Source organism: Chitinophagaceae bacterium (assembly GCA_016713085.1).
GTDB lineage: Bacteria > Bacteroidota > Bacteroidia > Chitinophagales > Chitinophagaceae > Lacibacter.
Map to the genome: position 1 here is coordinate 288357 of JADJPV010000001.1, position 922746 is coordinate 1211102.

The window sequence follows — 922746 nt, forward strand, 5'->3', positions numbered from 1 at the left end:
GGCAACTGGACAACCAGTGCTCAATGGGCGGTACCCGGAACTGCTGTTTCAGGCATTTATATTCTCCGTTTACAACGTACAGATATTGTAACTACTAATTGCAGTCATATAGTTTTTATAGTTAGAGATGATGCCAGTACTTCTGATTTATACTATCAAACTTCAGATGCAACCTGGCAGGCATATAATGGATATGGAGGTTATAGCCTGTATACAGGATCAACTGCTTATCCTGGAGGCCGTGCAGTTAAGGTAAGTTACAACCGTCCTATTACAACACGTGGCGGTGGTGGAGGAAGTTCACAGGAAAACTTTGTTTTTAACGCTGAATACCCTATGGTTCGCTGGTTGGAAAGAAATGGGTATGATGTAAGTTATACAACCAATATTGATGCAGACAGAAATGGTTCTTTAATTACAAATCACAAAGTATTCTTATCGGTAGGTCATGATGAATACTGGAGTGCTGCCCAACGCACCAATGTTGAAAATGCAAGAAATGCAGGTATCCATCTTGCTTTTTTCAGCGGCAATGAAGTTTACTGGAAAACCAGGTATGAAAACAGCGTTGATGGAAATAACACACCTTATAAAACCCTTGTTTGTTATAAAGAAGGTGTTGGTACAATGGGTGCAAATGTTTGTACCGGCAAATGCGATCCTTTGCCAACTATCTGGACAGGTTTATGGCGTGATGGTGGAACTTTTTCACCTGTTAATGATGGAAACAAACCGGAGAATACTCTTACAGGTCAAATCAGTGAAGTTGCAGCAACAGCCAATATGATTGTACCTGATACATATAAAAATTTACGCTTCTGGAGAAACACCTCCGTTGCTTCTTTAGCATCGGGCCAAAAACAATCCTGCCTTTTGGTACACTGGGATATGAATTTGATTATGAGAACTATGGAGACAATTATCCAAGCGGACGAATCACTATGTCCAGTACTATATTTCAGGGCAGAACACACAAACTCTCATTGTATAAACATATTAACGGTGCAAACTCAGCATGGGTGTTTGGTGCAGGTACAATACAATGGAGTTGGGGTTTAGATGATCAACATGACCAGGGCGATCAGCCTGAAAGTGCAGATATGCAGCAGGCAACTGTAAACCTTTTTGCAGATATGTCTGTTCAACCCGGTACGCTTCAATTGGGATTAGTTCCCGCTACAGCATCAACTGATGTAACAGCACCCAGTTCAGCCATTGTATCACCTGTAACCGGCGCAAATGCAATTGTTGGGTCTACTGTTACAATCACCGGAACAGCCACTGATGCAAATGCAGTTGCAGGAGTTGAGATATCAATTGATGGAGGAACAACATGGCATGTTGCTGAAGGAACAACCAGTTGGGCATACACATTCATGGCTCCCGCAACTGCAGGTGCCATTACAATCAAGTGCAGAGGGTACGATGATAGTGGAAATATGCAGGCAACTGCTGTATCAGGCCCAAGTGTAATAACATTAAATGTCATTGCAAGACCATCTCCGGATAATGGCTTTGGAGGTCCGATTCTTGTTGTTTCAAAAACAACCAATCCTTTCAGTAAATATGCAGCAGAAATTTTAAGAGCTGAAGGCTTGAACGAATTTGATGTATCAGATATTTCTCTTGTAACACCAGCACTGTTGAATAATTATGATGTAGTTGTTTTGGGTGAAATGACAATCAGCGCAGGTGATGTAACCAACTTAACAAACTGGGTAAATGCCGGCGGAACATTGATTGCATTTAAGCCGGATGCACAATTAGCTACGCTTATGGGTATTACACCGGTAGTTGGTTCTCTCAGCGATCGATATATTTTGATCAGCAATACCGGAGCCGGAGTTGGTATCGTTAACCAGACTATTCAATATCACGGATCATCTGATTTTTATTCTTTAAATGGAGCTACTTCTTTAGCAACCTTATATTCAGCGGCAGCAACTGCTACAATTTATTCTGCCATCACAACCAAATCAGTAGGAAGTAATGGTGGGCAGGCAATTGCATTCTCGTTTGATCTTGCTAAATCAATTATATATACCCGACAGGGAAACCCCGCCTGGGAAGGTCAAAACCGTGATGGTTTGGGAGGCCCCGGAGGACAAATCAGGCCAAATGATCTTTTCTTTGGCAATTTCGCCAGTGATCCACAGCCTGATTGGATAGACTTTAATAAAGTTGCCATACCACAGGCTGACGAACAGCAGCGATTACTTGCCAATATTATCATTCAAAATAACCTTCACCGGAAACCATTGCCACGCTTCTGGTATTTACCAAGCGGGCATAAAGCAGCTGTTGTATTAACATCAGACGGGCATGCAAATGGCGGTGCATTTAAACGTTACAGTACATACATTACAAACTCGGGCACAAAAAACAATCTGACAGATATTGCTGACTGGAAGGCAATCAGAGGTACTGTTTATCTGTATCCAAATGCTCCATTCACCAATCCACAGGCTAAGACTTTGCAAGACTTAGGTTTTGAACTTTCATTAGGGTTTAATAATGGCTGTAATAATTTCACTCCCGTTTCGTTGGAAACTGACTTAACAACACAACTGGGATTAATGACCGCAGCCTATCCATCTTTGTTCCCAAGCCCAACATTAAGAACCGAATGCGCCATTTGGTCTGATTGGGCAACAATGGCGAAAAAAGAAGCTGCAAAAGGAGTTCATCTCGATTTGAATTATAATTACATGCCAGATACATGGATTCAGGACAGGCCCGGTATGTTAACAGGATCAGGTTTGCCCATGCGATTTGCTGATACTGATGGCACAATGATTGATACCTATCAGATGCCAATCCAGATTTCTGAAGACGCTGGTCAAACAGTTTCAACCAATATTGAAGCATTACTTAATAAGGCAATTGGAGCAGAAGGCTTTTATGGAACATTTGCTGTAAATATGCTGGCAGATTTTGAAGCCTCAGCTGGCGCTGATATAATTATTGCTGCAGCTCAGGCAAGAAATATTCCCGTTATTTCTGCCAGCCAAATGCTTACATGGTTAGATGGAAGGAATAACTCTTCCTTCACTAATCTGGTATGGAACAGTAATACCTTAACATTTGTTATCAATACAAATGCATCTGCAAGAAATATTAAAGCAATGCTGCCTGCACTCGCTGCAGTAGGGCTAAGGCTGAAATCTGTTTCAAAAAATGGAACACCGTTAGCTTATCGCTTTGAAACAATCAAAGGAATTGAATATGCATTTTTGATGCTTCAAACGGAAACTTTACTGCAGTATATGAAGCATTTACCTGCTCAACACCAACAGCAACAATAACAGCCTCCACACCGACAGTTTGTAATGGCAACGGTGCAGTTTCGTTACAGCTTTCATCTGCTATAGGCACAGGGCCTTACAGTGTTGTTGTTAACGGCGTAACCTATAACGATGTATTACCCGGTGTACCTTTCAAAACTGTAAGACCAAACGAAGTAAGTATATGGGATAACAGTGTTGTTGGTGCCGGATCTGAAAATATATATACCCCTTCGATTGAGTTGGGAGTAAAATTCCGTTCTTCTGCAGCAGGATATATTGCCGGCATCCGTTTTTATAAATTACTTTCCAATGAAGGTCCGCATACCGGCAGCCTCTGGAATTCTTCAGGTACATTGTTGGGAACCGTAACATTTACCGGTGAAACAGAAAGCGGATGGCAGTATGCCAAATTCACCAACCCTATTTTCATTGCAGCAAACACTACCTATATAGCATCTTATTTTGCACCTCACGGACAGTATAGCGCAACACCGGCAGCATTTCAGTCTGCAGGTATAACCAATGGTCCGCTAACACTTTTGCAGGATGGAGTGGATGGACCGAACGGGGTATTTAAATATGGTGCAGGTGCTGTGTTCCCTGATGATTCTTATAATAGTGCCAACTACTGGGTTGATGTTGTTTATGTACCAAATATCGCTACAGCACAAACAATTGATTATACATTAAGCAGTATTAATGATCTTAATAACTGTTCTAATGCGGGCCCATCAATCAGCACTGCGTCTGTTACTGTTAACCCGATACCTTGCAGTGTTTTACCTGTTGAACTGCTTGATTTTTCTGCATCTGTCATTAACAGAAAAACAATCCTGAACTGGACGACTGTAACAGAAATAAATAATGCCGGTTTTGAAGTTGAGCGAAGCACAAATGGCATTTCATGGAAAACACTTGGTTTCGTAAAAGGTGCAGGAACGACTTATATGAAACAACAATACCAGTTTACGGATGGCTCCGTATTGAACGGCAAGTATCTGTACAGGTTAAAGCAGATTGATCTTGATAATAAGATTAAATATTCAAAAGTATTGTCAGTAACCCTAAGCGGAAACCTGACCTTTGAACTTGGACAGAATTATCCAAACCCAAGTCATGGAGAAGCAATCATATCTTACAGCATACCTGAAAGAACCAATGTATTCATTGCTTTATACGATCTGTATGGAAGAACAGTACAGGTATTAACAAACAAGGTGAACAGCGCAGGCACTTATACAATTAATGTCAATACAGAAAACCTTCCAAAAGGTGAATACTTCTACCGTATGCAGGCGGGCACATTCAGTTCAGTTAAAAAACTGGTTGTTCAATAAAATAATCTTTCTTCAAAAAAAGGCTGCCGGTAGTACCGGCAGCCCTTTTTTGTATCATTTAATCAGCAAATAATTACTGTATTACGGTAATGAATTCCGCTGCAACACTGTTTGATACTTATTGAAAAATCATTTCAGCAAAGGAAGTACAACCAACCGTACAAGAATTACGATCAACGCAAATAAAAACAGCAGAATTGAAATGCGGTTAATTCCATGCATATATTTCATCCACTGTGTTTTTTCCTGGTTTGGGTCAGGCTTTTTGATATATAAATATTCAGCTATCTGGCGCAGAATTCCCATAGTAGTTTATTGATATAACGTGCAAGATTAAGAAATGTTCGGCTATTATGATTTCGATCATAATTTTCTGACGGCACCATTTTTACTTTCGGTGTCGATAAAAACCATTCTTCAACAATAAACTGAAACTATATGAAGTATTTCACTCTAATCGTTGCTGCTTTTTTTGCTTTATCTGCCTGCAATAATGCAGCTGATCAATCGGGAGGCACAAGTGCTGCCGCTGAGCAATCAACAGGTGCAGGACAATCTGCTGTTCAGGACGATGAATCAGAAAAGATGTTGTCAAAATTGCCGTGGGCAGTAAAGACCACAGCACACTGGTAGCGGCCTTACAAGCAGCCTCTTACGTTGATGCACTCAGTAATGCCGGCCCCTTTACTGTTTTTGCACCAACCAATGCTGCGTTCGATAAATTGCCAAAAGGCACAGTGGAAGACCTGCTCAAGCCAGAGAATAAGGATAAACTCCGTGCAATTCTTGAATACCATGTTTATGTTGGCGTATTAAAAGATGCATTGCTTGGCGATGGCATGACTTACGGTATGGCAAGTGGTGAAAATGTAACCATTGGAAATAAAGACGGGAAGATAACTGTGAATGGTGCAAATGTGATTGCCTCAATCCCGGCTACAAACGGCATCATTCATGTTGTTGATGCAGTATTGTTAGCTCCTGCGAAATAACTTTAACCCATATAAATAAAAAAGGCATCTGTACAGATGCCTTTTTTATTTATTGCTGCATTCATCAGTAAATAGATTCATCTGCCGGCAACTGAGCAATATTAATCTGCATAACCGTAGCAATAGATAAGGCTCTTTGCTTAGCCTGCTCAGCATGTTCGCCTTCAAACAATTCATCAACCGTTTCATTGAATAATTGTATCCACCTGTTAAAATGCTCCTTTTTCATGGGAGATTTTTGATGAAGGCTGATGTGATGTTTCATTGGGTTGCCTGAATAGCTGCCCACATGAAAGATAATATTCTCCCAGAAATTATACATTACCGGCAAATGTTTTTCCCAATCAACATGCACTGTTTTGCTGAAGAAGTAGCCAATTGTTTCATCCGGTTTTACTTTATCATAAAACGTATTCACCAGGTTGATGATATCATCCCTGTTTTCAATATCTTTTTTCATACTATTTTATTTAACAATCAACATACTGAAATCAGTCACTGCTTTTAATGAGTGCTCCTGTTTTGCTTTAAACGAAAACAGATCCCCTTTTTTTAAGTGCGAAAGCACTCCTTCTAAAATAAACTCTGCTTCTCCTTTCTGAACAATACAGAATGCGTCTGTTTTAGACGCATGTGGTTTCAGCTCATCTCCTTCAGGCAGGTTGAGCAACATAACATGAAAACGCTCATCCTTGTAAAGAGCAGCTTTTCCAATCTTATCAAAATGAAACTGATCATTGATATTACCTGTTAGCATAAAATAATGGGTTTTATAAATCTTTACGCTGAAATTTTTTCATCGAGAGCCATAAAGGTATGACTGCCCACATGAATAACAGCAATGCTGATAATAAAACTCCTGTACTGCTTCCAAAAAAATCTTTGAACACTGCTCCTGTATATCCCATTAAAGCCGATATATCAAGTTTTAATAAAATCAATATTCTTGAAAGATCCACAGGGTTCAGCATACTTAATGCAATCATGGGTTTTTCCATTGGATAGTCACTGAACTGGAAGAGCAGTAACAATACAATCGCATCATAGATTAATGTAAAAAAGAACCACAATAAAATAGAAACACCAATGCCTTTTGCTTTATCTCTTGTGTTTACTGAAGCAAGTAATGCAATACCTGTAAAGATGATGGTTTGAAATAATCCCGAAAGAATTAATATCCATCCCGTTGAAGTACCATCATACAACAAAACAGGAATCCCCACTCCCACCAGGAATGCCAATGATAAGGACAGAGAAAGACCTGTATAGATACTCAGCCAGAGTGTTTTCCGTTTTAATGGCTGTGCTACCAGTAACTCTATAAACTCAGAGGAGTTGTAAACATAAATCGTTGAAAAAATAATGCTCACCAATGGTATAAAAATCAAAACCAGGTTCATTAAACTCATAATCCCCTTTGTTGCATTTTCATCCATACTGAAAATGCCCAGCGACATCGCCAAAGAAGAAAGTATAAACAAGGACGATCTTGTTCTTAACCAGATCCAGCACTACATATTTAATAATGGTACGCATAATTATCATTTCATGTGTTTCATTTCTGTTTCCTTTATTTGCTTCATTTCATGATTTGAGCAATTGCTTTTGCCAGTTTTGTTTCACCTGTATCTTCCTGTAATTGCAAAAGTGTTTTATGAAACTGCAGTTTGCCTTCCTGCATATAAATAATTTCCCTCACCACATCATCCAGCTCACTCAGTACATGCGAGGTGATAAGAATCAGTTTCCCTTTTTCTTTTTCCTGTACAATTTTCTGTTTCAGAATTTCTGAAGCAACAGGATCAAGCCCTGCTGTGGGTTCATCAAGTATCAATACATCAGGATTAAACAAAAAGGCAAGTGAGGCACTTACTTTCTGGCGTGTACCGCCACTGAGGGTACGCATCTTCTTACTCATGATTTCATTCAAACCAAATGCAGCAATCAGTTCTTCATCAATTACAGTAGTTGATGATTTGCGGATATCCTTCATCATTGCAAACACCTGCGCAATACTCATATTTTCTGGATACCTCCCTATCTGGGGCATATAACCAATCCGCTTACGGTAATTCCAGTCGTGCAGAATATTATGCTGATCAAATGTGATAAAACCGCTATCCGGAACCACCATTCCGAGTATAGACTTAATAAGCGTTGTTTTTCCGCTGCCATTTGGACCAATCAGTGCAATGGTTTGACCCTTTGCACAATTCACACTTACATTATCCAGTGCTTTTAACCTGCCGAATGTTTTTGTAACGTTACTGGCAATGATCATTCTTCAGAGTTTAAGAGGTTTCATTAAGGGCTGATCATCTTTCAAGATCAACAGGTGTAATAACAGGCAGCATCTTCTCTGCCTTATCAAGCAATCCAACAATAAAACTGCGAAACAGCATCATACTGGATGAATTGCGTTCACTGATCATGGAAAACATACTTACAGGATGATAAGGCACATCACCAATGCCATTCCTGTTGAGATCGTAGCCTTCATATTTGTCCCAGTAATTTTTTTCAAACTTATTCAGCACCAAATCGCCATTGGTGGCCATATCAAATGAATTGGCTTTGAAATTATTTTGTGTGATGGTATTATCCATACAGCTTGCCTGGATTTTCATGGCCCATCCATTACTTTCAAAAATATTCTTCATCACTATAATCCGGTTACTGCCTTCCATCATAACACCCACCGTATTCCGGACAAAAAGATTTCCTTCCACATGGCTGTCAGTAATATCTTTCATTAAAATGCCATAAGCAGCAGAACCCCAGTTATCAGAAAACGTATTCTTAAACATCCTGATTCCCTTCGAATACATCACTGCCACTCCGGCACCATTATCACGAAAAGTATTTGACAGATAACTGTTATAATTGGAGAACATAAAATGTAATCCATACCGTACATTCTGATGACTGATATTGTTTTTTATAACAGAGTTGGTTACAAACTCAAAATAAATTCCATCCCGATGGCCTGTTATATCATTACCCGTGATTTGCATACTGTCGCTCTTCCAGCAATGAATACCGTTGCCCGATGATATTTCATCTTTAGCATCCGAATTCAAAACATTCCCGGTAATTATACAGGCCGTTGCATGTTGAGAGTAGACACCAAAATAGCTGAAGTCAACTTTGTTGTTCCGTATGGTAACAGACCGGCTGTCTGCAATACGTAATGCCGCAATGTCGTTGTAGCTGCTGTGACCAGAATTGCGGAAATGAAGCCCTTCCACAACAGTACCATCACTGCGGATAGTTAATATCTCCACTTTTTTTTCTCCATCCAGTATCGGGAAATTAATCCCCTTTAAAAAAATTTTTTTTGTAAGAATAATCTGCCCTTCTTTATATACACCCGGATAAATGAGTATGGTATCGCCTTCAGATGCTTTGTTGATTGCTTCTTTAATGCTGTGGTTTTGCTGCGAAGAACCAACACGCCATGTTTTTGCTTCAGCATTGAAAAGAAATAACAGAAATAGTATGATGATTGACCCTTTCATTATTGGATCGCCTCATTCCATTTTATGACAGCTCCGTTCAGTTCCGTATTAAATTTCGTCATGCTGTCTTCTGCGGCAAAAGCAGCAATATTACCACCCATGGGGCTTCTCAACTCTTCGCTCTTCAGTAAAAAACTTTCTTCAGCTTTTATCAGTTTGCCTTTTTGAGAATAATCAACCAGATAAATGGATGCAACCTGTTCTTTGGCAAGAACATTGGATTTTAGAAACGACACTGTACAATGTGTATCATCAAACTTATAAATCTTGTGCTTATCTGTTATCAGTTCTGCACCAAATCGTTGATCACTGATTACCATTTTGCAAAAATAACAGGCATCTTTCCCGTATGCTATTGGCTGCGGACCCGATGAACAACTCGGTAACAGAAAAATCATGGATAAACCTATTGCAGCAGAAACAGTATGCCTGAGCTTTCTGGCTTTCTTCCATTCCAAAAAAGTAATCACAACAAGTATTAATCCCACGCCAATAAAAATATAACCGCCAACATCAGGAAATGAGTATGCCCCAAAGTTGAGCAACTGTTTAAAACCAATCAATGGTGGCTGGTAAGCCATGCCCGGAACAATGATGGCAGCTGTTGGATCAAGATTATGCCCATATTCATATTCCCACCTGTAAAAATCATACATGGCTACAATACCAAACAATACATACAGAGCTGTCCACACATAAAAAACCATCTCCGGTTAATGAAGGCAGCGAGCAATCCTATGACAGCAAATGCTCCAATGATATAAGGCAGTATTGTAAATTCTATAAAATCATTGGCATGCAGTGTACGCATTCCAATATAGTGATTCAATCCATTAATGATATCAACATCGCCTCCCAGTTTATTAGCATGAATTTTTAAAACTAATCCTTCAGGATATTGTGGTGCGGTTAAATCAATTCTCCACATAGGCACAAAAATCACAATTGCCAATCCCACGGCACAAATCAAGGATGCTATTCTTGCCATGGGTGATAAATGATTTTTCATTCTTCAATTATTTTAGATCGTCAAATGTTTCAAAACTAAAAACAGGCCCGGCTCACATGCAGTGAAGCACAGGCCTGTTTTATGATAATTATCTGAACTCGTCTTATTTAGCTGCCGGTTTTGTTGTATCGGCTGCTGCTGCTCCCTGCTTACCTAAACTGAACGTAAGCGGAATATTACTTCCTGCAGGTGATACACGCACATATCCCTGCATTTCCTGGTGTAAGGCACTGCAAAAATCTGTACAGTAAAATGGATACATACCCGGTTTTTCAGGTACCCATTTCAATGTTTGTGTTTCGCCGGGCATAATTAACAGCTCAGCAGTAAGTGCACCTTTTACGGCAAACCCATGAGGCACATCCCAATCCTGCTCCAGGTTGGTAATATGGAAATACACTTCATCTCCCACTTTTACTCCTTCAATATTATCCGGTGCAAAGTGTGAACGCATAGCAGTTCCGTATACATGTACTTTATTTCCTTCACGTACCACTTTTGCTTCCTTTTCGCCTTTTTGCAACATATTTGTTTGCGTTTTCTTCAATCTTATAAATCTTTAAACTTTTCTTTTTGATGAGATCTGCCGGCATTGCACCTGCATAGTGTGGCTCACCAATAGTTGGAAAGTCAAGAATCAATTGCATCTTATCTCCACTGATGTCATATAACTGAGCACTTTGTGCAAGTTCAGGGCCTGTTGGCAGATACCGGTCTTTCGTAATTTTATTATATGCAATGAGGTATTTACCAAATGGCTTTCTTGTGTCACCACCGGGAATACATAAGTGACCAACAGAATAATAAGTTGGAACCCTGTCAACCACTTTTAAATCTTTAATGTTCCATTTCACCACTTCACTGCTTACAAAGAAAGAAGTATACGCAAATCCTTTACCATCAAATTCAGTATGCAAAGGTCCGAGACCCGGCTTCTTCACTTCACCATGTAAAGCAGCTTCATATTTAATAACAGGAATGCCGCCAAATTCACCATCAAATGTTTTATCCGCAATTGCTTTCTGCATTTTCGTAAAAGAAAACACAGGAATCAATGCTGCCAGTTTACCACTGCCAACAATATATTCACCTGTAGGATCTACATCGCAACCATGTGGTGATTTTGGACAGGGAATAAAATAGCAGATATCTTTTAAAATGGCTGGATCAAGAACGGTTACTTCAGTTCTGATTTCGGAAGTAGCTGTATGTGTTTTTTCATTGTATACATTATGCGCATAACGCACCTTTTGTTTAACGCCTTTGCCTGCTCTCAGGTATTCTTCTGCTTTTTCCAGTTTACAGCCATTACAAAATCTTTATCACGCTGAGAAGCATTTACTTCCAGCAATGTATTTGCCTGCTCACTGTTATAGCAGCTGAAGAAGAACCATCCATGACTTGGTCCTTTACCTGCATGACTGAGATCAAAATTTACACCTGGCAGCAAAAGCTGAAAGGCAATATCCATCTGGCCTTCTTTACCAATACTGATAAAGCTGATGGTTCCTTTGAAGTTTTGTTTGTAAGATGCAATCGGCACATCAGTATTATCGCCAACAGGAACACTGAAACGTGTACCTGCAACCAGATATTCAGAATTTTCTGTAATAAATGGAGAAGAGTGATTACCTGCACTGTTGGGAAGCTCAATGATTTCAGCTGTGCGGAAAGTTGTGTTGTCAATCCTTGCTACACGTGGGGTGTTGTTACCGTTACCAAAAGTCCAGCGTCCATCAATTTCACCATTTGTTTGTGAAAATGAAACGTGATGCAAATCATCCCAGGGAACAAAACCATGCGATGTCATCAACATTGGCTTTGATTCTTCGCTGTAACCATAACCTTTTTCAGGGTCAACAGAAAAAACAGGAATTACCCTCAGCAAACGTCCGCTGGGTAATCCATACACACTCATTTGCCCGCTGAAGCCACCGGAAACAAAATTGTAAAATTCATCATACTTACCGGGTGCTACATACGCTTTTTCAGCCGAGCCGGCACTTACTGTGCCACCAGCACCTTTTGGTTTACAGGACATCATTTGCAATACCGATCCTGATAAGAGGATAAACAGTATAAGTTTTGAATATTTCATATTCGATAGTTATGGGTTTAAAAAATATTAGCTACTTCTACAACAAGAACACTTCTTACTTCTTACTTCTTACTTCCCTCCTGCCTCTTACTTCACACCATCATTTTTACGCATAAACTCATATACATGGCGGGCATCATCATCTGTTAATCCCTGGTTTGGCATACGTACCAGGCAAATTTCAAGCTGTGCCATTGCCTTGGGATCTTTATTCAGCATTTCATCTGGGTTAGTGGCAAAATTCATAATCCACTCTGCCCTGAACCTTGATGTAACTCCTTTCCAGCCCGGGCCAACCAACTTCTCATCAGTAGTTTTATGGCAGCTGGCACATTTCACATCATACACTTTTAATCCTGCTTCTGCCATTGCAGCATCAAGCTCAGGTTTTACGTCAACATTTGTAAATTTTCCTGCTCCCCGTTCGGGGTCGTAGGTGGATGCGTCGGTTTTATCAGTTGCCGGCTGCTCTGCCTGCTGCTGATTACCTGATGAATTACTGCCACAGGCATAGATGAATGCAATGAGGCTCAATACGATAAGAGTTTTTTTCATGCGCTTTTATTTTTTAGTCTTGAAATAACAGCACAAGATTACTGTGAGATAAAAACTAACTTTATGATTGAAGTCATAAAGTGAGAAAAGACTTTTGAAAGCACCTGCCAAAAAAGAAGATCAGAAAAGGGAATAATCATTCCCCCAAAAAATCGATCTTTATTTAAGACGAAGCCATTAAAGACCACCTGCAAAAATTAAAAACCTTACTTACTTAGTTAGATCATGCAAAAATCTGATCAGTGTATTATTGATATTGACATTCTTCTGGCATGGGGTGCAACTTTTCATAAACTCCAGAAAGGACACGTTCTTTTTTGTGAAGATGATTATGCAAATTTTTATTACCAGGTTGTGGAAGGGAAAATAAAAATGTGCAATACCAATGAGGACGGAAAGGAGTTTATACAGGGTATTTTTGAAGCAGGTGCAAGTTTTGGCGAACCCCCGCTGTTTGATGCAGGCACGTACCCCGCAAGTGCTTTAGCTGATGAAGATTCAACCATTATCCGTTTAAGAAAAGAAAATTTTCTTCAATTGCTGAAAGAAAATTTTGATATCCATTTTTGTTTTACTCAAACACTCGCAAGAAGGCTCCGGTTCAAATCCCTCATATCAAAAGAAATCTCTTCATACGGGCCACTGCACCGGGTCAGTACGCTGTTGAAAGAATACAAAAAAAATCATGGTATTCAAAGTAGTGAACTTTTTAAAATAGACCTTACCCGCCAGCAGATAGCCGACATGACCGGGCTGCGGGTAGAAACAGTTATCCGTTCCATTCGCCAGATGCAGGAAAAGGGAGAATTGAAAATTGAAAAAGGAAAAGTGTACTGTTGATGTGATTTGAATCATAAACGACTTACCATCTTCTTGTTTTCTTTGAATAAACTCCCTCAAACGAATGACATTTACTCAAAAATGGGCAAGGCTGGCAATTCTGAATTTCCTGGTACTGGCAGCTGTTGGTGTTATACTCCGTTACAAAATTTTATTTCCTTTACCATGGGTTGATCATAAACACCTCCTTCACGGTCATTCACATTTTGCGTTTGCCGGTTGGGTTTCGCTTGCATTATATGTTGCCATCATTCATATCCTGCAGCCGGGTGAAAAAGAACTAAAACAATTTTCCCGGTTATTGTGGATGCATCAAATCAGCAGCTATGGAATGCTGTTTACATTTCCTTTTGTGGGATATGCTGCAGCCTCCATTGCCTTTTCCACTTTTTCCATCCTTGTTTCATTTTGGTTTGTCTGGCTTGTTTGGGGAATGATTAAAACAAATACCCAACTCAGCTTTGAAAAAAAATGGTTGTATGCAGGATTGATCTGCAATTTGGTTTCATCATTGGGAACTTTTGCTCTTGCTTATTTAATGGTGAATAAGATTCTGCACCAGAGCTGGTATTTTGGTTCGGTTTATTTTTATCTGCACTTTCAATACAATGGCTGGTTCCTGTTTATTCTGCTTAGTCTCCTGTTTATATACGCAGCCAAATGGATGAATATTGAACAGGTTCAAACCAGTGACCGTTTCTTTTATTTATTAATCGCTGCATTAATTCCCGCCTGGTTTCTTTCAATGTTATGGATGCGTTTACCCAACTGGGTGCATTATGCCGGTATTGCTGCAGCACTTCTTCAGTTAATTGCCATATATCTTTTCTGCAGGTTGTTGCTTGCTATGAAACATATTCTGCAAACTGCTATCCATCCCGTAACAAAATGGATGTGGCTCATTTCTATTTCTGCGTTTATTCTCAAAATCATCCTGCAGGCTTTCTCTGCTGTTCCGGTATTAAATCAATATGCATTCGGCATCAGGCCCATTGTAATTGGATTTCTTCATCTTGTATTACTGGCTTTTGTTTCCGTTTTTATTATTGGGTTCCTGGTGCAAAATCAACTCATTACTGTCGAAAGGAAATGGGCAAGGCGGGGGATATGGCTCTTCGTTACCGGTGTATTGCTGAATGAAATCATCCTGATGCTGCAGGGAATTGCGGCGATCAGTTACTCTGATATTCCTTTTTCAAATTACATGCTGCTGACAACTGCGCTGATCATGTTTTCAGGTTTACTTTTTCTTGTTACAGCGCAAAGAAGAACTCAGTTATTTTCAGGGTTACCAACGCAATTGATCAGCAGGTAAATCTCCCCTTTTGAAGTTGTGAGAATGTATAAGTGCGACAGTAAAAGATCGTTCATAACAGCAACTTTCATATACTAACGAATATTCATTACAACCGGATTTAACCCGGCACTTACTGATTCTTTCCTTTCCTGCCCAAAACCAGCAGGAACAAGGACTTTTTGCTGAAACAAATTTTTTCAGCCCTTCATTTCTTTTTATCTTTCAGCTCAGGCTTGCCAGCTCTTAAACCAACCAGGAATACTATGTCATTTTCAAACACAGCGGGGCTGCAACAGTTCAAGAATTTAGTCGGAATTAAATTTCAGCTTTACAACAGTCTGTTCACTTCTCTTCCCTTTCACCGCATTGAGCGTACAGGAATTTTATTGTCGTTACTCTTAGCCAATTGTGAAGACGGAGTTAAAAAGAAACAAAGCCCGGCAGAAATTATTGAAGACTTTTTCAAACGTCATACTTCTTATACAACGGAGAAACAGCAGATCGATCTGCTCTTCCGTTTTGTACAATATGCCGAACGGCAGATTGTATTGTTCGATGCGCTGGAAGATGCGGCCTTTAAAGAAGTGCATGATCTGCACGGAACAGGAAGTATGAAGCAACTGCTCAACGAAGTACAGCTGCATAAAAAAGAAGATGAGCTTACAAAAAAACTGGCCGACTATTCTGTTCGTTTTGTATTAACTGCACACCCAACGCAGTTTTATCCCGGTGCTGTGTTGGGTATCATTCATGATCTGTCGAAAGCATTATCAGAAAACAATGCCAGCCAGATTAATGTGTACCTGCAGCAGTTGGGCAAAACACCTTTCCTCAAAAAACAAGAAACCAACTCCTTACGATGAAGCCGTGAGGTTGATCTGGTACCTGGAAAATGTATTCTATTCAGCTGTTGGAAAAATTTATACTTCACTTAAAACGCAATTGCAGTTAGGAGCCGATTTTAAAAAGCCATTTATCCGCATGGGTTTCTGGCCCGGTGGCGACAGGGATGGTAATCCTTTTGTAACAACAGATATTACACTGAAAGTTGCCGAGCAGCTTCGTGGTTCTATCATCAAATGTTATTATCTCGATGTGCGACGTTTAAAACGCCGCTTAACATTTGATGGCGTGGATGTATTATTAACAACATTAGAAAAGAAACTCTACGATAATATTTTCATTCCCGGTCATACAACCAATTTGACTAAAGATGAAGTGCTCACCACTTTATCTGAAATAAGACAGATCCTCATTCATCAGCACAATGGATTGTTTCAGCAATCAGTAGAGCAACTCATCAACCGTGTACAGTTATTCGGTTTGCATTTTGCTTCGCTTGATATTCGCCAGGATAATTCAGTGCATGGAAAAGTATTGTCAGCCATTGCTGCAAGGCAGGGCAATAATGATTTTGAATTTCTTCCCAACTATAAACCCGATGCAGAGAACAGGGCAACTGATGAAATGGTGAATGAAACACTCGGTAATATGAAGAACATTCAAAACATTCAGCAATCGAATGGTAAAGATGGATGCCACCGTTATATCATCAGCCAGTGTACAAGTGCACTCAATGTAATGGAAGTATATCAGCTCCTCATCCTCAGCGGATGGAAAAGTGAAGAACTCGATTTGGATATTGTTCCGTTGTTTGAAACAGTAGATGATTTGCAGGAAGCGGCGAAAGTAATGAATGAATTATACGATCATCCTGTTTACAAATATCATTTACAGCGCAGGGGCAACCAGCAAACAATCATGCTTGGTTTCAGTGATGGTACCAAAGATGGCGGTTACCTCATGGCCAACTGGAGTATTTATAAAGCAAAAGAAGAATTAACAGCTATCTCAAGGCAGTTTGGAATTGATGTGGTGTTCTTTGATGGCCGTGGCGGACCTCCTGCACGTGGTGGTGGTAAAACACACCGCTTCTATGCATCCATGGGAAAAAATATTGCCAACAAAGAAATTCAGTTAACCGTGCAGGGACAAACCGTAAGTTCCAACTTTGGTACACAGGATGCTGCACAGTTTAATATTGAACAGCTGCTCAATGCCGGACTCAGCAATGACATTTTTGATTCGGCTGAAATTACTTTGCAGAAAGAAGAAGAAAACCTCATTGTTGAAATTGCACAAAAGAGTTACGATGCATATGTTGAGCTGAAGAATCATCCTTACTTTATGCAGTACCTCGTTGATGTAAGTCCGTTGAAATTTTACAGCGATACCAATATTGCCAGCCGCCCCACCAAGCGTGGAGCTTCTTCCCGTCTTGAACTCAAGGACCTCCGTGCCATTCCTTATGTAGGTGCATGGAGTCAGCTCAAACAAAATGTAACCGGTTATTATGGTGTTGGCTCTGCTTTGAAAGCACTCGATGACCAGGGACGTTTTGCTGAAATTAAAAAGCTCTACAAAAATTCACTCTTCATTAAAACATTGTTTGATAACTGTGAAATGGCGATGAAGAAATGTTATTTCCCGCTCACTGAATATTTATCACAGCATCCTTTGTATGGAGTTATCTGGCAGAAGATTTATGATGAATATGTACTTACCCGGAAATATGTACTGATGCTGAGTGGCAATACCGAGCTCATGGAAGATTACCCCGTTGAACAGCAATCGATCCAGATGCGTGAACGCATAGTGATGCCGCTCATTACCATACAGCAGTATGCCATTACCAAGATCAGGGAAATGAATGAACCCGGTGTACCATCCGTTTCAAAAGAAGCATTTGAAAAACTCATCATCCGCAGTTCCTGTGGAATTATTAATGCGGCGAGGAATTCGGCGTAGGTATAAATAAATTAATATTGAATAAGCCGTGTATAAAGATTGTACACGGCTTATTTTCTTATGTTGCTAAAATAAATCAGATGCATAAAACTTGAAATTGAGAGGAGTTATGTATATTTAAATGCTACCCAAAGTATTAGAACAGGCATCACTAAATTTATAACTGTACTGTAAATATTAAATGAAAAGAAAAATATCAATACTACACATCTCAGATCTACATAGAAGCAAAGGTTGTGAAATTTCGAATGTTGCGTTGCTTTCCTCACTAATAAATGACAAGGATAAATATTCTGTTTCCGAAACGCCAAAAATACAAGCGCCAGATATAATAATAGTTAGCGGGGACATTATTCGTGGTTCTAACAAACCAGATGGCTCTGAAGAAGAAGTTCAAATCCAGTATAATGAAGCAATTTCATTTTTAAATGACCTGACTAACTCCTTCTTGGGAGGTAATAAGAAAAGAATAGTTATAATTCCTGGCAATCATGATGTCGACTGGAAATTCTCAAAAGAAAGTATGGACAAAATCGATAGTTCAAAAATTTTCGACGAGAAAAACAATTTTAAATGGGAATACTTAAATGATTCTATAAATCAAAATTCAAAAACAAGATGGTCTTGGAAAGACCTATCCTTTTACAAAATAACAGATACTGATAAATATAACCGCAGGTTGGAGGCATTCGCAAATTTCTATAATGTTTTTTATGAAGGGAAGAGAAATTATAGCATTTCCCCAAAAGAGCAATATGACATTTTTGATTACCCCGAATTTAGCTTAACTATTACAGCATTCAATAGTTGTTACAATAACGATCATCTAAGATTTGTTGGTGATATTAATTCTGAATGTATTGCTAATGTCAATTTAAAACTCCGTGATTTACAAAAGAAAGGCAGACTTATTTTGTCAACATGGCATCACAACACTAAAGGGCTTCCATACGACTCAAACTATATGGACAATAGTCGGCTTAAAAATTTTATTGATTCTGGCATTGCACTTGGTTTTCATGGTCACCAACATAAGACTGAGCTTATCCATGAATTTAGTGATGTAATTGAACAAAAGAAAATAATTGTATTTAGTGCTGGTACTTTGTGCGGAGGGCCAACTGAATTGCCAGTAGGTAATAATAGGCAATACAATATTATTGAAATAGAAAATATAAATGAAAACCCCTGCCTACAAGTAACATTACATGTAAGAGAAAAGACTGACTCTTCACCTCTAGACAATCCGATTTGGACAGCCGGAAGAATTGACTCAAAAAATATAAGTCATTATACTTTGGAAATCGAAAAGCCCAACTTATCAGATAATAATAGCATTTTACTTGAAATTGAAAAATTAATGAATGAAAACAAATATTCTGATGCAAAAAAGGCATTATTAACTCTTGATATAAATAGTGATTATGTAAAAAAGTTTTTAGTTGAGTGTATTTTGCAAACAGAAGATTTTGACTTAGCGTTAAAAGTCTTAACGGATCCGCAATCAGATGAAGAAATCATAACGGTTTTGAATGCCGCCATTCAGTCAGCAAATAAACCTCAAATGAAAGAAGTGGCTGAAAAGATAAATAAACTTGCTCCAACAAGTAAAGCAGTTACAGATTTAATTAAAACAATTGAAGCCTTAACAAGATGAGCACTACAAGCAAATTATCATTTCAAATCGAAGTTAGGAGAGTACTTGAAATACTTTCTAATGATATTTACGACTCACCCTACGCTTTATTACGTGAAAATATACAAAATGGATATGATGCGATTTTGATGCGAATGCAACTTAATAGCGCAACACCGTTTGAACCCAAAATTATTGTTAACATCGACCCGAAATATATTACAATTGAAGACAATGGTATTGGCATGAATAGGGATGTTGTAAGTAACAATTTCTGGAAAGCAGGGTCAAGCGGTAAAAACAATGAAATTGCACAAAAAGCCGGAGTCGTCGGGACTTTTGGTATTGGCGCAATGGCTAATTTTGGTGTGTGCAAATCAATAAAAGTCATTACGCATTTCGCAGAGGAAATGAAACAATTGAAACCTTTGCTAAAAGAGAATCTCTTTCTATTACTGAAGACTGTATAGATATTAAAATCTTCGATGAAGAAAGAGAGCCGGGTACACAAATTATTGCTGAGCTAGATGACGCTTTAAATCTTACAGTTCAGGGAGCAATCAGCTACCTTAACCCATATATAAAGTATTTAAATATCCCGGTAATAATAAATGGCAAATCAGTTAGTCAGAATAAATATATTGACATATTTGAAGTTAGACAAGAGAATCAATACAAAACTGAAACTTATAATATCGGCAATCAAAACAACTCGACTTTCACACTTACTATTAACTACACTAATCAAAACATCATAAAAGTTTTTTGTTCAAATATTTATATAAATTCTCAACCAATTATTGGCAATATCGCACTTTCACAGGGCGGCGGTGGAATTTACGGACTTAGGAATTACTTTGGTTTAGCGCCAATCCCAATTTCAGGTTTTTTCAATTTAGGTGGTGTTGTAAATTTATCAATTTTACACCCAACTGCCGGCAGGGAAGCATTGAGTAGAGAAAGTATTGAACTTGTTTCTCAAATTGTAAATACAGTCGAAACAAAAATTGCTGAATCGATTTCCAACTTAGAAATAGCTGATTTAAATCCGGGATTTTTAAACTATGTTTCATCAAAGAACAGGTTCGAGTTAGCAAAAAACCTAAAAATTGTTGCTCAGCCTAATGATGAAAGATGGAGTTTGAGTAAAATAACCCCTACTGTTGGAGGCAAGAAAGTTTATTATTACTCTGGGCGTGACCCATCTACCATTCTGCAATTCGGAAATGAAAATTCCTATCTGTTGTTATTAAGTCAAGATAATCCAAGAAGAAGAATACAATTAGAATACATTAAAAGATTAGGGGTAGAGGAAGTTCCGGATAAAGCAAGTGTTTTAAAAATATTTGAAACAAAAGATTTATCATTTTCGGAAGTAACCTTAATTCTTCGAATTACTAATATTCTAAATGAAGATTATTTAATTGCAGATTCTAAAGTCTATATTGCCGATATTAGCCATCAAGTGCCTAGTTTAATTGATTATAAAGACAATGTTGTGATTGTTTACTTGTCTAGGCAATCGAGTGCTGTTAGGCAAGTGCTTCAAATTTACACAACTGATTGGTCATTATTCGGGAGCTTTGTAAAGGATTTTGTAAGAAATCATCTTTATCAAAAATTCTCCGCTTACGTTCCTTCCTCAACCAAACAAGGTGCAGATGCGTTGCATAAAATCCTTATGCGCAATCGAGAATTATATAAATACGAGTATTCCGATCTTGGAGCTCTAGAATCTTTACTTTCAGAATATGTATCGGGTGACATTGATTTTCCAGAAGTTCTAAAAAAGTCAACAACAATAATTAGAACTCATTCTCAATTTGTAAGACAGAATCAAGTTGGCACTGTTGAACAAGAAATACCAAGTATTATCGAAGACAATACAGCAGACAAAACTACTTTTGATGAATACAGTGCTGTACCGCCAATAATCAGACAAGAAACTAAAACAGATAAGAAGATTTTAAAAACAGATAAAGAATATAAACACCTAAATAATTTCTCATTATTCCTAAGTCTTTCAGAAAAGATTTTTAAAAGTCAATTGGAATTTTTCTTAGAGCCACATACGACCAAGGTAATTTGGAGCATGCATAAAGTGGTTTATATTTTTACTCATGCTTCAAACAATCTTTCACTTTATTATGACATAGAACTAAAAGAAAGGCTTGCAGATGAATCAACAGGAGGCAAAGCTATACCTACAACAACAATCATAACTGAAAACAGGATATTTATTCCAATAATAACTGAACTCAACTCATATTTTGATATTCATGAAGGAACTAAAGAGTTTTATGTTAGGTATGACATTATTACTGATTTTAACAACTCCTAACACACTGCCCAAGCTGTCCGCAATGTTCACTAAATAATAAAAACTGAATCGCTGTCCTGAGTTTGCAACTCAGGACATTTTTGCCCTTGTTGGTATCTACAAAAAAAGCACGCCGTCGTCTGCTGTTATCACCAACGACCCTAGCATAGGTCACTAAACTCATCAATTCAATCTTCGCAATACAAAGACAAATTTCAGGCTAAAACCCTCGTTTTCATCCACTTAAACCGCATCTTACATCGTCCAAATCGATGCTCGCAGTCTCCAAATCGATCGTTACACTGCCTTTATTGCATCTTACACTGCCCAAATTGCGGCGTGCAGTCACTAAATTGATGCGTGCAGTCTCTTGGTCGATCCGTGCAGTAACAAAATCGATCCTTACACTGTCTTAATTGCATCTTACACTGCCTTAATTGCAGCGTGCAGCTTCTAAATCAGCAACTGCAGTCGCTTGAACGGTATCTGCAGAGGCTTGAAGATAACAGTAATCACTTTTCTGTAAACTTCCGGCCTGTTACTAATCATTACCTCATTCCATAATTCAGTAACTTTCTGCCGGAGTTGTATAGTAAACAAATTCATCAATTTCAATCCTCATTAAAATAACCAATCAATGAATTTTCAGTATCAAAATCAATTGAAATTCTTGAACGCACTCCAACCGTTCTCACAGCCATGTTACAAAACTTATACCGGCTTCACTTCAAACAACAAGGTGCAGACACATGGAGTGCTTATGATATTATCGGCCATCTCATTCATGGCGAAAAAACAGACTGGATTCCAAGAATGGAAATCATTCTTTCCGGCAACAGGATAAAACATTTGAACCCTTTGACCGCTTTGCACAATTTGAAAACAGCAGGGAAAATCACTGGAGCAGCTTTTAGATGAATTTAAAACTTTACGACAAAGAATATGGAGTTGCTGCATGCAAAAAACTCACAGAGAATGATCTGCAGCAACAGGTATTCATCCTGCGTTTGGAGAAGTCACGTTGGCTCAGCTTCTTTCAGCATGGACCTTCAACCTGAATCATATTGCTCAAATTTCCCACTGGCGCAGGCCTCCGGCCTGATGCCAATGCGTTACTAAATTATATAATTCAGTAACTTTCTGCTGTGAGTTCAAAGTATAAGTTTACAGATAAACAGGCAACCTATTTTATTACAGCAGCTACGGTTGACTGGATAGATGTTTTTACACGACCTGTTTACCGTGATATCCTGCTCGACAGTTTTCGCTACTGTCAGAAAAACCAGGGCTTACAAATACATGCATGGGTCTTAATGCCTAATCATTTTCACATGATCTGTTCATTTGTGAATGACAATGATCCGGGCATGGTTATAAAAAACATTAAAAGCTTTACTGCTTTAAAAATCATTGATTCTGTTATCAATCATCCGCAGGAAAGCAGAAGAGAGTGGATGCTGGATGTGTTTGAAAAAAACGGCACAGCAAATAAAAGCAATCAGCGCTTCCAGTTCTGGCAACATGAAAACCATCCTGTATTGTTAGATACAAATGAAATGCTGGAGCAGCGGTTTACCTACCTTCATGAAAACCCGGTACGTGCAGGTTTTGTATCAGTACCGGAACATTGGTTATACAGCAGTGCAATTGATTATTATACAGACAATCAAAAAGGCCTGCTTGATCTTGTATTTTTGAAGTGACATATTTTTTCAGAAAAGTAACGAACAGGCATCAGGCCAGAGGCCTGCGCCAGTAAAGATCACCAACGACATGAGCATAGGTAACTAACCTCAGCAATTCAATCCCGCTAAATTACTTCACCTTCACAACCACTTTTCCTTTTGCACGACCTGCTTCTACATAAGACATTGCTTCATTTGTTTCTGCAAACGGAAACACTTTATCTATAACAGGGCGAATAATTCCAGCTTCAATTAAAGCTGTAATTTCACCTAACTGCTTTCCGTTGGGTTTCATAAACAGGAATGAGTAATGTACCTGCAGCTTTTTTGCTGATTGTTTAATTTTAAAACTCAATAATCGCATTACATTTTTTAACAACCAGTTCAATCCGCTTTCGTCAGCATAATCAACATCAGGCGGGCCCGAAATTGAAATTGCTTTTCCGGCAGGCTTTAATACTTTCAACGACTTCTCCAGTGTTTTAGAATCCTGGCTGTTTAATACCAGATCATAATCTTTCAAAATTGTTTCAAAATCCTGTGTTTTGTAATCAATAATCAAATCGGCACCGAGGCTTTTTACCAAATCTTTATTTGCAGCACTTGCAGTTGTTGCTGTATAAGCACCCAAATGTTTTGCCAGCTGAATAGCAATTGTACCAACACCACCTGAACCTGCCTGAATAAAAACTTTTTGCCCTTTTTTCAGATTTCCTTTTTCAACTAAAACCTGCCAGGCTGTTAAACCAACCAACGGAATGGATGCAGCTTCTTCCATTGAAATATTTTTGGGTTTCAACGCCAGTTCATTTTCTTTGATGGCAATAAATTCTGCAAATGTTCCTTTACAACTGGCAAATACTTCGTCGCCAATTTTGAACTGACTGACTTTTGCACCCACTTGTGTTACAACGCCTGCTACATCATGCCCAATTGTAAAAGGTGGTTTAAAAGGCATTATCATTCTAAATTCACCACTTTTTATTTTAGCATCTATCTGGTTAACACTTGCAGCATAAATTTCTACCAAAACTTCGTTGTCGTTTATAACTGGTTTTGCTACTTCTGACAAATGCAATTTTTCATTTTTGCCGTAGCGGTTTACCTGATATGCTTTCATTTTTAATTAAATTTTATATGTTTTCCGTCTTTTACAAAAGTGATAGTTTCGGCTATTTCATAAGCATGCACTGCAGAACAGAAAACAGCAATTCTTTCAGATAGTTTTTTAATTTCTTCGCTATTAAAGAAATTTTCCATTTCGCTTTTGTTTGCAAAGCCAAGTATTAATGAAGCCTGAAATTGGTCCGCCTTACCATTATCATGCAATACATTTGGTGTCAACCATTGTTTCTGTTTCCATGGGTTATACACTTTGTTTCTCAATTCCTTTAGCATATTTGTATTAGCAAGGGTTGGTGTAAGTTCGTTATTAATAAATTTTTCAAACTCGTTATCACTAACGCCTTCTTTTTGTCTAAAAAACACCATTGACCTTGCTTCTATTTTAGTATCATCTCCTGCTGCATTATACCATTGAGATTTTTTGGGATAAGCCACATAAAGAATACTTCGTTTTAAAAAATTAATTTCATCGGCAAAAGCAAGTTTGTGTTGTTTTTTTCCTTGCAATGCCGAAAAGAAACTCTTTAGCGTTACATCTGCCACTCCATCTACTTTACGATTTTGTGGAATAGTTGTTTCAACACCCTTAATTGGTTGCCAAAGCCCGGGATTATTTTCTGCAAAATGAATTTGGCGATATTGCCAAAGCCCGGGATTTGACGCTATGATTTGTGCATGAGAACCTTTCCAATGGCCCATACTTGATTGACGAGGCTTATCTGTCAGCATCCATAATAATACCGAAGATGACAAATGCTTTTCTGATTTTACATTTGTTGCAACTTTTACAGCATTTGTGTTTTGTGCAGAAGCCCCTTTAAGAATAGATACTATAGATAGAAATGCTAAACTTATTTTATTCATTCTTTTGAAATTTATTTAGTTAAGAATGGGATTGCTTTTTTAAGAAATTCTTCGTGGTATTGAAATATGCCACCATGCCCGGAGTTAGGATAAATGATTACAGGTTCGGCATTAGGGAAACGTTTTGCTAAATCATAAGAAAGCGGTGTAGGCACCATTCTATCATTATCACCATTGGCTACCAACACAGGATGTTTGAATACACTCAAATCGGCAGGAGCATCATGTCCCCATGTTTCAATAGCTTTCAGTTGCTTTTTCAAAACACTTAGCTTTACTTTTTTATCACGGTTTTCTGTTCTTTCTTTTAATCGTTTCAGAAAATCACGGGCAGCATCTTTGCCAACTTTATTTTGAGTAAAGAATAAATAAAATTTGGGGTCCCTAAATGTGAACAGCCCTTTAAAAATATCTTTATACGTTAAGCCAACCACAGCACTAACACCTTCTCCGCCTCTTGGACCTGTTCCTGCCAATATCATTTTACGAACCAAAGCTGGCTCTACTAAAAGTAATTCCTGCGTAATAAAACCACCCATGGAAAAAGCTACAATATCTACTTGTTTGTAACCCAGGGCATGAATAAAGGCAATAGCATCTTTTGCCATATCAGCAATACTTGTTCCCTGTTCGCCTGTAGTTGCACCTACGCCTCTGTAATCAAAAAGAAATTATTTTACGGTGTTCTGCAATGGTATCCATAATTCCTGGATCGCAATTATCAAGGTTTGCGGTAAGGTGATTAAAATAGATAACTGGTATATCACCTTCTTTACCATAAGAACGGTAGGCGAATTTTGTTCCTTTAGCTTCCACAAATTTTGTGGGAACTGTAGCGTAAGTATAGTTTACGCTTTGTGCATTTGATGTTGCCATTGTTGTATTATTTTGTGAAAATATTTTGCTAACAAAACCGATTGTTAGCATTAATGCTATCGAATACTGTTTCATTTAACAATTGTATTGTTTATGAAACCATTGATGTAAGTAGTCGTCAATTCTGGATATTGATGTTGAGGAGCATGACCTGTATTTGGCATAATAATATGCTGCAAGGTTGGAGCATTTCTTAATAATGGAAACCAGTTTTCTACTGCAAATGAAATATCATTATCACCTGAGATTACTAATACAGGTGTTTTCAAAGTTTTGTATGCTTCTCTAAAATTGTCTTTATCTTCAGCTACCTGCTGTGTTGGTGCAAAAAAGCGTTGGAATAACTCTTGCGTAGCTGGTATTTTTGACAGGTCAAATCTTTGAGAAATTCTTATCGCTGAGGCTTGTGCAGCAGCTCTGCTTACTTCAGATTTTGGTTCATAATTAAGAATAACCATATCTTCAAAATCATGAACAGGTTTTAATACTCTTTCCAAAAACAAAGGCGAAAGTTGTATTTCATTTTTACCCACAGGGTTACTGCCGATTATTAAAGTACCTAATACTCTGGAAGGATACAAAAATGTAGCATATTGAGCTACCAATCCTCCATAAGACCAGCCACCCACAAAGTATTTATCAAAGTTGAGGTAATCGGCAACTTTTGTAACTTCTGCTGCTACCTGGTGCAAATCAAGTGGCAATTCACCATCTGAATAGCCAACACCTGAATAGTCAAAAGTAACTACAGTATTTTTTTCGGCTAATAAATCTAAGAATAGAGGATCCCATGTATCAAGAGTACCTCTAAAACGATTGGCTAAAATTAACGGTGTGCCGCTGCCAATTTTGCGATAAGCAATTTGTTTGTTGTCAATAACTGTGTATTGAGTTTCTGTTGTTACTGCGTTGTTTATCATTTTTAATTTTTTTAGTTTTTAATTACTTATTGAATTGCATTTGTTGATTTAGAATAATAGATGCTTGAAATGATAAGCAATACCAGGAAAATGAGAGGCATTGTGATATTTTTTGCCGGGTCGTTTGCCAAATAATGTGCAAGTGCTGCTGAAATAAAAGTTATTCCAAAGCCTGCATAAGCCCATGCTTTTATTTTACCTGAGAAAACAGGAACAAGCAAAACGATAACTCCCGTTATTTTAGCTACTGCAAGTTCTACTCTGAAAAAGCCGGGAAAGCCTAAGTGTTTAAATGCTTCAGCCATTTTAGGGTCAGTAAAATATAAATACGCATTCATTAGCATTGCGGCACCCATTAAACCAGTTATTGACCAATAAATTATTTTATTACTTTTCATTTTTTGAAATTTAGTTTTTATATTTGCTTGCAATTTGCAAGTGCAAACATACGACATCACTTGCAAATTGCAAGTGTTTTTTAAAAATAATTTTATGCCTAAGAATAATAGAAGGTCAGATTGCCCTGTAAGTTGCTCCCTTGACGTGTGGGGAGACAAGTGGTCGCTGTTGATTATCAGAGATTTAATGAATGCAAAACAATGCACCTATGGCGACTTTTTAAAGTCAGCCGAAGGAATTGCAACCAACATTTTAGCTTCCCGGTTGCTGACATTGGAAGAAAATGGAGTGATTGAAAAATTGAGTCACCCGGACAGCAAGGCAAAAGTTTTGTATAAACTCACCTTAAAAGGAATTGATTTGCTACCCTTAATGATTGAAATTGGAATATGGTCGGAAAAATATTACGACATCAACAAGGACAGAAAAGCGGAACTCAAAGAAGTAAAGAAGAACAAGGAGGAATACATTAAAGCAAAAATCAAAGAATTAAGAAGTTGATAAATTTTTTTGCCGTTGTTGGTATCTGCAAAAAGAAGCACTGCGCCGCCTGCTATCGGGATCACCAACGGCATGAGCACAGGTAATTAAATTCAACCCTCACTAAAATCAACATCATCAATGAATTTTTCAGTATCAAAATCAATTGCACGCATATAAACAATTATTCCACGGCTCCTTTCCTTACGAACCAAACAAACCAATCAACCTCTTTTCTAAAGTCTTTATCTTAGCCTGGTGTCAACTACAATCCGCAGACAATTAACTTTATTTGTTGAAGCAGCAGGTGCTGAAACCATTGAGCAGGTGCGTACAAAATTCAACCCTGTACAAAGCGGCCTCATCAGCTGTCATGTTACTTTATGCAGGGAAGATGAACTGGAAGACCTGCAGCTGATTATCAGCAATATCAATAATAAAAAGCCTTCTGCTATAACCATTCATTTTGCAAAGCCCATCCGCTTTGCAGAAGGCAAAGGAGTTTTGCTCCCCGGCATTAGTGATAACATTGCTTTTCACAACCTGCGTAAACTTGTATTACAGGGAGTACATATTCATCTCCGTAAGCACGAACCGCATATCACTTTACTGCATCCACGAAATTCAACCTGCACAGATGAAGTGTTCAATGAAACAGAACAACTGATTTTTCCTTCAGCGATAACATTCAAAAAAATATCTCTTATTGAACAGGCAGATGTAAACAGTAAATGGGAACTTGTGCAGGAATTTTCTTTGCAGCGGTTGGGGGGGGCGGGGAAAAAAGGAGGGGTTTATTTAATTTTTCTCCGCCGCCTCCTGGGGGGCGTCTCAAAAAATTTTGGGAAAAAAACGGCGCGACCTTAGGCTGTCCTTCCCTTCAGAAAAAAAACTACAAAAAAAATTAAGAAAAAAAAACTGCCGCCCTACCGCCTCTTCGACCTCCTTCTTCTAAAAGAGCACCAAAACTGGCCACCGCCCCCCCGGTGCCCCCGTGCCCGGGGGTTGGCGCTGGCCGGCCCCCTCCACCACGCGAACCCCGGGACCCACATCGGCCGCCCCCGGCGCCGGGGCACGGAAAAAAAGCAGGGAACCGGCCCCCGCGGGGGAAGGGGCACTTGTTTTAGGGAGGGGGCTGGGCTGGGGGGGAGGGTGTTGCGGGCGCAAGGAAAAGAAGGTGGGAGGGGGGAGGGGGGGGGTTTGGGTTGCCGGGGGGGGCGGGGCGGGGGGGGTTTTGTGCTGTCGAAACGCGGGAACCCTCTACCCAGCCTTACAGGGACTCTCTGCCACAACCCCAAAGCGCCATTAAACGATGCGGCAGCCCCAGCAGGCCACCAGGGCCGTGGCCGGAGGGGTGGTTGGCGGTGATTTTGGTTCCAAAACCGCCCCCCGGGCCTGGTCCTCGGCCTGGGGCGGGGGGGACCCCGGGGGGGGGCGGGGGGAAATTCATGTATGAAAAAAGATGCTCAATCTCTGTTTACTCCTAACCTTCCAGTTTGGCTATTTAGAATGGGGCAAGGGCTATCACACATTTATTTTCCAGGCGGAGGCGGAGATCATTTCAAAAGCAATGAGCAATGCAGCATCAGCAGTGCATCCGCTGATTGTTATTCCTCTTGCAGGATTGCTTATTCTGCTGTACACCATTTTTCAAAAAACACCTTCACGGTTTTTAAGCCTCAGTGGTTTGGCCTGTTTAAGTGTGCTGATGCTGCTGTTATTATTTATCGGTGTTACTGCAGGTAAGTGGAAAATACTTGCATCCACCATTCCTTTTTTTGTGGCAGCTTTTTTTGTGTTGCGTACCAACTGGAAACGGACAGCTGGGGTTTGACAGAAAAGCAGCTGTACTTCTCACTTTCTTCCATTGTTTAAAAACTGAAAGGAGTAAGCTCCCAACCCGTCTATTTCTGTATTTTTGCCCCTCAATTTTAACTATGAGTACTGTAAAGGTTGGAATGGTGCAGATGAGCTGCACCGCAAATAAAGAAGAGAACCTGCAAAAGGCTATTGCAAAGACAAGAGAAGCTGCAGCCAAGGGTGCACAGATCGTTTGTTTGCAAGAGCTGTTTACCTCCCTCTATTTTTGCGATGAAGAAAACTATGATCATTTCCTGCTGGCAGAAGCCATCCCCGGCCCTTCAACTGAAGTGTTGAGTGCAGTTGCTAAAGAATTAGGTGTGGTGATCATTGCTTCCCTGTTTGAAAAACGTACACAGGGTTTGTATCATAACACAACAGCAGTACTCGATGCTGACGGAACTTATTTAGGTAAGTATCGGAAAATGCATATCCCAGACGATCCTGCTTACTACGAAAAATTTTATTTCACGCCCGGCGACCTGGGCTATAAAATATTCAAGACAAAATTCGCCAGCATTGGTGTACTCATTTGCTGGGATCAGTGGTATCCGGAAGCAGCACGTATCACTGCATTAATGGGTGCAGAAATTTTATTCTATCCAACAGCTATTGGCTGGGCCACTTCACAGGATGAAGCAACCAATACCGAACAATACAATGCATGGCAAACCATTCAACGCAGTCATTCCGTTGCTAACGGTGTGCATGTGGTAAGTGTGAACCGTGTTGGACTCGAGCAGAATGGAGCCATGAAATTCTGGGGCGGTTCGTTTATCAGCAATCCGTTTGGTTCACTGTTATACAAAGCATCGCATGATGCAGAAGAAGTGCATGTGCAGGAACTCGATCTGAAAAAAACAGATCAGTACAGAACACACTGGCCGTTTTTAAGAGACCGGAGAATAGATTCGTATCAGCCGATTACAAAGAGGTTTATTGATGAAGAATAAGTCTGAACCGGGATTTATAAGATTTTGCGGATTAACAGGATAGAAAACCCGGATAATTTTATTCCACTGATTATTTCAAACAGATTTTTTTTAGAATTCACAACCTGTGCCATCGGCACATTTCATTGGTAACAGAAACAGAAAAGATGAGTTGCGTTCTGTAGGAACGCCTGATAATAACGATAAAAACTGATTCATGATCGATACAACTGCAACACCAAAGTCATTAGGCTATACATTCCCTGCAGAATTTGCATTGCACGAAGCAACATGGTTGAGCTGGCCTCACAAAGAAGCAAGCTGGCCGGGAAAGATCAACACAATATTTCCTTACTACGCACAATTCATTAAAGAATTAACAAAAGGCGAATCTGTTCGTATTAACATAGCAGATGATACGATGAAAGCATTTGCAGTTGGTCATTTACAAACAGCTGGTGTTGATTTGAGTAAGGTTGAGTTTTTCTTTCACCCAACTAACGATGCATGGTGCAGGGATCATGGACCTGCATTTTTGATTAACCCCAATGCAGCACAAAAGAAAGTAATTGTCGACTGGGGTTATAATGCATGGGGAGGAAAATATCCTCCGTTTGATTTAGATGATGTGATTCCAACATTGATTGGCAAACATTATAACATTCCCGTTTTCAATCCGGGCATCGTAATGGAAGGTGGTTCAGTTGAATTCAATGGCAAGGGAGCATTGATGACATCCACTGCATGTTTGTTAAATCCAAACCGTAATCCGCATCTCAATCAGCAGCAGATTGAAGAATACCTCAGCAATTATTATGGTGTTGATCAGGTACTCTGGATTGATGAAGGAATTGTTGGTGATGATACTGACGGACATATTGATGATACGGTTCGTTTTGTAAATGAGGATACAGTGATAACTGTTATTGAAGAAAATAAGAATGATGAGAATTATGATTTGCTTCAGCATAATTTAAAACAGCTGCAGCAAATGCGTTTGCTCAACGGCAAGCAGCTGAACATTATTGAACTACCTATGCCCGATGAACTGGTATATGAAGAGCAGCGCCTCCCCTGCTCGTATGCCAATTTTTATATCGCTAACAAATCAGTGATTGTTCCAACATTCCGCAGTGCAAAAGATGAAATGGCATTGCAGATCATTCAGCAATGTTTCCCAACAAGGGAAGTAGTTGGCATTGATTCAACAGAAATCATCTGGGGACTGGGAAGTTTTCATTGTCTCAGTCAGCAGGAACCTTTGGTGAGAAGAAAAACCTCCTGTAAAAACAGGAGGTTAATCGATAGCCTGCCCTAAGCAGGCTTGCCACTTATAAAAAAGGGAACTTTAAATTCAACGTTTAAGAAGCATTTCATTCATCTCCATCCAAACTGTTGGCAGTTTTACGTCTGCTTTCCATGTCTGAATTTCGATTCCTTTTTTGCATCAGGAACTGTGACAACTATAATTTCACATGCTTATCTACTATTGTAATTCAGTTGTCAGTTTGTCCACAGATGCCTGCTGCTTCATTTTTCAACAAAACAGATTATAAATACTAACAGTATTACCTGTTACATTTAGAAGCTGAAAATTGCCGCTACACTGAAAGAACCTGCACTTTTTGAAGTTGGATTTACAGTATCCTCATTCTTAAAGAACATTGGATCTTTCGCAGCATCCACTCTGAATTCAGGTACAATCATGATTCCTTTTACAGGTTTGATGTTCAACGAGAGTGTAGCATCAAACAGTGATGTTCCGAAACCGGCTACTCCATCATCATCAGAAAAATATTCACCTCTTACACAAAAACCAAATTTTTCAGCCGGGCTTACGTTAATGTATAAAGCTGAACCGTACCATGATGCAGAAGAACCTGCAGATGGTTTAACAGCTTTCACAGTTCCATCATAACCAAGGCTGAATTTATCACTGGCAGTGTAGAGAGCGGTTAATCCAAACTGGTTAATGGAGTTATCACCCATGTCTTTACCGCCTACATAGTTTAAGTAGCCGCTGAATTTATCACCTACTTTACTGATCTGTGCAATTACACTCTTTTTTCCAAATGGAGCAGAGATATAATCTGTAGGATTTGAAATTCCCACCATACCTGCAAAACCACCACCAAAAGTGAAATCAGCTTTTAAACCAGTGTGAGAGAAAGGTCCGTAAGAGAACATATAACTCATACTGTAGTTTTTGTTCAGTTGCGGATCAAGTAATTCGTACCCAACATGTGTGGCCCATTTACCTGCTGTAAACTTCACTTTATCAGAAGGTGCATATGTTACATAAGCCTGTTTAACAGCTGCTAAAATTCCTGATTCATTATAAGAGAATTCAGCAGCCCTTGTTCCAAAACCAAGATCAGCTACAGCTCCAACTTTTCCTTTGCTGTAATCAAATTTCAGTGAAGCCATACCCAGTTCAAATGAATTCTGTGAATTGGTAAAACTGGTTTTATTATTGATCCGTCCTGAGTCTTTGGCGTTCTGGAAATTGAAACGGTAGTACACGTCAACCGAACCTGTAATATTTAATGTGCCTGCTGAGGCAGAATCCTGCGCTTTGAGAGTTATTGTTGAAAAAACAGCGAGGATGGAGATAGCAGATACGAGAACTTTTCTTAGCATTGTATTATAATTTTAAGTGTTAACAAGGGTACAGCAGATGAGTTGCGTCAACAACCCATCATTATGCTGTACCTTTTTTAATTAGTTAATAATTCAGGAAATTAATCAGGGTAAAATCAGATACCCGCTTCTTCTTCTTCCATCTTTCCGTTCTTGGCAACAAGCAATGTACCCTGCATGTATTTTTCATCATGCTGAGAAGCATCCAGGCCAAGTTCTTCTTCTTCTTCAGTAACACGCATTGGAAGAATGAAGTTGATGAACTTGAAAATGAGGAAAGAAGCGGTAAAGCTGAACGCTACAACAATAGCGAGTGCTTTCACCTGTGTAAAAAAGAAATCGAAATTGCCGTAGAATAAACCATCATTACCGGCAGTGTTGATTGCTTTGGTAGCAAAAACACCGGTCATGAGCATACCTACCATACCACCAATACCATGACAGGGGAATACATCGAGTGTATCATCGAGTCTTGATTTTTGTTTGTAGTAAACAGCAATATTAGAAATGATAGCAGCTACTGCACCAATGAATATACTTTGAGGAATGGCTACAAAACCTGCGGCAGGTGTAATAGCAACTAAACCTACAACCGCACCGATACAGAAACCGAGTACAGAAGGTTTTTTTCCACGTAATACATCAAAGAACATCCAGCTTAAACCAGCAGCAGCAGCAGCTGTATTTGTAGTAGCAAACGCAGAAACAGCCAGTGCATTTGATCCAAGAGCAGAACCTGCGTTGAAACCAAACCATCCAAACCAGAGTAAACCGGTACCGATCAGAACGTATGGAACGTTTGCTGGTGGAATTTCTCTGTTTTCAATATGAACTTTACGGCGTTTTAAAACCAGTGCACCAGCTAAGGCAGCACAACCTGCAGAAATATGTACAACTGTACCACCTGCAAAATCCAATGCTCCCATTTTAAACAGGAATCCATCAGGATGCCAGCTCCAATGCGCCAAAGGTGCATACACCAGTAAGCTGAACAACACAGTAAATAAAATGTAAGAAGTAAAACGGATCCTTTCCGCAACGGCTCCTACAACCAGGCCGGGAGTAATTACGGCAAACATCATTTGAAACAACGCAAACAATGCCAGCGGGATTGATGGAGCTAAACTCCAGGGAGCACCGGAAGTAACATTCTTAAAAAACAGGAATGTTGTAGGATTACCGATTACGCCGCCAATTGAATCACCAAAGGCCAGGCTGAATCCTACTACAACCCACAGCACACCAACAACGCCTGCTGCAACGACGCTTTTAATCATGGTGGAGATCACATTCTTGCGATGTACCATCCCGCCATAAAAGAAGGCCAGTCCCGGAGTCATTAAAAATACCAATGCAGTTGCGACAATGATCCATGCAATGTCGGCTGCATTATAAGCTCCGGCTTTATCCTCAAAATTGGGAAGTGCCGGAATAAACAAAGCTGCGATAGCAACGGCCGCCAAAAAAAGGAATGGGGCAATTTGTCTTGGGGTTACTTTTTTAATCATGGTTTGATCGATTTTTAAGAGTTACATTAATTATTTATATAATTAATTAAGATTTAACTAAAATAAAACAAATATCAATTCAACACTTTCTATTAATTAACATGTTATATTTATTAATATGATTGAAAATAATGCAAAAAAAAGACCTAAAGTATTGAAATCATATACTTTAGGTCTAACAAACCCATTTGGGCATAATAAAACTGATAATAATCAGTCGTAAAAATCTACACGATTAGTAGGGCAGCTTGCTGATCTTTTGTTTCGAGTAATGAAGAACCCACTAAAAACTCATCCACTTTACGGGCACATTCCCGTCATTCACTGATAGCCCATACAACCAATGATTGCCCACGGCGCATATCACCGGCAGTAAATACTTTGTTAATGCTTGTATGAAATTCTTTCTCTGTTGCTTTTACGTTCCTGCGCTCATCCAGTTCAACACCCAGTTGCTCCAGCATACCTGTGTATTGAGGATTAACAAAACCCATTGCCAGCAAAGCAAGTTCGCATGGAATAACCCGCTCACTTCCTTCACGTTCAACAAATGATGAAGGACGGCCATCCTCGCTGCTCTTCCATTCCAGATCAACAATCTTAATCGCTTTCAGGTTACCATTTTCATCCCCAATAAATTCCTTTGTTGCAATGGCCCACTGCCGAACAGCACCTTCTTCATGTGAAGAGGATGTTTTTAATGTCATGGGATAAGTTGGCCAGGGCATAAAAGCAGTTCTGTCTGTTGGAGGCATGGGCATTAACTCAAACTGAGTTACCGTTTTTGCTTTATGACGGTTGCTTGTTCCCACACAATCACTGCCCGTATCACCACCACCAATTACAACTACATTTTTACCTGTTGCAAAAATATCTTCTGTGTAAATATTGCTTTCTATGGCTGCATTTGCCAATGGATCGAGTTTAGCATTACGCTTATTCTGCTGCTTCAGAAATTGCATTGCAAAATGAACACCTTTCAACTCTCTGCCGGGAACAGGTAAATCTCTCGGAACAGTTGAACCGCCTGCCAAAACAATTGCATGGTATTCTCTCAGCAGATCGTTGACACTTATATTCACACCAACATTGGCATTACATTTAAACGTAATGCCTTCTTCTTCCATCAGTTTTACCCTGCGGTCGATCACCCATTTCTCTAATTTGAAATCAGGAATACCATAACGCAATAATCCACCAACCTGGTCATCTCTTTCAAAAACAGTTACTGTATGACCTGCATAGTTCAATTGTGCAGCTGCTGCTAATCCTGCCGGACCACTTCCAACAACTGCTACTTTTTTTCCTGTACGTTTATTGATCTTTCTTGCCTGCACAAATCCTTTATCAAACGCAATTTCAATAATATGCTTTTCAATTTCTTCAATTGCAATTGCCGGTTGATTGATGCCTAATACACAGGCCTGTTCACATGGAGCAGGGCAAATCCGCCCGGTAAATTCAGGAAAGTTATTTGTTGAACTGAGAATGTTATACGATTCTTTCCATTCCTTACGATATACTGCATCATTAAATTCAGGAATTACATTTCCTAAAGGACATCCGCTATGACAAAACGGCACTCCGCAATTCATGCAGCGTCCGCTCTGTTCATTGAGCTTTTCGTCGGGATAGCGATTTATAAACTCGTTGTAATCATTCACCCGCTCTTCTGCTTTTCGTTTAGCAGGGAGCTCTCTTGTAAATTCTAAAAAACCGGTTGGCTTACCCATGAGAAACTGTTTATCGTTTCGTAGTTAATTAATTTATTTTCCTGCAGCAATTGTCTGCGATCTTTTCAACAATGCTTTCTTGTAATCAGTTGGGAACACTTTTACAAAATGATGGAGTTGGTTTTCAAAATCACCCAGTACAAATTTTGCAACGGAGCTTCCCGTGTAATCAAAATGATTCTGAATCATCTGCTTCAACTCTTTTGCATCTTCTTCATTCAAAGGATCCAGGTCAACCATTTCCTTATTGCAATTTTTGCTGAACTTCCGTTTCACATCATACACAAAAGCAACACCACCACTCATACCGGCAGCAAAGTTTCTTCCAGTATCGCCGAGTATCACAACTCTTCCTCCTGTCATGTATTCGCAACCATGATCACCCACACTTTCAACAACCACATTTGCACCTGAGTTACGAACTGCAAAACGTTCACCAGCTTTACCACGGATAAATGCTTCACCGCTTGTAGCACCATAAAAGGCAACATTACCGATGATGATATTTTCTTCAGCTGTATAGGTTGATGTTCTGTCAGGATAGATGATTAGTCTTGCCCCGCTTAATCCTTTACCGAAATAATCATTGGCATCACCTTCCAGTTCATGTGTAATACCATATGTATTAAATGCACCAAAACTTTGACCGGCGGTTCCTTTGAATTTGAAATGAATCGTGTCTTCGGGCAAACCTTCAGCACGGTATTTTTTTGTAATCTCATTCGAAAGAATCGTTCCTGCTGTACTATCAGTATTCTTAATATCAAACGATGCAACAACTTTCTCCTTATTATCAATGGCAGGCTTTGCGGCTGCTAACAATTTCCAGTCAAGCACATCAGCTAAACCATGATCCTGTTCTTCTGTACAATACAACGAAGTGTGTGCTGCAGCTGGTTCTTTATATAAAATAGGCGACAGATCAAGCTTGCTGAATTTCCAGTGATGAATATTTTCTCTCATCTGCAAACTGTCAACCTGGCCAACCATTTCATTTACGGTTTTGAAACCAAGCTCTGCCATGATCTCTCTCAATTCCTGAACAAGAAAACGGAAGAAATTCACCACATGATCTGCATTACCTGAAAAACGTTTACGTAATTCCGGATCCTGTGTTGCCACACCAACAGGGCAGGTATTCAAATGACATTTACGCATCATGATACAACCTTCCACAACTAATGCACCTGTTGCAACGCCCCATTCTTCTGCACCTAACAGTGCAGCGATTGCAATGTCACGACCTGTTTTCATTTGTCCATCGGCCTGTACAACAACACGGCTGCGTAATTTATTTTTTACTAAGGTCTGATGCGTTTCTGCCAACCATAATTCCCATGGTAAACCTGCATGTTTAATAGATGAAACCGGTGATGCACCTGTACCACCATCAAATCCACTGATAAGAACAACATCTGCTTTTGCTTTTGTAACACCTGCAGCAATTGTACCTACACCTGCTTTACTTACCAGCTTTACATTGATACGTGCAGCACGGTTTGCATTCTTTAAATCAAAGATCAATTGTGCAAGATCTTCAATAGAATAAATATCATGATGCGGTGGTGGTGAAATTAAACCAACACCCGGAGTTGAGTGACGGGTTTTACCAATCCATTCATCTACTTTATGACCGGGTAACTGTCCACCTTCACCGGGTTTAGCACCCTGCGCCATTTTAATCTGCAATTCATCTGCCTCTGTGAGATACAAACTTGTTACACCAAAACGTGCAGATGCAACCTGCTTAATAGCAGAACGCATGCTGTCTCCATTCGGCAAACGGTCATATCTTCTTTCATCTTCACCACCTTCACCTGTATTGCTTTTTCCACCTAAGCGATTCATAGCAATAGCAAGTGTTGTATGTGCTTCCCATGAAATAGAACCAAAGCTCATCGCCCCTGTTGCAAACCGTCTGAAAATATTTTCAGCAGGTTCCACTTCATCAATACTGATGGAAGGACGGTTACGTTTAAAGTCAAATAAACTTCTGAGTGTTGCGGCTTTCTCACTCTGATCGTTTACATGCTTTGAATATTTTTTGAATGTTGCATAATCATTCATCTTAGTTGAGTACTGCAACAAATGAATACTTGTTGGATTGAAGAGATGGAACTCCCCTTTACGCTTCCACTGATATACACCACCAACAGGTAAACGGTCAACTGGAATATCTTTTTTGCTGAAAGCAAAATAATGTTTCGCTAATGCTTCTCTTGCAATTTCTTCCAGTCCAATTCCCTGGATGCGGCTGGTAGCACCGGTGAAATATTTATCAACCACTTCCTGGTTGATACCAAGGATTTCAAAGATCTGTGCGCCCTGGTATGATTGCAGCGTAGAGATACCCATCTTTGAAAATACTTTCAGCAAACCATCGCACAATGATTTGATATAATTATAGCGTAATGCATCCCAATCCAAATCAGTCTGCAATTGACCATTCACTTTCATGTTGCGGATGGTAGCCAATGCTAAGTATGGATTGATGGCAGTTGCACCAAATGCAATTAAACAGGCGAAGTGATGTACTTCCCAAACATCTCCGGCTTCAACAACAATACCCACCTGTCCACGCAATCCTTTACGGATCAAATGATGATGAACAGCTGCAGTAGCTAATAAAGAAGGAATAGAAACGTGGTCGCTGTCAACAGCACGGTCGCAGAGAATCAATACTTCAAAACCATCGTGTACTGCATCTTCTGCATAACGGCAGATACGGTCTATTCCATCTTTTAACGAACCCGGTTTGCCATCAGCACGAAAATAGATCTGGATTGTTTTTGCCTGGAAAATTCCTGTATCAATACTTCTGATTTTTTCCAGTTCAGTACTTGTAAGAATCGGTTGCTTCAATGCCACGGTATGACAATGCATCGGAGATTCTTCCAACAGGTTACCGTTATTACCAACAAATGCAGCCAAACTCATCACCATCCTTTCACGGATTGGATCAATCGGCGGGTTAGTAACCTGCGCAAATAATTGTTTGAAGTAAGAAGATAAATGCTGCGGCTGATCGCTTAACACAGCTAAGGGAGTATCGGTTCCCATTGAACCAATCGGTTCTTTACCATCCAGTGCCATTGGCTTAATGATGGTGTCAATATCTTCTGTTGAATATCCAAATGCTTTCTGATATTTTAAAATACTTTCATCACTGAGATGAGTAAACGCTACTCTTGGTTCAGGCAATTCTTCCAAACGAATCTTGTTCTGATTCAGCCAATCACCGTAAGGTTTTTGTGAGCAGATGGTTTCTTTCAGTTCTTCATCGCTGATGATGCGTCCCTGTTCCATATCCACCACAAACATTTTACCCGGATGTAATCTTCCTTTCTTGATGATTGTTTTCGGATCAACCCAAACAACTCCTGTTTCACTTGCCATGATTACACGGTCATCGGTTGTAATGCAGTAACGTGAAGGGCGGAGACCATTTCTATCTAAGGTTGCACCAATAATTTTTCCATCGGTGAATGAAATGGAAGCCGGACCATCCCAGGGTTCCATAATAGATGCATGGTATTCATAAAATGCTTTCTTCACCGGATCCATCTGATCATTACCATCCCATGCTTCAGGAATCAGCATCATCATTACATGCGGCAAACTGCGGCCTGTCATTGCCAGCAATTCAATCATGTTATCAAGACATGCAGAATCAGACTGACCACCAGTGATGATGGGCAGCAGCATTTCCATTTCTACCTGTGAAAAGTTGGGAGAAGTAAATCCATGCTCACTTGATTTCAACCAGTTGAGGTTTCCCTGCAACGTATTGATTTCACCATTGTGTGCAATAAAGCGGAATGGCTGTGCCAGTTTCCATGAAGGGAATGTGTTGGTTGCAAAACGGCTGTGTACCAAACCAAAAGCACTCACTACTCTTTTATTGCTGAGATCTGGAAAATAACCACGTACCTGTCCACTGGTTAACTGTCCTTTGTAAACAATTGTTTTATACGATAATGATGTGATATAAAAACCAATCGAATCTTTCTTAACTGTACTGTTGATGAGATGTGTTGCATGATTGCGCAGCACAAACAACTTGCGTTCAAATTCATCAGGATTTGTGATATGATCTGGACATGCAACAAATACATGTTCCATTTCAGGTTCAACACTTAATGCAGTCGGGCCAATACCATCGGGATTAACAGGAACTTTTCTGTAAGTAAGAATTTCCAATCCCAGTTTTTCAGCAGTACGGTTGAAAATATCACGGCACTCTTCCCTTAATTTTATTTCCCTTGGAAAGAAGATTACACCTACACCATATTTTCCAAACGAAGGAAGATGAACGCCAAGCTTCAAGCATTCTTCAAAGAAAAATTCATGCGGGGTCTGAATCATAATACCTGCACCATCGCCTGTATTATTTTCACAGCCACATGCACCACGATGTTCCATGTTTTCCAACACAGTCAACGCATCACTGATATGTTGATGGGATTTATGACCTTTTATACTGGCCACGAAACCGATACCACATGCATCATGTTCAAATGCCGGGTCGTATAAACCTTTGTTGCCTGCCATTCTGCTTTGCAAGTTTTTATATGAATAAAATAGTTAAACAGCGTTTCTAACGGTAGCAAGCAATCGTCTAAAATTACCAAATTTATTAACTAACAAACGTTCTGGCACCTTTCGTATTTCTAACACTCAACTAACAGCAGGGTGCCAGACATATTCCTTTTCTCTCAATCTCTGTTGCTTTATGCCTCAGTATTAATCACTTTCATATCCGTCATCGCCTGTCTTAACACAGTACCCACTTTTTCTACGGGATGTGAGCGGAGAATATGATTTACTGCAATTAATGCTTTATTATCAACTCCGGCATCCTTGCCTGTGTTGTAATTAGTACCAATTACATCTTTATCAATGGTTGTCATAAATTCTTTCAGCAATGGTTTTGCTGCATGATCAAACAGGTAGCAACCGTATTCAGCTGTATCAGAAATAACACGGTTCATTTCATACAGTTTCTTACGGGCAATTGTATTGGCGATCAATGGTGTTTCATGTAATGATTCATAATAAGCAGATTCAGCTTTAATTCCTGCTTCCACCATTGTTTCAAATGCCAGTTCCACACATGCACGTACAAAAGCAACCATGAGCAAACCATTATCAAAGAATTCCTGTTCAGAAATTTTTGCTGTAGTTGGGGCTGTTTTTTCAAAAGCTGTTTCGCCGGTTGCAGCACGCCATGTAAGCAGGTTCTTATCATCATTGGCCCAATCAGCCATCATGGTTGAAGAGAATTCACCGCTCATGATATCATCCTGGTGTTTCTGGAACAACGGACGTAAAATATTTTTTAATTCGGTTGATAATTCAAATGCTTTCAATTTTGCAGGATTTGATAAACGATCGAGCATTGCAGTAACGCCACCATGCTTTAATGCTTCTGTAATTACTTCCCAGCCATACTGAATCAGTTTTGCAGCATAGCCCGGTTCAATTCCTTTTTGCACCATTTTATCAAAACATAAAATAGAACCTGTTTGTAACACACCGCACAAAATAGTTTGCTCACCCATCAGATCTGATTTTACTTCAGCTACAAATGATGAACGTAATACACCAGCACGGTGACCACCTGTTGCAGCAGCATATGCTTTTGCCTGTGCCAATCCCTTTCCTTCAGGATCATTTTCAGGATGCACTGCAATTAATGTAGGCACACCAAAACCTCTTTTATATTCTTCTCTAACTTCTGTACCCGGGCACTTTGGTGCTACCATGATCACAGTAATATCTTTTCTTATCTGAGTTCCTTCTTCAACAATATTAAAACCATGTGAGTAAGAAAGTGTGGATCCCTTTTTCATCAATGGCATAATTGCTTTAACAACTGCAGTATGCTGTTTATCAGGAGTAAGATTCAATACCAGGTCAGCTGATGGAATCAGTTCTTCGTATGTACCAACTGTAAACCCATTTTCTGTTGCATTTTTCCATGATGCACGTTTGGCTTCAATTGCTTCTTTACGTAAAGTGTAAGCAATATCCAGACCTGAATCCCTCATGTTCAAACCCTGGTTCAAACCCTGGGCACCACAGCCAACAATAACGATCTTCTTTCCTTTTAATACATTCACACCATCCGCAAACTCACTATAGTTCATAAACTCACAAACACCTAACTGATTTAATTTTTCCCTGAGCGGCAGTGTGTTAAAATAATTTGCCATTTTGAATTTTCTGTTTTGTTTTTATTGTTATTAACTTATTTAATGATAACCCTATTTTAGTTTCGCTTAGTTACATTGTGAATACTTCATCATGTTTATCAAGGAATTCGTTTTCAATTACCTCTTCACTTGGTTCTTTGTATTCAAATTCCTTCAGCTTGTTATGGAAACCATCACTATCTTTAATGATAGCGATTCTTGCACTCCGTACAAACTCAATCAAACCAAATGGTTCCAGCACTTTAATGAAATTATCAGTCTCTTCACGATGACCTGCCACTTCAAACACGGTATAATCTTTCCTGATCACAACTGCTTTTGCACCATACTGACTTAACAGCCTTTCTACCTTCACCTGTTCAGCAATTACCTCCGTAGGTACTTTATACATAGCCAGTTCCTGCCACACAATTTCATCGTTGGTGTTATAATATGCTTTTAATACTTCCACCTGCTTTTCAATCTGACGGCAGATCTTACTTACTACATCTTCTGTTTCATTAATTACAATTGTGAAACGGTGAACACTGTCCACTTCACTGGGTGAAGTGTTCAGACTTTCCATATTGATCTTTCTTCTTGAGAAGATGATCGCAATACGGTTCAGCAAACCAATTTGATTTTCCGTATAAACTGTTATTGTGTATTCCTGCTTTTCCATAAAATAATTTAAAAAATTCGTTTATAATGTTCCACTACCGGAAACGGATCATAAAAATGATGTAACAATTTTTTCCATTCTTTATACCCTTCGCTTTGCCTGAAACCTATTGTATGATCTTCGACTGTTCTCCAGCGAACGACCAGTAAATATTTATCATTCTCTTCCATACACTGCTGCAACTCATGTTGTATATATCCATTCATCGATTCTATTATTGGCTGTGCAGCAATAAAAGATTCTTCAAATTCAGCAGAATGCCCGGGTCGTATTTTTAAAACAGCTACTTCAGTTATCATTTACTATTTTCTTTAACCGCCGTCAGGGTTTGCAACCGCTGCCGGGGTTTATTAAATTTCATCCTTTGAAAGAACAACTTCTGCAACCCCTTTACCCTGCGGCACCATTGGGAATACATTATTTTCTTTTCCCACCATCACTTCCAGCAGATAACTGCCTTCATGATCGATCATAGTTTGCAAAGCCGCTTTTAATCCGGGACGTTCTGAAATACTTTGTCCGGGAATACCATATCCCTTTGCCACCTGAACAAAATCGGGGCTCTGGATATCAACAAATGAGTAACGCTTTTCATGGAATAACTGCTGCCACTGGCGCACCATTCCGAGAAACTGATTATTGAGAATTAATAATTTTACGTTTGGTTTGAATTGCATTATGGTTCCTAACTCCTGTATCGTCATCTGGAAACCACCATCACCGATTACTGCAATTACTGTACGATCAGGATCGCCATATGCAGCACCGATTGCTGCAGGCAATGCATAACCCATTGTTCCCAATCCGCCACTGGTGATATTACTTTTTGTGCGGTTCATTTTTGCATAACGGCAGGCTACCATCTGGTGCTGACCAACATCTGTTACAATAATCGCTTCACCTTTTGTGATTTCATTTACCAGTGAAATCACTTCGCCCATGGTTAAGATATCAGTAGTTGGATGAAGCTCTTCATTAATGCAAACAGATTTTTCTTTATCCATGCAATCATGAAATTTCTGTAACCACTGCGGATATACTTTCGATTTAACCAATGCAGTGAGCATCGGTAATGTTTCTTTACAATCGCCCCAAACAGGAACAGTTGTTTTTACATTCTTATCAATTTCCGATGGGTCGATATCGAGATGAATCACTTTCGCCTGTTTGGCATATTTATCTAATCTTCCTGTAACACGATCATCGAAACGCATACCAACAGCAATCAGCACATCACATTCATTCGTTAATAGGTTAGGGCCGTAGTTACCATGCATTCCCAGCATACCAACTGCCAATGGATGATCTGTTGGAATTGCACTCATTCCCATGATTGTCCATGCAGAAGGAATCCCTGCTTTTTCAATAAACTGTTTGAATTCTTTTCTGCTTTACCAAGAATTACTCCCTGGCCAAAAATCACAAAAGGACGCTGAGCTTCATTGATGAGCTTTGCAGCTTCTTCAACATATTTCTTACGCACAATTGGTTTGGGGCGATAACTTCTGATATGATTACACTTTGTATAACCTTCATAATCGAACAACTGCAATTGAGCATTCTTTGTAATATCAATCAGCACTGGTCCTGGTCTTCCGCTGCCGGCAATATAAAATGCTTTTGCTAATGCCGCAGGAATTTCAGAAGCATCTGTTACCTGGTGATTCCATTTAGTAACAGGTGTAGTAATGTTGATCACATCTGTTTCCTGGAATGCATCTGTACCAAGCAAATGAGCAAATACCTGTCCTGTAATACACACAACCGGAGTTGAATCGATCATCGCATCAGCTAAACCTGTTACAAGATTTGTTGCACCGGGACCACTTGTTGCAAACACAACACCTGTTCTGTTGCCTGCTCTTGCAAAACCCTGAGCTGCATGAATAGCTCCCTGTTCATGGCGAACAAGGATATGCTGTAAACGGTCATGATAATCGTACAATGCATCATAGATCGGCATGATGGCTCCGCCGGGATATCCAAATACAGTTGTAACACCCTCGTTTACGAGTGCATCCATTACTGCCTGGCCACCGGTTACTGATTGTATTTTCTTTTCAGTCAATTTCTGTTCTTTTACTTCAAGCGTTTCCATAACAATGATTTTAAAATTCGTTAAGCTTCGTCTGTTACACAACCTTCACTTGCATCTTTTACAACCCGTGCATATTTAAAGAGTACACCTTTTGTTGCTTTCAGAGCTGGTTGTTTCCATTTCTTTCTTCTTTCGGCAATCACTTCATCAGCAACTTTGAGGTTTATTTTATTGGAAGTTGCATCCAGTTCAATAATGTCATCATCCTGTACCAGTGCAATCAAACCTCCTTCAAATGCTTCCGGAGTGATGTGACCGACGACAAAACCATGTGAGCCACCGCTGAATCTCCCATCAGTAATCAATGCCACATCTTTACCTAAACCTGCTCCTGTTATAGCCGAAGTTGGTTTCAGCATTTCAGGCATGCCAGGTGCACCTTTCGGACCTTCATATCTTATGACCACCACATCTCCTTTTTTCACTCTACCATTTGCAATACCTTCCACCAAATGTTTTTCTCCATCAAATACTCTTGCCGGACCTTCGAAACGTTCGCCTTCCTTTCCACTGATTTTTGCAACGCTTCCTTTTTCAGCCAGGTTGCCATATAGAATCTGTAAATGACCCGTTGCTTTCAATGGCGTTTCTAACGGATAAATTATTTTTTGTGTGTCGAAGTTTATGGGTTCAGTATCTTTTAAATTTTCTGCCACTGTTTTTCCTGTTACTGTTAAACAATCGCCATGCAGCAACCCTTTATCCAGTAAATATTTCATTACGGCAGGTACTCCGCCATGTGCATGTAACTCCTGCATTAAATATTTTCCACTCGGTTTAAAATCAGCCAGTACAGGTGTTTTATCACTGATGCATTGAAAATCATCCTGAGTAAGATCAACATCAACGCTTTTAGCCATTGCAATTAAATGCAATACAGCATTCGTGCTTCCGCCAAATATCATCACAGTAACAATTGCATTTTCAAATGCTTTTTTTGTCATGATGTCTCTCGGCTTAATATCTTTTTCAAGCAATAACTTTATTGCTTTACCTGCATCGAGGCATTCTGTTTGTTTATCATCGCTGATGGCTGGGTTAGAAGAAGAATAAGGTAAACTCATTCCCAATGCTTCAATTGCAGCAGCCATTGTATTAGCAGTATACATTCCTCCGCATGCACCAGCGCCGGGGCAACTGTGTTTCACTACTTCTTTAAAATCTTCAGGAGTGATGGTGCCGGATAATTTTTTTCCCAATGCCTCAAAAGCAGAAATAATATTCAGTTCTTCTCCTTTATGATGACCAGGAGCAATGGTTCCGCCATACACCATAATAGAAGGACGGTTTAAACGACCCATCGCCATAATAGCGCCCGGCATATTTTTATCACAGCCCGGCAATGCAATTAATCCATCATAATAAAATCCACCACAAACACTTTCAATACTGTCTGCAATTAAATCACGGCTCACCAGCGAATAACGCATACCGTCCGTACCATTGCTGATACCATCGCTGATACCAATCGTATTAAAAATCAATCCCACTAAATCATTTGCCCACACTCCTTCTTTCACCACTTTAGCAAGATCATTCAAGTGCATATTGCAGGTGTTACCATCGTAACCCATGCTTGCAATACCAACCTGTGCTTTTTTTAAATCTTCGTCTGTTAATCCAATGCCGTACAACATGGCCTGTGCAGCCGGTTGTGTTTCATCCTGCGTTAAAATCTTCGAGTATTTGTTTAATTCGCTCATATCAATTCCGGTACTTTTATATATTCCTTTTCAATTACTTTACATGCATATGCTTCCTGAATTTTCTTACTCACTGTTTCATTCCAGGGTTTTGGAAATTTCACATCATCGAGGCTTTCAAACCCAATTACTTCAGCAGCGGTGCCACAATAAAATGCAGCATCCGCCTGTTTCAACTCTTCAACAGTAAAAAACTTTTCTTCGGTTTCAATATTCAATTCGGCACAGATTTCAAAAACAGTTGCTCTTGTGATACCGGGTAAAATATTTCCTAATGCGGGAGTAAACAGTTTGCCATCTTTTTCATAAAACAGGTTTGCACCCGGTCCTTCTGCTACATTTCCATTCATATCTGTAAGCAATGCTTCATCAAATCCATTTGCTTTTGCTTCATGACTTGCCAGTAAAGAGTTTACATAATGACCGGCTGCTTTTGCATGAATCTTAAACCCTTTTGGATTGGGACGTTCAAATGAACTCGTCATGATACGCAATAACCTGTCGCCCAGAAATGGCTGCATTGGCCAAACTTCTATAACAATGAATGACTGCTCATTTTTTGCAAAGCTCATATTTGCCGGAGCATAAACAACCGGACGGATATATGCATCCTGCAGATCATTTCTTTTCAGCACTTCATAAGTGGCATCAATCAATTCCTCTGTTGTCCAGTGATAAGGCAGATTTAAAGCATCAGCAGAATTTTTCAAACGCACATAATGTTCCACTTCTTTAAAAATCTTTGTTTCGCCATTCACTGTTTTATACGAACGGATTCCCTCAAACACGCTGTAACCATAGTGTAAGCTCTGGCTGTAGAAATCCATCTTTGCTTCGGAAGCTTTTACAAACTCTCCGTTCAGATACAAAACCGTTTCGTTATTATAATATGATGCCATAATGTTCCAATAAAAAACCCGCCTCTCATGAGGCGGGTTGATGTTATTTTTTAGTTTTTTGTTTCGTTACATACAACTTGTGCCTCCGTTGGTAATAGTTAAAATAATGACAGCCACAATTAGAATTGTGACAGATGAAATGACATTATATAAACTGCTTTTCAACATTGACGTTTATTGTATTACGAATATACCGCCTTAATTTTTATATACAAAGAACTATTTGGTTTTTCACCACGTAAATCATCCTCTTATCAGATAATGGTTGATTTACGCAGCTCAATGTTTTCCTTATGAATTGCCCCCGGAATTTTCCCGCTTACATAATCACTGATCAAATCACCAATGGTACTGGTAAAATAAAAATTCACCGGATCAATATCTTTTGTTACAAAATTGTTCTGCAAAGTCCAGTCAACGGCTTCACGAATTACTTTTGCTTCTTTTGTCAATCCAAAATGATCAAGCAGTAAAGCTGCTGATAAAATAGAACCTGTTGGATTCGCAATATCTTTTCCTGCTGCCTGCGGATATGAACCATGAATCGGTTCAAACAAAGCAGGGCCATTTCCAACAGAAGCAGATGGCAGCATACCTAATGATCCGCTGAGTACACTTGCTTCATCACTGATGATATCGCCAAACAGGTTTTCTGTTAAGATCACATCAAACTGCTTGGGGTTTAAGATCAGCTGCATGGCAGCATTGTCAACAAACATATAATCAACCGTTACATTGCTGTACTGCGTTGCTATTTCCTGTACCACTTTGCGCCAGAGCCTGGATGTTTCCAGTACATTGGCTTTATCAATCAGTGTTAATTTTTTTCTGCGCTTTTGTGCATATTGAAAAGCAAGATGGGCAATGCGTTCAATTTCTTCACGACTGTAACCGCATTCATCACTTGCATAATTTCCATCTTCACTAGTATGCTTCTTTCACAAATAAATACCACCTGTCAGTTCACGGAAAATAACACAATCAACTACTGCGAGTTGTTTTGGTTTAAATGGTGATAGGTGCTGTAACGATGGTTAAGCAGTAATGGGGCGAATATTTGCAAACAGCTGCAATGCTTTCCGTATGCCGAGTATTCCCTGCTCCGGGCGAACCTTTGCAGTTGGATCATTATCATATTTCGGGTGACCAACAGCGCCAAACAGTACTGCGTCACTGTCTAAACAGATATCAATTGTTTCCGTTGGTAAAGCCGAGCCTGTTTTATCAATTGCATCCGCACCAATCAAAGCTTCTTTGTATTCAAAATGATGTCCAAATTCAAGAGCAATGGCGTTTAATACTTTAATGGATTGTGCCGTTACTTCAGGTCCAATTCCATCACCATTTAATACTGCTATTTTCTTTTGCATAGGTATAGGTTTAAGGTTGTGTTTTTCAAACTACTGTTGCAGACTGGTATTGCTTTGCCAGAGCCTGCAGATCTTCATCATTTACTTCTTTCTTCGTGTCGGCCACTTCTAAGAATTTTTCATACAATGCATCCACATCATCACGGTTAAAATCAAAACCAAGTTTATGAAAACGGAAAGCAAGAGCACTTCTGCCGCTGCGTGCAGTCAACACAATTTTACTTGCATCGGCTCCCACCTCAACGGGGTTAATGATTTCATAGTTCTGTGCATTTTTCAAAAATCCATCCTGGTGAATACCGCTGCTGTGTGCAAAAGCATTACTGCCAACAATTGCTTTGTTGGGCTGCACCGGCATACGCATGATATCACTTACCAAACGGCTCATTGGGTTAAGTTCTTTGGTTTTAACATTGGTATAGAAACCAAGATCGCTGTGCTGTTTCAGCACCATCACCACTTCTTCCAGGGAAGTATTGCCGGCCCGCTCACCTAATCCGTTTATGGTACATTCTATTTGTCGTGCACCGGCAATTACCCCAGCTATCGAATTAGCAGTGGCTAACCCGAGGTCATTATGGCAATGACAACTTATAACGGCCTTATCGATATTGGGTACATTATTGATTAAAAAAGCTATTTTTTCTCCGTATTGATAAGGCAAACAATAACCGGTTGTATCAGGAATATTTACCACTGTTGCACCGGCAGCAATCACTGCTTCAATTACACGGGCAAGATATTCGTTCTCTGTACGCCCGGCATCTTCTGCATAAAACTCCACATCATCCACAAAATTCTTTGCCCACTTTACACATTGCACAGCCCTTACGAGAATTTCTTCCCGTGTAGAGTTGAATTTTGTTTTGATATGAAAATCACTTGTTCCTATTCCTGTATGTATGCGTGGATGCTTCGCATGTTTCAACGCAGCAGCAGCTGTTTCAATATCTTTTAAAACGGCCCTGCTTAATCCGCAAACCTACGCATGTTTAATTACTTTGGAAATTTCAGAAACACTTTCAAAGTCACCCGGACTTGAAATGGGGAACCCAGCTTCTATAATATCAACTCCTAAATCTTCCAGCTTTAATGCCAATTCTATTTTCTCTGTGCTGTTCAGTTTACAACCTGGTACCTGTTCTCCGTCTCTGAGAGTGGTATCAAAAATGTACACTTGTTTTTCGGCCATAACATTCTTTAATGGTGTAAAAAAACAGGCTGCCCACTTCGATTTTTCGTCTAAGGGTCGAAGTAACCAACCTGCCCCATAAAATTATTTTACTTTGAGGGGAGTTACAAACTATTATTTCATGTATTTTACAACAGATAAGGGTTGTACATTGCACCCAACTCGCTGTTTTTAAAGGATTTAGATAAGAACTAATTACGATGCCCAACCGCTCTACAGATACGGTCTTTCAGTTGGTAAAATCGCTTGAAAAGAGCGAAAAGCGCAATTTCAAGCTATATGTGAAGCGAAACTCTGCCGATTCCAACTTAAAAGTGATTCAGCTTTTTGACGCCATGGACCGGATGGAGGCCTATGATGAAGCCATTTTGCTCAAAAAAACCAGCGGATTACCAAACAGCAACTGTCGAATTTAAAGGCCCATTTATATAAATCCATTCTTTCCAGCCTCCGTTTAATAAAGCAGGAAGATAATATAACCATTCAGCTGCACGAGCAGATGGACTTTGCCCGCATACTCTATAATAAGGGTCTGTACCTGCAAACCCTGAAAGTGCTGGAAAAGATGAAAGAGCTGGCAAAACAGTTTGAACAGATCACCTACCTGCAGCAGATATTGTTTTTTGAAAAGAAGATTGAAGCACTGTATATCACAAGAAGTATGCAGGACAGGGCCGATCAGCTGACAGATGAATCAAACACAGTTGATAAAAAGCTATCTGATATTTCACACCTGTCAAATTTATCACTACAGTTATATAGCTGGTATATTAAACATGGTGTGGCAAGAAATGAAAAAGAAGGTAATGAGGTAAAGCATTATTTCGAAACACATTTACCAAAGCATGCAGAAACACTGAAGGGCTTTTATGAGCAGTTGTATGTGTACCAGTCTTATTCTTGGGTGGCATTTATTAACCAGGACTTTTTATTGTATTATCGCTATACACAGAAATGGGTTGACCTTTTTGAAAAACAACCTGCCATGATTGAAGCAGAAACTGCACACTATATTAAAGGTCTTCACAATTTAATGAGTGCCCATTTTGATGTGCAGAATGAAAAGAAGCTGAATGAAACCATTGAGTTGTTTGAAAAATTTACGCAGCGAAAAGTGGTGCAGCAAAATGATAACTACCGCATTCTTTGTTTTGTGTACCTGTATATTTCCAAGATCAATAAACATTTTGTTGAAGGCACATTTACAGAAGGATTAAGACTAGTTCCGCATATAGAAGAAAAGCTGGATGAATATGAACTGTATCTCGACCGGCATCGTGTGCTCACTTTCTATTATAAGATTGCCTGTTTATACTTCGGAAGCGGTAACAATGAAAAAGCTATTGAATACCTGAACAAGATCATTAACTGGAAAGTTGATTTGCGTACCGATCTGCAATGCTATGCACGACTGCTGCACCTGATTGCACATTACGAGCTGGGTAATTTTGATTTGCTTGAATATCTCATTAAATCAGTTTACCGCTTCATGGGTAAAATGGAAAACCTGAGTGGAGTTGAAGAAGAAATGTTCAGATTCCTGCGTCAATCGTTTAAGCTATCGCCCGATAAATTCAAACCGGCTTTTGAAAAATTACTGGAACGCATCAGAAAATATGAAGGCAACCGTTTTGAAACAAGAGCATTTGTTTATCTTGATATAATCAGCTGGCTCGAAAGCAAGATTGAAAACATTCCGGTTCAGAAGATCATCCACGAAAAATATAAACGGAAGAAATAAAAACTTTTAATCAACCTTATCTGTTAGAACACTTATGAAATTCTATTCACTTGCATGTTTTCTGTTTTGCCTTACCCTTTCTGTTTCTGCACAACAGAAAATCGATCCCTCAAAAATTGAAATAGTACGTGACAGCTTTGGCGTGCCACACATATTTGCCAAAACTGATGCAGAAGTAGCTTATGGTTTGGCATGGGCCAATGCCGAAGACGATTTTAAAAGTATACAGGAAGTGATCTTGCCCGTTAAAGGTTTAATGGGAACTGTGCAAGGCAAAGAGGGTGTTGCCGGTGATTATGCATTTGCGTTATTTCGCTGCAAAGAAATTACACTGGAGAAATGGAACACCCTCACTCCTGCTTTTTTGAAATTAATTGATGGTTATGTACAGGGGATCAACGCTTATGCAAAAACTCATCCAAATGAATTACTGCATAAAAAAATCTTCCCCATTACCATGCAGGAATATATTTCTTCTACAGTTCTTGCACTGACGGTTTTCAATGGCGCTGATAAAGCATTGATGGCTATTTTCAACAATAGTGAAGATGTTGTTGAGGAGCTGAATAAAAAAGGAAGCAATGCCATTGCCGTACATCCATCCAAAACAAATACAGGTGAAGCATTTCTGCTGGTGAATGCACATCAGCCCAATACAGGATCGCAGGCTTTTTATGAAGCACATATTAACAGTGAAGAAGGATTGAATGTAACGGGTGGATTACTTGCCGGCGCCCCCTGCATCTTACATGGCACAAATGAAAATCTTGGTTGGGCACATACGGTTAATTACTGCGACCGTATGGATGTGTTTCAGTTAGAAATGAATCCAGCCAATTCCAATCAATACAAATTTGATGGTGAATGGGTTGATCTTGAACAGAAAAAAATTAAACTGCATATCAAAGGCATTCCAATTGGAATCAGCAGAACAGTTTACTGGAGTAAGTATGGTGCAACCATGAAAAACAAACAGGGATATTTTTCTATCCGACTTGGCGCTGATATGGATATCCGTTCACTGGAGCAATGGTATTACATGGACAAAGCAAAAAACTTCACGGAATTTTACAATGCCATTAAAGATCAGCGGCTCTCAATGTTTAATATAACTTATGCTGATAAATACGACACCATCTTTTATGTAAACAATGGATTGATCCCGGCAAGAAACCCTTCACCGGAATATAACTGGAAGAAAACTGTTCCTGGCAATACATCGAAAACATTATGGACATCGTTCAGAAATTTCAATGAACTGCCGCAATACATCAATCCGAAAAGCGGTTACCTCTTCAACACAAATCACTCTTCTTTTTTAGCAACAGGAAAGAGTGATAATCTCAATCCAAACAAATTCCCTGTTACTGATGGCTGGGAAATGCATGATAATAACAGAAGCGTTCGTGTGGCCGAACAAATGCCTGAAGGAAAGCTTGATTTTGAAACATTGAAAAAAATAAAATTCGACAGGCAATTACCTGCAAAACTCCGTTACCCTCATGATATTGACAGTATGTTTTTGTTATCTGTTACCGAGTTTCCGCAATATGCTTCATTGATAAATACATTCACGGCATGGGATAAGAAAGGAACTGCCGACAGCAAAGGTGCTGCTATCTTTTTACTGACATACCTGCACTTATCAAAAGTGCTCACTGGCCGTACTCCCGGAAAAATTTCAAAGGCTGAAGCAGTTGAGACTTATAAATATGTATATGATTATATGATGAGCAATTTCGGCAAGACTGATCTTGCATTGGGCGATATTCAAAAACTTGTACGTGGTGATAAAGAATGGCCACTATGGGGTTTTCCTGATCTGCTCTCTCCTCAATGGACAGCTCCGTATAAAGATGGAAAGTTGAAATCAATTGGTGGTGATGGGTTAATCATGTTCATCCGTTTTAAAAAAGAAGGATTGCCCGCAATTGAAACAGTAAACATGTATGGCGCTTCTGCTAAACCCGGCAACAAACATTTTGATGACCAGGTGGAAATGTATTTACAGCAGAAGACGAAAAAGATGACCTTGAATAAAGAGGAAGTGTATCAACATGCCGAACGGATTTACCACCCGGTAAAATAAACCTGCATTAAAAGAATGGATAAAATCAATACACCGATTTCAGCGAGCCATTAGTCCAGGTTGCAAACGAATTGTTTGTTTCATACAACTTCAGTTGCGTAAGTTTCATTTCAGCAGGTAATTTTCCCCTGATGATGCGTTGCATATAAAGCAATAAGTTTTCAGCTGTTGGTTCAGCTTCCCATACAACTAAATTTTCCTGTGTTTGAACATGCGGATGTTTTGCCAGGTAACCTGTTGATAAAAGTAATTTGTGATCTAATATATCAATCACAGAAGTGTTCACAATACTTTTCAGTTCTTTAAAATCAAGTATAAAGCCTGGAGCAGGAATAAATTCATCCCCCTGATCATCTGATCCGACAGTTACATGCAATTCATAGGAATGACCGTGGATATTTTTGCAAACTCCATCATACCCATCAATGGCATGGGCCATTTCAAAATGAAAAATTTTAGTAAGTAATAACATTGCTGATAACAGATCTGAATGAAGTACAAAATTATCTTTAATTCGGCTGAGAGTTTAGCTGCAGCAGAAGACATTCATTAGTTTTTCAGCTAATTATGGTCAGGAAAAATAAAGGGCAGATAACCATCTGCCCTTTATTTCATCGTAAACTGAGTGCTTTTTTATTTCATCCATTTTACTGTTCCCATTTTCACATCTCTTGAATTGCCGCCAATCATCACCTGGAAATCTCCGGCCTCCCAATCGTATTTGAGGTCGTAATTATAAAATTTCAGGTCATTTGGAGTAATTCTGAAACTGACTGTTCTTGTTTCGCCAGCTTTCAAATCAATCTTCTGGAACCCTTTCAGTTCTTTCACCGGTCTCGTTACAGAACCAATCAAATCACGGATGTATAACTGAACAACTTCTTTACCATCAACTTTACCTGTATTGGTTACAGTAACAGTTGCGGTTAATGTTTGATTTCCTTTTAATGAAGTGCTGCTCAACTTCACATCACCATAGCTGAAATTGGTGTAGCTCAATCCAAACCCAAACGGATAAACCGGCTCATTACTTACATCTAAATAATTACTGCGGAATTTTTCAAACCATTTTCCTTCAGCCAATGGGCGACCTGTATTTTTATGGTTGTAGAAAATCGGCACCTGTCCAACATTCTGTGGAAATGTTGTACTGAGTTTTCCTGAAGGATTTACATCACCAAATAAAACATCAGCAATCGCATAACCTGCTTCACTTCCTCCAAACCAAACATTTAAAATTGCAGATACATTCTCATTTTCCCATTTCAATGCTAACGGGCGACCGGTAAATAAAACAAGTACAACAGGCTTTCCTGTTTTCAATAATGCTTTCAATAATTCTTTCTGTGCCTTTGGAATTTCAATATTACTTCTGCTCGATGATTCACCGCTCATCTCTGAACTCTCGCCCAACACAGCAACAATTACATCACTTTGATTGGCGATATCAACAGCTTCCTTCATAATCACATCAGCAGGGCGGCTGTCTCTGTGCAAAGATTTACCAAACATGCCTGCTCTTACTTCAAACAAACTATCACTGTCAAGATTAGAGCCTCTTGCAGTTAAAATTTTTACTTTATCACCAATCACTTCTTTCAATCCTGTTAAAACAGAAGTTGCTTTTGAAAAATTAGCAGCCACACTCCATGTACCCGGCATGTTCTCCTTGTTATCTGCCATTGGTCCGATCAGTGCAATTGTTCCAGATTTTTTTAACGGCAATACATTGTTTTGATTCTTGAGTAATACAAAACTTTGTGCAGCAGTTTCTCTTGCAGCTTTGCGGTGTGCTGAAGTGAAAATATCTGTCTTCGCTCTTTCAGGGTTGCAGTAACGGTAAGGATCATCAAACAATCCAAGTTTATATTTTGCTTCCAGTATTCTTCTGCAGGCTGCATCAATCATCTGCATCGTAACTTTTCCTTCTTTCAATGATTGTTTCAAGGTAAGTAAGAATCCTTCACCTACCATATCCATATCAATGCCGGCATTTAATGCTTTTCCTGAAACAGTTTTTAAATCACCAATACCATGTTCAATCATTTCGTTAATGCCTGTATAATCGGTTACAACAAATCCTTTAAAGCCCCATTGATTGCGAAGCACTGTTGTCATTAGCCATTTATTTGCTGTTGCAGGAATTCCATCCACATCGTTGAACGATGCCATCACACTTCCTGCACCTGCATCAACTGCAGCTTTATAAGGTGGGAAATATTCATTATACATTCTGTATCGGCTCATGTCGGTTGTATTGTAATCTCTTCCTGCTTCTGCAGCACCATACAACGCATAATGTTTTACACAGGCCATGATGGTGTTATTCAGTGAAAGATCTTTTCCCTGGTATCCCTGCACCATTGCTTTGGCAATCTGTGAACCGAGATAAGCATCTTCACCACTTCCTTCTGCAACCCTTCCCCAGCGAGGATCACGGGCAATGTCAACCATCGGGCTGAAGGTCCAGTTAATACCATCTGCACTTGCTTCAACTGCCGCTATTCTTGCACTGCGTTCAATTAAATTCATATCCCAGCTGCAGCTTAATCCAAGCGGAATAGGAAACACCGTTTCATATCCATGAATTACATCCATACCAAACAGCAAAGGAATTTTTAAACGGCTTTCTTCTACTGCCACTTTTTGTACGGCACGGATCTTTTCAACAGATTTGATATTGAACAATCCTCCAACTTTTCCTTCCCTGATTTTTTTGCCGATATCTGAATTGCCTGCCTGTCCTGTAACAATATCGCCTGAACCGGGCAAATTCAATTGACCAATTTTTTCATCGAGTGTCATTTTCTGCATCAATGCATCAATGAACAGTTTCATTTTTGAATCATCCGGTTTTTGTGCGGCAATAAATACCAACGCAAATACAACGGAGAATAATGTAAGCTTCTGTAAGAGTTTCATGAGTCTGTTTTTTTATTTCATTAAATATGGTGCGATAACTTTTTTCCAGATAGCATAGCCTTTTGCATTCATATGCAGGTTATCTTCTTTGAAAATATCCGTCATTGATGATCCATCCGGCATAAGCATGGAATGATATACATCAATGAATGCTGCCTTTGTTTGTTTTGATAAATACACTTTTATCTGCCGGTTGGCTTCTTCGTATTTCGGCATCAAATGAGCACGGCTTGGGCTGGGCTTCATTGACACATAGGCAAAAGGAACTGTTTTATATTTTGCCCGGATCAGTTTAAACAGTGCTTCAAACCGATCCACAACCATTGCAACAGTAACGGTATCGCTGGAAGCAAAATCATTTTCTCCGCAATACATTACAATCTGTTTTGGCTGATACGGATAAATTACATCATAGCGGTAACGGATCAGATCAACCAGTTTAGAGCCACCAAAGGCACGGTTCAGAATTGGTTTTGATGGAAAATATTCCTGCACATCTTTCCACAATGTAAAAGAAGAACTGCCGATAAGTAATATCTGGTTGGTGGCAGGAAATTTAGCACTGTCAATTGCTTTCAATGCCTGTACTTCTTTCCAGTAAGGAAGTTTTTCCTGTGCCTGAACAGAAACAGCCAGCAACAGAAATACTAAGATTACTTTACTAATTTTCTTTATCATACTAATCCGCTTTAATAACTTTTGTTCTTTCGCTTGTACCGTTTTCATTAATGGATTCAATGGAGTAATAATAAGCCTTTTGCGAATCCATTGCCTTCATCCAGTATTCATTGTTTGAATGCACCATGATACTGGTATATAATTTATCTGGATGAGTGCCGTAATAAATATTGTAAGCAAATGCATTATCCACCGGTTTCCATTTAATAAAAGCACTCCGTTTGTCTTTCTCTGTTCGCAATACAATAAATCCCTGCACTGCATCGGGTTTAGAACCATTGCCATTCCCGAAAACCCTGAAACCACTGATGGCAAATTTGCCGGTTGGCATATGAATATTCTCCAGCTTTATAAATCTTGCCTGTACAGGTTTCTCCAGTTCTACATGCTCGTGTGGTATATCTGTTTTGTTATTACTTTTATCAACCAGTACATTCCATTTTTTTCCGTCAACAGAATAATAAAGTTTGTACTGATGATACTGATCATTCCATTTACCAAGGTGATTACTTTCCACATCCTGATCAGCATAGTTAATCTGCACAGCATTCACAGTTGAAATATTTCCCAAATCAGTTTGAATATACTCTCCTTTGTTAACTGTTGCTGCACTCCAATACGTTTTTATCAACTCATCAACAGCATTGTTCGGAAGGTAGCCACCTAAGGTGGAAGAAACCTGCACAGCTTTGTTATAGTTTAATAACATCCATCCTGTGAAGTATCCTGATTTGCCATTGGCTCCATATGTTGAACCTGAAAAACCAGGTGCAGGAATAAAATGCGGATAATCGCCAAAGGTTGTGTTGCAATACATGTTTCCATCTTTATCAAAGCCGGTTGGCCAGATACCCAATCTTCTTTCAAACGTATTTTTTACAGAAAGTACTGTTGTAGAAACATGCCAGTAGTTTTGATAATTGTCCTGGAACGTAGCACCATGCCCGGCTCCACGAACAAAGCCTCCCAGCTTAATACTTAACGGATCACTTTGTGCTTCAAAAAAACCAAGCGGTTCATTACCCACCAGTAATCCATCTGCATAGCCGCTGAATTCTGTTCCGGGTGCACCATACTGCAAATAATATTTTCCATTGTGTTTTGTCATATGTGACCCTTCAATAAAAGGATCAAGAAATGTGTTATCCATATGCTCACCAAAACGCTGCCAGCCAAAACGCCATGGTTCGAGTAAATACATTTCTTTTCTTGTGCCGATGGGTTGCAATGTTTTTCTGTTGAGTTCAATTCCGTACATCGGAAATTTATTGCTGCTGCCGTTGTACAGGTACAACCTGCCATCATCATCTGTAAAGAAAGAAGGATCCCATCCGCCAATCTCGAATGAATCGACCAAAGGTTTCCACTCATTGGCTTTTGGATTTGTGCTCATCCAGATGGTGAACTTACTTGTATAGGTAGAGCCGAATACAATCATTGTATCGCCGATGATTCCAACAGCAGGCGCACAGAGTTCATCATATCCTTCATTCCATGGACGAAGAAATTTTCTCGAATTGAACTTCCAGTTAAGCATATCACTGCTGTACCAATAACCCCACTGGTTGGTGCTGAATAAATAATAATCGCCTTTATAGTTTACTATCACCGGATCTGCAGTAGCTCTGTGGTTCCCCCATTGACTGAAGTTGGGAATAGGTGTGTACCCATAATCTATGTTGATTGGGTTGCAATAAGTTTTCTGTTGTGCGTTGGAAAAAATGCAATCAACATTATGATAACTGGAAGGATCAGTTTTTTTCTGTTCATAAATTCCCTTTTTTAAGTTCCTCCACAGCATGAGCAACTGCCCTTGCTGTAAAAGCCATATATAAAATTGACGGACTTTGACTGCCTGTACTTGTCATACAGGCTCCATCAGTAATAAAAACATTTTTGCAATGATGCAGTTGATTAAACTCATTGAGCAAAGATGTTTTAGGATTGCTGCCCATTCGCACCCCACCCATTTCATGTATATCCAAACCTGGTGGTTGCCTGTTATCATTGGTATTAATATTCTTTACTCCAGCTGCTTCAAGCATGGCCCTGCCCTGTTCCAAAAAATCCTTCACCATCTTGTCATCATTCTCATCATACCCAACAGATGTAACCAGTAAAGGAATTCCCCACTGATCTTTTTCTTCCTTGCTCAAACGCACATGATTGCTTTCTTTCGCAATTGTTTCACCCTGCATGTACATATAAACACCCCACGTGCCCGGCTCACTCATGGCTTCTTTAAATTCAGCACCAAGCAAGTGTTTGATATTTTTATCGCTCAGCTTTTCCCTGTATGCACCTGAATAGATAACATATCCACCTTCAAAATCAGTGTCTTTCTTTTCTACATTTCTGAAATTGGCAACAATACATTCTGCAGGTTTGGATACTTTGTAATATTTATCTGTGTATCCATCGATATCACCATTCATACTTCCACGGTAATTATGGAAACAAATGTATTTCCCCATCAATCCACTGTCATTTCCCAAACCATTTGGGAAACGGTTTGATGTTGAATTGAGTAAGATGAGGTTTGTATTTAACGCAGAAGCATTTACAAAAATGATCTTTGCAAAAAACTCTGTTGCGTCTTTTGTATTGGTATCAATCACCCGTACACCAATTGCTTTTTGTTTCTGTTCATCATAAATAATGGAATGAACAACTGAATGCGGCCGAATGGTAAGATTACCTGTCTTCATTGCCCATGGCAGTGTAGATGAATTGGAACTGAAGTAACCTCCAAGCGGACAACCACGCATACATAAATTCCTGTTCATACATTGCACACGACCCTGATCATAATGTATTTGCTTGGGATCCGTAATATGTGCCCATCTTCCGGAAACATAATGACGGTTGAATTTTTCTTTCAATACTTTCTGCATGTGCTTTTCCACTACATTCAATTCATAAGCAGTTAAGAATTCACCATCTGGCATGGAAGGAATGCCATCATAGCTTCCGCAAACGCCAATAAATTTTTCTACATGGCTGTACCAGTCTTTAATATCATTGTATCCAATAGGAAATGATTCGCCGTATCCATAACGTTTGGGTGCAGTAAAATCAAATTCACTCCATCTTGCACATGCTCTTCCCCACGTTAATGATTTGCCACCAACCTGGTAACCACGAATCCATTCAAATGGTTTTTCCTGTACATAAGGATGATCTGCATCCTTTATAAAAAAATGCTGTGTGTCTTCACTGTAACCGGCAGCCTTACTGATGTATGGATTGTTCTTTTTTGTTTCGTTAGTGATCCACCCACGGTGCGGCAATTCCCACCCTGACAGATTAGCTGTTGGATAATCTTTGATATGATCCACATTTCTTCCACGCTCCAAAACCAAGGTCTTCATTCCTTTTTCACACAATTCTTTTGCAGCCCAGCCGCCACTGATACCGCTGCCAATCACAATTGCATCAAATGTGTTGACCTCCTTTCCCTTTGTGTTAATATGTAACTGTGAAGTATCGGGCATTATCTGTACAATGATTTTTTCTTAAATACATAATGATCTGCACTCCATCTTCCTCCGCCGGCTAATAGAAATATAATGCCCAGCAAAACAAACAGAAACGGATGCTGATCTTCATACCCTATCTTTCCATGCCCTATAAAAAACGCAATGTAACTCATTGAACCAATTAAAACCAATGACGCTAATCTTGTAAATAAACCAAAGAAAAGAAGTACACCTGCAATAAGTTCTGCGAGCTTACCTGTATAAACCATGAACTTTCCATTAGATGATAATTTAAACTGATCCCATTGCAGGTATTCATTCATTTTTGTATCGCTGAAAATTTCCCAGCCATGATAGATCATAAAAAAACCAGCAATCAACCTTACCAAAGTAAGCCCGGCATTTAGCTCTAATGGAGATGATGAAAGAAATTTATTCATTACTTAAACCATTGGCCATTTAAAGGTTGACTGTAACTTAATTTTCATTCCCGTTGCTGAAGATTTTGTTGCTGCTTCAATTATTTCCAGCACATGCAATGCATGTTCAACATTGATTCGTGGCTCAATTCCTTTTATAATGCTTTCACCGGTTACTCTTGCTCCTTCCTGCCATTCGTAGCCTTCGCTTTCTGTTGCATGCAACTTTGGTGGTTCAGTCCATGATGTATCGAGCATTACACCACTTGTTTCCCAATCGTAGCCAATCAAACGCATATTTCCATAATCTCCATAAATCTGAATAGAATGTAAGGATTGTCCTTTTGCTTCATGCCCATGCGGATCAAAATAATTAAAGCCACACATTACATGGCTGATTATTCCCTTCTCATGTTCCAGTAAAATATGTGCATTGTCTTCTGCTTCCACTTTTATTTTTCCTTTATCGTCAACAGTTCGCTCAGGGTTTACAATACTCGTCATCGCCATCACAGATTTTGCAGGACCAAGTAAACCGGTAAGCGTTGCCATATTATATACACCGAGATCAGGCATACTTCCACCACCCTTTTCATAAAAGAACGCACTCCATGTTGGGCCTGTATGTCCATACTGTCCGTGAGCACTTGCAACTCTGCCCAATTTTCCTTCCTGAATTGTTTTACTCATAAAAGCAAACTGCGGACTGTTTACAACAGCAGGAGCTCCCCATAATCGCAGGTTTTTACTTTTAGCCAGATCGAGCAATGCTTTACCTTCTGCATATGTGTTGGCCATTGGCTTTTCGCTCCATACATGTTTACCTGCCAGCAATGCTTTTCTATTCAACTCACCATGCACCTGCATATCTGTTGTTGTAACCATCATATCGAATGGAACACCTTTCAGCATTGCATCAATGTTTGGGTAAGTCTGTGCGTTTACTTTATATTCTTTATTCTGTGCCGTTGCCCGTTCATATTTAATATCACAAAGACTGACCACTTCAATAAGATTTGATGATAATAATTGCGGCAGGTAACGGTTGCTGACACTGCCACAACCAATCAAGGCCACTCTCAATTTTTTATCTGCATTTTCTAACGCAAAGCTTTCAAGCGATGACAACAGTATTGCAGCTCCGGCAGATACTGTGTATTGTAAAAATTGCTGACGTGAAAGATTGCTGCTCATTATTTTTTTATTGCAGGTGATGTAAATCCTAACCGTTTCAACACATTCTGTATATCAGGAATATTCATGAATAAATTCCACAGTAAACCGCTGCGGTAATTTTCAATCATAACAACAATTGGCCCCTGGTCAATTGCTAAATGACTTTTTGCATAACAGTTGTAATGAATACTGAACCCCTCTACAAAACCATACTCACCCCCTATCTTATTGCCCTGTTCCTAATAGAAATAGCGTAAAGCTTCCATACTTTCCTTTGGCGTATAGGGCATTGATGAAATAGCCGCTGTTGGCTGAATGACACCACGGTCATTTTCCGGGCTGTGTGCCACATAACCTTTATAACTGTCACCTGCTGTTAAACCCCAGCACTTATCACTGTATCCTCTAAACTTATTTGGATTCTCTATACAGTATGCCCTGTTGATGAGTGTATGATTTTTTCCCTGCAAAAAATAATCATTGCCTAAAGAATCTTTTAAGCCGTTTGGATTAATCCCTTGAAAAGTATACTGTTCAAAAAATAACGGACCGCCTTTGTCTTTATCAAAATTCCCCAATGGCAGTTTATAGCCATAATATTCTTTACCATTTTTAAATCCGAAACTTCCCACCCATGTTCCGTTGTAAACATCTTTTGAAATAGCATGATACTTTGATGAGGCTGCCATGATGTAAGTGATCAAGCATTCATTATAACCCCACACCGGGAAATTCATATCGAATCCATTGTTGGGACTCCAGTGCCAGTATAATTTATTTTCATTGTTGGTATGCCAGTTCCAGTTAGCAGCACCCCACATTTGATTGATGCGTTTGCGCAAATACACTTCTCTTGGATTGTCTTTATTAAAATATTCTCTTGCACATAAAAAGCCCATGAGTAAATAGGACGTTTCAACAATATCTGCGCCGTCATCCAGTCGATCAAACTTAATGGTCTTTCCTGTTCTGCCATTCATAAAATGCGGATAGATGCCATGATAACAATCTGCATTAATTAAAAAATCTGCAATCTTTAGTAAACGCCTCACAGCAGTATCTCTTCCAATCCATCCCCGCTCCACTGCAACAACAGTGCTCATGATGCCAAAACCTGTACCGCCTATTGCTCCTGCATCGGGGCCAAATGTTGTTTTACTGAAATTGGGTTCATCCCATGCTTCGTTGATATAATCCCAGTAATGCTCTGCTAAAACTGTATTGCTTCTTTCCAATGCCAGGCCACTTACCGGGTGTGCCCCATGCCAGAAGAAACGAAAGGTTTGACGTTGTACAATTTCAAGCAAAGTACTGTCTGGAATATTTTTTATAATACCAATTGGGTTGACATTATTGGGATAACCATCTTTAAAATTTACTTTTTGCGCTGTTACAGTACCATAACAAAACAGTGTGATTAAAAACCCAGTGATGATATTTTTTCCCGTATTAAACTGCATTCTAATTTTTTTGAATTTTCCCGTTTTTAATTTGCTGCTGGTAGATGCTGATGAAATGCGTTCGGATCAGTGATGCTCTCGGCACTTCTTCTCCTTCCAGGTTCACTGCAATAGCTTTTGATGGCTGTGCAGGCATATGACAGTCGATACAATTTTTTTGAATGGCCAACACCTGGCTGTGTGCAGGAGTTTTAAATTTCGCTTCAGCTGTATTATGGCAACCCACACACTTCTGTGAAAACAATTCAGTCTTCCCACGTTGGTTTCCATGTGTATTATGGCATGTACTGCAGGTCATGGTTAAACTTTTCTGAAAACATTTACTTGCTTTAAGGAAACCATACTGGTTACCGTGTACATCCATATTTCCACTGTTGGCTACATCAATAACAGAAGTATCAATTTTGAAATAGCCGCTGAGATGTTTACCTGCTGTAAACTGAAAGGATGGTTTTGTTTTTTCGATATTACCTCCGTGACAGTAACTGCAAACATCCAGTTGCAGCTGTCTGGATAGCGATGCAGGGTTCACAATAAACTTTGCTTTCTTTTCTTTGGGGTTTTCTGTTTGATAGCTTACATGCTTTGCTGCGGGTCCATGACATTTTTCACAGGTTACACCAAGCATCATTTTTTTACGATCGAATTCTGTTGGTTCCATTGCTGGGCCTGCAATTCCTTCTGCAAATGAAGCATGGCATTCAAGGCAACGGGAAGTAATCGGTCGGTCGATCATCACTTTCCCCGAAGGAAATCCCGGGCTATTCGACCATCGGTCTGCTGCTGTAAAATAAGTGATGGGCAACTGAAACAATTTGTTTTCCCTCCATGTTAAAAAAGATTGACCCATTACACCCGATCCAATGACCATATCAAAACGCATTGCTTTTTTTTCTTCTTTTTTAAAATAAGCAACCTGGAATAAACCACTGTCCCTTTTTTCCATCTTTAAAACAATATCGGGTGTATATGCATACTCATTTCTTCCCTTTTTAAAACTGCCATGAATATATTTTTCTTCAGCAGTTTGTGCCGTTGCAAAATGGGCTGTTTGTATATGAGTTTCATAAACAGCTTGATGACAGCCTGCACATTTCTGTTCTCCTGCAAAATCTTCAAACTTAACTCCGGCTATATCTTCCTGTTTAACATCTTCCTTAACTTCTTCTTTTACTTCCTCCGTATTATTACACCTCGCAAACACAACTACACAAACGACTATAGCCAATACCACCAGGACAGACTGTCTGGATTTTAATTTCTTTGCTATAGATAAAAACTTATGCATTGGCAGGCATTTATAAAACGTTCATTCATTTCTATGTCAATCCGTAATGAAATGACACGGTATATTCATTACTTAACCGCAGAGCTCACAAATCCAAGTTTCTTCAATCCTACTTTTATTTCCGGACAGCTCATAAATAATTTCCACAACAAACCAGATCGGTAATTTTCAATCATCACAATAATGGGTCCCTGATCAATTGCAAGGTGCGAGGTGGCATACCAGTTTTTTGATTCATTAAATGCATCCACAAAACCATATTCACTCCATATCTTATCGCCTAAATCATAGTAAAAATGTTTGAGGGCTTTCATAGAATAATCAGGCGTGTAAGGAAATGCACTCAATGCAGCAGTTGGAGTAATTGTTCCAAAATCATTGGTGGGTGAAAACGCATTATACCCATCATAAGTATCACTGGCTGTTAAGCCCCAGCAATTTTCACCATAGCCTTTAAATTTTTTTGGATTATCAACGCAGTAAGAATAGTTGATGAGTGTATGATTTTTATTCTGCTCCCAGTAATCTGCATAGCGATCTTTCAAACCTCTTGGATCTAATCCAACAAAAGAATATTGTGAAAAGAAAAGAGGGCCACCATAGTCAAAACCCAGCGGCAGTTTAATTCCGTAAAACTCTTTCCCGTTTCTGAAAAAATCGCTTTGTGCCCATCCACGATGATATACTGCTGAACTCACCTGGTATTTTTCATTGGGGGAAGAAGCTGCAAGAATATATATGATCAAACACTCATTAAAACCACGTACAGGAAAATTCATCGCCCAGCCATTATTCGGACTCCAGTGCCAGTACAATACTTCCTGCCCCTGTGTAAACCAGTTCCATTCAATATCGGGCCACATCCACTGAATACGGTTTCTTAATTCCTTTTCAATTTTATTATCTGCATTAAAATATTGTCTTGCACAAAGCAGTCCCTGAAATAAGTAAGATGATTCAACAAGGTCTGCTCCATCATCCTTGCGGCTGAATGCAATTGTTTTTCCTGTTGCTCCATTCATCCAATGCGGAAATGCTCCGTGATAAGAATCTGCCTTTAGTAAGAATTGAACCATGTTCAGCAGAAACTTCGCTGCTGTGTCTCTGCTGATCCATTTTCTTTCTGTTGCCACAATCACACTCATAATACCAAAGCCGGTACCACCCGTAGTTACTGTTTCATTTCCATAGCCAAAATTTTCATTGCTTCTTTCTCTTGCCATACCACTAACAGGATGTGCAAAATCCCAGAAGTACCGGAAGGTTTGTTTCTGTACAAGATCAAGCAAGGCAGAGTCGGATAAATTTTTCGGTCGCCTTAGAGGATCGAATGAAATTGTTTTCGTTTGAGCACCAGCACTGCCGATGAAAAAAATAACTGTAACAACTAAAAAAATCCGTTTCATGAATGATTGGTTTTATAAATAAGGTGCTGTAAAGCCAAGCCTCTTCATTCCGTTTTTAATTTCAGGTGCACTGGTAAATAAATTCCAGAGCAATCCACTGCGGTAATTTTCGATCATGACAATGATTGGGCCCTGATCAATTGCAAGTGTTGATGTTGCAAACCATGGGTCAGCTAATTTATATGCATCATAAAATCCATAAGTGCCCCATAACTTATCGCCCAGCTTATAATAGAAAAACTTCAATGCATCCATTGACTCTGTTGAAGTATATGGAAAAGAGGAAAGCGCTGCAGTTGGAGTAATCACTCCTTTATCATTCGAAGGACTGTGCGCCTGGTAATAAGATGGTGCCGGGCCATCACTGGCAGTTAAACCCCAACTCAGATTACTATATCCATACCAACCTAATGGATTGGCCTTGCAATACTCATAATTAATTTTTGTATGATTCACTGCCTGTGTTTGATAATTGGCATAGGCATCAGTTAATCCATTTGGGTTGATGCCAAGAAATGAATAGTGCTCAAAAAATAACGGCCCGCCATTAGCTGTACCCATCGGTAACTGGTAACCGAAATAAGTGTTATTCGTTTTAATGGCGCCATTACTTGCCCATCCATTATCATAAACAACTTTTGGAATAGAATCTGTTCTTGATGATGAAGCCAGTACATACACCACCAGTGCTTCATTCCATCCTTTGATCTGGTGATTCATAACCCATCCTTTATCTGTACTCCAGTGCCAGTATAAAACATTCTGATTTCCTGCCGGAACCAATTCCATTCAACAGCATCCCAAATTGAGTTGATCTTCGTCCGCAATTCAGTTTCGGTAACATCAGCTGCATCAAAATACTGGCGTGCAGTAATCAATCCTTCCAGTAAAAAGAAGTCTCTACCAAATCAGCACCATTATCATTTGCACTGAAAGGCTGTGTAACACCTGTTGATCCATTCAGCCAATGTGAAAAAGCACCATGATAGCGTGTACAGTTATTGATAAGGAAGTTGGTAATTTTCAGTATCCTGTCTCTTCCTTCAGTTCTTGTAATAAATCCTCTGTGAACAGCAGTAACAATTGACATGATGCCAAAACCTGTTCCGCCTGTTGTTACAGTTTCACCACTGGTATTTCTTTCTCTTGCCATTCCGCTGACTGGATGACCAAAGTCCCAGAAATATTTAAAAGTTTGCTGCTGCACTTTATCAAGCAAAGCTGCGTCAGTGATTAAAGGAAATTTATCCGTAGAATCCAACCTTGTTAACAGATTAAATTCTGCATTGCTGAATAAGATGCCTCCCTGCTTTGACTTTAAATCATTATCAGCAGTTACATTATATTTTGTAAGATAATTGAGTGCTGCTGAAGGCTGCAGAACAAGAACACTGTCTCCGCTTTGATAAGTAACATTGTAACTGCCCCCGTTAAAATTAATACCTGCTGCTACAGTAGCTCTGTCAATTGCCACAGGAAAATTCAATTTGATTGATGGGTTCACACTCACTCCTTTGTAATCTGTTAAACTCATCACTCCGTTTACATCCCAGTTCGTAATAGTGAAATTAACCGGAGCAGGAGGAGGCACAGGTGCAGGTGTATCCTTTTTTTTGCAGGAACCAGCAACAAGCATACATACAATGATGAATGAATGATTGACAAACTTCCTGCTGAATAAATTCTTTTTGATATACATCTTCAATAGTCTCCTCTTTACAATTAAAATACCAGTGTTGAAATTGAATGCGGCAGTGCGGTTACTTCTGCAGCTTTTCCATTAATCCACAGGAAATACTGTGTTTTGATATTACTCTTATTCATTACAACCACTGCAACTGAGCCATCAGGATTTTTAAATGCTGTTGTAAGCAGCATACTGCGGCTTGCACTGCTGGCGATTCTTTTTGCTCCGGGTTGTATGAACTTTGAAAAGTGACCGATATAATAAAATTCATTGGTGAAAATAAGTTCACCGGTTTTTGTATTTCCATGTACAGGAGCAAAGCAAAAATTCCCAACATGGTTTGGCCCACCGGTTTCATCAAGTAAAATATTCCAGTCGGTAAAGCCGGTCATTCCATTATTAAAATCATTGATCATGTTGGCGCCGTATTTTTCGCCAAGGCTCCAGTCATATACTTTAGCCATATCAAATTTTTCTTTACAGCCTTCTGTAAACATGAGGTTGGTTTCTGGAAATGTTTCATGCACCAGTTTTACATTATCATACATCGGCTCACCACCACTCCATGTTTCATACCAGTGAAACCCGATACCCTATAAATATTTAGCCGCATCAGGATCATTCAATAAAGTGCTTGCCCGCTGAAACAGTAAATCCCTGTTATGATCCCATCCAATGATTTTCTTTTCCTTCAAACCTTCTTTTTCCATTACAGGTCCGAGGTAATTTTTTTAAGAAATTCTTTTCTTCCTGATCTGTATAAATACAGGACTCCCATTTCTGAGTTGCCATCGGTTCATTTTGAATACTGATTCCCCAAACAGGAATTCCTTCTTTCTCGTATTCCTTAATAAACTTTGTATAATACAAAGCCCAGCTTCCGAAAAATTCAGGCTTCAGTTTGCCGCCATGCAATACATCATTATTATCCTTCATAAATGCTGGCGGGCTCCATGGGCTTGCATAGAGATTCAGTTTACCACCTGCCGCTTTCATGGCAGCTTTGATAAAAGGAATTTTAAATTTCCGGTCGTGTTCAATATTGAACGACTTCAATTCCTTATCACCTTCCTGTATATATGTGTAAGAATCACTGCTGAAATCGCAACTGTTGATATTAGTACGTGCAACTGTATATCCAATTCCCTCTTTCTTATCGAAATAAGCTTTTAAAAATTCATCCTGCTTTTCCTTGGGCAGTTTATAAAATGTTTCCGCACTTGCATCTGTTAATGCCGCTCCAATACCAAAATATGATTGATACGTTTTTGCCGGATCAACAAAAACAATTACTTCGTTTTCAAAAGGCTGTCCTTTTTCTTTAAATTCAACCGTATCAGAAGCCGTCAACCGTAAGGCAGAACTGTCTGCTGTTGTAAAAGCCACTACTTTTTTCCCATCGGTAGAATAAGGCATTGTTGCAGATTCTGTAGTCTTCATTTCTTTACATGCAAACAGTTGCACTAAAAACAATCCGTAAATAATTTTTTTCATCTTGTTTTATTTTTGAATGTATTACCAAACATATGTTGCAACAGTACCGGCAGGCAGGTTTGCTGCAGCTATCTTTCCATTTTGTTTAATATTGAAATCAACGGCTATTCCTCCATCGTTCAGCACAATCAGTACTTTCTTTCCATCGGGAGTTTGAAATGCCACATTCTGCAAATTGGCTGTAAGATTACTTGTAATACGCACAGAACCTGCAGGAACAAACTTGGATGCATGTGCAATAATATAATATCCCACATTTCTGTTGATGGCACCATCCAGTGTTAATGCACCTTTACATTCGGTACATCCACCGGGTGTGTGCGGATTGTACCCGCCATCGCTTGCCAGGTTCCATTCCAATGCAACCTTACTCCAGTTACGCATAGAACCGATCACAACATTTTTTGTATGCCATTTCAAATCACCATCAAATGTTCCGTTGGCTCCTGTCCATTGTTCTGTGAAATAAAGGTTCTTTTCAGGGTACAGGCTATGAACAGAAGACAGTGCAGCAATATCACCTTCATACAAATGAAAAGCTGATCCGTCAACATATTTTTTTGCATCGGGGTCATTTAATACTGCAATCGGATACTCGGGTTTATTACAATTGTGATCGTAAATGATAATCTTTGTTGTGATACCTGCTGATTGAAATACAGGACCAAGATTATTCTTGATAAACGTTGCCTGGTCTGCAGCAAGCATTAACATACTCGGGTTATTGCCGGGATGTAATGGTTCATTCTGGATGGTAATTGCATCAACTGTAATTCCTTTTGCCTTCATTGCCTGTATGTACTTAACAAAATAGCGGGCATACGCATCATAATACTGTGGTAACAAACTGCCCCCTTTGCTGAGGCCGTTATCTTTCATCCAAACAGGTGGACTCCATAGAGAACCCATTATTTTAATGTTAGGATTGATGGCAAGAATTTCTTTCAGCACAGGAATAAGATCAACTGTATCATGTGCTAAACTGAAATTTGTAAGATTGATATCTGTTTGCCCCGCAGGTAAATCATTATAACTGAACACTGATGCATCCAGATCGGAAGCGCCAATGCTGATACGCAGATAACTGATGCCGATAGAATTATCGGCACTGCCAAACAATTCCTGCAGCAATGCTGCTCTTTCAGATGCACTGAGTTTATTGATATGATAAGCACTTCCACCGGTTAAGGAAAATCCAAACCCGTCAATTGTTTGAAACTTTATTGTACTGTCAACTTCAATTGTTTGATTACTGTTTGCTGCTGCCCCAAAAGAAAGCGCAGTTGTTTGTTTTTTTAATAATACTGATTGATCTGCTTTGGTGATCCAGTAATTCACTGCCGGCCCGCCGGGTACAGCACCACCTCCGCCACCATTATCCGGTTGCTTGTTACAGTTGCCCAATATTGAAAGCAGGGCTGCCAGCAGAAAAAAAGAGTTTGTCATTTTTTTATATTTAATTGTTTTCATTCAGGTTTTATTTATCGTTGTTTTTCTGTCGAAATTTTAGTTGAATAAGAGCTTGTTTTGTTATCGCATGAATATAAGTTCACGGTTATTTCTTGCAATAACCATTACCTTGTATCCACTTCTGCCTTTCAGCCATTTGATATCTCTCACCTCTCCATCAACATCAGGAACAATGGAAGATGATTTGAACTTGTTTTCAGATTTATTAAACGAAAATAGTGTTGGCTGTAAAGCATCATATCGTCCCTCATAAGGAACTACGCCAAAGAAATTTCCGCCTGCTATCCATGATGCTGTATTCTGATTATTGACCTGTGCAAATGACATGACCGGTGCCATTTGTAATTCTTCGGACAAATCAATTCTTTTAAAACCACCCTTCCCATCATTTACAAAACAGGAAGAGCTGAGTGTTTCAGCTTTAAACTCACGGTAATCTTTAAACAGATCGTAAAACATATAATCAACCGTTTTTCCTGCCACTTCACTGTAGGTGAGGTAAGCTTTTTTCAATACGGGCAATTGCCGCTCCAGTTCATCCTTTGCAAAGAATGTGTATTCCTTTCCATCAATGTTATAGGTCATGATTTGTTCAACAGCTCCGTTGTTGTCAAAATCTTTTACATACATTTTCAGCGGACCTTTTTTCCCATCCCAAAGTTTTGAATTATGTCCCCAGTTGCCTGCCAGTATATCATCATATCCATCAGCATTAATATCCGTAACAAGAACCGTTTGCCATAAACCGGTGGAGTTAGGTATTTCTGTTTTAGTAAATTGTCCATTCTTATTGACAAAGATTGTAAGCGGCATCCATTCGCCTGTTACAACTAAATCCTGCCATCCATCTTTGTTCACATCTGCAAAAGAAGCAGCTGTAACCATTCCCAATTCATTCAGGTCAATTGTTTTGTCATACTTTGTTGTGAAAGTTCCGTTTCCATTATTCAGATAGAAATAAGAATTCCTGAGAACACCATAGCTTGTTGCACCTGAAGAATTTCCGATGAACATGTCCATATCTCCATCATGATCAACATCTGCAACAGCAACACAGGTTTTATTTTCATACTGGTTGTTAAATGCTCCCACAGCTTTTTGAAAATTTCCTTTACCATCATTCAGATAAAGCCTGTCTTCAAGTGAACGGCCTTTTTGCGGCATTTCATTTCCACCGCTTATAACCAGCAGATCAATATTTTTATCCCCGTTTGCATCAAAAAAAACAGCATCCACATCTTCACAAACTGCATCCTTTGCAAACAACGCAGTATCAGATGCAATAAATGATCCATTCTTTTGCTGTATCATTAATACTCCGGGCTGGCCTATTGCCCCACAGGCATAAAAGTCATCAAGACCATCAGCATTTACATCCGCTACTGCAATCTTCGGCCCCCGTGTAGATTCTGCATGTGGAATTAGATACTGCACATTGAAATCAATAAAATCATTTTCCTTATGCTTCCATTTACTGTTAACACTGTTTGTAATATCAGTAAAGGTGGCCGCTGACGGTTTAAAAAATGAGGAATAGTTAAATACACCTGCTGCATCTTTCTGTGAGAAGACGAGTGGTTTATTGGCCGCAATATTTTTTACGATCTGATATTTCTGATCGGGCCATACAACGAGTATACTGTCAACAGAGGTTAATGAGTCTAACCCAAAATGCAAACGTGTTTCTGTTGAAGATTGAAAACCTCTTGTAAGCATCAATTGCTGGTACTGCATCATTCCTTTCTGAAACATATAAGCCTTTGCACCAACACCAAAACGGTTAAAGCCTTCGCCATTAAATGAAAGAGCAATTGAGTTTTTCCCTTTTGTATTATTCTTGAGAATAACTGCAGGCGAATTAATGCAGTTGATCACCAGGTCAAGATTGCCATCATTGTCAAGATCGGCATAAGCAGATCCATTGAAATAACCTTTCATTTTTCCGGTTCCCCATTCATTACTCTTATCGGTAAAGCTGAAATGACCATCGCCCTTATATAAGAATGGATGTGAAGCTCCATCGGGCATTTTTTCGATGGCTGCTTTGTCAAATTGATTGGTTTTGTCAATATTCGTCTTGGTATTTAAATCAGTAAGAAACCGGATGAAATCGAGGTCAACAGGCCGCTTCACAATACCACTTGAAATAAATAAATCTTTGTTTCCATCATTATCAAAATCTGCAAACAGGGGGGCCCAACTCCAGTCTGTTGCTGATACACCGCTCTGCAAACTTGTTTCACTAAAACTGATTCCGCTGCCATTGTTCCGCTGCAAACAGTTTTTTGAAAACTGGTTCTGAAAGCCATGACCCATTAATTTAAATTGATAGGTATCAAGATTTTCATCACTGCCATATGTTTTCAAAGTCTTCTCATCGGGAGGGAGCATGTCAACAGTGATGATGTCCAGCTGCCCGTCATTATTATAATCGGCAACATCATTGCCCATACTGAAGCGGCTGTAATGCCGAAAGTGCTTAGCCCCGCTTTCGGTAAATGTTGCATTGCCGTTGTTGATGTAATAATAATCGTTTTCGTGAAAATCATTGCCGATGTAAATATCATTCCATCCATCGTTGTTGATATCGGCAACTGCCAGTCCTAATCCATAACCAAGATTGCTCTGGTAAATACCTGCCTGCTTTGAAACGTCTGTAAACTTTCCCGTTTACAGCAATATCGTTACGGTATAACCTGTCGCCTGCTAAACTGTCAACTTTTCTCCGGTTACTGGTATCTACAATATTGGCATTGGGTTTTTGTGAGTGATTGAGAATATAACAATCAAGATCACCATCATGGTCGTAATCGAAAAAAGCAGATTGTGTGGTAAAGCCTGAAAAGTTTAAACCATACTTCTGTGAATTTTCTGTAAACGTTACGTTACCGTTGTTGATAAAAAGTTCATTGTGCCCTTTCAGTCCATGATGCTGACTTACTGTCGATACATAAATATCCAGTTTACCATCTCCATTAATATCCGCCATGGTAACTCCTGAACTCCAGTCGGCTGTTCCTGCAACACCTGCTTTTGCAGTAATATCTTCGAATTGAAAATTGCCCTTGTTTAAATACAATTTATTCCCGCCTTTACTGTTTGCTGTGAAATAAATATCAGTCAACCCGTCATTATTAATATCCCCTGTTGCAACGCCGCCCCCCTTATAGAAATACAGACAATATAAAATATTAAAGAGCTCCTTCTCTTCCACCTTATTTACAAAATCAATATTGGTTTCGGATGAAGACAAGCTTGTAAATAAACTGTCTGATTGCCTGCAGGAAGAAATAATCAGTGCAACAAATATGATTAAAACAAACTCTTTAAGTTTCACGACAGGCATAAAGAAAGTAGATTAAGAATCGTCAAATAAATCTCTTCGTACAAATTCACACGAGCTATAAGGAGAGTAAAAAAGGGCTGCAAAGAAATGCAACCCTTTATTATTGATTATGACCTAAAAAGAACTGCCCTTTTATTTTTTACCGGTAACAAGTACCATAACCTCAGCCCCTGTTAATGCGGTATTATACATTCTGAACTGATCTAAACTTCCTTTCCAGGAAGAAGATAACCAATCATCCGTATCATAGCCGGTTCCCGGTCCGCAACCTATTCTCATTTCACTGATCTTCGAATCATCAATGTTAATATCGCCATGTGTACCCCATTTCGGCACAATTGCATTTGCAATTCCGTCTACATAAAGGGTCATTCCGCTGGTAGCTGCACTATAAACTAATGCAATATGATGCCAGTTATTATCCAGCAAGCCGGCAATGGTATTCCCACCTTCCCATGTAAACCAGTTATCAGCTCCTGTTTTATCTACAACCTCCACCTTTATGGCGCAGGCTGCATTATTTCCTTCCATAATAATAAAGAGATTGGCACCAGACCAATGTCCGTTACTTGATTTAAAACTGAGTGGGTACTCAGGTCCGTTTGTGCCGGTATTATTTGTTGTCTGTCCATTTTTTTTATACCAGTAGGCAATTGTAAAGCTCTTGGCTGTTACGGCCCAGTCATTGGGTTTTGCGTACTTGATGAATTTTTTATTTACACCCTGTACAGCTTTTCCACTGATACCCGCAACAGAAGTAAATGGATTATCGGAAGCAAAGGTTGCCCGGATACTGTCAACTGCATTCATCAGCGCATCAGTTGTTGCACCATCAAACGCAGTATAAAACTTCAACGGACCGCCGGGAACATTTGCATCAACTGGATAATCGCCCAATCCAGGCTTTTTCATTTTCTGGCAACTTGCGATTAAGGTTAATACGCTTATTACCAGTAATAGTTTTTGAAAATTCTTTGTCATATAATTTTTCTTTTTAAGAAAATGATCAAATTAAATTACCATTCAGGGTTCTGAACAATTACTCCACCGCATTTATCAATTGCCGGTTGGGGAATTGGATAAAAACGACACTTGTTTGTATAACCCATACCGCCTAAAACAGTTACTGCATCACCCCATCTTACAAGGTCAAAGAAGCGCTCGCCTTCTACACCAAATTCAACTCTTCTTTCCTGTTTTACAGCTGTTCTTAATGCAGCCTGTGTGGTATATGTAAGTGCAGTTAACCCTGCTCTTGTTCTAACCTGGTTAAGCCAGCCAATTCCTGTTGCCCCCTGTGTTAATTCATTACTTGCTTCTGCAGCCATAAGCAACACATCAGAATAACGGAAAATCCTTTTATTAATCCATTCAGGATTATCGCTTAAACCTGTAGATGCACGGTAAGCAGGATCAGCATAGATTTTCTTGTTCCAGTATTTACGTGGAAGAATACCTCCATTCAACACATAGGCTGGCAATGTTCTGCCATAACCACCACTGAAAGGATCATCAGACTGACCAGAAAATAAAATTGTTGAACCTATCCTTGTAACAATTGCCTAAAACGCATTCACGAGGTTATCTGTTGGTGTATTCCATCCCCAACCAAGGTTCCATCCTGTTGCCGTTGCAGCACGCACACCCTGTGTAGTGGCATAAACACAACCATAACGCTGAGAACCGTTTTCATTTACATAGGCCTGAATTTCAAAAATTGATTCACTGCCGTTTTCACCTGCATCCTTAAAGTTTTGAAAGTAAGACTGCATTAATGTATACTGGCCTGAATTAATTACCTGCTGACACAATGATAAAGCTGCTGCCCAGTTTTGCCTGTAGAGATATGTTTTGGCATGAAGGGTTTTTGCAGCACCGCTGGTTAAACGGCCGGGATATTTATTACTGCTGCCTGAAATCCAGTTTACCGGCAAATACTGTTTTGCATAGTTTAAATCTTCATCAATAAATGCATACACTGCAGCAACATTTGATTTTGCGATACAGAGTTCAGAAGATTTATTGATTTTATTTTTATAAATAGGAACATCGCCATATGTTCTTACCAGGTCAAAATAGATAAAGGCTCTGATAAGGCGTGCCTCTGCAACATTTGCAAGTGAAGTAGGATCTGTTCCACCCAGTGAATCGGCTTTTGCCAATGCTGAGTTTACCTGTTGAATCATCGATAAATGATCATCCCAATAGGTATTAGAAGCCCAGATGTCTTTTACATATTGATAATTATCAAAAGGGGCCACCCATTCTGCACCATCAGATGGGTCAGATCCTTTTTCAGAATCATCCGATCTGAAATCATGCAGTGCAATCCATGGTATACTGGTATAACCGGCATAGCTGCGCAAATTACTGTACAGGCCAAACACTTCGGCCTCAATACCACCTTGGTTTAAATCATCCAGTGTTGCTGTCAGGGGTTTTCGGTCTAAAAATTTCTTACAACCACCCAGCATCGTTACCATTGGTATGGCGAGAAGCAGTGCGAAAAAAATATTGAATCCTTTTTTCATATATATGCTGTTTGAAGTATTAAAAATTAACGTTTAATCCAAACGTACTTACAACAGGTATTGCATTACCGGCATAATCCACTGAGAATTGAGTGGCAGAACCACCAAATTCAGGAGAGTAACCCATATTGCGTTTCCATGTTTTCGCATTTTGAACGTTTGCAAATATTCTCAGTGATTTCAGTTTTATTTTAGAAATCAGTTTTTGATCAAAATTGTAACCCAGCTGAATATTTCTTAACCTGAAATAACTTCCATCTTCAATACCATAACTTGAATACTCATAGTTGATACGGTGTCCCTGTCCAAGAATCGGATCCCAGTTGGAAGTACCTGCACCATGCCATCTGTCTGTTTTAAATTTCGGATAGTTTACACGCTGGAATGGAGATTCAGTACCTCCCCACATACGGTAAATTTCATTTCCGTAAACACCACCAAAATCAATTCCGAAATCAAGTCCTTTATACTTCAGTGAAACAGATCCACCATACGTAAAGTCTGGAGTTGGGTTTCCGATAATGGTTTTATCTTTTGTATTGATGATGCCATCACCATTTACATCTTTAAATTTGAAATCGCCCGGACCATAAATAAACTCAGTATTAACCGGCGACCCAAGTTTGTCTGCATAAGACTGATAGATGCCTTCAACAACATAACCATAGAATGCTCCGATTGGCGACCCTACCTGGGTAATAGATGGACCATCATAAAGTGGTACACCACTACCGGCAAGAGAAATTACCTTATTATTAAATGTGGTAAAGTTTCCACCAATCGTAAGTATAAGGTCTCTTGTAATTTCCTGATTCCATGATCCAGCTAATTCAATACCGGTATTCTGCAATGAGCCCTGATTTAATAAACCATTACCCCCCTGTCCCTGGTATACATAAGATAACAGATCAACTGTTTTCTTATTGTAGTAAGCAGCTTCAAGACGTAACCGGCGGTTAAATGCTTCCAGTTCAACTCCTACTTCAGTTGCATGATTTGATTCCCAACGGATATTCTTATCTGCCAGGTATTGCTGTGTAGCTGCAGTATAGATGCTGTTTCCAAAAATAGCTGCTGAACCTCCTGCTAACAACGGAAAGGCAGGGTAATCAAAACCGGCAGTATTCTGAACACCTAAAACACCCGTTGATGCTTTTATTTTCAGGAAATCAACAATCCGTTGATTCTGCATAAAGTTTTCTTTTGTTACTTCCCATGCAGCACCTACAGCCCAGAATGACTGCCATTGATTGTTAGGGAATACAGATGTTCCATCTCTTCTGAATGATGCATTGAAGTAGTATTTACCCTGGTAATTATACAACGCTCTTCCAAGGAATGAAGCAGTTGTTCTTTCACGCTGACCGGATGATGAGTTTGATGTTGACGCATCGCCAAATCCGTTTGTCAAATACCAGAAACGTTTATCGTTTGGAATTGCATTACCGGTAGTGCTTGCCTGTATAGAGCCATAGCGGCCATAAAACCTGTCATCGTAAGTGGTGAAACCAGTCATGAGAGTCAGGTTATGATCCTTACCAATCTGCGTTTTGTAGTTTAAGATATTATCCGTCTGGAATTTTTTATAAGTAAGGTCTGATTCATTTACACCTGTTCTTCTGCTGTAAAGAAATGCAATGTTAGAAGCTGCATCCCATGCATTATAAACAGGGGTATAAATTCTTGAATTTACATTACTCATATCAGCATAGAAAGAAGATTTGAAGGTGAAGTTGCGGAGAAAGCTGATTTCAGCAAATGCACTTCCTACTGTTCTGTATTCCTGGCTGATGGTTTTGTCCCATTCGTTTTCTAAAACAATCAGCGGGTTAATTACCCCTGAGTTTTGAATAATCGGAAGTTCATAATACAAATCATAATACCCGCTGTCAATTCCATAAGGGTTCTTAGCATAAACATTTTTTGTACCTGAACTTACTCCCGGTATTACTTTTCTTGCAGCATCTAATATCCATGAAGCTCCGTAAGGATTATCCTGCTTGCTTGCATTCAGGTTAAATCCAAGTTTCAGGTATTTGGTAACTTTTACTTCATCGCTTACAGAAAGCTGGAATCTTTTCAGCACTTCATGCTTAATCAAACCTTCGTCTTTTGTAAAACCAATACCCATGTAGAATTTATTCTTTTCAGTGCTGGTTGAAAGACTTAAGTTATTTGAATTAAAATTACCAACACGGGTTACAGCATCAACCCAATCTGTATTTGCATTCCACAGTCCATAGTTAAATGGTGATGTTGCAATTGTACCGTCATTGGTTTTTTCTTCATCATACAGCATTTTAAATTCATCGGCACTTGCCCACTGAATTTTATCTACGAGTTTTTTATACCCGTAAGAAGTATTAAAATTAATCAGTGTTTGTCCTGATTTTCCTCTCTTGGTAGTAATCGCAATTACACCGTTGGCACCACGAACACCGAAGATGGCCAGTGAAGAAGGATCTTTCAGAATTTCCATTGACTCAATGTCGGCGGGATTTAAATAATCGATGTTATCATTAAAGATTCCATCAACTACATACAACGGTTTCAGGTTTCCACCCAAACTGTTTGTACCACGGATACGGATATCAGGAGACTGACCCGGCGTACCGCTGTTGATAACAGTTAAACCGGCAACTTTTCCCTGTAAGGAAGCTACCGGGTTTGTGTTTGGTTTATCAGCAATTTCTTTTCCTGACACTTTTACAATAGATCCGGTTAAATCTCTTCTGCTGGCTGTGCCATATCCAATTACAACAACCTCATCCATTTTTTTGGTTGATTGCTGCAATTTTACTGTTAACTGCTGTTTGCCGGCAACTGCTACTTCCACTGAGCCAAAGCCTACAGCTGAAATAACAAGTGTTGCATTTTCAGGAACAGTGATGGCAAAGTTTCCGTTTCCGTCGGTAACAGTTCCATTAGCTGTACCTTTTACCATTACAGAAGCGGCTGAAACAGGTTCGCCTGCTTCATCTGTTACTTTTCCGGTAACCCTGATGTCTTTTTCTTCCGGATTTGTTGAGCGGATGGCAACCAGGTTATTGTCCAGTTGCAGGTAAGTAAGGCTGGTACCTGCAAACAGCTGCTTCATAACTTCGTTAATTTCAACACCTTCAAAGCTTACAGACACTTTTTGCTTTAAATCTTTTAAACGGCTGTTGAATAAAAACCGGAAATCGCCCTGTTTTTGAATGGCCGTTAAAACCTGAGAAATTTCAGTGTCACTTGCTTTTAAAGTGATTTTTTGTGCGTTGAGCCCTGCAGAAGCATGAAACGTGCAGAAAACAACAAGCAAAATCATTAGTTTCATAATCAATAGAGACTTTTTAAAGGCCGTTACAGCCTTAGCAATCGAAGAACTTTTTTTTCATACTTTTAGTGTTTGGTAGTATAAATAGTAAAACCGCTTTCTTTCAATGAATCGGTTTGCTGGTAAAGAGAATGTACTACTTGCGGGAAATGCTCCAACATTTCCCGTTTTTTATACATTCAGGAAGAGTTTAGTTGAATGGTCATAAGCATGTCGTTGTTTAGGTTTTAAAAAATCAATACTCGTTTGTCCTCTATCTTATAGTTGAATCGGTAGTTATTTGTAAATCTCAATGCTTCAAGTGCTTCCACAAGTGTTTCACCATCAAAAGAACCGGTTAAACGTTCTTCTTCCAATTGGCTGTTTTTGAACTCAAACTCCACATCATACCATCTGCCCATTCTTTTCCCCAGGTCAACAAATGATTCATCAACAAATTCCAGTTTGTTGCGTACCCAGGATGTTTCAATAGCAGCGGTATCTCCTTTTAAATAACTTAACTGTCTTATTTTAATAACAGGCATGTTTACCGGTAAAGCACGTTGATCTTTTTCCGTTTTCTCTGTAAAAGCATCATTAAACAAAATCAGTTTCTGGTTAGGTTTCAACAGGTATTTTTCTTCCGGTCTGTTTTTCACTGTTACTTCTACACTTCCCCTTATCAAACTCGTTTCAACTGTTTTGTCATCCGGATACGCCTTTACATTAAATGATGTACCCAGAACTTTTATATCGATTGAAGAAGTATGAATAATAAAAGGCCTTTTGGGATTCTTCACCACATCAAAAAAAGCTTCCCCTGTTAAATACACTTCTCTTAATCCCGTTTCATTTATCTTTTCATAATTGAGCTTGCTTCCTGCATTGAGCCAAACAGTTGATCCATCGGGTAAAATGAGTTGGGTGTTAGAACCATTCTTCGTTGTGATCTCGCTTTTTTTAACGGCTGCTTTTGTAATCGGTTCTGATTCCGCTTCTTTCGATTTAAAAAAAACAGACACAGCCATTATGATTACTCCTGCCAAAACTGCCGCAGCAAATATTTTATTCCTGCTTTTTGCAAAAATGTATATGGCCGTTTGGAGGTTTCTTCTTCAACCAACTCAGTATTCCCGGGTTCAACTCCCAGTTTTTTCATTTTTTCTAAATGCAGCAGGTAGGTAGCTTCCAGGTAATCGGTATCAGGCTGCGACTCCTGTTCCCATAAATGAATGAGCGATTGCAGCTCATAGTATAAAGAAGAGTCTTCTTTTACAAGAAGGTCGAGCTCCTGCAACTCTTCTTTAGAGGCTTCGCCGCTTATTTTTCGTGCAAATAAATGCCAGATTTTATCTCTGCTCATAGTTTGGTATAAGTAAGGAGACCGAAACAGGCACAATCCCCTAAAGGACTGTTAACTATTTTTCAACCTTTTTTTCTGATAGCAGATCCGATGGCAGCAGCCAGTTTTTTAAGCGCAATTGATAACTGATGATCAACTGTTTTGACAGAGATATCAAGCAAAGCGGCAATATCCTTGTACCGCATCCTGTCTTCTTTTGCCAATTTAAAAATAAGCCGGGCCCTGTGAGGTAATTGGCTAATGGCAGTTTCTATATGCCGAAGCGATTCATCCGAAAGAACTTTGTCCTCGGGGTTTTGGTAAAACGAATCCAATTCAACATTCATGTCATCCAGTGAAATGGTTGCATTCCTGTTTTGCTGTTTTAATTTCCGGAGAGAATTATTCTTAACTGCGATGAATAGATATAATTGGAGGTCTTCAATTTCATTGAGTTGGCTGCGGTTATTCCAGATGCTGATAAATACATCTGAAACAATTTCTTCGGCAGTTTCCTTTGAATGAACGATACCTGTTGCGAAGCGGGTGAGTGAATTAAATAGTTGTATAAACAGCTCTTTATATGCTGTTTCATCTTCATAAACAGCAATGCGCCGTTGAAGATCTTTTACGTTTTTATATAGTTTCCCCTGTTCCAAAAGCAATCGTTCGAAGCGTAAATTACTTTTATTTTTTGCTAACTGCCAAGATGATTTTAGTCAGCGGTTGAAAAAAGGGATAAGGATTATTAATTTTTTGCATAAAAAAGCCCGTCAACAGTGAGTTTGTCGGGCAATTAAAATTTGTGGAGCTGAGGGTAATCGAACCTTTTATCTGCCGTAGCTTTAGCAAAGGCAGAACTGTTAAACCAGATGCTTCTTTAAAAACGCTCTTCCTGAACCGCTTTTCAAATATTTTTCAAATTCATATGCTTTGTACTTATCAGTAAATGTTATGTATGTAATCAACTCAACCGGGAGCAAATTTTTTGTGGCATCAACCCATCCTTTTTGATGCCGGTTAAATCGATCTTCAATATTATTAGTGCAGCCTTTATAATAATCACCATTGCTGCATAACAAGATGTATACATGCCACATGAGGACAAATTTTACAGAAAGATAAAAAAGGGAAAGAGGAAAGACAAGATATAAAATTAAAGGCCACCTTCGCCAAGGCTACTATGATTATTAATGAGAAGAGGAAGAGATAAAGGCCGCCTTCGCCTAGGCTACTATCTTTATTAATTCGAAGAAGAGGTAAAGGCCGCCTTCGCCAAGGCTACGGCGGCCGATGGTGGAGCTGAGGGGAATCGAACCCCTGTCCAAACATATTCTCCAAAAGCTTTCTACATGCTTATTTCATGATTGATTGTCGGCGTACTGCAGGACATGAACATACCAACAGTACACTTAGCTGAATAGTCTTTTGCAACAGTCACAGCCTTCGGTTACAGCAACCTGTTTTGTTTTTGAGTCGGCGGCGGAACTTGGTAACAGATCAACCTGTTCGGCGGCCCTAATGACTACTTAATCACTGATTAAGCGGCCATGGCATACTGTGTATTGCCATTTGAGTTTTTGAGTATTCAGATTAAAGTGCTAATTATTCAACGCACTGCATGCTTACACATTCAAAGATCTACGCTGTCAAAGCCAGGCAGCCCCATTTATTCTGCCAGTGTCCTATAAAAGACCGACTGCGAAAATACAGCTATTTCAATTTGCAAAAGCAAAAGAAAAGTTGTTATTAAGCCTCTCACAAAAAACTGAACAGCCAGCACTCATCTTTCTTAGTTTTACAGCATGGCAGAAAAAATCAGTCCGGATACATTTTATAAACAACAGATAGATGGCTTAACGCTTATATTAAATCAATTAATGAAAAACAGACAGTTACTTGGCTGGCTGCGGCTTTTAATTTTAGCAGCTACTGTTTTAATAATATGGTTTCTGAGGTCATACGGTCTGCCGGTTTCTGCTGTGCTTTTTTTTATTGGGCTTGGTTTCTTTCTATTTACCGTTAAAAAAGATCTGGCTAACAAAGCCGCCATCAATCATCACAAACGGTTGATATCAATCAATGAACAGGAACTGCTTTACCTGCAACACAAGTTTATTCATCAAAAAGATGGCAGCGAATTTTACAAAGATGAACATCCGTATGCAGGTGATCTTGATATTTTCGGAAGGGCTTCTGTTTATCAATATATCAACAGAACAAATTCACAGCAGGGTAATCAACGGCTTGCAGACTGGCTCTCAGAACCTGCAATCGCTGAAACAATTCTTGCCAGGCAAAAAGCTGTACAGGAATTATGCACTAAAAGCAACTGGCGGCATGAGTTACAGGCACATGGAATGTCATCAGCAATAACCATTACTACCGAAAAGAAAATGGAAGACTGGCTAAAAGAAGACAATCAATTCATTCATAAAGAAATATGGCATGTCATCCGTTACACTGTTCCGGTTGCTGCACTTACAACACTTACCTGCTTTCTGTTTGATGTAATCAGTTATCAGCTTTTCCTGCAGGCAGCCCTGGTATTTACAATCATTGCGTTTGCTATTACACGGATCATTATTCCGTTATACCGCAAGCTCAATAAGATTACAGAAGAAATGGAAACTCTTTCTAACAGTATTGCCTGTATTGAGCAGGCTGATTTCAAAGATCCTTTGCTGCTTGAATTAAAACAACAGTTTCATACCGGTAAACAAAAAGCTTCACTTCAAATATTTCAACTGAAACAAATTTTCAATCGTTTCGATTACCGCCTCAACCCGGTTGTATTTATTCCACTGAATATATTTCTGCTGTGGGATTTACAACAGATGCTGCAACTGGAAAACTGGAAACAAAAAAACAATCAGCAGATTGGCAAATGGTTTTACGCATTGGCTGAGCTTGAGGCATTGAGCAGCCTTGGCACATTGGCTTTCAATCATCCGCATTGGTGTTTTCCGGAATTAAAAAATGATGAGCCTGTATTTACTGCAACAGGTTTTGGTCATCCGTTGATTGAAGAACAGAAATCTGTAGTAAATGATTTTTCTACAATCGGTAAAGAGCAGATCAATCTTATCACTGGTTCTAATATGGCAGGAAAAAGCACTTTCCTCAGAAGCATCGGTGTAAATATGGTATTGGCCGCAATGGGTGCACCCGTTTGTGCAAATACTTTAACCTTTTCTCCATTGAAGATTATGAGCAGCATGCGTATAAAGGATAACCTGGAAGAAAGCACTTCTACTTTTTATGCAGAACTGAAGAAACTGAAACAGATCATTGATGCAGTGAATAAGAATGAACCTGTATTTATTTTACTGGATGAAATTTTGCGTGGCACAAATTCACACGACAGGCACACCGGTTCCAGGGCATTAATTAAACAACTACTGCATCACAAAGCCACCGGTATTCTTGCTACACATGATCTGGAACTGGCCAATCTTGAAAAAGAATTTCCAACAGGCATACATAATTATCATTTTGATGTACAGGTGAATGCCGATGAATTATACTTCGATTATAAATTAAAAAGAGGCATCTGCCAAAGCATGAATGCCTCTATCTTAATGAAGAAGATTGGTATAGAATTATAAGTTATTTATTCCAGCCAAAAAGATCATTCCCGTTTGCATAAATCAACAGGCTGAATAAAATGATCATCCCTGCAATCTGCGCATACTCCAGGAACTTTTCATTTGGCTTACGTCCTGTGATCATTTCAATGATTGTAAATAATACATGCCCGCCATCTAATGCAGGAATTGGTAACAGGTTCATGAAAGCAAGAATAATACTGAATAATGCAGTGATGTTCCAGAAGCTTTCCCAATCCCAGACAGACGGAAAGATAGAGCCCATTGATTTAAAGCCACCAATACCTTTATATGCACCTGTTTCAGGATTCAAAATCAAACGGAATTGATCAATATAAAACCCTAATTTTTCAAAAGTCTTTTTTACACCTGCAGGAAATGATTCAAAGAATCCATATTTTTTATGCTCAATTTTTATAACTCCTAAAGCGGCGTACTGCTCCTGCATTAAATATGGAATTCCCACTCTGCCATCTTTATCAACCTTTGTAGTTAATTTCAATGTATCCGTATTCCGCACTACTGTAAGTTCTGAAGTTGCATCTTTCTTCTTTTGCAATAAAGCAGACATTTCATCATAAAAAGAAACCGGAGATCCGTCAATCGCTACAATTCTGTCATTCTCTTTTAATCCGGCTTGTTTACCGTATAAGGTATCTTTCTTATCATATGCTCCAACAATGGAAGGTATCCTGTAAGAAAGCAGGCCACGTCTTCTTTTGCTTTCAATCAGTTGCTCAACCAGGTTCACCGGAATATTGATTTCTTTTTTTTCACCTTTACGTTCTACAACGATTGTTTTTCCTGTGATGATTTTTGCATTCAGATCAGCGAAATATGGAACATCTTTCCCGTTAACCTGTAATATTTTATCTCCATTCTCCAAACCAATTTCGTTCATCAGTTTATCCTGTGCCCAAATACCATCTTTTACACTGTTCATCGGAACTTTTTCTTCACCCCACACAAACAGGATCATTGCATATATAATAAAGGCGAGTAAAACATTCACTGTAACACCGGCAATCATAATAATTAAACGTTGCCAGGCAGGTTTGCTGCGAAATTCCCAAGGTTGTGGCGGAAGTTTCATGGCTTCTTTATCCATGCTTTCATCAATCATACCGGAAATTTTTACATAGCCGCCAAGAGGCAGCCAGCCGATACCATATTCTGTATCACCTACTTTCTTTTTAAAAATGGAAAACCAGGGATCAAAAAATAAATAGAATTTTTCCACACGGCATTTAAACCACTTGGCAGTAATATAATGCCCAAACTCATGAAAAATTATTAAGATGGAAAGCGACAATAATAATTGTGCTGCTTTAACTCCAAAATCGGCCCAGTTAATTGCTAATAACATAGATGAATAGTTAATCGTTGTTTTTCATTTTTTGATACGGAATCTGCAAATATCGCAGAAAAAGTGAAGTTGGTACCCAAATTTTTATTAAAGTTGAATGAGGGAAGCTGTGTAATTTCTTGCTTCTGCATCACTTTCATAATATTCTTCGAGTGTTGGCTTTTCAATAAAAGCAACCTGATGCATTGTTTTTTCAATAATATCGGTCATATCTAAAAATCCAACCCTGTTTCGTAAAAAAAGCCCATACCGCAATTTCATTGGCTGCATTCATAATACAGGGCATGTTACCACCTTTATTTAATGCTTCAATGGCGAGCGCCAGGTTTCGGAATGTTTTAAGGTCGGGCTCTTCAAAGTTGAGAGTGCTTATTTTTTTAAAATTGCAACGGGGAAATTGATTGGGAATACGTTGCGGAAATGCCATTGCATACTGAATGGGCAGTTTCATATCGGGTAAACCCATTTGTGCTTTAATGCTTCCATCTTCAAACTGCACCATACTGTGAATAATGCTTTGCGGATGAATAACTACCTGTACCTGGTCGGGTGAAAGATTAAACAACCACTTTGCTTCAATCATTTCCAAACCCTTGTTCATGAGTGTTGCTGAGTCAATGGTGATTTTAGCACCCATGCTCCAGTTGGGATGCTGCAATGCATGATCCCTTTTTACATTCACTAAAAAATTGGGTTTTCTTCCTCGGAAAGGACCGCCACTTGCAGTAAGAATTATTTTTTCAATTTTATTTCTTGCTTCACCAACAAGACATTGAAAAATGGCAGAATGTTCACTGTCAACAGGAATAACCGGTACACGGTTTTCAACCGCTTTCTGCATGACTATATCGCCTGCAACAACCAGTGTTTCTTTATTGGCAAGAGCTACTGCTTTTTTATTTTCAATGGCTTTCAAGGTTGGTTTTAATCCCGCAAAACCAACGATCGCTGCCAGCATCATGTCATACGTATCAAACATCGCAACTTCTTCGAGAGATTGCTCACCTGTAAATACTTTTACATCAGTTGACGATAATGCCTGTTTAACCTTTTCGTATTTCTTTTCATCAACAATAACAACTGCATTGGGTTTAAATTGAAGTGCCTGTTTAATCAGTAACTCATCATTTGTATGAGCAGTGAGAATTTCCACTTCAAAAAGTTCCGGATTGGCATCAATCACTTCCAGCGCCTGTGTGCCGATAGAGCCAGTTGATCCAAAAATTGCAATGCGTTTCTTCATATGATCCCTGCTGTTGGAAAAATTATTGATGTTCGGCCCAGTTTATTAAGTCATCTGCAATTTTTCGGTCGTTGCTGAGACGAGGCACTTTATTTTGTCCGCCCAATTTACCAATACTTTTCATGTAATCGATAAATCCATTCTTTTTCACGGGTGTTATTTTCAAAGGGGTTAGAATATTGCCTGTTATTAAATCATCATAATAGATGTTTCTTTCACGCAGGTTATTATTCAGTTTCTGTGCAAACTCTTCAATATTGCCGGGTTTATGCTCAAACTCAATAAACCATTCATGATAGCTTTTCCCATTTCCCTGGTGAATCATTGGTGCAACTGTAAACTCAGTAATCTGCACTTTATCTTCTTTTGCAGCTTCCAGTAAACTGGTTTCTACTTCCTCCCCAATAACATGCTCACCAAAAGCTGAAATAAAATGTTTTGTTCTGCCTGTAACAACTATTCTGTATGGATCGGTTGAAACAAACTTAATGGTATCACCTAAATTATATCCCCAAAGACCAGCATTGCTGTTGATGATTAAAGCATAATTCTCTCCAACTTTTACATCTTTCAGCGAAAGTCTTGACGGATTTTCATTAAAAATTTCACCTGCAGGAACAAACTCAAAAAAGATCCCATCGTTCGTATTGAGCAACAATCCTTCAGCATCCTGCGAATCCTGGAAAGCGAAGAAACCTTCACTTGCAGGATAAAGTTCAATGCAATCTATTTTTCGTCCAATACTTTCAAACAGTTTGGATTTGTATGGTTCAAAATTTACGCCTCCCTGCACCATGACGCTGAAATTGGGGAAAATATCAGCAATTTTTTTGCCGGTACGGTTGGTTAACTCATCAAAATACATCTGCATCCATGGCGGTATGCCACTGATGAGGGTCATGTCCTGATTGATCGTTTCATCAACTATTTTCTCCAGTTTGGTTTCCCAGTCTTCGATACAATTGGTTTCATAAGAAGGCAGTTGGTTGGTGCGGAGATATTTTGGAATAAGATGATTTGAAATACCGCTTAAACGGCCTGTCGGAATATCACCCACCCTTTCCAGTTCGGGCGAGCCTGACAAAAAGATCAGTTTACCGTCAAAAAACGGGTATTCCCGGTTTCTGAAGCATAACAAAGGGCCGCATTACGAGCTGTACCGAAATGGTTGCCAACTGATTCCTTCGTAATTGGGATGTACTTTACCCCGCTTGTTGTACCTGAAGTCTTTGCGAAATAAAGGGGCCTGCCTTTCCATAAAACATTGTGCTTCCCCTCAATTATTTTGTCGATCCAGGGCCGCATTTGCTCATAGTCCCTGATTGGAACACAGTCTCTGAATTCATCATAGGTGCTTACCTTTTCTAAACCCAATGCCTTCCCGTAATCTGTATTTTTGCCTATTTTAAGCAATTGCTTCAGGATTTGATCCTGGTCACTTAGGGCCGTTGTTATATTTTTCTGAATCGACTTATAGATATATCCTGCAAATGGTTTTGCCAGGATTGACTTGATTTTCATACCAAACACCGCTTTTGAGCCCACAAATGTAGCTTTACAGCGTGAAACCATTCAGTTAAAATAGAGGCAATTTTTTGATTGAAACTTGTTTTAAAAACAATTTTATCCCTACCTTTGCAGCCCTAATATTGGAAAGTTATGTTTGCAGTAGTTAAAATAGCCGGTCAACAATTTAAAGTTTCAGAAGGTCAGAGCCTGTATGTTCCTCACATTGAAGGAAATGCCGGAGACAAAGTTGAGTTTTCTGATGTATTGTTTGTTGACACAGATGGTAAGATCAGCGTTGGAGCTGATACCAAAGTAATTGTGAAAGCCGAAATTCTTGCAGAAAAGAAAGGCAAAACAGTCATTGCGTTTAAAATGAAACGCCGTAAAGGTTTCCGTAAGAAAAAAGGACACCGTACTCTGTATACACAAATTAAAGTAACAGGAATTGCGTAAGAATTGGAAGAATTGATTCGTTCAATTTTCAAATTCTGATTATTCAAAAATTCAAATTCGAATAAAATGGCACATAAAAAAGGTGAAGGCAGTGTAAAGAATGGTCGTGATTCACAAAGCAAACGTCTTGGTGTGAAGATCTATGGTGGACAACCTGCAGCTTCCGGTAACATTATTATCCGCCAACGTGGAACCGTTTATCATCCCGGTAAAAATGTTGGTGTAGGCAGAGACTTTACAATCTTTGCATTAACTGACGGATTAGTTGAATTTAAGAAAGGAAAAGACAATAAAACATTCGTTTCGGTAGCTCCGGTTGAAGCAGGCGCATAGAATTTTTTTTTTATAAGAAAAAAATTTCTACATTTACGTTGTTATGTTTTTTTACTAATCATTAAATTCTAAAAAAATGGCAACAAAAAAAGAAAGCTGCTAAAAAAGCCGCTCCTAAAAAAGCCGCTAAAAAAGCTGCTCCAAAAAAAGCCGCTAAAAAAGCTGCTCCAAAAAAGAAAGCTGCTAAAAAAGCTGCTAAGAAGAAATAAGGTTCGAAAGAATCAAAAAGAACCCTCCAGTTTACTGGAGGGTTTTATTTTTCTTAAAGGTTTCTATTCTTACGTGTAACTCAATTATCCTTCCTCAGACTGAATAAGCTGTCAGCAAATTCATGTTTGTCAAATACCAGGAGGTCTTCCACTTTCTCTCCCACACCAATGAACTTTACTGGAATTTTAAACTGATGTGCTATTGCAAGAACTACTCCGCCCTTTGCTGTTCCATCTAATTTTGTAATCACTAAGCCAGTTACATCTGTTACCGCTGTAAATTGTTTTGCCTGCTCAATTGCGTTTTGTCCGGTTGATCCATCAAGCACCAGCAACACATCGTGTGGTGCCTCAGGAATTACTTTCTGTATTACTCTTTTGATCTTGCCCAACTCTTCCATTAAATGTGTTTTGGTATGAAGACGTCCGGCTGTATCAATAATCAGCACATCAATATCTTTTGCAACAGCACTACTTACTGCATCAAATGCAACAGAGGCAGGGTCGCTTCCCATTTCTCTTTTTACAATCGGCACACCGGCACGTTCACTCCAGATCGTTAACTGATCAACAGCTGCTGCACGGAATGTATCAGCTGCACCCAGCATTACCTTTTTACCTGCCTGTGTAAAATGATGTGCAAGCTTTCCGATAGTTGTTGTTTTTCCAACACCGTTTACACCAACAATCATAATTACAAAAGGTCGTTTTCCTGCGGGCAAATCAAAGTTTGAATAAGTTGTGTCGGCAGGTGCATCAATCAGGATGTTTTCAATTTCCTGCTGCAGTATTGAATTGAGTTCGCTGGTATTAATAAATTTATCCCTTGCAACCCTTGCTTCAATCCGTTCAATGATTTCAACAGTTGTTTCAATACCCACATCTGCACTCACCAACGCCTCTTCCAGGTTATCCAGCACATCTGCGTCAACCGTACTCTTTCCTGCAACAGCCCTTGCTATTTTACCTAAAAAGCCTTCCTTAGTTTTTTCCAAACCCTGGTCAAGACTTTCTTTTTCCTTTTTACCAAACAGCTTTCCAAAAAATCCCATTGCTTCGTTTTTTTCTTTACAATATTACAATGATACCGGTAATGTATAAAAACAACAAAGCCGTTCCACATTTTCGTTTGGAACAGCTTTGAATATACTGATCAGGTATAAGTTATTTTTGAGCGAGGAAATCTTTCACTTTCTCTTTATGCACAATTGCTTCTTTGAAAGTGTAAGCACCTGATTTAGGACTGCGTACAGCCTTAATTACTTTACTCCAGTTCTTTGCTTCTGCTGCGGCTTTCTGATCTTTTGTCTTAATCGCCGTTTTTGCTGCTTTTGCCATTTTACAAAATCATTTAAACATTACGTGAATGCGACACAGGGATTACTTAATCTCTTTGTGTACAGTTACTTTCTTGAGGATTGGGTTGAACTTTTTCAACTCCATACGCTCAGGTGTGTTCTTTTTATTCTTTGTGGTAATATAACGGCTTGTACCAGCTTTACCCGAAGTCTTATGCTCTGTACACTCCAAAATTACCTGAACACGGTTACCTTTCTTTGCCATTGTAGCTCGATTTAGATATTCTTATTAAATATGTTCTCCTCTTGCTCTTAATTCCTTCACCACATTGTACAATCCTCTTTTGTTGATTGTACGGATTGCTTCAGTAGATACTTTGAGCGTAACCCATTTATCTTCTTCAGCCAGGAAAAAACGCTTGGTTTGCAGGTTAGGCAAAAAGCGGCGTTTGGTTTTAATATTTGAATGAGATACCTTATTTCCACCTATCGGCACCTTTCCTGTAAGCTGACATACTCTTGCCATGATACAAATTTTTTGGACGGCAAAGGTAGGAGAATTCGGCTTAAATTCTGAAATATAATCGCATTTTATTTCAACTTTTCTGAGTCTCTTCTTTCCACTGTGCAAAAATCTGACTTAATTCCATAGGTTTGCCCATAAAATCAAGAATTTCATGGCAGATCACTCTGTAACTACCCGTTTTATTGGCGGAATGACTTTTCACAGTCAACTCGATAATCACACAATTATTATTGATACCCCCGAAAATGACGGAGGAAACGACCTCGGACCCCGCCCCAAAAAGCTGATGTTGTCCTCACTGGCAGGTTGTACCGGGATTGATGTGGTATCCATGCTTAACAAAATGAGGGTTGTTTTCAGTGATTTCAGTATGGACGTTGACGCTAATCTGACTAAAGAAACCCCGAAAACATATAATTGGGTAAAGATTACCTACCGTATCAAAGTAAAAGAAGAAGACCAGGATAAGGTTAGAAGGGCAGTAAAGATGTCAGAAGAACAGTATTGTGGCGTAAGTGCCATGTTTGAAAAATTCGCTGAGCTGGAATATGAGATTGTTTTCCTTTAATTCTCAAGTCTGAACAATTTATCTGTTGTTGAACAAAGGGCTTCCTTATTTTTGTCGCCATGGCAAAAGCAGGATCAGATACCCCTTTAATGCAGCAGCACAAGGCTATAAAAGCAAAGTACCCTGATGCGATCTTATTATTCAGGGTGGGTGATTTTTATGAAACATTCGGTGAAGATGCAATCCTCACTTCACAAATTCTTGGCATTACTCTTACCAAACGAAATAACGGTTCTGTCAACAGCAATGAATTGGCAGGTTTTCCGCACCATGCTTTAGATACATACTTACATAAATTGGTAAAAGCCGGTCATCGAGTTGCTATTTGCGATCAATTAGAAGATCCCAAACTGGCAAAAGGAATTGTAAAACGTGGTGTAACAGAATTGCTTTCTCCCGGCACTGCCACCAATGATAAACTGCTTGAACATAATTCAAATAATTTCCTGGCAGCTGTGCATGAACAGAACGATCAATACGGACTTGCATTCACCGATATCAGCACAGGTGAGTTTTTTGTGGCAGAAGGGAATAAAGAATATGCTGATAAATTATTGCAAAGTTTAAAACCTGCTGAAGTTGTATTTCAACGCAACAAACAAAAACAGTTCAAAGAAAATTTCGGAACAAAGTTTTATACTTATCATTTAGAAGAATGGATCTTCACAGAAGCTTATGCAACGGAATTATTGCTGAGGCATTTTCAAACACATTCACTCAAAGGATTCGGAGTTGAATCGTTAACATTAGGCACTATTGCAGCAGGTGCAATCCTTCACTATTTAAGAGATACAGAACACCCCAACCTCAATCATCTTACTTCTATTCAGCGATTGGATGAAGCAGATTATTTATGGATGGATCGTTTTACCATCCGCAACCTTGAATTACTTGGAAGCAATGCAGATGGAGGTAATTCCTTACTAAAAGTTCTTGACAATACTGTTTCACCAATGGGTGCAAGGTTGATGAGAAGATGGATGGTGTTGCCCTTAAAAGATATTGAACGAATCAATGAACGGTTAGATGCAGTGCAATCAATCATCCTTGAACCGGAGTTGAGAAAGCAACTGCAATCATTGATCAAACAATGCGGTGATGTGGAACGGTTGGTCGCCAAACTTCCATTAAAGAAAATCAATCCAAGAGAAATTTTACATCTGGCAAAGGGTCTGGGTTTTGCTGAAAAAATAAAAGAACAGTGCAACACTTCATCCAATAATTATCTGAAACGCTTAAGCGACACCATCAACCCAAGTCATTATATTGCTGATAAGATCATCAATGAAATTGTAGACAATCCACCTGTAATGGTGAGCAAAGGTGATGTGATAAAAGATGGCATCAATAAGGAGTTGGATGATCTGCGCCGCATTGCACATCACAGCAAAGAATTTTTACTTGAAATTCAGCAAAGGGAAAGTGAAGCAACAGGAATCCCATCGCTTAAAATTTCTTTCAACAATGTGTTTGGTTATTATTTAGAAGTAACCAATACACATAAGCATAAAGTACCTGTTGAATGGACCAGGAAGCAAACGCTTGCGAATGCGGAGCGTTATATTACTCCGGAATTAAAGGAGTATGAAGAGAAAATTATTGGTGCTGAAGAAAAGATATTAAAAATAGAAACAGAGCTGTTTGAAAAAATATTAATTGAACTGCAGGAATATATCGGACCAATTCAAACAAACGGACAGGTGATGGCAATACTTGATTGCATCTGCTGCTTTGCAGAAAATGCATTGCAGTTCAAATATGTTCGTCCGCAGATGCATGATGCACCTGAACTTGAATTAAAAGACAGCCGTCATCCTGTGATTGAACGTCATCTCCTGCCGGTGAACCATATATTGCCAATGATCTTTTGTTAGATAAAGAAGAACAGCAGATCATTATTCTCACAGGTCCAAACATGAGTGGTAAGAGTGCATTGCTTCGTCAAACCGGGTTGATTGTACTGATGGCACATATGGGAAGTTTTGTCCCTGCATCGGCCGCAAAAATTCCATTAACTGATAAAATATTTACAAGAGTTGGAGCAAGTGATAATTTAAGCGGCGGCGAAAGTACATTCATGGTGGAAATGAATGAAACAGCAAGCATAATCAATAATCTTTCTAATCGAAGTTTGATTTTGCTGGATGAAATTGGCAGGGGCACTTCAACCTACGATGGTATTTCCATTGCCTGGAGTATTGCTGAGTTTTTACACCAGTCAGCACATCAGCCAAAAACATTGTTTGCAACACACTATCATGAGTTAAATGAGCTGGAAGAAAAATTTCCACGCATTAAAAACTATCATATCACCAATAAAGAAGTAGGGAATAAAATTATTTTCTTACGCAAACTTGCACCGGGAGGAAGTGTACACAGCTTTGGAATTCATGTGGCAAAAATGGCAGGTATGCCGGTTTCATTAATTCAGCGAGCCAATGAAATTTTAAAACAGCTGGAAGATCAGCGCAGCAGTGGTGATATTAAAGATCATCTCCGGAGCATGCCTACCCAAAAAGTACAACTCAATATTTTTGATGTGCATTCACAAACATTTGATGAAATCAGAACCATTCTTGAAGGATTAGATATCAACCGCCTCACTCCTGTTGAAGCATTACTGAAGCTGCAGGAAATAAAACAACGGTTACATTAATAGAAAAAGTCCCGCTTTTAAGCGGGACTTTTCATCCAGGGAGGCTGAAGGGTTTCGAACCCTCGACCCTCAGAACCACAATCTGATGCTCTAACCAACTGAGCTACAGCCTCCGTATCCGGCGGCAAAAATAATGGAATTCAGTTTTACAAGCAAATCAACATCAGTACAATTCAAAAAATAAACGTTCTTTGCGCCTCATCTGTGAAATAAATATGAATTATTGGTTATTGCTTATCCCTGTTATTTCTGCTTTTATTGGATGGTTCACCAACTGGGTAGCAGTTAAAATGCTGTTTCATCCAAAAAATCCGGTGAAAATATTAGGGTATACTGTTCAGGGTATTTTTCCAAAAAGACAGGAACAGTTTGCACAAAAATTAGGTAAACTGGTAAGTGAAGAACTGTTATCGTTTTCTGATATCGAACAAAAAATCACTAATCCTGAGAATCTGAAAAAGGTACTTCCTCAATTAGAAACGCATATTGATCATTTTCTCAGGGTAAAACTAGCTGACAGTATGCCTGTTATCAGCATGTTTATCGGCGATAAAACAATTGATAAGCTCAAAACTGTTTTCCTGGAAGAACTGGAAACCCTTTTTCCCAGGCTGATGACAGATTATGCAGCCACATTAAAAAGCCAGCTGGATCTTGAACAGATTGTAACCGAAAAAGTGAAAGCCTTCTCCAGCGATAAATTGGAAGACATTTTGTACCAGGTAATGGCCAAAGAGTTCCATTTTGTTGAAATTATAGGCGGAGTGCTTGGTTTTCTTATCGGGCTTCTTCAGATTGTCATCACCCTTCTTACGCAATAGTTTCCACTCATCACAAAGCAAAACCTGCCGGTTCAACTTTTACCGTCTTAAACGGTTAAAGATACCATTCATACTTAATGAATATGAAACATCTGAAAATTAACGCAAATTTGCGCCTCGCAAAAAAATCATTCAACATGAAATTTGTTCTCAGTACGATTATTTGTTTTCTCAGTTTACAGTTATCAGCACAAATGCCGGGTGGAGCAGGTGGTGGAAGAAACGGTGGTGCTCAAATGAACATGGGCCGCCTCTATGGAAAAATTCTTGATTCAAAAACAGGCAAACCAATTGATGCCGCATCTGTTCAGCTGATTCAAAATAAATTTGACAGCACTACAAAAGCAAGAAAAGATGTAATTGTAAATGGTCAGTTGACTGTTGCCAATGGCGACTTCAGCCTGGAGAACCTGAATATTATGGTTCAGTATAAACTGAAAATAACTGCTATTGGTTATAAAACAATTGAACAAAAAGTAGCATTCAGCTTAAAAACGGGCGGCGGTGGCGATATGAGCCAGATGCTTAACCAGATTGATAAAGATCTCGGCAATATTAAATTAGAGACAGACATTAAAGAATTAGGTGAAGTGGTTGTAACAGGTGACAAACCAATGTTACAGCTTGGAATTGACCGTAAAATATTTAATGTAGAAAAAAATATTGTGTCACAGGGTGGTACAGGTGTTGACATTATGCGTAATGTACCAACTGTAACAGTTGATATTGATGGAAACATCACTCTCCGTAACAGCGCTCCGCAAATTTTTGTTGATGGAAGACCAACTACATTAACACTCGACCAGATTCCTGCTGATGCAATATCCAGTGTTGAACTCATCACCAATCCCTCAGCAAAGTTTGATGCAAGCGGCGGACAATCTGCCATCATCAATATTGTATTAAAAAAGAACCGCAGGGTTGGATACAGTGGCGGTGTTCGTCTTGGTGTGGATATGCGTGGAAAAGTTAGTGGTGGTGGAGATATTAATATCCGCCAGGGAAAAATAAACTTCTTTGCAAACATTGGGGTGAACCAGCGTAAATCCATTTCATTTGGTGAAACAAACCGTACGAATCTTCTGGATACTTATGACAATACATTGTACACACGAAACAGGAATACAAGTAATGGTTTGTTTGGATTTGGAAGAGCAGGATTCGACTTTCTCATCGACAACAGAAATGCAATTACAGTTTCTGGTTCACTTATGAGAGGTAATTTTAAGGGCCTTGATGAAAATACCATTCATTACGACACACTTGAACCAGTTTTCAAACGTATCAATGAAGACCGTTATACAAACAGCAAGTTTGAAATGCGCAACACCGGTGGCCAGATCAGTTACAAACATAATTTTCCAAAAGCCGGTAAAGAATGGACTGCAGATATTAACTATAACCGCAGCCATAATGTAAATGACCAGAATATCTTTTACACCCGTTTTGATGAAGGAGGTACACAGATTACATCAACGAATAACCAGGGTGTTGATGGTGGTGGTAACAGTACCATGCTTGTTTCACAAACCGATTACAGCGATCCGATCAGTGAAAACATAAAACTCGAAGGAGGTTTACGTTCACAGGTACGCTGGTTCCAGAGTTTTCAAAAAACTATTCGAACGGAGTTTATAATCCTGATATCAGTAATGAATACAAGTATATTGATTATGTAACTGCAGCCTATGCTACTTACTCACAGAAAATAACCAAGGCAAATTTCAATTACCAGGTTGGATTAAGAGTTGAAAGTTCAAAGTACGATGGCGAGAAGGTTGGTACAACAACCAGTTACAACAACCAGTTTCCGTTAGCGTTTTTTCCAAGTGCGTTTCTTTCAAAATCATTTAAAGGAAAACAGGATATGCAGCTGAACTACAGCCGCCGTATTAACCGTCCGAACTTTTTCCAGTTATTACCCAACACAGATTTCAGTGATATCTTCAATTTCCAGACAGGTAACCCCAATCTGAAACCTGAGTTTACCAACTCACTGGAATTAACCTATCAAAAAACATACGGCGAAAAAAACAATACATTCCTCGCTACAATTTTTGGGAAACAGACCAATGACTTGATTTCACGTTATTTGGTCAGGTCATTAGGACCGTATGGAGATTCTGTATGGATGAGTAGTTATATCAATGCTACACGCAGCTATGCTGTTGGAGTTGAACTGGTGTTTCGTAACACCATTGCCAAATGGTGGGAAATTAACTACAATGCCAATCTATATTACTCAAAAATCGAAGGAAGTGCAATAGTACCTGATCTTGCCAATGAACGCACCAGTTATTTCATCAAACTCAATAACTCGTTTAAATTCGGCAAGGGCTGGAGCATGCAGTTAAGCGGTGATTATAATTCAAAATCAATCCTGCCTCTTTCCAGTGGCAGGGGTGGTGGCCGTGGCGGATTTGGCGGCGGCGGCATGGGAGGTGGCAATATATCAACCACGCAAGGTTATATTGCTGACAACTACTATGTTGATTTCGGTGTGCGCAAAGAATTTAAAATTAAAAATAATACAGCAACTGTTTCTGCCAACTGGAGTGATGTATTCAGTACAAGACAGAATAAGGTTATATCAGAATCCAGTTTCTTTTACCAGGACAGCTGGAGAAGAAGAGATCCTGCTTTTGTTCGGGTGAACTTCAGTTACCGTTTTGGCAAGTTTGATGCTTCTCTGTTCAAACGTAAAAATAACAGAACAGAAAGTGGTGATGATATGCAGATGCAGTAAAAAATACTCAACACAAATAACAAAAACCCTGAGCAGTGTTGCTCAGGGTTTTTGTTTATAAGAAACTGTACAATGATTCAGCAAAACAATTAATTTCGAAACTGCTATGCAACAACAAACAACAATCAAAGCAATTCTTACCGGTGCAACCGGAATGGTTGGCGAAGGTGTATTACATGAATGTTTACAGCACCCTGCTGTGGAAGAGGTTTTAGTAATCAGCAGAAAACCATGCAGCATTACTCACCCCAAGCTGAAAGAAATTATTCATGCCGACTTTCACAATCTTTCAGCCATTAAAAATGAACTCAGCGGATACAATGCCTGTTTCTTTTGCCTCGGCGTATCTTCTGTTGGCATGAAAGAACCGGAGTACACCCATTTAACCTACAACCTTACCATGCATGTAGCTGAAACGCTTGTAAAGCTTAACAGCAATATGACCTTCTGTTATATCTCTGGCACCAGTACCGACAGCAGTGAAAAAGGCAAAATGATGTGGGCAAGAGTGAAAGGAAAAACAGAAAATGATTTACTGAAATTACCTTTCCAAAAAGTTTACAATTTTCGCCCGGGTATTATAGAACCAACAAAAGGATTAAAGAACACACTACCCTATTATAAATATTTCATGTGGTTACTTCACATCATCAGAGCAGTTGCCCCGAACTATATATCCAGTTTAAAAAGTATCGGGCTTGCCATGGTCAACGCCGTTATAAATGGTTATGAGAAACAAATTCTTGAAGTAAAAGATATCAATACATTAGCAAAGAGTTAAATACAAAACGATGAAAAAGAAACTTACTCTGTTACTTGCCTCTTTCCTGTTCATTCAAACAACATTTCTTGCAGCACAGGACGCATTAACTGTAATGACCTTTAATATCCGTCTGCATACTTCATCCGACAGTTTAAATGCATGGCCCTACCGGAAAGATAAAGTGTCTTCTCAAATTTTATTTCATAAAGTTGAACTGCTTGGTGTACAGGAAGCATTACATGATCAGATGATGGACCTGCAGCAACGTTTACCCAACTTCAAATATACCGGAGGTGGAAGAGATGACGGTAAAACAAAAGGAGAATACTCAGCCATCTTTTACGACACAACAAGATTGCAATTACTTGCAGCCAATATGTTCTGGCTATCACAAACACCCGCCGTTCCCGGCAGTAAAGGATGGGATGCAGCCATTACCCGTATTGTAACATGGGCAAAATTTAAAGACAGGAAAACAAAAAAAATCTTCTTTGCTTTTAACACGCATTACGATCATATGGGAAAAATTGCCCGCAGGGAAAGTTCAACACTGCTGCTGCAGAAAGTAAAAGAAATAGCAGGAACAATTCCTTCCGTTATCACCGGCGACTTTAATGCAGTACCAACCGATGAACCCATACAGGTGCTGATGGATGAAACAAATCCACTTGTGCTAACTGATTCAAAAGCAATTTCGCAAACGCCTCATTACGGACCAACAGGAACATTCAATGCATTCAAATCAAAAGAAGAACGTGATGAACCTATTGACTATATTTTCCTGAAAGGGAAATGGAGAGTGCTTTCCCATGCCAGCATTTCACAAACATGGGGAGGAAGGTTTGCAAGTGATCATTTTGCAGTAATGGCCAGGATATTTTTTTAATCACTCAAACTAATTGTATTTCATTACCATGCAGTATTTCTTAATTTAGGATTCAGCCCAATACCATTCTTATTTTGAGGAAGCACACTGATTTGTAAAAAATACACATTAGCTCAGAATAACTAAATTTGTTTTCTATATTCATTAAGCCTTGTTACGAAGCGTAATACAAAATATACTATAAATCAATACCGGTATATTTCTTAATCTTATTCAGTAACTTAATATGAATTGACTGATTATTACATTCAATTCACATTATTAAACCATTTTCGTAATAATGATTACAGTCATCATCCCAGCCTTAAATGAAGAAGCAACTGTTGCAAAAGTTGTTCAACTGGCAATAAAATCACCGCATGTTTCGGAAGTAATTGTTGTTGATGATAAATCAATGGACAATACGGTTGAGGAAGCCAGAAAAGCAGGAGCCATAATTATTACCAGTACCAAACTGGGTAAAGGTGCATCCATGAAAGATGGTGTGCTTGTTGCAAAGAATGAATTCCTGGTTTTTCTTGATGCCGACATTACAACCTATCCAAAAAATATTATTGAGTTACTGACTGCTTCATTAATCAGCAATGAAGCAGACTTTGTGAAATCATATTTCACACGACAGGCAGGAAGAGTTACCGAACTGGTAGCAAAGCCATTACTTTCTATTCTTAATCCTGACTTTCCCAATTTTCAGCAACCATTGAGCGGAATGATTGCAGGAAGAAAAAGTTTGCTGGAGAAATGTGAATTTGAAGAAGGGTATGGTGTTGATATTGGCATTTTAATGGATATGCATAACCTTGGTGCAAAAATTCAGGAAGTAAGCATCGGTAATATTGAGAACAGGATGCAGGCGCTGGAGCAGTTAGGAAAAATGAGCCGTGAGGTTGCAAGAACCATCATGAAAAAATCAAAAGAAATGGATTCTCAAAACCTGGAAACCTATGAAAATATCCAGGTCATCAGAGAGCAAATGGAATTTGCGATACGTGAAGGCCTGATGTCGTTGAAAAAAATAGCTATGTTCGATATGGATAATACCATTTTGAAAACCAGTTTTATTCATACGGCGGCAGAAGAATTTGAGTTTAAAAAAGAACTGGTTGACATTGTTACGAACAACAACAATCCATTTATCCGCACCAAACTGATTGCCCGTTTACTGAAAGGAAAGAATATTGGAGATTTACTTTCCTTAACTGATAAAATAGAAGTTACTCCTCATTTACCTGAGTTAATAAAGCAGTTAAAACAACAAGGTTATATTACAGGCATTATCAGCGACAGTTACGATTGTATTACCAATCACCTAAAAAACAAATTTGGTTTTGACTTCACCATCTCGAATGAACTGGAATTTTCAAAAAGCATAGCAACAGGTGAAGTAAAATTCCTTCCCTTTTTTACTGGATGACAAAAGCCAGTGCAAACATGAATATTGTAAACTGAATGCCCTGATTAATATTTGTGATAAGTATGATGTGGATCTGAAAAACACATTGGTTGTTGGCGATGGTGAAAATGATATTTGCTGTATCCGTAAAGCAGGGATAGGTGTTTCCTTTTGTTCTACCAATCAGTTTGTAGATTCTGTTGCAGACTATGTCATCAAAGTGCCTGACTTTAATTTATTACTACCAATCTTAAACTGATATGATTACTGCACTACTGATTTTTGTTTTTGTAGCCGGCTATGCCGCCATTGCTTTTGAGCATCCGCTGAAACTGAACAAAGCAGCATCGGCTTTAATTACTGGTGTACTTTGCTGGACCATTTATATGCTGCAAAGTGAAACAACTCATCTTGTGGGCGAAGAGCTTTTGCATCACCTCGGTGAAATTGCATCGATCCTTTTCTTTCTGTTAGGTGCCATGACGATTGTGGAGCTGATCGACTCACACGATGGATTTGATATCATTACACAAAAAATAAAAACAACCAGCAAATCAAAACTGCTGCTGCTCATTACAGCCATTACTTTTTTTCTTTCTGCTTTACTTGATAATTTAACCACGGCCATCGTTATGACTTCACTCTGTTCAAAAATACTCAGTGAAAAAGAAGACAGGCTCTGGTTTGCAGGTATGATTGTGATTGCAGCCAACGCCGGTGGTGCATGGTCGCCTTTGGGAGATGTTACAACAACCATGCTCTGGATCGGCGGACAAATTACAGCACTGAATATTATGAAGCAGCTAATACTGCCAAGCCTTGCAGCAAGTATTCTTCCTGCATTGATTGTTGCCTACCGCTTCAAGGGGAAAAAGGTTGCTGCCATACCGGAAGCAGTGACTACCGCAAAAGAAAAAAGAGACGGGCAGATCATTTTATTTTCAGGTATTGGATTTCTGATTTTTGTTCCGGTATTTAAAACGATTACACATTTACCACCGTTCATGGGTATGTTACTGGCATTGGGATTGATGTGGGTTATAACAACTGTTATTCATAAAAGCAAAAAATCAGAAATTGCAGAACGGTATACAGTTGCAAGAGCATTACAAAAAGTTGATACACCCAGTATTTTATTCTTCTTAGGGATATTACTTGCTGTGTCAGCATTACAATCAATTGGCCTGCTGAAAGAGCTTGCAACATTTCTTACAACTACTTTTAAAAACGATTATTTAATCGGCATTGCATTGGGATTACTTTCTGCTATTGTTGACAATGTACCATTAGTTGCAGCATCGCAGGGTATGTTTGATTTGGCAACTTATCCAACCGATCATCCCTTCTGGGAATTTCTTGCTTTAACAACAGGAACAGGAGGAAGTGCAGTGATCATTGGTACAGCAGCAGGTGTTGCTGTAATGGGAATTGAACAGATTGATTTTATGTGGTACCTGAAAAAATTGGCTGGCTGGCTCTCGTTGGCTTTGCAGCAGGTATCCTGATCTTTTTGTTACAACTGCAAATGGCAGGGTAAGTTAATATGGAAAGAACAGTTATGGGAATTAAATCACTATATCAGCTTATCATTCATTTTCTGCGGACAAAGCTAAGCAGAATGCAGTTTGTTATGGTCATTGCCACTTTCACCGGTTTAGCATCAGGTTTGGTTGCTGTGTTACTGAAAACAGTTGTACATTTTGTACAGCATTTGATTTACGGTATTCCCATTTCCTTTTTTGGTTACCTTCTATTCCCTGCCATAGGTTTAGTACTTACTGTTTTCATCATCCGTCATTTTTTTGGCGGACAGATTGAAAAAGGAATTGCCATGGTTCTTCGTGCAATTGCAAGAAAGTCATCCTTCATTCCTTTGAGTCATACTTATCTGCATGTTGTTACAAGTTCGGTTACGGTTGGTCTTGGAGGCTCAGTCGGTTTGGAAGCGCCTATTGTAGCAACAGGTTCGGCAGTTGGCTCCAACCTGTCACGTATCAGCGATCTAAATTACCAGGAACGAACCCTGTTAATTGCCTGTGGTGCTGCTGCAGGTATTTCAGCTGTATTTAATGCCCCTATCGCCGGAGTAATATTTGCTATAGAAGTATTGCTGGCTGAAACGGTAGTAAGCTATTTTATACCGTTGATGATTTCATCTGTTGTTGGTGCATTGTGTTCCAAAATTATTCTGAAAGAAGAATCCCTGTTCAACTTTGTATTAAAGCAATCATTCGATTATAAGAATGTTCCTTTCTATATACTGCTGGGTATTCTTGCTGGATTTATTTCACTTTATTATGCAAGAACATATAAACGAACTGAACAACGAATTCATGGATGGAAAATGAATGGATATTTAAAAGCAGCTATTGGAGGCTTACTACTGTTGCTGATTTATTTTGTATTTCCGCCGTTATTCGGCGAAGGTTATAACAGTGTAAAAGCAGTTGCCAATGGCACACTTACTTCCTTTACTGATAATACAACTTTGTTTTCCATACTTAATGATAACTGGGGTATCATTGCATTTACCGGATTGATTGTTTTATTTAAACCAATTGCAGCAGGTATTACAATTGGTGCCGGAGGCAATGGTGGCAACTTTGCTCCTTCCCTTTTTACAGGCGCTTATCTAGGATTCTTTTTTTCGAAACTAATGAACACAACTCCATGGATTAAAATACCGGAGGGCAATTTCAGTCTCGTAGGAATGTCCGGAGTGTTAAGCGGTGTAATGTATGCGCCTTTAACTGCTATTTTTCTTATTGCAGAAATCACAAATGGCTATGAACTGTTTATACCCCTGATGATCGTTTCATCCATTTCCTTCTTTATTGTGAAATCGTATGAACCATTTTCAATGGAGATAAAAAAATTAGCCAAAGAAGGGCAAATCTTCACACATAAAAAAGAAAAAAATATACTTACGACAATTCAGCTTGCCGATATGCTGCAGGACACTTATGACAGTATCAGCGTAGATAAAAAACTGAAAGACCTGGTTGAGATTATTAAGCAAAGTGAAAAGAACATATTTGCAGTAGTGGATGGAAAGGAACGGTTTATCGGCATCATTGAACTAAACGATATCAAACAACGGATCTTTCAACCTGATCAATTTGAAAGAACAAGCATCCGGTCACTCATGAAAAAACCTTCGGCCATTTTACAGCTCGATAATGACATGCATACAGTGATGGAAAAATTTGATATAACACAAAGCTGGTACTTACCTGTGCTCACAAAAGAGAAAAAATTTATTGGCTTTATCTCAAAAACAAAACTGTTTAACAAATACAGGGAAATACTTGCTTCACAGGGTGACTTGTATGAACAGGCATAAATGTTCCCTCAATTCCCCATCCTCATCCAGTTCAGTGAAACATCCATAAACAGACTCCGGTTAATGGTAAGAATAAGGCGGTTTGAATTCTTTTCTTACCTGCTGGTGATCCGCTAACTGATAAGAAATTTTTATATATTCAATTATGCATTTGCACAAGTCTGGAGAATCAATAATTCCGATAATTACCGGATTCCTGCTTCGTAAATTCCCGGTTATAAAAAACCTTCAACAAATTAAAAAATGCCAAAGCTCCTTATCATCACCCTGCTGAGTTTAGTTTTACTGAATGCCTGTAAGGAAGCAGGGCAAAAGAAATCAGTTAATAAAACTTCACAGTCATCGTATACACTTCCAACACCCAAAGGCTGGACAACCGAGTTGTTCATGATTCCCATCAGTTTTGCTCCTGAAATTTCCTACAAAGGTGTTGAAGACATTCGTTTTGCAGCAGGTTGGGGCAATGCACAAAGCAATGAATACTGGACCTATGCTTTTCTCTGGAGCTTAGAAAACGCACAGGAAATAAATGCTGAAATAATTCAGCGCAACCTGTCGGCTTATTATGCAGGATTAATCGCAAGCAATATTGAAAGCCGCAAAATACCTGCAGATAAAATTTTCCCGCCAAAAGTAGCCATCGAAAAAATAAAAACAGATGCAGAAGATATTGAAACCTTCAGCGGAAGTATTTACATGCTTGATTATATGCAACAGAAACCGATTACGCTTTACTGTATTGTTCACATAAAATCCTGTGCAGACAAAAACAGAACCTTTCTGTTTCATGAAATATCTTCAAAGCCTTTAACGGATAGTGTCTGGCAAAGCCTGAATCAGATAAATAAGGAGTTCATATGTAACCAGAATTGATGACAAAGAAAGTATTTCATTACTTCCCATTCTGCTTTCCGCCCAGCATTGGCACAAACGAGAATGCATCAAACTCTTCCTCGCTGTAAGAACCATCGGCCAGTTTGGTTAAACGTTTCATACGTTGTGCATCACCTTCATCAACCGGGATCACCATCTTTCCGCCCACTTTCATCTGTTCAATCAATTTCGGCGGAACAAAAGGAGCAGCTGCAGTAATAATCACTTTATCGAATGGCGCATAGGTTGGCAATCCTTCAAATCCATCACCAAAAAAGAATTTGATGTTGTGATATTTTTTTAAAAAAGGAAACGCAACTTTATTAAAGTCGTATAATTTTTTCTGTCGTTCAATGCTGTACACCTGTGCATTCATTTCTGCAAGCACACAGGCCTGGTAAGCACTGCCGGTACCAATCTCCAGTACTTTATCGTATGGCTTAATGTCCAGAAGCTGTGTTTGATATGCAACCGTGTAGGGTTGAGAAATGGTTTGCCCCTCATCAATGGGAAAAGCACGGTCTTCGTATGCAATTTCATCAAAAGCAGTATCTAAAAAATAATGACGGGGAAGTGTATTGATGGCTTCCAGCACCCGTTCATCAGTAATGCCTTTGCTGCGCAGTAAATCAACTAACTTTTTACGCAGTCCTTTGGGGCGGTAACTATCTTCAAATCGTCTCATAAGCCCTAAATCCCTGAAGGGACTTTTTGCGTGCAAAATAAGAAACCCCGACTGATAAACAGCAGTAAGTTGAAATTAAGTTTATGATGAGTATGTATAGCAATGCCGTATCTCATCAAATATTCTGCAATAAAAAACTGCACCGGAAAGATGCAGTTTTTTATTTTTATGTCAACCTCATGATGCTTTTGTTATGCAGGGTATGCGTACATCTTACATCGTACTTCTAACATCATTTCAACTTCATATCCTTTATAATTCCATCAATCCGGTCATTCAACTGCTGATGCACTGCATCAAAGTTTTCTGCTTTATCCAGTTTATCATGCACACTGAAATAGAATTTGATCTTTGGCTCTGTACCGCTTGGCCTTGCTGAAATTTTACTTCCATCAGCTAATATAAACTGCAGCACATTTGATTTAGGTAAGTTGATGGTCCACTCCTCACCTGTCTGTACATTCTTTCCTTTCTGCAATTGATAATCGAGCAACTGAACCACTGCTGAACCATTAATAGAAGTTGGCGTATTGGTACGGTAACCTTCCATCATGGCTGCAATTTCTGCCTGGCCATTCATTCCTTTTTTAGTAATGGAAATAAGATTCTCCTTATAAAAACCATACTGCACATACAGATCAATCATTTTCTGGTACAGACTTCTTCCCTTGTTCTTTTCATATGCTGCCATTTCGCATAACAGGGCAACTGCACTGATGGCATCTTTATCACGGATCTTGCTGCCGATCATTAACCCATAACTTTCTTCACCGCCAACAATATAATTTTCTTTGCCTTCTTTTTCTTTAATGAGTTCAGCAATCCATTTAAAACCGGTAAGTACATTGTAGCAGTTAATACCAATCACTTTTGCAATGGTATCAATCATTTCTGTGGTTACAATTGTTTTCACCACCATATCATTGGGCTGATTAATGCCTTTTGCTTTTCTTGCTTCAATCATATAGTTAAAAGCAAGTACAGCAGTCTGGTTACCATTCATGAGCACCCAGTTTCCATTCAAATCTTTTATACCAATGCCTACACGATCGCTGTCAGGATCTGTACCCAGCAAAATATCTGCATCCAGTTCTTTAGCTTTCTTCAAACCAATACTCATTGCTTCTGCTTCTTCAGGATTAGGATAAACAACAGTAGGGAAGTTTCCATCAGGAATTTTCTGTTCATCAACAATGGTTACATTGGTAAAACCAAAACGCTTCAGAATTTCAGGAACTAATGTAATACCTGTACCATGAATAGAAGTATAAACAATTTTTAAATCATGCTGTGCTTTACATACTTCAGGATAAACACTTAATCCTTCAACCATTGTGAGGTAAGCATCATCCATTTCCTTACCGATCAGTGTAATATTACTTTCACCACCGCTCCATTTTACATCATCAACAGAAAGAATTTTATCCACTTCAATAATTACATTCTTATCATCGGGCGGAACCAGTTGCCCTCCATCATTCCAGTAAGCTTTGTATCCATTGTACTCTTTTGGATTATGTGAAGCGGTGCAAACCACACCACCCTGGCATCCGAGATGACGGATAGCAAAACTCAGTTCAGGTGTTGGACGCAATTCTTCAAACAAGTACACTTTAATTCCGTTTGCTCCCATTACATTGGCAACAATTTCAGCAAAGAGCCGGCTGTTATTACGGCAATCATGACCCACTACGCATTTTACATTTCCTTTTCCGAAACTGTTATTGAGATAATTGGCATAACCCTGTGTGGCCATTCCAACAGTATATTTGTTCATGCGGTTGGTACCAATGCCCATAATTCCACGTAACCCTCCCGTACCAAATTCGAGGTTTCGGTAAAATGAATCGGCCAGTTCATCCGGATGATCCTGCTGTAGTTTCTTAATTTCTTCTTTAATAGATGGTTCAAAATTTCCGTCGAGCCATTTCTGTACATTGGCCTGAATCGTTGCCTGCATAGTAAAGTTTTTTAGGTAGTCAAATGTAGGATTCATTTGCATTTGTTTCAAGTACATTGTTCAGAAACTGATTTTATTTACCGAGTTCCGTATTTTGCACGTGTCAATGAAGGTTCGCCACTATATTAAACAGGTTGTTTTACTGGTCTTTGTTTTTGCCATTGTTTCACAGCAGGCAGAAGCCCAGCAGTATTTTCTACCCCCCTCTGATCAGTACCGGCCCGACCGCTTACGCAAAGTGGTGTGGAGTGAATCGGTTGTATTTGTACTTACATCTGTTGGCTTGTATTATTTATGGTATAAAAAATTCCCAAAGAGCCGTTTTCATTTCCTGAACGATAACAGGGAATGGCTCATGGTTGATAAAATTGGTCATGCCACTACTGCTTATAACGTTTCAGTAATGGAGCATGATCTGCTTCGCTGGAGCGGTGTAAATCCCAACAAAGCAATTGTTGGTGGTGCACTAACTTCTCTTGCTTTTTTAAGTATAGTTGAAGTAATGGATGGTTTTTCGAATGGCTGGGGATTTTCAACCGGTGATATGCTGGCCAATATTTCAGGTGCTGCCATGTTTGCTGCTCAGCAAAAAGGTTGGGGTGAACAGCGAATCGGGTTAAAATTTTCAGCCAGTTTTTCGCCCTATGCACAATACAACTCCAGTCTGCTTGGAAAGAAATGGGCTTCACGGATTATGAAAGATTATAACGGACAAACCTACTGGCTCTCATTAAATCTGCGTTCGTTTATGAAAACAAACAGTACTTTTCCTGTATGGGCAAATATTGCAGTTGGATATGGAGCTGACGGAATGATTGGTGCAAATGAAAATCCTTCCTCTATTAAAGGAAAAGATATCCCTGCTTTTAAACGAAGCAGGCAATTTTACCTGGCACCCGATGCAGATCTCTTCCGTATAAAATCATCGTCGGCTGTAAATGCACCCCTATATTTGTTACGATTTGTAAAAATACCTGCGCCTGCAATTGAGTTCAATACAGGCGGCAAAGTAAAATTCAAAGCCATTCAATTTTAATACTATGACGCAAGGATTGTTTTATGCCATTGTTTTTCCTTTTCTTCTGCTGTATGTTATGCGTGGATTACTGATGGTTGGATACGACAACCTGAAGTATAAGAATAATTTAAAAAAAAGCGGAACGATTGCAAAAGGTTTGGTCCTGAAACTGCTTACGCTTAAACCTCTTTTGCAGAATAAACTAATGCCAAAAGGAGTTGATTACAAAGTGTATGAACGCTTTCAGAAAAAATCAACCATATATTATGCAGGTTTATGGGTTTGTCTTTTTTTGATGCTGTTTCTTGGCTCAAGCATTTACATGAATGCATTTTAATACTACCAGCTGAATGTGAACTGTGTATCAGGATAAGTTAAGCGGTGACTTTTGCGGTTGCCATTATTGATAAAGTGTATGATATTGATCTGATCCTGCCGCTGAGAATATAACAAGTCATTAAACACAGTTGCTGTTTTCAGCCGGTTTACATTTTTAATAACGAGATAAGTCCAGATAGCTTCCTCTTCCCTTTCGAACCCAATCAGCTCAAAACTTGCCAGCTTTCCATCAATTGAAATTTTTAAATGCTTCTGAAAAAAGGTATTCAGTAACGCTTCATTCTTTTTCTTATCGGCTGCATTTAGTATCGCCACCTTTGCTGTAAACTCTTTCTGCAGGGCAGATTCAAGATCATCAATAAAAAGCTTGCCGGCAATCTGCACTTCTTTTTCGGCAGGCTTGTATTCAATTTCTGTAACACTCACATAGTAAGGATGCATCATAAAAGATCCAAGCGCCAAAATACATGGAACAAGAAGGATTAAAACCAACCTATATAAGCCTATTTTAAAATTACGATCCCGCCGCTTATATAATATTACCGCCATTTTCATTTTTCTTTTGAAGATTACAAACTTCTGGTTTATTTTCCATGCTTTAACTGTCTTCAACGCAAATATGGGGGATTTTGGCTTTTATTTAAAAGAAGGGGTTTATCATATAACCGACTGGAAAGGTTATGATCATATCATGTTTGTGATGGCTCTTTGTCTTCCTTATTTGCTGAAAGACTGGCGGCGGGTACTCATCCTCATCACAGCTTTTACTATCGGGCACAGTATTACACTTGCATTGAGTGTGTTTAATAAAATTCTTGTACCAAGTGCATGGATTGAATTCCTGATTCCTGTAACCATTTTTATTACCGCACTGGAAAATTTACTGGGCAACAATACCGATAAGAAGCATACCAGCTGGCGCTATGCATCTGCATTGCTGTTTGGTTTAATTCATGGTATGGGTTTCAGCAATTATTTAAAAAGTATGCTGGGCAAAAGTGAAAACATCTTCAGCCAGTTACTTGGATTTAATCTTGGTCTTGAAGCAGGACAGTTGTTGATTGTTGCCGTTGTACTTTTTATTTCATTTGTTTTTGTGCAGCTGTTAAAAACAGAGCGGAGAGAATGGACTGTGTTTATGAGCGGAGGTATTTTTGGTTTATCACTCATCATGGCAATTGAACGGATTCCTTTTTAAAATTTTGAATTATGCATATTCGTTTTTTAATTTCTTTCTTACTGATCTCGGTGATTGGCATGGCACAACCACCACAGAGTAATCCCGGAAGTAATCATGGCAACCGCTTTGAGCAGCTGGGTTATTTATTACAGAGTCCCAATGAATATCGTACCGCCAGCGGTGCACCTGGTCCTAAGTACTGGCAGCAGCGTGCTGATTACGATATGAGTGTTGAACTGGATGAAACCAATCTCCGTTTAACAGGATCTGAAACCATTACCTATTTCAACAATTCACCAGATCAGCTTACATATATATGGATGCAGTTGGATGGTAACATTCATGATCCTAACAGTGATAACTTACGCAACAGCCGTAACCGTATGGAAACGCAGATGAGTAACAATCAGCTTACACGTTTAGAACAATGGCGTATGGCAGAAGAACAGGGTTTGGGAGTGAAGATCACCAAACTGACTGATGCTGCAGGTACTGCATTAAAATATACCATCAACAAAACCATGATGCGTATTGATTTACCGGTTGCTTTAAAACCCGGACAAAAACTGGTGTTCAAGCTCGACTGGAATTATAAAATCCCTGATCGTGGTATTTGGGGAAGCCGTGGTGGTTATGAATTGTTTCCTGAAGATGGAAATGCAGTGTTTACCATGAGCCAGTTCTACCCACGCCTGGCAGTGTACAGTGATTTCCAGGGATGGCAGAACACACAGTTCAGCGGCGGCGCTGAGTTTGCATTAACGTTTGGCAACTTTAAAGTAAAGATGACAGTGCCCGGTGATTTTGTAATTGCTGCAACAGGTGAATGCCAGAATTACAAACAGCTTTTAACAGCTGCACAGTTTCAACGCTGGACAACTGCACTGGCTGCAAAAGATGTAACAGAAGTTGTAACACTTGATGAAGCTGTTGCCAATGAAAAAGAGAAAGCAACCGATAAAAAACATGGATCTATGAATCAGAGAATGTAAGAGACTTTGCATGGGGAGCCAGCCGCAAGTTTGTATGGGATGCCATGCCAACCTATGTAGAAGGAAAGAAGATCATGAGCATGAGTTATTATCCGAAAGAAGCATATGGTTTGTGGCGCAAGTACTCAACAAAAGTTACTGCACATACATTGAAAGTATATTCAAAACATACCATTCCTTATCCTTACCCGGTTGCTATTTCAGTAGAAGCATCACAGGGTATGGAATATCCAATGATCGCCTTCAATTTCGGTCGCACAGAAAAAGATGGTACCTACAGTGAAGCAACCAAGTACGGAATGATTGGTGTGGTGATTCATGAAGTAGGTCACAACTTCTTCCCGATGATTGTAAACAGTGATGAAAGACAATACTGGTGGATGGATGAAGGATTAAACACTTTCACACAATTTTTAACAGAAGGAGAATTTGATAACAACTATCCTTCACGTCGTGGTCCTGCTCATCTAATTACTGATTACATGAAGCTGCCCAAAGATCAACTGGAACCGATCATGACGATGGGTGATAACGTAGCACAGGTGGGAAGCAATGCATATGCAAAAGCAGCAACCGGTTTAAACATTCTGCGTGAAACAGTAATGGGCAGAGAGTTATTTGATTTCTCTTTCCGTGAATATGCAAGGCGCTGGGCTTTCAAACATCCAACTCCTGCTGATCTGTTCCGCACCATGGAAGATGCAAGTGCTGTTGATCTCGACTGGTTCTGGAGAGGATGGTATTATGGAACAGACCCTGTTGATATTTCGCTTGATACTGTAAAATGGTTCAAGATGAATGATCCGGCAAATGCAGCAGCATTGCAGCAGAAAGAATTTGATGCTGTTCATAAAATCAAAAATAAAAACGATAAGAGTATTACTTATGCAACAGATGCTGATACCAGCCTTCGTGATTTCTATTATGTAAATCCGGGTGCTGATACAAAATACATGCAGCAGCAGCGTGAAGCAAATGCCCAGGTTGATACAGAAAATAAAAACAAATGGGTGAGTAAGAATTTTTATGAACTCAGCTTTACCAACAAAGGCGGCATGGTAATGCCCATCATTATTGAGTGGACCTACAAAGACGGGACTAAAGAAGTGGATCGTATTCCCGTAAGCATCTGGAAACTCAATGAAGAAAAAGTAACCAAGACTTTTGTAAAGGATAAAGAAGTGGCTGCCATCCGTATCGATCCAATGCGTGAAACAGCTGATATTGATGAGAGCAATAACCTGTGGCCGTTGAAAGAAATGCCATCAAGGTTTAACCTGTTCAAGCAGTCACAAGGCCCGGGAAGAGGACAAAGCACAGGATCAAATTCTATGCAGCGTTCACAAAAAGCACCTGATAAAAACCCGAAAGTAAAACAGTAAGCATTACAGTTACACTAAGATTACACAAAGGGTACAGAGAAAAATCTCTGTACCCTTTGTGTTTTTAACTGTGTGTTCTTTGTGCTGCCGAATTTGCCTGCACTTTCTTACATTAGTAATATAAAAATCAACCAAAGAGATGTATTTTCAGCAGCAGATTGTATTTGCGAAAATGATTTGATGAATCATAACAAAAAAGAAACCTTCACCTAAAACATACAGATGAGAAATTCCCTGCTATTCATCCTTGCCATTTTTATTTTCAGCACAACAACATCTGCTCAACAGTTAAAGCCCGGTTTTGATAAAGCCGAGTATATTGACCTGATGAAGCTCTCTTCCAGGTTTGGCGATTCTCCTTACTACAGCAATATTCCGCTTCCACCGAATTACCAGTTTTTGTACCGTTCACCGGTTATGGGTTTACTCAATTGCTGGGATCTGTGGAAAAGTACCGGCAATGTTGCAGTGATCAGTGTAAGAGGAACCACTGTAGACCCCGTAAGCTGGTTGCAGAACTTTTATGCAGCCATGGTTCCTGCAAAAGGTGAATTGAAATTGAGTACAACAGAAACATTCAGCTATGAGCTGGCAACGAATCCCAAAGCTGCTGTTCATGTGGGCTGGTTAGTGGGCATGGCATTTTTATCAAAAGATATGCTGCCAAAAATTGATTCATTGTATAAAACAGGAGCAAAAGAAATTATTTTACTGGGCCATAGCCAGGAGGAGCCATCACCTTTTTATTAACAGCGTATTTCTATAATTTACAAAAACAGGGTAAGCTTCCTGCTGATATCCGTTTCAAAACTTATTGCAGTGCCGGACCTAAACCGGGCAATCTTTATTTTGCTTATGAATATGAAGCAGCCACACAGGGAGGCTGGGCATACAATGTTGTGAATGCTGCTGACTGGGTTCCTGAAGTTCCCTTCTCCATACAAACCGTCAATGATTTTAATAACACCAATCCTTTTGTGAATGCGGGTGCAATGATTAAGAAACAAAAGTTTCCGAAGAATATTGCATTGAAACATATGTACAACCAGTTAAGCAAGCCAACAAAAAAAGCGCAAAGGAATTATCAAAAATTCCTGGGTAAGTACACATCCAAAATGGTGAAGAATGAAATTCCGGGATTTGAACCACCTGTTTATTTTGAGAGTAATCATTATGTAAGAACAGGCAATACCATTGTATTAACTCCTGACGATGAGTATTACAAAACCTATCCCGACAGTAAAGAAAATCCATTTATGCACCATCTGCATCCGCCTTATTTAATGCTGGCAGAAAAAATAAATTTTATGCAAACTCTTGCTGCTTCCGCTTTAACCGGCGAATGGGAATTGAATTATATTTCCGGTGCAAAGATTGCGTTTGATGGATTGTATCCCAATAAAAAACCAATGATCCGTTTTGATGCGGGCAATAAAATAAGCGGCAACACTGGCTGTAATCAATTTAGCGGAACAGCAGCAGTTAACGGCAACAGCATCAACTTTCCTGAATCAATGGCCATGACAAAAATGTTTTGCCCGGGTGAAGGTGAACAGGTGTTTCTGCAAACACTGAAAAAAATAAACCGTTACAGTGTAAGTGGCAACACACTTACTTTATTGATTGATGACATTGCAGTGATGAGGCTGATGAAAAAATAAAACAATCACTTTTCTATATGACAGCAAAACCTATTTCACTAAAGAAAATACTCAGCTTCATTTCTTTGTTTATTATTATTGTTTTTGTTCTGCTTGCTTTGATGCCATTATCAAAAGCAAGCTTAGAAAACTGTGCAACGCATACAGGAATTGTTGCTGATGTAACGAAAGGTGGAGGTAAGGGTGATATTATCATTCATTTAAAAAACGATAAAAACTATTATTACATCAACAGGGGAACTGAATCAGGGCTTTCCATTTCAATACTGAAAGAACAACTGGTTAATAAGGATGCTGAGCTGCTTACGATTAAGCACTGGACACCTGTTGACCCAACTTCCAGGACAAAACATATTGCAAAAGTAACAGTTGACAGTATTGTTCTTTACTCTGAAATCCAATAAATAGAAATTCTGCACTCATACTATGACGAATTATTTTATTATCCCCGGACTCGGAAATTCAGGAGAAGAGCACTGGCAAACATTTTTGAACAATCAGGCAGTAATTTTCAGCGCATTGTTCAGCAGGAATGGGATGCACCCGACTGCAATGATTGGATCAACACAATTGACAAAGCAATTGCCGGGTATGACCCTCAACTGTTGTACTTATCGGCCACAGTTTAGGATGTGCAACCATTGCACATTGGGCCAAACGTTCAAACAAAAGATCAAAGGCGCAATGATGGTTGCACCAAGCGATATTGAAGCTCCGGTATATAGTTTTCCTGCAACAGGCTTTGCTCCTATACCGATTGATAAAATCAATTTCAAAACAATTGTTGTTGCAAGTGAAAATGATGAATGGGTAAGTTTAGAGCGGGCAAAGTTTTTGCAGCGACTTGGGGAAGTGAATTCATCAGCATCGGAAATGCAGGCCATATCAATACTGCATCAGGTTACGGACAATGGAAACAGGGCTTGGAGATATTAAAAATGCTGAGATAAGTTCGTATTATTATTTTACATCTGTAATCAGCTGTAAAGAAAGGACCGTTACAAATTCTATTTCAACAATCCACTTGCCCAATTCAATTTCGCAAAAGATTGATAGAATTTTGTTTTCAGCTCAAGCAGCTTTTGTTGTGTTTCAAGCAGTTTGGTTTCACGGGTATTTAAAAGGAACAATGTTGTTTCGCCCAATGAAAACTTCAATTATCAACTGATTTCAATTTAATCCTTGCTGCTTTGTACTGTCCAAACCCGCCCCTGTTAGGAATCGGAATGGCCACATTCAATCCAAACTTATAATTATTTTCAAAGAACACTACATTACTCCCCGAAGGAAATTGATACCCGCTTTGCAGAAAGTTGTATTTCAAATCAGCTTTTGGCAACAGGTTTTGAAACTTTAACCTTCGTTCTACTTCCAGTGCCTGCAGTTTATAATCAATCATCTGCAACTTCGGATGGTTGCTGATCGTTTGTGTTAACCATTGAGATAATTCATCCACATTCAGTTTTGTAAAATTTCCTGACACCCACCCTGTATCGGGTATAACATTATTGCTGAGGTAAGCCGGTTGTTCGTTCTGCAACCACAGAAAATTTGCTACATCCAATGTTGATTTTCTGAATTTCAACCAGACTTCCTCTCTCAATTGCTGAAAGTTTTGCAATTGGGCCAATGCCTCAGTTGTGTCAACGGCAGCACGGTCGCCCTGCTGAAAAGAAATTTTTATCAATCCATATCGAAATTCATTGATGCGGATCGTATTCTCCAGTAAAAGGAACATCTGGTAGTCTCTTGCCCAGTTCCAATAACTAATATAAGCGTCCAGTAAAAGATCATTGATAATATTCCGTCGTTCCCATTCAGTTTGCTGTGTAAATAATTTTCCCTGCTGCAAGGCTGCCCTTCGTTTATCCAATACAAGATCCTTTAACAGGGGAACACTTATACCTGCATAGCTGCTTTTATTTTTTGTTACTTCTGAATTTAAATAATCACCTGTATTTTGTTCAAGACCGGCATATGCTTCAATACCAAACCAGGTGGGGATCATGATTTCAGCATTGTTATAGTTAAAATAATTTTTACCGTCGAATGTTTTCTGATCATTGCTGTAAGAAAATACAGGATCAAAATTGCCCCGAATACTTTGCAGTTCAGCTCTGGCCAAATCAACCAGTAAGCCGCCCTGCTTTGCAACGGGATGGTTTAAGCGCACAATGGATAAAAATTCATCTTCCTTCAATACACGAACTGTATCCTGCGCATGAATCATTTGCACAGAAATAAAATGCAGACATATAACTATCCATTTTGCTGAACCTGTTTTCATATTGCTGACCCGATGCTTATCATTACTGTTTCTCTGCTTATTTTTTGTCACTGCTTTTACCTGTTTGCTGATCCTTATAAAAATCGGGAGGAAACCCATTTACCTGCCGCCATAACTCATACCATACCGGAACATCTTTGAGTAAAGCAAATCCAACAGAACCAGTTCCCATTTTTAAATTCTTTGGCCAGGGCCGGTCGTTTTCATCTTCCGCAACCAGTACCCGAAACTTTCCATTATTACTGAGATTAGTTTCAATGGCTGAAATTTTTCCTGCAAATGTTCCATACGAGGCCTTGGGCCAGCCACTGAATACAATGGCAGGGAATCCATCAAACATAAAACGGACTGGTTGCCCAACTGCAAGTAATTGCAGATCCATTGGCTTTACCCAAATTTCAGCTGCCAGTTCATATTCATTGGGTACAATCTCAACAATCATATCACCTTCTTTTACCATTTCATTAATACCTGCTTTCTTTGCCTTAATCACCTGTCCGTCCTGGGGTGCCAATACAAAATACTGTCCGCTTCGGATGCGGTAATTATCAAATTGATTTTGCAGTTTAGCTACCTTACCCTGCCCGCTTGCTATTTGTGATTGTGATTGAAACTGATCGCCCTGTACCTTGGCAATTTTTTTCTGCATATTCCTGTACAGCAGCACTACGATCAAGTTGAATGATGAGCAGATCCTGCTTTGAATTACTGAAATCATTTTGCGCTGTAACTAATTTTGCATTTACATTTTGATGCAGAACTTTTCTGCGTTCAAATTCTGTTAAGGGAATTACTCCCTGCTCATACATTTTGGTGGCACCTTCCAATTGCCTGTCTGCAATACTCATTTCATTTAAAGCGGCACTTACTTTCATGCTGTCGCTCTGTACTTTTCGTTTGGTTTGAATGAGTTTGTTTTCAATGGAACTTAATTTCAACTCCCGTTCATTCTGCATGGCAACAATCTGTTGCTGTGCAGTGCCGGCTTTACTTTCGTAATAATCAATCGTCAATTGTTCAGCACCCAATTGCTGTTCGGTTCGCTGCAATAATTTCGGATCGAGGTAATCATCTTTAATTTCTGCCAGCTGAATAATGGTATCTCCTTTTTTTACAACATCGCCTTCCTTTACCCACCATTTTACAATACGCCCCGGAATGATATTATTCATTTGTTGCGGACGCTGTTCCTGACGAAGTGTTGTTACAGAACCTTCACTGCGGATGTTCTGTGTCCAGGGAATAAATAGAATAATGAGCAGAAAAAAAATGATCGTCCAGAATACCCGGCGTATACGGCTCTTTTTATTTTGGCGGTAAACCTGCTCAAACGAGTTAAGCTTTCTGCCGAGCTTATTCTGGATGTCTGCTGTTAACAATTCAAAGGACATGTGCTGTTTGTTTAAACTATCTGTTGGTTTTCTTATTTTATAATTGTTCCATCCTGCATTTGTAAAACAAGATTGCACTGTTTGGCAAACTGTTCATCGTTCGAAATAACAAGAATCGTTGTTGCAGGAAGATCGCTAAGTAAATACTGTTTTACTTTTTGCGAACAGGTTTCATCCAACCCCTGCCAGGGTTCTTCAAGCAGGAGCAACTTAGGTTCACCCACCAATGCACGCAGTAATAAAATTTTCTTTATTACAGCACCTGATAACCGCTTGCCGGTTGCGTCAATTTCGCTGTCGAAACCTTTTTTCATGGATGAAATAATATCGAGTATGCCAATTTTCGATGCAAGTTCAGTGATCTGTGCTGTTGTGATACTGCTGTTACCCAAGGTGATATTCTCATACAATGTTCCCTGAAAAATATCCTGCTGATGAAATAGAATTCCTATTTCACCACGTAGTGAATCCGGATCGTAGTTATCTATCGGCACGTCGTTGATGGTAATGCTTCCCCTGAAATCGGCATAAGCACCGGTTAATAATTTCAACAACGTTGTTTTACCCGAACCGTCCTTCCCGGCAATGCAAACTTTATCACCGCCCCTTGCTGCAAATGAAACATTATGGAGTATGTCTTTTTGATTATTATAACTAAAACTGAGATCATTCATGGCAACAGCCAGCCCATGCCTGTTTTCAGTAAACTTCAACGTTCCTGCTGCTTCAAGCGGTTTATCAATTACCTTCCCCAATTTTTCAACACTGGTTAATATATCATACATTTTATCCAGGCTGCGAATGAGTTTTTCAACGGAAGTAAGTACTGTTAAGATTACAATTTCTGCAGCAGCAAACTGGCCCACATTAATTTCATTACTCACCAGCAAAAATGCACCAACAATGAGCATACCCGCAGTGATGAGAATTTTAAACCCGATCAACGACCAGTATTGTGTAAGCAGAATACGGAAATGGTTGGTGCGTGCATGGAGATACCCGACAACTAATTCATCTGTTTTATCAACAGGTAAAGATGAACTGCGGGAAAAATGAAACGACTTTAGTACCCGTGCAATTTCTTCCAACCAGGCGGCCACTGCATACTTTGAATCGCTTTCCTGTAAGCTCGTTGCTAATCCTCTTGCATAAGTTATACGGATGATGGTAAATAAAATAAGCAGAACCAGTAAACTGAAAATGATAAATACATTGGCATACAATGAAAGCAAAACCAGTCCAAACAAAACCTGTATAGTGGCGGCAGGAATATCCAGCAGTAATCTGCTTAAGCTTTTTTCAAGAACGATCGTATCAAAAAAACGATTCACAAACTCAGGTAAATAATACCTGTCAATCTGTTTTAAATCAAGTTTGGGAATGCGCCATGCAAATTCAAAGGAGTAGCGGGTAAAAATTCGTTGCTGCACTTTTTCAATAATCTTCATCTGGCCAACCTGTAAAAGCCCTGTAAAAAAAACACTGGCAACAACAAGAATAATTAGGACAATAATAGAAGCAGATACACGACCGGCCAATACAAAGTTGATGATGGCCTGTATCCCAAGCGGGACTGTTAACTGAAGCAGCCCGGCAAGTATAGCATAAAAATAAATCGAACTGATTTCTTTCCGTTCCAGTTTCAGTACCTGTACAAGTCGCCTGAGAGGATTCTTTAAATCCCGGTCTGCTGCAATTGTTGCCATTTCTGTTGATCGCTTTGTTAAAGAGTGTTATGGCCCAAGCCTTCATTTGTTTAAACAAAATGAAGTTTTGTTGAACCTGAATGCAAATAACAGGAATGCAACTTAAATGTTCAAAGAAAAAAAATCAGTTAGAAAATTTTTAACAAATAGGCTATTATAATCTCTCTTGTCTTAGTTGATTGCTGACCAGCAACATCATTTGTGCAAATTCGTGTAATTCCCGTCTGAATGAATTCATCCGGGCAGGCGTGGCAGCCTCTTAACACTCACTCAACGAAATCGGAATATTAATCGCCAATCCGCCTTCAGCCGTTTCTTTATACTTCGTGTTCATGTCTTTTGCTGTATCCCACATCGTTTTCACCACAGCATCTAAAGAAACTTTTGCAAAATCAGGTGTACTCTGCATGGCCAGTTGTGAAGCAGTGATGGCTTTAATAGCACCCATCGTATTACGTTCAATACAGGGCACCTGTACCAATCCTGCAATGGGATCGCAGGTTAAACCCAAATGATGTTCCATCGCAATTTCAGCAGCCATCAACACCTGCTTTTGAGTACCTCCCATACATTCCGTTAAAGCAGCAGCAGCCATGGCGCTCGATACACCAATCTCTGCCTGGCATCCGCCCATGGCAGCAGAAATAGTAGAACCCTTTTTAAAAATACTACCTACTTCTGAAGCCGTTAATAAAAAACGGATGATCTTATCATCATCACGGTAACTACTGGCATCATTACAAAAACAAACATAATACATCAGCACAGCAGGAATCACCCCCGCAGCACCGTTAGTAGGCGCCGTCACCACTCTTCCAAACGATGCATTCTCTTCATTCACCGCCAGTGCAAAACAACTCACCCAATCAAGTGTGTAGGTAAAATTATTTCCACCTGAACGGATAGCTTCAATCCATGTATTAAAATCAATATAAATTTTATCGTGCAGTAATTTTTTATTCAATCCTGCTGCACGGCGTTTTACATTCAATCCTCCCGGCAAATAACCTTCAGCATGACAGCCATTATACATACACTCGTGCATTACTCTCCAAATATTGAGCACTACATTTCTTGTTTCTGTTTCACTTCGCCATGCATGTTCATTTTCCATCACCACTTCACTTACACTCATTCCTGTTTTCATACACCAGTGTAAGAGATCATGTGCTGAATCAATTGGAAAAGGTAACTGCACCTGTTGTTTCCCTTTCAGCGACTCACCCTCCTTCACCACAAAACCACCACCAATGGAATAATAAGTTTCAGCAATAGAATCGCCGTTAGAATATTCTGCAAGAAATGTAACAGCATTTGGATGAAAAGGCAAACTCTCATGCTGTAAGAAATCAATATCTTCTCTTGGGTCAAATGCCAGTTCATGTTTTCCCCCCAGCAAAATTTCTTTCATGGCAGCAATATCATTAATCTTGGCGTCAATCGAATGCACATCAAACGTAACAGGATCATCACCACTCAATCCAAGCTGTATCGCCACATCTGTTCCATGTCCCTTTCCTGTTTTGGCCAGTGAACCGTACAGCAATACACGAACAGACAATACTTTATCCAGCAGATCTTTTTCAACAATCGATTGTACAAAACGCTGAGCGGCACGCCAGGGACCCAGCGTATGACTGCTGGATGGGCCCACTCCTATTTTAAACATATCAAAAACGGAAATTGGTTCGTATTGCAAGCGGTTGAGTTTTTACAAAAGTAGGGCAAATAAAAAACCCCTGCTGTTAATTGCAGGGGTTGGTAGTATGAAAGTGTTTTATTAATTGGTAACAGCAATCAGCTTTACTTCAAAAATAAGCATGGAATTAGGAGGAATTGTATAAACACCTATGTTGGAATTATAAATTCCATTGGCCCCATAACCCATGCTTGCAGGTATAAACAACCTCATCTTTGTACCAGCACCAACAGCCTGCAAACCCCTTGTCCATCCTTCAATTACGCCGCCTAATTCAAATGAGGCAGTACTTGTGCCTGTTGTTTGATCAAACACAGTCCCGCTTGGAAGATATCCTTTATAGGTTACGTTTACAACGCCGCAAAGGTTGGTAGGTTTTGTACCCGTTCCAACTGAATCAGTCACATAATACAATCCGGCACCATCTATTTCAACGGCAGTAGTAATATTGTTGGCAGCCAGGTAATTCGTTACAACCAGTTCTTCACTTGCCGGGGCAACAGTTGTTCCTGCCTTATAAGTACATTCGTTACTTGTTTTCTTTTTGCACGATCCAATTGTAAGGGCTAATAAGGACAAAATAATAAGGGTATACTTCATGCTCAATGTTTTTTCTGCTTGTTTAAATAATGCGGCAAATATATTTGTTTGATGTCTTACTCTGTTGTTTTAAATCTTCATCTGCCAATAAACAGTGTAGATTAACAGGAGCTTTACAAACTGTTTCTGATTTTATTCAGCCTACAGTCACCCCTTTATGATTGCTCACCGGGCTTAACCGCTGCATCACGCTCATATTTTTCTTTCAGTTCTTTGTACTGCTGTTCACGCATATCCCATTTAAAATACATACGGAAGATGGCATAAAACACAATGATGAGCAAGATAGCAATCAATATCATCGTTAACTGTGTACCGGAGATATAGGGCATACGGTTATACCATCCACGGAACATCACACTCAGCAAAATCGGCAAACCAAAGGCAAAACCAACCGGCAGTCCAATCAGCATCTGCTTCAGCACTTTCTTCTCCTTTAACCGGTTTTCTTCCCACCAGTTCATAAAATCCTTCTCTTCGTCAGTCATCTGCGGGTAATTTGAGGCAAAATTAGTCAACCGGAGGCAGTTAACCCTTTATTTACTATGCTGGCACAATGTTTTTAAGTAAGTTTGAAAAAAAACATCCGTGAAAATCCAGGACTTATTGCCTCAGTACCTTTACCAGCAGAAAAAATTAACCCTTCCGGGGCTTGGTACCTTCGAACTCAATTCAGCCATTAATGTATACGAACTCAAAGAAGAAGGCTGGCCCGAAAATACCATCACCTTCTCACAGGATCGCAGTGCTGTGCTCAGCGATGAACTGCTGGCCTATGTTGTACAGCACACAGGTAAAATGAAACCTTTGGCTATCAGTGATCTTGAATCACACCTCAGCAATGGTGTGCAGATGCTCAACATTGGCAAACCCCTTCCATTAAAAGGCATTGGTTCATTAAGCAAACTGAATAATGGTGATTTGGTTTTTCACCAGGGTACACCTGCACTGGAAAAAATTGATTCCATTAATACAGATCATGTAAAAGACAGAACTGCCGAGCAAGACGAGATCAATGAAATTGATTTTACTTCTGCACCTGAAAAGAGTTCAAAGAAAGTAATCATTATTCTTGCTTCAGTATTGGCTGTGGCACTCATTGCATGGGCCGTGTATTTGGCAATACCCAAAAAACAAACCGCAGCAGTAACAGAACAGGATGAAACAACGCAGCAGGATACAATTGCTGCTACCCCACCTGCAATAACCGATACAACAGCAGCAAAACCCGATACAGCCATCAGCAGAAAACCTGATTCAATTGTTGTGGCACCTGCTCCCGTAACCGTTGCGCCAAGTGGTACATTCCAGTTGGTGATTCAGCAATACAAATCAAAAGCACTTGCACAGCAAAAAATTTGATGTACTGAAACTGCGTGGACATAATGTGGAACTGAAGATGAAAGACAGTACCCGTTACCAGATTATTTTAAATGTGAACCGGCCGTTGAGCGATACAACTTATGTGCGTGATTCGTTGAAGAGATGGTATCTCTGGAAATCATATCTCGTAAAATAAGTCTTGCACATGAAGCAGCGTACAGGATTGCTTTTCATTTTATTCGGCATCATCACCATTGCTGATCTGTTATTAACCTGGTTCAGTCAAAACGAACTCCGCTGGTTTACCAAACCATTGCTGATTCCCATCTTAGCCATTGCATTTTATATTGGCTCAGCAAAAAAAAGCGGACAGCTGTTTTATTTTATCCTTCTTGCTTTATTTCTTTCATGGGGTGGCGATGTATTGCTGCAAATGAAAGGCATGTTTATTCCCGGTCTTATTTCATTTTTACTGGCCCATGTGTTTTATATTCTCTACTTCATTAAAACCAACCCCGCCAAAAAAGGATTGCTGCAGTTTCAGCCATTGATTGGTTTGCCTGTACTGGTGTACATCATTATTTTTCTTTACTTACTCTACCCTTTTCTCGATGCATTAAAAATACCCGTTACTGTTTACGGTATTACTATTGGAACAATGCTGCTCATGGCGATTAATACCAAACGGAAATTAACTGATGATGCTTCCACACTTTTCTTTAATGGTGCCTTGCAGTTTGTAATTTCTGATTCTATTCTTGCTGTGAATTTGTTTGCATACCCCAACCAGGTGCTGAGTTTATGTGTGATGGCTACCTATGCCTCTGCACAGTATTTGATTGTGAAGGGAGCGTTGGTGAATGAGGGGTGATAGTTGTCTTACTTATCTAATGTCAATTTCAAAAAAAAATATACTTACCAATATGATTGATCTTTCACTTGAAAAAATATCCCTAGTTAAAGGTGAAGAAGGCAAAATCATTATTAGCTATGATGACATCAAATTATACACAAACATAGATGTCATGATCTTTGATACGAAGGTACCTAATCCATCTTTAAAAATTTGGGCAGGAGGTGCTCCGCAAAAAAATGAAGTTGGTCTATATGAAATAACATTCTTAACAAACCAATTGTCCATAGGAATTTATGAATTGAAGCTGGTGAGGCTCTCTACAATAAGTGACATACTGAATTTTGTAGCAGGCAAAAATTTTATACGAACATTTTTTGAAATCATAACCACAGAAAAAGAAGCAACATCGATACAAGAAATAAAAAAATCAATCAATAATTTTGAAGAGAGCTACAATTCTATTTTTTATTCTGGGATTGATATTTCAGTAAATGATAATAAAAATGCATACTGCTTGTTTGTATTAATTAAAGGAGTATTGCTAGGAAACCCCTGTAAATTTGATAAATTCGAGATTATTTCGCTTAACCAAAGCCTCGAATCTAAGGATGAAATTAACTTTATAAATCTCTTTTTAAAAGAGCACACTAAGGCAAACTTACAATTTGAATATGATCAAGATGCAGCCTTAAAATCTCACATCTTAAACCCTGTATCTGTAGTCCATTTTCCGAAAATCATTTCAGAAAGTATAGAAACCGCAGTAAATTTTGCAGCTAATAAAGTAAGAATATTGTTACAATCATTTACCCTAACAAGAAATGCTTCAGGAGAAGTTTTTAGTATTATTTCCATAGATATGAAAAATGGCAAAGGCTCTAGACATGAGCCTCGTAAGACTTATATAGGTAACCTTGCCACAGGGGATATTGCTGGTGAAAGGGCAGAAACTTTGGTCGAATATTTCAACTCCCTTGATAAAGACCCTTTTAAAAGTTTTTTAGTTTCACTACATAAAGAGGCCCTTAATGAAAAAAATATTCATTTTAAATTTTTTAGATACTGGAACATTCTGGAAACATTAGCAGAAAGTAAGAACTATAATAGTAATGACAAGCTACTGGATTATGAAGGAAAGATTATGTATCAAAAAGAAAATGGCGAAATTAAACTAGACAAGAAAAAAATTCCCATTCCTGAAAAAATCAATAAATCAAGAAATATTGTATTCAATTTAATAAAGGAGCATGGAATAGGAAACACCGAAGAAACTTTAGACAAGGTTAATATGTGGTTTAGCTTAAGAAATGCTGTAGCTCACTTTGGCTCAATTCAAAACTGGTATAAATTAGACAGGGGAAAAGAGCATGCAAAAAAAGCTATAGAAATCATGGAACAAACAAATAGTTATGACTCAATTCTATCTCCACTGAAGAATGATGTGGTTAGGATTTTAGAAAGAGAGCTTTTATTTTCATAAACTCATCCCATCTGGCGCAGGCCTCTGGCCTGATGCCAATGCGTCACTTGGTTTTATAATTCAGCAACACTCTTCTTATTCTGTTCTTCTTCAAAAAAAATTATTAAAAATTAAAAGATGTCTGACGTCCTAGCGACGTCCTGACATCACCTCCGAATTTCGGAGTGCAGGTGTCAGGACTTTGCAAAAGTCAGACAGCTGAACAAAGGAGAATCCATCATTCTTTTATCAATTGGGATCCCCACCAACCGAAATAAAATTCAATTCAGAACGGCATCTTTAAACTGACTTTACCGGGAATTATTTCTGACGTCCCGGTTCGTAGCACAAGAAACGAAATGAATGCAATCGTTGCCGTAAATTCTTACCCGCCATTCACCTGCTTGCTCTACATTTATGAGGCGCATTTCATTCTTACCAAAATTTCTTATCGGTTGGTGTCCCACCAAACGAAACAAAATTCAATTCAGAACAGCTGGATGGTGGACACCAACCAGTAAAAAATTAAAAGAGCCATTCTCATCCTGTTTTTAAGAAACATGTAAATTCACAGAATTAAGTTTTAAATTTAAGTCCCCGATAAAATATAAAAGCATGTCAAATTCATCAAACACACCAGCTCCGAAAGTGGAAATTAAGAAAAGTACCAGGGCGGGAAAATGTGAAACCGAAATCTTAGCAAAATCGGGTTGGCCAAAAACACCAAAAGAAACCATTAAAATGGTCATCAATTTCTTATTGAATTTCTTTCCCTTCTAACCTTCATTTTTCTTTATCGGTTGCTGTCCCCGCCAACCGAAATAATATTCAATTCAGAACAGCATCTGTAACCTGACTTTACCGGGAATTATTTCTGACGCACCGGTTCGTGGCACACGAAACGAAATGCATGCAATCGTTGCCGTAAATTCTTACCCGCCATTCACCTGCTTGCTCTACATTTATGAGGCGCATTTCATTCTTACCAAAATTGCTCAGTCATTTATGAAAAATTATATTACGTTTCTTTTACTTGCCTGTTCCTTTAACAGCTTTGCCCAGCAACCCAACCGTCCTGTGCTGGTGGCTGGCTACCCTGTTAATTATGCAGAAGATTCTGTTGGCACTTATACTTTACCTGATCTGCTTACCTGTGCCGATGGACAAAAAGTAACCAATGCAAAAACATGGCAGGAAAAACGCAGACCTGAACTGTTGAAACTGGTAGAATCAATACAATATGGAAAAATGCCTGCAAAGCCTGCAGCATTACAATTTGCTGTTGCAGAACAGGGCGTTCCCGCATTCAACGGTAAAGCCATCCGCAAACAGGTAACTGTTTATTTTACAAAAGATACATCGCAGTATAAAATGCTGTTGCTGATTTACATTCCGGCCAAAGCAACAAAGCCATCTCCCCTCTTATTAAATATTTCTTTCTCTGCCAATTGCCAGGTTGCAAATGATCCCGGTGTACGTGTTGGTGATATTTGGGTGGCAGGAAAAAAAATAAAAGCTGATCAGCCCTCCCGTTTTCCGGCAATGAATATTGAACAGTTTATGGATGCAGGGATTGGTTTTGCAACTGTTTACTATGGCGATATTGAACCCGATTTTAAACAGGGCATCCGTTATGGAATAAGAGGTGCGTATTTAAAACCCAATCAAACAGAACCTGCGAATGATGAATGGGGTGCTATCTCGGCATGGGCATGGGGACTCAGCCGTGCCATGGATTATTTTGAAACAGATAAACAGATCGACAGTAAACGTATTGCAGTGCAGGGTGCATCACGTTTGGGAAAAACGGTGTTGTGGACAGGCATTAATGATACAAGATTTAAAATGGTGATCGCAAGTATTTCGGGTGAAGGTGGTGCTGCACTGGCACGTCGTAATTATGGTGAAACAATACAGCATATTACCGATACCTCACGTTACCATTACCAGTTTGCAGCCAACTATCATACGTATGCAGCTAAACCACAAACATTACCGTTTGATGCGCACACATTGGTTGCATTGATGGCACCAAGAGCGTTACTGTTGCAAACAGGAAGTACAGATTACTGGTCTGACCCGAAAGGTGAATTTCTTTCTGCCATTGCAGCATCACCTGTGTATGCATTGTTTGGCGAAAAAGGACCGGGTAATGTTCCCATGCCTTCAGCAGCTGACACTTCATTCCTGATGAACCATCTTGGATATTATATGCATGAAGGTGGTCATACGGTGTTGCCTGAAGACTGGACACATTTTATTACTTACATGAAAAAATATCTTTGAGTAATGAACCGAATATCATCACTCCTCTTTTTTCTTTTCGTGATTGGGGGCTGTATTCCTGTTTTAGTACAGGCAGCAAATACTGCAGATGCTGTAACGATAAAAGAAACTGCAACGAATTATATTTTATCAAATGGAATTGTAGAAGCAACCATTTCAAAACAATCAGGCGGACTTGTTTCCATTGGTTACAAAGGAAAACAAATGCTTGCTGGTCGCAGTGACCGACCGTCAGCCATCTGGTCGCATGACGCAAAGTCAACAAATATGATCGTAAAGATCACGATCGATCCATCATCAAATAATGGTGAACGGGCTGAGGTTTCTATTAAAGGAATATCAGGTGGCTTGCCCATGGGTAACGGACCCGGCGGAAGTTTTATTGCCGACATTGAAATACGTTATGCATTAGAAAAAAATGCGCAGGGCATTTATACCTATTGTGTATTTGATCACTTAGCTGATTATCCTGCTTCTTCCATGGGTGAAGCACGGTTTGTGGCTTTTCTGCAAAAAGATTTCGACTGGATATCTGTTGATGAAAAACGAAACAGGCTATATCGACTTCCGGAAGGTTCAATGGATCTCAACAAGTATAATTTTACTACCGTACAACATGAGAACCCAACATTCGGGTGGATGAACACACAATCGAACATTGGTTTTTGGCTGATCAATGCATCCATGGAATATATGAGTGGCGGGCCAACAAAAGTTGATTTCTTATGTCACCGTGATACAAGGATCAATGGAGCGCCCTGTGTATTGAATTACTGGCGAAGCAGTCATTATGGTGGAAGCACCGTGCAGGTTGCACAACATGAACATTGGCAAAAAATGATCCGGCCCACTTTTCTTTATTGCAATACAGGCAACAATGTTGAAGCAATCAGAAAAGATGCATTGGCAAAAGGCATCAGCGAAAAAAACAAATGGCCCTATCAATGGGTGAACCATTCAGCTTATCCCATCAAAGAACAACGTGCAACAGTGAATGGAAAAATGGTATTGAAAGATCCCATCACTTCTGCAACCTTTACACGATTAAGAGTTGGACTCACTGCTCCTGATTATACCATCAAACAAACAGGAACAACTGCTTTGCGTATTGTCGACTGGCAATTTGATGCTAAGCATTACCAGTTCTGGACAACAGGAAATGAACAGGGCGAATTCAGTATTACGAATGTGCGGCCGGGCAAGTACACATTACATGCTATTGCCGATGGCGTGCTGGGTGAATATGCAAAAGCAGATATTATAGTGGAAGAAGGAAAAAGATCTACCTCGGTACGCTTGAATGGAAGCCTGTGCGTCGTGGTAAACAACTCTGGGATATTGGTATTGCCAACCGCAATAGTGCAGAGTTTTTAGGTGGGGATCGTTTTTTTGAAATTGATATTGTAAAAAATACCCAGCCTTTTTTCCGCAGGATGTGCAGTATACCGTTGGAAAAAGTGATTATCGTAAAGACTGGTTCTTTGAACAGTTGCCGCATGTCGAAGATCCTGAAAGCCCTGAGAACAACAAGATGCCTGAACGTTCGCAGGAAGCTCTTGCAAAATCGTTGGGTATTGCCGGGATGCCTGCAGAACAAAAAATCACCATACAAAAAACAATTGCAAATCTTGGCAACAGCGGAAAGTATGCAGTTGGCAGAAGCACTGCGTGGACGATAAATTTTTCATTGCCTGATACATTGAAGGGAAATGCAATTCTCCGTCTTGCCATTTGCGGCACCGGCACACAAACACTCAACATAACGGTAAACCATAGGCCAGCCGGAAACATTAAAGATCTGCGGATCGATGGAACACCCAACCGAAGCGGAAGTTCGGGTATTTGGTATGAACGTGAACTTGTGTTAGATCATGCATTGTTTACAAAAGGAAACAATACCATTAAATTAACCATTCCGGCAGGGCAGGTTGTAAATGGCATTATGTATGATTATGTGAGGCTGGAGCTTGAATAAACCATCAGGCATGGGGCCAATGCGTTACTTGATTTCAGAATTCAGCAGCTCTTTTCTTATCCTGATCTTCTTCAAAAAAGATCATTAAAAATAAAAGATGTCTGACGTCTTAGCGACGTCCTGACATCGTCTCCGAATTTAGGAGTGCTGCTGTCAGGACTTTGCAAAAGTCAGGTAGCTGATCAAATCTAACTCCATCTTCCCCTGCTGATATCTCTAACTAACCGCATTAATTTATCTTAAATTTACCTTCTGCACAAACAATAACAGTAATAGAAACGCAGGAATTACCAAATTAAAAATCAGTAGGGAAATAGGAATAGACAGTTTTGCCGCCATGATGAGTGGCAACAGCAGTAAATTAATTAATGATGCAGATGCAATAGCGCAATTGCTTGAACGTATTGAGCATGCCGACCGTTCAGGTCTTGATATATTCGGCATTGGTGAACATCACCGCAAAGGTTTTCTTGATTCTGCACCAACATTAATACTCGCAGCAGCTGCTGCCCGTACAAAACACATCCGTCTTACAAGTGCAGTTACTGTACTCAGTGCTGCTGATCCGGTTCGGATTTTTCAAAACTTTGCAACACTCGATTTAATATCTGGCGGCAGGGCTGAAATGGTAGTGGGCCGTGGTTCCTTTATTGAAGCATTTCCATTGTTTGGTTATAAGCTGGAAGATTATGATGAATTGTTTGCTGAAAAACTGGAACTCTTACTTCAAATAAGGAATAACGAATCTGTTACATGGTCAGGAAAGTTCCGTCCTGCATTGAAGAACCAGTCTGTTTATCCAAGACCCTTGCAGGATCCGTTTCCTGTATGGATCGGCGTGGGTGGTACACCTGAATCATTTGTTCGGGCAGGTATGCTCGGGCTTCCATTGATGGTGGCCATCATTGGCGGTGAAACACATCATTTTGCTCGGTTGGTAAATCTGTACCGGGAAGCGGGAAAAAAAGCCGGCTTCAAACCTGAACAGTTGAAAGTTGGCATTCATTCATTGGGTTATGTTGGCAACACAACACAGGAAGCAATCGATGATTTTTATCCGGGCTATGCAGAGTCAATGACAAGAATTGGTAAAGAGCGTGGCTGGCCGCCAATGACAAAGGGCCGCTTCGAAAGCCAGGCTGGTCCAACAGGTGCATTACTTGTTGGAGGACCTGAAGATGTAGCAGAAAAAATTCTCCGTCATTCCAAAGCATTGGGTGGAATTTCAAGGCTCACCTTTCAAATGGATACTGCCGAAGTTCCACATGAAAAACTGATGCAGGCAATTGAATTAATTGGGAAAAAGATAAAGCCATTGGTGAATCAGTAATGCTTATTTGTTAATGATATCAGCAAATGCTTCAAATAAATAATCAATGAAAAGATACTTCTATTTTCTACTTACAATCATGTCCATTTACAGCTGCAATTATATACCCTGCAGTTCTTCTTCAGATTTATCAACAGTTAAAGAAGAACCTGAAACTGCAAGTGCAGCAGGTGGCTATGAACCGGATTCATTTACAAAACAGGATTATAAAGAATATGCTGATTCAACAGAAGCGTTTCTGATTCTTTCAGAAGATCATACAATTTTTCTGAACAATTTTCCGGCAAAGACATTTAACCATTCATCTGATTCCGGTTCAGCAAAAATCAGTGGATCCGGAACATGGGCTTTTGAAAAAGGCAAAGAAACCATCAACATTAAAACCAGTCTGTCATTTAAGGAACGGGGTATTCCCCAACCTCTTCCTTTTCAACTCTATAAAAAAGGCGGTAAATATTATATTCTTATTCAGTTCGGCGATCCGGATAACTGTAATGCAGTGCGGTTGGTGCAGCAATAATATTTTTATTACCGTTTCAAATTACTGTGAAATAAGTTTAACAATATTCTTTATCCAACAAACCGATTACCTGAAAGAGGGCATGTAAATTGCAACAACAGCAGTTAAATGTAAAGAACAAAGTACCTGAACATGAAGCAATCAATATTCTATCTTTTCATCACTCTCTTTCTTGTATCGTTTAAAACCGACAGCAGGGTTTATCTTGATAAATCTGAAGCAAAGGAGGCTTTTGAATTCTTAAATGATATCAGAACAAATCCAGGCCGCTATGCAAAGGAACTGCGGTTAAATAAAAATGCAAAGACCAGCACTACAAAACTTGTATGGAATAAAGATTTAGCAAAAGCAGCCGAAGCAAAAGCTTACGACATGGCCAGCAGAAATTATTTCAACCATATTGACCCCAATGGATATGGTATGAATTATTATATTCAGAAAAATGGCTATTCACTTGAGCCCGCATGGACCAACAGCAAACGGAATAATTTTTTTGAATCTATTGCAGCAGGTGTTAACAGTGGTGAAGAAGCCATTCGTTTATTAATTATTGATAAAGGTGTGCCATCCCTCGGGCACAGAAAACATTTACTGGGAATAGGCAGCTTTAATGCTTCGCTTACTGATATTGGAATTGGTTTTGCCAGGAGAAACTCCGGCAGCAATTACACAACCTATATCAGCATCATTATTGCAAAACACAATTAATCCTGCACTGTTATGATTTCTGAAGAATAGTTTTTAACTTTCTGAGTATGAGAAAATTCATACTGTATCTCCTCTTTGCATGCAGCGCTTTTGCAGCATCTGCACAATCAACCAAAACTGAATTATACGATCTCATTAAAAAATTAATCAGCGACAGCACCGGTTATGAAGATGTAGGCGACTGGGCTGTAAGTCAGCCAAAAAAGTATCCTGTTAAGTGGAACGAAGACAGGATTATTATGAGTGAGGATACCAGTATTAATTTTTACAGAATGGGCACTGCTGATATTACAATGAAAGGACGCAGTTTTATGAAAGCGGGTCAGGCTGTAAAATGGAATGTTATGCTCAAAGGACCAAGAATGGGATATACGTCCTTCAGCATTATCACTTCACCCAGTGAAGAAATACAGCCGAAATATCTTATAGACAGCGTATTTGGTAAAAACCCTTTTACTGCAAAACTGCTCAAAAGCTGCGATACAAAAGCTCTTGCAGGTTATTATTACTATGAAGTAAACCTTCCAAAAAAAGACATTGCTTTTATCAAACTAAGCTGGTTATCAGTGAATGGCAACACAGCTATACGTATTGATTGCTACGATAACTGGAGTAAATATGCAGTAAAGCTGGATTGCCCGAAATAAAAAAACTGTTTCAAAAAAGAGGTTTATTACTGCTTCATTGAGGATATCAGGTTCTTTCCCGTTTTACTTCACTATCTTCAACTGCATAAAGGCGGGCATCTGTCTTATCTTTTTCTCCGGTCATTTCCATTAATCCTACTTCCCTTGCGTAAAAAGAAACAGGAAAAATTAAAAGAAGAACAGTTCTGGTCAACGTTCTGTTATTTCAACCTTCCAAAAAACAGGGTAACAATTCCCGCTGATTTAGAACGGGTAAATTTCAGGATCTGGGATTATGTAAATGATGAACATTTATTACTGATGATGAGCAGAATAAAATCCATTAATTATCTCGACCTGGATGAAACAGATATTACGAATGAAGGCGTAAAACATTTGACTCAACTTCTTCATATTAAAGAACTGCGCCTGAAGGGCATCACAGCCATTGATGATGGCTGTATGGAATCACTCAGCAAATTGAAAGGGCTTGAATTACTGCATCTTGGTGGCACTTCTGTTACACTTAACGGACTGACACAACTTGGTTCTTTACAAAACTTAAGAGTGCTGTTACTTTCTTTAACTGCCAGTGAAGAGATCAGGGGAAAAATGCTGGAACTGAAAAAGCTTATTCCTGGTTGTGAATTTATCTTTAATTATAAATCTTATTTGTTTGATCCGGAAGCGGATTAACTGAATCGATCTTCACATTTATTCAATGGAAGGTATTACTTACTTTAGCAGAACAAAACGTGCAGGAACTTTTTAACTATATCAAAACAGTTCATCGGGTCTCAGCAGAAACAAGAGAGGCGCTTGCTTCAATCTGCACAGAAGTTTCCTTCAAAAAGAATAACGATATTCAGCCCATTGGTCATACCTGCCGCACTATTTATTTTATAAAAAAAGGTGCATTGCGTATTTATTATTTCAAGGATGGAATTGATGTAACCGAAAGTTGTGAGTTTGAAAATGCTATTGTTGCAAGAGCCGAAAGTTTGTTTGCAGGAAGGCCCTCAAGAAAAGCTATTCAGGCAATCGAAGACACTTCGTTAATTGCAATTAATTCTCCTGCTTTATTCCTCATGTATGATGAATACCCGGAACTTGAACGTTTGTTCCGTAAAATCTTCGAAGATGCTTATGTAAAAACGGTGAACCGTTTGGAAAGCCTGCAGTTTCATACTGCAGAAGAACGTTATTCAAACCTGTTGAAAGATCATCCTGATATACTGAAAAGAGTGCCGTTGAAATTTATTGCTTCTTATCTTGGCATTACCCAGGTCAGCCTCAGCCGCATCAGGGCAAAGAAGTAATTATTTATCATATGTAAAATGATTTGCAGTTACTGTTCCTGAATTTCGCTTTTCATAAAAGCAAATGAAAAAAGTTCAACTGGGTTTAAAAGAAAACTGGAAACAGTTTACACTTCTTGGTCATCATCAACGCTTTTGTTGGTGGCATGGTGGGGATAGAACGATCCATTCTTCCCCAGATTGCCGAAAAGGAATTTGCGATTGCTGCTAAAACAGCCATTCTTTCTTTCATTATTGTGTTTGGTATTGTAAAAGCAATCAGCAATTATTACACAGGGCTGCTGGCAAATAAATTCGGCAGAAAAAGAATACTGGTAGCGGGGTGGGTCGTTGGCTTACCCATTCCCTTTATTCTGATGTTTGCAACAAACTGGAACTGGATTATTGCAGCGAATATTTTGTTGGGCATTAACCAGGGGCTTACCTGGTCGAGCACAGTTGTAATGAAGATTGATCTTGTTGGTGAAAAGCAAAGAGGTTTTGCCATGGGGCTGAATGAATTTGCTGGTTATCTTTCTGTTGCGCTTGTTGCTTTCCTTACCGGCTGGATTGCCGGTGAATATGGTCTGAGACCCTACCCCTTCTATATTGGCATTGCGCTGTCTGTTGCAGGCTTGATCGGAAGTATATTTTTCATCAGGGATACAAAACATCATGTGGCTAATGAAACGGCAACAAGTTTCATCCCCCGGCTGAAAAATATTTTTTGGGATACCACCTGGAAAAATAAAAATCTTGGTTCTGTAACACAGGCTGGTCTTATCAACAACCTGAACGATGGTATGGCATGGGGCATCTTTCCCATTATGCTGGCATCTAACCATTTCAACTTGCAACAGATTGGAATTGTAACTGCAGTGTATCCCGCCGTGTGGGGTATTGGCCAACTTTTTACAGGAAAAATGGCCGACAAATTCTGTAAAAAAGATATGCTGTACACTGGCATGCTATTGCAGGCTCTTGCATTATTTTCATTGGTATGGGCCGAGACAATGTTTCATTTCATTGCATTGTCAGCAGTGCTTGGCTGGGGAACAGCAATGGTGTATCCCACTTTTTTAGCAACTGTTGCAGATAACACACATCCTCAGGACAGAGCCCAAAGCATTGGTATTTTTCGTTTGTGGCGTGATATGGGTTATGCAATCGGTGCCATATTAACGGGCATTATTGCCGATCTGTTCAGTATCAATGCAGCTATCATTTTTATTGCAGTACTTACATTTATTTCTGCACTCATCATTCATTACCGCATGCGCTGCGGTGAAAGTAAAACGAAGAAATTATGGAATTGGTTTCTGCAAAAAAGTAAAAATTCACATGGAAATATCAACGAAATGCATTGCTCCTGAAGTGCTGAAAGAAAAACTGAAATCAGAAAACAATATCATCATTATTGATGTAAGAAGCTTTTACGAATACACCGAAAAACATATTCCCGCTGCTGTCAATATTCCATTACCCCTGTTAGAAAAAGAAATAATGTGTTTCAGTAAAGAAAAATTTTATGTAACAGCCTGCGGAAAAGGTGGCGGCCGTTCGGCAGAAGCTGCAGAATTTATTGTGAAGTCAGGCTATGTTTCAACATGGCTCTGTAACGGCACATTTGGATGGTTTGAATAAACCCTTCCAGCCTTTGACAGACAATCCTGTTCCATTCATGGAACGGGGTTTTTCTTTTACATACAGCCTGCACTTATTATGTTTATTTTTTCATAAAAAAATCCCGTTCCAAATGGAACGGGATTCGTATTTCCCAACTACACTAAAGTGTCGTTGGGCAAGCGTACTTTTTCTGTCGTGATTAATAACCACCCATACCGCCCATATCAGGAGCGCCATGTGCGTGTGCTTCTTCTTTCTTTGGTTTGTCAGCAATTACACATTCCGTTGTTAACAACATGCCTGCAATTGAGGCTGCATTTTCCAAAGCTACACGGCTAACTTTAGTAGGATCAATTACACCTGCTTTAAACAGGTTCTCATACACTTCTGTACGGGCATTGAAACCAAAATCGCCTTTGCCTTCTTTGATCTTCTGTACAACGATAGAACCATCGATACCTGCGTTTGCAGTTAATGTACGCATTGGTTCTTCCAGTGCACGGCGAACGATCTGCATACCGGTTTGTTCGTCTTCAATCTGTCCACGAACTTTTGCTTCCAGTGCATCAATTGCACGGATATAAGCAACACCACCACCAGGAACGATGCCTTCTTCAACCGCTGCTCTTGTTGCATGTAATGCATCGTCAACTCTATCTTTCTTTTCTTTCATTTCCATTTCTGTTGCGGCGCCGATATACAATACAGCAACACCACCGGCTAACTTAGCAAGGCGCTCCTGTAATTTTTCCTTGTCGTAATCAGAAGTGGTATTTTCAACCTGTGCTTTGATTTGATTTACACGTGCAGTGATTTCAACTTTCTTTCCTTTACCACCAACAACAGTTGTGTTGTCTTTATCAATGGTAACAGAAGATGCCTGACCTAAGTAAGTTAAATCAGCATTCTCTAATTTGAAACCCTGTTCTTCGCTGATAACAGTACCTGCAGTGAGGATAGCGATATCAGTAAGCATTTCTTTTCTGCGGTCACCGAAGCCTGGAGCTTTTACAGCAGCCACTTTCAATGTACCACGGAGTTTGTTTACTACCAATGTTGCCAGTGCTTCACCTTCAAGATCTTCAGCAATGATCAATAAAGGACGACCGCTTTGAGCAACTTTCTCCAGAATATGAAGAATATCTTTCATTGCAGCAATCTTCTTATCATAAATTAAGATGTAAGGGTTCTGCAATTCAACTTCCATTTTTTCGCTGTTTGTAACGAAATACGGAGAAATGTATCCACGATCGAACTGCATACCTTCTACAACATCAACTGTTGTATCAGTACCTTTTGCTTCTTCAACAGTGATTACACCTTCTTTACCAACTTTTGCAAATGCTTCTGCAATCAGCTTACCGATTGTTTCGTCATTGTTGGCAGATATTGAAGCAACCTGCTGAATTTTTTTACTGTCGTTACCAACAGTCTGTGATTGAGATTTCAGGTTGGCAACAACTAAGCTTACAGCTTTGTCGATACCACGTTTCAGATCCATTGGGTTTGCACCGGCTGCAACCATTTTCAGGCCTTCGCTAATGATAGATTGAGCTAATACAGTAGCGGTAGTTGTACCATCACCTGCAATATCAGCAGTTTTGCTGGCTACTTCTTTCACCATTTGGGCACCCATGTTCTCAATGGGATCGTCGAGTTCAATTTCTTTTGCAACCGTTACACCATCTTTTGTCACCTGTGGTGCTCCGAATTTCTTTTCAATAACCACATTACGTCCTTTTGGACCGAGGGTTACTTTAACAGCGTTGGCCAGAATGTCAACGCCTTTTTTCATTTTATTTCTTGCTTCAATGTCGAAGAAGATTTGCTTTGCCATAATAGATCAATTTGATAGTTAATGAATTTGAATATTTGAGAATTGTAGCCTGAAGTTCAGAGTTGCCACATCCTGCTCCCTGTCATTCTACACAGGCAGGAAATAAGCGCTGCTCCGCTTTGCGGTTTATACAATCGCTAAAATGTCACTCTCTCTCATAATGAGGAGGTCATCTCCTTCAATGGAAATTTCAGTTCCTGCATATTTACCATAAAGCACTGTATCACCAACTTTCACTGTTACAGGTTCGTCTTTTTTACCTGGGCCTGCAGCCACTACGGTACCACGCTGTGGTTTTTCTTTTGCTGTATCCGGGATGATGATTCCACCTGCTGTTTTTTCTTCAGCCGGTGCAGGCTTTACAATTACCCTGTCATGAAGAGGGGTAACACTTACCTTCTTAGCCATAATTATACGTTTTTTGGTTTGAAATGATTATTAAATAGGTACCCTTTACGGGCATGCGAAGGTAAGCGAATACAGTGCCACCCAATCAGAATGCGAAAAAATTACAGAAATAGGCAGAAACTGGTTTGCAGAAAATAAATTTGGCAGAAAAAACGGGACAAATTTTCATGTTATTGAAGATTCTTTCAAATAACAGAAAAAAATACTGTTTGTCAAATCAGACAGATGGGTAGGAATCTACTTCAATCAGCCTCCCGGTTACTTTCAGAAAAGTTTTCCCTTTGTATTGTGCTTTAAGTAAAATCTGGTTCACCTCTATTGACCTGGGTGGCGGCAGATTTGTACCGATTGGCTGCAGATATAATTGGTATAAAAATGATTTGTGTCAGTGGTGATAAATATTTTCTCTTTGCCTCCTTTTTCAAAACCCACTTCAAATGGAACCGGATCAATCAACTGAGGAATTATTCTATACATACGGTTGTCTTTCCATGCTGTATCCCATGCAATCAGTTTTGTGGTTGTTTCAACATATACTACAATCACTGTATCAATCTTTACAGGAAGCGGATTCCCATTTTCGTCAGCACGAACAGTTCCGGGCGTTTTTTCTGAATAATATGCATGCATGTTTTTCACCAGCCCTTTTGTTTGAGCACAGGAATAAAAGAACATGGAACTGAACAAAAGAAAAGTCAGCAGGGCAAAAAATGATTTCTGTTGATACATAAAATTATTTAACGGAAAGAGGTGAAGAGAAAACATAACTCCCGGCTTTCAACAGCCGGGAGTTATGTTCATTAATTATTGTTTGATCAACTTAAAACTCTGTGTTTTATTCCCCGCATCAATGCGAAGCAGGTAAGTACCAGTCGTAAGTAATGAACCTGAGAAAGGTAATATCACATTACCATCTGTTCTTCCAAGATCCCACTTCTTAAGCAACTGCCCTGTGTTGGTAAACAGAGTTGCCAGAAACATTCGCTCTGCTTTCATTATTTACAAATAAAGGTATACTGAAGCCTACAGGGTTTTGGAGCAGGCGGACAAAATTATCGGGCCTGGTAGCAGGATTAAACAATCCGGTAGCATTATCCTCAATCAGGAAATAGTTTCGGCTACGAGTAACTGAAGCAGTATATAAATAACCTGTACCAAATGGAGTAAATGAAGTAGCCGCAATTGTTGTATTAGATGAATTTGCGCCAGCCATTGTTGCAGCCGTTGTGCCGGCGATCTTAATTGCACCCGGCGTTTTTCCTCCCAACTCTGCGGCGGTGTAATACAACCCAATTGTGTATGTCGCTGCGTTATTAGTTGTCAGAGCCACATCAAATACTTTTTGTGATCGCTGTCCGGCATAGATATTTTGCCAGGTGTTTCCTGCTTCCGAAATCGTGGAACTTACACAACCAAGATTTGCAGATGAACCTGTAATACTGTTAATGATTTTATTATTTGGTGCTGTAAGGAAATAATATACTCCGGCCCCTGCAACACTTAATGTTTTGTTTGTATTTAAGCCTGTTTCTATTGAATTTCCCATTAAACCGGTAAGAATAAAATCCGGGCGTACATAAGTTGCAGGAGTACCTACTCCATCAAATAAACCGCTGGAAATTGTACAACCAGCAACTCCACTGTTTACCCTTCCCCAAACTCCTTTTTGAGTTGTTGTACTGTTAGACGTTACAAAATCATCTGCTGTACCGGTGTTATCAGAATTATCATAACAAATTTCAACCAACAGATTACTTACTCCATCCCATGAAAAAGGGGTTGCGAAAGTAAACGTATTTATCCCTGAAACTGTTGAGTATGTATTGCTATAGCATGAAGTTGTACCTGATTCAAAACCGGTGACTGCACTGATTGTTGAAGACGTGGTGTTTTTTAGAGAAATTGTCAACCCTGTATAAGGTATTGTACTTCCTTTGGTTGTTACATTAAATCCTAATGCAGAGATGTCTCCTGCAATAAAGCCTCTTGCTAAAAGTTCATCTGCAGTATATATGTACTGGCTCCTTGCTTTTGCATTAGTTCCTCTGAAAGGCTGAACATAAGATCCATAATTACCCGTTCCTAATGTTGCCGTTGCTACTCCTTCCGGCACTGGCGGAAGATCATTGTCGCTAATAGTAAACGTATAAGATTGGCTGGATGGAGCTGCTATTGCGTTTGTGCCGCCACCCACTGAATAATTAAATGTAAATGACTCCGCAGTTTCAATCTCGGCATCATCATAAACACGTATTGTTATTGGCTGTTCTGCTGTGGATCCACTTAAGAAGGTTATTACGTTTGAAGGAGTTGTAAAATTTCCGTTTGTTGTAAAATCAAAATCAGCTCCCTGTACTGCTGTGCCCCCACCTGCAATACTTACGGTTACTGCAGCATTTCCTGCAGGAGCAGCATCGATTTGCATATTAACGGTATAATCTTTATAACTTCTGCATCCATTTAAAACTGCTGTATTTTCTGTGTTTGTAATAGAATAAGTGTTGATTGCAGCAAATCTTATATAGGGTGCGGCAGGTACAATAGTGGTTGTCCATAAACCCCGTCCATGAGTAGCGGCAAGAAGGGTATTTTCTTTTTGACGGTATTGCAACATATTCGTTCTTACAGTAGGAAATGTTGAATTCTGAACCCAAACTGTAGAAGCACCGTTTATATCATCGGTTTCATAAATACCCATATCAGTTGCAATGATTGCTTTGTCATTGTTCTCCGGATAAAACATCGCCCATCGAACTGGAATGTCGGGCAGATTACCCGATATATTCGTCCACCCACCAGTACCTCCTCCTGTACTGCTCATCCAAACATGTGCTGCCCCATAATTAGAATACGATGCAATTAATAAGTTATCACCGGTACCTAAATTAATACTTGATACAGTACTCCCCGGCATACCTGTGCCGGTAATATTTGTTACTGTTGGTGAAGCTGTGTGTGCATTATCAACTTTTACGATTCTGCCGTTGGAAGCTCCAAAGTAAACAAGGTTACTTGTATAAGGTGAAACCTTTATACTCATAACACTACCCGAAGTTCCGGCAGCTATAGACACAGATGAAAAATTCGAACCTGTTTGAGGATTTTCCCAACGAACATAGGTACCTGCAGATGCACTTGTGTACATCCGGTTGTTAATATCGTCGTAATCTGTGGGATTTATGAATTGTCCAATGGAAGAAGAATAATTGACCGAAGACCAGGATGATCCTCCATTTTGTACTTCGTCGGTACTGGCCCCTTGTTGTTGAACCAAACTGGTATAGAGGTTCGTCCTGATCAATATGAACAAACCCTCCATCACCACCAAGTACTTCTATGCTGCTGCCAAGACCGGGATTTGTAAATTGATGTGTACCATTATCCTGAGCACCTGCTAAAAAATAATTGCTGGTTGTTGGGTGTACAGCACAGGAATAAAACTGTTTCAGACGAAGACCGGTATTGCGATCGGAAAAACTTGCGCCGTTATCTGAAGAATAAAAAATTCCGCCATCTGTTCCTGTTAAAACCTGCGTGCCATTCCATACTACTGTATGATGATCTGCATGCACATAGTTAAAAGTTGTACCAACCCACCTTGTTAATTGTGACCAGGAAAGCCCCCATCTATTGAACGGTAATAATTCAAACCTCCTGCTATCACAATATTCGGATTGGCTGGATCTACACCTATTGCTAAATCATACCATCCCTGACCTGCATTAATCGTTGGCTCCGATGCTCCGCCTGGTGGTGAGGTTACAGTTGCAGCCCAGTTCGCTCCCCATCTGTAGATTTATATATTTGCGGTGTACGGTCATTTCCATCTGAAGGTAAAACATACAAGGTATTACCGGCAACGGCAAGTTCACAGTTATATTGAACATTCAAAAAAGGTGTATTGGGAGCTGTCCAGGAGGCGTCAGTAACCGTAGACGGATTATCTGTATAAAAATACCCGGATGGTGCAGCAGTAGTTCCTCCGGCACCAAGCATGGTTACATGCATACGGCCAGTACTGCTGATGCGTAATTCAGTTATCCGATTACCGGAAGCGGGAGTTGCTGGTGTAATATTCGTCCAGGTTGCACCGCCATCAACAGAACGCTGAAGACCGTTATTATTTCCACTTGTTCCTACATACACATTACCTGCGGCATCACAAACAATCTTTGAAGCATTCCAAAACCCCGTTGTATTGGCCAGCAGATTCCAGGTAACACCATGGTCGGTACTTTTCCAAACACCTCCTCCCCTTACTGCATCCACATTCCCATTTCTTTCTCCAGTGGCGAAATACATGATGTTAGTATTGGCGGGATTTTGACAAATACTTGCAATGGCTAAGTTCCCCAGAAAATCATTCACAATCTGCCAGGAGGGTGAGGCAGCCGTTATATCAGTTGTTTTCCATAAACCACCGCTTACACTTCCTACCCACACTGTTTTATTTGTTGCATCAGCCAAATCAACCAAGATTGCTCTCATTCGGCCACTGGTTACAGCATTATTTCCTGGCCCTCTTGTGTTTCCATTACCAGGACCAACCACATCCGAATTAGATCCACGCTCGGTCCAACTTAATGCAGATACCCTTTCAACCCTTCCTGCTCTGCGATCCTGCAGCAGTTTATTATAAGCCATTACCAATCTGTCTGCAGGTATGTAACCCAGTTTTATATCCCTGGTCATTTCAAACTCCATCTCCATCGACTCCCTGATACCATCTTCTTTTTCATCATTTTCCGATAAATCACTTTCAGCAATTGCCACTTCATCAGCAGTTTTATCTTTGCTGTCACTGTCTGATGAACATTGTGAAAATAAAAAAGAGTAGAATAAAATACCTGCAAATAGGATCAGCTGTTTCATGAAAGTTATTGTTATGGTCTTCAAACTTAACAAATTATGCTTTCAGAGGTTACTAATATGTCATGTTATTTTCACAGACACGAATAAAATATAAATCTTACGATTTGAAGGCACTGGAATTCTTATCTTTGCCGCTCGCAAAAAAGTTCTTTCAGAAAATGATCAGCAGAAGAAATATACGGGTAAAGGTGATGCAGACATTGTACACCTGTTCAACAAGAGAAGGTGATATTACAATACAGGAGGCCGTTCGCACACTGGACAAGCATGTGGATCAGAGCCGGCAGATGTTTGTTTTCCTGATTCATATTATTACAGAAGTGGCCCGCTATGCTGAAAGAGATTCCCTCCACAGGTCATCGAAGCATTTACCCACACAGCAGGATCTGGAAGTAAATACAAAACTCGCAGGCAACCAGTTATTGTGGCAGATACTGGAACATGTTTCGTATAAAGCCGTACTGAAAGAATTAAAAACAGAGTTACTGGACCAGGAAGAATGGGTAAAGAAATTATACCAGGAACTGGCCGCAACTGATTTCTACAAAGAATATATTGCCAAACCCCTTCGTGAAAAGAAAGAAGAAAAAGAAATCCTGGAATTTATTTTCACCGACCTGATGCTGCCCAATGATGATTTTGTTTCATTACTTGAAGAACATTTCCTGCATTGGGATGATGATGGTGAAATGATGAACCTGTTAATGCTGAACTTCCTGCAAAAACCTCAGAGTAACGATTTTCAGCATTTCGTTAGTGCCGATAAACTGAAGTTTGCTAAAGACCTGCTGGTAAGTGTAATTGAAAAAGCAGATATCTGCAATGAATATATTAAAAGCAAACTGCAAAACTGGGATCCTGAACGCACCGCTGTACTGGATATGATTCTGATGCGGATGGGCATTTGTGAATTCCTGTTTTTTGAAACTATTCCGCCCAAAGTAACCATCAATGAATACATTGACCTGGCCAAAGATTACAGTACACCGCAGAGCGGTCATTTTGTGAACGGAATCCTTGACAGCATTCATAAAGACCTTGTTGCAGAGAATAAACTGCATAAGGTATCTTTTAAAAAATAGGCACATCAAAACTGCTGTGAAAGCTTTCCTTTACATTTGCAGGCAATAAATAGTCCTAATATGAAACAATTATTTATTTTATCCTTAGTCTTGTTAACACTGGCTGCCTGTCAGAATGTTGACAAAAATCCAAAAGCCCCGGCGGTTTCACCAGAACAGGCGGCAGCAGCTGACCAGGCAATTGTAAATGATTCAACGAACTGGACAACCGTTCAGTGGCTTGATTCTGTTCAGGATTTTGGAAAAATAACCGATGGTGAAAAGTAATGATCACTTTCCATTTTAAAAATACCGGCACTAAACCATTGGTAATTGCTAATGTGCAGGCAAGTTGCGGCTGTACTGTTCCTTCTAAACCCGATGAGCCGATTGCTCCCGGACAGGAAGGGAAAATCACTGCAGAATTTAACAGTGCCGGACGAGTTGGCAAAGCATCCAAATATTTAAACGTTACCTGCAATACAAAAGAGAATGTAACCAATCTTTTGTTTGAAGGTGAAGTACTTCCTAAAAAATAAAAAAACAAATATGCAAGTCTTTATTCTGTTAGCAGGCGGTTCTCAGTCAGGTGGTGGAAGCATCCAGTTATTATTTCTTGGATTAATGATCCTCGTATTCTGGTTGTTCATGATTCGCCCCCAGGCAAAAAAAGCAAAAACGCAAAAATTATTTATTGAAAACCTGCAGAAAGGTGATAAAGTGGTAACCATTGCCGGCATACATGGTGTGGTTAATAAAGTAAATGATGATGGCACACTATCATTAGAAATCAACCCCGGCAGTTATATCAAAATTGAACGCAGCTCTATCAGCATGGACTGGACAACACAGTTGAACAAGCCTGCTGGCGAAGTAAAGAAATAATCAAGCAGTCGTTAGCCGGTAGAAGTTAGCCGATAGTCATTAGAAAGTGTATACTAACTACTAAAGACTATCGGCTATCGGCTTAAAAAACGTCTATGTTAAAAATCGGAATAACCGGCGGAATCGGCAGCGGTAAAACAACTGTTGCAAAAGTATTTGAGGTGCTGGGAATTCCTGTTTATTATGCCGACGAAGCTGCAAAAGAAATCATGCATAAAAATGAGCCGTTAAAACAACAGCTCATTTTTCATTTTGGAAAAGACACGTATGTTGATGGAAAACTAAACCGGAAGCATCTCTCTTCTATTGTATTTGCTGATAAAGAAAAACTGGAATTGCTGAACAGTCTTGTGCATCCTGTAACTATTGCAGATGCTGAACAATGGTTTCATCAGCAGCAATCACCCTATGTATTAAAAGAAGCAGCACTGTTATTTGAAAGCGGTGCAGCAGAAGGTTTGGATTATGTGATTGGAGTTACAGCACCCGCTGCCATCCGTATTAAACGTGTTATGGACCGTGATGGAGTAACAGCTGATGAAGTAAAAAAAAGAATGCTGAACCAGATTGATGAAACAATCAAGATCTGTTTGTGCGATTTTATCATTCATAACGATGAACAGCAGATGATTCTGCCGCAGGTACTGCAACTTCATGAAGAATTATTAAAGCGTACTGCGTAGCTTTAGCAAAGTTGCACCGAGCACCCTGGAATACTATTTCGTATGAGTTTATTATTCATGATCATCATTGCGGCGGGACTTCCTTTTTTAACTGCTCTCAGTTATAAGAACATTAAAAAGATGGAAGCAGAACTGGAAGGCGCTCAGCTGGCCAAAATTCCTGTGTACCTGCAATCCATGGGCATGCAGATTGTTCTTTGTGTGCTTGCTTTCTTTGCCGGACGTAGTGAAAAACTGACAATTTCCTTAACAAGTAAGTTTACTGCAACATCAATTGGCGCATCTGTTGGTTTAGTTGTTCTTGCATTGGGGCTTGCCTGGCTCTCACAGAAATTCTCAACAGAAAAAGATGAAAGCACGTTGCATCATATTCTTCCTGATACAGGAGTTGAACGGTTGATCTGGATACTTGCCTGTGTGGTTGCTGCATTTTGTGAAGAATATATTTACCGTGGTGTACTGTTCAATATGATCTCAACCATGGTTATTCCTTATACAGCTTATGTTTGGGCACCGGCAGCTATCTTAAGTGCCATTGTATTTGCATTTGGTCATGGAACACAGGGTGAAAAAGCAATTATACAAATCATCCCCTTTGCAATTGGGTTTCAGTTTCTGTACTGGATCAGCGGAGGATTGTTATTACCGATGATTGCTCATTTTATTTATAATATTCTTGTTGAGTTGTTATTTGGTGAGAAGATTAAAAGGGATGCGGAAGGTTGAGTTTATAGTTTGTAGTTAGGCCTTCCGGGAAAGAAGAATCATCCATCTATTGCGTTGCCTTTGATTTGAAGCTCCCTTTCTTTTTTCATTTGTTCTTCATAGTCAAACTTATCCTCTTTAATAAGCTTACCATTCTTATAATATCTTGCCCCCACTTTAATGCCATTTGTAAAATCAAACTCTTTTAACAATTCTCTTCGACTGTTATCAGAATAAACCTTACGTACTCCGTTTTCAATACCCTTGATGTTATAGCTGGTTACAATTATATTCCGCTTCTTTGAATACAAATTATAAACACCTGTAGCAAGGCCATTTGTATATTCTTGTTCTTCGGTAAGTTCACCACTTGCATTATAGTAACGCTTAAACCCATTTGATTGCCCATTAACAAAACTTTCTTCATATTGCATCACACCATAAGGTCTATAAAACTTAGAAAGCCCATTCAATGTGTCGTTTTTATAACTTATTTCACTCTGCTTTTTTTCCATTTGGATAAAAGTAAATACATACCCCATCTTTTTTATCATCTTTATAAATCTCTACAGCATAGAAATAAGTTTTGCCTTTAATGTCAGTCATTAATATTTTCCAATATCCCTTACGTAATCCATTTATATCTTTCTGATTAAAAACTGTATCGGATTGTGCATTACAAAAATTTAATACTGCGATAAACTTCAAGAATAATATCATCTGTCTCATACACATAGGGTTATTAATATGATAAATTCGATTTCACTACCTGATAAGGGTTGACCGTAAATACATGATTGCCTACTGTTATACTTAGTTTCCGTTGGACTGGCTTGTTTGTCGTTTTTTCTTAGCAGGTCTCCGCCTCGGGACGTTGCGCTGTACGAAACTAAGATGTGTAAGCCTGACTTTGAAGTTAATTATCACGTTAAGTACACTTCTTACATCCCAACTACGCTAAAGCTTCGTCGGGCAGGCGTACTTCGTACATCTAACATCTAACATCCAACATATCATCACCACCCTATCTTCTCTCCCCAATCACCCAAGCCAAAGTATTTATTAAGCGGAATGTTTAGGCCAAGCTGGTTGTAAGCAATATTATTCTGCAAATGAGTTCTTGCGTAACGTAACTGAAGTTTGGGAAGAATCATTCCAATTCCCAATGAAAAACCAGTTAATCCATTGGCTGAATTGTAGATCTTCAATTCTTTTCCACGCAGAATATTATAAGCTGCAGTTACTTCCACCCGCTGACCAATCAGGATCTGTGTGGAGAAAACAAAATGCTGAAACAGTTTATTAAACGTAAACTTTTTATTGTTTGCATTACTTATCCCATTATCATTATTGAACAATGTATCGTTGTAAAAAATATTGAAGCGATGCAAATGATGTGCTGTTGCTGAAAACTGAATGGGTGCTTTCGCCAATCGTTTGGAGATCCCTACCTGCAGATCAAAGGGCAGCTCTTCCGGTTCAGCAGGATTATAACGTTTCAGCTGTCCCCCCATATTCACTGCTACCACACTTGCCTGTAGCAGGTTTGCAGAATCCCTGTACAATATACCCACATCAGCAGCAATGGCACTTGAACGGTAGATGCCATAGTTACTGGCCAGATACTTTATCGTTAATCCATACTTCCACCTGTTCATGTATTCACGGCTTGCAGAAAGCTGAACAACAAAATCACTTGGTTTATAACTGCCCAGAATATTTCCGGCAGCATCTGTTTGCTGCGTAGTGCCATAATCAAAAAACAAAATGGCTGCGGCAAAATTGGTTTGCAGTTTGGGGTGACGGTAAGCAAGCATCCAGTGTACATTCTTCACTCCTGCATATAATGAATTGAAATTAGCCACCATTTGCGTATGCATAGTTGAATCGAGCTGGGCAGGGTTTTGAAAAGCTAATGAGAGGTCATTCGATTGATTACTGAGATTGATACCTCCCAATGCCGACAATTGTGGTGATGCAGGGAAACGTAAAAAATTATAAGCAGTTTTCCCGCCCAGTGTTTGTGAAAACAGGCTTGCTGAAAATAAGATAGTGCTCAGTAAAAAAACAATCGAACCATACAGGGTGAATGACTGGCTGTAATTTAAATAAAAACAGGCAGCAGCCTTTCTTTAAATGGTTCTAAAAAAAATTCCCCATGAAAATGGGGGAAACTCTTTAACCCTTAAAACAACCAACATGAAATAAAATTTCCTGTTTGTTGCAATATTAACAGGGAAATGTTTTCGTAGTTCACTCACAAACACAAACTTGTTACGAACGGTCGTAATCCTTTATAAGTTGTTACCGTTCATACAAGAGCCAGGTCGAACACCTGCTGCATGGTTTTTATGTAATGAAACTTCATGCCTTTGATATAGCTTGAATTGATTTCCTGCACATCTTTTTCATTCTGCCAGCACATGATCACTTCTTTAATACCTGCTCGCTTAGCGGCCAGAATTTTTTCTTTGATTCCACCAACAGGTAATACCTGTCCACGCAGTGTAATCTCCCCCGTCATAGCTAAGAATGGCTTTACTCTTCTGCCTGTAAATGCACTGGCAATGGAAGCCATCATGGTAATGCCTGCACTTGGGCCATCCTTTGGCACAGCACCTTCCGGTACATGCAGGTGAATATTTTTCTTTTGAAAATCTTCAGGATTAATATCAAATTTTTTTGCATTCGCCTGCAAATAGCTTAATGCAGTTGTTGCACTTTCCTTCATCACATTGCCGAGGTTGCCCGTTAAACGCAATTCGCCTTTGCCTTCGGTTAAGCTTGTTTCAATAAACAAAATATCGCCACCAACGGAAGTCCATGCCAGCCCAACTGATACGCCCGGCATGTTTGCCGTTTTGTAGAGTTCATTGCTGTAGCGTGATTTTCCTAAAATCCGTTCAATATCATTTGCGGTTAATGTTGGCTTCAGCTTTCCTTTCATTGCAAATTCCTTTGCCTGCGAACGCATCAATGACGCCAGTTGCCGGTCGAGTTCTCTTACACCGCTCTCTCTTGTGTATTCTTCAATTACTTTACGTAATACAGTATCGCTGATCTTAAACGGCATCTTCAATAAACCGTGTGCTTCCTTTTGCTTTGGGACAAGATAGTTTTTAGCGATCTCAATTTTTTCTTCCACAGCATAGCCGCTGAGGTCAATAATTTCCAGACGATCTCTTAAGGCAGGCTGAATCGTTGCCATACTGTTTGCCGTTGCAATGAATAACACTTTACTGAGATCATATTCCATCTCTAAATAGTTATCATAGAAAGTATGATTCTGTTCAGGATCCAGCAATTCTAATAATGCACTGGAAGGATCGCCACGAAAATCATTTCCCAGTTTATCTATTTCATCAAGGATCATTACAGGATTGGATGTTTTCACTTTCCTGATCGATTGTAAAATTCTTCCGGGCATTGCACCGATATATGTTTTACGATGACCTCTTATTTCGCTTTCATCATGCAATCCACCCAAACTGAGACGAACATATTTTCTGCCCAATGCAGATGCAATACTTTTTCCCAATGATGTTTTCCCAATACCGGGAGGGCCGAGCAAACAAAGAATCAGGACTCTTCATGTCGCCTTTCAGTTTCAATACAGCTAAGTATTCAAGAATACGCTCTTTTACTTTCTGAATACCATAATGATCATGATCCAATACTTTTTTGCTTTCTTTAAATCGTATTGATCAACAGTATATTCATTCCATGGTAAGTCAAGCATTAAATCAAGATGATTATATACCACAGAATAATCAGGAGTTGAAGGATGCATACGATCCAGCTTTTCAATTCCTTTCTTGAACATTTCTTTTGCAGTATCTGGCCATTTCTTTGTATCCCCTTTCTTTTTCATTTCCTGTATCTCAAGATCATTGCTGTCGCCACCCAATTCCTCTTTGATACTTTTCATTTGCTGCTGAAGAAAATATTCCTTCTGCTGCTTATCTAATTCCGTTCTTGTTTTGTTGGTTACTTTATTCTTCAGTTCAGTGTACTGCAACTCTTTTTGCAAAAGTGTTAGTAGCAGTTCTGCTCTTTGCTTGATATTTTGTGTCTCCAGCAACAATTGCTTTTCTGCAATTTCACCATTGAGATTATTGCTTACAAAGTGAATCAGGAAAGCAGGGTTCTCAATATTTTTTAAGATGATCGATGCTTCACTGGGAATATTCGGCGACAGCTGAATGATCTGTGCCGCCATATCTTTAATGGAACCAGCCAATGCTTTAAAGTGTTCATCTTCGGGTGTTGGCTCTTCTTTCAGCACTTCTATTGCTGCTTTAAAAAAAGGGTCTTCAGATGTGATGGATGTGATCTTAAAGCGTTTCTTTCCCTGGATGATAACAGTTGTTCCGCCATCGGGCATTTTAATCAGCTTTACCACTTTTGCAATAGTGCCGATATCTTCCAGGTCGTTCACAGACGGATCTTCTACGTTACTGTCCTTCTGTGCAACTACACCAACCAATTTATTTGATTTGTATGCTTCATTGACAGCCTGAATGCTTTTATCTCTTCCTACAGTAATTGGCAACACTACTCCCGGAAAAAGAACCGTATTGCGCAAAGGAAGGATGGGCAATTCAGCCGGGATTTCCATTTCCTCGTCATTATCACTCTCTGCTTCATTCAATGGGATGATGGGCAAAAAATCAACGTCCTCTTCAGTTGGTCTCAGGAATAAATTCTTTTCGTTCATAATTTTCTCTTTAGTCAAAATGACAGATAAGCCCCTTGTTAAGGGGCTTTCTGCAATGCTTTATAGAACTGCCAAGATTAGTGCCAGTTGGGAACCGACTGCTAAATCTTCAGACAGTTGAATACTTATTGAACAACAGCAAGGATCGGTTTGCCGATACTGCCACTTGGCATCTGTATATGCAGTAATGCAGCAAGGGTTGCGGCAATATCGGTCATATACACTTCCTGGTTGCTCTTGCCCTGTTTAATTCCCCAGCCATACCAAACTAATGGAATATGGCTGTCATATGGATTCCAAAGCCCGTGAGTTGTACCAGTTTTACCGCCATCAATCCAGCCCGGTGCAAAAACGATCTGTATATCACCACTGCGCTTAGGGTGCCATCCGTTGGCCAGCCTGTTTTTTACATCTGCATTCATGGGTTGATCCATTAACTTATTGATTTCAAAAACCCTGTCAACACCTTTAATATTTTTTACAAAAGCAATGATATCTTCAACAATTGCACTGCGGTCAAGTTTTGCTGTATCAATCATTGTATGATTTAAGCTGATCTGGTAGTTGAAAGCACCTAACACGATACTGCCTTTGCCATATTTTTCTTTCAGCTGTTTATTCAGGTCTTCCACCATTTTATTATCATCTACTGCACCACCGGGCAATTTGTTTTCTGTCATAAAACCGGGCACATGTGCCACACCATGATCTGCAGTTAAGAAAGTCAGGTACTGACCTTTTCCAACCATCTTATCTAAGTAATCAAACAACTCACCAAGGTCTTTATCCAGTCGCAGGTAAGTGTCTTCTGCTTCAATAGAATTCGGACCAAATGAATGACCAACATAATCAGGGCTTGAAAAACTTACAGTCAGGAAATCGGTAATAGAATCCTTCCCCATGTTTTCGTTACTGATGGCATCCTTCGCCATCATCATCGTCATGGTATTGCCAAAAGGAGTTGACGAAATACTTCCGTAATTCTTTCCTGCAAAGCGTTTCAGATCATAAGGAAATCCTTTTTGATCGGCTCCAAATGGTTTTGCTTCATATTCATTTTCATCCTTGGTACTTTGTACATAGGTTGCAATTGGGTACATGGTATTCCATCCATTCTGATAAAATTCATCAACCACTTTTTTATCATTAAAATTTTTCACCCACTGTGGCAGTTCATTCATATAGTACGTTGAGGTAATCCAGTTACCCTTGCTTCCATCATACCAATAAGCAGCATTTGCACTATGTCCTGCAGGTAAAATTCCTCCACGATCCTTTATTGCAATACCAATGACTTTGCTGCGAAAGTTCGTTGCCAGTTTCAATTCATCGCAGATGGTTGTAGCCTGGTTATTTCTCGGACTCATTTCGCCCGCAGTTGAAGTACTGCCAACTGTTTTTACCGTTTTATCTTCACTGCAATAAACGTTTCTGTTTTTTTCATAATCCCACCATCCATTCCCGGTTATTCCATGAATGGCCGGCACTGATCCGGTATATACACTTGTATGACCGCATGCAGTTATTGTTGGAGTGTATGGGATGAATGTATTTTCACAGCTAAAACCCTGGTTCAGCATCCGTTTAAAACCGCCGGCAGGAGAATAACGATTGTAATATCTGTATAAAAAGTCCCAGCGCATTTGGTCGACCATAATACCTACAACAAGCTTTGGTCTTGGTACTGAAGCACCTGATTGTTTAACAGCAGTTTTCTGAGCGTACGGTTGAAATCCAAGCAGGAAAAGAATCACTGAAAAAAAAAGTCGCATACAATTGGTTTAGAGGGCAAAGATATAGGTTGAACTGTGTGCAGAATGGTCTTTTTTATGTGCGGAACTTAACAGTTTCTATCATTTAATGGTACCGCCCAAAACCTTACCTTTGCCGCAATTTTTAACCCATAACAATATCATAATATGGCAGACATTTTTGAGAAGCTGATGAAAAATTCAGGCCCCATTGGCCAGCACAGAGAAAGAGCGCATGGATATTTTGCTTTCCCTAAACTGGAAGGTGAAATTGGCAGCCGCATGATGTTTCGTGGTAAGGAAAAGATTGTGTGGAGTTTGAACAACTATCTCGGTCTTGCCAACCACCCCGAAGTTCGTAAGATTGACGCTGAAGCAGCTAAAGAATGGGGACTTGCCTACCCGATGGGAGCACGCATGATGAGTGGCAACTCCAACTATCATGAACAATTAGAAAAAGAACTGGCTGAATTTGAACATAAAGAAGATGCTATCCTGATGAATTTCGGTTATCAGGGTATCATGAGTGCCATTGATGCTATTTGTGGCCGCCATGATGTAATTGTGTATGATGCAGAAAGTCATGCATGTATCATTGATGGTTTACGCTTACATCCCGGCCACCGTTATGTGTACAAACACAATGATGTCGCTGACTGTGAGAAACAATTGCAGAGAGCAACTGCGTTACTTGAAAAACAGGGATCAGGTGGAATTTTAGTGATTACTGAAGGTGTGTTTGGAATGGCAGGCGATCAGGGAAAGCTGAAAGAAATCGGTGCTTTGAAAAAACAATATGATTTTCGTTTAATGGTTGATGATGCACATGGTTTTGGAACATTGGGTAAAACAGGTGCAGGTGCAGGCGAAGAGCAGGGTTGCCAGGATACTATTGATCTTTACTTCAGCACATTTGCCAAATCAATGGCTTCTATCGGTGCTTTCATGGCCGGGCCAAAAGTGATCATTGATTATATCCGTTATAATATCCGCTCACAGATATTTGCCAAGAGCTTACCCATGCCAATTGTACTGGGCAACTTACGACGTTTGGAAATGCTGAAAACAATGCCTGAGCTGAAAGAGAAATTATGGAGCAATGCAATTAAACTGCAAACAGGATTAAAAGAAAGAGGATTTGATATTGGTAATACAGACAGTCCGGTAACTCCTGTTTATATGACCGGCGGTGTTGAAGAAGCAACTGCAATGGTGATGGATTTGAGAGAGAACTATCACATCTTCGCTTCCATTGTTGTGTATCCTGTTATTCCAAAAGGACATATCATTTACCGCTTGATTCCTTCAGCTGCACATACAGATGCAGACATTGAAGAAACCCTGCAAGCATTCACAGAAACAAAAGCAAAGCTTGATGCAGGTGCGTATAAATCAGAAGTAATTCCTGATATGGCAAAAGCATAATACTTTAACAGTAAGCAATAAAAAAGAGAGGCGGTTTCAATGAAACCGCCTCTCTTTGATATAAATTATTTATTGTGTTATCTTAAATCAACCACCTCAACACCGGGATATTTTTTCTTATCAAAAATAAATTGTGCATCAGCTACGGTTGCGTTACCGTTGAATGTAGAAACGGTATACGTGTATTTATTTCCGCTTTTCTCCAGCACTTTTGTACTGAAAATAGCCTGCGTTTTTTTATCAACCCAAACAAGTACTTTAAAGAATGACTTTGATTTATCGTAAGGTGTTAATTCAATTTCCTGCAATGTTTTACCGGCTTCTTTCTTATCACCGTTTAACTTATACAGGTAGTCCTTGTCGTAAAAATTAGAAAATAATTTCTGCGGAGTAATGCTGCTTTGTGAAGGATCGTATTTTGAAATAGTTACTTCGTTTGCAGTTTTATCGTAGGTCCAGATGGTTGTACCATCACAATAAATATCCTGTCCTCCAGTAATGGAAACACGGTACTTGTTGCCTTTCATAAACAAAGAGCCTTTTTTAATTCCCAGCACTTTTCCCTTTCCATCTTCATTTTTAAATGAGAACAAAGCCTGTACTGCTTTAAAGGTTTTAAATTTTGCACTTACGGCATCAAGAATTTTTTTTGCCTCAGGATCGCTCTGTCCCATGTTTTTTGGCTGAGCGAAACTCATTACAGCAAGGATCATTACTACGGCAAGTGAAACAAATTTCTTCATTCTGTCGGTTTTCAATGTGTATTAAAATTGAGGCCGCAAAGATAAGCAGAAGCCCCCTGTTTTAAATGATTCAATGTTTTTTGCAGCAGCAACTTTAACAGCTTACCCTAACATCTCAAGGTGCTGGTTAAGTTCGGCCTCGGTTTTAATCAGCACATCCCTTGCCTTACTACCCTGGCTTCCCCCAACAATTCCTGCAGCTTCCAGCTGATCCATTAACCTGCCTGCACGGTTATAGCCCAGCTTCATTCTTCTTTGCAGAAGTGATGTTGACCCAACCTGGTTCTGTACAATCAATCTTGCAGCATCTTCAAACAACTGATCCCTGTCGCTTAAATCAAAATCCTTTCCTTCCAGTTCCTTTTCATCAACATACTCCGGCAGTAAAAATGCCTGCGGGTATCCTCTTTGTTTACTGATGAATGATACAATCTCATCTACTTCAGGTGTATCAACAAACGCACACTGTAAACGGGTGAGTTCGCCATTATAGCTGATCAGCATATCACCTTTACCAATCAACTGCTCTGCACCGCCAATATCAAGAATGGTACGACTGTCAATCTTTGACGATACTTTAAATGCAATTCTTGCAGGGAAGTTAGCCTTAATTGTACCGGTAATAATATTAACAGAGGGACGTTGTGTTGCAATGATCAAATGAATACCAACAGCACGTGCCAGCTGTGCAAGTCGTGCAATCGGCATTTCAATTTCCTTACCTGCCGTCATGATCAAATCAGCAAACTCATCAATTACCAATACAATGAATGGTAAATACTGATGGCCTTTCTGCGGATTAAGTTTGCGTGCAACAAATTTTTCATTGTACTCCCGCAGGTTTCGGCAACCTGCTTCTTTCAGCAAATCATACCGGTTATCCATTTCAATACATAATGCATTCAGCGTATTGATTACTTTTTTGGTATCTGTTATAATTGCATCTTCTTCCCCCGGAAGTTTTGCCAGGAAATGATTTTCAATATGACGGTATAAACTCAGCTCCACTTTCTTTGGATCAACCAGTACCAGCTTTAATTGTGAAGGATGCTTTTTATACAGCAATGAAACAAGAATGGCATTTAACCCAACTTATTTACCCTGCCCTGTTGCACCTGCCATTAACAGGTGAGGCATGGTTGTTAAATCAACAATGAAATTTTCATTGTCAATTTTTTTGCCAATGGCTATCGGCAATCCAAAATTATTGTGCTGAAATTTTTCTGATGATAACAGTGATTTCATACTGACCACTGTCTTCTTTATATTCGGCACTTCAATACCAATAGTTCCTTTATCCGGAATTGGCGCAATGATACGGATGCCCAATGCAGCAAGACTTAATGCAATATCATCTTCCAGGTTTTTAATTCTTGAAATACGTACCCCGGCTGCAGGTACAATTTCATACAGTGTTACAGTTGGACCAACTGTTGCAAATATTTTCTGAATTTCAATGTCGTAATTACGGAGTGTATTAATGATCTGGTTTTTGTAATTCTCCAGTTCATGCGGGTCCTGGATAATTTTTTCACTGCCATGATTCTCCAGTAAATTGAGTGAAGGAAATTTATAATCTTTCAGATCAAGAAAAGGATCATAAGGCGGCAGATTTTCAACAGCCTTTTTATCTTTTATTACTTCTTCATCCAACTCTTCCGTTTCTGCTGCATTTTTAATTTCCAGCGCAAGATTATTAGCTGCTTCATCATCTGCTTCCTGCCTCTTTGATTTTACCGGAGGAGGAATGGTAAAATCAATCACAGGCTCCTGGTTAATTTCCATCGGCAGTACCGGTTCATCAAAAGAAAACTGATCGTTGATTGTTTGTTCCTCTCTTTCTGTGACGGAAAAATCATTCAACGGATTTTTAAGTTCTTCTTCTTTAGGAACTGGCATAAAGGCCGTTTCCTTTTTCAATTGATTTGCTTTTTTTTCTGCGGCAGTTTCTTTTGCATCAGTAAGATCAAACACAACAGGTCCGTCATTTTCTTCCGGAAGAAGATCGTTTGCAGGAATTTCTTTTATCTTTTTAGCCGGCAGTTTAAATACCGGGTTAAATCTCCAAATGAAATAAGAAATAGCTGCTACTGATAAAACAATTCCTGTTCCTGCTGTACCGGCAAAACCGGTCAGCCAGTCGGATGCATATTTACCAAATGCCCCACCCCATGGAAATTGCTGTGCATGCAGAAAAAACGAAAAGAATACCGGCAGTACAATTAAACCAACCAGCACATATTTTATGTTTCGTGCTAGTGAAAACAGTTTCTTGCCGAACAGGAAATTAGCGCCAATGATAAAAAAGAAGGTACATACAAGATAGGAAGCAACCCCAAACCCTTTATAGAAAAACAGGTGCGACAGCCAGGCACCTAAACGCCCAAGCAAATTCTCCACCTTCATTTCTTCATTAAACAAAACACCTGAAGAATAACGGATGAATTTATCCTGGTCTTCCTTCCAGGTAAATAAATAGGAGGTAAATGAAATAAATAAAACAAGCGAAATGATGAGAAAAATGATGCCTGCAATTTTATGCGTACGCTCATCCTTCACCAGTTCTTTTACAGAAACCTGTTCCTCCTTTTCCTGCTTTAACTGTCCAGGATTTTCTTTTTTCTTCTTTTCTTTCATGCGGTTACCGGCCATAAAAACAAAGATAAAGAATGCTGCCATCCCAACCACAGAGAAAAGACTGGCTTAAAATGCCAAAAAGTTTTATCTTAATTGCCGAACTGACGCTTCATGAAAAAAACATACCTGCTTACCTGCTGCCTTTTGGTCTTGCTTTTCCAGGCGAAGGCCCAAGAGGATACCATTTCCCCGCTGATCAGAACATCTAAAGTAGTAAATGTTCGCTTTCTGCCCGACAGCCTGACGGTATATATTGATACCAGCAATACTGCTTCTTTCCAAAATATCCACTTTTCGATGTTCCGGAAGCTGGATAAACTGCCCAGGAAGACTATTCCAAAAGCATTGATGATTGATTCGAAAATTTATATGTTATTCAGGATTGAAAACGATGAACAAACGGCGAGATCGTTTTACGTAACCCCGGGGATTTATTCTAAGGAAACAACGATTTACACAACAGATTCAATCACCCATCAATGGGTCAAAATACCCGCACAGATTTCGGCTGATATAAAAGAAAAAGCTTACCGGCTGTTTTCCATACAACCCGGTAAACAAATGACTATTCTTGTACAATGCAGTTATGCCCGTACAAATATTGCAACCCTGAATGCTTACCTGCTGAACCCTGCCTTTTTTTGATTATCATATCAATTTCATTCAAACACACTGGTTCGGAGTAAATACGTTTACGTTTGTACTTTGTGGTTTGCTGCTGATGATGCTGCTGTTTTCGCTTTCTAATTATGCCCAGAATTATAAAAGGGAATATTTATATTATTCTATTTATGCATTATGCATGGGTTTGTTACTGTGTTTAAAAGCCGTTTATTATAAACACTCAACGGGCTTCAGTTTCTTTTATGAAGAATACTTTGACTATGCCTTACAGATGATTGGCTATATTTTTTACATCGGTTTTACCCGTATGTTTTTAAATACCCCCGGAAAGTATCCTACCCTCAACCGCATGTTCATCACTGCTGAAATTGCACTGGCTGTTTTCCTCCTTGTATTTACAATTTTTTACTATGGAGGATATCCTTACCGCTTCTTATCTGCAACTGAAAATGCAAGTAAGTTCTTTTTGATTTTCCTTGGCATCATGTACATCATACTTGGAATTGTTGAACGCAACAGACTCATGAATTATTTATTGGGAGGAAATGTTGCCAATCTTGTTATGGGTGGTATTTCGCAATTCATGATCTCCTTCCCGGCAGCCAGTTTCCTGCCAACCAAAGGAATCTTCAGGCAGTCGCTGGTGTATTTTGAAGTGGGCATTTTCCTTGAACTGGTATTATTTCTCCTGGGTTTAACTTACAAGAATAAAATTGAGCTGATTGAAAAAGTAAAGATGGATGAAGCCATCAGGCAGGAAGGTGAGCGGCAGGAATATGAGAAACAAATTGCTGTATTGAGTGCCCAGCAGGATGAACGCAGCCGCATTTCTGCCGACATGCATGATGAGTTGGGAAGCGGTGTTACAGCCATCCGGCTGCTGAGCGAAATTGCCAGACAAAAAACAAAGGACAAGCCAGTTGAAGAAATTTCAAAGATTTCTTACAATGCCAATGAACTCATGACCAAGATGAATGCCATTATCTGGAGTATGAACCCGGGCAATGATTCAGTGAATGGCCTGGTTGCTTATATCAGATCCTATGCATCGGAATATCTCGAAAACTTTGATATACAATATCACATTATTGTACCATCAGAAATACCGGAGAAAGATGTGTCCGGCGTGAAAAGAAGAAACATTTTCCTTGTTCTGAAAGAATCACTTAACAATATAATGAAGCATGCCAATGCATCTGAAGTTACAGTGACGATACAATTCAATCATCAAATGGTAGTTGAAATAAAAGACAATGGAAAAGGAATTGACAGTGAGAAACTGAACCAGTTTGGGAATGGTTTAAAAAATATGCAGCGTCGTATGGAAAGTATTGGAGGCAGTTTCAATATAACATCACACAACGGCACAACCACTAAACTGGAAATCCCCATTTAAGAACGGGAAAGCTTGTTCACTCCCATAAATAAACATAACCATCCTGCAATAAAAGACACCCCGCCTAATGGTGTAATGGCGCCGATCCAGTTCATACTTTCAATGGAGGCAGCTTTAAAAAAAGTCATTGTGTATAGTGAGCCGCTGAACAAAATAATTCCTGCTATAAATAAATAGCCTGCTCTTGTAAACCAGTTGACAGCATTCTGCCTGCTGAGCAGGCTTGCAATTGCCAGAGCAAATACATGAAAGAAATGATACAATACACCTGTTTGATAAGTATGAATTGCTTTCTCATCAACCATTTCTTTCAGTGCATGTGCGCCAAATGCACCCAATGCAACTGCCAGTGCTCCCAGTAAAAAAGATAGTTTCAGAAAATTATTTGCCATGTCTTCTTATGATTTTTTGAAAATTGTCGGAGCTGATATGTCCGCCGGGTAAATGATACATTGCCTTTGCATAAAAGCTTTCACGCTGTGCTAATTTCTCTGCAATGAATTCTTCCAGCACTTCGTTATTTACATTCGCTATTAATGGTCTGGTTTCTTTTTCTTTCTGCAACCGCTGCGCCAGTTCTGCTGCAGAGCATTTGAGATAAATGGTTACTCCTGCATTATTCATTTGCTTCATGTTCTTATGAAAGCAGGGAGCACCGCCACCACAACTCAGGATAAAATTATCCTTCTTCAAAAAAGACTCCAACATCTCTTTTTCTATTTTTCGAAGCGCTTGCTCTCCTTTTTCTTCGAAAATGGCCGTTACCTTTTTCCATTCTTTTTTTTCAATCTCTTCGTCAAGATCGTAATGCTTTATGTCAAATGCTTCGCTCCACTTTGCACCCCAGTGAGTTTTTCCACTGCCCATAAATCCAATCAGGAAATAACGCATTTAGTTCTTGTTTACTGCGAAGTTAAATGAAAACTGTTCTTAATACCGACGAGACATACTAAATACTCCAATCAATCTAACTGAAACAGAATGCCTGTCGGTATTATGCCGGAAACTTGTGGTATAATTTATAAATCCAATTGGCATAACAGCATATACTTCCATTTAATCATCAGCACAAAAAAGCCCGTTGTTTTGCAACAACGGGCTGTATAAGAATATCAGTAAAGAATTACTTATTCTTCGCTTTTGCTTTCTTCAGCATCACTGTCTAACTTTTTCTTCAAGTCAGCAAGAATACCTAAATCACCAAGCGTAGTTTTCTCTACTTTGCTCTGTACGTCTTTCACCGCTTTCTTGGTACGTACAGCATCTGCCTGCTTTTCTTTCATCTCTGCATTCTTCTCTTCGGCAATTGCTTTTTCCCAAATGCGTGCATGACTGATTACTACACGTTTTTCGTTACGGTCGAATTCGATCACAACAAACTGTGCAGTTTCATCCTGCAATACCTGCTTGCCATCTTCCTTATTCAGGTGACGGTTAGGAGCGAATCCTTCGATACCATAAGGTAACTGAACGAGTGCGCCCTTGTCATCCTTCTTGGTTACATGACCTTCATGAATTGTTCCAATAGCGAATGTTTCTTCAAGCGCATTCCAGGGATCTTCTTCCAGCTGTTTGTGGCCTAACTGCAGTTTGCGGTTTTCCTTGTCAATGCTGAGGATCATAACATCAATTTCCTGACCAACCTTAGTGTACTCACCAGGATGATTGAAACGTTTTGTCCAGCTCAGATCACTGATGTGGATCATTCCACCAATACCAGCTTTCAGTTCAACAAACACCCCGTAAGGAGTGATGTTTTTAACCAATCCTTTATGCTTGCTTTCAACAGGGAATGTTTCTTCAATTGTGCTCCATGGATCCTGGCTCATCTGCTTAATGCTTAAGCTCATCTTACGGGCATCTTTATCAAGCGTTACAATTTTCGCTTCATGTTCGTCGCCCATTTTGAAGAATTCTTTTGCATTTACAGGAGTATTAGCCCAGCTGATTTCACTTACGTGAACCAGACCTTCAACACCCGGCATGATTTCTAAGAAAGCACCGTAGTCTTCAATGTTTACTACTTTACCTTTCAATGTATTTCCTTCAACGATGTCTGCACTCAGGGTATCCCAAGGATGCGGAGTCAATTGTTTCAGACCAAGGCTGATACGTTTTTTATCATCGTCGAAATCAAGAACTACAACATTCAGTTTCTGATCCATCTTCAGTACTTCTGTAGGATGGTTGATACGACCCCAGCTGATACCAGTGATATACAGCAAGCCATCAACACCACCAAGGTCAAGGAACGCACCGAACTCGGTAATGTTCTTGATAGTACCTTCCAGTACCTGACCTTTTTCCAGTTTACCCATGATCACTGCACGTTGCGCTTCAATATCGCTTTCAATCAGTGCTTTGTGACTTACAACAGCGTTCTTAATGGTTTCGTTAATCTTCACCACTTTAAACTCCATTGTTTTACCAACAAACTGATCGTAATCTGTTACCGGTTTCACATCGATTTGTGAACCTGGTAAGAATGTTTCCATTCCAAATACATCCACGATCAAGCCACCTTTTGTTTTGCTTGTAACTGTACCGGTAACAATTTCACCAGTTTTGTGTACTTCAACAATACGCTCCCATGCACGTGTAATACGGGCAAGCTTGCGGCTGAGGTGCAGGTTACCTTCCCTGTCTTCTTTTTCCACCACCATTACTTCAACAGTATCACCAACTTTAAAACCTGGTAAGTCTCTGAACTCGTTAAGAGAAACTAAACCATCACTTTTAAAACCGATGTTAACTACTGCATCTGTTTTGGTTAAGGCAACGATCTGGCCATCTACCATTTCGCCATCGTTCACCTGTTTGAATGTGCCATCATAAACAGCATCGTACTTTTCACGTTCTGCTTTGTTGTAAATAGCCACATTGCGTTTGTCACGGCTCCAGTCGAAATCATCATGTGCAGTTTGCACAAACACAGGTGCTTTTGTTGTCGCTGCAGATGCTTCAGTAACCTCGGTTACGGCAGCATTCTCCTGTGCATCAGCGTTTGAGTTAAGAATTTCATTTTCAGACATAAAATTGTCCCGATTTTGTTTTTTTGATTCGGGGGTGCAAAGATAGGGTAAAACCCTTTTGGGGCAGCGGTTTTGAGGGTAAAAAACAGGAAAAAGACAGGGTTGAAAATGTTAGCCTGTAAAGGGGTTGAATTACAGGGGTAAAGTACAGAACTGCATCGTAAAAAATGATTCCTGTAATTGTTCAAGCGACTGTAGATATCGTTCAAGACGCTGCAGAATGTAATAAAGGCAGTGCAGAATGAAAAAAAGACAGCGCAGCTGTGAATAAAGAAACTGCGGATGTGAATAAAGTTGTTGCAGATATCGTTCAAGACGCTGCGGAATGAAATAAAGGCAGCGCAGAATGAAAAAAAGGCAGCGTAGATGCCGTTCAAGACGTTGCAGCTATCGTTCAAGAGACTGCAGAATACGGTTTAAGTGCGTGGAAATGAGATTTTTATGGGGGAAATAGGCGTGTTGGCTCATGCGCCAGTTCCCTACGCCTTGGTTCGTGTCTCACGAACCAAACATGATAACCTTTCCGGTTCGTGAGACACGAACCGGGGCGTTGGCTATCGTTCAAGAGACTGTAGATTGCGGTTTAAGTTAGTGGGAATGAGTTTTTTATGGAGGAAACAGGGCTGTTAGTGCATGCGCCAGTTCTTTCTTTGTCACTTTTTGCTTGTCCAAAAAGTAACCAAAAAGGACCCCAGCAATCAATGTACCGCCTGATTGCTGGTTAACGCCCTGATGTTACTTTATTACTACTGTGGTGAATTGCTGTGGGATGTTTATTGAACATCCTCTCGGTAAGAGTTTGATTAAATGGGAAGTGTTTATTTAATAAGAATAAATATCGCTACGAAGACCGTCCGACCAGGTCATCAAGACGGGTAATCCATTATTACTTATGAGTTGCTGGAAGATTAAAGCAAGTAAAGTATTGCATCAGATGATTCCTTCCAATGCTGTGTGGCGGTTTCTCCGCAGGAACCCAATGATTCCTGCCATTGTGCTAAATCCACAACAGCCAATTGCCATGAGGCTCACTTCCCGATTGACGGATTGTCCGCTATAAATTCCAAATAGGGCCCATGCAATAACCAGTGCAAATGCAAGCTCACCTCTGAAATAACTAAACCAAAAAGCCAGTGAGGTTGCAACAGCAATCATGATACAACTCCAGATCCATTGCTCAAGCCCAAATCCATTCCAGTTAATATCAACCAGTAATGCCGATGTGTTTGCTATGGTTGCAACACAGATCCAGGCAAGGTAGATCACAAAAGGAACAACCAGCAGCCAGTAATCCCAGCCGGTAATTTGTTTTTGTGTTTTCTGCATTCTGTTATAAACAGCAATCAAAGTTCGTAATAACCATAACATGATGATCAATGATAAAACAACAAAGAGGTATTGCCAGAATATGATCCAGCTGGCATTTAATAAACAGGTTATAATGAATAAGGGCGCAATTTTTTTTGCATGTTGAAAAGCCGGACTGTGTTCATCCTTCTTCCACAATAACATTCCACTGTATATAACCCATACCAGCAGAAACAGGTAAATAACTCCCCAGATACTGAATGTAAAACCGGCGGGCACAAACAGGTTGGGATACATGGCACTCACTTCTGCCGTGGTATATCCATTCATGGGCAAACTATTAGCCAATGCATTTACAATAATCATGATGATAAAAAGATGGACTGTAAAACGGCAATTAACTTTGTATTCTGCAGCATAGAATTTTATTTCAGTTGAAAGATAAATTATTTTCTGAGTAGAAAGGCTTTTGCAACAAAATGGAGTAAGAATGATATACAGAAAAGTCCTGAGTTGCAAACTCAGGACAGCCATTCAACTTTCTATTGTTTCTTGAACATTACGGACAGCAAGGGTTGCAAACTCAGAACAGCCATTCAACTTTCTATTATTTATTGAACATTACGAACAGCAGAGGGTCAAGTAAGTTTCTTTTCCTTTTTTATTTCTTCTGAGTGTTTATTAAAAGCTTTGATTCCTTTGTCAATAAACTTGATGACATTGTCTGCTGTTTTTTTGTCTGCCTGTATTTTGTCCTTCTGATTAATTATGGAAAAGAAAACTTTTTGCACAAGTTCATTACTCTTTGAGATTTCGCCGGTCAAGACCTTTATTTCAAGCCCCCCTGATTTATTGGTACTTGTTGTTACTGATACTTCAAAGTCAATAGTGTCGTCAACAACATAGTCGCCTGATAGACCAGAGTTAATTTCTTCAACGACCTTCCGAATAAATTCTTGTAACCGAATTTCCATTATTTAAATTTTAATGCGTCTGCTTTGTCTATACCACCGTCATGAAAGTTGAAAATAATACCTTCAGCTTGTGGAAATTGTTCTTTGATCTTTTTTATTAACAGATCTCTTGCATGTTGGTATTGTCCGGTTCCTGGGGTTTTCCTCACATCTTTTTTTGTTAATTCCACAGTGCCTAAATAGTCGTAAGGCAAAACAGGTTTTGAATTTACAAACAAAAAGCAACCATTTATTTGGTCAACCTCGGCGGAGCTTTTATTTGCTTGGTAAGTCGCAATGTTAAATGCGACCATAAATGTCAAGAAAAGTCCAATAAGAATGCCTAATAAACCTTTTTTCATTTTTTTAATATTTAAAGTGCAAAAATGATCTATATTTTTAATATTTGAAATTAGTTAAAATGTTGCAATATTCTTTCAGGCTACTGTGGTATAATCATTCTACCATGATTTTTTTGTTTTACTCCGCCTGGGTTCGTGTCTCACGAACCAATTTTAAAGATCAGTACAAGAAGAACTGCCATAATAAGGATTTCCTGTGTGCCTAAAATTCAGAGTAAATTAAGCATAGTTATTTATTTTTTTAATGCCGGAATTTGTTTTGAAAACATTTTTAGTATGGTACTGCCGTAACCGGCCCAAGTCCAATGCTTGTACTTCCTGAAGGTTTTTCTATTCGCATCTCAAACTCCTTTGTTGAATGCGCAGGGAAATAATCATAAATAGTATAGTTGGCACTTTTTATCAGAGTTTTAGTTGCGCTGTAAAAATCAACTTGAATAGTAACGTCTTTATAATTAGCAACAGTTGCACTGTTTGCTACTTCGCCTTCTATGACAAACTTTTTACCAAATATTGTTGGTCTGAAATTGCCAGATGTTTTTAAAAAATTGACAGGGTTTGCCTTCTCTATTTCTTCAACAGTCATGACTTTTTCCTGATAACTATCCATGCCCGCATTAAACAGCCCGGAACCTTTATTATCGTTATAGTTTACAACCATTGCTATAATCACAATAATTAAGAATAAGGATGCAACTATCATCAATACTTTCCAGAAAATAGGGGTGCTCTTTTCTTATGGGAAGCAGAAATTGTGTGATATGATGGTTGAATAGCAATTGGTGTTTCAAATTGTGCAGCCTGTTGAAATGCTGGTGATACTAACTTCAATGGGGGAGGTATTGGCAGTAGAATGCGTTTTAATTCTTCAATTTCTCCGGCAGTTGTCCACTCAGTTAATCCTTCATACCAAATAGAGGTGTCTTTTGAAATGTTTTTTGATTTTAGTTCTTCAATGTCAAATGGACCTGATTGGTTTGCACCATCGTGGAGGAAGTACTTTTTCATAGTGAATTTTGGTTTTAAGAATAGCAAGATAGCTATGAAAAGTGTATAAAACAATACTTGCAACTGGAAAAGAAGGCATTGTATGCGCAATGTCTCTCGCAAGGGACATTGCTACAAAAAAATCGTTCAGTCCGCTTGAAGCCCGCCGACCGGTTTGCCTGTTGCCCACAGACGCTGCGGTCTGGGTCGAAGACATGAAAAGAGAACGTACAAGAGTGCGATGCAACAGTTGATGCTATGAAATACAAAAGCTGATAACAAAAAATGTATTACACGGTTCTATTTCCAGAGTGCATACGCTTTTGCCAGCAAAGGCATTAACAGCACTGCTCCCAAACTCCACCAGGCTCCAAAAAACCACCAAACAATTATGCCAATTGTTAACAGGTAAAACGGATATAAAAATGCAAGGAGAACAAAGTGAATACTGTCGTAATACTGATCGAATTTGAATTTCCATGCAATGCGCTGCAAGGGGAAATAGAAAATGATATGTGTAAGAACCGCTAACATTGCGGGTAAGAACAACAGCAGTTTAGGTACCGATGCAGGAACTTTGTGTTTGACTGTTGAGAGCTGCTGTAACTGTAACTCATTCTGTTTATTAATGGCGAGCATGGCTGCACCATTTTCTGTATTTCCGTTTAAAACTTCTTTGCCAAAGGGATCGCCGAAATTAACATCGATCTCTTTGGGGAACTGATCGAAAGAACTGTAACGCAACCATACGGGTAATAATTTTACATCGAGTCCATCGGCCCAGGCCTGCAGTAACATACGTGGCGCTCCTTTTTTTTAAGGGCGTTTGCAGAGTTGTTTGATGAATACACATGCCTTCTACAAAAATCATTACATGTTCGCCACGCTTTAAGATTTGCCGAACTTCTTCAAAGGTTGCATCGTTATTGGAAAGCTGGCCTTTGCCATCGCTCTTACGGTAAACGGGAATCATATTAACAGAACGGAGAATGGCCCTTGCAACGGGATGTTTGAAAACTCCGCTGCGGGTAATGAAATGAACCCGGTGGCTCATTAATCCGCCAACAATAATTGCATCGAGAAAAGAGTTGGGATGGTTCGTGCCGAGAACCATAGGTGTTTCTACTTTTAACATCTGCGGGTTATAAATACTTATGCGTTTGGAATATAACCAGAGCGTAAAACGTGTTATTGCTTTTACAAATAAATACATCAGGTTTCGAAATGAAGTTAGGCGGCAAATTAAGGGAAATAATTGAACAGAGTGCGGGCTATGAGCAGTGTTTACTCTGATTTTCGTTTCAAGAAATCTGAATTAAACAGCCATTGACCGAATGGCTGCTATCAGCCTGTCGAGATCTTTTGTGGATGTGTACACATGCGGTGTTACACGTACACCATGAATATTTTCCCAATCAATGGCAACGGTATGGATTTTATGTTTTGTGTGTAATGTTCCGGCCACCTCAGCGGGTTTCATTCCTTCAATGGCAATATTGGAAATGGCGCAATAAAACTGTTTATTTTTTGGCTGAAGAAAGGAAACACGTTTGAGATCGCTTACCCTGCTGTTCCAGTAATCGGTTAAATAACGCAGACGGTCTTCTTTGCGTTTGGAGCCGATGACATTTTGAAAATCGACTGCATTGCCAATGGCCATTTCGCTTGCAAAAGATCTTGTACCAAGTGATTCAAACTTGCGGATATCAGTACCATCGGGTTCATTATTACTGAGCAGTGCCCAGATGTTTTTGATCTTTTCTTTTTTGATCCACAACAATCCGCTGCCGAATGGCGCACATAACCATTTGTGTAATGAGGTAGCAAAATAATCGCAACCCAGATCAGGAATTTTAAAATCGGTATGGGCAAATGAATGGGCACCATCGCCGATTACTTCAATGCCACGTTTGTGTGCTTCATCCGCAATTTTCCGAATAGGAAGAAACTGACCTGTCCAGTTAATAAGATGGGTTACATGTACAATTTTTGTTTTGGAAGTAAATGCTTTTACATACTGCTGCAAAATGGCATCATCGTTTTCTTCCGGCAAATTTAAATTGAGCCAAACTAATTTTATTCCATCCCTTTTTTCCCGCTGCTTCCAGGCATTGATCATATTGGGATAATCCTGTTTGGTTAAAACCACTTCATCACCGGCTTTTAAATTCAAACCAAAGATGACGGTATTCAGCCCTTCTGTTGCATTGCGGTTGATGGCTAATTCTTCTGCATCGCATCCTGCAAGCTCAGCCAACTTTCCACGCAAAGCTTCACGGCCTTCATCTAATGTGCGCCACATATAATAAGAGGGTGCTTCATTGCTGAATTGATAAAAACGGATATGTGCATCCTGCACTACTTTCGGTTGCGGACTTACTCCACCATTGTTGAGATTTAATAAATTGGGCGATACAGTATACTGTTCTTTTACCCATCCCCAGAAATCTTCATCGGTTAATGCTTCATCAGGATGAAGTGACTGAAACTGCTGATACTTTTTTCTGCTTCTTTTGCAAACAATGAATTGGTGAGAGGCAAAAATGTAAACGCACCTGTAGTGGCGGTGAGATTTCGTAAGAAATTTCTGCGGGATGAAGACATGGTGATTGGTTTGCTTAAAGTTAAGGATAGAAACTGTAGAAAATAACTTTGCCAAAGTTTTAGAAGCTCTTGCTTGTTTATCAATCAGGTTGAACTTTGGTAAAGTTTATAAAAGTGTTTCTATTTCAAGGCAGCAATTGTTTTGCCGGCAATAAATCCGCTGGTCCAGGCATGCTGAAAATTGAAGCCGCCGGTAATACCATCCACATCAAGAATTTCACCGGCAAAGAATAATCCCGGTTGCAGTTTGCTCTGCATTGTGTTGGGGTCAACCTGTTTCAGATCAACTCCGCCTGCTGTCACAAATTCTTCCTTAAAAGTTGTTTTGCCCTTTACATGAAATTCATGAGCAGTTAACAACTGTATCAATTTGTTTTGTTCTTTCGATGGAAGATCGGCCCAGCGTCCTTCTTCTTTTACACCTGCTTCCTGCAGCAGAAATTGCCAGAGCCTGTTTGGCAGTTGAAATAAATTATTGTTGATGATTTTTTGCGAACCGTTTTGTTTGCGGATCAACTGCAGTTCATCTTTCAACTCCTGTTCTTTTTTATCATTTAACCAGTTCACTAAAATTGTAAAGTCATAACCCTTTTCCTGTAACTCTCTTGCACCCCAGGCTGATAATTTTAATACGCAGGGACCGCTCATTCCCCAATGAGTAATGAGTAAAGGGCCGGTGTTTTTTAATTTGGTTGATTGAATTTTAATTGTTGCATCGGGCACACTTACTCCCATCAGTTTTGTAATGGGATGATTGGGAATATTAAAAGTGAATAATGATGGAACTGGTGCAATAATACTGTGCCCTGTATTTTTCAGCCAGTCAAATTGCTGTAGTTTTGGAAAACCTCCACTGGCAATACAAACAAAATTTGCTTCGAGTACTTCTTCACTGCTGAGCTTTATCGTCCATTTATCGTTTTCTGATTTTACATCTTTCACTTCCCTGTTCATCAATATTTCCACGCCGTAAGTATTCACTTCTTTCAGTAAACAATCAATGATTGTTTGCGATGAATTGGTTACTGGAAACATTCTTCCGTCAGCTTCTGTTTTTAACTTCACTTCTCTCTCTTCAAACCATTCAATGGTATTGGTTGTAAAAAATTGGTGAAATGCTTTTCGTACAAAATGTTCACCACGGGGATAACGTTTGCTCAACTCAGCTATTTCAAAACAGCTGTGCGTTACATTACAACGACCGCCACCGCTAACTTTCACTTTCGATAAAAGTTTGTTTGATTTTTCCAGCAGGGTCACGTGTAATGAAGGATTTAATCTGGCTGCATTTACTGCACAGAAAAAACCGGCAGCACCACCACCAATCACAATTAATTTCTTACCGGTTTTATTATCTGGCATACATGCGTTCTATTTCATCATCATTAAAGCGGCCATTGTTTCAATTCCATTCCAGAAATTCTGTAACCGGATATTTTCATTCTCTGCATGCTGGTTATTATCATGATTGGCAATAGGAACTGAAATCGTTTTTGCATTGAGATATTTTTCAAATAAAAATAATGGGAGACTCCCTCCGGCAGTGGGCATTAAAACAATGGGCTCTGTACTTGTTGATTGTACCGCAGCAATTACTTTTTTTGCAATGGGAAGATCCATCGGGGTTTTCTGCGCATTGTAACCACTGCTCAGTTCTATTTTTGCAATTTTATCATACTTGCCTCGCTCTTCTTCAGTAGGTTCTGCTGCTGTAATATAATAACCCTGGCTCCTGATATGTTCAACTACACGTTGCTGCTGCTTTTTCCAATCGTTCCCTGCAACAAGCCGCAAATCAAGAACTGCTGTTGCAGTTGTTGGTATAACATTGCTTGCATTCTTACCAACATTGGCACTGTTCATTCCATTGATGTTCAATGATGGAAGCCCGATTGATTGTGCCAGGTTATACTCTTTCATTTCCCGTTTACTGAATCCCAATTCTTTTTTCATTTGTTCGTCCACAGGTGGAATTGCTTCGAGGGCTTTCTTTTCCATTTCACTCAATGGAATAACATCAGCATAGAAATCTTTAATTGTAATATTCCCATCTTTATCTTTCATAGAAGCTAAAAGCTGTACCAGCATCATGGCAGGATTAGGAGCCCAGTTTCCATAATGACCACTATGAAGCGGACGTTTAGAACCATACACTGTTACTTCCACATGTGCATCGCCTCTTACACCAAACACCACTTGCTTCTTACCCGATTGATGAACAGGCCCATCGCAAATAAGCCACAGATCGCTTTGTAATAAAGTTTTGTATTGCTGTAAAATTTCGTGCAGAAAATCAGAACCTTTCTCTTCCTCGCCTTCAAAAAAGAATTTGATGTTCACCGTTGGTTTCATACCACTCTTTGTAATGGCATCATACGCATTTAAAATCGCCATCACACCAGCTTTATCATCGCTTGCACTTCTTCCATAAATTCTCCATTGCGGATCATATGCCTTATCAACAGAAGGGAAATCAATGATACTTCCGTTTTGCTCCAGTGAATTAGTAAGCAGCTTTGGTTCAAATGGAGAAAGTCCTTTTGCCCACTGTGCTGCATTCACCGGTTGCCCATCGTAATGCGCATAGAAGATAATTGTTTGCGTTGCACCCGGCGTTATTACTTCGCCATAAACAGCGGGCACCGTTTTATTTGTTGCAGGTACCAGTAACTGTACATTGGCAATTCCCCGTTTCTTCATAGCGTCCATAATAAACGCTGCATTTTTATAGATGCCTGCTGAGTCACCCACAATATTGGGTAACTTCAGAAAAGAAACAAATTCAGAAATGATGGAGTGCTCATTGGCCTGCCTGTACTGCCTCACCTTTAATTGCTGAGGACTTTGTGCTAATAAAAAATGAGTGGAGCAGAATGCAACACTCATGATCAATATTGTTTTTTTTATCATACGCTTCTGTTAGAAACGTAAATTAATGAATTGGATCAGTAATAGGAACTATCAAGGTTTGTATTTGCTTTCTCGGCTGCTTCAATAGCAGCAAAAGAAGAGAGGATATCAGCCTTCCCTTTCTTTACACACACATCATGCTCATAGTGTGCAGAAGGTTTTCCATCAGCTGTTCTGATTGTCCATCCATCTTCATCATGAAACACCTCTTTTACTCCAAGGTTGATCATTGGTTCAATGGCAATCACTGTGCCTTCTTTTAATTTAGCACCCGTTCCACGTTTGCCAAAGTTGGGCACCTGCGGATCTTCGTGCAGGTTTCGTCCAATACCATGACCAACCAATTCTCTTACCACACCATAACCATGCTGCTTCTCTGTATAATCCTGTATGGCAAATGCAATATCACCTGTGCGGTTACCATGCACTGCTTTCTCAATCCCTTTGTATAAAGATTCCTTTGTTACACGAAGCAATTGCTTTACTTCATCTGTTGTGCTTCCAATAATAAATGTATAAGCACTATCACCATGATATCCGTTCATGAATACACCTACATCTACAGAAACAATATCACCATCTTTCAATACCTTATTCGTAGGAAATCCATGTACCACTGCATCGTTAACCGATATACAGCTTGCATATGGATAACTGTTCTGATAATTTTTAAAATTAGGTACAGCTCCATGATCCAGGATAAACTGCTCCAGCTTCGCATCTACCTGCATGGTTGTAACTCCAGCTTTCAGGAATTTAGCAGCTTCAGCAATTGCTTCGCCTACCAGCAAAGCACTTTTGCGGATCAATTCAATTTCAAGTGGAGACCGATAGTGAATCATAAATTCTGTATTAAAAAACCCCGGCTTTTTTGCCAGGGCTTTATGTATTTCAATTCGTTTATTAAATAGCTGATGAAGATACTGTCTGGCGCCCCTGTATCTTACCGCCCTTCATCAAACCATCATACTGCCTCATGAGCAAATGTGTTTCTATTTGTTGCAGGGTATCTAAAATTACACCTACCATGATCAGCAGTGAAGTGCCACCAAAGAAAGTAGAGAAACCACTGGTTACACCTAAGTTCTTTGCAATACCCGGCATTATACCAACAATAGCAAGGAAGATAGCCCCCGGTAATGTGATACGATCCATGATCTGTCCAATATAATCTGCAGTAGGCTGTCCTGGTTTTACACCCGGAACAAAACCATTATTCTGTTTTAAGTTGTCAGCAATTTGTTTTGGATTAAAGATCAAAGCTGTGTAAAGGAATGTAAATCCAATTACAAGAATTGAATAGATAACCATGTACCAGACATTTCCATGATCACTCAATGTAGCTGCTACACCTTTTGTTGCATTAAACCCTGTAAGTAAAGTTGGCAGGAACATAATTGCCTGGGCAAAGATGATCGGCATTACACCTGAACTGTTCACTTTAATTGGAAGGAACTGGCGTGCACCACCAAACTGACGGTTACCCACAATTTGCTTGGCATAGTTGATAGCGATCTTTCTTACACCCTGTACAAGAATAATCAATCCCATAATAATGGCAACCAGTACTGCAATTTCAATCATGAACTTCAGCAAACCACCACCTGCTGTATTTGATTTTGCATCAAACTCAGCTGCAATAGATGCAGGGAAACGTGCAAGAATACCAATCATGATGATGAGTGAAGTACCATTACCTAACCCTTTATCGGTAATACGTTCGCCCAACCACATTACAAACAATGTACCTGCAGTTAAAACAATTGTAGTAGATAACCAGAAAAAAGGAGTAAATGAAGTTAAGATAGCACCGCCTGCAATTTCAGGACTCTTCAGGTAAGTTACATAAGCACTTGCCTGGAAGATGGTAACAATTACTGTGAGGTATCTTGTCCACTGATTGATCTTCTTACGTCCGCTTTCACCTTCTTTCTGCATCTTCTGCAACTGAGGCACCATAATGCTCATCAACTGCATAAAGATTGACGCAGAGATATAAGGCATGATACCTAATGCAAAAATGGAAGCGCTTGAAAAGGCACCACCTGCAAATGAATCAAAAATTCCTAATATACCTTCTTTCGCTTTTGAGTTAAGCTGTTCTAATCCATTAGGATCAACACCCGGCAAAACAATATGTGAACCCACACGGTATACCAGCAGCAATAAAAGAGTGTAAACAATCTTTGATTTTAACTCTTCAATGCTCCAGATATTCTTTAGGGTTTGTATGAGTTTTTTCACTTGGAAATTTCTTTTTTAAATAATTGCTGAAAAGAAAAAGACGCATTTTCATGCGTCGGACAAATATCGGTAAAAATTACTTCACTATTTCAACGCTTCCACCGGCTGCTTCAATCGCAGCTTTTGCTTTTTCACTCAATGCGTTTACCTTGAAAATAATCTTTGTTTTGATTTCACCGTTTCCAAGAATTTTAATTCTGTCGGTACGGCTGATCAAACCATTGATGTAAAGGTTTTCAAGAGAAAACTCAGTCAAACCGTATTTTTCAGTGATTACTTCAACCTGTCCTAAATTGAATACACGGTATTCAACACGATCAGGATTCTTGAAGCCACGTTTTGGAACACGACGCTGAATTGGCATCTGTCCACCTTCGTGAGCCATTTTACTTTTATAACCCGCACGGCTCTGGCCGCCCTTGTTACCTTTTGTTGATGTACCACCCTTACCGGATGCTTCACCACGACCAATACGTTTTTCTTTGTGAGTTGAACCTTCAGCAGGTTGTAAATTGTGCAGTTTCATTTGCTTTTATTTTGTACTTACGCTCCGAAAGCATTCGGAGCTCGCTTTTTTACGAAATTAATTATGCTAATTCTTCAATCTTAAGTAAGTGATTCACTTTGTGAATCATACCCAGGATCTGAGGAGTTCCAACTACCTCGTTGGTAGAATTGGTCTTGTTCAAACCAAGTGCTTTCAGCGTTTGCTTCTGGCGCTCAGGTCTGTCAATCGGGCTTTTTACTAAAGTGATTTTTATCTTTTTCATTGCATTAAGTTGTAAGTGGTAAGTGTTAAGTCGTAAGTTCTAAAACTTAAAACCTATAACTTATTACTTTTTTATCCGTTAAATATTTTCTTTAATGACAGATTACGTGTTCTTGAAACATTCAGTGGCTCACGTAACATCGCTAATGCTTTGAAGGTAGCTTTTACCACGTTGTGTGGATTAGCTGAACCCAAAGATTTTGCTAATACGTCAGTAACACCTGCACTTTCCAGTACAGCACGCATACTGCCTCCGGCGATTACACCAGTACCATGAGCAGCTGGTTTGATAAACACTTTAGAAGCACCTTCTTTTGCCAGCTGATCGTGAGGAATAGTTCCTTTCATTACAGGAACTTTGATGAGATTTTTCTTCGCATCTTCAATTCCTTTTGTAATAGCCATCTGAACTTCTTTGGCTTTACCAAGACCATGACCTACCACACCATTCTCATTTCCTACCACCACGAGGGCAGAGAAACTGAAGGCACGACCACCTTTGGTAGTTTTAACAACACGGTTGATAGAAACTACTTTTTCTTTCAGTTCCAGATCACCTGCCTTTACTTTGTTTGTAATTACTTTCGACATTTATATTGTATTAAATGTTTACGATTGATTAGAATTTTAATCCGCCTTCACGGGCTCCTTCAGCAACTGCTTTAACACGGCCGTGGTATAAGAAACCACCGCGGTCAAATACAACTGTTAACAGACCCAGCTCAGAAGCTTTGCGTGCAATTGCTGCACCAACTAATTTGCTTGACTCAAGCTTCGTTACTTTCTGTGCTTTGATGTCTTTATCTCTTGAAGATGCTGCTGCAATTGTTTGACCAGTTACATCATCAATCAACTGAACATAAATATCAGAGTTACTGCGAAACACACTTAAGCGTGGTTTTTCAGCTACACCGGCAACTTTCTTGCGTACGGCGAAACGGATCTTTTGTCTCCTGATTGTTTTACTACCTGTCTTCATTTCTGTTTATTTATATTTCCTGATGCTGCCAGGAAATTATTTACATTTTATTTACCTGCTGCTTTACCTGCTTTACGACGAACTACTTCACCGAAGTATTTCACACCCTTTCCTTTGTATGGTTCAGGTTTGCGTAAGCTGCGGATCTTTGCAGCAACAGCACCGATAAGCTGTTTGTCAATACCATCCAGTGTAATCATTGGGTTCTGACCTTTTTCCTGTGCAGTAGCAACTTTGAGTTCGCTCGGAACTTCAAAAATGATATTGTGAGAAAAACCTAATGCGAGGTCAAGAACATTACCCTGGTTAGCAGCTTTATAACCCACACCCACCAGTTCAAGCTTCCTCTGAAAACCTTCTGTAACACCTTTCACCATGTTTGAAACCAGTGAGCGGTACAAACCATGCATTGCACGGTGACGGCCCTGATCTGTTGGACGGTTAAATGTTACATGATCACCAACCACTTCAACAGTGATATCACGATCAATATGTTCTGTCAATACACCTTTGGGCCTTTTACTGTAACCACATTATCGCTTCCCACTGTAATGGTCACTCCTTGTGGAATTATAACGGGCTGTTTACCTATACGGGACATAAAATCTGTTTTAAACTATTTATTATTTGCGTTGTTGACCGGTCAGCTTCGTATAGTTTCAGCTTAATGTATCAGCAACAATTTCTTTTCTTAGTAGATGTAGCACAAAACTTCACCACCAACATTTCCTGCTTTCGCCTGCTTATCAGTCATTACACCTTTTGATGTACTGATGATGGCAATACCTAAACCATTCTTTACACGACGGAAATCTTCCGGTTTTGAATACTGACGTAAACCCGGACGGCTGATTCTTTCCAATGCCTGGATAGCAGGAACACGTGTTTGAGGATCGTACTTGAGGGCTATTTTAATAACACCCTGTTTGTTATCATCTTCAAACTTGTACTTTAAGATATAACCCTGTTCGTATAAAATTTCAGTAATACGCTTCTTAAGATTAGATGCAGGAATTTCAACAATTCTGTGCCCTGCCATCTGTGCATTTCTTACACGTGTGAGAAAATCTGCAATAGGATCTGTAACCATTTTATTCTTTAATTGAATGATTTAAAATTTGTTTTCTAATATGTGCATCATATTCAATACCTGCACATCATCCCACCCGGGATTGGCTTCTTACCAGCTTGCTTTTTTAACACCTGGTATCTGCCCGTTCAATGCCATATCACGGAACATGATACGGGAGAGACCGAAATAACGGATATATCCTCTCGGACGACCTGTTAACTGGCAACGGTTTTTCAAACGTACCGGAGATGCATTCTTTGGCAATTCATCCAAACCTGCATAATCGCCGGCAGCTTTCAGGGCAGCACGCTTTGCAGCATACTGAGCCACCATTTTCTCTCTTTTGTTTTGACGGGCTGTTATTGATTTCTTAGCCATAATTTATAATTAATCTTTTTTAGCATTTTTGAAAGGCATTCCCATTTCTTTCAGCAGTTCGTATGCTTCTTCGTTGGTAGATGCGCTTGTTACAAAAGTGATATCAAGACCGGTAATTTTATTCACCTTGTCAATATCAATTTCAGGGAAAATGATTTGCTCGGTAACGCCCATAGTATAGTTACCACGGCCATCAAACGATTTATCATTTACACCTTTAAAGTCACGTACTCGTGGAAGTGATGCAGAAATTAATCTGTCGAGGAATTCATACATATTTACACCACGTAATGTAACACGGGCGCCAATAGGCATTCCTTTACGCAACTTAAAGTTGGAGATATCTTTCTTTGAAGATGTTGCAACTGCTTTTTGTCCGCTGATGGTTGTCAGCTCTTCAATAGCAATATCAACCAATTTCTTGTCGTTCACCGCTCCGTTAACGCCACGGTTTAAGCAGATTTTTTCCAGCTTTGGAACCTGCATGATGCTTTTGTAACCAAAACGTTTCATTAAAGCAGGTACAACTTCTGATTTGTACTTGTTTACTAAACGGGGTTCGTATTTTGTTGTGCTCATGATCTTCTTGTTTTAACCTTAGTTCAAATTATTTAACAGGTTGTCCTGATTTTTTTGAAACCCTTACCAGCTTTCCGCTTTCACGGCTGCGCTTTACTTTAGTGGCCTGCTTACCATCCCACAACATCACATTTGAAATGTGGATGGGTGCTTCTTTTTTTACAATACCACCTTTTGTATTCTGAGCCGACGGCTTAGTGTGCTTGGTTACAATGTTTACACCTTCAACCAGTACACGTGCTTCATCCGGAAATACTTCCAGGATGGTGCGTGGCTTTTTTACATCTTTATCATCACCGGCAATTACAACTACTGAATCGCCTTTCTTGATGCTAAACTTGGGTTTAAATCTCTTACTCATTTTTTTCGCTTTATGCTTAGTGCTGAACGTTCAGCTAAACTTTATTGTCTTATGCTGCAGGCAATACACCCTCAGCGTTTGGCTTTCTTACAATACTTCAGGAGCCAGTGAAATAATTTTCATGTATCCTTTATCACGCAATTCTCTTGCTACCGGCCCGAAGATACGTGTACCACGGGGCTCATCAGAAGCATTCAGAATTACAACTGCATTATCATCAAAGCGGATGTAAGAACCATCCCTGCGGCGTAATTTGTTTTTGGTACGTACAATAACAGCTTTTGCTACTGTACCTTTTTTGATACCACCACACGGTAATGCATCCTTTACCGTTACTACAATCTTATCGCCAATCTTTGCATAATCCTGGCCGCTGTTTCCCAATACTTTGATACAAAGAACTTCTTTTGCACCACTGTTATCGGCTACGTTTAATCTGCTTTCTTGCTGAATCATTTCTTTAAACTTTAAACTCTTGGTTGTAAAAACTTTGAGTATTTAAAAATTTTATTCTGTTGCAGAGGCTTTGGTATTAACACCGGAAGCATGCAGCATATTTTATTTTGCTTTCTCAACAACTTCCACCAGTCTCCAGCGCTTTGTTTTGCTCAGGGGACGGCTTTCCATGATTTTTACAGTATCGCCGATACCGCACTCATTCTTTTCATCATGAGCATGGAACTTAGTCGTTTTCTTAACGAACTTACCGTAGATGGGGTGTTTCACTTTACGTTCAACCGCTACTGTAATGGTTTTATCCATTTTGCTGCTGGTTACAACACCTGTCTTCGTTTTGCGCAAATTTCTTTCTAACATTTTTCGCTTTTTTTCTTTTCGTGGAACCAATGGCGCCACTGTTTATTCAATGGATTATTTACCCAATTGTTTCGTTCTTAATTCTGTTTTTAAACGGGCAATATCACGGCGAAGGCCACGGATGCTCACGGGATTCTCCAGGGGAGAAATAGCGTGTGCAAACTCCAGCTTTTTTAAACGCATTTCATCTTCTTTAATGCGTGCTGCGAGATCTGTAACATTCAGCTCTTTTATGCTCTTTAAATAATCAGTTGTCTTTGTTGCCATGTTAATCAGTTTAATCAGTTCAGCTTATAATTACGCCATTAAATCTCTGCGTACAATGAATTTTGTTTTGATGGGAAGCTTCTGTGCTGCTAATGCCATTGCTTCTTTTGCTACTGCTTCAGTTACACCATCAGCTTCAAACAAAATACGTCCCGGCTCAATAACAGCAGCCCATCCTTCAGGGTTACCTTTACCTTTACCCATACGTACTTCAGCAGGTTTACGGGTAATGATCTTATCAGGAAACACACGAATCCACACATTACCTTCACGCTTCATAGCACGTGTCATTGCCTGGCGGGCACTTTCAATCTGGCGGTTTGTTAACCAGATAGGTTCTAATGCTTTTAATGCATATGACCCAAATGAAATGCTGTCTCCACGCTTGGCCACTGCACGAATACGACCTTTTTGCTGTTTTCTGTGTTTTGTTCTTTTCGGCTGTAACATTGCTAAAAATATTTCTTGTTACTGTTTGTTATGTTGTTCGTACTTCTTACTTCGTATCTCGTACTTGTATGAATACTTGTCTTAATTATCCTTTTCTGCTGTCTCTGCGTTGTCCACCACCTCCGCCACCACGACGGTCATCTCTTCTTTCACCACCTCTGTGACCACCACCATGTTCTTCACGACGGTCTTTTCTGTCACTCACTTCACTCTTACCACCAATGAAATTCGGGTTCAGATCACGCTTGGTTAATACTTCACCTTTACAGATCCATACTTTGATACCGATTTTACCATACACTGTTAAAGCAAACAGGTTAGCATAATCAATATCCATACGGAATGTATGTAATGGAGTACGGCCCTGCTTAATTTCTTCGGTACGTGCAATTTCAGCACCGGCTAAACGGCCACTTACTTTCACTTTAATACCTTCCGCACCCATACGCATTGCAGATGCAATTGCCATCTTCACAGCACGCTTATAGTTGATACGGTTTTCAATCTGGCGTGCGATTGTATCAGCAACAATTGTTGCGTCAACTTCCGGACGACGGATTTCCAAAATATTTATCTGTACATCTTCTTTACCTGTAAGCTTCTTTAATTCTTCTTTGATACGATCAACCTCTCCACCACCTTTACCAATGATAATACCTGGTTTTGAAGTGTGAATGGTTACAATCAATTTGTTGAGTGTACGCTCAATCACAATCTTAGAGATACCACCTTTATTGATACGTGCATTCAGATAAGTTCTGATCTTGTTGTCCTCAATCAGTTTGCCGGCGTAGTCTTTTTTACTACCATACCAGTTGCTATCCCATCCGCGGATGATCCCTAACCTGTTACCAATTGGATTTGCTTTCTGACCCATAGAATGGTTTAATTAGTTTTATCAATAATTTTTTTATCTACTATAATGGTTACATGGTTGCTGCGCTTTCTTACTCTGTAAGCACGCCCCTGTGGTGCAGGACGTAAACGCTTTACCATGCGTGCACCATCAACAAAAATTGTTTTCACAATCAGTGATGAGTCAGCTGCACTTTGTCCACTGTTCTTTTGCTCCCAGTTATTGATGGCACTTTTTAATAATTTGCCCAGGGGAGTGGCAGAATGCTGTGGGTGAAACTCCAGTAATGCCAGAGCCTTTTCTACATCCAATCCACGAATTACATCAGCCAGCAAACGCATTCTGCGTGGCGATGTGGGATAATTTCTGAGTTTTGCTACTGCTTCCATTTGTTTTATCTTTTCATATTAACGCTGTACGCTTAAAGTTGCAACACCTTAAACTTCGAACGCTAACCGTTATTATGCAATCTTCTTGCTTGAGTGTCCTTTAAAGTTTCTTGTTGGTGCAAATTCACCTAATTTATGGCCTACCATAAATTCTGTTACATAAACAGGGATGAATTTGTTTCCGTTATGCACTGCGAACGTGTGGCCAACAAAATCAGGAGTAATTGTAGAACGGCGACTCCATGTTTTAATGACACCTTTTTTTGATTTGCCTTCGTTGATCGCTAACACCTTTGTTTCGAGGTGAGATGCTACATAAGGACCTTTTTTAATCGAACGAGCCATGTTATTATTTAATAAATTTTCTCGATTTCTGATTTTATTACTTCGCTGGTTTGCTGCCATCCTTACGCTGAAGAATGAGCTTGTTAGAACCTTTATGCTTCGTACGTGTTTTCTGTCCTTTAGCATATTTACCGGTTCTGCTTCGTGGATGACCGCCGCTTGAACGACCTTCACCACCACCCATTGGATGATCAACAGGGTTCATTGCTACACCACGTGTACGTGGACGAACACCTTTCCAACGGTTAACACCGGCCTTACCAGCTGTTTCAAGACTGTGATCATTGTTTGATACCACACCAACTGTTGCATAACAATTGATCAGGATCTTACGAAGTTCACCACTTGGCATTTTCAATACAGCATACTTTCCTTCTTTGTTGGTTAACTGTGCGCTTGTACCTGCACTGCGTACCAATTTACCACCCTGACCAGGCTGCATTTCAATGTTGTGGATTGTAGTACCCAATGGCATATTCTTCATTTGAAGAGAATTACCTAACTCAGGAGCTACTGCATCACCTGATACAACTGTTGCACCAACTTTTAACCCGTTGGGAGCAAGGATGTAACGTTTTTCACCATCAGCATAATGCAATAAAGCAATAAACGCTGTACGGTTAGGATCATATTCAATAGATGCTACTTTAGCAGGAACATCAATTTTATTACGTTTGAAATCAATTACACGGTATTTCTTTTTGTTACCGCCGCCAATGTAACGCATTGATCTGCGACCCTGAACGTTACGGCCACCTGTTGCCTTTACACTTTCAAGCAAAGACTTTTCAGGAGTATCCGTTGTAATTTCCGCATACGCATTCCCGATTCTCCATCTGGTTCCTGCGGTTACCGGTTTGTATTTCTTTAATGCCATTTTAAAATTCTTTTCAGTTTATAATGTCAATTCTTTGCGGCGTTTGACCCGCCATTCTTGTTTCAGTATTATACTGTACCGTATAAATCAATGGTTTCGCCATCAACAACAGTAACATAAGCCTTTTTGTACGCTGGCTTGCTTCCCTGGATATAACCGGCTTTTGTCATACGGTTTTTACTTTTACGGGGAGATACCATTGTACGCACATCTTCCACTTTTACATTGTAGAATTCTTCTACAGCTTTTTTAATTTCAAGCTTATTGGCTTTGCGGCCAACACGAAAAGCGTAAGTGTTTCTTTTTTCCGTTAAACGATTGCTTTTTTCAGAAACAATCGGCTTTATTAATATTTCACTCTGTCTCATCTGGACGTTGTTTATTCAGTTCAATGATCAATTATGCAACAGCTGCTTCTTCTTCAGTGAAGATTTTGGCAGCACTTTCAGTTAATACGAGTACATCGTTGTTGATGAGATCGTATGTATTTACATCAGCCAGCAAAGTGCCTGTTACTCTTGGAACATTGCGGAGACTTAAATATAAATTGTCGTTATAGTCAGTAATTACAAATAATGTTTTTTTACCGGCTACATTGATATTGCTGAGAAGCGTAAGGAATTCCTTTGTTTTAGGAGCTTCCATGTTGAAATCTTCAACAACAACAATTGCATTTTCTTTAGCCTTATAAGCAAGAGCACTCATTTTAGCGAGGTCTTTCACTTTACGGTTCAGTTTAAAATCGTAACCGTGAGGTTTTGGCCCGAAGATGGTACCACCACCTTTGTACAATGGGTTACGGATATTACCCTTACGTGAACCACCGGTACCTTTCTGGCGGTGAAGCTTACGGCTTGCACCCTGCACTTCAGCACGGGTTTTCACTTTATGTGTTCCCTGGCGCTGAGCTGCCTGGTATTGCTTTACTGCGAGGTAAATCACATGATCATTCGGTTCGATTCCGAAAATTTCTTCCGGTAATTCGATCGTACGACCTGTAGCTTTTCCTGATTTATTTAAAACGTCTACTTGCATGACTTCTTGAATTAGTTTGTTTACTTCTGGATGTATACGATTGAACCGTTGTAACCCGGTACTGAACCACTCACAAGGATGTAATTCTTATCAGGGAAAATTTTCAGTACTTTCAATCCTTTCACTTTCACTCTGTCTGCACCCATACGGCCAGCCATCTTCATACCCTTCATTACACGGGCAGCGTCAGATGAGTTACCGAGAGAACCTGGTGCACGTGAACGATCATGCTGGCCATGTGACTGACCGCCCACACCGTGGAAACCATGACGTTTTACTACACCCTGGAAACCTTTACCTTTTGTAGTACCTACAACATCAACGCTTTCGCCTTCAGCGAAAATGTCGGTGGTAATTGTTTCACCAATATTTTTTTCGAGAGAATAATTGCGGAATTCTTTTACGACTTTCTTGGGAGAAGTGTTTGCTTTAGCGAAGTGATTCTTTTCAGCAGAAGTAGTATTCTTTTCTTTCTTTTCGCCAAAAGCTAATTGAAGAGCGCTGTATCCGTCAGCGTCGTTTGTTTTCACCTGTGTAACGACACAGGCCAGCTTCAATGATGGTGCAACTGGTTTGCTTACCATCGGGACTGAAGATACTGGTCATGCCAATCTTTACCAATAATACCTTTCATTTTTTTTACAGTTTATGCCCTGTAAGGTTGTTGAGACATGACGCTTGGCGGCGTCATTCAATCCCCGTTTACCATCGACCTTTTCCTTTTTTCCACTTTGGATCGGAAGTACCGATGGTAAACTAACCACGAAGGGCTAGTTTATATGTTCCTCATCCGTCAGCAGACGGATAAGAATGATTTTAAAATTCAGAGCTCTTTTTTACAGGCCGGAGCCGTATTGAGAGATGAAATGATTACTTATTTATAAGAACTGAGACAATTCGTCCCGCTTGCGGGACAATCATCATGCTTTAATTTCTACGTCAACACCACTTGGCAAGTCTAACTTACTCAGTGCATCAACTGTACGGCTGCTGCTGGTATAGATATCCAGCAAACGCTTGTGTGTGCACAGCTGAAACTGCTCACGGCTCTTTTTGTTAACGTGTGGTGAACGTAACACAGTGAAAATCCTTTTGCGGGTAGGTAAAGGAATAGGTCCTGTTACTACTGCCCCTGTGCTGCGAACCGTTTTCACGATTTTTTCTGCAGATTTATCGACCAGGTTGTGGTCGTATGATTGCAATTTGATTCTGATACGTTGAGCCATAAGATCTATCCCAAATTTTCAATTGGGAGCGCAAAGGTAGGGTTTGAAACATTTCCTGCAAAAAGTTTTAGGAACTTTTTTGAAGAAAATCCCTGAAAAACAGAACAAAAGTGAAAACAGGAAGGTATAATCAACAATTCTGCCTCAAAACTATTCATTCAGAGGTCAACATCTTTTGAAAAATTGCTGGCGAAAACTACAGATTGGACCGGTTTGACCTTTTTCGGAGATTGTTCACATCCTTTTAGCAAAGGACTCTTCCCCTTTTCCCTATTTTTGGCATTCATTATATATATATGAAGCCCATTTATAGTTTATTGTTGATTTTCTTCCTTGCAGCATGTAGTAATGACCCAGATAAAGATGATTCTTCGACAGTTGAAACGATTCCGGCTCCTGCCCAGATCAGCTACAGTTTACTGAAGGTTTACCCGCATGATACATCTGCCTATACCCAGGGTTTACAGTTTGTAAATGGTTTCTTATACGAGGGAACTGGCAACCCCGACTCAGTTCCAAATAAATCAAAGCTTCGGAAAGTGGACTATGCATCTGGTAAAATATTAAAAGAGACTTTTTTGCCCGGTATACTATTAGGTGAAGGGGTAACTGTTTTGGGAAATAAGATATATCAGCTTACCTGGCAGAATAAAAAGGATTTGTTTATAATTTCTCTGATTTTTAAGCTGATTAAAGAATTCAGCTATGATATTGAAGGATGGGGACTTACCAACGACGGTAAAAACCTGATTGTAACAGATGGCAGCAACAATATCTATTTCTGGGATCCTGAAACTTTAAAGGAAATTAAACGCATTAGTGTACAAGATAATGCAGGAATGAAGAGTAATTTGAATGAATCAGAATACATCAATGGTTTCATCTATGCTAATGTTTATCTAACAGATGAAGTATTAAAGATTGACCCCGCAACAGGAAATGTTGTTGGCCGCATTGATTTTTCTGAACTGAAAAAAACTTATCCTGAGCTACAGGCTCCCCCATCAGATTACTTAAATGGTATTGCCTGGGACAGTTCGGGCAACAGACTTTTTATTACCGGCAAATACTGGTCAAAAATGTTTGAAATCAGGTTAAATTAAATAGGCGCCTGTAATTTAATCTCCTTTCAGTTCTACATAAATATGTTCTTCGAGTGTTGTGGCAATGGAAAGCCCAACATAATCAGGTTGAACAGGAAATGTTTTATGTGCACGTTCAACCAGCACCAATGTCTGTATCTGTTTTGGCTGAAAGTTGAGAAAAGGTTTTAGTGCATACAGCATGGCCTTGCCGCTATTAGCTACATCATCAATGATAACAATGGATTGATTGTTGAACCCGATTTCACGGTCAAGAAAAACCTCAACAGGATAGCGCTTATCCATAATTATTTCTACCAGCTCTACATGAATATTGCTGATTTCCATAACTTCTGTAGCCAGTAACCTGGCAACAGTGTATCCACTTTCCCTGATGCCTGCAAAAAAAAGTTGCTGTTCAGTATAATTGCGTTCAGCAATTTCGTAAGCAAGACGCTTCAGTTTTAGCAGAGTTGTTTCTTTATCTAAAATGTATTTCTTTTCCATAATGTAAAATACTTTAACAATGCAGCCATAGCGAAGTTAGGCATGGCATCTTAATTTTCAATTGGTAAAGCAGTTAATTAAGTATGCTTTACCTAAATTGTTAGTACTTATCTTAGCAATACAAAAAACTTTCTATGCAGTTTGTTCAGCAGGTTTTATTTGCAGTTTGTCTGGGTGCAGCTATCTGGTTCTTCAGTAAAAAGGTGAAAGAAATCCGCCGCAACATTTTATTGGGTATTGACGAAGACCTGACTGACAATCCTTCACAACGCTGGAAGAATATGCTGCTGCTTGCATTCGGACAAAAGAAAATGTTCAAAAATCCATTCGTGGCTGTTTTGCATTTGTTTGTTTACGTTGGTTTTGTGATCATTAACCTGGAAGTGCTGGAAATTGTGCTGGATGGTTTACTGGGAACGCACCGTTTATTTTTATCTCCGCTTGGTTCCTTTTATACGTTTCTGATCAATTCATTTGAAGTACTTGCCCTTTCTGTATTAGCTGCCTGTGTTATCTTTTTGATACGCAGGAATATCATTAAACTGAAACGCTTTATCAGCAAAGATCTGAATGGCTGGCCGGCAACTGATGCCAACAATATTCTCATTACTGAAATTGTACTGATGAGTTTGTTCTTACTGATGAACTCAACCGACAGAGCTTTGCAATTGAACAGCGCTGAACATTATCATGACACCGGCAATTTCATCCTCTCCGGATTCTTTGCTCCTTTCCTGTCAGGATTATCAACTTCAACTTTGATTTTTATTGAACGCAGTGCCTGGTGGCTGCATATAATAGGTATCCTTGCTTTCCTGAATTATTTACCGTGGAGTAAACATCTGCATATTTTACTGGCTTTTCCAAATGCCTGGTATGCAAGGCTTACCAATACAGGAACCATGAGCAATATGACTTCCGTTCAAAATGAAGTGAAGTATATGATGCAGCCGGAGCTTGCTCCAATAGAAGCATCTTCACCCTCTAAGTTTGGTGCGAAAGATGTAATGGATCTCAGTTGGAAAAGTTTGCTTGATGCTTACAGCTGTACAGAATGCGGCAGGTGTTCCGCTGTTTGTCCGGCAAATACGACCGGTAAATTATTAAGTCCGAGAAAAATCATCATGAGTACCCGTGACAGGTTAGAAGAAGTTGGACGAAACATCAACAGCAATAAAGAATATAAGGATGATGGTAAAACATTGCTCAATAATTATATCACTGTCGAAGAACTCCGTGCCTGCACAACCTGCAATGCCTGCGTTGAAGAATGCCCGGTAAGTATCAATCCGCTTTCAATCATTTTAGAATTACGCCGCTCCTTAATCATGGAAGACAGTAATGCTCCCGGCGAGTGGAATGCCATGTTCAGCAACGTGGAAAATAATTTTGCACCCTGGAAATTCAGTCCCGATGAAAGAGACAAGTGGGTTGAGGAAGTTTAGAATAATACTATCAGCAAACATCATATGAACATTCAGTCATTTCCTTTTCAAACGCAGGACTGGTCAACTGTTGAAAAAACAGAACATACAGGCGAAACCGGTATTGCATACTGGCAAACCTTACATGCCAATAATATCCGAATAAGAAAAGTTGAATATTCCCCGGGCTACAAAGCTGATCACTGGTGCAGCAAGGGACATATCATTCTTTGCCTTGAAGGTGAGATGGATACAGAATTACAGGATGGACGCATACTGAAACTTACTGCCGGCATGACTTACTTCGTTGGAGATGATTGCGAAGCTCACAGAACATCAACGCAAACGGGATAACACCCCCCCCGGTGGATTAAAAGATGAGAATGATAAAGGAAGGCCTGTTTTCACAAGCTGGAATAGCTGGATGAAAAGAAAAAAACTTGATTGAATTATCAATGAATATTTTTTTCAAACCCGCCAGTAATTTCTTCGGGGTGCTCCATTTTATGAATGGCGTCTTTCTTTTTGTAAATACGGAAGATTTGAAATAATCCTGTTAAAAGGAATATGCCCCCAATAATCCAGTTTAGAAAATGCTGACTTGCATTAAGGCGGTCAACAATTAATCTTCCTCCGAAAATAAAAACACAATTGCCTGTAAATGTGCCGATACCTATCCCAACTGTGTAAGCATTATAGTTCCAGATACCCGGTTTCAGAATATTCTTTGTAAATAATACAGTGCTCCATCCAAACCAGAATGGAATTTGTACGGGGTTGATCAAACTCATAGTAAAACCCAGCAATCCTCTGTGCATTGTATTAGATAGAATAATATTGTCGCCCCCGCTGGATGGATGTGTAGCTGCCCAAAAACTGGATGCTGCAAGAGCAAGCACAATGACAACTGTTATCCACTCAAGTGCCTTTAATAATTTCGACTGTTTCCTCACCCAGTCCATTGCCACCAGTGAAAGTCGAACGTAAATAATTTCGGCTGTAAGCGAGCCTGCAGAAAACCAGAGGGCCGGAGAGATGCCATCAATAATGCCAATTTGCATCGCTGCAATGTTGAGTGTTCCCAAAGGCAATGATCCCAAAAACTGATAATAAATCCCCACATTAAGATTCTGACTATCGGCGGCATAAAACAAATATAAAGTCTTGCTGCAAAAGAACTATTATAATTTTTCAGCAACTGCATCCAATTGCTTTACCAGGAGATTATTGCCCCGAAACATCTCCTTCCCATCTTTAAAACTCATGTAGGAATATCCTCTTTCATGATTGAGCTTACTGATACGAAACAGAACTTTCCAATGACGGATAATCTCCTTCCAGGCAAAAAAAACTGTGTGCTTTGGGTCATACATATGTGTTGGATCACTACCTGCACCGTTTAATTCTATAATATGAAAGTTCTTACCATTGCGCAAATCATCCCAGTCGTTATACATCACATCCAAACGCCCGTAATAAAACCCATCGATCTGTTTACAAACTGCATCAATATGTTTACTAAAAATTTCATCTGCTTTATCTGTCCAGTCTAAAAACTTCGATCCTCTTGCATGATTACCATAAGGTGCTAAAATCATTTTCTTCACCTTTTTTCAAAACAGTTTGCAAACCTGCTCCATGCATTTGCTGCAACGCTTTCATCTGCAGAATATAACGTGGCTGTTCACAAATCAATTGATATAACGTTGATTCACCATCGCCGGTAACTTTCATTGATTCTTTAGCAACAATACCGGAAACAGTTCCCAGCTCAGCGCCGGGAAAACGATAATAGAAAATTCCAACCTCATGCTGATAGGGAGATAACTGCTGTACCAAAAAATCAACTGTACAAATTGAAGCATAGTGTTTCAATTCTTCTGTATTTATGATCTTCTTTACAGCTTTGCCCTGCATACCAATTGATGGTTTAACAATTGGGAAAAGAAAACTGATGTGCAGCTATTTCATTTTCTATTACTTCAACTGCAGTTCCTGCTTTTACGAAAATGAATGCCGGATACTATTGTGAAGGAATGAGTGGATAAATATCCTGTTTCTCCTCCATCAAAAAACCACCGTTTGTAATTGCCGGGTTGGCTGCACTGAAAAAATACTTTCCTCCTGCACGGATACAATACCATGCAAATACAGGATAAATAAGTCCGTAAATTGTATTGAAACTCCAGTACTCCCAGTGAAATAAACGGATAAAAAAAGGATGATGGGTGAACAGTTTACGCAGATTCATGAATTGAAGTTACCGGAATTGAATGATCTGCCTGCTCAGTAAATGTTTCATTTGTGAGCAGGTCGTAGTAATGAAGTTTAGAAATTTGCTGTTGTTGATGAAGCAGGGTGATACTTACAGTAAACAATTCATTATTTCTGTTCATCAGCACATCATTAGCCGAATCACCATCGCCGGCAAAGCGGTGAAAGTTAAGAATATTGTTTGCATTGAGTTCTGCTTTGTTGCTGATAAAAGCATTAAACCATTCCTTTCTTTTTTGTATGACTTCATCTGCATACAATGTTACCGACGACCATATAAGCGATTGGAGTGGATCAATTTCCCTGACTGTTTTCTCACTTCCATCCCATCTCGTTTCAAACAATTGATGTTGTAAACGAATCACCAGTGTGAATGGTTCAATTCTATACAATTCAATTTGCTTAAAAGCTGTTAGCGGATTTGGATGATCAAATACATCTAAAAAATCTGTCCCCTTTTTCTATAAGGAGGAAGATGCAGATGATTTTGAAAACCACCGTTCAATAAAACCATTGCATTGCCATTTTCATGCAGGGCCATCCAGGTACCACCAGCATTTCCATCTTTTGGGAACATCATTTTTCCTGAAGCAAATTGATACCACTGCGGTTGAACAGCTTTCAGTCTTGCTTTTTTTTCATCCCTGTTTGACGTAAGAAAAAAAGAGTCCCCGTTTGGGATATAGGTTACTGTGCACATTGCTGTTTATAACGGATTGTTGATGATGCTATTCCGAAATTTTCTGAAACCGGTTCTGTTGACAGTTCTTTTAACCCTACTCTGATTAACGCCATGTGATGTACAGAATGCTCCAGGTTATACATCAGCTCACGGTAATAATTCGTGTGCAGGCTTATCATCGAAGGGTCAGCATCTCCATGCCATGATTCGAGTTGTAATTCCTTATTTTGCCTGTTTACCGAAGAAAGAATTTCAGCCAGTAACTCACCGGCAAGATCTTTATTTGTTTCTATTGCGATATCTCTTTTGCGATGATCATAACATACAATCCCTGCATCATAACCACTCATCAGGCATTGATATAATTCAATAATATGCCGCATGTGCTGACCAATAGTAGCATTGGACAAATTTTCAGAAGGAGAAATATATTGCTGCTCTGATAAGCAAGCTAATACCTCATTCAGTTGTTCAAATGATTTTTTAATAGCTGAGAATAACTCCATATATCCTGGTTTATTAAATTTACTTTTTTTCTGTCAAAACGTCCAGTACAACCTTCAGTTCATTTGAAATACTGTTTGTACCACCAATATTAAAATCTCTTCGTTTGATCTTAAACTCACCTGTAAACCTGAATGCACCATCCTCCGCCACTGCCTTAAAGGGGAAAACAATATCCTGATCAATTCCCTTTATTGTAAGCTTTCCAAAAAATACGAAATAACCCTCCGTTGTGGATTTTGCAATCCTCGTTGAAACAATCCTGATTAACGGATAGGCAGATACATCAAAATAATCTTCACCCCTTAAATGTTTGTCCCTTGTGCTGTTATTCGTATTAACTGTATTTGAATTGACTGTTACATTAAAAGAAGAACCTGCAAGATTTCCCTCATCAAACTGAATTGCTCCCAAAATATCCGTAAAGCTCCCGTCAACTTTAAACCCCAGGTTATTAATTTCAAATTTTACAGCAGATCCTCTTTCAACCGGAATGAAACTTTGCGCCGGGGCAAATGATGTCACCAGGAGGAAAATCAAAAAAAGATAATTTTTCATACTGCTAATTTAGCTGATAACGAACTCCCAAAAGAAATGCAGAAACTTTATTCCTGAACCGGTCGTTGGGTTCAGGAACCTGCTGCACATTGGTTGCAGTGCGGTATTCAGTAAACAAAAACTGATAGCCTGCTTTTACCGACCATTTCTGATTCACATTATAAACTGCAAAAAACTCAGAATTTAATGTGCCAATATCATTATCACTTATCAACAGCAAATTGAATGCCGTTGGTTTTGCGATAGAGTTTACAGCGATTGTTCCGTTGATATAGTTTACATTTTTTTTCGCCCCAAAAGAGAACCCGATGACATCAATATTAAACCCAGCGTAAAATTTTTGACTGATATGATATCCAAAATTAGCCGATACGTTAACCGCATTGAGTTGCGATGACGGCACTAATAATGAATCAAGATCCGTCTTGATATTTTCAATAAAAAAAACGGCCGGTCCCGTTCTTCCTGAAGTAATTCGTGCTGGCGCAGAAATGAAATAGTTGCTTTCTGCAAAATAAGAAGTGAATCTTATTGCGGCACCAATTTCAAAGTTCTTTTTCTTTCCAACTCCACGGAACTGTATAAAGGAAATTGCTCCTGTACCCTGCGCTTTACCAACTGATCCCGACAGATCAATCACACTGTTTGTTTTCATTCGTTCTGTTTGTGCAGTTAGTGATGAAGTACAAAAAAGTACACAGACAGACAACATTATAATTTTTATAGTCATTTTAGATTGGGAATAAATTTTACAAGTACTTGCTTTATCTGCGATTGAAATACAAACAGCAATATTGCACAGCAAACAAATACAACCAATGCATACATAAACAGCAGCCCTCCATCTCCCTTAATTTCAATGCCAAGTTTTGTAACATGAAAAAACAAAGCACCTCCCATTAAACCAATGCCCAGTATTGCACCAAAAGCAGTTGTTCGGGGCCATAGTAAAAGAACAGATGCAATCAGTTCAAATACGCCTGTGCCAATTCTTCCCCATGGCTCCATACCCAGTGTACTGAATATATAAACCGATTCTTCACTTCCGGTAAATTTGAAAAATAATGTTTGCAACATAATAACAGCTGCTGCCAGCCTGAGTATCCAAAGAACCCAGTTGAGTGGTTGATTAATAGACATACGTTTTTGGTTATTTGTTATAAATTTTTGATAGATGGCCATTTTACATTTGCAGAATCAATCAATGGCATTCTGTTTTTATCCCAGAGCCCTTTCACCTTCATGTTATAATTAAAATACAGTTTTTCATTGACAATAGTCCATGTATCAGCCTGGGTTGGAGCCTTATGCCCCTGTGAAGTTCCATAAGCACAATAGCCACCAAACTGCGGCGCAAATTTTTCAGGCGCAGTTATAAAACTGTCGAGGTTTGCTTGTAGAAACAAAATTCCATTGCACATTTTTCCACTTGCAGCTGAACTCGCTGAGTCCTTTCAATGGCTTTCCCTCAATAAAAAAGGCAACGGGATCATATCCATTGATTGCTATGCCGGATGGAGCAAACACTTCAGATGATTGAGCAGTTGCTACCTGAATAAATAAAAAGACGCTGATTATAATTGAAAAGAAAATTTTCATTTTTAAATTTCTATGTTTTAATTAATAAATTTTCCCCCAGTTAGCGTTTGCTCTTGCTTTCAAGTTTGTTTCATCTTTATTCCATGTCTTGAGTGTATTATTGAACAGCTTATTATAGAATAGATACAGCTGACTATTAATGATCTTAAACGTTTCCGGATCGACCTCCACTTTTTCGCCGGTTGCACCCATTGCATAAGCACACCATCCTCCATATTGCGGTTCATATTTAGAAGGATTGCTTTTGAATTCTTCTTTGTTTGCAGCATTTGCAAACTGGTATTTCACTCCCTGGTGGTAAACCGAATTTGCTGCGATACCTTTTACAGCTTTGCCTTGCTTAAAATATGCAACCACATCATAACCCTGAACGGCAATGCCGTTTTGAAGATTATAGACGGCCAGCCTTTTTTGATCCTGCGAAAAAACAAGCACACTTGTGAACAGGAAGAATAAAAAAAAAGATAACTCTTTCATTTTTTGTAATTAATGAAACAAAAGTAGAATCAATAAGTATGTGGGATTGTCGGCTAAACGACGCTCAGGCTCTTTTGCAGATCTTTAACAGAAGGCACTTTGATAGATTGTCTTGTAACCGAAACAAGACCGGAAGTTTCAAGTTCATTAAGCATGGTTGTAACCGTTTGACGGCTGCTTCCAATCAACTGTGCAATATCCTCATGTGTAAGGAAATTCTGAATGTTGTATGTATCACCATCTTCACTGTCACCCTCTTCTTTGGCAAGCATCACAAGAAAATTAACCAGCCGGGTTTTTACATCCTTATTCAACAAATTCACTAAACGGTTCTGAAACTTATGTAGTTTTTGCCCTACCTGTTTGCTGAAATGAAATGCAATTTCAGGCTTCTTTCGTAAGAGCTTTTCGAAATCATCAATATTAAAAGCACAAAGCGATACATCACTTTTATAAGCCTGCGCAAATTCACCATTTAAATTATTCCGTTACAGAGAAAATTGCCCAAACACTTCCCCTTCACGGAGAATTTCTTTAATCACTTCTTTTCCTTCCTCAGCAACATATCCAATTTTAATAGTACCGCCTTTCAGAAAATACAGCTTGTTGTTCCAGGCCGAATCAAAGTACACATACTCCCCTTTTGCTGCCTCAATGAAATGATGCACAAGGTTCAGCTCCTCGTATTCCTCATCAGAAATATGGGAAAATAAATCGTAGTTACGTATTAGCAGAAATTTCTGATCCGTACTCATATCATGAAATTAATCATAATCCTGCAGCAATTTAAAATGCTTTTGTGATTGCTGGAGGAACCTGTATCCTTTCTGAAAACTCCAGTAAGGATATCCATTCCGGTTATTGTACTTACTGATTTCGTAAAGTGCTTTCCAGTGTTTCAGGATTTCTTTATAAGCATCAACCAGCTTCATGTTGCAATCATAAATATGATTTGGCTCAGCGCCGCAGCCGTTATATTCAAGAATCATTAAACTCTTTCCTGCTTTCAAATCATCAATACTGGTTGTTTTAATATCGTAACGGCCGTAATAGAAATGCTTGGAATAATGGCTCAACTCATCAAATACATTGTGTAACTGCTCATCAATTTCATTATGCAGGTTGGTAAATTGTGCTCCACGATTATGATTACCTGCATATGACAGGTAAAAAATATGATCCTGCTCAATTACTCTGTCGAAACGATGACCATGACGGTGCTGCATTTCTTCAAAACGGTGCTTCGCTCTTGGATGCTGTTCAACCAGTTCTTTCAATGTCAGTTTTCCATCACCAACTACATGTAATAACTCTTTGTTAATAAACCCGCTCACAATTCCTTTTTGCTGTGTGGGGTGCCTGTAATAAAATACACTTACCTCAACCGGCAGCTCAATTAAATCCTGAACGATATATTCAACAGGAATACGCTCATGATATTTCTTCAGTTGGTCTTCTGTATCAATTTTCCTGAAAAGGATTCCTTTCATCCCTACATCAGGCTTTACGATGAATGGATATTGAAAACCAGCGTACTCCAGTTTTGTTTTTACTTCTTCAAACGAAAGATCATGCATCACATAGATCGTCTTGGGAATTGTATGAGGAGGCAGCTGATCGTACATTTCTTTCTTGCCTTCACCTTCAAATCCACCAAATGCAATCGTTGGATTGGAAGGAGTAAAAAACCAGATAGCCCTGCTTCTGATGATATACCAAACCCACACAAAGCTGATGGGAAAATAAATCAAAGCAAAAGGCCAGAGTTCCCAATTCGACAAACGTTCAAAAAATTTTTTCATCATTCAGTTCAAAGATAGCAGGCCGTGTTAATATTTGAACAATCAGCTGATAGTATTTCAGTACCATATCTTATATACTGAACCTGATCAGTATCATCCTTTTGATTGGAGTGTTCAAAAAACGGGAATTTTATCATACATGTTTAACTGCTTTTCCCATAGTTTTGAATTAAATTCATTTGCATGCATGTATCAACAATGGCTGAAATGATGGCCAACAATGAAACACCTGAGGTATTATTCTGGGTTGGATGTGCCGGCAGTTTTGATCAGCGGGCGCAAAAAATTACAAAAGCCTTTGCCACCATATTAGATAAGGTTGGAATTAAATTCGCTATTCTTGGCAAAGAAGAAATGTGTACGGGTGATCCTGCACGCCGGGCAGGAAATGAGTTTTTATTTCAGATGATGGCATATAATAATATACAGGTGCTGAATGGATATGGCATCAAAAAGATTGTTACTACCTGCCCGCATTGTTTTAATACACTGAAAAATGAATACCCTGCATTGGGCGGAACATACGAAGTAGTCCATCACACCACTTTATTACAGCAACTGATTGATGAAGGAAAGATAAAACTGAAAGGAGAAGGTTCCTTCAAAGGACAGAAGATCACCTACCACGACAGTTGTTACTTAGGCAGGTCAAATAATATTTACGAAGCCCCACGAAAAGTGCTGGAAGCTCTGGATGCAGAATTAGTTGAAATGAAACGCTGCAGGAGCAATGGACTTTGCTGCGGTGCCGGTGGTGCACAAATGTTTAAAGAAGAAGAGAAAGGTACAACAAGGGTAAACCTTGAACGCAGCAGGGAAGCCATTGAAACAGGCGCATCAATCGTTGCATCTGCCTGTCCTTTCTGCAATACAATGATGACGGATGGCGTGAAACTGGCTGAAAAAGAAGATGAAATTAAAGTACTGGATATTGCTGAGCTGATTGCAGCAAGCTTATCATAATTAACTACTGGAAAACCTTACCATTTAATACAGGGTTGATGAAAAACCTATTTACAACATTTAACTGGAAAAATTTTCTGCAAAGAACAGGCCTGTTCCTTATTGTATTCATTATAATACGGTTGCTGGTTGATGCAATGGAGAACGATGTATCGCTTGCAAGAATCTTCCGGCTTAGTTTTATCCGTTACCTCTTATTTGCCATGATTATCGGTTTACTTGATTCAGAAACCTGGGTTACTAAAAAAGCAGGAGACGAGAAAAAAGAAGAACCCATTCAGTTTAAAAGTTTCCGTTCTGCCCTCTTTCATTATTCCGGTGTTGGTTTTTTTATAGCCCTGCTTTGTGCAGTGATAATTAGTATTATCAGCTTACTTCGGTGGGCTTTTATTTATTTTACGGGTGATAAAAAAGCTGAGATCATTCCCGATTGGGACAAATTTCTGATGGTGTCAGCAGCAATCGGTTTCTGCTTTGCAGGTTATGAAGCCTTCAGGAATTATGTAAGGCTCAAAAAGAAAGCAGGCCGCCCATAACCATCTCTTGTTTTATCTTTGCTGCATGAATTTAGAATATAAGCATCTTCTCCCTGCCGACTTTGCGCCAGATTCCCGTGTATGGATCTATCAGAGCAGCCGTTTGTTTTTCCTCAGCGAAGCTTTGCAGATTGAAGACCTTCTGAATCACTTGTGGCTAACTGGAAAAGTCATGGTACACCGGTAAAAGGGTTTGGCACTTTATTTTTTGGTCAGTTTATTATCCTGATGGCCGATGAAAATGCAACAAATGTGGGCGGCTGCAGTACCGACAGCAGTGTTCATCTTATTAAGGAAATAGAAAAACTGTATAAAGTTTCCATGTTCGACAGACAGAACCTGGCATTTGCTGTTAAAGATAAAATCGAACTGCTGCCGATGAATCAACTGCAATATGCAGTTGATAATAATTTCATTAACCCCGACAGTTTATATTTCAACAATCTTGTTCAAACAAAGGAAGAACTGGAAAATAACTGGCTGATCCCTGTAAAGAACAGCTGGCTGATTAAAAAGCTTCAGCTTAACAGGGAAAAGATATAAGCCTGTTTCCATTCATCCTGCATACCACTTTGCGGTAGTACGATACAACCCTGCTTATATCCGTTCATACTCCTTTTACTTCAATTCAACAGCAGTGATTTTGGCTTAACATTTCGTTGACGCCATCTATCCCTTTATAACTCCATTCCACGCAAAAACGTCAGAATTTTGTTTTGCAGATGTAACAAAAAAACTCATTTAACGTCACATATGCACCAGTTCTTTGAAGAATATCTAAAACAGGCAAGCTAAAGTGTCAATAACTATACAATTTTCAAAAGTTTTTGAAAATATAGTTGGATGATAATTTACCCTGTTGTAACTTTGCATCGTCAAAACAAGGTACCCAAAGCTCCGGTCCAATTCGAAACACCGCCTTTGACAGTTTACTTCGACAATCATCCCTGCTAAACTGCATATTGACAGGTACCACGTAAAAAGAAACGCTAAAAGCCAGAACGAAAAAGTCCCGATGACCAGTCAAACAGAAAAATTGACCGTTCATCAGGTTAAAAAGCCAAACAAGGTATTATGTATTGCAAAGTACCAGTTTTAAATAGTATCTTTGTTATACAATCGAAAGAAACAAAAAACCCGAAAGGGAATAATTAATAAGAACAAGAACCTTAAACATCAAAAGTCAGATGACAACAAAATTAACAGTGATCTCCGAAACCAACGGAACACTTAAACAGACCAAAAACATCAGCAGAAGATTCAGACGCTTTGCTGCTTCATTAATCTTCATGGGTTTTGCCTTCGCAGCAATGTCCTTTACTCAGGATGACACTACCAAGAAAGCAGAAGAAAAGAACGTTACATCTGTTACAAATTCTGTAGCCGACAGCTGCTGCACTGTAACCTTTGTAAATGGAATTCAGCATATTGTAATAACCAACAAAAATGCCTTTTCAGCCGATGTGCGTATTAACAATATGGATATCAATACCTGGGTAAACAGCATGATGGCTTATTCTTACAAAAAGATCAATATAAGCTCAATTGGAACTGCAGACAGCAAAATGGATGTGAATTTCAGCACTGTAGAAACAATGAATCGTAAAAAGGCCGTTGCTTACGTAAACAACATGAAAAATGAAACACTTGAAGCCGATGCTGAGTTGACTGAAACATTCAATCAAACCGTAGCTGCACCTCTTTACAGCGAAATGCTCGGAACTGAAACTGTTGAAGCAGACGCACTGATGGACAAAAGCATGAGCGAAGACGCTGAAACAAGAGTGAAAGCAGCACAGTTCAGCAAAGCAATTGCAACAGGAAATGCAGACGATGAAATGGATTACATGCTCATTACTTCAGGATTAAAGAACTTCACCCCTGCCTTGAGCTCAGATGCTGACAGGAAACTGGATGATTTTTTAACTAAGAACACATTCAAATCAGTTCGTTCTGCAGAAGCACTTGAAGCTGACAAAAACATTGATGAGCTGGTAAACAACAAATAACAGTAAGATTTTCTCATATACAGTTGGTTTAGGTTTTCAGGGTTGATTTCTATCAACCCTTTCCTTTTGTTAACCTTTCTGTAATTACAGGATCGGTAATAAATTATTACGAACCACCTCGTAAATTCGTTTTTTGAAGGGTTTAACTATTTTGGAAAGAGAGATTTCCTTCTGCTTCAGCGCAGGGTAATTAACTCTTTAACCGTCAAATATCCCGTTCAGCCGCTATTAAAAAACAATAAACACATACAGATGAAATTGCTTATTTCTTCTTTGGCAGTATTACTTTTTGCAGGCTCATTGCAAGCCCAGCAGGTTGTAAATGAAGTGATCATTCAGATGAAAACTGAAACAACCAATCCAAATAATGATGGAGGCGCTCCTCCCGTTGTTACAGGTGATGGTGGGGAACAGAGAGTAACCATGCGGTTTGGAGATGGTGAAATCAAATCAAAAATGTTTTTCAAGAATGGTATGACCAAGATTGAAAGCGACATGGGTATGGGTACCAACCAGGTAATTATTGACAGCAAAACAAAAATCACCACCACCCTTTTTGAAGCAATGGGAAGAAAGATGGGTTTCACTTCATCTGACAGTGCCATACAGCAAATGATGAATAGCCAGGATTCTGGCCGTCAGCGTATCCGTCCTCAACAGTTCAATCCCGAAGTGTTTATTGAATACCTCAGCGAAACAAAGAAGATTGCAGGGATGGAATGCAAAAAGCACTTATCCGTTATAAAAACAGGAGTGGTGCTGAAGAACAACAGATTGTTTGGTACAGCCCCGAATTTGTGCTGGGTGAAGGTTTCAGTATGAGAGATATGAACCGCATGGCAAATATTCCCGGCTTAAATAAACTGAAAGGCTTCCCAATGGAATTCGAAATGACCCGTCAAAATGGGGCAAAGGTTCATTACCAGGTAACCAAGGTTGATCTGAATGCAAAAGTGGACGACAAAACTTTTGTAATACCAAAGGACTATGATATTAAACCCATGAGTGAAATGAGGCAGCAGGGCGGTGGCAGAAACGGTCAATTCCAGATAAGAGTAAACGGATAATTAAACGAACAACAGAATAATCAGGGCCCCGCTTCAATGGCGGGGCTTTTTATTGTATGATTGCATTTGCATTACTGAAGCGTGGCTCATTTCATTTATTTTTGCCGCTCAACAGAACAGTATGGCAATTCAGCAACAGATACAGCAGGCAGCAATAGACAGTTTGGAAAAATTGTATGGGAAAACATTCACAGCAAAGGATTTTCAGATCAATAAAACCAAGCCGGAGTTTACAGGAGATTATACAATCGTTTTATTTTCTCTGCTGAAACCACTTTCGAAAAGTCCGGATGCATTGGGAAATGAACTTGGGAAACATCTTACGGAAAACCATTCTGAACTATTAACATCTTATAATATCATTAAAGGTTTTTTAAATCTTACCGTAGCCGACAGTTACTGGACTTCGGTGTTGATGAGCAACTATAACAATCCTTCTTTTGGAAAAGGCGAAACAAAACACAAAAAGGTGATGATTGAATATTCATCACCCAATACCAACAAACCGCTTCATCTTGGCCATTTACGGAATAATTTTTTAGGCTGGAGTACCGCTGCCATCATCAATGCAAATGGATATGATACGGTGACGACCTGTATTGTTAATGATCGGGGAATCCATATCTGCAAGAGCATGATTGCATGGCAGCTTTTTGCAAATGGAGCAACTCCGCAATCAACCCATACAAAAGGCGATCATTTTGTTGGTGATTATTATGTGAAGTTCAACGATGAATACAAAAAGCAAACGGAAGAACTGGTTGCTGCAGGAATGAAAAGAGAAGAGGCTGAAAAAGAAGCGCCCATCATGAAAGCAACAACACAAATGCTGCTCGATTGGGAAGCCGGCAAGCCGGAAGTAATGGAACTCTGGAAAGAAATGAACAGCTGGGTGTATGCAGGTTTTGATGAAACCTATCACCGCATCGGCAGTGATTTTGATAAAATCTATTATGAAAGCAACACCTATCTGCTCGGAAAGAAAACAGTGCAGGAAGGCTTAGCCAAGAATGTTTTTGTACAAAAAGAAGATGGCAGTGTATGGATTGATTTAACCGTTGATGGTCTGGATGAAAAAATTGTGCAGCGGAAAGATGGAACATCTGTTTACATCACCCAGGATATTGGATTGGCACAACAGAAATATGATGAATATAAAATTGACCAGAGTATTTATGTAATTGGTGATGAGCAAAACTATCATATGAAAGTGCTGCAGCTCATTTGTAAAAAATTGGGCCTTCCTTACGCTAATGGGATTTTTCATTTAAGTTATGGAATGGTAGAACTTCCAACTGGCAAAATGAAAAGCCGTGAAGGAACTGTGGTTGATGCTGATGACCTGCTCGATGAAATGGAAAAAGTAGCTCAGCAAAAAACTGAAGAACTGGGCAAGGTAAAAGATTTCACTGTTGAAGAGTTGAAAGAACTGTATAAAACTATCGGTCTTGGGGCATTGAAGTTTTATTTACTCCGTGTGGATCCCAAAAAGAAAATGATCTTTAACCCGGAAGAATCGATTGATTTTCATGGTTACACCGGATCTTTCATTCAATATACCCATGCAAGAATCAAATCAATTTTACGGAAAGAAAAAGCAAGCGATCTGAATAAAATTCAAAGCACAGTATTATTGCCACTGGAAAAAGAATTGCTGATTGAGCTGGAAAATTATCCCACAGTAATTGAGCAGGCCGGCAATGAACATGATCCTTCACATCTTGCCAACTACATTTACAATATTGCTAAAACATACAATTCTTTTTATACCGAACACTCTGTAATGAAAGCAGAGAGCGAAGAGAAAAAGCAATTACGTTTATTCATTTGTGAATTAACTGCAAATGTTATTGCAAGTGGAATGAAGCTGCTGGGCATTCATGTTCCTGAAAGAATGTAATTTTTAAAAGTAAGTAAAACCCAAACTGTATTCCTGCAAGTTTTGCGGGAGGGTTTCCTAACAGATCTTTCTGCCAGTTATACCTGTAGTTTAACCTGATGACTGTTTGTGCAGTTGGCCTCCAGCTGACAACAGGTACAATTGAAAACACATGATCAGCAATATTTTCACCTGTTGATTTGAAAGTTCCTCTATTCCAATCCACATATTCTAACCTGAGTGCAGCGTTTAACACAGCCTTTTCAAATCCAAACATTCGCTTCTTAATAATTGGCTGAACAAAATCAATAAAACCACCCTGTTGCTTCCTGCCAAATTGTTCAGTATATGTTGAAGGAACATCCACGTTAATCCAGGCCCACTCTGCATTAACTGCTGTTTTACTTTTTGGAATAGTCGTATTAAAATCTACAGCAAAAACATTCACTCTTCTTTTTTTATCAAGTACCAATCCATCATCCTCAAATTTATTATATACACCACCCATATAACTTAACCCCAGTTCACCAACCTTCCTGTTGCGAACTGCTGCTTTCATTGTCAGCAACGGTGATCCGTTAAAGCTTTCTTCAAAACGGTCCTTGTTTAATTTACTGGCGGGAAGAAATGTTTTGTTCTCCGTATTGGCGATGATCTGGTCATCAAACCCATTGGTTAGATAAACCTCATAAGCATAGGCCCATTCCTTGGTAAACTTTTTTCCAAAAAGGCCAAACCCAACATTACTCCATGTAGCAGGTAACATTTGAGTTGCAGCAATTGGTCTGTCAACAAATTCCCATTTAGGTCCGTCATGATTCTGATTAAAAGAACCAATCGGATTCATCACAACTCCTCCTCTGAAATTGAGTAAGGGATTCATTTCGATATCTATCGATGCAAATTCAATATTAATTTCTTTGGTACCATCTTCAAATTCAATTTCACTCAAAAATTTTATACGTTTGGAAATGGAAGATGAAACAAATATAGTTAACCGACGCATCTGGAACTGATGACCTTCTGTTATTCCATCTTCGCCGATGTATTGATAATTTGCTTCAGCATAACCACCCAAAGCAACAGGCAGTTTTCCAAATTGCAAAAAGGGTCTGTTGTACACAGCATCAAGATTCATTTGTAATGCGGATGTATCTTTTGGCACCCTTCTTAATAATGCGGGGTCAATCTGTGCATCAGCAGTTGAAGCAAACAGGATCAACAGAACAATATATACTAAACGCTTTCTCATACTTTTCGCATATCAATAAATAATTCAGATTCAGTTACGGTTACAGGGAATGTCCGCAGGTTTCTGTCAGCAGGTCCATTGGTAACATTACCTTTATTATTAAACTCACTTCCGTGTGCCGGGCATTGCAAATATTCTCCTGATACCTGCAGTTCAGCTCCCTGGTGAGTACAACGCATCCACAATGCACTGTACTCGCTATCGCTGAAGCGGTAAATACAAACCGGGAATTGTAATGTATCGTTTCGGATAATAATAAATGAACGATAACTTATTTTATTACCCTTCTTCATTTCAAATTCATTTTTCTTAACGAGCAATCCATCATTTGTAATTCTGCCTGATATATATCTTGTTGCCTGACAGGAACTCAACACGGTTGATAACGCAGTAACCGAGAGACAGGCCGCACAACTGTTTACAATAAAATCTCTTCTGTTCATTTCTGCTTATTTGTATCAGTGTGATTAAAGTGATTCAAGAAATTTAATGAGCTTTCTCTTTTCATCTGCTGTTAACTGCTGATAGTTTTGTTTTGTTTGTGCAGCTTCTCCTCCATGCAGCAATATTGCTTCTTCAATACTTTTCGCTCTTCCATCATGCATTAAAAAATATTTTCCACCTTGTGAATTCATTGACAAACCAAGTCCCCATAAAGGCGGAGTACGCCATTCAGCAGTAAGTGCTGAGCCTTCGGTATAACCATCATCCAAACCTGCGCCCATATCATGCAACAACAAATCGGAGTAAGGAAAAACAGTTTTGTTTGATAAAGAAGCAATCGATGATTGACCGGTTGTGAATGATGGTGTATGACATTTTGCACAACCGGTATTTACAAATAACAAACTACCCGATTGAACTTCCGCATCATTTTTATTTCGTTGAATGGGTGCTTTTAATGCTTGCAGATAAAACACCACATTATTTACTGTTTGTGTTGAAACTTCAGGATCGATTTCCAATCCACTGTAAGTATCTCTTGTTTCAAATACAGAGGTGATACCCATATCCTGGTTATAAGCACCTGCAGTTTGCTGCAGCAAACTGTACACAGCTGCTTTTTTTCCAAAGCGGCCAATATATTTTCCTCCCTGTTGAGCAGAGCCCGGATGGATATTAACATAGGCAGGAAGATTGATCCAGTTAACTCTTCCCGAAATACCATCGCCGTTTAAATCATTTTCATCTGCCAGTGCAAGGATCGCTGCATCAGGAACTGCTTCTAAAAAACCAAGACCTGTATTTGCTGGAGGCATAAATTTTGAAAATGTTGCACCTGCTGGTATTTGCTCAGGTTCAAAACCAGGAATAGCACGGTGCTGTAATTGAGGCCCCCCTCGCTTTAAAAACTGATTACCGCTTGCATCTGTTTGTCCAAACCTTGTGAGCATTGTAAAAGGATGACCCTTCCCATCACCTGCATGACAGGAACCGCAGGAAGTGGCAACAAACACCGGCCCTAATCCAGTTGCAGGAGTAAAAACTTCATTATTAAAGGCAACATCGCCAGCAAGAAAACGGGCATGCTGCTCTGGACTAAGTCCTTCAACAGGTCCATCAAGTAGCTCATCTTCAGCAGGAGCCTTGGGTAAAATTTTGCTGCAGGAAACATACATGGCAATTGCCAACAGCAAAACAGCAACAACAAACAGCTTTCTATTTATTTTAAAAAGTAATATCATTTTTTAGACTTGTCTAAATTTATATTTAGACAAATATAGAAAATAGTTCCACTAAGTCAAACTTATTTTTGGCGGGGTAGCTGCAGGGTAATCCATGCAAATGCAAGCAGGGCAACAATTGCAGCTAAACTGAAAACAATCACAGCTCCGAAACGAAACCAGAGAAACCCTGCTAAAGAACTGGCGATCAGTGCAGCAATACTCTGCAGTCCGGTATACAATCCAATGGCTGATGCTGTTTCAGTTTTGGGAACAAGATTGCTGATCCATGCTTTGGATATTCCATCCGTAGCTGCTGCATAAATACCATAGCAGAAAAACAAAGCAATAAAAACAGGAATAGATGAGGTTAAGGCAAAGCCTGTATAGGTGATACAGAAAAAAAGAAGACCCATTAAAAAGATATTTCGCATACCAATTCTGTCGGCAAGTTTGCCAAGAGGAAATGCAGCTAATGCAAAGATCAAATTGTAAAAAATATAAACTGCAATCACCGACGTGTCTGATAAACCTGCCGCTTTCATTTTCAATAACAGAAATACATCTGAGCTATTGAATAATGCAAATAACAGTAAACCAATCAGCAACTTCCGGTAAGAAACATTTGCCTCTTTCCAGTAGCGGAAAGTTTGATGAAATGGAATTGCATTCTTTGGAACATAATCAGTTTTCTTTTCTTTTGCCAGCCAGGTAAAAATAATGGCAGCAATACCGGGAATAAAAGCAAACAGGAATAAACGTTTATAATCGCCGGGATAAAAATATAAATACAGCAAAGCAATCAATGGACCTAACACAGCACCAAACGTATCCATCATGCGGTGAAAGCCAAATACAGTTGCTTTATTTTCCGGAATTGTTTCATCGCTCAGCAATGCATCACGTGGGGCAGTACGTAAGCCCTTACCTGCTCTGTCAAGAAATCTTGCAGAAAAGATCCACCATAACTGTGTACTTAATGCAAGCATTGGTTTTGCGATGGCACTGAGTAAATAACCCAACCTTACAAATGGCAAACGCTTACCGCTTGCATCACTCAACCGTCCGAAATAACTTTTACCCAATCCTGCAATGGCTTCAGCAAAACCTTCAAGTATACCAATTACCATCACTGAATATCCAATGCTTTTCAGGTAAACAGGCATAACAGGATACAGCATTTCACTGGCCATATCTGTAAACAGGCTGACGAATGAAATGATCCAGATGGTTCGTGTAATTGGTTTGAATAACTTCATGCTGACTACAAATGTAGATTAACAGCAATACTATAAAACAAAAAAAGTATAGACTAACGGAAGGCTATACGTTTACTTGCAGCAATCTTTTTTCTGAAAAAGAGATACGATAAAAAACAGTATTGATTTCACAACTCTCATTTCAAGGCATTTAAAAAATAATGCTCCAGGCTGATGAAGTAAGATTGCTTTGCCATTCTATGCGCATTCCCTGCCAATTGATAACGAGCACCAAGATTTAATCTGGTGCTGCTTTTAAAAATCAGTTGCACGGCCGGTGCAATATCAAGATAACTTCTGCTGACATCTGTATTCTTTAATCCAAGAAATTCACAATACAAATTAAAATTGGTTTGATTGTAACTGGTATAACTCCGTGGAAACAATAAGTACCCCATAGATACATTATACTGAATCCCCTCATTTGAAAAAGGCAGTCCTAAAAACAGTTTGTCCTTTTTTTCAAGTTGATGGATATAAGAAACACCCGTAGTTGCAGCAAACTTGTTCACCAGTTGAGTTGCCAGCACTCCTGCCTGTATGCCACTGTTATCGCCATCCAAGTTTAATTCCTGGTACACCAGCGGATTATTCGACCATGCACCTGCTGCAAATGCAGCAGCACGAAAATGTTTATGCACATCATCCTTACTGTAAAACCTGTACTTGGCATAAAGCCTTATACTTTCAAAGCGCATTCCCTCTTCAAAAAACATATTGGAAAAACTACCCGCAGCAGTAAGCATGATTTTTTTACTGATGCCCACCTGCACTTCTGGCATCATTCTGTATTCCCTTCTGTTCACATAATGGTAAGGCTTCATTGTTTTCATGGAAAGTTTTGCAGCAATTGCTTTTGCAGGAATATTAGAAGCAGGATTTGTAAACACATACAGTTCCTGTGCTTCTGCAACAGAAACAATGAAAACCAATACGCTTATGAATAATAAACGGAGCATAGAATAAAAAGTCCCGCTGTTGGCGGAACCGTTACTTTAAATAGTTACATGATAAATACGTGTACCCTGTGCCTGCCCTGTTTTAAAACTTTCAGCTTTGGTGAATGCTGCAAATTTTTTGTACTCTTTTACAGGTACAAAATTCTTGTCAACGATTGTAATCGTCTGTTCACCATTCAGCACCTGGTTTTTAATATTCAGGAAATGAAATACTTTTCCTTCAACCGTTACAGACTTGTCATTTTCAATAGCTGTATTATTGAACACAGTCACGATCTGCAGTTTAGCAACAGAGAAACCTGCATCCTCCACCTTCTTCCGCAGCTGATCAAAATTAATTTCAGCTCCCTGTTTAAAGATGATGAGAAAAGAAGAGTTGGCAATATCTGCATCCACCTTCTCTACAAAAGAAAGTGTCTTTAATGATTTGTTGATGGCATTGCTGCACATGGCGCAGGTTAATCCGCTGGCCTGTAATGTGGCCGATTTAAACTGTGCTTTCCCAAAGAAAACCGACAGCAGAAAAACAAACAAAAGTAATTTCTTCATAATCCGGTTTGTTAGTGAATGAAAAACTGTTGCAGGCAATATTGCCTGCAACAGTTTTGTCTTGCGATAAAGTTAATTTGTTTTTTGCAGCAATCAGCGCCTTTTTCACATTTCATATCCTTCATGGCAACTGTTCCTGTTCCTTCTTTCTTGCAGCAGCCTTCACCATTTTCACATTTCATCTCTGCGCAGCAACCACCTTCTTTAGCACAGGTTCCGTTTGCACAGCAATCAGCCTTGCCTTCCATTTTCTTGCAGCATTCTTTATCGCCTGTACATTTGCCATCTTTAATGCAGCATGCTTTTGCTTCAGTTGAAGCAGCAGCTTTACGATCATACTTGCAGCATTCGTGCAGATTGTTGTAAGCTTCTTCAACTCCTGTATATTTTACATTATCATAACCGGCATCAGCAATTCCTTTCTGAATTTTATCTTCTGATGTTTTTGCTGAAGCATATTTTACAGTCATCACTTTTGTATCAACATTCCAGCTGGCATAAGTGGCGCCGCTCTTTTTAGCCGCCCCTTCAATGGTTGTTTTGCACATACCGCAGTTACCCCATACTTTGAATGTGGATGTCTTTACTGTAGATTTTGTACCACCTGATTTTGTTTGAGCATTGATAGTTTGTACGCCTGCAAACAAAAACATGAATGCGGTAATTATTTGAAATGATTTCATTGTTTAATTTTTTAGTTTGAATATAATAATAGATTTCTTTCTGCTGAAAGCAGACAGACTGAACAGGAAAAAATCCAAACTAAATCAGGAAAACATTGATATCCCTGTACACTTTATTCAGTGTTTTGGGAGGAGGAGAAAAATATTCTGTTGAAGGAATGGCAGATAAGCCCTGTTCAGGTTCATGCAAAAGAGTAAGATGTTCCGGAGTCTCAGCACTGATAGATGCCAGTTCTAATGCAAAAGCAGAAGCCTGGTGAAAATCATTCAGTTTTACTGTTTTTACGTCATCCTTACAGCAATGATTTTCCGTTTTGCTCATTCCGCATTTACTGCAGGCACCATCATCATGGTCTTTATCATGACTGAATGAAATGGAAGAAATCTTTCCCATACAATAATGAATATTCATTACCATGCCGCTTGTAACGGCAAGATAGAATACTGCAATCATTGATATAAAAAACTTCTTCATCATGAAGAGTAAAGATAATCTTTTAAACTGCAACTGTACGTACAACTCAGTTAACAAAGCCCCAAAAGATGCCGAAACGGAGATAATAACCCGGAGTTGGCTGAAGAGGAGAAGCCAAATTGTTGTTTAAAAAGCCAAAAGATGGACTCAGCTCTGCTGTATTCAGGTTTTCAGCCCTGATAAACAGGGATAAACTCCTCACCCGGAACTGCAGGTAAGCAGCAATATCGGGGAGATTTTTAATTGTTGTTGTATTCTGTAAAACAAACTGCCCCAGTACAGGTGAAAAATTATCTGCCTTGTAAGGTGTATGATAGCGAAGTTCAACACCGGTACTTAAGTTGAGATTTTTGAAAAACTGTCCTTCATAAGCAAACCGGTTTCTTGAAAGCACAAGCGGTAGATTTACGGGCGCAGCTGCCGTTGTTTGCTGTACAAAAATTTCTGTGTACCAGTTCCAGCGTTTGCGCCTGCCAAAGGTGAATTGTTTTTGCAGTTGAAGCTGTAATAAATTAAACAGGGTTGCTTCCTGTGCAGCTTCTGAGTAATTTTTGAAATAGATATAATTGCTGGCCAGGAAATATTTTGCTGCTAACACCAATCTTTGCTGTGGCAACTCATATACTGCAGAAGCAATCGTAGTATTTTCTTTTCCGAAATTCGTATTGCCAATATTTAATTTTTTGAAATTACTCAGGTCATCATGAATAAAAGATGGTGTGCGGTTCACATTCTGAAAACCTAATGTGATGTACCCAAGTTTTTTACCGATCAAACGTTTCAATGAAGCAAGAACATTATAATCACCGCCGTTTAAACCAGCCAGGTAAAACCGTCCTGACAATTCCATATCCCATTTCCTGTTCTTTGTTTTATTTCTGTATTCACCGTTAACCTGCAGGTTGGTGAACGAAGGTTCATTGGGTCCAAAATCTGCATGAAGCGATTCAAAGCCGGCTGCTACTTTTAAAAACTGCTGCTGGTTTTTTATATAAGGATAAGAATAGATAGCCCGTTCGTTACCGAAGGTTTGCCAAAAATCTTTTAATCCAAATGTTGCCGGCAGGTTATGCAGATTATATAACAGAACATAACCGGCTGTATCAACTCTATTATCAAGATATTGAAATGAATAACGGTTCAGCTGCATGGTATGTTGAAAACGAAACCGTGGGTAAAACAAATACTCAACTGTTGAATCGGTTGTAATGGAATCTTTCTTACCCAAATCATAATGATGGCGGAACAGAATATTGGTGAAACTGTATTTATTACCTGTGTTGATGGTATTACTTAACAGCGACTGCGATTCGAAAGCAGCCCCACCAAGGTTGGTTGGAATATTAAAACGTTCGCTGAAAGCCGGGGTGCTGTCGAGCAACTGCAAATCTTTTAATCCTCCATTTTCTGTTGCACCAATCTTATTCCCTGCAATGATAAAATAAGCCGTGTAACGTTTGTTGGGTGTTACATACCATGTATTAAAAAGGAGATTGCTGTGGTTCGTTTTTTGGTTCCGGAAAATTCCCGGTGAATTAATGAGGTTAAACCTGAATGAAAAATTCCAGTTATAACGCACATTTTGTGTATGCTGTACGCCAATGGTTTGTTCCGATTTTGGCCCAAGTATATAAGTAAGCTGGGTATAAGGGCGGGTAGTATTATAAAACTTTGTTTGAAACAAATCAGGTACATAAGCATCGTAGGCATGAAAGCCATGATCCCATCCCGGTTTCATATTGGGAGAAAATAATAAAGACTTTGATGCACTGCCCGTGTTACCCAAAAAAATACTTGTCCATTGAACAGGCCAGCGCCTGCCAAAATCATTTACCGAAGAATCAAGAAAATAAAAACGGGCAGTATCTAAAAACCTGTATGCAATTGTTGCTGAATCTTCCAGCCCGGTACGATGCAACAGGGAATCTTTAAACGGGCCACTGCCGCCACCGCCTCTTGATCCTGTTGAATTACCACTCATGCCACCCGGAATCCTTTGCAGTATCCGTTGTTGGGCCGTTATAGTAAAACTGGCAAATAAAAAAATAAGTACACAAAGAAAACGGGCCATATAATAAAAACGGGCCTGTAAGCCCGTGTAAAAGTAATTGAATTCAGTTTGTACAACTATAAATTGATCTTAAAGTTCAATGATGAGCTGTTTTACAATTGCTGTCATCTTTGGTTCTGCTGCCTGCGCCGCTTCCAGCACTTCAGCATGTGTAATTTTATTTTCTTCTTCACGAATGCCGATATCAGTAATTACACTCATGGCAAAAACAGGCAGGCCCATGTGTACTGCAACGATCACTTCAGGAACAGTGCTCATACCTACAGCATCGCCACCCAGCACATGAATCATTTTATACTCGCTGCGTGTTTCAAAAGTTGGACCGGTTACACCGAGATACACACCTTCTTCCACTTTAATATTTAAACGTGCAGCAATCGCTTTTGCTTTTGCAATCAGGCCTTTGTTGTACGGCTCACTCATATCAGGAAAACGGGGGCCGAATTCGCTTATATTTTTTCCAATCAACGGATTAATTCCAAACTGGCTGATATGATCCTTAATGATCATTAGCTCTCCCACTTCATAATTTGGATTTACACCACCGGCTGCATTACTTAGAATAATGGTTTTAATACCAAGATATTTCATGACACGGATAGGATAAACTACTTCCTCAATGCTGTAACCTTCATAATAATGAAAACGTCCGGCCATTACAACCACTTTCTTATTGCCTAATGTTCCAAACACCAGCTTGCCCTTGTGCCCTTCAACCGTTGACACCGGGAAATGCGGAATATCACTGTAACTGATTTCTTTTTCAACTGTCAGTTCATTGGTAAACTGTCCCAAACCACTGCCCAATACAACCCCTACAGATGATTCTTCTGTATAATGACTGCGGATAAAGGCTACTGTTTCATGGATCTTCTGTAAAATATCACTCATCATATAAAAATTAGGACGGCAAATATATTGCTTTTATAACGGGTAACGGACAAATGAAGGATGAGATTCATCAGTAAGTAAGTAATACCATTGAGGATGCTTTAAAACATCTGTATAATGTATCCATCTGCCATTGATTTTTATCAGTTCATAAATGAGCCTGATGCCATGGCTGTAATCCACATACCAGTTTGCATGACCGGTATAAACCGGCTGAATGGGTTTCCCATTCAACTGATGCCAGCCATAGATGGCTACTTTGTTTTGTTTGGATGGGTTGAATAACTGTTCCGTGAGGATCACATCTTTTTTAATCCCTGCAATCAAACCCTTTTGCTGCTTTCGCTGGCCTTCAATAATGAGATGATGCTGGTATATTGTAGGTGTGCTGTCTCGGAAAGCATGCATCGGCACAGGTTCTAATTTTATAGCAGCAGCTTTATAAATTTCATCCACCAGTTTTTTTGTTGGCAGAAAGCAGTGAAAACTGTCGGCTATCTGTTGAGCAGCCATGGGCGTTAAGGGATTCTTGCCCACCCGATAGCTATCGGGTCATCGTCATTGCCAATACTTACATAATCAGGGCTTACATAAATAACCGCAGTAATTGTTTTACCTGTTAATGAATCAATCATGGATAAATGAACAGGAACAAATTTTTTAAAGAAAGACGGAAGATTACCTGAGAGTATTTCCTTTACCGCAAACGAATCCCGTTGTTTCCAGTTCATGGCAGCAGCCTGTTTGTAAAATGCGGAACCGCTGATGGCATTTGTCCTTTGTTGCGGAACCGATAACTGCATTCCTGTTTTGCAGGAAAAAAGCAGAAGGAGGAATAAATAAACCAACAGCCTGTTCATGCAGGAAAGATAGAAAAAGCTCAACAAAACTATGAAGCAAAGAAACCTTATATAATACTTGCTATAAGCTTTTTCATAATAATCTTGTTTAAGGATTAATATTTCATGTCAAAACGTCCCCGGGTAATTTTCACAGTGTCACAACTTGGCATTGTTAAGGCAAATTCAAAAGTCCCTGATACAATCCTTTTCTGTTTGTCTAACTTGGTTATATTTAAATAAGCATTATGATTCGGGATAGTATCAGTCCATTGGTAACAGCAAAGGGTTACTCCATTGCAGTACTCACCAAATCTGGTTCTTGCCTTTCTTATATTTAGTTTATAGATCCCAGTTGATTGAATGCTATCGCTTGCCACAACAAAGCTGATTGAATTATTTGCTCCGTCGTCGTACCTGTACCCATTAAGAGTAAATGCCCCACCCATAAATGTTTCATCGTAATAACAGGTAAGGTTGGCAAAACCATTATCACCTCTTGGCAGCCACACTTTTCCATTCACCAAAAAGCCGCAGGTATTTTTTCCTTCCTCTGTGGCTTGTGGCAAGCCACTTTCGGGGTTATTCTTTTTGCAGTTGGTACTACTTGATATAATTAATAAAAATAGTAAGGAGAGAATGAAAATGTGTTTCATAAGTATTAAGTTATAATAAGGTTTAAATTCAGGTTTTTTATTCGCTTTTATTTATTAAAGGTCAGAAGGAACCTTTTCAAATACAATGACCCTTATCATTTAAAAATGATAGTGGATTATTTAACACTAAAAACAAAAAAGCCCAGATCAATTTGCCAGAAATACCCAAAGCCTGTTCATTCAGAAAAGATAGAAAAAGCTCAACAAAGACCGAAAATATGAAGAGTGCGACGCAACAATTGATGCTATGGAAACTAACAGTTGGTTTCACAAAATCCCTCCCTGTTTATCCGTGAACTATTATCGTCTTTCGCTTATCTTCGCCAAAATTTTTTGCGATATGAACCTCCACGAATACCAGGCCAAAGAATTACTGAAAAAATACAATGTTCCCGTGCAGGAAGGCTTTGCCTGCGGAACGGTACATGAGGCAGAAGATGCTTACCGCCAGATCAAAAACCAGAGCGGCAGCAGCTTTGCCGTAGTGAAAGCGCAGATCCATGCAGGTGGCCGTGGTAAAGGAACCGTAAAAGAAACCGGTTACAATGGGGTAAAAGTGGCAAAGAATTTAGACCAGATTACTGAATTTGCAAAAGGCATCCTGGGTGGCACACTGGTAACTATTCAAACCGGGCCTGCCGGTAAAGTTGTGAACAAAATTTTGGTGGCACAGGACATGTATTACGATGGACCAACTGAACGCAAAGAATTTTACCTGTCGATCTTACTCGACCGTACAAAAAAACAAAACGTTATCATGTACAGTACCGAAGGCGGTATGAACATTGAAGACGTAGCACATGATACGCCTGAAAAAATATTTAAAGAGTGGGTTCATCCGTCCGGTATGTTACAGGGTGTCCATGCAAGAAAGATTGCTTTTAATCTCGGCCTGAGTGGTGAAGCATTTAAGAACTGTGTGAAATTCGTTACCAATCTGTACAACGCTTATGTTGGTTTGGATTGCAGTATGCTTGAAATTAACCCGCTGTTTAAAGCTGCAGATAATAAGATCATAGCAGTTGACTGTAAAATGAATGTAGATGATAATGCACTTATCCGTCATGCAGATGTTGCAGCCATGAGAGATGTAACAGAAGAAGACCCAACTGAAGTGGAAGCTGGTAATCACAACCTCAACTTTATTAAATTAGATGGCAATGTGGGTTGTATGGTGAATGGTGCAGGATTAGCCATGGCAACAATGGATATGATTCAGCTCAGTGGTGGACAGCCAGCCAACTTCCTCGATGTGGGCGGTACTGCCAATGCACAAACAGTGGAAGCAGGTTTCAAAATCATTTTAAAAGACCCGAGCGTAAAAGCAATTCTCATCAACATCTTTGGCGGTATTGTTCGCTGCGACCGTGTTGCTGCAGGTGTAATTGATGCATACAAAAGCATTGGTGATATTACTGTTCCCATCATTGTGCGTTTACAGGGAACCAATGCAGTGGAAGCAAAGAAACTGATCGATGAAAGCGGTTTAAAAGTGCAGAGCGCTATCCAGTTAAGCGAAGCAGCTGAACTGGTGAAGAAGGCAGTAGCGTAAGAATACTGAGTAGCTTGCACTGAGCGAAGTCGAAGTGTTGCTTAAAACTATCGAGCGGAGTCGAGATATTACAGAAAAATTTACGAAAGCCATACGTTAATCGTATGGCTTTCGTTTTATACTTATGAATATTTTATGAAATTACTTATATGATTTTTGCAGCATGGCACGTTCATTGAAATTAAAACTGCATCAATCAAAACCAAAATCCAGAACAGATGAAATCAATTACAACAAAGATCCTTCTCACTTTTTTTTCATTGACATTATCCTTAAGCCTTTTTGCACAGGTTAAATATGAAATTGAACATCATTACAAACCATTTAAAGTAGATGCCGGTTTGGGCTATGCCCGTCCTGCAGGAAAAGGAGCGAAAGCAGGTGTATTGTTATATATGGAACCAAAGGTGAATGTGCTTGACCGTATATCTGTCGGCATCCGCACAGAAGCAACTGCAATGGCCCGTGGAAATATTGACCGCAACGGTACAGAGTTTTCAGGCAATGGCGAAGCAGGATTAAGTCTTTCCTTTCTTGGTACAGCAGATTACTATTTTACCAATCGTTTAGTACGGCCATATATCGGTGGCGGTGCAGGAATCTATAATCTTGTTGGTATAGAAGGAACAACTGATGGCGGCGGAACTGTTACAATACCTACTGAAACGAAGTTTGGCGGTATTGCAAGAATTGGCGTTGAAATATGGCATCTCCGTGCCGGGCTTGAATACAATTTTGTCAACAAAACAGGGCTCATTAACAACAACTATCTTGGTTTAAAGATCGGGATTGTATTTGGCGGTGGTTTAAAAGATCAATACAAAGGTTCAGAAGAATACTAAGCTTTGTTATCTGATTCAAACAGCAAAAATTCCCATTCAGCAGGTTACAGTTTGTAACGGAAAATCATTTAAGTAGTTTTCTGAAAAACTGTATATGAGAAAAGTATTTCTATCCGCTTTCGCCGTTGCTGCCCTATTTACCATTTCATCGTGCAGCAAGCAGGATCCTGCTGTTGTTCAGGTTCAATACCAGGCAATTTTACTGCCTTCCAATGAAGTTCCGGCAAGAGTTTCTGATGGCTATGGTTCTGCACTTGGTTATTATAATACCGAAACAAAAGTTCTTACACTGAGAATTACTTATAACAATCTGAAAGCTCCGTTAACTGCCTGGCATATTCACAAAGCACCTGCAGGAGTAAACGGGCCGGTTATTTTTAATTTCGGGGTGCCGGTACCAAATGAGTTTTATTATATCTCTTCCCCTCTTACTGCCGATCAGGAAAACGACCTGGTTACAGCAAATTATTATGTGAACCTCCACAGCACACTTTATCCTGGCGGAGAAATAAGAGGTCAATTACTGAAACGATAACTAACAATAATTCCACTGATGGATTACAGCTTCATGGCCATAGCATGAAGCTGTTTTTTCTTGTTTTGTTTTTTAGCTGAGTTCTGTTTTTGGTTAAATACCGGCCTGCAGATAATTCTGAAAAAAGAATGAATTATTTTATTTGCAGTGTCGGTATTCTTTTAGTTTTGGGCATGTCTTCAACTGTTACTCTCCGTTCCATTCAAACGGCCGACAATGCAGGGCTTGCTGTTATTGTCCGTACTTCATTAGCTGAGTTTGGTGCCAACAAACCCGGCACTGTTTTTTTCGATCCAACTACTGATGCTTTGTATGAACTCTTTCAAACAAAGGGCAGTGCTTATTTTGTTGCCGAAGAAAATGGAGTGCTGCTGGGAGGCGGAGGTATTTTTCCAACAGAAGGTTTACCATCTAAAACCTGTGAGCTGGTAAAAATGTACTTACACAAAAATGCAAGAGGTAAAGGATTGGGCAAACTACTGATTGAATATTGTCTTACATGGGCAAAGCAGAATGGTTACAATCAATGCTATTTAGAAACCATGCCCGAATTAAAACAGGCTTTAAAAGTATATGAACTGATGGGCTTTACTTACCTCGATGGGCCACTTGGCAACAGTGGTCATTTTGGTTGCGACAGGTGGATGCTGAAGAAGTTGTGAAAAACATCATGTAACAGGTGTTAAGTAATAATTTTGAATTGAATCATTCTGCTTTATACTTAAAACTTATCACTCACTCATCACCTCCACCTCATACACCCCACTGAACAAATACAAAGCTCCACTCTTTACATCAATTGCTTTATGCCTTTTACGAAGCTTCTCTCCTTTTTTAAAAACACGGCCATCTTTTAGTTTGAATAGCTGCCCGTCTTTTAATTGTTCCACCAAAAGAATACCTTCTTTTCTTACATCATGATTTTTCAGCACACGCATTAAATGTTCTTCACCGCAACTGGTGGCCGATGGATTTTGTAAGGACTTCAGCAATGCTTTTTCAATATCAGCAGGAAAGATTTTCTTTAACAGGAACAGTGCAAGGATCTTACTGTATTCATTCTTCCATTCTTTTCCGTGCGGCGCAATGCGGTGACCAAAATTTTCAAAGGCAAGTAAATGCGCCACTTCATGCAGCAATGTAACAAGGAATGCAAATTTGTTGAGATTGCCATTTACACTGATGCGGTGATTCTTCTGGTCAACGGCATGACGGTAATCGCCTAAGATCGTATTGCGTTCACGGGTAATAGTTAAATGAATTTTGTACTGGTGCAGGTATTGCAGCACAGGTTCCAGTGAACCATCCGGTAAATATTGCTGCAAAGCATGTAAGGGAACTTCCTGTTTACTCATTGTTCTTCTTCTGCTTTAGCAGCCTGAAAATCATGCGTACTTCAATAAATGAATACACAAAATACAATGCCATACAAATATAGAGGGCGGGTTTATTAAAGGTGGCCCTGTTGGCCAGTGCGTAAATAACAACAGCAGCTGCACATACAAACATCTTGATCATGAGTGAACCATACACACTTCTGAAAAACACCTGCACATTTTTATGGAGAAAGCCTGACACCAGGAAGTATAATGAGGCAAGCGAAACAACAAACAGGATAAGATTACCAATGATGAGTACATCCTGGTTCATCCCATATTTTGTGAGCCAGCTTTTTCCTGCTATAAAAAATCCATTCAGTATTACAAATAAAATAATCAGTGGGAAAAATAAACGACGGTTCTCTTTGCTCATGGCTTCTTTGATGTGTCTTTGAGTATGCGTAAAAACATAGCCAGCAAAACAAGCAGCGGAACCAGCCATCCCAGCAAAGGGAAAGATATGTTCAGCCACTTATCTGCCTTCAGCCCCAAAAATACAGCTAAGCCCAATGCAACGAGCAACTGGGTGGCCAGTCCCGCATATTGCATGAGGTAAGAAGAATTAGATCGTGTTTCTTTTTTTTGCTTATTGGTCGTTGGCGACTGCATTCATCTGCTCTTTATGGATGCCCACCACATTGGCCATTGAACCTGTACTGTTTGAAACAGCAGTGGCGCCCATGTGACATTCACCATTAAACGAAGCAGTGGCATCAACCTGCAGCTGACCGGCAAATAAATTGCCATTTACTTCGCAGTTGTTTTTTAAATAAAGCAATTCTGCAACACGAACATTTCCATTGATCTGTCCCAGCACATCAGCCTGCTGTGCAATTACATCGCCGGTAATAATACCGCTTGCACCAACCAGTACTTTAGAAGATGTGGTGAGATTTCCGACAAGGGTTCCATCTACCCTGATATCGCCTTTGCTTTCAATGTTGCCATGAATTTCGGTACCGCCAGCAATAATAGTGGCCATACCTGTGGTTGTTGTTTCTTTCCCGGAGGAATTGGATTTGCTGTTGAACATATAGGATCGGTTTATTGAGTTGACTTTTCTACTTCAGGTATCTTAAGGGTAGCAGTATCTTTTGTTGTTTTCACATCACCCGACAGCACTTTCTTCAAACTTTCCAGGTACATATCCTTCTGTATACTTGCTTTTTCCAGTGAATCGATCTTTGTTTTATACAGGATCAGCTCTTTCCGCTGACTCTGCGTTCCATAGCCCGGTAAATAATACTTCAGGTTGGTAAACGTAATCAATGCCACCGTAAGCCCAACCAATAACACAAAAATGGTGCTAAGAGTGATGTATACGCTCAATCTTGATAACTTAAAGGTCACCACCTCTTCATAAGTATCATCATTCATTACCACCAGGCGGTACCGGTTTCTGAGTCGTTTCAGCGTGGAATCTGCATCAATTAATCTTGCCATACGTAAAATGAGGCTTAAATTTACTGTTTATAGGTTGGTAAAAAGAAATTCTTCGTGAATTTACCTTTAATTAAAATATTTTTGACCGTATTGAGTTATAAAGAAAAACTACCCACAGCCTGCATGCAGCTTATTCTGGTACCAACACAAAGATGGATTTTTTTAGTTCTCCTGCTGGGCTGCTTCACTGCTTCGGCTCAACCAGACTTTACATTACCGCTGATAAAACCGAAAAAATACGAGAACAAAACCCTTGGATCGGAGAAGACAGATGATAAAAAATTCACACTTCCACGGAAATTATACCAGGGTACAGTTACGCATTACAATTTTTACTACAACGCTACTGTCAAATTAAATGCCATTGTTGAAAAAGCAAAGCTGAGCCATAAAGATGATTATACGCAGCTGCTGCCTTTTTATAATTTTTCAACCAAAACAACGGCGGTTGATTCTACAGAGCTGGATTCAATCATGTACAAAGCAACCGCCGGCATTGTACTGCACGATTTGCGGAACAGTTATATTGACAATATGTACCTGCTCATCGGCCAGAGTTATTTCTACTGGCGCAAGTTTGATTCAGCCTACCGCATTTTTCAATTCATCAACTACAATTTTTTCCCGAAAGGAAAAGATGAATATACAATCGTTGTTGGCTCAAACGACCGTTCAAGCAATGGTTCATTAAACATTGCCAGCAAAGAAAAGAATACTGTTATTCAAAAAGTATTTACACAGCCTCCCAGCCGAAACGATGCACTGATCTGGCTGGCAAAAACCTATGCAGAAGACAGTTTGTATGCAGAAGCATACAGTTTGGTAAATCTTTTACGGAAAGATCCCATCTTCCCAAAACGGCTGCACAATAAATTAGATGAAGTACAGGCTTTTGTCTTTTATCAACAGCAACAATGGGACAGCACTGCTTATTTTTTACAACGTGCCTTACCTGTTGCAGCTGATAAAACCGAACTGGCACGCTGGGAATATTTACTGGCACAGCTGTATGCAAAAACCAATCAGCCAGAAGCTGCTTCAACTTATTTTAATAAAGCAAAATCACATACCACTGACCCTGTTCTTTATATTCATGCACGTATTTATGAAGCACAGCTTGTAAAAAAAGAAGGCGGCAGTTCCATTACAGAAACATTGGCTGATTTGGTAAAGCTTTCAAAGAAAGAGCGCTTTGATGGTTTTGAAGATATCCTCTACTACTCTGCTGCAGGCATGGCATTGCAGTTAGGTGATACTGCACAGGCAAGAACATTGCTGATGAAAAGTGTTACCTACAGCACTGAAAATACATCCGTAAAAAACCAGGCTTATTTAAAACTGGCTGATATTTCTTACGCACAAAGAGATTATACATTCGCTTCCAATTGTTATGACAGTTTGAATTTCCAGGACCCTTCTTTAACAGAGCAGTCAGCAAAATTGCAATTGAGACAACAGATATTAAAAGATCTGGTAGAACAAATGAATGTTGTAAAAAGACAGGACAGTTTACAGGCAGTTGCCAAAATGCCCGAAAAAGAAATGGATGCTTACCTGAAAACACTGGTAAGGAAAATAAGAAGAGAACGGGGATTAAAAGAAGAAGTGAATTATACAGGTGGAGGTTCAATGGGTAACGAGGATCAGAATGCACCCATCTTTACTTCAACTGGTTCAGGCAACAGCTGGTATTTCTATAATGCAGCACAGAAAACAAAAGGCTATACTGATTTTGTTTCCCGTTGGGGCAAACGTCCGAATATTGACAACTGGAGAAGACAGTCGGTGATTGATGTAATGATTGGACAAAGCCCGAATAGAAATCAATCAATAAAAGGAGAACCAACTGATCCTGCTGCTATTCCGGAATCTGACTTGAGTGTGGATGGCTTGAAACAGAATCTGCCTTTAACAGAAGCACAGCTGTTGATTTCGAATCAACGCATCATGGATGCATTACTTCAGCAGGGAGCCATTTATAAAAATCAACTGGAAGATTATACACAGGCTGCAATTGTGTTTGAAGAAATCTATCAGCGCTTCAGCAACCACAGCAAATCAGAAGAGCTGCTGTTTGATTTGTATTACTGCCATCTCAAAGCAGGTAATAAAGAAAAAGCTGCTTACTTTCTTACACAGCTCAATCAAAATTATCCGGCAGGAAGTTTTGTAAAAAAAATCAACGATTCAAAAAATCCCGGCACTGCGGCAAAAGATGCAAAAACAATTGCTTACGAACAGATCTATAACAATTTCATTGCAGGAAATTTTGAGGAAGCACTGGAGCAAAAGAAAAAAGCTGATTCAAGCTTTGGTAAATCCTACTGGACTCCACAGCTGCTGTACATTGAATCGCTCTATCATATCAAACAAAAAAACGACAGTGTTGCTATTATAACCTTAACCAATATTGAAATCAATTTTCCCGGCACTCCTATTGCTGAAAAAGCAACCATCATGAAAGATGTGGTAAGCAGAAGAGCAGAGATTGAAAATTATCTCACCAACGCAAATATCGTTCGCCAAACTGAAGACAGTGTTTACATTCCGTTTGATGACGGACCGAAAGTAAACATGACCAATCAGCAGATCCTGAAAGATTCAACCAATAAAATTGCTGTTACAACAATCCTGCACAGAATAATGCCAACATCACAAAGCCACAGGCACCTGTGCAAAAAACCGGCAACGAAAAACAGGATCGCAGCAACGCAGGAAAAGTTACCATCGGCAATAAACCCACAACAGATACAACAAGCATTAAACCATTGAAAACAGGTAAGATTGAAATGGCGTATATCTACTCGCCCAATGAGCCGTATGTGGTGATGATGTACTTTGATGCCGTTGATCCTATCTACATTTCTGAATCAAAAAATGCATTTCTCCGGTATAACTCCAGCAATCATACTACCGAAACCATCAGCATCAATACCTACGAAGGAGATAAAGACCTCAGCTATATGGATCTGGGCAGTTTTCCTGATGTATCTGCATCGCTGAGTTATATGGAAGAGCTGAAGAAAAATGCCAAACAGATCGTTCCGTGGCTCCCGGCTGATAAATATAATTTTATCATTATCTCTGTCCGCAACCTGGATATGTTAAAAACCCGCCGTAATATGGAGGAATACAAGCTGTTTATCCGCCAGTATATTAAGGATAAATTTTAGGAATTCTTCTTTAATTCCGCTCCCCGAATTGTTTTAGATTTGTCTGGTATTGAATTTGCTCTCATTCGCATCTCATACAACCTGATTATATGCGTACATCCGTTAAATATTTATGGCGTGCCTTCTTTATTGGCCTTGGAACTTTTATACTTATTGTGATCCTGGCCAATTTTGGTGTTTTCGGCAAAATGCCTTCCCTGGAAGAATTGGAAAACCCTTCTGCTTCTCTAGCCAGTGAAGTCATTGCTTCAGATGGAACAATGATGGGGAAGTTCTACACTGAAGACAGAACCAATGTTGAATACAAAGACATTTCGAAGAATATTGTCAATGCATTGATTGCTGCAGAAGATGAACGTTTTTATGATCACTCCGGTATTGATGGCCGTGCCCTGGCAAGAGCTATTTCAAAACTGGGAACCGATGGCGGTGGCAGTACCATTACCCAGCAGCTGGCATTAAACCTCTTTAGAGAAAGAGCCAAGAATAAAATTGCAAGAACCATTCAAAAAATTCAGGAGTGGATCATTGCTGTAAAACTGGAACGCAATTTTACCAAAGAAGAAATCATTGCTCTTTATCTCAATACAGTTGAATACAGCGACAATGTGTTTGGTATCCGTAATGCATCCAAAACATTTTTCCAGAAAGAACCATCACTTGTTACAGTTGAAGAAGCTGCATTGCTGGTAGGAATGGTGAATGCACCTTATGCATACAATCCAAGAATCTTTCCTCCCCGTGCCATGCAGAAACGCAATGCAGTGATCAATGATATGGTGCGGAATAAGTTTGTTACAGAAGCAGAAGGGAACAGAATTAAAAACAGTCCCATCAGGCTCAACTATAAAAAGCTCGATGAAAGTACAGGGCTTGCTCCTTACTTCCGTGATGTATTAAGAGACCAGATGAAGAAATGGTGCAAGGAACATGAAAAAAGTAATGGCGAAAATTACAATATCTACCGTGATGGATTAAAGATCTATACCACCATTAACCCACGTATGCAGTTGTATGCTGAAGAAGCAGTAGCCAAACATATGAGTGCATTGCAGAAAAACTACTGGACCTTACCCTGGGTGAAAGACAACAGCATCTGGAAAGGACATGAAAAAATTCTGGAAAGGGCAATGAAGGAAAGTGACCGCTGGAAAAAAATGGAAGAAGAAGGTGCCAGTGAAGAAATCATCCGCAAAGCTTTCAGAACAAAAGTAAAAATGAGAGTATTTGCATGGAATGCAAAAGATATACAGATACAATAATGTCTCCTTATGATTCAGTCCGCTATCATAAGATGATCATTCAAACAGGTTTTATGGTGATGGATCCTTTCACCGGCGAAGTAAAAGCATGGGTGGGCGGAGTAAACTTTAAGAATTTCAAATTCGATCACGTTAATATCAATACCAAGCGACAGGTTGGTTCAACATTTAAACCAATCCTGTATGCATATGCAGTTGAAAATGGATATACTCCGGAAAGCATTTTACCTAATGGCCCGATAAACCTCGGCGGTAAAATGATTACCGGTACCGGCGGACCAATGGCCATCTGTCTTGCTTATTCTAAAAACCCCGGTGCTGCATACTTAATGAACCAGTTTGGTGTAAAGAGTGTTATCACATTTGCGCAGAATGCAGGGATCAAAAGTAATATGCCGCCTTATCCTTCTATTGCATTGGGCAGTGCTGATATCAGCGTAATTGAAATGCTGCAGGCTTATACCATGTTCCCGACAAACGGCATGAGTACCCAACCTGTTTACATTACACGTATTGAAGACCGTAACGGAAATATTCTGCAGAGCTTTGCTCCCGAACAGAAAGTAGTAATGAGTGAAGCAGCTGCATTTACCATGGTAAAGATGATGCAGGGAGTTGTTGATATCGGAACAGGACGCCGTTTGCGTGGCATGGGTCTTACCGGTGAAATAGCAGGTAAAACAGGTACAACCAACGATAATACAGATACGTGGTTTATTGGTTACAATCCACAGTTACTGGCAGGTGGGTGGGTTGGTTGTGATGATCCGTTTTTAAAGATGGTGGGTGAAGGTAACCGTACTGCACTTCCTATCTGGGGATACTTCTTTGAAAAAGTATATGCTGATAAAACACTGGGCATTTCTAAAGATGCAAAATTTGTACAGCCCGAAAGTATGAGGGTGGAAACCTTTATGGACTACGAAAACTTTGCAGAGAAATACCGTAATGAACCAGATGCTGAAAATCCTGATGCAGGTAATGGCACTTCGGCAGACTATGGTGATTTGAAATTAGAACCAGGTCAAAACCTCGGACCTGAATCGCAGCTAAGTGAAGAAGAAAAAGTATTGAAGGAAGCAAAGAAAGAAGAAGAGAAAAAACCTGAGCCAAAAAAAGAAGAAATAAAAACACCTGCAGTGTTAAGTGATAAAGACAAGAAAGCAACGGATACAAAAAAGAAAGACGAGAAAAAGAAAAATGATCCAAAACCGGGTGGCAATTAACAGACAAAAGAATTAAGCAAAGAATATCTGAAAGAAATTACAGCCGGGAAGGTCGGAAAGAAAATGAATTTTAATTTTCAATAATTACCACCTTGCCGTCTTCCCGGCTTACTTTATGATAGAGAACTGCTCCACACTAATTTATAAATACCATCTGTTCCTTTAATACAGGTAAACAGAAAACTGGTGATAAAAGGCATGTTCACCTGTTCATCCTGCTCAGCAACTGCAACTGTACCACTCAGGTAAATAGTTGCAGAAGATGTTTCCAGTGCCTCTGTATTCTCAGGCACTTTCTGATTTCCGTAACCTATATCTGTACGGCGGTAAGCCAGACGTTCAACCATAAAATCAAGCAAGTCGGGTTCGTCAAGCACTGTGGTGATGTGAATTGAGTTGTTCATGTTCTTCTGTTTTAATGTAAATCATCCAATCGCCTCATTTGTTACTCCTTTCTGTACTATTGATGCTGTAAATGCTAAAATGATTAATAAGGAAATGTGAAAGCTTTGAACAATGTTTTCAGCAGAAATCCCGAATAATTTCACTTCTACCGTCCTGCCGCTTATTTTTGCATCTTTGCAACCTGAAACAAACAATCATCTATGTGTGGAATAGTAGGTTATACCGGTCCCCGTGAAGCGTATCCAATTGTCATCACCGGTTTAAAACGTTTAGAATACCGTGGTTACGACAGTACGGGTGTGGCCTTATTAAACGGCGGACTGAAAGTGTATAAAAAGAAAGGCCGTGTGGCCGACCTGGAAGAAAGTATCCTGGGTAAAAATCTGCACTCCAATATTGGCATCGGGCATACTCGCTGGGCAACACATGGTGAACCAAGCGACAGGAATGCACATCCGCATACAAGTGCAAGCGGAAAACTGGCCATGATTCATAATGGCATCATTGAAAACTATGCACAGATCAAAAAAGAACTGGTGAACAACGGTTATACGTTTACCAGCGATACCGATACCGAAGTGCTCCTGAATTTTATTGAAGACATTAAGAAGAATAATGAATGCGATCTGGAAGAAGCTGTTCGGGTTGCATTAAAAAGAATTACCGGTGCCTATTGTATTTTATTAATTGATGAAGACGATCCTCACACCATCATTGCCGCAAGAAAAGGAAGTCCCTTAGTAATTGGTGTAGGCAAAGGCGAACATTTTTTAGGCAGTGATGCAAGCCCCATGCTTGAGTACACCAAAGAAGTGGTGTATGTAAACGATTATGAACTGGCCATTGTAAAACCAGATGAACTCATTCTGAAAAACCTGGGTAATGAAAAAATAACTCCCTTCATTACTAAACTCGATATGGAACTGGCGGCCATTGAAAAAGGCGGCTACGACCATTTCATGCTGAAAGAAATTTTTGAACAGCCATCCACCATCCATGATTGTTTACGTGGAAGACTGAATGCAGCAGCAGGAACCATCACCATGAGTGGTGTAATGAAGAATATTGAACATTTTAAAAATGCCAACCGCATCATCATCATAGCTTGCGGTACAAGCTGGCATGCAGGTTTACTTGCTGAATATGTGATTGAAGAATTATGCCGCATTCCGGTTGAAGTGGAATATGCAAGTGAATTCCGTTACAGAAACCCGATTGTAAATAAAGGTGATATAATTATCGCCATCAGCCAGAGTGGTGAAACAGCCGACACATTAGTAGCCATTGAACGTGCCAAAGAAAACGGTGCCATCATTTTTGGAATTGTGAATGTGGTTGGTTCATCCATTGCACGTATCAGTGATGGTGGTGCTTACACACATGCAGGACCGGAAATTGGCGTGGCGTCAACCAAAGCATTTACAGGGCAGCTTGCTGTTATCATGATGATGGCTTTGAAAATTGCAAAAGAAAAAGGCAGCATCAGTGATGAACGTTACACTAACTTATTACTCGAACTCGATGCAGTTCCTGAAAAAGTAGATGCAATTTTAAAGAGTGCTGATCTGCTGAAAGTAATTGCAGAAAAATATAAAACCGCAGGCGATGCATTGTTCCTGGGCCGTGGATATAATTTCCCCATTGCATTAGAAGGTGCATTAAAGCTGAAAGAAATTTCTTACATCCATGCAGAAGGTTATCCCGCTGCTGAAATGAAACATGGTCCCATTGCTTTGGTAGATGAAAATTTACCTGTCGTGTTTGTTGCAACAAAAGACAGCTATCATGAAAAGATTGTAAGCAACATGCAGGAAATAAAAGCACGCAAGGGAAAGATTATTGCAGTAATCACTGAAGGTGACGATGTAATTCCCGGCCTGGCAGATGATGTGTTTTATGTACCCGCTGCCGATGAAATTATTGCGCCCCTGCTCAGCACCATTCCCTTACAGTTGTTAAGTTACTATATGGGTATTACAAGAGGTGTGGATGTTGACAAACCAAGAAACTTAGCGAAGAGTGTAACGGTTGAATAGTTTGTGGTTTATAGTCACTCTATCTGTAAATCTGGTTAGATGATTTTATATTGTACTATTGAATATATTTTCAGCGTCATAGTCAATAGCCCGTCAACATTTCGACAAGCTCAATGTGACAAAGTGCTGTCAGGCTGAGCTTGTCGAAGCCTTGATGAATAAATATTCCAAAGCTAAATATTACAACAGAGTTGATAAACTACAAACTATCATGAACCCCATTATAAAAAAACCACTTTCCGAAATCGGTTACAATTTTATTGCTGCCAACTATCTTCCCAAAGGAAAGGACGAATATTATTTACGCAATAAACAAAACCGCAGCGGTATCAACTACCGCAAGCTTACAGCACTTGAAATAGAAGTGCTGGTACGAAACAGGAATGCATCCGACAACTGGAATAAAATTCTTGTATCTGATTCATTTAATCCTGAGCTAGTGAAGAACTGTAAGTTCTTTGGTTTGGTTCGTATAGGAAAACTGGAGCCTTACTTTCTTGAGTTTCATTCGGTGAAACTCCAGGTGGGTTTATACAACAGCACCATCATCAGCTGCGACTTTGGCGACAATGTAGTAATTGACAACGTACATTATCTCTCCCACTATATCATCGGCAATGAAGTAATCATTAACAATGTGCATGAAATGGGCACTACTGATTATGCCAAATTCGGTAACGGTATTTTAAAAGATGGTGAAGATGAACGAATCCGTATCTGGCTGGAAGTATGCAATGAAAATGCCGGAAGAAAAATTATTCCCTTTAATGGAATGCTGGCAGGTGATGCCTGGCTCTGGAGCAGGAACAGGGATAATGAAGTACTGCAGCACAAGCTGAAAGAATTTACAGAATTGAAATTTGATAAACTGCGTGGCTACTATGGAAAAGTGGGCGACCGTACCGTGATAAAAAACTGTTCCATTATAAAAGATGTATGGGTGGGAACAGATGCTTATTTAAAAGGTGCCAACAAACTGAAAAACCTCACCATCGATTCATCCGCAACAGCAACATCGCAGGTAGGTGAAGGCTGTGAACTTGTGAATGGCATTATGGAAGAAGGCTGCCGTGCATTCTACGGTGTAAAAGCTGTGCGTTTTTACATGGCTTCGAATTCACAATTAAAATACGGAGCAAGGCTCATTAACTCTTATCTCGGTAACAATGCAACTATCTCCTGTTGCGAAGTGTTGAACTCACTCATCTTTCCTGCACATGAACAGCATCACAACAATTCCTTTTTATGTGCGGCAACTGTTATGGGACAAAGCAATATTGCAGCCGGTGCAACACTTGGCAGTAATCATAACAGCCGCAGTGCCGATGGTGAACTGATTGCAGGTCGTGGTTTCTGGCCGGGGCTTTGTGTAAGCATTAAACACAATACAAAATTTGCCAGCTTCACACTGCTTGCAAAAGGCGATTACCCTTCCGAACTAAATATTCCCATTCCGTTTGCATTGGTGAGTAACGATGAATCAAAGAACCAGCTGAACATTATGCCGGGTTACTGGTTCATATACAATATGTATGCACTGGCACGCAATGCATGGAAATATATTGACCGTGATAAACGAAACAATAAAACACAAACACTCGAATATGATTTCCTCGCACCCGACAGTGTGAATGAAATTTTTGATACACTGAAACTGATGGAACTATTTACAGGAAAAGCATTTCTGCACAAACAATCTACTGCAAAAAAATATACAGATGCAGATTATAGTAAAGCCGGCAAGAAAGCACTGAATGCAAATGATAAAGAATTAACCCATCTCGAAATAACAGCAACAGGTTTTGAAAACAGCAACCGTAAAGTAGTGCTGCTGAAAGTGCAGAAAAGCTATACGCTTTTTAAAGAACTGATTGTTTACTATGCCATGCAGGAAACACTGAAGCTGATTGAAGAAACCAAATGCAAAAGCTTTGATCAACTGATAAAGCTTCTTCCCAAAAAACAAAAACGCAGCAACTGGATCAATGCAGGCGGACAGTTAATTGAAGAAACAGAATTTGATAAACTGAAACAAAAGATCACATCCGGTAAAATTAAAAGCTGGGATGCCGTACATGCGTTTTACAAAGCTGAAGGAACTGCTTACAGCAATAACAAACTCTCTCATGCCCTTGCTTCCCTGTTTGAATTAACAGGCAGCAAACAGCTCAGCAAAGAATTACTGAAAGATTCCTTACAGCAATACATTGCAACCAAAGTATGGATGGTAAAAGGTATTTACGATTCAAGAGCTAAAGATTATACCAATCCTTTCCGTAAAATGGTGTACGAAAATGAAGCCGAAATGGATATGGTAACAGGCAAGCTGGAAGAGAATTCCTTTATCCTGCAGCAGCAGGATGAATTAAAAACAACCAAAGCAAGAGTGCAGAAGATTTTGAAGGGGTTTAAGTTGTAATAATTGAAAAACTTGCTAATATGATAGAAAAGGATAACGCCATAAAAATATTTGAAGATAAAAAAGTAAGAACCATTTGGGATGCAGAACAGGAGAAATGGTATTTATCCATTATTGATGTAATTGCAATTCTTACTGAAAGCGTTGACCCAAATGCATATTGGAGAAAGCTGAAACAACGGCTTAAAGAAGAAGGAAATGAAACCGTGACGAACTGTCACGGGTTGAAAATGCTGGCAGCTGATGGCAAAATGAGAATGACTGATGTTGCCGATACCGAACAGCTTTTCAGACTGGTACAATCGATCCCATCGCCAAAAGCAGAACCTTTTAAACTCTGTCTGGCACAGATTGCATCCGAACGTTTAGACGAAATGCAAGACCCTGAACTGACTATTGACAGGGCATTAGAACAATATCTGAAATTGGGCTATTCAGAAAACTGGATTAATCAACGCTTAAAAAGTATTGAGATCAGGAAAGAGCTTACCGATGAATGGAGGAAAAGAGGTCTGAAACAAGGTGTTCAATTTGCAACTCTTACCGATATTATAACTAAAGAATGGGCAGATAAAACAACCAAAGAATACAAAATACTGAAAGGGCTGAAAAAGGAAAACCTGCGGGATAATATGACCAATACTGAATTGATATTAAACATGCTTGCTGAAGCTTCAACCAAAGATATTTCTCAGGCTGTAAACCCTGAAACTTTTGAAGACAGTAAAAAAGTGGCGAAGCAAGGCGGTAATGTTGCTAAAGTAGCAAGAAAGGAATTGGAAGCAAGAACGGGTAAAAAAGTAGTTACTGCTTTAAATGCAAAATCTGAATTGCAACTTAAAAAGGGTAAAGAAAACAAAACAAAATAAAATCTTTCTCAACCTTTATATTCAGGAGCCCGGCAGACATGGAACTATTGAATTGTTGGTAAACAATTTTGGTTACGAAAGCTGGAAGAAAATTCTTTTATCCTGCACAAAATAGCGCAAGAACGATGCGCAGGTAAAAGCGCTGGCTTCTTGTGCCTGAATTTCAAGGTCAAGGCCTTTATAGCAGCGTGGTATGTAGGTTGTTTTATCAAAAGCATCGAAGCAACATATCTTAGTAATTTAGGAGATGCCAATACAAAAGAATGGCCGGCAACCATCAAAAAGATTCAGCAGAAATTTAAAGATCCTAATCTTATTATCCCCGTCACGACGACTGGTTAAGTAAGAAAGCCTTGAATCATACATTGGAAACTGCTGCAGGATTATGAACAAAAAAATCATCGCTAAAAACAGAGCAGCGCAAAAAGCTGTAACAAATAATGCTTCAGGAAAACTTTTAACGGGCACTGCATTCTCTTACCACTGTCACCATTTCAACTCAATCTTTTTTCCCGTTTTAGCTGCGAGGTAAATAGCATCAATAATTTTTAAATCTTTTGCTCCTTCTTCACCATCAACAGGTACAACAGGTTGTTTACCCATAAGAATAATGGCGGCCATTTCTTCCATCTGTACAGTTTGATGGGTTACATGCGGATGAGTTAATTCACCTTTGCCGGTTCTTCCTTTAATTGGGCCATACCCTGTAGAAGGCTGTAATTCTGCAAATCCTTTTTCTGCGTTTAAAAAAAAGCGGTCAAGATTATTCATACTATAAGTTGAAAGGCAGGATGCAACTGCACCGCTGGCAAAGCCAAATTGAAACTGAATAGTTTCATCAACCCCTTCTTTAAACTTTTCATGATCGGTTTTGGTTTCCTGCGCCGTTACCCAAACCGGTTCTTCACCAACCATATACCTTGCACCATTCACAGCATAAATTCCTATATCCATCATAGCACCTCCACCCGACAGTTGTTTGTTTAAGCGCCATTGAGTGGGGTTACCAATTCTAAATCCACACAATCCATGGAAAAATAAAATCTTACCTAACTCTCCTTCTTTCCGCATACGAATTATCTCCAGTGTCTTCGGTTCAAAATGCATTCTGTACCCAACAAGCAGTTTTACATTTGCTTTTTTACAGGCCTCAACCATCTCAGTTCCTTCCTTTGCATTAACAGCCATTGGCTTTTCGCAGATCACATGCTTCCCTGCTTTGGCAACACGTATCGCCTGGCTATGATGCAAGGCGTTGGGAGTAATAATATACACTGCATCTATTTCGGGATTGTTTTTAATGCCATCGAAATTTTCATAGTTGTAACAATTACCATCAGGTATACCATACTTGTTTTGCCAGTCCTTAATTTTAGACGGAGTGCCGCTGATCACTCCGGTTAGCTTCCCCATTTTACATGCCTGCATTGCTTCTGCCACACGATTTCCATAACTGCCGAAGCCCATGATGGCAACTTTTAAAACAGGTCCATCATAAGGAGTATTGTGCAAATCATTAAACTCAGCAATGCCTTTCCCTGGTGAGAGTTGTAATGCAAATACCGAGGCGGTCAGTTTTTGCAAAAAGTCACGACGTGTATTCATAACTGAAATTTTTATGAGAAGGTTGAGTGATAATGCTGTTGATTGTTATGCCCGCTTTCAGGATGAAATTAATTATAAGCTTTTGCTTATGCAATACCGCCCGGACCAAATCTGTACTTGCCTGTTAAGAATGATACCACTGCCATAAAGAAGCAGATACAATTCCAAGTGTATGATTTTTCACTTCTTCTGACAGTTCCATTCTGCTGACTGCATCAACCAGCCGTGTGATAATTTGATCTGAAATGTTTTGTGTATGTCCGGATCGTTCCCAGATACTGAGTAAATGATTTTTTGTATGCCAGTAGCCTGTTGAGCAAAGATGCCTGTATCTTCCTCTGCTGCTGTATGTAAAAATAAATTCCAGTGAGTGGCTTCCAGATCAATCCATACATCTTTTGCATCATCAATCATCCAGTAACAAGACCCAATCGCTTTTCCAATTGCACCGGCACGTTTGAGTAGTGAGGGATCAGTTACTGCTTTCATTGCTGAAGTATATTCAGCCATTACCCTGAAGGGTTCTGCACTTTTCAAATAAAGTGCTTTGTTGATTTTATCCAGGTCAGCATTTGCAGACAGCTTCGTTGTTGAAATAAAATCCTCTGCTTCAAACATCTGCTGCATTGCTTTTAACAGGCTGTCTTTGCAGGTAGATTTTTTTACATCACTTAGAATTGTGATTGCTAAATAGCTTAACAGTTCTTCTGAAGAAGTTAGTGTGCGATTATCAGAATGATTTGCTTTACTAAACGATTGAAATACTTTTAACGAAGTAATATTTTTTGCTCCATCCTGTTCATCACTGATATAATCAAAGAGACTGATGCCTAAATTAAAACGTCCGCACCAATCTGCTGTGAGAGTTGTTTGTTCAACAGTCAAGCCAAACATCACTCCAAAAACTTTTCCCACTGTTACACCAAAACCATATACATCATACAACCTGTTGTGATCAATACCAGATGAGTTTTCAATCCATTCAATTTTTTTATCCCGCTGTTCAAGCATTGTATAATATGCTGACAAAAATTATCGTGATGGGGTAACCCTGCGCTTCGCCAGGTTTCAAAGAACGCCGATTGAAAGTGACTCTGCCATTCCATTAAACAGAATTGTTTTTTGTTTCAGCATTTCGCCAGCAATTAAGCGCATAACAACTCATGGCAGTTGCAAACAGTCCGTCTTTATCTTCAATCAAAGAATTTCCACCACCATCTGCATTGTTCCATGATGCAACTTCGTTGGGGTCTGTTACATATGGAGCCGGGATGCGGAGAATATAATCACCTGTCCAGCTTCCATTTTCCTGTTGAGCATACAACAATGCATTACCACATAAAGTTCTTTCCATCTGTTGACCCAGATAAGATAAATGTATAAATGATTCTAAAGCCAGTGCAGTAGTAAACGGATTCATGACTGCTGATAATTCAAGACCAAATCCGCCATCAGCTAATTGTTCCCGAACAAGTGACTCTGCGATCAACCCAATATGTTCATTTGATAATTGATATCCCTTTTTTGATGCGGCACGTAAGAACAACGTGGTTGTATAATACTGACTTCTCCACCAGTATGAATTGATAAAGCCTTTGTTTGTTTGCTGTTCAGTTAACCAGTTGATGATTTCTGCTGCTTGTTCATTTTGCGCATCTGCCAGTACAGCTGCAATGGAGACATCCGGATGAGCACTCGTCCAACCGGCAATAAATTCATCAGCAGGTGCTGAAATAAACTCACGTATGCCCGAATCAACTCTGTACGTTGAAACTCCGCCTTTAGTAAAATGACTCCACAAAAATGTTGTTGCTTTTTTTGCATCAGGCTCAGTAAAATCTTTACATGATTGCAATGCCTGCAGGCACCATGCAGTTGAATCTGCATCAGAAGGAACATGGCTGCTGTACGACCAGCCTCCATCTGCATGACGTGACTGTAACAGAAAGTTTTCTGCTTCATTGATTGCTTTTGTTTGACGACATAGTTTCTGAATATGTGGCAGCACAAAACCTGTTACCCATATATCCGATTCGCCTGCCAGGGTGGGAAAGCCTTTCCACATTCCGCTGCTATTACAGGACAGCAGATAGTCAATCCCTTTTTCTATTGCAGCGTCTATTGCTTTACCGTTAAGCTCTTTATTAAACTCCATTCAGCACTAATTACAAAAATTTTCTGAAATCAAGATTCGAAAAATTGAAACAGGTATCCGGTAAATTAATTACAATGAAACTATTTGTTCTTTAAAACAATTTCTCTACATTACAGATGAATCGATGCAAGAGATTCATTTCCCCTACCCCATCAGAATACAGTTTCAATTTTTCAACCTGCTAATGCAGTTTGAATTGTATGCCCTGTGATATTTTTTTTGAAGTAAATAATTGCTGAAATACAGATAAAGAATTTTATTCGATCAGGAACTGATTGAACAAGGAAGAGTTTTATTTAACCAACCAAAATTTACAACTATGGGTGACATCATCATCACAATCACAAAAGGCGATCCTGCAACAGGAATTTTAACCTTGTCAGACCAGGGAATTACCAATGTAACACAGGGTGACCAGGTAACCTGGGTAATTGGACCGGGTTCAGGTGTTGGAAGCATTTCCGGGATAGTTGAAAAACCCAACTCTGCCGATGTATTCAGTCCTGACCCCGCCCCGGTAAACGGTACCAGCAACTGGCAGGGAACCGTTAATCCTGCTCTTCCGGCAGGCACAGAAGAACTTTATTCAATCAACTGGGTAACAGGCGGCACTGGTTGGCTGGGTAAAGATGGTGCAGGACAACCAAAAAGTTACGACCCTATAATAAGAATTCAACCAAAAAATAACTATGTTGTTTAAAAGAAAAGCCTGTTATTTACTAATAGGCTTTTTTTACTTAATTACACTTTCTGTTTCAGCCCAGGATCAACGGATTGCTGACAGTCTGTTAATAATTTATAAGTCTGATAACTTAAAGGGGGTGGAAAAGTTAGAATTGCTCAGCGACCTCTCGTTTAACGAAATTAAAGATTACAAACTGGGTTTAGTCTATGCAGAAGAATTAATAAGCCTTTCCCTTCAAAATGATAACAAGTATTATCTGTCTCAGGGCTACTTTCAAAAAGGAAGTACAAATAGACTTTTAGGCAACCTGGATGCCGCACTGGAAGCTTTTATCAAGAGTTCTGAAGTTGCTAAAAATGGGAACTTGGTTTCGCATGAAGGAAGTGCCTATAGTGCCATTGCTGATATTTATACTGTTTCCAATAATCATAAAATGCAATGCTTTACTATCATAAAGCAATTAGCACACTTCGGAAATCTAAAGATACCGTTGCGTTGGCTTCAAGCATTTTAAATGCAGGAGATGCACTCCTTAACAACAAAAATTATGATTCCGCCTTTTTGTATTTCACAGAATCAAAAAAAATATTTGAACGGGTTCAGTACTTAACGGGAAAAGCTTACTGTCTCGGCAATATCGGCATGGTGTATGCCAATACCGGGCAACCAACACTTGCTGAAAAAAACATCAATGAAGCAATCATCATACTGGAGAAATCAGAAGATTATTATCCCATCTGCGTATATCTTATCTCCATGTGCGATATCTATCTGCAAAAAGGTGATCAGCAAACAGCAATGAATTATGCGAAGCGGAGTTTGCAACTCGCAGAAAAATACGGGTTAAAAGAACAGATCAGTGATGCCAATCTCAAACTTTCAGAGCTGTATGAAAAAGCAGGTAACACAGGAGAATCTTTTAAATATTACAAAAACTATATTGCCTACAGAGACAGTGTGAATAATATTAAGTCGGTGCAGAAAATGGCGGAACTGCGTACTGATTTCGAAGTATCAAAAAAACAAACCGAAGTTGATCTGCTCAACCAGGAAAAAGAAATCAGCGGATCATGCTGATTTCCGTATTTATCACTCTTGGTTTAACCATTGTACTGTTAGGAACCTTGTACTGGTACTTTAAAACCATTTCAAGAGAGAAGAAAAGATCAGAAAGCCTTTTGCTCAACATCCTTCCTGCTGAAACAGCAAAGGAATTAAAACAAAACGGCAAAGTGGATGCAGTAAAGTTTGATGAGGTAACTGTGTTGTTTACTGATTTTGTTTCTTTTTCAAAATTAGCTGAGCATGTTGAACCCGTTCAGCTGGTAAAAAGTATTGACTATTATTTCAAGGGATTTGACGAGATCACCACAAAATATGGGCTGGAGAAAATTAAAACAATTGGTGATTCTTATATGTGCGCCTGTGGTTTACCAACAGCCAATCCAACGCATGCACGGAATGTTATACAGGCAGCAAAGGAAATGATTGAGCTGGTGAGAAATGCCATGCATGCTGAAGATGGTCTCAGTCATTTTGATGTAAGAATCGGCATACACACAGGACCTGTTGTAGCAGGTATTGTGGGCATCAAAAAATGGCAGTACGATATCTGGGGTGATACGGTTAACATCGCTTCAAGAATGGAATCCAAATCAGAACCGGGAAGAATTAATTTATCTGAAATCACTTACCTGCAAATCAAAGATGAATTTCCATGCGAGTACCGTGGAGAAATTGAAGTGAAGAACCGGGGAATATTGAAGATGTATTTTTTAGCCTAACTGAAAAACGGGCCTTTGTTTCAACATAAAAAAGCCGCTTCTTTATGAAGCGGCTTTTTACTATCCTTTAATTTAATTTTATTCTCCCCAAATATTATCTTTTCCTTCCAGCCACAATTTCACTAACTCAGTTGTAACAGATTTTGGACGTTCCAGTGGTAATCCAAGCGCCCTGTCCCAGATCAAACTGGCCATTACACCTAAGGCACGGCTAACGGCAAAGAGTACCGTGTAATATTCATACTCCACCATCCCGTAATGTACCAGCAATGCACCACTATGTGCATCCACATTCGGCCATGGGTTTTTGATCTTACCCATTGATTGTAAAATGGGTGGCACTACTTCATAAATATTCCACACTGTGTTCAGCAGCTTATCATCAGGCATATGTTTCTTGCCAAATTCCATCTGAGCAGTATAACGTGGATCTGTTTTACGTAACACCGCATGACCATAACCCGGTACAACTTTTCCTTCACTCAATGTTTTCTTTACATACTCGGCAATCTGTTCTTTGGTAGGTGAATCAGTATTGAGGCTTTCCTCCATTTCATAAATCCACTTGATCACTTCCTGGTTAGCCAGTCCATGTAAAGGACCTGCCAGGCCATTCATACCTGCAGCATAAGCCAGGTAAGGATCACTCAGTGCAGACCCAACAAGATGGGTTGTATGTGCAGATACGTTTCCACCTTCATGGTCAGCATGAATGGTCATGTACAAACGCATCAGCTCCATAAATTCTTTGTCTTCATAACCCAGCATATGTGCAAGGTTACCAGCCCAGTCGAGCAAACCATTGGGATGAATATGTTCGCCATTCTTATATTTACGGCGGTAGATATAGGCAGCTATACGTGGCAACCTTGCAATCAAAATCATTGCATCATCAAACACAGGTTCCCAGTAATCTTTTTACTTAACCCTTTTGCATACTCTTTGGCAAAATAGCTTTCTGTTTGAAGTGCCATTACACCAACCACAAACATGGTCATGGGATGGGTGCTCAGCGGCAATGCATCAATGGCGGCAAATACATGGTTGGGTACATGACTCCGGCGTTGCCAGATATCTGTTACATGTTCTGCCATTTCATCATCAGGCATTTCTCCCAGCAGCATCAGGTAAAATAAACCTTCCGGTAAGGGCTGATCGCCTTTGGGAGCTTTGGGCAATTTTACCTGCAGCTCAGGAATGGAATATCCACGAAAACGGATCCCTTCCTGTGCATCGAGTAAAGAGGTTTCCGTTACTAACCCGGTAATTCCCCGCATACCCTGGTACACCTGGGCAAGGGTAACTTCACCAACAACCTTTGATCCGTGCTGTTTGATCAAATCCTTAATTTCAGCATTTGCCGCTTCGGTTTTAGCCATAAAGCGATTCTTCATAATACCCATAGACGTACAATTATTTTTTTGGTCGGGAGATGGCCAAAGTTAGTTAAACAACCGCTTCATTAACATTCAACTGTATGAAAAGTTGGCAAACTTCTTTTATTTAGGTGCTTTTTTATACAGCCAAAGGGCAACAAAAGCAAAAACGATGTCGGGAATCCATGCAGCAATGATTGGTGGCAGATTGCCCTTGGTTGAAAATACCATGGCAAACTTATCAAATATGATAAAGGCAACCCCAATAACAAAGGCCAGTGCCAGGTGAAAGCCGCTTCCGCCCCTTATTTTCCGACAGGCCAGTACAGCAGCAATCATGGTCATGATAATAACAGCAACTGCGCTTGAGTCCCTGCGGTACCGTTCAAATTTTGATGCGTTCACAGTTTCCGAGCCCCTGATTTCTTCCTGCCTGATGAAACGGTTGAGGGCAGGTGTTTTGAGTTTGTCTTTTTGATATTCATCCTCTGAAATATCAGCGGGGCGGTAACCAAGCCGCATATAGGTTGTTTGAAGCATTTTTACTTCTTCATGCATGCCGTTTATTTTCCGTTCAATGGCGCTTTCAAGTTTCCATTGTTTTTTTGCGGTATCCCATGTAATCGTTTCTGACCGGATATTATAAACTACCTGGTTTCCTTTTACCCGTTGGAGATAAAAACCATTGCCGATTTTGGAAGTAGTATCATAGCTACGCAAACCTGCATAGGTAAACGTATCAACCCGGAAATGAAGATTGTTGAGATACTGCTTCTGCTGACGGTTGATATTGCCCATATCAATATACCTGTTCTCGAAACTGGTGCGGATGATATTTGCCTGAGGAATTAAAAAATGATTTGCCAGCGAAAGCATCAATGCAAGAACAATTCCACCAACCCAATAAGGACGCAGTAAACGGCCTAAGCTGGTTCCTATACTGAGCATGGCCACAATTTCACTTCTGCCCGCCAGCTTGGAGGTAAAAAACACAACAGCAATCAATACAAAAACAGGAAACAGCAGACTGATGATATGGGGTACAAATCCATAATAATATTTCGTTACTATATCGGTAAAGCCGAGACCGCTCCTTACAAAATCCTCACTTTTTTCACTTGCATCAACAGCCACAGTGATCATGGTAAAGATCAGCAGCAGGAAGGCAAATGTTTTGAGAAATGTCCTTAATATGTACCAGTCGAAGGTCTTCATGAGAAGCTGCAAAGTAAGGATAGAAAATGGAAAAGAAAGTGTTAAGGGGATTTAGTAATAAGACGGTAGTCTTTAGCCGATAGTCGGTAGCCTGTATTCACTAAAGACTAAAGACTAACCACTAATGACTACCGGCTGTATTCACTACCGGCTTGAATTTACTCAGGAACCTGAACTGTTAAATACCCTCTTAATGTTTTACTGACTGTTCGCTTTTTGGTACTTTTAAGTACTCAGCCATTTATTGCAACAGGCTGCAAACCCTTAAACACATTAAACGCAATTCATGATCACTGCAGCAGATGTAGAAAAAGTGGAGCGCCTGATCAGGCTGAGCGAAAGAAACGCAGTTCTCCCCGATGAATTTATTCCCTGGGAAATGAAGGAGAATAACGAACTGCTGATGCCCGAAGAAATTGTTTCCTTACATGGCCACCCTCTTTTGATACACTATCAGCTGAACAGAAAAGAGAGCTTGGCAGGCATGAAGTAGTGCAGGTAATGTATTCTTATGCATGGGCTGAAGGGTTGGCCTGTTTCATTTTTAATAAACGTTTGTTGAAAATTCCTCCCGACTCAGTTGAATACCGCTACCTCGTAAAAGAACTGATTGAAGAATTCCGTCACCAGGATATGTTTGCAAAAGCCATCCGCTTGCTGAAAGGGAAAAAGATTACAATATCGAAAGCACATCAGTTTGTTGGCAGGTTTCACAGCCGTTATATGCCTGCTTCTTATCAATTCATTTCTGTACTGGCTGTTGAACTGGTCACTGATATTTATGGAAAACTCATCCGTAAATCGCCGGGAGTTTTTGAACCAATAAGGAAAGTATCTGAACTGCATCATATTGAAGAGGGTCGTCATATTCATTACACCAAGCTCTGGATGAAATTTTATACCGATAAAGCAGGTTTTTTCAGACGCACTGCTTTCAGCATTGTGGTGTTGCTGAACATCTGGTATATGCGGTCGCTATATGTGACCAAACAAAACTTTGAAGCGATTGGAGTAACCGATCCTGCATTGTATGCAAAAGCTGCAAAGAAAAATCTGAAAGAAAAATTCGGGCAATTTTATCTCGATGAACTCATTGAATTTGTAAAAGAATTCAACGGATTTAATTTCATTACCAAACCCCTTTGGAAAAGAATTCTTTCCGCCAAACTATGAAACGTGTTTTTATAGAACATATCGAATCTTATCTGCCAGAGCAGAAAATAACCAATGAATTTGTTGAGCAGAAAATTAAACAGGGCGGTTTTGATATGCCGGAAGGTTTGCTTGAGAAAATGATTGGCAGTGAACTTCGTTATTATGCAGAAAAAGATGAACAGGTGTCGGACCTTGCTGCCACTGCTGCCAGGAAAGTGCTGGCAAAAGTTCCTGACCGAAAAATTGACCTGCTGATTTTTGCAGCTGCCTCCGGTGATTTAATTGAGCCTGCCACTGCAAATATTGTGCAGCATAAATTAGGATTGAGCTGTCCGGCATTTGATTTAAAGAATGCCTGCAACAGTGTTACCAATGCCATTGAAATTGCAGCTTCCTTGATTATGGGTAATACTTATCAAAATATTCTTATTGTTTGCGGTGAAAAAACAAGCGACAGTATTAAGTATAATAATATTGAAAAAGAAAGCATCAAAGATCATTTTGCCGCTTACTCATTTGGAGATGCAGGCGTGGCGTTGCTTTTAAGCTCTACAACAGAAGACAAGGGTTTCTTTTATCACCGACATCATACATTTGGAAATTACTGGGAACTCTGCCGCATACCAGGTGGCGGTTCTATGTTTCCTGCAGATGCATCCAAACTCTGTTTTAGCGGTGATACATTTGGATTGAAAACGGTGATTTATGAAATTGCTCCCCCCTTTGTGAAAGAATGTATTAAGGAAGCAGGTATTACATTAGATGATATTGATTTGATTTGTACCCACCAGGTTTCAAGAGATACCTATAAAATGGTGGCGGAAACATTAGATTACGATCTCAATAAAATTATTCAGACCTTTCATCTATATGGTAATACAGCAGCTGCTTCTGTTCCTATTGCACTGGAATATGCATACAAAGAAAAGAGAATTAAAACCGGTGATACTGTAATGTTACTTGGTATGGCAGCAGGTATAAATATTTCTGTACAGTTAATGAAAGTGTAATGCTGTACAACTCCCCTTTCCTGCAATTGCTTGAACAGCTTCCACCCTCTTATGAAATTTGTATTCATAATAACAAAATACTTACAGCCAAAGAACTGATTGAACAAAGCAAAAAATTGGCTGCTTCTCTTGAACAGAAGGGTATTAAGAAAGGCGACCACGTTTTACTTGCCTGTGAAATGGGTATTGAGTTTCTAATTCTGTTTATAGCTTTAATTCATCTGCGAACAAAAATTGCATTGGTTGATCCGCATATGGGCAATCAATTGTATGCAGCCAAGCTGAAACAGTTTCAACCGAAATGGGCCTTTATCGACAGCCGGATTTTATTGTTGCAGGAACATCCGCTCATCCGTTTCGTATATAAAAAAACAGCAAAGAATCCGTTCTATATTCCATACTCAAACGCCTACGGAGTTTTTGCAACAGGTATTAAATTGCCACTGCTGCAAAAAAATAAACGCTTACAATACAATGTACATTCAACAGATAAGTTTCAAGAAAGTGATCCTGAAGATGAATTCCTGATCGTATATACATCAGGAACTTTAGCAGAGCCGAAAGCTGTTGTACATACCATGAACAGTTTGTATGAAAGTATGTTAACAATTGCCGGTTTATTTGAAAGCAATACCAAAGCATCCATGGTTACTCATCTTCCGCAATTTGCATTGATTGGTATGATCACAGGATACAAAACATTTTTCTGGAAAGAAACATTACCTGCAAAAGAACGGATTGCATTTATTAATCAGCATCAAATCACAACACTATTCGGCCCTCCTGCTGAATACAGGGAGTTGATATTGTATTGTAAAGAACATAATCAACAATTCCCAGAAAGTCTCAATCATTTAATTCTTGGTTCAGCACCGGTATTAAAATCATTACTGGTTGAATTACGTCAATTAACAAACGCAAAAATCACTTGTCTGTATGGAATGACGGAGCACCTGGTTGTTGCCAGTGTGGATGGAGATGAAAAAATAAACTACAAAGGCAAAGGCGATTTGCTTGGCTGGCCATTGCAGAAAATGCAATACAAAATCAACGATGATGGCGAATTGCTCATCAAATCTCCGCTATTATTTAAACGTTATTTTCATTTGCAGGATGCAGATGAGTTTCATCCAAGTGGTGATCTGGTTGAACAGGATGCAGAAGGAAGACTGGTGATGAAAGGCCGTAAAAAGAATATGATCATTAAAGCGAATAAAAACATTTATCCAGGTTTATATGAAACAACCATTGCACAGATTAAAGGAGTGAATGAAGTTTGTATGATTGGCATTTATGACGAATCGATACATGACGAGCTGGTGATCCTTGTACTTGATGCAGATAAAACACTCACTGCAAAATCAGTATTACAGGAATTAAAGAATGGAAAGAATACCATTGACTCAGACGCATTACCTGATCATATCTTTTTTCAACCAATACCAAAAGCAGGCAGACAACAAAAAGTTGACCGAAACAAATTACTTGAACAGATAAAACAACAATTACCATCGCTTACGACATCATCATAACTGGAGCAACAGGATTTATTGGCGCCGCTTATACCCGTTATTTTTCAGCAGCGGGTTATAAAGTGCTGGCGTTAGGCAGAAGTAAAGAACCACCTGCTAAACTATTCAACTATGCTGAATACAAATCGGTTGATATCTCTTCTTCAGTTCCTGAACTGGAAGCAACAGTTTGCATTCATTGTGCAGGACTGGCATCTGATAAAGAAAGCAGGGAAAATCTTCTGTTTGTTAATACAGAAGGAACCAAAAAAGTATTCTCAAATATTCATGCAGACCATTTTATTTATCTCTCTTCAGCTTCAGCATATCCTCCCAACGGTTTGTTACATAAAGAAGATGAATTTATTAATGAAGCTGATCTTTCCAATTATGGTTTATCTAAACTAAGGGCAGAAGCCTGGTTACAATTACAGGCAACAGCATCAAAAAAAATTACGGTGCTTCGTCCAAGAGGAGTTTACGGTAAAGGTGACCGGATTTTATTGCCAAGAATACTTCGGCTAAAAAGAGGTCCGTTTTTGATCACTCCTGCAAAACTTGATTATAAAATATCACTCAGCAATATTGAAAACCTGCTACTCGCAACAGAAAGAATTATAGTTTCTGAAAAAAAATATTCTTATGAACTGTTTAATATTACAGATGACCCGACACATTTGCTGGGAGATGTGATTAACAGCATCTGGGATATTCTCAGTGAAAAGAAAAACATTTCAATTCGTGTGCCTCAACCAATCATACGATTTTCTTCCCGTTTCTTACCGCAATCCGACCTCAATGCCAACACATTGAAGTTTTATCTCTGCGATCATGAACTGTCGAATGAAAAAATAAAGAGGGAATTCGGATTGGAACTGCCGCATAATTTTTACAATTACCGTTCAGTACTGGAACAGTGGATCAAATCAGTTCCATTAGCTGATTTGCAAAAGGGAGCGGCTGATTTGCCGTGGAGAAAATAATTACTTACAATCTCGTCTTCATCACTTCCACCATTTCTTTTTTCCAGCTCATAAAATCACCATCGATGATATGTTGTCTTGCCTGCTTTACTAACCATAAATAAAACGCAAGATTATGTACGCTGGCTATGGTTAATCCCGTAATTTCTTTTGCTTTGATGAGATGACGCAGATAGGCTTTACTGTAGTAGTTGCTCATTTCACAATCAATGCCATCATCCAAAGGAGAGAAATCTTTCTCCCATCTTTTATTATCAATATTGATCACACCTTTACTGGTGAAGAGCATGGCATTCCGTCCATTCCTTGTAGGCATTACACAATCAAACATATCTACGCCTAATGAAATACATTCTAAAATATTCCAGGGAGTACCAACACCCATTAAGTATCTTGGTTTTTGAACCGGTAATTCATCACAACATAATTCGGTGAAATCATACATCATCTCTTCCGGTTCACCAACACTCAGGCCACCAATTGCACAACCCGTTAAATTTGTTTCGGCCATGAATTGCGAAGAAGCAGTACGCAAATCTTTATATGTACTCCCCTGCACAATTGGAAACAGGTTTTGTGTGTAGCCGTATTTATCAGGTGTTGAATGAAATTGTTTGACGCAACGTTCTAACCAGCGATGGGTAAGCTCCATTGATTTTTTTGCATACGTATAATCGCTTGGGTAAGGCGGACATTCATCAAATGCCATCACAATATCAGCACCGATGTTCCGCTGAATATCCATGACGCTTTCTGGTGTAAACAAATGTTTGCTTCCATCAATATGACTTTGAAAAACAACCCCTTCCTCTTTAATCTTCCGGTTATTGGCCAGTGAAAAAACCTGGTAACCTCCACTATCGGTTAAAATGGGTCTATCCCATCCATTGAATTTATGCAAACCACCTGCTGCTTCTAACACTTCCGTTCCTGGACGCAGGTATAAATGATAGGTATTACCAAGTATGATTTCAGCTTTTACATCGGTCTTCAGCTGTTCAATTGTTAATGCTTTTACACTGCCAACTGTTCCCACCGGCATAAAAATGGGTGTTTGAATGCTGCCATGATCAGTTGTAATCTGCCCTGCCCTTGCTTTTGATTGAGCATCTGTGTGCTGTAATTGAAATTGTAAAGCCGCCATGGGTGCAAATATAGGCCCCCTTCCGACTTCCCCCAAAGGAGGAAGCCATCAAACGCACAGCCCTCGCCTTACTTAAATAATAATTGCTGGTAAGATCCTTTATAGATTACTGTTCCTTACACAGTTCATTTTGAAATTGTAAACAGCAAGTGAGTAAAAAGTAAACTTGTGTTTGCCGCCAATGCAATAAATTCGCAGCTGCTTATGAGTGTTCAATGGCCCGAAATCATCTTTGCTGTGTTTTGTACAATAACAGCCATCCAGGTGTTCTACTACCTGTATTTTTTTCTGCGTCTCGCTTTTTATAAAGAGCCAGTGAAGGAAAGCTCTATCCAGCACGCCGTTTCTGTGATTGTTTGTGCAAGAGATGAAGCACAGAACCTGGCTGATAATTTACCTGATGTATTACAGCAGGATTACCGTTCAACATTTGAAGTGGTGGCTGTAAATGATAATTCATTCGACGACAGTAAGTATGTGCTGGAATATTTATCCAAACCATTCCGTAACCTTCGCCCGGTAGAGTTAAAACAGGAAGCCAGACATATTCACGGAAAAAAATTCCCTTTATCAATTGGTATTAAAGAAGCGAAGTATGAACTATTGCTGTTAACTGATGCAGATTGTAAACCCGCCGGTAACAAATGGATTGAGCGGATGCAGGATGTATTTTCAAATGGTAAAGAAATTGCATTGGGTTACGGAGCCTATAATAAAAAGCCGGGGCTGCTGAATAAGTTCATCCGCTTTGAAACATTTTTATCTGCGCTTCAATACTTTTCTTATGCATTGGCAGGAATGCCTTACATGGGAGTAGGAAGAAATCTCGCTTACCGCAAGGAGTTGTTTTTCCGTAACAAAGGATTTTCATTGCACAACAAACTGGCCGGTGGAGATGATGATCTGTTCATCAACCGTGTTGCCACAAAAACAAATACCGCTATCGTTCTGGATGCAGATGCATTTACATACTCTGATGCTAAAACAAGCTGGAGCACATGGCGCAGCCAGAAAGAAAGGCATTATTCAACAGGCAGGTATTATAAAGCATCACACAAATTTTTGCTTGGATTATTTTCCTTTTCTCATTTTTTATTTTATCCATTACTGGCAGCAAGTATTCTTTTCTTTAACTGGAGGATTACACTCTGTGTATTCGGACTACGTTTTTTACTGCAGGGATTAATCTATTACCGTACAATGGATAAGCTGAAAGAAAAAGATCTCTTCTGGTTTTATCCGTTACTTGATATCTGGCAATGGTTTTATTATCTTTTATTCGCCAACACATTATTTAAAAAACCCCGAAAGAATTGGAAGTAGTATTAAAATATTTTTCTGATTTCACTCCTGCACAATTACAGCAATTTCAACAGCTGGAAGAACTGTATAAGGAGTGGAATGAAAAGATCAATGTCATTTCAAGAAAAGATATTGACAGCCTGTATGAAAAGCATGTGCTGCATTCACTGTCAATAGCTGCTGTGTTTCAGTTTCAACCGGGAACGAGTATTATTGATCTTGGTACAGGTGGTGGTTTTCCGGGAATTCCCTTAGCCATTTTTTTTCCTGAAGTACAGTTTCATTTAACCGACAGTATTGGCAAGAAATTAAAAGTGGTGAACGAAGTAGCTGCTGCCATCGGATTGAAAAATGTTACCACCCAGCATACCCGTACAGAAGAAATCCAGAACCGTAAGTTCGATTTTGTGGTTAGCCGTGCAGTAGCTCCGTTAAGGGATCTCTGGCGCTGGAGCCTTCCCATCATCAAAGCCAAAGGACAGGGGCAGTTTGCCATTGCTGATGAAGAGAAAATCTATGGCGGGCTTATTTGTTTAAAAGGTGGCGATTTAACCGAAGAAGTGAAAGAAAGCGGGCTCCACCCTATTGTTTGGGAAATTGATAAACTTTTCAGCGAAGACTTCTTTAAGCAGAAATATATCCTTTCAGTCCGGCGCTAACGGAACCCGTTCATCCTTATTACCGCTTCGTGGTATTTTTCATGTTCTGATAAATCGTCAATTTTGCAGTATGAATAAAATCTCCGTGTGTATTGTAGAAGATGTAACTGATATCCGCCAGGCGCTGGAACAGATCATCGAACTAAGTGAAAATTGTAAGTTAGCCGGATCATATTCATCAGGCGAAGAAGCATTGGTGAAAATTCCATTAGTGAAACCGAATGTAGTGTTGATGGATATTGGCCTTGGTTCAACCAATGGTATTGACCTGGTAAAAGAACTGAAACCTCAGCATCCCGAAATTCTTTATATGATGTGTACCATCTATGAAGAAGATGAAAAAATATTTGATGCACTGCGTGCAGGTGCAAATGGATATATTCTGAAGAAATCTTCTCCCGCTAAATTAATTGAAGCTATTGGTGAACTGGTTGATGGCGGTGCGCCGATGAACAGCCAGATAGCTATGAAAGTAGTTTCAGCGTTTAAAGGATTACCTGTGCAGGAAGTACAGGAAGTTGCTGCTGTTCCGTCCATAACGCAAATGGGAGATATTGCTGTTTTATCACGCCGTGAAAAAGAAATTCTTGAATGGCTGGCACAGGGAAAAATTTATAAAGAAATTGGTAAAGAATTAACCATCAGCCAGGAAACAGTCCGTAAACATGTGTATCATATTTACGAGAAGCTTCATGTTAATAACCGTGTTGAAGCGGTAAATAAATATTTTGGGCGATAAGCAAAACTTACATTAAATAAAAAAACCGCCGGATGGCGGTTTTTTTATTTACTGAATTATTATACCATTTCAATGCCTGTTTATACACTACAGGTTTTACGAAAACAATTAAAGTGATAAATTATCCTACCTTCCAACTGCACTTAAATGGGGAAACCTGAACACATGGGGATCGTTGTTTTAACAGGCATTGGTTTAGATAATAATTATGCTCCGTAACACGCAATGTCCCGGCTATGCTCTTAGCTCGTTGGGAGACAATTGCTGAGAAATCTTATAGAAGACGTTGGAGCGAAGAAAGTATCTTCGATCCTTGATTTGGTTTCTGAAGATTTATTATATCATTTTTAATCGTTTCCTATTGTATTACTTTAAAATATTAGAACCGATGAAAAAGACGTCCGTAGTACATCGAGTTTATTTGCTTTATCCTTACGGTTTCTCCTTTGTAAACACTATCGTAGTATGAAATTTGTTGAAAATTTACAAAACCATTACCTAAGTCCGAATAAGTAAATCTTAGTTCTGGTACATTTCTTTCATCGAAGTGAATTAAAATAGTCTTGTCTTCAAAGTTGACATCCCAATAACCTTTTGTGTATAGCTTATTAACGCCTTCATACCCTGCCTCTTTTTTTTCTACTCTTTTTATTTCATCGTTTTCTGTCTGTTGAGTTAATCCATTCTCCGATTTAAAAAAGTAAGTAATTGTTTTATCCTTGTGCAATTCAAATACCAGGTCAGCCTGCCACTGATCATAATTTTCCCCTACAGAATGAATCTTGGTTTCACCTATGTACAATGCTTTATTATATCTTCCTTTTCGTCACCTCGGGGTCTGGCTTGCAAAATCGCTAACCCAAGAATGTTGCCCCTGCCGACCCCGGGCCTACAGAAATATGATGATGGTTTTTGTGTTTTTGCTAGTGTACTGTTATATAGCTTGTCAGTAGTTGCAAACCACAGACAGCTTTCAACTTTTTATTCATTGCTCATCTTTACCACTACCAACTTTACTTGTTTGGAAGACTTCGGATAGCTGGGATGTATGTATCTGGATAACCAAAAGATTTGTAAATACTATCCGCTTTCTTTATATCCTTAGTTACACCCCAGCCATTTCTGTAGTATTGGATTAAAACTTCTCTACATCTTACATCTTCAGCTTTTGCTCCTTTATTCACTATATATATAAGAAATTCTGCTTCTGGTTTATCAAGTTTAAGAATATTTTTGGCATCAAATTTATTATCGAACATAATTTTTAAATAACTATCATAAAATTCATATTGACCAATCCCCTGTTTTTGCATTTTTAAAGCATAAGGCATAATTTCATAATAATTATCTTCTTTATCGAAATGATTTGTTAGAGCCATATAACTGTCCAACTCGCTATATTTCATTACATTTTTCTTCGCTTCTTGAATATTTTCATTCCTTTGATCACAGGAGTAAAACACCAAACAAAACACCAGCAAAAAACTAGTTTTTCTCATATTAATTTGTATTTAAAAGCTGTCCATTTTTAAAAGAGACATATTTACCGCCATCTTTTAGAGTGTCACCAGCTATTCGTAGTGTTCAATACAAATCATACTGGTAACCTTTGCACAGTATTGCTAAAAAGGTAAGTGCTATACTGAGTTTACAACTCAGTATCTGTTCATATCAGTATCAAAAGTTAATTTTCCGTCGCCCCGGGGTCTGGCGTGTCAAATCTCAATACCCCGGAAGCCGCCCCTACCGACCCCGGGATTTCACCAGTTACATTACTTCTTCAATCCTCAGCAATTTACTGTATCCGCTTTTACCATCTTCATAAAATGCCGCACTTGAATGTTTATAGTATAAAAAATCTGCTGCAAGCATCCATTTGCCACTGGTTGGATTATGATGTATATAATCCAGCTTCTGATAAATAAAATCTGTTGATACACATTGTTTGGCATCGAAACTGTCTTCAAACACTTTATGCAATTGTCCTTTTGTCAGTTCCTTTTCTTTTTAATCCGGCAAGTATCGTTTCCTCATTAGCGGAAGTAAGCCGTTTGATGATTTCATATGCCATAAACCGTTTTCCGTTTCCAATAATGGTATTTAATGATGTTGGCATTTGTGAAAAATACAGCAGTACGTGTACATGGTTAGGCATAATGACATACCCTGTTGTACGAATGTTTTGTGTATACAGGTAATCAAACCACTTGTAACCAGTATCGTAGGCATTTGTGAGTTGAAACAGAGGAAGCCAGTGATAACAGGTGAAGGTTATAAAGTAAATGCTGTTCGATTCCTGTTCATGTTGTGAGCGCACTGGCATAGATAAATGTACTAAATCATCTGCAGGGTTCTGACTCCCGGGGTCGGAGGCCAGACCCCGGGCTGACGTGAGCGGTAAATAAATATTTTGGACGATAAGCAAAACTTACATCCACAAAAAAACCGCCAAGTGGCGGTTTTTTTTATTTGTTGAACTCCATTACCATTTCAATTCAAGTTTATTATTTCTGCGATCCACATCAGCCATGCGAAAGGTAGGATCGATTTCAACGGTGGTTAATTCACTCAGCCGTTTATCAAATTCAATAACATAAGTGGGATGCGTCCATTTCCATGCAGGGTAAACTGTTCGCTGCAGTTCATTTTCTGCAGGCTTTTCACCAAACATTAAATACATCGGCACATAATGCAATTGCTGCGATCCGTCTTTAAACGTTAATGCCACATCAATGGGCATTGGCATTTCACCTTTCCTCATTAACCGGATTTTTGTTTTACCTCCTTCTTCCCATAAACTGTCAATACTTTAATCAATTGTTTTTGTTCCATTAACGAAATACTCTTTGTACCAGTCACGTTGCAGTCCGCTTGTTTTTTCCGCTACACGTAAAAAATCATTTGAGTTGGGATGTTTAAAGCGCCACTGTTTATAATACTCCAGTAAGATTTTATTTCTTGTTTCCTCCCCGGTGATGTATCCCAGCTGAGAAAGAAATACTGCGCCTTTTGAATAAGCCGCATTTGAATAAGCAAAGTTGGTATTGAAATGATCTGCATGTGTTGTCATTGGCTCTTCAAGCCTGCTTTTTACCAAACTGAAATAACCTGCATAATTTCCTGCATGGTATTTTGGCAACCCGTTATCAATATAAACTGTACCACTCCGTTTGGCCATTTCCGTTTTATAAAAATCTTCCACCATGTCGGTTGCAAATTCTGCAAATCCTTCATCCATCCATGCATATAAACTTTCATTGCTGCCCATCAGCATCTGGTACCATGTATGCATCCATTCATGAATGACAGTTCCAAGCCCCGGGCCACTGAGTAAAGTAGCCATAGGATATTCCATGCCGCCATCACCACCCTGAATGAAAGAATATTGCTTGTAAGGATAGGCGCCAAAGTTTTTTTCAATAAACGGTAAAACTATTTCGGCTGCGTCAGCAACTTTCTTCCAGTCATCTTCATTTTTCTGATTACCTGCAACATAATTATAAAATACATTGATGGTTGGTCCATTTTTCACCTGCCGTACAATATGTTTGAAATCAGGATCAGCGGCCCACACAAAATCATGCACATTAGGTGCGGTAAATTTCCAGGTAAGTTTTTCGCCTGCGGGGCGAACAACTTTTACTCCCTTTGCTTCATATCCAAATCCTATTTGGTTTGCATTGGTTAAATATCCTGTACCGGCAATCATGAAATTTTTATCAATGCTGATGTTTACTTCAAAGTCGCCCCATACACCATAAAATTCACGGGCAACATATGGATTGGGATTCCATCCGTCATTATCATACTCACATAATTTTGGATACCATTGCGCCATAGAAAATTTTGTTCCGTTCGCTGCATCTCTTCCGCTGCGGCGAATTTGTTTGGGAACCTGAGCATCCCATTCCATTTCCAGCATTACTTTTTGTTTAGGCAGAATGGGTTTGCTGAGCTTTACTTCTAAAATGGTTTCATGTTCAATGATGTTTTGTACAACCCCATTCATCTTCAGCCATTTTATTTTTTCATAGCCAATTTCATCTTCTTTCAGATTGAGAATGCGGTCTTTAACACGGCCGTCCCAATCGGGTCTGTTATTGACAAGATTTTTTCCCAGTTCACGGCTTCTTGCATCCATCATACTGTTTGGCTGAAATGCATTCCAGTATAAATGATAGAATATTTTGTCTAATGTATCAGGTGAATTATTGGTGTATTCTAATTTTTGTTTGCCTTTGTACTGATTGGCATTTACATCCATATCAATATCCATTACATACTTTACACGCTGCTGCCAGCGGTTGGGCTGGGCCTGGATTGCAGTTGCTGAAATACAAAGAAGAAGAAAGTAAATCAATTTCATGTTCAACGTTTTTGAATAACGCCAAACCTACTGGAAAAAAATGAATTGAACCCTGATTGACATCAATTTTGGATAAGTGGATACGGGCATTAACGGTTATTTGTATTCAATGAAGCCCCGGTTGATTTTAGCTATTTTCCGCTGCAGACGGAATACTCCTATACCATTCCTGCTGCCTACATTATTGCTGTTTCCTTCTATAGTATGAATAAAACCACCTTCAACTTTTTCAACCAGTCCGGTATGCCCTGCACTGCCACCAGTATTCAGTAAGAATATTTGTCCGGGTTTTATAAGCGATGGATTGTTGACAGCATCACTGGCAAGAATTTTCTTTCCTTTTGTTTTGTTCCAATGCGTCATTACATGACCTGTTTTCACAAGTGGGTTTGCTCTGTTTAATTTTATAGATGCTTCATTAAAACACCAGTAAACAAAAGCAGCACACCAAAACAATCCAGGCTCTAAACCAACACTTGCCAGGTATTGATTTACCTCCGGGCCTTTATTACTGCCGGGAGGAACTTCCATAACACCTAATTGCGAAACTGCTGATTTTAATACTTCTGTAAGCAATTTACCCGAAGCTGTATCAGCTACTATCATATCCTCCGTACCAAACAGTGCAGCCCATGTAAGTGAACCAACATTACCATCAATTTCAAGAGGGTTGCCATACTGATCTGTTGTGTTGCCTGGAAAAGTTTGAGAGCATTTTTTGTTTTTACAGCATACACTCCCGTTCCCTGCAAATTACCAATGTTTAATTCGATTATTTTTTTTTGAATGGCTTTTACAATTGCTGTATTGCCCTCTCCAACTTTAATGATCCTGTTTGGATATTTCATGATGAGTAAGGTTTGAAAGTGAAACTGAAAGACTCATCTAAGTTTGCACATTTCTGCCATTAAATCAATAGCACTTTTTGGGGAATCAGTTGCAGTAACTGCTTTGAGAAAGAGTTTTATGAAATTATAAACCGGTCAATTCTTCATACAATCTACCCTTTGCATCAAAGACAAGAATCTTTTTTGTGATCATTGATTTCTGAACAATGATTTTATACTCATTTGCAACGGCTCTTGGTTTTTCAATCCCTACTATGTCTTTCACCGGCCAGTCTTTGTATTTGCAGTCTTTAAATCCATCCTGTACAACTTTCGGCAACTGTTCCATTGTTACCTGGGTTTCTGTCCAGTTCCAATCACCTTTTGGAGTATAGCTTGACTTCAGTTTTTTTTCGCTCAATGTAAAACGAACGGTGTGGTTATCCAATCCATCACTCCATTTAATATCTTTTGCTTCGGGATATTGCTTATTAAAGTTTTGCTTTACCAATTCAGGAACGGTAAACAGTTGTGCATGCACAGTAAAAGAAAAAAGAAAACATGTGCCGATAAGAAGAAAGTATTTCATGTGTTCATTTTTATTGGTTTTTTGGCCACATAGTATATCCACAAAAATTATCATCGCTGTTGGTATAAATTAGCTCCCCGCCTGAACGACAAAGTCGGGCAGGGATAATTTTTGTGGATATTTCATACTGCAGGTTTTTAAATTGAGGACTTAAGTTACTCATCTTTTCCTGCAACAACAATCACGATTTCACCTTTAACACCCTTTATAGCAAAATAGTCATGCACTTCTTTAAGAGTGCCCCGCTTGTTTTCTTCAAATTTTTTGGTGAGTTCTCTGCTTACACAGCACAAACGGTCTTCACCAAAGTATTGGATAAAATCGGCCAGCGACTTCACCAGGCGAAAAGGAGATTCATAAAAAATCATGGTACGTTCTTCTTCTGCCAGTTGCTTCAATGCAGTTTGACGGCCTTTTTTCTGCGGCAGAAATCCTTCAAATGTAAATCGTGTTGCGGGTAATCCGCTATTCACCAAAGCCGGAACAAAAGCGGTGGCGCCGGGTAGTGTTTCAACAATAATATCATTCTTTACACATTCCCTTACCAGTAAAAAAGCAGGGTCGCTGATACCGGGAGTTCCTGCATCCGTTAACAGGGCCATCTTCTTTCCGTCTTTCAACTGATCAATCAAATGCTGCACAATTTTATGTTCATTGTGCTGGTGATAAGGAGAAAGCGGCTTTTGAATATTGTAATGATTGAGCAGTACAGAACTTGTACGGGTATCTTCAGCAAGAAGCAAATCCACTTCCTGCATTACCTCCAGTGCACGAAGCGTAATGTCTTTTAAATTGCCGATGGGAGTGGGAATGATGAACAACAAAATTTGAAAATTTGAAAATGAAATAATTTGAAAATGAAAACCGAAGCTGATTCAATTTCCAAATTTTCAAATTGCCAAATTGTTTAATTAACGGTGATTTCAAATTGCTCCATCACAGCATTGGCCAGCAATTTTTTGGCGGCTTCTTCTGCAATAGCTTTTGCTGCATCAGGTGTTGCTGCATCAATCTGCATGCTGATGTTTTTGCCAATGCGGACATCGTTAACACCTTTCAAACCTAAATTACTTAAACCACCCATTACTGCTTTCCCCTGCGGATCTAACAAATCTTTGAGCGGCATTATTTTCACCTGAACTGTATAAGTCATTGTATAAAAATTGAATTATGATATCTGTTTACGAAGCAGCAAAGATAACGCAACGTAGGCTAAATAAATAAGCGGAATAGCCGCCCACTGGAAAACAATAGCCAGAACAATGGCAAGACCAACCAATATAAATTTGGGGCGATTATTCTTAAAGCTGAAATCTTTGAACTTCAGTCCCATGATTGGAATATCTATAACCATCAGGTAACTGATGACGAGTGTAATTGCATACAGCACCCACCTGTTTAAAATAATTCCGGGCAGGTTCCATTGATTGTACCAGATCACCAAAGGCAGTGCAGCTACAACCATTGCAGTAATGGGCGTTGGAACACCACGAAAGGAAGTAGTTTGCCTTGTATCAATATTGAACTTTGCCAGCCGCCATGCAGCACAACAGGCAATCAGTAAAGCTGGCAGCAGCAATAGAATGGAAGTATCTAATGCGGATTCTTCTTTCAAATAACTCATCCGCAGCAACTGGTACATGATCATAGAAGGTGCCACACCAAATGTTACCACATCACTTAATGAATCAAGTTGTTTCCCCATCTCAGAAGATGCCTTCATAAGTCTTGCTAAAAAGCCATCAAAAAATCAACAATGCCAGCTGCAAAAATGAAAAAAGATGCGTAGGCAATTTTTTCCGGCAGATTGATGATCAAAGTTCCCTGATCAACCGAAGTAATATTTTCACCGGGCTGTAATATAAGGATGATCGCTATACTTCCAAAAACAAGATTGAGTAATGTAAACAGATTGGGGATTTGCTTCATGAACTATTGATTGATAATTCCAGTATTATTTCTTCATTAATGCTTCTATCTCTTCTACTGTAATCGGGATATTCTTCATCAAATCTTTATTTCCGTTACGTGTAATCCAGAGATTGTTTTCAATACGCACACCCATCTGTTCTTCTTCAATATAAATTCCGGGCTCTACTGTAAAAACCATTCCTGCTTTAATAGGTTCAGTCTTTGTACCAAGATCATGCACATCTACACCAAGATGATGAGAAATACCATGGTATAAATATTTTCTGTACGCCCTGTTCTCAGGGTTTTCATTTTTTACATCTGTTTTTTTCAGCAGGCCAATTTTTAAAAACTGCTGTGTTGCTTCCTCTCCTACTTTATCTGTGTAATGAACAATAGTAATACCGGGCTTCAATAAACTCTTAGCATAATTATGCAAATGCAGACAGGCATTGTAAACCGTTTTCTGTCTTCTTCCAAACTTACCACTTACAGGAACCGTTCTTGTAAGATCAGCACAGTAACCGCCGTATTCTGCACCAAAATCCATCAGCACAAGTTCACCATCTTTACACTCCTGATTATTGCTCACATAGTGCAATGTTCTTGCCCTGTCGCCACTGGCAATAATACTTCCGTATGCAGGACCGGTTGAACTCTGTGATAAAAATGAATGATAAATTTCTGCTTCAATTTCATTTTCCATTACACCCGGCTTAATAAACTTCAGCAAACGGCGAAATGTAACTTCAGTTATATCAATTGCTTTTTGCTGTAACTCTACTTCTTCAGCAGTTTTTATTCCACGCAATTCTTTCATGATTTTTGCTGCACGAAGAAAATTATGCAAAGGGTATTTACTTTTCATTTCATCAATGAACCTGTAATCCCTGCTGCGTATGGGTGATGCCTTGCGGTCGTTTTCATTACTGCTTAAATAAATGTTATCAGCTAAATGAACCCATGGCTGAAGTAACCCTTCCAGACTGTCTAACCAAACAATGGTTTCAATACCTGAAATTTCTTTTGCTTCATTGGCACGCAATCTTTTACCATCCCATTTTTCTTTTAACTCATTTGGGCGAACCAGCACCAGCACTTCCCTGTATTTTGGATCGGGATTATCAGGAAACAACACAACCATACTGTCTTCCTGCGTAATGCCGCTGAGCCAGAACAGGTCACTGTTTTGTTTAAATGCATGAATTGCATCTCCGCTTGCGGGCCACTCATCGTTACTCACAAAAATGGCAATGGAGCCGGGTTGCATTGACTTGATAAAGCGCTGACGGTTTTTGCTGAAGAGTTCTGGTTTGATGGGTTGAAATTTCATCAGAATAAAATTAGATGTGCAAAATAAGATATCGGCAATCCCTACCCAATTCTGTTATCAATAAATCCACAGAAAGTGTAAAACTAACACCTGTTTGTAAAAAGTTTATAAACCATCTACCTGCCTTTTGAGATTTCTTAATAATTACTCCTATTTGAAGCTACTTCCTGAACATATTCTAATACTATTAGCGAATCACGGAAAACCATCTAATCACAAACGGTTTCGGGATTTGTTTTGTTCTTACAGAGACTTTACTTTTGGCGCAGTCAACAAACCCAAACGATAGCCATGTCCATACCTACCATCTTTTTTCCCGGGCAGAAATTAGTAAAGCTCGGCTTAAAATTATCCGACAACATTCATTATCAACTGAACCCCGAGGAATTGTGTGCCCAAACGGTTGCACGTGGTCAGGGAGTTTATAATAACTCCGGTGCACTTTGCATCAATACGGGAAAGTTTACCGGAAGGTCGCCTAAAGACAAGTTCATTGTTGAAGATGCCATTACAAAAGATACTGTTCACTGGAACGATTTTAACCAGCCCATTGATGAAAAGTATTTTCATATCCTGTATAAGAAGATGATGGATTATCTCGGTACCAAAGAAGAAATCTGGGTACGAGATTCTTATGCCTGTGCTGATGAAAAATACAGGCTCAACATTCGTGTCATCAATGAAAATCCATGGAGTAATTTATTTGCTTACAATTTATTTCTCCGCCCGGCAGATGATGAACTGGAAAGTTTTGAGCCCGAATGGCATATTATACAGGCACCAAATTTCTTTGCTGATCCTGCTACTGATGGTGTACGTAATGGCAACTTCGCCATTGTGAGTTTCACCCACAAAATGATTTTAATTGGCGGGAGTGGTTATACCGGTGAAATGAAGAAAGGAATTTTTACAGTTCTCAATTATATTCTTCCTCAAAACAAACATGTACTTAGTATGCATTGCAGTGCCAATGTCGGTAAGAAGAATGATGTGGCGGTATTCTTTGGTTTGAGTGGAACAGGAAAAACAACACTCAGTGCGGACCCTAACCGTAAATTAATTGGTGATGATGAGCATGGATGGGATGAAGATTCTGTATTTAATTTTGAAGGAGGCTGTTATGCCAAGTGTATTGATTTAAGTGAAGAAAAAGAACCGGAAATTTTTCAGGCCATCAGACCCGGTGCATTGGTAGAAAACATTGGCTTTCTAAAAGGAACTAATACAATTGATTTCAGCGATAAGACCATTACTGAAAATACAAGAGTAAGTTACCCGCTGCATTATATCAGTAATGCATTAGAACCGGCCGTTGCAGGCTTACCGAAAAACATCTTCTTCCTTACCTGTGATGCTACCGGTATTTTACCTCCTATTGCAAAGCTTACAGAAGGCCAGGCAATGTACCAGTTCATCAGTGGATATACTGCAAGAGTTGCAGGAACTGAGGCGGGAGTTACAGAACCTAAATCAACATTCAGTGCTTGTTTTGGTGCGCCATTTCTTCCATTACATCCTGCAAAATATGCAGAGATGCTGGGCAGAAAAATGAATGAACAGAAAGTGAATGTATGGCTGATTAATACCGGATGGACAGGAGGAAGTTATGGTGTTGGGCAGCGGATAAAACTTTCTTATACCCGTGCATTGATTTGTGCTGCACTCAATGGAAAATTGAAAGATGTTGAATTTGAAAACATGCCGATTTTCAATTTTGCCATACCGACCAGTTGTGAAGGAGTACCGGCAGAATTACTGAATCCAAAAAATACATGGACCGATAAAGCAGCTTATGACGCAAAAGCAAAGTCTTTAGCTGAACAGTTTGTAACTAATTTTAAAAAATATGCTTCCGGCAGTGGCGAAGAAATTTTAGCTGCAGCGCCGAAAGTATAGTGGTCGTAATCGATTGTTTGCTAAGAACAAAAAACCCCCGCTACTCTTAGCGGGGGTTACTTTTTATTGAAAAGAGCTTGAGTTAAAACAATCCATACAATTGCGAGTCGATCTTGTTAATGATTTCACCAAAATGTTCTTCATTTTCAGCAAACTTGTTCTGATCTACATCAATAATGAGCAAGCCACCCTCTTTGTAGGTTTCAATCCACTTGTTGTAATATTCATTTAGTTTTTTCAGGTAATCTAAGCGAATATTTTCTTCATATTCCCTTCCACGCTTCTGAATCTGCGCTACTAAAGTTGGCACCGAAGCCTTGAGGTAAATCAGCAGATCGGGAGGAGATACCATTGTTTTAAGTGTAGAGAAAAAGGAGAAGTAATTATCAAAATCACGCTTCCCCCATTAAACCCATATCGTGCAGATTAGGAGCAAAAATATTAGCATCTTCAAAAATAGTTCTGTCCTGAATCACCGTTTCAGTTCCACGTTGAATATCTAAAACCTGATTGAGCCGGTTGTTTAAAAAATAGATCTGCAGGTTAAAACTCCAGCGGGGCATATCCTCATAAAAATCATTGAGGTAAGGATTATGATCCACATCTTCAAACTGGGGAATCCATTTGTAATGCTTGGCCAGCATTTCGGTCAGCGTTGTTTTACCGGCGCCAATATTTCCGGCAATTGCCACATGTTTTGGTTTTTTACTTTTTGCCATAAATCTGATAAATTCCAATGTCCCATATCCAAAATAGACGGACGTTCAAAGTAAAACTTCTTTTTGGATTTTGGGGGTTGGATGGGTGGTTTTTTAAAAATAATTGAGCCCCATTGCCTGCCTCACAACTTCGATTGTTTTTTGCGCACTGATCCTTGCTTTTTCAGCACCTTTCAGCATTATATCTTGCAGATATACTCCATCGTTTTGAATACCTGCGGCCCTTTCACGGATGGGTGCCACAAACTTTGCAATATCCTCACCGAGCTGTTTTTTCAAATCGCCGTAACGGATATTACAGCTGTTGAAATCATCCTCAAATTTCTTCACGGTATCGGGGCTGCTCATCAACCGCATCAATTGAAAAAGATTCTCAATATAATCGGGCTTAACAGAATTGGGTTCAGTTGGCCCCTGGTCAGTTTTTTGCCTTCATCACTTTCTTTTTAATCACTTCATCTGTATCAGCAAGGTAAATAGTTGCATTCTGGTTTTCACTCTTGCTCATCTTCCCTGTTCCATCAAGGCTGGGCACTTTTACAAGCTCACCGCCAAAATTAAAAGCAGCCGGTTCAGGGAAAACTTCACTATAGCGGTGATTGAAACGGTTGGCAAAATTGCGGGCCATTTCCAGGTGCTGTTCCTGGTCTTTTCCTACAGGAACATAACTTGCACGAAACAGAAGAATATCAGCCGCCATTAATACAGGGTAAGTAAGTAAGCCTGCATTCACATTATCCGGATGTGCTCTCACTTTGTCTTTAAAGGTTGTCGTTTTTTCCAACTCTCCTTTATAAGCAAGCATGTTGAGATATAAATATAATTCTGCCGTTTGCGGCACATGGCTCTGACAATAAAGGGCAACTTTATCAGGATCCAATCCGCAGGCGATATTTTCTGCAAAAACTCTTTTTACATTTTCTTTCAGCTCCTTTGTATCCGGATGAGTGGTTAATGAATGCCAATCGGCCACCATGAAATAACATTCATATTGATCCTGCATCTTTACGTACTTCTGCATGGCACCGAAATCATTTCCCAGGTGCAGGTAACCTGTGGGGCGGATACCACTCATGACAATTTCTCGCTTTGTACTCATAACTTTTTTCTTTTCAACCAAACCGGTAAGGCGGCGAAGATAATGAGAGTTTTGTATGCAGAAACCCTGCATTTTCATTCCCGGTAAGAAATGTATTGATATAAAAAATCCCCTTGCTGGCAAGGGGATTTTTATATCGAACAAATAAGTAATACTAATTAATAGCTTCTCAGTTTCAATTCAACCCTGCGGTTCTTTGCTTTACCGGCAGCAGTTTTGTTATCAGCCAACGGACGATCTGAACCGAAACCAGCAGATGTTAAACGGGAACCTTCAACACCCTGTGCAACTAAATAAGCTTTTACAGCCGCAGCACGGTTTTCAGATAAGGTTTGGTTTTTAGCAGCATCACCTGAGTTATCAGTATGACCTTCTACATCTAATTGAAGACTTGGATTATCTTTTAAAATCTTAGCTACCTCATTCAATGGAGCATACGATTTTTTCTGTAACTGATAGCTGCCTGTATTGAAGAATACGTTCTTTGCTGCAAATGCAACTTTCGTAATTACTTCTGCTTTAATTTCAGGACAACCTGCATTTGATGCAATACCCGGAACTGAAGGGCATTTATCTTCTTCATCGTTTACACCATCACCGTCAGTATCAGGAATAGGGCAACCTGCATAGCGGGCCACACCAGCTACAGAAGGACATTTATCCTCCTCATCGTTGATACCATCTTTATCTGTATCAGGAACAGGACACCCTGCATAACGGGCTAATCCAAATACATTGGCGCATTTATCATCTTTATCTGCAATACCATCTTTATCCGCATCAGGGCAACCTTTCAAAGCTGCTAAACCTGCCGCATCGGGGCAAGCATCATTTTCATCCAGCACTCCATCACCATCTCTGTCTTTCGGTGGTTCCGGTGCCGGAGGTGGTGGAGGTGGCACTACTTTTTTCCGTTCAACTATTGGAGCACTGATTCCGATTGAATGGAACAAACTGTAGTTCGCTTTTGAAGTAACTGGTGCTCTGTATCCGGTATTGAGATGGATAAATGCAGCATCCAGGAGGTTCACCTGAATTCCGGCGCCAAAAGGCATGTAGGCCATCCAGTTCGATCTTTCTTTTGAAATACCAATACCAGCCTGCAGATAAGGAACCACCCAATAGTTGTCAGGCAGCAGTTTTAAATTAATGTTTGCATCAGCTTCAAGATAAAAGGTTTGATTGTAATTGATATTAGTTGTATTCCTGGAAGGATACGCAACAAAAGCACCGGTTAAACGGGTCATTAAATCAAGATTATTGCTGATACCCTGCATGTAACTTACAGTAATTGCTGGGTTTAATCGGTCAATTTTGCTCCATTGCTTTTGGCGTATGAGAGAAGCAAGATTTTTAGTTCTTAAATCCTGAGCAGTTTTAAAATCGATCCCTGAAAAATGAATACCTAAAGAAGGGAGCTTTTTAAGATTGTTATTTTGTCCGTTTACTGCAAACAGGCAGTTAACGGCAAATAACAAAAGGAACAATTGTTTCATATAAGAATTGTTTTGGAAAGTGCAAAAATAAAGGTAGGTGCCGTAAACATGAAATTAATTATGCACATTACTCCATTGCTCTTCGATTATTTTTTTGCCGGGGGCTTTTTACCCAATACTTCCAGTTTTACCCTGGTAAGCCCGCTTTTAATAAAACCAAGCTTTTGTGCCGCAGCCCTTGTTAAATCAATAATCCGCTTATTCCGATGATGCAGCCGGTCATTTATTTTCACAACAACTGATTTGCCATTTTTCAGATTTGTAACCCTAACATAAGTACCCATTGGAAGGGAGTTATGTGCAGCAGTAAGTTTCTGCTGATTGAAAATTTCACCGTTTGAGGTTTTCCTTCCGTTAAATTTATTGGAATAGAAACTGGCAACTCCATATTGAATCTTTGCCTTACCGTTGCTGGTTTTTTTTGAATTCTTAGTTGAATCCTGAGCAAAAACAGCTGATCCCAGAAATAAAAATGCGCAAAAAAAGAATGGCAGCAATCTGATCATCAAACATTATTTGGTTAAAAAATAAGCTTCACGGGCTGCTTTATCTTCGCCGTAGATATCATCGTAAAAAACAACCTTCCCATTCTTCCCGGCAGCTGTAAAATAACGGAAATAAACCGGGATTTTTGATTTTACCGGAACAACGTGTTTTTCCTTGCGGTTTAACCATACTTTAATCGAATCTCCTACAGACTGACTTGCAGACGACTCATAATTAATACTGTCAAGTGCAGAAATGTAATAGGTAAGCTTTTCCCATTCCTGTACCCTTACACATCCATGGCTGAGTGCCCTGTTCTCATTTTTAAACAGGTAACGCTGATTGGTATCGTGCAGGTAAACAGAATATTTATTGGGGAAATTAAATTTCAAAATTCCCAATGCATTTGCATCGCCACTGCCCTGCACCACACGAAAAGGGATTCCTTTTTTGTATTTGTCCCAATCAACAGTATAAGGATCCACTTCTTCACCTTCCCAAGTAGTAAGCATGTAGCCTTTTTTTGCCAGGTAACCGGGATTACGTTTTAAAGCCGGCAGTATTTCTTTCAGGATAATGCTGTTGGGAATCGTCCATTGAGGATAGGTAACCATATCACTGATCTGGCTGGTAAGCAATGGTGTTCTTGTATTGGGCTTACCAACTACCACCCTGCTTTCAATTTTAACCGTATCATTATCCCACAACTGCAGGTAATAACCAGGAAGATTCACCCAGATATACTTGTTTGGCATTGGGTATGGCATTAACTTATAACGGTCAAGATTAATGGCAATGCGTTTAAACTTTTCTGCATCTGTACTGTTGAGTGAACGAACGAGCTGTACTCCGTATTTCCCATCCACTTTCAACCCTCTCTTTTTTTGTACCTGTATGATGGCTGCCTTTAATTGTGCTGTATCAACTTCTTTTGTTTGCCATGGAATGGCACTCTCTTCTTTCAAACGCTTCACTAATGTTTTTATAAATGTTACAGAATCTTTATATGGATAGGAAACATAGGTAGTGGGAATTTTAAAATCGGCACTGTCTAAAAACTCTTTCAATGCTTTCCGTAAATCAACATATCCCCGGTGCAATGGTTCAAGTGAGTGAAACACTTCATTTACAGCATGAGCGCCTAATGCTGTATTGATGTTTTTATGATAAAAACTATCTGTAAGTGTTGAATCAGTCCTTTTGTAAATGCTGTCGCTTTTCAACCTGCCAACGTATAAGTGGGAACTGATGCGGAAAAAAGCATCTGTCAGCATCAGGTCAGCTTTTGACCAGAGTGCTGCATCTCTTTTATCACCTGTTGACAATGTATCTGCTGCAATACGTTTGTAGATCATCTGCAGGTATTCAGAATGGTAATCTTCCGGAAACAAACCATACTCCTTTGAGTGCTCAATGAAATTCAGTAATGAATCAGCAATGGGCAGCCAGTTCTCTTTGCTGCTCCAGATGCTTTGATAGTTATTGACTTTATAATAATTATTCACCGCATTCACCAGTGAAAATGTAATACTGTCATTCAACCTCCCCTCATTGGAAACAGAATACTCAAGTATTTCCTGAATATTTCTCACCACACGTTCATTCATCTGTTCAGGTTCAGCAACAATATCCGGTTTGTTTTCCGGCTGGCTGTTATTACAGGCATAAACAACCATTATAAACAGCAGTATAAATAAAACTTCGGGGGATAGATTTTGACGGGACCTCATGTATTGATTACATTTATTACACCATCACCAATAGATCAGCAGCAATGGATGTTTTTCAGATAGTCAAAGTAAGGAATAGGTTGCAAATTGCAACAGGTGTTGGTATCTTTTTTTTGCTGCTCGCCCAGTCTGTGGGAGCACAGCCACCGAAAAAAGGCAGGTCTGAACAGTCATCCTTAGCCGGGTTTGTATCAACAGGCAGTTTTGATGAACAGGTATTGCAAATCAATAATCAGCCAAAAGATGTTACCATAGAAATCAACGCTCCCCTGCAGTTCAGAAAAAGTGGAAAGACCTATCTTATCTTTTATGCCCTGCCCAACGGTAATACAATTGAATGGACCAAAGGAAAAAAAATGAATGCTGGTGACGACTGGCATTTTGATATTCAGCATATCGCAGCACAAACAAGATTTATCCGTTCAGCAGATAAGAGAAATAATTACGTTGTTATTTATCTCATGACTCAACAAAAAAGCTGGCCCGCCTGGAAAAAAACTTATCCTGATGCTAACAGGATCATTCAACAGATTGTTGACAGCATTAGCTCCTTTTTCCAATCATATCATCCGCATATTATACTAAACGGACATAGCGGTGGAGGAAGTTTTATTTTTGGTTATCTCGATGCAGTAGAAACAATTCCTTCTTCAGTTGACAGGATTGCATTTCTCGACAGTGACTATGGCTATGAAACTGAACGTCATCAAAAAAAACTTACCGACTGGCTGCAGGAAGACAGAAAAAATAATCTTGTTGTACTTGCTTATAACGACAGTGTTGTGATCTATAATGGGAAACCGCTTGTAAGCCCAACTGGAGGTACATGGTACAGAAGCAGGTTGTTACAAAGAGATTTGTCACAAACGTTTTCATTCAACAGTACAACTGATACCACATTCATTCATCACTCTGCTTTAAAGGGAAGAATTCAAATTCATCTGAAGCAAAATCCAACAGGATTGATTTATCATACAGTGCAGGTAGAGAAAAATGGTTTTATTTACAGCATTTTATCCAGCACAAAGTTTGACAGGAGGAAATACTTTAGTTATTTCGGTGAAAGAGTATATGAAGACTATATACCTGCTAAATAGCAACTACATCAATTACTGCTTCCAGGTTAATGACTCCATACACATGCGGAAAAGTATCTTCGGTTGAAGGGCTCCATTCAAATACAAAACGGCTGGTAAGTTTATCTGTGTCAATCACCAGCTTCACAACATCTGTTTTGCCGGAGAAATATCTTTCCAGTACACCAGCCACCTGGTTTTCCTGTGAGCAATGAATAAATCCTTCAGCTTTTAAAGAAGGCGTTTCATAAAAACCATTTGCTTTGGCTGCGCTCCATTCGGCAGCAGTTGTAACATGATAAATAATGGGCATCGTTAACGTTTAATTTCGTTGAGTTCAATTAAGTAACCATCCGGATCGGCAAGATAGATCTGAACAGCGCCATCAAAACGAACCTGTTTGTGAAAGCTCATCTGATGGCTTTGCAAATATAGTTCAGCAGCTTTGATCGATTGTACAAATAACGCAAAATGACTGCCATTGCGGTCATTGTTAACAGGCACTGTTCTTCCTGCCAGTAAATGAATCTGCTGATCAGTTCCCAGTTTAAACCAGGAGCGGATTGCTTTCAATGAATCGGGAACAGGTACAGGTTCTAATCCCAATACTTCTTTATAAAATTTTGTACTGGCGGCAATATCTTTTACCTGTAAAGCAACATGATTGTGTTTCACCACTTCAATCTTTGCTTCGGCTTGTGCAAAAGACTGAGCCGAAAAAAATACAGCAAGCAGCAGAATCGTTAATCGTTGAAACATATGGATGATAATAATTACAATACTCTTTTAATACGCTGTTCCTGCATCATCAGATCAGCCAGTACAATAGCAGCAGCAGCTTCCACAATTACTGGTGCTCTTAATGCGACACAAAGATCATGACGGCCCTTAATAGAAAAACTTTCCACTTCCTGTGTATCCCAGTTCAAACTTTTTTGTTCTTTTGGAGTAGAGGATGTTGGTTTAATGGCTAAGCGAAACACCAGTTCATTTCCATTGCTGATACCACCTACAACTCCACCTGCATGATTGGTTGTTGTTTTACCATGCATGTCTTCAATCGCATCGTTGTGTTCACTGCCAAACATTTTGGCTGCGGCAAAACCGGTTCCGAATTCAATACCACGCACAGCAGGAATTGCAAAGATGATATGCGCCAATGCAGATTCAACTGAATCAAAATAAGGTTCACCCAAACCAACAGGCAATCCATTGACTTTACATTCAACCAAACCACCTACTGAATCTTTTGCCTCAATGGCATTCTGCAATCCTTTCTCCAAATCTTTTTCACCACCTATTTCTATTACCTCAGCATCTATAGCTATATTCTGCATTAATTTCTTTGCAATGGCACCAGCTGCAACTAATCCTGTTGTCAATCTTGCACTGAAATGTCCTCCACCTCTGTAATCTTCATTCCCACCAAATTTTTCATGAGCTGTAAAATCAGCATGGCCGGGGCGGGGAATGCTTCTCTGCTTTTGATAATCTTCGCTGCGTGTATTATTATTTTCAAACAGGATGGTAATCGGAAATCCCGTCGTCTTTCCATTGAAAATTCCACTTTTAAAAATGGGATAATCTGCTTCCTGTCTTGGTGTAGTTCCTTTTTGCTTTCCGCCTTTTCTTCTTTCAAGATCGGGAAGTAAATCATCTTCAGTTAACGCCAAACCTGCCGGACAACCATCAATGGTAATGCCCACACATTCGCCATGCGATTCGCCAAAGATGGATACACGAAATAATTTTCCGAATGAATTCAATGTTCTTTGTTTATGTTATAAAGATACGTTTGCTCCAAGTAACTTCAGATGCTCATAAAAATCAGGATAGGACTTATTGACGGCATCTGCTTTTCCAATCTGCACAGGTCCATTTGCTTTTAATGCTGCAACAGCACAGGCCATGGCAATACGATGATCATGTCGTGAATGAACTGTTGCAGATTTTATTCCGCTTCCTCCATGAATAATCATGAGATCATCCTGCAGATCAATCTGTACTCCCATTTTTTCAAATTCTTCCTGTAAGGTAACAGCACGGTTACTTTCCTTATGCACTAAACGTTTGGTTCCTTCAATCACTGATTTGCCATTGCAGTTTGCAGCGAGTGCCACCAAGGGTGGAAACAGATCGGGACATTCAGTTGCATTGAAATGAAAAGCTTTTAACGGTGCCGGACCAATTTCAATCTGATCAGGCTGAACAGAAAGTATACAACCGCAATCCATCAATGCCTGCAGTACAACTTTATCTGCCTGTGTTGAAAATACATCCAACCCTTTTACTGTTATATTTCCCGCAATTGCTCCAGCAACCAATAAAAAGGCAGCGCCGCTCCAATCGCCTTCTACCGTGTAATGATGAGTCGTGACCCGATAGCTATCGGGTGATGAGCCGGGAGTATCAGCAGCATAATTGAAAACAAACTCCTGGTAATTTTTATTCTCAGGAAGAAGCAAACCAAATTGCTTCATTACATTCAATGTTAAATCAATGTATGGTTTACTTTTCAGGTTGTTGACTTTTATTGTGACGATTGAATCATCAGACTCTGAAGCCCCTCCTTTGGAGGGGTTTGGGGAGGCCGCTGAATATGCCATTAACAAACCCGTTAAAAACTGTGAGCTGAGTGATCCGTCTATTTCAATATTTTTTGTAACGATTGGACCCTGGATACTCAAAGGAAGTTTACCCCCATTGCTTTTCACTTTGATATCGAGCTGTGGCAATATCTCATCAAAAAAATCCATCGGTCTTGTTGTAAGACTCCCTGTACCATTAACAGTAATTGCATGAATGCTTAACGCAACCAAGGGTGTAAACATGCGGATACTGAGTCCAGATTCTCCGCAGTTAATTTCACTGCCAATGGGCTTTACACCATTACTGGTAATGGTGAGTTCATTGCCGTTTGTTTCAATCACTGCTCCCAGCTTCTGAATAATATCCAGTGCTGCTTTATCATCATTACTGTTGCCGGGATTTTTAATTACACTTATTCCCCCTGCCAGCAATGCAGCAGCACAGGCACGTTGCATAGAGCTTTTGGAAGCATTCGTTTGAATGCTTCCGGATAATATTGATGGTTGAATGATTACTTTCATTTCTCTTCTTTGTAATACTTCTTTGTTACTTCAATTAGCCCTACAATATGATTATTGAACTCATCTAACTCTTCTGCGGGGACCCACAATTCATTATGAATTTCTCCTCCTACATTTTGTACTTCAAACTTTTTTAAATACTCCGCATTTACATGAAACATTGTCACAAAGCCAGCCCCATATGCAGGAACATTCCATTCAACATTAATTTGAATGGCATACTCTTCATCCATTACAGGATAGAAAATTGGCTGCTCAGGTAATCGGGGAGGGAACTTCCTCCACCCTGACTCTTCAATTAAATCTAATTCCTGCTTCCCAACCGGCCGAAATAGAACTATTGTATTCACTGTTATAAACTTGTAATTATCTTCTTTAAATCTGTCATCGGAATACTCTTCACAACGCCCTTTCCAATCTTTTCCAGCAACACATAATTCATTTCACTCTTCACTTTCTTTTTATCTTTTTGCAGAATGTCAAATGCTTTTGTTTTATCAAACTCAGCATAAGTTGGTAATCCATATTTGCTCAATAAGTCAGTTACCTTTTCTGTTTGTTTAAAGCCGTTGAGCTGTTCAGAAATATGACAGGCATAAGTCATCCCGATAGAAATGGCCTGACCATGTGACAACTCATACATATTCTCAATAGCATGTCCTAAGGTATGACCAAAGTTCAATAGTTTTCTGTCGCCGCTTTCAAATTCATCCTGCTGCACCACTTTGGTTTTAATCAGGGCATTGCGTTTGATCAATTCTGCAACCAGGTTCTTTTTACTCTGGTAGTTTTTTAATGAATTTGCTTCCAGCAGTTTGAACATCGCTGCATCTTTAATACAGGCATGTTTAATAATTTCAGCAAACCCATTTTCCCATTCACTTTGCGGAAGTGTTTTCAGGAAAGCCATATCATGCAGAATAAACGAAGGCTGACGGATAATGCCCACCATGTTTTTATACACTCCTACATCAATTCCATTCTTTCCTCCAATACTTGCATCAACCATTGCAAGAACAGTCGTTGGAATAAACCCAAACTTAATTCCACGCATGTATACCGATGCAACATAACCTGTGAGATCAGTAATTACACCGCCGCCAACACCAACCAAAGTTGATTTACGGTCGGCACCCATTTCAATCAGCTCTTCAATAATTGTATCAACCGTTGGCTGAATCTTAAACTCTTCTCCAGCTTTTAAAACAATGGTGTTCCAACCTTTAAAGCGTTTAGTATGTGCATTAAAAACATTTTCATCAGTAATGATGATCGTATGCGTTTTATCAACGACATCTTTTAACTGTGTAATACTTCCGTTTAAATAATAATCAACTGATGCAGTTGAAAATTTATATGTAAATTTTTTCATTTTTGGCCTCTCCCTCCTTCCCTCTCCGGTAGAGAGGGAGGCCGGGCTTTTGTATTTATATGTTGCAGTTGTAATTCAGCATTTCATCAAAGTCAATATGCTGAACAAAACTTTACAGTTAACATGGAAGAACTAAAGTCTACTAAAGTACCACTGTCCCGCTCCTTCTCTTTTGGAGAAGGAGTTGGAGGATGAGGCTCTCAGCTATCCAGTATCTTCTTCTGATGATTAATACTTTCCATATGCACCGCATCAAAATACTTGGTGATGAACTCTTTGCTCAATCCTTTTCGCTCACCTTCTTTAAATGCTCTGTCTAATATTGCATTCCAGCGGTTTGTCTGCAGAATGGTGATATTATTATCTTTTTTGTACTGCCCGATTCCTTCTGCAATTTTCATACGCTGACCGAGGATCTGCATCAACTCATCATCAAGGTGATTGATCTGCTGACGTAATTTTTCCAGTGCTGCATGATACTCTTCTGATGCCACATCTTCTTTACGCCAGATGATACTGTTGAGCATTTCTGCCAAACGTTCAGGAGTAACCTGCTGTTTTGCATCGCTCCATGCATTATCAGGATCAATATGACTTTCAATCATCAAACCATCAAAGTCAAGATCAATTGCTTTTTGTGCAGTCTCTAATAAAATATCTCTGCGTCCGCAAATATGTGAAGGATCATTGATGATGATCATATCAGGATTGCGGCGTTTCATTTCAATAGCTAAATGCCACATCGGTGCATTGCGGTATTCAGAATTACCATAAGAAGAAAATCCACGGTGAATTAAACCGATCTGTTTAACACCTGCACGTGCAACACGTTCTGCTGCACCACTCCACAATTCCAAATCAGGATTAATTGGATTCTTAATCAGCACGGGAATATCCACACCACGTAATGCATCAGCTACTTCCTGCACACTGAACGGGTTCACAGTTGTACGTGCACCAATCCATAATACATCCACGTCAAACGTCAGTGCATCTTCCACCTGTTTACCGGTTGCCACTTCAACAGTAGTTGGCAAACCTGTTAATGTTTTTGCTTTTGCAGCCACGGTAATCCTTTGGCCCCAATGCCTTCAAACATTCCGGGTTTGGTACGTGGTTTCCAGATACCGGCACGCAGCATGTCTACTTTTCCGGTTGCGGCTAACCGTTGTGCGGTTGCCACTAATTGATCTTCGGTTTCAGCGCTGCATGGTCCGCTGATGATGAGCGGTTTTTTACCCCAGGCTTCCTGCACTTTTTCTTTCATGTTTGATTCGATTGTTTGCATTGTTAATGTTTGTAAAGTTAAGTTTTTTATATAGTCATCGTTTTGTTCAATGTTCAGCTTCTGTTGCGTCGCACACTTGTACACGATAGCCTATAGCGTCGGTGTACTTGTACGTTTGGTTTTCCATTCAGCACTGCTCATTTCAAATTTGATCTCCCCTTTTCCATGTACACCTGCTTCTTTCCATCCCTGCTTCCGGTAAAATGTTTCAGCTCTTGTGCCGGGTGCTGTCCCCAACCATACTTTTTCATTTGTCTGTTCAAAATACCAATCCAGCATCAGGTCGTGCAACTGTTTGCCAATTCTCTTCGCTACATGATCGGGATGGACAAATAATGCCCAGATATTATGATCAACCAAATCAGCAATCGAAAATCCTGCAACCACATCATCAATTACACAAACCCAGCCTCTTCCTCTTTTCGTTATATATTCTTCCACATCTTTATCGGGTACCAACGCAGGGTCGCTTAATACATTTTCTTTCACTGCATTCCGTACAACCTGTATCTGCTCAATATCACTCACAGTTGCTTCCCTAAAAATCATTTCAAGATCCTCCTGATTTTATTAGCATCTTCAATCAACACCCGTAATGTTTCTGTATTACCCGTTTCAATACTTTCTTTAAATTTTGTGAGCTGCTCAATATGTTCATTTAACACATCCAGCACATTCACTTTATTCTGTAAAAAGATCGGCACCCACATGGCAGGATTACTCTTGGCCAAACGAACCGTACTTTCAAAACCGGCACTTGCCATTTCAAAAATGGCATTATCTTCTTTTTCTTTTTCCAGTACTGTATTCGCCAATGCAAAAGAAGTGATGTGTGAAATATGACTTACATAAGCTGCATGCAGATCATGTGCTTTTGCTTCCATGTGCAGTAAATGCATCCCTACTTTTCTAAACATAGCCGTTGTCCATGCAACAGCATCTTTATCACTTTCATCTTCATTACAAAGAATCACTGCTTTATTTTCATAAGCTCCACGTACCGCAGCAGACGGACCACTGTATTCTGTACCCCACATAGGATGTGTTGCCACATAACGCCCACGCTTTGGATGATTGGCAACTGCTTCCACCAATTGCGATTTGGTTGAACCCAGATCAATTACAATCTGCTGATCAATTTTATCCAGGATCGTTGGCAACAAGCCCGTCATTAAATCAACAGGAATAGCAAGGATAATCACCTCTGCCTGTTTAACCGCTTCGTTCAAAGGAAGAATTTCATCCACCAGTTCCAGTTCCAGTGCCTTAGCTTCATGCTCAGGATTGGCATCAACACCAATCAGCTTTGATGAGATTTTTTTCTCATGCAGCTGAATAGCGAGCGACCCGCCAATTAATCCCAGACCAATGATTGCAATTCGTTTACGTTCCATTTTATTTAATTTATGCCAGGAAAGAAGAAAACTCTTTCATCTCTTTTTCTCCTTTGAACTCTTAGCCCTTTATTCTTTTAATCGATTCTTCAAATTTTTCTACCGGTGCACACAGACTCACTCTTACATATCCATTCCCTGCATTTCCAAAAATGCCACCCGGTGTAATAAACACATTGCTTTTGTATAACACTTCATCACTTAATTCAAACCCTGTTTTATAAGCTGATGGAATTTTCGCCCAAACAAACATCCCTACCTGTTCTTTTGAATAAACACAGTTTAATAAATCAAGCAGTTCAAATACTTTCTCCCTGCGTTTCCTGTAAACAGCATTTACTGAATCGTACCAATCTTTTCCAAGCCCCAATGCTTTTGCTGCTGCCAGTTGAAGCGGCAGAAACATACCGCTATCCATATTACTTTTAAAACGAAGCACTTCATCAATCCGTTCTTTCGCACCACATAACATGCCTACTCTCCAGCCAGCCATGTTCTGACTTTTACTGAGTGAGTTTAATTCAAGTACACAATCCTTTGCTCCTTCCACATTTAATAAACTCATCGGGTGTTCATTCAAAATAAAACTGTAAGGATTATCATGAACAATCAAAATAGTATTCTTCTTTCCGAAAGCAACTAATTTCTGAAACAGTTCAACTGAAGGTAACTGCCCGGTTGGCATTTGCGGATAATTCACAAACATCAGCTTCACTTTCGTTAAGTCTGATTGTTCCAATGCTGCTAAATCAGGTTCCCAGTTATTTTCATCTGCTAAATCGTAGTTAATCGTTATACCACCTGCTAATTTCACCGCACTGCTGTAAGTTGGATAGCCGGGATTTGGAATCAGCACTTCATCACCTTCATTTAAATAAGTCATACAGATATGCATAATACCTTCCTTACTTCCAATCAATGGCAATATTTCTGTATCAGGATTTACTTCAACGCCATACCATGTTTTATACCAGTCACTCATGGCTTTACGTAATACCGCAGAACCTTTGTATGATTGATAAGCATGCACATTTGGTTTTGCACTTTCTTCCTGCAAAGTTTTAATCACATCAGGATGTGGTGGCAAATCAGGACTTCCAATACCAAGATTGATGATATTCTTTCCCTGCCTGTTCAGCTCATCAATTTCTCTCAGCTTCTGTGAGAAATAATATTCACCAATACCTTCCAATCGTTTTGATGTCTGTATCATATTAAACTGTCTTTCCGTTTTTATAGATGCCGTAAATTTTCAGTTCAACTGTTGAAGGTTTCATTTCTTCAATCACCTTATGAAACTGATCAATGGTTTCAAATTCCATATCAGCATGAAAGCTGTATTTGAAATCACTGCCGGGAATCGGGAAACTCTGCAGCTTACTTAAATTAATACCGCCTTCCGCAATCTTTGTCAGCACTCTTGCCAAACTTCCTTTTGAATGATCAGTTACAAAATTTACTGATGCTTTATTAGCATTCGGAATAACAGGCACTACTCCTTCTCTTTGCAAGATCAAAAACCTGGTATAATTATTCTTCATGGTTTGAATAGCCGGTGCAAGAATCTCCAGGTTGTATAATTCAGCAGCCAGTTTGCTGGCGATAGCAGCAATATGTTTGCTTTTGTGCTGGTAAATATGTTTGGCGCTTAAAGCCGTATCTTCTGTTTCAACCAGCTTCCATTTGTGTTTATCTAAAAAATCATAGCACTGCTGTAAAGCCATGGTATGCGAATGCACTTCTTTAATGTCTTCCAGTTTTACACCCGGGTTTACAATCAGGTTCTGCTTAATCTGCAGGTACACTTCACCAACAATCTTCAGGTTACTTTTCTGTAATAAATTATAATTAGGGAGAATACTGCCGGCAATAGAATTTTCAATCGCCATCACAGCTCCATCGCTTTCTTTTTTATTAGCGCCAATCTTTACCACTTCTCTGAAAGTGGCGCAGGGAATTACTTCTACCCCCTTTCCGAAGAATTGCCTGGCAGCTTCCTGGTGAAAACTGCCTTCATACCCCTGTATTGCAACAGCAAGCCCCCTCCGCCCCCTAAAGGGGGAACTGGCATCCACACTAGGCTCACTCTTAAAATTTGTTTCATTTTTTTCTGACATCATAATTTTTTTAGGCTCATGCCTTACTCCCCTTCAGGGGTTGGGGGCAAACAAAAATCCCGACCTTTTGGCCGGGATTCTTTATGTTGATTTAGTTTGTTCAGTTCTGTACAGTCAACAAAAGCATTCCCGGCTTCATTCTAAAATAAAAGAAGCTAAAATAAAACCAACGGAATCCTTTAAACTGTGTCATTGCAGGTCAAATATAAAATAGCGAAATGATAAAACAAGTGTTAGTATCAAAAAAAGTATAGAAATGAAAAAAGCCACTCTAAGAATAGAGCGGCCGTTAACGATTGCTTGCCATATGAAAATTTTTACTTCGGACCCCACTCAACACCCGGCAAGCAGGGATAATCACTCTTCACTTAAGTCCTTCGCTAAGATTATTTCTTAGTTGTGTCAACTGCAACTGTATCTTTCTTAGTTGTATCAACAACAGCAGGAGCTGCAGTATCAACAGCAGGAGCTACAGTAGTTGTGTCAGTTGCTTCAGTTTTTTCTGTTTCGTTGTTACATGCTACAAATCCGAGGATAGCGAGCGCTAATAAAACCTTTTTCATTCTTTTGATTTTTTAAAGTTTAAGATAATTATCAGGGATTAATACAGAAAGCAGAAAAAGGTAACCCCGTTTTTTTAAAAAAGTTTTTTAGCCGTTCTTTGGGTTACAATTTGCCCATTTTGGTATTAAAACACACAGAGATCGTGAAACCTGAGATTAACGAAGCAGAATTACTGGAAGGATTAGCCCGGAACGACAGAAAAGCGGTTGAAACACTGTACAAGCAGAATTACAGCATGGTTCAGACCTATATTCTGAATAACAGCGGAACAACGGATGATGCAAGAGATATTTTTCAGGAAGCGATGATCGTTCTTTTGAGAAGGCAAAGGAGGGTTCACTTGAGCTGAATTGTCAAATTAAAACCTACCTCTATTCAGTTTGCAGAAGGCTTTGGCTCAAACGGTTACAGCAATTGCAACGGTTTGGAGCACCAGTTGAAAGTCTGGAGGAGATTGTACCGGTTGAAGAGGAACTGGAAGCGCATGAACGGAGAAATGAGGCTTTTGGTGTGCTGGAAAAGGCAATGAACCATTTAGGAGAACCCTGCAAAAGTTTACTGGAGGCCTATTATATCCAGAAAAAGCAGATGCTGGATATCGCCAGTGATTTTGGATATACCAACGCCGACAATGCGAAGAACCAGAAGTACAAATGTTTAATGCGATTGAAAAAGATATTTTTTGCTCAATATAAAAAAGGGGACTGAGATGGATGATTTATTATTATTAGATGCGACTGAACGTTACCTGAAAGGGGAAATGAGTGCTGAAGAAAAAGCCCTGTTTGAACAATTAAGGCAAACAAAGCCTGAAATTGATCAACTGGTGGTTGAGCATTCTTTTTTCTTACAGGAACTGGAACGTTATGGCGGAGTGCGTGAAATGAAGCATTCTTTGCATGAGGTGCACAACCAATTGCTGCAGGATGGTGGTATAAAAGAAGAAAATCTTACAACAGGTGCTAAAGTGGTGAATATCTGGAAACGTTACAAACGTACCATTACTATTGCTGCTTCTATTGCAGGGATTACTGCCTTATCAATCAGCGGTATGACGCTTTTATTTACTCCAAAAGTAATGATAAAGCGATTACTGATCTTAGCGAAAGAAGTCAACAATCCTGGAAATCAAACAACGCCAGCAGGCTAGCCAATTGAATACAGTGATCAGCAAACTTGAACCGGGAGCAGTAATTAAAGAAAGCGGTTCTGCTTTTCTGGTTGATGGAAAAGGAGGCTACCTCGTTACTAATGCACACGTTGTAAAAAATGCGAAGGGTGCTATTGTTTTCAATAATAAAGGCGTTGAATTCAAAGCCATTATTGTAAAGATTGATCTGGAAAAGGATATTGCCATCCTGAAAATTCAGGATAAAGATTATAAATCAATGGGCACATTACCTTATGGCATCCGCAAATCTTCTACTGATATTGCTGAACCTATTTTTACATTAGGTTATCCCCGTAATGAAATTGTGTATGGCGAAGGTTACCTGAGTGCTAAAACTGGTTTTAATGGCGATACTCTCAGCTGCCAGATTGCAGTTGCTGCTAACCCAGGCAATAGTGGTGGACCGGTATTTAATCGTAAAGGTGAAATCATTGGTATCCTCAGTACAAAAGAAACACAGGCCGAAGGTGTTGTATTCGCTATCCAGTCAAAATATATTATACAGGCTGTAAATGATTTAAAGAAAGATGATACAACCATCCATGATCTGAAACTTCCATCCGCTCCTTCTGTAAAAGGAATGGACCAGGTACAGCAGGTAAAGAAATTACAGGATTATGTATTCATGGTAAAAGTTTATTAAGCGATTTTCTCTTCCCTTATATAAAACTAAAAACCCCGCAATTGCGGGGTTTTCTTTTATCAGTCGGTTTGGGTTCTTACCATTTGTCAACCTCTTCGCTGGCTAAACCATTATCATTGGTTTGCACTTCCAGCTGCCGGCGCTTCTTCAACCAGTCTTTCTTCTTCAATAACAGGAGCCTGAGTTTCCTGAACCTCTGCACTGCAACTGCTGCAGTTCCGTTTGAAGATGATTCTGATGCATATTCGCCATCACCACTTGAAGGAGCATCTTCATGATTAAACGCATCAAAATCAAAATCAGGCATCAGATCTGTTTTCACATAATCAACTGCTTCGCTCAGCCCTTTTATGAATTTGTTGAAGTCTTCCTTGTAAAGAAAAATTTTATGGCGATCATATCCTTCACCGGTAAAACGTTTACGGCTCTCCGTAATGGTGAGGTAATAGTCATTTCCACGTGTTGCCCTTACATCAAAGAAATAAGTTCTTCTCTTTCCTGCACGGATTCGTTTGCTGTAAATGCTCTCCATCCGTTTGTCATTATTTTCGTACGCCACAGTTTTTGGTTTTAGTTGTTCAAGTCTTTTTTAAACAGCGACAAAGATATAGTTCTTTTCGATTTGGCAAAATTTTCCGGAGAGCATTAAAAACAGAGAATTTCAGCAATTAAGAACGGGTTTCTTCCACCTGCTGGCGGTTATACAAATCGGCATATAAACCCTGCTTCTGCAACAGTTCTTCATGTGTTCCCTGCTCAGCAATATAACCGTCATCCATTACAATAATCCGGTCGAACTGAAGCAATGAAAAAATACGGTGAGTAATTACGATGGCTGTTTTATTCTGCAGGTAACCTGACAGGTGAGTAAGAATTTCCCGTTCGGTTCTTGCATCCACAGCATTTAAACAATCATCCAGGATAATCAATCCAGGATCTTTCACCAAAGCACGGGCAATGGAAATCCGTTGCTTCTGTCCGCCACTTAAAGTAACCCCTCTTTCTCCCACCATTGTTTGATAACCAGCAGGGAAAGATTGAATGTCTTTATGAACAGATGCAGAAGTTGCGGCCATCTGTATCCGGTCATCTGCTTCTGATACGGCACCAAAGGCAATATTATTGGCAATGGTATCGCTGAACAAAAATACTTCCTGCGGTATATAACTTACCTGACTTGGGTAGTGCTGCAGATTAAGTTGTGAAAGAACAACTCCATCAATTTTTATTTCGCCTTTTGTTGGATCATAAAATCGAAGTAACAATTGAGCAATGGTTGTTTTGCCCGAACCAGTTCTGCCAATCACTGCAATCTTTTCGCCTTTCTTAATCAGCAAACTGAATTGTTTCAATGCTTCAATTCCTGTATGCGGATATACAAAATTTACATTGCTGAATTCAATTGTACCCTGCAGCTGATGTTCAATTGGTTTTGCAGGTGGTTGTATGGTTGACTCTGTTAACAGAAATTCATTCAACCTTCTTTGTGATGCTGCTGCACGCTGAATGGTACTGGCCACCCATCCGATAGCACTTACAGGAAATGTAAGCATGGTGAGATACATGATAAAGGCTGCCATGTCACCAAAGTTGAGTTCACCTTTCATGTACTTTAATCCACCGATCAAGATCACTAATAATGTACTGATACCAATGATCAAACCCATGATGGGAAAATAAACAGCTTCGGTTTTATACAAACTCATGGCGCTGTTTCGGTACTGCTCGCTGTTTGAACGGAAAAAACGAAGCATTGCGTTTTCCTGTACAAAGGATTTAATTACCCGTATTCCTGAATATGCCTGTTGTGCGTTGGTAGTGAGATCGGACAATTTTGCCTGAACCTCTTCGCTTTTTTTATTGATGATATTATTGACAAAGTAAATAGTGATAGCTAAAATGGGTAATGGTGCCAGTACATAGAAAGAAAGTTCCGGATCTTTCTTCACCATGTAATAAACACTCAGCGATATTAATGCTATAAGGTTGATGAGATACATTACCGCCGGGCCCGTGTACATCCGCACACGGCTTACATCTTCTGCCATACGGTTCATTAAATCACCCGTTTCATGAATTTTATAAAAGTTGGTATCCAGCTTCAGGTAATGCTGAAACACTTCATTCTTCTGATCGTATTCAATATGCCGGCTCATAACAATAATTGTTTGCCGCATCAGGAACATGAAGAATCCACGCAAAATGGCAAACAGAAAGAGGACAATTCCAAACAATGCTACTATACCTGTAAATGAGAAAGAGAATGTTTCAATGTTCCTGATCACCCAGTTTACAAACCGGTCATTGTGTTCAATAATTTTTTCTTTTGCTCCGCCAGTTAAGTTTGTCTGAACCTTATCAATTATATACCCCGTAACCTGCGGTGCCAGTACGGCAAAGTAGTTGGAGATAAAAATAAAAAGGATACCCAGCAGCAAACGCCACCTGTACTTCCAGAAATATTTATTTAGATAGGAAAGATGCTTCATGCAGAAGCGAAGTTACAATTACCAAGCATGCTGCATGACCGCTCATCAAATGTCTGACGCCCCCGTCTGACATTTGATTTTATAAAACTTGTCTGACGGGGCATCAGACGATGATCAGGATTGTATATAACTCTTTAGCTGTTCGATTGTTTCCTTTTGCGACAGGATGGTTTCCGTAACCACATCTGTAATAGAGATGATACCGCACACCTGATCGTTCTCAAAAACCGGGAGATAACGGTTCGTTATTATCCATTACCATCACTGAACCGATATTTTTATCGGCCATTAACTGCAGTGCATTGATAACAGGCAATTCCGGCTCAACAGATATCACTGATTTTCCTTTACGCTGAAGAATATTTGAAACTTTTCTCATATACGGCAATTTAATTCTGCTTTAAGATAATAAAAAAAGATGTGCCGGATACATACACATCTTTTTTATTTACTCTTTTTATACAATCATCTTCCAAAATCATCCTGCAGGCGAACAATATCATCTTCATCAGAAGGATGTTCAGTATCGGTATGCTGCCATATTTCTGCAATTACACCCCAATCGTTTAAACCTACCAGTCGATGACGCTGTCCGGTGGCAAGTACAATGATGTCGCCCGGTTCAAATAAAGTTGGCTCAGTTTGATCATCATTTTCACTCATAACCACTCCCACTTCACCTTCCACCACACGCCAAATTTCTGCACGGCGATGATGATATTGCCATGACAACCGTTTACCCGGTTCAACCACCAGTATTTTAGGACTGAGTTTATTCCCAAGCATTAAGTCTTCCTTTTTATAAGTTGGGAAGTAGGTCTCAATAAAGAGGTCGGCCTGGTTTTCATCTAATACAAAAAAACCACCCCAGGGGCGGGAAAAATCTTTTGTGCTAATCTTAAAATGTTCACTGACTAATGAGTCTTCAATTCTTTGTTCCAGTTGTTCTTTATTCATTTGAATAGAATCTTTTAAAGGCGAAGTTCTTTATAAAAATAAAAACCCCCATGAAAGGGGTTTTATTAAAAAATAATTTACTTACCCGCCGTATGTATTTACGATTTTATTAGCTGATCCAAACACGGCAACTACTAAGATAATCCATAAAACAAGCCAGATAGCAGCACCTATCCATGCTGATTTTACCCGGTTATCATCTTTACCTTCTCTTGTTAAATAAGCGATCAATACTCCGATAAGTCCAAGTAAAAATCCAAGGAGTAACCAAAGGAAATTAATTCCACCTTCGGCTTTTTTTCCCATTTCAGCCATGTTAACATCCTGGCCTTTCTTTAATTGTTTTTTTACCTGCATCTGAGCCATTTTTAAAGAAACCTTCTGGCCAAATGTCATTTTAGTACCGGTCATTTCCTGTACTTTGGCGGGAGTTAAAGCAAGAAAAGTTTTTGCATCTAACTGACCGAATACATTTGCAGCAGAAGTTTTCCCGGCTTTTGCATTGTCAGTTGAGTTAGCAGGTACATAAATCATTCCTGCGTTGGAAGAAATGCTGAAGGCGACAGCAAGAAAAAAGATTGTAATCTTTCTCATAATAAACGTGTTTTTGGTTAATAATAAATCTAAAATAATGGAATCAAATCAAATAAGCAAATGACAATAGTCATTATTTTTTATTTTTTACTGTACATATAATCAATAAGTATAATAATCACCGTTGGCCAACGCTGCAAAAAGTGCAACATATAAAATAATGGTGAGTACTGCTGATATTCCAAAACCGATCCATGCAGATTTTACACGGTTATCGTCCGAGCCCTCTCTTGTAAGATAGGCAATCAAAACGCCAATAATTCCAAGGAAAAACCCGACAAGCAGCCAAAGGAAATTAATACCGCCTTCTGCTTTTTTCCCCATGTCGGCCATGTTTACTGCTTTTCCTTTTTTCAACTGCTTTTTAACTTCCAGCTGTGCCATTTTAAGTGATACCTTCTGACCCAAAGTCATTTTGGTTCCCGTCATTTCCTGCACTTTGGCCGGAGTTAATGAAAGAAAGGTTTTGGCATCTAACTGACCTAACATACTTGCAGCAGATATTTTACCGGCTTTGGCATTGTCTGTTGAATTGGCCGGCACATAAATCATACCTGCACTGGCTGACAGGCTGAAGAATAAAGTGACTAATAAAGTAGAGATTGTTCTCATAGCAGAATAATGTTTTGATGAGTGATGGAGCAAAATAAGGAAACTGAGGCAAAATTAACAATGACATAAATATGTGAGGCAAAAAAGCTGTTTGTCTGGCTGATTACTCCATCAACTGCATTTTTTGGGTAGATTTACAGTTCTGCATTCCTTCCCTTATCTTCGCAAAAATATCAACGCATGGAAAAGAAATCATCTGCACTCAACTGGATCTTATTTTTTGTTTCTGTAGCAGCTTTTGTAGTTCTTTATATCAGTCCTTACGCCAATTTTATTACGGTTACCTTACCTTTTATTGTGTATTACCTGGCAAAGGCACTGGATCTCATTTAAAAAGATTCTCACTAAGTTTTATATAAATAAACCCATCAAATTGATGGGTTTATTCGTTTGGTAAACATCAATCGATTTTGCAGAATCAATTCTTCAGTAATTCCTGGATTGAACGTTTCAGCCAAGGAACTGTTCCTGTTGCCAACCCGGTTGTATGGTAATAAATTTTACTCTCCTTATCCAGTACTTTGAGTGGGGTAAGACTTAACACCATTACCCTGTGCAAAGTAGCGGCCATCATCAATAATATGATAATCAAACGGAGTGGTTTTTAAAAAATCCTTCAGCTCAGAATAACTATCCAGTGCCACAGCAATAAATACCACTTCATCCTGATTGAACTCTTTAACCAGTTTATTTAATTGCGGTATTTCCGCTTTGCATGGAGCACAATTGATAAACCAGAAGTTAATAACAACTACTTTACCCTTCAGATCATTGAGACTGTATTTCCTCCCTTCCATATCCTTCAACTTAAATTTCTGAAATGTATTTCCGGTATTGAAAAAAAGGGGATTCTCTTGGCTTTGGTGCATTCTCTTCTCTGCGCTTAACCTCTTCCCTCGTCATTCGAATCATAACCATTCCCTCATTTGGATTTTTCGGATTAACCGGTTTCGACTTGTATAATCCTGTTCGAAGGAGACCTATCCAAATTGCATAGGGATATCTGTAACCGGTACTGTCAACCACAATTGCGTTTTCGTCAAGTTTAGATTTGACAGTTGTTTGGGCAGTTGCTGTGACAGCAAAGAATAAGATCAGGCTAAAAAAAATGAGGCGCATTTTTTAATAATGTTTTTCATTAAATAAGAAATGCAAGATAAAAATAAAACCCCGGCTTTATAGCCGGGGTTTAGTATGATAATTACCTTTTCTTATTTCACTTCTTCAAACTGCGCATCTTCCACATTATCACTTTTTGCATTGGCTTCAGTTGAAGCACCCGGTCCTGCATCAGCTCCCGGTTGAGGGCCTGCCTGCTCGGTTGCTTTATACATTTCTTCGCTTGCGGCTGTCCATGCTGTATTCATCTCCGTCATAGCTGCATCAATAGCTGCAACATCCTGTGACTTGTGTGCTTCTTTTAGTTTTTCCAGGGCTGCTTCAATCGGAGCTTTCTTTTCAGCAGAAATTTTTTCACCATATTCCTTCAGTTGCTTTTCTGTCTGGAAAATTAAACTGTCGGCCATGTTGATTTTTTCTATTTTTTCCTTCTCTGCTTTATCGGTTGCTTCATTTGCTTTCGCATCATTCTTCATCTTTTCAATCTCTTCCTTGGTTAAACCACTGCCCGCTTCAATACGAATCTTTTGTTCCTTCCCTGTGCCCTTGTCTTTTGCACTTACATGCAATAAACCGTTGGCATCAATATCGAATGTTACTTCAATTTGCGGAACACCACGTGGAGCCGGTGGAATACCATCGAGGTTAAAAATACCGAGGCTCTTATTGTCTTTCCCCATCGGACGCTCACCCTGTAGAATATGAATCTGTACACCAGGTTGATTATCGGATGCAGTACTGAATGTTTCTGATTTTTTAGAAGGAATGGTTGTGTTACTTGGAATCAACGTTGTCATTACACCACCTAAGGTTTCAATACCAAGACTGAGCGGAGTAACATCAAGCAACAACACATCTTTTACTTCACCGGTTAAAACGGCACCCTGTATAGCTGCACCCACGGCAACCACTTCATCAGGATTTACACTGCGGTTTGGTTTTTTACCAAAGAATTTTTCAACGATCTCCTGTACTTTAGGAATTCGTGAACTACCTCCCACCAAAATCACTTCATCAATATCAGAAGTAGACAAACCCGCATCTTTTAATGCCAGTTCACATGGTTTCAAACAACGCTCAAATAATTTATCAGCCAATGCTTCAAATTTTGCACGGGTGAGTTTAATTACCAGGTGTTTGGGTACACCATCCACTGCCGTTACATATGGCAAATTGATTTCTGTTTCGCTGGAAGATGATAATTCCACCTTAGCTTTTTCAGCCGCTTCTTTCAAACGCTGTAAAGCCATAGGATCTTTACGCAGATCAATTGCTTCCTGATTTTTGAATTCATCAGCCAGCCAGTCAATGATTACTTTATCAAAATCATCACCACCAAGGTGTGTATCACCGTTAGTTGACTTTACTTCAAATACACCATCGCCCAATTCAAGAACAGAAATATCAAACGTACCACCACCGAGGTCAAACACGGCGATCTTCTGATCCTTGTGTTTTTTATCAAGGCCATAAGCCAATGCTGCTGCGGTAGGTTCGTTTACGATACGGCGAACAATTAAACCGGCAATTTCACCGGCTTCCTTGGTAGCCTGACGCTGTGCATCATTAAAGTAAGCAGGCACGGTAATCACCGCTTCTGTTACTTCCTGGCCCAGGTAATCTTCGGCTGTTTTCTTCATTTTTTGCAGCACCATCGCAGAAATTTCCTGCGGCGTGTATAATCTGCCATCTATGTCAATACGAAGTGTATTATTGTCACCCTGCGCTACTTTATAGCTCCAGTGTTTTATTTCTTCACCCACTTCATCAAAGCGGCGGCCCATAAAACGTTTTACTGAACTGATAGTATTAACGGGGTTGGTAATTGCCTGGCGCTTTGCCGGATCACCTACTTTACGTTCACCATTTTTCAGAAAAGCCACGATTGATGGGGTTGTACGGCGTCCCTCATCGTTTGCTATCACAACAGGTTCAGCTCCTTCCATTACAGATACGCAGCTGTTTGTTGTTCCTAAGTCGATTCCTATAATTTTTCCCATGATAAAAATTTTTATTTTTAAGCCTGCCTGTCGGCAGACAGGTTCACTTGTACTACTCAATGATAGTGCCATGGGGAAAAGGGTGAAAAATTGGCAGAAAGCTGCTTTCATTTGGGATGAATTATGCGGGGATGTCGGAAAAAGCTGGTTGGTTTTTTAATTTGCTGTCAAAGCTGCTAAAACCGGGTGTATCAGGCTTCGGAATTACAAAACCGCTGACGGGGTTGAAACCGCCGTCAAGGTTTCAGCATACAGAATTATCTTTGTTTTATGCCAAAAACGATCAGCCAAAAACTCAAAATCAAAGATTGTTACAAAAATTCAAACAGACTTAACAAGAGATAAGGGCTGGGATAAATTACTGAAACATGGCGATCACCTTACCTGGATCAGTTTAATATCGTTTGATGAAACCTGGAGCACATTTGGCTTCCGGCCGAGAACAACAGCTGATCAGAAAAAAGAAGCAAAGCCTGCAGTAAGAGAAATTTTTAACTGGGTGAACCCAACAACCAAAGAAGTAAAACTGCCGGTTGATCTTTCTTCAGCTTTAAAGAAAAATAAAAAAGAAGCGGCATACTTTGAAACACTATCCTTTACTAATAAGAAAGAATACATTGAATGGATTGTTACTGCCAAACAGGAAAAGACAAGAGAGGAAAGAGTGAACGGAACCATTGAACGGCTGGGAAAACAATGGAAGAATCCGAGAAATCTCTGATGACCGCTCACCCTTTGGGTGAACAGACAACAGCATCCCTGTTTACCTGCAGGTATGCCCAACATTAATGCTGTAAGATATATTAGGGGTTCCAAAAATGGTTACCTGTATTTTTTCAATTTTACCGTTTTGATCAAACTGGTAAGTATAATCTTCCAAATCACTGTACTGTGATGACGATTTTAAAAGATTTTTATTGGGCTTCCCCAACCAGGGATAATAGAAATAACCATAATCTCCGTTGATTTTGGTATACATCCAATGTTTTGTTTCAAGATTACTGTGATAGGTAAAATTTCGAAAGTAGTTTACATAACCATACTCATTATAATAGGTCATAGATTTTACGTTGCCGTTTTCAATAACATACCCAATGCTGTCTTTTTTTACACTATTAAAATAATGAATAGATTTTACAAGGTACTTTTCTGAGTTGTACAGAAATACAGTGCTGTCAACATTGATTCCGTCTTTTATAATAGCATACTGTGCCAAAGAATCTGTCCCGATGGTATAAGTAGTGGTATGAGAGCCTTCTGTTTGTATAACCTGGCTATTGTTGTAACTGAAATTGATCTCATAGCTCACTGCTTTGATGCGGGTGGGAAGGCCTTGTGCGTTAAAACTGTAATTGGTACTTAGAGCTGTAGTATCTCCCTGCTGAGAAAGTTTTGAAATGACACAGTTATCGGGTGTTTTACTATCATCATTACTTTGCTTACTGCAGGCTGTTAAAAGGAAACAGCAAAAAAGGAAAATAGGGTTTGTGATTTTCATAACTGCATTTAAAAAAAACAAAAATAATACATTAAAATTTAAAATCATAAGGGGCACGTTAAGTCTCCTCACTCCACATTGGGCTTCCTCACCTTATCTTTGCTCCTTATTCGAATGAGGCTAATCATTCAATTTTCAAAATTTTACTTCAGCAAATTTTCTAATCAACCATGAAGGTTTTCAAATTCGGCGGCGCCAGTGTAAGTAACTATGAAAAAATCAGGAATGTTGGTTTTATCGTTCAGCATTTCCCTTCTGAAAAAATGATGATTTTTATTTCAGCAATGGGAAAACCACCAATGCACTGGAAAAAGTAACCGACGCCTTTTTTGCAGGAAAGAAAGAAGAAGCACTTCAATTATTCCGGGCGGTAAAACTGCAGCATCTTGATGAAGCCAAGTTTTTACTGGTTACACATTTCAATCCGCTGATGGAACAGTTCAATAATTTCTTTACTGAAGTGGAATGGCTGCTGCATGATAAACCTGTTCGTGAGTATGATTATTATTACGACCAGATTGTGTGTGTTGGTGAATTGCTGAGTACTTCCATTGTGAGTGCTTACCTCAACGAAATCGGCATAAACAATCAATGGCTGGATGTACGGGATATATTCCGAACCGATGATAATTTCCGTGATGCAACAATTGACCTTGCGTTTACACAGCAACAAATTGATGAACAGGTGAAGCCTGTTTTCAACAGAACCAATATTGTTATTACACAGGGATTTATTGGCTGTACCGATGAAAATGAAAGTACCACACTTGGCCGTGAAGGAAGTGATTACTCAGCTGCTTTATTTGCCAATATGCTTGATGCCGAACACCTCACAATCTGGAAAGATGTAAAAGGAGTGATGAATGCCGACCCAAAAGAATTTGCCGATGCACAATACATCAGTGAATTGAATTATGATGAAGTAATTGAAATGGCTTATTATGGTGCACAGGTAATTCATCCAAAAACAACCAAGCCATTACAGAATAAAAATATTCCGTTGATTGTAAAATGTTTTTCAGACCCTGCCCTGCCCGGAACAACTATTCATAACAACCCGGTGAAAAATCTTCCGCCCATTCTCGTGCTGAAACAAAACCAGGTGTTGCTGCAATTGCACACAAAAGATTTTTCATTTATTGGTGAAGAACCCATGAGTGAACTGTACCGCATCTTGGCCAAACTGAAAATAAAACCCAACCTTATTCAAACACATGCAGTGAGTTTACAGGTTTGTCTTGACGACAGACCGGATAAGATTGAGAAATTAGCATTGGAAGCGGCAACAACATTTGATGTGCAGGTAGAAAAAGGTTTAACACTGTTAAGCATCCGTCATTATACAAAAGAATTGCTGGAGAAAATGACTGCGGGTAAAACAATTGAACTGCAGCAGCAAAGTCCCGATACTGTTCAGATATTAATGATGTAACCGTTGTTTCACTGTTTAACAATCTTACCAATATACAATTCATCTTTCCAGAATAACTGAACTGTATACGTTCCTGCAGCAAGCTGGCCGAGCGGTATAGTTGTAACCTGGTTTCTGCTGATCATGACTTCTTTCCGCATCACCTGTTTGCCTGTATAATCAAAAACAGAAACAGAAGTTTTTCCTGCTGTTGATACAGGGATTTCAATTCTTAATTCATCTGCAACAGGATTAGGATAAACATTCAGCCGTTTTGCTTTCTGCCGTTCAAAAAACAACTGACTTGAATATTGTGTACGTCCTGATTTATCCCGGATCAGTAACCGGTAGGTTACCGGAAACTCATTCGATGCATCAAGATATTGAAAGGCTCCATCAGCAGGTGATTGATATTCTTTCAAGGTTTTAAACCATCCACGTACATTTCTTTTTTCTAATGAAACTATTTCGATTGCATCTGTTTGCTCCAGCTTCCAGTTTAATTCAACTCCATCACTTACACGTTTCCCATACCATTCTTTAATTGCTGATGCAGGTAGTAACCCACCGCAATTATAAACAGCACCTTCAGTTATTTGAAAACCAGGTTGCACCATACCATTCGTTCCTGAAGTTGCACCATTCGGCAATCCTTCACAGGGTGGATTATGCGCAGGTGCATTTTTTATAATTCCATTTGCACCTCCGGTAGCAGTTGCTGTTACAGTTCCGGGCAAAGTTCCGCTATACCAAATTACACCGCCACCGCCACCACCACCAGGGCCCGGACATTGATTCTGAAAACCTGCGTTTGAACCATTGGCTCCGTTAGCCTGCACATTTAAGCTTCCTGAATATGATGCAACATCTAAAATCACCACACCTCCTCCTCCTCCACCACCGCCGCCATCACCAGATGCTTCTGTAATAACCGGTTGAATTGGATTGATACCCTGAGCACCATTCGCTGAAATTGTAAATCCATTTGCAATTAGCTGATTGCATTTGATGAAAATAATTCCACCACCATCGCCACCTGCTGTTCCTGCAGTGTTATTCATTTCACCGCAACCACCGCCTCCACCCATAAAAATTCGGTTATCGGCAGCAACGGAAGAATATCCGTATGAGCTCAACGGCAATCCCCCATATCCAAACGTATTTGCATTACAAATTCCCAATGTTGTATTTGTTCTGTTGCCGCCATCTCCACCAGTTCCATAGTTGCTTCCACCACCACCACCAGTGTTATCTACGTTACCACCGCCACCACCATTTGCCTGCTTACCACGCCCGGTTTCTTTATTTGTAATGAATGCCGCAACCCCTTCGCCCTTTGTTGCGCCACCAAGTCCGGGATCTGTTGATTGTGCTGTTGAGAAATAATAACCTGAAACACTCCCGCATCTGCTGGAAACTGAATTATTAAATAATAACCCGCCTTTATATCCGGCACTGTCAGCACTGATTGCAGCATTCATGGTTATTGTTCCTGATGCTTCAATGGCAATTACACCACCCGTACCATCAACAGGATCCCATTCTTTAGCCAGTAAGGTTCCGTTGATTGTTACATCTGTATACTGAGGTACATAAATTAACTGAACAGCCTGTGTATAATCGTATGTATTGATCAGCTCCCGTTCAAAAACAACTGTATCATTTAAGAAACTGCAGATGGTGGCAAATTCATATTTACCTGCATTACCAATTGATGAAATATTTCCGAATGAGGAGGTATTTGTTTCATTAATGGATGCTCCTTTCATTTGAATAAGCATTACCCTGTCGCCGGTAGCAAGACCGGTAATATTCTGAACCCTTACACCATTATAAGCTGGAACGAAATCTGTTACTTTAAAATACACATTCACAATACCGGATGCAGGTTGTGCATGCATAGCAGATATACAAATGCATGAAACAACGTACAGGATAATATGATGAAGAAACTTCATGATGGTTGGTTTCCAAACAGTGCAGGACTTCCTCAAATGAAGTTCCGGAATGCAAAAAAGCTGTAGCTCTATAAATCTTCCGGTGCCGAAATATTCAGGTTCTGTTTCAATTTTGTATTAACCGGCTGCCCATCTTTTGTTGCAGGTGACCATTTCAATTCTTTCTCAAATCTTTCTTTCACCTTTTTATTTAATTCAGTATAGCCTCCACGTATAACATTGGCCAAAGCGGTGTTGCCATTCTTATCTACTATAAATTCTACCTGCAATGAAATGGAAGTATACCCGCTTAACATGGGAACCAGTGACTGACTGAGATTAAACAACCACTTCTGCAAAGCAGCATTTCCATCTTTATAAAAAGGAACCCGGTCAACTTTCTCTTCCAGTACCCAGGCAGCATAAGGATTAGCCACATTATTTGTTTCAATAATTTTTAACCTTGGCACTTTCGGTGTTTCCGGATTGGTTGCAACTACATAGTTTCCATTCTTACCAATCAACACAGTTGCTAACTGATGTGTATCTTCAAAATACTCGTAAGCATCTTTTATCTGTGAAGCAAACTGCTGCACATCCTGTTTGTTTTTTGTTTTGATGCCGAATTGTTCCAGGGCCTTGTTGTTATCGTACCTCATTGGATAGATATGTACAGGAATAAAATCCTGTCCCTGTTCTTTTGCAACAGATGCTAAATAATATACCTGCTCAATTAAGGAATCAGTAAGTGGCAGGCAACCGATGGTAACACAATTACCATGAATATAAATATCACCACCGGGTTTATTCTGATCGCTGAGTATTGCATCAGCAGCGTTGGGATAGTTTAAACCAAGTGCTAAATGATAATTACTGTTGGGATTAAATTCATTCACATAATAAAATCCTTCGGGGATCTGTTTATCGCCTTCTTTTCGTTTTGGACCATAGGTTCCTGAAGTGGCACAAACCTTATACACTTTGAACAGCTGAAAGGTTTCACTCCAGTCATTCTTTACCCATACTTCCATTTGTTTTTCATGCTTGAAAGCCCGCATGTACATATACTTCATGGGCCATTGCAATCCTTTTTCCTGGAATTCTTTTTTTAAGGAATCTTCTACCCTCGCAAACATGCTGGTAACCTTTAATCCTTTCCTGGGAGCATCATCAAATGAATACTGTGCCTTTGCAGTAATGGCTGCAGTAAAAAACAAACTGAGGTAAATATAAAAGGCTTTGTTGAGCATACTGGATTCTTTAGAACGGCACCTTTGTAAAAATATTTCAAATTATTTGTAAAAGTAAATTAAAAACGGGTGTAAAACTGCCCAGTAAATTTACAAATTTCCTCTTGCCTCCTGTTCCCGTTCAATTGCTTCAAACAATGCTTTAAAATTGCCTTTTCCGAAGCTATTCGCTCCTTTTCGCTGAATAATTTCAAAAAACAGCGTAGGTCTGTCTTCAACAGGCTTGGTAAAAATCTGCAGTAAATACCCTTCATTATCTCTGTCAACCAAAATACCCAGTTCTTTTAAAGGAGCAAGGTCCTCATCAATATGGCCCACTCTGTCGAGCAAATCATCATAATAAGTTGTTGGTACCTGCAGAAACTCAACTCCCCTGCTGCGCAATTCCATTACGGTTTCAACAATATGATTGGTTGCCATGGCAACATGCTGTACCCCTTCCCCGTCGTAAAAATCAAGATATTCTTCCACCTGCGATTTCTTCTTTCCTTCAGCCGGTTCGTTGATGGGGAATTTCACATAACCATTTCCATTGCTCATAACTTTGCTCATTAATGCAGAATACTCAGTTGAAATATCGTTGTCATCAAAGCTGAGAATATTGCGAAAGCCCATTACGTTTTGATAAAAACTAACCCATGGATTCATCTGATTCCATCCCACATTTCCTACACAATGATCAACATACTGCAGTCCTGTTTCCGGCACTTTGAAATAAGGGTTGTTCCATTGCCTGAAACCAGGCATAAATATTCCCCGGTAATTTTTCCGTTCAATAAATAAATGAACCGTATCGCCATAGGTGTGAATGCCGCTCATGACCACTTCCCCATCTTCATCTTTCAGCCTTGTAACATCCATGTATTTTTTTGCAGAACGTTTGGTTGTTTCGGTCAATGGCAGCAGCATCATCAACTTTTAAGGCCAGTGCTTTTACACCATCGCCATGTTTATAAATATGATCGGCGATTTCATTCCCTGAGCGTAATGGTGTTGTAAGCATCAGGGTTAGTTTGTTCTGCCGAACCACATAACTCACTTTATCCTTCATTCCTGTTTCAGGTCCGGCATAAGCCAGTGGCTGAAAACCAAATGCTGTGATATAATAATGAGCCGACTGCTTTGCATTACCTACATAAAATTCTACGTAGTCCGTGCCGTGCAATGGTAGAAAATCTGTTTCAGATGATTGTATTTTATTGTTGGAGGTTATTGTTGACATGCAATTACTTTTTTGAAATTCAGAAAAAGTGAGAAGTTATTCCGCCAATCAGCGGACAGGAATTTCATCTTCAAATAGCATCAATAGCCAATACTTCCATCAGCAAAGAGTAATTGCTGCGTTCATCATTGAATCGTTTGGTTGGATAATCCGGAAGCATAAGCAAAGATAAAAAATTATAAATGAAAGATCGTATCCTGAGCGGAGTCGAAGGATACGGCAGAAGAAATCGAGCGGAGTCGAGATTTTGGGTTAGAGTTATTATTTTACTATATGATTTATAAAGACACCCCTCAGGAAGTTTATTATGTCTATATTTTAGAATGTAATGATGGTTCTTTTTATACTGGTTTAACAAATGACCTGATCAGGCGTTTTCAGGAACATTGTGATGGAATCTATATAACCTGTTATACATTTAAGCGAAGGCCTGTTGTGTTAAAGTATTATGAAACAATTCCGTTTTCTCTGGAAGCTGCACAAAGAGAAAAACAATTGAAAGGATGGTCAAGAGCAAAGAAGATTGCATTAATGGAAAACAACCTCCACAAACTTACGTTACTGGCTCAATGCCAGAATTATTCACATTCTAAGTTTAAGGATGTAAAATAAAAATTCTCGACTTCGCTCGAACTTCTTTAACCCTTCGACTTCGCTCAGGGTAAAAAAAAACCTTCCCGTATCTTTGAGCCCATGAAACGTATCGGCATCCTCGGCGGCGGACAATTAGGAAGAATGTTATTACAATCTGCAGCCAACTATCCCGTAGAAACTTTTGTATTGGAAAATGATGAGCAATGCCCTGCTGCACATCTCTGTCATCATTTTACCAAAGGCGACATCAAAGATTTTGAAACCGTTTATGCTTTTGGTAAGGGATTGGATGCACTTACTATAGAAATTGAAAGTGTGAATGTGGAAGCACTGGAAAAACTGGAAGCAGAAGGAGTAAGCATCTTCCCAAAACCATCTGCGCTCCGCATCATTAAAAATAAAATTGAACAGAAGAAATTCTATCAGCATCACCAGATTCCAACATCAGAATTTGTGATTACAGAAAACAAAGAGGAACTGAAAGCATTGGCTTCCTTTCTGCCTGCTGCACACAAATTAGGAATGGGCGGATATGACGGACGTGGTGTAGAATTACTGAAGACCGAAGCTGACTTTGAAAAAGGGTTTGATGCTCCTGCCGTGCTGGAAAAATTAGTCGCCATTCAAAAGGAAATTGCCATGATCGTGGCAGTTGGAACTGATGGCCAAACAACCATGTACCCGCCTGCTGAAATGATCTTTGATCCCATTTTGAATTTGCTGGATTACCAGGTATCGCCTGCCGAGCTTCCGGAAAAAACCTTCTGGAAAGTGGAAGCCATTGCCATGGCTGTTGTTCGCAACCTCAACTCTCCGGGTTTATTTGCCGTGGAATTATTTGTGAATAAAGAAGGAGATGTGCTGGTAAACGAAACAGCACCCCGTGTACACAACAGCGGCCATCACAGCATTGAAGGCAATTTTTCCTCACAATTTGATATGCTTTGGCGAATTATGCTGGGTTATCCTCTCGGATGCACAGATCCCATTATGCCAGCAGTTATTTTAAATATTGTTGGCGAAGAAGGCTTCAGCGGTCCGGCCTATTACGAAGGGCTTGAAGAAGTGCTGAAGATGGAGAACGCTTTTGTGCATCTCTATGGAAAAGCTCAAACAAAACCCGGCAGGAAAATGGGGCATGTAACTGTTCTTGGAAAAGACAGAGCGGGGCTTACTTACAATGCCAACCGCATTAAACATATGCTCAAAGCAAAGAGCAATAAGATTCTTCAACCGGGCTAGCATTTAATCCAAACCTGAAAAAACAGAACCCTTCTGCTGAGACAATTGCTGCAATAATTACCTGATGCAGGTAACAATGAGCTAATTTTACCATTCATCCAATGCTATTCTATCCAAAAAAGTTCATTCCTTACCTTTAGCCAATCTATACTTTAACATGAGAAGAATACAATTCATTGCAGCGACTATCCTACTCTTAGCGGTTAGCTGCAAAGAGAAAAAAATCAATCCGCACCAGCCCAAAGCGGCAGACAGCAGGGCCCCATGACAGTCCTTGGTTATATCGTAAAAACGGGTTCGGTTAGTGAGCCTATACAGTTGCCCGGTTCATTATTACCGATGGAAGAAACAGAAATTCATACGGAAGTAAGTGGCCGTGTTGTTGGGCTGTATATAAATGAAGGTGCTTCCGTTAGCAAAGGATCACTATTGATAAAATTATTTGATGGTGATTTGCAGGCACAACTGAAAAAACTGGAAGTGCAGTTGCAGATTGCTCAGAAAACAGAAGAACGTAATAACGAATTGCTGAAGCTGAACGGTATCAGTCAGCAGGATTATGATCTCAGCTTTTTACAGGTAAGCAATATCAAAGCTGATATTGAACTGATGAAAACCAATATTTCAAAAACAGAAATCCGTGCACCATTCAGAGGTAAGATTGGTTTCAGGAATATTTCAACAGGCGCATATGTAACTCCCGCAACAATCATTACAAGTATACGCCAGGTAAATTTATTGAAACTGCAATTCAGTGTTCCGGAAAAATACAGCGCTAAAATTAAGCTTGGACAAATGATTGGCTTTTCAACCGATGGCAGCAATCGAAAATTCTTAGCAAAGGTATATGCCACTGAATCAACAGTAAGTGAAACAACCCGTGGAATGAACGTACGCTGTTATGTGCAGCAGGGCGATGCATCATTAGTTGCCGGAGCTTTTGCAAAAGTAGACATGGATTTTGCACGCAACGATAATGCAATCCTTGTTCCATCGCAGGCTATCTTACCGCAGGCAAGAGGTAAAAAACTGATCCTATATAAAGATGGTATTGCCAAATTTGTTGATGTACAAACCGGCATCCGTGATTCAGCAAGAATAGAAATTTTAAGCGGAGTTACTCCCGGAGATACCATCGTTACAACAGGGTTACTTGGCTTAAGACCTGAAGCTAAAATCAAACTTTCAAAAGTGCAATAAGTTATGACGATTTCAGAACTGAGTTTGAAGAGGCATGTACTTGCAATTGTGATGAACATCATGATTGTGCTGTTTGGCGTTATTGGTTTCAGGTTTTTAGGTGTAAGAGATTACCCGGCCATTGATCCGCCCAATATCAGTGTACGCACTTCATACCCGGGTGCCAATGCAGATGTAATTGAATCGCAGATTACTGAACCATTGGAAAAAGCTGTGAATGGTATTGCAGGTGTAAAAAACATCACTTCATCCAGCAGCCAGGGAAGCAGCAATATTAATGTTGAGTTTGAATTAGGCTATAACCTCGAAGAAGCAGCGAATGATGTTAGAGATAAAGTATCACAGGCAGTACGTTCACTTCCTTCCGATCTGGATGCACCACCGGTTGTAACCAAAGCTGATGCAAGCAGTGATCCTATTATTTCCATGACCGTTCAGAGTGAAAGCCGCAATCCATTACAGGTTACTGAATATGCTACTAATAGTTTGCTTGAAAGAATTCAAACCATTCCGGGTGTAAGTACAGTAAATATTTGGGGCGAAAAAATACGCCATGCGTATCTGGTTTAAACCGGAAAAATTACTGGCCTATAACTTAACGGCAAAAGATGTACAGAATGCTTTATTGCGTGAAAATATTGAATTGCCCTCCGGAAAAATTTCAGGTAACACAACAGAATTAACAGTAAGGACTTTGGACGTTTATCTACTGAAGAAGATTTCAATAACCTCATCATAAAAAATATTGGCGGCAGGGATATTAAAGTCAATGATATTGGACAGGCCATCCTTGGGCCGGAAAATGAAGAAAGTGTGCTAAAAGAAAGTGGAGTTCCCATGATTGGGCTTGCCATTGTTCCTCAGCCCGGAAGTAATTATGTAGCCATTGCCAATGAGTTTTATAAACGTTACGAACAGATCAAAAAAGATGTCCCGTCTGATATCAAACTTGCCATAGGCATGGACCAGACACGCTTTGTAACGAAATCCATTTCAGAAGTAGAAGAAACACTGATCCTTTCCATCGGGCTTGTTGTACTCATCATCTTTTTATTTTTCAGGGACTGGATTGTTGCAATACGTCCCTTGATAGACATTCCTGTTTCACTGGTAGCAGCTTTCTTTATCATGTACCTGGCAGGTTTCACTATTAATGTATTAACCCTGCTTGCAGTTGTACTTGCAACCGGTTTGGTGGTGGATGATGGTATTGTGGTAACAGAAAATATTTTCAAGAAAATGGAACAGGGCATGGATAAGTACAAAGCCGCCCGTGAAGGTTCAAAAGAAATTTATTTCGCTGTTATTGCAACATCTATCACATTGGCAGTTGTATTTCTTCCCATTGTTTTCTTAGAAGGATTTGTGGGAAGATTATTCCGTGAATTTGGTATTGTAGTAGCGGGAGCTGTGTTGGTTTCTGCTTTTGTATCGCTCACACTTACTCCTGTACTGAACGTTTACTTAACACGTAAGGGTGGTATGAAACATGGATGGTTTTACACGGTGACAGAACCATTCTTCAGTGGAATGGAAAAAGGATATAACCGGTTACTGCATTCCTTCATGAAAATAAGATGGTTTGCCTTTGTTATAGTTTTTGCCTGTTTTGCACTCATTTATTTTATTGGCGGAGGCTTACAAAGTGAGCTGGCACCAATGGAAGACAGAAGTCAGTTCCGTTTACAGATAAGTGCACCTGAAGGAACCAGTTTTGATGCAATGGATAAATATGTTGATCAGCTGACCAATCTTGTGATAGACAGTGTTCCTGAAGCAAGGACTTTGATCTCAGTAACTGCACCGGGCTTTTCAGGTTCGGGGTCTGTTAACAGTGGTTTCGTTCGTGCTGCATTGGTCGACCCAAGCGACAGAGTCCGTTCGCAACAGCAAATCGTTGACGTCATCAGCCGTAACCTTCCACGCTTCAATGAAGGAAGGGCATTCGCTATACAGGAGCAAACAATCTCTGTTAACAGGCGTGGTGGTTTACCTGTGCAGTTTGTATTACAGAATAATAATTTCGATAAACTCAAAGCGATTCTTCCTAAATTTTTAGAAGAAGCAAATAAAAATCCAACGTTTTCAGGTGTGGATGCTGATCTGAAATTTAATAAGCCTGAATTACGCATCAACATTGACCGTTTAAAAGCAAGTGAACTCGGCGTTAGTGTAACAGATATTTCTGAAATGATGCAATTGTCATTGAGCAACCGTCGTCTTGGTTATTTTATCAAAGAAGGAAAACAGTACCAGGTAATCGGACAGGTGTTGCGTGATGACCGTGATGATCCAACCGATCTGAAAAATTTATTCGTACGTTCTTCCACAGGGCAGATGATTTCCATTGATCAGTTTGTAAGTTTTACGGAAGAAACCACTCCCCCAACTTTGTACCACTTCAACCGTTACAAAGCAGCCACAGTAAGCGCAGGTTTGGCACCTGGCAAAACCAATTGGTGATGGTATTGAAGAGATGAATGTCATTGCTAAGAAATTGCTGGATGAAACATTTACTACTGCATTATCAGGCAACTCAAGAGACTTTGCTGAAAGTTCAGGCAATACTTATTTTGCTTTTGGCTTAGCATTGATTTTAATTTTTCTTGTACTGGCCGCACAGTTTGAAAGTTTTATTGATCCGTTGGTGATCATGTTTACTGTTCCGCTGGCGATTGCAGGAGCTGTATTCTCATTGTGGTTATTCGATCAAACAATTAATATCTTTTCACAGATAGGAATGATCATGCTCATTGGGCTTGTTACAAAAAATGGCATCCTGATTGTTGAATTTGCCAATCAGAAAAAACATGCAGGCATGTTAAAAAAACCTGCTGTAATTGAAGCGGCAACCATGCGTCTCCGTCCTATCTTAATGACAAGCCTGGCCATGAGCCTTGGTGCATTGCCGCTGGCATTATCATTAGGCGCTGCATCAACCAGCCGTATTCCTTTAGGTGTTGTAATTGTAGGTGGAATTTTATTTTCCCTGGTATTAACGCTGTTTGTAATTCCGGCGATGTATTCCTTCCTGTCATCTAAAAAAATTAAAGTGAATGAAGAAGAAACTAAAACTGTTATCTCTGGTCTGTCTGATTAATATTGCCGGCTTTTCGCAGATGCCTGTTAAGCTTTCTGTAGAAGAAGCTATACAGATTGCTGTAGAGAAGAACTTTGATGTAGTGATTGAAAAGAATGCACAACAGATAGGTAAGATCAATAATAACTGGGGCAATGCAGGAGCATATCCTGCAATTGGCATTAACAGCACGCTAAGTATTGCATCGAATAACCTGGAACAGAAATTATCAAACGGAACAACCATTCAACGTAACGGTGCTATTCTCCGTAATATTAATGCCGGGTTTGCTGTAAGCTGGCGCATTTTTGACGGCATGCGGATGTTTGCCACAAAAAAACGTTTAGAAGAACTGGAAACAATTGGTGAACTCACTTTTCGCAGACAAATAAATGCAACTGTATTTGATGTGATTGCTGCATATTACCAGATTGTACAACTCAACCAGCAAAAGAAAGCCTTTCAGGAAACCGTTAAATTTTTCGAAGCACGTAAACAGATTGCTGAAAGCCGTTTCACCATTGGCACTGCACCAAAAACAGATTTTCTTCAGGCACAGGTTGATCTCAATCAGCAAAAAGCAAGTTTACTTTCTATTGAAAACAGTGTTCGTGTTGCAAAAGCAAACTTCAATAATCTGTTATCAAGAACACCTGAAACGGCATTTGATGTACAGGAAGTTATTCAGCCCGATGCAACAATCAGCTTTGCTTCTCTTCAGCAAAAATCACAAACAGATAACTATGATCTTTTACTGGCGCAAAGCAGCCTGTCTGTTTTAGTACAGCAAAAAAGAGAAATTATTTCTCAACGGCTTCCCTCAGTAACACTAAATGGTAACTATAATTTTGCACAAAGTAAAAATGATGCAGGCTTTACATTATCGAACCGAAACATTGGCCCTAATGGAAATATTGGTGTAGCTATTCCCATCTTTCAGGGAGGCAATATTAGGCGGCAGGAAAGAGTTGCAGATATTAATATCAAAAATCAACAGATCGTTATTGATCAGTTGAAGAACCAGGTAAGCACAAGTTTAGTCAGTGCTTATTATAATTTTCAGAATGCAGTGAATCTTGTTGAACTGGAAAAAAGCACTTTGCTGCTTATTCAGGAAAACAATGTAATTGCTACTGAGCGTTTCAGGAAATTAGCCATTACATCCTTAGAATTAAGACAGGTACAGATTGATTATATCAATGGTCAAACCCGCTACATCAACGCACTCTATATGGCAAAACTGGCTGAAGCAGAAATGAAATTGCTGGCTGGGGATTTGAGCAGACTATAATGAGAAAAATGAAGTCTTCTTTAGTATATATTACAATACTATTCACTTCCTTTATTTCTTGCAGTGATAAGCATGGTGAATATTCTCAAAATGAAGACAGAGTTGACTATACAAATTATAAAAAGAAAAACTTTGACAGCACAGTAATCAAAATAGAGAAAGATCTTGATAGCAGTTTAACCTACGATGAAGAATTACTATATCTCCCCGATTTTGTTGATCTATACAAGCATGACTCTATCTATCTGGACGATGCTATTCAATCCTTAACAAGAGAAAAATTAACAGGATGGAAAATGTACATTGCATATTATGCAATGCAAAATTTAGACATCAATGACTATCTGAAATATTGCAAAACCTATATTGATCTATTTGACCAAGGTAAAATTAATGAAGCCTGGGTAGAAGCAGCTGTGATGCCTCACTTTTTGAAATACCGGATCATTGCAAAAATTATAAAAATCCGCAAGTAAAAGAATTGCTGACTAATTTAATTGAAAACAGGAAAATCTCAGAACAATTCAGATCAGAATTAAAGGAAATTCGATCTGGAGAAATGATAAAAGGAATGGAGAAGGATGATTATAATATGCGGTAAGGAATGCGCTTTTAAGACACGTAATTTTTGTATAGTTTTTTTCCTGCCTTTAGTTTTGTTTCTTTGTATCAAATTGAAATATGGCAACTCCAATGATCGGTATTATTATGGGCAGCGACAGCGACTTACCTGTTATGCAGCCTGCAGCAGAAATTTTAAAGGAATTCGGAATCAGTTTTGAATTAACCGTAGTATCTGCTCACCGTACTCCTTTACGTATGGTTGAATATGCACAAACCGCTAAAGACAGAGGGTTGAAAGTAATTATTGCAGGAGCAGGCGGAGCAGCACATTTGCCGGGCATGATTGCCAGTGTTACCACTTTGCCTGTAATTGGTGTCCCAGTAAAGTCATCCAACTCCATTGATGGATGGGATTCTGTTCTTTCTATTTTACAAATGCCTAATGGCGTGCCTGTTGCTACTGTTGCGTTGAATGCAGCAAAAAATGCAGGCATCCTTGCTGCAGAAATCATCGGCACATTTGATGAAACCGTATCGCAAAAAATTGCAGCTTATAAAACGAATATGAATGCAGAAGTGATTGCCAAGGTTGATAAGCTGAAAAATGAAGGCTGGGAAAATAAGTTTGATTAATCTTCTATCGTACCCTGAATTAATCTCAGTCTACATTTAATACTACAAATTCCTGCTCGGTAGTAAGTGAATGACTGTAAAGTTCTGCAATAAATTCTTTACCATAAGTTGCATAAAAGCTGAGAAAACTTTCCTTTCGTTCCTGCAGACCGGTACCACCTGCAAATAACTGTTGCCTGATGTGCCGTATCTGCTGCTGTTGCTCTGTGAATTTTCTTTTCTCTGCACGGAGTAATTTCTTTTCAAGTTCCTGCAGCCGGTACAATGCTTTTGTTTTTAATGCGTCCACATGTTGAGACAATGTGCTGTCAATAGCTTCTGCCTGTTGTTTCAATGCCGTATATAATTCTTCTGCCTGTGTAAATGCTCCGTTGAGTTTTATTTTTTTACCTGCTTCCCTGTTTACCAAAAGGTTCATCAATTCCTGTTCAGGTAAAAAGAAATCTGCCATTGTAAAACCAAGTTTGCTGATCTTCTTGTTCCATTGCTCTTCAGCAACAAGAAATGAATTACGTAAGATCAACACAGGGAAAGGAACTTTATAATTTTCAAAGACTGTTTTCAGTTCAAGCCAGTAAGCCAGTTCACCACCACCGCCAATGAAAGCGATGTTAGGTAATATTGTTTCCTGGTACAATCCACGCAGTATCACATTGGGGCTGAAACGATCCGGATGTTCTTTTAATTCTTTGAGCATTTCCTCTTTAGAAAACTGAATCGTACTGTTGGCAACAGCAAAACCATCGCCCTTTGCTTCAATCCGTTCACGCAGGTCTTCATCAAAATAAAACAAATTGATCTCTCTCCCACCTGCCTGTACTTTATAATGCTTTTCTAATTCCACTGTTGTCTGTTCAACCAGCTTTGCTGAACGGTGATTCAATAATTCATCTTCAAATACGGGCAGCATCAGTTGTTTTAATTTTTTGCATCTGCAATCAGCACAATCAATCCGTTTTGAGCAAAGAGAAAATTTACAAATGCAAAGGTTGCGTCCTGTATCCGTGTCTTTTCTTTATAACAGTTTCGTAAAGCATCCACAATTTCCTTTCCATGAGGCTGCACCAATAACTGACCACTGATTTCTTCAATCAGTTTTGTAACATTCTTATCAATAATCATTCTGCCAAATGCTCCGCTTTGTTCTGTAGCCCACTGATACTTTATACTGTTGATGGTGAAATGACTCAGCTCTTCAAAATCAGCATCTTCACTTCCCATATAATAAACAGGAACAAAATTATTTTCAGGGGATTGCAGTTTTAATTCAGCAGCAAGCTTAACAGCATGCAGAATTTTATAAATAAAATAGAGAGGACCGGTGAATAAATTGGGTTGATGTGCAGTGGTAACGGTAAATGTATTTTCTTTCAGCAGCAGCTCAAGATTCTGTTTCACTTCATCAGATACGGGCACGGCTTCGTATTGTTTCTTCAAATAATCAACCAGCACTTTCCTGTTTGTTGAAAATCCTTTTCTGTCGGCAATTGCTTTTTTAATTCCATCCAGATCAGGACGGTGAGAATAGAATGCACGTAACTGAGGAGAATCATCCAGATAATCCAGAACAAGTTTTGAGAATGCCCCTGTTTGCTGATAGTTTAATCGTTGTGCAGTTCCGTTCATACGTTTTGTAAAAATAGCGACATTCGGTGTGACGGAAATACCGTTTGCAAAGTTTTCACATTCTTTTACTTCAGTTCATAAGCAACTACTGAATTTTTCCAGAAAGTGGGAACATATACGATCCGCTTCGCAGCGTCATAACCAATATCAGCAGAGTTGATTTTTTGCTCACGGCCATCCAGCAATACCTGTTTTGTGCCATTTGCGCTTACGTAATACACAACACCACCCCAAGTTGATACAATAAACTCATTCGCAGTTATATTTTCAATACCATCTGTACCGCCTTCCATTCCTTCAGCAATTTTGGTAAGACTCTTATCTTTTTCCATCCGGTACATTGTTCCTGCATCCAGCACATACAATATTCCTTTGTGCCTCAATACACCATTGGGGCCTTTCAGTTTATTGCTGTCTAACAAAACAACCGGGGTATTGTTTTCGATCTCGTATACTTTTCTTCCTCTTGAATCAGAAACGTATACAACACCATTGTGATCGACCGACACATCGTTTAATCCTACAGCATCTTTTACAGCAATCCGTTCAATAATTTCTCCCTTTACAATATCAATCACCACCACCTCAGTAAGATCTGCTACATATAATTTGTTTTTAAACAGTCCCATTCCTTTCGGTGCGTTTAAACCCGTCACCCAATCAACAGCAATAATTTTTCCATCTAATCCAACTTTGCCAACAGAACCTTTTCCATCCTTTCCCCATGGTTCTTTGCCATCAATATTGGTAACATACAATACCTTATTCTTTCCATCAAAGAAAACTGATTCGGGAACTTTCAGCGTTGAATCTGTTTCCCACAACTTTACCAATTGATGTTGTGCCTGTGATACAACAAGAACAAACAACAAAATACTTGTGATGAAATACTTTTTCATGTGACAGGTTTTTATATGATTAGAAACGTTCTGTATTAAATGCACTGATATCTATCTCAGTTTTTTGTTTTGAAACTAATTGCTCAACTATTTTTCCAGTTCCTGCCGCCATTGATATTCCCACCATTGCATGCCCGCCTGCTATAATTACATTTTCAAATGTACTGTGTCTTCCGATATATGGCAAGCCATCCGGGCTAAGCGGTCTGTAGCCATGCCAAATGCGGTTTACTCCGGGGAATTCAACTTTCAAACCGGGGTAATATTTTTTGCTTGCTTTATAAATTGCTTCTGCCCGTTTCACTAAGGTTGGTGATTTTAATCCGCTGATCTCCATTGTTCCTCCCATCCGTAAATCCCTGCCCATCGGCGTCATTGCCACACGATCATCTACAAGAATGGCCGGGTATCTTAAATTCTTTTCCATGTTTTCAAAAGTCATACTGTATCCCTTCCCTGCCTGGAGTAACAAATCAATACCCAACAACCGGGCTGTGGTTGACAACCATGATCCATTTGCCAGTACCAGTTCACCGCATTCAACTTTTCCTTTGTCGGTGATAACAGCTGTTACCTTACCATTCGCTTTTTCAAAACCTGTAACGTTTGTATTCAGTTGAAGTTTCACTCCTGCTTTCTGTAAATGCTCTTTCACCGTTTTCATAAAATCGCCTGGATGCATATGCGCATCAATGGGATACAATATTCCGCCACGAACATTCACTTCCACTTCAGGTTCCATTGCCTGCACTTCAGCAGCATTATAAACTCTTGTTTCGACATTGAACTTCTTTGCAAGTTCGCCGAGATGAATTTCGTGCTTCTCTGTCTTTTCAGTTTTGTACAATAAGAAACAACCGATCTCTTCCATGCGGAATGTATTGCCAAGCTCATTCTTCATTTCAGTTGTGAGCTCACGGCTCAACTGCAGAATATTATTGAGATGAGGACCGGCTTCCTTTACTTTTTGCTCCGTTGCACTTCTCCAGAATGTGTATCCCCATTTGATGAGATCAAGATTTAATCTTGGCTTGATGTAAAACGGAGAAGAAGAACTCAGCATCCACCGTAAACCCTGTGCAATAATACCCGGACTTGCCAGTGGAATAAAATGACTGGGTGAAATATAACCGGCATTACCAAACGAAGTACCATCGGTGATATCACCACGTTCAATAACTGTTACTTCATGTCCTTCCTTCTGTAAATAATAGGCGCAGCATAATCCTATTACACCACCGCCAACAATTGTTACCTGACTCATAATTTATTGTTCATCTTTTATAATTCGAACTGCAAAAACCCTTCCTGCTGTTTTACCATAGTTCGCTTCAATACGGACTGTGATCTTTGTTTTATGACTGATCAGTTCAGCAGGGATTTTATATTCCACATCATAAAACTTTCCTGTCTTTCCTCCCTTCCAATCTTCAGTTGCAATTTTTACACCGTCTACCAGGATATCAAACTTACGGTCTTTATCATCGCCAATATATGTGAGCAGCAATGAACTTTTCAACGAAGCATCCACTTTCATGTCAAACTCAAAATAATTATCACGTCTGGCTTCTCTTCCCAACCTGTCCATTGCATCACTTACATAAGACCGTTCACTTGCTTTGAGATGATGATCCCGTTCGGGCTGCATTTCACCAATACGGAAATTATCAATTGTTCTTGCTTCAATTAGCTGAATCCTTTTCTTTTCAGCTTCATAATCGGCCTGTAGTTTTTCCCAATCCGCCGGAGTAAAATAATCCCAGTACACACTGTAATACTGATCATAGGTTTGATAGAAAGGAATCAGTTTCACATCAAATGGCTTGCCCACCCCTTTCATTTCAAACTGTAAGGAATTGGAAGAAGTTTGAATCCAGTCTGAAATATTCCGATTGCCTGTGAGCAATACGGGAACACCTATCACTGGGTCAGGTTTTTCTTTACCGAGTAAGCCCGCCAATACCAATGGGCCGTATTTAAATGCAATACGGTTCGGGTTGTCGGGCATGGCCTCCGTATAAAGATTCATCTCAAAATCAACTGTTACCACATCTGCATTCTTCCATACTCTTGTTGTTGTTAAATATCCATCTGCATCGATTTCTGTTTTTACAGAAATATTATTGACTTTAATATCGGGATTGCTGTTACACCAGGCAGGCTTTCTGATCTTCACTGCAAAAGAAGTTGGTGTTGCACAATTAACAATAAATTTTACCTGTTTACTTTCAGGAATATAATTGGTTTGTGTGATGGTAGTTTTCTTTTCTTTCCAGTTTAATACAGAAGGAATAAACAGATTGACAAACAATACATTCTTTCCATCGTAACTGTAAATCTGTTCAGCATACTTCGAATGATTTTCAATACCACTGCCTACACAGCAGGTGAACGTGTTGAAGGTATCACTGAATTGTTTCTTTGTGCCCATCCGCAACGGAACAAAATAAGTCATCATTCCGTTCTCAGGATTTTGTGAAGCAAGAATATGATTATACAATGCCCGTTCGTAATAATCCATCAATGCTGATGAAGGCTGCCATGCAAATAAATGCCTTGTCAGTTTCAGCATATTATAGGTGTTACAGGTTTCGCAGGTATTATCACTCAAACGTTCATTCAGATTTCCGGCTTCACCACAGTATTCATAATTACTGTTGCCGCCAATTACGTAGCTGTGATTGTGCACCATTGTTTCCCAAAAGAAAGAAGCAATGGTTTGATCATTTTTATTTCCGGTTAATTCATATTGTCTTGCACTACCGATAGCTTTTGGCACGTTGGTGTTGCTGTGCTTGCCGGGCATAGGATCAATTCGCTGAGCCAGTTTGCCCATCACGAACTCATCATAAAACTTATAAGAGAGATTGAGGTATTTTTTATTGCCTGTAAAAGAATAAATATTTGCCAGCACATCATTCATGCCTCCATACTCACAGTTGAGCATTTTTAATCGGGTTGAATCAGGCAGATGGTTAATAGTGTTATAAGTCCAGTCGGCCATGCCTGTTACCAGCTTCAATGCTTTTTGATTATTGCAATACAGATAAGCATCGCATAAACCTGCCATCACCTTATGTACCGTGTACCAGGGGCTCCATCCTCCATTCAAATCAAACCCTGAAGATTTAATTTCTCCTTTAGCCACTTTTCCAAAAATGGAATCTTCATTGGGGATTGCGCCAATATAACCTGTCTTTCTCGCAAGCTGGCAACGTTCCAATTCTGCTACGATATAGTCAACACGTTTTTTAAACTCTTTATTCCCGGTTGACACATACATCATAGAAGCAGCAGATAAATAATGCCCCAATGTATGTCCAGATAATCCTTCGCTTTCCCATCCGCCATACACAGAGTCTTTCACAGGCAGTCGGGCATTTTTATAAAAACGATACAGTAACCGATCGGGACTTAACAATATCAGATATGCACTGTCAAGTTTCATTGCTTTACTAAACGGGCTTTTCAGCAACTTCACATCACTCAACGGAAAAGCAAACGCCTTTACCTGTACAACAGGCTGCACTTTTACTTTTGTATTTTTCTTTTCCGGAATATATGACTGACTGTAAGAACAGTTTACTGCAAAAAGAAAAATGACAAAGAGAAATTGCTTCATGCTGAACTGAATTATTTTTTTCCTGTTAAGTTTTTGATCACTTCAATTTCTTTCACATCATAGGGCGTTCCGTCTTTACGGAACACATCATGAAACCAAAGCTTTGGTTCACTACCATCAGGCATGGGGGTATCCCATTGATAAATGGTATTGCTTTTGCCTGCTACCAATCCCCAATTAATAGCTCCAACGTTATACTTTTTGAAAATGGGCAGATTTGTTTGAAAGGTACTGTTTCTTGTCCTTGCCATATATTCACTGCAAATCACCGGTCGGCCATGCTTTAATTTTTCCTGTAATTCTTTTTCCAGATTGGCAGCGTCATTATAATTGTGAATAGTGATCACATCAGAATGACTCAGCTGATACTCATTTAATTCTTTATTGTTATACCAGGTTGCACAGGTAAGCGGTTGTGAAGGACGGACAGTCCATGCCCATTCAAATACTTTTTTCAGCAAAGGCAATGAAGTAAGATCATAACCACTGTTACCGGGTTCATTGTACAGATCCCACATTAAAATACGATCATCGTTTTTAAATGTGCGGAGGATATCTTTTACATACAGTTCAAGATATTTCCACTGAGCAGAATCATTGTGTACATTCTTATTCGGGCTGCGAACCCAGCCACTGTTATGAATACCGGGTTTAGGTTCGGGTTGTTTACCTATGGCTGCATCCGGATTCCAGCAATCATCAAAAATGGTGAACAGAGTTTTGATCTGATGTTTTGATGCAATCGATAAAAACTGATCTATTCTTTTCTTGAAACCTTTTGCATCTGCCTTCCATGCAAGATCGTGCAGATAAACACGCATGGTATTCATACCAATTGCTGAAGCCCAACCAAGTTCCCTGTCAATAGTTTCTGGATCAAATGTTTCAGCCTGCCACATTTCCAGTTGATTGATAGCAGTACTCGGTAAAAAATTCGCTCCAACCAGCCAGCCCTGTTTTTGATACCATGCATTTGCTTTTTCAAGAGACCAGATATTTGTTTGCTGTGCCTTTGTTTCGTCCGGAAAGAAAAAACAAAAAAAGGCAACAAGAATGAAGAATATCTTTTTCATGTCTCAATAATTAATTTTTACATCTTTAATACTTGTTGGCAACCACACCTGCATTTCATTCTTACCACGGTTGGCCCATGTATAATATGGAATGGCAATGATCTTCCGCTTTTCTGTACGGATGGAAAACCATCATCACCCACAATTACCACCGGCACTTCAGCTGTTAAAGCCTTCACCTGTTCATCCATTACTTTATAATCGATGGTTTCAAATTTTGTATTGGACGGAATGATAATATTCCATGCTTTGTTATTGTTATCAGCTCCTTCTACACAATAAACAATAGGACCACGCTGAATGGCAATGCGGTTGTTATCCTGCTTCAAAGAATCCTTTGCAGCAACCGTATAAGTGTTCATCACAAATTCAAATTCAACAATATCTCCCTGCTTCCATTCACGGTCAACTGATACATAACCATTTTTTGTTTCTGCAACTACAGGTTTTCCATTAACATTTACAACCAGGGGAATTGAAAAATCGGCACCGGCATTTTTATACAAATTACCAGGCACTGTTCCATTGTTATACCAACCCGGAATACGCAGATGCAATTTGAATGCTGTTTTTTTCTGCTGAGGAGTAAGGGCAATTTTCACTTTCCCTTCCCATGGATAATTTGTTTCCATCTTCACATCTACTTTTCCTTTTGAAAGTGGAATCGTTGTGTTGCTTCCTACAAACAGATTCACATAAATATCATTGTCGCTTTTTGCATAGATATAATCACCCAGTGATGCAACAAGTCTTGCAATGTTGGCAGGACAGCAGGCTGTACCAAACCATTCTCTCCGCTGATGCTGACCTCTTGATGCAAGAGGGTTGCCATAAAAAAAACGATCACCTGTTAAACTTAAACCATCCAATGCCCCATTATATAAACTCCGTTCCAGTACATCCATGTACATAGCATCACCTGTAAGTGCAGTCATGCGCTGATTCCAGAACACCATGCCCACACTTGCACAGGTTTCGCAATAAGCCTGTTCATTGGGTAAATCATAATCATTACTGAATCCTTCATTACTTCCTGCTGAACCAATGCCTCCTGTTATATACATATTGCGATGCACTACATCTTCCCAAACGGTTTTCATGGCATGCATATAATCAATATCACCTGTTTGTGCAGCCACATCAGCCGCACCTGTGTACATATACATGGCCCTTACAGCATGACCGGTAATTTGTGTTTGTTCCTTCACCGGAAGAAGATCCTGTGCATAGGCAGTGTCTTTCCAGTCAGTCCATGTATAACCTTTAGCCAAACGTTTTCCTCTTTCGCTCAATAACCAATCAGCTAATTTTAAATATTTTTCATTCTTAGTTGTCTTGTACAATTTCACCAATGCCAGTTCCAGTTCCTGATGACCTGTTACCCAATTTCTTTTACCCGGACCAAATAATGCATCAAAATGATCGGCCCATTTAATACATACCTCTAAAAATTTTCGTTTGCCTGTTGCATTGTAGTAAGCAACGGCTGCTTCAATCATATGACCTGCATTGTAATCTTCATGCATACTCATATCAGTATACCGATCCTGCAAACCTTTCAATGTATACCATGTGTTGAGATAACCATCGGGTTGCTGGGCAGCAGCGATCTTGTCGATCCACTCATCGCATTTCTTTTCCATCTCTGCATTGGGATGTGTTTTTAATGAATAGGCCATTGCCTCCAATGCTTTAAACACATCACTGTCATCATAGAAAATTCCTTCATGCTGTTCGCCTTTGTTGCGAGCCACTTTTTCAAAATTACGGATGCGTGGAGTTGCTGTTTCTGTTTGATAAATACAGGCTGCTAATGTTTTAGTAGCAACCTTATCAATCTTTGGTTTCCAGAACTGATCAGTAATATTTACCTGTGAAAAACTCACAAACTCAATCTTCTGTAAACTGGTTTGTGCAAATAGGTTTGTTTGCAGAATACAAACAAACAGGAAGAATATTAATTTTCTCATATTACCGGCTGTTGAATATCTGTGAATCATTTGTTGCGTCGCATTCTTGTACTGAGTAAACTGCACGCAGCTTTTTGTTAAACATCTGCTACCTTAAATAACTTTACCTCAATGGCTATCCAAATAATTCCATAAATCATGGTTCAGATAACCTGAAATCCGTATGCATACGGATCATCATCCTTATCAATTGAAATACTATTGTATCCGTAAATTTTTGCCCATCCTTCAATACTTGGACGGATAGCCGATTTTCCATCGAGCTTCAATTCCTCCTCAATTCTTCCAATAAATTTACTGCCGATAATACTTTCATGTATAAAATCATCTCCTTTATCCAGCATCCCCTTTGCATACCATTGGGCCATTCTTGCTGATGTGCCTGTTCCGCAGGGGCTGCGGTCAATTGCCTTATCGCCATAGAACACAGCATTGCGTGCAGTTGATTTTTTATCCAGCACTGCACCTGTCCATAATACATGACTGCATCCGTTGATCGTTGCATCCAGCGGATGAACAAATTCATATTTCGCATTGATATTTTTCCGCAATTGTCTTGCCCATGCAATTAATTTATCGGCTGTATAGTGCTGTAATCCCTTGAAGTTTTTCTGTACATCAACAATCGCATAAAAATTTCCTCCATAAGAAACATCAACAACCAACTCCCCCAACTCCGGGCATTGAACAGCCAAATCTCTTGAATGAAGAAAGGATGGCACATTCTTCAGTCTCACGCTTTTTACTTTTGAACCGTTCATTTGATAACTGATCTCCACCAACCCTGCCGGTGTTTCCATGCGGATGATACCGGGAGTTTTCGGAATAATCAATCCTTCTTCCACTGCAATTGTAATAGTACCAATCGTACCGTGACCGCACATCGGTAAACAACCACTTGTTTCAATAAATAACACTGCTACATCATTCTGTACATCATGCGGCGGATATAAAATACTGCCGCTCATCATGTCATGACCTCTTGGTTCAAACATTAATCCTTTTCTTATCCAGTCATACTCCTTCAAAAAGTGCTGACGTTTTTCACTCATGTTATTACCTTCCAGTTCAGGTCCGCCATCTGCAACAAGGCGAACCGGATTACCGCAGGTATGTGCATCTATACAATGAAAAGTGAAGCCGCCAAAACGGTTTACTGAAGCGTTCGGATATTGTTTAGTTATCGGTTTTGATTTCATATTCTTATTTCAACTTAGTTAAATCATCCACTACATACACACCTCTTCCGTAAGTTCCAATCACCAGTTTTTTATCTCTTGGATGAATAAATAAATCGTTTACAGAAACAGAAGCGGGAATCGTTCCATTGATGGCGATCCATTTCTTTCCTGCATCCTTACTCATGTACACACCAAAATCAGTACCGCAGAATAATGTATTTGCATTATCAGGATGCTCTGCAATTACATTTGCAGGTGAAGCAGGAAGATTGGATGAAATGGATTTCCATGTTGTTCCGTAATCATCACTCACATATAAATAAGGTGTATTGTTATCTGCACGGCGATCGTTCAGTACAAGGTAAACTCTTGAAGCTTTAAATGCTGATGCAGCAATCTTTGCCACATGTTTATTATGAGGCAGGCCCTTTGTAATTTCTTTCCAGTCTGCTCCGTCATTCATCGTTAGCCAAATGCGGCCATCATCTGTTCCTGCATAAATAATTCCGGGTTTATCCCCTTCTGCAATGGAAGTAATTGCCTGGTGATAAATCAAATATGGATAAACACCCATCCTGCTTTTATCATTGTAAGAAAGATCAGCACTGATCATCTTCCATCTTTCACCGGCATCTTCTGTTTTATATAAATGCTGCAATCCATGATAAATCACTTTGTTATTGAATTTACTCATGAGTGTGCCGGCTAACCATTCACCACGTAATGAATCACTTCGGCCAACATCAAACTGTGAAAAACGTTTTACACCATCCCGGCGGCCCTTGCTCATGTCTGTTTTCATCAACCGCCCGTAGTAGGTAGTTGAATACACGAGATTTGCATTCACCGGATCAACTTGTATCTGTGTACCTTCTCCACCCGGTGCCATGCGCCATGGACGAAGGGTTGTATCTGCTTTTTTACCAAATGTATTCATCACATTTCCACTCATGGTTACTTCATCCTGCACAGAACCAAATACATTGAATGGAGTTTTCATATCATATGCAACAGTATAAAATTGCGTGGTTGGAATTTTATCAAAAAAGTTTTTCCATTTTACACCTCCGTTATAAGTAAGTGTAACACCACCATCGTTTCCAACAATCATACGATCAGGGTTTTCTTCATCGATCCACATAGCATGATTATCACCATGGGTCCAGTCACTGGTTGTGTCAGCAGGGTCCCAAACTTTCCAGGTCTTTCCTGCATCTTCACTGATCCCTTTTTCAACACCAAATGCATAGATGCGGTTTTCATTTTTCGGATGAACACGGATCTGGCTGAATACCCAGCCATATGTTCCTGAAAATGGTTTGAAGAAATCATGCACTTCTCCCATCTTTTCCCAGCTCTCCCCTTTATTACTGCTGCGGTAAATAGCACCGCCAATCACCACTTTCTGCACCTGGCGTTCATAGCTGTCAGTTTCACCTGGCTTGGGATCACGTTTTTTTGTATGATCATCAACAAAAGCATACAATACATTTGGATTTGAATGACTCATAGCTAAACCAATTCTTCCCGTAAGTTTCGTATCAGGCAATCCATTGCTGATCTTCTTCCATGTTTTGCCGCCATCAGTTGTTTTGTAAATGTAATCTCCATCTTCAGGTACAGGATCGCTCCATCTTTTGCGGATGCGGTTCCACATGCTGGCGTATAAGGTATTCGGATCAGTTGGGTCCATCACCAGGTCAATGCAACCACTCTGTTCATTTTCAAACAAGATATTTTTCCATGTCTTTCCTCCATCAGTTGTTTTGTAAACGCCACGGTCTTTATTATAAGTCCATTCGTTACCGCTTGCAGCCACATACAGCACATTTGCTTTTTTTGGGTGAACAACCACTCTTGCAATGGTTCCGGTATTTTCTAAACCAATATGTGTAAAGCTCTTTCCCGCATTGGTTGATTTATACATGCCGATACCCGGCAAGGAAGCACGGAAAATATTTGCTTCGCCTGTTCCAACATATAAGGTGTTGGGATCGGATGGAGCTAAAGCAATATTACCGATGGATTGTGTTGCTTCTTTATCAAACAAAGGCTTCCAGGTGTTCCCCGCATCTTCACTCTTCCACAAACCACCTGTAGCAAAAGCTGCATAAATAATGTTGGGATTACCCCTTACTCCTGCAACATCGGTGCTTCTTCCGCTACGGTTATCAGGACCTGTCAGCCGCCATTGCAGGTTTTTGTACGGCGATTGCTTTAGTAATTGCTGTTGCTGCTTAAATGCAGCAATCTTTTGTGCGCCTGTTGTCTGTGCGTTTAAAAAGGGAGAAAAACCAAGAAAAAGTAAAACGGAAAACAGAAAACGCATATTAAACAGTTTTATTAAATTTGGAGAAGCTCGTTCATATGGAAACTTACGGAAAAATATTATTGATTGCCATGCCAGCCTTTCTTTTATTGGTATTACTGGAGAAATTCTACGGTGTACTGAAAGGAAAGGATACTGTGCGGAATATGGATATGATCTCAAGTCTCAGCAGCGGCATTACCAATGTTACTAAAGATGTACTGGGGCTCAGTATTGCTATTATCAGTTACAGCTGGCTGACTGAGCATATTGCCATCGTACATGTAAAGAATCAAATACTTACCTATGCCATTGCTTTTCTCGTTCTTGACTTTGCCGGCTATTGGGGTCACCGTTTAGATCATGAGTACAATTTTTTCTGGAACGCACATATCATTCATCACAGCAGTGAAGAATATAATCTTGCCTGTGCATTAAGGCAGAGTATCTCTGTAGTATTTAAAATTTTCACTATCTTTTTACTGCCTGCTGCTTTACTGGGAGTTCCACCGATTGTAATTGCTGTTGTTGCTCCATTACATTTATTTGCTCAGTTCTGGTATCATACACAGCATATCGGCAAGATGGGATTTTTGGAAAAGATCATTGTAACTCCATCCCATCACCGGGTGCATCATGCCATCAACCCTGAATACATTGATAAAAATTATTCGCAGATTTTTATTTTCTGGGATAAACTGTTTGGCACTTTCCAGGAAGAGTTAAAAGATGTTCCTCCCGTGTATGGCATTACACGGCCTGTGCAAACATGGAACCCTATTAAAATTAATTTCATGCATCTGTGGCTACTTATCAAAGATGCATGGCTTACCAATAACTGGAAAGATAAATTCCGAATCTGGTTTAAGCCAACTGGCTGGCGACCTGCAGATGTTGCAGAAAAATATCCATTGCATAAAATCAGCGACCCCTATCATTTTCAGAAATATGATACCAAGGCATCTCCTGCACTGCATGCGTGGAGCTGGGTGCAAATCACCATCACTTTATTATTTATCAGTTACCTGTTTGGAAATATTGCCGGTATCAACGCACTGAACAGTTACTACATTTATATCTATGGGCTCTTTGTTTTTTTAAGCGTATATGCGTACACCGAACTGATGGATCGTCATAAATACGCCGCCGTTTGGGAAACCATAAAAAACATTTTCGGGCTGGCTATTATTTTTCAAACCGGCGATTGGTTTGGGGCTTCTCAATACATTGGTTTTCTCAATTATATATTGGGATTTTATTTTCTCCTTTCTATTATAGTAACCGTTTGGTTTGTTCTGAAGCATGCAAAAGAAGATGGGCTCAGCCCAACTTTAGCAAAGTTGTAACTGCCCCATTCAATTCTATCTGCCGGATGAAACTTTGCCAAAGTTTACAGGAGATGTTTATTTGATTATTTTAATACCGGCAGTAGCCTTTCATAGCATCTACTGTTGCGTCGCAATCCGTTTATCGTTTGGTAATTCTGTGCATCTTTCCACCCATCCTTTATTTCCTCCTTTTATCGCTTACTGAAAAAAAGTTCAGTGCTTCATGCAACATTCTTTTAGAAATTTATACTTTATTATTAAACCGAATCATTGAACCTGTCAACACTTGTTCCTTCTGCTGATGTGCTGGTGCAGCAATGCCTCAACGGAGAGCATACTGCCTACCGGTTGCTATACGACCGATACGCAAGAGCTATGTATAATACAGCGCTGCGGATGGTGAATTGCAAATCTGATGCGGAGGATATTTTACAGGAAGCATTTACCGATGCTTTTCAGCAGTTGAAAAGTTTTGAAGGCAAGTCAACTTTTGGCGCATGGCTGAAACAGATTGTGGTGTATAAGAGTATCACTCATTTGAAAAAACAAAAACTGCTCCTGTCCGATATTGAACCGGATGCAGATAAGCTGGCAAATGAAGAACCATTACATGAAGATTTTGTGTGGTACACAGTTGATTTAATTAAACAGGCAGTGCAGACTTTGCCGGATGGCTACAGAACAGTGCTGACACTGCATTTATTTGAAGGCTATGATCAGGAAGAAGTGGCAGAGATTATGCAGGTGGCACATTCAACTGTAAGATCACAGTATATGCGGGCAAAACAAAAATTATTACAGGTCTTAAAAAAAGGAGAAGTATATGAGCAGTAACCTGGAAAAGTTTATCAACCGTCACAGAAGTGATTTTGATACAGAACATCCATCAGAAGATGTATGGAAAAAAATTGAAGCCACCATCCCGGTAAAGAAAGAAGCAAACCGTTTTTCCATCAGGGATTTGTATAAATGGACAGCTGCTGCTGCAATTGTGTGCATTGTACTTACCTCAGTATACTTTTTATACATCCGTCAGCAACGAAAAGAAATTACCAGAACAGAACAACAGAATAACAGGCCTGATCATTTAAGCGGTATAGATCCGGAATATACTGCTGAAGTAAAACAGGCGTTCCTTGCCATACAGACAAGACAGGAAGAATTGAAAGATGCAACCACAGGCCGTCCTGAATTGTACAAACAATTTTCAGATGATCTGCGTGTGCTCGACAGTTCTTACCGTATGCTGCAAACACAGGCAGCACAATCGCCCAACAGGGATGTGATCATGAAAGCGATGATTCAGAATCTGCAACTGCAGGCAGAGCTGCTTTACCGCCAGCTGATGATTACGAATGAAATTAAAAACAACAAAACTCAAAAGAATGAAAAAATCATTTAGCCTTATCTTATCTTTTATATGTCTCTTTGTTTCCCTGCAACTGTCTGCACAGAAAGAAAAAAAGAGATATGAACATTTTAAAGAGCGAAACATTTCAAAAACTTACGCAGCATCAGGCAACACACTCAATATTGATAACAGCTTTGGCAATGTTACCGTTACAACCTGGGATCGTAATGAAATTAAAGTAGATGTTCATATTGAAGCCAGCTCAACTGATAAAGAGCATGCGGATAAAGTTTTTGAAAACATTGATGTGGTTGAAAGCAAGGACGGCAGCCAGATCAAATTCAAAACGACCACCAGTAAAAACAACAAGGAGGGTTACAATTGCAAAAACTGCAACAGCACTATGCAGATTAATTACACGGTACAGATTCCTTCAGGCAATACTTTAAAGATTGACAATTCATTCGGCTCGATTCAACTGCCCGACTATAGTGGAGCAGTTTCACTCAGCAGTAAGTTTGGTTCTTTAACAGCAGGCAACCTGCCTAAAACAGAAAAGTTATTGGTTGAATTCGGTAAAGCCAATCTGAAAAGTATCAGCAATGCAGACGCAATTTTTAAATTTTCAACCGTAACTATTGAAAATTTAAACGGAAACAATAAAATTAAAATGGAATTCTGCAGCAGCAGCCGCATCAGTGTTGACAATGACCTTACATCACTCAGCCTGAATGAATCGTACAGCACAGTGAATATTAAACCTTCTTCTAACTTTTCAGCAACCTATCATATCCGAACAAGCTTTGGTTCCATAAAGGATAGAACAAATGCAGATATCAAACGTACTGATACGCCTGACAAATACGGCCCTGATTCAAACAAAGAATACGAAGGCAAATCAGGTTCAGGTTCATCTAAAGTGGAAATTAAATCAAGCTTCGGCCGGATTATTATTGGCGAAGCAACAGAAGAAGAAATGAAAGAGAAAGACAAGAAAAGCAAAGGAACAAAAGTATAACGCCTTTTTCTCATGTTGATTAGAATCCCTTTTGATTCTTCAAAGGGGATATTTATAAACCAAATGAACTAAAATTATACCTTATCATCGTTCCCCTTTTGTTTTGCAGAAGGGGAATTTTTATTTTGTCAAAGTTTATTCTTACTCAATTCACTGTTCACTGTTCTCCAGATCCCCAGTGGGTTTTCATTTTTTAATTCTGCAGGCAGCAATGCATTGCTCCAGTTCTGAAAAGCAATGGGTCTTGCAAAACGTTTTATACCATCAGCACCAACGCTTGTAAATCTTGCATCAGTAGATGCCGGGAACGGACCACCGTGATGCATACTCAAACAAACTTCCACTCCCGTAGGAACACTGTTGATGATGATCCGTCCACAGATATTTTTTACTGATTCAACCAATACATCATTTTGTATAATGTCATGATCGGTTGCCATTAATGTTGCAGTGAGCTGACCTTCTAAATGTCTTGCCACCAGTATCATTTCTTTCATATCCCTGCAACGGATCACTAATGAATAAGGGCCAAATACTTCCTGGTGCAAAACAGGGTTCTTTAAAAAGGTTTCGCCGCTTGCTGTAGCAACAGTTGGCAAGCCTTCATTTTCCTTTACTTCAGTTTCACTTTCGGCAACCAGATGCACATCATCCTGCAGCAAAGCTTTCCCTTTATTTTCTTTGTATGCTTTTACAATACCGGCATGCAACATTGCACCTGGTTGAATTTTCTGAATGGCCTTTCCAAGATCATGTGTGAACGTATTTAAATCTTCTCCTTCAATGCCAATGATCAAACCCGGGTTGGTGCAAAACTGTCCAACACCTAATGTAATAGAGCCTGCATACATTTTTGCAATATCAGTTGCAGCTGCATTTAACTTTTCCGGCAATAAAAAAACAGGATTCACACTTCCCATCTCTGCAAAAACAGGAATCGGTTCTTTGCGCTGATTGGCCCAATCGAACAATTGTTTTCCACCTCCATAAGAACCGGTAAAGCCAACTGCTTTTGTATAGCGATGCATGATTAATTCTTTCCCCACTTCAAAACCCTGTCCATACACATGACCAAAAATTCCTTTGGGTAAATTTTGATACGCTGCTGCTTTATAAATCGCATCAGCTACAATATGTGAAGTTTGTACATGTGCGGGATGAGCTTTTACAATCACCGGGCAACCGGCAGCAAATGCACAGGCCGTATCGCCACCTGCCGTTGAATAGGCAAAGGAAAATTGCTTGCACCAAAAACTACAACCGGGCCAAGAGGCACCAGCATTTTCCTGATATCAGGTTTTGGCGGATTTTTATCCGGAATCGCTGTATCAATTCTTGCTTCCAGCCATTCACCTTTTTCGCAAGCAGCTGCGTATTGATTGAGTTGAAAAATTGTTCTGCCTCTTTCATTTTTTAATCTTGCTTCGGGCAGATTGGTTTCTTTCATCGCCACCTGGATCAATGTATCACCACAATTTTCCAGTTCAATGGCAATGGCCCGCAAAAAATTAGCCCTTGCTTTTAATGGAAGTTTCCGGTACACATGAAAAGCTTCCCATGCATCATGCATGGTTTCGTTGATTTCACTTATTGAGGTATCTGTAAACATTGTTTAATTTTTTCAGGGCTAAAGCCCATTGTATTTAGTTTGTTTAACCCCGGCTTAAAAGCCGGGGTTATTAAGAATTATATTAACAGGCTTTAGCGCTGTTAAACCGTAACTACTATAAAAGAGCTTTGATTCTGATCTGCTAATTCCGGCTTTAAAGCCGTGGTTAATGAGACTGATTTTTACCGGGCTTTAGCCCTGACCATTTATCTTATAACGACGGTCTTGTTGCAATGCCATCATTGATCACTTTCAAAATGCGTTCTCTTTCTTCTCCCACCAGAGTTAAACGTGGAGCCCTTACACTTTCACTGCCAATACCAACCTGAGCTTCTGCCAGTTTAATATATTGAACAAGTTTTGGATGAATATCGAGTTCCAGCAAAGGCATAAACCAGCGGTAGATTTTTGTTGCTTCAGCAATCTTCCCTGCTTTCACCAAATTAAATATCGTTGTGGTTTCTTTTGGGAATGCACAAACCAATCCTGCTACCCAGCCATCAGCACCTAAACACAATTCTTCCATTGCCAGTGTATCAACACCGCATAATATTTTATAACGGTCGCCAAAGCGGTTGATCAGTCTTGTTACATTGGTAACATCTCTTGTACTTTCTTTAATAGCGCCAATGTTTTTACAAACAGTCAACTCATCAAACATATCAAGGGTTACTTCAATTTTATAATCAACGGGGTTATTGTAGATCATAATGGGCAGATCGGTTGAATCGGCCACTGTTTTAAAATAAGTCACCGTTTCATGGTCATCAGCTTTATAACGCATGGGTGGTAACATCATCAAGCCCTGTGCTCCCCATACTTTGGCATAAGCTGCCTGCCTTAATGCTTCATTGGTTGATCCTTCTGCAATATTGATGATCACCGGAATTCTGCCGGCAATTTTCTCAATTGCAAATTTTACCAGTGTTTCTTTTTCATCAACGGTTAAAACACTTGCTTCGCCCAAAGTGCCGCCAAGTACAACACCATGTATACCGGCTTCTAACTGTGCGTTCAGATTTTTTTCAAACAAAGGCAGATCCAGTTCATCATTGCCGGTAAATTTCGTGGTGAGTGCAGGGAAAACTCCTTTCCATTCAAATGACATATAAAAAATTTTGCCTAAGGTAAGAAACATTCGTGCCCGACTGAATGCAAGTTTTTGCTTTCATTAACGACTAAGTTCTTACCTTAACCCGGTTCATATCTGCCAAGGCATGCAATTGTTTACTGCAAGTGAAAAAGCATTCAGGGATTTTATAAAAGAACACCAGCCAAGGGTGTACAATACGGCATTGAACATACTCCAGAATGCGGAGGATGCGGAAGAAATTACCCAGGATGTTTTTGTGGAAGCTTTTAATAAAGCACATACCTTCAAAGGGGAATCGCAGGTGAGTACCTGGCTTTACCGCATCACAACCAATAAATGCATTGATCATTTAAGAAGTAAGAAACGGAAAAAACGTTTTGCCTTTCTTACCCAGTTGTTTCATGAGAGCGGGGAACCCATCAGCGATGCCAGCGACTTTGTGCACCCGGGGGTAGTGGCCGAAAACAGGGAAAAAGCAGCCATTTTATACAAGGCAATTGACCAGCTGCCCGAAACCCAGAAAGTGGCTTTTTTGCTGAGTGAAACCGACGGGTTGAGTTATGCTGAAATCAGTGAAATCGTTGGTACGTCTGTATCCTCTATTGAATCCCTGCTGTTCAGGGCAAGAAAAAACCTGAGAAAAATACTGGCAGATGTTTATAAAAATAACGATGGATAGCAAGTTTTTTATTGAATCACCGTCAAACAAACTGAAATGAACACTAAACAGGACAAATGGATTGATGAAATAATGGGCAGTTTGCAGCAAATGCAGCCAGCCGAAGGAAATCCGCACCTGCATACCCGTGTTATGGCCAAGCTCAGCCAACCCATTGCCCGCCAGCCTTTACAGTTAAAATGGGTGTACTCTTTTTCAGCAGTTTTTGCAATTATGCTGATGCTGAATGTGCTTGGCTGGAACGGTTCAACCGACAGCAACATTGAGGGCGTCACAACACAGCCGGTAGATATAGAAACTGTTATTACTGAATACGGACTGGAAGCTAATTATACCTCTTTACCCTGATCTCTAAGCCATGAATAAAGTAAAATTTTTAAGTGCTGCAGTTGTTCTGTTACTGATTCTCAATGCTGTAATGCTTTTTTTTATGTTTGGAAAACGCCCAGTAAAACGCCCAGGCAATGGACGTGAAGGAGCCAGACCTTACACAGAATTCATCAGCAAACAGCTGAATTTTGATACGATTCAAAAAGCACAGCTGATTAAACTGAGAGATGAACATAAAACAGACCTGGATCAGTTAAGAAAGGAAGACAATATATTACACGATACCCTGTTCGCCTACATTAAAAGAGGTGACCTCGATTCTTCAAAAATTGATTCTGTTACGAACCTGATTGCAGCCAACAAAAAACAATTTGAAACCACTTTTCTGAAACATTTCGCAGAAATACGCTCACTATGTAAGCCCGAGCAGTTAGAATTATTCAACAAAACAGTTGATCAGATGAGGAAAAGAAGAATGCCTTCTTTTGGAGGAAACAGTGACGGTAAGCAAAAAGGGAAATAAAATGTAACCTCATAAAGAAAACCCAGACGATACTGTCTGGGTTTTCTTTTTATTATAACTGTATAATTTATTCTATCACTTCACCTTCCAGGTCGTAATCAAATGCTTTTTTGATTTTTACATTCACGAATTCACCAATCTTTAATTTCTTATCAGATTGAATGATTACTTCATTATCCACTTCCACACTATCAAATTCAGTACGTCCCAAATAACGACCGGCTTCTTTTTTATCAATGATTGTCTTGAATGTTTGCCCAACTTTTTCCTGGTTCAGCTCTAAAGAAATTTCCTGCTGCACTGCCATGATTTCCTGTGCCCTTCTTTCTTTCTCTTCAGCAGGAACATCATCCACTAAATTATAACCGCTGGTTCCTTCTTCATGACTGTATGTAAATATGCCAACACGATCAAAGCGTTGTTTTTGAATAAACTCTTTTGTTTCTTCAATATCATCTAATGTTTCGCCGGGGAAACCTGCAATCAATGTTGTACGCAAACAAAGCCCCGGAACTTTTTCACGAACAGCAGCAATCACTTCTTCTGTTTCGGTTCGGGTGATCTGCCTTTTCATTGCCTTCAGCATATTGTCACTTGCATGCTGCAATGGCATATCTAAATAGTTACAGATATTATCACGTTCACGCATTACATCTAATACTTCCAATGGAAATTTATGCGGATAAGCATAATGCAAACGAATCCACTCCAACCCTTTTACATCAGCTAAGCGATTCATCAAATCACCCAGCATTCTTTTTGTAGAGATCCAAACCGTAGTAAGTTAATTCCTGTGCAATCAGCATCACTTCTTTCACACCCTTCTTCACTAATCCTTCTGCTTCCTTCACTAAGTCGTCCATGCTTTTACTTACATGCTGACCACGCATTAGCGGAATAGCACAAAACGCACAGGTACGGTTACAGCCTTCACTGATTTTTAAATAAGCATAGTGCGATGGTGTTGCCAGTAAACGTTCACCAACTAATTCACTTTTATAATCAGCCTCAAACTGTTTTAAAATATTTGGCAATTCCATGGTACCGTAAAATGCATCCACTTCAGGAATTTCCAGTTCCAGGTTATTTTTATACCGTTCGCTCAAACATCCTGTTACAATCACCTTATCTAATTTACCACGGCGTTTCAATTCAACCTGGTCAAGAATGGTATTGATACTTTCTTCCTTTGCCTTATCAATAAAACCACAGGTATTGATCACAACAATATTGTGATCTTTCTTTTGACTTTCATGCACCACATCAATTTCATTGGCCAGTAACTGACCGCTCAGCACTTCACTGTCAACCATGTTTTTACTGCATCCCAGTGTAATGATATTAACCTTATTTTTCTTTAATGTCTTACTCTTCATAAGTCGGCAAAGGTACATGAAACGGAGAAAAGGTTTCAACTAAACGTCACCTCGACGAAGGAGTGGTCTCATTCAATTTATGCTCTGCGAATTTTTGGAGATGTCTCGTACCTCCACATAACGAAACTAAAATGAAATCGATAAACGGCATATTGTCAGCTATTGAACCTCAGTTTGGCATCATTTTTTCAAGGCTGCTGTCAAAAGAACTCAATTATGAAGAAATTACTCATTATCGCACTTGCATTTGTTGCGTTTACACAGCAGCAGGCATCAGCACAATCAAAAGGAAGCAGTTACAAAACAGCAGTAGGTGTTAAATTTTATCCCGGTGCAGGCATCACCCTGAAACATTTTGTAAAAAGCAATGCCGCATTAGAAGGTATTGGTTATTTCTGGAGAGATGGCATGCGTATTACCGGTTTATATGAATTTCATGGTAACATTAATGGAGCTCCCGGCCTAAAATGGTATGTAGGTCCCGGTGCACACGTAGGTTTTTGGAACAACCGCTACTGGGACAGAAACTATCCAGGTTACAGAGGTAGTGCAATTGTTGGTATCGATGGCGTATTAGGTTTGGATTACAAATTCAATGCTGTGCCAATTAATATGTCGGTTGACTGGCAACCATCTTTTGAGTTTGGAGATTATGGCGGATTTAGTGGAAACTGGGGTGGTTTTGCCATTCGTTACACATTTTAAAACGGCCTTTGTAGCATAACAACTATAAGCTGTAAAGGCTACCTTCTAAAAACGAAAATCAGGTTTGGAAGCAACCCGGATACATGATTAATTTTACAAAGTATTTAAAAGGCCCCGTCTGAAAATATTTTTTGAAAAACAATTATACCCCGGTTCGCAATATCCTGAACATGAAAACCAAAGAATCCGTATTCTGCTGAAAATACAAACGAACGAAAGAGTTTTACAATTTTCAATGAAAGCTTCCCAACGGGAAGTTTTTCATTTTATACCCATTCCCAGCTCCATTTAAAAATCCTGTTCACTGTAATGTGCAGAAAGTATTTTCTTTGTACCAGATAAATATTACTGCATGCCCGACAATTACCAGATAGCAGACAGCTTTTCCTTACTGAGTAAACTCATGGATATTCATGGAGAAAACTCATTTAAAGCAAAATCATATGCTGCCGCCGCATTTAATATTGAAAAGCTGCCAGTGCAGTTAGCAGAAGTTGATCCTGCAAAAATTGCAACTTATAAAGGTGTGGGCGAAAGCACAGCAAAAAAGGTGATTGAAATTTTACAAACAGGCGAACTGAAAGCATTGACTGACCTGATTGCCAAAACTCCTCCCGGTGTAATTGAAATGCTTTCTATAAAAGGGATCGGTCCAAAGAAGATCTCCACCATCTGGAAAGAAATGGAAATAGAAAGTATTGGTGAGTTATTATATGCCTGCCAGGAAAACCGTTTACTCTTATTCAAAGGTTTTGGTGAAAAAACACAGGCCAATGTGCAGCAGTCAATTGAATTTTTTCTGCAGCATAAAGACATTCACCTGTTTGCTGATGTGGAAGCCTATGCACTGGCCATTGATAAAAATTTGAAAGATTCTTTTGCAGCAGCAAGGTTTGAATTAACCGGTGAATTCAGAAGACAGATGGAAATCATTCACCAGTTAGAATGGGTAACCACAGCTCCTGCTGCAGATGTGGAAACCCTGTTTACCAAAAACAATTTTGAACTGAAGGAAAAACAGGAATCCTCTTTCACTGTGAAAGGGCCTGAAAATATTTTACTGCAATTTCATTTTGCCACTGCAGAAAATTTTGGTTCTGTATTATTTCAAACATCAGCCAGTGAAGAATTTTTAACTGAATGGGGAACGTTTAATGCTGCAGCAACAGAAGAACTCATCTTTGAGAAAAAAGGCATCAACATTCTTCCCTCCTGCCTGCGTGAAGAATACACAACCGATCCTGTTCCTGAATTGATTCAGCCTTCGTCTGTAAAAGGAATTATTCACAGCCACAGTAACTGGAGCGATGGAGGCACAACCATTGAAGCCATGGCGAAACATGCACAGGAAAAAGGATATGAATATTTAGTGATCAGCGATCACAGCAAAAGCGCCGGTTATGCCAACGGACTTTCTGTTGAACGGATCGGTCAGCAGCACAAGTATGTTGACGAGCTGAACAACAAAATGAAAGGCTTCCGCATTTTTAAAAGTATTGAAGCGGATATTTTGGGTGATGGCTCATTAGATTATGATGACGATGTACTTGCTACTTTTGATTTAGTAATTGCATCGGTACACAGCAACTTAAAGATGAATGAAGAAAAGGCAATGATGCGTGTTATGAATGCCATTGAAAATCCATACACGACTATTCTCGGTCATATGACCGGACGTTTATTATTAAGCCGCAATGGTTATCCGCTCGATCATAAAAAGATTATTGATGCCTGTGTTGCCAACAGTGTTGTGATTGAATTGAATGCACATCCACGCCGTTTGGATATTGACTGGCGATGGATCAGTTATGCCATAAAAAAAGGCGCACTCATTTCCATTGACCCTGATGCACATGAACTGAGCGGCTATGAAGATATCCGTTACGGTGTGCTGGCTGCACAAAAAGGAAGACTCACTGCCGCACAAAACCTGAGCAGTTTTTCTTTAAATGAATTTGAAGATTATTTAATGGAAGTGAGGAGGGAGAAAGGGATTTGAGTTGGGCATTGACGCAACCCGACAATACAAAAAACGCATATTGCAACAGATGAAAATCAAATAGTTAGAAATTTCATTTCTTGGAAGAGTTGCGTATATTACAGTGTTGGGCGTAATTAACGACGTACCAAACAATTAAATTCTTTGACGATCTGGGGGCATAAAGCATTAATTTACAGAAAATTTTAAAAGCAAGTCAGGATTATAAGAAATGGAAAACTTAGAAGAATTTTACGAAAAAATCAGAAAACGTTATGGTGAAGTTGACCCCGAAGCCCTAATAGCAGTTCTTTCTCCAATCGTCATCCCTATCAAGGATCTTGACAAAACAATTTTCAAAGCGGCTGGACAAACTCATTGGAGGGCAACATTCAGAATCGATATTGCAGATGAATGGAGCCAAATGATGCAAAGAGGTATGACTGGGAAGTTTGTTTCTAGAGAATATGTTGAAGAGAATGGAGTGTGGAGAGAGATATGTAAGGGTAGAATAATAGATGCAAATTTTGAAACGAATGTAGCAGTAGGCGAAATTTATGTAGGTAAACAAAAAACGCATCTTATAGAAGCTATTAATGAACTTGACGAGAATGATTACCTTGAAATTGATCAATTCGGTGCATCTGCAAAAATATTAAGCTCCCTAGCAGAATATTATTTAGCAAAACATGCTGAAGATAGAGGTTACAAGGTTAGGAGAATGCCTGAAGATACAGCAAGGCATTTAGGTACTTATTATAATTATGATTTTGAGTTTGAGAAAAATTCAGTAACTAAAAAAATTGAAGCGAAATCAATCTGGGGCACCAATACCGATTATGCTCGATTGATTCACAGTACAACATCAAAACCAAGTGGGCCTGCAGCGAATTGGACAGCAGAACAAAAGAAGACGTATTATCCTACTAGTAGTTGTAAATTTTCTACACAAGATATTTTTGCAGTTAATCTTTTTTTACGAACCGGAAAAATAACTGATTTTGCCTTTGCAAAATCTATTTCCATCGCTGATGCACCAAACGGGCTTCCTTTTGTTGCTGAATACCCGGAACATGTAAACCAAAACCCAATATGTAAAGTTGATAACATTACATGGTTTTCTACGATAGATGAAGTTTGGGATTAACCAAGGTCATTTTGAAGAATCCAAGTATTCGATAATTTACGCACCTTATCTTTATATTTATTCTCCTGAGTATAGAATTTAGTTTTTAGGTCTTCGACTTCTTTTGCTTCTTTATTTAGTTCAATTAAATCTTTTCTTTTTATAGGAAGTAATATATCTAAAAAACAGTTCTCATCAACAGCGGGATATGCAATGCCGATATTGTTTCGCATTAATTGCTTTGTAACAAAATCACTTTTTAGGAGTTCAACTAATAAACTGCCGTGGTGTACTGCACCCGGTTGTACAAATAGCTTTATCTCCGATGATCACTTATCACCCTTTTGTTCGGGACGTACGGTAGAAGCTAATACATCATTAAGTTTAACTTGTTTCCTTGCTCTACTTGGAGCATCGATAGCTGTAATTAGCTTAGAATTTGCTATACCCGTAGTCTGTATATCAGATATCTCAATATACCTAAACTCCTTATATATTCTCCTGGGATCAATTCTATCATTTATTAAACTAGCTACTTCGGAAATTTTTATATACTCTTTACTGCTTTCTACTATTTTAGTAAATTCTTGTTCACTCAGTGAAGCATGATAATTAGCATCCCAGCGATGAAAACTATCATCAAAATTTATTCTCCGGCCATATTTAAGATTTCCATTGAGGCTTTGGATTTCATTTAAAATAGAGTCTAAATCTGAAGGTTCGGTTGAAACTTTTACTTTATTGCTTCCTTTAGTAAGTACTTTAAATCCTATATTCTTGCAAATGCCAAAATATGTCTGACTTGATTGATGATTATCTTTCCAAAGCAAATTGCTGAAGTTTTTTGTAGATGTTCCTGCGGCCTAAATGTTTCTGAAGGAAATGATATTACTGCCCTTAATTCAATATGCGGATGTATCCCATTTCTGAGATCTTGAAACAACCCTCTATTTGTCAAAATGCTATCTGGTACTACGGAAACACAATATCCTCCTTTGGCTAACCAATCAACATATCTTTCAATAAACAATATTTCTGAATCAATTTTTCGAGGAATTTTAGTAGACCATTTTCTGAAAATATTATAGCTTAATAAAGCATTACCACTAAACTCTGCACCAAAAGGAGGGTTTGTAAGTATTACTCGAACTTTATTTTCAAACTTATCAACTAGAATTTCTTTATTGTTGCTTATGTCTAAAGAATTGAGAGAATAAATATTTTCACACGGAATACCTAATGAACAAAAACTATAAATTGTTAACCTCAACATTCTATTGCTTTTATCAAAGCCACAAAGAACATGATTACCCATATTCTCAATCCATAAAATTGTTCCATCATAGCCAGATTTTCAATAACTTTTGGCAACAATTGATGGATAATTTCAACAAGAAATGAACCTGCTCCACATGATGGATCGAGAATGTACCCGAAGGACTTGCATTTAATTGGATCAGTTAATTCCTCAAGCTCAGATTTTGTTAGATTTTGTATGGCGAGCTTAACCATGAATCGAGTCTTTCTATTGGTGTCAAATATTGACCCATTTCCTTTCATCTGCAAATGAATTAGCTAAAAACCTCCCGAATATTTCATTAAACAAATCTAACCTTCTTAAAGTTGATATTTTATCCCAATCAATCTTATTAAACTCTTGACAAATTTCAATTATTAATGAATTCTGATCCTGGTAATTGATAATTTATAATCACCATTTAGTAAATGCAAATTTGCATACTTACCTAAAATGAATAATAGAGATTCATTTACATAATTAATGAAAGCTTGTGTGTCAATAGCTTTATTTTTAATTTCTTTGAATTCATGCAACCCTTTTTATTTTGCTTTAGAAGTGAGATTTGTGCCAATAGTAATTTGGTCAAATCCTCCAAGCTTCATTTCTTGTTGAATTTTCCCCACCTATAAAACTTTCCTTAATCCCATTAACAAACTATGGGGTCTCCTTTAAATGCTCGAATAGTTTGTTTTCTTGGGTTTCACATCTTCTGCTAACCATCTTTGGACAGTACGTGGACTCACCTTATATGTTTCTGAAATATCTTGGACTGTAATAAGATTGTCCTCAATAGCTTTGTATAGTTTTTTAATCATAATTGACACATTTGTACACGGGGTGTAAAACACGAATGTAAATACTATTTCTTAAATGACCAACTACGCCCAACAAAAGTATTTGCAAAAGCAGGGCTGGACAATGTAACATCAGCTATGTGCAAGCATCAGCAGCAGTTCGGGCTCGACGTTCAATTTTCGAGCATTAGTTCTTAACTTAAACAACATATTTTCAATTGGGCATTTGTACCGGGCTGGACAATCACTGAATCCCCTGCCTTCGCAAATACTCGGACGTTGGCAGCAAGGCTAAAGCGACACCTTAACTAATGTAGATATGGCACTTTTTACAAGGGAATTATTCTCAAAAATCTCAAACACTCGTCTTGGAATAGTAAAATGGGAATTGTAGGCATCTGTATTCATAGATTAAAAAAGACAGAATGGGCTATCAGGCAAATCAAGGAAACAATCCGTTTTCAAACCTTTCTGTGAATGGAACTAATATGTACAAATTGTGAAACTTTATACCGCCGTATGACAGCAAAGATGTTTATAATTACATTGCTGCAAACATCGGTGATTGGACAAATGAAGCCGTGACAATAAGAAATAGGTATTCATAACAAAAAGAAATAGTCTTCAAAAGCCCGTGCTGCCAACATGAACTGTGTAAAAAACCAAATAAATTTTGATCTTTTTTACGGTTTTGCTGAACAATAGTTTGGTTAATCCAGGCTGTGGTTTGTGCTGGACAAACAACTTTGATCTTTAGTTCTTAATTTCAGTTTAATATTTTCATCCTATAGCTATCGGATCAGCAGTGGCCCACCAAAAGGAATTCTATTTACACAAGTACCTTTCAACTTCCAGGAAAATGAAAAACAATTATGTAAACCTCTTCTCTTAGTTCAAATCCTTTTTTATTAAACATCTCATTATGTGTTGCCCAGAATAATGTTGCCCCGCAGTGGAGCAAGGGCATTGTGTGGTACCAGATTTTTCCTGAACGTTTTAACAATGGCGACCTGGCTAATGACCCGAAAGTAACTGACCAAAACGGAGCATATCCTTTTGATGATACATCAGCATTTCAAATTCATCCGTGGACAAGTGACTGGTATCAGCTGCAACCTTACGAACTGAAAAACGGAAGAAATATTTCCTACAATATTCAGCGGAGAAGGTATGGTGGAGATTTGCAGGGAGTACTGAACAAGCTCGACTACATACAATCGATGGGTGTAAATGCGATTTATATGACGCCCATTTTCTGGTCGCCCTCATCACATAAATATGATGCATTGTGTTATCATCATGTTGACCCGACTTTTGGACCCGATCCAAATGGAGATATTGAAATGATGAAAAAAGAAGATCCGTTGAAACCGGAAACATGGGTATGGACAAAGGCCGATTTACTTGCTTTGAAACTGATTGAAGAAGTACACAAACGAAAGATGTTTATCATTTTTGACGGCGTGTTTAACCATATAGGTGTAAAGAGTTTTGCCTTTGAGGATGTGCTGAAAAACCAGCAGGCATCAGCCTACAAAGATTGGTTCGATATTAAAAGCTGGCGTGACAGTTCAACAGGTACAAAGTTTGAATACAAAGGATGGTTTGGTGTAAAAACGCTGCCTGAATTAAAAGAAGACAGCACCGGCATAGTTGCAGGGCCGAAGGAATATATTTTTAATTCCACGATGCGCTGGATGAACCCAATGAATAAAGGTATTGCTTATGGCATTGATGGCTGGCGCCTGGATGTGGCCTATGATGTTGGTCATCCGTTTTGGAAAGACTGGCGCAAATGGGTTCGCAGCATCAATCCAACTGCTTATTTAACAGCTGAGCTGGTTGATCCTATAGAAAAGACCAGGCCTTATTTACTGGGCGATGAGTTTGATGCTACGATGAACTACAATTTTGCCTTCATTGTGCATGATTTTTTTGTACAGGATACAAGTGGTTCAACAGTTACACAGTTTGACAGTAAGCTGAAAGAACTAAGGGAAGCTTTTGGTGAAGATGTTGCTTTCAATATGCAAAACCTCATGAACAGTCATGATGCAACACGTCTTGCTAGTGCAGTTGCGAATCCTGATGGAGAGAAATTTGGTAACTGGGGCAAGTATTTTAACTGGAGCCAAAAGAGCAACAACAGAAATTATAATGCACGAAAACCAACACAGGAGCAAAGACAAAAGCAAAAACTGATCATAGCTTTTCAAATGCTTTACTTAGGATCGCCCATGTTTTTTTATGGCGATGAAGCAGGGATGTGGGGAGGCAACGACCCCGACTGCCGCAAACCAATGCTGTGGCCCAATCAGAAGTATGATGCGGAAACATTTAATCCCAATCAAAGTAAACATGACCCCGATGAGGTGGTATTCGATCAGGATTTATTTGACTGGTATAAAAAGTTTATCGGCTTCCGTCAGCAGTATAAGTCTGTCAGGCTTGGCAGCTATAATACTTTAGCAATTGATGATGAAAAAAAGCTGTATGCTTTCAGCCGCAAATTGGGTAACGAAGAAGTAATTGTTATCATTAACCGCAGCAACAAACCGTTGCTATTTACCCATCCGGAATTGAAGAAGCAGAAGTATAAAAATCTATTTACAAAACAATCAATTGGTAACGAAATTAATGTGAATGGTATGGATGTTGTTGTGCTGGGCAATAAATAGGTTTAGACTCTAAGCACACTAAGAATCAAATGGCTTTTCAATTTCAGTAGGGGCAGGACAAACAATATTCAGCATTAATTTTTAACTTCATCAAAATATTTTCAATCAGCAGCGGTACCGGGGCAGACGGAATACAAATACCAAACCTTCTGTAAGCCCTGCACATTGGCGGCAAGCCTGCATACGGACAAAGTTGTAGTAATTTTTAGATTTATTCTTAAAATTAATGGATGGATTAACGACATCAGTTATCGCAAGCAGAAAGAAAGTCATGCAAACATGCTTGTGCTTAACAACAAAGATTCATTACCAAATTGAAAAATAAAAATAGCATATATTTAATTGTTGCAATTTCTTTATTCGTTGGACTCTTACATTTCCTAATTGGACCTAATTATCAAGGAATATTGAAACATTTTATACGAGGTTATTTAATTGATATTCTACTTCCTTTCAATCTTTATTTATTGCTTCAAATATCCTTAAGAAAGAAGATAGCTGTTACTAAATCCAGAATAATTGGGGCAGTCTTTACTCTTTCTTTTGGAACTATTGTAGAGATATTACAATTGAATAAAATTGAATTTCTGGGAAGCACCTATGATCCTTTGGATATTTTAATGTATGGAACAGGTGTTGGATTGGGTATTATTATGGACTTGACGATTATTAATAGATTTGAAAAAACAGAATAGTCAACGTCAAAGAAGCATTTATGTTGACAGCTTGGGAGTCAAGGTAAATTAAAGAAGTAAAATTGATTATAGGCCAGCCGCCAACAAAGGTTTACCTCAAAGCTGGCAGACGAAATAACAATCGGCTGTTGTACTGCTATCAGCTATTACCGGTCCTGACCGAATTCTATTTGGTTTTTAGTTGTTAACTTCAACATCAGTAATGTTTCGTCCTGAAATAGGTTGACTAAAAAACAACCATTTATGGACTTAAAAGAACAAATTATTAAGGAGTACCTGGAGCAAGTCTGCAGGTACCGCACGTTAACTGCCAACTTATGCAAACACTCTAATTCTCGCCCTTGTTGGTATTCTCGAAACAAACACACCGAGGTTGCATCTTTTGACCAACCGCATAAGTCAGGATTTCCTTTTATGCTGATGAGAATTGTTTTATCAATTTAGCAGATTCTACTATACCGTCTTAAATATTGTGTTTAGCTTTACAAACTGAGCATTCAAAAAATGTGAAAGAAACAAAATTGACCAACGGAACCGAAAGGTCAATACAACTATCCCACCCTTAAAAAACTGCATCTTACCTTATGTAACCATTTTTTTACAGGATGTAAGTTTATTTAAACAGGAATGAAAATAATTGCTTTGCTATTGCTGTCGTTGTTAGGTGCCGTACAACCATCCACTCTTACATACGAATGGAGAAAAATTTCGGGACCTTCCCAATACAGGATTATTTCCCCCAACTCAGCTGTAACTGATATAACCAACCTCGTAGCCGGCGTGTACCGGTTTGAATTAAAAGTAACCAACCGTTACGGTATTTCTTCCAGGGATACGATGGTTCTTACAGTGAATCCATCATCAACCAATTATATATCACAAAAGGCAGTAGGTAAAATCAGGAAACCTTCTAATTGAATCAAAGCCCCGGTTCGTAGCACACGAAACGAAGTATGTAATAAAAAAATCCCTCAACAATGTTGAGGGATTTTCATTTATTCTTTCTTTCTATTAACCCAGCTTTGCTTTCAGATTTTCATCAATGGCATCTAAAAACTCTTCTGTGTATAAATAGTGTTCGCCATGATTTACTTTGTTACCATGAACACAGATCGCCAGATCTTTTGTCATCTTTCCTGTTTCTACTGTTTCAATGCAAACAGCTTCCAGCTTATTGGCAAAATCGATCAGTGCCTGGTTACCATCTAACTTACCACGAAAAGCCAAACCTCTTGTCCACGCAAAAATAGAAGCAATGGGATTGGTAGATGTTGGTCTTCCCTTCTGGTGTTCACGGTAGTGACGTGTAACTGTTCCGTGTGCTGCTTCTGCTTCCATGGTTTTACCATCAGGCGTAATGAGTACAGAAGTCATTAAACCGAGTGAACCAAAGCCCTGTGCAACTGTATCGCTCTGCACATCGCCATCATAATTTTTACAGGCCCATACAAAATTGCCGTTCCATTTCAATGCACTGGCAACCATGTCATCAATCAAACGGTGTTCGTACACAATGCCTGCTGCATCATACTGTGCCTTAAATTCATTCTGGTATACTTCTTCAAAAATATCTTTGAAGCGGCCATCATATTTTTTGAGGATGGTATTTTTTGTAGAAAGATATAAAGGCCATTTTTTGCTCAGTGCCATATTGAAACAGCTTCTTGCAAAACCATAAATACTTTCGTCGGTATTGTACATGGTCATAGCAACACCATCACCTTTGTAATTGTACACTTCAAATACCTGTGGTTCACCGCCGCCTTCAGGACTAAAGGTCATGGTTAATTTTCCCTTGCCTTTGATCACTGTGTCGGTTGCACGGTACTGATCACCAAATGCATGACGGCCAACAATGATGGGGGCTGTCCAGTTGGTAACCAAACGGGGAATGTTTGAGATTACAATTGGCTCACGGAAAACAGTACCATCTAAAATATTACGGATGGTTCCGTTCGGGCTCTTCCACATCTGTTTCAGTTTGAACTCAACTACACGCTGTTCATCGGGAGTGATGGTTGCACATTTAATACCAACACCATATTCTTTGATCGCATTGGCTGCATCAATCGTTACCTGATCGTTGGTTTCATCCCTGTATTCAACACCAAGATCATAATACTTAATATCCAGGTCGAGGTAAGGAAGGATCAGTTTTTCTTTAATGAATTTCCAGATGATTCTTGTCATCTCATCGCCATCCAGTTCAACAACAGGGTTGGCAACCTTAATCTTTGCAGCCATCAGTTTAGTCTTTAATAGTTAAATAATACAGTTGTACCTGTTTTCAGGGACAGCAAATATACTACTTCGCCTATTAGATAAAAGATCAGTAAATAAAACAATTGTCAAAGGCTTCGCAGTACAAGTAGTTCTGTATCATGAAATGCGGCTATTCTGCCAGTAAAGATTGGATGGTGCGGTAGAACTCCGTTTTAAACTGCTCATGAAACTCCCCCGTTCCCGGGCCATAGAACCCTGACTGAACTTTCTGTACATTTCCTTTTCTGTCGATGAAAATAGTAGTAGGGAAGAATTTAATAGCTGTTAATTGCGGCAAGGTTTTCTCCGTTTTCTGCTCATCGCTTACAGTTGTTGGTGTAATTAACACAGGGTATTTAATGCCGAAACGGTTGATGAATTTCTGAATACTTGCTTTGGACCGGTTGAAATCGGTACTGTATTCATAAGCCAGTGCAATAACCTCCACGCCTTTACTTTGGTACTGCTTATAAAACGCTGTAAGAAATTTACTTTCATCCATACAATTGGGGCACCAGCTTCCCATGAGCTGTATCACAACAACTTTATTTTTAAACCTTGCATCATTGATAGAAACAGTTTTGCCATTTACATCTTTAAACGAAAAATTCAGTTTGCTTTCGCCCGGTTTTAATTGTGTACGCTGCGTTGTATCTGGTAATGCAGCCAGTTCATTTTTTTCAGCCCTCCATGTTTCTTTATTGGCAGCACTGCTGTAAAACGATCCGTTGATTATTTGATTTTGCCTGATCTCTGCTGTAAATAAATACGCATGACTTCCATCAAAACAGCTCAGGTATAAACTGTCGCCGCTTACAACACCTTCTAAGAAACGGTAATCGCCACTTGGTGTTAAAAATGTTCCGGTGAGATTAGAACCTTTTTGCTGAAACTCAGCAATAGCCGGACGATCAGTGCCATTTGGCCTTGTAAAATCAACCTTCCATCTGCCTGAAATATTTTCTTTTACTGTTGATGAAACCGGAAACCGTTCTTTTATTCCCTATTGAAATACAACCGGTAGCTCAAGGTATTTTGTACTGGTTCCTTTGATCCATTTGCCTGTGAGTGATTGATCAGGTTGAACTTTTAGTTTGAATGATGATTCAAAAAAAGGCATCTCAATAAAAACCGAATCTCCTTTCTGTTTAATATCATCTACCAGCAACCGTTCAGCTCCGTTACGTATATAAAGGATTGTTTTTTTATTTTTCTCTGTTACTTCAATATTGAAAATAAGCCTGGCATCATCAGGTCTTGTAACGGATGCCCTGTACCAGCCGGTACGAAGTTTTGTTTGTGCAGTAAGCCCTGTGCTGAAGAAGAATAAGAGCAAAAAAATCCCTGAGAATAATTTCATCATAATAATATGCGCAAATTAAAGAGGTAAGCTGATTAATCAGTAAGATGACACCCGGTTAAGAAAAATGTTTTGTTATAAATTTTCAAACATGTCTTTTGTCATGGCGGCAAGATCATATTCATGTTTCCAGCCCCAGTCTTTTCTTGCCACACTGTCATCAATGCTTTGTGGCCAGCTGTTGGCAATATTTTGCCGGTAATCGGGTTTATAGCTGATGTTGAACCCCGGTTTATGTTTCACAATTTCAGCAGCAATTTCTTTGGGCGAAAAACTCATAGAAGAAATGTTATAGGAATGCCTGATTGAAACTTTATCTGCAGGTGCTTCCATCAATTCAATGGTGGCACGAATAGCATCGGGCATATACATCATTGGCAGGTAGGTATCTTCCTGCAAAAAACATTCGTATTTATTTTCTTCAATGGCTTCATGAAAAATCTCAACGGCATAATCCGTGGTGCCACCGCCGGGGGCCGACTTGTAAGAGATCAGGCCCGGATAGCGGATACTTCGTACATCAACACCATAGCGCTGAAAGAAATAATTGCACCAGAACTCACCTGCATATTTGCTGATGCCGTAAACAGTTGTTGGTTCAATAATGGTTTGCTGCGGACAATTTTGTTTGGGAGATGTAGGACCAAATACCGCAATGGAGCTTGGCCAGTAAACCTTGTGCAATTTTTCTTCCCTTGCAATATCGAGTACATTCAGCAAACCCGTCATGTTCAGGTTCCAGGCAAGGTTGGGATTTTTTTCACCCGTAGCAGAAAGAATAGCGGCAAGTAAATAAATCTGGGTGATGTTCTGACGGATGACCTGCACATGCAGCATTTCTTTATTCATCACATCCAGGCTCACATACGGACCGGTGCCTTCCAGCAGTGGGTTTTGTTCACGCAGATCAGAAGCGATCACATTCGCATTACCATATATTTTACGGAGTGCCAGTGTTAACTCAACACCAATCTGTCCGCTTGCACCAATCACCAGTATTTTATCTCTTACCATAATTCGTTTTATAAGTAAGTGTAAAAATAAAGGCAAAAACAATCACTCGTTTGCATAAATATTATCTTATTCTGGATTTGAATTGATGAAAAGAACTGAAAACAAAAAATAATTCAAATCCCCGTCAGACGAGGGCGTCAGACGGGGCGTACATCGTACATAACATTTACCTTTGCGGCATGGAAAATTATCTTAAAGACCTGTTTGCCAATCAATCGTATGATGAAAATAATTTCTTCCTCATTGCCGGCCCCTGTGTGGTTGAAAGCGAAGAACTTGTAATGGAAGTGGCTGATAAAGTTTCAACTGTTTGTAAAGAACTCGGCATTCCCTATATTTTCAAAGCATCTTACCGCAAAGCCAACAGAACCAGTGGATCGTCATTCACAGGTCTGGGCGATGACAATGGTTTACACCTGATAGATAAAGTAAGAAAAACATATCATCTTCCTGCTACTTCTGATATTCATGCACATGAAGAAGCGGCTATGGCTGCACCTTATCTTGATGTGCTGCAGATCCCGGCTTTTCTTTGCAGGCAAACCGATTTGTTGCTGGCTGCTGCCGAAACCGGAAAAATTGTAAATGTTAAAAAGGGTCAATTCCTCAGCGGACCTTCTATGAAATTTGCTGTGGAGAAAATTCAGAAGGCTGGCAATCAAAAAATGATGCTTACTGAAAGAGGAAATACATTCGGCTATCAGGACCTGGTAGTTGATTACAGAAATATCACCTGGATGAAAGAACTGAATGTGCCGGTGATCATGGACTGTACACATTCCCTGCAACAACCCAATCAAACAACCGGGGTTACAGGCGGCAATCCTCAATTAATCGGCACCATTGCCAAAGCTGCCATCGCAACAGGTGTTGATGGGTTGTTTATTGAAACGCACCCCAACCCTGCTGTTGCCAAGAGCGACGGAGCCAATATGCTGCAACTGGATAAACTGAAAGGCCTGCTTGAACAGCTGGTAAAACTCAGAAAAGCAATCTGAAAATCATAAAAAAACAGGCCCTCTTTCAAGAGCCTGCACTGTGGGTATGGATAAACAAAAATCAACTGTACACATTGCGTACAGACGGATCTGTTTATTATAACTGAGTTATAAAAGGGTCGTTGAATAATGATTGTACAAGGTGAAAAACAAAACGGTTAAACGCTTCAGAGGTAAAGGAATTAAAAACGGGTCTTGCACAAAGAATCTACACAAAGATGCAAACATTTCTGAATCGGTTGCATTCTTTTAAAACTAAAAAAGCTGATTATAATAACTGCAAAAGACAATTAAACATGGCTTGGCAGCAGTCCAAACTCCTTTTTAAAAGCCAGTGAAAAGTTACTGAGATTGGTATAGCCCAGCTGCAGCCCAACTTCTTTTACGGTATACTGCCCGGTAAGTAATAAAGAACGGGCTTTCTGCATCCTGTTCTTCTGGTAATATTCATAAATACCGGTATTGTACACTTTCTTAAACGCTGTTTTTAATTTTGATACACTCATACCGGTTCTTGCAGCCAGGTTTACAATTGTTGGCGGTGGCTGGCTGAAATCTTTAACCAGTATTGATTCCACTTCCATCAGTTTACCGAGATCTGCATCTTTCATTTTCTTTTGCAACCGCATCGCCGGGCTTACGGATGTTACGGTACAATTTTGAAAGAAAATGTTCCAGCAAAAACATGATGCGGTTCTTAATGATCATTTTATGCAGGGGATGATTTCTGTCGGTACGGAATATCTCATCGAATAAGATCCTGTTTTGAGCATCAAAGGGCTCGGGATGAGTTAACGTGTTTTTATAAAGGGTGGATGCTTCAAATGTATTTGGGCCATCAAAAAAACTCAGGTTATTTTTCAGCCATTCCTCCGTTAAAATAAAATTGATTGTTTTGGCCTTTGTGTCAGCCTTTATAATAAAACTTGTATCATGAAGACTGGATGACAAAGCAACTCCGGCACGGTAATCACTTTTGTCTTCCATTTCAGTTCCGTCTTTGAAAAATCTGATCGATCCGCTGATCTCCACTTCATTAAATGTGAGGTTACAGAAATAGTCTGCTGATTTCTTACGCTTATATAAAGCATCGCTGTGAAATACCATATCAGCAACCAGCGCTTCCAGGCCATTGGGTAACTCAAACACCTGCATGTATCCATCAGCAAAAGATGAAGGAAAAATCAGGAGATCATCCTTTACTTCTGTATGCAGAGTAGCAGCAACATTTTTTACATACTCTTTATAACTGTGCGATATCAAATCAATTTCAATCACAATGAATTGTTTAAAAAATCATTTACACGGCATTGATGAATGTTGACAGATCCTGCTTCATGTGTTTTTTAAATGCAGTTGAAAAATTATTCATATTACTATACCCGATTTTTTCAGCCACCTGTTTTACCGAATACTTTCCTGTTGCCAGCAGTTCCCCTGCCTTTTGCATTCTTTTTTGCTGGTAGTATTCATAAATAGGAAGCCCGAAAACTGACTTGAATATTTTTTTAAGTTTGGTGGAACTCATGGTAGCCTTTCTTGACAGTTCTTCAATTGAACGGGGTTTATCAGAAAAATTTCCAGTCAGCAGCTTTTCAATTTTCAGCACAGTGTAAATATCATCATGTTTAATATTACTCTGCACATCAGCCAGGGAAACCCTTGAGTGAATGCGGGTAAAGAAACGTTCCATCAACAACTGTATCCTGTTATGAATATACAGGTTTGGAAGAGGTGAATCGTGATCTTCCTGCATTACCTCATTCATCAGTTCGTAGTATATTTTATCAAGAGGCTCCATGTTAAAACTCCTGCTCTTCAAAGCCAGATAGGCCGGGAGTATATCATCAAACAATTCAATACCCATCAGCTTTCCCAGCCACTCCTTTGGAATAAGAATATTGATCCCTTTAAAAAAAGTGCCTTTTGTTCCATGATAGTACCAATCGAACAAAGAACTGGTGAGATAAGCAACGGCGATAGTTTCTTTTTTCCTTTCCACTACATCTGTATCAATACCGATGGATATTTCTTTCTCAACAGTCAGTTCATCAAAACGTAAGGTATAATATTCCTCCTCATCACTTTTGCGGTGGATAAGCCAGTCTCTATTCATCCGGCAGTTAATGATGTTTACATCCAGCCCATTGGGCAATTGCAGAAATCTGTAGTATCCGCTTGCAATATCTTCAGGAAAAAACAACCAGTTATCCTTCGGCTTGACATTTAGCCTTGCTGCCAGATCTTCCATCATCCGGCTGTAACTGGAATGTATGTATTCAAAAGAAAACATATTGAAATTGTTCAGTCAATATACGGAATCGCACAACAATAAGCAATGACCTGCTAATAGCGCACCGGGTTTCTTTTGCCAATCCAGATCGTTTGCCTGATATTCATCCAGAAGGCAACGAAAAAGTAAATAATGAGAGGGGATCCCATTGTAAGAAAAGAAATATAAATAAAGTATTTACGGATTGTACTGGTTCCAATGCCCATTTTTTCGCCTATCCAGGTGCATACGCCAAAAACATTCCACTCAATCATTCTGCGCAGACGGTTCATTTGCTTTTATTTTTACAGGTTAAAGATAGATCAATCAACAATTCTTTCATAGAGATGGTTCAAAAAGTTGATCATATTTCGGTAAATTCGCAGCACTTTTTGATGTGCTGATTTGAAAAGATGCCGATTTAGAAACAAAACCAAGGTCCGCTTTCATCATCTGAGTTGCTGTTTTTCGGCCAACACATCATTAAATTGACAACTCTTCAAATTAATAACTATGGTATTCGATCTCGATCTTATTAAAAAATTGTACAGCGAAATGCCGGCCAAAGTGGATGCAGCCCGCAAAACACTTGGCCGCCCCCTTACTTTAGCAGAGAAAATATTATATGCCCACCTTTGGAAAGACATGGAAGTGGTGGACTTTGAAAGGGGAAAAGCCTATGTTGATTTTGCGCCTGATCGTGTGGCAATGCAGGATGCAACTGCCCAGATGGCCCTACTGCAGTTTGATACAACCGGCCGTAAAAAAGTAGCGGTTCCTTCCACTGTGCACTGCGATCACCTGATTGTTGCCAAAACAGAAGGCAAGCAGGACCTCGTAAAAGCAGTTACTGATAATGAAGAAGTATACAATTTCCTTTCTTCTATCTCCAACAAATACGGTATCGGTTTCTGGAAACCCGGAGCTGGTATAATTCACCAGGTGGTATTGGAAAATTATGCCTTCCCCGGTGGTATGATGATCGGTACCGATTCACACACTGTAAATGCTGGTGGCTTGGGAATGATTGCCATTGGTGTTGGTGGTGCTGATGCCTGCGATGTAATGGCAGGTTTAAGCTGGGAACTGTTGATGCCAAAACTGATTGGTGTAAAATTGACCGGCAAATTAAATGGCTGGACTGCCCCTAAAGATGTAATCTTAAAAGTAGCAGGTGTTTTAACTGCAAAAGGTGGAACGAATGCTATTGTTGAATATTTCGGTGAAGGTGCTACTTCAATGAGTGGTACAGGTAAAGGCACCATTTGTAATATGGGTGCTGAAATTGGCGCAACTACTTCCACTTTCGGTTATGATGAAAGTATGGCACGTTACCTCAAAGCAACTGGCCGTGCAGAAGTTGCCGATGCTGCCGACAAAATCAAAGATTACTTAACCGGTGACGCAGAAGTATATGCAAATCCTGAAAAATATTTTGACCGTGTTATTGAAATCAATCTCAGTGAACTGGAGCCGCATTTAAACGGACCGTTTACTCCAGATTTAGCAACACCCATTTCACAGATGAAAGAAGCTGCAGCAAATAATGGCTGGCCAACAAAAATTGAAGTTGGATTAATTGGCAGCTGCACCAACTCTTCTTATGAAGATATCAGCCGTGCAGTTAGTTTAGCAGAGCAGGTAAGTACAAAAGGATTGAAATTAAAATCTGAATTCACCATTACTCCCGGCAGTGAACTGGTACGTTATACAATTGAAAGAGATGGTTTCTTAGAAACATTTGAAAAAATTGGTGCGACTGTATTTGCCAATGCCTGCGGTCCTTGTATTGGTATGTGGGACAGAGTTGGTGCAGAAAAAGCAGAACGTAATACCATCGTTCATTCATTCAACAGAAACTTTGCAAAAAGAGCAGATGGTAATCCAAACACATTGGCATTTGTTGCAAGTCCTGAATTAGTTACCGCATTAGCTATTGCAGGCGATCTTACTTTCAACCCAATTACTGATACATTAACCAATGAAAAGGAGAGCAGGTAAAACTCGATCCTCCAAGTGGTGATGAATTACCGGTTAAAGGTTTTGCTGTTGAAGATGCAGGCTACCAGGCACCGGCGGAAGATGGAAGTAAAGTTCAGCTCGATGTAAAATCTGATAGCAAACGTCTTCAATTGTTATATCCATTTGCAGCATGGGAAGGTATTGATCTGAAAGGGTTGAAACTGCTCATTAAAGCAAAAGGAAAATGTACAACTGATCATATTTCTATGGCAGGTCCATGGTTGAAGTTCCGTGGTCATCTTGATAACATCAGCAATAACCTATTAATTGGCGCAACGAATTTCTTGAATGAAAAAACAGACAATGTAAAGAATCAATTAACTGGCGAATACGGTACTGTTCCCAATACACAAAGAGCTTACAAAGCAGCAGGTATTGGAACAATCGTTGTGGGCGATGAAAACTATGGTGAAGGTTCTTCCAGAGAACATGCAGCAATGGAACCACGTCACTTAGGTGTTCGTGTTGTGCTGGTGAAATCATTTGCCCGTATTCACGAAACCAATTTGAAGAAACAGGGAATGCTGGCGTTAACCTTTGCCAACAAAGAAGATTACGATAAGATTCTTGAAGATGATATCATTGATGTGGAAGGGCTGATTACTTTTACTCCCGGTAAAGCATTGCAGCTGGTATTAAATCATAAAGATGGCAGCAATGAAACCATCCAGGTAAATCACAGTTATAATGCACAGCAGATTGAATGGTTCAAAGCTGGTGGAGCATTGAATGTGATCCGTTCTGAGTTTGCAAAAGGATAATTGCAGTCCGGGCCACTTTATATGGCTTGAACAATAATAAAAGTCCCGCTCTTACAGGCGGGATTTTTATTTCCCACCTGCTTACATCTTTTCTTTTTAATTTTAAACTATGGGCGATGAGTCAAAAAAATACAGGCTTGACAAAACAGTTTTCCAGGCAATGAGTGTGGAAGAGGCAGATGATTATATGAGAGACTACAAAAACTATCACTGGAAAGAACGCCTGAAGGTTTCATTTTTTTTAACCAGCCTTGCTTATGGGTTTGATGTAAACAATCCTCCAAAAATGGATAAAACAATTTTCAGCACATCCAAACAATCCTGATGGGAGATATTTTTCAAGACGATTTTCGGGATTTCATCCAGGCGTTGAACGATCAACAGGTATCTTATATTCTTGTTGGAGGCTTTGCAGTTATACTGCATGGTCATGCAAGGGTTACAGGTGATCTTGACATATGGGTAGAACAAACAGAAGAAAACTACCACAGATTATTAAAGGCTTTCAGGCAATTTCATATGCCTGTTTTTGACATGACAAAAGAAAATTTTCTTCATCATGAAAATTGGGATGTATTCAAATTTGGGAGAAAGCCTGTTGCCATTGATATTATGACGAAAGTAAAGGGGCTCAACTTTAAGGAATGCTATGACCTGTCAACTTTTTTTGAAGATCAGGAACTAAAAGTCAGAACACTGCATTTGAATCATTTATTGGAAGCAAAAAGAAAGCCGGAAGGTTAAAAGACCTTGATGATATACAGCAGTTGATGAAAAAATAGATACTTCTATTTAAAAATGAATCCCGGCATGATGTGGGATTCTTATTATATCTGCAACCAAATACCTCCTCAAAAAGCGACTTCACTTTTTTTGAAACTATAAGCAGCCCTTTTACTGATTCTACTCATTTTTATTAACGAACGGTAGTTATATTTTTAACAGTTATTATTTATCTGATCCCTTGAAAGAAAAAATTCGATTGCTTCACATTTAAAATTTGTTGTATGATAGCAACACAATCCCAAAGTTTAGAAAAATTCATGGAGCTGGTTGTAAGACGTAACCCTGCTCAGGCCGAGTATCAACAGGCAGTACTTGAAGTAGTTCGTTCTGTTCTCCCTTACATTGAAGAACACCCCGAATATCAAAAAGCCAACATTCTTGAACGTATGATTGAACCCGAAAGGGCTGTTATTTTCCGTGTACCCTGGATGGATGATCAGGGCAACTACAGGGTAAACCGTGGTTACAGGGTTCAAATGAACAACGCTATCGGACCCTATAAAGGTGGTTTGCGTTTTCATCCAAATGTTACACTGAGTATTTTAAAATTCCTTGCGTTTGAACAGGTGTTTAAAAACTCACTTACAACATTGCCAATGGGTGGTGGCAAGGGCGGTTCTGATTTTGACCCCAAAGGAAAATCAGATGCAGAAGTAATGCGCTTCTGTCAGAGTTTTATGACTGAGCTGCACCGTTACATTGGTAATGATACCGACATCCCTGCTGGTGATATTGGTGTAGGTGCAAGAGAAATTGGTTACCTGTTTGGACAATATAAACGCCTTACAAATGAATTTACGGGTGTGCTAACGGGCAAAGGATATGCCTATGGCGGCAGTCTTATCCGCCCCGAGGCTACCGGTTACGGTTTGTTATTCTTTGTTGAAGAAATGCTTGAAACAATTGGCGAAAAAATGAAGAATAAAAAAGTAGTTGTTTCGGGTAGCGGTAATGTTTCACAATATGCAATTGAAAAAGTAATTGCTCTGGGCGGTATTCCTTTGACAGCTTCAGACAGTGATGGGTTTATTTATGATCCTGATGGCATCACACACGAAAAACTGGAATTCATCCTTGAATTGAAAAATGAAAAGCGTGGCCGCATATCAGAGTATGCAGATAAATATGGAGTACCTTATTATGCCAATGAAAAACCTTGGAAAATTCCCTGCGATATTGCGCTGCCCTGTGCAGTTCAAAACGAACTGGACGAAAAGATGCAAAACTGCTGGTGAAAAATGGTTGTAAGATGGTAGCAGAAGGTGCCAATATGCCAACCACTCCTGAAGCAATTGAAGTGCTGCAGGAAAATGGCATTCTCTATGCTCCCGGTAAAGCAGCCAATGCTGGTGGTGTTGCAACTTCTGGTCTTGAAATGTCACAAAACTCTATTCGCCTGTCATGGACAAGAGAAGAAGTTGAAAATAAGCTCCGCACTATCATGAAAAATATTCATGAACAATGTGTGAAGTATGGGAAAAAAGAAGATGGCACTGTTGACTATGTAAAAGGTGCAAATATTGCAGGCTTTGTACGTGTTGCTGATGCAATGCTTGCCGAAGGTCATGTGTAATAATCAGTTTCATCAATACTGTTATCTCTTACTTAAAAAACTGCCGGATAATTCCGGCAGTTTTTTTATAAATCATCACACATAAAAAAGATCAATTTTTCTTACCACTTATACAATCTTTTAATGCAGAAAAAAGCAATGCTTAACTTTAAAAAGCAAAAACTGAATTATGAGAAAAGTTACATTTCTTTCCATTCTGATTTTCACCGCATTGATATCTGCCGCACAGCAAACACAAAAGCCTCCCCTCCACGGTAAACAATGGATGGCCATTACCGGTAAGCCATTGGCTGCAACAGCAGGATCAATGGTGTTTCAGAAAGGAGGAAATGCAGTTGATGCTGCCTGTGCTATGCTGGCCGCCACCTGCACCATGTGGGATGTATTAAGCTGGGGAGGTGAAACACAGGCACTCATCTATAATCCTAAAACAGGAAAAGTAATCGGCATAAATGCATTGGGCGTTGCGCCAACCGGCGCAACAGCCGAATTTTATAAAAGCAAAGGATACAATTTTCCACCTGAGTATGGCCCATTGGCTGCAGTAACACCCGGTACGGTTGGCGGGCTTTGTTTGATGCTCTCGAATTATGGCACAATGAGTTTAAAGGAAGTGCTGGCTCCATGTATGCAGTTAGCAGCTGGTTATCCAATAGACGGACAAACAGCCAACAGTATGGAACGTGGTAAAACATTGATTAAACAATGGCCCTACAGTAAAAAAGTTTTTCTAACTCATTTAGGTGAAAAAAGAGAAGCCCCTGAGCCAGGAGAAATATTTATTCAGAAAGATTTACTGGAAACGCTCACCAAAATGGTAGAAGCCGAACAGCAGGCATTGAAAAAAGGGAAGAGCAGGAAAGATGCAATTATGGCTGCTTATGACCGCTTTTATAAAGGAGATATTGCACAGGAGTTTGTACGTGGCTGCCAGGAACAGGGAGGATTAATCACCATGCAGGATCTTGCCAACTGGAAGCCCATTGAAGAAGAACCCATGCATGTGAATTACAAAGGAATTGAAGTGTATAAATTATCACAATGGACACAGGGACCAATGCTGTTACAAAGTCTCAACATCCTTGAAAATTTTGACCTCAAAACAATGGGTTATAACAGTACAAGATATATTCACACATTGTATCAAACAATGAATATGACTTTTGCTGACCGTGATTTTTATTATGGTGATACTTACTTCCCTCCATCAGAACCCATGCAGGGATTGCTGAATAAAGATTATGCAAAGCAACGGGCAAGAATGATTTCAATGGAACGGAACATGCCAAATATTGGCCCTGGCGATCCATACCCGTTTGAAGGAAAAACAAATCCGTTCATGGATGTATTAAAGAAAAGAGGATTCACATTCGATACAACAAATAACAATCGTCCCGGTTTTATGCCAGTGCATGATGCAAGAAATGAAGCTGTAGCTGCAGTTGACGCAGATTACATGGATCGCCTGTGGAGAGGAACAACTTCTGTTGAAGCAGCTGATGCAGAAGGTTGGATTGTTTCCATTACACCTTCCGGTGGATGGTTACCTGCAACCATTGCCGGGAATACAGGTGTTGGTATGAGTCAGCGTGGACAAAGTTTTGTGTTAGATCCAGCACTCAATCCTTTTAATGTAATTGAACCGGGCAAACGTCCAAGAGTTACTTTAACGCCGACGCTAGCATTAAAAGATGGCAAACCATTTTTATCATTTGCTGTACAGGGTGGCGATACACAGGAGCAAAACCTGTTACAGTTCTTTTTAAACATTGTTGAGTTTGGTATGACGGTGCAGGAAGCATGCGAAGCAGCCAATATCAACAGTAACCAGTTATGGTTATCGCTTGGTGGAACAAAAAATGGAAGAAAGAAAACCAAGAGCGGGCAGTTTATGGCTGCATGATAATACTCCTGAATGGGTAAGAAAAGAATTACGACAGATGGGTTATACATTAACATTTGATGACCGGACAAGTGGCCCCATCAATGCCATTTATTTCGACTGGAAACACAACAGTTTCTGGGGAGGCAGCAGTAATCATGGTGAAGATTATGGAATCGGTTGGTAAAAACAGAATATGCATTCTTATCTCATTCCACTTATAAAATCGTTTGAGCTAAATGCCAATGCTGTTAATGCAGAAGGCATGAAAGCATATATGCTGAACCAGTTTGATTATTATGGTTTAAAAACTCCTTTGCGACGCAAACTGAGTAAAGAATATTTTAAACAATCACTTCCTCCATTTATTGATGTTGAAGAAATTGTAAAAGACTGCTGGCAACACCCCAGCCGTGAAATGCAATCTATTGCTGTTGAGTTGCTGGCGTGTTATAAAAAAGAATGGAAGAAGGATACGATTCAGATCATTGAGTACATCCTTATACACAAAAGCTGGTGGGACAGTGTAGATCATGCAGCTACTGATCTTACAGGACCTTACTTCAAATTATTTCCTGAGCAGGTTGAAAAAGTTACCGGCAGGTGGAACAGGTCATCAAACATCTGGCTGCAGCGGAGCAGCATTATGTTTCAGAAAGCTTATAAGAAAGAAACAGACAAAGAACTATTGACAAAACACATTCTTCATCTGGCTGTCTCAAAGGAATTCTTTGTACAAAAAGCAATAGGATGGGCATTGAGGGAATATTCAAAAACAAATCCCGGCTGGGTAAAGAGTTTTGTGCAAAAAAATTCCCTTTCACCGCTAAGCAAAAGGGAAGCATTAAAAAGAATAGTGAATGATGAATAATTTACTGCTTACTGAATTGTGAATGAAGCCGCTTGCCGTTTACCGGATCATATAACTCAATAAAATAAGAGCCTGTCTTCAAATTTCTGATATTTAAACGGCTGTTCGAAGGAATTGCGTTCCCCGAAATTGTCAGTTTCCCTTCGCTATTATAAATTCTGTACAGATAATTACCATTGTCAGGTGGTGCATTAAATTGTATAAAATCAGTTGTTGGATTTGGAAAAATTTTTACTGTGTTTGCTGCCATACTTACGGGGCGGATCATTTTAATATCACTGTACATTACACTCTGATCTGCACTGACAGCTTTTATCCTGTAATACAATTTCACCCCATTCGTTGAAATTTTATCTTTAAAATAATAAGCAGCTGCTGAACTTTCATCAGCACTTATTACTGATCCAATTGTTCTGAATGTCCCTGATTCTTCCCTCCGTTCAATTTCATAATGATGAATCTTGTCAATATTATCGACCTGCCATTCAACTGAAATGTATTCGCTTTTTTGTATAACATTTAACTGTTCAAATTTCGCTGAAAGAACACCATTGATTGGATTGATAAATCCAAGGCTGTTATCAGTAATAGGAAGCGGGTTTAAATTACCTGAGTTGCAGCTGCTGCCACTTTGATCAAATGGCTGATACGGGCTGCTGCCTGAATGATCAATTACAACTGCTATTTCTTTTTTTGCATCACTTAATGTTTGATTCAGATCAGAAATAAACTGTGCGATAAAATTCGGCGTATTAAAACCATAACTGCCAGCTGTAGTTAACCCGTAATCAGCAGGATAATACCCGGGCTTGAATTTAAAATACAAATCAAACGCAACCCGGTAAGTATTGCCGGGTATCGTCCAGAGATTGCCACATAAAGTTGTTGAACGGTTGATGTAATTCTTTCTCAATATTTTTGAACCGGAAAGACGTGTGCCGTCATCATAAGGTGCAGCATGATCAGGATCAAACATTCCACTGAGTGATGTGAGATAAGTAATATCATTCAATCCCGAAGATTCATTACTTCCATTATAAAAGTAAGACTTGAATCCATCATAAGACAATACGGTTTCATTGAACTGATATCCAATACGCATCGCAGCAATTTCGCAGTTCGTTGCACTGTTTGAATTATTGCGGATAGCAATACGTACTTTAATCCGTTCAGTCGTATTATCCCAAATCACATTTCCTAAAACGCTCACCTGCTGAGCAAACGAAAACTGGAGGTATAACACCGTCACCAGTAACAAGAGTAACTTTCTAATCATATAGAAACGTTTAAATTGTTAACTGGTTTCCGTAGGTGGAGGAAGATTAAAGGGGAGCTTTCCAGGGAGTTTGGTACTAAGGAGAAATCGTATTATAAAAGTACATCGAAGAATATCTGATTGCAAGTGTTTCCAGATATATTTTAATGGAATAAGCAACGGGTTTTTACGCTGACATCTGCCTTATTAAACCCTTTCAATTGACATGATAATGAAGGTATTGAGCTACTTTATGAACTTCGCAGAGAACCTCTTCCCCGATTGCGGATGAAATGCTTCAATAAAATAAGAGCCATTTTCAGATCACCAATCATGATTTTTTTCTGTGAGGCACTGATTGTTTTTGTTTTCACCATCCGGCCAACAATATTATAAAAGCGGAAAATATAGCTGCCTTTGGCTCGTGGAAGTTGCAGTGTAATAAAATCCGATCCGTTTTTATATTCAACATCTGCCAAACCATCGCCGGTAGATTTAAGATCAAGCGGCATCACTTCACTGAACATTTCTGTTCCATTCATATTAACAGCTTTGATCCTGTAAAACAAATGCAAATCACGAACGGTAATTTTGTCCTTGTATTTGTACTGCTTTGTTTCTTCGTTATTATCTGAAAGAATAAAAGCAATTGTGCTGTAACTGCCGTTAATATCCATCCGTTCAATTTCATAATGATCAACCGATACATTATCCTTTACTTTCCATTGCAGTAATACAAATGTGCTGTTATCAGCAGCCGTAGCTTCTTCAATACTGTTATTCACAGTTGCTGACTGACCTTCAGCAAAATTCAGGGAAATAAAAAAAAACACAAGCATCAGTAACAGGAAGAACTTATTGCTCATACAACCGGCAACCTGAAGCCGGAACTTATTATGCATTGAAGTTGAAAAAAGGGAAGTCATCTTTTTAGTGTGGTAAAATTAATCCTGCAACGGGACTGCACAAGTACACTGAAGAAAATGGGGAAAAGTAAAAATAGCTGTTACCCTGATGCAACTGTTTTCATTTCACATCAAACCACACTTTTTTTGAATCATTCCAGTTGCCGTTATAATTAATGGTAATTTCTTCCCCGGCATCAATGAAACGTACTGTTTTTACATACATGCTTGCATCATCAAAATCCATAAAATATTCGCTGTTGCTTTCGTATGAATGGTTATACACCGGCACCCACCCCAACGCCATTGCACATTGTTTTTTTTCAGCGCCCCATTCAAAAATATAATCGTGGAGTAAAGTTTGGTCAAGCAATTTCCGTTCATCGGCTGTCATTACAAGTACGGGTGCAATTTCAATAATCGTACCTGCATCAATTTTTTCATGCGTAAAAACGCCCCTGCCCTTTTCCTCTGTTTCGGCAATAAATAAACTGTTTAATAACATGATGAAGTTTTGATATGACGATTTCCTCTTTCAATCAAAGAAACTAACTTTATCCAAATTGCAGAAATATATGAGTCTTGAACTGGAACAGGAACTGTCGTTGAAGGAACAGTTTGAAGCTTTGATGATAAGAGGTGACAAACTGGAAATACAGGAATTTCTCAACAATCAGAATATCAGCGAAGTTGCTGAACTGGTTGATGAGTTCCCTGATTATGAAAGCCAGATACTGGCCAGTATGAGTGTACACCGTGCAGTAAGTGTGTTCAAGATCCTTGATCTGCCCACACAAAAACAGATCATTAAAGAACTTCCCCCTTTTAAAACTGCGGAACTTCTCAATGAATTACCAGCGGATGACCGTACATCCTTCCTGGAAGAATTGCCCAGCAATGTGGTAAGAGAATTGATTAAACTGCTGAACCCCGAAGAAAGGAAAATTACACTTTCTCTGTTGGGATATCCTGAGAATAGTATTGGCCGTTTGATGACACCAGACTACGTGTACATTTATCCGCATGATACGGTTGCAGATGTGTTTGATACCATCCGCAAATATGGAAAAGACAGTGAAACCATCAACGTGTTGTATATCATTAACGATAAAGGAGAATTACTTGATGATATGCGGATCAGGGATGTAATCCTCGCCTCTCCTGATAAGAAAGTGGAGGAGTTAATGGATGGAAGATTCATAGCACTCAATGCATACGATGACCAGGAAACAGCCAATGAATCGTTTAAAATGAATAACCGTGTGGCTCTGCCCGTTGTAAGTAAAACCAATAAGCTGCTTGGCATTGTTACCATTGATGATGTACTGTGGGTTGCCAATGAAGAGTTTAGTGAAGACATGCAGAAGATGGGTGGTACTGAAGCATTGGATGAACCTTATATTGAAACACCCATTTTTAAACTATTTAAAAAACGTGTTGTATGGCTCATTATTTTATTTTTTGGCGAGCTGATGACTATTACTGCCATGCAGGGCTATGAAGATGAAATTGCAAAAGTTGTAATCCTTGCTACTTTTATTCCGCTGATCATTTCAAGCGGAGGCAACAGTGGTTCACAGGCATCAACACTTATTATCCAGGCAATGGCCTTAGGCGAAATAACGATTGCTGATTGGTGGCGGATTATGCGGCGTGAATTAATTTCAGGTTTGTTGCTGGGTACATCGCTTTGTTTACTTGCATTTTCAGTCATTGCTGTATGGCATTTCTTTACTGATACGTTTGGCGGACATGCAGCCCTGATTGGTCTCACAGTTGGCTGCTCCTTAATAGGAATTGTGATTTGGGGAACGCTGATGGGCTCAATGCTGCCGCTGATTTTGAAAAAATTTGGTGCTGATCCTGCCGCATCATCAACTCCATTTGTTGCCACTCTTGTTGATGTTACGGGATTAATGATTTACTTTTCAATGGCCTATTTGTTCCTGCATGGGGTTTTATTATAAAAACAGGGCTTTTGGCTGCAAAACAATAAGAAAGTCTGCTTTCTTTCCATTCATCCAAAATAAGCCATCCCAAGATGCTTTTTCTTACTTTTGAACGATGGAAGTGAACATTGAGCTGATTGACAAGCTGAGCAACCTGGCAAGGCTGGAAATTAAACCGGAGGAAAAAGACCGTCTGCGGAGCGATATGCAGCAAATGATTGGCTTTATTGAAAAACTGCAGGAGCTTGATACAACCGGAATTGAACCGCTGATGCATCTTACAGAAGAGATCAATATATTGCGGGCGGATGAAGTGAAGGGTTCTGTTTCAAGAGAAGAAGGTTTGCAGAATGCAGCATTGAAAAATGAAGCATTTTTTATGGTACCTAAAGTGATTAAAAATAATCTGAATACATTTTACTTATGAGTTCTGTTATCCACCTCGAAGATTTGCGAAAAAGTTATTACCTCGGCAAACAGGAACTTCCTGTTTTAAAAGGGATTAACATGGACATTTATAAAAGTGAGTTTGTTGCACTGATGGGACCATCCGGTTCAGGAAAAAGCACCTTGATGAATATCCTTGGCTGTCTTGACACGCTCACCGATGGAAAATATGTACTCAATGGAAATGATGTAAGCAAGATGAATGATAATGACCTGGCTGAAATCCGGAATAAAGAAATAGGATTTGTGTTTCAGCAATTCAACCTGCTGCCCCGCTTGTCTGCATTGGAAAATGTGGCACTTCCGTTGATTTATGCAGGTGTTCCTAAAAAGAACGGAATGAACGTGCAATGGAAATGCTTAATAAAGTAAGCCTTGCAGACCGCTCACATCACAAATCAAATGAATTAAGCGGTGGACAGATTCAGCGTGTGGCCATTGCACGTGCACTGGTAAATAACCCGTCAATTATTTTAGCAGATGAACCAACCGGTAATCTCGATTCAAAAACATCCGTTGAAATCATGAACCTGATTTCTGATATTCATCAGCTTGGCAATACCGTTGTACTGGTTACGCATGAAGAAGATATTGCCCGCTATGCCAAACGTGTTGTAAGGTTGAGAGATGGTGTGGTTGAAAGTGATCACCTGAGAGAAGAACTGGCCCTCCATTCATAAAAACCGATTCATCTTTTTCAATAGAATGTGGAGAGTTTGTGACTCTCCTTTTTTTATTCAAACATTTTCGCTGCTACTTTTGTTACTGTCTACTTAAACAAGCATCATGGCATTAAAAATTTATACCAAAACAGGTGACCTTGGCAAAACCAGTTTAATAGGTGGAACAAAAGTTCCCAAAAGCCATATCCGTATTGAAACATACGGCACTGTTGATGAGCTCAATTCCTATATTGGCTTGGTGAGTGATCATGTGGCAGATATACATACCAAGGTTATTCTGAAAGAAGTGCAGGATCGATTGTTTACGGTTGGTTCATCACTCGCCTGTGATCCTGACAAAGAACCCAAAATGAAAATTCCTGATTTGAAAGAGAGCGATATTAAACTGCTGGAAAAAGAAATTGATAAAATGAGTGATGCCATTCCTGCCATGAAATCATTCATACTTCCCGGCGGACATGTTTCTGTAAGCACCATTCATGTGGCACGTTGTGTTTGCCGCCGTTGCGAACGCTTATGCGTACATATGCAGCAGGAAGGAATGTTTGTGGATGCTTTAGTAATAAAATACATCAACCGTTTAAGTGACTTCTTATTTGTACTTGCCCGCTATACAGGTCATCAGTTGGGTGTTGAAGAATTACCTTGGAAGCCGAGAGTGTAAGAAAGCCCCAATCCCCTAAAGGGGTACAAATGCACAGTTTTATTTTCTGTTGCAGTTAAATTGTTTAAACTAAAATTACTTTGAGTATTGCCTTACTCCCCTTTAGGGGTTGGGGGTAAAATTCTTCCATCCTTCATATGCACCGTTCTGTCACACTGAGCAGCTAACTCTTCATTATGTGTTACAATCAAAAATGTTTGATTAAACTGTTTGCGCAGATCAAAGAATAACTGATGTAATTCCCTTGCATGTGTACTGTCGAGATTACCTGTTGGCTCATCGGCCATGATGATATCAGGATTATTGATCAACGCTCTTGCAACAGCAACACGCTGCTGTTCACCACCTGAAAGTTCAGATGGTTTATTCTCCATACGGTTTTCTAACCCCAATAATTTCAACAATTCTTTTGCCCTGTCTTCCACCTCTTTTTTCTTTCTGCTTCCTAACCAGCCGGGAATGCAAACATTCTCCAATGCAGTAAATTCAGGCAGTAAATGATGAAACTGGAATACAAAACCGATATGCCTGTTACGGAAGCTGGCAAGCTGACTTCCCCGCAAATTGTTTACCTGTGTATTATTCAGCCAAACTTCACCTGCATCTGGTTCATCGAGTGTTCCAAGAATATGCAGTAAAGTGCTTTTGCCGGCACCGCTGCTGCCAACCAAACTGACGATTTCACCCCTGGCTATCTGCAAATCCACTCCCTTCAGCACTTCCAGGCTGCCGTATCGTTTGCTGATCTGTTTACAAGTAAGCATTTTTTTTGTTCTCCGTTTTACAAACCTAAGATATTGAAACGTAGCTGAAAGCAAGTGAATAAAATTCCCTTCCCCCTGTTATTAACACTCTTAACAAAGCAGATTTGGTTATTTCCGCAGGAAAGTTACTTTTGCGCAAATTAAAGGGAAATACCTTATGTTCTGGACACTCGAATTAGCCTCATATCTTGAAGACGCTCCCTGGCCTGCAACCAAGGATGAATTGATTGATTATTCTATCCGCAGTGGTGCTCCCATTGAAGTGGTGGAGAATCTCCAGGAGCTCGAAGATGAAGGTGAACTTTATGAAAGTATTGATGATATCTGGCCGGATTATCCGAGCCAGGAAGATTTCTTCTTTAATGAAGATGAATATTAACACAGCCACCCGCTGTTGCAACATGCAAAAAATTATAAACCCCGAACAATGATTCGGGGTTTAATTTTTTATACCGTTAATTCAATCCTGTTTTTCTCCGGATCAAGTATTATACTTTCGTAATAACCATCACCGATATATCTCGGACCATCCAATACTTCAAATCCATCCTGTAAAAATTGTGCAGTCAGTGTATCTACTTTTTCTTTACTGCCCAATGCAATAGCAAAGTGAATCAATCCTGTAAACTGATCATACACATTATCTTTCGTTTCAGGAACAGCAGGCATCTGCATCAGCTCTAAACGTGGGCCTCCTGCAAATGATAAAAAATAAGATTGAAATTGTTTGGAGCTGTTGATATATTTATCATTCGCTGTTGCCTGGAAGTATCTGCAATAAAAATCTTTCATTGCCTCCAGGTCTTTTACCCAAACAGCTAAATGTTCAATCTTCATTCCTGTTTCTTAAAGCTCAGTTTGAAATAAAGCAGTACGAGCGACAATAAAAAGATGAAGCCATTGCATAACACAACCGGCAGCAGCAATGGGCTATTGAAGATGCCGTAAATCAACGACACAACTGTACTGGTGGTTACAATTAAGATTGTGTAAGTACTTAAATCACCTACACTTCTGCTCTGCCAGGCTTTGTACACCTGCGGAATAAATGTAATGCTGCTGAGAAAAGAACCTAACAGTCCTACGGCTTCTACCCAATTCATAGCACAGATTTAGTTTGTAATTGAAAGATTGAATAAAGGTCACCTTATACATCGTACTTCATACATCGTACTTCATACATCAACTTATTTCTCCATTTGCTCAATCACATCCATTGTTACACCGGTAAAGCTGAAACCGCCATCGTGGAAGAGATTCTGCATGGTTACCATTCTGGTAAGATCGCTGAACATTACTGCAACATAGTTGGCACAGTCTTCTGAACTGGCATTTCCTAAAGGGCTCATCTTTTCAGCATAGCTGATAAACCCATCAAATCCTTTTACTCCGCTTCCGGCAGTTGTTCTTGTTGGTGATTGAGAAATGGTATTGACCCTTACTTTCTTTTTTACCGCATAATGATAGCCGAAGCTGCGGGTAATACTTTAAAGCAATGCCTTTGCATCTGCCATTTCGTTATAATCGGGGAATACACGTTGTGCTGCGATATAGGTTAACGCTACCACACTGCCCCACTCGTTCATTGCATCCAGATCCCAAGCAGTGCGTAATACACGGTGCAGGCTGATAGCAGAAATATCATTGGTTTTCTGGTTCCACTCATAGTTCATTTCTGTGTAATGCTTTCCTTTCCGCACATTAATCCCCATCCCGATAGAATGAAGCACAAAATCAATCTTGCCGCCGAAGTGGGCCATAGATTGTTCAAAAAGATCCTTCAATTCATCCATATTGGTAACATCAGCACCAATTACGGGCGCATTTCCACAGGCTTCTGCCAGTTTATTGATTTCACCCATACGTAAAGCCACCGGGGCATTGGATAATACAATCTGTGCACCTTCTTCATAACACTTTAAAGCAGTTTTCCAGGCAATTGATTTCTCGTCTAATGCACCGAAGATGATCCCTTTTTTCCCTTTCAATAACTGATGACTCATATCGTTGATTTTGCCCAAATGTAAGGAAGATGGCTGAAATGAAACAACAGCAGCATACAACATGCATTCGTTTGCGTATTTAGCCTCTGTAACCCATACTTTGAACGAAGAACTTCAATACTTTTGCAGCCTACTAAAATCCCCACTCAGTGAACAAGCAATCGACAGAACAGATCAAAGCGGCCTTTACACAGAGATTTTCAACTGAACCCTTCCTGTATTTTTCTCCGGGCCGTATTAATATCATTGGCGAACATATTGATTATAATGACGGATTTGTGATGCCTGCCGCCATTGATAAAGGAGTTTATTATGCAGTAGCCCCCAATAACAGCAATACACTCAATTTCTACAGCGTTGATTTTAATGAATCACTGAGTATTGACATAGCTGATATCAAAGCCCGGACTAACTGGGAAAATTATGTACTGAGTGTAGTGAATCAATTTATCAAAGCAGGAAAAACAATCGGCGGGTTTGATTGTGTACTGGGTGGAGATATTCCAAGAGGATCAGGCATGTCTTCTTCTGCTGCAGTGGAAGGGGGAATGGCATTTGCTCTCAATGAAATTTTCGAGTGCGGTTTCAACAGAAAGGAACTTGCTTTACTCAACCAACGTGCCGAACATGATTACCCCAATGTAAAATGCGGCATCATGGATCAGTTTGCCAACATGAATGGGAAGAAAGATTCGGTGATCCTGCTTGATTGCAGATCAATTGAACATCAATATTTCCCATTAGTACTTGATGGATATTCTCTTGTTCTCATTAATACAAAAGTGCATCACTCACTGGCATCATCGGCTTACAATAAAAGAAGAAGCCAGTGCGAAGAAGGTTTGATGCTGATGCGTGCCAATAGTCCGGTAAAATCATTTCGTGATGTTTCCAAATGGGAAAACCTGCTTGGTTATAAAGAAACAATGGGTGAAGAAGTATATAACCGCTGTTTATATGTGGTGCAGGAAATCGACCGTACTCAACAGGCTGCAAAACTGTTGCAGCAGCACGATCTGAAAGGATTGGGCAAACTGATGTTTGCAACACACGAAGGATTAAGTAAACTGTATGAGGTTAGTTGTAAAGAACTTGATTTCTTAGTTGAACAGGCAAAGAAAAACAGTTCAGTAATTGGTTCCAGATTAATGGGTGGTGGCTTTGGAGGCTGTACTATTAACATTGTTGCCAATGATGCAGTTGAATCTTTCATCAACGAAACACTTGTTGCTTATAAAGCTCAATTCGGCATTGATGGTGAAGCGTATGTTGTGCAGACGGATGATGGGGTGAGAAGAATTGGTTGATGTACTTCAACTTTGGCAAAGTTTGCCGCAAGTACTACTGCGCCAAACTGATATTCACCTGCAATCCTGCTCTTGTATTTACAACAGGTGGTGGTGTAGCAATATAACCTACTACCCTGTTCTGTTCAAAGAACAAACGCAAACGGATCCTGTTGTTGAGTACATAATCAACCGATGGGCTGATGGTTAATACTTTTTGTCCGCCGGTAGGAATGGTATTCCGCTGATCTAAAATATTATTGGAAGTAGCGTTATCACGGTAAGTTAAATCAAAACGGAAACTCAGATCATTCTCCAGTGTTTTGGAATCCTTCTTCATAAATGGAATCTTAAACGGCATCTTTAATCCACGTTTGCGCCAGCCTGCACCTACTGTAATATCAATGCTGCGTACTTCACTCACCTGGAAATCAATCAAACTTAAACTGATGGTTCTGCTTCTGCCATAATCTACTTTAAAGTTGAGCTGATTGGTTAACTGCACATCAATACCAATCAATGGTGCAAAACGTTCGCTGATGGTAATGTTGGGAACAAGGAAGTAAGGCACAAAATTATTCGATACTGTATCAATGAACGAAGGAAAGCCCAATCCCATCTGATCAGCATACAATAAAGCTGAAGTAAAATTATTCATACTCAGGCTGCTGTTGTAACCATGAGTAATAGTAAAGTTGGTAAAGATTTTTTCCAGCCCCGGTATTCTTGACAATCCACTATAGGTTAACCGCCAGTTTGGTTTTGGTATATACTTTTTAAACGGATTATCACTGACACGTTTATTACTTTCATCAATTAATCCCACTTTTTCAGGGTCTTGATTCGTGTACGCAGCAATGAATACAGGAATCAGCACATCCTGTGAATATTTGCCATAACCTTTATAATAATCACCATACACCTGGTTGAGTACGTATGGATTTGCTTCTCCCAAACGTTTCGACAATATTTTTCTATTCTCTTCAAACTGCAGGAATGATTGACCCGGTGTTGTTGCAGAATATTTTCTGAACATGGTTTGATAAGAGATAAATGTTATTTCAAAACCACCATTCGCCATCGGGCTCAGGTGCCCGAACTTGCCACTACCAACTGTATCCTTAAACAGCTGTGAATGATTTTTACTGAAAGAACGGCTCAGGTTCAAATCAATGGTAAAGTCACGGATAGGTTCAACAGTAGCTTCCAGTTTCAACTCCTGCCGATAGCTCTGAGTAAAGAGGAAATTGAAGTTGGTATCGTTTGTGATCCATCCATTCTTAGCTGCATTATCAAGCCATTCATCAGTTGGTTGCCGCCCGAATACATAACCCATACTTGGTGCACGGGTTCGCCAGTTTTGCACAACATATTTCGGACTGTCAACATAACCAGGTATTCTTGAGTTGTACGTTTCGTTATAATTGATGTTGATGTTCTTGATTGATGTCAGTAATCTTCCGACAACTTTTGCAACAGCACTTGGTTCATACTGAATGCCTTTATCTTTTTTCGCTTCAAGCCTGTTTAACCTGCGGAAAAGTTTGGCAATATATTTTTTGCTTTTACCAACCGTATCTTTTGGATTGAATTTTATATTGGGTGATGCCAAAGCAGGCTGTTTATTCGGATCAGCCTGTGTTTCCAATGACCGCAGGAATCTTGACTTCTGGTACAACCTTGAAAAATCGAGCTGACCTGTAAATACTTTTGCCTGTGAATTTTCAATGGTATTACCGAGGTTCACTGCGAGTCTTGATGCACCAATCCAGTTATACGTTGTTGAATAATTAAATCTTGCTGTAGTCCAGTCAAGCGCAGGAATTTTTGCCAATGGCAAATTATAGGAAGCATTGGCTGATTGACGGTAGATAACATTCCTTCCGCCTTTTAAGAAATTACGGCGGATAGAATCTTTCTTCTCTTTTGTATTCAAACGTCCGGTTGGTTCATCAACCCTCGCATTATTGGTTGCACTAAAATCAATGTTGATGGAACGTGTTAAATCCCAGCGCATGTTATACACACGATCAAATACAAAATACTTATCATAGGTTTCAGGAATCTTAAACGGACTTGGTGCTACGCCGGGTATGGTTACCTCTCTTGCACGTGCTGCACCAAACTGCCTGTTCACATCAGCCCTGAAACTTAATAAGCTCGGACGATAATTAATGTTGAAGTCTTTAATGATATTCCACCACGGGCTGCGGTACTTGATCAGTTTTTTAAACGGCTCAAAATATTTTGGCTGAGGCGCATACGCATATCCCACTCCACCATAATGTTTTTCAATAACATCACTTTCAATTAACGGATTCCGTTTTTCTGTTTTTGTGTAAGAATAACTTACGTCGAAGTTTGAGATATCATAAATTTTTGCCGGCTTGCCATTGGTTTTATTCTTCCGCATGTTAGTGACATTTACAGAAGTAATGGCTGCAAAATCCTGCGAAATATTTTTAACCGAATCTTTATTGTTAGAGCTTTTTATTTTGTCTTTCAGTTTCACATCCTGGTCGTATGGATCATACTCAGGGTTCATTGTTGTTTGAGAATAGCTTGCATAAAAAGGAATATCAATGCCTGCTTTCTTTGGTAACAGTTTACCTAACTGCAGACTGGCAGCTACATCAAACTGGTAGAAGTATTCACGGCTGCGTTCATTTACTCTCTGTTCAATGGTGCCAAACCCTGCTGTGCGTGCAGAACCTGAAACAGAAATAGTTCCAAGATCAGCTATCTGAATATCTAATCTTCCTGTTCCTGCCCATCCTCCTTTTTCATCAAGGCCGCTTAAACGTAATTCATTAATCCACACTTCTGCACAAACACTTTGTGTAGCATCGTTCTTATTATTTTCAACACCAACTAAAAATCCTTTTACTTCACCAAGATTTGGATTACCCATTACACTCCATCGCACACCATTACCCCTGTCTTCAGAAAAAACAGTTGCAACCGAACCGCTGCGGCGTAATTTAAATCGTACCAGTTCCTGCAGATCAACATCAAACTGGTTTGCTCCCGGCCACTGAGCACTTGTTGTATCATCTACACCCGGTCTTGGATAATAACCCCACTTGGTTGCCTTCAACGGCATACGTACTTCATAGTAGTTATTAATGAAATCAGTACCAAAACGAATCACGGCAAGAATTTCACCATCTTTTAAAATGTCAACTTTACCGCTTGACTCTGCATGCATAAACATCCGTACACGTTTGTACTGACGCAGATCAAGATTGGTTGATTTGAATACTGCACGGCTGTCACCATCCTGCAAATCGCAAAGCTGCATACTCAGTGAAGCTTCGTTCTGCAATAAATTAATACCATTATTACTCAGCTGCGATACACGTTCAATACCCTGTGGTGTAACATAATTTACAGGAGTACGTTTATCATTTTCTTCCAGGTTCACTGCTGTAACATTGAAGCCTGTGGTTGCAAGATTTTGTAATGGCTTGTATTGTCCTGTTGTATCAAGTGCATACTGATACGAACGCCACATATTACGAACCAGTTCCAGTTTACCAAAGCGTACAACAAGACTGTCTTCAAATCCTGTCATGAACATACGCATGAAACGGATTGATTTGAAATCGGGGATATTTCCCACTTTCTGTTCGTATTGTTTAATCGGTATGCGGAAGAGATACCAGGTTTCTTTTCTTGAATTACCATCAGCCAGTTTCACATCCACTTCTCTTTTATCAGCAATATAATTCTGCCCCACCTGCATTAATGGATCAGCTTTTGGTCTTAACTCAAGGTGATACTGGAAATATTCTTCCACTTCATTCAATGTGTTATCCCTGTTGAGATCTTCATTATCAGGATATAAAGTAGAAGCCGATGTATAAGCAACATTGTTGCTTGCTACAGGACTATTGCCCTGCGGATTATTGAATTTTTTATAGCGTTGTAAGATGCCGGTATTATCGCCCTGGCCTTCCCTGAAATGCTGATAGTTATCACTGCTTGGATCATTGAATAAAGATTGATAAGCAGCACCCGTACCAACAATGTTCCTGATATCAGTAAGGAACGGTGAATACATTCTCTGTTCTGATGTATCTGTTCTTCCATCGAAACCAACATCCTGCTGTGAACGTTCTTCAACAATATTACTGAAGGCCTGTGCAATCTGAATTGGATTGCGTGGCACTCTTGCCCAGTTACTGCTGTCTTCTCTTGCAGGTGTTTGTATAGTGCTTAATCCGTTTTCATAAAAACGGCGGCCGTCTTTTAAAATATCTTCAGAAATATTTCCAAGGTTGAAATACATCTGTCCGCCGGTACTTGTTGAATTTAAAATGAACGGATCCTGCACCCACATTTCAATGAACTCAATATTGTTTGTTTCAAAATCAATTTGATCGATAGCACGCATAATACCGCCCCACCTGTTCTTTGGATTTAGTAAGCGTCCGTTTGATGGATTAACACTTCCGTTCCTTGCATCAAAATTATAAGGTCCTCTTTCTGTTGGATAGAAAGACATATCAAAAGTGATCAATTGATTTTGTCCGAGATCAGGAGTTGCCTGCGGAAATACTTCCTGTCGGCTTACAAAACGAACACGTGGATCGGATAATTCTGTTAAGTTATTTCCCAATGGATTGTTTGGATCACGACGTTGCTGCAATACCGGTTCAATATTATACCAGGCTGTTTTTGCTCGGTTGTATCCGTATTGCAAATCATTACTCAAACCTGCTTCCGGAAATAATTCAACCCCAAAACGATCTCTTGACTGGTAAGGAGTTGAAGCCAGTGTCCATGCAATGAACGGAAAACGAAGATCAATACCATTACGTGTTCCTTCAAAATCATCAATGTATACTAAACCTCCGCCATTCTTTTCCGGACGGATTTGCTTGGCAGTGCTGGGAATAATTTTTGCTCCTTCACCATAAAAATTAATGTTAGACGCCTGTCGTGTTGAGTAAAAAGGTAATGCATCCACCCATTTGGTTAATCGTTTCCAGTCGCTGTTATAATTCACATCAGCACCAATCATGGTATTTCGGATCGGATCATCACCATAATTCATTTTAGTAAAAAAGGGGCGTTCGCCCAAACGCATCACTGCTCCGCCAATCGTTAATTGTTTTGTCTGACGTTCAATGGCACGATATTCCAAACGCAGGGCCATGAAGTTGCGGTTCTGCATTCCGAATGTGGCATTGTTTTCAAACCCAACATTAATGGGCACGCCGGAATTGATAATTGCCTGGTTGATAATTTTTACTGTTCCTAAATTATAATCAACTGTGTAATCAACATTCTCTCTTAATATTTGTCCGCCTGCTGTTACTGAAACAGAACCCTGCGGCACATTGAATGCACCCTAACGGAATATCGCCACCACCACCTGCACTGCGTGATGCACCTTTAAATACAAAACGGTTTAACTGGGGTGATTGCTGTGCCAGCCATTTAATTGAATCGTATAATGGATAGAATAAATATTTCTGACGGAGAGCAATTGAATCAGCACCACGAAAAATATAATTCAAATCTTTACCAAATGGTTCAAGTAAAGGAAAAATCACACGGCTCATTTGTGAATTGACTGTATAACCTTCTACAAAATCAAACACACCATCGGGCTGCGGATCGTTCTGATTATTTAAACGGTCAAGATTTACCAGTTCAATAATTGGTCTTCCTTTTTCTTCCCCTTCAGGAATATATCTTTTTTCACCACCACCCGGTTCCTGGTAAAGAATGTTGAGTTTAAAATCTTTGCGTTCCAACTGACCAAAGCCAACTGAATAAACGTTCTTCATCATCAGATCCCAAATGGGCAGCAAAGGACGTTGCGATGTTGCTTTCAGCATTTTCAAGAACAGTACTTTCTGTGTACCACTGTTGTTTACTGCTGTATCAGGTGTTACATCATTGGAGAATTCACCTACTGTAAAAATTTTACCATTAACACTGTACTGAAATGCCACACCCAATACTTCATCGGGTTGTAACACTGTATTCAATGAAATAAAACCAATCTGCGGATTGAAATAATATTCTTCGGGTTTTAATTTGCGTGCAAATGTGCGTTCAAAATCCTGCACTGCTGTTAAACCAAAACTGGTGAGGCGGTTAGTTACTAATGATGCATCTCTTGTTGCCGGGTCATTAATGATCCGCTGATATAAATCATTGGCACTGTTCTGCGGCAGATCAGAACCGGTTAAAGGATTTACATTGGGATTATTTGGCTGATATTCACCCAAATCCATCAAGGCAACAATATTTCTGTTTTCTGTAGTTGATCCCGTTCTGTTGGTAACCCATACTTCCATGCGGAGAATTTGTACGGGTGTAATAACAGAAGGAATATTCTTCATGTTCTTGTTATAGTTATTCTTAAAGTACTGGGCTAACAGGAAGTGACGGTTTTCTTCATACTCATCTGCCTTTACAACAAACTGCTGCAAGCCTGATCCGCCAGCCATCTGCACCTGCTGCTTATTGGAATTTTGATTGGCTAATACAGTAGTGATATATAATTTGCCAAACTGTAATTCTGTTTTCAAACCAAACAATGCAGAAGCGCCGGGCATTAATGATCCCTTTGCAGGAAAGGAAATATTACCGGCTTCAATCCGTTTGATGATGGCATCGGTATTACCGCTGTAATCAAGCTTCAGCTGATTTTCAAACTGGAAATTCGCCAGCGTATTGTACGTAACGGGGAAATTGAGTTTATCACCAATCTTGGCATTCAAACCAAAATTGGCATTCATATCAAAATCAAATCCTCCATTTTTTCTGGCACGTTCCGGAAGAGTTGGGTTTTTAATATTCTGTCCGAGATAACCGGCAGTTAAGGTTACATCACCCTGTGGTTTTATTTCAACTTTTGGAATACCGGTGTTACTGAATAGGCGGTTAAAGAAACTTGGCCGCACCTGCAACTTGGGATCAAGAATTTTTCTGTTGAGGTTAAGTGTTGTATTTAATCTGCGTTGAAAATAATCCCGTTCATCCTGGCGGGTTTTGTAAGCCACCATTTCATCGAAGGTGAGATAGGTTGGTTTGCGGTACCAGCTTCGCCCTATTTTTTCATAGATATAATATCGTTTGGTTGCAGGATCATATGCAATGGAATCTGTGATATTCGATGGACGCTGCAGATCAAACGTATTGCGGTTGGGATAATTAAACGCATCTCCCCTGCGGTCGGTAAGCGGAAAACGCAAACTGGTATCAATTGACGGAACAGTATCTTTTGAAGATGGATTCAATGCAGGTACACCTCCGTAGCTCAACATGGATATGCATGTAAGCACAAGTGTTAACAGGGCGGTACTACCATGTATGGTACGTTGCATCAGCGTCAATTCTCTAAGCGAGTGGCTTTTGTTACAGGTTTACAAACATTTCAATGCAGCTTTAATCAGCTCCTGCACCTGGTCAAACGCCGTATTCGTTTGACGGGCTTTTTTAATAGCCGATTCGGCCGCATTCCTTGCAATACCTAAAGCAGTCATAGCAGTTAACGCATCCTGCTCTAAAGTATTGTGAGTCAGTGTAGAAATATTCCCATCTGCTGTAGTTTTCGAAATTTTATCACGCAGCTCCAGCACAATTCGTTGGGCGGTCTTTTTTCCTTTTCCTTTCACACTTTCCAGCAGGCCTTCATTGCCCGACAAAATTGCCCTCACAACTTCTTCTGACTGAAGAGAAGAAAGCATCATTCTGGCAGTTGAAGCTCCTACTCCGCTAACGCTGAGCAGTTGCAGAAAAACTTCTTTTTCAACCTTTTCGAAGAATCCGTACAGAATATGGGCATCCTCCCTCACCAGTAAATGAGTAAACAATGTTCCTTCCTGCAAATGCTGAATTTTCCCGTAAGTATTGAGACTAACCTGCACTTCATAGCCAACGCCGTGAACGTCAACATGAACTACTGTTGGAGTTTTGAGTGTAAAGGTTCCTTTGAGATACGCAAACATGTGGCGAAAATAGACTTTTTTTCAGCAGACGAAACAGGTGGCTGACAGGTAGTTCCGGGTCTTTAGCCCAAAGAGTTTCTCATTTTGAAAATATCAACTGTAATTATCTAACTTCAATGACTAACAACTGCTTTTCCTGCTTTTCTTATCTTCGTGCGCAATTTTAAAAAGCTCGATCAAAAATAAATACATGAGTCATAAAATAACCGCTGCTATTACGGCTGTTGCCGGATGGGTACCTGAAGACAAACTTACCAATTTCGACCTGGAGAAAATGGTTGACACCAACGATGAGTGGATCCGCACCAGGACCGGTATTTCTGAAAGAAGAATATTAAAAGGTGAAGGACTTGCCACATCAGATATGGTTGCTCCGGCAGTTCTTGATCTCTGCAAAAAGCGTGGAATTGATCCCACCGAAATAGACTGCTTAATTGTGGGAACAGTTACACCAGATATGGTGTTCCCTTCAACTGCAAATATTGTGTGCGATAAAATTGGTGCAACCAACGCATGGGGATTTGATTTAAGTGCTGCCTGCAGTGGTTTTCTTTTTTCTTTAAGTACCGGCGCTTCTTTTATTGAGAGTGGCCGTTACAAAAAGTTGTTGTAGTTGGTGCCGATAAAATGAGTGCCATTATAGATTATACTGATCGTAATACATGTGTTATTTTTGGAGATGGCGCAGCTGCCGTTTTACTTGAGCCCAACGAAGAAGGATATGGTGTACTCGACAGCATTTTACGTACCGATGGTGCGGGCAGAAATTTCTTACACATGAAAGCAGGTGGAAGTTTAAAACCTGCAAGTATGGAAACCGTTGCCAACCGTGAGCATTTTGCTTACCAGGAAGGACAGCAGGTATTCAAGTTTGCAGTAAAAGGAATGGCTGATGTTAGTGCAGAATTATTAGAACGAAACAATTTAACAGGTGATGATATTGCCTGGCTGGTTCCGCATCAGGCGAATCTCCGCATTATTGATGCAACGGCCAACCGTATGGGTTTACCCAAAGAAAAAGTGATGATCAATATTGAAAAATACGGAAACACCACTGCTGCAACTATTCCTCTCTGCTTGTGGGAATGGGAAAGTCAATTAAACAAAGGTGACAATATTGTGCTTGCTGCATTCGGCGGCGGATTTACATGGGGAGCTACCTGGATTAAATGGGCGTATGATGCAAAATAATTTATTCTTTCAAAGAAGATAAAGTTTATTGAAGCGGTTGTGAATGCAACCGCTTTTTTATTTCATCTAAATAAAATTAGAATTCCAGTTTCCATACCTGCCTTTGATAAACATCTCCAGTAACAGTTGTTCCGGCAACGTAAATATTTCCATTAACAGAAATAATAACCGGAGTTGCTATAGATTGATCCAAAACTCCGATTGACCAGACATTTGTAAGTGGATCATAGATGTCGAACTTGTTTTTTGTTTTGCCATTCGATACAAAAAAAAAGACTTTGCCATTCAACAAACCGGAACTAAATGAGGAAAATGAATTCGGTTGAAACAAACAGGAAAAAGATGTGTTTGACGAAATTGGGTCATACATTTCAACTTCATTTGATGCATTTCCTGAAACTACTCCACCAGCCCAAATCATACTTCTTGCGAGCAATCCAGACATACCATACTTAGGTTTACTTAGTTGAGAAATGGACCAAGAATCGGTTGCAGGATCATAAATATCAATTCGTGAAGTCGGAGTTAATGTTGATTTATTTGTAACACCCCCGGCAAAATATAATATACCCTTTACATTGTTTGCTGTAATTAGATAGCGTGGTTGCCCGAAGTTAGTTGTTGTCCATCTTTTGCTTCCGGCATCATATATATCAGCAAAACTACCCCCAACTATTACCAGCTTATTACCGGAAGCTAACGAAGACAATAGACCATCTGCATGAGGCATTTCCATTGTTGACCATGAGTTTGCTGTTGCATCGTAAATATCAATTCGTGATGTTAAACCAACACTACCCGAAGGAAGAATACCAGTGCCCCCCGCAAAAAAAACTTTATTCCCCATTGTAGCAACTGTCATCCCTGATCTTGCCTGACTCAAGCTTGCAGTACTCCAAGAGTTTGTTGTTACATCATAAATATCAACAGTAGCTGAAAAGTTTGGCCCCGGCCCGGTTGGAACAGGAATTCCACCGGCAAAAAGAATTTTATTTCCAACTGCAGCAACTACGCTTACTTTTCTTGGATCATTCAACGTTCCTGTTGGTATAAGTCGTGCATTTACCAATGGTCTGTTACTGTACACCGTATTCACAACAATTGTATCATCATCAGACGCACCTTCATTATCGGTAACCCGTAATCTAAATCCATACGAACCCGGCACAAGCCCGGTAACTGTTGTAACAGCTGAAGCTGGATTAGTTATAAAAGCTGAAGAACTCTCTGCAAATGCTAACGACCATTGATAAGAAACAATCGTTCCATCCTGATCTCTTGACAGATTACCATCTAATGTAATTGAAGAAGGATCCATACTGCAGGTCTGCAGATTATAAGTTACTGTTATATCCTTACCTGGATCTGATACAGGCGATTTATTCGGAGAAATGTTTACTGTTACCTGTATTGTATCGGTCGAAAATAATCCGGCAGCATCTGTAACGGTTAATTCAAACTGGTAAACGCCTTCTGTAAGATTCGATGCCTGTGTTTGGATTCCAACAGGGTCTGCAAAAACAGAAGAAGCCGGACCTGCAATTTTCCTCCATGCATATCCAATTATATTACTGTCGGGATCTGTTGATCCACTACCATCAAGTAACACATTGTTTGCAGGCAATGTAATCACCTGATCTGAACCGGTCTTTGCAACCGGAGGCCGGTTCAATTCAGCAGCAGTATTTATAAAAACATTTATGGTATCTCTTGCAGACAGACCTTCATTATCTGTCACCTTCAATTCAAAACTATATTTTCCTGACTTCAGGTTTTTTATAAGTGTTACAGCAGCAACTGAATCTTTTATTATAAAAGACGGCGGACCTGCAATTTTCGTCCATAGATATTCTGCTATTCTTCCGTCGGGATCAGAGGAGGAACTTCCTTCTAATAAAACACTATCCACAGGTAAAGCGATTGCTTTGTCGGGACCTGTTTTAGCTATTGGCGGCTTATTCCCCTCCCTGCAGTTTTCGCAGGAGTATTCCTGCTTGCACGAAAACAGCGCAACTAAAGTCAAAACAATAAAAATGGTTGTGAAAACTATCCGCCCCTTCATTGCCTAAACATACAATATTATGAAGACGGAAACAAGTGTACTATAAACGACCGCATTACTGTTATCATGTTACTTAAGACTTCGCATATAATGTATAAAATCGGTTTGAGGTATTTCAGTAACTCCCAACTCCCGCATCATTGTTACCAGTTGCCCACGGTGATAAGTTCCATGATTAAATAAATGCTGAACTACCTGCCATATTGCCGAACGAAAAGGCTGGCCTTTGATATTCTTATAGTCAAACTCCCGTTTCAACTCTTCTTCTGTACATTGCTCAGCCCATTGTTTCCAATCGGTTGACTGCTGCAACAATCCATTGATCGCTTCTTTCATGGTTGGATTAAACTGCCTGCTGGGGATCATGATCAGGGTATGTCCTTCCATTCGCTGCCACCACGCACTCTCTGCATACCACATATGCAGAAAAGTTGCATATAAGTTGGGGAAGCTGCTTTTTACAATCTGCTGATGCAGCTGTTCATCCATTTCAAGAATAGCTTCAGTGATAGCTTTGTTGGCCCACAAATTATAAGCAGCGTAATGCGATAACAATTCTTTCATGCAAAATCATTTGCTGAAAATTACAGAAAATTGGTTTTCATTAATAACTATTTTCTGAATGGCAGCAGGAAATGACAGGCAGGAACAGGAGCAACTTTAAGAATGCTTACATTTATCTTTCCAAGACCAAACTTCAACTATGGAATTTTCAACCAGAATTATTCACGAAGACAATGTAAAAGATAAAAGTGGCGCAGTAATGTCACCGATAGTATTATCCACCACTTTTGAAAGAGGAGATGATGGCATCAGTTATCCCGGTGGATATTTTTATTCCCGCTATGATAATCCCAACCGGAATTCACTGGAGCATAAACTGGCCAAAATGGAAGCGGGAACTTCCTGCGTAAGTTTTTCATCAGGTCTTGCAGCAGCAACAGCAGTGTTTCAAAGTTTAAAAAGCGGCGATCATATTATTATCCCTGATGATACTTATTTTTCTATCCGCACAATCCTTGATACTTTGTTCGGCAATTTTGGGTTGACTTATACTCCTGTTGATATGGATGATCTTGCCGCTTTGAAAGCGGCTATTCAATCAAACACCAAACTTATCTGGATGGAGTCACCTTCCAACCCATTAATTAAAGTCACCGATATTGCAGCCGTTGTTGCAATAGCAAAAGCACACAACTGTTTTACCGTTGCTGATAACACATGGGCCACTCCTTTTTATACAAAACCAATTGAACTGGGAGTTGATATTGTTCTTCATTCTACCACAAAATATTTTGGCGGCCACAGCGATCTGTTAGGTGGAGCGTTAATTGTTAAAGAAGACAATGAACGTTTTGAATTTGTAAAAGCTTACCAGAGATTGGGCGGTGCTGTTCCATCACCTTATGATTGCTGGTTACTATGCAGAAGCCTTACAACTTTTGCTGCGAGAATGCCAATTCATTCAGACAATGCAATGAAACTGGCGCTATATCTGGAAAGCAATCCAAAGATAGAAAGAGTGTTATACCCGGGATTGCCATCACACCCGCAACATGAAATTGCAGCAAGACAAATGAAAGGCGGTTTTGGAGGCATGTTATCCATTCTTGTAAAAGGTGAAAGAGATTCAGCATTGAAATTGGCTAATTCTCTAAAGTTATTTACTCATGCCACCAGTTTAGGTGGTGTTGAAAGTTTGATCGAACACCGCAAATCAATTGAAGGTGCATGATCAGCCACACCGGATAACCTATTGAGAATTTCTGTTGGCATTGAAGATGTAAAAGATTTGGTTGAAGATTTTCAACAGACTTTAGCTGCTATCTGACGAACATCATATTTCTAAACTTGAAACCATTTCCCGCTTAATAAATTTTAAACTAATGAAAAAGCTACTTTCATTTATCATTCTCTGCACATTCATGCTAAATGTTGCAACTGCCCAAACCACCGATAAACGTCTTGCAGGCATTGACACATTCATCAACCGTATACTGAGCGAATGGAAAGTTGCCGGTGTAACTGTTGCTGTTGTTGAAAAAAACAAAGTGATCATGACCAAAGGTTATGGTTATAAGGATTATGAAAATAAAACTCCGGTAACAGAAAATACATTGTTTGCAATTGGCAGCTGTACAAAAGCATTTACCTCTTCTTTACTGAGCTTTCCTTTGAAAGATGGCAAACTTGATTTGGATAAACCCGTGAATCAATATTTGCCGGAACTGCGTTTCATCAGTGATGAACTGACAAATACAATTACCACAAGAGATATGATGAGCCACCGCACTGGTCTTCCACGTCATGATCTTGCGTGGTATGGTGCAAAAACAAGCCGTGACAGTCTGCTTTACATCATCCGTTTTTTTGAAACAACCGCTCCGTTGCGCCAGGCATGGCAGTATAATAATTTTATGTTTTTAGCGCAGGGAGTACTGGCACAAAAACTAAGCGGCAAAACATGGGAAGAACTTATCAAAGAAAAATTATTTACCCCGTTGGGTATGACGGCCAGTAATACATCCATCATTGATCTGCAGAAAGCACCTGACTTTTCTTTTGGCTATAATGAGAAAGACGGAAAAATCATGAAGATGAAATTCATGAATATTGATGCATTAGGTCCTGCTGGCTCCATCAACTCTAACGCAAAAGACATGGCCAATTGGGTAATGATGTGGATCAATGCAGGTAAATTCAATGGAAAAGAAATTATTCCTGCATCCTACTACTCTCAGGCTATCAGTTCTCAAATGGTGATCAGTTCCGGTCTTCCATCTAAAGAACAGCCGGATGTATTTTTCAGCAACTATGGAATGGCCTGGTTTCTTGCCAACTACCGTGGACATTACCGTGTAGAGCATGGAGGTAATATTGATGGCTTCAGCAGCAGCACTTCTTTTTTCCCAACTGACAGTATTGGCATTTTTGTTTCTGTTAATCAAAACGGATCACCTGTTCCTTCCATCATCCGCAATACGATTGTTGACAAAATGCTCGGACTGAAATTCAAAGACTGGCACCGCACACAAAAAGTTGCTGTTGATAAAGCAAAAGCAGCTGCCAAAGAAAAACTGAAAGCCGACAGTACGCAGCATAAGTATGGAACAAAACCAACACACTCCATTACAGATTATACAGGGACCTTTACCAATGAAGCATATGGAACTCTGACAATTGAATTGAAAAAAGATTCATTAATCGGGAAGTATAATGCATTAAACTTTAAGATTACTCATTATCATTATGATTACTTCAATTTTATTCCTGTTGCTGATGGTGTGGATGCCAGTGAAGATGATGCAATGAAAGTTTTGTTCAATATCAACATCAAAGGTGAAATCGAATCCTTATCGGTATCTCTTCAGGGCGGGGTAAAAGACATCGTATTCAAAAAGAAAGTTGAAACCATTGATGTAAGCAAAGCTGACCTGGAAAAATATGTTGGCGACTATGAACTCCCCGGCCCGACAGTTGTAAAAGTATACATCAAAGGTGATAAAACATTAATGGTTCTTGTACCGGGCCAGCCTGATTATGAAATGCTGCCTGTTAAAAAAGATGTTTTTAATTTTAAAGTTATCAGTGGCTACAGTGTTCGTTTTGAAAAGAATGATAAGGATGAAATAACAGCATTGTATTTCATTCAGCCAAACGGAACATTTAAAGCAACAAGAAAAAAATAAACAGTCTGACTATGCTGCTTTTAAAAACCGGCCGCATTCATTGCAGCCGGTTTTTTTATGACAGGATGCTAATTCTGTCAGGTATACTTTGGATTACTGCTGCAACTGGTTTATTTTAGCAATAATCGTAAGAAACAAACCACTTGCATGAATACAATTCTCAGAAAAATAATCATCAATAGCACCTTAAAGGATAAGAACAGGGATTCCGGAAAAGAATTCAGCAAATATCAACTGGCAATCGGTCTTCGTGAATTGAAAATAAATTTCCTTCATTTTCTAAAGGATGTTCTGCTTATTACCCTGGGAATTTTTTCTGCTGCGTTTGGCTTCAAAGGTTTCCTGTTAACCAATCATTTTATCGATGGTGGTGCAACCGGCATTTCCCTGCTGATCTCTGCATTAACAAAAATCCCTCCACTTTCTGTTGATTGGAGTAAACATTCCTTTTATTCTGCTGGGTTATAAAGTGGTAAACAGGGCCTTTGCCATTAAAACAGCATTCGCAATTTCCGGTCTTGCATTAGTTGTTGCTACTGTCCATTTCCCCAACATAACCAACGACAATTTACTCGTTGCCATTTTTGGCGGATTTTTTCTTGGTGCAGGAATTGGATTGTCGGTAAGAGGAGGTGCTGTAATCGACGGAACAGAAGTACTGGCTATTTTCTTAAGCCGCAAACTTGGTACAACCATCGGAGACATTATCATTCTAATCAACATCGTTATTTTCTCAACTGCAGCCCATTTTCTTTCCATTGAAATTGCCATGTATTCACTCATCACTTACCTGGCTGCATCTAAAACACTTGACTTCATTATTGAAGGTATTGAAGAATATACCGGTGTTACCATCATCTCCTCACATAATGAAGAAATCAGTCAGATGCTGATCAATACAATCGGCAGAGGCTTTACTGTCTACAGCGGCAAACGTGGATTTGGTAAAAAAGGAGAGGTAACGGATACAGATATTATTTATACTGTTGTAACAAGGCTTGAGCTCAATAAACTAAATACCGAAATTCAGAAAATTGACCCTTATGCATTTGTGGTGATGAGCAGTGTGAAGGATACAAAAGGCGGCATGATTAAGAAGAGACCTTTAAAACATTAATCTGTTTTACCTGCTGGGTTCAATCCTTACATTTGCAGTTCAATTTAATAACCAATCATGTCCATCAATATTCGTCGTGCAGTAAAAGAAGATTGTCCAAGATTACTTGAGTTAGTTAATGAACTGGCTTTGTATGAAAAAGCACCAGAGGAAGTAACTGTTACATTAGATCATTTTATTGAAAGTGGCTTTGGCAGTAATCCTGTATGGTGGGCATTTGTTGCTGAGGAAGATGGATTGGTGCAGGGCTTTGCATTGTATTATATCCGCTACTCTACATGGAAGGGGCAGCGAATGTATTTAGAAGATATTCTTGTAACAGAGCAGGCAAGAGGAAAAGGGCTGGGCAAATTATTGTTCGATCAGCTGATTGAAGAAGCCAAAGAAAAAAATTCACCGGCATCGTTTGGCAGGTGCTGGAATGGAATGAACCTGCGATTAATTTTTATAAAAAGTATAAGGCCAATCTTGATCCGGAATGGATTAACTGCAGTATTAATACCCCTCCAAACCTCCCCTGAAAGGGAGGCTTTTGACTTCCGTATTTTAATCGGCTATTAGCTATATCTCATCAAAACAAAAAATGCAACAGGATAATTCACTGTTGCATTTTTACTTCTATAAATAATTGAAGAGTATCTCAAAGTCCCATTTAGGGGATATAGGGGTGTGTTTTAATTCACCCCATCCACCAGCATTTCTTTATTGATCTTCTGCACCAATCCCTGCAACACTTTACCCGGACCAACTTCAGTAAACTTGCTTGCACCATCGGCAATCATCGCCTGCACACTTTGTGTCCAGCGAACAGCGCCGGTTAACTGATCAATTAAATTTTGTTTGATCTCATCTTTATCCAGCACAGCTTTCGCAACTACATTCTGATAAATGGCACATTGAGCAGTATAGAAACTGGTGCTTTCAATTTTTGCTTTCAACTCTTCACGTGCAGGTTCCATCAACGGACTATGAAATGCTCCTCCAACCGGCAGCACCAATGCTCTTTTTGCACCGGCAGCTTTCATGCGTTCGCAGGCAATATCAATTCCTTTTAAAGAACCGCTGATAACGAGTTGTCCGGGGCAGTTGTAATTAGCCGGTACAACTATTTCGCCTGTTTCATCCTGCACCTGTTTGCAAACCTCTTCTACTTTATCTTCAGCCAAAGCCAATACAGCTGCCATAGTTGAAGGATTTAATTCACATGCTTTCTGCATGGCCTGTGCACGCACACTTACCAGTTGCAAAGCGTCTTCGAAACTTAATACACCATTCGCCACTAATGCACTGAATTCTCCCAGTGAATGACCGGCAACCATGTCGGGTTTTGCTCCTGAGTACATCGAAGGATCAATTGTTCTATAAGCAACCACCGAATGTAAAAACACAGCCGGTTGTGTAACATTTGTCTGTCTTAAATCCTCGTCTGTTCCGGTGAACATGATATCTGATATCCGGAACCCCAATATTTCATTCGCCTGTTCAAACAATCGTTGAGCCGACGCACTTCCTTCATATAAGTTTTTTCCCATTCCGCTGAACTGTGATCCCTGCCCCGGAAATACAAATGCATGTTTCATACTGTAAAATTTATGTGCCAAAAATAAAGAAGTCTGTTACAATAAATGCAACAGACTTCATGAATTAGCTTTTTATCCTTTAATGAAATTTCCCGGAGATCAGCTTCATAAACTCACTTCTCGTCGAGTCTTTCTGAAATTCACCTGAAAAAGCGGAAGTGGTGGTAACAGAATTTTGCTTTTGCACGCCACGCATCATCATACATAAATGCTGCGCTTCAATAACCACTGCAACACCCATCGGGTTAAGGGAATCTTTAATGGCTTCAAGTATTTGTGTAGTCAGTCTTTCCTGCACTTGTAAACGCCTTGCATACACATCCACTACCCTTGCAATTTTACTTAAGCCTGTAATCACTCCATTCGGAATATAGGCAATATGTGCCTTTCCAAAAAAAGGCAGCATATGATGTTCGCACATACTGTACAGCTCAATATCTTTTACAATAATCATCTCACTTACTTCTTCATGAAACCTGGCACTATCAAGAATTGCTTTTGCATCCATCTGGTATCCCTGAGTAAGATACTGCATAGCCTTTGCCATTCGCTCAGGTGTTTTCTGCAAACCTTCACGTTCTGCATCTTCACCTAATAAGCTCAATGCATTCTTGTAATTTTCAATCAGTCCTGAAGTAATATTCTCTTCGTACTGCTCTGTTTTTTTATAAGCCATAAATAATTTGTAGTTTATAGTTTGTTTACCAGCTTCAATTCATTTTTCACCGGCATTGGCGTCGCACTCTTGTACAGTATAAATTCTGCTGATCAATATTGCTGTTCAATTTTCAAATTCACATATTTCCAAATCTCCAAATTAAGCGGGGTATTCCACAAAATTTCTCGGCGTTTCATATAACCTGATCTGTAAATCCTTATCTGCATCAATATGAGGCCGTAGCAAATCATAAATCACAATGGCAATATTCTCTGCAGTTGGATTAAGGTTTTTAAATTCTGCTGTATCCATGTTTAAATTCTTATGATCGAACCGTTCATGTACTTCACGTTTAATTAAATCACTCAATTGTTTCAGATCCATTACATATCCTGTATCTGCATTGGGCACACCGGTTATTTTACCACCAGCTCATAATTGTGCCCATGAAAGTGTGGGATTATTACATTTCCCGAAGACTGCGTCATTCTGTTCAAAGCTCCACGATGGATTATATAAACGATGAGCAGCGTTAAAATGTTCATGCCGGAAAACAGATACTTTCTTTTGCGTCATATATTCTGTAAATAAAATGGCCCGTTTTGCTTTCAACAAAGTCAAATGCGGGTATTTATGTGATATAACAAGGTACGCAGGAAAAGGTTTACTCTCCGTAATATTCTACATAAATGCGGGGAGTTTCGTAGAGCTTCACACAATGTAAAATCACTCCTTCAGGCAAATGAGGAACCAGCTGCTTCCAGATACCAACAGCGAGGTTTTCTGTAGAGCACATTTTATCACGCATAAAATCAACATCCATATTCAGGTTCTTGTGATCGAGCTTTTCAATCACATGAATCTTCATCAGGTTACTCAGCTTTTTTACATCAAATAAAAAGCCAGTGTCTTCATTTACCTTTCCTTTAATGGTGACAAAGAGATCAAAATTGTGTCCATGCCAGTTTTCGTTGGCACAGATTCCGAAAACAGCATCATTCTTTTCCTTACTCCAGGTCGGATTGAAGAGTTTATGAGCCGCATTAAAATGTTCAAGTCTTGTTAAGTAAACCATGCTTCACTTATTAAAATCCCTCACAGCAATTGGGCGGAGGAATTAATGAGGCGCAAAGTTAATAAGATTGAGGCATTTTAGCGGTATTCTGGATTTTGTTTTAATCTTGCTTAAAAATACATATGAACTGCCTTGTAGTATCCGCCACCATTCTTGAAATAAAGCCATTTATTGAACATTGCCGCATCAGTGATAAGCTCAATTATATTGATCTGGAACTTGATTTCCTCATCACAGGAGTCGGCTCAATTAATACAACTTATGCGTTGATGAAACACCTGCAGGTAAAAAAACCAGATGTAATTATTATGGCAGGTATTGCCGGGGCAATGTCAAAAAAATTGAACCTGGGTGATGTAGTTGTAATTAAGGAAGAAGCATTAGCCGATCTGGGTGTGCAGGAAAAGGACGGTTACAAAGATGTGTTTGATCTGAAGTTACTTGCCTCAAATAAATTCCCTTTCACTAAAAAGAAATTGGTTAACTCTTTTTCAACATTGATGGAGCGTACTTTATTACCAACAGTAAATTCCATCACTGTTAACCAGATCACCAGTTCAAAGAAAACTGCCGAACTTTACAGTAAGAAATACAAAGCTGCCATTGAAAATATGGAAGGAGCTGCTTTGCATTTGGTTTGTATAAAAGAAAATATTCCGTTTGTACAGATAAGAAGTATTTCTAATTATGTGGGTGAACGGAATAAAAAGAAATGGGAACTGAAAGAAGCAGTTGAGAATCTGAACAAAAATCTCATCAGGCTGATTGAAAGTTTATAAAATAGTTTGAAATGAAATTGACTCTTGGCTTTTCACCATGTCCTAACGATACATTCATTTTTGATGCCCTGGTGAATCATAAAATAGATACAAAAGGTTTTGAATTTGATGTACAGCTGGAAGAGGTGCAAACCCTGAATGAATGGGCTTTACAGGGCAAATTCGATATTTCAAAAATCAGCTATGGAGTTTATCCGTTGATTACAGATCATTATCATTTATTGAAAAGCGGCGGTGCATTAGGCAAAGGAGTCGGGCCATTGCTGATTGCAAAAACAAAAGATGAAAACTGGAAATCAAACATTGAAAATTATTCCATCGCCGTTCCGGGTAAAAACACAACTGCTCATTTTTTATTTACACAGGCATTTCCGACTGCGAAGAATAAAAAGTTTTTAGTATTTCATGAAATTGAAGAAGCCGTCTTGAGTGGAAAAGTTGATGCAGGTGTTATCATTCATGAAAACCGTTTTACCTATCAGCAAAAAGGATTGGTAAAGCTGATTGATCTTGGTGAATACTGGGAACAAACAACAGGCTATCCAATTCCATTGGGAGGTATTGTTACTCATCAACGGATCGATGCATCAACTCAAGATAAGATTGAACAGCTCATTCGTAAAAGCCTGGAGTATGCATTTGAACATTATCCCACTGTAACTGATTATGTAAAACAGTATTCACAGGAAATGAGTGAAGATGTGATGCGTCAGCATATTGATCTGTATGTAAACAATTATTCACTTGATCTCGGCGAAGATGGGATGAAAGCTGTTGAACAGATAATGAAGATTGCAGCTCTTCATTAAGTGATTTACTTTTTTAATGCTTTGCTGTACACTTCGAGGCAACGTTTTCTTGCCACATCATGCACAACGATTGGTTGTACATAATTAAATCCTTCAAATTCCGGCACCCATTTGCGGATATACTTTAATTCCGGGTCAAACTTCTGCGTTTGCAAATAAGGATTAAAAATGCGGAAATAAGGAGCAGCATCACAACCGCTTCCGGCAGCCCATTGCCAGCCACCATTATTGGCTGCCAGATCAAAGTCTAATAATTTCTGAGCAAAATAGGCTTCACCCCAGCGCCAGTCAATCAGTAAATGTTTGGTGAGAAAAGAAGCAACAATCATGCGTACACGGTTGTGCATAAATCCTGTTTCATTTAATTCACGCATACCTGCATCAACAATAGGATAACCCGTTTGTCCATCGCACCATTTCTGAAACTCGGCTTCATTGTTTCTCCACTCAATTAAATCATACTCTTTTTTGAATGATTGATTTTTTCCAACCTGCGGGAAATGCCAGAGAATCATATGATAAAAATCACGCCAGATCAATTCATTCAAAAAGTTTCATTTAGGTCTTTACAAGCCTTGCAAGTTCACGAATACTGATGGTTCCAAAACGAAGGTGAACGCTCAGCCTGCTTGTTCCGTTGATTGAGGGAATATCTCTTTGCTCTTTATATTTTGTTATAATCTCATCTTTAATTTCAGATGACGGAAAAGGCAATCCTGTGCTTACAAAACACATTTTCTCCAATGAAGGAATGGATTGAGGTGCTTGCTGATAAAATTGATTGAAATGTTTTTCCGTTGGATAACTCTTTAAATAAAAATCATTCAGCTTCGCTTTCCATTTTTTACTGTAAGGAGTAAATACTGTATAAGGTTTACCATCGTCTTTCAACACTTCATTTTTTTCAAAGATCACCTGGTCTTTATATGTATGAAATGAAATGCCTGCATCATTCAATTGTTGCTGAATGGCTGCATCTCTTTCCTGTGCATAAGGTTCATAATCATGATTTGTGAATACCTTACTTATTTGATACTTCTCAGAAAGCTGTTGAAAAACCTCAGAAGGAAATCCATAATATACTTCCATGCTGCTGCCCATTTCCGTAAGTTGTTTCTGTATTTCATTAACAGAATGATGAATAAACTCAACTCTCCTGTCGACTTTATCTTCCAGCTTATCTAGGATGTTTTTATCGAAAATAAAAACAGGAACAACCGGCAACCCTTCTTTCAATGCATAATACAATGCAGCATTATCATGCAATCTTAAATCTCTGCGAAACCAGCAAATGTTGACCTTTTGTTTGGGCATGGTTGTACAACAAAAAGACGGTAAAAAGGTTTACTTAAAAAGAGGAGAAATATGCTGTTGAAAGATTCTGGCAGTTTGTTGACAGGTATACGTCTTATTGCCAAATGATTTCACCCATCTGACCCCATACATTGCATTGCTGAGAAAAACTTCATCCGCATGTAAGATGTCTGTTACTGTATAATCTCCTTCTTCAGTTTTAATTCCTGACTTCTGTAATTCCTGAAGCAAATAACTCCGCATTACACCTGCAACACAGCCTTCTTTTAAATGAGGCGTATGCACAATCTCGTCTTTTGTAAAAAACACATTGGCAATGGTTGCATCACAGATCCGTTTGTGTTGATTCAGGATCAATGCTTCATTCCATTTTTGTTGCTTTGCATGCTGCGCTGCCATTGCATACAGTAAATAGTTATTGCTTTTCAGATTAGAAAAGGCATCACATGATTTCCACCCGTCATCAAACAAACCAATATCCAGCCCATTCTCATTCATTGAAAATTCCTTCTTTTCTAAAGGCCAGCATTGAACAAGGTAGTTGAATGGAGTTGTTGGGCTTTCCCACAAACCACCCTCACCTTTAAATACTTTAATACGAACCCTGGCGGCATCTCTGCATTTATTCTTTGCTGACAGCGAAAGCACTTCCTTTTTCAGCATCTCTTTTGTGAAATGCACAGGCACTGTAAAATAAAGTTGAGGAAGGGAGTGAATCAAACGGCTCCAATGTTCATTCCACAAAGGCAGATCATTATTGTGCAAACGTATGGTTTCAAACAAACCTTCTCCATACCTGAAAGCCCGGCTATCAGGATGAATTACGTTCTCCTCACCGCTGAAAACTTTGCCATTAAGATTAAAACTCAGTTCCATTCAAACAAATTAGAATCGAATATAAACAAAGAGGCGACACTTTTCAGTATCGCCTCTGCAGTTGGTTTCGGGTTACAGCGGTTATCCTTCGATTATATGATTTTTTACAGCATAGAGAATTAATCCTGCAGTTGAACGTGCACCGATCTTTGATTTGAGTTTATCACGGATGGCTTCAACAGTACGGGGACTGAGATCAACTAAATCTGCAATTTCTTTTGTACTCTTTTCTTCACACATCAACCGGAGAATGGTTGTCTCCTTTTCATTCAGCTTCACATCATGACCCATTACAGAATCACCCTGACGTTTCATTTTCAAGCCGTCAATTAAAGCTTTATTGGTAAGTGTGTTGAAGAAATATTCCTGTTCGTAACAAGTCTTAATTGCTTCGTAAATCACTTCACTGTCTGAGTTTTTGGTGAGGTAGGAATTTGCTCCCAGCTCCATCAGCTTAGTGATCATGGTATGCTCATCATGCATCGTAAGCATGATAATTTTGATATCCGGGTAAAGCCGCTTTACTTCAGGCAGAGTGGCAATTCCGTCCATGATGGGCATTTGCACATCAAGTAAAATTACATCAGGCTGAATGGACTTAAGCATGTTTAAGAGGTGCATTCCATTATCTGCCTCAAAAATTACCTGAATATCTTTTTTCATACCCATTGCATTCTTAACCCCTGCACGGTAAAGTACATGGTCGTCAGTAATGGCAACTTTGATGATATCTGTGGATTGTTCGTTTGGTTTCACGGTTTTCATTTCGTACATAGGGTATTATTTTCGGACGTATTAATAAGTATTACAGTTTGCAAATTGACGATTATTCCGCTGTTTTTTATCAGTACTACTACCTGACTTTAAACCTGTGGTTTTTACGTAGTGGTATTTCACTCAATCAGCCGATTCCTCATTCCATACACAATCAGCCCCGCAATTGTCTTTGACCCCACCTTGTTTTTCATGTTTTGCCTGATTGTTTCAATGGTACGTGGGCTCAGAAAAACTTCTTTTGATATTTCCTCTGTTGTTTTGTCTTCAGACAGCAATTTCAATATCTGGAGCTCTTTTTCAGAAAATTTGGTGGTATTGGGATAGTGCTGTTTTACCGTTCTTTTGTAGTTCAGTTTCAACAATACAGCCTGGTTCACCAGTTCGTTGAAATAGAAATCTTCATTCATGCAGGTGAGGATGGCCTCATAAATTTCGTTGGGATCGGTTGTTTTGGTGAGATAGGCATTGGCTCCCATTTCCATCATTTTGCTCACCATTTGCTGATCATCGTACATACTCAGCACAACAATCTTTACTTCTTCGTATTCTTTACGGATCAGTTGCAGGGCATTGATGCCATCCAGTTCGGGCATCCGAATGTCCATCAGTAAAATATCGGGCTTTTTAATAGCAAGTTTATGCATCAAATCCTTACCATCTTCAGCTTCCCATATTAATTTGAGATGAGGTCTTCCGCCGAGGGCCATTTTAATACCGTCACGGAAAATTTTGTGATCGTCTGCAATTGCGAACTTAATTTGAGAATCAACAGACATGGGATATTGTGGTTTTAGGTTATCCGCAAGATACAGTACCCAAATGGATTAACAAAAGGAAATTGGGGGAATTTTGCGAGGCTATTTACGTAAAGCAATATAGGGATTCAGCAGCTTCAATACTGGGGCCAATAAGCATCCTGTTTCTCAGGCAAATGGCTATTCCTCGTGTCCAACCGTTACTATTTAAAAGAAACAAGCATACAGCCGGCATGTTACGAAACCAAATCAGCCCAATACCTGCTGTATAAATTGCTGGTCAGTAACAAATTTTGGTGGTCACCCTGCGATGTAATAACCCCGTTTTCTAGTATATAGATTCTGTCGCAAAAAGATTTTAATACATGTAATCTGTGGGTAATAAAAATGACAGCTATATCTTTCTTGATTTTTTTTAAGATCGACTGAGAAAATTAAAACTGAAAAGACAAGTAAATTAAAACATTTCGTGGCAGTGTATTTGATCTAAAAAAACTTCGTGAAAAATCTGAAACCCGGTACTGCAAAAAATTTAAAGTATTTGTTAAGTTATTTGCAATGAATTTAATTTCAATATTTTTTTTGCTGGGTTTAAAAAGAAAGGTTGAAATTTAAGAACAAAGTCCCCTTATTTGAGTTAATATCTGGCAAATAATAATCACTAACTATAAACATTTTTATCTTTTTATTTGGCATAAAAATATATTTGGCATTGTTTATATAACTGCTCAGTGAAATCACATTCTCAAATGTGCTTTTGCTATTATTAACTGTAAATGAATTTTCAGTTTCAAAATTGAATTTACCTTTAAAAATTGTTTTGAAGAAAATTACTGCCGTGGTTGTATTACTAGTGTTTCTACGTACTAAACCAGGCGATAGAAAATTGTTGTAATAATTAGTAGTATTATTTAATGAAAATTTTAAAGACGATTTAATTTTAGGAATATATTTGTTAATGTACAAATAAATATCCAATATTTTATTATCTACGTTTTCCATTGAAAAGGTAGTGTACAGCAAAGTGTCAGTTATATTGTAAATAGGCAGATAGTCACGACCATTTGTTTGAAAAGTTGCACTTATGCCGTTGTCAAACTGATTATACAAGTCAGATCTGAAATAATTTAAGGTTATTGTATTCGTGTTTCTTAAAGAAAGATCAATTTTATTATTGGTTGCATTTCTAAAATTTTGGATGATAATTTCTGGAAATAAATATTGATCAGTTGTATTTGTACAACTATAGCTATAATTTAAGGATAAGCTAGAAATATTTGTAAGCAAATATTTTAATCTTATTGTTGGCTCAAAGAACAGGTTATTTTTCGAAAGTTCTTTCCCATTGGATTTATTGACCCACTGTTGTTGTAAAAAAGCCAGATTATAGAGAGTTGTTAATTTCAATTTACCAAAATCAAAATTAATTTTTGCACCTTGTGAAAATGATGGTTTCAAATATTTTATATTGTTCACACTTGAAGTAACATTTACATTATTTTCATTATTACTAATATTTGATTCGTATTTGTTTTTATCATAGCTTGCTTTAAAATATATATTATACTTCGTTTTTTTTATAGATCCAAAAAGAGTTGCAGTTAAATGAGTATAGTTTCTTTCAAAATTGCTTATTTGTTTGTCTTTCGTAAAAAGGGTTCTTTTCAAAACAGAGGGATAAACAGTATAAATTTGATCGATCCAGTTTTGTGTTGTTCTCAGTTCAATTTGCAAAGCTTGAGTTTTATTTATACGCTGTGTAAAAGTAGCTAACAGTTTATTGAACCTTTCATTGGAATTGAGATTGGTTTGATAAAGTGGAATAAAATTAGAATTACTTGCCCTGTATGATTTTATTTCTTCTCTTGTATTTGAAAAAGATACCTCCACTAAGGCTTTTGATGAAATTGAATATCTAAAATTTACATCACCTTTTAAAGACTGCGGTTTCTTTTGCCCCGTTGTTCTATCGTTGGTTTTTATAGTGTTGTTTGATACGAAGTATTGATTGTCAAAGTTCTGCTGATTTGAAATTTTATCATTTACGTAATATATATTTCCTTTCAAAGTTATTTTTGGTGCTATTTTAAATAAGGAGTTATAGTTTACAAAAAACTGAGAGTTCATATTGCTATAGTTTTTATCATATTCAACTGGAGAAGATGGCTCATAAATAAATTTTTGTGCGGCATACTTTCTATCTTTTACCTCTTCAATACTAAAATTGTTTCCGTAATAATCAACAGGTGCTTTATTATGCCCGATATTATTATAAGATGCAGTTGAGAAAAACTTTTGTATTTTACCGAGTCCCAGAATGTTAGAATTAATATCAGATGCTAAATCTGCCTTATTACCCTGCATTCCCAACCCTATTTCACTGTTACCGGAAATCTTCAGTTTCGTTTTAGCAACTTTAATATTTAAAGCAACGTTTTCTTCTTTTTCAAGCCCTTTTAGTACATAATTTTCTGAATAATTCTCTATGGCCTGTACTTCTGTTACAATATTTGCATTAATATTCTTTGACCCTAATGTGTAGTTAGCTCCAAACAAATTATCTCCTTCTAACAGAATCGTTTCAATAGGCTTCCCTTTAAATTTTATTTCTCCGCTTTTTTTATTTACTTCAATTCCAGGTAGTTTTTCTAAAATGTCAGCTAATTTTTGCTCCGTTCCATCAGAAAATGCTTTTACCTTATAGATGGTGGTATCGTTTTTAACCTGTATTGGTCTGGATTTTGCAGTTACAATTATTGGTTGTAAGTTTTTTACATTCCTTTTTGAAAGAATACATCGCAAAGTATCTTTTAAAAAATCAGTAAGTTTTACAACTCTATAGTATTCCTCATAACCGGGTGCCGTAATTTCAATTTTTATAGTGTTGCAGCCAACACTTCCCGGAATAATGAAATAACTATTGCGGATTATGTGATAACTACTTAACTTATCATCATTTTTATTACAATAAATTTTTATGTAAGCTATTTCTATACTACTTTTTAATGAATCAGTTAATTTAAGATTTACTTTTTTGTGCTTGTGAAGTAATGGCTTTAGTAAAAAGTAATATTAAGAATAGGTATTTATAATTCACTTTTATTGTTCTTTTAGCAATTCAATTGAGTTATCCTTAAAAGAATAAGTGACGTCCTCATCTTTTTCTTCTGATTGTACTTTTCGTTGCTGATCAGATAGTTTTTTAGAAAGAGCTTCTTATGTTCGATAAATGTTAAAAACTTGATTTTATCATTACTATACGGGTTATTTATAATTTCAGGCTTTAAATTAACAGAGACTTTATAGGCTTCGTATTTATACATCCCATCTTTAGTTGCTGCTTCTAAAATAGTTCCTGGTAATCCGGTTAACTTCCATGGGCCGCTATAGAATGGTAGGCTTTCACAGTAATAAGCTTTGTATTCACGCCCCCTGAACTCACATGTAGCTAATTTGCAGTTATAGCCAAGTATTGTCTTTTGGATTGTATCATATATAATCCATTGAAATTTATCAGTAATGCTATCATCTATAATGTAAAAATCTTTGTTAAAGATAGGCTCGTATTGGTATAGTTTATTGGTTACTTTATTTATATATAAGCCCAAGCTTTTGGTTTTATTTAAAAATATAATGTCAGATCCTAATACTGCCGTATCCTTACTTAAAAACACGCTTGCCTTTCCGTTGTCTTTTAATTTTTTAAAAAAGGTCAAGGAGCCACCCTCTGGTTTGTTTAAAGTAAAGCTATATTCTACTTCTAAATAGCTTACCTGGGCATCGAGAGTGTTGATGGCTACTACAAAATGGCATAGTAAAATTAGTTGATTCATTACGATTATTATTTAGAAACTAAAGCATAGATTCCAAAAGTTTGGAATCTATGCTGATTAAAGTTATGTGTTAATTTAAAAGTATCGATAACCGTCAAAAAACAGCGTATACTGCAGCTATTCGGGCTCTTTCACATGCTCTAGCACCAGCAGTTTCACAACTCGTAAATATCCATCCGGCACATGCTGTTTGAGAAACAGTTTGTTGTCCGTCCATACTGGTAGCAGTGAAAGTACAACAAACATTACAAATAAGTTTTTGCTGCCGAAAAATGGAGTCCGCTTTAATCAATTTTCCCATAATAGAAAAATCTTTGAGTGAAAATTTCCGTTCATCTTCTTTTTTTAATTCATCACTTGCTAAAACGTTAAGTGAACAGTATAGTGCAAGTAAAATAAATACGACCTTTTTCATTTTTTTACATTTTAAGTTGAAGTAATAAATAAGCATAATATTTTATTGCTGAGCAGCATGTAAAGCTGCTTCAGCTTTTTCACAAGCCCGATCCATTGCATTGTCGCTGTTACTTAAAACCAGCCAGAACAAGCTGTAACGCTAATTGTTGCCCCATTTTCTCCCCACGAACCTGTTGCTGTACAGCACTCCCTTCCAAGATTTAATTTTGAAATCTTCAGTTTTGATTTGTTTGGAGTTTTTGCTGCAAAAGATACTGATGCTGTAAAGGCAATTAATGCTAATAACAATGAAATCTTTTTCATTTCTTTTAACTTTAAGTTTTAAACCATTTACTCGTCTTGCGTGTGTTGCGCAGCACACAGGGCATACAGTGTTTTTCCCTCATGGCTGCAAAGCCAATCCTTGTTGCTTAAGTTTGCCAGTGGTTAGCTGCCGGGCATAAGCATTCCCATACGGTTACCAGCCGCAATATGTTCAAAAAGATGTTTCTCATAGATGATAAGAGCTTACTAAACCCTATATTTCAGTTTTTCATTAATTAAGCCTAATTTAAAAAAGGTGTTTTTCCCTAACTAAGCAAAAAGAAACTCAACAAACGAAGCCGGTTATGTAAACGTGTTACTGCCCATTTTCATTTGTTCTTTCAAAACTAATAGCTGCACAAAACAATACAATGGGAAAAACCTCAGCATTTAAACGTTTTTTTCCCGCTGTAAAAAGGAAAAAGATCAGTTACTTGTGGAAAATTAAGAACCATAGGTTTCATGAAATCACAATTACCTTACAGAAAAAATTACAGGGGATTATATGGGACTAATCATTGATTTTTTTTGTATTACTGTTTTAATAACAGGCCTCTTAAGGATAAAAGACACCTACAGACTTTGGCCTATGTTAGTTTTTTTAACAGCATCTGAAATAACGAATATTGCTTTGTATATTCCTCTCCCGCCAAATACTTCCAGACACATTTATATGAGTTTTATCATTGTTGAAGCAGGATGTTTTGTGATTTTTTTTAAGGACATTTTAAAATTGAAGCAATTTTTATTTATAGTTGCTTGTGCTTTATTATTATTGTTTGTTTTTATCAATATCAGAAGCCGTGATATTGCTTTTACCACTTTCGTTAGAGTATCACCTCCTATTCTTATCGTTTTTGGATGTACATTTTACTTTTTTAATTTATTGCGAGAGACTTATTCTGGTAGTCCGGCAAAGTCTCCTCATTTTTGGATTGTAGCAGGTGCAAGCTTGCACTTCTTGTTAAGTTTCCCATCATCATTTTTTAATCAAATATTGATAGACCGATATTTACTATTAGAAACTATAAGTAGTATTACAACTGAGTTTTCATATTTGATCCTGTACTTATGCATTTTTAAAGCTTTTTTATGCAAGACCAGCAATTAAGAATAACCATTTTCTATATTTTTACATTAGTGTTTCTTATACTGATGGTGTCAGTTGTGGCATTATTGCTGTATGCTTACAGAAAAAAAACAGGCATTGCACTTTGAAAAAGAAAACATGCTCAAAGCTGAACATGAAACACAGCTTATCGCCAGCCGTATGGAAATTCATGAGTCAACCTTAACCGAAATATCCCGTGAAATTCACGACAATATCAATCTCTCACTTACCCTTGCCAAACTACAGCTCACTACAATTGCATGGAATGATACTGAACAAGGTAAATTCATAGTTGGTTCCTGTGCCGACCTTATCGGGAAAACTATCGATGAACTGAGTAATCTTTCAAGAAGTCTTAATGCAGATATGATTGCATCGCAGGGCCTGCTCAATGCCCTCGAAGCAGAAATCGAAAGAATTAACCGTTCGGCAAAAATCAATATAGTCATGCATGTTTTTGGGGAAACTAAATTTCTTGAATCGCAAAAGGAACTGATCCTTTTCCGCATCATACAGGAAGCCCTTCAAAATATTATCAAGCATGCCTGTGCAGGTGTTGTTCAGTTTCACCTTTACTTTCAGGAGAAAGAGCTGCTGATCAGTATTGCTGATGATGGTATTGGCTATAACGTACAGCAGCCAAAACATCATGGAGCTGGTATAACCAATATGCAGGCAAGGGTGGCAGCCTTAAATGGCAGTTTCGGTATAGAAGGCATGCAGAATAAGGGAACAACTATTACTATTAAAATTCCGTATACAAGTAATGACAGATGAACAACAGAAAATAAAAGTACTTATAGCAGACGACCATATACTGCTTCGTAATGCACTTGCCGGCTTAATTGATCAATTTCAGACATGTGCTGTGATTTTTCAGGCCTGTAACGGATTGGAAGTAATGCGATGTCTTAAAAGCGGTAATATCCCTGATATCATCCTGCTTGATTTAAATATGCCCGAAATGGATGGGTTTGAAACAGCAGAGCAATTGCAGCTTCAATTCCCTGCTGTAAAAGTGATGGCCGTAACTATGTATGATTCTGAGCTTTCTCTGATCCGTTTATTGCAGTTTGGGGTTAAGGGATTTTTGCGAAAAGATATTCAGCCGACAGAACTGAAAACTGCCATTGAAACATTGTACAGGGATGGGTATTATCATTCCAATTATCTTGGTAGCAAACTTTCCGGGTTGTTTATAAAGGGAAAGGACAATAAACGCAAAATTGACGAAGCCCTTTTACAGGAACACGAATTGCTTTTTCTTCGGTATACCTCAACAGATAAAACCTATAAGGAGATTGCCCTGGAAATGGACCTAAGTCCCCGTGCTATTGATAGTTTAAGAGACCAGCTTTTTGTAAAATTAGATGTTAAAAGCAGGGTGGGACTGGCAATCTATGCTGTCAAAAATGGAATTGTAAGATTTTAACCCGTTATGTTTTTACGGTTTTTCTGATAAAACCCAGACTCCGGATTGAGGGGAGATGACCTTTTTTTGAAAATCAGTTTCATTTTCTACAGGAAACGGCTTGTTTGCTTTGGAGTTTTTCAATACTTTTATTCTGCAATGTTTTACTGGTTTGTATTTCATTTTTAAAAATACTATGCTTCCGGGTTTCTTCAGATTATCCTACTTCCAAGCCATTGAGGAAATTTACTAAGTGTTTTCACTTATTAACATTTTCTGCACAAGGGGCTTCTACTTGGTCATTTTACTTTCAAATTCTCGTGAAACTTCTTATTACTACTTAGTAATTTTACGTATTTTAAATCGTAATATTGCCTAAGTCTTTTTACTTATTTAACTATATTTTACCTGTAATTCATTTTTTATCAATTAGTTACCAATGTTTTCAACAGTCTCCTTAAAATGTGCCTATTGCCTATCCTTCATATTTTGTAAAAATTAGCACATTAAATACAACTTCTAAAACCTACAACTATGCAAAAAGAATTACAACAAAAAACCCAGATCGAGGAAATAGGAAGACATATTGGCTTTGAGGCTGGAGAGGAAATGGTAAAAAGATTTTTCGACAAAAACCCGGAAGAGGCTTTCGCTAACATTCTGGGAAAAAATCTTTTTGCAAAAATACTAGCACAACCAGGATGCGTTGGTATCGCAATTGTACCTGGATATAACAGCGCTGGAATTCGTCAGTCTGTTTTAGTAGGTGTAGATGCAAACAGAAAACCGATTCTTGAATATACAGTAGTAACAGCTACAGGTGAGATGCTTCTTGAAGAAGGCATGATTGGTGATGATGGTGCTGTAGTTCACGACGGATGGGGAGCGGCTAAGTAATTTTTGACTGCTTATTGGAAGTTCCTATATTTGACTCAAACCGTCAGATATAGGAATTTTTTTATTATTAAACGACTTGCGAGGAATAACGATGTTATTGCCTGTTATCATGTACTTTTCGTCGAAGAGTAACAGGAAGGTATTGTATAAACGGATATTGCTGTTCTATTTTTTATACAGCATTTTTAATGAGCTCTTAAATAATTTTTCGTATTCAAGATATCCTGATCTTTATTTCTGGAACGGCGTTTTTTTTGCTATCCTGAAAATATTTCTCATTTGTTTTATTTTTAATAGCATTTCACCATCGCCTTTACTAAAAAGATTAACGATTATCGGTTTCTTTTTGTATTTATCATTTTTACTGATTCTTTCAATTTTCTTTAATAACACAAGCGACTATAATAAAATACCCTCTTCTGTACAAGGAATTATTTTACTTATCCTCTCAATAACTTTCTTTTACGAAAAATGAAAGCTCCTGATACGTTATTCATTTATTCATTGCCTGAGTTTTGGTATGTAGTTGCAATATTTATTTACTCTTCAGGAACGTTTTTCATATATGTATTTGCAGAGTTTTGGCTTGAAAACGAATCTAACATAGATGACTATACTGTTATTCATTCATTTATCTCCATTTTGACCAATATTACTATAGGATATTCAATGTGGAAACAAAGTAAAGAAAAACAACTAACCTCATTGAAAGCTAACATCTTATAACAACCGCTTTAACCCATGTTTTTTTACAAACCCAAAATTCTGCAAATACTACTTATGTTGTATACTTTGGTACATTCGGCATGCTGCTTCTTGCAGTAAGCCTTATTGTTTTTATAGTCTTTCACCAGCGTAAAGTGATTTACTTCCAGTTACGCATGAAAAAATGCAGGATGATCAGCAACAAATGATGCTGCAGGCTTCCATACAGAGCCAGGAAGAAGAACGCCAGCGTATTGCAGCCGATCTGCACGATGATGCAGGACCTCTTTTAGCTACCGTACGGCTTTACCTCAATGAAGGTCTTATTCACCAGGACCAGGGCACTCAATTGCAAAGTATTTACAACGCCAAGCAGATAATTGATGATACCATACAGCTGATTCGCAATATGTCGCATAACCTGATTCCACCCACATTAAAGAACTTTGGGCTGGAAAGCGCCGTTAATGACATGTTTCAGAAAATCAACGGCAGTGGCTCCATCAGTGCCAGTGCCCGTTTTCATGATTATAAAAGACGGTTAAAGCTGGAATATGAGTTATCAATTTTCAGGGTTCTTCAGGAATTGGTTAATAATACACTCAAACACAGCCACTCAAGCTTTATTCATTTAACCCAAAACAAAACAGATCAGTATATTTATATACGCATGCATCATGATGGGGAAGGTTTAACCCAGACTGAATATGAAAAGCTGAGGGATACCCCAAAGGGTATGGGGTTAAAGAATATTTTCAGCCGGGTTAAAATTTTAAACTCTAAAATTCTGTTTGAGAAAGACTCATCCAACACATATTATAAAGTAACTATAGAGATTCCTGTTGAGGCGATGGTATGATTGCCGAAAAAGTTTAACTTTAAATCCAAATCTTATGAGCCAGATAAAAGTAGCAATAGCATATGACCACCAGATATTCAGGAAAGGTGTTATCCTTTCCCTAAGGTCGTACACCAACATCAAGTTTGTACTGGAAGCCGAAAACGGAGAGGAGTTACTGGCAGGTTTAGCTGAGGCACAGCCAGACGTCATTCTGATGGATCTCCGGATGCCTGGGAAAGATGGCATTGAGACCACCAAGGCTGTGAGTAAACAGTTTCCACATATGCATGTGCTGGTACTTACCATGTATGAAGACGAACGCTTTGTAACTCACCTGATGGAGAACGGGGCAAATGGTTACCTGCTCAAAAGCTCTGACCCTGCAGAAATAAAAAAAGCAATTCTTGAAGTATATACAAAGGGTTATTATCTCAACAACTTTGTAAACCGCATTCTGCTTAAAAAATCGCATACCAAAGCAAAGGCAATTCCAACTCTTAACAGCGAAATTCAGATTTCAGACAAAGAAAAGCAGGTGATCAGGCTTTTGTGTATGGAGTATACTGCCCAGGAAATTGCGAAAGAAATGGAAATAAGCCCCCGTACGGTTGAGGCAATTAAAGACCGTTTAATGGAACGTTTCGGAGTTAAGAATTCCGTAGGGCTTGTTTTCTTTGCTATGAAAAACTCATTGATTGATTAACCGAGTTCTGTTTGTATATGATCGTAAAGCAATGATTCGTTAAAGGAATTAAGCATATACTTTGCAAGTTTCGGATTTATTGTACTCAGCTTTTCCAGATCTTTTATACCCAGTTCATGAGCTGCTCTTATTCCATCAGCATTGTTTCCAAGTTCAATAATTGTGTTTTCATCTCTGTTGTGCCTGTCTTCAGGAAGATCCTTAAAATCGTCTAATAACAAAATAGGTCTTGCAAGAGAATACCAGTAAGGCAAAAAGTTTTCAACCCATTCATCCGTTAATTCAAGATCAACAAGTGTAAATAAAAAGGCATCTGAACGGGCCAATGCTTTATGCTTTGTTTCAAATTTAAAATACAGGGGATTTTCACCGGAAAGGACACGATTTAACTCATTAGCCAACTTTTCCTGTTTCAAAAGAGGTTTCCAGAGTTGTTTGCAATTTTTCAAAAATTGTGGAAATGAAATTTCCTGTTTTCGTATCTTTTTAACTGGTCAAATCCATTTTCCATTAATGATACATGATCATTATTTAACAGCAACTCCAACGGCACCCCTGATTTATGAATCAGATCAAATGCAAGAGGTATGGTTAAAAAACCAAATCCACCAGAAATATAAATCCGCTTCTTTCCCCAAAATAGATTGTTTACCGGTACAGGTCTTTCATTGGCAAAGTAATCTGCAATTCTACTGTTGACGCCCATAAGGTCTTGCAATTTTCTTGAAGTTATTACCATTAGGTCTGTTTTTAAGTGAGTCTGTTCCTTTGTTCAAATTTTGATTACGTCTGCTGATATCGGAAGAAACGGAGTCTGTTATTACTTTCAGCAAATCAGGACGCTTTAAATAAAAATTATAACTTCTGCTGAATTCATTCCTGGTTGTATTGTGCAGTTGAAATATCCTCAGAAAGTAAGATGCATCTTCAGCAGGTAACTTTAACGATGTGTCTTTCAGAATTCGTTCATTGTTCAAAACATCAGCAACCAGAATATCAGTAAGTACTGCCTGCATCTTTTTGGGCGATAATACTCCTTCAGGGATATTGTTTTTATCGGAGCAGGAAATCATTAGAAGAATGCTGCAGTATAAAAAAATCAGGTTCCTCATTTCAACTCCTGTTTATACTTATTCGAATTACTTACATCCAGGCGGCTTAAAATTTCTACCGCTTTTGATTTCTCCGGGATCCCGGCTTTCTTAAACAAATTGATCAGTTCATCAGCTTTACCAAGCATAAAAAACTGAATAATCATCAGGTTCGGGTTTTCCCTGTTAAGATTATCAAGATAAATCAGCGCATTCATAATTTCAGAACGTGCCATATTCTCATCCTCATACATCACATCTAAACCCTTGCGGTAATAATTGATGTATACATCATGGATAACAGCATACCGGTTGTTCATGAGATTTTCTGCAAGCCAATACCTGTTCCGGTTATTATTTTCAAATGACTTCCATCCAGATATCTTAGTTGCATCAGGAGCATTGTTTACAATGTTTAATGCCTTTTGAAAAAATGGATCCCCGCCTTTTGATGAAAATGAGTCATAATCGAAACCCAGGATTATATATGCGTAATAGGCCATAACAGCTGTAAGATTTGAAACCATCGGATCATTTCCTGAAATGCGGTTTTCATTGAATTCCATCGCCTGCGATTCGATATACTTAAAGTCAAAATTCGGATCCTGGAAATTAATTAAAGGCGAAACATAAGTTGTTGAATAAACAGGTCTTGCTGCCTGAATGGTAATGCTGCCGGCATACACATTTGGCTCTGTCATTTCCCTTAAATTAATCAGTATTTGGCAGTTGATTTTTTCGTTTGGTTTGAAAACATCATTTGTCCATTTACGGTTATTCAGAAAATTGGTGAGGGATGATTCGAGTGTGCGAAAAATTTTTCTGTCGACAGTTGAAGGTATTTGATTATCAACGACCCTTACCCGGGCATTTAATTCCTGTGCATGGCTGAACTGAAGACCTATTGAAAACAATAAAATAAGTGCAGATTTAATCATTCATTACCTTTTTTAGTGTTTCAATAATATCTGTTGCCACCTCAGCTTTACTCTTTAGTGAAAACGAATATTCATTCCCTTTCTTATCAAAAATGTTGATTTTATTCGTATTCCCTCCAAACCCTGCACCTTCATCATTCAGTGAGTTCAATACAATCATATCTGCATTTTTCGCTTTCATTTTTCCAATGGCATACTCTTTTTCATTGTTCGTTTCCAAAGCAAACCCAACTACCCACTGTTTCGCTTTTTTTACAGTTCCAAGACTGCCTAAAATATCTTTTGTTTTTTTCAGTTCAATCTGAAAAGTTGTTTCTGTCTTTTTAATCTTCTGTTCTGCTGCTTCAACCGGTGTGTAATCTGCAACAGCCGCTGACATTATTGCAACTGCACATGAACTGAATTCGTTCATACATGCGTTATACATTTCTTCTGCACTTTTAACTCTGATAAGCTTTGAAAGCCTGCAGTTAATTGTTTGATCAGATGGTCCAAGAACTAAGACTACTTCAGCACCACGCCCCGACAATTCAGCTGCAAGTGCAATTCCCATTTTCCCGCTTGAATGATTACCAATAAACCTGACAGGGTCAATTGCTTCATAAGTTGGACCAGCTGTAATCAGTACTTTAATTCCGGCAAAATCATTACTGCTCAAAAAAAAACGCTCAATTTTTTCAAAGATAACCTCCGGCTCTGCCATTCTTCCTTCACCCGTTAACCCGCTTGCCAGCTCGCCGGTTTCAACCGGGATAATAACATTTCCATACGACTGTATCTTATCAATATTGTTTCTTGTTGATGCATGTTTCCACATATCCTCATCCATTGCGGGTGCAACCATTACAGGGCATGTTGCAGAGAGATAAACGGCCGTTAATAAATTATCGCACAATCCATTTGCAAATTTTGCCAATGTATTACAACTCAGAGGAGCTATCAGCATCAGGTCAGCCCAGCGGCCAAGCTCAACATGATTTGCCCAGCTGTTTTCATCGAACAAATCAACTAAAACTTTATTTTTCGAAAGAGTTGACAGAACAAGTGGAGACACAAAATCTTTTGCTGCAGGGGTTAATACTATCTTCACCTCAGCACCTTCTTTAATAAATAAACGTACAAGAAGTATTGATTTGTAAGCAGCAATACTTCCTGTAATACCCAATACTATTTTCTTTCCTTTCAGTTTCATTTGCTGTGTAAAATAGAGCAAATTAGGCAATATTAAAACGTTAATGGCGACCAGTGGTCGCCATTAAAAAAATATTTCCTTTGCTCTTAAGAAAACAAATCGTTTTCTGCCCTGCGATGATAAATCTTATCGTCTGTAAATTCCTGGGTTGCAAGAAGTGCAGGGTTAGGCATACGTTCATATGCTTTTGATATTTCAATTTGCTCTTTGTTTTCATGAATCTCTTCAAGACTGTCTGTATGACTTGCAAATTCCTCCAGTTTATTATGCAACTCCTCTTTAAGAGAAATGTTGATCTGGTTGGCACGTTTTGCTATAACTGCAATAGATTCATACAGATTGCCGGTTTTAGCCTTCAAATCAGCGACATTTTTAGTCTCAACCACACTGCTTGTATTGGCACTAACTTTTCTTATCAGTCTGCTCATTTTTATTTGCGTTTAAATTGTTTTTAGATAAATTGAAATATTTTTCTGCGTCTTTTAATAATTTACTTTCCGGGAACCTGTCAACAAAATCGTAATACTCTTCAATCACTTTTTCAAATCGTTCCTGCTGCTTTTCTTCCACACTCATTCCGGCATACTGGAAATAGGACTTAATGATCATCAATTTATATTCTTCCCCCTTTTTGATTCAGGGTAATGATTCAACAGGTTTGTAAATGTAATTGCCGCTGCCCTGTATGAACCAATATTATAATACAACTCGGCGCTTTTAAAATCCTTTAATTCCAGTTTTTCATAGCATTCCTCAATGATATTCTTGGCTTCCTGTTGTTTGGGCGAATCCGGATAGTTATTCAAATGCGCCTGCATTAAACCAATTGTCTTTTGCGTAGATGTCTGATCCAGTTCCACTCTCGGTGATTGCTTGAAAAAACTGTAAGCTCTCAAATAATCTACCTCAGATGCTCTTGTACTTTTGGGAAATGCTTCCAGAAAGCCCTTAAATAGGTTTTCTGAATTCATATAATCCTTCTGGTAAAAGGCACAATTTGCATACTTAAAATAAAGATCTTCGAATCTTGGGTCGTTTCTCAGCAGTGGGAACAGATCTTCATATAACATCTGTGCCTTGCCGAATTTTTTATTCGCATAATACTGCTCAGCCATTCCGAGTTTATATTCAACGTCCTTACTCTTCAGAATTTTTGTAACAGCATTTCTGTTACAGGAAGTAAGTGAAAGGAAACCCACAAAAAACACTAAAAAATTGGTTCTGATATTCATAAAAGCCCACGAAGTTAAGTTATTTGGGCAAATTAGCCCCATCCCTTTTCAAATAATACAATTTCCGGTTAATCTTTTCATAAAGAAAAGCCCCGACTGTTTAGTCGGGGCTGTATAAGCAATTAGTTCTGATTTATTACTTCTTTTCAGCACGAAGCTCAACCACTGAAGGATCACCTTCATGACAGTCGTATTGAGCAACAACACGGTCTGCGCTGATACCTTGTACTTCAACGAGGTATTTAACTATTGCATCTACACGTTTTTGTCCTAAAGCCTGACCTGATTTGCTCTTAGCAGCACTGCCGCAAACAATCATTTTACACTCAGGATTACCACGTAATGAAGATGCAACACTGCCAACCAAAGCTTTTGCTTCAGCACTTAAAGCTGTACTATTACCTGCAAAATTGATACTTGGGAGATCAACCAGGTTACAGGTTGGAGGTGCAATAACTGGGTTTTTGCAGCACTCTGGATCTGGACACTTACCTACGCCATCAGCATCAACCGGCTGACATTGTGTTGGAGTAATCAATTCCTTATCCTTACAATCAGGAACACCATCACCATCTGTGTCACGGCTTACACCATGAGAATCAACAGGACATCCTGCCGGAGTGTTAGGTTCGTTATCGAACTGATCAGTAACGCCATCACCGTCTGCATCATCCAAAACAGGCTTAGGCATTTTCATGTGACGTGGAGCGTTCAACTCATTATAAGCATAATCCAGAGGATTTAACCACCAAAGAGGCTCAACTGCCTTAGATCCAAGGCTATAGTTTAAGTTAACATTTGTATAATGCCATGCATCAAAATCACGTGTCATTGCAGCATCACCCATTGAAGCTTCCTGCCAGCGTTGACCATCTAACAGGTCATCATTTGACCATGTAAGAACTTCTTCAATACCAACACTGAAACGCTTGCTTAATTTGAATGCTACACCTACACCTACCTGTACAGTTGGCTTAAATGTCATATCAAATAATTTAGGGCGGCGGAGATTCTGACCTTCTGCTGCGCTTTCGTATTTTTTATCCATTCCAGCTCTCAGGTCACGTAAAATGTCGCCTTTGTTTTTATTTGCAACCTGATATTTATTATATACAGATCTAAACAAAGAAGTGTAAGGCAACCCGCTTGCATCAAAGGCATCAACCTTTGATTCGTAAATCATACCACCAATGCCGCCAAGACCATAAATAACAAATCCTGTCTTAGCTTTATGGAAACGGATATTATTCAGTGTGATGATTCCCTGTAAAGCCAATTGGTGAGAAACCGTTCTGTAATTGTAGTAAACAGGATCTCCTGTTAACTGACCTACCGGGTAAGGTAAAAAGCCATTTGTACTTTGCAGTTGGCGAAGATTACCACTGTTGGGGGGCTTTGTACATTAATAGGAGCAATATAATTTGATTTCCATGCCGTGTTCTTGCCATAGTTGAAAGCAGGATTCCAGTTCATTCCTTTTGCAATGCCGCCACTGTATTGCACTCTTGCAGAAAAAAATGTACCCAAAAGCTTTTCTAACATGAGCACCCCAGCCAATTTGCGGGATACGTGCACCAACGTCGCCGCTGATGGCTACGTTACCAACGCTTAATCCAACTTCCCACTGGTTACGTGGTTTTGCCGGAAAGGGGTATTGATTCTGTAAAAATTCACTGTGCTGTGATTTTCCATTTTTTGGAACCAGAGATGAGTCCTTCCAATCATAGCTCTGAGCAGACAGATTGGTTAAGATTAAACATAGGGCCCCCAGAAGGAGACTGTACTTTTTGCTTGCCATAGTTGTTGTATTAAGTTTCGATAATTCCTGATGATTATTGCAAAAATAGATATCCGTGACTAAAAAACGCAAAATTTTTAATATTTATTTACAATAATAATACGTTAAGAGACTTTTTGAAGAATCAAAAAGTTGCTTTGGGTTCAAAATAAATGAAAGATGTTCAATTAATGTAAATTGCCGCTTCATGAACTCCTCGAAACAAATACAGCTTCTGGTAAAAGATGAATTGCTTGAATTTGAAGAAAAATTCAAATCGGCAGTAAAAAGCAGAGTATCCTTACTTGACAGGATTATGCAGTACATTATTAAAAGAAAGGGAAAACAGGTGCGGCCAATGTTTGTATTTCTGAGTGCCAAACTTTTTGGAGATATCACCGAAAGCACGCACAGGGCGGCAGCTTTGGTTGAATTGCTGCATACGGCAACTCTTGTACACGATGATGTTGTTGATGAATCAATGGAAAGAAGAGGGTTTTTCTCCATCAATGCTCTCTGGAAGAACAAAATTGCGGTGCTTGTTGGTGATTACCTGTTGTCAAAGGGTTTACTGCTGTCTCTGAAAAATGACGATTTTACCACTTTAAAAATACTATCAGAAGCAGTTGAAAAGATGAGCGAAGGAGAATTACTTCAAATCGAAAAAACAAGAAAGCTTAACCTGAGCGAGGATGTATATTTTGAAATCATCAAGAATAAAACTGCTTCGCTTTTGTCTTCTGCATGCGCTGCCGGAACCTGGTCAACAACAAATGATCCTTTTAAGACAGAGCAAATGAAGCTTTTTGGAGAAAAGGCAGGCATTGCCTTCCAGATCAAAGATGATCTGTTTGACTACGGGAGTGAATCGATCGGAAAGCCAACAGGAAATGATATTAAAGAAAAAAAGCTTACCCTCCCGTTAATTTATACGCTTAATACCGTAAGTGCGGCCAAGAAAAGAGAACTGATTTATATTATTAAAAATGAAAACAAGCAGAAGAAATATATCAACCAGGTTATTGAAGAAGTAGTAAAAGCCGGAGGCATTGACTATGCTACTAAAAAAATGAATCAATACAGGGATGAGGCAATTGAATTACTGCACCAATTTCCTGAGAATGAAATCAGAAATGGGCTGGAATCATTAGTACGTTTTACAACCGACAGAAAATACTAACTGCATGCAAAAAAGATGGACCATTTTGCAGGCTGATGCGATCAAAACTGAGGCACTTGCTGCTGAGCTGAAAATTCATCCAACTATCTGCAAAATCCTTGTTCAGCGTGGGATTGACACTTTCGACAAAGCAAAGAATTTCTTTCGCCCGCAACTTAGCGATTTGCATGACCCCTGGCTGATGAAGGATATAAATAAAGCTACGGACAGGGTTCTTTCAGCTTTTGATCAAAAAGAAAAAATTCTTGTGTTTGGAGATTATGATGTAGATGGTACCACCAGCGTAGCCTGCATGTACCAGTTCCTTGTTTCTGTCTATCAGAAGGAACTGGTTGAATTTTATATTCCCCACCGTTACAGGGAGGGTTATGGCATTTCAAAACAAGGGATCGATTTCGCCAAAGCAAATGATTTTACTTTAATTATATCACTCGATTGCGGAATAAAATCTGTTGAATTAATCAGCTATGCCAAAGAACTTGAAATAGATTTTATTGTTTGTGATCACCATCTGCCCGATGATATTCTTCCACCGGCAACCGCAATACTCAATCCAAAACAGAAGGATTGTTTATACCCTTATAAAGAACTTTGCGGATGCGGTGTTGGATTTAAACTAATCACAGCATTAGCCCAAAAACTTGGTGTTTCCGAAGAAAAAGTAAACTGTTATCTCGACCTGGTGGCTACTGCCATAGCAGCTGATATTGTTCCGATAACCGGCGAAAATAGGATACTTGCTTTTCATGGTTTGAAACAGGTAAATGAAAAGCCATCCAATGGCATTAAGGCATTGATGTTTTTAAGCAAGGCAGATAAGATCATGCACATTACTAACCTGGTGTTTATGATTGCCCCAAGGGTAAATGCTGCCGGCCGTATGGATGATGCAAAGAAAGCCGTGCAGATGTTTATTGCTGAAACCTATGAAGAAGCCTTGAGTTATGCAGAAATGCTGCATGCCGATAACGATGAACGAAAGGAAGCCGACACTACAATTTCTGAAGAGGCTCTGGCAATGATCAACAGCAGCGAAGTATTGAAAGCAAAGAAATCTACTGTTCTGTTTCAGCCTCACTGGCATAAAGGCGTTGTTGGAATTGTAGCTTCCCGTTTAACAGAACACTATTACCGCCCCACAATTGTATTAACTCAAAGTGGTGATTATGCTGCGGGCAGTGCCAGGAGTGTTAGTGGGTTTAATTTGTATGAAGCGGTTCACGCCTGCCGTGAACATTTATTGGGATATGGAGGCCACTTTGCGGCTGCAGGATTAACCTTACTTACGCAAAATATTGAAGCATTTACCAATGCTTTTGAAGAGGTGGTGAGCAAAACAATTACACCCGATCAATTGATTCCTGAGATTGTAATTGATACTGAACTTTCATTTACTGATATCCGCCCGGGCTTTTTTAATATCATTAAACAAATGGAGCCATTTGGCCCGGAAAATATGCGGCCCGTATTCATTAGTCGAAATGTGACTGACACCGGTTACAGTAAGGTTGTAAAAGAACAGCACCTGCGTTTAGTTGTAAAACAAAAAGATGTTGTGATTACAGGAATCTGTTTCAGGGCAGCTCATTTATTCCCGATAGTTCAACAGGGAGCGATTGATGTGATCTACAGCATTGATGAAAATGACTGGAACGGAACTGTAAGTCTTCAACTGAAAGTGATTGATATAAGATCCTCTGCATCGTGAAGATTTTTCAACATATCCGGTACTTTCTTTATATCGCAACCAACTGGGGAATCAAGCTTGGTTTTTTCACTTTCTATCATGAGTTGAAAGGAGAAAAAAATACAGGATAAATACAACATCGTTCAATAATCTTTCCCGTTTCAATATTAAAGGCAACCAGCTTGCGCATGCGACAGAGTATATGCCTGTGAGTTATTTCACCATTGAAGAGTTGTTTTCTCATTTGCCAGAGAGTGCGAGGGCAGGAATATTTCTTGATATTGGCTGCGGCAAGGGAAGGGCGATGTGTATTGCTGCACATTACGGTTATAATAAGGTATGGGGAATTGATTTTGCCAAAGAGATGATTGAAGCTGCAGAAAAAAACCTTGGGGAGTTAAAACAGGAGATCCCAGGGCTGGATTACCAATTATGGTGGCAGGATGTGAGCCTGTTTGAAATAGAAAAGGAAGTGAGCACTGTGTTCCTGTTTAACCCTTTTGATGAGGTGCTGATGAAAACCGTGATACAAAAGATCAACCGTTCGCTGAAGGAGCATCCCCGCTCCTTTTATATACTATATGCCAGCCCGAGGCATGAGGAATTGTTTTTTGCGGCTGGGTTTGATGTGATTTTCCGTGTAAAAAAATTCAATTACCTCGAAGGGGTTATTTTGTTTAAACAATAAACCTGAAAGTATTCAACAATAGCATCCATTTATGTTAATAAATATTTAATCTAATACATTAAAAAGTGAATACTGATTAGCATTACATTTATCGCTCCAAAATCCTGCCGATTAATCCGATCCTTTCTCCTCCTTATTTTATTCAGAAAAGTAAACTAACATCACAATGAGAAAGTTATTTAGATTTTCGTTTTTAATCGTGCCTGCTTTGTTCTTGTTTTCTTTATCGGCCCGGAGCCAGGTTTTTTCAGGAATTTACAATTTTGCAAATGTTACAAATTCTTCAGGAACCACTGATCCAACCCCGGCACCAACAGCAACTGGTCTGACCTTTAGTTCTTTTACTGCGGTTGGACAAACAACACTTAACCCAAATGCCGGCGGTCGATTTAGTTTTACAGGCCATCCAACAGGGGCAACCACTGCATCAGATATTTTTACCGGTTCCATAAATACCAATCAGTATTACCAGGTTACTATTACACCAACTCCAGGCTATTCGTTGGATATCAATTCAATTGCGTTTACACTTCAACGGTCTGCAACAGGTATCAGACAATATGCAGTAAGATCAAGTCTCGATTATAACACAAACCTTCCTGCAGGTATTTCGCCTGCAAACACCGATTTATCTGTTGTGTCCACTAATGTATTCCAGGTTTCAGATGCTACTTCTTCTGCTGAAGATGGAAGCACCATTACGTTAGGCTCCTCTTACGATGCAATTACATCAGCTGTTACCTTTCGTTTTTATGGATGGAATGCAGAAGCTTCCGGAGGTACATTCAGTATTGATAATGTTACCATCAATGGAGTTGCAAATGCTATTACAGCTCTTCCATCTGTTACTCTTTCTGTTAGCACTAATTCAGGTACTGAAGCAGACGCAACAGCGATTACGGTTACAGCAACTGCAAGCGAGGCGGTAACAGGTAATCAAACGATTGATCTTGGTGTTTCAGGCGTAAACATTACTTCAGGAGATTATACATTAAGTGGTGGTTCAATTACAATCCTCAGCGGCCAAACAACTGGAACTGCAACATTTACTGTTGTTGATGATAATCTCGCAGAAGGTGCTGAAACTGCAGCTTTAACGATCAGCAACCCATCTGCAGGTATAGTACTTGGAAGCACAACCGCACAAAATATTACAATTACTGATAATGATGCTGCACCATCTGTTTCAATTGCAGCAGGTCTTGATGCCGCAGAGCCTGCAACAAATGGAACGTTTACCATTAACCTTTCTTCACCTGCACCAGCCGGTGGCCTCACTGTTACGTATACGTTGAATGGTTCAGCTACATTAAATACGGATTACAGCGATGCATTGAACGGAAGTATTGTCATTCCTGAAGGCAGCCTTAACGGAACAATTACGTTGAGTGTAAGTAATGATATTTTTATTGAAGGCACTGAAACAATTGGCATTACACTCAGCACTGTTTCAAACTCATTTGTGATTGGCTCTCCAAATTCTGCAACAATCAATCTGAATGATAATGATAACCCACCGGTTGTGATTAATGAAGTATATGGTGGTGGTGGAAATACAGGTGCTAATTTTAAAAATGATTTTATTGAATTGTATAATAACAGCAATACTGCGGTTAACCTGGCCGGTTGGTCTGTTCAATATAATTCTGCTACCGGTACCGGTGCATGGCAGGTAACCAATCTTACTGGATCTATTCCTGCACATAGTTATTATTTAGTGCAGGAAGGCGCTGGCGCAGGTGGTGTTGCAGATCTCCCTACACCGGATGCAACAGGAGGTATTGCCATGGCAGCAGGATCAGGAAAAGTTGCATTAGTGAATAATACAACTGCTTTAAGCGGAAACAATCCGCTAAACAGTTCTATTGTTGATAAAGTAGGATATGGTACTGTTGCCATTGGATTTGAAGGAACGGGCCCTGCTCCTGCTCCGTCTGCAATCAATTCCATTCAAAGAACACCGATTGGTTCTGATGCAAATCAGAACGGCACAGATTTTACGGCAGATCTTCCTACTCCTAAAAACTCTATAACAGATATTACAGCTCCGCTGGTTTCTGTTTTGTCTCCTGCAAACGGAGCCGTTAACGTGACCACTGCTTCTACTGCATCCATTACATTTAATGAAAATATTGAAAAAGGTACAGGAAGCATCACACTCAGAAAAACTTCTGATGGCAGCATCTTAAAAACATTTGATGTAACAGATGCTGAAGTAACTGTTGCAGGTAGTTCAGCTTCTTTTTTAATCCAGGGGCTTGCATTTACCACATCTTATTACTTAGAAGTAAGCGATGGTGCATTTAAAGATCTTTCAGGAAATAGTTTTGCTGGTTTCACCGGCAACAGTACCTGGAGTTTTACGTCAGGAAACATGCCACTTGGCATTGTTGGTAATCTTTATAATTTCAACTCCTGCACAACCGGCCTGACGGATGGCTTTAGCCTCTTCAGTGTTGTTGGCCCGCAGGTTTGGGCATGTACAACATTTGGAAGAGATGCTGCTAATCCCCCTTCAGGAAGCGCTGCCAACGGGTTGCAGATAAATGGATTCAGCGGTACAAATATTTTAAATGAAGACTGGCTCATTTCACCGGCATTTGATCTTACTGCCACAAACTTTCCTTTACTCAGTTTCTGGAGCCGCACAAAAATTTAATGGTGCTCCATTGCAATTAAAAGTGTCTACCAACTATCCGGGTTATGGCAATCCTAATAATTATACATGGACCGATCTTAATGGAAAGTTCCCCGGGCAAACAAGTGATGTATGGACAGAATCAAACAATATTAACCTGACTCCTTTTAAAACAACAAATATTTACTTCGCCTTTGTTTATTCTTCTTCAGCAGATGATGGTGCCAGGTGGACGCTTGATGATATTCAGGTAACAAATTCTGCAGTTCCTCCTCCTCCAAGTTTAACTCTCAGTTCAACTGATATTCAATTTGGATTTGCAGCTTTTGGAAACAATATCGATAAAAGCTTTACTGTAACCGGTAATGACATTACTGGTGATATTACATTAACAGCTTCTGCAGGCTTTACATTGTCAACAAGTGCAGGAGGCCCTTTTATAAACTCTTTAACATTAACGCAGACAGCAGCTAACAATGTTCCTTCAATAGTTTATTCAAGATTTTCACCTTCACAAAATAATCTCGATTTTACAGGGACAATAACGGTTAGTACAGCTTCTGTAAGCAATGCAATTCTAAATCTGAAGGGCACTAGCATTGACCCTGTAAATACACTTGAGGTTGTAAACTGGAACATTGAATGGTTTGGAAGTACAACACTCGGACCAGTTAATGATGTGTTACAGCAATCCAATGTGCAATCAGTTCTTCAAACTGTTGGAGCAGATATTTATGGCCTGGTTGAAGTTGTTGATGAAGCAAAACTTGCAACTGTTGTTGGTAATATGCCAGGCTACAGTTATGTTATTTCAAACTATGGTTCACATACAAATACAAGTGAAGCAGGCGCTTCTCCGTTGGCAGAAGCTCAAAAGATGGCATTTGTATATAAAACATCAGTCTTCACTAACATAACTACAGGGCCTTTGGTTTCGCAGGGAATAAACTCGGCAGCAGATCTCATAAATCCTGCATACAATTATTTCGCAAGTGGCCGTTTCCCATTCATGATGAAGGCAGACGTAACCTTGAATGGTATAACTAAAACAATCCGTTTTGTTTTACTGCATGCCAAGGCAAATACATCTCCAACCGCCACATCTTATGCGAGGAGAAAGTCAGGATCAGACACCTTACAATACACATTTAATAATTTGTACCCAACTGACAATATCATTCTGCTTGGTGATATAAATGATGATCTTGATCAAACAATTACAGATGGCATCACGCCACCTGCAACATCTTATGTTGCCTTTACAACTGATGCAGTCAATTTTTCTTTGCCTACTTTAGCACTGAGTCTTGCAGGCAAAAGATCAACTGTATCCTATAATGACATGATTGATCATGTGATAATTTCAAATGAACTGTCATCTTATTATATGAGCAACTCTGCAAGCGTACTTACCGATGTTGCTTCTCTCATAAATAATTATGGCAGTACAACAAGTGATCACTACCCCGTTTTTTCAAGATTTACATTCAGTCCATTGGCGGCTCCGCTTCCTGTTGAGTTTGGGAATTTCACTGTCACTAAGGCTGGGAACAAAGCAAAAATAAACTGGAACACCGTACAGGAATTGAACAGCAGTTATTTTGAAGTAGAACACTCTGCTGACAGCCGCACCTGGACCAGCATCCACAAAGTAAACGCAGCAGGAACAAGCAGCTCAATTATTAATTATGAATATATTGACCCATTACCTGCAAAAGGAAGGAATTATTACCGCATACGCCAGGTTGATTTAAACGGCACTGCAAAAACAACAGACATTAAAGCCGTTGATTTCAACAGCGTTAAATCAATCAGCTTTTTCCCTAACCCGGTAAATGATCAGCTCACAGTTCAAAGTGGTGGTGCACAGATTTACAGTATCCGTATTATTGACAGTAAGGGGCAGGTTGTTTTGCAAAACAATGTCAATCAAACAACAACTCATCTTAACCTCAAACAGATTAAAGCTGGTTTATACATATTACAGTTGATGACAAATGAAGGAATGATGACGGAAAAATTCATAAAACAATAACCACTCTGAATATTCTAAAAGCCCTCTTTTCAGAGGGCTTTTTAATGGCTCTTATCCTTTCTGAAAACAGTGGATAACCGCCTTGCAGCAAGGTTTTTGGCTGCGAGACCACCCGGCTTTAAGCCCTGAAAATAATGCATACTTTGCTTGGCAGGGAGGCCCCATTCCCCTACCTTTGCAGCCCCAAATCTGTATTGGCAGATTTTCTCCGCTCCGGCGGGGAATCCGATGGGTAAACCCAATTATTAATTTTTAAATCACAAACTGTAATGAACAATTACGAAATGATGGTGATTTTTACTCCAGTTCTGTCTGACGAAGAGTTTAAGGCAGCACAAAAACGCTACACCGATTTACTCGCTGCCAATGGCGGCGAAGTGGTGTACAGCAATCCCTGGGGCTTAAAATCTCTCGCCTACCCGGTCGAGAAAAAAACAACCGGTATTTACTGGGTAATTGAATACAAAGCTGCGTCAGATTTTAACGCCAAGCTGAATATTCAACTCCACCGTGATGAGCAGGTGCTCCGTCACATGTACACTGCACTCGACAAATACGCCGTTGAGTACAATGACAAAAAGAAAAATGGCGTTCCTACTGGCAAACAACTAAAAACGGAGGCTTAAGTCATGGCAAAAAATGAAATCAAATACCTGACGGCCATCAAAACCGATAAGCCCAGGAAAAAGTACTGCCGTTTTAAAAAATACGGTATTCGTTACATTGACTACAAAGACGTTGAGTTCCTGAAGAAATTCATCAACGACCAGGGAAAGATTCTTCCCCGCCGTTTAACAGGTACATCACTCAAGTATCAGCGTAAATTATCAGATGCAGTTAAAAAGGCACGCCAAATGGCACTGTTGCCTTATGTAACCGATCTGTTGAAATAAACAAATTAGTAACCTTTCCCTAACTCCCGCCATCGGGAAGACAGTTGAACAACTGGGTTTCGGAAACTAAAAACAAAACAATGGACGTAATTTTAATTCAGGACGTTAACACACTTGGTGGTAAAAACGAAGTGGTGAAAGTAAAAAACGGCTATGCCCGTAACTTTTTAATTCCTCAAAAGGTAGCTGTTGAAGCTTCTCCTTCAAACCTGAAGCAATTAGCTGAGCGTTTGAAAGTGCAGAAGAAGAAAGAAGATGCAATGCTGGCCGAAATTAAATCAGTAATTGCTAAACTTACTGAAGCTCCTGTAAAGCTTACTGCTAAAACAGGAACAAGTGGTAAAATCTTCGGTAGCATTACTACAGTAATGGTTGCCCGTGCTATCCGTGAGCAAAAAGGTTATGACATAGATCGTCGCAAAATCCATATTCTGGATGAAGTGAAAGAGCTCGGAACACACAAAGCAAAAGTTGATTTTGCTAACGGTAACGAAGCTGAGATTGAACTGGAAGTAGTAGCTGAAGCTTAATTTATTTTGCACAGAAATACAAAGTCCTGCTTTTTTAAGCAGGACTTTTTTATTTTCATTCTGTTAAACCAAATATGATGAACAACAAACTTGTCCTGATTACCCTTGCTGTATTTCTGATTTTCTCCTGCTTGCCTGCCTGTAATTCTTCTAACGGAAAAAATAAAGTGTCCCAACTTGACACTATTCCTAAGGTAAAACCTGATGTTACGATGCCCGGAAATTTCAGTACACAAACAAAACTGAAGTTCGACAGTGCATCCATTCCCGCATTTTTTAAACAATATCCCAAGCTGAAAATCTATGAAAAAGATTTGCTGAAATTTTACAGTGGCAGAAATTTCACCTATGCCTGGTTTGACGAAAATGGATTGATTGAACAGGCAGGTAACCTGTTTAATAAAATTGAAAACATCCATGATGAAGGAGTTTCTTCCCAACTTTTTATGAGGCTGAACTGCATAAAATGCTGGATAATGATTCAAGCTTATCATTCACAGAAAAAGCAAATATTTCTGTTGAATTAATGCTGACAGCACAATACTTTTTTTACGCACAAAAAATATGGACTGGAATAAGTGATAAAGCACTTCGTGAAATTGATTGGGGACTGCCACGGAAAAAATTATCTTACGAAGCTATCCTTGATTCATTGCTCGAAGCACCTTCATCAACATTCATGAAAAATGAGCCTGTGTTCCGGCAATATGGTTTACTGAAAGAAAACTTGAAAAAATACAGAGCTATTCAGGCAGGCAGCAGGTGGAAGCAAATAAAAGCAGATAAGAAATCATACCGTTCCGGAGACAGCAGTAAAGTGATTACTGATATCCGTGAACATCTTTTTATTCTTGGTGATCTGGTTTCAAACAATGGCTCTCCCGTTTATGATCAGGAATTGGAAGAAGGCATTAAAAAATTTCAGCAACGATATGGGCTAACCGAAGATGGGGTAATTGGCAAATCATTTATTGAAGAATTAAATTACCCCCTCGAAAAAAGAATTGAACAGCTGATTGTAAATATGGAACGTTGCAGATGGCTGCCTTTAGCTTTGCGTAAAGATTATATTGTTGTAAATATTCCTGAATTTAGCTTTCATGCTTTTGAAAAATGACACACTTGCCTGGAGTATGAAAGTGGTAGTAGGAACTGAATTGAATAAAACGGCAGTTTTCAGCGGAATGATGAACAATGTAGTTTTCAGTCCTTACTGGAATGTGCCTTCAAGCATTTTAGCAAAAGAAGTTCTGCCCGCCATCAGACGAAACAGTAATTACCTGAATAAAAATCATATGGAATGGAACGGGAAAAGTGTGCGGCAAAAACCAGGTCCCTGGAATGCATTGGGTAAAGTAAAATTTCTGTTTCCTAACAGCCATAGTATCTATCTTCATGATACACCATCGAAATCATTATTCAGTCGTGATCAGCGTGCTTTCAGTCATGGATGCATCCGTGTGGAAGATCCAAGACGTTTAGCAATCTATGTATTAAGACATCAACCCGAATGGACAGAAGAAAAAATTGACGAAGCAATGAATGCAGAAAAAGAAAAGTATGTAAAGATCAATCAGCCAATTCCGGTGATCATTACTTATTTAACAGCATGGGTAAATCCAAAAGGACAATTAAATTTCAGAAAGGATATTTATAAAAGAGACAGCCGTTTAGCTAAAATGATCATTGAAAATTCAAAATTATAACATGAATTACTCCTCTGTTATTGCCGGCACAATGAAATGGGGTTTATGGGGTTCGAAGTTTGATTACACTGCTTATGAGCAAATGATCAAAGATTGTATAGCACTTGGCGTTACAAGTTTTGATCATGCAGATATTTATGGAAATTATACAACTGAAGAAGAGTTTGGTCAGGTATTGAAACAGAACCCATCCTTACGGCAGCAAATGCAGCTGATTACTAAATGTGGCATACAGATGGTTTCGCCTAACAGGCCGCAGCATAAGATCAAATCATATGATACCTCCTTTGAACATATTATGGAATCGGTTAAAACTTCATTAGAAAATTTTTCAACTGATTATATTGATTGCCTTCTCATTCACCGTCCTGATCAATTGTTCAATGCTGATGAAGTGGCAAAAGCTTTTGCACAATTGAAACAACAGGGAAAAGTACTTCACTTTGGTGTTTCCAATTTCAGGAAATGGCAGGTTGATTTACTAATGAGCAGATTTCCAGTTGAAGTAAATCAGATAGAATGTTCGCTACTGCAGTTAAATCCTTTTGTTGATGGCACACTGGATCAATGTCAGCAACATCATATTACCCCAATGGTATGGAGTCCATTAGGAGGTGGGAATTTATTTGCAGATACTGATGATGAGCAGAATAAACGAATAATAGCAGTTGCTAATTTTCTTGCAGACAAATATAATTCAGCATCAGATATTATTTTACTGAGCTGGTTACTTACGCATCCTTCCGGCATACTTCCTGTGGCTGGAACATCCAGAATTGAAAGAATACAATCAGCTGTAGCAGCCACACAAATAAAACTGGACCGAGAAGAATGGTTCATGCTCTGGAGAGCAAGTACTGGAAAAGAAGTTGCTTAAAATTTAAATTTCATGATGATTCAAAAAAACATTTTCTTACTGTTTGCAATAATTATAGCTGTTTATTTTTGTGCAATTGGTGTAGATACCATGGATGTAGATGCATCACAATATGCAGCCATCAGCAGAGAAATGAAAGAAAGCGGACGCTACCTGCAGGTATATGAACAGGGCAAAGATTATTTAGACAAACCTCCTTTCCTGTTTTGGATCAGCAGTCTTTCCATGAATCTGTTTGGTGAAAATAACCTGGGATTCAAATTTCCATCTATTCTTTTTGCTATACTTGCAGTGTTTGCTACTTACCGTTTTGCAAAGTTGTTCTACGATAAAACGCTTGCAGTTATTTCTGCAATCGTGCTGGCAAGTTGCCAGGCAGTTTTTTTAATTACAAATGATATTCGTACCGATACAATTTTAATGAGTTGGGTTATCATAGCCATATGGCAGATAGCTGAATGGATGCAATCAAAAAAAACAATTCATTTTATTTTAGGTGCTGCAGCCATTGGGGCAGGTATGGTTACAAAAGGGCCTATTGCTTTGTTTGTACCCATATTTGCATTCGGAAGCCATTTTGTATTGCAACGGAAATTCAGTTATCTGTTTAAACCAGTATATCTGCTTGGATTAATTACAATTGCAATTGTGTTGATTCCTATGAGCATTGGCTTGTACCAACAGTATGATCTGCATCCGGAAAAAACAGTGAATGGTTTGAAAAATGTTTCCGGGTTACGATTTTTTTACTGGACACAAAGTTTTGGACGCATTACAGGTGAAAACGTTTGGAACAATAACGCACCATTCAGTTTCTTGTTTGAAAATTTATTGTGGGGAATGTTGCCTTGGACATTATTCTTCATCTCAGGCTTAGTTAATGATCTTATCCAGATCATCCGCAAGAAATTGATTGTTGCAGAAAATGAAGAGTTCCTCACAACAGGTGGTTTTGTATTAGCCTACTGTTCACTGGGCATCTCAAAATACCAGCTGCCTCATTACATCTATGTAGTATTGCCCTTCATTGCCATCATCACTGCAAAAATGATTTACGCAATTTTTTGGCAACAGAAATTTCAGTTCCTTAAAAAAATGATCACTCCTGTTCAATGGCTGGTTTGCATTACATTGCTGATTGCACCAGTAATCATTATAATTTATTCCTTTCCATCCAATTCAATTTGGACTTGGTTGATACCAGTATTAACAGCAACTACTGTGTTGACTCTATTTTTAAATAAAGCAATTTCAAAAAAGCTCTTCAGCATTTCACTTGCATTAATCATAGGGTTAAATGTATTCCTCAGTTTATGGTTTTATCCGCAGGTTCTTAAATACCAGGCAGGAAATGTTGCAGGCCGTTATATTGCAAAACAAAGAATTGATCGGGAAAAGTTTTACATCTATAGGTTCCAGGGAAATAATGTTGCTCTTCACTTTTACAGCAACCGTATTGTGAGAGTAATCGACTCAATTAATAATCTTTCTTCAGAAACATATTTACTGACAATGGATGAAGGATTAGAAATTTTGAAAAATAGTGGAAGAAATTTTGAAATACTAAAACAGGGGTTAGATTATCACGTTACTGCTCTAACCGGAAAATTTTTGAATAAAGAAACCAGAGATCAGCAATGCAAAAACTACTATATTATTAAACTGAACTAAGCAGTTTATTTAAACAGGTTATATCGGAGAATACAATAGATTGCCCTTAAGCCATCCTTCCAGTTGATCTTTTTCCCATCTGCATAGGTTCTTCCGTAATAAGAAATCCCTACTTCATAAACACGAATATCAGGTTGACGGGAAATTTTTGCAGTTACTTCCGGTTCGAAACCAAAACGTGTTTCTTTTAATTGAATACGCTGAATAATTTCCCGGCGGAATAATTTATAACACGTTTCCATATCAGTAAGGTTAAGATTGGTAAACATATTTGACAGAGTAGTGAGTACTTTATTCCCAATGCTATGCCAGAAGAATAAGATACGATGGGCATTACCTCCCATAAAACGGGAACCATAAACAACATCTGCAAATCCATCCAATACCGGCTTCAGTAAAACATTGTATTCTTCAGGATCATATTCAAGATCAGCATCCTGTATTATCACCAGGTCACCGGTTGCTTTTTGAATACCTGTATGTAATGCTGCCCCTTTACCTTTATTCATTTCATGATTATATAAAACTATTGGGAGGGTTGATTGCTCCATGTATTTGTTCAATAGCAAGTTTTGTTTCGTCGGTACTGCAGTCGTTTACTATGATTACTTCCTTTTCAATTCCATTTAAAAGATTAACAGCAGCTACTTTATTCAGTATTAAATGAATTGTCTTTCCTTCATTATAAGCCGGTATAACAATAGATAATTTGGAGATACTCTGCTGCATGTGGTTCCTTTCTGTTTTGAGAATGCAATTTTACAGAAATATTATGGCGTATACCTTATTAATTCAATACTAATATTTAAAAAGGAATTGACCCTTTAACAGGGTAATTGTAAATCGGTGAGCTTTGATCAACTCCCCATCCAGCTGTGCAGGCAATTCCCTGTCACATTCAACTGTAAATTCGGTACCGGTTACATGATGAACAAATGGCAAATGAAGGTGCTTCCCTTTTTCAATTTTGGGTAGATAAAAAAACCGCTTAAAGATACTAAGAGGTTTTACAATCACCAGATTAAGTAATCCATCATTTACACTCGCCCTTGGCGAAACATGAAACCCACCACCAGTTCTGGAAGAATTATTGATCATCACAAGCAGGAATTTCTCTTCAGCCAGCAATTCATTTGAATAAATCTTAAAGGACAACTCTTTGAATGTTAGAATCTTTTTTAGCACCACAAGGTAATAACCAATATGACCACCTATAAACCGGATTGTTTTTATTGATTCTAAAACTTCCCCATCAAAACCAATTCCTACTCCATTAATGAATAATGAATTGTTACAGGAAGCCGCATCAATTGGTTTCGGGCTTGCATTTAAAACAAGTTGAAATTGCTCTTCTGTTGAACAATTTCCATAAAGTTTCCATGCGAAATCATTACCGGTTCCTCCTTTAAAAAGAACCAGGGGAAGATTAATACTTGAGTAATGATTAATAAAATAATTGAGAGTTACGTCTCCGCCTATAATCCATACAGAAGTAAACGCTTCGAATGAGGCAGGACAGTTATCTGTAAAAACTGTATGCTCGATCTGTCTGGCAGTTAATAATAAAACAAGTTGGTTGGCCAGTTTTATCGACAGGCCTCTTCCTGCAGATGGATTTACGGCCATGGCAATTTTTTGCATGCAAGTATCGTCTTTGAAAATCTAATATAATCTTTACAAATCAAACAAACATCACGAACAACCCTGGTCCTCGGAATGCATTAAATAAAGTTTTTACTAATCACTTGCCTTTCTTTTAAATAAGTATTGTGCAAGTATAACACAGGTAATTAATATGGCTCTACTGATATAACCTAACCAGTTATAATGTGTAATTTTCCCATCAGCGCTTTTCATAACAACAAGTCCTGCAACAAATGAAGCAAGACTGGTTCCGAATTGCTGTACACTGCTGTTAAAACTCATAAAACTTCCTCTGTGTTTCATGCTCACAACATTACTTACCATAGCCTGTGCCGAAACAGCTCTTCCCGTTGCCAGTGTAAACCAGAATGCAAACAAAACCAGCACAACTGAAAAATGAACCGGAGGAAGGTTTGTAATCATCCACACAAAAAAGAGTGATACTAATACAGAAATAGAAAAAACGGCAGCTTTCCATATCTGTCTGATACTCGGCCCAATATATTAGCGCTGGCAAAAGATGCAATTCCTCCAACCAGGTAAATCATTGGGGTAATGGATTTTGGATAACCATTATTAAACTCCATATAAGGATTGATAAAAGGAATAATCATAAAATGTCCCATCATCATCAATGCCGAAAAAAGTAATGCCAGCCTTTGTGTAGGGCTTTTAATCACTTCCGTAAGCACATCAAATTTTGATCCGCTCTGTTCCTGAATATGACTGCTCATTACAGGTATATATTTCATTACAAGTGGAATAATGGCAATACCAAGAACACCCACTAAAATAAAAGGTGCGTGCCAGCTAATCAGGTTGGCCAGATATAAAGAAAATGGAACTCCTAAAGTTGATGCTACTGCAAAAGCACTCATTATTGCCCCCATTGCTGATCCTCTTCGTTCATAAGGGATAAGATCAGCTACAATTGACAATACCTGTGCCCCTATCAAGCCTCCAAATAAACCAGCCAAAACCCTTGAAGCCAATAACAATTCATACGTTGGCGCAAACCCACAGGCCAATGTTCCTAACAAAAAGCCTCCGTAACCATATAACAATAATCGCTTTCGGTCAAACTGGTTGACAAAAAAAGCAGCTGCAAAACCAGATACTGCAGCAGTTAATGTATAAGCTCCAACAAGAAAAGTAAACTGCCTAGGAGAAATTTGAAAATATGGCATCAGGTAATTCCCCAATGGCATCATGATCATAAAATCAAGAATATGTGTGAAGTTGATTGAGGCAAGAAGTATGATGATGAGGCGTTCATTTTTACTCATAGATGTGAAATGACATTTTAAATACCTCTATAACTATTGGATTGGTTAATTGTTGTAAAAGAATTCTGCCCTGCGCTTAAATTAAAAAAGTATAGAACAAAAAAAGCCCCAACGTAAACGTTAGGGCTTAAATAAATATGGCAGCTACCTACTCTCCCGCTTGCGCAGTACCATCGGCCATGAGGGGCTTAACTTCTCTGTTCGGAATGGGAAGAGGTGAACACCCTCGGAATAACCACCATAAAATCTTAAATAATATAACATATTGGGAAGTTGTAATTGATAGCAGCAATTTAAAAAAAAATTAAAGCTTACGGGTAATTAGTACTACTCGACTTTACTGTTACCAGTTTTACATCTGTAGCCTATCAACGTCATCGTCTTTGACGGCCCTTAAAAGTAAACTCATCTTAAGGAAGGTTTCACGCTTAGATGCTTTCAGCGTTTATCCTGGCCACACGTAGCTACTCTGCATTGCACCTGGCGGCACAACAGATACACCAGCGGTGTGTACGACCCGGTCCTCTCGTACTAAGGTCATGTCCTTTCAATTTACTAACGCCCACCACAGATAGGGACCGAACTGTCTTGCGACGTTCTGAACCCAGTTCACGTGCCACTTTAATCGGCGAACAGCCGAACCCTTGGGACCTTCTCCAGCCCCAGGATGTGACGAACCGACATCGAGGTGCCAAACCTCCCCGTCGATATGAGCTCTTGGGGAGATCAGCCTGTTATCCCCGGAGTACCTTTTATCCTTTGAGCGACGGCCCTTCCATACAGAACCGCCGGATCACTTTAGCCAGCTTTCGCTCCTGCTCGACCTGTATGTCTCACAGTCAAGCACCCTTATACTAATGCGCTCTACGTACGATTACCAACCGTACTGAGGGTACCTTTGCAAGCCTCCGTTACTCTTTAGGAGGCGACCACCCCAGTCAAACTACCCACCATGCACTGTCTCCCGTTGGGGATTAGATTCTAAATCAAAGAAGGTTGGTATTTCAACGACCGCTCCACAACTGCTGGCGCAGCTGCTTCAAAGCGTCCCAACTATTCTACACATCCGTAATTCAAAATCAATGCAAAGTTGTAGTGAAGGTTCACGGGGTCTTTCCGTCCCGTGGCGGGTAACCGGCATCTTCACCGATACTACAATTTCACCGGGCTCATGGAGGAGACAGTGTTCAACTCATTAGACCATTCGTGCAGGTCGGAACTTACCCGACAAGGAATTTCGCTACCTTAGGACCGTTATAGTTACGGCCGCCGTTTACTGGGGCTTCAGTCAGAAGCTTTGGCTTGCGCCGAACATCCTTCCTTAACCTTCCAGCACCGGGCAGGTATCAGGCTCTATACGTCATCTTTCGATTTTGCAGGGCCCTGTGTTTTTTGCTAAACAGTTGGTTGAACCATTTTACTGAGACCATCCGAAGATGGTACGCTTTATCCCGAAGTTACAGCGTCAATTTGCCTAGTTCCTTCTCCATGGCTCACCCGAGCGCCTTAGAATATTCATCTCGTCCACCTGTGTCGGATTACGGTACGGGTTGCTTAAGCCTAGCCTTAGAGGTTTTTCTCGGAGGTCTGATTAGGATCACTATCCACTCGGCCGAAGCTTTGCGGTACTATCACGTTCGACATTCTCTGCGGATTTACCTGCAAAAAATATATCTACACGCTTTAACCTGGTATTCCGTAACCAGGCGGATCTTTCACTACCCCGTCACCCCATCGAAACAAAAGCAAGTGTTGGAATATTAACCAACTTTCCATCAGGTGCGCCTTTCGGCTTTCCCTAAGGACCCGACTAACCCTGATCTGATTAACATTGATCAGGAAACCTTGGACTTTCGGCGAAGTAGTTTTTCACTACTTTTATCGCTACTCATTCCTACATTTTCTTTTGAAATCGCTCCAGCATCCATCACCAGACACCTTCGCAGCAGATTTCAATGCTCCCCTACCAATTGTACAAGTACAATTTTAGAACTTCGGTTCGTAGTTTGATGCCCGATCATTTTCCGTGCAAGACCTCTCGACCAGTGAGCTGTTACGCACTCTTTAAATGAATTGCTGCTTCCAAGCAAACATCCTGGCTGTTATAGAAGTCTCACCTCGTTTGTTCAACTTAACTACGTATTAGGGACCTTAGTTGCTAATCTGGGTTATTTCCCTCTCGGCCACGGACCTTAGCGCCCGCAGCCTCACTCCCGGAGATATGTGTTAGCATTCGGAGTTTGTCAGGGTTTGGTAGGCGGTGAAGCCCCCTAGCCCAATCAGTAGCTCTACCTCTAACACACTTCTTAAATCCGAGGCTGTTCCTAAAAACATTTCGGGGAGAACGAGCTATCTCTCAGTTTGATTGGCCTTTCACCCCTATCCACAGGTCATCCCATAACTTTTCAACGTTAATGAGTTCGGTCCTCCATTCTGTGTTACCAGAACTTCAACCTGCCCATGGATAGATCACAAAGTTTCGCGTCTACCCCACTGACTAAGCGCCCTATTCGGACTCGCTTTCGCTTCGGCTCCGTTACTTAAGAACTTAACCTCGCCAGTGAGGAGTAACTCGTAGGATCATTATGCAAAAGGCACGCCGTCACACCTTGCGATGCTCCGACCGCTTGTAGGCGTACGGTTTCAGGTACTATTTCACTCCCCTGTTTCGGGGTACTTTTCACCTTTCCCTTACGGTACTGGTTCACTATCGGTGTCTGAGGAGTATTTAGCCTTACCGGATGGTGCCGGCAGATTCAGGCAGGATTCCTCCGGTCCCGCCTTACTCAGGATACTGCTCGTCCCTCTCAATTTCTATCTACAGGGCTATCACCTGCTATGGCTCAACTTTCCAGAAGATTCAATTTGATGAGAGTTTCTAAATGCAGTCCTACAACCCCCAAGCGGCACAAGATGTTTCAGTTCAGGAGGTTGGCTTCCCCTTTCGGATAACACACCTTCAGTGTGCTGGGTTGTCCCATTCGGAAATCTTCGGATATAATGCTTGTGTGCAGCTCCCCGAAGCTTATCGCAGCTTACCACGTCCTTCATCGCCTCTCAGTGCCAAGGCATCCGCCATGCGCCCTTATTCGCTTTAAAAGAGTTATTACTAAAATCGCCTTACTAAACAATTACAACTTGTTTTATCCCAATATGTCAAAGAACTTAATCAAATGAACTTTCGTTCATAAGAAAAGCTGATGTTATGATTATGAATCATCAGACCTGAAAGTCAACACCAAATAAAGAACTAATTTTTCGTGGAGGATATCGGAGTCGAACCGATGACCCTCTGCGTGCAAGGCAGATGCTCTAGCCAACTGAGCTAACCCCCGAGGTTATTGTAGACCCGCCCAGATTTGAACTGGGGACCCCTACATTATCAGTGTAGTGCTCTAACCAGGCTGAGCTACGGATCTATCTAAACAATAGCCAATTGGCCTCATCAATCCATAGCAACTGGCCGAATAATACTATATAAGAACTTAAATATTGAAAGTAGGAAAGCAACAGCAGTAAATAAAACGTACTCTAAAAAGGGAGGTATTCCAGCCGCACCTTCCGGTACGGCTACCTTGTTACGACTTAGCCCCAGTCACTAGTTTTACCCTAGGCGGCTCCTTGCGGTTACCGACTTTAGGTACACCCAGCTTCCATGGCTTGACGGGCGGTGTGTGCAAGGTCCGGGAACGTATTCACCGTAGCATTGCTGATCTACGATTACTAGTGATTCCAGCTTCATGGAGTCGAGTTGCAGACTCCAATCTGAACTGAGAGAAGGTTTTTGGGATTAGCTCCTTATCGCTAAGTGGCAGCCCTTTGTCCTCCCCATTGTAGCACGTGTGTAGCCCTGGGCATAAAGGCCATGATGACTTGACATCATCCCCTCCTTCCTCACGCCTTACGGCGGCAGTTTCATTAGAGTTCCCAGCATAACCTGATGGCAACTAATGATAGGGGTTGCGCTCGTTGCGGGACTTAACCCAACACCTCACGGCACGAGCTGACGACAGCCATGCAGCACCTTACAAATTGTGTATTGCTACAAAACAGGCTTTCACCTGCGGTCAAAATGCATTCTAGCCCAGGTAAGGTTCCTCGCGTATCATCGAATTAAACCACATGCTCCACCACTTGTGCGGACCCCCGTCAATTCCTTTGAGTTTCAACCTTGCGGTCGTACTTCCCAGGTGGATTACTTAATGCTTTCGCTCAGACACACACTGTGTATCGCGTATGTCGAGTAATCATCGTTTAGGGCGTGGACTACCAGGGTATCTAATCCTGTTTGATCCCCACGCTTTCGTGCCTCAGTGTCAATGACTCCGTAGTAAGCTGCCTTCGCAATTGGTGTTCTATGTCATATCTAAGCATTTCACCGCTACATGACATATTCCGCTTACCTCCAGAGTATTCAAGACAGATAGTATCAATGGCAGTTTCCGGGTTAAGCCCGGAGATTTCACCACTGACTTAACTGCCCACCTACGCACCCTTTAAACCCAGTGAATCCGGATAACGCTTGCACCCTCCGTATTACCGCGGCTGCTGGCACGGAGTTAGCCGGTGCTTATTCCTCTGGTACCGTCAGGCCCGATAGAAATCGGGGTTTCGTCCCAGAGAAAAGAAGTTTACAATCCAGAGGACCGTCATCCTCCACGCGGCATGGCTGGTTCAGACTTGCGTCCATTGACCAATATTCCTTACTGCTGCCTCCCGTAGGAGTCGGGCCCGTGTCTCAGTGCCCGTGTGGCTGATCATGCTCTCACATCAGCTACTGATCGCAGGCTTGGTGGGCCGTTACCCCGCCAACTACCTAATCAGACGCACGCCCATCTCTTACCGCCGGAGCTTTAATATTAAAGTGATGCCACTTCAATATATTATGGAGTATTAATCCACCTTTCGGTGGGCTATCTTCCAGAAAGAGGGAGGTTGCGTACGTGTTCCGCACCCGTTTGCCGGTCGCCAGCATCTGTATTGCTACAAACCTGCTGCCCCACGACTTGCATGTATTAAGCCTGCCGCTAGCGTTCATCCTGAGCCAGGATCAAACTCTCCATTGTAAATGTTGTTTGACCTGACTATTAATTCTCAAGAATTAACAGTTCAAAAATCGAATTATATTACGCTTAAAATTTACCCGTTCTAATTAATTAAAACGTTGCTGTTGCTTCCAATCTTTCAAAGAACTTTTTTACTTTTTGTGTACCCATTTTTTGAATGGGAGTGCAAAGGTAAGAGGTTTTTTTATTCCACCAACTTTTTCTTTATTTATTTTCAACTTTTTTTTATTGAGAATCAATTAAGAAGAAGCTTTTTTGGAGGAATATTTTTATCAACCTTTTGAAGAACTTCCGCCTGTTTTTCAAAGCGGGTTGCAAAGATAAGGGCAGTGTAAAGTACTAACCAAACTTTTCAAATCTTTTTTACCCTCATTTACCAAACGCTTTACTGCAAAGGGTTTCAGCAGAAAAATATTTTCAGCATTTATAAAAACAATTCATTGGGATAGGCAACCTGTACTAAAAACAAAGCTTTTGCAGGTGCTGAGAAATCTGCAGTGGATTGATTCTGCTGACTAATTAACTCTTGAAAGTCGATGAATGTCATGTTTCCACGGGCTACCCGAATCATTGTTCCCACCAAACCACGAACCATTCCACGCAAAAAGCGATTGGCTTTTACCTGGTATACCAAACAGCCATTCTCCTCAACCCACCTGCTTTCGATAATACTGCATTGAAATGTTTTAACCTGTGTGTTTCTCTTTGAAAAGGCAGTAAAATCAGTATAATGCCTTATATGTGCTGCACATTCATTCAGCAGCTCTTTTTAAAGTGTAAAAGGAATATGCCAGGCCCTGTCATCTAAAAAAGGGTTTTTAGAATTGAAGATATAATACTTGTATTCTCTTGAAACAGCATGAAAGCGGCAATGTGCATCCTCTTTTACTTTCCTGATTGATTTAATGACGATTGGCTTTGGCAAGATAGCATTCAGGTTATATAAAGCCATTTCAGGGAAATCATCACTCCAATCAAAATGAAAATAATTCTGTAAGGCATGTACACCTGCATCTGTGCGTGATGAACCAGTTAAAGAAACTGGGTTACGAAAGAAAACTTCAAATGCTTTTTCTACTTCTGATTGTATAGTAATTGCATTCTTTTGTACCTGAAAGCCACTGAATCCTTCTCCCTTATAAAAAACCTCAAGAAAATACCTTGGCATAAATTATTGATTAGGGAGCAGTGCAGAGAAGCGTTTTTTATAATACTCATCCTGGATTGTTTCGCCAAGATTCTTAAAGTTGGAGAAATCGGTAATGTAAAGCATCGCTGCATCATAAAACCTGTAACGGCCTTCATCATTCAAAAATAAGACAGCCAGATTTTTAACCTGTGCAGTTGAAAAGCATTTTGTACGGAACATTTTCTTAGCCACATTGATCATTGATTCATCTTTAGATTCACTGGCCATTTTCTTTCTCAGCTTCATGAAATCATCTTCAGATGCAATTGAAGTACAGTTACTGTTAGGAAGTGATTTGGGTTCAGTCTTCTGCAACGGAATTACTTCGGGCTTAATTTCTTCTTTTTTTATTTCTGGAGCAGCAGGGGGAGTTTCCTTCTTTTCTTCAACTTTTATCTCGGGTTGAACAGGAACTTCTGTCTTTTGCTCTTTTACAACCTCTATTGTATCCTTTTTCACTTCAATACTTGCCGGTGGCTGCTGAACAGGTTCAATACCAGCTGTGTCTATAGCAATAAATAACCTTACAGTATCTTTTACACCGTCTGTATTAACAACTTCATATACAAAATCACTTCCTTCACGGCTATCAAATTTTCTCACCTGCAGAACAGAAGACTTTTCCGGGGCAACCCATGCAGGTTCTGTATCGGGTACTTCAACTACCGGAACAGGCTGTTGAACAACCTGCGTTTTTATTGTGTCCTTTACCTGAGGAACTATTGCAACAGTTTCGGTAACTACTACACGTTTTGGAGTGTCAACAATTACTTTTTCTTCTTTCCGTACAGTAACGTTTTTTACAGTTGTATCCTGTGTTACTTTTGAAAGCATATTGGCAAAAGGATCATCTGTAACCGGCTGGCTTGTTGTAACCGCAGGATTGCTTGTCTTAATTTCTGAAGTTACACCGGCATATACAATTGCAGAGCTTTGCAGATCATATAAGCCCCACCCCTTTTCAGCAAAATTCTTAATCAGGTAGCCTTTGTCAGTATTCTCAAGCAGACATTGAAACTTCTGTTCGGGCTGATCAGATTTTGGAAAACCAACGGAAAACTCAACAGCTCCGTCCTTTAATTTTGAGAGAATAAGATACCCTGAAGCAGATGAACTGTAAATACGGTTATTATACTTTATGTAAAAAGGTTGCTGGTTATCTGTTTGCAGGTAGATATAATGGCTCAACTGACTAAAGCCAAATGAACCAAAGCCGAAACACAGGAAAGCTATCAAACAAAATCTTCTTATAATAGAATACCTCATAGAAACAAAGCTAATTTTTTTTGTTCATCCGTTTCACAAACCATGCGTCAATTTCTATTTTTTTAACTCTCTCTCCTTTTATCTTTACCGCTCAAAATCAAAAAAATGAAAAAACAATTTGCAGCAGGTTTGATAATGACGTTTCTCAGCCTTGCATCAGTTGCACAGCCTGCCGTACAAACAGATACAGCATGGAAAAAGCAGTACAGGTCAACCCCGGAAAAAGTACATGCCCTTGTACATACCAAATTAGAAGCCAGTTTCGATATTCCCAAAGCCTATATGTTTGGGAAAGTATGGCTTACATTAAAGCCGCAATTTTATCCCAGTAGTACATTGATCTTGTATGCAAAAGGCATGGATATCAAAGAAGTTGCTCTTGTAAAAGGAAGTTCAAAAAGCAAACTGAAGTTTGAATATGATGGAATGCTGCTAAAAATTGAACTGGATAAGACTTATAAAGGAGGCGAAGCATATACGATCTACATTGACTATACAGCTAAACCGAATGAATTGAAGGTTGAAGGAAGTGCCGCCATTACAGATGCCAAAGGTTTGTATTTCATTAACCCAACCGGAGCGGATAAAGACAAACCAACTCAGATTTGGACACAGGGTGAAACTGAAGCAACCAGCGTATGGTGCCCGATCATTGACAAAACCAGTCAAAAAACAACACAGGAAATGTACATCACCGTTCCTGCAAAATGGGTTACTCTCAGCAATGGAAAACTAATGAGCCAGAAACCTGCCGGCAATGGATTGAGAACTGATTACTGGAAAATGGATCTCCCGCACTCACCTTACCTGTTTTTTATGGGAGCAGGTGAATTTGCCGTTGTAAAGGATAGCTGGAAAGGCAAAGAAGTAAATTATTATGTAGACAAGGAATATGAATCAGTAGCCAAAAAAATATTTGGAAACACTCCTGAAATGATGAGTTATTTTTCAAAAATCACGGGTGTTGATTACCCTTGGGTGAAATACAGCCAGATTGTTGGCCGTGACTATGTTAGCGGAGCAATGGAAAACACCACCGCAACCCTTCACCAGGAAAGTGCTCAGCAGGATGCAAGAGAATTAGTTGATGGCAACGGCTGGGAAGGAACCATCGCTCATGAATTATTTCATCAGTGGTTTGGTGATTATGTAACAACTGAAAGCTGGAGCAACCTCACACTCAATGAATCGTTTGCCAATTACAGTGAGTTACTCTGGGATGAATACAAATACAGTAAGGACAAAGCAGGAGCTACACAATACAGCGCCATGCAGGGTTATCTCGGCAGCAACAGCGAGAAAAAAGATCTTGTTCGTTTTTATTACCACGACAAAGAAGATATGTTTGATGCGGTGAGCTATAATAAGGGCGGATGTATCTTACACATGCTCCGCAATTTTGTTGGTGACAGTGCTTTCTTTAAATCACTGAACCTTTATTTAACCACCAATAAATTTAAAACAGCAGAAGCGCATCAGTTACGTTTGGCTTTTGAAGAAATTACCGGCAAAGACCTCAACTGGTTCTTTAATCAATGGTATTTCGGAAGCGGACATCCAACACTTGATATTAACTACAGTTATGATGATGCAACTCAACAGGTAAAAGTTGTTGTAAAGCAAACACAAAAAGATAAACTTTTTAAACTCCCTGTTGCCATTGATGTTTACAACGGCAGCAACAAAACACGTCACCAGGTTTGGGTAGAAAACGCAGTAGATTCATTCATGTTTGCATCTGCAACAAATCCTGATCTTATCAATTTTGATGGAGATAAAGTTTTACTCTGTACAAAAAAAGAAAATAAAACAATTGATAACTATCTGCATCAGTACAAATACGCCGGCTTATACCTCGACAGAAGAGAAGCGATTGATTTTATTTCGAAAAACAGGAAGATTCAAAAGCAGTTGAGTTTATGAAACTTGCCATCAATGATAAATACAGCGGTTTACGCAATTTTGCCATTGGCAAATTAGATATGAAGAAAGATGCCATTGTAAATGCTGTTGAAACATCTTTAACAGAAATAGCTAAGAAAGATGCCAGCCGTATTGTACGCAGCAAAGCAGTGGAAACTTTAGGTAATTTAAAAAAGCCTGCTTATAAATCACTTTTTCAGTCATTGCTGAGCGATTCATCTTATACACTCAGTGCAGCTGCGTTACTTGCATTGGAAAAAATTGATGCCCCTGCTGCATTAACAGAAGCAAAACTTTTATCAAAGCAGAAAATGAAAGGAGCTTTGATGGAAGCCGTTGCAACCACATTAATCAAAAGTGGCGACGAATCTGCATTTGATGAAATCGCATCAGCTTATGGTAAAATGGGCTTATCACAGGCGAAGTTTAACTTAACTGCTGTGTTTGCCAATTTCCTCGGCACGATTAAGAATACTGATAAAAGTAAAACGTGGTGTGGATGAAATTGTAAAATTCAGAGATGGTATTCCTGAACAGTTTGGACTTGGGCCAGTAATGGATAATTTCTTAAAAACAATTATCGGCAAAAAAGAAACAGCTAAGAAGACAGGAGAAAATGTAAGTGACTTACAGGAACAGATTGATTATATTAAAACGAAGATTAAAAACTAAATCAGTTTTAAACTTTCAGATAAACAAAGCCACTCATATTAGAGTGGCTTTGTTTATTATATATTTCTTTGCGAAAAGATTACCAACTACCACCGGCACCGCCACCGCCAAAACTTCCGCCACCAAAACCTCCAAAGCCACCGCCACCACTACTTCCGCCGCCGCCCCAACCGCCGCTGCTTCCGCCTCCACCCCCAAACCAAATAGGAGGAACACTGTTACTCCAGCCTCTTCTGCTCATCATTCCACCGCCACCACGATTAATCCTTGAAATAATAATCATAATAATGATGAACATAATAATAGCACCTAATACACTTCCTCCGCCCTTTCCTTTTCTGCCTCTATCACTGTAACCTGCAGGTGCTTTGTATTCACCTGCTGCAGCTCTCATTAAATCATCTGTGCCTTCATCCAGGCCACGGTAAATATCATTCGCTTTGAAATTGGGGATGATGTCGTTTTCAATAATTGTTTTTGCCGTAATATCAGGAATTGCACCTTCGAGACCATAACCGGTAGCAATCCATACTTTACGCTGATTTCTTTCCTTATCAATCAGTATAACCAGGATTAATCCATTATTGAATTCCTTTCCGCCCACACCCCACTTACGGCCAAGTGCAGTAGCAAAATCACCAATATCATAATCGCCAATATCGCCAATAGTAATAACTACAAATTGATTGGAAGTGCTGTCATCATACGCTACCAGCTTTCTCTCCAGTGCTTCTTCCTGCGATGCTGTCAGCACATCAATGAAATCATTCACCAGTTTTGGCGGATTGGGAGTTGCAGGGATATACTTCTCCACCCCCTGTGCTGATGCAAACAGGGTTAAGAGAAGAAAAGAAAAAGAGAGTATGGTTTTTTGAAAAAGTTTCATCGTGTTATCTACCAAAAACAATATCATCGGGTAATTCGTTCCTGTCTTCGTTTTCGTATGGAAAATTTGAAACAAGTGCATCTCCAATTTCTGTTACAATCTGCACAATCCCATCTTTATAATTTTCCCTGCTGAATGATGAAAGCATTTTATTCACTTCTTTATTCCAGAACTCCGTTCCAACTTTTTCGTGAATGCCTTTATCGCCAAACACTGCCAGCTGATGATCCTTCATAGCAATGTAAAGCACAACTCCATTCCGGTCTTCTGTTTTGTCCATTTTCAGTCCGAAAAAAACTTCAATGGCACGATCAACCGGATCAACATAACTGCAGCGGCTTTCAATAAACATACGGATTTCTCCGGATGTACGTTTCTCAGCTGCACGTATTGCATTCACAATGGCTTCATTCTCCTGTGGAGTGAACCAATTCTGCTTTTTGGAAAGAAAAGAAAAAATGCCCATGAATATTATCAGAATTTTACTTCAGGAGCTTTATCACTTCCGGGTTCTGCTGTAAAGCCTGTTTTTTGTTTGAAACCAAACATACCTGCCAGGATATTCATTGGAAATGAGCGCACCTGGGTATTATAATTCATCACAGCTTCGTTAAAATCATTACGGGCTACTTTAATTCTGTTCTCTGTTCCCTCTAATTGAGTTTGCAGGTTACGGAATCCTTCGTTGGCCTTCAGATTCGGATAACTTTCAACAACTGCCAGTAAACGGCTTAATGCACTGCTTACTCCACTTTGCGCTTGTTGAAATTCTGCCAAGCTTCTCTGGAGTAATATTCGTTGGATCAACTTTTACCTGTGTTGCTTTTGAACGGGCTTCAATTACATTGATCAATGTTTGCTGTTCAAAATTTGCTTCGCCTTTCACTGTGTTCACAAGATTTGGTATCAGGTCAGCTCTGCGCTGGTAATCACTCTGCACATTGTTCCATTTCTGTTTTACAACTTCATCCTGTTTAACTAACCCGTTATAACCGCTGCAACCCCTGAATAACAAAAGGGCTAATACTGCAACAATAACAATGGTGATAATACGTCCGGCTTTCATGTTTGTGTTTTTTAGTTTGAGATTAAATTTAATTCAAAGAATCAAATTGTCAAGTGAATCTTTTATCAGCACAAAGAATGCCGCATCAAAAAAGATGACAGACTGTCGTTTCATAAGCCCTTACAGAACTATTTAGTTATGTCTGCGGCATGGTTTTAGTAATCCATTTCCAAGGTTAGCCGGTTCAAAACCCCGGCTTTCTTATCCTCATGAAAAAAATATTGCCCCTTTTAGTCGTTTTGCTGATTACTTTTTCTCAGTGTAAAAAGAAAACCAGCACGAATAATCCTGAGCCAACGGACCCGGTTACGTTAAAAGATACTGTACTTGTGCAGGGGCTGAATTTCCCCTGGGAAATAGTATGGGGACCTGATGATTTTATCTGGATGACTGAACGGGGAGGGAAAATAACCCGTATTAATCCCTCAACAGGAGCAGTTAGTCCGGTTCATACTATTACTGAAGTTGCAACAAATGGCGAAGGTGGATTGCTGGGAATGGTACTGCATCCAAATTTTACAACATCACCGCATGTATTTGTTGCTTATAATTATAATAATGGTGGTAACTACCGTGAAAAAATTGTCCGCTATACTTACAGCAGCGGTTCACTCATTAGCCCCTTAACAATTATAGATAATATTGCTGCTTCTTCTATACATAATGGAAGCCGCTTAGTGATAACACCTGATCTGAAACTGTTTATTACTACCGGTGATGCATCAAATACTTCATTACCTCAAAATACATCTTCCGTAAATGGCAAAATACTGCGACTTAATCTCGATGGAAGTATCCCGGCTGATAACCCTGCAGCAGGAAATCCATACTGGAGCATTGGTCATCGCAACCCACAGGGATTGGTTTTTGCGAATAATATACTGTACAGTTCTGAGCATGGACCAAGTACTGATGACGAAGTAAATATGATTGAAAAAGGAAGGAACTACGGTTGGCCTGATGTAAGAGGATTTTGCAATGAATCGGCAGAACAAACTTTTTGCTCTGCTAATAACGTAAAAGAACCTCTTAAAGCATGGACACCTACCACTGCAGCATGCGGACTGGATTATTATAACAATAACCTGATACCGCAATGGAAGAATTCATTACTGATGGTTGCACTGAAAGATGCAAAACTTTACCAGTTGAAGCTCAACAGTACTTATAACAGCATTACTGAAACCAATGAGTTTTTCATTAATAAATACGGCAGGATGAGAGACCTGTGTATATCGCCTGCGGGTAAGGTTTATATCTGTACCAGCAATGGCGGCAACAATGACAAACTCATTGAAATCAGTAAAAAAGTAAATCAGCATTAATCCTGTACTGCGGCAATACCGGGTAATACTTTGCCTTCGAAGAACTCAAGCATAGCACCACCACCGGCAGAGATATAGCTTACTTTATCTGTGTAGCCAAAATCGTTTACAGCAGCAACACAGTCTCCGCCACCTACAAGGCTGAATGCCCCTTTACCAGTGGCAACAGCAACTGCTTCTGCAATGGTTTTTGTTCCGTGCTGAAATTTTTCCATTTCAAACACACCCATCGGACCATTCCACAAAATCGTTTTTGAATGGATCAATACGTTTGTAAACTGTTCGCAGGCATTGGGCCCGATATCCAATCCTAACCAACCATCAGGAATCTGGTTGCTTGGTGCAGTTGATGTATTTGCATCCGCAGCAAACTTATCAGCAATTACAGAATCGCTTGGCAGGTGAATGTTCACACCTTTTTGCGCTGCTTTTTCAAGGATCATTTTGGCAGTTTCCAATCTGTCTTCTTCACAAAGAGAATTACCAATCTTTCCACCCATTGCCTTCATGAAGGTATAAGCCATGCCACCGCCGATGATAATATCGGTTGCACGTTCCAGTAAGTTTTCAAGAATGAGAATCTTATCGCTCACTTTGGCACCGCCAATGATAGCAGTAAATGGTTTGTCGGCTTTCAGCAACACTTTTTCTGCTGCCGCAACTTCACCTTCCATCAGCAAACCAAACATCTTTTTTTCTTTAGGGAAGAATTTTGCAATCACAGCTGTAGAAGCATGTGCACGGTGAGCAGTACCAAAGGCATCATTTACATATACATCGCCCAGCTTTGCTAATTTTTGCGCAAAGGCTTCATCACCTTTTCTTCTTCCTTATAAAAACGAAGGTTTTCAAGTAACAGCACTTCACCTGCACGTAACATACCTGCAGTTAAATAAGCCTGCTCGCCAATACAATCGTTGGCAAACAATACAGTTGTATTTCCACCAAGCAATTCGCCGAGATGTTTGATGATATGCTTTAAAGAAGATTTTCTTCAGGACCTTCTTTTGGACGGCCCAGGTGACTCATTAAAATAACACTGCCACCATCATTGAGTATTTTTTTTATTGTCGGAATGGCAGCCCGCATCCTGTTATCATCGCCAATGGCCTGTGTTTGTTTGTCGAGTGGAACATTGAAATCAACCCGGATCAGTGCTTTCTGACCTGCGAAGTTGTACGTTGAAAATTTGCTCATAAAATATGTATTTAATTCTTTTGCTTGTTTTCGCTGAACGAAGTTATCATTTGCATAATAAAGCCGGTTCAACAGTTTCTTTATTTCTGTATTTGTTTCAGCAGTTGCTCTGTGCAATTCAAATTCCTGCTTACATCATCCTTCCCTTCAATTTTTACTTTCATTAATGCGCCGCTGATGAGTTGATAACCCTGTATTCCCTGTTCATCATTGAAAAAACAATTATACCAGTCAATCAGTTCATTTGAATAAGCCATGCTTACTTTATTACTGTAAAATTTAATGGGGTGCGGATACCAGCTTCCTCCGGCATTCTCCAGCTTATTCTCTTTTGCATGAGTATATAATGATTTCAGAAATTGGAGATAAGCAATCACACGCTGTTGAATTTGATCAGTTGTTTCCTGCTGCTGGGGTTTTGTCCGCCAATTGTTCATTGCTTGGCTGTAAGGATCCGATTTTGATTGATTGGCCAATGCCTGCACTTCAATCATTTCATCCGGGTTTGATTTATCAATCGGGAAGCCCCGGTAAAAGCTGAACTGAGTTTTATTGCCTGGCAGGTTTTGATCAACCAGGTATCTTACATTATCTGTACTGTCTTTTACAGAAGGAGTAAGTACCAGTAACTTTTTCTGTTCATCAAAATTCCATTTACCCTGTTCAAACAGCAAATCTCCACAAAGCGAATAGTTACCGTCGGCGTAAAAACGCAGGGCATATAATCCAAGATGATTGTTTTTATTCTGTTCTGCTTTTTCATCTATCACAACATACCATTCACAATCTTTCGGATTTACTGCTCTCTTTTCAGCTGTCGTTGGCGATCCGCATGAAAAAAATAAAAAAGGGATACTCCAGAAGAAATATCCCTTTAAGATTTTTGCCTTTGCTATCATGAATTATTTAATCATTTTAGCAAAAAAATGAAGTGTGCGAACCAATTGGCTTACATAACTCATTTCATTATCATACCAGCTAACTACACGTACTAATTGATTGTCGCCTACATTCTGTACTCTTGTTTGTGTTGCATCAAACAAAGAACCGAAGCTGGTGCCAATAATATCGCTGCTTACAATTTCGTCTTCAGTATAACCAAAGCTTTCGTTAGAAGCGGCTTTCATTGCAGCATTTACTTCTTCAACAGTTACCTTTTTACCTAATACAACGGTCACTTCAGTTAATGAACCTGTAAGAGTTGGTACACGCTGAGCACTACCATCCAGTTTTCCTTTTAAGCTTGGTAATACAAGACCAATTGCTTTTGCAGCGCCTGTGCTGTTGGGAACAATATTCTGAGCAGCTGCACGTGCACGGCGAAGATCACCTTTTGCATGAGGAGCATCCTGTGTGTTCTGATCGTTGGTGTAAGCGTGTATGGTTGTCATTAAACCATTCACAATACCGTATTTTTCTTCCAGTACCTGTGCTACAGGAGCCAGACAGTTAGTAGTACAACTTGCACAGCTGATAACTGTTTCACTGCCATCAAGAATACTGTGGTTTACATTAAATACAACTGTTTTCAGATCACCTGTTGCAGGAGCGCTGATTACCACTTTTTTTGCACCGGCTGCAATATGTGCCTCTGCTTTTGTTTTGTCAGTAAAGAATCCTGTACATTCTAATACTACATCCACATTGTGCGATCCCCATGGAATCTGAGCAGGATCTTTCTGTGCATATATCTTTACTTCATCACCGTTAACAATGATTGAATTTTCTGTTGCTTTTACTTCTGCATCAAAACGTCCCTGAGCAGTATCATACTTCAGCAAGTGACCTAATACTTTTGGGGAAGTGAGGTCGTTGATAGCAACTATATCAATGCCTTCCATTTTATAAATCTGGCGATAAACTAATCTGCCAATGCGTCCAAAACCGTTAATAGCAACTTTTACTGTGCTCATGGAAATAATTATTTAGGAGTTTAAAAATGCGCTGCGAAGGTAATTACTTTAACGATTAAAGACCGTTAGTTTTTTGACTGATATAGAGCAGCAAATGGCATATAGTACGTCATTGGTTTTCGAATTTCCTGTTTTTTACAGTTCGTTTTCAATGCTATTTTTCACTGCACTGATGTTATGTAATGTATGAGATGAGATAATAACAGATCAATTTTTGAAATTTGTTTGGCTGGAAACCTGCCCAAACCTATCTTTGCCGTCCCAAAAATAAACGCCGCGTTGGTCAAGGGGTTAAGACGCCTCCCTTTCACGGAGGAATCACGGGTTCGAATCCCGTACGTGGTACAAAGCCCTGCTGTTAAGCAGGGTTTTTTTATGTCCATACCCTGCAATCAGCATGTGATTTTACTGCAATCAGGGATTATTACAGCTGAGAATCTACTTAAGGTTTCCCTTTTTTACGTAACTCCCGGTGGTTGAATTTACTGCCCATGAAAGATCAAAATTGATTTTTCACCAGCCTAAATCAACTTTTAAAAAAATTTTTTGATATTTTTTTAAAAACTCAAACGTTGATTATCAATGCTTTTACTATGTAAATTTTACGGTATCGTAAAAAAACATGAAGGCTACGTAATTCTACTATTGCACATGTGAAATTCTCGGCGCAACTTTGTTCTCGTAAGGGAAGATACTTAGCAGATTTTAAAGATTCCCTTAAAGGTAACAGCCAGAAGCTTTAGATCCGATCCAGAGAGACCCGTACCAATTTAGTCCCTATTTAAACGAATTAACATGACGTACCTCTACCCAACAGTAGTAAAAGTTTATAAACTTTTATTTTCTCTCAGCATCCTGCTTTTCATAAGCCAGGAATCTTTCTCACAATTAGCATTTAAAAGCCCTTTATTACTTCAGGGAGATAGCAAAGCCATTGGATCAATTTATCGTTTCTCAAATGTTACAACCAATGTTGATGCACTCGTAACAATTGACAGCCTGGTAAATGGTGCAAGCCTTTCAAACATTGACTTAACAGCCTCAGGTTATAATGATGCATTCCAGCCCCAGGTAAAAGCGGGTAATATCGGCACTTCATACGTTTTATTCAGCATTACGTTTGTACAACATAATACGGCAACAGCTGTGTTTCTTTCAAGTGTAACAGCTACGAATCTTGATTTGGATGGCACCCCTACCTTAAAAGAAATGTGCGAAATTGATATGAATGGTGGTTCTTCCAAATTCATGAATAATAACCCCACAATTTTGGTAAGTCTTCTGTCGAACAAATTCAGAGCAGTCAACGTTGCGGGAGTTGATTATGGTGGAATTGATACTACAGCCAGTCAGGTAATGTTCCAGGTAAAAAACAGCAATCTTGCTTCCTTTAAGGTTCGCTTTGGCTCAGTTACTTTAAATAACAGTGGCAGCGCAAGACAGTACAGCCTTTACATGAAAGAGTTTGCTATTGCAAATGCAACTACTTTACCTGTAACGCTTACTAATTTCCAGGCAAACCTGAAAGACAAAAGTGCATCACTTGTATGGACAACTGCCAACCAAATCAACTTCAGTCATTTTGTAATTGAAAAAAGTACAGATGGTAAAAACTTCCAGGAAGCAGCCGTTTTGTTTGCAGATGAAGCTAACACAAGTGCTGCAATAGATTACAAGTACAAAGACAATTTACAGAACAGCAGTTCAAAAGTTGTATTCTACCGTTTGAAAATGGTTGATGCGAATGATAAGTATGCTTATTCAGAAACAAGAATGGTTCGCCTGGCAACTGAAGTAAACAATATACAGATCAGCACCTTCCCTAACCCTGTAACAAGTGAAGTACGTATCATGATTCCGGCTGACTGGCAGGAAAAAGCAGTTACTTACGAAATCTATAACAGCACAGGAATTTTAGTTCAACGTGTGCAGAATCAGAAAGCAGCACAGGTGCAGCAAATCAATGTGCAGAATCTGAATGGCGGTAACTACATCGTAAAAGTGAGTAACGGTTCTGCAACAAGTACTTCAAAAATTATTAAACTTAATTAAACATATTCCGGTACAGACCATTGCTAACCTTCTTTACACCTTAACCCTAACACCTCCACATTGACCAGCTAACCTCTCCGCTAACCTTACATGAACGTTTACCCAGAATCCCTTTGGATTTTTCGACGGGTGCCCCTGAGCAATCAGGTGCTTTCTTTTTTAACAGTATCAGATACCTGTTTCAAAATGCAGTTCAGGAATTTCCACATCAGTAAATCCTTTTCGAATAAGCCGTTGTTGAAATGCCTGCTGCACTTCATATTCACCATGCACTAAAAATAATTTCTGCACCTGCTTTGTATCCTGGCAGGCAAGCCATTGACTCATATCTTCATAATCACCATGTGCACTCATGCTCCGGATCTGGCCGATCTCTGCATGCACTTCTTTTTCAACCCCAAATATTTTCACTTCCTTTCTCCCGTCCAGTAATTTTCCACCCAATGAACGTGGTTCACAATACCCTGTAAGTAAAATTGTATTACGGCTGTTTTCAATTCCATTATTGATATGATGCTTTACCCTTCCTGCATCAGCCATTCCACTTGCACTGATGACAACATATGGTCCGCTTCGGAAATTAAGCAGCTTTGATTCATTCACTGTTTTTACATATTTCAATCCCTTAAAACCAAAAGGATCACTGTCGCTCTTTAATATTTTCTGAATGCGGCTGTTGAACAGATCAGGGTAGCTTTTAACGATCTGTGTAGCTTCAATGCTTAACGGACTGTCTACAAAATAATCCAGATCAGGCAAACGGCGTTCAAGTTCCAGCTGGTTTAAATCATATAAAATTTCCTGTGTGCGTCCAACACTGAACGCAGGAATAATCAATTTTCCTTTTTTCTCAAGACAAGCTCTGATAATCCATTTCAATAACTGATCGGGAGTTGACATTGCATTATCATGCAAACTGTTTCCGTAAGTTGATTCCATAATAATCACATCTGCCTGTGGAAAAACTTCCGGTGATTTCAATATCACATCACGATAGCGGCCAATATCACCTGAGAATGTGATACGTTTTGTTTTCCCATTTTCAGTGAGCTTTAAATGAACACAGGCGCTGCCGATGATATGACCAGCATCTGTAAACATTACTTCAATTCCCTCATCGATCTTAAACCAGTTTCCATACTCAACATCTACAAAACGTTCTGCAGCTTTCTTTGCATCTTCAATTGTGTACAATGGTTTTAAATAAGGCAGGTTTTGATTGGCTCTCCGTTTGTTCTCATACTTCACATCATCTTCCTGTATTTCTGCACTGTCTTCCAATAATACTGCTGTCAAACTTTGTGTAGCAGATGTGCAATAAATTTTCCCTTGGTAACCATCAGCACAAAGTTTGGGTATTAGACCGCTGTGATCAATATGTGCATGACTCAGCACCATATAATTAATGTCAGCAGGTTCAAAACCCCAGTTGCGGTTTAATGCATCGGTATCTCTTCCCATACCCTGGAACAAACCACAATCGAGTAATAATTTTTTCCCGTTACTGAAAGTAATAATGTGTTTGCTTCCTGTTACACAACGGGCAGCACCGTGAAATGATAGTTTCATAATAATGTGATAATTTGCTAATATGAAAATATGCTAATGAGCCGATGCTTTTATTAGCACAACAGCACATTAACGAATTAACTAGTTGCTTTTTACTTTAAACGACCAGGTAATATAAAATTCGGCAACAATCTCACCGGCTTTATTCTTCCCAACAGATTTTGCTTTGAAAGATTTTGCTTCACCTGTTGCAATTGCATCATCTACCAGCAACTCCAGTGCTTTTCCATCTTCACAGGTAAAGGTTGTTACATCAACAGCTTTCTTAAAATAATTTGCCTCCAGGTTTACCACCAGCATGGAAACGGACGGCTTCTGTTCAATCACCTGCATTAAACCCAACACACCTGTACTCATTTCTGCTGCCATTGCAAGGCATGCGAAATAAGTGGAGCGAAATGGATTCTGCGAAAACCATTTGTAAGGAACAGTTACCTCACATCTTTCTGCAGCAAGAGATTTGATACGAACGCCGCTAAAAAAAGCGGAAGGTAATTTCAACAGCAAAAACATCCTGCTTTTTAACGGATGTTTCATTTGCTGTATAAACTTTCCTGCTCCGGTGTTCATGAATACAATTATTATTTCGACACTTCTACAATACAGGCAACCACATTATTTGCATCACCTGTTACATCAAAACGCAAAGCGCCTTTTCCTGTTGATGAATACCGCACGTTACGAATCAATGATGAGCCCAATGCGTTATTCAATCTTGCTGCATAATCAGAAGAAGGGTTGGCACTAATCTGCTGATTCAATTGATACCAATTCAATTCTTTTTTACTGATCACTACTGCAATTACATCTCTTGTACCGATACTGTCAGGTGTCATGCTTTTATCTTTCGGAAACATCCGGTAGCCGGTAATACCGCAGAACGGAGAATATTTTGTTTTCGTTGGATCATCTGTTCTGGGATAAGGAAACAGGGTATAACTTGTTCCATCAACTCTTTACCGAAAACATATACATAACACTCTGTTGTGTTTTTAATTTCCATTTTAAATTTTGTACCGGGACGAACGGGGGCAGTTGTCTCAAAACGGTTACCACTTCCTGCTCTTAATGGAATATAATCTCTGGCCACTGTTTTCTTTCCATCATACTCCACTCTTACCAAACCAATTTCACAGGCAAACTGTTGAACATCTTTATTACTTTGATGCATGGGATTTACACCATATGCTTCACGAACATAGAATTGAAAATCACCATAACGCACCCAGCCGAATCCGTTAGTGCCCCATTCTTTTCCCCAGCTATTCATGATTAAAAAAGATCCGCCATATTTTGTATCATCATAGCCAACCACACACATGGCGTGACCGCCAAAGCCCATCATGCTTCTGTCGCCCTGTTCAGGAATCCAAACGTCCTGCCCCATCATTGGCTGCATAAAACTTTGTCCCACCATCATACCAATAACTACCGGTGCTCCCTGTGCTAAATTTTCTTTGATGGCACGCAGATCAACAGCATCATTTCGATCACCTAAACTCAAACGATTGAAACCACGCATACGATATTGTGCAGCTTCCTGTTGTAATTGTCCACCGGGCTGGCTTTGGCAATCCTGGTCATTATATGGAAACTCAGCATAAGGAACACCTCCCTGCTTGGTCATGAATTCCATTGCACGGATAATATAAGAACCCTGGCAACCTTCCAACCCAATCTGGTTATACATAAAAGAAGGTGAGAAGGCTACATCATTTGGTTGCTTACCGGTTTTAGTTGCTTCCAAAATTGTATGTGCTGCAAATGCACTGCTCCATGCAACGCATGAACCCTGCGATCCCTGATTTTGTGGAGTTGGACAATATTTCTGAAGATTCGCAGATTCAGGCAATGGGTTTTTTGTATTATCATCTGCCAATGGTTCATAGATCTCTGCTTTTTCAAATTGTTTGGGATCTAAAAAACCACCGGTTGCTAAATTGGCTATGTCTGAAATATTACAACCGCTGCGGCTTAAAAAGAAATAAGCACCAGCTGCAATCACCAGTAAAATGATAATTCCTTTTCCGCCTCCGCCACCTTTACCACGACCAAACAAACCTAATAAAAGAGGTAATAAACTGAGAAGCCCACCACCCCCTCCACCGCCGGGACCAGTTGGAAAGTTTCCACCTCCACCCCCAGAGTTGTCATTGTTGTATTGCTCCTGTTGATCCTGCGGATCATCTGTCATTCGGATTGGCATAGAAAAGTGTTTTTGTGCTGACTAAATGTAAGGGAATTTTTTCTGTGATGGAAAGAAGTCATTCAGAATATAAAAGTTGCATGGATTATAAAAAACACCAAGCAATGAACAAGGATTTGGCATTGCCGAATAAGTGTTATAAAAAGCTGGCAAAAAACCGAGACTGATTCCATTTACTTTTCATTTGGGAGAGAATCATGTAGTGCCTCCACAAATACATATCCTTCAGTATAAGATCCGCCAAAACGCCTTCCTCTATTGTAATAACTGACAATTTTTGCAAGGGTACTATCAGAAGTATAATCAATTACATAAACGGGATCATTTTGAGGCATCCCTTTTAATGGGAAATTAAATGAAGGATTTCCTCCTTCCTTCACCTTGGTATAATAGTCAAGGTACTCGTTTTTATATTTTAAATTTGAGATAAAGAGAACAGGGTTCGGAACACCTCGATAATTTTCATAAACGTAATGCTTTGGCAATCCCTTAATTCTTTCATTTCGTTTGGTAACATAGAGATGAGCCCCTACAAAATAAAGTATACCAATAATTATAAACCCAATAATAGAATTTGTTCTTTTCATTTTCATATGTCGCCAAAAAAATTATTATAATTACGGCTCAACCCTACTCCCCAATCACGCCATTATCGCAATACCAGCCTCAGTGTATTTACCTTTCGGTTTCGATATCAATTTTATGTATTTCTGAAGCAAGTTTTTTTTCCTCTTTCTCAATTCCATAAACTAAAATCAGCAATACTATGGCAAGAAGATTAAATACAATACTCACTTCATCGCTCAACTTGTTTAACCCATTGGAAAAAAAACTATCAATAGGCTTAATAAGAATCCGAAGCTTAATATCAGGCGTATCAGTAAATCCAACAGCAAGATAAGGCCCAAAATAATTTTTGAAAGAGAATCCCAACAAAACCAGTTGAATTGTCTGAATCCAAAGGCTAACCTTCATCATTATTGCCCCTGAGTTACTTGTCGAAAATGCATACTTGTATCCTGAGAGAATAAAAAGAAAATTACAATTACTGTAATCGTTGCAGGAATAAGGCTATATAAAAAACCAAGTACTCCTAAAGTAGTGAGAACGAAGTAGAGAGAAATCAACCCTCCGATTAAAAATAAAGACCTAAAAAATATCTAACTATTTTTATGCTGTTCTCTGACATAACATTAATCAGTAATGAATGTGTTTTAATAGTAATCCCTACGGCTCAACACTACTCCCCAACCATGCCATCATTGCAATACCATTTTCAAGTGCGTTTTCATCAATATTAAATGTTGGAGTATGCACACCGCTTGTAATTCCTTTTTCTTTATTCATTACACCCAAGCGGTAAAAACAACCGGGAATCTGCTGGGTATAATAACCAAAATCTTCAGCACCCATTCTTAATTCTGTTTCTTCCACATGTTCTGCACCAAATAATTCAGCTGCCTTTGTTTTTGCAATTTCATTCAATGCTTCGTTGTTGTACACCGTTGGGTAACCCACATCAATATGCAGATCCAGTGTTCCACCCATACTTTCAACCAGTAAGGTTGCATTGCGGCGGATAAGATCATGTGCTTCAAAACGCCACACTTCATCCAAGGCACGGAATGTACCCATAAGCTTAACTTCATTGGGAATTACATTGGTGGTTGCACCTGCATTAAACGCAGTAATGGAAAGTACAGAAGGATTATGTGGATTCCTGTTACGGCTGATGATCTGCTGCAGACTTACAACAAGATGCGATGCAATTAATATTGGATCAACTGCCTGGTGTGGAGCAGCAGCATGTCCGCCTTTTCCTTTCACCGTCATATATAATTCATCGGCACTGGCCATTACTTTTCCTGCACGGAAACTGAGTTGACCGATTTGCAAACCCGGATGAACATGCAACCCAAAGATGGCCTGTGGTTTAGGATTCTCCAGTACACCTTCTTTGATCATGATACTTGCACCGCCGGGATTCTTTTCTTCACCAGGTTGAAAAACCAGCTTCACTGTTCCTTCCCACTCAGTTTTTAATTCATTCAAAATTTTTGCAGCACCAAGCAGGCAGGTTGTGTGTGCATCATGTCCGCATGCATGCATCACCCCATCGTTTGTTGATCTATACAATACATTATTTTCTTCGAGGATTGGTAATGCATCCATATCTGCACGCAGGGCAATGACTCTACTTGATTTCTTGCCGCCTTCGCTAAAGCTTCTGCGGCCGAGGCCTTCAATTAAACCAACAACTCCTGTTTCTGCCATAATGCTGAACGGAATACCATACTCCTTTAATTTGCTTTGTACAAATTTTGAAGTTTCAAATTCCTGGTAACTGAGTTCGGGATTTGCATGCAAATGCTGACGCACTGCAATGAACTCATCTTTATATTTTTTTGCGAGGGATTGTATTTTGTCTTTGAGCATAGAAGCGCAAAAGTACAACTTAACTTGGTCTGACGTCACCGTCTGACCCCTTACCTAAAACAGGTATGCCATACTTTGAAAGTATGGCATACCTATGTAAAAAATTAAGATTCCGTCAGACGTGGGCGTCAGACGGTAGACTATCTTGAATCTTCCTTTTCTTTCTCCGGCTTTCCTTCAATATCGCTTGGTATTACAAATACTCCGGCAGGAAACATGCGGGTCAATTCTTTTTTCAAATCATCTGCTTCGCCCTTCTCCACAAAATTGCCGATACGTATTTTGAAATAAGGAGCCTGGTACATTAAGTAGGTCCTGTGTTCGGGATAAGCAGACAAAAGTTTTGATTTTATTTTAAATGCCTGGGTGCGGTCGGTTGTATTCAACACCTGAATGCGGTAGCCTTTTGTTGGCCGTTTTGAATCAGCTGCTTTTTTGTTGATCTCTGCTTTCTTTTTTGTGAGCAGATCAAGCCGGCTGTCTTTTACAACATATACTTCGTTACTGATGGTATCTGTTACCATTTGTGCGCTGGCAAATGCTGCCACGCCGACCATTAAACAAAACAAGCCAATCTTTTTCATAATGTAAGTGTTCTAAGTTCTTCCGGTCAGCAGGGAATTGAAATCATTTTATCCGTTCATGCTTTCTTTTACAATTGCTACACCTGCACTGCAACCAATCCTGTCGGCTCCCGCTTCAATCAATTGTTTGGCAAATGCATAGTTCCTGATTCCACCTGATGCTTTTATTTTTACAGTAGACGGTAAAGTCTTCCTCATCAGTTGCACGGCTTCCAATGTTGCACCCTTCTCTGCATAGCCAGTAGAAGTTTTTACAAAATCTGCGCCAAGTTCTGCATAGATCTCGCAGCAGCGGATAATTTCTTCATCGGTCAACACACCACTTTCGATAATGATCTTGATATGCTTATCCTTTTTATGTGCCATGGGGATGATAGTCTCCCCTTCATGCTTTACAAAATTCCAGTCACCGTTTTTAATGGCTGAAATGTTTGCCACCATATCAATTTCATCCACACCATCAACAATAGCTAATAAGGTTTCCGTCACTTTTGCTTCAATAGCTGAATAACCAAAAGGGAAACCTATTACAGTAGCTGTTTGTACGCCGCTGTCACCCGTCAATCCTTTTGCAAATTTTGTAAATGGAGGTGGGACACAAACAGCTGCGAATTTGTAGAGGGTTGCTTCTGTGCAAAGCTGTTCAATATCACTTACGAGAGTTGTCGGTTTCAGGATCGTATGATCGATGTATGATGCGATATTCATGGAACAAATGTAATCAGTTAAGTATTATGTGGCAGTTCAATCAGCTGAAGAAAAACCTCCCGAAGGAGGTTCATTATTTATGCATCTTTTCCGTGACACTGTTTGTATTTCTTTCCGCTTCCGCAGGGACATGGATCATTACGGCCAATCTTTGGACCGGCGATAATCGGTTCCTGTTTTACATTCTCAGAAGGATCGTAATAATCAGGAGTTTCCATCAGTTCGCCACTTCCGGCAGCCACCATTTCATCTTTCTTCTGACGCAGCTTACTCATATCTGTTTTCTGCTGACGTCCTTCACGAATCTGCCCGCTGTTATTTTCTTCAACAGGTAATCCTGTATGAGCTAAGAAGGAAACAATATTTTTATTGATCTCGCTGTTGAGCTGTTCAAACAATGTATATGCCTCCACTTTGTAAATCACCAATGGATCTTTCTGTTCGTAAGTGGCGTTCTGTACAGATGTACGCAGATCATCCATTGCACGAAGATGTTCTTTCCATCCTTCATCAATAAAGGCCAGTGTTGCTGTACGTTCCAGTGCATTCACCAACTCCAGACCTTTCGTATCAATAGTTTTCTGCATCGGTGTTAACACCTGCAAACCACGTTTACCATCGCTGAACGGAACAAATACATTTTCAATATGTGAACCCTGTGTATTCCGGATATTCTGGAAAACAGGTAATGCGTCTTTTTTCAATCCATCACATTTACGCAGGTAAGCAGTTTTTGCTTCTGTGTAAAGTGCCTGTGCCAATGAATTGCTGTCAGTTTTGTGCAGTTCTTCAGCAGTGATCTGTGTGTCAATTCCAAAGCTGATGATGCAGGCAAGTTTGAATCCTTCATGATCAGTTTGTTCTTTGAACGATGCAATCAATCCATCAGCAACTGTATAAAATGCATTGTCAATATCCAGTGCCAAACGTTCACCGCTCAATGCATGATTACGTCTTGTATAAACAGCAGAACGTTGTTTATTCATTACATCATCATAATCAAGCAAGCGTTTACGGATACCAAAGTTGTTCTCTTCTACTTTCTTCTGTGCACGTTCAATTGATTTGGTGATCATGCTGTGCTGAATCACTTCACCTTCTTTGTAACCGAGTTTATCCATCATACCTGCAATACGGTCACTTCCGAACATACGCATCAAATCATCTTCCAGTGATACGTAGAATTGTGATGAACCGGGATCACCCTGGCGACCGGCACGACCACGAAGCTGTCTGTCTACACGACGGCTGTCATGACGTTCCGTACCAAGAATTGCCAAACCACCTGATTCTTTTACACCTGCACCTAATTTAATATCTGTACCACGACCGGCCATGTTGGTAGCAATAGTGATTGCACTTGGCAAACCTGCTTCAGCAACAACTTGCGCTTCACGGGCATGCTGTTTTGCGTTTAATACGTTGTGCGGAATTTTTTTCACCTGCAGCATCTTGCTCAGCAATTCACTTACTTCAACAGATGTTGTACCAACAAGCACAGGTCTTCCTGCTGCACGGAGTATTTCAATTTCTTCAATAACAGCATTGTATTTTTCACGCTTTGTTTTATAAACAAGATCCTGCCTGTCGTCACGGATCATATTCAGGTTGGTAGGAACCTTCACAACATCTAATTTGTAGATATCCCAAAACTCACCTGCTTCTGTTTCGGCAGTACCCGTCATACCACAAAGTTTGTGATACATACGGAAGTAGTTCTGCAAGGTAATGGTAGCGTATGTTTGAGTAGCCGCTTCAATGTTTACATTTTCTTTTGCTTCAATTGCCTGGTGTAACCCATCGCTGTAACGGCGGCCATCAAGGATACGACCTGTTTGTTCATCAACAATTTTTACCTGTCCATCCAGTACAACGTATTCAATATCCTTTTCAAATAATGTGTATGCTTTCAGCATCTGCAATACTGTATGAATGCGGTCTGCTTTTGCAGAATATTCAGATAAGAACGCTTCTTTCTTTTGTAATTTTTCAGTGGAAGGAATATCACTCTTATCCAGTGTTGCCAGTGAAGTACTGATATCAGGCATTACAAAGAAGTTTGGATCTTCATTGTTATTGGTGAGCTGGGTTAATCCCTTATCGGTAAGATCAACTGAATTACTTTTTTCATCAATATGAAACAGTAACCCTTCATCCACCCTTGGCATTTCTTTCTGCTGATCAGCGAGGTAATAGTTTTCTGCTTTCTGCAATTTCACTTTAATACCCGGCTCACTTAAATATTTAATCAATGGACCATACTTTGGTAAAGCCCTCCATGCACGCATCAATGCCAGGCCACCTGTTTTTGGATCATCATCACCATCCGCAATTGACTTCTTTGCTTCATTTAAATATTGCTGAGCTAACCGCTTCTGTTCATCGATCAGCTTTTCAATACGGGGTTTCATATTCTGAAACTGCTGTTCGTTGCTTCCTGTTCCAACAGGGCCAGCAATGATCAATGGTGTACGGGCCTCATCAATTAAGATACTATCCACTTCATCTACCATGGCAAAATGCAGTTTGCGCTGCACTTTTTCAGTTGTGTTCACCACCATATTATCACGGAGATAGTCAAAACCAAATTCATTGTTGGTCCCATATATAATATCAGCCGTGTATGCTTTTCTTCGCTCATCACTGTTTGGCTGATGCTTATCAATACAATCAACAGTTAATCCTAAAAATTCAAAAATAGTTCCGTTCCACTCACTGTCACGACGTGCCAGGTAATCATTCACAGTTACAAGATGAACACCTTCACCAGCCAATGCATTTAAGTAGGCAGGTAAGGTTGATACCAGCGTTTTACCTTCACCGGTAGCCATCTCTGCAATTTTCCCCTGGTGCAATACGCTACCACCAATTAACTGCACATCATAATGCACCATGTTCCAGGTTACTTCCGAACCACCGGCCATCCATGATTTTTTATAATACACCTGGTCGCCCTCAATTCGCATGTGCGGTCTTTTAATTACCAGGTCTTTATCAAGCTGAGTGGCTGTTGCTTTTAATTCTTCATTATTCGTAAAACGGCGGGCTGTTTCTTTTACCACAGCAAAAGCTTCGGGATGAATTGCTTCCAGTACCTCTTCAATTTTTTTGTCACGTTCTTTCTTCAGCTTATCTATTTGCTGATAGGTGGTATCTTTTTCCTGGATCTCATCTTCTGTAAAGGCTTCAGCCCTTACATTGAGATCAGCAATTTCTTTATCTATATCAGTAAGGTGCTGCTGAATACGTTGACGGAACTCAACTGTTTTGTTCCTCAGCTCATCATTGGTTAATGTTTGATATTGCTGAAAGTATTGGTTGGTTTTCTCAACAATCGGCTGAAGCTTAACAACGTCTTTCTCGCTTTTGCTGCCACCAAAAATCTTCGATAAGAATCCTAACATAATATTCTATTAATGAGTCAATTATTTGTTTTGATCATGAACCTTGTCAAATACAATGCAAAGTTTGAATTAAAGCCAATTTGACAGAGTCATTCCGTTTTTACAGGGCGACAAAGGTAATGAAACGGAAAGACAGATATAGCCCGTTGCCTGTTTACTTTACGAGACTATGTGCTGTTAATCAAATCACAATAACACCTGTTCTAACTGAATTACCCTGCTGTACGGATAGCCTCCCGCCATTGAACCTATAGTTTTGCCACTTATAAAGTTGAAAATTAAGTATGCAGGGATTTTAACGCTTTAACGTCTATAATTTAACACATTTGATAAAAAATAATTAACGAAAACATTCGTATTTCGTGATCCAAACAGGTTTATGAAGAAAATACTACTTATCACACTCGGTTTTTTTGCATCCTTTCAATTAATGGCTCAAACCAAAAACATTACCGGCAGGGTAACTGACTCTTCCGGAGAAAAGGGTTTAGACAAAGCGACTGTAAAGCTGGTTGAAAAAGCCGCTCCCAAAGACACGATCCGTACACTTACCAATGCAAAAGGTGAATTTGGTTTTGAAAAAATTCCCGGCTCAGGTTATTACATTATCATCAGTTATATGGGGTACAAACCCATGACCAAAGAGTTTTTCAAACCATCGGAAGGTGTTGCCAATATTGATCTTGGTGATCTTATTTTGGCCAATGACTATAAAGATCTGGCAGAAATTGTGATTGAAGCACCAGCTGTAACCATGAAAGAAGACACGGTTGAATACCGTGCCGGAGCATTTGTAACCAAACCCAATGCAACTACTGAAGATTTGCTGAAAAAACTTCCGGGAGTACAGGTTGACAGGCAGGGAAATATAACTGCACAGGGTAAGGCAGTTACAAGAGTAAAAGTAAACGGAAAAGATTTTTTCTCAGGTGATCCCAAAACAGCCACAAAAGAAATTCCCGCTGATATGATTGATAAAGTACAGGTGGTAGATGATTATGGCGATCAGTCTTCGGCTTCGGGTATTCGTGATGGAGAGCCGGAAAAAGTGATTAACCTGCAGCTGAAGAAAGATAAGAATCAGGGTATTTTTGGCCGGGCTCAGGCAGGTTATGGTACAGATGACCGTTATATTGTGGCAGCTGCAATCAATAAGTTTAATAACAACAAACAGCTCTCCCTTATTCTCAACAGTAATAATAATAACACATCAACATTTCGTTCAGATGGTGGCGGACAAGGTGGGAATAACAATCAAACCGGCATTACTAATTTAAACTCTGCCGGCCTAAATTACCGTACAGATTTTGGTAAGAGAAACAGCTTTTACGGAAGCTATACCTATACCGACAGAAATACATTAACTGAGTCGTATACTTCCAGGGAACAGTCATTACTTTCCATTGTGACAAATACGAATCAGCTTTCCAGAAATAAAAGCGGAACTCACAGAGCTTTCGGCAACCTGGAACTTTGGGTTGATTCTTTTAACTACATTAAGATCAATCCAAGCTTTTCGTATGCCGAAACAAATTCAAACAGTATTAATACATCTGATTTTTATAATGCAAAAATCCAGACAAGGGCAGACAGCAACCAAACCTCATCACTTTCAAACCGTCCCACTTTCGGGACATCCGTTTTGTACAATCACCGGTTTCAAAAAAGAGGAAGAAACCTTTCTTTCAGAGGTGAACTGAATTTATCAGGTAATGAATCGAATCAGCTGAAAAATAATCTTACACATGTATATGACCAATCAGGTAACTGGATCAATGATTCTTTACAGTTAAGAAATACCATTCAGGACAATAAGAACAGCGGCTTTAATGGAAGACTAACCTATACAGAACCGATTGCTTCAGACAGATTTTTAGATCTGAGTTATAATCTCAACAAAAGTTTTACAGCAAACGATAAAAGGGTTTTGTCAAAAACACCTGCTACCGGCAACGATTACATTTTTATTAATTACCTGAGTAATAATTATGAAAACGACTTTAATTACACACGCATCAGCGCAGCGGTAAGAACTGTAAAAAAGAAATATAATTACACAATTGGTGTTTTATTTCAGCCAGTTTTACTCAAAAGCTACAACGTTTCAAAAGACAGCACCTTAAAACCCATTAAAAACGTCAACTGGTTTCCTGTTGCACGTTTTGTGTATAATTTCACCCGTACAAAAACACTCAATTTCAATTACAGCGGAAGTGCCCGTCAGCCAAGCTTCGACCAGTTACAGCCTGTGTTGGAAGAAAGCAGTCAGTTAAGTAAATCAATTGGCAATCCTTTACTGAGAGCTTCCACTTCACATACCATCAATACAAACTTCAATAATTTCAATTTCAGTTCAGGCCGTATTTTCTTAGTGAACCTTGCGTTCAATACAGTGAATGATCAGATTGTGAATAAGCTGACCAACTATAAAGATTCAACCGGCCGACCAACAGGTGCAACACTTACGAGCCCTATCAATGTGGATGGATATTACAACACGAATTTATTTTTCAACTTTTCCAAGCCTTTCAAAAACAGGAAATATGTTATCAGCACCCGGAGCATGGTGAACTATAATAATAATGTGAGTATTTCAAATGAAATACAAACCATGGCAAATAATACACAGGTTGTGAGCAACGATATTAAAAACATCGGGCATAACTGGAACTGGACACAGGGATTTGATTTTGAATACAATCTTCAATGGCTCGAAATGCGTACTGGTGCCAGTTATAATCTCAACTATACAGATTACTCAGCAAAATCAACCATCAACCGTCTGCACTCAATCACATTAAGTAATGATGGAAGGATTGATTTTGGTGCCGGGTTTATCCTGCGTTGGGATTTTGACTACTACATTTACGAAGGACTCACCTCTTCACTTCAGAAGAATGTGGCTATGCTGAACGCATCCCTTGAAAAAGAAATCTTCAAGAAGAAGAATGTAATTCTTAAACTCTCTGGCTACGACATCTTTAAGGAATACACCAATATCAGCCGCAGCGTATCAGAAAACTATATCACTGACAGCAGAACCAATGGACTTACCCAGTACTTCATGTTCAGCTTTACCTACAGGTTCAACAAGTTTAAAGGCCAGGCACCACAGCAGCAGAACAATAACTTCAGGAGAATGGGTGGTAATAACATGATGAGAGGTGACAATAACGATTAACAGCAGCATCCTGTTTCAATAAGAAAAGCAGTCCGTTTTCGGACTGCTTTTCTGTTTTCTGTCAGCCGAATATCCCCCATTCAGTCAGGTGGTTGCAGATGATCCGGGCCGGGCCTTTACGGCTGCTTTTCCTTTTCCACAATTTCAAAAGCACCTGCCCTTTTTCATCCTCTTTCCTTTACCTTTGCGGCCGGAAAATAAACGTATAAAAACATGCCCGGACAATTAAAAGAGGTACGTAACAGGATCAAAAGCGTTCAGAGCACCCAGCAAATTACAAAGGCCATGAAAATGGTGAGTGCGGCCAAACTGCGTAAAGCTCAGGATGCCATCATTCAAATGCGCCCTTATGCGCAAAAGCTGCAGGAAATGCTGAGCAATATTGTGAGCAACAGCGATGGCAGTGTGAGCATGAAACTGGCCGATGAGCGCCCGGTAAATAAAGTACTGATCCTTCTTGTTACCAGCGACCGTGGATTGTGCGGTGGTTATAATGCCAACCTGGTGAAATTAGCCAAGCAAACCATTACCGATCATTATGCAGAACAGGCCCGCAAGGGACATGTGGAAGTTTGGGGCATTGGTAAAAAAGGTGTGGAAGCCATGTTACGGGCAAACTATAAAACAAGCGATACCTACAGAGATATTTTCCACCGTCTTTCTTTTGAAACTGTACAGCAGGCATCAGCCGCAGCAATGGAAGCATTTGTGAAAGGCGATTATGATGTAGTGGAACTGATCTACAGCCAGTTTAAAAATGCAGCAACCCAGCAGTTCAAAGCTGAACGTTTTCTTCCCATTCCTAAAGTGGTTAGTGCAGCAACGGCAAGTAAAACAAAAGCTGATTTTATTTTTGAGCCCGGCAAGGAAGAACTGATTACTGAATTAATGCCCAAGATCCTCAATACACAATTATTCAAAGCAGTGCTGGATGCCAACGCATCTGAACACGGTGCAAGGATGACAGCGATGGATAAAGCGAGTGATAACGCTCAGGAATTACTGCGTGCACTCCGTATCAGCTATAACCGTGCACGCCAGGCAGCCATTACAACTGAGTTAACTGAGATTGTAAGTGGTGCAGCAGCATTGAATGGATAATTATTCAGTTGATAATTGATAATGCTGACCCGTTTTCAATTATCCATTATCAATTTTAAATTACAAAATGGAACTAAGTGTAATCATACCGCATATTGAAGCGCTCATCTTTACTGCTGAACGGCCATTAACAACTTTAGAGTTGTGTGATATGGTGAACAATGCACTTGGTTTTCTTGAAGACAGGGCATCGCTTGATCAGACAGAAGCTGCGATCAGCGCCATCCGTGAAAAATACAATTCTGAATTTTACTCCTTTGAAGTAAGAGAAAGCGGAGGAGGCTGGCAGTTTCTTACCAAGAAAGAATTTCATAAAACAGTTGCACAGATCAATGGCGATAAATTCCTGAAACGCCTCAGCACTGCAGCATTGGAAACACTTTCCATCATTGCTTATAAACAACCCATCACCAAAGGTGAAATGGAAGCTATTCGTGGTGTGAGTTGCGATTATGCTGTTCAGAAATTATTAGAAAAAGAATTGATTGTGATTACCGGCAGAAATGAAAAGCTTCCCGGTCATCCGTTGGTATACGCTACTTCAAGAACCTTTATGGATTATTTCGGCATTAATTCTCCGGAGGATTTACCAAAGATCAGAGAAATTATATCCAGTGAATTGGTTGAACCAACCGGTGTAATGAGTGATTTCCTCCAGGTAGCCGGTGATGAAGAAGAAGAATTATCATCAGAAGCTTTGATTGTAACAGAAGAAGGGGATTTAATTGAGCAGGAAGTTACAGATGAAGAAGCTGCTTCAACTGAAGATGCTGTTATAGAAGATATCATTCTGGAAGATGTTGTACTTCTTGAAGAAGAAACAACGGAAGAATCCGAAACAGAAGAAGAACCTTCTGCCACTGAAGAACAAATTGCTGACGAGCAGGAAGTTGAAGAGAAAAAAGATGAGGGTGACGAGGAAAATCTATAATTTCATTGTGATTTATTCATCTTTATGAAAATTCACAACTTATTCACCGCTTCGATTTTAGCAGCTATTCTTTTATTCCATCTTGCATCCCAAAACACTACAGATTATTAAGGGACCTTTACTTTAATTGGCTTAGGCAGTCCAACCACAATAGTAAACAAGGATACACCGACACCGTTAAACGGAGATTTTGACTTAAGATTTCTATTTATTACGACAAATTGAAATCGAAAACCTTCCTTTGTTGAAAAAAGGTGAACAAGATAATAAAACCCTGTATTTATCAAAAAACGATTATGATAAAATAAAAGTTTATCGCCGTCATGATTTAATTGATATTAATAAAAAAATAGTAATAAAGGCAGAAACAAAATTTTTACATGGTAAAGCTTGTGAAAAGTTGACGGTATAACTGAACAAAGAGACAGCAAAATGAAAATAGAAGACTATTACTAGCTTTTACTGGATTATAATCGGTTCAGGTTACTTTCAGCGCTCTACCTTACTAACATTTCTTGTAATTTCGCAGCTCACTCAATCGAAACATGACTCCTTCTTTAGCAAATGATCAACTGGTACAAATTGCAGAACAGTTTGGCACACCCGTGTATGTATATCATGCAGAAAAAATAAAAAGTCAGTATGAAAAATTAGTGTCAGCCTTTTCAGTGCTTGACACTAAGATTTGGTATGCAAGTAAAGCATTAACGAATATCAATATTCTCCGTTACATTAAAAGTATTGGATGCAATATTGACTGCAGCAGCATCAACGAAGTGAAGATGGCCCTGCACGCAGGTTTCGATCCCAACAATATTTTGTACACCAGCAATGGTATTGCCTTTGCTGAAATTGAAGAAGCTGTTGCAGCAGGTGTTAACATCAACATCGACAGTTTATCCAACCTTGAAAAGTTTGGAAAGAAATACGGGCACAGTTACCCTGTTGGTGTCCGTCTCCGCCCGAATATTTTAGCTGGCGGCAATATAAAAATATCAACTGGTCATAATAAAAGTAAATTTGGAATACCTGTTGAACAGATTCCTGAACTGGAAGCAATTGTAAAGCAGCACAACATTTTCATCCGCACCTTACATATTCATACCGGAAGTGAAATTAAAGATGCAGATGTATTTGTAAAAGGCATTGAAGTGTTATTTGATTTGATTCCTCATTTTCCTGAACTGGAAGTGATTGATCTCGGCGGTGGTTTTAAAGTGCCTTACCGTCCTGAAGAAAACGAAACCGATGTTGCGTTACTTGGACAAAAACTGAAGCAGGCCTTTGATGCACATCCTTTGGCCGATCATAAAAAACTCCAGGTATGGTTTGAACCCGGAAAGTTTTTAGTGAGCGAATGCGGTTACCTGGTTTCACAGGTAAATGTGATGAAAGAAAATGGCGAAGTGGATATTGCCGGAGTGGATACGGGTCTGAATCATCTAATCCGTCCGATGATGTATGATGCTTATCATCACATTAAAAATATTTCCAACCCCACCGGTGAAGAAAAGAAATACATGATCACGGGTTATATCTGCGAAACAGATACGTTTGCCACCGATCGCTTACTCAACGAAATCAGGGAAGGCGATTATCTTGTTTTTTATAATGCAGGTGCTTACGGTTTTGAAATGAGCAGCAAATATAACTCACGGTATAAACCGGCTGAAGTGCTGGTGAGAAGAGATGAGTTTACTGACCTGCTCAGTACACAGATTGAAGTGCTCTAAACATTCATTTTTCTTTTACTTTTCCGGCAAAGGGTCTTATCTCATATTTCGTACCTTGCCCATCCTGTCGTTTTAACGACTGCTTTCAAAAAACAATACATATGAACAAAGACGATCTACGGGCACAACAGGCCCTCGAGTATCATGCAAAAGGAAGACCGGGAAAGATTGAAGTCATTTCTACCAAAGAAACAAAAACTCAACGGGATTTATCGTTGGCTTATTCACCGGGTGTTGCAGTACCCTGCATGGAAATTCACAACAATCCTGAAGACGTTTATAAATACACAGCAAAAGGAAACCTTGTAGCCGTAATCAGTAACGGAACGGCTGTGTTAGGTTTGGGTGATATTGGACCCGAAGCAGGCAAACCGGTGATGGAAGGAAAGGCAGTACTGTTTAAAATCTTTGCCGACATTGACGTATTTGATATTGAACTCAACGAAAAAGATCCGGAAAAAATCATCCAGATTGTAAAGGCTCTTGGAACCAACATTCGGCGGTATCAACTTAGAAGATATCAAAGCACCTGAATGTTTCATCATTGAGCAAAGGCTAAAAGAGGAAATGAAAATTCCCATTATGCACGATGATCAGCATGGTACTGCCATCATCAGCTCAGCTGCTTTATTAAATGCTTTAGAAATACAGGGAAAGAAAATCGACAAAGTAAAATTCGTGGTGAATGGTGCAGGTGCCGCAGCCATGGGCTGTGTATTATTATATCAATCACTGGGTGCTAAGCCGGAAAACTTTTTAATGTTCGACAGTAAGGGAGTGATCCATACCGGCCGCACCAATCTCGATGATAATAAAAAACGTTTTGCAGTAACGGTGAAAGATCCGGATATGACACTGGCTGATGCCATGAAAAATGCTGACGTATTTATCGGTTTAAGTGTGGCGAATGTAATTACCGGTGAAATGGTGAAGACCATGGCAAAGAAACCGATTGTATTTGCAATGGCGAATCCTGATCCAGAGATCAGTTATGAAGAAGCTGTTGCTGCACGCAATGATGTAATTATGGCAACAGGCCGCAGCGATTATCCTAACCAGGTAAACAATGTACTCGGCTTTCCTTACATCTTCCGTGGTGCACTGGATGTACGTGCCACCAAGATCAACGAAGCCATGAAACTGGCAGCTGTGAAGGCATTGGCAGAATTAGCCAAAACTCCTGTGCCCGATATTGTAAACATGGCCTACAATGAAAAAAGTATCTCATTCGGTCAAACATATATTATTCCAAAACCGCTTGATCCAAGATTGCTGAGTTATGTAGCACCTGCTGTTGCAAAAGCAGCGATGGAAAGTGGTGTTGCACAAAACCCCATTACCAACTGGGAAGAATATGAACTGCAGCTCAACAAACGTTTGGGCATTGACAACCAGCTGATGCGTGCTATTGGTAATAAGGCAAGAAAAGAACCGAAACGTGTTGTTTTTGCTGATGCAGAAAATGTAAAAGTGCTGAAAGCTGCACAACTGGCATATGAAGAAGGAATTGCTTATCCCATTTTACTGGGTGATGAAAAAAACATCCGTGATATGGCCGAAGTAAACGGTGTTGACCTGGAAGGCATTCCTGTACTTGATCCAAAAGCAAAAGAGCTGCATGAGAAACGTCATGAATACGGATTGCAGTTATTTTTAAAACGCCAGCGTAAAGGATTAAACCGGTATGAAGCCAATAAGGCCATGAAAGAGCGTACACATTTTGGCTGTATGATGGTGGAAACCGGTGAAGCAGATGCCATGATCAGTGGATTAAGCAGAAAATATTCTGATACCATCCGTCCTGCATTGCAGATCATTGGCAAAGATGATGATGTGAAAAAAATTGCAGGCATGTATATCATGCTTACCAAACGTGGGCCTTTGTTCTTAGCTGATGCAACTGTGAACTTTAATCCAAGAGCAGATGAACTGGCTGATATTGCCCAGCTCGTGGCAAAAGAAGTACGGACATTTGGTATTACTCCACGTATTGCCATGCTGAGTTACAGCAACTTTGGCAGCAGCGATTCAGCCGAAGCAAGACTGGTTGCAAAAGCAAGAGAGATTGTGAAAGAAAGAGAGCCGGGCCTTGTTTGCGATGGAGAAGTACAACCCATTGTTGCATTCAATAAAGAAATTTTGAAAGAAAATTATCCGTTCAGCGAACTGGTAAATGGCGAACCGAATATCCTCATCTTCCCGAATCTTGCCAGCAGCAATATTGCATACAACCTGCTGCAGGAAGTAGGTGATGCAGATGCCATCGGGCCAATCTTACTGGGTTTAAAGAAGCCGGTTCATATTTTGCAACTGGGAAGTTCTGTACGTTCCATTTTCAACATGGTGCTGATTGCTGTTGTGGATGCACAAATGAAAGGAAAAGGCAATACAGAAGAAGTGGTAAAAAAATCACCCTTGTGGAAAAGGTTCAAAAAAGTTAACCACGAAATCTGAAGCTGACTGAATGCCGGTTATGGTTTCTTCCTGACGATTAGTATCTTCACAAACAAAGAGACAATAACCGATTACTGATAACAACTATGAATTTTTTTACATCACTTGGCCGTTACCTCATCATGATCAAAGGCATGTTCTCCAAACCGGAGAATCACCGCCTTTACTGGAAAGAGCTGATGCACCAGTGCAATGAAATTGGTGTACGTTCTGTTGGAATTGTTGCCATCATTGCTGTTTTTCTTGGTGCGGTAACAACGGTGCAAACAGCTTACCAGTTGATTACTCCGCTCATTCCAAAAACAGTGATCGCTGTTATTGTAAGAGATAACATCATTCTTGAACTGGCGCCAACATTGATTTGCGTAGTGCTGGCAGGTGTTGTTGGAAGCCGTATTGCAAGTGAACTTGGGAACATGCGTATCAGTGAACAAATTGATGCACTGGAAATCATGGGCATCAATACCAAGGCTTATCTCATCATGCCCAAAATTCTGGCGGCACTCATTGTTGTTCCCTGCCTGGTTGTACTCGCAGCAGTATTAGGTATCTGGGGCGGAAGAATGGCTGGTGAATTATCAGGTATTCTTCCTGCTGATATTTACAATGATGGTTTACTGGAAGATTTTATTCCATACAACGTGGTGTTTGCCATGAGTAAAACCTATACTTATGCCTTCATCATTTCAAGTATCCCTGCTTATTACGGATATCATGTAGAAGGGGGGTCACTTGAAATAGGAAGAGCAAGTACTAAATCAGTAATTGTAAGTTGTATTTTAATTTTATTGGCCGATTACGCACTGGCAGCTTTATTATTATAACAGCATGATCGAAATCAAAAATATACACAAGGGTTTTGGCGACAAAACAGTGATTGAAGATGTTTCTGCTACACTGGAAACAGGCAAATGCAATCTCATCATTGGTGCAAGCGGCAGCGGCAAAACCGTATTAATGAAATGCCTTGTTGGATTATTTGAACCCGACAGCGGCGATGTGTTGTACGATGGCGACAGTTTCACCAACATGAATGAAGAAGGACGTAAGCTATTACGTCAGCAGATCGGCATGCTGTTCCAGGGTTCTGCTTTATTTGATTCCATGACGGTAGAACAGAATGTAATGTTTCCGTTAGACATGTTTACCAAACTGAGCGCAAAAGAAAAACATGAAAAAGCAAATGCAGTACTGGCAAGAGTAAATCTTACCGGTGCCAATGCAAAATTTCCTGCAGAGATCAGCGGTGGTATGAAAAAACGTGTGGGTATTGCAAGAGCTATTGTACTCAACCCGAAATTTTTGTTTTGTGATGAGCCTAACTCAGGTCTCGATCCAAAAACATCTTTAGTCATTGATAAGCTTATTAAAGAAATTACCATAGAATTCGGCATGACGACGATTGTGAACACACACGACATGAACAGTGTAATGGAAATTGGCGATAAAATCATTTTCATGCATCAGGGCCGCAAAGAATGGGAAGGCAGCAATCATGATATCATCTTCAGTAAAAACGAAGAACTAAATAATTTCATCTTTGCTTCTGAGTTTTTACAGGATGCAAAAGATATGAGGATGCTGGAAGCAAAAGGAAAAATCAGCGACGACAGGAATATGGATGAGATGATGAAGTAATAAGCAATTTGAAGATTTGGAAATTTGATAATTGAACTATGACATTCAAAAAGGTTTTCATTCTTACAGCCATTCTTACTTGTGTAGTTCCCATACTTGCACATGAATTCTGGTTGCAACCCCAGCAGTATTTATTCAGTGCAGGCGATGAAGTAAATATCCGTTTTAAAGTTGGCGAAGGTTTTGCCGGTGACAACTGGAAAGGAAACGATGAACGTGTGCAGGAATTAAAACTGTACTATGCAGATGTAACAGACAATCTTAAAACCGCACTCAGTTCCGACGAAGGCGATTCTGTTCAGTTCTCCTTGTTTGAAGAAGGTACTGCCATGGTAATATTCAACAGTGTTAATTCTTATATCGAACTGGAAGCGCCAAAGTTCAATGAGTATCTTTCAGAAGATGGATTAGCCTCAACCATTGACTACCGCAGAGAACATAACGAAACCGATTCAATGGGTCATGAATTTTATCAGCGTTCTGTAAAAACCATTGTACAGGTAGGCACTAAAAAAACAGATGTCTGCAAAAAACAAACCTCGCTTCCTTTAGATATTATTCCACTCTCCCATCCTTATACCATCAGCAACAATCAACTCATGAAAGTGAAAATATTGTTTAAAGGTCAACCATTGGCCAATGTTAAAATGCGGGTGTGGAATAAAATGCCCGATGCTGTAACGGACACTTCTTATCTCAGCGATGCCAATGGCGAAATCAGTTTCCCTGTTACAACCGGCGGCGAATGGATGGTTAGTTCTGTACACATGATTCACCTCGATGCCGACCCAAAAGCAACATGGCAAAGCTATTGGGGAAGCCTCACCTGGGGTTATACAGGCAAAAGCAGTACCAGCAGCAGGAGCAGATAAAAGCCGAAGCCTTTAGCTCTGAGCCAACAGCCGCTGAGCAACCCGGTCATTGACAAAAACTATCAGGCTTAAACATCAAAACACACAAGCCGATTCCCTTATCTTTGCGCAACTTTTAAAGCTGTAATATGAGTATTCTCGTTAATAAAAATTCCAAAGTAATTGTTCAGGGTTTTACCGGAACAGAAGGCACTTTCCATGCAACACAAATGATCGAATACGGAACCAATCTTGTTGGTGGTGTTACACCCGGTAAAGGTGGAACAACCCATCTCGATAAACCCGTTTTTAATACAGTGGAAGAAGCTGTACAAAAAGCCGGGGCCGATGTAAGTATCATTTTTGTTCCGCCTGCTTGTGCAGCCGATGCAATAATGGAAGCTGCAGCTGCTGGTATTAAACTCGTGATCTGTATTACCGAAGGTATTCCCGTACAGGATATGGTAAAAGCAAAACATTATTTAGCAGGAACCAATACAAGATTGATCGGACCTAACTGTCCCGGTGTAATTACAGCAGGTGAATGTAAAGTGGGCATCATGCCCGGCTTTGTATTCATTCCCGGACGCATTGGTATTGTTTCAAAAAGCGGAACACTTACTTACGAAGCTGCCGACCAGGTTGCTAAAGCAGGATTGGGTGTAAGCACTGCAGTTGGTATTGGTGGCGATCCCATCATTGGCACAACAACCAAAGAAGCTCTGGAATTATTTATGAATGATGATGCAACAGATGCGGTGGTAATGATTGGTGAAATTGGTGGTGGTATGGAAGCAGAAGCTGCACGCTGGTACAAAGCAAATCCAAAGAAACCGGTGGTTGGTTTTATTGCCGGACAAACAGCGCCTCCCGGCCGCCGTATGGGACATGCCGGTGCCATCATTGGTGGTGCAGAAGATACTGCTGCTGCTAAAATGCAGATCATGACTGAATGCGGAATTCATGTAGTTGACAGTCCTGCTGATATTGGTAAAACAATGGCAGCGATTATGAAGAAATAAGCCGTGCCTGTTCGCCTTCAGTGCGACTGTACACATTAAAATATTAAACCCCGCATGTACATGCGGGGTTTTCTTTTTATCACCCGCCGAAATTTTATGAAGGAGGGGTGTTATCAGCGATAGGTTTTTTATGGCATCCATTGTTGCCACGCTCGGTTCACAGTTCCATTTCTATGGCAACTTTGTTTGCGTGGCAGTTTATACTGAGCTTAGTCGAAGTATCGCACTCTTGTACATTTTGTAATTCTGTTCAGCAATTGTCTGAACCATGATTTATGAGATTTTTAAGATAAGCAGAGTTTAATCAAGAGTTCCCATTTTATCGAACTATTTCAAAAAACATTAATTTCGACTTATGAGCATACGAACCGAGACATCACCTAAATATAATGTTATATTTTAAATCACTTATCTATGAGAAAAAATCCAATAAAAGAAATAGATAATTATCATTTAGAATTCTTAAAGGAGTTATTAGAATTGAACTTTTTTAAGAATACAACAAATAGGGCTTATAGGACTTTTGCTATTGATCAAGCTAAATTCATTGAGAGTATTGAAAAAGACCCTTTTGTCCAAGAAGACTCTGCTGCAATAATTGAACATCTAAAAACTGATAAAGAAAAACTAACCTTATATCCAGAGCTTGTCTTAACAATGACGTTCATTTACGCTATCGCAACTTTTGAAGCATACTTCACAAATATTACTGCTGAATTTTTTAGAGCATCAATAACAAACTTAAATTCTACAAAAAAGACACTTACTTACGAAAATATCCTTAAAGCTAAAAGCTTAAGGACTCTTAAAGAAGATATCATTAAGGCCGAGCTCTATGAAATTGGATATCTAAGTTTTAAGGAAAAGCTTAGTTTTTTGGAAAACAGATTTAAAATTATATTCAACCATAAAATGGTTTCAAATTCAAAAACAGATTCAAACAAATTCAATTTAGAGGCTTTATCAGAAATATTTTCAAGGAGAAACATTATTATGCATCATGGAGGATCTGTTGATGAAAAATATTTAAAAGACAACCCTAAGTATAAGTTTAGAAAAGGTGTAATTCTTAAAATAGATGTAGATTATTTTTCCAATGCAATCCACCATTTGATTGACATAGGAACCATTCTCGCAACTTCCTATATAGACAAAATAAAGCCTAAGCAAACATCAAACTAATTCACAATCCAATCATTAGGAGCAAAAACCCTACCGACCAACCACAAACTTTACTGACCCGATCTTTTGCGTGCAATCGCCATTTGTTTCCACATCCTGAATGGACAAACAGCATCAGATTCTCAAATAAATAAAAACCCCGCCAATCGGCGGGGTTCGGTTCATAATCAATAGATGTTCTTACTGAGTATATTCGCTTCGATACAGATGAAAAATTTCCTGTTAACATCAAAGACAGTATTACTGCCTCAATCGTTGCTTCATCGGGCAGAAATCCAGCAACTTTTTTTAAAGTTCGGCCCGGGCTTTTTAATCATCCTCATTGCCATCTCATTTAGCAGAACGGTCTATTTCAGAATTACTACTCCTAAAGATTCGTTAAAGGAAATCGCTGTCATTCCAACAGGTATGGCATACCTTAGAGGTATGCCATACCTATCCCAGACTTCTTCCTCTTTGAAATGACAATGTTTGTGTAATTCCTTCTTTCTTTGCATCCCATCATGGAAGTAATTTTTTACCTTACAAAAATCGTAGTCATGTTGATGAAACGCCTCTTACTTGTTAACCTCTTACTCCTTTCTTTCTGTACCATGTTACAAGCACAACCGAAATTCAATTATAGCACTGCCTGGAAAAAAGTGGATGACCTGGTCAATAAAAAAGGTCTTACAGAATCTGCTTTAAAAGAAGTAAAGACCATCTATGAAGCAGCCAAAAAAGAAAAGAACAACGGGCAGCTGATCAAAGCATTGGTGTTCCGTGTAAACCTGCAGCAGCTGAAAGAAGAAGATGCGGATGTAAAAGCCATTAAAGAAATCGAAAAAGAGATCAGCATTTCTGCTGAACCGGTAAAATCCATTCTCAGCAATTTTACCGCCGAAGCTTACTGGCAATACGTACAGAACAACCGCTGGAAATTCTACGACCGTACCAATACAACAGCATTTGTAAAAGATGATCTGGAAACATGGACCATCGATGATTTTCATAAAAAGATTTCATCTCTTTATTTAGCGTCTATTCAAAATGAAAAACTGTTGCAGCAAACAAAGCTCGATGAGTTTGATCCTATCATCAGCAAAGGGAATATGCGCCATCTGCGCCCAACCCTGTTTGATCTGCTGACAAACCGTGCCATTGCCTATTTTGAAAATGATGAACGCAGCATTACCAAACCTGCCGATGCATTTGAAATCAGCACAGCTTCTGCATTTGATCCTGCTGCAGATTTCATTACAAGAAAATTTGTAACAACTGATTCACTTTCCTTACAGCATAAAGCTTTACTGTTATATCAGAGACTGATCGCCTTTCATATCAACGATACAAAGAATGATGCATTGGTTGATGTTGGTCTGCATCGTATACAATTTGTAAACCGCTTCTCAACACACCCTTCGAAGAATGAATTGTACAGGCAGAGCCTGAATCATTTGCTCAGTCAGTATAACAATCAGCCCGTAGTTGCACAGGCCGCTTACCTGCTGGCACAGGATTATGCAGATTATGCAGCTACTTATGATTTCAAAAAACATAAAGCTGATGATGCGACCAATCCAAGATATTATTATCAGAAAGCAGCTGCTCTCTGCAAACAGTTCATCAATCAAAAAGAAGAAAGCGAAGGAAAAGCGAATTGCAACAGCCTGTTAAACCAGATAGAGAACAAAGACATTTCTATTATTTCAGAAAAAGTAAATATTCCCGGCAAACCTTTTCGTTCATTGCTCAGTTACCGTAATATCAGCAAAGCATATTTCAGGATTGTGAAAATGGATAAGCAGGCATTTGAAGAATTACAGAACCGCAACTGGGAAGATGAGTATTGGAAAAAATTAACAGCTTTACCTGCTGTACAGAATTTCAATTATACTTTACCTGCCAGCGATGACCATCAAATACACAGCACAGAAATCAAAGTAAGTCAGCTGCCTGTTGGCACTTACATGCTGCTTGCAAGTGGCGATGCAAATTTCAGCTTAAGCAAAAATATTTTAGCTGCACAGTTTTTTCATGTAAGCAATATTGCATGGATGCACAATGCCGATGAGTTTTTTGTGGTGAACCGTGAAAGCGGTCAGCCATTGGCAAAAGCAAACATTATTTTATGGGAGCAGAAATATAATTACGATCAAAGCAAGAATGTTTATACTAAAGCTGCTACCTATACCAGCAATGCCAATGGAAATTTCCGTGTTACAAAAACACCCGATAACAATGCATACAGCCGTACACTGGAAATACAGTATGAAAAAGATGTGCTGCATTTAGATGACAGGGCTTATGCCTTTGTGTACCGTGGAAAGAAAGAAGAGATTGATGAAGCAAAAAACCGTCGCACTTTTTTCTTTACCGACCGTTCTATTTACCGCCCAGGTCAAACCGTTTACTTCAAAGGAATTGTAACCACAAGAGATGCAATTACAGGTAAACCAAAAGTAGTGGAAGGACTGAAAGCAAAGATCATCCTGTATGATGCCAACAGTGAAAAGATTGATTCCATTACTGTAACCAGCAGTGAATATGGTTCTTATTCCGGCAAATTTGTTTTACCAACCGGAAGAATGAATGGCAGTTTCCGTCTGGAAGAAAGTGTAACTGGTGGATCAACCAATTTTTCTGTAGAAGAATACAAACGTCCGAAATTTTATGTAGAGTATCAACCCGTAAAAGAAAGTTACCGTGTAAATGACAAGATCAAAATCACCGGTAATGCAAAAGCTTATGCCGGAAATAATATTGATGGCGCATTGGTAAAGTATCGTGTAGTAAGAGAACCCCGTCTGCTCTATCCATGGCTTTGCTGGAAATGGGGATGGCCTCTTATGCAGGAACAGGAAATTGCACATGGTGAAGTAAAAACAAAAGAGGATGGCACATTTGAAATTGTGTTCACCGCCATTCCTGATAAACAGGTGCGGAAAGAATTAGAACCTGTATTTGATTATAAAATCATTGCTGATGTAACCGATCTCAACGGTGAAACAAGAAGCGGTGAAACAACAGTAAGTGTTGCTTACAAATCTTTGCAGTTAGAGATCAGCTTGCCGCAGGGTGAAATGATGGTGGCCGACAGTTTGAAGTTCATCAACATTGCTACACAAAATATGATGGGTGAATTTGTAAAGAGCAATTTAACTGTGAGCATGCACAAACTCAATGCACCGACCCGGTTGATCAGGGATCGTTACTGGGAGCAACCCGATCAGTTTGTACTGAATGAAAAAGAATATCTCAGCGATTTTCCAAATGATGAATACAATAATGAAACAGAAAAAGAAAGCTGGAACAGGCTGGAAAAAGTATATGAGAAGAGTGACAGCTCTACAGCTGATTCAAAATTTCAGATAACAAACCCAAACCTTCAACCCGGATGGTACATTGTTGAAGCAATTACCAGAGATAAAGACGGTAATGAAGTAAAGAATCAAACCTATATTCAGTTGGTTGATGGTAAAACAAAAACTACCATCTCACCGGAATATGTTTGGCAGCTTCCTGCAGCTGTTACAGCTGAGCCGGGAACTTCAGCTAATCTTTCTTTCGGCAGCAGTGCCAGTGATGTGTACCTCATACAGATTGATCCGAAAGATGACCTGAGTAATCTCCGTTACTATCAACTCAGTAATGAACAGAAGCAAATCACTGTTCCTGTTACAGAAAAAGAACGTGGCGGTTTTGGTTACAGTTATTCGTTTGTGAAGCATAACCGTTTCTTCAGCTTTACACGCTATGTATCTGTACCATGGAGCAACAAAGAACTCAGCATTAGTTATGAAACCTTCCGTGATAAAACCTTACCCGGAAGTGAAGAACAGTGGAAAGTAAAAATCAGCGGGTACAAAGGAGATAAAGTGGCTGCTGAATTATTAACCAGTATGTACGATGCGTCATTAGATCAGTTTAAACCGCATAGCTGGAACAAACCTGATCTGTTTCCAGTAAACTATATGAACAATGCATGGAGTGGTGCAGGTTTTGCACAGATCAATTCATGGAAAAAAGAATGGGAGGTACAACAGAATTGGAAAGCGTATGATAAAAGATATGACTATTTAATTAAGTTGTTTTCTACCCGTGAAACAATGATGTATAAAAGAAAAGGAAAAGTTGAATATGAAAAAAGAGAAGAAGCAATGGCTGCTCCATCAATGCCAGCAATAGTAATTCAGGATCAACGTTTTGACAACGCAGATACTGTGGCTTTTGACTTTAAAACAAATAAATTTACACTGCCTAAAATTGTTCCTGATGAAAATGTAACAAAGCCTGATGAATCAATCCAAATCCGTAAAAACTTCAACGAAACAGCTTTCTTCTTTCCTGATTTAAAAACAGATGAAGAAGGGAATATCAGTTTCAGCTTTACCATGCCCGAAGCATTAACCAAATGGAAATGGTTATTGCTGGCACATACAAAAGATCTGTCGCTGGGTGTTTCAGAAAAATCTATCATCACACAAAAAGAACTGATGGTACAAACCTTTGCTCCACGTTTTCTTCGTGAAGGTGACCGTTTTGAATTCAGCGCCAAGATCAGCAATCTCACTGATAAAGAAATTACCGGGCAAAGCGGTTTGCAGCTATTCAACACATCCACCATGCAGCCGGTTGATGGCTGGTTCCAGAATACATTTCCTGTGCAGCATTTCACTGTTGCAGCCGGACAAAGTACTGTGGTGAAATTCAGAACTGATGTGCCTTACAATTTCAATGAAGCACTTACATACCGAATTATTGCAAAAGGTGCTCCTGCCGGTGGTATGGTAAAAGCTGTAAGCGATGGTGAAGAAGCAACCATTCCTGTTCTCACTAATCGCATGCTGGTAACAGAAACATTACCGTTGCCCATGCGTGGTGATGGAACAAAGAGTTTTGTGTTCACCAAACTGCTTAATTCAGAACAGTCAGAAAGTTTAACGCAGCATAAATTCACCATTGAGTTTACCAGCAATCCTGTTTGGTATGCGGTACAGGCATTGCCTTACCTGATGGAGTATCCTTACGAATGTGCTGAACAGACATGGAACCGTTTTTATGCCAATGCACTTGCTTCGCATATCACAACCAAACTTCCACGCATTAAAGCGGTGTTTGATAAATGGAAGATCAGCAGTGCTGCTGCTTTACAAAGTAACCTGCAGAAGAATGAAGAATTGAAATCAGTGCTGCTGCAGGAAACTCCCTGGGTATTGCAGGCAAAGAATGAAGAAGAGCAAAAGAAAAATATTGCATTGCTGTTTGATATGGTTCGCATGAGCAGTGAGTTAACTAAAACGCTTGCACAGTTGCAGGGAATGCAATCGAGCAATGGCGGCTTTGTATGGTTCAAGGGCGGACCTGATGACCGTTACATCACCCAATACATTGCAACAGGAATCGGTCATTTAAAAAAGCTGAATGCTTTACCAAAAGAACAGGAGAAAGCGATCAATGCAATTCTTGCAAAAGCCATTCCTTATCTCGATAAGAAACTCAAAGAAGATTATGACAACCTGCTGAAATATAAAACCAACCTGAAAAGTTACACTACAGGTTATATGCAGATTCAGTATCTGTACATGCGGAGTTTCTTCAAAGATGTTCCGGTTGCAGCAGCGAGTAAAACTGCTTACGACTACTACTACAAACAAACACAGCAGTACTGGATCAAAGAAGGCAGATATATGCAGGGAATGATCGCTCTGTCATTACACCGCAGTAAAGATGTGAAAACATCAACAGCCATTGTGAAATCATTAAAAGAAAATGCATTGCAGAGTGAAGAGATGGGCATGTACTGGAAGGAATTCAATGCCGGTTATTACTGGTACCAGGCTCCTGTTTCAGCACAGGCGATGATGATTGAAGTATTCAGTGATGTAAGCAATGATGAAAAAGCGGTTGCTGATTTAAAAACATGGCTGTTGAAACAAAAACAAACACAGAACTGGAAAACAACCATTGCAACAGCTGAAGCCTGTTATGCATTATTGCTGCAGGGTGGTGAGTGGATTGCAAATGAACCAGTAGTTGAAATAAAAGCAGGTGATCAGCTGTTTACCACATCAACTGAATCAACCGAAATTGGTACAGGCTATTTTAAACGCAGCATAGAAGCAAGCTTTGTAAAACCATCTTTGGGAAATATACAGGTAACAGTGAGTAAGAGCAACAATCAACCTTCCTGGGGAAGCGCATACTGGCAGTATTTTGAAAACCTCGATAAGATCACTGCAAGTGAAACACCGTTAAAATTGAAGAAGCAGTATTTTGTTGAACGTAATTCAGCAAACGGACCGGTACTTACACCGGTGAATGAAAGTGACGTATTGAAAGTGGGTGATAAAATAAAAGTTCGCATTGAATTACGTGTTGACCGAAACATGGAATATGTACACATGAAAGATATGCGTCCAAGCTGTATGGAACCCGTGAATGTGATCAGTGAATATAAATGGCAGGGCGGTTTAGGCTATTACGAAAGCACCAAAGATGCCAGCACCAACTTTTTCTTTGGCTGGTTAAACAAAGGAACCTATGTATTTGAATATCCGCTGTTCATTACTCATGCCGGTAATTACAGCAGCGGCATTACCAGTATACAATGTATGTATGCCCCTGAGTTTACAAGTCATAGTGAAGGAGTGAGGGTGAAGGTTGGGGAATAGATAGAAACACGGATGACGCTGATTTAGCTGATAAGAACGGATCAGCGACAATCCGTCTACATCCGTTTTATCCGTGATTCTATAAAGAGAGTGACTGTCACGTTGAGCCTGTCGAAACGTTGACCGGCATCAATTCCAAAGTTCAAAAGATATTCAATCGCAGGTATAAGAAAACAAAAGGCTTTGGTTATACAACCAAAGCCTTTTTATATTTTTCTGTCAACTACTCTTACAATCTCTTCAACACTTCCTCTCCCATTGCATCTGTTCCCAAAATATTGGCAGCAGCTGTTTGTGCATCGGCAATATCCCTTGTACGGAAACCTGCTTTCAATACCGCATCAACAGCTGCAATCACTGCTTCTAAAACCCCGAAACAATTTCTAAAAAATTGAAGGAAATAAATTTTTAATTGTAAATTAGACAATTATTGAATGAGTCTGTTTTCTCAGCGCAAGCAGACTCATTCAATCCTGCCAAACGATTATTTATAAGTTCATATAAAAACGTGAAATGAAGAATTTCTTTTTAGGAATTACTGCCCTGCTGATCTTTCTTGCTTTAAGTTGCAAAAGCCTTCTTCACCGGGCCCGGCAGAACCCCCTCCTGTTGTCATCCCGCCGGTTGTAAATCCCTTTCCCGGACCAACATACTCAGACAATTACACATCCATTGCGTCATGGTCAAATCGCTTTCAATGGAATTTAGCCAACGTACATGACCCAACAGTAGAAAAGTGCGGTGAATATTATTACATGTATCAAACTGATGCATCATACGGAAATGTACACGATGGATATGGGCATTTCCCTTTCAGACGATCTAAAGATTTGATTAACTGGGAATTTATGGGCATGGCTATGACAGCAGCGCCTGCCTGGGTAAAAGATTCGCTCAACAACAAACGGGCAAGAATGAATCCGGCGCTGCCGGCTATTACAAACCCAAACTACGGATACTGGGCGCCCTGCATTAGAAAAGTGGGAAACAAATACCGGTTTTATTACAGCATTGTTGTTACAGATCCCATCGTCGGGAATGACAATACTGCTTCCTGGACTGAGCGTGCATTTATTGGTCTGGCAGAATCGGATGATCTTGCAACAAATATCTGGGTTGATAAAGGAATGGTTGTATGCTCCGAACCAGATGGTGTAAGAACTTATACCAGGTATGGCGGTAATGACTGGAATGCCTACTTTAAATTCAATGCAATTGATCCAAGTTTTGTAATAACACCTGGCGGAGAACACTGGCTGGTGTATGGTTCCTGGCATTCAGGCATTGCAGCTTTGCAACTTAACCCTGCTACCGGCAAACCTGATAAGCTTGAAACAATCAGCGATTACGGTGTTCGTATTGCAGGCCGTGGCAATGTAACTGCAAACCGATGGCAGGCACTGGAAGGACCTGAAATAATTTACAATGAAACTACCGGCTACTACTACCTGTTTTTAGCTTATGATGAATTATCGGTTGCCTATAATACCCGGGTTGCACGGTCAACAAATATTACCGGCCCTTATACAACTATCAGCGGAACCAATATCAGTACCGGAGCCGAATGCTGGCCCATGCTCACACATCCTTATATGTTTAACAATCATACAGGCTGGGTAGGCATTTCTCATTGTGCTGTGTTTCAGGATCCCGATACGAAAGAATGGTATTTCAGTTCACAGGGCCGTTTACCGAAAGATGTGCCCGGTATTAATGTTTCAAATGCTGTAATGATGGGCCATATAAGAAGCATCAAATGGACTGAAGACGGCTGGCCCGTACTGATGCCGGAACGATATGCAGCAGTTCCAAAATCGGGCATTAATGAAAAAACATTGGCCGGAACATGGGAACAGATTACAATGAACTATCAATATCAAACCATACAAAAATCTGCTTCATTAGTTTTATCTGCCGATAAAAAAGTAAATGGCGCTGTTACCGGAACCTGGTCTTACGACAGCAGCAAAAGCATTCTGACAATGAATGGAACCAAGTATATTGTTACAGATTCCTGGGATTGGGAAGCATCACCCAGAAAACTTACCATTACTTTTTCAGGCCTAACCTCAACCGGCGTCCCGGTTTGGGGAAAGAAAACATTTTAATTACTTATATCGAAACTATTACAATCTCTTCAACACTTCCTCTCCCATTGCATCTGTTCCCAAAATATTTGCAGCGGCAGTTTTTGCATCAGCAATATCCCTTGTACGGAAACCAGCTTTCAATACAGCATCAACAGCTGCAATCACTGCTTCTGATTCTGCTTTTATACCAAAAGAAATATCGAGCAGCAGTGCAGCAGATAAAATCGAAGCCAATGGATTGGCAACTCCTTTGCCTGTAATATCATGTGCTGAACCATGAATGGGCTCATATACTCCTGTACCATCGCCGATAGAAGCACTGGCCAGCATTCCCATTGAACCGGCGATCTGTGATGCCTCATCCGTTAAAATATCACCAAACAGGTTCGCTGTTACCACCACATCAAAACGTCTTGGATCTTTGATCAGCATCATTGCTGTTGAATCAACAAACTGGTATTCCACTTCCACATCAGGATATTCCAACGCCACTTTCTGCACCACTTCTCTCCACAGTCTCGATGTTTCTAATACATTGGCTTTATCGACAGAACATAATTTCTTTCTTCTTGTACGGGCTGCATCAAATGCTTTGCGTGCAATACGATCCACTTCATAGCGACTGTATTCCGCAAGATCATAAGCGGTATCACCATTATTCTTTCTTCCCTTCTCACCAAAATAAATATCACCGGTTAATTCACGGAAGAATAAAATATCTGCACCTTTTAATATTTCAGGTTTAATACTGGACGCACCAAGCAACTCATCAAATAATTTAATGGGGCGGAGATTAGCATACAATCCAAGTTCTTTCCGCATCTTCAGCAAACCCTGTTCAGGCCGTACTTTGGCAGAAGGATCATTATCATATTTCGGATGACCAACAGCACCAAACAATACAGCATCTGAGTTACGCATTTTTTCAAGCGACTCATCCGGCAATGGATTACCTGTTGCTTCAATGGCCACATGACCGATCAATGCTTCATCGTACGTAAATGTATGTCCGAACTTTGCTGCAATCTTATCCAGTACTTTTTACCCACTGCTGTTACTTCCTGTCCTATTCCGTCGCCGGGGACGATCAAAATTTTCTTAGTAGCCATGATTTGTTTGAAGGCAAAGAGTTGAAAGGCAATGAGGCAATGAGTGCGTGCCTTTCTTCAATCAACCCCTGCTATTTTATTTTTTGAATAATTGAATACAACATTTTGTCAACCTCAATACTTAAGCTGATGATTTCAGTTCGGTTTTTCTCGTCAATATATTTCAGATTAAAGGCGATCTCAATCTGTGTTTGCAATTCATACAATGATCCTGCTGCTATCTGCAAAAACCGTTTATAATCTCCGGATGAATTTCTTCCATAACCTTCTGCAATATTGCTTGGTATAGAAACAGCACATCTTCTCAATTGATTTGTTAAGCCATATACTTCAGCAGCAGGGAATGCTTTAGTAGCAGAATAAATATCTGTAACTAAAATCATTGACTTTTGCCAAACAATGAGGTCCCGGTATGATTTAATTGAACTCATTTTTCTAACCTAACTAACAACAACACGTGCCTTTCAACTCTTTGCCTCCTTGCCTTTCCCCACTCCTTGCCTTCTAAATACTATTCAACATCTTCAATGTAGCCTTAATCGCCGAAACTGTCTGATCACTATCCAATCCTCTTGTCTTAAACTCTTTGCCATCATGACTCCAGGTAATGATCGTTTCACATAACGCATCGCTCTTTCCACCCGGGGGAATACGAACTGCATAATCCGTTAACATCGGCAGTTCAATTTTTTTCTGTTTGTATATTTTCTTCAATGCATTCATGAAGGCATCATACTGACCATCGCCCTGTGCATGTTCTTCAAACAGTTCTCCATTTACAGAAACTTTTAAAGTAACAGAAGGATTCAGATCTTTGGAATGAGTGAGTACATAATTTTCGATCTTCACTTTTTCCTCAATGGCATTACTGTCAAGTATATCAGAAATGATATATGGAAGATCAGCCTGCGTCACCACTTCTTTGCGGTCACCGAGATCAATGATTCGTTGTGTAACTTTTTCAAATCTTCGTCTGAAAGCAGGATCCCTAACTGCTGCAAATTATTTTCAATATTCGCTTTGCCGCTCATTTTACCCAATGCATATTTCCGCTGACGGCCAAAACGTTCCGGCATCAGGTCGCTGAAGTATAATTTATTCTTCTTATCACCATCCGCATGAATGCCGGCAGTTTGTGTAAATACGTTTTCCCCCACCACAGGTTTGTTTACCGGAATGCGGAAACCGGAAAATGTTTCCACCAGTTTACTTACACTGTACAATGATTTTTCAGCAACAGAAGTTTTGATGCCCGGCATAAAATCATTGAGCACAGCAATGGTGCTGGCCAACGGAGCATTCCCTGCACGTTCGCCCATACCGTTTACGGTAAGATGCAAACCATGAGCACCAGCCTTCACTGCTTCCAGTACATTGGCAGTACCCAGATCATAATCATTATGTGCATGAAAATCGAAATGAATGTTTGGATAACGCTGTACAATTTCAGAAATGAATGCAAATACTTCTGATGGAATCAACACACCCAATGTATCGGGCAGCATGATCCGTTTCATCGGTTGCCTGGTAAGAAAATCCAGGTACTGAAAAACATATTCTTTTGAATCACGCATGCCATTACTCCAGTCTTCGAGATAAACATTGCAGTCAATGCCTTTCTTTTTACCGAGTTTAATCACTTCAGCTATTTCAGCAAAATGCTGCTCAGGTTTTTTCTTGAGCTGATGTGTAAGATGATTCAATGAACCTTTCGTTAACAGGTTCATCACCTTCGCTCCTGCTTTGATCATCCAGTCAACAGAAATTGCGCCATCAACAAATGTGAGCACTTCCACTTTTTGCAGCAGACCATTTGCCTTTGCCCACTTGGTAATTTTTTTTACCGCATCAAATTCACCTTCTGAAACACGGGCCGAAGCAATTTCAATCCGGTCTACTTTTAACTCGGTTAATAAAAGTTTGGCAATGGTTAATTTTTCAATGGCTGAAAAGGAAACACCGCTTGTCTGCTCACCATCACGGAGTGTAGTATCCATGATCTCAATGTACCGTTGTTGCTTTGGCATGATCGTTTGTTAAATTTCGGGGGATGCTTAGTATAAACTCTTTTCTGCAAATGATTGAATCTCTTCTTTCATTGCCTGCAGGTAATCAATATCATCAAAACCATTCGTGAGGTTATGTTTTTTATAACCGTTAATATCGAATGATTCTTTTTCACCTGTTGCCAGGATAGTGATAGTTTGATCGGGAAGATTTATTTCGAGTTGAGCAGTTGGGTCTGCTTCAATCGCTTTAAATATTTTAGTCAAAAAATCTTCAGTTACCTGTACAGGCAAAATTCCAACGTTAATGGAATTGCCTTTAAAGATATCAGCAAAGAAACTTGATACCACGCAACGGAATCCATAATCATAAATGGCCCATGCTGCATGTTCACGGCTGCTGCCGCTGCCGAAGTTTTTTCCGCCCACTAATATTTTACCTGAATAGATCGGATTGTTTAATACGAAATCTTTTTTCGGTGTTTCGTCTGTATTGTATCTCCAGTCACGGAACAGGTTATCACCAAAACCTTTGCGTTCAGTTGCTTTTAAAAAACGTGCAGGTATGATCTGATCGGTATCTACATTTTCAATCGGCATGGGAACCGCTGAACTGGTGAGTACTGTAAATTTATCGTAAGCCATTTTGAGTATTAAGTTTTAAGTTATACGTTTTAAGTTCTTTCTCTTTGCCTTGTTGCCTCTGTCTTTCCCTCTTTGCCTCCTTCTTCACTCCTTGCCTCTTTGCCTTTGCCTCCGCCTCGTTGCCTTTCCTACAACAACTCTCTCGGATCAGTTACAACCCCTGTTACCGCTGCTGCTGCTGCCACTAACGGACTTGCCAGCATTGTTCTTGCACCGGGACCCTGACGACCTTCAAAGTTTCTGTTACTTGTACTCACTGCATATTTACCGGCAGGAATTTTATCATCATTCATGGCCAGGCATGCAGAGCAACCGGGCTGACGTAACTGAAATCCTGCAGCAATTAAAATATCAAGAATGCCTTCATCTTTAATCTGCTGTTCCACTACATGCGAACCGGGAACGATCCATGCAGTAATATGATCGGCTTTTTTTCTTCCTTTTACAATCGATGCAAATGCACGGAAATCTTCAATACGTCCATTGGTGCAGCTGCCCACAAAAACATAATCCACTTTTTTACCAAGCATCGCATCCTCTTCATGAAAGCCCATGTAGTTGAGCGATTTTTCATAACTCGCATTTCCACTCACGGTATCTTTTGATACAGGAATATGCTGGCTGATACCCATTCCCATTCCGGGGTTGGTACCGAAAGTGATCATCGGTTCAATATCAGCTGCATCATAATTGTATTCAATATCAAATGTTGCATCCGCATCTGTCTTCAATGTTTTCCAGTAAGCAAGTGCTTTCTCCCATGCTTCACCCTTTGGGGCTTTATCTTTTCCTTTTATATAGTTGAAGGTTGTTTCATCGGGTGCAATCATACCACCACGTGCACCCATTTCAATACTCATATTGCAAACCGTCATTCTCCCTTCCATGCTCAGGTTCTCAAACACATCACCGGCAAATTCAACAAAATAACCGGTAGCACCTGCAGCCGTTAATTTAGAAATGATATAGAGTACCACATCTTTTGCAGTAACAGCTTTACCCAGTTTGCCATTTACATTGATGCGCATTTTCTTTGGCTTGGGCTGCATAATACATTGTGAAGCCAGCACCATTTCCACTTCAGATGTACCAATACCAAATGCAATGGCGCCGAAAGCTCCGTGTGTGGATGTATGTGAATCTCCGCAAACAATCGTCATACCCGGAAGGGTAATTCCGTTTTCCGGACCAACCACATGAACGATTCCGTTCTTTGGATTGCCCAGTCCCCAATGCGAAATACCGTACTTGGCTGAGTTGGTTTCCAACGCTTTCAACTGGTTGGCTGAAAGTGGATCCTGCACAGGTAAGTGCTGGTTGATGGTGGGAGTATTATGATCGGCTGTTGCAAATGTTTTGTTGGCAAACAGTACACTGAGGTGCCTGCTTTCAAGTCCGCCAAAAGCAACCGGGCTTGTTACTTCGTGAATAAAATGACGGTCAATAAAAAACACATCAGGACCATCTTCAATTTTTCGAACCACATGGGAGTCCCACACTTTGTCAAACAACGTACTGGCAGAATTGCTCATTATTCATTTTTTTAGTAGAAATGCAAATTTCTTAAAATTCAGGCAAACGGCTTTGATTTAATTGGGGTTTCTTTCGGTGTTTTGCCCGATTATTGAAACTATTTTGGTTATTAACTAACTGTCATTTGTTTAATTGGGGTGATTTGATGCAACCCCGTAATAAAACAGGCATATCACTTTTGATGAAAATCATTTGGTTGGGAAATTTTGGGGTGAGAGGAGTTGTGTATATTTAAGTGTTACCAGCAAGCATATTGACACATCCTACCAATGCAAAGACAAATTAAAAAAGAAAACTCATCTGGCATAGTTCGCTTACAAGGCGACAAGATTTTTTGGGGCTATGAGAATAAAAACATTCTTCAAATAGACATTAACGACATTATTGTAATTGGAGAATATACAAACTCTGACGGCCCCTATTTCGATGATTGGTTTTTAACTTTTGTAACTAGGGACGGAAAATGGCAAAGTATTCCATGGTATGCTGACAACATCGACGAGTTGACACAGTATTTGAGCAGCAAGTTTCATCAAGACCTTAACGTAACTTATTTGGCAGACTCGACAGAATGGAAATCTATTGTTCGATACCCAACACATTTGAAAGAAAAGACACTTTTTACTTTGACACCTTCTGCCACCTACAAAAAACCAAAAACATTTCTTGACAAAATTTTATCGTCCGTTGGTTTTGGTAATTTTGACACAACACAAAATATTACTTTGACAGAGGAAGTAAAAAATGAATTGACGAATGCCAACCGATAAACAAAAAGAGTGAAGTTAAGCTGCATGAATTCCTTTGCTACTCAACGCTGACGTACGGTGTTATTGCGTTCCCATACACAATAGTTGATAACCCCGGATTGCAAATATTCATTCTCTTTCTTATTTTGGAGGATGCTGCAAACCTATAATAGTGAATTCCTAACAGCTGCAATTCCTGAACGGAAGCCATTACTTGCAAATGACGAACATAAACAGATCGTTATTGATTCCATGAAATGGCTCACTGAACAAAAAAGATGTATCATCAATGCATTTGTCATTATGCCCAATCATATTCATTTGCTCTGGAAAATTGCGGATGGTTACAAAAGGGACGAGGTACTGCAAACCCTGTTCAGCTTTACCCGTTTTGCTTTTCTACTGTCGCTGAAACAAAAACCAAACGACCTGAACCTGTACACATTAACAAAGGCTGATAAAACAATGGATTTTTGGGATAGAAACCCAAAGATCAAAGAATGCAGTTCCAGGGATTATTATTTACAAAAACTGGAATATATTCATTTCAATCCCTGCCACCCGAAATGGGAGCTGGCAGCACTTCCCAAAAGATATCCCTGGTCTTCTGCTTCGTTTTATGAATTGCAGGACAGGCGTTATTCGTGGTTAACACATTATAATGATTAAAGTTTAGTTTTCCTTTCCCTTTAATTATCGGTTGATATACAGTTCCACGCCTCGGTTCGTGGCACACGAAACGAAATGCAACATAAAATGTTTTAATTAGCTTTAACAGCCTGTGCATCGCAAATCATACAATACAACAGATAAAATATACTTCTTAACGGCTACTATAAATAAGTGGCAGCCTTTACTGCTGGGTGATGAAAATAAAAGCCTTATTACAGACTATTTAAAAAAATTGAGTTCGGAAGGATATATTACTGTTTATGCTTTTGTAATCATGCCCAATCATATACATATTATTTGGCAGCAGAATAAATTAAATGGCAAAGAAACAGCACAGGGTAGTTTCTTAAAATATACTGCTCACGAATTTTTAAAAGGTCTTAAGAAGCAAGGACTGTCTCATCTCTATGAGGTAAATGCAGTAAATAAAAAACATGAAATCTGGCAAAGAGATTCATTAAGTGTTGAGATTTACAGCAAGCCTGTGGCATCTCAAAAACTTGATTATATTCACTTTAATCCAGTAAGTAAAAAGTGGAGTTTAGCAAAAGATGATTTAGGTTATCACTGGAGCAGTGCAAGATTTTATGAAACAGGAATTGATGAATTTGGTTTCTTACATAATTTATACCAAGTGTTTGATGGCGATTAATAATTTTGTTTCGTGTGCCACGAACCAAGGCGTGGGAGGTCCCACGCCTCGGTTCGTGGCATCATTTAAGCAGCAGAACCTGTATATTTAATTTCCAATAATTAAAACCTCTCAACTTGAATAACCGAAATAAATTCCTCATGCTATCTCATAAACTCTCCCCTTTTCTTGCCGTATTGATTATATGCACGCTTTCACTCACTGTTACTGCACAAACCAAATCAGTTTCTTTCAGTGATCCTCATATCCGTTATGAAGGCAGGGTTGCTTACAAAACGGATGCAGCGGAACTTTCCTGGTCGGGCACATCAGTTACTGTTTATTTTAAAGGCAGAACTCTTTCAGCCATTTTAAAAGATGCAGATACGGCCAATTATTACAATGTGATCATTGACGATAACAGGATTTTCAAAATTCATACAGATACAGTAAAGAAAACCTACCTGCTTGCATCCGGTCTAAGTAATAAAACACATAAGGTTCAACTTTTTAAACGCACCGAATGGGCCATGGGTAAAACATGGTTTTACGAATTTGAAACATCAGCAAAAACAAAACTGCTTCCGCCACCTGCACTGCCTAACAGAAAGATTGAATTTTACGGCAACTCTATTACCTGTGGGTATGGAATGGAAGATTCAAGCGGCAACGATTCCTGGCATGGATATTTTGAGAACGATTATATGACCTATGCCGCACTTACTGCCCGTCATTTTAATGCACAATACCATTGCATTGGCAAAAGTGGAATCGGTATTATGCTGAGTTGGTTCCCACTGATCATGCCTGAAATGTACGATAGGCTTGATGCAACCGACTCCACTTCAAAATGGGATTTTAAACAGTATACGCCCGACATTGTTGTGATCAACCTGTTTCAAAATGATTCATGGATCATTAAATTACCCAACCATGAAGAGTTTAAACACCGGTTTGGTACAACTGCCCCGGATGAATCATTTATTATTGAATCTTATAAAAACTTTGTGCAAACAATCAGGAGCAAATATCCCAACGCTTCTATCATTTGTGCACTCGGCAATATGGATGCAACAAGAAAAGGGTCAGCATGGCCCGGTTATATTGAGAAAGCAGTTGCGGCCATCAACGATCCAAAAATTTATACTCATTTTTTTGAATACAAAAACACAGGCGGTCATCCAAAAACCAACGAACAGCAGGCAATGGCAAACAGCCTGATTGAATTTATTGATCAGAAAATAAAATGGTAACTAAGTCAGAGTTTGCGCAGCTTTGGTTTTTATTGCCATTTCTCATTCTGAGAAATCCTTAATATTGTGTACAGAATCAATGAAAATCTTCTTTCGCATATTGCTTGGATTCTTAATTTTCTTCACTGGCATTAAAGCTGTCAGTTCAGAATTTGAAGCATATACTTTAGGGCTTTTCAGCGAGTTTCAATATTTCCCATTTGCCTTTTTAATCCTGTTTACCATTGTTTCCCTGATACTGGATATAAGTTCTTTCAGGGTTGATAAGAAATTGTTGCAGCTTTCGGTTTCATTTGCCGGAATACTATTCTGTTCATTTGTAGTATTTAAAATCATACAACGAAACTCAATTGATAATTCAAAAACTATTTTAATAGTTTCAAATAAACCAGGTGCTTCAAATGTTTTAACTTTTGAATTTAAAGAGAATGGTCATTTTCGGCTAACAGAATATTTTTCTTTTGGAGGACATGTATATTATGGAAAGTATTCGAAGTCAGGAGATTCCATAAAAATCATTAAATCAAACTATCATGGGTTTCTAAGAAACTTCCCAAAAAAAGGGTTTATGAAAGCAGACACTTTTTACTGGAATAATTCTGACACAATGCTGCTTGAAAAAGAATAGCTGGTTTTTAAGTTTCATGTATTGTGTCGTATTGTCTTAACCCTATCCTTTTAATCTAAACGTCGTGTTTTATAAAGCAAAAAAAGTAACCTAAAATAACTATCATGGCACAGGCGGGATACTCAGGAACACCTCTTGCAAAAAAGCTTGGTATCAAAGAAGATTCGAAGGTTCGGTTAGTAAACCAACCGGACCATTATTTCAACTTGTTTACAGATCTGCCTGAACAGGTGCAATTTCTAACTGATAAAAAGAGCAGCAAAGATCTTGTTCATTATTTCACAAAAGAAAAAAAGGATCTGCTGAAAGATATCACTGCTTTACGGAATGAAATTTTCTCCGATGGAATGATCTGGATTTCCTGGCCAAAGAAAGCATCCAAAATAGCAACTGATATTACGGAAGATACCATCCGGGAAATTGCTTTAAACAATGGGTTGGTTGATGTAAAAGTTTGTGCCGTGGATGAAATATGGTCGGGGTTGAAACTGGTTGTTCCTGTAAAAGACAGGAAGACAAACCGCTGATTTGATAACAGCTAAAATTGAGAATTATCCTGCACTACCATCTGATCACTCCCCACTCTTCTTCCTCTTAAACAAACCTTTCCTGTTCTTTGCAGGTTTGTAAATTTCTTTTGCTTTTTGCACCAGCATCTGCATTTCATTCTGCCAGTAATCATTTTTATTTACACAGGTCTGCAGCATTTTAATCAGTTCATCCCAGCCGCCTTCCTTAAGATGTGCTGAATGTTTCAGCAGCATCCCAAACATGGCAACGCCTGCAGCAAACCTGTAATTACTGTCGGCCTGGTTAATGTCTGTATAATTATTCAGCAGCGGATACAATTCAAGGTTGTTCTGTTTTGTATCCACACACTGGTAGCTGAGTTCTGCTGTGGCAATCGTTTCTTCCAGTGGAATTTCCTCATCTGTTAAATCCACTTCAAACACAGCTGTTACTGTATGTCCTGTTCCTATTTCGCCACCTTCCAGTAAGCTGCTGCTGTCGGCCAGTACATCTTTGCGGTTGTCATAACCAATCAACCGGTATTGTGTTACATACTTTCGCTGAAAGCTCACATTGAGAAATGCATCATTGGCAACAGCATACAGTGTCTGCATCAGTTCTTTCACCAGTACTTTTTCTGCTTCCATTACATTATCGATATAAGCAAAATTGCCATTGCCTTTTTTTGCCAGCACTTCTAATTTTGAATCTTTGTAATTGCCCATACCTACACCGAGGCAGGTAAGATAAATGCCCGTCTTCTGTTTTTGTGTGATGAGAAACATCAACGCCTCCTCACTTACTTCACCCACATTAAAATCACCATCGGTTGCAAGAATGATTCGGTTGTTGCCCCCTTTTATAAAAGTTCGTTCAGCCAATGTATATGCCTGTCGTATGGCAGATTCACCGGGTGTATCACCACTGGCAGTAAGTGAATCAATCACCGCCATGATTTTTTCTTTTTCAATTCCTGATGTTGGACGAAGTGCCACGCCAACTGTACCGCCATACACCACCATGGAAATGGTATCAATGGGCCGCAGGTTCTTCACCATCATTCGGAAAGCCGTTTTTAATAAGGGTAAACGGTTGGGCTGTTCCATCGATCCGCTTACATCAACTAAAAAAACAAAATTGCTGGGTGGAAGAAAATCGTAGTTGATCTTTTTTGCCTGCAGTTGCAGAAACAATAAATTATGATGACTGTTCCATGGACAATCGGTTAACTGCGATTGCACATGAAAGGTTTTGCCCGGAGCTGGTGCGACATAACGCTGCGGAAAATAATTCAGCATCTCTTCAATCCTTACTGCATCGGCTGGCGCTTCTGAATGCATATTTAGAAAGCGTCGGATATTGCTGTAAGATGCTTTGTCAACATTCATGGCAAAGCCGGTAGTGGGATATTTTTCTGTATAATTGAAATCATTTTCTGATTGCTGCGAATAGGTTTCTCCGGCAGATAACCACAAAACAGTACGGTCTGTTTTTTTATCTTTGTGAGAGATAACAGTTTTCTCTTCTGCCCGCTTTTAATGGAAGTCATGCGAAGAATAATACTGTTGAACTCATTACTGTTAAGCAGGAAGGTTTTTTCTTCGTAGCCGCTTAAGAAAAAAGTAACGGAATCGGTTTGCTTTGATGAGGGGATTCCAAAACCGCCGGTTGTTCCTGTGTAATAAAATGAATTAGTAGAGTGAATATGAATACGCACATGAGCAATTCCATTTGCTTTGGGATCTTTTACTTCACCCCGAAAATAAAATTGTGCATCCGCATTTGCTGCGAACAGAAGTAAGCACCACAAAGTAATGCACCGTTGATTCATAATCAGTTTCCTGCATCAGTGGTTAGTAACAATGATCAGGAAGGAGTATCCGTCAGCTGGTAAATCTCTTTCAGGTTACGGCCAAGACCATCATAGTCTAATCCATAACCCAGTAAAAATATATTCGGTACGGAGAATCCAAGATAGTCAATTGTAACAGGATAAGTTGTTGCTTCCGGTTTGTGCAGTAATGCAGTAATCTTTAAGGATGCCGGTTGCTGGTTATACAGCTGCGGCAAAAATTCATTCATGGTTTTACCTGTGTCAATAATGTCTTCCAGGATAATGACATGCCTGCCCACAATATCTGTATCTAATCCAATAGCTGTAATAACCTGCCCGGTTGATTTGGTTCCTTTGTATGAAGCCAGTTTAATAAAACAGATCTCTGCTTCAATGGTAATGTACTTAAACAGATCGGCTGCAAAAATGAAAGAACCGTTGAGGATGGCAATAAAGAGAGGTTTCTTTCCTGCATAATCGGCATCAATTTCTTTGGCTAATTCTTTAACTCTTGCCAGCACAACTTCTTCAGTCATGTAAGGAACAAAATATTTATCGTGGACTTTTAGTGCAGACATGAAAATTATTTATTAATGATGAGTTCCATTCCTTCTTTGAGATCGGAGCCGTTGAGATTATTCCATTGCTGAAGCTGCGCCTGTGTTACTTCATACTTTTTTGAAATACTGTACAGGGTTTCTTTTGGCTGCACCACATGAATTTCTATTTCTGAAACAGTAACAGCTGATGGCTCTGTTACTGATAGTTCTAAAGCTGCTGTATTTTTCTTATCGCTGAGTTTGGGTGCAGCAGGTGCAGGTGCCTGCAAATAAAGTTGCTCTCCAACAGCAGGTTGCTGATTGGCTGTTAGCTGGTTCAATTGCATCAATGCATCTAAACGCATGCCCTGCTGCTGGGCAATATCATATAATGATTCACCATCAGCAACTACATGAAATTGACTGGCTCCTGTTCTGCGTTTGCGTTGCAGGTAAATAAGCTGATCTTTTTCAACCGCTTCCTTTTCTTTTAAATCGTTGAAGTCGAAAATATATTTCAACGGCACATTGTATTGCTGTGCAATGGCAAGGAAGGGAGTTTCCTTTACAATATACACAACCCTTGTTTCATTGATCTTAAACTCACCTGTGGGATATTGAACAACCTGTTTCTTTTCTTCCACTTTCACAACAGGAGGCGTAACAACGGGGGCTGCAACTACCGGGGCAGGCTTTGATTCCTGCGGCTGTGTGTTGACGGGCTGCGTTTTTTCAGTTGAAATAACTGTTTGCGGAAGAGTAACAGGCTGTTCGGTTTTTACAACAACAGATTCATCTTCTTTTTTCTTACCCATTGCAATCAATGAATAGTCATTCAGTTTATATGTTTCAATATACTTAATCAGCATTTCTGGATACTTGGGGTTGGTGGCATAGCCTGCTTTTTTTAATCCATAAGCCCATGCTTTGTAATCAACCGGATCAAGACCGAACAGGAAATCATAATGCTTTCTTGTACGCAGAAAATTCGAATGATCAACATACGATTCTTCTGCATTGCCATACTTTCTGAAACATTCACCGGGTGCATCATCATCATGACTTACAGATGGGCCTGTCCATGTTTCTTTACACTTAATACCAAAATGATTGTTTGATTTTTTAACCAGCTTGCTGTTGCCGTTTTCTGTTTCCACAATTCCCTGCGCCAGCGTAATGGAGGCAGGTACACCTGTGCGGATCATTTCCTTCATGGCAATTTCTTTGTAGGTATTTACATACTCTTCAATTGAAATTGTCTGTGATTTAACTGATGCGACAGTTACTAAACCAATAAACAGATAAACCAATCTCTTCATACGAATATTTATTTTTTACGAATGAGAAACAAACCGTCTCTCAGGGTTAACATGATTTTTTCCACTTCTTCATCAGCAGCAACCATTTCATTAAATGCCTGAATTGCTTTTGCATTCTTTCCTTTTAACACATCAGCCAGCACATCGCCATGAAACAACACATTGTCTGCCAAAATCAAACCGCCTTTTCTTAAACGGGGTTTTACCAGTTCATAGTATTTCATATAACCCGGTTTATCAGCATCTATAAATATAAGATCCCATGTTTCCTGCAATTGCGGTATGATTTCCAAAGCATTTCCCACATGCAGTTGAATTTTTTCATGAAGCCCGGCTTTGATAAAATTATTCTTTGCAATTACGGCATCCTGTTCACGCATTTCAATTGTATGCAATATTCCATCTGCTGCCAGTCCTTTTGCAAGACAAATACTGCTGTAACCGATCATGGTGCCAATTTCAAGTATCCGTTTTGGCTGAATAAGTTTGCTGATGATTTCAAGGAACTGTCCCTGGAGATGCCCGCTCATCATATGTGGATCAGCATGTGACTGAAAGGTTTCAGCAGCGATGCTTTTCAGTAATTCATCTTCTGCAGATGAATAGTTTGCAGCATATGCTTCTGCCTTTGGATGAATGAGTTCCAGGTGAAAAAATTTATGCAAAGATAAAGCTCACTGGTCAAAGGGCAAAGAACTGAAAGACAGTGATTTGTTAAACAGCCTGCGTCTTCGGCTTGTGTGAGATGAACCACAAACCAATAAAGGTTAAAAGCCCGTTGATGATGAGCAGTTCAAGTCCCACTTCAAATGAACCAAAGAGTTGCTTTTGAAATTTATCAATAAAGAAACAGATAACAGGTGCTGCAATGCAAACAAACGGCACCAGTTTATCATTCACTGCACGTTTGGTAATGATGCCGAATGTAAATAAGCCCAGCAAAGGACCATAAGTATAAGCGGCCACTTTTAAAATAACACCAATCATACTTGGTTCATTGATCCATTTATATACCATCACCAGTACTAAAAACAGGAACGCAAATACCAGGTGGATACGCTGACGTAATTTTTTCTTTTCTGCTTCCGTCATATCTGTTCGCCGTTGCATACCAATGATATCAATACAGAAAGATGAAGTGAGTGCTGTAATGGCACCGTCTGCACTCGGGAACAAAGCCGAGATCAATGCAATAATGAAGATGACTGAAACAATTGGTGGCATATGATTCAATGCTATGGAAGGAAATAGTTTATCTCCTACTGCAGTAATCCCCTGCTGCTCGGCAAACAGTAACAGTACACCACCAAGGAAGAGGAACAGCATCAGTACCACCATTAATATAACACCCAATGTGAGTACATTTTTTTGAGACCCTTTTAATGTTTTTACAGAAATATTTTTCTGCATCATTTCCTGGTCCATCCCGGTCATGGTAATGGTAATGAACGCACCAGCCAGTATCTGTTTCAGAAAAAAGAATTTACTTTCAGGGTTGGTAAAGAAAATTTTTGAATACCCTTTTTCATTCATGGCTGTGATACTGTCGCCAAAACTCATACCCATCTGGTTCAGCAGGTACACAACACAAATCACCAAACCGGCAAGCATACAGGTTGTTTGCAGGGTATCCGTCCATACAATTGTTTTTACACCGCCTTCATAAGTATATAATAAAATCATGATGAGGATAATGAGCGTTGTTACCCAAAAAGGAATATGAATGGATGGAGGTAATGCATCCTGCAAAATCCGTACAACAAGATATAATCTTGCGGTAGCTCCCAATGTTCTTGACAGAATGAAAAAAGAAGCCCCTGTTTTATATGCTTTGAAACCTAAACGTCCGCTCAGGTAATTATAAATGGAAGTGAGATTGAGTTTATAATAAAGCGGCAGCAGTACATAAGCAATCACCAGGTAACCGATGAGATAACCCAATGTAATCTGGAAATAAGCGAAAGATTCTTTGGCTACAGCACCGGGTACACTTACAAACGTAACACCACTTAAAGAAGTCCCAATCATACCAAATGCCACCAGCATCCAGTTGCTGTTGCGGTTACCGATAAAGAAGGAATCGTTATTGGAGTTTTTGGATGTGTACCACGCAACACCCAGCAGCAATAAAAAATATCCAAATACAAATGAAAATAATAATACCGGAGACATATGGCTTGGTTTAAAAATGAAGATAAATAAATAATTTTTAGAGCGGCTATTTCAAAGAGCTGGCAGCTTTTTAAAAGCTGTCAGCTCTGCTCTCCAACAGTTTCCTTACTTTGCAATATATAATTAAGATATGCAATTCTCTTCATTAGCTGTTTTCTGCGGTTCTAAATCAGGGGCCGATCCATTGTTTACTGAGCATGCAAAACAATTGGGTGCAATGATGGCGCTGAAAAACATCACACTTGTTTATGGCGGTGGTGGCAAAGGCCTGATGGGAACTGTGGCTGATGCTGTCATGGAAAATCAGGGAAAGGTAATTGGCATTATTCCTGAAATATTGCTTGAATGGGAAGCCCAGCACGAAGGAATTACTGAACTGATTGTTGTGGAAGATATGCATATCCGCAAAAAGAAAATGTATGAGCTCTGCGATGCAGCTGTTATCTTACCGGGTGGTCACGGCACATTGGATGAAATGTTTGAAATGCTTACCTGGAACACACTCAACATCCATAACAAAAAATTATTCCTGCTCAACAGCAATGGATATTACAATCATCTTGTTGCGCATATCAGGCATATGGAAAAAGAAAATTTCCTATACGAAAAAATGGAAGAACGGATTGTATTGGTGAATGACCCGGCTGAAATTTTTAACGACGCTGGTTTTTAGGTCTGATATAAAATAAAAAAGTAGTACGGAACACCGGCTGCAACCTTCCGAAATTATCAATGTAAGGAGAGTTGGGATCTCTCAGTACATCAACCATAATACTGGTGTAGAATTGTGATTGCCCGATCATCCTGTTACCATAACCACCACCCACAAGTATACTTGGCGCATCTCTTTTTTCTTTTCCTGATACTGCTCCGTTATTCTTTATGCTGTAAGTAATATTATTGTATTCAAACTGTCCCCCAAGAAAAAGCATATTCACCGGCCAGATTCGTACAAAAGGCCCGCCACCAACAACAAACTGCCTGTACGTAATGGGCGCATTGTATTCGTTTTGGGTGATATAGTTAACGTTGGTTGCAACGCCCACATCAATGAAGCGGTTTAAGCTGTAGCCCACTTCCGGATTTAAACCAATAATAAACCCATTAAAAAATCCAAGGTTAATTCCTGTTCCAAGAAATAATTGTTCTTTTTAAAGCCTCTTTCTTTTTCTTCCTGCGCAAAAGAAGAACTGAGAATGAAAAAAGAAAGGGTGAAGAGCAAGATGATTTTTTTCATGTGTCTGTTTTAGTTACTGCCTCAGGGTATTTGAGTTTCCTGCAGCAATAACGAAATTCGGAAAGGATGTTGAAGGAAAAAAATCTATTCAGCAAATAAAAACTTAAAACCTTGGACACATACTTTGTCTGCGCTGGTTCTTATCACCAAGGTATTCATTATAATATCCATTTCTAATGAGTGAGAACTCATAGGCGCCATAAGCACTGTTATATCTTCCAAGATTGCTGGTAGTGGCATCATATGTAAATGTAAAACGGATATCTTTCCATTCAAGTCCAACCATGGCTACTGCTGCATCGCCCCAGCGGTAATAAGCGCCTCCAAACACAACCACACTTCCATCGCCAATAACATTGTAAGCTGCATTACCGCCAAATACCAGTTCATTTGCTTTGGCCTGTGAAGAAAAATACGCATTGGGATTTAATATCCAATCATCATTCACTTTAAAACTTCCGTTTAAAAAACCAATATACCTGCGGGGTACTTCATTGGTACCATTGCTGAAAAAGGTTTCTTTTGGTTTGTTGATATGATGAACAGAGATACCTGCGTTTACATACGTTTTCTCTGTTGGAAAATATGCATAGTTCATCCCTACCTGCAGATCAAAATAAGAACTGCTGGGGTTTGTGAGTTTCGCTTCTCCATTTGGTGCGCCTGCATCAAAGAATTTTCCGTTCCACTGATTATCAAATGTAAATTTTGTTACATCAATCCGTTTGCTGGCATAACCTGCATTGAAGCCGGCTGATAATAAACTGCTGAGACCAATCATTTGATGATAGGCAACTGAACCATATACTTTGTTTGAACGGAGATTGCCACGCCCAGCAGCATCATTAAGCAAAACAGCACCGACACCTACCCATCCATTTTCAATTTTGTTGCGTAACAACTGAGCATCGCCCCATACACTTGCTGTTTTAAACGGAACAGGAACAGAAGACCATTGATTGCGGTAGTTAGCCCCAATCCTGTAATCGGCATCAGGAATAAATCCTGTATTGGCCGGATTAGTTGTTAACGGTGAATTCATAAACTGGGAAAAATGCAGATCCTGTGCACCTGCAGAACTTTGCAAAAGCACCAGCAATAACATTTGTATGATTCTGTTTTTATTCATATTCCACAATTCATTTTAAACAACTAATCTATCATTTTGTTCTACCCTTTAAACGGCTGAACCTTTTTTCATTATCTGATCAGCGTTACATCACCTTTCTTCTTAAACTTTTCACCGGTAAAATATTCCACCTCCAGTGTCCATGCATAGGCATCCATCGGCTGTGGTGTTCCTTTATAGTTTCCATCCCATCCAATATTCTGTGAGCGGCTTTCAAACACCATTAAACCCTGGCGGTTGTAAACACGTAAGGTCATCTTTGCAATACCGAAACCACGAACCATAAAGCGATCATTCACTCCGTCTCCATTAGGTGTAAAGGCGCTTGGCAGATCGTTTACAATATTGATGATTGATTCAACCGGAATACATATTGAATCCTGGCAGCCAACACTATTAGTGACTGTTTGGCAAACAGTATTAATACCCGGCCGCACATATTGATGAAACGGATCACGCAATGCTGATGTATCTCCATCACCAAATTCCCAGAACCACCGGACTACATCAGCTGATGCAGTACTTGTGAACCTTGTTGGTGTATTTTCCTGCGAAGGATTTGGATTATAAAAGAAACCTGCTGTTGGCGGTGCAACTGCCTGGAAGGTTCTTGTTGCAGAATCAATCAGGTTACAACTGTTGGGATTAAAAACATATTGCTTGATTGTGTAAGGCCCCGGAGTTGCATAGGTAAAGTTTGGCACAGTGGCATTCGACGATTGTCCATCGCTGCTTAACCACAGGTAACTGAGCGAACCAACAGATGTATCGATTATTTTTACTGTATCGGGTACACACACATTGTCTACACTGAACCCGGCCCTGATATTGTCTATCACCTGAAAATTCACCATACTTGAATCATCACCCAGATTACAGTAACCACTATCAATTAAAACAAGACGAACATTGTATGAACCAATTGCGGGGAACGTATGTGCAACCGGTGGTGCAAAACCTAAGATGGTGTCATTTTTCGTTCCATCGCCCCAAACCCACATAAATGATTTTGGCCCGAACGGTTTTGAAGAAGTAAGAAGATTACTTGTATTGGTAAAATTAAATGTAAGACTGTTACAGGCAAGTCGGGAATAATTGAACCCAACAGCAACAGAGTCTGTTGTAACACGAATCCGCATGGTAGCAGAATCCTTTACATTACAGGAATTACTGTCGATACCAATAATCTTTACATCAAAAAAACCTGTTGTATTATATGTATGTGTAAATGGATTGGTTGCTGTTGTATCATTTCTTGTACCATCTCCCCAAATCCAGATATACGTTTTGGCCATTCGGATCGTATCGGTAAACTGAACAGTAGCCGGTAAACAGAAGTTCAATTGTTTTGCACCTACTGCTCTTAATGCTACATCAACACCTGCTAAATCGAAACGGATTTTTACCATACCAAGATTACATCCACCGCCGCCAACTGCCGGGTTTACATTACCAAATACCCCTGCTGTAATTGGATAAGGTGCCTGGGCAGGTACAACAGCCCCTACATTTTTACAATTGGCGCAAATAGCCTGGTAAATAACTCCACTTTGATCAAAACGGCTTGTTCCTCCATCTACATGTTCTGTTCCTCCAGGACCTCCTAATTGTCCAAAGAAACTTCCGTACAACTGCGAGGCTGCATTTTTTTGTAACACAAAGAAATAAAAATCACTGCCGTCTGTTGTTCGCTGAAATGCATCGCTTGTTACCGGAAGTCCGGTGGTTCCTGCTGTTGGATAAGCAGAGGGCCCGCCACCAAAATTGTTGGCTGCCCCGCCCCATCCTGACACATACACGTTTTCGCAATTATCAACCAGAAAGGCAACAGGTGAAATATTTGGTGCGGCTGCTCCCGAAGTGCCAAAGGTTGTTGAATAAACAAAGCCACTGAGATTTGGCTGGAGTTTGGCAATAAACTGTCTTGAATTGGCTACAGAATAAATAGCGTTTTGTACAGGCCAGTTCCCGGTTGAAGTACCCATAACATAAGGAAATCCTTTTTGATCGAACTGGATACCATAAACGAGATCTGTTTGTGCCGTTCCAAGGTATGTTGTACGGAGAAGTGATACAGTTGTGCCATTATCTGTAAGATTGGTTACATAGCCATCTGCTGTGCCTCCATTATAAGCCGGCTGCAATACACCGGCTGCTGTACCGGGAAAATTAGTACTTGTAGTTCCACCTGCTACAAAAATATCCTGTGGGCTTAACGGATTAACTGATAAAACAAATGCAGCATCTTCTCCGATACCTCCAAGATATTTGCTCCATATAACCGTATTTGCATTAGGATTTATTTTTATTACAATCCCATCTTGTCTGCCTCCGGAACTATCCGATCCTGCCACCTGTGCAAAGAGCCTTCTTGATTGAGAGCACGAAGCAAGAAGAATATTGTTATTACGATCAAGTATAACTTCACTTTTACCATCATCTCCATAATTTCTTAACAGCGTTTGTGCACCTGCACCTCTGCTTGGGTTAATATTCACACCATCATCCCCTGTTCCGCCAATACGGATGGAGCCGATGATTGCCGTTCCGGTAGAATTGATCTTTGTAACAAAAATATCGTACCCTCCACCATCTCCATATAAAGCTCCGGGAAAAGTGTTGCCTGAATTTGTTCGTCCTGCAATCACTAAATTTCCGGCAGCATCTGCAATGATGCTGTGTGGCTGTTCAATTCCATTACCACCAAGATAGGTTGCAAACATTCTTGTACGTCCATCGGGTGACAAACGGATAATGCCTATATCCGGTGGAACACTTGCAGTTGTAGGTCCGCCACCGGTTGGCTGTATAACACCTGTACTTGTAGGAAATCCAGTAGGCTGTGCAATACCACCGCCAAAAAAACTGCCATCAGGACCCGGTGTGGCTGTAAAGCCCCAGTTATCAGTTGTACTTCTGCTGAAAGAAGAAAAAACTAATGCCGGATCAATGATCAGCGTTGTTGTCCTGTCATAATTTTTTATATCGAAACTTACTGTATTACCGGCAAGCTTGTACCTGCATTGAATAGTTTCCCTTTTCCCTTCAACAAACTGAAAAGTATACGGCTTCAGCTCACGGGCTTCTCCAACCGAAGTGCCCACAATCAGTTCATTATTCCTGATGCTGAGTTTATCGGCCCCTTCGTAATGCATTTGAATTTTTGAAACATCTGCACCGGGATAAACAACAATATCATACTTCAGCTGATCGCCCTGCACATAATAACGCACATCCACACCCGGATAAACATTTTTGTACGTGATGGCCTGAAAGAGTTTACAACCGCTTGCCCATTTGCTTTCATCATTGCCTATAAAATAATTTTCAATTCCCGGCAATGGTTTTTCCATAACAGGAGTTGAATTGAAATTACCGCCAAGGAATTTTACCCTGAAAGCATGGGCACGCATTTTATCAGGTACTGCTGCAGTAACATCTTTTTTTGAGGGGGAATCAATTCTGTGACCGTGATTGTATTCAGTTAACCGCTGATAATCTTCCGGGTGATGCATAAGGATCGTGTATCCATCTTTACTTAAAAAGAAAGCACTGTTACCGGCTTCGGTTTTAAACTGCACCTGCTTATCCCACTGGCCTTTATTTTCTACAAAATAAAGCTGCGACTTTGTAATAAGTGGCAACGCTAAAAACAAACATGGTACGATGAAGAGACGGGATATTATCATGTAAAATTTCTCCAATGCTAACGGTATTTGAATGTACTCAAATTAAACGGAAAATTCCTGCGCTTATTTCCTCATGCCACTTTGCTCCACTGTGTTTTCCCTTTTTTTGATAAAAGGTAGTTTTTAACAGCAAATTTTTTGCCATAGACAGGTCGGGGTCATCAATCAACAGTTCATCACTGATTATTTTTGCCTGCTCAAGCAATTCTTTATCCTGAACAATGCTTGCCAGCTTAAAATTCAATACCCCACTTTGTTTGGTGCCTTCAATATCACCGGGACCACGGAGCTCCAGATCTTTTTCTGCTATTAAAAAACCGTCATTGGTTGCACACATGATCTTTAACCGTTCACGTGCATCATTCGTTAATTTGCTCCCTGTTAAAAGAATGCAAAAACTCTGTTCGCTTCCTCTTCCCACTCTTCCACGCAACTGATGCAGCTGTGATAAACCAAACCGTTCTGCACTTTCCATCACCATCACACTTGCATTCGGCACATCAACTCCCACTTCAATTACTGTTGTTGCAACCATGATCTGAGTATCATTTTTTTTGAAACGCATCATATTGGTTTCTTTTACATCTGCTTTTTGTTTTCCATGCACCATACTGATATAATACTTCGGCTCAGGGAAAAATGCTTTTACTTCTTCGTATCCTTTCATCAGGTTTTCGAAATCAAGCTTTGAACTTTCTTCAATCAATGGATAAATAAAATATGCCTGTCTTCCTTTTGCAATTTCTTCTTTTACAAAATCCATTACTGCCGGTCTTGCCGTTTCATAACGGTGAACAGTGGTAATTGGTTTACGTCCCGGCGGCAGTTCATCCATTACACTGTAATCCAGATCACCATAAGCTGTCATCGCCATTGTCCTCGGTATTGGTGTTGCCGTCATTACCAGCATATGCGGCGGAACATGATTCTTCAACTTCAACTCCGCTCTTTGTGCCACACCGAAACGATGCTGTTCATCAACAATGGCCAGCCCAAGATTTTTAAACTGCACAATTCCTTCAATCAATGCATGAGTACCTACGATCATTTGCACTTCGCCAGATTGCAGGCCATTCAAGATCTTTTCCCGTTCAGCTTTTTTGGTTGAGCCTGTGAGCAGCTTCACTTCAATCTTCATTTCTTTCAGTAAACCGGAAATACTGTTGAAATGCTGCTGGGCCAGAATTTCAGTCGGTGCCATTAAACAACTCTGAAAACCATTATCGGCAGCCAGTAACATGGTCAAGAGGGCAACAATCGTCTTTCCGCTGCCTACATCACCCTGTAATAAGCGATTCATCTGGTGGCCCTTCGCTGTATCCACCCGTATTTCTTTCAACACTCTTTTCTGTGCACCTGTTAACTGAAATGGCAGATGCCTGCTGTAGAACTCATTGAACAGATTGCCCACTTTATTAAACACCACTCCTTTTGAAAAACGGTGACGGTTGCTCTTGATCATGGCCATACGTAACTGGGCAAAAAACAACTCCTCAAACTTTAATCTTCTCAAGGCCGCTTCATACTGATCTGCATCGGCAGGAAAATGCATATGCCTGTATGAATCATATCTCGATGGAAAGTTTAATGATGTAACCAAATGCTCCGGCAAATTTTCCGGCAAATCTTTAATATGAATTTGCGGCAGCAACACTGCTGTGAGCTTGGCAATACTTCTTCCGTTTAATCCCTTTGCTTTTAATTTTTCGGTTGTTGGATAGATAGGTTCAAGCAATTGCCTGCCTTCTGCATTCTGATGAGTAAGTACTTCCAGTTCTGGATGAACAATCTGAGGTTTACCCATAAAAAAACTCAGCTTACCAAACACTAGATAATCTTCTCCAATAGCCAGTAGTTTTTGTACCCAGTTAATTCCCTGGAACCAGGTAAGCTCCATAGTACCCGATACATCCTTAATATGTGCCACCAGTCGCTTACCCTGCCGTTCGCCAATAATTTCAAAGTCGGTTAATCTCCCGGCCACCTGCACATAATCCATTTGCAGGGTTACCTGTTGAATGGGAGTAATCTTTGTTTTATCGAGATGACGGTAGGGAAAATGCTCCAGCAGATCATTGAACGTAAAAATGTTCAGTTCCTTTTTCATCAAATCGGCACGCAAAGGCCCCACACCTTTCAGGTATTCGATGGGGCTGCTTAATATGGATGATGAAGGATGGATAGAAATGATTTTGCGGTGAATTTACTGCGTACTGTGTAACCTGCCAATCATTGTTTAGGGCTTTTCTTTACTCAGTGCTGTAGCTGAGCTATATGAAAAAGACCTGTCCTGAAAAGTCACTTTGATCAAAATACCGTTGGGAGGGTATTGAAAAGAGTGTGCAGAGAGATTAATATTGCAATATCAATCGGGAAAAACTAACTTCCCTAAAAACTAAAATGCGAATCTTCTTCTTTCTTTTTTTACTGATAGCCGGCCTCCCGGTTTTTGCGCAGAAAGAACCAAATAAACTGGCCCTGATTGTTGCCATTTCAAAATATGCACCATCAACCGGCTGGAACAGTTTGAACTCAGAGAATGATATCCCTTTAGTAAAAGAGGCATTAAAACGTCAGGGATTCAAAGAAGAGAATATCAGAATCGTTCGGGATAAGGAAGCTACCAAACTGGGAATCTTAAACGCCATCAAACAGCAATTGATTGATAAAGCAAAGCCGGGTGATGTTTGTGTGTTTCATTTCAGCGGGCATGGTGAACAGGTATTTGACGACAATGGTGATGAAGCTGATGGATATGATGAAGCATTGGTAACTTATGATGCTCCCATGGAATATCAGCCTGGTGTTGAAAAGCATTTACGTGATGATGAGTTTGGATTGAAGCTGGAAGAGATCAGAACCAAATTGGGAGCTGATGGAAATTTACTGGTGATCATTGATGCCTGTCACAGCGGCACAAGTACACGTTCAGGATTAGGCAACTATCGTGGCACAACAAAAAAATACCAACCCAAAGGTTATGCTCCCAAAGTGAATGAAAATTGTAAACGAAGCAATCTTCAACCTGGGCGAATCAAAACCAGGACAGGCTCCGATGAGTGCTTTCTTTGCATCAGCAGCATCTGAACTTAACCAAGAATGTGGCGATGAACATTGCGGCAGTTTATCACTGGCTTTTTCAAAAGCATTGGCAAAGGCTGATTCAAAAACAAGTTATCGTGGTTTATTTGACAATGTGCGTTTAGAAATGAGTAAGAGTGTTCCCGGACAAACACCAAATGCTGAAGGCGATCTCGATAAAGAAATTTTTGGCGGCAAAGCATTGGGCAAACCAAATTATTATATAGCTGAACAAATTCTTGGTAAGAAAAAATTACAATCAGTTGCGGAAAGATATATGGTGTTTTTGCAGGTACTACAGTTAAAGTTTTGCTTCCAATACCTATAACAGGGAAACAGCAACTCCACTTGCAAAAGGCATTTTAACTACGGCTGCCGATTACAGCAGTGAGGTTGAACTGGATACAGAGCTGAGTAATGATCAGTTGAAAACTGCCTGGGTGTTTTTAGAAGAAGTAAGCTTTGGTGATTTATCTGTTGCTGTTACCATTAAAACAAAAGATGCAGCGTTGAATGGAAAACTGAAAGATGCAGTTGCAAAAATTAAACAGGCCAAGCTGGTAAGTGAACAGGGCGATGTATTTATTGAGCAGGGTGCAGAAGGTTTCAGTGCCGACTCGATCTATATTTCCACATCAGGTGATTACCGTTTAGGTGTTTGCAGTAAGAATCTGAATGCAGATGAACTTTACACAATTGTTGCGGCTAAGATTGGTGCATATGGACGTGCTGCCTACCTGCGCAACCTGAACATGAAAATGAAGAGTTGAATGTAGTGTTTGAATTTGTGCCGATTGATTATAAAAAGCTGAAGGAAATAATAATGCGATCATAAAAGATTTACCTGTGAAGACGATCAAGGATGCATCGGCAATATTGTTTTCCAGCACGATGACCGGTATAACTTACGGATCATTAATAATGGTCAGGAACGTTTGTATTACAATATTCTTGAAATACAACCCGACAACCTGGTGAATGTATTGTTCCCCGGCAGCAATCAACAGGCATCTGATTGCTTTATCAACCCTGGTGATACGGTAAGGTTAACAAAGATCTTTAAGATCAGTCCGCCCGATGGAATGAATGTAATTAAGTTAGTGGCAGCGAAAGCACCTTTGAATCTGCGCCAGGTATTTGTTGCCCAGGGCAGTTCAAGAGGCAACACTGCAAAACCAACCAACCCCTTTGAAAAACTAATGGATGGTATCAATCGTGCTGAAGGTGTACAGTCAAGAGGAAGCGGAGAAGAAACCATTCAGCCGGATGCTGTAAATATATTTTCCATTCCTTATAAAATCGTTCCGAAAAAACAATAATAAATATAATTGCTAATTCAGAAAAGTTTCTAATCTTTATTCACAAACCAAAAAAACAAACACAATGAAAAAGGTTTTATTCCTCCTTATCGCAGTAGTTGGCTTATCATTAGCTTTCACTACCACTGCTAAAGCTCAGACACAGCGTAAAAAAAGTTGCTGTAATTGCACAACCTGTAACAGAAAAGAAAGATCTGCCTGGTCCTGATGCAGCTCCACGTGAAAAGAAAACCCGAGGTTATTGCTATGCTTATTTCGATAACTACACAGGTCAGTATGTTGACATCTGGGTAGAAGGTATTTACCAGGGTCGTCTTTCTCCATACGCAACATCAGTACGTATTGATGTATGGGTACCGGGTAACTGGACAAAATGGTATGCAGAAACTACAGACAAATCTTTGTACTGGAGCAACAGCAGCTATTGCAACGACAGCCGCACATTTACACTTAATCTTAAAAGATAATAAGGTAATGTTTTCAGTAAGGGGTATAAACTTCAATGTTTATACCCTTTTTTTTTATATACATTTACGTAACTGCTGTATGAAGTTTTTAAAGAAATTCTTTACTGAGTATCTGCTTCTCAACCTGTTTATTTTTGGTTGTGTATCGCTGCTTTCATTAGCCATCATCAACATTTCTTTCTTTGATCCTTTTACAGAGGCTTTTCAGGATTTTTCGTTAACCGATTTATATTACACAAAAGAAAAAGACAGAAACCAGATTAATAAAGGTCCGGTTGTTTTAATAAATGTTGAAGATAAAGACCGCTCACAGGTTGCCTATCTCCTTCAGCAGATTCAGAAGGGCAAGCTCAAAAGCAGTGGCACTCGATATCGTTTATGCCCAAAGAATCAATCAGCAGGACAGCCTGCTAAAGCTGAGTTTACTTCACACAATAATTATGTATTCAGCTATATTGCCGATTTCGATAACTTGCAGGGAATCAGTTTATACCGATTCTTTTTTTACCACGCAAAGAGATGGTTATGCAACAATGGTTGCAGACAATATTGAATATTCAACCATCCGCCATTATTATCCCTTCAATGATAACAGGCAAGCATTTACCAGCGCTATTATAAAGAAATACGACAGTGCTCTTTATCAGCAACTCTTAAAAAGAAAAACAAAAAACGGAGATTCATTATACCGGCAACCTGTCCAACTTCAGTTACTATGATTTTGACGAAGTAACAGATCCCGACTTTAATGCCTCTGCTTTACAGAATAAAATTGTACTGCTTGGTTATCTTGGTATGCCGAAAGTAAAATGCCGGCAACCGCAGGATGAAGAACATAAATTTTCACTCTCTTCAAAACAGTAGGATATCAATGCAGTCACCTGATAAAAGTGGCTGTGATACACGCCAATATTCTGCGGCTGATTCAGATAACGATTATATAAGTAGTTCCCTCCATGGAGGGTATTCCTGGTTTCATTTATTCTGCTCCTTGGATGATTTACCATGGTCATGCGCGGTTTGTTTTAAAGGTGATCTCTGGTTTAATCCCAAGTTAAGTACACATTGTCTCACTGATTGGAGTTTGCTTATTGTTGCGCTTTCTGTGTTCACTTACAAGTACTTTAATACCAACGCGACCCGGGATTATTAATCACCGTTTGGTTTATCGCCAACTTTGAATTAATTTGTAGCGTTCCTAATACTTCTCCGTTACAAATTAAAGGATCCGCTCCGTTCCGTATATTCCGCCTCTCTTAGGTAAAGACCACGATTAAACTTTAACTAGATCGGTTTTCTTCTTTTCGCTGAAAAAGCCGCTGATGTAAATTACCTGAAATTCTGACGAAGCGGTAAACAAAAATGTTTACTGGCAGTGATGACGGTTGAAAGAAAAAGGCGTAAACGAGAAATTTTCTTTTCTCTGCCAACCAATCGATCGTATCACGGCAGAACTGGCCGATGTGATGCTGAATGAGCGACAGCAAATCAATGCTGCTTTGAAAACCCGGCACTTATACTCCATTCTCAAATAAAAAAAAATTATCTGAAAAGGTAAAAGCAACGGCACTTCCGGTTTTTTTCTTACGTGTCATAAAAATGACCGTGGCCTTACAGACGATAAGTAAAGAGTAAGTGCGGCGGGTAATTAGGTAACATGCCTCGCAGCTGCCAGCCGACAGTGCAGCTTTGTTTTTACAAACCTCAGGCCTGGGAAATAATGGAAACTCCTGGAGCAGAAAAACATTCCATACAGAATCATCATCCGTGTGAATCAATTATTACTTGACACAGTGCTCGAAAAATCATCTTTACAGTTCCTGAAAAATTTTGTGTGGTAATACAGCCAGGCTGGGCAAGTGGAATGCGTTTCCACTAGACAAAGCAAAACAACCTGAACTGTTTCTCTATATTCTTCTCCTGCCAAAAAAGACAAACCTATTTTACAGCAGCAATTCAATCCACTTAAGAAAAGCGCTGGCTCAAAGATCGTAGCAGTTTTTCTCGTGCGGGAAGCAATGAAAAGAGATTTATTTGAGCACTACGGGGAAATTGTAATATTTGAAACAAAATCTTTACATAAAAAAGATTGCCTTTTTCAGACGGCTTTCTATTTTCTCATATGCTGATCGATTACTTTAATAAACGACTTTTCCTGTTTAAAAGTTGTTTTGTGTCTGATGCATCTGTTAATTGAATAAGGCAGATTTCTGTCCCTCTTCAGCAACAACCAACATCTGATCTTAAGGACGGGCCAGAATAAACTGTTGCTTGTACACTTTACTTCCTTTTCCATCAAATACAATTCGATGGTAATTTTAAAGTAAATTTCTTACTGAGATATCGATTATAACAGCGCACCCGGAACCGACCGTTCATGTGGACTGGGGCAGAAAAATCTTATTGATGCGCAATCAGCGCTACTTAATGTCTTTGATCTTCTTCCACTACAGCCACTTGTCTCCTTTTGCTCATACATTGTAGTCACCAATCCGACTGGTCAAAATTTACAGCGGGTGTATTTCCGGTATTAGTAATGCCAACAGCATTGCTTTCTGCCAGCTTAAAGTAACACCGGCTAGTTGGAAACACCCGCAGTGGCAATAGTTGCTTGCAAACCCGGGAATAATTTACTGTATGGGGCAGGACTTAATGAACCACGGTAAAGGGTTCACAGTTAACCCAGCTCCAGTTGAAGTTACATCCACAAACCCGTTTAATACATCTCTGTATTTATAATATCGTGAAATTTGTACCTGTTGTTAATGGTATTCAGTGCTTGCCGCAGCAGGCAACTGCTTACATTATTGAATTTCATACCACCATTTGTACTAATCGCCATTGATAATCGATGCCAAACAGCTGCATTGATACTGAAGCCGGCGTTACCAGTTTTCCGCAAAGTGCGGCATTGAAGAACAGCAACACAACAACAGGTGCGTTATTTATCATGAAATGCAGTTGATGTAATTGTAGGAGTAAGTATGTTCAGCGCTTTTGGCAATACAATGGTAACGGTATCATTCTGCAGCAATAGTTGCATTTGTTAAGGCATAGCTAAAGCAGCATCTGCTCCATTTATATTTATGGTAAAGTCGTACCACCACTGTACTCTCAATCGCCATTGATAGCTGAGTACATCTCCGGTTGCTGTTACAGAAAATGTATTACCGCTTCCCTGGCAAATATTGTTTGATGTTGGTTGTGCTGTAAATGCCGGTGCATTTTGTACAGTAAGTATAGCTGCATTGGATGTGGCATTACGGCAACCTCAGTTATTACACAACGGTAGCGGTAACCTGTTTGTCCGCTTGTAACTGCTGTAAGCGGAAGTGTTGCATTAGTTGCTCCTCCAATATTATTGTAAGAAGATCCGCCATCTGTACTTTCCTGCCATTGGTAACCAACAAACAGATCCTGTTGCTGCAGCAATAAAAGTTTGTATTACTGTTTGAGCAAATAGTAATATCTGCCGGTTGATTACTTATTGCAACTGCATTGAAAACATTCAACGTTGCAGCATTAGATGTTACAGCAGGCGTGCATGCACCACTTACAACACAACGGTAACGGTAATTATTCTGTGTAATGGTTGCTGCTGAAACAGTATAGCTGTTTGCATTAGCAGAACCAATTGGGTTAAACGTGTTACCGCCATCTGTACTTACTTCCCACTGATAATTGAGTGCTGATCCGCTGGCAGACACTGAGAACGTTCTGTTACTGCCTGCACAAATAGTTCCGGAAACAGGTTGAGTTGAAACAGCTGGTGCTATTTGCACAGTTAAAACGGCAGCTGAAGTATTACTGGTATTGCACTGACCGGTGCATACACAACGGTAACGGTAGTTGTTTTGAACAGCTGTTGTCCCGTTAACTGTATAACTTGTTCCGGTTTGTCCGGCAATATTATTCCACGTGCCACCACCATCAGTACTTAGCTGCCATACCTGTGACGATGCTCCTGTTGCAGCTGAACTAAATGTTATATTACTTCCTGCACAAATTGTTTGTGAAGATGGATCTGTAATTACCGAAGGACCGGTTCGGGCTGCACAATAAAACGGATCACTCTTGTTTTTGTAATGGAGCCTGATACACCCTGTATGGTTATATCATAACTGCCAAATGCCAGCGTATTGGCATTGTTCAGTGTTATATCAACATTATTGCCGGGTGTAACAGTTGTTGAACTGAAGCTTACTGTTGTTCCTGCAGGCACACCTGCAATAGCTGAAAGATCAGCAGTGTAGTATAACCAAGTATTGATGTTACCGCAAGCTGTATTGTTCCTGATGCAGCTGAAGAACAGGAAACTGTTGCAGCAGCCGGTGCATTAAAATCAAAGCCGGGATCAGCAGCAACAATTGTGAAGTTGGCATTATTGATATCAAAGAAAATATTACCAACAGCCCCTTACTCTTATTCTTGCCTGTGTTGTTGGATTATTCGGTACTGAAATTATTTCACTTCCATCATTAGGGAGTACTTGCAAACAATTGTTATTGAAAAGTTAATCCTCCATCCGTTGACAGATCAATGGCAACATTTGCACAGTTTACCGGTGCTAAGGTTGTATTGCCAACACTCCATGAAACAGTTTGTGCAGAACCTGAATTCCAGGATATTCCGGTTGTATTAGGTGCTGTAACTAAAAAAGGACCTGATGTATTGGTTATCGTCAACACCATGTTATCACTTTGTGTTGAACCTCCGTTTAATTTATTATCTCTTACTGTTAACCTGAAATTGAGTGTACGGTTAACAGAAGGAAGCACTTCCCATTTTTGTCCGTTTGCTCCGGTAAGTATGGTTGCTAACTGTGGAATTGTTCTTGAGGGTGTTGCTGTTGAAAGGAATGAATGGAACTGTGGACCGGCAGTTGCAGTGGCAGAAGGTACTGTTGAAAAACCGCTTGCCCTTGAATCAACCTGTTCCCAGTTATAAGAAAGTATATCGCCTGCATCAATATCACTACCGCTTCCTGTTAATACAAATGGTGTTGAACGGGGAATAGTAAAATCAGCTCCTGCACTTGCAGTTGGTGCATTATTTCCTGTATTCGTAATAACAGCACAGGAACCTGCACCATTGATTATATAATTGGTGATCTGCTGAATATTTACTGCATGAAAATAATCATCACTATGAGGTTGCACATCTGTTGTAGGGCCGGTAATACCTGCATAGCCCATGATTGTACTTCCGCTGCCTGGTTCAACCTGTACACCGGTACCTTCATTACCTCCATGTGTATGCGTATGATTTCCGCCAAACTGATGCCCCATTTCATGTGCCAGGTAATCCACCACAAACCAGTCGAAATTATTCAGGTTGTTGTATGATGTAAACCCACTTCCTTTTTCACCTGTTTGGCATACACAACCTATACAACCTGCATTGCCATTATCACTTGTTCTGTGTACTAAATGGCCTATATCATAATTGCGTCGCCAATTTGTGCATCAATAGTCACCTGTGTTGTTGAATTCAGTTCGCCGGACCAGGGATCAGTTGAAGCATCTAAATAAATAACGAGATCATTGTTGGGAACAAGTATCATACGTATTGCAAAATCTCTTTCATAAATTCCATTCGTTCTCGTCATTGCAGCATTCATTGCAACCAGCACTTTTGCTTTTCTCTGCGCATCGGTTGTTTCAGTTCCATTTAACCAAAACTGTGAAAACTCTCCGGTTGAAGCGAGTGCAAGACGGAACGTTCTGAGTTTACCATCTGTTGCATTTTGTGCTTCGGGCATTTCGCTTAAACGCTGCATTGTGTTTTCTCATCAGTAAAACATTTAAACTCATTTTTATAATCAATGATTTCATTTCTTGAAACAACCAGGTACAGTTGTTTTTCTCATCTGACTGGTCGATATAAATTGTTGGACGGTCGGTAGAAAGAATCATCCCTTCGAACTTACCCATTCCCATACTGAAACGGATGGTTGAGTTGGGACGGTCAATTCCTTTACCGGCATAAGAATGAATGCCGGGATACTTTGCGGCAAGATCAGGGTGCATCACTGGTGCATTCACAACCCTGTACCGTTCAATTACTCCTTCAGCATTTGGTACTGAAAGAATAAACGATGAGTTTGATGCAGATACACTTTTTTCTGATGGGGCACGCTTCAGTTCTTCTGTCATGATTGATGACTTCAACTGAAATACTTTATATGCCTTGGGTTTACTTCCATTTGGAAACCGGTCAGCTGAAAGCCAACTTTCATCCATTTGCTGCCATAGGTTTTGCTGGCCATAGGTAGCAACACAAATAAATACAAAAAGAGAGAAGAGTAAAGATTTTCTCATGTTACGTTTTGGTTTAAGCAGAAGCAATCAAGATATAAAAAAACACTTATACAAGGCAATTGCACTGGAGAAAAAAAAGCCCTTCTTTGTCAAAACAGAACAGATACAGACAAAATGCGGAAAAATTCAACAGAAAAGACTACGAATTATTTCTTCATCAGGAAGAGAACCGGTATCGCTAACCGTTTACGCCAGGCATTCTCAGAATGGTTTGCTCCAAGAAACTCCTTAGTTATCCAATTCCTGCCTGTAAACCCTTTTGCTTTCATAATACTATCTGCCTGCTGCTGAAAAGGTTTGTAAAGTGAATCAAGCGTAGCTGTTCCGTAATCAAAATAAATTTTATGTGTGCCGGGGTCAGGTAAATTGCGCCTCAAATAATTCATAAAAGCTTCCGGAACCGGATTGTCCTTACAGTAAATAACCCTGGCCAGTGTGTAGATAAACAGGCAGCACCTCCAAATACAGTTGGATACTACAAATTGCATACATAGAAATTAATCCACCCATACTTGACCCCTGCGATGCATGTATTGTTTCGGTCTTTCAGAGTAGAAAAATTTTCATCAATAAAAGGTTTAAGTTCAGTTACAAGAAATTTTAAATACTTATCTGATTGCACAGGAACTGCAAATAATGAATAGTCTTTTGTTGCTGTTGCGGTATAAATTGAATCCTGCTGCTGTTTGAGAAGTGATTCAAAAGGTTTTTGCGGAAAATAATCTGCATGACGTTTACCGCCTGTATTCCACACAGCAACAACAATGCAGTCTTTTATTTTTTTGTTTTATTAATCGCCCAATTGTTTCATCAACTCCCCACTCCTGTTTGTTCCAGTTGCTGGTTGAATCAAACAGCATTTGTCCATCGTGCATATACAGAACAGCATATTTCTTTTTTTGGGAATATCCTTCAGGCAGCCATACTTCAACATTCCTTGCATCAACATAAACAGATGAAAAATTTGCAAACCGCTTAACAAAACCCGACGATACATTTACTTCCTGGGAAAAACTGCTATTCAGCAGAAAAAAACAAAACACAGGAATAAGTGTTGCTTTCATGTTCTAAATTTATTTACTTTCCGATACAGAATTTAGAGAATATATAATCCAGCCTGTCTTCATTGGTAATTTCTCCTGTAATCTCTCCAAGATAATGCAAACACATACGGATATCCAGTGCAAGCAGGTCGCTTGATAATTTATTTTCCAGTCCGGCATGAATATCATTGAGTGATTTTTCCACTTCCTGTAAAGCAGTGAAATGCCGGGCATTGGTAACAATTGTATTTTCTGAATGAATAGTTCCCTGCACTACTTTGTCAGCTAAACGCTCCTTCAACACATTCACATGCCTGTTTGATTTTGCAGCAATAAACAAAACCGCATCTCCTGAAAATTTTTGCTGTGCTTTTTCTTCACCCAGCAGATCAACTTTATTGCCAACAGCGATATAGTTTTTATTCTGCCCCCGTACCTGCTGTAAAGCAGTTTCCAGTTCAGCCTGCGATTCGCTATTTACATCGAACAAATAAAGAACAATATCCGCTATCAGCATCTTCTCCATACTTCTTTCCACACCAATACTTTCAATTTCATCTGTACTTTCCCTGATGCCCGCTGTATCGATCAATCGAAATAAAATTCCATCAATATTTATAATTTCTTCTATAGTATCTCTTGTAGTACCTGCAATTTCACTTACAATGGCCCTGTTCTCATTCAACAGTGTATTAAGCAATGTCGATTTGCCTGCATTGGGTTTTCCAACAATGGCAACACTTACCCCATTCTTAATTACATTTCCCAATTGAAATGACTGCAATAAATCGTTGGTTACTTCTTGTGCATGATGAATCAGTGCATAAAATTTTGTGCGGTCTGCAAACTCTACATCTTCCTGTGAAAAATCGAGTTCCAGTTCAATCAATGCAGAAAACTGAATGAGCTGTTCTCTCAGTTCTTTTAAGACAAGAGAAAACCCTCCACGAATATTATGAAGCGCTGTTCTTTGAGATGCTTCAGTTTTACTGGCAATTAAATCAGCAACAGCTTCCGCCTGTGTTAAATCAAGTTTGCCTTTTAAGAAAGCCCGTTGTGTAAACTCGCCGGGCTTAGCTAATCTTGCTCCATACTTTACAATCGTATTGATTACCTGCTCCTGTATAAAAGGTGAACCATGACAGGAAATTTCAATTACATCTTCGCCCGTATAACTTTTCGGGTTTTTAAAAAGAGAAATAACAACTTCATCCAGTATTTTTTCTCCGTCTTTTAAAAAGCCTACATGAATAGTGTGAGATTTTTGTTGCTGCAGATCTTTTGACGGAAATAAACGATTAACTATTTCAATGGATTTGCCTCCGCTTAAACGTATTACGCCAATGGCGCCAATACCATGAGGAGTGGCCAAAGCAACAATTGTATCATCCCATCCTGTGAGTTTTCCCAGCATGCTGCAAATTTAACCCGATGCAGCTGAAACACAGCATTACTGCTTGGCTTTATCATCAACCAGTACATATTTTTTAATATCAGTGATCGTCATTTCATCAAATACATCAACCACTTCTTTATAGCTGGTATTAGCAGAAGGTTGAATGATGACAGTATACTGATCGTCGGTGCCCAACTGGCTGATGATACGTTGCCGCTTGTTCAGCAGATGTTCACGCAGGGAAGGCTTACCATAGAGGTAAGCAGTTCCTTGAGCAAGAATGTGCTGCTCATTTCCCTCGAGATAATCAACCATTCCATTCTCTTTCATTTTTAGCGTAATAGTTGCAGATAGCGGAGATTCTGTGCCCGGCCCATCAGCAGGAACATTTAAGCCAAATGCCTTTTGCTCCATCATTGTTGTAGTGTAAATAAAAAACGTGATCAGTAAAAAACCAAGATCAACCATTGGTGCAAAATCAATCCGTACAGTTCGCTTATCGTTTTTGTTTTCTATGCTGCTCATAACAATTGTTTTGAATGAGATGGCTGGAAACAAAAAATCCATACTGAATGATTCAATTAAATAAACCCTTGCACTTAAGAGGCAACAAAAATCCCCACCAGAAACCTGATGGGGATGTTGCTTGTATATTCCTTCTTGATAAAGGTCTTAAGGTTGCTCGTCTGGAAGACGGAACGTAATTTTCTGACGTCGCCATGCTTTTACCTGGCGGCCATTTTGAATAGCAGGAATCCATTTTGGACCTTTACGGATTGCATCGCAGGCGATACGTGCCAGTACAGACCCTTTCATGGACAATGCTTCCACATTACTTACATTTCCTTCTTTGTCAACGATAAACTGAACTTCACAGGTACCTGCTTGTCCGTCATCAGTTAAATCGTCAATATGACGTTCCACTTCACGCTGTACAAACTGGTTCCATTTTCCTTCACCACCCGGGAACTGTGCTTCCACTTCCACTTTTGTGAAAACGGTGTTTTCATCTTCTTTGGGAGCTTCAACAACTTTAGTTTCCTGTTCCACTTTAGGAGGATTCACCACTTCAGGATCTTTGATACCCTCCTGATCAATCTTACCTACGTTGGTGATCACTTCCTGTTCTTTTACTTCATTCTTCTCTTCAAATTTTTCATCTTCCACAATTTTTGGAGGAGTGAATTTAGTGATTTCAATTTTTGGAGGCTCCTGTTTTGGAGGAGGCGGAGGTGGTGGTTCAATTTTCTGCTGTTCTTCCTGCTTAATATCAGTAAGAGTTACATCAGAAACTTTTACTTTATTCTTATCAGCAGCTCCAACTGTTCTGCCAACAAGAACAAACAGGAAAATAAGAAGAGCTACGCCTGCAGTAATCAACAGGGCGTTTCTTAACCTCCTCTCGTAATTTCTTCTGAGTTCGTAAGCACCATACTCCTTGTTCCTGCCTTCGAACAGGATATCAAGGAAATCTGCACTTAAAATTTTATTTACTTCCATAATTAACAGTTGTGTTTAGAATTAGATGCATTCGTTTAAATTTTCCATAAGCTTATTTAGCGGCAGGAGAGCTTCCCTGAGTAGCCTTAATAAGCTCAACTTCGCCTGGAAAAATATCTACTACTGCATACCGTCTGATGTCTGTTATCTGCATCTCATCGAGCATATCCACTACGTTTTTATACACCGAACTCTCATCGGGCTTTATAATAACCACGAGATCCTTTTCGGGTGTATTTGCTTTTTTCCTCAACAATTCAGCACGGATTTCTTTAAAACTGGAAGATTTAAAGTTGGATCCATCAGATGCCAATTGTCCTTCGTAATAAAAAACATTGTTATCCTTGCTTAACAGCACAGTAAAAGCGCCTGAAGCCTTTGCTTCAGTTTGCTCATCGTCCTTGGCTGAATCGTCAGGAACGTTGAGTTTAAACGCTTTAGGGCTGTTGATCGTTGTAGTGAAGATAAAGAACGTAATGAGCAAAAATCCAAGATCAACCATGGGCGTCATATCCACCCTGGCATCTTTACGGGCCTGCTTCTTGACCCCGGCGCCTTTCTTATGGCCACCACCACCACTTTCTTCTATCGCTGCCATTGTTCAGTTATTTAATAATTAAAAATTCTGTTTACTTCGCCTGTGTATTCTGTTTTTTATACAGTGGAGTACCAGTTGGTACACCTTCCAGTGACGTAATCAGTTTAAAGGAGAAAATGCCGTTCTTCTTAAATGCAGCTAATACATTTTTAAAGTAAGGATATTTTGTTCCATTATCACCATTTAACATCACATTGGCCGGTTTACGTCCACCTGTGCCTGTAAGCAATGCGTTGATATATGTATCCAACTGATTATTTAAAGTATCAGCAACAGGAATACCCGGTTGTTTGAATTTTTTATAATCCTCATCACTTAAAGCCAAAAAACTCTTCAATTGACTAACAGGAACACCGATTCCACCAACAGAAAATTTCTTAAAATTGGAGATTTCGGCAGGAGTTAATCCGAGTCCTTTCTGACGGCTTAACACTTCAGCAGTTAACTGGGCTTTTTCTTTTCCTTCTTTATCAGAACTGAAACTGATAAATACCCTTCCTTCGCCATCAAATGATACTTTAAACACATCCTTGTCGTCAACTTTCTCAGATGAAACCGATTTTGGATTGTCTATCTTGATCACTTCAGGTGGCTTGAATTTCGTTGCCAGCATAAAGAACGTGAGGATAAGGAACGACACATCCACAAAGGCTGTCATATCCACCCACGTACTTTTCCTGGCTATTTTATTGAGTTTGGACATTACTTTGAAAGTTTTGATTTAGAGATTCAATTTCAGCTGAATTCCACAAGTTGTGTTAAAACAACCTGTATTATTTATACTGAGAAGCAAAACTTTGAGTCAATGTAAAACTGGTTTCATCAATACCGTAGGTAATTGAGTCAATTTTAGTTGTAAACACGTTGTACATAACCATCGCAATTGATGATGTACCGATACACAATGCTGTGTTATACAAGGCTTCAGAGATACCAATCGCCAATGCACCGGCATCACCACCACCGCCTTCTTTACCAAGGGCAGAGAATGAACGGATCATACCTAATACTGTTCCCAACAGGGCAATCAGTGTTGCAACGGAAGTAATGGTTGATAAGAATACCAGATTTTTAGAAAGCATCGGAAGTTCGAGTGCTGTTGCTTCTTCCACTTCTTTTTGAATGCCGGCAACTTTTTGTTCTGTATCCAGGTTGCTTACCTCGGTCATTTCACGGTATTTTTTCAAACCTGCTTTCATCACATTTGCAACAGAACCTTTTTGCTTATCACACTCAGCTAAAGCAGCATCCAGATTTTTGTTAGCAAGATGATACTGTACTTTACGGATAAAGTCAGTTACGTTAGCAGAACCCATTGCTTTGCTGATGGTAAGAAAACGCTCAATAGAAAATACAACTACCATCAGGAACAATCCAATCAATAATGGTACAATGATACCGCCTTCATAAATCGCATTCAACGCACCAATTGGCTTATGATGTTTCGGCCAGAACCAACCTTCTGTTGCAGGTTCAGAGAAGCCACTGGGGTTACCCATAACAAAACGCCAGAAAGCATACCCGGCAATGATACATGCAATTGGAGCAATCCATGAAATAATGTTCGTACTCTGTTTCGCTTGAACTGAAGAGGCAGCTTTTTGCTGCTGTAGGTTTAGTTTCAGCCATGACAATTGATTTTTTGGTTTTTTAAATTTGTAAGTTTATTCTTTAATCTCCTGGTACAATTCTATGAAAAGAAATTTCAAAAAATCAAACCATTCCCTCATACCGGGTGGCACAAGTTAGGGAAATATTTATTTTGAACAACTCTCTCTTTTTTATTTTTTTATTTCTTTTCAGCAGCAAAGGTTTGCAATGGTTTTATCCGGTAATCGGCATCGCTTTCTGCCGCTTAACCTTAACAAACCCTGATTTATATTTGTTTAATTCCTGATTCCTATAATCCATTTAACTTCATCTGCTCAACTAAAACCAAAGTAAGAATGAGAAAAAATGCATGCTTTTTTACCGTGTTGCTTTTCCTGGGAACAGTTCTGCCGGGATTTTCCCAGAATCGGCCACAAACTCAGCCAACTGCCGGTGGCACTCCGCAAATTCCTTCAGGAACCCAATTTCCTGCAGCCCCCCGTTCTATGCCAAAACCTTATAAAGAGGTAATTACTGATAAGGCACGTACAGATGAAGGTTTGTTTAAAGTTCACCGTATAGAAGATAAATGGTATTTCGAATTACCCGATTCTTTGCTGGCCAGAGATATCCTCGTTGTGAACCGTATTTCCAAATCTGCAGCAGGTTTAAGCAATGGCTTCAGCGGGTATGCAGGCGACATTATTAATAATAGTGTAATCCGTTTTGAAAGAGGGCCCAATAATAAAATATTCCTGAAGAGGGTTTCATTTGACAACAGGGCAAAAGATGCTGAAGGAATGTTTAAGGCTGTGATGAACTCCAACACACTGCCTATTGCGCAGTCTTTTGATGTAAGAGCTTACGGAAAAGATTCGGCGACCAATACCAATTCAACTGTGCTGGAGTTGACCGATTATATTTCCGGCGACAACGATATATTGTTCTTTAGTACCAATTCAAAAGCAAGTCTGCAGATTGGAGCTTTCCAAGCCGACAGATCTTATGTTCAAAACATCAGGTCTTACCCGCTGAATATTGAAATTAAAACAACCAAAACATATAATCGTGGTGGAGCTCCCGGAGCTGCAGCCAATCCATTTGCACCTGCTGCAGGCGGAGCATTTACAATTGAATTAAACAGCTCCATGCTGTTACTTCCAAAAGTACCTGCCAAAGCAAGATTGTTTGATCCACGTGTTGGTTTCTTTGCAAGAAGCTATACGGATTTTGATGCCAATCCGCAAGGCGTGAAAGATGTGCGGATGGCCGTTCGCTGGAAACTGGAACCAAAACCGGAAGATGTTGAAAAATACATGCGTGGAGAATTGGTTGAACCTCAAAAGCCCATCATTTTTTATATTGACCCCGCTACTCCAAAAAAATGGATCCCTTATTTAATGCAGGGTGTTACTGACTGGCAGGTTGCTTTTGAAAAAGCCGGTTTCAAAAATGCCATATTTGGTAAGATGGCACCAACTGCAAAAGAAGACAGCACATGGAGCCTTGAAGATGCACGTTTTAGCGCCATCGTTTACAAACCAAGTGAAGTAGCCAATGCAAGTGGACCGAATGTACATGATCCACGGAGCGGTGAAATTTTAGAAAGTCATATTAACTGGTACCATAATGTTATGAGTTTATTACGTAACTGGTACCTGATTCAAACAGCAGCCGTTGATCCGGGTTCAAGAACAATGGTATTTGAAGATGAACTGATGGGCCAATTGATCCGCTTTGTATCATCACACGAAGTTGGTCATACATTGGGTTTACGTCACAACTATGGTTCTTCTTCTACTGTACCTGTTGACAGTTTGCGCAATAAGAAATGGGTGGAAGCAAATGGCCATACTCCTTCTATAATGGATTATGCACGTTTCAACTACGTAGCTCAACCGGAAGATAATATTTCAAGAATTGGTTTATTCCCCCGCATTGGCGATTATGATAAATGGGCCATTGAATGGGGCTACCGCTGGATGCCGGAATACAAAACTGCTGAAGAAGAAGTGCCGGTATTAAGTAAACTCACAACAGAGCGTTTAAAAAATAAGCGTTTGTGGTTTGGTACTGAACAGAATCCTGATGATCCACGTTCACAGAATGAAGATTTAGGTAATGATGCAATGAAAGCAAGTACTTACGGTATTAAAAACCTGCAGCGCATTTTACCAAACCTGATCAACTGGACCAAACAGCCAAACGAAACATATGAAGGTCTTGATGAAATGTATACCCAGGTAGTTTCTCAGTTCGGACGTTATATGGGTCATGTTGACAAGAATATTGGCGGTGTTTATGAAACGCCAAAAATGGTTGAACAGGAAGGCGGTGTTTATGAATTCGTATCGAAGTCAGTTCAAAAAGAAGCGATGAGTTTTTTAACCCAGCAGTTGTTTACAACTCCAACATGGTTGATCAACAATGATATTTCAAGTCGTACAGGTGAGAATCCGCAAATTGTAATTGGTACAAGACAGGAAAGTATCCTTAACCGTATCATCAGCACAAATACACTGAGCAAGTTGTTCATTGCAGAATCTACATTAGGCAACAATGCATATAAAGCAACTGAAGTAATGGATGATCTGCGTCGTGCAATTTTCAGCGAAGTATATGCAAAGAAAGCAACTGATGTTTACCGCCGCAACCTGCAGAAGATGTTTACAGAGCGTATCATTTCCCTGTTACCTTCTACCGCACCTGCAACTGTTGCTACGGGTGGTTTCGGTATAACTTTGCAGATTACTCCTTCATTGAGTACAAAGAATACAGATACCTACTCAATACTAAAAGGAACATTGCGTACACTGCGTAATGATATCCGCACAGCATTACCAACCGTAACCGATCCAATGACCAAACTGCATTTGCAGGACCTGGTTGATCGTATTACACTGGTGCTTGAACCAAAATAATTCAGATTTAACTATAAAAAAATCCCCGCCTGTAAGCGGGGATTTTTTTATGCATGATGATACTTAATTTCCTTTTGCCTTATCATCTTTTTTTGCATTGGCATCCATCATATCCATCAGTTTCAACCCTAACAATCCGCTGATAGATCCATCTGTTCCATTAGTTCCACTGATCATTACATCCGGAATCACTTTGATATTTCCCTTACCGATTTCTTCCGTGATTTTATATTTGGTAAAGTTATCGCCACCCATTGCTTTTACCTGCAGTTCATACGCATCAGCTGTTGAACGACCAATGGCCATAATCTTTTCTGCTTCAGCTAAACCCGTTTTTGAAATACGTTCTGCATCGGCAGTAGCATTCAGCTTGGTTGATTCAGCCTGTGCAGCAGCTTTCATTTTAATTGCCTCAGAATCTGCATTGGCTCTCATCTTTGTTGCTTCAGCTTCTGCATTTACATTCAGTTTTAAACTGGTGGCATCACCTTCTGCTTTCTTAACAGTTGCATCAGCAGTACGTTGTGCAATCTCTACACTCTGTTGCGCCTTCACAATTTCTTTCTGCATATCAGCGATAGCCGTTTCCTTTTCCACGCCCTGGCGTTTTTCCTGTGCCATTCGTTGTGTTTCGTAAGTCTTCTCTTCTTCCTGGGCAATCTTACGATCGGTTAAAGTTTTCATCAGCGCCTCAGGGGGAACGATATCACCAATCAATGTATCAACTGCATTTACATTGTACTCTTCCAGTACTTCTTTGATATGTTCTTTCGCTGCAGTCTGGCGCTCCTTACGTGTACTGAGGAAAGAGATCACATCGCTATCCTGTGCACTGTTACGGAAATAGTTACCAATCGTAGGTTCCAGTACCTGCGACACCAGGTTGTTCATGCTGCCAAAACGTGCAATAACTTTTGGTGCTTCTGTTGCAGGTATATGAATGATCTGTGCCACATCAAGATTAAAAGGGAAACCATCTTTTGAACGAACGGTAATCGTTGATAAATTTTTATCCAGTGCATGTGCTTCACTTCTTGCATTGGCCCAGTTTAATACAAGATTCGTTGTTGGTACCAGTTCTACTTTCATAGTGTATTTATTCACCGGATATTTACCCGGACCAAGCGGTTCCATCCAAACTCCTTTGAACCCTTTTGATACGATATTACCATGCTTAAACGTTTCACCCGTTAAATCTTTACCATCATCTCCTACATAAGAAATAACTACACCTACATGTCCGATAGGAATATCTGTCATGGGAATTTCTTCTAATTGTACTGCCCATGGATTAATGTAATAAGAACCGGCCAGTATTACCTGTGGCTGCAAACCACGGTTACCGCCACTGTTTAAAAACACATCAATGTTCTGGAAGTTGTTGTGATTATCTACATACTTACCTGCAATAGATCCAATTGGAATGGGTTCACCATCTAAAGCTGTTACAATACCCACCATGTTTTCATGTATGATGGCCTGGTCGACCATTGTAATATCAAACAGGTGACGGTTGATACGATAAGAACCGGCAGTAACATATGCTGTTTGACGGCCACGTTGTCCGCCTTTATCCAGAAAAGCCTGTGCATCCTGGAAGTTATCACAGTCTACCCTTCGTGCAAGGATATGACCTGTTGGAATTTCTGCACCGTCTTTACTTAAGATCAATGCAATCTTTCCTTCCGGAACAACAGTAAACAAAATCATATCTACTCCATACTGCCAGGGCCACATCCACCAGTATAAACCGGGTGCCAATGTGCGTGCCTGGAAACCGGCTTCGCCTTTTGTGGCAATAATACGCCCGTCAGGAAGTTCCCTGTTGGCGCCGAATAACACGAATTTTTTTGTAACAAGACCGATCTTGTCTTCGGGTACGATGACCATACCAAAGAAAACCCGTAAAACGAATTTGTAAAAGATGAGTGAAAAGAGAATAACTAACACCCACCAGTAGGCGAAAAGCAAGGATGTAATGTCCATAGTTGTAAATGGTTTAAAATTGAAAATAAAGGTTGTTGAATTGGTACAGCAGTACAACGGTCAGTTGCGATTACATTGTGAGTAAGTAGGTGCACCCTGTTGAAAACTTACGCCGATGGATGGCAAAGAAGTTGAGGCTGATTGAAAGAAGCAGAATGCTACATTGATTTGTTCCGTTAAATTGGAGATGTAAAGTTAGAAATCAGTTGAACATCAATGAAGCTGTATCGGGAAGTTAAAGCTGAAAGATAGAAAAACAGATCCGCTTTTATTCGTAGCGTAACGCATTTATCGGATCAAGCTTCGAAGCTTTTATTGCAGGATATAAACCAGCAAGCAAACCGGTAACAAAACAAATAACAACACCAGCTATTACCCATGCCCAGGGAACAACAAAACCTGTTTTGAAGAACATGGAAGCAAGATTGCCAACAAGTATACCAAGCAAAATACCAAAGCCTGCGCCAAGTAAGCTGATTAAAATGCTCTCCCACAAAAATTGTGTGCGTATAGTGGAGCCTTTTGCTCCGATAGATTTAGATAAGCCGATTTCTCTTGTACGTTCGTTTACCGATACAAGCATAATATTGGTTAAACCAATAGCTGCTCCAAACAAAGTGATGATACCAATCACCATGGCTGCATAGCGAACATAGCGAAGGGTATTTTTCAGGGTTTCAACAATACTGTCGCTGCGATCAATATAAAAATTATCAGATTCTTTAATTGCCAGCTTACGTGAATTACGGAAAACACCTGTTGCCTCTCCTACTGCAGCATCCATCTGTTTAAAATCATTTGCCCGGATAGTTATGCTGTAACTTCCCTGGTTGTTAAACACACGGCGAACGTTATTATAAGTAATAATAGCTATGTTATCCAATGCAAGAAATGAACTGGCTCCCCGTTCTTTCATTACACCAATTACACGGTAACGGTTGGCACCAACATGAATGATCTTTCCTAATGCATAAACACTTTTCCCTTTGAATAATTTACGGACGAGATCACTCCCAATAATAACTACGTTTCTTCCACTTTCAATATCCAGTTTATTAAAGTCTCTCCCCTGTTCTAATATATAGCCACTGTTGAGTAAATAGTTTTCATCACCACCCATAACACGAACATTTGGGTTGGTCTTCACATCTTCAAATAAAACGGTAGAGTTGCCACTGGCAAATTTGGAAATACTTACAGAAGCGGGAAAAGAAAATCTCTCTTTAAAATTACGGGCTTCTTCAAAAGTAATGACACGGCCAAGGCTTGAGTTCTTTTCTTTTTTTGCACCTTTCTTTTCTTTTTTCAGCTGGCTGTTTGGCCCGCCACCAAAACGAATATTCCGTTCCCTGAACCGTATACTGAATGAATTGGCTCCGAGAATAGAAAAGTTTTCATACAAACTCTGGTTCATGGCTTCAATAGCAGTAATGATACCAATCAATGCCATGATCCCGAATGCAATAATGGAAACAGTAATGCCTGTTCTTAATTTGTTAGCCCGAACAGTACGCCAGGAAAGAGTAAGTATATCCGTGAATGTCATAAATGAATTTCATCCCGAAATTAAGAAAGCCTCAACGATAAACAAGTTCTTTCTATGAACGGCATTAATACACGGTCAGCCAGTTCAGTAAAAGGCTGGGGAATACGCCCAAAAGGATAATCAGTACAGCTATTGTTACCAGCAACCCCTTAAAAACAGGTGTTGTTTCCATATCCTGCCCATCACCTTCTTTAAAATACATGGCCTGAACAACCCGGAAGTAATAATACACACTAACAGCAGCCATTATTACGGCAAAAACAACCAGCCATAAATAGGTACCTGTTTTAACTGCCGCAGCCAGCACAAAGTATTTTGCGAAGAAGCCGGCAGTTAATGGAATACCCGCCAGTGAGAATAAGCAGACAGTGAGCACTAATGCAACCAGCGGCTGTTTTTTAGCCAGGCCATTAAATCCATCAAACGTATAATCTTTCATTTTAACCAGTACAGCAAATATGCCAATAGTTGCCAAACAATAAGCAGCTGCATATAACAGCAACCCCTGCTTCGACATATCATTGATGGCAAAAACAGCAAACATCATAAACCCTGCCTGCGCAATACTTGAGTAAGCAAGCATACGTTTTACGCTTTGCTGATAAACGGCTGTTATATTTCCAATAAATAAGGTTAATGCAGTAATAATGGCGACACTGAGTTTCCATTTATCAGTCATTCCACCAAAACCGTTAGCGAATAAATTCAGGAAGCCGATAAATACAGAAGCCTTCACAATGGTTGCCATAAAAGAGGTAAACACAGTTGGTGCTCCATCATAAACATCAGGAGTCCAGAAATGAAATGGTGCAGCCGATACTTTGAAGGCCATTGCAATCATGATCATTACAATACCAATAATCAGGAACACCATGAAATTATCTCCCGGCTGCAGGTTCAGTCTGTCGATCTGGAAGGAAGCAGTTGCACCATACAGGAAAGCAATCCCCATCAGCATAATGCCGGTAGAAAAAGATCCCATCAGGAAATATTTCAATGCAGCTTCATTGCTCTTTAAGTTTCGTTTATCAGCACCTGTTAAAATATAAAGAGGAATAGAAATGATCTCAATCCCTAAAAATAAAATCAGCAGGTTGTTGAATAAAGCGACCAGTCCAACACCGCACATAATAAAAAAGATCAGCGCAAAATATTCGTAAGGATGATTCCCGACTTTTTCAATTTCTTTCCCATTTAACAGGAAGTAGATGAGCAATGCAAATACGATCACCACTAAAAAAAGCAATCCAAAACGATCGTACAGCAACATTCCGTTGAAGTTGTTATCGATGATCATTTTGCCAGCCAGGTCAAACAAACTGCCAGCCAGCAAAACAACGGCACCAATAAGTGCAACAGTTTTAGCAGCCGATCTGCTTTTGATAAACAAACCGCTAAACATCATCACAATACCCCAGAGCGCCGAAATTAAAATCAGGTTCATCGTTCTTCGTTAAATTATTTAAAGATTCCCAGGATCATTGTTACCGTATCCTGCACCAACCCAAACATTGGTTTTGGATACACCCCCATTGCAAATATGGCAATCACAATTACCATCAAGCTTGCTTTTTCAAACCAGGCAATATCCACTGCTTTTGCAGTTACTCCGTTTTCATTTCCGTAAAATACTTTCTGAATCATCTTCAATGTATAAACGGCACTCAGGATAATACTCAATCCGCCAACTGCAGCAAACCATACATTGAATTTGAACAAACCATTGAACATTAAGAATTCGCCGATGAATGCATTGGTGAGCGGTAATGCAACGTTGGCCAAAGCAACAATTACTAATAGTATTGTAAGAGCAGGTGCTTTTTGTGCAAGACCACCAAGCTCACTTATTTTACGTGTTCCAAACTGACGTTCGATCAGTTCAACAACAATCCACATACCCAACACATTTACACCATGACTGAAGAATTGGATCATAGCTCCCTGCAACCCGCTTTCATTATTGACAAATAATGCAGCACTCATCAAACCAATATGTGCTATAGAAGAATAAGCGATTAAACGTTTCAGATCATCCTGCTGCATGGCAAGGATGCTTGCATAGATCATTCCGGCAACACTTAAACCAATGACGATATTACCATACATCAACACCCCTGCAGGGAATAAAGGAATCAACCAGCGAACAACTGCAAACAAACCCATCTTCACCATCAATGCACTTAACACCATTGTTACGGCAGTTGGTGCCTGTTCGTATGTATCGGGCTGCCATGTGTGGAAAGGAAAAACCGGCATCTTAATAGCAAAGGCAATAAAGAACGTCCAGAACAACCATCCCTGCTGTGCAGTTGTGAGCTTCACTTCATACAATGATTGCATGGAGAATGAAGCATCGGGTGTTTGATAGTAGAGATATAATAATCCAACCAGCATCAGTAAAGAGCCGATGAATGTATAAACAAAGAATTTAAAGGTTACAGCAATACGTTTATCGCCACCCCATTTAGAACATAAGAAGTAAACAGGAATCAACGCCAGTTCCCAGAAGAAGTAAAATAACAAACCATCTGCGGCGAGAAACACTCCTAATAACCCTGCCTGTGTTAATAACATCAAACCATAAAAGATATTGGGTGATGCATATTTACTTTTCCATGTTGAAACAAAAATCAAAGGATACGCTAAAACAGTAAGCAGACAAAGAACAGTACTTAAACCATCCATCTGCAAAGCAAATGATGAACCGAGTTGTGGCAGCCATTCTGCAGAAAATGTTTTGCCGGCAGTATTATCAGCCGATAATAAACTAAAGCTCATTACCGCCAATGAAGCAAAAGCAATTACTAAACTCCATGCTTTTGACTGCTTTTCATCTTTAAAGAAGAAAGCAGCTATGCCACCAATCAACGGAACCAATATCAACAATAATGCAATCATAATACAGTTAATCTATAATCAGATAAATAAAGCAATCACAAAAAGATGAGGATGCCCAGCACCATCAGCAATATATAATTTCCACCTGCCCGCTTTGCAGCAAGCGTAACTGGCGGCTGCCCCATTGTACACTTTTTCCAACTCCATTCACCAATCCGTCAATACCGCTCTTTTCAATAACTCTGTTAAACACAGATGCCAATCCATTCAAAGGTTTACTGATAACAGTCTCATACAATTCATCCACATACCATTTATTGGCCAATAATTTTCCTAACCCCGCTGCATCTTCTGTTTCAGGTTTTTTGCTGAAACGGTTCAATGCATAAATAATAGCAATAGCAATCAACGTTAAGCTTACACCCAGCAACATATATTCTGTTGAATGCTCTAACTGATGTGCTTCTTTTAATTGTGTTGAAGCTTCAAATACAGGAGCAAGGTAATGTTCCAAACGATGAGCACCGGGTGCAAACAATTCAGGAATACCAACAAACCCTGCAACAGCAGCCAGCACAGCTAATACAATCAATGGAACAACCATTGACCATGGACTTTCATGCAGATGATGTTCCTGTTCTTTTGTACCACGGAAACTTCCTCTGAAAGTCATGGCATATAAACGGAACATATAAAATGCTGTCATCAACGCACCGCCTAAACCAACCCAATACAAAATTGGATTGCTTGCATATGCATTTACTAATATTTCATCTTTTGAAAAGAACCCACTGAAAGGAGGAATGCCGGCTATAGCAATACAACCAACTAAGAAAGTCCAGTGTGTATGCGGAAGTTTCTTTGCCAGTCCACCCATTTTACGGATATCCTGTTCATGATGCATGGCATGAATCACCGAACCTGCACCAAGGAATAACAGGGCTTTGAAGAAAGCATGTGTCATTACATGAAATACAGCGCCTGTATAAGCACCCACACCCAAACCAAGAAACATATAACCCAACTGACTTACAGTTGAATAAGCCAGTACTTTTTTAATATCATTTTGTTTGATGGCAATTGTTGCAGCAAGGATTGCTGTTGCCAAACCAACTACCGCAACTACAGTTTGTGAAACAGGAGCCAGCGTATATAAAATATTACTGCGTGCAATCATGTAAATACCGGCAGTAACCATTGTTGCAGCATGAATCAATGCAGATACAGGAGTTGGGCCAGCCATCGCATCGGGTAACCATGTGTATAAAGGAATCTGGGCACTCTTACCAGTTGCACCAACAAATAATAACAATGTGATCACCGTTAATATTCCAACACCTGCACCCTGTGCCTGTGAAAACACTTCGGTATACGTTAATGAACCAAACTGCTGAATGATAAAGAACAAACCAAGTAAGAATCCAAGATCACCAATGCGGTTCATTACAAATGCTTTTCGTGCAGCATTACCATACTCTGTATTCTTAAACCAGTAACCGATCAATAAATAAGAACAGAGACCAACCCCTTCCCATCCAATAAACATGATGAGATAATTTGATCCCAGCACCAGTAACAACATGCTGAACACAAACAAATTCAGGAAAGAAAAATAGCGTGCATAATGATGTGGTTCTTCTGCATTCATGTAAGAAGTAGAATACACATGAATCAAGAATCCAACACCAGTAATAATTAATAAGAACAGAACAGAAAGCTGATCAACCTGGAAGGCAAACGGAATATCTAATCCTGCCACATTGATAAACTCAAACAGGTTCACCGTAACTGCAGTAAAATCTTCAGCCCTCGTTTCATTAAAGATCAAAAGACTTATAATGAACGATGCAAGAATTACTCCGCTGCCAATAATGCCGCTGAGCGATTTACTCAAAGACTTTCGTCCAAGGCCATTGATCAGGAAACCAATCAAGGGAAACAACGGAACTAAATAAACCAATTTACTCATAAGACTGTATTCTGTACTAATTACTACCGGCTAATGATTACCGGCTGCTCTTAGTGTTTTAATCTGTTCAAAAAGTTTATATCCACACTGTGAATATTCCTGTACATCATTACAATAATGGCAAGGCCCACACTTACTTCAGCAGCTGCCACCACCATAATAAAAAATACAAAAAGCTGTGCTTCTGTTCCTACCGGTGATGCCGGATTCAATGCAACCACATTTGCATAATGCATTTTTGAAAATGCCACCAGTAACAGGTTCACTGCATTCAGCATTAATTCCACACACATGAAAATGATAATGGCATTACGGCGTGTTAACACACCGGCAACACCAATACTGAACAAAGCAACAGCAAGAATGATATAATAATTTATCGGCATAATATTCCAATTTGGAAATTTTTCAATTTGGAAATTTGGAAATGAGTTTCAATTCAAACTGCCTGTTCATTTTCAAATCTTCAAATTTTCAAATCAGTTAATTTCTTAATCTCCTTTCTTCCCAATCACCACAGCCCCAACCATCGCACTTAAAAACAACACACTGCTTATTTCAAACGGTAATACATAATCAGTAAACAAAACCTTACCGAGTAAATGAATCAATCCTGTTTCGCCACCCATATTTACCTGCTGTGTCTGCAACGCTTCTGTTTGGCGGATAGCTGCAACAAACACGAGCATTAAACTTCCTCCTGCAATGGCTCCTGCTATTTTTGACCATTGATTTTTCTGCGGTTCGTTGTTTGCATTCAGGTTCATAAGCATGATTACAAACAGGAACAGCACCATGATAGCACCTGCATAAACAATGATGTTTACAATTGCCAGGAACTGCGCATTCAGTAAAATATAATGACCGGAAATAGCAAAGAATACAACAATCAGCCACAGCACACTGTACACAGGGTTTTTGCTGGTAACCATCATCAATGCTGCGCCAAGTGCCATAGCACTCAGGAACCAGAATAGAATTTCAGTAATACTCATAATTAAGCAGTCTCTTGTTTAGCTTTCGCTTTACGTTCATCAATCAAACCTTTTGCTTTGGCAAATGCTTCCGGGTCATCTTTCGGATGAGGGATCACCAGGTTTTCTTTACCATAGATAAAACTCTTCCTGCTGTAATTGGCAGGTGCAAAAGTTTCCGTTAAATAAATCGCATCCTTCGGACAGGCATCTTCACAAAATCCGCAAAAAATACAACGCAGCATATTGATCTCATACTTTGCTGCATATTTTTCTTCACGATATAAATTTTCTTCGCCGGGTAAACGTTCTGCTGCATCCATTGTAATGGCTTCTGCCGGACAGGCAACTGCACACAATCCACAGGCCGTACAATTTTCACGACCCTCTTCATCACGGTTTAGAATATGCAAACCACGGAACACAGGACTGAATGGTCTTGTCTGCTCGGGGTACTGAATCGTTACTTTCTTTTTGAAAATATGCGAAAACGTAATCCCCATCCCTTTCAGGATAGCAGGCAGATATATCCTCTCCAGCAGGTTCATTGGTCTGCGATCTACCGGTTTTGCTCTGTTTGTTAATTGCATTTACGTTTATTAAAAATTAAACTCAGGCCTCACCCTCCTTCTCCCTCTCCTTCAGAGAGGGAGCGGTGCTGCATATCTTTTTCAAAACAATCTCTGCCACTTCATCTTCATTATTCTAATCATCACATTTCAACCACACTGTATATAATCAATCTCTTCTAAAAGCTGGCCCTGTGCCTTGCTATTCTCCCCCTTCGGGGGAGTTAGAGGGAGCCTCTATTTCTTCAACAATATCACCACTGCTGTTACCAGCATGTTAAACAATGAAAGTGGAATCAATGATTTCCATCCTAAATTCATTAACTGATCATAACGGAATCTTGGAATGGTCCAGCGAACCCACATGAAAAAGAAAATGAAAAACACAATCTTGGCAAACAAAGCCAGTGCCCCAAGTGCAGCCATTGTGTTCATTGAAAAACCCCAAGCACTTTCATCATAAAAAGGAATGATATCATAACCGCCAAAATATAATGTCGCCATGATGGCACTGCTGATGAACATATTGATGTACTCAGCAAACAAATAGAACCCAAGCTTCATACTTGAATATTCAGAATGGTATCCTCCAATCAATTCATTTTCTGCTTCAGCTAAATCGAATGGTGTACGGTTACATTCAGCAAAGGCACAAATTAAAAAGATCAGGAAACCAAGTGGCTGTACAAAAAAGTTCCACCATCCATCCTGTTGCTGCTTCACCATTTCACCCAAACTCAATGTGCCGGTTGTCATGAGTAATGCAATCAATGCAATACCCATTGCCAGTTCATAAGAAATGATTTGTGATGCTGCACGCAAACCACCCATCAGAGAAAACTTATTATTACTCGCCCAGGCACCAATCATAATTCCATATACACCTAAACTCACCACACCAAATACAAACAGGATTCCAATATTTACATCGGCTATCTGCAGTGAAATAGTACGGCCGAATAATTCAACCTGGTTACCCCATGGAATAACAGCACCGGTTAACATGGCTGTGAACATCGCCATAGAAGGACCTAAAATAAATAACCATTTGTTGGCTGCATTCGGAATGATTTCTTCTTTCATGAATAATTTCAAACCATCAGCCAGTGGCTGAAACAAACCAAGAGGACCGGCACGGTTTGGTCCCAAACGATCCTGGATAAATGCCGCAATTTTCCGTTCACCCCATGTCGCATACATTGCCACAACAAGGGAAACAGTAATGATGAAAGCAATGAAAATCACTTTCTCCAGTACCAATGCCCCGTCAACAGTTAATAAAAACGTATTCATTAATTTCCTTTCTTGAGTTGTTTAAACACTTGTGATGTAGCAGGTCCCTTTAATTCACTCAAGTCTACCTGGTTTACTTCACTGATATCTTTAATGTTCATCAATAACTTCGGATCTCTGCCACCCATTACTTTCTTAATGGTTTCATTCGGCTTCACTCCATGTTCATAATGCCCCTGTGCAATTACTGAGTGACGGTTTACATGTGATGGCCCTTCAATTACCCAGTCGCCGGCTTTCTTACGTTCAAAGCGGCAGGTATTACAGATCCAGCCCGGCTTTCCGGTTGTTGTATCTTTTACTTCACCCCACTCATCTTTACGTGCTGTAACACGGAGCACTTCATCACCACGCATCCACAACTGTACTTCACCGCTGCACTTGTCACAATTGCAATGTGCATCAACCGGCTTGGTAAACCATACACGGTTTTTGAAACGGAAGGTTTTATCTGTTAATGCTCCAACCGGACAAACATCAATGACATTTCCAATGAAATCATTGTCCAGACTCTTTTCAATATAAGTTGCAATTTCAGAATGATCGCCACGCATCAGGATACCATGTTTGCGTTCATTGCAAATCTGGTCAGCCACATATACACAACGGTAACATAAAATGCATCGTGTCATGTGCAACTGAATGTATGGACCTATATTATGCTTCTCAAATGTTCTTCTTTTAAATTCGTAGCGGCTTGCACCTTTACCATGTTCGTAACTCAAATCCTGCAAATGACATTCACCTGCCTGGTCACAAATCGGGCAATCGAGCGGATGATTGATCAATAAAAATTCAACCACACCATTTCTTGCATCCATCACACGGTCGCTGGTAATATTCTTCACAACCATTCCGTCCATTACAGTTGTTCGGCAACTGGCAACAAGTTTCGGCATTGGTCTTGGATCGGCAGTTGAACCTGCAGCTACTTCAACTAAACAGGTACGGCATTTGCCACCACTGTCTTTCAGTTTGCTGTAATAGCACATTGCAGGAGGAGCCACCTCACCACCAATTGAACGGGCGGCATTCAGGATCGTAGTTCCCGGTTCAACTTCAACGGTAATGTTGTCGATCGTTACCTTAAATAATTTAACTGCTTCCGCCATCTGATATATTTCTTTATGCTGTTGTTACAACTTCTAACGGTCTTGCATAATTTGCTAAACCATAATTTCTTGTTACTGCTTCACTGGCATTTGTTACATGCCATTCAAACTCATCACGGAAATGACGGATCGCTGCTGCCACCGGCCATGCTGCTGCATCACCCAACGGACAAATTGTATTGCCTTCGATCTTGCGTTGAATATCCCATAACAGATCAATATCACTCATCTTTCCTTTTCCAGTTTCAATATTCAGCAGAATTTTTCCATCCAGCCGGTTCCTTCACGGCATGGTGAACATTGTCCGCAGCTTTCATGACGGTAAAATCTTGCTAATGTATATGTATTCTTCACCACACACTGATCTTCATCCAACACAATAAAACCACCACTTCCCATCATACTTCCTGTTGCAAATCCACCATCACTTAAACTTTCATAGGTCATCATTCTTGTTTCACCCTTTGCTGTTTTCAGCAACAGGTTGGCAGGAAGAATGGGAACAGATGAACCACCGGGAATACATGCTTTCAGTTTTTTCCCTTTGGCAATACCACCGCAATATTCATCACTGTATAAAAATTCTTCAACAGAAATACTCATTTCAATTTCATACACACCGGGCTTTGCAATATTGCCGCAGGCTGAAATCAATTTTGTTCCGGTTGACTTACCTGTACCAATTTTGGAATATTCATCGCCGCCTTCATTTACAATCGGCACAACTGCTGCAATTGTTTCTACATTATTTACAACAGTCGGGCAACCCCACAAACCTTTTACTGCAGGGAACGGAGGTTTCAAACGTGGATTGCCACGCTTCCCTTCCAGTGATTCAAGCAAGGCTGTTTCTTCACCACAGATATAGGCACCGGCACCTGGTTGTACAAAAATGTCGCAGTCAAACCCACTGCCTAAAATATTTTTCCCGAGCATACCGGCATTGCGTGCTTCCTGGATTGCCTGTTCTAAAATTTCTTTCACCCACCAGTATTCACCACGGATATAGATATAAGAACGGTTGCTGCCCAATGCATAAGAAGCACAGATCATTCCTTCAATTAATAAATGCGGAATAAACTCCATGAGGTAACGATCCTTGAATGTGCCGGGTTCACTTTCATCAGCATTCACAACTAAGTAACGGGGAACACCTTCAGGTTTTGCAAGAAAACTCCATTTCATACCGGCAGGAAAACCTGCGCCACCACGACCACGCAATCCACTCTTCTTCACTTCTTCTGTAATTGCTTCGGGCGACATTGTCTTTAATGCTTTCTCCACGCTGCGGTAACCACCTTCACGGCGATATACATCATAATGCCTGATGCCTTCAATATGTGCTTTGTCTAAAAGTAATTTTCTTCCCATGTATATTCAGCTTTCAGCTATTAGCTTTTATTTTGTTTCCAGCTTTTACATCGTTTTTCATCTGCATTGGCGTCGCACTCTTGTACAACATCAACCTTTCTCATCAATCTCCTTCGCTTCTGCTTCTTGTCCGGTTGTCTTATCACCAAACCATTCCGGTCTGAATCGAAACAGGTTACGGAAGATCAATGATGCAAGTATCAGCGCCATACCAACATACATAAATGGTTTCATTGCTTCTTTGTTATTACTCATAAAATAAAACCCTGCTATCACTAATGCTGATGTTGAAAAAACAAAACTGATAATCCTTGCTGTTTTTATACTCATTTTACCTCAATTATCAATTATTTTAACATTACACTTTTGCTTTATTATATGCCCTAACAAAACTTAATACATCCTCCCAATTATCCTGTGAAAGACCTTCAACAACATTTGGTTCACCAGGAAATAATTCTTCCAGCTTCCTTCTTTTTTTATCTCTATTATCTGACAATGGCTCTAAAACTTCCGAACCCTGTTTTTTAATAAGTATGGTTTCAATTATAACTGGATAAGGTGTGGGTTGAGGATTCGTAAATTTTATATAATGGATATATAAACTAATCTTCCCATCTTCGAAAATTCTTATAAAATCTGATTCCATGCTTATATTCCATAGCTGCACCCTTACTTTAATATCCTGAGTACATTTAATAAAGTGAATATTTGATCCTATAAAAAATTCCTTTACCTCACTCTTATCTAATTTTTTATTTCTTGAGTCTAATGTTTTTTTATAAACAAGCCGTGAGTTAGTGCCTTGCTTATACTTTATAAACCCTTCAACTTTTTCACCATTATTGTTTACATAGTACCCTCTTAAGAATATATCCTCATAATCTTGCCCATAACAATTTAATGACAAAACCGAAATAATAACAAAAAGCAATTTTATCTTCGATATTTTCATCAGAAATCATTTCAATGATTAACAATTCAACTTGCTCTACGAAGTCTCCAGACTTCGTAGTTCTATGCTAAAACGTCTCTTGACTTTTCTTCCATCTTCTTTGCATATCCTGTCGCAGACAGGATGCATAACTCTTCAAAGTCCGGAGACTTTGAAGAGCGGTTTTATAAATTAATTTTCGCTCTTCGTTTCGTTATTATCACCGTCTTTAAATAATTCCGGTTTAAACCGAATCAGGTTACGGATAATTAATGAACCGAATGCCAATCCAATTCCAACAAACAGCAAAGGACGCATTGATGCTTTATCCCTTGTCATAAGAAACGTAATAATTACAATCATTGCTGATGCCGAAAGTAAAAATCCAATATACATGGCTGTTTTCTTCGTCATATTAATTGGCTTTTGTTTTTCCTTCTGCTATCAATGCATCAATTTTTTCCTTTGTCAGGTGTTCCCTGTAATCAGGTCCCAGCTGCATCATTGGGGCATAACCGCAAGCTCCCAAGCATTCAACTGTTTTTAAAGTAAACAAACCATCTGTTGTTGTTTGCCCGGGTTTAATACCAAGTTTTTCAAAAATATAGGCAACAATGTCATCGCTTCCGTTCAACATACAGGGCCCTGTCTGGCAAACTTCAAAAACAGTTTTACCAACAGGCTGTAAATTATACATGCTGTAAAAAGTTGCTACTTCATATACTTCAATAGAAGATATCTTCAGTAACTCAGCTGTATAATCCATTGCTTCTGCACTCAGCCATCCGCCATTTTCCCTCTGCACAAAATGCAGCAAAGGAAGCAGCGCACTTTTTTGTTTGCCTTCAGGATAATGAGAGATCATCTCATCTACCTGCTTTAATTTATCGTCAGAAAACTTCATTATCAATTATTCATTATTCAATTATCAATTCACTATGCATCGAGTTCGCCTGCAATCAAATTCAAACTGCTCATTACCACAATGGCATCACTCAGCATACTTCCTTTTACCAATTCTTCAAATGCCTGGTAATAAATAAAACATGGCCGGCGGAAATGTAAACGGTAAGGTGTTCTTCCGCCATCGCTGATGAAATAATAACCTAATTCACCATTGGCTCCTTCCACACTGTGATACACTTCACCTTTCGGCATTTCCACTTCACCCATAATAATCTTGAAATGCCAAATGAGTGCTTCCATGCTGGTGTACACATCTTTCTTTTCAGGCAGATAATATTCAGGAACATTGGCATGATACACTTCTGCTTCAGCTCCTTTCATATCCTGTATCTTTTGATAGGCCTGTTCAATAATGCTGAGGCTCTGCCACATTTCTTCGTTGCGTACTAAATAACGGTCATAGGTATCACCCGTTGAACCAACAGGAACTGTAAAGTTGAAATCTTCATAAGAAGAATAAGGTGTGTGCACACGTACATCATAATCAACACCTGCTGCACGCAGGTTAGGGCCTGTAAATCCATAGTTCAGTGCACGTTCACCTGATATTGGTCCGCAACCTTTTGTGCGATCCATGAAAATGCGGTTACGTGTAAAGAGGTTCTCAAATTCCTTTAATACACGGGGATATTCTTTTAAGAATTTTTCCAATTTTTGCCATGCAACAGGAGTAAAGTTCCGTTCGAAACCACCAATACGTCCAATATTTGTAGTTAAACGGCTGCCGCAGATCTCTTCATAAATTTCATAGATCAGTTCACGGTATTCCATTACATAAACAAACCCTGTAAACGCTCCTGTATCAACACCAACAATAGAATTACAAATAAGATGATCGCTGATACGTGCCAGCTCCATAATAATTACACGGAGATAATCAACACGCTTGGGAGTTTTGATACCCAGCATTTTTTCGCAGGTAAGATGCCAGCCGATATTATTAATAGGGCTGCTGCAATAATTCAAACGATCGGTTAAAGGAGTTACCTGGTATAAAGGACGGCGCTCAGCCAGCTTTTCAAATGCACGGTGAATATATCCTACTGTAGATACAGATGAAAGAATCCGTTCCCCATCCATTTCAAGGATGTTTTGAAAAACACCATGCGTTGCCGGATGTGTTGGCCCAAGATTGAGTGTTGTGCTTTGCTTCTCAATGGAACCTTCAGGTAATAATATATTTTGTACGTCGCTCATTCTTACTTTTCAATTAAACAATGATCAATTAACAGTTCCTCCCCTGCCAAACATTTCATCATCTTTGTCAACCCTTGTCTGATCTTCCAGTGGAAATTCTTTCCGCATGGGGAAATAATCCATCTCATCTACATTTAAAATGCGGATAAGATTCGGGTGACCAAGAAAATTCACACCAAAGAAATCATAGGTTTCCCGTTCCATCCAGTTGGCAGATGAATAAAGCTGTGTTGCTGTAAATACATCAGGTGTATTAATATCTGTAAACACTTTAAAACGAATGCGGACATTGTCAACGAGGTTATGCAAATGATACACAACCGCCAGTTCTCTTCCTTTATCTGTGGGATAATGCACTGCCTGCAAATCAGTTAAAAACTGAAACCTCAGAGTTTCATCGTCGTATAAAAACTGGAGCACTTTCAAATTCAATTCTTTTGGTGCTTCAAAAGTGAGCATTCCATAAGGCTCAGAAAAAGCAGATACCTGCTCTCCGAATTTCTCTGTCAGCTTATGTTGAATCTGTTCGTTAGATAAACTCATCGCCGTTAATAATTTCAGCATTTGAATAGTTGAAAATTCTGTTTGCTATCAGCACATTTCCAAATTATCAAATTGTTTAATTGCTTTTTATTGTATTCCGTAACTGTCTAATAATTTCTGGTAATGATCGCTGTTTCTCCTGCGTAAACTTTCCTGTCCCACCAGATCCTGCACTTTCATCAGTCCATCTAATATTGCTTCCGGTCTTGGAGGACAACCCGGCACATACACATCAACCGGAATCACCTGATCAATTCCCTGCAATACACTATAGGTATCAAAAATTCCTCCGCTGCTGGCGCAGGCACCAACGGCCAGTACCCATCTGGGTTCTGCCATTTGCAGGTACACCTGTTTCAAAACAGGTCCCATTTTTTTTGAGATTGTTCCCATCACCATAATCAAATCGCACTGACGTGGAGTAAAGGCCATACGCTCTGAACCAAAACGACCGAGATCGTAATGTGCAGCAGCTGTTGCCATAAACTCAATACCACAGCAGGAAGTTGCAAACGGTAAAGGCCAGATAGAATTCTTTCGGGCCAACCCTACTACTTCGCTGAGTTTGGTTGCAAAAAAACCTTCGCCCATATGACCTTCAGGTGCATCAACAAAGCTGATGTGACCTTTATAGTCAACTGGTTTAGGAGTAGCGTTAAATTGTACCGGACGAGACATAATTTTTTAATTTGAAGTTTCTGAATTTGAAGATTTGAAATCACCCGCTTACTAAACAGCATTTGCCGCAAAAAGTTCCATCAGCACATTTTCAAATTTTCAAATAAACCTGTTAATCTTCCCAGTTCAATGCGCCTTTTTTAATGATATAATAAAAACCGCAAAGAAAGAAGCCTACAAACATCAGCACAGCTGCAAAACCACCCCAGCCCAATTCTTTGAAATTAACTGCATAGGGGTAGAAAAAGATCACCTCTACATCAAATAATACAAACAAAATAGCGACCAGAAAATATTTAACCGCCATTGGCTGACGGGCATTACCATGAATTTCAATACCACTTTCAAAATTCTCCAGCTTTTGTGAAGTAGGGCGTTTTGGACCAAGCCAGTGCGTAAGAACCATAATCAAAACCACAAGACCTATCGCAAATAGTATTTGTATCCCGATGGGAAAGTAATTCGATGAATCATTGACTTGCTGAGGAACAGGACTGGACTGTAAAAGGAAAAACCAATTCATTCTAAAGGTTTTGAATGCCGCAAAAATAAGGCAGGCTATTGGAATAAAGTTCAGCCATTAAAATAAAATCCCCCCGTTTGTACGGAGGGATTACTTATTAAAACAAATGTTATTGTCTATTTCCCCGATGCCGGCTTTCCTCCCGCTGGTTTTGAACCTGCTGCCGGTTTTGTTTGTGTGCCCCCTGCCGGAGCAGTTGTGCTGCCTGTTGTTTGAGTTTTACCACCTGTTAACTGACGCTTATACAATTCCGCATCTTTATCTGCGGGATCAATGGCCAGTATTTTATCACAGAACTCTATTGCAGTTTTATAATCTTTCTTTACGAAGATATTATAGCCAATAAAGTATTTATAGGCAATTTTTACCTGTGGACGGAATGAAACTGAATCCTTACCGGTTGTTGCAATCTGAATGAATTTCTCAAAATGCGGGTTTGCCATCCCGTTGATCATACTTGTATCAATACTCCAGTTGCTGCGTGCACGCCAGTAGTAACCAAATGCCTGGTCGGGATACTTTTCTGTGTATACACCAAAAATACTGTCTGCTTTTGTATAGTTAGAAAAATCGCCATCAGCACCGGCATCGAAATAAGCACGGCCCAAATTGTAGAGATCAACATTTGAAGGACTTTTCTTTGCATTATACTGTTTGTAAAGCCAATAAGCTGTTGCCTTTTTTATCTTTCTGTTTTTTGCAAGATCTACAGCTTTCTGCAAATAAGCTGCTTTATTTTCCACAATTGTATCTGCATCCATCGCTTTTTCATAATAAGCATATGCCTGTGCTTCGCTTCCAGCGGTTGCAGCTACTATATCACCTAAAATTTCATAGTCTTTAGGCACAATATCATGGTCATGTACTTTTTTGAAATATTCATCAATGCTCAGCTTTGCATTGGCGAAATCATTCATCTTAAAATAACTGTAAGCCTTTAACTTATAAATACGTGGTTTAACCACTGTTGCGCCAACTTTGCTGATCATTTCATCGCTTTTCGCAATGGCTTCGGCAAACTGGCCTGAGGCATATTTCAGATCAATTCGGTAATAATCATTCTGTGGATCAGGATCAATGGAAGCAATGAATTTATTGAGATATTCTTCCGCTTTTACTACATCTCTGAAATACCAGTAAAAGTATAAGGAATAATAAGCCGGGCCATAGTTAGGGTCCATTTTCACTGCTGCTTCATAAGCAGGTAAAAAATATTCTTTGTTCTTCTGACTTTCATAAATCAATCCTTCTTTGTGCTTTGCAGCAGCATAGGAAGGATTCAGTAACAATGCATTATTAAATGCTAATACTGCATCACCGCCATTCACTAATTTACGATAAGCATCTCCAATAGTAACAAATACACTTGGGTCCTTGAACCCTTTTAAAGTTGTAGCCTTCTGCATTAAGGCAATGCCATAGTTAGCATCTCCGGCTGTTGTGTAAGCATTTGCACGGCCAACAGCATGCAATACATCAATATCTTTTGACTTACTGTTGTTCACAGCCATATCAAAATGGTTACGGGCATCAGTAGTTTTATTCTCTATTAACTCAATATGACCCATACCTGCAAGCAAAATGGGTGAAGCAGGATTACCCTGCAATGCCGTTTGATAGGTTTGCTTTGCCATTGCGTTATCTTCCAGTGCGAGATAAGCCTGACCTAACCAATAGGCCGCATCTTCATTTTTGGGGTTTGCCGCAAGTAATTTTGTAAACACATCTTTTGCGCTGCTGAACCGTTCATAATACATGAACTTCTTTCCTTCATCAAGCGACTGCGCAAACATCTGCTGCACAAAAACGATGGCTAAGAATGCTAAACTGAGTGATCGTTTCATCTGTTTCTTTTTTTGTCTTTTTAGATACCTAATCTGATTGCTTCAGGGTTGGTAAAAATATTACTTTATTGGTTTAGAGGCTTCACTAATTTCAGCCTGGTTTCCCTCATCATAAAAATCCTCCACGCCGGCACCAGGTAACCTCTTCTGAAAATCAACTGCCCTCTGTCACCCTTCATGAAATTTACTAACGATTTCCCCAAACCTATGTGGTTTTCTTTTAAGACGTAATAAATCCCTCTGGTGTAAGGATAACGTCTTGTTAAAATGTCGTCCTGCCATGGCTTTGTATAAGAACTATCGGTACAAGTTGCACAGGGCAGCCAGGCAATTCTCACTTTTTTGAGCATGTTTGTTTGTGCTGTATCTTCCGGGTTACCAATCCAGCTAACACCAACAAATCCAATATAGCCGGAGGTTTCAGCAATATATTTCACAACTTCCCAACTGCTTTTGGCAGCTGTTATGCCTCCCGTATTAAGCGGTTTACCGCCTAAAATGCTGTCAATAGCAAATCGAACTGTACTGGTTGCTTTTACACCATCAAATACCGGTTTATAAGGCAAAGAACTTTTTCCCTGCAGCAGATTCGCCACATCCTCTCTTTCAAAAACAGAATCTTTGGCATTTCTGTTCACCACAAGTGTAACAGCATCATATGCCAGCAATTCACTTTGAGGATAGATACCCACTGAATCAGCATAATACCTGGTTTCAGCATTGGTTAACTGCTTGGTAACAATCACCATCCTTGTACTGTCGTTGAAAAGATCCTGCCAGCATTCAGCTTCCGGCTTATATTCTGCAATAATTTTTGCTTTTGGATTAGAAGATTGAAAGACGCTGATCTGCTCTTCAATAATTGGCCGGAATGTTTCATCAACACTGATATAAATCGTGCCGGTTGTACCTGTATCAGTTGGTTGTGGTTTTTTGTCTTTACAGGCAAAACCCAACAAAACACCAAAAAGCAACATGAACAAATGAAATTTCTTCATGTTAAGCTTCTTTGTACAATTTATAGCCCCTGAAAATCCTGAAGACTCCGTATACAACTGCGAATGCGCCAAAAATCATGATAACATCAGGAGGAGGAAAAGCAATTTCAAGCCCGATGTATTTTGAAATCACCAGAAATGCGCCAACAATGGCGTATACCAATCCCATTATAATATCAAAGATGGCTTTAACATTAACCGGTTTGTTCTTTTTTCTGAAATCATCCAGTACAGACATGGTATTCACTTTAAAGTGAGGAGGCAAGTTAAATATTTTTACTCTTCTGAAGCTGTGAAGGTGACAGGTTGTGTAAAATAAACAGCCACAGGCTTTCCATTTTGCTTGCCGGGTTTCCATTTTGGCATCCTTGCTATAACCCGCAACACTTCTCTGTCAAAGATATTTCCTGCACTTTTAATAATGACTGCATCTGTAACCTCACCATTATTATTTACAACAAATTTTACCTGCACCGTTCTCCGGTCGCCAGGTTCCAGATCATCAGGAACACGCAGCATTTTTTGTAAATAATTTCTCCATGCTTCTACGCCGCCGGGGAACTCGGGTTGAATATCTGCAAAGTCTCTGATAAGTTGCTCAGTTGCTTCAACGGGTGGTTCAGTTGTTATATTTGTTCCGGTTGCTACTTTTCCCTGAACAAAACTATTTCCATCAGTACCTGTGCCGGGAGAATCTGTTGAACCTGGAACAAATACTGAATCGCTGGTTCTGTCAACAACAGGATGCTCAATGATTGTATTATCTGGAACTATTACTGGAGGACGGTCCACTTTAGTTGGAGGTTGCGCTTCTACAGATCTTGTTTCCGGTTCGTTTTGTACAGGAGGAGTGTCATCCATCAAAGTCATATCAGTCATTTTCTGAAGTGGCTGATCAAACCCGCCTGTTTTCTTTGGCTGACTCATCACATACACACACAATGCAATTACAAGCAGCAGCATAAATCCAACGGCTTTCATTAAATTCTTCGGATATGCTCTGCGGATAGCATATGCACCATATGATTTGTTGCGATGCTCAAAGAGAATGTCTAACAGATCGGCAGTGAGAATTTGATTTGAAGTCATGGCTGCAGGTTTTCTATAGAGATGCTTCACTGAGAATAAATCCACAATCATCTTTGTAAGCCCCGTGTAAATTAAATTTCAATCAACCTGTCAACTATCTTTGCAGCCATGCGGATTTTAATGGTTTGTCTGGGAAATATTTGTCGCAGTCCATTGGCAGAAGGTGTATTGCAAAACAAAGCATGGAAAGCAGGATTAAACTGGAGTGTTGAAAGTGCAGGCACAGGTGCATGGCATGCAGGTGAGCCGCCACATCAATTAAGTGCAAAAGTGGCAAAGTTGAATGGTGTAGATATCAGCAGGCAGCGGGCAAGACAGTTTGTGAAAGAAGATTTTCTGCAATACGATTTTATTTATGTGATGGACAGCAGTAATTACATTGATGTAAAACAGATCAGTGGAAAATTATGGAAAGAAGAAAAAGTGGATCTGCTGCTGAATGAATTATATCCCGGTGAAAACAGGAATGTTCCTGATCCCTGGTATGGAAAAGAAGATGGATATCATAAAGTGTATGAGATGATTGAGAAAGCATGTGACAAGATCATTCAGAAGTATGAAGCAGGAAGTAAGAGGTAAGAAATTTACAAGAACAACAAACTATAAACAGATCAATGGCAAAGGTTAATGTATCACTACCACAAGGCACAAGAGATTTTGGAGCAGACGTTGTACGTAAACGCAATTATATTTTCACTACCATTAAAACGGTTTTTGAATTATATGGGTTTGAGCCATTAGAGACACCTGCCATGGAAAATCTTGATACATTGATGGGAAAGTATGGTGAAGAAGGTGATAAATTAATTTTCAAAATTCTGAATAATGGATTGGACAACCCTGCAAAACATCAACAGGCGAAAGAAGATTTTGAAAAAGTACTGGCAGGAAAAAATACAAGCGGACTTACTGAGCGTGCATTAAAATATGATCTTACTATTCCTTTTGCAAGATATGTGGCCATGAATCACAATCAACTAACCATGCCATTCAAGCGCTACCAGGTGCAACCGGTGTGGAGAGCTGACCGTCCGCAGAAAGGACGTTACCGTGAGTTTTATCAATGTGATGCAGATGTGGTGGGAAGCAACTCTTTATTGAATGAAGTTGAACTTGCCAATATCTATTCAACTGTTTTTGCAAAACTGGGAGTTGATGTAGATATAAAAATCAACAGCAGGAAAATACTGGCGGCGTTAGCTGAAGTATGTGGCGGTACAGAAAAGATAGTGGACATAACTGTTGCCATTGACAAGCTGGACAAGATTGGTATGGAGAAAGTAAAAGAAGAATTAACACAGCGTGGATTGAATACTGATCAAATTGCTGTTATCGAAAAATACCTGCTCATCAGCGGAACTAATGAAGAAAAATTACAGCAGATCAAATCATTGCTTGGCAAATCTGAAACAGGCAAGAAAGGAATCGAAGAAATTGAAACAATTCTGAACTATCCCCTCACGACTCAAAACTCACGACTATCAATTGATTTTACTCTTGCCCGTGGCTTAAACTATTACACCGGGATCATCTTTGAAGTAAAAGCAAACAATGTGCAGATGGGAAGCATTGGTGGCGGCGGCCGCTATGATGATTTGACTGGTTTATTCGGCGTACCCAATATTCCCGGTGTTGGTATTTCGTTTGGAGTTGACAGGATTTATGATGTAATGGAAGAATTGAAACTGTTCCCTGCAGGAGTTCATACAGGAACAAAGGTTTTATTCTTTAATCTCGGTAAAGATGAAAGTAAAAAAGCATTTGAACTGATGCAGCAACTGCGCAGCAAAGGAATCAGCTGTGAATTGTTTCATGAACAGGCAAAGTTTGATAAGCAGTTTAAATATGCTGAAAAAAAACAGATCCCTTTCATTGTCATCATCGGAACCAAAGAACTTGAAACAGCTACCTGTAATGTAAAAAACCTGCAAACAGGTGTTCAGGAAACAATTTCATTTAATGATCTGCTGAATAAATTTTTCTGATTCAATTTTGTAATCAGTTACTATTTCAAACCAATATTTCTTTTTTTGGGTTGTATGGCTGTGAATCTTTATTTTTGCCACCCTAAAAATTTCGGTCGGTGAGGTGGATGAGTGGCTGAAATCAGTAGTTTGCTAAACTGCCGTACGGGTAACTCTGTACCGCGGGTTCGAATCCCGCCCTCACCGCAAAAAAGGATAAACATTCAAATGTTTATCCTTTTTTTATTCCCTAACCTGTTCCTGTTCCCATTCAGGAAGATTCTATCAGCTGAAGCTTTTCCACTCCCTGAAAATCTGTAACTTTTAGCCTTAATCGTAAAATATGCGGCAAAACATTCCGGTATTGATCTTGCTCCCTTTCCTGAGTGCAATCATTTTGTTTTCTGTTTTCATGAACAGGCAAACCCTTTCGAAGCAACAAAATACGGTTGATTGGAAGCAAAGTCAATTTGAAGAACCTGCATTTGATAAGCGGAGAAATGAATATATGTATAACATGGTGAAAGATCCTGTTACGGGCCGTATTCCGGATGGCATTATTGAGAAGTCTTATCAGCAGGCATTGCAGGCTCCTGAGCGGAACTCTGTTTTAAGAACTGAAGATAATAATACCTATTTCCAGGGAGGAGCATTAAATGCAGGGGGACGTTCAAGAACAATCATGTATGACAAACGCTTTAACGGAAGTTCAAACCGTGTAATACTTGCAGGTTCTGTGAGCGGTGGAATTTTTCGCTCAACTGATGGAGGCAACAGCTGGACAAATGTTACCAAGCCAAACGAAATTCATAATGTTCACTGGATTGTTCAGGATACAGGTTCTGTTGCCCGAATGGATACATGGTATGCAGGCGGCGGTGAGCACTGGGGAAATACAGCAACTGAAAATGGCGCCACTTTTATGAGTGATGCGCTTTATAAATCTATTGATAATGGTGCTACATGGACAAAACTTCCGCAAGCGTTCACTACTGGTGCTGCAACTGCTTCAGGGCCTTTTTTGCTTGAACGTTTTGACCATCCATTTGACTTCGTTCACAAAATAGCCATCAACCCGCTGAATGGTCATATATATGTTGGCTGCCACAGAAGATTATTGCGCTCAACGGATGGCGGCCAGACCTGGATAGTAGTTTTTGTTGGGGCTGTTGCAGGTTTTGCTGATGGAGGTACATTTGACGTTGTAGTAAGTTCAACCGGAAGAGTTATTGTTGCTATTAATGGCGGGAACGAAGACCCTGCCATACGTGGTGTCTGGAGTTCACCCACAGGAAATGTTTCTTCATTTACAAGGTTGGCAGGCGGCTCTGTTTTAGGTGTTGACAGTGTTGATGGCTGGAGGGGTAATTCTTATGATTCAAGAACTCTTAACGGGCAGCCAAACCCTGTTCCAAAAAGAATCCTGCTGGCATTAGCTCCTTCTGATAACAACATTATGTATGTGATGTATGAAAATGGTGCTGCATTTGGAAATGACGCAGACCTTTACCATGTTAATTTAACAACTAATACCTGGACCAACAGAAGTATTAATGTCCCCGATTTTGGAGGTACGGTTGGTACATTTTCAACTCAGGAAGGATACGATATGTTTGTTGCAGTAAAACCCGATAACCCAAACTTCGTAATACTCGGAGGTGTTAACCTGTTTCGGTCAACAGACGGTTTCAGCACAACTTCCAATACAACATGGATTGGTGGATATGCAGATGCAAATCCAAATACAAATAATTTCCTTTACGTGAATCATCATCCGGACCAGCATTCAGTTGCATTCAGGTCAGACAATCCGAATGAAATGATTTCTGCACATGATGGAGGCCTTTCTTTAACAACAAATATTCTGGCAGCAACCGTGGCTTATACAATGGTACCGAATTATCAAACCTTTCAGTACTATTATGTAGCGATTGACCCGGGAACCGGACGCAACAATTTTGCAGGTGGAATGCAGGATAATGGAACATGGTTGAGAGACCGGGTGGGTATTTTGGGAACAGCAGTAAATGACAGTAACAAACACCGTTTCATTTTCCCTGCACTTTCGGGAGATGGTGGTGCAGTTGGTCTTGCAGCAAATAATGCTGGACAACAATATTTATACGGCTCATCTCAACTGGGAACGATCAGGAGAATAAGCCTGCCAACTATAAATGTCGGCACTTCAATCAGGCCAGCAGGATTAACAAGTACTCCCGGAGGCGGAGCAAATGAATTTGGTGAATTTGTAACCAACTTTAAATTAAACCCAAGCAATACCAATGATCTCTATTACATAAATTTTAATCGATTATTCCGCACAACAGATGCTCCAACAGTTGACCCCAACACCTGGACAGAATTAACCGGTGTAAGCTCAGCTGTTGAACCTGCTAATAATGCAAATACAGGAATTTATATCCGTTCGCTTGCATTCAGCTGGGGAACTTACCAGGCTTCGCATGTGATGTATATTGGCACAACTGACGGAAGAGTTTTCAGACTAGATGACCCAAGAAATGCTGCCGCTTCGCAGACACCTGTTAATCTGGCAATACCGGCTCCGTTCGGTGCAAATATTCAGGACATTGCTGTTAACCCCAATAATGACAATGAAATCATGGCAGTTGTATCAAACTATGAAATCAGTAATGCAAACGTTACAAGTGTATGGTGGACCAATAATGCAAAATCTGCAACACCAACATGGGTAAATGCTGAAGGAAATATGATAACTGCAGCTTCTGTTCGCAGTTGTGCCATTGTTGTAAAAAAAGATGCCGGCAATAATCCTGTAACTGAATACTATATCGGCACTTCTGTTGGATTATTCAGTGTTGTAGATAATACACCTGCAACTCCTCCTGTATTTACAACCTGGTTCCGTGAAGTAGGAACCACATTAAACCTTCCCATTGTGCAATCACTTGCTTACCGTCCTGTTGATAATGTACTGTTGGTTGGCACGCATGGTAATGGTATGTACTTCGCCTATCTCGGCACACCTAACTATACACCCAACCAGGCAACAGGAATCAATGATCCCATACTGAATGATAAAAACTTCATCAGTAAAATTTACCCAACTGTAAGCAGCAGCAGGGTTGATTATCAAACAGGCAACAGGTATACGATTAAAACTATCAGTATACAATTGCTGAATGCAAATGGGCAGATAGTTTATAAAAATGCAGGAGCTTACCAGAATGGATCTGTTGATATCAGCAAACTGGCAAAGGGAGTTTATGTATTATCAATCATCAGTGACGACCGGAAATACAAATACCTGCAAAAAATAATTAAACAGTAATTGATTTAAGCAACTGTAACAAAACCCTCTGATTGGAGGGTTTTGTTCTTTAACAGGTTTTTAGATGTAGTTTACTCACAAATTTCATCTGAGTAATAAACAGTATTGATATGTTATGTAAAATATTCCCGTTGATTTGTTTCCTGTTTGCAGGAAACATAGCGGTTTCTCAAACAGCACCCGTTAAAAAAATTATTGCTTACCGGCAATCCGTTATCCCGGGTAAAAAACCTGCACCCGAGGAAACAGTAAAAAAAAATGAACAGCTTTCTTTGTATGCAGAAATTGTAAAAAGCAAAAAAATAAAGTTCAGTGGTATCTGGATTGATAATGAGTATTATCTTTTTACGCTGAAAAAAGTTACAAAGACTCCCGTTGAAAAGTCCACAGGTGACGGAGGAGGAAAATTTATTGCCGTTCCAAAAACGGCGAATGATGTATACGAAATTGTTTTAGGCAAAAAACAGGAGCCTGCCCCAAGACCTGGAACAATGCTCGGAAATAATTTGCAGAATAATGAAGTAGTGTTGTACTACAGCTATAATGGCAAACAATATTTCGCCCTGCTGAAAAAAATAAAACAACTGGAAACAATTTCTCTGATGTAAGATCAGGATATCCTTTCAAAAATTACAGCGGCACCCTGTCCTACACCAACGCACATGGTTGCCAATCCGTATTTACTTTTCCTGCGTTTCATTTCATGAAGCAATGTAGTAGAGATGCGAACACCGCTGCATCCAAGTGGATGACCTAAAGCAATTGCCCCGCCGTTTACATTTACTTTTTCAAGATCAAGGCTTAACTCATGAATGCAGGCAATGCTTTGTGATGCAAACGCTTCATTCAATTCAATTAAATCAAGATCACTAACGGTAAGACCTGCCCGCTGCAATGCTTTGATTGTTGCAGGTACCGGGCCAATCCCCATAATGGAAGGATCAACACCCGCCACTGCCATTGATTTAATCATGGCAACCGGTTTCAGATTATATTTTAAAACAGCTTCTTCACTTGCCAGCAACATTGCAGCCGCTCCATCATTAATTCCGCTTGAGTTACCAGCTGTAACTGTTCCATCTCTTACAAATGCAGGTTTCAGTTTGGCTAATTGATCAATAGTGGTTTCACGGGGGTGCTCATCTGTATCAACAATAATCATCTGTTTTCCCTGTATTGCATCAACAGGAATAATTTCATCTGCCCATTTTCCGGCACTTAATGCAGCAAAATACCTTTCCTGGCTTTGTACTGCAAACTCATCCTGTGCAATTCGGGAAAGGTTCCATTGCTTCGCTACATTCTCTGCTGTTTCACCCATACTGAAAGGATGATAGAGTTCAGACAGTCTTGAGTTGATAAAACGCCAGCCTAGTGTGGTGTCCTGCAATACTGCATCTCGCCCATAAGCAGAAGATGTTTTACTCAACACAAACGGTGCCCTGCTCATGCTCTCCACGCCACCGGCTATATAAATATCACCATCACCACAGGCAATTGCTCTTGATGCATCCATGATTGCCTGCAAACCGCTTGCACATAACCTGTTCACTGTATTGCCTGCAACAGTTACCGGTAAGCCTGCAAGCAAAGCTGCCATGCGGGCCACATTGCGATTATCTTCACCGCTTTGATTTGCAGCACCTGCAATGACATCTTCAATTGCATTTACATCAATAGAACCATTGCGGTGAATCAATGCTTTAATGACATGGGCCAGCAAATCATCCGGACGTACAGAAGCTAAAACTCCACCATATTTTCCAATAGGCGTTCGCAGAGAATCGATGATATAGACAGGTTTCATATAAAAGTGTAAAGTTCAAAAGTAAAGAACTCGTTCCAATCGGCTGATGGTTTGTACCTTTGGCGACATGAAAGTAGCGAACGAGCGAAATATCCGTCACTTAAGTCTTGAAGAAATCAATACCTTCTTCGAAAGCATTGGCGAAAAGAAATTCAGAGCAAAACAGGTACATGAATGGCTCTGGCAGAAACATGCCCATAGTTTTGGGGACATGACCAACCTCAGCAAAGAACTCCGCCAAAAGCTGGGTGAAGTTTTCACACTTCCTGCATTAACAGTTGACGCCACACAATACTCTTCAGATGGAACGGTGAAATCAAGATTCCGTACACATGAAGGGCATTTAATTGAAGGGGTATTAATTCCAACAGATGAACGCAAGACAGCTTGCGTGTCTTCGCAAATTGGCTGTTCTTTAAGCTGTAAGTTTTGTGCTACCGGTTATATCGACCGTAAACGTAACCTCAACTTCGATGAAATTTATGATGAAGTAGTTCTCATCAACCAGCAAAGTGAAAAAGTATATGAAAAGAAGCTGACGAATATTGTGTTCATGGGAATGGGTGAGCCACTGTTGAATTATAAAAATGTAATGAAGGCAATAGAACGCATTACCTCTCCTGATGGTTTAGGTATGAGCCCAAGACGCATTACTGTTTCAACGGCTGGCGTTGCCAAGCAGATCAAACAGTTGGGTGACGATGAAGTAAAATTCAAACTGGCTTTATCCCTTCATGCAGCAAATGATTTAAAGCGCCATGAAATTATGCCGGTAAATGATACCAACAATATCAAATCACTGATTGACGCATTGAATCATTTCTATAAAAAAACAGGCAATGAAATTACGTTTGAATATATTCTGTTCAAAGATTTCAACGACAGTTTAAAAGATGCAGATGAGTTGATTAAGCTTTACCGACAGGTTCCTGCCGACTTAATCAACATCATTGAATACAACCCAATTGATTTGGCATCATTTCAAAAACCAGATGAAGAAGTAACCAACAGATTCATGGCTTACCTTGAAAAACACAAAGTGAACGCAAGGTTAAGAAGAAGCCGTGGAAAAGATATTGATGCGGCCTGCGGACAGTTGGCGAATAAAGAAGTTTTAAGTGATAAGTCGTAGGTACTAAGTTTTATAATTTTCAACTCATCTGTTTATAACAGTTTCATTAATCCCTGCAAAGGATAAAGTCCAGCACTTCAAACATACTATTGCCTTGGTCTGCCACCTGCGCTACCTCCATTTCGAACCGGTGTTCCTCGCCGCCCACCGTCTTGTGATTGACCGAACTTACGTGGATAATACGCAATGGTCAACATATAAAACTGTTGCAGCCCATTGGTTACTGTTGTTGTGATTGTGTTACTACCTGAGCCGATGGTAATGTTTTTGTTTTGCCTTAAAATATCCATTGCTGAAAACTTCGCTTCCAGCTGTTTGCCTTTAAAAAAGCGATAGCTGAGAAAAGCATTCCAGAGTGCCGAGCTTTGTTTGGTGGTATTATTCTTTACATAATTCATCGTATTACTTAAAGTCAGGTCTTTTGGATAATGAAGGTTAATATTTGCAGCAGTTATATAGTTTGTGTTTTTAAACGAACGCAGATTTTTGCCGGTTTGTATGCTGTTACTCATATTAATACCCTGTGATATGGAGAAGTTTACAATTTCACCCAGAGCAAAATAAATACGCACCGTGTTATTAAGATTTTGAATACGGGAAACAGAAAAGATATCATCAATATAATTTGGAGAACGGCTGTTGTTAAGTGATCCGTTATAAGAAAATTGCAATACGTTCTTTTTAAGGCGGATGGAGGTATTGAAATTACCGCCAATGCTCCAGTTCTTTCTTCCATCAATATTAATGAGATAAATATTTCGCCGTCCAAGTGTATCGTAAAAACTGCTGTCGGCAACATCAGCTTTCACGGCAGCAAAATTTCCGTTCAGGTTAAAATTAATATCGGCTTTTTTATTCCTGTTGCCACTCCTGCCGTAAGCAAAGTTAAATCCAAAGTTATTCGAGCTGGAAGGCTTCAGGAACTCATTACCATAATTGAAAGAATAAAGGTTTGCACTGTCAATGATAGGAAACAACTGATCAAGTCCCGGAATAGAATAATTCTTTGAGTGAGAAACGCCTGCATTGATGTTAAACCCATTTACTTTCTGGTAATAATAGCTAAGGTTGGTGTTTGGTGTAAAGAATGAAAAATCTCTGCTTAAATCCCGCTTGCTGAAATTCGATTGATCTTTCTCCCGTAAAAACTGTGCACCCAGGTTAGTAGAAACGGTAAAGGCACGATAGTAACGGTTTGACAATCTTTTTGGAAATGTTTTAGATATATTAAGAGCAGGTTCCTCGCTTACCCTGTTGTGCTTGTGCAGGTTGGTAATTGTTGTATTGGGCATATAGATCTTGCCGATAGAATCGAAATCGCTTACGTTATAGGTAAGATCAGATTGACTGAAGGCAAGATTGTTTGTAAGCCTGATATTAATATTCCAGAGATTATTACTGCCAAACAGCAGGCGTTTTAACGCATTGTATGTAACATTCACCGAGTTGTTCCAATTGCTGGAGTTGGTGTTATAAAGGCGGTTAAAAGATGTGTTTCTTGTGGGGTCCTCAAAGGATTCAAAATTACTTAAGCTGTTACGTATGTTTTCGCTTTCGCTATAGTTTGTATTATACCTCAGTGAAAAACTTTTCAGGTTTCTTTCATCGCTATCCTTGTTTAAAAAATTAGCGCTCAAATTTATGTTGCGGTTCTTTGTTTCCGATTCTGACGATTCGTTGCTGTTGCTTACTATTCCTGAGCCTTCTCTTTCTGTAATTGTTGATCCAGATGAACTGCCTGTGCCCCGGTTGTCAGTTATTGATGCACGGAAATTCATATCCCTGTCTACATCCCTTTTATTATAACTGATTGCCAGAGTTTTTGCATCATTTTCCTGTGTTGAATTTCTCACGGATGATTTAAAAAACGAGCTGCCGCCTGTGCCGGTAATTGCATCTGACTGTGAATTAATATTGTTGATACTGCCCCTGCCGCTTAAATCTAAACTCAATTCATTGTTGCGTTGATTGTTTGTTGTTTCTATAAAACTGTGCTGTACATTTGCTCCAAGGAAATATATTTTGCTGATGCCCCGGCCGCCAAAATTGGCCACATACCTGTTGCGTGGATTCATAGTGCGGAATGTAGTTTCTCCCAGCAGTGATTGCAAACCTTCAACATTCTTATTGATGTTATTGAAGGCACCTCCAAGACCAAGTCGTGTTTTTTTATTAAAGGCCTGCAAACCAAAATCGACTTCAAATCTTTTATCAGTACCCATACCTGCTTCTGCTTTTCCAAAGTAACAGGTTTTCTTATCAGCTTTCAGCTTAATATTCATGGTCAGCAACGAATCAGATGGGGTTCGTTCAGCTGCAGTTTTCGTTCTGTCTTCTTCTGTATAAACCTGTATTTTGTCAATGGCATTCTTCGGAAGATTTTGTGTGGCAATAGCAGGATCATTCCCAAAAAAAGGGTTCCCATCTACATACACATTGGTTACTTTTTTACCATTGACCGTTACAGTGCCATCACCCCAAAGTGTAATTCCCGGCACTTTGCGTAACATATCTTCCACTACTGCATTTGAATCGAGTTTAAACGCTGCCGGATTTATTTCCAATGTATCGCCATTCATACGTATGGGTAACACGGCTTCTATCACAATTTCACCAAGGCTTTTAAAATTAGTGCCAAGTTGTATTGAACCAAAATTGTAAGATGGGTTTACACTGTCGAGCTTAATCGTTTTTGAAAATGATTTGTAACCAGACGAGGTAAGGCTTATCAGTAAGGGAACATTCAAAGGCATTTTATCAAAACTAAATTCACCCGATGGATTTGTCAGCCTGTAATTGAGCAGAGTGGAATCGCTTTTTTTATATACAAGTACAGTTACAGATTCAAGTGCGTACTCATTTGCAGAATCTTTTACTACTCCGGTAATAGTACCTGTGCCTTCGGTTTTTTCCTGTGAAAAAACAAAGAAAGGTAACAGCAGTAATAGAATGGTTGCTAATTTCATTTGGTTTTGGTCGATGGTTTCAGGATGATGATAACAGGGTTTGATGTGGACTTGCTCTTTTCAAAATATTCTTTCACTAAAACTGTATATACAGGATTTCGATGTTGTTCAGCATCCTTCGACCGAAACATAGCGTCTGAGGAAATACTGCTGTACAACGCTGTTTTATCATAGTACTGAATTCCCCAGCCCATTACCGGCAGGTATGCATTGCTGCTGTCGGGAGATATTCTGTTAATGTTGTAAAAGCGGTTGCTGTTTCTGTCGAAAATAAAACGACGGTCACGTTTTTGATAATCAAGAGAGAAAAATAAATAGTTGTTAACGGGTACCAGGCCATTGATTCGCCATACATATCCCGGGTTTATCCGCTTATATTCACGCAATTCGTTTCTGGAACTGAATTCTTTTGTGAAAAAAGTTTTGGGAACTGTATTTTCAAATGGGAGCACAAAGTTATAAAGGATTGTTGCGCTGTCGGGAGTTAACTGGTAAATGGAATAATTGTAAGGCCGGGAAAAGAGCAAAGTACCTGGCTGGCCTGTATTGTAAAACTCAATGTTTCCGGGATCAGATAAATAAGATGAGTTCCGTTTTGCATAAGGAAAATAGGCTCTTAGTGTTTTACTGCCATTCGATATTTTTAATTCAAAGTCCACTGAATCTTTTGCATTCTTATCTTCAAGCACAACACTGTAAGCCCATTGATCAGGAGCCAGGTAATGGGGGTTGGTCATTGAAATAGCAAATCCTTTGATTTCTGTAATTTGCTCACTCTGGATATCGGCAAGACCGTAAAGAACCGATCTTCCAAATTTCATACTGTTTTTTGAAAAAGGATTACGTACCAATTCATCCCTCTCCTGCTCAGTTGGGCGGAAGTTTTTTATTTATCTGTAAAAGATAGAGTGCATTCTCCTTTTCCATCAACTGCATGGAAGCAACTGTATATTTATCGTCCTTATATTTTTTATAAACTTACCTGATCTGTCGAAAAAATACAAACCCTGTGTATCGTAGTCAAAAATGATAAAATACTGATCTGTTACCACCAGCCTGCTTATCTGTCCAAACAGGCTTTGCCGGGTAGTTTCCAGGGGTATATAACTGATGCTTTCGAAAACTCTTGATGCAGGAGCACCGATTGTTGAATTTGGATCGAAATAAAGGGTTTGAGCGGATTGTCCGGCTGCCAGGCTGGCCATCAATAAAAATAAGGCAGCGAATATATTTCTCATAGATCAGTTTGACGATTTGTTTAAAGATTCCCTGCAAGATAATTTCTGAAATTTGAGGCAATGCTGTGTCAATGGATGAACGGTTGCCCGACGGTTTGACCAGTATTGAAAATTACGGCCTGTGAAAAGATGAACGAATGAATATTTACATCTTATAAAACAAGCAGGAACACAGATTTCCCCCATAAAAAGCATTTCAGTTACCTTTGCCCCTCATCCTGTTGCAAAACAGCAAATACAAACAATATGGCAAAAAGCAGCTTCGGCAATTTCGCTAGTCAGAAAACCAACGCACAAAAGAAAGAAGAGTTCCGCCAGGAAAAGAAAAAAGCAAGAGTAGAGAAGAACGAATACTTTGCAAAAAAGAAAGCAGAAGAGAAAAGTTTCCGTCCACAGGAAACAAGAACCAAAACCGTGTCTTCAAAATCAGGAGCACAAACCCCTGCACTACCGATCACCTTTAAACGTGAAAATACAACAGGTGAAATGCCGCTCAACAAATACCTGGCACATTGCGATGTATGCAGTCGAAGAGAAGCAGCTGAAGTGATCAAAAAAGGAACTGTACTTGTAAACGGTAAAGTAGTTACTGAACCCGGACATAAAGTAACTGATAAAGACGAAGTGAAAGTAAACGGTAAAAAAATTACGATCCAGAAAGAGTTGGTATATATCCTGCTCAATAAACCAAAAGATTATATTACTACGTCAGAAGATCCGCAGGGAAGAAGAACAATCATGGATCTGATGAAAGGAGTTTCTACTCAACGCATCTACCCTGTTGGACGATTGGACCGGAATACAACGGGTGTGTTATTATTAACCAATGATGGTGAACTCACACAAAAATTATCACATCCAAGTTACCAGGTTAAGAAAGTGTATGAAGTAACACTGGATAAACCATTAGAGAAAAAAGATTTTGAAAAACTGCTGAATGGTTTAACACTGGAAGATGGATTTATTGCACCGGATGCAGTTGGATACCCCGATCCGAAAAATAAAAAAGTAATCGGCATTGAAATTCACAGCGGACGTAACCGCATCGTTCGCCGTATGTTTGAAGCATTGGGATATGATGTGAAAGGGCTGGATCGTGTATTATTTGCCAATCTCACCAAGAAGAATGTTGACCGCAGCAAATGGCGTTACCTTAACGAAAAGGAAGTGCGTTTGCTGAAATTCTTAAATAAATCCTTCGTCAAAAAGAAAGAAGAAGAAAAAGGAAAGAACAGAGATGAAGAATAAAATTGACATCATTGCTGAAACCGATCATTGGATCGCTCTCAATAAAGCTTCGGGTTTATTATCCATTCCAGACAGGATGCAAAGTGAACCATCACTGAAAGATCTGCTGAATGAAAAATATGATAAAGTATGGATCGTTCACCGCCTTGATAAATTCACCAGCGGTTTGATCCTTTTTGCAAAAGACGAAGCAACACATAAACTTTTATCGCAGCAGTTTGAAGAAAGAAAGGTGGAGAAATTTTATCTCGGTCTTGTGCATGGAATTCTATCGAACAAAGAAGGAAGTGTTGATGGACCTATCATGGAGCATTCAGTAAAAAAATCAACCTACATCATTCATCAGAAAGGGAAACCTTCGATGACTGATTATAAAGTGCTGGAAGAACACGGACAGTTTTCATGGATGCAGTTCCAGATTCATACAGGACGTACACCAGATCCGTGTACACATGAAACATATCGGTCATCCGATTGTATGTGATGATGTGTATGGAACCGCAGCTCCCATTCTTCTATCATCCATGAAAAGGAAAAAATTCAAGCTGTCAAAAGCTGATGAAGAAGAGCGTCCATTACTGAGCCGACTGGCTTTGCATGCATGGAAACTTACTTTCACAGATGCAGAAGGAAAAAAAGTTGAATTGGAAGCTCCGCTATCAAAAGACCTTCGTGCTTTACTTCAGCAATTCGAAAAATGGGTTAAATAAAAAAGAGCCCCGCAAATGCGGAGCTCTTATCATACAATATCATAATCGAAGGAAAAACTTACAAGTTTGGCTGCGGTGTGTAACGCAAATAAGGTTTTACAATCTTTACTCCTTTAGGGAATTTTTCAATGGCTGCCTCAGTCGTTACAGCAGGAACTACAATTACATCTTCACCTTCTTTCCAATCAGCCGGTGTGGCAACACTGTAGTTAGCAGTTAACTGCAATGAATCAATCACACGTAATACTTCATGAAAATTTCTTCCTGTTGAAGCAGGGTAAGTAATAAACAGTTTTACTTTCTTATCGGGCCCAATGATGAACAGTGAACGAACTGTAAATGTTTCAGACGCATTGGGATGAATCATATCATAAAGGTTAGCAACGGTCCTGTCTTCATCAGCTATTATAGGGAAATCAACCGTTGTAAGCTGTGTTTCGTTAATATCGCTGATCCAGCTATTGTGTTTGTCCAATCCGTCAACACTGAGTGCTAAAACTTTTACATTACGTTTTTCAAACTCAAGTTTTAATAAAGCTGTTTTACCAAGTTCAGTAGTACAAACGGGTGTAAAATCAGCAGGGTGAGAAAATAAAACTCCCCAAGCATTGCCTAGATATTCATGAAAATCAATTGTACCCGCTGTTGTTTTTGCCTGGAAATTCGGAGCAATGTCTCCTAAACGTAAACTCATAATGTTGAATTAAAAGATGAACAATAATTGGATGACAAATATATGTATTTCCTACTAAACAGATAGACTTTTAAACACAAAGATTTTTTCTCTCTATAAACAAACGTTAGGAAACTTCTGAAATGCCATCATCGCCCTTTTCTTTTCGTTTTGCATTACGCCCTTTTGTGAGTAGGGCTTTTCCAAAACGATCTTTTACTTCATCAATGGCTTTATACAAATCATTTTTCTTCTGTACATCCTGGAAGAGATTTGTTTGGGATGCTTCATCGGTTAACTCACTCAGCTTAACACCGAGCAAACGAACGGGCTGACCTTTGCGGTACAGCTGATGAAAAAGTTCCTTGGCATTATAAATCAGTTCATCATCATAAAATGTATAGGGAATAGATGCCTGGCGTTGCTGCGTTTCAAAATCGGGGTAGCGGATCTTTACTGAAATACATCCGGCCATTTTATTATCCTGCCTGAGTTCATGTGCAATTTTTTCCGTCAGCCTTACAATTTCTGTTTCAAGAAAAGCAATATCATTCCTGTTTTCATGAAAGGTATTTTCGCTGGAAATAGATTTGGACTCATGATAAGAATGCACTTCACCAAAGCTGATACCATGCGCCCTTCGCCACAGATCCCTTCCATGTTTTCCCAATTGCTGTTCAAGCATTGCAGGGTTTGCATTCTGCAATTCACCAATTGTTTCAATTCCAATATCAAGCAACGAATGAAAAGCATGCTCACCCACTCCGGGAATTTTATTAACCCGTAAAGGAGCAAGAAATTCCTTTTCGCCGCCAAAAGGAACGAAAATATAATTGTTGGGTTTTGCAAGATCAGTTGCAATTTTTGCCACCAGCTTGTTACTTGCCATGGCAAAAGAAATTGGCAATTGAGTTTGATCAATGATCTCTTTCCGCAGATCAATCGTCCATTGCAATGGATCAAAGAAGCGATCCATGCCTGTCAGGTCAATATAAAATTCATCGATGGATGCTTTCTCAAACAGTGGTGCTTTGGCTGCCACAATATCTGTTACCCATCTTGAATAGCGGCTGTAATCGCCCCTGGTCCCCTGCATCACAATAGCATCAGGGCATAGTTTCATTGCCTGTTTCATGGGCATACCACTGTGTACGCCAAACACTCTTGTTTCATAACTGCAGGTACTCACAACTCCCCGCTCTTTTGTTCCTCCAACAATCACAGGTTTACCTGCGAGTGAAGGATCATTCAAACGTTCCACCGATACAAAGAATGTATCAAGGTCAAAGTGTGCTATGATGCGTTGTTGTGACAGGAGAACAAAGTTATAGCTAAGAGAACAAAAGAGAGAAATGCGATTTCACGCAGAGGTACAGAGATCGCAGGGTGAACTATCTGAGAATTTGTTATCTTGAAATATAATTTACCATATGAATCTCGACTGGCTCAAAAGCGGCATAGCACCTTTAGATAACCTCATCTCCTTTCTGCACAAGCAATCAAAAACAAATGATGTGCTGAAGAAGCAGGTGCTGATGGAACTGCGGAACAATCTCAACATCTTCAAGAATGCTTACATGAATGAAGTATCGCCTGACACAGTGATTGATCTGCTGAGCAATGATGCCATCCAGGATGGAGTTAAAAATAATTTCACTTTCAAAAAATTAAAAGCAGGAGGTATTGAACCCTATCATGTCTTTGATGACCGCAATAAAAAATACATCGGCTGGACAGCTGAAAAACTCATTGATAAGATTGATGAAAAAATTGTGGAGCTGAAACTCCTGAAAAAGATGAACAAGGGTTCGGTTGAAAAACTGAAGAACAATGTACCACTCATGATCAGCAATTTATATTACAGGATGAAGCTTCTGGCAGATTTCATTAAAAGCGATTTTAAATAATTTTTTATACATCCTAAACCAAATTGTTTCAATACCCCCTGCCATGTTAAAAAAAATTCTCATTACCATCCTTGTTATTCTTTCAATTGCTTCCATCATTTTTTTTGGCTTTGTACCGGGCTATATTGATAAATCGAAAAACACGGTAGCATTGAAAGTCGTTAATCCTGAAAAACAGAACTGGTACGATTCTATTCCTTTTATTGCCGATCTGCATTGCGATGAATTACTGTGGGATAGAAATCTTTTGAAAGAGCACAGCTACGGCCATGTAGATCTTCCACGTATGTTAAAAGCAAATATGGCAATGCAGGTGTTTACTATTGTAATATGCATCTGCTGCAAAATCAAACGGACAGTTTCGTGTTATTACCAGCAAAGCAACTTTGCAGCAATTCATCACCGACAGAAAAACAAACCGCAACATCAGTTCCGGCATGCTGGGTATTGAAGGAGCTCATTGTTTGAATAAGGATATCAATAATCTATATAAAGTATATGCTGCCGGTGTTCGCTATATCGGTCTTGCACATTTTTTCGATAACGAATGGGCAGGCTCGGCACATGGTATGAAAAAATGGGGACTTACAGCAGCAGGTAAAACACTTGTTCAAAAAATGGATAGCCTGCATATTGTTATTGACCTTGCACATGCATCACCCAAAACAATTGATGATGTACTGGCTTTTACCAACAGCCCTGTAATAGTTTCGCATACAGGTGTGCGGGGAGTTTGCAAAAACACGAGAAATTTATCAGATGCACATTTGGTAGCTATTGGCAAACGAAACGGCTTGGTGGGAATTGGTTTTTGGGAAACAGCGGTATGCGGTTCTGATGCAACAGCTACAGCAAAAAGCATTCGCTATGTTGCTGATAAAATTGGTGTAGATAAAGTGGCACTGGGTTCAGATTTTGATGGAGCCATTGGTTCTCATTTCGATGTAACAGGTTTGCCACTGATTGTAAATGCCTTACTGAAAGAAGGCTTCAGCAGAACAGAAATTGAAATGATCATGGGAGGAAATGTGAGAGATTTCTTTTTGAGAAATTTACCAGCGAATTAAAATTACTTCTTTTCAGCAAAAATCTCAAACGCATTAGACACTGCCTGGTGAAAAATATTGGCATGCTTCTTCCCTTTTATAAAATCAAAACTGGCAATGATATTTTTTCTGCCCCCATTATTGATCAGTTCAAATAAATGTTTTGCATCCTCTTCCATTACTTTGCCTTCTTCACCAACTGCAATGTAAATTCTCGTTTGTTCTTTATAGTTTTCATTCAGCAATGCAGGATTCACCTTCAGCAGCGATTCAACATCCCACCATAAACTCGGGCTTACAATTACATAGCTGTTAAACAGATTTGGTTGCTTGAATAAAATTTCTGTTGCCAGTAACCCACCCAGCGATTGCCCGATCAGCATTTTTGAAGCAGTTGTTTTGTACTTCTTCTCAACAAACGGCTGCAGTTCTTTTTCAATGAAGCTGATAAATTTTGCAGAGGACCCTGTTGTAGGGAAATCTGCTTTGTCCTTGCTGATTGTTGTTGGGAATGTAAAATCTCTTCTTCGGTCAACATTGGCAATGCCAACAACAATCGACTTGGGCAAAATATTCACCCATGAAAATGTTGCAAACTGAACCAGTCCAACAACATGAATAAAATCTTCATCAGCCGATCCATCAAGCAAATAAATTACGGGGTAAGAAGAATCAGCATGAAAACCTTCAGGCAAATAAATATTCAGTGTTCTTGTTTCCTTCAGTTCATTTGAATACAATTGTTTGATAACACCCAGCGGAAAAACTTCGTCGGCAGGAAGCTTTGAATCAGGCTTTGTTTGTGCAACTGCTGTAGTTGAGAAAAATAAGAAGAGAAAATAAAAAAGAAAACTCCGATACTGCATAAATGGAAGACTTAAGATTAATAAAACCTGAAACAACATGTGTCAGACGCTCTTCGGGACGTCAGACACTCAGCCCAAATAAACATCCAGTAATCCATCGGGCAATTCTACCACTACCTGTTTCTTTTTATGATTGATTGTTCGAATCGTTTCTTCATGCAGCGGTATCAATACTTCCTTGCCTTCAATTTCAAGTCTGCATAAAATCTGCAGCGGCTGTTCAATCACTTCCAGCACATTACCTAATTCCTTTTTACCATCAATCATTAAATAACCTATCAATGAAATGGGTGCTGCTTTCCCTGCGTGCTTGTGAAAATCTTCTTCACGCAGCCATACTTTCTTAGGTGAAATAGTTTTGGCAGCTTCCTTTGTTGTAATACCATCAACCGTTAAATATACTTCCGCATCGTTCTTAATCTTGGTTGCTTTGATGAAGTAAGGAAGAAATTTGTCTTTCCCTTCTTCTATGAACAACACTTCCAATCCTTTGAGTGAAGTCTTTTTTCCAAGATTGTGTTTGAGCACCACTTCCCCGTTTAATCCGAATGTGCCTACAATTTGTCCGATGCTGAAGTATTGTTCCATTTTGCAAATATAAAGACCAATGCCCCTAAATCCCCTAAAGGGGACTTGCCATTACACAGCCCTTACTTGTTTGAGGATAAAAAGAAATTCAAGTTCTCTGACATTTGATGAACAAAGTACAAATGCTGAAGTGGGAGAACAACCTGTTTGTAATGTGAGGATGTACCGTCCCTTCTCTACCGGAGAAGGGAAAGAAGGATGAGGCCGCCAAAAAAAATCCCCCGAATAATCGAGGGATCTTTTATCAAGAGTAATATTTAATTATTCTCCTTGAGCTGGCGCTTCACCTTCGGGTTTCCTTGGTGTTGGCGTGTAAGGCCGGCGTTGGTAGTTACCACCACTGCGACTTTGAAAACGGCTACGGCGTGCTTCATCTCTTTTCTTAGCTTCAGCAGCTTCGTGCTCAACATGCCATGCCTGGAATTTCTCCATAGCAGCAGCCTGATCGAACAAACCGAGAGTTACACCACGTAACAAATGTTTCAGGTACAATACACCTTTGGTAGAAAGGATTTTGCGAACTGTATCAGTTGGCTGTGCTCCTTTCGTTAACCATTCCAGTGCTTTCTGACGATCGATCTGGATCACAGCAGGCTCTGTAACAGGATTGTAAGTACCAATTTTCTGAATGAATTTTCCATCTCTTGGGGCTCTTGCGTCGGCCACTACGATGAAATAGAAGGGTCTCTTCTTAGACCCGTGTCTTTGCAGTCGGATTTTAACTGGCATCGTAAATTAAAATTTAAATGCGTGAATAATTAGGTTATCTTAAATAAGGACTGCAAAAATAATGGCTCAGCACCAAACTTCCAACGCAAAAAATATTAAATTTTATTTACGGCCCAAACCAGGCATCATACGGCCCCCCATGGGCATTTTATTCATCATTCCCATCATCTGCTTCATTTGCTCAAACTGTTTCATGAACGCATTCACTTCTGCAATATCCTTACCACAGCCCTTCGCAATGCGTTTGCGGCGGCTCTGATCAATTAAATCAGGATTACTTCTTTCCTGCGGAGTCATGGAGCCAATGATCGCTTCTACGCCTTTGAATGAATCATCGCTTATGTCCACATCTTTCATTGCCTTGCCCATTCCGGGTATCATGCCCATCAGATCTTTCAGGTTACCCATTTTTTTGATCTGCTCCAGTTGTTTCCTGAAATCTTCAAAATCAAACTGGTTCTTGCGGATCTTCTTTTCTAATTTCTTTGCTTCCTCTTCATCATACTGCGCCTGTGCCTTCTCCACCAATGATGTAATATCACCCATTCCGAGAATACGCTGGGCCATACGTTCTGGATAAAACACATCCAGTGTTTCCATTTTTTCACCACTGCTTACAAACTTAATGGGTTTGTTTACTGTGTATTTGATGGAAAGCGCCGCACCACCTCTTGTATCGCCATCTAATTTCGTTAACACAACACCGGTAAAATTCAGCCGGTCATTGAACGATTTAGCCGTATTGACTGCATCCTGCCCGGTCATGCTATCCACCACAAACAAAATCTCGTTCGGGTTCACGGCGGCTTTGATGTCGGCAACTTCCTTCATCAGCACTTCATCAATCGCTAAACGGCCGGCAGTATCGATGATAACTACATTTTTATTTTTTGCTTTAGCTTCTTTGATAGCATTCCGAACAATATCAACCGCATCTTTATTTTCCCTTTCGCTGTAAATATCTACACCAATCTGTCCTGCCAACACCGTCAACTGATCAATCGCCGCCGGGCGATAGATATCTGCTGCCACCAGCAAGGGTGACTTCCCTTTCTGTGTTTTGAGATAATTGGCCAGTTTACCACTGAAGGTTGTTTTACCACTACCCTGCAAACCAGCGATAAGAATCACTGCCGGTGCGCCTTTAATGTCGAGTTCACTTTCTGAACCGCCCATCAGTTCCGTGAGTTCATCCTGCACAATTTTCACCATCTGCTGACCGGGATTCACCGCCAGCAACACTTTAGCGCCCATAGCCTTGTCCTTTACCGTATCGGTAAACTCTTTGGCAATTTTATAGTTCACATCCGCATCAACCAATGCACGACGGATATCTTTAACCGTTGCTGCAATATTAAGTTCGGTAATGCGGCCTTCGCCCTTAATATTTTTAAACGCACTCTCTAAACGTTCTGATAAATTTTGAAACATATTCCACTTTATTTCGGGTTGCAAATGTAAGCAAAGATGCTGAAGGTTGTCGAGGTAGACTTTTACTCGATAACCCATATCCGATTACAGATAGGAATTCATTATTGCTTATAAAAAGGTTCAAAATGTGGTCAATATAACTTCATTTAAAGAAGATAAGATTTATACTTTTATGCTCGAATTATGACAAAACTATCAATAAGAATAAAATATTTCAGCTCAATACTTTACATACTCAGCTTGTTGGGCTGTAGTTTTCCTTCAAGAAATGCTAACAAAATTTATTCTGACGTATTTGGCAAAGCTGACGCAAAATGCTTACAGTTTATAAAATACAGGGATGCAAGAGCCCTTGATGATTGCTGTGTTTGGCTATACTTTAAAACCTGTCCTTCTGAGCTAGAAAGAATTCTGTCCTTTGGAGATTATGAGAAAACAATTGTTTATAAGAACATACTTCAAATTTCTTACCCAGATTCAACCAAAATTGATGAGTCAATGATATCAAGCGATCCTCCCAATTGGTGGAAACCTACACGTCTTGGTGATTCCTGTATAAAATTTGAATACAAAACCCCTGATAAAGATTTTATTCAGTTTATCTATGCCTCAATGGACAGCACGGTAGTTTATTATTATGATGCGAGTTATTAGTACTCAATAATTTCCCTTCTCAATATCACTTTGACCTCTGCGGCCAATCTTCTACCTTTGCCCCCTCAAAAAAGCTTCACCGCATGTTCAACAACAAGAAAGTAGTCGTGGTTTTGCCAGCTTACAACGCAGCAAAAACCTTAGAGGTCACCTACAATGAAATCCCTTTTGATATTGTGGATGAAGTGGTATTGGTTGATGATGCCAGTAAAGATGAAACCGTACAGAAAGCAAAAGAACTGGGCATTAAGCATATTGTAAGCCATGAAAAGAATAAAGGTTACGGCGGCAACCAGAAAAGCTGTTACAAAAAAGCACTGGAGCTGGGTGGTGATATTGTGATCATGCTTCACCCCGATTATCAATATACACCGCAGCTGATTCATGCAATGGTGAGTATTATCGGTAACAATGTTTACCCGGTAGTATTCGGCAGCCGTATTTTAGGGAACGGTGCATTGAAAGGTGGAATGCCGATTTATAAATATATTGCCAACCGTTTTTTAACTCTCTCTCAGAATTTATTACTCAATCAAAAATTGTCAGAGTACCATACAGGATACAGGGCGTTCAGCAAAGAAGTATTAGAAAGCATCAAATTTGAAGCCTGTAATGATGATTTTGTGTTTGACAATGAAATGGCTGCACAGATATTTTACAAAGGATTTGAAATTGGCGAAGTAACCTGTCCCACCAAATATTTTGAAGAAGCCAGCAGCATCAACTTCAGCCGAAGTATGAAATACGGATTGGGCTGTTTGCAGGTTTCCCTTGTGTACCGCCTCTGCAAATGGGGGTTGATGAAGAGTAAGCTCTATTAATGCTTTGCTTTTTCATTTTGTGTGATTACTTTAGAGCTGCAAAATGAAACAATGCCTTTCCATATTATTCCTTTCCCTCTTCTTCCTTTCTCAATATGGAAAGATGCTTGCCTATATGGAATGCCGTATTACAGCAGCCATCGAATCAAAAACAGATTGCGATTGCGGTAATACCCTTCAAACAGCAGATACAGATCAGAACTCTTCACAACCAATACATCAGCATCACCTGAAAAATTATACAGAAGAATTTTTCGATCATGAATGGCTGGTCAAGGAAGAAATGCCCGGCAGAAACAATCTTCTCTTCACAATACTATTCAAACAGGATCAATTGCCGGGCTATCTTCAGGGTATCCTTCAGCCCCCACGCTGTTAAGTAATTATTTACTCATTTGGTGTACACAATGGAATTTTTCATTGTGCATGCTTCGTTGTTCTGTATCACCATTTGACTCTTATCTACTGATAAGTGCATACTTATGCACGCCATTTTTTACTTCATAATTTATTGAAATGAAATCAATCTTCATATCCATACTGTTTGCAGTTGCCGCAAACTATTTAGCTGCCCAGCCGCTTAATCAAAAAACAAAAGACCGCAACGGAAACGAAATGCTAATTGGCTGTTGTACCAGGGAGGCATTATTAATGGACCCTTTTACAACATGGTTTGTTCCAAATTACAATAATTATAAAGTTGACACTGCAGTTGCTGACGAGATTAAAAAAATATCGGCAATAAACAGTTCCTGCTTTTTCTTGGCACATGGTGTGGCGACAGCAAAAGGAAGTGCCACGTCTTTTTAAACTATTTGATTACTGCAATGTAAAACCTGAACAGATTAAACTGGTGCTGGTAAGTAATCATGACAGTGCATATAAACAAAGTCCCACTCATGAAGAAAAGGGAATGAATATATTACGGGTACCTACTTTGATCGTTATTGAAAACAACAAAGAAATCAACCGCATTGTAGAAAGTCCCATTGAAAACCTGGAGAAGGATCTGCTGAAAATTTTATCGGGAAAACCATATCTGTCTAACTATGCAGATTTTCAAAGTATCCTCTACGGCAATCCATTTCCCAGCTTAAAAAATTCAATAACTCGGTAAGTAAATAAGAAGCCGCATCAAATGATGCGGCTTCTTTCAACTTATTTTCGTTTGTAAAACACGAACCCGTTTTTCTCATACAATACCTGCAGCACATCTCCGTGATCCTTCATCACCTGCTCTTTAAATGTGTTTTTACTGATGAAGTATGTGGGCTTATCAACCGCACCTGTAAGCAACCAGTTTTCATCTTTTGCTTCCTTCCTGTTACCGGGCTTTGCTTTTGTATAGAAATATTGTGCATAGCTTTTATAACCCAGTGTACGCACATACACATCCTTTCCTTCCAAGCTTTGGTAAAACTCTATTGCCGCATTTTGAGAATACTGTTCAATACGTGGCGCAAATAATGTGAGCAGTACCTGCATGGCAGCAATACAGGCAATTAATAAAGTAAAGAATGCACGCTGAAATTTCTTTTGCTGTATCCAGATAAACACAGCAATCATTGCAAGTAAAAATAATATGCCCGGTATCATCAGTGTATAATTCCAATCTACATCAGCCTGCATATTGGCCAGCGCAAATGGATCTTTCTGCAGCAATGGTTTCAGCCACTGAATGTTTTTCCCAATTAATGGCAATGCAATAAACAATACACTCCAGATCAAACCAAGAAACAGCAACCCGAACTTCTGCCAGTTTTTTATCTGGGCTGTACGGTTAACAATACCATATACTGTTGCTGCAGCTAAATATCCTATTGGCAAATATGTAAAGGATGAGTAGTGAACAATTTTCGTTTTCACAATCGTAAACACAACCATAATCACAATGAAAGATGCAATCATCAGTTTTCGGAAAATCTGCTGACGGGTATTTTCATGAATTTGATTCTTATAGCGGAAGATGAGCAATGATGCAGGGAAGCATCCAATTAACACAACTACAAAATGATACAGTAAGAAACCACCATGTCCTGCATCCTCCGTTTTTGCCAGGCGAAGCTGGTAAGTAATAAATTCATTTACAAACCACCAGCCGTGCTGTGCAATCTCTAATCCAAACCAGAGCATTGTTACTGCAATAACAGCAAGTCCCCACCACAAATAATGTTTCAATGCAGCCAATCCTTTACCACGGTTAAAGAAAAGAAACAACCCATAAGTAAGTAATACAACCATCATTGCAACCGGTCCCTTTGTTAAAATTCCCAAGCCGGTAAACAAAGCAGAAAGCAATAAAGGCTTCAGTATTTTTTTTCGCTCTTCTTTTGCAGCTAAAAAACTTCCAAGGAAATAAATGCCGAGGAAAATAAACAGATTAAACCAGGGATCAATAATGCCGCTTTTGAAATACATATGCGGCAGAAAGGTTCCCGCATAAATCAGCACCCACCAGAAAGCGAACTGTTCATTGTGCAATCTTCTGCCGAGGGAAAACAAAACCAGTAAGGTAAGAATACCACAAACAGCGTTAGGTAAACGGGCAGCAAATTCATTTACTCCAAACACTTTCATACTTACCACCTGCATCCAGAAAAATAAAGGTGGCTTTTCCCAGAAAGGTTCGTAGTTAATCTGCACCTGCATGTAATTATCAGTAGAAATCATTTCTCTTGCACTCTCGGCAAAATTGATTTCATCCCAGTCAAAGAGATGTACTTTTCCCAATGAATGAAAAAATAAAATAGATGCTGCTGCAAGAATAACTAAATAAGATACGAGCCTGTTCATGTTGGTAACGAAGGTAAAAGAAACGCAAAAGTATAAACTGATTGCTCATGAAAATAAAAAACCGGAAGTAAATATCTTACTTCCGGTTATTCTACAACTATGAACATCAGCCCAGATAACCTTTTAAAAGTTTACAGCGACTGCTCGTTTTTAACTTACTGATGGCCTTATCCTTGATTTGCCTTACACGCTCTCTCGTAAGATTGAAACGCTCCCCAATATCTTCCAGGCTCAGCGGATGATCGACCCCGATTCCAAAAAAGAAACGGATTACCTCCTGCTGGCGTTCAGTTAATGTTTTAAGTGAACGGGATATTTCTGTTTGTAATGATTGATTGTGGTCGAGTTCGCCATCTGTTGCTTCTGCATTGGGGTTTTCCAATACATCCATTAATGTATTCTCTTCGCCATCAGACAATGGTGAATCCATGCTCACATGCCTGGCCGATACACCTAAAGTAGAAGAAACCTCTTCAATTTCAATTTCAAGTAAAGTGGCTAACTCTTCTGCGGATGGTTCCCTTTCATACTCCTGTTCTAACTGAGAAAAAGCTTTGTTGATACGGTTTGTAAGCCCAACTTTATTAAGCGGCAAACGTACAATTCTTGATTGTTCTGCCAATGCCTGCAGTATGCTCTGGCGAATCCACCAAACAGCATAAGAAATAAATTTAAAGCCCCTTGTTTCATCAAAACGCTGGGCAGCTTTAATCAATCCTAAATTTCCTTCATTAATTAAATCGGGTAATGACAGACCTTGATTCTGGTATTGTTTTGCAACTGAAACTACAAAGCGAAGATTTGCTTTGGTTAAACGGTCGAGAGCCCGTTGGTCTCCCTGTTTAATCCTTATAGCCAGTTGTACTTCTTCTTCCGGCGTGATTAGTTCTACCTTCCCTATCTCCTGAAGGTATTTTTCAAGACTTTGCGATTCACGGTTCGTGATCGATTTTGTGATTTTGAGTTGGCGCATGCTCATAAGCTTTGGTTTAAGGTTATTGTAGTGGTTTCATGGTTCGGAAAGCAAAAACACACGGGCAGTAATCAATCACAAACAAAAAACATTACTATTACCTGCGTATTAAGGCTTTTTATAAACAATTGAATTTAACATTTATTGCCAGATCCGCCAAAAAAAAGCCCCATCTGGCTTGATTTTACTACTAAAAGAGTATTGTCTGTTTAACAAAAAGAAAGACTATCTTAAACAAGAATAAAATATTAAAAATTTTGATTCCTCCATTATTTTTATATTATTGCATCTAATCAGAAGGTGAACCAGCAAAACAAATGAGTAAAAAAGTTTTATACACGTTAGAGTTTCCCGTTAAATGCTCGCCAGGAATTTTATTTGAATTTTTATCAAGCCCCTCAGGATTACAGGAATGGTTTGCAGATAAAGTTGATGAAAGAGATGGAATTTATTCTTTTAACTGGGAAGGATCAGAAGACAAAGCAGAGTTAATGGAAAGTGAGGAAAATAAATTTATCCGTTACCGTTGGGTACACTCTCCAAAGGATGAATACTTTGAATTCCGGATTGAAAAAACAGAAATTTCCAACCAGACAATTCTGTTGATCAAAGATTTTGCCGATAAAAAAGAAATTAAAGATCAAAGCCGTTTATGGGAATACCAGATCAAAGATCTGTTTCATCGTATTGGCAGTAATTAATCTGCCAGTATCTGCATGTATTGATCAAATACTTTCTTCAGAAAATCTTCCGCACTATCCCAGTCATTCAAATCAAGTTTGTAAGCAAGCTTCAGTACTTTTTGTTCCTGAGTGCAGCAGCATCTGTTAACTGCACAGGGTTCATATTTGTATGTTCAAAATGATGTATCCATTCCTCATCGGTATAATTAATCCATGCATTGCTTAATTCGCCGTTACTGATTGCAGCAGCAATTACCTGTTCAAACTGTTCTTTGTATTTTCCTTTGAGATGCAGTGTAATGCTGAAAAAATTTCCCCACCAGAAAAAGTACGGATGGCAAAAACATCCTCTTTGCTGAAACAACGGGGATAATCGAGCATAACATAAGGAAGACCTTCATAATTTTCTCCCTTTGAAATTTTTGGAGGTATTTCATTTATGGCTGAAGGCAATTGCTGCAGAACCGTATTGGATTGCCATGTTTCACTTAACTCACCAAATAATACAAAGAGCTTCTGAATGATATTGTTCTTTGTTAAAATCCAACTGGCATCTGTTACCAGTTGCTTCTCAAAAGCTGAAAGACTTACATTTGCTGAACCCGTCATAAAAAAGAAACAGTGATTAAAAAGTTAGACAAACTTATTATAAAAGCATTTATCGGACCGTTTCTGGCTACCTTCCTTATTGCACTGTTTATCCTCGTTTTACAGTTTTTCTGGCTTTATATTGATGATTTTGTAGGAAAGGGCATTGATCTGTTTACTTTAGTTCAGTTTATTGCCTATGTAAGTACAACACTTGTTCCTCTTTCTTTACCATTAGCCATCCTGCTTTCATCTATCATGACTTTTGGTAATCTTGGCGAAACCTTTGAACTGGTTGCAATTAAAAGTGCAGGCATCCCCTTAATACGGTTTATGCGGCCAGTGTTTATTTTATCAGGGTTGCTCGGAATTGTAGCTTTTGCATTTGCCAATTATGTTATACCTGTTGCAGAATTAAAAATGCGCACTCTGTTGTATGATATTCGTGTTGCCAAACCTGCTTTCGATATTAAGGAAGGCATCTTCTATAAAAAGCTCGATGGCTATACCATTAAGATTGGCCACAAAGAACAGGACTCGATTATACATAACGTTGTTATTTATGAAAGCAGTTATACCCTTCAGGATAATATCATCCTGGCTGATAAAGGAACCATGACTATTTCACCCGATCAGCGGTTTTTATATTTCAACCTTGAGAATGGATGGCGTTACCAGGAAAAAGGAAATGCCGGCACCATTGAAACAGATTATTACCGCCTTGGTTTTAAAGAATATAAAAAAGTATTTGACCTCAGTTCGTTTAAATTAACCAAGACTGCTGACTCAACCTTTAAGAGTTATTACAAAATGCTCAGTCTTAGCCAGCTTTCGACTGTTGTTGACTCTCTGAAAAAGTTAACAGTCAATTCCGGCATAAAAGCAAAGCGTGATATTGAACCTCTTTTTCCATTGCAGGCTATACCCGACAGCATCTGGAAAAAAGCAAAGCCATTGGCAAAAAAGATAAAAAAAGCTGACGCACTGATTCCCGACAGCCTGAAAAAAACGGTGTACAATTCTTTAGAAATGAAAGTTGCAGGAATCAAAAACCAGGTTGATTACTTATACTATGACTATAATGAACAGAAAAAACAATTGCGGTTGCATGAAGTGGAACGTCATAGAAAGTTCACTTTATCTTTTGCCTGTATTGTTTTGTTTTTGATTGGCGCACCGCTTGGCTCTATTATCCGTAAAGGCGGTCTTGGTTTGCCGCTGGTAATTTCTGTATTCTTTTTTATTGCCTTTCATGTAACCAATACAAGTGGTGAAAAGCTGGTAAAGGAAGATGTGCTGATGCCATTTTCCGGCATGTGGCTATCTACCATGATCCTGATTCCCTTCGGAATTTTCCTCACATGGAAAGCCATGCAGGATTCAAATCTTTTTAACTCAGAATTTTATTACAGGTTCTTACGAAAACTGAAGCTAAGCCGCTTTTTAAAAGAAAAGGTAAAATAGATTTTCAGGAATTGGTCGTAACTTTTCAAATTAAATTTACCAATATGTCAAAACATATTTCACGCCGCAACTTTATCAGTCAATCTGCAAAAACAACAGCAGCATTATCTGTTGCAGGCATCATCAGCAATGATCTGCTTGCCGGTTGTTCACCAGCAAAAACACTTGGTGGTTTTGGAAGTAAAACAGGTTTTGATCAAACTCCTTTGCCCTATGCTTATTCTGCACTGGAACCGGTAATTGATGCGTTGACAATGGAAATTCATTACAGCAAACACGCAGCTGCGTATGCAACCAATGTAAAAGACGCTGCAAAAGCTGAGAATATTGACATGACCAAACCATTGGAGGATGTATTTGGAAAAATTTCAAAATATTCTGCCAAGCTGCGTAATAATGGCGGCGGACATTATAATCATGAACTGTTCTGGAGATGCATGAAAAAAGATGGTGGTGGACAGCCTTCCGGAAAACTCACCGGGCTCATCAATCAATCATTCAACAGTTTTGATGCTTTTAAAACACAATTTGCGGATGCAGGAAAAAACCGTTTTGGCAGCGGATGGGCATGGCTGTATGCAGATAAAGACAAACAACTCCGCATTGGTTCAACACCTAACCAGGATAATCCGTTAATGGATATCAGCGATATTAAAGGAACACCCCTTCTTGGCCTCGATGTTTGGGAACATGCTTACTATCTCAAATATCAAAACAAAAGAGCCGATTACATCAATGCATGGTGGAATGTGGTGAACTGGGACTTTGTTCAGCAACGTTACGAAGCAATTTAACTTTTTTACACATCGTAGTTTTTCCCGCTTTCGGGTATTGCAATTGGTTGCCTGAAACTTTATCTTCATAGCAGAACCAACTGCCATGAAGAGTATTTACTTCGTTATTTTTTTGTTTGCCGGTACAATCATCATGACCGGTATTATGCGCTGGCATGGAAATTCACTCACAAAAACAGCAGGCACTAAAGCAGGTATTGTTGCACTTGAATTTGCAAAAACCAAACAACGGGCCAATGAAATTGCAACCACCTGGAGCAATGCAGGTTTACAGCAGCATGCAATCAACAATACTTATATCGATTTTATTTTCATCTTTTTTTACAGTTTGTTTTTATTCAGTGCTAACTGGTTATTCTCTATCAAACAAAACCCAGTTCTGAAAAAAAATACACAATTGATTGCATTGTTCGGATTAACAGCCGGGTTGCTCGATATTATTGAAAATTTCTTCCTGTTGAAAATGCTTCACCTAAGCATCAGCAACAGCGAAGCATTTATTACCTGGTGGCTGGCAGCTATAAAATTTACACTGGTTGCTATTGCCCTCCTCAGCATATTCATCCATTTAATTCTTCTTCCTTTTCGTAAACCAAAACCTTCATCAATATGAGCACCATTACCATTGCAACCTTCAACTGTGAAAATCTTTTTCGCCGTTTTAAATTCAACGAATCACTTTCAGAAACAAAAATTGACAACTCAATTAAAGATAGTTTTATTATGGATAAAGCCATTTTACAAACCATTACACAAACCGAACGGAAATTAACAGCTGATGCTATCAGAGCAACGAAAGCTGATATTGTGTGTTTGCAGGAAGTGGAAAACATGGACACACTGAAGAATTTTTGTCGACGCATATGTCTTCAGCAGGTTATAAATACCGGATGCTGATTGATGCAAAAGATCCACGTTTTATTGATGTGGCACTCATCAGCAAAATACCATTCGGCAATGTAAAAACACACCAGTTCAGTGAAACTGGAAAAGTGTTTTCAAGAGATTGCCTTGAAGTGGAATTTGATATTGACGGAAAATCATTGACTCTTTTTGTGAATCACTTTAAATCCATGTTCGACAGAAGTAATAAAACACCTGCACAGAAAAGAGCACTTACTGCGCCTAAACGAATTGCACAATGCAAAGCAGTATTGGATATTATCAAAGAAAAATATAAATACACACCGCAAAAAAACAACTGGGTTATTGCAGGCGATCTCAATGATTATCCCGATGATACAACCAGTTTAAAACCCCTGCTCGAAAGTGCATGGATGGAAAATGTTGTGCAGACAAGAATAACAGACCCTGCTGAACAGTGGACACATTTCTGGGACACAACTACTGTTCCGATTGATGAACGTTATAAACAGATCGACTATCTTTTTCTGTCGAAAAGTTTAGCTGATGCAAATCCAACAGCCAACCCTGTGATTGTCAGAAAAGGGATTATTACCAAAGCAACCAAATATACCGGGCCACGCTTTACAGGTGTAACTGATAAACAGGGAGCTTCCGATCATTGCCCTGTTGCTATTACAATCAAAATCTGATTCATCCTTTCAAAACCTTCTCATCATGCAACGTTTCAAAAAATGGTTCAAACATAACTTCGGTCATATTACTGAACGGTTTAAAGATTTCGGAATAGTAGTGCGACCCTTGTGGGTAATTCTGTTGTTCCAGGTATTGGTTGCATTTGCATTTGTTGGTGCACCACAAGGGCAGGACATGCTGCTCACTTATATTATCGACTTTAAACAGGAATGGAGAAGTCTTGGATGGTTCTGGGTAGCACTGCTTTGCTTAAGTGCAGCATCAGAATTTGGAAGCAGGCTGATCATTTATTTTTCTGATCTCACCACATATGAACTGGAAGTAAGAAGGGTACGTTTCAGAAAACTGTTTCAGAAACATCTTTCCAAAGTATTCCTGTTTGCCCCCGTATTTTTTGTTACCTGCGGATTTATCATTGCTTACAGAAGATTGTCTAAAGGCGATTCGATTGATGCATTTGAATACAAAGACCCGATGCTGTCTTTTATTATTATTCTCCTTTTTCTTGCAGTACTGGTATACCTGTTATACCTTATCTATTTTGGCAAGCTGAAAAAAACACTGTACCAGTTATCATTCAACCGTCTGCAGAAGTATGTATTTACAAAACTGTACAGTATTACGAAAGAAAGATGGATTACCAGAGTGCAGGAAATTGATGGAGTAAAAAAACAGGTACTGGTAAAAGTTGGCGGCATTGATTTTATAAAACCGTTAATGAAACGTTTTTACATTGTCTTTTTAGCGCCGGCAGCTTTCTTTATTCTGTTCTTTAGTTTTTTGCCCGTTAAAGGATATGATCTTGTGGGGGCTTCCGGTTTAATCTGTATGTCTTTCGCCTGCTGGATCATTGTGTACTGTTCACTTAACATACTGGATAAAGTTCAGCCATTGCGTTTTAAAATGCCCTACCGTCTTTCATTGATAGTGATTGTATTACTTGTTTCCTGGTTCAACAACGATCACCCGGCAAGAGTTGCTGCAGTGAAACAGCGAAGACCGATGAACGCAAACTGATTCATGAATACTTTGATGAATGGGTGGAAGCAAGGCAGCTTGATACAACAAAGAACTTCCCGGTTATTTTTATTGGAGCAGAGGGCGGCGCCTTACGAACAGGTTGCTTTACTTCTATGATGCTGGCAAGATTGCAGGACTCCCTTCCCAATTTTAAAAACTATGTGTTCTGTTACAGTGGTGTGAGTGGCGGCTCTCTTGGTGTAAACTTTTTTAATGCATTAACACAGGCGCCATCTCTTCCTGCCAATTATCAAACAGTAACAAGGAATTTTTATAACAAAGATTTCTTATCAGCCACAACAGGTAAACTTATTTTTGCAGAAATACTGAACTGCTTTATTCCAAGGCTTGTACCCATGTTCGACCGGGCACAGGCACTGGAGCGTACATGGGAAAACAGTTTTGAAGAATCAACGGGTTTGAAAGACGAAGCAAATTTATTTGCCACAAACTTTTCAACTCATGCCGGTAACCCGCAGCAGAAAACAAATTCGGTTGTGCTGATCAATATTACCGAAGTGGAATCAGGATCAAGAACCATCTGGAGCAATGTACAGATCGATCCGGTAAATTTTAAAAAGGTCATTGATCTCCAAAAAAAATCGCTGGTACAACTTCCTTACAGTACCGCTATCAGTTTAAGCGCAAGGTTTCCACTGGTATCACCTGCCGGGGCAATTGAATGGAAAAAAGATAAACGTCTGCATTATGTTGATGGAGGTTATTACGAAAACAAAGGTGCATTGGGAATTGCTGAAGCACTGGAAGCCATTAAAAAATATTCAAAGTATAAAAACAAAGCAGAGTTTTTTGTGCTTCAGTTTCATTTCAGTGAAGAAAGCGAAGGTGAATACAGTGGTATTCAATTTCTAAATGATCCCCGTGAAATACTGGGTGCTATCACTAACGTAAGAAGCGGCCATACCAATTATAGTTATGAAGAACTGTTCAGAATCTGCAAAGAATACAATGGCGTATTGATTCCATTACATCTGCCACTCGATGGACATAAGGTTCCCATGAACTGGGTATTATCAAGTGCTGCTTTAACAAGACTGGAAGATGTGTGTGATGGTATGCTGCGGAAAGAAATGAACCTGCAGCCTTTACTCAACCGTTTACATGAGCTCCCTAAATAGGCACAGCCCCTGCAGAAAACATCTTCACAAAACTGAGCAAGCGGGAAGTAGAATCTGCAGAGGCTGTTATGGTTGCAAATGTAAACGGGAAATCTTGTTCCGTGTTGCATTACAGGCAATCTTTTTTTCTTCTTCACAATTCGTTAACCCGCTATTTCAGAACCTACGACGGTTGTCATATTTCCAGATGAGGAGAAACAGGCTTTTCAATTGAACTGAATTTTTTAGGCAGCTTCCTGTAAATAAAACAGTTGCCAACTTTTTGTAAAGTTGGCAACCCTTAGCAACATTGTTTGCCCGAATATCCTACATTCGTCTTCCAATCTTAATTATCAACTTTCAAATACTATTGTTATGCAAGCCTGGAAAGAATATCAGGAAAAAAACAAAGACCGTTTCCTGAACGAATTGCTCGATTTATTACGCATCCCATCCATCAGTGCTAAAATTGAAAACAAGGCCGACATGGTTACCTGTGCCGAAGCCGTTAAAGCAAGATTGCTGGAAGCTGGTGCTGATAAAGTGGTGATTTATGAAACAGCCGGACATCCTGTTGTATATGGTGAAAAATTTGTGGATGCTTCCAAACCTACTGTACTGGTGTATGGTCATTATGATGTGCAGCCGGTTGATCCGTTAAACTTATGGAACAGTCCGCCGTTTGAACCAACCATTAAAGACGGAAAAATATTTGCCCGTGGTTCTGCTGATGATAAAGGACAGTTTTACATGCATGTAAAAGCACTGGAAACAATGGTGCAAACCAATTCCCTCACCACCAATATGAAATTTATTATTGAAGGTGAAGAAGAAGTGGGAAGTCCCAATCTGTCAACCTTTGTAAAAGCCAATAAAGAATTACTGAAAGCCGATGTGATCCTCATCAGCGATACGTCCATGATCAGCATGGAAAACCCTTCCATTGATATTGGTGTACGTGGACTTAGTTATATTGAAGTGGAAGTAACCGGACCGAACCGTGATCTGCACAGCGGTGTGTATGGTGGTGCTGTTGCAAACCCTATCACCATTTTAGCAAAGATGATTGCCAGTTGTCATGATGAAAACAATCATATCACTATTCCAGGTTTTTATAATGACGTAGTGGAAGCAACTCCTGAAGAGCGTAAGCTGATGGCTTCTGCTCCTTATGATGAAAAAGAATTCAAAGCTGATTTAGGTGTAACAGAACTCTGGGGCGAAAAAGGATTTACCAGTAATGAACGTACCGGTATCCGTCCAACGCTTGAACTGAATGGTATCTGGGGTGGTTATACCGGTGAAGGTGCAAAGACAGTTCTTCCGTCAAAAGCAACTGCAAAAATTTCTGCCAGGTTAGTGCCCAATCAATCATCAACAGTGATCACAGAAAAACTCATCAGCTATTTTCAAAGCATTGCACCGGCTGGTGTAACGGTGAAAGCAAGTGAGCATCATGGTGGTGAACCATACATGACTCCTGTTAACAGCAAAGCCTACAAAGCTGCTGCTGCTGCCGTGAAAGATACATTCGGTAAAGATCCTATTCCTGTGCGTGGCGGCGGAAGTATTCCTATCTGTGCATTGTTTGAACAGGAACTGGGAATTAAAATTGTGTTCATGGGATTTGGATTAGACAGTGATAACCTGCACAGCCCGAATGAGAAATATGATATTGTAAACTTTTATAAAGGCATTGAAACGATTCCATATTTCCATAAGCATTTTGCGGAGATGTAAGGGGTTGGCCACGGAGACACGAAGGCACAAAGAAAAATTCTTTGTGCCTTTTTTGTTTAGATTGTAATTCTTGATGTTGCATAGTTAGTTTATTTAGCTTCGTAGAGCGGTGAGTGAGGCAGCCAGTGCACCAAAACCATTGCCGAGACTCGCCTGAGAAACTATAATCATGAAAGCTATACTCATTTTTGCGTTGCTTTTATTTGCTTCGACTGCAACATTTGCGCAGAAGCCAAAGGATGGCACATATACTTATTCTATTGCTTTTGCCGAATGGGGTGGAAAATCTTTAGGCTCAACCTGTACAGTAATCATTAAGGGTGACAGCATTCAAATAATTCATAACGGGAAGAAAAATTTAACCGGCAAAAAGGGGGAGATCATTGATGAAGGAATAATCATGAAACATACTAAGACCGGCAAATGGATTATCGGCCACAGTAAAAAAGACAAGGATGCAAAAGAAATTGGCGGATGCTCAGATGGGCCCTCTGTTATTGATTTTAAACATAAGCGTTTCTGGATGTGTTGATTTAAGTTATAACTTTCTACGCCTTGGTTAGTGTCTTCACAAACCAATTTAATTACATCCATTCTTTCCATCCGAGTCTCCTTAAAAAACGAATCATTCAATAAAAGAGTTCTCAGGCGAGTCTCGGCTACGGTCCTGTGTTTAGCCGCCTGACTCGCCGTGATACGAAGCACTAACCCAACCTTTTTCACTTTGTTGGAAACTCAACATCAGTATTAATAGAATTTCCTATACGCTAAATAATTTAGTAAAAACAATTATCTTTATTGCAAACATTGCTATATGGGAAACATAAAATTATTTGAAAGCAAACAGGTGCGTTCTGTATGGGATGACGGGGAAGAAAAATGGTATTTCAGTATTGTAGATGTGGTTGCTATTTTAACGGATAGCCCGGATGCCCGGAATTATTGGAAAGTATTAAAACACAGGCTGCTGAAAGAGGGGAACCAGTCGGTTACAAATTGTAACCAACTGAAAATGCAATCGGCAGACGGCAAATATTACAAAACAGATGTAGGCGATGCTGAACAACTGCTTCGCTTAATCCAATCTATCCCCTCACCTAAAGCAGAACCTTTTAAACAATGGTTAGCAAAAGTAGGATACGAACGAATGCAGGAAATTGCCAACCCCGAACAGAGCATTGAACGTGCAAGGGAAAACTGGCAACAATTGGGCAGAAGCGAAAAATGGATTCAACAACGAATGACGGGACAGGAAACCCGGAATAAACTAACCGATTACTGGAAAGAAAGCGGTGTGAAAAAAGCAGATGAGTTTGCCTACCTCACGAATATTATTCACCAGGAGTGGACTGGTTTAACTGTAAAAAAACATAAAGACCTGAAAGGTTTAAAAACTCAAAATCTGAGAGACCACATGAGTGAAGCAGAACTTATTTTCACCGCATTAGCAGAATTGAGTACAAGACAAATTGCTGAAACAGAACAGGCAAAGGGAGTTATAAAAAATGCAGCAGCGGGAAAAAAAGGGGGTAAAATTGCGAAGGATGCACGCTTGAGATTAGAAGCACAAACCGGAAGAAAAGTAATTACAGGAGAGAACTTTTTACCTCCTGCAAAAGAAAAAAAGAAACTGAACTGATATTTACAACTCAAGATAATCATAGGTATGCCATACTTTGAAAGTATGGCATACCTGTTTCGAAGCTGTTTCATACACAGGTGTTTTTATTCTTTACTTATGCAGGATGTCTGACGTCTTAACGACGTCCTGACATCGCCTCCGAATTTTGGAGTACAGGTGTCAGGACCTTGCAAAGGTCAGAAACAGGAAAAAGAAAAGCAGCTGCTCTGAACTATGTATGCTGCCATGAAAACGGAACCATAAACCGAGCGTGGCAACAACCGATGCCACCTGCACTAACGCCCACCAACAAATCCTTTTCCCGGTTTTAAAAAAACATTGATAACTATCAGTTCCCGGCCTGATTAATCCAATGAGAATGAAAACTAAAAGGTGTTAGTTTTGGCCGGACTTCCGCATTAAATTACTTCTGTATGGAAGAAAAAAACTCTTCTGCATCTGCCCAGTCAAAACAACGAATCGTAAAGGGGAAAGTGGTAATTGATATTGAACAATGCAAGGGCTGCGAACTGTGTACCACGGCCTGTAAAGAACATGCCCTTTCGCTTTCAGCCACCATCAACACAAAAGGTTACCGTTACATTGTTGCCGATAATGATCTGTGTACGGGTTGTGTGAATTGTGCGCTGGTTTGTCCGGATGCAGTGATTACCGTGTACCGCACAAAAGCAAAAAAACAAAAAGTTGACATGAGCAGGGAAGAGGCAAGGCAATTGATTCTTTCATCTGTTACTCCGGTAAAAAGCAGCGTATAAGTCTGCCATTAATCATCCACACATCAATACATGGAAACAAAACTGATGAAAGGAAATGAAGCACTCGCCGAAGCGGCCATACAGGCTGGCTGCGATGCGTACTTCGGCTATCCCATCACCCCGCAATCTGAAGTGCTGGAATACCTCGCAAGAGAAATGCCCAAGTACAACCGCATTGTAATGCAGGCAGAAAGTGAAGTGGCTTCCATCAACATGGTATATGGTGCTGCCGGTGCAGGTTTCAGAGCCATGACGAGTTCTTCATCACCGGGTTTCAGTTTAATGCAGGAAGGGATTTCTTATATGGCAGGTGCAGAGTTGCCCTGTTTGCTTGTGAATGTAAACCGTGCAGGACCCGGACTTGGAACCATACAACCCGGACAGGGTGATTATTTTCAATCAACCAAAGGTGGTGGTCATGGTGATTACCGGTTGATTGTATTAGCGCCTTCTTCCGTTCAGGAAATGGCTGACTTTGTTTTTCTTGGTTTTGATTTAGCAGATAAATACCGCAATCCTGTTTTGATTTTATCGGATGGTGCGATTGGACAGATGATGGAGAAGGTGACCTTTGGTCATCACATCATCAACAAAACAGAAAAGCCATGGGCAACTGTTGGTAAACCCAAAACAAGAAAAAGAAATTATATCACATCGCTTCATATTCAACCCGAAGAAATGGAGCAGCACAATATTAAACTGCAGAAAAATTTGATACCATCCGTAGTAACGAAGTTCGTTTTGAAGAAACCAATACAACTGACGCTGATTATGTTTTGGTAGCATATGGATTGAGTGCAAGGATCTGTCACAAAGCGATGGACCTGTGCAGGCAGAAAGGATTGAAGGTTGGTTTGTTCCGCCCTGTTACATTGTTCCCTTTTCCGTATGATGCATTAAACAAACTGGCAGATAATACAAAAATGATGATGAGTGTTGAACTCAGCAGCGGACAAATGATTGAAGATGTAAAACTTGCGGTGAATGGAAAAGCTCCTGTTGAGTTTTACGGAAGAATGGGTGGCATGATTCCCACACCCGAAGAAATTGTACAGCATCTTGAACAACTAATTGAACCAGCTTATGCAAACTGAAGAACTATCCGGTATAAAAATAAATACTCTTCCGGCTCTTGCATGCAATCCCGAAGAGGAATATGAACTGGTGTATCACCGTCCAACAACAATGGTTGATACAACCATGCATTATTGTCCGGGCTGTGCACACAGTTTAGTACATAAACTGATTATGGAGGTAGTGGAAGAAATGGATATACAGGGAAAAACAGTTGGTGTTGCTCCTGTTGGCTGTTCGGTATTTGCTTATGATTACATGGATATTGATATGCAGGAAGCAGCGCATGGCCGTGCCTGTGCTGTTGCAACAGCCATTAAACGTTTAATGCCCGATAACTATGTATTCACTTACCAGGGCGATGGAGATTTAGCAGCGATTGGTATTGCAGAAACCATTCATGCAGTAAACCGTGGTGAAAATATTTTGATAGTATTCATGAACAATGCGGTGTATGGAATGACGAGTGGACAGATGGCTCCCACTACATTAACGGGAATGAAAACAACAACAAGTCCTGATGGACGTACAACAGAAATGTATGGAGCACCAATGAAAATTTCTGAACTGATGGCACAATTGCCCGGTGCTTATTTTGTAACGAGACAGGCGGTGAACAGTGCCAGTGCAGTGCGCCATACAAGAAAAGCATTGCTGCATGCATTTCAATACCAGCAGCAGCACATGGGAACATGCTTTGTGGAGATATTAGCGAACTGTCCATCGAACTGGAAGATGACACCGGTTGAAACATCCGAATTTATTGCTGATGAGATGAGTAACGTTTTTCCAATCGGTGATATTAAAGTTCCGAAAGGAGATCAAAAAATATTTTAAGGAGGAACAAATTATGCTGGAAGAAATCATCATTGCAGGTTTTGGCGGACAGGGTGTTCTGTCGATGGGAATGACACTTGCGTATGCAGGAATGGTGGAAGACAAAGAAATTTCATGGATGCCATCCTACGGTCCGGAAATGCGTGGAGGCACAGCTAACTGTATTACCATACTGAGCGATGAAAAAATAAGTTCACCCATTATTGCAGCATTTGATACGGCGATTATTCTCAATCAGCCTTCGATGGAAAAATTTGCGGGCAAGGTAAAACCGGAAGGCATCTTACTGTACGATTCTTCTACCATCATTCATGCCATCGCACGAACTGATATTACCATCATTGGTATTGCTGCCACAACAGAAGCCATACAAATGAAGAATCCACGCATTATGAATATGCTGATGCTGGGTGCTTACCTGCAGCTGAAACCAATTGTTGCTGTTGATGATATTATGAAAGCTTTGGAAAAAGTATTACCAGAAAAATATCATCATCTTCTTCCTGTAAACCGCCAGGCAATGGAAAGAGGTGCGGCGTTGGTGAAGTTGCAACTGGAACAAACAAAAAAATTGGTGGCAGTGAGTTGAATAGTTCTTATCAAAGCAGGTTCTTCTTTTTCAGCTCTATCATCTTCATCAAACACCAGCTGACTGTTACAGTTGTATTTGCATCACTTTTAAACTGCAGAATGTTTCTTACCACGGTTCCTCCTGAAAAAAAGACGCCCCCATCCCAGTAAACTCCCTGCACCGGATCTGCCTTCATTTGTGAAAGCAGGTAATGCAAGGCTTTCTCAATTACAGGCTTTGTTTTATATTTTTCAAATTCACCAATATGCAGCAGGGTATATAATACATTGGCGGTTGATTGAATACGATCAGAAGAATTGAGTTTTTTCCTGCTTTTAAACGATCCATTGGGCCTTTGCTGTTTAATGATATCAGCGGTAAGCAGACCAACAGCTTCACTTAACTCTGTAATTCCTGAACTGTAAGCTCTTGCAACGGATGTATGCAGATGATACCTGTTAGGATAGTAAACAGTTGTGCGTTTATAATTTCCACTTTTGATTTTTTTGGTAATGTATTGTGCAGCATTACCGATGATTCTGCTGCTGTCGGTTTCACCTTTTTCAGCCAGTGCATGCAACACATTTGCATTCACAACTGCATCAATATCATTGGTGCCGTATGGAATGTATGGACTGCTTAATTTTGGATAACATTTACTCACCGGAAGATAGAACACAAGATTATGCAGAGCTGTATGAACTGCACTGTGATGCCGGGTTTCAACTTCATCACCAAGCCAGGTCATAAATGCACCGCTGTTCTTTGGATCTTTGTTCCATATATTAAACCAGTGCCTTGTCTTCCTTTGTTCATCACGGTAAGAAATCAACTGTGGCAGTAATGGTTTTGAAACAATGGAATCATTCATTTGCTGCTGCAGCAATTCTGCATAGTAACCCAGCGATGTATCATCAGCATCGTTCATTACGTTTGCAGCCTTCTTCATAAATCTTGATTTAAGCCGGTAGCTCATTGGCTGCCGCATCAGCAGTACCGTATCTGTTTTCTTCAGCGGATATCTTACCCGGTATTCTCTCCAGAAATTATAGCCGTTCCGTTTTTGTAAAACTGCAGGGCCTGATAAGAATTATTAATCGTTTGCTTTAAAAAAGAATAGCGGACTGTATCAGAGAGATAAATGCGGCTTAACTCATTGTGCAGACTTGCTGTTGTAAAACAATTTGCATCTGCATATTCTGCAGGCTTACCCAACAGCGGGAAGCCTAAGCTTAACTTCATTCCTGAATACCACTCCCCTTTAAAGCCACGCTTATTATCAGCTTTAAATTGTGTACTTCCAAGATAATGCAGCGTACCGTTAAGCAGTTGTTGAAGTGAATCAGCATTGGGCGTCTGTGCATTTACTTTATTGAAAAACAGCAGCAGCGAAATAATACTGATAAAAATAAATTTTATCATCAGCAGCGTTCATGGTTTACACAAAAATACATCAATGACTGATGTCATCCCATTTTTATAAAAGTGAACAAACAAATCAGCAATAAAAAATGCAATCAATTTATTTCGCTCCCGGCGGGCATTTTTCTTTGAGGAAAGCTGTATATAATTTCATGAGATGCTGAAATGTTCCCGCCCCTTCACTGATATTATGTGTGCGGTTGGGATAAGACATCAGCTGAAACAGTTTTCCGTTTTTAATTAATTCATTGATCAACACTTCGGCATTGCTGTAATGTACATTGTCATCACCCGTTCCATGTACATACAATAAATTTCCTTTCAGGTTCTTTGCATAAGTGATGGGCGAACCTTTGATGAAGTCATCTCTATTTTCTTGCGGTAACCCCATATAACGTTCCTGGTAAATATTATCGTAGAATAATTGATTGCCTACTGCTGCAATGGCAATCCCAGTCTGAAACAGATCAGGATACTGAAACAGCAAATGCAATGTGGTTGATCCGCCACCGCTCCAGCCCCATGCTGCCACTCTTGATGGATCAAGATATTTACGATCCTGCAATAATTTTTTCATACCCATTGCCTGGTCACGGATATTGATACGGCCAATCTGCCTGTAAATACTTTTGCGCCATTCAGCACCTTTCAATGTTGGTGTACCACGGTTGTTGAGTGATACATAAAAATATCCCTGCCCGTTAAAATCACCACTGAACATAAAATTATTACCTGCATAAAAATCATCTTCCACTGTTGTTGTAGCCGGTTCACTGTACACATACAATACAACAGGATATTTTTTTGTACTGTCGTAGTTTTTTGGTTTGCTCATCCAGCCATCCATGGTTACACCATCTTCAGTAGTAATGGTAAAGAATTCAAGATTTGATCTGTTGGCAGGTTTCATTGTTTTCAACAGATCATCCCCTGCAATTGGTTCATGTGCCGGCAAACTGATGAGCTGAGATGCTGGTGCAAAATTTCTGCTGGTAAAACTCTGTACGCCAAACTTTCCATTGGGCGACAGTTCATAGCTGTTGGTTCCATTGTAACCTTCAGGTGTTACACGAACTGCTTTACTCTTTCCATCCATTTTAACTTTGTAGAGATAACGCTGAATCGGCTTCTCGGGAGATGCAATAAACTACAAGTCACCGCTTACTTCATCTACTGCCCTGCTCGTGGCGCTATCGTAGTTACCAACAGTCAGCAAGGTTTCCTTACCATCTCTTCCAATTTTATAAATATGACGCCATCCGTCTTTTTCACTCACCCATAAAAAAGCAGGGCCGTTATTAATAAAATCCCATCCTCTTGGATCATCATCATTCCAGCGGCTTTTAATATCGATGAATGCTTTATCGCTTTCTGCATAAAATTCTTTGGCAACACCTGTCACTGCATTGCAGAAATACAGTTTGCTTTCATTCTGCTTACGGTTGAGTTGCAGTACTACCAGTTCTGTATTGTTTGCAGCCCATTCCATTCTTGGCAGATAATTGTTGGCAGGATCGCCGGGTATTTTCATCCACACTGTTTTTCCATTCTCTACATTCACTACCCCAATCTTTACAGGTGATGGTGCTTCCCCAACCTTCGGATATTCAACCGGAATTACTTTTGAATAAATACTGTCGGTTGTATTGAGCATATAGTAATCACGGATCTGGTTGGCATCAACCTGCCAGTAAGCAATATTCTTACTGTCGGGCTCCAGCGAAAACCATCACGGCATCCAAACTCTTCTTCATACACCCAATCGAATGTTCCGTTGATGAGTTTTTTGGTATTGTTGGTGGATGTTAATACAGTTGATTTCCCTGTTGCAAGGTCTTCCACATAAATATTATTGGCCTGCACATAAGCTGCTTTCTTACAGTCAGGAGAAAGCTTGGCATACAATAAAGTTTGTGCAGGTTTATCTTTCCCTATTTGTTTAATGGCATTACTTACAGCATCATACAACCAGTAATCCCCTTTGGTGTTATGCCGCCATACACGGGCTGTATTGGTAAAGATGAGCACTTTGCTTTCATTCTCACTAACGGTGAAATCTGCAATGCTGATCTGCTTTCCTTCAGCAGATTTCAAAGCAGATGCCGGAAGAATTATCTTCTGTTCACCAGTTTTCAAATTCGTTTTCACAACAGCACCTTTATCCTGTTCATACATACTGCTGCCGTCTTTTGTCCATTTAATCTTTTCCGCTTTAAACTGTGCAACTGCAAAAGTCCAGAAAGCAAAAAACAAATTCCAAGTAAGAAATGCTTCATAATGTTGATTTAAGTAACCGAAAATAATTAAAAGACTGATGCAACGAATTTTGTAATTTTAGGTTATGGACAATTTTCCATTCAGCAAAAACCTTTTTTGGGACGCAGACACTTCCAGATTCGACTTATATCGAAGCAAATCATACATTATCCAGCGTGTTTTAGTAAGGGGTGGCATGCAGGATGTTAAGAAATTAATGAAATTATACAGCAGAGAAGAAATCATTGAGTCTGTAAAAAAAAGCAGGGAACTGGATAAACTAACGCATAACTTTTGCAGCAATTATTTTCATATCCCAAAAGAAGAGATGCATGCTCCATCTGAATTCTATCAATGAGGTAACTCATCAATTACTGCAGTCACTTTGTTCAAAGGAATACTTACAGAATTTTGCCCTCGCCGGCGGTACTTCTCTTGCATTACAACTGGGGCATCGAAAAAGTATTGACATAGATTTGTTTTCCTTTGACGATGTGAATATGCCTGAGATCAGCCTGTTTCTGGAAAACGAATATGATGAAATAGAAATCAGGAGGACTACACCAGTGTTTATTTTTTGTAATATCAATGGTATTAAGTCTGACTTTGTTAAACACAATAAATCTAACTTACTGAAACCATGTATCACTATTGACGGAATCAGAATGTATTCTATTGAAGATATAGCTGCAATGAAATTGAATGCAATCTGTGGCAGAGGCTCTAAAAAAGACTTTTACGACATTTACCTCCTGCTTCAAAAGTTTACACTAAAAGAGCTATTAACTTTTTTTGACACAAAATTCAATTCAGATAATTCCTGGATGGCAATAAAAAGCCTGCAATACTTTGAGGATGCAGATCAAAATGAACAACCTGAATTACTGATCACCTATCCTGACTGGAATAAGATGAAACAGTTTTTTATCAAAACTGTGAATGATTTCAACTTCTAACCCCATGCCCGAAACAGAAAAACTAAGAATTGATAAATATCTCTGGGCCATCCGGCTCTTTAAAACCCGCAGCCAGGCAGGTGATGCCTGTGATAAGGGAAAGGTGAAATTCAATGGTGATAACTGCAAAGCTGCCCGTACGGTGAACATCGGGGATGAATATGAGGTGAAAACAGAAGCCAAACGCTGGCGCATTAAAGTAACCGGGTTACTGTACAAACGTGTACAATACAGCGAAGCAGTAAAATTTTATACTGATATTACTCCACCTGAGGAACTGGACCGGATCAAATCGCTCCCTTCTGCCTTTCATACCGGTAAACGTTTGAGCAATGTGGGACGACCTACAAAAAAGAGACCGGAGAGATCTGGAAGATTTTATGGATGATTAATTATCCGTTGCCGGCAAATCATTTACTGAGTAATACTTATTCTGAATTTCGAAATAAAGCACTTCTTTCCCATTGACGAATTTGTAACGGCTGATTTTATCAGGCAGTCCATTGAAACGGTATTCAATTTTATCCACCCATAAATCTGCAGCGCCTTTCTTCTTCTTTAATCGTTTTTCAATAAGGAGCCCGTTTGCATTATACATAAGACTTAACTCATACTTTCCCATAGCTATATTGCCCGGCTCCATTGCAGTAATCGTTGCTTTCTGTACATCAGCATAATTTAAACCGTAATCAGCTTTCTGGTAATTCCCCCCGTTTAAAAATCTTCGTTTTGAAAATTGCAGGTTGAATGTATCCATTCTGAATTCCCAGTCTTCAGCTGGGGGATAAAGTGATTTTTCATTTTCATAAACATATACCTCATTATAAAAAAAATTGCGGATAAACGGATCTTTCAGGGATGTGTTCTGCACATTGAAATCATAGTTCATGGAAAATATTTTTGTAGCTGGATTATCATCAGGCCATAACCTTACCACCTGTTCCTGTAAAATTGTTTCCATATAGTCAATCCGCTCTTTATACTTCACTCCAAGCCCAACTAATTTCTGATAAGCGATTACTCCATCCCCTGAAGGGATAGTTGTGGTTGTATTTGCCTGCCTGCCGATATCATTGACAATAATCGCATCAAGTCCTTCTTCTTTTGCTTTTTGCTTAAGCATCCTAAGCATTTCATCTGAGCTTACAAAGGGTGCACCCTGCACTTCCACCAGTTTTACTTTGTAATAAGGTTTCGAAGGTTTCCCGTTATCAAGAAACACATCCACTTCATTTGAATGAGGTCTCAACGGAATGGTTGAAAGGGAATTTTTAGCAGCCGTTAAATACTGTCCGCTGTAGTAAGGGGTGCAGGAAGAAAATAACTGCAATAAAATCAGAAGAGTAAAGATCTGTCTCACAGGCGAATTTTTGATAAAACTACTTCAGACGTATGGCAAGAAATTGTTAATTCAATTCATCTTTTGAATTTTTCCGAAGCTGTTTGAAAATGCAGATTAGTCCCGTTAAGGTATGCCATACTTAACAACTGTTTGATGAATTTCAGATATCCTTAAAAAAGTATGGCATACCTATGCTCTTTACTCTTGCCGGGCTTCTTGTCAACAAGTATCTTTGCCCCATGCACATTGATATTATTTCTGTTGTTCCTGACCTGCTCGACAGTCCGCTTAATCACAGTATGATGAAACGGGCAAAGGATAAGGGCCTGCTCAGCATTGCGGTTCATCACCTGCGTAAATGGGCGGTGAATGAATACGGACAGGTGGATGATTACCAGTACGGCGGTGGTGCAGGGATGGTGATGATGTGTGAACCGCTGGAAAAAGCGATCAACGAATTGCAGCAGGAAAAAAAGTTTGATGAAATTATTTACCTCACACCCGATGGAAAACAATTCGATCAGTCAACAGCCAATCAACTTTCACTGAAAGAAAACATTTTGCTCATTTGTGGACATTACAAAGGCATTGACCAGCGCATCCGTGATCATTATGTAACCATGGAAATTTCTATTGGTGATTATGTATTGAGTGGTGGTGAACTGGCTGCTGCTGTTTTAGTTGATGCAATAGGCCGTTTGATTCCCGGTGTACTGAACGATGAAACTTCTGCACTCACTGATTCTTTCCAGGATAATTTATTAGCTCCTCCCGTTTATACAAGACCTGTTGATTACAACGGCTGGAAAGTGCCCGACATTTTATTAAGCGGTGATCTGAAAAAATTGAAGAGTGGCGCTACGAACAATCGGTTGAACGAACCAAAACAAGAAGACCTGATTTGATGGATGAGGACTGATTAAGGTTCGAATAAGAAAACTTTGAGATCATCTAACAGCAAGGGACGATCGCTGTCAGCATTCCAGCAGGAAACAATTACACGGTCATATGCATCAGGAATTTTTGCATCAAAATAAATACGTTTTGTTTCATTATCCTGCAGCACACGAAATACACGAACCATATTATACTTCACCAACTCATTGCCTTTATAAAATTTTACCATGAACTGTGCCATTCGCCAGGTGTTCCATTCTTTCCTTTCAGTCCTGAATGTGGCAGAGATGCGTAACCAGTTTCCTGTTCCTTTTGAAACCGGTATCTCATATTCAGGTGTTGCTTGTTTTTCTTTATTCAGAAACAAACTCTTGCCCGAAACAGCATAAAGAGCTGTTGCATGTTCATCTGATTCCATATCAAAATTGTTGAAATAGATTTCGCTTGACGCTGAGGGTGTTCCTTTAAAACGGTCTGTATTATCCAGCAGGAACTGTACATTGTCATCCACTTTATATTGAAACAAAATAGCTTTGAGATAAGCATCTGTCATTTCACCTGCCCTGTACAAACCTCCACGATGTGCCTGATGGGTGAGCCAGAAATTATAATAAGTGCATATCAATAAAAATCCTGCCACAATCAATTGCAGGTAAATTTTCTTTCTAAATAATATATCCATTACTGCAGCAATGGAAACAGCAAGTACCGGATAAGATTGAATCATTGCACGCATACCTAAACTTCCACCATACCACCAGATATCCCATGCAAAACAGATATAGATAAATAAGGCACTGAATACTGCAACAGTCCAAAATAAATTCTTCTGTTTCTTATACAACACAGGAAGACCGAAAAAAAACAGGGCAATCGCCGGGGTATAAGTGATCCATCCATTGTTGGAGCTGAACATTCCAATATATAAATGCGGATGCAGCCAGCTGAATCCCTGATCCTGGTAACTGTACACAATCCAATCTCCACTGCTCCATTTCCAGTAAAGCAGCTGAATGAAAATAAAAGCAGCTGCTCCAACTGTTACTGCAAATACATAGCGAAACTCTTTCAGAAAAAAAGACAATCGCTGTTTACTATCAGCAAAAGAAGATATTCCCCATAGCAAAGGAATAAGAATAGAAATTATTTCTGTCGGACGAATTAATGTGACCCATCCAACAAAACATCCAATGAACAATGCTTTTAGCAGAGAAGGTTGCTTGTAAAAACGAATGGTTGTCCAGATCAATAAACAATAAAGAGTAAACAAACTGTTATGCGTCATTGCCCCATCAATAGCTGCATAGTTGAGATAGTTGGTTGCAAAAACAATGATGAGCAAAGTAATGGCCGTTGCTTTATCAGAGAAATACTCCAGTAAAATTTTACGCAAATACCAGATGCCAATTAGCGCAGCAAGCAACATTCCCCAACTGATTGCCAATTGATACGGATAAGAAAAACCATCAGCAGCAAACGAATCAGAAAAACCGGCATACAAATGAGCCGCAATAAAAAAAGGCAACATCATAATCGCCTGCCCTGCGGGGTATTTCATCACATAATTTCCTGATGGGTGAAGAAATGCCTGCTGAAAATCGGGAGAGGGTTGGTACTTGGTAAGAATGCTGTCTTTGAATGTGCATTTTTTCAGATCCTTATAAATAAAGGCCGCAGGCAAATACATGTAATATCCTGACACATCCCAACTGATAGTTGCTTCGCTGCCGGGTTTGCTCCACTTTGGATAATAGAACATTCCTGTAAAAAGGATGAGTACAGCACAACAGAAAAAAGCAATGCGGGAGAATTGCATGCTGCTAAAATAAGAAAAGAAAACAAAGAGGTGACAGCTTTTGAAAAGCTGTCACCTCTGCAACAAGATTCATATTTATTTCACTCCAATCACCGGTAAACTCTTCTCCCTGATCAGCTGATTAAACTTCGGCACATCTTCAGCAACAATCTTTTTCAGTTTATTCAACTGCTCATCGGCCTGCTTACTTAATTCAGCAAATACTTCTTTCGATTGTTTGCTCGGCGCATTGAAACCACTGTTGGCTGCATCAAACACACCGCTCAGCTTATCATTGATCCGGATTGGATAATTCAAAGGATCCTGTCCGCTCTTTGATTTGGTTTGATACAGTGTTTCTTCAATCGAAGTCAGCTCTTTGGTAATTGAAGCAGCCATGTCTTTAATTTCTTTCGGACAATCCTTTCCCTGCCTTGCAATAAATTCATTGATCTGTGTACGCAGTGCACGGATGTCTTTGATTCCTTTTTGCACATCATTAAATTTTTGCTGTACACTTAACAGGAAGCTGAATTGTTCGTCGTATTCTGCCTGCGTAAGTTTATAATTCGGATCGGCTTTAATTACAAACGGTACTTCAGCAGAATCTGTTCCTACTTTCACTTTAGCAAAATAATTTCCGGGAGGAGCAGTAATGGTACCGGGTGCACCATTCCATAAAATCATTCCTTCACTTGGTTCAGCAGGTGGATACTGCAGATCCCATGCAAACTGGTTCAATCCTTTTTGAATGTCTATTTTGTCTTTCCCATCTGTACTGAATGTTTTAATTGTCTTTTTATTTTTATCCATCAATGTAACAGAAGCTTTGGTTGAATCGGTTACACCTTTTGCATTGAATGTAATTACAACAGGCCCGGCAGGATTTTCACCCACGTTACGTGGCGTTCCAAAGCGGCGGGAAAAACGATTCATCTGCATGCGCCATCCCGGATTAACATCAAACACATGCAAGTTTTTGGCTGCTGTTTCAGCTTTTGACTGCTGTATCACTGTCAGGTCATCAATCACATAAAATCCTCTTCCCTGTGTAGCAACAATCAGATCATTCTCTTTAATAGTCATATCTGTAATGGGAACAACAGGCATATTCAGTTGAAATGATTTCCAGTTTGCACCATCATCAAATGATACGTACATACCAAACTCGGTACCTGCATATAACAGACCTGCACGTTTATGATCAGCACGCATAGCTCTTGTGAAATGCATTTTGTTGATGCCGTTGGTGATCAGCTTCCATGTTTTACCATAGTCTTCTGTTTTGTATATGTACGGAGTATAATCATCGAGCTTATATCTTGTACCAACAAAATACGCAGCACCTTTTTTAAACGGATCCACATCCACACAATTCCACATCATAAACTTCGGTGCATCTTTCGGCGTTACATTCTCCCAGTTCTTACCGCCATCTTTACTTACATGAATCAATCCATCATCACTGCCCGTCCACAATAAATCTTTTTCAAGAAAACTTTCTGTACCAGTGAAAATGGTGCAGTAATATTCAACACTGGTATTATCCTGTGTAATGGGGCCGCCACTTGATTTTTGTTTTGTTTTATCATTTGTTGTTAAATCCGGCGACAATGCAGTCCATGTTTGACCTTCATCTTCTGTTGCAAACAATACATTACCTGCTGAATATAATTTCTTCGGATTATGTGGTGAGAAGAAGATCGGGAAGTTCCATTGAAAACGGTATTTCAACACATCAGCTCCTGCACCCATTGGGTTATCGGGCCAAACGCTGATAGCACGGTTCTCTCCTGTTTTATGATCGAGCCTTGACAAATAGCCTCCGTAGTTACCACCATATACAATATCTGGATTTGTAGGATCAGCAACTACATAACCACTTTCACTTCCTGCTGTTTCCTGCCAATCCTGTTCAGTAATTCCTGCACCACCTGTGCGGCTTTTAATTCTGATGGTTGAATTATCCTGTTGAGCACCAAGAATACGGTAAGGAAAACTGTTATCAGTTGTTACACGGTAAAATTGTCCTGTTGGCTGATTCATATAAGTACTCCAGTTAGTACCAGCATCAAAACTCACCTGTGCACCTCCATCATCTGCAACAATCATGCGGTTGCCATTTTCAGGATCGATCCACAAATCATGATGATCGCCATGCGGAGTTCGTAACGAAAGAAATGTTCTGCCACCATCACGACTGAACATAAAGTTTACATTAGGGCAATATACCAGGTCGGGGTTTTTTGGATCAACAAATACTTTGCTGTAATACCATGCACGCTGACGGATATTATTATCACCACTCATCAGCTGCCATGTTTCGCCTGCATCATCGCTGCGGAACAAACCGCCATTTGCATTTTCAAGAATAGTATAAATGCGTTCAGGATTTGATGGTGCAAATGCAACTCCTACAATTCCCCATGTTCCTTTTGGCAACCCTTTTTTACTTGAAACATTGGTCCATGTTTCTCCGCCATCAGTTGATTTATACAAACCGCTTCCTTCGCCACCGCTTTCTAAACTATGCGGTGTACGGATTACACGCCACATACCTGCATACAGTACAGAAGGATTTTCAGGTTCCATTACTAAATCAGATGCACCCGTTTGATTGTTCACGAATAAAGTACGTTTCCATGTTTTGCCGCCATCTGTTGTTTTGTATACACCACGTTCTTCATTTGGTCCAAACAAATGACCAACAACTGCGACCCAAACAATATCTGCATTTTTTGGATGGATGACAATGCGGATGATATGACGTCCGTCTTTCAATCCGATATTCTTCCAGCTTCTTCCACCATCATCACTGCGCCACATTCCACCCAAACCTTCACTCACATTTCCACGCATGGTATTTTCGCCTTCACCTGCATATACAATGCTTTCATCGCCTGGAGCAACAGCAACTGCACCAATGGATGAACCGAAATATTTATCACTGATATTTTTCCAGTTGTTGCCACCATCACTGGTTTTCCAAACACCGCCACCGGTGGAACCCATGTAAAAGGTTGTTTTGTTTTTGTAGCTGCCGGCAACAGATGCGCTTCTTCCACCACGGTAAGGGCCAATGGAACGGTATTTTAATTTAGAATAAAGCGCTTCTTCGGGTGAAGAAGTTACAGGAGGAACTGGTTGATTTTTCTTTTGTGCATAGGTAAGAACAATGCACAAAAACGTGCCCGCAAGCATTACTATTTTTCTCATACTGATTGTTTTGGATTTTGAATGTACGAAGGAATGACCTTCTATGCTTCAATTGCCTGCTCATTTTGATGAAAGGAAAAATTCATCTTTCAACTGATCATCTCCTTTTATACATTTTTAAAAAAAATTACCAACCCGGTTATCAAAAACGGCATATATTTTGACAAGACTTCCCTTCTTACAGAACGGCTTTTCGTCCTTCTTATTTACCATTCATCCGCCTTTTGCTTAATTACACTTTTACCTATTGTACAAATCCGACAAACGGGTTTCCGTCAATAGAATTTTTTATTAATCAGAGAGTAACCTTTCTACCTTTCGTTTCGTATTACCTGTAAACCTTATCAGAATTTAGAATGAAACTACTGACACTGCTGTTCGTCTCCCTGTCTGCTTTTTTTTCTTCGTTTGCTCAAACGGCAAGCGCTGACCCGAATATTGCAAATACAAAAGCCGCCCCACGCCAGTTAATTGCCAAACGTACCAACCTGCCTATTAAAATTGATGGCCTGTTGAACGATAGTGCCTGGTCCACTGCAACTGTTGCCACTGATTTTATTGAGTTCAGACCAAAAGTTGGTGCAAGAGAAACGGAAGAAACAAAAACCGTTGCTTATTTATTATACAGCAATGATGGAATTTATTTTGCCGGGTATTGTTATGAGCGGAGTAAAGACAGTATTGCTACTGAATTAAAAGGAAGAGATGGTTTCGGCACCAACGATTATATAGGAGTCATCATTGATACATATAAAGACCACTTAAATGGTTTTGAATATTTTGTTACACCGCTTAATGAGCAATGGGATGCAAAAATGTCGCCCAACAGTAATGGCAACAGCGAAGACTTCAGCTGGAATGCTGTTTGGAAAAGTGGCGCTGTGATTCATGATAATGGATGGAGCTTTGAAATGTTTATTCCTTACAGCGCTATCCGCTTTGGTAAAAATGAAGTGCAGGACTGGGGTATTAATATTACCCGCCGCCGCCAAAAAACCGGTCAGCAAAATACATGGAACCCGATTGATCCAAACGTGAACGGATTTTTAACTCAGGAAGGTTACTGGACAGGTATCAGCAATATTAAGCCGCCGGTTCGTTTGCAACTGTCGCCTTACTTCTCTGTGTATGCAAACAATTATCCCATCAATCAACCCGGTATAAAAAATACAACTACACTGATCAATGGAGGTATTGATTTGAAGTATGGCATCAACCAGGCATTTACTCTGGATGCAACATTAATTCCTGATTTTGGCCAGGTGCAAAGTGATAACCAGGTGCTGAATCTTTCACCCTTTGAAGTACAGTTTAATGAAAACCGGCCTTTCTTTACTGAAGGAACAGAATTGTTCAGCAAAGGCGGATTATTTTATTCAAGACGGATCGGTGGTACCCCTTTTCATTATTACGATGCAATGAATTCTGTGGACACAACGAGAGAAAGAATGATCAGCAATCCATCTCAGTCAAAGCTCATCAACGCAACAAAAATTTCGGGACGTACCCAAAGTAAACTAGGAATCGGTTTTTTAAATGCCATTACACAAACACAATTTGCAGCAATTGAAAATAAAGGATCGAAAGAACAGCGGATTTTTTTGAATGACCCTCTTACCAATTACAATGTGTTTGTACTTGATCAATCATTAAAAAACAACTCCAGTATTTCACTGATCAATACAAATGTGATGAGAAGTGGTAAAGATTATGATGCGAATGTTACAGCCGCCCTTTTTGATTTCAACGATAAAAAGAATACCTGGAACCTGGGGGGTAAATTATCCGTCAGCCAACTGCTTGGTATTACTGCTGAAGGAAAAAATGTAACCGGTTATAATCATAATTTCTACTTCGGTAAAACAAGCGGCCATTTCAATTTCAATGTGTACCAGGAATTGATGGATACAAAATACCGCCACAGTGATATGGGTTATTTTACCAACAATAACCTGTTAACGCATGGTATGTATATGGGTTATAACTGGAATGTACCGAAGCACTGGTATAACCAAATCCGAATCAACTTCAACTCAGCAGTAAGTAAATTATATACGCCCATTGCCGGTATCAAAGAAACCTACCAGTTTGGTGACTTCAATTTTAATGTAAATGCCCAAAGCAAAAAACTCTGGTGGTATGGATCGTACATTGGTTTCAGCACCTTAACCAATGATTTTTATGAACCACGCAAAGCAGGATATTTCTTTCGCAAAAATGCAAGCATTGCATTTGGCGGCTGGGTAAACAGTAACGAATCAAAAAAATATTCTTTTATGTGGAAGGATACACACGCCGTATTGTTCATTTCTATTCTTCACAGGCAGTTGACCTGAGCCTCGGACATACCATGAGGTTTAACAAACGGCTTTCTGTAACACAAAGATTAAACATTATGCCACGTTTCAACAATATCGGTTTTACAACAATTGATGATAATGGTGATGTTGTCTTTGCCCGCCGAAAGCGGAATACGGTTGAAAATATCTTATCTGCGAAATACAACTTCACCAACATGATGGGCATTACTTTCCGTATGCGTCATTACCTGAGTACAGTTGATAACAAAGATTTTTTTACACTACAGACAAACGGATTACTTGTTGCAAGACCGGGCTTCAATAAAAATGTAAATCAGAATGTAAACATCTTCAATATTGACATGGTGTATACCTGGCAGTTTGCACCCGGAAGCTTTATCAATGTGGTTTGGAAGAATTCTATTTTTAAATCCGGAAACATCATTGAGCGGGACTATTTTAAAAATCTCGGTAACACTTTAGATACCGATCAGAACAATAACATTTCACTGAAAGTAATTTACTTCCTCGATTACTTAGATATCAAGAAGTGGGGGAAGAAGAAATAAACTAATAGCGGCGCCGGTGGCACCGCTCTTAGTTTATGACATTGCTGATAAATAAAACAGCACAAAAGGTTTTGAGTAAATTACAATTCCAGTTTTTTTACTATTTCAAGAATAGTCTTTTTTAATAGTGGACTTGTTGCATATGGAGCATCCCTATTAAGCAATGTTCCATCCGGGCCAATAATAACATACTTTGGCGCCCATAAGACTTTGTAGTAAGCTGAAAGAATACCATCGCTATCTATTAAATGAGTTCCTTTATACTTATTTTTTATAATGATGTTTTTCCATACATCTTCCTTTTGTTCCCATTGCCACTGGAATAATTTCTACAGGATAGCCTTTCAACTCGTCGGTTAATTGATTTATATGAGGTATACTGGCAATACATGGACCGCACCAACTGCCCCAAAAATCAAGCAGCAAAATTTTGCCCCTGTATTGGGACAATGAAATCTTTTTCCCATTTACCCCCTTAAGTGAAACATCAAAAATGCTTTTTATATTCTTTAGTTTTCTGAAGGTGGTACTATCCATATATGCTTCTAAAAAATCCCAGTTATTATCTCTCTTCATTACCTCGTCCAGAATGTACTTCCCAAAATCACTTTGCTGAACATTAGCTGATAATCCATTAAAATATTTCATTATGGTATCTGGAGTAAAAAGTCGTTTATTTTGACAAAGCAAAGCTCCTGATAAGTAGGAATCGGGATGCAACTTTATGTATTCAAGAACAATAAAAGTCCTCAGTTCACGCAATACATCAAGTTTATTTTGATACTCCCCCATTTTTTTCTGCAGCTCTGCAGAATCAAGCTTAGAGCTACTTCTTAAAAAACTGCTGAATTCTCTTAGATATTTGTTTTCAAGCTGCAGTAAAAATCTATTGTTCTTACTCCATTTTTGTCTCTCATTTTGAGAAATCGAGCCTGTTGTAACCTCCCCGACAATGTTTTTGCCAGACATGGTTAAATTCATTGTTATATCTCCCGGCTCAAGTATTAATCTTAAAAAACTTGAGTCTTCAAATTTTGCATTCAAATCACAGTTGATAATCATCTCTGCTGAACGGTTAACGAACCCTGATATTTGTGCTTCCCCCTTTTTTAGTATGATGCGTTCAGTAATTCCTGCATCTTTATCACAATCTCTATAGCGATATACTATTGTATCTGAATAGGGATTCTGAATCTTTATATATAAATTCCATTTCGAGCAGGAATCAACAAACTTAAACTGACCATTAGAGTTTGCATTCACTCCTGCTACAAAAACTATGAGGAAAAATAATATCTTCATATTTAACAATTTAAAGCTGTACAAAGAACTAATGCTTTGTACAGCTATGTGATTTCAAAAATTACTCTTCACACCAACCAACGTGATCACCCGGAGTGCATGAATATGCTGCTCCATTATAACAGGTTTTCTTTTTTGCATTCCCAGCACAATCTTCACTACTGTTGCAATTACAGGCTTCACCACCTTCTTCAACACCACCCATAATTTTCTTTTGTTCATCTCTTGCGAGGCTTTTACCTAAATTTTGAAACTTTTTCATTTTTGATAAAATTTATTTTTAAAAATTTGGTCGAGGTTTTCGCAGGTACTCAACTCTTTTACCTGTTGTTTGCAAACAATATTTTAATTACGTTTCATCATTTCATATAACTTCCCTGTAAAACGTTGTATCAATCGCCTGTTTTCAGTAATGACTTCCCCGCTGGCCAACAGGTTATTTCTGAAAAACAAGATTTTTTGCTGGTTTGTAACTAACCCATTTGGTAAAGTGACCTTTATTAGAAAGCTGTCGTTACGGTTGGGTAAATTTGATATATAACCCACCTTACCCTTAATATAGCCGAATTGTTCACTGGGATATCCCTGCAAACGAATCAAAACATCCTGGTTAGCTGCTATTTTTCCAATACCATTCTGCCCGGCAGTAAACGAGCCGTAACAACTTGTTGAAGCAGGCTGAACATAAAACAATTCTGTATTGGCTGGAAGTAATTGATTTTCCTGTAGAAAAGACGTGTAGAATAATTTACCATCCTGTGGAGCCACCAGCACAAAGCGTTTGATCCAATCTTCTGTTTTACTTTTCAAATTCAGCAAGGCGGCCTGGAACTTAATGCGCTGGTCACTTACATATTTTTGCAGGTCAAGCAATTCTTTCTGTTTGTTATGTGAGGCAACATTACTGTTAATCAACTGAGCTGTCATTTGTTCTAAACCCTGCTCCTTTAATAATAGTTTTCCTTTTTCCTGATTGAGTTCAAGGGGGGCAATTACCTTTTCCTTTGTCAGGTGATCCTTTGCATTGAAATCGGTTGTTTGTACCTCATACTCTTCATGCAATAATTTATTCTGTCTGGCCAGGTTATTCTTTAACTGGTTGAGGTAGGAGAGATCAGTATAAAGTGATCTCTTTTTTTGCTGGTAGTAACCGCTTTGTAAAACCTCCATCGTTTCTCTAAACTGAACCCTAAAGGCTTCATAATCTGTTTGTAATTCACCAAGATTATTGTAAATAACAAAAGGTTCGTTTAATAAAACTTCTAAACTGTCATTGGTAATTGGCTGTTCAATTCTTGATATCCAGCTTTGCAGTTGAAACACTTCCTCATGTTTACCCGTACTTTGAATGAATGCTAAAGCTTGCCCCTGCACAACCTGTTCTTCATTCTTAACTAATAATTTTACCAAATTCCCTTCTGTTTTAGTAGTAACAAATTTAGGTCCATCAACTGCAACAATCCTTACTGAGCCATTTACAATATCAGGATACTGAATAAACCAGGTGCCGGATATTACAGCAAGCAATACTAAAAAGAATATAATATTGCCTTTACGTATCAGCCAATGTGGACGATAACTGATCAGTTCCTGTACTTCTGTACTGATTAATTCCTGAGCCCCCTCCCGACCTCCCACGAAGGGTGAGGCCATCTGCGCCCAGCCCTTGCTAATTTGATCGGCATCTTTTACTTCCATTACTAAAAAATTATTTGAATTGATTTATTTAGTCGCCTAACTCCAGTTGATTTTTTACCAATGTAAAATATTCGCCTTTCAGGTTTACTAATTCCTGATGTGTCCCCTTTTCAGAAATAACTCCTTTGTTCAACACAACAATCTGGTCAGCATGTTTTACAGTGCTTAGTCTGTGCGCTACAATGATTACTGTACGCCCTTTTAAGAATGATTCAAGATTATTAATAATAGCAGTTTCATTATTTGCATCTAAGCTGTTTGTAGCTTCATCAAGAAAGATGAACTCAGGATTACGATAAATTGCCCTTGCAATTAATATACGCTGTTTCTGACCCATACTTACACCAATTCCTTCTGCACCAATTTTTGTATTAAAGCCAAGTGGGAGGCTTTCAATAAATTCAAGAATATTGGCAACTGAAACTGCATGATGCAAGCGCTCCATATCAATTTTTTCAATACCCACCGCAATATTCTTTGCAATTGTATCAGAAAAAACAAAACTCTCCTGCATTACAACTCCGCAATAATTCCTCCATGTTTTATGGCTAATGGATGAAAGCAATGTGCCATTACCATTCATTGCAGAAGATGAAATCAGTTTAATGTCGCCTTTCTGTGGTTCATAAAACTTCAATAACAATTTCAGCAATGTTGTTTTACCGCTTCCGCTCATCCCTACAATTGCAGTGGTTTTCCCTTTTGGTATCTGCAGATTGATGTTTTGCAGAACGGGTTCATTTCCTGCACCTGGATAAGTGAACGAAATATTGAAAAGCCCAATGCAGCCCCCTCTAACTCCCCTCGAGGGGGAGAACTGCTCCGCACAGCCCTCGCTATTCATTGTTACATTATTCACTTCATCTTTAATAAATTTTAAAGGTGAATAATAATCAAACTCTTCAGCAAGCTGGCTCTGTGATGATGCAAAGCCCTCCCTTCCGGGGAGGGTTTGGGAGGGGCTTCCTCCCCCAACAATCTGCCTCCTAAATGCAAATGGTAACTCTTTCAATAATTGTTTATCTGCTGGTTCTTCGTCCTCTATGGTATGAATTTCATTGAGCCTGTCCATACTGATTTTTGCATTTTGCCAGCTTTGAACAAACCCAATCATTTGTTCAATAGGGCTGTTGAGTTGTCCAATTATATATTGAACTGCCAGCATTGAACCGAGAGTCATCTGTCCTTCAATTACCGCCTTTGCTGATAGAAATGTGATAAATATATTTTTCCCTTCATTAATAAAAAAGGCTCCGCTCTGTTGCCATTGGTTCAATGCAAGCCCTCTCATGCTGAATTTAAACAGCTTCGCCTGCAACCTTTCCCAGTTCCACCTTACAGGTTGTTCAGCTCCATTCAATTTAATTTCCTGCATGCCCTGGATAAGCTGAATAGTGACACTTTGCTCCTGCGATGCAATTTCAAAACGCTTATAATCCAATTCCTTTCTTTTTTTGAGAAACAGCATAACCCATATTGCATACAACACACTTGCAACAGCAAATACGATAAAAATGTACACATTAAAAACAGCCAGCACAATGGAAAAAACAATCAAATTAATGAGAGAGAATAACACATTGAGTGAGGACCCTGTGAGGAACGATTCAATTCGTTGATGATCGTTCATACGTTGGAGAACATCACCTGTTTTCTTGCTGTCGAAAAAAGAAACAGGCAGCTTCATAAGTTTTATCAGAAAATCAGTAAGTATAGACACATTAATACGGGTGCTGATATGCAGCAATATCCAGCTACGCACAAACTCCACCACTAATCTGCCGGCAAATAATGCTGCCTGGGCCATTAAAACAATGTACACAAATTGAATATTGCCCGTATTTACTCCAACATCTACTACACTTTGTGTAAGAAAAGGAAGAATCAATTGCAGCATACTGGCAACAGCCAAACCAACCAATAACTGGAACACTAATTTTTTATAAGGAATAATATAACTAAAGATGTTTTTAAAAGCCAGGGTGCCCTTTTCTCTACTTTCTGTAGAATTACTCTTATCCTCCTGTTTATAAAAAGCAGGAGTTGGCTCAAGCAACAGCGCAATACCTTCTTCTATTCCGTTTAATTTATTACTTACCCAATGTTGCAGAAACTCTTTTTTGGTATAAGTGATAATACCTTTTGCCGGGTCGGCCACTGTAAATTTTTTGCCATTAGATTTTTGAGGAATGGCAAGAACAAAATTATTCTGATCCCAATGAAGAATTGCTGTAAGTAAAGCATCCCTAAATAACTCATTATAAGTAATACATACAGATTTTGTACGAAAGCCAATACTCTCAGCAGCTTCACTAATACCTAGCAAATTCACCCCTTCTTTTCCAATTTGAGTTTTCTCTCTTACTATTTGAATAGGAATATTCTTTTTATAATATTTACAGACCATTGCAAGGCAAGTTGGACCGCAGTCCATCGAATCATATTGTTTGATCCACTTCATACTCTTTTAGATAATTCCTATCTGAAATTTATTAGCACTGAGAGAATAAAAATATCCACCAAACTACTTTTTTTAGTCTTAAACACTTAACCCACAATAATCTAGAAAAAGTGCACGATATTACTTCAGCTTTTGAGTTAGAAAGTGAACAAGCTGATTAGGCCTAATATTCTTAGCCACTATCGTACCTTTTTGATCAACTAAGAAATTAGTTGGGAATGAGTTAATAATAAGAATTGCTGAAATTATTCCGTTCCTATCCCATCTGTGATCCCACACTAGATTGTACTTATTTATAGCATTATAGTAATTCTTGACATCTTCTTTCCTGTCCGTGGACACACTTACTACATTAAATCCAATGTTCTTAAAGGATTTATATATATTAATTAAATCGGGGAACTCTTTAATACAAGGGCCACAGTAGCTGTACCAAAAATCTATTAATGTATACTTATAATCAGCATAATTAATCATCTGTTCTGAACCATCAAGTTTTAAAAATAAAATTGACGGAAATTTTTTCCCAATTGTTAACTGTTTAGCCTCGATTAGTTTTTGGGCAAAATCAATTCCTATCAAAGATTTTTTTAAATTTTCATCTAAAAAGCTAAAAGCATCTTCATAAATTATTGAATAACCCTTTAAACTAAATCTTGTGTATAGTTCCCATAAAGCCACATAAGAATCCGGATTATGCATTGCATAAAGAAGGATTAAGCTATCCTTATGAATCAATAACTTATTGAATTCGTTTTGCAAACTATCTTTATAGCTACGATTTTCGATATCGTTAACAACAACCTCTGATTTTACAGGCCAATTCTGAATATTATACTCAATGTTCTTTGTATATTCCAAAAATGAGATCAAATATTCAGAGTTGAATACTGAATTATTTACAGCTATTTTCTGCGTAGAAAAAGAATCAACGGAAATGTTAATATATTGTGTATCACTTTTATAATCTACATAGAAAAATCTTGAAAGATATTCTTGGCCATGAATGTTTAATCGTAATCTAAAATTAAATGGATGACTGATAAACCCATTAAATTCACAGTTACCTTTATTAATTTTGATGTTTTTTTTATCAATTTCATAACCCTTTGAAAAAAAAGAACCAATAGAAATTACAGCTGTATCAATTCCTTCAATATGCACATTTAAGTTAAATCTTTTACGTATGTTAACTTGTCCAACTGAATACTCGCTGAATAATAATAGTAATAATACCAAGATGAAAATATTTTTCATAATATCTATGTGAAACTGAACTTCTTATTAAAATATTAAAAAGAAGAGGCCAATATAAAAATCAGCCTCCTCTTTTGATTAAGCTGTACATTCATAGCCAGTATCTGCGCATCCACCACAGCTAGACCCTGGGCAACATTTATCGTCGCTTGGTTTACAAGTAGCACCCACTTTAACACATCCATCACCACCAATTTCTTCAAAGCCAGCGTCTCCACCTAAAATTTTCTTTTGCTCATTTTTAGTTAGGCTTTTGCCCAAGTTTTGCATTTTTTTCATTTGTTAAATAATTAAAATTAATGTTCATTTGCTTCTCGTTTACGCCCGTGAACGCAGTAGTGGCTGCCCCGCAGGTTGTATTTGCAACTACAACCCTTAGTCTTGCGGGTATTTCTCTCCAAGCTAAGAAGAGAGAAAATGTTTTAACTCGTCAATATTATAATTTTCGGGTAACTGGTGGCCATTCACAAAGAAAGTGGGTGTAAATTCAATCTTCACTTCATCGCACCAGTCTTTCATGGCTTTCACTTTTTTTTCCTGTTGCTTCAGCTCACCATTCATTGGGTATTTGGCAGCAAATACATCATAATCCTTTTTCTCAGCGAGGTACCAGTCATCCAGTGCCCTGTCAATTAATGCCCCATCATTCTTTTCACCAATAGCCAGTAAATGTTTTACGGGATTATTTCGGTAATCATTTTCATCAGGTGATGCAATGAACAGTATCTGCACTTTTATATTGTCATTGTCCTTTATAAGTTCATGAATGAGAGGATGGGACTTAGCACATGGGCCACAGTATGGGTTGCAAACTTTTATAATGGTATGTTCTGCGTGGGGATTTCCCAATGTTATACCCAATCCATCAGCGCTTGCATTGATCCTTTTTTGCTTGCTAAGTAAGGCTTCAAAAATGCCAGTATCTTTCTTCATGCGGAAGAACCGGTTTTTATATTCTTCGCCTTCTTTAGAATTCAACAGATATGGCTTGACAAAAAGCCAAAAAAGTACCGGCAATGCAAATGCAAACAGAAAGGAATTAGAAAGAGATAAATTAAACGATACCGCCTGGTGGTGGCTGCCAATAAAAAAAACAACGGCTTCAAGCAACAGGATTGCCTGAACTGTTAAACATAAAGGACACCATTGTTTGGCGATACGCCCCTGGTAATAAACAGAGAAAACAGTATAAGGTAAAGCGAGAAGATTTAACCACGCCAGGGGTTGCAGAGATTTCTCCTGCGTTGAAATGACGAAAAGAAGTCCTCCTGGAAAATAAAAGAAGCCTATTTCACTCCAGCTGATAATACCAAACAGTTTTGCTTCCTTTGACTGCAGGATAGCACTGCAATTAGTTGTTTTCGATCCACTGCATACTTTTGCAATAAGGGGTTTGTTTTATCTATTTCATACCATAACAATAGACATGAAACAGCAACTCCTGCCAGTTTTAATATTGTAACAGCTGCAATTGAGAAACTCAATGATGTGCTGCTCAATAAGGAGAAGATCAGAATAAATAAAAAAGAAATCAGTAAAAAAGCTGTTCTCAAATTATTCAACCGCTCATTCCTTCTGTTTACTTTATAATTTTTTTCTCCTGCATTTTCAGTCTTTTCGGCAAGCAGGGCAACTCCACTCCATTCCTTTAAAAAGTCCTCCCTGCTTTTTACCTCAGTTTGTAAAAGAGAACCTTTTTTTAAGAAAATCACACTGTCCTTTGAAACACCAGTTACAGTAATAAAACCCCTGTTCTGCCCGTTAACATGAGCAATAAAAGGCAAAGGCAATTCATCTAACTTGCCTGGTTCGATCTTTAATACAAGGTTCTCCACCTGATACTCTTTCAATACATCATGTGCAGCAGCAATACTTGGATAATCAGGGTGTTGTTTTAAAGAATCATTAATTCCCCTGTAAGTAAAAGGGACTTTCAAAGCATTTAGTAATTGCTGCGTTACAGCAATAGAATTATCGGCACTTACAGTTGAGAGAATCGCTGGCATAAAAGATTTGTAATTTTAAATCTCTGCTATCTTTTTCAGAAAAAGAAATATTGTGTGGTTGTAAAAAACAACCACAATATTAAAAAAATGTAAAAATCAATCTATATACCCGCTTAGTAGTATTTTCTGTATGGAATTAACCCATAACTTCCATTTCTGAAACCACATACCATGAAATTTACCGGAGAACACCTGCAGTTTTTACGCACCATCAAAAAAGTAAAACAACCGGTACTTGCCAGAAAATTAGGTGTGAAACAACAGTCTATCTCCAAGTTAGAAAACAAACCTTCTGTAGGTGATAAACGATTCCATGAATACATTGCTGCTTTGAATTTAGAAAAAGAAGAAGCATTAAGTTTATTAAAATTATTTACCCCCCCCCCCACGTTTCAAAATGAACAATAAAAAACCTCCCTGTTGCTATACAGAGAGGTTTGAAGATATTGTTCAGGCCGCTCTGAGCGTCCCGACCGTATTTAATTTTTCACCGGCTTATTCATCTCAGGTCGCTTCGGCATTTCTTTCTGAATTGCTTCCATCACTTTCTTTTCAAACTGCAGCTTCAGCTGTTCGTTCTTCTGTTCTGCTTTCACAATTTCGCCTTTCAATACCTCTGTTCTTTGCAGCTGCAGGTTGCCGGGTCTTGCTTCCTGTCCAACTACTGCACTGTACACTTCACTGATATCAGAACGCAAGCGTTTCAGATCACCCGTTCCCTTCATTACCGGTGGAACTAATGTTAAACGGAGTTCTTCCAGTTTGTTCCAGTAATCCTGCAAGAGTGCTTTTGTTTTTTTATTCTTAGTTGAATCGATGTTTTTCTTCAGCATAGCCTGTGATGTGTTAATACTGTCAACCAACTTTGCCAAACGTTCATTCATGGCAAATAATTCCTGCCCGGTTTTGTATTGCAGCTCCCTGTCCTGCAGAGTGAAATCTTTATTGGCTTCATCATGCTGCATCTTTATCACCTGCGAATATTCTTTCCCATTTACTTTCACCTTAACAGTATAATCACCGGGGAATACCTGCGGTGCAAGAAAACCTGCCTGTTCAATCTGGTTACCACCTCTTGCTGTTTTAGGTGGCATGCTGCGCTGATTCCAGATTACTTTATTGTATCCCTTTCTGTTGGTTGGTGCCAGTTTTTGAACCAGCTTACCTTCCTTATCATACACTTCCATCTGGATACTGTTGGCCCTTTCTTTTAAATAATATTGTATGGGTGTAATGGTTGATGGAAGTCCGCCATTCCAGTCGCCGCTTGCATTTTGAAAGCCGCCTGCATATTTTCCCATGGTTAATGTAATGGGTTTGCTGTTGAGTAAAGCAACATCCTGTGCTGCAACTGCCGGAGTAATACTCCGCATGATCGATATATCCTCCACAATAATAATTCCACGGCCGTGTGTTGCCAATACTAAATCATTTGTCTGCTCCTGAATTTTAATATCTCTTACCAATGCATACCAGGGAATATTATTTTTCATGCGGAACCATTCATTACCGCCATCCACACTGGCAAACAATCCCATTTCTGTTCCGGCAAATAATAAATTTTTATTAACGATGTCTTCTTTGATCTTATGTGCAAAGCCGGCGAACTCTTTGCTTTCAAACTTCTTCCATGTTTTACCCATGTCGGCACTTACAGCAATATAGGTTGCATGATCGCCATAGCTGTGATTATCAAACGTAGCATACACTACGTTTTTATCATACTGCGATGGTTCAATGCTGCTCACCCAGGTTTGTTTGGGAATACCTGCTGCTGTATAATTGGCTGCTACATTGGTCCATGTTGTTCCTCCATCAGTTGTGTATTGCAGATTACCATCATCCGTTCCCACCCAGATTACATTTTCATCCAATGGCGATTCAGCAATGGTAAAAATGGTGCAATGATTTTCTGCACTGGTTACATCCATACTTAATCCACCACTTTTTTCCTGTTCCTGCTTGCGTTTATCATTGGTGGTTAAGTCGGGAGAAATTTTTGTCCAGTTGGCACCACGATCTGTACTCTTATATAAATACTGTGCGCCTGCATAGATATTTTTTTTATTCTTTGCTCCAGTTACAATGGGTGTGTTCCAGTTATAACGGAGCTTCTCATCACCCGCTGCTCCCTGTGGCTGAATGCCCACACTTGTTCCCTGTTTAATATTTATTCGGAACATATTTCCTCCCTGGTATTCTGCATAGGCAATATCAGGATCAAAAGGATCAGGTTGTGTCCAGAAACCATCACCACCATAAATAGCTTTCCAGTCGCCATTCAGCACACCACCGGGTACTGCACTTGGAGCAACCCAGCTTCCGTTATCCTGCAATCCTCCATAAATACGATATGGTTGCTGGTTATCGGTACTTACATGATAAAACTGTCCAACAGGTAAGTTGTTACAAAACTTCCAAGTAGCACCACGATCAAGACTGAAATAAACTCCACCATCAGTGCCTACATATAAAATATTTGTGTTGTTGGGATTGATCCATAATGCATGATGATCACTGTGTACCCATCCGCCTTCATTGCTTGCATCAGCAAAAGAATATCCACCATCACTTGAATAAGAAAATGAAAAGGCAGGGCGATAAACTCTCTTCGGATCTTTTGGATCTATTTCAAGTGTTGAAAAATAAAATGGCCTTGAAACAATATTGCTGGTTGCACTTTGCTGTTTCCATGTTTCACCTCCATCAGCAGAAATATACAAGCCGGTGTTTTCACTTTCAATAATGGCCCATAAATTTTGCGGTGATGATGGTGCCAGTGCAATGGCCACACGGCCGAATGGTTTTTTGGGCAAACCATTACTTAACTCCTTCCATGTTTTACCTGCATCAGTTGATTTATAAATTCCACTTCCTGTTCCACCACTGTTGAATGCATAAGGCAAACGGCGAAACTCCCATGAAGTAGCATACAAAACATTTGAATTAGCTGGATCAATTTCCACATCTGCCACGCCTGCTTTTTCGCTGATGTATAAACTGGTTTCCCAGGTTTTACCTGCATCGGTTGATTTGTATAATCCACGATGTTTGCTGTCGCTCCAGAGTGGTCCGGGTGCAGCCACATAAATAACTGATGAATTATTTGGATCTACAATCACTTTTGCAATATGTTCTGTACTGTCGAGACCAATCTTTGTCCAGTTGTCGCCTGCATCGGTTGTTTTATATATACCATCACCAATAGAAACAGAGTTCCGCATATTGCTTTCACCTGTTCCCACATAAATGATCTTTGGGTTTTTCTGATCAATGGCCATTGCACCAATGCTCTGAATATATTTATCAAAGATGGGTTTGAAAGATGCTCCTGCATTGGTAGTTTTCCAGATACCGCCGCCGGCAGTGCCTACATAAATTGTTTTACCATCACTGTTTACACCAACGATTTCTGTGATACGTCCGCTCATGGTGCCCGGACCGAGATGTCTTGCTTCCATCATACCAAAAGTGGAAGAGTTAATCTGTGCCTGTATCAATGTGCTGCAGCTTAGAAGAAGCAAGAAGGTGGAATAGATTTTTCTCATTTCATTAAATTTGTTTTAGAAAAAAACCCCGACACATAGGCCGGGGTTTATATCAGAAAGATAAAAATTACTTCGCTGGTTTGAAAATAGCTTCGTCAACAGCTTTATTCACTTCCACTTTTGCAATTGTAAAGTCTGCATTCATGCCTGGTGCAAGAGGAACAGTCATACCCATTGGTACAACAATACCTTCAGGAAGTTTTGTGAAATTTGAAAATGTATATGACACTTCTGTTTCCTGTCCATCAGTTTTTTTCACCTGGGTGCTCTTTACAATATAGTAGGTCTTGGGATCAATAAAATCTGTTTCAACACCACCATCTTTTTTAGTTACTTTCAGTTTAAAACACTCTGTACCATCCACATCCTCTTTTCCAATTAACTCAACTGAACTGCCTTTTGCTTTATAATCGACTAAGCTTCCCTGCACATCCAGTGCATCCTGACCCTGCTTTACCTGCTCTTCAGTCATAGGTTCAACTTCTGTTTTTTGCTGAATTGGCATATACATCCAGCCGGCAGTAGGGGTAATGATCACATAATTGGCCATTCCCATAATAGTAATGTCCTGACGGGATCCTTTTTGATGAACCACTGTATTTACTACATCTATGCTCGCACCATTCACCGCCATTGTTCCTGTTTGTACAAGACTGGTTACTTTTTTCCAGTTCTCTGTTCCGCCTACTGCTTCAAGATGTTTATTGATTACTTCGTCAGCAGTTTGTGCTTTTACAGTTGCAAAACTGAATGCAGTTGCTACAAACAAGCTGAATAATTTCACTGATTTCATTTTTTGATGTTTTTTATTTTAGTATAAGTTGTAAAGAAAAGAAATTTGTTACGATCAGCAGCTGATTTTTTTGTTTACTGTATTACTTCCGGTTTAAATGCTTTCGGGTCAACAGGTTTGTTCACTTCAATTTTTTCAAAAAATAAACCGCCGCCCATTCCAACTACTGTTGTTTTAAAAGCAAAAACATAGCCATCGTCAGTTTTTTTGTATTCACTGTAGTCAATTTTTGTTTCTCTTGGAGCACCACCCTGGCCTCCGCCGCCTCTTCCACCAAAACCACCACCGGTTGTTACTACACGGTCAATATAAAAGGTCGTGGGGTTGATAAAATAAGTAATATCTCTGCCTGTTTTCAGCGTGAGTTTAATTTTCCAGCATTCAGTTCCTTCCACATCTTCTTTGCCGACCAACTCTGCCTTATGTCCTTTGGCTGCATAATTAACCAATGGGCCGGCACAATCTGTTTCGCTCTGCATACCTGTAACCATTTCAGCGGTCATTGGTTCGAAGTTTCCGTTACTTCTTGGGTTCTGACTCCATCCTTCTTTATCTGTTACAACTGAAATCATATTGAACATGGAAGAACTGATCTCACGGCGCATCAACTTTCCGTCTACTTTCCACATTTTCTGAGTAATCTCTGCTCCGTTCTGCATTACACTGGTACCTTCCATATAAATACTTTTAATGGAAGCCAGTTTATCCTTTCCGCCCATTGCATCTATATGTTTATTGATGATTTCATCAACGGTTTGTGCATTCACTGCTATTATTCCAGTGAGTGCCAGCATCAGCATTGCAAGCTTTTTCATGTGTACTTTGTTTTAAGTATCCAAATTTATGACGGACCGGTGGAATAAAGTGTTCCTTCTATCCAGTATCTTGAGCCACTAATCCCAAATAACAAATCATGGATGCTAAGGGTTCATTTAAAGTTGCAGGCAATGTGGTGAATATTTTCGCCAAAGAGATCTTTTACGGCGAAGTAGAGGTGGAAGATGGAAGAATAAAAACAATAAAACGATTACCCCCTCCATCTCCCCCTGAAGGGGGAGGGTTTATCCTTCCCGGCTTTATTGATTCCCATGTACATATTGAAAGCTCCATGCTGGTACCTTCTGAATTTGCAAAGCTGGCTGTTGTGCATGGCACGGTGGCTACGGTAAGCGATCCGCATGAAATTGCCAATGTGTGCGGCATGTCAGGGGTTGACTATATGATTGAAAACGGAAAAACAGTTCCGTTTAAATTCAACTTTGGCGCTCCCAGTTGTGTACCTGCCACCACATTTGAAACAGCAGGTGCTGTTTTAAATGCAGTTGATGTAAAAGCATTGTTGCAGAGAGATGAAATCAAATACCTGAGTGAGATGATGAACTTCCCCGGTGTGTTACATGCTGATGAAGAAGTGATGCTGAAAATAAAAGCTGCTCATGAATTGGGCAAACCTGTTGATGGACATGCGCCTGGATTGAGGGGTGAGGATGCAAGAAGATACATAAAAGCCCCCCTAAATCCCCCGAAGGGGGACTTCAGACTCCGATAATTTAAATAACGTTTACGGGTATCAAACAGCTGATCCTTTATTGTACGGGCTACTGAAAGATTATGTAAAAGAAAACAGAAGCAATCCAACTGATGCAGAAATTGCATTATGGGAACAACTGCGTGGTAAAAGTTTAAGCGGTTACAAATTCAGAAGACAACATATTATCGGAACTTATATTGCTGATTTTGTCTGTCTTTCAAAAAAACTGATCATTGAAGTAGATGGCATGATTCATTACTTACCTGATAACAAAATGAATGATGCTGAAAGAACAGAACAACTGAATGCATTTGGGTTTCATGTAATCAGGTTCACTAACAACGAAGTGTTATTTGAAACAGAAAAAACGATTAACAGCATTCTTGAAAAATTAAACGGGTTAAAAGATAATGAAGCTGCTGCCTTTATCCCCCCTTTGGGGGGTGGGGGGGCTGTAATTTCTACCGACCACGAATGTTTCACTAAAGAAGAAGCACTTGATAAGTTACAATACGGAATGAAAATTCTTATCCGTGAAGGAAGTGCAGCTAAAAACTTTGAAGCCCTGGTTGATTTGATTGATGAATATCCTGACATGATGATGCTCTGCAGCGATGATAAACATCCCGACAGTTTGGTGGATGGGCATATCAATCAACTTTGTGCAAGAGCTGTTGCTAAAGGAAAAAATATCTTCAACATTTTGCAGGCCGTCTGTATCAATCCTGTGCTGCATTACAAATTAGATGTGGGCCTGCTGCGTGTTGGTGATGCTGCAGATTTTATTGTAGTGGATGATTTGGATCACTTCAACGTACAGAAAACGTTTATCGATGGAGAACTCGTTGCAGAGCGGGGAACATCGTACATCGTACCCCGTACATCGAACATCATTAACCATTTTACCTGCTCCGAGAAAAAAGAAGAAGACTTCTTTTTCCATCTCAACAAATTCGGTCATGCTGATGCAGAGAATATAGAACAGGTGTATGTGATTGAAGCAATGGACGGACAGCTAATCACCAACAAACTCATTGAACCTATTTCATCTTTTAAAATACAGGATCATCTCATTTCAGCCAATACAGAAAAAGATTTTCTGTACATGGTTGTGGTGAACCGTTACCGCAATGCACCGGTAGCCAAATGCTTTGTAAAAAACTTCGGATTTAAAAGAGGAGCCATCGCTTCATCGGTTGCACACGACAGCCATAATATTATTGCCGTTGGTGTGGATGCAGCCAGCATTTGCAAAGCAGTAAACCTTATTATAACTTCTAAAGGTGGAGTAAGCTGTTGTGCCCCTCCCTCCTTTGGAGGGAGTTGGAGGGAGGTTGTATTGCCATTGCCTGTTGCCGGTTTAATGAGTACAGATGATGGATACAAAGTAGCAGCAGCTTACAGCAACATCGACAAAGCAGCAAAAGAACTGGTACTTGCATTACCCGTTGCCGGTTTAATGAGTACAGATGATGGATACAAAGTAGCGGCAGCTTACAGCAACATCGATAAAGAAGCAAAAGAACTCGGCTCTGCACTGGCAGCGCCTTTTATGACCCTTTCTTTTATGGCTTTACTCGTTATTCCGCATTTAAAACTCAGCGATCTGGGTTTGTTTGATGGAGATAGTTTTCAGTTGGTATAATTGGATTATCTGCAACAAAAATTAAGTACGTTCACTCTTTAATAGCACAACAGGTATTACCTTTAGCCCACTGAAATTAAAAACCATGAGAAAATTCCTCAGCATTTCCTTAGTAATCATCCTACTTGTTCTGGCAGGTATTATTTTCTGGCGCTATTATTATGTGTTTGGTGAAGGTGTTAAAGCCGGCGAATTAAATTACATGGTAAAGAAAGGATACGTGTTTAAAACATATGAAGGCAAACTCATTCAATCAGGACTGCGTTCAAAAACACCGGGCACTGTTGCCAGTTATGAATTTGAATTCAGTGTAACTAACGACAGTATTGCCAATGTGCTGATGCTGAACAGCGGTAAAGAATTTGAACTGCATTATAAAGAATACATGGGCACAATTCAATGGCACGGACATTCCGTATACATTGTTGACAAGATCATTAATATGAGAAAAGTAAAATAAATTATACTCCTCCCATCAAACAGAAGATAACCGGCTGCTTATGCAGGTCCGGTTTTTTATTTTCCATTCTGCCACCGTCTTTGTTTCAATGAATTCGTTGGGTGCTGTAAGATTGGCAGCAATACAGATCCTTGTTTTGGGGTTACAGGTTTTCAGAATAGTTTCGAGCAGCTGATTATTGCGGTAAGGAGTTTCAATAAATATCTGCGTACTTTCAAATTTGGCAGAAAGATCTTCAAGCTGATTTAATTTTCGTCTGCGCTGCGGTTCTTCAATAGGCAGGTAGCCAACAAAAGCAAACTGCTGACCATTCATTCCACTTCCCATTAAGGCTAATAAAATAGAACTCGGTCCAACTAATGGTTTTACTGTAGCTCCCTGTTTATGTGCCGCTTCAACTAATACCTGTCCGGGATCAGCAATACCGGGGCAACCGGCTTCGCTGATAATACCAACAGTTTTATTCTGCTGCAGCTTTTGAATAAACTGTCCCTTTACCTGTGCTTCTGCTTTATGAATCGTAAACCATTCATGCTCATCAATCACAATGCTCTTATCTAACTTCTTTAAAAAACGCCTCGCTGTCCGTTCATTCTCTACAAAAAAAACAGTGCATTGTTTTACAGCATCCAGTACATAAGCCGGAATGGATTGTAAACTTTCTTCATCTAGCGGAGCAGGAATAAGATATACGATTGCCATTTCAGATGATCATTTAGGTTCTAAAGAATTTGAGGTATGGCATGTTTGATTTCACCGTACTATAAACAAGAGCAAATGTAAACATGCCATACCTTATTAAGGGTTTTCATTTTGGTGATATAAACTTAAGGTAGCTGCTACAACTGCATAGGCAGGTGCTAAGATCCAGCCAACAAATGGAATAATATGCATGAGAAAAAACACCATGCCGTTTCCAATAGCTAACCCTTTACGGTTACTGATAAAAGCAATGCTTTGCGATGGGGAAAGTTTATGTCGTTCGGTACTGTAATCGAGCATGGAAAAACCATAGAAATAGCATTCAATCATAAATGCAATCAGCGGGCTGATCCATCCCACAACAGGAACCAGTGAAAATAACAAGAGGCTGATGGTATAAACCGTTTGCCATAATGTATTCCGCAAAGCCAAACGGATACCACGCCAGATATCGTGCAGCAGTTGCTGCATACTGAACGGGTAATCTTTTCCTTCCAGGATGTTTTCTGTTTTCTCACTCAGGTATGCAAATACAGGCGAACCAACAATAAGAAATAAGAATTTGAACAGTGAAAAATAAAAGAACAGCAGGATCAACCTGAAAATAATGGTACCGGTAATGAACAGAAAGTTGAGGAAGCTGTTATTCATTGCATCGAGCCAGCTCTTAATACCAACTACATTAAACAGCCAGTCAAGAAAGTTCGTGCTTGAATTCCAGAACAGCCAAATGCCGCCCATAAACATGAGCATATAAATGACACCGGGAATAAAAATCCATTTCCATAGCTTATTCTTCACAATAAACTGATGAGCTTTGAAGTAGGCCTGTATTGCTATGACGAGTTCTTTCAGCAAGCTTTGTAAGTTTTAATTGAATGACCGATATTGGCGTTAATTACAGGCAGAGGCGGCAAAATACAACAAAATGCAAAAGCTCAGCAATGATTTTTATGTACGAACTGATGTGGTGCAGATCGCAAAAAGATTTGTTAGGCAAAATCATTGTCACAAAATTTGATGGATTGTACACTGCCGGGCGCATTGTTGAAACAGAAGCTTATGCCGGTATTGTTGACAAAGCATCGCATGCATATAACAGCAGAAGAACCAACCGTACTGAAGTGATGTTTGGCAAAGGTGGTGTTTCATATGTATATCTCTGTTATGGTATTCATCATTTATTTAATGTGGTATGCAATACAAAAGATATCCCTGATGCAGTGCTGATCCGTGGTATTGAACCAGTAGAAGGAATGGATGCCATGCTGAAACGTTTCAACAAACACAAGTTCGATTCATCCATTGGTCGAGGACCCGGTAACGCAAGTAAAGCGTTAGGCATTTATACACAGCATACCGGGTTGAACCTTCAAAGCAAAGAACTCTTCATTGCAGATGATGGAACAACAGGATTCGACATCGCCGTTTCAAAACGTATTGGGGTTGATTATGCAGCTGAACATGCACAGTGGCTTTACCGATTTTTCATTCAGGGGAATCCGCATGTGAGTAAACATGTGTTTAATAAGGAAGGAATACTATTGCTTTGAATACAGATGCCGGGAAGGCGGTAAGATGGGAAGAAAACAACTTCCTTTCTTCCCGTCTTACCGGCAAATCAAATTCTTTTAACTTTCTTTCTCCTTACTAAAGTCAACGGCTATTCATTATTTTTATCGCATGGAGTGGATCAAAAAAAACCAATACTGGCTTGCCTTTCTTTCAGGCGTTGTGTTATCACTCGCCTCTTATTTCTTCAACCCCTTTGACTTAGATGCCAACGCCAATAAAGCAGTTGCTGTTGCCGTGCTCATGATCACCTGGTGGATCAGCGAAGCATTGCCCATGCCTGCTGTTGCATTGATTCCATTGGTACTGCATCCTCTTTTCAAAATTGGAACCATTGAAGAAACCTCCAAAGCTTACAGCAACCCCGTGATCTTTTTATTCATGGGTGGATTCATGATTGGTCTGGCCATTGAAAAATGGAACTTGCATAAACGCATTGCCTTAACCATTGTAAAACGTACCGGCACCAGTGGCGACCGCATCATTCTTGGTTTTATCCTGGCAACAGGTTTTCTCAGCATGTGGCTGAGTAATACCGCCACCACGATGATGATGTTTCCCATTGCACTCAGTGTAATTGCAGTGATGAAAGAACATGAACAGCCCGGCAGCAGTATGAAAAATTTCTCCATGGTGCTGATGCTCGTCATTGCATACGCCAGTAATATCGGAGGCATGGCAACCATCATCGGCACACCACCTAATGTCGCTTTTGTTGGATTCATTGAAAAAAAATATGGTTACACCGTTCAGTTTTTCGACTGGCTGATAGTTTGTACACCACTCGCCATTTCATTATTAGCAGCACTGTCCTGGGTACTGGCGAAATGGTTGTTCCCCAGCAAGATCAAAAGCAGTGCTGATGCCAATAATTATATCTCATCCGAAATAAAAGCGCTGGGTAAATTATCTGTTGCCGAAAAAAGAGTGCTGGTCATTTTTATCATTACTGCTTTGTTGTGGATCACCAAAGATTTACTCAACAAACTCAACTGGTTCAAACTCGATGATAATATGATTGCCATCATTGGTGCACTGGCTTTGTTTGCCACACCAAGCGGTGAAAAGAAAGATGATAAAACGCACATGGTATTAGAGTGGCAGGACACTTCTAAAATGGCCTGGGGAATTTTGTTATTGTTTGGCGGTGGTATTGCCTTAGCCAACTCATTGGAAAAAGTGGGTGTGATGAGCCAGGTGGGAAACTGGCTGGCAGGTTTCAGTCATATCAACGGACTGGCACTGGTGTTCATGGTTGTTGTGGTTTCCATTTTCTTAAGTGAAGTAATGAGTAATGTGGCGCAGGTAATTGTGTTTGCACCTGTACTGGCTGCACTCGCTGATGCATTACATCTTGATCCTTTGTTACTGGGTATCCCGATGACACTGGCTGCAAGTGCAGCAGCCATGATGCCGATGGGCACACCACCGAATGCCATTGTATTCAGCAGCGGACATATCAAATTAAAAGACATGATCAAAGCAGGTTTTGCAATGAACATCATCAGCATTATTTTAATTACACTGTTCTGCTGGTTTGTATTGCCGCTGGTGATGGGGGTGGTGATGAAATAGAAAAAATCAATGTTGATTGTGGCAAGAACAATGAAAACTGTATAATACAATAACATTGCTTTTCAAAGGAGCTACTTCTTGTCGTATAGCGTATAATAACATAAATTTACTTATTGTAGGCAAACCTAATTGACACACCCCAGTAATATGAGCATTCCAGAAAAGCATTTCAAAGAAACAAAACGGCTTCTTAAAAAAGTTAACAAAGACCTTATTTTCTAAATGGCTCTTAGAGCAAGGGTATTATCCTGAACAGTATGTGGTGCCGCCAACTTTTAGAGTAAAGACCTTTGACTTAAATGCTAAACCATTTTACGAGGTTGTGACTTCTGGAACTTTTCAAAAATTTGAGCCGGATAAATTTGAACCAGTTACTGTTTCATACCCAAAAACACAATTGACAGATAGGGATTTTGGAATAATACATCCCAAAATCTACCACGACATTGTATGGTATTTGAATAGTGAATGGAAATCTATCGTTGACCATTTATTTCATAAAGACATAAAAATATATTCCTACAGTTTCCCCATACCAATTACAAATAAAGCTGAAGGTCTTTTAGGAGAATTAAGAGCTGGCAGAATGATTTACGAATTTATTGAAATGGCTGAAAAAGATTTAGTAGCAGAAGCTCACAATTTTAAATTTCTACTTCGTACGGATATTAAGAACTTTTACCCGTCAATATATACTCATAGCATGGCTTGGGCATTGCATACAAAAAAGACAATTCGTACAAAAGGTAATAGAGCAGATTTTACAAAGTTTTTAGGATTAAAACTCGATAAACTATTTCAATATGCAAATGATGGCTGTACAAATGGAGTTCCAATCGGCCCTGCAATATCAGACCTTATTTCAGAGGTAATACTTGCAGCGGTAGATAAGGATTTATCAAATGAACTTACCCGTATTGGAATAGACTTTTTGGCGGTTAGGTTTAAACATGACTATCGTTTTTTGTGCAATTCAAAAGAGGACGCACAAAAAATAATAAAAACTCTTCAAGCTAAAATGAAGGATTACAATTTGACACTGAACGATAGCAAATCGAATGTAACAGAACTACCTGAAGGCTTATTTAGAGAATGGCCAGCAGAATATAGTAAGTCTTCCTTAAGGTATAGAAACAAAATTAAGTATAAACAACTTGCAGATACAATGCTTTCAACTTTAAAAATTGATAAGCAGTACTCAGACACTGGTGTCATAGACAAATTCCTAAGCGAATTGACTTCTAAGAAGTATAATCTAAAACTCAAGTTAAACGAAAAATATAGCCAAAAAACTTTCAGTCTTTTATTATTGCTAAAAGAACGGAGGGCAAAATCATTTCCACACATATTAGGCATCATTGAAAAAATAATTGAGGAAAACAAAGGCAATCCCGATATTTTAGCATATATAAATAAATCAATAGAGACGATATTTAATAAAAAGATTTTAAATCAATCGGACAATTTATATGACTTAATCTGGCTAATATATTTTATAAAATCACTTGGGCTTTTCCCCAATTGTGTTTCCCAAAAAACTAAACTCCGAATTAAGTAAATCATTAAAGACAAATACGTTTACACTTTTCAAGCCTTTGCCGCCAGGAATCGAATTGTTCCATACAATAAAAAAGCCATCAAAGAATTTATCACTATTGGAGCATCTCGACCTTTTCAAAAAATGACCCCTTCTTCTCTGCAATGTCTCCTGCAAGGGACATTGCGTAATTGAAAGTTCAAAAAATCTCAATTCCATTCCCTGTTTATTTCCTGTAATTTTAAACTCCATTCAAAACAGGAACCATGGATAACTTTACACAGGATCTCCGCCTTGCTGTATTAATTGATGCAGACAATGTGCCCTATGCCAACATTAAAGAGATGCTCGAAGAAATTGCCAAACTCGGCACGCCTACGTTCAAACGTATTTATGCCGACTGGACCAAGCCCACTGTTGCAGGCTGGAAAAATGTGCTGCTGGAAAATGCCATCACTCCCATTCAGCAGTACAGTTATTCAACCGGTAAAAACTCCAGCGACAGTGCCATGATCATTGATGCCATGGATATTTTATATTCCGGTAAAGTGGATGGTTTCTGTATTGTGTCCAGTGACAGTGATTTCACCAGGCTGGCTATCCGCTTACGGGAAGCCGGTATGAAAGTAATCGGCATGGGCGAAAAGAAAACACTCACTCCTTTTATTACCGCCTGCGATAAATTTATTTACATCGAAATTTTAAAGGTAGAAGAAAAGAAACCTGAACCACAGGGAAGCAACCAGGCAAAAAAAGAAAACAAACCAAAACAAAAAGCATCACCCAATACCAACCAGGAACTCATTAAACTCTTAACTGAAAGTGTAGCTGATCTTGCTGATGACAGCGGCTGGGCTTTCTTAGGCGATCTTGGCAATTTCATCTTAAAGAAAAAACCTGATTTCGATCCGAGAAATTATGGCTTTACCAAAATGCTTCCGCTCATTAAAAGCATTCATCGTTTTGAAATTGATGAGCGGTTAACGGGAAAAAATAATACGAGGCATATTTACATAAAATTGAAATAAGGTTATTGAAAAAAAACGAAACAGATCAACCATGCTTACTACCGTATTAAAAACCCTTTAACAGGGACCTCAATAAATTAAAAGCCGAGCTGGAATTATACCGCAACGAAAAAAACATCTGGCTTGTTGAAAATAATATTGCTAATACGGCTGGTAATCTTTGTCTGCATTTGGTTGGCAACCTCAATGCATATCTTGGTGCAGAGATTGGCGGCACTGGTTATCTCCGCAACAGGGATCTGGAATTTTCATTGAAAGACATTCCCCGTGCTGAACTCATCAGTATGGTGGAAGCAACCATCACTGTAGTAAACAATGCACTTGATCTTTTAACCGAAGAAGACTTACAGAAAGAGTATCCATTACAGGTGTTACCTCAAAAAACATCAACCGAATATTTTCTTGTTCATCTTGCTGCACACTTAGGTTATCATTTGGGGCAGATCAATTATCACCGCAGGTTATTAGACAAATAAGCAGTGCCCAACACTGCCGACAACTGCAACGAATCAACCCCAAATCTTAAACGGCCTGTTTTTAAAGGAATATAATAAAATAGTAAGATGTAACAGAACCTTCTTCAGCTCCTTATTAATTTCTGAAAAAATTCTTGCTTCATTTCTTTCTTTTCAAAAAGAAAGTTTTAACATTGGTTAGAATTGTTTTACCCAGAAACAGTTTTTATAACCATTAACCAACCATCCACATGAACCATTTTTACCCCAAACGGGCAGCTCTGCTCATGTTTTCTGTTTTTTTTATTACAGCAAGTCAATCACAAACCTGTCCCTCACTTGGCAGTATTAACTTCCAGCGGTGGAATAATATTTCAGGAAGTGCTGTCAGCAATCTTACTTCCAATGTCAATTATCCAAACAATCCAACCAGCACGGGTACAAGAACCTCATTTGAAATGCAAAACAACCTTGGCAGTAATCTTGGCATTAAAATGTATGGATGGATCTGTCCGCCCACAACAGGCAATTATATTTTCTGGATTGCAAGTGATAACAGTTCTGAACTATGGTTAAGTACTACGGTTAACCCTGCCAATAAAATAAGGATAGCGTATAATACTTCATCTACCAATTCAAGGCAATGGACAAAATATGCTACACAAAAATCAGTATCAATTGCATTAATTGCAGGCACCAAATATTATGTAGAAGCATTAATGAAAGAAAGCACCGGCAATGATAACCTCGCTGTTGGCTGGGCTAAACCGGGCCAGAGCACTTCAGCTCCCAGCCAGGTAATCCCGGGTTCTGTTTTATCGGTGAACAATACAGCTGCTGATGCACAGGCACCAACGGCTCCTGCCAACCCTGCTGCAGCAAATATCACAACCACTTCTTTTACGTTATCATGGGCTGCTTCTACTGATAATGTGGGTGTAACAGGGTATGATATTTACCGCAATGGAATAAAGATCAATACGGCCAATATGACCGGCACCTCTTACAGTGTTACAGGTTGCGTACCCAACACTGCTTATGCAATAACGGTAAAAGCAAAAGACGCAGCAGGTAACCAATCTGTTGCCAGCAGCACATTGAATGTAACAACCATTGCAACAACGGCAGCATCTGAAACATTTTCTGTACGCACAGTTATTGCCAACCAGCGTATGCCGCATGATCTCGTTTACGGACCTGACAATAATATCTGGTACACTGAACGGTTTGGGGGCACCGTTAGTTTTGTGAATCCTGCTACAGGAGTAAAAACAACTGTTCTTACACTTGGTTCAAAAATGGTTTTGGTTGGCGGACAGGATGGTTTGATGGGATTAGCCATTCATCCACAGTTCAATGAAGGAAGTCCTTATGTATATATTTCGTATACCTATCAATCGCTGAACGCTACTGTAAGAAAAACAAGGATTGAGCGCTATACGTATGATTCCATTAATCAACTGTTGATTGCACCGGTTACTGTGCTGGAAAATATTCCGGGCAGCAATGATCACAACTCTGCAAGGTTAGCCATTGGACCCGATCTGAAATTGTATTATTCTGTAGGTGATATGGGTGCCGGACAATTTGATAATCTTACACGCATCAATAATGTACAGAATCTGAATATAAATGAAGGCAAAATTTTACGATTGAATACAGATACCGTTCCGGGCGATTCATGGATTCCTGCAGACAATCCTTTTACCAATGCAGGCCAACCAACTGCAGTATATACTTACGGTCACCGTAACCCGCAGGGATTGGTTTGGGGAAATGTAAACGGTACATCTATTTTATACAGCAGTGAGCACGGGCCGTTCAGTGATGATGAAATCAACGTTATTGAAAGAAGCCGCAACTACGGCTGGCCGCAAGTGGCAGGTTTCTGCGATGGAAATTATAATGGCAGAACGATTGGTGGTTTTGCAGTTGTAAATGAACAGACGAATTGTGTAACTCTCAATGCGAAGGAACCAATGCGTTCTATTTTCCCATCTGAAAATCCACCAACAGGTGGTGATAACATGCTGTGGCCTTCACTGGGTCCGTCAGGAACAGAATTTTATGGAAGCACTGCAATACCCGGCTGGCAGAATTCTTTACTGGTTGCCACACTGAAAGCAGGAACTATTACACGCTATCAATTAAGTGTTGATGGATTATCCATCATTTCTGATACCATCAATTATTTCCGTGGGCTGGGCCGCTTCAGAGATGTGATTGTATCACCTGATGGTTTGAAAATTTATGTGGCATGTGATTCAAGTGGTTCTACATCGGGGCCAACCGGCGGAGTTACAACAACACCTGCCAACCCGGGAAGTATTTTAGAATTTACTTATGCAGCAGGACCTGCAGCAAGAAGATATGTTACTGCAGCACAGGAACAACGTTTGCCACCAAGCAATACTGCCAACAAAACTGTAGATGTGTATCCAAACCCTGCAAGCCAATTCATTGTAGTGTATAACTATTCAATGGAGAACACAAGAACTGCATCGTTATATAATATGAATGGAACGCTGATGCAACAGCAGCGATTGCAGCAATCTGCTTCAAGAATGGATGTAAGCAACCTGCCTGCTGGTTTATACATTCTGAAAATAACTGATGCGAAGAAAACAAACATCCGGACTGAAAAAATTATCATTTCTCATTAACCTTCTAACTCAAATAAAAAAAGCGGGAACCAAATGGTTCCCGCTTTTTTATTCTATGCAATTTGTTATAGCCTGATCAAGCAGGATTATTCCAGTATTAATTTTCCTGTAATTGCAGAAGGATTGATGCTGCTGAATAATTTGTTATCTTAGGCTATATCTCTTCATTATGCGCAAACTCATTCTTTCCATCTTCACAGTTACTCTTGTTACAACTATTCTGAACGCACAGCCTTTTGATCCTGCATATTTCAACAGCATGCAATGGCGCATGATTGGTCCGCACAGAGGCGGCAGAACTGTTGGTGCAGTTGGTGTGCCGCAACAGCCGAATGTATTTTACATCGGTGTAAACAATGGCGGTGTATGGAAAACAACCGACTATGGCAGAACATGGTTCCCCATTTTTGATGATCAGCCAACGGGTTCTATTGGAGATCTTGTTGTTGCTCCTTCCAATCCCAACGTATTGTATGTGGGCAGTGGCGAAGGTTTGCAGCGTCCCGATCTTTCTGTTGGTGATGGTATTTATAAAACAACAGATGGTGGAAAAACATGGATCAACACGGGGTTAAAAGATGCACAGCAGATTGGAGGTTTGGCTATTGATCCAAAAAATGAGAACAGAGTTTTTGCTGCAGCACTCGGTCATCCCTATGGTGCCAATACTGAACGTGGTGTGTACAGAACTTTAGATGGAGGTAAAACTTGGGAAAGTGTATTGTATAAAGATGAAAACACTGGAGCCATTCAGGTAACCATTGATCCAAATAATTCAAACATCATTTTTGCTGACATGTGGGCAGGCCGTCAGGGACCATGGGAGAATGGTGCATGGAACGGAGCTGAAAGTGGATTGTTTAAAAGTACAGATGGCGGAACAACATGGAGGAAGATCACCAAAGGATTACCAACAACAGAACAGGGATTGGGAAGAATTGGTTTTTGCATTGCACCGTCTGATTCAAAAAGAATGTATGCAACAGTTGATGCTGGAAAAGAAGGTGGCATTTTCAGAAGTGATGATGCAGGTGAAAGCTGGATAAGAATTCAAACCGATGGAAGATACTGGGGGCGTGGAAGTGATTTTGCAGAGATACAGGCCGATCCAAAGAATGCTGACATTGTTTATTCCGGCAATGTGGTAACATGGAAATCCATTGATGGCGGTAAATCATGGAATGCATTTCGTGGTGCATCAGGTGGTGATGATTATCACCGCATCTGGATCAATCCCAACAACAGCAACATTATATTATTAGCCAGTGACCAGGGTGCAATCATTACGGTAAATGGCGGAGAAACTTTTTCAAGCTGGTACAATCAACCCACTGCACAATTTTATCATGTAAGTACAGATAATGCATTTCCGTATAATGTGTACAGCGGGCAGCAGGAAAGCGGAAGTGTAAGTATTGCATCAAGAGGAAATCACGGACAGATCAGTTACCGTGAATGGTATCCTGTTGGTGTGGAAGAGTATGGATATGTAGCTCCTGATCCGCTTGATCCGAATATTATTTACGGTGGAAAAATTACACGCTATGATAAACGCACCGGGCAAACACAAAATATTTCGCCTGAAGCAGTACGCAGCGGCAAGTATCGTTTTGTACGAACAGCTCCTGTTCTCTTCAACCCCATTGATAAAAAAACATTGTACTACGCAGGGAATGTATTGTTCAAAACAATGAATGCTGGCAACAGCTGGCAGGTCATTAGTCCTGATTTAACAAGAGAGAGTTATGATGTGCCATCAAGTGTTGGCATTTATACTTCTGCCGATATGAAAACGATGCCGAGACGTGGAGTGATTTATACTATTGCTCCATCTTATAAAGACATCAACACCATCTGGTGCGGAACAGATGATGGATATATACAAGTTACAAGAGATGGAGGAAAAACATGGAAGAATGTAACACCCCCATCTATTACATCGTGGAGTAAGATTTCATTGATGGATGCCGGTCATTTTGATGTGAATACTGCTTATGCAGCAGTGAACAGAATCCGCTGTGATGATATGCAGCCGCATATTTATAAAACAACGGATGGAGGAAAAACATGGAAAGAAATTGTGAATGGATTACCCAACGATCCTATTAATGTAGTAAAAGAAGATCCGTTACGTAAAGGATTATTATTTGCAGGAAGTGAAAGAGCTGTGTATGTTTCCTTTGATGATGGTGAGCACTGGCAAAGTCTCCGGTTGAATATGCCTGCTACTTCCATCCGTGATTTAGTGATTAAAGATGATGATTTAGTGATTGGCACACATGGAAGAAGTTTCTGGATACTGGATGATATTACACCTCTACGGCAGATCAGTAAACAACTTGCTGCTCAGTCATCCATTTTATTTAAACCGCAAACAGCCATCCGTGTTCGCTGGGATATGTATACTGATACACCTGTGCCGCAGGAAGAACCTGCAGGACAAAATCCTCCCGATGGTGCAGTGATTGATTACTATTTGAATGAAAAAGCTTCTAATGTTACTTTGAGTATTATTGCGCCAGAAAAACCTTCTAAAATTCATAATTCTCGTAGTGCATATGGAACCATAAATGTAATTAGAGAATATTCAAACAAGGATACTCTTTATAAAATAGGCGATGTAAATATTCCTCATTACTGGATTCGTCCGCAACAAATACTTTCTGCTGAACCGGGTCATCATCGTTTTACCTGGGATATGAAATACACTCCGGTGAATGTTCCACCTGCTTATCCAATCTCTGCAACCTATATGAATACAGAACCCGATCAAACTTCACCATGGGTAATGCCCGGCGAGTATTCTGTAATGTTAATAGTTGATGGAAAAATTTATTCCCATTCATTTACAGTAAAGATGGACCCAAGAGTAAAAACGCCAACTGCTTCTTTACAACAGCAACATGACTTGTCTTTTCAGTGTTATGAAGGAAGAAAAGAATGTATGAAAATATTGGAAGAGATCAGTCAATACAAACTAAAAACACAGAATCAATCGGTGAAAGAAATCGAAACTTCACAAGCGGGTTTCAGCAGGTTACTAAATTCATTTGCTTCTGTTCATGCTGCTTTGCAGGATAGTGATATGCCGCCCACAACGCAACAGATCAATGCAGCAAAAGAATTGCAGCTGCAGTTAATTGAGTTGAAGAAAAAATGGAATGAACTAAAGAAACAGTAATTAAAATCTCGGGCAATTCAGTTTCTTCTTATTTGGATCTGTATGTTTCTTGATCCAGATGAGAGAGAGTTCAATACCACCCCTGCGCCTGGAAGCAGCAGCAAGACCGGATATATTTACATCATAAGAAATTCCAAAACGGTAACTGCCAAACTCAAGTCCGGCATAAGGAATAATAGCATCGCCTACACGGTAAAAAGCACCGGCGTATACGTCTGTTGCATTATCAAAATCATCATTCACCGTTAATCCAACAGCAGCACCAAGTATGGTTTCTGTTGCACCTGATTGAAACTGCTGGTTGGCACTTACAAATAAAGTTGTGGCATCAGCAATGGGGAAGTAACCACCACCATGAATAGTATAACGGGGATTGAGTATAAAATTTGCACCCTGGAATGTTACCTTGGGGCGGTTGATATGATACATGGAAGCACCGATATAAAAATTATTATAATCGTTGGTGGCACCATTGTAAATAACACCTGCATTTACATCCGCATAATTGATATTTAAAAAACCGTTGCTGGCAAATAACTCAGCAGTGTTTCCGGTAAATCCAAGTGTGGTTAATTCATCTGCAAAATCAAGTTTGCTGATATCCAAACGCCGTTGCGCATACGTGCCGCTGAAACCAACACCAATCTGGTGATATCCATTTTCATCGAGTCCTTTATGATAAGCAGCAGAGCCGGAGATATAACTGTTCTTCATTACACCACTTCCGTTAACATCATACATACCCATTACACCCACACCAAACTGATCATACTCAGGAATCTTGTTACCCAGTATTCCAAAATCGGCTGATGCTGTTCCTGTACGGAATGCATTATTAATCGTAGGCCATTGATTGCGGTAGTTAACCGCCACCCGCATTTGCCCGTTAAACTTGCCTGTTAACGCAGGATTTAATGTAAGCGGTGATGCAAAAAATTGTGAAAAATTAGGGTCCTGTGCAAAAGAATGCAGGGTCAGTAATAACAACGGAATTAAAATGAGTTTTCTCATCAGTGATTGGTTATGAGTAAAGACGTTTTTCAAAAGCTGATTGCTGCTTTGCATATATTGTTACCATTACATTTGCTGTTTGGTGCCGTAAGCCAGGTCACCTGCATCGCCCAAACCGGGAACAATATACCCTTTCGCAGTCAATTCATCATCAATGGCGCCGCACCAGATTTTCACTTTAGGCTCATTGCGGGTTACAAATTCAATCCCCACAGTACAGGCAATGGCACAAACGATATGAATCTCTGAAGGCTGGCCCTCTTCACGCAAATATTGAACCGTTTTCACCAGTGAACTGCCGGTAGCCAGCATCGGATCGGCCACAATCACCACCCTGTTTTCAAGGTTGGGGCAGCTCACATAATCCAGGCTTATTTCAAATGTTCCATCCCGGTGATGCTTTCTGTACGCTGAAATAAAGGCATTATCGGCCCTGTCGAAATAATTTAATAATCCCTGATGTAACGGTAATCCTGCCCTTAAAATTGTTGCCAGCACAGGTTGTTCTTTCAGCATTTTTACGGGGGAAGTTCCGAGGGGGTTGTAATTTCTTTTTCTTCCCAGGCCATCAACTTACTGATTTCATAGGCGGCCACTTCACCAATACGTTCGAGGTTGCGCCGAAAACGCTGACGGTCCGTTTGAATGTCCGTGTCTCTTAATTCTCCTACCCAGTTACTTACCAATGAATGCTGCTCACTTAAATTAATAACCATAATGCAGTTCTTATTCGTTTATCGTGTATATACCGGATTTATAGCAGTATTCCGGCCCATTTCCCATCCGAAAATCAACAATTTTCTGAATTACATGTCTGCTAAAAATTGCTGCCTTAATTTTACAAATCTAAATGATAAAGTTGAACCCTATTTATCATCTGGAATAAAATCTGACAGCTTACTTTTAAAACTATAAAAAGAATGGTTTACCGGGCAATTGGACTGATGAGCAGCGACTCACTTGATGAACTTGAACTTGTTTTTGCAGAATTTGATGTGATTGGACAAAAATGGACTTACGAACTGAAATGTACTGCCCGTTTTCCTTACAGTACCGAATGGATTGACCGGTTAAATAAAGCTGCTGCTCTTTCAGCAGTTGATTACATGCAGCTTCATGCTGATTTTGGTCAGTTTCTCGGGCAGCAGGTAAAACAGTTTATGGATGAAAATAAACTGGATTACCAGGTTCAGCTCATTGGTGTACATGGTCATCCTGCTTTTTATTCGCCTGCAACAAAAATGATTCATCGTTTGGGTGATGGCGCTGCAGTAGCTGCCATTACAGGTGTGAATGTGGTGAGCAATTTACAATCTATGGATATTGCCCTGGGAGGAAATGGTTCTTCTTTATTTACAATGGCAGAAAAATTACTGACAACAGCAGAGCAAACAGATTTCAAAGAAACACTGTCCGTTGCTTTTTTTGCATTGCTTCGCTGGCGTGAAGAAAATAATATGCTGATGGCTGATACAGGAGCTGCAAGAGACAGTATTGGCGGTGCTGTATGGCTGGGACAGGAATGGTAAATTTTACAAACCCAGTACTGCTTTTAACTTAGGATAACCTGCACGGCTCACCGGAATTTTTACGCCTGATCTTAAAACAGCTACATGATTTTCTTTTTCATAAGGATCAATTCTTGTGATCTGCTGCATGTTCACCATATAAGAACGGTGAGTACGTACAAATAAAGAGGTGCTGAGCACTTCCTCAAAATAACCCATGGTTTGTTTTTTGAGAAAGCTTCCTTCAGCGGTATAAATTTTTACATAATCATCTGCCCCTTCGAGACAATGTATTTCATGAACAGGAATGATCTTGATCTTAGTTCCTGTTTTCACCACCACCCGTTCATTCTGCATCGGATGTTTGGCTGCTTCCTTTAATAAATGTTCAGTCGGAATTTTTGCTTCGGCTTTGTTTAGCTCCATCCATTTGCTGATGGCTTTATCAAAACGCTGTTGTGAAAAAGGTTTGAGTAAATAATCAACCGCATTCGCTTCAAAAGCCTGCATGGCATATTCATCAAATGCTGTTGTAAAAATTACATGCGGTGGTTCTTCAATCAGCTCCAGCATTTCAAAGCCTGTGATCTTAGGCATCTGGATATCTAAAAAAATTAAATCGGGTTGATGCTGCTGAATGGCTTTCACACCTTCAAACCCATTACTGCATTCTTCCATCAGCTGCAGTTGCGGGTGCAGCTCCATGCATTCTTTTACAATGCTGCGTGCAAGAGGCTCATCATCTATGATCAATACTTTATAACTCATTTCTTATAACTGATGTTCTGTTGTAAGTAATTTTTGCACTTCCATTGGCTGCGGGATCAGCACTTTTGTGATAAAGATATTTTCTTTTGCTTCAGTTTGCAGCAGATCATTGCGGCCGCACAATAAAAATAATCTGCGACGCACAGAATTTAATCCAAAGCCTGTTCCTTTCTGTGCAGAAGAGGTTTCTGCATCAAATGGATTTTCAACTGTAATGACCAGCTGATCATTCTCAGCATCTGCTTTTAATTTGATGAGTGTTTCACCAGTTATATCATACAAACCAAACTTAATGGCATTCTCCACCAGTGGCTGCAATAATAAAGCTGGCAACTGTAATTTCATAGCATCGGCATTGATTTCAATATGTGTTTCAAGACGGTTGCCGAATCTTACTTTTTCAATATCAAGATATAATTGCAGTGAATGAATTTCTTCTTCCAGTTTCACCCATTGCTGCTCTTCCTTCTTTAAAGTTGTGCGGAGAAACTCTGATAACTGCTGCACCATACTTCTTGCTTCAGCAGGTCTTGACCCGATCAATGCATTGATGGAGTTGAGTGAATTGAATAAAAAATGCGGCTGTAATTGCTGACGCAGTTTGTACAATTCTGCATCCCTTGTTAATTTTTCAGCCTCTGTTCTTTGTTTCTCTGCTTCGTTATGTTCCTTCCAGTTGTAATAAGCATAACCGATTAAACTTACACATCCGTTGATGAGAAAAGCTGTTGCAATACGCAATGGCCATGTATTCTTCATTAATGACTGATAAGCATGGTTATCTTTTAAGAAAAAGTTCGTTACCCATTCGTTGATAAAAAACCAGCCAATGGTTAACAGCACAATCCAGATGAAGAGATTAAAGAAACCCTGCTTTGTTGGTAAATGAAAACGGAAGATGGTAATCAGCAGCATGGAAACATAAATCAGCAGTGTATTACTGACGATGCTGTCCGTTAATGCAGAAAACCAGTCGAGCCCCATTTGATAGAGTGCAAGCTGATGCACACAGATCCATACAAACCAGCTGATGCAGAAAGGGATCATGAATTGCCGTGAACGGAAAGGTGATACAGTCACTTACAGTTGTTTATTGGTGAATGATTTCAACACAGCGGTTCAGCACATCCTCTGACCGGATTTTTGCTGAACGTATAAATAATACCGGATGCTCTTCTTCACAGATTTTTGAATAAACTGCTGCTCCGTCAATTCCTGTTTCAAATGAATACACATCTGTTACTGCAATCAATTTCCATTGCACCGGTTGCTGTGCCTGGTTTAAAAAAGATTCTTCTTCCTTCTTTGCCAATGCATCCGCTTTGGCGATTGCTTCTTTTGAAGATGCTGCTGAAATAAGACGCAGCTGTTCCTCAAACTGTGCAGTGTGTTTTCCATCTCCGCAAATGATGCGGAAAATAATTTTTACGAGATACCAGCTCATGATGCAATTGGTTAAGGTTTAAGCCGAATGAAATTGGTCAGCTCATGTGTTTCTATTTATGGATATTTCATTTAGGGTAACGTATCACTGCTATTTTGATTTAATATCAATTCCACCCATCATTACAAACCCTTCCAGTATAACTATTTTATCTGTGCTGATACCTGCAGGATGGGCACGCTTGTCTTCAATGCCGCCAAATATGGCAACAGCTTCTGAACGTATTTGCCAATGCGGTGGAATGATTAATGTAGCACCGCCAAAAATACATACCACTTCAATTTTTATTGTACCTGTAAAATCAGCCTGCATCAGGTTAATTTCTGAGCCGCCAAAAACAGTTACCACTTCACCACCTTTAAAATTTTTGGCGTAGATATTTTTTTTCACTGCACCAAATACTGCTGCTGCATCAATCACATCTTCTCCGTTTGAGTCATCAACTGATGCGCCGGTTACAAATGAAGTATCTTCTTTTATAAAATTACTGTCAGTTGAAACCCTGTTCCTGCGGGAAATTTTTCCTAACCCAAGTACAAAACTCAATCCTACTGCAATTAAAATAGCCGGCCAGAAGAAAGTACTCAAATGAAACTCTGGAAACATTTTCATTGCAAGAAAAAATCCACCCACTGCTATTACCGGCACCCATCCTCCCGGTTTAAATCCTTCACGTACAGCCATTACAAATCCCACAAGAATTACGATCATGGGCCAGGTAAATAAAAAAATCAGGGAAAGGAAAATCTAAATTGCGGAGAAGAATCAGTACACCTGCTCCAATAATGAGGAGTCCGATTAACGGTCTTTCGTTAAATCTTCTGAGCCTTCTTTCGTTACGATCTCGTGCCATAAAAATAATTTATAACACAAATCTATAGTGCAGAGTAAAGCAAGGCAAGTGCTGAGAGGTTTGCAGCAGCCGGTTATCGGTTAATGACAGAAACCCGTCGGTAAGTGGTAAAGTAAAAATCAATTACTCATTACAACCCATACTGATCAACGATATACAGCAGCAGCACCATATTAATTGCACCCAGCTCCAGTTCACGTTTGCTCACCATTTCAAATGTATCGTTTCCTGCATGATGATGATCGAAGTAACGCTGTGAATCAGGACGAAGACAGGCAAGTACGGTGCCTAATGGACGAAGCGGACCGATATCAGCACCGCCGCCACCCTCACTGAATTCATACACACCATATGGTTTAAATAAAGGCATCCAATTGCGTAAACGTTCCAGTACAGGAGCAGTTGCTGTAAAGCCAAAAGCTCTTGGTGTAAATCCACCTGCATCACTTTCCAGTGCGAAAATATGTTTCATTGTTTTTTCTGCTGCGGCCACTTCTCCATATTTACGTCCGCCACGCAAACCATTTTCTTCATTCATAAACATTACCACACGGATGGTTCGCTTTGGTTTAATGCCGAGCCGTTTGTACACACGGATAATTTCCATGCTCTGTACACAACCTGCACCATCATCATGTGCACCTTCGGCTAAATCCCATGAGTCAAGATGACCACCAACCGTAATGATTTCGTTGGGAAATTCAGTTCCTCTGATTTCTCCAATTACATTATGACTTTTTACATCAGGCAGCATTTCACATTCTGTACGGAAGAATAACTGCAGCCCTTTACTTGTTTTCAGTTCACGACTCACATATTCAGCATGTCTTGTTGATACTGCAATGGCAGGAATTTTTGGAAACGAATCGTTATAGGTTGTTGCACCTGTATGCGGAAAATCATCAATATTACTTGCCAGTGAACGAACCATTACACCAATGGCTCCATACTTCGCCGCCATGGAAGGGCCACGGCCACGAAACTGTCCTGCTTCACCATAAGAACGGAATGTTTCAACATTGGTGGGGTTCATGGGAAAATTATAAAACACAATTTTTCCTTTGATGCCATTTTCACCCAAATCTTCCACTTCCTTAAACGACTTTACTTCAACCACATCGGCTTTAATCCCTTTCTTTCCTGTGCCCACACTGTTACCCAATGCACATACATTTAATGAGAAGGTGTTTCCTTTTTCATCAACCAGGAATGCACTTTCTTTTGCTCCACGTACCCAATGCGGCACCATACATTCCTGCAGGTAAACCGTATCAGCACCTAATTCCTTCATCATGCGGAAGGTTTCTGTTACCGATTTCCCTGCCTGCGGCGAACCGCTGAGACGGGGGCCAACCTGTTTGCATAAGAAACGCAGGTTATCATAAGCCTTGCTGTTGGTAAAAATATCATCAGCAATTTTTTTAAATATAATGGAATCATTTTTCTGGGCAACTGTTGCGGAAGTTGCCGAAAAACAAAGCAGAAAGAGAAGGTAAACTGAACGCATGGTGATTATTTTCGGATGAAACTGAGAAAATTGAAAATAAAACAACTATCCTGTCCGGCAAAATGATATCTGTCCACAAACAGGAAAATTTACAGGCGGCAACAGATGAAAAAGCCCAGTTCGGCGAAAGTGCTAACTTCGCTGTCTTAATAAAGCTGAATGAAATAAGCCCGGCTCCTGCCCGGCGAAAAACATCAAGCCATAAAAATTAAAAATTACTCATGAAAATAGGTATCGTTTGCTATCCCACATTTGGCGGTAGCGGTGTGTTGGCAACAGAGCTGGGGAAAGCATTGGCAGAAAAAGGTCACATGGTTCATTTTATTACGTACCAGCAACCGGTAAGATTGAGCGGATTCTTTACCAATATCTTTTACCACGAAGTAAGAGTTCCGCATTATCCATTATTTGATTATCCGCCTTACGAAACAACACTGGCCAGCACCATGGTGGATGTTGTTTTGAATAATGATCTTGATCTGCTGCATGTGCATTATGCTATTCCGCATGCATCAGCAGCCTATATGGCCAAACAGATTCTGAAGAAGAAAGGGAAAGATATTCCGGTTATTCTTACACTGCACGGAACAGATATTACACTGGTTGGAAAAGATAAAACCTTTGAACCGGTGGTTACGTTTTCTATTAATGAAAGTGATGCCATTACAGCCGTATCAAAAAATCTGCGTGACGAAACCTATCATTCATTTCATATTGAAAAAGAAATTGAAGTCATTTATAACTTTGTTGATGTAAAGCGGTTTGATAAAAAACCTTTGGATGCATTTAAGAAAGTGCTGGCGCCGAATGAAGAAAAAATTATCACCCATGCATCTAACTTCCGTAAAGTGAAAAGAGTAAGCGATATCATTCACACATTTGCCAATATTCATAAAGAGATTCCATCGAAATTACTGATGGTGGGTGATGGACCCGACAGACCTGATGCCGAAGACTTATGCCGTGAACTGAAAATCTGTGATGATGTGCGTTTTCTCGGCAAGCAGCAGGAAATGGAAGAGATCCTTGCTATTTCTGATCTGTTCATTCTAACATCAGAATATGAAAGCTTTGGTCTTTCTGCATTGGAAGCAATGGCAGCAGGTGTTCCTGTATTATCAACCAACGCAGGTGGATTACCTGAAATAAATATTCACGGACAAACCGGCTTTATGGCCAATGTAGGCGATGTAAAAGAAATGAGCCGCCTGGGAATTGATTTGCTGGGGAATGAAGAACTGCTCAAAACATTTAAACAAAATGCGAGGGAACATGCAGCGAAATTTGATATTCACCACATTGTTCCTTTGTATGAAAAATTATACGAGCGCTTTGTTTCTGTTGTTGTTTAACGGCGGCGTAACCATAAAGCAGGGTTCATGAACTGATTTTTCTTTGGTCATAATAAAATCAACCTGCCCCTCGCCGTCGAGATTCGTCCCTACTCTGCCGACGCTTTGCCCGGTTTTAATGCTTTGCCCTTTGCTTACACTTACAGATGAAAGATTACTGTAGGTTGTAAAATATTTACCATGTCTTACAGTTACTGCACTCATGCCTCCCACATCAAACACACTTACCACTTCACCATCAAAACATACTTTTACATTCGTGCCTGAAGGAGAAGCGATTGTAATGAAATCCTGGTTGCCTTTGATATTTGTACCGGGTATTGTATAAGGACCGTAAGCAATGGATACATATCCATTATCCACAGGAAAAGGAAGCTTGCCTTTATTACTTTCAAAATTATTTCCTAATGCAAGATCTTCTTTGTTATACTCAAGATAGCTTTCCGGTTCTTTCACAGGCTCTTTTTTACTACCGGTTCGCTTTAACCTTGGCGGTTGCCGGTGAAATACCAGTTGTTGCCGGGTTATTGCGCATTGTTTTTAGCAACCTTTGCTTTGGCAGCTTCTGCATCTATTTTTCCTTTTCTAAGCATCAGCTTTTACTTTTGCTTCTGCCTCTTTTCTTGCTGCTGCAATTTCTCTGCTGATAATGGATGAAATAGAAGCCTGTAATGATTGTGCCTGTTTCCTCTTTGCTGCTATGGTAGTATTAATTTCTTTTTCTCTGTTCTTCAAATTCTTTACCACTGCATCCTGTTCCTGTTTATCCTTTACCAGTTCACCCATTTCTTTCGCCTGGCTCTGTATGGTGAGTGTTTTTTCTTTCTTGTTATTGGTGAGCTGAATAATTTTTTCTTTATACAGTATCTCTGTATGATTGATTGCATCGAGCTGCTGTGCACGGTAACTGCGGTATGCTTTCATATAAGCAATACGGCGGATGGCATCATTAAAGTTGGTAGCAGAGAACAGGAAGTTTAAAAAATCATAACTGCTTCTGTTCTTGTATGCATACACCACATTGTGTGCATAGTTCATCTTCAGTGTATCCAGATCTTTCTGCAAACGTTTCATTTCACGGTAAGAGGTGTTAATATCACCTTCAATGGAACGCACCTGTTTATTAATCGTGTAAATGACTTCGTTACGTAAACGGATCTTATTCTGAATCAGTGTAAGCTGGCCGATACTTTGCTTCTTGTTTTTCTTAATCTCGTTGTACTGGTTATTGAGCACTTCAATTTCCTGGAGTGTCTGTTTTCTCTTTTTTTCAAGCTCAGTTTTATCCTGTGCAAATACAAGTACCTGCAGGAGAGTAAAAACAGTAAGCAAACAGATTTTCAACATAGGCATGATTTTGAATGATTACAAAAATAAGGGTTCGGGTTTAAAGAGTTAAACGCCGTGTTATTTGAAAACGTATGCCGGTTTAGATTCTTTTAAATTTTTTAGGAATTGTAAAGGGGAAGCTTAACTGTTCATTAAACTTATAATCCTTGAATTTAAGCTGTACTTCCAGCTTATTCTGCTGTATAATAGATATTTCCCTGTAGGCAGAGAACATGACGCCTGCTTTATTTTCGTAGTCGTTATAGATCAGATCACAGGTGCGGTTCATCACCGGGTCATTATCATCAAGTTTGCTTTTTTCAACTAAAAATCCATTGCCAATAGAAAGACGGTTTTTAAACTGCGGATCAATACTGAGCAATGCATAACCATTGGCCGCCTGGCTGTATGATATAATACTGTCTTTATTGAAAAACAAAGGATTGCCCAGCAGCAAATTCTGTAAATCAGAAAAAGCAAATGGGATCTGGCTCACTTCCTGGATATGTTCCAACGGCCTCACCTGGTAAGTGTTCGCCAGCTTATCCATGATCTTTATACTGTCTTTGGTAATGAGTACCCGTATGCCTTCAATACCAATATCGTTACTCAGTGAAATCCAGATGAGGCTATCTTTCAGCATCCGGATATTCGCAATAAAATCGGGCTGCTTTCCTTTACTGTTTGTATAATCAACTCTTATTTTAGCTGAGAATGTATTGAACTCAATTCTGTTCTTCTGCACTTTCAGCAATAAATCATTTACCATACGCATGGTATCTTCATGTGTTGGCTGCACAACTGTTAAAACTGTTACTACAGTATCTTTCTTAACAATTGCCTGCTGAATTTTTTTAGTTGAGCGGCAGGCAGAAAATGCAAGCAGCAAAACAATTGTAACAGCTAAAACATAAATTCTCTTCATGATCAATTAATTTTTTCCTGTGCTGCCAAAACCGCCTGCACTTCTGTTTGTATCTTCTATTTCAACTGAAAGTTCCCAGTTAATTTTTTCAACTTTCTGTATCACCATCTGTGCAATACGTTCACCGCTTTGTATAATTTGTGTTTCGTTACTCAGGTTAATTAAGATAATCTTAATTTCTCCACGGTAATCAGCATCAATTGTTCCGGGCGTATTTAAACAGGTAATACCCTGCTTAACAGCCAGCCCGCTTCTTGGACGTATCTGTGCTTCAAAACCCTGTGGCAATTCTATTGATAACCCTGTTGGGATTAATGCACGCTGTAAAGGTTTTAATTCAACAGCTTCTTTTATATACGCCCTGATATCCATTCCGCTTGAGCCTTCGGTTGCATAAGTTGGCAATGGATTATTTGAGTGATTGATAACACGAACCGTCATATAATAAATTATTTTTCGAGTAATACAGTGGCATAAGCAACCAGCCCTTCTTCTCTTCCTACAAAACCCATCTGCTCTGTTGTAGTCGCCTTCACGGAAACAGCATCTGTATCCAGTTCAAGAATGGCAGCAATGGTTTCCTGCATCTGGCTGATGAAAGGCTTAATTTTCGGAGCCTGCAAACAAAGTGTACTGTCAACGTTTACTACATGATAGCCTTTCTGTTTGATTTGATCAAACGAACGCTGCAGTAAAATCTTACTGTCGATATTTTTAAATTCAGCAGAAGTATCAGGAAAATGAGTGCCGATATCACCCAACGCCAAAGCGCCGAGCATTGCATCACAGATGGCATGCAGTAACACATCAGCATCACTATGACCAACAGCTCCTTTATGATGCGGAATTTCCACACCGCCAATAAACAATTTTCTTCCTTCTGCCAGTTGATGATAATCAACACCTGTTCCGATTCTGAATGCCATAGTATAATAAAAAAAGCGAAGGTAAACTACCTCCGCTTTTGACAAAATCTTTTATCGTTAATACTAATTCTCAGGAGTTGTTGTTTCACCAGCATCTCCGCCCAAATCAAAAATGAGACTGAAACGGGTGGTATTGCTTAACGGGTTGCGGTTAATTCCCTGACCGGTTGGTACCAGGTATGAGAAGTTAAATCCTAAACGGTTATACTTTACGCCTGCTCCCACACTGAAGAAACGACGGTTGCCTTTTGTTTTGGCTTCATAAAAATATCCGGCTCGTGCAAAAAACAATTCGTTGTAACCATATTCTATGCCAGTTGAAATCTGAAACTCTTTCAGCTCTTCACTAAATCCTCCGGGTGCATCACCAAAAGAAGAGAACCAGCTGCCAACTACACTTTTGTTACGATAAGCATCCAGTGCGCCTGCTGCCGTATCGGATGGTGGTGTGGGTACCAGTAATTTATTTATATCGATTCCAAAACTGATCTTATTGGTTTCATCAATGGCTTTATGATAAACGCCGCCAATACCGAGGTTGGCAGGAATATAATCTTTACCTCTTGCATCGTTGGTATAAGAAATTTTTGTTCCGAGGTTGCTCATTACGGCACCTGCGGTAAAGCCTGATCCTTCTTCATTAAGTCCGTTATAATAAAACGATACATCGCCTGCAACAGCTGTTCCGGGTTTGTAAGTAACTCCGTTGGTATTGCCATTGGCAAGGTTGGAATAGATATAGCGGAGTGCAACGCCTACTCCTATTTTATCGCTTAAGCGGCGGCTGTAACCTGCATCAATAGAAAACTCACGGGGATTAAATTTTTGCAGATCGTTACCTGCGAAATCGGTAAACTGAATACTTCCAAGGTTGAAATAACGCAAGGAAGAAGAGATAGACGAGTTTTCATCAATCTGATGATAACCGGCGAGTGTGCCAATAAACACATCGTTTAACCCAAGATCTTTTAACCACGGTGTGTATGTCAATGCAATGGATGAACGTTGGGTGGCAAAGGGAATTTTTGCCTGATTCCAGAACGATGAATTTGCATCGGGTGATGTGGCAATACCCAGATCGCCCATACCTCCTGCTCTTGCATCGGGCGAAATACGTAACATGGGAACAGCGGTGGTTACTACATTAATTCGGTCTTGAGCAAATGTTTTAATAGAAGCAAAAAGAAAAATTGTGCACAGGATTTGGATTGAAGCTTTTCTCATCAGAATTGAAATTTGAGCCATAAAAATAATTGTATTTGGCCAATGCCGGTCAAAATTGAACGTTTTTGGTTTTACAGAAGAACTAATTTTTGAAGGGCCGATTGCTTTTTACCGTTTGAGTCTTTTACTTCTAACTGGTAAATATAGACCCCACGGCCAATTTTCTGTCCGTAGTCATCTCTTCCGTCCCATTCAATGTCAAAAGAACGGTTTCCTTCTGTATTTATTGTACGGATGATAGATTTTACAAGCTTCCCGGAAACGGAGAAAATGCGGATCATTACGTGCAGGTTATCACCCGGTCGGTTATGCTCAAACATGAAGGTTGTTTTGCTGGTAAAAGGGTTGGGGTAATTGTACACCCTTTCAATTTTAAATTCCTCATCTTTCACCACTTTAAATTCAAGCCTGTATTCACTGCTGTTATTTTGAACATCCCATGCTTTGATAGTAAGTGTATGCAGGCCTTCTGTTAAATCAGGCAGTTGAAACCGAACCGAACCTGCCTGGTAACTGTCTGCATCTGCTTCGTAATAATCATTGAGTATAAAAAAGCGGCTGTTATCATTATCCAGCGTTGCAATCAGGTCATGACCAATACCTGTACCCACTGTATTAATACCGCTTGAATCAACTAAGTTCAGCAGCAATACAGGTGTTTGATTGGCAATACCACCATTAACGAATTTTTTATCGTTGAGCCAGCCTTTGATGGTTGGACCAGTTTGATCACTGATTGGATTTGTTCCTGCACCACCTACAACAATGGATGTTTCAGCCCCGTTTCCATCCTTCGTACCATCTTCTGCATAGTAATTAATCTTCCCGTTTCCAAACTGGTAGTTGATATCTTTTGGAACAACAAACGTGTAACTGAATTGTCCGTTGGTAACTTTTGCCTTCCCTTTAAAAATAATATTCGTCTGATTATTGAAGATTACAACATTACTTGTGGCATCATTCCCAAAGGTTTTTACCTGTTGAACCTTATCAAAAATTACAGGATATACATTTCCGTTAAACCCGGTCAGGCGATTACCGGAAGCATCTGTTACTTCGCCTTTGATGGTATATCGGTCCAATGCTTTTAACGTATCAGCAGATGGTGATTGATTATTGATGGATGTTGTTTTTACTTTCAGGTTTGGAAATCCAAGACGCACAGCAGGATCTCCGAGCAACGTGAATTTTCTGTTGTTGATCACATCACCAAAATTCAGATAGGTATAATTCTTTGCTTTTTTCATGGCTTCACCCAGCGTTGGAAAAATTCCATTTGCATCAGTTGCCAGTGCCATCTGGAAATAATTATTATTGATGATGCGGTTACTGAAAGCAAACACCACACGGGTGGTTGTCATTAAAGCGATGGCACCTGTTTTTTCCCTAACTAAAATATTTTCGCCAATCGAATTCACAGCAGGATTATCATAAGGAGCAAAATCGCAGGTAGCAGTAATAAACAATGGAAGTCGGTCAGGATTGTTCCAACTGTTCACCATATCCTGGTCGAGAACTACTTCCTCAGCTAATCTTCTGAAACCACCATGACCGCTGTAATTCCAGATCAATGTGCCGGAAAATAGTTTATTGTTGACGGCCTGGTTTGCATCTGGGTAACGGCTGCCTCCACTTCCGCTTTGCTGACGGTATGCATCGAGATAAATTTTTGAGAGATTAAAAGTTTTGTTTTGCTGAATCACCTGTGCATGCAGTTCTGCATCATCGAGGTGAATATTATTGTCTTCATCATCTGCCACCAGTGATACTTCATTTCTCCACGGACCAAAACTTTCTTTGGCGTGATAGCGGATCACTTTATCAACCACATACTTTGCTTCCTGTGCATTCTTTGCAGGAATACGGCCAATGCCAATATCAATTAAACTTACAGGAAAAGTCTGGTTGATGTTATCAGCATCATCCAGTAATCCAAAAAAATCATCCGATGTATACGTTGATAACGGATCAAGTGACGCATTGCTTTCGTAACAGGGAACAAGATTGGTGTTTGCACTGATCCTGTTTTGATAATCATACGATGCATCACCAAATAATAAAAGATAACGGGGACGTTTGGTTGTATCGTTCCCGGCTTTATCATAATACATTTTTACAAAATCACGGGTAGCAGCAGGATCAGCTGTGCCTGATGAAAATTCATTGTACACCTGGTCGGTTGTTACAACAAGAGTGCGGAGATTTTGATTTTGCTGATGCCATGCACCCAGCCTCTGTGCTTCTGAAAGTAAAGATGGATGAGTTACAATGAGGTAATCTTTTACAGATGAATTGTGCAGATCCTGATTGTTGATTTTGCCTAATGCCTGAGGCTGTAAAAAAATCTGATTATTAAAAGCAACATATTCCCTTAAACGTTCAGAAGTATTAGCGAACCTGAATTCTGAACCTGTTACTGTTCCTGAAATATTTACAGGATTTAAGGGGTCAGTCACTTCCCAAACAATTGTATTCGCTGATGCAGATTGCAAACGAAATTCAGTACTGTTTCCACTGCCTACCGTTTCCCAATCACGGAACATCAACTGATCAATCCCGTTCATACTTAACAGCCGCTGCGGAAATAACTTAAACCAGTTGAGCCATCCCTGTGAATTTAAACTGCCGGGCTGGTACGTGTATTGAATCGTAATGGCCGATTGTGCTGAAGTAAATGTTGAAACTGCTTCATGCGGAAAAGCCACGGGATCGTAAGTACCTGTGCCAACACTTGTAACATTGTGCTGCACTGCCACATTATTATTTGCCCTTACTGTAAACGAACTGCTTACACTGTTACTTCTTGCAGCAACATTTGAAACAATCTGTACCGGAGTGCCGGTTACTAAGTTTGGAAAAGAGACAGAAAAATTCCGTGTTACTGTTTTGCCGGGTGTATTACTGAACTCTTCTCCATACCATTCTTTGCCACTCTTTAAAAAATTAATGGTATCCAGTTCATAAAAATAATGGTCCCGGAAAGCTGTCACCACTTGATTAGGTGATGCTGCACTATTTTTGTTTTGTACTCTCAGCCCGATTCCGCCAACTGTCAAAAATAAAAAGATTCATTACTGTATAAATTTTTCTGATGCTGAAATGTTTTATTCAGTGAATCTTTAATCCATGCATGCGGTCCGGCAGCAAAAAACAGGAAATAATCATTGCCGCTGAAAATACCATCGCCACCATCCACCATCAGTATGGCGTTCTCAGTTAAATCATCTGCCCTGCTGATTGAATTTGCTTCCGGCAGCATCTGCCCCCCATTTCCATACAAACGGATAGCAGTGCTGGATAAGTTGGTGGTATTAACTCCCAGGGCCTGCAGGAAAGTCACATTCACCCGGTATACACCGGTATTTTTTACAGATAATTTATACCAGTTGCCGTTTGACAGCACAGAATTAGTACGATAGCTGCGTTGTGCAGTAACGGAGAGAAATACAAAACAGCCAATTAGCAGTGCAGTGTAACGCATAGAGGGTGAATAACAAATATACCTGAAATGGCTTTGAACCACAATTCGTTCATCAATTGCGGGTCTTATTTATCAGAAAATAAACAGTCATCTAAAAATGCAAATTGAACTGCTGTTTGCTTCAGCTCATGATTAAATAAGATGCCATTTTACAGGCTGTTGCTGCACAGATTCGTAATTCTACTGATTACTAAGCAGAAATACTGAAATTCATATACAGGACCACTATTTTGTATAATTTTTAAAAAGAAAAACCTATGTTTGTCTCCACTCCTTATTAAAATTTGGAGTGTGAAATCCAATACAATATTTTTGAACATTACTCGTTAACTAAAAAACGAAGAGATGAAAAACCTTTTCCACGTTAAAAATCTGGGTATCCTGTTAGTCGGGGCCACACTTATTACTTCCTGCAACCTCTTTAAAAAGAAGCCGGAAAAATCTTCCAATACTGGCTGGACCTACAATGATCCAAGCGGTAGTGGATTCCGTGTTTCTAAAGAAAAAGAGCAAAAAACAGGTCCTGGTCTCGTCTTTGTTGAAGGCGGTACGTTTACCATGGGTGCTGTTGAAGAAGATGTAATGCGTGACTGGAATAATATTCCAAAGCGTGTTACCGTTGCTTCTTTCTACATGGACGAAAGCGAAGTTGCCAACGTTCATTACCGTGAATATCTCTACTGGCTGAACCGTGTATTTATGGAAACAGCCATTACCAACAAGGCTTTACCTGATACACTTTGCTGGCGCAGTGAGTTAGCTTACAACGAACCTTACGTTGAATATTATTTCCGTCATCCTTCCTATAATTTATATCCTGTAGTTGGCGTAAGCTGGAAACAGGCTTATGATTATTGTTTGTGGCGTTCTGACCGTGTGAATGAAAATATTCTCTACGACAAAGGCATCACCAACAAAAAAGCTGAAATGCAGAAACAAATGCAGGGCGGCGGACAGGATAACTTTAATACAAAAGCATACCTGTTAGGTGAATACCAGGCAACCCCGGTAAAAACATCAAATCATATAAAGATCCTATTACAAAACAGGTTCCTACAAGCATCAGTTTTGAAGAAGGCTTAATCTTACCTGATTACCGCCTGCCTTCAGAAGCAGAATGGGAATATGCAGCCTATGGTTATGTAGCTCAAAACCCTAATCCACGTAAAAGCGAAAAGCGTCGTGGTGAAGAGTTGATCGCTAACAAACAGGTTTATCCATGGTCACAAAATGTAAATGGATTGCGTGATGCACGCCGCAGCAGCTGGCAGGGACAGTTCCTCGCTAACTTCAAACGTGGATCAGGTGATAACATGGGTGTTGCAGGTGGTTTAAATGACCGTGCTGTAATTACCGGACCAATCAAAGCATTCTATCCAAACGGTTTCGGCTTATATAATATGGCCGGTAACGTGAGTGAGTGGGTTGCTGATGTATACAGACCTCTTACAGGTACTGATGGAGATGACTTTAACCCTTACCGTGGTAATAATTTTCAACGTATGGATATGAGTACAGGCAAAGCTGAAAGAGATTCACTTGGCCGTATTAAATACCGCAATGAAACTGAAGACGAAGTAAAAAACCGTCGTAACTACCAGAAAGGTTATGCTATTGATTACTTAGATGGTGATTCTTTAAGCCAGGTTCAATATGGATATGGTATCACTACACTTGTAAGCGATAAGAGCAGAGTTTATAAAGGTGGCAGCTGGAACGACCGTGCTTATTGGCTCAGTCCCGGTACACGCCGTTTCATGGAAGAAGAACAGAGCAGTTCACAAATTGGTTTTCGTTGTGCAATGACACGTTACGGCAGCCAGGAAGGAAATGGAAGAAAAACAGGTAACTGGTTCCAGACCAGAAAACAAAACAACCGTAAAAGAAGTTAATACATAAAATCTTTTCAAGAAACCCTCTGCCTGCAGAGGGTTTTTATTGGGAGTAATTCAAGTTCGCAGAAATCATTTCATGCATTATACTGAGTTAACACGAACTAATTATCTTTGAAACATGCTCATCGAAGAACTGTACAATCTGTTTCTGCAATACCCATCTGTACAAACAGATACCCGTAAATTAAAAACAGGTGATCTCTATTTTGCACTGAAAGGTGAAAATTTTAATGGTAATCAGTTTGCTGTACAAGCATTGGAAAAAGGAGCAGTATATGCTGTAGTTGATGAGGAGATTGACTCAACTGATAAGAGGATTATAAAAGTGGATGACGTGCTGCAAACACTTCAGCAGCTTGCCAAACATCACCGGCAGCAATTCACAATTCCATTTATTGCTATAACAGGAAGCAATGGAAAAACAACCACAAAGGAATTGATTCATGCTGTTCTTTCATCTCACTTTAAAACTTATACCACAGAAGGCAACCTGAATAATCATATTGGAATTCCGCTCACATTACTGAAAGTAAAAGCTGATGCTGAAATTGCTGTAGTAGAAATGGGTGCCAATCACCAAAAAGAAATTGCATCTTATTGTACTTATACTTTGCCAACACACGGCTTAATTAGTAACTGCGGCAAAGCACACCTCGAAGGTTTTGGCGGAATTGAAGGAGTTAAGAAAGGAAAAGGTGAATTATATGATTTTATCAGAAATACAAATGGTACTGTTTTTATCAATAAAGATTATGAATACCTGCTCAGGATGAGTAAGGGAATTCATTTTCAGATTACTTACGGAACTGCCAATGCAGAAACAACTGGGCATTTAATCAAGAGCGAGCCTTTTTTAAAAGTGGAAATCACAAGTAATGATGTTATAGACATTATAGAAACCCATTTGGTGGGAGATTATAATTTACCAAATGTGCTTGCTGCAGTAAGTGTTGGACGATACTTTCATGTGCCTGCTGAAAAAATAAAACAGGCACTTGGAAATTATCAGCCTTCCAACAGCCGGTCGCAGTTAATTGAAAGCGGAACAAATAAAATTATCCTGGATGCTTACAATGCCAATCCCAGCAGTATGAAACTGGCCATTGAAAACTTTGCCCGTATGCATGCTGAGAAAAAAATACTGATGCTGGGAGGAATGGCTGAAATGGGTGAAGCAAGTCTTGAAGAGCACAAAGGAATTATTGAATTGATTCAGCAATATAAATGGCATGCAGTTGTATTAGTTGGCGGCGATTATGAAAAAGTTGAACATCCGTTTATCAATTTCAATACATCAGCAGAAGCAAGGGAATGGTTTCTGCAGCAGCGTTTTGAACATGCTCATATTTTAATTAAAGGGTCAAGAAGTATGCAGATGGAAAAAGTGCTGCAATAACTTATTTCTTCTCCTGGCACAATTCAACCAACACCCCATTGGTAGTTTTGGGATGCAGAAAACAAACCAGTTTATTATCTGCCCCCTGCTTTGGTTTTTCGTTGAGTAAAATAAATCCTTCAGCCTGCAGTCGTTTCATTTCTGCTTCAATATCTGTAACATCAAACGCAATATGATGCATCCCCTCTCCTTTCTTTTCAATAAACTTTGCAATTACACCATCGGCAGTAAGACTTTCGAGTAATTCAATTTTCGTTTCGCCCTTTTTAAAAAAAGCGGTATTCACCTGTTCGCTTTCAACCAGCTCAGTTTTATAACAGTTTGTGTTCAGCAGTTTTTCAAACAAAGAAATGGAAACATCCAGGCTTTTAACTGCAATACCGATATGCTCTACCTTTTGCATGGGTTTTAATTTGAGAGCAATTTACGCCCATCAGCTTTAACTTTACATGATGAAGCAGCAGCAAATCATTTATCTCGACTACAATTCCACCACGCCGGTCGATCACCGTGTACTGGAAACTATGCTGCCCTGGTTTACTGAAAAATTTGGTAATGCTGCCAGTCGCTCACATGCAATTGGATGGGAAGCAGAAGAAGCAGTAACTATTGCCCGTGAACAGATTGCAAAACTGATTGGATCTGTAAAAGAAGAAATCGTATTTACATCTGGCGCTACCGAAAGCATCAACCTTGCTGTAAAAGGAGTTGCAGAAGTGTATGCTTCAAAAGGAAATCATATCATCACCTGCGTTACAGAACACAAAGCAGTGCTTGATACCTGTGCAGCATTAGAGAAAAAAGGTGTTGCTGTTACTTATCTGCCTGTGAATGAAAAAGGGATGATTGATTTAAATGATCTGCAAAAAGCAATCACCCCTTCAACGATATTAATTGCCTTGATGTATGCCAATAATGAAACAGGAGTTATTCATCCGGTGAAACAGATCGGAGCAATTGCAAAAGAAAAGAAGCTGCTGTTTTTCTGTGATGCTACACAGGCCGTTGGAAAAATTACGGTTGATGTGGTAATGGATGATATTGATCTGATGGCTTTTTCATCGCATAAAATATACGGACCAAAAGGTATTGGTGCTTTGTATGTAAGAAGGAAAAATCCAAGGGTTACGATTAAATCACAGATAGATGGCGGCGGACATGAACGGAATATGCGGAGTGGAACGTTGAATGTACCCGGCATTGTCGGCTTTGGTAAGGCTGCAAAGCTTGCCGGGCTTGAAATGAAAAAAAGACAGGAGAACCTGCAACTGCTGAGGGATAAATTAGAAAGCTCTCTACTACAGTTGGGAAGCGTAAAGATCAATGGAAATTCCGGCCATCGGCTTCCTTCAACAGGCAATCTCTGTTTTGGTGGAATAAATGGAACAAACCTGCTGGCGGCCATCAGCAAAAAAATAGCTGTCTCCAGCGGCAGTGCCTGCACCAGTGCTTCAACAGACCCCAGTCATGTGCTGAATGCAATGGGTCTGTCTGATGAAGAAGCCCGTAACTCCATCCGCTTCAGTTTGGGAATCATGACCACAGAGCAGGAAATTGACCTGGCTATCAAGGAAATCTCTGAGATCCTTCGGCAGCTAAGAGCGGAAGAAAATAGTATCTCAGGCTGAAATGCCAGCCAGCCCCAGTTCCACCAATTTGTATAATTTTGCAGACAAGACGTCAGGCAGCAACCAAATGGTCTGTTTGTTGTTACTATTCAAAAAAACAGATTATGATTTTCGTTACAGATAAAGCAAAAGAAAAAGTGTCACACTTAAAGCAGCAAGCCAATGTAGGCGCTGATGCAGAGTATTTTCTCCGTGTGAGTGTTGTGGGTGGCGGTTGCAGCGGCTTAAGCTATAAGCTGGACTTCGACAATGAATCCAAACCCAACGACCAAGTATTTGAAGATAATGGTGTTAAGGTAGTAACCGATATGAAGAGTTTTCTCTACCTCTATAACACAACTCTTGATTTCAGCGACGGGTTAAATGGCAAGGGCTTTCATTTCAACAACCCGAATGCCAGCCGTACCTGCGGATGCGGGGAGAGTTTTGCGGTTTAAATTATCAATCTAACAAAAAGGCATAAAACAAAAACCCCCTCTTGTAGAGGGGATTTTTTTAGCAGTTGGTTTCGGGTCGTCAGTTCTTGACAAAAGACTTTATTGTAAGCCCGTATTTACCCAGGATACGCAGATAATAAAATCCCGCTTGCAAGTGAGATATGTTTAGTTCAGTGTAAAACTGAATGTTATTTATCTTCTTTAACACCTGGCCGGATATATTGACAAGTTCAATTTCGGATATGCTGCTTGGTTCGGACAAATTAATGACAATTTTTTCTGAAGCCGGGTTCGGGCTGATCCTGATCAGCTCATTTAACCCAAACCAAACCTTTACGGTAAAGGATGCTTTTTCCCTGTCGAGCTTATCAATTGCTCTTAAACGATAATAGTTCCACCCGTTCAAAGGATGAGGGTCAACCTCTGTATAAGCCGCCTGGTTTAAAATAACTTTAGCCGGAACCTTTCTTAACAGTTCAAAATTCACTCCGTCCCTGCTCCGCTCAAGAATATATTCTTCCTGCTCATCATTATTCATCACATGCCAGTCAATGACCACTTCCTTACTTTTGCCCTGGCTGAAAAACTTGAAAGGTCGAGTGGTAATGGATTCAAACCTGCACTTGTAGACCCCAATGCAAAAGGACTGAACACATTTACCCCATTCCAGGTAATTGTGCCGTCACCCGGACTTACCGCCCCTGCGGCAGTACCACCTCCACCATAAGTATCCCAACTGGTACCATTAAAATGAGCAATCACTAAAGTTGGCAGATCGTTCACATAACTGATATTGCAGGGGCTTTGGACAGTCCAGCCAATGGTTACATTAACTGAAGTAACCACCCCACTATTTACATGATCCAGCGTCCAGTATTCGCATTGGCTTACACGTTGCAAACCACCTGCTGTAATTAAACCGCCTCCAAGCAAACGGGCATTTTCCCGGAAGAATTCTGCCGTAAATTCATCAGCAACATCATCCGGTGCAGAAATTGAAATGGTTCTGTAATGATTGATTGCACCAACCAATTTCCCAACAGGAAATACAAAAGCTGCATTGCCGATTTTACGTAAAGGGCCGGTAACAAATGAAGTGGGGCCTCCTACCGTTGATGTTCCTGTTGCAGTAATGTTTAAAAGATTTCCTGTAGTTGTTACAACAAGACCATTACTCAGTGTAAGATTGCCACTCATTGTGGCAGCCCCATTCAATACTTTTTTTGTCCTGTTATCTGCACATTTGCGTAATCAGTACGGGATGTGAATTGCTGGTCAGTTAGCATGGCAGTTAATCTGTCGTATACAATGGTTGATAATGCACCCAAAGTAACTGTACCTGAAGTTGCTAATGTACCAGTAGTTGAAATTCCATTTGCATGTTGGGTGTAAAGTGCACCTGTAAGATTAATATTTGTCGAACCGGTTAGTTGGTATTCATAGGCGAATAAATCACCGTTAATGGTAAAGGTTGAATTGTTGATCTCTTGATTATCAACGAGCAAAGCCTGTGAACCTGTTGCAATTAAAAGTCCAGCTGCATTAAGATTGACTATGCCGCTTCCTCCAATATTTGGAAACGTACCATTGAGTATAAACTGACCACAATCTGCAGTTTGAGTAAGTATTGCAGGAGTAGATGTTAAGATACCATCACGGAATATCTTCGTTCCTCCATTCTGAAAAGTGATGTTTGCTCTTACATCCAGATAACCATTAATCGTTGTGTTATTTCCGACACCCCCTCCAACTCCACCAACTCCTGAATTGATCACAAACCTTGGGTGATCATTAGGCCCGCTATTGGGAAAATAGACAATACCAGAAGCCTGAAAAACACCAGGCACTGACCAGTAGAAATATGACTGATCTGCAAACGTAACCCTCAGACTGTATGCAAAATCATCCGATTGATTTGGTGCTCCATTTGTCAGTGCAAAAACAGACCCGTTCGTTTCAACCCTTATTGTACTTGTTCCCGATGGTATTGTTCCATTAATTGTATATGAACCAAAAATGGTCATATCAGTTCCTGCAACATCGAATAAACTAAATGCGACACCGGCATTATGAATCAATGAACCTCCGGTATTAATTGTTAACTGGTTTGCAGATGCAGTGTTATTTATTGTAACAATATGTGCTGCATTGATCCTGATTGCATTGGCAGCATCTGTAGGAACAACTGCTGTCGGCGTCCAGATTATATCATCAACTGATGTTTCCCAGGTGGAGGCATCATCCCAGGTTCCGCTTTGAACTGTTCTGTAATAATTACCGGGTAATGCTGCTCCAGCAATTAAAAAACCTCTAATCCTGATATCATCAATATTAGAGGTTCCAGCTCCTGTAACTGCGGTGCCATCAACAGCAATATCAGAATTCATAACCCACCTGATAAAAACAGATGGCTGATCGTTACAGGCCGCAGGTAAAGCAAAATTTGTTAATACACCCGAAGTATAATTGTCTGCTGTTAATACTACTGCTCCGGGTAAAGCAACCCATGCGCCAGCACCAATTCGATATTCAACAACAAAATCTCTTGGACCTTTGTTAGAAGATCTTTGTTTGCTGGAAAAAGTGAGTGTGTTATAACCTGTTGTTGCAACTTCTACTTCCCAGTATTTTGTACCGATTCCCGTAATCCAGTTTGCTGCCACTGCAGAATTGGTAGTAGCTCCAGCAGGTGTAAAAGCAAGAGCATTGGCACCAACAGTTGCAATTGTCTTTGCTGCATTTAAAGGAATAGCAACGTCAGCTATCGCATCATCAGGATTATTTGGAAAGTTCCATTCCACCAATGTTGTTTGCCCAAATAAAAAACCGCCAGAAACCAGCAATAAAAAAAGAGTAAAAAATTTCCTCATCCTTTTAAATTTAAAAAGTGAACAATTCGTTAGAATCGGGTCCCAGGTAAATAAACGATCAATAACAGGATGAATGGAAAAGGTGTTTCGAAGAGGAGGGATTAGCTATTGTGTTGTTACAAGATATATTTTTCTTTTAATATAACATAGCTTTCTGTATGCCGCAAACCGGGCATTCCTGGTTTCCTGAAACGGGCTGTTTAGCGGCAGATTCAGCTCTTATTGTTTCTTTTCCGGTCTATCCGTTTCCATCCGCATTATTCCTTTATTTTTGCCCATCTATGTGGGCTATTTGTAAAAAAGAATTCCGGCAGTTTTTCAGTAACCTTACGGGGTATATCACCATCATCCTGTTCCTTTTGCTGAACGGATTGTTCCTGTTCGTTTTCTCCAACTTCAACATCCTCGATTATGGTTATGCCACACTCGAAAACTTTTTCAACCTTTCACCGTTCATATTGCTGCTGCTCATTCCGGCCGTAACCATGCGTCTCTTCCCCGATGAATGGCGGAGCGGCACAATGGAAACATTATTCACCCGGCCTTTAACTGCCTGGCAGATTGTACTGGGCAAATACATTGCATCCCTTTTTGTAGTGGTAATTGCACTGCTTCCAACATTAACTTATTTGTTTACCATGAAAGCGATGGCGGCCGATGGAACATTGCTCGATACCGGCGGCATCATGGGTTCCTATATTGGTTTGCTGTTTTTAAGTGCAGCTTTTACAGCCATCGGACTTTGCAGCAGCAGTTTCACCAGCAACCCTGTTGTTGCTTTTTTGCTGAGTGCTTTCTTTTGTTTTGTGTTATACAGCGGCTTTACTGCATTAAGCACTTTGTTTGGTGCAGGAACAGATTATATGGTTGAAATGCTGGGAATGGATTTTCATTACAGCAGTTTGTCAAAAGGTGTTATCGACAGCAGGGATGTTATTTATTTCCTGAGTATAATTTTCTTCACCCTCTTTCTCACCGTTCAGCGAATCAGCCGCAAAAAGTAAATCAATCCATGAAAAAAATAGTTACTACTACATACGGGTGGATTGTTTTACTGGCAGTATTGATTGCTGTAAATATGCTGGCTGGATTATTTAAGTTCAGGCTTGATCTTACTGCTGAACAACGCTATTCACTTTCACCCCAAACAAAAAAACTGTTGCGGAATATCGACAGCACCATTACCATTGATGTATTTCTGAAAGGCGATTTCCGCTCTTCGTTCCGCAAACTGAAAAACAGTACCGATGATCTGCTGGTTGAAATGAAAGAATACAGCAGCAATAACTTAGTGATCAATTATAAAACGGTTGAAGAACTGTTTGATGAAGATGCCAAAGCAAATATGCTGAGCAATGTATTAAATCAGCTGAAGTACAGTGGTGTAAATATTGACAGTATTCGCCAAAAAAGACCCAATTTTAATGAAGAGATCACACAACAGATTATTTCAGATTCATTAAAGGTGCTGGGCATCATGCCTTATACGCTGGAAGTACAGGAAAAAGAAGAATCAAAAACCCAGCGTGTCATCTACCCTTCTGCGGTTGTTCACTATGGCAATAAAGTAATTCCTGTTGATTTACTCAGTGGCAAAACAGAATACAGCCGTGATCCATTAACCGGTCGTTTGGCAACTGATGAAGCAAAAAGTATCAGCAATGCAGAAGCATTACTCGAATTCAAATTTGCAAATGCCATTGAAAAATTCAGCGTAAACAAAAGCCGCTCATTGGTTATTTGACTGGCAATGGCGAACCTACGGGTCCTGAAACTTACGACCTTGTGCAAACAATGGATGTTGATTATACATTGCAGATCATTGATCCCAATGAATCACCCATTATACCAAAAGAATTTGCAGCAATCCTTGTTGTAAAACCGGCAAAGGCTTTTTCTGATTCTGCAAAAATGAAAATTGACCAGTACATTATGCAGGGCGGTAAAGTGATCTGGTTTCTTGATATATTAAATGCAGAAAAAGACAGTCTTGCATTTACTGCACAAACATTAGCTTATGATCGTGGATTGGAACTGGATGACCTGTTATTCAAATATGGCATCCGTGTCAACAGGGATCTGTTGCAGGATCAGCAATGCGATTTAAGCAAACTTGTTGTGGGCGATGCAGGTGGTCAGCCACAATTGGCTGATGTTCCTTTTAATTACTATCCCTTACTGGTTGCCACAAATAACCATCCGGTTACAAAAAACCTTGAACCTGTATTAAGTCTGTTCGCCAATACACTTGATACAGTGAAAGCAGAAGGCATCACGAAAACTGTTTTATTATCATCAAGCGAAAATGCGAAAGTGGTAAGTACACCTGCCATTATCAGCTTACAGGAATTAAAAACAATTGAAAACGTTCAGCTGTATAATAAGAAAAATTTACCTGTAGGTATTTTGCTCAGTGGAAAGTTTACCAGTCTCTATGGCAACCGTGCTTCATCAGAAATGCGGCAGTTCTTTACAGCTAACTATGGTTCTTTCAAAACAGAAAACAGTGAACCAACACAACAGATCGTTGTTGGTGATGGTGATATTGTACTGAACAGCTACACACAGAAAGAACCCTTCCCAATGGGTTACAGCCGGGTGCAGGAACGCAGCTTTGCCAATAAAACTTTCTTACAAAATATTGTACAATTTATGACGGGCAATGCGGGCATTGTTGAATTACGGAATAAAGATGTAACACTTCGCTTACTCAATCTGCAAAAAGTAAATGAACAGCGCCTCATGTGGCAGATCATCAATATTGCAATACCCATTCTGCTGATAATTCTCATTGGCATTATCTACCTGCAATGGAGAAAACGGAAATACAGCAAAACAAAATAAACAGCCCAACAAAGAACTTCATTATGACCCATACTCAACTTACCTATCTTGTTTTTGGAATTGTTTTAATCATTGCTGTTGTATTTGATCTGGGTTTACTCAGTAAAAAATCGGCGCAGCTCACAACCAGGCAGGCATTATATCAAACAATCTTCTGGGTTATTCTTGCCCTCGGTTTCGGTGGCTTTATGTGGTATGAAGATGGCAAGCAGGCAGCGCTTGAATATGTAAGTGCATATTTAATGGAGTGGAGTCTCAGCATTGATAATATTTTGTGTTTGTACTCATCTTCAGCTTCTTCAGAGTGAAAGAACCTTTTATTCCGAGAGTACTGTTGATCGGTGTGTTGATGGCTATTGTTTTCCGTGTAATTTTTATAACGCTTGGAGTTGAACTGGTGAATCGTTTTCATTGGGTATTATACATCTTCGGCGCTTTCCTTGTTTATACAGGTTTTAAAATGTTCACCACCAACCAGGAAGAAGAGTTTGACCCAAAAGAAAGCGGAGTATTTAAATTTCTGAAGAAATTCCTTCCTATTACCATGAGTGATGGTGATGGCAGGTATTATATCAAAGAACACGGCAAGCCGGTTTATACAGCACTGTTTGTTGTGGTGGTAATGCTGGCTACAACTGATATCGTTTTTGCACTGGATTCAATTCCGGCTGTATTAGGTATTGTTGACCGTAAAAGTGAATATGCTTCTGTTGTGATTTATACATCCAACATTTTTGCAGTGCTCGGTTTACGCTCCCTGTTCTTTTTGTTAAGAGGTGCCATCAGCAAATTCGATTTCCTGCAGCAGGGCATTGCGATTGTACTTGTGTTTATCGGTTTAAAAATGCTGGGCGAAGAATTGATTGGTACTGTGGTTGATAAAACCTCGCAGGTTATTATTTCCCTGCTTGTTATTATCACCTGTATCGGAGGATCCATTCTTTATTCTATCTATCATAAGAAAAAAGGCACACCGCCTGATATGCCGAAATAGTTTGCATCTTTGTTATTATGACGCTGTACAGCACTGATCGTATCGTTAACATTCTCCATGCTCTGTATTTGCAAAAAGCCAATACAACAGATACTATTGAGCATTTGCAGATCGACAGCCGCCGCATTATTCATCCTCAAACAACTTTGTTCTTTGCTTTGCAAACAGCAAGAAGAGACGGGCATGATTTTATTAAAGAATGTTACAGCAAGGGAATCAGAAGTTTTGTTGTGCAGAAAAAAGTTGTTGTAACAGATTTTACAGATGCCAATTTCATATTAGTTGATGACACACTAAAAGCACTGCAGCAGTTAGCAGCTTATCATCGTCAGCAATTCAACATACCAATTATTGGCATTACCGGCAGCAATGGGAAAACGATTGTGAAAGAATGGCTGAATCAATTATTATCCGATCAATTCAATATCGTTCGAAGTCCAAAAAGTTATAACTCACAGGTAGGCGTTCCGTTAAGTGTGTGGCATATGAAAGAAGAACATACACTTGGAATTTTTGAAGCAGGTATTTCACAGGCCGGAGAAATGGACAAGCTGCAACAGATTATTCAGCCAACAATTGGCGTATTAACAAATATTGGTGAAGCACATAATGATGGCTTTGCAGATAAGCAGCAAAAGTTAACTGAAAAACTAAAACTGTTTTCGGCAGCAGGTACAATTATCTGCTCAACGGAAAAATTAAACGGGTTGCATTCTCATCAGCAAATCTTTTTAGTTGGGGAAATGAAAAGAACAATGATCTTATAATAACCTCCATTAACAAACAGATTGCATCAACTGAAATTTGTTTTATACAAAAGATAGCAGAAGAATGTATTTCCATTCCTTTTACAGATGATGCATCCATTGAAAATGCCATTACCTGTTTATCTGTTTGTATTTACCTTAAACTTCCAGTCGCTCAGTTAAAAGAAAAATTCCTGCAACTGCGCCCTGTAAGTTTACGATTAGAATTAAAGAGTGGTATTCATAATACAACCATCATCAATGACAGTTACAGTGCCGATCTGAGTTCTTTTGCCATCGCATTAAATATGCTGCAGCAGCAACGTCAGCATCAAAACAAAACATTGATTCTTTCTGATTTTCCTTTAACGGCAGAACAGGAAAAAGGAACCTATGCTTCTATTGCAAAACTTATTCAAAGCCATGCTGTAACAAGATTGATTACTGTTGGCGAAAAATCAAAACATTATTTAACTGAATTAATTCCTTCAACTATTCAAATACAAAGCTTTTCATCAACCAATGAATTGCTGGAGCAATTGCCATTGATCAACTTTCACAATGAAAGTATTCTTATCAAAGGTGCAAGGGTATTTGAACTGGATAAGATTGCTCAGTTACTTGAACAGAAAACACATCAAACAGTTCTTGAAATTAATCTTACTGCAATTGCAAGGAATATTAAAGAATACCAAAAACTGCTGAAGCCATCCACAAAGATTATGGCTATGGTAAAAGCTTTTTCCTATGGCAGCGGCAGTTATGAAATAGCCAATCTCTTACAGTTTCTGAAAGCAGATTATTTAGCGGTTGCTTTTACAGATGAAGGTATTGATTTACGGAAAGCAGGTATTACACTGCCCATCATGGTTATGAATCCTGAGCCTGTTACGTTTGATGCTTTAACTGAGCATAATCTTGAACCGGAGTTATTTTCATTTTCCATTCTTCATGCCTTTGAAGAATATCTTGAAAAAGAAGCCATCACAGATTACCCTGTTCACATTAAGATTGATACAGGCATGCACCGTCTTGGTTTTATGCAGCATGAACTACCTCATCTTTGTGAAGAGCTGACAAAGAAAAATTATTTCACGGTACAATCTGTTTTCAGTCACCTTGCTGCAAGTGAAGATGAACAGGAAGATGCTTTTACATTGCGGCAATCGAAATTATTTGAAGAAGCATGTACCTATATTGAATCACAGGTTCATTATACTTTCATAAAACATCTGGATAATTCAAACGGCACATTGCGTCATCCGCAGTTGCAATACGATATGGTGAGGCTTGGTATCGGCATGTACGGCATCAGTCCATTAATCAGTAAACTTCAACTGGAAGAAGCCCTTAGCTTAAAAACAACCATTGCCCAGATAAAACAATTACAACCCGGAGATACTGTTGGTTACAATCGAAGAGGCATCATCAGCAAATCTTCAACTATAGCAACAGTTCGTATTGGCTATGCCGATGGATATCCACGCAATCTCAGCAATGGCAAAGGTTATATGCTGGTTAACGGGCAAAAAGCACCGGTAATTGGCACCATTTGCATGGACATGACCATGCTGGACATGACCGATATTGCCGATGTAAAAGAAGGCGATGAGGTAATGGTGTTCGGCAGAGAATTATCAGTAACCCTGCTTTCACAATGGAGCCAAACCATTCCATATGAGATCATGACAGGTATAAGCCAACGGGTGAAGAGAGTGTATTACGAAGAATAAGTTAAGGCCAAATCTCCTTGCTTTCAACTCCCTATCTTTGCTCCACAAAAAAATCAGACTGTGAAGATTCGTCACGTAATATTTATTATTCTAATTATTTTATTTGCTGACCAGGCACTGAAGATCTGGGTAAAAACGCATATGCTGTACCAGGATGAAAAATTCATGGCAGGCAGGTGGTTCCGGCTATATTTTATTGAAAATGCAGGCATGGCCTATGGTTGGAAATTAGGTAACAGTGAGTGGGCAAAAATGGCCTTAACCCTTTTCCGTTTGGGTGCAGTTATTTTTGGAAGCTGGTATCTTGTAAAAATCATAAAAGAAAAATATCATACAGGTTTTATCATTTGTGCTTCGTTAATTTTTGCGGGTGCATTAGGTAACCTGATCGACAGCTTATTTTACGGAATGATCTTTGACAAAGGAATGATCTACGATCCTGCAACCGATTCTTATTTTGGCTATAATGGATTGGCAAAGTTTTCTTCGGCAAAAGGTTATGGTTCTTTTCTGCATGGCCATGTTGTTGACATGTTGTATTTCCCTGTTATTGAAAATAAAATGATGCCTAACTGGGTCCCATTTATTGGAGGCAAACCCTTTACTTTTTTCCAGGCAATCTTTAATATCGCCGATGCTTCTATTTCAACCGGTGTGATTACTATTTTATTATTTCAGAAACGTTTTTTCAGGCATCGTAAAGAACAGGAATCAACTCATACAGTAGAAACCAACACCGAAGTTTCAGATGATGCCCAGGTGATGTAACCATTTATTCAACACACATGAAGAGAATAACACCCTTTCTTTTTGTTTTACTATCCTTTTACGGATGCAGAAAAGAAAAAAGTATTGAATCAGGTGACAAGAACCCGATTTTTATAGGCAGTAATTGCCGCATCAGCCAGGTATTGAGTGTTGACTCACTAACCGGCATTGGCTTCGATGCACACAATGCTTTCTTTGATGCTGCAGGAAAACCAACAGGTACAGAACTCTACGACAGTCTTTCAAATTCAATTTACTTTGGATCCCTTTTTACCTACAGTGGTGATACAGCCTTTGTGAATAGCGGAGAATATTTTTTGAATGATGCAGCAACAGGAAGGGTGAAAGAATTTAAGGGGCTGATTGATTCGTCTGATCCTTTATCAGACACTGTTCAGGTCATATTCAGTTATGATGCTTCGGGCTACCTGGTTAAAAAGGAGTATTACTTTTATGGCCTGCCTGATCCACTTCTCCGCTCAACCTATAGTTACAGCAGCGGCAACTTAACACGTGCTTTACTTGAATATGTGTTTCCATCAACCGAAGTATTTATTGATGCTGCAGTTGAATATAACAGTTCACAGCCGGCAAACGGGATGATGTATGTTTTCCCGGATGCTTTTTATACTTCCCAGTATAACCTTTCTTTCAATTTTGGTAAACGGCCGGTAAATACGTTGAAAAAAGTTACTACTAAACTCTACAGTTCAGGCGTATTAACAGATTCACTTGTTACCAATTATTCGAATTATAAATTATCACGGGATAATTATGTACTGGAATTATTTGCAGCAGGTGATTTCCAGGATGGAATGGGTATTATTGACGGGCGAACGAAATTCAGTTATTACTGTAAATAATTCGTACAAAAAAGCCGCAGAATTACTGCGGCTTTTTTCTATTTAGTGCTTTTGGATTACTTTATTCACAACCCCTTCTTTCGATACTACTCTCAGGAGATAGTTACCTTTCTGAATATTGGATGGAGCTGCAAAATTCATAGCATTGATTCCTTTATTTACATTCATTTTTGTTTGATAAATTAATTTTCCGGCAGCATCCAGCAGATTCACTTCAATCACTTCGCTTTGAGGAACAGTAACCTGGAAACTGATTTTTGCATTAAACGGATTCACCAGGTTGGTTAACTCAAACTTATTCGACAACTCACCTGTTACCGAAAGTATATTGCTGTATTTCTTGCTCTGTGCAGAAACCAATTGCAGCCTGTAATACACTTTCCCTGTAACCGGGTTTGAATCTGTAAATGTATAGTTCTGTGCATCGTTGCCGCCTTTTGCAGTAACCGCTCCGATTTTTACAAAGTTTTTGCCATCTGCGCTTCTTTCAACTTCATATCTCTGCAGATCCTGTTCCTGTTTTGATTGCCATTTCAATTCAGTATAGCCGTTCTTTAATTGTGCATTGAACTGCAGCAGTTCAACAGGTAACACAACACACCCGCCATCCACTGTAATAGTTATTACATCAACCGTATTATAAACCGAACAGCTGCTTGATGAAAGGTTTGTAAGAGATGTTGCTGTTTTAATCCGGTATTTATAACCATTGGTTATTGCTGTTGCAATAATTGGCGGGTAAGCAACTGTATCAAGATAGCTGGTGCCGTTGAATGTGTAAGTATAAGACTGAACACCGGGAAGTTCGGGAGCTGCATGCCAGCTTCCTCCTCCATCGGTACTTCTCTCCCATTGATACAAACCATAATTATTATAGAAAGTATTTACAATAACACTCATATCAACCTGCCCGTTTGTACAGTAGGTAGGTGTATTGCTGGGACGCATTGTTAATGATGGCAAACATGTTGCAAGACCAACATCATCAAATGCCCAATCGTTACCGCCGCCACCGGGTGCATTGTTACGGATAGTTAGAGTAACACTGGTTTGTGCAGGACCTGTTTTAAACAGGAATCCTTTTTTAACCCAACGTCTGTCATAAGTAACACTTCCGCTTGTATAATAATCAACACCATCAATTGTAAATGTAACATCAGGACTAACACCCGAACTGTCGTTTAATGTTTTTGTTGCAAGATATGATTTGAACAATGGGCTTCCCGTAGCGGTTCTTCCTGTAGAATCACTGCTGCAGGCTGCACAGATATTTTTAAACCAGGCAGAAAACTCATAGTAGGTATCACTGCACAATCCGGTAATATTTCTTTGCACCGCTGTATTGATGCCATACGCTGCATTGACCACTGCCATATAGCCACCATTGGCTCCGTAGGCCACGGCATTATTTCCTGAATCCACAGGAGAAGAATTGGTATGATCACCAATAATATCCCATACACTGAAAACACGGCTTACTGCATCAGGTAATGCTGCATATTTATTTGTACTGAGATCAGCACTTGTATTATTAACTACTGAAAACAATCCATCTCCTGGATTACCGGTTTCAAAAGGCGACCAGGTATAACCCGGAGCAAGTGCTAATTGTGTACTGTCGTGTCTTGTGGTACCGCTGCCGAAATCTCCATTGGCATAGGCATTAATCCCAACAGATGTCTGACACAAAGTATTTTCATCAGACACATAAACTGAATATCGGGGAAAGGTTACAATTGTTTGAGGAAATCCAATATCATCTGTACTGTTGGTTGTTATTTTATATCTGAAAGCAGCATTGCTGGTTGAAAATGCTGTACCTGTTGCAGCTGTTACAGTTACCTGGTATTGCACAACAATCAGACTGAAACTTCCAAACTGGCTGGGTCTGCCTCTTGGAGTAATTTTTCCTCCGCCGGCAGATGCATAAGTGATAGGAGTTACAGCAGGTGAGCATTCATAAATAAATTGCCTGTTAGCAACAGCAACACCACCATCCCTATTTAAGCTTCCTACATTTACTCTAATAACTCCTCCATTATATACAGCTTCATCATCTCCGGATGCATCCGTTAAATTAACAAGTCCCGTTATTCCAGATTCGTAGAGCAGCCCTTCATTTGTTGCAAAACTGATTGAATTAGCAACATAAGAAAGACCAGCCGGTATCGTATCATGAAAAGTGGTATTGTAAATACTGCCTGATGCTGACCAGTCACCAACAGCAATTACATTCCTGAACTCAAGAACGTCACCAATCTGAACAACGCCTCCATTTGGTCTTGTTATATTGGTATAACTTTTCCCGGTTTGTATTCTTGCTGCAGCTAAAGTTGTAGTAGATACACAAATATTGAAAGTACCGTTTGTTGAAATAGGTGTGGCAACTGTATTCGGATAAATAACTCTGATATAATAAGTTGTTCCAAGTGAATAATCTGCAAAATCTAAATTTAATGAAGCACCCGATGTTTGAAGTGGAGAACAGGTTACCAGAGATAATCCACCACAGGTTCCCTTGTAAACTTCAATTTGCCGGCGTGTAAAATTTGCACCATAGCTTGAAAGAGCAATACGATGCGTTGAACTTGTTGCGGTAAAACTGTACCAAACATCGTATAAGTTTCCGGTAGCACATCCGGCAGGTACGCCACCGCTAATGGTAGCTCCAACCAAGGTGCCGGGAGTATTTGTACAGCCTGCTCCGGCTGTTAAATTGATAGCACCACTGCAATTATCATTCAATTCATACCAGCTCATTTTCGTCCGGAGAGTATTCGTTGCTGTACTCATTGTTTGCCCGGTAGCACCGGTAGAACCGGCAGAAGCACGAATATTATAAGCAGCAGTATGAGACTGACCAGTTGTAGTATTTCTGTACTGATCTGACAATCCTGTTTTACTCCAACCTGTACCGCCCCCAGTTAAAGTACCCCAGGTATCAGTTAAAGCATTACACCAAAATGCCATGGTTACAGTATTTGGTAATGTTGTTGTTACCGCTGTTATCGGGCTTGGGTTTGCATTATTTGTTCCGGATGCCGTTTGAGCAATATTAACACCCCACAAACTGTTGGCAGTTGTAGGGCGATAGACATACATTACTACTGTTAATCCATTGGTATTCCCTACACCTGCTGTAACAGATGGATTTGCACCCCATGTACCATTATAACGACACCATGATATAAAATAACTTTGATTGGAAGCGAAAGTTGTTGCACCTGCATTCCATGTCTGTCCGCCAGCTGCACTCATAGCAAGCGTAACATTACCTCTGTAATGAGCATATATAATTACCAGATCCCCTGCAAGCATTGATGCAGGGGGAGTCACAGCAACGGTTGGCCCAGCTTGTGCTGCATTGTCTGTGGGTGTACTGGATACACCAAAAAAAGTTGGTTGCGCATACGATGATGTTATGCTGATTAAAATCAGGAAAAATGCAAGAAAAAAAGATTTCCTGTCTTTTACACACGTGTATAAGGTTGTTGGTGGTATTGTTGGTTTCATGCTATTGGATAATAACATGCAAGTAACTCATTTTTTCATGTATAGGCAATAAGCGTTAACCCTTAATCTTTCTGTATTTTTATCAAATATTACATCGTAAAACTACCTGTGTTTTACGATCAGAAAAATAATTTCCATTCTGTTTACAATTTATGCAGAGCCTTATTGTGAAGTTATCATGGTAAGCAACTCACATTACAACATATGTGGCTACCGGTGTTTTTTTCTGAAAAGAATCAGCCTGAAATATTTCAGACTGACTCTTTTTATGAACACAATGAAAACTACAGCTTGGTAAACTTTTTATTAATAACCTGCGAGCCTGTTTGAATATGCAGAAAATATAAGCCCGAAGGAAGGTTAGCCACCTGTTGATAAAGAATAGAATTATTGCCTCTTTTTAATACAGATTTAAATTGGCAAACTTTTCTGCCCGTTTTATCGATAATTACAAAATCTGCCTGCGTTTCTTTTTCTGCTTCAATAAGTATTTGCAATTTTTCCGATACAGGATTTGGAAAAATGGTAACTGCTTCTTCATTTATCCGTTTACGTTTTACGGCGATTATATCACTGTACGTTGATTTGATCTGTGCATTTACTACAGATTTTAACCTGTAAAAAATAATATCAGTTTCAACGGCTGTTATATTATCTGTTAACTCATAAGAAGATACTTCATTTAACCCTGATTGACGATGAACCTGTGCCACCTGGTTAAAATGGAGCCGGTCTGTACTTCTTTCAATAACAAAGTAATCTACCTCCTGCTTGCATATTACATTCCAGGACAGTTTAGTTATGTTGTTATTCAATACGGCATTGAAAGAAGTTATTTCACAGTTTAATACATAACCACCGCAACGCCAGTCCCTTTCAACCGCACAGCCACTGATTGCTGTACGCTGTACTGTTGTTACCGATCCCGGAGTTGGATCACCGGCTAAGCATCCGGCATCACCCATTCTTGCTGATGTTGCTTCTGCAGATGAATTGTTATTGTCAAACCTGTCATCAAGTCCGTCGTCATCGGTATCAATACCTGTTAATGTTATAAGGTCATCAGACATGCCATTCAGATTTAAATCATTTCCTTCCTTTCTGTCGATTTTTCCATCACCATCTGTATCTGAATCAAGATAGTCGGGAACAGTATCTCCATCCTGATCATTTGGAGGAATACCCACACCACCGAAGCCGGAATAATTATCATACGTATTATCAATTCCATCAGCATCGGTATCAATACCTGAAGGAAGATAGTAACTGGAGGTTGATAACCCTTCCACATTATCGGGAATACCATCATCATCAGAATCTATATCATAAGGGTTTATTCTTCCTGTTGCATCTGTATTGGGAATAGTTAAAGAACCTAAAGCTGCTAAGGAAATATTTCTTCCCTTAGAATTAATTGCGCCATCAACCCTTCCGTCAAAATTTGCATCAGTAAACTGTGCTTCTGTTACATCTGTAATTCCATCCCCATCGCTATCCAGATCGTAAGGATTTGCTTTACTGTCTGCATCCATATTATTATAGGGATAGCTATTTGTTCTTCCATCATTATCAGGATCGGAGCCTGTTCGTAATAAAGCATTCGATGAGTTTTCTGCAGTACCATCATTGCCTACATCACCATCAACATTATTACTAAACCCATCTGCATCAGTATCTGTGTATCCATCAATTATTCCATCATTGTTGGCATCTGCACCATATACTTCTACAACATCAGGAATACCATCATTGTCACTGTCAAGATCAAAATAATTTGGCACTCCGTCTCCATCCGTATCGGGTAACCCCAAACCATTTCCAGATGCTGCATCGCCTGTATTATTTGCATCTACATTTTGTGAAAAACCATCATTATCTGTATCAGAATAATTATCAATTTTTCCATCTCCATTGGTATCCACACCACCTGCTTCCACTACATCGGGAATACCATCATTATCACTGTCTAAATCAAGTTCATTGATAATCCCATCCAGATCATGATCAAAATTGTCGTTTACTCCATCGCTGTTTGAATCAGTAAATCCCGGATAATTTGTATCTCTGTAATTAGGAACACCATCCATATCATCATCATTTAACGGATCAACACCACCACTTTCAACCAAATCAGGAATACCATCATCATCATCATCAATATCACAACCTGCCACCAGAAAGTAAGAGGGTGATGGATACACGCAATTAGGATTACTGAGGTTACCGGCTGATGCAACCAGTGCACGGTAATATTTATTTACATCACCTGCTGCAACTGAAGCAATGGTATAAGTAGCATTATTAGGTGCGGTTGCAATATTTGACCATGAAATGCCATCATTACTAATCTGCCACTGATAGTCGGGTACACCGGTAATTACTCCCGGATCAGAAAGTATAGCTGTAAATGATGCAGCTGTTCCTAAACATCCTGCATTAATATTATTGAGGCCAACAACAGGCAACGGGCTGCATGAACCAAACTGAATATCATCAATTGCTATATCATTACCGCAACCGCCCGGTGCATCGTTTATAAGATCAATAATTATTATGCTGTAGGAAGCAGGGCTGGTAAATTTCAATCCATACTGTCCCCATGTCGTACTAAAAATATCGCCGCTGTTTGCTTCGGTAATAATTAACCCTGAGATAGCATCACGTACACGAATTTTAATTTTTGGATACTTGAATCCGCCAAAACCATTACAAACTGTTTGATAAGATGAGTTGCCAATAAATGCGGCGTAAAAAGATACTGAATACTGCTGGTTTGAACATAAGCCTGCGGTAAAGTCTGCGCTATACATAGAGCTCGCTGGCGCATCTGCATTTATAACTAACATCCTGCCATTTGCATTTCCTGTATGATCGGTAAGACTTATAAAATCGGCGGTATTTGCATTCAGTGCATTATTCGTTACCGTATATGTATTCAACGCAATTGGCTGGCTGGCTGAACCTGTATAAGCTGTACCGTGAGAATTAACTGTTACACCAGCACCTGGCACAGGCGCAGGTACAGCAGTTGTTAAGCCCGTTCCGGTACCAAAGTCCTGCGTAAAAAGAATATTGCTTAAAGTTGTACATGGCGGTGTTTGTGCTGTTATTGCAACTAAAAGTGGAGTTGGCTGATTTTCACCTGCATCATCGGGTTTATCATTTGTGTTTAAATCAGGTGTTGTACCATTTGTAGAAACATCAGTTAACGACTGGCTGTTATAACCTGTTGCAGTTGCAGTAGCACTGTTATTATATACTACACCATTAAGTATTCCGGACAACCTGCATGAAATCCTGATCGTACAATTATTATTTGCAACCGGATAATTGGGTAATGTGCCTGTACCGTTCAGTAAATTTTTTATTTGCATTTCCATTAAATCCCGCATTCAGTACCAAGCCGGCCGGATTAGATATAAAAGATGTTGATACATTAGAAACATTACCTGCTCCATTAATCGCTGTAAGGTCATCAGTTACCTGCACATTGGTTATATCAGTATTGCCATAGTTCTGGACGTACACATCATACACTACATCATATTGATTGGGTGTTCCTGTAGGTATAGCCGAAACTAATCTTTTGGCAGCACCAATACCTGAAACAATAGATGCCATATCAGCGGCGGAATAAACCGTTCCCGATTTATTAATAATACTGGTATCTCCGGTAAGCAGATCAACTTCTCTATAAGGACATACTCCTCCTGAAAAAGCTGCAATCGTTTCACCTTCAGCATAAGCTAACCCCACAAAATTGTTGGATGGAACCTGAACCGTATCAATATAAGTACAGGTAAGATTGGCTCCTGTACCTGTATAAGCCTGGTAATTTGGAGTAAATAATTTATTATCCACTACAAAAACATCTGGCCGGAAGGAGACATTGCCACATCGCCACTGCCGGAAACATAAATAGTTGCACCTCCGGTTAAACTTAAGTTATCAGCTGCTCCCATCGTTCGGGTAGTAAAATCAATGGACCGCAGGTAAGCTGTATGAGGAACTCCATTCGCCTCACTGGAAAACTCAATTACATATGCGTTACCGTTATTGTCAAAAGCTACACCTAATAAATCGGCCTGGAATGAACAAAGCGTATCTAACCGTGGCGCAGTTCCTGTAGGCATTGTGCCCGCAGCCCACCGCCATATATAGGTTCGGGGAACACTTCCAGAACCTGAAAAACTGGATAATGCTGTCCATAAGTAATAGATATAATGATCCTTCGGGTTATATGATATACTGGCATAATCTGATGTAAACCGCTGAGCACTGAATCCACTTGTTCCAATTCTTAACTGGGGAGTGTATTTACCAACCGGTCCGGTAGTGGAAGTGATACTGGAAATAGTATTAGAACCCCCATTATAAGTGTAAAAAATGTACTTGTTGCGTACCGCTTGAGCAGCTGGTTCGTCCAATCGCAAAAGGATAACTGACTGTTGCGGTTTGAGCATTCAGATAATAGCTGCTTATAAGAAGCATCGCTATCAGAAGAACATTATACCAGTATTTCATAAAATCAGATATTATATTGTTAAACCAGGAAGTATTGTTTTTGCTTTACCTTCTGATCATTAATTTTTTATTCACCAGTATTTCTTTGCCACTGCTTACCTGTACCAGGTATGCTCCAGCAGGAAATTCTGCAACAGAAACACTTACGAAATTGGCTGACGTTGTTTTACTCCATACCTGTTTGCCATCCATGTTAAAAATCCGAACATCTGCTGCGCCACTGTTTGTAAATTCAGCCCACCTGATGACCACATCTTTATCAGCAGGGTTGGGATATATTGAAACACCTGAACTAAGATTGCCACTGGTTTTTATAACCTTGCTGTATTTTTCTGAATTTGCTTCTATTATTTTTGCCCTGTAATAGGCAACAGTGTACACATTATAGTCTGTATAATAAAAGTTCTTCAGCATCACAGATCCTGCTTTCTCCTGCATATCTCCTGCATCAGTAAAATCAATACCATTAAAACTTTTTTGGAGCATTACCTTTTTCAATTCTCCATCAGCATCAGATAAAGAAAGCTTCAGTTCATTACTGTAGTTGTTTTCGTTTAATGTAAATTCAATTACATCAACAGGAAGAGTAGAGAAGTTAAGTAATGGGTCGGCACCATCGAACGCCGGTGCTGCACCTGTTGCCAGAGTTTGATTAAATGGATCGAATGTAACCGTTACCGGGTTAAAATCTAACATAAAGGATACATAGCTTCCGGCAATAGGAGAGCTGATTCCATTACCACCTCTTGAAAGCTGACCGTTCTGATCATAAATAACCAGCACAGTATCCTCTGCTGCCAGTGTTCCCCGCACCCGGATAGCAATAGGCGTATGATAATAGGTGACTGTTGATCCCGTACTCTTTGTTTGTGTAGTTACTTTAAAATTAATTCGGTTACCACCCGGGTTTCCCCATTTGATACTTGTGCTGTATAGAGGATAGCCATTACCGTAAACATAGGAGTTAAAAAAAGCTGTCAGATCATAACCTCATGCAACGGCCTGCATATGATTACGCAAATCATCGGTTGTTGCAGAACGATAAGCAAGAAGAGGGTCATTTAAGTAGTTTTGGCATGCCTGGTAAAATTTTGCATCACCTAATAACATTCTTAACATTGAAACTACCATTGCGCCTCTTTCATAAACCGTAGTTCCATAGGCAGTGTTCCATATTGTATTAGAGTTTATAATTGATGCATTGGGAAGGTAACAGCTATAGGTTCTGTTTGTAGCATTGTTCGCCGTAGTCTTAAAATTACTTCGAACAGTTGATGCATTTTGTCCCAAAGCAGGAACAAGCTCTGCAGCCAATGCTTCGCTGTATCTTGCAAAACCTTCAGCCAGCCATAAGTGATTCCATGTTCCAAAAGTTACTTTATCACCAAACCACTGATGTGCCAGTTCATGTGCAATTACTGACCAACTGGTCATTGAGCCCCAGCTCATGGCAGAAAAAGTCTGGTGCTCCATTCCTCCCCCCCATCCAAACTCATACATGCCATACTTTTCGTTTTTGAATGGATAATCGCCAAACACATTACTAAAGGCTACCAATTCATCCCGGCAACGATCCATCGTAGTAAGGTTTCCTGCTGTAGGTGCACGGCCCGATCCTATGTAATAAACAACCGGTACACTTGTTCCGCCAATTGTTACAGGAGTTCTGTTGTAAACAGTATACTGCGCAACCGCTACTGCAACTAGATAAGAGGCTATAGGATACTTGTGCTTATAGGTCATAGTCCTGTTAGGTGCAGAAACTACATCGCTGATTAGTGCTCCATTAGCAGCAGCCCTGTAAGCGGAGGGTGTTGTAATAATAAAATCTACTGAATCAATCTTATCCTGCATATCAGCCTTGCAAGGCCAGAAATCATCATCACCATAAGACTCAGCAAGCGTGTAAACAGCGGTTCCAAGACCAGAAATAGTTTGCTTATCCATTCCTTCACCATAAGTAGCAAAGCTTGGAGGCACTCCGGAATATGTAATGGAAACAGAATCCAGCGTATTGATGGGCAAAGTAACAGGTAAAGTGATATTGAGAATATTTACATTACCGCTTGCCGGAAACGAAACAACGACACCTGTAGTACTGCCATGATACTTTACTACCAGACTACCATTATTAAATGAAGCTTTAGTAAAATCAAAGTTTATCGCAGAAACGTTATTTTGCTTTGTTTCGAAATAAGTAGTTACCGTACCGGATATAGTTTTTGTTGCGATAGTTGGATCAATTGTCCATTCAATCCGGTGGTACTTTACATCAATATTTGCACCGGTACCGCTATACCCGGTTGTTTGAGAAAAAGCAGAGAGTGATACAAGTGTCAAAAGCTCACAAAACAGAAAAAACTTAAAGTGTTTGAAAATAGTTTTCATTTGGATATTGGATTTTGGATATTGGATAAATGTGTATTTACGTTTTTTTGGTATGTATAAAACATACAGCTGCCATCAGCATGCATATTGCAGGCAGCAGTTTTTAAGTATGCGGTTACATTTCCTGCGGAGATAGCTGTTGAAGCTGCAGGGTTAACTGTTATACTTATTCCGTGATAGATTAAATCGTACTTAGAAGAATTAGCAATGGCGCAGGTAAGAGGAGGTCGAAAAGCGACTGACTGAAAACAGAAAAACAGAAAAAATAAACTGCTCAGTAACGTTTTCCAGCCCGGAAGCAGGAAATCTGTTTCTAAACAGAAAACACAATAAAAGCGTCTCATAAAAAGGATGTTTGGTCTTTACATAAAGTTTGGTTTTTGGTTGGTTACATCTCTTTTCTATGTTACAATAAACTGGCGCAGAAAAACTGCACTTGTTTTAAAGCATTGCTCTATGGGGAGGCATAAAATAAATTTTTCATACTTGTTTTTTGATGAGTGAATAATTGAAGGTCCGTGAGAGAGTAGAAAATTTTACTGTTATATCCGGCAGGAGTTGTATAGCCGGCAAATGATGTAAGGTACCTGCTTTGCAGGTTTGGCAGAGGAATAACTTCAGCAGTAAAATGCTCGGTGTAAGTCTCGTGAAAATTTAAAGCTTTCAATGTTACGGGCGGCTTCGTTAAGAATTGGAAATATTATGCAAGTAATGCTATTTTCATTTAAAATCGATACGCAAAAGCACTTAATTTTTAATGTATTATTAATTAAAAAATTACGTAAAAATTCATGCTGTTTTTACGTAATCTTTTGCTGAATATACTGTTTGCAAGGAATCTTTTTCCCGGTTTTAATAAGCAATCCCTGCCTTATTTTTTCTGAATAATTTTATTAATTAATCCGGATGCAGATTTTACCTGAATAATAAAGGATCCCTTTTGGAACGTATTTAATGATGATAAAAGAACAGTGTTACTCCCTTTGAATACCTGCATTTTTTCAACTTTGATCGTTCTGCCTGTAATGTCTTTTACCATAATTTCAATTGCTTCATTCTGCGGTGCTGTTAATACAAAGCTGATGTTTGAATCAAATGGGTTTACAAGATTGCTGATTTCCAGTTGATTTGATTCCTTTGCTGAAACATTGATGATGTTACTGAATTTCGCTCCCGCATCACCATTTGCAACCATGTTTAAACGATAATATACTTTACCTGTAACCGATGCAGGATCTGTAAATGAATACTGGCTGAAAGATGATCCATTGTTTGCACTTACTGGTACAGTTCCGATTTTTTCAAACATAACTCCATCGTTGCTTCTTTCCACTTCATAATAAGCAAGATTTGTTTCCTGTTTTGATGTCCAGCTGAGTTTGTACGTTCGTTCACGATTCTTCCATTGAAATTGGTTATTTCAGTTGCCAAAGGAATACAACTGGCAGCTGGATTTACAGTAATGGTAATAATATCAGTTGGGTTATATACAGCACATGTTGCAGAACCCAAGTTTGTAAGTGAAGAGGCAATTCTGATACGGTATTTGTGACCGTTAGTTGCTGCTGTTGCAAGAAAACTTGGATAAGCTACGGTGTCTTTATAATCAGGTGCAACATATGTATAGGTCATTAACTGAGCTGCAGGTGCCAATGGAGCTGGCCCCCAGGTAACACCACCGTCAGTACTTCTTTCCCACTGATAATAAGAATAGTTGTTATAAAATGAAGTAACAACAACAGACATTCTTACCTGTCCGTTCGTGCAAAATGTCGGGCTTCTGCTTGGCCTCATATTCAAACCGGGTAAACAGCTGGCAAAAGCAACATCATCCATTACCCAGTCATTACCACCACCGCCGGGTGCATTATTTCTGATAACGATATTAGCTGATACCTGGGCTGGTCCGGTTTTAAACAGAAACCCTTTTTTTACCCATTGTCCATTATAATCAAGATTACCTGTTGTATAATAATCAACTCCGCCAACCTGGAATGTAAGATTCGGCAATACACCGGCAGAATCATTTGTATTTGGTATGACAGGTGACATATAGTTTTTGAAATTAGCTGTACCTGACCCCCTGCCGGCTGTATCACAACTGCAACGGCGGCAGATATTCCTGAACCAGGCAGAAAATTCATAGTAAGTATCCGGGCATAATCCGTTAACTGTTTGCTGCACTGCATTATTAATTCCGTATGCGGCATTCACAACTGCCATATAGCCACCAGCTGATCCGGGAGTTACCGGAGGGTTCCCAGTAACAGGATTAACTGCATTTGTATGATCTCCAATAATATCCCACAAATTAAATAAACGTGCAGCATTTGGATAAGGAAGAAAACTGTTTGTGCTGCCTGTAGTACTTGTATTATTTGCAACGGTAAACATACTGTCATTAGGTCCTGCAGATGGGGCAGCAAATGGCTGCCATTGATAACCGGGTACAACTGTACCGGCAGCAGGGGCAGGAGATAAATTTTGTGTAGTACCTGAGCCATAGTTACCCCCATTGCCAATTATTGAATTTAACCCAACTCCATTACAGGTTGGCAATGGAGTTGTTACCATTACTGTTAATCTGTTTAATGGACGAACAGTACTTGGCAATGTTACTTCGCGGAAAGTGTTGGCTGGTTTATATCTGAAAGCACCTCCCGAAATTACAAATGTATTACCGGGCAATGTGTTAACAAGCAATCTGTATGTAACCATAATAATAACAGTACCACCGTAAAAACTTGACAGGCCATTATTATAAATTCTGCACCCTGAAGCCGGAGGTAATACATCAATTGCAGCAGGTGCAGCAACGGCGTTATATGCGGCAGTTTGCCCTGCAGACTTAGTTAAACTTCCCAGGTTTACACGTAATACACCAGCGTTATATCTTGCTTCATCGTCTGCACCGGCGTCGGTTAATAAACCAGTTGGCCTTAACGGTGTACCATAATACATTCCTTCATTTGTTGAAAAACGAATAGAGTTGGCTATATAGGTTGTGCCCACAGGAATTGTATCGTTATAACGAACAAAATAAGCACTGGCACCATTAACAGAAATAACAGCTCTGATTTCAAGCTGATTTCCATTTTCAATAATACCGCCTGTTGGCTTTGTAATATTGATATAGCTTTTACCGGTTTGTACACGCAGCTGAGCAGTTACATCATTTGTAAACAAATGTGTACACGTAATAACCAGTAATAAAGAGAAGCTGTGTAAAAATTGCTTCATAAGGATCGGATTTAATAATGTTGGCAATATAAACTTACACTACTACCAAGCAATAAAAGTAATGCAGTTACCGTTGCATAACAATAAGCACAAACACCTAATTTTCCTATTGCGTAATTTGTGCATATTAATAGTAGAACATACATGCAGAACAGGGAAATACAGCAGAAAATATGAATGGGAAAATGAACAGTTATTTTCTGCCTATTACAGCTACGTAATTTCCGATGGAAATAAATAAGTGGAAACCCTATTGTTTCAAATTTTTGCAGGTGCTAAATTTGTCGCATCCAATCAATCCTAAGTAAAAATCATGAAACAATTACTTTTCTCTCTGCTCTTTGCTGTTGCTTTCACAAACGTTTTTTCACAAAGCAATGCATGCGGCTCTGCTCCAACAATTTATTCTTCCACAAGCTGCACTTCAACAAGTGGCACTTTAGTTGGCGCTTCTTATTCAGCAATTGCCGGAGCATGCGGTAGCAGTAACAATGATGTCTGGTATAAATTTATAGCCCAGGCAGCAAGCACCACTATTTCAATTACCGGCGCTGTTGCTAACCCCCGTTTCCAGATTTACAATAATAACTGTGGAAGTTTAGGCTCAATTTATTGCAGTAGTGCTGCTTCAGGAACAGCTACAACTCTTGTAATTGGCACAGAATACCTCGTTCGTATTTATTCCACTACAAACAACTTAACCACTTTTAATATTTGTGTACAACATGCTGCTCAGTCTACAAGAATGAAAGAAGTTTTTACGGATACAATTATAGGCCCTAACTCAGCTGGTTTTGACAGCCCCTGGGAAATTACCTATGAAGCTCAGGAAGATTCTTTATGGATTACAGAGAACAAAACATACAGAATTAGAAAAATGCATCCAAATGGTGGATCAAGAGTCATTCTTGATTTATCTCAAACTGGAAGTTTTCCAAGTTTTCGCAGAACATTTACCAGTTCACAAAATCCCTGGCCGCAAGGAGGTATGATGGGCTTTGCCATACACCCGCAATTCTTAGCAGCTTCGAGCCCTCAAAATTATGTGTACGTAGCTTATGTTCGTGCCTTCGTTGGTCCCGGACCTGCGGGTGGTGTTCGCCAAACAGCAACCAATCCAAATAATGGAGAAGCTGTTAAAGGCGATCTCTTTACTACTTTCCTTGTTCGCTTTACTTATAACACCACAACCAAAGCATTAGAAAGTCCTGTTTCATTATGCGATACTATTACGGGTAGTAACGACCATAACAGCGGCAGAATAATTATTGCACCTGTTGGCGGTACTGATTATTTATTTTATGCTGTAGGAGATATGGGAGCAGGACAGTTTTACAGTGCTGAAAGAACAATGAAGTCGCAATTGCTTAATTCTTACGAAGGAAAAATATTAAGATTTAATCTTGACAATACAGGCACAGGCACTGGCCTTGACCCATGGATACCTGATGATAATCCATTTAACAATGTGGCTCCCGTAACAGGCAAAAGTGCTGTTTGGGTAACGGGTATCAGGAATAACCAGGGATTTGCCTATGTAAATAACAGTTTATTTGGTGCTTCACACGGGCCTTTCAGTGACGATGAAGTAAACAAAATTATATCAGGACAAAACTACGGGCATCCAAAAGTTATTGGCAAGAAAAGTGACGGAAATTATAATGGTGCCAAGGCAGCCAATCCAAGTTTTTCAGGATGGAGTAATGAATTTTCCGGAAGTCCATTAATTACTTCCTTACCCCTTATTTCAGACGAAGCGAATGATGCAACTCCAAATTATGTAGACCCGATTTATTCCTATTTTCAGTCAAACAATGCAACAATAGTAAACATATATACTATGAATCCATCCAACTCTGGTTGGCCATCTATTGCGCCTTCCGGAATGGATGGTTATACCAATTCAAAAATACCCGGCTGGAAGAATTCATTGTTACTTGCTTCTTTAAAAAGAGGTTATTTAATGCGTATTAAACCGAATGCCGCCGGAACAGGTGTTGATCCGATTGGCGGATCAGATACATCGTCTGTTATTAATTCACAAAACAGGTTTCGTGATATAGTTTTTGGTCCTGATGGTTTAACTATTTATGCTGTTGTTGACAGAAGCGGAAGTACATCAGGCCCAACCTCAACAACACCTGTAAACAGTGCCTGCCCGGGTTGTGTAATAAAATATACATTCAGAGGGTATAATCCCACAACAGCAAGTCCTTTTCCAAGCACAATTCCAACAAGCATTCCTATAGATTCAAGTACATCAGCTGGCTGTGTAACAGCAACTGCCGTAACCATTAATGCAGCTAATAAAAATAATGACCTGTGGGTGCCAATAACAGGGCCCGATGGAAATATCATTGCTGAAATTGATGCGAATAATAATAATCTCGGAAATATTACCACTTCTTTTTTTACAAGAACAGGCAACCCTGTAAGAACAGCATTTTCGAATAAATATTTAAACCGCAATGTGACGATTGGAGTTCAAAACAATACGATCGTAGGTAATGTTTCAGTCCGACTGTATCTCACTGCAAAAGAGCTTGCAGATATGATTGCAACCTCCGGAAGTAATGTAACAGGAATTAATGACCTGGCAGTATACAAAAACGCTGATGCATGTGGTACTGCAATGGCATCAATTGCAACAGGACAAACTGTTACAGGAAGATACGTGCAATCTACTTACGGTCATGCTATTCAGTTTACTGTAACTTCTTTTTCAAGTTTCTATTTCTTATCATCTACCAATACCCTTCCTTTCGATTTATTCAGCTTTACCGGAAAAGCACAGGGTGATGCAGCTCAACTTGAGTGGGTGGTAAACAATGAAGCAGATGTCGTTTCCTATACTGTACAACGCAGCCTGGATAATACAAATTTTGAAGACATTGCAACGGTTGATGCCAAGCATTTACAGTCATCAAATATTACTTACAACTATACTGATTTTAATGCAGGCAAACTGGCATCAACAGTATATTACCGAATACACTCGAATGAAAACAGCGGAAGCAGGAAGTTTTCTGACATCATCAATGTAAACTTTGCTTCGATGCTGGTTACAGGTGTAAGTGTATTCCCGAATCCTGTTACAGAAAAAACAACTGTATTGATTAATGCAATAGCAGATGAAACTGCAAACCTTAAGATTATTGACAATACTGGACGAGTTATTAAAGTAATACCTGTAAATCTTGTGAAAGGTAAAAACAGTATTCAGCTTGACCTGACGAAATTTAAAACCGGTATTTACTTTATTGACATAAATGGTAAAGCCATCAGTGAAAAAGTGAAATTGATCAAGCAATAATAGTCTGTTAAATCATAAAACCCCTGCCTGCAATGGCAGGGGTTTTGCTTTTTGTACCCTAAAACCATCCTTATGAAAAAGGCATTTATCCCGGCTTCTTTTTTGTCGAAAGCAATGGGAACAAAAATCTCAGTTATTCAAAATGAAAATCAAATATTCCTGATCCGTGAAGAAGGAAAACCGGAAAACGTTTCAAGATTATACCGCTTATTCTTTGATGGGGAAAAATTAAACCCAAATGAGGCAATTAATACAGAACAGCCACCACCATCTGAACCGGATTACTACAACAGTTACGAATAAATAGAAAGGAGAAGCAAATGCTTCTCCTTTCTATTTATCAATCTGCAATTGGATTATATTTTACCAACCATGTTTGCCGGCACCACCCATTCATCAAACTGCTCCGGAGTAACATAGCCAAGCTTCACTGCCATTTCTTTCAAAGTTGTTCCCTGCTTATGTGCTTTTTGTGCAATTTCCGCAGCTTTGTAATATCCAATTTTTGTATTGAGTGCTGTAACAAGCATCAATGAGTTTTCTACATGCTTCCTGATATTAGCTTCAATGGGTTCAATACCTACCGCACATTTATCATTAAAGCTTACACATCCATCTCCAATTAATCTTGCACTGTGTAAAAAATTATAGATCATTACGGGCTTAAATACATTCAATTCAAAATGCCCCATTGAACCGCCGATATTAATTGATACATCATTACCCATTACCTGTGCAGCTATCATAGTAACTGCTTCACATTGAGTTGGGTTTACTTTACCCGGCATAATTGATGATCCCGGCTCATTGTCAGGAATAAAAATTTCACCAATACCACTTCTTGGTCCGCTGCTGAGCATACGGATATCATTGGCTATTTTCATTAAACTTACAGCTACTGTTTTCAATGCACCATGCGCTTCAACAATAGCATCATGTGCAGCAAGCGCTTCAAATTTATTATCGGCTGTTTTAAAAGGAAGCTTGGTGAGTTTGGCAATATGCTTTGCTACATTTACATCATACCCTGGAGGTGTGTTGATACCAGTACCAACTGCTGTGCCACCCAATGCCAGTTCACTTAAATGAGCCAGTGTGTTTTTAATTGCTTTCAATCCGTGATCAAGTTGAGAAACATAACCGCTGAACTCCTGCCCCAATGTAAGCGGTGTTGCATCCATAAAATGGGTGCGGCCAATCTTTACAACTTTCTTAAATGCTTTCGCTTTTTTATCTAATGTGTTCCGGAGTTTTTCAATTCCGGGAATTGTTGTTTCTACAATAATTTTATACGCTGCAATATGCATGGCAGTAGGAAACGTATCGTTACTGCTTTGCGATTTATTTACATCATCATTCGGATGAAGATATTTTTCATAATCACTTAATTTTCCGCCATTCAGCACATGGCCACGGTAAGCAACCACTTCATTCACATTCATATTGCTTTGTGTACCGCTTCCTGTTTGCCAAACAACCAATGGAAAATATTCATCCAGTTTCCCCTCTAAAATTTCTTTACATACTTTGCCAATCAGAACTGCCTTCTTTTTTGGCAACACACCTGCTTCATTATTAGTGATTGCAGCCGCATGCTTTAAGTAAGCAAATGCCCGGATAATTTCTTTTGGCATACGGTTGATGTCCTGTGCAATTTTAAAATTGTCGATACTCCGCTGGGTTTGTGCCCCGTAATAAGCACTAACTGGCACTTTTACTTCACCCATGGTATCTTTTTCAATCCTGTACTCCATACTATTTGATTTTAGAAATTTTATAAATTGCCGCAAAGTTAGGCGTTAACTGAGTTTGATTTCCTATTTTGAGTTATCAATTAATATGATGAAACTCATACTTTGTCTTCTCGTCCTTTCTGCCAGGGTCCTCCTTGTTACCGGGCAATCAAAGCAACCCCTTCCAACAAAGCAGCAACTGGCCTGGCACAACTCAGAGTATTATCTCTTTACACATTTCGGCCCCAATACATTTACTGATAAAGAATGGGGGCATGGTGATGAGCCGGAAGATATTTTCAACCCAACAGAACTGGATTGCCGCCAATGGTGCCGCATTGCCAAAGCTGCAGGTGCTACCGGTATTATCATCACTGCCAAACACCATGATGGATTTTGTTTATGGCCCAGTAAATATTCCAAGCATACCGTTCGTGAAAGCAAATGGAAGAATGGAAAGGGAGATGTGTTGAAAGAATTATCCAAAGCCTGCAAAGAATATGGGCTGAAGTTTGGCGTATACATTTCACCTTGGGACAGGAACCATCCTGATTACGGAACTGAAAAATACAACACTGTTTTTGTGAACATGATGAAAGAATTATTCACCAGCTACGGACCCATTACTGAGCTGTGGTGGGATGGTGCAAATGGCGAAGGTCCGAATGGAAAGAAACAGGTGTACGACTGGAAACGCTTTAAAGAAACCGTACGCAAACTTTCTCCAACTACTGTTGTCTTCAGTGATATAGGACCGGATATCCGCTGGGTGGGAAATGAAAAAGGTATTGCCGGTACCACCAACTGGAACACTTTAAACATTGAAGGTTTTACACCCGGAGCAGGTGCACCATCAACTGATACGCTCAATACAGGCAACATGAATGGTACAAGCTGGATACCGGCTGAGTGTGATGTAAGCATCAGGCCCGGATGGTTTTATCATTCAACTGAAGATGATAAAGTAAAAACTCCTGAACAATTATTTGAGTTGTATTTAAAATCAGTTGGTCGGGGTGCAAATTTATTACTGAATGTTCCTCCCGACAGAAGAGGGTTGATTCATGTCACTGATTCATCTGCATTAGTTGGCTTTAAAAATCTGCGTGACGAAAGCTTTCAACATAACCTCTCGTTAACAGCAAGAGGCGAGCTCCATTACAAAGGAATTGTATATCAGAATAGCAAACTGGTTGATGGAAAAACAATCACAGCCGAATCATTTCCTGATTATCATCAAGGAGTTTTCTGGATTAAATTTAAACAGGAAGAAAAAATTAACTGTATTGTGCTGAAAGAGCCAATTGAAAAAGGGCAGCAGATAAAGAAAATAAAAATTTCATTGATCAATGGCTCAGAGCAGGTGAAAGAATTTCAATTGACAACAGTTGGGCACAAACGTATTCTTACATTTCCAGCTCAGTATATCAGCGGAATAAGAGTTGAATTTGAAGATGCAAAAGCCTCTCCTTTTTTAAGTGAAGTTGAAAGTTACCTGATTGATGAAAGGCTGATTGAGAAATAATGCTGTGGCCGGAAATTTAATTTACTGATTGAAGTTTGCTTTTCTCTTTTCAAGGAAGGCTCCAACTCCTTCTTTCATTTCATCTGTACCAAAACAATCGCCGAATAATTTTGCTTCGGCGGCAAAACCATCCTGCGCCTTATCAAAATGTGCATTTACTGCCGCAATTACTTTTGCAACTGCATTAGGGCCCTTTGTCATAATTACCTGTAAAATTTCTTTGGTATGTTCAAGTAATGTATCAGCATCAGTTACATGATTCACCAGGCCAAGTTGCTTTGCTTCTTTTGCATCAATCACATTTGCCGTCATCATCAGTTCCATTGCTTTCCCTTTACCAACCAATTGTGTTAAACGCTGTGTGCCGCCATAACCGGGAATCAAACCAAGATTAACTTCCGGTTGCCCAAATTTTGCATTTTCACTTGCCAAACGGAAATGACAACTCATTGCCAGTTCACAACCACCACCCAAGGCAAAACCATTTACCGCTGCAACAATTGGCTTGGGCGACTGTTCAATTTTATCAAACACCATCTCCTGCCCTTTTCTTGCAAGATCTTCACCTCCTCCTGCATCCAGAGTAAGAAACTCTGTAATGTCTGCACCTGCAACAAATGCTTTTGGGCCGGCACCTGTTATAATAGCACATTTAATATTTGCATTGTTATACACTTCATCTATAGCCTGCGACAACTCTTCAATAACAATTTTATTCAATGCATTGAGTTTATCGGGCCGATTGATGGTTATGATAAAAATTCCATCTTCAAGCGATGTAAGTAATGTTTGAAAAGCCATGTTGAAATAAATTTAAAATAAACCTCAAAAATTGCGGTTGGTTTTTACCCAATCTGAAATAAAGTCAGCTATCTCGTGTGTATTAGCACCGGGGTGAAATAATTTTCCAACACCCATTTCGCTTAATGATGCAATATCTGCCTCAGGAATTATTCCTCCTCCGGTAAGCAACACATCATCCATTTTTTTTTCCTTCATTAATTGAAGAATTTTTGGGAACACCGTCATATGTGCACCGCTCAAGATACTTACACCAATAGCATCAACATCTTCCTGTAATGCCGCATTCACAACCATTTCAGGAGTTTGACGGAGTCCGGTATAAATTACTTCCATTCCTGCATCACGCAATGCCGTAGCAATTACTTTAGCGCCACGGTCGTGGCCATCCAATCCAACTTTAGCAACTAAAACTCTGATGGGTCTGTTCATACGGTAATCTTATACTGTAAAAATAAAGAATACTGTGCTCTGCAAAGCTGATAAACATAAATAAAGATTATCCCTGAATCAGAGATTGAACCGCAGTTTCATTTGTTTCAACCCTTCTGTTGCCAGTTTCGATCCAATTGAATCAACCCTTTCGAAAAAGATCACTTTATCTCCCAGTTGCCGTGAATGCTTGTAAGTAACCGAATCAATAATGGTTACTTTTTCGAAATGCTGAAACACTTCATCATCTTTATCCGGCATTCTTCTGCCAATAAAAAGCAGATGCTTGAAACTCAGATCATCAGGAATCCAATGCAGGAAAGACCCATTATCACTGATTACTTTTTCTTTAAACCGCTGATCTTTTCCGTAATATTTTAAGGCCCCTGCTAATCCATAATGCCGGCAAAAAATAACGGTACTGTCTCTTTCTGCAGCAGGTAATGACTGATAAGAATTTTCTGCCTTTGAAGTAATTTCTTTCCAGCCAAGATAATCAGCAAAGTCCTGCGGAAGTGAATGCTTCAGCTGATCTTCCCATTTCAATGCTCCGGTATTTTCAGTCTTTACCTTTTTGTAAAAAGCATCTAATTTATCAGGCTCCCAAACGGGCATGCCTATTGGCACAATCACCCACGTTACACCCAATATCAATGCAGCGGTAACCCATCTTATCCACTTAAACCGGTTGTTTGTCCATTGCTGCAACGCCACTGCGCCCGCAGCAAACAACATAGGATAAACTCCCAATGAGTAATAATTTTTTCCCCTTGATAACACAAGTAAAATAATAACAGTTCGATAGACGCATGCCAGCATTCGGTATTCCTTACCTCTTTCGGTGAATAGCCAGATCAACCCAATCATCCAGATATAAAAAGCAGAAAAATACATCAACACCTGTCCTGTTAAAAAATCAACAGGATTAATAAACTTCAATTGTGTTTCCCTCAACTCTTCCATATGGTGCAGCAGTGGCCAGTTATGATTGTATTGCCAGAGAAGGTTTGGCAATGCAATGATGAATGCAAGCAATCCTGCTCCATACAAATGCTTATTCAAAAAAAGTGAACGGTATTGTGTAAGTAACAAAGCCGCAGCAAATCCAATGATGAAAAACGAAACAGAATTTTTGCTCAACCATCCGCAGCCAAATGCAAAACCGATCCAGTAGAGATACCTGGTTTGCTTGCTGTTGATATAACGGAGAATAAAATATGCACTTAAGCTCCACCAGAATACTTCTAAAAAATTTGCCTGGAATAAAAAATGTAACCGCAGATAGGCAGTGAACATGATGCACAGTCCGGCAATTAAAACAGCAAACAGCTTACCACCCATTTCAACAGCCATCCTGCATGTAATAACCAGTGTGAATGCACCAAATAGAGATGGCCAGAATTTTACCCAAAAGAAATCACCGCCCAGTAAATGCGTAAGCCATGACAGCCAGGAAAGCATGGGCGGCACTTCCATATAGCCCCATGCCAGGTGGTGACCCTGTTCTAAATACAGAAACTCATCCCTGTGTAATTCATAAATGGGATGCTGCAGAAAAAAAGGCAATGCAAATTTGATAACGGCCAGAAAAAAAATTAATGGCCAGCTTGACTTCGAAAAATTCATGGAGTTAAGATAATTCCTATGTGGTAAATTACAGCATGAACTGCAGAAAATTCGGGAACACAGATTTAACCGTGAGCGAAATCGGTTTTGGCGCATGGGCCATTGGTGGCGGTGCCATGATTGGAACAACAGCCATTGGCTGGGGTGATGCAGATGATACTGTTTCGGTAAAAGCCATTCATGCTGCATTGGATGCCGGTATCAATTTTTTTGATACGGCAGATATTTACGGATTAGGTCATTCAGAAAAAATGATCGGCAAAGAAATCGGCAACAGCAAAGAAGTTGTGATTGCTACCAAGGTTGGTAATGTTTCCAGAAACGAACAGTTTACGGTTGATTATTCAAAAGAATACATTCTCGCTGCATGTGAAGCTTCTTTAAAACGACTGAACAGAGATGTAATTGATTATTACCAGTTACACACTGCCAGGTTAGGCCATTTGCAAAATGGCGAATGTATTGAAGTGATGCATCAATTGCAGCAAGAGGGAAAGATTCGTTATTGGGGATTATCGCTTAATACATTTGAAGCCGATGCAGATGCAGAATTTCTGATAAAGAACAATCTTGGCAATGGATTTCAGCTGGCACTGAATATCATCAATCAAAAAGCATTGTCCTTACTGAAAACTGCAGCCAGTAAAGGTTATGGCATTATTGCAAGGATGCCTTTACAGTTTGGATTGCTTACTGGTAAGTTTGACTTGTCCGCCGAAGCTTGGGCGAAGGTGGATAAGCAGCCAATTTTTTCAGATAATGATCACCGCAAAAACCGTTTAACAAAAGAAGTAATTGATGCAACGTTAACTGCAACTGAGCCTGTATGGAAATTATGCAGTAAATACAATTGCACAAAAACACAACTGGCTTTGAGTTATATTCTCAGCTACAAGGAAGTATCAACCATCATTCCCGGCATCCGCACACCCGAACAGGTGAAACTGAATACAGAAGGTTTATTTCAGTTAGATGAAATGGACAGGATGATGATTGAACAACTTGGTTCAACTTCTTTTATTGAGTTGATGGAACTGATCAGGAAACAGGGTTGATATTTTAACATTTACTTCCAACTTCTTATTAACAGATTCATTGAATTAACCATCTTTACCTGTAAATTCATTTAAACACTGCACTTTAAACCATGAAATCTTCCATTAACAACGAAGTTCTTGAACATCTTAAAATAAGGACTACTCACTTGCTGTACGCAGAATGCTTGATTTAAGTTATGACAGTGCTGATCTCGGCATCATCCGGGAAGCAACACAATGGAGCAGGAAATGGAATCCTGTTTTATCTGATCAAAATAATGTTGAATTAAATGATGATTTTTTTTCAGCAACCGCCAATCTCCTTAACAAAGCTGAAGCCGCATTGAAACCGGAAAACAATACACTCAGCAAGCTGCTGGAAGCTGTAAACGTTTCAAAAACCTATACAAAAGGAAATTTTAAACTTAGCACAATCAGTTTGAGTATTCAAAATGGTGATATTCTTGGAGTGGTTGGCGAAAACGGCAATGGCAAAACAACTCTGCTCCGCTGTCTTGCAGGACAGTTGTACCCTGACAATGGTAACATTCACTACAGTCTTTTATCAAATCCCGATTACTACAACATAAAAAATTATGTTGCTTTTATTCCTCAACGGATTCCACGCTGGTATGGAATGCTGAAGGACAATCTGCATTTTAGTGCTTCCATTGCAGGTATGCATGGCGAAACAAACGAAGTGATGGTTGATTTTATGCTTGAACGTTTAAGCCTTACCCAATATTCCAGTCTTAACTGGACACAAATCAGCAGTGGTTACAGAACCCGGTTTGAGCTGGCAAGAATTTTATTACAAAAACCGCAGTTACTGATTTTAGATGAACCACTTGCAAACCTCGATATCAAAGCACAACAAACAATCTTAACTGATCTCCGGTACATGACAGCTTGGAGAAATCATCCAATGGGCGTTATACTCAGCTCACAGCAGTTACATGAAGTTGAGAAAGTTGCACATACCGTAATGATGATAAAAAATGGCAAGTGCATAAATCACCTAACAGATTCTGCACCAGATTTACAAAAAAGCACCGTTATCGAGATTGAAACAACGGCAGATAAAGAAGCCCTTCAGCAGGCATTAAATGAACAGCAGGTAACTATTCAGTTTAATGGCGGGTTTTATACGATAAGTGCCGACAATTGCAGCTCACAGAAACTGATTGAACAACTTATCAAACAAAAGGTTACCGTAAGCTATTTCAGAGACATCACTCATTCAACCAAACGCTTCTTTTAATAACAGCGCTGCACAATATGAAACCGAAACGACCACTGGCACCAACGTTCCTCAACAAACTCGATGATTACCTGTTACTCAACAAACCAGTTACATGGACAGCAAGAACACATCTGGCAGCGTACTATTCACTATTGTTTGTGCTGGTTTTAACTTTGCTTTGTTTTATTGTTCCAGATGATGTCCGCAGCGATAGCAGTGTTTTTATCTGGACTACACTTACCGGCATTCTCTCCGTTCTTGGTTTTATTGTCTGGTGCATTTATCTACTGCGGTTTAATGTTTTTAAACGCTTCGGCGCAGCTCATCCATTTGACGGGCTAAAACCTTTTCTACTTTATTTTATTGCGATTGGATTGATGGTTTTACCAGGCTATATCCCCCTGCTGTAGAATCAATCAGGGCAAACAAAGCATTTGGGAATGATGAAATTGTAAATGACATTAATGCAATCAATTCTAAAATCTGCCAGCTGGAATTTGATTCGATACCTCATATCTGGAGAGAAACAAAATACATTGTAAGGGATTCTGTAAACGGCAGACATTACGAAGATGACGAAGTAGTGGCTACTACAGATGAAAGTACTTCAGAAAATGAATATATTATTATTGACACAGCAGATTTAAGAAATAAACGACTGACTGCAGACAGTGTTGTACAGGTCAATGATTCAGTTTATCACTTTTTCGATTGTCCGAATTATACGTTCCTGACAACCTACTCCACCGATGAATATTCTGTTGCAAAAGTTTTAAGTTCAGTTCAATTATACCACCTTATTATTAAAAATTACCAGCGACCAGATGTTGCCAAAGTAAAAGAAGAATTGAATCAGCTTATCAAAAAATATAAATATATCGGCAATAAAAGGGATTACTACTATAGCGACATGGTAGTCGCCCATGGAAAAACAAGCTATTATAATCTAATTGAAGGAAGATATATTTTGCCTGAAGTCAATGCAAGTATTTCAAATATCACTCAAAAGAAATATCGCTGGCAGGATAATAACGATTCCAGATTCAGGGTTTGGCTCTACCTCACACTTGTTTTTACCCTGCTGATTTTTATTTTCAGGCATTCAACAGTTAAAACATTTTTCCTTTCTATACTTACAGGGATAATCCTGCTTGTTTTATCAGCGCTAATAATGGCTTTTTTCAGGTTTAATGAAAAAGGGATGTATATAATGATGCTTTTATATTACATCTGTTTCTTTGCAGTAGCAACCCTTGGATTTAACAGCAAAAAAAGGATGGCAGTAACAGGAATAGCCATCAATATAATTACAATCTTCACATCATTTCTTCCCCTGATCTGTGTTTCGTTTTATTATGAGCTGTTAAAGGATAAATATCGCTTAACTCCATATCCGGCAGATTACAGTACAAAAAAAGATTTTCATTTATTGATTGCTGAAATAGCTGGAATAGTAGTTCTTATTATATTAATTGAGCCTTTATTTAAGCGATTATACCGTAACTGGTTTTCAAAACCTGAACAATAAAAAGAGGCGGCAAGCCGCCTCTTTTTAAAACTGTTTCAATGCATTTTCAACTCTGCTGATTGTTTCTTCTTTACCAATTAATTCAGCAATCTGAAATACAGCCGGACCGAACTTTCCACCTACCAGCATGATGCGCATGGGCAGTTGCAGTTCACCGGGTTTAATATTTTTTTCTGTTGCAAGATTTTTAAACTCCGTTTCAATTACACTCAGTTCCCAATTATTAATTGCATGGAGTTTTGTCATGAAGCTTTCAAAAAACAATTTTTTCTCTTCATTCCATTTGGGTTTTACTGCATCAACATCTAATGTTGTTGGTGCTTTGAAAAAGAAACCAGCATGCTGAATAAAATCGGGCAACAATGTGCAACGGTCTTTTACCAGCTCAATCACTTTCTCTAAAAATGCATCATCGCTCACCTGAATATGTTCTGTTGAAAGAACTTCTTTTACTTTCAACTTTAAGCTTTCAACATCCAGTTTCTTAATCCACTCATGATTGAACCACTTTGCTTTTTCATAATCAAATTTAGCACCTGCACTGTGTACACGTTTAATATCAAAGCCGGCAATCATCTCGTCCATGCTGTACAGTTCTTTTTCCGTTCCATCGTTCCAGCCAAGTACAGCCAGCAGGTTAATGAATGCTTCAGGTAAGAAACCCTTTTCTTTAAAGCCTTCCGTTAATTCATTTGTTTTAGGATCTGTCCAGTTCATGGCAAATACAGGGAAGCCGTACTTCGTTCCATCTCTTTTACTGAGCTTTCCGCTTGGCCCGAGTATCAATGGAAGATGAGCCCATTTCGGCATGGACGATTCCCAACCCAAATATTTCCATAGCAATAGATGCACAGGTGCACTGGGCAGCCATTCTTCCCCACGAAATGCATGTGTAATCTTCATTGAATAATCATCAACCACAACTGCTAAATGATACGTAGGCATTCCATCTGCTTTCAATAACACTTTATCATCCACCAGCTCTGTTTGAAAACTTACTTCACCACGAATCATATCTGTAAAAGTTACCAATTCATTTTCCGGCATCTTGATGCGGATCACATGCCTGGTGTTTTTTTCCAGTAAGTCTTTTACTTCTGGATCTGTAAGCGTTAAACTGTTCCGCATTTTTTTCCGGATGCGGTGATCATACTGTGGCGATGGGTTTTCTTCCGTTTTATTTTCTTCACGCATTTTGTCCAGTTCCTCGGGAGTATCAAATGCATAATAAGCATGGCCGTGAGTTACAAGTATTTCAGCATACTTACGGTACATTTCCTTACGCTCACTTTGCCTGTAAGGACCATAAGGCCCACCGTTCTGGGGACTTTCATCAGGCTGCAACCCACACCATTTTAAACATTCGAAAATGTATTCTTCTGCACCCGCTACAAAACGGCTCTGATCGGTATCTTCGATACGCAACACAAACTCACCGCCATGATGTTTGGCAAATAAATAATTGTACAATACTGTTCGTACGCCGCCTAAATGCAATCCACCTGTGGGACTGGGGGCAAATCTTACTCTTACACTCATAACGCAAAGATAAAGAGTTCGTCTGCTTTTGCAGATGAGAGATAATCACTTACTTTGAAAGATCAATGAAACCCTTTTTCCTTTTCCTGTTTGGCCTGTTGTCAATTGATGCATTTACACAATCATCATTTACTTATCCTTCTCTTGTTGTGGAGTACGACAGTGCCATCCTGTTCAAAAATCTTAAACTCATTCCGATTAAGCGAACGGGAATTGGGAGGAATGACAGCAGCTTTCAAAAACAATCTGTAATTACCCTGCAGCAGGGATTACAAAAAGGTTCTGTAAAAATAAAAGAGAGGGGGAATTATATGGTTGATAATATCAACGTCCTGCTTATTGAAAATAAAAGTAATCAGCATCTGTTTCTTAAAAGCGGAGATATTATATCAGGTGGCAGACAGGACAGGGTTATTGCAAAAGATACAATTCTACCACCAGGCAAACAGCAATATACTATTCCCGTTTACTGTATTGAAGAAAACAGATGGAGCACCCATGAAAAAAAATTTGAGTATAAAGGAAGTGCTGCTGCGGGGTTGCAAAAAATCATTGACTCTGCGCATAACCAAATACAGTTGTGGGATGAAATACGAAAACTACTGAAAGCAAACAGTCAAACATCATCATCTTCCTACGCTGCTCTGCTCACAAATAAAAAAGCAGTTGATACAAGTAATCAGTATCTCCGCTACTTTCTGCTGCAATTCAGTAAAAGAGACAGCAGTATTGTTGGTATCATTGCTTCAACAGGAAGTCATGTATTGGGTGCTGATGTATTTGTAACTGCTGATTTGTTTTATCAAACGCTGCCATCATTGATCAGTAAATACAGTACCGAAACTATCTTACATGGCGTAACCGCAACAAAAGACAATCGAAAAGAAAAAACTTATGCCGAAGAAATACTGTCCCCATCAACACAACAACCCTTTATAATAAAACATGGAAAGATGTTTTATTATAAAGGGAAGCTCATTCAATTGACAGGTTATTCATTTCATCAGTAACTTTAGTTATGCAGTATATAGTAACAACTCCCTGGTGGCTGCGAATGTTATTTCCTAAAAACCTCATATGGGAAATACAAGTAAAAGAAAAAATCATTTATCTGACATTTGATGACGGGCCTCATCCTGTTGCCACGCCATTTGTTTTAGATGAATTAAAAAAATACAATGCCAAAGCAACTTTTTTCTGCATCGGAAAAAATGTTGCTGCTTATCCAGACATCTATAAACGCATTTTAACCGAAGGTCACCGGGTGGGTAATCATACACATAATCACCTTAACGGCACAAAAACAGATGATGAACTTTGGCTGAATAATGTAAAAGAAGCCGCAAAATGGATAGATTCTGACTTATTCAGACCTCCGTATGGAAAAATCAGGTCGTTCCAGGCACAATTGCTGCAAAATGCGAATCCCCCGTATAGAATAATTATGTGGAATGTTCTGAGTGCCGATTTTGATACCTCAATTACCCCGGAAAAGTGTTTTTCGTATGTAAATAAGAAAACCAAACCCGGAAGTATTATCGTATTTCATGATAGTGAGAAGGCTTTCCCCAATATGTGCTTTGCCCTTACAGAAATGATGCGCAAATTTTCGGGTGAGGGTTACCGTTTTGAAGCTATAAAGTAAGAAAATGCTGTAAAAAAAGGAGGGCCGGGGTGGAAACCCTGGCCCGTTTTTAATCCGTACCCTATGAAAACTGTTGCTAAGGTACAATTTCTTTTATCAGATGCAAGTGTTTTTTCTTAGGGAAGAGTAATGATTTTTATGTTGCCGTTTACAGTCAGTGTCGCTTTGTTGTCACAATCGCCATTTCCAAAGTTCAATACGCCGTTTGTGCTGTTGAATCTGATGCGAAGTACACCTTTTGAAATCCAGCGACAGGTGAACTTTTTAATTAGAGGCTCAATTACCTCATGACCCCAGCTGTTACCACGACTATTTTCGCCACGGCCACCACCGGTGATAGAGAAAATATCATCTAAAGGCCAAAATGGAGTGCCATTCCCCTCAATTTGAGCTACTGTTCTTACACTGCCCCATTTTACCCAACGGCCACTGTTCCAGGTAAGTTTTCCTTCAATCACCTTGGTTGTGAAAATTTTATTGTTACTGGTGCTGTTATTTGTCACCTCATGAGTTCCGGCCACAGATACACTGTAAACTTTGTAACCATCAAATGTGGTAGTTGCTTTACTGCCCGGTTCACGCATTTTACCGGTAAAAACAGTAATTATTTTGCCCTTACGGAATTTACCATCACGACCTACACAACCAGAACCAAAATCAATGGTTACTGTTTTAGGGAATACACCGTGCTGCAAAGGGAAAACGGTTATAGTGAAACAACGGTTGCTGTCAAGCCTTCCTGTATAGCTTCCTCCTTCCATGCGGCCATAAATACCAATGCTGCCGGTAATACCCAGATCTTCTCCGGTTTCAGATCCAATACCCATGGTATTGTCAAATACATCGTCATATACTGCTTCAGCCTCACTGTTACTGGCAGTGCTTTCAACTGTGGCTGTTTCGTCCTGCGTAGAACTGCTTTCTTTTTTACAGGCAGTAAATGTAAGGGCACCAAAGAGCAGGAATGCTAATGTGCTTTTTGAAATAATGTTGCTTGTTTTCATGATATACGCTTTTTTTAGGTTTTTAATTAAACGAACAATACAAAGACTGCATGAGGTTGGGTTGGTTTAAAGTCTGTTAATTTTTTTTTGGAATTTCCTGTTCTCGGTCTGTTTTGCTGGATTATTTCCCCTCACCAAGGAATAGACCTTAATTTTGCCTCCCTTATGCATATTATAGATACACATACCCATCTTTATCTTGAAGAGTTCCATAAGGATATTAAGGAGGTGATTACCAGGGCAAATGCTGTTGGTGTAGCTAAATTTTACCTGCCAAATATTGACAGCAGCTCTATTAATGATATGCTAAGGCTGGAAGAACATTTTCCGGAGCAATGTATTGCCATGATGGGACTACACCCCTGCTCAGTGAAGGAGAATTATAAAGATGAATTAAAACTTGTTGAAGAGTGGCTTAAAAAAAGACCTTTTGCCGGGGTAGGCGAAATAGGCCTGGATTATTACTGGGACCAGGCATTTGTAAAAGAACAAAAAGAAGCTTTTCAACTTCAGATTGAATGGGCTTTATATCACAATCTCCCCATCATCATCCATAGCCGTAACTCATTACAGGATTGTATTGATATCGTTAAGCAAAACCAAAATGGTCAATTGAAAGGGATTTTCCATTGCTTTGGCGGATCAATTGAAGAAGCAAAACAAATAATGGATCTTGGATTTCTGATGGGCATTGGAGGCGTGGTTACTTATAAAAAAGCAAATCTTACTGAAGTACTTTATAAAATTCCCGTTGCACATCTTGTACTGGAAACTGATGCTCCTTACTTAACACCTGTTCCTTTCAGAGGTAAACGAAACGAACCGGCATATTTAAAATATGTAATTGAAAAAATTGCTGAAGCAAAAAATCTGTCAGCTTTCGAAATCATTGAGGCCACAACTGCAAATGCTCAAAATTTATTCGGGGGCTAAAGGTGATACCTGTATTTTTGCCGTCCAAAAGGAGACGTGTCCGAGTGGTTGAAGGAGCACGCCTGGAAAGTGTGTATACGGGAAACTGTATCAAGGGTTCGAATCCCTTCGTCTCCGCTCTTATCCTCCACTGCTGCTATAGCAAAGGAGGTTTTTTATTTATACCCCAATACCTAATTTTTCAACAGCAAGCTGCGATGCTATCTGGCTGGCATCTTTTTTATTAAACGCTTTCCCTTCTGCAATTACTTCTCCATCTATTACGGCTCCGATTGTGAATAGCCTGCGGCCATTTTCCAATCGTTCATCTAATGTTTCAAAATCAAGCACTTTGCCGTTTTTGTTAGCCCAGCCATATAATTTATTTTTATGATTAATCTCCAGCAACTCCAGTTCTTCCATAAATAAATGTGGAACAATCACATTCTTCGTTATCCACTTCTGTGTTTTGCGGTAGCCAAGATCAAGATAAATAGCACCTAACAGTGCTTCTAATGTGTTACCGAATATCTGGGAAATCTTAAGTGAATTATCCCCTTTGTTATAAATTGTAATTTTTTTCAACCCCATCCGCACGGCAATATCATTGAGTGTAGCACGGTTTACCATTTTACTCCGCATCTCCGTTAAAAACCCCTCTCCTTTGTATGGATATTTTTTAAACAAATAATGAGCAACTGCTGCACTCAACACAGCATCGCCTAAAAATTCGAGTCTTTCATTATTCTGATCACTTCCTTCTTTAACTGATCGATGGCTTAATGCAGTTTTGTACAATAACAAATCCCCCGGACTATAGCCCAGAATATTGCGAAGGTTACTTTCGAATTTGTTTTTTGCTGGTAATATTTGACGGACGAAGTTCCGCACCATAAATTTTATACATCATCAACTATAAAAGAAACACTTCCTTTATCTGATGTGATAACAAATCTAAAGGAAATCAGGAATATTTCTTTACAATCACTGAAGCATTGTGCCCGCCAAATCCAAAAGTATTACTCAAAGCTGCACGTACAGTACGTTTCTGAGCTTTATTAAAAGTAAAATTTAGTTTTGCATCTAATTCAGGATCGTCAGTAAAATGGTTGATTGTTGGAGGAACAATGTCATGCACTACACTCATTACACATGCAATTGCTTCCAGAGAACCGGCAGCACCTAAGCAATGACCTGTCATTGATTTGGTAGAACTGATGTTCAGATTATAAGCATGCTCACCAAATACAGTAAGAATTGCCTTTGTTTCAGCTATATCGCCCAATGGAGTAGAAGTTCCATGCACATTGATATAATCAATATCAGATGGCTGCATACCCGCATCTTTTAAAGCAGCAGTCATTACATTTTTTGCGCCAAGTCCTTCCGGGTGAGGGGCAGTAATATGATGAGCATCTGCTGTTGCACCGCCGCCGGCAATTTCACAATAAATTTTTGCGCCACGCTTTAATGCATGTTCAAGATCTTCCAATATTAACATACCGGCACCCTCTCCCATTACAAAGCCATCTCGATCTTTATCAAATGGGCGGCTGGCTGTTTTCGGATCATCATTTCTTTCACTTAACGCTTTCATTGCATTGAACCCACCAAGTCCTGCAGCACTTACCACAGCTTCACTTCCACCAGTTAATATAATATCAGCTTTACCCAGCCTGATATTATCGTATGCATCAATAACAGCATTAGTGGAAGATGCACAGGCAGAAACCACTGCATAATTCGGACCTCTGAAACCGTGACGCATGGAAACTTGTCCGGCAGCAATATCCAGAATCATTTTTGGAATAAAGAAAGGATTGAAGCGGGGAGTACCGTCACCCAAAGCATAATTAACCACTTCTTCCTGAAAGGTGATTAAACCACCGATACCGCTGGCGAAAATAACACCAACACGGTCAACATCTACGTTGTCTTTATTGATGCCTGCGTCTTTAACAGCCTCATCACTAACGATCAGTGCGAACTGTGTAAAACGGTCAATTTTTCTTGCCTCTTTTCTGTCCAGATAGGCTGTAGGTTCAAAATCTTTTACCTCGCAGGCAAATCTTGTTTTGAATTTAGAACAATCAAATTGTTTGATGAAATCAGCACCTGAAACACCATTAACCAAACCCTCCCAATATTCATCAAGAGTTTTGCCTAATGGTGTCAGGGCACCAATTCCGGTAACTACTACTCGTTTGAGTTGCATAAGTTGCCTGGTAAAAGAGAGGTTTATACCGCTTGCAGCGGTATTTAATTACTTAGCGTGTTCTTCTAAATAAGCTACTGCCTGACCAACTGTTGTGATGGTTTCAGCCTGCTCGTCAGGAATTGAGATGTTGAATTCCTTTTCAAATTCCATGATCAGTTCTACTGTGTCTAATGAATCAGCCCCTAAATCATTTGTAAAAGAAGCTTCAGGATTAACCTCTGATTCTTCAACACCTAACTTGTCTACGATGATTTTTTTAACTCTTGCTGCGATGTCTGACATTGTCGTAATTATTTGGTTACAGGTTGCAAAAATAGAGTTTTTAAGCAATTAGCAAGCGTTCTATTAAAAATGTCTGAAACCTCTCATTTTCAGGCAGTTCAAATATCCTTTTCAGCCGCACCGGAAATATTATTATTTTATCGCCATACTTCTTACTTTTCCATTGTAGAACAACTGTTTGTTTTTACATAAAAAAATGTAACTTGTCCATCCTGCTTAATCCATTTTATGGCACTGAAACAAATTGATTACGGTACTCCCGAATATCAGCAAATGCTGAACTTACGTTATGAAATCTTACGTAAACCTCTTGGCCTTCAATTTGATCCTAAAGAGTTAGAAAGCGAAAAGAATGCAATTCTTATTGCTGCATTTGAGGAAGAGAAAATGCTTGGATGCTGTTTTTTAATCCCTGTTGATAGCGAGACAGTAAAACTTCGCCAGATAGCCGTGCAAAATAATCTTCAGGGTAAAGGAATTGGTGCTTCGTTAATGAATTTTGCTGAAAATATTGCCCGTGACCGGGGATACAAAACCATGCTGATGCATGCCCGAAAATCTACAGCACACTTTTTTGAGAAACAGGGTTATAAAATTGAAGGAGATGATTTTATTCAATTAACTATTCCCCATCTGGTTATGAAAAAGCGTTTGATCTAGCACTTTCACCCTTCAAATACAATTACTCAAGGAGCATCTGGTTAAATATCTCTCTTGCTAATACGATCAAATGATGAATATTTTCAGTTTTTCTGGCTTAAAACACTAAAAATCGTAGAAAAACATCGTCATTCGTAGTTTTACGTATTGCAAAAGTCATTAATGTATTCGATTTTTGTAATGGTTTTTACTCATATCCAATAACCGATTCCTATGAAGAGAGCTATACGCTGTACCCAAACCATTTTGCTGTTATATTTAATAGCCTTCCCTGAATTTTTATTTTCACAAGCCAATGTTGCAGTAGGAAAAAGTTTTATCAACATTACCCGTCCGGGTGGCGGAACAATTATACCCGGTGATGAACTGGAAATCAGAGTATCTGTTTATGTAACAAATAACGGAGCAAGCAGAACTATTTACCGAACACGTTTTAATGATACGATTCCCAACAACCTTACTTATGTAACCAGCTCTATGAAGCTTATTACCAATGAGGGTGTATCATACAGATCATTCACCGATGCAGGTGGAGACGATCTTGCAATGTATGATGGTCTTAGTAAAACACTTCGTTTTAATCTTGGCAGAGATACGTTTAATGCTTCTCCTTTTTACAATATGCCAACAAGAGTTGTTACAACCACAACAACTGATACATTAATTAATGGCGGCGGGTACTTCAGATCAGATACTCATCGGCCAAGAGCAGGGAGTGGCATGTTAATTCTTGTTACTTACAGAGTAACAGTTGATCTGGCAACTCCATACAATACGATTATCAATTATGGGCCCGGGACTTTAAGATACAGAAATCAGATTTCTGCAGTTGCAGCAACTGACTATGCATTAAGCCCTAATAATTTATCATTTATCATTTATCCAAATTACGGATTATGTACAAATGCAAGTGGAGCAAATAATGTATCGGCTGGCAGTGGTGATTTCAGTTCAGGCGCAACTCATAATGGTACAAACCCGGGAACAGTGCCGGGCTACAATTTTGTGAATGTAACAACGGGAAACCCAGGGGATGGCAATTACTCAGTTATTAAAAATTTAAGTCCGAGCCAAAACACGAATCCGTTGATTCAACGTCCTGAATCTCCTTCAAGCCACAGGGTATTTGGTGTATGGGATATTATCGGCGACCATACAGGTGCTGCAGATCCATTGGCTGGGAACCCTCCATCAGCATCAGGAAGTAATGGTGGATACATGCTGGCAGTAAATGCAGCTTATCAGTTAAGTATTGCCAACAATCAAACTGTAACTGGTCTTTGTGAAGACACTTACTATGAATTCTCTGCATGGTTCAGGAATGTTTGTAAGAGATGTGGTATTGACAGTATGGGCAGGGGTGCATCAAATGTATCAGTCCCCGCCGGGTATCTTGATTTGCCCGGAAATGATTCTTCCGGCGTTAAGCCAAACCTCACCTTCCAGATTGATGGTGTAGATTATTATGTATCAGGAAACATTGATTATACCGGCGCATGGGGGCAATGGGTAAAAAAAGGATTTGTTTTTAAAACGGGTATCGGCCAAACATCATTAACGATTTCAATCAAAAATAATGCTCCGGGTGGGGGTGGTAATGACTGGGTAATGGATGATATAACTTTTGCCTCCTGTCTTCCCGGTTTAAATATGCGACCCGGCCCGGCGCCTTCCTATTGCATTAATGGACAGGTTCGACTGTCAGCAATTGTAACTACTTATTATAATAACTACCAGTATTATCAGTGGGAAAGAAGTACAGATGGTGGAGCCAACTGGACTGCTGCTCCTGAATTGCCCGGTATACAAACATTCTCATACGCATATGATGGAGTGAACTACACTGACAGCGTTGCAATACCCAGCTTCCTTGCAAATACTACATATAATGGTTACCTGTACAGAATTAAAGTAGCTACATCAACTGCAAACCTGGCAACAAGCAGCTGTTCCATTTATCAGGGTAATACAATTGCAATAACTGTTAACAGCTCCTGTACTGTGCTTGATATAAACCTTCTGCAGTTTCAGGGACAGGTATCCAATAAGAAAACGTTATTGACCTGGCAAGCAAAAGCCGATCAAACCCCGCATAATTTTGAGGTTGAAAGAAGTGATGATGGAATTCAGTTTGCAAAAATCGGAACAGTAACAGGTTCTCAGAACGGACTAACAAATCAATATAGTTTTAGTGACCCGGAAGTTCTATCTGGAAAGAAATTCTACCGTTTGAAGATTGTAACACAGGGTGGAGCTAATTCTAAATTCAGTGAAATCATCAGCCTTTCCGAAGGCAGTACCGGTAAATTAGTTTTAAAATCACTGGTAAATCCATTCAACAGTTTACTGCAGTTTCAAATAGAATCACCTGAAGCAGATAAAATCCGTGTTGATTTATTCGATACCTATGGTAAGCTTGTTTTTTCAGTGCCAACCACAATCCGGAAAGGAAACAATCCTGTTGCAATTGAAACAATGGGCTTTTTATCTAAGGGCACTTATATTCTCAGAATAAAATCAAGCAAAGAAATCATTAACCGCACTATTCAAAGTCTTTAATAGAATATTCATCGCATAAAAAAATCCCCCGAATGTTCGGGGATTTTTATTTAAAGTAAGATCAAATTAAGCTTTATACTGAGGGATAAGGCCATTTGCCATTTCCACCATTTTCTTAATGCCATCTTCAGGCAGATTTCCTTTTTAAACTCCGCTAACACTTCAGGAAGCTTTGTTTCCATTTCATGTAAGAAATGTTCTTCAAACGCTTTAATACGTTTTACAGGAACTGCATTCAGTAAACCATTTGTACCGAGGTAGATAATGGCAACCTGCTTTTCTACTGCAAACGGACTATACTGAGCCTGTTTCAAAATCTCAACGTTGCGTGCACCTTTATCAATTACTGATTTTGTTGCAGCATCCATATCACCACCAAACTTAGAGAAGGCTTCCAGCTCACGGTAAAGTGCCTGATCAAGTTTTAATGTACCGGCAACTTTTTTCATTGATTTGATCTGAGCGTTACCACCCACACGGCTTACAGAGATACCAACGTTGATCGCAGGACGGATACCGGCATTAAACAGGTTACCCTCTAAGAAGATCTGTCCGTCAGTAATAGAGATTACGTTTGTAGGAATATAAGCAGATACGTCACCAGCCTGTGTTTCAATAATGGGCAATGCAGTTAATGAACCACCACCTTTTACAAGATGTTTAATACTGTCAGGAACATCATTCATGTTCTTCGCTACACTATCATCACCAATTACTTTTGCAGCACGCTCTAATAAACGGCTATGCAGGTAGAATACATCACCGGGATAAGCTTCACGGCCAGGAGGACGACGCAGCAACAATGACACTCCACGATATGCTACGGCCTGTTTTGACAGATCATCATAAATAATCAATGCAGGACGGCCGGTATCACGGAAGAACTCACCAATGGCAGCACCCGCATAAGGAGCGTAGAACTGTTGTGGAGCAGGATCGCTTGCAGAGGCAGCAACGATTGTTGTATAGATCATAGCACCATTATCTTCCAGTGTTTTCATAACACCGGCAATGGTTGATGCTTTCTGACCAATTGCAACATATATACAGTAAACAGGTTTCCCTGCTGCATAGAATTCTTTTTGATTGATGATGGTGTCAACAGCAATGGCAGTTTTACCAGTCTGACGGTCACCAATGATCAATTCACGCTGACCACGACCAATCGGAATCATTGCATCAATTGATTTGATACCGGTTTGTAATGGTTCCTTTACAGGTTCACGGAAGATAACACCCGGTGCTTTACGCTCCAGTGGCATTTCATATAATTCACCGGTAAGAGGTCCTTTACCATCAATCGGTTCACCCAGTACGTTGATAACACGTCCGCTGATTCCTTCACCAACTTTGATGGAAGCGATCTGTGCTGTACGGCGAACTTTAGAACCTTCTTTGATATCCTTTCCTTCACCCATTAATACCACACCCACATTATCTTCTTCAAGGTTCAATGCAATTGCACGAACACCGCTTTCAAATTCTACCAGTTCACCATAGCGAACATTGTTTAATCCATATACACGGGCAATACCATCACCCACCTGTAATACGGTACCTACTTCTTCCAAATCAGCACCAACACTGAAATTGCTTAACTGCTGGCGAAGTATCGCTGAAATCTCATCCGGTTTAATATCTGCCATGACGCTTTATTTTTTAAAAAATTGAATTATCGAATATTTGGAACATAAATGTTTTTCTCAAACTGTTTCTGAATATCTCTCAGGTCTCTTGCTATACTTGCATCAACTAAATTACCATTGTACTCCAGTTGAAACCCACCGATGAGTGCTTCATCAACCTCTGTTTCCAGTTCAATCAATTGAAAAGGAGTATCTGCTTTTATTTTATTGATGATGGATGTTTTTAATGCTTCGCTGGCTTCTGTTGCAGTGGTAAGTTTTACGATATGAATGCCTTTGATTTCGTTATACTGTTCAATCACGGCGTGAGCAATTTCGGGCAAAATGCTTTCACGGCCTTTCTTTACCAGCAGGTGAATAAACGCATTTGATAACTCACCTATATTTTTACTGATAACCGCAGAAACAATTTTCTCTTTGATATCGCTGTTAATTACGGGACTTCGGAGCAGATTGGTAAACTCCCTGCTTTGCTTACAAACCGCCTGTAAATATTTCATGTCGGTATATACAGCCTCCAGCTGATTTTTCTCCTGAGCGAGATCAACCAGTGACTTTGCATAACGACCTGCTAAACGTGGATTCTGCATTGATAATAGCTTAAAGCTTTATTAATTTAATTTCACTACTTCTGCCAGCTGTTTAATATAAGTTTCCTGATCAGCTTTATTCGCCAGTTCACGACGCAATACTTTTCACTTACTTCAATTACCAGATTTCCCACCTGATTTTTAACATCAGTTAAGGCAGCAAGTTTTTGCTGATTAATGGCAGCCTGGGCTTCCACAATAATTTTATTGGCTTCTGTTTTTGCCAGGTCCTTTGCTTCACTCACAATTTTATCCCTTGTTTCACGGGCTTCTTTCAGCAACTGCGCTCTTTCTTCACGGGCCTTTGCCAGCAATGCTTCATTTTCATTTTTCATCTGGGCCATTTCAGCTTTTACTTTCTCAGCTGTTTCCAGTGCTTCAGCAATGCCATTTTCCCTTTCGGTTAATCCTTTAATAATGGCGGGCCAGGCATATTTTTTCAACAGAAAAAATACCACTAAGAAGGCCACTAAAGTCCAAACCAATAAACCTAAACCGGGGGTAAGTAAATTCATACTTGTCTTTTTTATATTTCTGATGCTGTTTCGCTTTAGCTGTACAGCACATTGTAATTTTTAAAAATACTGCATCCGCCGTCCTGTACTTTGGATGCAGTAAATCGTTTGTGTGATTGATTAAAGTACCATCGCAAGGAAGCCCACGATAATAGCAAACAGAGCAGCTCCTTCTACGAGAGCCGCAGTAAGGATCATGTTTGCACGGATATCGTTAGAAGCTTCTGGCTGGCGTGCAATTGATTCCAATGCACCTTTACCAATCTGACCGATACCGATACCTGCACCTACAGCTGCTAATCCAGCACCTACGGCACCACCGGCATTTGCCAACGCATCTAATAAAATAACATGCATAATTGTGAATTTATCTGGTTAAAAAAAGAATTAATGATGTGCTGCTTCTTCATGGCTGTGATCACCTTCAATTGCCTGGCCGATAAATACGGCCGTGAGCACAGTAAAAATGAATGCCTGTAAAAAAGCAACCAACACTTCAATGAAATAAATAAATATGGTAAAGCCAATCGCAAGAGGTGAAGCACCCCAACCAGCGTACTGGTTCAATTGAGCAAAAATGAAGATGAGTGAAATTAAACAGATGATGATAATGTGACCTGCCACCATGTTTGCAAAAGACGAATGATCAATGCAAACGGCTTGATGAACACGCTCAAAAATTCAACCGGCACAAGAATAAACTTAACACCTAGCGGTACTCCCGGAGGATTGAAGATGTGCAGCCAGTAATGTTTATTTGAGCTGGCCAGGATCACGATAAAGGAAATCAAACCTAATACAGCTGTAAAAGCAATATTTCCTGTTACGTTTGCTGTGCCCGGTATTAAGCCAATAATGTTATTGATGAGGATAAAAAAGAAAACAGTGAGCAAGTAAGGCAGGTATTTCATTGCCTTGTGGCCAAGGTTTGGAACAGCCACTTCATCTCTTACAAACGTAATAATGGGCTCCATTAAATTCTGCTTGCCTTTTGGTGCTGTTTTTACTCCTAATCCTTTTGCATAAGCATTGGCAATGCTGATGAGCAGCCAAACCAGCAAAGCAAGTGCAAGGATCATCTGCACCACGTTACGTGTTAAAGAGAAATCATAAACAGATTCGGCAGCGTCAGTCGAAACAACCTTTTCACCGATGGTTTCCTTTACCAGCTTATAGCCTTTATATTCCGCATGACCATGTTCAAAACGTGAAGAAGAGAAAACAGTCAGCCCTTTTTGAGAAGAATATAAAATCACGGGAAGAGGAATCGTTACCGCATGTTCTTTCCCGTCGCTTCCCTTATAATCTATAAAATGAAATTCATGTGCGTCCATGATATGACCAAAGATCACTTCTTTGGCATCAAAACCTTCTTTTTTGGGGGCATGCTCAGCTTCTGCATTACCTGCCTGATGCTGATCGTTCGCTGCCGGTTCGTGCTGGGCAAAAGCTCCCTGTGCAACCACCAGGAATACTACGCTGAAAACCGCTGCCAATAAGGATTTTATGCTTCTGAACGCCATTTTTTTCCTGAAATTTGGCGCAAAGATAAGGGGCGGTAGGGTAAAAAAGGGGAAAAGCCAGTTTGAAAATTCAAAAAAGTTGTACAGGTTAATCGAGACCCATTTTTTTGCGCTCTTCTTTAATTTTTTCGAGTTCCCGGATATCATCTAAATCCTTTGGTCGGCCAACTGCCTTTTTGTTTTCGAGTAAGTGGTTTATATGTAAAAAAGGAACATTTACTCCATCGACTGAGGCAACTGAAGCCTCGCTATAACATTCGTCAAAATTATAGTGTTCCAATCCCTTCATTTCGGTCATAATATCAAGAACAATTCCGGGGCCAACATAAAATTGCGACCAACCCGGAACAAATTGAGTTGTTTCAAACGACAAAAAATCGCCGTAATCAAGTTCACGAAACGCCTTGCGGAGGCTTTTTCTGTTATCAAGTGTATCCTTCAGCCAGATATCTAAATCATCTGTAACACGATTATACCCGTTAAAATTTACAGAAAGACCGCCAACCATAATATACTGAACCTGATTATCGTTCAGGCTTTTCCAAAACTTTAAAAGATCTTCATCAAGGATATCCATATTTTGATGAATTACTGGTTGGGTTTTTTATGGGTAATAACTGCACGCTTAAACATCACTCCTCTTTTCAGCATCCGGCAAAACATTCTGAATTTCTCTTCATCCGACATAAGAATTGCCTGTCTTCTTTTTACCGCTTCATATTCTTCCTGACGGGAGTAAGGAATAAACTGCTCATTTAGAATTGACATTTCAGAATCAGTATCGTATTTCGTTTTTTTCACTTACTGCAAGTTAAAAATTATCTCTGAGCTTTTCTGTATCATTCTTTCAGCTACAGTTATCTATTATTCCTGTTGATGATTCAGAATTACCCGTTCGGTGCAGTTCAGTTGTTCCCTCTCAGGCCTCCCGATACTTTTACACCGTACTTTATTCAACACAACTAAAAAATTCATTGTATGAAAAATTTAATTCTGGCAGCCCTTATTTTATTTGCAGTAAGCTCCTGCAGCAAGATTGATGACAGTTCTTTTAACTCTGTACCATCGGGCACTGTATTGGTTACTTGCAGGTACCCGCAGCGGTTACTACTGCTTTTAATGCAAAGTACCCAACTGCTTCTGGTGAAATTGAATTTGAAAAAGAGGATGGAAATACAATTAAAGTAAAGTTCTTCCTCGGAACTCAACGCTGGCAGGCGTTTTTTAAAGCCGATGGAACTTTTATTTCTGAAAAGGCCATTTAACCAGAGTTCTTTTATTTTCGATATCAGTTTTGTTAAGCCATCATACTCCATGATGGCTTTTTTATATCACTGCTTTGGCAAACTGCATTTCATGAAGTTTGGCATAATAGCCTCCCATCTGCAACAGTTCATCATGCGTACCCATTTCCCTGATTTCTCCTTTATCAAGCACAATAATCTTATCTGCCTTACGGATGGTTGATAGACGGTGGGCAATCACAATGGAAGTTCTTCCTTCAATTAATTTATCAATTGCATGCTGAATCAGCTGCTCAGTTTCTGTATCAATTGCTGACGTTGCTTCATCTAAGATCAAAATGGATGGATTGTACAGCAAAGCTCTGATAAAGCTTAATAATTGTCTTTGTCCCTGGCTCATGGTTGCGCCACGTTCCATTACATTGAAATCATAGTTGCCTGGTAAACGCATAATAAACTCATGCATCCCGATGAGCTTTGCAGCTTCAACCACCCTTTCTTTACTGATTGCGTCATTCCGTAACGTTACATTTTCTGTAATGGTTCCGGCAAACAGGAACACATCCTGCAGCACCACTCCGATTTTACTGCGTAGTGCATCCAGGTTATAATCATCAATCTTTATATCATCAATTTTAATGGTTCCTTTTTGAATATGATACAAACGATTTAATAAACTGATGATAGAAGTTTTACCGCTGCCTGTATGACCGACCAATGCAACGGTTTCACCCGGCTTTACTGTGAAAGATATATTTTTTAATACCCAGTTCTCATCTGTATAGGCAAAGCAAACCTTTTCAAACTCAATTTTACCCGGCACTGCTTCAACCGGATTAAATGAGTGATCAGCAGAAATACCAATCTCATCTTTATTATCCAGTACTTTAAATACCCGTTCACTTGCCACCATACCCATTTGCAGTACGTTGAATTTATCTGCGATGAAACGCAATGGACGAAACAGCATGTTGAGCAAAATAATAAAGGCCATGATTTCACCAGCCATTTTTGCAGCTTCACCATTCGTTGTTGAAACTGCCTGACCGGCACCAAACCAAACAAGTAAACCAAGAGAAATAGCCAGTATAATTTCAACTACAGGAAAAAAAAACAGAATAAGCGAAAATGGCTTTGATGTTTGCATTCCGATGCTCTTTATTGATCTTCCTGAATTTGTTAAACTCTTTTTCTTCCACAGCAAATGCCTGTACCACCTGCATTCCCTGGATATGCTCCTGCACGAATGCATTCAATGCTGCCACTGCATTTCGTACACGGTGAAAACTTTTGTTGACACTTTCTTTAAAATAATAAGTGGTGAGTATAAGAAATGGAAATGGTATCAAACAAACCAGCGTTAACTGCCAGTTGATATAAAACATGGTGAAGAGCACAGCAATAATGGTGAGAAAATCTGCGAGAATCGGAATAAAGCCTTCAGCAAATACATCACTGATGGTTTCAATATCATTGACTGTTCTTGTGGTTAATGTACCGATGGGTGTTTGATCGAACTGGCGGAGGTTAAGACCTAATATTTTTTTAAACACATTCACCCGCAAATCTCTTACAACAGTTTGTCCGAGCCAGGCAGTGTAGTAAGAAAAGAAAAAGCGGAGAATGGTTTCAACAACAATAATTGCAATCTGGTAAATGGTAATCCTGATTACCATCTCAGCAATATTGTGCTGAATATAATCGTTCACCGTTTTATTGATCAACCAGGGGCGAACAGGTGACATGACCGCCAGGACAATCGCCAGAATAATGGAACTGTTAAACCGCCTCCGGTAAGGAGATGTATAGCTGATAACCCTGCTGAGCAAGCTAAAATCGAACAGTTTTTTTTTCTCTGCTTTTTTGTTCCAAACCCAATTTCAATTTTGGTAAAGTTAAATGCTTTCATTCAGCCGTATTCATGCTTCATCTTAATGGAAGGTAAAGATGATGAATGGCAACACTCAACCCCTCTCCTGAATGCGGTGCTTCTGATTAAAATAGAACAATGAAAATATACTGGCAGCAATCCCGATTACAGCAAACACAATTACCAGTTGCGAATAAAAAGAAACCCAGTTGAGTTGAAGTTTGAACAGTTCTTTCGACAGCATCACTGTAATGCTGCCGAGATAACCCCATGCATCTGCCACATAAATCAGGAATCCAACATTTCCTGCAATACTGAAGGAAGCCAGCAACCGTTCAAAAAATACACTGTTGAATAATACATAGGCAATATATAAACCCAACCCTGTAAACTGCATCCAGCCTGCGCCACTGATCAAATCATACCTGAATAATAAAGAAGCGATACCGGCCACCACAAAACCAAGAATGAGTAATACATGTATAATGCGGAATGCCCTGATATTTTTTCGTACAAAAACCATCATACCAATTAAAGCAAGTACAATCAGTGAAGTAATCGTTTCTGTTTTTGCAAACACAGATGCATTCTTTGCATAACCCAGTTCGTTCCACATATTGGCCATATAATTATCACGCAGGTCACGCATGATGGTAAGTAACAGGTAAATGATTACAAACGCAATTACACCTGAACGGAACTGTTTTAAAAAATCTTTTCGCTCAGGTTGATTCATGGGTAAACGGATTGTACGTTCAGCAACATCTACTGCATCGGGGAAAGGTGCTCTCTCCAGCAACGTATAAAATAAAACCAACGGAACAGCAAACAAAGAAGCTGTTGCAAAAGGCATCCAGTATTCTGTTACACCCCAGTTCAACATCAGCCATTTGCCAACACTGCGGCTGAAGCCGCCTGCAAAAATGAAACTAACGGCCAGCACTACGCCAATAAAATCAGTTGCCCTTCTCCCTTCCACATAACTGAATACAACGCCCCACATAAAACCAAGAGTAAATCCATTCACCAAAAAACAAAGCATGCCCCATGGTGCAGGAACAATGGCAAACAATAATAAACTTAACCAGGCAAGCCCAACCATCAGCAGACTTGTTTTCCATCGTCCATGCCTTTGCAGTTCAGAAATAAATTTGATACCGTAAAACTTACTGAGCATATAGCCAATTACCTGGCTGATGATGAGTAAGGTTTGATAAGAAACATTCCAGAATTTCAACCCTTCAAAAGTTGCAACAGTAAATGGTTTACGAAAAGCAAAGATGGAAGCGTAAGTAAAGAAAACAACAACAGCTAAGTAAACTGCGCCGGCAATTTGCTTAGCTGAAAATGAATTTGGTAGTTGCTGTGGTTGATTCAAAGCACCGGTAAGATAAAGATTTCTTATATCAAACAATTACATTTCACCGGTAGCCCTGACATAGGCTTTAATAAAAATAGCGCCGAGATTTTTATGAGGCGGTACATAATCTTTCAGCAACTCATTTGCTTTGGCATCGGATTTCACTGAATTAGTAATCTGCTGCCAGATAGGAATCCATTCTATATTTTTTCCATTACGTATAACTTCATTCATTGCACGTAAAATGGGTTCATTTACTGAATAGCTACCCACCTGCTTGGTTGAAATGATATGTGCATCTTCATTTACATGCAGAATCTTACTCAGGTTCTGATAGCCGCCACAGGAACCCAGCATAACAATACGTGATGAGGGCAGCATTTGCTGGATGGTATATTTTAAATGATAACTGTGCCCACGGTGTACCACAAATGTTGGCTTAATATTATTCTTCGTTAAATATTCAATCAGGTGTTGCTGTGCAAGCTGATCAAGATCCTGTTTATAATCTAATGGAAGATTAGCGTAAATCGTATACGGATTCCCTTTCGCAGATGTGATGGTCACCCACTCTTTTCCGGTTACCACTTTCCATTCAGGTTTATTATTAAACAGCCCCATGAAATTGCGGTAAGATGTTACTCCATCTTCATCACCATAAAAAAACACATGCTGTACTACAGCACCATTACTGTCAGCAATACTGCTGAAATCAACTTTGTAAACCGGGGGAATGCCGAGCAGTGCAGATAAATTCATGGAAGTATCTGATGCCGATTTAAACAGGGTAAGCAGGATATTATAAATTACTTCCCCTTTTCGATCTTTATTCTGTTGGCTTGTTTCGTAATTCAGTTTTACTTTTTCTTTCAGAAACTCCTGCAGGTTTACATCTGTAATGCTGCCATAACTGTCGGCCACATCCACGGCGTCTTCTAATGAGTTTGTTTTTTGCAGACCATTCACAAATGCATACATCAACTGGTTACTGTGAAGCTCCGGCATTGATTTTAAAAAGTCATCCAGCCGGTTATAGTTCGCCGCCATCTTAATAAACTTCTTAAACTTATCAAGCTGTACACTCATCAGCAATGAATCACTTCTTCTGCCCGGGAAACGGGTCATCATCCGGTCGTAAAGCTTTGTATAAGTGCTGGTGTAAATAATTTCTTCAGTGGTAACAATCAGGTAGTAAATTTCCTGAGAGCTCAGCGGATCAGAAACCCTCATCCTTACCGGGTCAGGTAAATCATGCAATTCATTCATCACATTCACAAAGGCATCTGCGGCTTTGCGCTCCAGCATCTGGTACAATACATTTGCCAGAACAGGAGTATCACCGGTTGCAAGGCGTTCGTGATAACTGATCTGTGTCTTCACCAGTAATTTATAATACCCCAGCTCATTTTCAACTACCGCCTTAATATCATCAATGGTTAATTTATTATTCAGCAACTCATCTAAGAAAGGAAGATAAAGCGTACCATTTGAAATTGAACTCAGCTTTGCAATGGTTTGTACTTTGGGGTTTGTGCTGCGGCGAATGACTTTTGAAGCAGCTGTTCTCACTGCCTGAGCATAGGTATACACTTCCAGCGGAATTTTATCTGCTGCAATAATCACCAGGCTGTCGGCAAAGGGTTCGTTTTGAAATGCATCAATCCCTTTCATGATAAATGAAGGGTTGATAGCCGTTTTCTTTAAGAAGATCATTTTACGTACTTCGGCAATGTCTTTGCTTTGTGCAAAGACCGTTGCCAGCACTTCAGCTCCTTCATAAGGTAATTTTTCAAAAACAGGTACCAGGCTTTGACCTTTCATTTGAAGCATGTTGCATTCGTCATAACTGCTGAACAACTGTGGAATGAGGGGCGGAATTTCCGGTTGCTTTGCATTCAGGGCAATGATCTGCAAAAACTCTCTTAATGAACGCAGATAACCAATTTTGAAATTATTGTCGCCATTCATTTTTTCAATCCGCTCCTGCATTTCATCTACCTGGCGCAGAATAACATCTGTTATCTGTATATTCAAATCATCATTATTGCTGAGCTTTAAGAACTGATCAACCTTCCCGTCAACCTTATCGGTCCGTTTCTGCTCTTTATCAATATTCTCATGCCAGATAACCCTGGTCATGGGAATATTCACTTTGTTGGTATCGAAGGATAATCTGCTCTGCGCTTTTGCAAAAGAAACAGAAAGGATAAGTATAGAAAAGATGGTATATCTGGTCATTGGCTGCAAAAATAACTTCAAATTTCCAATAAGAACATTTTGAGTGATAAGAGGTTGCAGCCAAAAAATCGGCCCAGACTCTAAAAACTCGTTAACAATTTTATAATATTATACATAGGGATGCATGGAAAGAGGCATATACATTTGCATCACAGTCATGGAACCCAAAGGAAAAAAATCTTAATTGCCGACGACGAGCCGGATATTCTTGAAATTCTGGAATACAACTTAACTGCCGAAGGGTACACTGTCTTTAAAGCCAAGGATGGCGATGAAGCGTTGATACAGGCCAAACAGCAGCAGCCCGACCTGATCATACTCGATGTAATGATGCCCCGCAAAACAGGCATGGAAGTATGCCAGATCCTTCGTTCACAGCCCAGCTTCTCAAACACACTCATCATTATGCTCACTGCGTTGAGCGATGAAACCAGTCATGTAAAAGGATTGGAAATGGGTGCGGATGATTATGTAAACAAACCCATCAGCCCGAAAGTACTCATCAGCCGGGTGAATGCTTTGTTCCGCCGAACCTTCCGTGGCGATGAAACAGTGATCAAATTAGGCGATCTGCAGATTGACAAAGAACAGTTTATTGTAAGATATAAAGGAGATGATATTATTCTGGCAAAAAAAGAATTTGAACTGCTGGCATTATTAGCTTCCAAACCGGGACGTGTTTTTTTAAGGCATGAAATTTTAAGCCAGGTATGGGGTGCTGATGTAATTGTTGGCGATAGAACCATTGATGTACACATCCGCAAGATTCGCCAAAAACTCAATATTGATTGTATTACCACGGTAAAAGGAGTTGGGTATAAATTTGAAATGACTGCTGGCTGATTCCTTTTTAACTTCGCTGCATAATTTTTTACTTAAGAAAAGCAGCATGTTTAATTCCCGTCAACTTACACCGGTACAGGTTGCAGCAATCACTGCCTTCACCATTTCATTACTGGTAGGAATTGCCAACTACTATTTTATTAAGAGCTGGTGGATAGCAATTGTATCATTTGCTGTTTTATTCCTCATCAGTTACCTGCTTATCCGTTATTTTACTGAACGGTTTATTTACCGCCACATCAAACTTATTTATAAATTCATTGCACAAACAAAAGCCACCAAACGGGAAGAGTTTTTTAATAAATCACTATTACCCGAAAAAAGTTTGCAGGAAGTAAGCGAAGAAGTGGAAAAATGGGCCGAGCAGAAAAAACAGGAAGTGGAAATTCTGAAACAGAACGAACAGTTCAGGAAAGAATTTTTGCAAAACCTGAGTCATGAATTAAAGACCCCCATTTTTGCAGTACAGGGTTATGTTGATACATTGCTCAGCGGCGCCATGCAGAAAGAAGAGGTGGCTAAAAAATTCCTGCTTAATACATCAAGAAATATTGACCGGCTGGTGAATCTTGTAGATGACCTGGATGAGATATCGAAATTAGAAAGCGGGGAACAATTGCTCTACAAAGAAAATTTTGTAATCCAGGATCTTATTAAAGATGTGTTTGATGCACTTTCACTGAAAGCAAGTGAGAAGAATATTAAACTCAGCATAAAAAAAGGTTGTGAAATTCCGATAACTGTTTATGCCGATAAAGAAAAAATCAGGATGGTATTTATCAACCTGGTTGACAATGCCATCAAATATGGCAAACAGAACGGAGCAATTGTTTTCAGTGCATACAAACCCAATTTTGCCAACATCCTCATTGAAATAAGTGACGATGGTTTTGGAATTGCTGAAGAACATCTCACCCGGATATTCGAACGCTTTTACCGCACCGATCTGGCCCGCAGCAGAAAAGAAGGCGGCAGTGGTTTAGGACTTTCTATCTGCAAACACATCATTGAAGCACACGGACAAATCATGCATGTACGCAGCACGCTTGATGTAGGCACTACTTTTGGTTTTACCCTCGAAGAAAGAAAAGAACTCTAAAAAAAAGCCCCCCTGAAGAATCAGGGCGACAACATGAGAAAATGAACTCTTGATTGCTAATCTCTTAAAAATGATCTTATCGAAGCAGAACAAAGATGACCATCCTGCTTTACCGGAGTATTACCCCATCATGTATTAATTGTTATTTCGCAAATCATCATACTGAAAAAAAAGACGCCCCCTGGGAACAGGAGGCGGAATAAAGGATACTTGCTTAAGGAAATCCTTGAAATATTTTTTATCAAATCATAAATCGCTGCAATCTGATCTTTTGCTGTTACCAAATAATGAATGAATAATTATCACTTTGTTATGTAAGCATTGCTGCTGCGCAGTTAAATGATCAATCAGGAATAAAAAAGCATCCATCGAATGATGGATGCTGCTATTGAAAAATTCTTTTTACTTATTGTAGTTAAATTTTGTCCATCCTTTCCACCAGCTTGCCAGTTCACCTGCAGGTGCAACACCACCACGGAAGGTTACTGTTTTATCAAAGAAGGTATCACCGGTAAATTTAGTATCTGTAAATCCACCACCTGTACGGATTCTGATAGCAGCGGCTGATCCGCCAGAACCAAATGGTGTGGGATCAGGTGCACTATAGTTAAACGGCTGGATAAGGTTTGCTTCAGAGGCATTTGTAAGAAAGTCATTACCATAAAATGGCTTCGTCATCCAATCTAAAAAACTGGCGTCGTCTTTTACTGTGTTTGTCGGAATAGTAGGTGGGGGTGTACCTGGCAGACTAAACCGGGTATTAGTGCCACAGCCTGCTACTGTTATATTTCTTAATCTCAAAGTACTGTCTTCGATATTTAAAGCCGTCCATGTTCCTGTTGACACATCAACTTCAATACCTCTTGGCCAGCCCATGAAAATTGAATTAAAAATTGAAATGCCTGAATTTCTTCTGATATGCGTACCTCCTCTGAAAAGTGTACTGCCGACATTGGTTAATGTAGCTCTTGGCCCTATGGCCGTGATATTGCTGAATACAGCTGTTGTTTTTGGGGTAATAACTGTACCACTTGAATTATTATCACTTTCAAAAGCTTCTGAACTGGAAATATCAGCAATCAGTGAATCACGGATAATCAAACCAAACTGTACCTTACCGCTGTAACCGTTATCTGTATCAAAATCATCATCCTGTGTTTTATAAGCAATCAGGTATTTTGCATTCACTGTGCCGCCAAACCACTCATAAGCATCATCTTTAGCATATACCACCTGGATATGATCAAGAGTTGTACCGCTTCCTACGGCTGCCAATGTAAGACTGTTGATTTCTTTATCAGGTTGAAATGCATAACCTGCAAACTCAATACGTACATACTGTAAGGTACCGGAGTTATCATTGGCAATTGGCGCTGGTGCTACTGCATCACCTGATCCGCCCAAACCATCACCGTTTGCATTATCAATTCCACCTTCTACCTGGATAAGGCCTGCAATACCATTGAAAGCGGTATTCACCGGCGCTTTTCCTAAAATCACAATTCCGCCCCAGTCACCCGATTGTGGATTAGGCGAAGCTGAAGTAAACACAATTGGTTCTGATGCAGTTCCGATAGCGCTGATCTTTGATCCACGTGTAATAATCAACGCAGCCACATCAGCACCGCTGAAAGAGCCTTTAATGGTTGTTCCTGCTTCAATGGTCATGGTATGGTTACCTACCATATACACCAACCCCTTCAGGATATAAGTATTTTTCTTACGCAGAATAGTATCAGCATTAATACGGCCTTGTAACGTAATGGTTTCACCGGTTGTTGCACCGCCACCACCATTTACAATCACAACCTGTATTTCGCCGTCCGTCTCAATTTTTCTGCAACCGGTGAAGGCAATTGCTGCAATGGCGAACAGATATAAAATGTACTTTTTCATTTCTCTATTTTTAAATTTTAATGTAATGGTTATAATGAATAATTAAATGTGATGCTGAATGTGGTACCTGATCTTCTTGTAAAACGGTATGCATCTGTATCTTTCTGGAATGAATTTTTATCATCTGCATTCTGATAGAAATACTGTGTTGCATTCAGGATATCTGAAATACTCAAACGCAGTTCAGCTTTATCCTTAATCAGCTTCTTGCTGATCTGGAAATCAAGCAAAGCTCTTGGTGCTTCATAAATATTAGGCGATCCTGCACCTGCTGTTAAATCACCAACGAGGTAAATTCTTGGTCCCACCTGGTTAAATAAAATAGTACTGCTGAGCCCGGCTTTTTCCAGGTCATACAACAAACCAACATTGAATAAGTAAGGAGACTGTCCTTGTAGCGGACGGCTGATATTAAACACTGCATCTTTTACTTTACTGTTGATATAAGCAGCATTTGCCTGAAAGGTGAAATTCTTTAATCCCCCTGTTATAAAATCAAGTTTTTTCCTGATCTCAATTTCAGCTCCGTAGGTATTCGCTTCGCTTGCATTCTGATAACTGAACGTACTTGAACCGCCAATTCCCTCATTAAACAACTGCTCAATAGGATTGATAAAATTTTTGTAGAATATACCTACTGTAAAAACCTCACCCGCTTTCCTGTAAAGCTCATACCGCAGATCAAGGTTGGTGATCTTGGTTCTTTTAAGTAAAGGATTACCCTGAACAGAAGCGTTCAATTCAAAATCATACAGATTCAGGAATGAAAGTTCACGAAGCTCCGGACGGATAACTGTTTGAGAAGCTGATAAACGGATATTTGTTTTTGTGTTCAGTTTAAAAGTTGCATTCATACCCGGCAAAAAGTCAATCACCTGTGTATGTGTGTGACGTGGGTCCCACTTCTTTACGCTTCCAACCAACTGATCAAAATGTTCAACACGTAAACCCCAAACAACACGTAAACCCTGTTTAAACTGGTTATCGAACTGTATAAACCCTGCATTCAGAATGGTGTTGGCCATGTAGCGGAATGTTTTACCCTTGATGGCATCAAAACCAAACTTATTTCCTGTACCATCTCCAAAATTTTCAGGATTAAACACTGTTTCAGCAGGCAATAAGGTTAATACCGGATTATCTAAAGGAAGGTAGTTGGCAAAAAGCTGTGCATCATACAAACGGTCTTTAATCTGCAGCATATAACCGCCTTTAATCGCCTGCTTCTGATTGAAGAGATTGAAGCTGTAGTTTAAATCACCACCTGCTGTATAAATATAATCGCTGAGTGTTTGATAGATACGGCTTCCGCTTTGCTGTGAAAGTGAATTCGAAATCAGCAAACGGAAAGGATCCTGCGTATTGGTAAATCTTGAATAGGCAAGTCTGCGCTGATCAGGCACATAACCATCGAGAATATTGAAAGCGCCGTACCATTTAAACTTCAATGCTTTTGAAATGCTGTGATCGCCGCTAACCTGCGTTGTAAAGAAAGTGTTTTGCTTAAAGCTTAATTCAGTAGCCCTGATATCTTCACCCCTGTTATAATCAAGACCTTCACGGCGGGTAACATTCTGTGGGGAATTAAGATTCACAATTGCTTTCACTGAAACTTTGTTCAGCGAGTTGATCTGTACCGAAAAACTTCCCAATGCACCAACAGAAATATCCTGTGCGTAACGGGTATCATTGAAGTCATAGTTTTCAGTAAACACACCACCTGATAAGGCATTCGACCGGTTGATGAGCTGGAGTATGCGGTTTGTTTTGCTGTAACTGATTCCTAATGACCCGCCGATTTTCTTTCCCAAAAACTTTCCTGTAAAACCACCGTTTACCTGTAAAGAAACATTCATTGGTGCTGTTGACTCAACAGGAGCCCATGCATTCCGCATTTGCTTACCTATTGCTGTTTTTTCAGCAGGACTTAATATATCAAACTCTGCTTTTCTTGTGTAGCTGCCGGGCAATGATCTTGTTCCATCATCAATTCCCAGCCAGTCTGTTTTACCACCCTTGTCTTTATAAAATTTCTGACCAACTGTTTGTGAATTAATTCCAGTACCAACCTGTATATTAAAGAAGTTCTTGGAAGGAATATCTTTTGTATTCACCTGTATCAAACCACCTGCCCACTCGCCGGGATACTCAGGTACAAAAGCTTTATTGATGATGATATTATCAATCATGGATGCAGGAATCAGATCAAATGAAAATGTTTTCCTGTCGGGTTCAGTACTGGTTAATAACACACCATTCAGCATGGCCTGGTTATATCGGTCAGCCAATCCCCTGATGATGATAAATTTTCCTTCCTGCACACTTGCACCGGTAGTACGTTTCAATACTTCACCGGTGTTTCTGTCGGGTGAGCGGCGGATACTTTCTGCTGAAATAACCGAAGAAACAGTATTGGTATTTTTCTGATAAGAGATTAATGCATTGGTAGTTTCTTTTTCAGCCGTACTCTGAATAACAATTTCGGCCCCCTGTTTTGCTGATACTTCCAGCACAATATCAAACACATTTGCATCATTCGCTTTCACTTCAATCTCATCTACCGATTTGGTTTGATAACCTACTGCTGATACAGTAAGTGTATATTTTTTTGAAGCCTCGAGAAGAATACTGAATCTCCCTTCCACATCAGCGGCAACCACTTTGCCGGAAACGGTGACAGAAGCACCGGATATAGGTTCGTTTTTCTGGTTGAGCACACGGCCATTTAATTTCAGTGATTGTGCTGCTGATGTGAGAGTGAAAAACAGAATGGGTAACAAGTAAATTATTCTCCTTAAAGCTATCCTGTACATACGTTCAATTTGTGCTGCAAAGGAACCCTTGCAGTGTTACCGCAAAGTGAACACAGTGTTAAGGAACCGTTACCTGCACATTAAGCGAATGTTAACAGGAGCAATTGAAAGTACTGTAATTAAAACCGGAACTGCAATCTGCAGGTAAGAATATTATCTTTCAAATCACCTGTATATCCGGCCAGCCGTGTTTTTTCATTCCATACACGGGCATAATAAAGAACCAGCTTTACATTTTCTGTGAGATAATTAATATAACCAAAGCCCAGTGTTGTGTATTTAATATTGGCTGCAGAAAAATTTGAACCGGCTACTCCAATTTCTTTACCGGAAACTTTTGTATTAGGATCGTACCAATCGTATTTTACAATCAGCTGATGATGTTCAGAAAACAAGTGCTGTAAATAATAGAAGTACCCGCCTCTAAACTGGCGGATATGAAAACCGTCTGTTCCTGCAATTAATGCAACAGGAGTTTCTGTATTAGTTCCTGTGCCTGTTTGTGTACCTGTTAAAAACTCTCCCCTCAGTTCAGAAAATCCCTTTCTGTTTTTCAGTTTAACCTGCACATCAGCTCCATAATACTGCCTTGGCGAAACCTGTCCAAGATTTGCAGTTGAAGAATCAATAATGTTTTTCTTTACTCCTCCTGCTTCTGCTGTTGTGTACTTATACTTTGTATTCTGCAGCAAACCTCCATGCAGATAAGAAATACCGGAAGAGATAATCAGTTTTTTACCAACTGGCATCGGCTTTAAGGCAATTCTTGAAATAAGATCTTTTGAATTATCAAAGTCGCCGCTTGCATTAATTCCCTGCCCGTTAAATACACCCACATCCATTTTAAAGTAACGGAGTTTATGATCTTTTTTTCGTGGTTCAAACGTCACCATCGCACCCAGATCTCTTTCACTTTTCATGAGGGTTTGACTCATGCGTCCCCGTTCTGGTGATTCACGGTCGCTGCTGCTGTAGTTAACTTCAAATCCTATTGGCCTCGCAAACATACCGGTAGTAAAAGAAAACACCTGGAGGTTATTTTCAAATATTCTTCCCCATACATCCCTGATGGTAAAGGCTCTTTCATTTACATCAAACTGAAATACAATTTGTACTCCCGGTTTGGTTTCTTTTCCAAAATGAACATAATCAATCCGCACACGGCTTCTTCTTAACATGAAGCGATTGCTTACCTGTGCTCCAAAATCGCCGCCCTCAAAACTTTTGATTCCTTTACTTTCAGCTGCCTGGAACTGCGGTTGTATATATCCGCTCAAACGTAAATGATCGAATTTTTTATAAATACCCAGCATGCCTTTACCTGCATCTTTAGTGGTATCTATCATATCCATCAAAAACTGGGCACTTGTAAATAGCGGTGAAAGCAATAATAGGCCAATAAGCAGCCTGCGAAACTGATTGTTCATGTAATTTTCCTTAAGCGGCACAAAGGTAGAAAGCTGGGATATGTCCAATGTTAACAAATCATTAAGTCATCAAATAGGGAAGGCTCAAAAACCCATTAAACTACCTTTGCCGAAATTTAAAAATCAGCTATGTCAGCATTTAATTCTATCCTGAAGATCTTCTTACCCAAAGACCGGATTTTCTATCAGTTGTTTCAGGAGGTTTCAGTCACTTCACTGGAAATGGCTTTTTTACTGAAAAAGATGGTTACCGATCCATCGTTTGAAAGCAGGGAGCAAATCCTCCATCAAATTGAGGACCTGGAACACAAGAATGATGACCTGACTCATAAAATCTTTACAGAGCTCAGCCGCAACTTTATTACTCCTTTTGACAGGGAAGATATTCACTACCTGGCATCTGCCATGGATGATGTGGCCGATTACATTTTTGCATCAGCAAAAAAAATCAACTTCTACCGTGTGGATCCATCACATGAAAGTTTCAGCAAAATGGCTGACCTTATCATACAGGCTTGTGAAAATATTAAAACAGCTGTGTATGAATTAAAAGACATGAAGAACATGCGGAAGATAACAGATGCACTGGTTCGGGTAAACAGCATTGAAAACCAGGCTGATGATATTTTTGATTTCAGTATTGAGCGTTTGTTTGCAACAGAAAATGATGCAAAAGAGGTGATCAAGAAAAGAGAAATTTACCAGGTAATGGAAATTGCTACTGATAAATGTGAAGACGCAGCGAATGTGATTGAATCCATCATTGTAAAATACGCATAAACCAATTTGAAAATTCGGAAATGTATCAATTTGAAAATGGATGTTTCATTTTCAAATTTTCAAATCAACTAATTATCAAATTGTACTTATGACTCTTCTCATCGTCATCATTATAATGGCCCTGCTCTTTGATTACATCAACGGGTTTCATGATGCAGCCAATTCCATTGCAACTGTTGTTTCAACCAAAGTACTTACTCCTTTCCAGGCAGTATTGTGGGCGGCATTTTTCAACTTTGTTGCTTTCTTTATTTTCCAGGATCATGCAGTAGCCAATACAATTGGCAAATGGGTACACACTGAATACATTACCTTACCGGTTATTCTTTCAGGTTTACTTGCTGCTATTTTCTGGAACCTCTTAACCTGGTGGTATGGCATCCCTTCCTCTTCATCGCACACATTAATGGGTGGTTTTGTAGGAGCAGCAGTAACCCATGCTTTCTATACAAAAGGATGGATGGCATTCAGCAATATTGTTGAGTTATCCATCATCATAAAAACATTACTGTTTATCTTTTTAGCTCCACTGATAGGAATGGTCATCTCTATCTTCCTGACCATTGTTACAATCATGCATAACACATGGGCGAAAGTGGCCATCATAATTGTTGCAGTGGCGGGCACCTGGTTTCTCTTCAATACTTTTGAACAGACAAAACTGTCAGACAACTTAGATAAATATTATAAAGTTGATAAACTGAAAAAAGAAGTGGTGAAAAACCCTTCAAAGCAGGTTGCTTTGGATTCTGCGCAGGCATTTGTTACAGCAGCAAAACCTTTTCTGAAAGAGTTTAATCAAATTGGGGGAAAAGGAATTGCAGAGAAGATACATTCACAAACAGACAACAATGCGGACGCTGCCAAATTAACAAAGGCGCTTGATAAATCTGACAATAGCTTACAGTTTAACATTATTGCTGCAATCTCATTGATCTTTATTGCATCATATGTCTATTCTGAGAAAGTGAAAACCCCCAATGCTTACCGTATTGCCAAAATGTTCAAGAAGCTGCAGTTGCTTTCATCAGCAGCATTCAGTGTTGGACATGGTGGTAACGATGCACAAAAAGTAATGGGCATCATCGGCGCAGCATTTGTTTCCTATTATGGTGTTGGCAAGTATGCAGATGTAAGCGCAGCATTAAGAGAACTTACCTGGGTACCGCTTGCCTGTTATACAGCAATTGGCCTTGGTACAATGAGTGGTGGCTGGAAAATTATTAAAACAATGGGCACCAAGATTACCAAAGTAACACCGCTGGAAGGTGTTAGTGCCGAAACATCAGGTGCAATTACGTTGTTTATGACAGAGCAGATGGGCATTCCCGTTAGTACAACACATACCATTACAGGAGCAATCATTGGAGTGGGTGCCACAAAGCGTTTAAGTGCAGTAAGATGGGGTGTTACAGTGAACCTGTTATGGGCCTGGATCTTAACAATCCCCGTAAGTGCAGTACTGGCTTCGATCGCTTATTTTCTTGTAAAACTTTTCCTTTAATTTTTTTACCTTACAGATAAAAACCCGGCTTTAAAAAAGTCGGGGTTTTTTACATCTTAGTTTCCCATCTTTGTACTATAACTTTTGAAAATGAAAGGAATTATTCTCGCAGGCGGATCCGGCACCAGGTTACACCCTATTACGTTTGCTATCAGTAAACAGATCATGCCTATTTATGACAAACCAATGATTTATTACCCGCTGTCAATTTTGATGATGTCGGGAATTAAAGAAATCCTTATTATTTCTACACCACATGACCTACCCCACTTTCAACGCTTACTGGGCGATGGAAAAAGCCTCGGTGTTTCATTTCACTATAAAGAACAGGCAGTACCCAATGGTCTTGCCCAGGCATTTGTAATTGGTGAAGAATTTATCGGCAAGGATGACGTAGCGCTTGTATTAGGTGATAACATCTTTTATGGTGCAGGCCTTGGAAACCTGCTGCGGAAAAATACAAAACCAGAAGGTGGAATTATTTATGCCTACCATGTAAGTGATCCTGAACGGTATGGTGTTGTGGAATTTGACAAGGATTTTAATGCATTAAGCATTGAAGAAAAACCAGCGAATCCAAAAAGTAATTATGCCGTTCCAGGTTTATACTTTTATGATAACGAAGTAGTGAAAATTGCGAAAGAACTGAAACCAAGCCCGAGGGGCGAATATGAAATTACAGATGTAAATAAAGAATACCTGAGAAGAGGAAAACTCAAAGTTTCTATTCTTGACAGGGGTACAGCCTGGCTTGATACCGGCACATTCGACAGTTTGATGCAGGCATCACAATTTGTACAGGTAATTGAACAAAGGCAGGGAATTAAAATTGCCTGTATTGAAGAAATTGCCTGGCGCAATGGTTTTATTACAACAGAACAATTAAAAGAACTGGCAAAGCCGCTGATTAAAAGTGGTTATGGCCAGTACTTAATGGAACTGATAAAATAATTTTTACCAAAACACTTAGAAGAAAGAATGAAAAAGATTTTAGTTACCGGGGGTTGCGGATATATCGGCGCACATACCATTGTTGATCTTATTCAGAACGGATATGATGTGATCAGTGTTGACAATAATTCCAGGTCGAACCTTCTTGTACTGGAAGGTGCTGAAAAAATTCTGAACAGGAAAGTCAAGAATTACAATGTTGATCTCTGCAACTACGATGAAACTTTTGCAGTATTACAGGAGAACACAGACATTGTTGGCGTTATTCATTTTGCAGCATATAAAGCAGTAGGTGAAAGTGTAGAAAAACCATTGATGTATTTTGAAAATAACCTGATGTCATTAATTAACCTGCTGAAATGTGTGCAGGAGTTTAAAATCCCTCATTTTGTTTTTTCGTCTTCCTGTACAGTATATGGCAATCCCGATGAAGTACCTGTTACTGAAGAAACTCCACCCAAACCTGCAGAAAGTCCCTATGGCTATACCAAACAAATGGGCGAACAGATAGTAAGTGAAACGGTAAAGAGCATTGCAACCAACGCAATCCTTCTCCGCTATTTCAATCCAGTTGGCGCACATCCAAGCGGCATAATTGGCGAATACCCGATTGGCCGTCCGCAAAATCTGGTGCCCGCCATTACACAAACTGCTATCGGCAAACTTCCTCAAATGAATGTGTTTGGCGATGATTATGATACAAGAGATGGCTCCTGTGTTCGTGATTATATTCATGTTTGTGATATTGCTCATGCACATACTTTATCCTTAAACTATTTACTGGAAGGAAAGAATTTTACCCGCTGTGAAGTGTTTAACCTGGGAACAGGGAATGGTGTTACTGTGCTGGAGGCCATCAAAGCATTTGAAAAAGTAAGCGGGCAGAAACTGAATTACAAAATAGCTCCACGCCGTTCGGGTGATGTGGTTTCAACTTATGCCAACAACGAAAAAGCAAGAACATTTCTCGGCTGGGATCCAAAATACACACTTGATGAAATGATGCAAACGGCCTGGCAATGGGAACTTAATCTCAAAAAAGATGAAAGTTTACATAACAGCCAGAACAGCATTTTAAATTAATATCCATCCCTTTTCTTTACTGGAATGCAGCTTCAAAGGGTATTTCAGTGGAAGTGATCAATATTCAGTTGGTCAAGCTATTGGATATCTCCTGAAAAAATATGGTCCGGCTGTGACTGATCTGTTGGTCATCGCAGAAAAATCACAGGCAAAAACAAGATTGATTAAACTTTCCAGAATAAAACCCATCTTACAGATGGGTTTTTTACTTTTACTAAAAAACCCAGAACCAGAAAACCTCTATTCAAAATGACCCAACCAGACGATAAGGAATTATTGCTGCAATTCCGTGAACCTGCCACAAAAGAGCGGGCTTATACCCGTATCATTAAGAAATACCAGGAAAAATTATACTGGCATGTCCGCCGCCTCGTAGTAGATCATGAAGATGCTAATGATGTGCTCCAGAACATGTTCATCAAAGTATGGAACGGGCTGGAGAACTTCAGGGAAGACAGCCAGCTTTATACTTGGCTTTACCGCATTGCCACCAACGAAAGCCTCACTTTTCTTGAACAGAAGAAAAAAAGGTCGGTTGTTTCAATGGATGATTCTGAAGGCGGTTTGAGCAACTCCATTAAGGCTGATAAGCATTTTGATGCCAACAGGTTGGAGTGGAAACTACAATTAGCCATTCAGCAATTGCCTGAAAAACAGCGGGCTGTGTTCAACCTGAGGTATTATGATGAAATGCCCTATACAGAAATGAGCAAGGTGCTGGAAACCAGTGAGGGCGCTTTAAAAGCCAGTTATCATCACGCAGTGAAAAAAATTGAAGATTTTATACTCAACGGTTAAACTTTCCTGCTTAAAAAACATCTATTACCATAGAAAATGACACGCAATACAGACATATTGAAAGAATTAGAGCAGATTAGCCCGGCCGTTGCCCAAATCAGTGAGGAAACACCCTACCAGGTACCCGTTGGCTATTTTGATACCCTTGATACAGTTATCATGGCAAGGATTGCTGCCGGCGGAATTGAGGAAAACTCTTTACTCATTGTTGCCGGTAAACAAATGCCGCAGGATGTGCCACAGGGATACTTTGATACTTTATCAGACAGTATCCTTTCTAAAATCAAAGCACAACAGAGCATTCAAACTGTAGCGGAAGAATTAAATGAGTTATCGCCTGTACTGGCAGGTTTAAGCAAAGAAAATCTGTATGAAGTACCCGCCGGTTATTTTGAAAACTTATCTGCCGGTATTACAGAAAAAACAACTGAAACAAAAGTTGTTTCCATGTTCAGCAGAAAAGTATGGGTCCGTTATGCAGCAGCAGCTGTTTTGTTTGGAATGATTGCATTTGGTATTACCTTCTTTATACAGCAACCAACAAATGGTCTGGTTGCAGATATTCCTGAAATTAAAACAGAAGAACAGATCAATACAGAACTGGCAAAGATCAGTGATGAAGAAATCATCAATTACCTGAAGATGACATCAGACAGTAAAGATGTTGCAGCTATCACTTCCTTTGTTGACCAGAGTCAATTGCCGGCAGAAGCCGATTATATGGATGATGCCTTTATGGAATCATTTATGAAAGAACTTGAACAAACAGAAAATAAATCAAATTAAACATAACAATTACGAACTGGAGGATAGAAGTATGAAAAAGATAATAACTCTTATGATTGGACTCTTTTGTATAAGCATCGTTTCTTTTGCACAGGAGCAACAACCCGATCCAAAACAGGAAGAAAAAATTCAGGCACTTGAAATTGCGTTCATCAGCCGTAAGCTTGATCTTACACCCGAAGAAGCTCAAAAATTCTGGCCCATCTATAATGATTATAAAAAAGATGTTCGCCAGGTAATGATCAGTCAAAAGGATAATCCAAATAAAAATGTTCTTGATGGCGAACAAAAGATTCTTGATGTAAGAAAAAAATACAGCGACCGCTTTATTGGTGTAATAGGGCAACCCAGAATGAATAAATTTTTCCAGGCAGAAAGAGAGTTTCGTGGCGTGTTACTAAATCAGTTAAAAAACCGCCCTAACAAGCCAATGTTACAACGTCGAAATAAAAATTAATTTGGAATTTATAATTCTAATGTTATAAATTTGCGAATAGGTGTTTTCATAGGTTAGCAACGGCCGACTCTTTTCAGGGTTGGCCTATTTTTTTGCCCTGAAACCTGCTGCTGTAAAGGCTTTCAGAGTATCTGCTTCTTTACATCTTCCACAACAAAAGTTCATTTATTGTTACTGCTACGTGTATGATTCAGGTAATTTATCGACACTGTTAAGCAGTGTATATGTTAAAATAAGTTGAGCTAAAAACGCTTGTAGTATTTCAACTACAAATATGCTAAAAAATTACATTTAAGAATTGAAACTGAATACCGGAGTTTTTACATCATGATAAAATAAAAACTTCCAACCTTCCTGTTCTCCCTGTGCCCACCATTTTACACGGATATCGGAAGAAAGCTTCCCATCAAAATCATACTTAGTTACAAACTTTGTACGCATTTGAAACAACTGCGGAGCTACATCACCACCAAAGAAAACTGTTTCATTGTTTTCTTTGATCCAGAATGCCTGGTGCCATGGACTGTGTGCACCCGTCCATTCATAAAAGATGTAATCATCAATTACACCTGTACTTTCTACCAGCTGAAGCTTATCTGATTCGGCAAGCAAACTCACATCATCGATTGCATACGATTTTGAAAGCTTACTCACAGCAATTTCAAGTTCTTGTTTGTTAACAATATAAGTTGCGTTGGGAAAGCTTAAGAATTTTTGTTTTAATACAGCATCTTCTTTACTGATGCCGCCTGCATGATCTCTGTGCAAATGACTCATTAAAACTTTTGTAACATCAAGCGGGTTGATTCCTGCCTGTAACAGGTTATGATGAATTTGTAAAGTACCATCAGGCATTGAAAAGCCAAGACCGGTATCGAGTACTAAAATATCTTTTGATGTAATGACAGCAAATGGCTGCACTTCAACCAGTAAACTTCCGGCAGGTCTGTCTTTTATATTATCTCTTGAATGATCAAATGGAATAAATTTCTTGGAAGCATCAACGGTAAAACTTCCTTCAGAAAGTGGTATTATTTTCATCCTGCAAAGATACAGGCAAGTTGAAGCGGAATAAAATCAGTTCATCACAAGTTTAGGTGTACCGATCATTGAATCAAAAATAAACAGTTCATCCATTTCAAAGCGCATGTAACGGCGAATAGGAAACCGCTCAATGATTTCTGCAGCTTCCGCTTCCGATTCAGCATTTACCACCACCCAGCCTTTTGTGCGGGTATTATTTACAGAGTAAGTAATGATCACTTCTTCACGCATCAGGTTATTAATATAATTACGATGGCGTGGAATCAGTTCCCAAAAATCCTGATCAAGTTGAACAGGAAGATAAAATGTACAAAGAAATTTTTTCATGCTCTTGCTCATTTAACGTGTACAGATCCGTAACAAAGTTTACTAAAAAAAGCTGAGAATAACTTAACGAAGAACCATTTGTTTATCTGCGTCCAGACGAAGCATAATAAAAATAAGAACAGTAAAGGTAATTAATGACGACCCTCCATAGCTTAATAATGGCAGCGTAATGCCAATAACCGGCATCAGGCCAATCGTCATACAAATATTAATAAACACATGAAAGAACAGAATAGCAGCTACACTATAGGCGTAAACCCTTGAAAAAGTACTACGCTGCCTTTCAGCAAGTGTAATAATCCGGAAAAGCATCAGCAGATATAAACCGAGCATTAATGCACTGCCCCAAAAACCAAAGCTTTCGGCAATGGCAGTGAAAATAAAATCAGTATGCTGTTCAGGTACAAAATCGCCCTGCGTGGTTACTCCTTTTAAAAAGCCTTTCCCCAATAACCCGCCAGAGCCAATCGCAATCTTTGATTGCTTTACATTGTAATTCCGGTCTTTCTTTTTACCAGTTGCAAGTTCCTTTTCAAGCATTGCTTTCCGCACTGGATCTTTAGGCTCATACTCTTTACCAAACATACCAAGGATACGTTCAACCTGGTAAGGCTTAAATACCTTATCAAATAATACCGGAAGGGCAAAGCGCTGCATTCCAACACTTAAAAACCAGATTCCGATGATCAAAATCAAAATACTCCGGTTTCTTCTTATGGGTCTGCGCAGATAATAAATCATAATTGCAGCGATCACTGTTAACACAATTGCCAGAATATTTGGTTCAACTACAATAGCTGCAACAAACAAGACAGCTACAGAAAAACCAACAATAAGATATGATACAGGTAACCCCTCTCTGTACATTACCAGGAAAAAAGAAAAGTAAACCAAAGCCAGCCCGGTTTCTTTTTGAGCAATAGATAACATAGCCGGCACTAAAGTGATTGCGAACGCAATCAGATGCGACCGGACTTTTGTAAACTCTGTTTCCTGCCTGCTTAAATATTTTGCTAATGCCAACGCTGTAAAAACCTTGCATAATTCTGCAGGCTGCAGGTTAAATCCACCTCCTAAAGCAATCCACGATCTGGAGCCGCTGATATCCTTACCTATTACAAAAGTGAGCAGCATCAGTAATATCCCGGCAAAATATAGAAGATTGGCAATGGTTGTAAAAAATTTACTATCAGTTAACAAAATAGACACCGCTACCAATGAGCTGATGCCTGTAAACAATAATTGTTTTGAATAATTTTTCTTGAGCTCAAGTAATGATTGCACAAACGAATCTCCCTGGCGAAACTCAACTGAAAAGATGGCAATAAATCCAACAATCACCAATGCATAATATAATAACACAATGGTTCCGTCAACTCCTTTTCCTATCGTTGCCTTTTTTTCCATTAACTGATATCAGCAGGTTGATTGTATTTTTTAAATTGAAACCTTTCTGTTGGCAATACAGCAACAACAGTTTCATGTTCTTTTTTCTTCGCAGGTTCTTTTACCGGGAAATTGGGTAATTCATCAATGATGGTTAAAGCAGTTGAATCTATCCTGGCTTTTTGTTCACGTTCCAGGCGCATACGCAGTAACGAATCTTTCACTCCTTTGATTGAATCTCTTACATAACGTTCATGTTTGATTTTTGCAGGGATGATGGAAACGTTACTGATACGTTCCACCTCTGCTTTTCTGTGGACACCTGCAATAGAATCTGTTAAGAATTTTCCATCAACAATGAAGCAATTGGCCCGGCCCAGGTTGCACCAAACCCGGCATTTTCAACCACTACACAAATAGCAATTCTTGGATTTTCTTTCGGCGCAAAGGCAATAAAGAAAGAATGGTTCTGTTGCTTTTTACCTCTAAAATAATTTTCTACTGTTCCTGTTTTAGCACACACGTTAAAGCCGTCAATTTTTGCATTACGTGCTGTACCATTCGTTACCACCATTTCCATTCCGTTAATTACCGCCTGGAAGGAAGTATCGGGAATATGAAGAGGAGTAATTTTCCTTCTGTATTTATTTAAGATTGTATCCTCTGCTGTTTCTCCATCAATTGATTTTACAAAATGCGGTGTATAATAATAACCTCGGTTAGCAATCAAACAAACTGCATTCGCCATTTGCAGCGGAGTAACCTGTATTTCACCCTGTCCAATTCCAAGTGATGCAATCGTACATGAATTCCAGCCTCCCTTACGGAATACTTTATTGTATCGTGAAGTATCTGGTATATATCCTGCATACTCACCCGGCAAATCAACTCCCAATTTATGGCCCAAACCAAATCCCGTCATATACTCTTTCCATTTCATTAAACCAACTTCAACACTCCCGTATTGTTTATTATCGATGGCCTTACGAAACACATCAGCAAAAAAAGAATTGCATGAGTTGGCGATTGCAAGAGAGAGATTAGCAGCATGACCGGCATTGCTGTGTTCGCAGGCAGGTCTTCCGCAAGGACTGTAACGCCCAAAGCAGGAATATCCAAATGAAGGAGTGATTAACCCTTCATCCAATGCTACAAACGCATCAATCGGTTTAAAGGTTGAGCCGGGCGGATAAACGCCCTGCATACCACGATTCAATAACGGTGAAGCAGGATCTAAAAATAATCGGCTGAAATTTTTTCTTGAATCGGAGCCTGTTAATTCATTGGGATCATAGGTTGGTCCCGATGTCATTGCAATGATGCCTCCTGTACTTGGTTCAATAGCAACCACACTTCCAACTTTACCCTGCATTAATTTTTCAGCGAGTTGCTGCACTTCAACATCAATGTATGTATTAAGATGACGGCCTGCAACAGAAGCTGTATCAAACTCCCCTTTTTCATACTTACCAATGGGCCAGTTAAAATTATCACGCAGAATATATTGTATGCCCCGCTTGCCCATCAGAATTTTTTCATAATAACTTTCTATTCCGCTGCGCCCGGCAAAATCGCCCATCTGGTAAAAAAAGTTAGACCTCTTCAGCATTGAAGAATCCACTTCACCTACATACCCCATGATATGTGCCGCTGCTTTAAACGGATAACTGCGGATTGGACGTTCCTGCAAAAAGAAGGCTGGTTGAAAGCGGAATAAATTCTCATTCACCTTTGCATATTTTTCAGGAGAAAGTAGTGATTCGAAAACAGATGCCCTGTTTCTTGAGTTCTTGATGATGGCTGTAATCACTCTTTTCTTAAACTCAGCTGTATCGATATTTAAGATGCGGCAAAGAGAAAATGTATCAATTCCTTTTAATTGTGATGGAGTAACCATCAGGTCATACATGGTTATATTGTCAAGAATGGCTTTACCCTTACGATCGAAAATTATACCCCTGCTGGGATAAACCACTTTACGCAAAATGGCCTGGTCGGTTGCAAGCTTTGCATACTTCGATGAAAATAATTGCAGTGTCATCAACCGCACAAGGATAATTGCAAACACAACGCCTATGATGATCCGGATAGTTGTTTGTCTCGATTGGTTAAATTCGGCCATAGCCTCTTAATAGTTTTTCAAAGTTGAGTGATCAGGTATTGGTTAAAAACTTCTGTTTGCGGATAAAAATAATTTCAATCACTGTTATAAGTAAAAGACTTATTACTGTTGACCCGGCTGTTTTTAATAAAAGATATAAAATATTTCCGAACTGGAATGCCTGTATGGTAAATAAAACTGCGTGATGGAAAAGCGTAAGCACAACTGCATAGGTAACATACTGTGAAAAACCAAGGCTTGTTACTGAAGGTTCACGGTAATTAAACTCTTTTCCCTGCTGCGACATCAGTAAGTTTACCAGGAATGGTCGTACATATCCTATAAACACACAGGCGGCTGCATGCAGACCCGGTGTTTTAGTAAAAAAATCGAGACATAGTCCTGTAATAAATGATACAATCAGCAAACTGCTTCTGCCAATACTGAATGGCAGCCATAAAATAAACAGAAAATAAATATAGGGTGTGATGTACTGATGCAATGGCGGAATTTGATTCAGTACAAATACCTGTACCAGTATAAACAACATCAAACGGATAATATTTCGTAAGAGACTGCTCATTTTTTCTTCTTCAGTTTATTTTCCAGTTCAAGTTGTTCTTTGCGCTGCAGGTTACTTACTACAAATACATTTTGCAGGCGGCTGAAATCATTCGATGGCCTTACATGCAGCAAATAGTTATTGGTACTCTGTTCTAAAAAAACTTTTTCAATAATCCCGATCATCACTCCCGGAGGAAAATCAGAGTACTGGCTGGTGATAACAGAATCGCCTTTTGCAAGCTTGACGCTTTTCGGAATATCTCTCAGCAAAACGATTCTTGGATTCGCCCCATCCCACTCAATTCTTCCACTTTCACCAGTTTTCTTTAACCTTGCACTGATGCGGCTTTGCTTATTCAGCATACTCATTACAGTTGCAAAATTTTCGGTTACATCCATCACAACACCAGCCACGCCATTTGGAGATAATACAACCATGCCCGGTTCTATTCCCTGCTTCGTTCCCCGGTGAATGGTAAAATAATTGTTGGGTTGGGTAATGGAATTATTCACTACCTCAGCATCCATATATAAATACTTGCGTTTGCTGCCGGAAGTGTCAATTGAAACTGTATCTGTAATGATGCGCTGAGCAGTATCAGGGCTTGAAAAATTTTCAGCTAATTTATTCTGTACTTCATTCAGTTTCCGGCGCATCTCTTCATTTTCTTTTTTCAAATGAAAGTAGCCGTCTACTTTATTATATTGAGCTTCAATGCTGCCGGTAATTTCGCCGGCGGTATCCATATAAGCAGCCTGATGAAATTTATTATAGCGGAATAGAAGAACCATGCTGATGATTTCCAACAACAGAAAAAACAGCAACACTGAAAAACGCCTGATAAAAGCGAAAAGGTTCCGCACGGATGAGTGGATGATTTAATGTTTCAACCGTTCAGATGCCAACTTTTAGTTACGCATCACAAACGGATAGCGATTGTAATTTTTAAGTGCAATACCTGTACCTCTTACCACGCTTTTTAACGGATCGTCGGCAATATGAACAGGTAGTTTGATTTTCTGGTTGAGACGTTTATCCAGGCCACGGAGCAAAGCCCCACCACCTGTTATATAAATACCTCTGCGATAGATATCAGCCGCCAGTTCAGGAGGTGTCATTTCTAAAGCTTTCAGAATGGCTTCTTCAATTTTGAAAATACTCTTGTCTAAAGCCTCAGCAACTTCCTGGTAGCTGACCATAATCTGCTTGGGAATACCTGTTACAAGGTCACGGCCATTTACAGGAATATCATCGGGCGGATTTTCCAGGTCTTTCATTGCAGCACCTATCTGAATTTTGATTTGTTCGGCAGTACGTTCACCAATCAATAAACTATGATAACGGCGCAGGGCCTCCATAATATCTGCTGTAAATTCATCACCGGCAATACGGATACTCTGATCGCACACAATACCGGCAAGGGCAATAACAGTAATACCGGTAGTACCGCCTCCTATATCCACAATCATATTACCAACCGGTTCTTCCACATCAATACCAATACCAAGTGCGGCTGCCATTGGCTCATGAAGCAAATACACTTCCTGGGCACCAGCCTGCTCAGCACTGTCTCTTACCGCTCTTTTTTCAACTTCGGTAATACTGCTGGGTATGCAAATCATCATTCTCCATTTGGGAGCGAACAATGGCTTTTTGGTTAATACGAGTTTAATCAGTTCCCTGATCATTAACTCAGCTGCGTTAAAATCCGCAATTACCCCGTCTTTCAACGGTCTTACTGTACGTATACTTTCATGTGTTTTTTCATGCATCATGAGGGCCTTCTTACCAACGGCCAGTACATTCTTAGGATTATTACGGTCAAGTGCTACGATAGAAGGTTCGTTTACAACAATCTCATCGTTGTGTATAATGAGGGTATTAGCAGTACCAAGATCAATTGCTATTTCCTGAATAAAAAAATTGAAGAGTCCCATATTGGTGGCTGGAAACGGTTATGTTTCCGATGGTTGCAAATTTGAGTGAAAATTTCGGAATTACAACGCTAAAACCATGCCTGTAAGTGTTTTTTATCAAAATTTTTCGCCGGTAATTTTCCAGGGTTGCGGCAAACCCGCAAAACGAAGACAACAAAGGGTTTACAGAATGTATCCATTTTTCGTTTATACGTTTCAGTTAGCGTTCATAAACTCATACCCGATATCATTTCTGAAATACATATTCCGGTATTTGATTCCTGAAAGAATTGCCTTTGAACGATCCACGCAGGTATCAACGTTTTCGCCAAAAGAAGTAACCGTCAGCACACGCCCCCCGTTGCTCACAATCTTTCCATCTTCCTCCTTTGTTCCTGCATGAAAAATCATTGCATCGGTCAGAGGCTGATCCAGTCCTTCGATTTCATATCCTTTCAGAAAATCGCCGGGATAGCCCCCGCTTACTGCCACCATTGTAACTACAAACCGTGGATCCTGTTCTATTTTGATGTCCTGCACCCTTCCTTCAGCAGTGGCAACCAATAGCTCAACCAGGTCATTCTTTAACCGTGGAATTACTACCTCGGTTTCAGGATCACCCATGCGGCAATTGTATTCAATAACATAAGGCTCGTTGTTAACTTTAATCAACCCAATGAACACAAAGCCTTTATAGATCATCTTCTCCTTATGAAAACCGCTGATGGTTGGTTTAATAATCCGCTCTTCCACTTTGCCCATAAATACTTTATCAGCAAATGGCACTGGACTTACAGCACCCATTCCACCTGTATTTAAACCAGTATCCCCCTCTCCAATACGTTTATAATCCTTGGCTTCGGGTAAAATACAGTAGTGCTCACCGTCTGTTAATACAAACACACTTACTTCAATTCCATTCAGGAATTCTTCAATCACCACTTTCTTTCCTGCTGATCCAAACTTATCCTGGTGAATCATCATATCAAACTCTGCAATTGCTTCCACATGGTTGTTACAGATAATGACCCCTTTTCCTCCTGCTAAACCATCAGCCTTTAATACAACAGGCAATGCATGGTTCATCAAAAAATCCCTTCCTTCATCAAAATTCTTAATGGTAAATTCTCTGTAAGAAGCTGTGGGAATATTCTGCCTTTCCATAAAAGCTTTTGCAAAGGCTTTACTTCCTTCAAGCTGTGCAGCGAACTTTGATGGCCCGATTACGCCCAGCCAACCTTCGGCAAAAGGCAATATTTCATGGGCTGATTGAAAATAATCATAAACACCATGTACCAGCGGATCTTCGGGACCAACAATGACCATATGAATTTGATTGGCTCTGCAAAACTGTTCGGCAGCAGAAAAATCGCCATCAACTCTGATGTCAATGTTTGTACCGCATAAAGCTGTACCTGTATTTCCCGGAGCTATATATAAATTTTCACATAATGGGCTTTGAGCCAATTTCCAGGCGAGGGCATGTTCACGACCGCCTGAACCGAGGAGCAAAATATTCATGAGTGCAAGATAAGATTTAGATAAACGAATTTAAGGGTTGAGATGATACCCCCATTGCCGTTTGTCAATTTCAATGATTGATTTCCAAATGAGCTGTTTATGAATTTATTCCTTACTTTCGGAAATTCACTCTTAATCACGTAAACCATCTGTATGAATCAATCTGTCGCTCAAAAAGGTCATCCCAAAGGTCTGTGGGTTTTATTTGGAACGGAAATGTGGGAACGCTTTAACTATTATGGCATGCGTGCCATTTTGGTTTTGTTCATGACCAAAGCATTGATGTTTGATAAAGCTTTCGCTTCAAACTTATATGGCAGCTATACGAGTCTTGTATATCTCACCCCATTAATTGGAGGTTATATTGCAGACAGATTTTGGGGAAACCAGCGCTCCATTATTGCGGGTGGTATTGTGATGGCCCTGGGTGAGTTTATATTATTCTTTTGCGGATCAACTTACGAATCATCACCCGGTCTTTCATCTGTTTTATTCTTTTCAGGATTGGGTTTAATGATTGCGGGTAATGGTTTTTTCAAACCTAATATTTCCTCATTGGTTGGTCAGTTGTACCCCAAAGGTGATCGAAGAATTGATCCTGCATATACAATTTTTTACATGGGCATAAATGTTGGTGGCGCAATTGGCCCCCTTGTTTGCGGGTTGGTAGGCGATACAGGAAATCCTGCAGATTTTAAATGGGCTTTCTTAGCTGGAGGTATTGCTATGTTGCTGAGTGTTATTGTACAATTAATGTTTCATCATAAATACGTAGTTGATCCTGAAAACAAAGTATTAGGTTTAACTCCCAAAGACTCTCCTGCTATCTGGATAAAACCAATAGCAATGATATTAGGATTGGCTGCATTATCATCAGCTGCAATTGGAATGTTATATGTTGATGCAAAAATTTTTAGTTACCTACCCTATTTATTAGTTGGTTCAGCTATTTTTATTTTTGCAATGATTATGTCAGACAAAACGTTAACCAGTCATGAAAAACAAAAGGTATTAGTCATTTTTATAGTTGTTTTCTTCGTTATTTTTTTCTGGAGTGCATTTGAACAGGCTGGTGCTTCACTAACCTTTTTTGCCGATGAACAAACTCAAAGAGTGGTAAATTTGAAAATACCAATATGGTTAGTTTATTCCCTTTCGGCACTTTTATTACTCTTCAATTTCTCATTAATAAAAAAAACAGCAAAGAATCTATCGGGTGATTTTCATAAACGATTGAGGATAACAGTCTATTTTTTGTTGGCGTTATTTACTGTAGGTATTTTATATCTTGCTTATTCTATTTACTCTTTAAATCAATCTATAATAGATTTCAAAGAGGTTCCAGCAAGTTGGTTTCAATCACTAAATTCTATTTTTGTAGTAGGTTTTGCACCTCTGTTTGCTTGGCTTTGGTTTAAACTGGGTAAATGGGAGCCCTCTGCCCCTACAAAAATGGCAATTGGGTTACTGCTACTTTCTTTTGGTTACTTGTGGATTGCGTTTGGAGTAAATAATGTTGCGACAGGAATAAAAGTTAGCATGATCTGGCTTACAGGGATGTATGCTTTACATACTTGGGGTGAGCTTTGTTTATCACCTATCGGTTTGTCATTGGTAAATAAGTTGGCACCATTTAAATATGCTTCCTTACTGATGGCGGTTTGGTTTTTAGGAAATGCATTTGCCAATAAACTGGCAGGAGTATTAAGCGCTTTATATCCCGATGGAAAACCAACACATTTCCTCGGTTATGAAATGAATAATATGTATGACTTCTTTATGTTGTTTTGTGTAATGGCAGGAATAGCTTCTTTAATTTTGTTCCTGCTTACCAAGAAGCTTCAGAAAATGATGCGCTCGGGAGAATAAATCAAATTGTCTTTCTTTACACCCCGATGAAAAATTTCATCGGGGTTTTTTTATTACCTTCCTCAATCAAAACTAACGCCATATGTCTGAACAGAAATTTCAACCCTTTGTTCCTGATGACAGTAATATGCCTGAGTTCACTGTTAAAAGTGTACTGGTTGGTGCTGCTTTCGGAATTATCTTCGGCGCATCTACTGTTTATCTTGCCTTAAAGGCCGGGTTAACAGTAAGTGCATCCATCCCGATTGCAGTTCTGGCAATTACATTGGGAAGGCGCTTCCTGAAAACAACCATACTTGAAAACAACATTATTCAAACAACAGGCAGTGCCGGTGAAAGTATTGCCGCAGGTGTTGTATTTACCTTACCCGGATTTTTGTTTTTAAGTGAAAAAGACAGTTCGCAGTTCTTCAACTATTTTACCATTCTTACACTGGCAATCTTTGGTGGCATCCTCGGCACATTGATGATGATACCCCTGCGTCGTGCATTAATTGTAAAAGAACATGGCATACTTCCTTATCCTGAAGGGACTGCCTGTGCCAGTGTATTAAAAGCAGGTGAACGTGGAGGCGATTTTGCCAAAACAGCTTTTCTTGGTTTGGGCTTTGCATTTGGTTATGCTATTCTACAAAAGATATTTCATGTTATTGCCGAAACTCCTTTCTGGATGACCAAACAGGTGAATAAATTTTTCCCTTCAGCAAAAGTTAGCGGAGAAATTACGCCTGAGTATTTGGGTGTTGGTTATATTATTGGTCCAAAGATCAGTGGTGTGCTGGTTGCCGGTGGTGTGATTGCATGGTTTGCATTTACTCCATTACTGGCTTCGCTTGTTCCTCCTGATACAATCGCTGCTCAGTTAGTGAAGCTGGGTTATTTAAGTGGTTTAGATAAAACTGGCGGACCTGGTGGATGGGACCCCATCAATCATACCTTCGCCGATTTTTCTACAGCAATCTATCGTGCATACATCCGGCAGATTGGTGCAGGTGCTGTTGCAGCAGGTGGTTTCATTACGTTGATCAAAACAATCCCTACTATTGTTTCCTCTTTCAAAAGCAGTCTTGGTTCAATGAAAAAACAGGATGGCGAAGAAGTTGTTATAAAAAGAACTGAAAGGGATTTGAATATCAAGATTGTTTTATTCGGAAGTATTGCACTGGTTTTATTAATGGCCATTTTACCACAGGTGCCCGGTACAAATATCGGCAGTAAATTATTATTGGGTTTACTGGTTGTAATTTTCGGAGCTTTCTTCGTTACAGTTTCATCCAGAATTGTTGGCCTGATCGGATCTTCCAATAATCCAATCAGTGGTATGACGATAGCCACAATCATGGGGACCTGCCTGATCTTTATTGCCGTTGGCTGGACAGGTAAAGTATTTGAACCTATGGCACTCGTTGTTGGTGGTATGATTTGCATTGCAGCAGCAAATGCCGGCGCAACTTCACAGGATCTAAAAACAGGTTATATTGTTGGTGCTACGCCAAAATATCAACAGATAGCTTTGTTTGTAGGCGCTGTCGTTTCTTCTATTGCAATTGGTGCCACCATTAAAATATTAGATACACCAACAGCAGATATGATTTCACAGGGAATTACACATGCAATTGGTACAGACAAGTATCCTGCTCCACAGGGAACACTGATGGCTACATTAATTAAGGGGATTCTTTCGTTCAACCTTGATTGGCAGTTTGTACTGGTAGGAGTTTTTATTGCTATCACTATGGAACTATGCGGCATTAAATCGTTAAGCTTTGCTGTAGGTCTATACTTACCCTTATCCACAACACTTCCTATCTTTTTGGTGGCTTAATCCGTGGCCTGGTTGATAGGAAAAAGAAGAAATCAGGTGAGGAAATTTCTGCAGAAGAAGAAGATCTTGGAAAAGGTAATTTATTTGCAACAGGTTTAGTTGCCGGAGGTGCATTGGCAGGAGTATTGGTTGCCATCCTTTCGGTAAATGATAATGTTACAAAAGCACTTGGTTATATAAATGCTGAACATGGTTTGGTGAATACAATAAGTCAAAACGGTTATTATCTCTTAGGTGCTGCTTTCTTTATCTTCATGGGTTATACACTGTACCGTATAGGAATAAAGAAAACGGAAAAATTAAAAGAGTAAGATCATTATCATTACACATAAAAAGAAAAGCCTCTCTTCAGAGGCTTCTTTTTTTTACAACAACTATAAAAACTGGTTAGTAAGTACAAGTTTAAACAAGGCCTAACATTGAAGCTGCTGCTTTTGCCTGGCGGAGCATAAAAAACTCCGGGGCTGGTTGTGCAGCAATTTCTTCATAGAGGTCAGTGTATCTGGCAGTGATATTATCAATGCTGTATTTGTAACGCAACTTCCATCCGTTATTCACCAGCTGATCACGGTATTCTGCATTTTCTATGACATTTAAAATACCGCGGCGGATATCAATTACATTATAAGGATTTACTTTACAGGCTGCATTGTCTGCAATTTCATCCATTGGCGAAATGCGGCTTGTTACCAGCGGACGGCCTACAGCACATGCTTCAAGTATGGGCAATCCAAATCCTTCATATGTAGAAGCAAATACAACCATATCACATAACTCATACTGATGCTTTAATTCATCAAATGAAAGATTGGTATAGCTCTTAAAATCAATTTTATTTTCCTGCAGTGCCAGTTGAGTATCTACATCAAGGCTTCCGATAATATGTAACTCACAGCTGATGCCTTTTAAAGCTACAGCAAGGTTCTGTATATTCTTATTGTCTTTCGTACCGATCTGCAGCAAACGTGGCTTCTGTGTATTGAATTCTTTCGGAGTAAATTCAAAACGTGGATCAAAAAAATTAGGAACCACTTTTACTTTCTCTTCGTTTACACCTGTTAACTTAATCAGTTCTCTCTTTGTTTTTTCACTGATTACAGTAATGGTGTTTGCACGCCACATGGGTAACTGGTACCAGAATAATTTAAACATCCAGTATTTCATATCCCATTTACTGTATTTGGTCAAAAACACGCAATCATGAATGGTAAGCACCGTATTCCGTTTCTTCATTCCTAATGATACATAATGAATATCACCGGTAATATGATTGATCTTACCTTGATTCTTACTTGCCTTAAAAATATTTGTGAAAATGTTCAGTATTGAGGGCACTTCAACCTTCTTAGCCTGAAAGTTGCTTTGCGTATTTACCTGTGCAAACACATTGTCAAATAATGACTCAATACTGAAGGCATGAAGCCTTCTTTTGCGGAAGAAATATGATACTTCCATAAGAATTGGACGATGTTTAGTTTCTCTGAATATTGGACTATACAAATATAGACGCACCAGAGTCCTTAAACAATAGGAGTTTCCACCTAATCTGCAAGCGGTAATTTTACGCAGAACTAACCCCTCAAACAAACAAGGTCCTGTCTAAATAAAATCAAGTGGTTTTATTTGCTGTTTCAATATCAGATCAGCATCAGCACCCAGCCATTTATTCAAAACTGTTGCATACACCTGTTTAAAATCCAGTTGAAACTTCACATCACCATCATCCAGATTAGTAAGATCAGGCAATGGGTTATAGATTCCCTTTTGCTTTAAACCTCCGCCTATAAAAAACATATTATTCGCTTTGCCATGATCTGTTCCTGCACTTGCATTTTGTGCTACTCTTCTTCCAAACTCTGAGAAAGTAAACAGTAACACATCATTGAACCTGTTATTACTTTTCAAATCCTTTACAAATGCTTTTACGGAATCGTTTAAATCAGTAAACAAACGTTTCTGCTGTGCTTCCTGGTTAATATGAGTATCAAAACTTCCAAGTGAGATATAATACACTTTGGTATTAATTTCACTGAAGATGAGGGAAGCAATTGTTTTTTAACCCTTTACCTAAATCAGAATTAGGATATGTTTCAGAAGAAGGACGTTGCTTGCTCTGTTTGAAAATATAATCAGCACTTGAAATGGTTTCAGCCATGGTTTTGTATAAGTAATCAACCGGCTGTTCATGTGCATCATTCTTATGCTGGGCTAAAATTTCTTTGAAATATTTTTCCTGGCTGGTATTATACAAACGTCGTGGATCTTCCAATGCCAATCCTTTAATCTGATCACCTTTTAAAGCAAGACTCAGCACATCATCAATTTCCAATGCCTGTGTTGGTTTGTCACAACCTTTGCATTGAGCATCTAAATACCTGCCCACCCAACCAGTGTTCCAGTAATCTTTACTGTCGCTGGCTGTATGCCAGATATCCATACTGCGGAAATGACTTTTATCAGGGTTGGGATAACCCACACTGTTGAAAATTCCCAGGCTTCCATCATCATAAAATTCTTTGAATGCCGTGAGCGATGGATGTAACCCTGCTTCATCAGTAAGTGATAGGGCTGCATTCTTTTGAATACCCAGCTTTGGACGGTTACTGAAATACAAATCATTCCTGTAAGGGATTACTGTGTTCAATCCATCGTTACCACCACTCAATTGAATGATCACAGTTACTTTATTTCCCGGTGGTACAAGTTTCCCCGATTCAAATGCTTTTAAAAACTGCGGCATAAAAACCGAAGCAGTTGCCAGTGAACCGAGTTGTATAAATTCTTTGCGCTTGAAGTACATAAATCGTTTTGTTTAGATGATAGCTGATTAACACATCTGGTATTCAGGAGTACACATTAATTGAATAATGGCCGTTTGAACATATCGCTCCCTGCTGGATGCATCGGTAAATTTTTCCAGCATCACCTTATTCATTTTTGAACTATCTGTTTGCCACATGATTGCTGCTATAGATGACAATAAATTTTCTCTTGGCACTTTCTCCAGTTCTTTCATTGCAGGCTCCCAGCGAATAGTGGTTTGAATAATTCTTCCCCCGGTTTTGTTTGCAGCCTGCATGCGGCCCATCTCCTGGTCATCATCATTCTTTGCACGAATGTTAAATGCTTCTTTGAAAGCAATCAGTTGAGGAATCCTTAACCGGAACATGAGCGATGAACTGTCGATCCAGTTAAATCCTCCCGGCCAGCCGGCAACGTTTGGTGGATAAAACAAGATCTGTCCCAGTATTTTTTGCAGGTATAATTGTGTTTCTTCATTTTCGATCTGCATTGGCATTGCCCGACGGATACCAACCAGCAAATCAACAGGAGATTTCACTCTGGTACCAATATTCTTTTGCTCATAAAACCAATCGCTGGTAAAAATATCTTTCAGCAAACCGGAAATTTCATAACCTGATTTATAAAAACGATCGGCCAGCCATTTCACTTTTTCTTTATCCACTTCATCGTTAACAAAGAAGCGGTACAGTTTGGTTGTGATATAGGTTGCCGTTTGCTTTTGCTCCAGTAAAATATTCAACACATCATCTCCATCAAAATTTCCGGTTTTATTTAAAACAGTTTTCACGCCATCGTCATGAAGATTTGGCCTGAAAATAAATTCGCCATTTATTTTAAACTGCCAGCCTGTAAAAGCACGGGCGGCTTCTTTAATATCTTTTTCTGTGTAATTACCCCTCCCCATGGTGAAAAGCTCCATCACTTCACGGGCAAAATTTTCATTGGGTTTTTGTTTGCGGTTCTGCTGGTTGTTGAGGAAGGCAAGCATGGCTGCACTGCGGCTCACTTCTTTGAGCAGGGTTCCGAAATTCCCCAAGGCATTCTTACGGATAATATTGATCAAATCCTGTTGATAAAACGCATTTAGATTACGGCAGGCAAAATGTCCATGCCAAAGAACGCTAATTTTTCCCACAACTGCTGCTCCCTGTGCACCATTTCATCGAGCCATTCGAGGTTGAGGCTACGGATTTCTTCTCTTGATTTTTTTTGCAGCTGTTGTTTTTGCTCCTTACTCATTTCTGTTCTGCGAACACCATCTATTCCATTCATCAAACCTTCCACTACATTCTCAGCCACTTTTAATGGCATAGGTTCTTTACGGGAAGCTTTTTCCAATGCATCATACCATTTAGAAGGGGAGCCTTTTGCAAGATCATTCCATTGCTCAACCGCAGGACCAAAGCCCGCCCTCCAGAGCAAATGCTGGTTTTTTAACTGTACAGATACCGACATGTCATGTAATTATTGGGTTACGACTTTAAAAATTCTGATAAGTTTAATGTTAACGAAGGAAAGATGGAAAATCTTTTACTCAGCTCTGTTAATTTTATAACTTCAGTACATGAATGTAAGGCCATATAAATATTTCAGTCCCTTTATTGTTTTTATACTTACCTGGTTTGCCTTTCATGAAACCGGCTGGATTACATTTCTGCCGGTAATTTATGGATTTGCCTTCATCCCTTTCCTGGAATTGTTCCTGAAACCAGATTCAAAAAATTTATCTGCAGCCGAAGAAGAAATGGTGAAGGCAGATAAAACCTATGATTATATTTTATACCTGATTGTTCCTTTACAATACCTGGTGCTGATTGTTTTTCTTTTTTCCCTGAAAGATGAAAATTTAAGCTGGGCCGATATAACAGGCCGCATTATGAGTATGGGATTTCTTTGCGGCATTTTTGGAATTAATGTGGCGCACGAACTTGGGCACAGAGTAAACAGGTTTGAACAGGTGATTTTTTTATTGAGCATAATAAGGGGCATCACAAAAATGTAGCTACACATGAAGACCCTTCCAGCGGAAGGTTTAATGAAAGTGTGTTTGCCTTTTATCCAAGAACAGTTTTATTCAGCTATATCAGTGCATGGAAAATTGCCAATGCTGAAATGCAGAAAAAAGGAAAGCCTGTCTTGAGTATACAGAATGAAATGCTTCAGGCACAACTACTGCAGTTGATATTAATTACGCTGATCTTTTTTTTGTTTGGATGGAAGATCCTGCTGTTTTATCTCGCTGCGGCTTTGATGGGAATTCTGTTACTTGAATGTGTGAATTATATTGAACATTATGGTTTAAGCCGCCGGCAAAATGAGCGTGGAAATTATGAACGGGCCATGCCGCATCACAGCTGGAACAGTGATCATATTATTGGACGGCTGATGTTATTTGAACTGAGCCGCCATAGCGATCATCATTATTTCGCCAGCCGCAAATACCAGATTCTCCGCCATCACAATGATTCGCCGCAAATGCCGACAGGCTATCCCGGCATGATGATACTGGCACATATTCCACCACTCTGGTTTTATATCATGAACCGGAAAATAAAAAAAGAGGCAGGGGAATTGCCTCTTCAGTTACAGGAGTCTTTATAATTAATTTACTACATGATCCACCTGGCACCAATGCCAATATTATTGAGATACCCAAGCCCTAAGCTTGTACCCAATGAGAAATTGCGCTGAACATCTTTTGTGTTATTAATTCCTTTTACTTCTCTGTGGGAATAACCAATATTTACAAAATCTGCAAAACGGAGTTCAAATAAAAATCTGCTGTTCCATTTATATGCAAGACCGGGATAGAGGCCAAGATTTACTCCATATCCCTGAGTATCAGGATTGGCGGTGTTTGTATTGTTGTTTCCCTGGAAATAATTCAGATCTGCCCTTCCTTCGCCAAACACAAAAAAGTTTTTTCCCAAGTGACTTATAGCATTTACTGAAATAACCAACGCCAGCATTGAAGTTGTCATTCTTTGAGTTAGATGCAGGTTGAGTTGGATACTCCTGCTTATTTACCCCATAACCGGCATTGATAAAAAAACCGTTTAACCTGCTTTCTTTTTTGGCAATTCCAAGCTCAGCAGATAAATTAAAACTGGTGCCTTTATTTGTTTGAGAAAGAGTAGAAAAGTTATTTTCATTCTTGGACGATTGAAAATTCAATCCGGCCCCCAGCACCTTATCCCCTTTTTTAAATTGTGCAGTTGCTGAAAAATAAAGAACAGACAATAGGCAGAGTGTAAAAATCTTTTGCATGGTTACGAAGTTTTGATGAATTGCAATGATAGGCAGTCATTGTATTAAGAAGAGTTAATTTCCTTGTATTAGGAAAACTTTATAAGTAGTAATTACCATAGAAAAGCCCTGTAGTATTGTACAGGGCTTTTTTCTATCAGAATGAACTATATTAATTCAAAATATCGGCTCCAAAATAACTTCTCAATACTTCCGGAATAACAATTCCATTTTCTGTTTGATTATTCTCCAGCAATGCTGCCAAAATTCTTGGCAGTGCTAATGAACTTCCATTCAATGAATGCAGCAATTGGGTTTTGCCTTTGTCATCTTTGAACCGAATTTTCATGCGGTTGGTTTGATAGCTTTCAAAGTTGCTTACGCTTGAACATTCCAGCCATTTCTTCTGTGCCGCACTCCAAACTTCAAAATCATAGGTTAGTGCAGAAGTAAAACTCATATCACCACCGCACAAACGGAGAATGCGGTATTTCAATCCAAGTGACTGAATCAGCTTTTCAACATGGGCCACCATTTCATCCAGCACTTCATAACTTTTTTCCGGATTGACGATCTGCACAATTTCAATTTTATCAAACTGGTGTACACGGTTCAAACCACGCACATCAGCACCAAAACTTCCTGCTTCCCTTCTGAAACAGGGTGTATATGCCGTCATCTTTATTGGCAACTCTGTTTCTTTTACAATCTCATCACGGTAAATATTTGTTACAGGCACTTCAGCTGTTGGGATCATGTAAAAATTATCAGCGGGCATATAATACATCTGCCCTTCCTTATCGGGCAGTTGCCCTGTACCGTAAGCCGTTGCTTCATTCACCATGTAAGGTGGAATGTATTCTGTGTAACCGGCTACAGTGTTATAATCTAAAAAATAACTAATCAATGCACGTTGTAATTTGGCGCCTTTCCCTTTGTACACAGGAAAACCACTGCCGGTAATCTTTACACCCAGTTCAAAATTGACGATGTCGTATTGTTTGATCAACTCCCAATGTGGAACTGCATTGGCTGGCAATACAGGATCTGCACCGTTTTCTTTTACATTCACATTATCCTCCGGTGTTTTACCAGTAGGTACCAATGTTGAAGGAAGGTTAGGTAAACGGATCAGCAAGTCATTTACCTGTTGCTCTAAGTCAGTAAGCTGTTCAGCAATTTGTTTGGATGATTCTTTATATTGCGATACTTCTGTTTTCTTTTGCTCAGCAGCTTCTTTTTCACCTTTGCCCATGAGCATTCCAATTTCTTTGGATGCTGCATTTACCTTCGCTGCGAGGTCATCATTTTCCAGTTGTTTTTTACGGCGTTGTTCATCAAGCTCAATGATTTCATCAACCGAATCCAGATCAGTAAAGTTTTTTACTGCTAGTCTTTCTTTCACCAAATCCCTGTTTTGGCGGATAAATGCCAATTGTAACATAGTTCAAAATTTGCGGCAAAGGTAACTGATGAAGAGGACAAGAGCAACGATCAGTCAACGGATGATTGATAAATATCAGGATTGTGAATCTGCATCCACCTGTCGGCATTCGTTAATGCTGAAAACCCAAACTGAGTGTATAATCCATGCGCATCACGGGTGGCAAGCATAAAACGACGAAGCCCCTGCAGATCTTCATGATTCATGATTTCTTCCATCAGCCATTTACTTAATCCCTGGCCCCGGTAAGTTTCATCAATAAACACATCAGCGAGGTATGCAAATGTGGCTTTATCAGTAATCACCCTTGCAAAACCAATTTGCCTGCCCAGGTGAAACACACCAAAGCATATTGAATTATCAATCGATTTTTGTACTGTTTCAACAGGAATATTTTTTGCCCAGTAAGAGTTAGATAAAAACTCATGAACATACTCCAGGTTAAAGAAACTTGTTTCAGTACTGATAGCGAATCCCTCTTTTTGCATACACTTATTTTTATGAAAGATATTTCCCAACAATAGGCACCCTTCTTCCCACACCAAACGCCTTTGGTGAAATACGGATGATGGGGCAAAACTGGTTGCGTTTGTATTCATTTACATTCACCATTTTCAACACACGGTCAACCAAAGCCGCATCAAAGCCCATTGCTTTAATTTCATTCGGTCCCTGTCTGCGTTCAATGTATTGATAAAGTATTTTATCAAGAATTGAATAATCAGGTAATGAATCAGAATCTTTCTGACCCGGCCTTAACTCTGCACTGGGTGGTTTAGTGATGATATTACCAGGAATAATTTCTTCGCTTCGGTTGATGTACTTCGCCAGTTCATATACCTGCAGCTTATAACAATCGCCCAGCACACCAATACCACCGGCCATATCACCATACAAAGTTCCATAACCTGTTGCCAGTTCGCTTTTGTTGGATGTATTGAGTAAGATGTATCCAAACTTATTGGCAATGGCCATCAGCAAATTTCCTCGTGACCGGCTTTGAATATTTTCTTCAGCTAAACTGAAAGGCAGGTCCTGAAAAATCGGCTTCAGTTCAGTTAAGAACGAATCATAAATATTTTTGATGGGCACGATATCATAAGGATTTTTCAGGTTCTTACTCAACTGTTCTGCATCGCTAACACTATGCCCGGTTGAATACTGAGAAGGCATTAAAACAGCCCTTACATTTTCTTTACCCAGTGCTGTACATGCAAGCGCTAATGTTACTGCACTATCAATACCGCCACTGCTTCCAAGAATGGCTTTACTGAAACCCATCTTTTAAAATAATCTTTAATGCCGAGAATAATGGCATCATGTATTTCAGCAATGCATAAGGCTTCATCTAAATGAGCAGGACTTAATTCTTCATTAGGTAATGCTTCTGCCTTTACCAAAACAGGTTCTGCAAAATACCCATCATCGTTTAATTCAACCGCTTTTAACTCTTCTTCAAATAAAGAAAGCTGTTTAATCATGTTGGCATCCTTATCAAATACGAGTGAACCTCCGTCAAAAACAATCTCCGTTTGACTGCCCACACAATTACAATAGATCATTGGCAATTTGTATTTCTGAACATTCAGTTTTACAATTGCTTTCCTGTCTTCCACATGTGTATAATCGAAAGGCGATGCAGAGATGTTCAGCATCACATTCGGCTGGTATTGCATCAACTCATCCATCGGACAATTCCTGTACAAAGGATTATTGCCGAGGTTCCAGATATCTTCACAAATAGTAATGGCTAACTTCTTTCCTTTAAATTCCACAATATTCCAGTCGTATGCCGGTTCAAAGTATCGGTACTCATCAAACACATCATAGTTGGGCAAACACGTTTTATGGATTACGGCTTTCACTTCTTTCTCATACAGAAACCAGGCTGCATTGTGCAGATCCTTTCCCTGGGTTCGTTTATTCTTATCAGGAGCGCCAACAATCACAGCAATAGTATCAGCATGCTGCCTGATCTTATCAATCGATTCATTGCATTTATTCAAAAAGTCATTAAACTCTAAAAAATCTCTGGGAGGATATCCGCACACACTCAATTCACTGAACATAATGATCTCGCCGCCCTGTGCTTTTGCCAATTTAATTGCATCAATTATTTTCTGTGTATTACTTTCAAAATTGCCAATATGATAATTTTGCTGCGCTATGAATATCTTCATGGTACAAATTTCACGAATTTCGGCCACAGAACCTCACAACAAACACATGAATCTTTCGTTTATCAGCAGCATGAAAAATCTTTTCGTCTTATCAGCCCTTGTATTTCTCTTCGCCTGCAACGATCAAAGCAATGCGCCTGATGTTTCGAAGATCAACGTCGACCTCTCTGTTCAGCGTTTTGAACAGGATTTTTTTGCTATCGACAGCAATCAAACCAAAGCCGGTTTAACAGCATTACAAAACAAGTATCCAACCTTTTTGCCGCTATTTGTGAACCATGTGTTAGGACTTGGCGCATTTACTGATACCAATCAACTGCTTTTTGAAGGAAGTAAACGTTTTCTGCATCTTAATAAACCGGTGTATGAAAAATCGCAGGAGCTGTATAAGAATTTCAATCCTGTAAAAGAAGAACTGTCGAAGGGTTTTCAATATGTAAAATATTATTTCCCTACTTACCAGGTTCCATCAATCATTACAACCGTAGGGCCAATGGATGCACTGGCACCCATGAGCAATAACGAACCAAGCCCGAATTATATCGGTGAAAATTTTCTGGCCGTTGGATTGCAGTTTTACCTCGGGAAAGATTTTGCCATTTATACTGATCCGGGATATATCAGCAGTATTGCTCCACAGTACCGCAGCCGGAGATTTTCGAAAGAGTTTATTCCTACTGATGTATTTATGCTGGTGATTGATGATTTGTATCCTGACAGCAGTAACCGCTTTCCGCTGATTGAACGTTTTGTTGAAAAAGGAAAACGATTATACCTGCTGAACAAATTCCTGCCGCAAGCAAATGATACGTTGCTGATTGGTTATACAGGGAAACAACTTGACTGGTGCAAAGAAAGCGAACGGAGTATTTACAACTTTTTTATTCAGCAGAATTTATTGTTTGAAATGGACCCTGCATTAACGCAGAATTTTACAACCGATGGTCCATCTACACAGGGAATGCCTGAAAATAGTCCGGGAAATATCGGGGCCTATTTAGGATGGGAAATTGTAAAAGCTTATATCAAAAAAAACCCGGATCTTTCTCCTCAACGTTTAATGCAAACTCCCAACAAAAAGATTTTTGACGAATCAGGCTACAAGCCCCGATGAGGAAACTGAAGACTGCCCCAACTGCTTTAACATTCTGAAATGTGAAGCAATTGCTTCATTCATGGTAGGAATTGAATGATAAGGCAACTGGTGCTCTTTACATTTTTCTTCCACAATTTTGCTCAGTTCAGGATAATGTATATGGCTGATGCGTGGAAACAAATGATGCTCCACCTGGAAATTCAATCCACCTGCAAACCAGGAAATGAGTTTATTCTTTGGTGCAAAGTCTGATGTTGTTTTTACCTGGTGTGCTGCCCACTCACTTTCAATCATCACGGGTTCAATGCCTGCGTATTCAAACTCTGTTTCTTCCACCACATGAGCTAACTGAAATACAATGGCCAGTACAAAACCGAGTACCAATTCCATGGTCAAATAACCAATGGCCCATTTACCAACACCAACGAACCAGATGGGCACTGCAACATAAAAAACTGCATAAAGCAATTTACTCACCCAAAACAGGATATGTTCTTTTACATCCATTTTTGACATAGACGTAGTATTCACTTTACGCTTAAAGTATTTGTCAAAGTCGAGATAAGCAACCCATGCTAATGAAGAAATAGCGTACAAAAACACCACATAAATATGTTGAAACTTATGAGCAGGTTTCCATACCTGCGTGCTGCATTGGCGAAGAAGCGGGCTTCTGGCAATATCATCATCTACTCCATCCACATTGGTATAGGTATGATGAATAATGTTATGTTTGAATTTCCAGATAAAAGCGTTGCCGCCCAAAGCATTAATAGAGTAACCAAACAATTCATTCACCCATTTTTTACTGCTGTAGCTGCCGTGGTTGGCATCATGCATCACATTAAAACCAATACTTGCGAAAATCACTCCTAAAAAACCACATAATAACAAAGCAACCCATACGGGGAAAGAAACAGTTAGCAACGATACATATATCAGAACAGCAGCCGGTATCAGAACAATTGTCTTCATATACAGCTTAATATTTCCTGTTTTCCTTATCTGATTTGCTGAGAAATAATGATCAACTGCCTGTTTCAGATCATTAAAGAACAGGCTGCTTTTATTATTGAATGAAACTTTCGCCATATTAAATTGAAATTACGATCGCCTTTTATGCCACAGAATGGAAGCAAACAATTTGTCAAAACTACGCTAAAAAAGCCATGAGACGTGTTGATGAAGAGGCGAAATGGGGTAATTTGCTGTTAATCTACAGGGATGGGAGTTAATTACACTTGAACGGGGCAATCATTTCAAAGGAGGGAATATGAGCCTGGAACTGCTTTTTGTTATGCTGATTCTCCATCGTATAGGTTCCTTCCATTTTGCCCATTTCTGTTTTTAAATTACAACCGCTTACATACTGGTATTGATCGCCGGGCTGAATAACTGGCTGAACACCAACAACTCCTTCGCCATCTACTTCTTTATGCGATCCGTTGCTGTCAAAAATATTCCAGTGTCTGTGCAGGAGCTTAACAGGGAAAATGTTATTGTTTTCAATTGAAATACGGTATGCAAACATAAATTCACCAGCCACCGGATTGCTGTAATCGGGCTGGTAAAACGTTTCCACACTAATGGTGACCCCCTCAGTAATTTTGGATACCATATTTAAATTTGATGTAAAATTAAACGAAATTCACAGAACTCCTTATCTATAACGTAACAACAGGAAAAACTGTTATGCCTAAAACAACACACAAATACAACAATGGAGAAGTTACTATTGTTTGGAAACCTGATGTTTGTATCCATTCAACCCTTTGCTGGAAAGGGTTAAGAGAAGTATTTAACCCAACAAAACGCCCCTGGATAGATGTGAAAGGATCAACAACCGAAAAGATCATTGAACAGGTTAAAAAATGCCCAAGCGGAGCTTTGAGTTATTACTTAAATACTGAAAAAGCTGATGAGGAGGATACTGCTGAAGGCTGATTACTTATTGCTCCCACCACCAGCCCATATTGGTTTTGCTGAGAAGCCAGGTAATTGACATGCCTGCAACCAGTATGGATGAAACGATCATTAAAACAACCGCTCTTCTCTTTTTTCTTTTGTGGCTGCTCGACCCAGAAGCGTCATAATACATGAAAAAGCTCCAGATTAAAGCCCCAAATGCCAGGAAAAAGAAGAATTTAAATAATTCTAATCTTGCGGTATAGGCACCAAGAAGAATAATAGACATAGCAGGTTAGTAATTTAAAAAGGTTGTTGGTCTTAAACGTAAAAATAATTAAAAATAGTACGCAGACCGGTATTAGCCCGACTTCTTCGTTTTACTGTAACCGTTCTTTAAAAGAAATTGCAGCACCCTGTCCCGCTGATCGCCCTGTACAATAATTTCACCGTCTTTAACTGAACCTCCCGTGCCACAGAAATTTTTCAACTGTTTGCCGAGCTTTTCCGCATCCTCATCACTGCCTGTAAATCCATCAACCAGTGTAACTGTTTTACCTGCCCTGTGTTTGGTTTCAAGTTTTACACGCAGATTTTGCTGCACAGGCGGCAATGTTTCCTGCGGAGTCCGCTCCTCTTCTTCAAATCGAAAAGAAGGATCAGTACTGAACACAAATCCTCTTGTATCTGGTTTATTCTTCTTTGACATTTTTTTAGTTTTTGTGATCAGATCAGTTTCGCCTTTAAACTCAGATCCAAACTTCTTGCCTGGTGAATCAATGCGCCAACGCTGATGAAGTCTACACCGGTTGCCGCATACGCTTCAATATTATCCAGATTAATTCCTCCGCTTGCTTCTGTCTCAAAACGTCCGTTAATTAACTCCAGAGCTTCTTTTAATTGTACAGGTGAAAAATTATCGAGCATAATCCTGTCTGCTATACCAACAGCCAGCACTTTTTTTACATCTTCAACTGTTCTTGTTTCCACTTCAATTTTCAAACCGGGCTTTACTGTAAAAACATAATTGTATGCTTTTTCAATTGCCATTTCTATTCCACCGCAATAATCAATATGGTTATCCTTGAGCATAATCATATCGTACAGTGCAAAACGATGATTATATCCTCCGCCGATTGCTACTGCTTCTTTTTCCAGCAAGCGAAAATTAGGAGTTGTTTTTCTTGTATCAAGAATTCTCGTTTTATATCCTTTCAATTTCTCTGTATACTTTTTTGTGAGAGTGGCAATACCACTCATGCGTTGCATACAGTTCAGCACCAGCCGCTCACATTGCAGAATTGTATGCACACTTGCTTCCACTTCAAATGCTGTTTCACCCTTCTGCATACCGTCTCCATCTTTCTTAAAAGCTTTAAATATACAATCAGGTTGCTGAAACTGAAAGATGGCCTTAGCTACGTTCATTCCTGCAAGCACACCTTCTTCTTTTATCTTCAAAACGGCCATTCCCTTTGCTTCTGGAGAAATAGAACTGAGTGTTGAATGATCCCCTTCACCAATATCTTCTTTTATTGCTGCAGTAATCAGTACCTGTAACAGTTCATTGTAATTTGCGATCATGCTGCAAAACTAAAGGAATTCATTCTTTTGCTTTTGTTACTGCAAATAAAAACCCCGCTAAGAAGCGGGGGTGATGTTGTATTGTTAGTAAGAGTTTTACTTCTGTTCAAATTCAACTCCCTGAATCAGCTGCTTATCACCACGTGAACGCGTGTATACGGTTGTGCGGTAATTGCCGCTGTTGGTAGTTAAAGTGCCGATAATAAAATTAGAGGAGGGATTGCTTCCTGAATGCTGCACTTCAAAGTTTTTTACTTTATTGAGTGCAAAGAAGTCTTTCACAACCATTTCTGCCTGTCCTTTACTGAACGTATTGCTTTTACCAGGTATGCTTACATCTACCATATTGTCGAAATACTTGGCCATTTTATCTGCACTGCCCGATTTCAGAGCCGTTACAATGTCATCTTTTTGAATAAATGAGTATGAAAAAGCGGTTAGCGAAATCAGCAACAGAAAATTGAAAACATTTTTTGCGCTCATATAAAGATTTTTAGATACTGATTAAGTACGAAAAACATGCCAAATACACAGTTACTCAGACAATTAAATTGCATCAATTGCTGCTATAAGTGAAGCTAATCAAATGATTTTGACTCAAATAAAGTAAATTTGAGCCTCTTAACTCAGCCGGGATAATTTTATTCTTTGATTGAAAAGGTTATTTCAAACGGCAAAACTGGCAAACAATTCAAAATTAAATACAGATGAAAACGAAAAAAGCTATTCTGGTCATTATGGACGGATGGGGACTTGGACAGGTAAAGTATGCAGATGCCATCCAGCATGCAAATGTTCCCTTTGTAACAAGTTTATATCAATACCCAAATACCACGTTGATTACCTGTGGCGAAGCAGTTGGTTTACCCGATGGACAAATGGGTAACAGTGAAGTAGGTCACCTGAACCTTGGCGCAGGCCGTATTGTATACCAGGAGTTACAACGTATTCATGTTGCAGTACGTGATGGCGAATTTGCAGCCAATAAAACTTTGAACGACAGTATTGACCATGCACTTCAAAATAACAAACCTCTTCATATTATAGGTTTAGTTAGTGATGGCGGGGTGCATTCACATACCAGCCACCTAAAAGCCCTTACATCTTTATGCAAATCAAAAGGCCTTAGCAATGTATTTATCCATGCTTTTACTGACGGAAGGGACACTGACCCTAAAAGCGGGTTAGTTTTTTTAACCGATGTACAAAATCACCTGAACCAAACCGTTGGTGCAATAGCATCTGTAACCGGCCGCTACTATGCAATGGACCGGGATAAAAGATGGGAACGTGTAAAACTTGCTTATGATGCATTAGTGAACGGTATTGGCGAAAAATCAGACGATGTATTGAAATCAGTTGCTGCTTCCTACACAAACGGAGTTACAGATGAATTTTTAAAACCAATCATCAGCAGCAAAACAGGAAACTCAACTATTAAAGATGGTGATGCAGTAATCTGTTTCAACTTCCGCACCGACCGCTGCCGTGAAATAACTCAGGTGCTTACACAAATAGATATGCCCGAACTTGGAATGCAGAAACTTAAACTGGATTATACAACCATGACGGAATACGACAAGACCTATAAAAATGTTCATGTAGTGTTTGAAACAGATAATCTGAATCAAACATTAGGAGAAGTATTGGAACATTATGGTAAAACCCAGATCAGAATTGCAGAAACAGAAAAATATCCGCATGTAAGTTTCTTTTTCAGCGGTGGCAGAGAATTACCATTTGAGGGCGAAAAAAGAATTATGATCCCATCACCCAAAGTAGCAACTTACGATCTGCAACCGGAAATGAGTGCAATTGAAGTAACAGATGCCATTGTTCCTGAAATTGAAAATGAAACAGCTGATTTTATCTGTTTGAATTATGCCAATGCCGACATGGTTGGACATACAGGTGTTTTCAGTGCTGCGATAAAAGCTGTAGAAACAGTTGATAAGTGTATGCAGCGGTTAGTTACTGCTGCCCTGGATCACGGATATACTGTTTTCGTTCTGGCCGATCATGGCAATGCCGATTTTATGATTAATGAAGATGGAACACCCAATACAGCACATACATTAAACCCTGTTCCTTTATTTGTAGTTGATAAAGAGTGGAGAGGAAAAGTAAAAACAGGCAAATTAGGCGATGTAGCTCCTTCCATTTTACATATGATGGGACTTGCAGCTCCAAAAGAAATGACAGGCTTCGATTTGATCGTTGATTAATGCAGTATTTCAAAACCATATTAACTGTTTTTTTACTGGCGGCCTTCAGCATTCCGCTTCTTTCAACTGTAGTATTACAGGTGAGGCAACTGTATGTGCAGTGGCAAATGCTGGAGGCGCTGGAAAAACAGGAACTGGTTCAGGTAAGAATTAAAACATCAGACATTGAATGGATCAAAGACAAAAAAGAATGTTGGGTTAACGGTGAAATGTTTGATGTAAAACGTATTCAGATTATCAATGACGAAACCCTGCTTACAGGTCTTTACGATAAAAAGAAAAAGAAATTAAAAGAAATCTGAAGAATCTGGCAAAGAACCAACAGCAATCGGGCAAATTACAGCAGTTTGTAAAATTATTTTCTGTGATGATTGCAAATACAGAAACCGGCAACCTGCCTGTACTTGGTTATGTTAACATTAACAACAGGAATCAGTTCAGGAATTCAATTTATATTACCCCCTTCATCGGCTACACGGCACCTCCTCCCAAATTCAGTTAAGCTTTCTATTTACAATTTAATGTACTCATTGCTATTGCAATGATGATTTCATCATGTCGCACATCATTGTGCGCATGATCAACTGATTTCAATAACCAGCTTAACAATTAAAATGAGAAAGTTATTTTTATTGCTATTATCTGTCTGCACATTTTTATACTCGCAGGCACAGGAAGAACCACCGGATACAACAGCAAAAGAATTAGGTGAAGTCATTATTTCATTTAATAAATGGGAACTCAAGCAAAATGAAGTTCCAAATAAAATCACCAAAATAAGTAAGGATCAAATTCTCCGGAACAATCCGCAAACTTCTGCTGATTTGCTTGCACAAACAGGGACAATCTTTGTACAGAAAAGTCAACTCGGAGGTGGAAGTCCCATGATTCGGGGGTTTGCAACAAACAGGATATTACTTGTTGTTGATGGTGTAAGAATGAATAATGCTATTTACAGGAGTGGAAATTTACAGAATATAATTTCAGTTGATGCACTTGCATTAGAAACTGCGGAAGTAATTTTTGGTCCCGGATCTTTGATTTACGGAAGCGATGCAATTGGAGGTGTAATGGATTTTCATACACTGCATCCAAGATTATCACAAAATGGAAAGCTGTTGGTAAAAGGAAGTACATCAGTTCGCTATTCATCCGCTAATAAAGAAAATACGATCCACGCTGACTTAAATCTTGGCTGGGAAAAATGGTCTGTCTTATCTTCCCTTACTTACAGCAAATTTGATGATCTGAGGATGGGTAAAAATGGTGGGCCGGACAGTTATCTGCGCCCTGAATATGTTGAGCGTATCAATGGAATCGACAGCATTGTAAAAAACAGCGATCCAAGGACTCAGCGGTTCAGCGGTTACGAACAAATAAATCTGTTGCAAAAGGTTCGCTTTAAACCAACCAAAAATCTTGATTTTAAATATGGTTTTACATATGCAAAGACAGGTAATGCTCCACGTTATGACAGGCTGATACAGTACCGGAGTGGAAAACTTCGCTTTGCAGAATGGTATTATGGGCCAATGATATGGTCATTGCACAACCTTGAAATACTGGCTTCCAAGAAAAAAGTGTTGTTTGATGAAAGTAAGCTCAATGTTGCTTACCAGGATTATGAAGAAAGCAGGGTTGATCGTACACGGACCAACAATAACCGTAACATGCAGAAAGAAACGGTAAAAGCTATCAGCATAAATGCGGATGCAAATAAAACAATTGGCAAAGGGAAGTTATTCTATGGTATTGAGTACGTTTATAACAAAGTAGGTTCAACAGGAGAACGAACAAATATTGGAACTGGTGCCGTATCACCATATGTAAGCCGATACCCCGATGGAAGTACATGGAGTACAGCCGGTATATATGCCAGCTACAAAATAAATTTTCATCCAAAGTTTACGTTAACAAGTGGTTTACGTTACAGCTATAATATGCTGAATGCAACTTTTGATACAACGTTCATCAAGTTTCCTTATAAAAAAGCAGAGATTAAAGAAGGCGCACTTACCGGAAACGCAGGACTTGTTTTTCGCCCTGCTGAAACATGGCAGCTGAATGCAAATTTTTCAACTGGCTATCGTATGCCAAATGTTGATGATATTGGAAAGCTGTTTGAAAGTGTACCCGGTAACATTACAATTCCCAATCCGGATATCCAATCAGAATATGCTTATAATTTTGAAATAGGTATTGTAAAAAATATTCAGCATAAACTTAGAATCGAGCTGAATGGATTTCACACTCTGCTGAATCATGCAATTGTACGCAGGCCAACAACATTCAATGGGCAGGATAGTATTCTGTTTGACGGCATACTCAGCCGGGTTGAAGCATTACAAAATGTTGCTAAAGCAACAGTATGGGGTTTCCAGGCAAGTGTTGAAGTGTTTATTACAAAAAACTTTTCCGTTCAAACTCATGCAAACTGGATAACAGGAAAAGAAACAGATGATGTAAAAAACGAACAGGTTCCTTTGCGTCATGCTCCTCCTTTTTATGGCAGCACATATATCAAATATCACGCAGGGAAATTCTATGTTGAAGCATCTGCTGTATATAACAGCGAAATAAAAAACAAAGACCTTGCACCATCAGAACAGGCCAAAACAGATATATACGCAAAAGACACCAACGGCAAACCTTATGCCCCGGGGTGGTATACCATTAATCTGAAAGCATCCTGTCAAATAACAAAAAACGTTCTTTTAACAACCGGCTGGGAAAATATCAGTAATCAACGTTACAGGCCGTATTCATCAGGGATTGTTGCAGCAGGAAGCAACTTTATTGTTTCATTAAGAGCAAATTTATAAACCATGGCTGTTTCAAAAGTTGTTAAGCAAACCAGATGGTACAGAAAAATTCACAGATGGATTGCTTCCATTCTGTTTGTTTTTTTTGTCATCATCTCCATTACAGGATTACTTCTCGGATGGAAAAAAAACAGCAATGGTTATCTGCTTGCAGATAGCCAGAAGGGCACAACAACAGACATCAGTCAATGGCTGTCGTTTGATTCACTGCATACAATTGCTGTTAAAACTCTGCACGACAGTATCCCTGAAATCATTTCTGACAAACTGGACAGGATAGATGCCCGACCGGAAAAAGGAATGGTAAAGTTTGTTTTCAAAGAAAATTACCTCGGTATTCAACTCGATGCTTCAACAGGAAAGCTGTTACACATTGAAAAGAGAAGATCAGACTTTATTGAAAACATACAGGCCGGTTCGTACATTGATAAGATAACAGGGTGAAATGGAGCATTTAAACTTTCGTATACAACAATAATGGGAGGAGCTTTATTAATGCTTACAATTACCGGTTTCTGGCTTTGGTACAATCCTAAAAGAATACGAAAGAAGAAACTAAACACTATTCCCTAAACCTTTCCCAAAAAATTCATTTTAAAAGGAATACTGTCTGTAATGCGGCCCCGGATAATTACAAGGAGAAGCCCATTATTCCGGCATTTTGAGCAATGGGCTTCTTCATTGTATTATTTTGACAGCAAAGCAGCAGCTTTTTCATTTAAATTGTCTAAATTCAGGGTTGCAAACCCAACGTGAATGACTGAGGAAGCAATCTTACATGGATGTCTTAAAAATCAAGCGGTAGCTCAACAGGAATTGTACAGCAGATACAGTCCAAAAATGTTGTCTGTCTGTTATCGATTTGCCCGCAACCGTGAAGATGCTGAAGACATGCTGCAGGAAGGTTTCATCAGGGTATTCACACAAATTCATCAGTTTCAAAGCAAAGGCTCTTTTGAAGGCTGGATCAGGCGCATTATTGTTCATACCTGCATTAATCATTTAAAAAAACACAAGAAGTTTAATGATAGTGTAGATATAACACAGGCCCAAACCGTTTCGGTTCGGGAAGACAGTGTACCATCAATCATTCAAGCCAAGCAGGTAATAGAATGCATCAGAACATTACCACTTGGTTACCGAACTGTATTGAACCTGTTTGCAATTGACGGTTATACTCACCGTGAAATTGCAAATATGCTGGACATAGAAGAAAGTACCAGCCGATCGCAGTACACAAGAGCAAAAGCAATGCTGGAGCAGATTTTGATTCAAAAACAAATCATTCTCCGGCCTCAGAGACAGGGTGAATGGGTGGCAGCAGCCCATCCTCGGTTTTAAACCATCCGTACAACCAAACTAAACTGATTATGGAGCGCTATATGTACCAGGACGATTCATTTGAAAGGATGCTGAAACAAAAGGCTGATGAGTACCGCATGTACCCATCCACTGAGATATGGGACAAGATTCAGCAAAGGGTGCAGAAAAAAAATAATCCTTTTAATTTTAAGTCAGCCGGCATTACTCTTGTTCTTCTTTCTTTTTCTCACTTTATCTTTCTAACGACCAGCAGCCAAATAATAAAGTATCACTTTCATTACCTGATGACAACGATGTTCATCAAACTGTGTCAAAAACAAGTTCACCCCTTGCAAAAGTTGTAAGGATGAAGCCAAGAGTACAGCAACCATTGTCTGAAACAAACAATGAATCATTTGCTGTTAATGCTCCTGAATCTTCTGGAAATGTGCTGCCCGTTGATGCAACGCCAATCATCCCGGTTTCGCAGGTAATTGAGCAATCAGCTCCGGAAGAAATTTTACTTACCAAAGCAGAAAATAATCATTTTGTTTCATTGAGCAAACCAACTTTCCATGTAGCTGATGCTCCTGAACAAAAGACAGGAGGTATCAGTGTTGCTGAACATCAAACAGAAACACCGGTCATTGATGAATCTCCTGCACTTAAAACAGATGCCGAACTCAATTATGAAGTGAATATTCCACTGGTTATAAAACAAAAACCAGTAAAGCAATTGCAGTTTTATCTTACTCCTTCTCTCAGCTACAGGGTTTTATATGCTGGCAATAAAATTGCTTTTGGCAATTTGCCAAGGGAGAATCCGGAAGATGCAGCAATACATAACCCTTCACTTGGTTTAGAAGGAGGAGTTGCTATTCTGTTTCCCGTTTCAAAGAGAATTAAATTCAGAACGGGCATTCAGTTTAACTATACACACTATGAGGTAAATGCATTTAAAGCTGCTCCGCAGTTAACTACTATACGTCTCAATTACTCAAGTATACAGCGTGTAACAACATTGAATAATGATAATGGTTATTATGCGAAGAATGTAGCAAATGAAACATACCAGGTTTCAATTCCTTTAGGTTTAGAATTTAAATTAGCCGGGAAGAAAAAAGTACAGTGGAACCTGGCTACCAATCTCCAGCCTACTTATCTGCTGAAAGCTTCCGGGTACCTGTTGACAAACGATTTAAAGAATTATGTAAAAGCTCCTGATCTGATGAGTCATTTGAATGTAAACTCATCCATTGAAACATTTCTCCGCTGGAATGCTAAAAACTTCCTGATCCAGGCTGGTCCGCAATTACGTTACCAGCTGTTTTCAAATGCCCGTGGTGAATATCCAATCAGGGAACACCTGGTTGATTATGGTTTCCGCATCGGTATTGTTAAACCCCTGAGATAATTGTTTTTCGGTTCGTTTCTTCCTGCTGTGAAACAATAGTTTTCAATATTTTTACAGCATGATAAAATTTTTGTTAGGATTATTCTGTGTTAGTGCTGTATTTACATTCAACAGCTGTAAGAATACAAAAAAAGAGCCCAAAGACTATATTGATGTAAGTTCCTATCTCAAAGGCCAGCTAAAGTATATTGATACAGTTCCATTTGCTTTTTTAAAAGTAGTTCAGCAGGATACAGTGTTTACAGATTCTCAATTCATTACTAAAGAACAGGTGAAGCAGATTGCAGGTGAATTTCTGGTGGAGGAACTGGAAAAAAAGAATTTCGAGAAAAACTTCAAAGAAACCTCTTTTGCTGATGCAACTATTCACACCGTAACTATTACCTATGATGCAATTAATACAAACTGTCCTATTTCAAGAGTAGATGTATATGTGAACCCTGAAAAAGAGCAGATCAGCCAGTTATATCTTGTACGGTATAAAGAAAACAACGACTCTGCCGTTTCACAGCAAATACTGTGGAAGCATAACAAAAGTTTTACCCTGATTACTTCCGTAACAAAAAAGAATGAGCCGGAAAAAATTACAACCGAACGGGTGATCTTGGACGAAAGAGAGGATGATTAATCATGACTGAAGCCGAATTAAAAAAAGTATTGCCCGGAATTCCGGCACAACCAGGCATTTATAAATATTTTGATGCTGATAAAAAACTGCTGTACGTTGGCAAGGCAAAACACCTGCGCAAAAAGAGTTTCCTCTTATTTTACAAAAACACTTCAATCGTACAAAACACAGGAACTAGTTAGAAGAATACATACAATTGAGTTTACAGTTGTTAATTCAGAACAGGATGCATTCTTTCTTGAAAATTCATTGATCAAACAATACCAGCCCGTTTTTAATATTGATCTGAAGGATGATAAGAGCTACCCGTTTATTGTTATAAAAAAAGAGCCTTTCCCAAGAGTCTTTCTTACAAGGAAAAAGATCCACGATGGTTCACAATACCTTGGGCCATTTACCTCCGTTGCAAAGGTGAGAGACCTGATAGAGTTCATCCGTCAGCATATCCCTATCAGAAACTGCAAACTCAATCTTTCAGAAAGCAACATTAAGAAAGGGAAGTTCAAAGTTTGTCTTGAATATCATTTAGGAAACTGTAAAGGCCCCTGCGAGGGCTTACAGTCAACGGAAGATTACCAGGCAAATATGGAACAGGTTAAAAATTTACTCAAAGGAAACCTCTCCCCTGTTATCAGGCAGCTGAAGGAAGAAATGAAAGCTTTCGCTGTCGAAATGAATTTTGAAAAAGCAGAGATCACCCGTAAGAAAATTGAGCACCTGGAAAATTATAAAGCAACTTCTACTGTTGTAAATCCAAGAATGGGCGATGCAGATGTTATTTCCATTCTTTTAAATGAGAACAAAGCATTTCTGAATTACATGATGGTGCAAAACGGAAGCATTATTCAAACAGAAAACGTTCAGCTTGAAAGTCACCTGGGTGAAACAGAAAAAGAAATTCTGGAATTTGCCGTAAGTTTTATTCGTAACAAATTCGAAAGCATTTCACCTGAAATTATTGTACCGGTTGAGATAGAATTATTAGATGAACAATTAAAAATAACTGCACCCAAAGCCGGTGAAAAGAAAAAGCTTCTGGAGCTGTCGCAAAAAAACGTGGCAGTTTTTGTGGAAGAGTTTAAACGAAAACAATCCCTCCATCTTTCAGACAGGAAACAGGAAGCCGCACAAAAAATATTGCTGCAGTTACAGCAGCAACTTCACCTGCAGCAGGTACCACTGCACATTGAGTGTTTTGATAACTCAAATTTCCAGGGAAGTTACCCTGTAGCTGCAATGGTATGCTTTAAAAATGGCGAACCCAGCAAAAAAGATTACAGGCATTTCAATATTAAAACAGTAACAGGCATCAATGATTTTGCATCAATGAAGGAAGTAGTGGGGCGGCGTTACAAACGTTTAACAGAAGAGAATCAGCCGTTACCTCAATTAGTAATTATTGATGGCGGTAAAGGACAATTGTCATCTGCAATGGAAAGCATTAAAGAATTGAATCTTGAAAACAAGATGACTGTTGTAGGGCTTGCAAAAAATGTAGAAGAAATTTTCTTTACTGGCGATCAGCAATCATTAAAGATTCCTTACGACAGTGAATCATTAAATCTCATCAGGAGAATACGGGACGAAGTACACCGCTTCGGCATTACTTTTCACAGAGATAAAAGAAGTAAAGGAACATTTAAAACTGAGCTTGAAAATATCGCAGGTATTGGCGCTGCAACAATTGATACGTTGCTGAAAGAGTTTAAATCGGTAACAAAAATCAGGAATGCTTCTATTGAAGAAATTGCTGCAGTTATAGGGGAACAAAAAGCCGGATTGGTGAAGAGCGGACTGCAGGTATAAAAAAAATGGGGCCAGGATAGAAATCCAGCCCCGTCTTTAAAATCCAATATCCTATGAAAAACCGAAACGAAGATACAAACACTTATCTACAAATCAATACCATAAACAGGTATTTTTTAGAATATTTTTATTTTTATTCCAGGCCTGATAATCTATCATTTAGATATAGTAGTTCTACGTGTTTCTGATAAAAAAGCAGATACTTCCGCTCTAAACACAAAAAAGCCGCTTTTTGTAAAAGCGGCTTTTAAACTGTATTTTTTGATTTTAGTACGACCAGAGATCCTGTTCGTAATTAAAAATCTTGTCTTTTATATTTTCACCTTCCAGCAAACGGAGGATCGGATCTTTGATATAATCCTTTAACCTTCTGTCGTATGGATTATCCATTGTTGATTTGGTAATATAACTGCTGAACATCCTGTTTTCAAACAGCTCTTCCCATGTCATCCTGGCTCCAAAGTTTTTACCGTTGAATGCTTCATACTTTGAAAGTAATGGGCGTGCATCAGGATAATAAACCCAGAACATTGGAATCATACCAACAAAAATGCCTGAAGATGTATACTGAGGTTTTACAGGTGCAATACCAAGAATCCTTACAAACATTCTTGAAGATTCTTTATCAAACACCCATTCTTCCTTCATACGAAACTGATAAATACTATCCGGATCAAATTCACGGGTACGCACTTCGTAACGTGTAATATTACCCTGCATGTCATAAACCGGAACAGTATCAACACCACCTGCAAATGTTTCCATTACCTTATCGGGCGTTAATGGAGTAGTAAACCTGTCATCAGCCGCATCAAAAGCTGTTATTTCCCTGGTTCTGATTGCCTGCAAAATGATAGAAATGAAACGTTGGTTTCCATTATCCTCATCGGCCGCATAACGGAAGGGGAGATTCATCTTTTCACGGGTATCGATTTCTCTCCATACACGCTGACGGTAAACCGCATCATCCTCACGGATATGTTCATATGCCAATGGGGAGCGATCTTTTACAAGATTCCTTTCAATAGAAGCATCATTCCTCAATGAAGGCTTTATTGAATCGGTTGCTGCATTTCCTGTTGAAGGAACTACAACGATAGGAACATTAGCAGCCGGCTGATTTGTTTGCTGTGGCTGATTATTATTGCCATATCCCGAGGGCTGGGTTCCATAACCAGATGGCTGTTGCTGGGTAGGCTGCGTGCCATAACCCGAAGTTTGTGTTTGCGGACGCTGTGTTTTCGTTCTTGTTGTCTTTTTGGGCTTTGGTTTTGTTTGAGCAGATACTGCTACAGAACCCACCAGACAACAAAGCAAAAGGCCAATTCCAAGGTTTTTCATTTTCATTTTGCCAGTTTTATACTGTTATAACGCAATTTTTAAAGAAATAATATCTTACCTGTTTTAATAAAGGTTAAAAAACACACCGGGAATTCTTCTGCTTCCACCCGGACCAGATGCACGAACCTCATCAACTGTAATTGTTGTGCCTGGCTTTGCTTTATTAATCAAATCCTGCACAGGAGCAAAGCTGTTACCTTGTACCTGTCTGAACTGTGGATCAGGGAAGCCAGCACCAGTTAAATAGATTACATAACCTGTTACAGTGAATGTTACACCTTCAAACACAAAGTTCTCCAGTTCGGCTCTGATACCCTGCTGTGCTTTGAAAACGTTTGACTGCATACGGCCACCTTTACTTGCACCAACCATTGCAACCGGATCAGGTACATTTTTTACACGGAATTCAAAGCTGCTTGGCCTACCATCAGAATTAACGGTTACAGTAGCTTTACCAACTGCATTTGGCTTAGCAACATAGAGGCCGGGCCCAGTTTTAGTTAGTGATCCATTATTAATACTTACGGTTACTTTTTCATCGCCTACATTACCACCACTAACAGCCAAAACATTATCCAAACCATTGTAGAGCACTTGTACTTTTTCAGCACTTACAAAAGCGCCGGTAGCAGTACCTACAGTATAGTTAATGGTTGTGGTTTTTGACTGAGGATTACCATCCTGATCTGTATAGTTTACTACAACATTTACAGAACCGCTGGTGCTTCCTACTTTAAATTTCTTTACAGCTAACCCTTTTTCGTTCAGGGCAATTGGAGATCCTCCAATTGATACGGTAGGGAGTTTTGTTTTACTGTATGCTCCTAAACCGGCTGTAATTTCGAGTTCCTGTCCTGGGAACAGATAACTGGTACTTGAACCCACAATTGGTTCAAATGCATCAAAACGAACCACTACCTGTCCTACACGGTTGTGAAATTCATTCACTAAACGGTTTTCAGTAGTTTTTACGTCGTTCTGAAATTTACTCAGCATGGTTAATGCGGCAACAGTAGGAGTCATGTGAAAATATGCTGATGCCCATGTAACCTTGCCCAATTTTGTATTATTCATCTTTGGAATCTCTGTGTTGATAGGAAGTGTTTTTTCAAACATCTTTCCAACTTCAGGATCAAGAGCAAGCATTGCTTTCTTATACTCATCAAGCTTAATTCTTAATTTTTCTCCCTCACCCTGCTTATCCATAATTCTGGTAGCAACGTCTACATTATCCTCTTTAAAAGAAGAGTTTGGATCAGCCGGATTAAACCCAGCTTCAACTTTTAGCTTTGTTTTTATTCCTTCGATATAGTCAAAAAGGGTCTTTGTTAATTGTACAGCACTCTCCGCTTTAGGCATCCACACTTCTGCTTTTGTCTTTGATTCGGGTGACTGTAATTTTATTTTGAACGATTCCATAATCGTTCCGGTAGATCTGTCTACCACTGAATTGGTTGATGTAAGACTGTTATCAACCACTTTGAATGCATTGATGATTTCTGCTGATACGTTCAGTGCCAACATTGCTGTTAACACCAGGTACATCAGGTTGATCATCTTTTGCCTGGGCTCTTTAGGTAATGACATGATGTTCGGATTTTGGTTTTAATTCAGGTAAATTAGTTTCGGTTCATCTGTTGATTAACGTCCCTGCATTGCATTGATCATGTTACCGTATATATTGTTCAGTGTACCAAGATTCCTGGCCAACGAAGAAATTTGTTCATGTGCTTTTTTCGCATCATCAACACTTCCCTGCATTGCTTCAGAAGCTGAAGCCAGGTTGCCGTAAAACTTGTTCATTGTTTTAAGGTGATTGTTAGTATCCTGCAATTCCAGTTCATAAATTGTATTTAATGATCCAAGATTTTTGGTCATTACCTGTACCTGCTCGTGGTAAGCTTTTGTACCTTCTGCAGCGAGGTTAAACGAAGAAACCGTTGCAGCAGCCTGCTGGTAAGCTTCTTTCATATTACCGAGCACCTGTGCAGCTTCTTTTGATTTTGCACTTAACTCACCTGTTGAAGCAACTACATCACTTACATCTTTAATTCCACCAACTGTATTGTTGAGGCGTTGGAAATTTTCACCAAGGCTTTTTAAACTTGAAGGAGTGATTTCAGCCTGCATTAACATTTTATCTAAAGAAGCTAAAGCTGGAGTTCCGGCCGGAGCAGCATCATGACCATGATCGCTCATACCATAACCCTGTGTAGCTAAATAAGCATATACCATGAAAATACCTGCTTCAGTTAACAGACCTACTGTTAACATGATATCAGCAAAAGACAAGTGAAGGATTTTTGCCCATGCACCAAAGATTACCACTGCCGCACCACCTGATACGATGATGTTTGTAATTTTTTCGGTTGATTTAGAAACTGCCATAAGATTGGTTTTAAAAAGATGAATTAAAGATGAGAACTGACAGAGTAAAAGCTTTGCTCTTACTCTGCCGGTTTAATTTTGGGTTTATAAAGAATGTTTAGAAAGACGCAGATTAACGTTTACGCATTGTTGGTGGCAAATCGATCACACAACGGAAGCCTACATAAGATTTCGCCGTATCCTGGTATTCGTAGTTACGTGTACTTGTTTGCAGGAAATATCCTACAGATTGCCAGCTTCCGCCACGAACAACTTTACGCTTCATACGGGGAGGATCACTGTCCTTCGCATTATAACGGATATCAGGGTTCATATCGTGTGCAAAGTTGTAACCACCTTCGTAATAAAGTGAACCGGTCCACTCAGCTACGTTACCAGCCATGTTATACAAACCAAAATCATTTGGCCAGTATGCATCCGCACGCACTGTATAGAAACCTCCATCTTCAGGATAGTTACCACGACCAGGTTTAAAGTTGGCCATCAGACAACCTTTCCTGTTACGGAGATAATAGTTACCCCATGGAAACATTGATTGTGAACGGCCGCCACGTGCTGCATATTCCCACTCCGCTTCTGATGGAAGACGGTAGTTTGATTCTGTAGCGTAATTTTTTGTATCGTTATAACTGTTGAGGAGATGTGTACGGTAATTGCAGAATGCATTTGCCTGTTTCCAGGTAACACCTACCACAGGATAGTTTGCAAACGCAGGGTGAGCAAAATAACGCTGGCTCATTGGTTCATTATAACTGTAAGAGAAATCACGAACCCATACCAGTGTATCAGGATAAATTTTTACCGGATTTTTAATAATGAATTTAGAACGGGGTTCGTTTGGTTTGCGGTATGCAGCAGCTTTATAGTCTACATACTCTTCCTGGTAAATTAATTTATCAGGGTCAATTTCCATTTTACCCATGATACGATCGTCCGGTGCCATCATCATAGAACCGAGTTTTTCGTATACATTTTTTTCTTTCCAGATACCATTCGCTTTTTTCCAGTCAATAGCATTTGTCTTGGGATCAATATATCCCAGCACAGTTGCAGCGATGGAGTCACGTACATAAAATACAAATTGTTTGTATTCGCTGTTGGTAATCTCAGTTGCATCCATCCAAAAGCCACTGATAGAAACCTGCCTGTTACGTGCTGTATAGGCGTAGTTAATATCCTCGTCACTGGGACCCATGTGAAAGGTTCCCTGCGGAATATGGACCATACCCAAGTGAGTATTGTTATTGGTTTTAGAGCCATAGTTGGCACCAACCAATTGACCATTGTTCGCAGTCTTCGTTGACGATTTAGATTTCCCGCAACTTGAAGCAAGTACGGATAGGGCGGCGATTGCTAAGCAACTTAACAGTTGGTTCTTCATTGTTAAGAGTTTATTTTTTTCTTATTAGGTATTGGACAAATGTAAGAATTCCGCAAGGGAGATTCTTCACAATTTATCGCAATGCTAATATTAATTTTTTAATTATCAAAATGTTTTAGGTACTCTTTTCCTTAACGATTTGTGATCTATTTTATTGTATAATAAGTCATTTCACTTAGAAGATCCTGTATTATCAAGGGGTTGGGCGTTGGTGTAAGACATACATACTGCCTGCACAGGTAAAACATCGTTTCATCATATTCCGTAGTTTTCTCTTTCAACAAAGGGAAATTACGGTTGCTTTCTGCTGCCGCCTGGATAACAAGGTTTGGCGAATAATGAGACAAAAGCAGATCCCTGCCGGTTTGATAATCTTTTCCAATAATTGCCAGCTCATTATTTCCTTTAATAAAATTCTGTACTTCAGCTGCCCATACTCCAAAAGAACCGGGGTAACGTACAATGGCCTGCTGAAGACCGGACAGCATTTTGATGGCCTGCTGTTTCCAGTTTGCTTCATCATAAATAATACCCAGGTAATTTAAGTTAAAAGCCAAAACAGAGTTTCCGGATGGAACCGCTCCGTCATACACTTCTTTTTTACGGATAATAATATCTTCCTGGCCCTCCGGGGTAAAAAAGAAATAACCCGATTCCTCATCAATGAAATATTTCAGCACATATTCGGTCAGCTCTTTTGCTTTCTCAAGATACCCGGTATCTGAAGTAATTTCCTGGAGATGGATCAAAGCCTGGATCAGAAAAGCATAATCATCGAGGAACCCAGGGAATTTGGCCTCTCCTTCTTTGTACACATGCAATAACCCAGCTTCGCTTTTGTTTTGAAAGGCCTTTACTAAAAAAGACATGTTGCTCACAGCCTTAGTTCTGTATTCTTCTATACCCAGAGCTGCAAACGCTTTGCTGTAAGCTGTGTTCATGAGTGCATTCCAGCTGAGAATTATTTTATCGTCAAGCAGAGGCCTTATTTTTTTTCCCCGCTCAATAAGCAGTTGCTGCAGACAGTTTTTCATCTTTGCTTCAAAGGCAACTGCATCCAATCCGTTTTCAGTACAAAAAACCTCCGCCGCTTTCTTTGTCCTGGGAATATTCACTTCTTCCCAATTACCATGATCAGTTATATCATAGTAACGGCAAAACAGATCAGCATCATTCTTCAGAATTGCATCAACTTCGGATTTTGTCCAGGTATAATATTTTCCTTCTACGCCTTCACTGTCTGCATCAAGAGCAGAGTAAAAACCATTTTCAGGTGAAGTCATTTCGTTTTCAACAAACTGAAGGGTTTCAATGATCGTTTTTTTATAGAGTTCCTTTTTTGTTAATTGATAAGCTTCGCTCAATGCCATTACGATAAGGGCATTATCATACAGCATTTTTTCAAAATGCGGAGCCAGCCATTCTGTATCTGTACTGTAACGGGCAAAGCCACCACCAACATGATCATAAATACCGCCTTCAATCATCTTATCCAAACTCAAACAGGCCTGTTCAAGTGCTTCCTTATTTCCTGTAAAATGATAGTATTGTAAAAGATACCGAATCGTAAAGGTTTGCGGAAACTTTGGTGCTCTTCCAAATCCTCCCCATTCTTTATCAGCGGTCTGCATGATGTTAGCAAACATCTCATCAGCATGTCTTTGCAAAAACAGCTCTTCAACCGGGATACCAATACTGATCCCTTTTTCAATACCAAATGAATTGGTATTCTCAAGATGAGCCAACAGTTCATTGGCCTGCGCTTCAATTTCTGATCTGCGTTCGTTAAAAGCGGTTGAAACTCCACTCAGCACATCTTTCCATGATCCACGGTTATGAGCTTTTACAGGAGGAAAATAAGTACCTCCGTAAAATGGTTTCAATTCAGGAGTGAGGAAAATATTCAGGGGCCAGCCGCCACTGCCTGTCATTGCCTGCAATGCATCCATGTATACATGATCAAGATCGGGGCGTTCTTCACGGTCAATTTTAATATTGACAAAATGCTGATTCATGATGGCAGCAGTTGATTCGTCTTCAAAACTTTCCCGTTCCATTACATGGCACCAGTGGCAGGATGAATAACCGATACTTACCAGTATGGGCTTGTCTTCCGCTTTTGCTCTTTGCAAAGCTTCATCGCCCCATGGATACCAATCAACAGGGTTATGGGCATGCTGTAATAAATAAGGACTGTTTTCCTTTGCAAGACGGTTGGTATGCTGCATAGTTGAATTCATCAAAAAAAGTAGAACATCAAACCTACATTTTTTGTTGAAGAAAAAGAGAAAACTGGTTTGAACGGGTTATTTTCCCTGCTGAGCAAGGAATTTGTCCAATGCTGAAACCATACTTGGAGCCATTGGATCGGGAGCTTTGATCTGTAATTTTAGCCCGGCTTCTTCTACTGCTTTGAAGGTATTAGCACCAAAAGCACCGATATACGTGCCGTTCTGTTTATACTTTGGAAGATTTTCAAACAGGCTTTTTACGCCGCTGGGAGTAAAGAAACAAATCACATCAAACTGACCGGTGGAGATAATATCTTTTACATCATTGCTGATGGTCTTATACAAAATTGGTGTGGCAAATTCACAATTGTTATTGCGGAGCCAGCCCATGATTTCATTATCTAGGTTTTCGCTGCAGGGATACAGAAACTTTTCATTGCTTTTATGCTTATTCACCACATCAAACAAACTCTTATTGGTGCCATCTGCGCCATAAAAAACTTTCCGCTTTCGGTATAAAATAAATTTCTGGAGGTATAATGCAATAGCTTCTGTGATGCAGAAATATTTTGTTTCCTGCGAAACGGAGATCCTCATCTCTTCACAGATCCTGAAAAAATGATCAATGGCATGGCGGCTGGTAAAAACCACAGCGGTATAGGAGATAATATCGATTTTCTGTTTCCTGAAATCTTTAGAGGGGACCCCTTCAATTCGAATAAACGGATGGAAAGATAATTCAAGGTTGTATTTTCTGGCAAGGTCGTAGTAGGGCGACTTTTCAGATTCGGGCCTTGGTTGCGTTATAAGAACGTGTTTAACGCCCTTTTCCTTATTTGCCTTCACAACGTGTTTATCCATACGTGTTCTTGGAAAATTTCTGCAAAGGTATGTACAATTATTTACAAAAATTGAATGAAGACCTTGTATATCACAAGCAGTGGGGCAATTTCAAAAGCAAGGAAAAAAATGAAAAAATGAAACCGTCCCACTTTCAGGTCGGCCTGAATTGGATTGTAGGCCCTTAAAAACCGGTACAGAAAAAGCCCGATAATAATTGCCAGTGAAGCAGTAATAGCCACATCTACCAGCACAGGTTGGGCAAAGGCAATGATGATGATAAACGGCAGAAGGATAACACCGATGATCTTATTAATAAGGAATACAATAAAGGAATAAGCCTCTGTGGCATTCTGCATACTGAAGAGCCAGCCGCTGAAACGAAGGAAAATATATTTGCCGAGGTACAGGGCAGCAACGATGGCAGAAGCAATTACAGGAATCATTAAATCGGGTATTTGAACCGATACCTTATAATGAGCTGCCAGCAGATAAACATAGGTGCCTGCAGAAACTGCAAACAGCATATTAAATAAAAGAGACTGCAATCCCGACTGTACCAATTGTTCCCTGATCTGGTTTACCCTTAATGAGGTTCTGAAAAATACACGGAACAGATCTTTAAAATACCGGAGATAAGTTAACCTGAGTAAACCAAACAGTAAGGACAATCCAAGAATATAGTAAAACAACCACTCCCTTTCATTGGCCTGTTTTTCCTTTTCAATAAAAAACTCAGGCTTTCCAAACAGGTTCAGTTTTACCAGGTTGCGCAAAATATAATTCCGGCAGGAATCAAATGAAGGAGTAATAACAATGGGTTTAACCGAATCAACTTTTGCTGTAACAGCAGCAGTATCCGTAACCAGTGTATCTGCCACTTTTTTTACAACAGTTGAATCCTGTGCAAAAGAATTACAGCAAAAAAACAAAGCAGAAATGAGTAAAAGTAAACGCATCGGTTGCTGCAAAAATATGCAAGCCAAACTATCCATCAGAAAAAATTCACATAACCGAAATGAATTTTACTTTGCCTGAGATTAAAGGAGAGATCATTTCGTTTGCCCGCAGCAAAAGCAATATTGAAAATACCGGCTTTGGTTTCAAAAGCAAGCCCTAACCCTGTGCCGAAATAAGTATTGGAAGTATGGGCGTACTGGCTGTGATTTTGTGCCCATCCTCCATCTGTAAATGCATACAGGTAACTGTTCAATCCAATAAGGATTCTATACTCAGCTGTTACAACTGCATAGGCCGATGCAAAAATACTTTCTTCATCAAATCCACGCAGCAGGCGAAACCCTCCGATCTGATACAGTTCATTCCGGAAGATGCGTGGACTTTGTACCAAACCCACATTTAAAGCTGTTTTAAATGTTGTTTGCTTACCGGTCTTAAAATATTTAGCCACATTCCCTCTAAAGCGGAATGTATATGCTTTTGTACCCAGTGAATCATACAGGGACTGAAAGTTGAAACCTGGATTGGACAGATCTTTAATGTTGCTGATATTATTATTCTGCCTGATGCGCCGGATACCAGCAGAACCGGTAAGCTTCATATCAATCCCTTTGCGTGGATTAAACCGGTAATCTGTATTGAACCATTCATATTCGATTCCAATGTTTGATGTTGTCTGATCTATCTGATCAGGTAACCGCCTGTTGTTACGAATAGCAATGGTATCAACATCAAGAAGATTGGAAATAAACTGCTGGTAAAATATTTTTCCGCTTTTATTTCCGCCAAAAGAATACTGAACACCCAACTGCAGGTTAATATTGAGAAAGCTGGTATCTTTTTTATACCCGTCAAAAGAAAAATCAACACCAAATGGAGAACCAAACAAGAAGGGTTGCTGATAACCTAACTGCAGCCGTGGTGATTGAACCTGTACCTGCTGAAATACCACACTCAATGCTTCTCCCAAACCAAAACTATTACGGAGATTAAGATTAAAATCACCTGTTACCAATAACTTATTACGCCCCTGCTGATCTGTTGCCGGTAGAAAACCAATCAACCCGTTTACCTGGCTGCTCTTTTTTTCTTTTAAATACAGGTTAATAATTGAACCTGTTCCCAAAAAACTCATGTTCCATTTTTGTTCTTCGGTTAAGTAAGGCAGTTGCAAAAGCTTAGAACTGATGCTGAGTAATTTTTGCTTTTGGTAAACAGAGCCATCAGGAATTTCAAGATAACGTTGCAGAAACCGGCTGTTGATCCTTACATCGCCATAAACACGAATACTGTCAACTCTGTAAAGAGGACCTTTTTCCATTTTCAAAACAGCGCTCACTCCTTCCTCCTGCAAATCAAAACTGTCTAAATAAATATTGGCAAAAGGATAGCCGGCATTTTCTAGTTTATCAAGTAAGCGTTGCTGCAATTGCTGAACAGCAGCAAAGTCAAGCGGTTGCTGTTTGAAATTCTTATCCCTGTAGCCTGCGCTGTTTAATAATTCCTGTGGAAGAGAGTCGATATTGAGTTTGGCCCAGCGGTATTTCTTACCCAGGAAGATGAGTATGTTGGCTGAAGTGGTATCCATCTGCACACTGTCAACAGATGCAGTTACAAAACCTTTGTTCTGCAGCAATTGAGGAAGCTGAAAAATATACTGGCTGCAGGAACCTTTATCATCAAAGGCGGTTTGCAGAGCAAGTGAAACAGAAACATCAGCAGTATCAGTAAAACGATACTGTAAAGGATATTTTTTTTGCGCCTGCAAAGCAAATACAATCATGCAGCAAATACATGAAAGAAGAAGATACCTGGAAGAAGCTTTGCTTTTTTGATGCACGAACGGTTAGTTTTGCTGAATCAACATAAGTGATAAAATTAAGCATTCATTTGGCCGGAATATACATTCATATCTCTTTTTGCAAACAGGTTTCACCTGCCTGCTTTCGCCGAAGCTGCAGCGAAGGCAAGCCGGAAAGGAAACAATATACATTTCAAACATAATGGCGGGTATTTATATACATATTCCCTTTTGCAGGCAGGCATGTCATTACTGCAATTTTCATTTCAGTACAAGTCTGCGGTATAAAAACGATTTTGTTGCTGCTTTATTGAAGGAGATTGAATTACAGTCTGCAAATAATTATTTAGAGAACCGGGTAATTGAAACAATTTATTTTGGGGGAGGCACTCCCAGTTTACTTTCCAACGAAGAAGTAAAATCAATCCTGAACAAAGTTCATGAACAGTTTGGGGTTGTTCCCGATGCAGAAATAACATTAGAAGCCAACCCGGATGATGTAACCGATGAAAAACTTGCAGTGTGGAAAGCTGCCGGTATCAATCGTCTCAGCATCGGTATTCAATCATTGTTTGACGAAGACCTGCAATGGATGAACAGGGCACATACTGCTAACGATGCCAAACAGGTGATTCAAAAAGCAAGAGCCGCAGGTTTTGATAATTTCACCGTTGACTTAATTTATGGTACTCCCGGTTTAACAGACGATAAGTGGAAACAGAATATGAATTGGGTATTGCAGCAAAACATCACCCATCTTTCCTGTTATGCCTTAACGGTTGAAGAAAAAACTCCGTTGGATAAACAGATTCGTCTTCATCAGAAAGTGGATGTTGATCCGGAACAGCAGAGCCGTCAATTCATAATGCTGATGGAAACAATGAAGCTGGCTGGTTTTGAACATTACGAAATTTCCAATTTTGCAAAGCCCGGCCACCGGAGCAAACACAACAGCAGTTACTGGCACGGCACACATTATCTCGGTTTTGGACCATCGGCTCATTCATTCAATGGCAACAGCCGCCAATGGAATGTGGCAAACAATCAGCAGTACATTCAATCATTACAGCAAAATAGTATTCCGTTTGAAAAAGAAGAGCTGAGTTCTGTACAGCAGTTGAACGAATATATTATGACCAGTCTGCGATTGATGGAAGGTTGTGATCTGAATCTTGTACAGGAAAAATTCGGAGAAAAGTATGCAGTACAACTGAAAGCAGAATCCATTTCATTTGTAAATAAGAGTTGGCTGATGGAAGCTGATAATTATCTTGTCTTAACAGGTGAAGGAAAATTGTTTGCTGATAAAATTGCTGCTGAATTATTCTTCGATTAGCTCAACACAGAGTAACGGAGAAACAGAGCTGCACTGAGAATGAATTCATTAAAAAATGGAAAAGCTTGTTTAAATTTAGTGAAGTCTCTGCTAAAATAAAACCCGCATGTACGAAGCAATTTCGAATTTAGCCGACATGCCCAGGACTCATCTCTTCGGCATTACCATCCTTGAACCCTTTACAGTTCTCACCAACCTGCTCATTGCTCTTGCCTGCTTTTATGCATACTATGGTTTAAAAAAAAGAGGCCTTAATCAATCTTTCACTCACCGATATATCGGTTATTTTTTTCTGCTGATTGGCTGGGCAACTATTATTGGTGGTGTAGTTGGTCATGCGTTTTTATATGCAACCGGATTGTATGGAAAGATTCCCGGCTGGTATATCAGCATGGCGGGTGTAGCAGCATTTGAGCGGGCTGTTATTTCCCACAGCCGGCCATTGATGAATAAAAATGTTGGCCGTTTTTTTTCTGTGCTGAATATTTTTGAGATCCTCACTTTTATGACGCTCTCCCTAGTAAAGCTGGATTTTCTGTATGTGGAACTGCACGCTACTTATGGTTTGGTTATAGTGGTGTTCAGTTTTGAACTGTATGTGTACCTGAAGACAAAAGAAAAGGCATTTCAGTATTTGTTGTACGCAACAGCAGCCGGAGTTGGTGCTATTCTTTGTCATGCTTTAAAGCTGAGCCTGAACCGCTGGTTTAATTATAACGATATCAGTCACCTGTTCATGGCTGTTTCTATCCTGTTTTATTACAGGTTTGCATTACTGATTAAACTGTATGGGAAAGACGAAGAAAAACAAATCAGCTGAAAACTTATTCAACCGAATGTTTCTTTGCGTTGCGTTGGGTAAGCAGATGATGAACAATACCGATTGCCAGCATCAGCAGCAGCGCCCAACCACCAAAACCTGTAAATGAAACTGGCATGTCTTTTTGTTTGTATAAAGTTACATCAACAAGCTGCATCTTTTAAAAATCAAGCAACTTTTAACATAGCATTGGTTCACCTAATCAATCCCTGAAATCTTGTACCTAGAATTTCGCCCCCTGTTAAAATTATCCCGATACTCATTCCTAAAAACAATTGAAAAATGGGGAGGGTCACCACTATAAAATAAAGCAAAACTCTGTTTATTGAATAATGCTGATATTTTTCTTGTAGCCTACCCATTTTATTCTGACGAAAGAGTTTCTTATAAATAAACTTGTATCCCACCACGCAAATAATTAAACTAAAAGCTAAAAGAAAAATTGGATTAACTCCAATTCGGCCATCAAAAAGAATTGCTTCAATAACATTCCACAAAGGAAGAAATATTGCATAGGAACTCATTAAGGTAAAATATGTGGCGTACAAAACCAGTCTGCCTTCCGGATCAGGCGCATTAACACGTTTATATTCTTCATATAGTTTCACAAAAAGAATAGTCATAAAATTATTTAAGAACAAACTATGTTAAAAAGAATCTGCCTTATTTATCTATATTGACAGATATCTAAATCAACTCCCCTTCCAACTGCTCAAAAGCAACAGCTGGTGGCACATCTTCCCATAAAATTTTATACACGGTATTGGCAATGGGCATATCGGCACCCACTTCCTTGTTGATATTGTAAAAACTTTTGCTGGCATTATATCCTTCGGCCACCATATTCATTTCAAGCTGTGCTGATTTCACCGTAAATCCTTTGCCAATCATATTTCCAAAAGTGCGGTTACGGCTGTACATCGAATAACAGGTTACCAGCAAATCGCCCATATACACACTGGCTGCATAGTTAGCCGATTTGCTGAATGATTTTTTTAAGAGCTGCACACCGGGTATCGGTTCTTTATGTACACCCACTTCAATATTACGGATACCCACTTTGCGCAGGAAGCCCGCCATTTCATCAGCAGCATTGGCAATAAGCACACTTAAAAAATTATCGCCGTATTCAAGTCCGTGTGCAATACCACTGCCCAATGCATAAATGTTTTTTAAGATGGCGGCAAACTGCACACCATACACATCATCATTGATGACGGTGTTGATATAATAATTCTTAAACTGATCAGCAATCCATTGAGCTGTTTTATCGTGCAGACCGGTAAAAGTGAGATAAGATAATTTTTCAGAAGCTACTTCTTCTGCATGGCAGGGACCCATGATGGTGTAGTAATCGTTGATATCAAATTCAAATTCATTTTTCAGGTAATCATTGAGCAATTGATTCCTGCCGGGAATAATGCCTTTTATTGCAGAGATGATTTTTTTCCTTCAAAAATATTCTTTGGTAAGGCTGCCCAGCACTTCTTCTGCATAAGCCGATGGAATGGCAAGGATAATGTATTCCGCATGCTCAATCGTTTCAATTAAATCAGTGCTTAATTCAAGCAGCTCTGTTTTAAAAGAGGCAGAACGCAGATAGCTTGGATTGTGCCGGTACTTCTTTACATGCTCAACAATATGCTGGTTGCGTACAAACCAATGCACTGGCACTTTATTGTCGTTCAGGATCTTTGTCAACGCAGTTGCAAAGCTTCCGCTGCCAATCATGGCAAATTTATTTTTTACTTCTTCCTTATTCAAGCAGTTACATTAAGAACATGTAAAATACTGATTCGGGCTTTATTCAGGTGCTTTGAATGTTTTTTTCTTCCTTTAATCTCCATATTTTTTTCTGTACAATATATCCGGGAAAAAAGAATCCCGCCTCTGGGGCGGGATTCTTTTGCTTATTTCGGTTTTACTTGTCTTCGTACACTTTATCTTTGGGAACCACTTTCACTTTCATGCCATCCTTCAGTGTTTTACTGATGGTATTGTATGGAGCGCTGATTACTTCATCGCCTTCTTTAAGTCCGCTCATTACTTCAATATATTCATTGTCCTGTATATTGGTTCTGATGGCAACCTTCTTTACAGTGCCGTCTTTCTGAATAATGAATACCACTTCTTCCATTGCATCTGTCATAACAGCATTCTCCGTTGCAGAAGCATCCTGGCCCTGTGCCTTTTTCTTGTCCTGTTCTTCTTTTGCTTTTGTTTTTGATGCCTGTTCACTCTTATCTCTTGTGGTTACCGCAAGAATTGGAACAGCCACGATATTTTCATGTTTTGTAGTCATGATATCAGCACTTGCACTCATACCCGGGCGGAAAGGAAGATTTTTTCCTTTTGCAGGATCAATTAAATCAGCATAAGAAGCCGGATCAATACGGATATACACTTTATAGTTGGTTACATCACTGGTAGTTGTTACCTGTTGCTGTGCAGATGTACTGCTGCTTGAAATTTGCGTAACCACTCCTTTAAATTTCCGGTCGTTGTATGCATCTACTTCAATGATGGCACTGTCGCCAATTTTTACTTTCGGAATATCATTTTCACCAACATCAACTCTTACTTCAATCTTACTCATATCTGCCACACGCATAATTTCTGTACCCAAACTGAAACTGTTACCTGCTACACGTTCCCCTTTTTTAACTGCCAGTAATGAAACAATCCCGTTCATAGGTGCAATCACTGTAGTACGTGACAGGTTTTTATTTGCTTCTGTTAAACTTGCCTGTGCACTCTGCACACCTGCTTTGGTACTTTTTACTGTTTGACGTGCTGCATTCAGATCGGCCTGTGCAGTGAGGTACTGACTTTCGGCTGTTTCAAACTCTGATTTAGAAATAACTTTATCGTTGAGCAATTTTTTCTGGCGGTCATAATTCTGTTTAGCCTGGTTGAGTCTTGCTTCAAAAGATGCAATGGATGCTTCTGTATTTCCAACCTGCGCCTGCTGCTGATTTACAACAGAAGATGCACGGTCTCTTGCAGAAGTAAGTACATCAGCAAATACCCTGGCGAGTATCTGTCCTTTACGAACACTGTCGCCCTCTTCCACATACATTTCAACTACTTCACCACTCACATCACTGCTCACCTTGCGCTCATCTTCAGGATATACCTTGCCGCTTGCACTTACTGTTTCAATGATTGTTCGCTTAGTGATTTTTTCAGTTGCAACCTTCACGGCTTCGTCTTTACCAACCGCCCCGGTTTTTTTCAGTACAACCAGTGCAACGATTACTACAACAAGGATTCCTATGATCCACCAAATTTTCTTACTCATATAATGATGTTATGCCTGTTAATTAATTTTTTATCGCTTATAATTTTAACCCTTGCCCTTTATAAAACTCAAGCAGTTTCATACGGAACACATAATCAAACTGGTTGGAAACCTTTTCCAGTCTTGCCCTGAATAAATTATTCTGATTGGTAATTAAGTCGATGGTGCGTAACAAACCTGCTTCATATCTTTTCTTTGTGAGATCGTATGAATATTCTGCAGTTGCAACTGTTTTAACCGATGCCTGGTAACGCTGAAAAGCAGCTGTAGCATTAATATATGCGCTGTAAATATCCTGCTTGAGTGTTTGATTATCCTTATCAACCTGTATTTGCTGGTTTTGATAATTCAGTTTACTGCGCTGCCATGCTGTTCTTGCCTGTCCACCATTAAAGATGGGAACATTTAAACTGATGCCGATTGACTGACGGAAGTTAAAATCAAGCTGCCGTGCAAAATTTGCTTTAGAATAGGCTCCGGGAACAAAAGTTTGTGTAAAAACATTGGGGCTGGAGGGTGTGCCTGCTCCTGTATATCCAATTGGAATGGTAATGGGAACATTTGCACCCTTCGGCAAATTCTTTAAGGCACTTGAATAAGCGGAGTTAAGATTTCCAAATGCTCCAATGGTTGGATACATATTACCTCTTGCCGATTTTTGATATTTTTCCAATGCCTGTAAACGCAGCAGATTCACTTTTTGCAAGGGCATATTCTCAAGTGCAAGCTTATATACAAAGTCGGGCTGTAACTCAGCAAATGTTTCAACCGGAATCATATCAACCGGGGGCGTATCCAGTTCAAAGGATAATGCCGGGTCATAATTCATCCATATTTTTAAACTCAGTATATTCGATTGATAGGTTGTGGAAGCGACAATATAGGTACTGCTGTCTCTTGCCAGCTGAGCTTCCAGTTCAGCAGCATTCAGTTCGGGCAAACTTCCTGCATCAACCAGTTTTTTTGTATATACTAACTGTTCCTTTGTTTGACTTAGTTGTACTGCACTAATATTTAACTGCTCTCTTGACAGGAGTGCCTGCAGGTAAGCAAGGGCAACGCTCAGCGAAATATCATTTCTCCATTTTTCAACTGCTGCAATCTGGGCCTTTACATCGAGTTGATTCCCGAGAATAAGATTCTTTTGCGAATTGAAGTTGAATAAACTCACACTGGAAGAAAATCGATACTGTGAGAAAGTGATCTGCTGGTTCGTAAACCCATTAGTTGCAGGATCAATTGATCGGCCAAACTGAAAACCGTTGCTGTTTTGAAAATTAGCATTGGGCCAGCGCTGCAATTTGCTTTGCTCCAGAGTAAGGGAGGCAATCTTTGCCTGTATATCGGCCTGCTTAATGTTGAGGTTGTTTGCAACAGCATAATCCACACAACGGCGGAGATCCCATTTATCCTGGGCTGATAGGTGAAGCACAGATAAAAACAGGGCTGCTGTTAAAACCAATGCCGGAACAATTTTTCTCATATAACAAAAATAGGTTCTAAGGGGCACGAATGTATTGAATTTTGATTAGCGGTTTAACTGTGAAGCCGACTATTTCCTGAACATTCTTTGTTTTTAACTCTTTTACTTTAAAAAGCAGCTTTAAAAGCCTGATCAAGATCAGCAACCAGGTATTCAGGATCTTCTAACCCAACATAAATTCTGGCCATTTGATGCTCGGGGTTGGCGGCATCAAAATCCTCATCCTGTAAAGCTGCACACCTCGGTAATAACAGGCTTTCATGGCCTCCCCAGCTTACTGCCATTTGTATATGTTGCAGGCTTTCGCAAAAAGTTACAATCTGTTGCCGGGAGCTTGCCTTAAAATAAAAGGTAAATAAACCGGGAGCTTCCTTCATTTGTTTCTTCGCCAGCTGATATTGGTCAAAGTTTTCATCAAATGGATAAATGATGGACGAAACAGCCGGATGATTCTTAATAAAAGCAACCACTTTTTGGGTTGATCGGTTGATGCGTTCCAGACGGGCAGGCAAAGTTCTCAATCCACGGATGAGTAACCAGGCATTGAAGGGCTGAATTCCGCTGCCGATATTCAGGTACTCACTGTCGAAAATCTTTTTCATCATGGCATGACTGCCGCATAGCACCCCGCCCAATGTATCACTGTGTCCGCCGATATACTTGGTTGCTGTTTGCATGGCCATATCAATACCCATCTGTAATGGCTGCTGATAAAGTGGCGTGCAATAACTGTTATCAATTAAGGTGATGATGTTCTTTTGTTTTGCAAAGGCTGCCACCGCTTCAATATCCTGCAAAGCAAAATCCCAGCTGTTGGGGCTTTCGAGATAATAAAAGGTTGTATTGGGTTTTGTTGCCTCAATATAGTTCTCTGTTTTTCTTCCATCAATATAAGTAGTGGTAATACCAAAACGTGGAAGAATAACATCGAACATGCGCTGCACCCATGTGTAGGGCTTACTGACACTCACAATATGATCGCCTGTTTTAACATTGGCAAGCACTGCCGCAAAAATGGCAGCTGCACCGTTATTAAACACTAAGCAGTCTTCAGCTCCATCTAAAGCCGCCAGTTTTTTACGCAGGATATCAACCGTTGGGTTTAACCCACGGCTGTAGAGATAAGTGCTCATTTCATCTGCAAAAGCACTTCGCAAATCATCTACTTTTTTTAAACGCAAAATTGCTCGTTTGCATGATGGGCGGCGAAACGGCATTGAAATAATGCTCACGTTCTTCGCCCAGTTCGTTAAGGATGTAGGATAAATCCATTGTATTGATAGAAAATATTATTGTAAATTAGTGGAATCAAATTTATTACATGCCGACTATTGAAGAAATATTAAAACTTCCCAAAGAAAAACAGCTTGAAATAATGGAAGCTATACAGGATCATCTCGAAGATGAGCCACTGGAAAAAGCACAACTTTCACCGGCACAAATTGATTTTATTAATAAAAGAGTACAGCAGATAAATGCCGGCACTCAAAAAACCTATTCCTGGAGTGAAGTGAAAGAAAAAATGAACAATCGTTGGAGTTCACTTTAATTATCCATGAATTAGCGGCAGAAGACATGATTGAAATTGCCTGCTGGTATGATTTACAATCGCCCGGGTTAGGTAATCGCTTCCAAAGCCACCTCGAAGAATGTTTAGATGGTATTTTTAAAAATCCTACTGCTCATACAAACGTTACAGCAAGCACCCGGAAAGCATTTCTTAAAAATTTTCCCTACTTGGTATTCTTTGAAATAAAAGGAAACATCATACATGTTTATGGTGTGATTCATAGTAAAAGAAATCCATCGCTGATGAAGGAAAGATTCAGAAATATCAGGAGTAGTATTTAATAGAACCTCATTAAGCTCCTGTAATTAATCCAACTGAATTTCCAAAAGGGTCTTCTACAACAGCAACTTCAATGGTGCCGCCAACATTGGTGATTGGTGAAACCAGTTTGGCTTTCAACCCAATTGCTTTTTCTACTGCTGCATGAATATCTTCCACGGCCCAGTAAGCCGTACTGTGGCTCCCTTCTTTCACATTCGTCATGTCAGGGTCAAGACCGAGTTCAAAACCATTGATATCAAACCCAACATAAAATACTTCATCAAAATAAGGCTGGACACCTGTAAGGGCGGTATACCATTCTTTTGCTTTTGCCAAATCATTTACATGATAAATAACCGTACGCAGTTTCTGTAACATGTTATTGAACTTTCTTTTTATGGAATAAAAAATAAATCAGCACAAATACAGCCAAAACAGCCAACCCTGTTAATGCTGCGGCCGGATCAGCAACGGAAATACTGATGCCAACAAATAAATAGGCAGCCATAAAGATGAGCGGCATTAATGGAAACAGTTTCATCTTATAAATGCCTGTGCCATCAAGATGTTTTGTTTTTTTACGAAACCAGAAGATCGTTGCACTGCTCAGCACCATTCCAAAGCAATCAAGAAAAATAGTGAAGGTTAATATTTTTTCAAACTCCTGTGCAAAAAACAGGATCACCAAACACATGGCCGCAAAGATGGTGAGCGAAAAAGTAAGCACATTGTTCTTTTCGTTTTGTTTGGCAAAAAGCTTCGGTAAACTTCCATCCTCACCCATTGCATACATTACACGGGGATTACTCATGAGCAAACCATTTACATAAGCCAGTACACCCAGGAAAAGAAAAGCAGAAAAAACAGTAGCGCCGGTTGTACCGAAAATTTTATCAATCACTACATAAGCAATTTCCCGTTCACCCTTCATCTGGTTAAAGCCAACAAGATTGTAATAACTCATGTTCACCAGTAAATACAAACCAATGATGATGGCAATGCCCATAAAAATACCACGGGGAATATTTTTGGTTGGATTCTGTACTTCGTTTCCAAAGTTGATCGTTTGCTGATAACCTCCGTAGGTAAAGGAAACAGCAATAAGACTTACACCCAAACTTTTTACCCAGTCGAAATAACTGAATGATGCAGCAGTTTGAAGAGCTGAAGGTTCCGGAATAACAGTTGCATATTTATCAGGAAAAAACAAAGCCGCAATCAGCACAAGAATCATAGCGATTTTGATCACCATTAAAATATTCTGTGCAGTTGAGCTGATCTTTAATCCTCGCAGGTTAATGATATAAAAAAGAAGAATGGCTCCGCAGCTTACCAACGCTTTGTGCATGTCGTTCCATTCGCCGGGAAATAATTTTAATAAATAACCGCTTCCGATCAATGCAACACCGCTTAAGCTGGCTGCATTGCTGACTAATATTAAACAGTTAATGGCAAAGGCAATGCTGGGGTGATATGCCTGTGCAAACACTTTGTAGTAACCACCTGTAACAGGATAACGGCTGCCGATCTCAGCATAAGTCAATGCACCGCATAAGGCAACCAATCCGCCAATGATCCAGGCACTGAAATAAACAGAAGGCACAATGGCATCCTTTGCACTGGTGGCTGCCGTTCGGAAAATACCCATTCCAATCACCAGACCTACAACGATCATAGTAAAGGAGAACAGGTTGAGTTTGTTAGTTGAGGTTTTCATGCCATATAATCTATGCGCTGAAGATACTTTTTCTTTATCATCTGCGTTTTAAAAAACTGAATAACCAATCCAATTGTAATTTACCTTTGTAACTCATGAGGAACCAACTACTAACTCTTTCCGCCGCAATCTTTTTTGCCGCCAGTGCTGTTGCACAAAACCAACCTGATACAAGTTCTAAAGAATTAGGTGAAATCATTATCAAAGCATTTGAGCAAAACCGTAAGCTGATGGATGTACCTGCAGCTGTAAGTGCTGTTCAGCAAAAACAACTGCTCCGTTTCGGCAATACATCCATCCTGCCTGCAATGAATGCAGCGCCCGGTGTTCGTATGGAAGAACGCAGCCCCGGCAGTTACCGTTTAAATATTCGTGGAAGTTCATTGCGTTCACCCTTTGGTGTGCGGAATGTAAAAGTATATCTCAACGAAATTCCGTTTACAGAACCGGGCGGATCAACTTATCTTAACCAGCTTGGTTTTTATAATATTCAATCCATTGAAATCTTAAAAGGACCTTCTTCCAGTTTATATGGTGCAGGAAGTGGCGGAACTGTTTTATTGAAAACCCAGGGCATGAATAAACAATCAGGTGTTGGCATTGATTACCTGTTTGGGAGCTTTGGTTTACAAACCATGAATGTACGTGCACAAATTGGCGAAGGCAATTCACAGCAAACCATCAGCTTTAATCAATTAAAAAGTAACGGTTACCGTGACTGGACAAAAGTAAAACGAACTGTGTTCAGCTGGGATACAAAATTTGAACTGAATCAAAAACAAAGCATCCGTACTTTTTTTATGTATGCTGATTTGTTTTATCAAACACCCGGCGGATTAAATCTTGTTGAATTTACAGCCAATCCTAAACAGGCAAGACCTGCAGCCGGTGCATTCCCAAGCAGTGCAGCAGCAAATGCATCGGTTCATCAGAAAACATTTTTCGGCGGCTTCAGTCATGAGTTTGCCATTACAGAAAGCTTTAAAAATATTACTACGCTTTATGGTGCTTTCTCCCAATTTGCCAATGCTGCTGTACGTAATTATGAAAGAAGGTCAGAGCCGCATGCAGGAGGAAGAACTGTATTTGCGTTTACCCCAAAGATTGGTTTAGGCGAATTGAAATTCATTGCAGGTGCAGAATTACAGAGAGGATGGTATAACCTCCGTGTATATAAAAATAAAAATGGTGCAAGCGATACATTACAAACAGAAGATGAAGTGAACCCATTCATCTGGAGCACATTTGCACAGGCCGACTGGAACTTACCCAAAGGATGGATTATTACTGCGGGTGCAAGTCTGAATCAGAATACAATAGAAATCATACGGTTGAATAAGTTTCCACTCAGTCCGCAGAAAAGAACATACGACAACGAAATAGCACCGAGACTTTCATTGCTGAAAAAAGTTGCAAAAGAATTTTCAGTGTATGCATCTGTTGCAAAAGGCTTTTCACCACCAACATCTGTTGAAGTGTTGCCATCAACAGGAATTATTACAACTGACCTGAATGCAGAAGAAGGATGGAACTATGAAGCAGGTGCAAGATTCAACTGGAAAGAAAGATTGTTTGTTGATGTGAATGGTTTTTTATTCAAACTCAATAACACAATTGTACAAAGAAGAGATTTGAGTGGTGCTGATTATTTTGCCAATGCCGGTTCAACGAGACAAAGAGGAGTTGAAACATTTGTTCAGTATAAGATTGCAGATGATGAACGTAAATTTCTTTCACAGAGTAATGTATGGCTCAGCTACACACACAACGATTTCAGGTATCATGATTTTAAACAGCTGACAAATGATTACAGCGGCAAACAATTACCCAGCGTACCAAAAAATATCCTGGCCCTTGGTTTTGATGCAATGATTAAACCCGGAGTTTATATCAATCTTACTTACAACTATAACGACAAAACTCCATTAAATGATGCCAATACATTTTATGCAGGTGATTATCATTTACTGGCGGTAAGACTTGGTTACAAAAAAATATTCGTTGGCAAACTGCAGGCTGAGGTATTTGCTGGTGGCGACAACCTGTTCAACGAAACTTACAGTCTTGGTAATGATATCAACGCAGCAGCCAATCGTTTTTATAATGTTGCACCGGGAAGAAATTATTATGCGGGGATATCGTTTTTCCATGGACATAAAAGAAAATAAGTGCTTGAATTTTTTGTTTAAATTAGAGATTAAGATTTTTTAAACAAACTATTGTTTGCCAATTAATTTACCCTCTTCATGAGTTCAAAATCAATTATACTTATACTCGTTGATTTATTTATCTTCATTGTACTACTGAGGATCGTAATTGGAAACTTCAAAGAAATTAAAAGGTGCTTTTGGTTTTTGATTAAGCCCGACATAATATCAATTGTCGACAAGTCCTTTACAAAGGACTTTAATTACACATACAAGTTTTTGTTCGTTGCAATAATAATGTTTGTAATAATTTGTGGCGAGATTTTCTTTTTCTACTAATCTTTGCTGCTTTGCCTATGCTATCTGTAGTTTATAATGTTTATTTCACCGGCGGGCAATCCCAACTGTTCTTTTTCCCAAAGCGGTAAATAACACCAACCGACACACTGTAATAATGATCTTTAAACCGTGGGTTAGCAGCTTTGCTGAATCCATCGAGGTAATCGGTAAACATATTTCTGTAGGATATTTCTCCATTAATTACAATTCTCGGTGATACTGCATAACGCAATCCTGCACCAACAGGTATGGAAGGTATTAAAACAGGTGTGCGGTGTGCGGCATCCTGTGCAATTCGTGCAGGCAAATCTTCTTCCAGTGAAAAATGTGTTGAATTGAAATTACTCCAGTCACGGCGAATACGTGTATAGCTCACCCCAACTCCGGCAAAAGCATAGGGAGATATTTTTTTACCCACTTCATCCCAACCCCATGGGCTCCATACAATTTGCGGCGATAGTTCAATTAAAGGTGTCTTGAATTTAAAATTCCTGTACTGGTGATAAGCAGGCGTGTTATATTTTGATTCATCTCCTTTTAAGGAAGCAAAGGAAAGGTTCAGCCGCAGGGCCAGTGTTGAATTAAGCTTTCTTGATCCGTGAATTGCAATACCGGGCTTTACTGTTTTCCATGAACCAATGGCACTGGGCGATAAATCACCCTGATACACATATCCACCCACATTAATACCCACTTCATACTTTGAACTTTTTTGCTGTGCATGTAAAGGAGACCCGTGAGTGGCGAAATAAAAAATGAAGAATAAGATACAGACACGACTATTCATACAAATTGATTTAAGGTTTAAGCATCAATGGTTCTGATAAGAACAGTCGTTTGGCAAGAATAGAGTGTATGACAGATCAGCGGATAAAAAAGAAACGCAGAATCAATTAAATCAATATGCCGGATATGTTAAAAACATCTTATGATCTGATTTTTTTTTCATCTGCACATATGTGAATAATCCTGTATAAACAAATTTGAATCTCCAATTCCGCTCCCCTACTTTTGCAACCGTAGCGGTTCCTGACGTTCACAGTCGGGATTAAAAGGGAAGTCCGGTGTAAATCCGGCGCTATCCCCGTAGCTGTAAAGCGATGCCTCAACCCCTGAAGAGGAGTAAGGCAACATCTCAATCTACTTAGCCACTGAATAATATTCGGGAAGGCGTATTGAGTTGATCGTTGAGCCAGAAGACCTGCCGGTACTCCCGATAAATATCGGGATCAAAATTCATTTTGCTTTCGGGTGAAAAGCGTGAAGTGTAAAAGCTGCAAGGCATTTATATTTCCATCTCTTTTTTTTCTGAAAGCAGTCACAACAAAATTTTTCTATTATGAAAAAAACGTTTTTGTTGTTGACTGCATCAATCATCGGCAGTCAACTATCAGCACAGGACAGTTCCAAATCCAGACAATTAGACGAAGTGATCATCACTGCCAACAGGATGGAACAAAAACAATCGCAAACAGGTAAAGTAGTAACAGTTATCGGTAAAGATGTACTGGAAAAAAGCCCCGGCAAATCAGTAGCACAGGTTTTAAACGAACAGGCAGGCATTACAATTAACGGCGCACTCAGCAATGCTGGCACGGTGCAAACAGTATTTATGCGTGGTGCAGCCAGCGGAAGAGTGTTGATACTGATTGATGGAATTCCTATTGGCGATCCCTCTTTTATCAGCAATGAATTTGATCTCAACTTTCTTTCCATCAATGACGTAACAAGAATTGAAATTGCAAAAGGTGCTCAGTCAACTTTGTACGGAAGTGATGCAGTGGCTGGTGTTATCAATATCATCACTACCCGAAAGAATATTACCAAGCCATTCCACATTAAATCAACTGTTACAGCAGGCAATTACAATTCCTTTCGTGGTAACCTGCAATTATTTGGCAATGCAGGAAAGCTCAGTTATCAAACAAGATATTCAACCATTAACACGGGTGGTTTTTCTGCAGCAAAAGACAGCAGCGGAAACAAAGGTTTTGATAAAGACGGTTATCATGGAAATATCATCAATGCTTCTGTACAATATCAATCAACCAAACAGCTGAGTCTTCGGAGTTTTGTACAATACAGCAAGTACAAATCAGATGTGGATGCTTCAGCTTTTACAGATGATAAAGATTTTACCATCCGCAATGCAAATCTTACAACAGGTGCAGGTTTTACATTTAAAAATGATGCTGTTGCAGTAAATGGAAATTATCAGTACAGTGAAAATAACCGTCATTTCCTCAACGACAGCGGGGATATTTCCGGGTTTTCAACTTATATAAGTGATGATTACTTCAGCAAGAGCCAGTTTGTTGAATTGTATGCAACAGTAAAACTGAATAAATCATTCACATTATTACAGGGAGCTGATTACAGGTATGGTTCTTTTAACAACCAGTATCTTTCTATCAGCAGTTATGGCCCTTTCCCAACCAAGTTCAATGATACTTCAGTGAGTCAATCATCCTTATATGCTTCTGTTATTTATAATGGGTTGAATGAAAAACTGAACATTGAACTTGGCGGACGTTTAAATGTACACAGCCGCTACGGAAGCAATTATACCTACACGTTTAATCCGAGTTATAACATCACCAAAAATGTACGTGTATTTGGAAGTATTGCATCAGGATTTAAAGCTCCGGGATTGTATCAACTCTACTCAGGCTATGGTAATGCAAACCTGAAACCCGAAGAAAGTAAAAACGTTGAATTCGGCATACAGCATCAAACAGCATCCATCAAACACAGGCTTGTTTATTTTTACCGTGAAATAAAATCAGGAATTGATTTTGATTATGTAAACTATACTTACTTCAACTTCCCAAAACAGTTTGTGCGTGGACTTGAATATGAAGCTTCTGTTCAAATCAATAAATCATTCGGCATAACCGGTAACTACAGTTATGTAAATGGAACAGAATTTTCACAAAGCAGACTGACCTTTAATGACACAGCATACAGTTACCTGCTTCGCCGTCCTGTTCACCAGTTCAATCTTACCGCTGCTTATAACTGCAAACAATTTTCTGCATCAGTGAGCGGAAAATATGTAAGTGAACGTTTTGATGTGGCAGGCTACCAGGTAAAAGACACAAAGCTGAAAGGATATTTTTTGCTGAATGCCTATGCTGAATATCAGCTGAATAACCATATTAAGTTTTTTGCTGATGCACAAAACATCAGTAATACAGATTTCTACGATTTGAGAGGATTCAACAGCATTCCTTTCATGACCAACGCAGGAGTTACCGTTAACTGGTAAATCTTTTCATCAAAGTGTAAAGCATCTCTCTCGGAGGGATGCTTTACTTTTGTACAAACCAACTGCCATGGAATTCGACATTAAAGAATTACTGACGCTCAGCTTTACACTTTTTGCGGTGATTGATATTGTTGGCTCTGTACCGATGCTGATCTCACTCAAAGAAAAAATGGGTGGCATTAATTCAGGCAAAGCAACCTTGATATCCGGTGGACTGATGGTATTATTCTTTTCCTCGGCAAACCTTTTTTAAATGTGCTGGGTGTTGATGTAAAGTCATTTGCTGTTGCAGGTTCCATTGTAATTTTTATTCTTGGATTGGAGATGGTTTTGGGTATAGAATTCTTTAAGCCCGAAAAAGATGCCAAAGCAGGAACAGTGGTTCCCATTGCATTTCCGTTGATTGCCGGATCGGGAACTTTAACAACTATTATGTCGTTAAAAGCAACCTTTGAACGTTCAGACAGAAATGAGTGGATGATCCTCGTTGCTATATTTATTAACCTGGTCATCATCTATATTGTGCTCCGTTCACTCAACCGGATTCAAAAAGCATTAGGCCCTGCGGGATTAATCGCTGTACGAAAATTTTTTGGCGTAATATTGCTGGCCATTGCAGTAAAAATATTCGGAAGCAATGTAAGTGGGTTGATTAGATGATTTGGAATTTAGATGTTGTTTTCATCAGCACATTTTCAAATCAGCAGATTGCCAAATTAACCGGCCTCGTAGTACAATGGATAGTATAAGAGTTTCCGAAGCTCCAGATCCAGGTTCGATTCCTGGCGAGGCCACTGATAAAAATGCTGCTCCAAAGAGCAGCATTTTTATTTCAATACAATTTGTTTTGTATTTATTCGCATAGAAAAGCTTTATGGCAATTGAAACTGCTGGAAAAAATCCCACAATAAATTATTTGCACTGATTACCTGTGATGGAGTATCGCTGATGGGGCCACCGGGTAATCCACCGGGCCAGCCATGACCGCCATCCTGCGTTAAGTAATACTCTATGGTTACATTACCGCTGCAGGAAGACCATTTAGTAAGTTTATAATCTCCGTTATTAATAATGATCTGCGAAGGGTTGACACAATTATTTTTTAACGACCATACATTCATTACAGAATCAAGGGGATGATAATAAACTCCTGTTAAACCAATTCCTCCCTGGTAAGGAACTTTTGTATCTAACACAGAATGCATATGCAAAACCGGAACAGGCCTTGAAGGATTGCAGGGTTGCGTTACCATCATTGTACAGCCACTTGGTGCAATGGCAGCAATTTTGTCTGGTACTTCACAGGCAAGCCTGTATGATAACATACCGCCATTTGAATGCCCTGTGGCATATACTTTCTTTGCGTTTATTTTATACGAAGCCGTTAATTTATCTATCAGCTGGGAAATAAATTTTACATCATTAATATTATTGTCTCTTGCATATTCACAACAGCCTCCTGCATTCCAGGTTCTCGCTGCAATTGGGCCTGTACTTTTTACACCCTCCGGATAAACTACAATAAAGTTTGAAGCATTTGCTTTTTCTGTAAGCTTTGATGTGGTTTCAAACTGGTTGGCATCACCTCCGCCACCATGCATGGCAATCACCAGTGAAAAACCGGACGATTCATAATAATTGGGAGGAAGGTTCAGCGTATATGTTCTTACCAATCCATCTATAGTGATGGTTTCATTAAAACGGTACACTTTAGGCGGTGCCGGGCTATTGCTTTTGCAGGCTGTAAACAAACTGATAAACAGGAAAAGAATAACTGAAACAGCAGTTGTTCTGCGCAGGAAGTTTTTCATTGAATTAGTTTTTATGCCTGGTAAGACTGGATTTCTCAGAAAACGTTTAAATGAGAAAATAATTTTGCCGGTAAGCAATAAAGTTTTCAGCATTTCTGAAGGCAATAAAAAAGCCACCTGATCCACAGGTGGCTTATATTTTAATGAATGAGGTTTATTCTCCTATCCAACTTTCACCGAGGTCATCGTTAGCGAACCGCCTACTGCCTTATCATTAAAAAATGAAACAGCTTCCTTACTGTTCTTCAACCCTAAGGTGTACAATAAAGGCAGGTAATGTTCAGGAGTGGGAATAGACAGTAATGCTTCTCTCCCCAGCGATTGATAATTAATCAACTGACTATGCTGATTATTACCAATCAGTTCTTTGAATTTATCATTCATCTGTAATGCCCAGTCGAAACCATATTCCGGTTCATCTAATTTATCCCATGCAACCATGCGAAGATTATGCACCATATTACCGCTGCCAATAATCAAAATTCCTTTCTTTCGTAAACTGTACAATTCCTTTGCCAGTTCATAATGATACTGCGGGCCTTTTGTATAATCAATACTCAACTGCAATACGGGTATATCTGCTTTGGGATACATATGCCGGATGATTGTCCATGCACCATGATCCAACCCCCAATCATGATTTAATCCAACTTCGACAGAATGAATGAGTGAGGCTGTTTCTTTTGCCAGTACAGGATTGCCGGGTGCAGGATACTGAACATCAAACAACGCTTGTGGGAATCCACCAAAGTCATGAATGGTTTTTGGAAAATCCATCGCTGTGATATGCGTGCCCTTTGTAAACCAATGTGCTGATACCACCAGCACTGCTTTTGGCGTTGGAATTTCTTTCGCCATCTGGCTCCAGCGCCGGCTGAATTCATTGTCTTCAATTCCATTCATGGGTGAACCATGACCAATGAACAGAACAGGCATCAGTTGATCCTGTTCTGTTAAGTCATCTGTAAATCGGTTGAATGCGGCTAATCCTGTCATACCTGCTGCTCCTGTTATAAGTGTTTGTATAAATTGTTTCCGTTTCATGTATCAACTCCTTCTTAAAATAATACTTCTGTTGCAATATTCAAATAGAGGGCCTCATGAGTGGTACGAAACTTCGTTGATTTGGTTACCGGTTACTGTAAACAACGGACAATTGTTTTTTCTGAATCAATCCATCAACAGAATATCTACCGCTGCCGGTAATGAATAATACTACATACAGCAGTAAGAAATGAATACCCGGTTCTTTGTTGGAAAACGGATCAGCTGCATGAATCATCAATACTGCTACCAGCATTGTAATCGCCAAAGGAATTACTGCCAGTCTTGTTCCAAAACCCACAAGGATAAAAATGGAACAGACTACTTCTGCAAAAACGGTGAGGCCTAATGCAAATGCAGGACTCATGCCGAATAAACCCGGAAACTGAATTGGATCACCTGAAAATAATGTTTCCAGTTTAGGTAATCCGTGATACAGCATCAATGCTGCTACAGCCACTCTTGTAATGAGGATCGCCACATCTACACTTTTTGGGCTGTTTGTTACACTCAATATCTTTTTCATGTTAATTTTCTTTATGCTTTTTTTACGATTTCCTTTAACTGCTTATTGTGCAAATTCTCCATCAGCTTTAATACGCACATCATCACTGATCATTGGTGCAGGGAAACCATTGCCTAAACCGAAATCAGAACGCTTAATAGTACCTGTTAACTGAAAACCGGCAGTAGGTTTCTTCGACATTGGGTTTTCAATCAAACCTCTGTACTGCAGATTCATGGTTACTTCTTTGGTAATACCATGCAGTGTAAGATTGCCTGTAAGTTTATAAGCATCTTTTCCTGTTTTTTTAATTGATGTGCTTTTGAAGGTCAGTTCAGGATATTTCGCTGCATCAAAAAAGTCACCACTCTTCAGGTGATTGTTTCTTGCTTCAATACGAGTATCGATTGATGCAACTTTTGCATTCAATGCAAATACTGCATCGCTGAAATCGGGTTTGGTTGATTCGATGTTCACATCAAAATCATTAAATACACCCGATACATCTGATACGCCAAGATGTGTAACTGTAAAGGTTAACTGTGAATGTGCTTTGTCGTTTTTCCATACAGTTACTGCTGTGAATGCTGATGCCAGGAAAAATAAAGAAAGGATGATTGCTGTTTTTTTCATTGTTTTTGTTTGAATTGATTATTTAAATAGTTGAATTAATTGTGTAAGATTTTCCAGCCTGCCTGCCAGTTATACTGGTTCCTGATGCTGAGCTGAATCATGAGCAGCTGCATATTCTCCAGCGTTTTGCTCACAGATAAATTACCGGCTATAATAGGATTGAAACCGGCAGTATGAACCAGTTCTGCAACTGTTCCTAATGCTGCATCATGATTTCCTGCAACAAAGGCATCAACCTGTTTTCCATCAATCACCGGCTGCATAAAATCAGCAGCGTAAGTGGTATTAAACGCTTTGATCACTTTTGAATCGGGCAATAATTTCTGTAATTCTTCTGCTGCGCTTGTATCAGCAGCAGTGAGTAATCCATCATAGGATGCATTCAGCGGGTTGGAAATACTGATCACTATTTTCTGACTGGCTACCTCTTTAATTTTTTCCGCTATCTCTGCTTCTGCTTCATACGGAACAGCGAGTATAATAATATCTGCTTCCCAGCTGGCTTCATACGCACATTGAATGGTTTCAAAATCGGCAGCGGGAGACTGTTCCCTGATTTCATCACCCAGTATGTTCAGCTGTTCTTCCTCTCTTGAAAAAAGAAGCAAACGGTCATTGCCTTTTGACAATGCTTTGGAAATCGCCTTCCCCATATTTCCTGTGGCCCCTATTACTGCGATTGTTTTCTTTGTTTGCATATCATTGATTTGATAAGGCAAAGCTACACCCGTATCAATGGGTCATCCAATGACATGTGACAAGAAAAAGCATTGACATTTGTCAAGAAGATCAGCGGGTCATCTGCTTGCGGATGCGGCTGAGTGTTTCGGGGCTAACGCCTAAATAAGAAGCAATCAGGTGCTGAGGTACACGGTTAACAATCGCAGAGTATTGAGATAAAAGACGGGAATATTTTTCTTCAGCAGGTAAACCAATGGTGCCTTCAATCCTTCGCTGAAGTGCTACATAAGCATTTTGTAACAGCATTCTTGTGTAGGTTTCATATTTGGGAACATTCTTCAGTAATGATTCCTGCTGTTCATGATCCAGCAGTAAAAGCTCACAATCTTCCAGCGCTTCAATACTGAGACAGGATGGTTCCCTGGTAAAAAAACTATACAGATCAGAGATCCACCAGCCTTCAAATGCAAACTGAATAACACGCTGTGTTCCTTTTGCATCGGTTGAATAAGAACACATAGCCCCCTTTTCTACAAAAGCCATCCGGTTACAAACATCTCCTTCCTGTAAAAGGAATTGTTTTTTCCGCAACTTCTTTGGTGTAAAATAATGTTTGCACAGTTCCAGTTCCTCTTTTGTAACCGGCACTTTTTCCTGTATACTTTTTATCAGCTGATCAAACATAGTAAAATAGAAATGAGAGTTTCAAATGTACAGCTTTATGAATGGACTGAAAGGGAGATTCAACTGCACATTCCCCACTCTGGTTTTTTTACATATGGTATTGAAGTTAGCCGAGTCAAAAAAGAAGTTGCTGTTTTGCTTTCACTGATTTTCGTGTTATCTTGTTGAAACGCTATGATGATTGATCTTGATATATTGCTTGCCTGGGGTGCAACTTATAAAAAACTTGCACCTGAAGAAATCCTTTTCAAAGAAGGAACTGTCTGTAGTTTTTATTACCAGGTGGTAAGCGGACAAATGCGCTGGGTAAATATAAATGAAGAGGGAAAAGAATACCTGCAAACACTGGTTGAGCCAGGCGAATGTATTGGTGAACTCCCCTTGTTTGACGGAGGCTTATTTGCTGCTACCGCCATTGCTAATAAAGAAACCCATGTGCTTCGACTGCATCAATCTGTTTTTCAACAGTTATTAAAATCACAACCTGAAATTCATTTTACATTCAGCCGCCTGCTAACACAGCGCCTGCGGTTTAAATTCTTTTTGGTGAAAGAAATTGCATCACATAATCCCGAAAATATTATTACTGCCTTATTAAAATACCTGAAAGAAAAAGGAGATCATGTATGTCCTGAATGCAACCAGCTTAAACTTACACGTAAACAGATTGCTGATATGACCGGACTGAGAGTTGAAACAGTTATCAGGGTTATGCGCAACCTGAATGAAAAAGGTTTTTTACAAATACAAAAGGGGAAAGTATACTATGGAGAAAAAAAGAAAACCCCGGGATTAATCTGTAATATATAACTCAGGTAAAGGAAGGAGAAAAAGGAAAACTCATTGATCCATCATTTATTTCCTCTGCTTCCATTGGCTGATGTAAGATTTCCGCAAAAGCCTGCATCATCAAATGTTTTGTTTGTTTGCTCCATTCTGTAAATTCTTCACTTGTGTTTTTGTATTGCGGAATATAGTTCAAGAGAACATCAAGATTAAATTCATCAGCATAAATACCTGCTCCTGCTTTTGCTGCATCCCTCGCATTGCACCATTGTTCAAAATGCCCTTTCACCGGAACCATTAAAACAGGTTTACCAAAATACATGGCTTCGCAAACACTTTCAAAACCGGCTGTTGTTACCAATGCTTTTGCATCGGCCATAAAGTGCAGAAACTTTCTGTCATCGAGTGAATGAAAACAAAGTGTATCATCAAAGCGCCATTTCCCCTTTATGGTTTTACTATCAGTAAAACAATGCAGTTCCACATCAGGATGTTCTTTATGCCAGTTAATAATATCCTGCATATAACCGGCATTCAGGATATATACCAGGATATGATTACCATGAAATACGTCCTGTTCTGCAACTTCTTTGCGTAAAAGCGGCGGTGTGATGCTGATGTTTTTGTATACCTGTTGTTGCAACGGGTAAAAAGAAAGTGCCAGTAATTTGTCTGATCCCTTTGCAGTAAGTTCTGTGTACTTTTTTATAGCATAACTTTCTTTTTTACTGCTGCCCTTCGGAAATTCAAACTCAGGATGCAGGTAAATAAACTGGTGAGCAACAGAAATAATTCTTGTGTTGAGTTTATTGAACGATGAACACAATCCAATCAGTGGCTCATAAAAATTCAGCAACAGATCAGGTTTGTAAGTATCCACCACTTCATTGATTTGCCGCATGCTTTTCCTGTACTTTCTCCATTGCAGCATATTCTTAAAAATCGTTTTGCCCAGCTGAATGCATTTGTTATCCTTATCTGTAATAAAATTCGGACTCAGAATGTTGATGATGGGTGCCTTAATGCGTTCACGTACAAATGCCGGGATTTCTCTTCTGTTACTGCTTCCAATCATAACCGCAGCCACCTGATGGCCGTTGGCAATTAACATTTCATAGGTTGCAATAGCCTGCGTTAAATGTCCACGGCCTTCGCCCTGTACTGCAAAAACAAAGGTATTGTTCATACAAGTTCGGGAGTTAAGTTTGAATGAAAAGGTTCTGCATATTGACCAGGCTCAAGAATAGTTGTTGTGATTTCTGTTTGTGTTTCTTTCAACCAGTCATTGTAATAAATGATTTTCCATTCGCCTTCTTTCGTTTCAACAATGGCACTCATCGTTTCCACCCAATCGCCGCTGTTGAGATAGTGAATATTGTTCATCATTTTATCAGCTGCCTGGTGAATATGCCCGCAGATAACACCATCACATTGATTGGCCGCTGCCACTGCACACAGTTGCTCTTCATAATCAGAAATAAACGAAACCGCTGATTTTACTTTTGCTTTTACTACCTGTGAAAGTGAATAGTAAGGAAGTCCTCTTTTCGTGCGGTAGTGATTGTAATAACGGTTGAGCCAAAGCAGGAACGTATAACCCACATCTCCCAATTTTGCCAGCCATTTCAATTTAGTTGTAACCGTATCAAAAATATCGCCATGCACCACATAATATTTTTTACTGCCACTTTGCAGTATGTGGTGACGCTTGATAACAAACTGCCCGAATGAAAATGGAAGAATCTCATCCAGAAAATCATCATGATTGCCACGCAGGTAAATCACTTTTGTGTTGTACTTGTGCATGTACTTCATAATGATGCGGAAAAAGGAAGTATGTTTCTTTTTCCACTCGCCAGATTTCTTTAATTGCCAGCCGTCAATAATATCACCATTGAGAATAAGGGTATCGCATTTGTGATTGCTGAGAAAATCAACCACTTCTTTTACCCTTGAATTGCGGATGCCGAGATGGATATCAGACAGGATAATTGTTTTGTAAAATGTCTTCACAGTAAAGGTTTTACAAAGGTTAAAGTCAATTATGAATTTAAAGTTTCCTGATTGTTAACAAGGCATGAATAAATTGTGACCTTAATGTTAAGTCCGCATTTAAGCAGGTTGATGAGGAGATGTACAACTACTCAGGAAGGACTACTTTGTTTTAAATAATTCTAAAGTGAAGTAATATTAAATTAATCTTTACATAAAGACATAGTAATATGCGACGGGTAGTTTTGACAAACCAATTCAATGAAAGCTGTCTGTTTTTTTATCCTCCTTGGAATTTCATTTATATCTTCTGCCCAACCGACCCTCAAAACGAAAAACATCATCATCATTACTACAGATGGCTTCCGCTGGCAGGAGGTATTTACAGGTGCCGATTCCTTACTCATCAGCAACGAAAAATATACTGCTGATACATTATTCACCAAACAAATGTATTGGGATAGTTCTCCTGAAACCAGAAGAAAAAAACTGATGCCTTTTTTCTGGAATGTAATTGCAAATAAAGGTCAATTGTATGGCAACCGGTTCTTCAATAACAGGGTGAACATGAAGAATCCCTATAAAATTTCCTACCCGGGGTATAATGAAATCCTTACAGGTTATGCGGATCTGTTTGTAACAAAGAACAGACCTGTTGAAAACAAAAACAGAAATATACTGGAATACCTCAATGCCCAACCCGGTTATAAAGGGAAAGTGGCAGCTTTTACATCCTGGGACATTTTTCCATATATTTTTAATGAAGACAGAAGCAACTTCCAGGTGAATAGCGGATATGAAATGCTTACAGACGACTCAACTATCATCAATCATAAAATCAACCGTGTACAGGAAAGTATAAAAGAGAAAACAGGAACAAGGCATGATTTACTTACCTATATAAGTGCCAGGGAATATTTGCAAACTCATCATCCAAGAGTATTGTTTTTAGGTTTTGGAGAAACAGACGAAGAAGCGCACAAGGGTAACTATGCTGCATACCTGGAAAAAGCAGCAATGGCCGACAAAATGATTGGCGATCTGTTTTCTTATACTCAATCGGATCCTTTTTATAAAAACAATACTACCATTATTATTACCACAGACCATGGCAGAGGCAATACTGCAGGCACATGGAATACGCACAGTACTTTCATCAATGGATCTGGCCAAACATGGCTTGCAATGATTGGCCCTGATATTATTCCTTTAGGTGAAATAAAAGAAGAGCAACAGTCTTACGGCAATCAACTTGCTGCAACCATTGCTCTTCTTCTTGGAGAGAAATTTGAACATCGTGCAGGGAAGCCTATTCAGCTGCCCGTAGATGGAAAAGATAAATTAGTAACTGTGAACGTTCTCCGGTAATATCCTTCTTTTTTAAAAATATTTATGTTACCAGGTACAGGCAGAAGTTGGCTTATGCCGGAAATAATAAGCAATTAAGCAGTTTTAACCTTTACAGTCTTCTTAACTGTACTTTTTTTCTTGGCTTTTACCTTACTTACAGCTGACTTTGATTTGGCGCTTACAGCTTTGCTGTGATGCACAATGAAATCAGTGAGTATGCTGCTTGCTTCTTTCATCTTTTTGGTAAACTTTTTACCATTGTCAACATTTTTAAACTCCTTCATCGCAGCTTCAATATTTGCAAGCACTTTCTTTTTTACTTCCTTTTTTGACACTTTCTCTTTGTTCATGATTTAATAACAATTTATTAATATGAAAGTATCAATAAAACCATTGACCGAATGTTAAGTTTTTTTTGCCGTTTAAGCAGAATTGAAATTTAGTCTCACAACCCCTTTACAATTTCTTCGGCCAGTCCAAAACTCAGGGTCATCCCTGCTCCACCCAATCCATTCAGTACATACACTCCCGCTTCAGGTGAAAAGAACAACTCCGTATCACCATTAGTCAGCTTTGGATAAATGCCGTTCCAGGTTTGAATAACTGTCCAGTCGTTAAATGCAGCAAATTTTTTCAGGTAATCAAGAATCAGCTGATTGATAAATGCTTTGTCGAACGGATCATGTGTGTTTCCATATTCATGCGAATCGCCAATGGTTAATTCGCCTGCTGCATTTTGTGAAACCATTACATGAATGCCCCAATCCCGGTAAGCACCCATCTCCTCTTCATAAAATGCTTTGAGCCCGGGTAATGATGGAGCTGCCTTAAAACTATTGTAATGGGTAAGTGATAAACCACCGCATAAAGCAGGACCAATACGCCATTCGTTTGACTGTGCTGCAATCCTCATCATCTGGAGTTTGCATTTTATCAGCGGATAAGCTGCAAAATCTTCAGGGTACAAGGTTTCAAAATCTGCGCCGTTGCAAATAAAAAATACTTCTGCTTCATAATCTTCATCATTACCAATGTACACTGTGTTTTCAGAAATATAACTTACGCACCGGTTCCAGAAAAATTCAACAGCATATTTCTCTTGCAGGTAGCCTGGCAATGCAGCAATTGCTTCTCTGGGATCAACAATCAATTCATCTGCACTGTACAATCCACCCAGCAAATTCGTTTGCACAACAGCCTCTGTTTGTTCTGCTATTTGTGCAGCTGATAATAATTTTACGGGACGATCAGTTTTAAACTCCGCATACAGTTCCTGTAAAACGGTCCATTCAATTTCATTATGTGCCACATGCAAACTGCCAACAGGATCGCTCCAGAATGCACCGCTCTTTGAAATTTCTTCCCAAATACTTCGGCTGCGTAAAGCTCTTTCATACAATAAACCGTCGGGCTGCCCTACAGGCCAAACCATTCCAAAATTTCGAACAGATGCACCGGTTGCCTTATCACCCCGCTCAAATACCTGCACAGCAAAACCTTTTACAGCCAATGCCCTTGCAGTAGCCAAACCAACAATACCTGCGCCAATAATAATTGCCTTACGCTTGCCCATAATACGGTGACTTTAGTCGTTTATATTTCTCATTAAAATATGAAAGTGAAATAATGGTGCCTGCAATTCCAACTACTGCGGAAAACAAAGCAGCTCCTGAATAAAAAGATGACCAGTTCGTTTCGATAATAAATAATTCTTTTCCCAGCATAACAAGCATTGCCCCGAAATAACCAAATGCATCGGCCGTATACATTAAAAACCCTGCATTTCCATTGATTCGGAAAGCTGCAATCATGCGTTCAAAAAAAATACAGTTGAAAGGAATATAAGCCATGTACAATCCCAGGCCAACAAGCTGCATCCATAATGCACCATCTAATAAACCAATACGGAAAAGAAGAGATGAAACTCCTGTTAACAGAAAGCCCATGAAAATCAGCAAATGAATTAAGCGGAACGCCTGGATATTTCTTTTCACAATAACCAGTAAACTTACAAGCACCAACACTACCACTGATGTGATTGTTTCCGTTTTCATAAAAATACTGTAGTCATTTCCATATCCGAGATCCGTCCAGATATTGGTCATAAAATTATCACGCAGGTCACGGATGATGGTGAGAAAAACATAGGTAACTGTTATCATAAAAATTCCTGCACCAAATAAACCAAGCACTTTCTTCCGGTCGTCCCTGCTCATACTTACACGCTCTGTTCTCAGTTCAACATCTGTTGCATCGGGTGAAGGAATTTTTTCAAGTAAATAAATAAACAATGCAAGCGGTAAGGCAAAAACCAATCCCGTAAAAAAAGGCATCCACTGTTCACTTACATTCCATTCAACAAGTAACCACTTGGCAACAGTTCTTGTAAAGCCTCCTGCAAAAATGAAACTTACTGCCATTACTGAGCCAATGAAATCAGTTGTTTTTCTTCCTTCTACATAACTGAATACAATACCCCACATAAATCCCAATGCAAATCCATTGATCAGTAAGCAGATTAAACCGAACAAAGGCGGCAGTATAGCAAAAAAGAATAAGGACAGCCATGCAGTACCAACCAGTATCACAGATGTATTCCATCTGCCCATCCGTTTTAATTCTGAAATAAACCTGATGCCATAAAACTTACTCAGCATATAACCAATACCCTGACTGATGATGAGCAACGTTTGATAACGAATGCCCCAATATTCAATACCCGGGAATGTGGCAACTGTAAATGGCTTGCGGTATGCATACACAGAAGAATAGGTTAAGAATGCAACCAATGCTGCATACAATGTTATCTCCAGCTTTTTTGAAGCAGGTTGAACCGAAGTATTTTTCAGTGTAAGACTCATAACATCAGTGCAGGTAATTCAGAAAGATGATCAATGATCTCATCGGGTTGATATTGTTCAAGTAACTCTTTTGAATACGCACCTGTTGTAATACTGATGACCAAACCGCAATCTGCATTCCTTCCTTCCTGTACATCCACTTCTGTATCTCCCACTTTTACCACCTGCTTTGCATCAATGATTTCACTGCGTTTCATTAACTCCCGGATCATATAAGGATAAGGACGGCCTTCGGGCACTTCATCACTGCACACAACAAAATCAATCATCTGGCCTTCCCTCCAGTTTAATTTTCGAAGGATAACATCTGTAATATCTTTAGTGAACCCTGTATTCAAAGCAACTTTTATATTATTCGCTCTCAGTTGCTGAAACAATTCTTCTGCATAGCCTAATGGCTGCAGATCTTTATCGTTTTCATAAAAAGAAATCATGTTCTGAATAAAGGCTGTGTGAATCTCCTCCACCAATTCTTCCGATTGCATATCTGCATCTCTTTGAAACTTGTCAAGCAACAATACAATTGCATCTTTTTTTCTCCATCCCATTACTTTATTTACCTCTTCTATTGGAACACTGATTCCAAACTCCTTAAACGCATCAATAAATGCTTCAGCAATATTTCCTTTATCTCTTACGGTTGTGCCTGCAATATCAAATACAACCAATGAATAGTTTGACATATAATTTTATTTAAATGAAGAAGTATTTATCTGCCAGCCAAATGCTTTACAATCATTTCATGAAAAGGCTGCAGTTCACCTGTTGGAAGATCATCTTTGGCCAGCTCATCAATCTTTCGCATGGTAATCATTTCATGATAGAGTGAATCGGTTTCAAACAGGATTGCTTCATCATGCGACATTCTTCCTCCCTGGAAAACCAATGTTTGTCTGCTGGCTTCTGAAAGCCGGTTAAAATAGAATTCATCTTTATAAGTGAGGTAACGCTTGGCTGAAACATGTGCCTGAACCAGTTTCACCAGCCGGTCTGAAAACCTGCGCATGCGCAAAAATGCAGCACCGATTTTTTCATGGTTCATCACACCAAAGCCATCCATCTTTGCAACATTGTGTTCGGCAACACAGATATGCCCGATGTCGTGCAAAAAAGCAGCCAGCACCATTTCATCATCACAGTTTTGTGCTTTAGCATGTGCTGCACTTTGAAAAGCATGCTGAAGCTGAGTTACATTTTCACCAATATAATCATCACCGCCATGTTTCCTGTACAGATCAATAATTTCAGTTGCAATTTTTTCTGCCCGGGCTTTCTCCATATTCACTTATAATATGGAGCGTAAAATAGAAGTGTAATGTGAAGCAGATGTTACTATAGTGTGAATTGAATATTAAGCCATATACTGCGGCCATATCCATTGATACCGCTGCCATGTGTGCGATAGTCTGTATTAAATAAATTTTGAAGACCGGTATTAAATTTCAGATGCTTCAGTTCATACCCTGCATACAGATTCATTACCCGGAAACCGGGTGTGCCTCCTTTCGGAATACGGTTGTCATCTTTATCGCCCTGTGCCAAGCGATCCTGCTTTGCAGCAAACCAAAGTTCAGCACCAGAAAACCATCTGTTCAGTTTATAAGTAGAAAGAATTTTTCCATTGAAGGGGGGCATTCTGCGTAAAGGTTCATGCTTCGTTGTATTCTGTCCAAATACATAAGCGAAGCCCGCATTTACATTCCAGTTCTTCAGTATCTGCCAATCCATTTCAGCTTCCGCACCACGGATATATGCCTGCTCAGTGTTTTCTTTTTTGTATACATTATATCCATTAATCACTTCTCCTTCCTGTTTCACTCTTGTAATCAACTGCTTCAGCTCCATATAAAACAGATTGGCCGTTGCCGTAAGTTTTTTACTGCGAAACTTATAGCCAGCTTCATAGTTAAATGATTTTTCCGGTAATAGATCAGCTGCAGGAACTTCATAACGAAAATCAACAATACCAAGCGTTCCCATATCATCAACATTGGGAGCACGGTAACCGCTGCTGAAAGATGCAAATACATGATGATACCGGTTGATGCTATATGATACTGCTGCATTACCAACTAAAGCCGAAGGCTTGATGTTTACATTCCCCAATGTAGTATCTGCAATATGGATATCAAACAGATTATAACGGAGTCCGGCATTAATACGAAAATTCTTCAGGTTGAAATGATGCAATGAAAACAGGGAGTAGTTACCATACTTTGATTCATCAGGATACAAACCACGCAGCACTGTTTTACTTCCTGTTGACTGGTTAATATCTTCTTTGCTGCTGTTTACTTTGTCGTGATATAATTCAATGCCGGAATTGGCAGTCCAGATTTTTGTAAACTCCGAAAGTACATCAACAGTAAAACCAATGGTGCCCACTTTATCGTTTTCCTTTCGCAGAACAGAGCTTCCGTTTTTCTGACTGTTTCTGCCTTCAACTGATTGCTGGTGCGACAGAATAAAGTCAATTGTACGAATCAGTTTGTTTCTGTTACTGATGGAAAGTTTTGCATAAGTCAGCATCCTTTGCTGAGGATCCATTTCGTTCAATGCAAAATTTTCAAGCAGCACTTTATGATAAACCGGTACATGTTTCTGCTGAAGGAAATAATGAGCTGTTGTTAACTGCACCTGCTCATTGAGTTTAAATTTCAACTTCACATCATAAGCAAATTCTTTATAACCGCTGGGTGATTGTTTCCCGGTTGTATCACCTCCAATCATATCACCAAAATCTCGTCCCGTAGCTCCCACTATTGCTGCAAACCCTTTGCTGCTGTAATTCATTTCAGCCCTTGATGTTTGCTCCATATTTCCACTCATGAATTTTACAATGGCAGTTGCAGCAATTTTCTTTATTCCGTCATCATTACTCTTTTTCAGCAGAGGCTCTTTTGATAATACATGGATTACCCCACCCAATGCATCCGTTCCATACTGTACAGAACCTGTTCCTCTTGCAACTTCAATTTTTTGTATGGTGAAAGCATCAACCGTGTTTAAATACTGGTTGGGGCCATAGCGGGATGTAGAATTATTTAAACGGATTCCATCCACCAGTATCAATGTTTGATTGCCTGTTAATCCTCTTACAAATGCTGAGCCGCCACCATGATTTGTTTTTTGAACAAACACTCCATTCATTCCCATCAATGCTTCTGGTGTGGTACGTGGATTAAACTGATTCAGATGTTTACGATCAACTGATTGTACAGTGTATGGCACAACTGCCTCTTTTTGCATGGTACGGTTTGCTGTAACAATTACTTCATTCAGTGATTTTACAACTGTATCCTCCTGTGCGTATGCAGAAAGAAATAAGCTGCTGCAGGCTATAAAAAGAATCAACTTGTTCATAAAAATACCATCGTTCGTATTATAGAATTATTTTTCAATGCTGTTTAGTTAGCAGATTTCAAGTGGCGGGTGAGGACACCCGCCACGGCTGACCGCCGGGGTTGGTGTCCTCACCAACCCCTTAACTAAGTTCGAATTACAGAATTATTTATCTTTCTCTTCATCCTCATCTTCCTCCTCTACCATTTTTACAAATGCGCTTCTTCTTGGTGCAGGCATAACACTGGCTTCGCCTTTTACAGCTTTCCAGATTACTTCACTGAAAACCAAATCAGGAATTCTGTCTTCTTTAGTAAAATCAAATCCTTCACTTAATCTTGCGCCTACGGTATTTTTTACATTCTTTTCATTCAAATCAACATTGGCTGCCGCCGATTTAAAAGGAGTTAAATCAGGAGTGGAACTGAAGCATCTCCACATTGGTTCTGCAGCAGCATCGTACTGACTCATTGGTGGTAAACCTAAAATCAATTCAATTGTACGCAGCATTGACGAGGTAGAGTACATAGTATGATCAACAAGTTTTCTTTTTACAAAACCTCCGGCTACATAGGCCGTAGTTCTGTGAGCATCCACATGATCAGGCCCATTTTGTGCATCATCTTCAATAATAAAAATGGCGGTTTCTTTCCAGATAGAGCTTTGAGATAAATATTCAACAAACAATCCAACAGCCAGATCATTATCTGCAACATGTGCAAATGGTGTTGGTCTTCCAATTCTTGCACCTTCTGTATGATCATTAATAAAACGAAGTGAATTGAATTTTGGAACAGCATTCACAGCCAGTAAAGAATCAAATTCTCTTTTCCACTGATTAAAGCGTGTAGTATCTCTTACTTTTTCATCCCAGCTTGTATAATATGGACAGAAATGATTTTGCAGTACAGGGATATTCGCTTTGTAATCATCAGCAAACTCGCCATAGGTTCTGTAACTCACACCCGCACGTTTACAGTAATCCCAGAGAAAACCACGGTCGGGGCTTGCAATATCACGGGTACCTTCTGCATCATATTCACCACCACGGCCACCATAACTTGTAACCCAGTTTTTTTCTAAGTAATCATTTGCGTTAGCGGCCATTGTCCAGTTGTGACCGTCAGCACTTACTTCACCATCAACATAAAAATTATCAAGCAAAACAAACTCTCTTGCCAGCTTATGTTGATTAGGTGTAATCTTTTCGCCAAATAATACCAGGCTTGTATCGCCATTACCTTCAGGCATATCACCCAACACCTGGTCGTATGTTCTGTTTTCCTTAATTACATAGAATACATATTTAATGGGAGAAGCATTGCCCACTTTCATGGGGATAGGATTACCTGCTTCGCCTTTTGCATTCAGTTCTTTATCTTTTGTATAAGGAGTGTTTTCGTAAACCGATTTAGAATAATTGGCCAGTGTTACAGGAGAAGGTTCATCAATAATACTCATGTTGCCTTTCATCAAACCTCCGATATACTGTATTTTACTTTGCTGCTTTCTGTAATCACCATGCTGATAGATTACTTCCTGTTTATTGCTTGCAGGATTGGGGCCTTTCACATTGGGGAAGGAAGAAAACCCTTTGCCGTTTGTTACAAATATTTTTTTGCCAATCACTTTTACATTGGTGGGATACCAGCCTGTTGGAATAAATCCTTTTGATTTACTGAAGCCGGGTTTACTGATATCAAAAATTGCCAGGCAATTATTATCTGCATTGGCAACGTACAGCGTTTTCTGGTCTTCGCTTACTGCAAGTCCGTTACTGGCCGAACCTGTTGGTGCATTGGGATACAATGCTGCATTCAACACTTCCAGTTCTTTCCGTTGTTTTACATCAATAACAGATACAGCATTGTCACCGGCAATAGCAACAAACAGATAGTTGCCGTTTTTAGATAACAGTAATTCATTTGGATTTTCACCAACATTTATTTGTGCTGCAATTTTCTGCGAAGCAATATCATACACCAGTACTTTCTTTCCACCCCATAAAGAAATATAGAGTTCTTTTTTATTGTTCGATAATAAACAGGAGTAAGACGCTTCTTCCAGCTGCAGTTGAAACACTACTTTTTTAGTAACCAGATCAACAATATAAAGTGAGTTGTTATCCTTTGTTACAACATACATGAGCTGTGCAGCATCGTCAATATCTATACCTGCAGGAGAAATTTTATTGGGCCATTTCTTTCCTAGCGAGATGGAATCATTTAATACAAGTTTGTTCTTTACAATGGCATACTTTAAAATCCAGTTATCATTACCACCACTGGCGTATAAAAATTTTTCATTGGCAGAGAACTTCAGTCCGTACCAGGATTTAGGAACCACCACATTATCAAGAATTTTTTCTGTAACCGGATTTATTAACTGAATACTCTGCACACTTTGCCCGTTGTTGGTAACGGCCATTATTTTTTTTGATTTCGATACTGCTATATTTAATGGCAGATCTCCCAATGGTAATGAGCGGCCGGCGGGTGAAAGTGTCCAGCCATTTGGAAGCAGCACTTTTTTGCTTCCCTTAGTTTGAGCAAACACAAGAGCAGGAAATAAAATCAAAGCAGCAAGAATCATTTTTCTGATTGTAGGCATAACATTGTAATTTATTATTGGTTGAATTCTTTTCTCATATCTTCTACCTTATCCATTGCAGGCCCCTGCATAATTTTCCGCCAGTCAATAGTCCGGTTGTATTTTTTCATCGCTTTTTCCACATCAAAAACCCTTGGGTCGTGTTGCTCTAAGGTATACGGAGTAAAATCAGGCTTATCAGTAAAAAATCCTGCAGTAAAGATGCCGTAACATCGTACTGATTGACGTAGGGAACGTTTAAAATATTGTAGATGGTTTTTAAGATAGATCCAAAGTTAGCATGTGTATGACTAACATAGCCCCGCTTTATATACGGGCCTGCCATCATTAAAATGCTGCGGTGTGCATCAATATGATCAACACCACCCTGCGGATCATCCTCTGTAATAATCACCAGCATGTTTTTCCAGTATTCAGTGCGGGACAGTAAATGCAAAATTCTTCCAACCGCCAAATCATTGTCTGCTACATAAGAACTGCGGGTGAAGTATCCATCCTCCGGTCTTGCTCCGGCAGTGTGATCATTTGGCACCTGCATCGTTATTAATGAAGGCATTTTTGTTTACCTGTAATCCACATTTTTGTAAACTCTTCTTCAAACTGGTTCATGCGGAACTGATCAGGAATATTTGTATTATACCCTGCGTAATTATGACTGGTACGGGTGTACAATGCTTTTTGCATGGGAACCATCACAGCATGAGCTGCACCTGTAGCAGTATCGTTCCATTCTTCACGCACATGGGCTGTTTCATTTGCTTCACCAAAGTTGTAAAAGTTGATTTTTTTTCTTTCCAGTGCTTCCCATAAGCCACCAATTTCTGCATAATCTTCAGGATCCATGCTTCCTGTTGATCCGGGGAACCTTCTGCCCGGTGCTTTTGAAAAATACTTTGCTGTTTTATCCACACTTGAGTTTGTTTCAACCCATTCGTTAGGAATTACGCCCACCATCCAGTGATGACCATGAATGGATGCGTCGCTATCGCAATAAAAATTATCACTGAAAGAAAATTGCTTAGCAACCTTATGATGATTGGGAGAAACTTTTAAATTTTTATTCTTTGCCTGTAAAGAATCGGGCAAAGTATATTCACAATCAACACCGAACCTTGCTAATGTGCTGTCGCCAACTGCATTTTTCAATTGTCCTAATACTTCGTCGTATGTTCTGTTTTCCTTGGTAATGTACACAACATATTTAATCGGGCTTTCTCTTAAACCCGGTAATGGCGGAAGTGGGTTAGTAACATCATCCTTAACTGTTACTTCTTTAAATGTATTGCTGATGGCTTGTTTTGTATAAGCTGCCAATTCAATTGCATTGGGCATTGCAATTTTTTGAAAAGTTCCCAATTGAATATCGCCTATATAAGTGCCTTGAGGGGGAGCAATAAAACCGGCTCCTCCATTAGGCCCTGCACCCAGACCCCTGCAACTGATAACATACATTTCTTTTTCATCGGCAGAGAGTTTAACTCTTGCCGGTCCCCAACCTGTGGGAATTAATCCTTTGGTTGTTTTTGTTGCCACATCAATCACTGCAATTGCATTAAAACCGAGTAATGCTACATACAATGTTTTTTCATCTTTACTCAATGTAATTCCAAAAGGCAATAAGCCCCGGTATTTATCAATCCGTTTATCTACTTTAATGGGAATGTGAGAAAGGATTCTGTGATTCTTATAATCAATCACTGCAATATTATCATTGGTGGCATTGGTTACATAAGCGTATTGCTTTCCAACTGCAATAGAATTTGGGCTTGCTCCACCTACCACTTCAGCGTCTTCCACCATCTCACCTACCTGGTATCCTGTTTTAAATTTATCAATTACTTTGTTGCTGCTTAGATTAATGGTAAACACACTCATTGCTTCAGGTGAATTGGGGCTTCCAACACCGGGAATCTTTTTCCCATCTATAACTGTTCCTTCAATCGATTCCTTTGTATTATCTCCGTATGGATGACGGTTAATCATCATGGAATTATAATTGGCAGAATCCATTCCTTCAATTAAAGGATATGCATACATGCCAACATTCGCAACAAAAGCCGTTTGCTTATCTGCACTTACTGCCAAACCAAATGGCTGACGGCCTGCGGGAATAGAAGCAGTTATTTTTTTAACACTTAAACTGTATCGTACTAGCCGAAAATTACCTCTGTCTAAAATCAACAGCTCATCGTTGTTCAGCAATAAATCAGAAGTGAAACTGTCATCAAAATCTACTCCATCAACTTTTCCATTTAATGAAATGGAATCTAAGCGTTGCAGGGTTTCAATATCATACACAATTACTGCACCGTTGTCTCCACCACTTAAGTAAACTGTTTTTGAGTCTGCTCCAAATGCAACACCTAAAAACGAACCATGAGTAAGTGGCGATTTGATTACCCTGGTATGCATTGAATCTGTTCCAAAGCTGCTTCCTGAAAGCGGATCATGTGCAAGTGGTGAATTGATTTTCTGGTTATAACTTGGCACACGCAATGTTTTGAGACTTGCCAGATTAATAATGGTAAATACGCCATTATGAAGTGTAACAGCTTTTTTACCATCGGCCGAAACAGCCATGCCAAAAGGATCATGTGTGATCCGCACAATCTGTCCGGCCGGCTGTACAAACCTTCCACTCGGCAGAATAGATATTCCCCCGGGATCAATTTTAGAATATTGATTACCCGATGGAACAGAAAGGATCGTAACCTTTTTATCCTGAGTAAATGCTGTATGTAAGAGCAGCATCAAAACAATGAATAAAACAGAACGTAACATAATTGAGGTAATTTAATAAATAAAGAGCGGAGCTAAGAATAGCCCCGCAATATATGCTTGAGAAAACTGCTATGAAAAAAAATTATTTAACGATCCACATTTTGGCATTAATATCATCCTGGCCTGCAAACTGTGTTTGAATGGCACTGTTTACATTGCTAACATTGATTGACTTTTCTGAAGTTGGGTACTGAAAGCGTAATGCAATTCTGTTACTGTTACCTGTACCGGGTCCAGTATGAAAAGCAGGAATCCCTGTACGTCGCCAGTTGTAATAAGCTTCCCATCCACTATTCTGATAAAAAGCTAAATACTTTTGTGTTATGATCTGGTTTAAACCTGCAGCATTATTACCGGCATATTCTACTGTTGACTGTGCATAGTAAGTGGTCCAATCGTAATTGATGCTGTAAGTATTATAATCACTTAAGGTTCCTCCTGGCTTTTGAAAAATAACATTGTTAGCGCCATTTACAATGCCATAAAACCCAATGTTTGCCTTTATTCCCTTACTGTACCAATCTTCTGCTATACCTGTTATCCAGCCACGGTTAACAGCTTCTGCAATATTGAAGCATAATTCAGGATACCCAATCTGGATAGTAGTCTGTGCAGTAAATGTGCTGTAATATCTTTTACGGTTAATAAAAGAATATTTACCCTGTCCAGCATTTGCACTCATTGTGGCAAGATCTTCTCCACTGCCTGCTCCTGCAAAAGCCGCAAAACTATTAGGAGCAGCACCCGCTGTTACTAATGCCTGTGCAGGTTCAGCTACATAAAAAGTACGTGGGTCATTTAATCCAACCAATGTATTCAGTAAAGTTGAGGTCATATTATAACGTGCAGCATCAAAGCCAAAGCTTTCAGGGTTGGTAGGATATTTGTTATACTGAGCATTGTGAACATACTCCATATTATCGCTCATGCCTGTAAACACCGGGTACTTTGAAGGGTTGGTAAATGTTTCAGCAAACTTTTGTTTAATATTTAAATCTGCGTCTGTTTCGTGTTTGCTCAATTGAATGAGTACACGGAGTTTAAAACTGTTAACAGCTTTGCGCCATTTACTCAAATCGTTATTATAGTAAAAATCATTTGCTAAAACATAACCGCCTTTTGTGATAACAGCAGTCATATCTGTATTAGCTTCTTCCAGCCAAACCAGGATCTGTTTAAACACTTCTTTTTGTGAATCGTATTTTGGTGAAACATTAGCCAGAGACTTTAATGCTTCTGATACAGGAATATCACCTGTTTGCATAGTGAGGTTATAAAACAGATAGGCTCTGAAGAACTTACCCAATGCGCTGTATGGATTTGGCAGAGCAACATTTTTAGCCGCCTCTTCTTCCATCTTAATTACATTCTTAAGCGTATTGTAAGTTCCGTAAGAAACACCTGACCAGGTATATTGCTGATCCCCATAATAGGCATAGTTGCAGGCATAGAATTGATTCCATCTTTGAGTTGGGCTGAACGGACTCTGATAAATATCCGACAACACACTGTTTAAGACCAGACTTGCCTGTACACTTGTTGCCCTGTTAGGATCGTTTTGTAATGTATCAAAATCTTTTTTACATGAGGCAGTACAAAGTATTGCACTGACAGATAATATTGAAAGTATCTTTTTCATTGTTTGTTTTTTAATGACTTAAAAAATAATATTTAAGTTAACACCATAGCTTCTGGTAGTAGGCGTTTGCAGATCGCTGCCCGATTGGCTGCCGGCAAACTGATCAATATCCACATCTTTAAATTTGTTATCCTTCATGAAGTATAACACGTTACGGGCAACAAAAGACACACTCGCACCTTTCACAAATGATTTACCCAGCGTTTTTGGTGAAAGACTGTACGACAACACAATTTCCCTCAACTTCAAATAACTCTTGCTCATCATATTTGGTTCAGGAATACTGTGCACACGGCTGATGTAATCCTGTACATAAGTCTTTGTTGCGTTTGCTGTAAACTGCAGGGCTGAATAGTTGGTAATAACACCGGTTACAGGGTCATAATTGATGGCAGCACCATTCGACACCTGAACACCCTCACCTAAATAAGATTTGATTCCTTTTCCATCATCATTTCTGGATGCACCTAATGCACCTTCTGTTGTTTCAATATGACGGCCACCCTGGAATGTTTTCTTACGAACATAATCTTCCATTACGCCGCCAACACGTCCATCAATTTGAAAGCTAAGTGATACATTTTTGTAATTGAATTTGTTATTAAAGCCCCATACAAATTTCGGATTGGAATAACCGGCAAACTGTGCAACAGGTAAAATAATCGGACGTCCGCCACCATCATTAATAATCTGGCCATCAGGTGTGCGGGCAAATTTCCTGATATACACTTCATCCACACGACTGCCCACTTTATAAAAAGTGTAAAGAGCCTCAACTCCCGGAGGTAATTCTTTATACACTTCTTTGAATGTCGCCCAGTTTAAAAGTACATCCCAGCTGAATCCATTGGACAATTTTACCGGAGTACCACTTACCGAAATTTCAAGTCCTGATTTCTTTGTTTTAGTAGCATTGATGGTATAGTTAGAATAACCGGACGCTGCAGAAATTTGCTTATTAAAAATTTGCGGTCCGTCTGTATAACTGAAATAGGCAACATCAAGTCCGAATCTGTTTTTCAGGAACTTCATATCTAAACCAACTTCTGTACTGGCTCTGTTATCTGGTTTTACGTTTTCATCAACAAGGTTACTGGTAAAACGGGCCTCTGTTGTATTATTATATCCAACACCTGTACTGTACACGTCATTATAAGTATAAGAAGGGCCTCCGTAAGTGGAAGAATACTGTGCACCATACCCGATTGGATAACTGTTACCCGGTGTTGCACCAATTGTGTTAGATACAAAAGAACCTCCTCCTCTAACCTGGGCATAAGATCCTCTCAGTTTCAAAAATGAAATGGCAGCAGGTAAGTCTATATAATCTGTAACAACTGTACTTGCATTCACAGAAGGATAAAAGAATGTATTGTTTTTTGTTTTTAATGCAGAGAGTTTATCTACTCTTCCGGTTGTATTAATATTCAGAAACTTCCTAAAGAAAAATCAACTGAATAAAATGCACTGGGTACACGCATATCTGATGCAAAGCTGTAAGCTCTTACAGGATTACGGCTGTTTGAAAATGCATATACATTCGGCACGTTCAGATAATCTGTTGTTACAAAGCTTGAGGTATAACTGAACACTCTCAAATTAGCACCTGCAAAACCATTGATGCCGAGAAAGTTTGCAATCTTCGGTGATTTGAAACGAACCATTGCTTCTGTATTACTTTCAAATAAAGAACGTTTGTCTTCACGGTAATCTCCCAATCCACCTTCACGTCCGTAAGGGTGAGCAGAGAATGGCATTTTTTCTGTTCTTGTTAAGTCGTATGTTGAAATAGACGTACGACCCATGATCTCAACATAATTATTGATTTTATAGTTCAGCGTAGTGTAACCGTAAATATCATTTTTATGATGACCACGCAACCATTCATAACTCATAAAATAAGGATTGTGATAACGCTGGTATTCTGCGTAAATACTCTGTACACCTTCTTTACCCGGCTGCCAGTAGTTATGCATGTCATCAATATTCCAGTCGGCACCGCCCCATATAGTGATATTATAAATTACACTGTTAGGGCCATAGTTCACATCAGGTATATTATCTGTGTATTGTTTATTGAAATTAATATTGGCATCTAATGTTAATTTAGGGCTGAACTTCAATGTAGATGCCAGGTTAAAATTGGTTGTATTCAAATTTGTATTCGGCACTAACCCTCTCTGGTAAGTTTGCCCGACTGAAAAACGCAGATCATATTTTTCTCCGCTTGCAGAAACAGCCAGATTATTACTTGATAAAATACCAGCCTGTATAAAACGCTTTAAATTATCTTTCCCCCTGGCAACCCATGGTGTTTTAGTACGGTTACCATTTGCATCAATCGGGCTGTCGTACTGTTCAATCAGCTGCCCGTCGAATCTAGGTCCCCAGATGTCATAATCATTATCATTAACACCGGCACCCTTCCCATCAACAAATTTGTATTGACCATGATCACCGGGCCCATATAAATCCTGCGTCTTTGGCAAAGCAATAAACCCTTTGTTCACCATAGTACTGCTGTTAAATTCAACTGAGAAGCCACGCTTATCCTTTGTGCCTTTTTTGGTTGTAATGATAATGGCTCCGTTTTGTCCACGGTATCCATATAATGCAGAAGCAACAGGCCCTTTCAGGATTGTATAACTTTCAATATCATCGGGACTGATATTCCATGTATCTGAATTAATGGGAATGCCATCCACCACATACAAATTAATAGTACCACCACGAAGCAAAACCTGTGGGTTTCTAATAATTCAGCAGACGCACCAACAGTTAAACCTGCAACTTTACCTACTAAGGAATTAATCGCATTTGGTTCTCTTGCTTTCACCAGGTCTGCACCTTTCACTTCCTGTGTAGAGTACCCGATAATCTTTTTATCTTTTTTTATACCCAATGCTGTAACAGCAACATCATTTAAGTATTTCGGATTTACTTCCAGTTCAATTACAACTGTAGCATTTCCTGTAACTGAAAATTCTTTTTCTATAAACCCTGCCGTACTTACTAATAAGATGTCGCCGGTTTTCGCATTAATACTGAACTGCCCGTTTACATCGGTTGCTGTTCCCTTTTTAGTTCCTTTAATTTGAACAGACACAGCTGGTATTGGTTGCTGATCTGCTTTTGATACAACTTTACCTGTTAAGTTCTGTGCTGCCAGCATAAACGGCAGACTTACCAGAAGAAACAGGCACAGCATAAATTTCTTTGGATGTGATGATGAAAACATAAAACAGTGTTTTGATTATTGAAGAGCAAAACTGTCTGTTCTGTATTACCAATAGTTTAACACAGGGTTATCCTAAGGTTACCGGAGTATTATGAAATTGTTTCATACCTCATGCTGTAAATAATTCTTTTACTTCAATCATATAGGGAAAATAAGCGTTGTTTCCGCATGTTAATTATTTGTTAACACAAAATTGCTGGAAGTCTTACTCCCTGCTTGTTTCTTTGCAGCCTTAAATGAATATTATGAGAAAAAAATTTCTATTAATTACGACAGTCTTGTTAACTGTGTTTTCCACCCTGCACAGTTTTGCACAGGAAACAACCTCTGAAATTCAGGGAACAATTACAGACAACAGTGGCGGTCTCCTGCAGGGAGCAACAGTAACGGCAACGCATACCCCAACCGGTACAGTGTACACAACAACTTCACGAAAAGACGGCCGCTTTAATCTGGCTAACCTGCGTGTAGGTGGGCCTTACATATTGAGAGCCAGTTTTGTGGGCTACAAAGATGATCTGCAGCAGGATATCATACTTACTTTGGGAACAGCTTTCAAAGCCGACATTCAGTTAACAGCAAATGATAAGCAGTTGACCGAAGTTGTTGTTTCAGGAAAAAGAAGCGATAAAGTATTCAGCAAAAGCCGAACAGGTTCAGCTGAAGTAATCAACCGTGCACAGTTAGACAGACTTCCAACCATTAACAGAAGCATTCAGGATTTCACCCGTCTTACACCTACTGCCAACGGCAGCAGTTTTGCAGGCAGAAGCAGTTCTTATAATAATCTTACTGTAAACGGTGCAAGTTTTAATAACACCTTTGGTTTATCCGGAACGCTGGGAGGACAAACAAACTCGCAACCGATTTCCATTGATGCACTGGAACAGATCCAGGTAAATATTGCTCCTTATGATGTAACACTTGGAAGCTTCAGTGGTGCGGGCATCAACTCAGTTACAAAAAGCGGAACAAATGAAATTAAAGGAACTGCCTATTATTATACAAAAACACCCGGCACAACTGGCTGGAAAGTAGGCCCGGCAAATATTGCTAAACAGCAGTTTGATTTTAACAACAGGGGTATTTCAATTGGCGGGGCAATTATTAAAAACAAATTATTCTTTTTTGTAAGCGGTGAGCAGCAACGGGAAAGCGCCCCTGCAACTAATGGCTTTGTTGCCAGCAGAAGCGGCTCAACCGGAGCAGGTATTTCACAGGCAAAAGCAGAAGATCTCGAAGCCCTGGCTGCATTTCTGAAACAGAAATACAGTTATGATCCGGGACCTTTTGAAAAATATACTTACGATACTTACAGTGATAAAATTACAGCACGCATTGATTTAAACATCAACCAGAAAAACACTTTAAACGTAAACTATTATTACCTGAAGAGTTACCGTAACGTGGTTCCCAGCAGCAGTGGTGCACCAACAGGTGGCCGTACTGCCAGCAGTACTGGTATGCCTTTCTTTTCGTCCTCTTATATCATCAACAATAATTTCAATATTGTTATAGCTGAATTAAATACCCGCTTCAGCAATAAATTATCAAACAAACTGCAGGTTGGTTATAATCAGTTAAGAGATTTCAGAAGCAGCCCGGGTGGTGTTTTCCCGATGGTTGATATAGAAAATGGCTCAGGAAGTACATTTACCTCATTTGGTTTCGAACCATTTACTGCGTTTAATCAATTAAACACTGATACATGGCAGTTTAATGATATTGTAACGATGTATAAGGGTAAGCATACACTTACATTCGGCACTCAAAATACATACAACAAATTCCGTAATGGATTTGCTCCAAGTTATTACGGACGTTATCGTTTTGCAAGCCTGGCCGATTTTTATGCAAGTGCTAATACAGGTTTAGCAAACGCAACAGCATACGAGCTCCGTTATTCTGCACGCAAGGGTGGCGAGTTTCCTTTTGCAGACATTGCTGTTACTCAATTAGGTTTTTTTGCACAGGATAAATTTGCTGTAACTGAAAAATTCACACTTACTTACGGTATCCGTGCAGACATTCCGATTTATAAAAAGAATTTTATTGCAAACACCAATGCAGACGCACTTGTTTTCCGTGATGGTGCCCGTATTCAAACAGGTAATCCTCCAAAAACTTCAATCCTGTGGTCGCCAAGACTTGGTTTTAACTGGGATGTAACCGGAAATAAAGAAACACAAATACGTGGTGGTGCAGGAATTTTTGCAGGAGCTCCTCCTTTTGTATGGATCAGTAACCAGGCAAGTAATAATGGAGTTGATTTCGGTTCTTTTGTTGTTTCAACAGCAGGAGACCCAAGACTGGCGTTTAATCCAAATGTAAATGCTAACAGACCTGTTAACGCTACGGCTAATACAAGTTATAACCTGGCAGTATCTGACAAAGGCTTTAAATTTCCTCAATTGTTCAGGGCAAACCTGGCAGTTGACCAAAAATTACCATTTGATATCGTAGCTACTTTAGAAGGAATTTTCTCAAAAGATATCAATGGAGTTTATCATCAGAATATCAATCTTCCATCAACAGGAACAGCTCTGATTGGTTCTGATAAACGCATCCGCTACAGCTCAGCGAAAATTTACAGTGGAGCCGGTGGCACCACTGCAACTAATCCTAACATCAGTGATGCCATCTTGATGAAGAATACATCAAAAGGTTATTCTTATAATCTAACATTACAATTACAGCGTAACGTAAACAATCTGTATACAATGATTGCTTACAGTTATGGAAAAAGTAAATCTGTAAATGATGGCGGTTCAATTGCCCAGTCAATCTGGAGAGATCGTTTTGTATCGGGAGATGTAAACAGTGATGCAGTTTCTTATTCAAACTTTAACCAGCCTCACCGTGTAGTTGCTTCTGCTTTTTACCGTAAGGAATATGCAAAATACTTTGCTACATCTGTTGGTTTTACAATGGAAGCGGCAAATGGCGGAACAGCAAGTTATACATATGTGGGTGATGTAAATAATGACGGACAAACCACCAATGATCTGATTTATATTCCAAAAGATGTAACAGATATTGTACTGGAAACAGTGAATGCAGCTGATACACGCACAACTGCAATCATCTGGAATCAGCTGAATGCATTCATTAATCAGGATCCTTATCTCAGCAAAAGAAAAGGACAATACGCAGAAAGAAATGGTTTGTTATTACCTTTCTATAAAAGGTTAGACCTGAACTTTACCCAGGATCTGTTTGTAAATGTTGGCGGCAAAAGAAATACGCTCCGTTTTACAATGGATATTTTCAACTTCAGCAATTTGCTGAATAAAAACTGGGGTATTTTCAGAACAACCAACAGAACGGGTTTACTGAACTTTAAACGTGTTGAAACCACCGGTGTTAATGCGGGTAAACCGGTTTACAGTTTCCCTTATTTAGATGCTGCCAATCAAATACCGTTAACCTCTACTTTTCAAAACAGTACAGGACAGGGTTCAAGATGGCAGATACAAATGGGCTTCCGTTATATCTTTAATTAATTACCGTTATCCCTCAATAAAAAAACGTTCTGCAAATGCAGAACGTTTTTTTATTGCCATTAGTGAAGAAACCGAAGCTGACGCAAAATATACCAGCCTGAAAAATAACAATAGCTTAATGCCGGCTTAACATTTCAAATAATCAACTTCGCAAAAAATATTTTTCTTGCAAAAAATAATTGCGTCATCATTTGATAAGAATTTTTTGTGGGGTGTAGCCATGGCAGCTGCACAAAATGAAGGAGGGTACAATACAGATGGAAGAGGTCCTTCCATCTGGGATGTATTTGCTAAACGGCAGGGAAAAATTAAAGGCAGCGCAAAACCATATGAAGCCTGCGATTTCTATCACCGCTATAAAGATGATCTGCTGCTTGTAAAAGCATTGGGGTTTACGGTGTTCCGTTTTTCATTTTCCTGGAGTCGAATTTTTCCTGATGGCACCGGCAGGGTAAACAAAGAAGGAGTAGCTTTTTATCATAAAGTAATTGATGAATGTTTACTGTTGGGGCTTACACCTTTTGTTACATTGTATCATTGGGATTTACCGCATGCACTGCAAAAAGAAGGAGGCTGGACAAGTGTTCACATGCTGAAATGGTTTACACGTTACACTACTTTTTGTGCAGAGGAGTTTGGAGATAAAATAAAGAACTGGATTATTTTAAATGAACCGATGGGCTTTACATCGCTGGGTTATATGCTGGGCAAACATGCCCCCGGAAAAACAGGATTGGATAATTTCTTTCCTGCCATTCATAACGCAGCGCTGGCACAGGCAGAAGGCGGAAGAATTATCCGCAAGCTTGTCGCAAATGCATACATCGGCACAACCTTTTCATGCAGCGAAGTAATGCCCCATTCACAAAAGAAAGAAGATATTGATGCAGCTAACAGAATGGATATACTGCTGAACCGTTTATTTATTGAACCAACGCTGGGAAGAAATTATCCGCATGATGATTTTCCATTAATGGACAAACTCCACCTGCACAGTAAAGCATGGAAGTACACCGACAGAATGCAGTTTAATTTTGATTTCATTGGTGTTCAAAATTATTTTTCTCTCACAGTAAAACACAATTCATTGATCCCATATGTACAGGCAAGTGAAGTAAAAGCATCAACACGTAAAGTACCGCATACTGCAATGGGTTGGGAAATTAATGCCGATAGTTTTTACCGCATGCTGAAACGTTACTGGCTTTACGGAAGTGTAAAAGAAATTATTGTGAGTGAGAATGGCGCCTGTTTCAAAGACAGCTTACAAAATGGAACAGTACATGACATTGAACGAATACAATACTTTCAACAATACCTCGCTGCCATGCTAAAAGCAAAACAGGAAGGCACAAATATTAAAGGATACTTTGCATGGACCCTGATGGATAATTTTGAATGGAGTGAAGGTTATAACGCCAGGTTTGGCTTAATTCATGTTGATTTTAAAACACAGCTGCGTACAATCAAAGACAGCGGTTACTGGTGGAGAGATTTCTTAACCGGCAGATAGAAATGTTTCTCTTGCTGACTATGTTTCTCCTTAAAATCGCTTGCCGCAATACTTTCAGCACTTTTTTTACGTTTTGCTTTAAATTTGCTGTTGAAATTATCTTCAATATCCAAATGAATTGTATTATGAAAAAAGCACTCTTCCTTGCTCTTCTTTTCCCTGTATCATTGTTCGCTCAGAACTGGCATGCATCTTTCCGTTTGGGATTAGCGAACTACCAGGGCGATCTGCAGCAAAAATCATTCACCTTCAAACAGTCAAAATTCGTGGGTGCCTTCGGCATCCGTTATGATTTGTCTGAACACCTGATTGCCCGCACACATGCAAGCTTCAGTAAGTTAAGAGCTGATGATCAAAAAAATAAGAACGCATCTTTTAAAAGCCGCAATTTTAATTTCGAAACAAAACTGTTTGAATGGGAACTGGGTGCTCAATACAATATTTTCAGCCTGAATGATAAATGGTGGACTCCCTATGTATTTGCAGGAGGTGCATTGTTCCGTATTAAACCAACAGCAATTGATCCTTTAGGCAACAGGGTATTTCTGCAGCCACTGAGTACAGAAGGACAGGGATTTGCACCCGGAAGAAAAAAATATAAGTCAACACAGTTTGCCATTCCTCTTGGCATTGGTGCTGAGTATGCTTTAAATGAAGATATGCGTGTAGGAATTGAACTTGGTTACCGTAAAACATTTACCGATTATATTGATGATGTAAGTAAAACTTACGCTCACCCGGCTTTGCTGCTGGCAAACCGTGGTCCCGAATCCGTGGCCATGGCTTACAGAAGAGGCGGCCCCTATCCTGCAGTTGGATCACCACGAGGTAATTCAAAAAATAAAGACGCCTATTATTTTGTGGAACTCACTTTTACATGGAGGCCGTTTGTAGGTTGGTATGAACGTACTTCAGGTATTGCCTCATTTAAGAAAAGTAAAAAAGTGGGATGCCCCGGCACAAGAGAAAGAGGTTAATTCTGATTCTTTACTGATCTGTTCCGCAGCTTTTCAAACAAAGAAATATTCATCATGATCAGCAGCATGCCATAGAAAGTATCTTCAAATGGAATGTTGTGCATGGGCCAGGGAAGAAATGAAAACATGCGGATGCCCAGGTTTTCAGCATCATTATACAACACTACTGGCAACGCTGTTAAAAATCCATTCACGGCAAAAAACGGAACCAGACAAATAAGATAAGCTGTAAGAAATGAGATGGCATCAAATCCATTGAACCATTTCCTGAATAAAAAAATACAGGCAATAAATACAGCGGTGAACAGAAACGTATAGGAAGTATAGTCTCTTTCAAGGTTCATCAATCCGAAAATCAACAAGATCAATTCAATCAGCAGCAACAACCAGGTACCGGCAATTTTATTTTTCAGCTTTGGAAAATAACAGCGGATACATTGGTATACAAATACACAGCAGTAGGGAACGGTAACAAAAAACAACACTTCTTCTATTGGCAATTACCCAATCTTAATTCCCGTAATATACTGTTCATTAAAACTCCATACTCCGCTTCTTGTAAACCATTCGTCCCACAGTAAAAAAACCAAAGCAGGAAGAATCATGGCCGGAAATAAATACTTCCACTTTTTATAAAACGCAACTTTTTTATCAAAGCTCAGCAGCAAAGGCCCGGCAAGTGCAGCAGCATGAATAAGAAAATAAGTATAGTGCTGATTCAATGAGTTGTTATTTGATATGGGGATTGAGTTGCTTCTCCTTCTTCACTTTTTCCCAATATTTTTTATGAACATACAGCATCCCGAAACTCTCACCATCTTCTTTGTTCAGGTGTTTGTGATGCATTTTATGTGCCCAGCGGATGGTACGTACATAGGTGCTGTTCCAGCGGCTGAATAATTTAAAACGTTGATGAATGATAATTTCATGTACAATAAAATAAGCAAGGCCATACATGGCAATACCAGCCCCAATACTCACCACCCAGTAAACCTGGTTCATTAAACCAAGCATAATGCATAACCAGCTGGGTATAGCGAAGATGAGAAAGAAGGCATCGTTCTTTTCAAATACATGACCTTTCGGCTGATGATGATCTTCATGCAGGTACCAGAGAAACCCATGCATCACGAATTTATGTGTGAGCCAGGTAACTCCTTCCATCAGAAAAAAAACAACGAAGGCCAGTAAGATATAAAGAAGCAAACTCATAATACGGTGCGTAGAATTAAAAAAAACATGAACTGAATCAATAACAAATTTACAGCGAATTGGTTCTGTTTATCGAAGGATAATAACCGGAACAAAAGGAGCAACAAGGCACTGATGCCAAACCAGCTTATATAATTGAGTAATGGAATGGAACCATCGCCCAGCCATTTCCACCAACCGAGTTTTACTGCGACCGGCTCCATCACCCAGTCAAAAAAAGTGGCCAGTAATGCAGCATCCAGAATCACGGCAATAAATCCCACATTTTTTCTTGCGGGCTGATCGGTACCTTTCAATTTATTCCACATCCGGTTTAGCAATAGTTGAATGCTTACTCCACAGCAGTACATCATAATGAACCAGTTAACACCTATTACAAGTGGAACACGCTGCCACTGTTCACCCATAGCATTGAGGTATTCATATTCACCAAACAATAGCTGATGATTCACTCCAATATATTCAACAGTAAATCCAACCACAACACAAACCAGTACAAATAAAAAGAATGCTTTATTTTTTTCTGCCTGCGTATAAATAAGCAAGCCTGCCGACAATAAAAGATTAAACGGTGTTAGTGAAACAAACAACTGCCGGTCAAAAAACAAAATACCCGTAAGCCCAATTACATGAAACAAAACTGCAATGGCAGTAGCTTTTTTCTGCGGGCTGAATGAGGAAGCGGGTATCAATGATGAGCGGATTTTGAAAAATCTTTTTTAATCAGATCAGTTGCAATTTTAGCGCTCTTAAAACAAAGGGGAATACCTCCACCGGGATGCACACTGCCTCCGCAGAAATACAGGCCTTTTATTTTAGATGTAAAGTTAGGATGACGAAGAAAAGCCGCCATCTTTCGATTACTGCTGGTGCCGTACAATGAACCCATGTATGAACCTGTCTGATCTTCAATGCGGATGGGATCAAGATATTCTTCTGTTTCGATTGCGGCAGCCACATCAACACCTAACACTCTGTTTAATTTTTCAATTACTTTTTCTTTTAACTGCATGCGGAGCTGCTCCCAGTTTTGTCCGACGTTAGATGGTGCATTGATGAGTACAAACCAATTTTCTTTCCCCTCGGGTGCCTGCCCCGCTTCCATTTTGGAAGTGATATTTACATACACCGTAGGATCACTGAATAATTTTTTGAGATTGAAAATACTGTTGAACTCAGCCGCATAATTCTGGCTGAAGAAAATATTATGCAGATGCAGATTACTAAACTCCCTGTTCATTCCCCAGTAAAAAATTACACCACTGCAACTGCGTTCCTGCTTCAGTACTTTTTTTGTTTGATACGTATCATTCAATAAATGACAATACGTAAAATATACATCTGCATTGCTCATCACCACATCGGCTTGAAAATTTTCATCATTTACAACCACGCCTTTAATTTCACTCTGATGATGAATGATCCGTTGAACAGGTGAGTTGAAGTGAAACCGAACCCCTTTCTTTTTTGCCAATGCCAGCAATGCATTGGTGATACTGATCATTCCTCCCTTTGGATAAAAAGTTCCTTCATTCAATTCCAGGGGTGGAATTAAACTCATCATACCCGGCGTTTTATATGGGTTGCTTCCGTTGTAAGTTGCATAGCGGTCGAATAACTGCACCGCTTCAGGTGATTGAAATTTTGATTGATTGAACCGGTGCAATGTTCCGGTTAAGTGTGATAAGCGAACCGTTTTCAATGCTTTTAATACCGGCTTCTGCAACCAGGTTGCCCGTTTATGCAGAGAATGATTCAGGAAAATGCTGCCGATATCGTTATACAGACGTTTGCTTTTTTGCAGATAGGTTTTAACAGCAGCAGGATGTTCGCCCAATTGAGCGCTTAATTCATCAGCTAACTTTTGTTCATCCGCCCATGCGTTTACCAGCTTTCCATTTTCGTAAAAATATTTGCAGGAAAGATCTACCTGCTCGTATTGAAAATAATCTTCCAGTTGTTCACCGGAAAGCTCAAACAGTTCATGCAAATTTTGTGGCTGTGTAAATAACGATGGCCCGGCATCAAAACAAAAACCATCTTTTTCAAAAGATGATAATTTACCACCGGCATGAGCATTGCGTTCAAACACATTTACTTCAAAACCCTGCACAGCCAAACGGATTGCACTGGCGAGCCCGGCAACACCGCTGCCAATAACAGCTGCATTACGCTTCCGCATGTTTTTCATTTTGATGTTGCAGCCATTCTTCCAGCAGGGGGAATGCTATTTTAAACCATTCGGTATAAAGATGAGAGTTGTTTTCTATTTCATGTTTTATTTCTGCCATTGATTTATAACAGGTATCACTTACTTCTTCTTTATTCAATTCCATTTCACCTTCACACTCACCAACAAATACATGATCAAATTCATGTTCTGTTAATCCATTATCAAACTCAGCTTTGTATGTAAAATGAAATGCCTTTTTAATAGTTGCAGTAAAACCAAGTTCTTCCTGCAAACGTCTTAAAGCTGCCTGCTTTGTTCCTTCGCCCGGCATGGGGTGACTGCAGCATGCATTGGTCCATAAAGAAGGGCTGTGATATTTTGAAGCAGCTCTCTGTTGCAGTAACATGTTTCCCTTATGATCAAACAGGAATACACTGAAGGCACGGTGCAACAATGCTTTTTCATGTGCTTCCATTTTTTCCATGGAGCCAACAACTTCATCCAGCTCATTTACAAGGATCACTTCCTGCATACTCAAAAATAGTCAATCTATGGTTACATGATATTAAGTTGACTGCGAATTCCTGCTCTGAGCAGGATCATCATTTTATGATGGTCAGGAATACGGATACGTTCATGCATAATTTTAGCCGGTTGCACCCGCTTTATTTTGCGAAACAAAGAGAGATAATATTTATAGGCAACATATACGCCAAACCTGGATTTTACAGGGAGGTGAATAATTCCGGCAAAAGCATTGTCAAAATCTTTCTGAATATCTTCTTCAATTTGCTGTTTCTGATGTGCAGTAAAATTTCGAAAATCAAGTCCGGGGAAATAGGTACGTTCAAGCTGGTTATAATCTGCTTTCAGATCCCGCAGAAAATTCACTTTCTGAAAAGCTGCTCCCAGTGCACGGGCTGCAGGTTTTAATTCTTCATACTTTTTAACGTCAGCATTTGTGAATACATATAAACACATTAGCCCAACCACTTCAGCACTTCCATAGATATATTCATTATACCCATCGCTGTTGTATTCTTTATTATGCAGATCCATTTCCATACTGTTAAAGAAAGCATGAATCAATGCATGATCAATTTTATATTGATTGACTGTTAACTGGAAACTGTGCAGGATAGGATTCAAACTGATGCCTCTGTCAATAGCTTCAAAGGTTTCTTTTCTGAATTCAGTAATCAGGGTTGCCTTATCATGATCATGAAACGTATCAACAATTTCATCGGCAAACCGCACCAATCCATAAATATTATAGACCGGTTGCCGCAAATCATGGTGCAGCAAACGAATGGCCGATGAAAAAGAGGTGCTGTACCGCTCTGTTGTGTTGCGGCTGCAGGCCTGGCTTACTTCATGAAACAGTTCCATCATAAACTCATGTTGGTTTGAACAGGTTTTGAAAATTGTTTATTGATCAGTTTTGCAACCACTTCTCCGCTGATTAAACTCGGCGGTACTCCCGGGCCAGGTACTGTTAACTGCCCAGTATAATATAGATTGTCAACCTTCTTACTCTTACATCCCGGTTTTAAAACAGCTGTCTGGAGTAAAGTGTTTGCCAAGCCATATGCATTCCCTTTAAACGCATTGTAATCATGTACGAAATCACTTACTGCATACGAATTTTTATAAACAATATTTTCTGTGATTGGTTCACCAATTCTATTTTCAAATCGTTGAACAATGTGAGTAAAGTATTTTTCTCTCAGTTCTTCCGTATCATTTTGTAATCCTGCTGCAACAGGAATCAGGAAGAATAAATTCTCATACCCTTCAGGTGCTCCGGCAGGATCGGTTGCAGTGGTTACACTTACATAGAAGAGTGGATCAGATGGCCACTGCGGATCAGTATAGATTTCCTTGCCATGCTTTTCGAAATCTGTATCAAAGAAAAGAGAATGATGAGTTGTGTTGTTTAACTTTTTATTCAAACCAACATAATACAATAAACAGGAAGGTGCCATTACACGTTTCTCCCAGTATGAACCGGAATAAGAACGGTACTCAGCAGGGAGTAATTTTGTTTCGGTAAAGTGATAATCGGCACCACTGATCACCACATCTGCTTCATAATATGTTCCATCAGCCACAACACCTGTTGCTTTTCCATTCAGAAGCTGTATAGATTCCACATCTTTATTGAACTCAAATTTTACACCCAATTCAACAGCAAGACTGTGCATGCCTTCCACAATTTTATACATACCACCCATTGGCCACCAGGTTCCCAATTTTACATCGGCATAATTCATCAGGCTGTATAAGGCTGGCATTTTTCAGGCAATGCACCAAGAAATAAAACAGGAAATTCCATCAACTGGCGAAGGCGTGAATCTTTAAAATGTTTCTGTACATGTGTTTTGATGGAAGTAAAAACATCTAACCTTAAAACTCCTTTCAGGAAATCAAGATCTGCAAATTCTGTTAATGATTGTCCGGGTTGATGAACAAGTTTGTTCATACCCACTTCATATTTATACGCCGCTTCATCCATGAAACGATCAAGATGCACAGCGCTGCCAGGCTCAATCTTTTCAAACAGCTCTCTTAATGCAGCATAAGATGCAGGAATATCACAAGCTTCATGTTCAAAATAAACACGGTAAGATGGATCAAGACGTTTCAGTTCATAGTAATCGCTGACTTGTTTCCCAAAGGAATTGAAATAATGTTCAAACACATCAGGCATCCAGTACCAGCTCGGGCCCATATCAAATACAAATCCTTCTGCTTCCATTTTTCTTGCACGTCCGCCGGGAATAGAATGTTTTTCCAGTACAGTTACTTCCCAGCCATCATGGGCCAGAAAAGATGCAGCCGACATGCCTGCAAATCCACTTCCAATTACAATTACTTTTTTGACAATCTGGTTGGTTATTTTAATATCTGCTGATTTGTTCTTTCAACAATTTACGGGCAAAATGAATACGGCTCTTGATAGTACCTATAGGCTCGTTGAGAATATGAGCAATTTCATGATACTTGAATCCTTCAAAATATAACATAAAGGGGCTCTTGAATATTTCCGGCAACTGATGAATTGCTGCCTGAATTTCTTTCATCTGCAAACTTGTTTCGGCCGAATTAGAAACAGTTGCCTGTTGATAATTAAGAAAGAAATCATTGGGTGTTGAATCAAAAATGGTGTTTTGCTTTACACGGCGGCGGTAATTATTAATAAAAATATTCCGCATGATGGTGTACAGCCATGCTTTCACATTGGTACCAACATTATATTTCTCACGGTTGGCCAATGCACGGAACATTGTTTCCTGCAAAAGGTCTTTTGCAGTTTCGTTATCCCTTGTGAGTGTAAAGGCAAATGGCTTTAAAAAGTCAGTGTTCTTGACCAGCATCTGATCGAATTCAACTGCCGACATATAGTTATTGTTTAATTATTTCTACTACGAAGTTAAACAAAGTAATCATATAACAACAAATTTTTTGTTTAACACTTTGCTAAAAAAGATAAAACACAATAAATCAGCAGGTTACAAAAAATCCCCCAAAGCGGGGGATTCAAAATTTATAGCTATGCCCTATTTTACTTACTTCATTCCTGCAATAAAGTCTGTTACTTCATCCAATGACTTTAAAAAACGGATATTTCCCGGCAGGCTTTTCTTTCCAAATGTTTGTGCCAGCAATCCGGAAATAAGAATATTTGTAGAGGGCAACCTGGTCTTCAGGTTATTAATAAACTTATCAAAATTAAACTCCCTGATCACTGTTGTAAGGTGAGTGTACACATAATCAGGCCTTTTTAACGTAACAACAAACTCAAGATCTTTCAATGGAACATTTGCCCCGAGGTAAATGGTTTTTACTCCCCGGCTTTTCAGCAAATACTGCAGGAACAGCAGCCCCAGTTCATGATGTTCGTTTTCCGGCATAAACAACAATACACTGCTTTTGAGCGATAAAGGAGTGATGATGTTTTCAATGCCAACAATAATTTTTTGACGGACGATATTGGTAATGATATGCTCCTGTGCGGGGTTAATATGATCTGTTTGCCAGAGTATTCCAATACGTTCAAGAAAAGGAAAAATGATAAATGTAATGGCCTTTTCAATCCCTCTTGAAACAATGAACTGATCAATCACATATTCAAATGCATCCAGGTCAAGATCAACCATGTGCTGAATAAGTTCATTCACGATCCTTTCCTGCTGTGCCTGTCCACCGGAAAGAGTCAGCGTTTTTCTCCTTCAGTTCTTCATTCGTCATCCGGTTGATATGGGAAATCTTGAAGCCGTATTTATTCAGCAGTGAAATATTCAGCAGCATCTTCAGTTCCTGGTTGCTGTAATAGCGGATATTCGTGGCCGTACGTTGAGGCTTCAGAAACGAATAGCGTTGCTCCCATATCCGGATGGTATGGGCTTTAATTCCACTCAGGTTTTCAAGATCTTTAATGGTGAACTTGTTCATTTTTTTTGGTTGATACCCACTATAACAATCGCAAACTGAAAATGTTCAACAGGAAAACAGATAATCCGTAACACACTATTTACCGGCTTTATGGATCAGCTCTAAGTAGAGCTTCTTCAGTTGCTCCACTTCGTATGCTTTCGATAACTGTTGAGTTGCAAACTGCGATGCATTGCTGCCAATTTCATTTCTTTTCAATCTATCCTCAATTAACATTCCTACCTGCTCACTTAATTGCTTTCTTGTTGTACCCACAAAACCGGTTTTGCCGGAGTCAATCAATTCCGCCACACCTCCTGCATTTGTTGATACAACGGGCTTTGCTGAAGACATGGCTTCCATAATTGAAACCGGTGTGCCTTCATTTAATGAGGTAAGCATCACAATATCCAGTCCTGCATAAACAACATCCATATCCTGCCGCCAGGAAGTAAAAATAAATTGAGCTGTACCGTTAAATCCTTCACTGGTATCAGTGTAGATTAATTTTTTTTGTACAATCAATTGTTCAATCTTGTTTTTTTCAGGACCATTACCAACAATGAAAAATCGTAATGGTTGATTGGTTGATTGAATTAATTGTTCAGCAATTTCAATAAACAGCGAATGCTGTTTAACAGGAACCAAACGGCCAATAATTCCAATAACAAGTGCATCTTCACTTAAAGAAAATTCCTGGCGGAATGATTGTCTTTTCGCTCCATCAGCATCAGTAAACTTTTCTGTTTCAACTCCGAGCCTGATCAGCTTTACTTTTTCGGCTGCAGCTATTTTATATTTATTGACCAGTTCATTATTCAGTGTTTGGTTAATGGCAATAACAGCAGTGGAGATTTTTGCCAGCATCCGTTCAATCCATACAATTCGCTGGGAAACAAATGAACTGAAATAAGAATGAAAAACATGACCATGAAATGTATGAATGATCACCGGCACGTTCATCCGCCATCCGGCCAGGCGGCCAACTACACCCGGCTTTGCCCCATGTGTATGAATAATATCAGGCTTGAATTCCCGGATGATTTTTTTGATATGGTAATAAGATTTGATGTCCTGAATTGGCAGAATTGTTCTTCTGAGCGATTTGATCTGTTTTACAGTAAACCCCTTGTATTGCTCTAATAAAAATTCAGCAGACTGTTCATCACGCATGGGTTCACCGGCAACCAGCAGAATTTCAAAATCACGGCTTAATTCTGCAGCAACACTTAATGTATTGATAGCAGGGCCACCAACTGCAAGCCGGTTAAGAAAAATGAATAGACGGGGTTTGCTCAAAAAAACGAAAGAGTGGAATTAAGAATGGAATTGGTTTGCAGTACCTGTTGTACATCTGCAAAAAGTGCGGGTTGATGCAATCCTTCAAGGTGACGCTGATGATGAAGATCGGTTCCGATAAGATCAGCTATTTTTTCTTTGGTAATAAAATGGGCTGCATCCTGAACAGCCTTTCCGTAATAACCGCTTAAGGAAAGCATGTTGATCTGCAACAGGCATCCCTGGTCTTTAAACCGGTGATAGATTTCTTTATTACTGTGATAATAATTATAACGCTCCGGATGTGCAAGTACAGGCTGATAGCCTTTTGCAATCAGTTCAAAAATAATATTATTCAAATCAGGTGGCGGACTCATAAATGAAATCTCAACCAATACCCAGTTCTTATGCAGTGTAAGCAATGGTTCATTCTTACTTAAACGCTCAGCAAATACATCGTCCATAAAATATTCTGCAGCTGCAACAATTTCAACATCAATATTTTCTTCGCTGAGTTTCGTTTTTAATTCTTTATGTGCTGCAAGAATGGTTTCTTTAGTGTTTGGATACAGATCAGCATAGATATGCGGAGTAACAATGAATTTCTGATACCCCAGCTTCATCATTGCTTTTATATAAGCAACGGATGTTTCTGCATCAGGTGAACCATCATCAATACCCGGCAACAGGTGCGAATGCATATCCACTTTCAAGCCACTGTAATCAATAACAACAGAGCCTGAAGCGTTGTTCTTTTTTTTGAATAATCCAAACATGATCAGAAAGGAAGTGACTTCACTTCCTGGTAAACTTTTTGTATGCCTTCTTTTAATTGAATCTTAGCTTTCCAGCCAAGTGCATGTAATCTTGATACATCTAATAATTTTCTTGGGGTGCCGTCTGGCTTATCTGTGTTAAATTTCAATTCGCCTTTATATCCGGCTATTTCCTTTACTAATTCAGCCAGCTCTTTAATGGAAACATCTTCACCAACTCCAATGTTGAGCCAGTCGGCCCCATCGTATTGCTGCATAATAAAATAACAGGCATCTGCCAGGTCATCTACATGCAGAAACTCACGGCGTGGCGTACCTGTTCCCCATATTTCAACCACCGGTTGATTGGTTCTTTCTGCTACAATCATTTTGCGTAACAAAGCTGGCAACACATGCGAATTCTGCAGATCATAATTATCATTGGGGCCATACATGTTTGTTGGCATCACCGAAATAAAATTACAACCGTACTGGCTGCGGTAGGCTTCACACATTTTTAGCCCTGCAATTTTTGCAATAGCATAGGGCTCATTGGTTGCTTCCAATGTACCCGTCAGCAAATATTCTTCTTTGATGGGCTGCTGTGCAAACTTTGGATAAATACAGGAAGACCTGAGGAACAATAATTTTGTAACACTGTTTCTGTAGGCAGAATCAATCACATTATTCTGAATCATCAGGTTCTCATATAAAAACTCACCACGGTATGTATTGTTGGCAATAATACCTCCCACTTTAGCTGCAGCTAAAAAAACATAATCAGGTTTATGCTCTTTAAAGAAAGTTTCTGTTACCTGTTGATTTCGTAAATCAAGTTCAGAAGATGTACGGAGGAGGAGATTTTCATATCCTTCACTCTGTAACTTTCTTACAATGGCCGAGCCCACCATTCCACGATGCCCTGCTACATATATTTTTGCATTCTTCTCCATTACTCAAACTGATTTTTGATTTTGAAACCGCTATCCTTCAACAGCTTTTCCTTCTTGAAAATATCCAGGTCAGCTGCTACCATTTCTTCTACCAATCCTTGCAGATCATATTTTGGTTTCCATCCTAATTTCTGATTCGCTTTCGCCGGGTTACCAATCAACAGTTCCACTTCTGTTGGGCGATAATATGCAGGATCAACTTTTACTACTTCTGTTCCAATTGCTAATTGATAAGCAGGATTTGAGCAGGATTTCACAACTCCAACTTCTTTTCCTGTTCACCTTTAAATTCAAGTTCAACACCTACCTGAGCAAACGCCATGCGTACAAAATCTCTTACCTCTGTTGTAACTCCCGTTGCAATCACAAAATCTTCCGGCTTATCCTGCTGCAGCATAAGCCACATGGCTTCTACATAATCTTTCGCATGACCCCAGTCTCTTTTCGCATTCATATTACCGAGGTATAATTTATCCTGCATGCCGAGTGCAATCTTTGCAACAGCTCTTGTAATTTTTCTTGTAACAAATGTTTCTCCACGTAAGGGAGATTCATGATTGAATAAAATACCGTTACATGCATACATGTTGTATGCTTCACGATAATTTACCGTAATCCAGAAGCCATACATTTTTGCGACTGCATATGGAGACCGTGGATAGAACGGTGTTTTTTCTGATTGCGGTACTTCCTGCACCAATCCATATAATTCAGAAGTAGATGCCTGGTATACTCTTGTTTTTTCACTCAAGCCAAGCAATCTTACGGCTTCCAGTATACGCAGTGTGCCGATAGCATCGGTATTAGCCGTGTATTCAGGAATATCAAAGCTCACTTTTACATGGCTCATGGCACCGAGATTGTAAATCTCATCGGGCTGCACTTCCTGGATAATACGGATCAGGTTAGAGCTGTCGGTTAAATCGCCGTAATGCAGTACAAAATGGCGGTTATCAATATGCGGATCTTCGTATAAATGATCAATACGGTCGGTGTTAAACAAGGAGCTGCGGCGTTTAATGCCATGCACTTCATATCCTTTTCTTAATAAGAGATCAGAAAGATAGGCTCCATCCTGTCCCGTAATACCTGTAATCAACGCTTTTTTCATCAGTTTTGGTTTATTGTTTAGATAGGTTAAAATTCAATTTCCTGTCAATATTTCCGCAATTTAATAAAATATCTCTGCCATTGCAGTCGCTTTGCGAACAAACACGTTTTTCTTCTTTCCTTCTCCGTGCACTCTGTGCCTCCGTGGCAATCATTTGAGCGAAGCGAAAATCATCCTCTCTCTGTGTTGAACAACTCATTTCCTCCTCCCATACTCCAGCACTTTAATAAAATATCTTGCGTACAAACGCAGATAACTGGATGGTAATTGTTGTTCACTCAAAATTTGTTTGATCTCTTTGTTGATCTTCAAGGTACTGCTGATGCCGCTTGTGCTTTTTCCACCCATATTCATCTTTACCAGCATTTCAGGAATATATACAGTTCGTAGCTGATGCTGATGCAGGTACCTCACGAGCAAATCAAAGTCAGCAGCAATATCCAAGTCGGTACGGTAGAAACCATAGAGATCAAAGAATTTCCTGTAACAGAAAAATGTTGGATGTGCCGGTATGAATCCCCATTTAAATAAACTGGTTTTAAAAATGGCCGATGAATAATACCGTACAATTTTATCCGGTTGTTCTTCTTTGATAAAACCAACATCACCATAAACAGCATCAGTTGCAGTATTGCCCTGCAGATGCTGAACAATTTTTTCAATAATAAAACTGGAAGCAAATTCGTCATCTGCATGAAGTATTCCTACTACATCGCCAGTTGCTGCTTTGATGCCTTTATTCAGCGCATCATACATGCCCTTATCTTTTTCGGAAACGACTACGGCAATCCTTTCTTTATACTGATCAACGATTTTCATCGTTCCATCTTTCGATGCACCATCAATAATAATGTACTCAATGTTTTTGTAAGATTGATTGAGTACAGACTGTATGGACCGTTCAATTGTTTTTTCACGGTTATATACAACAGTAATGATGGAGACCTTCATCTTACCGCTCTACAATTATATTTTCCATCACCAGCATATCCATTTGTGTACGCAGGAAACAATCCAGCGCTTCTGCAGGTGAATTGACAATAGGTTCATTTTCATTAAACGATGTATTTAACAAAATAGGAACACCTGTTTTTTTTCTGAACGCATCAATCAATGCATAATATCTTGGCGAAACTGTTTGATCAACTGATTGTAATCTTCCTGTTCCATCAACATGTGTAACTGCTGGAATAAGGCTTCTCTTTCCTTCCTGGATCGGAAACACTTTTTCCATAAACGGAACTACATCATCAATGGTGAAAAAGTTTTCTACATATTCTTTCAGTATGGAAGGCGCAAATGGGCGAAAGCTTTCCCTGCGTTTGATCTTTGCATTCAGCAAATCTTTTGCATCAGCTCTTCGTGGATCGGCGAGGATAGAACGTCCACCCAAAGCCCTTGGACCAAATTCGCTTCTGCCGCTGAACCATCCTACTACTCCTGCATTGATCAAACGGTCAGCTACATATTCATACAGTTCTTCATCGCTTAGTTTTTTGTATTTAATATCTCTTGACAGCAGGTATTGTTCAATTTCATCATTACTGAATTTATTCCCCGTATAAGCCGACCAGATAGCCGGTTTGCGTGGCTGCAATAATGTTTGATTATACACATACAAAGCCGCCCCCATAGAAATACCTGCATCATGTCCGGCACTTGGAATATATACATTGGTGAAAGAGGTCCTGGTTGTAATTTTTCCATTAGCAACTGAATTCTGTGCAACACCGCCGGCAATACAAACATTCTTCAGCCCGGTTCTTTTTTGCAGAGCATTGAGAATATGAAAAATTAATTCCTCTGTAAACCGCTGAACCGAAGCTGCCATGTCTTTATGAAACTGTGTTAGCTCCTCTCCTTTCTGTCTTGCTTTACCCAGTTTCTTTTCAAAATAATCTGTAAACAAAGTAGCAACAACGGGAATATGATCATCACCATAAGAAATGATGCCTCTGTTGGGATTCCGAAAATAATTCAGATTTAATTTAAACAATCCATCATTTGTAAACTCAATCAGGTCTCTCAGCTGATCAACATATTTTGCTTCACCATAAGGAGCAAGCCCCATCACTTTGTATTCATCACCATAATGCGGAAAGCCCAGCCACTGTGTAAGTGCTGTATAGAAAATACCAACAGAGTGAGGGAAATCAACTGAGTCAAGAATTTCAATATGATTACCCCTGCCGATGCCGATCATCGTAGTTGTAAAATCGCCTGATCCATCAATGGACAGCAAAGCAGCTTCATCAAAGGGTGATGCAAAAAAAGCAGAAGCCAGGTGACTGCGGTGATGTTCTACCTGGTGAATCTTCTTTTTAAATGTAGCTTTATCAATGGATGCAATCTTTGCAAACTCATCTTCAAGTGAAGCCACTTTTTTAGCATTGCTCAACCTGTTCTTCACAGCTGTAATTCCACCAAGCGGATTCATGGCGAGAAATAAAATTTTCTTTCCCAGCTTAGCCCATGGATCACGGCCAATGGCAATATGATCCACTTCATTTAATGTAATACCGGCTTCCTTCAAACAAAATTCAATGGCCATCGATGGAAACCCGGCCCAATGTTTCACCCGGCGAAAACGTTCTTCTTCTATGGCTGCTATCATAATCCCATCCACAAAAATAGCCGCACTGCTGTCGGCATGATAAGCATTAATTCCTAAAATAATCATTCTGAAAAATTAAGGGCGCAAAGATAAAGTTTCAAAGCTCTTTACGCTGTTGTAAATAAATGTTGATACTGCTGTCGCAGTTGTTCTGCAGCAAAAAAATTTCTTGCAAAAGTGGCGGCATTCGCTGCATAAACAGAAAATTCATCCTGCTGCATAGCCGCAAAAAAACGAATGGCTTCCGGTAATTCACTTGCAAGACTGGTTGCAGAAACAGTTACCCCGGCTTTCTCTTTCTGCAAATTTTTAAAAGGCGTTGTGTTGGTTGTTATTACCGGCTTCCCTGCGCTGAATGCTTCCAGTAACGCATGACCGAAGTTTTCACTTTTGCTGGGCATGATGAACAGTTGAAATTTACTCATTGCCGATGCAAGTTCAGCTGGTGGCAGTTCACCATGATATTGAACTGCAATAGTTGATGGCAACTGTTGAATCAGCTCTTTACATTGCTGCCAGTAAGCTGCGTCTTTGACCGGGCCATAAATATGCCACACAATTACTGCTTCTATTGTTTGCAGTGCTTTAATGATTTCCAAATGATTCTTCATGGGGCTGATCAATGCAACCGTACCCATTACCAACTCATTTGTTTTTTTTTCCGGCGCAGATGCAACTGGCAATAAGTTTGGAAAATTTCCTGCTATTTCTGCATTAACTGAAGCTCCAACTTCATTCCGGATATAATTTATTTCCTGCTCATCGGTTGCATGCCATCTTATCTGTTGATGCCATCCAAACAGTTTGAACAGTAGTAAAAAGAGTTTTTTCTTAAGCGGCTTTTGTGATAAAGCACCGGGATGAAGCATTCCCCTTGCCGATAAAACAACCCTGCTTCCCGTATGCAGTTTGCTGTATGCAATTCCATACTTCAATGGAAGAATATTAAAATAAAGAGAAAACAGACCGTTAATAAAAATCGAGTCGGGCTTTACTTCCAGAATAATTTTCTTTAGCTCTGCTCTTGCCTTCCATGAATAGTTCCAGTACATCACCTGTGCTTTTTGATCCCAGTTCGTCCATTCATTGATCTTTTATTCCATCCAACTTCTCAGTTTCATTCATTTCATGTGGCTTGCACACAATAAAAAAATCATAGTCTTTGTACAACTCCCTTACCAGGTTTACAAGCGATTGGACAGGTCCACCTGCTTTATAGGCAGGATAGAAATGATCATAAAAAATCAGGATGCGTTTCTTCAGCAAAAGTCAGAGTTTTAAACGAAGGAATCTGTCGGCGGCCCAGTAACAGAACCCGATAAAAATCATGTTCTTCAGTAATGAATTCACACACATCAGGATATCTGTTTCAATTTGTACTGAGTTTAAAAATAATACCGGAAACCATAGAATCAGTGTCGGGGTTTTACGGATCACTTTCAGTAATAAATAAATGACTCCTGAAAAAAACAATCCATAAATTAACATAAAAAATATCCCCCCCTGTACACCAAAATTTCCATAGGCTTCCCCCATCGGGCTTATGTTCATGCTGTATCCTACAATCTTAAACCCGGTAAAACGTTCCATATTAAATTGGCCACCTGATATTGGCTTATCGGGCCATAAAAGCCTTGGCACAAAGGATGCTGCCAGGGAAGTAAAAATGGTTTCTCCCTCAGCATAAGGGGCAGTTTTTGGAATATGCACCATCACTTTCCCGATGATCATTCCCTGGTTAAAACGGTTCACAGTTGGAAACATCAGTGTCCAGTCGAAAAACTGATCCGGGCTGGCCAACCTGTCAATAAACAGGGTAAAAAATGCTTCTGTATTTCCCTGGTCACCTCCCTGCCCTCTCCACGCCACATCCCTGTAATCGCTCTTGATGCTTTGCAGTACAACCACAAAGATGAACCCAACAATCGCAATACTGTATTTTAATGTATTGGTGATTTTTCTTCCCAAAAGAACCAGCATAACTGACAATGCCAGCAAATACACCAGTTCTCCAAACATAGCCTGAGCCAGTGAATTGGCAACTACAGCTACAATACCGCCAACCAGGTACCATGTTCTGTTTTTCGAATCAGAAAAAAAAGTATAAAGTACTCCCACATATAACAGCTTTCCAAAAAGATAGGCTACATACTGCAAGTCACCGGGTATAAAAATTTGTAAAAAACCGGAAACAAAACCAATGATGATCATTAATATTCCGAGGTTGCCCTTCCCCTTAAGATATTTCCTTGATTCATTTACTGCCAGAGTAAATTTTAACCCATAAGAAGCCTGCAGCATCTCCGGAAGTTTAAGCCCGATGATCAGCGCAATTACCGCAGGAAACATATACCCATAATAAACCTCTGCGCTAACACCCATATCATATTTCAGGGCAATCACCATGGCATCTTCATTGTATACATGAAACACAATGGCAGGCATCAGCATACACTGGAAAAGAGCCAGCAGGATGGGAATATCCATCAGGTTATACGACTTACCGATGGAATCAATAAAATTCAGCAGGAAATAAACAAATAACCCAATAGCTGTAATTTCCTCCGTTCTCATATTACCCGCCAGGGTAAATGAAAAAGCAATCAATAATGCAATGACAACGAAAATAATTTTGTTCAGCTTCATGCTACGAATTCAATGGCTTCTGCAATTTTCGTAAAAGAAAATGATTCAATAAGGCGGAAACTTTTTTCACCCATTTTGTTTATTGGTGATGTATGTTCACTAAAAAAACGGATTGTTTTTTCAAGATCCTGTTGATTCATGGCACTGAAAACAAAACCGTTCTCACTAACCAGGTCGGCCGCACACCCACATTTATTACTTACAACCACGGGTCTTGCACAGGCCATCGCTTCATTTACACTCAGTCCCCAGGTTTCTCCCGGCCCTTTGGATGGCAGTACAAACACATTGCCCAACCGGTAAACAACCGGCATCAACTGCTGATTCTGAAAATCAAGAAAGAGTATCCGCTCATCACCTGCTGCCTGCTCTTTCAGCTTTTGCTCCAGTAACCCATTCCCAACAATCAATAAACGAATACCGGGATTGGTCAAGGTTTTAAATGCACTGATCAGTAAAGCCGGGTCTTTCTTTTCTTCAAGCTTACCTGCAAATAAAAACACAAGGGCTTCATCCGGAATCTCTAACTCTCTGCGCCATGTGTTGGCCTTTGCTTCATAACGGTCATCTGTATCAAAAAACCGTTCGTTCTCCACGGCATGGGCAGCATAGTGTAACTGTGATTCTTTTATACCATGCTGTATAAAGTAAGCTTTGTTCGCTTCTCCTGTATACAGTGCCACATCAATATGCCGGTACACCCATGTTAAAAAAAAACGCCTCGCTGCTTTCCTGAATGAAAACCCGATGGCTTCATCTAATAAAGTTGAATCGCCACGGAAGATGATCTTTTTTCTTCCTTTAAAATAACGCAGCACCCGTAAATGACTTTTAAAACTCCAGCCATATACAAGCAATGCATCCGGGTTATACTGATCAATCCGTTCAATCAGATCCCGGTTATCAATCCCCCTGAAATTTCCTGCACCGGGAGTCTTCGAAATATTTTCAACAAACTCCTGTTCATACCCGTCGAGTAAAGGGATATCCCATTTAAACTCTTTTTTGAAATCAGGATCATACACCAATCCATCTTTTGTTTGCCCCCATGTATAAAACACTTTCACCGCAATATTCTTCCGTTCAGTAAGTACCCGAAATAGCGGGGCATTATACTGTATAGGGTGCGATGTAATAATAGCGAGTTTCTTCAATGAAGCTATTTGTCAATTATACTTTGTAAGAATAATTTTTATTTTACCAGTCATCTCGAATTGATGGAGCAACGCAGTTGCGGAATCATCAATGAGAAATCTTACTCTTAGTAGTTGGCCTTCAATGATGCATTCACTTAACTTCTGTATGCCTCTGACCCCCTAATTCCCAACTCCCCTGTCCTCTGTGAACTCAGCACCTCTGCGTGCAAACATCCTCTTCCCGCCTTCCCGGCAACCCGTTTTACTTCATCACTTCTTCCTCAATAACCTCTGCAATCTTTTCCAATGAAAAATGTTCAATATGTTTTAAGGCTTCTTTACCCATTTGCAATGTAGCATCCCTGCTCTCAAACTTCTTTATACAGTGAAACAAATCGTCTGCATTACCGGTATGAAATGTAAATCCTGTTTTTCCTTCTTCAATTAATTCAGGTGCACAACCGCAATGATCGCTTACAATCGCCGGTCTTCCACAAGCCATTGCTTCATTCACGGCAAGCCCCCATGTTTCACTTTTACTCGGCAGCAGAAATACATCACCCACCCTGTACACCACCGGCATCTCCGATTGATTTTTGAAGGGTTGAAAAATAATTCTTGTATCACTCTTCGAAAGTTCTTTCAACTCCTGCTCCTGTTCTCCGTTTCCATACAGCAGCAGTCGGTATTCTTCTCCTTTCAACTGCTGAAATGCTTTGATCAAAACATCTAACTGCTTTAATGCATAAAATTTTCCGGCATATAAAAAAAACAACTGCATTCACAGGAATCTGTAATTCTTTCCGTTCTGCTGCAGCTTTTATTTCCCATTGTTCATGATCAGAAGAAAACCGATGATTATCTACTGCATGGGAAGCAGCAACTAATTGTTCTTCTTTTAATCTGTACTTTAAAAAATAATTCCTGTTGAGGCTGCCAACATAAAATACTTTCTGCACGTTACGGTAAACAAATTTCAGGACTTGTGTTTTTACAAACTCCTTCATTCCTGTTCCTTTATTCTGCAAATGTGAATCACCTCTGAAAAACAAACGGGACGATCCTCCCATCACCTGCATAATTTTCAAATGACTGAATACACTCCAGCGGTAAACCATTACAGCCTCGAAATTTTCTGCTTTTATTTGTTTGTTTAAACCCGGATTGATAATTCCCCAAAACCTGTTCGAGTCAGGATGTTTTGATCTGTTATCAATGAATTCGTAATCATACCCGTCCAGCAAAGGAATATCCCAGCTTCGTTTCATTCCAAATCTTGCATCATACACTTCATCTTTCGATTGACCCCAGGTATAAAATACTTTTACATCAATTCTTTTTCTTTCGGTCAGTAACCGAAACAACGGTGCATTATACTGAATTGGATGTGTTGTTATGATGGCAAGACGTTTCAGGAAACAACTTTATTAAACAGTTCAACCTGCCGGGCTGTCATATTAAAGGCAGAATATTTATCTATCTCCGTTTTAATTACTGCCGGCTTTAAAAGATGAAGTGTTTGAAACCCGGGCATTACTTCTTCAATTTTTGCCAGCATACTCACTTCGTTGTCGTCTTCATTTAATCCTACTGCAATCCCTGCATTTGTTTTTCTGATAAAATCAAATACCAGGCTTTTCTCATGAAACATACAAAAAACAGGTTTGCCGGCAAATACATTGTTATACACTTTTGATGCGTTATAATCCTTATCAACAGAACCAGGAATCAGTAAGATATCTGCATGCATTAATGTTGCCAGTGCAGAGAAGTAGGAAATACGTTCCGGTATCTCCGTTACAAGCTGCGGAATACCCAATTCATCAGCCAGTTCTTCAACAATTTTTTCCTGTGTACCTGTAGCGTAGCTGGTGCCAATAAAATAAAAATGATATTGATCAATATCAGCTACATGGGTTTTAAGTGCAGTAAACAAGGCTCTCAACATCGGAATAAAAGCCTGTCTTAATAAAGCGCCGATATAAACTACATTGATCTTGTCTTTTGTTGCTGTAATAACTTCAGGCGCAATCTGCTTCCTCCTGGTAAATACAAAATCATTTTCTGCCAGCCCAAATGGTATCACTACGGATGGAATGGATGCTAACACGGGATACCGCCGTTGCAATTCATTGATATACCCTTTCGATACAGAGATAATACCATCTGCATGCGGCATCGTATAGGCTTCCATTTTTTTATGAATCGTATAGGCCATTTTAAACTTGGGCGGTCTTACCGACTTTGGTCTGCTGAGATAAAAATCATTGCGCCAGGGATCCTGCATATCAACAACAAATGGACCTCCGAATTTTTCCTTCCAGTAGCGTCCCAGTGCAATAACATGAAACATGGTCGTTGAGAAAAAAACCAGGTCAAACTTTTTTTTCTCTAACAGTTCAGTTCCCTTTTGTTTAAAATGATAATAGGAACGGATAGATAAACTTCCAAGTCCGAACTTTCTTGTATACCGCAGAGGTAAAGCTTTCACTTTATGTACAGGTATATCTGCAGGAATGGTTTCACTCAGCAATTCATCTGTAAACCCATCTGTATATTGCTCATCCACACAAATCACTTCAGCTTCCCAGCCCATTTCTTTATAAAAGGGAAGGCTCATCCGCACCCTCTGCATATCAGGTGCATTAACTGGCGGGAAGTGCGGCGATATGATCAGTACCCGTTTCAACTTTTTTGTAGGTAATTTTTTTAGATAATAACTGCGATGGATATTCCACCAGTTTATAAAACACCCATGATACAACAAGGGTAACAATCAACGCAGCGAGTAATACCAGCCATACTTTCCAGTCTGTATCAGCATACCGTCCGCCAAGGTTGATGATTCGTCCGCCAATGGGAACATGCAACAGGTAAAGTGAAAAAGAAATTTTGCCGAGAAAATCAGTGATCCTTGATTTGAATTCTGCATAACAGATCAGTAAAGCAGTAATTAATCCGGTAAGTGGCATTGTATACAACTGCCCTCTTACCAGGCTCACAGAAACGGCCACTGCAAGTACTCCCCAAAAGAGTTCCCGGTTAATTCTTCCTGTTTTATAAGCCGCTGCTCCAATACCCATTACAAATAAAGGCATATAACTGAACACGTATAAATGGATAAAGAAGCTGGCTGTTAACCCGGCTGCAAATCCAATCAGTAAGGTCCATTTGCTCTTCCAGAGAAAAGGAAGCAACAATCCAATTAAAATATAATAATGAAACTCTGCTTCAAGGCTCCAGTAAACAGGAAGCAGCCATTCAAATCCGAGGTGTTCGGGTAAATAAGCTATATGTGAAACCGTTTGCCATAGATTGAACTGAAACGGATCACCTTTAAATCCCGGAACAATGGTTGACAGGTAAGCAAGCACTATCACCAATACAACTGATAAGAGGTAAGGCGGTTCAATACGAAGGCATCGCTTGGCAAAAAACTGGAAAAATCGTTTGATGGTATAACCGCCTTTCACCAGCGAATAAGGAATGATAAACCCGGATAAAACAAAGAAAGCCTCAACTCCCAGCCATCCATGTGTTACAATGCGCTGGTACCATTCAGCACTGCCGGTGAATTCCATATTTCCTTTGGAAAAATGAAACAGGCATACGGCCAGTGCCGCCAATCCACGGATGGTTTCAACAATACCTATCCTGTTTTCTTTTTTTACGGTTCTTATTTCCATCAATTGATTAATAACGTTTCAGAGGATCGGTAAAAAAGCGGTAGCATTGATACGCAAAGGAAAGTTTTTGCTTTAGTGTTTCAACGGTATCCCCATCATGATAAATAAAACGGCGCAACGCCAAATCATTTTCAAAAGGAGTATAAATGCTGTTGGCATAGCTGTAACCGGCAGCTGCTAATATAGCCCGGTAATTTTTGGGCACCGAACCAAACGGGTAGGCAAATGAACAAACCTCTTTGCCGGTAATTGATTCAAGTATTTTTTTACATTCTCTTACTTCAAACCGCAAAGCTGCTTCTTCAATTCCTTTTAAACGGATATGATGATGTGAATGTGCCCCCACTTCCATCCCCAGCCTGCTCAGTTCTTTTAACTCAGCTTCATTCATTAATTCCACTTTTGCTCTTCCTTCTTCTGTATCCCAGCTGTTGGTTCCACCAATATGTGCAGTTGGCATATAAAAGCTGGCCTTCATTTTCCGCTTCTGCAATTCGGGAATCGCAAAGTCAAATAAATGTTTCGGGCAATCATCAAATGTGAGAATAATTTTTTTTGCTCACTGCTGTTCCTGCAACAAGATCATCAAGCCCGACCGTTTCATATTTGTTTTCTTCCAGGTAATTCAGCAATTGAAGAAAAATCTTCCTGCTGATGCTGTATGGCTTTAATGATGCATGTGAAGGATCGTCACTTACATGATGCAGCATTACAATAGATGGAATCTTTTTACGCACTGATTGCCTTCTTCACTAATTCAAGTAATTTTTTTTCCTGTGCCTCCCATGAAAATTGTTCATTGAATTGCTGCAGCTGGGTTCTTCGGTTTACCGGTGCTGATTGTAACAGTATGTCAATTTGCTTAGCCCATAACTCAGGATGATCAACCGGAACAGTTGTCACTGTATCAGGAAAAAAAGCTGCCACCTCTTTCTGCCCTTCGGTATCAGTAGCCAGTACTTTGATGCCGGCCTGCAGGTATTGCAGTATTTTATTGGAAACAGTTCTGTTTTTATTCTCAGGAGTATTGTTCTCAATTGCCAAGCCAATATTGTGCTGAGCAAGTATTGAAACGAGCTCATGATGCTTTACAGCAGGATGAATGATTAATTGATGTCCTTTGTTAAACGGAAATATTCTATTTAACTCGGCATCATATCCTGCCACACATGCTCCAATCAAGTGCAATTCGATCTTTGTTTCCAGAACATGCAATGCTTTCAGAATCGTTTCAAGGCCCCTGCCCGGGCCGATTGTTTGAGAAAACCAAACAAGAGATGAGCCGTTGCTTGCTGCGACAACTTCAGCTGCATTTTCCTTTTCAGAAAAACCATTATACAAAACATGCGCTTTCTTTCCTGAAGAATAGGTTTTTTCTAAAGCGGTTGCCATTGATTCAGACGGACAACTGCAGTAAACGCTATTCTCCAGAGCAAAATTCTCCAGCGATTTAAATAATGCAACCGGCCGTTCAGGAACAAGATAATCATGGCTGTACCAGTCTTCAATATCATAAGCAAGTTTCACACCTTTACGGATCAGTTCTTTCCCCACCAGGATTCCAAACTCAGTATGGGCAATATATAAATCAGCCTTTTCATTCAATGCAGCCTCTGTCATGATTTGTGGTGCATAGCCGATACACCAGGAAGATTCAATATTCAGTATTCTTTTCAGATCACGTGCAAGCCTTCTGCGTAAACGGATATAAAACCGTTTCAAAAACCTGATCTCTCCCGGTATCAGGTTCAGGGAAGCTTTATAAATAATATTCTTTCCCTGGATCAGTAACAGATCCTTCTCTCTTTTTTCGGATGATGTCCATATAGTGAGGATCACCACTTCATAACCCGCAGCAGCCAGTGTACTCGCTTCTTTCCATGTTCTTGGATTGGAGGAAAGATGAAGATCAGAAATCAGACAGATTTTTTTTGACATCCTTGTTTAACTTATCCCTATTGGGAGGGATGAAATGCATTTAATTGTCCACTTCTGCCCCTTCCTGTTTTCAACTGTTTCCTCAGCCAGCAGTTTATATTCAACGGCAATTTTCTCCCAGATATAAGTATGCCTGCTGTCTTCACACATAGAGATGATGATCACCCCTCCTGCATGCAGGTTTTCCTTAATAGCTTTTGCAAGAGTTTTCATTGGCCGGCTGAAATAATAAATGGTTTCATTAAAGACGATTACATCAAACCTGCCAGTTACATCATCTGCATCATAATCTACTTTTCTGAAGTCTGCAGAACTGAATTTTTCCTTTGCAATTCTGATTGCATTTTCAGAAAGATCAATGCCGCTGTATTTCAATGAACCCTGAAAATTTTTAAATAAGTAATCATACAGCACACCGTTACCGCACCCAATATCCAAAATGGAAACAGAGGCAGCATGTTTTTTAATCTGTTCACAGATGGAAAAATAATGTGCCGCTTCGTCTTCTGAAAAAAGATAATTCCAGGTGCCATCTTTATACTGCTGTTCCCAAATGGTTTTACTGATCCTGTTTCCAAAACCAAAACGGCTCAGTAAGGTTGAATACAATAAATACCTGAGCCGGTTTTTTAATCTTACGGATAAATTATACATAGAAAAACAGGCATGGATAGTTAGGTCTTAATTTCATGTATCAGTTTTGCGATCTGCTGAAGTTTCTTTGAATAAGAACTTTCAACTGCTGTCAGAAGCCGTTTATTAATCACTTTCTTTTCTTCCCCCTTTTTTACCAGCTCAATGGTTTGCTGAAACAGGGCAGCATAACCGGTATTCTCTTTTGCGGGAAGCATATATAACAGATCTGTATTTGCATAACTGCTTACATGATGTGCAACAACCGGTTTACCAGTTGACAAATACTCCAGCAGTTTATGTGAATTGGAGCCATCCCATACACTGTTTACACCGATCTTCCAGCAAAGCCAGAACAGATCAGCTTCCTTCATCTGTTCCTGTAACACTTCACTGTTTACCGCACCTCTCAATTCAACATTACATTTGTTTTCAAGAAATGAAATAAACCCATCCGCTTCTTTATCTGTTACTCCTCCAAGATTCAGATCGCTTTGTTGATATGATCCCCAGAAAATAAATTTCACTTCGGGGTTTCCTTCAATTACCTGCATCATGGTTGTTCTGTCTAATGCTTCCATCCTCAGATTACCCGTGTACCCTGCAGTGATTTTTTTATTTTCCGAAACAACGCTTCCGTTTTTCAGCAGTTCTTCTGCTCCCAGTACAAAACTTTTCTGCAAACCATGACCAATCATATATACCGCTCTGCCGCTTTGTTTCATCCGTTCATAAATGGTATCAGATACAGCTAATGAAAGCGCTGCAGAATAAACTTCAGGAGGTAATTCATCATACCAGAACTGATCGGCTGCAAAAAAAAGATTCACCGGCGCACCAAACCATTGCAGGTTTTGAAACAGGTAGCCCTGAAAACTCCATACCACATCCGGTTTCGCATTAATTTTTTTCAGCAGTGCACTTACTTGTTGCTTTAACAGGAAAGAATACAGGAAAGAAGGCAAAAAACGTTTGGCCCTGAAAACAGGTTTATAATTTACAATACGAATCAGGGGATGATCAGCACAGGTTTTAATTTCAATACCGGTATGGGAGAGCTGCGGTGGTTCAATAAAATAAACACGGCAGTTTTGTGCAGCAAGTTCCAGTGCATAATGATGCTTGCTCACTTTCATGGTTCCCCATCGTTCAGGAGAAAGAATAAAAACAGTTTTATCCCTGAACTGAAACATGTTCAAATGAATGGATCAGTGAAGCCACCCGTTCAATCTGTTCCGTTGTTAATTCTGCAAATAAGGGAATGGAAAGAATCTGTGATTGATTGGCAAATGCCGCAGGAAAATCGGCCGGCTGAAAATGCCGGTTGGCATAGCAGGGAAGAAAAGGCAATGCAGTTGGATAATGTACAGCTGTTTCAATACCATCTTCTTTCAGCAACTGTACCAGCTCTTCACGGTGATTAGTTTTAATCACATACAAGTGATGTACATGTTGATAGCCCTCTTTCACCAACGGGGTTTTAACGGAGCTGCCGCGGAGAAGTGTTGTATAGGTTGCTGCATGATTGATTCTTGCCTCCGTCCAATTTTCAAGGTGTGGAAGTTTTGCAGAAAGAATCGCTGCCTGTAATCCATCGAGCCGGCTGTTTCTTCCTTCAATCAAATGATTGTGTTTTCCTTTCTGTCCGTGATTGGCAATCATGCGGATGGTTTCTGCCAGTGCATCATCATTAGTTGTCATACAACCTGCATCACCATATGCACCTAAGTTTTTGCCGGGATAAAAACTGTAACTCGCTGCATCGCCAAATGAACCCACTTTCTTTCCATGAATGCTTGCCCCATGTGCCTGTGCACAATCTTCCATTACTTTCAATTGATGCTTGGCAGCAATTTGCATAATGGCTGGCATATCTGCAGGGTGCCCATATAAGTGAACAGGAATAATCACTTTTGTTCTGGATGTAATGGCTTTTTCTATCAGTGAAACATCAATGGTAAAATAATCAGCTTCCACATCCACAAATACAGGTGTTGCGCCAACATTGCCAACAGCTTCGGATGTACTGATCCATGAATGTGCAGGAACAATTACTTCATCGCCTTCACCAATGCCCCATGCCTTTAAAATAATTTCCATCGAATCGGTTCCGTTGGCACAGGCAACCACATGCTTTACACCAACATAGTCAGCAAAAGACTGTTCAAAGTTTTTAATGGCAGCACCTCCAATATAAGAGGAGTTTGCAATGGTTTGTTCAATAGCTGAATCAATTTCTTTTTTAATCGTCAGGTACTGTGCGTATAAATCAACAAAAGGAATTTTCATTTTTATAGAATTAGATTGAACGAATTTTTCTGGCAGGGTTTCCTGCATAAATACCGGGTTCGGTAATATCTTTTGTTACTACTGCACCTGCACCAATCACGGCATGATCACAAATTGTAACAGGTAGAATGGTTGCATTACTGCCCAATGAAACATGATTGCCGATAAAGGTACTTTTCCATTGACTCTTATCTCCACGGGCAGGGCCTCCACCGCTGAACAGATCATTAATGAACATCACTCCGTGACCGATAAAACAGTCATGACCAATGCTCACCAGTTCACAGATAAAAGTATGGCTCTGCACTTTGGTGTTTGCACCAATCTCCACATCCTTCTGTATTTCCACAAAGGGACCAATAAAACAATTGTTTCCGATACTGCATCCATATAGATTAACCGGCGTAACAACCTTCACGCCTTCACCGAAGACGACATCTTCTTTTATCCTGCTTTCGAATAGTTGTGGTTGATTCATGATTTATTTTTTACCGTCATTGCGATCCACCAACTGGCGTAGAAGCAATAATCTTAATTAGCCGGCGTAACATCAACTGCTGATGTATAAATTTTATCAATGATCTCAACCGTTTTCAATCCTTCAAAACCATTCGTTGCAATTACACCACCATTACTCAGCACTTCCACTACATTCTGGTACACTTTATCATGATTACTCATGGAGCCGAAATACTTTCCGTAATTATTTGGCGGATTTCCTGCCGGCAGATCTTTGATCTCGTAATTTTCAATACTCTGGTATTCCATTTCATTGAGATACTGTCCGCCGATCTTTAGGGTTCCCTTTTCACCAAAGATGGTCAGCGAGCCTTCCATATTATGATCATAGCTGTTTACGGAATAATTAATGGTACCGATAGCCCCGTTATAAAACTTCAAACTCACTGTACCTGTATCTTCAAACTCAATAATTCCTTTGTGATGATAGTTGCCGGTAAATGCATGTACATCTTTACATCGCCCACCATCCAGTATAATAAATCAATAAAATGACTGAACTGTGTAAACAGTGTACCTCCATCCATATCCTTTGTTCCCTTCCATGAATTCTGATAGTATTCATTGTTACGGTTCCAGTAACAGTTGAGTTGCGCACTGTATATTTTTCCCAGTCTTCCTTCATCAATAATTTTCTTTACGGCAGCCACCGGTGGGTTAAACCTGTTCTGCTTTACAATAAATAAACGGCGGTTGGCCTTTTCTGCTTCCTTGATCATTTCTCCGCAATCCTGCACACTTACTGCCATCGGTTTTTCACACAATACATTAAAACCTGCCTTTAATGCGGCAATGGTATGTGCTGCATGTAAACCGTTGGGTGAGCATACACTCACAACAGTAATTTCATGTTGAGCGGTTAACAGTTCTTCAACAGAACTGTAAGGCTTTGCCTTGTATTTTTCAGCCAGTGCAGTTGCTTTCTCAGGAACAATATCACATACAGCAACAAGTTTTCCAATATTGTTGATATGTTCTGCATGGCGTTGGGCTATCCGGCCGCAGCCAATGATAGCGAAATTGATTTTTTGAGTACTCATAGTATATTAATTCACTAATTTAATTCCGGATGGGAAACTGATCAGCACACCCATTCCTTTTTTCTGATATACAAACATACTGCCTGCTGCTACAGCCGATGCTCCTGCATTGACTGCTTTTTTAAAATCATCCGTGCTTCCTGCACCACCACATGCAATCACAGGAACAGTTACTGCAGGTGCAATTTTTTCAACCAGCACTTCATCATAACCCTCCCATGTACCGTCACGCTCAATAGAGTTGATCATAATTTCACCCACACCGTTTTGTTCAAGTGTTTTCGCCCATTCAACAGGATCATGGCCTGTGCTCTTTGTTCCTGAATGTGAATACACTTTGTATTTCCCAAACAGGTTTTTCTTTACATCCATTGAACCAACAACTGCCTGCGCTCCGTACACATCAGCAATTTGCCTGATAAGTTCCGGGTTTTTAAACAGCACTGAATTGAGAATTACCTTTTCATAACCTGCATCAAATATTTTTTTCGCTTCAGTATAATTTGAAATACCTCCTCCGTAACTCATGGGCATAAAGGCTTCTCCTGCTATTTCTGTAATTTTTTTGAAGTCTATTCCTCTTCCATCAGAAGATGCATTGAAGTCTATAACAGCTAATTCATCGGCTTCCTTTTCATTAAAAATTTTAACCGTATTAATGGGATCGCCCAGGTAATTTGGGTTTCTGAACTTTACCGTTTTATAAAGCCCTCCGTTTTTTAAAAGAATAACAGGAATAATTCTTACCCGGCTCATCGTTCAGTTTTTGAAAAATTTTCCAGCAATTTCATTCCGAACTTGTGACTTTTTTCAGGATGAAACTGTGTACCGAATATATTTTGCTTTCTGAAAGCTGCAGCATATTCATAACCGTACTTTGCCTTACCCGTAACCATTTCATCACTGTCGAATTGAAAATGGAAAGAATGGGTAAAATAAAACCGGGCCTCTGAGGGTAAATCATTCCATAACGGCGAAGGCCTGTTGATGATCAGTTCATTCCAGCCCATATTGGGGATTTTTAACTGTGGATGTTCACTTAACCTGAAGCGGATCGTATCAGCATCCACCCATCCCAACCCTTTTTCAATTCCCTCTTCACTTCCTCTGGTCATCATCTGTGCACCTACGCAAATACCAAGCAGGGGAACTTTTTCTGCGAATGCTTTTTCCTCTACAACTGCTCTTAAACCGCTTTCATTAAATCGCTGCATACATGAATCAAAATGGCCTACTCCCGGAAGCAATATCCGCTCTGCCCGTTTTATTTCTTCCACATCGGCTGTAATGATGGCTTCTGCACCAATACGTTTAAACATATTGAGTACGGAAGTAAGATTGCCAACTCCGTAATTTACGATTGCTGTCATTTAACAGGAAACAGTTTCCGGTAGAGATATTTCACCGGTTTCAAAATGGGGTAACGCAGATCAATCGGCTTTTCATAATCAAACTCATAATGACTGCGTGGAGCTGTTTGCATAATGGCTTCAAACTCCGCCTCCGTGAGGTCGAATTTTTTCAGCACAAAAGCATAATCTGTTTTTTGCTGCACGGCATCATACACGGGCTTCTGCAATTCAGCCAGTGCTTCTTCCTTCGTGATCTGTCCGCTAAAAATCAAATCACTTAAATGTGCTTTTCGTTTATCAATTTTAAACTTCACTGGCAGAATATAGCCCTGGTAAAATCTTGTCCAGATACTTTCATAATGCTTGCCGCCATAATCTCTCCATCCCAGTTCATTCTGTATAAGATCTTTCACCGCCTGTTTATTATAGTCAGCATAATCAAGTACCGAAACACTTCGTACGCCTTTTATTTTCTGGTAATACCGTTTCACTTTTGCATCCATAAACGGGAATGTCTTTAAGGGAACCGTTCCGTATGCTTTATGAATGGATTGAATATTGATATGATCTGTTTTCGGAAAGATCCATGATTTCGGCAACGTATTTTCAGTCTGCACATTGGTACCACTCAGAATGTATTTGATATTCTTTTCTCCTGCCAGCCTGTACAATGTGGCAAAAATGGCATGATCCGTAATGGCTTCAATATCCACTACTGATGCTTTAAGATAAGACAGCTGCAGATCCCTGAACTCCTCCCAGTTGATGACATAGGTAAACAAATCCAATTCGAGTTTACTCACAATGTTTTCAATATTCATCACCGATAACTCAGAGTTCCATCCATTATCAAAATGCACGGCAAGTGGACGAAGTCCCAGCTGTTTGGCGAGATAAGCCACATAAGTACTGTCAACACCACCGCTTAAACCCATAATACAATCATAGGGTTGGTTTTTTCCGGCTTCCTTTATTTCTGCTGCAATGGCTTCCAGTTGTTTTCTTCCTGCTTCGCCTGTAACAACATGCTCTGCTTCCGCTTTCTTATACTCGTAATAATAATTGCTGATTCCCTTTGCATCAAATACAATATCCTTATCAGCAATGGTATCCATTACACTGATGCTGCATTGCCGGTAAGTCCCTTCACCTGTCATATCATCCCTGTTTTTCAAATACAAAAAAATCGGCCATTGATTCCTGCTCTCCGTTACCGGGGAATGGATTTTTCACTTCTGCAATGAATGTCCATTCAGTAAAACGCTTTGCATCATCTGTAAATTTACGGTGGAGCACATGCTGCGTTTCATGAAGGTAAAAATTGGTAGAGTACACCACTACATATTTTTTACCGAGGCTGAACAGATCCTGCAGGTATTTGAGATAATTGTTTTCTTCTACAATATGATACAGTACATCAAGCGACAATGCCACATCAGCTTTCAGGGTATCATCAGCCACAAAACTATCCGGCTTGTACAGCACAAATTTCTTGCTGGTATCGCCTTCAAATTTTTTCCGGCAAAGATCAATAATAGTGGAAGATACATCCATCCCTGTATAAGAAGGATAATGAATGATCGACAGCTGATGACCGTCACCGCAACCCATTTCTACAGCAGAATGAATCTTTTTTTCTTCAATGAATTTGTTGATGAAGTCGGCTTTGAATACCGACAGGCGGCCGTAAGAGCCGTCACCTGAATTACCTCCGCCTGCATACCTGTTCTCCCAGTAGTTCAGCGAATTAAATTGATCTCTGCCTAATAATTTTTTGATGAATTGTTTGATCATATACTTATTCGATTACGTTCAGTTCTTTTGTTACAATTGTATGAAGACTGCAGATTTGTTTAACAGATGCTGCCGTTTGTTGAGATAGTTTCTGAAACAGTTCGGGATGATGATACATCCGTTCAATGGCATCGGCCACTTCACGGGCATTATTGGTTACAAACCCTGTTTCCATATCTGTTACAAATTCAGGAATGGCCGTGTTGTTGGATGTAACGGGAACAAGACCGCTGCTCATAGCTTCACACATCGATACTCCCTGTGCATCCTGTCGTGTAGGACAAAGAAAAATGCCGTTCTGTGCATGCAGCTCAGGTATCATGATCTGGCGTACAGCTCTTTCCTGCAATTCAACGTTCTTAAATTTTTTCAGCGGATCAGTGATTTTTTTAAAGAACTGTCCCTGCCCGATAAGGGTAAACTGCAACTCAGGAAAAAATGATTTTTCAGAAAGCAGCTGAATGGCTTTTGCAGAAATATCATTGGCATATTTATTTGAACCGAATGAACGCAGCAGAAGTATCCGTTTCCGCAGCTCAGGATTTTTTTGCTGATACGTAAACAGGTCGGTATCTATCGGGTTAGCAATAATTGTTTTTTGTTTGATTTTGCTCAGCGTATCCCATTCGGTAATTTGCCGCATCCAGTCCGATACAAATACAAACTGAATCTGTGCGGTTCTGTTTGCATAACGGATCATCTTCCTGAACTGGAATTGCTGATAGGTATTCTTCTTAATATAATTCAGCAGTACCGGCGAATACCAGGTATAATTAAACAGCCTCCTGTACCAGCCCAATGCTTCATAACCATGTACCCAGATGATGACAGGAATGGTGATTTTTTTTATGATCTGCTCCAGCATCCACGACTGGTAAAAATGAATCAGCACTTTGTCGGGGCTGAATGCTTTTACTGCTTCCGCAAGTTTTTCCTGATCATTGAACATCTCCACATCAATTCCTTCATACACAAATTCCCTTGGTTCATGAAAGAATGAAAACACTTTTACCCGGTGCCTTTTGGCATATTCCTTTGCACGTACATGCACAAATACATCACCCATGAGGTTATCAAGGTGGGGATAGTTTTCATCAAGGATCAGCAGCTTCATTCTTTGGAAAAATAGCGGATGACCTGTTCAACAATCTGTTCAGCTGAATCACCCTTCCCAAAAGGATTCTGTGCCGTACTCATTTTTTTATACGCTTCTTTATCTTCAATTAACCTGCTTGCTTCTAAAATAATTTTTTCTTTGTCTGTACCCACCAGCATCGCAACACCGGCTGTAACAGCTTCCTGCCTTTCGGTAGTATCTCTCATAACCAGTACAGGTTTCCCCAAACCGGGCGCTTCTTCCTGTACACCTCCTGAATCAGTGAGTACAAAATAACAACCGGCAAGCAGTGATGTAAACTGTATATAATCTAATGGCGGAATAAGATAAATATTCTCCTGCCCGCTCAGTATCTCCTGTACGGGCTTCTGTACATTGGGATTTAAATGTACAGGGTATACAAAATTATAACCGCTGTATTTCACTGACAGTTCTTTAATGGCATGGCACATGTTTTCAAAACCGGAACCAAAGTTTTCACGCCTGTGCCCAGTAATCAGAATAAACGGTTTCCCATTTGCCGTCCATGGATAATCCCGTTTATATGTTGCAGCATCCTCACTGATTTTCTTCTGTGTACACTGTAAGGCATCAATAACCGTATTGCCTGTTACAAAAACCGTTGATGCATCAGCATGTTCCTTTGCAAGATTTTCTCCTGCCAGTTTTGTGGGAGCAAAATGCAAATCAGTAATTTTTGAAATCACCTGACGGTTAAATTCTTCCGGGAAAGGTGACTGCATATTGTAAGTTCTCAGACCTGCTTCTACATGACCCACTTTTATTTTTCGGTAAAAGGCTGCAGTAGCCGCACACATGGCCGTAGTGGTGTCACCCTGTACTAACACAATATCCGGTTTTACTTCCTGCAGGTAAGCATCCACTGCATCAAACGACCTGGCTGATAATCCGGCCAATGTTTGATTGGGCCGCATAATATCCAATGAATGATGAACGGTCAGTTCAAAAAAATCAATCAGCGGCAACACCATTTCTTTATGCTGCCCCGTAAAACAAACATTCAGTTCAATTTCTTTTCTTTTTTCAAATGCTTTGATCAGCATCGCCATTTTAATGGCTTCGGGTCTTGTGCCGAATACGACAGAAACTTTAATCAACGGAAAAGTTTTAATAATTTATTCTTCAGGGATTGCTTTTTTATCGTTTGCAGGATGGTTGTTTTTTCTGCTTCGCTCAGCGGACAATCTGTATGTGCAAAAGCATCAGCAAAAATTTTCCTGCGAAGCAGATCATATTCTTTGGCATAATCACTCTGCGATTCCTGGCCGCCATGTATTCTTGACCAGTACAGATCAACGGGAAATTTTACCAGTGGATAGTACCTTCCTATTTTCAGCCAAAATTCATTATCACCGATCATCCGCTCACCACTGAAACCACCAACTGCATCAAACGCCGCTTTTTTAATAATGGCCGAACCGGGAGCACGGTCGAAATGACGGTGACCATTGAAATGTTCCCAATACGCATCATGCGGTGAAACACTGATGGGATAAGGATGAAGAGAATCTCCTGTACAGGATAAACCATAACCGGCATCAGGGAACTGTTCCATAGCATACAGCATTACCTGCAGGCAATGCGGATACATGAGATCATCACTGTCGAGATATTTGATATACTTCCCCTGTAGCATAAGAAGCTGCCCTGTTACGGTTGGGATAGTCGCCCAGGTTTTTTCATTCACATAAACCTTTACCCGCTGATCATTTTGTTCAAATGCCTTCGCTATTGCAACAGTAGCATCTGATGAACAGTCATCCACCACAATTAATTCAAAATCGCTGAGCGTTGATGCCAGTACACTTTCAACAGCCGCTGCAATATATTGCTCACGGTTAAAGGCAGTCATTAAAACACTTACAACAGGCATCAGTTAGTTAATAAGTTCCCTTCTGCTCGTTCTTACTCAGAAAGAACAGGAAATGAGTTTTAATAAAAAGTTTGCTTACAGTAATAACCAACCTGTTGCTTTTTACAACCTGCAGAAAAGGTAATTTCCAGAAAAGACGCACAGCTTTTCCAAATGCCCTTCTGTGAAACAGGTCATTAATGGCATTGATATTTTTTTCAATCACCACCCTGTACATTTCACGGTCCCCGTCAAAATAAGGAACCAGTCCGTAATTCAGCAACGCATCTGAATAAAGCATTTCGTTGATAGCCGTTTTTCGGCTCATGCCGCTGTAATGATGGTTGTATAATGCAAGCGGCTCATCCATATAATACAGGTCGCCTTTTTTACTCAGCAGGTAAAACAGGAAATAAGCACTTGCTTTTGCTTTCACAAACCATTCAGGAATGCTGACCACTTTATTCCTGAACATCACGGTACAAGTAGGTACCACGCAGTGATGAACCACTTCATATTTATTCATCTGCTGCTTCGGCTTATTGTTTTCTCTGAAATAAATAACGGCATTGGAATTCTTTGTATCGTTGATACGTGCATTGCTGTAACACATCACCACATCATTCTGTTCATCGAGCAGCTTCACCTGTTTGGCCAGTTTATACGGATCTGTCCACTCATCATCCCCTTCAAGCAGTGCAACATATTGCCCGTTGCAGCGGTGATAAGTCTTCAGCACATTCTGCTGCATACCGATATTCACTGTATTGTATTCATACCTCAGGATCTCAGGGTATTTCTGCTGATAGGCTTCACAGAGTTCTCTTGTACGGTCGGTTGAACTGTCATCACCAATCACCAGTTCAATGCGGAAATCAGTTTTCTGCATCAGTACACTGTCAATGGCACGTTCTATATAATCTTCCTGGTTATAAGCGATCATCCATACACTTACTTTCAGTTCTTTATGATTTGCTGCGTTCAATGTGTTAAGATTCGGCTAATCAGCTGACGTTTGTTTTAACCACTCTTGCAGGAACACCAACGGCCAGGCTGTGTGCAGGAATATTTTTTGTAACAACGGCACCTGCTCCAATAACACAATGTTCGCCCACTGTTATACCGGGCAGCAAAATTGCTCCGCTTCCGATTGAACAATTATTGCCAACTTTTGATTGACCGAGCAGGCGGCAGCCAGGTGACAATTCGCAAAAATCTCCAACCACCACATCATGATGAACGGAAACATGTACATGCACCAGTGATCCTCTGCCGATCTGCACATCTTCTGTAATTACGGCATACTGCATAATATTCAATCCTGCATCTTCATACATTTCTCCTTCCGGAATGGCTGCATTTGCTGCAATCACCGTATTAGGTTTTCCGCCAAGTGCAAGAAGCTGATGATAAAATTGTTCCCGCAGAAAAGGTTTTCCAACCCCAATGATAAACCGGTTGTCAACATGCAGGAAATGATCTTTAACGGCTTCTTCATTGCACAGAATATTGAATTTTTCCCTGAACAGCGCCGGATGACTTTTTGTGTTATCAAAAAAACAAAGTGTAGCTGCCTGTTCCGAAACAGGTAGTATTCCAAACAACTCTTTTGCATGTCCTCCCGCTCCTGCAATAATCATTTGCTGTAGTTTTGACTTCTTAATAAAAGTCTGCAGATCAGATCAATTTCTTCAGTAGTAATATTATAAAATAATGGCAGACAAAGAACCCGTTTACTTACTGAAGAACTAACTGGTAATACTGTTTGATCAACATAGCGTAAGGAAGAAAGCTCTGGATAAAAATAACGTCTTGGATAAACCCAGTTGGCAGTTAACAGATCAACTGCTTGAAGCAGACTCTCTTCACTGTCAAAAATAATAGGGAAATAAGAATAGTTAAACTCTGCACCGGTAGTTAAGGCAAGATGTGTAACCTTTAATGCCTTGAGTTGTTTTGTATAATACTGTGATTTTTTCTTCCTGTCGGCAAGGATGGCATCAACATGTTTCAGGTTCACCAGTCCCATTGCTGCATGAAACTCACTGTTCTTTCCATTGATCCCCACTTCGGCAAAATCATCGGGACCGTTATGCCCGAAGTTGCGCATAAAAGCCATCTTTTTCAGTAATTCAGGATCTTTTGTGATAACCGCCCCGCCTTCAACGGTATGATACAGTTTAGTTGCATGAAAACTGGTGGTGGAAACATCGCCGTATGCAAACACCGACTTTCCTTTATACATTGTACCAAAACAATGTGCCGCATCATAAATCACTTTCAGCTGATGCTTCTCTGCAATTTTCTGAATAGCATCAATATCACAGGGGTTACCGTAAACATGCGTGGCTAAAATGGCCGTTGTGTTTTTTGTAATGGCAGCTTCAATTTTGGCGGGATCAATATTAAAGGTCTTTGCATCAATATCTGTAAACACTGGCGTACAGCCTTCCCATACAATACTGCTGGTGGTGGCAACATAAGAAAATGGGGTTGTAATAATTTCACCTTTCAAACCAAGTGCTTTAATGGCAATCTGCAAAGCAATGGTTCCGTTGTTGAGGTATAATAAATGATCAAGCCCCAGGTATTCTTTCAGCTTCAGCTCCAGGTCATTCACCAGCGGACCGCTGTTGGTTAACCAGTTCCTTTCCCAAATTCCATCAAGCATACGGAGATATTCTTCTTTAGGAGGCAGGAATGGCTTTGTAACATTTATCATTGATGTTTCTTTTTACCGATATCTACATCAGATTTTGCTGATATTCCATTCTTATAAAACCGGTCTTTTCCCAATACTGACGTATCAGCCAACTCCAGCTCAAAGCCTGCTTCCTGAATCCTGCTTTCAAAAACAGGTTTTGTATAAAGCCTTAAATGATCATCCTGTCCAAATCTTTTTTCCCGCTCAGCTTTTGAAATTTGTGAAAGGTCTTCATCATAAACATGATTACCCAGTGCAATGGGCACCAGTAAAAGACATCTTCCTCCGGGCTTAAGGATCCTGTTTATTTCAGAAAGCGCTTTCCTGTCATCGGGAACATGTTCAAGTACATGCGAGCAGATAACCAGGTCAAACCTGTTCTCTTCATAAATATGCATGTTCTGAATATCCGATTTATCATCAACATCTTCATCATACAGATCCGTACTCCTGTAGCTTATTTTTTCACTTTCCTGCAAACTCTTTCGCAGAGCTGTGCTCGGAGCTATATCAAGTAGTTGCTGCTTGTTACTGCTTCCGCTGAGTATTTTCTCTTCAATATAAAGCCTGATCAGGCGATCCCTGTCGTTACAGTTACAAAAGGGGCATTTATACTCTTCTGTATGCAATGTTTCAAAATCCTCAAACGAAACAATGAATCCTGCTTTTTTGTAGTAAGAAATGTACTCTTCACTGATACTGTCAAAACGGTAAACCCGGCTGCCGCAAACATTACACTTCTTTTTAGCCAGAGCTTTTTTAATTAGTTGTTTTATCAATGTATTTTTTTAATATTTTCAATTCTTCTGCGGTACCGGTGGCTTGCCACAATATTGTTCATGTGCTGCATCAAGACTGGCCTCTCCCTGTTTCAGATGTTTCATAAACAGGTTATATGCTTTTAACCCTGCTTTGAAATTACCCGTATTGTACTGATACCATTTTATAACTGAAGCAGGATTAAAACCCGTTGCGGCTGCAAGTGTTTTGAGTATACTCAGTTTCGATCTTACCGGCAGTACCGGCTGTTCATATAAAAAACCAAACTGTTTATATCGGAAATACATGGTTGTAAAGGCCCGCTTAAATGTAAATTCCTCATTCTCCAGGTGATAATGATACACCCTTGCTTTGTAATTGTACACAATGGCGTACCCGCTCATCAATGCATCTTTAGCCCATAATGGATCTTCACCATAAGTGATTTTCTGAAAGGGATCTGCTGCAAAATAGATTTACGGTATAAAGCTGTTACATCATCCCAGCCGCAGGCAGCTGTTTTTTCGGCAGCACTGAGTTGCTCAAATTCGTTTGCCGATGAAAACTGGTAACGCTTCAGCTCAGGTGCTGATATTGGCCTGAACCATTCAACCGGGTTTTTATCTTTTTCATGCGGCACTACCTGCTGTCCGCATACACCGGCTACGGTATCATCTGTAAATCCCTTCAGTAATTCTTCAATCCATGACTGATCAAATGCTCTTGCATCACCAACCGTCATCAGCACAAACTCACCTGTTGCTTTACTTACACCAAGGTTCCTGGTGGTACCATGATTAAATGCAGATGATGGAATTTCAACCAGCACAGTTTCTTTATAAGAACGCACTATATCCTGCGTACCATCAACCGAACCCGAATCAATGACAATGATTTCCTTTACAGGCACGGTTTGAGAAAGGATCCCGTCAAGACAGTCTCTTATTTTCAATGCCTCGTTTTTAACAGGAATTACAACGGAGATCTCAGGATACGGCATGCTGAGTTATAAATGAAATTTTTTCAATGCAATGTCTAATTCATCGGAAGTCCCGATATCAATGTACTTACCATCAGCAGCTGCAAAACCTTTTACCTTCATCTTCCGTTCAATGGCCAGGTTAAATACATCGCCAAGTACATTCTCTTTTGTATTACCATTGCGGCTGCTTACAAATTCAGCAAGAAGTTTGGTGAAAGCAGGCGACCAGATGGCACAACCCCACATATACTGCAGATCACTTTTTTGGGGCTTATCAATCGTGTACAGCACATTGTTCTTATCATCCATCTCCACCATTCCAAACTTGGAAGGATAACTGGTGGGAAACAAACCAAGTGTTACATCTGCTGCATCCTGTTCATGTGAAGTAAGCATTGATTGAAAAACAGTATCGGGTTCAATGATGGTATCGGGCATACCAAACATCACGGTACTGTCGCCGATCCAGTTATGTGCAAGATTCAAAGCATTGGGCATACCGTTTAATTCTTCCTGGTACAGGTAAGCAATATCGGCTGCAAAGCCTGATCCATCGCCGTAATATTTCATAATATCGCCCTTGCCTTCACTTACAATAATCAGTACTTTTTTTGCCCCGGCTTCAATGATATGTTCAATGAGGTACTGGCTGATGACTTTGGGCCGCCGTTGCATGCTTCCGTTCACCATATAATTCTGGTAGCCTACGGGAAATAATTCTTTCGGGCAGGGAAAGGGTGCCAGTCTTGAACCTTTACCGGCTGCCGGTATTAAACCAACAATATTTTTTGTTGCAGACATCTGTTTATGATTGATACGTTAATTTTCCGAGTGTTGACTCTACATGAAAATGCCTGTACACTTTTTCGCCCCTGTGTTTCAGGAACGGAAATTTATACAAACGAAACCTGTAATAATTTATATAACTGCCCAACAGCTTTACTTCTTTTTCAGTAATTACTTTTTCATCAAATCCCCAGCTGATCATTTCCTTTGCTCCTTCATATTTTTTGTACGGGCCATACCTGAAAGGATTTCTGCCAGCATATATTTTGCTTCGGGCAGCAATTTCTCCAGCTGATTTTTTTTCAGGAGATCAACTGCTTTTTTAATCACCAGCACACGGCTTTCCTGTTTCGGCAATGCCAGGAAATTATTCCTGCTGAGACTTTGGTGATTCACCCTGTTGTGCAGATCGGGTGGCAGGTTGAAAAATTTTTATAGCGATAACTCTGTATATATAACCTGAAAAATAAATCAATATCCTGCCATAAATATAAGTACTCATCCCATCGCCCTACTTTAAGAAAAGATGATTTTTTAATTAAGATGCCCGTGCCCTGGCAAATAGCATCCTGGTGAAACTGGCGTACCAGTTCTGTAACCGGCTTATCAATATTCCACCACAGGTTGAGATCATAGGTTTTTTTACTGAACATCAGTGAAGGAAAAATGCCGAAGTCGAGTTCTGGGTTACTGAGCATTGAATGAATCCTGTTTTCAATACAAAACGGTTCAATCACATCATCCGTATCTAAAAACATAACATACGCTCCGCTGCAATAATCAACTGCAATATTTCGGCAAGGGCATGCACCCTTGGGATCCCTGTTGCGCTGAAATACTTTTACACGGTTATCCCTTGCTGCATATTGCTGTAAGAGTTCCCAGCTGTTATCAGTACTTCCATCATCCACAATAACCCATTCCCAGTGCGGATAGGTTTGATTAAAAATACTTTCCGCCGTTTCATGAATAATATCTGCACGGTTAAAAGACGGAGTAATAATAGAAACTATATGCACCTTTTTTAATTACTTTTTGGCTTATTAATAAAGTAAGCCTTTATATTAGTCTTGAAATTCTGATAATGTTTATACTCCAGCACATCAACCCATAATAATTTTAAATTGCTGTAGTTTTTAACAAGCTGAGGTCTTACCTGATCTCTTGTTTTATTTAAAGAAATGTATTTGACAAATTCATATCCTTTTTTTGATGTGTCGTATAATCTTTCAGCAATGGTTACCCCTCCCCCGTTATTTTCCGCAGTGTATACTGTTGCCGGGTTTTTCTCATCAATAGCAATACCTGCAGGGTAATAAACATTTTCACTTTCACTTACCCGGGTTATATTCCATACGTCTCCACGATACACTGCAGTATATGCAACGCCGTTTTCAGTATTATATTTATAAAAAGCAATAACGGGCCGGCCATACAAGTCAGTTTTTAAATCCCAAACCCTTGTTTCACTGTTTGCAGGTGTTTCGTAAATTTTACCTGGCAAATGACCAATCGGTAATAAAAGCTGCTGTGCTTTCTCAGTTTCCCAGGAGTTGCCCCAATCACTGCTCCTTACATAAAACACATCCTTAACTTTTGTACTCAATGAATCTTTTATACTGAATGCAACATGAATTGTATCATTTTTAATAGCTGGTGCTATTGAGTATATCCAAGTGTTTTTACCGAAGTTCAGTAATTCTTTTTCTGAAGACCATGTATCTCCTCCGTCATCTGAACTCCTGTAAAAAAGGGCTCTTGTTCTGATTTCGCCTTGCTCAAATACATTTTTCTTATAGAAAACCATCAGTCTTCCGGCTTTATCTTCGACTATTGATGGATAAGTAACAGCTCCTGAATCAATAATTTTTTCTTCAGAGAATGCCTCGATATTTTCCGCTTCCTGAGATCTGATAAAAGATAAAGGAGAATTATGAAGATTAAGAAACACCAAAATATGTCCTTTGTATTTTCCGTTTTGCATTACCTGAAGAACCGGCTGCCCATGATCATCAAGATAGGACCACTCCTTAATTTTTTTAACCTCAGAAAGCTGTTGTTTATTTTCATCATAATAACAAACTTCTACATTTCGTTCATCGTCCATCCATGTTAAGTAGGTTCTTTTCTCCTTTCCTTCATAAAAAAAACCGCTTGGCTGGTTGTACCAGAGCAGATCACCTCCTTTCTCCAGCACATAGTCACCCGACTCTTCGTAATGCCGAACATTACAACCACAACTTAATAAAATGATTAAAGCTGTTATTGAAAAACATCTGCTTAAAGCTGAATAGGAATTAAGTTTTGAATGCATCATTTACACCCAGAGATTATTTTTTCTGTATTCTTCAAATTTTTCTTTGGGGATATAGCCAATATATTCCGGCTCACTTTTATAGGGTATGCACTTTTCTTTTTCTAAGTATTTGATCACTTTGGCCGGGTTGCCGCCAATAACGCAATAACCTTCCGGGAAAGACTTTGTTACAACTGATCCTGCGCCAACAATTGTAAAATCTCCCAGTGTCACGTTTGGCAAAATCACACTGTTCATACCAAGCCAGCAATAATTTCCAATTCTTACTTCAGATGTTAAGTCGTGCTTGCTGCTGTCGTACAAATTATGATTGGAACTGATGATGCCAACGTTTTGTGCAATCCGTGTATAATCGCCGATATACACTTTTCCTATTCCCTGGATATAACAACCGGGTTCATATCCGGGATTTGCTTCAACTCCGATAATGATATGTTTATACTGGTTGATCTTACTTGTAAAATGTACAGGCCAGTAAACTTTTTTATTAAACCCCAGTACCTTCTGCATAAACCACATGCGCAAAGAACAGTACACGGGCGAATGCCTTGTATTTTTTACAAAATGAAAATAGGGTATGGCAAGAATGGAGTGATACAGCATTGCATCTGCCTTCCTGATAAAGTATCTCCAGACCCTAACCGGAAATGAAGTTTTTCTGCTCATTTAACTTGCTTCAGTTTTCACTTCCCATTTTAAAAATGGATGAACAACGCCTCCCGGCTTACTGGCATAGGTATTTCCCAGCTGGTTATAGATCAGTTCGGAAATGGTGAATGAAACGGGCAGGCTCATGATGATGGATCGTGTAATCGGGATATCAAAGTCAACCGTTGCAACATACACACCTGCATTAAGCAGGCTGCCGGGTATATGGCAGATGCTTTTGTACCTGCCGGGCACACGCAGTCTTGAATCTTCCTGGAAACCATAATCGCTGCTGGAAAATATATTGGTACCATCAGAGGTTAGCAGGTTAAGGGCTACACGGAGATCTTTAATCTCTTCTTTGATATCGTATTCAATTTCTACATGCAGATCGTCGGTGGTGGTAAGCAGTGTATCCAGCCGGTGTTTGTTATCATACACCTTAATAGAGTGCACGGTTATTTCACTGGTGGAAGGCTGTTCGTTTTCTTCCCACTCCATTATCCTGTCGGCTTCATTGCCACCTGATAAATAACTGTCAATAATATCAGCCGTATGTCCGTCTTTCTTTAAAGTGCCATGTTCCATTAATATTGCATGTGTACAGAGATTACGTACAGCTCCCATGTTATGACTTACAAACAAAACGGTTCTTCCTTCAGAGTTGGATACATCTTTCATTTTACCCAGGCACTTGTTCTGGAATTCAGCATCACCTACAGCCAGTACTTCATCCACAATTAAAATTTCACTTTCAAGATGTGCCGATACACCAAAAGCAAGCCGCACATACATACCGCTGCTGTAACGTTTAACCGGTGTATCAATATACCGTTCCACACCGGCAAAATCAACAATCTCATCAAACTTTCGTTTGATCTCTTCTTTCGACATGCCCAGGATTGCGCCGTTTAGAAAAATATTTTCTCTTCCGGTAAGTTCAGGATGAAAGCCTGTGCCCACTTCCAGCAAAGAAGCAATGCGGCCTTTTGCTTTAAACGTTCCAGTTGTTGGTGCAGTAACTCTTGATAATAGTTTCAGCAGAGTTGACTTACCTGCACCATTCTTTCCAATAATGCCGAGTACTTCACCCTGCTTTACATCAAAGTTCACATCTTTCAATGCCCACACATATTCACCACCTGCTGTGTCCCGTTTGTTTTCCTGTCCTAATTTTAAAAAAGGGTCTTCTTTGCCTCTTACCTTATGCCACCAGCGGTTGAGATCATGACTAAGCGTACCTGTGCCCACTTCACCAAGGCGGTACATTTTGGAAAGGTTTCTTATTTCGATTACGGTTTGTGACATAGTATTAAACGGTGTCCATAAAGTTTTTCTCTACCTTATTAAAGATGAGCGTCCCGACAATCAGAATAACTGCTGTTGCCGCTACACTGTAACCAAGATAAATCCAGTTAAAATCACCTTTTCCTAAAAATGCGTAACGGAACGTTTCAATGATTGCTGTGAACGGGTTTGCAACGATGAGCCATTTATATTTTTCAGGAGCCAGTGATAACGGATAAACAACAGGTGTTGCAAACATCACTAGCTGAATACCGAATGTTAATAAAAAACGGAGATCACGGTACTTGGTGGTAAGTGATGAAAAGATGATTCCCAGTCCCAGTGCCAGTGCGGCCATTAACAGAATTAAAAAAGGAAGCAGCAACATCACATCCCAGTGCGGATGAACCTTATCGGATGTAATTAAGTAATACAGCCACATGGAAAGAAACAGAAGAAACTGGATAAATAAACGGATGAGATTGGAAACTACAATGGAAAGCGGAATAACTAACCGGGGAAAATAAACCTTGCCAAAAATACTTGCGTTTGCAATAAACGTATCGGCCGTTTTAGTAAGTGATTCAGAAAAATAATTCCAGCAGGTTACACCGGCAAGATAAAATAACATGGGCGGCGTATCGTCGGTTTTAATGCCGGCCACCTTTGTAAAAATGATAAAGTACATCGCCGTTGTAAGTAATGTTTGTATAAAAAACCAGAGAGGGCCCAGAATAGTCTGTTTATAAAATGCAACAAAATCCCTTCGCACAAGTAAGAGCAGCAGATCCCTGTATTTCCATACTTCCTTAAAATTAATGCTCAACAGGGATGATTGTGGTGCAATCTCGATATCCCAATGTTCCTGTTGTTTTAATTCACTCATTTTGCTGTTAGTTAAATTAAAATCGAATACTGTGTACTAATCGTTCTTTATAATGATCAAATGAAAAAAAGTTCAGCATCTTCTGCTGAAGCTGTCCCGGTTCTTTTTGCTGATGCAAAACGATTTGTATTGCTTCCTGCAATTGTTCTTCATTATCAGGATCAATCAATGTTCCCAGTTCACCAAACTGCAATGCTTCTGTACTGCCATCTTTATTGCCTGCAATCACTGGCAGCCCGCAGGCCATGGCTTCTAAGTACACAATACCAAATCCTTCGCCTTTGCTGGGCATCACAAAAACATCAGCTAATAAATAATGTGCTGTTACCTCCTCATCTGCTATAAAGCCTGGCATCAGCACATATTCCTCTAACCCGTTGGCAGTAATCAATTTTTGCATCCGCTTCTTCTCCGTATCATCTGCTTTACCGGCAAGAATATATTTAAACCGCAATCCGCTCTTTACTAATTGCGGTAAGATGCTGATTACTTTATCATAACCTTTGTACCCTTCTTCACTGTTCAAACGGGTTAAAGTAAAAATTACTTTATGCTGTTCACTGAGTCCGTATCTTTTTTGTAAATAAGTTGGCTTCGAAAACTCATCAGGCAGTTGAAAATGCGGATCCAGTGTATTGGGAAAAACACTGATCTTTTCTGCAGGCAGTTGCTGCAGTTCAACTAATTTATTTTTGGTGAACGTACTTACAGCCAGTATCTGATCAGCCTTCTGCAATATTTTTTTTTTAATTCCGCTCACCGGTTCAAACACTTCAATACCATGACAGATAACCGTTAATTTTTTGGATGGCCGCAGGAGTTTATATAACACTCCAACCATTGCAAGATTCATATGGCCAATGATCAGTTCATCAACCCGCAGCGACTGTAATACATTCTGCAGTACAAACCGGATACGTTTACCGGAGTAAGCCTGGAAACTTTCGGGTGGTACATAAGCTGCATCCGAATGATCGTCATACATACCTGCAAAGGATGCCTGGAAATTCAGCGGTTGTTGTAAATCAATCATGGCTTTCATAAAAGCCCGGTTGAATTTTTCAATTCCGCCCATACTTGAAAAAGCAGTCAATGCAAGAAACCGGATCTTACGCTGCTGCATGAAATGCGTTTTGCGAAAACCTGCTCATGAGCAGGGCGCACCAGTAACGGCCCCACGACAAACGTTTTTTCTGAAATGATTTGTAAAATTTTTTCTCATCCTCTGTTGAAGGCATAATGAATTCGTTTTCTTTCAGCCATCCTTCAAACGGAAACGTAAAGCCCTGCTTTTTTCGCTTCCATATTTCCACAGGCAGTTCCTGCTCAAATGCTTTTACCAGCATATACTTTGGTGGCGATTTTTTAAACTTCAGAGCAGCATCAATTACTCCTGCCATGATCATCATTTCTTTATCAAGGAATGGAACCCTGATTTCCAGTCCATGCCACATACTCATAAAATCAGAATCTTTCAGCAGCTGGTTCTGCATATAAAAATTCGTTTCCAGCCAGCTTACACGGTTACCATTAGCTAACCCGTTGATCGGGTAATGCTCACTTAAATTGGCAAGCTCAAGTTCAACTTCTTTTTGAGTACTTCCAAGTAAAGAGGCAACAGAAACAGGTGTAAAAATTCCACGGTAGCTCAGGTATTCTGATGCTGTATTCTGTGTGCCTGCATAACTGAGTTTGCGGATCCGGTGATCAGGAAAATGCTGCAACCCTCTCAGCATTCCATCTGGCATTTTCTTCACCATGTCCATTCTTCCCTGTTGCTGAAAAGATGGATAGCCGCCGAATAATTCATCGGCACCAAGGCCAGATAGCACCGCTTTCAATCCGTATTCCTTAGCATACATTGAAATAAAATAGGTATTGATTCCATCTAATGTTGGCTGATCCATGGCCTGCATGGCATCGTCCAGCTTTTCATTGAAAATATCTTTGGTTACAAGAAAAGATTGATGTTTTGCTTTTGTTTTATCAATGATGAGCTGCTGAAACCGGTCCTCTGAAAATGCCTTTTCATTAAATACAATCGACAGTGTATGCAGATTTTCTTTTTGTGTACGACTTGCAATCAGGGTCAGCAGACTGGAATCAATTCCACCGCTTAAAAACAAACCGATGGGTGCATCCGATACAAGATGCCGTTCAACGGATTGTTCCATGGTCTCTCTCAAAAGCTGTAATGCTTCCTCTTCATTCTTCAGTTTGCCGCTGAACTTCCATTCAAAAAACACCTGTTTTTTAGTTTCTAAAGAAGGCAGCTGAATAATCATAGCTGTTCCTTTTTCAAGAGGCACAACTGATTTTAATGTAGTGATGGGTTCGGGTAAATGTCCGAAGGTTAAGAAAGCAGTTTGCCAGTTATGGTTTTCTTCAAATTTTTTCTCCACCTGCTGAAAAGCTCTCATTTCAGAAGCAAAGTATAAACAGGAATCATCAATATAATAATATAACGGTTTAATACCGGCATGATCTCTTGCCAGTATCAATTCCTGTTTCTGTTCATCTAAGATGGCTAATGCAAACATACCGTTGAAATATTCAAAGGCATCTGTTCCCCATTGACGGTATGCCTTTAAAATAACTTCTGTATCACTTTCAGTTTTAAACTGGTGACCATAATGTTTCAGTGTATTACGGAGTTCTTTATAATTATAAATTTCTCCGTTATATACTATTGTCAGCTGGTCATCAATCATGGGTTGATGACCAGCTGCACTCAAATCAATCAGTGATAAACGCCGGTGACCAAATGCCAATGGCAATGTTTGGTGCACAAGAATTCCTTCATCATCCGGACCTCCATGTTTCATGGAATCACGCATGTGAACAATCTGCTGCTGCAGATTTTTTACTGTGGGATCATATATACCGGCAATGCGGCACATCTGTAATAATGAAAAGAATACTTATAAATACTAAACGTACGGGATACTATAACAACCGTATGATTAGATAAAACTTATTTCTCTTTAAACTCCTTCCCCTCTTTCGAACTCTTAGCCCCATTCCTCTGCGAACCCTGTACCTCTGTGTTAAACCATTTGAGCTTAGCGAAAATTATCTTCCCCTTCTTTCAACTCCTTCCCCTCTTTTGATCTCTTAGCTCTACTTAATCCCCACAAACTGCAGCACCTTATTATACCATTTATTCTTCTTCGGATCATTATCATAATAACCATAGCCATAACCATAGCCATAACCATAACCGTACCCATAACCGCCATAGCCGTAATAACTGTTATAACCTTCTACCTTAATATCATTTACAATAATAGAAGTGCCGGGGAACTTCTTTTGCTGGTAAAGATCTTCCAGTAATTGCAATTGCTTCTTAAACGTATAACGCTGGCGTACCACAAACAAAGTGGCATCAGCAAAATTTGCCAGCGTCATAGAATCACTCACCAGCCCGATCGGGGCTGTATCAATAATTACCGCATCAAAATTATCACGGCAGAATTCAAACAGTTCTTTGATCTTGGAATCTAATAACAATTCAGAAGGATTGGGCGGTGTTGGTCCGCAGGCAATCACAAATAAATTATCTGTTTCCGGAACCGGAACCGGCAGATCCTCCAGTTTTACTTTTCCGATAATAAAATGCGTAATACCAAAGGTTCGGGCAATACCGAGTCCGCTGATAATTTTTGGTTTGCGTAAATCAAATTCAAGGATTACCGTACGTTTACCGGTTAATGCAATGGAAGCCGCCAGGTTGGTGGCAGCAAATGATTTACCCTCACCACTGAAGGAAGAGGTAACCAGTAAAACCGGGGTACGTTCCTTCTTCAAAACAGATTGAAGGTTCGACCGGATGATCCGGAACTGTTCTGCAAGAATAGTTCGGCTGTTCTTCACAACTACCATTGTTTCAGGTTTATCGTTATGCCCAAGTTCACCAATTACCGGTATTCTCGTGTTCTTTGTAATATCTCCTTTGTTCGTTACCCGGTCGTTCATCAGGTCCCTGATCAGGATTATAATTACAGGAATCAGGATGCCAAAAAATACGGCCAGCATGTACGCATTTTTTCGCTTGGGTAAAACAGGCGTATTGCTGCCTTCCGCTTCAGCAAATACTTTTGAATTAGACAGGGTGGATGCTAACTGAATCCCCGTTTCTTCTTTTTTTTGAAGGAGGAATGTAAAAAGTTCATTCTTGATTAGTTGCTGACGCTTAATTTCCCTGATCTGGCTCTCCTTTTCCGGAAGAGCAAACATTTCTTTTCGGATGATTGTATTCTGCCGCTCCAGGTCATTCCTGGCAACAACATAAGATTGCTTGATATTTTTCAGGTTCTCCAGAATGGAGGTCCTGGTTTTTTCAATATTCTGCTCAATTTCCCTGATCACAGGGCTGCCTTCCCCTGCTTAACTGCAGTTCATTTTCCCGCTTTAATACAAATTTATTATACTCGGCAACGAGATAAATAAGTGTAGGATCTTCTAACGTTAAAATCGTTGGTGTAAGATTATTTGCATTCTTTTTATCCTGCATATAATTTTCCAGCAGCTCGAGTATCTTGATCTGCACCTCCTGTTTATTGAGGTCTTTTTCTGTTGTGGTCATATTCTCCAGGTACAGCTGCGACTGGTCTTCCAGGTCAAGAAACTTATTATTCTTTTTAAAATTCTGCAGGTTGCCCTCTACAATTCCCAGTTCACCTTCCAGCTTATCTAAACGTTCGTTGATAAAATTTAGCGAGTTCTGGGAAATACGGCTTTTGTCTACCATATTATAACGGCCGTATTCATTCATCACCTGGTTCAGAATATCAATTCCTTTTTCAACATTCAGGGTGCTGAGTGAAAGTATCAATACACTCGAGGTACGGCTTTTCTGTGCAATGTTTAAATTACCAACTATTTCTCCGGCAGTTGCTTTAGTCGGCATCCATCTGAAAGTAAACCGACGACCCTCACTGCCACTGAGCATTGAACCCTTTGGTATAATTCGGAATGTGGAACCGTAATCTTCGATATTACTGTAAAAACTCCGGGGCCTGGTTTCCTTATTGAGTAAAAAAGTAGTTTGATTTATCAACTGAATATTAAAAGAATAAAATCTGGTACTGTCAGCAATCCGCACTGCTTCAACAGTAAAAGGAGACTGCTTATACACTTCACTGCTTCTTACCTTTCCATGTTCAATATATACAGAGTTCACACCCAGGCTGTCAACCACCCTGCCAAGAAATTCTTTTGATTTCATGAGATCAATTTCATCTTCCATATTGATCTTGTCAGTCGGGTTAAACATACTGCTGAACTTATCGTTGCCGCCTTTAATATTGGCCGCATTCTCCATTTTTACAATCATACTGCTGCTTACACTGTAAACAGGAGTTGCCCAGCGTAAATAGGCCCAAGACACAATCAATGAAATACCCAGTGCAAAGAAAAACAGGGGAAGATTGGAAATATATTTAAACAGGATTTCCTTGAAGGTCAGCATTTTCCCTTCAGTTTCTGTTTGCTGTACTTGCTCAAAACCGTTTGTTGCCATCAGGAAATTGTATTAACGAAAGAACGTGATAAATAATAGAATAATATTAAGTGCACTCAAACCGAAACCTACATATTGCATTGTGCGGGTTACTGACTGATCAGTTGTTTTGAGATAGCGGTTAGTGGGTGCCACATATACCACATCATTCTGCTTCAGGTAATAATTGGGTGAGTTGAAAAAATCACCCTTGGTTAAATCAATATAATGCATGGTACGTTTACCGTTTTGTTCCCTCGAAAGCAGGATGGTTTTTAAATCACCTCCCGGTGCAACACCGCCTACTTCGCCCAATGCCTGTAAAAAAGAAACCCGCTCTGACTCAAATATTTTTGATCCCGGCTGAGCCACACTTCCTAAAAAGGTTACCCTGAAGTTCAGGTAACGGATATTCACAATCGGATCTTCTTTTAAATATTCTGAGGAACGTTTGATGATTTCCTTTTCAAGATCCAGTTTGGTCATACCGTCTGCATGAATAATTCCCAGCAACGGCAATTTAATATCGCCGGTTGTAATGTCAACTAAGTAACCGCTGGGTGAAACACCTGCACTGGAATTAGAAGATCCGGCACCGGAACCTACAGTTGCTGAAGAATAATTCTGACTGAACAATTGATTGGAAGACGAACTCCTCGAGGAAATGGTGATCTGCAGTAAGTCCCCTTTTTGAATAATGGGCTCAATCAGTTGATACTGGGCAAGTTTAGCTGTGTCTAATCCTTCATTAAAATACACATTTTCTTTCCGCAGTTGTTCAGGTGAAACACAGGCGCTGAAAAGTGTAATTGCTAAAATGCCCAACAGGCAGTATTTACGCATCATATTTTTTATTTGATCCGGTATAAAAATCTTCATCAGTAACGTTGCTTCAGTTTAATTATTTGTAACAGGTTCCAGGTTGCTCTTTTCAAACTGTGCCGTCAATTCATAACCCAACCTCTCCAGCAATACATAGGCCCTGTTATTCACCACTTTAATCACCAGTCCTTCGGTATCCATCATCAATCCTGTTCTCACTCTCACTCTTTCTCCGGCTGCAATGTTCACCGGGTTGGCTTGTACATCTTCGTACTCCTTCAGAAATTTACGGATCATTTCAATCTCTGCCTGTTTTATCACAGCTGGCTTTCCCTCCCAATACACAAAATTAACCACACCTTCCGAAAGCCTCACAATGCCCTTTTCCTCTTCAGTAATATAAACAAATACATACGACTTAAACAGGGGTTCTTCAATCACTTTATAACGGTCGCTCCATTTTCTCCGCACCTTATTAAGAGGACAATAAAATTCCAGCCCCTTTTTTTCAAGATGAAGGCATATTTTCTTCTCCCATCGGGGCCTTGTATATACAGCGTACCAGTTTTTTGTCTTTCCCATTTCAATTCAGAGCAAAGCTTCGCCACCTCAGTCACATAGCATAAAAAAACTGAGCTAATAAAAATTGGTTTGTATAGCAATAAAAAAGGCAAACAAGCCTGTAAGGCTTATTTACCCTTCCATTATTTTATAGAATTCTGCCAAAGGCAGAAATTTGTTGTTGATTGCTCCGGTTTCACCATTACACTTCATAAATGCATATGCACCCTTTTGATGGTTGCAAATATATGACTTTAAAGGCTTTATCTCTTCTATTCCCCATCTCAACCAGTTAAGTGTCTTCCTTCAGTGTCAGTTAAGGCTGCAATTTAAAGGTTGACTGCCAATCTTAAAAAAATAATATCAACGTTGCGTTGATAAATAGCAGTGAGGCTCATTACATTTTCCTACATTTAATTCAAACTTCCTGCTTTGAATCAACGATTTTATTCCCTCGATGTATTTCGTGGTGCCACGGTTGCTTTAATGATCCTTGTCAATAACCCCGGCTCATGGGCACATATCTATGCTCCTTTAGAACATGCTCCCTGGCATGGTTTAACCCCAACTGATTTGGTATTCCCTTTCTTTCTGTTTGCTGTTGGCAATGCCATGTCCTTTGTAGTGCCACGTTTGCAGCAGGGGGGTGATTTAATTTTCTGGAAAAAAGTAGTAAAAAGAACCTTCCTCATTTTTATCATCGGTCTGTTGTTACACTGGAGCCCTTTTATCAAATGGAGCGGAGATCATATTGCATTCAAAACACTCGATAACCTGCGCATCTTTGGTGTGCTGCAGCGTATTGCTGTCTGTTACTTCTTTGCATCGGTGATTGTTTATTATTTCAAACAGAAGGGGGCTTTTGTTTTTGCTGCTGTACTCCTGCTGTTTTACTGGATGCTTTCCCTTCTCTTGGGAACTCCCGGCGATCCTTACAGTTTGAAAGGCTGGTTTGGTACTGATATCGACAAAGCAATTTTAGGTGAAGCACACATGTATAAAGGAGAGGGGCTTGCTTTTGATCCCGAAGGATTGATGAGCACATTTGCAGCCATTGTACAGGTGATCTTTGGATATCTTGTTGGTGATTATATTCAGAAGAAGGGTAAGACCTTTGAAATGATTGCATCACTATTTGTAATAGCCACCTTACTCATCATCACCGGTTTTATCTGGGACATGGTCTTCCCAATTAACAAAAAAATCTGGACCAGTTCTTATACCGTATACACAACCGGGCTCGCCATCTATACGATTGCCACCATGATTTATTTTATAGAATTTAAACAGGCAACAGGATGGCTCACCAAATTCTTTGATGTGTTTGGAAAAAATCCACTGTTCATTTTTGTATTGAGTGGATTTCTTCCACGGCTGCTCGGCCTCATTCGTATACCAAACGGAATCAATGCAGAAGGAATCCCGAAATATTTAAGCCCCTTTGGATGGTTCTATGAAAAAATATGCAAACTCATTCCGGGCATTCCCGAGAATGGTTCTTTGTTTTATGCCCTCTGTATGATTGTGATGTACTGGGCCATCTGTTACTGGCTGGACAAAAAGAAGATCTATATCAAAGTGTAAGGCTGTTGCCACAAAGACACGAAGGCTCTAAGAAGAAAAAAAGAAGAGTTAGTTTACGAAGATGGAATTCTTTTCGTGCAGATTCGTGTAACCTGCCAACCGGCAGGCTGGTTCGTGGCTAAACAAAAAATGATTCTGCCACAGCAACGCTGTCCAGCTTACCCACATCAACTAAAACATCACCACTATGATCATAGCCAAGTATGCGGTGATCTCTTGCCAGGTCTAAATAGGTTTCAGTTAAAGAAAATTTTCCTGTTTGCCGGATGAGTGAGAAAACTTTTGGCTCAAATACCACCACGCAGCTGTATGCTTTTTCAATTAAATGTTTAGCTTTAGTTTCAGCAGACAGAAGATGCGGCCCTTTCTCTTCACCTGTTACATTGTTTCTCCATCAGCATAGTTTAGTTTCTTCATCAAACAAAAAATTCCTCGCTGTCTTCCTGTTCGTTACTGCAAATGAAATGAGTGGTTTATGCTGTTGATGAAATGCAAGCAGTTTGTCTAAATGAAGATTGGTGAGTATATCAACATTAATCGTTACAAAAGGTTCATCACCATCAAGTAATGGTCTTGCTTTTAATAATCCTCCTCCTGTTTCAAGTACTTCATTTCGTTCATCACTGATGAGTACATTACTTCCCCATCCCTTATTTTTTTCAACAGCATCAATAATCTGATCGGCAAAATGATGCACATTCACCACCACATCTGTAATTCCGTACTTCTGCAGGTATTCAATATTCCGTTGCAGCAAACTTTTTCCATTCACTAATGCCAATGCTTTGGGATGTTTGTCTGTCCATGGTTTAAACCTTGTGCCCAGCCCTGCTGCAAAAATCATCGCCTTAAGCCCCCTCCGCCCCCTAAAGGGGAACTTGTAACATCTTCATTAAGCGTAACATTCATTACTGTAAAGTTTATTGTATTTACACCCCTTTAGGGGCTGGGGGCTTAATAGGTTTGATTGATCCAGTTCTTTGCATCCTGTATCAAATGTTTCAGTTCAATCTTTACACCATATTTGTTTTTGATATGCCTTGCCAGTGCATCAGCTGCATACACACTTCTGTGCTGACCACCGGTACATCCAAAACTGATCTGCAGGTTGGCAAAACCCCGTTTCATATAATCTTCCACAGCAATATCAACAAGGTTATAAATGCTGTTTAAAAACTGCGGCATTCTTGTTTGCTGTTCCAGGAAATCTTTTACATCCTTATCTCTTCCGGTTTGTGTTTTATATTCTTCAAATCGTCCGGGGTTCAAAATACTTCTGCAATCAAACACAAAGCCGCCACCATTATCTGTTTCATCTGTTGGTATACCCGTCAGTTTATAGGAGAAACTATTAATGCGTACAACCAGCGGAGTATCTTCCGTTGCTTTCATTGGTTCAAAGCGGTGAATCACTTCTTCTTCCACCATCAAGCCAAGCATACGTTCAAACTCAGGCAGCCTGATACCCACACGCTTGTTACTTAAAAACCATTTCAGGTTACGTAATGCAATGGGTATGCTGGTTAAAAAATGTGCTTTGCGTTCAAACAAACCTCTGAAGCCATAAGCACCTAATACCTGCAGTAAACGGATGAGCACATAGCCATTGTACTGGCTTACAAACCTGGTACGGTCAATTTTTGTATGAAGCACTTCATCCACACAATCCATATAATAATCCAGTAAATTATTTTTCCACTCATCGGGTAGTTCTGCTTTTGCCTGCCACAGTAAGGAAGCAACATCATACTGCAAAGCGCCAAGCATCCCGCCCTGGTAATCGATGAAATGAACCTGGTCATTTTTAACCATTACATTCCTGCTTTGAAAATCACGAAACATAAAATACTTATGATCCACATGGGTGAGATAAGTACTCAATGCATCAAAATCATCAATCAGTTTTTCTTTATCGTAAGGAATCTTTAAAGTATCAAGAAAGTAATACTTGTAATAGAGCAAATCTGAAAGGATTGCCTGTTTACCAAATTCTTTTGAGGTAATGCACCAGTCATAGTTCAGGTTTTCCTGCCCCCTGATTTGCATATAAGCAAGTCTTTGCAGGGCCTGTTGAAAAAGACTGTACGCATGGTGATGATACCCATTTTGTTCCAGCACATTTAATAAAGAAACATCACCAAAGTCTTCCTGCAGGTAAATAGTTTCATCCTCATTCACCAAAAATATTTCAGGAACCGGGCAATCGTGTGATTTAAAATGCTCACTGAACTTTAAGAAAGTTTGGTTCTCCCTGATATTCTTACTGGCTGTTGCAATACAGGTAACAGGCCCGGTAACACGGTAATACACCCTGTCACTTCCACTCTGCGGAATCTTTTCAATATGTTCGGGATTTACGTTAAACCTCGATGAATATAAAGAGGCGATCTGATCAATGATGTACTGCATAGAAATTGATTACGGTAAAAGTAACTGAAATTTTTATTTGTGTGAAGAAACACAACTGTTCCCTAATTTTAACCATGCGCCGATTTCTGCACATCATCTTAACCAAACCTGTCATCTGGCTGGCAAATAAATGTTCCAGCAAACCCGATACTGAACGTGTGCATACTGCGCTCACAAAACTTTATGAGCACAGCCTTCGGCATCCGGGTAAAAAAGGATTGGTAATGGATATGAATCCTTCAACCGACCGTTTCATCATCTTCAGCGATCAGCATAAAGGAGCAAAAAACGGAAGTGACGATTTCATGATTGCTGAACCTAATTACCTCGCTGCACTGGATTACTATCATCAGAAGGATTTTCATTTTGTTTCTCTGGGCGACAGTGAAGAACTCTGGGAAAATACAGTGTGGCCCGTTAAATCAAAGAATAAAATCACAACTGAAGCAGAGAAAAAATTTTTAGCTGCAAAACGTTTTACCAAAGTATTTGGTAATCATGATACATACTGGAATAATGATCCCTTTGCAGGATTGCAGCTAATGAGTATGTATGGTGAGCCGGTAAAAATTTATGAAGCGGTTTTATTAAATGTACATATTGAAAATACTGTGCTTCCCTTTTTTCTTACACATGGGCACCAGGGTGATGGACAAAGCGATGGAAATCCTTTCAGTGCATGGTTTGTTGGCACAATCTGGGCTCCGCTGCAAAGTTACCTTCACCTCAATCCCAACACTCCATCATCCAGCAAAGAACTGAAAACAACTCATAACCGTTTTATGTATGAATGGAGTAAACTTGAAAACAATCCTGTTTTAATTACCGGACATACACATCAACCCGTATTTGCTTCACTGACACATCTTGAACATTTATACAAACAACTGATGAAGGCAAGAGAGAATAAGGATGAAACTGCGACAGAAAAACTGAATGCAGAAATACAGTTCCGTCAGCAGGAATATGATTATGTAAGTGGCAATTATATCAATATGAAACCATTTTACTTTAATACGGGCTGCTGCTGTTTCAGTGATGGAGATATTACCGGCATAGAACTGGCAGAAGGAATGATCCGTTTAATAAAATGGAAAAAGAAAGACAATGTTTCTGTTCGTGATGTTCTTGAAGAAATGAAACTCAGTGATCTGCTTGTATAAACATTTGCAATTAACTTTGCTGCCCATGAAACAGATCATTCCAATTATTACAGCTATCATTTTTTTAGTAACGGCATTAAACGCCTCTGCACAGAATAATAGAATAAGAGACAATAACAGTATTGGCTGGTACACAACAACAGGTACAATCAATTTTAATAAAAAATGGAGTGCTCATCTTGAATACCAGTGGCGCAGAGAAAATTATATCAGTAACTGGCAGCAAAGTTTACTCCGAACCGGCATAAATTATAAAGCAAACAATAGCGCTATCCTCCGCATTGGATATGCATGGGCAGAAACGTATCCGTATGGCGATTATCCAGTGAATGCATTTGGAAAAACCTTCAGCGAACATCGTATGTATGAGATGGCAACACTTACACAGCGAAGTGGAACACTGGATATCAGTCACCGTATCATGCTGGAACAAAGATGGCTTCCACGTTACCTGTCCGCTGCATCAACAAAACCTGATCAATGGATGTTCATGAACAGGGCCCGTTATATGCTCCGTTTACAGCAATCATTAAAAGGAAAAACACTGGAAGATAAAGAGCCTTATATAGCTGCTTACGATGAAATCCTGATTGGCTTCGGTAAAAATGTAAATGAAAATATTTTCGATCAAAACAGGTTTGGTCTTTTACTGGGTTACCGTTTTAATCCTGTGTGCAGAATAGAAGGGGGTTATCTCAGCCAGGTTGTTCAATTATCAAGAGAAGTAAGCGGAAGAAATGTTTTTCAGCATAACAATGGTTTTATCATCAGCAGTATTTTCAATATCAATCTGTAAGCTCTCTGCAATAAAAAATGCCACGTTGTATAACGTGGCATTTTTTATTGCAGTAAGAAAAACAATTTATTTCTTCCATAAATTATTAGCAGGGTTCATATCGGGAAGATGATTCTCAGGATCAACCACCACTTCTCTTACTTCAGCTTTTGTAAGTACAGGGAAAGTCCATGTATCTCCACGCTGCCATATTTCAACCGGCAACTGAAGGGTTTGTACATCACCATTTACATCGGTGATCTTAACCGTTACAGGCATCGGCATTTTCTCCAGTAACTGAATGGTAATACTTGTTCCATTCTTCACATCACCTTTAATAGCTGATACCTGTTTCACTGTCACATCAAACTTCCATGTATTAATCACCCAGCTTCTCCAAAACCAGCTGAGATCTTCTCCTGCAACATTTTCCATTGTATGAAAAAAGTCCCATGCTGTTGGATGTTTAAATGCCCATCTTCTTACATACTCTTTAAAGGCGGCATCAAACCTTTCCTTACCCAACACTTCAGTACGTAAAACATAAAGCATCATCCCCGGTTTGAAATAGGCAGCTACACCAAGGTTTTGCTGTTGAAGAACTTCGGGTGTATTTAATAACCCATCCATATTATCCCCAAATACATAACCTGCCATACCACCAACACCTGGCGGATCACTATACTCACCATTATTAAATGCTTCGCCGGAAAGGATATTAATAAATGTATTAAAACCTTCATCCATCCATGCATATTTACGTTCATTGCTTCCCACAATCATTGGGAACCAGGTATGTCCAAACTCATGATCTGTAACACCCCATAATCCACCCTCTGTTGCTCCTGCTCCGCAAAACACAATACCGGGATATTCCATTCCACCAACAATACCGGCTACGTTTGTTGCAGCAGGATAAGGAAATTCAAATAGGTAACTACTGTAAAACTCAATACATGCCTTTGTAAATTCAGTTGAACGGCGCCAATCGTTCCCATCCTTACGTGCTGCACTTTCTTTTGCATATACACTAACTGCCATTGACTTCTTTCCACTTGGTAAATTAATTCTTGCTGCATCCCAAATGAAGGCTGTACTTGCCGCCCATGCCACATCTCTTGTATTAATGCATTTAAATTTCCATGTTGTGAAAGGATTGCCCGGTCTTGAAGAAGCACTGTTTATTTCATCAGCCGTACGGATCATCACGGTTTTATCACTATTCTTTGCTTCGTTCCAGCGTTTTAACTGTTCAGCGGTTAAACATTCCTGCGGATTGGTTAATTCACCGCTTCCTACAATAATCATTTTTGACGGAGCAGTAATTGCATAATCAATATCACCATATTCTAAATAAAACTCTCCTGCACCGAGATAAGGATTGGTGTTCCATCCCAATAAATCATCATACACACATACACGTGGAAACCATTGTGCCACTTCGTAGATCCAGCCATCTTTTTGTTTCAGCCTCCCCATACGATCGGTTCCATATTCAGGAACAGCAAACTGGTATTCAATAACAATTTTGCAGCAGCACTATTATTCTTTAATGCCTCTGGCAACCAAACCTGCATACGTGTATCAGTGATTGAAAACTTTGGTTCAATGAGTTTTCCGTTTACTTCCAGTTTTACAGATTTGATTTCATCTCCTTCTGTAAATTGTCCGTTGGCCCAGCGCCCACCCTGTGTAGTTGTTGTTGCAGAACCACGTGAATCTTTGCGGTAGATATTCTGATCTAACTGCAGCCAGATAAACCGTAACTGATCGGGACTGTTGTTGATATAATTAATTGCAACGGTTCCTTTAATACTGTGATCATCAGGGTTGATCGTTGCCTGGATAGAATAATTGGCCTTGTTCTGCCAGTATTTTGGTCCGGGTTCGCCACTTGCACTCCTGATTTCAGTTCCGGGATATGGATAAAAGAACGGATGAAATGCTTCACGATGATTATACTTACTTTGAGCAAAAAGAACGGTGGTAAGACAGATGCTTACCAGCATAGCAATGATTTTCTTCATATTACATGATTAAATGAACGGCTAAGAAACGAAGGTTTATTTATATGTGAAGGGTTTTTTACAAAAAGGGTCGTTAAAACTGCTTTACGGTAGAATCAGCCTAATGCAACATTAACAGCTGCATTTACATGAATAGCCGTTGTATCAAAAACCGGAATGGGGCTGTCGTTCTGTTGAATAAGAATAGGAATTTCAGTACACCCAAGAATCACTCCTTCGGCTCCCTGTTCTTTGAGTTGATTGATGATGCGGATGAATCCCTGTTTCCGTTCAGGAAGAAAAATACCCTTGCCCATTTCATCATAAATAGCAGTGTTGATGTATTCAATATCAGCTTCATTGGGGATGATGGTTTCAATTCCCTGTTCTGCCAGTTTGTTTTTATAAAAATCAAGCTGCATGGTATATTTCGTACCAAGCAATGCCACTTTCTTTAATTGAAGCTTTACAATTTCTTTGCCTGCCTCCTCTGCAATATGAATTAAAGGGATGTTGATGGATGCCTGCACAGCATCTGCAATATTGTGCATGGTATTGGCTCCAATTAATATAAAATTGGCTCCGGCCTGGTCAAGCCGTTTTGCTTCACGACTCATCATGCCGGCAAGTCCATTCCAATCATCAGCAAGGGTTAACCGTTTCACTTCATCGAAGTTAACAGAACTGAGCAGGATCTGTGCAGAATGTACACCACCCAACTGTTCATTGATTTTTTGATTGAGCAAACGATAGTAATCGATTGTGGAAAGCCAGCTGATGCCGCCAATAAGTCCGATTGTTTTCATGAAATGAAGATATTGAAAAAACTCCTGCTGCTTTTCAGCAACAGGAGTTGAATAAACGAATCCTATTCACCCATCACCTGCTCTTTGTCTTTCTGCTTCCAGCTTCTGTGTTTGGCACCATCCATTTTTACAATCTTAGGAGTAAATTTTCCAACCACATCAACCAAAGATTTTTGTGATTGCATCACTTCGTTAATATCCTTGTATGCAAATGGTGATTCATCCAATCCGCCGCCAAGCAATTTCACTCCAAACTTTTTCAGCTCGTCTTTAAACTGTTTGTCAGTTACAGAAGCCATTGCCCTTGAACGGCTCATCTTTCTTCCTGCGCCATGACTGGCAGAATTAACTGCTGCTGATTCGCCTTTACCTTTTACAATAAATCCATCAGCTGTCATAGAACCGGGAATAATTCCCAGTACATCTTTACCTGCAGGTGTTGCGCCTTTGCGGTGAACGATCACATCTCTTCCTTCCCATTTTTCTTTCCATGCAAAGTTGTGATGGTTCTCTACCATCTTCATTGGTTTTCGTCCCAACTGCTTTGCAATCTTTTCATGAATGATATGGTGACAGGCAGATGCATAATCACCGGCTAAGTTCATGGCCAACCAATACTCCATTCCTGCTTCTTCATCCAATGTTAACCAGGCAAGATTTTTTGCATCCTGCGGCAAACGTCTTTTGCTGATGGCAATCTTTGTGTAATGATTGGCAATGTTAGCACCTGAAGCTCTTGAACCTGAGTGCGACAATAAACCAATATACTTTCCTGCATCAATACCGAGCACTTCATCCTTCTCTGCAATTTCAATCACGCCAAATTCCGCAAAGTGATTTCCACTTCCGCTTGAACCTAATTGTTTCCATACACGGCCATGCAGATTCTTCAATAATGGTAATTGATAAAACAATTCATTCTCCATTACTTCATGGTTTGAGGCATGATCAAACTGCTGACCGCTTCCAAACAAAGTTGCTTCTCCCAGTTCTCTTGCAAAGAAGGCTTCTTTCTGCACAAGGTCTTTCGGATCAAGATCAAAAATGCTCAAACACATTCTGCAGCCAATATCCACACCAACACCGTAAGGGATCACTGCATTTTCTGTTGCCAGTACTCCGCCAATCGGCAAACCATAACCACTATGTGCATCGGGCATCAACGCTCCTGCAACTGCGATTGGTAATTTTGCTGCGGTGTACATCTGGTGCATGGCTCCTTCTTCAATATGTTCGCTTCCGAATACATTGAACTGAATACCGCTTTGATTTAATGACAAAGCCCCCTCTAAATCTCCCCCCGAGGGGGAGACTTTTGCAGACTCCGCTATTTGTAAAAGCTTTTCTGCTATCGATGTTAATATTGCATCATCCATATATTCTGCCGGCGATGCCAGTACTGCTTTTAATATATCCATTACTTCCTCCTTTGTGTGACGCTTGTAATTTTTTTGCATCACATTCATTGCTATGCTGATCACCGGTCCTTCCGGGTAGCCAATAGCTCTTAATTCTTTTCCTGTTATTTTAATCTTTGCCATTGTTATTCATTTAAGTTAATTGTTTTTTGGAAAAGCGCCCCGTTGCATCTCACGGGGTACGCTTATTTCCCTCCTCTGCACCTAAATTTCTTACCGCAACTGATGTGCTGCAGGATGCATGACATTCTCCTGCACATTCACACCGTTCTTGTTATCATCTTCATCATTTTTGTTGCTGATCAATTGTAAAATCTGTCGAACAATCAACACAATAGCATTCAGTTTCATTTCATCCTCCTTTTTCGAACAAAAAGCCCGGTCGTTTTGCGACCGGGCCCTGTTATCCAATACATAACTGTTTATGTATGGATGCAATCCGGTCGCTTATGAATAAAATCATTTATATAACTATTGGGCATACGATTCCTGTTTGGCTGCAGTACAACTATGCACTGATGATTCAAATGCATGTGTTAAACTCAATCGTATGTACTGTCGTTTTGTTCTGATCATTTATTCGTTGTTTTAAATAGTGTTTTTCATTTGTCAGCAACGGCCTTTACAAAATATCCGTAACGATTATTTCTAATCCACCTTCATCAGGGCTAAGGTAGTTAAACAAAAAACCCGCAATCTCTTGCGGGGCCTGTGTTATAGCGAATTTGTTTCTTCAACTTATTCTACAGCGTAACACGCCCCCGCAAACAGTATAATCGCTCCTGCGACTAAACTTATTCACTGCTTCAATATGTAACTGTATGTTCAGCATGTTTCTGTTTTATAATTTTTATTTGCGTTGCAAAGATGAATTTATTTTTTTGATAGTGCCAAATTTTATGAAAGAAATTTTTAAAAAATATTTTTATCCTTTTCCCGAATGAAGCACTCCTGCTTTTCTAAAGAATCAATAAGTTGCTTTTTGCAAGTCGGGTGTTACATGATTTACAGATTTATTATCTGTTGGCCTATTTAAAAAAATCAGTAAAAATAGAGTCTTCAAATTGTAAAGTTTTTTTGAAACTTTTAAACGCTAATTGTCTTACAACATCAACTATTTCAATTTTTTTGTTCTATTGGTATTTTATATCCTAAAATAATTTTATCTATTGTCAAAGCTGGATAAATATCAAAAGCAACATCATCTGAAAACTTCATTGGCCTGTTTATCTTGTTCGCCTGCTTCACAATCTTCTTAGCTTGCTCTAATCGAACCGTATTATCTAAATCGATTTCGGTAAAATATATTATAGCATTGTTTTCCAAGTTGCTCTGATTTGATTCTGAAAGGATCTTTCATTATTCTCGTACTTCCACTTCCGCTTATCCCATTGAATAAACTTAAACAATCTAACTTCATTTTCTTCTACCCATATTGGAGATTTATTCAAACAAGCAAGCTGTACTATTATTTTAGGAAGGTTATTGATTGCAAACTCGCCTACATCTTTTAATTCCTTTAATCTCAAAAAGTAGTTCTTTACACTTTGTAAGCTTTTACTATCAGTACTATAGTCAATTTTACCCAGTGCAGAGTCGATCCATTTATTTTGAATATTTTGATTAGCGAGTTTAAAAACTATGCCAACACCATTTCCATTGTCGCCATAGTTTCTCCACATACTAAAGAGTTCTTTCTCTTTAATAGAAGAGTTATACTGACAAGATGAAGCAACAAACATATTACTAGACTGCTCAATTAATTTGGGGCTAATATGTTCTCCGAGTTGTTTAAAAAAATAGATTAATTCTTGTGGATCATTTGTTTGTCCAGCATTCGTAAGTCTTAGTTTTTTACTATTAATTATTTCAAATAATGCATTTGTAGTGGTATAATGTATTAATTCAACATCATCGTTAACCTCATGTGAAGACCCTGTAAGTAAATTACTTGAAAGATTAATATCAGCGTCAAAGACTTTTGATTCATTCCAACTAGAAAGAGAAGACAGCTTAGCAAAGCCAAATACCTCTTCCAATAGCTTTTGAATTTGTTGCCAGTAATCTTTTTTCCTTTCCATAGCATAAATATCGATGTTTTCAAAACAACCTCCCCTGCTGTCCCGGTCTTCTGAAAATACCTCTGTCCAAACTCCATTCTTCTGCATTCATACCATAGAGCTTTCCATATTTTTTTATACTGCTGCGCTACCAGCTGTGCAATGTTTCCTTCACCACGCATACGCACACCCCATCGTGTATCATTTACTTTTCCATCGTGGCTCTGTTCAACAAGGTGCCATACTTTATCCGCACGGTCGGGGAAGTTTTTATACAGCCAGTCGTGAAATAATAATTTAATGGCTCCATTTAAACGAATGAAGGTGTAGGCAGTGAACGTTGCACCATTATCTCTTGCTGCTTTCATAATACGCTGCATTTCATGTTCATTCAACCCAGGAATCATTGGCCCCATCATAATACCCATGCGCACACCGGCACTGCTGAGTTCGTTAATGACTTTTAATTTTTGTTTGGCGGTTGTTGTACGTGGTTCCATCACTCTTCTTAAATCTTCGTTGAAGGATGTAATGGATACCATGGCCGAAACAATATTCTTCTTCCCCATTTCCTGCAGTACATCTTTGTCTTTCAGTATCCATGAATTTTTCGTGAGGATACCAACGGGCTGATTAAATTCATTACACACTTCCAGCATTTGTCTTGTTAAACGGTATTTCTGTTCGGCCGGCTGATAGCAATCTGTATTGCCACTGAGCATAATGGGTGTGGCATCCCATTTCGGGTGCATTAAAAATTTACGCAGCAGTTGCGGTGCATTTTTCTTTACTAATATCTTCTGTTCAAAATCAACGCCTGCACTGTAACCCCAATACTCATGTACATTACGTGCATAGCAGTAAATACATCCATGTTCGCAACCGGCATAAGGATTCATACTGTAGCTCATGCCAACATCAGGACTTGCCACATTGTTGACAATTGTTTTTGAATCCACTTCAATGTATTGTGTTTTGAGACTGGTTTCTTCCCAATCATCAATTCCTTCAATGTGTTCTCTTGTTGATTCATTTTTCAGAAAACGGTTTTTGGTGTTGAACTGTGCACCACGTCCTTTGAGGTAGCCCCTCCATCTCCCCCAAGGGGAGGGTTGAAAGCTTCTTCTTTTTTTGGTTGCACTTTAAAGTGATCCTGTTTTAATTCTTCTGACATGTTGGTTATTGTTTATGATTGCCACTATTTATATGGATTTGCACGAAGGATTTGTTTGTAATAAATGATCAACAGAAATCCTCACCGCCTAAAGTGTGCGACGCAACGAAAGCTGAATGATTTTACAATTGCAGGTTACATAAATAATTCACCCTGCTTTGTGGTAACCGGTAAATTCTGAAACTCGAAACGCTGAACGATCTGGTACCTGGTTTCACCAACAGGTTTTTATCAGCAGCATTCCATCCGCAATACATCTTCCGGTGAAATGCCTGTTACTGTATTCAAGCCAGCCCTTTTCATATTGCCAGGGTAATAATCTTCTGGCAATAGTCAGGTGCGGCTCAAGAATAAAATGCGGCTTGTTATCATCATTCAGTTTCATGAGCCGCTGTGCTTCTGTACGGATTTGCTTCACCAGTGTTTGAATGGGAGTCTTGCTTACTACATTGATAAAAATAGTATGACTCGGAAAACTTCCATAATCCCTCAACTCCACTTTGAAAGGAACAGCACCCATGGCAACCATCTTTAAACGATTGACCAATCGCTCCTCCATCATTTCATACTGCAGAAAATTTGCCAGCGTAATATGTGGTTTGCCATGTTTTGCATATTCAGAATGATACTCTTTTGCAAACTCATTTTTTACTTTCATAATTCTGTTCCACAACTCTTCATGTGGGCTTAATACGAGTAAGTACTCGTACACCCGGTGACCGGGAATGGTTGATGTTGTAATTGATTGTAATTGCATAACCCATTTTTTTAGCCTCACCCTCGTTCCCTCTCAAAAGAGAGGGAGGCCGGGCAAGAAGTTCATAATTGAAAAATGTTGTACACTTCTGCTATGGAAAAATCATCAGCGTTTATGATAATTACCAGCAGAACGGGGTTATTGAAGTATCGGTCGGTTATTGAAGAGGAAAAAATATTCTTCAAAATCGTAACACTAAATTACTAAAAGTTTTAGTTTTACAAAACTTATTTACAAACCCTGAAATAAAAAATATCTGATCACCTCTCTTTCGGCCGGTGCTGGAAGAGCTCAAATTTTTTTCTATGGACGGGGAACAATTTTTCGGAGCTGCTTATAAAGGCAGCAAAAACTTTTCGCAGCAGGAAGTAAAAACAGCCAATGCTACCGGCTTTGGTGCTGCAGCTGATGATTATGCTGAACGTGGCATTGATTTGAATGAACAACTCATTAAAAACAAACCGGCTACCTTTTTCTTCCGTATGAAAGGTGATGCCATGCGTGAGGCGGGGATGTTTGATAATGATATCCTGATCGTTGACCGGTCGTTAAAACTGGCCAGTGGAAAAATTATTGTAGCTGTTCTGACTGGCGAACTGTTGGTTCGGCGTTTTCATAAAAACTTTTCATCGGCCTTTTTAATTCCTGAAAATCCGAGATACCCATCCATTAATCTGGCTGAGTTCAGTGATTTTCAATTATGGGGTGTTGTTGTTTATTCTATTCACCCCCTGTCCCCCTAAAGGGGAGACTTAGATCGATCAACATTTCTTTAGGCTAACATCATGATATGGAAAGAACAATGTTTTACAAAGCTTCACCATTAATTTTTGAAATGGCCCGTGAGTTACGGAGTCAGCAAACACACGCAGAAACAATATTATGGGAATACCTAAAAACAAAACCATCCGGTTATAAATTTCGAAGACAACATCCAATTGGCATTTATATTGTTGATTTCTATTGTCACAAATTAAAACTGGTTATAGAAGCAGATGGCTCTATTCATAATGTGAAAGAAGTAAAAGAACATGATAAAGAGCGGCAGATTGCTCTTGAAGAAAACAATATCAAAGTGATACGATTTACAAATGCTGATATTTTGAATGAGATGAAAACTGTGATTGATCGTATCCAAAAAATGATGTATGAGCAATAAAAATATTTTACAAACCTCGGAGTCTTTAAGCTCTCCCTTCAGGGAGCGGGGAGGGTTTTACGCCATTATTGATTGTAACAATTTTTACTGTTCTTGTGAACGCTTATACAAACCACATTTGGATAAGAAACCTGTTGTTGTGCTCAGTAACAATGATGGATGTATTATTTCAAGAAGCGATGAGGCAAAAAAATTAGGTGTTGAAATGGCCGGGCCTTATTTCATGGCCAAGCCGTTAATTCAAAAACATGGAGTAACTGTTTTTTCGAGTAATTATAATTTATATGGTGATCTGAGCTGGCGGGTAATGGAAACATTACGGATACTGTTAGGGGAACACAAGGTTGAAGTATATTCTGTTGATGAAGCTTTTTTGGATCTTAGTATTTTTCCAGCTTCTGATCTGCACCGCATTTCAAAAGAGCTGAAAGAAACTGTGGAACAATGGACAGGTATTAAAGTTTCCATTGGTGTGGCTCCAACTAAAGTGCTGGCAAAGGTTGCCAATCGTTTATCAAAAAAAAGCAAAGAGCAAACAGGAGGAGTGATGGTGCTTGATACAGATGAAAAAATCGCTGATGCACTTGAAAGAACACCTGTTGGTGATATTTAGGGTGTCGGTTACCAGTATGCAAAAAAACTGAAAGAACAATGGTTCATTGATGATGCGTTACAGCTAAGTAAAATGAGTGAAGAGTTTGCAAAAATGCACCTTGGTGGAGTGGTGGGTGCAAGACTGGCGAGAGAATTAAAAGGCATTCCATCAAAAGACATGGAAGATGAGCTGGTGAATAAAAAAATGATCGCTACTACAAGAATGTTCGGCAGCCCGGTAAGCGATATCAATGATATTAAAGAGGCCGTTGCTACCTATACTTCAAGGGCTGCCGAAAAATTAAGAAGACAGCACAGCGCTGCAAAAGTGATCAGTGTGTTTGTAGTTACAAAAGACCAGGATCATATGCTCAGCTTTAAGAAGACCGGCACCATCAGCAGTTATATTACACTTCCGGTTGCCACTTCGTTTACCAATGAATTAATCAAGCCGGCAGTTGAACTGGTAGATCAGTTATTTGAAAAAGGGCAGCGTTATAAAAAAGCCGGAGTGATGTTAAGTGGTATTGTTCCTGATGAATCCATCCAGGGAAATTTGTTTTTACCAGAGGTAAAAAACAATGGCCGCATGCTGATGAGTATGATTGATAATATTAATTTCAGTCAGCGGGATGACGTACTGAAGTTTGCCGCCAGCGGAACAACAAGGGATTGGAAGATGCGGCAGGAATTACGCAGTCCGAGGTATACGACAAGATGGGATGAATTGTTTGAAGTGCGTTAATCAAACAAACCTCTCTGCTTCGGTTTCGGTTTTTCTGAAACACCTCCTTCAATAAATTTTGGTTTAATCAAATTCAATCCGCATTCTTTGTTGAGTTTATCAACGAGGTAAACAGTAAGTTCCGGTGATGTTGCTTCATCATGCATATGCATAAAGAAATAAAGCTCTTCCATTCCATGGTCTAACCAGTACTTCATGCGTTCAACCCATGCATCACATCTTGTATAATCAGATTTGTGCAGACTGTTGCCAACATATCGGATAAACGCTTTTGGAATAGTTAAATGCATATGTGCACAATCCCTTCTTCCTGCTGTATCGGTGATCACAGCACCCATGTTCATCTCTTTCAGTGTTGTAAACATTTCAGTACGGATATCTTCTTTCGCCAGCCAATCAGGGTGACGTACCTCAAGAAAAAACTGCAAGTCAGTCGGAAGTGATTTTAAATAATCAAACAATTCATTCTTTCTCTTTGGTGAAAACGTATCACTCACCTGTACGAAGATGGGACCAAGGTGTTCTTCAAATCCAACAATACCACGGAAGAATTCATTGGTAATAAAATCTTTTCCTTTTAAACTTCCACGATGTGTTACGCCCTGATACATTTTCGGGCAGAATTTAAAATCTTTTCCCTTTGCCTTCTCTGCCCACTTTCGTGTACCGGGTTCGCCATATACTTTGTAATGTGTTGCATTCAGTTCAATACTGTTGTAATGCTCCACATAGTGCTGTAAAAAATCTTTCTCTTTTGTTTTGGGTGGATAGATCTTCCCCACCCATTCTGTTCTTCCCCACTTGGCACAGCCGAGATATACTTTTGCATCTTTTACAGGCTTGCCTTTCAATATTTTTTTATTAAACGCAGGCTCTGCGGGCAAAGAAAAATCATTACTATCCAGTTCATCATCAGGTATTCTCCCAAACTCCATATAAAATATTTCTCCAAATCTACTGATACTAATAATTATTGTAACTTTCCTTCATGCGTTTTTTATACATTCTTTTGCTTTGCTGTTCTTCTGCCTTTGCGCAGCAGAAGCCAAACATCATTTATATCATGAGTGATGATCATGATGACGATGCTATCAGTGCTTATAACAAACAATTTATCCAAACACCCAATATTGACCGCCTGGCAAAAGAAGGCATGCGGTTCAATAAAGCATTTGTTGGGAATTCTATCTGTTCACCTGTAAGAGCAACATTGTTAACGGGTCAGCATTCACATAAGAATGGCGTGAAAGATAACCGAACAAGGTTTGATTCATCCAAAACAACCATCGCACACCTGTTGGGTAAAGCAGGTTATCAAACAGCAATTATAGGTAAATGGCATTTGCATTCTTACCCAACAGGATTTGATTACTGGAGAATATTACCGGGCATGGGTCAGTATCATGATACAAGAATGATTACCATGAACGGCGATACCATTACCGAAAAAGGATACGCAACCGATGTAATTACCGATGATGTACTCAACTGGCTAGTCAACAGAGATAAAAAGAAACCCTTTGCTTTATTCTTTCATCACAAAGCGCCTCACAGAAATTTTGTTCCGGCTTTAAAATACCTTGAACAGTATCATACAAAAACATTTCCTGAACCTGCTACCTTATATGCCGACACTGTTAGCCGTGGCAGTGCATGGCGAATACAGACCATGAGCATTTTACCTGATATGCGTTTGTGTGCTGATCTGAAAATAGATCCGCAGTACTTAAAAGATATTCCTGAATTAACTCCTGACGCAGAAGATATTGCTACGTATAATGCCATCATGAAACGAATGCCTGAGTTTGAACGGGAACGCTTCAAAGAAATTTATTCAGAAAGAGGAAGAATCATGCAGGAGAAAAAACCAAAGGGCAGAGAGTTGTTGAAATATAAATACCAATGGTACATGCAGGATTATCTTTCCTGCGTTGCATCAATAGATGAAAGCGTTGGCAGGTTGCTGAAGTATCTTGATGAAAATAAACTTACTGCAAGTACAGCTGTGATATACACGAGTGACCAGGGATTTTATTTAGGTGAAAACGGATGGTTCGATAAACGTTTTGCGTATGATGTGAGTATGAAAACTCCGTTGATCATCCGCTGGCCGGGAAAAATAAAACCGGGTGCAGTTACAAACACACTGGTACAGAATATTGATTTTGCTCCAACCATTCTTTCCATTGCAGGTGCAGAAATTCCGTCATCGATGCAGGGCATCAATTTAAAACCTCTGTTAACTGCAAAACAAACAACACTCTCCCGGAAATATCTGTACTACCATTATTATGAATACGTAAAAGATCATACCGTAATTCCACATCTTGCAATAAGAGGAGATAAATACAAGCTCATCTATTTCTATACCGTCAACGAATGGGAAATGTATGATCTGGCGATAGATCCTTCAGAACAAAAAAATCTCATTCATTCACCGGTATATCAAAAAATCATTCTTAATCTGAAAGCAGAGCTGCTGAAATTAAGAGATCTGTATGATGATCACAAACCGGCTGGAGAATTGAATTAATTGTTTTTTATCCCCGTAATCATTGATCAGCTCTGCTACTAATGCTGTCCATCCGGTTTGATGACTGGCACCTAATCCCTTGCCGCTGTCACCATGAAAATATTCATAGAACAACAGCAGGTGTTCATTGCCGGGTTGCTTATAAAACCAGTTGTATTGCTCATAACTTCTGCGTTCGCCTTTTTCATTGCGGCTGAATAGGTCAATGATCCTTCCGGATATTTTTTCAGCCACCTGCTGCAGGTTAAGTTGTACACCCGATCCTTTTGGATATTCAATCAATAAACTATCACCATAAAATTCACCAAAGCGTTTGATGGATTGAATGGTTAAAAAATTCAATGGCATCCACACCGGGCCACGCCAGTTGCTATTGCCTCCAAACATATCGGATGTTGAATCACCTGGATCATACTGAATAGAATATGTTTGCCCTTCCAGTTCAACTGAATACGGATTCAGTTCATGATCCTTTGATAAGGCACGGATTCCGCCAACAGATAAAAATTCACTTTCGTCAAGCACACGGCTGAGAATAGCGATTAATTTTTCTTTTGGCACAAGCGACAAAAGAATTTCTTCACTATCACTTTTTTCTTCATTGGGCCAGAAAAGTTTATTTGCCTTGCGATAGTTTTCAAACCATGAAATGCGTTTCCTGAAATCCTGTAACCTGCTCAATGCATTTTTATGAATCGTTGATACAGCAAATAAACTGGTTAAGCCAACTGCTGATTTAATACGCAGCGGCAGGTTGCTTCCATCATGCAGGCACAATACATCATAATAAAACTTATCTTCTTCGTTCCAAAGATGATGGCTGTTCAATGCTTCAGCAATCAATACAAAATGTTCAAAGAAACGGGTAGCGGTATCTTCAAATGCATCATCATGCATGGCAATTTCAACAGCAATATCCATCATGTTCAATGCATACATTCCCATCCATGATGTTCCATCAGCCTGTTCCAATTGAAAGTTACCCGGTATATGATGACTGCGGTTAAACACACCAATATTATCCAGCCCAAGAAATCCTCCCTGGAACAAATTGTTTCCATTATCATCTTTCCGGTTGATCCACCAGGTGAAGTTGATCAGCAGTTTTTGAAATATTTTTTTCAGGAACTGCACATCGCCTCTTCCTGTTTTTCTCTTTTCAATATTATACACTTCCCATGCAGCCATTGCATGCACCGGTGGGTTTACATCACCGAAATTCCATTCGTAAGCAGGAAGCTGGCCGTCAGGTTTCATATACCATTCCCGCATAATGAGCAGGAGCTGGTGTTTGGCAAATACAGGGTCAACTGCTGCCATCGATATACATTGAAAAGCCAAATCCCATGCAGCATACCAGGGATATTCCCATTTATCGGGCATGCAGATGACATCCGCATTCTTCAAATGTTTCCAGTCGCTGTTGCGGCCATATTTCTTCCCGTCATTCACGGGAGTAATTCCATCACTTGACCCAATCCATTTTTCTGTGTCAAATGAATAGAATTGTTTGCTCCATAATAATCCGGCATACGCCTGTCGTGAAATATTTTTCTGTTCATCTGTTAATGACTGCGGAATAACGGTATCGTAAAATTCATCAGCTTCTTTCTTCCGTTGTGTAAACAAATACTCAAATCCTTCATGAAACGAATTACCAGTATACCCATTCATCAAACGGCAGTAAATCGTTTTGGTTTCATGTCCCTGCAATTTCAGATTATAAACCGGCGAAGATTTTGTTCCTGTTTTCTTTTTCCTCAACTCTTTTTTGTACTTGTTGTGAATGACCGCATCATGAAAAGCATCTTTAACAAATATGGAGGGATTAGGTTTACCATTCATTTTATCTGTGTTGGTTTCATTTTCAGTAAACCACAAATCATCAGCATCAGAAAAATAAAAATAATAATCCCCTAAACGGTAATGCCATGCATGTATGCAGGAATCATTTACAAATTCAATAGACGGTTTTATTTCTTTGGAATCGTGGCTCCACTTATTGGCAAACCACAAAGTTGGCAACACGGTAATATCAGCAGCACGGTGATAACGGTTGGTTACATCAATTTTAATAAACAGGTCATTTCCATTCTGCTTGGCATAGGTTACCAGCACATCGAAATAATGATTGTTCTTAAACACAGGCGTGTCTAAAATTTCATACTCAGGTTCATTACGGCTCCGCTTTTATTTTCATCGAGTAATTTTTTATATGGAAATGCAGGCTGGGGGTATTTATACAGGTACTCCATATAATAATGCGATGGCACATTATCTAAATAGTAATACAACTCTTTTACATCTTCACCATGATTACCATCATAGTTTCCCAAACCAAATAAACGTTCTTTCAGAATCGCATCTTTCCCATTCCACAACGCAATACCAAAACAAAGATTTTGGAAATAATCAGAGATGCCTGCCAATCCATCTTCACCCCATAAATAAGAACGGTAATGCGAATGTTCAAATGGAAAATAACCCCATGCATCACCATACGGACCATAATCTTCTCTTACAGTTCCCCATTGCCGTTCACTGAGGTAAGGCCCCAGCGTTCAAGTGGAACAGATGTATTTGCATTTTCTGAAAGTCGCTGATGTTCTGCTGTCATAAAATCATTTTAATACAAGCATCAATTTTCATAGCATCACCTGTTGCATCGCAATCACTTCATCTGCATTGCATAAAGGAGCAGGGCGGCTTCATCTTATATTTGGAAACAATCGCAGAAAGGTTCTTGTTTAAACAAAACCTGGATAAACCTAAGTTACAGGTATTTTTTCTCTAACTGGTATAACACTTTAACCGCTTCCTGTGTCATTCCCTTTGTGGTATCCATTAAAAAATGACGCTTAAAGCCAAGAATAGCAGCACTTGTATCTTTCATATCATAGCCTACAATACGGATTGCAGTGAGATAATCAAACTTTTCAGGAACCTGCACATTGGTTGTATCATTCCACCATAAACCAAATCCTTTTTCACTCAGGGTCTTCCAGGGAAAACGCCAGTTGGGATCATTTTTTCTTGTAGGGGCAATATCACCGTGACCAATAAAATTAGCAGCAGGAATGCTGAATGATTTTTTTAAACGCTCCAGTAATAAAGCCAAACTGTTCAGCTGAAGTTCATCAAAAGGTTCAAAGCCATTATTGTCTAACTCTATGCCAATACTGCTTGAATTGATATCAGTTGAATTTCCCCATTTGCTTATACCTGCATGATGTGCCCTTAAATAATCGTTGAGCATATGATACACCGTTCCATCTTTACAAATTACATAGTGAGCACTCACCTGTGTACGTGGAAGAGTAAATGTTTTTAATGTCTGTTCGCAACTGTTTTGTGCTGTATGGTGAATGATCACAAAGTTGGGTCTGCGCATCGACAGGTTGGTTGTACCAACAAACATAGGGGCATTATCAACTGAATCATGCAGCGGATATTGCCGCAGCAGCTTTGCAAAAGTCTTCGTTTGCTTTTTATATGATTTATTCGTTACTGCATATGGCTTTTTAGAACAGCTGCCCACAGTAAATATAAAAGCCAGTGTAAGAAAGAGAATTCCGGTTTGTTTCATGCGGGAAAGTTAATTGATTTCTGTTCAAAAAACAGTCGGAAAAGCGACTCAAAAAGTCAAAATTCTGTCCTTAATCACTTCGGTATCTGCCTGTCATCATTGATTTATAAAAGTTGACAATCTACCTTAACACTGCAATTTTTTAAACTGTAAAACAGATGAATCATGAAAAATTATTTCTTTTTATTCATCCTTTTTTGGTCAATACAGGCATCTGCACAAAGCTGGGCCAAACAATATGATTTTGTTGATGATTGTGTTTGTGGTCTTGCCAAAGTAAGTAAGGATGGCAAGTTTGGTTATGTTACAAAATCAGGTGAATTAGTTGTACCGCTTGTTTATGATGAAGCATTGACTTTTAGTGAAGGTAGAGCAGGCGTACGCAAGGGAAACAAATGGGGTTATTTAGACAGTACAGGCAAAGTTGTTGTTGAGCCAATGTATGAGGAAGTTTCTTCTTTTCACGACAGTATTGCCTGTGTGAAAAAAAATGAAAAATTTGGATACATCAATTACCAGATGCAGGTTATCATTCCGTTTGAATATGAAATGGCCCGGGGATTTTCTGAAGGACTGGCGCCTGTTGGTAACAGCAAAGGCCTGTGGGGTTATATCAATTTGAAAGGAAGAATCGTTCTTCCGTTTGCTTACAACTTTGCCGATTTATTTACTGACGGGAAAGCCCGTGTTTTGAAAAACGGCGAGTTTATGATGATTGATAAAGAAGGGAAAAAAGTTAAAGAAGAGTAGTGATACTGTTTTTCGATTTAAAAAAAGGGCTCCATCGGGCCCTTTTGTATTTATAGAATAAAATTCTTTTACATATTCCTCCTGTACTGTCCGCCTACTTCATACAAAGCATGAGTTATCTGTCCAAGCGAACAATACTTTGCTGTTTCCATCAGCTGTGCAAAGATATTTCCGTTTCTTACGGCAACTTCTTTCAGTTTCTTTATTTCATCTGCCGCTCTGTGTTCATTCCTTTTCCAGAAATTGTGAAGGTTAGTGATCTGTTGTTCTTTTTCTTCGGTTGTACTGCGAATCACTTCCTGTGGCAAAATAGTGGGACTCCCGTTTTTATTTAAGAATGTATTTACACCAATCAACGGCAATTCGCCTGTATGTTTCTGATGTTCGTAGTATAAACTTTCTTCCTGAATTTTATTGCGCTGATACATACGTTCCATCGAACCTAATACACCACCACGTTCTGTTATGCGGTTGAATTCATTCATCACCGCTTCTTCAACCAAATCAGTTAACTCTTCCATTAAGAAAGAACCCTGATTAGGGTTTTCATTCTTAGCCGTACCCAGTTCCCTGTTAATGATCAACTGAATAGCCATCGCCCTTCTTACACTTTCTTCTGTTGGTGTAGTAATCGCTTCATCATATGCATTGGTGTGAAGTGAATTACAGTTATCATAAATCGCATACAAAGCCTGAAGCGTTGTTCTGATATCGTTGAAATCAATTTCCTGCGCATGCAATGAGCGACCGGAAGTTTGGATATGATACTTCAGCATCTGGCTGCGTTTGTTGGCTTTATATTTATAACGCATTGCCTTTGCCCAGATCTTTCTGGAAACTCTTCCTATAACGCTGTATTCAGGATCCATGCCATTGCTGAAGAAGAAAGAAAGATTCGGAGCAAAATCATCAATATTCATTCCCCTGCTTAAATAATATTCAATGTAAGTGAAGCCGTTTGCTAATGTAAACGCTAATTGTGTGATAGGATTTGCACCTGCTTCTGCAATATGGTATCCGCTGATGCTTACACTGTAAAAATTGCGTACGTTCTGTTGAATAAAATATTCTTGTACATCTCCCATTAACTTCAATGCAAACTCTGTCGAGAAGATGCAGGTATTCTGTGCCTGGTCTTCCTTTAAAATATCAGCCTGCACTGTTCCTCTCACCTGTTGCAGTGCTGCCTGTTTACGTTGAGCATATACATCAGCTGGTAATACTTCGTCACCACTTAAACCGAGAAGTTTTAAACCAAGTCCGTTATTGCCGGAAGGTAATTCACCGGGAGAAGATGTATTATTATAAAGAGGTTTGGGTTGTGATTTGAATTTTTCTTCTGCCAGTTTTTTTACTTCCTCCCATTTACCATTCGCTTCAATCCATTTTTCACATTGCTGATCAATCGCTGCATTCATAAAGAAAGCAAGTAACATTGGAGCCGGACCATTGATGGTCATGCTTACTGATGTCTTTGGATCGCAGAGATCAAAACCACTGTATAATTTTTTAGCATCATCAACAGTTGCAATACTTACACCACTGTTTCCAACCTTACCATAAATATCCGGACGATGAGCAGGATCCTCACCATACAGCGTTACACTGTCGAATGCAGTTGATAAACGAATAGCCGGTTGATCCAATGAAACATAGTGAAAGCGTTTGTTGGTTCTTTCAGGACCACCTTCACCTGCAAACATTCTTGTTGGGTCTTCTCCTTCACGTTTTAATGGAAACACGCCAGCAGCAAAAGGAAAACTGCCCGGCACATTTTCCTGTGCCTGCCATTTTAATAAATCGCCCCAGTCTTTATATTTCGGCAGCACCACTTTTGGAATTCTTGTTCCACTTAAACTGGTGCTGAACATGGGTTGCTTAATTACCTTGTCTCTTACTTTATATTCATAGAAATCCTGCTGATAAGCTTTTACTTTTTCAGGCCAGTGTGCTATGAGTTTTTTGGCAACTGGTGTTTGCTGATCAGTATAAAATTGAATTTGCTGATGAATTGTTTCCAGAAGAGAAGAGTCTGCTTTGTCTTTGATGATCTCCAATGCACCATGCAACTGATAAAGTTTCGAAGCGATTGCTGCCTGGTCGATCACTAATTGATTGTAATCTTTAACGGCATCTGCAATTTCGCTTAGGTAACGGACTCTTGCCGGAGGAATGATCAGTGTTTTACTTACCGTATCCTTATGAACAAAATGTTCTACATCTCCAAACTTCACTTTTGTTTTTGCTTCAACGGTCTGCATCAATTTTTCAAACAATTCATTTACTCCGGCATCATTGAATTGTGATGCAATTGTTCCGATGATCGGCAAGTCTTCATCTTTCGCCATGAAAAGCTGGTGATTCCGTTTGTATTGCTTGCGAACATCAGCCAATGCATCCAATGCTCCTGCTTTATCAAATTTGTTGATGGTGATTACATCAGCATAATCAAGCATGTTGATTTTTCCAGTTGCGACGCCGCACCATACTCCGGTGTCATGACATACAAACTCACATCACAGTAATCAAGAATCGATGCATCACTTTGTCCAACACCTGCGCTTTCAAGAATAATAAAATCAAAGCCGGCTTCCTTACAAATATCAATTGCTTCCTGTACATGTACACTCAATGCTTTATCGCTTTCTCTTGTTGCCAAACTCCGCATATAGGCTCTGGGGCCAGAGATAGAATTCATACGGATACGATCACCTAACAACGCACCACCTGTTTTCTTTTTCGATGGATCAACAGAAAGCACTGCAATTGTTTTATCTGCAAATGCATTTAAATACCGGCGAACGATTTCATCTGTTACAGATGATTTACCTGCGCCGCCTGTGCCGGTGATGCCAAGAACAGGAATAGTTGTTACAGGTTTCTGGTTCTCTGTTACCGGTTGTCCATTCTCAGCATTGGTAATTTTTCTTGCAATCTTTCTTACATCCTTCACTTCACCCAGAGTCATTGCACTTTTATAATCACCTGTTCCATTCAGTGAGATATCACATTGTTTAATCACATCTTCAATCATTCCTTCCAATCCCATATGCCGGCCATCATCAGGCGAATAAATTCTGCTGATGCCATATTGATGCAGCTCCTCAATTTCAGATGGGAGAATTGTTCCACCGCCACCACCAAATATTTTGATATGACCGCATCCATTTTCTTCCAGCAAATCTTTCATGTATTTGAAAAATTCTACATGCCCGCCCTGGTAACTGGTGATGGCAATTCCCTGCGCATCTTCTTCAATGGCGCATTCTACTATTTCATGTACGCTCCGATTATGACCAAGATGAATAATTTCAGCACCCTTGCTCTGCATAATACGGCGCATGATGTTAATAGCAGCATCATGGCCATCAAATAAACTGGCAGCAGTAACAATGCGTATTTTATTGAAGGAGAATAACTCATATTATATATTAGCGATAATCAACTAACAGATGTTTGCAAAAATAGTTAATTCTCATGCAAGGTAACAGGTAATAAAAAAATGCCCCCTGGACCGGGAGCATTTTTTGGTCTTGAAGATTTTCCTTCTTAAAAAAATTAGTACCCAGGGTTTTGCGCCAAGTCAGGATTAACATTTCTTTCTCTTAACGGAATAGGGAACGTCATTTTATCTGCGTTCCAGGCATTGCCGTCTACAGTTAACCTTAAGCGCTTTGCATCCCACAAACCTTGTCCTTCAAATGCAAGCTCCAGCTCTCTTTCATCCAATATCTGCTGCAATGTAGGTGCTACGAGTAACACTAACCCTGCCCTGCCCCTGGTTTTGTGCAAATCTGTTTCTGGTGTTGCTCCAATAGTTGTACCTAAACGCCTGTTGCACTCGGCTCGGGTCAAGTACGCTTCAGCCAAACGCATAAGTTTTACGTTTTTGTAAATATCTCTCCATTTACCACAACGCCATTCACCATATTCAAAGAAGAAAAGATTAAGGCGGGTATCAAGTAAACTGTATTTATTGTAATGAGCAGCGGTAACTTCTATGTCACCATCCCTTGCACCATATGTATCAGTGCTGAAAAAAGTAAAGCAACTGTTAGTGCCGGCCTGATCTGTAACCTGCATTGCAAACAAATCTTCCGTTGTATTGGCTGAGTTGTTGAAAGCATTGCTATAATTACCCACAAGCGAGAACCCATTTGCTTCAGCAACAGTAACACAGCGATTAGCAGCATCTCTTGCTTCTGCAAACTTTTCTTGTTGCAAATAAACTCTTGCGAGCGCTAATGATGCGGAAGGTTTATTTGCATAAAAACCATTCTTTGCAGGAAGATCAGTTTCTGCCTGGGTAAGATCGGTAATTATTTGCTGATAAACTGCTTCAACGGTTGCCCTTGGTATTAAATACGCAGCATCCTGAGGAGCATTAGGGCCAGGAGCTGTAATAAGAGGAACCCCTTTTAAAGAAGAAGCAGTCCCGGCAAAGTAAGGCTTTTCTCAAAAAACTTAATCAACTCAAAATATGCTAAAGCTCTTTGAAATTTCGCCTCTGCAGCAACCTTCGCCTGATCTGCAGTTGCAACAACTGCAATATTTGCCAGGATATTATTTGCATTAAATATAACTCTGTAAGCCTGTGTGTAGGTTGCGGCTACGTTACTGTTACTTATTAGAATAGCTTTACTCCATATTTGCCTGGGTTCAGGAAAAGTACCAACCCAGTTTAAGTCGCCTCCACTTCCCATAAGCTCGCTCATCCATAGTACATCACCACCAAATAAGCTTGCAGCTCCCATAGCTGCATAGTTACCAACCAGCACTTTCTTTACTTTATCACTGGTAGAGAAAGCGTCTTCCGCAGCTATGGACTGGGGATTAACAAGGTCTAATTTCTTGTCGCAGGCTGTCATGGAAACAAGACCAGCCAATGCTATAAATATTGATATTTTTTTCATGATAATCTTTTGAGGTTTGGTTAATTAGAGTCCAACAGTTAAACCAACAACAATACTTTTGATTTGTGGTGCTGCATAAAAGTCACTTCCCTGGTTTACGTTACCGGCACGATAATCGGTGTTTACTTCAGGATCCCAGCCGGGATACTTAGTGAAGGTTAAAAGGTTAACACCGCTCACATAAATACGTGCATTAGAAAGTTTGGCTTTGTTAAGAATATTTTGAGGTAGGTTGTAACCTATCGTCAAATTTTTCAAACGAACATACGTGGCATCGTATATAAACCTTGTGCTCATACTTGGACTGTCAAAATCACCAAATCTGTTTAAGCGTGCCTCTGGTACATTTGTAATGTCGCCTGGTTTTTTCCAACGTTTCAGTTGATCACGTGTTTGGTTATCAAACCAGTCTGCACTTGCACTCATAAATCCACCTGCACCATCCTGTACCTGATTGCCAAATACTCCCTGAAACAGGAAATTCAATTCAAGACCTTTCCAGGTAATAGTGTTGCTAATACCAGCAATCCAATCCGGATTCGGGTCACCTATAATGAACTTTCCGGCATCGCCATAAACGTTGGTTGTTGTTTTGTCATCCTGCTCATAAAACAATGGATCACCATTTGCAGGATCTACTCCGGCATATTTAACACCATAAAAAATACCGATGGGTTGGCCAATAATTACAGCATTTGAAAACCGTGCGTCGCTCGGCAATATTTCCTTCTGCTCTCCATCCAGTTTAAGCATTTTATTTCTATTTCTTGCGGCGTTTATGTTTGTTGTCCACTTGAAATTACGGGTAACGACGTTTACAGAATTAAGTGAAAGTTCGATACCCTTGTTTTCCATTTCGCCGATGTTTCCTAAAACAGAAGTTGTTCCTGAAGGTGAAGGAGTTGGTACAGCCAGCAACATATCTGTCGTCTTTTTATTGTACCAGCTGAACTCACCACTTAAACGATTGTTAAACAATCCGAATTCAAAACCAACATCCATCGTTGTTACTTTTTCCCAACGAAGATCATCATTTCCGAAATTAGTTATTCTCAACCCCGCACCTGTTGAACCGTATTTTACACTTCCGTATTGTGGTATTGATGAATAAAAACCTACCCCTGAGTTGTTACCAACGATACCATAACTGGCACGAAGTTTTAAGAAACTTAGCCATTTGCTTTTTTTCATAAACTCTTCATCGCTTATGATCCAGCCAGCAGACACACTTGGAAATGTACCATACTTGTAATTGCTTCCAAATCTTGAATCACCATCTATTCTCGCATTTAAGCTAAGTAAATATTTGCGATTAAAACTATAGTTGGCACGGACAAAATAAGAAACAAGATTATTCATATCATGTGTTGTGCTGCCTCCTGTAATTGTGCTTGCACCAGCCAATGTTGTAATGGATTCATCTGCGAAATTTTCACCCTCTACGAACGAATATTCATCATAGCGGTTCTCAAAACTCATACCTAAGGTAGCATCTACTTTATGCTTTTCGTTAACTGTGGTTACATAATTAAAGTAATTGTTTGTTGTCCATCGTGTATTTCTAAACCATTGTGCCCATGCTGCGCCACCAATACCAGCACCACCGTCAGTGCGGCTTCCCCAAAAACGTTCGTCGCTCTGATTCACCATATCAAGACCCAGTTCATTGCGAAGTGTAAGTCCTTTTGCAATCCTGCTTTCAGCATAAATATTCCCCTGATTCCGATAGCCTTTCGCATTATTCTCTGCATCTTCCACATCAATCAAACCATTATAATAAGTTGTAGTTGGAGTATTATATAAGACCCCTGCCTGATTCCTGAAAGGAGTGATTGGAGACATTGCCACTAATTGCATTGGTGTGTTAAATGCATTATCAGCAGACAGCCTTTTCCTGTCTGTTTTGCTAAGACTCATATTCAATCCCATTTTTAACCAATTGTTTAATTGGTTATCCATGTTGAAACGCAAACTCAGTCTTTTGAATTTGTTTGCAATCAAAATACCATCCTGATTATTGATACCAGTACTAAAATAAAATTTGTTTCTTTCAGTACCACCCTGTGCGCTTAATTCAATATTACTTGTACGGGCATCTTCATTGAATGCTGCGTCTTCCCAATTATTGTCAGTTTGCAGAGTTCTCCAATCGCTGTATCCACTGTAACGGGTAAAGCGATTTTCTACGTATGTGGTCATATCTGTAATGGCTGCTGCTTCACTTGCATATCCTCTCCAGTTACCGGCTCTGTTGTAGTGATACTTCGCTGTATTGATAGCAGCTTCTTTAAACAACTCAATATATTCTGCAGCATTTAAAAAACCTCTTTTATTAGTTGGATTTTGAACTCCATACTGTGTGTTAAGAGTAAATTTTGTTTTGCCTGCTTTACCTCTTTTGGTTGTGATAAGAATAACACCATTTGCAGCACGGCTACCATAAATAGCTGCAGCAGATGCATCTTTTAGGATGTCAAAAGACTCGACATCATTAAAGTTGATATCAGACGAAGCACTTCCAAAAACACCACCAACGAGAGGTACTCCATCTACAACATACAGAGGATCATTACTGCCATTGAGTGAACTGGCACCACGAATTCTTATTTTAATACCCTCACCAATTTTACCATTTTGTGCTTCTACAAAAACACCCGCTGCCCGTCCTTGCAAAGTCTGGGCTAAATCAGCCACTGGCATATTTTGGACCTCAGATCCTTTCACTCTTGCAATAACACTTGTTACTTCCCTCTTTACCTGGGTACCATAACCTGTAATTACAACCTCATTTAAGTTCTTTGACGCTTGACTAAGTGTAATGTTTACAACATTACCTTTTACATCGACTTCCTGATCATCAAACCCAATACTTGAAAAAATTAACGAGTTTAATCTTTTAGGCATTTTAATAGAATAAGTTCCATCATTACCCGTAGATGTCCCAACTTCTGACCCCTTTACTTTAACTGAAACCCCTGAAAGAGCAGTTCCATTTGCATCAGTTACTTTACCAGTAACTTCTCTGGCTTGCGCCCAAGACTGACATGTAATGGCCAGCAGGCTAATCAATAAGAATAGCAGTTTTCTCATGCGTTGTTGTTTTTAGTTTAGATTTTTTCAAAAATAGCAGTATTCCTGCAAAATAAAACATATGTTAAAATATTGACAGTGTGTTTGCAGAGATTGCTGCACACCGTTCATATAAAAGCTTATTTGGTTGGAATTCAATCCATTCCAAAAAACTAATCATCTCGGCGGGCGAGATAAATCAGAATATATTGTACCAGGGTAACAATGGAAGCCAAAGCTGCAACAACGTAAGTTGTGGCTGCCCACTTGAGCGCATCTTTAGCTCCCGGATACTCTGATTGATTTGTAACATTTGTCCGGTTGAGCCAAGCAAGCGCCCGGTTGCTGGCATCAAACTCCACCGGCAGGGTTATGAGGGAAAAAACAGTTGTTGCCCCAAAAAGGAGAATTCCTATTAATAATACGGTCGGATTCCCACCACCAAAACCCATAATACCGATGCCAATTGCCAGAATCCATTGTGACAATGTGGTGCTAACCTGAACTACAGGTACTAATCGGGAACGGAGCATCAGCCATTGATAGGCGGTTGCGTGTTGAACTGCATGTCCGCATTCATGGGCCGATACAGCAGCAGCGGCTATAGAGCTGGTATTGTATACGTCCGGGCTGAGATTTACAGTTTTTGTTGCAGGATTATAATGATCGCTCAGAAAGCCATTTACCGAAACTACTTTCACGTCATAAATGCCATTTTCCCTGAGCATTTTTTCAGCAATATCCCTGCCTGTTAAGCCATTCAGAAGGGGCTGCTTACTGTACTGTTTAAACTTGGTTTTTAACCTCGTTTGAACTAAAAAACCGATTCCCATAAAAAGGAGTGAAACGAACAGGATTCCGGGTGTCATTTTATTTTTTTTAATGTAACAAACCATCCATCAAATTAGTTTCCAAATTAAAAAAATGTCAAAAACTGGCATCAGTAAATAATGCTTAAGTCGTTTTGGCAGAAGCAGTTACGTTTGCAGGTAGCCGTAAGCAAAATTATTTATTTTCTTTCCCCTGAAAAAAATTATAACTAATTGATAACCATATTATAAGATATACTTAAAACAGGCCCCTAAATCAGGAGCACCTGTATATACTTTTGAAGAAATTTATTCACATTGCCCAAAAATAATTTTGTAATGTGCCCGCAATTTGTAATTTAGCAAAAGAATTTAATGGGTTAGTAAGTACAAAGGGTTGGAAGAAATTCCAGCCCTTTTACTTTTAATAAACTGCCGGTTCTTCTTCATTTATTTTTGCAATTTTTTCTCCTTTTCTTTATTTTCTTTTGTTTCAATCATCATAAAAAATATTTTTAATTCAATTCGTTTTTTTTGATGCACTTTTATAAACTTCGAATGGAATTATATGAGTAAAATAAAATCATCTTTTTTTTGTCAGAATTGTGGATACGAATCTGCCAAATGGGTTGGAAAATGTCCTTCCTGTAATGAATGGAATACGTTTGCTGAAGAAATTATCACAAAAGAAAAAACCAACCCGCAAAAACAATCCTGGAAAGAAACTGCAGGTAATGGTGAAATGAAAACCATTTCACTAAGCGAAGTAAAAAGCAGTGAAGAAAAAAGAATCCTAACACAGGATGCAGAATTAAACCGTGTTCTTGGAGGCGGAATTGTTCCGGGCAGTATTGTATTAATTGCCGGTGAACCCGGAATTGGGAAATCAACTTTGTTTTTACAAATTGGGCTTCACTTAAAAAATGTAACAACATTATATGTAAGTGGCGAAGAAAGTGAGCAGCAGATTAAAATGCGTGCTGACCGTTTACAGATGAGCAATGAAGATTTTTATCTGCTCACTGAAACATCAACACATACTATTTTCCAGGAAATAAAAAAACTGAAACCACAATTAGTAATCATTGATTCTATTCAAACTTTACAAACTCCTTATATTGAAAGTGGACCCGGAAGTATTTCACAAATAAGAGAAACTGCTGCAGAATTACAACGCTTTGCGAAAGAAACGCATACGCCTGTTTTTTTGATCGGGCACATCACAAAAGATGGAAGCATTGCAGGGCCAAAAATCCTGGAACACATGGTGGACACGGTTTTGCAGTTCGAAGGTGACCGTCATTATGCCTACAGAATTTTAAGAACGATGAAGAATCGTTTTGGCTCAACATCTGAATTAGGCATCTATGAAATGACTGAAAGCGGTATGCGTCCTGTTAATAATCCAAGTGAAATTTTAATCACACAAAAAGATGATGAGTTAAGCGGTATTGCAATTGCTGCAACCATGGAAGGTATGCGTCCTTTGTTAATTGAAGTACAGGCATTGGTTACTCAAAGTGTGTACGGAACTCCGCAACGAACAGTTAGCGGTTTTGATTTAAGACGTTTACAATTGTTATTAGCCGTGTTAGAAAAACGTGGAGGATTTCATTTTGGCATGAAGGATGTTTTCTTAAATATTGCCGGAGGAATAAAAGTAGAAGATCCATCCATTGATCTTGCTGTGATCTGTGCACTGTTATCAAGTTATGAAGATGTGCCGTTGAATCCGCATTTTTGTTTTGCCGGTGAAGTTGGCTTAAGTGGTGAGATAAGAGCAGTAAACAGAATTGATCAGCGGATTGCTGAAGCCGAGAAGCTTGGTTTTGAAAAAATTATCATCAGCAAATACAATCTTGGCCATCAAAAAGGAAATGAAAAAAAATTACAACAGAAGTATAATATTGAAGTAATCACCATGGGGAAGGTAGAAGAACTGTATCAATACCTGTTTCAATAAACGTTTGCCACGAACCTGTCTGCCGACAGGCAGGTTACACGAATGCGCACGAGAAAAAATCTAAACCGCTTGCACTTGAGTTGGTGATTGGAATTTCTGAATTAGTTTTTTATCTTTCTTTCATGATCAGCACCGCTAAATGGTTACATGATTTTTCTCATCTTTTTTTCCCTCATACCTGTGCCGGATGTGGCAGTGATTTGCTGGAAAATGATCAGACCGTTTGCCTCCGTTGCCAGGCAAATTTGCCCGAAACCGGCTTTTTTGCCCTTCCCGGCAACCCAATTGAAAAAATATTTTATGGGCGGTTGGAGGTAAAATTGGCAGGTGCAGGGTATTATTTCACCAAAAGCTCCGTTTTGCAGCGGCTCATCCATCAACTTAAATACAACGGAAACCAGGAAGTCGGCCGCCAATTGGGCCAATGGTTGGGGATTCAGCTAAAAAATAGCGGTCGCTTCAGCGAAATTGATGCCCTGATTCCCCTTCCTCTCTTCCCCGATAAGGAAAAGAAGCGTGGGTATAACCAAGCAGCTGTTTTAAGTGAAGGAATAGCTGATATACTGAATATACCTGTCTTAAAAAATATCGTTCTGCGGAAAAGGTATACTGATACCCAAACCAAAAAAGGCCGCAGCGAAAGATGGGTGAATGTGGAGGGAAGTTTTGAAATCAGCGACCGATCTCAACTGAAAAGCAAAAAACTGTTACTGGTTGATGACGTAATTACTACCGGTGCAACAATGGAGGCTTGCGGGCATGCCATCAAACAAATTGAGCAAACGGAATTAAGTATTGCTACGCTGGCCTGGGCAAGTAATGATTAACAGCTTCCATTCCGGAAGGATTAAATACAGTTTAACAGATACATTACAACCAATCGTTAACGCTTCCTTATTTTTACACTTCTGAAAACTAATTTCTATATACTGCTTATCCTAATTTTTGCATTTGCTACATCCTGCAGCAAAGAAAAACTCGATACCGGTAACGAATCAAAGCTGACTCTCGCAAATGACAGTATTCATTTTGATACGGTATTTACAACAGCAGGTTCCATCACAAAATATTTTCTCATTAAAAATGAAAACAGGCAGAAGATCAGGATAACTAACCTGCAGTTGATGGGTGGTTCAGCTTCTAACTTTAAAATAAATGTTGACGGGAGCCCGGGAGTTCAATTCAACGGAATTGAAATTGAAGGAAATGACAGCATGTATGTTTTTGTGAATGTGAACGTGAATCCTAATGCAGCGAACCAGCCATTTGTCATCAGGGATAGTATCAAGATTGAATGGAACGGTAATACCAGTTTCAAACAATTAGAAGCATGGGGGCAAAATGCCAATTATATAAGAAGTACAGTTTTGCAAGGAAATTTTACATGGAACAAAACCCTGCCTTATGTAATTCTTGGCGGCCTGATTGTTGACACAAACTCTGTTCTCACTATTCAGTCCGGTACAAGAATTTATTTAAATGCAGATGCACCATTTATTGTTGATGGTACATTGATCGTTAACGGAACAAAAAGCGACAGTGTTGTTTTTCGTGCTAACCGGTTAGATGATCCGTACAAAGATTATCCCGGAGCATGGCCGGGCATTTATTTCCGTGGAAGCAGTATTAATAATCAACTTACTTATACATATATCAGTAATGCATACCAGGGATTGGTTGCTGAAAAACCATCCACCAATGCAAATCCAAAACTTACGCTGAACAATTGTGTACTGGATAATATCTATGACATTGGTTTATTTGGGATCAACAGCAGCATTGTTGCCAACAACAGTTTGATCAGTAATTGCGGAAATAATATTGCATTGATTTATGGTGGTACTTATCAATTCAATCACTGCACAGTGATTACAGTTTCCAACTCGTTTATTCAACATAAGAATCCGGTATTAACTGCCACCAATTATGTAAAACAAAACAATCAAACATTTACAGCGCCTTTAACTGCAACATTCACCAACAGTATTTTGTGGGGCGACAGAGGTTTGGTTGATAACGAAGTATTGGTTCAGAAAGAAGGAACAGACGTCACCAACCTCATCCTGCAAAATGTATTGTTCAAAGCAAAAACCGATCCTTCCAATACAAGCTTTACCAATGTAATACGCAATACTGATCCTCAGTTCGACAGTATAGATGTGGTGAAACGGTTTTATGATTTCAGATTAAAGACAGGATCAGCAGCCATCAACAAAGGAACGGTTACGCCTTTGCTTACCGACTTTGATGGATTACCAAGAGTTGGGTTACCAGATCTGGGTGCATACGAAAAGCAATAACTGACAGAATATGATGAACGGGCAAATCTGCTCAGAGACTTGCATGATCTTTGAACATTCTTTCAGAATCATTGTTAAACAATAAATCAATCAACAATATGATACGTATTATTCTCGCCTCGATCATTTTCATTTCATTTGCTTTTACAACAAATGAAAAAAGCCGATTACAAATTCTCAACCTACCATCTATAATTTTAAAGTGGAAGGACTGGAAGGCGGCACAATTAATTTTGCCAACTTCAAAGGAAAAAAGATCCTGATTGTAAATACAGCTTCCAAATGCGGTTACACTCCTCAATACACTGAGTTGGAAGAACTGTATGAAAAGTATAAAGACAAATTAGTGGTGATTGGCTTTCCCGCAAATAATTTTGGCGGACAGGAGCCAGGCACAAATGCAGACATCAAAGAATTCTGCACCGGTACTTATCATATCACTTTTCCAATGGCATCGAAAATCAGTGTAAAGGGCGATGATATGCATCCGCTTTACAAATGGCTCACCAGCAAAGAAAAGAATGGTGTATTGGATGCTGAAATAAAATGGAACTTTAATAAATTTCTGATCAATGAAAACGGACAACTGGTTGCATACTTTGGAAGCAACGTAAAACCGCTGATTGAAGAGATTACAAGTAAGCTATAACCTCAGGTTTCATATCCCTTTGCCTGTGTGTTGTTATAACACACAGGTTTTTTATTTTATGAATCCCGTCATTTATTTTAACTTTAAGAAAATAACTAATCATGTTGCTCAAAAAAGAAGTGTTGAAGAGTTTAAAAGAATTACCTGATGAATTTTCTGTTGATGAAGCAATTGACCGGCTTATTCTTTTACACAAAATCAACAAGGGGCGTGAAGAGATTAAACAAGGCAAAGGACTTACAACTGAGCAGGCAAAGAAAAAGCTGAAGAAATGGCTGAACTGATATGGGCACCATCTGCACTAAAAGATATTGACGAAATAGCCAGATATATTTCCAACGACTCATTACAAGCGGCAGAAAATATGGTTCAATTATTTTTTGACCGTACAGAAGTATTACAAACACATCCTAACTTCGGCAAACCTGTTCCTGAATTGGAAAGTAAACGGTTTCGGGAATTGCCTGTTAGCCGTTACCGAATTATCTATGAAGTAGTTTCAAAAAACAAGATTCACATTCTTACAGTTCATCATCAGTCAAGGTTGCTGGAAAATAATCCAGTTTATAAAAAACGCTTGAAAAGAAAATAAACTGACTTGCTAAATCAGTTACTTCTGGTTTTTTTATTTCCTTCAAATCCTATCTTCGCCACATGCAATTCAGCAACATTATTGGCCAGCAGGAAATCATCCGGCAACTGCAGGAAATGGTTGATCACAACCGCCTGAGCCATGCATTGCTGTTTCTTGGAAAAGAAGGAAGTGGTGCTTTGCCACTTGCCCTTGCTTTCAGTGGTTATGTGGTAAGCCAGAGCGAAAAAAAGTAAACCGGTAGCTGCAACTGTTTCTTTGTTTGGTGAAGAACCGGCTGCAGCAATTTCTTCATCGCATGGAAGTGAACTGGCTGAAAAATACATTCATCCTGATATTCATTACAGTTATCCCGTTATCACAAAAAAAAGCGGCGACAAACCAATCAGTACCGATTACATCACCGAATGGAGAGAATTCATTAAACTTTATCCCTACGGAAATGTGTACGATTGGTTACAGTTTATTGGCGCTGAAAACAAACAGGGAAATATTACCGCTGCAGAATGTGCCGACATCATCCGTAAACTCAACCTCAAAAGTTTTGAGAGCGAATACAAAATCCTCGTTTTGTGGATGGCAGAATTTTTAGGCAAGGAAGGAAATAAATTATTAAAGCTGATTGAAGAACCACCGGCCAATACCCTGTTTGTACTGGTGGCTGAAAATGAAGACATGGTTTTACCCACCATCATCAGCCGTTGCCAGACTGTCCGCATACCACTTATTGAAATAACAGAAGTGGCAACTGCCTTAATAGAACGCAGCAAATTAAATGAAGACCAGGCCAACCAGATTGCCGGAGTCAGCGAAGGCAATTACCGGGAAGCACTTCAACTCATTCAGCATGCAGAAGAAGATTGGCAGGGTTTGCTGAGGGAATGGCTGAATGCGGTTTTGAAAACCGGCCCGGTTGCGCAGGTGAAGTGGGTAGATGTCATCAGTCAGCAGGGAAGGGAAAAACAAAAACAATTCCTACGATATTTTACACACCTGCTGGAGCAGAGCATCCGCCTGCGGACCATGGGTGAAGATCGATTGCCACTTACCGGGGCTGAAAAGGATTTTGCCCTCCGCCTCAACAAACTTTGCGATGTGAGCCAGCAAAAAGCCATAACCGAAGAACTCGACAGGGCTTCCTATTATATAGAACGGAATGCCAACGCCAAAATGCTGTTCATGGCGCTCACCATCAAGCTCTACCATATTATTGCCAATAAATCGGCTATTGAGGTTTCGTAACGGTGAGGGCGGGTGGGTGAGAGTTTCGTCGGTGGGGGGGTGGTTGTGTCGTTCTTATTGTCAGTGCTCAACACAGCCTACGCCCTCGTCGGACAGGCCACCCGATAATAACGGTCAGACGGAGCCTCAGACCAGATGCTGACTATTCCCGAAAAAACTCTATTTTTGATAGATTGACCTGTGATGCATGGTTTGTGAAAAATAACAGGTTGAAACGTGAAAAGAGATTTGTGCAGGCTGTGAATCATTAAATGTCTTCGTTGTGTTAATTACTTCTACATATTACCAGTCATTTGAGGAGGTTTTTGCTCCATAGTAATATGAACGTCCCGCCTGATGCGGGCATGCGACGCAACAAAAGCTTAATAGATATTCTGCTGCTTGCCCCATCCCTTCTTCATTTATTATTCATCTTTTAATTTCTCATTATAATGAGTTGTACAAGTTGTGGTACGGGATCTCCGAACGGATGCAAGAGCAACGGCAGTTGCAGTACAGGTGGCTGTAACAGGCTGAATGTGCATGACTGGCTGGCCAATCTTCCTTTCAGCGACCCCAATGATTGCCGTGTGGTGGAAGTAACTTTCAATAACGGAAGCCGTAAAGAATTTTACCGGAACAATACTTTGCAAACCTTCATTAAAGGTGATATGGTTGCAGTGGAAGGCATGAGCGGATATGATATTGGTATGGTGAACATAAGCGGTGAAATGGTTCGCCTGCAGATGAAAAAGAAAGGGGTGAAGGAAGAAAATCCTGAAATGAAAAAGATCATGCGCCGGGCCAATGAAATGGATCTGCAGAAATGGAAGGAAAGCAAGGATCGTGAAAAACCTGCTTTGGTTAGGGCAAGAGCAGCGGCCATACAAATGAACCTGGATATGAAACTGATTGAAGTGGAATTCCAGGCTGATGGACGAAAAGCAACTTTTTATTATACTGCCGAAGACCGTGTTGATTTCCGTGAACTGATTAAAATCTTTGCCGGAGATTTTAAGATAAAAGTGGAAATGAAACAGATCGGTATTCGCCAGGAAGCAGCCAAGATTGGCGGCATTGGCAGTTGCGGCCGTGAATTTTGCTGCAGCACATGGCTCAGCGATTTCAAAAAGTGTAACCACCACTATTGCCCGTTACCAGAATTTAAGTATTAACCAGGCAAAACTCAGCGGTCAATGCGGCCGTTTGAAATGCTGTTTAAATTTTGAGCTGGATACTTACTTAGATGCTTTACAGAATTTTCCGAACAATGCAGATGTACTTGAACTGAGCAGGGGAACTGCACAGCTCATTAAAAAGATATTTTCAAAAACCTGATGTGGTATGTGCTGCCCGACAGCAACAAACAATATCCAGTTCCAATTGAAAGGGTAAAAGAAATCAGGCTGATGAATGTAAAAGGTCAGCGACCTGATGAATTGGGTGCTGTTGAATTATCTGCAGCCAAAGCAGCAGAAGCGAAAGAAAGTGCACATGTGGAACTGGTAGGCCAAATCAGTTTACAAACACTGGAACGTGACAGCCGCAGAAGAAGAGATAAAGAACAGGGGCAGCAACGGAAACAACAGGACGGTAACAGGCAACAGGGTGGTCAGCAAAAACAACAGCAGCAACAAAGAAGGCCACAACAAAACCGACCACAACAACAAGGTGGTGGAAGTGGTCAGCAAAATAAACAGGGCGGACAGGGTAATCAGCAGCGGCCGCAACAACAACGACCGCCGCAGCAGCAACGGCCTCAACAACAGAAGCCACAGCAGCAGAACAGGCCGCCGCTTGATATTAAAAAGCAGCCGCCAAAAACCGACAGTTAATTAATTGACAGATATTGAAACCCCGACGAAAGTTGGGGTTTTTTAATTCTTATTCTCTTGGAAAATCTTATCCAGTTTCGTTGATTTACATTTCAGCAGCATTCCCTAACTTACTGTAACTATGCCCCGCTGGATGAAACGATCCTTTAAAATTATTGGAATTATCTTACTGCTCTGGCTCATTCTTGCACAAGGCTGTATGAAGATGCGCATCAGTGATAAAAAAGCTAAAAAGGAATTTGCTGATGCTGGTATAAAATTACAAACCCTTATAAAAAACGGTAATGGGTTTCCCCCTGCACTATGCACAAACGGGAAATGACACAATGCCCACTTTGTTATTTGTACACGGGACTCCCGGCAGTTGGGATGCATTTAAAAGTTATTTAAAAAATAAAGAACTCCTACAAAACTATCGTGTCATTTCTGTTGATCGTCCGGGTTTTGGTTATAGCGATTTCGGCAATGCAATGAATCTTACACAGCAAACAGAAATCATTGCTGCCTGGATGGACAGTATCAATAACAATAAACCGTTTATTATTATTGGTCATAGCCTGGGCGGACCGATGGCTGTGAAACTGGCTGCAGCCCGGCCTCATTACACAAAAGCAATTGTATTACTTGCTCCATCACTTGATCCTGCTTTGGAAAAGCCGGAAAAGTGGCGGCCTGTTTTATTTAAAACACCACTAAATTTATTCGTGCCGGGTGTACTGCGCCCAAGCAATGAAGAATTGTGGTACTTAAAAAAAGACTTGAAAGACATGCTGAGTGAATATGAAAAAATAACCTGCCCTGTTTACTTATTGCATGGAAAAAAAGATATGCTTGTTCCTTACTCCAATACTGTGTTTGCAGAAAAAATGCTGACGAAAACAGATTCATTTGTTCTGACAACATTTGAAAAGGAAAATCATTTTATTGTATGGACGAGGGAGAAAGAGATTGTTGAGTTGCTGATGAAGTTGAAACAATAAAGAATCCCTTGTTTATCTTATGAGTTACTGAAAATAGAAAAGTATCTCTTAAACCTTTCGCTGATACTTCTAGTAATACTTCTGGAAATAAAAACAATAGCAGTATTGATAAAAACCATGAAGAATAAAAAACCTACAAACAACTCTTCGCTCCAGCCTTCAACTATTAAATGATACAGATTTTTTATTCCAATTACGTTTGAAATCAGGAAAAACAGAAAAAAAATGATATTTGGTCGAACAGATACTATAAGTTTTGTTTGACCAACTTCCGACTCAGCAATTGTTCCTTTCAGGTAAGATAGCTCAGTTTCGAACCCTTTTATAACACTTAACGACCATTTAGGACTTAACACAAATACATTGGGATAATCAATAAATCTCCCTGTAATATTCACACGTGCATAAAATCCTTTTGTACCATCTATTAACCATTGTAATTGCTCCACAAATTGTTCTTTTGAATACGCTAATAAGTAAACAGACTTAGCTCCAAAAAATGTTTGTACAAAAAAACGAATCATGTGTTTCTATTTGGGTTTTACTGATTCAGTATTACTTTGTACAACGCATCCTGAATCTTCCCCCTTACATTCATCGTCAGTAATTTTGTATTGGTACCGCCATCAGGGTGTACACGGTTGCTTAAAAAATGTACACGATTTTATTTTCCGGATCGGCCCATACACCTGTACCTGTATAACCAGTATGCCCAAATGTTGAAGGCGATACACTCAAAGCAGGATAAGGATCCTTCCTTGTAAGATTATCTTTCTCCGGTTTATCAAAGCCCAATCCTCTTCTGCTGTTGGGGCTTCCGTAAGAAATAAAGAGCTGTACGGTTTCAGGTTTAAAGAATGTTTTATTGCCAATCGTTCCACCATTGTTGAGCATCTGCAGTAATACAGCTAATTCATAAGCGGTACTGAACAATCCTGCATGTCCTGCAATACCACCAAACATGGCTGCACCGGGATCATGCACATCACCTCTTAATAACTGACGGCGAAATTTTTCTTCTCTTTCTGTAGGCACAATACGGTTAATAGGCAAATGCTGCAATGGCAAAAAACCGGTTGCCTGAAAATGCAATGGTTCATAAAATGTTTTGCGTACATACTCATCCAGTGTCATTCCGGTAATCTGCTCAACGATTCTGCCTAAGAAAATAAAATCATTATCACTGTACACATATTTTCCAAAAGGCCCGAGGTCACTTTGCAGAATACGCTGCTTCATGGTATCAACCCAATCTCTTCGCATATAAAAATTATCAGCTACACGAACATCGTATTCTTCAGCCGGTCCATTAGTATAAAGATTTTGAAAAGGAACGCCGCTCACTGTATCCATCGTTTCCCTGAAAAAAGGAATGTACGATTTCAACCCTGCCTGGTGCAGCAGTATATCATGAATCACCAGATCCTGTTTGTTGGTTCCATTCACCCAAGGAAGATAATAGCCGAGCTTTTGCTGCAGATCAAGTTTCCCTTCTTCATACAGTTTCATTACAGAAAGCGTAGTTGCACAAATCTATGTTACAGATGCCATATCAAACACGGATTCAAGTGTCATCGGTTCAGCCTGTTCATAGGTATAATATCCATATGCTTTTTCAAAAACAATCTTTCCATCTTTCACTGCAAGCACCACACAACCCGGTGCTGCTTTTTTTTCAATGGCGTCCGCCGCAATAGAATCAACTGTTGCAAATTTTGTTTCATCTATTTTTTCAACAGGCAATATGGCAGCTTTCACTTCAGCGTATTCAAGTCCTGTTCCGAATGTCAATTCATCACAAACTGTAACAGGTAATTTACCCATTGGCATTAACTTACCTGTAAGAATATCAAATGCTGAGGCCTGTGTAATACTGTCATCTTCATAACAAACCATACTGTTCTTCGCAGTACAGAAATTTTTCATCGCATAAGGATTCCCAAAAGCAAGCAAAACAGATTTCGGCAATTCCAGTAAACGGCTGGCCAACTGAACAGAAGATGAGCTCATGCCAAAATTATTCTGTGGTCTGCGGCTGTAAGCATGCACGCCAACAACTACCTGCTGGTAATTATGTTTGAGCAGTTCAACGAGCGACAAAATAGTACCGGCATCTTTTTTATAAGAAAAGAAGAACACATCTGCTTTCAATTCTTCCCGCATCTTTTTGATCATCACATTATCTGCCGTTATCCCAATTGCCACGTAAGCGATCTTACGCTGTTCATTGGTTGCTTTGTTCATGAACGACATCGTTGCAGCAGATAATGGCAACACATTTTTTTCATTCTTCAGTAACGTAATGGATTTATCAGTAATAAACCGTTTCAGGTTCTCTGTATTTGCATTCAAATCATTCGCAAGGTTGTTAGTATCAATTGGTTTCAATTCACCCAATCCATATAAATATTTTGCTATTAATACACGCTCTAACCTGCTGTTAATATCAGACCAGTGAAGTTTTTTCTTTTTGATTGCATACTTAATTTTCTTAATAGCAGCAGGAACATCACCGGGCAAACAAAGCAAATCATTCCCTGCAATCAGCGACTGTGCGCTTGACTGTCCATCAGGAAAAAACTTTTTTACTCCCTGCATTTCCAATGCATCTGTAAATGTTAATCCTTTGTACTGAAGTTCTTCACGCAGCAGTTTTGTTACATTATTATACGAAAGTGAAGTGGCAACATTTTTTGTATTATCAATTGCAGGAATATACAAGTGAGCAATCATCACACTGCCTACCCCGTTATGAAAAAGTTCACGGAAAGGATATAATTCCAGTGAATCTAATTGCGGTCTTGTTTTATTAATCACCGGCAGATCAAGATGACTGTCCGTATCTGTATCACCATGACCGGGAAAATGTTTAGCACATGCCATCACTCCAACATCCTGCATACCTTTCATACACTGCACACCAAACAGTGCAACTTTATACCTGTCTTCGCCAAAAGAACGGTCATTGATTACGGGATTGTTTGGATTGTTGTTGACGTCAACAACCGGAGCAAAGTTTACCTGTATGCCCATGCGCTTACATTGTTCACCAATCAGCTTTCAGTATTGATAGGCTAACGCAGAATCCTGCACAGCACCCAGCATTAATTGACGTGGTAGAGAAATCACACTGTCTAACCGCATCCCTAATCCCCATTCGCCATCAATCGTAATCAGCAAAGGTGTTTGTGCAATGCTTTGATAATAGTTGGTAAGATTGGCCTGCCGAACCGGTCCACCCTGGAAAAAACAGAGTCCGCCAACATTATATTTTTTAATTTGATCAGTTACCTGTTTAACATGTGCTGCCCCTAAATTACTATGTGCCCTGATGATCATGAGCTGTGCAATCTTCTGATCATTTGTAAGAGTTTGCATCACACTGTCGGCCCAGCGTTTGGCCCGTTCCTGTTTAGTTTGTGATAAAGCGAAATAACCGGAAAGCAATACGGCGGCAGATAAAAGTAATTTTTTCATTCTTATTTTCTTCATTACGAATCAGCTAAAGATAACGAATTATCCTGCGCCGGTTGGTTGAAGAGCCGTATTTTTGCCGCTTCAAAAGGAGGAAGTGTAAGTGCCTGATATCATTCAATTATTGCCCGATCATATTGCTAACCAGATTGCAGCTGGCGAGGTAATTCAGCGACCCGCCAGTGCGGTGAAAGAATTACTGGAAAATGCTGTGGATGCAGGTGCAACCGAAATTCAACTCATCATTAATGACGCAGGAAAACAACTGATCCAGGTGATTGATAATGGTGTGGGCATGAGTGAAACTGATGCAAGAATGGCATTTGAACGTCATGCCACTTCCAAGATCAGGGAAATTGATGATCTGTTCCGCATCAAAACCATGGGCTTTCGTGGTGAAGCACTGGCTTCCATTGCAGCTGTTGCACAGGTGGAGATCAAAACAAAAAAAAGCAACAGATACTACAGGCACTTTTATTGAAATTGAAAACAGTATTGTAATAAAACAGGAACCTGTTGCAACTGTCAATGGTACCAGCATTGCCATGAAGAATTTATTCTTCAACGTTCCTGCACGCAGAAATTTTCTGAAAAGCAATGCAGCCGAAATGCGGCATATAGTGGATGAGTTTATCCGTGTGAGCATGGCTTATCCGGAGATTTTCTTTTCACTCTCAGCCAACGGACAGGAATTATTTCATTTAGAAAAAGGAACACTCAAGCAGCGCATTGTTCAGTTGCTCGGCAATCAATACAATGCAAAATTAGTTTCAGTTGAAGAGCAGACTGATTACATGAACATCTTTGGTTTCATTGGTAAACCTGAAACAGCTAAGAAGACAAGAGGTGATCAGTACTTTTTTGTAAACAAACGTTTTATTAAAAGTGCTTATCTCAATCATGCAGTAGCAGGTGCTTTCCAGGAAATGATTACGACAGATAGTTTCCCCACTTATGTATTGTTCATTGATTTGGATCCTGCACAGGTGGATATCAACGTACATCCTACCAAGCAGGAAATAAAATTTGAAGACGAGAAGATCATCTATGCGTTTGTACAATCGGCAGTAAAACATGCATTGGCACAATTCAGTATAACGCCTACATTGGATTTTGATATTGATCCAACCATCCAGGGTTTGGATGCGGTGAGCAAGCCATTTACTGAACAGCAGAAATCACAGGTATCCTCCTCCTCTTTATATCAAACCTTCACGCAAAAACATGCTGCACATAAAATTGATCCGCAGCAGAAAAGTGAGTTGAAGCATTGGAACGAAAGAGTCGAAAGCCCTGAGTCGAAAGTCGTTAATCAGCAGTATGAAAGCCAGGGAATTCAATCATCTTTTGCCGGCAATCAAAGTCCACTCATTCCTGAACAGGATTTTACACAGCTGCACAATACCTACATTCTTGCATCTACTAATAAAGGCATGATGTTGATTCATCAGCAGAATGCACATGAACGTGTGTTGTATGAACGATATTTAACGGCTGTTGATGGAAAAGCTGTTGCTACACAAACAAGTTTATTCCCATCAACATTACAACTATCACCACAGGATTCTATTTTATTGCAGGATCTGCTCACAGATTTACATCAGCTCGGTTATCATATTGAACCTTTCGGAAAAGACACTTTTGTAATACAGGGAACTCCAGCTGATATTGAACAGGGGAATGAAAGCATGGCCATTGAATTATTACTTGAACAGTTTAAACATTATACAAGCGAACTCAAATTTTCCAAACGGGAAAAACTGATCCGTTCACTGGCAAGGCAGCACAGTATTAAACCCGGCCATTCACTTTCACAAAAAGAAATGAAACAGCTGGTGGAAGATTTATTTAACTGTTCAACACCTAATGCAACTTCCAATGGTGTTCCGGTTTATATGGAACTGAAAAAAGAAGAGCTGGAAAAAATGTTTGGTCGATAACCGTACAAAAAAAGGGCATCATTACGATGCCCTTCACTATAAACAAATATCCCGTCTTAATTTATTTTCTGAAACCGTCCGGTACAAACCCGGTTACCGATTTTTACTTCCAGTGTATAATAACCTGTTGGAAGTGTTCCTGTTGGTATAGCAAATGCATTGATACCGGCAGTTGCATTCAAATAAAACACTGCTTTTCTTACCCCGGTTATATCAATGATGGAAGCAATTACCACCTGCGGAGTTTCAACCTGTACTTTGAAATTAGCCGTTGTGGTTACAGGGTTTGGCATGATCTGCAACGTACATACAGAAGGAACCTGCTGAATACGGATTGCTTCACAGTATTCTTTTACACAACCATTCACGGTAATTGCACGCAAACATACTTTGTACCATCCTGTATCCTGAAATGTATAAGTTGGATCAACTGCATTGATAATTACAGGAACGGTGCTGTTGCTTTTATAAATTGTCCAGTACTGTGAAAGAATTGGCTGATTGCTGACAGCTTTAAATTTAATTACATTGCCCGCAGAGTTGAGACGCTGGTATTCATATTTTACAAAAGTCTGCTCACAACTCAATTGACCAACCACTATTTCTTTACAGGTTGTGAATGCACAATTATCACCACGGTATACAGTTAAGCAAACATTGTAACGGCCCGGGCGATCATATTTGTGTTTTGCATTGGGACCAATCGCTCCTGTACCATCACCAAAGGTCCAGGTATATTTTAATGTTGAGTTATTGAACTCTGCATTGAATACAAATGTGTTTGGTTCTGCACTGATCCGTTCAATCTTAAACAGGCTCAGCTGTTCGCAACCAACTGGTGCAGGAATAACCACTTCTTTACAAACTTCTTTTACGCAACCTGCGAAGAATTCAATCCTCATACAAACTTTGTAAGTACCAGGTTGCTGATACTGGTGGAATGGACTGTATTCAGTACTTGAAGTACCATCGCCAAAACTCCACTTAATACTTAAAGGCATTACAGTAAGTACAGAAGGTAATGGGCAGAATTTTACACCCCGCATTGGAAGAACACTGTCAAGTACCCATGTAAAGCCAGCTTCCATATCACAGCTTCTTACTACAACCTGCTTACAGATTTCTTTCACACAGTTTGGACTGAGTTCAACCCTGATACAAACATTGTAAACTCCTGCTTTTGTATAAGTATGTGTTGGATTCCAGTCGGCACTTGAAGTACCATCACCAAAACTCCATTTAATTTTCGCAGTGGCGCTTGTTACAGCAGTTTGATTGGTGAACTTTATTGTCAAAGGATTTGCCGCATCAGCTGTCCAGCTGAAGTAAGGTTGAAAATCACAGGCTGGCGGAACTGTAACAATGCTGCAGTATGTTTTTTCACAGTTGGCATTGGCATAACGTATGGTTAAACAAACATTATACTGGCCGGGTGCTGTATAAAGATGAACAGGATTTTTTTCAGAGGATGAAGTACCATCACCAAAACTCCATTTATAAAGAATTACAGTTGGAGGAGCATTGGGCTGAGAGTAATTCATGAAAATGATCTTTGCCGGATTTGAAGAATCTCTTCTCCATTCAAACTTCGGTTGAAGCAGATCACATGAAGCAGCAATGGTAATTTCCTTTACTGCTGAATCGTAACAGTTTCTTGCTGTATCCTTAATATAATGCACCACACGGTAAGTGCCCGGCAACTGATAGGTATGCACCGGGTTGGCTGCATCAGATAATGATCCATCACCAAAATGCCAGCTGTGGAATAAGGGGTAACTGGTTGTGTTGATGGAATAAAACTTAACTGTGCTCCCGTTAATCGTCAGCTGAAAATTTGCTTTACCGGCGCAGGGATCGTTTTGTGCTTTCGCTGCTGTTATGAATAAACAAAACAGAGCCATGAAAGAGTAAATAAACTTCTTCATAATAGAGTGGTTTAAAATCCGCCTGTGCGTAAAGCTTCGGCGGACAAGTTTGGATTATGTGTGCTGTCTTTTACGGATGAGATCCAGCAATCAGGATATTTTCAAAGGGTACTGTATATTAGTTCCCCCGGCAAAAAGAAATGCTGCCCGGCCTTTAAAATATTTTTTGAAAATCTTAGTTCTCTTTGCGAATTTTTTGCAGGAATTTTTCAACGGCCCTTCGAACAGCCGTGCCAGAAGTGTAGTGATTGTTCACCTGTACAGAAAAGATGAGCAGTTTGTTTTTTGAGGTGATAAGAAAACCGCTTAACGCTACATGTCCGCTTAAAGTGCCCGTTTTAGCGAAGATCAACCCGGTTTCATCTTTATAATAATTACGCAGGGTTCCTTCGTTACCGGTTGGCAGGAGCAGTTTCAACCGCTCTAACCCGAATTCATCTTTCATTTTACCCAGCAGCCATACAAAATCTTCGGGTGTAAATAAATTATACCGGCTTAAGCCACTCCCATCCACCCATTTGGGTTTTTGAGGAAACCCATTCAGATCAGTTTTAAGTAATGTGTCAATCAGCTTCTGTTCGTCCATATACCCCAACAAAATATTACTGACCATCATCAGTGTTTGTTCAGCAAAGAAATTATCGCTCCGGTGCATCAGCGGCCTGAACATGGAATCGCTGGGTTGCGAATGGATGATTTGGAAATTGGTCCATCGACTCCGCTCAGGATTTTTGGAGATTTGATAATTGAATTCAGTAATCTCCTTATGCAAAGTATCTTTCAGTAATTCAAGTGTTGCTTGAAGTCCATTGGTAACAAAAGGTACTTCCAGTTCCCGTTTCATTTCCTTTCCTTCGTGAATGGTATATACATTTTCTGTTCGTGGCCTGGTTACATCAAATGCTGCTGATTTCTTTGTTGAAAAGTTTGCATCCCAGTTAATTTCCGGATCGGTGAATACAGATAAGGAGGTATCATTCCCTGTTTCCTCTTTTTCAATACTGCGCTGCTGAATCCATTTAATAATATTTCCATATACCGGCACAGGGCTGCGTTCAACCATATACGAACCCAAATAATCATCCCAGGCCCAGCCATAACCTAACGCCTCAGCTTTCCAGTTACTGTTCGTGATGACCATTGTTTTATTCTGCTGTTTCAGAAAATCAATGACAGGGTTTTGTTTATAGTCAGGGTGCAGCAAAGTAGGATCTCCTGTTGGTTGCAGAAACAATGTATCTTTCTGTTCGGTATACTTTAATCCAATAAGGCTGTCGCCCAGATATTTCAAACCAGCATACAATGTTGGAAGCTTGATATTACTGGCCGGTACAAAATATTTATTACTGTTATGCTGATACAGGAACTGCTTCTTTTCAACATCATAAACAGCAACCCCCACAAATGCATTGTTGAATGCAGAATCATTCAGCAGGTTTTTCTTTAATTCTTTCGACAGCTTTTGCTGGGTGGAGCAGGAGGAAAGAAAGAGGAAAAAAGTAAGAAGTAAGAGGTAAGAAGTATAAAGGCCTCTGTGCAAAAAAGATTTGACAGCATAACCACCAGCCCTTAAAATTTTAATCTTAACCCCTGTACTTTTTTGTTCCATGCAATAAATATACAAGTTTCTTTCACTTCACTTTGCCATCCATTGCTAACTGCGTAATTTTAGATATGTACTGGCTGAAACGATTGAACTATTTTAAAGGCTTACTGGTTCCGCTCAGTTTATTTTTTATTCTTATCCTTATTGGTACTGCTGGTTATATGATCATTGAAGGGTATTCTTTTCTTGATGCCCTGTATATGACAGTAATAACAATCGGTACAGTTGGCTATATGGAAGTGGAGCCTTTATCAACTGCCGGAAGAGTATTTACCATTCTTATTATTATTGTTAATATCGGTGCCTTCACCTTCTTTGTTACTTTCCTTACCCGCTATTTACTCGACGGGGAATTTATTCGTCAATATAAACACTTGAAAATGGACAACGCCATTCACAATCTGAATAATCATGTCATTGTTTGCGGATTTGGCCGTAATGGAACTGAATGTGCACAGGTACTGCATGACAATCACATCCCTTTTGTGGTTCTTGAAGAAAAACATGATCTGCCGTTAACCCTTCCGTTTACTGTACACCATTTTGTTAAAGGAGATGCAACAAGAGATGAGGTATTGAAAGAAGCCGGTATTGAACGGGCACGGGCCATTATTGCCACCATGCCGGTTGATGCTGATAATTTATTTATGGTGTTAACGGCAAGACAGTTAAATCCAAACATCGTTATCATCAGCGGTGCATCACAGGACAGCAGTGTAAATAAACTACGTGTTGCAGGGGCCAACAATGTAATTATGCCCGATAAAATTGGAGGCGCCCACATGGCTACAATGGTATTGATCCCAGATGTAGCGGAACTTCTTTCACTCATGGGGACAAGAAATACAATAGAGTTTAAAGTGGAAGAAATTATTGCAAACAATGCTACTTCACTTGGAGACCTGGACCTCTGGAAAAATTGCGGATGCACCTTACTGGGCATTAAAAATAAAAACAACTATACACTCAATCCGCAACCTGATTATTTTATTAATGAAGGTGAGCGCCTGATCATCATGGGCAGTGAATACCAGATCAGGAAAGCAAAAGAACTGGTTTAATTTTGAAAAGAATTCATATATAATTTGTTCATGACGTTTAAAGAAAAAATATTTCAGCAGTATGTTCTGCATGTGCATGATAAAATAATCCTGTTGCAAAAAACGTTGCATGATCTCACTGACAGTGCAGCTGATGAAACAAAAAGTACAGCAGGCGATAAACATGAAACGGCTTTAGCCATGCTCCAAATTGAACAGGAAAACAGCAGCAGGCAACTTAGTGAAGCTTTGAAACAAAAAGCAGTGCTGGAAAAAATTGACTCTTCACTTCATCCGGAACAGGTTGTTAGTGGAAGCCTGGTAAAAACGAACAAAGGATATTTTTTTATCTGTCTTGGTCTTGGAAAAATAACAGTGGATGAACAGTTAATCATTGCATTATCACCTGAATCTCCATTGGGCAAACAATTGATGCATGTAAAGCAGGGCGATTCAATTGAATTTAACGGAACCGGTTATATTATTGAAGAAGTAGTATAAAAGTTAAATACAGTTCGAAAATTAATTACTCTGTAATTCTTAACCCGTAGTTTGAATTTTTTTCATCAATCACATAGGTACTCGTCCATTTGTCGTGCCAGGGAAAGCTTGGTGTACCTAAAGCTGAGAATGCTTCAAAAGGAACCATTCGACTTAATCCACGCATCAAAGCTGTTTGTATGGTTATGGGCGTTCCGTCCTGATTTACTGCTCTTGTTCCGGTAATTAATTTACCTAATGATTTCCCCCTGAACAATGCTTCACAGGCAAACATGAAGAATCCGTACAGTATCATAGTTATCAATCTGTCAATAATATTAAAGCCGATACTGCTGTCATCAATCCACGAAAAAGCTTCCGGGTATGAAGACGCAAGAGCATAAGTACCGCCAACTACAATCAAAATAAATAATACCCTATCAATAAGGAAATTTACAAAACGCTTGTCCGTGCTTGCCTGTACGAGTTGATATTGCATATCAGTCAGTAAGTCGGAGCCTGAGTGTTGTTGATTACTTTCCATTTTTATAGTTTCCGGATGATTAATCTCTTTCCTGTGCCCTCAACCAGCGTTCAGGTATTTCACTGTGGATGGCCAGCTGGTAATCTGTTCCGCTGCAGGCAATAAATTTCTGGTTGGGTAACTGCATCCACCATCTTCCTGTTTTTTTACTTTGCAGAAAAACCGTATCTGTTTCAGAAATGGTTGTATGATATTCTGTAAACTGGTGCCTGTCTTTAATAGCCGCTTCCGTTTTTGATTTGCTTTTGCCATCAATAAAATACCAGATCATCTGTGCAGCCTGTATGGCAGTCAGTTCATACAGGTCATTCTTTGCATTGTACCCGTAAATACCAAGGGTACTTAAATTTTCACTCAACCCGGCAAAACGTGTAAGCGTACACATATCTTCACCGCTTAAACCATTCGGAGTTGTTCTGTTGGCAGGAGCATAAGCATGTGCCATTGCTGCCATATCAATACTGAGCATATTCGAACTGCGGATTACCGGTTCCATTTCTTCCAGTGCATCTTTTACCACACCTACACGGAAACAATCGAAACGTAGCCGATCCATTGTCTGCAGAATATTGGGATGTACAAAATAACTCTGGAAACCGATATGATTATAATGACGGATAAAATTCGGTTCACCCGTGAGCATTTCCATTAAGAAATTTTCACTTCTTAATCTTGTTTCCATATTCAGGTTTATAAATGCATCTACACAACTTGCTTCAATGATCTGCTCCTGCTGAACATAAGCCCCATACTGTGCAAGGGTTAAATCATGACTGCCTCCTAAAATAACCACTGTTTTTTTTGCAGCAATCATTTCAGCTATCACCGCTTTGGCGGCTGCATAAGTATCGTTTAAAGAAGCACCTGAATTAATATTTCCTATATCAGCAATCTGCACATCGGGATGCCAGTTGTACAGCCGGTAGATATTTTTACGGATGAGGTCGGGAGCTGCTCCATTCGAAACACCATTACCCGTTCCCCGTTCTTCGGTAATTCCCAAAAAAACAATATCAGCCAGTTCAAGATCAGGAAAGGAAGAGGCATAACTTTTTATATGAGATCCCAGTTGTGCATTATTCAACTCATCATCGCCCAGAATAACGGGTAAATCAAGAGGTTGCAGAAAGTCTTTAATCAGCATTGAATCATTCATGTAGTTCCGTTTCGGTGGCAAACATAATAAAAGATGGCCGATGATAGTTGACTGATGGCCGTATTAGTTTCTTTCTGCCATCGGCCATCGGTATACTGCCATCAGGGCGAACCCTTATCTTTGCGGCATGGAACAGGTGTTACAACAGATTGAGACTTTACGCAAAGAAATTGAGACTTTGCAGATTGACAGCGCCAAAGCTTTGGAAGAATACCGTATTAAATTTCTTGGTACCAAAGGACTGGTAAAATCGCTCATGGGCGAAATGAAAAATGTTGCCAATGAACAGAGGAAAGCCTTTGGTCAGATCATGAACGAATTCAAGCAATTTGCTGAAGGCAAATATGAAGAATGGAAAGCCTTAACCGGTAACGGAGAAGCTGCAGCTGAAAATAATATTGATCTCACTCTGCCCGGTGATGCATTGCCTGTTGGCAGCCGTCATCCTATCAGCTTAATGCGTAACCGTATAGTAAACATCTTTCAGCGTTTAGGCTTTGCCGTAGCCGAAGGACCGGAAATCGATGACGACTTTCATAATTTCACCGCATTAAATCTTCCTGAAAATCATCCTGCCCGTGATATGCAGGACACCTTTTATATCAGCACCGATCCTGCATGGCTCCTGCGCACACATACAAGTAATGTGCAGATCCATGAAATGAAAAAAGGGAAGCTGCCTATCCGTATTATAACTCCCGGTCGTGTATACCGCAACGAAACCATCTCTGCAAGAAGTCATTGCTTCTTTCACCAGGTGGAAGGTTTGTATGTAGATGAAAAAGTAAGCTTTGCCGATCTCAAACAAACACTGTATTTCTTTGTACAGGAAATGTTTGGCAAAGATGTGAAGGTTCGTTTCCGTCCTTCTTATTTCCCCTTCACCGAACCAAGTGCTGAAATGGACATCAGCTGTTTACTCTGCAATGGCGAAGGCTGTAATGTTTGCAAAAAAACAGGTTGGTTAGAAATCTTAGGTTGCGGAATGGTGCATCCCAAAGTGTTGGAGAACTGCGGCATCGACAGCAATAAATATTCAGGCTTTGCATTTGGTATGGGCATTGAACGTCCTGCATTGCTGAAGTACGGCATTAAAGACATTCGACTGTTCAGTGAAAATGATGTGCGGTTTTTGAAACAGTTTACGGGGGCGGTGTAACAGTTTGTAGTTTTTAGTTTGTGGTTATCAGCTGTTGTACTGCTATTAAACTTTTGTTGCGTCGCACTCTTGTACGTTCATTAATTCTGATTCATCAATTGTCTGAACCTTGATTTGGATCGATTAATAAGATTAACAGAACTCAGCTACTATCCTGATTAAAGTTCAACTGTTCCTGCTTCTTTATACTCCTTGTTTTACTAATTAAAGATTCAGACATCATCCCATAAATCCTGTTAATCCTAAAAATCATGGTTCAGACTTTATGCGTTTGCGGTGCAGGAACAATGGGCAGCGGTATTGCACAGGCCGCAGCACAAAGCGGTATCTATACCATTCTCTTTGATCTGAACACAGATGTGTTACAGAAAGCTGAAGTATCCATTAAGCAGACTCTAGATAGCCTTGTTCAGAAACAAAAAATAACGGAGGAGCAACGGAGGAACATCAACGGAAATCTGCAATACATCAACGACATCAACAATTGTATTGCTGATGTAATCATTGAAGCCATCATTGAAAAACTGGAAGCAAAGATTGCCCTCTTTAATCAACTGGCAGAGATCAATCACAGTGAAACAATCTTTGCCAGTAATACATCTTCCCTTTCTATTTCTCAGTTGCAGCAAAAAATTGTGCAGCCTCAACGGGTAGCAGGAATGCATTTCTTTAACCCGGCAACAATCATGAAATTAGTGGAAGTGGTAAAAGGTGATCAAACAAATGATGCAGTAATTGCAGCGTTGGTTGAATTAGCCAGGCAAATGAATAAAGTGCCGGTTGTATGTAAAGATGCTCCGGGATTTATTGTTAACCGTGTTGCTCGACCTTATTATATTGAATCACTGAAACTGGTTGAAGATGCTGTTGCCGATTATGCAACTATTGATGCACTCATGGAAGCAAGTGGTTTTAAAATGGGCCCGTTTAAACTCATGGATCTCATTGGCAATGACATTAACTATGCTGTAAGCTGCAGTGTATATGAGCAGCTTGGCAAACCCGAACGGTTAAAACCATCACCTATTCAAAAAGAAAAGGTAGAACAAGGTGAATTGGGAAGAAAAACCAAAAAGGGCTACTACAGTTATACTGAATAATTGATAATTGATAGTCATGCCACATCCCTAATTTTACATTTCTATTTTTTAAACTATCCATTACAACATGATTTTCGTTACCGGCGGCGCAGGATTGGTAGGCTCGGCTTTGCTGAAACAACTGCTTCAGTTGCATGAAGTGCCGGTTAAAGCATTGTACCGTACTTCTATGCCTTTGTTGCTGACGGAAGAAGAAAAAAGAAAGATTCAATGGATCAAAGGTGATGTACTGGACACTTCTTTACTGGATGACATCATGAAAGATTGCCGCCAGGTATATCATTGTGCTGCTGTTGTTTCTTATCACTCCAGCCGGAGAGAACAGATGTATAAGATCAATATTGAAGGAACAGCCAATATGGTCAACATTGCGCTGGAAAATAAAATTGAAAAGTTTGTGCATGTAAGTTCAGTTGCTGCTATCGGCCGCAAACGACAGGGCGAACAGTTAACTGAAAAAACAGAATGGACAGAAGAGACCAACAATTCTCACTATGGTAAATCAAAATATCTTTCTGAACTCGAAGTATGGCGTGCCATCAGCGAAGGATTAAATGCAGTGATTGTAAATCCATCCGTTATACTTGGTGAATCGAACTGGGAAAACGGCTCGGTTGCAATCTTTAAAAAAATGTGGGAAGGATTTCCCTGGTACACAACAGGCGGAACAGGTTTTGTTGATGCAAAAGATGTAGCCGATGCAATGATACAGTTAATGCATAGTGATATTACTGCTGAACGTTTTTTGCTGAGTAATGAACATCTTACCTTTCAGCAACTCTTTACAAAAATCGCCAACAGTTTTGGCAAACAACCGCCACAACGTTTTGCAAAACCCTGGATGGGTGAACTTGTGTGGCGAATGGAAGCAGTGAAAGCAATGTTCAGCAGTAAAGAACCACTTCTTACAAAAGAAACAGCCAATACTGCACAGGCAACTACTTTCTTCGACAGCAGTAAAATAAAAAATGCATTGCCCGGTTTCGAGTTTACACCTGTTGATGAAAGTATTGAACGTACATGTAACTGGCTGGTTGATCAGTACAGGTTAAAGAAATAAGATGGAATTTTACCATCTTCTCATGTATTCTTTCGCTATCTCTTCTTAAAGAAGAGCCAATCTCCCCCGTTTATTTCCTCTGGCCTGAAAATTGTTTATTTTAGCTTTCAGAACAATATCGAATGAAAACAATCTATTCCCTTCTCTTTTTATTTATTTCCTTTTCGGCTTCAGCACAATCTTATTTTTATATCAAAGGAAAAGTAATTGACGACAGTACCAAGCTTCCACTGGAAGGAGCATCTGTACTTTGCCAGAACACAACTAAAGGAACCATTACCAATAAGGATGGCGAGTTTAAGATGGAGTTACCGGCTGGCGGACATAACCTGGTGATATCATATACCGGTTTTGAAAGTGAAAGTATCCGCATCAGTTCCTCACAGGATAACAGTAATGAACTGAATATAGCGCTGAAGAAAAAAGAAAAGAAAATGGAAGAAGTGGTGATACAGGCCACTACCGAAGTAAAAGATGGCTGGACCAAATACGGCAAACAGTTCACTGATTATTTTATCGGCACTTCTCCCTTTGCCAAACAATGCACTATTGAAAACCCGGAAGGATTAAAGTTTTATTTTTCAAAAAAGAAGAATCGTCTTAAAATAAAAGCAGAACAGCCGGTAGTTATTATGAACTATGCGCTGGGTTATAAAATTCAATACCAGCTCGATTCCTTTATTTATGATTATACAACTAAGTTCAGCGCTTATGTAGGTGTTGCATTTTATACCGAACTGGATTCAACTGCAGAACAAAAAACAACCTGGTTACAGAACAGGGAGAAAGCGTACTATGGTTCTCGTCTGCATTTTATGCGTTGCTATTACGACAGTACGCTGAAAGAAAATGGATTTGCATTGGAAGAAATTTATACCGACAGTACAACCGGCAAAATGAAAATAAGCTCGCTTGAAAATCCATATGATTCTGCTGTGTATGCACTGGTCGACAGTGTAGATAAAGAGATCAGCCTGTTTGGGAAATACCGTGTGGCGTATGTGCTTGAACCCATGGAAAAAGAATACCTGATTGCCAATAAATATCCCGTCACCGCTAAGGAACAATTATCAACCCTTGAGTTTTTAAATGGATTTGTGATTACAGAGAATGGTTTCTTTTATAACCAGACAGAAGTAATCAACAGCGGTTACTGGGCCTGGAAAAATTTAGCTGATCAGTTGCCTTATGATTACTGGCCTGCAGAAAAACCTGAGTTTCCCTGATTATAAATTTTTGAGTTTCTCCCACATTTCAGGAATACGTTTTACCCAAACCAATTCCTTTTTTTTCTGCAGAGCATCTTCAACAGGTGTTCCAAAATAAGTTCTGTTCCCTTCAATCGAATCAGGTACGCCGCTTTGTGCAAACACCACTGCATTTTCTCCGATGGTTAAGGTTTTACTTACACCTACCTGACCCCATAATACAACACCATCTTTAATATTAACTGCACCCGCTACTCCAACCTGAGCAGCAAACAAACAGTTTTTCCCAATAATACTGTCGTGCCCGATATGAACCTGGTTGTCAAATTTAGTACCACGGCCAATCACTGTATCATGACTCACTCCTCTATCAATAGTGCATGCAGCACCAATTTCCACATCATCTTCAATCACCACTCTTCCGCAGCTTTCCATTTTTTTATACCATACCTCACGGTTCTTTTTGGTATTGTAATAAAATGCATCACTGCCGATTACTGTACCTGATTGAATGATTACATTATTTCCAATAACCGTATAATCATTGATGGAAACATTGGGGTAAATGATACAATTCTTTCCGATGCTAACATGATGTCCTACAAATGCACCGGGCATAAGAACTGTTCCTTCACCAATGGTTGCTGATTCACTGATGAGTTGATGAGATACCGTAAACGGCCTGAAATGCCTGACAATTTTTACATACGCTTCAAATGGATCAGCACAAATGAGCAATGCCTTTCCCTCCGGCACATCTGCTTCTTTATTAATAATAATAAAGGATGCTGCTGAATTAATACACTTATCATAATATTTCGGGTGATCAACAAACACAAGATCACCCGCTTCCACTTTATGTATTTCATTGATCCCGGTTGCCTGTCCGTTTACATTTCCTGTAACTCTCGCATCGATTAATTCTGCTATCCATTGTACCGCTACCGGTGAAGGAAACTTCATATACTGATTTTTCCCAAAGGTAATATGCTTTCACATTGATAGAGGACTTCGTTTCATTTTAACCGTTTTCCCTGTTTTAAGCGGGAAACAGCCATTCAGGGATAAATTTTGCAAAATTATTTATCCCCCTTTTTTTGCTGATAAATGCGCTGAAAAAAGTTGATTGAGTTTTTCTGTTTACATAAATTATTCATCTGAATGTATCTGTTCTTTTTATTTCTATATAAATTCAATCCGCTGAAACTATTGACTGGTAAAGATTTCAAAAGAAACAATTTCCCTCCATTGAAAAAAAATTCAAAGCAATCATTGAACGAATCATTTATTTCTTAAAAAAAATTGCTTCAAACAGAATCAAAAACATGTAGCTATTTTCCACAAACAATCAAAAAATGTGAATAAAATAATTTGGAAAAATTTTTATAATCGGAGAATTTATTTTTAATATTGTGACGGGAAAGAAATTTCCTGA

757 protein-coding genes, 7 tRNA genes, 3 rRNA genes, 1 other RNA gene, 119 pseudogenes and 1 riboswitch (1 of these 888 cut by a window edge) are annotated in these 922746 nt (G+C 39.5%); of the genes and pseudogenes, 330 read left to right on the plus strand and 557 right to left on the minus strand.

Going from position 1 to position 922746, the window contains the following annotated elements; genetic code table 11:
• From IPK31_01335 to IPK31_01345, 3 genes are all read left to right on the plus strand, one after another.
• A protein-coding gene (locus IPK31_01335) for a hypothetical protein (protein ID MBK8086720.1) crosses the window boundary here: on the plus strand, window positions 1-1059 show its 3' portion. It extends 414 nt beyond the left edge of the window; only the last 1059 of its 1473 coding nucleotides appear in the window; its start codon lies off the left edge, out of view; the stop codon is at window positions 1057-1059.
• The gene (locus IPK31_01340) at window positions 984-3305 is read left to right on the plus strand and encodes a hypothetical protein (protein ID MBK8086721.1); all 2322 of its coding nucleotides are present in this window, start codon (window positions 984-986) and stop codon (window positions 3303-3305) included. Before IPK31_01335 ends, IPK31_01340 begins: the two co-directional genes overlap by 76 nt.
• A gap of 221 nt (window positions 3306-3526) precedes the next feature.
• On the plus strand, window positions 3527-4624 hold the full coding sequence (locus IPK31_01345) for a DUF4082 domain-containing protein (GenBank protein MBK8086722.1): 1098 nt from the start codon (window positions 3527-3529) through the stop codon (window positions 4622-4624).
• 129 nt (window positions 4625-4753) lie between these two features.
• Here the strand turns inward: IPK31_01345 and IPK31_01350 are convergent, their stop codons facing one another.
• Window positions 4754-4930 (minus strand): hypothetical protein, encoded by a 177-nt coding sequence (locus tag IPK31_01350; GenBank protein MBK8086723.1) that lies wholly within the window; start codon window positions 4928-4930, stop codon window positions 4754-4756.
• 132 nt (window positions 4931-5062) lie between these two features.
• Between IPK31_01350 and IPK31_01355 the strand changes: the two genes are divergently transcribed.
• Both IPK31_01355 and IPK31_01360 read left to right on the plus strand, forming a co-directional pair.
• Window positions 5063-5257 carry a hypothetical protein gene (locus tag IPK31_01355; GenBank protein MBK8086724.1) on the plus strand — a complete coding sequence of 65 codons (195 nt, stop codon included), beginning with the start codon at window positions 5063-5065 and terminating at the stop codon, window positions 5255-5257.
• The gene (locus IPK31_01360) at window positions 5200-5616 is read left to right on the plus strand and encodes a fasciclin domain-containing protein (GenBank protein MBK8086725.1); all 417 of its coding nucleotides are present in this window, start codon (window positions 5200-5202) and stop codon (window positions 5614-5616) included. Before IPK31_01355 ends, IPK31_01360 begins: the two co-directional genes overlap by 58 nt.
• A gap of 64 nt (window positions 5617-5680) precedes the next feature.
• On the opposite strand, the gene IPK31_01365 is transcribed toward IPK31_01360, so the two are convergent.
• From IPK31_01365 to IPK31_01400, 8 genes and pseudogenes are all read right to left on the minus strand, one after another.
• The gene (locus tag IPK31_01365; GenBank protein ID MBK8086726.1) at window positions 5681-6076 is read right to left on the minus strand and encodes a group III truncated hemoglobin; all 396 of its coding nucleotides are present in this window, start codon (window positions 6074-6076) and stop codon (window positions 5681-5683) included.
• A 6-nt stretch (window positions 6077-6082) separates the two neighbouring features.
• Window positions 6083-6373 carry a cupin domain-containing protein gene (locus IPK31_01370; GenBank protein ID MBK8086727.1) on the minus strand — a complete coding sequence of 97 codons (291 nt, stop codon included), beginning with the start codon at window positions 6371-6373 and terminating at the stop codon, window positions 6083-6085.
• A gap of 13 nt (window positions 6374-6386) precedes the next feature.
• Window positions 6387-7152, minus strand: a pseudogene (locus IPK31_01375) (ABC transporter permease subunit).
• Between the two features lie 43 nt (window positions 7153-7195).
• Window positions 7196-7897, minus strand: coding sequence for an ABC transporter ATP-binding protein (locus tag IPK31_01380; GenBank protein ID MBK8086728.1), 702 nt, complete (start codon window positions 7895-7897; stop codon window positions 7196-7198).
• Window positions 7898-7931: 34 nt separating this feature from the next.
• Window positions 7932-9134: a nitrous oxide reductase family maturation protein NosD gene (nosD, locus tag IPK31_01385; protein ID MBK8086729.1), complete on the minus strand. Its 1203-nt coding sequence runs from the start codon at window positions 9132-9134 to the stop codon at window positions 7932-7934.
• A pseudogene (locus tag IPK31_01390) lies at window positions 9134-10143 on the minus strand (nitrous oxide reductase accessory protein NosL). Before IPK31_01390 ends, nosD begins: the two are co-directional and overlap by 1 nt.
• A 103-nt stretch (window positions 10144-10246) precedes the next feature.
• A pseudogene (gene nosZ / locus IPK31_01395) lies at window positions 10247-12241 on the minus strand (Sec-dependent nitrous-oxide reductase).
• Window positions 12242-12328: 87 nt separating this feature from the next.
• Complete coding sequence (locus IPK31_01400; protein ID MBK8086730.1) at window positions 12329-12796, minus strand: cytochrome c; 468 nt, start codon at window positions 12794-12796, stop codon at window positions 12329-12331.
• Window positions 12797-13042: 246 nt separating this feature from the next.
• Between IPK31_01400 and IPK31_01405 the strand changes: the two genes are divergently transcribed.
• From IPK31_01405 to IPK31_01445, 9 genes and pseudogenes are all read left to right on the plus strand, one after another.
• On the plus strand, window positions 13043-13636 hold the full coding sequence (locus IPK31_01405) for a Crp/Fnr family transcriptional regulator (GenBank protein MBK8086731.1): 594 nt from the start codon (window positions 13043-13045) through the stop codon (window positions 13634-13636).
• Window positions 13637-13700: 64 nt separating this feature from the next.
• Window positions 13701-14951 (plus strand): hypothetical protein, encoded by a 1251-nt coding sequence (locus IPK31_01410; protein ID MBK8086732.1) that lies wholly within the window; start codon window positions 13701-13703, stop codon window positions 14949-14951.
• A 245-nt stretch (window positions 14952-15196) separates the two neighbouring features.
• A pseudogene (locus IPK31_01415) lies at window positions 15197-17741 on the plus strand (phosphoenolpyruvate carboxylase).
• A 181-nt stretch (window positions 17742-17922) separates the two neighbouring features.
• Window positions 17923-19398: a metallophosphoesterase gene (locus IPK31_01420; protein MBK8086733.1), complete on the plus strand. Its 1476-nt coding sequence runs from the start codon at window positions 17923-17925 to the stop codon at window positions 19396-19398.
• Window positions 19395-19847, plus strand: a complete 453-nt coding sequence (locus IPK31_01425; GenBank protein ID MBK8086734.1) for an ATP-binding protein — start codon at window positions 19395-19397, stop codon at window positions 19845-19847. The genes IPK31_01420 and IPK31_01425 overlap by 4 nt, the downstream gene beginning before the upstream one ends.
• Complete coding sequence (locus tag IPK31_01430) at window positions 19748-21718, plus strand: hypothetical protein (GenBank protein ID MBK8086735.1); 1971 nt, start codon at window positions 19748-19750, stop codon at window positions 21716-21718. Before IPK31_01425 ends, IPK31_01430 begins: the two co-directional genes overlap by 100 nt.
• Before the next feature lie 678 nt (window positions 21719-22396).
• Window positions 22397-22615: a hypothetical protein gene (locus tag IPK31_01435; GenBank protein MBK8086736.1), complete on the plus strand. Its 219-nt coding sequence runs from the start codon at window positions 22397-22399 to the stop codon at window positions 22613-22615.
• Window positions 22612-22755 carry a hypothetical protein gene (locus IPK31_01440; protein ID MBK8086737.1) on the plus strand — a complete coding sequence of 48 codons (144 nt, stop codon included), beginning with the start codon at window positions 22612-22614 and terminating at the stop codon, window positions 22753-22755. The genes IPK31_01435 and IPK31_01440 overlap by 4 nt, the downstream gene beginning before the upstream one ends.
• Before the next feature lie 87 nt (window positions 22756-22842).
• Window positions 22843-23400, plus strand: coding sequence for a transposase (locus IPK31_01445; protein MBK8086738.1), 558 nt, complete (start codon window positions 22843-22845; stop codon window positions 23398-23400).
• Between the two features lie 112 nt (window positions 23401-23512).
• On the opposite strand, the gene IPK31_01450 is transcribed toward IPK31_01445, so the two are convergent.
• The 5 genes and pseudogenes from IPK31_01450 to IPK31_01470 form a co-directional block, all read right to left on the minus strand.
• Window positions 23513-24502, minus strand: a complete 990-nt coding sequence (locus IPK31_01450; protein ID MBK8086739.1) for an NADP-dependent oxidoreductase — start codon at window positions 24500-24502, stop codon at window positions 23513-23515.
• Between the two features lie 2 nt (window positions 24503-24504).
• Window positions 24505-25371, minus strand: coding sequence for a strictosidine synthase (locus IPK31_01455; GenBank protein MBK8086740.1), 867 nt, complete (start codon window positions 25369-25371; stop codon window positions 24505-24507).
• Window positions 25372-25382: 11 nt separating this feature from the next.
• A pseudogene (locus IPK31_01460) lies at window positions 25383-26247 on the minus strand (alpha/beta hydrolase).
• A 71-nt stretch (window positions 26248-26318) separates the two neighbouring features.
• On the minus strand, window positions 26319-27167 hold the full coding sequence (locus IPK31_01465; protein ID MBK8086741.1) for an alpha/beta hydrolase: 849 nt from the start codon (window positions 27165-27167) through the stop codon (window positions 26319-26321).
• Window positions 27168-27193: 26 nt separating this feature from the next.
• The gene (locus IPK31_01470; protein ID MBK8086742.1) at window positions 27194-27565 is read right to left on the minus strand and encodes a DoxX family protein; all 372 of its coding nucleotides are present in this window, start codon (window positions 27563-27565) and stop codon (window positions 27194-27196) included.
• Between the two features lie 94 nt (window positions 27566-27659).
• Here IPK31_01470 and IPK31_01475 point away from each other — a divergent pair, with 94 nt between their 5' ends.
• From IPK31_01475 to IPK31_01495, 5 genes are all read left to right on the plus strand, one after another.
• Window positions 27660-28067, plus strand: coding sequence for a helix-turn-helix transcriptional regulator (locus tag IPK31_01475; GenBank protein MBK8086743.1), 408 nt, complete (start codon window positions 27660-27662; stop codon window positions 28065-28067).
• 237 nt (window positions 28068-28304) lie between these two features.
• Window positions 28305-28913 carry a 2'-5' RNA ligase family protein gene (locus tag IPK31_01480; protein MBK8086744.1) on the plus strand — a complete coding sequence of 203 codons (609 nt, stop codon included), beginning with the start codon at window positions 28305-28307 and terminating at the stop codon, window positions 28911-28913.
• Window positions 28914-29508: 595 nt separating this feature from the next.
• Window positions 29509-29880 carry a hypothetical protein gene (locus tag IPK31_01485; GenBank protein ID MBK8086745.1) on the plus strand — a complete coding sequence of 124 codons (372 nt, stop codon included), beginning with the start codon at window positions 29509-29511 and terminating at the stop codon, window positions 29878-29880.
• Between the two features lie 103 nt (window positions 29881-29983).
• Window positions 29984-30859, plus strand: a complete 876-nt coding sequence (locus IPK31_01490; protein ID MBK8086746.1) for a carbon-nitrogen hydrolase — start codon at window positions 29984-29986, stop codon at window positions 30857-30859.
• A gap of 196 nt (window positions 30860-31055) precedes the next feature.
• Window positions 31056-32156, plus strand: a complete 1101-nt coding sequence (locus tag IPK31_01495) for an agmatine deiminase family protein (GenBank protein MBK8086747.1) — start codon at window positions 31056-31058, stop codon at window positions 32154-32156.
• 263 nt (window positions 32157-32419) lie between these two features.
• On the opposite strand, the gene IPK31_01500 is transcribed toward IPK31_01495, so the two are convergent.
• The 12 genes and pseudogenes from IPK31_01500 to IPK31_01555 all read right to left on the minus strand — a co-directional run bounded on the left by IPK31_01500 (window position 32420) and on the right by IPK31_01555 (window position 50857).
• On the minus strand, window positions 32420-33478 hold the full coding sequence (locus tag IPK31_01500) for a porin (protein ID MBK8086748.1): 1059 nt from the start codon (window positions 33476-33478) through the stop codon (window positions 32420-32422).
• A gap of 116 nt (window positions 33479-33594) precedes the next feature.
• Window positions 33595-34986, minus strand: a complete 1392-nt coding sequence (locus IPK31_01505) for an ammonium transporter (protein ID MBK8086749.1) — start codon at window positions 34984-34986, stop codon at window positions 33595-33597.
• 227 nt (window positions 34987-35213) lie between these two features.
• A pseudogene (locus IPK31_01510) lies at window positions 35214-36719 on the minus strand (glutamate synthase subunit beta).
• A 33-nt stretch (window positions 36720-36752) separates the two neighbouring features.
• Window positions 36753-41270, minus strand: coding sequence for a glutamate synthase large subunit (gene gltB / locus IPK31_01515; GenBank protein ID MBK8086750.1), 4518 nt, complete (start codon window positions 41268-41270; stop codon window positions 36753-36755).
• Window positions 41271-41449: 179 nt separating this feature from the next.
• Window positions 41450-42934 (minus strand): ketol-acid reductoisomerase, encoded by a 1485-nt coding sequence (gene ilvC / locus IPK31_01520; GenBank protein MBK8086751.1) that lies wholly within the window; start codon window positions 42932-42934, stop codon window positions 41450-41452.
• 70 nt (window positions 42935-43004) lie between these two features.
• The gene (gene ilvN / locus IPK31_01525; protein MBK8086752.1) at window positions 43005-43595 is read right to left on the minus strand and encodes an acetolactate synthase small subunit; all 591 of its coding nucleotides are present in this window, start codon (window positions 43593-43595) and stop codon (window positions 43005-43007) included.
• 8 nt (window positions 43596-43603) lie between these two features.
• Window positions 43604-43894: an antibiotic biosynthesis monooxygenase gene (locus tag IPK31_01530; protein ID MBK8086753.1), complete on the minus strand. Its 291-nt coding sequence runs from the start codon at window positions 43892-43894 to the stop codon at window positions 43604-43606.
• Between the two features lie 51 nt (window positions 43895-43945).
• Window positions 43946-45693 (minus strand): annotated as a pseudogene (ilvB, locus tag IPK31_01535) (biosynthetic-type acetolactate synthase large subunit).
• Between the two features lie 20 nt (window positions 45694-45713).
• Entirely contained in the window at window positions 45714-47396 is a 1683-nt protein-coding gene (ilvD, locus tag IPK31_01540) for a dihydroxy-acid dehydratase (protein MBK8086754.1), read from the minus strand.
• A complete protein-coding gene (gene ilvE / locus IPK31_01545) occupies window positions 47393-48295 on the minus strand; it encodes a branched-chain-amino-acid transaminase (GenBank protein ID MBK8086755.1) in 903 nt (300 codons plus the stop codon). The genes ilvD and ilvE overlap by 4 nt, the downstream gene beginning before the upstream one ends.
• Before the next feature lie 254 nt (window positions 48296-48549).
• A pseudogene (gene leuB, locus IPK31_01550) lies at window positions 48550-49665 on the minus strand (3-isopropylmalate dehydrogenase).
• 25 nt (window positions 49666-49690) lie between these two features.
• Window positions 49691-50857: pseudogene (locus IPK31_01555) on the minus strand (2-isopropylmalate synthase).
• 200 nt (window positions 50858-51057) lie between these two features.
• Here IPK31_01555 and IPK31_01560 point away from each other — a divergent pair.
• Together IPK31_01560 and IPK31_01565 are read left to right on the plus strand one after the other, a co-directional pair.
• Window positions 51058-52598 (plus strand): annotated as a pseudogene (locus IPK31_01560) (hypothetical protein).
• 34 nt (window positions 52599-52632) lie between these two features.
• Window positions 52633-54687, plus strand: a complete 2055-nt coding sequence (locus tag IPK31_01565) for a penicillin acylase family protein (protein MBK8086756.1) — start codon at window positions 52633-52635, stop codon at window positions 54685-54687.
• Between the two features lie 25 nt (window positions 54688-54712).
• Here IPK31_01565 and IPK31_01570 read toward each other — a convergent pair whose 3' ends face one another.
• The 24 genes and pseudogenes from IPK31_01570 to ssrA all read right to left on the minus strand — a co-directional run bounded on the left by IPK31_01570 (window position 54713) and on the right by ssrA (window position 84347).
• On the minus strand, window positions 54713-55159 hold the full coding sequence (locus IPK31_01570; protein MBK8086757.1) for a 6-carboxytetrahydropterin synthase: 447 nt from the start codon (window positions 55157-55159) through the stop codon (window positions 54713-54715).
• A gap of 161 nt (window positions 55160-55320) precedes the next feature.
• Window positions 55321-57609, minus strand: a complete 2289-nt coding sequence (gene bglX, locus IPK31_01575) for a beta-glucosidase BglX (GenBank protein MBK8086758.1) — start codon at window positions 57607-57609, stop codon at window positions 55321-55323.
• A 12-nt stretch (window positions 57610-57621) separates the two neighbouring features.
• Window positions 57622-58287, minus strand: a complete 666-nt coding sequence (locus IPK31_01580) for a G-D-S-L family lipolytic protein (GenBank protein MBK8086759.1) — start codon at window positions 58285-58287, stop codon at window positions 57622-57624.
• A 1-nt stretch (window position 58288) separates the two neighbouring features.
• Complete coding sequence (locus IPK31_01585) at window positions 58289-60088, minus strand: family 43 glycosylhydrolase (protein ID MBK8086760.1); 1800 nt, start codon at window positions 60086-60088, stop codon at window positions 58289-58291.
• Window positions 60054-61781 carry a GMC family oxidoreductase gene (locus tag IPK31_01590; GenBank protein MBK8086761.1) on the minus strand — a complete coding sequence of 576 codons (1728 nt, stop codon included), beginning with the start codon at window positions 61779-61781 and terminating at the stop codon, window positions 60054-60056. The genes IPK31_01585 and IPK31_01590 overlap by 35 nt, the downstream gene beginning before the upstream one ends.
• Window positions 61781-62206 (minus strand): DoxX family protein, encoded by a 426-nt coding sequence (locus tag IPK31_01595; GenBank protein MBK8086762.1) that lies wholly within the window; start codon window positions 62204-62206, stop codon window positions 61781-61783. Before IPK31_01595 ends, IPK31_01590 begins: the two co-directional genes overlap by 1 nt.
• A gap of 3 nt (window positions 62207-62209) precedes the next feature.
• Complete coding sequence (locus IPK31_01600; GenBank protein ID MBK8086763.1) at window positions 62210-63379, minus strand: Gfo/Idh/MocA family oxidoreductase; 1170 nt, start codon at window positions 63377-63379, stop codon at window positions 62210-62212.
• Window positions 63379-64821: pseudogene (locus tag IPK31_01605) on the minus strand (beta-glucosidase). The gene IPK31_01600 and the pseudogene IPK31_01605 overlap by 1 nt, the downstream one beginning before the upstream one ends.
• Before the next feature lies 1 nt (window position 64822).
• Window positions 64823-66109 (minus strand): hypothetical protein, encoded by a 1287-nt coding sequence (locus tag IPK31_01610; protein ID MBK8086764.1) that lies wholly within the window; start codon window positions 66107-66109, stop codon window positions 64823-64825.
• 68 nt (window positions 66110-66177) lie between these two features.
• The gene (locus IPK31_01615; GenBank protein ID MBK8086765.1) at window positions 66178-67515 is read right to left on the minus strand and encodes a beta-glucosidase; all 1338 of its coding nucleotides are present in this window, start codon (window positions 67513-67515) and stop codon (window positions 66178-66180) included.
• A gap of 12 nt (window positions 67516-67527) precedes the next feature.
• Window positions 67528-69151 (minus strand): annotated as a pseudogene (locus IPK31_01620) (Ig-like domain-containing protein).
• An 86-nt stretch (window positions 69152-69237) separates the two neighbouring features.
• Window positions 69238-70696, minus strand: a pseudogene (locus IPK31_01625) (glycoside hydrolase family 30 protein).
• 21 nt (window positions 70697-70717) lie between these two features.
• Window positions 70718-72142 carry a glucosylceramidase gene (locus tag IPK31_01630; GenBank protein ID MBK8086766.1) on the minus strand — a complete coding sequence of 475 codons (1425 nt, stop codon included), beginning with the start codon at window positions 72140-72142 and terminating at the stop codon, window positions 70718-70720.
• Window positions 72143-72226: 84 nt separating this feature from the next.
• The gene (locus tag IPK31_01635; GenBank protein MBK8086767.1) at window positions 72227-74617 is read right to left on the minus strand and encodes a VCBS repeat-containing protein; all 2391 of its coding nucleotides are present in this window, start codon (window positions 74615-74617) and stop codon (window positions 72227-72229) included.
• Between the two features lie 112 nt (window positions 74618-74729).
• Window positions 74730-75512, minus strand: coding sequence for a VCBS repeat-containing protein (locus IPK31_01640; protein ID MBK8086768.1), 783 nt, complete (start codon window positions 75510-75512; stop codon window positions 74730-74732).
• Between the two features lie 132 nt (window positions 75513-75644).
• The gene (locus IPK31_01645) at window positions 75645-76493 is read right to left on the minus strand and encodes a LamG domain-containing protein (GenBank protein MBK8086769.1); all 849 of its coding nucleotides are present in this window, start codon (window positions 76491-76493) and stop codon (window positions 75645-75647) included.
• A 35-nt stretch (window positions 76494-76528) separates the two neighbouring features.
• On the minus strand, window positions 76529-76993 hold the full coding sequence (locus tag IPK31_01650) for a RagB/SusD family nutrient uptake outer membrane protein (protein MBK8086770.1): 465 nt from the start codon (window positions 76991-76993) through the stop codon (window positions 76529-76531).
• Window positions 76994-77074: 81 nt separating this feature from the next.
• Entirely contained in the window at window positions 77075-78043 is a 969-nt protein-coding gene (locus IPK31_01655; GenBank protein MBK8086771.1) for a RagB/SusD family nutrient uptake outer membrane protein, read from the minus strand.
• 19 nt (window positions 78044-78062) lie between these two features.
• Window positions 78063-81359 (minus strand): TonB-dependent receptor, encoded by a 3297-nt coding sequence (locus IPK31_01660; protein ID MBK8086772.1) that lies wholly within the window; start codon window positions 81357-81359, stop codon window positions 78063-78065.
• Window positions 81360-81586: 227 nt separating this feature from the next.
• Window positions 81587-82360 (minus strand): FecR family protein, encoded by a 774-nt coding sequence (locus IPK31_01665; protein MBK8086773.1) that lies wholly within the window; start codon window positions 82358-82360, stop codon window positions 81587-81589.
• An 11-nt stretch (window positions 82361-82371) separates the two neighbouring features.
• Window positions 82372-82701 (minus strand): hypothetical protein, encoded by a 330-nt coding sequence (locus IPK31_01670; GenBank protein MBK8086774.1) that lies wholly within the window; start codon window positions 82699-82701, stop codon window positions 82372-82374.
• Between the two features lie 62 nt (window positions 82702-82763).
• Window positions 82764-83339: an RNA polymerase sigma-70 factor gene (locus IPK31_01675; GenBank protein ID MBK8086775.1), complete on the minus strand. Its 576-nt coding sequence runs from the start codon at window positions 83337-83339 to the stop codon at window positions 82764-82766.
• Window positions 83340-83543: 204 nt separating this feature from the next.
• Window positions 83544-83780 (minus strand): GIY-YIG nuclease family protein, encoded by a 237-nt coding sequence (locus IPK31_01680; protein MBK8086776.1) that lies wholly within the window; start codon window positions 83778-83780, stop codon window positions 83544-83546.
• 194 nt (window positions 83781-83974) lie between these two features.
• Window positions 83975-84347, minus strand: a transfer-messenger RNA (tmRNA) gene (gene ssrA / locus IPK31_01685).
• A 138-nt stretch (window positions 84348-84485) separates the two neighbouring features.
• Between ssrA and IPK31_01690 the strand changes: the two genes are divergently transcribed.
• The gene (locus IPK31_01690) at window positions 84486-86288 is read left to right on the plus strand and encodes a hypothetical protein (GenBank protein ID MBK8086777.1); all 1803 of its coding nucleotides are present in this window, start codon (window positions 84486-84488) and stop codon (window positions 86286-86288) included.
• Between the two features lies 1 nt (window position 86289).
• Here IPK31_01690 and rseP read toward each other — a convergent pair whose 3' ends face one another.
• From rseP to IPK31_01705, 3 genes and pseudogenes are all read right to left on the minus strand, one after another.
• Window positions 86290-87654, minus strand: coding sequence for an RIP metalloprotease RseP (gene rseP, locus IPK31_01695; GenBank protein MBK8086778.1), 1365 nt, complete (start codon window positions 87652-87654; stop codon window positions 86290-86292).
• Window positions 87655-87741: 87 nt separating this feature from the next.
• Window positions 87742-88897: pseudogene (locus IPK31_01700) on the minus strand (1-deoxy-D-xylulose-5-phosphate reductoisomerase).
• Window positions 88898-88919: 22 nt separating this feature from the next.
• Window positions 88920-90418: pseudogene (locus tag IPK31_01705) on the minus strand (GH3 auxin-responsive promoter family protein).
• A 138-nt stretch (window positions 90419-90556) separates the two neighbouring features.
• Here IPK31_01705 and rplU point away from each other — a divergent pair.
• Window positions 90557-90859: a 50S ribosomal protein L21 gene (rplU, locus tag IPK31_01710; GenBank protein MBK8086779.1), complete on the plus strand. Its 303-nt coding sequence runs from the start codon at window positions 90557-90559 to the stop codon at window positions 90857-90859.
• 66 nt (window positions 90860-90925) lie between these two features.
• A complete protein-coding gene (rpmA, locus tag IPK31_01715) occupies window positions 90926-91192 on the plus strand; it encodes a 50S ribosomal protein L27 (GenBank protein ID MBK8086780.1) in 267 nt (88 codons plus the stop codon).
• A gap of 289 nt (window positions 91193-91481) precedes the next feature.
• Here rpmA and ftsY read toward each other — a convergent pair whose 3' ends face one another.
• The 4 genes from ftsY to rpmB all read right to left on the minus strand — a co-directional run bounded on the left by ftsY (window position 91482) and on the right by rpmB (window position 93225).
• Entirely contained in the window at window positions 91482-92453 is a 972-nt protein-coding gene (gene ftsY / locus IPK31_01720; GenBank protein ID MBK8086781.1) for a signal recognition particle-docking protein FtsY, read from the minus strand.
• 112 nt (window positions 92454-92565) lie between these two features.
• Complete coding sequence (locus IPK31_01725; protein ID MBK8086782.1) at window positions 92566-92739, minus strand: DUF4295 family protein; 174 nt, start codon at window positions 92737-92739, stop codon at window positions 92566-92568.
• A gap of 42 nt (window positions 92740-92781) precedes the next feature.
• Window positions 92782-92964 carry a 50S ribosomal protein L33 gene (gene rpmG, locus IPK31_01730; protein ID MBK8086783.1) on the minus strand — a complete coding sequence of 61 codons (183 nt, stop codon included), beginning with the start codon at window positions 92962-92964 and terminating at the stop codon, window positions 92782-92784.
• A gap of 24 nt (window positions 92965-92988) precedes the next feature.
• A complete protein-coding gene (gene rpmB / locus IPK31_01735) occupies window positions 92989-93225 on the minus strand; it encodes a 50S ribosomal protein L28 (protein ID MBK8086784.1) in 237 nt (78 codons plus the stop codon).
• 151 nt (window positions 93226-93376) lie between these two features.
• Between rpmB and IPK31_01740 the strand changes: the two genes are divergently transcribed.
• Together IPK31_01740 and mutS are read left to right on the plus strand one after the other, a co-directional pair.
• Entirely contained in the window at window positions 93377-93793 is a 417-nt protein-coding gene (locus IPK31_01740; GenBank protein ID MBK8086785.1) for an OsmC family protein, read from the plus strand.
• 59 nt (window positions 93794-93852) lie between these two features.
• Window positions 93853-96449 (plus strand): annotated as a pseudogene (gene mutS / locus IPK31_01745) (DNA mismatch repair protein MutS).
• A gap of 39 nt (window positions 96450-96488) precedes the next feature.
• Here the strand turns inward: mutS and IPK31_01750 are convergent.
• Window positions 96489-96562 (minus strand) — tRNA-His (locus IPK31_01750).
• 102 nt (window positions 96563-96664) lie between these two features.
• On the opposite strand from IPK31_01750, the gene IPK31_01755 reads away from it, so the two are divergent.
• The 10 genes and pseudogenes from IPK31_01755 (at window position 96665) to IPK31_01800 (ending at window position 107274) form a co-directional block, all read left to right on the plus strand.
• Window positions 96665-97270: a DUF445 family protein gene (locus IPK31_01755; protein MBK8086786.1), complete on the plus strand. Its 606-nt coding sequence runs from the start codon at window positions 96665-96667 to the stop codon at window positions 97268-97270.
• 137 nt (window positions 97271-97407) lie between these two features.
• Window positions 97408-98949 carry an outer membrane beta-barrel protein gene (locus IPK31_01760; protein MBK8086787.1) on the plus strand — a complete coding sequence of 514 codons (1542 nt, stop codon included), beginning with the start codon at window positions 97408-97410 and terminating at the stop codon, window positions 98947-98949.
• Window positions 98865-100016 (plus strand): TonB-dependent receptor family protein, encoded by a 1152-nt coding sequence (locus tag IPK31_01765; protein MBK8086788.1) that lies wholly within the window; start codon window positions 98865-98867, stop codon window positions 100014-100016. The genes IPK31_01760 and IPK31_01765 overlap by 85 nt, the downstream gene beginning before the upstream one ends.
• A 106-nt stretch (window positions 100017-100122) precedes the next feature.
• Entirely contained in the window at window positions 100123-100797 is a 675-nt protein-coding gene (locus IPK31_01770) for an NAD-dependent epimerase/dehydratase family protein (GenBank protein ID MBK8086789.1), read from the plus strand.
• A gap of 10 nt (window positions 100798-100807) precedes the next feature.
• Window positions 100808-101665 carry an endonuclease/exonuclease/phosphatase family protein gene (locus IPK31_01775; GenBank protein MBK8086790.1) on the plus strand — a complete coding sequence of 286 codons (858 nt, stop codon included), beginning with the start codon at window positions 100808-100810 and terminating at the stop codon, window positions 101663-101665.
• 280 nt (window positions 101666-101945) lie between these two features.
• Complete coding sequence (locus tag IPK31_01780) at window positions 101946-103079, plus strand: glycosyltransferase (GenBank protein ID MBK8086791.1); 1134 nt, start codon at window positions 101946-101948, stop codon at window positions 103077-103079.
• Complete coding sequence (locus tag IPK31_01785) at window positions 103072-103317, plus strand: HAD hydrolase family protein (protein MBK8086792.1); 246 nt, start codon at window positions 103072-103074, stop codon at window positions 103315-103317. Before IPK31_01780 ends, IPK31_01785 begins: the two co-directional genes overlap by 8 nt.
• A gap of 1 nt (window position 103318) precedes the next feature.
• Window positions 103319-104595 (plus strand): annotated as a pseudogene (nhaD, locus tag IPK31_01790) (sodium:proton antiporter NhaD).
• An 81-nt stretch (window positions 104596-104676) separates the two neighbouring features.
• On the plus strand, window positions 104677-106401 hold the full coding sequence (locus IPK31_01795) for a chloride channel protein (GenBank protein ID MBK8086793.1): 1725 nt from the start codon (window positions 104677-104679) through the stop codon (window positions 106399-106401).
• A 243-nt stretch (window positions 106402-106644) separates the two neighbouring features.
• The gene (locus IPK31_01800; GenBank protein ID MBK8086794.1) at window positions 106645-107274 is read left to right on the plus strand and encodes a hypothetical protein; all 630 of its coding nucleotides are present in this window, start codon (window positions 106645-106647) and stop codon (window positions 107272-107274) included.
• A 19-nt stretch (window positions 107275-107293) separates the two neighbouring features.
• On the opposite strand, the gene IPK31_01805 is transcribed toward IPK31_01800, so the two are convergent.
• Together IPK31_01805 and IPK31_01810 are read right to left on the minus strand one after the other, a co-directional pair.
• Window positions 107294-107959 carry a protein-L-isoaspartate(D-aspartate) O-methyltransferase gene (locus IPK31_01805; protein ID MBK8086795.1) on the minus strand — a complete coding sequence of 222 codons (666 nt, stop codon included), beginning with the start codon at window positions 107957-107959 and terminating at the stop codon, window positions 107294-107296.
• A gap of 232 nt (window positions 107960-108191) precedes the next feature.
• Window positions 108192-109919, minus strand: a complete 1728-nt coding sequence (locus tag IPK31_01810) for a phospho-sugar mutase (GenBank protein ID MBK8086796.1) — start codon at window positions 109917-109919, stop codon at window positions 108192-108194.
• A gap of 106 nt (window positions 109920-110025) precedes the next feature.
• Here IPK31_01810 and IPK31_01815 point away from each other — a divergent pair, with 106 nt between their 5' ends.
• Both IPK31_01815 and IPK31_01820 read left to right on the plus strand, forming a co-directional pair.
• Window positions 110026-110955 carry a DUF2279 domain-containing protein gene (locus IPK31_01815; protein MBK8086797.1) on the plus strand — a complete coding sequence of 310 codons (930 nt, stop codon included), beginning with the start codon at window positions 110026-110028 and terminating at the stop codon, window positions 110953-110955.
• Between the two features lie 4 nt (window positions 110956-110959).
• On the plus strand, window positions 110960-111274 hold the full coding sequence (locus IPK31_01820; GenBank protein MBK8086798.1) for a hypothetical protein: 315 nt from the start codon (window positions 110960-110962) through the stop codon (window positions 111272-111274).
• Between the two features lie 2 nt (window positions 111275-111276).
• On the opposite strand, the gene IPK31_01825 is transcribed toward IPK31_01820, so the two are convergent.
• Entirely contained in the window at window positions 111277-111702 is a 426-nt protein-coding gene (locus tag IPK31_01825; protein MBK8086799.1) for a hypothetical protein, read from the minus strand.
• A gap of 193 nt (window positions 111703-111895) precedes the next feature.
• On the opposite strand from IPK31_01825, the gene IPK31_01830 reads away from it, so the two are divergent.
• The 5 genes and pseudogenes from IPK31_01830 to IPK31_01850 all read left to right on the plus strand — a co-directional run bounded on the left by IPK31_01830 (window position 111896) and on the right by IPK31_01850 (window position 117441).
• The gene (locus tag IPK31_01830; GenBank protein MBK8086800.1) at window positions 111896-112474 is read left to right on the plus strand and encodes a HupE/UreJ family protein; all 579 of its coding nucleotides are present in this window, start codon (window positions 111896-111898) and stop codon (window positions 112472-112474) included.
• Window positions 112475-112485: 11 nt separating this feature from the next.
• Window positions 112486-114830, plus strand: a pseudogene (locus IPK31_01835) (M1 family metallopeptidase).
• Between the two features lie 222 nt (window positions 114831-115052).
• A pseudogene (locus IPK31_01840) lies at window positions 115053-116491 on the plus strand (META domain-containing protein).
• Window positions 116492-116508: 17 nt separating this feature from the next.
• The gene (locus IPK31_01845) at window positions 116509-116895 is read left to right on the plus strand and encodes a hypothetical protein (GenBank protein MBK8086801.1); all 387 of its coding nucleotides are present in this window, start codon (window positions 116509-116511) and stop codon (window positions 116893-116895) included.
• Between the two features lie 22 nt (window positions 116896-116917).
• Window positions 116918-117441 (plus strand): annotated as a pseudogene (locus IPK31_01850) (alpha/beta hydrolase).
• A 203-nt stretch (window positions 117442-117644) separates the two neighbouring features.
• Here IPK31_01850 and IPK31_01855 read toward each other — a convergent pair.
• The 6 genes and pseudogenes from IPK31_01855 to IPK31_01880 form a co-directional block, all read right to left on the minus strand.
• Entirely contained in the window at window positions 117645-118778 is a 1134-nt protein-coding gene (locus IPK31_01855; GenBank protein MBK8086802.1) for a TolC family protein, read from the minus strand.
• A gap of 37 nt (window positions 118779-118815) precedes the next feature.
• Window positions 118816-120169, minus strand: a pseudogene (locus IPK31_01860) (HlyD family efflux transporter periplasmic adaptor subunit).
• Between the two features lie 32 nt (window positions 120170-120201).
• Window positions 120202-121875: an ATP-binding cassette domain-containing protein gene (locus tag IPK31_01865; GenBank protein MBK8086803.1), complete on the minus strand. Its 1674-nt coding sequence runs from the start codon at window positions 121873-121875 to the stop codon at window positions 120202-120204.
• A 259-nt stretch (window positions 121876-122134) separates the two neighbouring features.
• A complete protein-coding gene (locus IPK31_01870; protein MBK8086804.1) occupies window positions 122135-123574 on the minus strand; it encodes an L-serine ammonia-lyase in 1440 nt (479 codons plus the stop codon).
• Window positions 123575-123655: 81 nt separating this feature from the next.
• On the minus strand, window positions 123656-124174 hold the full coding sequence (locus tag IPK31_01875; GenBank protein ID MBK8086805.1) for an FKBP-type peptidyl-prolyl cis-trans isomerase: 519 nt from the start codon (window positions 124172-124174) through the stop codon (window positions 123656-123658).
• A 155-nt stretch (window positions 124175-124329) separates the two neighbouring features.
• A complete protein-coding gene (locus tag IPK31_01880) occupies window positions 124330-124662 on the minus strand; it encodes a hypothetical protein (GenBank protein ID MBK8086806.1) in 333 nt (110 codons plus the stop codon).
• Between the two features lie 100 nt (window positions 124663-124762).
• Here IPK31_01880 and IPK31_01885 point away from each other — a divergent pair, with 100 nt between their 5' ends.
• The 15 genes and pseudogenes from IPK31_01885 to IPK31_01955 all read left to right on the plus strand — a co-directional run bounded on the left by IPK31_01885 (window position 124763) and on the right by IPK31_01955 (window position 138199).
• Window positions 124763-125536 (plus strand): hypothetical protein, encoded by a 774-nt coding sequence (locus IPK31_01885; GenBank protein MBK8086807.1) that lies wholly within the window; start codon window positions 124763-124765, stop codon window positions 125534-125536.
• The gene (locus IPK31_01890) at window positions 125517-125693 is read left to right on the plus strand and encodes a hypothetical protein (protein ID MBK8086808.1); all 177 of its coding nucleotides are present in this window, start codon (window positions 125517-125519) and stop codon (window positions 125691-125693) included. Before IPK31_01885 ends, IPK31_01890 begins: the two co-directional genes overlap by 20 nt.
• Window positions 125694-125702: 9 nt before the next feature.
• Window positions 125703-126368, plus strand: coding sequence for a lysoplasmalogenase (locus IPK31_01895; protein MBK8086809.1), 666 nt, complete (start codon window positions 125703-125705; stop codon window positions 126366-126368).
• A gap of 52 nt (window positions 126369-126420) precedes the next feature.
• Window positions 126421-127833 (plus strand): hypothetical protein, encoded by a 1413-nt coding sequence (locus tag IPK31_01900; GenBank protein ID MBK8086810.1) that lies wholly within the window; start codon window positions 126421-126423, stop codon window positions 127831-127833.
• Between the two features lie 984 nt (window positions 127834-128817).
• Window positions 128818-130098, plus strand: coding sequence for an acetylxylan esterase (locus IPK31_01905; protein MBK8086811.1), 1281 nt, complete (start codon window positions 128818-128820; stop codon window positions 130096-130098).
• A gap of 3 nt (window positions 130099-130101) precedes the next feature.
• Entirely contained in the window at window positions 130102-131472 is a 1371-nt protein-coding gene (locus IPK31_01910; GenBank protein ID MBK8086812.1) for a hypothetical protein, read from the plus strand.
• A gap of 61 nt (window positions 131473-131533) precedes the next feature.
• Complete coding sequence (locus IPK31_01915) at window positions 131534-132073, plus strand: hypothetical protein (protein MBK8086813.1); 540 nt, start codon at window positions 131534-131536, stop codon at window positions 132071-132073.
• A gap of 337 nt (window positions 132074-132410) precedes the next feature.
• A complete protein-coding gene (locus tag IPK31_01920) occupies window positions 132411-133403 on the plus strand; it encodes an LLM class flavin-dependent oxidoreductase (GenBank protein MBK8086814.1) in 993 nt (330 codons plus the stop codon).
• 46 nt (window positions 133404-133449) lie between these two features.
• Window positions 133450-133923, plus strand: coding sequence for a hypothetical protein (locus IPK31_01925; protein ID MBK8086815.1), 474 nt, complete (start codon window positions 133450-133452; stop codon window positions 133921-133923).
• Between the two features lie 132 nt (window positions 133924-134055).
• On the plus strand, window positions 134056-134631 hold the full coding sequence (locus IPK31_01930) for a CAP domain-containing protein (GenBank protein MBK8086816.1): 576 nt from the start codon (window positions 134056-134058) through the stop codon (window positions 134629-134631).
• Between the two features lie 47 nt (window positions 134632-134678).
• Entirely contained in the window at window positions 134679-135278 is a 600-nt protein-coding gene (locus tag IPK31_01935) for a hypothetical protein (protein ID MBK8086817.1), read from the plus strand.
• Between the two features lie 144 nt (window positions 135279-135422).
• Window positions 135423-135953 carry a hypothetical protein gene (locus tag IPK31_01940; GenBank protein MBK8086818.1) on the plus strand — a complete coding sequence of 177 codons (531 nt, stop codon included), beginning with the start codon at window positions 135423-135425 and terminating at the stop codon, window positions 135951-135953.
• Between the two features lie 59 nt (window positions 135954-136012).
• Entirely contained in the window at window positions 136013-136576 is a 564-nt protein-coding gene (locus IPK31_01945) for a Crp/Fnr family transcriptional regulator (GenBank protein MBK8086819.1), read from the plus strand.
• A 64-nt stretch (window positions 136577-136640) separates the two neighbouring features.
• Window positions 136641-137928, plus strand: a pseudogene (locus tag IPK31_01950) (MFS transporter).
• On the plus strand, window positions 137897-138199 hold the full coding sequence (locus IPK31_01955) for a rhodanese-like domain-containing protein (protein ID MBK8086820.1): 303 nt from the start codon (window positions 137897-137899) through the stop codon (window positions 138197-138199). The pseudogene IPK31_01950 and the gene IPK31_01955 overlap by 32 nt, the downstream one beginning before the upstream one ends.
• 181 nt (window positions 138200-138380) lie before the next feature.
• Here the strand turns inward: IPK31_01955 and groL are convergent, their stop codons facing one another.
• The 7 genes from groL to IPK31_01990 form a co-directional block, all read right to left on the minus strand.
• The gene (groL, locus tag IPK31_01960) at window positions 138381-140018 is read right to left on the minus strand and encodes a chaperonin GroEL (GenBank protein ID MBK8086821.1); all 1638 of its coding nucleotides are present in this window, start codon (window positions 140016-140018) and stop codon (window positions 138381-138383) included.
• A 126-nt stretch (window positions 140019-140144) separates the two neighbouring features.
• Window positions 140145-140426, minus strand: a complete 282-nt coding sequence (locus IPK31_01965; protein MBK8086822.1) for a co-chaperone GroES — start codon at window positions 140424-140426, stop codon at window positions 140145-140147.
• A gap of 315 nt (window positions 140427-140741) precedes the next feature.
• Window positions 140742-141155, minus strand: a complete 414-nt coding sequence (locus tag IPK31_01970) for a hypothetical protein (GenBank protein ID MBK8086823.1) — start codon at window positions 141153-141155, stop codon at window positions 140742-140744.
• 75 nt (window positions 141156-141230) lie between these two features.
• Complete coding sequence (locus tag IPK31_01975) at window positions 141231-141371, minus strand: T9SS type A sorting domain-containing protein (protein ID MBK8086824.1); 141 nt, start codon at window positions 141369-141371, stop codon at window positions 141231-141233.
• Window positions 141364-143571 carry a hypothetical protein gene (locus IPK31_01980; protein ID MBK8086825.1) on the minus strand — a complete coding sequence of 736 codons (2208 nt, stop codon included), beginning with the start codon at window positions 143569-143571 and terminating at the stop codon, window positions 141364-141366. Before IPK31_01980 ends, IPK31_01975 begins: the two co-directional genes overlap by 8 nt.
• A gap of 7 nt (window positions 143572-143578) precedes the next feature.
• Window positions 143579-143998, minus strand: a complete 420-nt coding sequence (locus IPK31_01985) for a hypothetical protein (protein MBK8086826.1) — start codon at window positions 143996-143998, stop codon at window positions 143579-143581.
• Window positions 143999-144185: 187 nt separating this feature from the next.
• Complete coding sequence (locus IPK31_01990; protein MBK8086827.1) at window positions 144186-145298, minus strand: hypothetical protein; 1113 nt, start codon at window positions 145296-145298, stop codon at window positions 144186-144188.
• A gap of 158 nt (window positions 145299-145456) precedes the next feature.
• On the opposite strand from IPK31_01990, the gene nusB reads away from it, so the two are divergent.
• The 6 genes from nusB (at window position 145457) to IPK31_02020 (ending at window position 148653) form a co-directional block, all read left to right on the plus strand.
• Window positions 145457-146380: a transcription antitermination factor NusB gene (gene nusB / locus IPK31_01995; protein ID MBK8086828.1), complete on the plus strand. Its 924-nt coding sequence runs from the start codon at window positions 145457-145459 to the stop codon at window positions 146378-146380.
• 60 nt (window positions 146381-146440) lie between these two features.
• Window positions 146441-146647 carry a hypothetical protein gene (locus IPK31_02000; protein ID MBK8086829.1) on the plus strand — a complete coding sequence of 69 codons (207 nt, stop codon included), beginning with the start codon at window positions 146441-146443 and terminating at the stop codon, window positions 146645-146647.
• Window positions 146647-146898 (plus strand): DUF1573 domain-containing protein, encoded by a 252-nt coding sequence (locus tag IPK31_02005; GenBank protein MBK8086830.1) that lies wholly within the window; start codon window positions 146647-146649, stop codon window positions 146896-146898. Before IPK31_02000 ends, IPK31_02005 begins: the two co-directional genes overlap by 1 nt.
• Window positions 146899-146908: 10 nt before the next feature.
• Complete coding sequence (yajC, locus tag IPK31_02010; protein MBK8086831.1) at window positions 146909-147244, plus strand: preprotein translocase subunit YajC; 336 nt, start codon at window positions 146909-146911, stop codon at window positions 147242-147244.
• A 95-nt stretch (window positions 147245-147339) separates the two neighbouring features.
• On the plus strand, window positions 147340-147927 hold the full coding sequence (locus IPK31_02015) for a dephospho-CoA kinase (protein MBK8086832.1): 588 nt from the start codon (window positions 147340-147342) through the stop codon (window positions 147925-147927).
• Between the two features lie 42 nt (window positions 147928-147969).
• On the plus strand, window positions 147970-148653 hold the full coding sequence (locus IPK31_02020) for a CPBP family intramembrane metalloprotease (protein MBK8086833.1): 684 nt from the start codon (window positions 147970-147972) through the stop codon (window positions 148651-148653).
• A 38-nt stretch (window positions 148654-148691) separates the two neighbouring features.
• On the opposite strand, the gene IPK31_02025 is transcribed toward IPK31_02020, so the two are convergent.
• The 5 genes and pseudogenes from IPK31_02025 to IPK31_02045 form a co-directional block, all read right to left on the minus strand.
• Window positions 148692-149147 (minus strand): hypothetical protein, encoded by a 456-nt coding sequence (locus IPK31_02025; GenBank protein ID MBK8086834.1) that lies wholly within the window; start codon window positions 149145-149147, stop codon window positions 148692-148694.
• Entirely contained in the window at window positions 149128-149361 is a 234-nt protein-coding gene (locus tag IPK31_02030; GenBank protein ID MBK8086835.1) for a hypothetical protein, read from the minus strand. The genes IPK31_02025 and IPK31_02030 overlap by 20 nt, the downstream gene beginning before the upstream one ends.
• 287 nt (window positions 149362-149648) lie before the next feature.
• Window positions 149649-150716 carry a type IX secretion system protein PorQ gene (gene porQ / locus IPK31_02035; protein MBK8086836.1) on the minus strand — a complete coding sequence of 356 codons (1068 nt, stop codon included), beginning with the start codon at window positions 150714-150716 and terminating at the stop codon, window positions 149649-149651.
• Window positions 150717-150943: 227 nt separating this feature from the next.
• A pseudogene (gene lon, locus IPK31_02040) lies at window positions 150944-153349 on the minus strand (endopeptidase La).
• Window positions 153350-153474: 125 nt separating this feature from the next.
• On the minus strand, window positions 153475-155121 hold the full coding sequence (locus IPK31_02045) for an alkaline phosphatase family protein (GenBank protein ID MBK8086837.1): 1647 nt from the start codon (window positions 155119-155121) through the stop codon (window positions 153475-153477).
• A gap of 147 nt (window positions 155122-155268) precedes the next feature.
• On the opposite strand from IPK31_02045, the gene IPK31_02050 reads away from it, so the two are divergent.
• Window positions 155269-156525 (plus strand): aminotransferase class I/II-fold pyridoxal phosphate-dependent enzyme, encoded by a 1257-nt coding sequence (locus IPK31_02050; GenBank protein MBK8086838.1) that lies wholly within the window; start codon window positions 155269-155271, stop codon window positions 156523-156525.
• A 77-nt stretch (window positions 156526-156602) separates the two neighbouring features.
• On the opposite strand, the gene IPK31_02055 is transcribed toward IPK31_02050, so the two are convergent.
• Window positions 156603-157268 (minus strand): outer membrane lipoprotein carrier protein LolA, encoded by a 666-nt coding sequence (locus IPK31_02055; protein ID MBK8086839.1) that lies wholly within the window; start codon window positions 157266-157268, stop codon window positions 156603-156605.
• Window positions 157269-157370: 102 nt separating this feature from the next.
• Window positions 157371-159920, minus strand: a pseudogene (locus tag IPK31_02060) (DNA translocase FtsK).
• A gap of 96 nt (window positions 159921-160016) precedes the next feature.
• Between IPK31_02060 and IPK31_02065 the strand changes: the two are divergent.
• The gene (locus IPK31_02065; GenBank protein MBK8086840.1) at window positions 160017-160550 is read left to right on the plus strand and encodes a hypothetical protein; all 534 of its coding nucleotides are present in this window, start codon (window positions 160017-160019) and stop codon (window positions 160548-160550) included.
• Between the two features lie 76 nt (window positions 160551-160626).
• A complete protein-coding gene (locus IPK31_02070; protein MBK8086841.1) occupies window positions 160627-161925 on the plus strand; it encodes a hypothetical protein in 1299 nt (432 codons plus the stop codon).
• On the opposite strand, the gene IPK31_02075 is transcribed toward IPK31_02070, so the two are convergent.
• The 36 genes and pseudogenes from IPK31_02075 to rpsJ all read right to left on the minus strand — a co-directional run bounded on the left by IPK31_02075 (window position 161922) and on the right by rpsJ (window position 186724).
• Window positions 161922-162317 (minus strand): DUF423 domain-containing protein, encoded by a 396-nt coding sequence (locus tag IPK31_02075; protein ID MBK8086842.1) that lies wholly within the window; start codon window positions 162315-162317, stop codon window positions 161922-161924. The two genes, IPK31_02070 and IPK31_02075, sit on opposite strands and share 4 nt — an antisense overlap.
• Window positions 162307-162816, minus strand: a complete 510-nt coding sequence (locus IPK31_02080) for a shikimate kinase (GenBank protein ID MBK8086843.1) — start codon at window positions 162814-162816, stop codon at window positions 162307-162309. The genes IPK31_02075 and IPK31_02080 overlap by 11 nt, the downstream gene beginning before the upstream one ends.
• 236 nt (window positions 162817-163052) lie before the next feature.
• A complete protein-coding gene (gene rpsA, locus IPK31_02085; GenBank protein MBK8086844.1) occupies window positions 163053-164957 on the minus strand; it encodes a 30S ribosomal protein S1 in 1905 nt (634 codons plus the stop codon).
• A gap of 930 nt (window positions 164958-165887) precedes the next feature.
• Entirely contained in the window at window positions 165888-166631 is a 744-nt protein-coding gene (locus tag IPK31_02090) for a tryptophan-rich sensory protein (protein ID MBK8086845.1), read from the minus strand.
• Between the two features lie 272 nt (window positions 166632-166903).
• The gene (locus IPK31_02095) at window positions 166904-167239 is read right to left on the minus strand and encodes a hypothetical protein (GenBank protein MBK8086846.1); all 336 of its coding nucleotides are present in this window, start codon (window positions 167237-167239) and stop codon (window positions 166904-166906) included.
• Complete coding sequence (locus IPK31_02100; GenBank protein ID MBK8086847.1) at window positions 167239-167580, minus strand: hypothetical protein; 342 nt, start codon at window positions 167578-167580, stop codon at window positions 167239-167241. Before IPK31_02100 ends, IPK31_02095 begins: the two co-directional genes overlap by 1 nt.
• A gap of 271 nt (window positions 167581-167851) precedes the next feature.
• The gene (locus IPK31_02105; GenBank protein MBK8086848.1) at window positions 167852-168283 is read right to left on the minus strand and encodes a hypothetical protein; all 432 of its coding nucleotides are present in this window, start codon (window positions 168281-168283) and stop codon (window positions 167852-167854) included.
• The gene (locus tag IPK31_02110) at window positions 168283-168588 is read right to left on the minus strand and encodes a DUF4339 domain-containing protein (GenBank protein ID MBK8086849.1); all 306 of its coding nucleotides are present in this window, start codon (window positions 168586-168588) and stop codon (window positions 168283-168285) included. Before IPK31_02110 ends, IPK31_02105 begins: the two co-directional genes overlap by 1 nt.
• A 279-nt stretch (window positions 168589-168867) precedes the next feature.
• Complete coding sequence (locus IPK31_02115; protein MBK8086850.1) at window positions 168868-169311, minus strand: hypothetical protein; 444 nt, start codon at window positions 169309-169311, stop codon at window positions 168868-168870.
• Window positions 169265-169702: a 1-acyl-sn-glycerol-3-phosphate acyltransferase gene (locus IPK31_02120; GenBank protein ID MBK8086851.1), complete on the minus strand. Its 438-nt coding sequence runs from the start codon at window positions 169700-169702 to the stop codon at window positions 169265-169267. The genes IPK31_02115 and IPK31_02120 overlap by 47 nt, the downstream gene beginning before the upstream one ends.
• 180 nt (window positions 169703-169882) lie before the next feature.
• Window positions 169883-171163: an aminotransferase class V-fold PLP-dependent enzyme gene (locus IPK31_02125; protein MBK8086852.1), complete on the minus strand. Its 1281-nt coding sequence runs from the start codon at window positions 171161-171163 to the stop codon at window positions 169883-169885.
• A gap of 128 nt (window positions 171164-171291) precedes the next feature.
• A complete protein-coding gene (locus tag IPK31_02130; protein MBK8086853.1) occupies window positions 171292-172533 on the minus strand; it encodes an NAD(P)/FAD-dependent oxidoreductase in 1242 nt (413 codons plus the stop codon).
• A 9-nt stretch (window positions 172534-172542) separates the two neighbouring features.
• Window positions 172543-174081: a M20/M25/M40 family metallo-hydrolase gene (locus IPK31_02135; GenBank protein ID MBK8086854.1), complete on the minus strand. Its 1539-nt coding sequence runs from the start codon at window positions 174079-174081 to the stop codon at window positions 172543-172545.
• A gap of 35 nt (window positions 174082-174116) precedes the next feature.
• Window positions 174117-174923 (minus strand): type I methionyl aminopeptidase, encoded by an 807-nt coding sequence (map, locus tag IPK31_02140; GenBank protein MBK8086855.1) that lies wholly within the window; start codon window positions 174921-174923, stop codon window positions 174117-174119.
• Between the two features lie 61 nt (window positions 174924-174984).
• Window positions 174985-176325 carry a preprotein translocase subunit SecY gene (secY, locus tag IPK31_02145; protein MBK8086856.1) on the minus strand — a complete coding sequence of 447 codons (1341 nt, stop codon included), beginning with the start codon at window positions 176323-176325 and terminating at the stop codon, window positions 174985-174987.
• Window positions 176326-176401: 76 nt separating this feature from the next.
• The gene (gene rplO, locus IPK31_02150) at window positions 176402-176851 is read right to left on the minus strand and encodes a 50S ribosomal protein L15 (GenBank protein ID MBK8086857.1); all 450 of its coding nucleotides are present in this window, start codon (window positions 176849-176851) and stop codon (window positions 176402-176404) included.
• Between the two features lie 61 nt (window positions 176852-176912).
• Window positions 176913-177095, minus strand: a complete 183-nt coding sequence (gene rpmD / locus IPK31_02155) for a 50S ribosomal protein L30 (protein ID MBK8086858.1) — start codon at window positions 177093-177095, stop codon at window positions 176913-176915.
• A gap of 71 nt (window positions 177096-177166) precedes the next feature.
• Window positions 177167-177685: a 30S ribosomal protein S5 gene (gene rpsE, locus IPK31_02160; protein MBK8086859.1), complete on the minus strand. Its 519-nt coding sequence runs from the start codon at window positions 177683-177685 to the stop codon at window positions 177167-177169.
• Between the two features lie 28 nt (window positions 177686-177713).
• Complete coding sequence (gene rplR / locus IPK31_02165; GenBank protein MBK8086860.1) at window positions 177714-178073, minus strand: 50S ribosomal protein L18; 360 nt, start codon at window positions 178071-178073, stop codon at window positions 177714-177716.
• A 47-nt stretch (window positions 178074-178120) separates the two neighbouring features.
• Window positions 178121-178674, minus strand: a pseudogene (rplF, locus tag IPK31_02170) (50S ribosomal protein L6).
• 90 nt (window positions 178675-178764) lie between these two features.
• The gene (rpsH, locus tag IPK31_02175) at window positions 178765-179163 is read right to left on the minus strand and encodes a 30S ribosomal protein S8 (protein ID MBK8086861.1); all 399 of its coding nucleotides are present in this window, start codon (window positions 179161-179163) and stop codon (window positions 178765-178767) included.
• A gap of 90 nt (window positions 179164-179253) precedes the next feature.
• Window positions 179254-179523 carry a 30S ribosomal protein S14 gene (rpsN, locus tag IPK31_02180; GenBank protein ID MBK8086862.1) on the minus strand — a complete coding sequence of 90 codons (270 nt, stop codon included), beginning with the start codon at window positions 179521-179523 and terminating at the stop codon, window positions 179254-179256.
• A gap of 9 nt (window positions 179524-179532) precedes the next feature.
• Window positions 179533-180102 carry a 50S ribosomal protein L5 gene (rplE, locus tag IPK31_02185; GenBank protein MBK8086863.1) on the minus strand — a complete coding sequence of 190 codons (570 nt, stop codon included), beginning with the start codon at window positions 180100-180102 and terminating at the stop codon, window positions 179533-179535.
• Window positions 180103-180130: 28 nt separating this feature from the next.
• Window positions 180131-180463 carry a 50S ribosomal protein L24 gene (gene rplX, locus IPK31_02190; protein MBK8086864.1) on the minus strand — a complete coding sequence of 111 codons (333 nt, stop codon included), beginning with the start codon at window positions 180461-180463 and terminating at the stop codon, window positions 180131-180133.
• A gap of 87 nt (window positions 180464-180550) precedes the next feature.
• Window positions 180551-180919, minus strand: coding sequence for a 50S ribosomal protein L14 (gene rplN, locus IPK31_02195; GenBank protein MBK8086865.1), 369 nt, complete (start codon window positions 180917-180919; stop codon window positions 180551-180553).
• Window positions 180920-181021: 102 nt separating this feature from the next.
• Window positions 181022-181279, minus strand: coding sequence for a 30S ribosomal protein S17 (gene rpsQ, locus IPK31_02200; GenBank protein MBK8086866.1), 258 nt, complete (start codon window positions 181277-181279; stop codon window positions 181022-181024).
• Between the two features lie 54 nt (window positions 181280-181333).
• Window positions 181334-181546: a 50S ribosomal protein L29 gene (gene rpmC, locus IPK31_02205; protein ID MBK8086867.1), complete on the minus strand. Its 213-nt coding sequence runs from the start codon at window positions 181544-181546 to the stop codon at window positions 181334-181336.
• A gap of 30 nt (window positions 181547-181576) precedes the next feature.
• The gene (gene rplP / locus IPK31_02210) at window positions 181577-181996 is read right to left on the minus strand and encodes a 50S ribosomal protein L16 (GenBank protein ID MBK8086868.1); all 420 of its coding nucleotides are present in this window, start codon (window positions 181994-181996) and stop codon (window positions 181577-181579) included.
• 85 nt (window positions 181997-182081) lie between these two features.
• Complete coding sequence (gene rpsC / locus IPK31_02215) at window positions 182082-182873, minus strand: 30S ribosomal protein S3 (GenBank protein MBK8086869.1); 792 nt, start codon at window positions 182871-182873, stop codon at window positions 182082-182084.
• Between the two features lie 8 nt (window positions 182874-182881).
• Window positions 182882-183241 (minus strand): 50S ribosomal protein L22, encoded by a 360-nt coding sequence (rplV, locus tag IPK31_02220; GenBank protein MBK8086870.1) that lies wholly within the window; start codon window positions 183239-183241, stop codon window positions 182882-182884.
• A gap of 72 nt (window positions 183242-183313) precedes the next feature.
• Window positions 183314-183586, minus strand: a complete 273-nt coding sequence (gene rpsS / locus IPK31_02225; protein MBK8086871.1) for a 30S ribosomal protein S19 — start codon at window positions 183584-183586, stop codon at window positions 183314-183316.
• Window positions 183587-183623: 37 nt separating this feature from the next.
• Window positions 183624-184463, minus strand: a complete 840-nt coding sequence (gene rplB / locus IPK31_02230) for a 50S ribosomal protein L2 (protein ID MBK8086872.1) — start codon at window positions 184461-184463, stop codon at window positions 183624-183626.
• A gap of 68 nt (window positions 184464-184531) precedes the next feature.
• Window positions 184532-184831 carry a 50S ribosomal protein L23 gene (gene rplW / locus IPK31_02235; GenBank protein MBK8086873.1) on the minus strand — a complete coding sequence of 100 codons (300 nt, stop codon included), beginning with the start codon at window positions 184829-184831 and terminating at the stop codon, window positions 184532-184534.
• A gap of 31 nt (window positions 184832-184862) precedes the next feature.
• Window positions 184863-185498, minus strand: a complete 636-nt coding sequence (gene rplD / locus IPK31_02240) for a 50S ribosomal protein L4 (GenBank protein MBK8086874.1) — start codon at window positions 185496-185498, stop codon at window positions 184863-184865.
• A gap of 20 nt (window positions 185499-185518) precedes the next feature.
• A pseudogene (gene rplC, locus IPK31_02245) lies at window positions 185519-186104 on the minus strand (50S ribosomal protein L3).
• 314 nt (window positions 186105-186418) lie between these two features.
• A complete protein-coding gene (gene rpsJ / locus IPK31_02250) occupies window positions 186419-186724 on the minus strand; it encodes a 30S ribosomal protein S10 (protein ID MBK8086875.1) in 306 nt (101 codons plus the stop codon).
• Window positions 186725-187020: 296 nt separating this feature from the next.
• On the opposite strand from rpsJ, the gene IPK31_02255 reads away from it, so the two are divergent.
• Entirely contained in the window at window positions 187021-187827 is an 807-nt protein-coding gene (locus tag IPK31_02255) for a glutaminyl-peptide cyclotransferase (GenBank protein ID MBK8086876.1), read from the plus strand.
• Between the two features lie 15 nt (window positions 187828-187842).
• Here IPK31_02255 and IPK31_02260 read toward each other — a convergent pair whose 3' ends face one another.
• Window positions 187843-188313, minus strand: coding sequence for a phosphoribosyltransferase (locus IPK31_02260; GenBank protein ID MBK8086877.1), 471 nt, complete (start codon window positions 188311-188313; stop codon window positions 187843-187845).
• A gap of 134 nt (window positions 188314-188447) precedes the next feature.
• Here IPK31_02260 and IPK31_02265 point away from each other — a divergent pair, with 134 nt between their 5' ends.
• Complete coding sequence (locus tag IPK31_02265) at window positions 188448-189758, plus strand: (Fe-S)-binding protein (GenBank protein ID MBK8086878.1); 1311 nt, start codon at window positions 188448-188450, stop codon at window positions 189756-189758.
• Window positions 189759-189782: 24 nt separating this feature from the next.
• A complete protein-coding gene (locus IPK31_02270) occupies window positions 189783-190091 on the plus strand; it encodes a DHCW motif cupin fold protein (GenBank protein ID MBK8086879.1) in 309 nt (102 codons plus the stop codon).
• A 98-nt stretch (window positions 190092-190189) separates the two neighbouring features.
• Here IPK31_02270 and IPK31_02275 read toward each other — a convergent pair whose 3' ends face one another.
• From IPK31_02275 to IPK31_02345, 15 genes and pseudogenes are all read right to left on the minus strand, one after another.
• Window positions 190190-190798 (minus strand): LysE family transporter, encoded by a 609-nt coding sequence (locus IPK31_02275; protein ID MBK8086880.1) that lies wholly within the window; start codon window positions 190796-190798, stop codon window positions 190190-190192.
• A gap of 120 nt (window positions 190799-190918) precedes the next feature.
• A complete protein-coding gene (locus IPK31_02280; protein ID MBK8086881.1) occupies window positions 190919-191344 on the minus strand; it encodes a hypothetical protein in 426 nt (141 codons plus the stop codon).
• Complete coding sequence (locus IPK31_02285) at window positions 191313-191654, minus strand: hypothetical protein (protein ID MBK8086882.1); 342 nt, start codon at window positions 191652-191654, stop codon at window positions 191313-191315. Before IPK31_02285 ends, IPK31_02280 begins: the two co-directional genes overlap by 32 nt.
• 106 nt (window positions 191655-191760) lie before the next feature.
• Window positions 191761-191988, minus strand: a complete 228-nt coding sequence (locus tag IPK31_02290) for a hypothetical protein (GenBank protein ID MBK8086883.1) — start codon at window positions 191986-191988, stop codon at window positions 191761-191763.
• Window positions 191975-192403, minus strand: coding sequence for a hypothetical protein (locus tag IPK31_02295; GenBank protein ID MBK8086884.1), 429 nt, complete (start codon window positions 192401-192403; stop codon window positions 191975-191977). The genes IPK31_02290 and IPK31_02295 overlap by 14 nt, the downstream gene beginning before the upstream one ends.
• A 47-nt stretch (window positions 192404-192450) precedes the next feature.
• Window positions 192451-192711, minus strand: coding sequence for an NRDE family protein (locus IPK31_02300; GenBank protein ID MBK8086885.1), 261 nt, complete (start codon window positions 192709-192711; stop codon window positions 192451-192453).
• Window positions 192699-193199, minus strand: coding sequence for a DinB family protein (locus IPK31_02305; GenBank protein MBK8086886.1), 501 nt, complete (start codon window positions 193197-193199; stop codon window positions 192699-192701). The genes IPK31_02300 and IPK31_02305 overlap by 13 nt, the downstream gene beginning before the upstream one ends.
• A 19-nt stretch (window positions 193200-193218) precedes the next feature.
• On the minus strand, window positions 193219-193755 hold the full coding sequence (locus IPK31_02310; protein MBK8086887.1) for a YceI family protein: 537 nt from the start codon (window positions 193753-193755) through the stop codon (window positions 193219-193221).
• A 4-nt stretch (window positions 193756-193759) separates the two neighbouring features.
• Window positions 193760-194410 carry a hypothetical protein gene (locus tag IPK31_02315; GenBank protein ID MBK8086888.1) on the minus strand — a complete coding sequence of 217 codons (651 nt, stop codon included), beginning with the start codon at window positions 194408-194410 and terminating at the stop codon, window positions 193760-193762.
• Window positions 194411-194481: 71 nt separating this feature from the next.
• Entirely contained in the window at window positions 194482-194895 is a 414-nt protein-coding gene (locus IPK31_02320) for a DoxX family protein (GenBank protein ID MBK8086889.1), read from the minus strand.
• 17 nt (window positions 194896-194912) lie between these two features.
• Window positions 194913-195354 (minus strand): annotated as a pseudogene (locus IPK31_02325) (YHS domain protein).
• A 21-nt stretch (window positions 195355-195375) separates the two neighbouring features.
• A complete protein-coding gene (locus IPK31_02330; protein MBK8086890.1) occupies window positions 195376-195831 on the minus strand; it encodes a YHS domain protein in 456 nt (151 codons plus the stop codon).
• A gap of 53 nt (window positions 195832-195884) precedes the next feature.
• Window positions 195885-196103 carry a winged helix-turn-helix domain-containing protein gene (locus IPK31_02335; GenBank protein ID MBK8086891.1) on the minus strand — a complete coding sequence of 73 codons (219 nt, stop codon included), beginning with the start codon at window positions 196101-196103 and terminating at the stop codon, window positions 195885-195887.
• Between the two features lie 216 nt (window positions 196104-196319).
• Window positions 196320-196586: a cyclic nucleotide-binding domain-containing protein gene (locus tag IPK31_02340; protein ID MBK8086892.1), complete on the minus strand. Its 267-nt coding sequence runs from the start codon at window positions 196584-196586 to the stop codon at window positions 196320-196322.
• A 9-nt stretch (window positions 196587-196595) separates the two neighbouring features.
• The gene (locus IPK31_02345) at window positions 196596-197633 is read right to left on the minus strand and encodes a hypothetical protein (protein MBK8086893.1); all 1038 of its coding nucleotides are present in this window, start codon (window positions 197631-197633) and stop codon (window positions 196596-196598) included.
• Window positions 197634-197816: 183 nt separating this feature from the next.
• On the opposite strand from IPK31_02345, the gene IPK31_02350 reads away from it, so the two are divergent.
• The 7 genes and pseudogenes from IPK31_02350 to IPK31_02380 all read left to right on the plus strand — a co-directional run bounded on the left by IPK31_02350 (window position 197817) and on the right by IPK31_02380 (window position 204108).
• Window positions 197817-198596: a (Fe-S)-binding protein gene (locus IPK31_02350; GenBank protein MBK8086894.1), complete on the plus strand. Its 780-nt coding sequence runs from the start codon at window positions 197817-197819 to the stop codon at window positions 198594-198596.
• A gap of 38 nt (window positions 198597-198634) precedes the next feature.
• On the plus strand, window positions 198635-199132 hold the full coding sequence (locus IPK31_02355; protein ID MBK8086895.1) for a hypothetical protein: 498 nt from the start codon (window positions 198635-198637) through the stop codon (window positions 199130-199132).
• A gap of 25 nt (window positions 199133-199157) precedes the next feature.
• Window positions 199158-199675: pseudogene (locus IPK31_02360) on the plus strand (hypothetical protein).
• Window positions 199676-200319: 644 nt separating this feature from the next.
• Window positions 200320-201141, plus strand: a complete 822-nt coding sequence (locus IPK31_02365) for a hypothetical protein (protein MBK8086896.1) — start codon at window positions 200320-200322, stop codon at window positions 201139-201141.
• A gap of 252 nt (window positions 201142-201393) precedes the next feature.
• Window positions 201394-201963, plus strand: coding sequence for a hypothetical protein (locus IPK31_02370; GenBank protein MBK8086897.1), 570 nt, complete (start codon window positions 201394-201396; stop codon window positions 201961-201963).
• Entirely contained in the window at window positions 201960-202208 is a 249-nt protein-coding gene (locus IPK31_02375; GenBank protein MBK8086898.1) for a hypothetical protein, read from the plus strand. The genes IPK31_02370 and IPK31_02375 overlap by 4 nt, the downstream gene beginning before the upstream one ends.
• A 121-nt stretch (window positions 202209-202329) precedes the next feature.
• Window positions 202330-204108, plus strand: coding sequence for an arginine--tRNA ligase (locus IPK31_02380; GenBank protein ID MBK8086899.1), 1779 nt, complete (start codon window positions 202330-202332; stop codon window positions 204106-204108).
• Between the two features lie 16 nt (window positions 204109-204124).
• Here IPK31_02380 and IPK31_02385 read toward each other — a convergent pair.
• From IPK31_02385 to IPK31_02445, 13 genes and pseudogenes are all read right to left on the minus strand, one after another.
• A pseudogene (locus IPK31_02385) lies at window positions 204125-205339 on the minus strand (hypothetical protein).
• Window positions 205336-205782, minus strand: a complete 447-nt coding sequence (locus tag IPK31_02390; protein MBK8086900.1) for a Rieske 2Fe-2S domain-containing protein — start codon at window positions 205780-205782, stop codon at window positions 205336-205338. Before IPK31_02390 ends, IPK31_02385 begins: the two are co-directional and overlap by 4 nt.
• 24 nt (window positions 205783-205806) lie before the next feature.
• Window positions 205807-207024 (minus strand): c-type cytochrome, encoded by a 1218-nt coding sequence (locus IPK31_02395; protein ID MBK8086901.1) that lies wholly within the window; start codon window positions 207022-207024, stop codon window positions 205807-205809.
• Between the two features lie 62 nt (window positions 207025-207086).
• Entirely contained in the window at window positions 207087-208262 is a 1176-nt protein-coding gene (locus tag IPK31_02400) for an MFS transporter (protein MBK8086902.1), read from the minus strand.
• Between the two features lie 137 nt (window positions 208263-208399).
• Entirely contained in the window at window positions 208400-209221 is an 822-nt protein-coding gene (locus IPK31_02405; GenBank protein MBK8086903.1) for a hypothetical protein, read from the minus strand.
• 36 nt (window positions 209222-209257) lie between these two features.
• Window positions 209258-209770 (minus strand): heavy-metal-associated domain-containing protein, encoded by a 513-nt coding sequence (locus tag IPK31_02410; protein MBK8086904.1) that lies wholly within the window; start codon window positions 209768-209770, stop codon window positions 209258-209260.
• A gap of 11 nt (window positions 209771-209781) precedes the next feature.
• Window positions 209782-210453: a hypothetical protein gene (locus IPK31_02415; protein MBK8086905.1), complete on the minus strand. Its 672-nt coding sequence runs from the start codon at window positions 210451-210453 to the stop codon at window positions 209782-209784.
• A gap of 79 nt (window positions 210454-210532) precedes the next feature.
• Window positions 210533-210907 (minus strand): hypothetical protein, encoded by a 375-nt coding sequence (locus IPK31_02420; GenBank protein MBK8086906.1) that lies wholly within the window; start codon window positions 210905-210907, stop codon window positions 210533-210535.
• 67 nt (window positions 210908-210974) lie between these two features.
• Window positions 210975-212909, minus strand: a complete 1935-nt coding sequence (locus IPK31_02425; GenBank protein ID MBK8086907.1) for a hypothetical protein — start codon at window positions 212907-212909, stop codon at window positions 210975-210977.
• Between the two features lie 159 nt (window positions 212910-213068).
• Entirely contained in the window at window positions 213069-213890 is an 822-nt protein-coding gene (locus tag IPK31_02430) for a purine-nucleoside phosphorylase (GenBank protein ID MBK8086908.1), read from the minus strand.
• A 33-nt stretch (window positions 213891-213923) separates the two neighbouring features.
• The gene (locus tag IPK31_02435) at window positions 213924-214403 is read right to left on the minus strand and encodes a hypothetical protein (protein MBK8086909.1); all 480 of its coding nucleotides are present in this window, start codon (window positions 214401-214403) and stop codon (window positions 213924-213926) included.
• Between the two features lie 5 nt (window positions 214404-214408).
• Window positions 214409-214693, minus strand: coding sequence for a hypothetical protein (locus tag IPK31_02440; protein MBK8086910.1), 285 nt, complete (start codon window positions 214691-214693; stop codon window positions 214409-214411).
• A 152-nt stretch (window positions 214694-214845) separates the two neighbouring features.
• A complete protein-coding gene (locus IPK31_02445) occupies window positions 214846-215385 on the minus strand; it encodes a hypothetical protein (protein ID MBK8086911.1) in 540 nt (179 codons plus the stop codon).
• Between the two features lie 340 nt (window positions 215386-215725).
• On the opposite strand from IPK31_02445, the gene sucC reads away from it, so the two are divergent.
• The 4 genes from sucC to IPK31_02465 all read left to right on the plus strand — a co-directional run bounded on the left by sucC (window position 215726) and on the right by IPK31_02465 (window position 218976).
• Window positions 215726-216937: an ADP-forming succinate--CoA ligase subunit beta gene (gene sucC / locus IPK31_02450; GenBank protein MBK8086912.1), complete on the plus strand. Its 1212-nt coding sequence runs from the start codon at window positions 215726-215728 to the stop codon at window positions 216935-216937.
• A 218-nt stretch (window positions 216938-217155) separates the two neighbouring features.
• On the plus strand, window positions 217156-217779 hold the full coding sequence (locus IPK31_02455; protein ID MBK8086913.1) for a hypothetical protein: 624 nt from the start codon (window positions 217156-217158) through the stop codon (window positions 217777-217779).
• A gap of 94 nt (window positions 217780-217873) precedes the next feature.
• Window positions 217874-218314: a CHRD domain-containing protein gene (locus tag IPK31_02460; protein MBK8086914.1), complete on the plus strand. Its 441-nt coding sequence runs from the start codon at window positions 217874-217876 to the stop codon at window positions 218312-218314.
• Between the two features lie 173 nt (window positions 218315-218487).
• Window positions 218488-218976, plus strand: a complete 489-nt coding sequence (locus tag IPK31_02465; protein MBK8086915.1) for a GNAT family N-acetyltransferase — start codon at window positions 218488-218490, stop codon at window positions 218974-218976.
• A gap of 69 nt (window positions 218977-219045) precedes the next feature.
• Here the strand turns inward: IPK31_02465 and IPK31_02470 are convergent, their stop codons facing one another.
• From IPK31_02470 to IPK31_02490, 5 genes are read right to left on the minus strand one after another with little or no spacing between them, the layout of a single operon-like run.
• Window positions 219046-219669: a SprT-like domain-containing protein gene (locus IPK31_02470; GenBank protein ID MBK8086916.1), complete on the minus strand. Its 624-nt coding sequence runs from the start codon at window positions 219667-219669 to the stop codon at window positions 219046-219048.
• Entirely contained in the window at window positions 219662-220066 is a 405-nt protein-coding gene (locus IPK31_02475; GenBank protein ID MBK8086917.1) for a hypothetical protein, read from the minus strand. Before IPK31_02475 ends, IPK31_02470 begins: the two co-directional genes overlap by 8 nt.
• Window positions 220063-220242, minus strand: a complete 180-nt coding sequence (locus IPK31_02480; protein ID MBK8086918.1) for a hypothetical protein — start codon at window positions 220240-220242, stop codon at window positions 220063-220065. Before IPK31_02480 ends, IPK31_02475 begins: the two co-directional genes overlap by 4 nt.
• Before the next feature lie 37 nt (window positions 220243-220279).
• Window positions 220280-220726 (minus strand): polymer-forming cytoskeletal protein, encoded by a 447-nt coding sequence (locus tag IPK31_02485; GenBank protein MBK8086919.1) that lies wholly within the window; start codon window positions 220724-220726, stop codon window positions 220280-220282.
• 11 nt (window positions 220727-220737) lie between these two features.
• Entirely contained in the window at window positions 220738-221136 is a 399-nt protein-coding gene (locus tag IPK31_02490; GenBank protein MBK8086920.1) for a hypothetical protein, read from the minus strand.
• Window positions 221137-221259: 123 nt separating this feature from the next.
• Between IPK31_02490 and IPK31_02495 the strand changes: the two genes are divergently transcribed.
• From IPK31_02495 to IPK31_02510, 4 genes are all read left to right on the plus strand, one after another.
• Complete coding sequence (locus IPK31_02495) at window positions 221260-223908, plus strand: hypothetical protein (GenBank protein ID MBK8086921.1); 2649 nt, start codon at window positions 221260-221262, stop codon at window positions 223906-223908.
• Window positions 223905-224309, plus strand: a complete 405-nt coding sequence (locus IPK31_02500; GenBank protein ID MBK8086922.1) for a hypothetical protein — start codon at window positions 223905-223907, stop codon at window positions 224307-224309. The genes IPK31_02495 and IPK31_02500 overlap by 4 nt, the downstream gene beginning before the upstream one ends.
• 89 nt (window positions 224310-224398) lie before the next feature.
• Entirely contained in the window at window positions 224399-225571 is a 1173-nt protein-coding gene (locus IPK31_02505) for a penicillin-binding protein (protein MBK8086923.1), read from the plus strand.
• Complete coding sequence (locus IPK31_02510) at window positions 225571-226797, plus strand: hypothetical protein (GenBank protein MBK8086924.1); 1227 nt, start codon at window positions 225571-225573, stop codon at window positions 226795-226797. Before IPK31_02505 ends, IPK31_02510 begins: the two co-directional genes overlap by 1 nt.
• Window positions 226798-226910: 113 nt before the next feature.
• Here the strand turns inward: IPK31_02510 and IPK31_02515 are convergent, their stop codons facing one another.
• Window positions 226911-227201, minus strand: coding sequence for a hypothetical protein (locus IPK31_02515; protein MBK8086925.1), 291 nt, complete (start codon window positions 227199-227201; stop codon window positions 226911-226913).
• Window positions 227202-227402: 201 nt separating this feature from the next.
• On the opposite strand from IPK31_02515, the gene glmS reads away from it, so the two are divergent.
• The 3 genes from glmS to IPK31_02530 all read left to right on the plus strand — a co-directional run bounded on the left by glmS (window position 227403) and on the right by IPK31_02530 (window position 232526).
• On the plus strand, window positions 227403-229238 hold the full coding sequence (gene glmS / locus IPK31_02520; protein MBK8086926.1) for a glutamine--fructose-6-phosphate transaminase (isomerizing): 1836 nt from the start codon (window positions 227403-227405) through the stop codon (window positions 229236-229238).
• Between the two features lie 211 nt (window positions 229239-229449).
• Window positions 229450-231657: a DUF4954 family protein gene (locus IPK31_02525; GenBank protein ID MBK8086927.1), complete on the plus strand. Its 2208-nt coding sequence runs from the start codon at window positions 229450-229452 to the stop codon at window positions 231655-231657.
• Between the two features lie 23 nt (window positions 231658-231680).
• Window positions 231681-232526 carry a Bro-N domain-containing protein gene (locus tag IPK31_02530; protein ID MBK8086928.1) on the plus strand — a complete coding sequence of 282 codons (846 nt, stop codon included), beginning with the start codon at window positions 231681-231683 and terminating at the stop codon, window positions 232524-232526.
• Between the two features lie 486 nt (window positions 232527-233012).
• Here the strand turns inward: IPK31_02530 and IPK31_02535 are convergent, their stop codons facing one another.
• The 3 genes from IPK31_02535 to IPK31_02545 all read right to left on the minus strand — a co-directional run bounded on the left by IPK31_02535 (window position 233013) and on the right by IPK31_02545 (window position 236286).
• Window positions 233013-234131, minus strand: coding sequence for a Gfo/Idh/MocA family oxidoreductase (locus tag IPK31_02535; protein ID MBK8086929.1), 1119 nt, complete (start codon window positions 234129-234131; stop codon window positions 233013-233015).
• A 180-nt stretch (window positions 234132-234311) separates the two neighbouring features.
• Window positions 234312-235142 (minus strand): hypothetical protein, encoded by an 831-nt coding sequence (locus IPK31_02540; GenBank protein ID MBK8086930.1) that lies wholly within the window; start codon window positions 235140-235142, stop codon window positions 234312-234314.
• Window positions 235143-235236: 94 nt separating this feature from the next.
• Window positions 235237-236286, minus strand: a complete 1050-nt coding sequence (locus IPK31_02545; protein ID MBK8086931.1) for a terpene cyclase/mutase family protein — start codon at window positions 236284-236286, stop codon at window positions 235237-235239.
• A gap of 319 nt (window positions 236287-236605) precedes the next feature.
• On the opposite strand from IPK31_02545, the gene IPK31_02550 reads away from it, so the two are divergent.
• On the plus strand, window positions 236606-236986 hold the full coding sequence (locus IPK31_02550) for a hypothetical protein (protein ID MBK8086932.1): 381 nt from the start codon (window positions 236606-236608) through the stop codon (window positions 236984-236986).
• Window positions 236976-238755: pseudogene (locus IPK31_02555) on the plus strand (tetratricopeptide repeat protein). Before IPK31_02550 ends, IPK31_02555 begins: the two are co-directional and overlap by 11 nt.
• Window positions 238756-238833: 78 nt before the next feature.
• Here IPK31_02555 and IPK31_02560 read toward each other — a convergent pair.
• Together IPK31_02560 and IPK31_02565 are read right to left on the minus strand one after the other, a co-directional pair.
• Window positions 238834-240158, minus strand: a pseudogene (locus tag IPK31_02560) (citrate (Si)-synthase, eukaryotic).
• 96 nt (window positions 240159-240254) lie between these two features.
• Window positions 240255-241346 (minus strand): LptF/LptG family permease, encoded by a 1092-nt coding sequence (locus tag IPK31_02565; protein ID MBK8086933.1) that lies wholly within the window; start codon window positions 241344-241346, stop codon window positions 240255-240257.
• A gap of 286 nt (window positions 241347-241632) precedes the next feature.
• Here IPK31_02565 and IPK31_02570 point away from each other — a divergent pair, with 286 nt between their 5' ends.
• The 5 genes and pseudogenes from IPK31_02570 (at window position 241633) to IPK31_02590 (ending at window position 246005) form a co-directional block, all read left to right on the plus strand.
• On the plus strand, window positions 241633-241839 hold the full coding sequence (locus IPK31_02570) for a hypothetical protein (GenBank protein ID MBK8086934.1): 207 nt from the start codon (window positions 241633-241635) through the stop codon (window positions 241837-241839).
• A pseudogene (locus tag IPK31_02575) lies at window positions 241782-242519 on the plus strand (diiron oxygenase). The gene IPK31_02570 and the pseudogene IPK31_02575 overlap by 58 nt, the downstream one beginning before the upstream one ends.
• A complete protein-coding gene (locus tag IPK31_02580; protein MBK8086935.1) occupies window positions 242516-243511 on the plus strand; it encodes a ketoacyl-ACP synthase III in 996 nt (331 codons plus the stop codon). Before IPK31_02575 ends, IPK31_02580 begins: the two are co-directional and overlap by 4 nt.
• Window positions 243511-245043 carry an acyl--CoA ligase gene (locus IPK31_02585; protein ID MBK8086936.1) on the plus strand — a complete coding sequence of 511 codons (1533 nt, stop codon included), beginning with the start codon at window positions 243511-243513 and terminating at the stop codon, window positions 245041-245043. The genes IPK31_02580 and IPK31_02585 overlap by 1 nt, the downstream gene beginning before the upstream one ends.
• Window positions 245016-246005, plus strand: coding sequence for an NAD-dependent epimerase/dehydratase family protein (locus IPK31_02590; protein ID MBK8086937.1), 990 nt, complete (start codon window positions 245016-245018; stop codon window positions 246003-246005). The genes IPK31_02585 and IPK31_02590 overlap by 28 nt, the downstream gene beginning before the upstream one ends.
• 4 nt (window positions 246006-246009) lie before the next feature.
• Here the strand turns inward: IPK31_02590 and tgt are convergent, their stop codons facing one another.
• A complete protein-coding gene (gene tgt / locus IPK31_02595) occupies window positions 246010-247149 on the minus strand; it encodes a tRNA guanosine(34) transglycosylase Tgt (GenBank protein ID MBK8086938.1) in 1140 nt (379 codons plus the stop codon).
• A gap of 204 nt (window positions 247150-247353) precedes the next feature.
• Here tgt and IPK31_02600 point away from each other — a divergent pair, with 204 nt between their 5' ends.
• From IPK31_02600 to IPK31_02610, 3 genes are all read left to right on the plus strand, one after another.
• Window positions 247354-248472: a glycosyltransferase gene (locus IPK31_02600; GenBank protein ID MBK8086939.1), complete on the plus strand. Its 1119-nt coding sequence runs from the start codon at window positions 247354-247356 to the stop codon at window positions 248470-248472.
• Window positions 248463-249110 carry a 16S rRNA (guanine(527)-N(7))-methyltransferase RsmG gene (gene rsmG / locus IPK31_02605; protein MBK8086940.1) on the plus strand — a complete coding sequence of 216 codons (648 nt, stop codon included), beginning with the start codon at window positions 248463-248465 and terminating at the stop codon, window positions 249108-249110. The genes IPK31_02600 and rsmG overlap by 10 nt, the downstream gene beginning before the upstream one ends.
• Before the next feature lie 70 nt (window positions 249111-249180).
• Window positions 249181-249849 (plus strand): response regulator transcription factor, encoded by a 669-nt coding sequence (locus IPK31_02610; GenBank protein MBK8086941.1) that lies wholly within the window; start codon window positions 249181-249183, stop codon window positions 249847-249849.
• Window positions 249850-250228: 379 nt separating this feature from the next.
• Here IPK31_02610 and IPK31_02615 read toward each other — a convergent pair whose 3' ends face one another.
• The 12 genes and pseudogenes from IPK31_02615 to IPK31_02670 form a co-directional block, all read right to left on the minus strand.
• Window positions 250229-250651, minus strand: coding sequence for a hypothetical protein (locus IPK31_02615; GenBank protein MBK8086942.1), 423 nt, complete (start codon window positions 250649-250651; stop codon window positions 250229-250231).
• Window positions 250652-250862: 211 nt separating this feature from the next.
• Window positions 250863-251348 carry a hypothetical protein gene (locus tag IPK31_02620; protein MBK8086943.1) on the minus strand — a complete coding sequence of 162 codons (486 nt, stop codon included), beginning with the start codon at window positions 251346-251348 and terminating at the stop codon, window positions 250863-250865.
• Window positions 251349-251616: 268 nt separating this feature from the next.
• Window positions 251617-251829: a hypothetical protein gene (locus IPK31_02625; GenBank protein MBK8086944.1), complete on the minus strand. Its 213-nt coding sequence runs from the start codon at window positions 251827-251829 to the stop codon at window positions 251617-251619.
• Window positions 251822-252172 (minus strand): hypothetical protein, encoded by a 351-nt coding sequence (locus IPK31_02630; GenBank protein MBK8086945.1) that lies wholly within the window; start codon window positions 252170-252172, stop codon window positions 251822-251824. Before IPK31_02630 ends, IPK31_02625 begins: the two co-directional genes overlap by 8 nt.
• A 159-nt stretch (window positions 252173-252331) precedes the next feature.
• A pseudogene (locus IPK31_02635) lies at window positions 252332-254215 on the minus strand (M1 family metallopeptidase).
• A 96-nt stretch (window positions 254216-254311) separates the two neighbouring features.
• Entirely contained in the window at window positions 254312-254821 is a 510-nt protein-coding gene (locus IPK31_02640) for a CHAP domain-containing protein (GenBank protein MBK8086946.1), read from the minus strand.
• Window positions 254818-255063, minus strand: a complete 246-nt coding sequence (locus tag IPK31_02645; protein ID MBK8086947.1) for a hypothetical protein — start codon at window positions 255061-255063, stop codon at window positions 254818-254820. The genes IPK31_02640 and IPK31_02645 overlap by 4 nt, the downstream gene beginning before the upstream one ends.
• A gap of 124 nt (window positions 255064-255187) precedes the next feature.
• Window positions 255188-255631, minus strand: coding sequence for a hypothetical protein (locus tag IPK31_02650; GenBank protein MBK8086948.1), 444 nt, complete (start codon window positions 255629-255631; stop codon window positions 255188-255190).
• A 155-nt stretch (window positions 255632-255786) separates the two neighbouring features.
• Window positions 255787-256455: a 16S rRNA (cytidine(1402)-2'-O)-methyltransferase gene (gene rsmI / locus IPK31_02655; GenBank protein ID MBK8086949.1), complete on the minus strand. Its 669-nt coding sequence runs from the start codon at window positions 256453-256455 to the stop codon at window positions 255787-255789.
• An 83-nt stretch (window positions 256456-256538) separates the two neighbouring features.
• Window positions 256539-256784 carry a phosphoribosylformylglycinamidine synthase subunit PurS gene (gene purS / locus IPK31_02660; protein MBK8086950.1) on the minus strand — a complete coding sequence of 82 codons (246 nt, stop codon included), beginning with the start codon at window positions 256782-256784 and terminating at the stop codon, window positions 256539-256541.
• Window positions 256785-256799: 15 nt separating this feature from the next.
• Window positions 256800-257560: pseudogene (locus IPK31_02665) on the minus strand (CDP-alcohol phosphatidyltransferase family protein).
• Between the two features lie 25 nt (window positions 257561-257585).
• Complete coding sequence (locus IPK31_02670; GenBank protein MBK8086951.1) at window positions 257586-258875, minus strand: aminopeptidase P N-terminal domain-containing protein; 1290 nt, start codon at window positions 258873-258875, stop codon at window positions 257586-257588.
• A 291-nt stretch (window positions 258876-259166) separates the two neighbouring features.
• Here IPK31_02670 and pckA point away from each other — a divergent pair, with 291 nt between their 5' ends.
• The gene (gene pckA / locus IPK31_02675) at window positions 259167-260771 is read left to right on the plus strand and encodes a phosphoenolpyruvate carboxykinase (ATP) (protein ID MBK8086952.1); all 1605 of its coding nucleotides are present in this window, start codon (window positions 259167-259169) and stop codon (window positions 260769-260771) included.
• Between the two features lie 82 nt (window positions 260772-260853).
• Here the strand turns inward: pckA and IPK31_02680 are convergent.
• The 5 genes and pseudogenes from IPK31_02680 to IPK31_02700 all read right to left on the minus strand — a co-directional run bounded on the left by IPK31_02680 (window position 260854) and on the right by IPK31_02700 (window position 266247).
• Window positions 260854-261490: pseudogene (locus tag IPK31_02680) on the minus strand (deoxynucleoside kinase).
• Window positions 261491-261583: 93 nt separating this feature from the next.
• Window positions 261584-262589, minus strand: a pseudogene (gene trpS / locus IPK31_02685) (tryptophan--tRNA ligase).
• A gap of 158 nt (window positions 262590-262747) precedes the next feature.
• The gene (locus IPK31_02690) at window positions 262748-264085 is read right to left on the minus strand and encodes an OmpA family protein (GenBank protein MBK8086953.1); all 1338 of its coding nucleotides are present in this window, start codon (window positions 264083-264085) and stop codon (window positions 262748-262750) included.
• 86 nt (window positions 264086-264171) lie between these two features.
• On the minus strand, window positions 264172-264591 hold the full coding sequence (locus IPK31_02695) for a septal ring lytic transglycosylase RlpA family protein (protein ID MBK8086954.1): 420 nt from the start codon (window positions 264589-264591) through the stop codon (window positions 264172-264174).
• A gap of 6 nt (window positions 264592-264597) precedes the next feature.
• A complete protein-coding gene (locus tag IPK31_02700) occupies window positions 264598-266247 on the minus strand; it encodes a L,D-transpeptidase family protein (protein ID MBK8086955.1) in 1650 nt (549 codons plus the stop codon).
• 134 nt (window positions 266248-266381) lie between these two features.
• Here IPK31_02700 and IPK31_02705 point away from each other — a divergent pair, with 134 nt between their 5' ends.
• A complete protein-coding gene (locus IPK31_02705) occupies window positions 266382-267398 on the plus strand; it encodes a hypothetical protein (GenBank protein ID MBK8086956.1) in 1017 nt (338 codons plus the stop codon).
• On the opposite strand, the gene IPK31_02710 is transcribed toward IPK31_02705, so the two are convergent.
• The 12 genes and pseudogenes from IPK31_02710 to IPK31_02765 form a co-directional block, all read right to left on the minus strand.
• A complete protein-coding gene (locus IPK31_02710; GenBank protein ID MBK8086957.1) occupies window positions 267391-267690 on the minus strand; it encodes a DUF952 domain-containing protein in 300 nt (99 codons plus the stop codon). The two genes, IPK31_02705 and IPK31_02710, sit on opposite strands and share 8 nt — an antisense overlap.
• A gap of 2 nt (window positions 267691-267692) precedes the next feature.
• Complete coding sequence (locus tag IPK31_02715; protein ID MBK8086958.1) at window positions 267693-268136, minus strand: VOC family protein; 444 nt, start codon at window positions 268134-268136, stop codon at window positions 267693-267695.
• 14 nt (window positions 268137-268150) lie between these two features.
• Window positions 268151-269143 (minus strand): chorismate synthase, encoded by a 993-nt coding sequence (locus tag IPK31_02720; protein ID MBK8086959.1) that lies wholly within the window; start codon window positions 269141-269143, stop codon window positions 268151-268153.
• A gap of 15 nt (window positions 269144-269158) precedes the next feature.
• Window positions 269159-270487, minus strand: coding sequence for a 3-phosphoshikimate 1-carboxyvinyltransferase (gene aroA / locus IPK31_02725; GenBank protein ID MBK8086960.1), 1329 nt, complete (start codon window positions 270485-270487; stop codon window positions 269159-269161).
• On the minus strand, window positions 270484-270828 hold the full coding sequence (locus IPK31_02730; GenBank protein MBK8086961.1) for a hypothetical protein: 345 nt from the start codon (window positions 270826-270828) through the stop codon (window positions 270484-270486). Before IPK31_02730 ends, aroA begins: the two co-directional genes overlap by 4 nt.
• 11 nt (window positions 270829-270839) lie before the next feature.
• Window positions 270840-271859: a 3-dehydroquinate synthase gene (aroB, locus tag IPK31_02735; protein MBK8086962.1), complete on the minus strand. Its 1020-nt coding sequence runs from the start codon at window positions 271857-271859 to the stop codon at window positions 270840-270842.
• Between the two features lie 200 nt (window positions 271860-272059).
• Window positions 272060-273126, minus strand: a pseudogene (locus IPK31_02740) (bifunctional 3-deoxy-7-phosphoheptulonate synthase/chorismate mutase type II).
• A gap of 111 nt (window positions 273127-273237) precedes the next feature.
• Entirely contained in the window at window positions 273238-273696 is a 459-nt protein-coding gene (locus IPK31_02745) for a GNAT family N-acetyltransferase (protein ID MBK8086963.1), read from the minus strand.
• Window positions 273693-274541, minus strand: a complete 849-nt coding sequence (locus tag IPK31_02750; protein ID MBK8086964.1) for a prephenate dehydrogenase — start codon at window positions 274539-274541, stop codon at window positions 273693-273695. Before IPK31_02750 ends, IPK31_02745 begins: the two co-directional genes overlap by 4 nt.
• 61 nt (window positions 274542-274602) lie before the next feature.
• Window positions 274603-275754, minus strand: a complete 1152-nt coding sequence (locus IPK31_02755; protein MBK8086965.1) for an aminotransferase class I/II-fold pyridoxal phosphate-dependent enzyme — start codon at window positions 275752-275754, stop codon at window positions 274603-274605.
• Window position 275755: 1 nt separating this feature from the next.
• Window positions 275756-276658 (minus strand): prephenate dehydratase, encoded by a 903-nt coding sequence (locus IPK31_02760; protein MBK8086966.1) that lies wholly within the window; start codon window positions 276656-276658, stop codon window positions 275756-275758.
• A gap of 386 nt (window positions 276659-277044) precedes the next feature.
• Window positions 277045-277221: a hypothetical protein gene (locus IPK31_02765; GenBank protein MBK8086967.1), complete on the minus strand. Its 177-nt coding sequence runs from the start codon at window positions 277219-277221 to the stop codon at window positions 277045-277047.
• A gap of 143 nt (window positions 277222-277364) precedes the next feature.
• Here IPK31_02765 and IPK31_02770 point away from each other — a divergent pair.
• From IPK31_02770 to IPK31_02780, 3 genes and pseudogenes are all read left to right on the plus strand, one after another.
• Window positions 277365-277930 (plus strand): annotated as a pseudogene (locus IPK31_02770) (sigma-70 family RNA polymerase sigma factor).
• Window position 277931: 1 nt separating this feature from the next.
• Window positions 277932-278372: a hypothetical protein gene (locus IPK31_02775; GenBank protein ID MBK8086968.1), complete on the plus strand. Its 441-nt coding sequence runs from the start codon at window positions 277932-277934 to the stop codon at window positions 278370-278372.
• A gap of 13 nt (window positions 278373-278385) precedes the next feature.
• Window positions 278386-279036, plus strand: coding sequence for a serine protease (locus tag IPK31_02780; protein ID MBK8086969.1), 651 nt, complete (start codon window positions 278386-278388; stop codon window positions 279034-279036).
• A 268-nt stretch (window positions 279037-279304) separates the two neighbouring features.
• Here IPK31_02780 and IPK31_02785 read toward each other — a convergent pair.
• The 6 genes and pseudogenes from IPK31_02785 to IPK31_02810 all read right to left on the minus strand — a co-directional run bounded on the left by IPK31_02785 (window position 279305) and on the right by IPK31_02810 (window position 283688).
• Window positions 279305-279595: pseudogene (locus tag IPK31_02785) on the minus strand (DUF3276 family protein).
• A gap of 109 nt (window positions 279596-279704) precedes the next feature.
• On the minus strand, window positions 279705-281525 hold the full coding sequence (locus IPK31_02790; GenBank protein MBK8086970.1) for an ABC transporter ATP-binding protein: 1821 nt from the start codon (window positions 281523-281525) through the stop codon (window positions 279705-279707).
• Between the two features lie 114 nt (window positions 281526-281639).
• A pseudogene (locus tag IPK31_02795) lies at window positions 281640-281904 on the minus strand (CBS domain-containing protein).
• A gap of 86 nt (window positions 281905-281990) precedes the next feature.
• Window positions 281991-282482 carry a cupin domain-containing protein gene (locus IPK31_02800; GenBank protein MBK8086971.1) on the minus strand — a complete coding sequence of 164 codons (492 nt, stop codon included), beginning with the start codon at window positions 282480-282482 and terminating at the stop codon, window positions 281991-281993.
• A gap of 81 nt (window positions 282483-282563) precedes the next feature.
• Window positions 282564-283076 (minus strand): hypothetical protein, encoded by a 513-nt coding sequence (locus IPK31_02805; protein ID MBK8086972.1) that lies wholly within the window; start codon window positions 283074-283076, stop codon window positions 282564-282566.
• 102 nt (window positions 283077-283178) lie between these two features.
• A complete protein-coding gene (locus IPK31_02810) occupies window positions 283179-283688 on the minus strand; it encodes a hypothetical protein (GenBank protein ID MBK8086973.1) in 510 nt (169 codons plus the stop codon).
• 180 nt (window positions 283689-283868) lie between these two features.
• On the opposite strand from IPK31_02810, the gene IPK31_02815 reads away from it, so the two are divergent.
• Window positions 283869-284021 carry a hypothetical protein gene (locus tag IPK31_02815; GenBank protein MBK8086974.1) on the plus strand — a complete coding sequence of 51 codons (153 nt, stop codon included), beginning with the start codon at window positions 283869-283871 and terminating at the stop codon, window positions 284019-284021.
• A gap of 176 nt (window positions 284022-284197) precedes the next feature.
• Here IPK31_02815 and IPK31_02820 read toward each other — a convergent pair whose 3' ends face one another.
• Complete coding sequence (locus IPK31_02820) at window positions 284198-284485, minus strand: TlpA family protein disulfide reductase (GenBank protein MBK8086975.1); 288 nt, start codon at window positions 284483-284485, stop codon at window positions 284198-284200.
• Between the two features lie 414 nt (window positions 284486-284899).
• Window positions 284900-286807: a molecular chaperone DnaK gene (dnaK, locus tag IPK31_02825; GenBank protein MBK8086976.1), complete on the minus strand. Its 1908-nt coding sequence runs from the start codon at window positions 286805-286807 to the stop codon at window positions 284900-284902.
• Between the two features lie 499 nt (window positions 286808-287306).
• Between dnaK and IPK31_02830 the strand changes: the two genes are divergently transcribed.
• Window positions 287307-287528, plus strand: a complete 222-nt coding sequence (locus tag IPK31_02830; GenBank protein ID MBK8086977.1) for a YdeI/OmpD-associated family protein — start codon at window positions 287307-287309, stop codon at window positions 287526-287528.
• 42 nt (window positions 287529-287570) lie between these two features.
• On the opposite strand, the gene IPK31_02835 is transcribed toward IPK31_02830, so the two are convergent.
• Entirely contained in the window at window positions 287571-288305 is a 735-nt protein-coding gene (locus IPK31_02835; protein MBK8086978.1) for a hypothetical protein, read from the minus strand.
• 170 nt (window positions 288306-288475) lie between these two features.
• Between IPK31_02835 and IPK31_02840 the strand changes: the two are divergent.
• Window positions 288476-289737: pseudogene (locus IPK31_02840) on the plus strand (aspartate kinase).
• Window positions 289738-289745: 8 nt separating this feature from the next.
• Here the strand turns inward: IPK31_02840 and IPK31_02845 are convergent.
• The 3 genes and pseudogenes from IPK31_02845 to hppD form a co-directional block, all read right to left on the minus strand.
• The gene (locus IPK31_02845) at window positions 289746-291674 is read right to left on the minus strand and encodes a T9SS type A sorting domain-containing protein (GenBank protein ID MBK8086979.1); all 1929 of its coding nucleotides are present in this window, start codon (window positions 291672-291674) and stop codon (window positions 289746-289748) included.
• A gap of 68 nt (window positions 291675-291742) precedes the next feature.
• The gene (locus IPK31_02850; GenBank protein ID MBK8086980.1) at window positions 291743-292903 is read right to left on the minus strand and encodes an energy transducer TonB; all 1161 of its coding nucleotides are present in this window, start codon (window positions 292901-292903) and stop codon (window positions 291743-291745) included.
• A 90-nt stretch (window positions 292904-292993) separates the two neighbouring features.
• Window positions 292994-294125: pseudogene (hppD, locus tag IPK31_02855) on the minus strand (4-hydroxyphenylpyruvate dioxygenase).
• A gap of 273 nt (window positions 294126-294398) precedes the next feature.
• Between hppD and IPK31_02860 the strand changes: the two are divergent.
• From IPK31_02860 to purE, 7 genes and pseudogenes are all read left to right on the plus strand, one after another.
• Window positions 294399-294737, plus strand: a complete 339-nt coding sequence (locus tag IPK31_02860; GenBank protein MBK8086981.1) for a GIY-YIG nuclease family protein — start codon at window positions 294399-294401, stop codon at window positions 294735-294737.
• Window positions 294738-294818: 81 nt separating this feature from the next.
• On the plus strand, window positions 294819-295961 hold the full coding sequence (locus tag IPK31_02865) for a 5-(carboxyamino)imidazole ribonucleotide synthase (GenBank protein ID MBK8086982.1): 1143 nt from the start codon (window positions 294819-294821) through the stop codon (window positions 295959-295961).
• A gap of 157 nt (window positions 295962-296118) precedes the next feature.
• Window positions 296119-297161: pseudogene (locus tag IPK31_02870) on the plus strand (efflux RND transporter periplasmic adaptor subunit).
• 3 nt (window positions 297162-297164) lie between these two features.
• Window positions 297165-300261: pseudogene (locus IPK31_02875) on the plus strand (efflux RND transporter permease subunit).
• A complete protein-coding gene (locus IPK31_02880; protein ID MBK8086983.1) occupies window positions 300218-301531 on the plus strand; it encodes a TolC family protein in 1314 nt (437 codons plus the stop codon). Before IPK31_02875 ends, IPK31_02880 begins: the two are co-directional and overlap by 44 nt.
• An 8-nt stretch (window positions 301532-301539) precedes the next feature.
• A complete protein-coding gene (locus IPK31_02885; protein ID MBK8086984.1) occupies window positions 301540-302007 on the plus strand; it encodes a hypothetical protein in 468 nt (155 codons plus the stop codon).
• A 205-nt stretch (window positions 302008-302212) separates the two neighbouring features.
• Window positions 302213-302728, plus strand: coding sequence for a 5-(carboxyamino)imidazole ribonucleotide mutase (gene purE, locus IPK31_02890; GenBank protein ID MBK8086985.1), 516 nt, complete (start codon window positions 302213-302215; stop codon window positions 302726-302728).
• Between the two features lie 25 nt (window positions 302729-302753).
• Here the strand turns inward: purE and bshC are convergent.
• The 8 genes and pseudogenes from bshC to IPK31_02930 form a co-directional block, all read right to left on the minus strand.
• Window positions 302754-304354, minus strand: a pseudogene (bshC, locus tag IPK31_02895) (bacillithiol biosynthesis cysteine-adding enzyme BshC).
• Between the two features lie 65 nt (window positions 304355-304419).
• Window positions 304420-305253 carry an ATP/GTP-binding protein gene (locus tag IPK31_02900; protein MBK8086986.1) on the minus strand — a complete coding sequence of 278 codons (834 nt, stop codon included), beginning with the start codon at window positions 305251-305253 and terminating at the stop codon, window positions 304420-304422.
• Window positions 305254-305272: 19 nt separating this feature from the next.
• On the minus strand, window positions 305273-306517 hold the full coding sequence (locus IPK31_02905; GenBank protein ID MBK8086987.1) for an FAD-dependent oxidoreductase: 1245 nt from the start codon (window positions 306515-306517) through the stop codon (window positions 305273-305275).
• A 3-nt stretch (window positions 306518-306520) separates the two neighbouring features.
• Window positions 306521-308875 carry a glycoside hydrolase family 127 protein gene (locus IPK31_02910; GenBank protein ID MBK8086988.1) on the minus strand — a complete coding sequence of 785 codons (2355 nt, stop codon included), beginning with the start codon at window positions 308873-308875 and terminating at the stop codon, window positions 306521-306523.
• 11 nt (window positions 308876-308886) lie between these two features.
• Window positions 308887-309948 carry a 1,4-beta-xylanase gene (locus IPK31_02915; GenBank protein ID MBK8086989.1) on the minus strand — a complete coding sequence of 354 codons (1062 nt, stop codon included), beginning with the start codon at window positions 309946-309948 and terminating at the stop codon, window positions 308887-308889.
• Between the two features lie 3 nt (window positions 309949-309951).
• Window positions 309952-311918: pseudogene (locus IPK31_02920) on the minus strand (glycoside hydrolase family 127 protein).
• Between the two features lie 143 nt (window positions 311919-312061).
• A complete protein-coding gene (locus IPK31_02925) occupies window positions 312062-313117 on the minus strand; it encodes a 4-hydroxyproline epimerase (GenBank protein ID MBK8086990.1) in 1056 nt (351 codons plus the stop codon).
• 4 nt (window positions 313118-313121) lie between these two features.
• Window positions 313122-315428 (minus strand): hypothetical protein, encoded by a 2307-nt coding sequence (locus IPK31_02930; protein ID MBK8086991.1) that lies wholly within the window; start codon window positions 315426-315428, stop codon window positions 313122-313124.
• A gap of 38 nt (window positions 315429-315466) precedes the next feature.
• Here IPK31_02930 and IPK31_02935 point away from each other — a divergent pair, with 38 nt between their 5' ends.
• The 4 genes from IPK31_02935 (at window position 315467) to IPK31_02950 (ending at window position 319104) form a co-directional block, all read left to right on the plus strand.
• Window positions 315467-316753 (plus strand): sterol desaturase family protein, encoded by a 1287-nt coding sequence (locus IPK31_02935; GenBank protein MBK8086992.1) that lies wholly within the window; start codon window positions 315467-315469, stop codon window positions 316751-316753.
• Window positions 316754-317011: 258 nt separating this feature from the next.
• Entirely contained in the window at window positions 317012-317569 is a 558-nt protein-coding gene (locus IPK31_02940) for an RNA polymerase sigma factor (GenBank protein MBK8086993.1), read from the plus strand.
• Complete coding sequence (locus tag IPK31_02945) at window positions 317559-318137, plus strand: hypothetical protein (GenBank protein MBK8086994.1); 579 nt, start codon at window positions 317559-317561, stop codon at window positions 318135-318137. Before IPK31_02940 ends, IPK31_02945 begins: the two co-directional genes overlap by 11 nt.
• A complete protein-coding gene (locus IPK31_02950) occupies window positions 318121-319104 on the plus strand; it encodes a hypothetical protein (GenBank protein MBK8086995.1) in 984 nt (327 codons plus the stop codon). Before IPK31_02945 ends, IPK31_02950 begins: the two co-directional genes overlap by 17 nt.
• 128 nt (window positions 319105-319232) lie before the next feature.
• Here the strand turns inward: IPK31_02950 and IPK31_02955 are convergent.
• A pseudogene (locus IPK31_02955) lies at window positions 319233-320713 on the minus strand (aldehyde dehydrogenase (NADP(+))).
• A gap of 211 nt (window positions 320714-320924) precedes the next feature.
• Window positions 320925-321821 carry a dihydrodipicolinate synthase family protein gene (locus IPK31_02960; protein MBK8086996.1) on the minus strand — a complete coding sequence of 299 codons (897 nt, stop codon included), beginning with the start codon at window positions 321819-321821 and terminating at the stop codon, window positions 320925-320927.
• A 109-nt stretch (window positions 321822-321930) separates the two neighbouring features.
• Here IPK31_02960 and IPK31_02965 point away from each other — a divergent pair, with 109 nt between their 5' ends.
• The 3 genes from IPK31_02965 to IPK31_02975 are packed head-to-tail and all read left to right on the plus strand — an operon-like array spanning window position 321931 to window position 323338.
• On the plus strand, window positions 321931-322485 hold the full coding sequence (locus IPK31_02965; GenBank protein ID MBK8086997.1) for an RNA polymerase sigma factor: 555 nt from the start codon (window positions 321931-321933) through the stop codon (window positions 322483-322485).
• A gap of 36 nt (window positions 322486-322521) precedes the next feature.
• Window positions 322522-322833, plus strand: coding sequence for a hypothetical protein (locus IPK31_02970; protein ID MBK8086998.1), 312 nt, complete (start codon window positions 322522-322524; stop codon window positions 322831-322833).
• Window positions 322834-322843: 10 nt separating this feature from the next.
• Window positions 322844-323338 (plus strand): periplasmic heavy metal sensor, encoded by a 495-nt coding sequence (locus IPK31_02975; protein ID MBK8086999.1) that lies wholly within the window; start codon window positions 322844-322846, stop codon window positions 323336-323338.
• A gap of 67 nt (window positions 323339-323405) precedes the next feature.
• Here IPK31_02975 and rimO read toward each other — a convergent pair.
• Window positions 323406-324714 (minus strand): annotated as a pseudogene (gene rimO, locus IPK31_02980) (30S ribosomal protein S12 methylthiotransferase RimO).
• Window positions 324715-324930: 216 nt separating this feature from the next.
• On the opposite strand from rimO, the gene IPK31_02985 reads away from it, so the two are divergent.
• The 3 genes from IPK31_02985 (at window position 324931) to IPK31_02995 (ending at window position 328544) form a co-directional block, all read left to right on the plus strand.
• Window positions 324931-325419 (plus strand): hypothetical protein, encoded by a 489-nt coding sequence (locus tag IPK31_02985; protein MBK8087000.1) that lies wholly within the window; start codon window positions 324931-324933, stop codon window positions 325417-325419.
• A gap of 352 nt (window positions 325420-325771) precedes the next feature.
• Window positions 325772-327418: a DNA polymerase/3'-5' exonuclease PolX gene (locus IPK31_02990; GenBank protein ID MBK8087001.1), complete on the plus strand. Its 1647-nt coding sequence runs from the start codon at window positions 325772-325774 to the stop codon at window positions 327416-327418.
• A 211-nt stretch (window positions 327419-327629) separates the two neighbouring features.
• Window positions 327630-328544, plus strand: a complete 915-nt coding sequence (locus IPK31_02995) for a hypothetical protein (GenBank protein ID MBK8087002.1) — start codon at window positions 327630-327632, stop codon at window positions 328542-328544.
• On the opposite strand, the gene IPK31_03000 is transcribed toward IPK31_02995, so the two are convergent.
• From IPK31_03000 to IPK31_03020, 5 genes are all read right to left on the minus strand, one after another.
• Window positions 328541-328756: a hypothetical protein gene (locus IPK31_03000; protein MBK8087003.1), complete on the minus strand. Its 216-nt coding sequence runs from the start codon at window positions 328754-328756 to the stop codon at window positions 328541-328543. The two genes, IPK31_02995 and IPK31_03000, sit on opposite strands and share 4 nt — an antisense overlap.
• 96 nt (window positions 328757-328852) lie before the next feature.
• Window positions 328853-329353: a hypothetical protein gene (locus tag IPK31_03005; protein MBK8087004.1), complete on the minus strand. Its 501-nt coding sequence runs from the start codon at window positions 329351-329353 to the stop codon at window positions 328853-328855.
• Window positions 329293-329796: an SAM-dependent DNA methyltransferase gene (locus tag IPK31_03010; protein ID MBK8087005.1), complete on the minus strand. Its 504-nt coding sequence runs from the start codon at window positions 329794-329796 to the stop codon at window positions 329293-329295. The genes IPK31_03005 and IPK31_03010 overlap by 61 nt, the downstream gene beginning before the upstream one ends.
• Window positions 329790-330035: a hypothetical protein gene (locus IPK31_03015; protein MBK8087006.1), complete on the minus strand. Its 246-nt coding sequence runs from the start codon at window positions 330033-330035 to the stop codon at window positions 329790-329792. The genes IPK31_03010 and IPK31_03015 overlap by 7 nt, the downstream gene beginning before the upstream one ends.
• A 456-nt stretch (window positions 330036-330491) precedes the next feature.
• Window positions 330492-330638, minus strand: coding sequence for a helix-turn-helix domain-containing protein (locus IPK31_03020; GenBank protein MBK8087007.1), 147 nt, complete (start codon window positions 330636-330638; stop codon window positions 330492-330494).
• Between the two features lie 893 nt (window positions 330639-331531).
• On the opposite strand from IPK31_03020, the gene IPK31_03025 reads away from it, so the two are divergent.
• From IPK31_03025 to IPK31_03035, 3 genes are all read left to right on the plus strand, one after another.
• The gene (locus IPK31_03025) at window positions 331532-333295 is read left to right on the plus strand and encodes an alpha-glucosidase C-terminal domain-containing protein (GenBank protein ID MBK8087008.1); all 1764 of its coding nucleotides are present in this window, start codon (window positions 331532-331534) and stop codon (window positions 333293-333295) included.
• 314 nt (window positions 333296-333609) lie between these two features.
• A complete protein-coding gene (locus IPK31_03030; protein MBK8087009.1) occupies window positions 333610-333990 on the plus strand; it encodes a hypothetical protein in 381 nt (126 codons plus the stop codon).
• Between the two features lie 627 nt (window positions 333991-334617).
• On the plus strand, window positions 334618-334908 hold the full coding sequence (locus IPK31_03035; GenBank protein MBK8087010.1) for a hypothetical protein: 291 nt from the start codon (window positions 334618-334620) through the stop codon (window positions 334906-334908).
• A 93-nt stretch (window positions 334909-335001) separates the two neighbouring features.
• On the opposite strand, the gene IPK31_03040 is transcribed toward IPK31_03035, so the two are convergent.
• The 3 genes and pseudogenes from IPK31_03040 to IPK31_03050 form a co-directional block, all read right to left on the minus strand.
• A complete protein-coding gene (locus tag IPK31_03040; GenBank protein MBK8087011.1) occupies window positions 335002-336234 on the minus strand; it encodes an isocitrate dehydrogenase (NADP(+)) in 1233 nt (410 codons plus the stop codon).
• A 148-nt stretch (window positions 336235-336382) separates the two neighbouring features.
• A pseudogene (locus IPK31_03045) lies at window positions 336383-337612 on the minus strand (TlpA family protein disulfide reductase).
• Between the two features lie 75 nt (window positions 337613-337687).
• The gene (locus tag IPK31_03050; protein ID MBK8087012.1) at window positions 337688-338626 is read right to left on the minus strand and encodes an NAD-dependent epimerase/dehydratase family protein; all 939 of its coding nucleotides are present in this window, start codon (window positions 338624-338626) and stop codon (window positions 337688-337690) included.
• Window positions 338627-338805: 179 nt separating this feature from the next.
• On the opposite strand from IPK31_03050, the gene kdsA reads away from it, so the two are divergent.
• Window positions 338806-339624: a 3-deoxy-8-phosphooctulonate synthase gene (kdsA, locus tag IPK31_03055; GenBank protein MBK8087013.1), complete on the plus strand. Its 819-nt coding sequence runs from the start codon at window positions 338806-338808 to the stop codon at window positions 339622-339624.
• 290 nt (window positions 339625-339914) lie between these two features.
• On the opposite strand, the gene IPK31_03060 is transcribed toward kdsA, so the two are convergent.
• From IPK31_03060 to IPK31_03075, 4 genes are read right to left on the minus strand one after another with little or no spacing between them, the layout of a single operon-like run.
• The gene (locus IPK31_03060) at window positions 339915-340235 is read right to left on the minus strand and encodes a helix-turn-helix transcriptional regulator (protein MBK8087014.1); all 321 of its coding nucleotides are present in this window, start codon (window positions 340233-340235) and stop codon (window positions 339915-339917) included.
• On the minus strand, window positions 340213-340902 hold the full coding sequence (locus IPK31_03065) for a hypothetical protein (GenBank protein MBK8087015.1): 690 nt from the start codon (window positions 340900-340902) through the stop codon (window positions 340213-340215). The genes IPK31_03060 and IPK31_03065 overlap by 23 nt, the downstream gene beginning before the upstream one ends.
• 22 nt (window positions 340903-340924) lie before the next feature.
• Window positions 340925-341917 (minus strand): helix-turn-helix transcriptional regulator, encoded by a 993-nt coding sequence (locus tag IPK31_03070; protein ID MBK8087016.1) that lies wholly within the window; start codon window positions 341915-341917, stop codon window positions 340925-340927.
• 53 nt (window positions 341918-341970) lie between these two features.
• Window positions 341971-342189, minus strand: a complete 219-nt coding sequence (locus IPK31_03075) for a PspC family transcriptional regulator (protein ID MBK8087017.1) — start codon at window positions 342187-342189, stop codon at window positions 341971-341973.
• Window positions 342190-342409: 220 nt separating this feature from the next.
• Between IPK31_03075 and IPK31_03080 the strand changes: the two are divergent.
• From IPK31_03080 to IPK31_03105, 6 genes and pseudogenes are all read left to right on the plus strand, one after another.
• Window positions 342410-344679, plus strand: a pseudogene (locus IPK31_03080) (aconitate hydratase).
• A 109-nt stretch (window positions 344680-344788) separates the two neighbouring features.
• Complete coding sequence (locus IPK31_03085; protein MBK8087018.1) at window positions 344789-345004, plus strand: hypothetical protein; 216 nt, start codon at window positions 344789-344791, stop codon at window positions 345002-345004.
• A pseudogene (locus IPK31_03090) lies at window positions 345004-345461 on the plus strand (hypothetical protein). Before IPK31_03085 ends, IPK31_03090 begins: the two are co-directional and overlap by 1 nt.
• A 261-nt stretch (window positions 345462-345722) precedes the next feature.
• Window positions 345723-347038 (plus strand): annotated as a pseudogene (gene gdhA / locus IPK31_03095) (NADP-specific glutamate dehydrogenase).
• 169 nt (window positions 347039-347207) lie between these two features.
• Window positions 347208-349107: pseudogene (locus IPK31_03100) on the plus strand (gamma-glutamyltransferase).
• 9 nt (window positions 349108-349116) lie between these two features.
• Window positions 349117-349791 (plus strand): DNA alkylation repair protein, encoded by a 675-nt coding sequence (locus IPK31_03105; protein ID MBK8087019.1) that lies wholly within the window; start codon window positions 349117-349119, stop codon window positions 349789-349791.
• A gap of 1 nt (window position 349792) precedes the next feature.
• On the opposite strand, the gene IPK31_03110 is transcribed toward IPK31_03105, so the two are convergent.
• The 3 genes from IPK31_03110 to IPK31_03120 all read right to left on the minus strand — a co-directional run bounded on the left by IPK31_03110 (window position 349793) and on the right by IPK31_03120 (window position 352456).
• Window positions 349793-351067, minus strand: a complete 1275-nt coding sequence (locus IPK31_03110; GenBank protein ID MBK8087020.1) for a T9SS type A sorting domain-containing protein — start codon at window positions 351065-351067, stop codon at window positions 349793-349795.
• Between the two features lie 230 nt (window positions 351068-351297).
• The gene (locus IPK31_03115; protein ID MBK8087021.1) at window positions 351298-351972 is read right to left on the minus strand and encodes a hypothetical protein; all 675 of its coding nucleotides are present in this window, start codon (window positions 351970-351972) and stop codon (window positions 351298-351300) included.
• 100 nt (window positions 351973-352072) lie between these two features.
• Window positions 352073-352456 (minus strand): SET domain-containing protein-lysine N-methyltransferase, encoded by a 384-nt coding sequence (locus tag IPK31_03120; protein ID MBK8087022.1) that lies wholly within the window; start codon window positions 352454-352456, stop codon window positions 352073-352075.
• Window positions 352457-352526: 70 nt separating this feature from the next.
• Here IPK31_03120 and mgtE point away from each other — a divergent pair, with 70 nt between their 5' ends.
• From mgtE to IPK31_03140, 4 genes and pseudogenes are all read left to right on the plus strand, one after another.
• Window positions 352527-353918, plus strand: a complete 1392-nt coding sequence (gene mgtE, locus IPK31_03125; protein ID MBK8087023.1) for a magnesium transporter — start codon at window positions 352527-352529, stop codon at window positions 353916-353918.
• Window positions 353919-354015: 97 nt separating this feature from the next.
• Window positions 354016-354327, plus strand: coding sequence for an Asp-tRNA(Asn)/Glu-tRNA(Gln) amidotransferase subunit GatC (gene gatC / locus IPK31_03130; GenBank protein MBK8087024.1), 312 nt, complete (start codon window positions 354016-354018; stop codon window positions 354325-354327).
• Window positions 354324-355027 (plus strand): annotated as a pseudogene (locus tag IPK31_03135) (ABC transporter ATP-binding protein). The gene gatC and the pseudogene IPK31_03135 overlap by 4 nt, the downstream one beginning before the upstream one ends.
• A gap of 106 nt (window positions 355028-355133) precedes the next feature.
• Window positions 355134-355694: a cob(I)yrinic acid a,c-diamide adenosyltransferase gene (locus IPK31_03140; GenBank protein MBK8087025.1), complete on the plus strand. Its 561-nt coding sequence runs from the start codon at window positions 355134-355136 to the stop codon at window positions 355692-355694.
• Window positions 355695-355786: 92 nt separating this feature from the next.
• Here the strand turns inward: IPK31_03140 and IPK31_03145 are convergent, their stop codons facing one another.
• A complete protein-coding gene (locus IPK31_03145) occupies window positions 355787-356458 on the minus strand; it encodes an ABC transporter ATP-binding protein (GenBank protein MBK8087026.1) in 672 nt (223 codons plus the stop codon).
• Window positions 356459-356615: 157 nt separating this feature from the next.
• On the opposite strand from IPK31_03145, the gene IPK31_03150 reads away from it, so the two are divergent.
• On the plus strand, window positions 356616-356837 hold the full coding sequence (locus IPK31_03150) for a DUF2795 domain-containing protein (GenBank protein MBK8087027.1): 222 nt from the start codon (window positions 356616-356618) through the stop codon (window positions 356835-356837).
• A 68-nt stretch (window positions 356838-356905) separates the two neighbouring features.
• On the opposite strand, the gene IPK31_03155 is transcribed toward IPK31_03150, so the two are convergent.
• The 3 genes and pseudogenes from IPK31_03155 to IPK31_03165 form a co-directional block, all read right to left on the minus strand.
• Window positions 356906-357295, minus strand: coding sequence for a VOC family protein (locus tag IPK31_03155; GenBank protein ID MBK8087028.1), 390 nt, complete (start codon window positions 357293-357295; stop codon window positions 356906-356908).
• Window positions 357292-357561, minus strand: coding sequence for a hypothetical protein (locus IPK31_03160; GenBank protein MBK8087029.1), 270 nt, complete (start codon window positions 357559-357561; stop codon window positions 357292-357294). The genes IPK31_03155 and IPK31_03160 overlap by 4 nt, the downstream gene beginning before the upstream one ends.
• A gap of 84 nt (window positions 357562-357645) precedes the next feature.
• A pseudogene (locus tag IPK31_03165) lies at window positions 357646-358461 on the minus strand (SDR family oxidoreductase).
• A gap of 149 nt (window positions 358462-358610) precedes the next feature.
• On the opposite strand from IPK31_03165, the gene galK reads away from it, so the two are divergent.
• On the plus strand, window positions 358611-359768 hold the full coding sequence (gene galK / locus IPK31_03170) for a galactokinase (protein MBK8087030.1): 1158 nt from the start codon (window positions 358611-358613) through the stop codon (window positions 359766-359768).
• Between the two features lie 34 nt (window positions 359769-359802).
• On the opposite strand, the gene sprA (IPK31_03175) is transcribed toward galK, so the two are convergent.
• Genes sprA (IPK31_03175) through ruvA form a run of 3 tightly spaced genes read right to left on the minus strand, consistent with a single transcriptional unit; the run spans window position 359803 to window position 367717 of the window.
• Window positions 359803-365091: a cell surface protein SprA gene (gene sprA, locus IPK31_03175; GenBank protein MBK8087031.1), complete on the minus strand. Its 5289-nt coding sequence runs from the start codon at window positions 365089-365091 to the stop codon at window positions 359803-359805.
• Window positions 365033-367093 carry a cell surface protein SprA gene (gene sprA / locus IPK31_03180; GenBank protein MBK8087032.1) on the minus strand — a complete coding sequence of 687 codons (2061 nt, stop codon included), beginning with the start codon at window positions 367091-367093 and terminating at the stop codon, window positions 365033-365035. The genes sprA (IPK31_03175) and sprA (IPK31_03180) overlap by 59 nt, the downstream gene beginning before the upstream one ends.
• Before the next feature lie 39 nt (window positions 367094-367132).
• Window positions 367133-367717, minus strand: coding sequence for a Holliday junction branch migration protein RuvA (ruvA, locus tag IPK31_03185; GenBank protein MBK8087033.1), 585 nt, complete (start codon window positions 367715-367717; stop codon window positions 367133-367135).
• Window positions 367718-367907: 190 nt separating this feature from the next.
• Between ruvA and IPK31_03190 the strand changes: the two are divergent.
• A pseudogene (locus IPK31_03190) lies at window positions 367908-368908 on the plus strand (ketoacyl-ACP synthase III).
• Between the two features lie 76 nt (window positions 368909-368984).
• Here IPK31_03190 and IPK31_03195 read toward each other — a convergent pair.
• On the minus strand, window positions 368985-370970 hold the full coding sequence (locus IPK31_03195; GenBank protein MBK8087034.1) for a hypothetical protein: 1986 nt from the start codon (window positions 370968-370970) through the stop codon (window positions 368985-368987).
• A gap of 69 nt (window positions 370971-371039) precedes the next feature.
• The gene (locus IPK31_03200) at window positions 371040-371534 is read right to left on the minus strand and encodes a DinB family protein (GenBank protein ID MBK8087035.1); all 495 of its coding nucleotides are present in this window, start codon (window positions 371532-371534) and stop codon (window positions 371040-371042) included.
• A 139-nt stretch (window positions 371535-371673) separates the two neighbouring features.
• Here IPK31_03200 and IPK31_03205 point away from each other — a divergent pair.
• The 4 genes and pseudogenes from IPK31_03205 to IPK31_03220 all read left to right on the plus strand — a co-directional run bounded on the left by IPK31_03205 (window position 371674) and on the right by IPK31_03220 (window position 376297).
• Window positions 371674-372801 (plus strand): annotated as a pseudogene (locus IPK31_03205) (aminotransferase class I/II-fold pyridoxal phosphate-dependent enzyme).
• 55 nt (window positions 372802-372856) lie between these two features.
• Window positions 372857-374659: a serine hydrolase gene (locus tag IPK31_03210; GenBank protein MBK8087036.1), complete on the plus strand. Its 1803-nt coding sequence runs from the start codon at window positions 372857-372859 to the stop codon at window positions 374657-374659.
• A 147-nt stretch (window positions 374660-374806) separates the two neighbouring features.
• Window positions 374807-375776, plus strand: a pseudogene (locus IPK31_03215) (YitT family protein).
• Window positions 375777-375833: 57 nt separating this feature from the next.
• Window positions 375834-376297, plus strand: a pseudogene (locus IPK31_03220) (GNAT family N-acetyltransferase).
• Between the two features lie 153 nt (window positions 376298-376450).
• Here the strand turns inward: IPK31_03220 and fabD are convergent.
• From fabD to IPK31_03240, 4 genes and pseudogenes are all read right to left on the minus strand, one after another.
• Window positions 376451-377356 carry an ACP S-malonyltransferase gene (fabD, locus tag IPK31_03225; GenBank protein ID MBK8087037.1) on the minus strand — a complete coding sequence of 302 codons (906 nt, stop codon included), beginning with the start codon at window positions 377354-377356 and terminating at the stop codon, window positions 376451-376453.
• A 79-nt stretch (window positions 377357-377435) separates the two neighbouring features.
• Complete coding sequence (folE, locus tag IPK31_03230) at window positions 377436-378032, minus strand: GTP cyclohydrolase I FolE (protein MBK8087038.1); 597 nt, start codon at window positions 378030-378032, stop codon at window positions 377436-377438.
• A 141-nt stretch (window positions 378033-378173) separates the two neighbouring features.
• Window positions 378174-378590 (minus strand): annotated as a pseudogene (locus tag IPK31_03235) (6-carboxytetrahydropterin synthase).
• A gap of 88 nt (window positions 378591-378678) precedes the next feature.
• Entirely contained in the window at window positions 378679-379089 is a 411-nt protein-coding gene (locus IPK31_03240; protein ID MBK8087039.1) for a 6-carboxytetrahydropterin synthase, read from the minus strand.
• Between the two features lie 122 nt (window positions 379090-379211).
• On the opposite strand from IPK31_03240, the gene mqnB reads away from it, so the two are divergent.
• Both mqnB and IPK31_03250 read left to right on the plus strand, forming a co-directional pair.
• Window positions 379212-379868, plus strand: coding sequence for a futalosine hydrolase (gene mqnB / locus IPK31_03245; GenBank protein MBK8087040.1), 657 nt, complete (start codon window positions 379212-379214; stop codon window positions 379866-379868).
• Between the two features lie 11 nt (window positions 379869-379879).
• Window positions 379880-380677, plus strand: a complete 798-nt coding sequence (locus tag IPK31_03250) for a 1,4-dihydroxy-6-naphthoate synthase (protein ID MBK8087041.1) — start codon at window positions 379880-379882, stop codon at window positions 380675-380677.
• Between the two features lie 5 nt (window positions 380678-380682).
• Here IPK31_03250 and IPK31_03255 read toward each other — a convergent pair.
• The 8 genes and pseudogenes from IPK31_03255 to IPK31_03290 form a co-directional block, all read right to left on the minus strand.
• Window positions 380683-381991 (minus strand): annotated as a pseudogene (locus tag IPK31_03255) (deoxyribodipyrimidine photo-lyase).
• A 30-nt stretch (window positions 381992-382021) separates the two neighbouring features.
• Window positions 382022-382867 (minus strand): aminotransferase class IV, encoded by an 846-nt coding sequence (locus tag IPK31_03260; GenBank protein ID MBK8087042.1) that lies wholly within the window; start codon window positions 382865-382867, stop codon window positions 382022-382024.
• Between the two features lie 81 nt (window positions 382868-382948).
• Window positions 382949-383632, minus strand: a complete 684-nt coding sequence (locus tag IPK31_03265; GenBank protein MBK8087043.1) for a response regulator transcription factor — start codon at window positions 383630-383632, stop codon at window positions 382949-382951.
• Between the two features lie 128 nt (window positions 383633-383760).
• Window positions 383761-384420, minus strand: a complete 660-nt coding sequence (locus IPK31_03270) for a response regulator transcription factor (protein ID MBK8087044.1) — start codon at window positions 384418-384420, stop codon at window positions 383761-383763.
• Between the two features lie 570 nt (window positions 384421-384990).
• Window positions 384991-387201: a hypothetical protein gene (locus tag IPK31_03275; GenBank protein ID MBK8087045.1), complete on the minus strand. Its 2211-nt coding sequence runs from the start codon at window positions 387199-387201 to the stop codon at window positions 384991-384993.
• A 308-nt stretch (window positions 387202-387509) separates the two neighbouring features.
• Entirely contained in the window at window positions 387510-388232 is a 723-nt protein-coding gene (locus IPK31_03280; protein ID MBK8087046.1) for a GLPGLI family protein, read from the minus strand.
• A gap of 94 nt (window positions 388233-388326) precedes the next feature.
• Complete coding sequence (locus tag IPK31_03285; GenBank protein MBK8087047.1) at window positions 388327-388647, minus strand: hypothetical protein; 321 nt, start codon at window positions 388645-388647, stop codon at window positions 388327-388329.
• 113 nt (window positions 388648-388760) lie between these two features.
• The gene (locus IPK31_03290; GenBank protein MBK8087048.1) at window positions 388761-388952 is read right to left on the minus strand and encodes a hypothetical protein; all 192 of its coding nucleotides are present in this window, start codon (window positions 388950-388952) and stop codon (window positions 388761-388763) included.
• Between the two features lie 505 nt (window positions 388953-389457).
• On the opposite strand from IPK31_03290, the gene IPK31_03295 reads away from it, so the two are divergent.
• From IPK31_03295 to IPK31_03320, 6 genes and pseudogenes are all read left to right on the plus strand, one after another.
• Complete coding sequence (locus tag IPK31_03295; protein MBK8087049.1) at window positions 389458-390063, plus strand: hypothetical protein; 606 nt, start codon at window positions 389458-389460, stop codon at window positions 390061-390063.
• Window positions 390064-390180: 117 nt separating this feature from the next.
• Complete coding sequence (locus IPK31_03300; GenBank protein ID MBK8087050.1) at window positions 390181-390840, plus strand: hypothetical protein; 660 nt, start codon at window positions 390181-390183, stop codon at window positions 390838-390840.
• A complete protein-coding gene (locus tag IPK31_03305) occupies window positions 390830-391495 on the plus strand; it encodes a response regulator transcription factor (protein MBK8087051.1) in 666 nt (221 codons plus the stop codon). The genes IPK31_03300 and IPK31_03305 overlap by 11 nt, the downstream gene beginning before the upstream one ends.
• Window positions 391496-392008: 513 nt before the next feature.
• Window positions 392009-392371 (plus strand): hypothetical protein, encoded by a 363-nt coding sequence (locus IPK31_03310; protein MBK8087052.1) that lies wholly within the window; start codon window positions 392009-392011, stop codon window positions 392369-392371.
• An 806-nt stretch (window positions 392372-393177) separates the two neighbouring features.
• A pseudogene (locus IPK31_03315) lies at window positions 393178-393935 on the plus strand (two-component sensor histidine kinase).
• A 34-nt stretch (window positions 393936-393969) separates the two neighbouring features.
• The gene (locus tag IPK31_03320; protein MBK8087053.1) at window positions 393970-394620 is read left to right on the plus strand and encodes a response regulator transcription factor; all 651 of its coding nucleotides are present in this window, start codon (window positions 393970-393972) and stop codon (window positions 394618-394620) included.
• Here the strand turns inward: IPK31_03320 and IPK31_03325 are convergent.
• The 9 genes and pseudogenes from IPK31_03325 to IPK31_03365 all read right to left on the minus strand — a co-directional run bounded on the left by IPK31_03325 (window position 394617) and on the right by IPK31_03365 (window position 400615).
• Complete coding sequence (locus IPK31_03325; protein ID MBK8087054.1) at window positions 394617-395021, minus strand: hypothetical protein; 405 nt, start codon at window positions 395019-395021, stop codon at window positions 394617-394619. The genes IPK31_03320 and IPK31_03325 overlap by 4 nt on opposite strands.
• 44 nt (window positions 395022-395065) lie before the next feature.
• Complete coding sequence (locus IPK31_03330; protein MBK8087055.1) at window positions 395066-395326, minus strand: hypothetical protein; 261 nt, start codon at window positions 395324-395326, stop codon at window positions 395066-395068.
• A complete protein-coding gene (locus IPK31_03335) occupies window positions 395310-395693 on the minus strand; it encodes a DUF4296 domain-containing protein (protein MBK8087056.1) in 384 nt (127 codons plus the stop codon). Before IPK31_03335 ends, IPK31_03330 begins: the two co-directional genes overlap by 17 nt.
• A 35-nt stretch (window positions 395694-395728) precedes the next feature.
• Window positions 395729-396649, minus strand: a complete 921-nt coding sequence (locus IPK31_03340) for a DUF4835 family protein (protein ID MBK8087057.1) — start codon at window positions 396647-396649, stop codon at window positions 395729-395731.
• Entirely contained in the window at window positions 396642-397841 is a 1200-nt protein-coding gene (gene coaBC, locus IPK31_03345) for a bifunctional phosphopantothenoylcysteine decarboxylase/phosphopantothenate--cysteine ligase CoaBC (GenBank protein ID MBK8087058.1), read from the minus strand. The genes IPK31_03340 and coaBC overlap by 8 nt, the downstream gene beginning before the upstream one ends.
• Before the next feature lie 86 nt (window positions 397842-397927).
• The gene (locus IPK31_03350) at window positions 397928-398269 is read right to left on the minus strand and encodes a DNA-directed RNA polymerase subunit omega (GenBank protein ID MBK8087059.1); all 342 of its coding nucleotides are present in this window, start codon (window positions 398267-398269) and stop codon (window positions 397928-397930) included.
• Window positions 398244-399073: pseudogene (gene bamD / locus IPK31_03355) on the minus strand (outer membrane protein assembly factor BamD). The gene IPK31_03350 and the pseudogene bamD overlap by 26 nt, the downstream one beginning before the upstream one ends.
• Before the next feature lie 136 nt (window positions 399074-399209).
• Entirely contained in the window at window positions 399210-400349 is a 1140-nt protein-coding gene (locus IPK31_03360) for an OmpA family protein (GenBank protein ID MBK8087060.1), read from the minus strand.
• Window positions 400350-400402: 53 nt separating this feature from the next.
• Complete coding sequence (locus IPK31_03365; protein MBK8087061.1) at window positions 400403-400615, minus strand: hypothetical protein; 213 nt, start codon at window positions 400613-400615, stop codon at window positions 400403-400405.
• A 443-nt stretch (window positions 400616-401058) separates the two neighbouring features.
• Between IPK31_03365 and IPK31_03370 the strand changes: the two genes are divergently transcribed.
• The 11 genes and pseudogenes from IPK31_03370 to IPK31_03420 all read left to right on the plus strand — a co-directional run bounded on the left by IPK31_03370 (window position 401059) and on the right by IPK31_03420 (window position 414755).
• Window positions 401059-402030 (plus strand): polyprenyl synthetase family protein, encoded by a 972-nt coding sequence (locus IPK31_03370; GenBank protein MBK8087062.1) that lies wholly within the window; start codon window positions 401059-401061, stop codon window positions 402028-402030.
• A gap of 4 nt (window positions 402031-402034) precedes the next feature.
• Entirely contained in the window at window positions 402035-403738 is a 1704-nt protein-coding gene (gene recJ / locus IPK31_03375; GenBank protein MBK8087063.1) for a single-stranded-DNA-specific exonuclease RecJ, read from the plus strand.
• Between the two features lie 181 nt (window positions 403739-403919).
• Window positions 403920-404405: a class I SAM-dependent methyltransferase gene (locus tag IPK31_03380; GenBank protein MBK8087064.1), complete on the plus strand. Its 486-nt coding sequence runs from the start codon at window positions 403920-403922 to the stop codon at window positions 404403-404405.
• A 166-nt stretch (window positions 404406-404571) separates the two neighbouring features.
• Entirely contained in the window at window positions 404572-407064 is a 2493-nt protein-coding gene (locus IPK31_03385; GenBank protein ID MBK8087065.1) for a lamin tail domain-containing protein, read from the plus strand.
• The gene (locus tag IPK31_03390) at window positions 406979-409078 is read left to right on the plus strand and encodes a T9SS type A sorting domain-containing protein (protein ID MBK8087066.1); all 2100 of its coding nucleotides are present in this window, start codon (window positions 406979-406981) and stop codon (window positions 409076-409078) included. The genes IPK31_03385 and IPK31_03390 overlap by 86 nt, the downstream gene beginning before the upstream one ends.
• A gap of 269 nt (window positions 409079-409347) precedes the next feature.
• Window positions 409348-409704: a 30S ribosomal protein S6 gene (gene rpsF, locus IPK31_03395; protein MBK8087067.1), complete on the plus strand. Its 357-nt coding sequence runs from the start codon at window positions 409348-409350 to the stop codon at window positions 409702-409704.
• Window positions 409705-409707: 3 nt separating this feature from the next.
• Complete coding sequence (locus IPK31_03400; GenBank protein ID MBK8087068.1) at window positions 409708-409971, plus strand: 30S ribosomal protein S18; 264 nt, start codon at window positions 409708-409710, stop codon at window positions 409969-409971.
• An 80-nt stretch (window positions 409972-410051) separates the two neighbouring features.
• The gene (gene rplI, locus IPK31_03405) at window positions 410052-410501 is read left to right on the plus strand and encodes a 50S ribosomal protein L9 (GenBank protein MBK8087069.1); all 450 of its coding nucleotides are present in this window, start codon (window positions 410052-410054) and stop codon (window positions 410499-410501) included.
• A 77-nt stretch (window positions 410502-410578) separates the two neighbouring features.
• Window positions 410579-412207: pseudogene (locus tag IPK31_03410) on the plus strand (L,D-transpeptidase family protein).
• A 1-nt stretch (window position 412208) separates the two neighbouring features.
• Entirely contained in the window at window positions 412209-413084 is an 876-nt protein-coding gene (locus IPK31_03415; protein MBK8087070.1) for an aldo/keto reductase, read from the plus strand.
• Between the two features lie 12 nt (window positions 413085-413096).
• Window positions 413097-414755 carry a glycosyltransferase family 39 protein gene (locus IPK31_03420; GenBank protein MBK8087071.1) on the plus strand — a complete coding sequence of 553 codons (1659 nt, stop codon included), beginning with the start codon at window positions 413097-413099 and terminating at the stop codon, window positions 414753-414755.
• A gap of 5 nt (window positions 414756-414760) precedes the next feature.
• Here the strand turns inward: IPK31_03420 and IPK31_03425 are convergent.
• From IPK31_03425 to IPK31_03475, 11 genes and pseudogenes are all read right to left on the minus strand, one after another.
• Window positions 414761-415484 (minus strand): annotated as a pseudogene (locus IPK31_03425) (glycosyltransferase family 2 protein).
• A 69-nt stretch (window positions 415485-415553) separates the two neighbouring features.
• On the minus strand, window positions 415554-416396 hold the full coding sequence (locus tag IPK31_03430; GenBank protein ID MBK8087072.1) for a hypothetical protein: 843 nt from the start codon (window positions 416394-416396) through the stop codon (window positions 415554-415556).
• Between the two features lie 96 nt (window positions 416397-416492).
• Window positions 416493-416828: a hypothetical protein gene (locus IPK31_03435; protein MBK8087073.1), complete on the minus strand. Its 336-nt coding sequence runs from the start codon at window positions 416826-416828 to the stop codon at window positions 416493-416495.
• Window positions 416829-416842: 14 nt separating this feature from the next.
• Complete coding sequence (locus tag IPK31_03440) at window positions 416843-417685, minus strand: MFS transporter (protein MBK8087074.1); 843 nt, start codon at window positions 417683-417685, stop codon at window positions 416843-416845.
• Window positions 417686-417820: 135 nt separating this feature from the next.
• Window positions 417821-417928, minus strand: a 5S ribosomal RNA gene (gene rrf, locus IPK31_03445).
• 58 nt (window positions 417929-417986) lie between these two features.
• Window positions 417987-420784 (minus strand): 23S ribosomal RNA (locus IPK31_03450).
• A 162-nt stretch (window positions 420785-420946) separates the two neighbouring features.
• A tRNA-Ala gene (locus IPK31_03455) sits at window positions 420947-421019 on the minus strand.
• Between the two features lie 10 nt (window positions 421020-421029).
• A tRNA-Ile gene (locus IPK31_03460) sits at window positions 421030-421104 on the minus strand.
• A gap of 117 nt (window positions 421105-421221) precedes the next feature.
• Window positions 421222-422751: ribosomal RNA gene (locus IPK31_03465) — 16S ribosomal RNA — on the minus strand.
• The 16S, 23S and 5S rRNA genes sit together here with 2 tRNA genes alongside, the layout of an rRNA operon.
• A 424-nt stretch (window positions 422752-423175) precedes the next feature.
• Window positions 423176-423919 (minus strand): annotated as a pseudogene (truA, locus tag IPK31_03470) (tRNA pseudouridine(38-40) synthase TruA).
• Window positions 423920-423922: 3 nt separating this feature from the next.
• Window positions 423923-425176, minus strand: a complete 1254-nt coding sequence (locus tag IPK31_03475; GenBank protein MBK8087075.1) for a DUF4476 domain-containing protein — start codon at window positions 425174-425176, stop codon at window positions 423923-423925.
• Between the two features lie 135 nt (window positions 425177-425311).
• On the opposite strand from IPK31_03475, the gene IPK31_03480 reads away from it, so the two are divergent.
• Genes IPK31_03480 through IPK31_03490 form a run of 3 tightly spaced genes read left to right on the plus strand, consistent with a single transcriptional unit; the run spans window position 425312 to window position 427801 of the window.
• Entirely contained in the window at window positions 425312-427129 is a 1818-nt protein-coding gene (locus tag IPK31_03480; protein ID MBK8087076.1) for a M1 family metallopeptidase, read from the plus strand.
• On the plus strand, window positions 427126-427632 hold the full coding sequence (locus IPK31_03485; protein MBK8087077.1) for a HEAT repeat domain-containing protein: 507 nt from the start codon (window positions 427126-427128) through the stop codon (window positions 427630-427632). Before IPK31_03480 ends, IPK31_03485 begins: the two co-directional genes overlap by 4 nt.
• Window positions 427625-427801 (plus strand): hypothetical protein, encoded by a 177-nt coding sequence (locus tag IPK31_03490; GenBank protein ID MBK8087078.1) that lies wholly within the window; start codon window positions 427625-427627, stop codon window positions 427799-427801. Before IPK31_03485 ends, IPK31_03490 begins: the two co-directional genes overlap by 8 nt.
• A gap of 79 nt (window positions 427802-427880) precedes the next feature.
• Here the strand turns inward: IPK31_03490 and IPK31_03495 are convergent, their stop codons facing one another.
• The 3 genes and pseudogenes from IPK31_03495 to IPK31_03505 form a co-directional block, all read right to left on the minus strand.
• Complete coding sequence (locus IPK31_03495) at window positions 427881-428687, minus strand: TPM domain-containing protein (GenBank protein ID MBK8087079.1); 807 nt, start codon at window positions 428685-428687, stop codon at window positions 427881-427883.
• 4 nt (window positions 428688-428691) lie between these two features.
• Window positions 428692-429153, minus strand: a complete 462-nt coding sequence (locus IPK31_03500; protein MBK8087080.1) for a TPM domain-containing protein — start codon at window positions 429151-429153, stop codon at window positions 428692-428694.
• Window positions 429154-429161: 8 nt separating this feature from the next.
• Window positions 429162-429753 (minus strand): annotated as a pseudogene (locus IPK31_03505) (LemA family protein).
• A gap of 209 nt (window positions 429754-429962) precedes the next feature.
• On the opposite strand from IPK31_03505, the gene IPK31_03510 reads away from it, so the two are divergent.
• Complete coding sequence (locus tag IPK31_03510) at window positions 429963-431078, plus strand: PQQ-dependent sugar dehydrogenase (protein ID MBK8087081.1); 1116 nt, start codon at window positions 429963-429965, stop codon at window positions 431076-431078.
• Here the strand turns inward: IPK31_03510 and IPK31_03515 are convergent.
• From IPK31_03515 to gap, 3 genes and pseudogenes are all read right to left on the minus strand, one after another.
• Window positions 431075-432275, minus strand: a pseudogene (locus tag IPK31_03515) (phosphoglycerate kinase). The gene IPK31_03510 and the pseudogene IPK31_03515 sit on opposite strands and share 4 nt — an antisense overlap.
• Before the next feature lie 80 nt (window positions 432276-432355).
• Window positions 432356-433174, minus strand: a complete 819-nt coding sequence (locus IPK31_03520; protein MBK8087082.1) for a hypothetical protein — start codon at window positions 433172-433174, stop codon at window positions 432356-432358.
• Window positions 433175-433177: 3 nt separating this feature from the next.
• A complete protein-coding gene (gene gap / locus IPK31_03525) occupies window positions 433178-434188 on the minus strand; it encodes a type I glyceraldehyde-3-phosphate dehydrogenase (GenBank protein MBK8087083.1) in 1011 nt (336 codons plus the stop codon).
• 273 nt (window positions 434189-434461) lie between these two features.
• On the opposite strand from gap, the gene IPK31_03530 reads away from it, so the two are divergent.
• A tRNA-Glu gene (locus tag IPK31_03530) sits at window positions 434462-434533 on the plus strand.
• A gap of 450 nt (window positions 434534-434983) precedes the next feature.
• The gene (locus IPK31_03535; protein ID MBK8087084.1) at window positions 434984-436240 is read left to right on the plus strand and encodes a T9SS type A sorting domain-containing protein; all 1257 of its coding nucleotides are present in this window, start codon (window positions 434984-434986) and stop codon (window positions 436238-436240) included.
• Window positions 436241-436408: 168 nt separating this feature from the next.
• Here IPK31_03535 and IPK31_03540 read toward each other — a convergent pair whose 3' ends face one another.
• The 10 genes from IPK31_03540 to secA all read right to left on the minus strand — a co-directional run bounded on the left by IPK31_03540 (window position 436409) and on the right by secA (window position 447147).
• Entirely contained in the window at window positions 436409-437809 is a 1401-nt protein-coding gene (locus IPK31_03540) for an MBL fold metallo-hydrolase (protein ID MBK8087085.1), read from the minus strand.
• 81 nt (window positions 437810-437890) lie between these two features.
• Window positions 437891-438379, minus strand: a complete 489-nt coding sequence (locus tag IPK31_03545) for a DUF4442 domain-containing protein (protein ID MBK8087086.1) — start codon at window positions 438377-438379, stop codon at window positions 437891-437893.
• An 11-nt stretch (window positions 438380-438390) separates the two neighbouring features.
• On the minus strand, window positions 438391-438645 hold the full coding sequence (locus IPK31_03550; GenBank protein ID MBK8087087.1) for a hypothetical protein: 255 nt from the start codon (window positions 438643-438645) through the stop codon (window positions 438391-438393).
• The gene (locus IPK31_03555; protein MBK8087088.1) at window positions 438642-440015 is read right to left on the minus strand and encodes a C1 family peptidase; all 1374 of its coding nucleotides are present in this window, start codon (window positions 440013-440015) and stop codon (window positions 438642-438644) included. Before IPK31_03555 ends, IPK31_03550 begins: the two co-directional genes overlap by 4 nt.
• A 173-nt stretch (window positions 440016-440188) precedes the next feature.
• On the minus strand, window positions 440189-440608 hold the full coding sequence (locus IPK31_03560; protein ID MBK8087089.1) for a hypothetical protein: 420 nt from the start codon (window positions 440606-440608) through the stop codon (window positions 440189-440191).
• Window positions 440609-440690: 82 nt separating this feature from the next.
• Window positions 440691-440948, minus strand: a complete 258-nt coding sequence (locus tag IPK31_03565) for a hypothetical protein (GenBank protein ID MBK8087090.1) — start codon at window positions 440946-440948, stop codon at window positions 440691-440693.
• A 294-nt stretch (window positions 440949-441242) separates the two neighbouring features.
• The gene (locus IPK31_03570; protein ID MBK8087091.1) at window positions 441243-442451 is read right to left on the minus strand and encodes an amidohydrolase; all 1209 of its coding nucleotides are present in this window, start codon (window positions 442449-442451) and stop codon (window positions 441243-441245) included.
• Between the two features lie 140 nt (window positions 442452-442591).
• Window positions 442592-443035 carry an SPOR domain-containing protein gene (locus IPK31_03575; GenBank protein ID MBK8087092.1) on the minus strand — a complete coding sequence of 148 codons (444 nt, stop codon included), beginning with the start codon at window positions 443033-443035 and terminating at the stop codon, window positions 442592-442594.
• A 48-nt stretch (window positions 443036-443083) separates the two neighbouring features.
• Complete coding sequence (gene deoC / locus IPK31_03580) at window positions 443084-443743, minus strand: deoxyribose-phosphate aldolase (protein ID MBK8087093.1); 660 nt, start codon at window positions 443741-443743, stop codon at window positions 443084-443086.
• A 77-nt stretch (window positions 443744-443820) separates the two neighbouring features.
• Complete coding sequence (gene secA / locus IPK31_03585) at window positions 443821-447147, minus strand: preprotein translocase subunit SecA (GenBank protein MBK8087094.1); 3327 nt, start codon at window positions 447145-447147, stop codon at window positions 443821-443823.
• A gap of 379 nt (window positions 447148-447526) precedes the next feature.
• Here secA and IPK31_03590 point away from each other — a divergent pair, with 379 nt between their 5' ends.
• The 12 genes and pseudogenes from IPK31_03590 to IPK31_03645 all read left to right on the plus strand — a co-directional run bounded on the left by IPK31_03590 (window position 447527) and on the right by IPK31_03645 (window position 467893).
• On the plus strand, window positions 447527-450328 hold the full coding sequence (locus IPK31_03590) for an outer membrane beta-barrel protein (GenBank protein ID MBK8087095.1): 2802 nt from the start codon (window positions 447527-447529) through the stop codon (window positions 450326-450328).
• Between the two features lie 213 nt (window positions 450329-450541).
• A complete protein-coding gene (gene atpG / locus IPK31_03595) occupies window positions 450542-451429 on the plus strand; it encodes an ATP synthase F1 subunit gamma (protein ID MBK8087096.1) in 888 nt (295 codons plus the stop codon).
• Between the two features lie 67 nt (window positions 451430-451496).
• On the plus strand, window positions 451497-452360 hold the full coding sequence (gene scpB, locus IPK31_03600; protein MBK8087097.1) for an SMC-Scp complex subunit ScpB: 864 nt from the start codon (window positions 451497-451499) through the stop codon (window positions 452358-452360).
• Between the two features lie 244 nt (window positions 452361-452604).
• Window positions 452605-452772, plus strand: a complete 168-nt coding sequence (locus tag IPK31_03605; protein ID MBK8087098.1) for a hypothetical protein — start codon at window positions 452605-452607, stop codon at window positions 452770-452772.
• A gap of 133 nt (window positions 452773-452905) precedes the next feature.
• On the plus strand, window positions 452906-454093 hold the full coding sequence (lysA, locus tag IPK31_03610) for a diaminopimelate decarboxylase (GenBank protein ID MBK8087099.1): 1188 nt from the start codon (window positions 452906-452908) through the stop codon (window positions 454091-454093).
• 101 nt (window positions 454094-454194) lie between these two features.
• Window positions 454195-456547: pseudogene (locus IPK31_03615) on the plus strand (NADP-dependent malic enzyme).
• A gap of 86 nt (window positions 456548-456633) precedes the next feature.
• Complete coding sequence (locus IPK31_03620; GenBank protein MBK8087100.1) at window positions 456634-457371, plus strand: ABC transporter permease; 738 nt, start codon at window positions 456634-456636, stop codon at window positions 457369-457371.
• A 4-nt stretch (window positions 457372-457375) separates the two neighbouring features.
• On the plus strand, window positions 457376-458185 hold the full coding sequence (locus IPK31_03625; GenBank protein ID MBK8087101.1) for an ATP-binding cassette domain-containing protein: 810 nt from the start codon (window positions 457376-457378) through the stop codon (window positions 458183-458185).
• Window positions 458186-458223: 38 nt separating this feature from the next.
• The gene (locus IPK31_03630; GenBank protein MBK8087102.1) at window positions 458224-459057 is read left to right on the plus strand and encodes a DUF4198 domain-containing protein; all 834 of its coding nucleotides are present in this window, start codon (window positions 458224-458226) and stop codon (window positions 459055-459057) included.
• 128 nt (window positions 459058-459185) lie between these two features.
• Window positions 459186-460058, plus strand: a complete 873-nt coding sequence (gene sucD, locus IPK31_03635; protein MBK8087103.1) for a succinate--CoA ligase subunit alpha — start codon at window positions 459186-459188, stop codon at window positions 460056-460058.
• Window positions 460059-460472: 414 nt separating this feature from the next.
• The gene (locus IPK31_03640; GenBank protein MBK8087104.1) at window positions 460473-461240 is read left to right on the plus strand and encodes a hypothetical protein; all 768 of its coding nucleotides are present in this window, start codon (window positions 460473-460475) and stop codon (window positions 461238-461240) included.
• Between the two features lie 545 nt (window positions 461241-461785).
• Window positions 461786-467893: an alpha-2-macroglobulin gene (locus IPK31_03645; protein MBK8087105.1), complete on the plus strand. Its 6108-nt coding sequence runs from the start codon at window positions 461786-461788 to the stop codon at window positions 467891-467893.
• A gap of 229 nt (window positions 467894-468122) precedes the next feature.
• On the opposite strand, the pseudogene IPK31_03650 reads toward IPK31_03645, so the two are convergent.
• Window positions 468123-468257, minus strand: a pseudogene (locus tag IPK31_03650) (3-isopropylmalate dehydrogenase).
• Between the two features lie 202 nt (window positions 468258-468459).
• On the opposite strand from IPK31_03650, the gene IPK31_03655 reads away from it, so the two are divergent.
• Window positions 468460-470001, plus strand: a complete 1542-nt coding sequence (locus IPK31_03655; GenBank protein ID MBK8087106.1) for an arabinan endo-1,5-alpha-L-arabinosidase — start codon at window positions 468460-468462, stop codon at window positions 469999-470001.
• Between the two features lie 18 nt (window positions 470002-470019).
• Here IPK31_03655 and leuB (IPK31_03660) read toward each other — a convergent pair.
• The 5 genes and pseudogenes from leuB (IPK31_03660) to leuC form a co-directional block, all read right to left on the minus strand.
• Window positions 470020-471092 (minus strand): annotated as a pseudogene (leuB, locus tag IPK31_03660) (3-isopropylmalate dehydrogenase).
• Window positions 471093-471163: 71 nt separating this feature from the next.
• Window positions 471164-471523 (minus strand): four helix bundle protein, encoded by a 360-nt coding sequence (locus IPK31_03665; protein ID MBK8087107.1) that lies wholly within the window; start codon window positions 471521-471523, stop codon window positions 471164-471166.
• Between the two features lie 73 nt (window positions 471524-471596).
• Window positions 471597-473089 (minus strand): annotated as a pseudogene (locus IPK31_03670) (2-isopropylmalate synthase).
• 57 nt (window positions 473090-473146) lie between these two features.
• The gene (gene leuD, locus IPK31_03675) at window positions 473147-473743 is read right to left on the minus strand and encodes a 3-isopropylmalate dehydratase small subunit (GenBank protein MBK8087108.1); all 597 of its coding nucleotides are present in this window, start codon (window positions 473741-473743) and stop codon (window positions 473147-473149) included.
• Between the two features lie 128 nt (window positions 473744-473871).
• Complete coding sequence (leuC, locus tag IPK31_03680; protein ID MBK8087109.1) at window positions 473872-475275, minus strand: 3-isopropylmalate dehydratase large subunit; 1404 nt, start codon at window positions 475273-475275, stop codon at window positions 473872-473874.
• A 270-nt stretch (window positions 475276-475545) separates the two neighbouring features.
• On the opposite strand from leuC, the gene IPK31_03685 reads away from it, so the two are divergent.
• The 6 genes from IPK31_03685 (at window position 475546) to IPK31_03710 (ending at window position 479736) form a co-directional block, all read left to right on the plus strand.
• On the plus strand, window positions 475546-476046 hold the full coding sequence (locus tag IPK31_03685) for a hypothetical protein (GenBank protein MBK8087110.1): 501 nt from the start codon (window positions 475546-475548) through the stop codon (window positions 476044-476046).
• Between the two features lie 132 nt (window positions 476047-476178).
• Window positions 476179-476694 (plus strand): transposase, encoded by a 516-nt coding sequence (locus IPK31_03690; GenBank protein ID MBK8087111.1) that lies wholly within the window; start codon window positions 476179-476181, stop codon window positions 476692-476694.
• Between the two features lie 187 nt (window positions 476695-476881).
• Window positions 476882-477349 carry a transposase gene (locus IPK31_03695; GenBank protein MBK8087112.1) on the plus strand — a complete coding sequence of 156 codons (468 nt, stop codon included), beginning with the start codon at window positions 476882-476884 and terminating at the stop codon, window positions 477347-477349.
• 140 nt (window positions 477350-477489) lie between these two features.
• Entirely contained in the window at window positions 477490-478581 is a 1092-nt protein-coding gene (locus IPK31_03700) for an electron transporter RnfD (protein MBK8087113.1), read from the plus strand.
• A gap of 22 nt (window positions 478582-478603) precedes the next feature.
• Window positions 478604-479209, plus strand: a complete 606-nt coding sequence (locus IPK31_03705; protein ID MBK8087114.1) for a hypothetical protein — start codon at window positions 478604-478606, stop codon at window positions 479207-479209.
• Between the two features lie 104 nt (window positions 479210-479313).
• Complete coding sequence (locus IPK31_03710) at window positions 479314-479736, plus strand: DUF3052 family protein (protein ID MBK8087115.1); 423 nt, start codon at window positions 479314-479316, stop codon at window positions 479734-479736.
• Window positions 479737-479781: 45 nt separating this feature from the next.
• Here the strand turns inward: IPK31_03710 and IPK31_03715 are convergent, their stop codons facing one another.
• The 6 genes from IPK31_03715 to IPK31_03740 all read right to left on the minus strand — a co-directional run bounded on the left by IPK31_03715 (window position 479782) and on the right by IPK31_03740 (window position 485583).
• The gene (locus IPK31_03715; protein ID MBK8087116.1) at window positions 479782-481194 is read right to left on the minus strand and encodes a von Willebrand factor type A domain-containing protein; all 1413 of its coding nucleotides are present in this window, start codon (window positions 481192-481194) and stop codon (window positions 479782-479784) included.
• On the minus strand, window positions 481104-481550 hold the full coding sequence (locus tag IPK31_03720) for a hypothetical protein (protein MBK8087117.1): 447 nt from the start codon (window positions 481548-481550) through the stop codon (window positions 481104-481106). The genes IPK31_03715 and IPK31_03720 overlap by 91 nt, the downstream gene beginning before the upstream one ends.
• Before the next feature lie 35 nt (window positions 481551-481585).
• Complete coding sequence (hpt, locus tag IPK31_03725; protein ID MBK8087118.1) at window positions 481586-482131, minus strand: hypoxanthine phosphoribosyltransferase; 546 nt, start codon at window positions 482129-482131, stop codon at window positions 481586-481588.
• A 5-nt stretch (window positions 482132-482136) separates the two neighbouring features.
• Window positions 482137-483411 carry a LysM peptidoglycan-binding domain-containing protein gene (locus IPK31_03730; protein ID MBK8087119.1) on the minus strand — a complete coding sequence of 425 codons (1275 nt, stop codon included), beginning with the start codon at window positions 483409-483411 and terminating at the stop codon, window positions 482137-482139.
• Between the two features lie 8 nt (window positions 483412-483419).
• The gene (locus IPK31_03735) at window positions 483420-484058 is read right to left on the minus strand and encodes an O-methyltransferase (protein MBK8087120.1); all 639 of its coding nucleotides are present in this window, start codon (window positions 484056-484058) and stop codon (window positions 483420-483422) included.
• 67 nt (window positions 484059-484125) lie between these two features.
• A complete protein-coding gene (locus IPK31_03740; protein ID MBK8087121.1) occupies window positions 484126-485583 on the minus strand; it encodes a sodium:solute symporter in 1458 nt (485 codons plus the stop codon).
• Window positions 485584-485713: 130 nt separating this feature from the next.
• Between IPK31_03740 and IPK31_03745 the strand changes: the two genes are divergently transcribed.
• Window positions 485714-486256, plus strand: coding sequence for a TIGR00730 family Rossman fold protein (locus tag IPK31_03745; protein ID MBK8087122.1), 543 nt, complete (start codon window positions 485714-485716; stop codon window positions 486254-486256).
• On the opposite strand, the gene IPK31_03750 is transcribed toward IPK31_03745, so the two are convergent.
• The 5 genes from IPK31_03750 to recG form a co-directional block, all read right to left on the minus strand.
• Window positions 486237-486659, minus strand: coding sequence for a hypothetical protein (locus tag IPK31_03750; GenBank protein MBK8087123.1), 423 nt, complete (start codon window positions 486657-486659; stop codon window positions 486237-486239). The genes IPK31_03745 and IPK31_03750 overlap by 20 nt on opposite strands.
• Before the next feature lie 8 nt (window positions 486660-486667).
• Window positions 486668-486820, minus strand: a complete 153-nt coding sequence (locus IPK31_03755) for a hypothetical protein (GenBank protein MBK8087124.1) — start codon at window positions 486818-486820, stop codon at window positions 486668-486670.
• A 103-nt stretch (window positions 486821-486923) separates the two neighbouring features.
• On the minus strand, window positions 486924-487949 hold the full coding sequence (locus IPK31_03760) for a PorP/SprF family type IX secretion system membrane protein (protein MBK8087125.1): 1026 nt from the start codon (window positions 487947-487949) through the stop codon (window positions 486924-486926).
• 71 nt (window positions 487950-488020) lie between these two features.
• Window positions 488021-491638, minus strand: coding sequence for a gliding motility-associated C-terminal domain-containing protein (locus IPK31_03765; GenBank protein ID MBK8087126.1), 3618 nt, complete (start codon window positions 491636-491638; stop codon window positions 488021-488023).
• Between the two features lie 37 nt (window positions 491639-491675).
• Window positions 491676-493820 carry an ATP-dependent DNA helicase RecG gene (recG, locus tag IPK31_03770; protein MBK8087127.1) on the minus strand — a complete coding sequence of 715 codons (2145 nt, stop codon included), beginning with the start codon at window positions 493818-493820 and terminating at the stop codon, window positions 491676-491678.
• A 218-nt stretch (window positions 493821-494038) separates the two neighbouring features.
• Between recG and IPK31_03775 the strand changes: the two genes are divergently transcribed.
• The 5 genes from IPK31_03775 to IPK31_03795 all read left to right on the plus strand — a co-directional run bounded on the left by IPK31_03775 (window position 494039) and on the right by IPK31_03795 (window position 497058).
• Window positions 494039-494725: a caspase family protein gene (locus IPK31_03775; protein ID MBK8087128.1), complete on the plus strand. Its 687-nt coding sequence runs from the start codon at window positions 494039-494041 to the stop codon at window positions 494723-494725.
• The gene (locus IPK31_03780; protein ID MBK8087129.1) at window positions 494694-495047 is read left to right on the plus strand and encodes a hypothetical protein; all 354 of its coding nucleotides are present in this window, start codon (window positions 494694-494696) and stop codon (window positions 495045-495047) included. The genes IPK31_03775 and IPK31_03780 overlap by 32 nt, the downstream gene beginning before the upstream one ends.
• A gap of 112 nt (window positions 495048-495159) precedes the next feature.
• Window positions 495160-495489: a hypothetical protein gene (locus IPK31_03785; protein ID MBK8087130.1), complete on the plus strand. Its 330-nt coding sequence runs from the start codon at window positions 495160-495162 to the stop codon at window positions 495487-495489.
• A 165-nt stretch (window positions 495490-495654) separates the two neighbouring features.
• Window positions 495655-496038, plus strand: a complete 384-nt coding sequence (locus IPK31_03790; GenBank protein ID MBK8087131.1) for a hypothetical protein — start codon at window positions 495655-495657, stop codon at window positions 496036-496038.
• A gap of 546 nt (window positions 496039-496584) precedes the next feature.
• Window positions 496585-497058: a hypothetical protein gene (locus IPK31_03795; GenBank protein ID MBK8087132.1), complete on the plus strand. Its 474-nt coding sequence runs from the start codon at window positions 496585-496587 to the stop codon at window positions 497056-497058.
• Window positions 497059-499319: 2261 nt separating this feature from the next.
• Here IPK31_03795 and IPK31_03800 read toward each other — a convergent pair.
• The 13 genes and pseudogenes from IPK31_03800 to IPK31_03860 all read right to left on the minus strand — a co-directional run bounded on the left by IPK31_03800 (window position 499320) and on the right by IPK31_03860 (window position 508987).
• Window positions 499320-499457, minus strand: coding sequence for a hypothetical protein (locus IPK31_03800; protein ID MBK8087133.1), 138 nt, complete (start codon window positions 499455-499457; stop codon window positions 499320-499322).
• Window positions 499458-499783: 326 nt separating this feature from the next.
• Window positions 499784-500287: a hypothetical protein gene (locus IPK31_03805; GenBank protein ID MBK8087134.1), complete on the minus strand. Its 504-nt coding sequence runs from the start codon at window positions 500285-500287 to the stop codon at window positions 499784-499786.
• Between the two features lie 248 nt (window positions 500288-500535).
• Window positions 500536-500727, minus strand: a complete 192-nt coding sequence (locus IPK31_03810) for a hypothetical protein (GenBank protein MBK8087135.1) — start codon at window positions 500725-500727, stop codon at window positions 500536-500538.
• Window positions 500728-501007: 280 nt separating this feature from the next.
• Window positions 501008-501943, minus strand: a complete 936-nt coding sequence (locus tag IPK31_03815; protein MBK8087136.1) for a hypothetical protein — start codon at window positions 501941-501943, stop codon at window positions 501008-501010.
• Window positions 501940-502266, minus strand: coding sequence for a hypothetical protein (locus IPK31_03820; protein ID MBK8087137.1), 327 nt, complete (start codon window positions 502264-502266; stop codon window positions 501940-501942). Before IPK31_03820 ends, IPK31_03815 begins: the two co-directional genes overlap by 4 nt.
• The gene (locus IPK31_03825) at window positions 502235-502825 is read right to left on the minus strand and encodes a hypothetical protein (protein ID MBK8087138.1); all 591 of its coding nucleotides are present in this window, start codon (window positions 502823-502825) and stop codon (window positions 502235-502237) included. The genes IPK31_03820 and IPK31_03825 overlap by 32 nt, the downstream gene beginning before the upstream one ends.
• 146 nt (window positions 502826-502971) lie before the next feature.
• Window positions 502972-503889, minus strand: a pseudogene (locus tag IPK31_03830) (alpha/beta hydrolase).
• Window positions 503890-503902: 13 nt separating this feature from the next.
• On the minus strand, window positions 503903-505282 hold the full coding sequence (gene mnmE, locus IPK31_03835; protein MBK8087139.1) for a tRNA uridine-5-carboxymethylaminomethyl(34) synthesis GTPase MnmE: 1380 nt from the start codon (window positions 505280-505282) through the stop codon (window positions 503903-503905).
• A 36-nt stretch (window positions 505283-505318) separates the two neighbouring features.
• Entirely contained in the window at window positions 505319-505789 is a 471-nt protein-coding gene (locus IPK31_03840) for a biopolymer transporter ExbD (protein MBK8087140.1), read from the minus strand.
• A gap of 147 nt (window positions 505790-505936) precedes the next feature.
• On the minus strand, window positions 505937-506764 hold the full coding sequence (locus IPK31_03845; GenBank protein ID MBK8087141.1) for an energy transducer TonB: 828 nt from the start codon (window positions 506762-506764) through the stop codon (window positions 505937-505939).
• Window positions 506765-506816: 52 nt separating this feature from the next.
• Window positions 506817-507362 carry a biopolymer transporter ExbD gene (locus IPK31_03850; protein ID MBK8087142.1) on the minus strand — a complete coding sequence of 182 codons (546 nt, stop codon included), beginning with the start codon at window positions 507360-507362 and terminating at the stop codon, window positions 506817-506819.
• Window positions 507363-507393: 31 nt separating this feature from the next.
• A complete protein-coding gene (locus tag IPK31_03855) occupies window positions 507394-508065 on the minus strand; it encodes a biopolymer transporter ExbD (protein ID MBK8087143.1) in 672 nt (223 codons plus the stop codon).
• Between the two features lie 70 nt (window positions 508066-508135).
• Window positions 508136-508987: a MotA/TolQ/ExbB proton channel family protein gene (locus tag IPK31_03860; GenBank protein ID MBK8087144.1), complete on the minus strand. Its 852-nt coding sequence runs from the start codon at window positions 508985-508987 to the stop codon at window positions 508136-508138.
• A gap of 321 nt (window positions 508988-509308) precedes the next feature.
• Between IPK31_03860 and IPK31_03865 the strand changes: the two genes are divergently transcribed.
• Window positions 509309-511873: a zinc-dependent metalloprotease gene (locus IPK31_03865; protein MBK8087145.1), complete on the plus strand. Its 2565-nt coding sequence runs from the start codon at window positions 509309-509311 to the stop codon at window positions 511871-511873.
• 63 nt (window positions 511874-511936) lie between these two features.
• Here IPK31_03865 and IPK31_03870 read toward each other — a convergent pair whose 3' ends face one another.
• From IPK31_03870 to IPK31_03980, 23 genes and pseudogenes are all read right to left on the minus strand, one after another.
• A complete protein-coding gene (locus tag IPK31_03870; GenBank protein ID MBK8087146.1) occupies window positions 511937-513859 on the minus strand; it encodes a flotillin family protein in 1923 nt (640 codons plus the stop codon).
• 268 nt (window positions 513860-514127) lie between these two features.
• Window positions 514128-515405: an ABC transporter permease gene (locus IPK31_03875; protein ID MBK8087147.1), complete on the minus strand. Its 1278-nt coding sequence runs from the start codon at window positions 515403-515405 to the stop codon at window positions 514128-514130.
• A gap of 64 nt (window positions 515406-515469) precedes the next feature.
• The gene (locus tag IPK31_03880) at window positions 515470-516849 is read right to left on the minus strand and encodes an NADH-quinone oxidoreductase subunit N (protein ID MBK8087148.1); all 1380 of its coding nucleotides are present in this window, start codon (window positions 516847-516849) and stop codon (window positions 515470-515472) included.
• Window positions 516850-516863: 14 nt separating this feature from the next.
• Window positions 516864-518303 (minus strand): NADH-quinone oxidoreductase subunit M, encoded by a 1440-nt coding sequence (locus tag IPK31_03885; protein MBK8087149.1) that lies wholly within the window; start codon window positions 518301-518303, stop codon window positions 516864-516866.
• 35 nt (window positions 518304-518338) lie between these two features.
• A pseudogene (gene nuoL / locus IPK31_03890) lies at window positions 518339-520212 on the minus strand (NADH-quinone oxidoreductase subunit L).
• Window positions 520213-520262: 50 nt separating this feature from the next.
• Window positions 520263-520598, minus strand: a complete 336-nt coding sequence (nuoK, locus tag IPK31_03895) for an NADH-quinone oxidoreductase subunit NuoK (protein ID MBK8087150.1) — start codon at window positions 520596-520598, stop codon at window positions 520263-520265.
• 105 nt (window positions 520599-520703) lie between these two features.
• On the minus strand, window positions 520704-521207 hold the full coding sequence (locus IPK31_03900) for an NADH-quinone oxidoreductase subunit J (GenBank protein MBK8087151.1): 504 nt from the start codon (window positions 521205-521207) through the stop codon (window positions 520704-520706).
• Window positions 521208-521209: 2 nt separating this feature from the next.
• Window positions 521210-521776: an NADH-quinone oxidoreductase subunit NuoI gene (gene nuoI / locus IPK31_03905; GenBank protein ID MBK8087152.1), complete on the minus strand. Its 567-nt coding sequence runs from the start codon at window positions 521774-521776 to the stop codon at window positions 521210-521212.
• Window positions 521777-521992: 216 nt separating this feature from the next.
• Complete coding sequence (nuoH, locus tag IPK31_03910; protein ID MBK8087153.1) at window positions 521993-523048, minus strand: NADH-quinone oxidoreductase subunit NuoH; 1056 nt, start codon at window positions 523046-523048, stop codon at window positions 521993-521995.
• Window positions 523048-524160: a (2Fe-2S)-binding protein gene (locus IPK31_03915; protein MBK8087154.1), complete on the minus strand. Its 1113-nt coding sequence runs from the start codon at window positions 524158-524160 to the stop codon at window positions 523048-523050. Before IPK31_03915 ends, nuoH begins: the two co-directional genes overlap by 1 nt.
• Before the next feature lie 13 nt (window positions 524161-524173).
• Window positions 524174-525531 (minus strand): annotated as a pseudogene (gene nuoF / locus IPK31_03920) (NADH-quinone oxidoreductase subunit NuoF).
• A 90-nt stretch (window positions 525532-525621) separates the two neighbouring features.
• Window positions 525622-525861, minus strand: coding sequence for a hypothetical protein (locus tag IPK31_03925; protein ID MBK8087155.1), 240 nt, complete (start codon window positions 525859-525861; stop codon window positions 525622-525624).
• Between the two features lie 28 nt (window positions 525862-525889).
• Window positions 525890-526486 carry a hypothetical protein gene (locus tag IPK31_03930; protein ID MBK8087156.1) on the minus strand — a complete coding sequence of 199 codons (597 nt, stop codon included), beginning with the start codon at window positions 526484-526486 and terminating at the stop codon, window positions 525890-525892.
• 171 nt (window positions 526487-526657) lie between these two features.
• Window positions 526658-526879 (minus strand): hypothetical protein, encoded by a 222-nt coding sequence (locus IPK31_03935; protein MBK8087157.1) that lies wholly within the window; start codon window positions 526877-526879, stop codon window positions 526658-526660.
• Window position 526880: 1 nt separating this feature from the next.
• Window positions 526881-527369: an NADH-quinone oxidoreductase subunit NuoE gene (nuoE, locus tag IPK31_03940; GenBank protein ID MBK8087158.1), complete on the minus strand. Its 489-nt coding sequence runs from the start codon at window positions 527367-527369 to the stop codon at window positions 526881-526883.
• Window positions 527370-527401: 32 nt separating this feature from the next.
• The gene (locus IPK31_03945) at window positions 527402-528628 is read right to left on the minus strand and encodes an NADH-quinone oxidoreductase subunit D (protein MBK8087159.1); all 1227 of its coding nucleotides are present in this window, start codon (window positions 528626-528628) and stop codon (window positions 527402-527404) included.
• A 24-nt stretch (window positions 528629-528652) separates the two neighbouring features.
• Window positions 528653-529171: an NADH-quinone oxidoreductase subunit C gene (locus IPK31_03950; protein ID MBK8087160.1), complete on the minus strand. Its 519-nt coding sequence runs from the start codon at window positions 529169-529171 to the stop codon at window positions 528653-528655.
• Between the two features lie 87 nt (window positions 529172-529258).
• Window positions 529259-529849: an NADH-quinone oxidoreductase subunit B gene (locus tag IPK31_03955; GenBank protein MBK8087161.1), complete on the minus strand. Its 591-nt coding sequence runs from the start codon at window positions 529847-529849 to the stop codon at window positions 529259-529261.
• Between the two features lie 112 nt (window positions 529850-529961).
• Window positions 529962-530372, minus strand: coding sequence for an NADH-quinone oxidoreductase subunit A (locus IPK31_03960; GenBank protein MBK8087162.1), 411 nt, complete (start codon window positions 530370-530372; stop codon window positions 529962-529964).
• Between the two features lie 116 nt (window positions 530373-530488).
• Window positions 530489-532216 carry a tetratricopeptide repeat protein gene (locus IPK31_03965; GenBank protein ID MBK8087163.1) on the minus strand — a complete coding sequence of 576 codons (1728 nt, stop codon included), beginning with the start codon at window positions 532214-532216 and terminating at the stop codon, window positions 530489-530491.
• Between the two features lie 65 nt (window positions 532217-532281).
• A complete protein-coding gene (locus tag IPK31_03970; GenBank protein MBK8087164.1) occupies window positions 532282-533214 on the minus strand; it encodes a substrate-binding domain-containing protein in 933 nt (310 codons plus the stop codon).
• 1 nt (window position 533215) lies between these two features.
• Window positions 533216-533479 (minus strand): hypothetical protein, encoded by a 264-nt coding sequence (locus tag IPK31_03975; protein ID MBK8087165.1) that lies wholly within the window; start codon window positions 533477-533479, stop codon window positions 533216-533218.
• 11 nt (window positions 533480-533490) lie between these two features.
• Window positions 533491-534303, minus strand: a complete 813-nt coding sequence (locus tag IPK31_03980; protein ID MBK8087166.1) for a TonB family protein — start codon at window positions 534301-534303, stop codon at window positions 533491-533493.
• A 120-nt stretch (window positions 534304-534423) separates the two neighbouring features.
• Between IPK31_03980 and IPK31_03985 the strand changes: the two genes are divergently transcribed.
• The 5 genes from IPK31_03985 to IPK31_04005 all read left to right on the plus strand — a co-directional run bounded on the left by IPK31_03985 (window position 534424) and on the right by IPK31_04005 (window position 540185).
• Window positions 534424-534882: a low molecular weight phosphotyrosine protein phosphatase gene (locus IPK31_03985; GenBank protein MBK8087167.1), complete on the plus strand. Its 459-nt coding sequence runs from the start codon at window positions 534424-534426 to the stop codon at window positions 534880-534882.
• A gap of 35 nt (window positions 534883-534917) precedes the next feature.
• On the plus strand, window positions 534918-536288 hold the full coding sequence (locus IPK31_03990; GenBank protein ID MBK8087168.1) for a histidine--tRNA ligase: 1371 nt from the start codon (window positions 534918-534920) through the stop codon (window positions 536286-536288).
• Between the two features lie 97 nt (window positions 536289-536385).
• Window positions 536386-536474, plus strand: a tRNA-Ser gene (locus IPK31_03995).
• 136 nt (window positions 536475-536610) lie between these two features.
• The gene (locus IPK31_04000; protein ID MBK8087169.1) at window positions 536611-539577 is read left to right on the plus strand and encodes a T9SS type A sorting domain-containing protein; all 2967 of its coding nucleotides are present in this window, start codon (window positions 536611-536613) and stop codon (window positions 539575-539577) included.
• Between the two features lie 110 nt (window positions 539578-539687).
• Window positions 539688-540185: a hypothetical protein gene (locus IPK31_04005; protein ID MBK8087170.1), complete on the plus strand. Its 498-nt coding sequence runs from the start codon at window positions 539688-539690 to the stop codon at window positions 540183-540185.
• A gap of 2 nt (window positions 540186-540187) precedes the next feature.
• On the opposite strand, the gene IPK31_04010 is transcribed toward IPK31_04005, so the two are convergent.
• Complete coding sequence (locus tag IPK31_04010) at window positions 540188-541384, minus strand: acetyl-CoA C-acyltransferase (protein ID MBK8087171.1); 1197 nt, start codon at window positions 541382-541384, stop codon at window positions 540188-540190.
• Window positions 541385-541451: 67 nt separating this feature from the next.
• Between IPK31_04010 and rlmN the strand changes: the two genes are divergently transcribed.
• On the plus strand, window positions 541452-542516 hold the full coding sequence (gene rlmN / locus IPK31_04015) for a 23S rRNA (adenine(2503)-C(2))-methyltransferase RlmN (protein MBK8087172.1): 1065 nt from the start codon (window positions 541452-541454) through the stop codon (window positions 542514-542516).
• A gap of 86 nt (window positions 542517-542602) precedes the next feature.
• Here rlmN and IPK31_04020 read toward each other — a convergent pair whose 3' ends face one another.
• From IPK31_04020 to IPK31_04030, 3 genes are all read right to left on the minus strand, one after another.
• Complete coding sequence (locus IPK31_04020) at window positions 542603-545482, minus strand: outer membrane beta-barrel protein (protein MBK8087173.1); 2880 nt, start codon at window positions 545480-545482, stop codon at window positions 542603-542605.
• Entirely contained in the window at window positions 545479-546303 is an 825-nt protein-coding gene (locus IPK31_04025) for a 6-bladed beta-propeller (protein ID MBK8087174.1), read from the minus strand. Before IPK31_04025 ends, IPK31_04020 begins: the two co-directional genes overlap by 4 nt.
• Window positions 546304-546408: 105 nt before the next feature.
• Complete coding sequence (locus IPK31_04030; GenBank protein ID MBK8087175.1) at window positions 546409-546720, minus strand: 6-bladed beta-propeller; 312 nt, start codon at window positions 546718-546720, stop codon at window positions 546409-546411.
• A 246-nt stretch (window positions 546721-546966) separates the two neighbouring features.
• On the opposite strand from IPK31_04030, the gene IPK31_04035 reads away from it, so the two are divergent.
• Both IPK31_04035 and IPK31_04040 read left to right on the plus strand, forming a co-directional pair.
• Entirely contained in the window at window positions 546967-547968 is a 1002-nt protein-coding gene (locus IPK31_04035; protein ID MBK8087176.1) for an rRNA pseudouridine synthase, read from the plus strand.
• Window positions 547958-548678 (plus strand): annotated as a pseudogene (locus IPK31_04040) (RNA pseudouridine synthase). The gene IPK31_04035 and the pseudogene IPK31_04040 overlap by 11 nt, the downstream one beginning before the upstream one ends.
• Before the next feature lie 58 nt (window positions 548679-548736).
• Here the strand turns inward: IPK31_04040 and IPK31_04045 are convergent.
• Together IPK31_04045 and dinB are read right to left on the minus strand one after the other, a co-directional pair.
• Entirely contained in the window at window positions 548737-549372 is a 636-nt protein-coding gene (locus tag IPK31_04045; protein MBK8087177.1) for a peroxiredoxin, read from the minus strand.
• A gap of 106 nt (window positions 549373-549478) precedes the next feature.
• Window positions 549479-550666 carry a DNA polymerase IV gene (gene dinB, locus IPK31_04050; protein MBK8087178.1) on the minus strand — a complete coding sequence of 396 codons (1188 nt, stop codon included), beginning with the start codon at window positions 550664-550666 and terminating at the stop codon, window positions 549479-549481.
• A 115-nt stretch (window positions 550667-550781) separates the two neighbouring features.
• Here dinB and IPK31_04055 point away from each other — a divergent pair, with 115 nt between their 5' ends.
• Complete coding sequence (locus IPK31_04055) at window positions 550782-551258, plus strand: hypothetical protein (GenBank protein ID MBK8087179.1); 477 nt, start codon at window positions 550782-550784, stop codon at window positions 551256-551258.
• 43 nt (window positions 551259-551301) lie between these two features.
• A pseudogene (locus tag IPK31_04060) lies at window positions 551302-552325 on the plus strand (membrane dipeptidase).
• 2 nt (window positions 552326-552327) lie between these two features.
• Here IPK31_04060 and IPK31_04065 read toward each other — a convergent pair.
• From IPK31_04065 to ffh, 4 genes are all read right to left on the minus strand, one after another.
• Window positions 552328-553170 (minus strand): alpha/beta hydrolase, encoded by an 843-nt coding sequence (locus IPK31_04065; GenBank protein MBK8087180.1) that lies wholly within the window; start codon window positions 553168-553170, stop codon window positions 552328-552330.
• A 69-nt stretch (window positions 553171-553239) separates the two neighbouring features.
• Window positions 553240-553758 (minus strand): 16S rRNA processing protein RimM, encoded by a 519-nt coding sequence (rimM, locus tag IPK31_04070; protein MBK8087181.1) that lies wholly within the window; start codon window positions 553756-553758, stop codon window positions 553240-553242.
• Window positions 553759-554019: 261 nt separating this feature from the next.
• The gene (rpsP, locus tag IPK31_04075; protein ID MBK8087182.1) at window positions 554020-554487 is read right to left on the minus strand and encodes a 30S ribosomal protein S16; all 468 of its coding nucleotides are present in this window, start codon (window positions 554485-554487) and stop codon (window positions 554020-554022) included.
• A 102-nt stretch (window positions 554488-554589) separates the two neighbouring features.
• A complete protein-coding gene (gene ffh, locus IPK31_04080; GenBank protein ID MBK8087183.1) occupies window positions 554590-555918 on the minus strand; it encodes a signal recognition particle protein in 1329 nt (442 codons plus the stop codon).
• A 183-nt stretch (window positions 555919-556101) separates the two neighbouring features.
• Between ffh and IPK31_04085 the strand changes: the two genes are divergently transcribed.
• The 5 genes from IPK31_04085 (at window position 556102) to IPK31_04105 (ending at window position 558510) form a co-directional block, all read left to right on the plus strand.
• Window positions 556102-556572, plus strand: a complete 471-nt coding sequence (locus IPK31_04085) for a hypothetical protein (GenBank protein ID MBK8087184.1) — start codon at window positions 556102-556104, stop codon at window positions 556570-556572.
• An 83-nt stretch (window positions 556573-556655) separates the two neighbouring features.
• Complete coding sequence (locus tag IPK31_04090; protein MBK8087185.1) at window positions 556656-557393, plus strand: glycosyltransferase family 2 protein; 738 nt, start codon at window positions 556656-556658, stop codon at window positions 557391-557393.
• Between the two features lie 43 nt (window positions 557394-557436).
• Entirely contained in the window at window positions 557437-557772 is a 336-nt protein-coding gene (locus IPK31_04095) for a hypothetical protein (GenBank protein MBK8087186.1), read from the plus strand.
• A gap of 137 nt (window positions 557773-557909) precedes the next feature.
• Window positions 557910-558203 carry a hypothetical protein gene (locus tag IPK31_04100; protein ID MBK8087187.1) on the plus strand — a complete coding sequence of 98 codons (294 nt, stop codon included), beginning with the start codon at window positions 557910-557912 and terminating at the stop codon, window positions 558201-558203.
• Window positions 558187-558510 (plus strand): hypothetical protein, encoded by a 324-nt coding sequence (locus IPK31_04105; GenBank protein MBK8087188.1) that lies wholly within the window; start codon window positions 558187-558189, stop codon window positions 558508-558510. Before IPK31_04100 ends, IPK31_04105 begins: the two co-directional genes overlap by 17 nt.
• Window positions 558511-558551: 41 nt before the next feature.
• Here the strand turns inward: IPK31_04105 and IPK31_04110 are convergent, their stop codons facing one another.
• Entirely contained in the window at window positions 558552-560186 is a 1635-nt protein-coding gene (locus tag IPK31_04110; protein ID MBK8087189.1) for a glycosyltransferase family 39 protein, read from the minus strand.
• A 106-nt stretch (window positions 560187-560292) separates the two neighbouring features.
• The gene (locus IPK31_04115; protein MBK8087190.1) at window positions 560293-561159 is read right to left on the minus strand and encodes an RNA polymerase sigma factor RpoD/SigA; all 867 of its coding nucleotides are present in this window, start codon (window positions 561157-561159) and stop codon (window positions 560293-560295) included.
• 317 nt (window positions 561160-561476) lie between these two features.
• Here IPK31_04115 and IPK31_04120 point away from each other — a divergent pair, with 317 nt between their 5' ends.
• Window positions 561477-561860, plus strand: a complete 384-nt coding sequence (locus IPK31_04120) for an ATPase (protein MBK8087191.1) — start codon at window positions 561477-561479, stop codon at window positions 561858-561860.
• 234 nt (window positions 561861-562094) lie between these two features.
• Here the strand turns inward: IPK31_04120 and IPK31_04125 are convergent, their stop codons facing one another.
• Window positions 562095-562451: a hypothetical protein gene (locus IPK31_04125; protein MBK8087192.1), complete on the minus strand. Its 357-nt coding sequence runs from the start codon at window positions 562449-562451 to the stop codon at window positions 562095-562097.
• Between the two features lie 12 nt (window positions 562452-562463).
• Here IPK31_04125 and IPK31_04130 point away from each other — a divergent pair, with 12 nt between their 5' ends.
• The 14 genes and pseudogenes from IPK31_04130 (at window position 562464) to IPK31_04195 (ending at window position 575023) form a co-directional block, all read left to right on the plus strand.
• Window positions 562464-563894: an LptF/LptG family permease gene (locus IPK31_04130; protein ID MBK8087193.1), complete on the plus strand. Its 1431-nt coding sequence runs from the start codon at window positions 562464-562466 to the stop codon at window positions 563892-563894.
• 44 nt (window positions 563895-563938) lie between these two features.
• Entirely contained in the window at window positions 563939-564688 is a 750-nt protein-coding gene (locus IPK31_04135) for a superoxide dismutase (protein MBK8087194.1), read from the plus strand.
• 85 nt (window positions 564689-564773) lie between these two features.
• Window positions 564774-565301 (plus strand): hypothetical protein, encoded by a 528-nt coding sequence (locus tag IPK31_04140; protein MBK8087195.1) that lies wholly within the window; start codon window positions 564774-564776, stop codon window positions 565299-565301.
• A complete protein-coding gene (locus IPK31_04145) occupies window positions 565298-565585 on the plus strand; it encodes a hypothetical protein (protein ID MBK8087196.1) in 288 nt (95 codons plus the stop codon). Before IPK31_04140 ends, IPK31_04145 begins: the two co-directional genes overlap by 4 nt.
• Window positions 565552-566244, plus strand: a complete 693-nt coding sequence (locus IPK31_04150; GenBank protein MBK8087197.1) for a hypothetical protein — start codon at window positions 565552-565554, stop codon at window positions 566242-566244. Before IPK31_04145 ends, IPK31_04150 begins: the two co-directional genes overlap by 34 nt.
• A gap of 25 nt (window positions 566245-566269) precedes the next feature.
• On the plus strand, window positions 566270-567265 hold the full coding sequence (locus tag IPK31_04155) for a hypothetical protein (GenBank protein MBK8087198.1): 996 nt from the start codon (window positions 566270-566272) through the stop codon (window positions 567263-567265).
• 23 nt (window positions 567266-567288) lie between these two features.
• The gene (locus IPK31_04160) at window positions 567289-568407 is read left to right on the plus strand and encodes a hypothetical protein (protein ID MBK8087199.1); all 1119 of its coding nucleotides are present in this window, start codon (window positions 567289-567291) and stop codon (window positions 568405-568407) included.
• A gap of 354 nt (window positions 568408-568761) precedes the next feature.
• Window positions 568762-570126 carry a dipeptidase gene (locus IPK31_04165; GenBank protein ID MBK8087200.1) on the plus strand — a complete coding sequence of 455 codons (1365 nt, stop codon included), beginning with the start codon at window positions 568762-568764 and terminating at the stop codon, window positions 570124-570126.
• 169 nt (window positions 570127-570295) lie between these two features.
• Entirely contained in the window at window positions 570296-570658 is a 363-nt protein-coding gene (locus IPK31_04170; protein MBK8087201.1) for a hypothetical protein, read from the plus strand.
• Window positions 570659-570940: 282 nt separating this feature from the next.
• On the plus strand, window positions 570941-571765 hold the full coding sequence (locus IPK31_04175) for a Bro-N domain-containing protein (protein MBK8087202.1): 825 nt from the start codon (window positions 570941-570943) through the stop codon (window positions 571763-571765).
• Between the two features lie 416 nt (window positions 571766-572181).
• A complete protein-coding gene (locus tag IPK31_04180; GenBank protein ID MBK8087203.1) occupies window positions 572182-572523 on the plus strand; it encodes a 4Fe-4S dicluster domain-containing protein in 342 nt (113 codons plus the stop codon).
• Between the two features lie 30 nt (window positions 572524-572553).
• Window positions 572554-573617: pseudogene (locus IPK31_04185) on the plus strand (3-methyl-2-oxobutanoate dehydrogenase subunit VorB).
• Entirely contained in the window at window positions 573607-574434 is an 828-nt protein-coding gene (locus tag IPK31_04190; protein ID MBK8087204.1) for a 2-oxoglutarate oxidoreductase, read from the plus strand. The pseudogene IPK31_04185 and the gene IPK31_04190 overlap by 11 nt, the downstream one beginning before the upstream one ends.
• A 13-nt stretch (window positions 574435-574447) precedes the next feature.
• Window positions 574448-575023 (plus strand): 2-oxoacid:acceptor oxidoreductase family protein, encoded by a 576-nt coding sequence (locus IPK31_04195; GenBank protein MBK8087205.1) that lies wholly within the window; start codon window positions 574448-574450, stop codon window positions 575021-575023.
• A gap of 10 nt (window positions 575024-575033) precedes the next feature.
• Here IPK31_04195 and IPK31_04200 read toward each other — a convergent pair whose 3' ends face one another.
• The 3 genes and pseudogenes from IPK31_04200 to IPK31_04210 form a co-directional block, all read right to left on the minus strand.
• A complete protein-coding gene (locus tag IPK31_04200) occupies window positions 575034-575954 on the minus strand; it encodes a hypothetical protein (GenBank protein ID MBK8087206.1) in 921 nt (306 codons plus the stop codon).
• A 74-nt stretch (window positions 575955-576028) separates the two neighbouring features.
• Window positions 576029-576427, minus strand: a complete 399-nt coding sequence (locus IPK31_04205; GenBank protein ID MBK8087207.1) for a hypothetical protein — start codon at window positions 576425-576427, stop codon at window positions 576029-576031.
• Window positions 576428-576527: 100 nt separating this feature from the next.
• Window positions 576528-578602: pseudogene (locus tag IPK31_04210) on the minus strand (DPP IV N-terminal domain-containing protein).
• A gap of 413 nt (window positions 578603-579015) precedes the next feature.
• Between IPK31_04210 and IPK31_04215 the strand changes: the two are divergent.
• Together IPK31_04215 and IPK31_04220 are read left to right on the plus strand one after the other, a co-directional pair.
• Window positions 579016-579639, plus strand: coding sequence for a nucleotidyl transferase AbiEii/AbiGii toxin family protein (locus IPK31_04215; protein ID MBK8087208.1), 624 nt, complete (start codon window positions 579016-579018; stop codon window positions 579637-579639).
• A 4-nt stretch (window positions 579640-579643) separates the two neighbouring features.
• Window positions 579644-580031, plus strand: a pseudogene (locus tag IPK31_04220) (RNA-binding S4 domain-containing protein).
• On the opposite strand, the gene IPK31_04225 reads toward IPK31_04220, so the two are convergent.
• A complete protein-coding gene (locus tag IPK31_04225) occupies window positions 580028-580999 on the minus strand; it encodes a hypothetical protein (protein MBK8087209.1) in 972 nt (323 codons plus the stop codon). The pseudogene IPK31_04220 and the gene IPK31_04225 sit on opposite strands and share 4 nt — an antisense overlap.
• A 221-nt stretch (window positions 581000-581220) precedes the next feature.
• On the opposite strand from IPK31_04225, the pseudogene trmD reads away from it, so the two are divergent.
• A pseudogene (gene trmD / locus IPK31_04230) lies at window positions 581221-581900 on the plus strand (tRNA (guanosine(37)-N1)-methyltransferase TrmD).
• Here trmD and IPK31_04235 read toward each other — a convergent pair.
• Both IPK31_04235 and IPK31_04240 read right to left on the minus strand, forming a co-directional pair.
• The gene (locus tag IPK31_04235) at window positions 581901-583694 is read right to left on the minus strand and encodes a glycosyltransferase family 39 protein (protein ID MBK8087210.1); all 1794 of its coding nucleotides are present in this window, start codon (window positions 583692-583694) and stop codon (window positions 581901-581903) included.
• A 75-nt stretch (window positions 583695-583769) separates the two neighbouring features.
• Entirely contained in the window at window positions 583770-586889 is a 3120-nt protein-coding gene (locus tag IPK31_04240; GenBank protein MBK8087211.1) for a glycosyl hydrolase, read from the minus strand.
• A 356-nt stretch (window positions 586890-587245) separates the two neighbouring features.
• On the opposite strand from IPK31_04240, the gene IPK31_04245 reads away from it, so the two are divergent.
• Together IPK31_04245 and IPK31_04250 are read left to right on the plus strand one after the other, a co-directional pair.
• Entirely contained in the window at window positions 587246-589225 is a 1980-nt protein-coding gene (locus IPK31_04245; protein ID MBK8087212.1) for a carbohydrate binding family 9 domain-containing protein, read from the plus strand.
• The gene (locus IPK31_04250; protein MBK8087213.1) at window positions 589168-589758 is read left to right on the plus strand and encodes a hypothetical protein; all 591 of its coding nucleotides are present in this window, start codon (window positions 589168-589170) and stop codon (window positions 589756-589758) included. The genes IPK31_04245 and IPK31_04250 overlap by 58 nt, the downstream gene beginning before the upstream one ends.
• 264 nt (window positions 589759-590022) lie before the next feature.
• On the opposite strand, the gene IPK31_04255 is transcribed toward IPK31_04250, so the two are convergent.
• The 9 genes and pseudogenes from IPK31_04255 to IPK31_04295 form a co-directional block, all read right to left on the minus strand.
• Complete coding sequence (locus tag IPK31_04255; protein MBK8087214.1) at window positions 590023-591060, minus strand: TlpA family protein disulfide reductase; 1038 nt, start codon at window positions 591058-591060, stop codon at window positions 590023-590025.
• Between the two features lie 54 nt (window positions 591061-591114).
• Window positions 591115-591282: a hypothetical protein gene (locus tag IPK31_04260; GenBank protein MBK8087215.1), complete on the minus strand. Its 168-nt coding sequence runs from the start codon at window positions 591280-591282 to the stop codon at window positions 591115-591117.
• Window positions 591283-591405: 123 nt separating this feature from the next.
• Window positions 591406-592758, minus strand: a complete 1353-nt coding sequence (locus IPK31_04265) for an HlyD family efflux transporter periplasmic adaptor subunit (protein MBK8087216.1) — start codon at window positions 592756-592758, stop codon at window positions 591406-591408.
• A gap of 1018 nt (window positions 592759-593776) precedes the next feature.
• Window positions 593777-595219: pseudogene (locus tag IPK31_04270) on the minus strand (peptidase domain-containing ABC transporter).
• Between the two features lie 120 nt (window positions 595220-595339).
• Complete coding sequence (locus IPK31_04275; GenBank protein ID MBK8087217.1) at window positions 595340-596476, minus strand: TlpA family protein disulfide reductase; 1137 nt, start codon at window positions 596474-596476, stop codon at window positions 595340-595342.
• A gap of 78 nt (window positions 596477-596554) precedes the next feature.
• The gene (locus IPK31_04280; GenBank protein ID MBK8087218.1) at window positions 596555-596755 is read right to left on the minus strand and encodes a hypothetical protein; all 201 of its coding nucleotides are present in this window, start codon (window positions 596753-596755) and stop codon (window positions 596555-596557) included.
• A 123-nt stretch (window positions 596756-596878) separates the two neighbouring features.
• Window positions 596879-597409 carry a thioredoxin domain-containing protein gene (locus IPK31_04285; GenBank protein MBK8087219.1) on the minus strand — a complete coding sequence of 177 codons (531 nt, stop codon included), beginning with the start codon at window positions 597407-597409 and terminating at the stop codon, window positions 596879-596881.
• Window positions 597410-597565: 156 nt separating this feature from the next.
• Window positions 597566-597862: pseudogene (locus tag IPK31_04290) on the minus strand (vitamin K epoxide reductase family protein).
• A complete protein-coding gene (locus tag IPK31_04295) occupies window positions 597763-598482 on the minus strand; it encodes a hypothetical protein (protein MBK8087220.1) in 720 nt (239 codons plus the stop codon). The pseudogene IPK31_04290 and the gene IPK31_04295 overlap by 100 nt, the downstream one beginning before the upstream one ends.
• Window positions 598483-598653: 171 nt before the next feature.
• Here IPK31_04295 and IPK31_04300 point away from each other — a divergent pair, with 171 nt between their 5' ends.
• Window positions 598654-598890 carry a helix-turn-helix transcriptional regulator gene (locus tag IPK31_04300; protein MBK8087221.1) on the plus strand — a complete coding sequence of 79 codons (237 nt, stop codon included), beginning with the start codon at window positions 598654-598656 and terminating at the stop codon, window positions 598888-598890.
• 71 nt (window positions 598891-598961) lie between these two features.
• Here IPK31_04300 and IPK31_04305 read toward each other — a convergent pair whose 3' ends face one another.
• The 3 genes from IPK31_04305 to IPK31_04315 form a co-directional block, all read right to left on the minus strand.
• Entirely contained in the window at window positions 598962-602030 is a 3069-nt protein-coding gene (locus tag IPK31_04305; GenBank protein ID MBK8087222.1) for a glycosyl hydrolase, read from the minus strand.
• A 67-nt stretch (window positions 602031-602097) separates the two neighbouring features.
• Window positions 602098-602823 carry an outer membrane lipoprotein-sorting protein gene (locus IPK31_04310; protein MBK8087223.1) on the minus strand — a complete coding sequence of 242 codons (726 nt, stop codon included), beginning with the start codon at window positions 602821-602823 and terminating at the stop codon, window positions 602098-602100.
• Between the two features lie 74 nt (window positions 602824-602897).
• Window positions 602898-603638, minus strand: a complete 741-nt coding sequence (locus tag IPK31_04315; GenBank protein ID MBK8087224.1) for a hypothetical protein — start codon at window positions 603636-603638, stop codon at window positions 602898-602900.
• A gap of 98 nt (window positions 603639-603736) precedes the next feature.
• Between IPK31_04315 and IPK31_04320 the strand changes: the two genes are divergently transcribed.
• From IPK31_04320 to IPK31_04330, 3 genes are all read left to right on the plus strand, one after another.
• Window positions 603737-604372 (plus strand): adenine deaminase, encoded by a 636-nt coding sequence (locus IPK31_04320; protein ID MBK8087225.1) that lies wholly within the window; start codon window positions 603737-603739, stop codon window positions 604370-604372.
• Between the two features lie 256 nt (window positions 604373-604628).
• Entirely contained in the window at window positions 604629-605999 is a 1371-nt protein-coding gene (locus IPK31_04325) for an amidohydrolase family protein (protein ID MBK8087226.1), read from the plus strand.
• 85 nt (window positions 606000-606084) lie between these two features.
• A complete protein-coding gene (locus IPK31_04330) occupies window positions 606085-606459 on the plus strand; it encodes a hypothetical protein (protein MBK8087227.1) in 375 nt (124 codons plus the stop codon).
• 1 nt (window position 606460) lies between these two features.
• On the opposite strand, the pseudogene IPK31_04335 reads toward IPK31_04330, so the two are convergent.
• Together IPK31_04335 and IPK31_04340 are read right to left on the minus strand one after the other, a co-directional pair.
• Window positions 606461-607161 (minus strand): annotated as a pseudogene (locus tag IPK31_04335) (SAM-dependent methyltransferase).
• Between the two features lie 96 nt (window positions 607162-607257).
• Complete coding sequence (locus IPK31_04340; protein ID MBK8087228.1) at window positions 607258-608019, minus strand: EI24 domain-containing protein; 762 nt, start codon at window positions 608017-608019, stop codon at window positions 607258-607260.
• Window positions 608020-608089: 70 nt separating this feature from the next.
• Here IPK31_04340 and IPK31_04345 point away from each other — a divergent pair.
• The 7 genes and pseudogenes from IPK31_04345 (at window position 608090) to IPK31_04375 (ending at window position 619172) form a co-directional block, all read left to right on the plus strand.
• Window positions 608090-608714 (plus strand): annotated as a pseudogene (locus IPK31_04345) (DNA-3-methyladenine glycosylase).
• Between the two features lie 130 nt (window positions 608715-608844).
• Window positions 608845-610308, plus strand: coding sequence for a DASS family sodium-coupled anion symporter (locus IPK31_04350; protein MBK8087229.1), 1464 nt, complete (start codon window positions 608845-608847; stop codon window positions 610306-610308).
• Window positions 610309-610455: 147 nt separating this feature from the next.
• Window positions 610456-611993: pseudogene (locus IPK31_04355) on the plus strand (RNA-directed DNA polymerase).
• Between the two features lie 118 nt (window positions 611994-612111).
• Window positions 612112-612873 carry an NYN domain-containing protein gene (locus IPK31_04360; GenBank protein ID MBK8087230.1) on the plus strand — a complete coding sequence of 254 codons (762 nt, stop codon included), beginning with the start codon at window positions 612112-612114 and terminating at the stop codon, window positions 612871-612873.
• Between the two features lie 89 nt (window positions 612874-612962).
• Window positions 612963-613349 carry a DUF1572 family protein gene (locus IPK31_04365; protein ID MBK8087231.1) on the plus strand — a complete coding sequence of 129 codons (387 nt, stop codon included), beginning with the start codon at window positions 612963-612965 and terminating at the stop codon, window positions 613347-613349.
• Between the two features lie 230 nt (window positions 613350-613579).
• The gene (locus IPK31_04370; GenBank protein MBK8087232.1) at window positions 613580-615991 is read left to right on the plus strand and encodes a PQQ-dependent sugar dehydrogenase; all 2412 of its coding nucleotides are present in this window, start codon (window positions 613580-613582) and stop codon (window positions 615989-615991) included.
• Between the two features lie 169 nt (window positions 615992-616160).
• Window positions 616161-619172, plus strand: a complete 3012-nt coding sequence (locus IPK31_04375; protein MBK8087233.1) for a glycoside hydrolase — start codon at window positions 616161-616163, stop codon at window positions 619170-619172.
• Here the strand turns inward: IPK31_04375 and IPK31_04380 are convergent, their stop codons facing one another.
• Window positions 619173-620183, minus strand: a complete 1011-nt coding sequence (locus tag IPK31_04380; GenBank protein ID MBK8087234.1) for a PorP/SprF family type IX secretion system membrane protein — start codon at window positions 620181-620183, stop codon at window positions 619173-619175.
• A gap of 66 nt (window positions 620184-620249) precedes the next feature.
• Window positions 620250-620899 (minus strand): annotated as a pseudogene (gene upp, locus IPK31_04385) (uracil phosphoribosyltransferase).
• 204 nt (window positions 620900-621103) lie between these two features.
• Between upp and IPK31_04390 the strand changes: the two are divergent.
• The gene (locus IPK31_04390) at window positions 621104-621712 is read left to right on the plus strand and encodes an anhydro-N-acetylmuramic acid kinase (GenBank protein MBK8087235.1); all 609 of its coding nucleotides are present in this window, start codon (window positions 621104-621106) and stop codon (window positions 621710-621712) included.
• 3 nt (window positions 621713-621715) lie between these two features.
• Here the strand turns inward: IPK31_04390 and IPK31_04395 are convergent, their stop codons facing one another.
• The 5 genes from IPK31_04395 to IPK31_04415 form a co-directional block, all read right to left on the minus strand.
• Window positions 621716-622459 carry a response regulator gene (locus IPK31_04395; protein ID MBK8087236.1) on the minus strand — a complete coding sequence of 248 codons (744 nt, stop codon included), beginning with the start codon at window positions 622457-622459 and terminating at the stop codon, window positions 621716-621718.
• Between the two features lie 3 nt (window positions 622460-622462).
• A complete protein-coding gene (locus IPK31_04400) occupies window positions 622463-623443 on the minus strand; it encodes a histidine kinase (GenBank protein MBK8087237.1) in 981 nt (326 codons plus the stop codon).
• A 106-nt stretch (window positions 623444-623549) separates the two neighbouring features.
• Window positions 623550-623903 carry a DUF4288 domain-containing protein gene (locus IPK31_04405; GenBank protein ID MBK8087238.1) on the minus strand — a complete coding sequence of 118 codons (354 nt, stop codon included), beginning with the start codon at window positions 623901-623903 and terminating at the stop codon, window positions 623550-623552.
• Between the two features lie 90 nt (window positions 623904-623993).
• The gene (locus IPK31_04410; protein ID MBK8087239.1) at window positions 623994-624614 is read right to left on the minus strand and encodes a hypothetical protein; all 621 of its coding nucleotides are present in this window, start codon (window positions 624612-624614) and stop codon (window positions 623994-623996) included.
• A gap of 272 nt (window positions 624615-624886) precedes the next feature.
• Window positions 624887-626263, minus strand: coding sequence for a M20/M25/M40 family metallo-hydrolase (locus IPK31_04415; protein ID MBK8087240.1), 1377 nt, complete (start codon window positions 626261-626263; stop codon window positions 624887-624889).
• A 221-nt stretch (window positions 626264-626484) separates the two neighbouring features.
• Between IPK31_04415 and bshA the strand changes: the two genes are divergently transcribed.
• Window positions 626485-627615, plus strand: a complete 1131-nt coding sequence (bshA, locus tag IPK31_04420) for an N-acetyl-alpha-D-glucosaminyl L-malate synthase BshA (protein ID MBK8087241.1) — start codon at window positions 626485-626487, stop codon at window positions 627613-627615.
• Here bshA and IPK31_04425 read toward each other — a convergent pair.
• The 8 genes from IPK31_04425 to IPK31_04460 form a co-directional block, all read right to left on the minus strand.
• The gene (locus IPK31_04425; protein ID MBK8087242.1) at window positions 627583-628071 is read right to left on the minus strand and encodes a M23 family metallopeptidase; all 489 of its coding nucleotides are present in this window, start codon (window positions 628069-628071) and stop codon (window positions 627583-627585) included. The two genes, bshA and IPK31_04425, sit on opposite strands and share 33 nt — an antisense overlap.
• Before the next feature lie 129 nt (window positions 628072-628200).
• The gene (locus tag IPK31_04430; GenBank protein MBK8087243.1) at window positions 628201-628962 is read right to left on the minus strand and encodes a hypothetical protein; all 762 of its coding nucleotides are present in this window, start codon (window positions 628960-628962) and stop codon (window positions 628201-628203) included.
• 82 nt (window positions 628963-629044) lie between these two features.
• The gene (locus IPK31_04435; GenBank protein MBK8087244.1) at window positions 629045-629869 is read right to left on the minus strand and encodes a DUF4292 domain-containing protein; all 825 of its coding nucleotides are present in this window, start codon (window positions 629867-629869) and stop codon (window positions 629045-629047) included.
• 6 nt (window positions 629870-629875) lie between these two features.
• The gene (dut, locus tag IPK31_04440; protein MBK8087245.1) at window positions 629876-630310 is read right to left on the minus strand and encodes a dUTP diphosphatase; all 435 of its coding nucleotides are present in this window, start codon (window positions 630308-630310) and stop codon (window positions 629876-629878) included.
• Window positions 630311-630318: 8 nt separating this feature from the next.
• Window positions 630319-630795, minus strand: a complete 477-nt coding sequence (locus tag IPK31_04445; protein ID MBK8087246.1) for a 2-C-methyl-D-erythritol 2,4-cyclodiphosphate synthase — start codon at window positions 630793-630795, stop codon at window positions 630319-630321.
• A 63-nt stretch (window positions 630796-630858) separates the two neighbouring features.
• On the minus strand, window positions 630859-632040 hold the full coding sequence (porV, locus tag IPK31_04450; GenBank protein MBK8087247.1) for a type IX secretion system outer membrane channel protein PorV: 1182 nt from the start codon (window positions 632038-632040) through the stop codon (window positions 630859-630861).
• A gap of 50 nt (window positions 632041-632090) precedes the next feature.
• Entirely contained in the window at window positions 632091-635075 is a 2985-nt protein-coding gene (porU, locus tag IPK31_04455; GenBank protein MBK8087248.1) for a type IX secretion system sortase PorU, read from the minus strand.
• A complete protein-coding gene (locus IPK31_04460) occupies window positions 635072-635500 on the minus strand; it encodes a hypothetical protein (GenBank protein MBK8087249.1) in 429 nt (142 codons plus the stop codon). The genes porU and IPK31_04460 overlap by 4 nt, the downstream gene beginning before the upstream one ends.
• Window positions 635501-635845: 345 nt before the next feature.
• Here IPK31_04460 and IPK31_04465 point away from each other — a divergent pair.
• A pseudogene (locus IPK31_04465) lies at window positions 635846-637392 on the plus strand (SUMF1/EgtB/PvdO family nonheme iron enzyme).
• 121 nt (window positions 637393-637513) lie between these two features.
• Window positions 637514-638791: a UDP-N-acetylmuramoyl-tripeptide--D-alanyl-D-alanine ligase gene (locus IPK31_04470; protein ID MBK8087250.1), complete on the plus strand. Its 1278-nt coding sequence runs from the start codon at window positions 637514-637516 to the stop codon at window positions 638789-638791.
• Between the two features lies 1 nt (window position 638792).
• Here IPK31_04470 and mce read toward each other — a convergent pair whose 3' ends face one another.
• Complete coding sequence (gene mce / locus IPK31_04475; GenBank protein ID MBK8087251.1) at window positions 638793-639194, minus strand: methylmalonyl-CoA epimerase; 402 nt, start codon at window positions 639192-639194, stop codon at window positions 638793-638795.
• Between the two features lie 46 nt (window positions 639195-639240).
• On the opposite strand from mce, the gene IPK31_04480 reads away from it, so the two are divergent.
• Both IPK31_04480 and IPK31_04485 read left to right on the plus strand, forming a co-directional pair.
• On the plus strand, window positions 639241-640419 hold the full coding sequence (locus IPK31_04480) for an IscS subfamily cysteine desulfurase (protein MBK8087252.1): 1179 nt from the start codon (window positions 639241-639243) through the stop codon (window positions 640417-640419).
• 104 nt (window positions 640420-640523) lie between these two features.
• On the plus strand, window positions 640524-640856 hold the full coding sequence (locus tag IPK31_04485; GenBank protein MBK8087253.1) for an iron-sulfur cluster assembly accessory protein: 333 nt from the start codon (window positions 640524-640526) through the stop codon (window positions 640854-640856).
• Between the two features lie 79 nt (window positions 640857-640935).
• On the opposite strand, the gene IPK31_04490 is transcribed toward IPK31_04485, so the two are convergent.
• Genes IPK31_04490 through IPK31_04500 form a run of 3 tightly spaced genes read right to left on the minus strand, consistent with a single transcriptional unit; the run spans window position 640936 to window position 643726 of the window.
• A complete protein-coding gene (locus IPK31_04490) occupies window positions 640936-641415 on the minus strand; it encodes a T9SS type A sorting domain-containing protein (GenBank protein ID MBK8087254.1) in 480 nt (159 codons plus the stop codon).
• Window positions 641394-642053, minus strand: coding sequence for a hypothetical protein (locus tag IPK31_04495; protein ID MBK8087255.1), 660 nt, complete (start codon window positions 642051-642053; stop codon window positions 641394-641396). The genes IPK31_04490 and IPK31_04495 overlap by 22 nt, the downstream gene beginning before the upstream one ends.
• Window positions 642054-642067: 14 nt before the next feature.
• Complete coding sequence (locus tag IPK31_04500) at window positions 642068-643726, minus strand: hypothetical protein (protein ID MBK8087256.1); 1659 nt, start codon at window positions 643724-643726, stop codon at window positions 642068-642070.
• 281 nt (window positions 643727-644007) lie between these two features.
• On the opposite strand from IPK31_04500, the gene gldF reads away from it, so the two are divergent.
• From gldF to IPK31_04540, 8 genes and pseudogenes are all read left to right on the plus strand, one after another.
• Entirely contained in the window at window positions 644008-644730 is a 723-nt protein-coding gene (gldF, locus tag IPK31_04505) for a gliding motility-associated ABC transporter permease subunit GldF (protein ID MBK8087257.1), read from the plus strand.
• A gap of 8 nt (window positions 644731-644738) precedes the next feature.
• Window positions 644739-645470, plus strand: coding sequence for a Gldg family protein (locus IPK31_04510; protein ID MBK8087258.1), 732 nt, complete (start codon window positions 644739-644741; stop codon window positions 645468-645470).
• Window positions 645467-646570 carry a Gldg family protein gene (locus IPK31_04515; protein MBK8087259.1) on the plus strand — a complete coding sequence of 368 codons (1104 nt, stop codon included), beginning with the start codon at window positions 645467-645469 and terminating at the stop codon, window positions 646568-646570. The genes IPK31_04510 and IPK31_04515 overlap by 4 nt, the downstream gene beginning before the upstream one ends.
• Window positions 646571-646593: 23 nt before the next feature.
• A pseudogene (locus tag IPK31_04520) lies at window positions 646594-647564 on the plus strand (TerC/Alx family metal homeostasis membrane protein).
• 17 nt (window positions 647565-647581) lie between these two features.
• Window positions 647582-648331: a hypothetical protein gene (locus IPK31_04525; GenBank protein ID MBK8087260.1), complete on the plus strand. Its 750-nt coding sequence runs from the start codon at window positions 647582-647584 to the stop codon at window positions 648329-648331.
• Between the two features lie 287 nt (window positions 648332-648618).
• Window positions 648619-650043 carry an alanine racemase gene (gene alr, locus IPK31_04530; protein ID MBK8087261.1) on the plus strand — a complete coding sequence of 475 codons (1425 nt, stop codon included), beginning with the start codon at window positions 648619-648621 and terminating at the stop codon, window positions 650041-650043.
• A gap of 60 nt (window positions 650044-650103) precedes the next feature.
• Window positions 650104-650811 (plus strand): lipoprotein signal peptidase, encoded by a 708-nt coding sequence (locus IPK31_04535; GenBank protein ID MBK8087262.1) that lies wholly within the window; start codon window positions 650104-650106, stop codon window positions 650809-650811.
• A 17-nt stretch (window positions 650812-650828) separates the two neighbouring features.
• The gene (locus tag IPK31_04540; protein ID MBK8087263.1) at window positions 650829-651674 is read left to right on the plus strand and encodes a hypothetical protein; all 846 of its coding nucleotides are present in this window, start codon (window positions 650829-650831) and stop codon (window positions 651672-651674) included.
• 42 nt (window positions 651675-651716) lie between these two features.
• Here the strand turns inward: IPK31_04540 and IPK31_04545 are convergent, their stop codons facing one another.
• The 8 genes from IPK31_04545 to IPK31_04580 all read right to left on the minus strand — a co-directional run bounded on the left by IPK31_04545 (window position 651717) and on the right by IPK31_04580 (window position 665339).
• Window positions 651717-655187 (minus strand): T9SS type A sorting domain-containing protein, encoded by a 3471-nt coding sequence (locus IPK31_04545; GenBank protein ID MBK8087264.1) that lies wholly within the window; start codon window positions 655185-655187, stop codon window positions 651717-651719.
• Between the two features lie 284 nt (window positions 655188-655471).
• A complete protein-coding gene (locus IPK31_04550) occupies window positions 655472-658561 on the minus strand; it encodes a T9SS type A sorting domain-containing protein (GenBank protein ID MBK8087265.1) in 3090 nt (1029 codons plus the stop codon).
• Window positions 658500-659048, minus strand: coding sequence for a hypothetical protein (locus IPK31_04555; GenBank protein ID MBK8087266.1), 549 nt, complete (start codon window positions 659046-659048; stop codon window positions 658500-658502). Before IPK31_04555 ends, IPK31_04550 begins: the two co-directional genes overlap by 62 nt.
• Window positions 659048-659650 (minus strand): hypothetical protein, encoded by a 603-nt coding sequence (locus IPK31_04560; GenBank protein MBK8087267.1) that lies wholly within the window; start codon window positions 659648-659650, stop codon window positions 659048-659050. The genes IPK31_04555 and IPK31_04560 overlap by 1 nt, the downstream gene beginning before the upstream one ends.
• Before the next feature lie 106 nt (window positions 659651-659756).
• Complete coding sequence (locus IPK31_04565) at window positions 659757-660494, minus strand: T9SS type A sorting domain-containing protein (protein ID MBK8087268.1); 738 nt, start codon at window positions 660492-660494, stop codon at window positions 659757-659759.
• Between the two features lie 207 nt (window positions 660495-660701).
• Window positions 660702-662099, minus strand: a complete 1398-nt coding sequence (locus tag IPK31_04570) for a M1 family metallopeptidase (GenBank protein ID MBK8087269.1) — start codon at window positions 662097-662099, stop codon at window positions 660702-660704.
• An 871-nt stretch (window positions 662100-662970) separates the two neighbouring features.
• The gene (locus IPK31_04575; protein ID MBK8087270.1) at window positions 662971-663408 is read right to left on the minus strand and encodes a T9SS type A sorting domain-containing protein; all 438 of its coding nucleotides are present in this window, start codon (window positions 663406-663408) and stop codon (window positions 662971-662973) included.
• Window positions 663378-665339, minus strand: coding sequence for a hypothetical protein (locus tag IPK31_04580; protein MBK8087271.1), 1962 nt, complete (start codon window positions 665337-665339; stop codon window positions 663378-663380). Before IPK31_04580 ends, IPK31_04575 begins: the two co-directional genes overlap by 31 nt.
• A gap of 313 nt (window positions 665340-665652) precedes the next feature.
• Between IPK31_04580 and IPK31_04585 the strand changes: the two genes are divergently transcribed.
• Window positions 665653-668652 carry a PQQ-dependent sugar dehydrogenase gene (locus tag IPK31_04585; protein MBK8087272.1) on the plus strand — a complete coding sequence of 1000 codons (3000 nt, stop codon included), beginning with the start codon at window positions 665653-665655 and terminating at the stop codon, window positions 668650-668652.
• A 72-nt stretch (window positions 668653-668724) separates the two neighbouring features.
• Window positions 668725-668955 carry a hypothetical protein gene (locus IPK31_04590; GenBank protein MBK8087273.1) on the plus strand — a complete coding sequence of 77 codons (231 nt, stop codon included), beginning with the start codon at window positions 668725-668727 and terminating at the stop codon, window positions 668953-668955.
• A gap of 53 nt (window positions 668956-669008) precedes the next feature.
• Here IPK31_04590 and fumC read toward each other — a convergent pair whose 3' ends face one another.
• Window positions 669009-670406 (minus strand): class II fumarate hydratase, encoded by a 1398-nt coding sequence (gene fumC, locus IPK31_04595; GenBank protein MBK8087274.1) that lies wholly within the window; start codon window positions 670404-670406, stop codon window positions 669009-669011.
• A gap of 85 nt (window positions 670407-670491) precedes the next feature.
• Here fumC and IPK31_04600 point away from each other — a divergent pair, with 85 nt between their 5' ends.
• On the plus strand, window positions 670492-671910 hold the full coding sequence (locus IPK31_04600; GenBank protein ID MBK8087275.1) for an alpha-L-fucosidase: 1419 nt from the start codon (window positions 670492-670494) through the stop codon (window positions 671908-671910).
• A gap of 21 nt (window positions 671911-671931) precedes the next feature.
• Here IPK31_04600 and IPK31_04605 read toward each other — a convergent pair whose 3' ends face one another.
• The 3 genes from IPK31_04605 to IPK31_04615 form a co-directional block, all read right to left on the minus strand.
• The gene (locus IPK31_04605; protein MBK8087276.1) at window positions 671932-672711 is read right to left on the minus strand and encodes an enoyl-CoA hydratase/isomerase family protein; all 780 of its coding nucleotides are present in this window, start codon (window positions 672709-672711) and stop codon (window positions 671932-671934) included.
• Between the two features lie 24 nt (window positions 672712-672735).
• Window positions 672736-673143 (minus strand): cobalamin B12-binding domain-containing protein, encoded by a 408-nt coding sequence (locus IPK31_04610; GenBank protein MBK8087277.1) that lies wholly within the window; start codon window positions 673141-673143, stop codon window positions 672736-672738.
• Window positions 673144-673221: 78 nt separating this feature from the next.
• Window positions 673222-674769 (minus strand): glycosyltransferase family 39 protein, encoded by a 1548-nt coding sequence (locus tag IPK31_04615; GenBank protein ID MBK8087278.1) that lies wholly within the window; start codon window positions 674767-674769, stop codon window positions 673222-673224.
• 71 nt (window positions 674770-674840) lie between these two features.
• Between IPK31_04615 and IPK31_04620 the strand changes: the two genes are divergently transcribed.
• From IPK31_04620 to IPK31_04635, 4 genes are all read left to right on the plus strand, one after another.
• Entirely contained in the window at window positions 674841-675824 is a 984-nt protein-coding gene (locus tag IPK31_04620) for an aldo/keto reductase (protein MBK8087279.1), read from the plus strand.
• A gap of 163 nt (window positions 675825-675987) precedes the next feature.
• A complete protein-coding gene (locus IPK31_04625) occupies window positions 675988-677067 on the plus strand; it encodes an ABC transporter ATP-binding protein (protein ID MBK8087280.1) in 1080 nt (359 codons plus the stop codon).
• Between the two features lie 17 nt (window positions 677068-677084).
• Window positions 677085-677459, plus strand: coding sequence for a hypothetical protein (locus IPK31_04630; protein MBK8087281.1), 375 nt, complete (start codon window positions 677085-677087; stop codon window positions 677457-677459).
• 173 nt (window positions 677460-677632) lie between these two features.
• A complete protein-coding gene (locus IPK31_04635) occupies window positions 677633-678577 on the plus strand; it encodes a hypothetical protein (protein ID MBK8087282.1) in 945 nt (314 codons plus the stop codon).
• A 24-nt stretch (window positions 678578-678601) separates the two neighbouring features.
• Here the strand turns inward: IPK31_04635 and IPK31_04640 are convergent, their stop codons facing one another.
• The gene (locus tag IPK31_04640) at window positions 678602-680116 is read right to left on the minus strand and encodes a glutamate--tRNA ligase (GenBank protein MBK8087283.1); all 1515 of its coding nucleotides are present in this window, start codon (window positions 680114-680116) and stop codon (window positions 678602-678604) included.
• 65 nt (window positions 680117-680181) lie between these two features.
• Here IPK31_04640 and IPK31_04645 point away from each other — a divergent pair, with 65 nt between their 5' ends.
• Window positions 680182-681126, plus strand: a complete 945-nt coding sequence (locus tag IPK31_04645; protein MBK8087284.1) for a hypothetical protein — start codon at window positions 680182-680184, stop codon at window positions 681124-681126.
• Between the two features lie 8 nt (window positions 681127-681134).
• Entirely contained in the window at window positions 681135-681761 is a 627-nt protein-coding gene (locus IPK31_04650) for a polysaccharide deacetylase family protein (protein ID MBK8087285.1), read from the plus strand.
• Between the two features lie 116 nt (window positions 681762-681877).
• Here IPK31_04650 and IPK31_04655 read toward each other — a convergent pair whose 3' ends face one another.
• Window positions 681878-682765 carry a hypothetical protein gene (locus tag IPK31_04655; protein MBK8087286.1) on the minus strand — a complete coding sequence of 296 codons (888 nt, stop codon included), beginning with the start codon at window positions 682763-682765 and terminating at the stop codon, window positions 681878-681880.
• A 165-nt stretch (window positions 682766-682930) separates the two neighbouring features.
• Between IPK31_04655 and IPK31_04660 the strand changes: the two genes are divergently transcribed.
• Window positions 682931-683698 carry a TatD family hydrolase gene (locus IPK31_04660; GenBank protein ID MBK8087287.1) on the plus strand — a complete coding sequence of 256 codons (768 nt, stop codon included), beginning with the start codon at window positions 682931-682933 and terminating at the stop codon, window positions 683696-683698.
• Window positions 683699-683728: 30 nt separating this feature from the next.
• A tRNA-Ser gene (locus IPK31_04665) sits at window positions 683729-683815 on the plus strand.
• A gap of 42 nt (window positions 683816-683857) precedes the next feature.
• Here the strand turns inward: IPK31_04665 and rnc are convergent.
• The 3 genes from rnc to IPK31_04680 all read right to left on the minus strand — a co-directional run bounded on the left by rnc (window position 683858) and on the right by IPK31_04680 (window position 686177).
• Window positions 683858-684571 (minus strand): ribonuclease III, encoded by a 714-nt coding sequence (gene rnc, locus IPK31_04670; GenBank protein MBK8087288.1) that lies wholly within the window; start codon window positions 684569-684571, stop codon window positions 683858-683860.
• A gap of 70 nt (window positions 684572-684641) precedes the next feature.
• Entirely contained in the window at window positions 684642-685892 is a 1251-nt protein-coding gene (gene fabF, locus IPK31_04675; GenBank protein MBK8087289.1) for a beta-ketoacyl-ACP synthase II, read from the minus strand.
• A 48-nt stretch (window positions 685893-685940) separates the two neighbouring features.
• Window positions 685941-686177, minus strand: coding sequence for an acyl carrier protein (locus IPK31_04680; protein ID MBK8087290.1), 237 nt, complete (start codon window positions 686175-686177; stop codon window positions 685941-685943).
• Window positions 686178-686405: 228 nt separating this feature from the next.
• Here IPK31_04680 and IPK31_04685 point away from each other — a divergent pair, with 228 nt between their 5' ends.
• Window positions 686406-686837 carry a GNAT family N-acetyltransferase gene (locus IPK31_04685; GenBank protein MBK8087291.1) on the plus strand — a complete coding sequence of 144 codons (432 nt, stop codon included), beginning with the start codon at window positions 686406-686408 and terminating at the stop codon, window positions 686835-686837.
• Between the two features lie 213 nt (window positions 686838-687050).
• Complete coding sequence (locus IPK31_04690) at window positions 687051-689396, plus strand: T9SS type A sorting domain-containing protein (GenBank protein MBK8087292.1); 2346 nt, start codon at window positions 687051-687053, stop codon at window positions 689394-689396.
• 50 nt (window positions 689397-689446) lie between these two features.
• Here IPK31_04690 and IPK31_04695 read toward each other — a convergent pair whose 3' ends face one another.
• From IPK31_04695 to IPK31_04725, 7 genes and pseudogenes are all read right to left on the minus strand, one after another.
• The gene (locus IPK31_04695) at window positions 689447-691042 is read right to left on the minus strand and encodes a F0F1 ATP synthase subunit alpha (GenBank protein MBK8087293.1); all 1596 of its coding nucleotides are present in this window, start codon (window positions 691040-691042) and stop codon (window positions 689447-689449) included.
• 26 nt (window positions 691043-691068) lie between these two features.
• Complete coding sequence (atpH, locus tag IPK31_04700) at window positions 691069-691632, minus strand: ATP synthase F1 subunit delta (GenBank protein ID MBK8087294.1); 564 nt, start codon at window positions 691630-691632, stop codon at window positions 691069-691071.
• Between the two features lie 21 nt (window positions 691633-691653).
• Window positions 691654-692147, minus strand: a pseudogene (gene atpF, locus IPK31_04705) (F0F1 ATP synthase subunit B).
• A gap of 120 nt (window positions 692148-692267) precedes the next feature.
• Complete coding sequence (atpE, locus tag IPK31_04710; GenBank protein MBK8087295.1) at window positions 692268-692504, minus strand: ATP synthase F0 subunit C; 237 nt, start codon at window positions 692502-692504, stop codon at window positions 692268-692270.
• 30 nt (window positions 692505-692534) lie between these two features.
• A pseudogene (gene atpB / locus IPK31_04715) lies at window positions 692535-693670 on the minus strand (F0F1 ATP synthase subunit A).
• An 88-nt stretch (window positions 693671-693758) separates the two neighbouring features.
• Window positions 693759-694247 (minus strand): nucleotidyltransferase, encoded by a 489-nt coding sequence (locus IPK31_04720; protein ID MBK8087296.1) that lies wholly within the window; start codon window positions 694245-694247, stop codon window positions 693759-693761.
• Between the two features lie 11 nt (window positions 694248-694258).
• The gene (locus IPK31_04725) at window positions 694259-694471 is read right to left on the minus strand and encodes a hypothetical protein (GenBank protein MBK8087297.1); all 213 of its coding nucleotides are present in this window, start codon (window positions 694469-694471) and stop codon (window positions 694259-694261) included.
• A gap of 284 nt (window positions 694472-694755) precedes the next feature.
• On the opposite strand from IPK31_04725, the gene IPK31_04730 reads away from it, so the two are divergent.
• Window positions 694756-694935, plus strand: coding sequence for a hypothetical protein (locus IPK31_04730; protein MBK8087298.1), 180 nt, complete (start codon window positions 694756-694758; stop codon window positions 694933-694935).
• A 61-nt stretch (window positions 694936-694996) separates the two neighbouring features.
• Here IPK31_04730 and IPK31_04735 read toward each other — a convergent pair.
• The 3 genes and pseudogenes from IPK31_04735 to IPK31_04745 all read right to left on the minus strand — a co-directional run bounded on the left by IPK31_04735 (window position 694997) and on the right by IPK31_04745 (window position 700382).
• Window positions 694997-696758: pseudogene (locus tag IPK31_04735) on the minus strand (ABC transporter ATP-binding protein).
• A gap of 120 nt (window positions 696759-696878) precedes the next feature.
• Window positions 696879-698162, minus strand: coding sequence for a hypothetical protein (locus IPK31_04740; GenBank protein ID MBK8087299.1), 1284 nt, complete (start codon window positions 698160-698162; stop codon window positions 696879-696881).
• 36 nt (window positions 698163-698198) lie between these two features.
• Window positions 698199-700382 carry a hypothetical protein gene (locus IPK31_04745; GenBank protein MBK8087300.1) on the minus strand — a complete coding sequence of 728 codons (2184 nt, stop codon included), beginning with the start codon at window positions 700380-700382 and terminating at the stop codon, window positions 698199-698201.
• A gap of 120 nt (window positions 700383-700502) precedes the next feature.
• On the opposite strand from IPK31_04745, the gene IPK31_04750 reads away from it, so the two are divergent.
• On the plus strand, window positions 700503-701225 hold the full coding sequence (locus IPK31_04750) for a response regulator transcription factor (protein ID MBK8087301.1): 723 nt from the start codon (window positions 700503-700505) through the stop codon (window positions 701223-701225).
• Window positions 701226-701271: 46 nt separating this feature from the next.
• Complete coding sequence (locus IPK31_04755; GenBank protein ID MBK8087302.1) at window positions 701272-702324, plus strand: sensor histidine kinase; 1053 nt, start codon at window positions 701272-701274, stop codon at window positions 702322-702324.
• A 402-nt stretch (window positions 702325-702726) separates the two neighbouring features.
• Here IPK31_04755 and IPK31_04760 read toward each other — a convergent pair whose 3' ends face one another.
• The 3 genes from IPK31_04760 to IPK31_04770 form a co-directional block, all read right to left on the minus strand.
• Window positions 702727-704220: a hypothetical protein gene (locus IPK31_04760; GenBank protein MBK8087303.1), complete on the minus strand. Its 1494-nt coding sequence runs from the start codon at window positions 704218-704220 to the stop codon at window positions 702727-702729.
• A gap of 29 nt (window positions 704221-704249) precedes the next feature.
• On the minus strand, window positions 704250-707033 hold the full coding sequence (locus IPK31_04765; GenBank protein ID MBK8087304.1) for an outer membrane beta-barrel protein: 2784 nt from the start codon (window positions 707031-707033) through the stop codon (window positions 704250-704252).
• A gap of 119 nt (window positions 707034-707152) precedes the next feature.
• A complete protein-coding gene (locus IPK31_04770) occupies window positions 707153-708517 on the minus strand; it encodes a porin (protein ID MBK8087305.1) in 1365 nt (454 codons plus the stop codon).
• Between the two features lie 72 nt (window positions 708518-708589).
• Between IPK31_04770 and IPK31_04775 the strand changes: the two genes are divergently transcribed.
• The 7 genes from IPK31_04775 (at window position 708590) to IPK31_04805 (ending at window position 714819) form a co-directional block, all read left to right on the plus strand.
• A complete protein-coding gene (locus tag IPK31_04775) occupies window positions 708590-709240 on the plus strand; it encodes a DUF47 domain-containing protein (GenBank protein MBK8087306.1) in 651 nt (216 codons plus the stop codon).
• A gap of 88 nt (window positions 709241-709328) precedes the next feature.
• Window positions 709329-710744, plus strand: a complete 1416-nt coding sequence (locus IPK31_04780; GenBank protein ID MBK8087307.1) for an inorganic phosphate transporter — start codon at window positions 709329-709331, stop codon at window positions 710742-710744.
• 90 nt (window positions 710745-710834) lie between these two features.
• On the plus strand, window positions 710835-711695 hold the full coding sequence (gene rfbA, locus IPK31_04785; GenBank protein MBK8087308.1) for a glucose-1-phosphate thymidylyltransferase RfbA: 861 nt from the start codon (window positions 710835-710837) through the stop codon (window positions 711693-711695).
• Window positions 711696-711722: 27 nt separating this feature from the next.
• Window positions 711723-712778 carry a UDP-glucose 4-epimerase GalE gene (galE, locus tag IPK31_04790; GenBank protein ID MBK8087309.1) on the plus strand — a complete coding sequence of 352 codons (1056 nt, stop codon included), beginning with the start codon at window positions 711723-711725 and terminating at the stop codon, window positions 712776-712778.
• A 249-nt stretch (window positions 712779-713027) separates the two neighbouring features.
• Window positions 713028-713576 carry a sigma-70 family RNA polymerase sigma factor gene (locus tag IPK31_04795; protein MBK8087310.1) on the plus strand — a complete coding sequence of 183 codons (549 nt, stop codon included), beginning with the start codon at window positions 713028-713030 and terminating at the stop codon, window positions 713574-713576.
• A 36-nt stretch (window positions 713577-713612) separates the two neighbouring features.
• Window positions 713613-714362, plus strand: coding sequence for a hypothetical protein (locus tag IPK31_04800; protein ID MBK8087311.1), 750 nt, complete (start codon window positions 713613-713615; stop codon window positions 714360-714362).
• Window positions 714363-714414: 52 nt separating this feature from the next.
• A complete protein-coding gene (locus IPK31_04805) occupies window positions 714415-714819 on the plus strand; it encodes a hypothetical protein (protein ID MBK8087312.1) in 405 nt (134 codons plus the stop codon).
• Between the two features lie 291 nt (window positions 714820-715110).
• On the opposite strand, the gene IPK31_04810 is transcribed toward IPK31_04805, so the two are convergent.
• From IPK31_04810 to purD, 9 genes are all read right to left on the minus strand, one after another.
• Complete coding sequence (locus IPK31_04810; protein MBK8087313.1) at window positions 715111-715860, minus strand: MBL fold metallo-hydrolase; 750 nt, start codon at window positions 715858-715860, stop codon at window positions 715111-715113.
• A 36-nt stretch (window positions 715861-715896) separates the two neighbouring features.
• Window positions 715897-716190 carry a hypothetical protein gene (locus tag IPK31_04815; GenBank protein MBK8087314.1) on the minus strand — a complete coding sequence of 98 codons (294 nt, stop codon included), beginning with the start codon at window positions 716188-716190 and terminating at the stop codon, window positions 715897-715899.
• 63 nt (window positions 716191-716253) lie between these two features.
• On the minus strand, window positions 716254-717597 hold the full coding sequence (locus IPK31_04820) for a rod shape-determining protein RodA (protein ID MBK8087315.1): 1344 nt from the start codon (window positions 717595-717597) through the stop codon (window positions 716254-716256).
• Window positions 717597-717878 (minus strand): hypothetical protein, encoded by a 282-nt coding sequence (locus IPK31_04825; GenBank protein MBK8087316.1) that lies wholly within the window; start codon window positions 717876-717878, stop codon window positions 717597-717599. Before IPK31_04825 ends, IPK31_04820 begins: the two co-directional genes overlap by 1 nt.
• A gap of 35 nt (window positions 717879-717913) precedes the next feature.
• The gene (mrdA, locus tag IPK31_04830; GenBank protein ID MBK8087317.1) at window positions 717914-719698 is read right to left on the minus strand and encodes a penicillin-binding protein 2; all 1785 of its coding nucleotides are present in this window, start codon (window positions 719696-719698) and stop codon (window positions 717914-717916) included.
• A 31-nt stretch (window positions 719699-719729) separates the two neighbouring features.
• Window positions 719730-720260: a rod shape-determining protein MreD gene (locus IPK31_04835; GenBank protein ID MBK8087318.1), complete on the minus strand. Its 531-nt coding sequence runs from the start codon at window positions 720258-720260 to the stop codon at window positions 719730-719732.
• Window positions 720257-721105, minus strand: a complete 849-nt coding sequence (mreC, locus tag IPK31_04840) for a rod shape-determining protein MreC (GenBank protein ID MBK8087319.1) — start codon at window positions 721103-721105, stop codon at window positions 720257-720259. The genes IPK31_04835 and mreC overlap by 4 nt, the downstream gene beginning before the upstream one ends.
• Before the next feature lie 45 nt (window positions 721106-721150).
• The gene (locus IPK31_04845; GenBank protein ID MBK8087320.1) at window positions 721151-722179 is read right to left on the minus strand and encodes a rod shape-determining protein; all 1029 of its coding nucleotides are present in this window, start codon (window positions 722177-722179) and stop codon (window positions 721151-721153) included.
• 195 nt (window positions 722180-722374) lie between these two features.
• Window positions 722375-723679 (minus strand): phosphoribosylamine--glycine ligase, encoded by a 1305-nt coding sequence (gene purD / locus IPK31_04850; GenBank protein ID MBK8087321.1) that lies wholly within the window; start codon window positions 723677-723679, stop codon window positions 722375-722377.
• 153 nt (window positions 723680-723832) lie between these two features.
• Here purD and IPK31_04855 point away from each other — a divergent pair, with 153 nt between their 5' ends.
• Both IPK31_04855 and IPK31_04860 read left to right on the plus strand, forming a co-directional pair.
• A complete protein-coding gene (locus IPK31_04855; GenBank protein MBK8087322.1) occupies window positions 723833-725548 on the plus strand; it encodes a peptide MFS transporter in 1716 nt (571 codons plus the stop codon).
• Window positions 725549-725630: 82 nt separating this feature from the next.
• Window positions 725631-727684: pseudogene (locus tag IPK31_04860) on the plus strand (OPT/YSL family transporter).
• Between the two features lie 91 nt (window positions 727685-727775).
• On the opposite strand, the gene IPK31_04865 reads toward IPK31_04860, so the two are convergent.
• The 3 genes and pseudogenes from IPK31_04865 to IPK31_04875 all read right to left on the minus strand — a co-directional run bounded on the left by IPK31_04865 (window position 727776) and on the right by IPK31_04875 (window position 731633).
• On the minus strand, window positions 727776-728828 hold the full coding sequence (locus IPK31_04865) for a glycosyltransferase family 4 protein (GenBank protein ID MBK8087323.1): 1053 nt from the start codon (window positions 728826-728828) through the stop codon (window positions 727776-727778).
• Between the two features lie 144 nt (window positions 728829-728972).
• A pseudogene (locus IPK31_04870) lies at window positions 728973-730173 on the minus strand (DUF1501 domain-containing protein).
• Window positions 730174-730200: 27 nt separating this feature from the next.
• Window positions 730201-731633 (minus strand): annotated as a pseudogene (locus IPK31_04875) (DUF1800 domain-containing protein).
• Window positions 731634-731742: 109 nt separating this feature from the next.
• Between IPK31_04875 and IPK31_04880 the strand changes: the two are divergent.
• Together IPK31_04880 and IPK31_04885 are read left to right on the plus strand one after the other, a co-directional pair.
• The gene (locus tag IPK31_04880) at window positions 731743-732180 is read left to right on the plus strand and encodes a hypothetical protein (protein ID MBK8087324.1); all 438 of its coding nucleotides are present in this window, start codon (window positions 731743-731745) and stop codon (window positions 732178-732180) included.
• Window positions 732147-732779, plus strand: a complete 633-nt coding sequence (locus IPK31_04885) for an alkane 1-monooxygenase (GenBank protein ID MBK8087325.1) — start codon at window positions 732147-732149, stop codon at window positions 732777-732779. The genes IPK31_04880 and IPK31_04885 overlap by 34 nt, the downstream gene beginning before the upstream one ends.
• An 8-nt stretch (window positions 732780-732787) precedes the next feature.
• Here the strand turns inward: IPK31_04885 and IPK31_04890 are convergent, their stop codons facing one another.
• The 5 genes and pseudogenes from IPK31_04890 to IPK31_04910 all read right to left on the minus strand — a co-directional run bounded on the left by IPK31_04890 (window position 732788) and on the right by IPK31_04910 (window position 737048).
• Window positions 732788-733090: a hypothetical protein gene (locus IPK31_04890; GenBank protein ID MBK8087326.1), complete on the minus strand. Its 303-nt coding sequence runs from the start codon at window positions 733088-733090 to the stop codon at window positions 732788-732790.
• Window positions 733020-733445 (minus strand): outer membrane beta-barrel protein, encoded by a 426-nt coding sequence (locus IPK31_04895; GenBank protein MBK8087327.1) that lies wholly within the window; start codon window positions 733443-733445, stop codon window positions 733020-733022. Before IPK31_04895 ends, IPK31_04890 begins: the two co-directional genes overlap by 71 nt.
• Before the next feature lie 151 nt (window positions 733446-733596).
• On the minus strand, window positions 733597-734868 hold the full coding sequence (gene serS / locus IPK31_04900) for a serine--tRNA ligase (protein ID MBK8087328.1): 1272 nt from the start codon (window positions 734866-734868) through the stop codon (window positions 733597-733599).
• A 50-nt stretch (window positions 734869-734918) separates the two neighbouring features.
• The gene (locus IPK31_04905; GenBank protein ID MBK8087329.1) at window positions 734919-735356 is read right to left on the minus strand and encodes a GNAT family N-acetyltransferase; all 438 of its coding nucleotides are present in this window, start codon (window positions 735354-735356) and stop codon (window positions 734919-734921) included.
• 10 nt (window positions 735357-735366) lie between these two features.
• Window positions 735367-737048 (minus strand): annotated as a pseudogene (locus IPK31_04910) (NAD+ synthase).
• A 46-nt stretch (window positions 737049-737094) separates the two neighbouring features.
• On the opposite strand from IPK31_04910, the gene IPK31_04915 reads away from it, so the two are divergent.
• A complete protein-coding gene (locus IPK31_04915) occupies window positions 737095-738162 on the plus strand; it encodes a hypothetical protein (protein ID MBK8087330.1) in 1068 nt (355 codons plus the stop codon).
• On the opposite strand, the gene IPK31_04920 is transcribed toward IPK31_04915, so the two are convergent.
• Together IPK31_04920 and apaG are read right to left on the minus strand one after the other, a co-directional pair.
• Window positions 738142-739236: an acyl-CoA desaturase gene (locus IPK31_04920; GenBank protein ID MBK8087331.1), complete on the minus strand. Its 1095-nt coding sequence runs from the start codon at window positions 739234-739236 to the stop codon at window positions 738142-738144. The genes IPK31_04915 and IPK31_04920 overlap by 21 nt on opposite strands.
• 139 nt (window positions 739237-739375) lie before the next feature.
• Window positions 739376-739762 carry a Co2+/Mg2+ efflux protein ApaG gene (gene apaG, locus IPK31_04925; protein ID MBK8087332.1) on the minus strand — a complete coding sequence of 129 codons (387 nt, stop codon included), beginning with the start codon at window positions 739760-739762 and terminating at the stop codon, window positions 739376-739378.
• A gap of 74 nt (window positions 739763-739836) precedes the next feature.
• On the opposite strand from apaG, the gene IPK31_04930 reads away from it, so the two are divergent.
• On the plus strand, window positions 739837-740088 hold the full coding sequence (locus tag IPK31_04930) for a (4Fe-4S)-binding protein (GenBank protein ID MBK8087333.1): 252 nt from the start codon (window positions 739837-739839) through the stop codon (window positions 740086-740088).
• A 4-nt stretch (window positions 740089-740092) separates the two neighbouring features.
• Here the strand turns inward: IPK31_04930 and IPK31_04935 are convergent, their stop codons facing one another.
• The 4 genes from IPK31_04935 to IPK31_04950 all read right to left on the minus strand — a co-directional run bounded on the left by IPK31_04935 (window position 740093) and on the right by IPK31_04950 (window position 742116).
• Entirely contained in the window at window positions 740093-740338 is a 246-nt protein-coding gene (locus tag IPK31_04935; protein ID MBK8087334.1) for a hypothetical protein, read from the minus strand.
• A gap of 72 nt (window positions 740339-740410) precedes the next feature.
• On the minus strand, window positions 740411-740758 hold the full coding sequence (locus IPK31_04940; protein ID MBK8087335.1) for a translation initiation factor: 348 nt from the start codon (window positions 740756-740758) through the stop codon (window positions 740411-740413).
• 17 nt (window positions 740759-740775) lie between these two features.
• Entirely contained in the window at window positions 740776-741633 is an 858-nt protein-coding gene (gene nadC / locus IPK31_04945; GenBank protein ID MBK8087336.1) for a carboxylating nicotinate-nucleotide diphosphorylase, read from the minus strand.
• A gap of 96 nt (window positions 741634-741729) precedes the next feature.
• The gene (locus tag IPK31_04950; GenBank protein ID MBK8087337.1) at window positions 741730-742116 is read right to left on the minus strand and encodes a DUF4783 domain-containing protein; all 387 of its coding nucleotides are present in this window, start codon (window positions 742114-742116) and stop codon (window positions 741730-741732) included.
• A 224-nt stretch (window positions 742117-742340) separates the two neighbouring features.
• Here IPK31_04950 and IPK31_04955 point away from each other — a divergent pair, with 224 nt between their 5' ends.
• The 8 genes and pseudogenes from IPK31_04955 to IPK31_04990 all read left to right on the plus strand — a co-directional run bounded on the left by IPK31_04955 (window position 742341) and on the right by IPK31_04990 (window position 751830).
• Entirely contained in the window at window positions 742341-743858 is a 1518-nt protein-coding gene (locus tag IPK31_04955; protein ID MBK8087338.1) for a 2,3-bisphosphoglycerate-independent phosphoglycerate mutase, read from the plus strand.
• Window positions 743858-744160: a hypothetical protein gene (locus IPK31_04960; GenBank protein ID MBK8087339.1), complete on the plus strand. Its 303-nt coding sequence runs from the start codon at window positions 743858-743860 to the stop codon at window positions 744158-744160. The genes IPK31_04955 and IPK31_04960 overlap by 1 nt, the downstream gene beginning before the upstream one ends.
• A gap of 312 nt (window positions 744161-744472) precedes the next feature.
• Window positions 744473-746680 (plus strand): TonB-dependent receptor, encoded by a 2208-nt coding sequence (locus IPK31_04965; protein ID MBK8087340.1) that lies wholly within the window; start codon window positions 744473-744475, stop codon window positions 746678-746680.
• Between the two features lie 3 nt (window positions 746681-746683).
• Window positions 746684-747253, plus strand: a pseudogene (locus IPK31_04970) (PepSY domain-containing protein).
• 183 nt (window positions 747254-747436) lie between these two features.
• Window positions 747437-748021, plus strand: a complete 585-nt coding sequence (locus IPK31_04975) for a sigma-70 family RNA polymerase sigma factor (protein ID MBK8087341.1) — start codon at window positions 747437-747439, stop codon at window positions 748019-748021.
• A 328-nt stretch (window positions 748022-748349) separates the two neighbouring features.
• A complete protein-coding gene (locus IPK31_04980; GenBank protein ID MBK8087342.1) occupies window positions 748350-749396 on the plus strand; it encodes an outer membrane beta-barrel protein in 1047 nt (348 codons plus the stop codon).
• Window positions 749397-749454: 58 nt separating this feature from the next.
• Entirely contained in the window at window positions 749455-750024 is a 570-nt protein-coding gene (locus IPK31_04985; protein MBK8087343.1) for a hypothetical protein, read from the plus strand.
• 2 nt (window positions 750025-750026) lie between these two features.
• Window positions 750027-751830, plus strand: a pseudogene (locus IPK31_04990) (excinuclease ABC subunit C).
• Window positions 751831-752097: 267 nt separating this feature from the next.
• Here the strand turns inward: IPK31_04990 and gldN are convergent.
• The 8 genes from gldN to IPK31_05030 all read right to left on the minus strand — a co-directional run bounded on the left by gldN (window position 752098) and on the right by IPK31_05030 (window position 762811).
• Complete coding sequence (gene gldN, locus IPK31_04995) at window positions 752098-753177, minus strand: gliding motility protein GldN (GenBank protein MBK8087344.1); 1080 nt, start codon at window positions 753175-753177, stop codon at window positions 752098-752100.
• 57 nt (window positions 753178-753234) lie between these two features.
• Complete coding sequence (gldM, locus tag IPK31_05000) at window positions 753235-754758, minus strand: gliding motility protein GldM (protein ID MBK8087345.1); 1524 nt, start codon at window positions 754756-754758, stop codon at window positions 753235-753237.
• A gap of 54 nt (window positions 754759-754812) precedes the next feature.
• The gene (gene gldL / locus IPK31_05005; protein MBK8087346.1) at window positions 754813-755559 is read right to left on the minus strand and encodes a gliding motility protein GldL; all 747 of its coding nucleotides are present in this window, start codon (window positions 755557-755559) and stop codon (window positions 754813-754815) included.
• Window positions 755560-755671: 112 nt separating this feature from the next.
• Window positions 755672-756940 carry an SUMF1/EgtB/PvdO family nonheme iron enzyme gene (locus tag IPK31_05010; protein ID MBK8087347.1) on the minus strand — a complete coding sequence of 423 codons (1269 nt, stop codon included), beginning with the start codon at window positions 756938-756940 and terminating at the stop codon, window positions 755672-755674.
• 146 nt (window positions 756941-757086) lie between these two features.
• Window positions 757087-759168 carry a thioredoxin domain-containing protein gene (locus tag IPK31_05015; protein ID MBK8087348.1) on the minus strand — a complete coding sequence of 694 codons (2082 nt, stop codon included), beginning with the start codon at window positions 759166-759168 and terminating at the stop codon, window positions 757087-757089.
• A gap of 78 nt (window positions 759169-759246) precedes the next feature.
• Window positions 759247-760032: a uroporphyrinogen-III synthase gene (locus tag IPK31_05020; GenBank protein MBK8087349.1), complete on the minus strand. Its 786-nt coding sequence runs from the start codon at window positions 760030-760032 to the stop codon at window positions 759247-759249.
• 41 nt (window positions 760033-760073) lie between these two features.
• Window positions 760074-760970, minus strand: a complete 897-nt coding sequence (locus IPK31_05025; GenBank protein MBK8087350.1) for a DUF4271 domain-containing protein — start codon at window positions 760968-760970, stop codon at window positions 760074-760076.
• A 35-nt stretch (window positions 760971-761005) separates the two neighbouring features.
• Window positions 761006-762811, minus strand: coding sequence for a hypothetical protein (locus IPK31_05030; GenBank protein ID MBK8087351.1), 1806 nt, complete (start codon window positions 762809-762811; stop codon window positions 761006-761008).
• A 163-nt stretch (window positions 762812-762974) separates the two neighbouring features.
• On the opposite strand from IPK31_05030, the gene hemW reads away from it, so the two are divergent.
• Together hemW and IPK31_05040 are read left to right on the plus strand one after the other, a co-directional pair.
• Complete coding sequence (hemW, locus tag IPK31_05035) at window positions 762975-764108, plus strand: radical SAM family heme chaperone HemW (GenBank protein MBK8087352.1); 1134 nt, start codon at window positions 762975-762977, stop codon at window positions 764106-764108.
• A gap of 106 nt (window positions 764109-764214) precedes the next feature.
• Window positions 764215-764928, plus strand: coding sequence for a hypothetical protein (locus IPK31_05040; protein MBK8087353.1), 714 nt, complete (start codon window positions 764215-764217; stop codon window positions 764926-764928).
• Window positions 764929-765122: 194 nt separating this feature from the next.
• Here the strand turns inward: IPK31_05040 and IPK31_05045 are convergent, their stop codons facing one another.
• The 5 genes and pseudogenes from IPK31_05045 to IPK31_05065 all read right to left on the minus strand — a co-directional run bounded on the left by IPK31_05045 (window position 765123) and on the right by IPK31_05065 (window position 770984).
• Window positions 765123-765551, minus strand: coding sequence for a hypothetical protein (locus tag IPK31_05045; protein MBK8087354.1), 429 nt, complete (start codon window positions 765549-765551; stop codon window positions 765123-765125).
• A gap of 64 nt (window positions 765552-765615) precedes the next feature.
• Window positions 765616-766659: pseudogene (locus tag IPK31_05050) on the minus strand (NAD(P)-binding domain-containing protein).
• A 190-nt stretch (window positions 766660-766849) separates the two neighbouring features.
• Complete coding sequence (locus IPK31_05055) at window positions 766850-768229, minus strand: efflux RND transporter periplasmic adaptor subunit (protein MBK8087355.1); 1380 nt, start codon at window positions 768227-768229, stop codon at window positions 766850-766852.
• Window positions 768230-768266: 37 nt separating this feature from the next.
• Window positions 768267-769712: a TolC family protein gene (locus IPK31_05060; GenBank protein MBK8087356.1), complete on the minus strand. Its 1446-nt coding sequence runs from the start codon at window positions 769710-769712 to the stop codon at window positions 768267-768269.
• A 107-nt stretch (window positions 769713-769819) separates the two neighbouring features.
• Window positions 769820-770984: pseudogene (locus IPK31_05065) on the minus strand (PLP-dependent transferase).
• 49 nt (window positions 770985-771033) lie between these two features.
• Here IPK31_05065 and IPK31_05070 point away from each other — a divergent pair.
• The gene (locus IPK31_05070) at window positions 771034-771261 is read left to right on the plus strand and encodes an addiction module protein (GenBank protein ID MBK8087357.1); all 228 of its coding nucleotides are present in this window, start codon (window positions 771034-771036) and stop codon (window positions 771259-771261) included.
• On the plus strand, window positions 771246-771563 hold the full coding sequence (locus IPK31_05075) for a type II toxin-antitoxin system RelE/ParE family toxin (protein MBK8087358.1): 318 nt from the start codon (window positions 771246-771248) through the stop codon (window positions 771561-771563). The genes IPK31_05070 and IPK31_05075 overlap by 16 nt, the downstream gene beginning before the upstream one ends.
• A gap of 10 nt (window positions 771564-771573) precedes the next feature.
• Here the strand turns inward: IPK31_05075 and IPK31_05080 are convergent, their stop codons facing one another.
• Together IPK31_05080 and IPK31_05085 are read right to left on the minus strand one after the other, a co-directional pair.
• Window positions 771574-771921, minus strand: a complete 348-nt coding sequence (locus IPK31_05080; protein ID MBK8087359.1) for a VOC family protein — start codon at window positions 771919-771921, stop codon at window positions 771574-771576.
• Window position 771922: 1 nt separating this feature from the next.
• Window positions 771923-773260, minus strand: a complete 1338-nt coding sequence (locus IPK31_05085) for an APC family permease (protein ID MBK8087360.1) — start codon at window positions 773258-773260, stop codon at window positions 771923-771925.
• 95 nt (window positions 773261-773355) lie between these two features.
• Between IPK31_05085 and IPK31_05090 the strand changes: the two genes are divergently transcribed.
• Window positions 773356-775428 carry a TonB-dependent receptor plug domain-containing protein gene (locus IPK31_05090; GenBank protein ID MBK8087361.1) on the plus strand — a complete coding sequence of 691 codons (2073 nt, stop codon included), beginning with the start codon at window positions 773356-773358 and terminating at the stop codon, window positions 775426-775428.
• Window positions 775429-775786: 358 nt separating this feature from the next.
• Here IPK31_05090 and IPK31_05095 read toward each other — a convergent pair whose 3' ends face one another.
• Entirely contained in the window at window positions 775787-776533 is a 747-nt protein-coding gene (locus IPK31_05095; protein MBK8087362.1) for an outer membrane beta-barrel protein, read from the minus strand.
• Between the two features lie 219 nt (window positions 776534-776752).
• A riboswitch (cobalamin riboswitch) is annotated at window positions 776753-776970 on the plus strand.
• Between the two features lie 115 nt (window positions 776971-777085).
• Here IPK31_05095 and IPK31_05100 point away from each other — a divergent pair.
• The 3 genes and pseudogenes from IPK31_05100 (at window position 777086) to IPK31_05110 (ending at window position 779808) form a co-directional block, all read left to right on the plus strand.
• The gene (locus tag IPK31_05100) at window positions 777086-779014 is read left to right on the plus strand and encodes a TonB-dependent receptor (protein MBK8087363.1); all 1929 of its coding nucleotides are present in this window, start codon (window positions 777086-777088) and stop codon (window positions 779012-779014) included.
• Between the two features lie 67 nt (window positions 779015-779081).
• Window positions 779082-779674: pseudogene (locus tag IPK31_05105) on the plus strand (MarC family protein).
• A gap of 62 nt (window positions 779675-779736) precedes the next feature.
• Window positions 779737-779808 (plus strand) — tRNA-Arg (locus IPK31_05110).
• Between the two features lie 78 nt (window positions 779809-779886).
• Here the strand turns inward: IPK31_05110 and IPK31_05115 are convergent.
• The 6 genes from IPK31_05115 to IPK31_05140 form a co-directional block, all read right to left on the minus strand.
• Window positions 779887-780825 carry a phospholipase gene (locus IPK31_05115; GenBank protein MBK8087364.1) on the minus strand — a complete coding sequence of 313 codons (939 nt, stop codon included), beginning with the start codon at window positions 780823-780825 and terminating at the stop codon, window positions 779887-779889.
• A 162-nt stretch (window positions 780826-780987) separates the two neighbouring features.
• Complete coding sequence (ygiD, locus tag IPK31_05120) at window positions 780988-781821, minus strand: 4,5-DOPA dioxygenase extradiol (GenBank protein ID MBK8087365.1); 834 nt, start codon at window positions 781819-781821, stop codon at window positions 780988-780990.
• Window positions 781822-781954: 133 nt separating this feature from the next.
• Window positions 781955-782395 (minus strand): DoxX family protein, encoded by a 441-nt coding sequence (locus IPK31_05125; GenBank protein ID MBK8087366.1) that lies wholly within the window; start codon window positions 782393-782395, stop codon window positions 781955-781957.
• A gap of 42 nt (window positions 782396-782437) precedes the next feature.
• Window positions 782438-783007, minus strand: a complete 570-nt coding sequence (locus IPK31_05130) for a YceI family protein (protein MBK8087367.1) — start codon at window positions 783005-783007, stop codon at window positions 782438-782440.
• 35 nt (window positions 783008-783042) lie between these two features.
• Entirely contained in the window at window positions 783043-783705 is a 663-nt protein-coding gene (locus IPK31_05135; protein MBK8087368.1) for an NAD(P)-binding domain-containing protein, read from the minus strand.
• Window positions 783706-783796: 91 nt separating this feature from the next.
• Entirely contained in the window at window positions 783797-784372 is a 576-nt protein-coding gene (locus IPK31_05140; GenBank protein ID MBK8087369.1) for a Crp/Fnr family transcriptional regulator, read from the minus strand.
• A 177-nt stretch (window positions 784373-784549) separates the two neighbouring features.
• Between IPK31_05140 and IPK31_05145 the strand changes: the two genes are divergently transcribed.
• Entirely contained in the window at window positions 784550-785182 is a 633-nt protein-coding gene (locus IPK31_05145) for a Crp/Fnr family transcriptional regulator (protein ID MBK8087370.1), read from the plus strand.
• A 1-nt stretch (window position 785183) separates the two neighbouring features.
• Here the strand turns inward: IPK31_05145 and IPK31_05150 are convergent, their stop codons facing one another.
• Both IPK31_05150 and IPK31_05155 read right to left on the minus strand, forming a co-directional pair.
• Window positions 785184-786344, minus strand: a complete 1161-nt coding sequence (locus IPK31_05150; protein MBK8087371.1) for a hypothetical protein — start codon at window positions 786342-786344, stop codon at window positions 785184-785186.
• Window positions 786341-787171, minus strand: coding sequence for a UDP-2,3-diacylglucosamine diphosphatase (locus tag IPK31_05155; protein ID MBK8087372.1), 831 nt, complete (start codon window positions 787169-787171; stop codon window positions 786341-786343). The genes IPK31_05150 and IPK31_05155 overlap by 4 nt, the downstream gene beginning before the upstream one ends.
• Window positions 787172-787411: 240 nt before the next feature.
• On the opposite strand from IPK31_05155, the gene IPK31_05160 reads away from it, so the two are divergent.
• Window positions 787412-788518, plus strand: a complete 1107-nt coding sequence (locus tag IPK31_05160) for an alkaline phosphatase family protein (GenBank protein MBK8087373.1) — start codon at window positions 787412-787414, stop codon at window positions 788516-788518.
• Window positions 788519-788592: 74 nt separating this feature from the next.
• On the opposite strand, the gene IPK31_05165 is transcribed toward IPK31_05160, so the two are convergent.
• From IPK31_05165 to IPK31_05210, 10 genes and pseudogenes are all read right to left on the minus strand, one after another.
• Window positions 788593-788850 (minus strand): hypothetical protein, encoded by a 258-nt coding sequence (locus IPK31_05165; GenBank protein MBK8087374.1) that lies wholly within the window; start codon window positions 788848-788850, stop codon window positions 788593-788595.
• 95 nt (window positions 788851-788945) lie between these two features.
• Window positions 788946-790073: a TIGR03364 family FAD-dependent oxidoreductase gene (locus IPK31_05170; GenBank protein MBK8087375.1), complete on the minus strand. Its 1128-nt coding sequence runs from the start codon at window positions 790071-790073 to the stop codon at window positions 788946-788948.
• Window positions 790060-791361 (minus strand): hypothetical protein, encoded by a 1302-nt coding sequence (locus IPK31_05175; GenBank protein MBK8087376.1) that lies wholly within the window; start codon window positions 791359-791361, stop codon window positions 790060-790062. Before IPK31_05175 ends, IPK31_05170 begins: the two co-directional genes overlap by 14 nt.
• Window positions 791358-792044, minus strand: coding sequence for an HAD-IA family hydrolase (locus IPK31_05180; protein ID MBK8087377.1), 687 nt, complete (start codon window positions 792042-792044; stop codon window positions 791358-791360). The genes IPK31_05175 and IPK31_05180 overlap by 4 nt, the downstream gene beginning before the upstream one ends.
• Window positions 792045-792070: 26 nt before the next feature.
• Window positions 792071-792640 carry an HDIG domain-containing protein gene (locus IPK31_05185; protein MBK8087378.1) on the minus strand — a complete coding sequence of 190 codons (570 nt, stop codon included), beginning with the start codon at window positions 792638-792640 and terminating at the stop codon, window positions 792071-792073.
• A 53-nt stretch (window positions 792641-792693) separates the two neighbouring features.
• The gene (locus tag IPK31_05190; GenBank protein ID MBK8087379.1) at window positions 792694-794724 is read right to left on the minus strand and encodes a TonB-dependent receptor; all 2031 of its coding nucleotides are present in this window, start codon (window positions 794722-794724) and stop codon (window positions 792694-792696) included.
• A 144-nt stretch (window positions 794725-794868) separates the two neighbouring features.
• Window positions 794869-797313 (minus strand): bifunctional YncE family protein/alkaline phosphatase family protein, encoded by a 2445-nt coding sequence (locus IPK31_05195; GenBank protein ID MBK8087380.1) that lies wholly within the window; start codon window positions 797311-797313, stop codon window positions 794869-794871.
• Window positions 797314-797327: 14 nt separating this feature from the next.
• A pseudogene (locus IPK31_05200) lies at window positions 797328-800094 on the minus strand (phosphoesterase).
• An 82-nt stretch (window positions 800095-800176) separates the two neighbouring features.
• Window positions 800177-801733, minus strand: coding sequence for a SusD/RagB family nutrient-binding outer membrane lipoprotein (locus IPK31_05205; protein MBK8087381.1), 1557 nt, complete (start codon window positions 801731-801733; stop codon window positions 800177-800179).
• Between the two features lie 18 nt (window positions 801734-801751).
• Window positions 801752-804941: pseudogene (locus IPK31_05210) on the minus strand (SusC/RagA family TonB-linked outer membrane protein).
• 275 nt (window positions 804942-805216) lie between these two features.
• Between IPK31_05210 and IPK31_05215 the strand changes: the two are divergent.
• The 3 genes from IPK31_05215 to IPK31_05225 all read left to right on the plus strand — a co-directional run bounded on the left by IPK31_05215 (window position 805217) and on the right by IPK31_05225 (window position 810964).
• A complete protein-coding gene (locus IPK31_05215) occupies window positions 805217-808474 on the plus strand; it encodes a TonB-dependent receptor (GenBank protein ID MBK8087382.1) in 3258 nt (1085 codons plus the stop codon).
• 220 nt (window positions 808475-808694) lie between these two features.
• Window positions 808695-809987 (plus strand): beta-glucosidase, encoded by a 1293-nt coding sequence (locus IPK31_05220; GenBank protein ID MBK8087383.1) that lies wholly within the window; start codon window positions 808695-808697, stop codon window positions 809985-809987.
• Window positions 809988-810112: 125 nt separating this feature from the next.
• Window positions 810113-810964 (plus strand): outer membrane beta-barrel protein, encoded by an 852-nt coding sequence (locus IPK31_05225; GenBank protein MBK8087384.1) that lies wholly within the window; start codon window positions 810113-810115, stop codon window positions 810962-810964.
• On the opposite strand, the pseudogene IPK31_05230 reads toward IPK31_05225, so the two are convergent.
• From IPK31_05230 to IPK31_05510, 57 genes and pseudogenes are all read right to left on the minus strand, one after another.
• Window positions 810961-811659, minus strand: a pseudogene (locus IPK31_05230) (lycopene cyclase domain-containing protein). The gene IPK31_05225 and the pseudogene IPK31_05230 sit on opposite strands and share 4 nt — an antisense overlap.
• A 34-nt stretch (window positions 811660-811693) precedes the next feature.
• Window positions 811694-812176, minus strand: a complete 483-nt coding sequence (locus IPK31_05235) for a sterol desaturase family protein (protein ID MBK8087385.1) — start codon at window positions 812174-812176, stop codon at window positions 811694-811696.
• Window positions 812173-812868 (minus strand): carotenoid biosynthesis protein, encoded by a 696-nt coding sequence (locus IPK31_05240; GenBank protein ID MBK8087386.1) that lies wholly within the window; start codon window positions 812866-812868, stop codon window positions 812173-812175. The genes IPK31_05235 and IPK31_05240 overlap by 4 nt, the downstream gene beginning before the upstream one ends.
• Complete coding sequence (gene crtI, locus IPK31_05245) at window positions 812865-814358, minus strand: phytoene desaturase (protein ID MBK8087387.1); 1494 nt, start codon at window positions 814356-814358, stop codon at window positions 812865-812867. Before crtI (IPK31_05245) ends, IPK31_05240 begins: the two co-directional genes overlap by 4 nt.
• Window positions 814345-814881: an isopentenyl-diphosphate Delta-isomerase gene (gene idi / locus IPK31_05250; GenBank protein MBK8087388.1), complete on the minus strand. Its 537-nt coding sequence runs from the start codon at window positions 814879-814881 to the stop codon at window positions 814345-814347. The genes crtI (IPK31_05245) and idi overlap by 14 nt, the downstream gene beginning before the upstream one ends.
• Before the next feature lie 23 nt (window positions 814882-814904).
• Window positions 814905-815741: a phytoene/squalene synthase family protein gene (locus IPK31_05255; GenBank protein ID MBK8087389.1), complete on the minus strand. Its 837-nt coding sequence runs from the start codon at window positions 815739-815741 to the stop codon at window positions 814905-814907.
• Window positions 815738-817194, minus strand: a pseudogene (gene crtI / locus IPK31_05260) (phytoene desaturase). Before crtI (IPK31_05260) ends, IPK31_05255 begins: the two are co-directional and overlap by 4 nt.
• A 55-nt stretch (window positions 817195-817249) precedes the next feature.
• Window positions 817250-817750 carry an RNA polymerase sigma factor gene (locus tag IPK31_05265; GenBank protein MBK8087390.1) on the minus strand — a complete coding sequence of 167 codons (501 nt, stop codon included), beginning with the start codon at window positions 817748-817750 and terminating at the stop codon, window positions 817250-817252.
• Between the two features lie 168 nt (window positions 817751-817918).
• Window positions 817919-818804: pseudogene (locus IPK31_05270) on the minus strand (MerR family transcriptional regulator).
• A gap of 75 nt (window positions 818805-818879) precedes the next feature.
• Window positions 818880-820082 (minus strand): glycosyltransferase, encoded by a 1203-nt coding sequence (locus IPK31_05275; GenBank protein MBK8087391.1) that lies wholly within the window; start codon window positions 820080-820082, stop codon window positions 818880-818882.
• On the minus strand, window positions 820079-820837 hold the full coding sequence (locus tag IPK31_05280; protein MBK8087392.1) for a histidinol phosphatase: 759 nt from the start codon (window positions 820835-820837) through the stop codon (window positions 820079-820081). The genes IPK31_05275 and IPK31_05280 overlap by 4 nt, the downstream gene beginning before the upstream one ends.
• A gap of 2 nt (window positions 820838-820839) precedes the next feature.
• Window positions 820840-821769 carry a GDP-L-fucose synthase gene (locus IPK31_05285; GenBank protein MBK8087393.1) on the minus strand — a complete coding sequence of 310 codons (930 nt, stop codon included), beginning with the start codon at window positions 821767-821769 and terminating at the stop codon, window positions 820840-820842.
• Window positions 821769-822880: pseudogene (gene gmd / locus IPK31_05290) on the minus strand (GDP-mannose 4,6-dehydratase). The gene IPK31_05285 and the pseudogene gmd overlap by 1 nt, the downstream one beginning before the upstream one ends.
• A 195-nt stretch (window positions 822881-823075) precedes the next feature.
• On the minus strand, window positions 823076-823831 hold the full coding sequence (locus tag IPK31_05295) for a glycosyltransferase (GenBank protein ID MBK8087394.1): 756 nt from the start codon (window positions 823829-823831) through the stop codon (window positions 823076-823078).
• A 1-nt stretch (window position 823832) separates the two neighbouring features.
• Window positions 823833-825560, minus strand: coding sequence for a carbamoyltransferase (locus IPK31_05300; protein MBK8087395.1), 1728 nt, complete (start codon window positions 825558-825560; stop codon window positions 823833-823835).
• 41 nt (window positions 825561-825601) lie between these two features.
• On the minus strand, window positions 825602-826546 hold the full coding sequence (locus tag IPK31_05305) for a glycosyltransferase (GenBank protein ID MBK8087396.1): 945 nt from the start codon (window positions 826544-826546) through the stop codon (window positions 825602-825604).
• Window positions 826547-826577: 31 nt separating this feature from the next.
• Window positions 826578-826760, minus strand: coding sequence for a hypothetical protein (locus tag IPK31_05310; protein MBK8087397.1), 183 nt, complete (start codon window positions 826758-826760; stop codon window positions 826578-826580).
• 3 nt (window positions 826761-826763) lie between these two features.
• Entirely contained in the window at window positions 826764-828140 is a 1377-nt protein-coding gene (locus tag IPK31_05315) for a hypothetical protein (GenBank protein MBK8087398.1), read from the minus strand.
• Window positions 828137-829294, minus strand: a complete 1158-nt coding sequence (locus IPK31_05320; protein MBK8087399.1) for a glycosyltransferase family 4 protein — start codon at window positions 829292-829294, stop codon at window positions 828137-828139. The genes IPK31_05315 and IPK31_05320 overlap by 4 nt, the downstream gene beginning before the upstream one ends.
• A gap of 244 nt (window positions 829295-829538) precedes the next feature.
• Window positions 829539-830057, minus strand: coding sequence for a glycosyltransferase family 4 protein (locus IPK31_05325; protein ID MBK8087400.1), 519 nt, complete (start codon window positions 830055-830057; stop codon window positions 829539-829541).
• A 630-nt stretch (window positions 830058-830687) separates the two neighbouring features.
• On the minus strand, window positions 830688-831965 hold the full coding sequence (locus IPK31_05330) for a glycosyltransferase (protein ID MBK8087401.1): 1278 nt from the start codon (window positions 831963-831965) through the stop codon (window positions 830688-830690).
• Window positions 831922-832962 (minus strand): acyltransferase, encoded by a 1041-nt coding sequence (locus IPK31_05335; GenBank protein ID MBK8087402.1) that lies wholly within the window; start codon window positions 832960-832962, stop codon window positions 831922-831924. The genes IPK31_05330 and IPK31_05335 overlap by 44 nt, the downstream gene beginning before the upstream one ends.
• Window positions 832963-832969: 7 nt before the next feature.
• Window positions 832970-833512 carry a polysaccharide deacetylase family protein gene (locus IPK31_05340; protein ID MBK8087403.1) on the minus strand — a complete coding sequence of 181 codons (543 nt, stop codon included), beginning with the start codon at window positions 833510-833512 and terminating at the stop codon, window positions 832970-832972.
• Window positions 833496-833699 (minus strand): hypothetical protein, encoded by a 204-nt coding sequence (locus tag IPK31_05345; protein MBK8087404.1) that lies wholly within the window; start codon window positions 833697-833699, stop codon window positions 833496-833498. Before IPK31_05345 ends, IPK31_05340 begins: the two co-directional genes overlap by 17 nt.
• Complete coding sequence (locus IPK31_05350) at window positions 833692-834900, minus strand: glycosyltransferase (GenBank protein MBK8087405.1); 1209 nt, start codon at window positions 834898-834900, stop codon at window positions 833692-833694. Before IPK31_05350 ends, IPK31_05345 begins: the two co-directional genes overlap by 8 nt.
• A 6-nt stretch (window positions 834901-834906) precedes the next feature.
• Window positions 834907-835509, minus strand: a complete 603-nt coding sequence (locus IPK31_05355) for a class I SAM-dependent methyltransferase (protein MBK8087406.1) — start codon at window positions 835507-835509, stop codon at window positions 834907-834909.
• A gap of 65 nt (window positions 835510-835574) precedes the next feature.
• Window positions 835575-836726: a hypothetical protein gene (locus tag IPK31_05360; GenBank protein MBK8087407.1), complete on the minus strand. Its 1152-nt coding sequence runs from the start codon at window positions 836724-836726 to the stop codon at window positions 835575-835577.
• Entirely contained in the window at window positions 836707-837822 is a 1116-nt protein-coding gene (locus tag IPK31_05365) for a DegT/DnrJ/EryC1/StrS family aminotransferase (protein MBK8087408.1), read from the minus strand. The genes IPK31_05360 and IPK31_05365 overlap by 20 nt, the downstream gene beginning before the upstream one ends.
• Before the next feature lie 10 nt (window positions 837823-837832).
• Complete coding sequence (locus tag IPK31_05370; protein MBK8087409.1) at window positions 837833-838300, minus strand: N-acetyltransferase; 468 nt, start codon at window positions 838298-838300, stop codon at window positions 837833-837835.
• 53 nt (window positions 838301-838353) lie between these two features.
• Window positions 838354-839381 (minus strand): annotated as a pseudogene (locus tag IPK31_05375) (Gfo/Idh/MocA family oxidoreductase).
• Window positions 839382-839387: 6 nt separating this feature from the next.
• Window positions 839388-840137, minus strand: a complete 750-nt coding sequence (gene hisF / locus IPK31_05380; protein ID MBK8087410.1) for an imidazole glycerol phosphate synthase subunit HisF — start codon at window positions 840135-840137, stop codon at window positions 839388-839390.
• Window positions 840134-840751 (minus strand): imidazole glycerol phosphate synthase subunit HisH, encoded by a 618-nt coding sequence (gene hisH, locus IPK31_05385; GenBank protein ID MBK8087411.1) that lies wholly within the window; start codon window positions 840749-840751, stop codon window positions 840134-840136. The genes hisF and hisH overlap by 4 nt, the downstream gene beginning before the upstream one ends.
• The gene (locus tag IPK31_05390; GenBank protein MBK8087412.1) at window positions 840748-841890 is read right to left on the minus strand and encodes an N-acetyl sugar amidotransferase; all 1143 of its coding nucleotides are present in this window, start codon (window positions 841888-841890) and stop codon (window positions 840748-840750) included. Before IPK31_05390 ends, hisH begins: the two co-directional genes overlap by 4 nt.
• Window position 841891: 1 nt before the next feature.
• The gene (locus IPK31_05395) at window positions 841892-842527 is read right to left on the minus strand and encodes a class I SAM-dependent methyltransferase (protein ID MBK8087413.1); all 636 of its coding nucleotides are present in this window, start codon (window positions 842525-842527) and stop codon (window positions 841892-841894) included.
• Window positions 842528-842531: 4 nt separating this feature from the next.
• Window positions 842532-843641, minus strand: a complete 1110-nt coding sequence (locus tag IPK31_05400) for a glycosyltransferase family 4 protein (GenBank protein ID MBK8087414.1) — start codon at window positions 843639-843641, stop codon at window positions 842532-842534.
• The gene (wecB, locus tag IPK31_05405; GenBank protein ID MBK8087415.1) at window positions 843638-844762 is read right to left on the minus strand and encodes a UDP-N-acetylglucosamine 2-epimerase (non-hydrolyzing); all 1125 of its coding nucleotides are present in this window, start codon (window positions 844760-844762) and stop codon (window positions 843638-843640) included. The genes IPK31_05400 and wecB overlap by 4 nt, the downstream gene beginning before the upstream one ends.
• On the minus strand, window positions 844759-845538 hold the full coding sequence (locus tag IPK31_05410; protein MBK8087416.1) for a glycosyltransferase family 2 protein: 780 nt from the start codon (window positions 845536-845538) through the stop codon (window positions 844759-844761). The genes wecB and IPK31_05410 overlap by 4 nt, the downstream gene beginning before the upstream one ends.
• 7 nt (window positions 845539-845545) lie before the next feature.
• Window positions 845546-846502 carry a glycosyltransferase gene (locus IPK31_05415; protein ID MBK8087417.1) on the minus strand — a complete coding sequence of 319 codons (957 nt, stop codon included), beginning with the start codon at window positions 846500-846502 and terminating at the stop codon, window positions 845546-845548.
• A gap of 19 nt (window positions 846503-846521) precedes the next feature.
• Window positions 846522-847157, minus strand: a complete 636-nt coding sequence (locus tag IPK31_05420; GenBank protein MBK8087418.1) for a NeuD/PglB/VioB family sugar acetyltransferase — start codon at window positions 847155-847157, stop codon at window positions 846522-846524.
• Window positions 847154-848239, minus strand: a complete 1086-nt coding sequence (locus tag IPK31_05425) for a DegT/DnrJ/EryC1/StrS family aminotransferase (GenBank protein MBK8087419.1) — start codon at window positions 848237-848239, stop codon at window positions 847154-847156. The genes IPK31_05420 and IPK31_05425 overlap by 4 nt, the downstream gene beginning before the upstream one ends.
• Window positions 848236-849000, minus strand: a complete 765-nt coding sequence (locus IPK31_05430; GenBank protein MBK8087420.1) for a class I SAM-dependent methyltransferase — start codon at window positions 848998-849000, stop codon at window positions 848236-848238. The genes IPK31_05425 and IPK31_05430 overlap by 4 nt, the downstream gene beginning before the upstream one ends.
• Before the next feature lie 18 nt (window positions 849001-849018).
• On the minus strand, window positions 849019-849384 hold the full coding sequence (locus tag IPK31_05435; GenBank protein ID MBK8087421.1) for a hypothetical protein: 366 nt from the start codon (window positions 849382-849384) through the stop codon (window positions 849019-849021).
• On the minus strand, window positions 849384-849980 hold the full coding sequence (locus tag IPK31_05440; protein ID MBK8087422.1) for a glycosyltransferase family 2 protein: 597 nt from the start codon (window positions 849978-849980) through the stop codon (window positions 849384-849386). The genes IPK31_05435 and IPK31_05440 overlap by 1 nt, the downstream gene beginning before the upstream one ends.
• 6 nt (window positions 849981-849986) lie before the next feature.
• Complete coding sequence (locus IPK31_05445; protein ID MBK8087423.1) at window positions 849987-850763, minus strand: nucleotidyltransferase family protein; 777 nt, start codon at window positions 850761-850763, stop codon at window positions 849987-849989.
• A gap of 4 nt (window positions 850764-850767) precedes the next feature.
• Entirely contained in the window at window positions 850768-850950 is a 183-nt protein-coding gene (locus tag IPK31_05450; GenBank protein MBK8087424.1) for a hypothetical protein, read from the minus strand.
• Entirely contained in the window at window positions 850947-851144 is a 198-nt protein-coding gene (locus IPK31_05455; GenBank protein MBK8087425.1) for a hypothetical protein, read from the minus strand. Before IPK31_05455 ends, IPK31_05450 begins: the two co-directional genes overlap by 4 nt.
• Window positions 851141-851767: a glycosyltransferase family 2 protein gene (locus IPK31_05460; GenBank protein ID MBK8087426.1), complete on the minus strand. Its 627-nt coding sequence runs from the start codon at window positions 851765-851767 to the stop codon at window positions 851141-851143. Before IPK31_05460 ends, IPK31_05455 begins: the two co-directional genes overlap by 4 nt.
• Before the next feature lie 5 nt (window positions 851768-851772).
• Window positions 851773-853062 (minus strand): BNR-4 repeat-containing protein, encoded by a 1290-nt coding sequence (locus IPK31_05465; protein ID MBK8087427.1) that lies wholly within the window; start codon window positions 853060-853062, stop codon window positions 851773-851775.
• A gap of 3 nt (window positions 853063-853065) precedes the next feature.
• Complete coding sequence (locus IPK31_05470) at window positions 853066-853668, minus strand: acyltransferase (protein ID MBK8087428.1); 603 nt, start codon at window positions 853666-853668, stop codon at window positions 853066-853068.
• A 63-nt stretch (window positions 853669-853731) separates the two neighbouring features.
• On the minus strand, window positions 853732-855021 hold the full coding sequence (locus tag IPK31_05475) for an ATP-binding cassette domain-containing protein (protein MBK8087429.1): 1290 nt from the start codon (window positions 855019-855021) through the stop codon (window positions 853732-853734).
• 4 nt (window positions 855022-855025) lie between these two features.
• On the minus strand, window positions 855026-855886 hold the full coding sequence (locus tag IPK31_05480) for an ABC transporter permease (GenBank protein ID MBK8087430.1): 861 nt from the start codon (window positions 855884-855886) through the stop codon (window positions 855026-855028).
• Between the two features lie 16 nt (window positions 855887-855902).
• Window positions 855903-857009 (minus strand): glycosyltransferase family 4 protein, encoded by a 1107-nt coding sequence (locus tag IPK31_05485; GenBank protein ID MBK8087431.1) that lies wholly within the window; start codon window positions 857007-857009, stop codon window positions 855903-855905.
• Window positions 856996-858786, minus strand: a complete 1791-nt coding sequence (gene asnB / locus IPK31_05490; protein ID MBK8087432.1) for an asparagine synthase (glutamine-hydrolyzing) — start codon at window positions 858784-858786, stop codon at window positions 856996-856998. Before asnB ends, IPK31_05485 begins: the two co-directional genes overlap by 14 nt.
• 220 nt (window positions 858787-859006) lie before the next feature.
• Window positions 859007-860254 (minus strand): polysaccharide biosynthesis tyrosine autokinase, encoded by a 1248-nt coding sequence (locus tag IPK31_05495; GenBank protein ID MBK8087433.1) that lies wholly within the window; start codon window positions 860252-860254, stop codon window positions 859007-859009.
• Window positions 860238-861407: a hypothetical protein gene (locus IPK31_05500; GenBank protein ID MBK8087434.1), complete on the minus strand. Its 1170-nt coding sequence runs from the start codon at window positions 861405-861407 to the stop codon at window positions 860238-860240. The genes IPK31_05495 and IPK31_05500 overlap by 17 nt, the downstream gene beginning before the upstream one ends.
• A 12-nt stretch (window positions 861408-861419) precedes the next feature.
• A complete protein-coding gene (locus tag IPK31_05505; protein MBK8087435.1) occupies window positions 861420-862265 on the minus strand; it encodes a polysaccharide biosynthesis/export family protein in 846 nt (281 codons plus the stop codon).
• 18 nt (window positions 862266-862283) lie between these two features.
• Window positions 862284-862790: a UpxY family transcription antiterminator gene (locus tag IPK31_05510; protein MBK8087436.1), complete on the minus strand. Its 507-nt coding sequence runs from the start codon at window positions 862788-862790 to the stop codon at window positions 862284-862286.
• Window positions 862791-863201: 411 nt separating this feature from the next.
• Between IPK31_05510 and IPK31_05515 the strand changes: the two genes are divergently transcribed.
• Complete coding sequence (locus IPK31_05515) at window positions 863202-864353, plus strand: DUF1624 domain-containing protein (GenBank protein MBK8087437.1); 1152 nt, start codon at window positions 863202-863204, stop codon at window positions 864351-864353.
• Between the two features lie 118 nt (window positions 864354-864471).
• Here IPK31_05515 and IPK31_05520 read toward each other — a convergent pair.
• Window positions 864472-865197 (minus strand): annotated as a pseudogene (locus tag IPK31_05520) (NTP transferase domain-containing protein).
• 110 nt (window positions 865198-865307) lie between these two features.
• Window positions 865308-866762 carry a phosphotransferase gene (locus IPK31_05525; protein MBK8087438.1) on the minus strand — a complete coding sequence of 485 codons (1455 nt, stop codon included), beginning with the start codon at window positions 866760-866762 and terminating at the stop codon, window positions 865308-865310.
• Between the two features lie 74 nt (window positions 866763-866836).
• On the opposite strand from IPK31_05525, the gene IPK31_05530 reads away from it, so the two are divergent.
• A complete protein-coding gene (locus IPK31_05530; GenBank protein ID MBK8087439.1) occupies window positions 866837-867925 on the plus strand; it encodes a metallophosphoesterase in 1089 nt (362 codons plus the stop codon).
• A 25-nt stretch (window positions 867926-867950) separates the two neighbouring features.
• Window positions 867951-868721, plus strand: a complete 771-nt coding sequence (locus IPK31_05535; GenBank protein ID MBK8087440.1) for a DUF2490 domain-containing protein — start codon at window positions 867951-867953, stop codon at window positions 868719-868721.
• 66 nt (window positions 868722-868787) lie between these two features.
• Here the strand turns inward: IPK31_05535 and IPK31_05540 are convergent.
• The 8 genes and pseudogenes from IPK31_05540 to IPK31_05575 form a co-directional block, all read right to left on the minus strand.
• A pseudogene (locus tag IPK31_05540) lies at window positions 868788-870727 on the minus strand (M1 family peptidase).
• A 95-nt stretch (window positions 870728-870822) separates the two neighbouring features.
• Window positions 870823-871512, minus strand: a complete 690-nt coding sequence (locus IPK31_05545) for an aspartate/glutamate racemase family protein (protein MBK8087441.1) — start codon at window positions 871510-871512, stop codon at window positions 870823-870825.
• A gap of 62 nt (window positions 871513-871574) precedes the next feature.
• Window positions 871575-873053 carry an RtcB family protein gene (locus tag IPK31_05550; protein ID MBK8087442.1) on the minus strand — a complete coding sequence of 493 codons (1479 nt, stop codon included), beginning with the start codon at window positions 873051-873053 and terminating at the stop codon, window positions 871575-871577.
• A 90-nt stretch (window positions 873054-873143) separates the two neighbouring features.
• Complete coding sequence (locus IPK31_05555; GenBank protein ID MBK8087443.1) at window positions 873144-873368, minus strand: hypothetical protein; 225 nt, start codon at window positions 873366-873368, stop codon at window positions 873144-873146.
• Window positions 873369-874049: 681 nt separating this feature from the next.
• A complete protein-coding gene (locus tag IPK31_05560; protein ID MBK8087444.1) occupies window positions 874050-874256 on the minus strand; it encodes a hypothetical protein in 207 nt (68 codons plus the stop codon).
• Window positions 874238-875011 carry a DUF2971 domain-containing protein gene (locus IPK31_05565; GenBank protein MBK8087445.1) on the minus strand — a complete coding sequence of 258 codons (774 nt, stop codon included), beginning with the start codon at window positions 875009-875011 and terminating at the stop codon, window positions 874238-874240. Before IPK31_05565 ends, IPK31_05560 begins: the two co-directional genes overlap by 19 nt.
• Before the next feature lie 19 nt (window positions 875012-875030).
• Window positions 875031-876164, minus strand: a pseudogene (locus IPK31_05570) (PA0069 family radical SAM protein).
• Window positions 876165-876299: 135 nt separating this feature from the next.
• Window positions 876300-876921 (minus strand): annotated as a pseudogene (locus IPK31_05575) (2'-5' RNA ligase family protein).
• Between the two features lie 305 nt (window positions 876922-877226).
• On the opposite strand from IPK31_05575, the gene umuD reads away from it, so the two are divergent.
• The 4 genes from umuD to IPK31_05595 all read left to right on the plus strand — a co-directional run bounded on the left by umuD (window position 877227) and on the right by IPK31_05595 (window position 879419).
• Window positions 877227-877664 carry a translesion error-prone DNA polymerase V autoproteolytic subunit gene (umuD, locus tag IPK31_05580; GenBank protein MBK8087446.1) on the plus strand — a complete coding sequence of 146 codons (438 nt, stop codon included), beginning with the start codon at window positions 877227-877229 and terminating at the stop codon, window positions 877662-877664.
• A 47-nt stretch (window positions 877665-877711) separates the two neighbouring features.
• Window positions 877712-878080, plus strand: coding sequence for an endonuclease domain-containing protein (locus IPK31_05585; protein ID MBK8087447.1), 369 nt, complete (start codon window positions 877712-877714; stop codon window positions 878078-878080).
• Window positions 878070-878693 carry a hypothetical protein gene (locus IPK31_05590; protein ID MBK8087448.1) on the plus strand — a complete coding sequence of 208 codons (624 nt, stop codon included), beginning with the start codon at window positions 878070-878072 and terminating at the stop codon, window positions 878691-878693. The genes IPK31_05585 and IPK31_05590 overlap by 11 nt, the downstream gene beginning before the upstream one ends.
• Before the next feature lie 72 nt (window positions 878694-878765).
• A complete protein-coding gene (locus tag IPK31_05595) occupies window positions 878766-879419 on the plus strand; it encodes a DUF4113 domain-containing protein (protein ID MBK8087449.1) in 654 nt (217 codons plus the stop codon).
• Here IPK31_05595 and IPK31_05600 read toward each other — a convergent pair.
• Complete coding sequence (locus IPK31_05600) at window positions 879416-880354, minus strand: DUF72 domain-containing protein (protein ID MBK8087450.1); 939 nt, start codon at window positions 880352-880354, stop codon at window positions 879416-879418. The genes IPK31_05595 and IPK31_05600 overlap by 4 nt on opposite strands.
• A gap of 53 nt (window positions 880355-880407) precedes the next feature.
• Between IPK31_05600 and IPK31_05605 the strand changes: the two genes are divergently transcribed.
• Window positions 880408-881952, plus strand: a complete 1545-nt coding sequence (locus tag IPK31_05605) for a sulfatase (protein MBK8087451.1) — start codon at window positions 880408-880410, stop codon at window positions 881950-881952.
• On the opposite strand, the pseudogene IPK31_05610 reads toward IPK31_05605, so the two are convergent.
• Together IPK31_05610 and IPK31_05615 are read right to left on the minus strand one after the other, a co-directional pair.
• Window positions 881905-884569 (minus strand): annotated as a pseudogene (locus IPK31_05610) (glucosidase). The gene IPK31_05605 and the pseudogene IPK31_05610 overlap by 48 nt on opposite strands.
• 156 nt (window positions 884570-884725) lie before the next feature.
• Complete coding sequence (locus IPK31_05615; GenBank protein MBK8087452.1) at window positions 884726-885538, minus strand: N-acetylmuramoyl-L-alanine amidase; 813 nt, start codon at window positions 885536-885538, stop codon at window positions 884726-884728.
• Window positions 885539-885703: 165 nt separating this feature from the next.
• Here IPK31_05615 and IPK31_05620 point away from each other — a divergent pair, with 165 nt between their 5' ends.
• Window positions 885704-886288 carry a WG repeat-containing protein gene (locus IPK31_05620; GenBank protein ID MBK8087453.1) on the plus strand — a complete coding sequence of 195 codons (585 nt, stop codon included), beginning with the start codon at window positions 885704-885706 and terminating at the stop codon, window positions 886286-886288.
• A gap of 68 nt (window positions 886289-886356) precedes the next feature.
• On the opposite strand, the pseudogene IPK31_05625 reads toward IPK31_05620, so the two are convergent.
• The 6 genes and pseudogenes from IPK31_05625 to IPK31_05650 all read right to left on the minus strand — a co-directional run bounded on the left by IPK31_05625 (window position 886357) and on the right by IPK31_05650 (window position 895139).
• A pseudogene (locus tag IPK31_05625) lies at window positions 886357-889688 on the minus strand (methylmalonyl-CoA mutase family protein).
• A gap of 158 nt (window positions 889689-889846) precedes the next feature.
• Window positions 889847-890512 (minus strand): RagB/SusD family nutrient uptake outer membrane protein, encoded by a 666-nt coding sequence (locus IPK31_05630; GenBank protein MBK8087454.1) that lies wholly within the window; start codon window positions 890510-890512, stop codon window positions 889847-889849.
• A pseudogene (locus tag IPK31_05635) lies at window positions 890510-890692 on the minus strand (RagB/SusD family nutrient uptake outer membrane protein). Before IPK31_05635 ends, IPK31_05630 begins: the two are co-directional and overlap by 3 nt.
• Before the next feature lie 14 nt (window positions 890693-890706).
• Window positions 890707-891201, minus strand: coding sequence for a RagB/SusD family nutrient uptake outer membrane protein (locus IPK31_05640; protein MBK8087455.1), 495 nt, complete (start codon window positions 891199-891201; stop codon window positions 890707-890709).
• Between the two features lie 24 nt (window positions 891202-891225).
• Window positions 891226-894291 (minus strand): TonB-dependent receptor, encoded by a 3066-nt coding sequence (locus IPK31_05645; GenBank protein MBK8087456.1) that lies wholly within the window; start codon window positions 894289-894291, stop codon window positions 891226-891228.
• Between the two features lie 152 nt (window positions 894292-894443).
• The gene (locus tag IPK31_05650; GenBank protein MBK8087457.1) at window positions 894444-895139 is read right to left on the minus strand and encodes a zinc metallopeptidase; all 696 of its coding nucleotides are present in this window, start codon (window positions 895137-895139) and stop codon (window positions 894444-894446) included.
• A 508-nt stretch (window positions 895140-895647) separates the two neighbouring features.
• Here IPK31_05650 and radA point away from each other — a divergent pair.
• From radA to IPK31_05695, 9 genes and pseudogenes are all read left to right on the plus strand, one after another.
• Window positions 895648-897042 carry a DNA repair protein RadA gene (gene radA / locus IPK31_05655; protein ID MBK8087458.1) on the plus strand — a complete coding sequence of 465 codons (1395 nt, stop codon included), beginning with the start codon at window positions 895648-895650 and terminating at the stop codon, window positions 897040-897042.
• A gap of 122 nt (window positions 897043-897164) precedes the next feature.
• Entirely contained in the window at window positions 897165-897869 is a 705-nt protein-coding gene (locus tag IPK31_05660) for a ComF family protein (protein MBK8087459.1), read from the plus strand.
• Between the two features lie 99 nt (window positions 897870-897968).
• Window positions 897969-899342: a hypothetical protein gene (locus IPK31_05665; protein ID MBK8087460.1), complete on the plus strand. Its 1374-nt coding sequence runs from the start codon at window positions 897969-897971 to the stop codon at window positions 899340-899342.
• A gap of 166 nt (window positions 899343-899508) precedes the next feature.
• Window positions 899509-899991, plus strand: coding sequence for a glutathione peroxidase (locus IPK31_05670; GenBank protein ID MBK8087461.1), 483 nt, complete (start codon window positions 899509-899511; stop codon window positions 899989-899991).
• 101 nt (window positions 899992-900092) lie between these two features.
• Window positions 900093-900275 carry a hypothetical protein gene (locus IPK31_05675; protein MBK8087462.1) on the plus strand — a complete coding sequence of 61 codons (183 nt, stop codon included), beginning with the start codon at window positions 900093-900095 and terminating at the stop codon, window positions 900273-900275.
• Entirely contained in the window at window positions 900263-900583 is a 321-nt protein-coding gene (locus tag IPK31_05680) for a type II toxin-antitoxin system RelE/ParE family toxin (protein MBK8087463.1), read from the plus strand. Before IPK31_05675 ends, IPK31_05680 begins: the two co-directional genes overlap by 13 nt.
• Window positions 900584-900645: 62 nt before the next feature.
• Window positions 900646-901825 (plus strand): annotated as a pseudogene (locus tag IPK31_05685) (hypothetical protein).
• Window positions 901826-902256: 431 nt separating this feature from the next.
• Window positions 902257-903639, plus strand: a pseudogene (locus tag IPK31_05690) (hypothetical protein).
• 284 nt (window positions 903640-903923) lie between these two features.
• Window positions 903924-904619, plus strand: a complete 696-nt coding sequence (locus tag IPK31_05695) for an alpha/beta hydrolase (protein ID MBK8087464.1) — start codon at window positions 903924-903926, stop codon at window positions 904617-904619.
• 17 nt (window positions 904620-904636) lie between these two features.
• Here the strand turns inward: IPK31_05695 and IPK31_05700 are convergent, their stop codons facing one another.
• A complete protein-coding gene (locus IPK31_05700) occupies window positions 904637-905143 on the minus strand; it encodes a hypothetical protein (protein ID MBK8087465.1) in 507 nt (168 codons plus the stop codon).
• A 17-nt stretch (window positions 905144-905160) separates the two neighbouring features.
• Window positions 905161-908111, minus strand: a pseudogene (locus IPK31_05705) (serine hydrolase).
• A gap of 85 nt (window positions 908112-908196) precedes the next feature.
• Here IPK31_05705 and mutL point away from each other — a divergent pair.
• A pseudogene (gene mutL, locus IPK31_05710) lies at window positions 908197-910033 on the plus strand (DNA mismatch repair endonuclease MutL).
• 56 nt (window positions 910034-910089) lie between these two features.
• Here the strand turns inward: mutL and IPK31_05715 are convergent.
• On the minus strand, window positions 910090-911958 hold the full coding sequence (locus IPK31_05715; GenBank protein ID MBK8087466.1) for a PKD domain-containing protein: 1869 nt from the start codon (window positions 911956-911958) through the stop codon (window positions 910090-910092).
• Between the two features lie 175 nt (window positions 911959-912133).
• Window positions 912134-913498, minus strand: coding sequence for a D-alanyl-D-alanine carboxypeptidase (locus tag IPK31_05720; GenBank protein MBK8087467.1), 1365 nt, complete (start codon window positions 913496-913498; stop codon window positions 912134-912136).
• A gap of 134 nt (window positions 913499-913632) precedes the next feature.
• Here IPK31_05720 and IPK31_05725 point away from each other — a divergent pair, with 134 nt between their 5' ends.
• The gene (locus tag IPK31_05725; protein MBK8087468.1) at window positions 913633-914625 is read left to right on the plus strand and encodes an NAD-binding protein; all 993 of its coding nucleotides are present in this window, start codon (window positions 913633-913635) and stop codon (window positions 914623-914625) included.
• A gap of 30 nt (window positions 914626-914655) precedes the next feature.
• Window positions 914656-915105 carry a hypothetical protein gene (locus IPK31_05730; GenBank protein ID MBK8087469.1) on the plus strand — a complete coding sequence of 150 codons (450 nt, stop codon included), beginning with the start codon at window positions 914656-914658 and terminating at the stop codon, window positions 915103-915105.
• 25 nt (window positions 915106-915130) lie between these two features.
• On the opposite strand, the gene IPK31_05735 is transcribed toward IPK31_05730, so the two are convergent.
• Both IPK31_05735 and IPK31_05740 read right to left on the minus strand, forming a co-directional pair.
• Window positions 915131-915628, minus strand: coding sequence for an RDD family protein (locus tag IPK31_05735; GenBank protein MBK8087470.1), 498 nt, complete (start codon window positions 915626-915628; stop codon window positions 915131-915133).
• A 19-nt stretch (window positions 915629-915647) separates the two neighbouring features.
• Window positions 915648-916784 carry an arginase family protein gene (locus IPK31_05740; protein MBK8087471.1) on the minus strand — a complete coding sequence of 379 codons (1137 nt, stop codon included), beginning with the start codon at window positions 916782-916784 and terminating at the stop codon, window positions 915648-915650.
• Between the two features lie 127 nt (window positions 916785-916911).
• Here IPK31_05740 and pheS point away from each other — a divergent pair, with 127 nt between their 5' ends.
• From pheS to IPK31_05760, 4 genes are all read left to right on the plus strand, one after another.
• Window positions 916912-917943, plus strand: coding sequence for a phenylalanine--tRNA ligase subunit alpha (gene pheS / locus IPK31_05745; GenBank protein ID MBK8087472.1), 1032 nt, complete (start codon window positions 916912-916914; stop codon window positions 917941-917943).
• Between the two features lie 251 nt (window positions 917944-918194).
• Window positions 918195-919043 (plus strand): 3-hydroxybutyryl-CoA dehydrogenase, encoded by an 849-nt coding sequence (locus IPK31_05750; protein ID MBK8087473.1) that lies wholly within the window; start codon window positions 918195-918197, stop codon window positions 919041-919043.
• A gap of 67 nt (window positions 919044-919110) precedes the next feature.
• Window positions 919111-920103, plus strand: coding sequence for an NAD-dependent epimerase/dehydratase family protein (locus IPK31_05755; GenBank protein MBK8087474.1), 993 nt, complete (start codon window positions 919111-919113; stop codon window positions 920101-920103).
• 122 nt (window positions 920104-920225) lie between these two features.
• The gene (locus IPK31_05760) at window positions 920226-921329 is read left to right on the plus strand and encodes a carboxypeptidase-like regulatory domain-containing protein (GenBank protein ID MBK8087475.1); all 1104 of its coding nucleotides are present in this window, start codon (window positions 920226-920228) and stop codon (window positions 921327-921329) included.
• Here the strand turns inward: IPK31_05760 and IPK31_05765 are convergent, their stop codons facing one another.
• Entirely contained in the window at window positions 921330-922274 is a 945-nt protein-coding gene (locus tag IPK31_05765; protein MBK8087476.1) for a UDP-3-O-(3-hydroxymyristoyl)glucosamine N-acyltransferase, read from the minus strand.
• Window positions 922275-922746: the final 472 nt, after the last annotated feature.

Bases quoted from the DNA above. Each gene is read 5' to 3' on its own strand.
- IPK31_02370 (MBK8086897.1), top strand. From the start codon at position 201,394: ATGAAATTGCTTATTTCTTCTTTGGCAGTATTACTTTTTGCAGGCTCA.
- IPK31_05740 (MBK8087471.1), bottom strand. From the start codon at position 916,784: ATGAATGATTCAATGCTGATTAAAGACTTTCTGCAACCTCTTGATTTA.
- IPK31_04915 (MBK8087330.1), top strand. From the start codon at position 737,095: ATGAATCTTTCGTTTATCAGCAGCATGAAAAATCTTTTCGTCTTATCA.
- IPK31_05280 (MBK8087392.1), bottom strand. From the start codon at position 820,837: ATGTTTGGATTATTCAAAAAAAAGAACAACGCTTCAGGCTCTGTTGTT.
- rpsE (MBK8086859.1), bottom strand. From the start codon at position 177,685: ATGTCGAAAGTAATTACAAACAAAGTAAAGGCAGGTGATCTGGAACTG.
- IPK31_05465 (MBK8087427.1), bottom strand. From the start codon at position 853,062: ATGCATTCAAAACTTAATTCCTATTCAGCTTTAAGCAGATGTTTTTCA.
- IPK31_04955 (MBK8087338.1), top strand. From the start codon at position 742,341: ATGAAAACGAAAAAAGCTATTCTGGTCATTATGGACGGATGGGGACTT.
- IPK31_04745 (MBK8087300.1), bottom strand. From the start codon at position 700,382: ATGACCAGATATACCATCTTTTCTATACTTATCCTTTCTGTTTCTTTT.
- IPK31_04315 (MBK8087224.1), bottom strand. From the start codon at position 603,638: ATGAAAAAGCTTGCAATGCTGATGCTGGCACTCACTGGAATAATAGCA.
- rplE (MBK8086863.1), bottom strand. From the start codon at position 180,102: ATGAGCACAACAAAATACGAACCCCGTTTAGTAAACAAGTACAAATCA.
- IPK31_04940 (MBK8087335.1), bottom strand. From the start codon at position 740,758: ATGTCAAAGAAGAATAAACCAGATACAAGAGGATTTGTGTTCAGTACT.
- IPK31_03720 (MBK8087117.1), bottom strand. From the start codon at position 481,550: ATGAATCAACGGTGCATTACTTTGTGGTGCTTACTTCTGTTCGCAGCA.
- IPK31_03520 (MBK8087082.1), bottom strand. From the start codon at position 433,174: ATGATAGCAAAGGCAAAAATCTTAAAGGGATATTTCTTCTGGAGTATC.
- IPK31_01845 (MBK8086801.1), top strand. From the start codon at position 116,509: ATGACAGCAAAACCTATTTCACTAAAGAAAATACTCAGCTTCATTTCT.
- IPK31_04200 (MBK8087206.1), bottom strand. From the start codon at position 575,954: ATGAAGAAGGCTGCAAACGTAATGAACGATGCTGATGATACATCGCTG.
- IPK31_02900 (MBK8086986.1), bottom strand. From the start codon at position 305,253: ATGAAAAAGTATTTCATCACAAGTATTTTGTTGTTTGTTCTTGTTGTA.
- IPK31_03880 (MBK8087148.1), bottom strand. From the start codon at position 516,849: ATGAACCTGATTTTAATTTCGGCGCTCTGGGGTATTGTGATGATGTTT.
- IPK31_04025 (MBK8087174.1), bottom strand. From the start codon at position 546,303: ATGAAATTTGGAAGATCGGTTCTTTACGGTCTTGCCGATATCCAGAGT.
- IPK31_04880 (MBK8087324.1), top strand. From the start codon at position 731,743: ATGAATGTAAGGCCATATAAATATTTCAGTCCCTTTATTGTTTTTATA.
- IPK31_04845 (MBK8087320.1), bottom strand. From the start codon at position 722,179: ATGGGACTCTTCAATTTTTTTATTCAGGAAATAGCAATTGATCTTGGT.
- ilvC (MBK8086751.1), bottom strand. From the start codon at position 42,934: ATGGCAAATTATTTTAACACACTGCCGCTCAGGGAAAAATTAAATCAG.
- IPK31_05205 (MBK8087381.1), bottom strand. From the start codon at position 801,733: ATGAAAAAGATACTTTCAATATTATCTGTCAGTGCAATACTTTGTACT.
- IPK31_02495 (MBK8086921.1), top strand. From the start codon at position 221,260: ATGCAGCTTATTCTGGTACCAACACAAAGATGGATTTTTTTAGTTCTC.
- mce (MBK8087251.1), bottom strand. From the start codon at position 639,194: ATGCAAAAGGTAGAGCATATCGGTATTGCAGTTAAAAGCCTGGATGTT.
- IPK31_03575 (MBK8087092.1), bottom strand. From the start codon at position 443,035: ATGAAAAAGATTGGCTTGTTTTGTTTAATGGTCGGCGTGGCAGCATTT.
- IPK31_03985 (MBK8087167.1), top strand. From the start codon at position 534,424: ATGGTTTGTCTGGGAAATATTTGTCGCAGTCCATTGGCAGAAGGTGTA.
- IPK31_05350 (MBK8087405.1), bottom strand. From the start codon at position 834,900: ATGTCAAAAAAAATCTGTCTGATTTCTGATCTTCATCTTTCCTCCAAT.
- IPK31_03340 (MBK8087057.1), bottom strand. From the start codon at position 396,649: ATGATTAAATCTGCACTTATTTTATTGTTTTCAATAGGTCTTCAGTTC.
- mnmE (MBK8087139.1), bottom strand. From the start codon at position 505,282: ATGCTGGGAAAACTCACAGGATGGGATGATACAATTGTTGCTTTGGCC.
- IPK31_05070 (MBK8087357.1), top strand. From the start codon at position 771,034: ATGCCGACTATTGAAGAAATATTAAAACTTCCCAAAGAAAAACAGCTT.
- IPK31_04090 (MBK8087185.1), top strand. From the start codon at position 556,656: ATGTTCAACAACAAGAAAGTAGTCGTGGTTTTGCCAGCTTACAACGCA.
- IPK31_03855 (MBK8087143.1), bottom strand. From the start codon at position 508,065: ATGTCCAAACTCAATAAAATAGCCAGGAAAAGTACGTGGGTGGATATG.
- IPK31_04685 (MBK8087291.1), top strand. From the start codon at position 686,406: ATGGCACTGAAACAAATTGATTACGGTACTCCCGAATATCAGCAAATG.
- IPK31_02745 (MBK8086963.1), bottom strand. From the start codon at position 273,696: ATGATTTTTAGGGAAGCAACTGTGAGTGATATTGAGCAGATACAGGTT.
- IPK31_02005 (MBK8086830.1), top strand. From the start codon at position 146,647: ATGATCACTTTCCATTTTAAAAATACCGGCACTAAACCATTGGTAATT.
- IPK31_03850 (MBK8087142.1), bottom strand. From the start codon at position 507,362: ATGGCAGCGATAGAAGAAAGTGGTGGTGGTGGCCATAAGAAAGGCGCC.
- IPK31_03710 (MBK8087115.1), top strand. From the start codon at position 479,314: ATGGCACAGGCGGGATACTCAGGAACACCTCTTGCAAAAAAGCTTGGT.
- IPK31_05040 (MBK8087353.1), top strand. From the start codon at position 764,215: ATGTACGAAGCAATTTCGAATTTAGCCGACATGCCCAGGACTCATCTC.
- IPK31_02445 (MBK8086911.1), bottom strand. From the start codon at position 215,385: ATGAAACACATTTTCATTCTCTCCTTACTATTTTTATTAATTATATCA.
- IPK31_01630 (MBK8086766.1), bottom strand. From the start codon at position 72,142: ATGACAAACTCTTTTTTTCTGCTGGCAGCCCTGCTTTCAATATTGGGC.
- IPK31_02945 (MBK8086994.1), top strand. From the start codon at position 317,559: ATGAGCAGTAACCTGGAAAAGTTTATCAACCGTCACAGAAGTGATTTT.
- IPK31_02095 (MBK8086846.1), bottom strand. From the start codon at position 167,239: ATGGAAATTCGGTTACAAGAATTTATTCGGAAGGTCGTTGAAGAAATT.
- rimM (MBK8087181.1), bottom strand. From the start codon at position 553,758: ATGGAACAATACTTCAGCATCGGACAAATTGTAGGCACATTCGGATTA.
- gldL (MBK8087346.1), bottom strand. From the start codon at position 755,559: ATGGCAGTTTCTAAATCAACCGAAAAAATTACAAACATCATCGTATCA.
- IPK31_02935 (MBK8086992.1), top strand. From the start codon at position 315,467: ATGGAAACTTACGGAAAAATATTATTGATTGCCATGCCAGCCTTTCTT.
- IPK31_01455 (MBK8086740.1), bottom strand. From the start codon at position 25,371: ATGAATAAAATAAGTTTAGCATTTCTATCTATAGTATCTATTCTTAAA.
- rpsH (MBK8086861.1), bottom strand. From the start codon at position 179,163: ATGGTTACAGATCCTATTGCAGATTTTCTCACACGTGTAAGAAATGCA.
- IPK31_03010 (MBK8087005.1), bottom strand. From the start codon at position 329,796: ATGTTGAGGTTAACAATTTATAGTTTTTGTTCATTAGGTATTCCGTGT.
- rpmC (MBK8086867.1), bottom strand. From the start codon at position 181,546: ATGGCAACAAAGACAACTGATTATTTAAAGAGCATAAAAGAGCTGAAT.
- IPK31_03665 (MBK8087107.1), bottom strand. From the start codon at position 471,523: ATGAGTTCAATTAAATCATACCGGGACCTCATTGTTTGGCAAAAGTCA.
- IPK31_04975 (MBK8087341.1), top strand. From the start codon at position 747,437: ATGACTGAGGAAGCAATCTTACATGGATGTCTTAAAAATCAAGCGGTA.
- IPK31_05420 (MBK8087418.1), bottom strand. From the start codon at position 847,157: ATGATTATTGCAGGAGCGGGAGGACATGCAAAAGAGTTGTTTGGAATA.
- IPK31_03760 (MBK8087125.1), bottom strand. From the start codon at position 487,949: ATGAATAAAAACAGAATCATACAAATGTTATTGCTGGTGCTTTTGCAA.
- IPK31_02860 (MBK8086981.1), top strand. From the start codon at position 294,399: ATGATTTATAAAGACACCCCTCAGGAAGTTTATTATGTCTATATTTTA.
- rplO (MBK8086857.1), bottom strand. From the start codon at position 176,851: ATGAAACTGCACAATTTACAACCTGCTGAAGGTTCAACTCACAAAGAA.
- IPK31_05410 (MBK8087416.1), bottom strand. From the start codon at position 845,538: ATGCCTGTTGTAAGTGTTTTAATGACTGCCTTTAACCGTGAGCAATAT.
- pheS (MBK8087472.1), top strand. From the start codon at position 916,912: ATGGAACAGGTGTTACAACAGATTGAGACTTTACGCAAAGAAATTGAG.
- IPK31_02800 (MBK8086971.1), bottom strand. From the start codon at position 282,482: ATGAATAAAGAACAACTGGAACAAAGAATTGAAGACTCATTAGTCAGT.
- IPK31_02690 (MBK8086953.1), bottom strand. From the start codon at position 264,085: ATGAAACAATTGTTCCTTTTGTTATTTGCCGTTAACTGCCTGTTTGCA.
- IPK31_05365 (MBK8087408.1), bottom strand. From the start codon at position 837,822: ATGAAAATTCCTTTTGTTGATTTATACGCACAGTACCTGACGATTAAA.
- IPK31_05695 (MBK8087464.1), top strand. From the start codon at position 903,924: ATGGGTTTCCCCCTGCACTATGCACAAACGGGAAATGACACAATGCCC.
- IPK31_05020 (MBK8087349.1), bottom strand. From the start codon at position 760,032: ATGGATAAACACGTTGTGAAGGCAAATAAGGAAAAGGGCGTTAAACAC.
- IPK31_05160 (MBK8087373.1), top strand. From the start codon at position 787,412: ATGAAAGCTGTCTGTTTTTTTATCCTCCTTGGAATTTCATTTATATCT.
- rpmG (MBK8086783.1), bottom strand. From the start codon at position 92,964: ATGGCAAAGAAAGGTAACCGTGTTCAGGTAATTTTGGAGTGTACAGAG.
- hisH (MBK8087411.1), bottom strand. From the start codon at position 840,751: ATGACAGCAATCGTAAATTACGGAGTTGGCAATCTTACTTCCGTACTC.
- IPK31_03380 (MBK8087064.1), top strand. From the start codon at position 403,920: ATGCCTGTGAGTTATTTCACCATTGAAGAGTTGTTTTCTCATTTGCCA.
- IPK31_02065 (MBK8086840.1), top strand. From the start codon at position 160,017: ATGAAAAAAACATACCTGCTTACCTGCTGCCTTTTGGTCTTGCTTTTC.
- rpsP (MBK8087182.1), bottom strand. From the start codon at position 554,487: ATGCCAGTTAAAATCCGACTGCAAAGACACGGGTCTAAGAAGAGACCC.
- IPK31_02765 (MBK8086967.1), bottom strand. From the start codon at position 277,221: ATGAAAAAGGTTTTATTAGCGCTCGCTATCCTCGGATTTGTAGCATGT.
- IPK31_04325 (MBK8087226.1), top strand. From the start codon at position 604,629: ATGAATGATGCTGAAAGAACAGAACAACTGAATGCATTTGGGTTTCAT.
- IPK31_02355 (MBK8086895.1), top strand. From the start codon at position 198,635: ATGAAAAACCTATTTACAACATTTAACTGGAAAAATTTTCTGCAAAGA.
- IPK31_05225 (MBK8087384.1), top strand. From the start codon at position 810,113: ATGAAAAAAGCACTCTTCCTTGCTCTTCTTTTCCCTGTATCATTGTTC.
- IPK31_03000 (MBK8087003.1), bottom strand. From the start codon at position 328,756: ATGCGAAACAATATCGGCATTGCATATCCCGCTGTTGATGAGAACTGT.
- IPK31_05300 (MBK8087395.1), bottom strand. From the start codon at position 825,560: ATGATTATTTTAGGAATTAATGCTTATCATGCCGACAGCAGTGCGGCT.
- IPK31_01935 (MBK8086817.1), top strand. From the start codon at position 134,679: ATGAGAAAATTCATACTGTATCTCCTCTTTGCATGCAGCGCTTTTGCA.
- IPK31_03330 (MBK8087055.1), bottom strand. From the start codon at position 395,326: ATGGGCGTCAACAGTAGAATTGCAGATTACTTTGCCAATGAAAGACCT.
- rplI (MBK8087069.1), top strand. From the start codon at position 410,052: ATGGACGTAATTTTAATTCAGGACGTTAACACACTTGGTGGTAAAAAC.
- IPK31_03510 (MBK8087081.1), top strand. From the start codon at position 429,963: ATGAAAAAAATATTGCCCCTTTTAGTCGTTTTGCTGATTACTTTTTCT.
- groL (MBK8086821.1), bottom strand. From the start codon at position 140,018: ATGGCAAAGCAAATCTTCTTCGACATTGAAGCAAGAAATAAAATGAAA.
- mrdA (MBK8087317.1), bottom strand. From the start codon at position 719,698: ATGGCCGAATTTAACCAATCGAGACAAACAACTATCCGGATCATCATA.
- IPK31_04155 (MBK8087198.1), top strand. From the start codon at position 566,270: ATGCAACGTTTCAAAAAATGGTTCAAACATAACTTCGGTCATATTACT.
- IPK31_03875 (MBK8087147.1), bottom strand. From the start codon at position 515,405: ATGACATTCACGGATATACTTACTCTTTCCTGGCGTACTGTTCGGGCT.
- IPK31_03280 (MBK8087046.1), bottom strand. From the start codon at position 388,232: ATGAATCAACTAATTTTACTATGCCATTTTGTAGTAGCCATCAACACT.
- IPK31_04460 (MBK8087249.1), bottom strand. From the start codon at position 635,500: ATGCGTTACACTGCACTGCTAATTGGCTGTTTTGTATTTCTCTCCGTT.
- leuD (MBK8087108.1), bottom strand. From the start codon at position 473,743: ATGGCTTACGATAAATTTACAGTACTCACCAGTTCAGCGGTTCCCATG.
- rlmN (MBK8087172.1), top strand. From the start codon at position 541,452: ATGAAAGTAGCGAACGAGCGAAATATCCGTCACTTAAGTCTTGAAGAA.
- nadC (MBK8087336.1), bottom strand. From the start codon at position 741,633: ATGATCGCAAATTACAATGAACTGTTACAGGTACTGATTACTGCAGCA.
- IPK31_02430 (MBK8086908.1), bottom strand. From the start codon at position 213,890: ATGAGTGATATTTTACAGAAGATCCATGAAACAGTAGCCTTTATCCGC.
- IPK31_04570 (MBK8087269.1), bottom strand. From the start codon at position 662,099: ATGAAAACTATTTTCAAACACTTTAAGTTTTTTCTGTTTTGTGAGCTT.
- IPK31_04750 (MBK8087301.1), top strand. From the start codon at position 700,503: ATGCATGGAAAGAGGCATATACATTTGCATCACAGTCATGGAACCCAA.
- IPK31_05295 (MBK8087394.1), bottom strand. From the start codon at position 823,831: ATGAAGGTCTCCATCATTACTGTTGTATATAACCGTGAAAAAACAATT.
- IPK31_04255 (MBK8087214.1), bottom strand. From the start codon at position 591,060: ATGAAGATATTATTTTTCCTCATAGTTTTTGTAGCAGGAGTGAATGCA.
- IPK31_04305 (MBK8087222.1), bottom strand. From the start codon at position 602,030: ATGAGAAAAATCTATTCCACCTTCTTGCTTCTTCTAAGCTGCAGCACA.
- IPK31_02750 (MBK8086964.1), bottom strand. From the start codon at position 274,541: ATGGAACGTAAACGAATTGCAATCATTGGTCTGGGATTAATTGGCGGG.
- IPK31_03620 (MBK8087100.1), top strand. From the start codon at position 456,634: ATGAATTTTTTTACATCACTTGGCCGTTACCTCATCATGATCAAAGGC.
- nuoK (MBK8087150.1), bottom strand. From the start codon at position 520,598: ATGCCGATAAATTATTATATCATTCTTGCTGTTGCTTTGTTCAGTATT.
- IPK31_01500 (MBK8086748.1), bottom strand. From the start codon at position 33,478: ATGCTAAGAAAAGTTCTCGTATCTGCTATCTCCATCCTCGCTGTTTTT.
- aroA (MBK8086960.1), bottom strand. From the start codon at position 270,487: ATGAAAGTAATCATTCAACCATCAATATTATCCGGAAGCATTCAAACG.
- IPK31_03265 (MBK8087043.1), bottom strand. From the start codon at position 383,632: ATGAAAACCGTGAAACCAAACGAACAATCCACAGATATCATCAAAGTT.
- IPK31_04985 (MBK8087343.1), top strand. From the start codon at position 749,455: ATGATAAAATTTTTGTTAGGATTATTCTGTGTTAGTGCTGTATTTACA.
- IPK31_04800 (MBK8087311.1), top strand. From the start codon at position 713,613: ATGACACGCAATACAGACATATTGAAAGAATTAGAGCAGATTAGCCCG.
- IPK31_01505 (MBK8086749.1), bottom strand. From the start codon at position 34,986: ATGATTAAAAAAGTAACCCCAAGACAAATTGCCCCATTCCTTTTTTTG.
- IPK31_03115 (MBK8087021.1), bottom strand. From the start codon at position 351,972: ATGACTTCCCTTTTTTCAACTTCAATGCATAATAAGTTCCGGCTTCAG.
- IPK31_02970 (MBK8086998.1), top strand. From the start codon at position 322,522: ATGAACACTAAACAGGACAAATGGATTGATGAAATAATGGGCAGTTTG.
- IPK31_04815 (MBK8087314.1), bottom strand. From the start codon at position 716,190: ATGAAAAAATTTCTTTGTACATTTTATCTTCCTGTTCAACTTGATCAG.
- IPK31_02305 (MBK8086886.1), bottom strand. From the start codon at position 193,199: ATGGAGTTATTCTCAGCTATTAAAAAATCATTTGAACAACTGAATGAG.
- IPK31_04330 (MBK8087227.1), top strand. From the start codon at position 606,085: ATGAGAAAATTCCTCAGCATTTCCTTAGTAATCATCCTACTTGTTCTG.
- IPK31_03260 (MBK8087042.1), bottom strand. From the start codon at position 382,867: ATGGAACTGAGTTTTAATCTTAATGGCAAAGTTTTCAGCGGTGAGGAG.
- IPK31_04805 (MBK8087312.1), top strand. From the start codon at position 714,415: ATGATTGGACTCTTTTGTATAAGCATCGTTTCTTTTGCACAGGAGCAA.
- IPK31_02950 (MBK8086995.1), top strand. From the start codon at position 318,121: ATGAAAAAATCATTTAGCCTTATCTTATCTTTTATATGTCTCTTTGTT.
- IPK31_01660 (MBK8086772.1), bottom strand. From the start codon at position 81,359: ATGAAACTAATGATTTTGCTTGTTGTTTTCTGCACGTTTCATGCTTCT.
- IPK31_02330 (MBK8086890.1), bottom strand. From the start codon at position 195,831: ATGAAAGAGTTATCTTTTTTTTTATTCTTCCTGTTCACAAGTGTGCTT.
- IPK31_02410 (MBK8086904.1), bottom strand. From the start codon at position 209,770: ATGAAGAAATTACTTTTGTTTGTTTTTCTGCTGTCGGTTTTCTTTGGG.
- IPK31_01580 (MBK8086759.1), bottom strand. From the start codon at position 58,287: ATGATAAAGAAAATTAGTAAAGTAATCTTAGTATTTCTGTTGCTGGCT.
- gatC (MBK8087024.1), top strand. From the start codon at position 354,016: ATGGAAGTGAACATTGAGCTGATTGACAAGCTGAGCAACCTGGCAAGG.
- IPK31_03780 (MBK8087129.1), top strand. From the start codon at position 494,694: ATGAGTGCTTTCTTTGCATCAGCAGCATCTGAACTTAACCAAGAATGT.
- IPK31_02925 (MBK8086990.1), bottom strand. From the start codon at position 313,117: ATGAAATCAAAACCGATAACTAAACAATATCCGAACGCTTCAGTAAAC.
- IPK31_03440 (MBK8087074.1), bottom strand. From the start codon at position 417,685: ATGAGTAAAAATGAACGCCTCATCATCATACTTCTTGCCTCAATCAAC.
- IPK31_02135 (MBK8086854.1), bottom strand. From the start codon at position 174,081: ATGATAAAAAAAACAATATTGATCATGAGTGTTGCATTCTGCTCCACT.
- IPK31_05715 (MBK8087466.1), bottom strand. From the start codon at position 911,958: ATGAAGAAGTTTATTTACTCTTTCATGGCTCTGTTTTGTTTATTCATA.
- IPK31_02565 (MBK8086933.1), bottom strand. From the start codon at position 241,346: ATGAAGACCTTCGACTGGTACATATTAAGGACATTTCTCAAAACATTT.
- IPK31_05305 (MBK8087396.1), bottom strand. From the start codon at position 826,546: ATGTACTGGAACTATTCATGGAAGGCAAGAGCAGAGCTAAAGAAAATT.
- IPK31_03755 (MBK8087124.1), bottom strand. From the start codon at position 486,820: ATGAAAAAAATCATCTTGCTCTTCACCCTTTCTTTTTTCATTCTCAGT.
- IPK31_04285 (MBK8087219.1), bottom strand. From the start codon at position 597,409: ATGAAGAAAGATACTGGCATTTTTGAAGCCTTACTTAGCAAGCAAAAA.
- IPK31_05525 (MBK8087438.1), bottom strand. From the start codon at position 866,762: ATGCAGTACATCATTGATCAGATCGCCTCTTTATATTCATCGAGGTTT.
- IPK31_02080 (MBK8086843.1), bottom strand. From the start codon at position 162,816: ATGCGTTATTTCCTGATTGGATTTATGGGCAGTGGAAAAACTCACTGG.
- rplU (MBK8086779.1), top strand. From the start codon at position 90,557: ATGTTTGCAGTAGTTAAAATAGCCGGTCAACAATTTAAAGTTTCAGAA.
- IPK31_04140 (MBK8087195.1), top strand. From the start codon at position 564,774: ATGAAGAGTATTTACTTCGTTATTTTTTTGTTTGCCGGTACAATCATC.
- IPK31_03420 (MBK8087071.1), top strand. From the start codon at position 413,097: ATGATGATTCAAAAAAACATTTTCTTACTGTTTGCAATAATTATAGCT.
- IPK31_02415 (MBK8086905.1), bottom strand. From the start codon at position 210,453: ATGAAATCATTTCAAATAATTACCGCATTCATGTTTTTGTTTGCAGGC.
- IPK31_02340 (MBK8086892.1), bottom strand. From the start codon at position 196,586: ATGAGTACGGATCAGAAATTTCTGCTAATACGTAACTACGATTTATTT.
- ilvD (MBK8086754.1), bottom strand. From the start codon at position 47,396: ATGAGCGAATTAAACAAATACTCGAAGATTTTAACGCAGGATGAAACA.
- IPK31_03535 (MBK8087084.1), top strand. From the start codon at position 434,984: ATGACGTACCTCTACCCAACAGTAGTAAAAGTTTATAAACTTTTATTT.
- IPK31_04690 (MBK8087292.1), top strand. From the start codon at position 687,051: ATGAAGAGAGCTATACGCTGTACCCAAACCATTTTGCTGTTATATTTA.
- IPK31_04245 (MBK8087212.1), top strand. From the start codon at position 587,246: ATGAAACTACTGACACTGCTGTTCGTCTCCCTGTCTGCTTTTTTTTCT.
- IPK31_05335 (MBK8087402.1), bottom strand. From the start codon at position 832,962: ATGGAAATAAGAACCGTAAAAAAAGAAAACAGGATAGGTATTGTTGAA.
- IPK31_04430 (MBK8087243.1), bottom strand. From the start codon at position 628,962: ATGTTGAAAATCTGTTTGCTTACTGTTTTTACTCTCCTGCAGGTACTT.
- IPK31_01590 (MBK8086761.1), bottom strand. From the start codon at position 61,781: ATGCCCGATACTTCACAGTTACATATTAACACAAAGGGAAAGGAGGTC.
- IPK31_02505 (MBK8086923.1), top strand. From the start codon at position 224,399: ATGCGTACATCCGTTAAATATTTATGGCGTGCCTTCTTTATTGGCCTT.
- IPK31_04215 (MBK8087208.1), top strand. From the start codon at position 579,016: ATGCTCCATCTGAATTCTATCAATGAGGTAACTCATCAATTACTGCAG.
- IPK31_03305 (MBK8087051.1), top strand. From the start codon at position 390,830: ATGACAGATGAACAACAGAAAATAAAAGTACTTATAGCAGACGACCAT.
- IPK31_03430 (MBK8087072.1), bottom strand. From the start codon at position 416,396: ATGCAAAAAATTGCCATGGCCGTAAATCCATCTGCAGGAAGAGGCCTG.
- IPK31_04765 (MBK8087304.1), bottom strand. From the start codon at position 707,033: ATGTACAGGATAGCTTTAAGGAGAATAATTTACTTGTTACCCATTCTG.
- IPK31_03500 (MBK8087080.1), bottom strand. From the start codon at position 429,153: ATGGGCATTTTTTCTTTTCTTTCCAAAAAGCAGAATTGGTTCACTCCA.
- IPK31_03870 (MBK8087146.1), bottom strand. From the start codon at position 513,859: ATGGACATTACATCCTTGCTTTTCGCCTACTGGTGGGTGTTAGTTATT.
- IPK31_04005 (MBK8087170.1), top strand. From the start codon at position 539,688: ATGTTATGTAAAATATTCCCGTTGATTTGTTTCCTGTTTGCAGGAAAC.
- IPK31_02465 (MBK8086915.1), top strand. From the start codon at position 218,488: ATGTCTTCAACTGTTACTCTCCGTTCCATTCAAACGGCCGACAATGCA.
- IPK31_05650 (MBK8087457.1), bottom strand. From the start codon at position 895,139: ATGACACCCGGAATCCTGTTCGTTTCACTCCTTTTTATGGGAATCGGT.
- IPK31_03545 (MBK8087086.1), bottom strand. From the start codon at position 438,379: ATGAACACCGGAGCAGGAAAGTTTATACAGCAAATGAAACATCCGTTA.
- IPK31_02455 (MBK8086913.1), top strand. From the start codon at position 217,156: ATGAAATCAATTACAACAAAGATCCTTCTCACTTTTTTTTCATTGACA.
- IPK31_05500 (MBK8087434.1), bottom strand. From the start codon at position 861,407: ATGGCAACAAACGGTTTTGAGCAAGTACAGCAAACAGAAACTGAAGGG.
- IPK31_02090 (MBK8086845.1), bottom strand. From the start codon at position 166,631: ATGATTATTGTAAATGCATTGGCTAATAGTTTGCCCATGAATGGATAT.
- rplD (MBK8086874.1), bottom strand. From the start codon at position 185,498: ATGCAAGTAGACGTTTTAAATAAATCAGGAAAAGCTACAGGTCGTACG.
- leuC (MBK8087109.1), bottom strand. From the start codon at position 475,275: ATGAGCAATTCTGCCAGTACGTTGTTTGACAAAGTGTGGGACTCCCAT.
- IPK31_01770 (MBK8086789.1), top strand. From the start codon at position 100,123: ATGCAACAACAAACAACAATCAAAGCAATTCTTACCGGTGCAACCGGA.
- IPK31_05450 (MBK8087424.1), bottom strand. From the start codon at position 850,950: ATGATCAGCTGGGGATTTGATGAAAAAGTAATTACTGAAAAAGAAGTA.
- IPK31_04300 (MBK8087221.1), top strand. From the start codon at position 598,654: ATGAAATTTACCGGAGAACACCTGCAGTTTTTACGCACCATCAAAAAA.
- IPK31_02975 (MBK8086999.1), top strand. From the start codon at position 322,844: ATGAATAAAGTAAAATTTTTAAGTGCTGCAGTTGTTCTGTTACTGATT.
- IPK31_04645 (MBK8087284.1), top strand. From the start codon at position 680,182: ATGAAACCCTTTTTCCTTTTCCTGTTTGGCCTGTTGTCAATTGATGCA.
- IPK31_04055 (MBK8087179.1), top strand. From the start codon at position 550,782: ATGAATCTCGACTGGCTCAAAAGCGGCATAGCACCTTTAGATAACCTC.
- IPK31_01355 (MBK8086724.1), top strand. From the start codon at position 5,063: ATGAAGTATTTCACTCTAATCGTTGCTGCTTTTTTTGCTTTATCTGCC.
- IPK31_01875 (MBK8086805.1), bottom strand. From the start codon at position 124,174: ATGAAGTATACCCTTATTATTTTGTCCTTATTAGCCCTTACAATTGGA.
- IPK31_02990 (MBK8087001.1), top strand. From the start codon at position 325,772: ATGCCCGACAATTACCAGATAGCAGACAGCTTTTCCTTACTGAGTAAA.
- bglX (MBK8086758.1), bottom strand. From the start codon at position 57,609: ATGAAACTCTTACAGAAGCTTACATTATTCTCCGTTGTATTTGCGTTG.
- IPK31_04295 (MBK8087220.1), bottom strand. From the start codon at position 598,482: ATGCCAGCGATTCTCTCAACTGTAAGTGCCGATAATTCTATTGCTGTA.
- porV (MBK8087247.1), bottom strand. From the start codon at position 632,040: ATGGCTCAAATTTCAATTCTGATGAGAAAAGCTTCAATCCAAATCCTG.
- IPK31_01465 (MBK8086741.1), bottom strand. From the start codon at position 27,167: ATGATAAACAACGCAGTAACAACAGAAACTCAATACACAGTTATTGAC.
- IPK31_01485 (MBK8086745.1), top strand. From the start codon at position 29,509: ATGCTCAATCTCTGTTTACTCCTAACCTTCCAGTTTGGCTATTTAGAA.
- gldF (MBK8087257.1), top strand. From the start codon at position 644,008: ATGTGGGCTATTTGTAAAAAAGAATTCCGGCAGTTTTTCAGTAACCTT.
- IPK31_02475 (MBK8086917.1), bottom strand. From the start codon at position 220,066: ATGAGCAAAGAGAACCGTCGTTTATTTTTCCCACTGATTATTTTATTT.
- IPK31_01970 (MBK8086823.1), bottom strand. From the start codon at position 141,155: ATGTATCAACAGAAATCATTTTTTGCCCTGCTGACTTTTCTTTTGTTC.
- IPK31_02545 (MBK8086931.1), bottom strand. From the start codon at position 236,286: ATGGAGTTTAATAAAGAGCTTAACGGTAAAGCAATAGACGCTGCAATA.
- IPK31_04265 (MBK8087216.1), bottom strand. From the start codon at position 592,758: ATGGAAGTAAAAGATGCCGATCAAATTAGCAAGGGCTGGGCGCAGATG.
- IPK31_02335 (MBK8086891.1), bottom strand. From the start codon at position 196,103: ATGCTTGCCAAAGAAGAGGGTGACAGTGAAGATGGTGATACATACAAC.
- IPK31_01865 (MBK8086803.1), bottom strand. From the start codon at position 121,875: ATGGCAACAATTGCAGCAGACCGGGATTTAAAGAATCCTCTCAGGCGA.
- IPK31_01930 (MBK8086816.1), top strand. From the start codon at position 134,056: ATGAAGCAATCAATATTCTATCTTTTCATCACTCTCTTTCTTGTATCG.
- IPK31_03930 (MBK8087156.1), bottom strand. From the start codon at position 526,486: ATGAAAATATCGAAGATAAAATTGCTTTTTGTTATTATTTCGGTTTTG.
- IPK31_03040 (MBK8087011.1), bottom strand. From the start codon at position 336,234: ATGGCTGCAAAGATTAAGGTTGCCAACCCTGTTGTTGAACTGGATGGC.
- ilvN (MBK8086752.1), bottom strand. From the start codon at position 43,595: ATGGAAAAGCAGGAATACACAATAACAGTTTATACGGAAAATCAAATT.
- IPK31_05645 (MBK8087456.1), bottom strand. From the start codon at position 894,291: ATGAGAAAACTGCTATTCTTATTGATTAGCCTGCTGGCCATTACATGT.
- IPK31_04135 (MBK8087194.1), top strand. From the start codon at position 563,939: ATGTCAAAACATATTTCACGCCGCAACTTTATCAGTCAATCTGCAAAA.
- IPK31_05425 (MBK8087419.1), bottom strand. From the start codon at position 848,239: ATGATAAATGTTACAAAGCCATTCCTGCCTCCTAAAGAAGAATATCTC.
- IPK31_04525 (MBK8087260.1), top strand. From the start codon at position 647,582: ATGACGCTGTACAGCACTGATCGTATCGTTAACATTCTCCATGCTCTG.
- IPK31_05545 (MBK8087441.1), bottom strand. From the start codon at position 871,512: ATGAAAACAATCGGACTTATTGGCGGCATCAGCTGGCTTTCCACAATC.
- IPK31_02015 (MBK8086832.1), top strand. From the start codon at position 147,340: ATGTTAAAAATCGGAATAACCGGCGGAATCGGCAGCGGTAAAACAACT.
- hisF (MBK8087410.1), bottom strand. From the start codon at position 840,137: ATGAGCCGGGTAAGAATTATTCCTGTTATTCTTTTAAAAAACGGAGGG.
- IPK31_05360 (MBK8087407.1), bottom strand. From the start codon at position 836,726: ATGTTTCAGTTCAGGGATAAAACTGTTTTTATTCTTTCTCCTGAACGA.
- IPK31_02645 (MBK8086947.1), bottom strand. From the start codon at position 255,063: ATGAAATATCCAAACAGGATCATTAAAGTTGGAGAGGGCAATACAGCA.
- IPK31_04980 (MBK8087342.1), top strand. From the start codon at position 748,350: ATGAAGCCAAGAGTACAGCAACCATTGTCTGAAACAAACAATGAATCA.
- IPK31_02790 (MBK8086970.1), bottom strand. From the start codon at position 281,525: ATGAAGCATCTTTCCTATCTAAATAAATATTTCTGGAAGTACAGGTGG.
- rpsC (MBK8086869.1), bottom strand. From the start codon at position 182,873: ATGGGTCAGAAAGCAAATCCAATTGGTAACAGGTTAGGGATCATCCGC.
- sprA (MBK8087032.1), bottom strand. From the start codon at position 367,093: ATGCAACGTACCATACATGGTAGTACCGCCCTGTTAACACTTGTGCTT.
- IPK31_04510 (MBK8087258.1), top strand. From the start codon at position 644,739: ATGAAAAAAATAGTTACTACTACATACGGGTGGATTGTTTTACTGGCA.
- IPK31_04020 (MBK8087173.1), bottom strand. From the start codon at position 545,482: ATGAAATTAGCAACCATTCTATTACTGCTGTTACCTTTCTTTGTTTTT.
- IPK31_05640 (MBK8087455.1), bottom strand. From the start codon at position 891,201: ATGAAAAAAATATCAATATTTATAGCATTGGCTGGTCTTGTTTCCATG.
- IPK31_05620 (MBK8087453.1), top strand. From the start codon at position 885,704: ATGAAAAATTATTTCTTTTTATTCATCCTTTTTTGGTCAATACAGGCA.
- gldN (MBK8087344.1), bottom strand. From the start codon at position 753,177: ATGAAAATGAAAAACCTTGGAATTGGCCTTTTGCTTTGTTGTCTGGTG.
- IPK31_03495 (MBK8087079.1), bottom strand. From the start codon at position 428,687: ATGAAACTTTTTCAAAAAACCATACTCTCTTTTTCTTTTCTTCTCTTA.
- IPK31_04205 (MBK8087207.1), bottom strand. From the start codon at position 576,427: ATGATAAAATTTATTTTTATCAGTATTATTTCGCTGCTGCTGTTTTTC.
- IPK31_05675 (MBK8087462.1), top strand. From the start codon at position 900,093: ATGTTGCTCAAAAAAGAAGTGTTGAAGAGTTTAAAAGAATTACCTGAT.
- IPK31_04615 (MBK8087278.1), bottom strand. From the start codon at position 674,769: ATGAATTTTTCGAAGTCAAGCTGGCCATTAATTTTTTTTCTGGCCGTT.
- crtI (MBK8087387.1), bottom strand. From the start codon at position 814,358: ATGCGGAAGCGTAATGCAGCTGTTATTGGCAGCGGTGTTGCCGGGCTC.
- rplV (MBK8086870.1), bottom strand. From the start codon at position 183,241: ATGGAAGCAGTAGCAAAACTCAGAAATTATCCCACATCGCCACGCAGA.
- IPK31_04470 (MBK8087250.1), top strand. From the start codon at position 637,514: ATGCTCATCGAAGAACTGTACAATCTGTTTCTGCAATACCCATCTGTA.
- IPK31_05600 (MBK8087450.1), bottom strand. From the start codon at position 880,354: ATGGAGTTTGGGAGAATACCTGATGATGAACTGGATAGTAATGATTTT.
- IPK31_01780 (MBK8086791.1), top strand. From the start codon at position 101,946: ATGATTACAGTCATCATCCCAGCCTTAAATGAAGAAGCAACTGTTGCA.
- ruvA (MBK8087033.1), bottom strand. From the start codon at position 367,717: ATGTTTGCGTATCTCAAAGGAACCTTTACACTCAAAACTCCAACAGTA.
- IPK31_03120 (MBK8087022.1), bottom strand. From the start codon at position 352,456: ATGTTATTAAACAGTTTATTTATTGCCGAAACAGAGGAAAAGGGCAGG.
- recJ (MBK8087063.1), top strand. From the start codon at position 402,035: ATGCAAAAAAGATGGACCATTTTGCAGGCTGATGCGATCAAAACTGAG.
- IPK31_04110 (MBK8087189.1), bottom strand. From the start codon at position 560,186: ATGAACAGGCTCGTATCTTATTTAGTTATTCTTGCAGCAGCATCTATT.
- IPK31_01570 (MBK8086757.1), bottom strand. From the start codon at position 55,159: ATGTTATTACTTACTAAAATTTTTCATTTTGAAATGGCCCATGCCATT.
- IPK31_05090 (MBK8087361.1), top strand. From the start codon at position 773,356: ATGAGGAACCAACTACTAACTCTTTCCGCCGCAATCTTTTTTGCCGCC.
- IPK31_04755 (MBK8087302.1), top strand. From the start codon at position 701,272: ATGTTTAATTCCCGTCAACTTACACCGGTACAGGTTGCAGCAATCACT.
- IPK31_01475 (MBK8086743.1), top strand. From the start codon at position 27,660: ATGCCTAAGAATAATAGAAGGTCAGATTGCCCTGTAAGTTGCTCCCTT.
- IPK31_04610 (MBK8087277.1), bottom strand. From the start codon at position 673,143: ATGAACAGACCCATCAGAGTTTTAGTTGCTAAAGTTGGATTGGATGGC.
- IPK31_04660 (MBK8087287.1), top strand. From the start codon at position 682,931: ATGCATATTATAGATACACATACCCATCTTTATCTTGAAGAGTTCCAT.
- IPK31_04180 (MBK8087203.1), top strand. From the start codon at position 572,182: ATGGAAGAAAAAAACTCTTCTGCATCTGCCCAGTCAAAACAACGAATC.
- IPK31_02100 (MBK8086847.1), bottom strand. From the start codon at position 167,580: ATGAAAAAAGGTTTATTAGGCATTCTTATTGGACTTTTCTTGACATTT.
- IPK31_02435 (MBK8086909.1), bottom strand. From the start codon at position 214,403: ATGGCTGCTCAACAGATAGCCGACAGTTTTCACTGCTTTCTGCCAACA.
- IPK31_03060 (MBK8087014.1), bottom strand. From the start codon at position 340,235: ATGAAAGATGCAGATCTCGGTAAACTGATGGAAGTGGAATCAATACTG.
- IPK31_01760 (MBK8086787.1), top strand. From the start codon at position 97,408: ATGAAATTTGTTCTCAGTACGATTATTTGTTTTCTCAGTTTACAGTTA.
- IPK31_02905 (MBK8086987.1), bottom strand. From the start codon at position 306,517: ATGAGTCAGGTAACAATTGTTGGCGGTGGTGTAATAGGATTATGCTGC.
- IPK31_03160 (MBK8087029.1), bottom strand. From the start codon at position 357,561: ATGAATTGGGTAGAAGCCGTAGGACTGTTAGGTTCTTTTCTCAGCAGC.
- IPK31_04865 (MBK8087323.1), bottom strand. From the start codon at position 728,828: ATGGAAGTATCATATTTCTTCCGCAAAAGAAGGCTTCATGCCTTCAGT.
- rfbA (MBK8087308.1), top strand. From the start codon at position 710,835: ATGAAAGGAATTATTCTCGCAGGCGGATCCGGCACCAGGTTACACCCT.
- IPK31_05025 (MBK8087350.1), bottom strand. From the start codon at position 760,970: ATGCGTTTACTTTTACTCATTTCTGCTTTGTTTTTTTGCTGTAATTCT.
- IPK31_04275 (MBK8087217.1), bottom strand. From the start codon at position 596,476: ATGAAAAATATTTTCATCTTGGTATTATTACTATTATTATTCAGCGAG.
- IPK31_01635 (MBK8086767.1), bottom strand. From the start codon at position 74,617: ATGGGCAATGATGTTGCCGATTATAATAATGACGGGCAGCTGGACATC.
- IPK31_05315 (MBK8087398.1), bottom strand. From the start codon at position 828,140: ATGAAGCTGAACAAAATTATTTTCGTTGTCATTGCATTATTGATTGCT.
- IPK31_03200 (MBK8087035.1), bottom strand. From the start codon at position 371,534: ATGAAAGAATTGTTATCGCATTACGCTGCTTATAATTTGTGGGCCAAC.
- IPK31_04920 (MBK8087331.1), bottom strand. From the start codon at position 739,236: ATGGCGAAAGTTTCATTCAATAATAAAAGCAGCCTGTTCTTTAATGAT.
- IPK31_01365 (MBK8086726.1), bottom strand. From the start codon at position 6,076: ATGAAAAAAGATATTGAAAACAGGGATGATATCATCAACCTGGTGAAT.
- IPK31_05475 (MBK8087429.1), bottom strand. From the start codon at position 855,021: ATGTCACAAACCGTAATCGAAATAAGAAACCTTTCCAAAATGTACCGC.
- IPK31_02285 (MBK8086882.1), bottom strand. From the start codon at position 191,654: ATGCAGGGCAAAGCTGTAAAGAAGATCATAAATACAGAAGAATTGAAA.
- IPK31_05265 (MBK8087390.1), bottom strand. From the start codon at position 817,750: ATGTCGGCAGTTGAATTCGATCAGATGCTGGTCAAGAACACTGACTTT.
- dut (MBK8087245.1), bottom strand. From the start codon at position 630,310: ATGACGGTTCGTGTTATCAATCACTCAAATAATCCATTGCCAACTTAT.
- IPK31_04780 (MBK8087307.1), top strand. From the start codon at position 709,329: ATGACTCTTCTCATCGTCATCATTATAATGGCCCTGCTCTTTGATTAC.
- asnB (MBK8087432.1), bottom strand. From the start codon at position 858,786: ATGTGCCGCATTGCCGGTATATATGATCCCACAGTAAAAAATCTGCAG.
- coaBC (MBK8087058.1), bottom strand. From the start codon at position 397,841: ATGAAACTGAAAGGAAAGAAAATAGTATTGGGTATTACAGGAAGTATT.
- IPK31_03085 (MBK8087018.1), top strand. From the start codon at position 344,789: ATGGGCGATGAGTCAAAAAAATACAGGCTTGACAAAACAGTTTTCCAG.
- IPK31_02270 (MBK8086879.1), top strand. From the start codon at position 189,783: ATGAACATTCAGTCATTTCCTTTTCAAACGCAGGACTGGTCAACTGTT.
- IPK31_02470 (MBK8086916.1), bottom strand. From the start codon at position 219,669: ATGAGTAAACAGGAAGTTCCCTTACATGCTTTGCAGCAATATTTACCG.
- IPK31_03570 (MBK8087091.1), bottom strand. From the start codon at position 442,451: ATGCTCAAAGACAAAATACAATCCCTCGCAAAAAAATATAAAGATGAG.
- IPK31_02760 (MBK8086966.1), bottom strand. From the start codon at position 276,658: ATGTCAGAAAAAAATGAAACAAATTTTAAGAGTGAGCCTAGTGTGGAT.
- nuoH (MBK8087153.1), bottom strand. From the start codon at position 523,048: ATGAATACGTTTTTATTAACTGTTGACGGGGCATTGGTACTGGAGAAA.
- IPK31_03295 (MBK8087049.1), top strand. From the start codon at position 389,458: ATGGGACTAATCATTGATTTTTTTTGTATTACTGTTTTAATAACAGGC.
- IPK31_04625 (MBK8087280.1), top strand. From the start codon at position 675,988: ATGCTTGATTTAAGTTATGACAGTGCTGATCTCGGCATCATCCGGGAA.
- IPK31_04240 (MBK8087211.1), bottom strand. From the start codon at position 586,889: ATGAGAAAAATAGTAATGCTTGCGGGCACGTTTTTGTGCATTGTTCTT.
- IPK31_02845 (MBK8086979.1), bottom strand. From the start codon at position 291,674: ATGAAGTTTCTTCATCATATTATCCTGTACGTTGTTTCATGCATTTGT.
- IPK31_03210 (MBK8087036.1), top strand. From the start codon at position 372,857: ATGAAAAAGCTACTTTCATTTATCATTCTCTGCACATTCATGCTAAAT.
- IPK31_05390 (MBK8087412.1), bottom strand. From the start codon at position 841,890: ATGACAGGTGAAGGGACTTACCGGCAATGCAGCATCAGTGTAATGGAT.
- IPK31_04350 (MBK8087229.1), top strand. From the start codon at position 608,845: ATGGAGTGGATCAAAAAAAACCAATACTGGCTTGCCTTTCTTTCAGGC.
- IPK31_03865 (MBK8087145.1), top strand. From the start codon at position 509,309: ATGAGAAAAAATGCATGCTTTTTTACCGTGTTGCTTTTCCTGGGAACA.
- IPK31_05445 (MBK8087423.1), bottom strand. From the start codon at position 850,763: ATGTCTGCAACAAAAAATATTGTTGGTTTAATACCGGCAGCCGGTAAA.
- IPK31_05060 (MBK8087356.1), bottom strand. From the start codon at position 769,712: ATGAGAAAAATTGTTCCGGCATTGGTTTTAACAGCAGCCCTGTTTTTA.
- IPK31_02755 (MBK8086965.1), bottom strand. From the start codon at position 275,754: ATGATACAGACATCAAAACGATTGGAAGGTATTGGTGAATATTATTTC.
- IPK31_04820 (MBK8087315.1), bottom strand. From the start codon at position 717,597: ATGGAAAAAAAGGCAACGATAGGAAAAGGAGTTGACGGAACCATTGTG.
- IPK31_02650 (MBK8086948.1), bottom strand. From the start codon at position 255,631: ATGAAATACTTTCTTCTTATCGGCACATGTTTTCTTTTTTCTTTTACT.
- IPK31_02405 (MBK8086903.1), bottom strand. From the start codon at position 209,221: ATGCTCCGTTTATTATTCATAAGCGTATTGGTTTTCATTGTTTCTGTT.
- IPK31_05190 (MBK8087379.1), bottom strand. From the start codon at position 794,724: ATGAACAAGTTGATTCTTTTTATAGCCTGCAGCAGCTTATTTCTTTCT.
- IPK31_05765 (MBK8087476.1), bottom strand. From the start codon at position 922,274: ATGAAGTTTCCTTCACCGGTAGCGGTACAATGGATAGCAGAATTAATC.
- deoC (MBK8087093.1), bottom strand. From the start codon at position 443,743: ATGAATATCGCATCATACATCGATCATACGATCCTGAAACCGACAACT.
- IPK31_04655 (MBK8087286.1), bottom strand. From the start codon at position 682,765: ATGAAAACAAGCAACATTATTTCAAAAAGCACATTAGCATTCCTGCTC.
- IPK31_03560 (MBK8087089.1), bottom strand. From the start codon at position 440,608: ATGAAAATGAAAAGAACAAATTCTATTATTGGGTTTATAATTATTGGT.
- IPK31_05175 (MBK8087376.1), bottom strand. From the start codon at position 791,361: ATGAGTCTTACACTGAAAAATACTTCGGTTCAACCTGCTTCAAAAAAG.
- IPK31_01820 (MBK8086798.1), top strand. From the start codon at position 110,960: ATGACGCAAGGATTGTTTTATGCCATTGTTTTTCCTTTTCTTCTGCTG.
- radA (MBK8087458.1), top strand. From the start codon at position 895,648: ATGAGTAAAATAAAATCATCTTTTTTTTGTCAGAATTGTGGATACGAA.
- nuoI (MBK8087152.1), bottom strand. From the start codon at position 521,776: ATGCAATTAACAAACAGAGCAAAACCGGTAGATCGCAGACCAATGAAC.
- IPK31_04395 (MBK8087236.1), bottom strand. From the start codon at position 622,459: ATGAGTTATAAAGTATTGATCATAGATGATGAGCCTCTTGCACGCAGC.
- IPK31_02775 (MBK8086968.1), top strand. From the start codon at position 277,932: ATGGATGATTTATTATTATTAGATGCGACTGAACGTTACCTGAAAGGG.
- IPK31_02960 (MBK8086996.1), bottom strand. From the start codon at position 321,821: ATGTCATTTGAATGGAAAGGAGTTTTCCCTGCACTCACCACGAAATTT.
- IPK31_05150 (MBK8087371.1), bottom strand. From the start codon at position 786,344: ATGAACAATACCTTTGTTTTTGCAGTACAGGGCGAAGGCCGTGGACAT.
- secA (MBK8087094.1), bottom strand. From the start codon at position 447,147: ATGTTAGGATTCTTATCGAAGATTTTTGGTGGCAGCAAAAGCGAGAAA.
- IPK31_02585 (MBK8086936.1), top strand. From the start codon at position 243,511: ATGCTGTACAACTCCCCTTTCCTGCAATTGCTTGAACAGCTTCCACCC.
- IPK31_01895 (MBK8086809.1), top strand. From the start codon at position 125,703: ATGAAGCAGCGTACAGGATTGCTTTTCATTTTATTCGGCATCATCACC.
- IPK31_01905 (MBK8086811.1), top strand. From the start codon at position 128,818: ATGAAAAATTATATTACGTTTCTTTTACTTGCCTGTTCCTTTAACAGC.
- IPK31_04175 (MBK8087202.1), top strand. From the start codon at position 570,941: ATGGGAAACATAAAATTATTTGAAAGCAAACAGGTGCGTTCTGTATGG.
- fabD (MBK8087037.1), bottom strand. From the start codon at position 377,356: ATGAAACATGCATTTGTATTTCCGGGGCAGGGATCACAGTTCAGCGGA.
- IPK31_04235 (MBK8087210.1), bottom strand. From the start codon at position 583,694: ATGCAATTCTCCCGCATTGCTTTTTTCTGTTGTGCTGTACTCATCCTT.
- nuoE (MBK8087158.1), bottom strand. From the start codon at position 527,369: ATGAAGTTTTCTGACGATAAATTAAAGCAGGTAGATGAGATGATCTCT.
- rnc (MBK8087288.1), bottom strand. From the start codon at position 684,571: ATGGTGCGGAACTTCGTCCGTCAAATATTACCAGCAAAAAACAAATTC.
- IPK31_02400 (MBK8086902.1), bottom strand. From the start codon at position 208,262: ATGAAGTTATTCAAACCAATTACACGAACCATCTGGATCATTTCATTC.
- IPK31_04150 (MBK8087197.1), top strand. From the start codon at position 565,552: ATGTCTTCAGCAGGTTATAAATACCGGATGCTGATTGATGCAAAAGAT.
- IPK31_02570 (MBK8086934.1), top strand. From the start codon at position 241,633: ATGATCACTGCAGCAGATGTAGAAAAAGTGGAGCGCCTGATCAGGCTG.
- IPK31_04480 (MBK8087252.1), top strand. From the start codon at position 639,241: ATGATGAAGCAGCAGCAAATCATTTATCTCGACTACAATTCCACCACG.
- IPK31_05400 (MBK8087414.1), bottom strand. From the start codon at position 843,641: ATGAAGCTGCTGATCCTTGATGAAAACTATCCCCACCTTGATAACCTC.
- IPK31_02835 (MBK8086978.1), bottom strand. From the start codon at position 288,305: ATGAAAATCACAAACCCTATTTTCCTTTTTTGCTGTTTCCTTTTAACA.
- IPK31_04550 (MBK8087265.1), bottom strand. From the start codon at position 658,561: ATGCAAATAAAAAATTTACTGAACGGTACAGGCACATTACCCAATTAT.
- rpmD (MBK8086858.1), bottom strand. From the start codon at position 177,095: ATGAAAAAGATAAAAATCACTTTAGTAAAAAGCCCGATTGACAGACCT.
- IPK31_01755 (MBK8086786.1), top strand. From the start codon at position 96,665: ATGAATTATTGGTTATTGCTTATCCCTGTTATTTCTGCTTTTATTGGA.
- IPK31_04035 (MBK8087176.1), top strand. From the start codon at position 546,967: ATGGCAAAAAGCAGCTTCGGCAATTTCGCTAGTCAGAAAACCAACGCA.
- IPK31_02380 (MBK8086899.1), top strand. From the start codon at position 202,330: ATGGCAATTCAGCAACAGATACAGCAGGCAGCAATAGACAGTTTGGAA.
- IPK31_03370 (MBK8087062.1), top strand. From the start codon at position 401,059: ATGAACTCCTCGAAACAAATACAGCTTCTGGTAAAAGATGAATTGCTT.
- IPK31_04445 (MBK8087246.1), bottom strand. From the start codon at position 630,795: ATGGCATTCAGAATCGGAACAGGTGTTGATTATCATCAACTGGCAGAA.
- IPK31_04100 (MBK8087187.1), top strand. From the start codon at position 557,910: ATGAAATCAATCTTCATATCCATACTGTTTGCAGTTGCCGCAAACTAT.
- IPK31_03800 (MBK8087133.1), bottom strand. From the start codon at position 499,457: ATGATAAATAACGCACCTGTTGTTGTGTTGCTGTTCTTCAATGCCGCA.
- IPK31_05395 (MBK8087413.1), bottom strand. From the start codon at position 842,527: ATGATCAAACAATTCATCAAAAAATTATTAGGCAGAGATCAATTTAAT.
- IPK31_02420 (MBK8086906.1), bottom strand. From the start codon at position 210,907: ATGATTGCAGTATTCTATCTTGCCGTTACAAGCGGCATGGTAATGAAT.
- IPK31_04370 (MBK8087232.1), top strand. From the start codon at position 613,580: ATGAACCATTTTTACCCCAAACGGGCAGCTCTGCTCATGTTTTCTGTT.
- fabF (MBK8087289.1), bottom strand. From the start codon at position 685,892: ATGCAACTCAAACGAGTAGTAGTTACCGGAATTGGTGCCCTGACACCA.
- IPK31_05505 (MBK8087435.1), bottom strand. From the start codon at position 862,265: ATGAAGATTTTTATACCGGATCAAATAAAAAATATGATGCGTAAATAC.
- IPK31_04405 (MBK8087238.1), bottom strand. From the start codon at position 623,903: ATGAGCTGGTATCTCGTAAAAATTATTTTCCGCATCATTTGCGGAGAT.
- IPK31_05550 (MBK8087442.1), bottom strand. From the start codon at position 873,053: ATGGCAAAGATTAAAATAACAGGAAAAGAATTAAGAGCTATTGGCTAC.
- IPK31_05010 (MBK8087347.1), bottom strand. From the start codon at position 756,940: ATGAAGAACCAACTGTTAAGTTGCTTAGCAATCGCCGCCCTATCCGTA.
- IPK31_03390 (MBK8087066.1), top strand. From the start codon at position 406,979: ATGAAGACTGGCTCATTTCACCGGCATTTGATCTTACTGCCACAAACT.
- IPK31_01420 (MBK8086733.1), top strand. From the start codon at position 17,923: ATGAAAAGAAAAATATCAATACTACACATCTCAGATCTACATAGAAGC.
- rpsF (MBK8087067.1), top strand. From the start codon at position 409,348: ATGAACAATTACGAAATGATGGTGATTTTTACTCCAGTTCTGTCTGAC.
- IPK31_03765 (MBK8087126.1), bottom strand. From the start codon at position 491,638: ATGATAATATCCCGTCTCTTCATCGTACCATGTTTGTTTTTAGCGTTG.
- IPK31_03925 (MBK8087155.1), bottom strand. From the start codon at position 525,861: ATGAGTATAAAAACAGCAAGGATTATCAGTTTTGTTTTTTCAACATCA.
- sucC (MBK8086912.1), top strand. From the start codon at position 215,726: ATGAACCTCCACGAATACCAGGCCAAAGAATTACTGAAAAAATACAAT.
- IPK31_01435 (MBK8086736.1), top strand. From the start codon at position 22,397: ATGTTACAAAACTTATACCGGCTTCACTTCAAACAACAAGGTGCAGAC.
- IPK31_01350 (MBK8086723.1), bottom strand. From the start codon at position 4,930: ATGGGAATTCTGCGCCAGATAGCTGAATATTTATATATCAAAAAGCCT.
- IPK31_02045 (MBK8086837.1), bottom strand. From the start codon at position 155,121: ATGCGACTTTTTTTTTCAGTGATTCTTTTCCTGCTTGGATTTCAACCG.
- IPK31_05285 (MBK8087393.1), bottom strand. From the start codon at position 821,769: ATGGAGAAGAATGCAAAAATATATGTAGCAGGGCATCGTGGAATGGTG.
- IPK31_01920 (MBK8086814.1), top strand. From the start codon at position 132,411: ATGATGAGTGGCAACAGCAGTAAATTAATTAATGATGCAGATGCAATA.
- IPK31_04560 (MBK8087267.1), bottom strand. From the start codon at position 659,650: ATGCTCAAACCGCAACAGTCAGTTATCCTTTTGCGATTGGACGAACCA.
- IPK31_02580 (MBK8086935.1), top strand. From the start codon at position 242,516: ATGAAACGTGTTTTTATAGAACATATCGAATCTTATCTGCCAGAGCAG.
- mqnB (MBK8087040.1), top strand. From the start codon at position 379,212: ATGAACTGCCTTGTAGTATCCGCCACCATTCTTGAAATAAAGCCATTT.
- IPK31_02710 (MBK8086957.1), bottom strand. From the start codon at position 267,690: ATGCCCATTATTTATCATGTTACAACTGCTGCCGAATGGAGCGCAGCC.
- IPK31_01800 (MBK8086794.1), top strand. From the start codon at position 106,645: ATGCCAAAGCTCCTTATCATCACCCTGCTGAGTTTAGTTTTACTGAAT.
- IPK31_05235 (MBK8087385.1), bottom strand. From the start codon at position 812,176: ATGAGTTTGCTTCTTTATATCTTACTGGCCTTCGTTGTTTTTTTTCTG.
- IPK31_03550 (MBK8087087.1), bottom strand. From the start codon at position 438,645: ATGACACCTGACAGTATCGGTACAAGAGATGTAATTGCAGTAGTGATC.
- IPK31_04400 (MBK8087237.1), bottom strand. From the start codon at position 623,443: ATGGGGCTCGACTGGTTTTCTGCATTAACGGACAGCATCGTCAGTAAT.
- IPK31_05215 (MBK8087382.1), top strand. From the start codon at position 805,217: ATGAGAAAAAAATTTCTATTAATTACGACAGTCTTGTTAACTGTGTTT.
- IPK31_03300 (MBK8087050.1), top strand. From the start codon at position 390,181: ATGCTCAAAGCTGAACATGAAACACAGCTTATCGCCAGCCGTATGGAA.
- IPK31_02070 (MBK8086841.1), top strand. From the start codon at position 160,627: ATGATGCTGCTGTTTTCGCTTTCTAATTATGCCCAGAATTATAAAAGG.
- IPK31_04640 (MBK8087283.1), bottom strand. From the start codon at position 680,116: ATGAGTGTAAGAGTAAGATTTGCCCCCAGTCCCACAGGTGGATTGCAT.
- IPK31_05735 (MBK8087470.1), bottom strand. From the start codon at position 915,628: ATGGAAAGTAATCAACAACACTCAGGCTCCGACTTACTGACTGATATG.
- IPK31_03195 (MBK8087034.1), bottom strand. From the start codon at position 370,970: ATGAAGGGGCGGATAGTTTTCACAACCATTTTTATTGTTTTGACTTTA.
- IPK31_04065 (MBK8087180.1), bottom strand. From the start codon at position 553,170: ATGCAGTATCGGAGTTTTCTTTTTTATTTTCTCTTCTTATTTTTCTCA.
- IPK31_03745 (MBK8087122.1), top strand. From the start codon at position 485,714: ATGCAATTCTCTTCATTAGCTGTTTTCTGCGGTTCTAAATCAGGGGCC.
- IPK31_04810 (MBK8087313.1), bottom strand. From the start codon at position 715,860: ATGAAAATAATACCACTTTCTGAAGGAAGTTTTACCGTTGATGCTTCC.
- IPK31_02105 (MBK8086848.1), bottom strand. From the start codon at position 168,283: ATGATAGTTGCATCCTTATTCTTAATTATTGTGATTATAGCAATGGTT.
- IPK31_04195 (MBK8087205.1), top strand. From the start codon at position 574,448: ATGCTGGAAGAAATCATCATTGCAGGTTTTGGCGGACAGGGTGTTCTG.
- IPK31_01725 (MBK8086782.1), bottom strand. From the start codon at position 92,739: ATGGCAAAAGCAGCAAAAACGGCGATTAAGACAAAAGATCAGAAAGCC.
- IPK31_02130 (MBK8086853.1), bottom strand. From the start codon at position 172,533: ATGCCAGATAATAAAACCGGTAAGAAATTAATTGTGATTGGTGGTGGT.
- IPK31_02930 (MBK8086991.1), bottom strand. From the start codon at position 315,428: ATGCGTTTTCTGTTTTCCGTTTTACTTTTTCTTGGTTTTTCTCCCTTT.
- IPK31_03145 (MBK8087026.1), bottom strand. From the start codon at position 356,458: ATGCTTACTTGTAAACAGATCAGCAAACGATACGGCAGCCTGGAAGTG.
- IPK31_03950 (MBK8087160.1), bottom strand. From the start codon at position 529,171: ATGAGTTTATCTAACGAACAGATTCAACATAAGCTGACAGAGAAATTC.
- IPK31_05055 (MBK8087355.1), bottom strand. From the start codon at position 768,229: ATGAGTAAGAAAATTTGGTGGATCATAGGAATCCTTGTTGTAGTAATC.
- IPK31_02915 (MBK8086989.1), bottom strand. From the start codon at position 309,948: ATGAAAAAGATATTCTTCATTCTTGTTGCCTTTTTTTGTTTTTTCTTT.
- rpsN (MBK8086862.1), bottom strand. From the start codon at position 179,523: ATGGCTAAGAAATCAATAACAGCCCGTCAAAACAAAAGAGAGAAAATG.
- IPK31_03110 (MBK8087020.1), bottom strand. From the start codon at position 351,067: ATGATTAGAAAGTTACTCTTGTTACTGGTGACGGTGTTATACCTCCAG.
- rpsQ (MBK8086866.1), bottom strand. From the start codon at position 181,279: ATGTTAGAAAGAAATTTGCGCAAAACGAAGACAGGTGTTGTAACCAGC.
- IPK31_01680 (MBK8086776.1), bottom strand. From the start codon at position 83,780: ATGTGGCATGTATACATCTTGTTATGCAGCAATGGTGATTATTATAAA.
- IPK31_04170 (MBK8087201.1), top strand. From the start codon at position 570,296: ATGAAAGCTATACTCATTTTTGCGTTGCTTTTATTTGCTTCGACTGCA.
- IPK31_04835 (MBK8087318.1), bottom strand. From the start codon at position 720,260: ATGAGCAGTCTCTTACGAAATATTATCCGTTTGATGTTGTTTATACTG.
- IPK31_03105 (MBK8087019.1), top strand. From the start codon at position 349,117: ATGCATTCTTATCTCATTCCACTTATAAAATCGTTTGAGCTAAATGCC.
- rpsJ (MBK8086875.1), bottom strand. From the start codon at position 186,724: ATGGCTCAACGTATCAGAATCAAATTGCAATCATACGACCACAACCTG.
- folE (MBK8087038.1), bottom strand. From the start codon at position 378,032: ATGGCTTATAAAAAAACAGAGCAGTACGAAGAGAATATTACTTCAGGA.
- IPK31_02345 (MBK8086893.1), bottom strand. From the start codon at position 197,633: ATGAAAAAATTTTTTGAACGTTTGTCGAATTGGGAACTCTGGCCTTTT.
- umuD (MBK8087446.1), top strand. From the start codon at position 877,227: ATGGACGGGGAACAATTTTTCGGAGCTGCTTATAAAGGCAGCAAAAAC.
- dnaK (MBK8086976.1), bottom strand. From the start codon at position 286,807: ATGGGAAAAATTATAGGAATCGACTTAGGAACAACAAACAGCTGCGTA.
- rplX (MBK8086864.1), bottom strand. From the start codon at position 180,463: ATGAGTAAGAGATTTAAACCCAAGTTTAGCATCAAGAAAGGCGATTCA.
- IPK31_01530 (MBK8086753.1), bottom strand. From the start codon at position 43,894: ATGATAACTGAAGTAGCTGTTTTAAAAATACGACCCGGGCATTCTGCT.
- alr (MBK8087261.1), top strand. From the start codon at position 648,619: ATGCTGCAGCAGCAACGTCAGCATCAAAACAAAACATTGATTCTTTCT.
- IPK31_03840 (MBK8087140.1), bottom strand. From the start codon at position 505,789: ATGAGCAGCATAGAAAACAAAAACGATAAGCGAACTGTACGGATTGAT.
- IPK31_04630 (MBK8087281.1), top strand. From the start codon at position 677,085: ATGAAACCGAAACGACCACTGGCACCAACGTTCCTCAACAAACTCGAT.
- IPK31_01855 (MBK8086802.1), bottom strand. From the start codon at position 118,778: ATGAAAACAGGTTCAGCAAAATGGATAGTTATATGTCTGCATTTTATT.
- IPK31_03270 (MBK8087044.1), bottom strand. From the start codon at position 384,420: ATGTCTGTTGATTCTCAAATTAAGTTCGCAATTGCAGACGATCACAAA.
- IPK31_03035 (MBK8087010.1), top strand. From the start codon at position 334,618: ATGAAAATAATTGCTTTGCTATTGCTGTCGTTGTTAGGTGCCGTACAA.
- tgt (MBK8086938.1), bottom strand. From the start codon at position 247,149: ATGGCGGCTTTACAATTTCAATTACAGCACACAGATGCTCAATCAAAA.
- aroB (MBK8086962.1), bottom strand. From the start codon at position 271,859: ATGAAAAAATTTACATATAAATTTTCAACTGCATCAGTTGATTATTAT.
- IPK31_02110 (MBK8086849.1), bottom strand. From the start codon at position 168,588: ATGAAAAAGTACTTCCTCCACGATGGTGCAAACCAATCAGGTCCATTT.
- IPK31_01965 (MBK8086822.1), bottom strand. From the start codon at position 140,426: ATGGCTAAGAAGGTAAGTGTTACCCCTCTTCATGACAGGGTAATTGTA.
- IPK31_01990 (MBK8086827.1), bottom strand. From the start codon at position 145,298: ATGAAACAGCTGATCCTATTTGCAGGTATTTTATTCTACTCTTTTTTA.
- IPK31_03415 (MBK8087070.1), top strand. From the start codon at position 412,209: ATGAATTACTCCTCTGTTATTGCCGGCACAATGAAATGGGGTTTATGG.
- IPK31_03590 (MBK8087095.1), top strand. From the start codon at position 447,527: ATGAAGAAAATACTACTTATCACACTCGGTTTTTTTGCATCCTTTCAA.
- rplP (MBK8086868.1), bottom strand. From the start codon at position 181,996: ATGTTACAGCCGAAAAGAACAAAACACAGAAAACAGCAAAAAGGTCGT.
- IPK31_05530 (MBK8087439.1), top strand. From the start codon at position 866,837: ATGCGCCGATTTCTGCACATCATCTTAACCAAACCTGTCATCTGGCTG.
- purD (MBK8087321.1), bottom strand. From the start codon at position 723,679: ATGAATATTTTGCTCCTCGGTTCAGGCGGTCGTGAACATGCCCTCGCC.
- ygiD (MBK8087365.1), bottom strand. From the start codon at position 781,821: ATGACAGGATTAGCCGCATTCAACCGATTTACAGATGACTTAACAGAA.
- IPK31_05145 (MBK8087370.1), top strand. From the start codon at position 784,550: ATGATTGATCTTGATATATTGCTTGCCTGGGGTGCAACTTATAAAAAA.
- IPK31_04390 (MBK8087235.1), top strand. From the start codon at position 621,104: ATGGTTTACCGGGCAATTGGACTGATGAGCAGCGACTCACTTGATGAA.
- IPK31_03955 (MBK8087161.1), bottom strand. From the start codon at position 529,849: ATGTCTCGTCCGGTACAATTTAACGCTACTCCTAAACCAGTTGACTAT.
- IPK31_02525 (MBK8086927.1), top strand. From the start codon at position 229,450: ATGAACCCCATTATAAAAAAACCACTTTCCGAAATCGGTTACAATTTT.
- IPK31_02055 (MBK8086839.1), bottom strand. From the start codon at position 157,268: ATGAAGAAATTTGTTTCACTTGCCGTAGTAATGATCCTTGCTGTAATG.
- IPK31_01810 (MBK8086796.1), bottom strand. From the start codon at position 109,919: ATGCAGGCAACGATTCAGGCCAATGTACAGAAATGGCTCGACGGAAAT.
- IPK31_01490 (MBK8086746.1), top strand. From the start codon at position 29,984: ATGAGTACTGTAAAGGTTGGAATGGTGCAGATGAGCTGCACCGCAAAT.
- IPK31_02300 (MBK8086885.1), bottom strand. From the start codon at position 192,711: ATGTGCACAGTAACCTATATCCCAAACGGGGACTCTTTTTTTCTTACG.
- IPK31_03795 (MBK8087132.1), top strand. From the start codon at position 496,585: ATGAAGTTTTTAAAGAAATTCTTTACTGAGTATCTGCTTCTCAACCTG.
- rpmB (MBK8086784.1), bottom strand. From the start codon at position 93,225: ATGGCAAGAGTATGTCAGCTTACAGGAAAGGTGCCGATAGGTGGAAAT.
- IPK31_02630 (MBK8086945.1), bottom strand. From the start codon at position 252,172: ATGCCAGTGCGCTCACAACATGAACAGGAATCGAACAGCATTTACTTT.
- IPK31_03965 (MBK8087163.1), bottom strand. From the start codon at position 532,216: ATGAAACGATCACTCAGTTTAGCATTCTTAGCCATCGTTTTTGTGCAG.
- rplB (MBK8086872.1), bottom strand. From the start codon at position 184,463: ATGGCATTAAAGAAATACAAACCGGTAACCGCAGGAACCAGATGGAGA.
- IPK31_02620 (MBK8086943.1), bottom strand. From the start codon at position 251,348: ATGAGAAAAACTAGTTTTTTGCTGGTGTTTTGTTTGGTGTTTTACTCC.
- IPK31_04260 (MBK8087215.1), bottom strand. From the start codon at position 591,282: ATGAACAAAAGAAAATTATGGGTGGTGTTGAAGAAGGTGGTGAAGCCT.
- IPK31_05180 (MBK8087377.1), bottom strand. From the start codon at position 792,044: ATGTCAAACTATTCATTGGTTGTATTTGATATTGCAGGCACAACCGTA.
- purS (MBK8086950.1), bottom strand. From the start codon at position 256,784: ATGACTTATACAGTTCAGGTGAAAATAATGCCGCTCAAAGATTTGTTA.
- IPK31_01410 (MBK8086732.1), top strand. From the start codon at position 13,701: ATGACATTTACTCAAAAATGGGCAAGGCTGGCAATTCTGAATTTCCTG.
- kdsA (MBK8087013.1), top strand. From the start codon at position 338,806: ATGGAAAATTATCTTAAAGACCTGTTTGCCAATCAATCGTATGATGAA.
- IPK31_02550 (MBK8086932.1), top strand. From the start codon at position 236,606: ATGGGTGACATCATCATCACAATCACAAAAGGCGATCCTGCAACAGGA.
- IPK31_05435 (MBK8087421.1), bottom strand. From the start codon at position 849,384: ATGAGCGGGTACGCCATTGTGTACAATTACAAAGCAAGGGTGTATCAT.
- IPK31_04650 (MBK8087285.1), top strand. From the start codon at position 681,135: ATGCAGTATATAGTAACAACTCCCTGGTGGCTGCGAATGTTATTTCCT.
- IPK31_04310 (MBK8087223.1), bottom strand. From the start codon at position 602,823: ATGAAATCAGTGAAATTATTCAGCTTGTTTGTAGCAACTGCATTCAGT.
- IPK31_03320 (MBK8087053.1), top strand. From the start codon at position 393,970: ATGAGCCAGATAAAAGTAGCAATAGCATATGACCACCAGATATTCAGG.
- IPK31_04605 (MBK8087276.1), bottom strand. From the start codon at position 672,711: ATGGCTTTTCAAACATTACTTACATCGCTTGAAGATGGAATTTTTATC.
- IPK31_01425 (MBK8086734.1), top strand. From the start codon at position 19,395: ATGAGCACTACAAGCAAATTATCATTTCAAATCGAAGTTAGGAGAGTA.
- IPK31_03845 (MBK8087141.1), bottom strand. From the start codon at position 506,764: ATGGAAGTAAATAAAATTTTAAGTGCAGATTTCCTTGATATCCTGTTC.
- IPK31_04190 (MBK8087204.1), top strand. From the start codon at position 573,607: ATGCAAACTGAAGAACTATCCGGTATAAAAATAAATACTCTTCCGGCT.
- IPK31_04000 (MBK8087169.1), top strand. From the start codon at position 536,611: ATGCGGCAAAACATTCCGGTATTGATCTTGCTCCCTTTCCTGAGTGCA.
- IPK31_03825 (MBK8087138.1), bottom strand. From the start codon at position 502,825: ATGAGAAAATCTTTACTCTTCTCTCTTTTTGTATTTATTTGTGTTGCT.
- IPK31_03020 (MBK8087007.1), bottom strand. From the start codon at position 330,638: ATGATTAAAAAACTATACAAAGCTATTGAGGACAATCTTATTACAGTC.
- IPK31_04280 (MBK8087218.1), bottom strand. From the start codon at position 596,755: ATGAAAAAAATGCAAAACTTGGGCAAAAGCCTAACTAAAAATGAGCAA.
- IPK31_03540 (MBK8087085.1), bottom strand. From the start codon at position 437,809: ATGAAACTATCATTTCACGGTGCTGCCCGTTGTGTAACAGGAAGCAAA.
- IPK31_05220 (MBK8087383.1), top strand. From the start codon at position 808,695: ATGGCAGCTGCACAAAATGAAGGAGGGTACAATACAGATGGAAGAGGT.
- IPK31_05595 (MBK8087449.1), top strand. From the start codon at position 878,766: ATGAGTGAAGAGTTTGCAAAAATGCACCTTGGTGGAGTGGTGGGTGCA.
- IPK31_02700 (MBK8086955.1), bottom strand. From the start codon at position 266,247: ATGGTTGTTTATGCCTGTAATAACAGCCAGCCGGAAAACAAACCGGAT.
- IPK31_02350 (MBK8086894.1), top strand. From the start codon at position 197,817: ATGCATGTATCAACAATGGCTGAAATGATGGCCAACAATGAAACACCT.
- IPK31_02640 (MBK8086946.1), bottom strand. From the start codon at position 254,821: ATGATAGTAGCTGATACAGCTTCGGGTAAATTGCTTACAGAAGTATTA.
- IPK31_04500 (MBK8087256.1), bottom strand. From the start codon at position 643,726: ATGAGGAAATTTTTTACTCTTTTTTTATTGCTGGTTTCTGGCGGTTTT.
- IPK31_01900 (MBK8086810.1), top strand. From the start codon at position 126,421: ATGATTGATCTTTCACTTGAAAAAATATCCCTAGTTAAAGGTGAAGAA.
- IPK31_02310 (MBK8086887.1), bottom strand. From the start codon at position 193,755: ATGAAAAATTATCTTTTTTTGATTTTCCTCCTGGTGACATCATTTGCC.
- IPK31_03740 (MBK8087121.1), bottom strand. From the start codon at position 485,583: ATGTCTCCGGTATTATTATTTTCATTTGTATTTGGATATTTTTTATTG.
- IPK31_01980 (MBK8086825.1), bottom strand. From the start codon at position 143,571: ATGTACACAAGTGCATCTGCAGGTACCTATGTTCGTTGGGAAAATCCT.
- IPK31_02805 (MBK8086972.1), bottom strand. From the start codon at position 283,076: ATGAGAAAGATTACAATCTTTTTTCTTGCTGTCGCCTTCAGCATTTCT.
- IPK31_02515 (MBK8086925.1), bottom strand. From the start codon at position 227,201: ATGAACAACTCAATTCACATCACCACAGTGCTTGACGAACCCGACTTG.
- IPK31_05440 (MBK8087422.1), bottom strand. From the start codon at position 849,980: ATGCCGTATCCTGAGATCTCCGTTGTAATTCCTGTTAAAAACGAGGCA.
- IPK31_03480 (MBK8087076.1), top strand. From the start codon at position 425,312: ATGAAAAAACAATTTGCAGCAGGTTTGATAATGACGTTTCTCAGCCTT.
- IPK31_02025 (MBK8086834.1), bottom strand. From the start codon at position 149,147: ATGGAAAAAAAGCAGAGTGAAATAAGTTATAAAAACGACACATTGAAT.
- idi (MBK8087388.1), bottom strand. From the start codon at position 814,881: ATGCAGGAAGTGATCCTTGTAAATGAGCTGGATGAAGTTGTTGGCTCC.
- IPK31_04115 (MBK8087190.1), bottom strand. From the start codon at position 561,159: ATGCGCCAACTCAAAATCACAAAATCGATCACGAACCGTGAATCGCAA.
- IPK31_04030 (MBK8087175.1), bottom strand. From the start codon at position 546,720: ATGAGAAATATATTCGCTGCCTTATTTTTATTGATGGCCAGCCTGGCA.
- IPK31_03350 (MBK8087059.1), bottom strand. From the start codon at position 398,269: ATGAGCAGACTGATAAGAAAAGTTAGTGCCAATACAAGCAGTGTGGTT.
- IPK31_02260 (MBK8086877.1), bottom strand. From the start codon at position 188,313: ATGGAAAAGAAATACATTTTAGATAAAGAAACAACTCTGCTAAAACTG.
- IPK31_04895 (MBK8087327.1), bottom strand. From the start codon at position 733,445: ATGCAAAAGATTTTTACACTCTGCCTATTGTCTGTTCTTTATTTTTCA.
- IPK31_02880 (MBK8086983.1), top strand. From the start codon at position 300,218: ATGAAGAAGAAACTAAAACTGTTATCTCTGGTCTGTCTGATTAATATT.
- IPK31_03690 (MBK8087111.1), top strand. From the start codon at position 476,179: ATGCTGCAAACCTATAATAGTGAATTCCTAACAGCTGCAATTCCTGAA.
- rplW (MBK8086873.1), bottom strand. From the start codon at position 184,831: ATGAGACAGAGTGAAATATTAATAAAGCCGATTGTTTCTGAAAAAAGC.
- IPK31_05700 (MBK8087465.1), bottom strand. From the start codon at position 905,143: ATGATTCGTTTTTTTGTACAAACATTTTTTGGAGCTAAGTCTGTTTAC.
- IPK31_02815 (MBK8086974.1), top strand. From the start codon at position 283,869: ATGGAAAAGAAATCATCTGCACTCAACTGGATCTTATTTTTTGTTTCT.
- IPK31_03240 (MBK8087039.1), bottom strand. From the start codon at position 379,089: ATGGTTTACTTAACAAGACTTGAACATTTTAATGCGGCTCATAAACTC.
- IPK31_05750 (MBK8087473.1), top strand. From the start codon at position 918,195: ATGGTTCAGACTTTATGCGTTTGCGGTGCAGGAACAATGGGCAGCGGT.
- atpE (MBK8087295.1), bottom strand. From the start codon at position 692,504: ATGCATGTTATTTTATTAGATGCGTTGGCAAATGCCGGTGGTGCCGTA.
- sucD (MBK8087103.1), top strand. From the start codon at position 459,186: ATGAGTATTCTCGTTAATAAAAATTCCAAAGTAATTGTTCAGGGTTTT.
- mgtE (MBK8087023.1), top strand. From the start codon at position 352,527: ATGAGTCTTGAACTGGAACAGGAACTGTCGTTGAAGGAACAGTTTGAA.
- IPK31_03980 (MBK8087166.1), bottom strand. From the start codon at position 534,303: ATGACTTCAAATCAAATTCTCACTGCCGATCTGTTAGACATTCTCTTT.
- IPK31_04590 (MBK8087273.1), top strand. From the start codon at position 668,725: ATGAAAAAGGCATTTATCCCGGCTTCTTTTTTGTCGAAAGCAATGGGA.
- IPK31_04320 (MBK8087225.1), top strand. From the start codon at position 603,737: ATGGATGCTAAGGGTTCATTTAAAGTTGCAGGCAATGTGGTGAATATT.
- IPK31_05615 (MBK8087452.1), bottom strand. From the start codon at position 885,538: ATGAAACAAACCGGAATTCTCTTTCTTACACTGGCTTTTATATTTACT.
- IPK31_01595 (MBK8086762.1), bottom strand. From the start codon at position 62,206: ATGAATAAATTTCTTTCATCATCTCCATTAGAGCTAAATGCCGGGCTT.
- IPK31_04540 (MBK8087263.1), top strand. From the start codon at position 650,829: ATGAAGAGAATAACACCCTTTCTTTTTGTTTTACTATCCTTTTACGGA.
- IPK31_04415 (MBK8087240.1), bottom strand. From the start codon at position 626,263: ATGCGTTCAGTTTACCTTCTCTTTCTGCTTTGTTTTTCGGCAACTTCC.
- IPK31_05140 (MBK8087369.1), bottom strand. From the start codon at position 784,372: ATGTTTGATCAGCTGATAAAAAGTATACAGGAAAAAGTGCCGGTTACA.
- atpG (MBK8087096.1), top strand. From the start codon at position 450,542: ATGCCCGGACAATTAAAAGAGGTACGTAACAGGATCAAAAGCGTTCAG.
- IPK31_04775 (MBK8087306.1), top strand. From the start codon at position 708,590: ATGTCAGCATTTAATTCTATCCTGAAGATCTTCTTACCCAAAGACCGG.
- IPK31_05565 (MBK8087445.1), bottom strand. From the start codon at position 875,011: ATGGAAAGGAAAAAAGATTACTGGCAACAAATTCAAAAGCTATTGGAA.
- pckA (MBK8086952.1), top strand. From the start codon at position 259,167: ATGTCCATACCTACCATCTTTTTTCCCGGGCAGAAATTAGTAAAGCTC.
- IPK31_05085 (MBK8087360.1), bottom strand. From the start codon at position 773,260: ATGAAAACCTCAACTAACAAACTCAACCTGTTCTCCTTTACTATGATC.
- IPK31_03250 (MBK8087041.1), top strand. From the start codon at position 379,880: ATGAAATTGACTCTTGGCTTTTCACCATGTCCTAACGATACATTCATT.
- IPK31_02480 (MBK8086918.1), bottom strand. From the start codon at position 220,242: ATGCAATATGCGGGACTGGCCACCCAGTTGCTCGTTGCATTGGGCTTA.
- IPK31_05535 (MBK8087440.1), top strand. From the start codon at position 867,951: ATGAAACAGATCATTCCAATTATTACAGCTATCATTTTTTTAGTAACG.
- IPK31_02050 (MBK8086838.1), top strand. From the start codon at position 155,269: ATGGCAGACATTTTTGAGAAGCTGATGAAAAATTCAGGCCCCATTGGC.
- IPK31_02425 (MBK8086907.1), bottom strand. From the start codon at position 212,909: ATGAGTGGTAATTCAACAGGATCAAGAGGCGGTGGCGGCAGTGGCCCG.
- IPK31_03885 (MBK8087149.1), bottom strand. From the start codon at position 518,303: ATGATTGCATTATTGTTGATATTGGTTCCGTTGATTGGTGGCATAGCT.
- IPK31_03070 (MBK8087016.1), bottom strand. From the start codon at position 341,917: ATGTTTTCTTTTGAATACATACATTCCAGTTACAGCCGGATGATGGAA.
- IPK31_03075 (MBK8087017.1), bottom strand. From the start codon at position 342,189: ATGAACCGTCTGCGCAGAATGATTGAGTGGAATGTTTTTGGCGTATGC.
- IPK31_05095 (MBK8087362.1), bottom strand. From the start codon at position 776,533: ATGAATAGTCGTGTCTGTATCTTATTCTTCATTTTTTATTTCGCCACT.
- IPK31_02020 (MBK8086833.1), top strand. From the start codon at position 147,970: ATGAGTTTATTATTCATGATCATCATTGCGGCGGGACTTCCTTTTTTA.
- IPK31_05165 (MBK8087374.1), bottom strand. From the start codon at position 788,850: ATGAACAAAGAGAAAGTGTCAAAAAAGGAAGTAAAAAAGAAAGTGCTT.
- IPK31_03400 (MBK8087068.1), top strand. From the start codon at position 409,708: ATGGCAAAAAATGAAATCAAATACCTGACGGCCATCAAAACCGATAAG.
- IPK31_02540 (MBK8086930.1), bottom strand. From the start codon at position 235,142: ATGCTTGAACAGCGGGATAAAAAAATTGAATGGATTGAAAACTCATCT.
- IPK31_01805 (MBK8086795.1), bottom strand. From the start codon at position 107,959: ATGAGACGATTTGAAGATAGTTACCGCCCCAAAGGACTGCGTAAAAAG.
- IPK31_03900 (MBK8087151.1), bottom strand. From the start codon at position 521,207: ATGAGTATTACTGAAATTCTATTCTGGTTCCTGAGTGCTATGGCACTT.
- scpB (MBK8087097.1), top strand. From the start codon at position 451,497: ATGGAACTAAGTGTAATCATACCGCATATTGAAGCGCTCATCTTTACT.
- IPK31_02375 (MBK8086898.1), top strand. From the start codon at position 201,960: ATGAGAGATATGAACCGCATGGCAAATATTCCCGGCTTAAATAAACTG.
- IPK31_04495 (MBK8087255.1), bottom strand. From the start codon at position 642,053: ATGAGTGGCAATCTTACACTGAGTAATGGTCTTGTTGTAACAACTACA.
- IPK31_05480 (MBK8087430.1), bottom strand. From the start codon at position 855,886: ATGAGTGAATTAAAACAACAGGAACATTGGGATATCGAGATTGCACCA.
- gldM (MBK8087345.1), bottom strand. From the start codon at position 754,758: ATGTCATTACCTAAAGAGCCCAGGCAAAAGATGATCAACCTGATGTAC.
- IPK31_03970 (MBK8087164.1), bottom strand. From the start codon at position 533,214: ATGAAGAAATTTCATTTGTTCATGTTGCTTTTTGGTGTTTTGTTGGGT.
- IPK31_04585 (MBK8087272.1), top strand. From the start codon at position 665,653: ATGAAACAATTACTTTTCTCTCTGCTCTTTGCTGTTGCTTTCACAAAC.
- fumC (MBK8087274.1), bottom strand. From the start codon at position 670,406: ATGGAGTACAGGATTGAAAAAGATACCATGGGTGAAGTAAAAGTGCCA.
- IPK31_04720 (MBK8087296.1), bottom strand. From the start codon at position 694,247: ATGGATATCCTTGATGAAGATCTTTTAAAGTTTTGGAAAAGCCTGAAC.
- IPK31_02315 (MBK8086888.1), bottom strand. From the start codon at position 194,410: ATGAAAACAAACAGTGTGATTGATCTGTCGGGATCAGTTGGTAAAGCG.
- glmS (MBK8086926.1), top strand. From the start codon at position 227,403: ATGTGTGGAATAGTAGGTTATACCGGTCCCCGTGAAGCGTATCCAATT.
- IPK31_03820 (MBK8087137.1), bottom strand. From the start codon at position 502,266: ATGCCCGAAGCACAAAATGCAACAGATGGTAAACTCAGAACGTTCCGT.
- IPK31_03140 (MBK8087025.1), top strand. From the start codon at position 355,134: ATGGCATTAAAAATTTATACCAAAACAGGTGACCTTGGCAAAACCAGT.
- IPK31_02460 (MBK8086914.1), top strand. From the start codon at position 217,874: ATGAGAAAAGTATTTCTATCCGCTTTCGCCGTTGCTGCCCTATTTACC.
- IPK31_04485 (MBK8087253.1), top strand. From the start codon at position 640,524: ATGATTTTCGTTACAGATAAAGCAAAAGAAAAAGTGTCACACTTAAAG.
- IPK31_01440 (MBK8086737.1), top strand. From the start codon at position 22,612: ATGAATTTAAAACTTTACGACAAAGAATATGGAGTTGCTGCATGCAAA.
- IPK31_02670 (MBK8086951.1), bottom strand. From the start codon at position 258,875: ATGAAATTTCAACCCATCAAACCAGAACTCTTCAGCAAAAACCGTCAG.
- IPK31_05510 (MBK8087436.1), bottom strand. From the start codon at position 862,790: ATGGGAAAGACAAAAAACTGGTACGCTGTATATACAAGGCCCCGATGG.
- IPK31_04950 (MBK8087337.1), bottom strand. From the start codon at position 742,116: ATGAGCGCAAAAAATGTTTTCAATTTTCTGTTGCTGATTTCGCTAACC.
- IPK31_03310 (MBK8087052.1), top strand. From the start codon at position 392,009: ATGCAAAAAGAATTACAACAAAAAACCCAGATCGAGGAAATAGGAAGA.
- IPK31_01640 (MBK8086768.1), bottom strand. From the start codon at position 75,512: ATGCCTGTCGTGAAACTTAAAGAGTTTGTTTTAATCATATTTGTTGCA.
- IPK31_04795 (MBK8087310.1), top strand. From the start codon at position 713,028: ATGACCCAACCAGACGATAAGGAATTATTGCTGCAATTCCGTGAACCT.
- IPK31_04360 (MBK8087230.1), top strand. From the start codon at position 612,112: ATGGATAACTTTACACAGGATCTCCGCCTTGCTGTATTAATTGATGCA.
- IPK31_05115 (MBK8087364.1), bottom strand. From the start codon at position 780,825: ATGAAAAACTTCCTGCGCAGAACAACTGCTGTTTCAGTTATTCTTTTC.
- IPK31_04580 (MBK8087271.1), bottom strand. From the start codon at position 665,339: ATGAAGCAATTTTTACACAGCTTCTCTTTATTACTGGTTATTACGTGT.
- IPK31_03775 (MBK8087128.1), top strand. From the start codon at position 494,039: ATGCGAATCTTCTTCTTTCTTTTTTTACTGATAGCCGGCCTCCCGGTT.
- IPK31_04960 (MBK8087339.1), top strand. From the start codon at position 743,858: ATGCAGTATTTCAAAACCATATTAACTGTTTTTTTACTGGCGGCCTTC.
- IPK31_03645 (MBK8087105.1), top strand. From the start codon at position 461,786: ATGAAACGCCTCTTACTTGTTAACCTCTTACTCCTTTCTTTCTGTACC.
- IPK31_04120 (MBK8087191.1), top strand. From the start codon at position 561,477: ATGAGTAAAAAAGTTTTATACACGTTAGAGTTTCCCGTTAAATGCTCG.
- IPK31_02715 (MBK8086958.1), bottom strand. From the start codon at position 268,136: ATGTTTCAACGATTAACGATTCTGCTGCTTGCTGTATTTTTTTCGGCT.
- IPK31_05755 (MBK8087474.1), top strand. From the start codon at position 919,111: ATGATTTTCGTTACCGGCGGCGCAGGATTGGTAGGCTCGGCTTTGCTG.
- rplN (MBK8086865.1), bottom strand. From the start codon at position 180,919: ATGATTCAGCAAGAAAGCAGATTAAACGTAGCCGATAACAGTGGTGCA.
- IPK31_03990 (MBK8087168.1), top strand. From the start codon at position 534,918: ATGGCAAAGGTTAATGTATCACTACCACAAGGCACAAGAGATTTTGGA.
- IPK31_05125 (MBK8087366.1), bottom strand. From the start codon at position 782,395: ATGAAAAAGATATTGAGTGTAACAAACAGCCCAAAAAGTGTAGATGTG.
- IPK31_01670 (MBK8086774.1), bottom strand. From the start codon at position 82,701: ATGAGCAGAGATAAAATCTGGCATTTATTTGCACGAAAAATAAGCGGC.
- IPK31_01565 (MBK8086756.1), top strand. From the start codon at position 52,633: ATGAAATTCTATTCACTTGCATGTTTTCTGTTTTGCCTTACCCTTTCT.
- IPK31_04125 (MBK8087192.1), bottom strand. From the start codon at position 562,451: ATGACGGGTTCAGCAAATGTAAGTCTTTCAGCTTTTGAGAAGCAACTG.
- IPK31_01775 (MBK8086790.1), top strand. From the start codon at position 100,808: ATGAAAAAGAAACTTACTCTGTTACTTGCCTCTTTCCTGTTCATTCAA.
- IPK31_01740 (MBK8086785.1), top strand. From the start codon at position 93,377: ATGGCAGATCACTCTGTAACTACCCGTTTTATTGGCGGAATGACTTTT.
- IPK31_01955 (MBK8086820.1), top strand. From the start codon at position 137,897: ATGGAAATATCAACGAAATGCATTGCTCCTGAAGTGCTGAAAGAAAAA.
- IPK31_04965 (MBK8087340.1), top strand. From the start codon at position 744,473: ATGAGAAAGTTATTTTTATTGCTATTATCTGTCTGCACATTTTTATAC.
- IPK31_01645 (MBK8086769.1), bottom strand. From the start codon at position 76,493: ATGACAAAGAATTTTCAAAAACTATTACTGGTAATAAGCGTATTAACC.
- IPK31_01815 (MBK8086797.1), top strand. From the start codon at position 110,026: ATGAAGGTTCGCCACTATATTAAACAGGTTGTTTTACTGGTCTTTGTT.
- IPK31_01910 (MBK8086812.1), top strand. From the start codon at position 130,102: ATGAACCGAATATCATCACTCCTCTTTTTTCTTTTCGTGATTGGGGGC.
- IPK31_03290 (MBK8087048.1), bottom strand. From the start codon at position 388,952: ATGAAAAAGATTTCATTGTTATTAGCATTAATTGCCTTTACAGCATCA.
- IPK31_04375 (MBK8087233.1), top strand. From the start codon at position 616,161: ATGCGCAAACTCATTCTTTCCATCTTCACAGTTACTCTTGTTACAACT.
- IPK31_04760 (MBK8087303.1), bottom strand. From the start codon at position 704,220: ATGAAAAAGTACATTTTATATCTGTTCGCCATTGCAGCAATTGCCTTC.
- IPK31_05135 (MBK8087368.1), bottom strand. From the start codon at position 783,705: ATGCAAACAAAGAAAACAATCGCAGTAATAGGGGCCACAGGAAATATG.
- atpH (MBK8087294.1), bottom strand. From the start codon at position 691,632: ATGCAGAATCCACGTTTAGCAGGTCGTTATGCAAAGTCACTGGTTGAT.
- IPK31_02390 (MBK8086900.1), bottom strand. From the start codon at position 205,782: ATGAACAGAAGAGATTTTATTGTAAACAGTTGTGCGGCCTGTCTCTCG.
- IPK31_05015 (MBK8087348.1), bottom strand. From the start codon at position 759,168: ATGCAGCATACCAACCGTCTTGCAAAGGAAAACAGTCCTTATTTATTA.
- yajC (MBK8086831.1), top strand. From the start codon at position 146,909: ATGCAAGTCTTTATTCTGTTAGCAGGCGGTTCTCAGTCAGGTGGTGGA.
- IPK31_02910 (MBK8086988.1), bottom strand. From the start codon at position 308,875: ATGAAGCAATTTCTCTTTGTCATTTTTCTTTTTGCAGTAAACTGTTCT.
- IPK31_02610 (MBK8086941.1), top strand. From the start codon at position 249,181: ATGAATAAAATCTCCGTGTGTATTGTAGAAGATGTAACTGATATCCGC.
- IPK31_01690 (MBK8086777.1), top strand. From the start codon at position 84,486: ATGGCAGAAAAAATCAGTCCGGATACATTTTATAAACAACAGATAGAT.
- IPK31_01585 (MBK8086760.1), bottom strand. From the start codon at position 60,088: ATGCTGTGGAGGAACTTAAAAAAGGGAATTTATGAACAGAAAAAAACT.
- IPK31_03935 (MBK8087157.1), bottom strand. From the start codon at position 526,879: ATGACGAAGAAAACAGCCATGTATATTGGATTTTTACTTTCGGCATCA.
- IPK31_04380 (MBK8087234.1), bottom strand. From the start codon at position 620,183: ATGAGAAAACTCATTTTAATTCCGTTGTTATTACTGACCCTGCATTCT.
- IPK31_01370 (MBK8086727.1), bottom strand. From the start codon at position 6,373: ATGCTAACAGGTAATATCAATGATCAGTTTCATTTTGATAAGATTGGA.
- IPK31_05730 (MBK8087469.1), top strand. From the start codon at position 914,656: ATGACGTTTAAAGAAAAAATATTTCAGCAGTATGTTCTGCATGTGCAT.
- IPK31_03685 (MBK8087110.1), top strand. From the start codon at position 475,546: ATGCAAAGACAAATTAAAAAAGAAAACTCATCTGGCATAGTTCGCTTA.
- ilvE (MBK8086755.1), bottom strand. From the start codon at position 48,295: ATGGCATCATATTATAATAACGAAACGGTTTTGTATCTGAACGGAGAG.
- IPK31_05325 (MBK8087400.1), bottom strand. From the start codon at position 830,057: ATGCAGTTGTTTTTTTTATATGCCGGAAAATTTTATGCATTAAAGCAG.
- IPK31_05370 (MBK8087409.1), bottom strand. From the start codon at position 838,300: ATGAATCAACCACAACTATTCGAAAGCAGGATAAAAGAAGATGTCGTC.
- IPK31_02120 (MBK8086851.1), bottom strand. From the start codon at position 169,702: ATGTTAAAAGTAGAAACACCTATGGTTCTCGGCACGAACCATCCCAAC.
- IPK31_03730 (MBK8087119.1), bottom strand. From the start codon at position 483,411: ATGAAGAGATTGGTTTATCTGTTTATTGGTTTAGTAACTGTCGCATCA.
- map (MBK8086855.1), bottom strand. From the start codon at position 174,923: ATGATTCACTATCGGTCTCCACTTGAAATTGAATTGATCCGCAAAAGT.
- IPK31_04045 (MBK8087177.1), bottom strand. From the start codon at position 549,372: ATGAGTTTACGTTTAGGAGACATTGCTCCGAATTTCCAGGCAAAAACA.
- IPK31_02275 (MBK8086880.1), bottom strand. From the start codon at position 190,798: ATGCAAATTGGCATTATTGATGGCATCTCTCCGGCCCTCTGGTTTTCT.
- gltB (MBK8086750.1), bottom strand. From the start codon at position 41,270: ATGGCAGGCAACAAAGGTTTATACGACCCGGCATTTGAACATGATGCA.
- rpmA (MBK8086780.1), top strand. From the start codon at position 90,926: ATGGCACATAAAAAAGGTGAAGGCAGTGTAAAGAATGGTCGTGATTCA.
- IPK31_03050 (MBK8087012.1), bottom strand. From the start codon at position 338,626: ATGGTAAGAGATAAAATACTGGTGATTGGTGCAAGCGGACAGATTGGT.
- IPK31_02290 (MBK8086883.1), bottom strand. From the start codon at position 191,988: ATGAATCTGCGTAAACTGTTCACCCATCATCCTTTTTTTATCCGTTTA.
- IPK31_05080 (MBK8087359.1), bottom strand. From the start codon at position 771,921: ATGTTACAGAAACTGCGTACGGTTATTTATCATGTAAATGATTTGGCA.
- IPK31_02440 (MBK8086910.1), bottom strand. From the start codon at position 214,693: ATGCAGTTATCGGTTCCGCAACAAAGGACAAATGCCATCAGCGGTTCC.
- IPK31_04145 (MBK8087196.1), top strand. From the start codon at position 565,298: ATGAGCACCATTACCATTGCAACCTTCAACTGTGAAAATCTTTTTCGC.
- IPK31_04575 (MBK8087270.1), bottom strand. From the start codon at position 663,408: ATGTTTGAAAAAATCGGAACTGTACCAGTAAGTGCAAACAATGGATCA.
- IPK31_02255 (MBK8086876.1), top strand. From the start codon at position 187,021: ATGAAGCCCATTTATAGTTTATTGTTGATTTTCTTCCTTGCAGCATGT.
- nosD (MBK8086729.1), bottom strand. From the start codon at position 9,134: ATGAAAGGGTCAATCATCATACTATTTCTGTTATTTCTTTTCAATGCT.
- IPK31_02395 (MBK8086901.1), bottom strand. From the start codon at position 207,024: ATGATATTACTTTTTAAAATAAATAGAAAGCTGTTTGTTGTTGCTGTT.
- IPK31_03915 (MBK8087154.1), bottom strand. From the start codon at position 524,160: ATGGCGGAAGCAGTTAAATTATTTAAGGTAACGATCGACAACATTACC.
- IPK31_03555 (MBK8087088.1), bottom strand. From the start codon at position 440,015: ATGCCAATCCGAATGACAGATGATCCGCAGGATCAACAGGAGCAATAC.
- IPK31_03365 (MBK8087061.1), bottom strand. From the start codon at position 400,615: ATGTTAGAAAAGCTTTTGGGTACATTTTTTTCTGCAAGAGTGCAATAC.
- IPK31_02965 (MBK8086997.1), top strand. From the start codon at position 321,931: ATGCAATTGTTTACTGCAAGTGAAAAAGCATTCAGGGATTTTATAAAA.
- IPK31_02810 (MBK8086973.1), bottom strand. From the start codon at position 283,688: ATGAGAACAATCTCTACTTTATTAGTCACTTTATTCTTCAGCCTGTCA.
- IPK31_03385 (MBK8087065.1), top strand. From the start codon at position 404,572: ATGAGAAAGTTATTTAGATTTTCGTTTTTAATCGTGCCTGCTTTGTTC.
- IPK31_01450 (MBK8086739.1), bottom strand. From the start codon at position 24,502: ATGAAAGCATATCAGGTAAACCGCTACGGCAAAAATGAAAAATTGCAT.
- IPK31_02865 (MBK8086982.1), top strand. From the start codon at position 294,819: ATGAAACGTATCGGCATCCTCGGCGGCGGACAATTAGGAAGAATGTTA.
- IPK31_04010 (MBK8087171.1), bottom strand. From the start codon at position 541,384: ATGAAACCTGTCTATATCATCGATTCTCTGCGAACGCCTATTGGAAAA.
- purE (MBK8086985.1), top strand. From the start codon at position 302,213: ATGGCAACTCCAATGATCGGTATTATTATGGGCAGCGACAGCGACTTA.
- IPK31_05045 (MBK8087354.1), bottom strand. From the start codon at position 765,551: ATGACTATTCTTTTTGTGAAACTATATGAAGAATATAAACGTGTTAAT.
- IPK31_03640 (MBK8087104.1), top strand. From the start codon at position 460,473: ATGAGAAAAAATCCAATAAAAGAAATAGATAATTATCATTTAGAATTC.
- IPK31_05170 (MBK8087375.1), bottom strand. From the start codon at position 790,073: ATGGGCAAGCGTAAGGCAATTATTATTGGCGCAGGTATTGTTGGTTTG.
- IPK31_05605 (MBK8087451.1), top strand. From the start codon at position 880,408: ATGCGTTTTTTATACATTCTTTTGCTTTGCTGTTCTTCTGCCTTTGCG.
- nusB (MBK8086828.1), top strand. From the start codon at position 145,457: ATGATCAGCAGAAGAAATATACGGGTAAAGGTGATGCAGACATTGTAC.
- IPK31_05590 (MBK8087448.1), top strand. From the start codon at position 878,070: ATGAGCAATAAAAATATTTTACAAACCTCGGAGTCTTTAAGCTCTCCC.
- IPK31_04435 (MBK8087244.1), bottom strand. From the start codon at position 629,869: ATGAAGAGAATTTATGTTTTAGCTGTTACAATTGTTTTGCTGCTTGCA.
- bshA (MBK8087241.1), top strand. From the start codon at position 626,485: ATGAAAATAGGTATCGTTTGCTATCCCACATTTGGCGGTAGCGGTGTG.
- IPK31_05185 (MBK8087378.1), bottom strand. From the start codon at position 792,640: ATGGAGAAAGCCCGGGCAGAAAAAATTGCAACTGAAATTATTGATCTG.
- IPK31_04905 (MBK8087329.1), bottom strand. From the start codon at position 735,356: ATGCAAAAAGAGGGATTCGCTATCAGTACTGAAACAAGTTTCTTTAAC.
- galE (MBK8087309.1), top strand. From the start codon at position 711,723: ATGAAAAAGATTTTAGTTACCGGGGGTTGCGGATATATCGGCGCACAT.
- IPK31_02030 (MBK8086835.1), bottom strand. From the start codon at position 149,361: ATGAGACAGATGATATTATTCTTGAAGTTTATCGCAGTATTAAATTTT.
- IPK31_03015 (MBK8087006.1), bottom strand. From the start codon at position 330,035: ATGGTTAAGCTCGCCATACAAAATCTAACAAAATCTGAGCTTGAGGAA.
- IPK31_01830 (MBK8086800.1), top strand. From the start codon at position 111,896: ATGGGGGATTTTGGCTTTTATTTAAAAGAAGGGGTTTATCATATAACC.
- IPK31_01470 (MBK8086742.1), bottom strand. From the start codon at position 27,565: ATGAAAAGTAATAAAATAATTTATTGGTCAATAACTGGTTTAATGGGT.
- IPK31_03960 (MBK8087162.1), bottom strand. From the start codon at position 530,372: ATGAATTGGTTTTTCCTTTTACAGTCCAGTCCTGTTCCTCAGCAAGTC.
- IPK31_01380 (MBK8086728.1), bottom strand. From the start codon at position 7,897: ATGATCATTGCCAGTAACGTTACAAAAACATTCGGCAGGTTAAAAGCA.
- IPK31_04930 (MBK8087333.1), top strand. From the start codon at position 739,837: ATGCCTAAAACAACACACAAATACAACAATGGAGAAGTTACTATTGTT.
- IPK31_05130 (MBK8087367.1), bottom strand. From the start codon at position 783,007: ATGAAAAAAACAGCAATCATCCTTTCTTTATTTTTCCTGGCATCAGCA.
- apaG (MBK8087332.1), bottom strand. From the start codon at position 739,762: ATGGTATCCAAAATTACTGAGGGGGTCACCATTAGTGTGGAAACGTTT.
- IPK31_02600 (MBK8086939.1), top strand. From the start codon at position 247,354: ATGAGTGTTCAATGGCCCGAAATCATCTTTGCTGTGTTTTGTACAATA.
- IPK31_05660 (MBK8087459.1), top strand. From the start codon at position 897,165: ATGATCAGCACCGCTAAATGGTTACATGATTTTTCTCATCTTTTTTTC.
- ftsY (MBK8086781.1), bottom strand. From the start codon at position 92,453: ATGGGATTTTTTGGAAAGCTGTTTGGTAAAAAGGAAAAAGAAAGTCTT.
- gap (MBK8087083.1), bottom strand. From the start codon at position 434,188: ATGAGCACAGTAAAAGTTGCTATTAACGGTTTTGGACGCATTGGCAGA.
- IPK31_02265 (MBK8086878.1), top strand. From the start codon at position 188,448: ATGCAGTTTGTTCAGCAGGTTTTATTTGCAGTTTGTCTGGGTGCAGCT.
- IPK31_04095 (MBK8087186.1), top strand. From the start codon at position 557,437: ATGAAACAATGCCTTTCCATATTATTCCTTTCCCTCTTCTTCCTTTCT.
- IPK31_01655 (MBK8086771.1), bottom strand. From the start codon at position 78,043: ATGAAAAAAGGATTCAATATTTTTTTCGCACTGCTTCTCGCCATACCA.
- hemW (MBK8087352.1), top strand. From the start codon at position 762,975: ATGGCGGGTATTTATATACATATTCCCTTTTGCAGGCAGGCATGTCAT.
- IPK31_02485 (MBK8086919.1), bottom strand. From the start codon at position 220,726: ATGTTCAACAGCAAATCCAATTCCTCCGGGAAAGAAACAACAACCACA.
- IPK31_02000 (MBK8086829.1), top strand. From the start codon at position 146,441: ATGAAACAATTATTTATTTTATCCTTAGTCTTGTTAACACTGGCTGCC.
- IPK31_01400 (MBK8086730.1), bottom strand. From the start codon at position 12,796: ATGAAAAAAACTCTTATCGTATTGAGCCTCATTGCATTCATCTATGCC.
- IPK31_01925 (MBK8086815.1), top strand. From the start codon at position 133,450: ATGAAAAGATACTTCTATTTTCTACTTACAATCATGTCCATTTACAGC.
- IPK31_04545 (MBK8087264.1), bottom strand. From the start codon at position 655,187: ATGAAACCAACAATACCACCAACAACCTTATACACGTGTGTAAAAGAC.
- IPK31_05680 (MBK8087463.1), top strand. From the start codon at position 900,263: ATGGCTGAACTGATATGGGCACCATCTGCACTAAAAGATATTGACGAA.
- IPK31_02850 (MBK8086980.1), bottom strand. From the start codon at position 292,903: ATGCTCAACAAAGCCTTTTATATTTACCTCAGTTTGTTTTTTACTGCA.
- IPK31_04695 (MBK8087293.1), bottom strand. From the start codon at position 691,042: ATGGCAGATATTAAACCGGATGAGATTTCAGCGATACTTCGCCAGCAG.
- IPK31_03155 (MBK8087028.1), bottom strand. From the start codon at position 357,295: ATGAAGATTGAACATTTAGCTGTTTGGGTAAAAGACCTGGAGGCAATG.
- rpsA (MBK8086844.1), bottom strand. From the start codon at position 164,957: ATGTCTGAAAATGAAATTCTTAACTCAAACGCTGATGCACAGGAGAAT.
- IPK31_02510 (MBK8086924.1), top strand. From the start codon at position 225,571: ATGTCTCCTTATGATTCAGTCCGCTATCATAAGATGATCATTCAAACA.
- IPK31_03945 (MBK8087159.1), bottom strand. From the start codon at position 528,628: ATGAGCGACGTACAAAATATATTATTACCTGAAGGTTCCATTGAGAAG.
- IPK31_02320 (MBK8086889.1), bottom strand. From the start codon at position 194,895: ATGTCTATTAATCAACCACTCAACTGGGTTCTTTGGATACTCAGGCTG.
- serS (MBK8087328.1), bottom strand. From the start codon at position 734,868: ATGTTACAATTGGCATTTATCCGCCAAAACAGGGATTTGGTGAAAGAA.
- IPK31_02885 (MBK8086984.1), top strand. From the start codon at position 301,540: ATGAAGTCTTCTTTAGTATATATTACAATACTATTCACTTCCTTTATT.
- IPK31_05100 (MBK8087363.1), top strand. From the start codon at position 777,086: ATGAAAAAAACGTTTTTGTTGTTGACTGCATCAATCATCGGCAGTCAA.
- IPK31_05760 (MBK8087475.1), top strand. From the start codon at position 920,226: ATGAAAACAATCTATTCCCTTCTCTTTTTATTTATTTCCTTTTCGGCT.
- IPK31_01880 (MBK8086806.1), bottom strand. From the start codon at position 124,662: ATGACTGACGAAGAGAAGGATTTTATGAACTGGTGGGAAGAAAACCGG.
- hpt (MBK8087118.1), bottom strand. From the start codon at position 482,131: ATGTCTGCACTAAAAGTCCACGATAAATATTTTGTTCCTTACATGACT.
- IPK31_02535 (MBK8086929.1), bottom strand. From the start codon at position 234,131: ATGAATACACGTCGTGACTTTTTGCAAAAACTGACCGCCTCGGTATTT.
- IPK31_04935 (MBK8087334.1), bottom strand. From the start codon at position 740,338: ATGTCTATTATTCTTCTTGGTGCCTATACCGCAAGATTAGAATTATTT.
- IPK31_05725 (MBK8087468.1), top strand. From the start codon at position 913,633: ATGTACTGGCTGAAACGATTGAACTATTTTAAAGGCTTACTGGTTCCG.
- IPK31_03485 (MBK8087077.1), top strand. From the start codon at position 427,126: ATGAAACTTGCCATCAATGATAAATACAGCGGTTTACGCAATTTTGCC.
- IPK31_01795 (MBK8086793.1), top strand. From the start codon at position 104,677: ATGCAGTTTGTTATGGTCATTGCCACTTTCACCGGTTTAGCATCAGGT.
- IPK31_04600 (MBK8087275.1), top strand. From the start codon at position 670,492: ATGATGAAACTCATACTTTGTCTTCTCGTCCTTTCTGCCAGGGTCCTC.
- IPK31_03700 (MBK8087113.1), top strand. From the start codon at position 477,490: ATGCTATCTCATAAACTCTCCCCTTTTCTTGCCGTATTGATTATATGC.
- IPK31_02695 (MBK8086954.1), bottom strand. From the start codon at position 264,591: ATGATCAGATTGCTGCCATTCTTTTTTTGCGCATTTTTATTTCTGGGA.
- IPK31_04085 (MBK8087184.1), top strand. From the start codon at position 556,102: ATGACAAAACTATCAATAAGAATAAAATATTTCAGCTCAATACTTTAC.
- IPK31_02995 (MBK8087002.1), top strand. From the start codon at position 327,630: ATGGAAAACTTAGAAGAATTTTACGAAAAAATCAGAAAACGTTATGGT.
- IPK31_02985 (MBK8087000.1), top strand. From the start codon at position 324,931: ATGAAGAAATTACTCATTATCGCACTTGCATTTGTTGCGTTTACACAG.
- IPK31_01615 (MBK8086765.1), bottom strand. From the start codon at position 67,515: ATGAAACGGATTTTTTTAGTTGTTACAGTTATTTTTTTCATCGGCAGT.
- IPK31_04855 (MBK8087322.1), top strand. From the start codon at position 723,833: ATGAATCAATCTGTCGCTCAAAAAGGTCATCCCAAAGGTCTGTGGGTT.
- ffh (MBK8087183.1), bottom strand. From the start codon at position 555,918: ATGTTTCAAAATTTATCAGAACGTTTAGAGAGTGCGTTTAAAAATATT.
- IPK31_05485 (MBK8087431.1), bottom strand. From the start codon at position 857,009: ATGCAGCAGCGTAAGATCCGGTTTCTTGCATTGACTGCTTTTTCAAGT.
- IPK31_04680 (MBK8087290.1), bottom strand. From the start codon at position 686,177: ATGTCAGACATCGCAGCAAGAGTTAAAAAAATCATCGTAGACAAGTTA.
- IPK31_02490 (MBK8086920.1), bottom strand. From the start codon at position 221,136: ATGGCAAGATTAATTGATGCAGATTCCACGCTGAAACGACTCAGAAAC.
- IPK31_05470 (MBK8087428.1), bottom strand. From the start codon at position 853,668: ATGCTGTATCACTCCATTCTTGCCATACCCTATTTTCATTTTGTAAAA.
- IPK31_05585 (MBK8087447.1), top strand. From the start codon at position 877,712: ATGGAAAGAACAATGTTTTACAAAGCTTCACCATTAATTTTTGAAATG.
- IPK31_01600 (MBK8086763.1), bottom strand. From the start codon at position 63,379: ATGAGCAGCAATCTTTCACGTCAGCAATTTTTACAATACACAGTATCT.
- IPK31_05195 (MBK8087380.1), bottom strand. From the start codon at position 797,313: ATGCCTACAATCAGAAAAATGATTCTTGCTGCTTTGATTTTATTTCCT.
- IPK31_05255 (MBK8087389.1), bottom strand. From the start codon at position 815,741: ATGATGGAACTGTTTCATGAAGTAAGCCAGGCCTGCAGCCGCAACACA.
- rplR (MBK8086860.1), bottom strand. From the start codon at position 178,073: ATGAAGACAGGTAGTAAAACAATCAGGAGACAAAAGATCCGTTTCGCC.
- IPK31_01495 (MBK8086747.1), top strand. From the start codon at position 31,056: ATGATCGATACAACTGCAACACCAAAGTCATTAGGCTATACATTCCCT.
- IPK31_03625 (MBK8087101.1), top strand. From the start codon at position 457,376: ATGATCGAAATCAAAAATATACACAAGGGTTTTGGCGACAAAACAGTG.
- IPK31_04165 (MBK8087200.1), top strand. From the start codon at position 568,762: ATGCAAGCCTGGAAAGAATATCAGGAAAAAAACAAAGACCGTTTCCTG.
- IPK31_02820 (MBK8086975.1), bottom strand. From the start codon at position 284,485: ATGGAAGGGAGGAAATACAGTCTCAATGATCTGAAGGGTAAAGTAGTT.
- IPK31_03285 (MBK8087047.1), bottom strand. From the start codon at position 388,647: ATGAAAAAGGTCGTATTTATTTTACTTGCACTATACTGTTCACTTAAC.
- IPK31_02075 (MBK8086842.1), bottom strand. From the start codon at position 162,317: ATGGCAAATAATTTTCTGAAACTATCTTTTTTACTGGGAGCACTGGCA.
- IPK31_02365 (MBK8086896.1), top strand. From the start codon at position 200,320: ATGACAACAAAATTAACAGTGATCTCCGAAACCAACGGAACACTTAAA.
- IPK31_03335 (MBK8087056.1), bottom strand. From the start codon at position 395,693: ATGATTTCCTGCTCCGATAAAAACAATATCCCTGAAGGAGTATTATCG.
- rseP (MBK8086778.1), bottom strand. From the start codon at position 87,654: ATGTTATTAGCAATTAACTGGGCCGATTTTGGAGTTAAAGCAGCACAA.
- lysA (MBK8087099.1), top strand. From the start codon at position 452,906: ATGACTCCTTCTTTAGCAAATGATCAACTGGTACAAATTGCAGAACAG.
- IPK31_03150 (MBK8087027.1), top strand. From the start codon at position 356,616: ATGTTCTGGACACTCGAATTAGCCTCATATCTTGAAGACGCTCCCTGG.
- rpsS (MBK8086871.1), bottom strand. From the start codon at position 183,586: ATGGCTCGTTCGATTAAAAAAGGTCCTTATGTAGCATCTCACCTCGAA.
- IPK31_03630 (MBK8087102.1), top strand. From the start codon at position 458,224: ATGACATTCAAAAAGGTTTTCATTCTTACAGCCATTCTTACTTGTGTA.
- IPK31_04410 (MBK8087239.1), bottom strand. From the start codon at position 624,614: ATGATCGTAATTCTTGTGGGATTTGTAATGGCTGTACGTGAAGGATTT.
- IPK31_01610 (MBK8086764.1), bottom strand. From the start codon at position 66,109: ATGCATAAGTTTTTATCTATAGCAAAGAAATTAAAATCCAGACAGTCT.